At 33.6% G+C, this 922,746-nt stretch carries 804 protein-coding genes, 20 tRNA genes, 3 rRNA genes, 4 other RNA genes, 64 pseudogenes and 1 riboswitch; of the genes and pseudogenes, 415 read left to right on the top strand and 480 right to left on the bottom strand.

All coding sequences use genetic code 11. The features are described from left to right. The first annotated feature begins 98 nt into the window (after positions 1 to 98). The 5 genes from M1L26_RS04525 (at position 99) to M1L26_RS04505 (ending at position 3,782) form a co-directional block, all read left to right on the top strand. Positions 99 to 251 carry a hypothetical protein gene (locus tag M1L26_RS04525; protein ID WP_250120025.1) on the top strand — a complete coding sequence of 51 codons (153 nt, stop codon included), beginning with the start codon at positions 99 to 101 and terminating at the stop codon, positions 249 to 251. 65 nt (positions 252 to 316) lie between these two features. Further along, entirely contained in the window at positions 317 to 1,642 is a 1,326-nt protein-coding gene (locus M1L26_RS04520) for an IS4 family transposase (protein ID WP_250119932.1), read from the top strand. A gap of 10 nt (positions 1,643 to 1,652) precedes the next feature. Next, positions 1,653 to 2,033 (top strand): hypothetical protein, encoded by a 381-nt coding sequence (locus M1L26_RS04515; RefSeq protein WP_250120024.1) that lies wholly within the window; start codon positions 1,653 to 1,655, stop codon positions 2,031 to 2,033. 44 nt (positions 2,034 to 2,077) lie between these two features. Then, positions 2,078 to 2,962, top strand: coding sequence for a GTPase Era (gene era, locus M1L26_RS04510; RefSeq protein WP_211908660.1), 885 nt, complete (start codon positions 2,078 to 2,080; stop codon positions 2,960 to 2,962). Next, complete coding sequence (locus M1L26_RS04505; RefSeq protein ID WP_211908662.1) at positions 2,955 to 3,782, top strand: 3'-5' exonuclease; 828 nt, start codon at positions 2,955 to 2,957, stop codon at positions 3,780 to 3,782. Before era ends, M1L26_RS04505 begins: the two co-directional genes overlap by 8 nt. Before the next feature lie 42 nt (positions 3,783 to 3,824). On the opposite strand, the gene M1L26_RS04500 is transcribed toward M1L26_RS04505, so the two are convergent. The 5 genes and pseudogenes from M1L26_RS04500 to M1L26_RS04475 form a co-directional block, all read right to left on the bottom strand. Then, positions 3,825 to 5,102 (bottom strand): lipase family protein, encoded by a 1,278-nt coding sequence (locus M1L26_RS04500; RefSeq protein ID WP_250120023.1) that lies wholly within the window; start codon positions 5,100 to 5,102, stop codon positions 3,825 to 3,827. Between the two features lie 10 nt (positions 5,103 to 5,112). Next, the gene (locus tag M1L26_RS04495) at positions 5,113 to 6,438 is read right to left on the bottom strand and encodes an IS4 family transposase (RefSeq protein ID WP_250119932.1); all 1,326 of its coding nucleotides are present in this window, start codon (positions 6,436 to 6,438) and stop codon (positions 5,113 to 5,115) included. An 86-nt stretch (positions 6,439 to 6,524) separates the two neighbouring features. Continuing rightward, positions 6,525 to 6,779 (bottom strand): annotated as a pseudogene (locus tag M1L26_RS04490) (transposase); the annotation flags it as partial. 33 nt (positions 6,780 to 6,812) lie between these two features. Beyond that, positions 6,813 to 7,764: pseudogene (locus M1L26_RS04485) on the bottom strand (IS5 family transposase). Between the two features lie 677 nt (positions 7,765 to 8,441). After that, positions 8,442 to 10,076: an SET domain-containing protein-lysine N-methyltransferase gene (locus M1L26_RS04475; protein ID WP_250120022.1), complete on the bottom strand. Its 1,635-nt coding sequence runs from the start codon at positions 10,074 to 10,076 to the stop codon at positions 8,442 to 8,444. A gap of 67 nt (positions 10,077 to 10,143) precedes the next feature. Here M1L26_RS04475 and M1L26_RS04465 point away from each other — a divergent pair. Further along, a pseudogene (locus M1L26_RS04465) lies at positions 10,144 to 11,089 on the top strand (IS5 family transposase). Positions 11,090 to 11,101: 12 nt separating this feature from the next. On the opposite strand, the gene M1L26_RS04460 reads toward M1L26_RS04465, so the two are convergent. Both M1L26_RS04460 and M1L26_RS04455 read right to left on the bottom strand, forming a co-directional pair. After that, on the bottom strand, positions 11,102 to 11,590 hold the full coding sequence (locus M1L26_RS04460; RefSeq protein WP_305879711.1) for a hypothetical protein: 489 nt from the start codon (positions 11,588 to 11,590) through the stop codon (positions 11,102 to 11,104). A 245-nt stretch (positions 11,591 to 11,835) separates the two neighbouring features. Further along, entirely contained in the window at positions 11,836 to 12,741 is a 906-nt protein-coding gene (locus tag M1L26_RS04455; RefSeq protein WP_211908250.1) for an Rpn family recombination-promoting nuclease/putative transposase, read from the bottom strand. Between the two features lie 120 nt (positions 12,742 to 12,861). Between M1L26_RS04455 and wmk (M1L26_RS04450) the strand changes: the two genes are divergently transcribed. From wmk (M1L26_RS04450) to M1L26_RS04430, 5 genes and pseudogenes are all read left to right on the top strand, one after another. Next, complete coding sequence (wmk, locus tag M1L26_RS04450; protein WP_250120020.1) at positions 12,862 to 13,779, top strand: WO male-killing family protein Wmk; 918 nt, start codon at positions 12,862 to 12,864, stop codon at positions 13,777 to 13,779. Positions 13,780 to 13,949: 170 nt separating this feature from the next. Beyond that, positions 13,950 to 14,606 carry a JAB domain-containing protein gene (locus tag M1L26_RS04445; RefSeq protein WP_250120019.1) on the top strand — a complete coding sequence of 219 codons (657 nt, stop codon included), beginning with the start codon at positions 13,950 to 13,952 and terminating at the stop codon, positions 14,604 to 14,606. 106 nt (positions 14,607 to 14,712) lie between these two features. Continuing rightward, positions 14,713 to 15,165 (top strand): annotated as a pseudogene (locus tag M1L26_RS04440) (hypothetical protein); the annotation flags it as partial. Further along, positions 15,116 to 15,757 (top strand): annotated as a pseudogene (locus tag M1L26_RS04435) (P-loop NTPase family protein); the annotation flags it as partial. The pseudogenes M1L26_RS04440 and M1L26_RS04435, both read left to right, overlap by 50 nt. Before the next feature lie 150 nt (positions 15,758 to 15,907). Continuing rightward, positions 15,908 to 17,578: a hypothetical protein gene (locus M1L26_RS04430; RefSeq protein ID WP_250120018.1), complete on the top strand. Its 1,671-nt coding sequence runs from the start codon at positions 15,908 to 15,910 to the stop codon at positions 17,576 to 17,578. A gap of 962 nt (positions 17,579 to 18,540) precedes the next feature. Here M1L26_RS04430 and M1L26_RS04425 read toward each other — a convergent pair. Further along, positions 18,541 to 18,990 carry a hypothetical protein gene (locus M1L26_RS04425; RefSeq protein ID WP_211908246.1) on the bottom strand — a complete coding sequence of 150 codons (450 nt, stop codon included), beginning with the start codon at positions 18,988 to 18,990 and terminating at the stop codon, positions 18,541 to 18,543. A gap of 132 nt (positions 18,991 to 19,122) precedes the next feature. On the opposite strand from M1L26_RS04425, the gene M1L26_RS04420 reads away from it, so the two are divergent. From M1L26_RS04420 to M1L26_RS04415, 3 genes are all read left to right on the top strand, one after another. Beyond that, positions 19,123 to 19,587, top strand: a complete 465-nt coding sequence (locus tag M1L26_RS04420) for a crossover junction endodeoxyribonuclease RuvC (protein WP_250120017.1) — start codon at positions 19,123 to 19,125, stop codon at positions 19,585 to 19,587. A gap of 102 nt (positions 19,588 to 19,689) precedes the next feature. Continuing rightward, positions 19,690 to 19,821 carry a hypothetical protein gene (locus M1L26_RS06440; protein ID WP_256465899.1) on the top strand — a complete coding sequence of 44 codons (132 nt, stop codon included), beginning with the start codon at positions 19,690 to 19,692 and terminating at the stop codon, positions 19,819 to 19,821. A gap of 81 nt (positions 19,822 to 19,902) precedes the next feature. Then, entirely contained in the window at positions 19,903 to 20,883 is a 981-nt protein-coding gene (locus M1L26_RS04415; RefSeq protein WP_250119961.1) for an IS481 family transposase, read from the top strand. Positions 20,884 to 21,022: 139 nt separating this feature from the next. Here M1L26_RS04415 and ccmE read toward each other — a convergent pair whose 3' ends face one another. From ccmE to M1L26_RS04380, 8 genes are read right to left on the bottom strand one after another with little or no spacing between them, the layout of a single operon-like run. Next, positions 21,023 to 21,415 carry a cytochrome c maturation protein CcmE gene (ccmE, locus tag M1L26_RS04410; RefSeq protein ID WP_250120016.1) on the bottom strand — a complete coding sequence of 131 codons (393 nt, stop codon included), beginning with the start codon at positions 21,413 to 21,415 and terminating at the stop codon, positions 21,023 to 21,025. Next, positions 21,399 to 21,536 carry a CcmD-like small membrane protein gene (locus M1L26_RS06590; RefSeq protein ID WP_444875946.1) on the bottom strand — a complete coding sequence of 46 codons (138 nt, stop codon included), beginning with the start codon at positions 21,534 to 21,536 and terminating at the stop codon, positions 21,399 to 21,401. The genes ccmE and M1L26_RS06590 overlap by 17 nt, the downstream gene beginning before the upstream one ends. Then, on the bottom strand, positions 21,533 to 22,369 hold the full coding sequence (locus M1L26_RS04405; RefSeq protein ID WP_211907601.1) for a biotin--[acetyl-CoA-carboxylase] ligase: 837 nt from the start codon (positions 22,367 to 22,369) through the stop codon (positions 21,533 to 21,535). Before M1L26_RS04405 ends, M1L26_RS06590 begins: the two co-directional genes overlap by 4 nt. Before the next feature lie 4 nt (positions 22,370 to 22,373). After that, the gene (locus M1L26_RS04400; protein WP_211907600.1) at positions 22,374 to 23,759 is read right to left on the bottom strand and encodes an NADH-quinone oxidoreductase subunit N; all 1,386 of its coding nucleotides are present in this window, start codon (positions 23,757 to 23,759) and stop codon (positions 22,374 to 22,376) included. Then, positions 23,756 to 25,198, bottom strand: a complete 1,443-nt coding sequence (locus M1L26_RS04395; RefSeq protein WP_250120015.1) for a complex I subunit 4 family protein — start codon at positions 25,196 to 25,198, stop codon at positions 23,756 to 23,758. The genes M1L26_RS04400 and M1L26_RS04395 overlap by 4 nt, the downstream gene beginning before the upstream one ends. A 3-nt stretch (positions 25,199 to 25,201) precedes the next feature. Next, on the bottom strand, positions 25,202 to 27,049 hold the full coding sequence (nuoL, locus tag M1L26_RS04390) for an NADH-quinone oxidoreductase subunit L (protein ID WP_211907598.1): 1,848 nt from the start codon (positions 27,047 to 27,049) through the stop codon (positions 25,202 to 25,204). Between the two features lie 4 nt (positions 27,050 to 27,053). Next, positions 27,054 to 27,362 carry an NADH-quinone oxidoreductase subunit NuoK gene (gene nuoK / locus M1L26_RS04385; protein ID WP_211907597.1) on the bottom strand — a complete coding sequence of 103 codons (309 nt, stop codon included), beginning with the start codon at positions 27,360 to 27,362 and terminating at the stop codon, positions 27,054 to 27,056. Continuing rightward, positions 27,353 to 27,940 carry an NADH-quinone oxidoreductase subunit J gene (locus tag M1L26_RS04380; protein WP_250120014.1) on the bottom strand — a complete coding sequence of 196 codons (588 nt, stop codon included), beginning with the start codon at positions 27,938 to 27,940 and terminating at the stop codon, positions 27,353 to 27,355. Before M1L26_RS04380 ends, nuoK begins: the two co-directional genes overlap by 10 nt. A gap of 381 nt (positions 27,941 to 28,321) precedes the next feature. Here M1L26_RS04380 and M1L26_RS04375 point away from each other — a divergent pair, with 381 nt between their 5' ends. Next, positions 28,322 to 28,570 (top strand): WD_0964 family protein, encoded by a 249-nt coding sequence (locus tag M1L26_RS04375; protein WP_444875949.1) that lies wholly within the window; start codon positions 28,322 to 28,324, stop codon positions 28,568 to 28,570. 128 nt (positions 28,571 to 28,698) lie between these two features. Beyond that, positions 28,699 to 30,612 (top strand): ATP-dependent helicase, encoded by a 1,914-nt coding sequence (locus M1L26_RS04370; protein WP_250120013.1) that lies wholly within the window; start codon positions 28,699 to 28,701, stop codon positions 30,610 to 30,612. Positions 30,613 to 30,654: 42 nt separating this feature from the next. Here M1L26_RS04370 and M1L26_RS04365 read toward each other — a convergent pair whose 3' ends face one another. Next, positions 30,655 to 31,410, bottom strand: a complete 756-nt coding sequence (locus tag M1L26_RS04365; RefSeq protein ID WP_250120012.1) for an alpha/beta hydrolase — start codon at positions 31,408 to 31,410, stop codon at positions 30,655 to 30,657. A gap of 1 nt (position 31,411) precedes the next feature. After that, positions 31,412 to 31,936 carry a c-type cytochrome gene (locus M1L26_RS04360; RefSeq protein WP_007302376.1) on the bottom strand — a complete coding sequence of 175 codons (525 nt, stop codon included), beginning with the start codon at positions 31,934 to 31,936 and terminating at the stop codon, positions 31,412 to 31,414. 299 nt (positions 31,937 to 32,235) lie between these two features. Here M1L26_RS04360 and ruvA point away from each other — a divergent pair, with 299 nt between their 5' ends. From ruvA to M1L26_RS04345, 3 genes are all read left to right on the top strand, one after another. Beyond that, positions 32,236 to 32,808: a Holliday junction branch migration protein RuvA gene (ruvA, locus tag M1L26_RS04355; RefSeq protein WP_211907593.1), complete on the top strand. Its 573-nt coding sequence runs from the start codon at positions 32,236 to 32,238 to the stop codon at positions 32,806 to 32,808. Further along, positions 32,805 to 33,794 (top strand): Holliday junction branch migration DNA helicase RuvB, encoded by a 990-nt coding sequence (gene ruvB / locus M1L26_RS04350; RefSeq protein WP_006012928.1) that lies wholly within the window; start codon positions 32,805 to 32,807, stop codon positions 33,792 to 33,794. The genes ruvA and ruvB overlap by 4 nt, the downstream gene beginning before the upstream one ends. A gap of 260 nt (positions 33,795 to 34,054) precedes the next feature. Continuing rightward, entirely contained in the window at positions 34,055 to 35,278 is a 1,224-nt protein-coding gene (locus M1L26_RS04345; protein ID WP_250120011.1) for a hypothetical protein, read from the top strand. A gap of 144 nt (positions 35,279 to 35,422) precedes the next feature. Here M1L26_RS04345 and M1L26_RS04340 read toward each other — a convergent pair whose 3' ends face one another. Next, the gene (locus M1L26_RS04340) at positions 35,423 to 35,716 is read right to left on the bottom strand and encodes a GIY-YIG nuclease family protein (RefSeq protein ID WP_250120010.1); all 294 of its coding nucleotides are present in this window, start codon (positions 35,714 to 35,716) and stop codon (positions 35,423 to 35,425) included. A 447-nt stretch (positions 35,717 to 36,163) separates the two neighbouring features. On the opposite strand from M1L26_RS04340, the gene M1L26_RS04335 reads away from it, so the two are divergent. Beyond that, on the top strand, positions 36,164 to 36,337 hold the full coding sequence (locus M1L26_RS04335) for a hypothetical protein (protein ID WP_211907591.1): 174 nt from the start codon (positions 36,164 to 36,166) through the stop codon (positions 36,335 to 36,337). 29 nt (positions 36,338 to 36,366) lie between these two features. After that, positions 36,367 to 37,779, top strand: a complete 1,413-nt coding sequence (locus M1L26_RS04330) for a hypothetical protein (RefSeq protein WP_211907590.1) — start codon at positions 36,367 to 36,369, stop codon at positions 37,777 to 37,779. Positions 37,780 to 37,841: 62 nt separating this feature from the next. Here M1L26_RS04330 and M1L26_RS04325 read toward each other — a convergent pair whose 3' ends face one another. From M1L26_RS04325 to M1L26_RS06585, 10 genes are all read right to left on the bottom strand, one after another. Then, the gene (locus M1L26_RS04325) at positions 37,842 to 39,083 is read right to left on the bottom strand and encodes a citrate synthase (RefSeq protein WP_211907589.1); all 1,242 of its coding nucleotides are present in this window, start codon (positions 39,081 to 39,083) and stop codon (positions 37,842 to 37,844) included. A 79-nt stretch (positions 39,084 to 39,162) separates the two neighbouring features. Continuing rightward, the gene (rpsT, locus tag M1L26_RS04320; protein ID WP_211907588.1) at positions 39,163 to 39,432 is read right to left on the bottom strand and encodes a 30S ribosomal protein S20; all 270 of its coding nucleotides are present in this window, start codon (positions 39,430 to 39,432) and stop codon (positions 39,163 to 39,165) included. A gap of 43 nt (positions 39,433 to 39,475) precedes the next feature. Then, the gene (locus M1L26_RS04315; protein WP_029237643.1) at positions 39,476 to 40,201 is read right to left on the bottom strand and encodes a lysophospholipid acyltransferase family protein; all 726 of its coding nucleotides are present in this window, start codon (positions 40,199 to 40,201) and stop codon (positions 39,476 to 39,478) included. A 56-nt stretch (positions 40,202 to 40,257) separates the two neighbouring features. Further along, entirely contained in the window at positions 40,258 to 41,244 is a 987-nt protein-coding gene (locus M1L26_RS04310; RefSeq protein WP_250120009.1) for a tyrosine-type recombinase/integrase, read from the bottom strand. After that, complete coding sequence (locus tag M1L26_RS04305; protein ID WP_211907586.1) at positions 41,234 to 41,404, bottom strand: hypothetical protein; 171 nt, start codon at positions 41,402 to 41,404, stop codon at positions 41,234 to 41,236. Before M1L26_RS04305 ends, M1L26_RS04310 begins: the two co-directional genes overlap by 11 nt. A 211-nt stretch (positions 41,405 to 41,615) precedes the next feature. Beyond that, entirely contained in the window at positions 41,616 to 42,251 is a 636-nt protein-coding gene (locus M1L26_RS04300; protein WP_211907585.1) for an HdaA/DnaA family protein, read from the bottom strand. An 18-nt stretch (positions 42,252 to 42,269) separates the two neighbouring features. Beyond that, positions 42,270 to 42,431 carry a hypothetical protein gene (locus tag M1L26_RS04295; protein ID WP_211907584.1) on the bottom strand — a complete coding sequence of 54 codons (162 nt, stop codon included), beginning with the start codon at positions 42,429 to 42,431 and terminating at the stop codon, positions 42,270 to 42,272. After that, a complete protein-coding gene (gene ltrA, locus M1L26_RS04290) occupies positions 42,428 to 43,975 on the bottom strand; it encodes a group II intron reverse transcriptase/maturase (protein ID WP_250120008.1) in 1,548 nt (515 codons plus the stop codon). Before ltrA (M1L26_RS04290) ends, M1L26_RS04295 begins: the two co-directional genes overlap by 4 nt. 683 nt (positions 43,976 to 44,658) lie before the next feature. Then, positions 44,659 to 45,732, bottom strand: a complete 1,074-nt coding sequence (locus tag M1L26_RS04285; protein ID WP_211907608.1) for an AI-2E family transporter — start codon at positions 45,730 to 45,732, stop codon at positions 44,659 to 44,661. Positions 45,733 to 45,781: 49 nt separating this feature from the next. After that, a complete protein-coding gene (locus M1L26_RS06585) occupies positions 45,782 to 46,672 on the bottom strand; it encodes an alpha/beta hydrolase family protein (RefSeq protein WP_458694666.1) in 891 nt (296 codons plus the stop codon). Positions 46,673 to 46,773: 101 nt separating this feature from the next. On the opposite strand from M1L26_RS06585, the gene ispD reads away from it, so the two are divergent. Then, complete coding sequence (gene ispD / locus M1L26_RS04270; protein ID WP_211907611.1) at positions 46,774 to 47,979, top strand: 2-C-methyl-D-erythritol 4-phosphate cytidylyltransferase; 1,206 nt, start codon at positions 46,774 to 46,776, stop codon at positions 47,977 to 47,979. 84 nt (positions 47,980 to 48,063) lie between these two features. Here the strand turns inward: ispD and M1L26_RS04265 are convergent, their stop codons facing one another. From M1L26_RS04265 to M1L26_RS04255, 3 genes are all read right to left on the bottom strand, one after another. Further along, positions 48,064 to 48,930, bottom strand: coding sequence for a ParB/RepB/Spo0J family partition protein (locus tag M1L26_RS04265; protein ID WP_211907612.1), 867 nt, complete (start codon positions 48,928 to 48,930; stop codon positions 48,064 to 48,066). After that, a complete protein-coding gene (locus tag M1L26_RS04260; protein ID WP_211907613.1) occupies positions 48,927 to 49,769 on the bottom strand; it encodes a ParA family protein in 843 nt (280 codons plus the stop codon). Before M1L26_RS04260 ends, M1L26_RS04265 begins: the two co-directional genes overlap by 4 nt. 86 nt (positions 49,770 to 49,855) lie before the next feature. After that, positions 49,856 to 52,336: a response regulator gene (locus M1L26_RS04255; RefSeq protein WP_250120006.1), complete on the bottom strand. Its 2,481-nt coding sequence runs from the start codon at positions 52,334 to 52,336 to the stop codon at positions 49,856 to 49,858. 159 nt (positions 52,337 to 52,495) lie between these two features. Here M1L26_RS04255 and hemF point away from each other — a divergent pair, with 159 nt between their 5' ends. Together hemF and M1L26_RS04245 are read left to right on the top strand one after the other, a co-directional pair. Next, entirely contained in the window at positions 52,496 to 53,320 is an 825-nt protein-coding gene (gene hemF, locus M1L26_RS04250) for an oxygen-dependent coproporphyrinogen oxidase (protein WP_250120005.1), read from the top strand. A gap of 82 nt (positions 53,321 to 53,402) precedes the next feature. Beyond that, on the top strand, positions 53,403 to 53,759 hold the full coding sequence (locus M1L26_RS04245; RefSeq protein ID WP_250120004.1) for a hypothetical protein: 357 nt from the start codon (positions 53,403 to 53,405) through the stop codon (positions 53,757 to 53,759). Here the strand turns inward: M1L26_RS04245 and M1L26_RS04240 are convergent. Both M1L26_RS04240 and M1L26_RS04235 read right to left on the bottom strand, forming a co-directional pair. Then, positions 53,746 to 55,071 carry an IS4 family transposase gene (locus M1L26_RS04240; protein ID WP_250119932.1) on the bottom strand — a complete coding sequence of 442 codons (1,326 nt, stop codon included), beginning with the start codon at positions 55,069 to 55,071 and terminating at the stop codon, positions 53,746 to 53,748. The genes M1L26_RS04245 and M1L26_RS04240 overlap by 14 nt on opposite strands. A gap of 677 nt (positions 55,072 to 55,748) precedes the next feature. Continuing rightward, the gene (locus M1L26_RS04235; protein ID WP_250120003.1) at positions 55,749 to 57,326 is read right to left on the bottom strand and encodes a lysine--tRNA ligase; all 1,578 of its coding nucleotides are present in this window, start codon (positions 57,324 to 57,326) and stop codon (positions 55,749 to 55,751) included. Positions 57,327 to 57,390: 64 nt separating this feature from the next. On the opposite strand from M1L26_RS04235, the gene M1L26_RS04230 reads away from it, so the two are divergent. From M1L26_RS04230 to M1L26_RS04190, 9 genes are all read left to right on the top strand, one after another. After that, positions 57,391 to 57,687 carry a type IV secretion system protein VirB3 gene (locus tag M1L26_RS04230; protein ID WP_211908558.1) on the top strand — a complete coding sequence of 99 codons (297 nt, stop codon included), beginning with the start codon at positions 57,391 to 57,393 and terminating at the stop codon, positions 57,685 to 57,687. Positions 57,688 to 57,696: 9 nt separating this feature from the next. After that, the gene (locus M1L26_RS04225; protein WP_250120002.1) at positions 57,697 to 60,102 is read left to right on the top strand and encodes a VirB4 family type IV secretion/conjugal transfer ATPase; all 2,406 of its coding nucleotides are present in this window, start codon (positions 57,697 to 57,699) and stop codon (positions 60,100 to 60,102) included. Beyond that, a complete protein-coding gene (locus M1L26_RS04220) occupies positions 60,095 to 62,680 on the top strand; it encodes a TrbL/VirB6 family protein (protein ID WP_211908554.1) in 2,586 nt (861 codons plus the stop codon). The genes M1L26_RS04225 and M1L26_RS04220 overlap by 8 nt, the downstream gene beginning before the upstream one ends. Positions 62,681 to 62,697: 17 nt before the next feature. After that, entirely contained in the window at positions 62,698 to 65,070 is a 2,373-nt protein-coding gene (locus M1L26_RS04215; RefSeq protein WP_250120001.1) for a TrbL/VirB6 family protein, read from the top strand. Then, positions 65,067 to 67,940 carry a TrbL/VirB6 family protein gene (locus M1L26_RS04210; protein WP_250120000.1) on the top strand — a complete coding sequence of 958 codons (2,874 nt, stop codon included), beginning with the start codon at positions 65,067 to 65,069 and terminating at the stop codon, positions 67,938 to 67,940. The genes M1L26_RS04215 and M1L26_RS04210 overlap by 4 nt, the downstream gene beginning before the upstream one ends. An 81-nt stretch (positions 67,941 to 68,021) precedes the next feature. Next, positions 68,022 to 71,264, top strand: a complete 3,243-nt coding sequence (locus tag M1L26_RS04205) for a TrbL/VirB6 family protein (RefSeq protein WP_250119999.1) — start codon at positions 68,022 to 68,024, stop codon at positions 71,262 to 71,264. Further along, the gene (locus M1L26_RS04200; RefSeq protein WP_250119998.1) at positions 71,248 to 71,877 is read left to right on the top strand and encodes a WD_0853 family protein; all 630 of its coding nucleotides are present in this window, start codon (positions 71,248 to 71,250) and stop codon (positions 71,875 to 71,877) included. Before M1L26_RS04205 ends, M1L26_RS04200 begins: the two co-directional genes overlap by 17 nt. A 104-nt stretch (positions 71,878 to 71,981) precedes the next feature. After that, positions 71,982 to 72,530, top strand: coding sequence for a 16S rRNA (guanine(966)-N(2))-methyltransferase RsmD (rsmD, locus tag M1L26_RS04195; protein WP_068652427.1), 549 nt, complete (start codon positions 71,982 to 71,984; stop codon positions 72,528 to 72,530). Between the two features lie 87 nt (positions 72,531 to 72,617). Further along, positions 72,618 to 72,935 carry a hypothetical protein gene (locus M1L26_RS04190; RefSeq protein WP_211908544.1) on the top strand — a complete coding sequence of 106 codons (318 nt, stop codon included), beginning with the start codon at positions 72,618 to 72,620 and terminating at the stop codon, positions 72,933 to 72,935. A gap of 302 nt (positions 72,936 to 73,237) precedes the next feature. On the opposite strand, the gene M1L26_RS04185 is transcribed toward M1L26_RS04190, so the two are convergent. After that, positions 73,238 to 73,771 (bottom strand): hypothetical protein, encoded by a 534-nt coding sequence (locus tag M1L26_RS04185; RefSeq protein ID WP_211908543.1) that lies wholly within the window; start codon positions 73,769 to 73,771, stop codon positions 73,238 to 73,240. Between the two features lie 135 nt (positions 73,772 to 73,906). On the opposite strand from M1L26_RS04185, the gene M1L26_RS04180 reads away from it, so the two are divergent. Both M1L26_RS04180 and M1L26_RS04175 read left to right on the top strand, forming a co-directional pair. After that, positions 73,907 to 74,515: a superoxide dismutase gene (locus M1L26_RS04180; protein ID WP_211908542.1), complete on the top strand. Its 609-nt coding sequence runs from the start codon at positions 73,907 to 73,909 to the stop codon at positions 74,513 to 74,515. Between the two features lies 1 nt (position 74,516). Beyond that, complete coding sequence (locus tag M1L26_RS04175; protein ID WP_211908541.1) at positions 74,517 to 75,791, top strand: M16 family metallopeptidase; 1,275 nt, start codon at positions 74,517 to 74,519, stop codon at positions 75,789 to 75,791. Here M1L26_RS04175 and M1L26_RS04170 read toward each other — a convergent pair. The 3 genes from M1L26_RS04170 to nuoE form a co-directional block, all read right to left on the bottom strand. Next, on the bottom strand, positions 75,788 to 75,997 hold the full coding sequence (locus M1L26_RS04170) for a hypothetical protein (RefSeq protein WP_211908540.1): 210 nt from the start codon (positions 75,995 to 75,997) through the stop codon (positions 75,788 to 75,790). The genes M1L26_RS04175 and M1L26_RS04170 overlap by 4 nt on opposite strands. A 103-nt stretch (positions 75,998 to 76,100) precedes the next feature. Beyond that, positions 76,101 to 77,312 (bottom strand): tRNA guanosine(34) transglycosylase Tgt, encoded by a 1,212-nt coding sequence (gene tgt, locus M1L26_RS04165; protein ID WP_250119997.1) that lies wholly within the window; start codon positions 77,310 to 77,312, stop codon positions 76,101 to 76,103. Further along, positions 77,313 to 77,813, bottom strand: coding sequence for an NADH-quinone oxidoreductase subunit NuoE (gene nuoE / locus M1L26_RS04160; RefSeq protein ID WP_211908538.1), 501 nt, complete (start codon positions 77,811 to 77,813; stop codon positions 77,313 to 77,315). Between the two features lie 257 nt (positions 77,814 to 78,070). Here nuoE and M1L26_RS04155 point away from each other — a divergent pair, with 257 nt between their 5' ends. The 3 genes from M1L26_RS04155 (at position 78,071) to rnpB (ending at position 80,714) form a co-directional block, all read left to right on the top strand. Beyond that, on the top strand, positions 78,071 to 78,751 hold the full coding sequence (locus tag M1L26_RS04155) for a hypothetical protein (RefSeq protein WP_250119996.1): 681 nt from the start codon (positions 78,071 to 78,073) through the stop codon (positions 78,749 to 78,751). Between the two features lie 60 nt (positions 78,752 to 78,811). Then, complete coding sequence (locus M1L26_RS04150; RefSeq protein WP_250119995.1) at positions 78,812 to 79,954, top strand: hypothetical protein; 1,143 nt, start codon at positions 78,812 to 78,814, stop codon at positions 79,952 to 79,954. 411 nt (positions 79,955 to 80,365) lie between these two features. Continuing rightward, positions 80,366 to 80,714, top strand: an RNA gene (gene rnpB, locus M1L26_RS04145) — RNase P RNA component class A. Here the strand turns inward: rnpB and M1L26_RS04140 are convergent. Next, positions 80,703 to 80,843: a hypothetical protein gene (locus M1L26_RS04140; RefSeq protein ID WP_250119994.1), complete on the bottom strand. Its 141-nt coding sequence runs from the start codon at positions 80,841 to 80,843 to the stop codon at positions 80,703 to 80,705. The two genes, rnpB and M1L26_RS04140, sit on opposite strands and share 12 nt — an antisense overlap. A 225-nt stretch (positions 80,844 to 81,068) precedes the next feature. Continuing rightward, positions 81,069 to 81,839 carry a response regulator transcription factor gene (locus M1L26_RS04135; RefSeq protein WP_250119993.1) on the bottom strand — a complete coding sequence of 257 codons (771 nt, stop codon included), beginning with the start codon at positions 81,837 to 81,839 and terminating at the stop codon, positions 81,069 to 81,071. 323 nt (positions 81,840 to 82,162) lie between these two features. Here M1L26_RS04135 and M1L26_RS04130 point away from each other — a divergent pair, with 323 nt between their 5' ends. Genes M1L26_RS04130 through M1L26_RS04115 form a run of 4 tightly spaced genes read left to right on the top strand, consistent with a single transcriptional unit; the run spans position 82,163 to position 85,595 of the window. Beyond that, positions 82,163 to 83,140 (top strand): NAD(P)H-dependent glycerol-3-phosphate dehydrogenase, encoded by a 978-nt coding sequence (locus M1L26_RS04130; RefSeq protein WP_211908535.1) that lies wholly within the window; start codon positions 82,163 to 82,165, stop codon positions 83,138 to 83,140. A 19-nt stretch (positions 83,141 to 83,159) separates the two neighbouring features. Then, a complete protein-coding gene (locus M1L26_RS04125) occupies positions 83,160 to 83,642 on the top strand; it encodes a phosphatidylglycerophosphatase A family protein (RefSeq protein ID WP_012481861.1) in 483 nt (160 codons plus the stop codon). Then, on the top strand, positions 83,632 to 84,423 hold the full coding sequence (locus M1L26_RS04120; protein WP_211908531.1) for a GNAT family N-acetyltransferase: 792 nt from the start codon (positions 83,632 to 83,634) through the stop codon (positions 84,421 to 84,423). Before M1L26_RS04125 ends, M1L26_RS04120 begins: the two co-directional genes overlap by 11 nt. Before the next feature lie 35 nt (positions 84,424 to 84,458). Then, complete coding sequence (locus M1L26_RS04115; RefSeq protein WP_052264787.1) at positions 84,459 to 85,595, top strand: hypothetical protein; 1,137 nt, start codon at positions 84,459 to 84,461, stop codon at positions 85,593 to 85,595. Positions 85,596 to 85,598: 3 nt separating this feature from the next. Here M1L26_RS04115 and M1L26_RS04110 read toward each other — a convergent pair whose 3' ends face one another. The 6 genes from M1L26_RS04110 to M1L26_RS04085 all read right to left on the bottom strand — a co-directional run bounded on the left by M1L26_RS04110 (position 85,599) and on the right by M1L26_RS04085 (position 91,066). After that, positions 85,599 to 86,387: a succinate dehydrogenase iron-sulfur subunit gene (locus tag M1L26_RS04110; protein ID WP_211908529.1), complete on the bottom strand. Its 789-nt coding sequence runs from the start codon at positions 86,385 to 86,387 to the stop codon at positions 85,599 to 85,601. A gap of 54 nt (positions 86,388 to 86,441) precedes the next feature. Next, positions 86,442 to 86,900, bottom strand: coding sequence for an rRNA maturation RNase YbeY (gene ybeY, locus M1L26_RS04105; RefSeq protein WP_015587883.1), 459 nt, complete (start codon positions 86,898 to 86,900; stop codon positions 86,442 to 86,444). A gap of 339 nt (positions 86,901 to 87,239) precedes the next feature. Continuing rightward, positions 87,240 to 87,638: an EVE domain-containing protein gene (locus M1L26_RS04100; RefSeq protein WP_211908525.1), complete on the bottom strand. Its 399-nt coding sequence runs from the start codon at positions 87,636 to 87,638 to the stop codon at positions 87,240 to 87,242. Beyond that, entirely contained in the window at positions 87,638 to 88,822 is a 1,185-nt protein-coding gene (ftsZ, locus tag M1L26_RS04095; RefSeq protein ID WP_211908523.1) for a cell division protein FtsZ, read from the bottom strand. Before ftsZ ends, M1L26_RS04100 begins: the two co-directional genes overlap by 1 nt. A gap of 211 nt (positions 88,823 to 89,033) precedes the next feature. After that, positions 89,034 to 89,477: a hypothetical protein gene (locus M1L26_RS04090; protein ID WP_211908521.1), complete on the bottom strand. Its 444-nt coding sequence runs from the start codon at positions 89,475 to 89,477 to the stop codon at positions 89,034 to 89,036. A 77-nt stretch (positions 89,478 to 89,554) separates the two neighbouring features. Continuing rightward, a complete protein-coding gene (locus tag M1L26_RS04085; protein ID WP_250119992.1) occupies positions 89,555 to 91,066 on the bottom strand; it encodes a YifB family Mg chelatase-like AAA ATPase in 1,512 nt (503 codons plus the stop codon). A gap of 120 nt (positions 91,067 to 91,186) precedes the next feature. Here M1L26_RS04085 and M1L26_RS04080 point away from each other — a divergent pair, with 120 nt between their 5' ends. After that, positions 91,187 to 92,023 carry a polysaccharide deacetylase family protein gene (locus M1L26_RS04080; RefSeq protein WP_211908517.1) on the top strand — a complete coding sequence of 279 codons (837 nt, stop codon included), beginning with the start codon at positions 91,187 to 91,189 and terminating at the stop codon, positions 92,021 to 92,023. Beyond that, complete coding sequence (locus tag M1L26_RS04075; protein WP_211908515.1) at positions 91,978 to 93,534, top strand: penicillin-binding transpeptidase domain-containing protein; 1,557 nt, start codon at positions 91,978 to 91,980, stop codon at positions 93,532 to 93,534. The genes M1L26_RS04080 and M1L26_RS04075 overlap by 46 nt, the downstream gene beginning before the upstream one ends. Before the next feature lie 100 nt (positions 93,535 to 93,634). On the opposite strand, the gene lon is transcribed toward M1L26_RS04075, so the two are convergent. The 5 genes from lon to M1L26_RS04050 form a co-directional block, all read right to left on the bottom strand. Beyond that, complete coding sequence (lon, locus tag M1L26_RS04070) at positions 93,635 to 96,091, bottom strand: endopeptidase La (protein WP_250119990.1); 2,457 nt, start codon at positions 96,089 to 96,091, stop codon at positions 93,635 to 93,637. Between the two features lie 15 nt (positions 96,092 to 96,106). Further along, a complete protein-coding gene (clpX, locus tag M1L26_RS04065) occupies positions 96,107 to 97,384 on the bottom strand; it encodes an ATP-dependent Clp protease ATP-binding subunit ClpX (protein WP_010406852.1) in 1,278 nt (425 codons plus the stop codon). Further along, the gene (clpP, locus tag M1L26_RS04060) at positions 97,384 to 98,010 is read right to left on the bottom strand and encodes an ATP-dependent Clp endopeptidase proteolytic subunit ClpP (protein WP_007301999.1); all 627 of its coding nucleotides are present in this window, start codon (positions 98,008 to 98,010) and stop codon (positions 97,384 to 97,386) included. Before clpP ends, clpX begins: the two co-directional genes overlap by 1 nt. 11 nt (positions 98,011 to 98,021) lie before the next feature. Beyond that, entirely contained in the window at positions 98,022 to 99,365 is a 1,344-nt protein-coding gene (tig, locus tag M1L26_RS04055) for a trigger factor (RefSeq protein ID WP_211908511.1), read from the bottom strand. 155 nt (positions 99,366 to 99,520) lie between these two features. Further along, positions 99,521 to 99,602: transfer RNA gene (locus M1L26_RS04050), tRNA-Leu, on the bottom strand. 256 nt (positions 99,603 to 99,858) lie between these two features. Here M1L26_RS04050 and M1L26_RS04045 point away from each other — a divergent pair. After that, a complete protein-coding gene (locus M1L26_RS04045; RefSeq protein WP_211908509.1) occupies positions 99,859 to 100,458 on the top strand; it encodes a BON domain-containing protein in 600 nt (199 codons plus the stop codon). Positions 100,459 to 100,664: 206 nt separating this feature from the next. On the opposite strand, the pseudogene M1L26_RS04040 reads toward M1L26_RS04045, so the two are convergent. Both M1L26_RS04040 and M1L26_RS04035 read right to left on the bottom strand, forming a co-directional pair. Continuing rightward, a pseudogene (locus M1L26_RS04040) lies at positions 100,665 to 101,011 on the bottom strand (transposase); the annotation flags it as partial. 10 nt (positions 101,012 to 101,021) lie between these two features. After that, a complete protein-coding gene (locus tag M1L26_RS04035) occupies positions 101,022 to 102,347 on the bottom strand; it encodes an IS4 family transposase (protein ID WP_250119932.1) in 1,326 nt (441 codons plus the stop codon). 113 nt (positions 102,348 to 102,460) lie between these two features. On the opposite strand from M1L26_RS04035, the gene M1L26_RS04030 reads away from it, so the two are divergent. Beyond that, positions 102,461 to 103,462 carry a WD_0033/WD_0034 family tandem repeat-containing protein gene (locus tag M1L26_RS04030; RefSeq protein ID WP_250119989.1) on the top strand — a complete coding sequence of 334 codons (1,002 nt, stop codon included), beginning with the start codon at positions 102,461 to 102,463 and terminating at the stop codon, positions 103,460 to 103,462. Positions 103,463 to 103,792: 330 nt separating this feature from the next. On the opposite strand, the gene M1L26_RS04025 is transcribed toward M1L26_RS04030, so the two are convergent. The 4 genes from M1L26_RS04025 to M1L26_RS04010 all read right to left on the bottom strand — a co-directional run bounded on the left by M1L26_RS04025 (position 103,793) and on the right by M1L26_RS04010 (position 110,962). Further along, on the bottom strand, positions 103,793 to 104,020 hold the full coding sequence (locus M1L26_RS04025; RefSeq protein WP_250119988.1) for a hypothetical protein: 228 nt from the start codon (positions 104,018 to 104,020) through the stop codon (positions 103,793 to 103,795). A 45-nt stretch (positions 104,021 to 104,065) separates the two neighbouring features. Further along, the gene (locus tag M1L26_RS04020; RefSeq protein WP_250119987.1) at positions 104,066 to 105,037 is read right to left on the bottom strand and encodes a hypothetical protein; all 972 of its coding nucleotides are present in this window, start codon (positions 105,035 to 105,037) and stop codon (positions 104,066 to 104,068) included. A gap of 4 nt (positions 105,038 to 105,041) precedes the next feature. Beyond that, the gene (locus tag M1L26_RS04015; RefSeq protein ID WP_250119986.1) at positions 105,042 to 108,644 is read right to left on the bottom strand and encodes a collagen-like protein; all 3,603 of its coding nucleotides are present in this window, start codon (positions 108,642 to 108,644) and stop codon (positions 105,042 to 105,044) included. A 68-nt stretch (positions 108,645 to 108,712) separates the two neighbouring features. Next, the gene (locus M1L26_RS04010) at positions 108,713 to 110,962 is read right to left on the bottom strand and encodes a coiled-coil domain-containing protein (protein WP_250119985.1); all 2,250 of its coding nucleotides are present in this window, start codon (positions 110,960 to 110,962) and stop codon (positions 108,713 to 108,715) included. Between the two features lie 305 nt (positions 110,963 to 111,267). On the opposite strand from M1L26_RS04010, the pseudogene M1L26_RS04005 reads away from it, so the two are divergent. From M1L26_RS04005 to M1L26_RS03995, 3 genes and pseudogenes are all read left to right on the top strand, one after another. Then, a pseudogene (locus tag M1L26_RS04005) lies at positions 111,268 to 111,786 on the top strand (baseplate J/gp47 family protein); the annotation flags it as partial. Between the two features lie 263 nt (positions 111,787 to 112,049). Further along, positions 112,050 to 113,075, top strand: a complete 1,026-nt coding sequence (locus M1L26_RS04000; protein WP_250119984.1) for a phage tail protein — start codon at positions 112,050 to 112,052, stop codon at positions 113,073 to 113,075. Positions 113,076 to 113,158: 83 nt separating this feature from the next. After that, complete coding sequence (locus tag M1L26_RS03995) at positions 113,159 to 113,977, top strand: OTU domain-containing protein (protein ID WP_250119983.1); 819 nt, start codon at positions 113,159 to 113,161, stop codon at positions 113,975 to 113,977. Here M1L26_RS03995 and M1L26_RS03990 read toward each other — a convergent pair. Continuing rightward, a complete protein-coding gene (locus tag M1L26_RS03990; RefSeq protein ID WP_250119932.1) occupies positions 113,964 to 115,289 on the bottom strand; it encodes an IS4 family transposase in 1,326 nt (441 codons plus the stop codon). The genes M1L26_RS03995 and M1L26_RS03990 overlap by 14 nt on opposite strands. Before the next feature lie 305 nt (positions 115,290 to 115,594). Here M1L26_RS03990 and M1L26_RS03985 point away from each other — a divergent pair, with 305 nt between their 5' ends. From M1L26_RS03985 to lepA, 4 genes are all read left to right on the top strand, one after another. After that, on the top strand, positions 115,595 to 116,971 hold the full coding sequence (locus tag M1L26_RS03985; RefSeq protein WP_250119982.1) for a malonyl-CoA decarboxylase: 1,377 nt from the start codon (positions 115,595 to 115,597) through the stop codon (positions 116,969 to 116,971). Positions 116,972 to 117,056: 85 nt separating this feature from the next. Next, positions 117,057 to 117,887 (top strand): hypothetical protein, encoded by an 831-nt coding sequence (locus M1L26_RS03980; protein ID WP_250119981.1) that lies wholly within the window; start codon positions 117,057 to 117,059, stop codon positions 117,885 to 117,887. Continuing rightward, a complete protein-coding gene (locus tag M1L26_RS03975; protein WP_250119980.1) occupies positions 117,862 to 118,068 on the top strand; it encodes a hypothetical protein in 207 nt (68 codons plus the stop codon). Before M1L26_RS03980 ends, M1L26_RS03975 begins: the two co-directional genes overlap by 26 nt. Before the next feature lie 81 nt (positions 118,069 to 118,149). Then, positions 118,150 to 119,946: a translation elongation factor 4 gene (lepA, locus tag M1L26_RS03970; protein WP_211908422.1), complete on the top strand. Its 1,797-nt coding sequence runs from the start codon at positions 118,150 to 118,152 to the stop codon at positions 119,944 to 119,946. A gap of 239 nt (positions 119,947 to 120,185) precedes the next feature. On the opposite strand, the gene M1L26_RS03965 is transcribed toward lepA, so the two are convergent. Next, complete coding sequence (locus M1L26_RS03965) at positions 120,186 to 121,058, bottom strand: hypothetical protein (protein ID WP_007301937.1); 873 nt, start codon at positions 121,056 to 121,058, stop codon at positions 120,186 to 120,188. 95 nt (positions 121,059 to 121,153) lie between these two features. Beyond that, positions 121,154 to 121,525: a glutaredoxin gene (locus M1L26_RS03960; RefSeq protein WP_006015443.1), complete on the bottom strand. Its 372-nt coding sequence runs from the start codon at positions 121,523 to 121,525 to the stop codon at positions 121,154 to 121,156. Positions 121,526 to 121,593: 68 nt separating this feature from the next. Between M1L26_RS03960 and ribF the strand changes: the two genes are divergently transcribed. From ribF to M1L26_RS03945, 3 genes and pseudogenes are all read left to right on the top strand, one after another. After that, positions 121,594 to 122,526 (top strand): riboflavin biosynthesis protein RibF, encoded by a 933-nt coding sequence (gene ribF / locus M1L26_RS03955; protein WP_063630547.1) that lies wholly within the window; start codon positions 121,594 to 121,596, stop codon positions 122,524 to 122,526. After that, on the top strand, positions 122,523 to 122,999 hold the full coding sequence (lspA, locus tag M1L26_RS03950; protein ID WP_250119979.1) for a signal peptidase II: 477 nt from the start codon (positions 122,523 to 122,525) through the stop codon (positions 122,997 to 122,999). The genes ribF and lspA overlap by 4 nt, the downstream gene beginning before the upstream one ends. A gap of 4 nt (positions 123,000 to 123,003) precedes the next feature. Then, positions 123,004 to 123,198, top strand: a pseudogene (locus tag M1L26_RS03945) (insulinase family protein); the annotation flags it as partial. A gap of 18 nt (positions 123,199 to 123,216) precedes the next feature. On the opposite strand, the gene M1L26_RS03940 reads toward M1L26_RS03945, so the two are convergent. Next, complete coding sequence (locus M1L26_RS03940; RefSeq protein ID WP_250119932.1) at positions 123,217 to 124,542, bottom strand: IS4 family transposase; 1,326 nt, start codon at positions 124,540 to 124,542, stop codon at positions 123,217 to 123,219. 360 nt (positions 124,543 to 124,902) lie between these two features. Here M1L26_RS03940 and hemC point away from each other — a divergent pair, with 360 nt between their 5' ends. The 4 genes from hemC (at position 124,903) to pyrE (ending at position 128,496) form a co-directional block, all read left to right on the top strand. Beyond that, positions 124,903 to 125,781, top strand: coding sequence for a hydroxymethylbilane synthase (gene hemC, locus M1L26_RS03935; protein ID WP_211908397.1), 879 nt, complete (start codon positions 124,903 to 124,905; stop codon positions 125,779 to 125,781). Next, positions 125,772 to 126,656 carry a UDP-N-acetylmuramate dehydrogenase gene (murB, locus tag M1L26_RS03930; RefSeq protein ID WP_211908394.1) on the top strand — a complete coding sequence of 295 codons (885 nt, stop codon included), beginning with the start codon at positions 125,772 to 125,774 and terminating at the stop codon, positions 126,654 to 126,656. The genes hemC and murB overlap by 10 nt, the downstream gene beginning before the upstream one ends. A 68-nt stretch (positions 126,657 to 126,724) precedes the next feature. Further along, entirely contained in the window at positions 126,725 to 127,909 is a 1,185-nt protein-coding gene (locus M1L26_RS03925; RefSeq protein WP_211908392.1) for a dicarboxylate/amino acid:cation symporter, read from the top strand. Then, positions 127,906 to 128,496 carry an orotate phosphoribosyltransferase gene (pyrE, locus tag M1L26_RS03920; RefSeq protein ID WP_211908390.1) on the top strand — a complete coding sequence of 197 codons (591 nt, stop codon included), beginning with the start codon at positions 127,906 to 127,908 and terminating at the stop codon, positions 128,494 to 128,496. The genes M1L26_RS03925 and pyrE overlap by 4 nt, the downstream gene beginning before the upstream one ends. Positions 128,497 to 129,016: 520 nt before the next feature. Here the strand turns inward: pyrE and M1L26_RS03915 are convergent. Beyond that, positions 129,017 to 129,517: a hypothetical protein gene (locus tag M1L26_RS03915; RefSeq protein WP_250119978.1), complete on the bottom strand. Its 501-nt coding sequence runs from the start codon at positions 129,515 to 129,517 to the stop codon at positions 129,017 to 129,019. Between the two features lie 8 nt (positions 129,518 to 129,525). Next, the gene (locus tag M1L26_RS03910; protein ID WP_246433227.1) at positions 129,526 to 129,720 is read right to left on the bottom strand and encodes a hypothetical protein; all 195 of its coding nucleotides are present in this window, start codon (positions 129,718 to 129,720) and stop codon (positions 129,526 to 129,528) included. 154 nt (positions 129,721 to 129,874) lie between these two features. On the opposite strand from M1L26_RS03910, the gene ligA reads away from it, so the two are divergent. From ligA to M1L26_RS03890, 4 genes are all read left to right on the top strand, one after another. After that, on the top strand, positions 129,875 to 131,830 hold the full coding sequence (gene ligA / locus M1L26_RS03905; protein ID WP_250119977.1) for an NAD-dependent DNA ligase LigA: 1,956 nt from the start codon (positions 129,875 to 129,877) through the stop codon (positions 131,828 to 131,830). A 281-nt stretch (positions 131,831 to 132,111) separates the two neighbouring features. Then, entirely contained in the window at positions 132,112 to 133,092 is a 981-nt protein-coding gene (locus M1L26_RS03900; protein WP_250119961.1) for an IS481 family transposase, read from the top strand. A gap of 32 nt (positions 133,093 to 133,124) precedes the next feature. After that, entirely contained in the window at positions 133,125 to 133,835 is a 711-nt protein-coding gene (locus M1L26_RS03895; RefSeq protein WP_370107314.1) for an NB-ARC domain-containing protein, read from the top strand. Beyond that, positions 133,810 to 136,110: a tetratricopeptide repeat protein gene (locus M1L26_RS03890; RefSeq protein ID WP_250119976.1), complete on the top strand. Its 2,301-nt coding sequence runs from the start codon at positions 133,810 to 133,812 to the stop codon at positions 136,108 to 136,110. Before M1L26_RS03895 ends, M1L26_RS03890 begins: the two co-directional genes overlap by 26 nt. Positions 136,111 to 136,295: 185 nt before the next feature. Here M1L26_RS03890 and M1L26_RS03885 read toward each other — a convergent pair whose 3' ends face one another. Next, entirely contained in the window at positions 136,296 to 137,318 is a 1,023-nt protein-coding gene (locus M1L26_RS03885) for an IS110 family RNA-guided transposase (RefSeq protein ID WP_070357039.1), read from the bottom strand. Positions 137,319 to 137,498: 180 nt separating this feature from the next. On the opposite strand from M1L26_RS03885, the gene M1L26_RS03880 reads away from it, so the two are divergent. Further along, entirely contained in the window at positions 137,499 to 140,276 is a 2,778-nt protein-coding gene (locus M1L26_RS03880; RefSeq protein ID WP_250119975.1) for a hypothetical protein, read from the top strand. Position 140,277: 1 nt separating this feature from the next. Further along, positions 140,278 to 140,550: a hypothetical protein gene (locus tag M1L26_RS03875; RefSeq protein ID WP_250119974.1), complete on the top strand. Its 273-nt coding sequence runs from the start codon at positions 140,278 to 140,280 to the stop codon at positions 140,548 to 140,550. On the opposite strand, the pseudogene M1L26_RS03870 reads toward M1L26_RS03875, so the two are convergent. From M1L26_RS03870 to M1L26_RS06580, 3 genes and pseudogenes are all read right to left on the bottom strand, one after another. After that, a pseudogene (locus tag M1L26_RS03870) lies at positions 140,544 to 141,022 on the bottom strand (IS982 family transposase); the annotation flags it as partial. The gene M1L26_RS03875 and the pseudogene M1L26_RS03870 sit on opposite strands and share 7 nt — an antisense overlap. A gap of 195 nt (positions 141,023 to 141,217) precedes the next feature. Further along, the gene (locus tag M1L26_RS03865; protein ID WP_211908070.1) at positions 141,218 to 141,487 is read right to left on the bottom strand and encodes a hypothetical protein; all 270 of its coding nucleotides are present in this window, start codon (positions 141,485 to 141,487) and stop codon (positions 141,218 to 141,220) included. A gap of 271 nt (positions 141,488 to 141,758) precedes the next feature. Further along, positions 141,759 to 142,667: pseudogene (locus tag M1L26_RS06580) on the bottom strand (IS5 family transposase). 243 nt (positions 142,668 to 142,910) lie between these two features. Between M1L26_RS06580 and M1L26_RS03850 the strand changes: the two are divergent. The 5 genes and pseudogenes from M1L26_RS03850 (at position 142,911) to M1L26_RS03830 (ending at position 152,350) form a co-directional block, all read left to right on the top strand. Next, positions 142,911 to 143,377 (top strand): annotated as a pseudogene (locus M1L26_RS03850) (ankyrin repeat domain-containing protein). 69 nt (positions 143,378 to 143,446) lie between these two features. Beyond that, positions 143,447 to 146,008 (top strand): ATP-dependent chaperone ClpB, encoded by a 2,562-nt coding sequence (gene clpB / locus M1L26_RS03845; RefSeq protein ID WP_250119972.1) that lies wholly within the window; start codon positions 143,447 to 143,449, stop codon positions 146,006 to 146,008. Positions 146,009 to 146,035: 27 nt separating this feature from the next. Continuing rightward, positions 146,036 to 150,706, top strand: coding sequence for an NAD-glutamate dehydrogenase (locus M1L26_RS03840; protein WP_250119971.1), 4,671 nt, complete (start codon positions 146,036 to 146,038; stop codon positions 150,704 to 150,706). Between the two features lie 5 nt (positions 150,707 to 150,711). Continuing rightward, on the top strand, positions 150,712 to 151,002 hold the full coding sequence (tatB, locus tag M1L26_RS03835; protein ID WP_211908077.1) for a Sec-independent protein translocase subunit TatB: 291 nt from the start codon (positions 150,712 to 150,714) through the stop codon (positions 151,000 to 151,002). Continuing rightward, positions 150,974 to 152,350: a PleD family two-component system response regulator gene (locus M1L26_RS03830; RefSeq protein ID WP_250119970.1), complete on the top strand. Its 1,377-nt coding sequence runs from the start codon at positions 150,974 to 150,976 to the stop codon at positions 152,348 to 152,350. The genes tatB and M1L26_RS03830 overlap by 29 nt, the downstream gene beginning before the upstream one ends. A 22-nt stretch (positions 152,351 to 152,372) precedes the next feature. On the opposite strand, the gene recO is transcribed toward M1L26_RS03830, so the two are convergent. Next, a complete protein-coding gene (gene recO / locus M1L26_RS03825; RefSeq protein ID WP_007302913.1) occupies positions 152,373 to 153,101 on the bottom strand; it encodes a DNA repair protein RecO in 729 nt (242 codons plus the stop codon). Positions 153,102 to 153,297: 196 nt separating this feature from the next. Here recO and M1L26_RS03820 point away from each other — a divergent pair, with 196 nt between their 5' ends. Next, on the top strand, positions 153,298 to 153,846 hold the full coding sequence (locus M1L26_RS03820) for a hypothetical protein (RefSeq protein WP_250119969.1): 549 nt from the start codon (positions 153,298 to 153,300) through the stop codon (positions 153,844 to 153,846). 49 nt (positions 153,847 to 153,895) lie between these two features. Further along, positions 153,896 to 154,111 (top strand): annotated as a pseudogene (locus M1L26_RS03815) (transposase); the annotation flags it as partial. Between the two features lie 65 nt (positions 154,112 to 154,176). Here M1L26_RS03815 and M1L26_RS03810 read toward each other — a convergent pair. The 5 genes and pseudogenes from M1L26_RS03810 to M1L26_RS03785 all read right to left on the bottom strand — a co-directional run bounded on the left by M1L26_RS03810 (position 154,177) and on the right by M1L26_RS03785 (position 161,202). Then, the gene (locus M1L26_RS03810) at positions 154,177 to 155,157 is read right to left on the bottom strand and encodes an IS481 family transposase (RefSeq protein ID WP_250119961.1); all 981 of its coding nucleotides are present in this window, start codon (positions 155,155 to 155,157) and stop codon (positions 154,177 to 154,179) included. Between the two features lie 81 nt (positions 155,158 to 155,238). Then, positions 155,239 to 156,057, bottom strand: coding sequence for an RDD family protein (locus M1L26_RS03805; RefSeq protein ID WP_250119968.1), 819 nt, complete (start codon positions 156,055 to 156,057; stop codon positions 155,239 to 155,241). 175 nt (positions 156,058 to 156,232) lie between these two features. Then, positions 156,233 to 157,184: pseudogene (locus tag M1L26_RS03800) on the bottom strand (IS5 family transposase). A 758-nt stretch (positions 157,185 to 157,942) separates the two neighbouring features. Further along, the gene (locus M1L26_RS03790; RefSeq protein ID WP_211908129.1) at positions 157,943 to 159,361 is read right to left on the bottom strand and encodes an AAA family ATPase; all 1,419 of its coding nucleotides are present in this window, start codon (positions 159,359 to 159,361) and stop codon (positions 157,943 to 157,945) included. Positions 159,362 to 160,281: 920 nt separating this feature from the next. After that, positions 160,282 to 161,202, bottom strand: a complete 921-nt coding sequence (locus M1L26_RS03785; protein ID WP_250119966.1) for an Rpn family recombination-promoting nuclease/putative transposase — start codon at positions 161,200 to 161,202, stop codon at positions 160,282 to 160,284. A gap of 113 nt (positions 161,203 to 161,315) precedes the next feature. Between M1L26_RS03785 and wmk (M1L26_RS03780) the strand changes: the two genes are divergently transcribed. The 6 genes and pseudogenes from wmk (M1L26_RS03780) (at position 161,316) to M1L26_RS03755 (ending at position 166,819) form a co-directional block, all read left to right on the top strand. Next, entirely contained in the window at positions 161,316 to 162,227 is a 912-nt protein-coding gene (gene wmk, locus M1L26_RS03780) for a WO male-killing family protein Wmk (protein WP_250119965.1), read from the top strand. A gap of 170 nt (positions 162,228 to 162,397) precedes the next feature. Beyond that, positions 162,398 to 163,054, top strand: coding sequence for a JAB domain-containing protein (locus M1L26_RS03775; protein ID WP_250119964.1), 657 nt, complete (start codon positions 162,398 to 162,400; stop codon positions 163,052 to 163,054). Between the two features lie 91 nt (positions 163,055 to 163,145). Continuing rightward, a complete protein-coding gene (locus M1L26_RS03770; RefSeq protein WP_250119963.1) occupies positions 163,146 to 164,318 on the top strand; it encodes a hypothetical protein in 1,173 nt (390 codons plus the stop codon). Between the two features lie 96 nt (positions 164,319 to 164,414). After that, positions 164,415 to 165,083: pseudogene (wmk, locus tag M1L26_RS03765) on the top strand (WO male-killing family protein Wmk); the annotation flags it as partial. Between the two features lie 98 nt (positions 165,084 to 165,181). Then, positions 165,182 to 166,507 carry an IS4 family transposase gene (locus M1L26_RS03760; RefSeq protein WP_250119932.1) on the top strand — a complete coding sequence of 442 codons (1,326 nt, stop codon included), beginning with the start codon at positions 165,182 to 165,184 and terminating at the stop codon, positions 166,505 to 166,507. 30 nt (positions 166,508 to 166,537) lie between these two features. Beyond that, positions 166,538 to 166,819, top strand: coding sequence for a transposase (locus M1L26_RS03755; RefSeq protein ID WP_250119962.1), 282 nt, complete (start codon positions 166,538 to 166,540; stop codon positions 166,817 to 166,819). Positions 166,820 to 167,051: 232 nt separating this feature from the next. Here M1L26_RS03755 and mutL (M1L26_RS03750) read toward each other — a convergent pair. Continuing rightward, positions 167,052 to 168,801 (bottom strand): annotated as a pseudogene (mutL, locus tag M1L26_RS03750) (DNA mismatch repair endonuclease MutL). 51 nt (positions 168,802 to 168,852) lie between these two features. Then, a pseudogene (locus M1L26_RS03745) lies at positions 168,853 to 169,063 on the bottom strand (helix-turn-helix domain-containing protein); the annotation flags it as partial. Between the two features lie 96 nt (positions 169,064 to 169,159). On the opposite strand from M1L26_RS03745, the pseudogene M1L26_RS03740 reads away from it, so the two are divergent. Continuing rightward, positions 169,160 to 170,031 (top strand): annotated as a pseudogene (locus tag M1L26_RS03740) (IS982 family transposase). A gap of 108 nt (positions 170,032 to 170,139) precedes the next feature. Here the strand turns inward: M1L26_RS03740 and M1L26_RS03735 are convergent. Beyond that, positions 170,140 to 171,120, bottom strand: a complete 981-nt coding sequence (locus M1L26_RS03735) for an IS481 family transposase (RefSeq protein ID WP_250119961.1) — start codon at positions 171,118 to 171,120, stop codon at positions 170,140 to 170,142. Positions 171,121 to 171,179: 59 nt separating this feature from the next. Here M1L26_RS03735 and M1L26_RS03730 point away from each other — a divergent pair, with 59 nt between their 5' ends. Next, entirely contained in the window at positions 171,180 to 172,040 is an 861-nt protein-coding gene (locus tag M1L26_RS03730) for an ankyrin repeat domain-containing protein (RefSeq protein WP_370107313.1), read from the top strand. 133 nt (positions 172,041 to 172,173) lie between these two features. Here M1L26_RS03730 and M1L26_RS03725 read toward each other — a convergent pair whose 3' ends face one another. From M1L26_RS03725 to M1L26_RS03710, 4 genes are all read right to left on the bottom strand, one after another. Then, positions 172,174 to 172,932 (bottom strand): cell division protein FtsQ/DivIB, encoded by a 759-nt coding sequence (locus M1L26_RS03725; RefSeq protein WP_211908130.1) that lies wholly within the window; start codon positions 172,930 to 172,932, stop codon positions 172,174 to 172,176. Next, entirely contained in the window at positions 172,913 to 173,866 is a 954-nt protein-coding gene (locus M1L26_RS03720; protein ID WP_250119959.1) for a D-alanine--D-alanine ligase, read from the bottom strand. The genes M1L26_RS03725 and M1L26_RS03720 overlap by 20 nt, the downstream gene beginning before the upstream one ends. A gap of 190 nt (positions 173,867 to 174,056) precedes the next feature. Further along, on the bottom strand, positions 174,057 to 174,284 hold the full coding sequence (locus M1L26_RS03715; RefSeq protein WP_211908132.1) for a hypothetical protein: 228 nt from the start codon (positions 174,282 to 174,284) through the stop codon (positions 174,057 to 174,059). A gap of 441 nt (positions 174,285 to 174,725) precedes the next feature. Beyond that, positions 174,726 to 175,103: a ferredoxin family protein gene (locus M1L26_RS03710; RefSeq protein ID WP_211908136.1), complete on the bottom strand. Its 378-nt coding sequence runs from the start codon at positions 175,101 to 175,103 to the stop codon at positions 174,726 to 174,728. A gap of 61 nt (positions 175,104 to 175,164) precedes the next feature. Here M1L26_RS03710 and M1L26_RS03705 point away from each other — a divergent pair. From M1L26_RS03705 to M1L26_RS03690, 4 genes and pseudogenes are all read left to right on the top strand, one after another. Next, positions 175,165 to 175,668, top strand: a pseudogene (locus M1L26_RS03705) (DNA-processing protein DprA); the annotation flags it as partial. 120 nt (positions 175,669 to 175,788) lie between these two features. Beyond that, on the top strand, positions 175,789 to 176,592 hold the full coding sequence (locus tag M1L26_RS03700) for a hypothetical protein (RefSeq protein ID WP_250119958.1): 804 nt from the start codon (positions 175,789 to 175,791) through the stop codon (positions 176,590 to 176,592). A 100-nt stretch (positions 176,593 to 176,692) separates the two neighbouring features. Next, positions 176,693 to 177,853 (top strand): porin, encoded by a 1,161-nt coding sequence (locus M1L26_RS03695; RefSeq protein WP_211908140.1) that lies wholly within the window; start codon positions 176,693 to 176,695, stop codon positions 177,851 to 177,853. A 263-nt stretch (positions 177,854 to 178,116) separates the two neighbouring features. Next, a complete protein-coding gene (locus tag M1L26_RS03690) occupies positions 178,117 to 179,457 on the top strand; it encodes a DNA recombination protein RmuC (protein ID WP_211908142.1) in 1,341 nt (446 codons plus the stop codon). A gap of 32 nt (positions 179,458 to 179,489) precedes the next feature. Here the strand turns inward: M1L26_RS03690 and M1L26_RS03685 are convergent, their stop codons facing one another. Continuing rightward, positions 179,490 to 180,596 (bottom strand): D-alanyl-D-alanine carboxypeptidase family protein, encoded by a 1,107-nt coding sequence (locus M1L26_RS03685; RefSeq protein WP_250119957.1) that lies wholly within the window; start codon positions 180,594 to 180,596, stop codon positions 179,490 to 179,492. Positions 180,597 to 181,282: 686 nt separating this feature from the next. Between M1L26_RS03685 and radC the strand changes: the two genes are divergently transcribed. Then, positions 181,283 to 181,963 (top strand): RadC family protein, encoded by a 681-nt coding sequence (radC, locus tag M1L26_RS03680; RefSeq protein WP_211908145.1) that lies wholly within the window; start codon positions 181,283 to 181,285, stop codon positions 181,961 to 181,963. 222 nt (positions 181,964 to 182,185) lie between these two features. Here the strand turns inward: radC and M1L26_RS03675 are convergent, their stop codons facing one another. After that, entirely contained in the window at positions 182,186 to 183,427 is a 1,242-nt protein-coding gene (locus tag M1L26_RS03675) for a hypothetical protein (RefSeq protein ID WP_211908146.1), read from the bottom strand. A 155-nt stretch (positions 183,428 to 183,582) separates the two neighbouring features. On the opposite strand from M1L26_RS03675, the gene M1L26_RS03670 reads away from it, so the two are divergent. Continuing rightward, complete coding sequence (locus M1L26_RS03670; protein ID WP_458694825.1) at positions 183,583 to 185,664, top strand: heme lyase CcmF/NrfE family subunit; 2,082 nt, start codon at positions 183,583 to 183,585, stop codon at positions 185,662 to 185,664. 50 nt (positions 185,665 to 185,714) lie between these two features. Here the strand turns inward: M1L26_RS03670 and M1L26_RS03665 are convergent, their stop codons facing one another. Then, positions 185,715 to 187,463, bottom strand: a complete 1,749-nt coding sequence (locus M1L26_RS03665; RefSeq protein ID WP_370107312.1) for an ankyrin repeat domain-containing protein — start codon at positions 187,461 to 187,463, stop codon at positions 185,715 to 185,717. Beyond that, positions 187,439 to 188,044 carry an ankyrin repeat domain-containing protein gene (locus M1L26_RS03660; RefSeq protein WP_250119954.1) on the bottom strand — a complete coding sequence of 202 codons (606 nt, stop codon included), beginning with the start codon at positions 188,042 to 188,044 and terminating at the stop codon, positions 187,439 to 187,441. The genes M1L26_RS03665 and M1L26_RS03660 overlap by 25 nt, the downstream gene beginning before the upstream one ends. Positions 188,045 to 188,157: 113 nt before the next feature. On the opposite strand from M1L26_RS03660, the gene mutS reads away from it, so the two are divergent. Beyond that, positions 188,158 to 190,659, top strand: coding sequence for a DNA mismatch repair protein MutS (gene mutS / locus M1L26_RS03655; protein ID WP_250119953.1), 2,502 nt, complete (start codon positions 188,158 to 188,160; stop codon positions 190,657 to 190,659). Positions 190,660 to 190,720: 61 nt separating this feature from the next. On the opposite strand, the gene M1L26_RS03650 is transcribed toward mutS, so the two are convergent. Continuing rightward, positions 190,721 to 192,097, bottom strand: a complete 1,377-nt coding sequence (locus tag M1L26_RS03650; protein WP_250119952.1) for an ankyrin repeat domain-containing protein — start codon at positions 192,095 to 192,097, stop codon at positions 190,721 to 190,723. Positions 192,098 to 192,230: 133 nt separating this feature from the next. On the opposite strand from M1L26_RS03650, the gene aspS reads away from it, so the two are divergent. Further along, positions 192,231 to 194,033: an aspartate--tRNA ligase gene (aspS, locus tag M1L26_RS03645; RefSeq protein ID WP_250119951.1), complete on the top strand. Its 1,803-nt coding sequence runs from the start codon at positions 192,231 to 192,233 to the stop codon at positions 194,031 to 194,033. Positions 194,034 to 194,131: 98 nt separating this feature from the next. Here the strand turns inward: aspS and M1L26_RS03640 are convergent, their stop codons facing one another. Further along, complete coding sequence (locus tag M1L26_RS03640; RefSeq protein WP_211908154.1) at positions 194,132 to 194,764, bottom strand: glycoside hydrolase family 25 protein; 633 nt, start codon at positions 194,762 to 194,764, stop codon at positions 194,132 to 194,134. A gap of 177 nt (positions 194,765 to 194,941) precedes the next feature. On the opposite strand from M1L26_RS03640, the gene M1L26_RS03635 reads away from it, so the two are divergent. Further along, complete coding sequence (locus tag M1L26_RS03635; protein WP_211908156.1) at positions 194,942 to 196,204, top strand: MFS transporter; 1,263 nt, start codon at positions 194,942 to 194,944, stop codon at positions 196,202 to 196,204. 7 nt (positions 196,205 to 196,211) lie between these two features. On the opposite strand, the gene M1L26_RS03630 is transcribed toward M1L26_RS03635, so the two are convergent. Both M1L26_RS03630 and M1L26_RS03625 read right to left on the bottom strand, forming a co-directional pair. Then, positions 196,212 to 197,135 carry an RluA family pseudouridine synthase gene (locus M1L26_RS03630; protein WP_211908683.1) on the bottom strand — a complete coding sequence of 308 codons (924 nt, stop codon included), beginning with the start codon at positions 197,133 to 197,135 and terminating at the stop codon, positions 196,212 to 196,214. Positions 197,136 to 197,243: 108 nt separating this feature from the next. Continuing rightward, positions 197,244 to 199,598 (bottom strand): ankyrin repeat domain-containing protein, encoded by a 2,355-nt coding sequence (locus M1L26_RS03625; protein ID WP_250119950.1) that lies wholly within the window; start codon positions 199,596 to 199,598, stop codon positions 197,244 to 197,246. A 173-nt stretch (positions 199,599 to 199,771) separates the two neighbouring features. On the opposite strand from M1L26_RS03625, the pseudogene M1L26_RS03620 reads away from it, so the two are divergent. Further along, a pseudogene (locus M1L26_RS03620) lies at positions 199,772 to 201,057 on the top strand (Na+/H+ antiporter NhaC family protein). A gap of 174 nt (positions 201,058 to 201,231) precedes the next feature. Here M1L26_RS03620 and prfB read toward each other — a convergent pair. Then, a protein-coding gene (gene prfB / locus M1L26_RS03615) for a peptide chain release factor 2 (protein WP_250119949.1) occupies positions 201,232 to 202,333 on the bottom strand; the annotation gives its coding sequence in 2 pieces (ribosomal slippage) (positions 201,232 to 202,266 and positions 202,268 to 202,333; 1,101 coding nt in all). A 155-nt stretch (positions 202,334 to 202,488) separates the two neighbouring features. Here prfB and mgtE point away from each other — a divergent pair. The 4 genes from mgtE (at position 202,489) to M1L26_RS03595 (ending at position 209,686) form a co-directional block, all read left to right on the top strand. Then, on the top strand, positions 202,489 to 203,859 hold the full coding sequence (gene mgtE / locus M1L26_RS03610) for a magnesium transporter (protein ID WP_211908162.1): 1,371 nt from the start codon (positions 202,489 to 202,491) through the stop codon (positions 203,857 to 203,859). A gap of 489 nt (positions 203,860 to 204,348) precedes the next feature. Then, positions 204,349 to 206,937 carry an ankyrin repeat domain-containing protein gene (locus M1L26_RS03605; protein ID WP_250119948.1) on the top strand — a complete coding sequence of 863 codons (2,589 nt, stop codon included), beginning with the start codon at positions 204,349 to 204,351 and terminating at the stop codon, positions 206,935 to 206,937. A gap of 20 nt (positions 206,938 to 206,957) precedes the next feature. Further along, positions 206,958 to 207,572 (top strand): ankyrin repeat domain-containing protein, encoded by a 615-nt coding sequence (locus M1L26_RS03600; protein WP_250119947.1) that lies wholly within the window; start codon positions 206,958 to 206,960, stop codon positions 207,570 to 207,572. A 425-nt stretch (positions 207,573 to 207,997) separates the two neighbouring features. Continuing rightward, a complete protein-coding gene (locus M1L26_RS03595) occupies positions 207,998 to 209,686 on the top strand; it encodes an ankyrin repeat domain-containing protein (RefSeq protein ID WP_250119946.1) in 1,689 nt (562 codons plus the stop codon). A 501-nt stretch (positions 209,687 to 210,187) separates the two neighbouring features. On the opposite strand, the gene ubiA is transcribed toward M1L26_RS03595, so the two are convergent. The 6 genes from ubiA to M1L26_RS03570 form a co-directional block, all read right to left on the bottom strand. Then, positions 210,188 to 211,075 (bottom strand): 4-hydroxybenzoate octaprenyltransferase, encoded by an 888-nt coding sequence (gene ubiA / locus M1L26_RS03590; protein WP_250119945.1) that lies wholly within the window; start codon positions 211,073 to 211,075, stop codon positions 210,188 to 210,190. Positions 211,076 to 211,078: 3 nt separating this feature from the next. Continuing rightward, positions 211,079 to 211,429 carry a ribosome-binding factor A gene (locus M1L26_RS03585; protein ID WP_006015187.1) on the bottom strand — a complete coding sequence of 117 codons (351 nt, stop codon included), beginning with the start codon at positions 211,427 to 211,429 and terminating at the stop codon, positions 211,079 to 211,081. Between the two features lie 9 nt (positions 211,430 to 211,438). Next, complete coding sequence (gene infB, locus M1L26_RS03580) at positions 211,439 to 213,760, bottom strand: translation initiation factor IF-2 (protein WP_250119944.1); 2,322 nt, start codon at positions 213,758 to 213,760, stop codon at positions 211,439 to 211,441. Between the two features lie 7 nt (positions 213,761 to 213,767). Continuing rightward, positions 213,768 to 215,321 carry a transcription termination factor NusA gene (gene nusA, locus M1L26_RS03575; protein WP_211908168.1) on the bottom strand — a complete coding sequence of 518 codons (1,554 nt, stop codon included), beginning with the start codon at positions 215,319 to 215,321 and terminating at the stop codon, positions 213,768 to 213,770. A gap of 87 nt (positions 215,322 to 215,408) precedes the next feature. Further along, positions 215,409 to 216,371: an efflux RND transporter permease subunit gene (locus M1L26_RS06430; RefSeq protein ID WP_256465896.1), complete on the bottom strand. Its 963-nt coding sequence runs from the start codon at positions 216,369 to 216,371 to the stop codon at positions 215,409 to 215,411. Further along, a complete protein-coding gene (locus M1L26_RS03570; RefSeq protein ID WP_256465897.1) occupies positions 216,368 to 218,482 on the bottom strand; it encodes an efflux RND transporter permease subunit in 2,115 nt (704 codons plus the stop codon). Before M1L26_RS03570 ends, M1L26_RS06430 begins: the two co-directional genes overlap by 4 nt. Positions 218,483 to 218,643: 161 nt before the next feature. On the opposite strand from M1L26_RS03570, the gene M1L26_RS03565 reads away from it, so the two are divergent. Continuing rightward, the gene (locus M1L26_RS03565) at positions 218,644 to 219,294 is read left to right on the top strand and encodes a hypothetical protein (RefSeq protein WP_211908173.1); all 651 of its coding nucleotides are present in this window, start codon (positions 218,644 to 218,646) and stop codon (positions 219,292 to 219,294) included. 3 nt (positions 219,295 to 219,297) lie between these two features. On the opposite strand, the gene M1L26_RS03560 is transcribed toward M1L26_RS03565, so the two are convergent. After that, positions 219,298 to 220,035: a type I glutamate--ammonia ligase gene (locus M1L26_RS03560; RefSeq protein WP_211908175.1), complete on the bottom strand. Its 738-nt coding sequence runs from the start codon at positions 220,033 to 220,035 to the stop codon at positions 219,298 to 219,300. Between the two features lie 327 nt (positions 220,036 to 220,362). Between M1L26_RS03560 and dnaA the strand changes: the two genes are divergently transcribed. Next, positions 220,363 to 221,745, top strand: coding sequence for a chromosomal replication initiator protein DnaA (gene dnaA, locus M1L26_RS03555; RefSeq protein WP_250119943.1), 1,383 nt, complete (start codon positions 220,363 to 220,365; stop codon positions 221,743 to 221,745). A gap of 157 nt (positions 221,746 to 221,902) precedes the next feature. After that, positions 221,903 to 222,778 (top strand): protein translocase subunit SecF, encoded by an 876-nt coding sequence (gene secF / locus M1L26_RS03550; protein ID WP_211908179.1) that lies wholly within the window; start codon positions 221,903 to 221,905, stop codon positions 222,776 to 222,778. 5 nt (positions 222,779 to 222,783) lie between these two features. Here secF and M1L26_RS03545 read toward each other — a convergent pair whose 3' ends face one another. Continuing rightward, the gene (locus M1L26_RS03545) at positions 222,784 to 223,308 is read right to left on the bottom strand and encodes a TIGR02281 family clan AA aspartic protease (protein ID WP_010401102.1); all 525 of its coding nucleotides are present in this window, start codon (positions 223,306 to 223,308) and stop codon (positions 222,784 to 222,786) included. A 113-nt stretch (positions 223,309 to 223,421) separates the two neighbouring features. Here M1L26_RS03545 and yidC point away from each other — a divergent pair, with 113 nt between their 5' ends. Genes yidC through nusB form a run of 3 tightly spaced genes read left to right on the top strand, consistent with a single transcriptional unit; the run spans position 223,422 to position 226,019 of the window. Further along, a complete protein-coding gene (yidC, locus tag M1L26_RS03540; RefSeq protein ID WP_250119942.1) occupies positions 223,422 to 225,131 on the top strand; it encodes a membrane protein insertase YidC in 1,710 nt (569 codons plus the stop codon). Then, complete coding sequence (locus M1L26_RS03535; RefSeq protein ID WP_211908182.1) at positions 225,109 to 225,537, top strand: 6,7-dimethyl-8-ribityllumazine synthase; 429 nt, start codon at positions 225,109 to 225,111, stop codon at positions 225,535 to 225,537. Before yidC ends, M1L26_RS03535 begins: the two co-directional genes overlap by 23 nt. Continuing rightward, positions 225,537 to 226,019 carry a transcription antitermination factor NusB gene (gene nusB / locus M1L26_RS03530; protein ID WP_211908184.1) on the top strand — a complete coding sequence of 161 codons (483 nt, stop codon included), beginning with the start codon at positions 225,537 to 225,539 and terminating at the stop codon, positions 226,017 to 226,019. The genes M1L26_RS03535 and nusB overlap by 1 nt, the downstream gene beginning before the upstream one ends. 330 nt (positions 226,020 to 226,349) lie before the next feature. Here nusB and M1L26_RS03525 read toward each other — a convergent pair whose 3' ends face one another. From M1L26_RS03525 to dut, 3 genes are all read right to left on the bottom strand, one after another. After that, positions 226,350 to 227,675 (bottom strand): IS4 family transposase, encoded by a 1,326-nt coding sequence (locus M1L26_RS03525; protein ID WP_250119941.1) that lies wholly within the window; start codon positions 227,673 to 227,675, stop codon positions 226,350 to 226,352. A gap of 157 nt (positions 227,676 to 227,832) precedes the next feature. Further along, the gene (locus M1L26_RS03520; RefSeq protein ID WP_250119940.1) at positions 227,833 to 228,390 is read right to left on the bottom strand and encodes a hypothetical protein; all 558 of its coding nucleotides are present in this window, start codon (positions 228,388 to 228,390) and stop codon (positions 227,833 to 227,835) included. A 183-nt stretch (positions 228,391 to 228,573) separates the two neighbouring features. Continuing rightward, positions 228,574 to 229,035 carry a dUTP diphosphatase gene (dut, locus tag M1L26_RS03515; protein WP_211908186.1) on the bottom strand — a complete coding sequence of 154 codons (462 nt, stop codon included), beginning with the start codon at positions 229,033 to 229,035 and terminating at the stop codon, positions 228,574 to 228,576. Positions 229,036 to 229,731: 696 nt separating this feature from the next. Between dut and M1L26_RS03510 the strand changes: the two genes are divergently transcribed. The 5 genes from M1L26_RS03510 (at position 229,732) to M1L26_RS03490 (ending at position 232,524) form a co-directional block, all read left to right on the top strand. Further along, positions 229,732 to 230,025 carry a hypothetical protein gene (locus M1L26_RS03510; RefSeq protein WP_063631247.1) on the top strand — a complete coding sequence of 98 codons (294 nt, stop codon included), beginning with the start codon at positions 229,732 to 229,734 and terminating at the stop codon, positions 230,023 to 230,025. 102 nt (positions 230,026 to 230,127) lie between these two features. Then, complete coding sequence (locus tag M1L26_RS03505) at positions 230,128 to 230,658, top strand: head-tail connector protein (protein ID WP_250119939.1); 531 nt, start codon at positions 230,128 to 230,130, stop codon at positions 230,656 to 230,658. 307 nt (positions 230,659 to 230,965) lie between these two features. After that, positions 230,966 to 231,367 (top strand): DUF3168 domain-containing protein, encoded by a 402-nt coding sequence (locus M1L26_RS03500; RefSeq protein WP_250120432.1) that lies wholly within the window; start codon positions 230,966 to 230,968, stop codon positions 231,365 to 231,367. Beyond that, positions 231,342 to 231,731, top strand: coding sequence for a phage tail tube protein (locus tag M1L26_RS03495; protein ID WP_211908190.1), 390 nt, complete (start codon positions 231,342 to 231,344; stop codon positions 231,729 to 231,731). The genes M1L26_RS03500 and M1L26_RS03495 overlap by 26 nt, the downstream gene beginning before the upstream one ends. 58 nt (positions 231,732 to 231,789) lie before the next feature. After that, the gene (locus M1L26_RS03490) at positions 231,790 to 232,524 is read left to right on the top strand and encodes a hypothetical protein (RefSeq protein ID WP_250119938.1); all 735 of its coding nucleotides are present in this window, start codon (positions 231,790 to 231,792) and stop codon (positions 232,522 to 232,524) included. 52 nt (positions 232,525 to 232,576) lie between these two features. On the opposite strand, the gene M1L26_RS03485 is transcribed toward M1L26_RS03490, so the two are convergent. From M1L26_RS03485 to M1L26_RS03475, 3 genes are read right to left on the bottom strand one after another with little or no spacing between them, the layout of a single operon-like run. Beyond that, positions 232,577 to 232,951, bottom strand: coding sequence for a holo-[acyl-carrier-protein] synthase (locus tag M1L26_RS03485; RefSeq protein WP_250119937.1), 375 nt, complete (start codon positions 232,949 to 232,951; stop codon positions 232,577 to 232,579). Then, positions 232,948 to 234,207, bottom strand: coding sequence for a proline--tRNA ligase (proS, locus tag M1L26_RS03480; protein ID WP_250119936.1), 1,260 nt, complete (start codon positions 234,205 to 234,207; stop codon positions 232,948 to 232,950). Before proS ends, M1L26_RS03485 begins: the two co-directional genes overlap by 4 nt. Positions 234,208 to 234,262: 55 nt before the next feature. After that, the gene (locus M1L26_RS03475; RefSeq protein WP_250119935.1) at positions 234,263 to 236,071 is read right to left on the bottom strand and encodes a hypothetical protein; all 1,809 of its coding nucleotides are present in this window, start codon (positions 236,069 to 236,071) and stop codon (positions 234,263 to 234,265) included. 328 nt (positions 236,072 to 236,399) lie between these two features. Here M1L26_RS03475 and M1L26_RS03470 point away from each other — a divergent pair, with 328 nt between their 5' ends. Both M1L26_RS03470 and dxr read left to right on the top strand, forming a co-directional pair. Then, positions 236,400 to 236,894: a hypothetical protein gene (locus tag M1L26_RS03470; protein ID WP_211908196.1), complete on the top strand. Its 495-nt coding sequence runs from the start codon at positions 236,400 to 236,402 to the stop codon at positions 236,892 to 236,894. 27 nt (positions 236,895 to 236,921) lie between these two features. Then, entirely contained in the window at positions 236,922 to 238,097 is a 1,176-nt protein-coding gene (dxr, locus tag M1L26_RS03465; protein ID WP_250119934.1) for a 1-deoxy-D-xylulose-5-phosphate reductoisomerase, read from the top strand. A 158-nt stretch (positions 238,098 to 238,255) separates the two neighbouring features. On the opposite strand, the gene M1L26_RS03460 is transcribed toward dxr, so the two are convergent. The 5 genes and pseudogenes from M1L26_RS03460 to M1L26_RS03440 all read right to left on the bottom strand — a co-directional run. After that, the gene (locus M1L26_RS03460) at positions 238,256 to 239,149 is read right to left on the bottom strand and encodes an ankyrin repeat domain-containing protein (RefSeq protein WP_250119933.1); all 894 of its coding nucleotides are present in this window, start codon (positions 239,147 to 239,149) and stop codon (positions 238,256 to 238,258) included. A 68-nt stretch (positions 239,150 to 239,217) separates the two neighbouring features. Beyond that, positions 239,218 to 239,976: a phosphate ABC transporter ATP-binding protein PstB gene (pstB, locus tag M1L26_RS03455; RefSeq protein WP_010401422.1), complete on the bottom strand. Its 759-nt coding sequence runs from the start codon at positions 239,974 to 239,976 to the stop codon at positions 239,218 to 239,220. Beyond that, entirely contained in the window at positions 239,973 to 240,767 is a 795-nt protein-coding gene (gene dapB, locus M1L26_RS03450; RefSeq protein WP_246433194.1) for a 4-hydroxy-tetrahydrodipicolinate reductase, read from the bottom strand. The genes pstB and dapB overlap by 4 nt, the downstream gene beginning before the upstream one ends. Before the next feature lie 227 nt (positions 240,768 to 240,994). Beyond that, complete coding sequence (locus M1L26_RS03445; protein WP_211908201.1) at positions 240,995 to 241,486, bottom strand: hypothetical protein; 492 nt, start codon at positions 241,484 to 241,486, stop codon at positions 240,995 to 240,997. Between the two features lie 196 nt (positions 241,487 to 241,682). Then, positions 241,683 to 242,837, bottom strand: a pseudogene (locus tag M1L26_RS03440) (phage major capsid protein); the annotation flags it as partial. A gap of 83 nt (positions 242,838 to 242,920) precedes the next feature. On the opposite strand from M1L26_RS03440, the gene M1L26_RS03435 reads away from it, so the two are divergent. Then, positions 242,921 to 244,246 (top strand): IS4 family transposase, encoded by a 1,326-nt coding sequence (locus tag M1L26_RS03435; protein ID WP_250119932.1) that lies wholly within the window; start codon positions 242,921 to 242,923, stop codon positions 244,244 to 244,246. On the opposite strand, the gene M1L26_RS03430 is transcribed toward M1L26_RS03435, so the two are convergent. Continuing rightward, a complete protein-coding gene (locus M1L26_RS03430) occupies positions 244,243 to 245,037 on the bottom strand; it encodes an OTU domain-containing protein (protein WP_250119931.1) in 795 nt (264 codons plus the stop codon). The two genes, M1L26_RS03435 and M1L26_RS03430, sit on opposite strands and share 4 nt — an antisense overlap. Positions 245,038 to 245,848: 811 nt before the next feature. Then, complete coding sequence (locus tag M1L26_RS03425) at positions 245,849 to 246,223, bottom strand: helix-turn-helix domain-containing protein (RefSeq protein ID WP_353280452.1); 375 nt, start codon at positions 246,221 to 246,223, stop codon at positions 245,849 to 245,851. Positions 246,224 to 246,352: 129 nt separating this feature from the next. Between M1L26_RS03425 and M1L26_RS03420 the strand changes: the two genes are divergently transcribed. Further along, a complete protein-coding gene (locus M1L26_RS03420) occupies positions 246,353 to 247,273 on the top strand; it encodes an Rpn family recombination-promoting nuclease/putative transposase (protein ID WP_250119930.1) in 921 nt (306 codons plus the stop codon). 5 nt (positions 247,274 to 247,278) lie between these two features. Here M1L26_RS03420 and M1L26_RS03415 read toward each other — a convergent pair whose 3' ends face one another. The 3 genes from M1L26_RS03415 to M1L26_RS03405 form a co-directional block, all read right to left on the bottom strand. Continuing rightward, complete coding sequence (locus M1L26_RS03415; RefSeq protein ID WP_250119929.1) at positions 247,279 to 247,785, bottom strand: latrotoxin-related protein; 507 nt, start codon at positions 247,783 to 247,785, stop codon at positions 247,279 to 247,281. 322 nt (positions 247,786 to 248,107) lie between these two features. Beyond that, positions 248,108 to 248,398 (bottom strand): hypothetical protein, encoded by a 291-nt coding sequence (locus M1L26_RS03410; RefSeq protein ID WP_250119928.1) that lies wholly within the window; start codon positions 248,396 to 248,398, stop codon positions 248,108 to 248,110. Between the two features lie 427 nt (positions 248,399 to 248,825). Next, positions 248,826 to 249,887, bottom strand: coding sequence for a hypothetical protein (locus M1L26_RS03405; protein ID WP_250119927.1), 1,062 nt, complete (start codon positions 249,885 to 249,887; stop codon positions 248,826 to 248,828). A gap of 787 nt (positions 249,888 to 250,674) precedes the next feature. Between M1L26_RS03405 and M1L26_RS03400 the strand changes: the two genes are divergently transcribed. Beyond that, entirely contained in the window at positions 250,675 to 252,972 is a 2,298-nt protein-coding gene (locus M1L26_RS03400) for an ankyrin repeat domain-containing protein (protein WP_250119926.1), read from the top strand. Positions 252,973 to 253,984: 1,012 nt separating this feature from the next. On the opposite strand, the gene glpX is transcribed toward M1L26_RS03400, so the two are convergent. Continuing rightward, positions 253,985 to 254,908: a class II fructose-bisphosphatase gene (gene glpX / locus M1L26_RS03395; RefSeq protein ID WP_250120430.1), complete on the bottom strand. Its 924-nt coding sequence runs from the start codon at positions 254,906 to 254,908 to the stop codon at positions 253,985 to 253,987. A gap of 248 nt (positions 254,909 to 255,156) precedes the next feature. Between glpX and M1L26_RS03390 the strand changes: the two genes are divergently transcribed. Together M1L26_RS03390 and M1L26_RS03385 are read left to right on the top strand one after the other, a co-directional pair. After that, positions 255,157 to 256,134 carry a hypothetical protein gene (locus M1L26_RS03390; protein ID WP_250119925.1) on the top strand — a complete coding sequence of 326 codons (978 nt, stop codon included), beginning with the start codon at positions 255,157 to 255,159 and terminating at the stop codon, positions 256,132 to 256,134. After that, on the top strand, positions 256,112 to 256,816 hold the full coding sequence (locus M1L26_RS03385) for a hypothetical protein (RefSeq protein ID WP_250119924.1): 705 nt from the start codon (positions 256,112 to 256,114) through the stop codon (positions 256,814 to 256,816). The genes M1L26_RS03390 and M1L26_RS03385 overlap by 23 nt, the downstream gene beginning before the upstream one ends. 77 nt (positions 256,817 to 256,893) lie before the next feature. Here M1L26_RS03385 and M1L26_RS03380 read toward each other — a convergent pair. After that, positions 256,894 to 256,967, bottom strand: a tRNA-Arg gene (locus M1L26_RS03380). A 151-nt stretch (positions 256,968 to 257,118) separates the two neighbouring features. Here M1L26_RS03380 and M1L26_RS03375 point away from each other — a divergent pair. From M1L26_RS03375 to M1L26_RS06470, 6 genes are all read left to right on the top strand, one after another. Then, positions 257,119 to 257,856, top strand: a complete 738-nt coding sequence (locus M1L26_RS03375) for an ABC transporter ATP-binding protein (protein WP_211908236.1) — start codon at positions 257,119 to 257,121, stop codon at positions 257,854 to 257,856. A gap of 140 nt (positions 257,857 to 257,996) precedes the next feature. Beyond that, positions 257,997 to 258,164, top strand: coding sequence for a twin-arginine translocase TatA (gene tatA, locus M1L26_RS03370; protein WP_006013840.1), 168 nt, complete (start codon positions 257,997 to 257,999; stop codon positions 258,162 to 258,164). A gap of 126 nt (positions 258,165 to 258,290) precedes the next feature. Then, on the top strand, positions 258,291 to 258,944 hold the full coding sequence (locus M1L26_RS03365; protein WP_250119923.1) for an exopolysaccharide biosynthesis protein: 654 nt from the start codon (positions 258,291 to 258,293) through the stop codon (positions 258,942 to 258,944). A gap of 107 nt (positions 258,945 to 259,051) precedes the next feature. Next, positions 259,052 to 259,708 carry an exopolysaccharide biosynthesis protein gene (locus tag M1L26_RS03360; RefSeq protein ID WP_007302767.1) on the top strand — a complete coding sequence of 219 codons (657 nt, stop codon included), beginning with the start codon at positions 259,052 to 259,054 and terminating at the stop codon, positions 259,706 to 259,708. Then, positions 259,701 to 261,095, top strand: a complete 1,395-nt coding sequence (cysS, locus tag M1L26_RS03355) for a cysteine--tRNA ligase (protein WP_250119922.1) — start codon at positions 259,701 to 259,703, stop codon at positions 261,093 to 261,095. The genes M1L26_RS03360 and cysS overlap by 8 nt, the downstream gene beginning before the upstream one ends. Further along, complete coding sequence (locus M1L26_RS06470; RefSeq protein ID WP_319606902.1) at positions 261,064 to 261,477, top strand: YqaA family protein; 414 nt, start codon at positions 261,064 to 261,066, stop codon at positions 261,475 to 261,477. Before cysS ends, M1L26_RS06470 begins: the two co-directional genes overlap by 32 nt. Before the next feature lie 30 nt (positions 261,478 to 261,507). Here the strand turns inward: M1L26_RS06470 and M1L26_RS03350 are convergent, their stop codons facing one another. The 7 genes from M1L26_RS03350 to hemJ form a co-directional block, all read right to left on the bottom strand. Continuing rightward, positions 261,508 to 264,444, bottom strand: coding sequence for a YhdP family protein (locus tag M1L26_RS03350; protein ID WP_211908230.1), 2,937 nt, complete (start codon positions 264,442 to 264,444; stop codon positions 261,508 to 261,510). Next, positions 264,437 to 264,874, bottom strand: a complete 438-nt coding sequence (rnhA, locus tag M1L26_RS03345; RefSeq protein ID WP_211908228.1) for a ribonuclease HI — start codon at positions 264,872 to 264,874, stop codon at positions 264,437 to 264,439. Before rnhA (M1L26_RS03345) ends, M1L26_RS03350 begins: the two co-directional genes overlap by 8 nt. Before the next feature lie 175 nt (positions 264,875 to 265,049). Then, on the bottom strand, positions 265,050 to 265,937 hold the full coding sequence (locus tag M1L26_RS03340; protein ID WP_211908226.1) for a heme o synthase: 888 nt from the start codon (positions 265,935 to 265,937) through the stop codon (positions 265,050 to 265,052). Between the two features lies 1 nt (position 265,938). Beyond that, complete coding sequence (ctaD, locus tag M1L26_RS03335; RefSeq protein WP_211908224.1) at positions 265,939 to 267,489, bottom strand: cytochrome c oxidase subunit I; 1,551 nt, start codon at positions 267,487 to 267,489, stop codon at positions 265,939 to 265,941. Positions 267,490 to 267,504: 15 nt separating this feature from the next. Then, positions 267,505 to 268,269: a cytochrome c oxidase subunit II gene (gene coxB / locus M1L26_RS03330; RefSeq protein WP_250120421.1), complete on the bottom strand. Its 765-nt coding sequence runs from the start codon at positions 268,267 to 268,269 to the stop codon at positions 267,505 to 267,507. A gap of 556 nt (positions 268,270 to 268,825) precedes the next feature. Continuing rightward, positions 268,826 to 270,337, bottom strand: coding sequence for an HlyD family type I secretion periplasmic adaptor subunit (locus M1L26_RS03325; RefSeq protein WP_250120420.1), 1,512 nt, complete (start codon positions 270,335 to 270,337; stop codon positions 268,826 to 268,828). Positions 270,338 to 270,491: 154 nt separating this feature from the next. Further along, on the bottom strand, positions 270,492 to 270,920 hold the full coding sequence (gene hemJ, locus M1L26_RS03320) for a protoporphyrinogen oxidase HemJ (protein ID WP_012481732.1): 429 nt from the start codon (positions 270,918 to 270,920) through the stop codon (positions 270,492 to 270,494). 65 nt (positions 270,921 to 270,985) lie between these two features. Between hemJ and pdhA the strand changes: the two genes are divergently transcribed. Together pdhA and gatB are read left to right on the top strand one after the other, a co-directional pair. Continuing rightward, positions 270,986 to 271,966: a pyruvate dehydrogenase (acetyl-transferring) E1 component subunit alpha gene (gene pdhA, locus M1L26_RS03315; protein ID WP_010401363.1), complete on the top strand. Its 981-nt coding sequence runs from the start codon at positions 270,986 to 270,988 to the stop codon at positions 271,964 to 271,966. Between the two features lie 205 nt (positions 271,967 to 272,171). Continuing rightward, positions 272,172 to 273,602, top strand: coding sequence for an Asp-tRNA(Asn)/Glu-tRNA(Gln) amidotransferase subunit GatB (gene gatB, locus M1L26_RS03310; protein ID WP_211908216.1), 1,431 nt, complete (start codon positions 272,172 to 272,174; stop codon positions 273,600 to 273,602). A 213-nt stretch (positions 273,603 to 273,815) separates the two neighbouring features. On the opposite strand, the gene M1L26_RS03305 is transcribed toward gatB, so the two are convergent. The 3 genes from M1L26_RS03305 to M1L26_RS03295 are packed head-to-tail and all read right to left on the bottom strand — an operon-like array spanning position 273,816 to position 277,229. After that, positions 273,816 to 274,736, bottom strand: a complete 921-nt coding sequence (locus tag M1L26_RS03305; protein WP_010401376.1) for a tyrosine-type recombinase/integrase — start codon at positions 274,734 to 274,736, stop codon at positions 273,816 to 273,818. A 2-nt stretch (positions 274,737 to 274,738) separates the two neighbouring features. Beyond that, the gene (gene lpdA / locus M1L26_RS03300) at positions 274,739 to 276,127 is read right to left on the bottom strand and encodes a dihydrolipoyl dehydrogenase (RefSeq protein ID WP_250120419.1); all 1,389 of its coding nucleotides are present in this window, start codon (positions 276,125 to 276,127) and stop codon (positions 274,739 to 274,741) included. Beyond that, positions 276,120 to 277,229, bottom strand: a complete 1,110-nt coding sequence (locus M1L26_RS03295; RefSeq protein ID WP_250120418.1) for an outer membrane protein assembly factor BamB family protein — start codon at positions 277,227 to 277,229, stop codon at positions 276,120 to 276,122. The genes lpdA (M1L26_RS03300) and M1L26_RS03295 overlap by 8 nt, the downstream gene beginning before the upstream one ends. Positions 277,230 to 277,552: 323 nt before the next feature. Here M1L26_RS03295 and M1L26_RS03285 point away from each other — a divergent pair, with 323 nt between their 5' ends. Continuing rightward, positions 277,553 to 278,845, top strand: a complete 1,293-nt coding sequence (locus M1L26_RS03285; RefSeq protein ID WP_250126919.1) for a cbb3-type cytochrome c oxidase subunit I — start codon at positions 277,553 to 277,555, stop codon at positions 278,843 to 278,845. Positions 278,846 to 278,962: 117 nt separating this feature from the next. Here the strand turns inward: M1L26_RS03285 and M1L26_RS03280 are convergent, their stop codons facing one another. After that, positions 278,963 to 279,472 (bottom strand): hypothetical protein, encoded by a 510-nt coding sequence (locus tag M1L26_RS03280; protein ID WP_246433196.1) that lies wholly within the window; start codon positions 279,470 to 279,472, stop codon positions 278,963 to 278,965. 146 nt (positions 279,473 to 279,618) lie between these two features. On the opposite strand from M1L26_RS03280, the gene M1L26_RS03275 reads away from it, so the two are divergent. From M1L26_RS03275 to M1L26_RS03265, 3 genes are all read left to right on the top strand, one after another. Next, positions 279,619 to 282,192, top strand: a complete 2,574-nt coding sequence (locus tag M1L26_RS03275; RefSeq protein ID WP_211908206.1) for a valine--tRNA ligase — start codon at positions 279,619 to 279,621, stop codon at positions 282,190 to 282,192. Positions 282,193 to 282,233: 41 nt separating this feature from the next. After that, the gene (locus M1L26_RS03270; RefSeq protein ID WP_250120417.1) at positions 282,234 to 282,554 is read left to right on the top strand and encodes a hypothetical protein; all 321 of its coding nucleotides are present in this window, start codon (positions 282,234 to 282,236) and stop codon (positions 282,552 to 282,554) included. A gap of 65 nt (positions 282,555 to 282,619) precedes the next feature. Next, positions 282,620 to 283,945, top strand: a complete 1,326-nt coding sequence (locus tag M1L26_RS03265) for an IS4 family transposase (RefSeq protein ID WP_250119932.1) — start codon at positions 282,620 to 282,622, stop codon at positions 283,943 to 283,945. Here the strand turns inward: M1L26_RS03265 and M1L26_RS03260 are convergent. Next, positions 283,922 to 284,077, bottom strand: a complete 156-nt coding sequence (locus tag M1L26_RS03260; protein ID WP_250120416.1) for a transposase — start codon at positions 284,075 to 284,077, stop codon at positions 283,922 to 283,924. The two genes, M1L26_RS03265 and M1L26_RS03260, sit on opposite strands and share 24 nt — an antisense overlap. 220 nt (positions 284,078 to 284,297) lie before the next feature. Beyond that, positions 284,298 to 286,949, bottom strand: a complete 2,652-nt coding sequence (gene secA, locus M1L26_RS03255; RefSeq protein ID WP_250120415.1) for a preprotein translocase subunit SecA — start codon at positions 286,947 to 286,949, stop codon at positions 284,298 to 284,300. Between the two features lie 425 nt (positions 286,950 to 287,374). On the opposite strand from secA, the gene M1L26_RS03250 reads away from it, so the two are divergent. Then, entirely contained in the window at positions 287,375 to 288,355 is a 981-nt protein-coding gene (locus M1L26_RS03250; RefSeq protein ID WP_250119961.1) for an IS481 family transposase, read from the top strand. A 33-nt stretch (positions 288,356 to 288,388) separates the two neighbouring features. On the opposite strand, the pseudogene ltrA (M1L26_RS03245) reads toward M1L26_RS03250, so the two are convergent. The 3 genes and pseudogenes from ltrA (M1L26_RS03245) to M1L26_RS03235 form a co-directional block, all read right to left on the bottom strand. After that, a pseudogene (gene ltrA, locus M1L26_RS03245) lies at positions 288,389 to 289,345 on the bottom strand (group II intron reverse transcriptase/maturase). A 232-nt stretch (positions 289,346 to 289,577) separates the two neighbouring features. Further along, the gene (locus tag M1L26_RS03240; protein ID WP_250120414.1) at positions 289,578 to 289,832 is read right to left on the bottom strand and encodes a hypothetical protein; all 255 of its coding nucleotides are present in this window, start codon (positions 289,830 to 289,832) and stop codon (positions 289,578 to 289,580) included. A 428-nt stretch (positions 289,833 to 290,260) separates the two neighbouring features. Next, a complete protein-coding gene (locus M1L26_RS03235) occupies positions 290,261 to 291,037 on the bottom strand; it encodes an enoyl-ACP reductase FabI (RefSeq protein ID WP_063630452.1) in 777 nt (258 codons plus the stop codon). Positions 291,038 to 291,706: 669 nt separating this feature from the next. Between M1L26_RS03235 and M1L26_RS03230 the strand changes: the two genes are divergently transcribed. The 3 genes from M1L26_RS03230 to M1L26_RS03220 all read left to right on the top strand — a co-directional run bounded on the left by M1L26_RS03230 (position 291,707) and on the right by M1L26_RS03220 (position 295,005). After that, positions 291,707 to 291,994, top strand: a complete 288-nt coding sequence (locus M1L26_RS03230; RefSeq protein WP_250120164.1) for a helix-turn-helix domain-containing protein — start codon at positions 291,707 to 291,709, stop codon at positions 291,992 to 291,994. 440 nt (positions 291,995 to 292,434) lie between these two features. Continuing rightward, positions 292,435 to 294,273: a group II intron reverse transcriptase/maturase gene (gene ltrA, locus M1L26_RS03225; protein ID WP_250120129.1), complete on the top strand. Its 1,839-nt coding sequence runs from the start codon at positions 292,435 to 292,437 to the stop codon at positions 294,271 to 294,273. A gap of 72 nt (positions 294,274 to 294,345) precedes the next feature. Continuing rightward, positions 294,346 to 295,005, top strand: coding sequence for an integrase core domain-containing protein (locus M1L26_RS03220; protein WP_250120165.1), 660 nt, complete (start codon positions 294,346 to 294,348; stop codon positions 295,003 to 295,005). A gap of 49 nt (positions 295,006 to 295,054) precedes the next feature. On the opposite strand, the gene M1L26_RS03215 is transcribed toward M1L26_RS03220, so the two are convergent. Next, on the bottom strand, positions 295,055 to 295,618 hold the full coding sequence (locus M1L26_RS03215; protein ID WP_250120413.1) for a hypothetical protein: 564 nt from the start codon (positions 295,616 to 295,618) through the stop codon (positions 295,055 to 295,057). A 626-nt stretch (positions 295,619 to 296,244) separates the two neighbouring features. Continuing rightward, positions 296,245 to 297,417, bottom strand: a complete 1,173-nt coding sequence (gene odhB, locus M1L26_RS03210; RefSeq protein WP_211908367.1) for a 2-oxoglutarate dehydrogenase complex dihydrolipoyllysine-residue succinyltransferase — start codon at positions 297,415 to 297,417, stop codon at positions 296,245 to 296,247. Between the two features lie 151 nt (positions 297,418 to 297,568). On the opposite strand from odhB, the gene M1L26_RS03205 reads away from it, so the two are divergent. From M1L26_RS03205 to M1L26_RS03190, 4 genes are all read left to right on the top strand, one after another. Further along, a complete protein-coding gene (locus tag M1L26_RS03205) occupies positions 297,569 to 298,438 on the top strand; it encodes a hypothetical protein (RefSeq protein ID WP_250120412.1) in 870 nt (289 codons plus the stop codon). A 245-nt stretch (positions 298,439 to 298,683) separates the two neighbouring features. Then, positions 298,684 to 299,610, top strand: a complete 927-nt coding sequence (locus M1L26_RS03200; RefSeq protein ID WP_250120411.1) for a hypothetical protein — start codon at positions 298,684 to 298,686, stop codon at positions 299,608 to 299,610. Positions 299,611 to 299,845: 235 nt separating this feature from the next. Further along, entirely contained in the window at positions 299,846 to 300,541 is a 696-nt protein-coding gene (gene uppS, locus M1L26_RS03195; protein ID WP_211908364.1) for a polyprenyl diphosphate synthase, read from the top strand. Next, the gene (locus tag M1L26_RS03190; protein WP_250120409.1) at positions 300,531 to 301,157 is read left to right on the top strand and encodes a phosphatidate cytidylyltransferase; all 627 of its coding nucleotides are present in this window, start codon (positions 300,531 to 300,533) and stop codon (positions 301,155 to 301,157) included. The genes uppS and M1L26_RS03190 overlap by 11 nt, the downstream gene beginning before the upstream one ends. Before the next feature lie 14 nt (positions 301,158 to 301,171). On the opposite strand, the gene M1L26_RS03185 is transcribed toward M1L26_RS03190, so the two are convergent. Both M1L26_RS03185 and coaD read right to left on the bottom strand, forming a co-directional pair. Next, on the bottom strand, positions 301,172 to 301,381 hold the full coding sequence (locus M1L26_RS03185; RefSeq protein WP_211908360.1) for a zinc-finger domain-containing protein: 210 nt from the start codon (positions 301,379 to 301,381) through the stop codon (positions 301,172 to 301,174). A gap of 71 nt (positions 301,382 to 301,452) precedes the next feature. Beyond that, positions 301,453 to 301,959 (bottom strand): pantetheine-phosphate adenylyltransferase, encoded by a 507-nt coding sequence (coaD, locus tag M1L26_RS03180; protein WP_015587724.1) that lies wholly within the window; start codon positions 301,957 to 301,959, stop codon positions 301,453 to 301,455. A 74-nt stretch (positions 301,960 to 302,033) separates the two neighbouring features. Here coaD and M1L26_RS03175 point away from each other — a divergent pair. The 5 genes and pseudogenes from M1L26_RS03175 (at position 302,034) to M1L26_RS03150 (ending at position 304,900) form a co-directional block, all read left to right on the top strand. Continuing rightward, positions 302,034 to 302,106 (top strand) — tRNA-Phe (locus M1L26_RS03175). A 60-nt stretch (positions 302,107 to 302,166) separates the two neighbouring features. Continuing rightward, positions 302,167 to 303,105: a gamma-glutamyl-gamma-aminobutyrate hydrolase family protein gene (locus M1L26_RS03170; RefSeq protein WP_211908358.1), complete on the top strand. Its 939-nt coding sequence runs from the start codon at positions 302,167 to 302,169 to the stop codon at positions 303,103 to 303,105. A 163-nt stretch (positions 303,106 to 303,268) separates the two neighbouring features. Then, positions 303,269 to 304,217: pseudogene (locus M1L26_RS06575) on the top strand (IS5 family transposase). Beyond that, positions 304,214 to 304,357 carry a hypothetical protein gene (locus M1L26_RS03155; RefSeq protein WP_211907985.1) on the top strand — a complete coding sequence of 48 codons (144 nt, stop codon included), beginning with the start codon at positions 304,214 to 304,216 and terminating at the stop codon, positions 304,355 to 304,357. The pseudogene M1L26_RS06575 and the gene M1L26_RS03155 overlap by 4 nt, the downstream one beginning before the upstream one ends. Positions 304,358 to 304,642: 285 nt before the next feature. Beyond that, entirely contained in the window at positions 304,643 to 304,900 is a 258-nt protein-coding gene (locus M1L26_RS03150; RefSeq protein ID WP_250120408.1) for a hypothetical protein, read from the top strand. A gap of 264 nt (positions 304,901 to 305,164) precedes the next feature. On the opposite strand, the pseudogene M1L26_RS03145 reads toward M1L26_RS03150, so the two are convergent. Beyond that, positions 305,165 to 306,036, bottom strand: a pseudogene (locus M1L26_RS03145) (IS982 family transposase). 97 nt (positions 306,037 to 306,133) lie between these two features. On the opposite strand from M1L26_RS03145, the pseudogene M1L26_RS03140 reads away from it, so the two are divergent. The 4 genes and pseudogenes from M1L26_RS03140 to M1L26_RS03105 form a co-directional block, all read left to right on the top strand. After that, positions 306,134 to 308,836: pseudogene (locus M1L26_RS03140) on the top strand (glycoside hydrolase/phage tail family protein); the annotation flags it as partial. Between the two features lie 76 nt (positions 308,837 to 308,912). Further along, a pseudogene (locus M1L26_RS06465) lies at positions 308,913 to 310,055 on the top strand (hypothetical protein). Positions 310,056 to 310,174: 119 nt separating this feature from the next. Continuing rightward, a pseudogene (locus M1L26_RS06460) lies at positions 310,175 to 310,971 on the top strand (hypothetical protein). Between the two features lie 120 nt (positions 310,972 to 311,091). Further along, on the top strand, positions 311,092 to 311,421 hold the full coding sequence (locus tag M1L26_RS03105) for a hypothetical protein (protein ID WP_250120404.1): 330 nt from the start codon (positions 311,092 to 311,094) through the stop codon (positions 311,419 to 311,421). Here M1L26_RS03105 and M1L26_RS03100 read toward each other — a convergent pair. Continuing rightward, a complete protein-coding gene (locus tag M1L26_RS03100) occupies positions 311,398 to 312,723 on the bottom strand; it encodes an IS4 family transposase (RefSeq protein ID WP_250120086.1) in 1,326 nt (441 codons plus the stop codon). The genes M1L26_RS03105 and M1L26_RS03100 overlap by 24 nt on opposite strands. 87 nt (positions 312,724 to 312,810) lie before the next feature. On the opposite strand from M1L26_RS03100, the gene M1L26_RS03095 reads away from it, so the two are divergent. After that, the gene (locus tag M1L26_RS03095) at positions 312,811 to 313,350 is read left to right on the top strand and encodes a hypothetical protein (RefSeq protein WP_250120403.1); all 540 of its coding nucleotides are present in this window, start codon (positions 312,811 to 312,813) and stop codon (positions 313,348 to 313,350) included. Positions 313,351 to 313,737: 387 nt separating this feature from the next. On the opposite strand, the gene lipA is transcribed toward M1L26_RS03095, so the two are convergent. From lipA to rpsD, 6 genes are all read right to left on the bottom strand, one after another. After that, positions 313,738 to 314,610, bottom strand: a complete 873-nt coding sequence (gene lipA, locus M1L26_RS03090; RefSeq protein ID WP_250120402.1) for a lipoyl synthase — start codon at positions 314,608 to 314,610, stop codon at positions 313,738 to 313,740. Further along, entirely contained in the window at positions 314,603 to 314,917 is a 315-nt protein-coding gene (gene rpmB / locus M1L26_RS03085) for a 50S ribosomal protein L28 (protein ID WP_015588578.1), read from the bottom strand. Before rpmB ends, lipA begins: the two co-directional genes overlap by 8 nt. 54 nt (positions 314,918 to 314,971) lie before the next feature. After that, positions 314,972 to 315,295, bottom strand: coding sequence for a DUF721 domain-containing protein (locus M1L26_RS03080; RefSeq protein ID WP_143689050.1), 324 nt, complete (start codon positions 315,293 to 315,295; stop codon positions 314,972 to 314,974). Between the two features lie 267 nt (positions 315,296 to 315,562). Beyond that, a complete protein-coding gene (iscX, locus tag M1L26_RS03075) occupies positions 315,563 to 315,757 on the bottom strand; it encodes a Fe-S cluster assembly protein IscX (protein WP_007302643.1) in 195 nt (64 codons plus the stop codon). 20 nt (positions 315,758 to 315,777) lie between these two features. Beyond that, positions 315,778 to 315,864: transfer RNA gene (locus tag M1L26_RS03070), tRNA-Leu, on the bottom strand. 5 nt (positions 315,865 to 315,869) lie between these two features. Next, a complete protein-coding gene (rpsD, locus tag M1L26_RS03065; protein WP_006012690.1) occupies positions 315,870 to 316,484 on the bottom strand; it encodes a 30S ribosomal protein S4 in 615 nt (204 codons plus the stop codon). 113 nt (positions 316,485 to 316,597) lie between these two features. Between rpsD and tkt the strand changes: the two genes are divergently transcribed. After that, positions 316,598 to 318,562, top strand: coding sequence for a transketolase (gene tkt, locus M1L26_RS03060; RefSeq protein WP_250120401.1), 1,965 nt, complete (start codon positions 316,598 to 316,600; stop codon positions 318,560 to 318,562). Between the two features lie 354 nt (positions 318,563 to 318,916). Here the strand turns inward: tkt and M1L26_RS03055 are convergent. The 4 genes and pseudogenes from M1L26_RS03055 to M1L26_RS03040 form a co-directional block, all read right to left on the bottom strand. After that, positions 318,917 to 319,762 (bottom strand): annotated as a pseudogene (locus M1L26_RS03055) (TomO hydrophobic C-terminal domain-containing protein); the annotation flags it as partial. Positions 319,763 to 319,963: 201 nt separating this feature from the next. Next, positions 319,964 to 320,912, bottom strand: a pseudogene (locus M1L26_RS03050) (IS110 family RNA-guided transposase). A gap of 206 nt (positions 320,913 to 321,118) precedes the next feature. Then, complete coding sequence (locus M1L26_RS03045) at positions 321,119 to 321,964, bottom strand: ATP-binding protein (protein ID WP_246433158.1); 846 nt, start codon at positions 321,962 to 321,964, stop codon at positions 321,119 to 321,121. 2 nt (positions 321,965 to 321,966) lie between these two features. Next, complete coding sequence (locus M1L26_RS03040; RefSeq protein ID WP_246433159.1) at positions 321,967 to 322,161, bottom strand: leucine-rich repeat domain-containing protein; 195 nt, start codon at positions 322,159 to 322,161, stop codon at positions 321,967 to 321,969. Between the two features lie 286 nt (positions 322,162 to 322,447). Between M1L26_RS03040 and M1L26_RS03035 the strand changes: the two genes are divergently transcribed. Continuing rightward, positions 322,448 to 323,368 (top strand): ribose-phosphate diphosphokinase, encoded by a 921-nt coding sequence (locus tag M1L26_RS03035; RefSeq protein WP_211907993.1) that lies wholly within the window; start codon positions 322,448 to 322,450, stop codon positions 323,366 to 323,368. Beyond that, positions 323,358 to 323,711 (top strand): Asp-tRNA(Asn)/Glu-tRNA(Gln) amidotransferase subunit GatC, encoded by a 354-nt coding sequence (gene gatC / locus M1L26_RS03030; protein WP_211907994.1) that lies wholly within the window; start codon positions 323,358 to 323,360, stop codon positions 323,709 to 323,711. The genes M1L26_RS03035 and gatC overlap by 11 nt, the downstream gene beginning before the upstream one ends. A 38-nt stretch (positions 323,712 to 323,749) precedes the next feature. Here the strand turns inward: gatC and M1L26_RS03025 are convergent, their stop codons facing one another. The 6 genes from M1L26_RS03025 to M1L26_RS03000 form a co-directional block, all read right to left on the bottom strand. Continuing rightward, positions 323,750 to 325,006 carry a Tol-Pal system protein TolB gene (locus M1L26_RS03025; protein ID WP_211908769.1) on the bottom strand — a complete coding sequence of 419 codons (1,257 nt, stop codon included), beginning with the start codon at positions 325,004 to 325,006 and terminating at the stop codon, positions 323,750 to 323,752. Between the two features lie 446 nt (positions 325,007 to 325,452). Next, positions 325,453 to 327,087 carry a ribonuclease J gene (locus tag M1L26_RS03020; RefSeq protein ID WP_211907995.1) on the bottom strand — a complete coding sequence of 545 codons (1,635 nt, stop codon included), beginning with the start codon at positions 327,085 to 327,087 and terminating at the stop codon, positions 325,453 to 325,455. Positions 327,088 to 327,256: 169 nt separating this feature from the next. After that, positions 327,257 to 328,375 carry a molecular chaperone DnaJ gene (dnaJ, locus tag M1L26_RS03015; RefSeq protein WP_006012700.1) on the bottom strand — a complete coding sequence of 373 codons (1,119 nt, stop codon included), beginning with the start codon at positions 328,373 to 328,375 and terminating at the stop codon, positions 327,257 to 327,259. A gap of 82 nt (positions 328,376 to 328,457) precedes the next feature. Further along, a tRNA-Arg gene (locus M1L26_RS03010) sits at positions 328,458 to 328,535 on the bottom strand. Between the two features lie 231 nt (positions 328,536 to 328,766). After that, positions 328,767 to 329,030, bottom strand: coding sequence for a hypothetical protein (locus M1L26_RS03005; RefSeq protein ID WP_250120399.1), 264 nt, complete (start codon positions 329,028 to 329,030; stop codon positions 328,767 to 328,769). A 188-nt stretch (positions 329,031 to 329,218) separates the two neighbouring features. Continuing rightward, a complete protein-coding gene (locus M1L26_RS03000; RefSeq protein ID WP_211907998.1) occupies positions 329,219 to 332,305 on the bottom strand; it encodes a phosphoribosylformylglycinamidine synthase subunit PurL in 3,087 nt (1,028 codons plus the stop codon). 108 nt (positions 332,306 to 332,413) lie between these two features. Here M1L26_RS03000 and M1L26_RS02995 point away from each other — a divergent pair, with 108 nt between their 5' ends. The 3 genes from M1L26_RS02995 (at position 332,414) to fumC (ending at position 338,536) form a co-directional block, all read left to right on the top strand. Further along, positions 332,414 to 335,332: a PD-(D/E)XK nuclease family protein gene (locus M1L26_RS02995; protein WP_250120398.1), complete on the top strand. Its 2,919-nt coding sequence runs from the start codon at positions 332,414 to 332,416 to the stop codon at positions 335,330 to 335,332. A 214-nt stretch (positions 335,333 to 335,546) separates the two neighbouring features. Then, positions 335,547 to 336,956, top strand: a complete 1,410-nt coding sequence (locus M1L26_RS02990) for an ankyrin repeat domain-containing protein (protein WP_211908002.1) — start codon at positions 335,547 to 335,549, stop codon at positions 336,954 to 336,956. Positions 336,957 to 337,147: 191 nt separating this feature from the next. Then, on the top strand, positions 337,148 to 338,536 hold the full coding sequence (gene fumC, locus M1L26_RS02985) for a class II fumarate hydratase (RefSeq protein ID WP_211908003.1): 1,389 nt from the start codon (positions 337,148 to 337,150) through the stop codon (positions 338,534 to 338,536). Positions 338,537 to 338,556: 20 nt separating this feature from the next. Here fumC and M1L26_RS02980 read toward each other — a convergent pair whose 3' ends face one another. From M1L26_RS02980 to M1L26_RS02970, 3 genes are all read right to left on the bottom strand, one after another. Next, entirely contained in the window at positions 338,557 to 339,186 is a 630-nt protein-coding gene (locus M1L26_RS02980) for a hypothetical protein (protein WP_246433160.1), read from the bottom strand. Between the two features lie 32 nt (positions 339,187 to 339,218). Next, the gene (locus tag M1L26_RS02975) at positions 339,219 to 339,797 is read right to left on the bottom strand and encodes a hypothetical protein (protein WP_246433161.1); all 579 of its coding nucleotides are present in this window, start codon (positions 339,795 to 339,797) and stop codon (positions 339,219 to 339,221) included. Between the two features lie 454 nt (positions 339,798 to 340,251). After that, the gene (locus tag M1L26_RS02970) at positions 340,252 to 341,343 is read right to left on the bottom strand and encodes a hypothetical protein (RefSeq protein WP_246433162.1); all 1,092 of its coding nucleotides are present in this window, start codon (positions 341,341 to 341,343) and stop codon (positions 340,252 to 340,254) included. Between the two features lie 235 nt (positions 341,344 to 341,578). Here M1L26_RS02970 and M1L26_RS02965 point away from each other — a divergent pair, with 235 nt between their 5' ends. The 18 genes and pseudogenes from M1L26_RS02965 to M1L26_RS02880 form a co-directional block, all read left to right on the top strand. Continuing rightward, the gene (locus M1L26_RS02965) at positions 341,579 to 342,220 is read left to right on the top strand and encodes an HAD family hydrolase (protein WP_211908004.1); all 642 of its coding nucleotides are present in this window, start codon (positions 341,579 to 341,581) and stop codon (positions 342,218 to 342,220) included. Further along, the gene (locus M1L26_RS02960; RefSeq protein WP_064085312.1) at positions 342,220 to 342,693 is read left to right on the top strand and encodes an RDD family protein; all 474 of its coding nucleotides are present in this window, start codon (positions 342,220 to 342,222) and stop codon (positions 342,691 to 342,693) included. The genes M1L26_RS02965 and M1L26_RS02960 overlap by 1 nt, the downstream gene beginning before the upstream one ends. A 53-nt stretch (positions 342,694 to 342,746) precedes the next feature. Next, complete coding sequence (gene bfr / locus M1L26_RS02955) at positions 342,747 to 343,223, top strand: bacterioferritin (protein ID WP_010406741.1); 477 nt, start codon at positions 342,747 to 342,749, stop codon at positions 343,221 to 343,223. Position 343,224: 1 nt separating this feature from the next. Continuing rightward, a complete protein-coding gene (locus M1L26_RS02950; protein WP_052264983.1) occupies positions 343,225 to 343,836 on the top strand; it encodes an SURF1 family protein in 612 nt (203 codons plus the stop codon). A gap of 9 nt (positions 343,837 to 343,845) precedes the next feature. Continuing rightward, on the top strand, positions 343,846 to 344,844 hold the full coding sequence (locus M1L26_RS02945; protein WP_211908005.1) for a glutamate ligase domain-containing protein: 999 nt from the start codon (positions 343,846 to 343,848) through the stop codon (positions 344,842 to 344,844). A 117-nt stretch (positions 344,845 to 344,961) separates the two neighbouring features. Next, positions 344,962 to 345,113 (top strand): annotated as a pseudogene (locus M1L26_RS06570) (WPE palindromic element domain-containing protein); the annotation flags it as partial. Positions 345,114 to 345,179: 66 nt separating this feature from the next. Continuing rightward, positions 345,180 to 346,454 (top strand): phosphopyruvate hydratase, encoded by a 1,275-nt coding sequence (gene eno / locus M1L26_RS02935; RefSeq protein WP_211908007.1) that lies wholly within the window; start codon positions 345,180 to 345,182, stop codon positions 346,452 to 346,454. Further along, the gene (cgtA, locus tag M1L26_RS02930; protein ID WP_211908008.1) at positions 346,442 to 347,455 is read left to right on the top strand and encodes an Obg family GTPase CgtA; all 1,014 of its coding nucleotides are present in this window, start codon (positions 346,442 to 346,444) and stop codon (positions 347,453 to 347,455) included. The genes eno and cgtA overlap by 13 nt, the downstream gene beginning before the upstream one ends. Positions 347,456 to 347,903: 448 nt before the next feature. After that, positions 347,904 to 348,239, top strand: a transfer-messenger RNA (tmRNA) gene (ssrA, locus tag M1L26_RS02925). Between the two features lie 16 nt (positions 348,240 to 348,255). Further along, entirely contained in the window at positions 348,256 to 348,684 is a 429-nt protein-coding gene (locus tag M1L26_RS02920; RefSeq protein WP_250120397.1) for a ClpXP protease specificity-enhancing factor SspB, read from the top strand. A 505-nt stretch (positions 348,685 to 349,189) separates the two neighbouring features. Continuing rightward, complete coding sequence (locus M1L26_RS02915; protein ID WP_250120396.1) at positions 349,190 to 350,389, top strand: hypothetical protein; 1,200 nt, start codon at positions 349,190 to 349,192, stop codon at positions 350,387 to 350,389. A 48-nt stretch (positions 350,390 to 350,437) separates the two neighbouring features. Next, the gene (locus M1L26_RS02910) at positions 350,438 to 350,716 is read left to right on the top strand and encodes a YggT family protein (RefSeq protein WP_250120395.1); all 279 of its coding nucleotides are present in this window, start codon (positions 350,438 to 350,440) and stop codon (positions 350,714 to 350,716) included. Continuing rightward, positions 350,717 to 352,825: an FtsK/SpoIIIE family DNA translocase gene (locus M1L26_RS02905; protein WP_250120394.1), complete on the top strand. Its 2,109-nt coding sequence runs from the start codon at positions 350,717 to 350,719 to the stop codon at positions 352,823 to 352,825. It begins immediately after the preceding gene. Between the two features lie 119 nt (positions 352,826 to 352,944). Beyond that, positions 352,945 to 353,493: a hypothetical protein gene (locus tag M1L26_RS02900; RefSeq protein ID WP_250120393.1), complete on the top strand. Its 549-nt coding sequence runs from the start codon at positions 352,945 to 352,947 to the stop codon at positions 353,491 to 353,493. 176 nt (positions 353,494 to 353,669) lie between these two features. Next, positions 353,670 to 354,296, top strand: coding sequence for a TRP75-related protein (locus tag M1L26_RS02895; protein ID WP_211908020.1), 627 nt, complete (start codon positions 353,670 to 353,672; stop codon positions 354,294 to 354,296). Between the two features lie 16 nt (positions 354,297 to 354,312). After that, complete coding sequence (gene ispG / locus M1L26_RS02890) at positions 354,313 to 355,593, top strand: flavodoxin-dependent (E)-4-hydroxy-3-methylbut-2-enyl-diphosphate synthase (protein WP_250120392.1); 1,281 nt, start codon at positions 354,313 to 354,315, stop codon at positions 355,591 to 355,593. Between the two features lie 250 nt (positions 355,594 to 355,843). Beyond that, on the top strand, positions 355,844 to 356,893 hold the full coding sequence (locus M1L26_RS02885; protein ID WP_370107311.1) for an ankyrin repeat domain-containing protein: 1,050 nt from the start codon (positions 355,844 to 355,846) through the stop codon (positions 356,891 to 356,893). Positions 356,894 to 357,161: 268 nt separating this feature from the next. After that, positions 357,162 to 357,488 (top strand): annotated as a pseudogene (locus tag M1L26_RS02880) (IS5-like element ISWpi1 family transposase); the annotation flags it as partial. Positions 357,489 to 357,494: 6 nt separating this feature from the next. Here the strand turns inward: M1L26_RS02880 and M1L26_RS02875 are convergent. Further along, positions 357,495 to 357,872 carry a TraR/DksA family transcriptional regulator gene (locus M1L26_RS02875; protein ID WP_007302671.1) on the bottom strand — a complete coding sequence of 126 codons (378 nt, stop codon included), beginning with the start codon at positions 357,870 to 357,872 and terminating at the stop codon, positions 357,495 to 357,497. A gap of 108 nt (positions 357,873 to 357,980) precedes the next feature. Here M1L26_RS02875 and M1L26_RS02870 point away from each other — a divergent pair, with 108 nt between their 5' ends. Continuing rightward, positions 357,981 to 358,628, top strand: a complete 648-nt coding sequence (locus M1L26_RS02870) for a heme exporter protein CcmB (RefSeq protein ID WP_211908024.1) — start codon at positions 357,981 to 357,983, stop codon at positions 358,626 to 358,628. 176 nt (positions 358,629 to 358,804) lie between these two features. Here M1L26_RS02870 and M1L26_RS02865 read toward each other — a convergent pair whose 3' ends face one another. After that, positions 358,805 to 359,515 carry a class II aldolase/adducin family protein gene (locus M1L26_RS02865; RefSeq protein ID WP_250120391.1) on the bottom strand — a complete coding sequence of 237 codons (711 nt, stop codon included), beginning with the start codon at positions 359,513 to 359,515 and terminating at the stop codon, positions 358,805 to 358,807. A 223-nt stretch (positions 359,516 to 359,738) separates the two neighbouring features. Between M1L26_RS02865 and M1L26_RS02860 the strand changes: the two genes are divergently transcribed. Continuing rightward, positions 359,739 to 360,323 (top strand): adenylate kinase family protein, encoded by a 585-nt coding sequence (locus M1L26_RS02860; RefSeq protein WP_250120390.1) that lies wholly within the window; start codon positions 359,739 to 359,741, stop codon positions 360,321 to 360,323. Here the strand turns inward: M1L26_RS02860 and tsaB are convergent. The 3 genes from tsaB to ubiG form a co-directional block, all read right to left on the bottom strand. Beyond that, positions 360,293 to 360,898 (bottom strand): tRNA (adenosine(37)-N6)-threonylcarbamoyltransferase complex dimerization subunit type 1 TsaB, encoded by a 606-nt coding sequence (gene tsaB / locus M1L26_RS02855; RefSeq protein WP_007302675.1) that lies wholly within the window; start codon positions 360,896 to 360,898, stop codon positions 360,293 to 360,295. The genes M1L26_RS02860 and tsaB overlap by 31 nt on opposite strands. Further along, a complete protein-coding gene (locus tag M1L26_RS02850; RefSeq protein WP_250120389.1) occupies positions 360,898 to 362,028 on the bottom strand; it encodes a cation:dicarboxylate symporter family transporter in 1,131 nt (376 codons plus the stop codon). Before M1L26_RS02850 ends, tsaB begins: the two co-directional genes overlap by 1 nt. 107 nt (positions 362,029 to 362,135) lie before the next feature. Next, a complete protein-coding gene (gene ubiG, locus M1L26_RS02845; protein ID WP_211908029.1) occupies positions 362,136 to 363,302 on the bottom strand; it encodes a bifunctional 2-polyprenyl-6-hydroxyphenol methylase/3-demethylubiquinol 3-O-methyltransferase UbiG in 1,167 nt (388 codons plus the stop codon). A 145-nt stretch (positions 363,303 to 363,447) separates the two neighbouring features. On the opposite strand from ubiG, the gene dnaG reads away from it, so the two are divergent. From dnaG to M1L26_RS02820, 5 genes are all read left to right on the top strand, one after another. Further along, a complete protein-coding gene (dnaG, locus tag M1L26_RS02840) occupies positions 363,448 to 365,181 on the top strand; it encodes a DNA primase (RefSeq protein WP_211908030.1) in 1,734 nt (577 codons plus the stop codon). A 98-nt stretch (positions 365,182 to 365,279) separates the two neighbouring features. Then, positions 365,280 to 366,578, top strand: coding sequence for a Na+/H+ antiporter NhaC family protein (locus M1L26_RS02835; protein WP_250120388.1), 1,299 nt, complete (start codon positions 365,280 to 365,282; stop codon positions 366,576 to 366,578). 362 nt (positions 366,579 to 366,940) lie between these two features. After that, positions 366,941 to 367,288 (top strand): ferredoxin family 2Fe-2S iron-sulfur cluster binding protein, encoded by a 348-nt coding sequence (locus M1L26_RS02830; protein WP_211908032.1) that lies wholly within the window; start codon positions 366,941 to 366,943, stop codon positions 367,286 to 367,288. Positions 367,289 to 367,295: 7 nt separating this feature from the next. Continuing rightward, positions 367,296 to 368,309, top strand: a complete 1,014-nt coding sequence (locus tag M1L26_RS02825; RefSeq protein ID WP_250120387.1) for a hypothetical protein — start codon at positions 367,296 to 367,298, stop codon at positions 368,307 to 368,309. Continuing rightward, entirely contained in the window at positions 368,293 to 368,694 is a 402-nt protein-coding gene (locus tag M1L26_RS02820) for a cytochrome c-type biogenesis protein (RefSeq protein ID WP_010401557.1), read from the top strand. The genes M1L26_RS02825 and M1L26_RS02820 overlap by 17 nt, the downstream gene beginning before the upstream one ends. Before the next feature lie 59 nt (positions 368,695 to 368,753). Here the strand turns inward: M1L26_RS02820 and M1L26_RS02815 are convergent, their stop codons facing one another. Next, on the bottom strand, positions 368,754 to 372,023 hold the full coding sequence (locus tag M1L26_RS02815) for a UvrD-helicase domain-containing protein (RefSeq protein WP_250120386.1): 3,270 nt from the start codon (positions 372,021 to 372,023) through the stop codon (positions 368,754 to 368,756). A gap of 74 nt (positions 372,024 to 372,097) precedes the next feature. Here M1L26_RS02815 and M1L26_RS02810 point away from each other — a divergent pair, with 74 nt between their 5' ends. The 6 genes from M1L26_RS02810 to M1L26_RS02785 all read left to right on the top strand — a co-directional run bounded on the left by M1L26_RS02810 (position 372,098) and on the right by M1L26_RS02785 (position 375,687). Beyond that, a complete protein-coding gene (locus M1L26_RS02810; RefSeq protein ID WP_211908036.1) occupies positions 372,098 to 372,964 on the top strand; it encodes a 4-(cytidine 5'-diphospho)-2-C-methyl-D-erythritol kinase in 867 nt (288 codons plus the stop codon). 3 nt (positions 372,965 to 372,967) lie between these two features. After that, positions 372,968 to 373,315, top strand: a complete 348-nt coding sequence (locus M1L26_RS02805; protein ID WP_211908037.1) for an Mth938-like domain-containing protein — start codon at positions 372,968 to 372,970, stop codon at positions 373,313 to 373,315. Then, the gene (locus M1L26_RS02800; protein ID WP_015588476.1) at positions 373,309 to 374,118 is read left to right on the top strand and encodes a metal ABC transporter permease; all 810 of its coding nucleotides are present in this window, start codon (positions 373,309 to 373,311) and stop codon (positions 374,116 to 374,118) included. Before M1L26_RS02805 ends, M1L26_RS02800 begins: the two co-directional genes overlap by 7 nt. Before the next feature lie 114 nt (positions 374,119 to 374,232). Continuing rightward, entirely contained in the window at positions 374,233 to 374,415 is a 183-nt protein-coding gene (locus tag M1L26_RS02795; RefSeq protein WP_015588477.1) for a hypothetical protein, read from the top strand. Positions 374,416 to 374,420: 5 nt separating this feature from the next. Further along, positions 374,421 to 375,440 carry a DNA polymerase III subunit delta gene (holA, locus tag M1L26_RS02790; protein WP_211908039.1) on the top strand — a complete coding sequence of 340 codons (1,020 nt, stop codon included), beginning with the start codon at positions 374,421 to 374,423 and terminating at the stop codon, positions 375,438 to 375,440. Positions 375,441 to 375,471: 31 nt separating this feature from the next. Continuing rightward, complete coding sequence (locus tag M1L26_RS02785; protein WP_250120385.1) at positions 375,472 to 375,687, top strand: hypothetical protein; 216 nt, start codon at positions 375,472 to 375,474, stop codon at positions 375,685 to 375,687. On the opposite strand, the gene gltX is transcribed toward M1L26_RS02785, so the two are convergent. Further along, positions 375,648 to 376,997: a glutamate--tRNA ligase gene (gene gltX / locus M1L26_RS02780; RefSeq protein ID WP_250120384.1), complete on the bottom strand. Its 1,350-nt coding sequence runs from the start codon at positions 376,995 to 376,997 to the stop codon at positions 375,648 to 375,650. The genes M1L26_RS02785 and gltX overlap by 40 nt on opposite strands. Positions 376,998 to 377,219: 222 nt before the next feature. Here gltX and typA point away from each other — a divergent pair, with 222 nt between their 5' ends. Both typA and M1L26_RS02770 read left to right on the top strand, forming a co-directional pair. Beyond that, the gene (gene typA, locus M1L26_RS02775; protein WP_211908041.1) at positions 377,220 to 379,049 is read left to right on the top strand and encodes a translational GTPase TypA; all 1,830 of its coding nucleotides are present in this window, start codon (positions 377,220 to 377,222) and stop codon (positions 379,047 to 379,049) included. A gap of 340 nt (positions 379,050 to 379,389) precedes the next feature. Further along, positions 379,390 to 380,616 carry a CCA tRNA nucleotidyltransferase gene (locus tag M1L26_RS02770; RefSeq protein WP_250120383.1) on the top strand — a complete coding sequence of 409 codons (1,227 nt, stop codon included), beginning with the start codon at positions 379,390 to 379,392 and terminating at the stop codon, positions 380,614 to 380,616. Here M1L26_RS02770 and M1L26_RS02765 read toward each other — a convergent pair. Together M1L26_RS02765 and M1L26_RS02760 are read right to left on the bottom strand one after the other, a co-directional pair. Next, positions 380,609 to 381,496, bottom strand: coding sequence for a hypothetical protein (locus tag M1L26_RS02765; RefSeq protein ID WP_246433164.1), 888 nt, complete (start codon positions 381,494 to 381,496; stop codon positions 380,609 to 380,611). The two genes, M1L26_RS02770 and M1L26_RS02765, sit on opposite strands and share 8 nt — an antisense overlap. Then, positions 381,493 to 382,335, bottom strand: coding sequence for a coiled-coil domain-containing protein (locus M1L26_RS02760; RefSeq protein WP_250120382.1), 843 nt, complete (start codon positions 382,333 to 382,335; stop codon positions 381,493 to 381,495). The genes M1L26_RS02765 and M1L26_RS02760 overlap by 4 nt, the downstream gene beginning before the upstream one ends. A 121-nt stretch (positions 382,336 to 382,456) precedes the next feature. On the opposite strand from M1L26_RS02760, the gene M1L26_RS02755 reads away from it, so the two are divergent. Further along, a complete protein-coding gene (locus M1L26_RS02755) occupies positions 382,457 to 383,782 on the top strand; it encodes an IS4 family transposase (protein WP_250120086.1) in 1,326 nt (441 codons plus the stop codon). Here M1L26_RS02755 and M1L26_RS02750 read toward each other — a convergent pair. From M1L26_RS02750 to M1L26_RS02725, 7 genes are all read right to left on the bottom strand, one after another. Then, positions 383,779 to 384,330: a hypothetical protein gene (locus M1L26_RS02750; RefSeq protein ID WP_250120381.1), complete on the bottom strand. Its 552-nt coding sequence runs from the start codon at positions 384,328 to 384,330 to the stop codon at positions 383,779 to 383,781. The genes M1L26_RS02755 and M1L26_RS02750 overlap by 4 nt on opposite strands. 101 nt (positions 384,331 to 384,431) lie before the next feature. Further along, positions 384,432 to 384,965, bottom strand: a complete 534-nt coding sequence (locus tag M1L26_RS02745) for an HK97 family phage prohead protease (protein ID WP_250120380.1) — start codon at positions 384,963 to 384,965, stop codon at positions 384,432 to 384,434. A 175-nt stretch (positions 384,966 to 385,140) separates the two neighbouring features. Further along, the gene (locus M1L26_RS02740) at positions 385,141 to 385,347 is read right to left on the bottom strand and encodes a hypothetical protein (RefSeq protein WP_211908044.1); all 207 of its coding nucleotides are present in this window, start codon (positions 385,345 to 385,347) and stop codon (positions 385,141 to 385,143) included. Then, complete coding sequence (locus tag M1L26_RS06425; RefSeq protein ID WP_256438227.1) at positions 385,334 to 385,462, bottom strand: hypothetical protein; 129 nt, start codon at positions 385,460 to 385,462, stop codon at positions 385,334 to 385,336. The genes M1L26_RS02740 and M1L26_RS06425 overlap by 14 nt, the downstream gene beginning before the upstream one ends. Positions 385,463 to 385,726: 264 nt before the next feature. Beyond that, entirely contained in the window at positions 385,727 to 386,116 is a 390-nt protein-coding gene (locus M1L26_RS02735) for a hypothetical protein (RefSeq protein ID WP_250120379.1), read from the bottom strand. 56 nt (positions 386,117 to 386,172) lie between these two features. After that, entirely contained in the window at positions 386,173 to 387,498 is a 1,326-nt protein-coding gene (locus M1L26_RS02730) for an IS4 family transposase (RefSeq protein ID WP_250119932.1), read from the bottom strand. A 65-nt stretch (positions 387,499 to 387,563) separates the two neighbouring features. After that, the gene (locus M1L26_RS02725) at positions 387,564 to 388,967 is read right to left on the bottom strand and encodes a hypothetical protein (protein WP_250120378.1); all 1,404 of its coding nucleotides are present in this window, start codon (positions 388,965 to 388,967) and stop codon (positions 387,564 to 387,566) included. 102 nt (positions 388,968 to 389,069) lie between these two features. On the opposite strand from M1L26_RS02725, the gene ychF reads away from it, so the two are divergent. Continuing rightward, positions 389,070 to 390,164, top strand: a complete 1,095-nt coding sequence (gene ychF / locus M1L26_RS02720) for a redox-regulated ATPase YchF (RefSeq protein ID WP_250120377.1) — start codon at positions 389,070 to 389,072, stop codon at positions 390,162 to 390,164. A 5-nt stretch (positions 390,165 to 390,169) separates the two neighbouring features. Here the strand turns inward: ychF and M1L26_RS02715 are convergent, their stop codons facing one another. After that, positions 390,170 to 390,556 carry a hypothetical protein gene (locus M1L26_RS02715; protein WP_250120376.1) on the bottom strand — a complete coding sequence of 129 codons (387 nt, stop codon included), beginning with the start codon at positions 390,554 to 390,556 and terminating at the stop codon, positions 390,170 to 390,172. 112 nt (positions 390,557 to 390,668) lie between these two features. Here M1L26_RS02715 and M1L26_RS02710 point away from each other — a divergent pair, with 112 nt between their 5' ends. The 5 genes from M1L26_RS02710 to pyrF all read left to right on the top strand — a co-directional run bounded on the left by M1L26_RS02710 (position 390,669) and on the right by pyrF (position 396,931). Beyond that, positions 390,669 to 391,628 carry a hypothetical protein gene (locus M1L26_RS02710; protein WP_250120375.1) on the top strand — a complete coding sequence of 320 codons (960 nt, stop codon included), beginning with the start codon at positions 390,669 to 390,671 and terminating at the stop codon, positions 391,626 to 391,628. 124 nt (positions 391,629 to 391,752) lie between these two features. Then, entirely contained in the window at positions 391,753 to 393,078 is a 1,326-nt protein-coding gene (locus M1L26_RS02705; protein WP_250120059.1) for an IS4 family transposase, read from the top strand. Between the two features lie 10 nt (positions 393,079 to 393,088). Next, the gene (locus tag M1L26_RS02700) at positions 393,089 to 394,903 is read left to right on the top strand and encodes a coiled-coil domain-containing protein (protein WP_250120374.1); all 1,815 of its coding nucleotides are present in this window, start codon (positions 393,089 to 393,091) and stop codon (positions 394,901 to 394,903) included. Between the two features lie 137 nt (positions 394,904 to 395,040). Next, positions 395,041 to 396,207: a hypothetical protein gene (locus tag M1L26_RS02695; protein WP_211908204.1), complete on the top strand. Its 1,167-nt coding sequence runs from the start codon at positions 395,041 to 395,043 to the stop codon at positions 396,205 to 396,207. A 43-nt stretch (positions 396,208 to 396,250) separates the two neighbouring features. Continuing rightward, positions 396,251 to 396,931, top strand: coding sequence for an orotidine-5'-phosphate decarboxylase (pyrF, locus tag M1L26_RS02690; RefSeq protein WP_211908203.1), 681 nt, complete (start codon positions 396,251 to 396,253; stop codon positions 396,929 to 396,931). 941 nt (positions 396,932 to 397,872) lie between these two features. On the opposite strand, the gene M1L26_RS02685 is transcribed toward pyrF, so the two are convergent. From M1L26_RS02685 to M1L26_RS02675, 3 genes are all read right to left on the bottom strand, one after another. Then, positions 397,873 to 399,198 (bottom strand): IS4 family transposase, encoded by a 1,326-nt coding sequence (locus M1L26_RS02685; protein ID WP_250120086.1) that lies wholly within the window; start codon positions 399,196 to 399,198, stop codon positions 397,873 to 397,875. Positions 399,199 to 399,263: 65 nt separating this feature from the next. Beyond that, positions 399,264 to 399,716 carry a hypothetical protein gene (locus tag M1L26_RS02680; RefSeq protein ID WP_250120373.1) on the bottom strand — a complete coding sequence of 151 codons (453 nt, stop codon included), beginning with the start codon at positions 399,714 to 399,716 and terminating at the stop codon, positions 399,264 to 399,266. 241 nt (positions 399,717 to 399,957) lie between these two features. Beyond that, the gene (locus M1L26_RS02675; protein WP_211908048.1) at positions 399,958 to 400,317 is read right to left on the bottom strand and encodes a hypothetical protein; all 360 of its coding nucleotides are present in this window, start codon (positions 400,315 to 400,317) and stop codon (positions 399,958 to 399,960) included. A gap of 159 nt (positions 400,318 to 400,476) precedes the next feature. Between M1L26_RS02675 and gap the strand changes: the two genes are divergently transcribed. From gap to M1L26_RS02625, 10 genes and pseudogenes are all read left to right on the top strand, one after another. After that, the gene (gene gap, locus M1L26_RS02670) at positions 400,477 to 401,448 is read left to right on the top strand and encodes a type I glyceraldehyde-3-phosphate dehydrogenase (RefSeq protein ID WP_211908049.1); all 972 of its coding nucleotides are present in this window, start codon (positions 400,477 to 400,479) and stop codon (positions 401,446 to 401,448) included. 3 nt (positions 401,449 to 401,451) lie between these two features. Next, positions 401,452 to 402,210, top strand: a complete 759-nt coding sequence (gene tatC, locus M1L26_RS02665) for a twin-arginine translocase subunit TatC (protein WP_250120372.1) — start codon at positions 401,452 to 401,454, stop codon at positions 402,208 to 402,210. 134 nt (positions 402,211 to 402,344) lie between these two features. Next, the gene (locus tag M1L26_RS02660; RefSeq protein WP_250120371.1) at positions 402,345 to 403,157 is read left to right on the top strand and encodes a nucleotide-binding protein; all 813 of its coding nucleotides are present in this window, start codon (positions 402,345 to 402,347) and stop codon (positions 403,155 to 403,157) included. Between the two features lie 63 nt (positions 403,158 to 403,220). Then, positions 403,221 to 403,373 (top strand): annotated as a pseudogene (locus M1L26_RS06455) (IS630-like element ISWpi11 family transposase); the annotation flags it as partial. 57 nt (positions 403,374 to 403,430) lie between these two features. Then, positions 403,431 to 403,796, top strand: a complete 366-nt coding sequence (locus M1L26_RS02650) for a hypothetical protein (protein ID WP_246433208.1) — start codon at positions 403,431 to 403,433, stop codon at positions 403,794 to 403,796. Between the two features lie 323 nt (positions 403,797 to 404,119). After that, the gene (locus M1L26_RS02645; RefSeq protein ID WP_246433209.1) at positions 404,120 to 404,665 is read left to right on the top strand and encodes a hypothetical protein; all 546 of its coding nucleotides are present in this window, start codon (positions 404,120 to 404,122) and stop codon (positions 404,663 to 404,665) included. An 81-nt stretch (positions 404,666 to 404,746) separates the two neighbouring features. Continuing rightward, positions 404,747 to 405,127, top strand: coding sequence for a hypothetical protein (locus M1L26_RS02640; protein ID WP_250120370.1), 381 nt, complete (start codon positions 404,747 to 404,749; stop codon positions 405,125 to 405,127). Between the two features lie 157 nt (positions 405,128 to 405,284). After that, a complete protein-coding gene (locus M1L26_RS02635) occupies positions 405,285 to 405,884 on the top strand; it encodes a peroxiredoxin (RefSeq protein ID WP_250120369.1) in 600 nt (199 codons plus the stop codon). After that, on the top strand, positions 405,871 to 406,818 hold the full coding sequence (gene trxB / locus M1L26_RS02630; RefSeq protein WP_211908290.1) for a thioredoxin-disulfide reductase: 948 nt from the start codon (positions 405,871 to 405,873) through the stop codon (positions 406,816 to 406,818). The genes M1L26_RS02635 and trxB overlap by 14 nt, the downstream gene beginning before the upstream one ends. A 90-nt stretch (positions 406,819 to 406,908) precedes the next feature. Further along, positions 406,909 to 408,411: an ankyrin repeat domain-containing protein gene (locus M1L26_RS02625; RefSeq protein WP_250120368.1), complete on the top strand. Its 1,503-nt coding sequence runs from the start codon at positions 406,909 to 406,911 to the stop codon at positions 408,409 to 408,411. Between the two features lie 142 nt (positions 408,412 to 408,553). On the opposite strand, the gene ubiB is transcribed toward M1L26_RS02625, so the two are convergent. Next, a complete protein-coding gene (gene ubiB, locus M1L26_RS02620; RefSeq protein WP_019236358.1) occupies positions 408,554 to 409,975 on the bottom strand; it encodes a 2-polyprenylphenol 6-hydroxylase in 1,422 nt (473 codons plus the stop codon). After that, complete coding sequence (locus M1L26_RS02615; protein WP_211908296.1) at positions 409,972 to 410,703, bottom strand: metal ABC transporter ATP-binding protein; 732 nt, start codon at positions 410,701 to 410,703, stop codon at positions 409,972 to 409,974. Before M1L26_RS02615 ends, ubiB begins: the two co-directional genes overlap by 4 nt. Here M1L26_RS02615 and M1L26_RS02610 point away from each other — a divergent pair. After that, entirely contained in the window at positions 410,695 to 411,570 is an 876-nt protein-coding gene (locus M1L26_RS02610; protein ID WP_211908298.1) for a zinc ABC transporter substrate-binding protein, read from the top strand. The genes M1L26_RS02615 and M1L26_RS02610 overlap by 9 nt on opposite strands. Before the next feature lie 367 nt (positions 411,571 to 411,937). Here M1L26_RS02610 and M1L26_RS02605 read toward each other — a convergent pair whose 3' ends face one another. Together M1L26_RS02605 and rpmG are read right to left on the bottom strand one after the other, a co-directional pair. After that, positions 411,938 to 412,234: a hypothetical protein gene (locus tag M1L26_RS02605; protein ID WP_211908300.1), complete on the bottom strand. Its 297-nt coding sequence runs from the start codon at positions 412,232 to 412,234 to the stop codon at positions 411,938 to 411,940. Between the two features lie 957 nt (positions 412,235 to 413,191). Continuing rightward, positions 413,192 to 413,392, bottom strand: coding sequence for a 50S ribosomal protein L33 (gene rpmG, locus M1L26_RS02600; protein WP_012481745.1), 201 nt, complete (start codon positions 413,390 to 413,392; stop codon positions 413,192 to 413,194). Positions 413,393 to 413,540: 148 nt separating this feature from the next. Here rpmG and M1L26_RS02595 point away from each other — a divergent pair, with 148 nt between their 5' ends. The 5 genes from M1L26_RS02595 (at position 413,541) to M1L26_RS02575 (ending at position 420,413) form a co-directional block, all read left to right on the top strand. After that, a complete protein-coding gene (locus tag M1L26_RS02595; RefSeq protein WP_211908302.1) occupies positions 413,541 to 415,298 on the top strand; it encodes an Rne/Rng family ribonuclease in 1,758 nt (585 codons plus the stop codon). 73 nt (positions 415,299 to 415,371) lie between these two features. After that, positions 415,372 to 417,285 (top strand): molecular chaperone DnaK, encoded by a 1,914-nt coding sequence (gene dnaK / locus M1L26_RS02590; protein WP_250120367.1) that lies wholly within the window; start codon positions 415,372 to 415,374, stop codon positions 417,283 to 417,285. 72 nt (positions 417,286 to 417,357) lie between these two features. Next, complete coding sequence (locus M1L26_RS02585) at positions 417,358 to 417,642, top strand: BolA family protein (RefSeq protein WP_250120366.1); 285 nt, start codon at positions 417,358 to 417,360, stop codon at positions 417,640 to 417,642. 7 nt (positions 417,643 to 417,649) lie between these two features. Next, on the top strand, positions 417,650 to 418,882 hold the full coding sequence (gene metC, locus M1L26_RS02580; RefSeq protein ID WP_211908306.1) for a cystathionine beta-lyase: 1,233 nt from the start codon (positions 417,650 to 417,652) through the stop codon (positions 418,880 to 418,882). After that, complete coding sequence (locus M1L26_RS02575) at positions 418,851 to 420,413, top strand: Mur ligase family protein (protein WP_250120427.1); 1,563 nt, start codon at positions 418,851 to 418,853, stop codon at positions 420,411 to 420,413. Before metC ends, M1L26_RS02575 begins: the two co-directional genes overlap by 32 nt. A 367-nt stretch (positions 420,414 to 420,780) precedes the next feature. Here M1L26_RS02575 and miaA read toward each other — a convergent pair whose 3' ends face one another. Continuing rightward, entirely contained in the window at positions 420,781 to 421,665 is an 885-nt protein-coding gene (gene miaA, locus M1L26_RS02570) for a tRNA (adenosine(37)-N6)-dimethylallyltransferase MiaA (protein WP_010407423.1), read from the bottom strand. A gap of 75 nt (positions 421,666 to 421,740) precedes the next feature. Between miaA and M1L26_RS02565 the strand changes: the two genes are divergently transcribed. The 5 genes from M1L26_RS02565 (at position 421,741) to M1L26_RS02545 (ending at position 425,350) form a co-directional block, all read left to right on the top strand. Next, a complete protein-coding gene (locus M1L26_RS02565) occupies positions 421,741 to 422,211 on the top strand; it encodes a hypothetical protein (protein WP_250120365.1) in 471 nt (156 codons plus the stop codon). Positions 422,212 to 422,358: 147 nt separating this feature from the next. Further along, positions 422,359 to 422,946, top strand: coding sequence for an L-threonylcarbamoyladenylate synthase (locus M1L26_RS02560; protein WP_006013379.1), 588 nt, complete (start codon positions 422,359 to 422,361; stop codon positions 422,944 to 422,946). A 17-nt stretch (positions 422,947 to 422,963) separates the two neighbouring features. After that, a complete protein-coding gene (locus M1L26_RS02555; RefSeq protein WP_250120364.1) occupies positions 422,964 to 423,815 on the top strand; it encodes a DNA polymerase III subunit delta' in 852 nt (283 codons plus the stop codon). A gap of 36 nt (positions 423,816 to 423,851) precedes the next feature. Next, complete coding sequence (locus M1L26_RS02550; RefSeq protein ID WP_010407430.1) at positions 423,852 to 424,646, top strand: hypothetical protein; 795 nt, start codon at positions 423,852 to 423,854, stop codon at positions 424,644 to 424,646. A 44-nt stretch (positions 424,647 to 424,690) separates the two neighbouring features. After that, positions 424,691 to 425,350, top strand: coding sequence for a VirB8/TrbF family protein (locus tag M1L26_RS02545; protein WP_211908314.1), 660 nt, complete (start codon positions 424,691 to 424,693; stop codon positions 425,348 to 425,350). Positions 425,351 to 425,364: 14 nt separating this feature from the next. On the opposite strand, the gene M1L26_RS02540 is transcribed toward M1L26_RS02545, so the two are convergent. After that, positions 425,365 to 426,852 carry a proton-conducting transporter transmembrane domain-containing protein gene (locus M1L26_RS02540; RefSeq protein WP_250120363.1) on the bottom strand — a complete coding sequence of 496 codons (1,488 nt, stop codon included), beginning with the start codon at positions 426,850 to 426,852 and terminating at the stop codon, positions 425,365 to 425,367. 347 nt (positions 426,853 to 427,199) lie between these two features. Next, positions 427,200 to 428,642, bottom strand: coding sequence for a replicative DNA helicase (locus M1L26_RS02535; RefSeq protein WP_211908318.1), 1,443 nt, complete (start codon positions 428,640 to 428,642; stop codon positions 427,200 to 427,202). Positions 428,643 to 428,744: 102 nt separating this feature from the next. Between M1L26_RS02535 and M1L26_RS02530 the strand changes: the two genes are divergently transcribed. From M1L26_RS02530 to M1L26_RS02505, 6 genes are all read left to right on the top strand, one after another. Continuing rightward, a tRNA-Leu gene (locus M1L26_RS02530) sits at positions 428,745 to 428,827 on the top strand. Positions 428,828 to 428,850: 23 nt separating this feature from the next. Continuing rightward, a complete protein-coding gene (locus tag M1L26_RS02525; protein WP_211908320.1) occupies positions 428,851 to 429,453 on the top strand; it encodes an RDD family protein in 603 nt (200 codons plus the stop codon). Positions 429,454 to 429,465: 12 nt separating this feature from the next. Then, entirely contained in the window at positions 429,466 to 430,155 is a 690-nt protein-coding gene (locus M1L26_RS06515) for a peptidylprolyl isomerase (RefSeq protein WP_250120362.1), read from the top strand. Continuing rightward, positions 430,140 to 431,975: a TomO hydrophobic C-terminal domain-containing protein gene (locus M1L26_RS02515; RefSeq protein WP_250120361.1), complete on the top strand. Its 1,836-nt coding sequence runs from the start codon at positions 430,140 to 430,142 to the stop codon at positions 431,973 to 431,975. The genes M1L26_RS06515 and M1L26_RS02515 overlap by 16 nt, the downstream gene beginning before the upstream one ends. A gap of 127 nt (positions 431,976 to 432,102) precedes the next feature. Next, entirely contained in the window at positions 432,103 to 433,428 is a 1,326-nt protein-coding gene (locus M1L26_RS02510) for a dihydroorotase (RefSeq protein ID WP_211908323.1), read from the top strand. 84 nt (positions 433,429 to 433,512) lie between these two features. Further along, complete coding sequence (locus tag M1L26_RS02505) at positions 433,513 to 434,697, top strand: ribonuclease D (protein ID WP_211908325.1); 1,185 nt, start codon at positions 433,513 to 433,515, stop codon at positions 434,695 to 434,697. Here M1L26_RS02505 and coaE read toward each other — a convergent pair. Further along, on the bottom strand, positions 434,687 to 435,265 hold the full coding sequence (gene coaE / locus M1L26_RS02500) for a dephospho-CoA kinase (protein WP_211908327.1): 579 nt from the start codon (positions 435,263 to 435,265) through the stop codon (positions 434,687 to 434,689). The genes M1L26_RS02505 and coaE overlap by 11 nt on opposite strands. A gap of 135 nt (positions 435,266 to 435,400) precedes the next feature. On the opposite strand from coaE, the gene M1L26_RS02495 reads away from it, so the two are divergent. From M1L26_RS02495 to metG, 3 genes are all read left to right on the top strand, one after another. Continuing rightward, on the top strand, positions 435,401 to 436,804 hold the full coding sequence (locus M1L26_RS02495) for an NAD(P)H-dependent flavin oxidoreductase (RefSeq protein WP_250120360.1): 1,404 nt from the start codon (positions 435,401 to 435,403) through the stop codon (positions 436,802 to 436,804). 81 nt (positions 436,805 to 436,885) lie between these two features. Beyond that, entirely contained in the window at positions 436,886 to 437,794 is a 909-nt protein-coding gene (locus tag M1L26_RS02490; protein ID WP_250120359.1) for a hypothetical protein, read from the top strand. 123 nt (positions 437,795 to 437,917) lie between these two features. Beyond that, positions 437,918 to 439,447, top strand: coding sequence for a methionine--tRNA ligase (gene metG, locus M1L26_RS02485; protein ID WP_250120358.1), 1,530 nt, complete (start codon positions 437,918 to 437,920; stop codon positions 439,445 to 439,447). A gap of 320 nt (positions 439,448 to 439,767) precedes the next feature. Here metG and M1L26_RS02480 read toward each other — a convergent pair whose 3' ends face one another. The 3 genes from M1L26_RS02480 to M1L26_RS02470 all read right to left on the bottom strand — a co-directional run bounded on the left by M1L26_RS02480 (position 439,768) and on the right by M1L26_RS02470 (position 442,318). After that, the gene (locus tag M1L26_RS02480; protein ID WP_250120059.1) at positions 439,768 to 441,093 is read right to left on the bottom strand and encodes an IS4 family transposase; all 1,326 of its coding nucleotides are present in this window, start codon (positions 441,091 to 441,093) and stop codon (positions 439,768 to 439,770) included. A 235-nt stretch (positions 441,094 to 441,328) separates the two neighbouring features. Then, positions 441,329 to 441,517: a hypothetical protein gene (locus M1L26_RS02475; RefSeq protein WP_246433213.1), complete on the bottom strand. Its 189-nt coding sequence runs from the start codon at positions 441,515 to 441,517 to the stop codon at positions 441,329 to 441,331. 393 nt (positions 441,518 to 441,910) lie between these two features. Continuing rightward, the gene (locus M1L26_RS02470) at positions 441,911 to 442,318 is read right to left on the bottom strand and encodes a hypothetical protein (protein WP_250120357.1); all 408 of its coding nucleotides are present in this window, start codon (positions 442,316 to 442,318) and stop codon (positions 441,911 to 441,913) included. A gap of 219 nt (positions 442,319 to 442,537) precedes the next feature. Between M1L26_RS02470 and tnpA the strand changes: the two are divergent. Then, positions 442,538 to 442,984, top strand: a pseudogene (tnpA, locus tag M1L26_RS02465) (IS200/IS605 family transposase). Positions 442,985 to 443,040: 56 nt separating this feature from the next. On the opposite strand, the gene M1L26_RS02460 reads toward tnpA, so the two are convergent. Continuing rightward, positions 443,041 to 443,379 (bottom strand): outer membrane protein assembly factor BamE, encoded by a 339-nt coding sequence (locus tag M1L26_RS02460; RefSeq protein ID WP_250120356.1) that lies wholly within the window; start codon positions 443,377 to 443,379, stop codon positions 443,041 to 443,043. A gap of 129 nt (positions 443,380 to 443,508) precedes the next feature. Here M1L26_RS02460 and M1L26_RS02455 point away from each other — a divergent pair, with 129 nt between their 5' ends. Together M1L26_RS02455 and M1L26_RS02450 are read left to right on the top strand one after the other, a co-directional pair. After that, the gene (locus M1L26_RS02455) at positions 443,509 to 444,498 is read left to right on the top strand and encodes a ribonucleotide-diphosphate reductase subunit beta (protein WP_250120355.1); all 990 of its coding nucleotides are present in this window, start codon (positions 443,509 to 443,511) and stop codon (positions 444,496 to 444,498) included. A 131-nt stretch (positions 444,499 to 444,629) separates the two neighbouring features. Further along, complete coding sequence (locus tag M1L26_RS02450; protein WP_211908336.1) at positions 444,630 to 445,025, top strand: ankyrin repeat domain-containing protein; 396 nt, start codon at positions 444,630 to 444,632, stop codon at positions 445,023 to 445,025. A 697-nt stretch (positions 445,026 to 445,722) separates the two neighbouring features. Here the strand turns inward: M1L26_RS02450 and ygfZ are convergent. Continuing rightward, a complete protein-coding gene (gene ygfZ, locus M1L26_RS02445) occupies positions 445,723 to 446,520 on the bottom strand; it encodes a CAF17-like 4Fe-4S cluster assembly/insertion protein YgfZ (protein ID WP_211908338.1) in 798 nt (265 codons plus the stop codon). Between the two features lie 112 nt (positions 446,521 to 446,632). Between ygfZ and M1L26_RS02440 the strand changes: the two genes are divergently transcribed. From M1L26_RS02440 to M1L26_RS02420, 5 genes are all read left to right on the top strand, one after another. Next, complete coding sequence (locus tag M1L26_RS02440) at positions 446,633 to 446,923, top strand: co-chaperone GroES (protein ID WP_007302813.1); 291 nt, start codon at positions 446,633 to 446,635, stop codon at positions 446,921 to 446,923. Between the two features lie 89 nt (positions 446,924 to 447,012). Next, a complete protein-coding gene (gene groL / locus M1L26_RS02435; protein ID WP_007302814.1) occupies positions 447,013 to 448,671 on the top strand; it encodes a chaperonin GroEL in 1,659 nt (552 codons plus the stop codon). A 303-nt stretch (positions 448,672 to 448,974) separates the two neighbouring features. Then, on the top strand, positions 448,975 to 449,478 hold the full coding sequence (locus M1L26_RS02430) for a protein-disulfide reductase DsbD domain-containing protein (RefSeq protein WP_250120354.1): 504 nt from the start codon (positions 448,975 to 448,977) through the stop codon (positions 449,476 to 449,478). A 108-nt stretch (positions 449,479 to 449,586) separates the two neighbouring features. Further along, entirely contained in the window at positions 449,587 to 450,912 is a 1,326-nt protein-coding gene (locus tag M1L26_RS02425; protein WP_250120353.1) for an alanine:cation symporter family protein, read from the top strand. Between the two features lie 392 nt (positions 450,913 to 451,304). After that, entirely contained in the window at positions 451,305 to 453,545 is a 2,241-nt protein-coding gene (locus M1L26_RS02420) for a hypothetical protein (RefSeq protein WP_250120352.1), read from the top strand. Here M1L26_RS02420 and M1L26_RS02415 read toward each other — a convergent pair. The 7 genes from M1L26_RS02415 to M1L26_RS02385 form a co-directional block, all read right to left on the bottom strand. Continuing rightward, complete coding sequence (locus tag M1L26_RS02415; RefSeq protein WP_211908342.1) at positions 453,532 to 454,122, bottom strand: Maf family nucleotide pyrophosphatase; 591 nt, start codon at positions 454,120 to 454,122, stop codon at positions 453,532 to 453,534. The genes M1L26_RS02420 and M1L26_RS02415 overlap by 14 nt on opposite strands. Next, a complete protein-coding gene (gene infA, locus M1L26_RS02410) occupies positions 454,119 to 454,355 on the bottom strand; it encodes a translation initiation factor IF-1 (RefSeq protein WP_007302820.1) in 237 nt (78 codons plus the stop codon). The genes M1L26_RS02415 and infA overlap by 4 nt, the downstream gene beginning before the upstream one ends. A 71-nt stretch (positions 454,356 to 454,426) precedes the next feature. Then, a complete protein-coding gene (locus M1L26_RS06565; protein WP_250120351.1) occupies positions 454,427 to 455,269 on the bottom strand; it encodes a hypothetical protein in 843 nt (280 codons plus the stop codon). A 72-nt stretch (positions 455,270 to 455,341) separates the two neighbouring features. After that, positions 455,342 to 455,533 (bottom strand): hypothetical protein, encoded by a 192-nt coding sequence (locus tag M1L26_RS06560; RefSeq protein ID WP_250120350.1) that lies wholly within the window; start codon positions 455,531 to 455,533, stop codon positions 455,342 to 455,344. A 66-nt stretch (positions 455,534 to 455,599) separates the two neighbouring features. Continuing rightward, positions 455,600 to 455,899 (bottom strand): hypothetical protein, encoded by a 300-nt coding sequence (locus M1L26_RS06555; protein WP_246433216.1) that lies wholly within the window; start codon positions 455,897 to 455,899, stop codon positions 455,600 to 455,602. A gap of 136 nt (positions 455,900 to 456,035) precedes the next feature. Continuing rightward, a complete protein-coding gene (locus M1L26_RS06550; RefSeq protein ID WP_250120349.1) occupies positions 456,036 to 456,494 on the bottom strand; it encodes a hypothetical protein in 459 nt (152 codons plus the stop codon). A gap of 227 nt (positions 456,495 to 456,721) precedes the next feature. Beyond that, positions 456,722 to 457,999, bottom strand: coding sequence for an adenylosuccinate synthase (locus M1L26_RS02385; protein ID WP_211908344.1), 1,278 nt, complete (start codon positions 457,997 to 457,999; stop codon positions 456,722 to 456,724). Between the two features lie 180 nt (positions 458,000 to 458,179). Here M1L26_RS02385 and M1L26_RS02380 point away from each other — a divergent pair, with 180 nt between their 5' ends. Beyond that, entirely contained in the window at positions 458,180 to 459,712 is a 1,533-nt protein-coding gene (locus tag M1L26_RS02380) for a hypothetical protein (protein WP_250120348.1), read from the top strand. Between the two features lie 371 nt (positions 459,713 to 460,083). Here M1L26_RS02380 and argB read toward each other — a convergent pair whose 3' ends face one another. Then, the gene (gene argB, locus M1L26_RS02375) at positions 460,084 to 461,022 is read right to left on the bottom strand and encodes an acetylglutamate kinase (protein ID WP_250120347.1); all 939 of its coding nucleotides are present in this window, start codon (positions 461,020 to 461,022) and stop codon (positions 460,084 to 460,086) included. Beyond that, positions 460,997 to 461,593 carry a ribosome biogenesis GTP-binding protein YihA/YsxC gene (gene yihA / locus M1L26_RS02370; RefSeq protein WP_369800778.1) on the bottom strand — a complete coding sequence of 199 codons (597 nt, stop codon included), beginning with the start codon at positions 461,591 to 461,593 and terminating at the stop codon, positions 460,997 to 460,999. The genes argB and yihA overlap by 26 nt, the downstream gene beginning before the upstream one ends. Before the next feature lie 110 nt (positions 461,594 to 461,703). Between yihA and prfA the strand changes: the two genes are divergently transcribed. The 3 genes from prfA to M1L26_RS02355 all read left to right on the top strand — a co-directional run bounded on the left by prfA (position 461,704) and on the right by M1L26_RS02355 (position 463,358). Further along, complete coding sequence (prfA, locus tag M1L26_RS02365) at positions 461,704 to 462,795, top strand: peptide chain release factor 1 (protein ID WP_010401258.1); 1,092 nt, start codon at positions 461,704 to 461,706, stop codon at positions 462,793 to 462,795. Positions 462,796 to 462,913: 118 nt separating this feature from the next. Continuing rightward, positions 462,914 to 463,189 carry a hypothetical protein gene (locus tag M1L26_RS02360; RefSeq protein WP_246433219.1) on the top strand — a complete coding sequence of 92 codons (276 nt, stop codon included), beginning with the start codon at positions 462,914 to 462,916 and terminating at the stop codon, positions 463,187 to 463,189. Continuing rightward, positions 463,182 to 463,358, top strand: coding sequence for a hypothetical protein (locus M1L26_RS02355; RefSeq protein WP_246433220.1), 177 nt, complete (start codon positions 463,182 to 463,184; stop codon positions 463,356 to 463,358). The genes M1L26_RS02360 and M1L26_RS02355 overlap by 8 nt, the downstream gene beginning before the upstream one ends. A gap of 363 nt (positions 463,359 to 463,721) precedes the next feature. Here the strand turns inward: M1L26_RS02355 and M1L26_RS02350 are convergent, their stop codons facing one another. Together M1L26_RS02350 and M1L26_RS02345 are read right to left on the bottom strand one after the other, a co-directional pair. Next, positions 463,722 to 464,651: an AEC family transporter gene (locus M1L26_RS02350; protein WP_211908347.1), complete on the bottom strand. Its 930-nt coding sequence runs from the start codon at positions 464,649 to 464,651 to the stop codon at positions 463,722 to 463,724. 253 nt (positions 464,652 to 464,904) lie between these two features. Then, complete coding sequence (locus M1L26_RS02345) at positions 464,905 to 465,462, bottom strand: GNAT family N-acetyltransferase (protein ID WP_211908348.1); 558 nt, start codon at positions 465,460 to 465,462, stop codon at positions 464,905 to 464,907. Between the two features lie 16 nt (positions 465,463 to 465,478). Between M1L26_RS02345 and M1L26_RS02340 the strand changes: the two genes are divergently transcribed. After that, a complete protein-coding gene (locus M1L26_RS02340) occupies positions 465,479 to 466,639 on the top strand; it encodes a multidrug effflux MFS transporter (RefSeq protein ID WP_211908350.1) in 1,161 nt (386 codons plus the stop codon). Positions 466,640 to 467,079: 440 nt separating this feature from the next. Here M1L26_RS02340 and M1L26_RS02335 read toward each other — a convergent pair. Then, positions 467,080 to 467,908 (bottom strand): annotated as a pseudogene (locus M1L26_RS02335) (Mur ligase domain-containing protein); the annotation flags it as partial. Between the two features lie 26 nt (positions 467,909 to 467,934). On the opposite strand from M1L26_RS02335, the gene M1L26_RS02330 reads away from it, so the two are divergent. Then, positions 467,935 to 468,603: a septal ring lytic transglycosylase RlpA family protein gene (locus tag M1L26_RS02330; protein ID WP_012481726.1), complete on the top strand. Its 669-nt coding sequence runs from the start codon at positions 467,935 to 467,937 to the stop codon at positions 468,601 to 468,603. A 224-nt stretch (positions 468,604 to 468,827) separates the two neighbouring features. Here M1L26_RS02330 and M1L26_RS02325 read toward each other — a convergent pair whose 3' ends face one another. Beyond that, positions 468,828 to 469,463, bottom strand: a complete 636-nt coding sequence (locus M1L26_RS02325; protein ID WP_250120345.1) for a hypothetical protein — start codon at positions 469,461 to 469,463, stop codon at positions 468,828 to 468,830. A 161-nt stretch (positions 469,464 to 469,624) separates the two neighbouring features. On the opposite strand from M1L26_RS02325, the gene ubiH reads away from it, so the two are divergent. Continuing rightward, positions 469,625 to 470,773 (top strand): 2-octaprenyl-6-methoxyphenyl hydroxylase, encoded by a 1,149-nt coding sequence (gene ubiH / locus M1L26_RS02320; protein WP_250120344.1) that lies wholly within the window; start codon positions 469,625 to 469,627, stop codon positions 470,771 to 470,773. A gap of 211 nt (positions 470,774 to 470,984) precedes the next feature. On the opposite strand, the pseudogene M1L26_RS06545 reads toward ubiH, so the two are convergent. The 4 genes and pseudogenes from M1L26_RS06545 to M1L26_RS02290 form a co-directional block, all read right to left on the bottom strand. Further along, positions 470,985 to 471,933: pseudogene (locus tag M1L26_RS06545) on the bottom strand (IS5 family transposase). Positions 471,934 to 472,103: 170 nt separating this feature from the next. Then, positions 472,104 to 473,411 (bottom strand): AAA family ATPase, encoded by a 1,308-nt coding sequence (locus tag M1L26_RS02305; protein WP_250120343.1) that lies wholly within the window; start codon positions 473,409 to 473,411, stop codon positions 472,104 to 472,106. 317 nt (positions 473,412 to 473,728) lie between these two features. Further along, positions 473,729 to 474,448: pseudogene (locus M1L26_RS02300) on the bottom strand (ankyrin repeat domain-containing protein); the annotation flags it as partial. A gap of 21 nt (positions 474,449 to 474,469) precedes the next feature. Continuing rightward, a complete protein-coding gene (locus M1L26_RS02290) occupies positions 474,470 to 474,787 on the bottom strand; it encodes an ankyrin repeat domain-containing protein (RefSeq protein WP_250120342.1) in 318 nt (105 codons plus the stop codon). 483 nt (positions 474,788 to 475,270) lie between these two features. On the opposite strand from M1L26_RS02290, the pseudogene M1L26_RS02285 reads away from it, so the two are divergent. Next, a pseudogene (locus M1L26_RS02285) lies at positions 475,271 to 475,502 on the top strand (transposase); the annotation flags it as partial. Positions 475,503 to 475,667: 165 nt separating this feature from the next. Here the strand turns inward: M1L26_RS02285 and M1L26_RS02280 are convergent. Continuing rightward, a complete protein-coding gene (locus M1L26_RS02280) occupies positions 475,668 to 476,372 on the bottom strand; it encodes a ComF family protein (RefSeq protein WP_211907982.1) in 705 nt (234 codons plus the stop codon). A 51-nt stretch (positions 476,373 to 476,423) separates the two neighbouring features. Continuing rightward, positions 476,424 to 479,237, bottom strand: a complete 2,814-nt coding sequence (gene uvrA, locus M1L26_RS02275; protein ID WP_211907979.1) for an excinuclease ABC subunit UvrA — start codon at positions 479,235 to 479,237, stop codon at positions 476,424 to 476,426. Positions 479,238 to 479,562: 325 nt separating this feature from the next. Between uvrA and M1L26_RS02270 the strand changes: the two genes are divergently transcribed. Both M1L26_RS02270 and M1L26_RS02265 read left to right on the top strand, forming a co-directional pair. Then, a complete protein-coding gene (locus tag M1L26_RS02270) occupies positions 479,563 to 480,900 on the top strand; it encodes an ankyrin repeat domain-containing protein (RefSeq protein WP_211907977.1) in 1,338 nt (445 codons plus the stop codon). A 60-nt stretch (positions 480,901 to 480,960) separates the two neighbouring features. Continuing rightward, on the top strand, positions 480,961 to 481,959 hold the full coding sequence (locus M1L26_RS02265) for a pyruvate dehydrogenase complex E1 component subunit beta (protein ID WP_211907975.1): 999 nt from the start codon (positions 480,961 to 480,963) through the stop codon (positions 481,957 to 481,959). Between the two features lie 2 nt (positions 481,960 to 481,961). Here M1L26_RS02265 and M1L26_RS02260 read toward each other — a convergent pair. Continuing rightward, a pseudogene (locus M1L26_RS02260) lies at positions 481,962 to 482,210 on the bottom strand (TrbC/VirB2 family protein); the annotation flags it as partial. 446 nt (positions 482,211 to 482,656) lie between these two features. On the opposite strand from M1L26_RS02260, the gene M1L26_RS02255 reads away from it, so the two are divergent. Then, positions 482,657 to 484,411 (top strand): reverse transcriptase domain-containing protein, encoded by a 1,755-nt coding sequence (locus M1L26_RS02255; RefSeq protein WP_214303292.1) that lies wholly within the window; start codon positions 482,657 to 482,659, stop codon positions 484,409 to 484,411. 92 nt (positions 484,412 to 484,503) lie between these two features. Here M1L26_RS02255 and M1L26_RS06540 read toward each other — a convergent pair. After that, a pseudogene (locus tag M1L26_RS06540) lies at positions 484,504 to 484,617 on the bottom strand (TrbC/VirB2 family protein); the annotation flags it as partial. Between the two features lie 198 nt (positions 484,618 to 484,815). Between M1L26_RS06540 and lepB the strand changes: the two are divergent. Next, entirely contained in the window at positions 484,816 to 485,601 is a 786-nt protein-coding gene (gene lepB / locus M1L26_RS02250) for a signal peptidase I (protein ID WP_064085447.1), read from the top strand. Between the two features lie 3 nt (positions 485,602 to 485,604). On the opposite strand, the gene M1L26_RS02245 is transcribed toward lepB, so the two are convergent. From M1L26_RS02245 to iscU, 4 genes are read right to left on the bottom strand one after another with little or no spacing between them, the layout of a single operon-like run. Beyond that, positions 485,605 to 487,506 carry an Hsp70 family protein gene (locus M1L26_RS02245; RefSeq protein ID WP_250120341.1) on the bottom strand — a complete coding sequence of 634 codons (1,902 nt, stop codon included), beginning with the start codon at positions 487,504 to 487,506 and terminating at the stop codon, positions 485,605 to 485,607. Next, positions 487,484 to 487,942 (bottom strand): iron-sulfur cluster co-chaperone HscB C-terminal domain-containing protein, encoded by a 459-nt coding sequence (locus M1L26_RS02240; RefSeq protein WP_250120340.1) that lies wholly within the window; start codon positions 487,940 to 487,942, stop codon positions 487,484 to 487,486. Before M1L26_RS02240 ends, M1L26_RS02245 begins: the two co-directional genes overlap by 23 nt. After that, on the bottom strand, positions 487,935 to 488,321 hold the full coding sequence (locus M1L26_RS02235; protein ID WP_006012614.1) for a HesB/IscA family protein: 387 nt from the start codon (positions 488,319 to 488,321) through the stop codon (positions 487,935 to 487,937). Before M1L26_RS02235 ends, M1L26_RS02240 begins: the two co-directional genes overlap by 8 nt. 5 nt (positions 488,322 to 488,326) lie before the next feature. Next, positions 488,327 to 488,710, bottom strand: a complete 384-nt coding sequence (gene iscU / locus M1L26_RS02230; protein ID WP_007302620.1) for a Fe-S cluster assembly scaffold IscU — start codon at positions 488,708 to 488,710, stop codon at positions 488,327 to 488,329. Between the two features lie 176 nt (positions 488,711 to 488,886). Here iscU and ftsY point away from each other — a divergent pair, with 176 nt between their 5' ends. After that, entirely contained in the window at positions 488,887 to 489,798 is a 912-nt protein-coding gene (gene ftsY / locus M1L26_RS02225) for a signal recognition particle-docking protein FtsY (protein ID WP_211907967.1), read from the top strand. A gap of 1,079 nt (positions 489,799 to 490,877) precedes the next feature. Here ftsY and radA read toward each other — a convergent pair. Beyond that, entirely contained in the window at positions 490,878 to 492,221 is a 1,344-nt protein-coding gene (radA, locus tag M1L26_RS02220) for a DNA repair protein RadA (RefSeq protein WP_250120339.1), read from the bottom strand. A 66-nt stretch (positions 492,222 to 492,287) separates the two neighbouring features. Next, positions 492,288 to 493,559, bottom strand: coding sequence for an MFS transporter (locus tag M1L26_RS02215; RefSeq protein WP_250120338.1), 1,272 nt, complete (start codon positions 493,557 to 493,559; stop codon positions 492,288 to 492,290). 734 nt (positions 493,560 to 494,293) lie between these two features. Here M1L26_RS02215 and topA point away from each other — a divergent pair. Continuing rightward, the gene (gene topA, locus M1L26_RS02210) at positions 494,294 to 496,744 is read left to right on the top strand and encodes a type I DNA topoisomerase (RefSeq protein ID WP_250120337.1); all 2,451 of its coding nucleotides are present in this window, start codon (positions 494,294 to 494,296) and stop codon (positions 496,742 to 496,744) included. Positions 496,745 to 496,928: 184 nt separating this feature from the next. On the opposite strand, the gene M1L26_RS02205 is transcribed toward topA, so the two are convergent. From M1L26_RS02205 to M1L26_RS02170, 8 genes are all read right to left on the bottom strand, one after another. After that, the gene (locus M1L26_RS02205) at positions 496,929 to 497,813 is read right to left on the bottom strand and encodes a P44/Msp2 family outer membrane protein (protein WP_250120336.1); all 885 of its coding nucleotides are present in this window, start codon (positions 497,811 to 497,813) and stop codon (positions 496,929 to 496,931) included. A gap of 100 nt (positions 497,814 to 497,913) precedes the next feature. Beyond that, positions 497,914 to 499,932: a type IV secretory system conjugative DNA transfer family protein gene (locus M1L26_RS02200; protein ID WP_250120335.1), complete on the bottom strand. Its 2,019-nt coding sequence runs from the start codon at positions 499,930 to 499,932 to the stop codon at positions 497,914 to 497,916. 30 nt (positions 499,933 to 499,962) lie between these two features. Then, positions 499,963 to 500,955: a P-type DNA transfer ATPase VirB11 gene (gene virB11, locus M1L26_RS02195; protein WP_250120334.1), complete on the bottom strand. Its 993-nt coding sequence runs from the start codon at positions 500,953 to 500,955 to the stop codon at positions 499,963 to 499,965. Position 500,956: 1 nt separating this feature from the next. Further along, entirely contained in the window at positions 500,957 to 502,468 is a 1,512-nt protein-coding gene (locus tag M1L26_RS02190; RefSeq protein ID WP_211907955.1) for a TraB/TrbI/VirB10 family type IV secretion system protein, read from the bottom strand. 16 nt (positions 502,469 to 502,484) lie between these two features. Next, complete coding sequence (gene virB9 / locus M1L26_RS02185; protein ID WP_019236950.1) at positions 502,485 to 503,276, bottom strand: P-type conjugative transfer protein VirB9; 792 nt, start codon at positions 503,274 to 503,276, stop codon at positions 502,485 to 502,487. Next, positions 503,263 to 503,943, bottom strand: coding sequence for a VirB8 family type IV secretion system protein (locus tag M1L26_RS02180; protein ID WP_250120333.1), 681 nt, complete (start codon positions 503,941 to 503,943; stop codon positions 503,263 to 503,265). Before M1L26_RS02180 ends, virB9 (M1L26_RS02185) begins: the two co-directional genes overlap by 14 nt. Positions 503,944 to 504,015: 72 nt before the next feature. Next, complete coding sequence (locus M1L26_RS02175; protein ID WP_211907951.1) at positions 504,016 to 505,101, bottom strand: GTP cyclohydrolase II; 1,086 nt, start codon at positions 505,099 to 505,101, stop codon at positions 504,016 to 504,018. 20 nt (positions 505,102 to 505,121) lie between these two features. Next, a tRNA-Leu gene (locus tag M1L26_RS02170) sits at positions 505,122 to 505,209 on the bottom strand. Between the two features lie 190 nt (positions 505,210 to 505,399). On the opposite strand from M1L26_RS02170, the gene M1L26_RS02165 reads away from it, so the two are divergent. The 3 genes and pseudogenes from M1L26_RS02165 to M1L26_RS02155 all read left to right on the top strand — a co-directional run bounded on the left by M1L26_RS02165 (position 505,400) and on the right by M1L26_RS02155 (position 508,259). Next, positions 505,400 to 506,635: a metallophosphoesterase family protein gene (locus M1L26_RS02165; RefSeq protein WP_250126881.1), complete on the top strand. Its 1,236-nt coding sequence runs from the start codon at positions 505,400 to 505,402 to the stop codon at positions 506,633 to 506,635. Between the two features lie 15 nt (positions 506,636 to 506,650). After that, a pseudogene (locus M1L26_RS02160) lies at positions 506,651 to 506,992 on the top strand (transposase); the annotation flags it as partial. Positions 506,993 to 507,245: 253 nt separating this feature from the next. Beyond that, positions 507,246 to 508,259: a hypothetical protein gene (locus tag M1L26_RS02155; protein ID WP_250120331.1), complete on the top strand. Its 1,014-nt coding sequence runs from the start codon at positions 507,246 to 507,248 to the stop codon at positions 508,257 to 508,259. A gap of 5 nt (positions 508,260 to 508,264) precedes the next feature. On the opposite strand, the gene dcd is transcribed toward M1L26_RS02155, so the two are convergent. Together dcd and M1L26_RS02145 are read right to left on the bottom strand one after the other, a co-directional pair. Next, positions 508,265 to 508,822 carry a dCTP deaminase gene (dcd, locus tag M1L26_RS02150; RefSeq protein ID WP_250120330.1) on the bottom strand — a complete coding sequence of 186 codons (558 nt, stop codon included), beginning with the start codon at positions 508,820 to 508,822 and terminating at the stop codon, positions 508,265 to 508,267. Positions 508,823 to 508,893: 71 nt separating this feature from the next. Further along, positions 508,894 to 510,351 (bottom strand): TrkH family potassium uptake protein, encoded by a 1,458-nt coding sequence (locus M1L26_RS02145; protein ID WP_250120329.1) that lies wholly within the window; start codon positions 510,349 to 510,351, stop codon positions 508,894 to 508,896. 124 nt (positions 510,352 to 510,475) lie between these two features. Between M1L26_RS02145 and M1L26_RS02140 the strand changes: the two genes are divergently transcribed. Continuing rightward, positions 510,476 to 511,450 (top strand): hypothetical protein, encoded by a 975-nt coding sequence (locus tag M1L26_RS02140; protein ID WP_211907939.1) that lies wholly within the window; start codon positions 510,476 to 510,478, stop codon positions 511,448 to 511,450. 115 nt (positions 511,451 to 511,565) lie between these two features. Here the strand turns inward: M1L26_RS02140 and M1L26_RS02135 are convergent, their stop codons facing one another. From M1L26_RS02135 to rpsB, 5 genes are all read right to left on the bottom strand, one after another. Continuing rightward, positions 511,566 to 512,582, bottom strand: a complete 1,017-nt coding sequence (locus tag M1L26_RS02135; protein WP_135352867.1) for a substrate-binding domain-containing protein — start codon at positions 512,580 to 512,582, stop codon at positions 511,566 to 511,568. 192 nt (positions 512,583 to 512,774) lie between these two features. Further along, positions 512,775 to 513,332 carry a ribosome recycling factor gene (gene frr, locus M1L26_RS02130; protein WP_211907935.1) on the bottom strand — a complete coding sequence of 186 codons (558 nt, stop codon included), beginning with the start codon at positions 513,330 to 513,332 and terminating at the stop codon, positions 512,775 to 512,777. 7 nt (positions 513,333 to 513,339) lie between these two features. Then, positions 513,340 to 514,083, bottom strand: coding sequence for a UMP kinase (gene pyrH, locus M1L26_RS02125; protein WP_015588403.1), 744 nt, complete (start codon positions 514,081 to 514,083; stop codon positions 513,340 to 513,342). Further along, positions 514,067 to 514,912 (bottom strand): translation elongation factor Ts, encoded by an 846-nt coding sequence (gene tsf / locus M1L26_RS02120; protein ID WP_250120328.1) that lies wholly within the window; start codon positions 514,910 to 514,912, stop codon positions 514,067 to 514,069. The genes pyrH and tsf overlap by 17 nt, the downstream gene beginning before the upstream one ends. Beyond that, positions 514,909 to 515,724 carry a 30S ribosomal protein S2 gene (rpsB, locus tag M1L26_RS02115; protein ID WP_211908765.1) on the bottom strand — a complete coding sequence of 272 codons (816 nt, stop codon included), beginning with the start codon at positions 515,722 to 515,724 and terminating at the stop codon, positions 514,909 to 514,911. The genes tsf and rpsB overlap by 4 nt, the downstream gene beginning before the upstream one ends. A 181-nt stretch (positions 515,725 to 515,905) precedes the next feature. Here rpsB and M1L26_RS02110 point away from each other — a divergent pair. The 3 genes from M1L26_RS02110 (at position 515,906) to glmS (ending at position 518,346) form a co-directional block, all read left to right on the top strand. After that, positions 515,906 to 515,982: transfer RNA gene (locus M1L26_RS02110), tRNA-Asp, on the top strand. Between the two features lie 130 nt (positions 515,983 to 516,112). Beyond that, complete coding sequence (gene yajC / locus M1L26_RS02105) at positions 516,113 to 516,526, top strand: preprotein translocase subunit YajC (protein WP_006012489.1); 414 nt, start codon at positions 516,113 to 516,115, stop codon at positions 516,524 to 516,526. An 8-nt stretch (positions 516,527 to 516,534) separates the two neighbouring features. After that, positions 516,535 to 518,346, top strand: a complete 1,812-nt coding sequence (gene glmS / locus M1L26_RS02100; protein WP_211907929.1) for a glutamine--fructose-6-phosphate transaminase (isomerizing) — start codon at positions 516,535 to 516,537, stop codon at positions 518,344 to 518,346. A gap of 266 nt (positions 518,347 to 518,612) precedes the next feature. On the opposite strand, the pseudogene M1L26_RS02095 reads toward glmS, so the two are convergent. Continuing rightward, positions 518,613 to 518,766, bottom strand: a pseudogene (locus M1L26_RS02095) (IS481 family transposase); the annotation flags it as partial. A gap of 213 nt (positions 518,767 to 518,979) precedes the next feature. On the opposite strand from M1L26_RS02095, the gene M1L26_RS02090 reads away from it, so the two are divergent. Both M1L26_RS02090 and M1L26_RS02085 read left to right on the top strand, forming a co-directional pair. Next, complete coding sequence (locus M1L26_RS02090) at positions 518,980 to 519,729, top strand: kinetochore Spc7 family protein (RefSeq protein ID WP_211907927.1); 750 nt, start codon at positions 518,980 to 518,982, stop codon at positions 519,727 to 519,729. A gap of 227 nt (positions 519,730 to 519,956) precedes the next feature. Further along, positions 519,957 to 520,997, top strand: coding sequence for a hypothetical protein (locus tag M1L26_RS02085; RefSeq protein WP_250120327.1), 1,041 nt, complete (start codon positions 519,957 to 519,959; stop codon positions 520,995 to 520,997). On the opposite strand, the gene M1L26_RS02080 is transcribed toward M1L26_RS02085, so the two are convergent. Next, positions 520,987 to 521,511: a gamma carbonic anhydrase family protein gene (locus tag M1L26_RS02080; RefSeq protein WP_250120326.1), complete on the bottom strand. Its 525-nt coding sequence runs from the start codon at positions 521,509 to 521,511 to the stop codon at positions 520,987 to 520,989. The two genes, M1L26_RS02085 and M1L26_RS02080, sit on opposite strands and share 11 nt — an antisense overlap. A gap of 116 nt (positions 521,512 to 521,627) precedes the next feature. Between M1L26_RS02080 and secG the strand changes: the two genes are divergently transcribed. The 5 genes and pseudogenes from secG to M1L26_RS06535 form a co-directional block, all read left to right on the top strand. After that, positions 521,628 to 521,948 carry a preprotein translocase subunit SecG gene (gene secG, locus M1L26_RS02075; RefSeq protein ID WP_250120325.1) on the top strand — a complete coding sequence of 107 codons (321 nt, stop codon included), beginning with the start codon at positions 521,628 to 521,630 and terminating at the stop codon, positions 521,946 to 521,948. Further along, entirely contained in the window at positions 521,948 to 523,555 is a 1,608-nt protein-coding gene (locus tag M1L26_RS02070) for a CTP synthase (protein WP_250120324.1), read from the top strand. Before secG ends, M1L26_RS02070 begins: the two co-directional genes overlap by 1 nt. Before the next feature lie 39 nt (positions 523,556 to 523,594). Then, the gene (locus M1L26_RS02065) at positions 523,595 to 523,753 is read left to right on the top strand and encodes a hypothetical protein (RefSeq protein WP_246433144.1); all 159 of its coding nucleotides are present in this window, start codon (positions 523,595 to 523,597) and stop codon (positions 523,751 to 523,753) included. A 152-nt stretch (positions 523,754 to 523,905) separates the two neighbouring features. Then, positions 523,906 to 524,313 (top strand): nucleoside deaminase, encoded by a 408-nt coding sequence (locus M1L26_RS02060; protein WP_211907921.1) that lies wholly within the window; start codon positions 523,906 to 523,908, stop codon positions 524,311 to 524,313. 73 nt (positions 524,314 to 524,386) lie between these two features. Continuing rightward, positions 524,387 to 524,528: pseudogene (locus tag M1L26_RS06535) on the top strand (IS3 family transposase); the annotation flags it as partial. 228 nt (positions 524,529 to 524,756) lie between these two features. On the opposite strand, the gene M1L26_RS02055 reads toward M1L26_RS06535, so the two are convergent. Together M1L26_RS02055 and M1L26_RS02050 are read right to left on the bottom strand one after the other, a co-directional pair. Then, entirely contained in the window at positions 524,757 to 525,839 is a 1,083-nt protein-coding gene (locus tag M1L26_RS02055) for a hypothetical protein (protein WP_250120323.1), read from the bottom strand. Positions 525,840 to 525,980: 141 nt separating this feature from the next. Then, positions 525,981 to 526,202: a hypothetical protein gene (locus M1L26_RS02050; protein ID WP_246433142.1), complete on the bottom strand. Its 222-nt coding sequence runs from the start codon at positions 526,200 to 526,202 to the stop codon at positions 525,981 to 525,983. Positions 526,203 to 526,638: 436 nt separating this feature from the next. Between M1L26_RS02050 and M1L26_RS02045 the strand changes: the two genes are divergently transcribed. Both M1L26_RS02045 and ccmA read left to right on the top strand, forming a co-directional pair. Next, positions 526,639 to 527,070 carry a hypothetical protein gene (locus tag M1L26_RS02045; RefSeq protein WP_250120322.1) on the top strand — a complete coding sequence of 144 codons (432 nt, stop codon included), beginning with the start codon at positions 526,639 to 526,641 and terminating at the stop codon, positions 527,068 to 527,070. Positions 527,071 to 527,272: 202 nt separating this feature from the next. Next, positions 527,273 to 527,896 (top strand): heme ABC exporter ATP-binding protein CcmA, encoded by a 624-nt coding sequence (gene ccmA / locus M1L26_RS02040; RefSeq protein ID WP_211907917.1) that lies wholly within the window; start codon positions 527,273 to 527,275, stop codon positions 527,894 to 527,896. A gap of 15 nt (positions 527,897 to 527,911) precedes the next feature. Here ccmA and argS read toward each other — a convergent pair whose 3' ends face one another. Continuing rightward, entirely contained in the window at positions 527,912 to 529,618 is a 1,707-nt protein-coding gene (gene argS, locus M1L26_RS02035) for an arginine--tRNA ligase (protein ID WP_211907915.1), read from the bottom strand. Between the two features lie 145 nt (positions 529,619 to 529,763). Between argS and M1L26_RS02030 the strand changes: the two genes are divergently transcribed. Further along, the gene (locus M1L26_RS02030) at positions 529,764 to 530,321 is read left to right on the top strand and encodes a leucine-rich repeat domain-containing protein (protein WP_246111582.1); all 558 of its coding nucleotides are present in this window, start codon (positions 529,764 to 529,766) and stop codon (positions 530,319 to 530,321) included. Positions 530,322 to 530,494: 173 nt separating this feature from the next. On the opposite strand, the gene M1L26_RS02025 is transcribed toward M1L26_RS02030, so the two are convergent. The 4 genes from M1L26_RS02025 to ubiE all read right to left on the bottom strand — a co-directional run bounded on the left by M1L26_RS02025 (position 530,495) and on the right by ubiE (position 536,172). Next, positions 530,495 to 532,267 (bottom strand): hypothetical protein, encoded by a 1,773-nt coding sequence (locus M1L26_RS02025; protein ID WP_250120321.1) that lies wholly within the window; start codon positions 532,265 to 532,267, stop codon positions 530,495 to 530,497. 87 nt (positions 532,268 to 532,354) lie between these two features. Further along, positions 532,355 to 532,927, bottom strand: coding sequence for a hypothetical protein (locus tag M1L26_RS02020; protein WP_250120320.1), 573 nt, complete (start codon positions 532,925 to 532,927; stop codon positions 532,355 to 532,357). 666 nt (positions 532,928 to 533,593) lie between these two features. Continuing rightward, complete coding sequence (locus M1L26_RS02015) at positions 533,594 to 535,291, bottom strand: ABC transporter ATP-binding protein (protein ID WP_211907912.1); 1,698 nt, start codon at positions 535,289 to 535,291, stop codon at positions 533,594 to 533,596. Positions 535,292 to 535,473: 182 nt separating this feature from the next. Further along, on the bottom strand, positions 535,474 to 536,172 hold the full coding sequence (ubiE, locus tag M1L26_RS02010) for a bifunctional demethylmenaquinone methyltransferase/2-methoxy-6-polyprenyl-1,4-benzoquinol methylase UbiE (RefSeq protein ID WP_211907911.1): 699 nt from the start codon (positions 536,170 to 536,172) through the stop codon (positions 535,474 to 535,476). Positions 536,173 to 536,324: 152 nt separating this feature from the next. Here ubiE and M1L26_RS02005 point away from each other — a divergent pair, with 152 nt between their 5' ends. Beyond that, positions 536,325 to 537,449, top strand: coding sequence for a Bcr/CflA family efflux MFS transporter (locus tag M1L26_RS02005; RefSeq protein ID WP_444875948.1), 1,125 nt, complete (start codon positions 536,325 to 536,327; stop codon positions 537,447 to 537,449). 138 nt (positions 537,450 to 537,587) lie between these two features. Continuing rightward, on the top strand, positions 537,588 to 539,033 hold the full coding sequence (locus tag M1L26_RS02000; RefSeq protein WP_211907910.1) for an ankyrin repeat domain-containing protein: 1,446 nt from the start codon (positions 537,588 to 537,590) through the stop codon (positions 539,031 to 539,033). A 139-nt stretch (positions 539,034 to 539,172) separates the two neighbouring features. Here M1L26_RS02000 and M1L26_RS01995 read toward each other — a convergent pair whose 3' ends face one another. From M1L26_RS01995 to pgsA, 9 genes are all read right to left on the bottom strand, one after another. Continuing rightward, positions 539,173 to 540,498 (bottom strand): IS4 family transposase, encoded by a 1,326-nt coding sequence (locus M1L26_RS01995; protein ID WP_250119932.1) that lies wholly within the window; start codon positions 540,496 to 540,498, stop codon positions 539,173 to 539,175. A 735-nt stretch (positions 540,499 to 541,233) separates the two neighbouring features. After that, positions 541,234 to 541,914, bottom strand: a complete 681-nt coding sequence (locus tag M1L26_RS01990; RefSeq protein ID WP_211907909.1) for a thiamine diphosphokinase — start codon at positions 541,912 to 541,914, stop codon at positions 541,234 to 541,236. Then, positions 541,886 to 542,170, bottom strand: a complete 285-nt coding sequence (locus M1L26_RS01985; protein ID WP_017532519.1) for a SemiSWEET family sugar transporter — start codon at positions 542,168 to 542,170, stop codon at positions 541,886 to 541,888. The genes M1L26_RS01990 and M1L26_RS01985 overlap by 29 nt, the downstream gene beginning before the upstream one ends. After that, a riboswitch (TPP riboswitch) is annotated at positions 542,159 to 542,261 on the bottom strand. (Overlaps the previous gene by 12 nt.) Before the next feature lie 76 nt (positions 542,262 to 542,337). Further along, positions 542,338 to 543,207, bottom strand: coding sequence for an SPFH domain-containing protein (locus M1L26_RS01980; protein ID WP_211907908.1), 870 nt, complete (start codon positions 543,205 to 543,207; stop codon positions 542,338 to 542,340). Further along, on the bottom strand, positions 543,191 to 544,249 hold the full coding sequence (locus M1L26_RS01975; protein ID WP_211907907.1) for a M23 family metallopeptidase: 1,059 nt from the start codon (positions 544,247 to 544,249) through the stop codon (positions 543,191 to 543,193). The genes M1L26_RS01980 and M1L26_RS01975 overlap by 17 nt, the downstream gene beginning before the upstream one ends. Next, a complete protein-coding gene (locus tag M1L26_RS01970) occupies positions 544,246 to 544,986 on the bottom strand; it encodes a YebC/PmpR family DNA-binding transcriptional regulator (RefSeq protein ID WP_211907905.1) in 741 nt (246 codons plus the stop codon). Before M1L26_RS01970 ends, M1L26_RS01975 begins: the two co-directional genes overlap by 4 nt. 7 nt (positions 544,987 to 544,993) lie before the next feature. Continuing rightward, entirely contained in the window at positions 544,994 to 545,680 is a 687-nt protein-coding gene (bamD, locus tag M1L26_RS01965) for an outer membrane protein assembly factor BamD (RefSeq protein ID WP_250120319.1), read from the bottom strand. Positions 545,681 to 545,747: 67 nt separating this feature from the next. Continuing rightward, positions 545,748 to 546,722, bottom strand: a complete 975-nt coding sequence (locus tag M1L26_RS01960; RefSeq protein WP_250120318.1) for a hypothetical protein — start codon at positions 546,720 to 546,722, stop codon at positions 545,748 to 545,750. Positions 546,723 to 546,822: 100 nt separating this feature from the next. After that, positions 546,823 to 547,365 carry a CDP-diacylglycerol--glycerol-3-phosphate 3-phosphatidyltransferase gene (gene pgsA, locus M1L26_RS01955; protein WP_250120317.1) on the bottom strand — a complete coding sequence of 181 codons (543 nt, stop codon included), beginning with the start codon at positions 547,363 to 547,365 and terminating at the stop codon, positions 546,823 to 546,825. 119 nt (positions 547,366 to 547,484) lie between these two features. On the opposite strand from pgsA, the gene M1L26_RS01950 reads away from it, so the two are divergent. Genes M1L26_RS01950 through grxD form a run of 3 tightly spaced genes read left to right on the top strand, consistent with a single transcriptional unit; the run spans position 547,485 to position 549,401 of the window. Beyond that, positions 547,485 to 548,804 carry a malic enzyme-like NAD(P)-binding protein gene (locus M1L26_RS01950; protein WP_211907897.1) on the top strand — a complete coding sequence of 440 codons (1,320 nt, stop codon included), beginning with the start codon at positions 547,485 to 547,487 and terminating at the stop codon, positions 548,802 to 548,804. A 38-nt stretch (positions 548,805 to 548,842) separates the two neighbouring features. Next, complete coding sequence (locus M1L26_RS01945) at positions 548,843 to 549,061, top strand: BolA/IbaG family iron-sulfur metabolism protein (protein ID WP_211907895.1); 219 nt, start codon at positions 548,843 to 548,845, stop codon at positions 549,059 to 549,061. Positions 549,062 to 549,077: 16 nt separating this feature from the next. Beyond that, a complete protein-coding gene (gene grxD, locus M1L26_RS01940; RefSeq protein ID WP_211907893.1) occupies positions 549,078 to 549,401 on the top strand; it encodes a Grx4 family monothiol glutaredoxin in 324 nt (107 codons plus the stop codon). A 184-nt stretch (positions 549,402 to 549,585) separates the two neighbouring features. Here the strand turns inward: grxD and M1L26_RS01935 are convergent, their stop codons facing one another. Beyond that, the gene (locus tag M1L26_RS01935) at positions 549,586 to 550,620 is read right to left on the bottom strand and encodes an efflux RND transporter periplasmic adaptor subunit (protein ID WP_250120316.1); all 1,035 of its coding nucleotides are present in this window, start codon (positions 550,618 to 550,620) and stop codon (positions 549,586 to 549,588) included. A 776-nt stretch (positions 550,621 to 551,396) separates the two neighbouring features. On the opposite strand from M1L26_RS01935, the gene M1L26_RS01930 reads away from it, so the two are divergent. Then, the gene (locus M1L26_RS01930) at positions 551,397 to 552,722 is read left to right on the top strand and encodes an IS4 family transposase (RefSeq protein WP_250120315.1); all 1,326 of its coding nucleotides are present in this window, start codon (positions 551,397 to 551,399) and stop codon (positions 552,720 to 552,722) included. Between the two features lie 364 nt (positions 552,723 to 553,086). Here the strand turns inward: M1L26_RS01930 and M1L26_RS01925 are convergent, their stop codons facing one another. The 4 genes from M1L26_RS01925 to M1L26_RS06420 all read right to left on the bottom strand — a co-directional run bounded on the left by M1L26_RS01925 (position 553,087) and on the right by M1L26_RS06420 (position 557,497). After that, a complete protein-coding gene (locus M1L26_RS01925) occupies positions 553,087 to 554,259 on the bottom strand; it encodes a hypothetical protein (RefSeq protein WP_250120314.1) in 1,173 nt (390 codons plus the stop codon). Positions 554,260 to 554,265: 6 nt separating this feature from the next. After that, positions 554,266 to 554,475: a hypothetical protein gene (locus M1L26_RS01920; RefSeq protein WP_250120313.1), complete on the bottom strand. Its 210-nt coding sequence runs from the start codon at positions 554,473 to 554,475 to the stop codon at positions 554,266 to 554,268. 156 nt (positions 554,476 to 554,631) lie between these two features. Then, entirely contained in the window at positions 554,632 to 557,301 is a 2,670-nt protein-coding gene (gene ppdK / locus M1L26_RS01915; protein WP_250120312.1) for a pyruvate, phosphate dikinase, read from the bottom strand. A gap of 64 nt (positions 557,302 to 557,365) precedes the next feature. Continuing rightward, a complete protein-coding gene (locus tag M1L26_RS06420) occupies positions 557,366 to 557,497 on the bottom strand; it encodes a hypothetical protein (RefSeq protein ID WP_256438220.1) in 132 nt (43 codons plus the stop codon). Positions 557,498 to 557,966: 469 nt separating this feature from the next. Here M1L26_RS06420 and fabG point away from each other — a divergent pair, with 469 nt between their 5' ends. Then, positions 557,967 to 558,701, top strand: a complete 735-nt coding sequence (fabG, locus tag M1L26_RS01910; RefSeq protein ID WP_211907885.1) for a 3-oxoacyl-[acyl-carrier-protein] reductase — start codon at positions 557,967 to 557,969, stop codon at positions 558,699 to 558,701. 93 nt (positions 558,702 to 558,794) lie between these two features. Continuing rightward, a complete protein-coding gene (locus M1L26_RS01905) occupies positions 558,795 to 559,130 on the top strand; it encodes a TrbC/VirB2 family protein (protein WP_250120311.1) in 336 nt (111 codons plus the stop codon). Between the two features lies 1 nt (position 559,131). Here M1L26_RS01905 and M1L26_RS01900 read toward each other — a convergent pair whose 3' ends face one another. From M1L26_RS01900 to carA, 36 genes are all read right to left on the bottom strand, one after another. Then, positions 559,132 to 560,421 (bottom strand): M48 family metalloprotease, encoded by a 1,290-nt coding sequence (locus M1L26_RS01900; protein WP_211907881.1) that lies wholly within the window; start codon positions 560,419 to 560,421, stop codon positions 559,132 to 559,134. Positions 560,422 to 560,492: 71 nt separating this feature from the next. Beyond that, the gene (ribB, locus tag M1L26_RS01895; protein ID WP_211907878.1) at positions 560,493 to 561,146 is read right to left on the bottom strand and encodes a 3,4-dihydroxy-2-butanone-4-phosphate synthase; all 654 of its coding nucleotides are present in this window, start codon (positions 561,144 to 561,146) and stop codon (positions 560,493 to 560,495) included. Positions 561,147 to 561,149: 3 nt separating this feature from the next. After that, on the bottom strand, positions 561,150 to 561,644 hold the full coding sequence (greA, locus tag M1L26_RS01890; RefSeq protein ID WP_211907876.1) for a transcription elongation factor GreA: 495 nt from the start codon (positions 561,642 to 561,644) through the stop codon (positions 561,150 to 561,152). A 9-nt stretch (positions 561,645 to 561,653) separates the two neighbouring features. Beyond that, positions 561,654 to 563,195 carry a F0F1 ATP synthase subunit alpha gene (gene atpA, locus M1L26_RS01885; protein WP_007302558.1) on the bottom strand — a complete coding sequence of 514 codons (1,542 nt, stop codon included), beginning with the start codon at positions 563,193 to 563,195 and terminating at the stop codon, positions 561,654 to 561,656. Then, positions 563,192 to 563,740, bottom strand: a complete 549-nt coding sequence (gene atpH, locus M1L26_RS01880; protein ID WP_250120310.1) for an ATP synthase F1 subunit delta — start codon at positions 563,738 to 563,740, stop codon at positions 563,192 to 563,194. Before atpH ends, atpA begins: the two co-directional genes overlap by 4 nt. 38 nt (positions 563,741 to 563,778) lie before the next feature. Next, positions 563,779 to 564,132 (bottom strand): YraN family protein, encoded by a 354-nt coding sequence (locus M1L26_RS01875; protein WP_211907872.1) that lies wholly within the window; start codon positions 564,130 to 564,132, stop codon positions 563,779 to 563,781. A gap of 11 nt (positions 564,133 to 564,143) precedes the next feature. Further along, positions 564,144 to 564,572: a 50S ribosomal protein L17 gene (gene rplQ, locus M1L26_RS01870; RefSeq protein WP_250120309.1), complete on the bottom strand. Its 429-nt coding sequence runs from the start codon at positions 564,570 to 564,572 to the stop codon at positions 564,144 to 564,146. 7 nt (positions 564,573 to 564,579) lie between these two features. Continuing rightward, entirely contained in the window at positions 564,580 to 565,647 is a 1,068-nt protein-coding gene (locus M1L26_RS01865; protein WP_250120308.1) for a DNA-directed RNA polymerase subunit alpha, read from the bottom strand. Between the two features lie 20 nt (positions 565,648 to 565,667). Continuing rightward, on the bottom strand, positions 565,668 to 566,054 hold the full coding sequence (gene rpsK / locus M1L26_RS01860) for a 30S ribosomal protein S11 (protein WP_006012273.1): 387 nt from the start codon (positions 566,052 to 566,054) through the stop codon (positions 565,668 to 565,670). A gap of 24 nt (positions 566,055 to 566,078) precedes the next feature. Then, on the bottom strand, positions 566,079 to 566,447 hold the full coding sequence (gene rpsM / locus M1L26_RS01855) for a 30S ribosomal protein S13 (RefSeq protein WP_006012270.1): 369 nt from the start codon (positions 566,445 to 566,447) through the stop codon (positions 566,079 to 566,081). A gap of 59 nt (positions 566,448 to 566,506) precedes the next feature. Beyond that, positions 566,507 to 567,148 carry an adenylate kinase family protein gene (locus M1L26_RS01850; RefSeq protein ID WP_211907868.1) on the bottom strand — a complete coding sequence of 214 codons (642 nt, stop codon included), beginning with the start codon at positions 567,146 to 567,148 and terminating at the stop codon, positions 566,507 to 566,509. Further along, on the bottom strand, positions 567,145 to 568,473 hold the full coding sequence (gene secY / locus M1L26_RS01845) for a preprotein translocase subunit SecY (protein WP_010404717.1): 1,329 nt from the start codon (positions 568,471 to 568,473) through the stop codon (positions 567,145 to 567,147). Before secY ends, M1L26_RS01850 begins: the two co-directional genes overlap by 4 nt. A 3-nt stretch (positions 568,474 to 568,476) precedes the next feature. Then, a complete protein-coding gene (gene rplO, locus M1L26_RS01840) occupies positions 568,477 to 568,947 on the bottom strand; it encodes a 50S ribosomal protein L15 (RefSeq protein ID WP_006012263.1) in 471 nt (156 codons plus the stop codon). 3 nt (positions 568,948 to 568,950) lie between these two features. Continuing rightward, complete coding sequence (rpsE, locus tag M1L26_RS01835; protein WP_250120307.1) at positions 568,951 to 569,460, bottom strand: 30S ribosomal protein S5; 510 nt, start codon at positions 569,458 to 569,460, stop codon at positions 568,951 to 568,953. 12 nt (positions 569,461 to 569,472) lie between these two features. Further along, positions 569,473 to 569,844 carry a 50S ribosomal protein L18 gene (gene rplR, locus M1L26_RS01830; RefSeq protein WP_211907864.1) on the bottom strand — a complete coding sequence of 124 codons (372 nt, stop codon included), beginning with the start codon at positions 569,842 to 569,844 and terminating at the stop codon, positions 569,473 to 569,475. Positions 569,845 to 569,849: 5 nt separating this feature from the next. Further along, positions 569,850 to 570,395, bottom strand: a complete 546-nt coding sequence (gene rplF, locus M1L26_RS01825) for a 50S ribosomal protein L6 (protein ID WP_250120306.1) — start codon at positions 570,393 to 570,395, stop codon at positions 569,850 to 569,852. Positions 570,396 to 570,411: 16 nt separating this feature from the next. Next, on the bottom strand, positions 570,412 to 570,807 hold the full coding sequence (gene rpsH / locus M1L26_RS01820) for a 30S ribosomal protein S8 (protein ID WP_211907861.1): 396 nt from the start codon (positions 570,805 to 570,807) through the stop codon (positions 570,412 to 570,414). A 22-nt stretch (positions 570,808 to 570,829) separates the two neighbouring features. After that, positions 570,830 to 571,138 carry a 30S ribosomal protein S14 gene (rpsN, locus tag M1L26_RS01815; RefSeq protein WP_211907860.1) on the bottom strand — a complete coding sequence of 103 codons (309 nt, stop codon included), beginning with the start codon at positions 571,136 to 571,138 and terminating at the stop codon, positions 570,830 to 570,832. A gap of 12 nt (positions 571,139 to 571,150) precedes the next feature. Continuing rightward, entirely contained in the window at positions 571,151 to 571,687 is a 537-nt protein-coding gene (gene rplE, locus M1L26_RS01810) for a 50S ribosomal protein L5 (protein ID WP_211907859.1), read from the bottom strand. A gap of 6 nt (positions 571,688 to 571,693) precedes the next feature. Further along, on the bottom strand, positions 571,694 to 572,011 hold the full coding sequence (gene rplX / locus M1L26_RS01805) for a 50S ribosomal protein L24 (RefSeq protein ID WP_369800742.1): 318 nt from the start codon (positions 572,009 to 572,011) through the stop codon (positions 571,694 to 571,696). Beyond that, complete coding sequence (rplN, locus tag M1L26_RS01800; RefSeq protein ID WP_007302542.1) at positions 572,011 to 572,370, bottom strand: 50S ribosomal protein L14; 360 nt, start codon at positions 572,368 to 572,370, stop codon at positions 572,011 to 572,013. Before rplN ends, rplX begins: the two co-directional genes overlap by 1 nt. 18 nt (positions 572,371 to 572,388) lie before the next feature. Then, entirely contained in the window at positions 572,389 to 572,619 is a 231-nt protein-coding gene (gene rpsQ, locus M1L26_RS01795) for a 30S ribosomal protein S17 (RefSeq protein WP_211907858.1), read from the bottom strand. Further along, positions 572,612 to 572,815: a 50S ribosomal protein L29 gene (rpmC, locus tag M1L26_RS01790; RefSeq protein WP_211907857.1), complete on the bottom strand. Its 204-nt coding sequence runs from the start codon at positions 572,813 to 572,815 to the stop codon at positions 572,612 to 572,614. The genes rpsQ and rpmC overlap by 8 nt, the downstream gene beginning before the upstream one ends. An 11-nt stretch (positions 572,816 to 572,826) precedes the next feature. Then, positions 572,827 to 573,240, bottom strand: a complete 414-nt coding sequence (gene rplP / locus M1L26_RS01785; protein ID WP_211907856.1) for a 50S ribosomal protein L16 — start codon at positions 573,238 to 573,240, stop codon at positions 572,827 to 572,829. Between the two features lie 11 nt (positions 573,241 to 573,251). Next, positions 573,252 to 573,872, bottom strand: a complete 621-nt coding sequence (rpsC, locus tag M1L26_RS01780; RefSeq protein ID WP_211907855.1) for a 30S ribosomal protein S3 — start codon at positions 573,870 to 573,872, stop codon at positions 573,252 to 573,254. Positions 573,873 to 573,911: 39 nt separating this feature from the next. Continuing rightward, the gene (gene rplV / locus M1L26_RS01775) at positions 573,912 to 574,262 is read right to left on the bottom strand and encodes a 50S ribosomal protein L22 (RefSeq protein WP_211907853.1); all 351 of its coding nucleotides are present in this window, start codon (positions 574,260 to 574,262) and stop codon (positions 573,912 to 573,914) included. Positions 574,263 to 574,271: 9 nt separating this feature from the next. Next, on the bottom strand, positions 574,272 to 574,556 hold the full coding sequence (rpsS, locus tag M1L26_RS01770; RefSeq protein ID WP_211907851.1) for a 30S ribosomal protein S19: 285 nt from the start codon (positions 574,554 to 574,556) through the stop codon (positions 574,272 to 574,274). Between the two features lie 3 nt (positions 574,557 to 574,559). Next, entirely contained in the window at positions 574,560 to 575,384 is an 825-nt protein-coding gene (gene rplB, locus M1L26_RS01765) for a 50S ribosomal protein L2 (protein WP_211907849.1), read from the bottom strand. Between the two features lies 1 nt (position 575,385). Next, positions 575,386 to 575,673, bottom strand: a complete 288-nt coding sequence (locus M1L26_RS01760; protein ID WP_250120305.1) for a 50S ribosomal protein L23 — start codon at positions 575,671 to 575,673, stop codon at positions 575,386 to 575,388. After that, on the bottom strand, positions 575,670 to 576,284 hold the full coding sequence (rplD, locus tag M1L26_RS01755) for a 50S ribosomal protein L4 (RefSeq protein ID WP_006012216.1): 615 nt from the start codon (positions 576,282 to 576,284) through the stop codon (positions 575,670 to 575,672). Before rplD ends, M1L26_RS01760 begins: the two co-directional genes overlap by 4 nt. A gap of 2 nt (positions 576,285 to 576,286) precedes the next feature. Further along, the gene (gene rplC, locus M1L26_RS01750; RefSeq protein ID WP_012482005.1) at positions 576,287 to 577,009 is read right to left on the bottom strand and encodes a 50S ribosomal protein L3; all 723 of its coding nucleotides are present in this window, start codon (positions 577,007 to 577,009) and stop codon (positions 576,287 to 576,289) included. Positions 577,010 to 577,018: 9 nt separating this feature from the next. After that, entirely contained in the window at positions 577,019 to 577,339 is a 321-nt protein-coding gene (rpsJ, locus tag M1L26_RS01745; RefSeq protein WP_012482004.1) for a 30S ribosomal protein S10, read from the bottom strand. A 14-nt stretch (positions 577,340 to 577,353) separates the two neighbouring features. Then, positions 577,354 to 578,526, bottom strand: coding sequence for an elongation factor Tu (gene tuf, locus M1L26_RS01740; RefSeq protein WP_250120085.1), 1,173 nt, complete (start codon positions 578,524 to 578,526; stop codon positions 577,354 to 577,356). A gap of 77 nt (positions 578,527 to 578,603) precedes the next feature. After that, a tRNA-Gly gene (locus M1L26_RS01735) sits at positions 578,604 to 578,674 on the bottom strand. Positions 578,675 to 578,678: 4 nt separating this feature from the next. Then, a tRNA-Tyr gene (locus M1L26_RS01730) sits at positions 578,679 to 578,760 on the bottom strand. 109 nt (positions 578,761 to 578,869) lie between these two features. Continuing rightward, the gene (gene carA, locus M1L26_RS01725) at positions 578,870 to 579,958 is read right to left on the bottom strand and encodes a glutamine-hydrolyzing carbamoyl-phosphate synthase small subunit (protein ID WP_250120304.1); all 1,089 of its coding nucleotides are present in this window, start codon (positions 579,956 to 579,958) and stop codon (positions 578,870 to 578,872) included. A 289-nt stretch (positions 579,959 to 580,247) separates the two neighbouring features. Between carA and M1L26_RS01720 the strand changes: the two genes are divergently transcribed. Together M1L26_RS01720 and M1L26_RS01715 are read left to right on the top strand one after the other, a co-directional pair. Continuing rightward, complete coding sequence (locus M1L26_RS01720; RefSeq protein WP_246433137.1) at positions 580,248 to 580,877, top strand: SDR family NAD(P)-dependent oxidoreductase; 630 nt, start codon at positions 580,248 to 580,250, stop codon at positions 580,875 to 580,877. Positions 580,878 to 581,009: 132 nt separating this feature from the next. Next, positions 581,010 to 581,477 carry a hypothetical protein gene (locus tag M1L26_RS01715; protein WP_250120303.1) on the top strand — a complete coding sequence of 156 codons (468 nt, stop codon included), beginning with the start codon at positions 581,010 to 581,012 and terminating at the stop codon, positions 581,475 to 581,477. 762 nt (positions 581,478 to 582,239) lie between these two features. On the opposite strand, the gene fsa is transcribed toward M1L26_RS01715, so the two are convergent. Beyond that, complete coding sequence (gene fsa, locus M1L26_RS01710) at positions 582,240 to 582,881, bottom strand: fructose-6-phosphate aldolase (protein ID WP_211907840.1); 642 nt, start codon at positions 582,879 to 582,881, stop codon at positions 582,240 to 582,242. 426 nt (positions 582,882 to 583,307) lie between these two features. On the opposite strand from fsa, the gene M1L26_RS01705 reads away from it, so the two are divergent. Continuing rightward, a complete protein-coding gene (locus M1L26_RS01705; protein ID WP_250120302.1) occupies positions 583,308 to 585,911 on the top strand; it encodes a hypothetical protein in 2,604 nt (867 codons plus the stop codon). A 287-nt stretch (positions 585,912 to 586,198) separates the two neighbouring features. Here the strand turns inward: M1L26_RS01705 and M1L26_RS01700 are convergent, their stop codons facing one another. From M1L26_RS01700 to pstC, 3 genes are all read right to left on the bottom strand, one after another. Beyond that, positions 586,199 to 586,540 carry a F0F1 ATP synthase subunit epsilon gene (locus tag M1L26_RS01700; RefSeq protein ID WP_211907837.1) on the bottom strand — a complete coding sequence of 114 codons (342 nt, stop codon included), beginning with the start codon at positions 586,538 to 586,540 and terminating at the stop codon, positions 586,199 to 586,201. 5 nt (positions 586,541 to 586,545) lie between these two features. Further along, entirely contained in the window at positions 586,546 to 587,982 is a 1,437-nt protein-coding gene (atpD, locus tag M1L26_RS01695) for a F0F1 ATP synthase subunit beta (protein WP_250120425.1), read from the bottom strand. A 96-nt stretch (positions 587,983 to 588,078) separates the two neighbouring features. Then, the gene (gene pstC / locus M1L26_RS01690; protein ID WP_211907836.1) at positions 588,079 to 589,167 is read right to left on the bottom strand and encodes a phosphate ABC transporter permease subunit PstC; all 1,089 of its coding nucleotides are present in this window, start codon (positions 589,165 to 589,167) and stop codon (positions 588,079 to 588,081) included. A 107-nt stretch (positions 589,168 to 589,274) separates the two neighbouring features. Here pstC and rpmH point away from each other — a divergent pair, with 107 nt between their 5' ends. The 3 genes from rpmH to M1L26_RS01675 are packed head-to-tail and all read left to right on the top strand — an operon-like array spanning position 589,275 to position 590,052. Further along, positions 589,275 to 589,409, top strand: coding sequence for a 50S ribosomal protein L34 (rpmH, locus tag M1L26_RS01685; RefSeq protein WP_010404613.1), 135 nt, complete (start codon positions 589,275 to 589,277; stop codon positions 589,407 to 589,409). Further along, positions 589,393 to 589,770, top strand: a complete 378-nt coding sequence (rnpA, locus tag M1L26_RS01680; protein ID WP_250120424.1) for a ribonuclease P protein component — start codon at positions 589,393 to 589,395, stop codon at positions 589,768 to 589,770. The genes rpmH and rnpA overlap by 17 nt, the downstream gene beginning before the upstream one ends. Positions 589,771 to 589,830: 60 nt before the next feature. After that, a complete protein-coding gene (locus tag M1L26_RS01675) occupies positions 589,831 to 590,052 on the top strand; it encodes a hypothetical protein (protein WP_211907835.1) in 222 nt (73 codons plus the stop codon). Positions 590,053 to 590,078: 26 nt separating this feature from the next. Here the strand turns inward: M1L26_RS01675 and M1L26_RS01670 are convergent. From M1L26_RS01670 to M1L26_RS01660, 3 genes and pseudogenes are all read right to left on the bottom strand, one after another. Then, a pseudogene (locus M1L26_RS01670) lies at positions 590,079 to 590,889 on the bottom strand (IS66 family transposase); the annotation flags it as partial. A 191-nt stretch (positions 590,890 to 591,080) separates the two neighbouring features. Then, a 5S ribosomal RNA gene (gene rrf, locus M1L26_RS01665) occupies positions 591,081 to 591,187 on the bottom strand. A 67-nt stretch (positions 591,188 to 591,254) separates the two neighbouring features. Continuing rightward, positions 591,255 to 594,019 (bottom strand): 23S ribosomal RNA (locus M1L26_RS01660). A 331-nt stretch (positions 594,020 to 594,350) separates the two neighbouring features. On the opposite strand from M1L26_RS01660, the gene M1L26_RS01655 reads away from it, so the two are divergent. Genes M1L26_RS01655 through ruvX form a run of 3 tightly spaced genes read left to right on the top strand, consistent with a single transcriptional unit; the run spans position 594,351 to position 597,779 of the window. Further along, positions 594,351 to 595,421, top strand: a complete 1,071-nt coding sequence (locus tag M1L26_RS01655; protein WP_211907834.1) for a methyltransferase domain-containing protein — start codon at positions 594,351 to 594,353, stop codon at positions 595,419 to 595,421. 48 nt (positions 595,422 to 595,469) lie between these two features. Continuing rightward, positions 595,470 to 597,254 (top strand): ribonucleoside-diphosphate reductase subunit alpha, encoded by a 1,785-nt coding sequence (locus M1L26_RS01650; RefSeq protein ID WP_250120301.1) that lies wholly within the window; start codon positions 595,470 to 595,472, stop codon positions 597,252 to 597,254. 57 nt (positions 597,255 to 597,311) lie between these two features. Continuing rightward, positions 597,312 to 597,779: a Holliday junction resolvase RuvX gene (gene ruvX / locus M1L26_RS01645; RefSeq protein ID WP_211907832.1), complete on the top strand. Its 468-nt coding sequence runs from the start codon at positions 597,312 to 597,314 to the stop codon at positions 597,777 to 597,779. A 25-nt stretch (positions 597,780 to 597,804) separates the two neighbouring features. Here the strand turns inward: ruvX and ruvC are convergent, their stop codons facing one another. From ruvC to rplU, 8 genes are all read right to left on the bottom strand, one after another. Further along, positions 597,805 to 598,293: a crossover junction endodeoxyribonuclease RuvC gene (gene ruvC / locus M1L26_RS01640; protein WP_211907830.1), complete on the bottom strand. Its 489-nt coding sequence runs from the start codon at positions 598,291 to 598,293 to the stop codon at positions 597,805 to 597,807. After that, the gene (locus tag M1L26_RS01635; protein ID WP_211907828.1) at positions 598,294 to 599,121 is read right to left on the bottom strand and encodes a cytochrome c oxidase subunit 3; all 828 of its coding nucleotides are present in this window, start codon (positions 599,119 to 599,121) and stop codon (positions 598,294 to 598,296) included. A gap of 47 nt (positions 599,122 to 599,168) precedes the next feature. Beyond that, entirely contained in the window at positions 599,169 to 599,828 is a 660-nt protein-coding gene (locus M1L26_RS01630) for a TenA family protein (protein WP_211907825.1), read from the bottom strand. A gap of 39 nt (positions 599,829 to 599,867) precedes the next feature. Further along, the gene (locus M1L26_RS01625) at positions 599,868 to 600,533 is read right to left on the bottom strand and encodes a TenA family protein (RefSeq protein ID WP_211907823.1); all 666 of its coding nucleotides are present in this window, start codon (positions 600,531 to 600,533) and stop codon (positions 599,868 to 599,870) included. A 109-nt stretch (positions 600,534 to 600,642) separates the two neighbouring features. Then, positions 600,643 to 601,809 (bottom strand): methionine adenosyltransferase, encoded by a 1,167-nt coding sequence (gene metK, locus M1L26_RS01620; RefSeq protein WP_250120300.1) that lies wholly within the window; start codon positions 601,807 to 601,809, stop codon positions 600,643 to 600,645. Between the two features lie 39 nt (positions 601,810 to 601,848). Continuing rightward, positions 601,849 to 601,925, bottom strand: a tRNA-Ile gene (locus tag M1L26_RS01615). An 8-nt stretch (positions 601,926 to 601,933) separates the two neighbouring features. After that, the gene (rpmA, locus tag M1L26_RS01610; RefSeq protein ID WP_006012184.1) at positions 601,934 to 602,203 is read right to left on the bottom strand and encodes a 50S ribosomal protein L27; all 270 of its coding nucleotides are present in this window, start codon (positions 602,201 to 602,203) and stop codon (positions 601,934 to 601,936) included. A 10-nt stretch (positions 602,204 to 602,213) separates the two neighbouring features. Next, on the bottom strand, positions 602,214 to 602,516 hold the full coding sequence (gene rplU, locus M1L26_RS01605; RefSeq protein ID WP_015588327.1) for a 50S ribosomal protein L21: 303 nt from the start codon (positions 602,514 to 602,516) through the stop codon (positions 602,214 to 602,216). A 471-nt stretch (positions 602,517 to 602,987) separates the two neighbouring features. Between rplU and M1L26_RS01600 the strand changes: the two genes are divergently transcribed. After that, a complete protein-coding gene (locus M1L26_RS01600) occupies positions 602,988 to 604,313 on the top strand; it encodes an IS4 family transposase (RefSeq protein ID WP_250120086.1) in 1,326 nt (441 codons plus the stop codon). A 17-nt stretch (positions 604,314 to 604,330) separates the two neighbouring features. Here the strand turns inward: M1L26_RS01600 and M1L26_RS01595 are convergent. The 6 genes and pseudogenes from M1L26_RS01595 to M1L26_RS01570 all read right to left on the bottom strand — a co-directional run. Next, a pseudogene (locus M1L26_RS01595) lies at positions 604,331 to 604,654 on the bottom strand (hypothetical protein); the annotation flags it as partial. 234 nt (positions 604,655 to 604,888) lie between these two features. Beyond that, a complete protein-coding gene (locus tag M1L26_RS01590; protein WP_211907815.1) occupies positions 604,889 to 605,359 on the bottom strand; it encodes a P44/Msp2 family outer membrane protein in 471 nt (156 codons plus the stop codon). A gap of 235 nt (positions 605,360 to 605,594) precedes the next feature. Beyond that, positions 605,595 to 606,131 carry a hypothetical protein gene (locus tag M1L26_RS01585; RefSeq protein ID WP_250120423.1) on the bottom strand — a complete coding sequence of 179 codons (537 nt, stop codon included), beginning with the start codon at positions 606,129 to 606,131 and terminating at the stop codon, positions 605,595 to 605,597. Between the two features lie 78 nt (positions 606,132 to 606,209). Beyond that, positions 606,210 to 607,445: an NTP transferase domain-containing protein gene (locus M1L26_RS01580; protein WP_250120299.1), complete on the bottom strand. Its 1,236-nt coding sequence runs from the start codon at positions 607,443 to 607,445 to the stop codon at positions 606,210 to 606,212. Further along, the gene (gene pheS, locus M1L26_RS01575) at positions 607,446 to 608,489 is read right to left on the bottom strand and encodes a phenylalanine--tRNA ligase subunit alpha (RefSeq protein WP_250120298.1); all 1,044 of its coding nucleotides are present in this window, start codon (positions 608,487 to 608,489) and stop codon (positions 607,446 to 607,448) included. A gap of 193 nt (positions 608,490 to 608,682) precedes the next feature. Further along, positions 608,683 to 608,823: a hypothetical protein gene (locus M1L26_RS01570; RefSeq protein WP_250120297.1), complete on the bottom strand. Its 141-nt coding sequence runs from the start codon at positions 608,821 to 608,823 to the stop codon at positions 608,683 to 608,685. Positions 608,824 to 609,275: 452 nt separating this feature from the next. On the opposite strand from M1L26_RS01570, the gene M1L26_RS01565 reads away from it, so the two are divergent. Genes M1L26_RS01565 through M1L26_RS01555 form a run of 3 tightly spaced genes read left to right on the top strand, consistent with a single transcriptional unit; the run spans position 609,276 to position 612,270 of the window. Then, positions 609,276 to 610,988, top strand: coding sequence for a hypothetical protein (locus tag M1L26_RS01565; RefSeq protein ID WP_211907807.1), 1,713 nt, complete (start codon positions 609,276 to 609,278; stop codon positions 610,986 to 610,988). A 40-nt stretch (positions 610,989 to 611,028) separates the two neighbouring features. Then, positions 611,029 to 611,625 carry a riboflavin synthase gene (locus M1L26_RS01560; protein ID WP_139686594.1) on the top strand — a complete coding sequence of 199 codons (597 nt, stop codon included), beginning with the start codon at positions 611,029 to 611,031 and terminating at the stop codon, positions 611,623 to 611,625. Between the two features lie 57 nt (positions 611,626 to 611,682). Further along, positions 611,683 to 612,270 carry a CvpA family protein gene (locus M1L26_RS01555; protein ID WP_211907805.1) on the top strand — a complete coding sequence of 196 codons (588 nt, stop codon included), beginning with the start codon at positions 611,683 to 611,685 and terminating at the stop codon, positions 612,268 to 612,270. A gap of 130 nt (positions 612,271 to 612,400) precedes the next feature. Here the strand turns inward: M1L26_RS01555 and M1L26_RS01550 are convergent, their stop codons facing one another. Further along, positions 612,401 to 613,726, bottom strand: coding sequence for a phosphomannomutase/phosphoglucomutase (locus M1L26_RS01550; RefSeq protein WP_250120296.1), 1,326 nt, complete (start codon positions 613,724 to 613,726; stop codon positions 612,401 to 612,403). A gap of 129 nt (positions 613,727 to 613,855) precedes the next feature. Between M1L26_RS01550 and M1L26_RS01545 the strand changes: the two genes are divergently transcribed. The 4 genes from M1L26_RS01545 (at position 613,856) to M1L26_RS01530 (ending at position 619,277) form a co-directional block, all read left to right on the top strand. Further along, on the top strand, positions 613,856 to 615,871 hold the full coding sequence (locus tag M1L26_RS01545; RefSeq protein ID WP_250120295.1) for a coiled-coil domain-containing protein: 2,016 nt from the start codon (positions 613,856 to 613,858) through the stop codon (positions 615,869 to 615,871). Between the two features lie 193 nt (positions 615,872 to 616,064). Continuing rightward, positions 616,065 to 617,561 (top strand): actin-bundling T4SS effector WalE1 family protein, encoded by a 1,497-nt coding sequence (locus M1L26_RS01540; RefSeq protein WP_246433133.1) that lies wholly within the window; start codon positions 616,065 to 616,067, stop codon positions 617,559 to 617,561. 226 nt (positions 617,562 to 617,787) lie between these two features. After that, on the top strand, positions 617,788 to 618,495 hold the full coding sequence (locus M1L26_RS01535) for a uroporphyrinogen-III synthase (RefSeq protein WP_211907801.1): 708 nt from the start codon (positions 617,788 to 617,790) through the stop codon (positions 618,493 to 618,495). After that, complete coding sequence (locus M1L26_RS01530) at positions 618,495 to 619,277, top strand: exodeoxyribonuclease III (RefSeq protein WP_250120294.1); 783 nt, start codon at positions 618,495 to 618,497, stop codon at positions 619,275 to 619,277. The genes M1L26_RS01535 and M1L26_RS01530 overlap by 1 nt, the downstream gene beginning before the upstream one ends. 37 nt (positions 619,278 to 619,314) lie before the next feature. Here M1L26_RS01530 and M1L26_RS01525 read toward each other — a convergent pair whose 3' ends face one another. From M1L26_RS01525 to M1L26_RS01500, 6 genes are all read right to left on the bottom strand, one after another. Next, complete coding sequence (locus tag M1L26_RS01525; RefSeq protein WP_211907799.1) at positions 619,315 to 620,274, bottom strand: hypothetical protein; 960 nt, start codon at positions 620,272 to 620,274, stop codon at positions 619,315 to 619,317. A 646-nt stretch (positions 620,275 to 620,920) separates the two neighbouring features. After that, a complete protein-coding gene (gene polA / locus M1L26_RS01520; protein WP_250120293.1) occupies positions 620,921 to 623,449 on the bottom strand; it encodes a DNA polymerase I in 2,529 nt (842 codons plus the stop codon). A gap of 111 nt (positions 623,450 to 623,560) precedes the next feature. Continuing rightward, positions 623,561 to 625,027, bottom strand: coding sequence for an Asp-tRNA(Asn)/Glu-tRNA(Gln) amidotransferase subunit GatA (gene gatA, locus M1L26_RS01515; RefSeq protein ID WP_211907797.1), 1,467 nt, complete (start codon positions 625,025 to 625,027; stop codon positions 623,561 to 623,563). A gap of 200 nt (positions 625,028 to 625,227) precedes the next feature. Continuing rightward, positions 625,228 to 627,600 (bottom strand): DNA topoisomerase (ATP-hydrolyzing) subunit B, encoded by a 2,373-nt coding sequence (gene gyrB, locus M1L26_RS01510; RefSeq protein ID WP_211907796.1) that lies wholly within the window; start codon positions 627,598 to 627,600, stop codon positions 625,228 to 625,230. Between the two features lie 222 nt (positions 627,601 to 627,822). Continuing rightward, positions 627,823 to 629,055, bottom strand: a complete 1,233-nt coding sequence (locus tag M1L26_RS01505; RefSeq protein WP_250120292.1) for a hypothetical protein — start codon at positions 629,053 to 629,055, stop codon at positions 627,823 to 627,825. Between the two features lie 77 nt (positions 629,056 to 629,132). Continuing rightward, on the bottom strand, positions 629,133 to 629,999 hold the full coding sequence (locus tag M1L26_RS01500) for an ankyrin repeat domain-containing protein (protein WP_250120291.1): 867 nt from the start codon (positions 629,997 to 629,999) through the stop codon (positions 629,133 to 629,135). A gap of 234 nt (positions 630,000 to 630,233) precedes the next feature. On the opposite strand from M1L26_RS01500, the gene M1L26_RS01495 reads away from it, so the two are divergent. From M1L26_RS01495 to plsY, 5 genes are all read left to right on the top strand, one after another. Next, a complete protein-coding gene (locus M1L26_RS01495) occupies positions 630,234 to 630,917 on the top strand; it encodes a phosphatidylserine decarboxylase (RefSeq protein ID WP_211907793.1) in 684 nt (227 codons plus the stop codon). A gap of 6 nt (positions 630,918 to 630,923) precedes the next feature. After that, positions 630,924 to 631,709 carry a CDP-alcohol phosphatidyltransferase family protein gene (locus M1L26_RS01490; protein ID WP_211907791.1) on the top strand — a complete coding sequence of 262 codons (786 nt, stop codon included), beginning with the start codon at positions 630,924 to 630,926 and terminating at the stop codon, positions 631,707 to 631,709. An 8-nt stretch (positions 631,710 to 631,717) separates the two neighbouring features. Further along, the gene (locus M1L26_RS01485) at positions 631,718 to 633,052 is read left to right on the top strand and encodes an alanine/glycine:cation symporter family protein (RefSeq protein WP_250120290.1); all 1,335 of its coding nucleotides are present in this window, start codon (positions 631,718 to 631,720) and stop codon (positions 633,050 to 633,052) included. A 2-nt stretch (positions 633,053 to 633,054) separates the two neighbouring features. Beyond that, a complete protein-coding gene (locus M1L26_RS01480; protein ID WP_250120289.1) occupies positions 633,055 to 634,521 on the top strand; it encodes an alanine/glycine:cation symporter family protein in 1,467 nt (488 codons plus the stop codon). A 237-nt stretch (positions 634,522 to 634,758) separates the two neighbouring features. Beyond that, a complete protein-coding gene (plsY, locus tag M1L26_RS01475; protein ID WP_250120288.1) occupies positions 634,759 to 635,334 on the top strand; it encodes a glycerol-3-phosphate 1-O-acyltransferase PlsY in 576 nt (191 codons plus the stop codon). On the opposite strand, the gene M1L26_RS01470 is transcribed toward plsY, so the two are convergent. The 3 genes from M1L26_RS01470 to M1L26_RS01460 form a co-directional block, all read right to left on the bottom strand. Continuing rightward, positions 635,329 to 637,209: a hypothetical protein gene (locus M1L26_RS01470; protein WP_250120287.1), complete on the bottom strand. Its 1,881-nt coding sequence runs from the start codon at positions 637,207 to 637,209 to the stop codon at positions 635,329 to 635,331. The two genes, plsY and M1L26_RS01470, sit on opposite strands and share 6 nt — an antisense overlap. A 55-nt stretch (positions 637,210 to 637,264) precedes the next feature. Then, positions 637,265 to 638,161: a cation diffusion facilitator family transporter gene (locus M1L26_RS01465; protein ID WP_250120286.1), complete on the bottom strand. Its 897-nt coding sequence runs from the start codon at positions 638,159 to 638,161 to the stop codon at positions 637,265 to 637,267. Positions 638,162 to 638,189: 28 nt separating this feature from the next. Next, a tRNA-Val gene (locus M1L26_RS01460) sits at positions 638,190 to 638,262 on the bottom strand. A 529-nt stretch (positions 638,263 to 638,791) separates the two neighbouring features. Here M1L26_RS01460 and M1L26_RS01450 point away from each other — a divergent pair. After that, positions 638,792 to 642,146: pseudogene (locus M1L26_RS01450) on the top strand (peptidase M2). Between the two features lie 338 nt (positions 642,147 to 642,484). After that, a complete protein-coding gene (locus M1L26_RS01445) occupies positions 642,485 to 643,870 on the top strand; it encodes a collagen-like protein (RefSeq protein WP_250120283.1) in 1,386 nt (461 codons plus the stop codon). Between the two features lie 297 nt (positions 643,871 to 644,167). Here the strand turns inward: M1L26_RS01445 and rlmB are convergent, their stop codons facing one another. Further along, positions 644,168 to 644,935 (bottom strand): 23S rRNA (guanosine(2251)-2'-O)-methyltransferase RlmB, encoded by a 768-nt coding sequence (gene rlmB, locus M1L26_RS01440; RefSeq protein WP_250120282.1) that lies wholly within the window; start codon positions 644,933 to 644,935, stop codon positions 644,168 to 644,170. A 92-nt stretch (positions 644,936 to 645,027) separates the two neighbouring features. Here rlmB and M1L26_RS01435 point away from each other — a divergent pair, with 92 nt between their 5' ends. Continuing rightward, positions 645,028 to 645,519, top strand: a complete 492-nt coding sequence (locus M1L26_RS01435) for a Smr/MutS family protein (protein ID WP_250120281.1) — start codon at positions 645,028 to 645,030, stop codon at positions 645,517 to 645,519. Between the two features lie 11 nt (positions 645,520 to 645,530). On the opposite strand, the gene uvrC is transcribed toward M1L26_RS01435, so the two are convergent. The 14 genes from uvrC to secB form a co-directional block, all read right to left on the bottom strand. Continuing rightward, positions 645,531 to 647,348, bottom strand: coding sequence for an excinuclease ABC subunit UvrC (gene uvrC, locus M1L26_RS01430; protein WP_211907768.1), 1,818 nt, complete (start codon positions 647,346 to 647,348; stop codon positions 645,531 to 645,533). Then, positions 647,332 to 649,440: a glycine--tRNA ligase subunit beta gene (gene glyS / locus M1L26_RS01425; RefSeq protein ID WP_250120280.1), complete on the bottom strand. Its 2,109-nt coding sequence runs from the start codon at positions 649,438 to 649,440 to the stop codon at positions 647,332 to 647,334. Before glyS ends, uvrC begins: the two co-directional genes overlap by 17 nt. 3 nt (positions 649,441 to 649,443) lie before the next feature. Further along, positions 649,444 to 650,283, bottom strand: a complete 840-nt coding sequence (locus M1L26_RS01420; protein ID WP_211907766.1) for a glycine--tRNA ligase subunit alpha — start codon at positions 650,281 to 650,283, stop codon at positions 649,444 to 649,446. 44 nt (positions 650,284 to 650,327) lie between these two features. Then, positions 650,328 to 651,086, bottom strand: a complete 759-nt coding sequence (locus tag M1L26_RS01415; RefSeq protein WP_211907765.1) for a phosphatidylglycerophosphatase — start codon at positions 651,084 to 651,086, stop codon at positions 650,328 to 650,330. A gap of 657 nt (positions 651,087 to 651,743) precedes the next feature. Then, a complete protein-coding gene (gene hemB, locus M1L26_RS01410) occupies positions 651,744 to 652,742 on the bottom strand; it encodes a porphobilinogen synthase (RefSeq protein WP_211907761.1) in 999 nt (332 codons plus the stop codon). Beyond that, positions 652,735 to 653,760, bottom strand: coding sequence for an NADH-quinone oxidoreductase subunit NuoH (gene nuoH, locus M1L26_RS01405; RefSeq protein WP_211907759.1), 1,026 nt, complete (start codon positions 653,758 to 653,760; stop codon positions 652,735 to 652,737). The genes hemB and nuoH overlap by 8 nt, the downstream gene beginning before the upstream one ends. Then, positions 653,744 to 654,103, bottom strand: a complete 360-nt coding sequence (locus M1L26_RS01400; RefSeq protein ID WP_250120279.1) for a hypothetical protein — start codon at positions 654,101 to 654,103, stop codon at positions 653,744 to 653,746. Before M1L26_RS01400 ends, nuoH begins: the two co-directional genes overlap by 17 nt. Before the next feature lie 73 nt (positions 654,104 to 654,176). Further along, positions 654,177 to 656,225 (bottom strand): NADH-quinone oxidoreductase subunit NuoG, encoded by a 2,049-nt coding sequence (gene nuoG, locus M1L26_RS01395; RefSeq protein ID WP_250120278.1) that lies wholly within the window; start codon positions 656,223 to 656,225, stop codon positions 654,177 to 654,179. 5 nt (positions 656,226 to 656,230) lie between these two features. Further along, positions 656,231 to 656,443 carry a hypothetical protein gene (locus M1L26_RS01390; protein WP_211907752.1) on the bottom strand — a complete coding sequence of 71 codons (213 nt, stop codon included), beginning with the start codon at positions 656,441 to 656,443 and terminating at the stop codon, positions 656,231 to 656,233. Between the two features lie 257 nt (positions 656,444 to 656,700). Next, complete coding sequence (locus M1L26_RS01385; protein WP_256465917.1) at positions 656,701 to 658,197, bottom strand: leucyl aminopeptidase; 1,497 nt, start codon at positions 658,195 to 658,197, stop codon at positions 656,701 to 656,703. 96 nt (positions 658,198 to 658,293) lie between these two features. Beyond that, entirely contained in the window at positions 658,294 to 658,935 is a 642-nt protein-coding gene (locus M1L26_RS01380; protein WP_264337819.1) for a protocatechuate 3,4-dioxygenase, read from the bottom strand. Between the two features lie 166 nt (positions 658,936 to 659,101). Continuing rightward, positions 659,102 to 662,242, bottom strand: a complete 3,141-nt coding sequence (putA, locus tag M1L26_RS01375) for a bifunctional proline dehydrogenase/L-glutamate gamma-semialdehyde dehydrogenase PutA (protein ID WP_250120275.1) — start codon at positions 662,240 to 662,242, stop codon at positions 659,102 to 659,104. A 127-nt stretch (positions 662,243 to 662,369) separates the two neighbouring features. Further along, positions 662,370 to 664,973 carry an aconitate hydratase AcnA gene (acnA, locus tag M1L26_RS01370; protein ID WP_250120274.1) on the bottom strand — a complete coding sequence of 868 codons (2,604 nt, stop codon included), beginning with the start codon at positions 664,971 to 664,973 and terminating at the stop codon, positions 662,370 to 662,372. Positions 664,974 to 664,979: 6 nt separating this feature from the next. After that, positions 664,980 to 665,483: a protein-export chaperone SecB gene (gene secB, locus M1L26_RS01365; RefSeq protein WP_007302467.1), complete on the bottom strand. Its 504-nt coding sequence runs from the start codon at positions 665,481 to 665,483 to the stop codon at positions 664,980 to 664,982. A gap of 163 nt (positions 665,484 to 665,646) precedes the next feature. Here secB and M1L26_RS01360 point away from each other — a divergent pair, with 163 nt between their 5' ends. From M1L26_RS01360 to M1L26_RS01350, 3 genes are read left to right on the top strand one after another with little or no spacing between them, the layout of a single operon-like run. After that, complete coding sequence (locus M1L26_RS01360; protein WP_250120273.1) at positions 665,647 to 666,306, top strand: Tim44/TimA family putative adaptor protein; 660 nt, start codon at positions 665,647 to 665,649, stop codon at positions 666,304 to 666,306. Continuing rightward, positions 666,306 to 667,010 carry a DNA polymerase III subunit epsilon gene (dnaQ, locus tag M1L26_RS01355; RefSeq protein WP_250120272.1) on the top strand — a complete coding sequence of 235 codons (705 nt, stop codon included), beginning with the start codon at positions 666,306 to 666,308 and terminating at the stop codon, positions 667,008 to 667,010. Before M1L26_RS01360 ends, dnaQ begins: the two co-directional genes overlap by 1 nt. Positions 667,011 to 667,045: 35 nt before the next feature. Further along, on the top strand, positions 667,046 to 667,645 hold the full coding sequence (locus M1L26_RS01350) for an SCO family protein (RefSeq protein ID WP_211907744.1): 600 nt from the start codon (positions 667,046 to 667,048) through the stop codon (positions 667,643 to 667,645). 52 nt (positions 667,646 to 667,697) lie between these two features. Here the strand turns inward: M1L26_RS01350 and rnc are convergent, their stop codons facing one another. The 18 genes and pseudogenes from rnc to M1L26_RS01255 all read right to left on the bottom strand — a co-directional run bounded on the left by rnc (position 667,698) and on the right by M1L26_RS01255 (position 686,891). After that, positions 667,698 to 668,390, bottom strand: a complete 693-nt coding sequence (gene rnc, locus M1L26_RS01345; RefSeq protein WP_211907743.1) for a ribonuclease III — start codon at positions 668,388 to 668,390, stop codon at positions 667,698 to 667,700. Between the two features lie 92 nt (positions 668,391 to 668,482). Further along, entirely contained in the window at positions 668,483 to 669,559 is a 1,077-nt protein-coding gene (locus tag M1L26_RS01340) for a quinone-dependent dihydroorotate dehydrogenase (RefSeq protein ID WP_211907742.1), read from the bottom strand. Positions 669,560 to 669,773: 214 nt separating this feature from the next. After that, positions 669,774 to 669,845, bottom strand: a tRNA-Cys gene (locus M1L26_RS01335). Between the two features lie 6 nt (positions 669,846 to 669,851). Then, complete coding sequence (locus M1L26_RS01330; protein WP_211907741.1) at positions 669,852 to 670,742, bottom strand: class I fructose-bisphosphate aldolase; 891 nt, start codon at positions 670,740 to 670,742, stop codon at positions 669,852 to 669,854. 58 nt (positions 670,743 to 670,800) lie between these two features. Then, positions 670,801 to 671,808: a molecular chaperone DnaJ gene (locus M1L26_RS01325; protein ID WP_250120271.1), complete on the bottom strand. Its 1,008-nt coding sequence runs from the start codon at positions 671,806 to 671,808 to the stop codon at positions 670,801 to 670,803. A 56-nt stretch (positions 671,809 to 671,864) separates the two neighbouring features. Further along, positions 671,865 to 674,144, bottom strand: a complete 2,280-nt coding sequence (locus M1L26_RS01320; RefSeq protein ID WP_211907739.1) for an AAA family ATPase — start codon at positions 674,142 to 674,144, stop codon at positions 671,865 to 671,867. A 297-nt stretch (positions 674,145 to 674,441) separates the two neighbouring features. Next, on the bottom strand, positions 674,442 to 675,668 hold the full coding sequence (locus M1L26_RS01315) for a DEAD/DEAH box helicase (protein ID WP_250126911.1): 1,227 nt from the start codon (positions 675,666 to 675,668) through the stop codon (positions 674,442 to 674,444). Between the two features lie 34 nt (positions 675,669 to 675,702). Beyond that, positions 675,703 to 675,954, bottom strand: a complete 252-nt coding sequence (locus M1L26_RS01310) for a cold-shock protein (protein ID WP_006015726.1) — start codon at positions 675,952 to 675,954, stop codon at positions 675,703 to 675,705. A 174-nt stretch (positions 675,955 to 676,128) separates the two neighbouring features. After that, a complete protein-coding gene (locus M1L26_RS01305; RefSeq protein ID WP_250120269.1) occupies positions 676,129 to 677,463 on the bottom strand; it encodes a TldD/PmbA family protein in 1,335 nt (444 codons plus the stop codon). A gap of 18 nt (positions 677,464 to 677,481) precedes the next feature. Next, complete coding sequence (gene atpG / locus M1L26_RS01300; RefSeq protein ID WP_211907736.1) at positions 677,482 to 678,354, bottom strand: ATP synthase F1 subunit gamma; 873 nt, start codon at positions 678,352 to 678,354, stop codon at positions 677,482 to 677,484. 166 nt (positions 678,355 to 678,520) lie between these two features. Then, positions 678,521 to 679,741: a tetratricopeptide repeat protein gene (locus M1L26_RS01295; RefSeq protein WP_250120268.1), complete on the bottom strand. Its 1,221-nt coding sequence runs from the start codon at positions 679,739 to 679,741 to the stop codon at positions 678,521 to 678,523. Continuing rightward, positions 679,738 to 680,469: a hypothetical protein gene (locus M1L26_RS01290; RefSeq protein WP_211907734.1), complete on the bottom strand. Its 732-nt coding sequence runs from the start codon at positions 680,467 to 680,469 to the stop codon at positions 679,738 to 679,740. Before M1L26_RS01290 ends, M1L26_RS01295 begins: the two co-directional genes overlap by 4 nt. Beyond that, the gene (locus M1L26_RS01285) at positions 680,462 to 681,691 is read right to left on the bottom strand and encodes a lipoprotein-releasing ABC transporter permease subunit (protein WP_211907733.1); all 1,230 of its coding nucleotides are present in this window, start codon (positions 681,689 to 681,691) and stop codon (positions 680,462 to 680,464) included. The genes M1L26_RS01290 and M1L26_RS01285 overlap by 8 nt, the downstream gene beginning before the upstream one ends. Positions 681,692 to 681,807: 116 nt before the next feature. After that, positions 681,808 to 683,107: pseudogene (locus tag M1L26_RS06530) on the bottom strand (sugar phosphate nucleotidyltransferase). A 118-nt stretch (positions 683,108 to 683,225) separates the two neighbouring features. Continuing rightward, positions 683,226 to 684,470, bottom strand: coding sequence for a hypothetical protein (locus M1L26_RS01270; protein WP_250120267.1), 1,245 nt, complete (start codon positions 684,468 to 684,470; stop codon positions 683,226 to 683,228). 76 nt (positions 684,471 to 684,546) lie between these two features. Then, on the bottom strand, positions 684,547 to 684,912 hold the full coding sequence (sdhD, locus tag M1L26_RS01265) for a succinate dehydrogenase, hydrophobic membrane anchor protein (RefSeq protein ID WP_250120266.1): 366 nt from the start codon (positions 684,910 to 684,912) through the stop codon (positions 684,547 to 684,549). Beyond that, positions 684,909 to 685,286 (bottom strand): succinate dehydrogenase, cytochrome b556 subunit, encoded by a 378-nt coding sequence (sdhC, locus tag M1L26_RS01260; RefSeq protein ID WP_211907730.1) that lies wholly within the window; start codon positions 685,284 to 685,286, stop codon positions 684,909 to 684,911. The genes sdhD and sdhC overlap by 4 nt, the downstream gene beginning before the upstream one ends. A 102-nt stretch (positions 685,287 to 685,388) precedes the next feature. After that, a 16S ribosomal RNA gene (locus M1L26_RS01255) occupies positions 685,389 to 686,891 on the bottom strand. A gap of 153 nt (positions 686,892 to 687,044) precedes the next feature. Between M1L26_RS01255 and M1L26_RS01250 the strand changes: the two genes are divergently transcribed. After that, the gene (locus M1L26_RS01250) at positions 687,045 to 687,662 is read left to right on the top strand and encodes a hypothetical protein (RefSeq protein WP_211907729.1); all 618 of its coding nucleotides are present in this window, start codon (positions 687,045 to 687,047) and stop codon (positions 687,660 to 687,662) included. Positions 687,663 to 688,195: 533 nt separating this feature from the next. On the opposite strand, the gene M1L26_RS01245 is transcribed toward M1L26_RS01250, so the two are convergent. From M1L26_RS01245 to M1L26_RS01200, 10 genes are all read right to left on the bottom strand, one after another. Next, positions 688,196 to 688,360 carry a GDSL family lipase gene (locus M1L26_RS01245; RefSeq protein WP_246433122.1) on the bottom strand — a complete coding sequence of 55 codons (165 nt, stop codon included), beginning with the start codon at positions 688,358 to 688,360 and terminating at the stop codon, positions 688,196 to 688,198. A gap of 12 nt (positions 688,361 to 688,372) precedes the next feature. Next, entirely contained in the window at positions 688,373 to 688,516 is a 144-nt protein-coding gene (locus M1L26_RS01240) for a GDSL family lipase (protein WP_068651816.1), read from the bottom strand. Between the two features lie 776 nt (positions 688,517 to 689,292). Next, positions 689,293 to 691,188 carry an RNA polymerase sigma factor RpoD gene (gene rpoD / locus M1L26_RS01235; RefSeq protein WP_211908756.1) on the bottom strand — a complete coding sequence of 632 codons (1,896 nt, stop codon included), beginning with the start codon at positions 691,186 to 691,188 and terminating at the stop codon, positions 689,293 to 689,295. A gap of 139 nt (positions 691,189 to 691,327) precedes the next feature. Then, positions 691,328 to 691,630 carry a cation:proton antiporter subunit C gene (locus tag M1L26_RS01230; protein WP_211907728.1) on the bottom strand — a complete coding sequence of 101 codons (303 nt, stop codon included), beginning with the start codon at positions 691,628 to 691,630 and terminating at the stop codon, positions 691,328 to 691,330. Next, positions 691,627 to 692,046, bottom strand: coding sequence for a Na(+)/H(+) antiporter subunit B (locus M1L26_RS01225; protein WP_010404274.1), 420 nt, complete (start codon positions 692,044 to 692,046; stop codon positions 691,627 to 691,629). The genes M1L26_RS01230 and M1L26_RS01225 overlap by 4 nt, the downstream gene beginning before the upstream one ends. Continuing rightward, positions 692,039 to 692,563: a DUF4040 domain-containing protein gene (locus tag M1L26_RS01220; RefSeq protein ID WP_250120265.1), complete on the bottom strand. Its 525-nt coding sequence runs from the start codon at positions 692,561 to 692,563 to the stop codon at positions 692,039 to 692,041. Before M1L26_RS01220 ends, M1L26_RS01225 begins: the two co-directional genes overlap by 8 nt. Before the next feature lie 11 nt (positions 692,564 to 692,574). After that, the gene (gene mnhG, locus M1L26_RS01215) at positions 692,575 to 692,847 is read right to left on the bottom strand and encodes a monovalent cation/H(+) antiporter subunit G (RefSeq protein ID WP_012481981.1); all 273 of its coding nucleotides are present in this window, start codon (positions 692,845 to 692,847) and stop codon (positions 692,575 to 692,577) included. Positions 692,848 to 692,853: 6 nt separating this feature from the next. Beyond that, the gene (locus M1L26_RS01210) at positions 692,854 to 693,099 is read right to left on the bottom strand and encodes a monovalent cation/H+ antiporter complex subunit F (RefSeq protein WP_012481980.1); all 246 of its coding nucleotides are present in this window, start codon (positions 693,097 to 693,099) and stop codon (positions 692,854 to 692,856) included. 29 nt (positions 693,100 to 693,128) lie between these two features. After that, positions 693,129 to 693,521: a DNA-directed RNA polymerase subunit omega gene (gene rpoZ, locus M1L26_RS01205; protein ID WP_250120264.1), complete on the bottom strand. Its 393-nt coding sequence runs from the start codon at positions 693,519 to 693,521 to the stop codon at positions 693,129 to 693,131. Positions 693,522 to 693,581: 60 nt separating this feature from the next. Beyond that, a complete protein-coding gene (locus M1L26_RS01200; RefSeq protein ID WP_211907726.1) occupies positions 693,582 to 693,878 on the bottom strand; it encodes a helix-turn-helix domain-containing protein in 297 nt (98 codons plus the stop codon). Between the two features lie 598 nt (positions 693,879 to 694,476). Here M1L26_RS01200 and M1L26_RS01195 point away from each other — a divergent pair. The 4 genes and pseudogenes from M1L26_RS01195 (at position 694,477) to mutL (M1L26_RS01180) (ending at position 699,791) form a co-directional block, all read left to right on the top strand. Beyond that, a pseudogene (locus M1L26_RS01195) lies at positions 694,477 to 695,425 on the top strand (IS110 family RNA-guided transposase). 309 nt (positions 695,426 to 695,734) lie between these two features. Continuing rightward, a complete protein-coding gene (locus M1L26_RS01190; RefSeq protein ID WP_250120086.1) occupies positions 695,735 to 697,060 on the top strand; it encodes an IS4 family transposase in 1,326 nt (441 codons plus the stop codon). Positions 697,061 to 697,461: 401 nt separating this feature from the next. Next, entirely contained in the window at positions 697,462 to 697,962 is a 501-nt protein-coding gene (gene purE / locus M1L26_RS01185; RefSeq protein WP_214249852.1) for a 5-(carboxyamino)imidazole ribonucleotide mutase, read from the top strand. Further along, positions 697,914 to 699,791 (top strand): DNA mismatch repair endonuclease MutL, encoded by a 1,878-nt coding sequence (gene mutL / locus M1L26_RS01180; RefSeq protein WP_370107309.1) that lies wholly within the window; start codon positions 697,914 to 697,916, stop codon positions 699,789 to 699,791. Before purE ends, mutL (M1L26_RS01180) begins: the two co-directional genes overlap by 49 nt. Before the next feature lie 90 nt (positions 699,792 to 699,881). Here the strand turns inward: mutL (M1L26_RS01180) and M1L26_RS01175 are convergent. The 5 genes and pseudogenes from M1L26_RS01175 to wmk (M1L26_RS01155) all read right to left on the bottom strand — a co-directional run. After that, positions 699,882 to 700,706, bottom strand: a pseudogene (locus tag M1L26_RS01175) (IS4 family transposase); the annotation flags it as partial. A gap of 96 nt (positions 700,707 to 700,802) precedes the next feature. Then, positions 700,803 to 702,557 carry a reverse transcriptase domain-containing protein gene (locus M1L26_RS01170; RefSeq protein ID WP_214303292.1) on the bottom strand — a complete coding sequence of 585 codons (1,755 nt, stop codon included), beginning with the start codon at positions 702,555 to 702,557 and terminating at the stop codon, positions 700,803 to 700,805. Positions 702,558 to 703,006: 449 nt separating this feature from the next. Continuing rightward, positions 703,007 to 703,660: pseudogene (locus M1L26_RS01165) on the bottom strand (hypothetical protein); the annotation flags it as partial. Between the two features lie 170 nt (positions 703,661 to 703,830). Further along, positions 703,831 to 704,496: a JAB domain-containing protein gene (locus tag M1L26_RS01160; RefSeq protein ID WP_250120263.1), complete on the bottom strand. Its 666-nt coding sequence runs from the start codon at positions 704,494 to 704,496 to the stop codon at positions 703,831 to 703,833. A gap of 169 nt (positions 704,497 to 704,665) precedes the next feature. After that, positions 704,666 to 705,586 carry a WO male-killing family protein Wmk gene (gene wmk, locus M1L26_RS01155; protein ID WP_250120262.1) on the bottom strand — a complete coding sequence of 307 codons (921 nt, stop codon included), beginning with the start codon at positions 705,584 to 705,586 and terminating at the stop codon, positions 704,666 to 704,668. A gap of 113 nt (positions 705,587 to 705,699) precedes the next feature. On the opposite strand from wmk (M1L26_RS01155), the gene M1L26_RS01150 reads away from it, so the two are divergent. Then, positions 705,700 to 706,641, top strand: a complete 942-nt coding sequence (locus M1L26_RS01150; protein WP_250120261.1) for an Rpn family recombination-promoting nuclease/putative transposase — start codon at positions 705,700 to 705,702, stop codon at positions 706,639 to 706,641. A 262-nt stretch (positions 706,642 to 706,903) separates the two neighbouring features. Here the strand turns inward: M1L26_RS01150 and M1L26_RS01145 are convergent, their stop codons facing one another. Next, positions 706,904 to 707,068: a hypothetical protein gene (locus M1L26_RS01145; protein ID WP_250120260.1), complete on the bottom strand. Its 165-nt coding sequence runs from the start codon at positions 707,066 to 707,068 to the stop codon at positions 706,904 to 706,906. A 28-nt stretch (positions 707,069 to 707,096) separates the two neighbouring features. On the opposite strand from M1L26_RS01145, the gene M1L26_RS01140 reads away from it, so the two are divergent. Continuing rightward, positions 707,097 to 707,720 (top strand): latrotoxin-related protein, encoded by a 624-nt coding sequence (locus M1L26_RS01140; RefSeq protein ID WP_250120259.1) that lies wholly within the window; start codon positions 707,097 to 707,099, stop codon positions 707,718 to 707,720. A 4-nt stretch (positions 707,721 to 707,724) separates the two neighbouring features. Here the strand turns inward: M1L26_RS01140 and M1L26_RS01135 are convergent, their stop codons facing one another. Next, positions 707,725 to 708,609: an Rpn family recombination-promoting nuclease/putative transposase gene (locus M1L26_RS01135; RefSeq protein ID WP_250120258.1), complete on the bottom strand. Its 885-nt coding sequence runs from the start codon at positions 708,607 to 708,609 to the stop codon at positions 707,725 to 707,727. 381 nt (positions 708,610 to 708,990) lie between these two features. Here M1L26_RS01135 and rnhA (M1L26_RS01130) point away from each other — a divergent pair. The 11 genes and pseudogenes from rnhA (M1L26_RS01130) to M1L26_RS01080 form a co-directional block, all read left to right on the top strand. Continuing rightward, a pseudogene (gene rnhA / locus M1L26_RS01130) lies at positions 708,991 to 709,437 on the top strand (ribonuclease HI); the annotation flags it as partial. An 80-nt stretch (positions 709,438 to 709,517) separates the two neighbouring features. Continuing rightward, positions 709,518 to 711,317, top strand: a complete 1,800-nt coding sequence (gene mutL / locus M1L26_RS01125; protein WP_250120257.1) for a DNA mismatch repair endonuclease MutL — start codon at positions 709,518 to 709,520, stop codon at positions 711,315 to 711,317. Between the two features lie 68 nt (positions 711,318 to 711,385). Then, a pseudogene (gene wmk / locus M1L26_RS01120) lies at positions 711,386 to 712,315 on the top strand (WO male-killing family protein Wmk). Positions 712,316 to 712,485: 170 nt separating this feature from the next. After that, entirely contained in the window at positions 712,486 to 713,142 is a 657-nt protein-coding gene (locus M1L26_RS01115) for a JAB domain-containing protein (RefSeq protein WP_250120019.1), read from the top strand. A 106-nt stretch (positions 713,143 to 713,248) separates the two neighbouring features. Next, positions 713,249 to 713,868: pseudogene (locus tag M1L26_RS01110) on the top strand (hypothetical protein); the annotation flags it as partial. Between the two features lie 449 nt (positions 713,869 to 714,317). After that, a complete protein-coding gene (locus tag M1L26_RS01105; protein ID WP_214303292.1) occupies positions 714,318 to 716,072 on the top strand; it encodes a reverse transcriptase domain-containing protein in 1,755 nt (584 codons plus the stop codon). Between the two features lie 92 nt (positions 716,073 to 716,164). Further along, positions 716,165 to 716,626: pseudogene (locus M1L26_RS01100) on the top strand (hypothetical protein); the annotation flags it as partial. 79 nt (positions 716,627 to 716,705) lie between these two features. After that, entirely contained in the window at positions 716,706 to 717,611 is a 906-nt protein-coding gene (wmk, locus tag M1L26_RS01095; protein ID WP_250120256.1) for a WO male-killing family protein Wmk, read from the top strand. A gap of 49 nt (positions 717,612 to 717,660) precedes the next feature. Beyond that, positions 717,661 to 718,554: a WO male-killing family protein Wmk gene (wmk, locus tag M1L26_RS01090; protein ID WP_250120255.1), complete on the top strand. Its 894-nt coding sequence runs from the start codon at positions 717,661 to 717,663 to the stop codon at positions 718,552 to 718,554. Between the two features lie 456 nt (positions 718,555 to 719,010). Further along, positions 719,011 to 719,910: a DMT family transporter gene (locus M1L26_RS01085; RefSeq protein ID WP_250120254.1), complete on the top strand. Its 900-nt coding sequence runs from the start codon at positions 719,011 to 719,013 to the stop codon at positions 719,908 to 719,910. Positions 719,911 to 719,957: 47 nt separating this feature from the next. Continuing rightward, positions 719,958 to 721,265 carry a UDP-glucose dehydrogenase family protein gene (locus M1L26_RS01080; protein ID WP_250120253.1) on the top strand — a complete coding sequence of 436 codons (1,308 nt, stop codon included), beginning with the start codon at positions 719,958 to 719,960 and terminating at the stop codon, positions 721,263 to 721,265. 17 nt (positions 721,266 to 721,282) lie between these two features. Here M1L26_RS01080 and M1L26_RS01075 read toward each other — a convergent pair whose 3' ends face one another. The 11 genes from M1L26_RS01075 to M1L26_RS01025 form a co-directional block, all read right to left on the bottom strand. Next, the gene (locus M1L26_RS01075) at positions 721,283 to 722,428 is read right to left on the bottom strand and encodes an MFS transporter (protein ID WP_250120252.1); all 1,146 of its coding nucleotides are present in this window, start codon (positions 722,426 to 722,428) and stop codon (positions 721,283 to 721,285) included. A gap of 127 nt (positions 722,429 to 722,555) precedes the next feature. Continuing rightward, positions 722,556 to 723,608, bottom strand: coding sequence for a threonine aldolase family protein (locus tag M1L26_RS01070; protein ID WP_006280070.1), 1,053 nt, complete (start codon positions 723,606 to 723,608; stop codon positions 722,556 to 722,558). Beyond that, on the bottom strand, positions 723,605 to 724,654 hold the full coding sequence (locus M1L26_RS01065) for a threonine aldolase family protein (protein ID WP_006280069.1): 1,050 nt from the start codon (positions 724,652 to 724,654) through the stop codon (positions 723,605 to 723,607). Before M1L26_RS01065 ends, M1L26_RS01070 begins: the two co-directional genes overlap by 4 nt. 1 nt (position 724,655) lies before the next feature. Beyond that, a complete protein-coding gene (locus M1L26_RS01060) occupies positions 724,656 to 726,431 on the bottom strand; it encodes an ABC transporter ATP-binding protein (protein WP_250120251.1) in 1,776 nt (591 codons plus the stop codon). After that, a complete protein-coding gene (locus tag M1L26_RS01055) occupies positions 726,432 to 727,421 on the bottom strand; it encodes a phytanoyl-CoA dioxygenase family protein (protein WP_155969548.1) in 990 nt (329 codons plus the stop codon). 4 nt (positions 727,422 to 727,425) lie between these two features. Continuing rightward, the gene (locus M1L26_RS01050; RefSeq protein WP_250120250.1) at positions 727,426 to 729,102 is read right to left on the bottom strand and encodes a WG repeat-containing protein; all 1,677 of its coding nucleotides are present in this window, start codon (positions 729,100 to 729,102) and stop codon (positions 727,426 to 727,428) included. After that, the gene (locus tag M1L26_RS01045) at positions 729,063 to 731,390 is read right to left on the bottom strand and encodes a glycosyltransferase (RefSeq protein WP_250120249.1); all 2,328 of its coding nucleotides are present in this window, start codon (positions 731,388 to 731,390) and stop codon (positions 729,063 to 729,065) included. Before M1L26_RS01045 ends, M1L26_RS01050 begins: the two co-directional genes overlap by 40 nt. Continuing rightward, a complete protein-coding gene (locus tag M1L26_RS01040; protein ID WP_211908264.1) occupies positions 731,347 to 732,300 on the bottom strand; it encodes an NAD-dependent epimerase/dehydratase family protein in 954 nt (317 codons plus the stop codon). Before M1L26_RS01040 ends, M1L26_RS01045 begins: the two co-directional genes overlap by 44 nt. A gap of 124 nt (positions 732,301 to 732,424) precedes the next feature. Beyond that, on the bottom strand, positions 732,425 to 733,174 hold the full coding sequence (locus M1L26_RS01035) for an NTP transferase domain-containing protein (RefSeq protein WP_250120248.1): 750 nt from the start codon (positions 733,172 to 733,174) through the stop codon (positions 732,425 to 732,427). 595 nt (positions 733,175 to 733,769) lie between these two features. Continuing rightward, on the bottom strand, positions 733,770 to 734,363 hold the full coding sequence (locus M1L26_RS01030; RefSeq protein ID WP_250120247.1) for a hypothetical protein: 594 nt from the start codon (positions 734,361 to 734,363) through the stop codon (positions 733,770 to 733,772). A 10-nt stretch (positions 734,364 to 734,373) separates the two neighbouring features. After that, entirely contained in the window at positions 734,374 to 735,699 is a 1,326-nt protein-coding gene (locus M1L26_RS01025; RefSeq protein ID WP_250120086.1) for an IS4 family transposase, read from the bottom strand. 90 nt (positions 735,700 to 735,789) lie between these two features. Here M1L26_RS01025 and M1L26_RS01020 point away from each other — a divergent pair. From M1L26_RS01020 to M1L26_RS00950, 14 genes and pseudogenes are all read left to right on the top strand, one after another. Beyond that, a pseudogene (locus tag M1L26_RS01020) lies at positions 735,790 to 736,683 on the top strand (hypothetical protein); the annotation flags it as partial. Positions 736,684 to 736,693: 10 nt separating this feature from the next. Next, the gene (locus M1L26_RS01015; protein WP_019236467.1) at positions 736,694 to 737,254 is read left to right on the top strand and encodes a hypothetical protein; all 561 of its coding nucleotides are present in this window, start codon (positions 736,694 to 736,696) and stop codon (positions 737,252 to 737,254) included. Beyond that, positions 737,247 to 738,434 carry a phage tail sheath subtilisin-like domain-containing protein gene (locus M1L26_RS01010; RefSeq protein ID WP_250120246.1) on the top strand — a complete coding sequence of 396 codons (1,188 nt, stop codon included), beginning with the start codon at positions 737,247 to 737,249 and terminating at the stop codon, positions 738,432 to 738,434. The genes M1L26_RS01015 and M1L26_RS01010 overlap by 8 nt, the downstream gene beginning before the upstream one ends. An 11-nt stretch (positions 738,435 to 738,445) precedes the next feature. Further along, complete coding sequence (locus M1L26_RS01005; protein ID WP_250120245.1) at positions 738,446 to 738,943, top strand: phage major tail tube protein; 498 nt, start codon at positions 738,446 to 738,448, stop codon at positions 738,941 to 738,943. Between the two features lie 61 nt (positions 738,944 to 739,004). After that, positions 739,005 to 739,205 carry a hypothetical protein gene (locus tag M1L26_RS01000; protein WP_007303020.1) on the top strand — a complete coding sequence of 67 codons (201 nt, stop codon included), beginning with the start codon at positions 739,005 to 739,007 and terminating at the stop codon, positions 739,203 to 739,205. Next, on the top strand, positions 739,189 to 739,470 hold the full coding sequence (locus M1L26_RS00995) for a type II toxin-antitoxin system RelE family toxin (RefSeq protein ID WP_010082215.1): 282 nt from the start codon (positions 739,189 to 739,191) through the stop codon (positions 739,468 to 739,470). Before M1L26_RS01000 ends, M1L26_RS00995 begins: the two co-directional genes overlap by 17 nt. 83 nt (positions 739,471 to 739,553) lie before the next feature. Next, positions 739,554 to 739,811: a phage tail assembly protein gene (locus tag M1L26_RS00990; protein ID WP_010405430.1), complete on the top strand. Its 258-nt coding sequence runs from the start codon at positions 739,554 to 739,556 to the stop codon at positions 739,809 to 739,811. 109 nt (positions 739,812 to 739,920) lie between these two features. Then, entirely contained in the window at positions 739,921 to 742,203 is a 2,283-nt protein-coding gene (locus M1L26_RS00985) for a phage tail tape measure protein (RefSeq protein ID WP_250120244.1), read from the top strand. Further along, positions 742,203 to 742,550 (top strand): phage tail protein, encoded by a 348-nt coding sequence (locus M1L26_RS00980; protein ID WP_022626303.1) that lies wholly within the window; start codon positions 742,203 to 742,205, stop codon positions 742,548 to 742,550. Before M1L26_RS00985 ends, M1L26_RS00980 begins: the two co-directional genes overlap by 1 nt. Next, the gene (locus tag M1L26_RS00975; protein WP_010081876.1) at positions 742,547 to 742,756 is read left to right on the top strand and encodes a tail protein X; all 210 of its coding nucleotides are present in this window, start codon (positions 742,547 to 742,549) and stop codon (positions 742,754 to 742,756) included. Before M1L26_RS00980 ends, M1L26_RS00975 begins: the two co-directional genes overlap by 4 nt. Beyond that, positions 742,757 to 743,700: pseudogene (locus tag M1L26_RS00970) on the top strand (phage tail protein). Positions 743,701 to 743,752: 52 nt separating this feature from the next. Beyond that, on the top strand, positions 743,753 to 744,286 hold the full coding sequence (locus M1L26_RS00960; RefSeq protein WP_065094613.1) for an ankyrin repeat domain-containing protein: 534 nt from the start codon (positions 743,753 to 743,755) through the stop codon (positions 744,284 to 744,286). A 223-nt stretch (positions 744,287 to 744,509) separates the two neighbouring features. Next, the gene (locus tag M1L26_RS00955; RefSeq protein WP_250119941.1) at positions 744,510 to 745,835 is read left to right on the top strand and encodes an IS4 family transposase; all 1,326 of its coding nucleotides are present in this window, start codon (positions 744,510 to 744,512) and stop codon (positions 745,833 to 745,835) included. A gap of 15 nt (positions 745,836 to 745,850) precedes the next feature. Then, positions 745,851 to 746,126 (top strand): annotated as a pseudogene (locus M1L26_RS00950) (ankyrin repeat domain-containing protein); the annotation flags it as partial. Positions 746,127 to 746,228: 102 nt separating this feature from the next. Here the strand turns inward: M1L26_RS00950 and tyrS are convergent. Both tyrS and rsfS read right to left on the bottom strand, forming a co-directional pair. Then, positions 746,229 to 747,491: a tyrosine--tRNA ligase gene (tyrS, locus tag M1L26_RS00945; protein ID WP_250120241.1), complete on the bottom strand. Its 1,263-nt coding sequence runs from the start codon at positions 747,489 to 747,491 to the stop codon at positions 746,229 to 746,231. A 229-nt stretch (positions 747,492 to 747,720) separates the two neighbouring features. Then, positions 747,721 to 748,038 (bottom strand): ribosome silencing factor, encoded by a 318-nt coding sequence (rsfS, locus tag M1L26_RS00940; protein ID WP_007302263.1) that lies wholly within the window; start codon positions 748,036 to 748,038, stop codon positions 747,721 to 747,723. 128 nt (positions 748,039 to 748,166) lie between these two features. Here rsfS and M1L26_RS00935 point away from each other — a divergent pair, with 128 nt between their 5' ends. The 3 genes from M1L26_RS00935 (at position 748,167) to M1L26_RS00925 (ending at position 750,025) form a co-directional block, all read left to right on the top strand. Next, positions 748,167 to 748,655 (top strand): AAA family ATPase, encoded by a 489-nt coding sequence (locus tag M1L26_RS00935; RefSeq protein WP_250120240.1) that lies wholly within the window; start codon positions 748,167 to 748,169, stop codon positions 748,653 to 748,655. Positions 748,656 to 748,758: 103 nt separating this feature from the next. Next, entirely contained in the window at positions 748,759 to 749,247 is a 489-nt protein-coding gene (locus M1L26_RS00930) for an RNA pyrophosphohydrolase (protein WP_211907689.1), read from the top strand. After that, positions 749,237 to 750,025 carry a TatD family hydrolase gene (locus M1L26_RS00925; RefSeq protein ID WP_250120239.1) on the top strand — a complete coding sequence of 263 codons (789 nt, stop codon included), beginning with the start codon at positions 749,237 to 749,239 and terminating at the stop codon, positions 750,023 to 750,025. The genes M1L26_RS00930 and M1L26_RS00925 overlap by 11 nt, the downstream gene beginning before the upstream one ends. Positions 750,026 to 750,030: 5 nt before the next feature. Here M1L26_RS00925 and mdh read toward each other — a convergent pair whose 3' ends face one another. Genes mdh through M1L26_RS00890 form a run of 7 tightly spaced genes read right to left on the bottom strand, consistent with a single transcriptional unit; the run spans position 750,031 to position 753,815 of the window. Further along, positions 750,031 to 750,975 carry a malate dehydrogenase gene (gene mdh, locus M1L26_RS00920; RefSeq protein WP_211907691.1) on the bottom strand — a complete coding sequence of 315 codons (945 nt, stop codon included), beginning with the start codon at positions 750,973 to 750,975 and terminating at the stop codon, positions 750,031 to 750,033. Between the two features lie 3 nt (positions 750,976 to 750,978). Then, entirely contained in the window at positions 750,979 to 751,554 is a 576-nt protein-coding gene (locus M1L26_RS00915; RefSeq protein ID WP_250120238.1) for an NADH-quinone oxidoreductase subunit C, read from the bottom strand. Position 751,555: 1 nt separating this feature from the next. Next, positions 751,556 to 752,059, bottom strand: a complete 504-nt coding sequence (locus tag M1L26_RS00910; protein ID WP_211907693.1) for a NuoB/complex I 20 kDa subunit family protein — start codon at positions 752,057 to 752,059, stop codon at positions 751,556 to 751,558. Then, on the bottom strand, positions 752,050 to 752,403 hold the full coding sequence (gene ndhC, locus M1L26_RS00905; protein WP_211907694.1) for an NADH-quinone oxidoreductase subunit A: 354 nt from the start codon (positions 752,401 to 752,403) through the stop codon (positions 752,050 to 752,052). Before ndhC ends, M1L26_RS00910 begins: the two co-directional genes overlap by 10 nt. Positions 752,404 to 752,420: 17 nt before the next feature. Continuing rightward, positions 752,421 to 752,789, bottom strand: coding sequence for an HIT domain-containing protein (locus M1L26_RS00900; RefSeq protein WP_006014413.1), 369 nt, complete (start codon positions 752,787 to 752,789; stop codon positions 752,421 to 752,423). 6 nt (positions 752,790 to 752,795) lie between these two features. After that, positions 752,796 to 753,077 carry a hypothetical protein gene (locus M1L26_RS00895; RefSeq protein WP_370107308.1) on the bottom strand — a complete coding sequence of 94 codons (282 nt, stop codon included), beginning with the start codon at positions 753,075 to 753,077 and terminating at the stop codon, positions 752,796 to 752,798. A gap of 3 nt (positions 753,078 to 753,080) precedes the next feature. Further along, positions 753,081 to 753,815, bottom strand: a complete 735-nt coding sequence (locus M1L26_RS00890; RefSeq protein ID WP_250120236.1) for a hypothetical protein — start codon at positions 753,813 to 753,815, stop codon at positions 753,081 to 753,083. A 184-nt stretch (positions 753,816 to 753,999) separates the two neighbouring features. Here M1L26_RS00890 and M1L26_RS00885 point away from each other — a divergent pair, with 184 nt between their 5' ends. Both M1L26_RS00885 and M1L26_RS00880 read left to right on the top strand, forming a co-directional pair. Next, positions 754,000 to 755,376, top strand: a complete 1,377-nt coding sequence (locus tag M1L26_RS00885) for a UDP-N-acetylmuramoyl-tripeptide--D-alanyl-D-alanine ligase (RefSeq protein ID WP_250120235.1) — start codon at positions 754,000 to 754,002, stop codon at positions 755,374 to 755,376. Between the two features lie 48 nt (positions 755,377 to 755,424). Beyond that, positions 755,425 to 756,375, top strand: a complete 951-nt coding sequence (locus M1L26_RS00880; RefSeq protein ID WP_250120234.1) for a complex I NDUFA9 subunit family protein — start codon at positions 755,425 to 755,427, stop codon at positions 756,373 to 756,375. A gap of 8 nt (positions 756,376 to 756,383) precedes the next feature. Here the strand turns inward: M1L26_RS00880 and M1L26_RS00875 are convergent. From M1L26_RS00875 to rpmF, 4 genes are all read right to left on the bottom strand, one after another. Beyond that, positions 756,384 to 756,457: transfer RNA gene (locus M1L26_RS00875), tRNA-Arg, on the bottom strand. Positions 756,458 to 756,599: 142 nt separating this feature from the next. Continuing rightward, positions 756,600 to 757,559, bottom strand: coding sequence for a beta-ketoacyl-ACP synthase III (locus M1L26_RS00870; RefSeq protein ID WP_211908754.1), 960 nt, complete (start codon positions 757,557 to 757,559; stop codon positions 756,600 to 756,602). Then, complete coding sequence (gene plsX / locus M1L26_RS00865; protein ID WP_211907700.1) at positions 757,549 to 758,586, bottom strand: phosphate acyltransferase PlsX; 1,038 nt, start codon at positions 758,584 to 758,586, stop codon at positions 757,549 to 757,551. Before plsX ends, M1L26_RS00870 begins: the two co-directional genes overlap by 11 nt. 8 nt (positions 758,587 to 758,594) lie before the next feature. Next, positions 758,595 to 758,777, bottom strand: coding sequence for a 50S ribosomal protein L32 (gene rpmF, locus M1L26_RS00860; RefSeq protein ID WP_006014434.1), 183 nt, complete (start codon positions 758,775 to 758,777; stop codon positions 758,595 to 758,597). Positions 758,778 to 759,008: 231 nt separating this feature from the next. Between rpmF and M1L26_RS00855 the strand changes: the two genes are divergently transcribed. Together M1L26_RS00855 and M1L26_RS00850 are read left to right on the top strand one after the other, a co-directional pair. Next, positions 759,009 to 759,791 (top strand): MlaE family ABC transporter permease, encoded by a 783-nt coding sequence (locus M1L26_RS00855; RefSeq protein WP_211907701.1) that lies wholly within the window; start codon positions 759,009 to 759,011, stop codon positions 759,789 to 759,791. Next, a complete protein-coding gene (locus M1L26_RS00850; protein WP_211907702.1) occupies positions 759,784 to 760,485 on the top strand; it encodes an ABC transporter ATP-binding protein in 702 nt (233 codons plus the stop codon). Before M1L26_RS00855 ends, M1L26_RS00850 begins: the two co-directional genes overlap by 8 nt. Before the next feature lie 279 nt (positions 760,486 to 760,764). Here M1L26_RS00850 and ffh read toward each other — a convergent pair whose 3' ends face one another. The 8 genes from ffh to rseP form a co-directional block, all read right to left on the bottom strand. Continuing rightward, entirely contained in the window at positions 760,765 to 762,108 is a 1,344-nt protein-coding gene (ffh, locus tag M1L26_RS00845; RefSeq protein ID WP_211907703.1) for a signal recognition particle protein, read from the bottom strand. Continuing rightward, positions 762,093 to 763,652, bottom strand: a complete 1,560-nt coding sequence (locus tag M1L26_RS00840) for a proton-conducting transporter transmembrane domain-containing protein (RefSeq protein ID WP_211907704.1) — start codon at positions 763,650 to 763,652, stop codon at positions 762,093 to 762,095. The genes ffh and M1L26_RS00840 overlap by 16 nt, the downstream gene beginning before the upstream one ends. A gap of 618 nt (positions 763,653 to 764,270) precedes the next feature. Then, on the bottom strand, positions 764,271 to 764,672 hold the full coding sequence (locus M1L26_RS00835) for a hypothetical protein (RefSeq protein ID WP_211907705.1): 402 nt from the start codon (positions 764,670 to 764,672) through the stop codon (positions 764,271 to 764,273). A gap of 85 nt (positions 764,673 to 764,757) precedes the next feature. Beyond that, entirely contained in the window at positions 764,758 to 767,829 is a 3,072-nt protein-coding gene (locus M1L26_RS00830; protein ID WP_250120233.1) for a WPE palindromic element domain-containing protein, read from the bottom strand. A gap of 45 nt (positions 767,830 to 767,874) precedes the next feature. Then, positions 767,875 to 768,306: a 3-hydroxyacyl-ACP dehydratase FabZ gene (gene fabZ, locus M1L26_RS00825; protein WP_211907707.1), complete on the bottom strand. Its 432-nt coding sequence runs from the start codon at positions 768,304 to 768,306 to the stop codon at positions 767,875 to 767,877. Between the two features lie 4 nt (positions 768,307 to 768,310). Continuing rightward, positions 768,311 to 768,871, bottom strand: coding sequence for an OmpH family outer membrane protein (locus M1L26_RS00820; protein WP_211907708.1), 561 nt, complete (start codon positions 768,869 to 768,871; stop codon positions 768,311 to 768,313). Continuing rightward, on the bottom strand, positions 768,872 to 771,205 hold the full coding sequence (bamA, locus tag M1L26_RS00815) for an outer membrane protein assembly factor BamA (RefSeq protein WP_250120232.1): 2,334 nt from the start codon (positions 771,203 to 771,205) through the stop codon (positions 768,872 to 768,874). 7 nt (positions 771,206 to 771,212) lie between these two features. Next, entirely contained in the window at positions 771,213 to 772,328 is a 1,116-nt protein-coding gene (gene rseP / locus M1L26_RS00810) for an RIP metalloprotease RseP (RefSeq protein ID WP_250120231.1), read from the bottom strand. A 99-nt stretch (positions 772,329 to 772,427) separates the two neighbouring features. Here rseP and M1L26_RS00805 point away from each other — a divergent pair, with 99 nt between their 5' ends. Further along, a complete protein-coding gene (locus M1L26_RS00805) occupies positions 772,428 to 772,694 on the top strand; it encodes an FAD assembly factor SdhE (protein ID WP_211908755.1) in 267 nt (88 codons plus the stop codon). Here M1L26_RS00805 and M1L26_RS00800 read toward each other — a convergent pair. The 3 genes from M1L26_RS00800 to M1L26_RS00790 are packed head-to-tail and all read right to left on the bottom strand — an operon-like array spanning position 772,672 to position 774,983. Further along, positions 772,672 to 772,989 carry a cell division protein ZapA gene (locus tag M1L26_RS00800; RefSeq protein WP_214249966.1) on the bottom strand — a complete coding sequence of 106 codons (318 nt, stop codon included), beginning with the start codon at positions 772,987 to 772,989 and terminating at the stop codon, positions 772,672 to 772,674. The genes M1L26_RS00805 and M1L26_RS00800 overlap by 23 nt on opposite strands. A gap of 43 nt (positions 772,990 to 773,032) precedes the next feature. After that, a complete protein-coding gene (locus tag M1L26_RS00795; protein WP_211907712.1) occupies positions 773,033 to 773,311 on the bottom strand; it encodes an HU family DNA-binding protein in 279 nt (92 codons plus the stop codon). A 19-nt stretch (positions 773,312 to 773,330) separates the two neighbouring features. Beyond that, the gene (locus M1L26_RS00790) at positions 773,331 to 774,983 is read right to left on the bottom strand and encodes a 30S ribosomal protein S1 (RefSeq protein WP_250120230.1); all 1,653 of its coding nucleotides are present in this window, start codon (positions 774,981 to 774,983) and stop codon (positions 773,331 to 773,333) included. Between the two features lie 103 nt (positions 774,984 to 775,086). Here M1L26_RS00790 and trmB point away from each other — a divergent pair, with 103 nt between their 5' ends. After that, a complete protein-coding gene (gene trmB, locus M1L26_RS00785) occupies positions 775,087 to 775,731 on the top strand; it encodes a tRNA (guanosine(46)-N7)-methyltransferase TrmB (protein WP_250120229.1) in 645 nt (214 codons plus the stop codon). Positions 775,732 to 775,939: 208 nt separating this feature from the next. Here the strand turns inward: trmB and M1L26_RS00780 are convergent, their stop codons facing one another. Next, positions 775,940 to 776,461 carry a pyrimidine dimer DNA glycosylase/endonuclease V gene (locus M1L26_RS00780; RefSeq protein ID WP_211907715.1) on the bottom strand — a complete coding sequence of 174 codons (522 nt, stop codon included), beginning with the start codon at positions 776,459 to 776,461 and terminating at the stop codon, positions 775,940 to 775,942. A gap of 295 nt (positions 776,462 to 776,756) precedes the next feature. Here M1L26_RS00780 and M1L26_RS00775 point away from each other — a divergent pair. Then, positions 776,757 to 777,785, top strand: a pseudogene (locus tag M1L26_RS00775) (IS4 family transposase); the annotation flags it as partial. Here M1L26_RS00775 and M1L26_RS00770 read toward each other — a convergent pair. Beyond that, positions 777,781 to 779,106: an IS4 family transposase gene (locus M1L26_RS00770; RefSeq protein WP_250119932.1), complete on the bottom strand. Its 1,326-nt coding sequence runs from the start codon at positions 779,104 to 779,106 to the stop codon at positions 777,781 to 777,783. The pseudogene M1L26_RS00775 and the gene M1L26_RS00770 overlap by 5 nt on opposite strands. Before the next feature lie 254 nt (positions 779,107 to 779,360). On the opposite strand from M1L26_RS00770, the gene M1L26_RS00765 reads away from it, so the two are divergent. From M1L26_RS00765 to M1L26_RS00750, 4 genes are all read left to right on the top strand, one after another. After that, complete coding sequence (locus M1L26_RS00765; protein ID WP_211907673.1) at positions 779,361 to 780,887, top strand: acyl-CoA carboxylase subunit beta; 1,527 nt, start codon at positions 779,361 to 779,363, stop codon at positions 780,885 to 780,887. Between the two features lie 757 nt (positions 780,888 to 781,644). After that, positions 781,645 to 782,712 carry a M61 family metallopeptidase gene (locus tag M1L26_RS00760; RefSeq protein ID WP_250120228.1) on the top strand — a complete coding sequence of 356 codons (1,068 nt, stop codon included), beginning with the start codon at positions 781,645 to 781,647 and terminating at the stop codon, positions 782,710 to 782,712. Positions 782,713 to 782,857: 145 nt separating this feature from the next. Then, entirely contained in the window at positions 782,858 to 783,112 is a 255-nt protein-coding gene (locus M1L26_RS00755; protein ID WP_211907674.1) for a hypothetical protein, read from the top strand. Positions 783,113 to 783,233: 121 nt separating this feature from the next. Beyond that, positions 783,234 to 783,509, top strand: a complete 276-nt coding sequence (locus M1L26_RS00750; protein ID WP_052264961.1) for a hypothetical protein — start codon at positions 783,234 to 783,236, stop codon at positions 783,507 to 783,509. A 141-nt stretch (positions 783,510 to 783,650) separates the two neighbouring features. Here M1L26_RS00750 and M1L26_RS00745 read toward each other — a convergent pair. Further along, positions 783,651 to 783,723 (bottom strand) — tRNA-Thr (locus M1L26_RS00745). A 19-nt stretch (positions 783,724 to 783,742) separates the two neighbouring features. Here M1L26_RS00745 and M1L26_RS00740 point away from each other — a divergent pair. The 3 genes from M1L26_RS00740 to pdxH are packed head-to-tail and all read left to right on the top strand — an operon-like array spanning position 783,743 to position 785,276. Continuing rightward, complete coding sequence (locus tag M1L26_RS00740) at positions 783,743 to 783,886, top strand: hypothetical protein (RefSeq protein WP_164819321.1); 144 nt, start codon at positions 783,743 to 783,745, stop codon at positions 783,884 to 783,886. Continuing rightward, positions 783,852 to 784,667 carry a bifunctional DNA-formamidopyrimidine glycosylase/DNA-(apurinic or apyrimidinic site) lyase gene (gene mutM, locus M1L26_RS00735; protein ID WP_029237631.1) on the top strand — a complete coding sequence of 272 codons (816 nt, stop codon included), beginning with the start codon at positions 783,852 to 783,854 and terminating at the stop codon, positions 784,665 to 784,667. The genes M1L26_RS00740 and mutM overlap by 35 nt, the downstream gene beginning before the upstream one ends. Before the next feature lie 15 nt (positions 784,668 to 784,682). After that, complete coding sequence (gene pdxH, locus M1L26_RS00730) at positions 784,683 to 785,276, top strand: pyridoxamine 5'-phosphate oxidase (protein WP_211907675.1); 594 nt, start codon at positions 784,683 to 784,685, stop codon at positions 785,274 to 785,276. A gap of 113 nt (positions 785,277 to 785,389) precedes the next feature. On the opposite strand, the gene M1L26_RS00725 is transcribed toward pdxH, so the two are convergent. The 4 genes from M1L26_RS00725 to trmD all read right to left on the bottom strand — a co-directional run bounded on the left by M1L26_RS00725 (position 785,390) and on the right by trmD (position 788,760). Beyond that, the gene (locus tag M1L26_RS00725) at positions 785,390 to 786,187 is read right to left on the bottom strand and encodes a phosphoribosylformylglycinamidine synthase subunit PurQ (RefSeq protein ID WP_211907676.1); all 798 of its coding nucleotides are present in this window, start codon (positions 786,185 to 786,187) and stop codon (positions 785,390 to 785,392) included. After that, on the bottom strand, positions 786,184 to 787,434 hold the full coding sequence (locus M1L26_RS00720) for a PstA family ABC transporter permease (RefSeq protein ID WP_250120227.1): 1,251 nt from the start codon (positions 787,432 to 787,434) through the stop codon (positions 786,184 to 786,186). The genes M1L26_RS00725 and M1L26_RS00720 overlap by 4 nt, the downstream gene beginning before the upstream one ends. Before the next feature lie 253 nt (positions 787,435 to 787,687). After that, entirely contained in the window at positions 787,688 to 788,065 is a 378-nt protein-coding gene (gene rplS, locus M1L26_RS00715; RefSeq protein ID WP_064085768.1) for a 50S ribosomal protein L19, read from the bottom strand. Continuing rightward, positions 788,062 to 788,760 (bottom strand): tRNA (guanosine(37)-N1)-methyltransferase TrmD, encoded by a 699-nt coding sequence (gene trmD, locus M1L26_RS00710; protein WP_211907678.1) that lies wholly within the window; start codon positions 788,758 to 788,760, stop codon positions 788,062 to 788,064. Before trmD ends, rplS begins: the two co-directional genes overlap by 4 nt. A gap of 65 nt (positions 788,761 to 788,825) precedes the next feature. Between trmD and purC the strand changes: the two genes are divergently transcribed. Further along, positions 788,826 to 789,548 (top strand): phosphoribosylaminoimidazolesuccinocarboxamide synthase, encoded by a 723-nt coding sequence (gene purC / locus M1L26_RS00705; RefSeq protein ID WP_211907679.1) that lies wholly within the window; start codon positions 788,826 to 788,828, stop codon positions 789,546 to 789,548. Here purC and purM read toward each other — a convergent pair. Then, complete coding sequence (purM, locus tag M1L26_RS00700) at positions 789,545 to 790,582, bottom strand: phosphoribosylformylglycinamidine cyclo-ligase (RefSeq protein WP_250120226.1); 1,038 nt, start codon at positions 790,580 to 790,582, stop codon at positions 789,545 to 789,547. The two genes, purC and purM, sit on opposite strands and share 4 nt — an antisense overlap. 137 nt (positions 790,583 to 790,719) lie before the next feature. On the opposite strand from purM, the gene M1L26_RS00695 reads away from it, so the two are divergent. The 3 genes from M1L26_RS00695 (at position 790,720) to virB9 (M1L26_RS00685) (ending at position 792,647) form a co-directional block, all read left to right on the top strand. Continuing rightward, a complete protein-coding gene (locus tag M1L26_RS00695) occupies positions 790,720 to 790,995 on the top strand; it encodes a hypothetical protein (protein WP_012481935.1) in 276 nt (91 codons plus the stop codon). Further along, the gene (locus M1L26_RS00690; protein WP_125855783.1) at positions 790,980 to 791,345 is read left to right on the top strand and encodes a histidine phosphotransferase family protein; all 366 of its coding nucleotides are present in this window, start codon (positions 790,980 to 790,982) and stop codon (positions 791,343 to 791,345) included. The genes M1L26_RS00695 and M1L26_RS00690 overlap by 16 nt, the downstream gene beginning before the upstream one ends. Positions 791,346 to 791,861: 516 nt before the next feature. Beyond that, positions 791,862 to 792,647 carry a P-type conjugative transfer protein VirB9 gene (gene virB9, locus M1L26_RS00685; RefSeq protein WP_211907681.1) on the top strand — a complete coding sequence of 262 codons (786 nt, stop codon included), beginning with the start codon at positions 791,862 to 791,864 and terminating at the stop codon, positions 792,645 to 792,647. A 7-nt stretch (positions 792,648 to 792,654) separates the two neighbouring features. On the opposite strand, the gene M1L26_RS00680 is transcribed toward virB9 (M1L26_RS00685), so the two are convergent. Both M1L26_RS00680 and mraY read right to left on the bottom strand, forming a co-directional pair. Beyond that, complete coding sequence (locus M1L26_RS00680) at positions 792,655 to 793,248, bottom strand: ribonuclease HII (RefSeq protein WP_211907682.1); 594 nt, start codon at positions 793,246 to 793,248, stop codon at positions 792,655 to 792,657. Positions 793,249 to 793,253: 5 nt separating this feature from the next. Next, complete coding sequence (mraY, locus tag M1L26_RS00675; protein WP_250120225.1) at positions 793,254 to 794,234, bottom strand: phospho-N-acetylmuramoyl-pentapeptide-transferase; 981 nt, start codon at positions 794,232 to 794,234, stop codon at positions 793,254 to 793,256. Between the two features lie 157 nt (positions 794,235 to 794,391). Between mraY and M1L26_RS00670 the strand changes: the two genes are divergently transcribed. Both M1L26_RS00670 and M1L26_RS00665 read left to right on the top strand, forming a co-directional pair. Beyond that, on the top strand, positions 794,392 to 795,369 hold the full coding sequence (locus tag M1L26_RS00670) for a hypothetical protein (protein WP_250120224.1): 978 nt from the start codon (positions 794,392 to 794,394) through the stop codon (positions 795,367 to 795,369). Positions 795,370 to 795,437: 68 nt separating this feature from the next. Further along, entirely contained in the window at positions 795,438 to 795,989 is a 552-nt protein-coding gene (locus M1L26_RS00665) for a DNA-3-methyladenine glycosylase (protein WP_012481934.1), read from the top strand. A gap of 216 nt (positions 795,990 to 796,205) precedes the next feature. Here M1L26_RS00665 and M1L26_RS00660 read toward each other — a convergent pair. Continuing rightward, positions 796,206 to 796,430, bottom strand: a pseudogene (locus M1L26_RS00660) (helix-turn-helix domain-containing protein); the annotation flags it as partial. Positions 796,431 to 796,579: 149 nt separating this feature from the next. After that, positions 796,580 to 797,599 (bottom strand): Mrp/NBP35 family ATP-binding protein, encoded by a 1,020-nt coding sequence (locus M1L26_RS00655; RefSeq protein ID WP_250120223.1) that lies wholly within the window; start codon positions 797,597 to 797,599, stop codon positions 796,580 to 796,582. A gap of 262 nt (positions 797,600 to 797,861) precedes the next feature. Between M1L26_RS00655 and M1L26_RS00650 the strand changes: the two genes are divergently transcribed. Then, positions 797,862 to 798,419, top strand: a complete 558-nt coding sequence (locus M1L26_RS00650) for a WD_0033/WD_0034 family tandem repeat-containing protein (RefSeq protein ID WP_458695300.1) — start codon at positions 797,862 to 797,864, stop codon at positions 798,417 to 798,419. A gap of 202 nt (positions 798,420 to 798,621) precedes the next feature. Here the strand turns inward: M1L26_RS00650 and M1L26_RS00645 are convergent. Further along, a pseudogene (locus tag M1L26_RS00645) lies at positions 798,622 to 799,004 on the bottom strand (IS4-like element ISWosp8 family transposase); the annotation flags it as partial. 499 nt (positions 799,005 to 799,503) lie between these two features. Here M1L26_RS00645 and M1L26_RS00640 point away from each other — a divergent pair. The 7 genes and pseudogenes from M1L26_RS00640 (at position 799,504) to M1L26_RS00610 (ending at position 805,934) form a co-directional block, all read left to right on the top strand. After that, positions 799,504 to 800,022: an ankyrin repeat domain-containing protein gene (locus tag M1L26_RS00640; RefSeq protein WP_250120222.1), complete on the top strand. Its 519-nt coding sequence runs from the start codon at positions 799,504 to 799,506 to the stop codon at positions 800,020 to 800,022. Positions 800,023 to 800,079: 57 nt separating this feature from the next. Then, positions 800,080 to 801,405, top strand: coding sequence for an IS4 family transposase (locus M1L26_RS00635; RefSeq protein WP_250120059.1), 1,326 nt, complete (start codon positions 800,080 to 800,082; stop codon positions 801,403 to 801,405). A 14-nt stretch (positions 801,406 to 801,419) separates the two neighbouring features. Continuing rightward, a pseudogene (locus tag M1L26_RS00630) lies at positions 801,420 to 801,824 on the top strand (tetratricopeptide repeat protein); the annotation flags it as partial. Positions 801,825 to 801,888: 64 nt separating this feature from the next. Beyond that, a tRNA-Val gene (locus M1L26_RS00625) sits at positions 801,889 to 801,961 on the top strand. 51 nt (positions 801,962 to 802,012) lie between these two features. Next, positions 802,013 to 804,715 carry a DNA topoisomerase (ATP-hydrolyzing) subunit A gene (gyrA, locus tag M1L26_RS00620; protein WP_250120221.1) on the top strand — a complete coding sequence of 901 codons (2,703 nt, stop codon included), beginning with the start codon at positions 802,013 to 802,015 and terminating at the stop codon, positions 804,713 to 804,715. 94 nt (positions 804,716 to 804,809) lie between these two features. Next, positions 804,810 to 805,409, top strand: a complete 600-nt coding sequence (gene petA / locus M1L26_RS00615) for a ubiquinol-cytochrome c reductase iron-sulfur subunit (protein ID WP_211907626.1) — start codon at positions 804,810 to 804,812, stop codon at positions 805,407 to 805,409. Between the two features lie 366 nt (positions 805,410 to 805,775). Further along, positions 805,776 to 805,934 (top strand): hypothetical protein, encoded by a 159-nt coding sequence (locus tag M1L26_RS00610; protein WP_226079405.1) that lies wholly within the window; start codon positions 805,776 to 805,778, stop codon positions 805,932 to 805,934. 450 nt (positions 805,935 to 806,384) lie between these two features. On the opposite strand, the gene tldD is transcribed toward M1L26_RS00610, so the two are convergent. Continuing rightward, positions 806,385 to 807,815 (bottom strand): metalloprotease TldD, encoded by a 1,431-nt coding sequence (gene tldD, locus M1L26_RS00605; RefSeq protein ID WP_211907628.1) that lies wholly within the window; start codon positions 807,813 to 807,815, stop codon positions 806,385 to 806,387. 62 nt (positions 807,816 to 807,877) lie between these two features. Here tldD and M1L26_RS00600 point away from each other — a divergent pair. The 4 genes from M1L26_RS00600 to M1L26_RS00585 all read left to right on the top strand — a co-directional run bounded on the left by M1L26_RS00600 (position 807,878) and on the right by M1L26_RS00585 (position 810,180). Next, a tRNA-Leu gene (locus M1L26_RS00600) sits at positions 807,878 to 807,962 on the top strand. Positions 807,963 to 808,024: 62 nt separating this feature from the next. Further along, positions 808,025 to 808,531: a hypothetical protein gene (locus M1L26_RS00595; RefSeq protein WP_211908747.1), complete on the top strand. Its 507-nt coding sequence runs from the start codon at positions 808,025 to 808,027 to the stop codon at positions 808,529 to 808,531. A gap of 729 nt (positions 808,532 to 809,260) precedes the next feature. Next, the gene (locus M1L26_RS00590; RefSeq protein WP_250120220.1) at positions 809,261 to 809,497 is read left to right on the top strand and encodes a hypothetical protein; all 237 of its coding nucleotides are present in this window, start codon (positions 809,261 to 809,263) and stop codon (positions 809,495 to 809,497) included. Beyond that, positions 809,476 to 810,180: a molecular chaperone DnaJ gene (locus M1L26_RS00585; RefSeq protein ID WP_250120219.1), complete on the top strand. Its 705-nt coding sequence runs from the start codon at positions 809,476 to 809,478 to the stop codon at positions 810,178 to 810,180. The genes M1L26_RS00590 and M1L26_RS00585 overlap by 22 nt, the downstream gene beginning before the upstream one ends. Here M1L26_RS00585 and M1L26_RS00580 read toward each other — a convergent pair. Then, the gene (locus M1L26_RS00580; RefSeq protein WP_250120218.1) at positions 810,168 to 811,466 is read right to left on the bottom strand and encodes a bifunctional folylpolyglutamate synthase/dihydrofolate synthase; all 1,299 of its coding nucleotides are present in this window, start codon (positions 811,464 to 811,466) and stop codon (positions 810,168 to 810,170) included. The genes M1L26_RS00585 and M1L26_RS00580 overlap by 13 nt on opposite strands. Next, positions 811,463 to 812,047 carry an MlaC/ttg2D family ABC transporter substrate-binding protein gene (locus tag M1L26_RS00575; RefSeq protein WP_250120217.1) on the bottom strand — a complete coding sequence of 195 codons (585 nt, stop codon included), beginning with the start codon at positions 812,045 to 812,047 and terminating at the stop codon, positions 811,463 to 811,465. The genes M1L26_RS00580 and M1L26_RS00575 overlap by 4 nt, the downstream gene beginning before the upstream one ends. A gap of 115 nt (positions 812,048 to 812,162) precedes the next feature. Between M1L26_RS00575 and ssrS the strand changes: the two genes are divergently transcribed. From ssrS to M1L26_RS00560, 3 genes are all read left to right on the top strand, one after another. After that, positions 812,163 to 812,324: non-coding RNA, 6S RNA (ssrS, locus tag M1L26_RS00570), on the top strand. Positions 812,325 to 812,341: 17 nt separating this feature from the next. Continuing rightward, positions 812,342 to 812,791 carry a type II toxin-antitoxin system RatA family toxin gene (locus tag M1L26_RS00565; RefSeq protein WP_211907632.1) on the top strand — a complete coding sequence of 150 codons (450 nt, stop codon included), beginning with the start codon at positions 812,342 to 812,344 and terminating at the stop codon, positions 812,789 to 812,791. 26 nt (positions 812,792 to 812,817) lie between these two features. Next, a complete protein-coding gene (locus M1L26_RS00560; protein WP_250120216.1) occupies positions 812,818 to 813,549 on the top strand; it encodes a thioredoxin domain-containing protein in 732 nt (243 codons plus the stop codon). A gap of 28 nt (positions 813,550 to 813,577) precedes the next feature. Here M1L26_RS00560 and M1L26_RS00555 read toward each other — a convergent pair whose 3' ends face one another. After that, on the bottom strand, positions 813,578 to 813,856 hold the full coding sequence (locus M1L26_RS00555; RefSeq protein WP_010403908.1) for a DUF2671 domain-containing protein: 279 nt from the start codon (positions 813,854 to 813,856) through the stop codon (positions 813,578 to 813,580). Positions 813,857 to 814,106: 250 nt separating this feature from the next. Between M1L26_RS00555 and M1L26_RS00550 the strand changes: the two genes are divergently transcribed. Beyond that, the gene (locus tag M1L26_RS00550; RefSeq protein WP_006013497.1) at positions 814,107 to 814,784 is read left to right on the top strand and encodes an O-methyltransferase; all 678 of its coding nucleotides are present in this window, start codon (positions 814,107 to 814,109) and stop codon (positions 814,782 to 814,784) included. Here the strand turns inward: M1L26_RS00550 and M1L26_RS00545 are convergent. After that, positions 814,756 to 815,409: a glutathione S-transferase family protein gene (locus M1L26_RS00545; RefSeq protein WP_211907634.1), complete on the bottom strand. Its 654-nt coding sequence runs from the start codon at positions 815,407 to 815,409 to the stop codon at positions 814,756 to 814,758. The two genes, M1L26_RS00550 and M1L26_RS00545, sit on opposite strands and share 29 nt — an antisense overlap. Before the next feature lie 197 nt (positions 815,410 to 815,606). After that, positions 815,607 to 815,735, bottom strand: a pseudogene (locus tag M1L26_RS06450) (WPE palindromic element domain-containing protein); the annotation flags it as partial. Between the two features lie 109 nt (positions 815,736 to 815,844). On the opposite strand from M1L26_RS06450, the gene ffs reads away from it, so the two are divergent. The 7 genes from ffs to dnaN all read left to right on the top strand — a co-directional run bounded on the left by ffs (position 815,845) and on the right by dnaN (position 821,825). Then, positions 815,845 to 815,943, top strand: an RNA gene (gene ffs / locus M1L26_RS00535) — signal recognition particle sRNA small type. A 16-nt stretch (positions 815,944 to 815,959) separates the two neighbouring features. After that, positions 815,960 to 817,543 carry a DNA polymerase III subunit gamma/tau gene (gene dnaX, locus M1L26_RS00530; protein ID WP_250120215.1) on the top strand — a complete coding sequence of 528 codons (1,584 nt, stop codon included), beginning with the start codon at positions 815,960 to 815,962 and terminating at the stop codon, positions 817,541 to 817,543. Positions 817,544 to 817,564: 21 nt separating this feature from the next. Continuing rightward, positions 817,565 to 817,879, top strand: a complete 315-nt coding sequence (locus M1L26_RS00525; protein WP_211908748.1) for a YbaB/EbfC family nucleoid-associated protein — start codon at positions 817,565 to 817,567, stop codon at positions 817,877 to 817,879. A gap of 332 nt (positions 817,880 to 818,211) precedes the next feature. Next, positions 818,212 to 818,895 (top strand): P44/Msp2 family outer membrane protein, encoded by a 684-nt coding sequence (locus M1L26_RS00520; protein WP_211907637.1) that lies wholly within the window; start codon positions 818,212 to 818,214, stop codon positions 818,893 to 818,895. A 283-nt stretch (positions 818,896 to 819,178) separates the two neighbouring features. After that, on the top strand, positions 819,179 to 820,072 hold the full coding sequence (locus M1L26_RS00515; protein ID WP_250120214.1) for an RNA polymerase factor sigma-32: 894 nt from the start codon (positions 819,179 to 819,181) through the stop codon (positions 820,070 to 820,072). Further along, on the top strand, positions 820,065 to 820,562 hold the full coding sequence (locus M1L26_RS00510; RefSeq protein WP_211907639.1) for an invasion associated locus B family protein: 498 nt from the start codon (positions 820,065 to 820,067) through the stop codon (positions 820,560 to 820,562). The genes M1L26_RS00515 and M1L26_RS00510 overlap by 8 nt, the downstream gene beginning before the upstream one ends. A 111-nt stretch (positions 820,563 to 820,673) precedes the next feature. Next, entirely contained in the window at positions 820,674 to 821,825 is a 1,152-nt protein-coding gene (gene dnaN / locus M1L26_RS00505; protein WP_250120213.1) for a DNA polymerase III subunit beta, read from the top strand. Position 821,826: 1 nt separating this feature from the next. Here dnaN and truA read toward each other — a convergent pair whose 3' ends face one another. Next, a complete protein-coding gene (gene truA / locus M1L26_RS00500; RefSeq protein ID WP_211907641.1) occupies positions 821,827 to 822,564 on the bottom strand; it encodes a tRNA pseudouridine(38-40) synthase TruA in 738 nt (245 codons plus the stop codon). A 114-nt stretch (positions 822,565 to 822,678) separates the two neighbouring features. Between truA and recA the strand changes: the two genes are divergently transcribed. Next, complete coding sequence (gene recA / locus M1L26_RS00495) at positions 822,679 to 823,746, top strand: recombinase RecA (RefSeq protein ID WP_211907642.1); 1,068 nt, start codon at positions 822,679 to 822,681, stop codon at positions 823,744 to 823,746. 34 nt (positions 823,747 to 823,780) lie between these two features. Here recA and pth read toward each other — a convergent pair whose 3' ends face one another. Continuing rightward, entirely contained in the window at positions 823,781 to 824,344 is a 564-nt protein-coding gene (gene pth, locus M1L26_RS00490) for an aminoacyl-tRNA hydrolase (RefSeq protein WP_211907643.1), read from the bottom strand. After that, positions 824,344 to 824,955 carry a 50S ribosomal protein L25/general stress protein Ctc gene (locus tag M1L26_RS00485; RefSeq protein ID WP_211907644.1) on the bottom strand — a complete coding sequence of 204 codons (612 nt, stop codon included), beginning with the start codon at positions 824,953 to 824,955 and terminating at the stop codon, positions 824,344 to 824,346. The genes pth and M1L26_RS00485 overlap by 1 nt, the downstream gene beginning before the upstream one ends. A gap of 142 nt (positions 824,956 to 825,097) precedes the next feature. Here M1L26_RS00485 and M1L26_RS00480 point away from each other — a divergent pair, with 142 nt between their 5' ends. After that, complete coding sequence (locus M1L26_RS00480) at positions 825,098 to 825,397, top strand: ETC complex I subunit (RefSeq protein WP_211907645.1); 300 nt, start codon at positions 825,098 to 825,100, stop codon at positions 825,395 to 825,397. Positions 825,398 to 826,227: 830 nt separating this feature from the next. Here M1L26_RS00480 and rsmH read toward each other — a convergent pair. After that, positions 826,228 to 827,112, bottom strand: coding sequence for a 16S rRNA (cytosine(1402)-N(4))-methyltransferase RsmH (gene rsmH, locus M1L26_RS00475; RefSeq protein ID WP_250120212.1), 885 nt, complete (start codon positions 827,110 to 827,112; stop codon positions 826,228 to 826,230). Between the two features lie 205 nt (positions 827,113 to 827,317). Here rsmH and M1L26_RS00470 point away from each other — a divergent pair, with 205 nt between their 5' ends. Next, positions 827,318 to 828,529, top strand: a complete 1,212-nt coding sequence (locus M1L26_RS00470) for an MFS transporter (RefSeq protein ID WP_211907647.1) — start codon at positions 827,318 to 827,320, stop codon at positions 828,527 to 828,529. 30 nt (positions 828,530 to 828,559) lie between these two features. On the opposite strand, the pseudogene map reads toward M1L26_RS00470, so the two are convergent. Both map and ftsA read right to left on the bottom strand, forming a co-directional pair. Further along, a pseudogene (gene map / locus M1L26_RS00465) lies at positions 828,560 to 829,348 on the bottom strand (type I methionyl aminopeptidase); the annotation flags it as partial. Between the two features lie 112 nt (positions 829,349 to 829,460). After that, the gene (gene ftsA / locus M1L26_RS00460; RefSeq protein WP_211907649.1) at positions 829,461 to 830,699 is read right to left on the bottom strand and encodes a cell division protein FtsA; all 1,239 of its coding nucleotides are present in this window, start codon (positions 830,697 to 830,699) and stop codon (positions 829,461 to 829,463) included. Between the two features lie 131 nt (positions 830,700 to 830,830). Between ftsA and def the strand changes: the two genes are divergently transcribed. The 3 genes from def (at position 830,831) to M1L26_RS00445 (ending at position 833,116) form a co-directional block, all read left to right on the top strand. Next, positions 830,831 to 831,367, top strand: coding sequence for a peptide deformylase (def, locus tag M1L26_RS00455; RefSeq protein WP_211907650.1), 537 nt, complete (start codon positions 830,831 to 830,833; stop codon positions 831,365 to 831,367). Then, on the top strand, positions 831,360 to 832,142 hold the full coding sequence (locus M1L26_RS00450; protein WP_250120211.1) for a uracil-DNA glycosylase: 783 nt from the start codon (positions 831,360 to 831,362) through the stop codon (positions 832,140 to 832,142). The genes def and M1L26_RS00450 overlap by 8 nt, the downstream gene beginning before the upstream one ends. 434 nt (positions 832,143 to 832,576) lie before the next feature. Beyond that, the gene (locus M1L26_RS00445) at positions 832,577 to 833,116 is read left to right on the top strand and encodes a demethoxyubiquinone hydroxylase family protein (protein ID WP_211907652.1); all 540 of its coding nucleotides are present in this window, start codon (positions 832,577 to 832,579) and stop codon (positions 833,114 to 833,116) included. Positions 833,117 to 833,247: 131 nt separating this feature from the next. On the opposite strand, the gene M1L26_RS00440 is transcribed toward M1L26_RS00445, so the two are convergent. Further along, the gene (locus M1L26_RS00440; RefSeq protein WP_250120210.1) at positions 833,248 to 834,003 is read right to left on the bottom strand and encodes a hypothetical protein; all 756 of its coding nucleotides are present in this window, start codon (positions 834,001 to 834,003) and stop codon (positions 833,248 to 833,250) included. An 86-nt stretch (positions 834,004 to 834,089) separates the two neighbouring features. Beyond that, complete coding sequence (locus M1L26_RS00435) at positions 834,090 to 834,479, bottom strand: hypothetical protein (protein WP_250120209.1); 390 nt, start codon at positions 834,477 to 834,479, stop codon at positions 834,090 to 834,092. A 249-nt stretch (positions 834,480 to 834,728) separates the two neighbouring features. Here M1L26_RS00435 and purF point away from each other — a divergent pair, with 249 nt between their 5' ends. Further along, a complete protein-coding gene (purF, locus tag M1L26_RS00430; RefSeq protein ID WP_250120208.1) occupies positions 834,729 to 836,114 on the top strand; it encodes an amidophosphoribosyltransferase in 1,386 nt (461 codons plus the stop codon). Positions 836,115 to 836,862: 748 nt separating this feature from the next. On the opposite strand, the gene M1L26_RS00425 is transcribed toward purF, so the two are convergent. Then, the gene (locus M1L26_RS00425; protein ID WP_211907655.1) at positions 836,863 to 837,216 is read right to left on the bottom strand and encodes a TrbC/VirB2 family protein; all 354 of its coding nucleotides are present in this window, start codon (positions 837,214 to 837,216) and stop codon (positions 836,863 to 836,865) included. Between the two features lie 128 nt (positions 837,217 to 837,344). Here M1L26_RS00425 and M1L26_RS00420 point away from each other — a divergent pair, with 128 nt between their 5' ends. Together M1L26_RS00420 and M1L26_RS00415 are read left to right on the top strand one after the other, a co-directional pair. Next, complete coding sequence (locus M1L26_RS00420; RefSeq protein ID WP_250120207.1) at positions 837,345 to 838,160, top strand: YihY/virulence factor BrkB family protein; 816 nt, start codon at positions 837,345 to 837,347, stop codon at positions 838,158 to 838,160. Next, on the top strand, positions 838,147 to 838,911 hold the full coding sequence (locus tag M1L26_RS00415) for an SDR family NAD(P)-dependent oxidoreductase (RefSeq protein WP_250120206.1): 765 nt from the start codon (positions 838,147 to 838,149) through the stop codon (positions 838,909 to 838,911). Before M1L26_RS00420 ends, M1L26_RS00415 begins: the two co-directional genes overlap by 14 nt. A 117-nt stretch (positions 838,912 to 839,028) precedes the next feature. On the opposite strand, the gene M1L26_RS00410 is transcribed toward M1L26_RS00415, so the two are convergent. Beyond that, positions 839,029 to 839,202 carry a hypothetical protein gene (locus M1L26_RS00410; RefSeq protein ID WP_246433117.1) on the bottom strand — a complete coding sequence of 58 codons (174 nt, stop codon included), beginning with the start codon at positions 839,200 to 839,202 and terminating at the stop codon, positions 839,029 to 839,031. Positions 839,203 to 839,340: 138 nt separating this feature from the next. Between M1L26_RS00410 and carB the strand changes: the two genes are divergently transcribed. After that, positions 839,341 to 842,568 carry a carbamoyl-phosphate synthase large subunit gene (gene carB / locus M1L26_RS00405; protein ID WP_250120205.1) on the top strand — a complete coding sequence of 1,076 codons (3,228 nt, stop codon included), beginning with the start codon at positions 839,341 to 839,343 and terminating at the stop codon, positions 842,566 to 842,568. A 271-nt stretch (positions 842,569 to 842,839) separates the two neighbouring features. Continuing rightward, positions 842,840 to 843,187, top strand: a complete 348-nt coding sequence (locus tag M1L26_RS00400; protein ID WP_211907660.1) for a diacylglycerol kinase — start codon at positions 842,840 to 842,842, stop codon at positions 843,185 to 843,187. Between the two features lie 6 nt (positions 843,188 to 843,193). On the opposite strand, the gene M1L26_RS00395 is transcribed toward M1L26_RS00400, so the two are convergent. Genes M1L26_RS00395 through M1L26_RS00385 form a run of 3 tightly spaced genes read right to left on the bottom strand, consistent with a single transcriptional unit; the run spans position 843,194 to position 848,024 of the window. Then, positions 843,194 to 844,147: an RluA family pseudouridine synthase gene (locus M1L26_RS00395; RefSeq protein WP_369800735.1), complete on the bottom strand. Its 954-nt coding sequence runs from the start codon at positions 844,145 to 844,147 to the stop codon at positions 843,194 to 843,196. Then, positions 844,147 to 845,955, bottom strand: a complete 1,809-nt coding sequence (locus tag M1L26_RS00390; RefSeq protein ID WP_250120204.1) for a coiled-coil domain-containing protein — start codon at positions 845,953 to 845,955, stop codon at positions 844,147 to 844,149. Before M1L26_RS00390 ends, M1L26_RS00395 begins: the two co-directional genes overlap by 1 nt. Positions 845,956 to 845,963: 8 nt before the next feature. Then, positions 845,964 to 848,024 carry a ComEC/Rec2 family competence protein gene (locus tag M1L26_RS00385; RefSeq protein ID WP_250126910.1) on the bottom strand — a complete coding sequence of 687 codons (2,061 nt, stop codon included), beginning with the start codon at positions 848,022 to 848,024 and terminating at the stop codon, positions 845,964 to 845,966. Between the two features lie 96 nt (positions 848,025 to 848,120). On the opposite strand from M1L26_RS00385, the gene M1L26_RS00380 reads away from it, so the two are divergent. Further along, positions 848,121 to 848,197 (top strand) — tRNA-Met (locus M1L26_RS00380). A 131-nt stretch (positions 848,198 to 848,328) separates the two neighbouring features. On the opposite strand, the gene tmk is transcribed toward M1L26_RS00380, so the two are convergent. Further along, a complete protein-coding gene (gene tmk, locus M1L26_RS00375; protein ID WP_211907662.1) occupies positions 848,329 to 848,946 on the bottom strand; it encodes a dTMP kinase in 618 nt (205 codons plus the stop codon). A 102-nt stretch (positions 848,947 to 849,048) separates the two neighbouring features. Here tmk and M1L26_RS00370 point away from each other — a divergent pair, with 102 nt between their 5' ends. From M1L26_RS00370 to M1L26_RS00360, 3 genes are all read left to right on the top strand, one after another. After that, positions 849,049 to 849,621 (top strand): thioredoxin family protein, encoded by a 573-nt coding sequence (locus M1L26_RS00370; protein WP_250120203.1) that lies wholly within the window; start codon positions 849,049 to 849,051, stop codon positions 849,619 to 849,621. A 5-nt stretch (positions 849,622 to 849,626) separates the two neighbouring features. Continuing rightward, a complete protein-coding gene (locus tag M1L26_RS00365) occupies positions 849,627 to 851,345 on the top strand; it encodes a monovalent cation:proton antiporter-2 (CPA2) family protein (protein WP_064085907.1) in 1,719 nt (572 codons plus the stop codon). An 89-nt stretch (positions 851,346 to 851,434) separates the two neighbouring features. After that, on the top strand, positions 851,435 to 852,595 hold the full coding sequence (locus M1L26_RS00360; RefSeq protein WP_211907664.1) for an aspartate kinase: 1,161 nt from the start codon (positions 851,435 to 851,437) through the stop codon (positions 852,593 to 852,595). 15 nt (positions 852,596 to 852,610) lie between these two features. Here the strand turns inward: M1L26_RS00360 and recF are convergent, their stop codons facing one another. Both recF and bcp read right to left on the bottom strand, forming a co-directional pair. Next, on the bottom strand, positions 852,611 to 853,690 hold the full coding sequence (recF, locus tag M1L26_RS00355; protein ID WP_211907665.1) for a DNA replication/repair protein RecF: 1,080 nt from the start codon (positions 853,688 to 853,690) through the stop codon (positions 852,611 to 852,613). Positions 853,691 to 853,698: 8 nt separating this feature from the next. After that, positions 853,699 to 854,166, bottom strand: coding sequence for a thioredoxin-dependent thiol peroxidase (gene bcp, locus M1L26_RS00350; protein ID WP_250120202.1), 468 nt, complete (start codon positions 854,164 to 854,166; stop codon positions 853,699 to 853,701). A gap of 63 nt (positions 854,167 to 854,229) precedes the next feature. On the opposite strand from bcp, the gene gshB reads away from it, so the two are divergent. Continuing rightward, the gene (gene gshB, locus M1L26_RS00345) at positions 854,230 to 855,156 is read left to right on the top strand and encodes a glutathione synthase (RefSeq protein ID WP_211907667.1); all 927 of its coding nucleotides are present in this window, start codon (positions 854,230 to 854,232) and stop codon (positions 855,154 to 855,156) included. Here gshB and M1L26_RS00340 read toward each other — a convergent pair. Beyond that, positions 855,141 to 856,163, bottom strand: a complete 1,023-nt coding sequence (locus tag M1L26_RS00340) for a UDP-N-acetylglucosamine--N-acetylmuramyl-(pentapeptide) pyrophosphoryl-undecaprenol N-acetylglucosamine transferase (protein WP_211908752.1) — start codon at positions 856,161 to 856,163, stop codon at positions 855,141 to 855,143. The two genes, gshB and M1L26_RS00340, sit on opposite strands and share 16 nt — an antisense overlap. 73 nt (positions 856,164 to 856,236) lie before the next feature. On the opposite strand from M1L26_RS00340, the gene M1L26_RS00335 reads away from it, so the two are divergent. After that, positions 856,237 to 856,602, top strand: coding sequence for a hypothetical protein (locus M1L26_RS00335; RefSeq protein ID WP_211907668.1), 366 nt, complete (start codon positions 856,237 to 856,239; stop codon positions 856,600 to 856,602). A gap of 1 nt (position 856,603) precedes the next feature. On the opposite strand, the gene lpdA (M1L26_RS00330) is transcribed toward M1L26_RS00335, so the two are convergent. Beyond that, positions 856,604 to 857,989 carry a dihydrolipoyl dehydrogenase gene (gene lpdA, locus M1L26_RS00330; RefSeq protein WP_250120201.1) on the bottom strand — a complete coding sequence of 462 codons (1,386 nt, stop codon included), beginning with the start codon at positions 857,987 to 857,989 and terminating at the stop codon, positions 856,604 to 856,606. Positions 857,990 to 858,673: 684 nt separating this feature from the next. Here lpdA (M1L26_RS00330) and M1L26_RS00325 point away from each other — a divergent pair. After that, positions 858,674 to 859,999, top strand: a complete 1,326-nt coding sequence (locus M1L26_RS00325) for an IS4 family transposase (RefSeq protein WP_250120086.1) — start codon at positions 858,674 to 858,676, stop codon at positions 859,997 to 859,999. A gap of 109 nt (positions 860,000 to 860,108) precedes the next feature. On the opposite strand, the gene M1L26_RS00320 is transcribed toward M1L26_RS00325, so the two are convergent. The 5 genes and pseudogenes from M1L26_RS00320 to der all read right to left on the bottom strand — a co-directional run bounded on the left by M1L26_RS00320 (position 860,109) and on the right by der (position 864,477). Further along, a complete protein-coding gene (locus M1L26_RS00320; protein WP_211907670.1) occupies positions 860,109 to 860,588 on the bottom strand; it encodes a disulfide bond formation protein B in 480 nt (159 codons plus the stop codon). A gap of 32 nt (positions 860,589 to 860,620) precedes the next feature. Continuing rightward, on the bottom strand, positions 860,621 to 860,788 hold the full coding sequence (locus tag M1L26_RS00315) for a hypothetical protein (protein ID WP_250120200.1): 168 nt from the start codon (positions 860,786 to 860,788) through the stop codon (positions 860,621 to 860,623). A 123-nt stretch (positions 860,789 to 860,911) separates the two neighbouring features. Then, a pseudogene (locus M1L26_RS00310) lies at positions 860,912 to 861,860 on the bottom strand (IS110 family RNA-guided transposase). A 214-nt stretch (positions 861,861 to 862,074) separates the two neighbouring features. Then, the gene (locus tag M1L26_RS00305; RefSeq protein ID WP_250120199.1) at positions 862,075 to 863,043 is read right to left on the bottom strand and encodes a hypothetical protein; all 969 of its coding nucleotides are present in this window, start codon (positions 863,041 to 863,043) and stop codon (positions 862,075 to 862,077) included. A 108-nt stretch (positions 863,044 to 863,151) separates the two neighbouring features. After that, positions 863,152 to 864,477, bottom strand: a complete 1,326-nt coding sequence (gene der / locus M1L26_RS00300; protein WP_211907671.1) for a ribosome biogenesis GTPase Der — start codon at positions 864,475 to 864,477, stop codon at positions 863,152 to 863,154. Between the two features lie 135 nt (positions 864,478 to 864,612). On the opposite strand from der, the gene M1L26_RS00295 reads away from it, so the two are divergent. Further along, complete coding sequence (locus tag M1L26_RS00295) at positions 864,613 to 865,425, top strand: hypothetical protein (protein ID WP_250120198.1); 813 nt, start codon at positions 864,613 to 864,615, stop codon at positions 865,423 to 865,425. Here the strand turns inward: M1L26_RS00295 and M1L26_RS00290 are convergent. The 10 genes from M1L26_RS00290 to priA form a co-directional block, all read right to left on the bottom strand. After that, positions 865,422 to 866,747, bottom strand: a complete 1,326-nt coding sequence (locus M1L26_RS00290; protein WP_250120059.1) for an IS4 family transposase — start codon at positions 866,745 to 866,747, stop codon at positions 865,422 to 865,424. The two genes, M1L26_RS00295 and M1L26_RS00290, sit on opposite strands and share 4 nt — an antisense overlap. Positions 866,748 to 866,820: 73 nt before the next feature. Beyond that, the gene (locus tag M1L26_RS00285) at positions 866,821 to 867,432 is read right to left on the bottom strand and encodes a hypothetical protein (protein ID WP_250120197.1); all 612 of its coding nucleotides are present in this window, start codon (positions 867,430 to 867,432) and stop codon (positions 866,821 to 866,823) included. A 38-nt stretch (positions 867,433 to 867,470) separates the two neighbouring features. Next, on the bottom strand, positions 867,471 to 869,375 hold the full coding sequence (htpG, locus tag M1L26_RS00280; protein ID WP_211907538.1) for a molecular chaperone HtpG: 1,905 nt from the start codon (positions 869,373 to 869,375) through the stop codon (positions 867,471 to 867,473). A 150-nt stretch (positions 869,376 to 869,525) separates the two neighbouring features. Next, entirely contained in the window at positions 869,526 to 870,728 is a 1,203-nt protein-coding gene (locus M1L26_RS00275; protein ID WP_250120196.1) for a KAP family P-loop NTPase fold protein, read from the bottom strand. A gap of 51 nt (positions 870,729 to 870,779) precedes the next feature. After that, on the bottom strand, positions 870,780 to 870,944 hold the full coding sequence (locus tag M1L26_RS00270; protein ID WP_250120195.1) for a hypothetical protein: 165 nt from the start codon (positions 870,942 to 870,944) through the stop codon (positions 870,780 to 870,782). Next, positions 870,941 to 871,651, bottom strand: a complete 711-nt coding sequence (locus tag M1L26_RS00265; protein WP_250120194.1) for a hypothetical protein — start codon at positions 871,649 to 871,651, stop codon at positions 870,941 to 870,943. Before M1L26_RS00265 ends, M1L26_RS00270 begins: the two co-directional genes overlap by 4 nt. 118 nt (positions 871,652 to 871,769) lie before the next feature. Then, a complete protein-coding gene (gene recR, locus M1L26_RS00260) occupies positions 871,770 to 872,357 on the bottom strand; it encodes a recombination mediator RecR (protein WP_211908738.1) in 588 nt (195 codons plus the stop codon). A gap of 139 nt (positions 872,358 to 872,496) precedes the next feature. After that, positions 872,497 to 873,891 (bottom strand): ankyrin repeat domain-containing protein, encoded by a 1,395-nt coding sequence (locus M1L26_RS00255; RefSeq protein ID WP_250120193.1) that lies wholly within the window; start codon positions 873,889 to 873,891, stop codon positions 872,497 to 872,499. Positions 873,892 to 874,775: 884 nt separating this feature from the next. Continuing rightward, the gene (locus M1L26_RS00250; protein ID WP_250120192.1) at positions 874,776 to 875,567 is read right to left on the bottom strand and encodes an ankyrin repeat domain-containing protein; all 792 of its coding nucleotides are present in this window, start codon (positions 875,565 to 875,567) and stop codon (positions 874,776 to 874,778) included. Between the two features lie 112 nt (positions 875,568 to 875,679). Beyond that, complete coding sequence (gene priA / locus M1L26_RS00245) at positions 875,680 to 878,184, bottom strand: replication restart helicase PriA (protein WP_211907542.1); 2,505 nt, start codon at positions 878,182 to 878,184, stop codon at positions 875,680 to 875,682. A 98-nt stretch (positions 878,185 to 878,282) separates the two neighbouring features. Here priA and M1L26_RS00240 point away from each other — a divergent pair, with 98 nt between their 5' ends. Further along, complete coding sequence (locus M1L26_RS00240; protein ID WP_250120191.1) at positions 878,283 to 879,260, top strand: hypothetical protein; 978 nt, start codon at positions 878,283 to 878,285, stop codon at positions 879,258 to 879,260. Positions 879,261 to 879,269: 9 nt separating this feature from the next. Next, complete coding sequence (locus tag M1L26_RS00235; protein ID WP_211907544.1) at positions 879,270 to 882,743, top strand: ankyrin repeat domain-containing protein; 3,474 nt, start codon at positions 879,270 to 879,272, stop codon at positions 882,741 to 882,743. Between the two features lie 19 nt (positions 882,744 to 882,762). Here the strand turns inward: M1L26_RS00235 and M1L26_RS00230 are convergent, their stop codons facing one another. Then, positions 882,763 to 882,915, bottom strand: coding sequence for a hypothetical protein (locus tag M1L26_RS00230; protein WP_250120190.1), 153 nt, complete (start codon positions 882,913 to 882,915; stop codon positions 882,763 to 882,765). A 284-nt stretch (positions 882,916 to 883,199) separates the two neighbouring features. On the opposite strand from M1L26_RS00230, the pseudogene M1L26_RS06525 reads away from it, so the two are divergent. The 5 genes and pseudogenes from M1L26_RS06525 to M1L26_RS00200 all read left to right on the top strand — a co-directional run bounded on the left by M1L26_RS06525 (position 883,200) and on the right by M1L26_RS00200 (position 886,912). Further along, a pseudogene (locus M1L26_RS06525) lies at positions 883,200 to 884,120 on the top strand (IS5 family transposase). A 249-nt stretch (positions 884,121 to 884,369) separates the two neighbouring features. Next, positions 884,370 to 884,460, top strand: a tRNA-Ser gene (locus M1L26_RS00215). Between the two features lie 118 nt (positions 884,461 to 884,578). Then, positions 884,579 to 885,706, top strand: a complete 1,128-nt coding sequence (locus tag M1L26_RS00210) for a SurA N-terminal domain-containing protein (RefSeq protein WP_250120189.1) — start codon at positions 884,579 to 884,581, stop codon at positions 885,704 to 885,706. A 41-nt stretch (positions 885,707 to 885,747) separates the two neighbouring features. Next, positions 885,748 to 886,377: a ferredoxin reductase domain-containing protein gene (locus tag M1L26_RS00205; protein WP_211907546.1), complete on the top strand. Its 630-nt coding sequence runs from the start codon at positions 885,748 to 885,750 to the stop codon at positions 886,375 to 886,377. After that, a complete protein-coding gene (locus M1L26_RS00200) occupies positions 886,361 to 886,912 on the top strand; it encodes a 5-formyltetrahydrofolate cyclo-ligase (protein ID WP_211907547.1) in 552 nt (183 codons plus the stop codon). The genes M1L26_RS00205 and M1L26_RS00200 overlap by 17 nt, the downstream gene beginning before the upstream one ends. 208 nt (positions 886,913 to 887,120) lie before the next feature. On the opposite strand, the pseudogene M1L26_RS06520 reads toward M1L26_RS00200, so the two are convergent. The 3 genes and pseudogenes from M1L26_RS06520 to M1L26_RS00180 form a co-directional block, all read right to left on the bottom strand. After that, positions 887,121 to 888,041: pseudogene (locus tag M1L26_RS06520) on the bottom strand (IS5 family transposase). Positions 888,042 to 888,622: 581 nt separating this feature from the next. Next, on the bottom strand, positions 888,623 to 889,078 hold the full coding sequence (locus tag M1L26_RS00185) for a hypothetical protein (RefSeq protein WP_250120188.1): 456 nt from the start codon (positions 889,076 to 889,078) through the stop codon (positions 888,623 to 888,625). A gap of 122 nt (positions 889,079 to 889,200) precedes the next feature. Beyond that, complete coding sequence (locus tag M1L26_RS00180; RefSeq protein ID WP_246433105.1) at positions 889,201 to 889,644, bottom strand: hypothetical protein; 444 nt, start codon at positions 889,642 to 889,644, stop codon at positions 889,201 to 889,203. Between the two features lie 121 nt (positions 889,645 to 889,765). Here M1L26_RS00180 and elbB point away from each other — a divergent pair, with 121 nt between their 5' ends. The 9 genes from elbB (at position 889,766) to dapA (ending at position 896,569) form a co-directional block, all read left to right on the top strand. Then, complete coding sequence (gene elbB, locus M1L26_RS00175) at positions 889,766 to 890,464, top strand: isoprenoid biosynthesis glyoxalase ElbB (protein WP_211908742.1); 699 nt, start codon at positions 889,766 to 889,768, stop codon at positions 890,462 to 890,464. 137 nt (positions 890,465 to 890,601) lie between these two features. Further along, a complete protein-coding gene (locus M1L26_RS00170; protein WP_211907548.1) occupies positions 890,602 to 890,910 on the top strand; it encodes a hypothetical protein in 309 nt (102 codons plus the stop codon). 66 nt (positions 890,911 to 890,976) lie between these two features. Beyond that, a complete protein-coding gene (ispH, locus tag M1L26_RS00165; RefSeq protein ID WP_211907549.1) occupies positions 890,977 to 891,903 on the top strand; it encodes a 4-hydroxy-3-methylbut-2-enyl diphosphate reductase in 927 nt (308 codons plus the stop codon). 249 nt (positions 891,904 to 892,152) lie between these two features. Next, entirely contained in the window at positions 892,153 to 893,613 is a 1,461-nt protein-coding gene (locus tag M1L26_RS00160; RefSeq protein ID WP_250120187.1) for a hypothetical protein, read from the top strand. A 4-nt stretch (positions 893,614 to 893,617) separates the two neighbouring features. Then, a complete protein-coding gene (locus M1L26_RS00155) occupies positions 893,618 to 894,226 on the top strand; it encodes a hypothetical protein (protein ID WP_211907550.1) in 609 nt (202 codons plus the stop codon). Next, entirely contained in the window at positions 894,223 to 895,020 is a 798-nt protein-coding gene (locus tag M1L26_RS00150) for a hypothetical protein (RefSeq protein ID WP_211907551.1), read from the top strand. The genes M1L26_RS00155 and M1L26_RS00150 overlap by 4 nt, the downstream gene beginning before the upstream one ends. A 12-nt stretch (positions 895,021 to 895,032) precedes the next feature. Next, positions 895,033 to 895,106, top strand: a tRNA-Arg gene (locus M1L26_RS00145). A 68-nt stretch (positions 895,107 to 895,174) separates the two neighbouring features. Then, positions 895,175 to 895,657 (top strand): single-stranded DNA-binding protein, encoded by a 483-nt coding sequence (gene ssb, locus M1L26_RS00140; RefSeq protein ID WP_211907552.1) that lies wholly within the window; start codon positions 895,175 to 895,177, stop codon positions 895,655 to 895,657. Positions 895,658 to 895,666: 9 nt separating this feature from the next. After that, on the top strand, positions 895,667 to 896,569 hold the full coding sequence (dapA, locus tag M1L26_RS00135; RefSeq protein ID WP_211907553.1) for a 4-hydroxy-tetrahydrodipicolinate synthase: 903 nt from the start codon (positions 895,667 to 895,669) through the stop codon (positions 896,567 to 896,569). A gap of 64 nt (positions 896,570 to 896,633) precedes the next feature. On the opposite strand, the gene M1L26_RS00130 is transcribed toward dapA, so the two are convergent. Both M1L26_RS00130 and M1L26_RS00125 read right to left on the bottom strand, forming a co-directional pair. Continuing rightward, the gene (locus M1L26_RS00130) at positions 896,634 to 897,227 is read right to left on the bottom strand and encodes a hypothetical protein (protein WP_250120186.1); all 594 of its coding nucleotides are present in this window, start codon (positions 897,225 to 897,227) and stop codon (positions 896,634 to 896,636) included. A 599-nt stretch (positions 897,228 to 897,826) separates the two neighbouring features. Beyond that, a complete protein-coding gene (locus M1L26_RS00125) occupies positions 897,827 to 898,804 on the bottom strand; it encodes a quinone oxidoreductase family protein (protein WP_211907555.1) in 978 nt (325 codons plus the stop codon). Positions 898,805 to 898,974: 170 nt separating this feature from the next. Between M1L26_RS00125 and M1L26_RS00120 the strand changes: the two genes are divergently transcribed. Beyond that, positions 898,975 to 899,625, top strand: a complete 651-nt coding sequence (locus tag M1L26_RS00120) for an ankyrin repeat domain-containing protein (protein ID WP_250120185.1) — start codon at positions 898,975 to 898,977, stop codon at positions 899,623 to 899,625. A 46-nt stretch (positions 899,626 to 899,671) separates the two neighbouring features. Here M1L26_RS00120 and M1L26_RS00115 read toward each other — a convergent pair whose 3' ends face one another. From M1L26_RS00115 to M1L26_RS00105, 3 genes are all read right to left on the bottom strand, one after another. Beyond that, complete coding sequence (locus M1L26_RS00115; protein ID WP_211907556.1) at positions 899,672 to 900,208, bottom strand: cytochrome c oxidase assembly protein; 537 nt, start codon at positions 900,206 to 900,208, stop codon at positions 899,672 to 899,674. Beyond that, positions 900,209 to 900,931: a Bax inhibitor-1/YccA family protein gene (locus M1L26_RS00110; protein ID WP_007302228.1), complete on the bottom strand. Its 723-nt coding sequence runs from the start codon at positions 900,929 to 900,931 to the stop codon at positions 900,209 to 900,211. Between the two features lie 201 nt (positions 900,932 to 901,132). Then, positions 901,133 to 902,320: a cysteine desulfurase family protein gene (locus M1L26_RS00105; RefSeq protein WP_250120184.1), complete on the bottom strand. Its 1,188-nt coding sequence runs from the start codon at positions 902,318 to 902,320 to the stop codon at positions 901,133 to 901,135. A gap of 134 nt (positions 902,321 to 902,454) precedes the next feature. On the opposite strand from M1L26_RS00105, the gene M1L26_RS00100 reads away from it, so the two are divergent. Further along, positions 902,455 to 903,153: an alpha/beta hydrolase gene (locus M1L26_RS00100; RefSeq protein ID WP_211907559.1), complete on the top strand. Its 699-nt coding sequence runs from the start codon at positions 902,455 to 902,457 to the stop codon at positions 903,151 to 903,153. Positions 903,154 to 903,399: 246 nt separating this feature from the next. Here M1L26_RS00100 and M1L26_RS00095 read toward each other — a convergent pair whose 3' ends face one another. Then, entirely contained in the window at positions 903,400 to 904,074 is a 675-nt protein-coding gene (locus M1L26_RS00095) for an ABC transporter ATP-binding protein (RefSeq protein WP_010407030.1), read from the bottom strand. A 26-nt stretch (positions 904,075 to 904,100) separates the two neighbouring features. Next, a complete protein-coding gene (locus tag M1L26_RS00090) occupies positions 904,101 to 904,547 on the bottom strand; it encodes a HesB/IscA family protein (protein ID WP_211907560.1) in 447 nt (148 codons plus the stop codon). Positions 904,548 to 904,594: 47 nt separating this feature from the next. Between M1L26_RS00090 and M1L26_RS00085 the strand changes: the two genes are divergently transcribed. Then, a complete protein-coding gene (locus tag M1L26_RS00085) occupies positions 904,595 to 905,776 on the top strand; it encodes a deoxyguanosinetriphosphate triphosphohydrolase (RefSeq protein WP_211907561.1) in 1,182 nt (393 codons plus the stop codon). Next, positions 905,776 to 907,017 carry a bifunctional diaminohydroxyphosphoribosylaminopyrimidine deaminase/5-amino-6-(5-phosphoribosylamino)uracil reductase RibD gene (ribD, locus tag M1L26_RS00080; protein WP_250120183.1) on the top strand — a complete coding sequence of 414 codons (1,242 nt, stop codon included), beginning with the start codon at positions 905,776 to 905,778 and terminating at the stop codon, positions 907,015 to 907,017. Before M1L26_RS00085 ends, ribD begins: the two co-directional genes overlap by 1 nt. A gap of 54 nt (positions 907,018 to 907,071) precedes the next feature. Here the strand turns inward: ribD and M1L26_RS00075 are convergent, their stop codons facing one another. Beyond that, the gene (locus M1L26_RS00075; protein WP_250120182.1) at positions 907,072 to 907,323 is read right to left on the bottom strand and encodes a hypothetical protein; all 252 of its coding nucleotides are present in this window, start codon (positions 907,321 to 907,323) and stop codon (positions 907,072 to 907,074) included. 73 nt (positions 907,324 to 907,396) lie between these two features. Further along, entirely contained in the window at positions 907,397 to 907,549 is a 153-nt protein-coding gene (locus tag M1L26_RS00070; RefSeq protein WP_246433109.1) for a hypothetical protein, read from the bottom strand. A gap of 133 nt (positions 907,550 to 907,682) precedes the next feature. On the opposite strand from M1L26_RS00070, the gene truB reads away from it, so the two are divergent. From truB to pnp, 3 genes are read left to right on the top strand one after another with little or no spacing between them, the layout of a single operon-like run. After that, complete coding sequence (gene truB, locus M1L26_RS00065; RefSeq protein ID WP_250120181.1) at positions 907,683 to 908,753, top strand: tRNA pseudouridine(55) synthase TruB; 1,071 nt, start codon at positions 907,683 to 907,685, stop codon at positions 908,751 to 908,753. A gap of 7 nt (positions 908,754 to 908,760) precedes the next feature. Beyond that, positions 908,761 to 909,033, top strand: coding sequence for a 30S ribosomal protein S15 (gene rpsO, locus M1L26_RS00060; protein WP_010403478.1), 273 nt, complete (start codon positions 908,761 to 908,763; stop codon positions 909,031 to 909,033). Positions 909,034 to 909,047: 14 nt separating this feature from the next. After that, complete coding sequence (pnp, locus tag M1L26_RS00055) at positions 909,048 to 911,324, top strand: polyribonucleotide nucleotidyltransferase (RefSeq protein WP_211907564.1); 2,277 nt, start codon at positions 909,048 to 909,050, stop codon at positions 911,322 to 911,324. A 100-nt stretch (positions 911,325 to 911,424) separates the two neighbouring features. Here the strand turns inward: pnp and rpe are convergent, their stop codons facing one another. From rpe to M1L26_RS00025, 6 genes are all read right to left on the bottom strand, one after another. Beyond that, positions 911,425 to 912,099 (bottom strand): ribulose-phosphate 3-epimerase, encoded by a 675-nt coding sequence (gene rpe / locus M1L26_RS00050; protein ID WP_250120180.1) that lies wholly within the window; start codon positions 912,097 to 912,099, stop codon positions 911,425 to 911,427. A gap of 161 nt (positions 912,100 to 912,260) precedes the next feature. Next, positions 912,261 to 913,736, bottom strand: coding sequence for an N-acetylmuramoyl-L-alanine amidase (locus tag M1L26_RS00045; protein WP_211907566.1), 1,476 nt, complete (start codon positions 913,734 to 913,736; stop codon positions 912,261 to 912,263). A 75-nt stretch (positions 913,737 to 913,811) separates the two neighbouring features. Then, positions 913,812 to 914,639, bottom strand: a complete 828-nt coding sequence (locus tag M1L26_RS00040) for an EndoU domain-containing protein (RefSeq protein WP_250120179.1) — start codon at positions 914,637 to 914,639, stop codon at positions 913,812 to 913,814. 55 nt (positions 914,640 to 914,694) lie between these two features. After that, positions 914,695 to 915,882, bottom strand: coding sequence for a phosphoglycerate kinase (locus tag M1L26_RS00035; protein ID WP_211908744.1), 1,188 nt, complete (start codon positions 915,880 to 915,882; stop codon positions 914,695 to 914,697). A gap of 79 nt (positions 915,883 to 915,961) precedes the next feature. Then, positions 915,962 to 917,239 carry a serine hydroxymethyltransferase gene (gene glyA / locus M1L26_RS00030; RefSeq protein WP_250120178.1) on the bottom strand — a complete coding sequence of 426 codons (1,278 nt, stop codon included), beginning with the start codon at positions 917,237 to 917,239 and terminating at the stop codon, positions 915,962 to 915,964. After that, complete coding sequence (locus M1L26_RS00025) at positions 917,211 to 918,446, bottom strand: MFS transporter (protein WP_250120177.1); 1,236 nt, start codon at positions 918,444 to 918,446, stop codon at positions 917,211 to 917,213. Before M1L26_RS00025 ends, glyA begins: the two co-directional genes overlap by 29 nt. A gap of 388 nt (positions 918,447 to 918,834) precedes the next feature. On the opposite strand from M1L26_RS00025, the gene M1L26_RS00020 reads away from it, so the two are divergent. Beyond that, positions 918,835 to 919,347 (top strand): hypothetical protein, encoded by a 513-nt coding sequence (locus tag M1L26_RS00020; RefSeq protein ID WP_211907570.1) that lies wholly within the window; start codon positions 918,835 to 918,837, stop codon positions 919,345 to 919,347. A 16-nt stretch (positions 919,348 to 919,363) separates the two neighbouring features. On the opposite strand, the gene M1L26_RS00015 is transcribed toward M1L26_RS00020, so the two are convergent. From M1L26_RS00015 to hemE, 3 genes are all read right to left on the bottom strand, one after another. Beyond that, positions 919,364 to 919,681 carry a DMT family transporter gene (locus tag M1L26_RS00015; protein WP_211907571.1) on the bottom strand — a complete coding sequence of 106 codons (318 nt, stop codon included), beginning with the start codon at positions 919,679 to 919,681 and terminating at the stop codon, positions 919,364 to 919,366. 48 nt (positions 919,682 to 919,729) lie between these two features. Continuing rightward, on the bottom strand, positions 919,730 to 920,923 hold the full coding sequence (locus tag M1L26_RS00010) for a pyridoxal phosphate-dependent aminotransferase (protein ID WP_211907572.1): 1,194 nt from the start codon (positions 920,921 to 920,923) through the stop codon (positions 919,730 to 919,732). Between the two features lie 402 nt (positions 920,924 to 921,325). Then, positions 921,326 to 922,342, bottom strand: coding sequence for a uroporphyrinogen decarboxylase (gene hemE, locus M1L26_RS00005; protein WP_211907573.1), 1,017 nt, complete (start codon positions 922,340 to 922,342; stop codon positions 921,326 to 921,328). Positions 922,343 to 922,746: the final 404 nt, after the last annotated feature.

Genomic DNA, 922,746 nt, shown 5'->3' with positions numbered 1-922,746 from the left:
TTTTAATCACATTTAATCATAAAAAAATCAATTGATCTATCTAAGAAATTTAGCTATACTAGAAAAGTTTTTTAGAAATTTATATTTAAGGAGATTATATGAATAATAATACTAAAGGAATACCATTTGGCTTAGGTATAGCTACAACAATAGGAGCACTTACAGGTTGGGAACTCAGTTTTACAGCTTTATCACCATTGGTGATGGGTGGGATTGTTGGTTCTATCATACGCGTCAAGTTAAGGAAATAAAGGTATGAAAGAGATAGAATAATAAGGTATAAGTTCTCCCAGATATACTTTTAGTGAGAGAACCAATGAATAAAATAACTTGCTTATCAAAAAAGCTCAAAGAATTTTTTAATGAAAAAGCAGAGAAAATCTCAATTACAACAAGGTTTATAAAAAGAAAGAGAAAGCTAAAAGGTTCATCATTCGTAAAAGCCATGGTCTTGGGTAATATAGGAGTTGATAATTGTAGCGTAGAAACAATGTGTCAATTACTAAACGAGGACTCGATAGATATAACAAAACAAGGTTTGGATTTTAGATTTACTGAAGAAGCAGTGGAATTTATGAAAAGGATGTATAATGAATCTGTGATTCTCTTTAAAAATATCTTGCAAGTTGATTGCAAAATCTTACAGCAATTTAATAGTGTTAAATTATTGGACAGTAGCTATATTACTCTACCTAACAGTATGGAAGAGATGTATAAAGGTTATGGTACTAGCTACAGTGGCTATGAAAGCAATACTAAGTCTGGAATAAAGTTACAATTAGTTTTCGACTACATGAATCAGATAATAGACCAACTTAATTTAACGGAGGGGGTAAGATCAGACCAGGGATATAGGAAACATTTAAGTAATATATTAAGCAATGATTTGCTAATATCTGATCTCGGTTATTTTGTGCCAAGTTCTTTTAAACAAATCAATGAAATAGGAGCTTATTTCATAAGTCGTTATAAATCTGATACCAACATATATGATGTAGAAACAAATCAAAAAATGGAGTTATTAGAATGTTTAGAGGATAAGTTATTTTTAGAAAACGAGGTATTGTTAGGAAAAGAAGCAAAAATTAGAGTAAGAATTATATGTCAGAAACTAACTGAAGAACAGTCTATGGCCAGAAGAAGGAAAGCTAATAGATTAGCAAGATCGCAGGGATATACATCCTCTAAAAGAAATCAAAAATTGTTGAACTGGTCAATATTTATAACTAATGTTCCAGAAAATAAAATTAGTGCTGAGCAAGTATTAACGATTTACAGAGTAAGGTGGCAAATTGAGTTATTATTTAAATTGTATAAAAGCCATATCAGGCTTGATAAGCTAAAAGGAAAGCCATGCAGAGTATTATGTGAACTATATGCTAAATTGTGCGCAATTCTTATATTTCACGGCATAGTTGGTTGCACAGAAGTGAAAAAGAATACAGAACTTAGCTTAACAAAGGCATTTATTGAGCTAAAAAGGCGGGTTAGAGAGTTATTTTTAGTATTAACCAAAATTAATAGTTTAAAAGCATTTCTTAAAAAACTCACTATAACTTGGTCGCTATTTTCATTAAAAGACAAACGTAGAAGGGCTAGAGTATCCACTTTAACCTCTCTAAATTTGCTCACAATCTCTTAACTTGACGCGTATGGTTGGTTCTATAGCTCCAGCATTGATTACAGCTCTGTGTGCGGGGGAGCTACTATACAAATTTTGCAAAAAAGATAATATTGAAAAGAATGAAAAATATGCGCCTATCTATTTTGGTATTTCCGCACTTGCAAGTGCTGCAATTGGAGTTGGTCTTGCTGCAGCTGCAATGGCTATTTTCCCTGATGTAACCCTTGGAATGGGATCTGCAGCTTTAGCAGGTGCAGTAATAGAAGTAATAGCACCAGTCGCAGCTATATTTGCAACAAAGCATATTATACAACCAATAGCTCAGAAAGTGAATGAGTATATTATATCACCTATAGTTGAAAAAGTTGGAAAATGTTTTTCTTCAAAAGAGGAAGAGCAAGCTATATAATAATCAATTGACGTTAGCATTTAGTTTTCTTTATAATTTCCTTTGTGAAAGAACAAAAATGCTTATTTGTAACGATAGCTGGCTTGCCAAATGCTGGAAAGTCAACGCTAATTAACAGCATCGTAGGCAAGAAAATTGCAATTGTCACCCCTAAAGTGCAGACAACAAGGACGCAGGTAAGGGGTGTTGCTATATGCAACAATGCGCAAATTGTTTTTACTGACTCTCCAGGAGTGTTTTCAGCAGAAACAAATCTTGAAAAAGCTTTAGTCAAATCTGCATGGGGAGCAGTTAAGGATAGTGACATTACTTTGTTGCTTGTTGATGTAAACAATTACCTAAAAAATATAGAAAGAATAAAAACGATATTTGCACGACTGGAGCGCACAAAAGGCAGATGCATTTTGGTTATCAATAAAACTGATTTAGTAAAGAAATCAGAGCTCAAGATGGCACATGAGCACCTAAATTTGCTTTATAAGTTTGAAAAAATTTTTACGATATCGGCACTGAAGAATGATGGACTTTCTAATTTGATGAATTACTTATCTGAAATTGCACCGATAAGCCCTTGGTTCTATGAAGAAGATCAAGTAACCGATTCCTCAGCTGATTTTTTATCAGCAGAAATTACAAGAGAGAAGTTATTCTTGAACCTACGTGAAGAATTGCCATACTCTACAGCTGTTATAACTGAACAATTTGAGGAAAAAAAAGATAAGAGTTTAGTCATAAAACAGATCATATTTGTATTGAAAGATAATCATAAGAAAATAGTGCTAGGAAAAGACGGCAGTAGCATAAAAAAAATTAATATCGAGGCGCGTACAGAATTGGAAAAGTTATTTGAGTGTAAAGTTCATCTCTTTTTGTTCGTAAAAGTGCGACCTTGGACTGATCGCCCTGAGGAATATATAAGTAATGCTTAATTCTTTGTTGGTATTTGATATTGAAACTATACCAGATGTAAATTCCTGCAAGAATTTACTAAATATTAGTGATGATAGCAGTGTAGAAGAAAAGAGGAACGCATTAACAAAATATCATCTTGAAATAACAAACGGGCAAAACTCTTTTCTGCGTCAGCCCTTCCACCTTGTTGTAGTTATTAGTTTTTTACTTTGTAATATAACACGCCAGAGCGGTTATGAAATGTTCACACTACAAGAAATAAGATCTGGAGGCACAGTAAACTCCAATGAAAAAGAGCTAGTAAAGGGATTTTTTAACTACATATCAGAGAAAAAGCCAAGACTAGTTTCGTTCAATGGGCGCACTTTTGATATACCGGTACTGAAGTACCGTGCTATGGTTCATGGCACTCAAGCAGAATATTTTCACAAAGCTGGCGATAAGTGGAATAGTTACAATCAGAGGTACAGTAGTGATTGGCATTGTGATTTGCTTGAATCTCTCTCTGATTTTGGAGCTTCTGCAAGAATGAAGATGAACGAAGTTTGCGCAGCACTTAATCTTCCCGGTAAGATTGGAGTTGATGGTTCACAAGTTATGGATTTATACGATAGTGGAAAAATACAAGAGATTCGCGATTATTGCGAAACAGATGTGATTAACACCTATTTGATTTACTTGAAGTTCATGCATCATCAAGGAAGAATTACTACAGAAAGCTATAATAAGAGCATAGAAGAACTGCTTTTGGAATGCGAAAAAAAAGAACACCTAAAAAAATTTAAAGAAGAATGGAAAATAACTTCTGGTGAAAATTTTTATATTGAATTTAAATGAGTAGATGCTACAGAGCAATCTAATGATTGCTCTGTATAGTAGTTATAAACTCCTTGTAGTAGAAAAGACATTTTGATGTGCCCTTTGCTTAACTTCTGCTTGTTCAAGCTTAGAAAAATTTTCTAAGTTTTTATCTTGGTATTCCTTTTTTACTTTCTCGAAAAAATTTTGTCCACCAAGAATATAATTACCTAAATTAGCAGCATAATATTGAGCATCACCTAAAACTGCACAGTTAATTCGACTTAATATTCTCGAAGGGTAATAAAAGAGAGAAACGTTATTGTTCGATCGGAAATCCTCTTCATCCATTATTTTAATGGCTTCATGATAACCATCTATTTGATGAACAAAATATCCTTCAGGTACTGATATTCTCAATTGTGCACCTACATGAGCATAACCACAAATACCAGGTGATACCGCTGGTACTGGGTCTTGTCTATGTTGAGTTACTCTAATGGTTTTTTCTTGAAGAACATCATTATAAAATTCACTAGCAGTAAGATCAAAAACTCGTGGATCACCAAAAGTTGCAACATGAACATCTTCAGCTCCTTCTGTTTTATTGAGGCATAAAGCAGCTATCTTAGCAATAGCTCCTCCCATACTGTGACCTGTGAGATTAATTTTAAAATCCTTGATTTCTGATCCCTGTTTTTCAGCATGAGATTTTAAAATGCCATACAGATTAGGCCATGAATCCATAAATGAATTATAGAAACCACAATGAATTCTTCCACCTTCAGGTAAAAATTCCGAAGTAGCAAAAAGTACATTTATATCAGTAATTCCATCATTAAAACTCTGGCTCAGACGAGTACCATGGTAGGCTATTGTTATTTCTTTACCTTTTATAAAAACGTGACCAGCATCTTTTTCAAAGCTATTACCAAATGGAATAATTTCATAACCTTCGCTGATGAGTTCAGCTCTAGTTTTATACATTTTTTCAGTAGATGGAACAATTTCAAAATCTTCTACAATTTCAAATTCAGTTTTGTATACTCTTTGAGCTAGGTTGTTACATCTTTTTTTACTTAATTTACCATCATCATCGCCATAGCTTATCTTGCAGAAATTACCCATTTCTAATAATTTCTCTCTATCAAATCCTGCAATTTTTACAATACTTTCATCTATTTTATAGTCAGAAGGTAAAGAACATGGCTCATTTGGATCAGCACGATTTATAAATTCATAATCTTCAATGATCTCAAATTCATCGTCATATTCTTTCATCTCGTATTTGCCATCATCTACTGAAATAGAGTCTGGCTGTTCAGTATTACCTGGCTCTGAGCCTGTAGCAGCACCCATACGCGTCAAGTTAAGAGATTGTGAGCAAATTTAGAGAGGTTAAAGTGGATACTCTAGCCCTTCTACGTTTGTCTTTTAATGAAAATAGCGACCAAGTTATAGTGAGTTTTTTAAGAAATGCTTTTAAACTATTAATTTTGGTTAATACTAAAAATAACTCTCTAACCCGCCTTTTTAGCTCAATAAATGCCTTTGTTAAGCTAAGTTCTGTATTCTTTTTCACTTCTGTGCAACCAACTATGCCGTGAAATATAAGAATTGCGCACAATTTAGCATATAGTTCACATAATACTCTGCATGGCTTTCCTTTTAGCTTATCAAGCCTGATATGGCTTTTATACAATTTAAATAATAACTCAATTTGCCACCTTACTCTGTAAATCGTTAATACTTGCTCAGCACTAATTTTATTTTCTGGAACATTAGTTATAAATATTGACCAGTTCAACAATTTTTGATTTCTTTTAGAGGATGTATATCCCTGCGATCTTGCTAATCTATTAGCTTTCCTTCTTCTGGCCATAGACTGTTCTTCAGTTAGTTTCTGACATATAATTCTTACTCTAATTTTTGCTTCTTTTCCTAACAATACCTCGTTTTCTAAAAATAACTTATCCTCTAAACATTCTAATAACTCCATTTTTTGATTTGTTTCTACATCATATATGTTGGTATCAGATTTATAACGACTTATGAAATAAGCTCCTATTTCATTGATTTGTTTAAAAGAACTTGGCACAAAATAACCGAGATCAGATATTAGCAAATCATTGCTTAATATATTACTTAAATGTTTCCTATATCCCTGGTCTGATCTTACCCCCTCCGTTAAATTAAGTTGGTCTATTATCTGATTCATGTAGTCGAAAACTAATTGTAACTTTATTCCAGACTTAGTATTGCTTTCATAGCCACTGTAGCTAGTACCATAACCTTTATACATCTCTTCCATACTGTTAGGTAGAGTAATATAGCTACTGTCCAATAATTTAACACTATTAAATTGCTGTAAGATTTTGCAATCAACTTGCAAGATATTTTTAAAGAGAATCACAGATTCATTATACATCCTTTTCATAAATTCCACTGCTTCTTCAGTAAATCTAAAATCCAAACCTTGTTTTGTTATATCTATCGAGTCCTCGTTTAGTAATTGACACATTGTTTCTACGCTACAATTATCAACTCCTATATTACCCAAGACCATGGCTTTTACGAATGATGAACCTTTTAGCTTTCTCTTTCTTTTTATAAACCTTGTTGTAATTGAGATTTTCTCTGCTTTTTCATTAAAAAATTCTTTGAGCTTTTTTGATAAGCAAGTTATTTTATTCATTGGTTCTCTCACTAAAAGTATATCTGGGAGAACTTATACCTTATTATTCTATCTCTTTCATACCTTTATTTCCTTAACTTGACGCGTATGATCCTCCTAACTGGGTCGGAATACTTAAAATAACCAGATAGGTTTTCCCAATTATTCTGCCAAGATTTTATAACCATAGGGTACTTTGTGCCCCATTTTTCATCTAATTCCAACAGATAATTCTCGGCAATTTCCTTACTTGAAGCTTGATACACCTTCTTTAAATCACTCAAAAAACTCTTTGCATCTTTACTAGCTACATACTTCAGTGAGTTACGTATCTGATGCACTATACACATCTGCACTTCTGCATAGCACTGATAGGCATGTAAATCACAGTGAATTTACGCAGCTAATTTAAATTTAGCCATACCTATATCAGTAAATTTGTTCAATAAGTAGCACTTAATTAACAGCTCTTTTTCACGATTTACCTCTGATTTATTTTTCAAGCCAAACCCAAATATTTGCTTCAACCTATAGAAAAAGACTTCAATATAAGACCGTGCTCCATACTTAACTTTTTTCTTCCATTCATTAATACCATCTTCATAATTCTCATATGACCTAATTCTACTAATATACTTGTTTCTTTCTGATAAGTAGTCAGCTAAACAAATTTTAGTATCCTTCCTAGGGCGAATAATAGGCACAATATTGTATTTTCTGCATTCTTTATACACACTTTTTATATCATAAGCCGCATCTGCTCGAATAGAACAAATGTTATATTTATCACTGACTTCTTCTAACATATCGCAGACCGGCAAATAGTCTACAGCAATACCACTAGTGTAGTTCATGCTTATTGCTTTCTTATCATTTATGTTTAAAACAACATGTAATTTTCTTACTTGACCATAACCACTGTATTTTCTTTTTCGAATATTAAGCTTACTATGCCCACCGTTATTATTGTAGATACTAACTCTAGTGCTATCTACGGCAATTTCAACATTTTCCAGATCGTCTTTATTGCTTCTATGGTCATCAATCTTCAAATTAAGCTTTTTAAATCTTCTGGAAGCTTGTGTATAGCTGATAATCTTAAGTTTTTTGCCTATTTGTACCATATAACCTTTTACAAAACCTACAGCTTGTCTCAAGCCAATTCTAAAAAGATATGTGTATTAAAATTACAACTTTATCACTATAAGTGTTATTGCCACCTGCAACTTTTGGACTATTTTCATACCAATTTTCTATGGCTTGATTAACAAAATGAAAAACATTTCCTCTTTTTTTGAGAAACTCGTTATATTCTCTTTGGTTACTTACTCTCATTTTTTGTGGCATAAGTTGTACTTGTTTGAAAAATGCCTATTTTACAACAAAATGCGTTAGTAGCCATATATTAAAAAGCTTTTCTTCTTACAATAACCTCAACCAACACTAGCTATGCAACAAAGCCATGAAGGATAACGGGAAACTGTTAAGTCCGGTTTTGAAGCCGAGGGGGGGAAAGGCAACTTTCTCTCCTTAGGTAACAGGACCCCACCTCAAGCTTGATCGCCTCGAGAACCCTATGCAACTTTCTTTCTCTGTATGCAACGCACACAAAATGTTCACCATTTTTTTTATCTGCTACTTTGAGAATTCTTGGAAGATCTCGCTTGTAAAAGAGTAACAAGGGTTCTAAAAAGCAATCAAGTCTTTTTTCTCTTAAAATATAACATAAAAAGTCCACTTCGTTGTCATACCCTTCGCTGTAAAAATCTGAACAAGCATCTGAATATTTACCATTTTCAAGATTGGACTTTATAGAACTTACTATACACGCTTTCATGATACAGATCTCAAAAAACACATACTGCCATTAGTACACACTATTAACTATTTGTAAAGTTTTTTTATGATAGCAGGATCAATATTAACATCGGTAAAATGACCCATCATACTATCAAACTCTTCCTTCTTTTCAACAGACATCTTATCTCGTATAGCACAATATTCATCTGTATCAAGCTTATCTTTTAGGTATTTGAAGGCTTGAATGGAATTCCATGGCGCTTCCCATCATAGTCACGTCCATGCCAATAACTAAGATTCTGAAGAGCGTAACTGAATATCAATAGCTTCTCTTTCCAGGAAATCTTGTTCTGAAAAAAATTTAATAAATTATCGACTTTGTTTTTATATTTTAAGCTGTCCACAGCATCTAAGTAACATGCACAGTGAGCAAAGACTTGCTTATACATCTCAATTATTTCATTATGATTAAGTTTATATTCACATTTCTTCAGCAAGCCTTCAATCTCCTCAGCTTGAATTACATCAACCTCAGCCTTAACATATTTATAATGTTCTCTTTTTATTTCACTTGCGGTTAAAGTTGCTTTTCGATTATTTTCTTCTTTTTTTATACGTTTATTTTTACTATTGAAATTTTTATCGTGGAAATTAACACAAGGCAACTCAAAACTGAGCTTCTTAAGATCTATTTGCTTTACAACATTTTTCGAAAACTTATTTGGAAAATTGCCATTTAAAATTTTTGTTTGAAGATTAAGTAAAATTTTGTTTGCAGAATTTTTATCTTGAGGATCAGTAATAATGGTTAAGAGATCGCTCTTACAAATGTAATCAAATATGCTCAGACCTTGAGAGTCTGTTTCTTCCTCAATTAGATATTTATAACCTCGAGGTCTAGAAGAGAACACTTTTTCTGTTAAAAGTTTAAAAATTTCTTTTTTTGTATTATTCTCTGCAGTGCCTAAAATTGTAAAAATCAGCGAGTTATGCCCTCCATGTAGCGTATTGCGTAAAGGATCAGCATTGTGTTTCAATAAGTACTTCACCTCCTTTATAAGTCCTTTATAGCAAGCAAACATTAAAGGTGTAACTTGTTGTTGAATGGAAGAATATTTCTTATTTTTTAAAAAATAACATGGCAAATCAACCTCTTCTTCGTTTACTTCGCCTTTATTGAATTCAGTTTGAAGTTTCGGGAAAAGCACTTGTTTATGCAATTTGGTTAAATAAATCTCATCACAATCATCGAAGTCGAAAATTTTCTTCATACTGCTTAATGGAACTGTGTCTTTCGTTATCTTCAATAGTTCATATCCCTTATTAGCAGCCACTTTTTCCTCATATGAAAGATCATTATCAGTTGGATGTAAATAAACGATATTGATGTCAAATACGTAAGAACCACCGTAGTCAATGAGCAGCTGCTCACCTTCTTTAATATTTTTTAGCACTTGAATAGCCCTACCATCATTGCTTTCTGCAAAATAACAGTTACAAGAAAAGCTTGAATGATTTAAGAAACGTGTCCAGTTAAAAATACACGTTGCGTCTAATTGTTGATTTTTATTCATAATCATCAAAAATTTTCCATCAAAAACTTCACCAGACTTAACATTTTTCCCTTTGTAATAACCAATAACATCACCTTTTTTAATATACTGCCGAGCGTACACGCCAAGGTTGTACTTACCCTCAATCGCAGCAACTTCTGCAATCCTAAGTTTAATCGGGTTATTGCTTTCTTCTTTTTTATCCTTTAAATACTGACACTCACCTTTACCTTGCTGCCTACTTACATATTTCAGGAACTTTTTTTCTTCTCCTTTTTCAAAGGGGATACTAACACTAAACTTCATCTGACAAAACTTATTATAAAAAAGTTATTTTAATAGCTTAAGGAGAAATATAATACAAAAAACGGAAGTGATTACCAATTTTTTTTATTGGAGAGAATATAACGAGTTTCTCAAAAAAAGAGGAAATGTTTTTCATTTTGTTAATCAAGCCATAGAAAATTGGTATGAAAATAGTCCAAAAGTTGCAGGTGGCAATAACACTTATAGTGATAAAGTTGTAATTTTAATACACATATCTTTTTAGAATTGGCTTGAGACAAGCTGTAGGTTTTGTAAAAGGTTATATGGTACAAATAGGCAAAAAACTTAAGATTATCAGCTATACACAAGCTTCCAGAAGATTTAAAAAGCTTAATTTGAAGATTGATGACCATAGAAGCAATAAAGACGATCTGGAAAATGTTGAAATTGCCGTAGATAGCACTAGAGTTAGTATCTACAATAATAACGGTGGGCATAGTAAGCTTAATATTCGAAAAAGAAAATACAGTGGTTATGGTCAAGTAAGAAAATTACATGTTGTTTTAAACATAAATGATAAGAAAGCAATAAGCATGAACTACACTAGTGGTATTGCTGTAGACTATTTGCCGGTCTGCGATATGTTAGAAGAAGTCAGTGATAAATATAACATTTGTTCTATTCGAGCAGATGCGGCTTATGATATAAAAAGTGTGTATAAAGAATGCAGAAAATACAATATTGTGCCTATTATTCGCCCTAGGAAGGATACTAAAATTTGTTTAGCTGACTACTTATCAGAAAGAAACAAGTATATTAGTAGAATTAGGTCATATGAGAATTATGAAGATGGTATTAATGAATGGAAGAAAAAAGTTAAGTATGGAGCACGGTCTTATATTGAAGTCTTTTTCTATAGGTTGAAGCAAATATTTGGGTTTGGCTTGAAAAATAAATCAGAGGTAAATCGTGAAAAAGAGCTGTTAATTAAGTGCTACTTATTGAACAAATTTACTGATATAGGTATGGCTAAATTTAAATTAGCTGCGTAAATTCACTGTGATTTACATGCCTATCAGTGCTATGCAACAAAGCCATACTGGATCTCGCCTCTTCATAGATAATAGCAGAATGTTTCTTACATATTGATCACTTATCGGATTACCTTGACTATCTATCTCTTCTGGAGTAAATTGACCCTTAGAGAATGCAAGCTGTTTATTGAAAAAATCACCTATCTTATCCATTATACAATACCTAGATGCCATATCATACCTTGGCAGTGGGGTATCTATTCCACCTATTTTCTCTTCAGTCAATTTCTGACCTAAAAAAACATTATTTAACCTTGTATCCGACCAACAATTTTCATCTTGGAATATATTGTACAAAAACTGCAGCTTATCATCCTTAAAGAATTGCACATACTCCATATAGTTTTCTACCCATCTCTTGATAGCTAATTTCTTTTCAGCAACATTTGGATCTGTACGTTGAATAGAATCTTGCAATTTTTCAAGTACTCTAGCATGACGATCTGTCCATCTTGGCATTCTACCTCCTATATAAAAATATTTACTGCATTATGCAAAAGTTAGAATCAAATATCAACAATAAAATTATCAAGGATAAAAAAATTTTATGAAAAACATTTTCTATATTTAGGCATTCTATGTTTGACTGATACGTAGAATTAGTGAGAGAATCAAATAGGCCAGTAGCAAGAATAGTGGAAGAGTTAGATATAGGCTTTAATATATTAGACTAATGGATAAGGGCTCTAAAGGAGTTACAATACTTAGGCTTTTTCCTTAAGTTTTGAAATTTCAACTTTAGGAAGACCGGTAGATTCAGCTATTAAGTCAACAGATACACCTGCTTTAAGTAGGTTTTTTGCAACTTCAATTTCTCTTTCTTTTCTGCCTTTTTCCTGGCCGATTTGGATGCCTCTTTCTTCTCCAACCCTAAGACCTTCATCAAATTTTTGAGCTAAAGCAGCTATTTCATCCATTATACGTTTTTTCATTTGTTCATATGCTAGTAATTCTTCTTCTGACCAGTTAAACTTATTCATCTCTTCATAAGCTCGTTTTATTATTACATCACTACCAACTATCTTATCTAGATCCTCTTCCCTTGTTTCTCCTGCATATCGAAAAAAATAACACCATTTCTCTACTATATTTTCTAGTTGATCTTCCTTTGTTTTTGTAAATTTTGGTAATTCTATGAATACGAAGTAAAAATCCTTTAAGTCATGTTCAAAGCTATTTTGATCTAAAATGACATGATTAGATTTGTACTCAGCTTTATCTGGAAAAATAATACAATCAGCAACAGCAATAAAGATAATTTCCTTGAGGTTATGATAGTCATCACCTTGATCAGCTTGACTTGAATAGGCTTTAGCAGCATAATATTGAGCACGCTTTTCGAAGCCCTTGGTCTTAGTGAACTGCATCTCTATAATGTATCTTGAACCTTGAGAGTCCTTACAAAGAACATCGACAATACTTTGCTTTTTAGCGGCAATTTCGGGATCTAAAATAGTAGCTAAGAATTCAACATCGTGAATAGCAGCTAAGCCAGTGAAGCCTAAAATATCGTTCAAGAAATGAATGAGGATATCTTTATTCTTCTCGGTGCCAAATATTCTTTTAAAGGCATAATCATTGCGTGCATCAAGAAACTTCGAAAGAGCCATAAGAAATCAACCTAAAAAGCATTAATAATTATACACAATTGTGAAGAAATATTCAACTAAAATGCAAACATAGAAGTTTTTGTATATCTTTGTTTGGTAGTATTAACATGTATAATATTTATGGCAAACATCTCAATAAGGTATCAGATAGCACAAAAAGTAAGGAACTGGAGGTTAAAGCGAGGATATACTCAAAAAGATTTAGCGAAGAAAGTCAGTGTAACGTATCAAGTAGTACTACAATATGAAAAAGGAACACGTAAAATTTCGATTGAAAAGTTGTATGCTATAGCAGAGATATTGTCGATTGGTATTGTAGACCTAATTCCTGTATCAAATGAAAAAATCTGTCTTGAAGATGAGGGAGAAGAAATACTAAATCTAGTAAGAGAATATAAAAAGATTAATGATCAGGAATTACGTAAGATGTTTTGTTTGCTAACCAAATTTGTCCAAGTCAGTGAAAGAAGTAGTAGGAAAGCAGAGAAAGTAAAAATTGCAAAGGGTCTGGTTAAAGCAGGAGTTTCTGTTGATACTGTTTCAAAAACAATTGGTCTATCTGCTGATGAATGTGTTGAAGAAAAAACGGGTTCTATCTACTACCAAATAGGCAAAAAGATAAAGGAATGGAGACTAGTGAGAGAGTATACTCAAAAGGATTTAGCGGAGAAAATGAGTACAACACGTGACGAAATAAGCAACTATGAACAAGGACGCGTAGCTACTCCACTGGGAAAATTATATGAGATAGCAGAAACATTATCGATTAGTATTACAGATCTACTAACAGAGGAAGATGAAGGTAGTAAAGTGGAAAATGAGCTACCGAATTTGATTAAAGAATACAAAGAAATTGAGAGCCAAGAACTACGTCATGCACTAATAAAATCTTTGTTTGAAGGCATACGGATTTGCGAAGAAAAAGTGAAAAGAGCAGAAAAGATCAAAATTGCAAAAGACTTAGTAAAAAAAGGAATTTCTATCAATATTATTTTAAAAACAATAGGCATCTCTTTAGACGAAATTCAACAAATTTAAGTAAAAAAATCAGTATCTATTAACATCTTTACTTTTTGATGAAAAAATAAGTAAAAAAGATTGAGAAATTGATTTGACTTCACTCGGAAGCTATGGCTCTATGCCAATGCTGATAAAAAAACAGCAGTAAATATTTAAAAAAAGTTTGTTGTTAGTGAAGGGTAAATTATATGAATAAAAGTAAAGAAGAAATCGAATTCAGAATATTAGAAAGCAAAGGCAAAGCACTACTTGATCGTGAAATAATGGAAACATTTCTAAGTGCAGTACATGAAAGGCCACAGGCTCAAGAAATTGCTAAAAATCTGGTGAATACTTATACGGGAGTAGGAAAGATTTTAGGTAGAGAAATGGATGACCTGAAAGTTATAGAAGGAGTAACTGATTCTGCAGTAGCAATGATTATGTGTGTTAAGGAAACACTAGAAAGAGTACTGAGAGAAAAGCTCAAGAGTGAGCCAATAATGGACTTACAAGGGCTAGTAGAGTATTTGAACGTAAGTATAGGACACTTAGAAAGGGAATGTGTAAAAATACTGTATTTGAATAAAAGACGCCAACTAACCGGAGAAGAATCCTATATTGGTGAAATGGAAAAAGCACCAGTATACATAAAGGAAATTACAAGAAAAGCATTAATAAAGAATGCAACATTAGTAATAATGTCACACAACCACCCTGGGGGAAGTTTAGAACCTTCAGAAGAAGATCAAGAAGTAACAAAGAGCTTAGCAGCAGCATGTAGTACTGTAAGCGTTAGATTATTTGATCATATTATCATTACAAGTGGGGGTTATTTTAGCTTTAGAGAAAACGGATTGTTATAGCAGAAAGTATTTACAAATCTACTCATATTAATTTATAATGAGTAATATAATGTATAATAACAAAGTTTATTGTACACTTAAAAAGTATTTTTAATATGAGGTTTATATGACTAGTAAAGATCAGAATAAAAAGACTAATGTTAATCACAAGAAAATATTTGGTGCTCTTGAAAGCGTTGATATAGAGCAGTCTAAATTTGTGAGTAAAATTAATAGCCAGAAGGAGATAAAACTGGAAGATACAATGCCTTTCCCTAGCAGAAACGTTCGCGAAAACAAAGTCAACTATGGAAAAGGATTTGACTATGTTTATGGCACAAAACCTGTAAGTGATCAAGAAGATAAAAATCCATTTGCTTCAGCTTTGAAAAAAATAAAGCCGAGTGCAGAAACTTTGAGCTGGTTAAAAAGTGAAGTGGTAGAGGCAAAGAATGTAAATGAATTGCACAAAGTTATAGACAAAGTACTAGCTTCTGGAGCAAGGCTAAATGCATGTAATGATGGAGAATGGAGCTTCAATTATTACTGCTCACCATATGAGAAAACCAAAAGGAGAAAAACCTATACTAACTGTTGAGCAAGCAAGAGATGCAATTAGAGGTACCTCTGCCCTTGTTAATGGTGTTAGATGTTCATATGCTTTTTGGCCAATAGAAGATACAGCTAAGCAAGAAATCTTTAGGTCAATGGGTGAGACTCCAAGACAAAATGCTTTATTTTCCGGGGCAGTTGTTAAAGCAAATGGGTTAGCTGATCGCACTGTACGTACTTACCTAAGAAATCAAGAAACAGGACTACTAGAAGATATAACGGCACAATTAAAAGTTAAAGACATTAGTGATAAAAGTCTTAAGATATACCTTATCAATGCAATTAAACGATCTGCTATTGCAGGACATCCATTTACTCATACAGGAAGCACAGGAGTATATAAACAACGGCATAGGCTACCTGAAATCTTTCACAGTATGGGAAGAGATAGATTAGAACGTGTGGTGCAGGAGCTTTTACAGGCAAAACAATTAGTAAAAGGAATGTCTAAAGGTTCAAGAGAAGATAAGTGGCTTGACGTTATAACAGGACCATTTGCTTGTGGTATAGGAAAATTCACTCCTGGAGCTGAAGATTTTAGCTGTAGACAAAGCTTATAAGTCTCTATCTTTATTTACAAATCCCTCATACAGGTTTAAAATACTATAAATAGGGATTCTAAAATATACTATCAGTTTTCTTAATATATTATCAAATTATTTATCATTATATGATACAACTTACAGCATATTTATAGTAAGGTGTTAATCATGAAAGAGGCAAAGAAGAATCCAGTAGTTAGATTAAAGGCTACAGCTAAAGAATTCAATTTTAGTAAATTAAGAACAAATCAAGATAATAAATTAGCGAATTCCGGTGAAACAATGTTCTTAGATTTTCAAAGGATGAATTTTATTATTAACGGAAAAGAAATAGATAAAAATTTTATTATTGCATTTAAGGAAGGAGCTAAGTACCGCAGAAGCGAACTTTTTAATAGTGATGATATATATAATGACGAAATATTTAACAAAAAAGGAACAAGAGAAATAGATACGGATCATGGCAAAGCATTTGTTGCTTCAGTACTTAAAGATATTGAGAAAGAGCTTGTACAAGATGCATTTGGCGAGTTGTGGAAGGATCATTGCGAAAATCCTGAAACTGCTGATAATCAAAAAACTGATTCATATAAGAAAGAATTTGAAGAATTTTACAATGCTGGTCAAGAGTATACCGATCTACTACCTATAGAGAGAGATGAAAACAAGGATTACCGTTCCTTTGCAAAAAAAGTTTTCAAAAAAATGTTTAGATACGCTGGGGCAGAAGTTCCAAGTGATGCTATTTTAGAAGAGCTAGTCACCAATTGTAATCAAGCTGGGTATGAGGCTGCTCCATTTATACAAACCCAACTTGCACTTGGACAGTCGTTCATAGTAGAAAATCCTAAAAAAGTAATAAACATTGATTGTGCTAACCAAAATAATGTAAGAATTAGATCTAACATGAAGCTACCAATACTTTCTGTCAAAGATCATATGCATGGAGATAAAATATGTAATCTGTCCAGTTCATTGGAATTTATAATTGAATCTTGTGATGGTGAAGACTTTGTAACATACAGAGATGGTAAATTATCACTTACTATTCCTAAAGAGTTGGAAAACTATAAAGATAATGGCAAGACCTTGTTTGACATTATTAAAGAATATTTTCAGAAATTCTGTGCAGAATTAGGGTTTAAATATGAGACAAAAATACAAATAGAGCATGTCTTAGGTACTCAAATTAAAGTAAGTAACCATTTAGATGGTACGATATCAACCACAGGATCAGATGCAAATGAAGAGTTCATCAATCTTTTAAGGAAAAATCTCAGAGGGAGGTTATTGGGATCAGGAGTTACTCTAGGGGGTGAAGATGTTGATGATATTATTGAAGTCAGAGTATCTGCAGTTATGGATCTATTAAGTGATTATGCTAAATTGGAAGATAATAAAGAAAATAGAGAGTTATTAATAAGTGAAGTAGCAGATAATTTAGGGCTTTTCTTTCAAGGTAAAATAGCACCAGAAGTATTGAAAGAGTTTGATGATAAAATAATAAAGTTGATGAATAGCGAAGGTATAGAAAGTAATATAGATCAACATGTAATGGAATTAGAATCTTTACCTTCTTTGATAAAAGGTGAGGTTAATCATAATCAAGTCCAGTGTGTTGTAAATATTTTTACCAATTTAATTATTGAAGGGAAAAGAGAAATATGCGAAAAAAAAGGTGCGATTAATGCAATTGATGCAATTCATAAGAAGGTAGATAAGGCAATTATTGAACAAGAAAAACAAGCAACCAATAAACAAGATATAGAAAATGATAAATGGACAGATAGAATCAAAAAACAGAGATTATCTATGGAACCACATGAACATTTACATTAAAAACACTGGTATGCTCTTTAAATATCTTAGAGTTTAATCTATTTTTTTATTCAATCTACTTAATCAAAAATATTAACTTTGGAGCCAGAAACTACAACCTATTATAAGCTATGATTTCAATTAAAAAGGGATAAGACATCAAATGGTTGAATTACATTCCTGATTCCTGGGTTATTCACTAAACAGTTAGAAATCAAGGAAGCTAAAACCTGCATAAAACCTAGACTTTTTGACCTACATTCCTAAAAGCATTCCTAGTAACTACATACTTAAAGTGAGCTAATATGGCTGATTTTACCATTCCTAAAACCCTTATATATTATATATATATAATAACAATAGTAATAAATAATAAATAAAATAAATATATAAACTACAAATAAAAATTATCAAAAAGAAGGAAGATCAAAAAGACCACTGCAAAACATTACTTAGATTTTATGAAAAAGATACAATTTAGAGATAATTGCAATTAGTGCGGTTTTAAAGGGATTTTACGACTTCATGGTACAATTTGATCACTGAGACCTAAGTTGCTCGTGTAGGATAGCTTAAAACTCAATTACGAGGCATTTCTTTTGCTTTAAACTTTTATCTTTGTAAAAGAAACCCTTGCCTAGCTTATCACGTTTTTTATTCGTTGTAAAATATTTTTTCAAAATAATAAACCAGATGAACGGCAAAGAACAGAAGCGACTGCGAGACGGAATGCTTTGTGTTGAAGGCCTTGTTTTCCTTTTCTACCTTACTATAAACTACTGATTAAAGATACAAAAATAAAAAGAAGCAAATACAGTATTTTAAAGCATTTTATGAGTTTAGGTTTGTTGTTTCTATCTTATACTAAAGAGCCTCTATAATACCGCTAAAAACGCGAATAAAAGGCATACAAACTCTATATGAATGTAATCCATTATAAGAGATGAATAAGTTAGAGTTTTGAGATTAACTCAAGTAAATTGCTACAAAAAACGTCCTGTAGACTTAGCAGCACCTAAAGAAAGTATAAAAGGATTGAGACGATAACCATGGTCTTTGCAAGAATATCCTGGCCAGCCAATGTTTTCAATAACGTCGTTACAATTTGCACCAAGCTCTTTGGATAAAATTTCTTTTATTGCTTTAATCATTCTATTTAGTGGCCTTCTAATCTTGTACTCTAAATTGTGAATTTCTGAATTAAAACCCAAGTGCTCTCCTAGTTGATTGATATTAAGGAACTTATATTTTTCTGCTGGCAATCCGCTTTTGAAATCCTGCCAAAACTGAGCTAACAAAACGTGCATAATACCAAGGCGTGCTACTGAATGCTTACTGATAATTTGAATGTTATTTATGTAGATTGAGTTATTTATAATATGCAAATGTAGTATCTTAGGCTGAGATAGCTCAGTGGATGGAACGAGCAACATTTATTAACTTATTATGTTTAATAAACTTATTATAGTATATTTTCAATAAAAAAGTAGATTTTTTGGACGAATTTTGAAGTTACCGTGTATATATATTATGTACACACTACAACGTACCTCTAATTTCTAGTAATGTCAATCTTAACACTCGACCTCGGCAAACAAACGGGCTGGGCAATTCTTACAGATGGAGTAATTGAAAGTGGGAGCAAAAGTTTTCATGGTAGCCGTTTCAGTAGAGGTGGAATGTGCTTCTTAAATTTTCGTAATTGGCTTAATTCTTTGAAGGACATTTCTGCAGTGTATTTTGAGGAAGTAAGAAGACATCTAGGAACTGATGCAGCCCATTGCTATGGCGGTTTTCTTGCAGTGTTGTCTGCTTGGTGTGAAGAACATCATGTGCCATACAAAGGTGTTAATGTTAAAACTATAAAACGCTTTGTAACAGGCAAAGGTAATGCAAGTAAGAGTGAAGTTATTGAAGCGATACGTGAAAAAGGTTTTGCACCTAGAGATGATAATGAGGCCGATGCTTTGGCATTAATGTTTTACGTTATGAATCTTAGTAAAGATTTTAACATATCAAGAATGCCATAAAAATGGGTCCTTTCGGCCATATTGGCGGGTTTGGTGGGTCAGACCCCAGGCCTTTTCTAGTGTTAGACATATTTTGAATATTAACTTTTTAATTATTAAGATATGAATTTAGCAATCCACTACTATCCTACTCGAAACCTAGTTGAATATGATCGTAATCCTCGTAAAAATGATGACGTAGTAAATAGAATGTGTGTGATTCATAGAGGTTATTACAGCAAAAATGTAAGATAAAATAAAAACTTTGACTTGTGATAGTTTAAATACCTTATTACAATAATATGAATAAATTCATCAACAAGAGGCAATCAGTAAATGGATACCAAAGTTAAGTTGCGTTTGAATTGGATAGAATTATACAAAAAATTAGGTCATGCAGGCAAAGTGTGTCAACACTATAACATTTCACGCTTTACCTTACGAAAATGGTACAAACGTTATGAAAAGCTAGGTGCACAGGGATTGTCAAACCTTAGTAGCAGGCCTAAAACTTTACCCTTACAAAAAATCAACGAGTCAAATGAGCAGCTCATTCTTCATCTGAGAAAAGCTAGAAAATTAGGAGCAAGACGTATTCAAGCTGAATTGAAGCGTTTACATGATATCTCTTTTGCATTGGCTACTATACACAAAGTTTTGAAGAAACACGATGTAAGTCTTTTACGTATTAAACGCCACTATCGCAAGCAGATTAAGCGTTATAACTGCAAAGTGCCAGGAGAGCGTGTACAAATGGATGTTTGCAAAATATCCTCGGGGCTTTATCAATATACTGCTATAGATGATTGTACGCGTTATAAAGTTATCGCATTATACTCAAGGCGTACTTCAAAAAATACTCTGGATTTCTTAAAACAATTAAGGGAAAGGGCTCCATTTCATTGTCAAAGGATTCAAACCGATAGAGGACAAGAATTTTTTGCTTACGAAGTGCAAGAGTGTCTAAAAGAATGGAAAATAAAATTCCGTCCAATTAAGCCGTTTTCACCACATTTAAATGGTAAAGTAGAAAGAGCGCAGCGTACAGATTTAGATGAATTTTATAGTAGCGTTAACATTAAGGATCATGAACTGCAAGTCAAGCTTAGGGATTGGGAAGAATATTATAATAAACAACGTCCTCATAGCTCTCTTCAGGGAAAGACTCCTTGGGAAAAATATAAAGAACTGGAAAAAACAATTCCTTGTCTAAGTGAAATACAAAAAAATTATATTTCATCAAAAGAAACGTTTGTCATGCAAAATTACAAACATGACCAAGAGTTAAAGTCACTTCAAAAATACAAAACCTCTTAACAGGTATTTCAAGTTCAGACTTGATCTGACAAATTAGTTGCAATAACCTCTATGAATCACACAAGTTAGGAGAGTAACAGCTTGCTAGCAGGCTGTTACTCTCTCTACATATCGTTTCAATACAGCTGCATTAGGGAATCTATTTTAAAACTTTCGGCATATAGTTCTCATCATGTTTTGCAAACACCGTATTTGCAAGAAAGGTACTATTATCAAATATTTTACCTTGCACAACAACACCACTTTTTTCTGAAAACATTGGTGGAAGTATTCCCTGATATTTCACCATAATGCTCTTATTAAAATCTGTCATTTGAAAAATCACTTCGCTTTCGCTCCGTATCACGCTATTTTCAACAACCATTCCACCAACACGGATTGGCTTTTGATTATTTGGCAAGACTATGGCTTCACTTACTGTATAGAAAAATGAGATATTTTCTTTGAGCGTTGTTAAAATAAAAAAGACTATGCAGCTTAAAAAGCAGAAAATTCCTAAAGTTATAATTAATCGCTTATGTTTCTTCTTCATTATTATCTTTCAGGCTTTTTAGAATTTTTTTACTTTTAGTATAGCAAGAAATGGTAAGGATCAGTTCTCCGGTAATCAACGTAAAACTAATAAGGTAAGCAAAAATTACATACGTATTCATAATGCACTGCCAATAAATAACTCACCTGCATCAAAATAAATTAAGCTTCCATCCTTTTGCTGCAATACCAATTTACCACTTTTATCTATATCAGCAAAAATTCCTTCATACAATTTGTCAGCTAACTTTACACTGATTTGCTCATTCATTTTGAATGCTTTTTTTAACCACATTTCTCTTATAGCATAAAACCCATCAAATAGCCATTGCTTTCTTAGCTTATTAAAGTTTATTATTAATTCTTTTAACAGATCCATGTAAGACACAGATTCACCGTAATTGCTAATGCACGTTGTGCCTGGAAGTGGCGCATGATTGACATTAATTCCAATTCCTATAATGAGCCAATTTGAATTGGATTTTTTTTCAAGCAATATTCCGCTTATTTTCTTGCCATCGATTAGAATGTCATTTGGCCATTTATGTTGAAGATTGAGATCGTTTATGAATTGATCTCTTGTCATCCCAGTGCTTTGACACTGGGATCCAGAAGAGAAAGTATGGATTCCAGTGTCACGCACTGGAATGACACCGCAGTGGGTTTGATTATTCAAGAAATTTAACGATAATAAAGTATTTCCAACAGCAAGAGCAGTCACAAAAGTCAATTCTGTCAATTTGCTGACATTCTTTTCTTGGTTAATTATCAAACTTGCATAGAGATTACCCTCTGGAGAAATCCAGCTTTTTCCAGTGCGTCCCCTGCCTTCTGCTTGTTTATCGGCAATAATAATAGTTTCATTAGATATCCCTTTCTCAATTAAACCCAATGCTTCTTTATTAGTACTTGGAACTTCTTTGTAATGATAAATACGAAAACCTTCAAGGATCACCTTGTCAGCCCTTTAGTTTAATGAGTGAGTCAAGATCTTCTACATACAAGAAAAGAACGAGATTGATCAGTGAAACCACTGAAGTGATAATGAATAGACCCCTAGAATAAGCAACCTTATTACCACTAGCTTTATCAAAATACATAACTTTCATGATATTTAAATAATAGTAGCATGATATCACACTCGCTATTACAAGGATCAAAGACAGGCTGATAAAGCCAGAATTTATTAAACTTTTGAATATAAAAAATTTAGCGATAAAACCTGCAAGTGGAGGTATTCCTGACATCGAGAGTAATAGTATAGAAAGATGGAATGCTAAAATTGGTTGCTTTTTTCCTATACCAGACAAGTTTGCGATATTGCAATCATCATCGTCAATTTGTACGAGATATGAGAATAGCCCTATGCTTGTGATGATATATATCACCAGATACATTAAGGCACTACCTATTCCTGCTTGTGTAAAAATAGAAAGTGAAGCAAATATAAAACCAATGTGACCAATTGAACTGTAAGCAAACAGCCTTTTTAAGTTTTGCTGATGCAAGGCCCCAAAAGCTGAGATAAGCACAGACAATGCTGAAACGTATAAGAAAATAGGCTGAACATAACTTTTTACATTTACTAACTCTTCATTCATCAATCGAATTAAAAATGTTACAAGTGTAGCTTTTGGGGCCGTAGAAAAAAACGCAGTTACTATGGTAGGTGCACCTTGATAGACATCTGGAGCCCACATATGAAAAGGAGCAATAGCAAGCTTGAAACACAAACCAATAAGGATAAAAACTAACCCAAAAACTATTCCATAAGTTATCTGATGGTTTTGCAAGAATGAACCGAGCTCAGAGAAATTGACTTGTCCTGTATATCCATAAAGCAGCGACATTCCATATAGCATAATGCAGGAAGATAGTGCACTAAGTGTAAAATATTTCACTCCTGCTTCACATGAATAAGCTGAATCTTTATTAAAGCTCGCAAGAACATACAAAGATATACTCATCAACTCAAAAGCTAAATAAAAAGAAATCAGACTATTTGCTGAAACCAAAGTTACCATGCCAAATAGCGCAAAAAGAATCAATATTGAAAATTCATATTTATAGTCATATTTTGATAAATTCAGCATCAAAAGTATTAAAATTCCTGTGCTGAGAATTAACCCTTGGGCTGACCTGATGTATAAATTGAGTTTTAACAACGAATTAAAGAGAAAAATTTCATTGTTTTCTGCCGAAAGAATTAAAATAATCAAAGTTACCACTGTGCAGCCAAGTGCTAATAAGTTGATAGTTCGGCGGTTAAATATAATTCCAAGCAGTAGCAACACTAACGAGGAGATAATAGAGAACGTTTCCGGCAATATCTGTATATAATTCATAGCGCATTATATTTGATTAACAAATTTGCCATACATGGCTTCAAATAATTCAGTGCAAGGGTTGGGTAGAATCCAAGCAAAATAACAAACACTGCAAGCAGAATTAAGATAGAAAATTCTATGCTATCCAAGCGATTATTTAATAATTTAGAATAGCTAACCCCCCATATTATTTGCTTACATAAATTCAGCATATAAACTGCGCTTAAAATAGTGCCAAGTGCGATAAATCCTGTAAAAAACCCTATGCTCTTAAACATTCCAACCATAGCCAAAAACTCACCTATGAATCCAGATGTTCCAGGTAGCCCTATTGAAGCCATTGAAAATAAAATGAACATAAAACCAAATTTTGGCATTGTGTTTACTATGCCAAAATACTTTGCAATCTCCAAAGTTCCAGTTCGAGTATATAGCATTCCAACACACAAAAATAAAGCAGCAGAAATAAGGCCATGACTAATCATTTGAAATATGCTACCCAGTACTCCTTCCTCACAAAATGAAAAGAGGCCAGCGGTAACGATCCCCATATGTGCTATTGAAGAATAAGCTATTAACTTCTTTATATCATCTTGAGCAAACGCAACTAGAGAAGCATATATCACCGCAATAATGCTCAGCACAACAACGAAATTTGAAAAATACAAACTTGCCTGAGGAAGCATTGGAATAGAAAACCTTAAAAATCCATATCCCCCCATTTTAATAAGCAAGCCAGCTAAAATCACAGACCCAGAAGTTGGTGATTGCACATGTGAATCAGGAAGCCAAGTGTGAAATGGAAACATCGGTACTTTTATTGCAAAAGAAATAAAAAATGCAATCCATAGCAATGACTGCACTTCAAGATCAAGGCTTGGCACTAATGTAGCTAATTTTTGTATACTAAACGTTCCAAAAACACTATAGATGTATACTAACCCAAGTAGAAATAATAATGAACCAGTTAATGTATAAAGAAATAACTTAAACGTCGCATATATCCTTTGCTTCCCTCCCCAAATGCCAATAATAAAGAACATTGGTATTAAGACAGCTTCAAAAAACACATAAAAGCTTATAGCATTCAGTGAAACGAAAAAACCGACTACAAAACTCTCAAGCAGTAGAAATAATGCCATATAGGCTTTTAGGGTCGTATAACTCATTTTGCAATTATAGAGCATACAAATAACAAACAAGAAAGTTGTAAGCAGAAGGAAAAGCAACGATATTCCATCCACCCCTATTCCAATATCTCTTACTGGATAGCTGACAAACTGAAAGTCCGTATTGTTATAATCAAATTCTATACAAGCTACAATGCTAAGCAAAAATGGAAGTACAGCAAAAAATAGGGCAAGGAATCTTAAGTGTATAGATTGATGATTAATCCTGATCGAGGATAAAATCAACGCTCCTATCAGTGGAAGCAAGAATATACTAAGTAACAACACCTTCTATTTAATTCCAATAATATATAAAGCACCGATTATTAAAGTAACAAACATAATAAATGCATAATCAAATATATAACCAGTTTGTAACTTTATAGAACTTTTTGAACATTCATTAACCAACCTTACAACACCATTTGGTCCAAATGAATCAATAGCCTTAACATCAAACTTCCATAGAAGCCTAGATATAAACCTTATCGGTGCAATTATAACAAACTCATACACCTCATCAAAGTACCATTTATTCTGCAAAAACTTAAGTAAAAATTTACTCTTAATTTGTCTAATTACTTGATATTGGTAAATTAGGTACGCAAGTGCTATTCCACTTAGGCTTGCTAAGGTTGGCAGTAGTTTTATAAAGAAATTATGAACTCTATGCTCATCAATCATCACTAAACTTGATTTCCAAAACGCATTACTAGTTATGTTCAAAATATTTGCTCCCCATATTCCAGAAAATACTGATCCAAAAGCGAGTATCAGTAATGGTATAAGCATAATCTTTGGTGCCTCATGTATATTAATTTTACTTTGTTTTTGGCTGTGGAACACAAGAAGCAATAACCTCCAAGAGTAAAACGCTGTGAAGAATGCAACAACTAAGCTTATTACAAAAGCAAAGCTATCCGTGCTATAAGCATGTTCAATTATCAAATCCTTTGAGTAAAAACCTGCAAATGGAAATATTCCAGAAAGCCCAAGAGATCCAATCCACATGAGAGTATAAGTGCAAGGGATTTTCTTCCAGCAATTTCCCATTTTCTGAATGTTTTGCTCATGATGCATTGCATGAATCACATTGCCAGCACCAAGAAATAGTAGAGCTTTAAAAAAAGCGTGTGTCATTAAATGAAAAATAGCAACATTGTAAGCAGAAAGCCCACATGCCATGAACATATAACCAAGTTGACTGCAGGTTGAATAAGCAATTATTTTTTTTATATCGTTCTGAGTAATCGCAACCGTAGCTGCAAAGAAAGCAGTAAGTGCCCCAACAATAACTATTAATTCTCGTGCCACATTTGATAGCTCAAATAATGGAGAACATTTTGCTACTAAAAATATACCTGCTGTTACCATCGTTGCTGCGTGAATGAGTGCAGAAACAGGGGTTGGCCCTTCCATTGCATCTGGCAACCAAACATGTAAACCAAGCTGTGCAGATTTACCCATACAGCCAATAAAAAGTAATATGCATATTATATGAGTTACTTTGAATTTACAGCAGAATGCTCTAATGTTCTGCGTGCCAAGAAGATCAGTTGTATCAAAAACTTCAGTAAAATTCAAAGAGTGAAATGTATAATAAATAAGAAAGATTCCAATCAATAGTGCAAAGTCTCCTACCCTATTCACAACAAATGCTTTAATTGCTGCATTATTTGCAGAATATTTTTGGAACCAAAATCCTATGAGTAAATAAGAACACAGGCCAACCCCTTCCCAGCCAAAAAAAAGCTGCACGAAATTATCGCTTACAACCAGCACAATCATGCAAAACGTAAATAGCGATAGGTAAGAAAAAAACCTCGACTTCCCTTTTTCATGCTCCATATAACCGATAGAATAGAGGTGGACTACTAGTGAAACGGTGGTAATGACAATAAGCATTAAGGATGAGAGAGCATCCACACTAATTGCCCAATTTACTTTTAATACACTTAATGAAAATAGAGGAAATAAACTCAAGTGATAATTTTCAGAGAAGGTGAGAAAAACATACCAAGATAAAACTGCAGATATTCCAATCCCTGCCGTTGTAACTAACTGACTTTTTCTAAAAAGTGCTGCAAATAGCGAACCAAAGAGTGGCAAAAATACTATTAATTTCAGTATATCCATCATACTTTCATTCTTTCATTAAGTTCGCTTGTTTAACATCTATATTCCCACGGTTTCTATAATATACAACCAATATTGCAAGCGCAACTCCTGACTCTGCTGCTGCAACAGTCAACACAAACATCACAAAAATTTGCCCAACTATATCATTCATAAAGGCAGAAAAAGCAACTAAATTGATGTTAATCGCCAGCAATAATATTTCTATTGATAACAGTATGTTGATTATGCTCTTACGGTTGATGAAAATACCACACACTCCAATAGTGAACAAAACAGCAGCAATTATCAAAAAGTGATTTAATCCTATTTCCATTCCACTCCTTTTCCAAATTTAGCCTTAATCAATTTTACAGATGAAGATTGTGTCAATTGCTTTAACACGTTCTGTTTTCTAACTCCTTTTTTCTTTTCCTGCAAAGTAAGAGCAATTGCACCAACAATTGCAAAAAGCAGCAGAATACCAGAAAGATGAAAAGCGTACATGTAGTCAGTGTAGAGCAAATTACCGATAGCTTTCACGTTATTGGTATTATAGTTTATAACATTGCTTATATTCGGTGCTGAGCTGCGAATTACAAAGCTGATGATTAGAAAAAACACAACACATAATATAGCACCAAGAGTGAAATGCTTTGCAAAACCCTGATGCAATCTTATGTAGTCGATATCGAGCATCATGACTACAAAGAGGAATAACACTGCAACTGCACCGATGTATACTATCAGCACCATCATAGCAATGAATTCAGCTCCAAGGAGAATAAAAAGCACTGCAGAGTTAACGAAGGTGAAAATTAAAAATAATACTCCATGCACAGGATTCCTTACGCTAATTACACAAACAGCAGATAAAATGCTAAGAATTGCGAAAAAACAAAAGAAAAAAGGCATCGATACTTTAACTGCAACAATAGTTACTAACTTAAAATAATTATTGCCGTAAAGTCAATATTATATTAAACGTTTAAAAACATTGTACTACAAGCTTCAGCTCCATTTTAAATTATTATATAGAGCATTTCCTCAGTCACACAAACACTCTTGACAATTTTAATTTATTAATGTATAATATATGCATGTTAATAGTTAGTCATAGCTCAAAATGTATAACATATTTGGTTACTTCAAAACTTGTGACAAGCAAAGTGAAAAATTAAATAGAGAGAGTTATCAATATACCACAAGAGATTATGTGACAATTTACTTCAATAAAATACACTAGCCAGTTTAGGCAGATCATGGAGAGAATTTAAAGAAAAAGCATATGGGTTTATATATGATATCGGAGCTTGGTTGAAAGAAACATATGAAAATCTCACTGAACGACCTGAAATGCATAACTTCTATGTTCCAGAAAAACTTCCTGTTAAAGCTGAGGAAATAGAGATGAAGGAACTGAATCGTAAGCCTAAGCCATTCAAAACTCCACCTATCCACCCAACAAGCAGAAGCTCTAGTGCCAATACCTCAAATCAAGTTGTTGTTACTCGACATACACCTGAAGCTACTAAAACAAGATAGATAAAAAACCTACGTTTAAATATGTAGTACTTGAGTGAAGCATTCTTTAAACTGTTCTATTCAATAAAATCTTTACAATATTTGGATCATAGGTTTAACTTTACGGAGTTATAGTCTATAGGGCTTCAATGAACGATTATCTCTCACTGTTAAATCCAGAGCAACAATTAGCTGTAACTAACTTAAATGGGCCAATTTTGATACTGGCAGGGGCGGGAACGGGAAAAACAAGAACGATTACTTCAAGAATAGCGCACATAATTAGAAACGGTCACGCTTATTCTGATGAAATATTAGCAGTTACATTCACGAACAAAGCAGCAAATGAAATGATATCAAGAGTGCTTGAACTCACGGGCACAAACATACCATGGCTTGGCACTTTCCATGCAATTGCAGCAAAAATTCTACGTCATCATGCTGAAGTCGTGGGGCTAAATTCCAATTTTACAATTATTGGTGTGGATGACCAATTACAGGTAATAAAAAACATCATGAATGAAATCAGCCCTGATTACCTATCAGAAAAATGTAAGACCATTATGAATATTATTCAGCAATGGAAAGAGAAGTGTTTACTGCCATTCGAAGTGGAAGACGTTCAATCATTTAGGCCAGTGTACGTAACTGCACTCAAAGTCTATCACCAGTATCAGGAAAGGTTAAAATTCCTTAACTCTGTCGATTTTGGTGACTTATTGCTATATAACATACAACTCTTTAATCAAAAGACCGAGGTTCTATCCTACTACCAAAACAAGTTTAAATATATCATGGTAGATGAATATCAAGATACAAATGCAATACAATATCTTTGGCTAAAATACCTTGCAAAAGAGCACTCAAATATTTGTTGTGTAGGAGATGACGATCAATCGATATACAGTTGGCGTGGTGCAGAAGTTGAAAATATTTTGAAATTTTCCGATGATTTTAAAAATGCAAAAACCGTTAAACTGGAGTGTAACTACAGGTCAACATCCCACATACTTGCAACTGCATTATATGTTATCAATCACAATAAGACTCGCTTAGAAAAAAAGTTGTGGACAACAAACATTGAAGGGGAAAAGGTAAATCTAATAAAATTATGGGACGGGAAAGCTGAAGCAAGGTTCATAAGCGAACAGATATTAAAGCTCAATAAATACAGATTTAGTGACATTGCAGTGCTCGTAAGAGCGACTTTTCAAACTAGAGTGTTCGAAGAGTATTTTATAAAATATTCAATTCCCTATAGGATTATAAGTGGCGTAAAATTCTACGAACGTCAAGAAATAAGGGATATAATTGCATATTTGAGACTTGTTACAAATAATAATGATGATCTCGCTTTTGAAAGGATCGTAAATCGTCCCAAAAGAAGCATAGGAGCTACAACTCTAAAGAAAATATACACGACTGCTCAGGATAACAAAATTTCTTTTTTTCAGGCAGCAAAAATATTGGTTAATAGTGATCAAGTAACCGAAAGAATTAAACTCTCAATAAATGATTTTTTAAATAAAATTAAAGCTTGGGAAGAAATAGTAAGCGTAAAACCACTGCATGAATTTGTTAAAATCGTAGCAAATCAATCAGGATATATGGAAATGCTTGAGAATGAAGGAGTGACGGGTTTAGCGCGAATAGAAAATGTTAAAGAGCTCATTTCATCTTTGAAGAATTTTGACAGCACTATAACCTTCTTGGAGCATATTAGTTTGGTGATGGAAGTGGATAATATGAATAGCGATGACACTGTATATGTTATGACTCTTCATGCGGCTAAAGGGCTTGAATTTCCGTGTGTGTTTTTACCTGGTTGGGAAGAAGGATTATTTCCTCATCAAAGATCTTTTGAAGATAAAAGTGGTAAAGCTTTAGAAGAAGAAAGGAGACTCGCATATGTCGGCATAACCAGAGCCAAAGAAAGGTTAATCATTTCATGTGCAGATAGGAGGGAAATTAATAATCAGTGGCAACCAATGCACACTTCTCGATTTATTAAAGAACTGCCAAGAGAAAATGTTGAGGTGATAAAGAGTAGTGCCTACTGTTGAAGCTATAACTGCAGTTCTTACGACAAACACATCTAAATTACTTCAATTATATATTTCTCCTGACAAAAATTCTCTGATGGTCTTAAATAAAATTTTCAGTGAATAATTATCAGACATGTTGTGTTTTGCTGATTTTATTAAGTGTACTTCAACGTCTGTTGATTTGATTTTTTTAGCTAAATTTAATGAAACTTGATAAGGAACATCTTGATCATTAATGCTATGCAGCAAGCGCACAGGACAGTTTACATCTATTGTTTTTTTATTTAAAAGAAGATTCTTTCTACCGTCTTCGATCAGATTTTTAGTTATTTTGTATGCACAATGCTCCGAAGTAAAATCTATTACACCTTTAGAGCTTAGCTCTTCTTTTTGCTTGTCTGACAATTGCTTGAATATTAAATCTTCAGTGAAGTCAGGAGCAGATGATATGCCGATTAATGCTGCAATTTTTTCTGGAAATTGAAGAGCAGTGAGCAGCATCAGCCATCCTCCCATACTTGAACCTATAATTATTTGTTTATTGCTAGTTAATTCACTTATCACTTTAGCACAATTTTTTTGCCAATCACTTATTGTATAATCAGCAAAATCACCACTTGAATTACCATGGCCAAAATAATCAAAGAGCACAAGTGCTATATCATTTTCTTGGCAAAATTTGTAAACGGCAGTTGCTTTAGTTCCATCCATATTGGATGCAAAACCACTAAGAAAAACTATAGAGGCCTTCTTTCCTTGTAGCTTTCGATATGCTATATGGCCATTACTTCCATCGAGTAATTTACAATAATTCATACTACTTTGGCAAGGCAACCGGACTATCGCTCATCGAACGCAAATAGCTGACTAGATCTGCAATCTCTTGTGGATTGGAAATGCCTGCAAATGCCATACGTGTACCTTTTATGTAGGCTTTTGGATTTTTTAAAAAAGCAAATAACTCCTCATACTCCCATTTCCCACCTTTTTCAAGTAGTGCTTTTGAGTAATTGAATGAGCTGCCAAGATGGGCCTTTTTATTTCCAACCACGTTCCATAAGTTTGGCCCCACTTTATTCATTCCACCTTTCTCAAAACTATGACAAGCTATACATTTTTTTGCTGCTGACTTGCCTTTTTCAAAGCTAGCATTCTGCATGAGCTCTCCAATATCAAGTGCCACTTGTTCAATCTTTTGTTGAGGCTCATTGCTGGCTGCTACTATTGTTTGGTGTTCAATTTTATAATCCTCTGGGTTGTAGAGCATATCAACTACATTACTAACTATCATAATTATTAATCCAGAAAGTAAAATCGATGCTGCAATCTTATTAAGCTCCATAGTTAATTCTTATCAAGTAATGTTACTTAAATTATGCAAATATTTTCGCAAACAGTAAACAATTACCTTTATTTCACCAAAGATAGAAATTTCTATTACTTAGCTAAGTTAGGAGACTGCAATTCTATTTCTATCGGAGTAACTTGTGGTTCAATTACATAATGATCTGGAATAACATATTAAAATAGATTTCCTGCAAACTTGTCTGCAATGATTGAAACTGGAACCACTTCTATAATGTTCGTTTGCTTGACCTAAGATTCAGGAGCATTTAAACTGAATTTTATAAAGTACTAGAAATGATAGGAAATCTAAGAGGAATAGTTGATGAGGTGTGTAGCGATCACATAATCCTGAATGTAAATGATGTTGGCTACATAGTATATCTTTCAGCCAAAACTTTAAGTGCTTGTTCGATTGGAAGTAGAGTAAAATTACTTATCGACACTTATGCAAATAGCAGAGAAAACGTTACTCAGCTATATGGCTTTATAAGTAAAGAAGAACAGCAGTGTCTGCGTTTATTAGTTAAAGTGAGCGGTGTCAGCTATAAAACCGCAATGTCAATTTTGAGCAAATTAACTCCAGAGCAACTGTTTTTGGCAATTATAAATGAGGATAAACTAGCACTTAAGGTGAGTGGACTTGGCCTGAAACTCATAAATCGAATTATTACTGAGCTGAATGGCAAAGTAAGTAAATTAGAGACAAATAACAATCATTTTCACTCAATTAGTGAAGATGCTCTTTCAGCTTTGATCAATCTTGGATATGAAAGAACAAAAGCTTATGATACAATAAAAAAAATAGAAGATGAATCACCAAACTTGGATACTAAAGATATTATTCGTATGGCGCTTAAAACAATATGAAGTCAATATCATGTAGTAAGGAATACTCTGAAGATGTACGTAATTTAAATATCAGGCCTGAGCAACTTGATGATTTTGTCGGGCAAAAAGACTTAATACAAAATTTAAAAGTGTTTATAAATGCTGCACAGACGAGAGCTGAAGCTTTGGATCACGTATTGCTCTATGGTCCTCCAGGGCTTGGTAAAACAACTTTAGCACAAATTGTCTCTAAGGAGTTAAGGGTTAGCTTTCGTGCAACTTCTGGTCCATTGCTTAGTAAAGCTGGGGACTTAGCTGCAGTGCTCACTACTTTAAATGCAAAAGATGTTCTATTTATCGATGAGATCCATAGATTAAATCGTAGCATTGAGGAAGTTTTATATACTGCTATGGAAGATTTTTGCCTAGATATACTAGTAGGTGAGGGCCCATCTACCAGAACTTTAAGAATAGATTTACCACCATTTACACTGATTGGGGCAACAACACGGCTTGGACTGCTTTCTGCACCGCTGAGGGATCGTTTTGGTATTCCCCTGCATCTTGAGTTTTATTCTTTTGAGGAACTGGTTGATATTATAAAAAGAGGTGCAAGAGTTCTTTGTGCTGAAATCGAAAAGGATGCTGTGCAAGAAATTGCCTGCCGCGCCCGTGGTACTCCAAGAATTGCTTTGAGATTACTCAGAAGAATAAGAGATTTTGTTGAAGTAAAAGATGATAAAAAAATTACCTGTGAAATTGCCGGTTCTGCACTATCAAAATTGGGTATAGATAAAATGGGACTAAATAAATTAGATATGGATTATCTGAGATTTTTGTTTAACACCTCAGGACCTGTTGGAATTGACACCATATCTATTGCACTATCTGAAGATGTTGGCAATATTGAAGAAACAGTAGAACCTTATTTAATCAAGGTCAGTTTCGTAAAGCGCACACCAAGAGGACGTGTTTTAACTGATCAAGCAAAGGAATATCTCAGCATTAATTCAGTGGTATGCTAGTATTATACTATATTTTATAACATTGTATAGTATTACACTAAACATTATAATATTCTTTTATTATATGATTTGCAGGTGTTTTAGAGGCAAATAAGAAAGTATAGTGAATATGTTCTTGAAAAATTACGTAATATATTCTAGGCTGTATATAGTATGAATGTAAAAATATCAATAAGTTATTGATATTTTTTAAGATTAATACTTATTAAATACTTCATATTGTAAGATTGAGTTATTGTATTTTATAGACTTAAGATAAAATGGTAAAAAGCTTTCTAAACAATTATAGAAACAGTAATTCAATTAATGGAGAAAAAGCAATGGGAAATTTTTTAATCAATAACAACGAAGAGGACGGTAGCTCAATCTTCATTAATCGAATCAGGGAGCAAGATCTCTCTGCAGAGCAGAAGCTCAATGAATTAAAAGGATTCATGGAGGAGCTTGCTAGGAAAGCTGAGCTCAAGAGAATAGAGCTTGAGCGTCAGGCTGCGAGTTGCATTGATGAAACATTATCTCAAGTAGAGCTACAGATACAAGATAGTGAGGATTACTTTACTGATAATAGTCAAGGGGTATTCGCAAATTTCTTTGAATCCCTCTTTAATCTTTTTGAAGTAAATGTAGATCCGAAAGTCTACAAAATGCTCAAGGAGAAGAAAGAGAAAAATCTGCTTCTTTCGATAATTAAGTTTTTGCGTGATAAGCTTAAGAAATTAGTTAAAAAGATCTTCAAAAAAGATTTAGACTTAAGTTGGGATAAAAGGCTAGACAAAGAGATAAAAGAATTGCAGGAGAAATTACTCAGTGGTGGGTTATCTCCGGAAGAGGAAATAGCAATACTCGAACGTTTGCAAGCGTTGCAAAATTTAAAATTGAAGCTTCAAACTTTTCTCGTGGGCTCAGTCATTGCAATGTTTGCAGAAATTTTTGCAGTTGATTTAGCAGCAGTAGTAGAGCAAGATGCAACCGAGAAAAAGGAAGATAAAAAAGCAGAAAAAATAGAATCAAAAGAAGTTTGTCAAGAAATAGAAACAAAAGTGAATGAAATCACACCAATTTCCCTATTTAATTTTTCATCTCAAGTTCCAATGCCAATCACTCTGAATAAGCAAGAACGTGCTATTTTACCAAAGCCTATAGAAAAATTAGTAGACACTCTACCTAAACCTGTTATAAGTCACAAAAATAGTGAAGTACAAAAACTGGAAAAAATGAATAAAGAAAAGAAAGAAGCAAAAGAAGAGAAAACTGAAAAACCAAAGCTAGCTGTCTGTCCACCTGCTCCACAGCAAAAGGAACACAGGAGAGTTAAAAGAAACAACACATCGAAGGATGCTAATGGGAAGAAACGTAAAGGAGAAGAGTCTTCTGCTAAGAGTAAGCAAAAAGCTGCTAATGCTGCTGTGGAATTGCCAGGAGGATTAACTGAGGACATAAAAGTTGAAAACCATACTTCTTCAGTCAAAGAGAGAGGTGTGTAAAGGTTCTCTCTCTTTTTGTCATTCCAGACTGGTTTTTTATCTGGATTCCAGCATCAAGTGCTGGAATGACACCGTCTTGAATGGAAGCCAGTGCCAACGATGCGCCATATTGCAATGTTCGTACAGTTGTGTACTCAGACACTGTTATCCAGACACAATTTCATCATATAAATCTTTCCATTCTTGATTTGTTTTTTCAATTAAGTTTATTTTCCATTTTCTCTGCCAGCTTTTTAGGAGTTTTTCTCTACTAATTGCTAAGTTTATCTCTTGAAATTCTTCAAAATAGACTAGTTTACAAACATTGTACTTTGACGTGAAACCAGAGATGGCTTTGCTTTTGTGTTCCCAAATTCGTTTAGTCAAATTTGATGTTATACCTGTATATAGGTTTCCATTGCGTTCACTTGCAAGTATATAAATATAATAACTTTTCATATATAATAAATAAATTTACTAGATTCCAGACTGGAATGACATTAAAGGAGCTACTTGATGATACCAAAGAGGCTACTTGAATGACAAGAGAGGAGGTAATGGAATAACACCTTTCCTTATTGACTTAAGTCGCAACTGTACAAACATTTCAATATGGCACATCGTTGGCACTGCCTCCCATTCAAGACGGTGTCATTCCATTACCTCCTCTCTTGTCATTCAAGTAGCCTCTTTGGTATCATCAAGTAGCTCCTTTAATGTCATTCCAGTCTGGAATCCAGAAAACTTAATTTAAAAAGTTGTTATTCCAGCACTTCTTCTCTTGTCATCCCAGTCTGGAATCCAGGAGTATAAAAATGGTGAATAAAATTTATGTAAAAAAACTTCTTGTGCTAGTAGTTGATTCTTAATATACTCATTACATAATAATTTAATTCGGAGGCTAATATGCATGGTAATAATGATCCAAATAAAAAAGTACCTGATTCAGGGAGAGTAAAGATTGATCTGAGCAAAATAGATCCAAAGAAAATAGATGATTTTAGAGACATGATTAGACGTGAAGAGGAAAGAAAGAAAAATCAATCTAGTGTTCAGGGCACAAGTAGGAGTGGTAAGTAATTATGTTGATTAATTAGAGAGGTGGCGTTATGCCTAATAAAAGTAAAATAAATCGAGAATTAGTAAAAGCGTTTAATAGTGTTCTTCTTTCTGATAATACTGCTATTACTAATCTCACTATAGAAAAAGATTATGTTGTTCTCTCATTTGATAAAAATATGAATATTGATCAGGGCAGAGAGTACTTGAGCAATATGAGAGAGAGTATAGTAAGAAAATTTTGTGGAGATAATGAAAATGAGGGTGACAAAGCTGCTGCCGAAGAGGCTGCCAATGATCTTTTTTATACAGACTCTTTTCCTTTTAACTTTAATCAAGGGAAATGGACTACAGATAGTAGCAGATATAGGTTTTCAGTGCCAATTGAAAAAGAGGTAGTTTGTAATCTAAAATATTTGCTAGCTAATGAACTTATAAGATTCACAATAGAGAGTATTATAGACGCTCATCCTGATCAGGGTTATGTGGAAAACAATGTATACGATGTGAGCTTTGACAGAAAATCTTATTTATACTGTAAGGGCTTTGATGATCAAGAATTAAAAGACTCTTTTGTAAAATCATTCTCATCGAGAATGGAAAGTTATGAAAATAGTCCTAAAAGATCTAAGGGTTTTTTAGAAGAGAAGGGGAATTATGTATATTTAAAGAAAGGCGTTTTTGATGATCTTAAGTTCGTCAAAGACATAGTAAGGCATGAAATATGCTTGACATGTCGTTGTTTTGATACTCCAAAAGGCGAGATTGGAGTTACTGACATGCTGAAATTTGCAGTGGTTGATTTGCTTCGTAAAGCAAACATACCAGTTGATCGTATTGTACGTGACTCTTACTTGAGCAGTAACAAAGATTTAGTTTTAATTCCTATTGTAAGTAATAATAATGAGGAGGGATATTTAACAAGAGAAGAAGTGAATCACGTTAATAATATGTTTGGTATGGATATATTAAATAGCTTTGAAGGTCGGACTTCACAGAAATCGCTATTGGGCAGTAAAGGAGTGTATGGAATAGATTTTGCTAACCCAGACATTGCTTACTGCGTGATGGATAAGATCATAGAGAGCTCTGTAATCAATGAGGATTATAAACTGTCCATTGATCCTGCGCGTGTGCCAGCTATGAAACCACAAACTCTTGCCCCTTCTGAAGAAAAAGTAGGGACGGATGGACCAAGTGCAGATACAAGTGCAGATAGTGGTTTTGTTGATTCACCTAAGAATTCAGTTATAGATAAATCACATAATGGAAACTCAAGCAAATTCCTTGGGCCCGACTACTATGGTGAAGGTGAGGGTGATGTTTCGGTTAAAGATAGTGGCTTTGGCCCTTCTTCAGGACGATCTTCTTTTAATAAGCCCAAAACAAAATTTAACCAACCTTCTATATCACAGCCTAACCAATGTTCTGCAAAAAAGCAGACATCAACTAGTAAAAAATAAATTTGTTGTATTTTATAGCTAAAGAAAATTAGACTATTTGAGGACGAATTGTGAATGAAAGTTTATTTGCCAAAGTAGAGCTGCCTTGGCCTACAAATCTTGGTTTCTTTATCGTTTACCATTTCATACCACTGGGCAACCCAACCAGTGGTTCTTGCAAGTGCAAAAATGGGTGTAAACATACTTGAAGGGATACCAATAGCATTCATTATTATACCTGAATAAAAATCAACATTTGGATACAACTTACGTGTAATAAAATACTCATCCTTTAAAGCTATTTCTTCAAGTTTTTTTGCAATTTCAAGTAATTCATTGTTTTGCTCTAGTTTGCTTAAAATCTCATGACAAGCATCCTTTAATATAAGCGCGCGCGGATCATAGTTTTTATAAACACGATGTCCAAATCCCATTAGCTTAAATGGATCTTTATCATCTTTAGCTTTCTCAATGAATCTATCTACACTTCCACTTTGCTCTATCTCTTTGAGCATATTTATAACTGCCTCATTAGCTCCACCGTGTGCTGGACCCCAAAGTGTAGCAACTCCTGCAGACAGGCTTACAAATAGATTAGAACCAGCTGACCCTACCAATCTGACAGCTGCTGTAGAAGCATTCTGTTCATGATCAGCATGGAGAGTAAATATTTTATCCAGAGCTTTTACAAAAAGGGTATTATTAACAGCACTGCCAAATATCATATTTAAGAAATTCTCACTATAACTTAATTTATTATTAGCATTTATGAATTCCTGATTGTTGATATGTCTATAAATCATTGCAACAATTGCAGGAACTTTTGCTATTGCAGAAATTCCAAAATCTAAATCTTCACCATTGACATTTTTGCCATGCATTTCATGGTAAGACGCTGACAAATTTGCAAAACATGCAACTAAAATCGACATAGGGTGAGCAGTTTTTGGAAATGCTTTGATTACATTTGTAACTTGCTCTGATACTTTGGATGATTCTTGTATTTTGAGAAGAAATTTTTTGTGTTGCTCTGAACTGGGTAATTCACCATAGAGCAATAAATAAATCACAGCAGTAAAATTATTATTCTCTGCCAAATCAGCTATATTATGTCCCCTATATTTAAGAACTCCTTCATCTCCATCAATAAATGTAATTGAAGAAGAACATGAAGCTGTGGAAACAAATCCTGGATCGTAAGTGAATAATCCTGTCTTTTTATATAAATCCTTAATATTTAACACATCAGGACCTACTGTTCCACTTAATACGGGCAGATCAATTTTTGACCCATTACTTAGTTCCAATAATGCTTTTTTATCCATCACTTGAGCTACTTAATTTTATACAGAATATACAAACTGAAGAGTATATATTAATACAGCTAACTTTACATTAACCGTATTAAGCGGTCATCAATGCTTTTACTTTTGCATTTAAGCGACTTATTTTACGCGCAGCGGTATTCCTATGAATGACACCTTTATTTACACATTTGTGTAAATTGGATTCAGCATTCCGAAATGCCAAGACAACATTCTCTTTATCACCAGACTTGATTATATCAACTAATCTTCTAATAGCAGTACGAGTTTTGCTTTTTCGCATCTTATTTACTAAAGTACGCTTTGCTATTACCTTTATCATTTTTTTAGCACTCTTATGATTTGCCATATATTAATACCTGTACTTTTCTTTTAATTATAAAGTTTTTTTGTTAATTTGCAATATCAGTTTTTTCTGCAATTAATCTACTACTTCTTTCTTCAATGATTTTTTCTAAACTTTGCAAGAATTCATTTTTGTTTAACCCAGGATATATGGGAGGTAATATTTCTATTACCGCCTTTCCGGGATTCTTTCTCAGAGAAAGTATGCTTTTTGGCCAAAACAAACCAGTGTTTAAAGCAATCGGTAACACAGGAACAGATAATACGCTATATAAAGCAGCAATACCCGATTGATATTTTATATTTTGGTTTATAGTTGTTCTTGTACCTTCAGGAAATATTATTATGCCTCTATTTTCTTTTATACACACTTTTGCTAATTTCATGATATGACGCACAGAACTAATACCATCTGAGCGGTTAATAAAAATCATTTTTAATGCCATGAGATGCAAACCAATGAATGGAATCCATTTCAATTCACGTTTTAAAATAAAAACTGCTTTTCTAAAGAGTAGTATAAAAATAAATGTTTCAAATGGAGATTGGTGTTTAGATGCAATTATAAAAGGTTGCTTAGGAATGTTTTCCATTCCCCTCACTTCATATTTAATGCCACATAATAAACGCAACATGAATAATACAACTCTCACCGAGCAAACAAGGAAAATGGTTATTACACACTCAGGAAAGAAAATTACAGGGAGAGTAATTAAAGTATAGAATACTTCCCATAATATAAGGAGTAAATTAAACAATAAACTTGCAATCACAAACACACGTAAACTTATTTGAATTTAACTTTACTACAAAACTAAAAGCAATAAGTTTAATTATTGATCATCTGAGTAATAGGATGAGAATCAGCTAATTTGTCCTTTAACTTTTCGTTAGCAATATGAGTATATATTTGTGTTGTAGAAAGATTAGTATGGCCAAGAATTTTTTGTATCAGCACAATATTTGCTCCGCTATTCAGTAGATGGGTAGCAAGAGAATGCCTAATCACATGTGGAGAGATTTTATTTTCATCAATATCGCACTTTCTTGCTAATTCCTTTATTAATTGACCAACTCTTTGCCTTGTAATTGGTTTATTAGGTTTATCACCTGGGAATAGCCAATCAGATTTTTTGTTGTTAGGGAGCAGATTGTCACGAATTGATAAATAATCTTTAAGGCTTTGCAATGCTTGCTCATTAAAAAAGATTTGCCTTTCTCTGCCACTTTTTCCTTTTATTATTATATAGCCTTCTTTACCGTTACTGTTTACTAAATGTGATACTTCACATAACTTCATATTAATTAGTTCAGAAATACGCATCCCGGAAGAGTAAAGGATATCTAAAATTGCACATAGCCTTTTACTGCTTATCTTTTTATTCGATCCGCTTGCTGATTTTTTTACTGTTTCCATGAGCAAAAATATTTCTTGAACACTTAAATGCTTAGGCAAAGGAAGGGAAACCTTTGGATTTCTTAATTCATTATCATTAGCCGGTGCTGGATTAAAGTCTATTATTCCATCATTAAATAGGCACTTATAGAAATTTTTGATAGCAGATATTTTTCTTGATATAGAGCTAGTTTTATATTTCTTTTGTGTACGTAAAAAGTTTACATAATCTTTAATATTAGCTTTACTTGCACCAACTAAGGTAGTGCCTCCTTCTAATAAAAATTTTTCAAGTTGGTGTAAATCTGAACGATAACTTTCCAAAGTATTTTGTGTAGAGGATTTTTCGGAAACCAAAGTATCTATGTAATACGTTATGTAAAGATTCTCTTTTTTATTTTGTAGTTGTTTATTTTTCATTATCAGCTCCTATATTTATTTCTTTGACTTCAATTTGATTGAAAGTATTTTTTGTGTTTTTTATAAGAAAATATGAGATAAACAAAGCATTTATCAATAAAGTAAGTACTACAAACCTTTGTTTTAACCTTTTTTTTAAATTTGATCTTATTTTTACCATATTTCAATTATAACATCAAATCTATAAAAAACATCCTGTAAAGTAAGTTTTACTATCGTATAAAATATTCCTTAGCTATGTCTGTTTATTCTTATTACATCATAGCATTTATTATAGTTTTAACATAAAGAAATAGTGATTTCAACTTCATTATTGTATGGGTATTAATAAATTTTTAATATATATAATAAATACTTTACAAAAAAAGGAATCAATTGGCACTTTTTTTTAATAAAGTGTTAATAAAAGGAATGGTTACATTTGATCCTATAGATTCATTATCTATTTTTTCTATAACTTTATTAATGCTGTGGAAAGAACGTTCTATTCTTGCTAGAATATAATCAATTACCTTTAGATCAATTTTTAACTGTTTATCTGAAAATTGTTTTATTAGCATGATTCTTAATAATTCCTCGCTTGCAGGTAAAATTTTTACGCTGATAGTTGATAATATTCGCGAGCTTAAATCTTTTAGTTTGAAGTTAAGCTTTTTCGGTAAAATCGAAGAAGTAATTAGCAGTCTCTTATCATTTTCTTTCATGTAATTATAACAATGTAATAACATTTCCTCATCTTTAATGTTTTGTACATCTTCTAAAATAAACGCATCGCTGTACCTCATTTCGCTTACAAAATTATTTACATCAATGAAAATAGCATCGTTTTTTGATTGCCAGATATGAGCAAGGTGAGTTTTCCCAGAGTTTTTAGGCCCAAACAGAATTAAGCATTTCCAAGATAAATCATTAATTATCGAGTTATATATGTGCTTGTTTTCGTCTAAGACGATATAATTTTGCCAACAATAATCAACTTGATTATTGTTAAATAAATTTAATTGCACGTAAAGCCTCTTACATTACTACTTTTTGATAATAATTTTTGCATAAAAATTTACTTGGTCAGGTAAGGAAGCAGTATTACTACTACTCCCTCCCTTAGAAACGCAGCATGCAGGTTTCCCCACACTACGCTTGAGCCCCTTATCTAAGTTCTTCTTTTGTCGAACCGGCTTGTCTTTCATAAATCCTCAGAATACATCAACTTTAGTGGTGACACTAATAGTAGAGAACCTTCTCTTGAAAAGGAGCTTGCCAACATTCTTGTTCGTTTTACTCTCTCATCAAAATACTTTTTCCATTTTAAGTCAAGGGGATTTGCATCCGCTCTGATTGTAACATGTCGTCTGATAGGTATATCAATCAGCTTAAGCAGTCTTAAATACCGTATCTCTTTTGGTTTGTTCTTGCATATGGGTGCAGCAAAAACCCATTGGCGTTGACCCATTACTTTGAAGTAACGATTCTTTATCCAACGTAATCCTTTACGAGGATGTCTTTTCTTTGCCCATTTCCATAAACTATGCCAAATTTCATTGTCGATCTTTCTAAACGCTTTTTTAGCACACACATGGTGATAGTAATTTCCCCATCCTCTCAGTAGAGAGTTGAGTGACTTAATTACTATAGCCTGAGTGTTCGCTATATTTGCTTTTATCAATGTACGTGCTTGATTAAGAAGTTTTTTAATACTTTCTTTCGAAGGTTTAATAATTAACTTCTTATTATATCTACGTACATTACAACCAAGAAAGTCAAACCCTGTTGTGATAGATGTAATCTTTGTCTTCTCTTCTGAAAGAATTAAACCTCTCTCATGAAGGAAAGATGATACTAAAGGCTTAACTTCATTTTCCAGTACTTCATGTGTGAAACCTGAAATAATAAAGTCGTCTGCGTACCTGATTACATTCACTCCACTTCTGATTTTTCCTCTTCTTTTGCTACCTAATTTACCAAAGCGACTTTCTAATAACTGTTCAAGACCATCTAAGGTAAAGTTAGCTAGTATTGGAGAAATTATACTTCCTTGCGGAGTGCCAGCAGTTGTGGGATACAGAGTTTTCGATTCTAGGAAACCAGCTTTTAACCATCTATGAAGAATTTTCTTCTCCATAGGAATATGCTTCATGAGCCATTCATGGTTAATGTTATCAAAACAACCTTTGATATCACCTTCGAGTATCCATTGTAGTTGATTACGACTTGCCAGTAATAAGTGGCAAGCCACAGTAGCGTCTGCGCAGGATCTTTTAGGTCTAAAGCCATAGGAGTGATGGTCGCTGATCGTTTCAGATACTGGCTCCAGGGCAAACAGATATAATGCTTGCATGGCTCTATCTTTTATCGTTGGTATTCCAAGAGGTCTTCTTTTGCCATTAGATTTACTGATATAAATCCGTTTTAGCGGAGAAGGTTTATATCCTCTTTGCTTTAACTGCTTTATTCCTTGAAATTTAGCATTGCAAGTTGACCATAGTTGACGATCTACACCCGCTGTGTTTTTTCCTTGGTTTTCAGTTACTCTCTTAACAGCCAAAGCTTTTCCGCTAAAAGAGCGTGTGAGAAGATGTTGTAAAGCTTTTACCTTACCCCATCTTCCTTCTTGGACAGCCTTAACAATACGTCTTTGTAGCCTCACAATAACTTTCTGGCATTTCTTCCATGGCAATTGCTTCCATGCTTCGGAGTTGTCGGTAGGTGCACTTACAGTTTTATCTGTAATCATCTGCTTTCCTCCCTTAAGTGGTTAACAAAGTTTCTTGTCACGAGGGACCAAATGGAAGTCTTCTCGTTTTCACGCGAATTAATGTTACAAATTCTATCCATTTCGTTACAAAATGGCATTCGCTTTCTCCATTCTCCTTTACCTGCACTTCCATCAGCATTCCTTGCGGTTTGCTTGCCATGTAGGCGAAAATACAGGCTTACCCTGTTCCTTCTATCATACAACAGTGGGTTAGGTTGCTTCTCTATACCGGTGGAGTTATTATTTGCGTACATCTAGAAATGAAAAATGTAACTTATCCACATTACCTTTTGGTCAGAGCTTATCAGCATCTTTAGCTCTTTCATCGTATCGGTACTTATAAAGCTTCACTTACGTTCACCATACCACTAAGCCTAGCCCTCCAACCACATGATGCTTGCAGTTTATGCCCCTCTCACGATTGAGCATCTTCTTTTTCAAGAAGGAGGTTCATTGTCCGCATCGCTTGGCACCAACCGGTTGCCCGATTCGCACTGATGCGTAGACTCAGATGGCAAAACATCTGGTTTAATAAGTTTTAGAATCCTTTCAGTTTCTTTCTGAATGAATTCCTCTCCTTTTAAACAATATGACCGAAGACTTTCAGGTTGCACCATCTCTCAAATGTATCAGAGGTCCTTTTTCTTTTTATCGTGAACTAATTAGCCATTTTTATAAAGCTCACTTTCAAAATATTTATTAACTGTATATTCTACTAATACACTGAACATTGCTATTATTGGAATAAAAAATAATATACCTATAAACCCAAAATATGAGGTGCATATGACAACTCCTAAAATAATGATAGTTGGATGTATATGAACTTTTTTTCCTATTAATAAAGGCACTAATATGCTTGAGTCTATTAATTGACCAACACTAAATAATAGCAAGACAGCAGCACTTTCAAACCATCCACTAAATTGAGTAATGGCGCTCAAAAATCCGATAATAGTGTATAATAATGGCCCTATATAGGGTATAAATGTTAATGTTCCTGATAAAATTCCAATAGCTACAGAATGCTTCAGCCCAATTATGCTAAGGCCCACGGAGTAAAAGATCATCATAACTATACATACGTTTAGCTGTCCCTTTAGGTAATTAGATATAATGAAATCTACTTTGGAAAAATAACCTGCAGCTTTTTCTCTGTAAAGAATGGGAATTAGTTTACTAACCTTTTCTACAATTGAAGGCCAATCACGTAATACATAAAAAAACACCATAAGCGTAATAGCTATTAATGATACCATGTAAATCAAACTAAAGCTTGAACTTAGCACTTGAATTATAAGATTACTGCCCATGCTAAGAGCATTTATAAAATAAGATATATAATCACTGTAATTTTCTACTAGATTTTTAGACAAGTGATCAAATAAACTATCTTCAGTTTTTATATTAAGAAATTCTAGCACAGAAGGAATCACTTTAAGTTTTAGTGAAGGTATCTTATTCACTAAGAAATTTAATATTAAAGTAATTTGAAAATATATAATAGGTAAAACAAATGTAATAACTAATATAAAAGCTATCAATAAGGCAAGTGTTATAAAAACTACAGAACATGAACGCGGTATTCTGTATTTTTCAAACTTGGTTACTAGAGGGTTAAACAAATGTGCAACAAAAACGGATATTAGACACGGAGCAATCATAGGACGCATCAAAAATAATGCCCCTATTATAAAAAGTAGTACACAACAAATAGTTATATGACGTTTTTGCATATGTCTAACATAGTCAATTTACCAAAAAATATACAGTTTTTTGTAAATACTATCTATTCATTGTTTTATTAAGTATTAGATCAGCTAAATTTTCATCCAATTCCCAACCAGATAAAACTCCGTTGTGCGGGTCATATTCAAAGCTTTTCAAATTAACGATTTTGGTCAAATTTCTATTTAACGATTGATTATCTTCTAGTCCTTTTGCTAATTGTGCAGGATATGGTATTAAGGTGTCTCTTTCATGATTAATGACCGCTATTGATATATCATTATTTTGTAGCTTTTGTATATTGCTTACTATATCAAAGTCTAAATTTAGGACCTTAAGCATTTTTTTTAACAAACAAGAGGGTAGTATGCTTAGAATTTTTGTCTGAGAAATTGGAAAATGCTTTATTGCATTGTAAAAAGAGCTGAAAGTGCTGGTAAAAATAATACCTCCGAGTTTAATATCTCTGTCTGTAAAATATTTCAGCACTTCTGATGCAATTGCTCCTCCAAAGGAATGGCCGAGAAGTATAATGTTTTCAGGCTTCACACCATTGTCAATTAATTTACTGATTTCTTTTATTGAAGGCTGAGACAAGCTTTGATTCTTATTTATAAACGGAATCATGAGTGGTGGTACAGATAAAAAGGTGCAAGTTAAAGCTGCTAAGATGGCTAAACTTGCTGTCCTAGATGTCATTGGATTAGTAAGTAATATTAAAGTTGGTAATAGTATTGATGTTCCTAAAAACAAGAAACTAGCTATTGCGTAAGTTATATAGTTTTGAAATGCAATTGGGTATTTATGTGCATGAGTGTGAAAATTAGACCTATGGAGATATGTAGATCTATCTTGTATATACCTGGCCGCATTCTTATAATTATCACCTATTCCATGAAAAAATATAAGATGTATCTCATTTTCTTTATTATACTTAGTAACGTGTATTATTTTCCTCTAGCATATATTACACCTAGTAAAAGAATATTCTTTTTTGAGAATTGGATCAACTTTTTTAAAATGCTAGATAACTTGTATTAACACCGAAAATGGTAAGCATGTACACTAACAGACTTGAGGAATACAAGATAGCAGCATTAATAGTTGCAGCAGGAGTAGGCAGTAGATGCAATGCCAAAATCCCTAAACAGTATATAAAATTGGCAGGTAAGTATGTTTTATTTCACACAATTAGGAAATTCTTAGCTAATCAGTACATAAGTTACATAAGAGTGGTAGTGAATGAAAGTCAAAAAGATTTCTATAAAGAAGTTACGTCATCAACTATAGATACTAAATTGCTGAGTCCAGTATGTGGAGGAAAAAGCAGGCAGAGTTCAGTTAAACTTGGACTGGAGAGTTTGCAAAAGATCAATCCAGATTTTGTTATTATACATGACGCTTGTAGGCCTTTTGTATCAAATATTCTAATAAACAACTTGATTGAATCTATGATTAATGGTCAATATACAGGAGTAGTTCCAGCAATAGAAGTCGAGGATACTATATCGTTGGTGAGTAATAATTTCATTGAATCTACGATTTCAAGAGAAAAACTTAGAGCCATGCAAACTCCTCAAATTTTTAATTTCAGAGAATTATTATCGTGCCATCAATCAGTCAAAGAATTTACTGATGATTCATCACTAATGGTGGAGCATAAAAAACATGTTGCGATTATTGAAGGTGAGAAAAAGAATTTTAAGTTAACTACAAAAGAGGATATCAATATGGCAAAACTTCTCTTTGGAGAGCCAAAATTCCGTGTCGGAACCGGTTATGATATACATAAATTTGTTAAAATTCAAAATGATGCTAAGAGCTTTATAAAAATTTGCGGTGTGGAAATTGAGCATAATATGGCAATAGAGGCACATTCCGATGGTGATGTTGCAATACATGCAATCGTTGATGCAATACTCGGAGCACTAGGATGTGGCGATATAGGAGAACATTTTCCTCCTAATTCCTCTAAATGGAAGGATTGCAATTCATCTCATTTTCTTGACTTTGCTGCTAAAAAAGCACAGGAAAAAGGATATAGCGTGTCTAATTTAGATATTACTATAGTTTGTGAAGAGCCTAAAATATCGCCTTACAAAGCAGGAATGAAGGAATTCATATCAAAAATATTAGAAATTAATGGTGAATTCGTAAGTATCAAAGCAACCACAGCGGAAAAATTAGGTTCTATTGGCAGAAATGAGGGAATAGCAACGTATGCTTCTGTGCTATTGCGTGCAAATTTTTATTGAAGGTAGAAACGAAATAACTTACTTGACAAACTCCACCATTTCACTTCCATTGCAAGGAAAGTGGGAAGGTTTGTCAAGAAATTTCTATGAGCTACTTTCGACATTAATAGCTGATTCAAGTCTTCTATTCAAAATTTTCAATATAAAATCCAATTCATTTGAGTTGTTATAACGTATCATGACTTTACCCTTAGAATTACTTTCATTAATTTTGATCTTTAAACCAAGCTGAGAAGATATAGCTCCTTCTAATGCTGCCATATCTTGATTTTTAGTACACTTATGCTCTTTTCGGTCGTTATTTTGTTGTAAGTCTTTTATCAATTTTTCAGTTCGTCTAACGCTCAGGCCCTGAGAAACTATTCTTTCTGCAATACTTTCCGCATTTTCAACATTAATCAATGCTCTTGCATGACCCATAGACAATTTTTTCTCGTTGATCATTGTTTTTACTCCATTAGGGAGTGACAGCATTCGTATCATATTGGTTATGTGACTGCGGCTTTTACCTAAAGTTAAGGCTAATTCTTCGTGTGTATAGGAGAATTCATCTATTAGTTTTCTGTACGCCTCACCTTCTTCTATTGGATTAATATCTTGCCTCTGTATGTTTTCAATTATCGATACTTCTAAGCATTCCTTGTCATTTAAATCTTTTATGATAACCGGCACACTATCAAGATTTATGACCTTACTTGCTCGCCAACGACGTTCCCCTGCTACTATTTCATAACCTTCATTATTTGGATCTTTGCGCACCACAACAGGTTGTATTATACCATTTTTCTCTATCGAACCTGCAAGTTCTTTTAATGACTCCTCATCAAAATATTTTCTCGGCTGAAATTTGCTCGGGTGTAGTAATGAAATAGGTAACCGATCTTCTTTATTACCATAATTATCGCCTATGAGGCCAGCAAGACCTCTACCTAAGCGCCTATTGTCCTTCACGCTGCACCCTCACTTATCAGCTTTTTCTCTTTACAGATGCTCATGTGTTTCTTTAAAATTTCTTTTGCCAAACTTATATATGCTTGTGCACCAGGACACTTAAGATCATATACAATAGCAGGTTTTCCATGAGAAGGCGCTTCTGATAACCGTACATTACGTGGAATAATGGTCTCATACAAGGGGATAATAGTTTTATATACTTTATCATTTAAATATTGGCAAATATCATTTTTAATCTGCTCACTAAGTTTGTTGCGTCTGTCATACATTGTGAGCAATATTCCTTCTATTAACAGGAAAGGGTTTAGGTTGTTTCTTTTTATCAGCTCTACAGTCTTAACTAAATGGCTCAATCCTTCCAGAGCGAAAAATTCACACTGAAGAGGAACAATAATCGAGTCAGCAGCGGTCAGAGCATTGATAGTAAGCAGACCAAGTGATGGAGGACAATCGATAATTATGTACTCATAATTATTACGTACTTTCTCTAGCGTATCTTTTAGTACGAATTTTCCCTGCTCAAGTTGTGATAGCTCAATTTCTGCAGCTGATAAGTCAACCACTGATGAAATCAGCGATAGATTTGGAATTTCCTTTATATTGAAAATTGCCGATTCCACCAATTCACTTTCGCTGCTCAGCAGTATTTTATATATATTTTTTTCTTCCCTGCTACGATAAGAAATCCCAAGTCCTGTACTAGCATTTCCTTGAGGGTCAAGATCTACCAGTAAAGTACTTTTTCCCACAGCAGCAAAGGCTGTTGATAAATTTATACTAGTTGTAGTTTTACCAACTCCACCCTTTTGATTTACTACTGCAATGATCTTGCTCACACCTTTTATCTTATGTATAAAATAACTCTATTGTATATATGCAAGAAATTTTTGCATTAGAAAAATTTTTTTGTTGCCAATCATGCTCAAAGTAAACTGCCTTTTTTTGTCTTGTGTAACACACTTTGAACCTTATTTCCTAACTCATTCAGAGTAAATGGTTTGGGTAAAAAATGGAAGTCTTCTATATTGATTTCATCGCTCTTTAAAAAAGCATCCTCTGCATACCCAGAAATAAAAATAACTTTGATGTTTGGCCTATGTATCAATGTTTCTTTAACTATTTCTGGACCACTCACCTCTGGCATGATTACATCAGTGATTATTAGATCTATGTGTTGATTTTTTTTTCTAATGATCTCTAGTGCCTCGCTGCCTATACTCGCTTCTATTACATTAAATCCTTTTCTTGTAAGAGCCTTAGCAGTAAATTCCCTTACTGAATCTTCATCTTCAATTAATAAAATTATACCATTACCTTTAATCTCTACCGGTTTCTCTATTTCTTTACTATCTTCCTCTTTATCATTTTCATCCGATATGTAAACTATGGGCAAAAATATGCTAAATTTAGTTCCATGATTCACTTTGCTAGCAACATAGATGTATCCTTCGGTTTGTTTAATAATGCCATATACAGTAGAGAGGCCAAGACCTGTACCAGAAGTAATATCTTTGGTAGAAAAAAATGGATCAAATGCCTTTTCAATTATATCACTCGTCATTCCACATCCAGTATCAATCACTTCAATCACAACATAATTCCCATGTTCAATCGTTTCCTTATCTGGAGAAAACATATCCTGAGGTGTAGAATTTAATGAATCAACCTTTTGATTAAAGGTTCGTATAGTTAACTCTCCCCCCTTTTCCATAGCAGCACCAGCATTAACTGCTAAGTTAAGCATAACTTGCTCTAATTGTCCTTGGTCAGCCCTAACAGCACCCAAATCGCTACCATAATAAATATTAAATTTTATATTTTCACCTATTAATCTTTTGATCATTTCATAAAGATTAGCTATCGTACCATTTACATTAATAATCTTTGGCTGCAAAGTCTGTCTTCTTGAAAAAGCAAGCAGTTGTCTTACTAAATTTGACCCACGTTTTGCATTTTGCTGTATCTGTATTATATCTCCAAAAGATGGATCGCTAGCTGAGTGCTGGAGTAAAAGCAAATCACAAAATCCTATTATTCCGGTTAATATATTATTGAAATCATGTGCAATACCACCTGCTAATTGCCCTATAGCTTGCACCTTTTGATAATGCTCAAGTTTTATCTCTAGTTTTTTACGTTCAGTATTATCAATAAAATAACAAAGTATGAACATCACTTTATTATGAAGAAACTTATTAAAATATATTTTCATGTTATTACCGCCATTGAGCTGCACATCAAAGGACGCATTATTTATCCTATTACTTGAAAAATATTCACGCACTTTCATATGATAACCATCTGATATCAATGCAAAGATAGAACCATTATTTGACCCCGCAAGTTTTACTAATGCTATATTTTTCTTTATAAAATTGCCATTTATGTCGCATTGTGCAATAGCAATTGACGAATTTGTAAAACAAGGGTGTAGTTGATAATCAACAATATTTGATTCAGTTGGTGTTATAAAGCCGTGTATATAGCTATGATTGTATTTATCACAAAATATAGCAGTACTCATATAAGCCTTAAATGGAGCACCGCTTATAGTAAAAAACATAATTTCATTTTTGGTTATTGTATCGTCATACTTAGATTGAGATATAAAATCATTGATTGAGCTACCTTTTTCCAATTTTTTTAGTTCAAACATGTCTAAAAATCTTTTATTTACAGATAAGATACCTCCTTTTGTATTTGCAACGTAAGTTGCTATATTGTGTTTCTCTATCAACTCTTCATATACCTGCTCTTTGTTTACCTGTGTTGCCTTCAGTACAAAATACCCACTCGGTCTTGCTATTGGGGCTAATGATAAATTTAAAGTCTTATTACTATTTATAGCAATTTGTGGATTATCCGGTATTGGTTCAGAGAGCAAAAGAAAGTTAGATATTCTACTCTTCTTGCTTAAGGAAATGCATACTTTTACAGAAGTGTTATTTCTTAACGCATGATAGAGTGATTTTCTGTCTTTTTCTGACACATCTCCTGCTTCAAGAATTTTATCTAGCGTAACATCATCGTTTATGTGATCTTTAAACCTTTCGTAGAACCTCGCATCAGCATAAATAATACCCTCATCTTTATGTAAAATGAGACAAAACTCTGTATTATGATTCAGCGCATTTGCAAATATTGCATTTTGAAACTCTATGATATTAAGTAGATACTTGTAACGTTTTATATTATATACCACAAAGAGAGTCATTAGAATGCTAATTAATAAATTAATCTCTATATTAACATGCTGACTATATACATTAGAAAAATAGAGTACTGATATTGCTATTGGAGGTAAGAACATAATGACTGCCATCACAATAATTGACATCCCATAATTTCTTAGTATGAAGTCAACTCTGTTCTCTTTTTTGTTATCTATGTATCTTTTACTCATTATTATTGCTTGGCATCCTTGCACATATAAAAATATTCTACTATATTGATTTAATTATTATAGATTTATTAACATCCTTGATGGGTAGTTACTATCCCAATCTAATTAAGTCCTGTAAATATAGAGTACAATAATATTAATAAGCCAACAGAAGGCATTATGGAAAAACAAAAGACACAAGCATTTGAATGGTTCTGCGCACTGAGAAACAAGATCACCGAATCTTTCTTATCAATTGAGGTACAGTCATTCACACAACCAAAAATCGAAAAAAGAAAGTGGAGCCGACCAGGTGGAGGAAGTGGTGAATCTACAATTATCTTTGGTAATATTTTTGAAAAAGTTGGAGTAAACGTTTCAAGAGTATACGGAAAGCTCGAAGACTCAGCCATTAATGAAATTCCTGGTGCAAGTGAAAGCAATGGAGAGTTTTGGGCAAGCGGTATATCTTTAGTGTCTCACATGCAATCTCCCCTTATCCCTGCAGCACATATGAACACAAGGCTGATATATACCTCAAAACAATGGTTTGGTGGAGGAATGGACTTTACTCCAATTTATAAAGATGAGGGAGATTGCAAGTATATTCACGAATCAATTAAAGCAACTTGCGATGAGTTCAACATCGAATATTATCCGAAATTTAAAAAGCAATGTGATGATTACTTTTTTTTACAACATAGAAAAGAGCCACGTGGTATTGGTGGAATTTTTTATGACAATCTAACTTCTGGCAACTGGAAAAATGATTTTGAGTTCACAAAAGCAGTAGGTGAAGCCTTTTTAGAAATTTACTTACACATCATACACAAACATATGCAAAAATCTTGGACAAAAGAACAACGAGAAGAACAATTGATAAAACGTGGCAGATATGTGGAGTTCAATCTTCTTTATGATCGTGGTACAAGGTTTGGTTTAATGACTAATGGTAACCCCGATGCAATTATGATGTCGATGCCGCCTCTTGTTAAGTGGGTGTGAAAAGCGGTTATTAATATAAAATAAATCGTTATAGTTTAAAATTGTACCAGAATGGTGAGCTTTTGTATAGAGGGGTACAATCATGGGTATAGTAGATAGTTTTTTAATTAAATCCGCTAGAAATAGCAATATAATAGGCGTGAGGCTAGCTTTAAGTCTTCATAATATAGTAAACAGCTTTGAAAAACTCTTTTCTAAAATTAATCCTTTTAGGAACAAGGGGTCATTTGACTTGAATAATGATCAAACTTTAAATCGAGCTTTAGAGTATGCAGTAACAAATCTTGATCATAATGTAATGACGTTACTTATTAGTGCTGGAGCAAATATTAATGAAATAAATAATAGTATAGGAAATGTAATCCTTCAATACAAAATAGCATCAGAAGCTATGCAGTACGGAGATAAGGACCATACGCGTCAAGTTAAGAGATTGTGAGCAAATTTAGAGAGGTTAAAGTGGATACTCTAGCCCTTCTACGTTTGTCTTTTAATGAAAATAGCGACCAAGTTATAGTGAGTTTTTTAAGAAATGCTTTTAAACTATTAATTTTGGTTAATACTAAAAATAACTCTCTAACCCGCCTTTTTAGCTCAATAAATGCCTTTGTTAAGCTAAGTTCTGTATTCTTTTTCACTTCTGTGCAACCAACTATGCCGTGAAATATAAGAATTGCGCACAATTTAGCATATAGTTCACATAATACTCTGCATGGCTTTCCTTTTAGCTTATCAAGCCTGATATGGCTTTTATACAATTTAAATAATAACTCAATTTGCCACCTTACTCTGTAAATCGTTAATACTTGCTCAGCACTAATTTTATTTTCTGGAACATTAGTTATAAATATTGACCAGTTCAACAATTTTTGATTTCTTTTAGAGGATGTATATCCCTGCGATCTTGCTAATCTATTAGCTTTCCTTCTTCTGGCCATAGACTGTTCTTCAGTTAGTTTCTGACATATAATTCTTACTCTAATTTTTGCTTCTTTTCCTAACAATACCTCGTTTTCTAAAAATAACTTATCCTCTAAACATTCTAATAACTCCATTTTTTGATTTGTTTCTACATCATATATGTTGGTATCAGATTTATAACGACTTATGAAATAAGCTCCTATTTCATTGATTTGTTTAAAAGAACTTGGCACAAAATAACCGAGATCAGATATTAGCAAATCATTGCTTAATATATTACTTAAATGTTTCCTATATCCCTGGTCTGATCTTACCCCCTCCGTTAAATTAAGTTGGTCTATTATCTGATTCATGTAGTCGAAAACTAATTGTAACTTTATTCCAGACTTAGTATTGCTTTCATAGCCACTGTAGCTAGTACCATAACCTTTATACATCTCTTCCATACTGTTAGGTAGAGTAATATAGCTACTGTCCAATAATTTAACACTATTAAATTGCTGTAAGATTTTGCAATCAACTTGCAAGATATTTTTAAAGAGAATCACAGATTCATTATACATCCTTTTCATAAATTCCACTGCTTCTTCAGTAAATCTAAAATCCAAACCTTGTTTTGTTATATCTATCGAGTCCTCGTTTAGTAATTGACACATTGTTTCTACGCTACAATTATCAACTCCTATATTACCCAAGACCATGGCTTTTACGAATGATGAACCTTTTAGCTTTCTCTTTCTTTTTATAAACCTTGTTGTAATTGAGATTTTCTCTGCTTTTTCATTAAAAAATTCTTTGAGCTTTTTTGATAAGCAAGTTATTTTATTCATTGGTTCTCTCACTAAAAGTATATCTGGGAGAACTTATACCTTATTATTCTATCTCTTTCATACCTTTATTTCCTTAACTTGACGCGTATGGTTAGGCGCAACAGTGTAGTTAAGTAGAAGGAAGAAGTCCCTTCTTCCTTTTCAAGTAGCTGACACTGGTTTCTTACCAAGAAAAACTTAGCATAACTTTTGTGCTCAAAAAAACTTCTGGATTCCAGCATCAAGTGCTGGAATGACATGGTGAAATATTATTAAAGTAGCCTCTGTCCCAGTGTCCATTTGGTGTCATTCAAGTCAGCTCTCTTCTTGTCATCCCAGTACTGGGATTCAGAAAACTGACCAGGTTGGTCACGCGCTGGCTCTCTAAAATTACTTTAGTTGTAAATATTAAGAAATTTACTAAATAAAAAAAGACAAAAGAATCCTCGTATAGCGAGTTTTAATAATGTAAATTGATAATGTGCTAACAAGCGCGATTTGGCTGAATGTAGAAAAATAAAAAAAGCCGCTATAATTTTATGTAATTTGCCAATAAATATCTGAGTTTTTTACTGAATTTTGTCGTTGAGACCGCGTGTATCAAAAACAAGGATAAATACTCTTGTTGATATGATAAGAAAAGTGGGAAAGTTTGTCAAGTAATAACACTAGAGAGCTCAAATGGAAGAAGGTAAACTCTAAAGTGTACGTTCAGTAGCACTTTCTATAAGAGAGATTGTATTATCTATCCCATAAAGCTTGATAAAAGATCCCATTCTAGGACCGGTTTTTTGTCCAAGTAATGTTTCATACAAAAACTGAAACCAATCGCGTAAGTTATTGTAATTGTGTTTTTTTCCGATGGAGAAAACCTGAGATTGAATCTCTTCAGCAGTGGCTGTAATAGGCAGGGAATGTAGGTTGTTCTTTAAATCTAGTAACGCTTCTTTCTCTTTTTCGTTTGAAGCTTTATACGCTTTTGTTGGCTTGATAAAGTCGTGATAATACCTAACTGCAAAATCCGAAAGCCTATCTAGCATTTTGTTGCTTTCTGGTGTAACGTTTGGTGCATAAGTTGATATAAAACCCCAAAGAATCTCTTTATTTTCAGCATTACAAGCTGCTGCCAGGTTTAAAAGTAACGAAAAATTTATGCCTGAAGTTTCTACGTTTGGAACTTTACCCTGGTGGATGTGCCATACAGGGCTATTTACATCCTTTTCTTCACTCTCATTGTAACGCTTAGCAAACTCTAAATATTCATCAGTTGATTTTGGTATCACATCAAAATATAAACGTTTAGCTTTTTTAGGACTCTGAAAGATGTATAACGCTAAACTCTCTGTGGGTGAATAAGTTAGCCACTCCTCAATTGAAATACCATTTCCTTTTGATTTTGATATCTTCTTTCCTTCTTTATCAAGAAATAACTCATAGCAAAACAAAAGCGGTGGCTTTTCTCCAAGTATTTTACATATTTGACTTGAAAGCACAGCAGATGGAGTCAAATCCTTTCCATGAGCTTCGTAATTAACTCCGAATGCAGCCCACCTCATCCCCCAATCAGGTTTCCATTGCAGTTTACATTTTCCTTTTGTCACTGGAACTTCTATTTTTTCCCCGTTTCGGTCTTCATACGTGATTGTTCCTTTATCTGTATTTGTTTCAACTACTGGAACTTGTAAAACTTGGGAAGTTTTTGGGCATATCGGCAAGAATGGACTGTAAGTCTGCTGCCTTTCTTCCCGAAATGATGGAAGCATTACGTCCATCACTTTATCATAATTTTTCAGCAGGAGTAAAAGTTTTTCATCGTAAACGCCAGATTTATAACACTCTGTTGCACTCCTAAATTCGTATTTAAATCCAAACAAATCAAGAAATTTACACAACAACGAATTCATGTGATGACCATAACTCTCATGAGTGCCAAATGGGTCAGGTATCATGGTTAATGGCTTGTTCAGATTCTCTCTTAGCATTTCCTGATTTGGTACATTATCTGGTATTTTTCGCAAACCATCCATATCGTCGGAAACTGCAATGATTTTGGTTTTTATACTAGGAGCTATTTTTTTTAGAGCGTTTGCAATAACTGTGGTACGAAAAACTTCCCCAAAAGTACCAATATGTGGTAAACCCGAGGGACCATAACCAGTCTCAAATATTATCTCTTTTTTATTAGGGAATTCTTGTAGTATTTTTTCTGCTTCTTGAAATGGCCAGCTTATAATCATTGAATTTAAATTAATTATCTTACCTAAAGTGCTATTCATTTCAATAGATTTTTAATTAATGATGTAGTATTAGTGTTAGAGCTCTTATTAGAAGGTTAAAGATATGTCTACTGGCAGCGTACAAACGAATCAATTATTTAAAGGTCTTACAAGACCTGCAATGCTCTTTGGTGTGAGTTATATGTTTGCAATATTAAACGTTCTAATTTGCATGCTAATTTTCATTAATACAAATGATCTTAGAGTAATTCTCCTGATGTTACCAGGTATACATGGACTTGGCTATATAGCTTCTGCAAAGGAACCGTTGTTTATTGAGTTATTTATGGTAAAGTTGGGAAAATGCTCCAAATGTTTAAATCGATTTTATCATGGAGCCAATTCTTATGACATTACTTGATGTTATGCAATGTTGAGATTTAGAGCTATTCAATCAAAGAATAAATCTATTCTAAGTAGAGAGGTTCACGCTGCCGAATTTATACCTTATTCTTGCTATTGGAATAGTACAACCTTGATAACAAAGCAGAATTGGTTAGTTAAATTTATAAAATTAAATGGCTTTGCGTTTGAAACGGCCGATGATGAAGACTTGGTGATACAAAATAATATCAGAAATCAGATGCTAAGAAGCATTTCATCTCCAGCATTTAGTTTGTACTTTCATACCATCAGACGTAAGAAAAATATTTTTTCTGATGAATTTGCAAATCAGAGTTTACCAAATTTTTTTGCTAACCATGTAAATCTAAAATGGAGAGAAAAACACGCAACTAGGCAATCTTTTATTAATGATTTATACATTACGATTATTCGTAGGGCAGATACAAAGGGAGTAGAATTTTTATCACATCTACTGAAAAAATTTGGGCATGTAACTTCAAAACATGCTTGGGAAAGTGATATGCGTGATACCTATGAAGATTTAGAGGAAACGACAAATCGTATAGTAACAAGCCTTAGGAATTATTCGCCTAAAGTCCTTGGAGTAAAAGAAACTCCAAACGGACTGTTTTGTGAAATAATGGAGTTTCTGTCTAGAATTGTAAATTGTGGCTTTGTTACAAATACGCTTTTTCCACTAAAAACTGAAATATCAAGATACTTACCAGTTCATAGGTTATTTTTTGGCCATAAGATGATACAGGTTGTGACTCATAATGAAAGTAAATATGCTGGAATAGTTAGTATCAAAGAATATGGAAATAATACTTCTGCAGGAATGCTTGATTCTTTTTTACAACTTCCTTATGAATTTATTATCACGCAGTCTTTTCAATTTACAAATAGGCAAATGGCAATTGCGAAAATGCAGATACAGCAAAATCGTATGATACAATCTGCAGATAAAGCTATTTCTCAAATAGCAGAAATTTCTCATGCGCTTGATGATGCAATGAGTGGTAAAATTGCTTTTGGTGAACACCATTTAACTATCTTATGTATAGAAAAAAGTCCTAAATCATTGGACAATGCTTTATCATTGGTTGAATCGGAGCTTTCTAATTGTGGTGTTTATCCTGTTCGTGAGAGGGTTAATCTAGAACCAGCATTTTGGGCGCAAATTCCTGGTAATTTTGATTATATAGTAAGAAAAGGTACAATAAGTAGTCTTAATTTGGCCGGTTTTGCATCTCAACATAATTATCCTACTGGTAAAAAATTCAATAACCACTGGGGAGATGCTGTTACAGTTTTTGATACAACATCTGGCACTCCATTTTTCTTCAACTTTCATATAAGGGATGTTGGACATACTATGATAATTGGGCCAACAGGTGCTGGCAAAACTGTTTTAATGAATTTTTTATGTGCTCAAGCAATGAAATTTTCTCCAAGAATATTCTTTTTTGATAAAGATCGCGGTGCAGAAATTTTTTTAAGAGCACTTGGTGGTATCTATACTATAATAGAACCAAGAACTAAGACAAATTTTAATCCTCTGCAACTTGACGATACTCCTGATAATAAAACATTTTTGATGGAATGGATAAAATCTTTAATTTTAGTGTACAACGATAAATTCACTTCAGAAGATATTGCTAGAATTAATGATGCAATTGAGGGAAATTTTAAATTAAAAAAAGAAGACAGATTTTTGAGAAATCTTGTACCATTTTTAGGACTTGCGGGCCCTGATACTCTAGCTGGAGCAATATCTATGTGGCATGATGATGGCTCTCATGCTGCAATATTTGACAATAAAGAAGATTTGCTAGATTTTTCAAAAGCAAGAGTGTTTGGCTTTGAAATGGCTAGCTTGCTAAAAGATCCTGTTGCTCTTGGGCCGGTCTTGATTTATTTGTTTCATAGGATTAGTATATCGCTTGATGGCACTCCATCTATTATTGTTCTTGATGAAGCATGGGCGTTAATAGATAATCCAGTTTTTGCACCTAAGATAAAAGACTGGTTGAAAGTGCTGAGAAAGTTAAATGCTTTTGTGATTTTTGCTACTCAGAGTGTTGAAGATGCAAGTAAAAGTGCTATTAGTGATACGCTTGTACAGCAGACAGCAACACAAATTTTTTTGCCAAATCTGAAAGCTACTAGTGTCTATCGAGATGTTTTTATGTTAACTGAACGTGAGTATATACTGATCAAACACACAGATCCAAGTACTAGATTCTTTTTAGTAAAGCAGGGAGTTAATGCTGTAGTAGCTAGAATAGATCTGAAAGATTTGGATGATGTGGTCAACGTGTTATCTGGACGTGCAGAAAGTGTCCTATTGTTACATGATATATTGAAAGAACTCGGAGATGATCCAAAGATGTGGTTGCCTGTGTTTTATCAAAAGGTGAAAAATGTTTAAAACTAAACTGTCATTACTGTTAGTTGCGATATTTTTATTAAATATAGATTTTTTACTCTCATATCCAGTATTTGCAGATGTAGTAAGTGGTACTGAAAAGACAGAATTTGTTAGCAGGTTTAATTCTAATGGTAGTTTTAGCCGTGCCTCTGATCCTGACTGTAAGGCGTTTGAAACAGCTGCAGCAGTTGCTGGGATAGCAATTGCTATTGGTGCAATATTTACTGGTATTGTTTTGATTGTCTCTTCTGCTGGTTTATTTACTGCTCTTGTTATCGTTGGAATGATAGCTGCAATTGTTGGAGTCTGGAAGGCAGTTGGGGGACTTATTGTTTGTCAGCATAGTTTTGTTAGGCATCCAGTTGCATACGATAATGATGGGAGATATAAAAATTTTAAACTAAAAGATACAGGTTATAGTGGTGATACAGATAAAAATTATCGAACAGAAGATGAATATTTTTCTGCATTACAGAAAAGATCAGGAAAAGATGGAAAACAAACAGAGAAAGATATTTTAAACTTTACTGATTGGGATGTTGTGAATGTTGATAGGGAACACTACTACTGGCCAAAAAATGGGGTGCAATATAGTGAATACATAGAAGTATGTCATCGCAATCCTTTAACATTTGGCAACCTTTTCAAGACGAATGACTTTAATTTCAGAGGGGAAGATGGATACATAGACTTTGATATCAGAGAGAAAGATACTGGATATGAAAGTGGGTCATGGTCTCCGAAGGTTGATGGCGATCTAGAATGTAAAGTGCTTAAATCTGGACAGAGCGAAGACATATATGGATCAACGTTCAGGGCACTGAGAAAAATGGGTAGGTTATGTGTGGAATTGGCTGAAGTTAGGGCAGCTGGAACTGCTTGGCCGCAAGGAATTGATATAGGATGCACGGAATTACCGCCTGATCGGATTGCTCCTATGTGTGAACAATCTGTGATATTATTCAAAAATAAAGATGGTACAGGTGGTGAAGAAAGGAGTTTTATCAACAGGGATGACGATTATAAAACTCTTATCAGGAAAAAAGAAAAAGAAGGAAAAATTTTTGTAGGTTATGACAATAAAAGCTGTTTTAGCTCGTATGTCTCTGAAGCTTGCTACAATCAAGCGGGAAGTAAGTCATTATCTCCTATTCCTATAACTTCTATGATAGTGCAATGCATTAAGGAATCGTTAGATAATTTAGTTGCAGGTATTGACTCAAATGGTGATAAGCTAAAATATGAAGATGGAGAAAAAAAAGGACAGGAGAAGGGTAGTTTTTTATCTGTAGCACAAGGAAGGTTGAAAAATACTGTAACTGCTGTTCTAGTTTTAGCTTTAATACTGTTCTCTATAAAAGTTATGTCTGGTGGAGTGCGTAGTCCGCAAGAAATGTACATGTTGATCATTAAATTCGCTTTAGTGATTTACTTTACGACAGGTAGCACTATGTCTCATTATTACGGGGAATTAACAAAGCTTTCAAATGGTTTGTCAGAGATAGTGCTTAAAGCGTCATCTGAAAGTAAAAATATATGTAATTATGAGTCAGGTACAGATTATGAATACGATCGCGCAGGAAAGAGGGTATCTTACAGTTATCTTGCACCTTGGGATAGGCTTGATTGCAGAATTTTATTTTATTTAGGTGCCCCTTTAGATGGAATTGGTGGCAAAATTGGTACTGGAGGTGTTGCAACGTTAGCGGTTTTGCTTGGCGCTGCTCCTGTCTTGTTAGTTGCAGGTTCGGTGATTGGTATTATTTTCGCTGGTGGACAGATCTTAGTAGCTCTTGTCTGTATATTTATGGCCATTTTGATGATGATGGTTATTTTGTGGATGTGCTATGTATTTATCTTATCTTTAGTTGCGCTTAGTGTAATTATCATCTTATCGCCTTTATTCATTCCTATGGTTTTGTTTCAACATACTAAGGGATATTTTGATGGTTGGCTAAAAGAGTTAATTACCTACAGTTTATACCCAGTTATCCTTTTTGCATTTCTATCTTTTATGTTCATAGCATGTGATAAAATCTATTTTAAAAATTTAAATTTTAAACTGGACGAGTCATATAAAAATGAACAACCAGACAAGTCATATGAAAAGAAACAAGCAGAAATCTCATATAGTAAGAAAAAACAGTGGTTTAAATTGAAAGATGGGGAATGTGATAAAAATGAAACTACTCTCGCATGTATGATGCAAAATTATAGCTTTAAAAAGAGCAGCATACTTGGTCTATTCGACTTTACATACATGGAGTTTGGCAGCTCTCTAATCGGAGAATTATTAAAATTGTGTTTAGTATTATTCCTCTTTTACCACTTTTTAAACGTTCTTCCCGGCATGGCTGCTGAGCTTGCTGGTAATCACAGAGCAGCACTTGGTTCAGGTAGCACTCCTGCACAAATGGTGAATAAAGCTTTATCTGCTGCCAAAGCTGCTGCTGGAGGTGCTGGTCAAGTTGCTGCTGCGGCTGTAAATAAGGCAAGAGGGGCTATTGGAGGAGGTGGAGATGATAATAAGGGATCGGGATCTTCCTCTAGTGAATCTATAAAACCAGGTGGAGAGTGAGCGCAGGTGAGTAACAGATGTTTGAACATTTGAGCAACCAAAACTTGGTTAAGCTATGCATAAGTTTTGTGATACTCTTTTTATTATCTGGGTGCGGGTGTATTAAGCCAGAAGATTCATCAGGCTTGCGTGAGAAATTGGATATAGTGTCAACAGAGCAGAAATGGGTTGATTCTGGAGTCTATATTTCGGATAAAATAAAAGTAACAGAGATTAATATAGTACCTAATAAGGTTAATTTTTGTTCGCAATATAAAGATTTTGCAATTGAACCTGGAGTAAGAAACGTTACATTACCGTTTGCGCTTAAAGCTGGTGATGCGATAAGCTTTAGTGTTGTTGGAAGTAAAATGTGTAAAAACAATAATGGCATGGTCACCTACAAAAAAATTGACGAAAATTGCGGTGAAGGGGAAAAGGAGTATTTTTCACATGTTTTAAATCAAGAGAAGTGTCAAGGTGAAATATGTCCTAATAAATATGAAATAGGCAATGCACAATGGTTAAATGGAAAAGAGTACTGGTCTTCAGAATTAGATCAAAGTGAAAGAGAGGAAATTAGAAATGTCATCGACTCTATAAAACAGCAAGGGGAAAATGTAGACTGTAGCAAGCTTTCAGAGAGCAGTGCAAGTAAGATAGATACGCGCATTTTAAATTTACTCTGCGGACGTATATGTAAATTTTCTTTCGGCAGCGGAGAAAAAGGTTGCTTATATATTGAATACAATAGTATAGAAGGTGAGATATTCAATACTTTAAATTCTAGAGGTGAATCTGTTATTGCTGAAATTATTGATAACGTATTAAAGGAAAAACGGGTAAAAACTGACATTACACTATTACGTGTTCACATGGATAATGAGGAATTTGAACACATTCCAGGAGGCGGTATATGTATTAACTGTGATCATAAGATAGATCGTAACCATCCAAAACCAGAGTTAACTTTTAGTTTAGGTGATGGTAAGGGCAAGGGTGGTTTCAACATAAGAGTAACAAGAATCCCTAATTTAGAAAAAAGCTTATATATAAGCGTTTCTGACAAATTTCCTGAGCGTGAGCCCGATGAAACTCAGGGAGATATACTTTTAGACATTAGCAAAGTTTATAATACTCAATATATGGAAGGCTTAAAAGAAAAGCTAAAGGACAAGAGTGGCACTATATATTACGGAATAAGAGATCATGGCTGTGATTATAAGAAAAATGAGGGTCAGTTTAGCATTAACCTTACAACTAAAGAGCCACCTGTAAGAACTTTTAGTGCGATATATAATTTTTTTGATGAAAAAGTAAAAACTGCATTTTTCGGTTCTAGCTACAAAGACACTAATGCGATTCACTCTGATACTAGCCCTGTGAAGTCTCTTTATCAAAGTTTTGTAGCATCAAATAGAACAAATACCATCAGATCTACAATAGTGTCGTTATTAGTATTATATATAGTTTTATACACCCTTTATTACTTTTTTGGATTGTCTCATGCTTCTATATATGAATTTTTAATTATATGTGTAAAGATAGGAGTTATTACCCAATTGCTGAACGATAACAGTTGGAGTTTTTTTTATAACAATGCATTTTCTATTTTTGTTAATGCTCCAAAACAGTTAATAGAAATAGCAAATTTCAGAGGTACAACATCAAATGTTTTTGAATTTCTTGATTTACCGCTCAATAGGTTTTTATCAGCACACTCAGTGTTACTAATAGTATCTCTTATATTCTCCGGTCCTTTGGGTATTGTATCGTTTTGCTTGGTGATTTGGGGTTTGATAACAGTGAGCTTATCGATGTTTAACGCCTTATTTTCTTTTATCACATCTATAGCAATAGTTGCATTATTGCTTTCTTTGGCGCCTCTTTTTATTATTTGCCTTCTATTTGGATATACTAGACAGATGTTTCACAATTGGGTCAAAAATTTAGCAAGATTTGCAATTCATCCGGTAGTGCTTTTAATTTTTATATCATTAATAAGCCAGGTTATGGATTATATTGTGTATTCGGTCTTTAATTTTGAGGTCTGCCCTACATGTATACTTAATCTTAACTTAAAGATTTTTAATCCTTGTATTATTTATGGTTATGCTTCCAAACATGCACCTGACATCACAGCTATGATGGCTTTTGTGATTTTGGGACATGCTATGAAAGCTTTAGTTGAGGCATCTTCAACAATATCTGATTCGTTGTTTGGTGTTTATGTGGCAAGCGAACCAGGAAGGCAATATCAGCAAAGCTTAATGGGAACAGTAGGTTTAGATGAACAAAGTATCCAAAGAAGAGCAGGTCAGCAATCTGGTACACCAAGTCGAAGACCTCAAATACCACAATCAGCTCAAAGATCAGCACCTAAAATACCGACAAACACAGGAAATCAATGATGAGCAGAAAATCATTATTATTGATACTATGTCTTGTAATTACTGGCTGCACAATGGATTGTGTTGAACCTGGGCTGCAGAGCAGAAATACTAGTGTCAGTATAGATGTTCCAGTTCGTGAAGCTGGCGAAGGAGTTAAAATTCATTGGGTTGATTCTGGTCAAGTAATTAGCAAGGATGAAAAAATCAAATTTACTCTTGGTGGGTCAGTAAATTTTTGTCCTCTTAAAGAAGGGAAAAATCCAAAGAGAGTACTTGTGCCCGCTGTATTTTGTGCTAATGATTTAATACCAAATTACAGTAATAAGTTAATTGATAATGCTAGTCTTGATGAACGAGAAATATGTGGGAATATAGGCTTTGGAAATAATGAATTCTATAGCAATAGACGTTATGTAGATACCGGAATTAAAGCAAATCCTGGTGATAAGTTAAGCTTTAGCTTAGTTCCCAGAGAGATAACGATTAATTATGACAATCCGGAAGGGAAAGGTATCAGCTTTGATGACAATTGCTATAGAGCTGAAGAAAATGATAAAAAAGACAAAGCTACAATAAAAGACATGCTCAATGGAGGAACGTTCTTTTGTGGAGAAAGTGGTAAGAGGACTAAAGTAGAATTTCCTAAGATTAATAAAGAGAACATAGAAGAAAGAAGAGTGCTAGTTGGTAATGGCTACACTCCATATGATAATAAGGTACATTTTAATAAGGATTATATTCAAAATTCATGGATAAATGGTGCATTGTTAGATTTACGACGAACTAAAATAGGACTGGATAAATTATGTAATGGGAAAAAATGTGATTTTAATGAGATAAGCAAGTACAGCTCTTATGAGCTTAATTGTTACTATCAGAAGATATGTTATGCTAAACAAGGTATAGATTTTAATGGAAATTGTGTTTCTTCTGTAAGGTACAAAAATTATGATAAGAACAACAAATGTGATATGTATTCTCATCTTAAAGGAGTTGAAGATAAACTTAAAAAGATTGAAGAAAATAAAGATAACACTGATTTTATATCAAACATTGAAGAAGAAACTGAAGATATCTCCTGGGCCGAAGCTCTTGTTGCAAAAATTGGCGATCTTGATGATCAGAATACTGTTCAATGTTTTCCAAAAAGAAAAGAAACAAGTGATGGCCTAGTATGCTCAAAAATAAGTGATAATTTTAGGGATTTTTCCTTAAAGTTAAATCATGACTATGGGATAAATAAAAAGGTGAAACCTGGTAGTAGTGTAATGCTTGCTATAGCAAGCAATGGCAATTACTTTCTTCATAGAGGTGGATATCATGTTGAAGTAACTAGATCATGTAACTTCGATAGTGGCAAAAAATTGTATATGTACTTGGGTGATAGCCCGCCAGAAGATCCATCTGCTCGAAAGACTAATAATTTCAAAAAAGTAAAGAAATTAGATAAAATAACAGAGGATAATGTAGACTATTACATAATAGATGGAAGTCATTTAAAGGATAAAGAGTCTAAAAAGATATACTTTGGTATTAATGTAGAAAACGTAAAGAAAGATGATATTACGGACAAAGAAGGCAAATATTATGAAGATAACAAATACACAGTAAATTTATTTTTAAAAAGAAAAATAAACGATTTTATTTCATCAACTGTAAACAAGATTTTTGATTTCATAACAGACGGGGGTGAAGACGGAATTAAAATTCCATATGAAGGATATAGAAAGGGGCTTCTACAAGGAATAAGAGCTTTGCTTATTCTATACGTTACATTTACTGTTGTTGGCTATATGCTTGGAACAATACAATTAAGTAAATTCGATTTTATTATAAGAATATTCAAAATAGCATTTATAGCTTTTGCTTTTAGTGATAGAAGTTGGGAATTCTTTGGTACAACTTTGTCTGGGCTTTTTGTTGATGGTAGCATTTATTTAGTTGATAGTTTTTCTGGCTATATAGGAGAAGGAGGTAAAAAATTTGCATTCTTAGATTTAACAGCGGGAGTATTATTTACAGGAGAAACATGGCTGAAATTTTTGTCTTTAATGCTATCAGGATCTTTTGGCTTTATTGCATTTTTGGCAATACTTTATGCTACTTTTGTGTTTTTAAGATGCATTATTAGTGCTACGTTTAAGTATGTAATATCTACTGTTTTAGTGGCATTTTTATTGTCATTAGCACCTTTATTTATCGTATTTATTCTATTTCAACAAACTAAAACATTATTTGATAATTGGATAAAAACGCTGGCTCATGTTTCATTGCAACCAGTCATTTTATTTTCATCCTTGTCTCTTTTAAACCAGTTAATGTATTCAGTTCTATACAACCTCACAAATTTTTCTGCATGCTATCAATGCTTAATTAGTGTAAATTTTTTATCGTATGATCTGTGTCTTATGAAATCAATATTACCTCTTGGGTATAGTCCTGGTACTAGTGTTGATGTTGCGCTCAGTACTGGAGAAAGGGCTGGTGGGCACTTTGCAGCATTACCTATAGATCTAATCCAGGCATTTATATATCTCATCATTGCTAGTGCAATGGAAGCTTTTGTTTCTATATCAGAAACTATGGCGCAGGCGTTGTTCAGCTCTGGTTATGGAGTTGCTCAAAGTGTTAGTCATATTTCTAGGAGCGCATCACAAGCTATGCTGTCAACTGTTGGCCTTGATGATAGAACCCAAAATATGATACATAACATCAAGCAGGGAATGAGTAAAGATCGTAGCAAAATTGAAGCTAAATTGCCTGATACACCAAAGCAAGCAGATGGGAAAGCGAGTACTGGCAGAGAAATGAGCAAATCTGAAACACTAAGCCAGCCAGATAAGCAAAAGGATTCTGATAAAACAAAAGGACAAGTCAAGGAAGATTGATGAGATATATGGAGTAACTAATTAAAAAGATATTTGAAGTAAGGTTTTAGAAATTTATTCTGTATTGGAAAAAGTTTAGGTATGCAATCACGCTTAGGCAAATGTTGGTTTAGGTTATTAATTTTGGTAATCTGTGTGCTGGTTACAGGTTGTAGTAAGAATGATATGCCTTTTCCAAGATGTATATCTGCTGATTATTTTGGTCCTGAACCGGTTGCAGTTGGTGCTCATTTTTCAAGAGATCACGATGCCTTTGTTCCCGAAGATCAGGAAATTATTGACTATGATACTGGTGAAGTCAATTATGGTTTTCACTCTAATCAAGTGGTGAAGTGGAAAGATACTGGATTTGAAACCAATGGAGATAGTTTAGTAGTACGAGTAAATGGTGCATGGACATCTTGGAGTAATAGTAATAAGAAAGAATCTAAAGGTAGTTATAATTTGCAAAGCTTGGAACAGCTAAAATATGCGACTAAGTTTGAAGGTAAACAAGGCGATAATAGTTTGCCTGACTTTCGCTTAATTTGTAATGATTACAAATCTAGTACACAAAAAATTTCAAGTAATCCTAATGCAAGTTGTACTGTAAATTGCAAGTGTATTAGTGAAGATGATAACAGAGAAAAACGCGGTGTTCCATGTTGGTTTACTAACGGACATGGTGCTTATCTTTTATTTAAAAGGCCTAGCGATTCTAGTCCTAACGAAAATTTAAAATCCATGCGTAACCCTGAGTCTCCTACTGTACATCTAGGTTACAATTCCGTAGCGGAAGATGGAAGTGGGCTTTTTACTTTAGACAGAGATAACACCACATTACAGGACAGGAATTGTAATACGGTGAGGTTAGAAAAAGGATGGAAAATATATGTAAAGATATTAGATAGATATTATCTAGATAATGCAGGTGGCTACTCTTTTGAATTTTTGAGCGGAGTGCAGAAACCAAGTAACTTTGGATTTTTTGATTACGTTTATAACTATCTAAAATGTGTATTATTGATTAACGAAAATTGTAAAAAGCATTTTGATAGCAATGATCCTGCAGCTGCACAAGCGATGTTTCAAAATATAGCTGAAAAAAGTACGAGCTTTCACAATTTTGTTCTTTCCTTGCTTGTTCTATTTATAGTGATTTCATCGCTTCTTTATCTTTTTGGAATGATAAGAGAAACTAAGCATGATATGCTCATCAGAATGATGAAAATCACCCTAGTAATAGTGCTTATATCTCCTGGAAGTTTTAGATTTTTCTATGATCATTTTCTTGTTTTATTTGTTAAAGGTCTTGAACAATTGATAAGCATAATTACTAATTTTGCTCCCAACATGAACACCGGAGGTAATTCAAACGTTGCTCAAGGAAATGAAGCTAAATTGTTTAGCTTCATGGAGGATATGTTTAATAAGTTTTTTGCTTACTCTGTTTGGAAAAAGTTTGCAGCATTTTTACATTATCAAATGTGGGCAAGTCTCCTTATGATACCGGCAATTTTTATAGGGATTGTCTTATATTTCCTGCTGTGTATGTATGCTTACATAATATTCCTTTCTGGTTTTATGGGTATAGCTTTTCTTGTAGCTATAATGCCGCTATTCCTAATCTCTATTTTATTTTCACCACTGAAAAGTCTATTTGAGGGTTGGATAAAATTCTGTATTAGTTTCTGTTTGCAATCAATTATGATATTTACCCTGCTGTCATTACTTGCTGCGATGATAATGAATACCTTTTATAAACAGTTAGGCTTTACTGTGTGCTATAATAAATGGCTTGAAATAAAGTTATGTGCTCCAAAATGGGTATTTGGTGGTTTTTGTATAATTGATAAAGAATACTTTAGCTGGACTCCAGGGCAAATTTTTGTACCTTATGCTATTGGAGAGGCTTCTCCATTGAACGTAGATAAGAATATAGAAGGTATAGAAAAACTAAGCAGAATAGGTGGTACAGTAAAGTTTACTGGTGGAGCTGGATATATCCCTCTTCCACCAGATTACATTAATAAAGGTTTTCGTTATATAGATTATCCTTTCTTTAATCCAATTCCTGGAACTAAAGATAATCCAGCAGACCACTATATTGCGGAAAGTGATATGATAGTTAGTAATGGCTGTAGTGCAAAAGATCTAGTACGCTTAACAAATAGTTTATCTCATGCATCAGAGAGGGCAGACATTATATTACTGATCAACAATATAGAGAAAAGGATAGGTGATGTTAGTGAAATAATAAAACGCTACTGTCAAGATATAAATAAATGCAATAGTTATAGGGAAATAATTAATGAAATAAGATCTTTAGTGCGGAGTGCGATAAAAAAACAAGGTTGTAGAATACTGAAACTTCATGATTTATATAAGGATCCCAACAGTGAATACTGTCAGAAATGTAAAGATTGTGAGGATTGCAAAAATTATAAAGAAAATAGTGATTACCAAAGGGTGCAAGACATACAGAGAGGTTATTTAATCAACGCAGGAGAGATCTTTGTATTGTTCTTGCTTTCGTTTTTGATGTTTTCTTTGAAGGAGTTTGTACAGCAGATGGGCTCAAGCATTGCCGGTGGTGGGTTTGGTGTTTACAATATATCTAGTATGTATCAAGCATCACCTGTGACTGGTTTAATGCAGGGATTAAAACAACAGATGCAAGATAAAATTGGTGGAGGGCTAGAGTCTTTAGGTAATTGGGCTACTCATGTACCGGACAGATTAGCTGGAGGTACAGCTAATTTGCTAGATAGAATACCAGGAGTTGGGGGTGTGCTGAAATATGCTATTAATGTGCCACGTAAGCTTGTAGGTGCTACTATTGAAGCAACAAAATTTGCAACATCACCTAAAAATGATGTTGATAAGCTTGAGGAAAAAATCTACAGGGCGTTTGGAATTGATAAAGAAGATATTGCACATAGAAGAATTGATAAATATTTAGAATATTATAAAGGATATGTAGGATCACATTTGGGATATACAATAGAAGATGCTATGAAGTTTACTTGGGAACATGGTCTCGACTCTATAGGAATTAACCCTGCTACAGGAGAAAAGGATGGTTACCAGCATAATCTACTCTATAGAGCAAAAACATATAGACGGGAATTTCTTGAGAAGCTTCATGACTACACTATTGGCCGCAAGAGAGAACCAGAAGAAGATGAATCATCAAAAGAAAATAAGCCTAATCAATCAAATCGAAAATTAGGTACGGAACCAGAAACCCTAAAAAACACTACAGAAGCTATACGTGCCGGAGAAGATAGAGAGCGTCAAGATAATGAAAGGAATGAGAACATAGAGAATGATGAAGAATCGTAATTTCAAAGGGCTAAATTATTATGGTCTTCAGCAAGACGAAGATGGTAATATCAAGTTAAACGATTACAATGATGTTTTAAATGCGCGCAGAGCGAGGGTAGATTTGTTACTAGATAGCACTAAGCAAGGTGATGTTAGTCTTTCAAAGCTAAATAAAGCTCTGAATGAGAGACTTATAGATGATAAAGGGCTATCGTCAGAATTTGACAAAGAAGACAAAGAAATTGCACAGAAGGAGCTTAAGATGTTCTCTATTTTAGACGATCTTGATAATCTTGCAAACATTGAAAGTGAAGATCTATTAGAGGTTAGTTTGTTACTATCAGATCTTAGTTTTATAGAGAGAAATATTGTGTTGAATGCCGATCAGAGTTCTGATCTAATAGGGTTCAAAAGTCTATTTATAGAAAAAAAAGCATCTGGTGAGGAATATAGTGATGAAGAGTGTCACAATTTCCTCGATAGTATAGAGAAAATCAATACTTTAATTAAGTTAGAGTTAGAAAGTAGAATTGAAGGGATGGGTCATGATGAAAAAAACAACCATGATGATTTACAAGACGAGATTGGTCGTGCAATCAGTATAGAAAATAAATCAAAGAAAAGCGATTGATCTTGCGTTCCTCCACAAGCAACCTTCTTTCTATTAGACTGCTGAAGCTATGTTGACATTAAATGTGTATTATAAATAATTAGTTAACTTCGAACTTGTTTTATATGTTACGTGTTATTGCGGGTAAATATCGTGGAAGAAAAATAACTACAGGCAAGAATTTATCTGCACGGCCCACTATGAGTAGTGTCCGAGAAGCAATATTTAGTATACTTTCTTCAAGAAAACCTATTTATAACCTAAATGTACTTGATTTGTTCTGCGGAAGTGGCTCTTTTTCATTTGAAGCACTTTCTCGAGGTGCTAAACATGCATTCATGGTAGATTCAGATTATTACAATTTGCAACTGCCTAAAAAAACAGCAGAAGATCTTGGAATTACGAACGATATCACGTTAATTTGTTGCAATGCTAACGGATTACCAAGACCTATTTCAAAGTGCGATATAGTTTTTATGGACCCACCTTATAATATCAATCTGGTTAACTCAACTTTAGACGAGTTAGCTCACTCAGGCTGGTTAAATGATAATGCGTTAATAATTCTAGAAATGAGGAAAAATGAAGGTTTTGAGTGCAATAAAAACTTCAATATAGTTGTGGAGCGTACCTACGGTATTGCAAAAATAATTTTTCTTTCTTCACTCACTTGAATTTCTTTTGTAAACATCTATAGCTAAGCTAAGTAAGATTTTTCCGAGGACTGAAAGAAAAAATCAATTCGTTTTGGTGGGAATAGGGTGTGTAACAGCAAATCAATACGAGTTGATATACTAGAAGAAGCAGTATGGAAAGAAATGAAGATGGTACTCAAAGAACCAGAGGCAATGACAAAGGTTAGACTTTTAAAATATGAAAATAAGCAGGCAAAGGATGAGATTGAAAAAAGCGCAGATAAAATAGAACAAGGTATAGAAAGATTAGCTTATGTATATGCAAGGGGTCATATAACGAAGGAAAAGTATGACTTAGAAGTTGAGAGCATGGAAAAGGAGTTAAAGGAATCAGAGATCAAAGGGAAGAAGCTATCGATGAAAAGAGGCTACAGAGAGAATTAGATTTTATCACAAACAGTGTAGAAAGTTTTTCCTCTGAGAGAGCTTAATCAGGCAGATTGGGAAACTAAACTTGAGATAATAAGAAAATTAGTTCAACGCATTGAAATTGATGATGATAACGTGCATGTAGTGTTTCGGTTGAAAGAACTCGCTCTCGAAAGGCAAAAAAATGTTCAACATTCTATCGGGATGCCAGTGTCACGCACTGGCATGACATCCTCTTGCTTCTATAGGTGTCTTTATCTCTTCTACTTTATTTTGCCACACAGATACAATGGTTTCACATGTACTTGGTAGGCTATCTATTTTGAAAAAGAAGGACTACCAACACCTTCACTTTTTGCATCACTAAACTTACTTGCTACTTTATCAATAGTCCAAACTAGTGGTGTAATAACAAGCGCAGCAGCCCAAATGACAGTACTAACAGCATAACTCAAAACTGCGTTAACAAATGTAGCTAATGTATCACTGTGATTCCGTGCCTTATTTGATAACATAGATGAATAATCTATCAATGATCTTGTATTGCACTTAAGATCATAACTATCTGTTACTTTCGCTAACCCTTTTGCCGTCCAGTATGACAAATACGCCAATGCTAGATATAAAGGTTGCAGAATTACACTAGCTAACGCAAAAGTAATAATCCAAATCATAGGAGGATTTTTTTTGTAACTACCAAGAGCTACATTCTTCACTGGCCCAATAACACTATTAATATAATGAACGGATTTATAGAAATTATTTTGTGGAACTTCGTTACCTCGAACGCTTTTGGTAGGAACATCTCCGAATTTAACATATTTCTTAAAATTACTATATGAACTTGACATATTACCCCTATAAAATAAAAACATAATTATCTTACTAATATCGCTTGTTTTAGAATAAATGCAATCACTACCTAACTAAATTATCTGTTGCGCAAAAGCACATATTACTATACCATCGAAAATAAAGAGGTCAGCATGAGTTTTACTTTACCTGAGTTGCCGTATGATAAAACAGCTTTAGAGCCTTATATATCTGTAAAGACATTAGATTTTCATTATGATAAGCACCATAAGGGATATTTAAATAAACTCAACGAACTGGTTGAAAACACAGATTATCAACATATGGAAATTGAGGAATTAGTAACGAAAGTTCATGGAAATAATAATACAGTTCCTATTTTTAACAATGCAGCACAAGTTTGGAATCACACTTTTTATTGGAATTCAATGAAAAAGAATGGTGGTGGTAAGCCTCAAGATGATGTTCTTCTAGCAAAAAAAATTCAAGATGATATTGGTGGCTTTGACAAATTTTGTGAAGAATTTTCACATTATGGAGTAAGCCAATTTGGTAGTGGATGGGTGTGGTTAGTGCTTGAAAAAGGAAAACTCAAAATCACTAAAACTCCAAATGCGGATCTACCGCTAATTTATGGCCAGGTGCCACTACTTACTATGGATGTATGGGAGCATGCATACTATTTGGATTGCCAAAATCGCAGAATTGACTACATAAAAGTTTTTCTTGATCATTTGATCAATTGGGATTTTGTAGAAGAGAATTTAAAGAAGAATATATAAGATGAATATACCACAAGTAACAAAACTAGATAATGGTCTGCGCATAATAACTGAGCGAGTGCATGAAGTTGATTCCGTAGCTTTAAATATACGAGTTGGTGTTGGCAGTAGAGCTGAAAGTGCAAGTCAAAATGGAATATCTCATTTCCTAGAGCACATGGCTTTCAAAGGAACAAAGACAAGAACTGCATTTGAAATTGCGAAAGCTTTTGATGATATAGGTGGAGTTTTCAATGCCTGCACCGGTAGAGAAAGCACCAGTTATTACGCAAAGGTTCTTAGAAAAGATATAAAAACTGGCATTGATATATTAATAGATATATTAATGAATTCTACATTTCCAGAGGATGAATTGGAACGCGAAAAGGGTGTTGTAATACAAGAGATTTTTCAAACTAATGATTCACCGAGCGATATCATTTTTGATAAGTATTTTGAAGCAGCTTATAAAGATCAACCATTTGGTAGGTCAATCTTGGGTACGCAAGATACTGTCAAATCTTTTACTCGAGCTAATCTAGATAACTACATAAATGAGCATTACTTTAGCGAGAACATTATATTTGCTGTTGCAGGAAATGTTGAACATGAGGAAGTTGTTCAATTAATCAAAGACTTTCTCTCAAAGATTCATTCAAAAGAGCTGAAAAAAAGCGAGAATGCAAGTTATACCGGTGGTGAGTATTTAGAACATCGTAAATTAGATCAAGTACATTTATTAATTGGTCTACCTAGTGTTTCTCGTGATGATAATAGATATCACACATTCAAAGTTCTTGATGCCATACTGGGAAGTGGCATGTCATCACGCCTGTTTCAGGAAGTAAGAGAAAAGCAGGGGCTTGCTTATTCCATTTACTCATTCAACTCTAGCTATGCTGATACAGGAATGCTTTCGATTTTTGCTGGTACAGATAGCAATAATCTAGATAAGCTTTTGAAAGCCATAACGACAGAGTTGAAGAAATTGTCTACAGATGATTTAAAGGAAGAAGAAGTAAATAGAGTAAAAGAACGAGTAAAATCTCAAATTTTAATGTCACGCGAAAGTGTTAGCTCGCGTGCTGAAACGTTAGGACACTACTACGGTAACTATAATAAATACATCAGTAAAAACGAATTAATAGAAAAAATTAGTGCTGTTACTATTTACGATATAAAAAAAGCAGCAGAAGAATTGCTATCTCAGCATGAAAGAATTACTTTAGCTGCGATTGGAGAAATTAATTCATTGCCAAGTTACGATAAAGTGGTTTCTATGCTCAGTGTACTTTAGTTATGTTGCTTATGCTCACTAAAAAGTTCAATGAATGGTTGCAAAATCCTTTCTATAAAAAGTTTGCTTTCTGGTTCATCGCGTATACCACTAATCATTTTATTGAAAGTTTTTTCGCTGTTTTGTAAAAATAAATAGCTTTCTACTAAGAGTGTAAAGGCTGAAACGCAAAACGCTATTTGATGTTTTTCTTTATTTTTAACCATAAATGCCTCACAAAATTATATTTCTAGTATACCCGTATATATACGGTACTGTCAAGTTTTTAAAGAAGATTAAAAAATGCAACGCACATGTACAAAATATGAACTAGGTATATAATTCACAATGCAGCGGTATTTCACTAATCCAATTGTTTTTTTCCTGATCTAGCCTATCATTCAATATTGCTTGTCTTATTGATTCCATCAACTTATTCATGAAGAAAACATTGTGAATGGTAACGAGTGTGTAAGCCAGCAATTCCTTCGCTTTTAGTAAATGGTGTATATAGGCTCTTGAATGTTTTCTGCAAGTAAAGCACAAACAGTCATTTTCAATTGGGTTATCATCTAGTTCGAATCGTTGATTTCGCAAATTAATATGCTCTTTACACTTTGAAGAAATAGAATCTCTGTTTTTTACTTTAACAAGTGCGCCACCATGTCTTGCGAGGCGAGTTGGATGCACACAATCAAATGTGTCAACACCAAGCTCTACTCCACGAAAAATGTCCACAATTCCACCAATACCAAGCAAATGAGTAGGCCTCTCTTTTTTTAAACGTTCCATAGTAAAGGAAACTACGTCATACATCTGCTCTTTACTCTGACCAAGCGATCCACCTATTGCTTGACCAAAAAATGGCAAATTGTTGATAAAGTCACAACTTTCCCCACGTAAATCTTGATACACTCCGCCTTGGCTAATTCCATACAGCGCCTGTTTGCCATCATTATTTTTTTCAAACTCATTTAAAGAACGTTCAGCCCATCTATGGCTCATGAGCATTGATTTTCTTGTGTATTCTTTACTGACATGGAATGGAGTACATTCATCTAAAACTAGGATTAAATCTGCACCTAATTTTTGTTGAATTTGTATAGACTTTTCAGGAGTTAGACAATAAGTTTTACCATTTATGTAAGAACGAAAAATTGCCCCATCTTCGTTAATTTTGATCAGAGTTTTTTGCTTCTGTCTTATTCCCTTTATTTCTTCCGAAACTGACCCGTGCCCTAAACTAAATATCTGGTATCCACCAGAATCAGTGAGCATTGGTCCACTCCATCCCATCATCTTGTGCAAGCCACCAAGTTTTGCCACAGTATCCTCTCCAGGTTGAAGCATTAGGTGATAAGTGTTGGAAAGTATTATCTGAGTACCTGCTTCTCTGATTCTTTCGATATCTGCAGCTTTAATGGCAGCTTTGGTTGCACAAAATATAAATGCTGGTGTTTCTATGTTTCCATTTGGAGTTTTAATTGTACCAACTCTTGCAGAATCTGATTGCTTGGTTATCCTAAACGAAAACTTTTCCATCTATTTGCTTGAAAGCTCTGCTATGATATTTTCCACTTTTTCAGGAGTGAGGTTTTCATAAAAGTCATTATTGATCTGCACCACAGGGGCATTAACGCATGCACCAAGACATTCAACTTCCTTTAAAGTAAATAGATTATCTTTAGTAGTTTCACCGATATTGATTCCTAGTTTCTTTTTAAAGGTATTTAACACTTCTTCACTATTGCACAACCAGCAAGGAGTTGTTCTACAAATTTGTATGAGATATTTACCTACTGGTTTTAAATTATACATGGTGTAAAAATTTGCCACTTCATATACACGAATATGTGGAATATGAAGCATGTCAGCAACGCAGCGCATGGCAGATTCAGGAACCCATCCGCATTGTTCTTGAACCAGGTATAGTAAAGGCATGACGGCACTACCTTCTCTACCTTTAGGATACATCTCTATAGACTTTTTCGCTTTTCTGAGGTTGTCTGATGTAAAACTAAACTGTTCTTCTTTCTCTTTCATCTAATAAGGTTCGTGTAAATCTCAACAAATTATACTTGAAGAGTTAACAATTGCAATTGTTGGTTTTTTGAGCTCTACAATATTATATTTGTAGAGTGGGTGCATTCAATTTGTGAATTCTTTACTGCTACTCATTTTCCATATTTCGCTTTGCAGATTATAAAGGTATTAATTTCTTAACTTTAGTTAAAATTTTCATTGACATTAACACATAGGAGTAATCATAATGATATTTTATTAAAATTTTAAATAAAATTATGTCTATATTAAGTAGATTATTTGGAGTTAATACAACTATACTAAAAGTTAAAGAAGCGATAGGTTTTAACCCAAAAAACGTAGGGTTGATTGAAGGAAATGGAGTTACTTATGGACTCAGCTATCAAGATAACGGCAATGGAAGCAGTAGAGTAAAGTTACTTATTAGCTCACTATATCAATCAAAAACATACGAGTGTGATACAGGTGTCAACGTAGCAAATGAATTTAAGGGCCAATTATCTCCCACACTAATAGAAAATTCAGCTGAAGTAGATAAAGTTGGAGTTATCTTTCCTACAGAAGAAATTAACCAAGAAGGAAAAAAATACATAAAAAGTTTAATATTTAACACTTATAAAATTCAACATTCAACTAATGCACCCTCAGTTGAGCATTCAGGAAAAGTAAAATTACAAAAAAACATTAATAACCATAATGATGCAAATAAAGGCAATAGCTACTTTCAACCAAAAGCAGTAAAAGTTAGTACTGGTAATGTCATTGTAATCGCTCATAACTTAAAGGATCAAGCTTTAGTTTCTTGGTATTTACAATCAGACACGAATGGAAAGTTCAGAGCTTTACCTGGAGCAAAACACACCATAGAAAGAAAATTATTCAAGTTTAATAATCCAGGGCAATTAGTATTGGATGAAAATACGATGCTTTATACGTAGATAAAGACTACTAAAAACCAAGAAGTAAGAACAAATATCTTTAAATTCGACTTGATTGACGTGGCTCAGAAGCTGAAAGATAGAAAAGAAGATGAATGTTTGCTTAAGAAAGAATGCCAATTAAATATAGCACCATCTACTATCTATAATCCAGGAAAAATAAACTTTTTACAGTATGTAAGACGAACTGAAGGTGATGATTTAGTTGCTTTTCTTGCGAAAAAACAATCTTCTAATACGCAAGAATTGCATTTAGCAAGGCTTGCTAAGAGAGTACCAAAATCAAATTTTACTGTTTGTGAATGTGAAGATCCTATAGAACAATTGTATGTTAAAGACAATGGCCAAGGAGGTTTTATCGTCACTGCGGTAAGTGGAGAGAGTATTATAACTTTTAATAGAGAGAGCTCTGGAAAATCTTCTGAAGCAACGATAATATCGACAAGCAGTATCAAAGCTCTCAGTGATTTTGTTAATATCATTAACGGCCAATTGATGCCTAGTATTATTTCCAGCAGTACTGTATCTCCTATAACTGTTACAGAGACGGTTGTGACTTCTAAGAAAACGACGACTGCTGCAATTACTAGCACAACAGAAACCGACACTGTAAAGACTACCAAGTTAACAACAGAAGCATCAACTATCATTGTACCAACTTCCACAATGAGTAAATCTTCAACAGAGTCAACAATTCAAACAAGTACAGTAACAGTGGGGCCAACAACAGTAGCAAAAACAACTACTACTCCACAAGCGACCACAGTTGCTACAACGTCAACTAGTGCACCGATAGTAACTTCAGAAACTGAGACAAGTACTGTAAAATCTACAGCAGCGACTGTTGAGTCAACTTTTACAGCAAGCAGTACTACGATGAGTAAGCCTTTAACAGAATTAACAACTAAAATAAGTACGGCATCAGAATCAACAACAGTAGCTGAAACTATTACAACCTCACAATCGACTATGATCACTATAATGCCAACTAATGTGCCAACAACAAACTCAGAGGCAACTATACAAACAGTGTCCACTATATCAAATACTGGAACAAAGGTAACAACTCCTTTGTTCACTACAACTTTACTTCCTCAAACTACTCCTTCACCACAGCCCACTCAGCTTGCTATAGAGTCTAATAGGGCAGGAATGATAGGTGGGTCTTTGGTTGGAGCGATAATAAGTATGCTGGAATTATAGGATTCATAGCATACAAATATGTTAAGGGTCGTAATTCTGCCCCTGTGTTAGAACTAACTAATTTCAATGATAGAAGGCGATCATCTTCAAGTGGCAATAGCGATGAAGAAATTTTTATCGCTAATAACAGAATGAGACATATATCTATGCGAACTATGGATCAATCTGAAACAGTGCTAAACAGTATATCGGTGGAGAGTAGTAGTCGGTCAAGAAGTAGCTCATCGTCTTCAAGCGGTGGACCAGGATCTTGACTGACTGAGCTAGAGTCTAAAAGTGAAAAAAGCTTATCTTGGGATAGCGATGATGTACCGGAATATCACCTTTAGCTATTTGTCTGAATGTTTTTAGTATGTAGACTGTTAGGAAATTTTCTTTTGCTTTTGTGATTTTAATGTTAAAGTATAATTTCTAGGTGAAATAAGTAGCTGCTGTTGTGTGATAAACACAGCAGAGGAAAGTCCGAGCTCCAAGAAAAGGTAGTGACGGGTAACGCCCGCCGGAGGTAACTCCAGTTATAGGGCTACAGAAAATTACCGCCTAAATATTATTAGGCAAGGGTGAAAAGGTGTGGTAAGAGCACACCATAACAATGGCAACATTGGTAGTCAAGTAACCAACACTAGGAGCAAGATTAAATAGAAGTAGATTTTATGTTTTTCTCATATCTACTCGGGTAAATCGCATGAAGTAAATGGTAACATTTACTCCAGATAAATAGCTACATAAACAGAACTCGGCTTATATTTCACCTAGGCAATGCATGAATGTCAGCCATACTATGTAAATGTATCAAACATTTCACATACCCTGTACGCTCAATTTGACCACCTATATTCATTTTACTTCTTGGCTTATCTCTTTTCTTATTTCCTTTTGAACTTAACAAAGCTTGAATTTTAACCGAGCTTTTCCTTTAACTCGTCATTCTCTATCTCTAAAGCCTTACTTTCTTACCTATAACTTTTTAGCTCCGCTTCCAACTTTTCTATCTTTTGTTGTAAATCTTTGTAAAGTTCTAAAAGACTGACCACGTTACCTCACTTTTAGGATTAGTTTTTATCTTACTAAATCTACCTTTTTGCTTCTTCAATCAACAAGTAAATAAAGCATTTCATGCGCTGTCCTTCACTTGTTCTGCTTGATAGTCACTACTGCTTTCGCTTATATTAGCACTAGAGTATTCTTCATCGTCAACATACTCTTTTAGAACATATCCTCTACCCCAAACGGTTTCTATGTGGCTTATTCCATCATTTGCACTTTCAAGTTTTTTACGTAATTTACACATAAAAACATCAACTATTTTGTTGTCTGAAGGTTCGTCCAAGCCATTGTAAAGATGGTTTAAAAACATTTCTTTTGTCAACACTGCTCCTTTACGCAATGCCAGCAATTCTATCATGGAATACTCTTTGTTAGTAAGGTGAACTGTTTTGCCTTTTACCTCAACAATCCTGTGATCAAAATTGATATTCATATTACCAATTTTTATCACTGATTCGGGATGACCTTTAGTACGTCGGACTATGGCCTTAATTCGAGCTAATAATTCGCTCTTGTGAAATGGCTTGGTTAAGTAATCGTCGGCACCATACCCAAGTCCTTTAGCTTTATGGTTGGCAGCGGAGATACACGAAAGTATTAAAACAGGAACTTTGATTTTTGCACTTCTTAATCTTAACAGTATATCATATCCATCAATATCACCAGGCAGGTGTATATCTAGAATAACTAGATCGTAATAGTCTCCACCCGAGGAAACCATATTATTGTTATAATCTTGTGCAGAAGTAACAACGTCGCAAAAATGTCCATCAGAAGTTAAGGCATTAACTACAGTCCTTGCACTTACTTGATCATCTTCAATTAATAATATACGCATATTTTACACCCCATAAATAATTTATAATTTTAGTAATATATATAACCAAGGAAAGTAACAAATCAAATTTTTATTAATGAATAATAGAAATTACACTTATTAATTAATAGTTAATGTGTCGTTCCAAAATTATACAAATAGATCTAAAATACAATAGATATACTATAATAATACTATTTTTAGTAAATATTGAATAGAAGCTATTTTTATTAAAAGAATACTTAGGTTAATAGATATTTAAACTATTTTATACTTTTATGTTATATTTTTAATTTACTTATTCTACAGTTTTAAATTATAAGTAATACTTTCAGGAATATTGAGTGGTAATATCAGTTTTAGGTGCTGGCGCATGGGGTACAGCAATTGCGATTTCATTAAGTAGTAAGAAAAATGTAATTTTGTGGACTCGCAATAAGGCCATGTTTGAATCAATTAAAGAGAAAAGAGAAAGTGACAAGCTACCTGATTGTCCAATTTCTGATAATGTATCAGTAAAATTAGCTATTGAAGATGCAGTGAATGCTTCAGTAATAATTTTAGCTGTTCCCACTCAGTCTCTAAGGGAGATATGTCATCAATTGAATGATTGTAACCTAAAAAAAAATGTAGCAATAATTTTGGCTTGTAAGGGAATAGAAAAATCTACATTAAAATTACCTAGTGAAGTAGTCAATGAAGTTTTACCTAATAATCCTCTTGCTGTTTTTTCTGGTCCTAGCTTTGCTATAGAAGTTGCAAGAAAATTACCATATTCGATGGTTCTTGCATGTCAAAATGAAGTATTAGGTTTAAAATTAATATCAGAGCTACAGCAAGAAAATATTAAATTGTACCTTAGTAGCGATGTTATAGGAATACAGGTTTGTGCAGCGTTAAAGAATGTTTTTGCTATAGCATGTGGGGTTGTTCTAGGTAGGTTTGGGTTTAATGCTCATGCAGCATTAATTACGAAAAGTATGAGTGAAATTAAGGCTTTATACTCAGCAAAAGTTGGTGACGGCAATGTAGATATAAATACACTACTTGGACCAGCATGCTTAGGCGATTTGGTTGTGACATGCACATCATTAAATTCAAGAAATCTATCTTTTGGATCTAAAGTAGCTAATAGTAATGGTTCTAGTGCTCAGCAGATTTTATCAGAAGGTAAGTCGGTAATTGAAGGTTTTAACACTGCTAAGTCTGCATTTGATTTAGCAGAAAAGCTAAAGATAAAAATGCCCATATGTGAAGCGATCTATAGATTGCTATATGAAAATACTTCTATAGAAGATACTATTTCTGTTCTTGTAAATTAGTTTTATATTTCGGTATATTGTGAAATTTTTATATAAATTAATATCAACATGGTGGCTATCTGGCACGGTAAAACACATGCCAGGTACTATAGGCAGCTTGGCTGCTTACCCAATTGTTCCTATATTACTCAATGACAGAATTTTAGGTACAGCAATTATTTTTTTTTTATTCTTAGTTGGATTATGGTCTACAGGCAATTATATACAACATTACAAAGCTCCGCATGATCCAAAAGAGGTAGTAATTGATGAAGTAGTTGGTCAATTGCTGACAGTACTTCTAGTTTCAATATTATTAGAACAAGAAATGAATAGCTCTGTATTGTTGGTGTGCTTTTTCTCCTTTAGGTTTTTTGATATAATAAAAGTGTGGCCTATAAATTTGATTGATAAAAATACAAAAGGTCCTTTAGGTATTATGCTAGATGATGTTGTAGCTGCAATTTTAGCCTTTGTTTTTATAGGAGCCTTTTATTGTTTATTGTTGATTTATGCAGAATAAAAAAATTTGTTATTCACGCTTAATTATTCAGAACCTAAAGGATTATATACTTTATGCAACGAATTTGTCCAAGTGGGAAATACATGACGAATTTGATAATGTTATATTTACAGTAAATGGTACCAGAGAATCGTTATTTAATTTTGTGTTTTGTGAAGATCAATGTACTGAGCTTTCCATATGCAGAACTCTAGATTATCTCAAAGCACGAAATATAGAAGCAACATGGATAATAAGTCCACGTATAAAAATAGGGGGTATTTTAGAAAAATGCGAAATAAAACACGTTAGCACACCAAAAAAAGTTTTACTCAATATAAAAGATTATTTTTTGCCTGATGATGCTGTTCCAAATTTGAAGTTCAATGTTGTAAATAGTAGTGAGCTCTTAGAGCAATTAGATTTACACACTTCTAAAATTTTTTATCACAGAATTAGTATTGTTAGCACATTTTTTCGCCAATTATCGAATTATGATGATAAGAGCTCAAGGTTAAGATTTTTTCTTGTAATGCTAAATAACGAAATTGTTGGAACATGCGGTCTTTATATTCAAGACAGCATAGCTGGTTTTTATAGCGATGGAGTTTTACCAATTTACAGAGGTCGTGGAATAGGAACTCAAATGGTTCTAGAAAGAATAAAGATAGCTAGGCAATTTGAATGCAAATACATAGTAGCACATTGCATGAAACCTTCTGTAAACCTTTATAAGAGATTAGGCTTTAGGGTATTGGGCAATCTTCACTTATATACCTCTTCAGTACAATCTCTTTGCTGAGAGGTTACAAATTTTTATATTTGTTTTAGAATACTATGTTTTTTTTGTATGAAATAGTTTTACTACTAATTCTAGTATTCTTCTTTTTCTCATATTCTAAATTAAAAATTAGTAATAAAATTAAGGACTTACAACATCAAAATGTTATCATAAATAATTTAATAGATACTGTGAATGATGGATTTTATATTTGGGACGCAAAAAAACGTATAGAAAAATTTTCTCCCAATTTACTAATTTTGCTTAATACTGTTTTTTATTCATTTAATGAGTTTGTAAATTTTTTTGAGCAATCAGAAAGCTTAATTAAAAGTTTTGCTGAGGCAAAGGAAATAAATAAATCTTTTACTCTAGATTTAAAGTCAAAAGACAGTGAGGTTTATTGCACATGTTATGGTAAAAGCATAATAGATTATTCTAATAATGTGATTGGTGTGTTGTTATGGATAAGGAATATCTCCGATTATAAGATAAAAGCTAATGAACTTGAGTTAGAAAATAGTAAGCTTATGCGAGAATTGGAGAACTATAAAAAAATTTTTGACTCTTTACCATTTCCAATACTGAAGTACAATAAGAATAAAAAAGTAAGGTTTTATAACTTATTTTATGATAAATATATAGGCAGCTCTAAAAAATTTACTGTTGCAAGTGGCTCCTATAACGTAAAACCAGGAGAGTGTGTAATAACTTACAAGAATGAACCTAAGGTTTTTAATTTTGTTGAAGTTCCAATGCAAAATTCTAATAGCATAGTAATGTATGGAAAAGATATTAGTGATGAAAAAAAATTACATACTGAGCTAAGCAATTGTTTAGCTGCACAAGAAAGTTTGCTTGAGAAGCTATCGATTGCTGTAGCGATATATAGTAAGAATCAAAAGCTAAAATTTTATAATAATGCTTTTATAAAAACTTTTCAGTTTGATCCAAAATTTTTGGAGTCTTATCCAACTTATCACGAGATTATGCTTCACCTATTTGAATCTAAAAAGCTTTTAGGAAAAAAGGATTTTCAAACTATTAATAATCAAAGACATGAATTGTTTAAAAGATTACTGGAATCATATGGTGAAACAATACATTTCATGAATGGAAGAACGTTTAGAGTATTAACAATACCCTATGCTTCAGAGGGTCTACTATTTTCTTACGAAGAGTGCCAGAAATAACACTCAAATTCCTTCTCTCTCTACCATGAGCTGTTTTACTTTTGCTATCGCTTTTGCTGGGTTAAGACCTTTCGGACAGGTTTTTGTACAATTCATTATTGTATGACAGCGATACAACTTAAATGGGTCGTTTAAAGAAGCAAGTCTTTCTTCTTTCTTATTATCACGACTGTCAGCAATCCATCTATAAGCTTGCAGTAATACCGCTGGCCCTAAAAATTTATCACCATTCCACCAATAGCTTGGGCAACCAGTCGAACAGCAAGCACATAGTATACAATCAGACAGACCATCCAATTTTTTTCTATCTTCAGGAGATTGAAAGTATTCTTTATTTTGTAAGGCAGATTTATCTGTTTGTAACCAAGGTTTAATCGATTTGTATTGCTCATAAAATTGGCTTAGATCTGGAACTAGATCCTTTACTATATACATATGAGGTAGTGGATATATTTTTACTTCACCTTTTATATCATGTATAGATTTAGTGCATGCAAGAGTGTTGGTACCATCAATATTCATTGCACAAGATCCGCATATTCCTTCTCTGCAAGAGCGTCTAAAAGTTAAGGTTGAATCTATTTCATCCTTTATTTTTATTAATACATCAAGTACCATAGGGCCACAATTATCCATATCGATAAAAAATGTGTCTATTCTTGGATTTTTATCATCATCAGCAGACCAACGATAAATTTGAAATCTTCTAATATTTTTTGCTCCAGTAGGAGTAGGATAAACCTTGCCCTTTTTATTAACTTTAGAATTTTTTGGTAAAGAAAACTGAACCATATTGCTTACCTTTTACAGCTAAAACCCCTTTTTTATAAATAACATATTTTGGTATTATCTACCATACTTTTCCTTTTCAAATTCAAGCAAAGCTAAAATCTTGCTCTCTAAACTTTTCATTATAATTTCTTCATCTTCTTTTTGATGATCATAGCCAAGTAAATGCAGCAATCCATGAACTAACATGTGTGCAGTGTGAGTGAGGATAGATATACAGTACTCATGAGACTCTCTTTCTATTGTATCTACTGCAATTGCTATGTCTCCTAGATCACATTCACTAGATAACTGTTCGCATGGAAATGATAGTACATTAGTTGGCTTATCTATTTCTCTAAACTTGAGATTAAGTTGATGTAGCAAGTTATCATCAGCGAGAGCTATTGATATATTTGGTTTATAATGATCTATTTTTAATTCTTTTAGAGAAGCGTTAATAATATTTAATACAAAACTCTGTGGGTCCTTCGTAATACTATGCCACCTCTTATCAAGAATATTTACTTCTAACATGAATAAAGCACCAGAAAGGACATTATCCCATCACTTGACATTGGAACCCAAAAAAGAAGAATTATAGAACATCGTATCATACACACAACTATACGAATATTGTACACTAGAAGTATGTCATCCCAGTGCTCCAACATTGGGATCCAGGAATTCTGATTAGACATTAGGTGAGTGAATATAAAAGCTATATTAAAACACAACATTTTTAATGTGGTTGCATTACAGCTGGATTCCAGTGTCAAGCACTGCTTTGTGTTTGATGAAAAATCGGCTACTTCGAAACAAACACTCATACAGCTGTATGTTGTGTGCTGAGGTAATATTGTTTGGCAACAGGTATTACACATCACTCATCCTTATTATTTCATTCCACTCAGTCTCTAAAACTGGAGAAACTGATAAACGTGATTGTTTTAATATAACCATATTTTTCAAAAGTGGGTTTTGTTTTATACTGTTTAACGTCACTTGGTTACTTAAAGGTTTCAAAAGTTTTACATTCACTAGTCCAAATTTGGAATTATAAACATGATAATACTCCTTTAATACTTCAACTATTCCAAGTATAACTCTCTCTTTACCTGTATGATAAAAAAATGCAAGATCACCTAATTTCATAGCTCTCATGTAATTTTGAGCTTGATAATTGCATACACCATTCCACTGCGTCACCTGCTCCTTTCTCATTTTTTGCCACGAGTATTCACTTGGCTCTGACTTTAGTAGCCAAAATTGCATTATTTTTTTCTTCTTAAATAAGCTGGTATATCATAAACATTGCTGCCCCACTTAACTCTTTCGTTTGTTTGCTCAGTTGAAGCATATTCTTTTGTTTCTAATATTGGAATTTGATTATAAGGCCATTTAAAATTTTTTTCCTCTGCTGGGATCTTGTTTTGATTAACAGATGAATTGTCGTTACAGCTATCAATGCCAGTTGCAAGAACAGAAACTCTAACTCTTCCCTCCATCGCCTGATCAAAAGTGGCACCAAATATTATATTTGCATTTTCATCCACTTCTTCACGCACTCTATTGGCTGCAGCATCAACTTCAAATAGAGTCATATCTCCACCACCAGTAATATTAATCAATATTCCTTGTGCACCTTTCATTGATACATTATCAAGTAATGGATTAGATATCGCAGCCTCTGCAGCACTAATTGCCCTATCTTCTCCTTCTGCCTCTCCAGTACCAATCATTGCTTTACCCATCTCACTCATGACTGTTTCTATATCAGCAAAATCAAGATTAATCAGTCCTGGCATGATCATCAAATCAGTTACTCCTCTTATGCCAATATGCAGAACATTATCGGCGAGTTGAAATGCGTCAGCAAATGTAGTTTTCTCGTTAGCAATTCTAAATAAATTTTGATTGGGAATGACAATAAGTGTATCTACGTATTTTTGCAACTCTTCAAGTCCAAGCTCTGCAATGCGCATACGCCGCACACCTTCAAAACCGAACGGCTTAGTTACGACTCCAACAGTCAGTATCTTTTTTTCTTTTGCTCCTTTATCTTTAACTACCGCTCTTGCTTCTCTGGCTGCTTTTGCAATTACCGGTGCAGCACCTGTTCCAGTACCACCACCCATCCCTGCTGTGATAAAGAGCATATGGCTATCTTTTATATGCTCCATAATTTCGTCAATTGATTCTTCTGCTGCACCTTTACCAACATCAGGCAAAGCACCAGCACCAAGGCCCTTAGTTAAGTTAATACCAAGCTGAATTTTTTTATCACATAATGACTTCTCTAACGCTTGAGCATCGGTATTTGCTACAACAAAATTTACTCCTTGTAAATTGGATTGAATCATGTTGTTCACAGCATTTCCACCAGCACCACCCACTCCCACAACGGTAATCCTTGGGTGCAATATGGGTAATTCTGGTAAACTAAGGTCAATTGACATTTAAATTACTCAAATATTAGTGAATTCACTTGATAACAAGTTACTGCTTTTTTAACAATATGCAAACATTTTTCATTTTGATATATGCAAATAGTGAACAAGATTTACTTATTCTTAACATTATTAACCAGTAGATATAATGATTAAGATGCAAAAAAAAACTGTAAAAAGGGACAGAAGCCTATCCCTTTTTATTGGAAGTTGCTACTAATTAAACAGTAGATGTTGATTGCTGGACCCCAAGTATTTTTTGAATTTCACCTACTTTTATCTCGCTGCTTGGTTCTTGATTCTCAACTAATTCACTTACTTTTTCAATTTGAGCTGCCTTATTACTGTTTTTATATGCATACACAGGTGCAGTTATTAAAGCTGCTACTGCAGCAAGAACTACCAAACTAGCAACAAGTGGATGAGCAACTGCAAATGCAGACATTGTAGTAATAGCAGGACTAACAAGTGTTGCAGCTTTTGTTCCAACTGTACCAACAAAAGTTGCATAAGCTGGACTTAAGAAATAAGCAGCCGTAAGCGAAGCTACTGTTGCAATTGCTACAAAAGTGGCAGCTGTTTTATACGGATGTTTTGTTACAAAACCATAACCCTGATTATAAACTTCTTTAACTTTATCTTTGATTGTTTTTACTGTCGGCATAACTGTACTCCTAAAATATTAAAATTTCACTAATGGTAGTATATGGCAAAAAAAAGTTTTCTGTCAAGCAGATTAATTTATTTATACATTCTTATTCTGTAATTCAGCGCTTCTGCAATGTGTGCTTTCTTTACCTCTTCACTTTTTACAAGATCTGCAATGGTTCTTGCGACTCTTAATACGCGTGTGTAGCCTCGATTGGAAATGTAATTTTCTTTCAGTACGTATTTTAGCAATTCTAACCCTTCCTGATCTGGTTCAGTGAATTTATTTAATGCTTCACCACTGACTTCTGCATTGCAACGAATATTAAATTTACTATAACGCTCAGTTTGAATTTTTCTCGCTGCTATCACCCTTCCTCTTATAACCTCGGTACTTTCTCCCTCCACAGAGATTTCAGGAGAAAGTATTCTAACGTTTGGCATTTCAATGCATATGTCTATTCTATCAAGCAAAGGTCCTGATATTTTATTTCTATAATCTGTGCCGCATTTTGGAGCTTTGTTGCACGATCTACTTGCATCACCTAAGTAACCGCACCTGCAGGGATTCATTGCAGCTATAAGTTGAAAATTAGCTGGATAAGTAATGTGAGCATTTGCATGTGCAATAGTAACTTTTCTATCTTCAAGTGGTTGGCATAGAGAATCAAGCACAAGCCTTGGAAATTCAGGTAGCTCATCAAGAAATAACACACCATTGTGAGCCATGGTGATTTCCCCAGGCTTTGCATTTTTCCCTCCTCCTATCATCGCTGACATTGAGCATGAGTGATGAGGTTCACGAAAGGGACGAGTTACTTTAAATGTTTCGTTACCGGCTTTTGTTATGCTAGAGATGATATTAACATCAATCATCTCTTGTTCAGTCAAATCGGGTAATAGCCCTATAAATCGCTTAGCAAGCATTGACTTTCCAGTACCAGGAGGTCCAACAAGAAGCATATTGTGTCCACCTGCTGCTGCAATTTCAGCTGCTCTTTTTGCAACAACTTGACCTTTAATATCCTTTATATCTGGAACTGAATTTTTTTCTTTGGGTGCAGCGCTATAGTTAAAAGTTACCGGCTGAATTAACTGCTCACCCTTAAAATGTCTGATAATATCCGTTAATTTCTCTATAGCCAGAATAGAAACATTCTTTACCCATAAAGCTTCTACTCCATTTCCCCTTGGGCAAATTACTCCTTTATTTACCTGTTTTGCACTGATTGCTGTTGGAAGTACTCCTGAGATTGGTATGACTCTGCTGTCTAGTGCAAGCTCACCCATAATGATATAAGACTGAACTTTTTCAACTGGTATCACATTCATTACAACAAGTAATCCAACAGCAATAGCTAAGTCATAATGACTACCTTCTTTAAGCAAATCCGCAGGGGAAAGATTAACCGTAATCCTTTTTGGAGGTAACAGAAGATTGATTGAATTTAACGCTGCTCTGATACGCTCTCTGGATTCTGCAACAGTTTTATCCGGCAAGCCAACAATATTAAAAGCTGGAATACCATTTGCCATGTGAATTTGTGCATTAACATTTACTGTGCTGGTTCCCTGAAGTGCAACGGTATTTATATTTGCAATCATACTATATTATATAAAGTTATTAATATAATATATTGATAAAGTAACGAAGTAAACAGTAGCTGTTAAAAGTGGTTTAATTTAGCAAAAAAGTGTAGTACTCTATCACTTTGCTGATTATATATGTTTATAAGAATAATCGCTTTTCTTTTGCTATATTCAAGCGCAGTTTTCTGTAGTGATTGTAACTTTAACTTACCATATCGTGGGCTCAGTTGTGATTTGGATCTATCATATAGAAATTTAAGTAATATAAAGAAATTATTGAATAACAAAGATAAGTTCGTTGCACTTACGTTTGATGATGGACCGTCTTATAATAGAGCAGGAGATATTATTAATATTCTAGAGAGCAATGAAACAAAAGCGACATTTTTTGTGCTTGGTGAGCGTATAAATAAAAAAACATCTGAAATAGTAAACAAAATCCATAAAGCAGGTCATGAATTAGGTAATCATTCTTGGTCGCATAGGAAGTTGACATCACTTTCAAGTGAGGAGCAATTGCAAGAACTGGAAAAGACAAATGTGGCAATTAAAAATGCAACAGAACAGAATGTAAAATGGTTTCGTCCACCATATGGATGTCACAATGATAATTTGATCGAAAATACTAATCGATTAAATATGTGTTCCATACTATGGACAGTTGATTCTCTGGACTGGCAAGGCGATAAATCAGAGATTCTGGTTGAAAGAGTTTTAAGCAATGTACATAATGGAGCGATTATATTGTTCCATGATCACGATAACAAATCAAATACAGTTGAAGCTTTACCTCAGATTATTAAAATACTAAAAAAATGGGGTTATGAGCTTGTTACCTTAAGTGATTGGGAAAAGAGGATTTGTGATGTGGTGAAAGCTAGAAATATGCCAATAAAAGGAGAAGGAGTGCATTCTAAAGGAATTCTATGTGGACAAAAAACAAGGTCTTCAACCGCAGGGCATTCATATTAGGTGGTATTCAGCTTACTATTTCTGCTATTTTTAGTTATAGGTTGTATACTTTACAAGTACGAGATAGACAAAAATATGAAGTGCTATCCAATAATAATAGGACAAAAGTTGTTACTATTGTGCCTAAACGAGGCAGGATTTTGGATAGGAATAGCGTTGAACTCGCAGTAAACAAAATTTCGTATATTGTTTTATTTGATGGGCAAAAAACCTTTACTAGGGAAGTTGATTTGCAGATGTTATCAGAAATTAAACCTGATACAACAAAATCATCAGATACAAAAATAACTGCTCTTTATAAACGTTATTACCCGTTTGGTTCGATATGTTCTCATATAATCGGATATACAAAAAAACAGCAAGACATAAATGAAGCAGGGGTTAGTGGAATTGAATATACATATGATCATGTATTAAAAGGCAAGACCGGAAAATCTGAGCAGGAAATAAATTCTAAGAAGCGTATCATGAGAGAGTTATCTAGCATACCGCAGCAAGATGGACAAGATATACAGCTAACAATTGATGTTGATTTACAGAAGAAAATTGCAGAGATATTTAAAGACCACCAAGGTTCCACAGTGGTAATTGATGTAAATAACGGAGAAATTTTAGCATTATATAATTCACCTTCTTACGATAATAATCTTTTCACTAGCAGATTATCAAATGAAACTTGGAAAAATTTAAACAATCCTTCATTACCGCTTGTAAACCGTGCATTATCATATCAAATTCCACCTGGTTCAATATTTAAAATAATAGATGCGCTTGCGGGTTTAAAAGATGGAATAATAACACCAGAAGAAAAGTTCTCGTGTAGGGGATATATGAAAATAGGTGAACGAAAATTTCGTTGCCTAAAAAGCAAAGTCCATGGATATGTATCTTTAAACGAGGCAATGGCCTTCTCATGCAACACTTACTTTTATAATATAGGAAAAAAAATAAATGTAGATTCTCTACTAGAAATGGCTAGCAAATTTGGTATAGGAAGTGGACCATTAATTGGAATGTTTAAGGAAGAAGCTCCGGGATTGTTGCCTGATGTGGATTGGCGTGCACGCAAGCTATATTCAGAGTGGTATTTAGGTGATACCATTAACTTAGTTATAGGACAAGGGTATTTACTTACAACGCCATTACAGCTTGCGGTTCTTGCAGCGAGGGTTGCAACAGGAAAGGAGGTAATTCCCCACATTGAGATGAGTAAACCAGGGCAAGACTTTCTTGATATTGATGTGAATCATGAGCATCTTAGTGTGGTTCGAAAAGCTATGTTTGACGTGGTGAATTCTAACTATAGAAAAGGACTAGGCAGTATACAAATTGCTGGCAAAACCGGTACACCAGAGATAAACTCTAAAGGTGAAAGTCATAAATTGTTTATCGCTTATGGCCCCTACCATGATCCGCGCTATGCAATCTCAGTGTTTATAGAACATGGCAAAACTCCACGCCAAGATGTTGCAATTGCTAGTGAGATATTGCAATATATGCTTGAAAAATGAACTTATGAAATTGCCATATATGTTACTTGTAATTTATGTATTTAAATCAGAGCTTTGAGGTTAAAAAAAAAGAAACGAAAATTGCATAAACCTTTTCAATTTAGTGCTTTAATGTTTCTAACGCAGAGAAGGTACTATCTTTATTTTCTATGGAGGAAGGTAGACTATTTTGACTATCACCATCAATTGAAGTAATAGGGCGAGTTAAAGCAATTTTTATAACTTCATCAATATTCTTAACAAAAATTACGTTGATCCCTTCTTTAATATTTGCGGGAATCTCCTGCATATCTTTCTCATTTTCACTTGGTATAATCACAGTTTTGATTGATCCTCTTAGCGCAGCAAGCAATTTTTCTCTCAAGCCCCCGATAGCCAAAACTCTACCGCGCAATGTTACTTCGCCTGTCATAGCAACACTTTTGTTAACTGATATATTTGTCATGAGAGAAACAATAGACGTACATACTGCACTGCCAGCAGAGGGACCATCTTTTGGCACAGCACCTTCAGGTACATGCAAATGTATATCATTATTTTGAAATTTTTCGGGCTTTATACCGAAAAATAAACAATTTGATCGCACATAACTATACGCAGCTTTTATAGACTCTTGCATAACTTCTCCAAGCTTTCCTGTATATTTTATCTCCCCTTTACCAGGAATTAGGACTGACTCTATCATCAAAATATCACCACCTGTTTCAGTATAGGCAAGACCAGTTACTATCCCTACCAAACTCTCATTTTCTGCAATGCCAAAGGTATACTTACGTACCCCTAGATAATCTTGTAAATTACCAATCTCTACAGATATTTTCTTATTTTTATCAGTTAATATTGCTTTAACTGCTTTTCTCATGAGTTTTGCAAGTTCCCTTTCCATGCTTCGCACGCCGCTTTCACGTGTATATAAACGTATCAACTCGTATAATGCTTCATTGGTTATTTCCCACTCCTTCTGATGCAAACCATGCTCTTTTTTTAATTTTGGAATAAGGTGATGTGTAGCAATACTGATCTTCTCGTCTTCGGTATACCCAGATAATTGTATAATTTCCATCCTATCACGCAAAGGATGCGGTAAATTTAAGCTATTTGCTGTGGCTACAAACATTACACTTGAAAGATCAAACTCAACTTCCAAGTAATGATCTGTAAAATGTTTATTGTGCTCAGTATCCAAAACCTCAAGTAATGCAGATGCAGGATCACCACGCGAATCAGAACCCATCTTATCTATTTCATCAAGAAGGAAAAGCGGGTTGCATGAATTAGCTTTTTTCATGTGTTGAATGATTTTACCAGGCATTGAGCCAATATAAGTTTTCCTGTGTCCTCGTATTTCAGACTCATCACGTATACCACCAAGAGATATGCGAACAAAATCTCTTCCTACTGCTTTTGCCATAGACTTAGCTAAAGAAGTTTTACCAACACCAGGTGGTCCAACTAAGCAAAGTATAGGACCCTTTATCTCTTTTACTCTCTTTAATACTGCTAAAAATTCTATTATTCTATCTTTTACTTTCTCTATGCCATAATGATTTTCATCTAAGATTTTTTTAGCCGCATTTAAGTTAATTTTTGCATCTTTGTACTTTCTCCATGGTAAATCAAGCAACCAATGCAAGTAACTAGATATAACTGTTGCTTCAGGAGAAATGGGATTCATTTTCTTATATCTCTTTAAGTCAGTTATGGCTTTCTCTTTTGCTTCTTCAGAAAGCTTTGTTTCATTTATCTTTTTTTCAAATTCATTGAGTATATTCCCTTCATCTCCATTTTCAAACTCACCTAATTCTTTCTGTATAGCTTTTAATTGCTCATTAAGGTAGTAAACTCTTTGAGTACTTTCAACCTGTGATTTAATTGTCTTATACAAGCGGTTTTGTGCACTCAAAATACTTATTTCTCTCTCAATAAGAGCAAAAACTTTTTTTAAACGCTCTTTTGGGTTATAAACTTCAAGTATGTTTTGCTTATCTGATACCTTTATATTTAAGTGCGAAGCTATCATATCTACAATTTGATTAACCTCTTTAACTTGATCAATGGGGTCAATAATAATCTCGGGCCGACTTTTCTTGCTTAGTTTACACCAATTGTCGAATGCATCTATAACAGAACGCCTTAAAGCTTCTAAATCAATATTGTCTTCATTTTCTCCATACTCATAATGACCATCCAACGCTACTCTGGCCTCTAACAAAGTGTGAGAGCTAATATATTCTATAACTCTTCCCCTTCTTACCCCATGAATCATGACTTTTACTGCATTGTCAGGCAGTTTTATTAATGGTTGTATAATATTTGCTAACACGCCTACTTCATAAAGATTCTCTGGCTCTGGATTATCAATAGAACCATCTTTTTGTGCTATGAGAAAAATCTCGTTTTGGTGACTACTGCTACTTATTGCATACTCTAGTGCATGAACAGATTTTTCTCTACCTACGAATAAAGGCAACATTATATTTGGAAAAATTACTACATCTCTTAGAGGTAATACTGGTAATACAGTAGAATTAAAGTTTACAGCATGTCCAATATTCATAATATATGCCTCAAATTAATCATTAACCGTTATAACACTACCCTTATTATTATGATTAATCGTCGCTTTGCCTAATTCTACCATTTTCTTAGTAACCGTTATAGTGCTACCTTCAAAACCTCCGTTGCCGGATATATACATAACATCAAGCAAAAGTGACTCTAAGATAGCACGTAACATCCTTGCACCTGTTTTATAGCTTATAGCTTTTTTAGCAATAGCTGATATTGCTTCATCTGAAAACTCAAGGTTTACTTTACTAAATGCAAGCAATGCTTTATATTGTTTTACTAGCGCATTTCTTGGCTCTGTCAACACATGTATTAAATCCTCGTGATCAAGCTCATCTAGAACGGCAGTTATTGGAACCCGTCCTACAAATTCGGGTATCAAACCGAATTTGATTAAGTCCTCAGGTTGAGCATCGCGTAAAGCATTTTTTTTCTTTTGTGCTTTAGACTGACTTATATCCGCTCCAAAGCCAACTGATGTTCCCTTTTTTCTTGCCTCAATAATTTTATTTAGGCCTTCAAAAGCTCCTCCACAAATAAATAGTATGTTACTAGTGTCTACTTGTATAAACTCTTGTTGCGGGTGTTTTCGCCCTCCTTGTGGAGGAACATAAGCAACCGTACCTTCCATGATTTTTAGTAGAGCTTGTTGGACCCCTTCACCTGAAACATCACGGGTTATTGAAGCGCTTTCAGACTTTCTTGTGATCTTGTCTATTTCATCGATAAACACTATACCATGCTGTGCCTTTGCAACATCATAATTTGCAGCTTGTAATAGACGTGACAACACGCTTTCTACATCATCACCTACATAACCTGCCTCAGTCAAAGTTGTCGCATCGGCCATAGCAAATGGCACATCTGAAACTTTAGCAAGTGTTTTTGCTAGCAAAGTCTTACCAGAACCAGTAGGGCCAATAAGCATTATATTTGACTTCTCAATTTCAATATCACTTATAGAATGAAGTTGCACCATGGATTGACAATGGTTATACATAGCCACAGATAAAACGTGTTGCGCATGTTCCTGACCTACAACATGCTTACTAAGAAAATTTTTTATATCTTCAGGTTTCTTTAGTAATAGCTTCATATCAGATATATGATCTGAATTAAAAGCTCTCTCTTTCTTTTGACTTATTGCTTTATGGGATAACTCTATGCATTCATTACAAATGAACACCTTTAAACCATCTGAAGAGTTAGTAATCAATTTATCTACTTCGTTTTGTGCCTTGTTACAAAAAGAACAGTAGTGTAAATCATTATTGTTATCCATTAAACTACCTTTTGTTTAACTTTAATATTTTCAATCTTCATATCTTTACGCTCAGCTATTACTCTGTCAATTAAGCCAGTTTTCATTGCTTCTTCAGGATCCATGAATTTATCTCTTTCCATCATTTCTTCAATTTTCTTTAGTGAATTTCCAGTATGTTTTTCATAAATTTGATTTAATTTTTTCTTAACTCGCAAAATTTCATTAGCATGTATTTCTATATCAGTTGCTTGCCCATGATAACCACCAGATGGCTGATGTATCATAATTCTTGAATGAGGTAGCGAGTAACGTTTACCCTCTGCACCAGCTGTAAGCAACAAAGAACCCATAGATGCAGCTTGACCTATACACAAAGTTGAAACGTCTGGATTTATATACTGCATTGTATCGTAGATCGACAAACCAGCAGTTACAACACCACCTGGTGAGTTAATATACATACAAATGTCTTTATCGGGATTTTCCGATTCTAAAAATAAAAGCTGTGCTACTATTACGCTGGCCATGTTGTCTTCAATAGGGCCAGTTACGAAAATTATTCTTTCTTTTACTAGCCTTGAATATATGTCATAAGCCCGCTCACCGCGACTAGTTTGTTCAACTACAATTGGTATAAGAGTCATACCTTTTCCTATCAAATATTATCAAATAATTCCTTTAATTCTTTCACAGAAACAATCTGTTCTTCTTTACTAGCTTTTTCTATCATATAATCTGTCACTTTATACTCAAGCGCTTGCCCTCTAACTAATTCCTGAAATTGTCCGTCTGATTTAAAATGTTTAAATACTCTGTCAAATGATACATCTTTACTGACATATTGATTTACAATAACATTCATAATATCACTTTGAGTTAATGATATTTCATGTTCTTTACTGAACTCCATAAATAGCATTGCAAGCTTTACGCGTCTTTCAGCTTCTTTACAAGAATCATCTTTAGCATTCAACTCTCTTTCCACTCTCTGCTGTTCCTGTTTTACTACTTCTATAGGCAAATCAAAACTATAACTAGCATCCAAACAATCAAATAGCTCTTTCTTAATTAAGAGATCTCCCATTTCTTTACACTGATTATCAATTACTTCTTTTACATGATTTATTAGCGAAGAATGATCTTCAAAACCAATTCTCCTAGCTATTTCATTATCACTTTGCAAATCTTTGGCAATCTGAATATCATTAACTCGAACAGAAAAAGCAGCCTCCTGCCCCGCAAGGGAAATTACCTGATAATCTTCAGGAAATCTCAACTTAAAGCTTTTTGTTTCCCCTTTTTTCATGCCAATTAATTGATCTTCAAAACCATTTATAAATGTTCCAGATCCTAAATTAACAGTAAAATTTTTGCCACTTCCACCTTGAAAGAGCTTATTTCTAATTCGCCCTTCAAAGTCAATTATCAGTTTATCCTCGTTTTTTGCTTGATAAGAAGCATCATTAACAGAGACAAGGTTAGGAAATTTTGTTTTTATAGAATCAATAAATTCTTTTATGTCTCCTTCTTTGATTTTTGCCTTAACTTTCTTCAAATTTATTTTATCAAGATCTATTACTGGCACTTTTGGCATCGATTCAAAAGATAATTTGTACAGAAAGTCGCCTTTTTCATCCTTTTTATCCAGGTTTGGTAATGACATAATATCAACCTTAGGATGGATGTGAGACTTAACTTCGATTTTTTTCATTAAATCACTTGAGCAATAGTCAATCGTATCTTTTATCACATATTCCAAAGCTTCGTTTTTATAATTTGTAACAACAAGATCGTAAGGCATCTTTCCAGATCTAAATCCAGGCAGTTTTGCATCCTTCGCTATTTCTTGTAATCTAGAGTTTATCTTTTGTTCTATATAATCACTACTAACTGTGATTTCATACTCATACTTTAGTTTATCTACACTAAGTTCCTTATAGGTATATATATTACTTAATGTATCTGCTTCGACTGCATTTTGAGTTATATTACTAGACATTACAACCTGTTATCAATATTTTATTTATGTTTTAATAAAGCCATTTTACCAGAATTTAAGTTAAATACAATCCTTAAGAACAGGTTCTTATACAAACAAAAGTGTACTTAGTAATTATAAATTTTCTCTTAAAACCTGAGTTACATGACTTTAAGTGCGGATAGAGGGACTTGAACCCCCACGAGCAAGCTCACCAGGACCTAAACCTGGCGCGTCTACCAATTTCGCCATATCCGCAAGAACCCTTCATTAACTTATAGATAACCGCTTCTGTCATCTTATGCAATTTAAAGATTAGATTTTAATACTACAGACTGAACTTATAATACTGGTTAACTCCACTATGAATCTAAGCCTGAATTACTTTAACTAACATTATTAAGATAAGTACTGTCTTAGAAATATTCAAGGCTTATTCAATTTATAGTATTTACACAATAAAAAAAGCTTATTAATATTCTTTAATTAAAGCTCTAAACTCTGGAGATTAATAATGAGATTAATAGCAAGCTTCTTACTCGCAATTTTTCTGATTACACAGAGTGGCTGTACGACTCTTGTGAGTGGTATAGTGGTAACAGCAACTGCAGCGGCTACAGCAATAACAATGCAAGATAAATCCTTGGGAAACATTATTGATGATACAACTATAGTAATAAGAATCAATAAGGGACTCTTAAAACACGGACTATTCTCATCTATAAAAGTTAAAGTGAGTGAAGGAAGAGTATTACTCATTGGAAATGTTGATAATCATGAAAAGCAACTCACGGCAGAGAAAATAGCTTGGCAGCAAAAAGAGATTAAAGAAGTGATAAATGAAATAAGAGTTACACCAATTAAAATGTCTTCTATGCTAGATGTTACTGTGGATGGTATGATAACAGCAGAGATAAGCACGAGGCTTCTGGGAAAAAGAAATATTAAATCAATTAATTATAGCGTTAATACAGTTGATAGAGTCGTTTATTTGATGGGTATAGCTCAAAATAAGGCGGAATTAAAAGCTGTAATAGCAATTGCAAGAAAAGTAAAAGGAGTAAAGCAAGTTGTAAGCTATGTGAGATATAGACATAGCAAATTGCGTCATTGATGAAAATTTACTTGAGTGTCAGTATCATGTAGCTAAGCCATAAAACTCCTTTAGAAATTTCGTCAGTTCACTCTTATGGTATGTATAACAATGTTACAAAAAATAATATCATAGAATTCAATAGAATAATTCCTAGAAAATCTCTACATACTAAAAAAAGTAAAATGCTATTTAAATAAGCTTAAGAATAAATAGCAAACATCTATATCTTGTGCGATATGGCGTTTTATTCCTGAGATTTTTTTACCAGAGTCATAGCCTTTTTCTTCATCAGTGTCTGCGTTCTTTACACTCTGAGCGTCAATTATGCAAAAGCTGGTTTTTTCTTTCCTTTTACTTTTTCACTCCATTTTTGAAATAATCATAACAATTGCGCCGTCTTGGAAACTCTTTTGGTAGCATCCTCCATTGATAACCACTTTTTAGGGTGTACAATACTCCGCAAAATATATCATACAAATCAAGTTTTCTTGGTTTTGTTTTTTCCACAAGACTCCAGATCTGGTGAAATAATCTCAAACTTCTCTCGACTTATGTCACTTGGGTATACCATACGCGTCAAGTTAAGAGATTGTGAGCAAATTTAGAGAGGTTAAAGTGGATACTCTAGCCCTTCTACGTTTGTCTTTTAATGAAAATAGCGACCAAGTTATAGTGAGTTTTTTAAGAAATGCTTTTAAACTATTAATTTTGGTTAATACTAAAAATAACTCTCTAACCCGCCTTTTTAGCTCAATAAATGCCTTTGTTAAGCTAAGTTCTGTATTCTTTTTCACTTCTGTGCAACCAACTATGCCGTGAAATATAAGAATTGCGCACAATTTAGCATATAGTTCACATAATACTCTGCATGGCTTTCCTTTTAGCTTATCAAGCCTGATATGGCTTTTATACAATTTAAATAATAACTCAATTTGCCACCTTACTCTGTAAATCGTTAATACTTGCTCAGCACTAATTTTATTTTCTGGAACATTAGTTATAAATATTGACCAGTTCAACAATTTTTGATTTCTTTTAGAGGATGTATATCCCTGCGATCTTGCTAATCTATTAGCTTTCCTTCTTCTGGCCATAGACTGTTCTTCAGTTAGTTTCTGACATATAATTCTTACTCTAATTTTTGCTTCTTTTCCTAACAATACCTCGTTTTCTAAAAATAACTTATCCTCTAAACATTCTAATAACTCCATTTTTTGATTTGTTTCTACATCATATATGTTGGTATCAGATTTATAACGACTTATGAAATAAGCTCCTATTTCATTGATTTGTTTAAAAGAACTTGGCACAAAATAACCGAGATCAGATATTAGCAAATCATTGCTTAATATATTACTTAAATGTTTCCTATATCCCTGGTCTGATCTTACCCCCTCCGTTAAATTAAGTTGGTCTATTATCTGATTCATGTAGTCGAAAACTAATTGTAACTTTATTCCAGACTTAGTATTGCTTTCATAGCCACTGTAGCTAGTACCATAACCTTTATACATCTCTTCCATACTGTTAGGTAGAGTAATATAGCTACTGTCCAATAATTTAACACTATTAAATTGCTGTAAGATTTTGCAATCAACTTGCAAGATATTTTTAAAGAGAATCACAGATTCATTATACATCCTTTTCATAAATTCCACTGCTTCTTCAGTAAATCTAAAATCCAAACCTTGTTTTGTTATATCTATCGAGTCCTCGTTTAGTAATTGACACATTGTTTCTACGCTACAATTATCAACTCCTATATTACCCAAGACCATGGCTTTTACGAATGATGAACCTTTTAGCTTTCTCTTTCTTTTTATAAACCTTGTTGTAATTGAGATTTTCTCTGCTTTTTCATTAAAAAATTCTTTGAGCTTTTTTGATAAGCAAGTTATTTTATTCATTGGTTCTCTCACTAAAAGTATATCTGGGAGAACTTATACCTTATTATTCTATCTCTTTCATACCTTTATTTCCTTAACTTGACGCGTATGCTCTGACGCTACTGTGCCACTCTGTGTTCTATAAAAATAATCAAGCTTTTGAGGAGCTTTTACAAGAAGCAATAAATCAAGGAATCTTAAAGGATGTTCTTAGTGAGGAATTGATCCAAAAATTGCCGAATGGTCTAACAATAACTTACACTGCACTGGTATCCTGCATATTAGAGGAAGATAGTAAAGCTATTAGAGCAGTTCTAGAAGCTTCTAAAAAGAATGGTATTTTAAAAGAAATTCTCAACCAAAAAGTGAAAGTAAAGAAAGCAGAAGGTAAAGAGATAAGCCATACACTACTTGACTATGCTAATAAACACAATTGCAAAGAAAGTGCACTGATTCTGAAGGAGTTTGAGGAAATTCTGAATATAGAAGTTGAAGCTGCAAGTAGTAATGTTGAAACTAGATGTGAGGGTATCAATAAAGACTGTAGAGATCTTGAAATACACGAAACTATGTTTGCAAATAGTGAAGAAACCCAAAATATTTCAACAGGAAGCAAAGATATTAAGCCCACATGTGAAACCAGTGTAAAAGAGGAAAACAAAGGCGAAGAAAATTCTTTAAATTTTATTACTGATGAGCAAGAAGAAATCGTTAATATATTTGAGAAAGATGCAGAAAATAACACTGAGTGGCACAGAGAAAATCGTCATACAAATCAACCCATCTGTAAAATCAATAAGAAAGACCAAAATACTTTTACGCAAACTAATATGCAAGAGCCAAATAGGTCATTTCAAGCTGAACCATATTTTAATATTGGATATGGCATTACTAAAGATGGAAAATCATCAAATCAACCAATTTTAGCTGGAGTTATTGGTGCAGTGTTATTAGTAAGTGGTATTGTGTTTTATATTATGGAAATACATATACTAGGGATAGTTATTGGAATTGCTGGGTTAGCTTGCGTAAGTTTTGGATTGTGTAGTAATTTAGAGCCTAATACCAGGCTTGAAAAAGTAGAGCAGCCTACTATCCACTCTTCAAACCCGATTTCTGGATTAGATTTTAGATAAATTATTGAAAATCTCGATTTTTTTAGCTAAGTCTAATCGAATTTAAAAGATGCTCATTAACTTTTCCATCGTAAATCTCGTAATTATAAGTTATCGATCTCTTTTTAATTATTAATACATAATTTAGGTTTCAGAAGTTATAACCTTTCTTATAATAGTCCGAATGCGATAAGACATATGTTGATGGCTATATATAGCCAGTAGCGCATGATGATCTGTTGGGACTATTGTAAAAAGTTCTATAACTACTATTTTTGAGTTTGACCATACTTAGTTAAAAAAGTCAAAATTTTCAATAATTTATCTGAAATCTAATCCAGAATTCGAATTTTATGAGAGCAATACTTCTACGTTTGTATAGCAATCACAATCCTCGTTTAAAGAGTAAGATTGGTCAATTAATATAGCCATTTTCCTACCTTTTCCACTACTTGTTAATTCATATATATCAGCTGAATAGTGACATGGACAATTTGAATTAGCAGTCCCTTCTGTGATAAAAAACGATGGCTTATGATTAAGCAACTTGCAGAAATTTGGTTTATATTCCTTTCTCATACAGTTTAAACTTATATACTTATATTCATCTGAAACGTTTGAGTATTATGGATCATACTTTTTATGTTCAAAAAACTCATTACCTAAGAAATTACAAAATGTTAATTGATAATCATCATTACTACTGGACTGAACAACTTTAAGGTAATGAAAATCTCTAGGAATTTCTACCTCTTTTTCTTTTGTAGTATAGTTATGTATGAGAAACTCATTGTTAAACATATGATAGACAATTTTCGGTAAAGTAGATATACACTCACCATTTTCTACTTCATACATATCATACTCCGATAACTTCTCTTCTTGCTGAAAAGTCAAACTCTGTCCGGCCTTAATTGAACTTTCTGTTGTTTCTAATATACTACACTCCTTAGTCTTAGTTAAGCTTTCTATTATTTTTGATATCTCACTGATTTCTATATCATGTTTATTTTTTGTGTATTGATATTTATAGCAACTACCATCTTTACACACCGGAAGACAGTTTCCATTTTTGTCTGATACAAAGATATTATCTTCTTCTATTGTAAAATAAAGCCTACCTTCTTCTCCTTTAATCTTCTGTAGTGCTGGATCATCTTCATTATAAAAATCAATGAAGGACAATATTCCAGTTAATGTACTCAAATCATCATTTAAATAAGATAATCCGAGAGCAAAGTCTGAGATACTACTCCCTTCCTTCAATACAATATTTATTTCTTGTGTTTTAATCGTTTCCAAAATATCACTTTTTTTTTCACTAATAATATCTCCCTGCTCTATAACTAGGTCCTTTACTTCGCCATTTGTGTTGTGCACCTTCAGAGGCGAGGCTCCTTTATATAAAAATATTTTATCACCCTGCTTCTTTAACTTTAAACCATTAGTATCATCACCCAGCTCAGCCGTACCAATGTGTGAATGGATAGTATATTTGTTATTATTGTGCTTTAATCTGTAATATGTAGTAGGCAACTCAATTAGCTTTTTATAAAGTGGATTCTTATCGTCTATTTCAAATGTATACTTTTTCATGCTATTACCTTAAATAACCAACAACTTGCTGATTAATGGCACTGAGGCTACTAGGAGGAGCAACATAAGTCATAAAACTCCTTGGCTGCTCATTATCTGCCACTATTTTTTCAGTATTAACGAGAGCTCTTTGCTGCTCATTGTCTTTTAATCTTTTTTCCATATGATCTCTAAAAGTAGACAAACATTTACTAGTTTGTTTGTAATTAGGGAGTGATTTTTTCGCAGTTACACACAAGAACTTCAACAACTCGTTATGATTTTCATCATTAAGTAATGACTTATTGACAATGGTTGACTGCAGTTCTACTGGATCAAAATTTAGACTTTTCTTTGAAATGCCACATTTCACAGCTGTTGCTCCTAATACTTCTTCAAATTTTGTTACAATATCTGCTGCATCTATTATTTTTGCCACTTCCTGTATTTCATTTTTTATTTTATATTCATCCTGTCCTGCCGCAGGGTAAAAGAAATTTATTACTTGAGATATAAATGAAGTTGGTCTGCTTGCTCCGCTTGTCACTGGTGAGTTTATTATTTCCCTCTTATCTCTTTTCTCTATAACACAACTTGTATCATCAGGCTGTATTACACAGAACATCTTTTGTGTTTGACTATAAAAAGTTTGAGTATTAGATTCTGAGACAGATGCATCACTTGCAGATTTTTTGCTAGCATTGCAGAAAACTTCAGCTTTCTTTGTGAAGTTTTCTGTTTTATTGTGTAGTTCTATAATGTTATCATTAGCATTTTTAGCTTCTTTAGTAAAACTTTCTGAAGCATTTTTGGCTACCTCTGCTGAATCTTTAGCATTCAGAGTTTCATTCTTTACTTTTTTTATCTCATACAAAAACTTATCAGCTAATGCAGCACCTATTCCATCTTCTCCCTTGGGACCTGGTATTCCCGTTAGACCAGTATCTCCTTTACTACCCTTAAGACCAGATCTACCAACCTGACCTTTAGGTCCTTGCAAACCTATCTCTCCCTTAGATCCTGGCAACCCATCTGATCCTTTTGGACCTTGCAATCCATTCGCACCTGGACCTCCTTTCTCACCTTTAGAACCTATCTCTCCTTTCTCACCCCTATCACCTTTTATTCCCATAGCCCCTTCTAATCCTTTAGGACCTATATCTCCTTTTTCCCCTTTAGGACCTTGGACTTCTCCTGGATTTTTCCTTAGTTCTTCTGAAATGCTTTGTGTTAGCTCGGTATTATTTGCAAGTTTTTCTACTAATGTATGATTAGCACCACGTAGTAACACATCTGCTAGCTCTTCCATTCTGTTATCAGCTAATGCAATAGCTATTCCTGTTTGAATATCTTGATTACTAATGATTCTTCCTGTAACTTGCTTCTCTAATACTAAATCTCCGCCTTGGTCACGGTATTCAAGCACCTCATTAGCAATAGTTCCATTATTAATTAATTTTTGTGCAACTTCTTCAGGACTTGTATCTCTACCTTTATCACCTTTAGAGCCAGTATCTCCTTTGAAACCAATATTTCCTTGATCACCTTTAAGACCAGGTACACCTGGAGCTCCAATATCTCCTTTAGGACCTAAGTCTCCTTTCGAACCTGGTAACCCATCTGATCCTCTTGGACCAATATCTCCTCTCTCACCTTTTAGACCTTTAGAACCAGGCTCACCTTTCCAACCCCTTGGTCCCTTCGTTCCACTTTCACCTCGCACACCTTTATCACCCTTTAGTCCAGGTGTACCTGGTATTCCAGTATCTCCTTTCGTTTGTCCAGGATTTTTTCTCAACTCTTCTGCTACTCCTTTTTGTAAGGCCAGATCATTAACTAAGATCTTTTTACCTTGATTATCTTTTGCTTCTAGTACTGCTCTTCCTAGTTCACCTACTTTTTTAGTGTCAAGGAACTGATGAACAATATTTTCAATTATTGTTTTTGTTGCGCTTGCATTGCCTTTTAATTGAGCATAATCAAGCAAGGACTGAATTAATTTTTCCTCGTTTATTTCTTTCTTCACCATTTCTAGAGCTTTTATTTGCTCATTTAAATCACTATGAATCAGAAGATACTTAGCAAGTCCCCAATTACTTACCTTATCTTTTACAAGAGTTTGAGCTTCTTTCTCGCTCATACTACTTCTACGAACAAGTAGTTCAGCAAGCTTTTCTGCAAAATTTTCATATTTATTGAAGGCCATAGAGTCTGGATTATTTTTCTTTGTGGCATCACTTGTTACCTTACTCACAGTATCTTTTACAATGTTTTTTGCTTCCTCTAAAGAAAGTTTATTTACTACTCCTTCAGTAAATTTTACTGCATCAATTTTATTCACAAATTCCTGCGAGTGGATATTAATCTTATCGGCAATCTGAGTTGCAAGATTTTTACCTATGATACCCTTTGTATTAAGAACTGCTTCCACTAACTCAGCTTTTTTACTAGTAACTAATTCAGTTGCAATTTCTTGAGCATTTAGGGTATCCCCCTTATTCCCTTTTTGCCCAGGAGTCCCCGGTTTACCAGGAATACCATCAAGACCTGGAATACCCGGAGGACCAATAGGTCCGGGTTCACCTTTGTTACCTGGGTAACCCATTATTCCATGTTCACCCTTCGGACCTGGAAAACCTCTCTCTCCTTTCTCTCCAGGTCTACTATCCCATACTAATTCTCCGGGCTCACCTTTTTGGCCGTAGGAACCTGGAAGACCTCGCATACCCCTTTCACCTGGCTCACCTTTTAAACCGGGTACTAATGCTATGCTATTATTTAAATTTTTAACTATTCTTTCTAAATCTTCAATTCTTTGTTCTAATTTTTTATTATTCACAGTAACCTCCAGATCATGTAAATAGTAGTAATAAGCGTATAAATAGTGACTCTGCTGGTCAAACTCCTCCTCATCATCATCATAATCTGTATAAGCATATTCTCCTTGCTCAAAGCTCTCAGGTGTCAGAGCATAAAATCTCTCACATTTACCATACTTACTTAACATGCATCCTACATAATTGTCATTATTCAATCTTTTTATTCTAAAACGAGGATTAGTCTTTTTAAGACTAAGATTAGCACCAAATTGATCTATGGTATCGATAGAAACATTTCCAGAGAATAGCTCTAATTTTTTATTACTAAAGCTAGTAGCAATATTATTCAATATCCCAATTTTATTACCACGTATACCATATACTTCAGCACTTTTATAAGTACTTGATAGCACTTCTTCTGGTCCCCTTAAAAAATTCTTTCCAACGCCTATTCTAAGTCTCTTATCAGGCAGCTTTTCAAGCTCTTTTAAGACAAAATCTATGTCTTGATTACTCATTATATCTTTTGGATCTACTAGAACCCTACTATTTATTAGCGGTACAAAATTGACTGAACACTCTCCATCATAAGAGAGAATATAATCCTGACCTTGATATTTTATGAAATTGCTAGGTATAGAATTAAAAGTAGCTATTTTGACAATATTTGTATCATTATAGTAAACATAATAATAATATTGATCTTCATTATTAACTAGAACCAACTTATAATCACTTTCTACTTTTTCTAGCTTTAAGTATAGCTCTTGTTGATAAAAATTAGTTAGTATACTGTTCGTAGGGTTCATCTTGAAATTAGAGATGATAAAATGGTGATGTTTATCAAAGATATATGACGTATAAGGTAAATTAATCTTTATCCCCTACCATAAGCTCTTGCATTTACTTTTAGTAGCTGATTTCTATTAACTTCTTCTAAAAAGCTAGATGGATTTTCCATTGTACAATCTGACTGTCTAATAGTCTTACCTAACTCTTTAAAAGCACTACTATTTCTTTCGAAATACCCATTTTCTATAGCTGTCAAAACACTTTTCCCACCTAACAGACAACTCTGCCCTAAACTTGATTTATTCTCTAACTTGTTAAATCTTACTTCATCGACAAGCCTCACTTCTATTTTATTACTATCTTTCTCACTAGGACATAGATGAATACTGATCTCTCCTACTTCAGTGGTAAAAGACATTTCAATGATATCTCCCGAGAACTCTGTATAATTTCTCCTTCCTCCTATATTTTCAATTCTAATTATACTGTTTCCAACTTGAAGTATACCAATGTTTAGATTTAAATCTTTAGCTTTTTGATTATTTAATATCCTTGCAACTTCAACAATACTATTTTGTGGATAATCTATGCAAAAATATCCATTATCTATTTCTAGTTCAAAGTCATATTCATCAATTTGCTCACTTTTATTCATAATACTTTCAAGTGCTAATTCCTTAAGCTTTGAAAGGTTTTCGGATCGTTTACTCAAAGTGTCTAAATCTGAACAAATTATGTTCACAAAATCTTCATGCTCTTCGTCGCTCGATCTATTTAAAGATGCACCTTCTGATATTACCTGAAATATTTTTCTCTTGTGTAAGAACTCATAAATTCGAGTAGTGTCAGCAGATAAATATAGCTTTTGAAATGTGTCAGCTATACGATCTATCAAGGACATACCAGATTTATATGGAAAAGTGAACATTATTCCTTGTTCCAGTGCTGCGCTTATAACTTTATCAAATTCTTTTTCGCACTCCTCATAATCTTCTTCGCTACCAGAGTAACCTAAAATGTCTAGATAATCATGAATCTTATTTATTTTTTGCCAAATACTTTCATACTTTTCTTCTTCTCTTGTATTCAGCTTTACCTTTGTTAGAGAAAAAGAGTCTTTTTGACGGATTAAAAGAAAAGTATCTTTTCCTTTTTCTTTACGGGTTATCTCGTCAGTATAGAATAGTTGACTGTAATGCCTACCAAAACTTTCATCATAATCAGGGCAAGGGCTAACATTGTCTTCATCTTCACTATCCGTTCCATTCCATACTTCAATCGGGAAATCGGTATTTTCAAGGTTTTTATCTTCACTTGTTAGACAATTTTCTGTTTTTCCATATAGCCGAGTTGATTTATGATCATCGCTACTTTCATTATCAGCTTCATTCCATACTCCAATCTCGTAGTCAGTATCTTCAGAGTCTTTATCTTCACTTGTTTTATCATATTGATTATTTTCTCCTTCTCTACATAGCCAGGTTGGTTCTTGATCATCATTATCTTTAATACACCTGGTTTCTACTTTAGGTATAGACTGAGTTCTCGCTATTTCTTTTCTTACGTTTTCTTTGTTTATTTCATCTGCAAGAGACACTTCATTACTAATATAGAAATTTTTCTGTTTTAAACTCTCGTTTTCCTTCTGCAGACTACTGAATTCTGCAAATAGCTCTTTATACTCTGATAAATAAATACACAATTGATCTCTTATATCATTAAGTTCCTTCTTTTTTTCTAGTATCTGATTTTCATAATTACCTTTCAAATCCTCTATACTGTTTATCAGCACTGTACTTTCTTTTCTTACTCTGTTTAACTCAGCTTCAGTCAAATCCAGTTTTTGCTGTAACTCTTCATTTATTTTGTCTGTTAACTGAATTTCATTCTTTGCCTCTTTTAATTGGTTATTTAAGTTCTTAATTACATCACTTTTGTTCTGAGTTTCTAATAATAATATTTCTACTTTCTGTTTTAGCTGTTCGATGTCTTGATCATTTTCAGTTAAACTTCTTGTACTTTTTTGTAATTTAACTGCAAGCTTTTTAATTTTCCCTTCTAGGGTTTGCATTTCTCTGGTAAGTTCACTTACTTCTTCGTAATACTCTTCTACTCTTTTCTTATAGTGTTTTTGTAACTCTACATTTTTTTTAAGATCAAAATTTTCCTGTTGTAGATTTTCTATTTTGCTTTCTAAACTATCTATTACTTGATTTTCTTCACTGCTAATCTCAAATACCTCTTCAGGAAAATGTGCAAATTTACAAGATGAAATGCCTTCAAGGACGTTACTACCAAATAAATTATATTGTACTACCTGCTTCGAACTAAACATACCTATACCCCCTACTAAAATAAACAAGTAATATATTGTATACGCTATATATCATAAATGCAATCGGTTTGAATATAATCTATTTACTAATTCGTATTGTGAATTTTTATAGAATAGATTTAGGTGTAAAATATTATGATACCATTAAAGTAGATGGATAAAGCACAGTCTTTTTGAGAGGATAAATTTAATGAAAAGACCATACTAATTAGTGTTATAAGGAATTTGATCATTTACTCTTTCCAAAAATCACAAGAAAGTACCTACCTTCGTGAGAACAATTTAAATAAAAGCGGCGTTGTGTAAAAAAGAGGGTAAAAGCAAAAATAGCAGGTTGGTCAACAGGAGGAAGTAAGGAATATTATAAATATCATGCACTGTCAGCAGATAGTAGAGTAAAAGATGCACTAGTGGAATCACCTATACCAGGGAAAGTACAAATTTCAATCTTATCAACACAATTATCCACAACTGGCATAGCTTCAGAAGAGCTACTAGAAATTGTAAAAAAGCAGGTTACTAGAGATGATATAAGGGTTTTAACAGATACAGTAACAGTAATTGGTTGCAATATTACGGAAATAGATATTCACAGCAGAATGAGCATAAGTCCTGTAATATCAGAGGAAGAAATCAAGAAGCAGTTTATTAAGAAGTTTGAATTAGCAAAAAGATTAGGGTGGAGTGTAACAAGATCGTGGATAATAGCGAATCTATTTGTAGATGGTGTAGAAAACGTAGAATTAATCGAGCCAAAAGAGGATGTTGTAGTATTGGGGAATGAGTGTGCAGTGCTTGGCCATGTCAAGTTAGATAGGATTTAAAACGTATTTTTTTGTTTTGTGCCAGTGAGGGGATTGCGTGCAATAAGTGGTTTACTGGATCCAATGTTAGGGAGAGGAAAGTATTGATTTTCTTCCAGAAGTTGTAATTTGTTTTTTAAAGTATGGATAATATGGTCAAATATTAAGGAAAGTGTTTTCGATATTAAGAACATCTTTATTTTTGATCAGTTCTGCAATGATCTCTTGCTTACTCATAAGCTACCTAAATAAAGGAAATTAAAGCAACTTGAAAGAAAAGACAAATGAAAAGTTTATTACCGCCAAACGCAACAAAGCAAGAGCAAGCACTGGTTGATGCAATAGATTATAAGGTTGATCCAAGCTGTATAAGAGGGTTTAAGTTCAACCTGAAAGAAGAAACATTACCATGGATAATAGAAGAATATGGTTTAGAAGAGATACTGCGTTGGGTAAAAGATAGAAGAAAAGCCGTAGTAGAAGGAATAAAATTTCAGCGTTTAAGAGGAACACCTGCCTCACTGAAAATAGCATTAAAATGGGCAAATATAGAAGATATTACAATCATAGAAGAACCACCTGGTAAACATTTTTTCGAGTTGCAAATAGGAATAAAAGATGTTCCAAATGACTTTTTTGTGGATGCAGTAGTAGAACTTGCAAAACTATCACTACCAGCAAGATCGGGGCTAATGAGGATGTTTAATGATTACTACAACGTTGATAGGTTTATTTTAGATGAAAGCTTTTTTGGAAATTTGTTATCGGATTACTCAGGGATAAAGGTTGAAAAGGATGGACCAGTATTATCGTTTGGAAGAGTAAATTTTTTCAGGTTTAGTGGTACATCAATTAAGGTTATAGAGAGTTATCTACGTAACCATTATGAGCAAGCATTTAGTAATGACATATATCGATTAGATATAGCAGTACTTGGAGAAACAGAGGCTCATACAAAGGATTACAAAGGCATCTATGCAAGAAATCATCAGTGGTACAATTTAAAAGCACTATATCCATTACCACAAAGTTTATTACCAGAAATAAAGTTTGCTAAGGCACAAATAGTATTATCGGACAGTTGGAGATTAGGAGAAATAAACGCATGTTTTCCAGTTAGTAGTGTAGAGGAAAGAGGGAATAAATTTGTATTGGGAAGCGATAAACTTTCATGGCAACATTGGAGTTTAAAACACAAGCCAATTTTAGAAAGGTTTAGCGTTACTCACCACTACAAAGTAGAAAACTATACAGATCAGAAGATTACAATTGGTTTAGTTTTAAAAATACAAACTATAATAAAATGCTAAAACATGCAAAAAATTCTTGCCTTGTTAGATCTTTATTATTCATAATAAAGTTACATTTTACGTAATAAATATGTGGGAGTATTGTGTTAAAGACATTGAATTCTGTAAATTATTTTAAACAAGCAGTTAATCGATCTGAGTTAATAAGAGAGCAAAAAAAAGATACACTACCATCTAGTAGTCAACAAATACCTATTGGTTTAGATTTGCCAGAAGGTTTTACAATAGGGGAAGCTATTGGTAAGGGAGATTGTTTCTTTCACGCAGTTGCACAGGGGCTTGAACAGCTTAAACCTAATAGGGGCTTTACTGTAAAATCTTTAAGACGTATTTGTAGGCTGTTTGCAGAGAGTCAACTTAATATTGACTCGTCATGGCTTAAAGAAGCTTTAAAAAATGACTGTAGAATCATTTCTTATTATGTTCCACGCATTGGGTTTACCGCAAATGATATTGAGAAAGGATCTGAAGTAATAGATAGATTAAAATTAAATGTGCCTGTGTGGGGTCTACCAGAGATTGAGGGAAGAATAATTTGTATAGTATATAATGTAAGATTGCATTTTGTTGAAATAACCCTTAATGGGGATGAAGAAGTTGTAATAACGCATCACCTTATTGATAAGGAAGGTTACCAAAAGGATATATTAAATAGCGAGATTCTTAGTAAGAAAATTTACTATACAAAAGATACTATACATATAGTAAATCAAGGAGGTCTTCATTTTCAACCAATCTTAAGAGGGACAGTACAGCAAACGTCACTTTACTATTATAAAACCATGGCTAGTGAAAAAAAATTGGACAGTGAGTCTGTTTATTTTCGACAAAATTTCGAAGCAGAAATGAAAGATGTCACAGACAATCAAATGGACCATACGCGTCAAGTTAAGAGATTGTGAGCAAATTTAGAGAGGTTAAAGTGGATACTCTAGCCCTTCTACGTTTGTCTTTTAATGAAAATAGCGACCAAGTTATAGTGAGTTTTTTAAGAAATGCTTTTAAACTATTAATTTTGGTTAATACTAAAAATAACTCTCTAACCCGCCTTTTTAGCTCAATAAATGCCTTTGTTAAGCTAAGTTCTGTATTCTTTTTCACTTCTGTGCAACCAACTATGCCGTGAAATATAAGAATTGCGCACAATTTAGCATATAGTTCACATAATACTCTGCATGGCTTTCCTTTTAGCTTATCAAGCCTGATATGGCTTTTATACAATTTAAATAATAACTCAATTTGCCACCTTACTCTGTAAATCGTTAATACTTGCTCAGCACTAATTTTATTTTCTGGAACATTAGTTATAAATATTGACCAGTTCAACAATTTTTGATTTCTTTTAGAGGATGTATATCCCTGCGATCTTGCTAATCTATTAGCTTTCCTTCTTCTGGCCATAGACTGTTCTTCAGTTAGTTTCTGACATATAATTCTTACTCTAATTTTTGCTTCTTTTCCTAACAATACCTCGTTTTCTAAAAATAACTTATCCTCTAAACATTCTAATAACTCCATTTTTTGATTTGTTTCTACATCATATATGTTGGTATCAGATTTATAACGACTTATGAAATAAGCTCCTATTTCATTGATTTGTTTAAAAGAACTTGGCACAAAATAACCGAGATCAGATATTAGCAAATCATTGCTTAATATATTACTTAAATGTTTCCTATATCCCTGGTCTGATCTTACCCCCTCCGTTAAATTAAGTTGGTCTATTATCTGATTCATGTAGTCGAAAACTAATTGTAACTTTATTCCAGACTTAGTATTGCTTTCATAGCCACTGTAGCTAGTACCATAACCTTTATACATCTCTTCCATACTGTTAGGTAGAGTAATATAGCTACTGTCCAATAATTTAACACTATTAAATTGCTGTAAGATTTTGCAATCAACTTGCAAGATATTTTTAAAGAGAATCACAGATTCATTATACATCCTTTTCATAAATTCCACTGCTTCTTCAGTAAATCTAAAATCCAAACCTTGTTTTGTTATATCTATCGAGTCCTCGTTTAGTAATTGACACATTGTTTCTACGCTACAATTATCAACTCCTATATTACCCAAGACCATGGCTTTTACGAATGATGAACCTTTTAGCTTTCTCTTTCTTTTTATAAACCTTGTTGTAATTGAGATTTTCTCTGCTTTTTCATTAAAAAATTCTTTGAGCTTTTTTGATAAGCAAGTTATTTTATTCATTGGTTCTCTCACTAAAAGTATATCTGGGAGAACTTATACCTTATTATTCTATCTCTTTCATACCTTTATTTCCTTAACTTGACGCGTATGATTAAAAAATCAGCCTTACCCGGAAAAGGGGGAGAGAAAAAAGAGCATTTTTATAATAAAAGTACTTTTGTAAGAGAAATAATGAAATTAAAAATCTAACTCTCTTTACGAAAATTTTAAATAGATTGTAAAATAGTTGTACCATGAAAATATATGCCTTCTTTGTAGACTAAGATTTTTCTTTAAATTAAGATAGATACACGATAAAAGGAAATATGATAAAAGAGTCATTAGCAAAAACTGATATAGTAAAAGTTGAAGATAAGAAAGCACCAAAGGGCTTTTTTAAAATATTAGGTGAAGTAGCAGATGCTGTAAGGTCATGGGTTGGCAATATTAGCCCTGATTTAAGTAGTAGTCGCGATGTCGATAGTTTAGTCTTGAAGATGAACGAATGCTTAAACCCAAAGGGGGGTGAAGTCTCAGCACGTAAGAACACCGTATCTCTTGGTAATTTGTACTTGAGTTTATCAGAGGCAGGTCAAATAAAATTTTTACAAACCCTGGCAGAAAAGTTCAATCCGGATAAAACGAAAATAGATGAAGAAATAAAAGTATATAAGAAAAATCAAGATTCTGAGTCGAGCTATAAGTTTGAACAAGACTTAATAAAAGTCCTTGAATCACCACGCTCTAAAATATTGAAGCAGTTTATCTCCTTACCGGAGGGCCTTAAGTTTATTGTTGATATGCGTTCTGATGTACTCAAGCTGAAGAATCAATATAAAAGTCTAAGTCCACTAGAAAACGAATTAAAAAGTATACTTTGTACTTTGGTTGATGTTGATCTACTTGATCTTCATCAAATCACTTGGGATTCACCTGCATCATTGTTGGAAAAACTTATAAAATATGAAGCTGTACATAAAATTTCCTCTTGGGATGACTTAAAAAACAGACTAGATTCTGATCGTCTCTGTTTTGCTTTCTTTCATTACAAAATACCAAATGAACCTTTAATTTTTGTAGAGGTTGCACTGATGAATGAGATTGCAGATAGTATTCAACACGTTTTGGACGAGTCAGTTCCTTCAAGTGACCCAAGCAGTGCAAGTACTGCTATATTCTATTCAATATCAAACACTCAAACTGGTTTATCTGGAATTAGCCTCGGTAACTTTTTAATAAAGAGAGTCGTAGAAAAACTATCGCAAGAATTTAAAAGCGTAAAAGTGTATGCAACTCTTTCTCCAGTTCCTGGATTTACAAAATGGCTAAAAAATCAAGACGTAGCTTTATTAGGTAAGCTTAATATAAAACAATCAGGTACAGAAATTTTAGAAAGCATAAAAACTAACATTGAATGCGAAAAACAGTCCCTACTGAAACTTTGTGCACATTATTTGCTAAAGGTTAAAAGCAGTGGTGGGGGTGCTTATGATCCAGTAGCACACTTTCATTTAAGCAATGGTGCATCAATAAAACAAATCAACTGGATGGCTGATACTTCTGAAAAAGGCATTAGTCAGTCAGCCGGAATAATGGTGAATTATCTGTATGAGCTGCCTAAAATAGATAACAATCATGAGAATTATATGATTAATAAAGCGACTTCTCATTCAAAAAAAGTATCGTCTATGTTAAAAGAATAATAGGAAGTATGCAAGAATGTAGAAAGTTTTAACATTTCCTAATCTTTATGTATATAATATTGAATAGCTTTATGAGGTAAAATATATGAATAGTAAGATATTAAAAGCAATAAAACAAAAAATACAAGATAGAGTAGAGCGTAAGGAACTGCACAGTCTCTTTATAGATCCTGAAGAAATAAAGTCATTCAATGATTGTGTTAGTAGTATTAAATGTGATGGAATAAGCCTAGAGGAATCAAGTGAATTGGGAACAATTTACAAAGGGCTTGATTCAATGTTTTCTCACATCAGTGATGACTGGGATAAAAATAAGGGTAGCCTAAATAGTAAAAAAATTGATGTATATTATCAAAACTTAGAGTCTATCTTAAAGATAGTAAACATAATTAAAGGATTGAAGACAGGAGTGGGCCAAGAATCAGCGATCCCCAACATTGATGAATCTGTGTTAATTTGTGATATCGAATCACTTAAGAAAAAAATGGAAGAAGCGCTAGAAAAAACGCAACAACAACAAAGTGCAGCAAGGCAAAAAGAGTTAGAAGAGAAAGCTAAAGAGGAGTTTGGCAAGTACATAAAAAATGGCACCATTGATGCGGTGTCAATTGAAAAGCGTAAGGATCAAAATTCTCTTTATGCAACAATCAAGCTAAAAGACGACAATAAAAACACAGATATTAGGGTAAGCGAATTTTTAAATAGTGAATTTTGTAAAGAAAACAATATTGCCGGTTTTCTTCTTTCAAGTGGAGATCAAAAAGAACCTATCAGTGGCTACATACATGAGGGGGTTAGATATTATAATTTAGGTACTGCAGCTCAATATGGAATAAAGTTTAACTGGTATGTAGGTGAAAGGGAATGTAGCATCACATTAAGTGCTAGCGATGGCAGTATTAAAGATAGTAAGTAATAAACCAGATGATAAAGATTTAGAAAAAAATAAAGATGTAAAAATTAAAGTTCCTGTCCTTGGTTACCTAAGCCTTGCTGATGCAGTAAAAACGTGTAGACAGCAAGAAGATCCAAGTAGCACAGTGAAGCAAGCATCAGCTAATGAGCATTGCCGGCCATTGGCAAGGACTTCAGCTTAATGTTTTTAGCAAAAAGAGATATAAATAATTGCTCTTGTAATACTTAAAATGTAAAATAGATCTACTTAAATAAGTAGATCTATGAACAATATAAGAAATTTTGCAATAATAGCACATATAGATCATGGGAAGTCAACTCTTGCTGATCGTTTGATAGAAGAATGTAACGGTCTTGAGACAAGGGAAATGACCAATCAGGTACTTGACTCAATGGATATAGAGCGTGAACGCGGAATCACAATCAAAGCACAAACGGTAAGACTCAATTACACTGCAAATAATGGTAATAAATATTGCCTCAACCTCATGGACACACCAGGTCATGTTGACTTTTCATATGAAGTCAGCCGAAGCTTAGCTGCATGTGAAGGCTCACTTTTGGTGGTGGACAGCAGCCAAGGAGTTGAAGCTCAGACTCTGGCAAATGTGTACAAGGCAATTGACAATAATCATGAGATAATAGTTGTGCTCAATAAAGTTGACCTTCCTGCTGCAGATCCAGAAAAGGTAAAGCTTCAGATTGAAGAAGTAATTGGTATTGATGCAAGTGAGTCAATTTTGATATCGGCAAAAACTGGTCTTGGGATAAAGGATGTACTTGAAGCTATAGTGACAAAACTTCCCGCTCCTCAAGGTGATACAAATGCTCCACTGCAAGCAATTTTAGTTGATAGTTGGTATGATCCTTACCTAGGAGTAGTAATTTTAGTGCGAGTTAAAAATGGAGTACTAAAAAAAGGCATGAGAATCGTTATGATGTCTAATAATGCTACATATCAGGTCGATAATATCGGTATTTTCACTCCTAAAAAAGTTATGACTGGTGAACTTTCAGCAGGTGAAGTTGGTTTTATAACTGCTTCAATGAAAGAAGTAGCAGACTGCAAAGTAGGAGACACTATTACTGAAGAGAAAAGGCCGTGCAGCAAGGCATTACCTGGCTTTAAAGAAGTACATCCTGTAGTATTTTGCAGTATTTTTCCCAATAACACAGATGATTTTAAATATTTAAGGGAAGCACTAGAAAAATTACATTTAAATGATGCTAGTTTTACATTTGATGCTGAAACGTCAAATGCCCTAGGTTATGGATTTCGTTGCGGTTTCTTAGGAATGCTACATCTTGAAGTCATTCAAGAAAGACTCGAAAGAGAATTTGATTTAGATCTAACAGCAACTGCACCGAGTGTTATATATAAAGTTGCAATACAAAATGGTAAAGTTTTAAATATCCATAACCCAAGCGATATGCCAGACCCTACAAAAATTGAAATAGTGGAAGAACCGTGGATCACTGCAACTATAATGGTACCTGATCAATATTTAGGAGAGATTCTATCTCTGTGTGAAGAGAGGAGAGGAGAACAGCAGGATTTATCTTATGTTGGTAATACGACAACAGCACTACTGAAGTATAAATTACCGCTGTCTGAGGTTGTTTTTGATTTTTACGATAGACTAAAATCAATTTCCAAGGGATATGCAAGTTTAGATTGGGAAATATCCGATTATCAGGAAAGTCAGATAGATAAATTAAGTTTTTTAGTTAATGGAGAACCTGTGGATGCGTTAGCCTGCATTGTTCATAAAAGCAGGGCAGAAAAAAGAGGCCGCGAAATATGTGCACGTTTGAAAGACTTGATACCACGCCAGCAATATAAAATCGCGATTCAAGCGGCAGTAGGCGGAAAAATTATTGCTAGAGAAACGATTAACCCGTATAGAAAAGATGTAACAGCCAAGCTCTATGGTGGAGACGTCACACGAAGGATGAAGCTGCTTGAAAAGCAGAAGAAAGGTAAGAAAAGATTGCATTCTGTGGGAAACATAAACATCCCACAAAATGCTTTTATTGAGGCTTTGAAAATAAATGATTAATATATATCCAAAAACATAAATTTAAAGAACTAAGTGATATTTTCTCAATAAATTTACTGACATTGATATAGGTAAATTTGAAATAGCTATGTGAATTTGTAAAACACTATACAAGATACCATACAACGAAATCATCCCAGTGTTAAACGCTGGGATGACAGAGAGCAGCTCAATTGCTCCACTCAATCAGTAAAAATCAGATATATGTAGACATTGGCTAAAACCATTCCAACAACATTTTAGTGAAACTTAACAAGCTTATCTATAGTTTTAGTGATGATTCTTGGAGTATTTGGAGAGACTTCTGAGCCCAGTCTATTTAACCGCTCTATAGCAAACCCGCTGTTCTCATTTATTATGAAATCACATAAAATATTTTCTATATCTTTAATAACACTTTCATGCTTTCTCAGAGGATGGTTATTCGGATATCTATGAATGGTTTTGATGCTAGAATACTCAACGAAAGCTTGATCTTTAAAAGCAAGTTGTCTCAATTTCTCTTTGAATTTTTCTTCTTCATCTCTTGCTAAAAGGCAAGACTTTATCAGTGATTTTATAATCGAGTTTATAGCCTGATGTATTTCAGAATGCACTATAACTTTGATGATATTTTCTTCCACTATGCAATCATAAGTGCTTTTTTCGCTCTTTAATGACTCTATAAGCATTTTGCTATTTTGCGAATTCAATTCCAGATTCTCTTCACTTATAGGAGTCATTATAAAGGTATTCTTATTTACCCTGATGTAAAATTGTGGCAACCCTTTAGAACAGGCAAATGCTACATCCTTAGACTCAAGTGCGTGATTGTATGAAGAAGAAAGGGTGCTTGCTATAACGCTACTTGGTACTTTCATTCCATGATTACTTAGGTGATTTAACACATTCTCAACATCATGATATGTAAAACCTGTATCTTTTATCAATTCAACAACTTCTATGCAATTGTGTTGTTTATACTCTATTGTCACTTCTTCTGTAAAAAGAGTTTTAGCTGCTATATGCTTATCAAGCACTGTGAAAATCTTGATGAAACTCTCTAAATCTTGTTTGTTAATTAATTCAATACTAATTAAGTTTTTGCTAACAATTATAATATTTTTTATCATTTTTTCCCACTAAAAAAACTCACTAGATGAATTGTATTTTTAATTCATTAAAAATTGTTTAAAGTGGGTATGCCAGCAACAGTAAGACAAAAAAATCACATAAAATCTTCATTATGTATTATATTACATCCCTCGTGTTCATCACTGCCGCTTGTGTAAGCTGTTGCATTAATGCTATCTTCATTGTTATTTAACATATTATCCAACTTTCCTTCTTTTTCAAGATCCATCAATTTGTCACATCCAGCAATATGATGTACATAATCACCATTTTCATCAGTAATAAAAATTTGTGGAACTGTCCTGACGTTATATTTTGATTTTATACCGTCAAACAAATCCGAGTTTCTAAGTACATCAATTTCTTCGTATTTCACACCTTTTTCATCCAATAACTCTTTTGCTTTCTTGCAGAATGGGCAGTACTTCTTCACATATATTACAACTTTTCCTTTAGTGTTTTTCATGATTTATCTCCATAGTTTATAAAATACAACTATTATATATAAAAAATATATATAAAATATCAAATTGTATGAAAATTATTTACAACTGTGAGCAAGGGATAAAAGATAATGTGGCACTAACTTTCGGAAATTTCGATGGCGTTCATTTAGGACATAAGTTTGCAATTTCCAATCTAAAGAAGGTAGCACAAGAAAGAGGATTACCCTCTGCAGTTTTAACTTTTGAGCCTCACCCATCAACTGTTTTATTTAGTAGGAACAATTTTAGGTTGATAGACCAAGAACAAAAAAAGGAACTAATCAGCAGCTATGGTATAGATTACTTGTATATTATTAATTTTAGTAGAGGTTTTTCTGAGGTTAGCTGCGATGACTTTATTGGTAAGATTTTGGTAAAGAAGTATGGTGCTAAACATATAACTGTTGGAGAAAGTTGTACTTTTGGTCACAAACGATTGGGTAACATATTAACTCTAGAAAAATATTCTCAGATGTATGAATATTCTTTAACTAAATTAGAGCCATTGATAATCGATAGAAAAATTTGCTCTTCTTCCTCAATCAGGGAGTGTTTACAAAAAGGCGAAATAGAAATTGCTAATAAATTACTTGGTAGGTCTTATCAAGTTTCTGGTATTGTAACAAAAGGTGCATGTAGAGGTAGAGAAATAGGGTTTCCAACCATAAACATTCCGATAGAAGATTACATGATAAAACCTAAGCTTGGTACATATTACGCCAAAGTTGCATTTTCTGAAAATAGTTCAAGTTGGCTATATGGAGTAGTCAACATTGGTATGAGACCTACATTTAAGGACTTAAAAAAACCTATAGTAGAAATGCATATATTTGACTTCAACGAAAATGTATACAATTTTAAGGTTGACATACAACTTTTAAAATTTATTAGGGCAGAAAAAAAATTCCATAGTATTAACGAGTTAACAAAACAGATAGATCGTGATATAATGAAGGCTTACCAGTTAAAGATAAATTTATGAAAAGGATATGTTTAGTTATTATATTGATTATAGTATCATTCGATCAAACAAGTAAATTGTATATAAACTCTTTGATTGATGAGGGGGAGTCAATCGAGATTACTAGTTTTATGAAATTAGTTGAAGTTTGGAATTCAGGAATTAGCTTTGGAATATGTAGTACTCTGCCGCATGGCAGCTTCTTTTTTTCAGCATGTTCAATATTAATAATTGGTATACTTGCATACTTGATATATAAATCTAATGATAAGTCAATTTACCTTAGTTTTTCTCTGATGATTGGTGGAGCGATCGGAAATGTAATTGATAGAATCTATTGGGGAGCTGTATATGACTTCATATATTTTCATATCAATGATTGGTATTGGCCAGCCTTTAATTTAGCAGATCTATCTATAGTTTGTGGAATGTGTACATTGTTATATAAGTGGTATATATATGATAGGTCTATCTCTAAGCAAAATGAGGAATGAAATAATGCTTCGCAAATTCTTTAGTTTTTTTATACTATCTGTGTTTTTTTTCATTTGTCCGATTTCTTTGGAAGCTGAAATCATAAAGCATGCTAAGCTCAGTAACGGATTGGATGTTTATGTAGTACCTAATCACCGAATTCCAGCTGTTTTTCATGCAATAATATATAAAGTTGGGGGAATGGATGACCCAATTGGCACAACCATACGCGTCAAGTTAAGAGATTGTGAGCAAATTTAGAGAGGTTAAAGTGGATACTCTAGCCCTTCTACGTTTGTCTTTTAATGAAAATAGCGACCAAGTTATAGTGAGTTTTTTAAGAAATGCTTTTAAACTATTAATTTTGGTTAATACTAAAAATAACTCTCTAACCCGCCTTTTTAGCTCAATAAATGCCTTTGTTAAGCTAAGTTCTGTATTCTTTTTCACTTCTGTGCAACCAACTATGCCGTGAAATATAAGAATTGCGCACAATTTAGCATATAGTTCACATAATACTCTGCATGGCTTTCCTTTTAGCTTATCAAGCCTGATATGGCTTTTATACAATTTAAATAATAACTCAATTTGCCACCTTACTCTGTAAATCGTTAATACTTGCTCAGCACTAATTTTATTTTCTGGAACATTAGTTATAAATATTGACCAGTTCAACAATTTTTGATTTCTTTTAGAGGATGTATATCCCTGCGATCTTGCTAATCTATTAGCTTTCCTTCTTCTGGCCATAGACTGTTCTTCAGTTAGTTTCTGACATATAATTCTTACTCTAATTTTTGCTTCTTTTCCTAACAATACCTCGTTTTCTAAAAATAACTTATCCTCTAAACATTCTAATAACTCCATTTTTTGATTTGTTTCTACATCATATATGTTGGTATCAGATTTATAACGACTTATGAAATAAGCTCCTATTTCATTGATTTGTTTAAAAGAACTTGGCACAAAATAACCGAGATCAGATATTAGCAAATCATTGCTTAATATATTACTTAAATGTTTCCTATATCCCTGGTCTGATCTTACCCCCTCCGTTAAATTAAGTTGGTCTATTATCTGATTCATGTAGTCGAAAACTAATTGTAACTTTATTCCAGACTTAGTATTGCTTTCATAGCCACTGTAGCTAGTACCATAACCTTTATACATCTCTTCCATACTGTTAGGTAGAGTAATATAGCTACTGTCCAATAATTTAACACTATTAAATTGCTGTAAGATTTTGCAATCAACTTGCAAGATATTTTTAAAGAGAATCACAGATTCATTATACATCCTTTTCATAAATTCCACTGCTTCTTCAGTAAATCTAAAATCCAAACCTTGTTTTGTTATATCTATCGAGTCCTCGTTTAGTAATTGACACATTGTTTCTACGCTACAATTATCAACTCCTATATTACCCAAGACCATGGCTTTTACGAATGATGAACCTTTTAGCTTTCTCTTTCTTTTTATAAACCTTGTTGTAATTGAGATTTTCTCTGCTTTTTCATTAAAAAATTCTTTGAGCTTTTTTGATAAGCAAGTTATTTTATTCATTGGTTCTCTCACTAAAAGTATATCTGGGAGAACTTATACCTTATTATTCTATCTCTTTCATACCTTTATTTCCTTAACTTGACGCGTATGGAGGACTAGATAGAGAGGGGTGAGAGGAAAATCTGGGAATTGCTACTACTGCACTTAATGCTGTTAGAATAATAGCGACAGTGGCACCTACAAGAGGTAAAATATTCTTTTTATTAAATCTGCCATTAGAATCTTTTAAAATATCAAACATACATACTCGTCGATTACTAAATGTTCGTGATACTATGCACTAATTATAAAGTATTCAATAACTAAACTGGAGATAATAAAAAATGGACATAGAATATAGACATATAATATGAAGGATATATGCTAGTTAAAATAGGTACGAGAGGAAGCGACCTTGCGATCATCCAAGCTTTGGAAGCAAAACAAAGATTATTAGAGTCTTTTCCTAATCTATCCGTTGAGATCATTAAAATCAAAACTTCTGGTGATAAATATGCTAATGTAACCCTTGCTGAAATAGGAGGTAAAGGACTGTTCCTCAGGGAGATTGAGGCTGAATTACTCAAAAATAATATAGATATGGCGGTTCATTCGCTAAAAGATGTACCTGCGTTTTTCTCGAAGGACTTAACAATTCCTTGTGTTTTAGAGAGGCTAAGTCCATGTGATGTATTTATTTCTCATAAATATAAGAGCCTAAAAACTTTGCCACAGCAGGCTACAATTGCAACTTCTTCAATAAGAAGAAAAGTTCAGCTGTTGAATCTCAGGCCAGACTTAAATGTAGTGTCACTGCGTGGAAATGTGACAACTAGACTGCAAAATCAGAATTTTGATGGAATGATTTTAGCTGAAGCAGGGCTGATAAGATTAAAAAAATATCACTTAATTACAGAGGTATTGCCACCAAAAGTCATGTTAAGCGCAGTAGGGCAGGGGGCAATTTGCATTCAATGCCGAAAGAATGATATAAAAGTTATCGATCTTTTAGAGAAAATTAATAATAATATGTCTTTTATAAGGGCAAAATCAGAGCGCAGTTTCATGAAGACAGTAAATGGTTCATGCTTTACACCGCTTGCAGCTTTAGCAGAATATGTGAGTGAAAACATGCTACATCTTTATTGTATGTTAGCGGGCGAGAGAGTTATATACTTTACTGAACGCACTTCGTTTGTAGAAGATGCAGAAAAAATGGGTATGGATGCAGGATTAGAGTTAAAATCAAAATGCTTATAAGCTTACCTAAAGTATGTGGAATCTACCGTTATAATGTTTCAATGTCTAAAATGACTTGGTTAAATGTTGGTGGCCAAGCTGATGTACTATTTAAACCACGTGACGTTGAAGATCTAATGTGCTTGATAAAAGATACTGAGTTACCAATTAGCATTATCGGTGCAACATCTAACATAATAGTGCAAGATAGTGGCATTCGAGGAATAACGGTGAAATTAGGCAAGGAATTTGCATATATAAAATGTAAAGATAATAACTCCATTGTTGCAGGTGGTGCTGCATTGCTTAGTAACCTTGCATACTTTGCCGGGGAACAGCAAATTAGTGGGCTTGAGTTTCTTGCTGGAATTCCAGGAACAGTTGGCGGTGGGATAGAGATGAATGCAGGTGCATATGGTAGTGATATTGCGAGTGTTGTAAAGTTTATAAGGGCAGTGAATCTAGAAGATGGAAATTTATATGAATTTTCCAGTGAAGAAATGGGATATTTTTATCGTGGACATAGTCTAAAAGGCAGGTGGATTTTTATTGAAGCTGAATTTAAAGGAGTAAGTTCAGAGTATGAGCTTATATTGCAAAGATTGAAAGAAGTTATTGATAAAAAAAATAAAAGTCAACCAGTAAGAGGAAAAACTGCTGGTTGTATGTTCAAAAATCCAATAGGCTGCAAGGCATGGAAACTGATTGATGAGTCTGGCTGCCGAGGATTAAGTAACGGTAGAGCTAAAATTTCTAAGAAACATTGTAATTTTCTGCTCAATTACAATAACGCAACTGCATTCGACTTAGAAAACCTTGGCAACAGAGTAAAAGATGCAGTAAAAGATAAATTTAACATTGAACTTGAGTGGGAGATAAGAGTGTTAGGTAGATAGCTGCTGCTGATTATCTTAACCTAATTCCAAAAATTATTGTATAATATCATTTTGAGGTTTTATTTTCAATGCGCAAACTTGCAATGTTCTTTTCTATACTATTTGCAGTTGTCGCTTACTATTTAGATAATGAAGTGATATTTGAAGTAGCAAATCTATTTAGTGATATATTCATCAGTTTGTTGAAATTAATCAGTTTACCTTTGGTTTTTCTATCTATCGTGTCCACAATTTCAGGGTTTAAAGACTCAATTGAAATTAAAGTATTACTTAAGAAGACGCTGTTTTATACGCTGCTTACAACCATTATAGCTGCATTTGTTGCGCTATCTTTCTATTTATTTATAGATCCAGTAAGAAAAAATTTCATAAGTAACACAATAGAAAGTGTGAGTGACAGCAACCACAATTACTTTTCATACTTAAAATCACTCATTCCATCAAATTTTGTGCAAGTTTTTCTTGAAAATAACGTTATTGGCAGCATATTGATTGCTTTTTTGATGGGTGGAGCTATTATTTCGCTCTCAAAAGAAAAACAAGATATATTACACCAAATATTTTCTGCACTATTTGATACACTTCTTAGAATTGCTCAAGGGTTATTAAAGTTTATTCCTCTTGCTGTATGGTCTTTTATCACATGTTTTTTATACGAGTTAAAAGGTGGCAGCGAATTCCATAGTCTTTTTTGGTATTTTGCTTGCATAATGTCTGCAAATTTCGTGCAAGCATTTGTGATTTTGCCACTACTCATGTGGCATAAAGGTATATCACCAATTCAAACGATGAAAGGTGTTATGCCAGCACTTACACTTGCATTTTTTTCTAAATCATCTAGTGCAACGCTGCCTACAACTATAGAATGTGTGCAAAATCAGCTAAAGGTACCAAAGAAATTGTCATCTTTTATTCTACCAATATGCACAACAGTCAATATGAATGCGTGTGCTGCATTTATTTTAATCACAGTGATGTTTGTTGCAGAGATGAATGGGCACACATTTTCCTTAAGTGAGATGTTCATATGGATTTTTTTAGCTACAGGAGCTGCAATTGGTAACGCTGGAGTGCCGATGGGGTGCTATTTTATGGCAACTAGTTATTTGGTATCAATGAATGTTCCTTTGTACATTATGGGATTGATTGTGCCTATTTATACAATCATTGATATGTTTGAAACTGCAATAAATGTGTGGTCTGATATCTGTATAACACAGATAATTAATAAAGAATTTAAAACTCAAGAATGATATTAGATAATACAATAATAAAAGAATTTGAAGAGGCTGGTGCGATTTTGCACGGACATTTTGTACTCTCATCAGGGCTGCACAGCAACACTTACATACAATGCGCTAAAATTTTTGAAAATCCAAGCAGAGCAATGAACGTTTGTGAGCTATTGGCGAATAAAATAAGAAAAGAGCTTATTGAACCCATAGATTTAATACTATCTCCTGCAATTGGTGGAATAATCGTGGGTTATGAGATTGGTAGACAGCTTGGAATCCGAACAATATTTTGCGAACGTGTTAATGGTAAATTTGAATTACGCCGTGGATTTGAGATTAAACAAGGTGAGAAGATATTACTAATTGAAGATGTGATTACCACAGGTAAATCTTCACTTGAAGCAGTAAAATGTGCAGAAGAGAAGGGAGGTAAAGTTGTTGCTGGAGCTTCTTTGATCAAGAGAAATAGTGAAACAAAACTACCTTTTCCTATCATATCTTTGATTGAACTAAATATCAAAAACTATAGCGAGGAAGAACTGCCAAGTGAATTAAAACAATTACCCATAATGAAACCTGGGAGTAGAGAATATTTAACAAAATAATTCTATATATGGCTAAAGTGATTCAGTAACTTTTACGTGTTATATGTTGATCTTTTTGCATCAAAGTTAGATATTACAGTTTATTTTCCTGTATTCGTTCAACAGAATGGCAAAATAAGATAGACAAATAAAGATATAAAGTAAAAACAATAATAGTTGTCATTCCGGTTTGTGACACTTGCTTTATGTAGTTTCATTGCAAACGTTGTTTTTATTATAATACCTCCTATGATTAGTTTGCTTGTGAGCACCAGTGTCTAGGCACTGGAATGAAAAGAAAAGGCTAATTGAATGACAGGAAAGGAAGTACTAAAAACAAATAGGTGTCATTCCAGCGCGTGACGCTGTAATCCAGAAAGGAACAATGGATCCCAGTGTCTGAGCACTGGGATGAAACCTTTTTGCTTCAATATTTTGCACAGTAGCCATGCAACTTAACAGATATTTTTCTCTTCATTTATCCTCAGGTTTTTATGGGTTAAAAAAAACATAAAAACCTTATATAAAACCCCTGTTGTGATTAAAAATACACTAAATCTTGGTTTTCACATATTTCATCTTGTGCAGCAAAAGACAATAATTTTGCGCTCTCAAGGAAACTTTTTGCACTAGCTTCTAAGATATTAGATTTTATTTCTATAAGTTCACATTTAATCTGATCTATTTTCCCATTCAAATTTTTATGTGCATCTTCGATTAATTTATTCATTTCATCTTCTAAAAGTATTCTTATTTCTTTGCTTTGTGAAGTGACAATATCGGCTATTTTGTCTGTGATTTCAGGTTTTATAAGGCTTTCAATTTTTTCTTCAGTGTATTTTTTTACTGCTTCTTCTACCTGAGTTTTTATTTCTGGCTTTAGCAGATCTGCAACTTCCGGTCCTACTTTTTTCACTGCTTTTTTAGCATTTGCTTCTACTGACTTTACTGTCTTATCAATTGAAGTCGATATTTTTTTTTCTATTTGATTAGCTTTTTCGGTAGCTATTTTGTTAGCTTTCTCTTCAGCTAAAGTTAGCATTTTTCCTTCTATTTTTTTACTTCATCTTGAGCTGCTTTTCTAGCTTCTAGTTTTAAATCGTTACCCATTTTAGATATTACTTGATTCGCAGCTTCTTTTGCTGTTTTGCTTATACCAAGAATTTTATCAAACATTCCTGCACGATACACTTGAGAGCCGAAGTTTGATTCGTCAGCCAAATTTTTGTAATTGTATTCTTTCATAATGTACTCCTTAATTTAAAGACTGTACTAACATTAATATACAAGTACAAAAATTATATTAATATTAGTATAGTTTTTCAGGGCAGTAGTATAAATTTATAGTACCTTTTGAAAAAATTCATGACTTGACGACAAAGAGCATTATATTGGTATCATGACTGACTTGGAAAAGATGAGAGAAAAACTGCAAAATCAAATTAATTATCATAATATCTTATATTATCAAAAAAGTAAGCCAGAGATAAGTGATGCTGAATATGATGAACTGAAGAAAAAGTTAGCTGCAATAGAGCCAGAAGCTTATGCAACACAAGATAGTGTTGGTGCTCCGCCTGATGAGAGATTTTCTAAGGTGGAACATCAAGAACCTATGCTTTCTCTCGAGAATGCTTATGATGAGCAAGGTGTAGAAAAATTTTTGTCTAAAATAAAGAGATTTTTAATTGCAGATGAAATAGAAATACTATGTGAGCCAAAAATTGATGGATTGTCATTTTCTGCAATTTATGAAGATGGGAAATTTGTTAAAGCTGCAACTCGAGGTGACGGTTTTGTAGGAGAGGATGTTACTCACAATGTTGCAACAATAAAAGACTTTCCTAAGTTTTTACAAGATGTGCAAGGAAGACTAGAAGTAAGGGGTGAAATATATATCAGTAACAGCGACTTTTTAAAGTTAAATGAAAATAATGAATTCGCTAATCCTCGAAATGCAGCTGCTGGTTCTTTAAAGCAATTGAATGCGAACATTACAGCAAAAAGGCCTCTTAGATATTTTGCTTATTCTTTAATTGGTGGAATAGAGAAAAGTCAAAGTGAGATACTAGAAAAGCTTGAGAAATTTGGTTTTTGCGTAAATGAGCATCGTTCCTTAACAAGTAGTTTGAATGGAATGCTAAAGTTCTATAACGAGATCTATGATTGTCGTTATAACTTGGATTATGATATCGATGGGATAGTCTATAAAGTGAATGATTTGGTGCTACAAAGTCGTCTGGGAAGTACACACAAAGCTCCACGCTCAGCACTTGCATATAAGTTTTCTGCGATTTATGCGAAGACAAAGTTAAATAAAATATTTATACAGGTGGGTAGAACGGGGGTTTTAACTCCAGTTGCAGATTTAGTACCAGTCAATATTGGTGGAGTATTAGTTAGCAGAGCAAGTCTACATAACCAAGATGAGATAAAACGTAAAGATATAAGAGAGGGAGATGTTGTAACAATTAAAAGGGCTGGGGATGTAATTCCTCAAATTGTCAAAGTAGATGAAGGTTCTCGTCATACAAATATGCCTGAATTTGTTTTTCCTGACATATGTCCTGAATGTGGCAGTAAAGTGCAGATTGAAGGAGTGGCAGTAAGATGTCCTGAAGAATTTAATTGCAAGGCTCAAATAGTAGAAAAACTAAAACATTTTGTGTCAAAAGATGCATTTGACATTGTTGGCCTTGGTGAAAAACAAATAAAGTTTTTTTATGATCTTAGCCTAATAAGACAAATTCCAGACATTTTTATTTTAGAGGAAAGATTAAAAGAGTTTTCCTTAAAAGAGCATCATGGTTGGGGCGAGAAGTCAATAGCTAATCTATTAAGTGCTATACAAAACAGAAGAGTAATCACTCTAGATAGGTTCATATTTTCTTTGGGTATCAGATTTATCGGCCAAGTTGCAGCAGAATTGCTCGCAAATTATTATGTATCTTATGATAACTGGTATAATTCGATGTCATCAAATGATGTTGAGTTGGTAGGTATAGATGGTATAGGAGAAAAAGTAGCTGAATCTTTAAAATCGTTTTTTTCTCAGGAACGTAACATTAAAATGTTAAATGACCTTACTGCATATCTGCAAATTCTTCCCGTGAGCTCCAACTCTAGCAATTCTTTTTTGAATAACAAAATTATAGTGTTTACTGGTAAGCTACGTGCTATGAGCAGAGGGGAGGTAAAAGTAAGAGCTAAAGTTTTAGGGGCAAAGATCAGTTCAAGCCTTTCTACTAAAACTGACTATTTAATTGCAGGAGAAGATCCAGGTTCAAAATATAAAAAAGCAATGGAATTGGGTGTGGAAATTTTAGATGAAGAACAGTGGAACAAATTGTGCTAAACACAACTTAATCTGACGGGAATGAATTAACTGATAGAAGAATTGAAAACTAATATCAGACTCTTATTTAATACAATTGAACACTCCCTGCTCTTTATAAACATTTATGCAACAAAGCCAGTTAAATAGCTAAGCACCCCTCTAATATATGATTTCTCTGTGTGATTCATAGAGGTTATTACAGCAAAAATGTAAGATAAAATAAAAACTTTGACTTGTGATAGTTTAAATACCTTATTACAATAATATGAATAAATTCATCAACAAGAGGCAATCAGTAAATGGATACCAAAGTTAAGTTGCGTTTGAATTGGATAGAATTATACAAAAAATTAGGTCATGCAGGCAAAGTGTGTCAACACTATAACATTTCACGCTTTACCTTACGAAAATGGTACAAACGTTATGAAAAGCTAGGTGCACAGGGATTGTCAAACCTTAGTAGCAGGCCTAAAACTTTACCCTTACAAAAAATCAACGAGTCAAATGAGCAGCTCATTCTTCATCTGAGAAAAGCTAGAAAATTAGGAGCAAGACGTATTCAAGCTGAATTGAAGCGTTTACATGATATCTCTTTTGCATTGGCTACTATACACAAAGTTTTGAAGAAACACGATGTAAGTCTTTTACGTATTAAACGCCACTATCGCAAGCAGATTAAGCGTTATAACTGCAAAGTGCCAGGAGAGCGTGTACAAATGGATGTTTGCAAAATATCCTCGGGGCTTTATCAATATACTGCTATAGATGATTGTACGCGTTATAAAGTTATCGCATTATACTCAAGGCGTACTTCAAAAAATACTCTGGATTTCTTAAAACAATTAAGGGAAAGGGCTCCATTTCATTGTCAAAGGATTCAAACCGATAGAGGACAAGAATTTTTTGCTTACGAAGTGCAAGAGTGTCTAAAAGAATGGAAAATAAAATTCCGTCCAATTAAGCCGTTTTCACCACATTTAAATGGTAAAGTAGAAAGAGCGCAGCGTACAGATTTAGATGAATTTTATAGTAGCGTTAACATTAAGGATCATGAACTGCAAGTCAAGCTTAGGGATTGGGAAGAATATTATAATAAACAACGTCCTCATAGCTCTCTTCAGGGAAAGACTCCTTGGGAAAAATATAAAGAACTGGAAAAAACAATTCCTTGTCTAAGTGAAATACAAAAAAATTATATTTCATCAAAAGAAACGTTTGTCATGCAAAATTACAAACATGACCAAGAGTTAAAGTCACTTCAAAAATACAAAACCTCTTAACAGGTATTTCAAGTTCAGACTTGATCTGACAAATTAGTTGCAATAACCTCTATGAATCACACATTATATGGATCAATGCTGAAAGTGAGATAGCTCTTGTTGAATCATTTACTCGATTAGCGAAGAATAAACTAAGAATTGATATAAAAGATGAGAATGGAAAAGAAAAGGATATAAAAGCTCTCATAGAAGAGGTTTATGAATTTTTCAGTAATAGTAAAAGCTTGTTTATTTTTGATGATGCCGAGAAAAGTAATTATTTGAATAAGTTTTTACCAATTCATGATTCATTACCGGGTGGTAATGGACCTTATATTTTAATTACTTCTCGTAATCGAGAGTGGGAAAGGGGGATAGAAGTTATTAATCTAAACGAATTAAAGTCAGAAGAAGCGATAGAATTTGTAAAAAAGGGCTTTAGTATAGAAGATGAATCTCAAAATGAAAAGATAAAAGCTTTGGTAGAGAAATTACAACACTTTCCTTTAGCTATACAGCAAGCAATATCATATATTGAAGATCAAAGAGTTACTAGAAAATTTGATATAGATGATTACCTAAAGGAATATGAGAAAAAAGCGAAAGATTTGCTTAATTATGAAGGATTTAGAGGAATTGATAATAACTATGCAAAAACAACTTTCACAACTTGGAAGATTACAACCGATAAGATAGCAAGCAATGAAAAGCATGGAAATTTAGCTTTAAGGATTCTTGATGTTATCTCTTATTCTTGCACCTGACAATATTAGTAGAGAATTCTTTTTAGATTTGACAGGAAATAATGAAGAGGAATTAAGGTCTGCTGTTCGTTTACTTATAAAATATTCTATGGTTAATGGTGAACAAGAGCAAGGTGTGTTGAGTATTCATAAATTAGTTCAAGAAGTGACAAAAATAGCGTTAGAAGAAGAGGGTAAAAGCGAAGAAGTTATGAAAGAGACTTTCGAGCTACTCAGAGCAAGTTTTCCTTATGGTAGTGATAAATTAGAAGACTATTTAAAAAAACGAGAATTATTACCGCACTTAGAGGCATTTTTATCACGTATAGATAGTTGGTTAAAAAAGAATCCTCAAGATAAAGAAAAAATAGAAAAGGATTATCTTGAGAATTTGTTGATATTGATGAGTAACGGATATCTTAACTTGGGTAATCCTAAGAGGCAAAAGGAGTTGCTAGAAAGGACATTGCCTATTTTAAAGAATCATTACGGAGAAGATCATTTTGAAGTGGCTATAACACTAGTAAATCTAAGCATCAGTTATATAGCTTTAGGTGATTATGAGAGAGCAAAAGAGTTACTAGAAAGGGCACTACCTATTTTAGAAAATTATTATGGAGAAGATCATTTTCAGGTAGCTATAGCTAAAACAAATCAAGGTATCACTTATATAGCTTTAGATGATTATGGAAGAGCAGAAGAGTTGCTAGAAAGAGCTTTGCCTATTTTAGAGAATCATTATGGAGAAAATCATGTTGAAGTAGCTAAAATATTAGTAAATTTAAGTAACATCTATAGATACTTTGATGATTATCAAGGAGCAAAAGAGTTGCTAGAGAGAGCTTTACCTATTTTAGAGAAGCACTATGGGGAAGAGCATTTTGAAATAGGTATGATTCTGGAAAGTTTAGGCACTGATTATATAGCCTTAGGTGATAATCAGGAAGCAAAAGAGGTGCTAGAAAGAGCTTTATCTATTTTAGAGAAATATCATGAAAGAGATCATGTTGAAGTAAGTAAAATATTAGTAAATTTGAGTATCGCCTATAGAGGTTTAGGTGATACTCAGGGAGTAAAAAAGTTGCTAGAAAGGGCTTTACCTATTTTAGAGAAGCATTATGGAGAAAATCATTTCGAAATAGCTATAGCTCTAGCAAATCTTAGTAATGCTTACGAAACTTTAGGTGATTATGAGGAAGCAAAAGATTTGCTAGAAAAGGCTTTACCTGTTTTAGAGAATTACTATGGAGCAGAGCATTTTAAAGTAGGGATAATGCTAGAAGATTTAGGTATGTATTATCTAATGTTAGGTGATTCTGAAGAAGCAAAAGAGGTGCTAGAAAGAGCTTTATCTATTTTAGAGAAATGTTATGGAGCAGAACATTTTGAAGTAGCTAAAACATTAGTAAACCTGAGTATCAGTTATGAAGTTTTAGGTTATTATCAGAAACAAAAGGGGTTGCTAGAAAGAGCTTTACCTATTTTAGAGAAGCATTATGGAGAAAATCATTTTGAAGTAGCTATAGCCTTAGAAGATTTAGCTATTGCCGATGGAGCTTTAGGTAATGTTCAGAGAGCAAAAGAGTTGTTAGAAAGGGTGTCTGTAATATATCAAAGAGGTAAAGTTGAAGAATGTTTGCCAAGTACGAGTTCAGGAAAGAGCAAAAGAGAAGCGAAGATTGGGGAGTGTAAACTGTCTTGGGAAGACGTAGATGAATTCAATACAGAAAAAGATGAGAAAAGAGATTTTAGTAAAATTAAAATAGATAGTAAAAAGTTTATTGACTATATAAAAGATATACCAGAAGAAAAACGTTCTCAGCTAATTGAGCTAGCAGATAAAGTGCAAGTTAAGGGTAGGTTTAGCAATTTGGTCAATAAGCTTACCAGTAATCAGAAGGTCATGAATCATTTAAATAGAGTAAAGAAAATCTCTAGCATAACTATGCATGGAATGATAGCTAAAAATATTTTAGCTGACTTTTTAACCGGAGATTATCAGGGTGTAGCAATTAATGTTGGCTTTATTGCCGGTGGTCAAGGATTTGCTAAAGTTGCTGAAGTTGCATCTCGTAAAGGATTAAATTTGCTCTCAGAAGAAAAGGTATTACTTGGTAGGTCTTTAAGAGTTGCATCACCTTTTCTTGCTCGAGGTACTTCTGCCTTTATTATTTATGATTTAGTAAATCAGGTAAAAGCATTTAAAAATGGTACAGAAGGAGCATTGGTTGGCGTAGTAGATACCGTCTTGCAAGTCAACAAAAAAATTACAAAAATTGTTCAAGCTGTATCATAAAATTAAAAAATACTTCCAATTCACATTTTGTGTAACGGTACACAGATTATAGTTAGTGAATATGTTGATAAGTAAATTTCCGCTTTTTTGTACGTATAAAATTAATTTACTTATCAACATATTCACTAACCAGTTACAAAATTTGTGTAAGATACTATTTTACATAATTGGAGCGTTTTTTGATTTTAAAGCACTAAACTTTCAGCCAAACTCCTAGCTCTGTAGTTTTTGATATGATCTGGATCAAAAGCCTTCTTTGACCTTAAAACACCAAAAACAATATGGAGTAACTTACGCATTGCAGCTCCCACAATGGCCATGTTATGCTTGCCTTTCTCTTTTAACCTTTTGCAAAAAGTCATAATAGTAGGATTATGATTCTTAGCTACTATGGCAGGAAAGTACATTGCCTTACATAATGTTCGTGAACCGGATTTACTTAATCTGGGCTTGGCATGTACAGACGTACCTGACGTTATATTTCGTGGTATAGCTCCAGCATATGCTGCCAATTGCCTGGCATCCTTGAAAGCTTTTATGTTAGGAACTTCAGCCAAAATAGCTACTGCTGATTCTTCTCCTATTCCTGGAATGGTCAATAGAAGTTGAAAATTTTCCAACAATTCTTTGTGTTTATTTAATAGTTCACGTAAGGAGTTTTTTATTCTTTCTATTTTTTGTTTTATGTTCATTGCAAGGTCTTCCCAAGCATTTGCAACTTCTTTAGGCAGTCTCTCTTTTTTTTCTAAGTGGTTATTTACTAATGTCAATTCATCTTTTAACGCAGCCGAGCAACGATAAAGATGCTTTAATTTCTTTAACTCAGGAGAAGGTGGTGCCCAACGAATAGGTTCCTGTCTTTGGCAATAATCGGCAATTATCTCTGCATCAGTCTGATCATTCTTTTGTCGTATAAGCTTACTTTTTGCATAAAATCTTATACAAGCTGGATTAACAACACTCACAAAATGTCCAGTATTGTGTAGAAATTCAGCTAAGGCTTCACTATAACAACCAGTAGCTTCCATGCAGGCTTTTACTTGTTCTACATTATGCTTTTGTAGAAAGCTCAGTAAACCTTGAAACCCATGATCATTATTCTTGAAACTCCTTTTCCTGGTTTCACGTTTTCCTTTGTTGCTTATGAATGAAAGAGAAACATCAAAGCGATCTTTTGATATGTCTATACCCAAAAAGTTGTTGATCATATATAACTCCATACGTTACTATTAAAATGAAAAGTAAGGCTAACCTTGTGGATACAGAATTATAACCATTTAGGTCTTTCTACGATACCGTTCAGCCTATACTTTTGAGAAGGGAACTCTTGTCTACCACACAGATTTTATATCTAAGGAGATATTCAAAGTTCTTCCCTTCTCCACCTAATGCTTAAGCTTAAAACATCAGATGCTTTTGACAAGATACAAGGAGATAGCATTTACCTGGGAGTTGACGCTGCAGAGATTGGGATTGAAGTTGCTGAAGGTTTTGAAGTATTAGAAGGAGTTTCATCTATTACTGGACCTATTGGAGCAGGAGTTGGCACTGCAGTATTTATTTACACTGATATTTATATGGCAGTAAAGAGAGTTGATAAAATTGATGAAATTATTCACTTAACTAGAGGAGAAAAATTTATTGAAGGATTGCGTGCATTTATAGGTATGCGACCTGAACAATATGTAGAAAAGTTAATGGAAGAAAAACAACTTTATAACCAATTAGTTAAGCAAGGATTTGAGTATTTAAAGGAGTATAGTGATATTCAAAGCTATGTATTCCCTACTGGTAAATCAGTTGTGAATTCTTGTCGTAAAGTGCTGCACACAACATCACTTGGGATTAGACATTATTATACTGAAGAATGCACAACTAAATTTGAGATAGATTTAGACAGTACAGTACTGCTTGACAGAAAAAGAAATGATATAAAATGGAGCAGAGCAAGGCCGAATAATCCAAGTGGTGGAAAATTGTTTTGTTTACCAAAAGGAGATGATGAGCCTGCTCCAAGTTATGGCTCATATTTATGTAAAAATGCAATTGGTTTATCTGATAACAAGATAGAAGGATATACTCTGATTAATTTAGGAGAAGGTGAAGATTATGCAAAAGGATTTAAGGATAGTTCGAACATATTTGTAGTGAATGATGGGTCTAAAGAATATTATGGAGGAAATAAGAATGATATCTTTGTTTTGCAGGGAGATCTGATAGAAGGGTCTTTGTACGGAGAGGATGGAATTGATACCTTAGATCTGACTGAATTTGCTCAAGAAGCTGTAAGTGTGAATGTGTATTTAAATACAAATATTGGCACTATTATGTACAACAGATATGGTTATTCTGGATTTCAAATTAATTCAGTAGAAAGAGTGCTTGGTAGAAAAGCTAAGGCAGATCATATATTTAGTGCATGTGAAACTAAATTCTTGGATGGTAATGGTGGTAAGGAAGATCAACTTGATTATTTGGAAATAAAAGATAATAACTGTGTCTATGATATACAAGTAATAGTTAGAAATTACACTGAAGTAAATAATCTAGCACTCAAAGGTAACTTTAACTATATTGTACCATTTCAAAAAGGTAGTGCATCTGTTAAATTACTTGCTAATTTCGAAAATAACCATAGGTTTATATTTGACTACTTGCTTGCTGATATTCAGAATATTGATATTAAAGATCACAATAGTATAAAGTTCGATTTTTCCTCAAAAGTTGCAAATAGTAACTTTAGTATATCTATCTCATATAACATAATGAACAATATAATCTATCAATTAAAAGACAGTGCTGAAATAAAAGTAGGTAAGGAAAGAAACTTGTATGCAATACAGAATACTAATAAAACTATTGATGAAATTATAGAAAGTTACCCAGCTATAGCAAATAAACTCAATATGACTATCGCTGTTCAAGATGGTGATGAATCTATACTTGTTGGCTATGGGAAGTGTGAGGTAATTTACAATAATCCAATCTATAACAGTCACTTAATTGGAAATGGTGGTAAAAACATATACGTAATTACTATAGCCTCAGGTGAGCAAAGATATGAACATAATATTTTTTCTATGCCACAAATAAACATCTACAATCCTGATCAAGCAAGTTCTATAGATACGTTAGATTTACGTAACGTGATAAAAATAATACAAGATGATTTGAAAATACATATTAATCTGCCAAGAATTTTTCAAGATGGGAATGATTTGCTAGTTAAGTTAGAAACAGAAGTAAAGCAAAGCTTTTTATTAGAAGTGCCAACAGTAGAAGTGCTGACAATAAGATTAAGAAACGGTTTGGACTGGTATGGAAAGCTTTGTATTATCTCAGATAGTGCGCCTATGAAAATAAGTTCTGAATTAGAATTAAAGCCACTACCTTTGATCTTTGAAAAGGATAAAGAAATTATTGTGGTAACGGGTCAAGATGTGGAGAAAGATGCTGAGCTTATCACGCCTAGAAAAGGAGGAAACAATACGTTTGTTCGTAGTAATGGTCATGATCTAATAATAACTAATGCTTTTGATTCGACTATTACTAAAGATGATTTTTGCAGTATTACACTTAGTAAATTCTATAAAACACCTAAGATGAAAACGTTATCAATAAAATTTACTGATAAAGAGATAGTGTTAAAAGATTATGAGAAAGAAATAAGTACAGCAAGAGACGTTAATGTTGTGAAAAAAGAATATAAGGATCAAGTGTACGATGATGTGTTTACAGAAGTCATGTTATCTGATCAACCTCATAGACATAGGCAGCACATTAGAAACCGTAGAAGTGAGTACACAATGAGTAGTGGTACAAGACGACCATCTTCATGGATAAATGATTTATTTGGTTGGGTAAAAAGCTCTGTGAGTGGGTTATTAGATTCGAGAGCTGCTCTGCCTGAAACTTCAGCAAATTATTCTAATACATCTGGTACTAGCCAATTTAGTAGTGAAGTTTGTATCAGTAACAATTTTGGTTTAGGATTCTTCTTATTACAAAGTTTCCTAGATAAAAAATATCCTCTTCCTAAGTTTTGTTCTGCTACTCATGAAGAAGTGCTGGCTGATACACTTAATATAATGGAAGAATTTAAAAAGACACTTAAAAAAACAGCTAAACAATCTGGTGTATCAGTGAAAGGTTTTGACTTTTTTTAAAGTGTATTCAGATATAGCAGGTCATGTAAGGAACGAAAGATATTCTAAAATACCAAGTACATTATATTCAGCCGCAGAAGAAGCCTATCCGGAAAATGAGAAGTTTTTGAGTATTTTAAAAGGCAATATTGAAAAGATGTTTGATAAGCAGCAGATAGTTAATGGTGGATATCAACCTAATGACATTGCTGATAATAAACCTAGAAGCTATTTTAATAACACAACAGTGGACAAACAGCTACAAACCCCAGTTATGGATTATCCGAGTCAATAAAGCTTAGAAATAGAGGGCTTTTTCGACTGCATGGAATACGAAACTAATGTTGAAAAAATATGTACCAAAAAATTTATGGGGGATCTGTGCCGAAGCTCAAATTTATTTTTCAAACAACCAAAAACTGTCTCAATAATCAACCTTTTTCTCAATAGAATCTTCTCTTTTAAAGAAATTAGTGCGTTTTTCATGCCTTTTTTCACTTTAGTGACGAGTTTTAGACCTCTATCGAAGAGTTTCTCAAAGAGGTACTTCTTCTTTATCTCCGAACAAAAGTCCTGTCAATTTTTTAGTCAAATTTGGTGCAGGTTTTCTGTCGTCAACGCTGCCTTTAGTTAGCGTAATAACTTGAACTTCGCCTATTTCATTGATTACCAGATGCAATTTAAAACCGAACATAGGTAGTCTTTCCTATATTTGCCAACTCTTTGAAAACTTTATTTTTTGCGATCCTTTTTGCGTGGCAAACAGCGGGGAGGATATCAACACACGAAGGCACCTCCCCTTCCTTTTTAATAAAAAATATCTATATACCTATTATAATATACGTAAATGTATATTATGCAAAATATAAGCAAGGTTATGCGCTGCTTAAACTTCTCTAATTAGTGACACTCAACTATAAGAGTAGCTTGCATAGTAAAGAAGATACTAAGTATCTTCTTTACTATAGTTGCATTAGATTTAGATCTGATGACAACTCAGATAAATCGTTCAGCCCTTCCTGGAGCTGAGACGTAATAGAATTTAATTGATCACTAAATTTTACATCCTGTTCAAAGCTCCAATCACTTTCCCTACATTTACTCATGCATGCACTACGTAGTTCGTTATTATCCTGATGACTTTTAGGACATGCGCGTATGCAATGGTAATATTGTTTATAAGCTTCTTCTCTAGTATTATATGCAGCAGCACTTTTTGTATTACTTTTCATAATATTCTCCTTAATTAAAAAACTAGTATAATATTAACATGTAACTATAAACTTTATATTAAATATAGTATATCTTCTTTTCAGAATAACATAAAAAATCAAACTACCCATACCCTCTCCTAGCATTTGGTTAACCAGCAATCATTTATCGCTCTGCCGTAAGAAGTGTAGCCACTGCCAAGTATAGCCCTTCCCAGGCTTTGTTGAATAGCGAGTAGAGATGGGAGGCTTTGTTGAATGGCAAGGAATGAGGAGGAGTAATGAAAGGAATTTACGAGGCAAATTTAAAAATAGGCATACCTATATCAGTAAAGCTATTAATCAAATAGCATTTTAAAAGCACCTCTTGAGAGCGATTTACCTCAGATTGATTCTTAAAACTAAATCCAAATGTTTTTTTGAGCCTCAGGAAAAAACTCTCGATACGTGAACGTATTTCATACCTTGTCTTCTTTTTCCAGTGGGTAAGTTTTCCTTATACTAATGTTGTTGTTTCTTTCTGATAGAGAATCTATATTGCTGCAGATTTTTGCATTTTTTCTTGGCTTTATGATGGGTTTCAAATTGTATTGATTGTACAACTTATATAAATCATCTGTATCATAAGCTCCATCTGCACGCAGAGACTTAATCTTATAGATATCACCCATTTCCTTTAGTATTTTAGATGCTATCATGTGAAAGAAAATTAGTATATCGAATTGCTATTGCCTTTTTGCTGTTTACGTCCAAAGCAACATGTAGCTTTCTTATTTGATCTGTACCATTATATTTCCTTATCTTGGCGTTATCTTTGTTATGTTGAGTACTGTTACTATAAATATGCATTACAGTACTATCTATAGCAATTTCAATATTCTCTATGTCATTTTTATCTGTTCTGTGGTCACATAATTTCAAATTAAGTTTGACGAGAAGCTTGTGAATACTTGGAGATTCTTCACTATACTTTGTAAATATCCTTTTATAAATCCAACTGCTTGCCTTAAGCCTATTCTAAATAGATTAACGACTATATGTACTGCAATAACAACCTTATCGCTATAAATCTCCAGGAATTTTTTCTGAACTTTCGTACCAGTTTTCTATAGCTTCATCGATAAAATGAAAGACATTTCCTCTTTTTTCTAAAAATTGATTATACTCTTTAATGATTACTGACTTTCATCTTCTTTGGCATATACTCTACAAAATGTTCATTTCTTAATAAAGTAACCACTTTCTTTAGGTTTTCTCCCTTTTTTCTCCCATCTCTACTCGCTATGCAACAAAGCCAACTCGGGTTACCTTACTATGTTGTCAGCATCTTTGAGTAAGTAATGTTAATAAAAAATGAGTAAATGATCTATTTAATATTAAAAAGATGTTGAATATGGATAAATTGAGTCAAGATACAAAAAACAAGCTGCATTTTTAGTGGCTTATAACAGTAATAGTATGTATTATTGCTACCTATTACTACATGAAGGCAAAAGCTGCAGATAATTATAAAACGATATTACGCATTGCTTCTCAAAATTGTAACTTAGAAACTGTAAAATTCTCAGTAAAAAATTTATTAGATACTGATACACACATGCCTAAGTTAACTGCGTTACATTACGCTGCAGAAGGGGATGTTTAGAGATAGTTAGGTTTTTAATAGATGAGGGAGTTAACGTAAACATTATTAACAAGTATGTAAGCACAGCACTACATAATGCTGCATATTATGGTGATTTAAGGATTATCAAATTTTTGCTAGAAAAAGGCGCTAATCCTAACATTATAAACGATGATGGAAAAAAACCTAGAAATGTAGCTGTGTTAAGGTCAAGGCATAACAAAGATAAGCCCTATGATCAAATATTCAACCACTATGGATTGAAATCCATAGTGGTTGAATGCTGAATGACTTTAAGTTTAAAATTGAGAAAGTAGTTGTTATATATATCAGCAAGTATGAGTTAAATTTGTATTATGGACTTGAATAAATTTACCGAAAAAGCAAAAAGCCTAATCCAGAGCGCTCAAATGAAAGCATTGGGAGCTGGGCATCAGATTTTTATGCCTGAACATTTACTTAAAGTAATGCTTGAAGATGAGTCAGGTTTAGTTCAGGATTTGATAGGCACTTGTGGTGGAAATATTCAGAATATTTCTGATGCTGTGAGTAGTACAATTAAAAAGTTTCCAGTGGTTGGAGGACCAGGTAGTGGTGGACTTCAGCTTTCAAGAGAGGTAGCAAAAGTTTTTGATGATTCAATTGGTATTGCGAGGAGAAATAAAGACACATTTGTTACTGTTGAGCGGTTGTTGCAGGGCCTTGCTGCACAAAAAGATGAAATTGTAGGTAAAATTTTAGCAGAAGGTGGTGTAACACCGCAAAAATTAAATTCAGTTATTGCAGAAATGAGAAAAGGTGGCAGTGCAGACTCTCCAAATAGCGAGGAAAAATTAAATGCGGCAAAGAGGTATACAAAAGATATTACAGAGCTTGCTATGCAAGGTAAGCTTGATCCTGTAATTGGTCGTGATGAGGAAATCAGAAGAACTATGCAGGTATCGTTGAGGCGAACAAAAAATAATCCAGTACTGATAGGTGAACCTGGTGTTGGAAAAACTGCAATAGTTGAAGGTTTAGCAAACAGAATTGTTGCAAATGATGTACCACTTGGTTTGCGTGATGCAAAAGTTTTAGCTTTGGATCTTGGTGCATTAATTGCTGGAACAAAATTTAGAGGGGAGTTTGAAGAGAGACTAAAAGCAGTGATTAATGAGATTTCAAAAGCAGAGGGAAAAGTTATTTTGTTTATAGATGAGCTTCATACTTTAGTGGGAGCAGGAGCGACAAGTGGTGCGATGGATGCTTCAAATTTGCTCAAGCCTGCTCTTGCGCGTGGAGAAATTCGCTGTATAGGGGCTACAACTTTGGATGAGTATCGTCAACATATAGAGAAAGATCCTGCGCTTGCAAGGCGTTTTCAGCCTGTGTTTATTTCTCAACCGACTGAGACTGATACTATTTCAATACTGAGGGGTTTGAAGGAGAGGTATGAGGTGCACCATGGTATTAGAATCACAGATGGTGCAATAATCGCTGCTGCAACGCTTTCTAATAGATATATAACAGATAGGTTTTTACCTGATAAAGCGATCGATTTAATTGATGAAGCAGCAAGTAGGGTTAGAATTGAAATGGACAGCAAGCCTGAGGTTGTTGATGAGCTTGAAAGAAAGATTATACAGCTGAAAATTGAGTCAGAGGCTTTGAAAAAAGAAAGTGATGAGAACTCTAAGCAACGTTTAAAAAAGATAAATGAGGAAATTGAGAGTCTAAACAGTAAATTTGCTGACTTAAGCAGTAAATGGCAGATGGAAAAGAATAAAATAGCTAAAATACAAGAAACTGCTGAAAAATTGGATAACGCGAGGAAAGAGCTAGAATTGGCTCAGCGCAATGGAAATTTAGGAAGGGCAGGGGAGTTGATGTATGGTGTGATTCCTCAACTTGAAAATGAGTTAAAAAATCAGGAAAAAGTTACTGATAGTTTCCTAAAGAAAGAAGTTACTGAGAGTGATATTGCAAATATTGTTTCAAAATGGACAGGCATTCCAGTTGATAACATGATGCATAGTGAAAAGGAAAAGCTCCTTAACATGGAAAATGAAATAGGAAAAAGAGTAATAGGGCAGAGAGATGCAATTGAAGCGATAAGTAATGCAGTAAGGCGCTCCCGTTCTGGTGTTCAGGATACTAATCGACCTTTTGGTTCATTTTTATTCTTAGGTCCAACCGGAGTTGGAAAAACAGAGTTAGCAAAATCTCTTGCCGAATTTTTGTTTGATGATCAATCAGCACTTCTACGCTTTGATATGTCAGAGTATATGGAAAAACACTCCGTTTCAAAGTTAATTGGTGCGCCTCCAGGATATGTTGGTTATGAACAAGGTGGCAGATTAACCGAAGCAGTAAGAAGAAGACCATATCAGGTAATTTTGTTTGATGAGATAGAAAAGGCAAATCCAGATATATTTAATATATTACTGCAGATTTTGGATGAAGGTAGACTCACCGATAGCCATGGCAAATTAATTGATTTTCGCAATACCATACTGATTTTAACTTCTAACCTTGGCGCTGAGATAATGCTAAGAGGAACTACCGAATCTGTGAAAGATGAGGTGATGAAAATAGTTAAGTCAGCGTTTCGTCCAGAATTTTTAAATAGACTGGATGAAATTATTATATTCCACAGCTTAACCAAAGATGACATTGATAAAATTATAGATGTTCAATTCTCTTATTTACAAAAGATGCTTGCTAAGCGTAAACTGAGTATTAGTTTATCGCAAGAAGCTAAAGAACTAATAGCACAAACTGGATATGACCCTGAATATGGAGCGCGGCCTCTGAAAAGGGTAATACAAGAATGCATTCAAAATAATCTAGCTAAGTTAGTTTTATCGGGGGAAATAGTAGAAGGAGATGAACTAATGGTGTATACTTCTGGTAACGAAATCTTAGTTAAAAAGATCTAGATTCGCTGTGTATTTTTGTTTTGAAAAATGTGTATAAATCATAATGTTAATGTTGAGTCTTTATTTAAGCTAGTTGATCAAGGGAATAAAAAAGAGAAAGAAAAAATTAAAGAGTTTATACAGTACTTTTATAATTTTGTTTATAATAGTGACCTAAAAGTCAACGATAAATTTCTTTTATACATTGCAGAAGATGCATACAACTTCATTCTTAAAAAAGAAAAAGAAGAAAGTAAATTGGCAGTAAGTAATGTAAATGATATTTCAGGAATAGAAGGCAATTTCACTATAATTAAAATCACAAATTATGACATGCCCTTTTTAGTGGATTCTGTCATTTCCACTATTAAGTCACACGGTTTAACTATATGCTATTATAGTAACAGCATAATTAATGTTCAAAGAAAAAATAGCCTAATAGATAAAATTCATCTTTTGGAAGAAAGTAATGGAATCAAAGAGTCAGTAATATATGTAATTATTAAAGGCATAAGTGGTAGCTTTGTTGATACACTAGAAGAATCTCTACGAAAGACGCTAAAAGCAGTTAACTGCGTTGTAAAGGACTGGCAATTGATGCTCAAGAAGCTTCTTGAGCTTCCGGCATTGGATGCTGGAGGCAGAGATTTTCTAGCTTGGTTGAAAAATAACAATTTTGTATTTTTAGGTTATCAAGAATACATTACTAATAAAGAAGGAAAGCTTGCTCTAAGTGGTAAGGAGAGCCTCGGGTTAATGAGAGCAAGTGAAGAGTACCAAAATTCATCAATTTCTTCTGAAAGCTTGAATTCTTTATACATACTAAGATCAGACCTAATCTCAATAGTTCATCGGCGTACCTATATGAATTGTATAGGAGTGAAAGAATTTAATGATCAGGGTGATGTAATAAGGGAACAGCATTTTTTTGGGCTATTTACTTCTATAGCAGAAGTGCAAGATATTCGAACTATTCCGTTAATAAAGGATAAGGTTACAACAATAGAAAAAAAGGCAGGATTTGTTCCTGGTGGCCATAACAATAAAGCTTTAATTTCCATTTTACAGGCATTTTCTTGTGACGAATTATTCCAATCAAATGAAGACGAGTTATTTGAAACTTGCACCTCGATCATGTCTCTTGCGATTAGACCAAGAGTCAAGTTATTTTTGAGAAAGCTAGGGAACTTTATTAGTTGCATAGTACTGATACCGATGCGTTATGCTAGCGCTAGGCTAATGTTCAAGATACGTGATATATTGAAGGATGAAACAAGTGCAGGAAGTTCAGATATTTATAACAATCACATTATCAATGAATATGATCTGATGAAATTACATGTAGTACTAAAGGCCAAAAATGCTAGCGTTCTTGATTATGAAGTTTTGCGTATCGAAAACAAATTAAGAAACATTACGGAAAAGTGGGAAGATCGTTTTATAGACAATTTATATAATACTTTTAGCACTGTTGAGGATGTATTCATCCGCTATTCCAATGCATTTCCGGTAAGCTATCAAGAGAATTTTGAACCTCATGATGCATATTACGACATGAAAAAATTGGAGATAGTAAGGAAGAAAGGAGTAAGTGAGGTTGATTTGAGACTTACTTGTGACAATCTTAACTATCAGTTAAAAGTTTATACTCCAAGCAATGGTGGTCTTGAATTATCAAAGATATTAAAAATTACTAAGAATTTGGGAGCAAAAATTCTATCTCATAATGGTTATTATATAGAAATCAATGGTGGAATATGGATACACCACTTTGTGTTGTCAAGAGTCGATGAGTTAATAAGTGACATTACTCTGAAAGAGCAATTTGAAATAACGCTTGCAAAAGTGTTCAACAAGGAAATTAAAAATGACTATTTCAACAGTTTGATCATTATTGCTGGGCTCAAATGGAAGGAAGTACTTCTTATTAGGGTGCTAAGTGCCTATCTAAAGCAGACGTTATTTAACTATAACCCAGAATATATCCAAAAAGTGGTCTCAGAGTACCCAAAAATAGTGAAATATCTGATACAGCTATTTCGTGCAAGATTCAATCCTAATATAGATATTGATAGAGCAGAAACTACTAACATTTTCCAGGAAAAAATTGAAGAACTACTAAAAGAGATCAGCAACGTTTCACATGATTACGTTTTGCGTTCGATATTTAACTTGATAATGGCAATTTTTAGAACCAGTTATTATCAAGATGATAAGCCATACTTATCTATCAAATTTGATTCAAGTAAAATAAATGGTTTACCTGATCCGCGCCCATACCGTGAATTGTATGTTTATTCAAACCTTTTTGAGGGAATACATCTAAGAGGAGGGAAGTTGGCTCGTGGTGGTTTGAGATGGTCGGATAGAACGGAAGATTTTCGCACTGAAGTTTTGGGACTCATGAAAGCCCAGATGACAAAAAATGCGGTCATTGTACCTGTTGGCGCAAAGGGTGGGTTTGTAATAAAGCAAGTTTATAAAGACAAAAACATTTTAAGGGAGAAAGGTGTTGAATGCTATAAGAATTTCATCAGAGGAATGCTTGATATTACTGATAATGTAGTTGATGGCAAAATAACTCCACCAGAAAATGTGATTAGGTATGACGAAGATGATCCATATTTGGTAGTTGCAGCAGATAAAGGCACTGCTTCATTTTCTGATTATGCAAACGAAATATCCTCTGAATATAACTTTTGGCTCGAAGATGCATTTGCATCTGGTGGATCAGCAGGTTATGACCACAAAAAGATGGGTATTACAGCAAGAGGTGCATGGATTGCAGCACAACGCCATTTTTGGAGAATGAATAAGGATATTTACCAGGATACAACTGTTATTGGAATTGGAGATATGGCTGGCGATCTATTTGGGAACGGCATGCTGCTTTCAAGAAATATGAGTTTAATTGGAGCATTTAATCATATGCATATTTTTGTTGATCCAAATCCTGATGCGGAAAAGAGTTTCGTGGAGCGTAAACGGCTCTTTGAATTACCGTTTTCCACTTGGATGGATTACAATAGAGATTTGATTTCTCATGGTGGCGGGATATTTGAACGTAGTAGCAAACAAGTAGAAATTTCTCAAGAAATGAAAAAGTGCTTTGATATAATGGAAGATACATTATCTCCAAATGATTTGATTCGATATTTGCTCAAGGCAAAAGTGGATTTCATATGGAATGGAGGAATTGGCACCTTTGTTAAGGCAAAAAGTGAAAGCCATGGCATGGTTGGCGATAAAGCAAATGATGAATTAAGAGTAAACGGTCATGATATTAGAGCTTCTATGTTTATAGAGGGTGGCAACCTTGGTTGCACGCAGCTTGGAAGGGTAGAATACGCTAAAATAGGTGGGTATATCAATGCAGATTTTATTGATAATTCAGCAGGAGTAATATGTTCTGATCTTGAAGTTAACATCAAGATTGCTTTTGTTGCAATTATGAAAGAAGGGGGAATTTCCTTGGAAAAAAGGAATGAAATACTGGCTAGCATGATAGATGAAGTTGCATCTAAGGTACTTGAAAATCATAACAGGATTGAAACAAAAGCATTGCTTCTTGAGTGCTTGCAAGCTAAAGAAAAGTTGGAGCAGCACCATAAATTATTACTCAGTTTAGAAAAATCTGGGCTGTTAAACCGAAGCGTAGAATTTCTTCCAACTGAAGAAGAGATAGCAAGGATGTTAACTGGTGCAGAAGGTTTCAGTTCTCCTCAGCTCTCTGTTCTAATGTCTTATGCTAGAACAAGAATAAAAAATGAAATTATACATTCCGATCTGTCTGAAAAAGATCTTATATCTCATAACTACTTGCTAGGTTATTTTCCTAAAAAGATGGTAATAAAATTTAAGGATTCCATATTGAAACACCAACTTCGCAGGGAAATTATTTCTACTTGCATTGCAAATGATGTAATAAATAAGATGGGCTGTATATTTATTAATAACTTGGTTGAGAGTACTGGAATTAGAGTACATGAAGCAGTTAACATATATATTGTTGTGAATCACCTATATAATTTAAATAGCCTTTGGCATGAAATTGATGAATTGGATGGCAAAATTGATGCCGATTTGTATTTACAAATAGTGAGAAATGTACAAAAATTTATTGGTAGAGTGTCATTTTGGTTAGTAAAAAATCTTGGTGAACTTAATCTTACAGAACTAGATGATGTTACAAAATTTAGGGGTACAATTGAAACTTTAGGCCATGATGTTTTAGATGATCGCCTGTTAAAGATCTATAATCATGGATTAACCTCTTTGGTAGAGCTTAACATAAATAAAGATCTAGCAAAAAAGGTTGCTGATTTACGTATTCTTATTTATGCGCTGGACGTTATATCTATTGCTGAACAGACATCTTTATCAATCTTTGAAGCTGGTAGAATATACTTTAAATTAAAGTCGCTGCTAAGGTTTGATATGATTAGAACAATTGCTGTCAAGATTAAAAGCCATTCTTCTTATTGGGATCGCAGCTTAATTAATGATTTATTAGATGATTTAAGCAATTATCATCATAAGCTAGCTGTTAAAGTTATAAAAGCTACTGATAATCATGTAGATAAGGTTCAAACTTGGGCTCTTAATGATAAGGATTATATAGAGCGTTACAATAGCTTTTTAGATGAGATGGTTGCTTCTAAACTTGATTTAAGTAAATTAATACTCATAATCAGGAGAGTTAAAGTACTTGCTTCATAGGAAAAATGTTTAATATAGGTCTTTCAGAAATTTTAGTTGTAGCTTTAGTGAGTATAATTGTTTTTGATAAAAGTAAAGTACCTGTATTTCTTAATCTTATTAAAAATATATATAGGTATTTCTGGGTTGTAAAATCAAGAGTTAGGAAATTGTTGAAGGATACCGGAATTAAAGAATTATATGAAGGGCATAACGTTGAAAAAGTCAATTACATAATTGGTGAAGATGGCAAGCTTTATCCTACTTACAATTTAGATAGTACAAAAAATGACAGCAAAAATCCTAGTAGTAGATGATATACCATCTAATGTTAAGCTTTTGGAGGCTCAGCTAAAAGCAGAGTACTATACAGTTATTGTAGCTTATGATGGCGAGGAGGCGATAGATTTAGTAGCGGAACAGCAGCCAGATATTATCTTACTTGATGTCATGATGCCAAAAATGAGTGGTTTTGAGGTTTGTAAGAAGCTAAAGAATGATCCCTTAACGACTTATATTCCAATAATTATGGTAACTGCGCTGCATGACACTCATGATAGAGTGGAAGGAATTAATGCTGGTGCGGATGACTTTCTAACTAAGCCGATAGATGAAACTGCTTTATCTGCAAGAATTAAGTCTCTTGTGCGCTTAAAGATGATAATAGATGAGTTGTGCTTGAGAGGAGAAACTAATGCTGAGATTGGTGGAGTAGCAGAAAGCAGTATTATGGATTATTCTAATCAGATTTTTGATGCTAACATACTTGTTGTAGATGAGGACACCTTTCAAGCAGAGCAGATACACAATGTTCTAAAGCAACGCTTCAGATCAATTAAAATACTGCACGATCCAAAAGAAGCATTAAAGGTTGGTATTAAGGATAATTACGACCTGATTATTTCTGACATGCAGTTTTCAAAAACTGACGGCCTACGGTTGTGTTCTAAGTTTCGTAGTAAAGTAGAAACACGTTATACACCAATTCTGATCCTTTCTGAAGATTATGATAAAAGCAATTTAGTAAAGGCACTTGATGTAGGTGCTAATGATTATTTAACAGTACCTTTAGATGAGAGTGAATTAATAGCTAGGGTTAATTTGCAAGTGAAACGCAAAAGGTATCAAGATGCCTTGAGAATGAATTTATTTAATAATGTAGAAATGTCTATAAAGGATCCATTAACTAACTGTTATAATAGAAGATATTTTGATGCACACTTAAGAAATATTGTTAAGGATTCTGTGGAAAAAGATAGAAGTTTATCTCTTATGATACTTGATATAGATTATTTTAAGATGGTGAATGATAACTTTGGGCATAATGCTGGAGATGAACTTTTAAAGGAAATACAGAAAAGAATTTCTGAAAATATCAGAGTGACAGATTTATTAGCTAGGTTTGGTGGTGAGGAATTTGTTGTTGTAATGCCAGATACCAATGTATCAGATGCGTATACTATTGCAGAGAGAATAAGGAAAATTATTGCCAAAGAACCTTTTATACTTGTGGGTAAAAATACAACCCATAATGTAACTGTGAGCATTGGAATTTCAGCAATGCAAAGATCTGACCTTGATGATGTTAAAAATTTTATAGTACGTGCTGACAAATATTTATATAAAGCAAAAAACAGTGGTAGAAATAGAGTGGTTACTGGTTGAAGTTCTTTCAAATAAGTAGTAACTAAGATTCAAATGATAGCATAAAATTTCTCAACTCCGGAAATTTCGCATTTAACTGCAGAAATAGATATTTATTTAAAAAATACCCTGTAATTTTTAACCCTAGTCTGAATTCTTGATATGAGTAGCTATTTTGTAGGTTGTTATTGTATACATCATGCAACATCTGTGGAAAAGGTAGTAATTTATCTGCATAACAGTCACCTACTTTTTTTGACACTGCTCTACCAGTTTTTGGAGAAATAAATTGTAGATTTTCTTTCACACCTGTTACAGCACATTTTGATAGGTCTAACTTAAATCCAAGTTGCGTAAGAAGCAGAAGCTCTAAGTTAAGGTAATGACTTTGCCAAAACTGGCTATTATGTTTTATTACATCGATGAAGTGTCTAAAATTATCATACAACTTGATGCAGGATTCACTTTCTGGAAGCACTTTTTCTAATATAGACGAGAAAGAAACAATAGCAATGCTTTTTAACCTATCTTGAAAGAAATGATGAAATGGAGATTCAATCAATTCGCACTTTAAAAAACCTAGATTTTCAGGTAGCTTAGCACTCCATTCTGCATGTAATAGATTACTTATTTGAAACTTATAATTGCTATTGTTTGTTAACCTAGTTAATCCTCTGCACTTTCCATGATTTTTTGTAAATAGAGAAAGAATTAAATTTTTATCACCGTATTTTTTAACAGCTATAATAACACCTTCATCTTTCCATCTCATTTAGAGTATATTGACCATATGATATTATAGAGATAATAAAATTAGTGTAGCAAATTTGAGTTTAAGTCAACTGAAATATATTGACTTTATGTGCAATATTAGCTTTAAACCAGTAAAACAAGCTGCTTAACATATGCGCCCTCTCTATTTTAATTATATTCTTCTTTTGTTTCTATGTTGTTTTTTGCTTTTTTCAATGAAAGCCCAAACGGATGATTCGTCAGTTATTCCTATACCACAAAGAAAAAAAGAATTAGTTGAGTTAGTACAACCGAGGCAAATTATTGAAATACAGGAAATTGATGAGGATATTCCAATTCCCAAAAGAAAAAAGGGTGTAGAAAGAAAACTAAGAGAAGACATTAAAGAGGTGAAAAATGAAATAAGAGATAAGAAAAATATTGAGAACAAAGATGATGAATTGGCTGTAACAGAAATTATTAATTCTATAAGGGATAAACTGACAGAGTGTTGGAGCATTCCTGAGGGCATAGTTTATAAAGAAAGTTTTAGTATAAAAATTAACTTATTATTATCCAGTAAAGGCGAGATCGTTGTAGCCAACGTAGCAGATAGTAGTTCTTATCAAAATAATCCTCTTTTTAGATCAGCAGCAGATAATGCAATGCGTGCAGTATATAAATGTAGCCCGTTAATTGGCTTAACTGCTGAGCAGCATCACATTTGGCGCGAAGTCACGTTAGATTTTATTGTACCAAATTTGGGAGAAAAACCCTGGACTTAAAGTCCATCCTTTTAAGAATATAATTTTAAGGTGAAAAATCTCAAAGAATGTGGAATATTATAGAAAAAGCAGTCACTCTGTATATGTATCACATAGTGTGGATAACAAAATATCGATATCCAGTATTAGTTGGAGATATTGAACAGAAAGCTAAAGAAATTGTACAAGAAGTATGTGCAAATAATCAAGTAGAGAGGTAGAATTGCGTCAACATGTATACGTTTCTGTACCCCCATACTTAAGTATTAGTAAGTTAGTGCAGTTATATGTGTGATTCATAGAGGTTATTGCAACTAATTTGTCAGATCAAGTCTGAACTTGAAATACCTGTTAAGAGGTTTTGTATTTTTGAAGTGACTTTAACTCTTGGTCATGTTTGTAATTTTGCATGACAAACGTTTCTTTTGATGAAATATAATTTTTTTGTATTTCACTTAGACAAGGAATTGTTTTTTCCAGTTCTTTATATTTTTCCCAAGGAGTCTTTCCCTGAAGAGAGCTATGAGGACGTTGTTTATTATAATATTCTTCCCAATCCCTAAGCTTGACTTGCAGTTCATGATCCTTAATGTTAACGCTACTATAAAATTCATCTAAATCTGTACGCTGCGCTCTTTCTACTTTACCATTTAAATGTGGTGAAAACGGCTTAATTGGACGGAATTTTATTTTCCATTCTTTTAGACACTCTTGCACTTCGTAAGCAAAAAATTCTTGTCCTCTATCGGTTTGAATCCTTTGACAATGAAATGGAGCCCTTTCCCTTAATTGTTTTAAGAAATCCAGAGTATTTTTTGAAGTACGCCTTGAGTATAATGCGATAACTTTATAACGCGTACAATCATCTATAGCAGTATATTGATAAAGCCCCGAGGATATTTTGCAAACATCCATTTGTACACGCTCTCCTGGCACTTTGCAGTTATAACGCTTAATCTGCTTGCGATAGTGGCGTTTAATACGTAAAAGACTTACATCGTGTTTCTTCAAAACTTTGTGTATAGTAGCCAATGCAAAAGAGATATCATGTAAACGCTTCAATTCAGCTTGAATACGTCTTGCTCCTAATTTTCTAGCTTTTCTCAGATGAAGAATGAGCTGCTCATTTGACTCGTTGATTTTTTGTAAGGGTAAAGTTTTAGGCCTGCTACTAAGGTTTGACAATCCCTGTGCACCTAGCTTTTCATAACGTTTGTACCATTTTCGTAAGGTAAAGCGTGAAATGTTATAGTGTTGACACACTTTGCCTGCATGACCTAATTTTTTGTATAATTCTATCCAATTCAAACGCAACTTAACTTTGGTATCCATTTACTGATTGCCTCTTGTTGATGAATTTATTCATATTATTGTAATAAGGTATTTAAACTATCACAAGTCAAAGTTTTTATTTTATCTTACATTTTTGCTGTAATAACCTCTATGAATCACACATGTTGCTACAGCGCGTCTAGTTATTTCCACATATACACAGTTTAATCTTGGGTAGCATTCTTCAGATCTATAATCCATTACTACTGTTTTTGCAATTTTATCGTAGAAAAGCTGTTTACGTTGATCAAATATTATAGGTATAAGCATTAGGACCAATACTGGTGAAATTAAAAACCACTCATAAGTATCGAGAAATACAAACAAAAACGTCTTGAAAGTGCTTCTTATTACTACTTGCATAAAAGCAATGTTTTTCAGTGTGTTTGCATCCTTTATGTATATACCAAATAGCAATTTTCCTGGAGTCCAACCAAGTCTTATTATCATTAATACTTCTAATGCTATATATACTAAACTTGCTAGTAATGTACCTAAGTCTTCTAATATTTCATATCGTTTTGATATGAGTTCTGTATCAATGTCAGTATCAGGAAAGACATAATTAAAAAAGTTAGTAAGAGATTCTTCTGGTAATATAAATGAAATTAATAAAAAAAAGAATGAACAGCAGACTAAAAATATTGTTTGGTCAACTAAATACGCTGCAATACGTTTAGTAACTTTTGCATAGTTCATTCTAACACCCATTTGTGTGTACCCAACACCATTATCTAATGTTATTATGTTAGTGCTTAAATAATAGTAAAATTGCTGCTGATTGAGAGCATGAGAGATATTTACGTTTATATAGAAAACATGGGTTCCTTTAGCATCATAAAAATCTTGAATGTTTACTTTTTTAAAAAACATAAAAACATCGTATATTTGTGAGAACAAGCCGCGTAAAAATAAGGTTATAAAAATAGAAGATTTAAATTATTTCTATAAGCTTGAGCAAATTAGTTCGTATGTAGATATGGATGAAATGGGCTAATATGGCTAGTTTTAGTGTATAGCAAAGTCAGAATGGCTTTGTTGCATAGCACTGATAGGCATGTAAATCACAGTGAATTTACGCAGCTAATTTAAATTTAGCCATACCTATATCAGTAAATTTGTTCAATAAGTAGCACTTAATTAACAGCTCTTTTTCACGATTTACCTCTGATTTATTTTTCAAGCCAAACCCAAATATTTGCTTCAACCTATAGAAAAAGACTTCAATATAAGACCGTGCTCCATACTTAACTTTTTTCTTCCATTCATTAATACCATCTTCATAATTCTCATATGACCTAATTCTACTAATATACTTGTTTCTTTCTGATAAGTAGTCAGCTAAACAAATTTTAGTATCCTTCCTAGGGCGAATAATAGGCACAATATTGTATTTTCTGCATTCTTTATACACACTTTTTATATCATAAGCCGCATCTGCTCGAATAGAACAAATGTTATATTTATCACTGACTTCTTCTAACATATCGCAGACCGGCAAATAGTCTACAGCAATACCACTAGTGTAGTTCATGCTTATTGCTTTCTTATCATTTATGTTTAAAACAACATGTAATTTTCTTACTTGACCATAACCACTGTATTTTCTTTTTCGAATATTAAGCTTACTATGCCCACCGTTATTATTGTAGATACTAACTCTAGTGCTATCTACGGCAATTTCAACATTTTCCAGATCGTCTTTATTGCTTCTATGGTCATCAATCTTCAAATTAAGCTTTTTAAATCTTCTGGAAGCTTGTGTATAGCTGATAATCTTAAGTTTTTTGCCTATTTGTACCATATAACCTTTTACAAAACCTACAGCTTGTCTCAAGCCAATTCTAAAAAGATATGTGTATTAAAATTACAACTTTATCACTATAAGTGTTATTGCCACCTGCAACTTTTGGACTATTTTCATACCAATTTTCTATGGCTTGATTAACAAAATGAAAAACATTTCCTCTTTTTTTGAGAAACTCGTTATATTCTCTTTGGTTACTTACTCTCATTTTTTGTGGCATAAGTTGTACTTGTTTGAAAAATGCCTATTTTACAACAAAATGCGTTAGTAGCCATATATTAAAAAGCTTTTCTTCTTACAATAACCTCAACCAACACTAGCTATGCAACGATGTTATAATGGAAAAAGTAAAATTTGTGACAAGGCTTGTGATCAAGTTTTAAAGAAGCGTTCTTTGGTTGGTATTTTACTCTAAAGTCACATCTAGCTTTAAAATACAGTTTTTGTCTCATCTAAAAAAATACAAATTCTCAATTATGTAACTTACCAAAAGCCTAAATTTCTTTTGCTTTCTTCAATCTTTTCTACTCTGTTCGTTTGCCGACTTTTGTGTTTTAAGCACATCTACACTCAATGACCCTATACTAATATATACCGGATTTCTTACTACTTTTTCCGGGATTTTTTGAAAAAAAAGTTAAAATAATTTTAAGATAGCTAAGGAATTAAAGAGCTTTGAAAATCAGCTATATCTTTTACAGTAGCTTCTTCGCTATTTGAGTTGTTTCCATTTTGGAAATAACTGTTTATTTGGGTTTAAAAGAGATTATATGAGCTTTTGGCAAAACATATCCTCCCCTATCTAAATCATCAATAACGCTATAATAGCCCTTTAAAATATTTTAAAGAATTAAGTTGCAGCAGAGAGATTGTTTTGGCTCCATCCCCTTTTTGTAAAGCTAAAGATACTAATGTTAGCAAACTCTATGAACTTAAGAATAACTGCAGAAACTACCATTTTTTAAGTCAGAAAAACCATTACTTACAATTCAATAATTTTCCAAAATCAATTATGTGTGAAAAGTAACCACTATCTATAACATCATCACTTACATCATTAACGTGGATAAGGACTGGACGACATGAAAAGCCTTTTGGACGATTTAGTGCATCTATTTTCTTTTGTACCTCTTGTATTATTGAATGACCAATTTTATCTTTTGAAAATTTGATTTCGCAAATGTAGAGAGTGTTAAACTTCGTTTGAATCATATAATCAATTTGACAACCTGCACTATTACGGGTTCTTTTCTGAAAAAATGGATTCTCGCTTATTATTCCATCAATTCCTAAGATATTATGTATACTCTTTCTATTGTTCAGCACCAAATTTTCAAATTGAAGCCCAATAATTGTATACCACTCTGGTAAGAACCCTATAGAATAGGTGTCACGACTAATTTTTCCTAGATCTTTTTCGATATATTTTAGATAAAACCTTAAATAATTATCTTGAAGTCTGTACCTCCTGAGTCGTGAATCAGTACCAGTTTTTATACTCCAAGTATGATCCTTTGCAATAAAACCAGCAAGCTCAAGTTCATATAGATACTCAGAAATGCGTCCATGTCTTACGATATTTAAAGTAGCACAAATTTCTTCTTGTTCTTTAGCTCCAGTAGAAAGAGCTCTGACTATTTGCTTATAAAAAGCAGTTTTTCGCATGAATAAATCTGAGAATATTTGATTAAATTCTTCAACTAAAAACCCACCTTTTGTAAAACAAAGCCTTTTAATATTTTCTTCAGCGCTATGTTTAAAATTTACCTCCTCTAAATACTTTGGAATTCCGCCAGTTACTGCAAGCACCTTAAACTTTTCATATGCTGAAATATTTTTTGGCCAAAATTCGTTGCAATCAGAAAGTGATAATTCTCCGAGTGTTAAAGTTAACGATATTCTCCCTACGAAACCAGTGCTGCTAAGTATATTTTTCTCGATCCAGGATGAAGCTGATCCACAAACAACAAAAATTAGCTTGTTATTATTTTTTAGCTGCGTATCCCAAAAATTTTTTATTTTGCCTAAAAAGGTTGGATCTTTTGAGCCCATCCAAGAAATTTCATCAAACAGCAATAATGTTTTTCCTGATAGTAGACGTTCACCAACTGCCCATAGTAAATCGCTCCAGTCATCATACCTAGCAAAAGATGTATTAAATTGTCTAGCAACTTGTCTAGAAAATTCATTAAGTTGGTAGGACGTTGTAGTATGCCTTTCTGGTGGCAAACCTATAAAGGAGTAATATTGTTCAAAATACTTACCAAACTCTTGAATTAAACGACTTTTTCCTATACGACGTCTTCCTTTGACTACTACAAAAGATGCAGTATTTTTGTCTGTAAGCTCCAGTAGTTGTTTTAACTCAGTTTTCCTACCAATAAATAATGGAGACATAAAACACAAAATATAAATCTTTGTCTCCATTATACGAGATAAAATTAGAGACGTAAATAAATAAATTTAGATCTTTGTCTCCATCTTGAACTATTGAGAGGGTTTTGTAGCTTCTGTTTCTTCTTCTATGGCAGTAGCTAGAGACTTTTTTCCTTGAGCTTCATCTACAATTTGCTGATTTCATCACTGAGAGTTTTGCAATTAATTGCTCAGAGGTTTTAAACAAAAGCTGTTCTACTGACATACTTTGCTATACCGAAATTATGAAAACTGTTTACTTTTTTGAAAAAATATTTTACAATGAATAAAAAACTTGATAAACTAAAGTGAGGTTTTTTTATAACAAGTAAAAGATAATTTAGAAATACCTCATAATCGAGTTTTAAGCTATCTTACATGATTAACCTAGGTCTTGGTAGTATAATTGTACCCTGAAGTTGTAGAATGGCTTTAAAACGCAATTACGGGCCATTTGTTTTTTCTGAGCGTTTTCTTTCGTTTCTTTTATCAGATAACTTTGAAAGAGAGCTTTCCATTTGTCTTTCTGAGATAGGAGTAACCAAGCTTGGAGGTAATCTCAATAGGTAGGTTATAATATAAGAGGTAATATGCCAAGTAGTGGAAAATTTAAAGTGAAGGTAGCCAAAATAATTAGGGAAACAACCAGTAGCAAGTTTGATAGTCTTAATGCTAAAATGGATGAAGTAGACATTAAATGCTAAGTGATTAATGTATTTTCCATATTGAACTTACAGCACGTAGCTTTGATATAGAAGTTTGGGTAACGTTATGATAGTAATTTATATAATTCTTTGTGCAATCTTCATAGCTGTTTTAGACAGTTCATTAGACTCTTAGTTAAGGGATATGTCTAACTTAAGAAAGGTTTTCATAAATGTTCGAGTTAATAAGTAGGAATATTATGTTTTTTCCTTGAGTTGCAAGATTTCAGAATGAGAGAGACCGGTAATTTGAGCTATAACATCTATAGAAACACCGGCCTTAAGTGAGTTTTTTGCAACTTCAATTTTACCTTCAATTTTACCTTTTTGATGGCCGATTTGGATGCCTTCTTTCCTGCCCTTCTCTTCTCCAATTTGGATGCCTTCATGTTTAGCATCATCGATTTTTTGTTCCAAGATAGCAGCTTCTTTCTGTAAATCCATTACTCTTTCTTCATAAGCTACTAGGTCCTTCTCATTCCAATGAAACTTATCTAATTCATCATATGCTAGCTTTATTATTGGTGACTTTTCTGCTATTTTTCTTAAATCTTCATCCGTAGTTTCTTCTGCATACTTAAAGAAAAAGCACCATCTCTCAACAGTAGTTTCCAACTGCTCTACTTTACTTTTTGTAAATTTAGGTAGTTCAATGAAGACAAATTGAAAATCTTTTAAATAGTGCCCGTTAGTCTTTATATCGCTTATATTATGAGTGGAAATATAATAAACATCTGAAGGAAAGAGAGTACTATTGGAAATAGCAATAAAGAATACTGTCTTAAAATCGATGTAATTGCCAGACTGTCTTGAGTAAGCCTTAGCAGCATAAAGTTGGGCACGTTTCTCAAAGCCTTTATCACGAGCAAGCTGCATTTCTGCAATATACCTATTTCCGAGAGAATCCTTACAGAGGACATCAACGATGCTTTGTTTATCAGAAGCAATCTCAGGATTCATAATGGTGCTGAGAAACTCAACATCCTGAATAGCATTGACTCCAGTAAAGCCTAAGATATCATTCAAAAAATGGATAAGGATATTCTTATTTTTTTCAGTACCGAAGATTTTCTTAAATGTTAAATCTAATTTTGGATCGAGAAACTTCGAAAGAGCCATGAGAAAGTAAGATAAAAAGCATTAATAATTATACACAATTGTGAAGAAATATTCAACTAAAATGCAAACATTTTGTATATCTTTATTTGATAGTATTAACCCATATAATATTTATGGCAAATATCTCTACAAGGTATCAGATAGCAGAAAAAGTAAGGAGCTGGAGGTTAAAGCGAGGTTATACTCAAAAAGATTTAGCGGGAAAAATCGGCGTAACGTATCAAATAGTACTACAATATGAAAAAGGAACACGTAAAATTTCGATTGAAAAGTTGTATGCTATAGCAGAGATATTGTCGATTGGTATTATAGACCTAATTCCTGTATCAAATGAAAAAATCTGTTTTGAAGATGAGGGAGAGGAAATATTAAATCTAGTAAGAAAATATAAAAAGATTAATGATCAGGAATTACGTAGAATGTTTTGTTTACTAACCAAATTTGTTCAAGTTAGTGAGAAAAATAGTAAAAAAACGGAGAGAATAAAAATTGCAAAAGGTCTGGTTAAAGGAGGAGTTTCTGTTGATATTGTTGCAAAAACAATTGGTCTCTCTGCTGATGAATGTGTTGAAGAAAAAACGGGTTCTATATACTGCAAAATAGGGAAAAAGATAAAGGAATGGAGGGCAGTACAGGAATATACTCAGAAGGATTTAGCAGAGAAAATGAGTACAACACGTGACGAAATAAGCAATTATGAGCAAGGAAGAGTTGCTGTTCCACTTGATAAATTATATGCAATAGCAGAAACATTATCGATTAGTATTACAGATCTTCTAATAGAGGAAGGTAGTAAAGTAGAAAATGAATTACCGAATTTAATTGAAGAATACAAAAAGATTGAAAGCCAAGAACTACGTAATGTACTAATAAAATCTATGTTTAAAAGCATACAAATTTGTGAGGAGAAAATTAGAGAAGAAGAAAGAATCAAAATTGCAAAGAACTTAGTTAAAAAAGGAATTTCTACCGATATTATTTTGCAAATAACAGGCCTCTCTTTAGGCGAAATTCAACAAATTTAAGTAAAAAAATCAGTATCTATTAACATCTTTACTTTTTAATGAAAAAATAAGTAAAAAAGATTGAAAAATTGATTTGACTTCACTCGGAAGCTATGGCTCTATGCCAATGCTGATAAAAAAACAGCAGTAAATATTTAAAAAAAGTTTGTTGTTAGTGAAGGGTAAATTATATGAATAAAAGTAAAGAAGAAATAGAATTCAGAATATTAGAAAGCAAAGGCAAAGCACTACTTGATCGTGAAATAATGGAAACGTTTCTAAGTGCAGTACATGAAAGGCCGCAAGCTCAAGAAATTGCTAAAAATCTGGTGAATACTTATACGGGAGTAGGAAGGATTTTAGGCCGAGAAATGGATGACCTGAAAGTCATAGAAGGAGTAACTGATTCTTCAATAGCAATGATTATGTGCGTTAAGGAAACACTAGAAAGGGTACTGAGAGAAAAGCTCAAGGGAGAACCAATCATGGACTTACAAGGGCTAGTAGAATACTTGAACGTAAGTATAGGTCATGCAGAGAGGGAATGTGTAAAAATACTGTACTTGAATAAAAGGCGCCAACTAATCGGAGAAGAACTCTATATTGGTGAAATGGAAAAAGCACCGGTGTACATAAAGGAAATTATAAGAAAAGCATTAATAAAGAATGCAACATTAGTAATAATGTCACACAACCATCCTGGGGGACGCTTAGAACCTTCAGAAGAAGATCAAGCAGTAACAAAGAGCTTGGCAGCAGCGTGTAGTACTGTAAGCGTTAGATTGTTTGATCACATTGTTATCACAAGTGCAGGCTATTTTAGCTTTCGAGAAAACGGATTGTTATAGCAGAAAGTATTTGCAAATCTGCTCACTATAATTTATAATGAGTAATAAGGTGTATAATAACTGTACACTTAGAAAAATAGCGGAGGCTAATATGAATAATAAAATAATTGTACCTTTTAGTGATAAAGGGGGAGGTGTTTACGAGTTAAACGTTGATCTTGATAAATTGTCAAAAGGTGAGATGTTAAATGCTATTGTAGGAATTGGTCATGCTAACCAGCAGTCCACTTTTGTAAGCAAAATTGATAAGGCTAAAAAACCTGGAGAAGTGCCCTTCCCTAATAGAGACGTTCAAATCAACTACGGAAAGGGACTTGATTACATATATGGCACAAAACCTATAAGTGATCAAGAAGATAAAAATCCATTTACTTCCGCCTTGCAAAAAATAAAGCCAAGTATAAGCGAAAGCGAAAAGTTGAGCTGGTTTAAGAGTGCTGTGGTAGAGGCAAAAAACGTAAATGAATTGCACAAAACTATAGACCAAGTACTAGCCTCAGGAGCAAGAATAAATGCATGTGATGACGGGGAATGGAGTTTTGCAGAGTATGTAGTATTAGGTACACATTTTCATAAATTTGATAAGGTTGATCGTAAAAAGCTAATACGTAAATTAATGCTAAGCGGCGCAGAGTTTCATGATACTCTACTACAGAATAAACTGATAGGTGAAATCTATAATGAGCTACAGCCAGAAGTTCAGCCACAGATAGATGAGAGACTAGAAGAACTAGAAAAAGCTGGCGAAAGTGCTGTGCAAGAAGGAGAATTAATAGATATCGAGATAGACAATACAACATCGTATATAGAATTTTCTGATAATAGCAAGGTAGAGGTAGCAAAAATACTGAGAGAGTTAGGAAGTAATATTTTAAAAATTGGTAATAATGCAGTTGAGGTTAAAAGTGAGAAAGGAGGTATAAGAAACTATGTCGATGTGTCAGATGGCAGCTCTATTGTATTAGAATTTCCTACAAGCATTGGTAAGCTAAATATTGTATTGTACCAAGAGGCAGATCAGGTGCAAGTGAGAGTAGAAAATAAGGAAATGTGGGCTGAGTTAAAAAAAAGAGGCGAAGAGATAGGAAAAAATTGCCTCTTTGGGGGAGTGAAGCTTAAGGAAGTAGTAGAAAGAGGTAATTTTACTAGATGTGGCATATGGAATGAAAAGTATGCTATAAAAGAGATTAGCAATGATGAAGTATTGTCTCCGTGGGTAAATAGGATACGTGAAGGTAGTAAAGAAACTTTTAGAAAACTTTAATGTGTCTATAGTCACCTTTAAGGTTCCAGAGGTTTTTTCTTACCGTTATATCTGGAGCCTTAACAAAATTGAGCTATAGTAGAAAATATTATACGCATGGTTGTTTTCGTGGAAAAAAGTCTAGACTGTGAAGTAGGGGAAAAAGTAAAAAGTTGGAGGTTAGAGCGAGGGTATACTCAAAAGGATTTAGCGGAGAAAATTGGTGTAAAGTACTGGGTAATACTGCAATATGAAAAAGGGAACCGTAAAATTTCAATTGAAAGGTTATATGCTATAACTGAGACACTATCAATCAGTATTACTGATCTCATTCCTGTGTCAAAAAGCTGTCTTGAAGATGAGGGAGAGGAAATATTAAATCTAGTAAGAGAATATAAAAGGATTAACGATCAGGAGTTACGTAGAATGTTTTGTTTGCTAACCAAATTTGTCCAAGTTAGTGAGAAAAGTAGTAGAAAATCGGAAAAAATAAAAATTGCAAAGGGTCTGGTTAAAGCAGGAGTTTCTGTTGATATTGTTGCAAAAACAATTGGTCTCTCTGTTGATGAATGTGTTGAAGAAAAAGTTGGTTCTATATACTGCCAAATAGGAAAAAAGATAAAAGAATGGAGGCTAGTGAGAGAGTATACTCAAAAAGATTTAGCAGAGAAAATGAATACAACCCGTCACGAAATAAGCAACTATGAACAAGGACGCGTAGCCACTCCACTGGGAAAATTATATGAAATAGCGGAGGTGTTATCAATTAACATCATGGACCTACTTGAACTAACCATACGCGTCAAGTTAAGGAAATAAAGGTATGAAAGAGATAGAATAATAAGGTATAAGTTCTCCCAGATATACTTTTAGTGAGAGAACCAATGAATAAAATAACTTGCTTATCAAAAAAGCTCAAAGAATTTTTTAATGAAAAAGCAGAGAAAATCTCAATTACAACAAGGTTTATAAAAAGAAAGAGAAAGCTAAAAGGTTCATCATTCGTAAAAGCCATGGTCTTGGGTAATATAGGAGTTGATAATTGTAGCGTAGAAACAATGTGTCAATTACTAAACGAGGACTCGATAGATATAACAAAACAAGGTTTGGATTTTAGATTTACTGAAGAAGCAGTGGAATTTATGAAAAGGATGTATAATGAATCTGTGATTCTCTTTAAAAATATCTTGCAAGTTGATTGCAAAATCTTACAGCAATTTAATAGTGTTAAATTATTGGACAGTAGCTATATTACTCTACCTAACAGTATGGAAGAGATGTATAAAGGTTATGGTACTAGCTACAGTGGCTATGAAAGCAATACTAAGTCTGGAATAAAGTTACAATTAGTTTTCGACTACATGAATCAGATAATAGACCAACTTAATTTAACGGAGGGGGTAAGATCAGACCAGGGATATAGGAAACATTTAAGTAATATATTAAGCAATGATTTGCTAATATCTGATCTCGGTTATTTTGTGCCAAGTTCTTTTAAACAAATCAATGAAATAGGAGCTTATTTCATAAGTCGTTATAAATCTGATACCAACATATATGATGTAGAAACAAATCAAAAAATGGAGTTATTAGAATGTTTAGAGGATAAGTTATTTTTAGAAAACGAGGTATTGTTAGGAAAAGAAGCAAAAATTAGAGTAAGAATTATATGTCAGAAACTAACTGAAGAACAGTCTATGGCCAGAAGAAGGAAAGCTAATAGATTAGCAAGATCGCAGGGATATACATCCTCTAAAAGAAATCAAAAATTGTTGAACTGGTCAATATTTATAACTAATGTTCCAGAAAATAAAATTAGTGCTGAGCAAGTATTAACGATTTACAGAGTAAGGTGGCAAATTGAGTTATTATTTAAATTGTATAAAAGCCATATCAGGCTTGATAAGCTAAAAGGAAAGCCATGCAGAGTATTATGTGAACTATATGCTAAATTGTGCGCAATTCTTATATTTCACGGCATAGTTGGTTGCACAGAAGTGAAAAAGAATACAGAACTTAGCTTAACAAAGGCATTTATTGAGCTAAAAAGGCGGGTTAGAGAGTTATTTTTAGTATTAACCAAAATTAATAGTTTAAAAGCATTTCTTAAAAAACTCACTATAACTTGGTCGCTATTTTCATTAAAAGACAAACGTAGAAGGGCTAGAGTATCCACTTTAACCTCTCTAAATTTGCTCACAATCTCTTAACTTGACGCGTATGATTTGCCGGTCTGCGATATGTTAGAAGAAGTCAGTGATAAATATAACATTTGTTCTATTCGAGCAGATGCGGCTTATGATATAAAAAGTGTGTATAAAGAATGCAGAAAATACAATATTGTGCCTATTATTCGCCCTAGGAAGGATACTAAAATTTGTTTAGCTGACTACTTATCAGAAAGAAACAAGTATATTAGTAGAATTAGGTCATATGAGAATTATGAAGATGGTATTAATGAATGGAAGAAAAAAGTTAAGTATGGAGCACGGTCTTATATGAAGTCTTTTTCTATAGGTTGAAGCAAATATTTGGGTTTAGCTTGAAAAATAAATCAGAGGTAAATCGTGAAAAAGAGCTGTTAATTAAGTGCTACTTATTGAACAAATTTACTGATATAGGTATGGCTAAATTTAAATTAGCTGCGTAAATTCACTGTGATTTACATGCCTATCAGTGCTATGCAACAAAGCCATCCATAATCAGAAGAGCTGTTACGTATACTTAATTGGCAACCTTTTTGACAAACTGAACTCATCTCCTTTCAAACAATTTTTCTATATCACTTATTTTCATTTCTATATACGTTGGTCTTTCATGACCAGAATATGGAGTTTTCTCAATTTGTCTTAGTATCTCATTCATCTCTTCCAATTTCATTTTTCTTCCTGCTCCATGGCAAGCGATTGTGGCTGATATTTTATTCACCTTATCCTCTATTGACAACGTATCTTCCATTTCCGTTAACTTATCTACTATATCAACTAGCATCCCTTTTATATCTATTGTTCCCAAGATTGAAGGTATTTCTTTCACCATTATTTTATCTTCTGATTCTATTTCAATACCAAAACCCATTTCAAAAAGCTTATCTTTATAAGTTTCAACCATCTCCGTCCCTGCTTGGTTTTTAATCTCAACTATTTCAGGAAGGAGAAGTTTTTGTCTTTTTATGCTTGTTAAGCACTCGTATATCAATCTCTCGTGGTCTGCATGTTGATCTACTATAATCAGCCTATCTCCAGCCTCAGCAATAATGTAAGTATTGTAGACCTGACAGCGTGCATATCCCAGAGGATAATCCTCTATTAAATCAATTTGCTTCCTTTCTAAAACCATCGTTCCCTTTTGGGATGGAGATTCTCCATATTTAAACGTTTCTGGTAAGCTTTGCCTTCTTTCATCTGGTGCATTGAATTCTTTCATTAGACGATTTTCTAAAAGACTTGGCCTCTTTTCATAAAACTCTTTTTGATTTTTTTTCTCTTTACTATCAACCTGCTCTTGGCTTTTACTATCATTAAAAATTAGCTCCTCTTCAATACCTTGACCACTCGCTGCAAACCTCGTTGATAGTGTTTTTATTATCCCTCTTCTCACTATTTCATATATTAGCCTTTTATTCTGAAATCTTACTTCTGATTTATTTGGATGCACATTTACATCTACTTGATCGTATGGTATCTCCAAGTACAGCGCTGCAAAAGGATACCTCCCAACTGGAATAAAATCTTGATACGCATATCGAATTGCACCTATAAGTAGATTGTCTTTTATTGGCCTTCCATTAACAAACGTATAGATCTGAGTTGAATTGCCACGACTAATAGTTGGTTTACAGATGTATCCCGTAAGTTTGATGCCGTCTTTTTCCTCTTTAACTTCCAGCGAATTGCTCTGAAATTCTTCTTCTATTTCACATAGTCTGTTAAATAATGAAGTTTGCTTAATATATTTTAAGAGCTTTTTATTACCGGAAGTAAGAGTAAATCCAATACTATAGTTAATCATTGCTATGTTATTTACAATCAACTATAGCTTGTGTTTCTGCCCTTTCGGTTTTTAGAAATTTTAGTCTATTTGGAGTCGCAAAAAATAAGTCACGAACTTCAATATATGTACCCTGCAATAAAGAATAAGTGGTAATCTCTCTTATTTTTTCTCCTCCCTCATAACTTATAGACCATGCTTCATTTACTCTTTTTGCTTTCGATGATAGCCTAATTCTACTCACTGCTGCAATTGAAGGCAAAGCCTCTCCTCTAAAGCCAAGATGTCTGATCTCTATTAACTCACTATCACTTAATTTTGAAGTGGCATGCCTCATAAGTGCTAGTTCCAGATCGTTCTTTTCTATTCCATTTCCATCATCTATCACAGTTATAAGGTTACGTCCACCACTTTCTATTTTGATCTCTATCTCTGAACTTCCAGCATCTATTGCATTTTCTACTAATTCCTTTACTACACTCGCTGGCCTTGTATCTTGAACAAAGCATCTAATGTTTTAAGCTTAAGCATTAGATGGAGAAGGGGAGGACTCTGTCAGTGGTCTTAGCTCATTTGCAGCTCTTTGCTGTCCATATGCTGGAAATTCTGTTGCAATATTTACTACTGCTCTTTCTATATCTTCGGAAACTCTGTTTGCAAACAGCGGTTTTTTTCTTGCTGATTTCATGTAACGCCTCTTCTCCTCCATTTTCGTATAACTCCTTGAATCTATAAAACGTATCTCTTGAATATCCCATTACCTTGCACGCTTGAGACCCCAGTTATGGATTAGAAAACAGATAAAAGTAGAATTAATAAAGAGGGAAATAGGGTAAACTCAAGTATTTTAGCAATAATTTAAGAGGTTACCCATGAAGAAAGATATTACAGAACTTTACTGCTGCGTCGAGGATTTTTGTCGTGTAGTAGATGAAAATTTTGCAAATAAGTTCTTATCAAATGGCAAAAAACCAACCAGAGTACCAGAAATAGCGCACTCAGAAATGCTAACCATAATCCTGTTATACCACCAATCGCCATGTAAAAACTTCAAGGCTTTTTATCTTTGTTACCTTAAGTTACTCTATAGATCAGAATTTTCAAAGATGCCTTCATATCACAGATTTATTGCCTTAAAGCCGAGAGTTTTACGGTATTTAGCATTACTTCTTCAATGGTTCTGCGAACAAGCGAAAATGACAGGTACTTCCTACATTGACACTTCTACGATTGCCATTTGCCACAAGAAAAGGATCTCTAGGAACAAAGTTTTTGATGGTTTAGCAGAAATTGGTAAGAGCACGTATGGTTGGTTTTTTGGCTTTAAATTGCACTTGGTGATTAACGAAATTGGAGAAATTCAATCACTTACTCTAACCAAAGGTAACGTTGATGACAGAAAACCTGTGCCAACTATAACTAAAAGACTGACAGGACTTTTGTTCGGAGATAAAGGCTATATCAAGAAGGAGCTCTTTGAGGAACTCTTCGATAGAGGTTTAAAGCTTGTCACTAAAGTGAAAAAAGGCATGAAAAACGCACTAATCTCACTAAAAGAGAAGGCTTTATTGAGAAAAAGGTCGATTATTGAGACAGTCTTTGGTTGTTTAAAAAATAAATTTGAGCTTGAAAATACACGGCACAGATCGCCAATAAATTTTCTGGTACATATTTTTCTACATTAATTTCATATTCCATGCAGTCAAAAAAGCCTTCTATTTCTAAGCCTTACTGTGTTGGTTAATCCATAACTGGGGTTTGAGATACATTCCCGAGCTGTTTTGCTAGCTGTGTGATTCATAGAGGTTATTGCAACTAATTTGTCAGATCAAGTCTGAACTTGAAATACCTGTTAAGAGGTTTTGTATTTTTGAAGTGACTTTAACTCTTGGTCATGTTTGTAATTTTGCATGACAAACGTTTCTTTTGATGAAATATAATTTTTTTGTATTTCACTTAGACAAGGAATTGTTTTTTCCAGTTCTTTATATTTTTCCCAAGGAGTCTTTCCCTGAAGAGAGCTATGAGGACGTTGTTTATTATAATATTCTTCCCAATCCCTAAGCTTGACTTGCAGTTCATGATCCTTAATGTTAACGCTACTATAAAATTCATCTAAATCTGTACGCTGCGCTCTTTCTACTTTACCATTTAAATGTGGTGAAAACGGCTTAATTGGACGGAATTTTATTTTCCATTCTTTTAGACACTCTTGCACTTCGTAAGCAAAAAATTCTTGTCCTCTATCGGTTTGAATCCTTTGACAATGAAATGGAGCCCTTTCCCTTAATTGTTTTAAGAAATCCAGAGTATTTTTTGAAGTACGCCTTGAGTATAATGCGATAACTTTATAACGCGTACAATCATCTATAGCAGTATATTGATAAAGCCCCGAGGATATTTTGCAAACATCCATTTGTACACGCTCTCCTGGCACTTTGCAGTTATAACGCTTAATCTGCTTGCGATAGTGGCGTTTAATACGTAAAAGACTTACATCGTGTTTCTTCAAAACTTTGTGTATAGTAGCCAATGCAAAAGAGATATCATGTAAACGCTTCAATTCAGCTTGAATACGTCTTGCTCCTAATTTTCTAGCTTTTCTCAGATGAAGAATGAGCTGCTCATTTGACTCGTTGATTTTTTGTAAGGGTAAAGTTTTAGGCCTGCTACTAAGGTTTGACAATCCCTGTGCACCTAGCTTTTCATAACGTTTGTACCATTTTCGTAAGGTAAAGCGTGAAATGTTATAGTGTTGACACACTTTGCCTGCATGACCTAATTTTTTGTATAATTCTATCCAATTCAAACGCAACTTAACTTTGGTATCCATTTACTGATTGCCTCTTGTTGATGAATTTATTCATATTATTGTAATAAGGTATTTAAACTATCACAAGTCAAAGTTTTTATTTTATCTTACATTTTTGCTGTAATAACCTCTATGAATCACACAGGTTTACTCCTTTACATTTGGCAGCACAAAATGGTCACAAAGATATAGTTAATCTTCTTCTAAAGGAAAAGGCTGATGTTAATGCTAAGAATAAGAAAGGTGCTACTCCTTTACATTTGGCAGCAGAAAATGATCATACATATATAGTTGATCTTCTTCTAAAGGAAAAGGCTGATGTTAATGCTAAGAATAAGAAAGGTGCTACTCCTTTACATTTTGCAGCAAAAAATGGTCATACATATATAGTTGATCTTCTTCTAAAGGAAAAGGCTGATGTTAATGCTAAGAATAAGAAAGGTGCTACTCCTTTACATTTTGCAGCAAAAAATGATCGTATAGATATAGTTGATCTTCTGCTTTCTAACCCAAATATTAATGTTGGTTGTATAGATCTTAAACTTATTACTGGAAAAAGTGCAAGCAAAAAAAATCTTGTTCAAAAAAGACTTCAAGATAATGAATTGTTTAATATGCTAAAACAAGCAGCAACAGAAATAGATGAAAATAAAGTAGATGAATTACTGGAATCAAAAAATAAGTATAGTTTCAAACCAAGCTTAAACTACTCTCCAGATGGTAATAATGAAAATACGACTATTGAAATTGCTATTAAAGCTGGTGGAAAGTTATTAGATCTTTTATGTACTTATGCTGAGAAGAATATAGGTACAGACACTGAAATATTTAAACGACTCAAACATGCTAAAGAAAACTCTCATTCTAAGAGAGATCTTTGTGATGTTTCTGTTTTAAAACATTCTACTCCAGATCAAGGCTTTTTGTTTAGTAATGGTTAATGCTTCCTTCTATAATGCAAAACCCATACTCACCCAACCTAATTGATTACTTGCAATCTGGATTCCAGTTTTAAGCTACTCGGATGACAGAGAAAGGGCTACTTGCATGACATGAAAAGGAGCACCGAGCAGATCACTTCTTCACAAGGATCTTATCAGCAACACGCATATCAATTATGCTCCAATTGCTAAAAGTAAAGTCGGTTGTATTTTGCAAGTGGCTTAAATAATCCCATGCGCTATAAGGATTATCTTCAGGCAATTTTACTGTGGCACTGTCATCGAGTATGATATTCCATCTTCTATTTCCTACATAAACACAAGAAGAAATATGATCACTTAATTGAGTTTTCCTCTCTAGTATATACTTAATGAATTTTAGGCTTGATAACGAATTTTGTCCTTTGATTATAACGAGGTTATCTATCTGGTAATCATCTACGATTACTTTACCTTCAGAGTCAATTACTGAAGTTCTGTTATCATCTTTCCAAAGAGCAAAAGGTTTGTGTTCATTTACATCAATGAGTAAGGTGTTGGGTAAAATCCTATAAATTCTTACATGTTTTATCCATTCACTTACAGATTGTATATTATCTGTTAGTTTTGAGAGTGATACATACATGATAGGTTGTGTTCTATCTACTAAACTTAGAATGTCCTGTTCATTTGTAAATTTGTTTCCAGTAACGGTTACTTTGTCGATTGAAAATCCATTGCTAATTAATAAGCTCGATAAGCGATCGTTACACCAAGTAAAGTAGTAATTGAATCGATTTGTTATTTTATCAAGTGAACTATAAAGTACTAGTGTAAGGAAGAGTGCAGTTATAATCATGAAAGCACACTTGCGCAAAAAACTCCTTTGGCTTCTAGTAACATTGTTCAACATCGGCTTGATCTCTAATATTCTTGTGGTGTAAACTGTCTTTGACAATAATTTTAATTAATTCATTAAAATCAATTCCTTTTGTCAATTTTGCAATTTCTGGTACTAACGATAATTCAGTAAAGCCAGGATGTGTATTAATCTCAAGCATTTTTAAAGTGTTATTTTGGGGATTATAACGGAAGTCTGAGCGGGAAACAGTTTTGCATCCTAAAAATTGATGAACTTTTAGTGCGTGTTCCAAGGTCATTCTATATATGTTGTCAGGAATTTTAGCAGGAAATATATGTTCTGCAAATCCATCTGTATACTTTGCTTCATAATCATAGAATTTATTTTTTGGTCGTATTTCCATAGTGCCAATTGCTTCGTTCAGCAATACAGCAGTATGTAACTCTATACCCGGTATGTATTCTTCTATGATTATCTTTTCCATTATAGTAGAACTGTTATTTTTTAGCTCTAAGTAATCCTCATGTGAGAAAATCATGTGTACTCCAATGCTTGAGCCTTCGTTAATCGGTTTTAAGACGTACGGATAATCAACTTTAATATTATTTTTTAGCACATCTTCTCGACTAATTACATAACCTCTTGGAGTGTCGATATTAAGAGAATGGAATATATGCTTTGACATCACTTTATTCATAGCAACAGCCGAAGCCATAACTTCTGAGTGTGTATATTTTATACCTAAAATCTCCAGCAAACCTTGAATACAGCCATCTTCACCATAAGGTCCATGTAGAGCAATAAAAGCAAGAGCGGGATTAGTTTTTTTAAGCTTTTGAGCAATGTTGCTATCAACATCTATTTCTATTGCATTATATGAAAGGCTATCAAGCGCCTTCTTTACTGCTTTTCCGCTCATAAGCGATATTTCTCTTTCGCAAGAAAATCCACCACTTAAAATTGCTATAGTTGGAACCATAAGCACCCTAATATTTTGCTATATATCATATATAAAAGATACTTTTATCTTCAATAGAAAAAACGCTTTGAAAAATTCCACAGCTGTACAGATATTGAAACTTGCAGATGGTGTCATGCAAACTGGTTCCTTTATGATCAGACACCAGATTGCAAGTAAAACTGGAAGATCTTTTTCAGTAATATTCTTTAAAAATTTAATTTTGTAATCCACTTGATTTCCACTTTACATCTTTGTAATCAACTGTTTCTACACCTTCAATGTCATATTGATCAGCAACTACAGATAGTTCCATTTCATGATCTATTAAAAACCTTTCTGCTGATTCTTGAGTGGGCTGCTTAGTAAGCTCAACTAGTTTAGTAAAATGCTGTAAAGTTTTTTTACTGAAAGATACATTAGCATTTGCCGTAAGTTTTGCCAAAGTTCATGAGTAATTGTACAATATTTTCCTGAAATTTTCAAGAAAGTAAACTTATCTGGAAAGTAATTATGCTGATATAAATATTACAATTTTATTAACACATAAATGCTACCGTGGCGTTAGTTTTTTAATTTAGGAGTATATTATGGTTATACCTACACAAAACTCGAATTCATTAACGTTTCAGGCACGTAACCTATCTCATATTTGCCACAAAAACTGTGAAGAGGCGTTCAATGAAACAGACAAACCTCTATGCAAGACTAGATGTGACGCTTTCTTTCCAGTGCCTGAACCTCGTTCACAAATTAGTGAGAAATTAGTAGAAATTGCAAACAATCTCCGTTTTGAGAGTGCATAATTATCGTCTATGGCAGATGAAATAGACGCTTACAATTCAATGTCTATTTAATCAAAAAAATGTAAGTCTATTTTTGTACTCTATGACCCTAAATTTTCATCAAAATAAGCTGTCTTATCCTTTTTTTCTTTATACTCTTCTGCTGTATCTAGGGGTTGCTTTTTAGCTGTAATGTTTGGCCATTTTTGCGAATATTCTACGTTTATGTTGTAAAATGATTTAAAGATTTTTTGTTCATTGTTCAGCAAGCCTTCGTCTAGTTCTATAATATCTTTTATGGAATCATCAGTTACAATCGCATCCACTGGACACTCAGGTATACATACTCCACAATCAATACACTCATCTGGGTTAATCACGAGCATATTTTTACCTTCATAAAAGCAGTCAACGGGACATACTTCTACACAGTCCGTATATTTACATTTTATGCATTTATCTGTAACAAAATGCGTCATAAAACACTGTATATTTACATTATCTTGGGTACACTAAATTGATAAGAAATTCAAGCCTTTTATGAAGATAAATAAATTAAATAACGAAGAATTAGAAATATGGCTAAGCTTGGCTAGAACTGTGGGACCAGTAAAGTTCTTTAGTATACTTAGAGCATATGGGTCGCTATATGAAGTGCTTAAATATCTTAATAAGTTGACTAACAAGGATTATGGAATTCAAAATGCACGAGAAGAAATTAAGAATGCAGAAAAAATTGGAGCCAAAATAACACCAGCATGTGATCCAGATTACCCTGAAATTTTAAGGAATATCTCTGGTTGTCCTCCTGTAATAACTACACTTGGTGATGTATCATTATTAAGTCGTGAGATAATTGCAATAATCGGTGGACGTAATTCTTCAATGAATGGAAGAAATTTTGCCAATAAGTTGGCACTCGATTTAAGCGAAGCTGGTTTCATCGTAATTTCTGGTCTTGCAAGAGGGATTGATACTGCAGCAAACAGTGTAATATACAAAAATTACCCCACTATTGCTGTTACAGCAAGCGGAATTGACGTAGCATGACTTAGAACATGCAGCAACATGACGATTTGTCTATACTTTATCAAGTATATTAATGGGTAAATGAATTTTAATACAATCTTATTATACTTATAAATACGTTATATGTGAGAAGATATGGAAGATTTTATAACTGAAAGAAGGAAAGATGATGCTGTGATATCTGTTTGTCAGGATAATGAGAAAAAGAACGTATTAATCTTGGGACTCAATCAAGCTGCAAGGAATTTATTAAAATGTGAGGAAGAGAATTTACTTAATAAGCCGTTAATCAATATTTTAAGTAAAAGAGCAGCTGAAGATATGAAAAGCTATTTGGAGTATACTGAAGATGGGCGCGATTTGCCCGATATATTGCCAAAAGTGATAGGCTTTTCTTTAATCGACGCTAAAGGAGAAGATATAAAAACAAAGGTAAAAGTTTTTCGCACAACGCAATTTACTAATAGCAAGATTAATTATGAGCTATTAATACGTGACATTAGCCTGTTTCATAAGCTAGGAATGTTTAGGGATAAATACCTGATAGGTAAAAAATATAAAAACCACAATTTGTTTAACATACCAGACAATGAGTCCACTATTTTTGAGTTATATGTTGTATTAAATTTTGCCTTTGAATATCAAATTAATGCAGTTATAGGGATAATAGGCTTCAATAGTAAATTGAGTGAGACGAACGATCCATTGAACGTTATCATAGAGCATTTTTATAAAAATTGCCGTAGTGATGATTTTTTGGGATTTATTGATGAGAATAAGGTACTTTTTATTTTGATGAACTGTGGTACAAAAAACACGTCTAAAATAGTGAATCGTATACGCTCTGCTATTAATAAGCAGTTATTAAAGCGAAAACTACCAAGTATATCAATTATTTATGGAAATATAATTCAAAAGCATAGTGTGAAGAATGCTTAAACGCTTTTGTCATTAATTGGTTTGTAGTATCTAAGTTCTACACAATATAAGGATTGTTTTTTATTTCTGTTAAGCTTATATTAAGAATTTAAGCTTACCTATGAGGTTACTAATCACACTGTTTTTATCATTACTCGTGGGAGGAAGTGCTAACGCTAGGGTAATTCTGGATAAGGAGATGTCTTATGTAGAACTAGATGGAAAAGTAGATTTAAGATTTGGCTACGCTTTCAATAGAGATTCTTTTAGCTCTACCAAAGACAAGACCTCAAGTTATTCAGACCTGCGCTTGCTTTATTTACAGCAAGTTTATCCAAATACTAAAATGGGTTTTGATGTTAAGGCAGGAGTTTCTGGTATTGCAAACTTAAAGGCACTAGACATAGAAAAGTTAGAAATGGAGAAGTGGTATTTTGTCATAAAGAATCAGGAGTTTGGATCATTTGAATATGGTAAAGGAAGTTTAGTTAGTCAGAGTATGTTAATTAACACTTCAAAAATTTATACAGCTGCTGGGGGAATAAATGGTCATTGGACAAACTATGCAAATCTGCGCGGTAATGGAAAAAAAGATGATGACTCTGGGTACGATAAGGACAAGGTATTTTGGGTAAAACCCAATGTTTACAGCGACTATAATGGACTAGAGCTGAAGTTAAAACAACCAATGATAAACTATATTTCTCCTGAAATTCATAACTTTCAACTTGGATTCAGTTATGTTCCAGGTAAAAATAATTTACAATATAATAATTTAATAGCCGCTGGTCTTTCCTATAAAAATGCCCTATCAGATGAAATAAATTTTACTACTGCTTTGACTGGCGAATTTGCAAGGGAAAATTTAACTGACTGTACAAACAAAAATTCTAGCGATCTTCAGTGTCATAATCAATTACTACACTGGAATTTTGGTGTGAAACTAAAGCTTTTTGAACTTGATTGCATTTTGTCGTACGGGAATGGTGGTAAATCTGGTGAGAAGCGTAGTCATGAAACAAATAATATGCATTATGTAAATGCAGGTATTGCTTATCATTCTGATTCTCGTAAAGTGAGCTTAACATATTTTAATAGTGTTAGGGATATTGCAGACAAAGGTACAAACGAATTAACATCACAGGCTTTCAGTCTTGAATATCCATTAGCTGTTGGTACTTCATATTACTTTGATATTGTAAGATTTAGTACTAAGGAGCTTGCAGTGGAAGATAATAACTCCGGATATGTGCTTTTGGCCGGATTGAAGCTAAGTTTTTAGTGAAGTAACTGGTATGTAAGTATTGTAATAATGAGAGTAAAATTGAGTTGTTAATATATGTGCTATTTGATATTATAAAAATAACTATTACATAAGATTTTCAATAAAAAGACATTCTGTTACTAATCCAAGTGTAGAAGAAAACGGTTATTAATTAGCAAACCAAGCCCTTCAGTAAGCGCATCTCTTCAGGTGCTCTTTTTTTCTTTTTTATATATAAAAAAATTAGATAGTATTGTGAGTGCGGTTTTTTCTGTGTTCTGATGCTTTTCAATTCTATAGCTTTTGTATTGAATTTCCTTTTTTTACTACTATTTCTCTATATTGTTGTAAGAAAGAACAGAAAATTTAGTGAGAATCTTGAGAAGAATTTACTTAAAGTAGCACATGAACTTCAAGAGGCAAAACAGGCTTTAGTAGATAAAAATAAGGAAATAGTTGATTTGAAAGTGAGGAACGCAGAACTTGAAGTAATTCTTCAAAAAGAGCGTGAAGAAAAGAAAAAGGAAATAGAATTACTAACAAAAGCAGAGGAGAGGCTTACGAACACTTTTAAAGCACTTTCTCTTGATGCTCTTCAGGTAAACAATAATAATTTTCTGAACTTAGCAAAAGAAGTGATCGATAATAAGCTAAAAGAAACAGAAAGTGACTTCAAAAAAAGGCAAGCAACGATCAACGAAGTTATCACTCCAATAAAAGAAAAATTAGAAAAATTCGACAGTGAAATACGTGAGCTAGAGAAAGAGAGGGTAGGGGCCTACGAAGGTTTAAGGGAGCAAATTGGAGCATTAATGAACCAAACTTCTAGCCTTGCTAACGCCTTGAGGAAACCTCACATTAGAGGTAAGTGGGGTGAAATGCAGCTCAAAAGAGTGATAGAGATGGCGGGAATGATTGAATATTGCGATTTTTTTACTCAAGCCTCAGTAATTGATAAAAATGAGGACAATTTGTTACGTCCTGATTTAATAGTAAAAATGCCATCAGGAAAGCAAATAATAATAGATGCTAAAGTACCACTTGATTCTTACATGGATGCTATGTCGCAAAATGATTTACAGATACAAAAGGAAAAATTGAAGAATCATTCTCTGGCAATAAAAAAACATATAAATAATCTAGGCAGAAAGGAATATTGGAACCAATTTGAAAATACGCCAGAGTTTGTGGTGCTTTTTTTAACAGGAGAAGGGGTTTTCAGCGCAGCACTAGAATGTGAACCAGCTTTGATAGAAATTGGAATAGAAAAAAAAGTAATTATTGCAACACCAATCACTTTAATCGCGCTACTTAGGGCAGTAGCCTATGGGTGGAAGCAAGAGATAATAGCTGAAAATGCAAAGAAAATAAGTGAACTAGGCCATATTTTATATGAGCGAATCTGCACAATGGGCGAAAATTTTGATAATTTACGCAGAAGCTTAAAAAGTGCTGTTGATCATTACAATAAAACTGCTGGTTCGCTTGAGGCAAGAGTGTTTCCTGCTGCCCGAGAATTCAATAAGCTTGGTATACATGCAAAAAATAAAGAACTCACTGCTGCAAAAGAGTTGGAATCTTTACCACGCAGTTTACATGCTGAGAGGTTGAAAGTAGATTAGTATTTCAGGTCTCCTTAACTTACATTTGCTGATTAAAACAACTTTCTAAAAATTTTTTTTATATAGCTCAATTCCTGCACATCATTTGCTGCATAAACAGGTATAGTTTTTTGCTCAGTACCAGGTATTTCTACAAAAATTTTGCCCACTTCTTGACCTTTTTTAATTGGTGCGGGTACCATATCTTTATACTCAATACGCACTTTAATTTTATCATGTAATCTGCGGTTATAAGTTATGGTAACATCGTTTGCAACTGTAACGGGCACTTTTTTATCTTTTCCATAAACAATATTTATTTCTTCAACTACGCTATCCTTAGCAAATATTTTCTTGGTATTAAAATGATTTAAGGAATATTGTATTAGTCTTTTTGCTTCCTCTATTCGCTCTTTCTCGGTGTCCAAACCATTCACAACAGCAAAAATTCTCCTATCGTTCCGTTTTGCAGATGCTATAATGCCATAACCACCAGCACTTGTATGACCTGTCTTTAGACCATCAACTCCAATATCATGGAAAAGTAAAAGATTTTTATTTTTTTGTACAATATCATTATATGTCAAATATTGTTCAGAGAATAAATCATAGTATTCAGGAAAATCGGTGAAAATTCTTTTTGCCAGTGTTACCAAGTCTTTTGCGCTCATAAAATGGTTTTCATCTGGCCACCCGCTTGAGTTAACAAAATGACTATCATTAAGATTTAAATCTTGTGCAACTTCATTCATTTCAGCAACAAAATTCTCCTCTGATCCTGCAATACCCTCGGCTAGCGCTATGCATGCATCATTACCTGAGGCAATTGTAACTCCTTCAAGTAGTTCTTTTACCGTAACAAATTGACCTTCTTTCAAAAACATAGAAGAGCCTTTTCTTTCCCACGCTTTTCTGCTCACTCGAAATTTATCTTCCATATTTATTATTCCAGCTTTTAGATAATCAAAAGCTACATATAAAGTCATCAATTTGCTCATTGAAGATGGGGCCATTTTTTCCCTGGAATTGTGTTCAAAAATGAACGAGTCTGAAGCTAAATCTAAGACAATTGCTTGCTTTGCTTTGGTTCTAAACTGATATGAGTATGAGTAAAAAGGAAATATAAAAATTAATAGCAAAGTTACTAATTTGCTTAACATATTTATAATTTTAAATTTATAGTGTACTAATTAATAGTATGATTTTGCACGAGCATTTCAATAGATCTCTCGCATAAAACTTCCTTGACAAACTGCGCCAGCCCCCTTCTTATGACAATAAGAGTATTTATCCTTGTTTTCGATCCGCGCGGGTTCAATAACAAAAATTCAGTAAAAAACTCAGATATTTATTGGCAAATTACATAAAAATTATAGCGGTTGCATGTCTTTTTTATTTTTTCTACATTCAGCCAAAACGCGCTTATTTTAAGCGTTAGCACATTATTACAGCGCCAATTTACATTATTATAGGGTCAAAACTCGTTACACGGGGATTTTTTTGCCTTTTTTTCGCTTGGTAAATTTCTTAACATTTACAGCTAAAGCTTCAGGCCAGCACTTGATGCTGGAAATTTTTTGAGCACAAAAGTTATGCTAGGTTTTTGTTGGTAAGAAACCAGTGTCAAGCACTGGGATGACATAGAAGGAGCACTGGGATGATATATAGAAGGGACACTGGGATAGAGGCTACTTGAATGACAAGAAGGAGGGAATAGGAGATGACAAGAGAGGGGCTACTTTCATTTGCTGTCTTCAAAAATTTACAATTATGCTTCATATATTTTATTAAATATTTTACTTAAAAATTCAATTTCTTATTATAAGAGATAAGCAATTCATGAATAATGAAAGATTACAAAAAAGGTCATAGAAAGCGCCTAAGAGAGAGAATTATTTCAGATAACGGACAATCATTACTTGATTATGAGATTTTAGAACACATTTTATATTCAGCATATAGTAGAATTGATGTAAAGCCAGTAGCAAAGAATTTGATAGAAATTTTCGGCAGTTTGAATAAGGTTTTTAATGCCGATTTAGAAGCACTGCAGAATATCGAAGGAGTTAGTAATGCAGCTATATCTGCTATCTTTTGTGTTAAACAGGCTTTTGTTCGTTCTGCACGAGAAGAAGTAAAGGACCTACCTATAATCAATAACTGGGAAAATTTGCTTGATTATTTAAAAGTAAGTATAGGAAGCCTTAATAAAGAAAATTTTCGCGTCATCTATATGAATAAAAGATATCGTCTAATAGCGGAAGATCTGCAGAACTTTGGTACAATAGATCAAACTCCTATTTACGTTAGAGAGATCATAAGACGTGCTCTTTTGATTGGCTCAACATCGATTGTAATATCCCACAATCACCCAAGTGGAGATATACAACCTTCAAGTAGCGATATGTTTCTCACCAGACAGCTTGCAGAAGCTTGCAAAAGCATAGGAATAGAATTAATAGATCATATTATTATCACATTTAGTAGCTATTTTAGTTTCAAGGAAAATAGGCTTTTATTAGAGTAGATCTAAAATTGCTTTTGCCATTTTTCTTATTATGGAAGTAAAGCTATACATGAGGTGGTTGCCAGTGGAACAAAAATTTTCCTTCTGGAAGACAATGTGTGATTTAGGTGGCGTAATAGTGGCAAATTGAAAGAAATACATGGTATTTGCCACTATTAGAAATCTCCTGTTTTGATAAGACTTATGAGGTCTTTATTGGTTTTTTGAATTTTGTTGAAGCACTCACATGCTTACTCTAATATTTTGTTCACAGAGCCTAGTTAGCTCAATTTCAACGTTAATTTGTGAAGCTCTGAGTTCTGTTAGGGAATTTTCTGGTTGAATATCTAGCTTATTCTGTATGTTCGATAAACAAATTAAAGCCGAATCAAAAATTTCATCATACTGCTCTGCTTCATGCACACAATTGATTATTTCCTTAAATTCTTCCACATCTTGCGGCGTATCTTTTAATATTGCTCTTATTTGGTTTAGATTTTGACGAATTTTTTCCTGATATCCAGCAATTCCCTCTTGATATATATCAATCATTTTTTGACATGAGGTGCCTCTAAATGGGTGTTCTGCTTTTTCCTTTATGTAGGAGCTCTGAAAATTTTTGCAATTAAGGACTGCTTCTCTACATTTTTTTATGTCACTAATTATACTGGTTATTGACTTACTTGCTTTCACCTGATCTTCTTTTTTGATTATACATTCATTCTTTGTTTGGCTCATTTTATCATACAGATTTCTGCATTCTTTATATGATACCAGCGGTTGTAGTATTCCTTCCTCTACACCTTTATTATAAAAATTCTTCAACTCATCGCTTGATAGTATTCGTATAGCATCTTCCCTTTTACCTTGTGATTTAGGATACTTTTTGTTCAGTGAACTAATATAATTTAATAGGAAACTCTTAGTTAAATCTTCCTTTTTAACTTCTGATAATTTTTCTAGTGTTTCTATATATTTCAAAGTTTCCGCAAAAAGCTGCGCACCAGATGTAGCAAATCCTGGCAGTGGTTTGCTCTGCGCCTTATAAAAATCGGTTTGTAAAAAATCTTCGGCTTGTTTTTTTATTACTGAAAGTTCATTGAAGGCTTTTTCTGGATTGATTTTTTTTAAAATACTAGTAGCTTTTTTAATCGCTCTTTCTCTCTTTTTATTATCTTGTTTTTCGTTTAAGATTAAGCTTTCAGCTTCAGTAAAAGCATTGCCTTGGGCACTTTTGGCAATATTACAAACAACGTTTTTTACAACTTGCTTAGTTGCTACATAATCTATTTCCTTTGTAAAGCAATCAATAAATAGCTGCCAAATTTTTTTGTTAACGGACTTACTTGTCTTATGTTCTAAATCTTCTACATCTTTGAATCCTAAAATAGTATAGAGATTTTTTTCAATTATTGGTTCAGCATGTTGTTTTGCCACTTTACCTTTTATATTGAATAGAAATTCACTAATCTTAGTTGTGCCCATAATATTACCTCACAATATTAATGTTATATAATATAAAGTATAAAAGCTTAATGATTAATTTTTACTTACTATTAATATAATTGAAGATTAACTTTGTTCCTATATTAAAACTTTAACTCCCAATTTATTATTAGTAATATCATTATATGAATCTTATGCCTGAATTTGGGAATATATTGTTATTGGTAGCCTGTTTGTTATCTTTAACGTATTTGTTTCTACCGTTTAGTTCTTACCGATTCGTCTCCTCTGCCATATTTTTTTTTGTGTCAGCATCAATGGCTATTTTGATCTACTGCCACATTAAAAATGATTTCTCACTTGAAAACGTATATTACCACTCACACACAACAAAACCTTTGATCTATAAGATTTGTGGTGTTTGGGGAAATAAAGAAGGGTCTATGTTGCTTTGGACCTTAGTGCTTGTCATGTATTTATTACTAATGGATATTTATATACCTTCTGTCATCCCAGTGCCCAGACACTGGGATCCAGACAATTTAATTGCAAATGAGTACATCAAATGGCAGTGTAATAAAAACTGGATTCCAGTGTCAAGCACTGGAATGACACCAGAACGAACTAATGGTAGTAAATTAAAAAAAATATCTCTTATCACCCAAGGCTTGATTTGCTTTTGTTTTTTACTGTTCACTTTACTTGAATCCAGCCCCTTCACTAAAATGCCAGGCATTGAAACAGATGGACTGGGTTTTAATCCGATATTGCAGGATATAGGCCTTGCTATTCATCCACCGGTATTATATTTGGGGTACCTTGGATTTAGCGTTCCTTTTTCGCTCTCTATAGCTGGATTAATTTTAAATACTGAAGGAAATGTTTGGGCTAAAATTGTCAGGCCTTGGGTACTTATTTCTTGGTCGCTGCTCACTTTGGGCATCAGCTTGGGTAGCTGGTGGGCATATCGTGAACTCGGTTGGGGTGGATTTTGGTTTTGGGATCCAGTGGAAAACGTTTCTTTGATGCCGTGGCTAATTGCAGTGGCGCTGACACATTTGTTGCTCGTTGTACGAAATTTCAATACTTTAAGGAATTTTACTATTTTACTTACGCTTACAACTTTTATATTGAGTGTGACTGGAACATTTCTAGTCCGCTCAGGAATACTTACCTCAGTGCACACGTTTGCAGATGACCCAAGATATGGACTGTATATATTAGCTCTACTTGGTGTAATTACAGTCAGTAGCTTAGTAATATTTGTAGTGTTTACGAGAAAGAATCACACATCTTTCCAGTATTCGATATTGGAATCTGAAAAGAAATCTGCTACTCAAGTGACAGAAGGTAGAAGATTCTTTTCACGCCTTACGATGATGCTGATGAACAATTTATTATTCATCACTGCCTTTTTCATCGTGTTCGTTGGCACTTTATACCCTACAGTGCTTGAGTATTTAACCGGTGAATTAATTTCAGTTGGAGCACCATATTACAATTCTTTATTTAACTCTATTGCACTAGCTATTCTAGTGCTCACCATGATAGGGCAATACTGCAGTTGGCAGGGAAATAGTCTATTGCCAATATTCCGTGAATATAGATTTTCATTTTGTAGTGCTGCAGCTATTTTGCCGTTTATCTTTCACATGGAGCTAATGATTGTGCTATCAATTACCATCTCCATAGCATTATTAATCTTTGTTTTAGAAGCATATAGTAAAAGAATTTGTTTATTTAAGGTAGCATTTGGTGAATCAATTTTATTAGCAAGAAGAGTTTCTAAGTCCTACTATGCAATGATGCTTGCTCATGCTGGAGTGGCAATTCTAGTGCTTGGTATATCTTATTCAGTTGGTTGGCAGGAGAAAAAAGAAAACTACTTGGGAATAGGAGACAGCATAACAGTCAATAAATTTAAAGTTACTTTACGAAATATTGAGCTAATAAAAGAAAAAAATTTCCATGCAGTGAGGGGTACAATGGATATCAGGAATTTGCTGAATAATAAGATATTAGGTGAAGTAACTCCTGAATATAGATTTTACCTTGCGGAAGGTCAGAAAAATGTTGAAAGCAGTATCTACCACAATTTATTTTCTGATATTTATGTTGTAATTGGAGAGATTGATAAGAGTAAGAGCAAAATCGCAGCTAAAGTGCACTATAAACCTGGAATGTCTATAATCTGGCTTGGATCCTTTCTTATCGCTTTTGGTTCGCTCCTTGCTGCTTTGCCTTCTAGCAAAAAAGTAGTTCCTTCAGTATCATAAAGTTTGCATTTTTTGGCAATTTAAACTTAAGCTAAGCAACACTAACCTTGCTAGCGAATTTTCTCTATGTTCTGTTGTACAATAGGCAATAAAGATATATTTTCTAATGAAGAGCTTACATGATATATGGAATCTACTTCCTCAGGCCTTTTAAAATATCCCTGCTTAATAGCGTCGTAGACAGAAGAACCACCAAGCAAGCAGTTCTCACCTAACTCTTCTTTATAATTTTTAAACTTTTCCAATATTTCCTCCTTGTTACTCACTTCTACTATAATTTTTCCTTCATCTTGCACATCAGAATACAATCTAGCATCTACTTTTCCCAAATCAGTATGAAAAGTCAGTACTATATTACCTATAAGGTCAGTATAATTTCTTACCCCACCTTCTGTTAAAATTTCTGTCTCGCTTTCACCGATTGCTATCACGTCTCTTCGAAATTCTGTGCTTTCATCTGTTCCATTTATGATTTTTGCAACCTCGACTATACTATTCTTTGAGTATTTCAAGTAGAAAGTGAAGTTGTCCATTTTTGCCTCTTTTACCTTACCAGTAGTTGCGTTTTTTGCAGCTTCCAAAAACCTTAGAGAGTAATGTATATAGCTTTTACGTGCTTCTTTAAGATTAGCTTTGTGGTCTTTAAACTTCTCTAGTTTATCAATTACAATTATACTACTTAGAGTTTCAAATACTGCACCTCTTTTTACCAAATTACATACTATGCGACTAGCAACTTCTATGTCCCTTTCACCTTGAAAAATCTTTAATTCACTAATTCTTCTTATTACATAATCTGTAAAATTATACTTACTCTCATAAGTATTTTCATATATATTTCCCTCACAAGTAAGATTGAACCTTACCCTAGATTTTATAGCTTCATTTACAACCTGTTCTAGCTGATTTATGTCTTGAACTTCATCTAATTTACAAAAATATTTATCTGGATCTTGCTCATCTAGTAGAAAATCCTCTCCCCATAGATTTACACTTTTGCACAAATACTTTTTTCCATTATAGTCAACTTGTGTTTTTTTACGAAAAGTTCCATAAATAACATCATCAGTTAAAAAGTACTCTTTAATATTAAGGTTGGGATTATTAACTGCAAATTCTATTGGGGTTTTACCTTTTTTATCCTTTATATCAAGATTAGCTCCTTTCCTTAGAAGCAATTTGATAATTGTATCACAATGACCAGAACGAGTAGCATAATGCAAAGGCGTTCTTCCTGTGTCGTCCTTTTCATTAGGATCAGCGCCTGAATTCAACAGTAAATCTATGCTTTCTTCTGAATTGCTACATTCCATACTTGATAGAATATGCAGTATTGTCAGTTTAGATTCTCCTCTTTTAAGGTTGAGAATGGTTTTTAGATCTTGATTACTTTTATGATCTAGTAAAAATTTTTTAATTTTTTCAACATCGTTCTTATAATCCTTATAAGTAACATGTGGAAAGTCTTTAAAAGTACTTAAGAATTTTTTATTCAACTCCTTCTGACTCTCTGTTAAGTTGGATATGTCAACAAGCCACGTAGATATCAGCTTGCCAAATGCACCTCTTTCGACAACATCCGTTAAGGAGCAGTCATTGCGAAGTAGCAACGAGTATTTAATCAATTCATATTCATCATCTTCTTGTTGCTGTGTTTCTTCTGCTTTCTTAGAGTGCTTAAAATCATTTTTTATTAATTCAATCAAAAGCTTTAATGTGTTAAAACTTTTATGTCCCAATAAAGGATCTGCTTTGTTTTCAAGTAGAATTCTTGCTATTTCTGAATAGCCATTTCTAATAGCCCAGCATAACGAAGTACGCCCGTATTCTCATCCGCTACGTCAACATTAGCCCTTTTCTCTAATAGGAGTTCTACTATTTCTTCATGTCCATTGATAGTAGCACAATGCAAAGGAGTACACCCATTTTGATTTACTGCATCAACATTAGCCCCCTTGTCTAATAGGAGTTCTACTATCTCTTTATTTTCATTGTGAGCAGCACAATGCAAAGGAGTAAACCCATTTTGATCTGCTACATTAACATTAACCCCGTTTGCTATGAGAATCTCTACCACTCCTATACTGCCACTTGCAACAGCAAAGTGTAAAGGATTCCATCCATCTTGATCTGCTGTATTAACATTACCCCCTTTTTTTATTAAAAGCTCTGCTATCTTTACAAGATCATTTCTAGCAGCTATATGTAACAATGTACTTTGATCATCGAATGTATAATTTATGTTAAATTCATTATCTTGCCACTTTTTATACGTGTCTGAATCTTCTTTTTCCAATTCCTCTTTTACCCTTTCGATTATATTGTTCTCATTTAAGTCACTTATTGTCCTTAATATTTTTAACAACCGTTCATATTCCATAATTATACCTCAAACTATTTGTTTTTGTACTATAGCTAAAAAAAATTATTTATCCATAATAAAATAACCAACACCAGAGTAAGTGGTTTGCTGCTAACATATTTAAAAATGTTATGAACTTAATAAGAGAAAAAAATACCCCTGTAATGGAGCAATATTTAAATTTGAAAGCTCAATACACGGATCATCTATTGTTTTATAGACTGGGCGATTTTTATGAATTGTTTTTCGATGATGCTATTAAAGCTGCGAAATTGCTGAATATAGTGCTAACCAAGAGGGGCAATTCAAATGGACAAGAAATACCAATGTGTGGAGTGCCAGCACACAGTAGTGAGTCTTACCTGCACAAGCTAATAGATTTAGGATTCAAAGTAGCAATCTGTGACCAATTAGAAACTGCTGATGAAGCAAAAAAGAGGGGCTATAAATCCATAGTAAAACGTGATGTAGTGCGAGTTGTAACTCCAGGTACAATTATAGAAGATTCACTACTGGAGGATAAAAGCAATAATTATCTCGCATCCATAGTTGAACAAAATGACGAATATGCTATTAGTTGGCTTGAATTATCGACGGGAAAATTTTTTCACACTTTAACGAGTTTGAAAGCTCTAGATAGTGATTTATTGCGTATATCACCAAGAGAATTATTAATTTCTGAAAAATTCATTGAGGACGAAAAAATTAGATCGATTTTAAAAAATTATAAAATATCAATTACACAACACGTACAGAGTTTTTTTGAGTATAGTAAATCTCACAGAACGTTATGCGAGTTTTATAAAATCAGGGAACTTGGAAGTATAGGAAATTTCAGCAAAGTAGAAATCATGGCGTGCGGTGCACTGCTTGAATATGTCAGAGTAACACAAAGGGGCTCCATTCCAAGGCTTGAATTCCCGAAAACCTATAAGCAACAAAATTTCATGCTTATTGATGCTTCAGCAAGGAGAAATCTTGAGTTATTCTCAACTCAATTTGGTGAAAAGAAAGGTTCACTAATTTCAGTTATTGATCACACAGTTACAGCTTCTGGTGGACGCCTGCTCAAACAAATGCTTGCTTCACCACTTGCTTGCTCCAAGGCAATCAATTTGAGGCTCAACACCACTCAATTTTTTGTAAATAATTATGAGCCACGTAGAAAAATACGAGAGATATTATCTAACATTCCGGATATTGAGAGGTCTTTATCGCGCTTGATACTAGGACGTGGTTCGCCAAAGGATATGAACCTATTAAAAATAGGCCTAGGAAAAACTTTAGAGTTATCTGAGTTTCTGTCTACCTTGCATAATTATTGTTTAAGTGAAGAACCGGCAGCTAACTCTCAGATGTCATTCCAATGCTTGAACAGAGAAAAGTCTACTACTCAGGTGATAAGTAGTAACGAAAGTGAACTAAGCACAATACATAAAAGTCTTGGTAATCATAAAGATCTATTCGAGCTTCTAAACAGTGCTATACTTGATAACAACCTCAGTTCCTTAAAAGAAGGAGGATTTATCAATCCAAAATATGATCAAGAATTATCCGAATTATATTATATATTGAACAACAGTAACAAGTTGGTAACTAAGCTCCGTGAGTCTTATCGCGACCTAACTGGCATTGCTGCACTCAAAATATTACACAACAATATACTTGGTTACTACGTTGAAGTGTCGGCAAATCACAAAATAACTTCGGATATATTTATTCATAGGCAAAGCTTAGCAAATAGCATGCGCTATACTACTAATGAATTGAAAGAACTAGAAAATAAAATTCTTACGGCACGTGATGCTGCAATCGGCTTAGAAGTGAAAATTTTTAGTGAACTATGTAGTAAAGTCGCTAAAGAATCTGAAAAAATTGCTCTTACTGCAAATGCTTTGGCAAAACTTGATATTAGAGCCACGTTTGCGGAGCTTGCAGTGCAAAATAATTACGTAAAACCCATTATCGATGACAGTAAAGAGTTCAATATCTGTAGTGGAAGACATCCAGTGGTTGAAGTTAACGATAAATTCATTTCAAATAGCATCAATTTAGCTGGTATACATCTAATTACTGGGCCTAATATGGCGGGAAAAAGCACTTTTTTGAGGCAAAACGCTCTCATTGCAGTTTTAGCTCACATGGGGTCATTTGTGCCAGCAGAGAGTGCGCATATAGGAGTGATTGACAAGATATTTAGCAGGGTTGGTGCAACAGATAATATAACAGCTGGTTATTCTACCTTCATGGTAGAGATGATCGAAACAGCAACGATAGTAAATCAGGCAACAGATCGTTCCTTGGTGATACTTGATGAAATTGGTAGGGGCACAGGGGTATATGATGGATTATCTATTGCACAGGCGGTGATTGAACACATTCACAACATAAATAAGTGCCGCGCCATTTTTGCAACTCATTATCATGAATTGACTAAAGTAGGTGAATACTTAGAAGATGTGAAATGTTTTTGTATGAAAATAAAAGAATGGAAAGGAGAAGTCATCTTTTTACATGAAGTAATTGAAGGCATTGCAGATGAGTCATATGGAATACATGTAGCAAAACTTGCTGGTTTTCCTGATTCTGTTTTAAACAGAGCAAGAGAAGTATTTGAGGAGCTAAAGGCTTGAGGAAAGTAACATTATATTACTCCACAATTATGGAGTTTTAGCAATCTATGGCGCTTTAATTTTAGTCAGCTTTCTGAGTAGCTGAATTAACGTAGCATTGATCTATTGCCACATTGGTCAAGATTCCAATTCCACCACCTACAACTGCACCTACAGCTCCTAATGCTAGTTGAGTACCAATTCCAGCAGAAGACCCAATGATTAATGGAGCAAGAAAATATAATGCTAAAGCGCAAGTTATTGCAGCTACACTTATAACAGCCAGCTTTCTCGGACAAAAATTTTCTGGTGCCTCAGCACTAGATATGAATGATGATTTTACTAGATTTTTTCTACTTTCATGATCTAAAAAGCCACTCACTGTTCTCATTATAGGACGGGTAGAGCGGTCACCAGTCAAGTAAATTCTATCTCCCACTATATCATGAAGCTCTTTAACTTGAGCTTTATATTCATCCCAATAGTTTGATAACTCTTGTTGGTCATTGAGAAGATCTGGTTTATTTGAAGTTGTTAACCAGTGTGAGTCATGTTCCAAAATATATCTAATTGTAGCTTTCCCTATATCTATATGCCCTTCAGTAATTGCATACTTTAAAACACCTTCTGCTTTTTCCCTTCCAACATTAAGATCAGCACCAGCTTTTATCAATAATTCTACTATCTTTGGAGAATTATGAAATATAGCAATATCTAAAGGGACCATCTCATTACAATCTTTAATATTTAAGTTTGCTTTTTGTTCTATTAAATAACTTATAAATTTTAAGGTTTCATCAGATTTTTGATTGTCTATGTCTTTATGTTTGTAATATATTCTAATTGCAAAATTCAACGCAGTTTCACCCTTCAACTCACTACCACCCATAATTAATGTCTGATAGCTTTTTACCCCTTGATTTATTAAGTTAACATCCGTGCCGTTTTCTATTAAAGCCTTAGCTCCTTTGAAATTGCTTTTTGCAATTTGCAGATGAAGTAAGTAACGACCAAGATGATCAGTTGCATTAGGATTTGCACCTTGTTCAATCAAATACCTTGCAATTTTATCATTAAATTTGTGATCATAAGTTGCAGATTGTAGTGGCTCAGGATTTTGCTGTAACTCATCTTTAGCTATTAAGCTACTCACCTGACAGATTGATTTTACTGACTCTAAATCTCTTCTTCGAACTGCCTTTGTGACTGCAGCGCTAAAGCTTATACCCTTTTCTATTAGATATTTGGCCATTTTACTATCAACAGCATAACCTAATAAATTTGTACCATTTTGGGAATTAATCTCAGCAACAACATCTTTAATAATAGAGCTGTTTTTCTCAAAAATTGATTTTACTTTTTCTAAGTCATTCTCCTTAACAGCTCTAAGAAGCTTTTTTAATACAGAATCTTTCTTCTTATTTTCAGCTAGAATTTTCTGTAGTTCTTCAGGATTCATAAATACACCTCAACACACACAATCAAAGAAATTATATCCAAATCGGAATTGTTTGTAAAGGATCTTTAGATATTATCTTGCCCAAAGGTTAATTTATTTTATAATCTTTCTGTATTCTAGAAATTTCAATTAAATGAACTGCTATAAAACTCACGCGTGTAATGAATTAAGGAAGAATGATGTAGAAAAGGAAGTTACTCTCTCTGGGTGGCTGTACCGTAAACGTGACCATGGTAACCTAATCTTTGTTGATTTAAGAGATTTTTATGGAATTACTCAACTGGTATTCAATAATGACAAAGACTTTTTTGATGAAATTTCAAATTTAAAATCAGAGAGTGTGATTACTGTCACAGGAACAGTCAAAGCTAGAACTGAAGATACGGTAAACAGCTCTATTTACACAGGAGAAATTGAAGTTATAGTTAGTAATTTACAAGTTGAATCGGAAGTTGAGTTCCACTGTGATAAAGAAATAGCAAAAGAAGAAAGGAGTATATTAGCAAGTATCGCCGGCGAGCAAGAATACCCAGAAAACATGAGATTTAAATACCGTTTTCTTGATTTAAGACGTGAAAAGGTTCGTAATAACATTATTCTGCGTTCACAGATCATTTCAGAGCTCAGGAGGCTCATGATAGAGCAAGGATTTTTGGAAATTCAAACTCCAATACTTACTGCCTCTTCTCCTGAAGGTGCACGTGACTACTTAGTGCCAAGCAGACTAAATCCTGGTAAATTCTATGCATTACCACAAGCTCCACAGATTTTTAAGCAGTTGCTTATGGTTTCAGGGTTTGATAAATATTTTCAGATTGCACCTTGTTTTCGTGATGAGGACGCAAGGGCTGACCGTTCTCCTGGGGAGTTTTATCAGCTCGACCTTGAAATGTCTTTTGTGACTCAAGAAGATATATTTCAGGTTATTGAATCTACTTTATATAAAGTGTTCGCGAAATTTTCTCGCAAGTCTGTCGATAAAGATTTTCCACGTATTACATACAAAGAAGCAATGCTCAAATATGGATCTGATAAGCCAGATTTGCGTAATCCATTATTAATTAGCGATGTAACAGAAATTTTCCGTGATTCAGAGTTCAATATTTTCAAAAGCAATATTGAACGCGGTATGGTAGTGAGAGCCATTCCTGCTCCTAAAACAGCAGAGGAACCTCGTAGCTTTTTTGATAAAAAAATAGAACATGCACAAAAGGAATTCGGTGCTAAAGGTCTTGGATATATAACGTTCGATAAAGATGGAATTGCAAAAGGACCAATTGCTAAATTCCTTGATGACAATAGGTTAAATTCCATAAAAGAAATAACAAATATAGAACCTGGAGATAGTGTATTTTTTGCTTCTGATAAGGAAAATGAAGCAGCAATAATTGCAGGGAAAGTGCGTATTCTTTTGGGATCAGAACTAGGTCTTATAGATGACAATATCTTCAAATTCTGTTGGGTGATTGATTTTCCTTACTTTGCGTATGACGATAAAAGTAAAAAAATTGATTTCTTTCATAATCCATTTTCTATGCCACATGGTGGCTTGAAAGATTTAGAAGAAAAGAATCCACTGGATATCCTTGCTTACCAATATGATCTTGTTTGCAATGGAATAGAGCTGTCAAGTGGAGCAATTCGTAATAACAAACTAGATATTATGTACAGAGCTTTTGCCATTGCAGGCTACAGTAAAGAAGAAGTTGATACAAAATTTGGTGCGCTTGTGCGTGCATTTAGGTTTGGAGTGCCACCTCATGGTGGAATAGCACCAGGAGTTGATAGAATGGTTATGCTACTTGCTGATGAGCCTAGTATTCGTGAAGTAATCTGTTTTCCTATGAATCAGCAAGGTGAAGATGTTCTAATGGGTGCTCCTTCTAAAGTAGAGGATAAGCATTTACGTGAGTTGTCTTTAAAGGTTGTTGAATAAAGTTGTATATAACTTGAGTTTAGGTGGGGAAAAAACAAGAATATTGAATTCTGTTAAAGTAGTGCTAGGCCCTAGCACTACTTTATAGTTTTAGGATATCAAAACGTTTGGTCTAGCGGGACTTGGCCCTCTGTTCCGTCTACTTCTCCTTGAGAGGTGTAATTCCAATAAGTATAGTTTTTACCCGCATCCTTCCAATCTTTAGGTAATTCAGGCTCCGATCTTCCTCTCCAATCAGCAACCCATAATGGGTAGTGAGAAAAATTATGTTCTTCTTGTGTATAGTAATCATTCCACGTTTTTGGTGAAGCATATACAATTGGACTGTATCCTTTTTCATTCAATTGAGTCAATAAAGAATGAAGTTTTTCGGCTCTCTGTGTGTTAGTGTGTTTTGTAGGATCATCACATTTTGTTGTTCTTCCTTCGCAAATACCAGTTGTAGCACTAACAGCTAACTTATTTGTACCTGGCTCAAAATTAGCTTTTTTAAGTTCGTTAACTATGTTATTCAACTGACCTTCAGGTGTTGAGGTCATCCTAAATACGTGATATGCCCCAGCTTGCACATTATTATCTTTCATACTTTGAAAATTTTGTCCAAATTTAGTGTCTTGAGAAGTTTCTCCCTCAGTTGCTTTGGCAAATGCAAACCTTACCCCATCCTTTGCAACTTTCGACCAATCAATCTCTCCATTCCAATGAGATACGTCTATACCTTTTTCACTCATACTAACCTCATAATTACAATAAATGTTGAATATAAAATATAATAGTGAAAATTTAATGAATATCTTTTGAGCATATTGTAAACAATTTTATACTAAAACAGTTACAAAGTTCTAAACTACAATCTATAGACAAAAATACTTGTTATTAGTAAGTTAAATTATAGTGAGTTAAAAATCATGAACAATATTCAAAAAGCAATACTATCAAGCATAATCTGCAATATGATTATATGGTATGAAATAACTCTGTTTGGAGTTTTAACGCATATAATAAGCAACGTTTTTTTTCCTTCAGAAAGTGATTATTTAAGCACAATCAAATTTCTTGGCAGTTTTGCAATTGGATTTGGATTTAGACCACTTGGTGCATTTATTTTTGGTTACATTGGAGATAAATACGGCAGAAGGAAAATTTTGCTGACTTCCGTAATATTAGCTTCGATATCATCTACTACAATTGCGATTATACCAAGCTTTAAAGAAATAGGAATATTTTCTCCTATATTGCTTCTGCTTTGTAGAATAACACAAGGAATGGCAGCAGGTGGAGAAACAAGTATCAATTCAGCTTTTTTAATAGAGCATTCAAGCGATAAAAAAAATCTAGGCTTTTTAGGTAGCATGAAAGCTTTTAGTGGTGCTCTTGGTTCTATTCTATGCTTTGTAATGATAGCTATTTGCAAAAAGTTTACAGGTGAAAGTTATGAAATTTGGGGCTGGAGGCTGCCCTTCTATTTTTGCTCTATTATGGGTGTAATAGGCTTTTTAATAAGATACATAATGGAAGAGAGTTTAGCGTACAAAACTCATGACCAAAATAAAAGCTTATCTAGTTCTCCATTTTTTGAACTAATCAAAACCTACAAAAAAGCATTTATATTAGCAATTGGACTTGGTATTGCCCAAAATGCAATCGTTTATTCGGTAATTATGTTTTATAACATATCTGTCAAAGAACTTACCTTCTCAGGCATTGATATTAAAAATCTAGTAAGGATCATGGTTGAAATCACATTTGGAACGTCTGCAGTGCTGTTTGCAATACTTTCTGATAAAATTGGAAGAAAAAATGTGATAATTCCTACATTAGTAACTTTAGCTTGTGTTAGCTTGCCGGTACTTTCGCTATTATCATATGATAATCACTATATTATAACATTCACTTTTCTGTTGATGAGCATACCGATAGGTGCATCTTTTGGAATATATAATTCTCTTGCCTGCGAGTTATTTCCAACGAAAGTTAGATGCACTGGCTTCAGCTTAGCTCATAACATATCAGCAGGTATTTTTGGTGGCCTTTCTCCATCGATATGCATGTGGCTTATAGAAAAAACTGAAACAAAACTTGCAGCAGGGATTTACCTTACTGTTTGTGCATTGATTAGCCTAATATCTGTACTTCAAATTAAAGCCAAAGACAAAAAAATTGATTGGTGAAATCGCTTCAGTCAAAAGATAGCGCTTCAATAGATTTTTCGATATGTTTAGGGACAGGAGCAGTAATAGTGACTTCTTTATTATTTGGCAATTTTAAAGACAAAGAATATGAATGCAGGTGAATCTGATTTGCTACTCCATCAATAAAAGCTTTTTTACCGCCATATTTACCGTCACCAAGAATAGGGCAATTTATATGAGCTAAATGTACACGTAACTGATGGGTTCTACCAGTAATTGGTTGTAATTTTAGATAAGCGACATTGTGTTTTAGCCCTGACACAATTGAAAAGTGTGTAGTGGCATTCTGTAGTGAGTCTTCATCAATGACCACTCTTTCTTGTCCTGAAATATATTTTTTCACCAACGGATAGTCTATTGTTCCATTATCTTTGCTCGGTATACCAGAAGTTAATGCTAGGTAAGTTTTTTTTATCCTCCGTCCTTTAAATTCTTCCATAAGGTATCTTGCAACGCTAGCATTGCGTGCGAATATTATTACTCCGCTTGTATCCCTATCCAGCCTATGAACAATTTTAAATATTTCTCTCTCTCTTATTTGGTCAAGTAAATCACTAATGCTAATTTTTACCTTTATGCCGCCTTGAACAATGACCCCTGCGGGTTTGTTTATAGCTAGTATATATTCGTCTTCATATAATATGTTCTCTCTTAGTAGATTCACTAACTTTTCATTATATTTGCAGTCAGAATTAGTGTTCTCAATATAGTCTAAGTATCTTATCATTATAGCTTGCCCAGAGCTTACCCTATCGCTGGATTTTGCCGTGCAATTATCAACCTTGATTAATCCTTTCCTTAAAGACTTCTCAATTGCAGATTGTTTCAAATTGGGAAAAATTCTTCTGATGTACCTATCGAGCCTAACGTTATTGTCTTCTACTAATATAGTTTTGATACCTTCTGACATCTTACTTATAAAAATTTTATTGTGTAAACTAAAATCTAACATAGCTAATGTACTCCTCAGTTTCAGCTACTTGCATCGAGTGCTACGTGCTGGAATTTAGAGGATTATTTAACTATTTATAACAGCTTCATATTTTCCTACAGCTGAGTAAAGTGGTAACAATGATAGTTTCTCGATCATAGAGAGGTGAGTATTAGGCTCTTTAATACTAGGGCCTGGACACGCTTCAGTGTTAGGCCCTAACTTCATACACTCAATGCCGTTAGCTAAAGATGTTACTCTTCCTACATTAACATTTTTAGTGCGATATGACCACCTGAAAGGACTATGTAATATTTGTTCTTTTACTCCATCCATTTCAGCTGGACACGCTTTAGTGTTAGTCCCTAACTGCACACATTTAATGCGGTCAGTTATAAGTGCTACTCCTTTTTCATTAAGTTTAGCGTTATACTGTAATTGTTCAATTTGATTAGCTTGATCTCTTATCATACGTTCAAAGTTGATAGATAGATGTAATTCTATTTCTCTCAACATATGTGATGCTATGTGTTGCACTGTCATTAATGCTGTGTTTCTGAGTATACTTGATTCTAAGTCAAGCTGTGTAAGTATAGCTAGTGCTCTTTGTTCTGCTTCCACTAGAAGATTACTTATACCTTGACGTTTAGCTAAATCTCTTACAGTTTCATAACAATTATCAGGCAATGAAGGATTTGCGCCATAGCATAGTAAGGTTATTACTACTATCCAGTTTCTACGTTCGACAGCATAAGTTAAAGGAGATTCCCCTAAGTCATTCTGCGCATTAACATTTGCTCTATATAAAATTAAGATCTTTACTACTTCCGGATGGTTATACTTGGCAGCTTTATGTAAAGCAGTTGATCCTAAATCATCACCTGCATTAGCATTTACTCCAGCTTCTAATAGAGCATGTACCATTAGTGTATCACCATGTCCGGCAGCACAACGTAAAAACTCAGCTCCCATCAATTTCATCACATCCTTCCATATTCCAAGTTGTATCATAGTAGTTACTGCTTCTAGATAATTATATGGACAAATAGAAAGTAATATTTTCTGTGGATCATTCGTCTCAATACTTGCTCCATGGGCTATTAGATAATACATTACTTTTCTATTGCCTTTTGTAGCAGCACAATTAAAAGGAGTCCATCCCCATGCATCCTTATGGTTAACATTTGCTCCATATTTTATTAAGAGCTCTACTGCTTCCACATTACCATTCGTAGCAGCAATATGTAAGGGAGATCGTCCAATTAAATTATCCTCTAGATTAACATCTGCTCCATGTTCTGATATGCACTTTAATAGGGCTTCTAATATTGAAATATCGTTCTTTGTAGCAGCCCAATATACAGGAGTCCATCCAAATACATCTACTATCTCAATATTTTTGTCAATATTCTTGTCGTTTTTTATTATACAATCCACCATTGCTCTATCAACATTTGCAACAGCAATATGTAAAGGAGTAAGTTTAAGCGCCCCATTCTTCTTAACATCTGCTCCATTATTCATTAAGAACCTTACTACTTCTTTATGGCCATTCCTGGCAGCTTCATATAAAGCAGTCAAGTTCATCAGATCTTCCACATTAGGATTTACCTTATTCATTACTAAGATTTTTGTTATTTCTATATCGCCATTTACAGCTGGCTGATATAAAGTAGTCCGTTGAGATGAATCCAACTGATTAACATTTGCCCCTTTTTCTATTAGCTTGCGTGCTACTTCTGTGTTCCTATCTTCAACAGCCCAATGTAAAGCAGTCCATTCGGAAAACGGACCTGGTGCATTAATATCGATTCCTTTTACTTTAAGCATAGCATTTATTAAATTGCTCAGCTTAAAATCAATAGCTAAATATAATAACGTGTATGAAAAGCGTTCATGCAAACAATCTATTTCAAACCAATAATTTACATCAAATTTGGCTTTCTTCCACTCTTTATACACATTTTTACTTTCTTTCTTTAGTCTATTTAATGTTTTTAGTATCTTTTGTGTATCTAGCATCACTGGTACCTTTTCTGAGATCTTTCGTGCATTTAGCACATCCTCTAGCGCCACTGCTTTTGATTCTTCTGATGTCTCTTGTACACCTAACCTTTTTAGCATTCTTTTTACCATCTGTTGCGCATTTGACACCCTTGACTTCTTTAGTATCTTTTTTGCTTCTTCTTTTGTCTGCGGTACATTTACCACCTTTAGTCTCTTTTTTAATGGCTCTTGTGTCTCTTGTACTCTTGGAATCTTGCTTGATACTTCTAATCCATGCGATATCTCTTCTAACATTCTTGATGTTTCTGCTTGCCCTAGTATCTTTACTTCCTTTAATAGCTCTCTTATTCTTTCAATTACATTGTCTTTACTTAAATTTACCTCTTGATCAATTACACCTAATATTATGTTCCACTGTTCATATGTCATTACCATAGCTTTACCTCATACTATAGAGTATTTTTTGATGCTATATATTATGGTAGAATAGTCAACGCATTTTCCATAGCGTAACTTGAGAGTCTAAAAGGACTGTTATTAACTTACAGAAAACCAAGCTTGCCTGAAACCACTTAATTGATTATAATCATAGGTTTTAAGGCAGTAAAATGACAGCTTTTTTTCCTTTGGTTATTTTTTTGATCTTATACCTTGGAGTGGTGTCTATTTTTCCTTTATTGGAATTGATAATCCGCTTCGCCAAGTTTCACCGGTAATTTGCCTACTACCGGCGCTATTTTTTGCTGTTGCATGCAGTGCAGGTAAAATTCAACGTAACATCGATACTGTCATCGAGGGTATGGGCGATAAAAACACCCTTACTATGTGTTTAACTTTTCTATTTTCTGGAGCATTTTCTGTGGTGACTCAATCAATTGGTAGTGCAGATACTGTTGCTGATTTAATTCTCAATTTCCTTCCAGCAAGATTACTACTGCCTGGAGTATTTTTGGCTTCCGCTTTTATATCAACTGCAATTGGTACGTCTATGGGAGTTGTTGTATTAATGGTACCAATAGCTGTTAACTTAGCAAAAAGTGGGGCTTTTGGTCTTGAAATAGGAACTGCAACTGTAGTTGGAGGTGCCGTATTTGGTGATAATCTTTCAATGATATCTGACACTACTATTGCATCTGTTTCTTCACAGGGGGCCACGATAAAGGATAAACTTAAAGTGAATTCTAAAGTAGCATTTGTTGCCAGCATTATAACGCTTGTCTATCTGGCAATTATGGCAGATAGTACAAAAATTATTCCTACATCAAATTTAGATTATTTATCAGTAATAAAGATTATTCCTTATATTTCTTTAATAATCATGGGGTTATTTGAAGTTACTACTTTAGTAACAATAACTATAAATATAATTGTTGCTAGTGTATTAGGGATGACTTTTTTTGACTATACTATCATTCAACTCTCTCATGACATATATGACGGTTTCAAAAAAGTAAACGAGATAGTGATATTTGCTCTATTTATTGGCGGATTGAGTCATATAATGTACAAGCAGGGTCAAAAGGCATTACACAAACTTATCGATGAAAGCAATATCACAAAAACTAAAGCTGAATTTGTAATAGCGGGCATAGCATCTATGTTTACTGTTTTAGTTGCTAATAATACCATTGCTATTTTATTAAGTGGCGATATTGCAAAAAGGCTCGCGCAAAAGCATAATATTCCGTCATACCGTAGTGCATACTTGTTAGACATTTTTGCTTGCGTTACAAAAGGCATTTTGCCTTATGGTTCCCAGCTGCTGCTAGCAGGTAGCATTGCTTCTGTCTCACCTATTTCTTTGTTAACACAAGTTTATTACTGCTTTATTTTAGCAGCAGTTACAGTAGGTGAAATAATCATCAATGGCAGACGTTGCGCGGCTACAACTTAATGTACGAAGATTTCTCTTCATATTACATTTTTGTGCCCATAAGAAACGAGTTGCCATTTTCATCAGCTACTTGGATAATAGATATATTCACAAAATTGTTCCATTTTTCTCAATAGATTTTGGTTTTCTTTTCCCCTTATTAGCAGAGCATAAAACTTAGCTTTTTAATAAATCTCATTTTAACTCCAATACACTAACTATGAAACAATCTATATTGCCATCAAAAACGGAATTTATATTGCCAACTTCATGTCCAGTCCTTAAATCCTTTACCATTTGATATGGATGCATAACATACGATCTGATCTGACTGCCCCAACCTATATCGCATTTCTTGCCATATTCTTCGGCCATTTTCTGTTCTTTTTTTTCCAATTCAATTTGATATAAACGTCCTTTAAGTAGTTTAAGTGCTTCATCTTTATTTTTATGTTGAGAACGACCATTTTGGCATTGAGCTACAACGCCTGTTGGAATATGCGTAATACGTACCGCGCTTTCAGTCTTATTTACATGCTGACCACCTGCTCCAGAAGCACGGTAAGTGTCGATCTTTAAATCCTTTTCATCCACAACAATATCTATTGAATCTTCAATCACTGGAGTTACTCCTACACTTGCAAAACTGGTATGACGTTTACCATTTGCATCAAATGGTGATATTCTAACCAATCTATGAACTCCACTTTCGCTTTTTGCCCACCCGTAAGCTTTTTCTCCGATGATCTTTATTGTTGTAGATTTTATACCAACTGCATCACCATCTAATTTTTCTACAACTTCAACTTTAAAATTGTGATAAATTTCTGCCCATCTTGTATACATGCGCATGAGCATCTCAGTCCAATCATTGCTCTCTGTTCCACCAGCTCCTGAGTGGATTTCTAAAAAGCAGTTATTGTTATCTGCTTCACCAGTAAATAAGGATTCTGTCTCTTTAAGTTTGATTAATTTCTCTAGCTTTACTAACTCACCTTTAACTTCAGAAAAAAATTCTTCATCATTCTCATCAATAGCAGATTTCATCAAGCTGATAGCATCGTTGTAATCGCTTTCTAGCTTTGAAAACGATTCTATGTCATGCTTAATTTTAGAGCGTTCTTTTAAAATTTCTTGTGCTTTTTGATTGTCTTGCCACAGATTATCATTCAACGCTTGAGAATCCAGCTCTTCAAGACGCAACTTCAATTTTTCTATGTCAAAGACACCTCCTGATAAGAGAAATACTTTTATTTAAGCCTTGAAAGTATTCAAGGATTTCTGGATGGGTTTTCATTATACTTTAGACTTTAATATATTTATTATCACTAACAATAACAGCAAACAAAATAGAAATTTAACCATATAATAGTTAATTCAAAATAATTTTATTATACTTGAATGTTCAATAAAATCAAGTGTGTATATTTATTAAAAAAATAAGGTAAAGTAATGAATATTAAAACAAGTTCTCATTATGGTTTAGACAAAAAGGCTATTGATGATTTAATAGAGTCTCTCGATAATCAAGAATTAGAGAATGTTCGTAATATTGTAAAAACGATAGATAGCGTTCAGTTAGCTTATTTTTTATCTACTTCGATCAGTGATCACAGGGAGAAATTAGTTAATATCCTCGATCAACATTTGTTAAGTGATGCCTTAGTACATGTAGTACCAGATTTACAAGTAGAGATCATAGAAATATTGGGAATAGAAAATACAGCAAAGTTACTAATGCTTCTTGATATAGAAGACATAGTAGCTATAGTGAAAGATTTAGATAGAAAGTCTATAGAAAATATACTTAACTACTTACCCAATGCAACTCAAAAATTAGTAGAGGAATTGTTATCATACCCAGAAGAAAGTGCAGGAAGGTTGATACATAAAAATATGGTTATAGCTCCATATTATTGGACGATAAATCAGCTAATGGAATTCTTGCGCAACTATAAAAAAATACCAGAAACATTTTATCAAATTTTCATCATTAACTCAAAATTAGAACCCATAGGCATTTTCAACTTAAATAAGGTAATATCTCACTCAGGAGAAACAATAATAAAAGAGATAATGAGTCAAGATATAAAAATAATTAAAACTGGAATGGACCAAGAAGAAGTAGCAAGAATATTTAAAGATTACGCTCTATTATCAGCTCCAGTAGTAAATAAGAATGGTAAAATTATAGGTGTAATCCTTATTGAAGATGTAATCAAAATTGTTCAACAAGAAGCAGAAGAGGATGTGCTTAAAATAAGCGGTGTATCTTCTAAATCTGATATAAATGCCCCTATACATAAAACTATAATTAAAAGACTACCTTGGTTACTGTTTAACCTCTTAGCTGCAACAATATGTTCTATAGTAGTTGGCTTTTTCGATAACGTAATACAAAATTTTATAGTACTGCCAATAATTATGCCAATCATTGCATCGATGAGCGGAAATGCAGGATCCCAAACAGTAACACTAACTATCCGGGCAATCGCAACAAAATATCTAACTGAGCAAAATGCAAAAAGAATACTGATGAAAGAATTTTTAATAGGTCTTATAAACGGGGTGATCTTATCTACTATTTCATTAGTAGTGTTAGCAATAAGGTTTCACAATGTCAAAGTGGAGATGATTTTTGTGGTCTCCATGATTATGATGTCAATTATTGCAACGTTCATCGGAACTTTCATTCCTATAATGCTTCATCGTTTAAGATCCGATCCTGCTGTTTCGTCTTCAATCTTAACATCAGCAACAACTGATATTCTCTCAGCTCTTATATTTTTTGGTCTAGCCACGATCTTTTTATTAAATAGCTGAATCTTGCTATATAAAAAAATTGCTTTACAAGCTTTACCGTCCACGTTATCATTACTCATAGATGCATTGAAGAAAAAAAATAACAGTCGATAAAGAAATAAAAGTACATGAAACTGAGCTGCTTTAGTTTTAAAATAAAAACTAAAATAAAATGCTAAAGTATGCAAAAAAATTCTTGCTTTGCTAGGTCTCTTTAGCTACAATCCAGTCTAACGTAATGAACAAATGGGGTGTGAGTTAGATGCATTGTATTATGTATATCACTCAGAAAGCAATTCTGAATTTTTTAAGAATATATCTATTTTAGTCAGAAGTCAAAAGAAAAGCACACTGTTACTCAGCAATTAAAGTTACTTAGGATTACCGTAAGGTTTCTACAGCAGTTTGGTTTGGTACAGCTGCATAAGAATCAAATGTTGAAATCAATCTTCAGAAAAGAGGTTTACGACAAAATCATCAAAATATGAATATTAAAATATAGGCGGCTTTATGTTAGGTAAAGAAAATATAGGAGAACAAGTAGCAGATAATCAAATGGATTATGTAGATGCTGGATCAGCAATAGTTGATTATGAAAATATATTATCTAGTGAAGAACTTCAGTGTGGACGAAGTCAAGAGAGCCCTAGAGTAACAAGATCTTCATCTATAGGCAGCAGTAGTACATCGACTGATGATGAAGAAATGTTTAGCTGTATAAGCATTACAAGTGATGAAATAGTGAAAAAAGCAACTTTTTTTGTTAAGACTTTTGTTAAAGAATTCGAGGAAAAACTATCTGAATGTTCTAAAGAAGCAAAACCAGGTTCAAAAGTACGTAAAACAGGTAAAGTAGTAGCTAAGGTTGTATCAACTGTGGGTAATTATATTCCACCAAGTGTGGAGAAAGTAGGTACTTCTCAAGTTATGGAGTGTGTGAGTTTTATTTCTACAAACCAACATAGGAAAAAAGCAAAAATATTTTCTACAATAGTTGCGCCTTCAGAAGGTAACTTAAGAAAGATTTTAATAGAAGCTGGCTTGGAAATTTTTCAAAGTTTTGAGAAACAATTCACTAAAATTGTGGATACTAATCAGTTGTCTTGTAATAGGGGGATTGAGAAGTTAGCAATGGATACTGTATCCAGAGTAATAAATTACACTACATCTTGCAACGAGAAAGGAGAATTTCCCAATCTTCACATAACTAAAGGTGTTATTTTAGGTAAATCAAAAAGAAAGTACCCGTTTACTACACGTACTGGACATCAAGTAAAAGATAAACAAAGTGGTGAAATGTTGATGACTTCAGAGTTATATGAAAAGGTGGGAATAGAGAAAGCAGAGGGTGAGATTATTAAGTATTATCAATTGAAGGAGCATGACTTTGCTGAAAAATACGGCTATCGGCTTCCCTTTAAGTGGGAATTAGAAAGTTGGGAAGAGTTAGAACAAAAATATGTACTTAGTGAAACATCTAAAAAAAGAGAGTATGTGCGTATTTTAGATGAGGAAAAAAAGAAAGGATTGGCTAGTAGTATATTAAAAGAGATCAATGAAAACGATTCAGCAAAAAAAAAGGATATACAAGAACTGCGTGAAGAAATCAGAAATTTACGAATACTTCATGAAAAAGAAGGTAAAAATACATTTTCCTTTAATTTGGGCTATTTACCAAAATTCTTTATAAAAAGAGAAGTGATGTTAGACGAATTAAAAAAGAAGTTAGATAGTAAAAATCAAGAAGTAGAACTGTCACGAATGGTCTTGATTAATGGAGAATATGGAACAGGAAAAAGTGAATTAGCTAGAAGCTACGCATATAGTAAGGAGAGTAATATTTGGACAAAAGTTATATGGATAAATGCTAAAACATATGACACTCTTTTCAATTCATTTCGTAATTTAGCTAAAGAATTAGAAATTCCTACAGAAAATGATAATGATATGGATTTTAATGTTGTTCGAGATAGAGAAATAGAATCTATTGTCCAGGATGTGTACCAGTATTTTCGAGACGTAAAAAGTCTTTTCATCTTTGATAACACCAGTAAGTATAAGGAGATCGAAAAATTTTTACCATCCTATTTTCCTAATTTGTTTTTTCATGGAGAAAAGCCTTACGTTTTAATTACTTCTCGTAGCAAGAATTGGGAAAAAGAAATAGAAAAGACACAGTTGAATGATGGATTTTCTCTAGGAGAAGCTATAACATTTATTGAAAGAACCTTAGAAGTAAAAGATAGGTTACAGGATTACTATCTAGTAGAGTTAGCACAAACATTGGGCTATCTTCCATTAGCTTTGACACAAGCAACAGCATATATTAAACAAGAAAAGATTAATGTTAGTGAATATCTAAAACTCTATAATGAAGAAATGAAAAAACCGAATCCTGATTGTCTCGAGGCGCTAGGTCTCACCAAAGAATTATTTATAACTTTGACGCTTAACCTTAATAAAATAAGAAGAGAAAAAAATGTTGGGCAGCAATCGCATGATATTGTATCATATATGGCTTACTTGGATCCCAATCAAATTGATATAGAAGAAATTTTCCTCCAGAAGAAATCAGAAAAAGGTAAGCAACAAGTTTTGGATGCTCTTAATCTACTCAATAAGTTTTCAGTGATTGAGCTGGAGGAGTCAATAGCAAGAGTTCATAAAGGGATACAAAAAACAGTAAGAGTAGAGAAAGAACGAACAGGAATAGAAGAAGAAACTTTAAGAGAAATGATGACATCATTTTGCATTATAAATCCGAATAACATTATATCTGTTTGGAGTCATGCAAGTAAATATGACAGATTAGTTAATGAATTTATTGATTCTATTTATGATAGAAGTACTATCTTACATTTACTAGCCAAAGATGGTAATGAAGAAGTTATTAAGCTGATATTAGAGAAAATAGAACCTAATAAATTAAGCAAAATTATTAATGCTATTGATGAAAGGAATTTTACTTCTTTAGATTATGCTATCATACATGGTCACTTAGGTACTGTTCAGCATCTTGTAAGGAAAGGGGGTGATGTAAATCTAAATAACACAAAAGGTATGAATCCTTTGCACTTTGCTGCCGTATATGGTCACTAGATATTGCTAAATACCTTGTAGTGCAAGGGGCTATAATAAAATCATTAAACAAAGATAGTATGTGTCCTTTGCACTTTGCTGCTATATATGGTCACTTAGATATTATTAAATACCTTGTAGAGGAAGGAGCTAGTATAAATATAAAGGATAAAAATAACATGCGTCCTTTGCACTTTGCTGTTATATATGGTAGATTGGATATTGTGAAATATCTTGTAGAGAAAAGAGCTAATATAAATCTACGTAGCAAAGAAGGTGAGAGTCCTTTGCACTTTGCTGTGATGCATGGTCAGTTAGATATTGTTGAATACCTTATAGAGAAAGGAGCTAGTATAGATAGACAAGATGAAAAAAATATGAGTCCTTTGGACTATGTTATTGTATATTCTAACTCAGAAGAAATTATTTATTATCTTGAAGATATGCACTTAGCTCCAGACTTAAAAACACAATCACATAAAAGAAACCTAGAGACATTTGATGAACATACACTAACTAAAAAAAGAAAATTAAAAAATATAAGTGAAGCATTGCAATTTGAAGATAAAAGCACGGTTAACTTAACTCATAGGTCACCTATATCTTCATTTAATAGCGTCTCTGTACAACCTGCAAACAGGGACTTAAGACTATAATTTTACAGTAAGCTATTTAATTTTATGAGGGGAATTTCAAAAAAACAGAGAAATAAAGTAATAAATTGATATAAATTCGCGTAGAACAAGTGGTAGACCATACGATCTCAAAATAAAATCTTCTTACAATAGCTGGTTTTGGTTGCGGAAGTGATTGTGTTGTCTAAGTTATTAGTAATATATACTATTAAGTCAGTATTAATTCGTTAAGAACTTTCATTAAAGATTATCAAAAAAACTTCTAAATAGGGATTGACAAGTTTTAGAGATGGAGTATTCTATGAAAAGTATATTGAGCTATTAATTTTTTATGTATAATAAATATGATCGTGAAAATATTTTTCTTTATATTATGAGGTAGCTGTTTTATTCAGAAAAAGATTTTTTTCTTACTTTGAAATTTAGTGGTTTTTATGGAAGGTTAAATGATTAATGAATTATTTGCTGCTGTACGTAGTGGAGATGCTAATCAAGTTGCGGATCTTATCAATAAAGGGGATGATGTTAATGCCAGGGACAATAGAGGCAATACTCCTCTACATTTAGCTGTTCTTGCAGATAAATTACAGGTAGTAGAAAAGCTTATAGAGGGAGGGGCTGATGTTAATGCTAAGAATAATCATGGCGCTACTCCTCTGCACTGGGCTGCTCTTAATCAGAATGTCAATATATTAGAAAAGCTTATAGAGAAAGGGGCTAATGTTAATGAGAAGAATAAATATGACAATGTCCCTCTGCACTATGCTGCAGGTTATGGTAGCTTAAGTGTAATAGAAAAGCTTATAGAGGGAGGGGCTGATGTTAATGCTAAGAACAATAATGGCGATACTCTTTTGCACTTGGCTACTAAAAATAGTCATTTAGATGTATTAGAAAAGCTCATAAAGGAAGGAGCTAATGTTAATGAAAGAAACAAATATGGTAATATCCCTTTACACTGGGCTGCAAGTTATGGTAGGTTAAGTATAGTAGAAGAGCTTATAGAGGGAGGGGCTGATGTTAATGCTAAGAACAATAATGGCAATACTCCTTTGCATTGGGCTGTTAAAAGCAGTCATTTAGAAGTAGCTAAATTTCTTATAAGTAATCATGCTGACGTTAACGCTAAAAATAAAGATGGTTGGACATCTTTGCACTTTGCAGCTGCTTATGGCAATTTAAATATAGTTAAGCTCATTCTTGATAAAAGTGATTATGTTGATGCTAGAGGAGCTTTAGCCGTGGCAAATACGCTTAATGAAGAAGACAGCTTAGAAATACGAAACCTTCTAGAAGGAAGAATAAGAAGAAATGAAGAAATCACCCAACATCTTAACTTACAAGAAGAAAGCAGCTTCCTATCAACACGTGTCCATAATCGCCGTAGTATTGTAAAAGAAGATGAAAATTCATTGCAAAATGATAAGATAGGTCCTAATAAAATAGGAGTTACAAGCGGAACAAGTAAGCCATCTTCATTTATCAATATTTTTGCTTACACTACGGTAGATACTATGAAAGGTATTTTTCAGTTTGTTTCTTCTCCTTTTAAGGCAGCTATAAGTATGGAACCTTCTAAAGCTATTACAGTTCAAGGTATTGATAACAACGGTATACTTCTTTTATTAGATGTATTTATAAGGAAAATCACAGGTCAGAAGTATATTTCCACAGTAGTTCAGTCTATATCACAATTAGAAGCACAGGGCTATGCATTAAATATTATAGAGGAATTTGAGAAAGTAGTAGAGCAAGCTGCATTAAAAAGTGGGATATCAATACATCGGTTAAATATTGATTGTGTAGAAATGCAGAAAGAGGTTACTGCAAAAATCACGGGTGGTAAGTTTAATGAGATTTCAGGATTTTTAAACTCATATGTAGAGCAAGCATGCCACGATAGAGAAACAGGTAAGTTAAGTCCAAAGAAGTTTAACAAATTTATGATTGTATTTAATAAGGAACTAGATTTAATAGTAAATCAATCAATGCAACAGATATTACACAATAGAGATAGTACATTAGAAGTTGAAGAACAGCAAATAAACTTAGAGCCTCAAAGTTATTTAAGTAATACTTCTGTTCAAGGTCATTTAATTCAGGATAGAGGTTTAATCAATCAAGGTAAGGCTTAATTCCTTAGCTTTTTGATTTCATCTAGTAAAAGGTTGGTAATTTGATCTTATAACATCAATGGGCACACCAGCCTTTATTTTGTATGCATTCAAGCAATGTGTGACTACTTATGCAACCTAAAAAAATAATCATACACTGTCTTCCATGGAGGAAAATCTTTTGCTCTACTGGCAAATACCTTTCATTATGTATTGTATAACATTAATAATTGTTCCTATTTTGTGCTTTCTTGGCCACACCTTGTGCAACTCTTGGCTCAAGAAATTTCCATTCTTTGTCACTTACATCACCTGGATATATTTTTTACTGATCCTATCATATTATCTTCCTGATTTTCTTTCAAGATATGTTCTAAAAAGTAGAATCCGTTCAGCAGGGTGACAAAATAAGATAGAAAAGACAGCCATAGAAATAAATGGTGTCATCCCAATATGATGCTTTCTCTGTCATCCCAGTACTTGACACTGGAATGACACCATTTTTGCTTCGATATTTACACATTAGCCATGCATCTGAACGGATACAAAAGTAGAATTTACAATTCTATCTAAAAGGATACCGAAAAAGAGCAGGAGTCCTATCTGGGAATTATTTTTAAATATGGACATGCATTGATTAGAATCGTCTGGATTTAAATTTTTGTGTTGGTGGTGAAATATGAATCCTATGGCAAGTAAAGCAATATAAAAGATGTTATTTAATGATGATAGTATACCAGCGTACAACCATGCCATTAAGGATATTAAATAAAATCTTTTCAACCAAGATTTTGTTGTATTGCCAAAATATAATGCAGTAGATTTCATTCCTAATTTCTCATCATCTTTTTTATCTTGATGAGCGTATATAGTATCATAACTAAGCGTCCAAAAGACGCATCCTATATAAAATAGCAAGGATTCTATGCTAATCTGGTCTGTTATTGCTGCTGAACCCATGAGTGATCCCATGTTGAAAGTAAACCCTAAAAATAATTGTGGCCACCAAACGTAACGCTTTAGCAAGGGATAGATAACTATCATGCACATTGAAATTATTCCAAGTATAAGAGTAGTTTTATTGGTTAATAATAAGATTACCAGGGCAATAGACAGTAACAGTGAAAGTAAAGCCAAAGCCTGCTTTATGTTTAATGCACCACTTGCAAGTGGTCTGTATTTTGTTCGTTCAACGTGTGCATCTATTTCTCTATCGAAGATATCATTGATTATGCATCCTGCGGGTCTCATTAAAAATGCACCTATAGTAAACAAAACAAGGAGAAAAAGAGCTTGATACGATAGAGAAGTTGAGGCTAAAAGAATGCCGCTTAAGCTAGAAAATAGCACAAGCCATAAACCTGTTAAACTGTGTATTCTCATTAATGAGAAATAATGGTTGAAATACATTAATTAAGTGTGATTATGTAATATTTTGCTTACATTGACAAAATTATCGAATGCTAAATCAGGCTTAAAAACTAACTCAGGTATAAATCGCAAATCAACATAACATAATATAGATTTACGTATTGACCATGCAGATTGGTTCATTTCATTAACAACAGTGCTGATATCATCATTATCATTTTGGATGTTTAATGAAGATAACACAATATATACATCTGCTTTCTTCAAATCTTTGCTTAGCTTTACATCAGATACTACTACTTTTTCATTAAGAACATTACCTTCCATTAAGACTTTTGATATTGCCCTATGTAATACCGATGCTACTTTTAGGTTTCTAATTTCCTTTTTCATATTCAACTACTATAACGTCCTTTCTTCTTGCACTAATTGATAAGCTTCCAAAATATCTCCAACTTTAATATCGATATTACCCTCTAGCGATATTCCGCATTCAAAGTTTACACCTACTTCTTTAACGTCATCTTTAAATCTACGTAGTGCTTTTAACTTTCCTTCATGCACCAATTTGCTGCCACGTACTACCTTAATTAAAGAATCTTTTTTTATAACTCCATCAGTGACATAACATCCGATTATATTACCGGCTTTGGATGCATTAAATATTTGCCTTACAGATGCAGAACCAACACGAACCTCTCGTGTAACAGGCTTTAACATTTTAGTTAGATACATCCTCATGTCTTCAATAAGCTCATATATTATATTGTAAGTATGTATTTCTATACCTTTTTGTTTTGCTAATTCTCTTATTTTTGAATCCACTTTTACATTAAAAGCTAAAATTACTGCGCTTGATGCTTCTGCAAGCAGCACATCTGAATCTGTTACTCCTCCTACTGCTTTGTGTAGAATATTTAATTTCACTTGGTCTTTACCAAGCTTATCAATTGAGCTTGATATTGCTTCAATAGAACCAGTGACATCGCACTTTAAAACTACAGATAGTTCTTCTGTTTCACTATCATTACGACTGAATATATCTAAATTATTGTCGTCTAAATCTTCTTTCTTTTTCTTGATTAATTCTAACCTGTATTCAACAATTTCACGAGCCTGCCTTTCAGAGTTTACAACAACAAATTTATCTCCAGCATTTGGTACACCATTTAAACCAGTAACTTCAATTGGAGTAGAAGGTAGTGCCGCTTTTTCTCTTTGACCAAGGTGATTAATCATACTGCGTACTTTGCTGTATGTTGTACCAACTATCAATATGTCACCAATCTTTAATGTTCCTTCTTCAACTATTAATGTAGCTGATATTCCTTTAGCTTTATCTATTTTCGACTCTATCACCCATCCAAGTGCTCGACAATCCTCTATTCCTTCTAGCGTCATTAATTCAGCAATTAATAAAATTGCCTCTTCTAGTTTATCTAAGTTGATTTTGTTTTTTGCTGATACTGGCACAATTATAACATCACCACCAAGTTCTTCGGGGATGAGGTCATACTGAGGCAAACTATTAATTATTCTTTCTACATCGCCAGGTTGTGATTTATCAATTTTATTAATGGCAACTATAATAGAGACATTTGCTGCTTTTGCATGATTTATTGCTTCAACTGTTTGTTTCATGATTCCATCATCAGCTGCAACTACTATCACAACTATATTAGTAATATTGGCACCACGTGCACGCATTGCAGTAAACGCCTCATGCCCTGGTGTATCAATGAAAGTAATTTTTTGCTTATTTTTTGTCGTTAATTGATAAGCACCTATATGTTGAGTGATTCCACCTGACTCTCTTTCTGCAACATTAGATTCACGAAATGCATCGAGCAATGATGTTTTACCATGATCCACATGTCCCATAAAAGTAACGATAGGTGGTTTTGGTCTTTTAGGTAAGTTTTCTCTGTTGCTTATGAAGAGTAAATTCTTTTCTTTATCAGCATCACTTACTCGTTTAGCAGTATGACTAAATTTTTTTGCTATTTCGCATGCTATATCTGGATCTACTAGATCATCTACTCTATAGCTCTCCCCAACTTCTTCTTTGAGCATTTTTAGCACACTCTTGCTCTCTTCTGCCATACGAATAGATAACTCTCTGATAGTTATTTTGTCTGGTATAATAACTTCTCTTGATATATTTTTACCCTTAGTAAACTTTGATTGTTTACTTCTTATACCAAATTTTTGCTTAAATACAGGGAGGTGTTCATTTCTTTCATCTATTGCCTGTGTAATTACTAGCTTAGAATGCTTAGAGTATATATCTTTGCTAGCTTTAAAAGACTTTTTATCATTGTTCTCATATTCAATACTATCTTCTTTTTGTTCAACTGAGTTAGTATTACTTAAAACTTCCTTATTTATTTCTTTAGGTACAGAGTGTGATTCATTTTTATCTTCAGCTTCTTGATTGCTTTCTTCTTTTTTTATTTTCTCTTCTTGTTCTCTCTGATTCCTTTCTTTCAGCAAAGTAGCATTCTGTACAGCATTAATGCGGGAAATTTGTTCTTTTTCAGTTAAAGAGCCTAATTTACTCTCGTCAAATAAACTATATTCTTCTGCAGAATGAATTTTTCTTCTTTTTTTTACTATTGTAGTACCAGTACTTTGACTATCTAAAGAGTTTAAATTAATGTCTAATTTAAGCTTGCTTAAGCCTTGTAGGGTTAATTTTTTATTACTGATATCTTCATTATTCATATTGTTTTTATATTAATCCAAGCTTTTTACGTGCTTCTATGATTATTAAATCTGCTGTATCTTTTAGATTTTCTTTATTATTAGTTGAGGAAGAGATTATGCTACAAAACTCATAATTTGATAAATCTGCTATGTCCTCTAAAGTTTTAATATTATGTTTACTAAGAGCAATTTTATTATCTATTGATAAGGCTAAGTTGATTACATCGTCTTCCATACCTAAATTTTTTAGCTCTTCTATTTTTCTATCATTCTCTGCTTTCAGGTAATTATTTGCTCTATTATGAAGTTCATTTGCAATATCTTCATTGAAGCCCTCTATTGAAGCAAGTTCCTTAATTGAAGTGTTAGATATATCTTCTACACTGGAAAAACCTTCTGTTACCAATAATTGGCCCATAATCTCTTCTAAGTTTAAAGCTTCAGCAAATAAAACTGAACATTGACTAAATTCTTTATTTCTTCTTTCTGATTCTTGCTGAGTGCTTAATATCTCAATTTTCCATCCAACAAGCTCTGAAGCTAATCTTACATTCTGACCCTTTTTTCCTATAGCTAAACTCAATTGATCTTCAGCAACTATTAACTCTATACAATTTTCATTTTCGTCAATAATGACCTTTGATACTTCTGCAGGAGTAATGGCTTTAATAACAAATTGACCCAAATCTGATGAGTAATGTATGACGTCGATTTTTTCACCGTTTAATTCGTGTATAATAGTTTTTATTCTATCTCCTTTAACTCCAACGCAAGCACCTACTGGATCGATATTCTTATCAGATGAAAAAACAGCAACTTTAGATCTTGAACCAGCGTCTCTAGCTATACCTTTAATTGTTATCAATCCGTCAGCAACTTCTGGTACTTCTTGATTCAACAATGCCTCTAAAAAGCCTTCATGAGTCCTAGAAAGAATGATTTGACGTCCATCGTCAGAGCGCTTAACAGCTTGTATGTAAGCTTTAACCTTATCGCCTTCACGAAATGACTCACCACCAATTAAGTTTCGTAAAGGGAGGTATGCTCCAATTCCGTTTATGTCTATAATAAGATCTGAATATTCTACTTGTTTAACGATGCCATACCTCATTTCTCCTACCTTATCTTTAAATTCCTCATATTGCTTTTTTAACTCTTCATTTTTGATTATTTCAGAAATCTTTTGCTGGGCAATTCTTGCTGAAACAAGATCAGTGTTAAGAGAAATCAACTCACTAATAGTATCTCCAACTTTTGCATCTTCTTTTATTAACTTAGCTTGTGTCAACTTAATTAAGTCACACTCATTTTCATTTGATTCATCATTAATGACTTTTAGTTGTCTATATGAGGTAACTTTGCCTGTGTTTCTATCTATATTAACTACAATTTTACTTTTGCTACCATACTTTTGTTGAGCTACTGCTTCGATAGCACTTTTAAGTGCATTTATTATAATATTAAAATCCAAACCTTTTTGAAGTGAGAGCTCTCCCGCTGTTTTTATTACATCAAGGCTTCCAACTATGTTATTCTTGTTGCTTTTCTGCTTAACACTGCTTTTACGATTAGCAATCATATAAATAAATCCAATTTAATTAGTTATAATTATAGCTTCAACAGGTAAAGAACGCTATCTTAAATGTTAAATGATTGCTAATTTAAGTCAAGTTTTTTCATGTCTTTGTATGATAAGCAATGCCGGAGTAAAGAATAAAGTTAAGACCGTTGCAGCCAATATTCCACTTGCTATGGTTGCTGAAATATCAACCCACCACTGGCTTGATGGAGCATCATATGTGATTTGTAGCGTAAAAAAACTGATATTTAACCTAGTAATCATCGGTATTAAACCAAGAACTGTAGTTGCAACGGTAAGTAGTATTGGCCTGATGCGAGAAATTGAAGCGTTTATTATACATTGCTTAATGTTATTTTTGCGCACCTTAATTTGCTGATGAAAGGCATCAAGCAATAGTATATTATTATTCACTATAATTCCTGCTAAAGCAATTATCCCCACTCCACACATGACAACTACAAAAACTTTCTGAATAAGAAAGAAAATGAAAAATACACATGTTGTTGATAAAAACACTGCTGTCATTACGATAAATGTATAGTATATGTTGTTAAACTGTGCCACTAGCACCAATATCATCAATGTAATTGCTAATATAAAAGCCTTTAATAAAAATGCTCCTGATTTTTGTTGATCTTCCTTGTCACCTTTGAAATCAATCTTTACTCCTTTACTACAGTCTTGAGTAATCGAATTTTGAATGAACTTAACTCTTTCATCAACAAGATAGCCAGTATCAACGTCAGCAGAGATTGTTACTGTGCGTGATCCATCAATCCTACTTAGTTTGTTTGCCTTTTTTTCGGGAACGTATTTCACTATGCTACTCATAGAATATGGTCCATTTGCTGTATTGATAAAAAGGTTATCTATAGTTTTCATGTTGCGATTCTTTCTGGGAAAGCGTAGTACAATATCAATTTCTTCATCTGCGTTATTTGGTCTATATTTTCCAATTAATACTCCATTTGTAACCATCTTTATAAAATCACCGATGGTTGCAACACTTACTCCAGAGCTTGTAGCCTTACTCTTATCAATACTCATATTCCACCTATTTCAGGTGCTGATCTACTATCTTGAATATTTATAAATCCAGATGAAGGTTGGTCCATAATTTTTAGGATTTTCTCTGCTACTGAATTCAAGTTGGATGCACTTCCGCTTAAGTTAATTTGTATTGGCTTGTCAGCTGATGGTCCTGACTTTTGTTCCTGTACATCAATTATTACTCCTTTTATGTTTTGTACACTACTCCTTATATCATTTAGTATTTGCTTAGCTTTGCGCCTGCAGCGCCAATCTACAAGTTCCAATTGAATTTTGGCAATAACGTTGTCTGAAAATTTTCCTGATCGAGCATAAAAAACATAAATTTCTTTTTTAACACCCAAAATACGTTCTTCTACTTTCTTAAGTATCAAATCTCGTTCTTTGGCTGATAAGCTTTCTTTTACTTTAACGCTGATTAAAATGTTATCTGAATCTACATTCGGAAAGAACTTTAATCCAGGACCAAAAGTAAAATATAATATACTAGACAAAAATAAAACAAATACAACAACACATACAAATTTTTTGGGGTGATCTAAGACTTTCTCTAACATACGTACATAAGTTCTTATTATAAGCCCAGTATTTTTTACCTCACCACTTTCTATAGCACTCATTCTTATTATTTCTTTTTTTGAAGTTATTAAAGGTTCACCAAATATTGCACCAAGTGTTGGTATAAAAACCAAAGCCATAATTAGCGATCCAGTTAAAGTTAGAATTATTGTAATTGGTATGTACTGCATAAATTTACCGACTGTATCGGGCCAGAGTAACAGAGGGAAAAACACTGCTAATTTAGTTAATGTTGATGATAAAACTGGATAGAACATATCATGAACTGAGGTGCAAAAGGCTTCTACTTTATCCATCCCACAAATCATCTTTCTATCAGCATATTCGCTGATTACAATTGCATCATCAACCAGCATCCCAACTGCCATAATTAGACTGAAGAGCACAACTATATTTAGAGTAATACCCATTAGGTAAAGAGCCATTATTCCTATGAGAAAGGAGCCAGGTATTGATAGTGCAACAAGAATAGCAGCCCTTTTTCCCATAAAGAGCATTATTATGGTTAGTATTAGTAATACGGCAAATATTATACCATTTTCCAAGTCTTCAAGCACATCACGTACATTTTTTGACTGGTCATTCAAATAAACTACTTTTAAATTTTCAGGTAATTGATCTTTTGCTTTGTCCATTAAGTATTTTACTTGATTTACCGTGTCTATTATGTTTTTTCCATTACGTTTTGAAATTTCTAGTACAATGCTAGGTAGTCCATTAATACGAGCAAATCCTTGGTGATCTTCAAACCCAAAGTATACTTTTGCTATATCTTTGATTCTCAAAACTGCATCACTTTGAGATCTAATAGGAATATTCATAATATCTTCTATGTCTTTTAATAACCCTGATATTTTAATCGAATATTTACCGGTATCGTTTTCTAGTGATCCAGCTCCTACCAATCTGTTGTTGTTTGATATAGCTTGAAATATCTCATTTGATTGAATGTTATATTTTGTTAGAACTGTGGGCTCAATTATAACTTCCACTGTTTCTTTACGCATACCTGCCACTTCAACTTTAAGAACATTTGGCAGAGATTCTATTTCTTTCTTTAGTTTGAGTGCTATTTCAGTTAAAGCTCTTTCCGGCAAATTACCAATCAAGCCAACGTTTAGTATCGGAAATAAGCTCAAGTTTATTTCATTGATTATCGGAGATTCTGCTTCAATAGGTAATTTTGATTTTATGTTTAAAAGCTTTGAACGGACGTTATCAAGTACTTCTTTGTTATCATATTCTGTACCAAACTTAATTATCATGTGAGCACCGTCATTAGTTGCAAGTGCCTTTAGCTCTCTCACGCCCTCAATGAACCTTAGTTCATTTTCTATTGGAATAGCTAATAACTTTTCACTATCCTCGACAGAAATACCAGGAAACCCAACAAATACGCTAATTATAGGAATCTGTATATCAGGATTGCTTTCTCTTGGCATCTTTATATAAGTGTATGAGCCGAAGGTAAAAATCACGATAAGCAATAATATTACTGTTCTATTCCTCTCTACAAGTAAGCTTTTCATGCCAAACATTATACGTATTTATATCATATTATAGCTAAGATAAATTATATATTAATTAATCCTTATATGTCTTTATGTAAATGATTAAAATTTTTACAGTTTTGCAAGCGTAAGAAAATTTCTATATAATATGACTTTAGTATGGTATTTGAGGGATTATTATGGTAGCAGTTTTAAGTGTGACAGAAGGCAAGAATAAAATGATCGTATCTGGGTTGGTTGGTGTTTCATCAACTTTAGTATTTTTGACAGTGATTCACATTGCTGCAAAGATAGCCATTATAGTTACTGCTGCTGCAGTTACTTACGCATTACTTTCATTGCTTAATAAAGCAAGACCTAAGTCTGTTAAAACTGATGATATGTCAGAAGATGAAGGGTATAGCAGTGTTGATGAAGGTGAAGAAAAAGATACCGTAAAAGAACCAAAAAGAACTGAAACTGAGCTAGAAGAAGAATTAAAAAATAAAAGAGCAGAAGAAGAAATGAAAAATGGACTACCTAAACATATGGATTTCAAAGGTAATTCACTTTCTAAAAGTGCTGATACTACAGATAGTCATTTCGTTTCTAGTGCTACAAATATTGTTATGGAACCTTTACCTAAACACATGGATGCACTTGGTAATCCACTTCCTGAGCAGCCACCGAGCAACCTTACCAATATAGGGCTTGGATCATCTAAAAGTACGCAGAAACTATCTGCTGCAGACTTGCTATTACAGTATGGGAATGTAAATAATGATGTGAGGAAAGTGCTAGAATGGCCAATTACCTCAAAGGAGTTTAATGGGTTAGGGTTTAACAGGTAGTTGCTATATCAAACTCTCCATCTTATATTGAGGATCAGATGCAATGCCATACACTCTATTTGGCGGAGCAATTTTGTTCTCTATACCAAAAACTATACCTTCAATTATTGCTGTGAGTACTTTTTCAAGGTTACAATCTGCTCCAGGAACACGGTGCTCTAGGCGGCATCTTTTGGAATCGTTGCCAAAATAGGGAATTCTTATCGCAGCAGTTCTGTTATTCACTCCCCAACTAATCGTAGTTGGAGTATGAATATCTGGGTACTGAAATCTTAAATATGAATCATCATTTGGAGCAAAAAATAGCATATGTTTTTTCATCATTGCACATAATCCACCTATGCTGTGAATCAGGTGGTCACTATATTTTTGCTTATTGCCATAAAATAAGTTATGATTATTTGAATCCATGAGGCTAACATGTACATTTAGTGCGCTGCCTGCTCTATCCAAATAAGGTTTTGCTTTAAAAGAAACATTACCCCCAAGTTTTTGTCCTACTTCAGTAAGTAATTGTTTTGCCAACTCAAAATGCATAATTAAATTATCAGAGCTCGTATAACAGTCACTTTTTATCTCATATTGGTTTAAAGAACTCTCTTTCTCACAAAAAAATCCAAGAGAAGCTATTTTATTTTTGATGCTATTCAGAAATAAATATTCTTTTTTTATTCCCTCAGTGTAAAACTCCAGTTCAATACCGAATACAGTATTATGACTCAAATTACTTAATATAATCACAAATTTACTTCAATAAATTTATACTAAATCAGCTATATTTATACAAGTACTTTACTTATTTATCAGTAAATTTAATATCTTATTTATACATAATATATTACTATTTTTTTAATAACATACTTCTAATCCTCGGTACAAGCGACATTTACAAATTGATTGTTTTTATTTCAAAAAAATGATCAATTTTAGTGCTTTTATACTCTTTACAACTCGTCAAAAAATCCTCATAATTTTAGGTATGTATTAAGTAGTGTTAGCTTTTTATCTTACAGTAAGCTATTGATTATCTTGCATCTTTCTGATTATTGTTCTTTCTTGGTGTGGTATATGAACTTAACTAACCCTAAGGTTTCTACTATGTTTTTTGATCAGATTATTACAGTAACGGACCACAATGTTACTTGGGAAAAAATCCAAAATTATCTCCATAATCTCTATGGAGAAGCAACATATAACAGCTGGCTGAGTTCACTAAGATTTATCAGCAACAGAAATGGAGAAGTTTTGTTGTCTGTGCCAACAAGATTTATAAAGGAGTGGATTACAGTTCACTACATGGAAAAAATATTATCATTATGGCAAAGCGAAGATCAAAGTGTATGTTCTATTGATATTCAATTAATTGAAGAAAGAAATTCAAATTCTAATACGATACTAAAAAATAGAGAGGAAAATAATCATAATCTTGGTTCACCACTAGATACCAGATTCACTTTTGATAATTTTGTGGTAGGAAAGTCAAATGAGTTAGCATTTACAGCGGCAAAGCGTGTAGCGGAATCTATAGATCCAATATCAGGAAGCAACCCTTTATTTCTATATGGTGGAGTGGGACTTGGTAAAACACATTTAATGCATGCTATAGCTTGGTACATAGTCAATTCTCCGTCAGCAAAAAGAAAAGTGGTATATTTATCAGCAGAGAAATTTATGTATCAATATATTACGGCGCTGCGGAGCAAAGATATTATGTTATTTAAAGAGCAATTTAGATCAGTAGATGTATTGATGGTAGATGATGTGCAATTTATCAGTGGTAAAGATAGTACACAAGAAGAATTTTTTCACACTTTCAATGCATTGATAGACCAAAATAAACAATTGGTTATATCAGCTGATAGGTCTCCTAGTGATCTTGATGGAGTAGAAGAAAGAATAAAATCGCGACTTGGTTGGGGATTAGTTGCAGATATTAATGAAACAACTTTTGAATTAAGACTTGGTATATTGCAGGCGAAAGTGGAACGAATGAATATGTATGTTCCAAAGGATGTCCTAGAATTTTTGGCAAGGAATATAAAATCCAATATAAGAGAACTAGAAGGAGCATTAAATAAGGTTGCTCATACCTCTTTAATTGGAAGAAGCATGACAGTAGAATCAGCTAGTGAGACCCTAATTGATCTTCTTAGGTCAAATCATAGGTCAATTACAATAGAAGAAATACAGAGAAAAATAGCTGAATTTTTCAATATAAAGGTTGCAGATATGCAATCTAATAGAAGGCTTCGCAGTCTTGCGAGGCCGAGACAAATAGCTATGTATTTCGCAAAGAAGTTTACGCAAAAAAGTTTACCAGATATTGGAAGAAATTTTGGTGGTAGAGATCATGCTACTGTTATACACGCAGTCAAACAAGTGGAAAATTTCATAAGAACTGACCCAAAATTTGCTGATGAAATCAATCGATTAAAAAAGATGTTTAAGTAGCACTTTATTAATGACAACCAGGCTGTTTTCATTTTTTTGATCAAATATCTTTTTCAAGTAGATTAAGTAAATCAAAGATCATTATTAGTATAAGCTAAGAGAAAATAGCTAGTCGATTGCTTAAAAAGTATATAAAATCACAATTTAAGTAGGAACTATGGCAATTAGACTTATTCCAGATAATCTTGATATAAGATTTAGTAAATATAGAAATTTGACAGCACTTGTTAGCGTTATTCTTATCATTTTTTCAATGCTTACTTTTATGCTGCGTGGAATGAATTTGGGTATAGACTTTACAGGTGGAATTTTGATAGAGATAAAATCTTCAAGCAAGGATGATGCTATTCTCGGTATATTAAAAGAGAGTGGATTTACGATACAGAGTTCAAAAGCTGGTGATAACTTAGTTGTGCGGTTTAAAGATGAGGGAGATGAAGATAAAATTAAAAAGGTTAAAAGTATATTAGAGAGCAAATTAGGTAATTTAGTAACTTATCGCAAAATAGATTATGTTGGTCCACAAATAGGCTCAACGCAGATATTTGAAGGGATATCAGCCATGTTAATTGCAATTATTGGAATATTTTTTTATGTTTGGCTTAGATTTAACTGGCAGTGTGGACTTGGTGGAATAATGGCACTGATCCATGATGTGATTTTAACTCTTGGCTTTATCAGTTTAACGAGTATTGAGTTTAATATTTCATCAGTTGCAGCTCTCCTTACCGTAATTGGCTACTCAATCAATAACTCAGTGGTTATATATGATCGGATTCGAGAGTATCAAAAAAGTGGAAAAAATGCAAAAATAGGTGAAGTAGTTGATGCCAGCATTAATTCGACGCTATTTCGCACTATGTTAACTTCAGGTACTACTCTTCTTGCCGCTCTTCCTTTAGTGCTGATTTGTACAGGTGTGGTCAGAGACTTCTGCTTAATCATTTCTTTTGGCATTGCAATCGGCACCTGTTCCGCAATATTTATCTCTGCTCCTATATTGACCTGCAGAGCGTTGATAAGTAGAGTATAGAACGTTTAACTACGATATAATATTAGCTTGTTATCCCTAATAGTGAAATGAAAATATCTCAAAAAGCTCATACCAAGTAATGAATGGGACATAGAGTGAGTATTAACACTAGCGTGCACATCATTAATTAAAAAATTTCCTATTTTAACTTGAGGTATTTGAACCACTCCAGCTTTTATTTGACCTTTTGCAGTTTCATATATTTTAAAGTCTTGAATGTTTTGTAAGTTAATACCAGCATGTAACGCATCTTTTTGCGATAGAACAATATCAGTTGCTCCGGTATCAAGCAAAAACGTTATATTACGATCATTGACTTGAGCTTGAATATAAAAGTGTCCATCGTATGACTTTGTAAATTCAATACTTCCGCCATTTTGAACCCTTCCTTTGTACGGTAGAAAAGTGCTCAGAAACCTATTGCTTAGTTTATCCCCTTGTGAATCAATAAACATTGCAGTAATGACTATTATCAGTAGCCAAATAACTAGATTTTTTGCTGCATTCATATTATTAAAATTTGAAGCCATAAGAGTAAATTTTTAAGATTAGCGTTAAAAGCTATTATTAAAAATAAGTAAATTTTATTGTTTTAGTACAATATTTAATATATACTTTAAGGAGGTATGTTCGATTTAATTTCATGTCAGAAGCAAAAAATTTAATTTTAGCAACAATTCTTTCTATATTAATTATAGTATTATGGCATATTATTTATGATAATTTTCTTAACACGAGCCAAAGCCAACCATCGATTGAAAATATTGAACATATCGAATCTTCTAACGACCTTGCTCCTATGATATACCAAAATCGTTCTGAAATTATTAATTCTACTAGAGAACAGAGAGTTAATTTAACCAATAACATGCTTGAAGGATCAATTTCTCTGAAAGGTGCAAGGTTTGATGACTTAATCCTAACTAACTACCACTTAGAACCGAGTTCTTCTTCTCCACAAGTGGTGTTACTGTCACCTGCAGAATCAAAAGATGTATATTTCGCAGAATTTGGGTGGCTCGATCCGAATGAAAAGATTAAAGTTCCAGATTCTAAAACAGTATGGCAAGCAGATAAACTCAATCAAAAAGAGGTCAATTTATTTTGGGATAATGAAAATGGCATTTTATTTAGAATGAAAATTAGCCTTGACGATAACTACATGTTTAAAGTTGAGCAAATTATTGAAAACAATACAAAAGATAATGTAGTTTTGGTTCCCTATGGTAAAATCAATCGTAAACGTGATAATATTAACGAATCCTATTGGATATCACATGAAGGAGTACTAGGTGCATTTAACAATAAGCTAGAGGAGTGGACATATAAGGATATTTCTAAGAAGCGTTTAATAAAGGCAAGCACGAGTGGAAAAAATTGGTTTGGTTTTGCTGATAAATACTGGCTTACAGCCATCATACCTGAGAAATCAGATAAAATAAATGTGAGCATTAAACACACGAATGTTAATAACATTGATAAGTTTCAAGCAGATTTTGTTAGACCTTACACACACATACTCCCTGGTACAAGTGCTTCTACTCTGAACTACTTTTTTGCTGGGGCAAAGAAATTGAATTTACTTGATTCTTATAAAGACACTCTCAATATACCTTTGTTTGATAAGGCTGTAGATTTTGGTGTTCTTTATTTTATAACCAAGCCGGTGTTTTTACTGCTTGAATATTTTAACTTTGTTTTGAAAAATTTTGGCTTAGCAATATTATTGCTAACTTTAGTAATCAAACTTTTGATGCTTCCCTTATCTAATAGATCATATATTTCGATGTTCAAGGTGAAAAGCCTGCAGCCTGAATTAACTCGTATAAAAGAGTTGTACAAAAATGACAGCTTAAAGCAGCACAAAGAGACAATTGCGTTGTTCAAGAGAAACAATGTAAATCCAATGTCGAGCATTTTCCCTATGCTCATACAAATACCAGTATTTTTTGCTCTGTATAAAGTATTATTTGTTACTATAGAGATGAGACACGCCCCTTTTTATTTATGGATTAAGGATCTTTCAGCTTCTGATCCAACAAACATTTTTACATTATTTGGGTTGTTTAATTATAACTTTCCTATTTCTATAGGCATTTTACCTATAATTTTCGGCGCTACCATGATAATTCAGCAGAAGCTAAGTGAGAAAGATCAAACCAGTAAAGATGATATTCAAGTAAATGTTATGAAGTTTTTACCTTACATTTCTGTCTTTATTTTTTCTTCTTTTCCTGCCGGCCTGGTAATATATTGGATATTTAGTAATATTATAACTCTGGTTCAACAATCATTAATAAAGTTGCTTTTAACAAGAAAAGTGGGGATGAATGTCGAAAATACTAATAGTTAATTCAATTTACCACACTGAAATAGCGAACCTTTTGCTTGAAGGTGCAGTTGATAGATTAAAAGAAAGTCATGCAAGCTATGACATAATTGAAGTTCCTGGTGCATTTGAGATACCAGCTACAATTCTCTTTGCAGTAAAAAGCAAGAATGCTAATTATGACGGTTATTTAGCTCTTGGGTGCGTGATTCGCGGTGAAACTGATCATTATAAATACGTTTGTAAAGGAGTAATCGAAGGCTTAAATGAAGTTATTATGCATTATGCAATACCCCTTGGTATGGGCGTAATTACCGCTGGCAGCAAAGATAAAGCACTAATTAGAGCTGACAAAAATAAAAAGAACGTTGGTGGCCATGCAGCCTCAACTGTTTTGCATATGATAGATCTACACAATAAATTAAAATAATGGAGGAAAAACCAGTAGATAAAAAGTGGCGCATAAAAAGAAGTACGGCAAGATTTCTTGCTGTACAAATTGCTTATTCAAATATTTTTGTAAGTTACAACAAAAGCACTTTTAAATTGGAAAATTGTGAGCTTAAGGACTACATAAGGACGTTGAAAGATATATTTGAATGTGAAGAATTTGAACATCAGTTCTTAGAAAACTTGTTATGTAAGGTTATAAAAAGCAGTGAAGAATATGATAAAATAATAGAGTCTTATTTACACCCAAGCTGGTCACTTTCACGATTAAATCTTATAAGCTTATCTATTTTGCGTATTGCAGTATGTGAGTTAATTGATTTTGATACACCAGCACCAATTGTTATTAATGAATATACTAACATTGCATCTGATTTACTTGATGCTCCAAACAAAATTGGCTTTATTAATGGGTTGTTAGATAAGGTAAAGGATGCAGTCAGACTAAATAAAAATCCTTAGTAACTTCTCGTAAGGTATTCGTTCAGTAGGGTGGCAAAATAAGATAGAAAAGACAGCTATAGAAATAAATGGTGTTATCCAATATGATGACAGTGCTCTTTTTTCTGTCATCCCAGTGCTTGACACTGGGATCGAGATTGCAAGTAATGCATTCGGTTTGGTAAGTATGGATTTTGCGTTATAGAATGAAACACTTTTGGTAAATTTATCAAGAAAACTGGATCCCAGTGTCAAGCACTGGGATGATACCACTTTTGCTTCGATATTTACACATTAGTCATACATCTGAACGGATACTTTGAGACAGCTTCTATAATCATACGCGTCAAGTTAAGAGATTGTGAGCAAATTTAGAGAGGTTAAAGTGGATACTCTAGTCCTTCTACGTTTGTCTTTTAATGAAAATAGCGACCAAGTTATAGTGAGTTTTTTAAGAAATGCTTTTAAACTATTAATTTTGGTTAATACTAAAAATAACTCTCTAACCCGCCTTTTTAGCTCAATAAATGCCTTTGTTAAGCTAAGTTCTGTATTCTTTTTCACTTCTGTGCAACCAACTATGCCGTGAAATATAAGAATTGCGCACAATTTAGCATATAGTTCACATAATACTCTGCATGGCTTTCCTTTTAGCTTATCAAGCCTGATATAGCTTTTATACAATTTAAATAATAACTCAATTTGCCACCTTACTCTGTAAATCGTTAATACTTGCTCAGCACTAATTTTATTTTCTGGAACATTAGTTATAAATATTGACCAGTTCAACAATTTTTGATTTCTTTTAGAGGATGTATATCCCTGCGATCTTGCTAATCTATTAGCTTTCCTTCTTCTGGCCATAGACTGTTCTTCAGTTAGTTTCTGACATATAATTCTTACTCTAATTTTTGCTTCTTTTCCTAACAATACCTCGTTTTCTAAAAATAACTTATCCTCTAAACATTCTAATAACTCCATTTTTTGATTTGTTTCTACATCATATATGTTGGTATCAGATTTATAACGACTTATGAAATAAGCTCCTATTTCATTGATTTGTTTAAAAGAACTTGGCACAAAATAACCGAGATCAGATATTAGCAAATCATTGCTTAATATATTACTTAAATGTTTCCTATATCCCTGGTCTGATCTTACCCCCTCCGTTAAATTAAGTTGGTCTATTATCTGATTCATGTAGTCGAAAACTAATTGTAACTTTATTCCAGACTTAGTATTGCTTTCATAGCCACTGTAGCTAGTACCATAACCTTTATACATCTCTTCCATACTGTTAGGTAGAGTAATATAGCTACTGTCCAATAATTTAACACTATTAAATTGCTGTAAGATTTTGCAATCAACTTGCAAGATATTTTTAAAGAGAATCACAGATTCATTATACATCCTTTTCATAAATTCCACTGCTTCTTCAGTAAATCTAAAATCCAAACCTTGTTTTGTTATATCTATCGAGTCCTCGTTTAGTAATTGACACATTGTTTCTACGCTACAATTATCAACTCCTATATTACCCAAGACCATGGCTTTTACGAATGATGAACCTTTTAGCTTTCTCTTTCTTTTTATAAACCTTGTTGTAATTGAGATTTTCTCTGCTTTTTCATTAAAAAATTCTTTGAGCTTTTTTGATAAGCAAGTTATTTTATTCATTGGTTCTCTCACTAAAAGTATATCTGGGAGAACTTATACCTTATTATTCTATCTCTTTCATACCTTTATTTCCTTAACTTGACGCGTATGGCTTCTATAATAAGCTTAAATAACTAACACTAAAAAATGAAGGGCAGGCTTATTTAGTCTACCCCTTTTATACTTGTCTGGATAATGATCTTTCTTTCTCTTGTTGCTCAATTTCTGGTGATCTAATAATTGAGCTTGGCACAAGTTTAATGATGAGTTCTTTAGGACCATTTTCTTCAACGCCTAAACCTAACGTTTCTAACTTTTTTCTATATTCATCTATTAATTCATACTCACCTTGATCATTTTTTCTTCCTAATGAATTTATCTTTAATAATCCATCATTGTTATCCATTTCCTTACTTGTAGCAGTAATGTAGTAACTGTTACTTTCTAAGCTAAAATATATAAGATACTCATCGGAGATAACACTGCCATCTTGATTCTTATTTTGGTTGTGTTTTTTGATATACTCAAAATCTTCATTTTTTACTTTCACAAATAGATCTTTTTTATTCATTATAATAACAATGTTCAGAGTTTTAGGCTCAGATATTTTATTGTTTTTGATGATGGAATATATTGCTAAACTAACCAATGCAACGGCAACAGTTGCAAGTAGACTCATTCCAAGTGGTGTAGCTGCAAAAACTGCAAGTGGCGCTAAAATCGAAGTTGAAGACACCAATATGGAGCTGAAAGTGTTGTTACTGCACCTATGACGCATAGAGAAGTAAGTGCTGCAAGTGCAATGTTTGTTTTGTGACGGTGTTTTTTTTAAATTGACATAATTTCCTCTTAAAATAAGTTAATAATATATTAATATTATATATCAAAAAATCAATACAGCCAACTTACATATAATGAACTACCTACCGCTTGAGCCAAAGCCCCCTTCATTGCGGACGGTTTCTTCTGTGCAGAATTCTTCTCTGTCATCCCAAATTACCTGAGATACAGGAGTGATGAGGATTTGTGCGATTCTCTCTCCTCTTTTTATTTCATATGGCTGATTACTTAGATTGATTAGGCAAACTTTAACTTCACCTCGATAATCGGAGTCTATAGTGCCCGGAGAATTTAAGACAGTGATTCCATGTTTTGCAGCAAGCCCAGAACGTGGGCGAACTTGTCCTTCAAAACCGTTTGGTATTGCAATCACAATGCCAGTTGGAATAAGTAACCTTTCAAGTGGATTTAAAATAATAGAGTCGTCCAATGCAGCATAAAGATCCATACCAGCACTCTGCATAGTTGCATAACAGGGAAGAGGCAGGCTTTCGCCATGTGATAACTTTTTTATTTCTACTTTAATTTTATCTCTTTGCATTTTTATTCACTAGTTATGAAAATTTGATTGTAGCATGTAAATTGTACCTGTAAAAGGTAAGAAAACTACTTGACAAATCTTTCAGCTTCCTTACTATAAAATTGAAAGTGTTTTATTACCTTCAATCTGTTCAGATTAAACGACAAAAGTATTATACAGTTGGCGTCTTATAAATCTTTCCGCTATGTGCACTTTATGTCTTCACAATAATTTCTACCTAATATAAGCTGAAACGGGCTTATAAAACGTTTAAAACAGTACGTTTGTATAGAGGGTGTCATTTTCCAGCGCGTGACGCTGGTTCCTGGATCTCAGTGTCTGGGCACTGGGATGAGAAAAAAGGGGCTACTTGAATGACACCTTATGTTCCAGCACGTGACACATAATTGTACGAACATTCATTTTTGAAGACAGCAAATGGTCAGTGCCCAGACACTGGCATCCAGAAATTTTATTAGGTTGGTAAGCACAAAAGTAGTTGCTTTATGCTAAAACACAACGGTTGAAAGACTCGATTCCAGCGTCACGCGCTGGAATGACATCAAAGGGGCTACTTGAATGACATACTTGAATTTACGCTATAAAGTGAACCGGTTTGGTGTGCTGCTGTTGTTTGCAGTATTGTAGTGCTAATTTTTTACTTCGGTAGTCTTTTTATTGTCATTATAATTATAAGAATAGTTGAGGCCAATTAATATGAAAACTTTTACGAAAAATTTTAAAGGTAAGGAAAGAAAGCTAGAAGAGTTCAATGAGAAAGTTGAAGACATATCAGCTGTAGCTCAAGATAAGTTTGCACATGAACTTGAAAATATCGCATATGAAAGTGTGCAGAAATTTCGCAGTCTACTTGCTAAAGAAATAAACTCCACTTTCAATAACATTCATTCTCAGAATGTCAATCTACTAAAATCTGGCTTAGTAAACTTGATCAATAAAAAAGGAGAAACAGCGTTAATACGTTCTCTTCTCAATATACTTGTACGATAGAGTTGCTGTTGCAATTTAATATTAAGTGATAACTAAAATAAGTAAGATTTTTTATGGATAAGTCTTACTTATTTTAGCTATATATAGAAAAGGAGGGTTGTTATGTCAACAAGACTAAAGTATCCAATCATAAATATACAACGTAAGTCTAAGCCTAAATCTTTTCCAGTAACTTTAGGAGAGGTTAAATCTTTTTTACGAATTGAAAATGATCAAGATGATAAGTTGATTTCAAGTTTTATTTTTATGGCAACTGATTATGCTCAGTGGCATATGGAAAAGTCTCTAGTAAAGCAAACGTGGCAAGTTTCATATGAAGGTTATATACCTCGTAGAATCTATTTAAGCTATGGTCCTGTGAATAAAATAATATTGGCTACTGATAAGAATAGAAAACTTAGTTATTATTTTAGTGATATAGGAAGCTATATTGAATTTTTCAATTATTTGAGCATAATAAGAGCTGATGTTGTATATGAAGCTGGTTATGATAGTGTTCCTGAGCAAATAAAGCTAGGTATTATACAGCATGTTTCTGCTCTCTATAAAAATCGTGAATCAGAAGTAAGTAGCCATTTATCTGAAGTGAAGAAGGTGTATTCTCCATTTCGCGAACCAAAGGTTGTTTTGTAGTTCCTGTTTGTCATTCAATAGCAGATACAACAGATGGTGTCATCCGAGTATCCCCTTCGATGTCATCCCAGTGCTCAGACACTGGGATCCAGTTTTTTCATGATCATCAAAACGTTGTATTTTAAAATAAAACGGCTACTTTTATGCTTACCAACTTAATAAAATTCCTGGATCCCAGTGCTTGACACTGGGATGACAAGAAAGAGCTACTGGAATGACATCATTATAAAGTGAACCAGTGTCTGGGCATGTGATGACACCATCTGTTGTACCTACAAATTGCAATGTTCTTAGCCGTATCTGTGAGATGGAAAAAATTCAAATTATAAATGAGTTGTATAATAGTATTTATGCAGAATTAAAAGCAAACTCTGATTTAAAGAAATATGTTACTAACATCTATGATTACCTGCCTAAGCAGGTTACTATTCCTTATCTGAGATTGCGCATAGTAAATTATGTTAACCTGCATATGCTATCTAATTTTGCTACAAAAGTAAGATTTTCATGCGACATATATACTTATCATATAAGCAGCATGCTTGCTGCTATAAAGCATATTAGCTTGGTGGTAAAGAGCATTAGTAGTGAGACCATTTTGGAAAGTAATTGTGCTATAAATCAGCATGATGAAGTTTTACATTCAACAATTAATTTTGATATTTTAATACAAGGAGGTAGCGATGAGCAAATTACAGCTGAAAATTAAAGGTCATGACAATAATTTTGTTGTGCTGAATAATATACGAAACTTAAGGTTTACTTTGCGTAATAACAAAGAGGAGATGAAAGAGATTTCCTCTTTTGGCTGGAGAAAAGTGCTTGATTGTGCTGGAAGTAGAAAGATTACAATAAAAATTAATGGCATTTTAAATTCAGTATTGGCTGATGAATTATTGCGTAATTCTGCAATGTTAAACTCTAATAATGATTATGAGATTAGTTTTAATGCTAAGGAGAAGATAAAACTCAGGTGTTCGGTTGAATTGTATGAGAGATATTATGATCCTGCCACTTTTGACAGCTTCACTGTAGTTTTAGCCAGTGCTGAAGTTGTGAACACTTTTCATTAGTGTTAATTTAATTTTTTCATATACAATAATAATAAGTGGGAATAAACTAAAAAAAATTATGAACGATGAGGATCTTTTCGAAGAAGGCGATGATAATGTTGAAGAGAATAGCGATGACAGAAGAGAAAGGAATTTGAAGAATGAAAATCAGCTCGAAGAGCAATTTAAAGAGTATTTAAAACCTTTCGAGGATATTTTAAGTCAAATTGATGAAGGAGTTGATAATTTAGATAGTTACGAAAGGACTATGCAAGTAAAGCGAAGTATAGATAGGCTCATAGAAACCTTATATAGCCAAGCAGCATCTGAGGATATTGATGTAGAACTTGAAACCACAAAACACACTTGCGATAAATCAGAGTCCAAGAAAAGAGTTCTGGAAAAGAGAAAGAAACAACTGATGGAAGAGATCTTAAGTTTTCAACAACAAAAGGAGCTAATGAATAGTAGGGAAAAACATGAAGTAGCAAGTGATGAAGATGTTCAGAAGGCAAAAGCACGAGTGAAGTCTTCAGTTAGGGGGGTGTTGTTTTCAGTTATTGCTCATAGAATGGATCCAAGAAGGAGGGCAGGGGAAACTGCTGATGACAATGAAAAGCAAGCTCGTATGTACGGTAGAGAAGCAGTTGGTGGAGTTTTAGGTGGACTGTTCAAGGCGTTTTTAACTACAGTTACTGCCGTTGTACGCGAAATTGCTAAACCACTTCAACATATGAATACACAAGAGACGTCTTTTGCAAAACAAGTTGAAGAAAGCAGAAACCAGGATTCACAGAAAGGTCGATCTGTGTAGGTCAAAGTATAATTTCAAAAAAATTTTTGAAATCGTATGTACTAAACAATATCTACTCAACGCAAATTACAACAAACGCAGTAGCATAATCTTGATCATCACTTAGAGAAAGGTGTATCTTGTAGTCTTTCGAGATGAAATCCTTTGTGATAGCAAGATGTGGTTTTTCCCTGATATTACTGTATATTTCTATATCTTTCATTATAATTCCCTGGCTGAATCCAGTGCCTAGCGCTTTAACAAAAGCTTCCTTTGCAGCAAAGCGTTTAGCAAAATATTTTGCTCTTACTTCTTGGCTATTATATTTTTTGCTTATCTCTATCTCCTTCTTAGTATAGACTTTATTGAGAAATTTTTCCCCGTATTTTTGTGATATTCTCAATATTCTGGGTATATATACTATGTCAGTGCCAATACCGTATATCATTTTGTGCTAAAGCGATTTATTGCTTCTTCAACTTGTATTTCCTCTACCTCGCCAGTTGCCCTATTTTTTACTTCAACTATATTTGAAGTTACTGCTTTCTTTCCAATAATTATTTGCCACGGCAAGCCTATCAGATCCATTCTGGCAAATTTCACTCCTACACTTTCGTCCGTATCATCATAAAGCACTTCATCGCTTTTCAAAGCTTTGTATATTTTATCTGCAGCCTCCGTTACTTTCGTTTGTAAATTGATCAAACCAACTTTAAAAGGAGCTACTGCCTCTGGCCAGATAATTCCTTTATCATCATGGAAAGCTTCTATTATTGCGCCAACAAGCCTTGAAACTCCAATACCATATGAACCCATATGCATATTAACATTTTTTCCATCTTGAGAAGTAACACTTGCCTTCATAGGCTTTGAATATTTGTCGCCAAAATAAAAAATATGCCCTATTTCAATACCTTTACTAACATTTAACTGTTCTTGCGGTATAGGACAAATTTTAGGATCATGCATATCGTCTGCAACTGCATATATGCTCTTCAGACTTTCAATATCTTCACTCTCTAGTAGTTCAGAAAATTTATTGTCATAATATAAAGTGCTTTCACCAGTGTTTGCCAATATATGAAACTCGTGGCTCAAATTTCCTCCAATTGGCCCCGTATCAGCTCGAACTCCAATTGGAGTAAGTCCCATGCGTTTGAAGATTTTTATGTAAGTTGTATACATCAAATTATATGAATTCAGTGCACCTTCGTAATCTACATCAAAACTGTATGCATCCTTCATCAGAAATTCCCTGCCTCTCATAACGCCATAACGAGGTCTTACTTCGTCACGAAACTTCCACTGAATTTGATATAAACAAAGTGGTAAATCTTTGTAACTTTTTACCGTATTTCTAATCAAATCAGTTACCACCTCCTCATGTGTTGGACCAAAAAGCATATTGCTCCCATGCCTATCCTTAATGCGCAGCATTTCTTTGCCGTAATCATCGTAACGTCCTGACTCTCGCCAAAGACTTGCTGGCTGCACACAAGGCATCAACACTTCAATCGCACCAATTTCATCTCTGATAATATTTTCAATATTTTTAAGTACCAAAAGACCAAGCGGCAGCCAAGAATAAATGCCGGATGCTGTCTGCTTGATTAAGCCTGCACGTAATAAATATTGATGAGAAATAATCTCAGCACCAGCAGGGGTTTCTTTTAAAGTTGGCAGGTAATATTGAGATAAGCGCATTTGATAAATCTGATTGTACTAAGTAATCTTAATACAATCAGACCTGTAGGTAAACTTATTTTAAGAGGGGTGCACTACTGCTCTTACCTCGATCTATGACACTTTGAACTTGAAATGGTTTTGCTTTTCCACCATAATTTTGATCAACCAAAGAAAATGGTTTTTGCACCTCACTATTCACTGAGTCAACATTATTTGCTTGTGCTGCAGGAGAAGCTTCATATTTCGTTTTTGAATTAACAGGCTTAGGCGATATCGGTGGCTTCTCTGCCTTTAGTGTAGAACGTGGTGGAGTTGTGGATTTAGGTTTTACATTATCATCAGATTCATGACCACTGTCAGGACTCTCGCTTCTTTTGTTACTGTCTGATTGCGGGGTTGGAGACTCATCTTCCCACTCACTATCGGGTGTACGATTTTGATCATCATCTTCGTCATCACTTTTGCTATCTGAGGATTTAGTTCCTTCTCCTAGAAGAGGAGAATTCTTCATTGTGTCCCATGCATTCTTCATAAGATCTCCACCTCCGTTATTACTTGGCTTTTTAGCAGCTTCAGGCTGATCGACAACTTTTGTCAACTTAACACCCTGCTTTATCTGTGCAAGCATAGCATTTTTAGCATCCGATTGATTAGCGTTATTACTAACTTCAGCACCAGGCTTATCAGAACCATTGGTCTTTTTCAATGAATTAATTCCATCTGGAGCTGAAGGAGGAGATGGTGGTGAAACAGCACCTTGTGGCAATGGAGGAGGTGGCGGAGGTAGTAGTGGTACAATGGGTATTCCAGACATTACTGGAAATGATGGTGTAGGAGTATTGCTATGTTCAAGTTCTTTTGCTTTCTGTAAACTACTATCTTGTGATTGATTTTGACATACTTCGTTGTTTTGCTGTTGTACGTTGTCCTCTTCATCAATTGCTTTCCTTCGTTCTTTTAACACTTTGAATAACTCAGAGGGTATGGATTTATTAGTAGTATTATTCTTTAGAGTAAGTGGTGTCGGTGCACTGGGTGTTCCAAGCGTTACTGGAAGTGATAATGAAAACCTCCACTTTCTTGTTGCTTGCCACCTCCTGGATGTATAAGTATTGCTGTGTTCAAGTCCCTTTGCTTTCTGTAAATCTTGTGATTGTTTTCTACCAGGATCAACTCCTTTCTCGCTGTTTATTGCAGAAAGGTGTGAATTGATAAGATATGCAGCTAAGCTCAACATAACCGATGCAGAAACAAAAGCAATAACTGTGAAAAGTACTGGATCACTTAGTGTTACTGAAATCGAAAGATATGTATATATAACAGCTGTAACACTAGATATACATAGCAACAAAGTAGCAATTGAATATTTTAAGGCAGCTGTCTTACTTATTCCAACTAAAGTATTAATCAAAATGGGAGTATCGATTTTTTGTTCTGTTGCAAGTTGAATAGAATTCTCAAATAGCCCTTTTTCTGATTGAGTACTATTGTTAGTTCCTGAATTACTGGAAGGTTTGTTACTATTACAATTATCTTGTTGAGAACTAAAAACTCTAGGAAATACATTCTTGGGAGTTGAGCTTCTATTTTTCTCACTCTGTCTAATATTGCTTCCTTTATCTGCAGTTTCGCCATTCGCATTATGTTCTTTTTGTTTTTTCCGGAATAGTTTACTATTTGTAGGATTTACAGTTGGTTGTTGAACAGGACTCTTAGATTGATCTCTTCTTGGCTTATTGCCACTGCTGCTTTTTTCTGCAATAACACTAGGAGATTTTCCATCTTTATCGTTATGCTTACAAGTGTTTTTCCAACCCGGAGGTGGGGAAGGTGGTGGTGGCGGTGCAGGTATTTTATTATTAGATAAATCATTAGTAAGCATTTCTCTTCCTTATTATTAATATAGTACTAATAATAACTAAATTATTAGTACTTGTCAATAATTTTTGAGTAAGTTAACATTAAGATAATAAAATAAAAAGGAAAGAGAGAGGAGCAGTCTTCTAAGAAGAAATAGAAGCTGTTTTAAACCTCAAGGACCTTCCTTCATCACTTTGTTACTACAGCACATCATCGATGTTTTGGTATAGAGTAATCAGAATCATAAAAATAGCTTAGTGTTAGCTATTTTTATGATAACCTCTCTTAAACAATTGATATTTTACAGTGTTTTTGGTAAAATAATAGCTTAAGGCTTAGAATAAAAGTTTATGAGTGAAGCACAAGGTCCAAATATTGCAGAATGGCAGGCACAGCAGCAACACCAGGAAGCCGCTAGTGAGAAAAGTGGTTTCGGTCTTGGTCATAGTGACTCTGTTGCAACAATTGTGGATGGAATGAAGTGGATGTTCAACTTTCATGAAGGAGCAATTGCTGCTTATAATAATGTATTCGAAGGTTTGGTAAGTGGTAGCAGTCTAGTAACGTTATTTGGGAAATCAGGTAATATGTTTGGCATAAAATTTCTTGAAAGTCTTGCTGAATATTTTTCAGGTGGTGGTGGAGAAGATATGCCATCAGAAGGAATGGGTATGGACTACGGTGATGAGGGGCATCATCCGGATGATTATCCCCACTCTAACAATGAAATAGCTCAAAGTGCCGATAGTTTGCATGATATGCATGATGCAGGTGATCATCATGGCCAATCTTTTTCACCTGGTCCTTCACCATCTGTTGGTGATGATCATGAGCTTGGTTACTAAATAACTAAGAAGATTTTATTGTAATTAGTGAAAAAAGTTTCAGTTTTAGGATCAACAGGAAGCATTGGAAAAAAGACTGTAGATTTGCTCTTAAAGAGAAAGGAAGAATATCAGGTGGAAGCACTAAGTGCCAATTCTAACTTTGCTCTGCTAGCACAACAGGCAAATCTACTTAATGCAAAATATGCTGCCATTTCTGATGAAAGGTTCTACAAAGATTTAAAAGAAGATCTACTTGGTACAAACGTCAAAGTAGAAGTTGGTGCTCCAGGTCTAGCAAATGTTGCTTCTCTACCCGTTGATCTCTCAGTTATTGCAATAGTTGGCATCGCAGGCCTTGAGCCAGTTATAAAGGTTATAGAAAGCGGTACTAAAGTTATTGCCCTAGCAAATAAAGAAAGCATTGTTTGTGGTGGCAAGTTACTGCTTGAAAAAGCTAAAGAAAGGAGCGTACAAATAATTCCCATCGACTCTGAACACAACGCAATTTTTCAAGTTTTGCAAAATGATGATAAATGTGTAGAAAAGATTATACTCACTGCCTCTGGTGGACCATTTTTAAATTATAGCCTTGAACAATTAAGAAATATCACAGTAAATCAGGCACTAAGTCACCCTACTTGGAAAATGGGAAAGAAAATCTCAGTTGATAGTGCAACAATGATGAATAAAGCACTAGAAATAATAGAAGCACATCATTTGTTTAATATTAGTCCAAATAGAATTGAAGCAGTAGTGCACCCTGAATCGATAGTACATGGAATTGTCGTTTATCACGATGGATTCAGCTTTGCTGTGCTTGCAGAAACTGATATGGAAATTCCCATTGCATATGCTTTATCTTGGCCAGAAAGATCAACTTTAAATCATAAATTAGATTTAACAAAGCAAGGAAAATTGACCTTTCAAGAACCAGACCACAAATGTTTTTCTTCACTAAAGCTAAGCATGGAAGTGTTAAATTCTTCTTCTCCACATACAAATAGTATTGTTTTGAACGCTGCAAATGAGATAGCTGTTAATGAATTCTTGAAATCACGAATTGGCTTTTTAGAAGTAGTAGAGGTAGTAAAATCAACAATAGAAAACTTTGACAAGTACTCTGATATTAACTCACTATCTGACATAATAAGTGTCGATTTTGAAAGCCGTGTTATTGCCAATGAAATTATAAAAAGTAAAGGTATCTGTTCAGCAGAGTGATAAAATAAGGTAGATGAGAAAAGACAACTAAATGGTCAAGTAGCCCCATTTCATACTCCTGTCATCCGAGTAGCTGACACTGGGATCCAGAAAAATTTACAAGTAAACTGAGCTTATGCTAAATTCAATGAGATTAAATGAAAAACTTGATTCCAGCATCAAGTGCTGGAATGATACCTTACCTGAACAGATACATCACTAGCACGTTCGTTCACAATAACTTGAGAGAAACTTACATCATTAATAACTGTATTTACTCTATACAGATAACCGCATCCTATTGCAAGAAAAAGCAACGAAGTTGCAACAAGCGGAGTTGAGTTATCAACTGCGAAACATATACCAGCAGCAAGTACTCCAGATAACAAAAAAGCACAAGCATAATTAATTTGTTTCCTTTTTTGAGCAACTTCTTCTACCTTTATGAACTCTGGTTCTATTATTTCCTTAACATGTTCTGCAATACAATTTCTTGGACTTTTGTTTTCATAGTTTTTAATATTAGGTTTGATATTTGGATGTGTAAGTAATATTTCTATCATGTTTACATTTCCCAACTTGCAAGCAATGTGTAGAGCTGTATTTTTTTCCTTCTTGCCGGTCTTAATTTCCTCCTCTGCACGAGCATAATTTTGAGGTATAAATCCTTCATTAACAGGTTGTAAATTGTCAAGGTATACACAACCCCTTATACCCTTATCTACTACTTCTCTCCCCTCAAATTCGTACACTGGATAACCATCATGTTCCTTTGGTTTTTTCTTAATAACAGCTTGCTTGCTTTTAATATTTAAATCGATTTTTTTATGTTCTACAAGCAACTTAGCCATAAGCTCTAAATATTGATGTTCCTCGTTATTACTAGTAACAAAAGCTGAAGCAATGCACATCAAAGGTGTCATCCCATCCTCAAAAGCGTTAACATTCGCTCCTTCTTTCAATGCTTGTTGAAAATGATTCCAAGCTTCCTCAGGTTTTATTCTTTCACCACTAGCATTTTGAAATTCAATAGCTTTAAACAACTTTTTTGTTGCTTCACTTGTACTAAACATTTTAACCCCCTATCACAACAAACTTGATAAAATTATACATAGAAAAAATTAAAATATCAACTATTAAGCTAATGATCCAGAATATACTCCTTCGTTAAAGGAGACTGAGCATTTTCAAAGATTTCTTGAGTACTTCCGAATTCAACAATCTTGCCATTGCAAAAGAAAACTATGCTGTCAGATAATTTTTTAGCTTGCTTCATCGAATGAGTTACCATAATTATGGTGAACCTCAATTTCAATTCTTGTATAAGATTTTCGATTGCATTGGTTGCCATTGGATCAAGAGCAGAGCATGGTTCATCCATTAATAAAATAGTTGGCTTTACTGCAATTGCACGAGCAATGCATAATCTTTGTTGCTGGCCACCAGATAAATTTAGTGCACTATCTTGCAATCTATCTTTCAACTCTTCCCATAAACCAACCTTAGTTAAACTACTTTCTACTATTTCATCTAATTTTTGCTTATTTTTTACCATGCCATGCAATTTAGGCCCATAAGCAACATTATCATATATTGATTTTGGAAAAGGGTTGGGTTTTTGAAATACCATACCAACTTTTGCTCTGAGCAATACAACATCCATATCACGTGAATATATATTACCCAGCCCATCGATTACCAGTTCACCAGTCGCTCTACATCCAGGTACGTAATCATTCATACGATTAAAACAACGCAAAAATGTCGATTTACCGCACCCAGAAGGTCCGATAAAAGTTGTGACTTTCTTTTTGCAAATATTCAAATTTATATCGAATAAAACTTGTTTAGAGCCATACCAAAGATTTAAATTTTTAACGAAAGCATATTTATCGCTCATACTAAATCCTGCATTGAATAAAGTCCTGGTATTTCCTGTTTATTCTCGCACAACCATATTGCTGCCTGAACCGCCCCTCTAGCAAACGTTGTACGATTAATTGCCTTGTGATTTAATTCTATTCGTTCATCGGAATTGACAAACATGACACTGTGATCTCCTATTACTCCACCTCCACGAGATACTGCAAAGCCTATTCCCCCTTTCCCTCTTATATTTGAATTATTATGTGAATATTGATTGAGCTCAAAATCCACTTTTGCAGCGTTAGCAACTGCTTTACCAAACTCTATAGCTGTTCCAGATGGTGAATCCTTTTTTAAATTGTGATGCATTTCCCAAATTTCAACGTCATACTCATTACCTAAAAGCTTGGCAGCTTCTTTTACCAATTTCAGCAACACATTAACTCCTATACTCATATTTGCTGACCATAATATTGGAACTTTAGCAGCATATTCTTTTAAATTTAGACCTTCTATTCCAGTTGTGCCACTAACTAGCGGTTTTTTAAATTTCACGGCCGCCTTAAGGCAGTCTAGCATACATTCTTTTGTTGTAAAATCTATTACAACATCGGACGACTCAAATACCTCACTAATAGAACTTGTAATTTTGATTCCTAAATTGCAATTATTTCCTACAATAGGCCCAATATCTAAGCCTATATACTCACTGCCCAAGCGAGCAACAGCACCTGCTACTTCCACTTTGGTATTTGTAATTAATTCATTGAGTATTTTCTTACCCATTCTGCCTAAGCAGCCTATTACTCCAACTTTGATTTTCATAAAGCTTTTTCCACTATGTTAGGCTTTTTTTGAAGCTTTGTCATCTTTATAAGCTTAGCATATTTAGCCTTACACTGATAAAACTATAGCTATACATCGATGAATCTATTGAAAATTGATACGAGGAAGATACAAATTGTAATTAGTCAATTTTCTCCTATGGAGAAAACTTATAAAGAAAAAAAGAGCACCAAAGGAGGTGCTCTTTTGTGAAGAAAAGATACTCTTTAGAAAGTTGGTATAATAAGTTTTGACTTCATAAGTTGTTCTCTAGATAGATTATCTAGCAACTTACTAGGTTTACCAGCTTCTGAGCTTAGTACCTTGCTATCACTTGCAGGCACTTTAGATGTAGAACTTACAACTTCAGGTTTCTGAGATATTTTCTCTATAATACTAACTTCACGATTACTATTTAAACCCAACATCTTTTTCATTCCTTCTAACTCACAAGACGAAGTTTTACCATCGTCTACCGAGTTCACTATAAAGGATACAAAATTATTGTTCACGGCAACAAGTTCGCTGTAAGTAATTTTGAATATATCTTTGTCACGTTTGACACATACACGATATTTTGATGGATCTTCATAATTAATATTTCTCCAATCCAGAGATTCTAGTATGTCCTTGTCCCTTATATGGATTACTAACCGCTTACTATTATCTTCTACAATAGCAAAAGAAAAATTGGCTTTACCATTTATTAGTTTCGTCATCACATCTTTTCTCGTTAGAATCTTTTGATCCGATTGACCAGACCACAAGTTTTTAATGCTGTTCCAGACTGATGCAATTCTTCCTGCAATCCACTTAAAAAACTCTTTTATTTTTTTAACATATTTTACTCCTTAAATTAATAATAATTTAATTATTATATAAAAAGTATAATATGTCAATTATTTCATAAAAATTTTAGTACTTGCTCGCAATTTTCAACAATTTAATAGCACTGGTGTTGACAACCTCCCCGCCAACACGCTTAGTGACAAAAAATCTAACATAAGGTTTGTTTGTATAAGGGTCTCTAAGTATTCTCATTCCTCTGTTATCTACGATCTTATAAGCTTGTTTGAAATCCGCTACTGCAATCATTGTAGGTGGCATATCAGCAGATTGATATACTGGTATTCCCATTAAAGTATCTGGTGTTTCAAGCGATAAACTCGGCTGCCAAAGATACTGACCTGTTTCAGATTTTAGTAGCCTCACGTCCTTTAACGTACTCCTGTTCATCAAAAATGATGCATTTTTAGAGTAATGTTCATTTAGAGAGTAGTACAATATCATTATGGCGTCGCTGTCTAGCTTATCAGCTTTAATTTGCTCTATCTTATTATGACCATTTCCATTTTCGTAAGTTAAAATTCCTTTAGGCTGAAAAGTGCCATCACCTTTAATAAAGGCTTCATTCTCCTTCTTACTGAAAGTTTCGGTAACCTTTTCTACAAGCCAATTTTCAACATTGACAAATGCATCATCGAGCAATTTTTGTGATATTTGCGGCTGAGCATAGAGCTCATAAGTTGTGATGGAAATCTTTTGAATTTTAGGTGTACTTGTGTCTTGTGCAAAATCATACTTGGATTTATAGCCACCATCTTCGTCGTCTACTACTTCACCACTCCAACCTGCACCAGCACGGTCACAATCTTCTATAATATAATCCAGCGTTTCAGTAGAGATTCTTTGATTGGAACATATCTGCCGCATTGGAGATGAATCAGTTACACGCTTGTTTATGCGTTTTACAATATGAGGAGTAACTAAATACCCTCCAATATCATTGTCATCTCCACTTAGGGTTTTATGTGATAACCTGTTTTCCATTCCTTTGCGAATATAATCAGAAAAATATTTATCACCTGTATTAAAATCTGTGCTAATCTCTGGGCGTTGAGCTGAGGTTTCAATAAAATCTAAGCGCTCTTTGCAATTATCAATATTACTATTTATCTTGCATAGCTGCTCGATCGTTGCAGGTCCTTTGCTTTCGATTTCTTTTAGTTTGCGATCATTTATTAATTTAAATTGCTCCCATGATGAAGCGAGTTCATTAACACCATACGCGTCAAGTTAAGGAAATAAAGGTATGAAAGAGATAGAATAATAAGGTATAAGTTCTCCCAGATATACTTTTAGTGAGAGAACCAATGAATAAAATAACTTGCTTATCAAAAAAGCTCAAAGAATTTTTTAATGAAAAAGCAGAGAAAATCTCAATTACAACAAGGTTTATAAAAAGAAAGAGAAAGCTAAAAGGTTCATCATTCGTAAAAGCCATGGTCTTGGGTAATATAGGAGTTGATAATTGTAGCGTAGAAACAATGTGTCAATTACTAAACGAGGACTCGATAGATATAACAAAACAAGGTTTGGATTTTAGATTTACTGAAGAAGCAGTGGAATTTATGAAAAGGATGTATAATGAATCTGTGATTCTCTTTAAAAATATCTTGCAAGTTGATTGCAAAATCTTACAGCAATTTAATAGTGTTAAATTATTGGACAGTAGCTATATTACTCTACCTAACAGTATGGAAGAGATGTATAAAGGTTATGGTACTAGCTACAGTGGCTATGAAAGCAATACTAAGTCTGGAATAAAGTTACAATTAGTTTTCGACTACATGAATCAGATAATAGACCAACTTAATTTAACGGAGGGGGTAAGATCAGACCAGGGATATAGGAAACATTTAAGTAATATATTAAGCAATGATTTGCTAATATCTGATCTCGGTTATTTTGTGCCAAGTTCTTTTAAACAAATCAATGAAATAGGAGCTTATTTCATAAGTCGTTATAAATCTGATACCAACATATATGATGTAGAAACAAATCAAAAAATGGAGTTATTAGAATGTTTAGAGGATAAGTTATTTTTAGAAAACGAGGTATTGTTAGGAAAAGAAGCAAAAATTAGAGTAAGAATTATATGTCAGAAACTAACTGAAGAACAGTCTATGGCCAGAAGAAGGAAAGCTAATAGATTAGCAAGATCGCAGGGATATACATCCTCTAAAAGAAATCAAAAATTGTTGAACTGGTCAATATTTATAACTAATGTTCCAGAAAATAAAATTAGTGCTGAGCAAGTATTAACGATTTACAGAGTAAGGTGGCAAATTGAGTTATTATTTAAATTGTATAAAAGCCATATCAGGCTTGATAAGCTAAAAGGAAAGCCATGCAGAGTATTATGTGAACTATATGCTAAATTGTGCGCAATTCTTATATTTCACGGCATAGTTGGTTGCACAGAAGTGAAAAAGAATACAGAACTTAGCTTAACAAAGGCATTTATTGAGCTAAAAAGGCGGGTTAGAGAGTTATTTTTAGTATTAACCAAAATTAATAGTTTAAAAGCATTTCTTAAAAAACTCACTATAACTTGGTCGCTATTTTCATTAAAAGACAAACGTAGAAGGGCTAGAGTATCCACTTTAACCTCTCTAAATTTGCTCACAATCTCTTAACTTGACGCGTATGGTTCTTTCAACATACTCTGAACTTGAGTTAGGTCAGAATAAGGTAATGGTTGCTGAACTTCCTTTCTGAGTATTGGCTCAAAATGAGAATATCCTCCATTTATTATATGCAAGATACTACCATCGTTATAATCAACTTTATCATATCCACCTATATTTCTTAAACCTGAATCATCTATTAATTGATGCAAAAAAGGCTCTTGTTGATTATCATTAGTATACCATGGATTGCTCTCTATAACATGTAGCTTGACATTATACTTTTTACAAATTAGCCTTCCCTCAATCTCAACCCTACCCCATATAGGAGCTTGTAATGTACTTCCATACTTTGAGCCAGTTAATGCTTGATGCAAGGGTAGATTTGTGCTCTTCATTTTTTCTATATCTTCAACAGTATATTCTATGCTATCCAAGTAAGCATTCCATAATTCATCATCATTAATACCAGGCTGCGGAAGTATTACTGTAGAATCTTCACGGTTTCTAGCATCCTGTATAACTTGCTTTCTTAATTGTTGATCATTTAAAGTTAGCTTCTTACAAACCTGACGTAAAGACTTAACAGTAAATTCCATGCCAGGCCTAAGCTGTCTAAGTCCCTGTGCAACTGCATCAAAGAAACAATCTCCTCCTCCAATTGCTTTTCCTATTGTAAAACCTTCTGGCAGCTTTAATATTTGCTGACTGCTAGATAGTAGTGTGTCTTCTTTTTGCATTCTTATTAACCTAGATTGATTATCTATTACTTGTTCCTTTGTATTTTCTTTACCTAACATAAAGCCCCCTATATTTTAATATTCATATTTTGATGATTTTGTCGTAAACCTCTTTTCTAAAGATTGGTTTCAACATTTGATTCTTATACAGCTGTACCAAAACAATTTGCTGTAGAAACCTTAAGTTAATTCCAAGTAACTTTGATTGCTGAGTAACAGTGTGCTTTTCTTTTGATTTCTTACTAAACTAGATATATTCTTAAAAAAGCCAGGATTGCTTTCTGAATGATGTACATAATACAATGCATCTGACTCAACACCTCATGTATTTATTATGTTAAAGTCCACTATAGCTAAAGAAATCTAGCAGAACAAGAACCTTTTTGCATGTTTTAGTATTTTTTTTAAACTAAAGCCAGTGCTTGCAAAAATACTTCTATTTTTTTACTTTAATGTACTAACTGATCCTTTCTACTTTTAAATAAATTAATACCCACTTAATCTCACACATCACTAAAAACCTAAACGACACAGCCATTTCCAGAACCCAAAACTAGCTAGTGAGAGAAGAGTTTGTTTTGGGATGCGTTGGACTACTGCTTGATTCGTGCGAACTTTTTTATATAATAATTCTACTATACCGTAAAGATAGCTATATTAGCCTACTTCAGCTAAATTCACATGTGAACTGATTTCCTGATCTTGTTGCAAAGATTTCAAAATTCTATTTTTATAACCTTATTTTTACGCGGCTTGTTCTCACAAATATACGATCTTTTTTGTAATTTTAGAAAGAGTCAATAATTCAATTCTTTATAACACTAACTAGCATGGTATCTTCACTAAAATATTTTTAAAAAAGTTAGTTGACTTATAAATAATTCTCTACTAGCATCGGCATGTTTATATTACTTTCTTCTTCAGCTCGGACAAATGCATAAATTGCTTTGTGTCCTCCTGTTTTTTCTATGAAATTATACATTTCCTCGGTCTTGACTTTGTCGAAACAACTATCTTCTTTTAGTACTTTTCGTCTTGGAAAGAGATTTCTAATAGGAATTGATAACGCCTCTGCTAGGATTTTTAACTTTTCAGTTGGAATGCCACATGTTCCTTGCTCGTATCTTATTAATGTATGATAGTTTATGCTTGTTTTGTCTACTAAGTCTTTTAGAGTATATTTTCTCTTTAACCTCCAGCTCCTTACTTTTTGTGCTATCTGGTACCTTATCGAGATGTTTGTCATAAATATTATACAGGTTAATACTACCAAATAAAGATATACAAAAGGGATGCTTCTTTCTATGTTTGAATTTTAGTTGAATATTTCTTCACAATTGTGTATAATGATCAATGCTTTTTATCTTACTTTCTCATGGCTCTTTCGAAGTTCCTTGATGCTCGCAATGATATAGCTTTTCGCCGTATTTTTGGTACTGAAAAAAATAAAGACATTCTTATTCACTTTCTTAATGATATATTAGATCTTACCGATGACAACAAGATTAAAGATGTCTCCTTTCTCAGTCCCATTCAAGACCCTGTCATTGCCTCTCAAAAGCAAAGCATTGTTGATGTTCTCTGTGTTGATTCTATAGGGATAAAAACTATAATTGAGATGCAAGTCGCTAAAACTACTGGCTTTGAAAAACGTGCCCAATATTATGCCGCTAAGGCCTATTCAAGTCAAGCTGATGTAGGTGACCAGTATCATGATCTTAAAGGCGTTATCTTTATTGCCATTGCTGATTTCATCTTATTTCCTAATAAGCTGGCTTATAAGTCTGATCATATTACTTTTGATAAGATAACTTTTGAACATGATCTCAAAGACTTTAGTTTTACTTTTATAGAGTTACCTAAATTTAAAAAAAGAGAAGATCAATTAGAAAATATAATAGAGAAATGGTGTTATTTTTTTAAACACGCCGGTGAAACAAGTGAAGAGGATCTAAAAAAAATAATAGGAAGTGATTTAATTATTGGCAGGGCTTATGATGAGCTAAACCAATATAATTGGAGTAAAGAAGAACGTCTTGCTTATGATCAAGCTAAAAAACGTACCGATGATTATTTATCTACCCTTGAAGAAAAACTTCATCAAGGCATCCAAATCGGCCATCAAAAAGGTAAAATTGAAGGTAAAATTGAAGGTAAAATTGAAGGTAAAATTGAAGGTAAAATTGAAGTTGCAAAAAATTTACTTAAAGCTGGCATCTCTATTGACGTTGTATCGCAAACTACAGGTCTTTCTTTCGATGAGATCAAACAGTTACAAGCAGAAAAGACCTCATAGTTCCCTCAATTTATCGCTCTGCTTATTCCTCTAACTACTGATGTGCCATTTAAGAATGTATTCGGCTTTTCAGATAACTCTACTTTCCTTGAAACTTCCTGACTCAAGTCTTTAGAAGGCTTTTCTACTTTCTGTTGTAGCATGACTGTTTCTTTTTCCTCTTTTAAAGAGCTTTTCAAATGATCTAGAAACTTATCAGTTTGTTTAAATTCTGGACATGCTTCTTTTGCAAATGAATATAAGGTTTTTGCTATTTCAGAAAATTTTCCATTTATTATTTTTCCAATTATAGCTGATTGCACTGCCACAGGATCAAAGTTTAGATTTGTTAGTGATATTCCTGATTTAATAGCAGTTTTATTTAACACTTTCTCAAATCTATTTGTAATATTTAGTGCATAACTTCTCGCCTCTAATAAAGGTATAGATTGATCTACTGCGAATATATATTGTTTACCAGTTAACTTTCTTACAAGCACATCAAGTAACATTATCGTACCATTTACATCCACTCTTGCATCTACTTGTGAGATTGGACCTTTAGTACTTTCAGGTTTAGAACTTAATAATCCACTTATTGAGCTTTTTGAAACTTTGTTTTCTAGATCAATTTTTCCTTATATTATCAAATTAATTATTATTAATCTAGCAACGTATTTCACTAATAACCTAACCATTCCTAGCAACAAAACCAGCAAGCGCGCGAGCTCTTTCTCTTGGAATCAATTGGTCTACCATGTGATCTGTACGAACTTTTTTATATGGTAATTTTATTACACGCTAAAATCAGCTATTTGTTTAATACAATTTTTAGAAAACCCATATTCTAGAGTTTTAAAGTGAACGCTCTTCCTGTTTTTGCACTTTAATACTTTTTACATTCAATTCTGTTGATGGTTTATCCTTCTGCAACTTGTTCAGAAACCTACCATTAAATAAAATATTTTCTATTGGCAACTCTATTTTCGTTTTTCCGTTTAGTACTTTACTTACAACTTGATTTACTATTGTTCTCATCGCAAAGTTGAGAGGTTTTTTCACACTCTCAATATCTATGTCTGTAATTAAATTTATACTCTCTACTGATATTTCAATCGGAAACTTATCAAATTCTCTTGTATTCATATCGTATTTAGGTTTTACGTACTTCTTTACAAGACGATTGTTCAAAACTGTACTTTTTATATTTATGCTATCCGAATTGACCAAAATTATTATATCATTATCATCTTCAAGATAATTAGAAGGTGAGAGAGGATTATATACACGAAGCTGCTCAAAACTTATTTCAGTAGAGATAGTATCACTTTTTAGATTTAAAGAGAAAGAATCTTCTTCTTTTACAAAATTTGTTAACTTAAGTTCCGCAAAATCAGCACTACCTGATGGTATTTTTTCTACTGCTACCTCTGGTAAACCTATTGCTATAAAATTTTTATGTTCTCGTAATTATTTACTGTTTTCAGGTCCTTACTACTGTAATACCGATTACTTTCATAACTCCCAACATACTGTTTACCATCTTGATAGCTTTTCTCAGTATGCTGGTAATCTACTTTCCCCGGCTTTTGTCTTCGCTTTGATCAATTTTGATATTACCTAATGTTGTATCTGGTTTTGTCACAGCTGCTTTTTCTTTTGCCGTATCAAGTATTTCTTTCCATAACGGACGATCTTTCATTATAGATGAAAGAGCTCCAAGCAGCGCACGAAAATCTTGTTTATCAGCACCTGCTTTGCTGGCAGCTTTTTCTTTAAATTTATCACAATCTGACTTTGTAATCTCAATTTTTTCATCTCCTTCAATATTGAGTTGCAAATAATTATCCTCACCCATCTTTTCTTTAATTATATCAAGAATGAGAGGATTATCTCTATATACCTCCGCAAATTTTCTTTGCTCTTCTGGAACTTGATATCCAGTAACAGCAAAACTACGATATTGTTCATCTCCTAACCCTTTAGTATCTAACAAAAATTTCTCAAGTCGAGTGTCTTTCCAAAACTTTAAAGTATCAAGAATATTTTTAGAATGGTGAACTACCTCTCTACCACCCTCTTTGCTTATTTTTTCGACATCTTTGACAAGGTGACGAAGTCCGATAGCCATAATCGATACCACTGCTTCTATTAAATAGAAAGGAGAAAACACAATAATATGAATAATCTCTTTAGCTAGATCATCCCCATACAAACTCTCAAGCTTTCCTACTCTATCTAAAATATTTTCTGTATCGTTTTTATTTATGTCATTGTTATATGCTTTCTTTAACCTTTCTAATGCACTTTTATTAACATTTTTTAATGCCTCTTTTATCACATCTTCATTAAGATCTGCTATTTTTTTATTTTTTATAGAATCTTCAATATATTTTTTAAATTCCTCCTTATTTGTATGCCTTTTTAATCCCTCATCATTGATTGTAAAATCCTGAGCGTATATGTGATCAACTTGTCCTGATAATGCTCGAAAAACCTCTTCTTTTTCATTTGGAGATGATCTTGCAATACTCTTTAGTATATCGAGAATAGCTTTCTTCAGCTTAATATCCTGTGAATTAGGAATATATTCTTGTGCATCTTTAAACTCTTCATTATTATCATTTGTAGGCATAGTTTTCTCCATATTGTAAGCATACGATATTATAAATCACTTTTATTAAAAATTTAATAATTTAAAGTTAATAAATATTAATTTTATGGATTATTCAAGCAGTAAATAATTTTGACCTTACCCAGAAAAAGTGGAGAGAAAGTTAGGGATATTTTTACAAAAATGATGATACTAGAAAAGAATCTAGTTCTACTTTTTAATATAAATCTACAATGAATTTTTCCGTCATCTATAAACAAATTATATTAACTTGGTATTATATATTATTGATAACTTAAATAATATAACTATTTTCAGCACTAACAACCAACTAGTGAGAGAAGAGTTTGTTTTGGGATGCGTTGGTCTACCATGTGTACCATACGAACTTTTTTATACTCTGACTTTGCTATACGCTAAAAGTAGCAATATTAGACCATTTCATCCATATCTACATACGAACTAATTTGCTCAAACTTATAGAAATAATTTAAATCTTCTATTTTCATAACGCAGCTTTTGCTTAAATTGTTCTCACAAATATACGATCTTTTTATGTTTTTTGGAGGAAGTAAATAATTCAATTCCTTATAACACTAATTAGTATGGTCTTTTCATTAAATTTATCCTCTCAAAAAGACTGTGCTTTATCCATCTACTTTAATGGTATCATAATATTTTACACCTAAATCTATTCTATAAAAATTCACAATACGAATTAGTAAATAGATTATATTCAAACCGATTGTATTTATGATATATAGCGCATACAATATATTACTTGTTTATTTTAGTAGGGAGTATAGGTATGTTTAGTTCGAAGCAGGTAGTACAATATAATTTATTTGGTAGTAACGTCCTTGAAGGCATTTCATCTTGTAAATTTGCACATTTTCCTGAAGAGGTATTTGAGATTAGCAGTGAAGAAAATCAAGTAATAGATAGTTCGGAAAGTACAATAGAAAATCTACAACAAGAAAATTTTGATCTTAAACAAAAAGTAGAGTTACACAGACACTATAAGGAAAGAGCAGAAGAGTATTACGAAGAAGTAAGTCAGCTTACCGAAGATAAGCAAACCCTAGAAGGGAAAATTAAAAGGCTTGAAGTTACAATGGAGAAACAGGAAAGAAATGCACGTAACATCTATGAAGAAAATGAAAGATTAGAACAACAGCTAGCAAAATTAGAAGGATGTCTGCGAAATGAGGTCTCTATTAAGAATTCTACAATTAACCTCTTAAATGAGGAGTTAAAGGATCAAAAAGATGAAATTCATTTCATGAACATAACAAATCAAAAGCTAAACAAAGATTTGGATCAAGCTGAGACTTTAATAAATAGGTTAAAAGATCAGTCTGAAGAGAAGGAAAAGCAGCTGGAAGATTTAATAAAGAATTTAACAGATGATAATAAGTATTTACAAGAAGTTGAATATCTGAGAGGTGATGTAAATCAAGAGAAATTAAAAAATCATGATTTGATTGAAGAGTTGAATAGATTACAAAAAGAAAATGATGATCTAAAATTAAAAACTCTACATTTTCAACCCGGAAAATCACTCTTAGATGATTTCAGTGAGGCAAATATCAAAGCAGACAAATTTACTCAAACAGAAAATGATTATGATAAAGGTGCGTTTAGTCAGGAATCAGATTTAGGTTACGCTTCTTTTCTTGATGGAATAAAACCAGAGTCGAGTTCTGAGCAAAAGTGTCTAGAACCAAATAGACCATTGAATTTAGAAAAGCAGGATTTAACTAGAGAGTTGAGTACATTACAAAAAGAAAATGATGATCTAAAGTCTAAACCTCTATGTTTTCAGACTGGAATGTTACTCTCAGATGAACTCAGTGAGGTAAAGATCAAGGCAGACAAGTTTACTCACAAGGAAATCAGTTATAATAGAGGTAGTTGTCACCAGGAAAAAATTAATGAAGCAGGTAAATTACTCGATAAAGGTTATTACAGTTTTTCTGAGCAAGAAACAGAACTAAGTACTGATCAAGAACGTTCAAAAAAAGATAAAACCTTGAAAAGGCTACTAAAAAAGTTCAAGGAAGAGCAAGTCAATAACAAGTATCAACTGATTAAAGAATATTTATGCTCTTCATTTGAACGTTGCAGTTTCACATTTCGTGATTGCTCTTTAATGGATATTACTGAAGATACGTTTGATAACTTAATGCGTATATGGTTTGTTCACAGATCTAACTTAATAAAAAGTGAAAATGAAAAGAAGTTAAATGAAGAATTGTTAAGTATTTTAAGCTCTACAGGAAATAATTATGCTAAGAATCTTGAGAGGTTTTTACTCGACAACAAAGACAATCAAGATTTAAAAACTGTTCTGAATCTCAGAAGGGGAGAGTCTAGATTAACTGTACTACATGCATTATCAAGCGTAGCTGATAAAGATAAAGACTATGATAATGCTGTGGGTTTGCTTTTAAAAGCAGGAGCTGACCCTAATATACATAATGATAGAGGGCAGACACCCTTGCATTGTGCTAATGGATTTAACAGTATAGCTTCTCTTCTAAAAGCAGGAGCTAATCCTAATCAGCAGGATAATCAAGGGAAAACTCCTTTGCATTATGCTGCTAAAGTTGGGTTAGATAAAGAAAGTATAAATTTGTTTCTAGAGAGCAGGGCTAAGCTCAATATACTTGATAAACAGGGAAAAACTCCTCTAGATGTTGCAATTGATAATGATAACAAATATATAGAGTGCTTTTTCACTGACAATCAGAAAAGATTAAAAAAGGAATTATCTAATGAGTTGCACTTTCAAGGTGATTCAGTTGGCCTTACTGAAGGTCTCAAGCAGTTTTTACATAAACATAAAAATGATCAAGATTTAAAAGTGGTTTTCAATCTTTGTGAATTTGCAATCGTCCCTGAAGTAAGAAGATTACTTTTTTCAGAAGTAGGAGTAACTTACAAAATGGGCTATAGAATGGAAGAATATGTTCCAGAATCTAGCTTGTATATTTCTACTATCTTTACCTCATTTTTATTTCTTTCCATCCCTTCAATTTTGTCAGTGAAAAGACGGCTGATTTCTAAGCTACACCCAGGCTTAGAAATATTAATACTAAGATGATCATAATGATTAAGAGAACGTTTTGCATATGCGCATGGCACATAACATCCATCAAAAAAGGCAACTGCACTATCAGTTTTGAGAAATTCCTGTCCGTTACTCATCCCTTCTTCGACTCGAAGAAGATATCTACCCAACCTCTTTTTAAAATTCTTTCGCTTGTCTTCAGGAATAGACTTTTCATTCAATATACTTATTATTTCTTTTTGCTTACTTAATACCACATAATTAAAAAGGAAAATGTTCTTATTCCATCGATAATAATTCGCTATTTTGTCAAATGGATCTGCAGGCCAGCCTTTATTATAATTTACGTTATCCTTATCATCTTTACACAAATTATCCTTAAGGCCAAAATTCAATTTTCTAAAATCTGATAATACTTCTTCTACCCTATCTTCAAAAAATTGAAGTTTATTTTGAAATTCTTTCCCATAATTCATTTTCTCATTTATTTTAAGAAGATATTCACTAAATTTCTTCCTAAAATTTTCTTGATCTTTGTGGGCAAGCCTCTGATCTAATATATCTGTTATGTATTTTCGCTTATTCAATATTACGTAGTTAAAAAGGTCACTTTTTTTCCTCCTTTCATAATCTTCTGCTATTTCGTTAAAACACTCATTACTGTTCTTAAAATCCAATTTTTCGAAGTCTTGGAGCACGTTTTTTACATCATCCTCACTAAATTGAAGATTTGTTTGAGGAGACGCGTCAGTTCTACTTTGATCATCAAGTTGAGGATTTTTTTTAGTAGATTGGACTAATAAACTTTCTGTGCTGTTAGAGAAAGAATGATTATTTTCTTCAGATTGAGAACTTTTCTTTTTAGACGTATTAGTAAAAAAATTAGTTAGTGAACTAAACATTAAGCACCTCTTAGTATTACTATTTAACTATAACTTAATGCCAAATGTTGTAAAGCTAAAATTAATATGTAAATTCATTTTTTTAAGACAATTATAAGTATCTTCCTTCTATAAAAATTTTATAATCAGCATATGACAAATGTTTAAGATATTGATTTTGTTTGTATTTTTATTACTTTACCAGGCAATATTATTAATGAATTAGTCAGACAAATATCTTGGCCAAACTTTACTCCATCCACAAACTCTCCATTTGTTACTCCAGTTGCAATGAATACTGATTCACTTCTTGCCATGTCTTTCACGGTGTAGATTTTTTCTGGGTCAGTGATATTCAAATTTTTTGCTCTTTCTTTTAATTGATCCGTGTCAAATATTAATCTTCCTTCTATCTGCCCACCGATTGAGCTTAGCGCTGCTGCTGCAAGCACTCCTTCTGGAGCTCCTCCTGTGCCGATATACATATCGTGATTGCCATTTATTAGCGAAACTATGGCTGCAACATCACCATCATCTATTAATTTCACTTTTGCTCCTAGCTTCCTAATTTTTGCTATTAATTCATCATGTCTTTCACGTTTAAGTACAGTTACTATAAGATCACTTGCTTTACATCTTTTTGCCTTGGCTAAATTGTCCAGATTCTTCTCAATCCTATTTTTTAGTGAGACTACACCCTCTGGGAGATTTTTTCCCACTGCTATCTTTTCCATATAAACATCAGGTGCATGTAAAAAATTACCTTTTTTTGTTGCAGCAAGAACAGACATTGCCCCTTGTTTATAATGAGCACAAATCGTAGTGCCTTCAAGTGGATCAACAGCGATGTCAATCTCAGGGCCACTTCCTGTGCCAACTTTTTCTCCGATATATAGCATCGGTGCTTCGTCCCTCTCCCCTTCCCCAATCACAATTGTACCATTTATTTCCATTGAGTTTAGCACCGTACGCATTGCATCAACTGCAACCTGATCGGCCTTTTTTTCATTACCAAGGCCTGCCAATTTATATGCAGCAAGTGCTGCAGCTTCGGTTACTTTCACTAACTTATAGGCTAAATCTTCTATCATTTGCTCGAGAATCATAAATCAATATATATCATGCCATTTGATACTGCAAGATTACTTGACTGAATAATGAAAAAGTTGATATAATAAGCGTATAGCAATAATAGTAAGATTTGAATATGATCGGTAATTTAACTTATGAAGATGTAAAGAAATTTGTAACTGATAATCCTAATATAGCTGCTCAGGAATTTGGTGAGAAGCTAAAATAAAGTGGGCCAACAGATGCAAAGATTTGTGATTTGTTTATGGATATTCTTCGCTCAGGGAAAAGCAGTATTTTAAATGATTATGATACATTTCTAAAAATTGTTGAATTGCTCGCAAAGTCAAATATTAAAATTGATATTAGAGATACTACTTCTAAAACTGTATTAGATTACGCTGTGTCAGGTGAAAAACCTAACGTTATAAAGATATTTTTGGATAGCGATAAATTTGATCAAGAAAGAAAATCGAATGCTTTGTTGACCGCCGTTAATGAAGGTAAAGTTCAAGAGTTTGAGATATTTTTAGATTACATAGATCATACGAAAATACTAGAGGTTCTTAACACAGCTCCTCACAATGAGAGCACTGAAGTTATGAAGATACTCTTGAATAACAAAAGATTTACTGGAGAAGAGAAAGTTCAGGCTTTGAGTAATGCCTCTGTAGATGGCGACCTACCAAAAGTTAAGTTACTTTTAAAGTATATGATAGGTATACCAGAAGATGGTATAAGAAATCTTCTAAAAATAATTGAAGAAGGGAAATTATCACTCAGAGAACAACTTCAAATAGATTCTGAGTTTAAAGTCGACTTCAGCAATTCTGATCACAATAAATATCTCTCAAGCTGTATAATAATTGCACTGCTTAGATCAGCAATAAACAAAAAAGAGAAGCAAAACACACCTGATGGAGCAGAGTCCAATGTCAGTAATACAAGCACTGGTCTCATGCTAAATAATGATGACATTAGGAATCTGTGTCTTGATATAGATAGGGTTACAAAACAGGATAGCACAGTTACTAGTTTTGAAGATTTGCAAAAAAGGTTAAGAAGGAAGGGAATTAATCTTCAGAGCAAATGTGAAAAAAATGCTGTGCTAGAATATGCAATTAAAGATCAAAATTTGAACGTTATAAAATTTCTCTTACAAAATGGAATGACCATCATCAATGCAATCGGTCAAGAAGGAAGGTATTACGTTAGCAAAATTGAAGGAGACAAACCTATATAATGCTGAGATTCTGAGCACGTTACTGCAAAGTGTTAATGCAGAGCAATCAAAACTAGATCCTGAAAGTGAATTGTACAGATTATATCAACAGTTAAAGGATGATGCATTCTGCACTGCTTCTTCAAAAAAGAATTCTGTGGCAGCAACAGCACTGATACAAAATGATCGAGAAATAATTGTGCCGCATGGATCAGCAACAAATAAGGAACAAGAAACATTCCACATAGAAACAAATAGTGTATCCAATAGTAATAGAAATGTTATTAGTAGACCTGTAGCAACAGTGCTCCCTGTTAGTACTAATGGTAATAATAACAAAAATGAAGCACCTGTATCAACAAGGACTGGCCCAACTGTCACACCAAATAATGATAAGAAAGCTAACGGCTTTGTAGAGGCTCAATTTTCTCCACCACATGAAAAAGAAACTAAATACAAAAAAAGTAAGGAGAGTTTTTACGCCTCATTAAGGAGTGATGTTGTTGGAGTTGTTATTGCAGGATTGTTTGTTGCTGCTGCTGTGATGGTTCCATCTTTAGCTGGTGCATTAGTTTGCAGTGTCCTAGCTATTTTAGTTGTAATAGTAACTGGATTACATGTAAAAAATTCTACACTGCCAAGTTATAGAGCAATGGAAGAAAATAAGGTTGAGCATATAAACCCAAGCATGCAAACGCTGTAAGTTGAGAAACTGGGACTCTAACTCCTAGAACGGTGTTGTAAACCTGTGTTAGTTTCTTCTACTTTATTAAGATTAAGTGGGACTAGTGCGATTCGAACGCACGGCCTTCGGATTAGGAATCCAACGCTCTATCCTACTGAGCTATAGTCCCATGTCTTCTGCTATTTATGCAAAATTATAGCAAAAAGTCTCGCATTTTTCTAGGTACCCTGTACAATTAATTCACAATAATAAAAAATATTTCTGTATTTCTTGAATGTAATACTGTTATATTTAATAATACGATTCCAATTGAAAGATTAATGCTAGTTAACAATATTAGTTACTTTTATAGTAATCAAGATGGCTTTGCTTTAAGCAACATCAACATTCAAGTGAAGAAAGGAAGTGTTGCCTGTTTACTAGGTCATTCTGGCTGTGGCAAGTCAACAATTCTAAAATTAATCGCAGGAATAGAAAATCCAAAATCTGGAACCATTGTTATAAATGATAAATTAGTTGCAAGTAACAAAGTGTCAATTGCTATAGAGCGTAGAAATATCGGATTGATTTTTCAGCATTCTGCATTATTTCCTCATAAAACAGTAATAGAAAATATAACTTTTGCTATTTGCAGTACTTCTAAGAAAGAAAAATACCTTACTGCATTGGAAATCTTAAAGCTATTTAATATAGAAAAATATGAAAACATGTACCCTCATGCTTTATCAGGAGGACAGCAACAATTAGTTGCAATAGCAAGAGTAATGGCGCAAAATCCTGATGTTGTTTTGCTCGATGAACCATTTTCTAATTTAGATATACTGCTCAAATATCGAATAAGGCACCATATATTGTCACTTTTTAGAAGAAAAAATATTCCTGTACTCATGGTAACTCATGATCCGCAAGAAGCGTTGAAAGTTGCAGATTTTATTTACGTAATGAAAAATGGTAAAATTATTCAATCAGGAGTTCCTAGCTACATATACCACAGACCTAAAGATGATACGTTAGCAAAATTTTTTAGTGAGCTTCCTTTTACTCTACAGCTAAACTAAACTTAATGTTAGGCTAAAACTATTATAAGATAATTAAAAACTCTTGATTTATAATTCAATAAAAGTGATATAATTTATGTATCACTTGGCTTCAGTCAAGTTTTAATACCTAAAAATTAATATTTTCAATGGAGGTACAAATGAGTTTAGGTCCATGGCAGCTGTTTCTAGTCTTAATAATAATCTTAGTTCTGTTTGGTGCAGGTAGGTTACCACAAGTTATGGGTGATTTAGGCAAAGGCATTAAAAACCTTAAACAAGAACTTAAGGATTCAGAGAAACTATCATCTAATGAACCAGATCGTTAGCTTCCTTATGTTTCGTGACACGCACTTTAGTGCGTGTCATTTGTTTAAACAAGGCTAAAGAATTGAAGAGGTATGATTGAAGTACAGTAATAATTATGTTAGTTAGAATGTTATTAAAGGTTAATCGTGGAAGAAAGTGAGAAATTGACTGAAGATAAAAAATTGGCCTCTGATATTCTAAAAGAGGTTGCAGATACCAATAACAACGATAGTGATAAAGTAACATTGTTTGATATTAAAACAGCTTTACATGAACGTGGTTTTAGTATTTTAATAATCATCTTCTCTTTACCGCTATCAGTACCTATACCTGTTCCACCTGGCTATACAACCATTCTTTCTATACCTTTAATCTTATTTTCACTGCAGCTTCTATTTGGGTTTGATTCTCCTTGGATGCCTAATTGGCTAGAAAGGAAATCTTTTCAACGTTCAACACTAGCTCTCGTGGTAAAGAAAACTTCACCTACATTAAAAAAAATAGAAAAGTTCATGAAACCAAGAATGTCTTTTATTTTTCTTGGTCCGGGTGAAAAGATTCTAGCTTTTATGATGTTGCTTTGTGCAATAATAATAGCTCTTCCATTACCTTTTACTCACTTCCTTCCTGCAATTGGTATAACTCTTATTTCACTCGGCATTATGGGTAAAGATGGATTTTTATCTACGTTAGGAGTATTAGTTTCATTCTGTGCGTTATTGGTTACCCTTATTGTAATAGTTAAAGGACCAAAACTTATAGCCGGAACACTTTCTCTTCTTAAAAGCCTTATAACTTAAAAGCTTTACAACACTTTAATAAAAGAATGAAGTACAGCATGAAATGAATAATCGATATTGAAATATAGCAATAACTATGTTAGTTAGAATGTTATTAAAGGGTAACTGTGGAAAAAAGTGTGAAATTGACTGAAGATAAAAAATTGGCCTCTGATATTCTAAAAGAGGTTGCAGATACTAATAATAACGATAATGATAAAGTAACATTATTTGATATTAAAACAGCTTTACATGAGCGTGGTTTTGGTATTTTAATAATCATCTTCTCTTTACCGCTATCAGTACCTATACCTGTTCCACCTGGCTATACAACCATTCTTTCTATACCTTTAATCTTATTTTCACTGCAGCTTCTATTTGGGTTTGATTCTCCTTGGATGCCTAATTGGCTAGAAAGGAAATCTTTTCAACGTTCAACACTAGCTCTCGTGGTAGAGAAAACTTCACCTACATTAAAAAAAATAGAAAAGTTCATGAAACCAAGAATGTCTTTCATTTTTCGTGGTCCTGGTGAAAATATTTTAGCATTTATAATGCTGCTTTGTGCATTATCGATAGCAATCCCACTTCCTTTAACTAACTTCATTCCTGCAATTGGTACAACTCTCATTTCACTGGGTATCATGAGCAAAGATGGATTTCTTTCTATAATGGGAGTATTAGTATCATTGTGTGGGTTATTACTTACTCTTGTCGTAATAGTTAAAGGACCACAGCTTATATTTGGAGCATTTTCTTTTCTAAAAAGCTTTGTATATGGTTAAGCTTTACAACACTTTAACAAAAAAAAAAGAGCCCTTTACACCGATCGATAAAGATCATATAAAAATGTACGTTTGTGGGCCAACAGTATATGATACAGCACATATAGGTAATGCACGTTCTATTGTTGTTTACGATGTATTATTTCGACTGCTTAAATTTTGTTATGGAAAAGTTACTTATGTGCGTAATATAACCGACATCGATGACAAGATAATCAATGCAGCAAATGAGAAAAATAGTAATATAGAAAGCATTAGCAAATATTACACTAAAACTTTTCATGAAGACATGGAAAGCATAAATTGTGCAGAACCAACATATGAACCAAAAGCAACGGAAAACATAGATAACATTATCAAGTTAATTGAGTCTTTGCTGCAAGCTGGTCATGCTTATGAATCCAATAAACATGTATATTTTAGTGTAGAATCTTACCCTGAATACGGCGTTTTATCAGGAAAAAAAATTGATGAATTAAACTACGGTAGTAGAGTTGAAGTTGGTGAAAATAAAAAACACCCAGGAGACTTCGTACTTTGGAAACCTGCAAACGAAACTGACTATAAACTTTCAAGTCACTGGAATAGTCCATGGGGAGAGGGAAGACCAGGGTGGCATATAGAATGTTCAGCAATGTCATATGCTTACCTTGGCAAAGATTTTGATATTCACGGTGGCGGTATAGACTTGCAATTTCCTCATCATGAGAATGAAATTGCGCAGAGTAAATCTGCATTTGCTGAGTCAACGTTTGCAAAATATTGGATACACAACGGTTTTCTTACGGTAAATGAAGAGAAAATGAGCAAATCATTATTTAATATAGTCAAAGTAAGGGATTTGCTAGATAGTGGAGTCAGAGGTGAAGTAATACGTTATGCACTGCTCAAAACTCACTATAGAAAACCACTTGATTGGACAGAAAATGTTATCTCTGAGTCGCAAGAAACTTTAAACAAGTTTTATCGGTTATTACGTAGTACATGTATTAAGGAAAGTGATGCAGAAGTCTCTAAAGATTTTATAGAGGCTTTGAAAAACGATTTAAACATTCCTGAAGCTGTAGCCATATTGCATGAAATGGCCACAGAAATCAATAAGACAAGTAATGAATGTGAGATGCTCAAATTAACTAAGAAGTTTGTTAAAAGCGCAAGGTTCATTGGTCTTCTTGAGTCAAGTTATCAAGAGTGGTTTGCAAGTGGTGTGAGTCATCAAGAAATAGAAAGGTTGATAGACTTAAGAAAAGTAGCAAAACAAAATAAAGATTATGATACTGCAGACAAAATAAGAGAGCAATTGAAACAAATGGGGGTTACAATTTCTGACAACGAAGATGGTACAACAACTTGGTATGGAAAATTATCTCCTATTGTTTATAGATAGCCTAGTATCATCGCTTATCTTACCCATACATCAAGGTTTTGTACTTTACACTATGTTATGCTTTAGGTCAAACTACGATCAACTACTTATATTACTTTTTGGAGTATTAGGATCCAGTCTTGGTGGAATAGCTAACTGGTATTTAGGTAGAATAACAATTTTTATCAGAAGATCACATCACAAATTAGAGAATGAAGACAAAACACCAAAAATTGTAAGGCACCTACTGATTTGTGCAGTTGCATTGCTTTCGTGGGTACCACCACTTGGAAGTGTGACTCAGATTTTATCCGGTTACTTCAAGTTAAACCTTTATATTCTTGTTCCCTTAATTATTTTATCTAACTTCCTCTGTTTGTTGTATCTAACGTTTACCATCTAACTAAACATCAATAAACAACTTTTCTTCTGGTCATATTGAGCTAAATTTCTTCTTCAAACTACCTTTTAAAATGCTTTTATTAGTTTTGGTCATAATACGATCAAATACTCCTAATAACCTCTTAAGTAAGCTTGGGGTTAGCGAAGAGATAGGATTAACAGATACGTTGTTGTTTTTATCATCACCATTTGCTTTGTAGTCTATTGAAATAATCCCCCTACTCTTCCCACCAGTCAGAAGTTTTCCGATTATAGGGATTTTCAACAAAGATTTGTTAATTGAGTATGCCGGTATTACTTGTCCTTCAACCTGGAATTTATAACCCTTAATATCGAGCGTACCACTAGTGCTAATGCCTAGTTCCGCTCCTTCAAGCCAAGATTCTTCAATTTCAACAGTGCCATCTTTATATGAAAAAGGTGCATTACACTTATAAAAATGTACACCTTCGTTCTTTATAGCATTTACAATACCAGGCAGTGAAGACATTGATAATAAAGTGGTAAGCAGTGGAGCATCTTTGATATAGAAATTGCTGATAGATAACATACCATAATGTTCTCCATTTTCTCTCTTAGAAGATAGATAAAGAGATAATTTGCCATTTTTAACTGATTTACCAATACCTAAAGAACGCAAAAGCATACCTGAATTATCCGCGTATATTTCAAGCCCTATTTCACTATGTTCTACTAGTATATTACTGTTATCTTCTAAAAACTGTCCTGTGAATTGACTTCCACTACAATCACCTTTAGCACAAGTTACATTTAGCTTAGCATCTTTTATGATAATTCCTTCTTTCATAATTATATTATCAACATTCATAGTAACTTCTATTTTGTTATTTAATCGATTACTATCTTTGCCAAGTAAACCTAACACATCACTTAAGTTGATTTTCTCACCGTGAATAATTATGACATTTTTCTCCTTACCTGATTCAATTTCTATACTAAAATTATTATCAGGTAATTTAAAGTTGCTAGAATTTAAATATAGATTTCCATTTTCTACTCTTCCGCTAAATTTTATGTCTAGATCATTTCCTACAACATCTAGTTTATCTATTAGTAACTTACCTGCTCCTTTTAGCCTTGTAGAAAATAAAACTTCATTGTGATCTTCAAAATGGTTTTTCCACCCTAAGTAGCTTGAACGCAACTCGAGCTCTGATAAATCTATATTACCATTAACATACCCTGTTTTGTCTTGATACATTACTGACTCTATATTTGCATTGATATAACCATCACCGAAATTAAGTATTTGAGCAGGTAAACCTCCAGTCAAACTCCAGGCAAAATTTTCATTTTTATTGCTACTTTTGAGGTCAAATAGCAGCTGTGTATTATTTACCATACCACTGCCATTTAAATCAATAAAATCTCTGCCGAAATCAAGCTTAATATCATACTTACCAAGACTTTCATTATATACGACCAAATTATCAATTTCAGAATAGAAATTTGCTGAGAAGTCCACTTTTTTACTATCACCATTTAGATTAAAAATACGAAAATTGAATATAGAATTTGCTATTCCACCTACTTTATCTCTTTCAAATTTTACCACATCATCCAGCTTAAATTTTATAGGCTCATATAACCCATAAGCATCACTTACAGCCTGACCATTAATGGTAAGAACAGAATCTTCTTTATTGAGAGAGTTCATTTCAATATGACCACTATTGATAGTAAAATTCTGAAACTTAGCTCTATTTACAATAATTTTGAGATTGTTATCCTTGAGAGTTAACTCACCGTTCAAGTTCTCTACTCGTTCAAAATCCTCATCAAATTGAACGCTGCCATTTTCTATATCAGCAACAATTACAATACCTGACAGATCATCATTTATTAAACTATCGATTTTACCGTTAAAACTTATAATTGTATTTATAATATTCCCATCAATATTATTACAATACCACTTTCTAAATTCATTGTTCACTAGACCATCTGGTACATAAGTACATAAATCTTTTGCAACAAGTTTACTAATATTAACTCTAAGCAAAGCATGATTTGTGCCAAAGTTCATTTTGCCAATCAAAGAAAGGTAAGTATCATTTAACTTAAAATGAAAGTTTTTTACGCTAATGATTTCATCACTATATGTCAAATTTACATTTACATTAGTCAAGGCTAAGTTTTTACCTGAGTGACTCTCTGTATTTAACACGTATATGTTTCCATCCATAACTTCATCCTTTCCATTAATTCTCATTGAGAAGTTCCCTTTGAACCCTATTTCTTTGTCCAAATTGTAACTTTTAACTAGTGTGGAAAACTCGTTAAATAGCCCCAACTTTAGGTTATAAAATGTTCCATACAAATTTAACAAATTATTGCGATTTTTTATCATAATAGATAAATCATCTAGAATCCCCTTTTTATCTTTTGTATGAACACGAATATCCAAAACATTAAAATTTTCCTCCTTTCCTACATATACTTTATCAATGAAGAATTCACCTTCCATATTTCTATTGATAGCAATATTAGTAATTTCAATCCTTGAGTCTGCATTTAAGTAGAAAAAAATTTTTCTTATTGTCTTCAGCAGATTTTTTGTACTACTCATCTTATCTGTCATTACAGATGTTGTTATTCCTCTGGTCTCTTCCTTTTTGATATATATGTGTACATTACCAGCTAAAACCTGAGAGAACTTTTTGGAACTTAACTTAAAGTGTACGAAAAGCTCAGGAACTTCTATGGTAAAGTCAGGATTTGTTATTTTTAAATCTGTAATGACTAGCTTGCCATCTTTCTGCCAAATAACCGAGGTACTCTCCATGCTGACATCCGAATTGGTAAATATCTTTAATATTTTTTTCTTTATATAAAAATTAATATAACTAATATTGATTTCTAAAGGACCTTCCCCTTTAAAAGGGATAAAGAAGCAGAATATAAATAATAAAATTATAGAAAATGATAGAGCTATTTTTTTAAGCATCGATTATTGCTTTTCTTGCTAAGCTGTCGGCTTCTTCATTGTATTTATCACCATTATGCGCTTTCACCCACTTCCAGTTAATCTCATGTTGCAAAGCAACATCGTCTAATTCTTTCCATAATTCTATATTTTTTACTGACTTCTTATTACTTGTCTTCCAGCCGTTCATTTTCCACTTATTTATCCATTCTGTTATACCGTATTTAATATAGAGGCTATCCGTATACAAACTGATATTACAAGGAAATTTTAATACCTTCAGTCCATTGATCACTGCTGTTAACTCCATTTTATTATTTGTAGTATTTTCTTCTCCACCACAGATGTTCTTTCTATGATTTTGAAATAATATGATTGCTGCCCATCCTCCTGTCCCTGGGTTACCAGAGCATGCTCCATCTGTGTATATTGTCACTTCCTTTTTCTTCATCTTTAACTGTAGTGAATTAATAAAGTATATCGTTGCTTCTATAAAATCACAATTTTTATAGATATAGAGGCAATTTAAGCTGCACCTTTAAATTTTATTATGGAAATAAAAAAAAGTGCTACAACGAGCATTATTAGAAGAGAAAGTAAAAGATAGTTTTTATGTTCTTTCATGGTTAAAACAAATCAATAGAGCAGTAAATAACGCTGGCAAACAGAGAAAATAGATAAGAAATCGAATAAGAAAACATTTTTTTCTGCGAGCTATGACTCTTAAGCCTTATAACGGATGCAGCAAACCAAATAAAAACACACCCTTCAATAATTGCCATACTGAGGTAAAATAGAGCCTTTTTCAAAAATAGTGCTGGAAGTAAGCTAGTTAATACGAGTAACACGCTATAGATTAATATATATTTCCTCGTTTTTTCTGGACCATAAACGATATTGAACATTGGAATCGATGCTTTTGTATAATCTTCAGATCTATTTAAGGATAGAGCCCAAAAATGTGGTGGAGTCCACATAAAAATTATTAAAAATAGAATACAACTTTCCCAGCTTACAGAGTCAGTTACAACCGCCCAGCCAATCATTGGAGGAAAAGCACCTGCTGCACCACCAATAACAATATTCTGCGGAGTACGCCTTTTGAGCCAAATTGTATACACAAAAACATAAAATAATATGCTAATTGCAAGCAAAGCAGCAGAAACATGGTTCACTGCTATTGCCATGATAAATACTGACAATATTCCAAGAGTTATGCCAAATTCAAGCGCGCTTTCTGCAGAAACTCTACCTGAAGGTATAGGGCGGTTTTTTGTTCTCTCCATAAGCAAGTCTATATCTCTGTCATACCACATATTTATTGCACCTGCAGATCCTGAACCAAGAGCAATGCACATAAGAGATATTAGTGCAAGGAAAGGATGAATGCTACCTGGTGCAGCAACCATTCCAGCAATTGCAGTAAACACTACAAGGTACATTATCCTTGGCTTCAGCAAATGCCAAAAGTCCAATATTGTCGATTCAACGTTTAACAAAGCACTTATATACACTTTATTTTACCACTGGTGGCTTTTCGAAAGTATGAAAAGGTGGTGGTGAAGATACCGTCCACTCTAAGGTATCACCCCCCCAAGGATTATCTCCAGTTTTTTTGCCCCACTTAAAGAGATGTATAACTATAAATACAAAGAACATAACTGAAACAAAGGACATATATGAGCCAATTGAGGATATATAATTCCAAGGGATAAACGCGTCGGGATAATCAGGTATACGCCTTGGCATACCTGCTAATCCCAGGAAATGCTGGGGTAAGAAAGTGACATTGGTGCTAATAAAAGTGAGCCAAAAGTGTATCTTTCCTAAACACTCGTTATATTGCTTACCTGACATTTTGCCTATCCAATAATAAAAACCGGCGAAAGCTCCAAATAATGCAGCAAGCGACATGACATAGTGAAAGTGAGCAACGACATAATAGGTATCGTGCAAAAGCTTATCTATTCCACCGTGAGAAAGAATTATCCCTGTTATACCACCTCCAACAAACATGAAAATAAAACCTAATGCAAATAGCATTGGTGTCTTCAATTCAATCGCTCCACCCCACATAGTTGCAATCCAACTAAAGACTTTTACACCAGTTATAACACCAATGAAAATTGTGCTAGTGCTAAAAAATATAGCAGCATCCTCGCTAAGCCCAACAGTAAACATATGGTGAGCCCAAACCATAAAGCCAAACGTTGCTATTCCTATCATAGCATAAACCATTCCCATATAACCAAATACTGGCCTATGAGAAAAAGTTGACACAACCTGACTGATGATACCAAATGCAGGAAAAATAATTATGTAAACTTCTGGATGACCAAAAAACCAAAACAGATGTTGAAATAACACAGGATCACCACCACCAGCAGGATCAAAAAAGGAGGTACCTATATTACGATCAGTGAGCAGCATAGTTATAGCACCAGCAAGTACCGGTAAGGCAACAATTAACATAAATGATGTGAGTAAAATAGACCAAACAAATAGTGGTATCTTAGTGAGTGACATACCTTTTGCACGCATATTGAATATGGTAACTATAAAGTTGATCGCCCCAACAATTGATGACATACCAGCAATATGAAGTGCAAGTATAGCAAGATCAACTCCTGCACTTGGGTGGGACATAATTTGCGACAAAGGTGGGTATAAAGTCCATCCTGTTCCAGGACCTTCGCCAGCAAATACCGAGAGGATAAGCAAAATAAAAGATGAAACTAACAACCAAAAACTTAAATTATTCATACGAGGAAATGCCATATCTGGTGAACCAATCATGAGAGGTACGAACCAATTACCAAATCCTCCCATTAAGGCTGGCATTATCATAAAAAACACCATTATTACCGCATGCCCTGTAATCATTACGTTATATAGCTGGTAATTATTGTTAAGTATATTAATATGCATTAGCTGAGTACGAATAATTACCGATAATAATCCACCAATAATTCCAGCTAATATGGAAAAAATAATGTATAGTGTCCCTATATCTTTGTGATTAGTAGAAAACAGCCAACGTCTTATACCTTTTGGTGCATCACTCATATCTATACTCCAAACTTAACTTACTAATTTTTTATCTTCAATCCACTTATTAAAATCTTCTTTACTCACTGCTTCAACAACAATTGGCATAAATCCATGACCTTGACCACATAGTTCATAACATTGCCCATAATAAATACCGGGCTTCGTGACGTCAAACCATGCTTCATTCAGCCTACCTGGTATTGCATCAATTTTTATACCAAAAGCCGGTATTCCCCAGCTATGTATTACATCTCCTGCTGTCACTTGTAAACGAATATTAGTATTGATAGGTAAAATAACGTTATTATCAACAGAGAATAGTTTTAAATCTCTTTCGGTAAAGTCTTCTTTTCCTTTTATATAGCTGTCAAATGAAATACCTTGATATTCTGGGTACTGGTAACTCCAATACCATTGATGACCAATAACTTTTAGTGTTATGTCAGCTTTTGGCACTTTCTCCTGTAGTTTAATTAATTCAGCATTTTTAAAAGCCAATACCCCAACAATAATCGTTGGTATAACAAACCAGATAATTTCTACAAAGATATTATGAGTTATTTTACTAACATTTTTCACTTTGCCCTTACGAAAGCGAAATACTACATAAGCAAGCAGGGCCCATACAAAAAGCATAATTGCAATCATTACACTCATCACAAACGAATGTGACTTAACTATAACCTCCATTATCTCAGTTGCAGGCGCAGGAAATCCAAATTGCCAAGAAGTAGGAGCAGAAGCAATTGATATGTTTGAGTAAAACATTATCAATAATGCAAATAACTTCACCATATTTTTTGCTGTAAAACTAACTGTATAATAATATATATAAACTTACTATGCAAACAGAGATTATAGAATGTACACAAGTGTTTTGCTAAATATTGAATCAAAAGTAAATGATGATTAATGTTTTTTTAGCATTTAATAAATATAATAATACGATACTAACTTGAGGAAAAAGCATTTACATGAATCTATTTTAAGTTAAAATATTATAATATTTTAAGTTAAGTATTTACTTTAAGGAAATTCTATAATAAGTTTAATAGTGTCTGTTATTGCTAATAACCCTCTAGCCTCACACCTAAAAGCAGTAACAGACACTATTAAACTTTAGGTAAGTTTGTCTATTTATAATTCATTAAGGTAAAAATCTTACTAATTCCTTTAATTCTATTATACAGCTGAGTTTACTAATTAACCTTTAATGTTTACGTTAGCATTTGCATCTTAAATCAAAGATTTACATATTATAGAAAATAATTATAAAATAATACACTACTTGTGTGTAAATTTTTTTGCATATCAAACTCTGTAAACAAATTTTTTAGAAAAGCCAAATAAATTATCTCTCTATGAAAGATCTATCGAATGTTGCAATTATAGGTGTAAACAAGAACGATAAAAGAGTGCGGGATTGAGTAACTATATATACTTCTACTGGCATACCAGGATATAGGTATACGTTTTTAAATTGAGCAAGTTCTGATTTTGGTATCACCACTCGCACTGAATAATAACGCCCCATCCTTGGATCATCAAGAGCATCAGGGGAAATATGGTTTACTATACCGTTAATTAAACTTAAGCGACGTGCACTATAAGCGCTCAGCCTTACTTTAACTTTCAGCCCTTCTAGTCCGTCGATAGAGACTATATTGCTATCTTTCTTTTTTGCTGACAGTATCTCTTCTATGTTTCTGGTTAGAACTTTAGCATCTATTATTAGATCATCATCTGATGGTACTATACTCATGATTGGAACTCCAGATTGTATAACACCACCTTCAGTGTGGTATCTTATATCTGTAACTATACCATCTTGAGGTGATTTAATTATTGTACGTGCTAACGAATCTTCAGCAACCATCAGCCTCTCTTTTAAGTCTGCAATAGATGTATTAACTTCCTTAAGCTCAGCATTTGCTCTTTCTTGAGCATCATTCTTCACATTTATAATCTCTAACTCATTTTCTCCAATCTTTTGCTGTACTTGAGATATTGCAGAACGGTAATGTCCAACTCTACCCTCAATTTCAGCAAACTGTTTTTCTAAAGCTAAAATGTGTGGTTTGCTTATATGGCCACTATCAAGTAATTGTCTTTTTGTTTCTAACTCCTCAGTTATCAAGTCATATTGCTTATGGGCTGCATTTAGTTGAAAATTTAGCCCTGCTAATTCATCATTTAACTGCTTTATACGTTGTTGCAGTATGTCAGTTTTTCCTAATATACTCTTTCTCTGAGAGTTGAACAACTTTACCTGATTCTTTATCGCTTTATTTACAGGTTCATCGTTAGATAATCTTTTAACCTCATCAGAAAATTCTAGCGTATCTAAGTCTCCCCTAATTGCAATAAGTCTTGCTTCAGTTGCCAAAAGTGATAAGAGTTTTTCTTTAATTATACTCAAATTTGCCTTTTCGTTAACATCACTTAATAAAACTAAAGGCTCATCTTTTTTAACTGCTTGACCTTCTTTTACTAAAATTTTGCTTATTATTCCCCCACCCAAGTGTTGCACTATTTTTCTATTTGAAGAGACAATAACTTCTCCACTTGCATGCACTGCTCCGTCAATTGGAGCTATAGCTGACCAAATACCACCTATTCCAAAAAAGATGAATATCACCACTAAACCAAAAAATAGTGGTCCCCATGTGACTTTTAGGACTTCATTTACGTTATTACTCTCACGTTTAAAAATAAAATTTATCATCGCATCAATCCATGCGAACGTCTTATCCAAAAATTGATATTTCTTCTTTCTATTTCCTGCCCTTTGCATATCTATATCATCACTACCAATCAGGCCTGTCAAAGAAAGTCCAGCACTAAGCTTTTTTAACTTACTCATTATAATACTACTGCGAATTCTTGTTAACCAGGATAACACACAAAAACAAAGAATCTATACCTTAAGTACTTTACTTAGACTACGGAACATCAGAATAAACTATTTAGTAACAATTCTTATACTCCATTCAATGGTTCAGCATTAGGCTAGAAAATCAAAAAGGTTTTACAATAACCATAATAACTATAATTATTATTAACACTGTTACTGCTTCGTTTAAAACACGAAAATAAACGTGAGTTTTCTTATTCAAGCCCACTGCAAAATTTTTCCTATGCTTTGCAAGTAGGACATGAATAGCAAACATTAAGAATAATGCTAGCGCTTTTACATGAAACCACCCTTCGCGATATGCTTCCCTAATAATCATTAGCATAATTCCAAAACTAAGGGAGAAAAGCATTGCAGGGTTTATGATATATCTAAGGAGTCTCTTCTCCATTATTTGAAGTAAGCTGTCATTTTCTGACCCTGGTTTTACAGATGCATGGTAAACATAAAGCCTTGGTAAATAGAGCATACCTGCCACCCACATAATTACAGAGATAACGTGAAAAGCTTCAAGCCAGTGATAGTAATCCATATAGATAGTATTATAAAATGTTAAAAATTTCTGGTATGATCTCAATTTAATAAAAGAAAGTCAATATGAAAGCAGAAAATTTCACTAAAGAACAGGTGATTGGATTCTACAGAAAAATGCTTCTCATACGCAGATTTGAGGAAAAAGCAGGACAATTATACGGAATGGGATTAATAGGCGGATTCTGTCACTTATCAATAGGGCAAGAAGCAGTTGCAGTTGGGACTCAAGCTGCATCAAAATCTGGTGATGCTTTTATCACAAGCTATAGAGACCATGGCTTAATGCTTGCATGTAACTCTGATCCGAATGTTGTGATGGCAGAACTAACCGGCAAAGAAACAGGGTGTTCAAAAGGCAAAGGTGGCTCCATGCACATATTTGATGTTGAAAAAAATTTCTTTGGTGGACATGGAATAGTAGGTGCACAAGTCCCAATTGGCACAGGAATAGCATTTGCTAATAAATACAAGAAAAAAGATAACGTTGTATTCACATATTTTGGTGACGGTGCTGCAAATCAAGGACAAGTATATGAATCATTTAATATGGCATCTTTGTGGAAGTTACCTGTGGTTTATATCATAGAAAATAACGAATACGCAATGGGAACTTCTGTACAAAGATCAACTTTAGTAACTGAACTATATAAAAGAGGAGAGAGTTTTGGTATTCCTGGAAAACAAGTTGATGGAATGGATTTTTTCTCTGTCTATGAGTTAACAAGTGAAATAGCTGAGCATGTACGTGGGGGAAAAGGACCTCTCTTGCTTGAAATGAAGACATATCGATATCGTGGCCATTCAATGTCAGATCCTGCTACTTATCGCTCAAAAGAAGAAGTTGAAGATATGAAGCAAAATCATGATCCTATAAGCACCCTAAAGCAGTATATAACAGACAATAAAATCGCTTCTGATGAAGAATGCAAAGCTATTGATAAGGAAATACGAGATTTAGTAAAAAAGTCAGAAGATTTTGCTAAAAATAGTAAAGAGCCAGGCATTGATGAACTATATACTGATGTTTATAAATTTGTTAGCTAATCAGTTGCCATCAAAATTATGTTTTGGCCTACTATAGATATTTTTTGGCAGCACTTAACTTTATTATATAACAGCCTAGTCAATAGAAACTGTAGTAACTCTTATATTATTGATATACAACGCTCTTGGATCATAGGTTAAATAAGTTTTATTTGACTTTTTGTGCTAGTTTGCAGAATATAAAGTTATTAATTGAATAAAATACATGACAAAAGAAAACTGGGAGACAGTAATTGGACTTGAGGTACACGCTCAGGTTTCTTCTAAGACAAAGCTATTTTCTAGTTCACTAACGGAATTTGGCACTGAGCACAATACTCAAGTTTCTCTAGTTGATGCAGCAATGCCAGGTACATTGCCAATATTAAATTATTTCTGCATAGAGCAAGGAATATGTACCGGTCTTGCACTTTCTGCAGAAATTAATAAATGCTCTTACTTTGATCGTAAAAATTATTTTTATCCCGATTTACCACAAGGTTACCAAATAACCCAGTTCTTTGAGCCAATAGTTAAAAATGGTAAAGTGTTTATCAATAATAATGAAAAAGAAATAAGAATCGCAAGAATTCACTTAGAGCAAGATGCAGGAAAGAGTATTCATGAAGAAAGCAAAACTTACGTAGATTTAAATCGTGCAGGTGTTGCTTTAATGGAAATTGTTTCAGAGCCAGATCTTCGTTCATCTGCAGAAGCTGCAGAATTCATGAAAAAATTGAGGCAGATTTTGCGTTACATCGGTTCATGTGATGGTGATATGGAAAAGGGGTCACTTCGCTGTGATGCAAATGTTTCTGTTCGCCCAAAGGGTAGTAGCACATTTGGCACTCGTTGTGAAATAAAAAACTTAAATTCAATACGTTATATTGTACAAGCTATAGATTATGAAGCACAAAGGCAGATCAAAATTTTGGAAAGCGGAGGAGAAATAAGTCAAGATACCTTATTGTTTGATGTCACTTTAGGAAAAACAAAAGTGATGAGAAGCAAAGAAGATTCAAGTGACTATAGATATTTCCCTGAACCTGATTTGCTACCTGTTGAAATAAGCCAAGACAAAATTGATTCTATTAAATCATCTTTACCCGAGTTGCCAGATCAAAAAAAACTTCGATACATAGAGGAATTAGGTATCAATGAATATGATGCAGACGTTATCACTTCTGATAAAGAAATTGCCGATTATTTTGAAAAATTAGCAAAAAAGCATGATTCAAAGATTGCAGTTACCTGGTTAACCGTCGAGCTTTTCGGTCGTTTAAATAAAACAAATATTGATATTGTTAGCTCTCCAATTAAAGCAGATGCTTTATCCGAACTCCTCGACTTTATCGTCGATGGAACGATCTCTGCTAAACTTGGTAAACAAGTTTTTGATATTATGTTTGAAACTGGAAAGCCTGCATCCCTTATTATAGAAGAGCAGAATCTCAAGCAAATAACTGACACATGTCAAATCTCAGAGATAATAGATAAAATCATCAATGACAACCAAGATAAAGTTCAAGAATATAAGGGTGGTAAAACAAGATTGTATGGGTTCTTTGTTGGTGAAGTCATGAAATCCACCAAAGGAAAAGCCAGCCCTGATGTCGTAAACTTGGTTTTGAGTGAAAAATTAAAATTGAGTGCCTAGGTGTACGGTCCCAGATCTTTTGCTATTTGCTTGACTTGTTTCTTTACATAGCTTCTAATTTAAATTCTGCTGTCTATTCTCTTTCATTCATAACCTTTTGCAAAACGTTTTTGCTTTCTTCTCTGCTGGTCACTATTGCTTATATAAAGCAAGTACAGTACTGAATGATGTTGCAAGCACTCAGTTCGGCAATATTATCGATTTAAGACGAAGTTAAGATTTCGATTTTTTATTCAAACTCTTCTGAAAGTTTTTATACATATTGAAGACATCTTGATAATTTAGGTGAGTGTAAACTTGAGTAGTTTCAAGGCTTGAGTGGCCAAGCAGCTGTTGTATTGATCTTATGTCAATATCTTCCTGAAGCAAATGAGTAGCAAAACTATGGCGAAATGCATGTGGAGATAAAATTTCTGGTAAGTTTAAAAATCTTCTTATTTTTTGCAAACGATTAGCAACATAAGTTCTTCCCAATTTTTTTCCTCTTACCCCCACAAAAAGATGTCCCGCTTCGTCAAAGTGGGGACAAGCTTTTATATATTTTTGTATACACTTTTTTACTACTGGAAGAATAAATACCTGCCTTTGTTTATCTCCCTTACCTGTTACTATTAAACTTTCATTGCTAATATCACTAACCTTAAGATTCAGTGCTTCAGTGATTCTTAAGCCCGTACCATATAGCAGAACGACAATTGCAATTTCTCTTTTTACCACCCAAGGCTCGCCTAGATCAGGCAATTTCATTTCTTTCAATAGAGTTTCTATGTTAGATATTGAAAGTGCTTTAGGTAGAGTTCTTCTCTGAATTGGCCTTGATAAAGAAAATACCGCTTCATTATTTATTTCATAATTGTTTTTTATATATTTGAAAAAATTTCTGATTACTGACAATGCGCGAGTGTTAGATCTTGCATTTACACCTCTTGCATAACGAGAGGTAAACCAACTTCTCAGTTCAGGTATGCTTAATTTTTCTAAAGAGCCAACATTTACTTCTTCACCAATGTGAGTATTTAGGAAACTTATAAGATCTTTGAGGTCCCTCATGTATGACTCCAAAGTGTTTGGTGAGTAAGACCTGTTGTACTTTAGCCAATCATACCATTTTTCAATGATTGAACCGAGGTCCACAGTTACTTTTTAAAGAAAGCATCGATGCACGCATCCCTAAAGGCTTCATTTATATCAGGATGAGAGTGACAAATTCTGTATATATCCTCTGCTGCTGCACCATATGCCATTGCAACCGCTGCTTCATTGATTAGCGTATCAGCGTATGCTCCTATGATATGTACACCGAGTATTGTATCTGCTTTGCTACAAGTCAGAACTTTCACGAATCCCTCAGCATCGTCAGTGACTTTTGCTCTACCGTTTGCAGCAAATTGACATTTACCAACTTTATACTTTCGACCAGCACTTTTTAGTTCTTCTTCAGTTTTACCGATTGAAGAAACTGCAGGGTAGGTGTAAATGACTGACGGTATGATTTCATAATCAACGTGAGGCAATTGCCTTGCTAGTATCTCTGCAACTGCCACCCCTTCTTCCTCAGCTTTGTGAGCAAGCATTGCTCCACCAATCACATCACCAATAGCAAATATTCCTTTCACATTAGTTTCATATCTGTTGTTAACTTGAACGAAACCGCGATTATCTTTTTCCATTTTTTCATCAATACCAAGACCATCAGTACATGGTTTGCGTCCTGCTGCCACCAATACCTTATCCGCCTCTATAGTGTTTGTTTGATTATCTTTTACAGAGCAAACTTTCACACTCAAAGAGTTACTACTTTGTTTTATTCCCTCAACTTTAGTGCTAAGTAAAAATTTTATTCCTTGTTTTTGTAGACTAGAAAGTAGAGACTTACTTAATTCTCCATCCATTGCTGCAGCGATTCTGTCAAAAAATTCTACTACAGTGACTTCAGACCCTAGCCTCCTCCATACAGAAGACATTTCAAGCCCTATTGCTCCGGCTCCGATTACGACAAGTTTTTTTGGTACTTCAGTTAAAGACAATGCACCAGTTGATGAAATAATACTTTTCTCATCGATATTAATTCCTGGCAAAGAAATAACGTCAGAACCGGTTGCAATTACTATATTTTTTGTCTTCAGCACCTTACCTTCAACTGAAACTTCAAGATTGCCTTGATCAAAAGAAGTAATTTTTCCAAGTCCATTGATCTTAGTAATTTTGTAAAGGTTAAACAGATATTCTATGCCTTTTCCAAGTTCCTGAACTCTAGCGTCTTTATAGCCTATCATTTCTCTCAAATCGAGACTTACATCCTTAACTTTTATGCCAAGTTTTGATAGATTATTTTTCGCGCTAGCATACTGATAAGAGGAATGGAGTAATGCTTTTGATGGTATACACCCAACTCGCAAACACGTGCCACCAAAAATGCTATTTTTGTCTATACAAGCAACTTTGAGTCCAAGTTTTGCAGCAGCAATAGCGCATTTGTAACCACCTGGACCACCACCTATAATAATCAAATCATAATCAGTCATAAAAAACAAACCTATTTTCTAAAGAATAAACACCATTTCCTTCAGTCGTTATATACATCTTACCATGGGTAAATACTGGAGGATGAAACACATTACCGGGTATTTTAATTACCCTTCCTGTACTTTCAGATCCAGGAAAAGCAAATATTGAACCTTTATTACTTGTTACCCAAAGCGTATGGGCATACATAATTGGAACAAACAATTGCACATTCTCTATAAAATCAGATGTCCAAACTGTTTTTCCACTTTGTATGTCGATGCCAATTACCTTATTATCTTTAGTCACCATGAAAATTCTTCCGCCTTCTTTTTGTTTCTCTGCAGGAATAAGAGGGCTATAATATGACTCAATGTTTGATATACTTTTTACTTGTAGTGGCCTTGACCATAAAATATTTCCTGAGTTTACGTCAATGCTATAAATATAAGAGTTGCTCGTAGCTATTAAGATATTATCGTGTACTCTAGGTGTAGTAGTTACATCTGTAAGCTGTGTGTCTAAAAGATTTGTAGCTAATTTTTGGCTCCATAGTTTTTTACCTTCTTCATTAAAAGCTATTAACTCGCCATTTGAAAATGGTGCCATTATTTTATCATTAGAGACTGCTGGTGAGATGGAATATAAACCTCGAACCTCATTTATACCATTTTGATAAGCCCAAATGGGGCTGCCATCTTTTATATCAAATACATGTAGATAGTTATCAATAGTCAATACTACCAACTTATTGTTTATTACTATTGCTTTCCCTCTTGCCGGAGCTCTTAATTCTTTTTCCCATTGAATCTCCCCTGTTTTCGCATCTATTGTGTGTAGAATGTTATCCACTACAAAGAAAACATTTTCTTTGTAGCTCGATAAACTCATATTACCAATTTTTTTCCTACTTGAGAGGTATAATTTCCAATTTATAACTCTTGGGTTATCGATATCAAAGGAATATAAGGTACCGTGCTTGTCTGGTAAAATAACGCTATTTTCTGTAAGTATTGGAGCTACATATCCTTGAGATAATTTTTTATCTACTAAACTTATTCGTTCGCTTGCCATTGTATAGTTACTATACAATAACATTATCATGACAATTATTATTTTCATTATTTAGTGAAAACAAGATCCATTAATATACATACTAGAAACGTAAATCACAACGAAAATGTTCTTAATTGTGGATCAAAAGCATTAACGTAATGTCATGCCATTATGTAAAGATTCTCTTACTGTAATAATTTTTATCAAGTATTGGTTAAAACACATTTCGATAGCCCAGACTAACGCTGTCAGTAATATTACCATAATATGAAATGGAAATGGATGCAGCATTTTCACGATGAAAGATATTGTTGTAATGTCATTCATTTAAACTATGCATATCAATTTGAAAAATGTACATTGTCTTATGCTATAGTACCTAAAAGTAAATGCTCAACATACAAAATAACGCTTCACTTTGCAGGCAATGGATATTCTTGGCAGTACTTGCTCTTGCTTGTTCTGGACTGCTGTCAATAATTGTTATTTTTCTACGATTGCCTTTTATTTCTTCTCTCATTTCTTCTGCACAATATATCTTTGATAATGCACTGGTGATACACGTAAATTTGTCAATTTTGGTATGGATGTGCTCTATAATATCTCTGCTCTTCATCATAAACTTAAAACACACCAATCATTGGTTTAACTTCTCATGGATTCTTTCAATCCTTTCCATGCTGCTAATGTTTATATCTGCATTTGTTCCAAATACTGAAGTTATCAAAAGTAACTATATACCTGTATTACAAAACAAATTATTTTTACTTGGACTCAGTCTTTTCATTACCAGCATATTGATAAATACAGCTCTAGCCTACATATCAAATAAACAAGACTCATATCTTTCAATCGGACAAATTGGCCTGGTCATTATACTTGTGTCATCATTTCTTTGTGTTGTTTTAGCACATAAAAATATGCCTCCAGGTCTATATCACTCAGACAAGAATTTATTTTATGAATATCTCTTTTGGGGAGGCGGACATTTACTGCAGTTTGCCTTTGCTCAAGCAATGTTTTTAGTTTATTTGATCATACTGAATGCTCGCTATATTAGTCTAAATAAAATTACCATTTTACCACTATTTATAAACACAGTTTTGACCGTAGGTGCGCCGTTTATATACTTTATTTATTCGGCGGATAGTGCTGAATTGATACAGTTTTTTACCTGGCATATGAGAATTGCTGGAGCAGTTCTGCCGTGCTTTTTAACAATATTAGTGTATTGCAACACAAAAACTCTGCTCAATGATAAGGGCAATTATCTTCTCCACTCGTTTGTATTGTTCATTTATGGAGGTGTGCTTGGAGTGCTAACTATTGAAGGAAATGTCACTATCCCTGCGCATTATCACGGTTCTGTGGTTGGTATTACTATAGCTTTTATGAATTTTGTCTACTGGCTGTTACCAAAATTGGGCTGTAAAGAAATAAAAAGCTCCATAGTAAGATTACAGATTTATGCATATAGCTTGGGACATTTTCTCCACATTACTGGACTTGTTTGGCTTGGTGGATATGGTGCCTTAAGAAAAGTTGCAGATCTGCCAAGTATTTCATCAATGTTGGCACGTGCTTGTTTTATTACGGGTGGAGCTATATCAGTTATTGGTGGAATGTTATTCGTAATAATTGTGATTTTACATCTTCTTAAAGGCAAGGCTCGTACCAACTAACCCACAGAAACAAAACTAAAAATTTTAGTGTAAAATTACTATATTTACTTTGTACTATGGCTCAAACAACCTGCTTCAAATTTGGAAAGGCAATGAAATGAAAAAAACTATATCAAGCTAGACTGAATTCTTATTTGCTACTCCTTGTGGTTCTTGTGTTCCATTTACTTGAGAGCTAGGTTTCATTATTAAACCACCAGCTAAGAATGCAGATACTGTTGCTATAACAACGATTAACCACATGTCCAATTTAGTTGTATGTTCAAGTGTAATATACACTACTAACCCAACAGCAAGACCAGTACTAGCAGTAGCGATGTATGTTGCTTTTTCTTTTAGTTGTTTATTTGCTTCATTTTTGGTTTCTAATATTTTCTTTTCTTGCTGTAACTGCTGGATTTGAGTATTTATTTTTTGTTTCAGTTCATTCGATACTTCACTTTTTAGTTCATTTTTTATTTTATTTTTTAATTTAGATATTGCCTTTTCTGGGCTTTTTTTAACTTCTAGTTCCAACACGTCCTCAAGCAATTCTGCTAGTTTTATTTTTTCGTTGGAGGGCAGATAGTATGGATCATATAGAGCATTAACAAGATCTTGTAAATCAGAAAATTTAAAATCAGGCATAATAAACCTCAATACTAAAAATTTATCGTGTAATACATAAAAAACTAAAATCAAGAAATTTTGTATTATAAACTAAAATGTCAGACATTAAAATTGCTGTATTTGCTCAATTGTGCTAACTTAAAGCTTAAAACTGAAAAATATTTATGTTGGAAGAAAAATACAGCTTTAGAGAAGTTGAAGACAAATACAATGTATTATGGGAAGGAAGTAAAGTTTATAAATGGAGTAGTGAAAAGGGTAACACTTTCACTATAGATACGCCCCCACCAACGATATCAGGAAAGTTGCATATTGGCCATATATTCAGCTATTGCCACACAGACTTTATTGCAAGGTTTCAGCGTATGCTGGGAAAAGATGTATTTTATCCAATTGGGTTTGATGATAATGGCCTTCCGACTGAAAGGTTAGTTGAGCAAACCTATAAAACCCGCGCAAAAGAAGTTGGCAGAGAAAAATTTATAGAGATGTGCCATGAGGTTATTGAAAAATCAAAGCAAGAATTCAAGGAATTGTTTAAATCAGTTGGCATTAGCTATGACTGGGATTTGGAATACCACACGATCAGCAAGGAAGCTGTGGCACTTTCTCAAATGTCATTCATTGATCTATATAATAAAGAGTATGCATACAGAAAAATGCAACCTATTCTTTGGGACCCAGTCGATAAAACTGCAATTGCACAAGCAGAAATAGAGGATAAAGTCTTTGAGTCATTTTTGAACACGATAGTTTTTTCCACTGAAGAAAATGAGCAGATTAAGATTGCAACTACACGGCCTGAGTTGCTTCCAGCATGTGTTGCAGTTTTTTGCCATCCAGAAGATGCACGCTACACTCAGCTGATTGGAAAAATAGCCGTGGTGCCAATAACAGGAGCAAAAGTTCCAATAATAGCTGATGATAAAGTTAAAATAGATAAAGGTACTGGGCTTGTTATGTGCTGTACGTTTGGTGATGAGCTCGACATATATTGGCAGCAAAAGCATGGTCTGCCGATGAAAATTATTATCGATCAGGATGGTAGGATAAGTCTAGATTCAGTGTATGGTAATAATAGATCCCAGTGTCAAGGCACTGGGATGACAAAGGGGAGTGACATTCCAGTGCTTGACACTGGAATCCAGCCATTAGAGGAGACACACGCTCCAGCGCGTGACGCTGGAATCTACGATGAAATAAATGGCCTAAGGGTTAAAGAAGCAAGAAAGAGAATTATTGAAATCCTAACTGAAAAGGGCCTTTTGATAGAAAGTACTAACATTTCTCATTTCGTAAAGTGTGCAGAAAGATCTGGTGCATCACTTGAAATATTACCAACTTATCAATGGTTTATCAAGACTTTAGAGCAAAAAGCTCAAGTGTTAGATAAAGTAAAAAAGTGTAGTTGGCATCCAAAGTCTATGCGTAAACGCATGGAGGTATGGATAGAAGGGCTAAATTGGGATTGGTGCATTTCAAGACAGCGTTATTTTGGTGTGCCATTTCCGGTGTGGTATTCAAAACGTAAAGGGGAGGAGGGTAAAATCATTCTAGCTGAAGTAAAGGATTTGCCTATCGATCCACTCAAAGATTTGCCAAAAGGGTATATTAAAGAAGAGGTTACCCCAGACCAAGATGTAATGGATACGTGGGCCACAAGTGCGATCACTACTCAACTAAGTGCACTGGCAGTAAACAGTGAGCTCGGTTTACCAAGCCATCGGTATGATAAGATATTTCCTGCAGATCTGCGCAGCCAAAGCCATGAGATAATAAGAACTTGGGCTTTTTATACGATTTTGAAGGCACATTATCATGCAGATTCACTGCCGTGGAAAAATATCATGATTAGTGGTTGGTGTTTGGCCGATGATAAAAAAAAGATGAGTAAATCAAAAGGTAATATCATCACTCCTCATGTAATGCTTGAAACCTATGGAGCTGACGTAGTACGCTATTGGGCAGCAAACTCAAGACTTGGAGTTGACACAGTCTACTCTGAAAATATCTTCAAAATTGGCAAACGACTTGTTACGAAACTTTGGAATGCTAGCAAATTTGTTTCCATGTTTATGGAAAAACATCAAGCATTGAGCATAAATTCCATCAGTGAGACGATGGATAAGTGGATATTGTCCAAATTATATAAAGTGATAGAAAAAACGACGAACAACCTATTACAGTTTGAATACTGCGAAGCTTTGAGCGCAATAGAAGAATTTTTTTGGAAAGATTTTTGTGATAATTACTTAGAGTTAGTTAAAAAACGTGCATATGGAGATGCATTGGACAGCGAGGCAAACATGAGTGCGAAACAGAGTTTGGCATATGTACTCAATATTATTTTGCGGTTATTTGCACCATTTTTGCCATACATTACAGAGGAAATATATCATCAGTTGTATAGTTATAACTCTGTTCACAATAAAAGTAATTGGCCTAACAAGGAAGAACTTATCTATGATAAGTATTCTGAGGAAATGGGAGATAATTTCGTACAGATATTAAACCTTGTGAGAAAAATAAAAGCAGATAATAACGTATCAGTTAAGCATCTTATACAAAAGTTGATGATAAAAGCGAGTGTAAAAGAGGATGAGTTAAATTATTCTGCTCAGCATGATTTGCAGTCAGTTTGCAATGCTGAAGTGATAGAATGGGTTGAGAGTACAGAAGCAGAGATTATAACTGAGAATGGAAAATTTACTGTAAGTTTATTGATTGATGTAACTTAGCATTCATATTACTATACTAATTATTTAGTTGTAAGATAATAATGATTGGTAATTCATATGATAATAAAATTGAAGAACAAAAAGATGATTATCATGACTTCATTCACAGGTTTTTGTTTTTGCTCGGTAAGATAAAAGAAAAGAATAAATCAATTCACACTGCTGTAGCTAGTTTTCGCATATTATCTTTTTTAATAAAATACAATGCCAATTTTAATGAAGATGAAGTGTATAAAGCCGTTATCCAAGATTTCAATAATGTAAAGGAGGCGAGACTAGAGCTTCAAGATAAGGCTAAAAAAGTATTGAATGGGTATATTGAAAGTGGCGTTGAAACCATACGCGTCAAGTTAAGGAAATAAAGGTATGAAAGAGATAGAATAATAAGGTATAAGTTCTCCCAGATATACTTTTAGTGAGAGAACCAATGAATAAAATAACTTGCTTATCAAAAAAGCTCAAAGAATTTTTTAATGAAAAAGCAGAGAAAATCTCAATTACAACAAGGTTTATAAAAAGAAAGAGAAAGCTAAAAGGTTCATCATTCGTAAAAGCCATGGTCTTGGGTAATATAGGAGTTGATAATTGTAGCGTAGAAACAATGTGTCAATTACTAAACGAGGACTCGATAGATATAACAAAACAAGGTTTGGATTTTAGATTTACTGAAGAAGCAGTGGAATTTATGAAAAGGATGTATAATGAATCTGTGATTCTCTTTAAAAATATCTTGCAAGTTGATTGCAAAATCTTACAGCAATTTAATAGTGTTAAATTATTGGACAGTAGCTATATTACTCTACCTAACAGTATGGAAGAGATGTATAAAGGTTATGGTACTAGCTACAGTGGCTATGAAAGCAATACTAAGTCTGGAATAAAGTTACAATTAGTTTTCGACTACATGAATCAGATAATAGACCAACTTAATTTAACGGAGGGGGTAAGATCAGACCAGGGATATAGGAAACATTTAAGTAATATATTAAGCAATGATTTGCTAATATCTGATCTCGGTTATTTTGTGCCAAGTTCTTTTAAACAAATCAATGAAATAGGAGCTTATTTCATAAGTCGTTATAAATCTGATACCAACATATATGATGTAGAAACAAATCAAAAAATGGAGTTATTAGAATGTTTAGAGGATAAGTTATTTTTAGAAAACGAGGTATTGTTAGGAAAAGAAGCAAAAATTAGAGTAAGAATTATATGTCAGAAACTAACTGAAGAACAGTCTATGGCCAGAAGAAGGAAAGCTAATAGATTAGCAAGATCGCAGGGATATACATCCTCTAAAAGAAATCAAAAATTGTTGAACTGGTCAATATTTATAACTAATGTTCCAGAAAATAAAATTAGTGCTGAGCAAGTATTAACGATTTACAGAGTAAGGTGGCAAATTGAGTTATTATTTAAATTGTATAAAAGCCATATCAGGCTTGATAAGCTAAAAGGAAAGCCATGCAGAGTATTATGTGAACTATATGCTAAATTGTGCGCAATTCTTATATTTCACGGCATAGTTGGTTGCACAGAAGTGAAAAAGAATACAGAACTTAGCTTAACAAAGGCATTTATTGAGCTAAAAAGGCGGGTTAGAGAGTTATTTTTAGTATTAACCAAAATTAATAGTTTAAAAGCATTTCTTAAAAAACTCACTATAACTTGGTCGCTATTTTCATTAAAAGACAAACGTAGAAGGGCTAGAGTATCCACTTTAACCTCTCTAAATTTGCTCACAATCTCTTAACTTGACGCGTATGGTTTTAATAAGTCTCTTATTAAGTCTTGTATCTCCTAAATTAACGTGTTTTAACTCTCTTTCCAGCCATTTATCCCCTAAGCCATCAGTATATTGCACATTTGTACTTACTTCACTCATTTTAATCCCAAATTTATTTGGTATCCATTTTACTCACTTTTTTATTTGTGGGTAAAAGTGAGATTTAAATCCGATTGAGAAGTTCTGATCAAGCACGCCATAAGAAAGTCTCTACAAACCTTTTGGCCCAATATTAATTCGGCTATTGATTTTGTCTTTCAGAGTGCTCGAGCAGATCTTACTTCGGTTAGCTATAGCAGCTATAATGTGCTTGCAACAACTAATTCACTACGGCAACTGAACCGTGACAGTGTTTGTATTTTTTTCCAGAGTTACAAGGGCACTTGTCATTTCTTGAAACTTTTGGAAGTCTGCTATTTTTAGTAGAGCGTGACCTATTGCCTATTTCTTGATTGTCTAGCAACTTAAAGTGCGCTAGGCGGTGAATGGTAAGCTCCCTCCACTTTTCAAGCATCGACTCAAACATTAAGAAAGCTTCGCGTTTAAATTCATTCAGTGGGTCTTTTTGCCCCATGGCACGCAAATTTATGCTTTGTCTTAGGCTCTCTAAGACCGAAAGGTTCTCCCTCCATAAATGATCAAGTGTCATGATCATCACTTGTTTCACTATCGTATTCCACAAATCTGTAGTTTGTTGACTATTGAAATATTTTTCTTTCTCAGTAAAAAATTCTTGTATCTTGTCATTTATATAATCCAAGGCTTCTTGTTTATTCAAAAACTCTGCTAGATTAAGCGTTATCCCGTATCTTATGTGGAATTCTTTTGCAATATCTTCAACATAATCTTCGTAATAACCACTTTGTACTATACCTTCTATTATATCCTCATTTACTTCACTATATACTTCAACTAAATCATTGATTTCATTGTTTAAAATATGATTTCTCTGCTTAAAAATAACTTTACGTTGATTGTTGATTACATCATCAAACTTTAGCAAAGACTTCCGCACATCATAATTTCTAACTTCAACTTTCTTCTGTGCTTTTTCAAGTGCTTTATTAATCCATGGATGATGAATAGCCTCGTTGTTCTTTAGTCCCACTTTTTGCAAAAAATTCCTCATTCTATCAGAACCAAATATCCTCATTAAATCATCTTCAAGTGATAGAAAGAACTTAGAAAGTCCAGGGTCACCTTGGCGGCCAGAACGTCCACGTAATTGATCATCTATTCTCCTGCTTTCATGCCTTTCGGTTCCAATAACACATAAGCCACCAGCTTTTATAGCAATTTCCTTATCTTTTTTTACTCTTTTGACTATTTCTTGATATTTTTTTTCTCTTTCATCAGCATTTTTTATTTTCTCGAGCTCTATTTTTGCAATCATTTCAACATTTCCACCAAGCTGAATATCAGTTCCACGTCCTGCCATGTTTGTTGCTATAGTAATGCTGCCTGGTATTCCAGCTTGCGCTATTATATACGCTTCTTGTTCATGATAACGAGCATTCAATACTGAATGCTTAAGGGAATGGCTTTTCAAAAGATCGGAAAGTTTTTCAGAATTTTCAATACTCACAGTGCCAACAAGCACTGGTTGAAGACGTTTGTGACATTCCGCTATAAACTTCAATACAGCACTAAATTTTTCTTTTTCTGTGCCATAAATTTCATCATCAACATCTATTCTTTTAACAGGCACATTAGTTGGAATTTTTACTACATTTAATCTATATATATCACGAAATTCTTCTGCCTCTGTTGCTGCTGTTCCTGTCATACCAGAAAGTTTGTTGTACATACGAAAGTAGTTCTGAAATGTGACTGATGCTAAAGTTTGACTTTCATGCTGAATTTCAAGATTCTCCTTTGCCTCCAGTGCCTGGTGAAGACCATCAGAATATCTCCTACCTTCCATCATGCGCCCAGTAAACTCATCAATAATTACCACCTTACCGTTTTTCACTATATAATCTTTATCAGCAGTAAACAGCTTATGTGCACGAAGTGCTTGATCTATATAATGAGTCAGTATAATATTGCTAGTATCATAGAGCGAGGAATTTCCAGGAATGAGGTTATACGATTTTAGTAATTCCTCCACTCGTGAAATGCCATTTTCAGTGAGGAACACTGCTCTACTCTTTTCATCGACTTCATAGTCAGAATCAACTAATTTGATTACTATTTTATTGATATGCTTATATATCTGATTATTTTCCTCAAGTGGGCCAGAAATAATGAGCGGAGTACGCGCTTCATCAATCAGTATGGAGTCTACTTCGTCTACTATTGCATAATTGAATCCTCTCTGAACCATATCTTCTTGAGAAAATTTCATATTATCTCGTAGATAATCAAAGGCAAGTTCATTATTTGTTGAGTATACTATATCTGCGCTATAAGCCTTTTTTCTCTCGTCGTCTTTCAAATTATTTGTAATAAATGCAACAGAAACTCCAAGAGAATTATATAATTTACTCATCCACTCTGTATCTCGTTTTGCAAGATAATCGTTAACAGTTACGACGTGCACACCTTTTCCTTCTAAAGAATTTAGGTATGCAGCTAAAGTTGCGACTAGTGTCTTTCCTTCTCCTGTTTTCATTTCTGATATCATGCCATTATGGAGAACCATGCCACCAATTAGCTGAACGTCGAAATGCCTCATGTTAAGGAATCTTCGTGATGCTTCTCGTACAACCGCAAATGCAGGTACGAGAAGGTCATTTAGTGTTTTTCCATTTTTCAGTTCTTGTTTTAATTCCGCAGTTTTACTAGCAAGATCCTCATCAGATAAGCTCTGCATTTCTTGCTCTAGCGCATTAATCTGCTGAGCAATTTTTCTGAAAGATTTTATTATCTTCTTGTTCGTTGATCCAAATATCCTTTTTATAAAAAAAAGTGACAACGTAAAGATGAAGAATGTAAGAATAGTTGTTAAAACTAACGTAGAGTCTGGCATAAACTTAGGTAAAGTTTTATTTAATATGAGATTATATTACTAAACGTAACCTGCGGCAATTAGATTCAGAAAATCTTTATTTACAAACTAAGGAAAAGATTCTTGCAGATGAAATGTAAAAGAGTCTATTTATTTTATTAAATATTATAATTAATAATTAAACTTTCTTAATAAGTTATTAAAATAGTGTTAAGCTACATGTATAAAACGGTTAGTGGAGTTACAATGTTAAGCAATATTATAAAAGTAAAATTAGAGAAAAATAGTTGTCCTTTTGAAGAATTAGAAGAATTTTTTGCTTCTGTGTGATTCATAGAGGTTATTACAGCAAAAATGTAAGATAAAATAAAAACTTTGACTTGTGATAGTTTAAATACCTTATTACAATAATATGAATAAATTCATCAACAAGAGGCAATCAGTAAATGGATACCAAAGTTAAGTTGCGTTTGAATTGGATAGAATTATACAAAAAATTAGGTCATGCAGGCAAAGTGTGTCAACACTATAACATTTCACGCTTTACCTTACGAAAATGGTACAAACGTTATGAAAAGCTAGGTGCACAGGGATTGTCAAACCTTAGTAGCAGGCCTAAAACTTTACCCTTACAAAAAATCAACGAGTCAAATGAGCAGCTCATTCTTCATCTGAGAAAAGCTAGAAAATTAGGAGCAAGACGTATTCAAGCTGAATTGAAGCGTTTACATGATATCTCTTTTGCATTGGCTACTATACACAAAGTTTTGAAGAAACACGATGTAAGTCTTTTACGTATTAAACGCCACTATCGCAAGCAGATTAAGCGTTATAACTGCAAAGTGCCAGGAGAGCGTGTACAAATGGATGTTTGCAAAATATCCTCGGGACTTTATCAATATACTGCTATAGATGATTGTACGCGTTATAAAGTTATCGCATTATACTCAAGGCGTACTTCAAAAAATACTCTGGATTTCTTAAAACAATTAAGGGAAAGGGCTCCATTTCATTGTCAAAGGATTCAAACCGATAGAGGACAAGAATTTTTTGCTTACGAAGTGCAAGAGTGTCTAAAAGAATGGAAAATAAAATTCCGTCCAATTAAGCCGTTTTCACCACATTTAAATGGTAAAGTAGAAAGAGCGCAGCGTACAGATTTAGATGAATTTTATAGTAGCGTTAACATTAAGGATCATGAACTGCAAGTCAAGCTTAGGGATTGGGAAGAATATTATAATAAACAACGTCCTCATAGCTCTCTTCAGGGAAAGACTCCTTGGGAAAAATATAAAGAACTGGAAAAAACAATTCCTTGTCTAAGTGAAATACAAAAAAATTATATTTCATCAAAAGAAACGTTTGTCATGCAAAATTACAAACATGACCAAGAGTTAAAGTCACTTCAAAAATACAAAACCTCTTAACAGGTATTTCAAGTTCAGACTTGATCTGACAAATTAGTTGCAATAACCTCTATGAATCACACAGCTAATACCAAAGTAGTTATAGTGTCCTGTTAATTTAGCCTTCAGTACTTGCCACCAATCTTTAAGTCGAATACTTCCGCGGACTATTTTCAACCACTCCTTGATTTCTTTTAGTTTTCTGGCTAGATTTAACTTTGAGGTTTTATGTCCCATTATTAATCTACCACGACGACTTTTTGCACCATAGTGCGTAAACCCCAGAAAATTGAAACTTTCCGTCCTTCGTTTCTCTCTTATCGCTTGTTGCCACTCCCTCTTGCAAAACTTTACTACTCTGGTCTTGTTTTCAGATACTTCCAACCCAAATTTATTTAGCCTTTGTTTCAGTAATTCCAGAAATTCTTCCGCGTCTACCTTACTTTCGCAACAAACCACAAAATCGTCGCAAAACCTTATTAGTTGTATATATCCTCTGGATCTTGGTTAAAATTTCTTTTCTTTCCATAAATCCAACACATAATGTAAGTATATATTTGCTAATACAGGACTTACTATACCACCTTGGGGTCTACCTTGTTTTGTTGCTTCATAATTTCCAGCTTCGACTATCCCTGCCTTGAGAAACCGCTTTACTAACCACCGCAAATTTGGGTCAGTTATTCGTTCCCTTAGACATCTCATTAGCCATTTATGCTGTATATTATCGTAGAACTTCTTGATATCCACTTCTACAATGTAGTTTATTGGCTTGTACATAACTGCTTTATCTAGTGCATTTACCGCTTGATGACAGTTTCTTCCAGGTCGAAATCCATATGAGCTGTCCAGAAAGTTTGCCTCGTAAATATTTTCTAGTATCTTCTTCAGCATAATCTGTACTAATTTATCCTCGGTCGATGGTATTCCGAGTCCGCGTTTCTCTTTACTGCCAGCTTTCGGTATATATACCCTCTTTACTGGTTGTGGTTGATATTGCTTCCTCTTCATACTTTCTACTAGCACTTCGAGTTTCTCATTCAGATTTTCTCCGTATGATTCCACTGTTATCTGGTCTACTCCACAAGCCTTGTTACGCTTCAGTTCTTTATAACATCTCGCAAGATTCTCTGTATTTATCAGATGGACTAACGATGTGAATTTAGTCGCTTATCTTGCTTTGCTCTTACTGCTATCTGGTTTAGTTTATTTTGCATGTTATTCCAACCTCCGTTGTATTGGCCTAGCAATCCCTATTCCAGTTACTATATTGCTGATCGCTTCCCCTTGTACGTGGCTTTCCCACATTCTGAGTACTATCAATCAGTCCGACTTCCCCTGCATCTTCCGCTAGTTCTTGCCTTTGTTGACTTGTTCCAGCGTACCTTTGTAGGAATGCATAGGATCTCCCAAGTTCACTTGAAGTCCATTTCAATACATGGCACGGTCTCAGATCCCGATAGAGTGAGTGATAACTTGCCTTTACGTTATCCTTCATGCTGTCTTCCATGGCCATGAAAATGTCGACCTCTATGTCTTCAGGTATTTCGGAACTCAATCCCTTCACTTTCGTTGTACCCTGCATTGTCCATCCCACTAGCTCTATTACACTCGTTACCTCATGCAACATAGTGGTCTGTTCCAAACTGTTGGCTAGACTTTGTTTGTGTTGGATTTTTACCAACTGTTCTCCAAGCACTTCTTGGCGCACCAAGAGCAACCCTCACGCACAATCTCTTAACCCAAATGGAAGAAGTAAAAATAGAAGATCAGCGGCAATAAATACTTTTAAAATAATAACTCTATGGTTAATATGCGAAGATTTAAGTAAAAAATGTTGTCATTCTAGTAGCTGATACTGGGCTCCAATGTCAATTACTCGGATAACAAAAAAACACAGGCTTCACATGCATCTGCAGTACTGTATTAGTCTACTATCTTCATTCCCACAACATTATACCCTGAATCAACATGTAAAATTTCTCCAGTTGTACCACTACTCAGGTCGCTTAATAAGTATAGTGCTGCCTTGCCAACATCTTCTATTGTAACATTGCGTCTAAGTGGAGAATTACTTCTATTCCATTCCGATATGGAGTGAAAGTCACTTATTCCAGAAGATGCCAAAGTTCTGATTGGACCAGCAGAAATTGCATTTACTCTGATGTTCTGTGGTCCGAGATCACATGCTATATATTTTACACTTGCTTCAAGTGCTGCTTTACATAAACCCATCACATTATAATTTGGCATAACTTTTTCAGCACCATAGTAAGATAAAGTAAGTAAACTACCGCCATTTAACATCATTTTTTCCGCTCTTTGCGCTAAAGCAGTAAAAGAATAGCACGATATATGCATTGCATTAATAAAGTTGTTTAGTGAAGTATTGACATATTTACCATTTAGCTCATTTTTATCGGAGAATGCTATTGCATGTACCAAAAAATCAATAGCACCCCACTTCTCCTTTATTTCCTTAAAAGCATTATCTATAGTTTCCTCATTTGAAACATTACAGTGCAATATTAACTCTACATTTAATTCACTTGCTATTGGTAATAATTTCTCTTTTATTGTTTCATTTTGATAAGTGATTGCAAGCTCAGCTCCATGTTCTGAGAGGGTCTTTGCTATACCATATGCTATTGACCTCTTATTTATTATTCCGGTTATTAACCCTTTTTTGCCCTGCAATATCATAGAAATTATTTGCCTTTTTTATAATTTGAAATATTAACTAGGCAAAGTCAATTATGTTTTAACTGTAGCTAACGTATAAAAATTACTTCCGCATATTTCCAACCTCATTATAATTACAATTAGAGATATTTTAAGAGCTCAAAATCTATCTTTAGTCTGCAGATTTTTTAATCAAACTTATTAAAAAATATATTCTTCAGTGTATATCTGTCGTATATGCACCGCATTTTTTTCTAACTTTTTTTACACAGGAGGATTTTATGTCCAGAATTCCAGATACTTGACCTTTACTTTAAAACCAACTGGCGCCTATGGTTTTTATAAAAAGATTACAGGAAATAAAAACACTCTAGAGAACATGAAATAAGGATACTGAAATATAAGCTGCCTACATTTGCAAGCAGCTCATAAAGTCTTCTTATTTACTTACTCCTTGAGCAGAAGAAAGTTGTTTTGATATAGTCACACTTTCCATACTTGTTGAAGGATTCTGTGAAACTTTTACTATTTCAGAACCTTCTTTACGTAAGTAGGATAGTGCATCTATGTGTGATTCATAGAGGTTATTACAGCAAAAATGTAAGATAAAATAAAAACTTTGACTTGTGATAGTTTAAATACCTTATTACAATAATATGAATAAATTCATCAACAAGAGGCAATCAGTAAATGGATACCAAAGTTAAGTTGCGTTTGAATTGGATAGAATTATACAAAAAATTAGGTCATGCAGGCAAAGTGTGTCAACACTATAACATTTCACGCTTTACCTTACGAAAATGGTACAAACGTTATGAAAAGCTAGGTGCACAGGGATTGTCAAACCTTAGTAGCAGGCCTAAAACTTTACCCTTACAAAAAATCAACGAGTCAAATGAGCAGCTCATTCTTCATCTGAGAAAAGCTAGAAAATTAGGAGCAAGACGTATTCAAGCTGGTGCGGCCCGAAGGTCATAAATGTCGTGATGGTTAAATTCCATCTCCCATAGCATCTGGGTAAAATCATGATCCACACCTTAAGAAAGTGGCAAATTCTCATGGTGTAAGCATGGATCAAAAGGGAGTAATATCAAACCTTATGATAAATCCTCTCGAGAAGAGTTAGATATGGCTACGAAAAGAAACTTATGTTTGAACTGTCGTTAATTCGAATATGCGAAATAAGGTTGAATACGCATATACCAAAAGGTATGAAGAAACGGGTAATTAGGATCGGCTTTTCCTGATTAAGATGCTTCCAATCTTCCGGCAGATAGTAAGAGCCTAAGTTTAACGAGAAACGATTTTATGGAACGGAGTAACTACATAGAAGCTCTTATTATTCTTTATTTTCAAAAGGATAACTAAGAAGGTAGCCAGCCGAATGCTCCTATGTAGAGGGATTGTCTAAGAAGCTAATGCCTAAGGTAATGTTTAGGATATGCAAACGTAGACACTGTAGTTTGGAAGGTAAAGTTGTGAATAGTAGTGAATATGTTATGAGCCAACAAAATGTTAGGTATGAATGGAATGAAATTCCTTGGCGCAAGCTGGAGAAATCTTCATTTAAGCTACAAAAACGAATTTACCGAGCTTCACAATGTAATGATATCAAAAAGATGCATAATCTTCAGAGATTGTTACTCAGATCAACAAGTGCAAGAACGCTCGCTGTTAGAAAGGTAACTCAGGATAACAGAGGAAAAAAGACTGCAGGTATAGATGGAAAAGCGAATCTTAATCAAAAAGAAAGGTTACAATTAGTATATTCTTTGGATATAAGAGAAAAAGCAAAACCATCGAGACGAGTTTGGATTCCAAAACCTGGTAAGCCATCGGAGTATCGCCCGCTTGGTATTCCTACAATATCAGATCGAGCAAAACAAACACTTGTAAAAATGGTGATAGAACCGGAGTGGGAAGCAAAATTTGAGCCAAACACATATGGTTTTAGGTCTGGTAGGTCGTGTCATGATGCCATTGAAGCTATATTCATAGCACTAAAACAGAAAACAGCATTTTTACTGGATGCAGATATTTCAGGGTGCTTTGATAACATCAACCATAATGCATTACAAAAAAAGCTTAACACCACACCAACATTAACTAAAGTTATAAAAAGGTGGCTAAAAGCAGGAGTTATGGAAGGTAAAGCGTTTAGACCCACAAAGAGTGGTACAGTACAAGGCGGAACTATTTCACCTTTGTTAGCAAGTATAGCTCTACATGGGTTAGAATATTACCTAAAAATGGCATTGAGAAAGGAACTATTTGATTATCAAAAGAAAAAATATGGTAAAGCTTCACATAAACATGCTGGTCAATCACTAAGTGTGATTACTTATGCAGATGATTGTGTGATTCTCCATGAAAATGAGGAAATTGTTTTTAAGGCAAAAAATCTAACGGAAAGATGGTTAAATACCATTGGATTAGAGTTAAAGCCATCAAAGACAAAAATATCTCATACGTTAAAAACTTATGGAGGACAAATACCAGGTTTTGATTTTCTTGGGTTCACAATACGACAATACTTAACAAAACAAAGTAAGAAAGGTTATAAATTATTAATTAAACCAAGTCGCCTCTCTATAAAACAACATGCTAAAATCATTAAGCAAAAACTTAAAGAAATGCGTGCAGCACCTCAAGAAGCAGTAATTAAAAACCTTAATCCAGTTATTAGAGGATGGAGTCAGTATTACTCTTCGGTAGTGTCACATAAAGTATTTAGTTCTTTAGATCATGATATGCATGGAAAGCTTTGGAAATGGGCAGTCTTTAGACACTGTAACAAAGGGAAGCATTGGATTAAGAGAAAATACTTTCGAAAGAAAGATAACGATAATTGGAGATTTATGACGAATAATAATTTACTGCTTGTTAGGCACGTAGATCATGCCATAAGAAGGCATATCAAAGTGAAAGGATCTAGATCTTTATATGACGGAGATTGGTTATATTGGGCAAATCGCTTAAGTAAAGTTCCAGGAAAATCACCACGAGTAATAAAATTAATGAAGTTGCAACAAGGTAAATGTGATCAATGTCAACTTTGGTTCAAAAATGATGATATCCTAGAGATACACCATAAAGACCGGAATAGACGTAATAATATGAGCAAAAATTTATCCTTGTTGCATGGGCATTGTCACGACGAATTACATGGGAGTATGCATGAAAAGCGCCAAATTAGAGAGAAGCCGGATGATGGGAAACTATCAAGTCCGGTTTTGAAGTCGAGTGGGGAGAGGTGACTTTCCTCACTTAGATAACAATTGAAGCGTTTACATGATATCTCTTTTGCATTGGCTACTATACACAAAGTTTTGAAGAAACACGATGTAAGTCTTTTACGTATTAAACGCCACTATCGCAAGCAGATTAAGCGTTATAACTGCAAAGTGCCAGGAGAGCGTGTACAAATGGATGTTTGCAAAATATCCTCGGGGCTTTATCAATATACTGCTATAGATGATTGTACGCGTTATAAAGTTATCGCATTATACTCAAGGCGTACTTCAAAAAATACTCTGGATTTCTTAAAACAATTAAGGGAAAGGGCTCCATTTCATTGTCAAAGGATTCAAACCGATAGAGGACAAGAATTTTTTGCTTACGAAGTGCAAGAGTGTCTAAAAGAATGGAAAATAAAATTCCGTCCAATTAAGCCGTTTTCACCACATTTAAATGGTAAAGTAGAAAGAGCGCAGCGTACAGATTTAGATGAATTTTATAGTAGCGTTAACATTAAGGATCATGAACTGCAAGTCAAGCTTAGGGATTGGGAAGAATATTATAATAAACAACGTCCTCATAGCTCTCTTCAGGGAAAGACTCCTTGGGAAAAATATAAAGAACTGGAAAAAACAATTCCTTGTCTAAGTGAAATACAAAAAAATTATATTTCATCAAAAGAAACGTTTGTCATGCAAAATTACAAACATGACCAAGAGTTAAAGTCACTTCAAAAATACAAAACCTCTTAACAGGTATTTCAAGTTCAGACTTGATCTGACAAATTAGTTGCAATAACCTCTATGAATCACACAAGCCATTAGCTACTTCATAAATTCTTACTCCATGCTCATCAACTCGTCCACGCATTCCTCTTTTTTCATCTCCAGGTAGCAACAATGTAACCGCCGTTATCCTATTGCTTTCAAAAAAATCATTAGTTAAAATATTACTAATGTTTATTTTTCCTTTATTATCATTCAGCACAATTCTTGCAGTCAACATAGTTCTAATTGGACTTCTCACTCTAAGCTGTACAGATTCTACATCACTGTTTTCTATGTGTTGAGCAATTTCTTGCTTAGTTTCATCAATAATCTTGCCTTTTAGATATTTACCGTGATTTTCATTTTCTGAATTATAAGAAGAGCTATCAGCAAGAATTCGCCTTTTTGACTCTTCATCATCACAATCTAAATATTCAATTTTGCGGTCATGCTTGGTACCTAAAAATGGATGATCATCTGCTCTCACCCTATTATTCGGAGGAAAATTGAAAGTCCTATTCCATTTATCACTTGACACTGGTCCAGGTATTCCTTGAACAACCTCAGAGTTTTTTTCTTTAGAAGAATTACTTAACATTATATACCCCCTTATTCTATAAATAGCCTTACCTTAGAATGTTTTTAACATATGTCAAATAAAAATTTTGACATATTTGGCACAAAAGCGTTTTAAATAATAAGAGCAAAATGGACAAATCTATTTCGTGAGTAACCAAAAACCGTTTTGTATTCATTCAGACAAGGAAAAATAGCAGATAGTGTCATGCAAGTAGCTGACACCCTTTTGGTGGACCACACACACAACTTTACAAACATTGCAATATGGCACATAGTAAATGATGTCATTCCAGTGCTTGACACTGGAATCCAGTTTTTCATTTTATCTCATCAAATTTAGCATAAGCTTAGTTTGCTTGTAAATTTTTCTGGATTCCAGTATCAAGCACTGGAATGACATCACCATTCTATAACGCAAGACCTATACTCACCCAACCTAATGCATTACTTGCAATTTGGATCCCAGTGTCAGCTACTTGGATAACACCAAATGGGCTACTCGCATTTTTTAGGCCTAAATCACAATGCTCGTACAGTAAGCACTGACCATTTTTTGTATAAGTTACCTTTATAAACAAATGTTTGCACAGCTGTAACACCCACCTTGAAAACTTCAGAAAAACTTACCTGCCGTTTTTAACTTGTTTAAACTTCCAAAACCAATCTATTTGGATCTTCTATGTAATTTTTTATTTTAACAAGGAAAGTAACTGCTCCTTTACCATCAACTATTCTGTGGTCGTAAGAGAGGGCAATGTACATCATAGGTCTGATTTCAATTGAGCTACTCACAGCAACTGGTCTATTTTGTATTGAGTGCATGCCAAGTATTCCAGATTGCGGAGGGTTTATTATCGGAGTAGAAAGAAGTGAACCATACACACCACCGTTTGAGATAGTAAATGTTGCACCTTCCATTTCCGATACTTGCAGCTTACCTTCTCGTGCTTTTTTGCCAAGAGCAACTAAAGTTAGTTCAATTTCAGCAAATGACATTTGATCAGCATCACGAATAACTGGTACAACAAGACCTTTGTCAGTGCCAACAGCAACACCTATGTCATAGTAATTTTTATATACAATTTCATCACCTGAAATCTCAGCGTTAATCTCACGAATTTCTTTTAGTGCTTGCACTGCTGCCTTTATAAAAAACGACATGAAACCCAGTTTTATTCCATATTTCTTTTCAAAAGTTTCTTTATACTTTGCCCTCAGATCCATGACGTTTTTCATGTCAATTTCATTGAACGTGGTCAGTATTGCAGCAGTATTTTGCGATGCTTTCAAACGAGCAGCTATTACTTGCCTTATTTTGCTCATTTTCACTCGCTCTTCTCTTCTCTCTCCACTTACTACACTTTTTGGCGATTCATATTGTTTTACCGGAGGTTGTTCAGCTTTACTCATATGGTCTATCACATCCGCTTTAGTTATTCTGCCTCCCATGCCAGTTCCTTTTACATTTTCTGCACTAATTGCATTTTCTTCCATAATTTTACGAGCTGAAGGGGCATCTTTTTTATCAGCGCTTTCGCCTTTATCTTCTTTTTTCACTTCTTCTTTTACTTCTCCTACAGCAAGTTTTGCCAGTAATTGATCAGAGCTAATTACATCATCCTCTTTCACAAAAAATTCAGTTATTTGTCCTGAAGCTTCTGCAGTTAGTTCTAGCGCCGTTTTATCAGTTTCAATTTCAAAGATCAAGTCATCTACTTTTACTGCTTCGCCGATATTTTTCTTTATTTTTACTATACCTTCCGTAACTGATTCACCACCAAGAGTTTTTGGCGCTCTGATTTCTATAATTTTGCTCATAAAATAACTTCTACATAAAACTTTCTATAAATTTATACATGAAAAGAAACATAAATAAACTAATAAATTCATTAGGCCTTTTATCATAATGCTTGATTATTTCCTCCTAATACATGCAAAATTAAAATACTAAGTAAATTGAAATAAGATTATGGATTTTGATAAGGCAGGCAATGCAGAAGACTTATATAACGAAAAACTTCAACTGATATGTAAGACTTATAACAGAGAATTACTATCAAATCAAAGAGTTGTTGATGGCATCAATTCAATGGATTACAGTAAGCTTAAAATCTTATGCAAGTATCATAATAAGTTTAGTCACAAAGGTATTGAAGAATTACTATTAGATGAGAGCATTGTTAATCACATCAACGATTATGATGATGAAATGTTTAGGTCCATGCTAAATGATGCACCTGCGGAGCACAATATTCTAGAAATACTAAAAGGTGGGAAGGTTTGCAATATCAACAATGAATTCGAAAGTAGTGATAGTGAGGAGAATGAAGAAGATTATGGATATTATGATAATTATTATTACGAGGAAGATGAAAAAAATGATCCGAATAACTTCGCGAAAGAAGCATTAGGAGATAAAGGAACTAATGAAAAACGTGTTGATGATGTTCAGTTTTATCTTAATGAAGAAATACTAAAATGTATATTTGAAAGTGGTAAGCTTAGTGATGAAGATGTTACAAAATTATTAGAAAACAAGGAAATTCTTGAACGCATCAATTCGGTTGCTCCTGAAAGATTTCAACTCATACTTAATAGTGGTAAGTTTAATGGTACCAGTATTATAGGATTACTAGAAAGTCAAAATGCTGCTAGGAACATCGATCTTATTGATAAAGAAACGTTGAAATATATAATTGAGAATGATAAATTTAGTCTTAAAGATATCAAAAATTACTGGAAGATCAGGAAATTCTTGAACGCATCAATTCGATTGCTCCTGAAAGATTTCAACTCATACTTAATAGTGGTAAGTTTGATGATATTAATATTATTGTAGAATTACTAAAAAATAAGAAAGTTGCTAAGAACATCAATATTATTAGTGAAGAACTGCTTAAATACATAGTTAAAAGTGATAGGTTTAGTAGTGAATATATTATAAAAGTACTAAAAGACCGAGAATTTGTTAAGCTTATCGATTTGATTGATCCTAGAAAATCTAAATCCGTATTTAGGAAATTTGATTATACCATTATTATAGAATTACTAAAAAATCAGGAAGTTGTTGAACGCATCAATTCGATGAATCGTAAAATATTTGACTTAATATTTAAGTATTCTGATCAAGGATATATTATGAATTTACTGAAAGATCAGAGTTTATTTGATCAAATCAATTCTCTTGATGAAAGTAAAGTGAGTATCATGAAAAGTGATTATTTTTTTACAGATAAAGAGATTGTAGCAATACTAAAGACTTCATTACCTCAACTCCATTCTATTGATGGTAATAGATTAAAAATTATATGCAAAAGCATTAAGTTTGATTCTACAGATGTTAGAGAAATACTAAAAGATCAGAGTCTATTCGTTCGAGTCAATTCTATCGATCTTGAAAAACTTGAACTTATATCTAGTAGTAGTAAATTTGATCGCTCCATGGTTATGGATTTACTAAAAAGTCGGAATTTTATCGATTCTATTGATACTGAAAAATTTCGACTTCTACTTGATAATGCAAGCTTGAATGACAAAAGGATTATAACACTACTAAAAGATCAAAATGCTGTTGAGAAGATCAATTCTGTTACCACTAAAGAGCTAAAAGTAATAACAGATAATGTTACTGGTAAGGTATTTGTCAATATATTTAAAAATTTTAAACCTAGCGTAAAGTCGACTTTGAGGCTTGCTATACTCCTGCGTAAAGCTGGTAAAATTACAGATATTAATATCGATTATTTGAACAACAAGGAACGTATTTACGAAGATATAATTAAATATGTTCCCCAAGAGCTGAGCATATATACTCAATATCCTTTCCCAGGGATTTTCTTAGGCGGTAAAGATCTTCCTCAAGAGCAGGACATAAATATAAATTCACTTGTACCATTCCTTACATTTGAAAGATATATTGAATGCAAAGAACCTGTGTCAAAATTATATAATTTATCTTTAGAGCAGGTTATTGAGAATATCAATCCACATAAAAGAGCTAGGTATTTCTAATAACACCAAATTCATTTATTTATAATAATTTTACTATATCGTAAAACCATCTATATCAGACTATTTTTACTATATTTTCTTGGTAAAATCACTGGCAGCTGACACCGAGGTTGAGAAAATTTTTGTAATATAGACTATCAATGATTTTTCAGTAATAATATAGTTTTAGGTGGATATAGTGAACGTTTCATACAGAGATATAGAAATCAAGCTAATTAGAACAGGTTGAATTCAAATGTTGAATCTAGAATCTCTGCCAAAACATCTAGCAATTATTATGGATGGTAATGGTAGGTGGGCAAACAATCAAGGAAGGGTAAAAATTGATGGCTATAGAAAAGGCAGTGAGGTTGCATTTGATATTGCTAAGCATTGCACAGTCCTGGCCATACCTTACTTAACTTTGTATGCATTTTCCATGGAAAATTGGCTCAGGTCTGAAAACGAAACAGACTACCTATTTAATTTATTTTACTCCACTTTAACTAATGAAGATAAAATGAAATTCATTTACAATTGTAACATTAAGTTAAATTTTATTGGCAATTTAAGTCTATTGCCCAGTAAAATATTCGATCAAATCAAAAAAGCAGAAGAAGTGACACATAAGAACGATGGTCTATTACTCACTGTTGCAGTTAGTTATGGAGCAAAGCAGGAAATTATACATGCTATCAACAACGTCATAAAAGGAAATATTGATTGCGTATTGGAAGAGGAATTTGAAAAATTTCTGTATACTAAAGATTTACCAAAACTGGATTTATTAATTCGCACTGGTGGCGAGAAAAGGTTAAGCAATTTTTTACTATGGCAAGCAGCTTATGCTGAATTGTATTTTTGTGATACTTTGTGGCCTGATTTTTCTTGTCAAGATTTGAGTAAAGCATTAGCAGATTATACAAAGAGAGAGAAAAAATATGGTAGATAATAATTTTATGGTGAGAACACTGTCTTCAATAGTAATATTACTGATATTTTCTTTTGCTACATATTTCAGTGATTTATCATTTTATCTACTAATTTTTTCAATTGCGGTTCTATCTTCTTTTGAATGGTATAACCTAACTAAAGGCAATAGAATCTTATACATTTTTGCATTACTACTCATTGCACTACCAAATGCATCGCTGATATACTTATATAATCTACCACAGGGAAAATATGAATTAATATGGCTTATCTTAACCATTTGGAGCATCGATATTACCGCTTACCTATTTGGTAAAAACTTTGGTGGTGCTAAAATTTGCCCAATTATTAGTCCTGGAAAGACTTGGTCAGGGCTTTTAGGTGCAGTTTTAGCTGGAGTATTTTGTACAATTTTTGGCTCAATATTTTTGAGTTTATTTCCAATTTTCTATTCCCCAATAATTGGCTTTACAATTGCTATTCTAGCCCAACTTGGAGACTTTACTGAATCACTCATAAAAAGAGTTTACAATGTTAAAGATAGTGGAGGTATAATACCTGGCCATGGAGGAGTACTTGACCGTATGGACAGTTTCATCTTTACTGCCCCCTTTATTGCTATTTACATAAGCTAAAGAATGAAGTGCTATTAACCTTTGGTCCTTTCCTTTTTATTCAATGCTTTCACCTCAACAGATTGAAATTCTTCGGAGTTTACTATTTCACTCATGGGCTTACTGCAATAAGGACAATACATTTCTCCTTCTTTATGTAAATATACTACTGGATGACCAGAACCATCATCATTCTCATCACCACGGCAGCAAACTATTAGATTATTATCCCTCACTTCTGACATTTCGCTCCTTTAATTTATAGTATTTTATACATCGAACATACTCGTTTGGGAATAAAAAAGACAATAAATACTTATTCTCCATTTTTTACCCTATTTAGATTAATCAATTCGGTTTGGACATTTTGTGATACAAAGCTGCTAACATCTTCTCCTAATCTCGCTATTTCTTTCACAAAACTTGATGAGATAAATTGAGTATCTTCAGATGCAGGAAGAAATATGGTTTCGATTTCATGGGAGAGCTTATAATTTACCCAACTCATTTGAAATTCATAATCAAAATCTGATACTGCCCTCAGTCCTCTGATAATAACAGAGGCATTTTGCTCTTTGGCAAACTTCACGAGCAACCCATTAAAAGATATAACATCTGCATTAATTTCTGCTCCTTTAACTTCATTTTCAGCCATGCTTGTGCGTAGCTTTATGTTAAAGGTAGTATGTTTGTTAACATTTTCTGCAACACCAACTATCAACTTATCGACTAGCTTACATGCTCTTTTTATTATGTCAAGGTGCCCAAAAGTTATAGGATCAAACGTACCAGGATAAATTCCTATTTTGTTATTAATGTTCATTTTTTGTTTCTATACTTCAAAAACTTTTGATGGACATAATAACGTTTTTTGTCTAAAAATAAAAGTACGTAGTTGGCCTGATAGCTCAGTTGGTAGAGCAAAGGACTGAAAATCCTTGTGTCGCTGGTTCGATTCCTGCTCAGGCCACATTCTTTTTCTTAATGTTCTATAATATATTATAATATTAATACAATTATTTAGGAAATAATGTCTAAATGTTACAATAGAATATTTAATATACTGTTAATTACATTTCTACTATTAAGTAATATCGCTTATAGTGAAAAAGTAAACAAAGAATTATCTGCTTTGACAGCGGAAAATGCAGTAAATTACAATATAATTGTTGGTTTATTGCAAACAGATGAATCTCAAAATATCTATGAGATATTCAATAATTTTGGGGTTAAAACTATATTTATTGACTACGACAAAATAATTAATCTAAAAGAAATCCAAGAAGAGTTCGCAAAACAAGATGAAATATTGGCAAAAAAGCTGATACTAGATCGAATAAAGGTTGAAGTTGCAAAATTTATCAAAGAGCAAAAGATAAACAGAATATTTATTTCAGATAACTTTCATTCAGCTCTTAAACCTTACCGCCAGCTTGTGAATGAAGCAATTGTAAAAATAGTAGATGACAATCCTACAATTCATTTGCTTACCATATGCGGTGGTTTACAAGACATTATGCATGCAAAAGAAATTGAAATAACAAATGTTGTTAATGATGAGAAGAATCATTTAAAATCAGCATCCTATCCACAAAAAGAGAATATACCTCTTCAGCAGATAAAAATTGTTCCAGGTAGTAGTTTGGAAAAAGTGGTAGCTAGATTTTTACTACCTAATCAAAATGGCTGGTTTTCAACTTATTTTCCGAATGCTCATTCAGGTACAGTAAGTAATACTACAGAGAATAGAAGAAGGCTAGAGCTACTTGGATATAAAATTGCAGCATTTGCCAATGACGGGTTAATAGAAGCTATCGAAGATAAGCATAGTAATATTTACTTTCAAAGTCATCTAGAAGCCCTTGTTGTCAAATCAGATAAAAACTCTCGTTTGTCAAGCCAAAAGGTACGTCAGGTTTCAACACTAGTTGCTATAGCGATTATAAATGATTTTCTTCATCGCGTTTAATGCTAAAATAAGGAAAATCATTTAATGTCATGCCAGTACTCTTTTTCTTGTCATTCCAGTGCGTGACACTGGAATGGCTTTGTTGCATAGGTCAAATAAAAAGAACTGGCAGTTACTGACAAAATTCACTATAAGACAAGCATTTAACCTACTAAAGAAAAATATGCCACAAAAAATGAGAGTCAGTAACTGCCATGAATATAACAAATTTCTCCAAGAGAGGGGAAATATTTTTTATTACGTCAATGATGCCATAGAAAATTGGTACGAAAAAGGTCCAAAAATGGCTGGTGGCAACTATATTTATAGCGATAAGGTCGTGATTCTGGTTCACATAATAACTTATTTATTTAGAATAGGTCTGAGACAAACAGCGGGATTTATAGCAGGGTACCTTGAGCAAGTAAGGAAAAACTTGCAAGTTATTAGCTATTCCCAGGCCTCAAGAAGGCTTAAAAAACTTAACATCAAAATTAATGATCGAAGACATGATAAAAATAATACAGAAGATATTGAGATTGCCATAGATAGTACTGATCTACAATAATATTCCAGGTCATAGCAAGGCAAATGGTACAGATAGAAAGTATCGCTGCTATGAGCAAACAAGAAAACTGCATGTAATGCTAGAGATAGGTAGCAAAAAAGTTATAGCAGCAAAATACAGTGGCGGAGTTTATTCTGACCACTATGGAGCATGTGATCTTATTGCAAGGATTGATGTTAAATATAATATAAGCACACTATATGCAGACAGGGCATATAATCGAAAGAAGTTATACAAACTGTGCGATGAGCTTGACATAAAGACAAGGATTCCTCCGCAAAATAATGCAATAGAGCATCCAAAGTTGGATTATATGGATGAGAGAAATTCTACAATCAAGCTCATAAAGTCATATGATGAAGATGGTATGAAAAGGTGGAAAAAAGAGATAAATTATGGGAAGAGATCTTATATAGAAAGTTTTTTCTCGCGACTGAAGCAAACATTTGGGTTTAGTTTTAGAAACAAATCTGAGGTTAATCGTGAGAGAGAACTGCTACTCAAGTGTTATTTGCTTAACAAATTTACTGATATAGGCATGGCTAAATTTGAGATAGCTTCATGAATTTATTCCACGTTACCTATTATCCGAAGAGTGATGCAACAAAGCCTGCTGGAATCCAGGAATTTTTTGAGCACGCAAGTTATGCCAAGTTTTTTGTTGGTAAGAAAGGCTGGATCCCAGTGTCACAAGCACTGGGATGACAGAAAGAGGGCTACTCGGGTGACATCGAAGGGGCTACTTGCATGACAACAAAGGGGCTGCTTGCATAACTCAAATTCAAAGAAAAATCATTTAATGTCATTCCAGCGCGTGACTCTGGAATCCAGAAATAAAGAACAATTGATCCCAGTGTCAGCTACTCGGATGACATCCTTTTTTTCCTGGATACCAGTCGCATGACACTACTATATAGTAGGTCCCAATTTCATCCCAGTCTGGGATCTTCTTTCAAAAATTCAAAATAATCTATCAAAAAGGAGAATATTATGTCTACAATAATTTTATCATCAATTTTAAGTAAAGCGGGCAGTATTTTTGGTCCAATTGGCCAGATTGTCGGCTCAGAACTCGGTGCTCTGCTTGGTGCACAGCTTGATAATGCAATATTTGGTCTTGATGCCGAGCAAAAGATAACGCATGAGGCGAGGCTGAAAAATCTGCAAGTTCAAACCTCAACTTATGGCAAAGCAATTCCAATTATCTATGGCACTGCTCGCGTTGCTGGAAACATTATTTGGTCATAGCCAATAAAAGAGGAGGCGATAACCACTCAAAATAAAACAGGAAGAGGTATAAATATTACATATAACTACTATGCAACACTCGCAATTGCAATTTGCAAGGGGAAAGTAGAAAAAATTAAATAGAATCTGGGCGGGTACAAAATCGCTTAGCTTTGACCAAATAGATTATACTTTTTACCACGGCAGAGAAGACCAAAACCCTGATCCGTTTATGTTATCAATTGAAGGTGAGAAGAATGTACAGCTTATAACCCCAGTTATGGATTAACCAACACAGTAAGGCTTAGAAATAGAAGGCTTTTTTGACTGCATGGAATATGAAATTAATGTAGAAAAATATGTACCAGAAAATTTATTGGCGATCTGTGCCGTGTATTTTCAAGCTCAAATTTATTTTTTAAACAACCAAAGACTGTCTCAATAATCGACCTTTTTCTCAATAAAGCCTTCTCTTTTAGTGAGATTAGTGCGTTTTTCATGCCTTTTTTCACTTTAGTGACAAGCTTTAAACCTCTATCGAAGAGTTCCTCAAAGAGCTCCTTCTTGATATAGCCTTTATCTCCGAACAAAAGTCCTGTCAGTCTTTTAGTTATAGTTGGCACAGGTTTTCTGTCATCAACGTTACCTTTGGTTAGAGTAAGTGATTGAATTTCTCCAATTTCGTTAATCACCAAGTGCAATTTAAAGCCAAAAAACCAACCATACGTGCTCTTACCAATTTCTGCTAAACCATCAAAAACTTTGTTCCTAGAGATCCTTTTCTTGTGGCAAATGGCAATCGTAGAAGTGTCAATGTAGGAAGTACCTGTCATTTTCGCTTGTTCGCAGAACCATTGAAGAAGTAATGCTAAATACCGTAAAACTCTCGGCTTTAAGGCAATAAATCTGTGATATGAAGGCATCTTTGAAAATTCTGATCTATAGAGTAACTTAAGGTAACAAAGATAAAAAGCCTTGAAGTTTTTACATGGCGATTGGTGGTATAACAGGATTATGGTTAGCATTTCTGAGTGCGCTATTTCTGGTACTCTGGTTGGTTTTTTGCCATTTGATAAGAACTTATTTGCAAAATTTTCATCTACTACACGACAAAAATCCTCGACGCAGCAGTAAAGTTCTGTAATATCTTTCTTCATGGGTAACCTCTTAAATTATTGCTAAAATACTTGAGTTTACCCTATTTCCCTCTTTATTAATTCTACTTTTATCTGTTTTCTAATCCATAACTGGGGTTATAGAGGAATATCTTACATAGTCATCAAAAATTTTCCTTTGGCAGACTATAGTAATCGTGTTCCGGTGTTTACATTTGAAGTGCAAACTGCACTGAAGCTCAGTGGATTCTCAGTAGCAGAAAACATTAAAAATATCAATATCATACCAGGTTCAGGGGAGTTTGTGTATGATACGAAAATACAGAAGAAAATTGCACGAGAAAAAATAAGCAGTAGTCAATATATTCCCTATGGACCGGCACAAAGAGTAAATCACAATAATCACACAAAAAAGAGCGATGCTATGCTTTCTTTGGACCAATTGAAGGAAAGTTTACCAAATGTTGAATGGGCATCGGTAGTGGTTAATTGGTTTGCAAGCAGTTTGAATATCAAAGATTGTAAAATATATCCTGCAGTTGAATTTCAAGACGATTCTGCTATAGTGCCTGATGATTGGCAAGTAGGAAATATAACCAGGGATAATGCCCAGCTCATTTCAAAAGATAATCATGGCAATCCAAGATATGGTGGTACAGTTAGCGATGCAGCACTAATAAGATATATAGAAGAGCTGCATAGCAGAGGTTATAAGGTGATGCTCTATCCAATGCTCTTGCTTGACACAAAAAACAAAGAGTGGCGAGGAAAATTGAGCGGTACTCCTCAGGATATAAGTGATTTTTTTGAGAATCAGTATAGCAAATTCATAGAGCATTACACGAGCATTGCCAAACAAACTAAAGTGGAAGGGTTTATAATCGGGTCTGAATTTGCGCAGCTCACCAGAGTGAAAGATGTAGAGGGTCACTATCCTGCAGTAGCAGAGCTAGTTAAAGTTGCAAAGCAAGTAAAATTTCAGTTTGGAAAAGAAGTAAACGTAACTTACGCTGCCGATTGGAGTGAGTATCATTCATATGATGGTTGGTATAATATGGATGAACTATGGTCTTCACAGTTCATCGATGTTATTGGCATAGATGCTTATTTTCCACTCACCGATGGCGAAGAACCTCCTTTTGGCTATTCTGCGAAAGATGTAACAGGTGGTTGGAGCAGTGGGGTAGGGTATGATTATTTTTACGATTACTCAAAAAGTGATCCTGAGAAAATAAAGTATAATAACAGCAAATATGCGTGGAAAAATATCGAGAAATGGTGGAGTGAAGTTCATGTAAATCCAGGTGGTAGTAAAACAAAATGGCAACCAAAAATGAAGAAAATATGGTTTACCGAATATGGATTTCCCAGTATGAACGGCTGCACTAATGAGCCCAATGTGTTTGTTGATAAAGGTAGTATAGAGAGTAAATATCCACGATACTCAAACGGAGAGGTGAGCTTTCTTTCGCAGAAAACTGCAATCGAAGGAACATTAAAAAAGTGGCAAAGCTCAGAAATGGTGGAGAAAATGTTCCTCTGGGCGTGGGATGCAAGGCCATTTCCTTATTTTCCCAACTTGTGTGATATGTGGGCTGACTGCCATAACTGGCAGACCGGGCACTGGATTCAGGGAAAAATTTCACAACTTAATGTTTCCGATGTTTTGTCTGATCTGTTGCAAAAGGTAGGTCTCAAAGGCGATCAGTTTGATACAAGTGATGTTAAAGGATTACTATCTGGGTATGTAATAAATGATCAGCAACCCGTACGCTCAATTATTAAAATGCTGCGAAGGTGCTATTTTTTTGATGTGGTTGAACAGAACTCAAAACTGAAATTTATTCAAAAGGGCAGGGGAGTGACAACTGAAATACCAATTGGCGAGATGGTTACCAATAACGTTGCAAAACTTGTTAATATTAGTCAGCTAGATTTAAATAGTAAAGTCAATGTTGTCTATTTTAACCGCAATTTTGGCTATCCAATTGATGTGAAATATGCTGAACTGCCAAAGCAGGGCAATGCTGCAACAGTTGAAATACCTCTCATTATGGAGGAAGGGGAGGCGCAAAATATAGCTGAAGTTTTACTTTATTCTTCGTGGTAAGAGAGAAATGTATACAACTTTAAGCTCCCGATAAAATATGCATGGCTTTTACCAAGTGATGTCATAGCAATTTCAGATGGCGAGAAAAGACATACGATGAGAATTATAAAAACAAAGTTTGAAAGCATGTCCATTCAAGTAATGGGAGTTAGTTATGATCCCTCTATATACAAGCTCTCCTTTCCTTCAACAAGATCACTTATGCTTAAAGAATACCCTCCTTCTCACATCAGTAAATCTATCGTAGAAATGATAGATTTACCGTATATTAAAGATAATATCTCAAGCTTTACTTTAATTAGTGAAGAGGAAAGTTGGAAAGGAGCAACGCTCTTTATTTCGTATGATGATAAAGATTATAAGCCTATCGCAAGCGCAAATACACAATCTACTTACGGATATGTTATGGAATCTAGCAATGAGGAGATTACAGTAGTGCTGCGTTTTGGTGAGCTAGATGCAACTGCGTTAGCACTGATTGGCAAAGAGGTAATAAAATTACAAAGTGCAAAGCTTATAGATAAGAATAAATACAAATTGAGTGACCTAATTAGAGGTCAAAAAGGCACTAAGAAATATGAACACACTGCAGGTGAAAAATTCGTTCTGCTTGATCATTCAATAATTTCTTTCAAAGTACAAAGGGGTAAAAAGTTTTATCTCAAAGCAGTCACCTACGGTGACTCATTGGATAATACGAAAGCGAAACTATTGATCAAGAACTTCAGCTAACCAACAGGTATATTGATTTACACTTTATTAAAAAATCCACTATAATATTAATATAGCAATATAGTAAGGTAAAATAATGATCGGTAATGTAAAAAAATTATCAAATAAAGCACCAATAATACTAACATGGGTGCCAAGAGTGCATGGTGCATCTTTACCGAATGGTAAAAATAGTACCCTGAATTATTTAGAAATAATTAAAAATCATAAATTAACAAATAAAGAGGAGAGAGACATATATCTGGTTATAAATGGTCCTGGATTTGAAGAAAATCAAATAGATAGTTTAAAACATGAGCTGAAAGGAATTGAAGGAGTACATGTTATAGACTTGCATCAATGGACTGGAGCGAAATAGATACAGGATGGAAAATAGATGGTAAAGACATTAGCATAAAGGATTTCTTCAAAAATATGTATAATATGTCGGAGGAGCAAAGGATGTATTTTGCTATTGAAATAGATACTTTTAGATTAATTGCTCTTGCTCTTTCAGAAAAAATGACAGGAGAGAAAGGTGCAATATATAGACTTTGATTCTTTAAAACCCATTCCCACTCATATAGGGAAGGATATAACAATTTCTGAGGGGATATTGTTGGGACCGATTGTTGTAGGTATTAACGATAGTGGAAAAATCGTTTATACACAGTTAAATAATGACTTAATTGCGATAAATGATTTAAGCATAGCAGTTGATATCTTATCTAAGTATAAAAGTGAAATACTAAGTCAAAAAGAAATGTGCGGTAAATTAGTAGAGTATTTACCTTCAGCTATAATTAAACTAGGTGATTGCATCAGTATGCTTGAAAAAGAGGAAGAGATGAAAAAGGAAGAAGAGAAAGATGAAATAAAAAGGATTATCAAAGAAGTGAAGAATCAGAAAGAGTATTCAGAAAGGTGTGTAGAAGATTTAAGCAATGGTAGAATAGCGACGTTATATGAACAAGCTTTTTTTCCCTTCCTTACCCAATTTGGAGCAAATTTAGGTCAACGAAATGTTGTGAGGATAGTGCATGATAAATTAATTGGTCAAGAAGAAAGCAAATGGAAGTCATTTGCTTTTGGAGAGAACAATGGTAACTATAGAATGACTCTAGCAGAAAGTGATTTATCCTGGATGAAAGGAAAAGATCTATACCGTGAACGAGTAGATAACAAGCTGGAAGGAGCAGAAGTAGACAGGGTAGCAATGGAAAAGCTATCGCTTACATAACAGTTATTAAAGGACTTTTCTATATTGAAAATAGAAAGTCCTTTAAAGCAAAGGTTCTAAATAATTGACAGTCAATAAAATATAATACTAGTATTAATCTATGTGATAGAGGGAATAATATGTCAAAAAAAATAGTTAATGCACTGAAAGATAAGGAGAGGGAGAGGAGATATGCTGATTTGAAGTCTACAGAAAGTTCTGATTATAGAACATATAAGGATTTGGATATGGACTTCAATAGTGAATATGAATTTGTTTGTGACCTTGTTATTAATGGGAAGGCAATAACTAATGATTTCATTAAAATTTATATTTAAAACATGAAAATCTCATTACAAAGGACAAAAAAGGGAGTTATCGTCTGTTTCTTAAGCAAATCTTCACGGAACACGCCGGTGCAGCAGTTCCAAATGACTCTATTATGGAAGAATTGATAACTTATTATAACAGGTCTGGGTACAAGCAATTCTTTTCTTCTCAAAGTCAAGCACTTCATTCTTTTGGATTGTGCATGTATTCATTCCACTATTTAGTTCCTTCTTACAGAGAAAGGACCTATATAAGTTGTGAAGATCGAAATTGTCTGAAGTTCAGTTTTAGCGTAAATGATGGCATATATAACGATAATAAAATTTTAGTATGTGATTTACAAAACTCAGTGGAGTTTAAACTAAAATGTGAAGTATGAAGAAGGTAAGGTGTCTCTTACTATATTCCTAAGGAGCTGAAAAACTACAAAGCAAATGATAAGAATTTGTTTGATGTTATTATTGAGTATTTTCAGAAATTTTGCGAAAAATTTGGATTTCACTTTTGTGAGGAAAAATTTGAGCATAGTCTGGATAAGCCACTTGGAGCATTAAGTGATATAAATACATTCCAAGATAAGAATCTAAACTTGAAGAATTTAAAATAAGATATTGAAATCTCTGCTTTTTTTAATAAGGTGAGTATAATAAAAAGTAAATCAAGTTTTACAGAAAACCTTTACTTATGATGAAAAGTACGTAATACGTATATAATATAAGATTGTGATATGTCAAAAAAAATAGTTAATGCATTAAAATCTGAAGTAAAAAAGCTCAAATATGCTGATTTAAAGTCTATATCAATAAAATCAGATAATTGGAACTTTAGTTACAAAACATATATTGACCTTGGTAGATCACACAACCTTACTATTAATGAGAAAGAAGTGCCTAATGAGCTTATCGAGGAGCTATATTCAAAACATAAAGATCTCATTTTAGGGAATGAAAAAGGAAAAAGAAACTATTGTTTGTTTCTTAAAGTAGTCTTTATGGAAATGTTTATACGTGTTGGTGCAACCATACGCGTCAAGTTAAGAGATTGTGAGCAAATTTAGAGAGGTTAAAGTGGATACTCTAGCCCTTCTACGTTTGTCTTTTAATGAAAATAGCGACCAAGTTATAGTGAGTTTTTTAAGAAATGCTTTTAAACTATTAATTTTGGTTAATACTAAAAATAACTCTCTAACCCGCCTTTTTAGCTCAATAAATGCCTTTGTTAAGCTAAGTTCTGTATTCTTTTTCACTTCTGTGCAACCAACTATGCCGTGAAATATAAGAATTGCGCACAATTTAGCATATAGTTCACATAATACTCTGCATGGCTTTCCTTTTAGCTTATCAAGCCTGATATAGCTTTTATACAATTTAAATAATAACTCAATTTGCCACCTTACTCTGTAAATCGTTAATACTTGCTCAGCACTAATTTTATTTTCTGGAACATTAGTTATAAATATTGACCAGTTCAACAATTTTTGATTTCTTTTAGAGGATGTATATCCCTGCGATCTTGCTAATCTATTAGCTTTCCTTCTTCTGGCCATAGACTGTTCTTCAGTTAGTTTCTGACATATAATTCTTACTCTAATTTTTGCTTCTTTTCCTAACAATACCTCGTTTTCTAAAAATAACTTATCCTCTAAACATTCTAATAACTCCATTTTTTGATTTGTTTCTACATCATATATGTTGGTATCAGATTTATAACGACTTATGAAATAAGCTCCTATTTCATTGATTTGTTTAAAAGAACTTGGCACAAAATAACCGAGATCAGATATTAGCAAATCATTGCTTAATATATTACTTAAATGTTTCCTATATCCCTGGTCTGATCTTACCCCCTCCGTTAAATTAAGTTGGTCTATTATCTGATTCATGTAGTCGAAAACTAATTGTAACTTTATTCCAGACTTAGTATTGCTTTCATAGCCACTGTAGCTAGTACCATAACCTTTATACATCTCTTCCATACTGTTAGGTAGAGTAATATAGCTACTGTCCAATAATTTAACACTATTAAATTGCTGTAAGATTTTGCAATCAACTTGCAAGATATTTTTAAAGAGAATCACAGATTCATTATACATCCTTTTCATAAATTCCACTGCTTCTTCAGTAAATCTAAAATCCAAACCTTGTTTTGTTATATCTATCGAGTCCTCGTTTAGTAATTGACACATTGTTTCTACGCTACAATTATCAACTCCTATATTACCCAAGACCATGGCTTTTACGAATGATGAACCTTTTAGCTTTCTCTTTCTTTTTATAAACCTTGTTGTAATTGAGATTTTCTCTGCTTTTTCATTAAAAAATTCTTTGAGCTTTTTTGATAAGCAAGTTATTTTATTCATTGGTTCTCTCACTAAAAGTATATCTGGGAGAACTTATACCTTATTATTCTATCTCTTTCATACCTTTATTTCCTTAACTTGACGCGTATGGTTGGTGCAACAGTTCCAAATGACCCTATTATAGAAGAATTGATAACTAGTTATCATCAAGAAGGATATAATCATTTTTTGTTTCTGCATTTATTAAAGGCTCTTTTTCCACTTGGCTTGCTTGTGTTAGATTCTGATATAATAATAACTTATAGTATGGATTGTCATAGTTCCAATTGTCTAAAACTCAGTTTTAGCATGGAATGTATAAGGGTACTTAGCAGTGATCTTGCTAATGATATCAAAACACCAGGTTTTTACAGTTCAGTAGAATTTAAACTGAACTGTAAGGGTAGAAATGTAACATATGAAGATGGTAAAGTGCTTATTAATATTCCGAAAGAGCTGAAAAATCATAAAGCAAGTGGTAGAAGTTTGTGTGACATTACTATTGAGTATTTTCAAGAATTTTTTGGAAATTTGGGATTTAAATTTGAGATAAAAGTGGAACATAGTCTAGGGGAGCCACTGAAGGTATTAAATGATGTAAGTGTGCTTTGCTCTCAGTTAGAATGTATCCGTTCAGCAGAGTGGTAAAATAAATTAGACGAAACTAATAAGTGGGTATCATGAAAGTAGCTATCATTCAGTCTTTTCATGCAAAAAACAATGATGTCATTCCAGCGCGTGACCAGTTCTGATTGCCTGTTCTGGATCCCAGTATCAAGTACTGGGATGACAAGAGTAAAGAGAACACTGAGATGACAAAGCACTGGTATGAAGGCTTAGTAATTTATGACGGTGTCATTCCAGCGCGTGACCAGTTCTGATTGCCTGGTCAGTCCTCTTGATTTCAGTGTTAGGCTACTCGAATAACAGGTGTTACTGAAATAACACCGATGGGCTACTGGAAGGATAAGAGGCTACTTGAATGAAAAGAAAGGGAGCAATGGCTTGCACATTTCCTTGAACAGATAGGTTAAATTAGGTTGAAGTTTTAGCAGCAGCAAGTCTGTTAAAATCTTCTTCAGCGTGGTACGATGACCGCGTTAATGGGCTTGATGCAACTACCAAAAAGCCTTTGGAATAAGCAATATATTTATAATGCTCAAACTCTTCTGGGGTAACATATCTATCAACCTTTACATGCTTTGGAGTTGGTTGCAAATATTGACCAATTGTAATGAAGTCAACTTCGGCGCTACGTAAATCATCCATAACCTGAAAGATTTCTTCTTTTGTTTCTCCAAGACCAACCATAAGCCCTGACTTCGTAAAAAGTTTAGGATTAATCTGTTTCACCATCTTTAGCAAATATAGTGAATGAAAATAACGAGCTCTTGGTCTTATTTTTGCATACAGCCTTGGTACTGTTTCGATGTTGTGGTTATAAACATCAGGTGATGCAATAGCTATTGCTTCAAACGCTCCTTTCTTATTTAAAAAATCAGGAGTGAGGATCTCTATTGTTGTTTCCGAAGTTATCTTTCTAATTTCTTCTATACACCTTATAAACTGATTTGCACCACCATCTGGTAAATCGTCACGGTCAACAGAGGTAATGACAACGTGCTTTAAATTTAACTTTTTTATTGCTTTTGCTAAATTTTCTGGTTCATGAGGATCGAGCTTATCAGGAATGCCAGTTGCAACGTTGCAAAACGCACAAGCACGAGTACAAACAGAACCGAGAATCATCACAGTAGCATGACGTTTATTCCAACATTCACCAATATTTGGACACGCAGCTTCTTCGCATACTGTATGTAAGTTATGTAGCTTAACAGTGTTTAAGGTTTCATTGAATATTTTACCAGCTGGAGCTTTTGCTCTGAGCCATATAGGCTTACTATGCATCTGAAACAGCTAATTCTACCTCTTGTTTTGCTAAAACTTTCTTTAATCTTCTTTTTATCTTTTGTGCTTCTTTACTTAGTTTAATTGTTTTTGTATTGAGCAAGAAAGCATCAAGATCACCTTTATAGTCTATAGTTCTTAAAGTTCTTGTTGCTATACGAAAGCTAAACTTTTTGTCTAATATATTACTCGTCAATGTAACTTTATGTAAATTTAAGAGAAAGGTACGCTTTGTTTTACGATTTGAATGCGATACCTTATTACCAAAAGACTTTTTTCTATTTGTTAACTCACAAATTCTACTCACTTCAATATACCAATTTATCCTATGTAACTAGGTTAACCTGATATAGTTAAATAGTCAACTCCCTTGCTTGATTTTTATACCATATACTGCCTTATAGCCAAAAAACACTGTAATTTTTTCTATTACAAGAGAAACCATATGCTGCATTTCTAATGCTTTACTGCCATTTGTTACTAACAGATACAGCACACCAGAGTTTACGTTTTGTGCGTATGAGATCTTTTGTGGTTTTGTACATTCTGCTAATTCCTCTCCAACTATACTTTTCCAGTTTAAAATAAGACGTATTTCATTTTTGCTGATCTTATTTTTCATGCATTTTAATGCATAGTTTTCTATTATAGATTTTAATTTCTTTGGCCCGCTATATTTAAACATCTTTCCAGTGCTTAAAATTAAATTATATTACAACTTTCTTATACAAAAAACTAACTTATTGTTTTCATGACCCTCGGCCTCACACATAAAAAGCAGTATTTGTATATCTAGCATTTGCCAGAATTTTGTGTTTCCTACCTTGTAATCATTTTTAATTTTAATTTGTTAAATTATTATGAAGCTAAGTAAAATTCGAGTAAAGTATAGTATTTCCAAGAAGATTATCTTTTTACTGTATGCCGTAATTTTCTTATAGCTATCTGTTTTTTAAGATCTTTCTGCAATCCAAGCTGCTTGAATGGCCTCTAATATTTTTTCATTACAATACTTTTCATCATCATCAAACTCTTCTAAATCCAAGACTTTTCTTTTAAGTTCAGTGAATCTAATACTAATTATATCTTCATTTGGAAATTTCTCTTCTAGAGCTTCTGCAATATCTTCTATATCAAGCCATTTCATACTTTTTTAATAAATTAAACTGGTGCCCATGGGGAGACTTGAACTCCCAAGGTCGCAAAACCCACGGATTTTAAGTCCGCTGCGTCTACCGATTCCGCCACACGGGCTTTATTTATCTAGAGTAAAATTCTACTACTAAATTGACTTCCATGTCTGCTGAATATGGGACTTCGGAATATTGAGGCGCTCTCAAATACTTCACTGAAAGTGCTTTGCTATCTGCCTCTAAATAATCTGGAGCCTTACGTTCTTGTTTTTGTTCAGCCTCTATTAATATAGGAATTTTTGCTGCTCTTTCCCTTATTTTTACTATATCACCAGGCTTCACTCTATAACTTGATATGTTAACCACCTTATCATTAACTGTAACATGTTTATGAGATATAAGCTGTTTTGCCGAGTAAATTGTTGGCACAAAACCAGAGTGATATAAAACAGAACTTAACCTTGATTCTAAGGCACCAATAAAATTATCAGCCGTATAACCTTTTCTTTTGTAAGCATCTAAAAATGTACGTCTAAGCTGTTTGCTTGAAATTGCATAGTAGAACTTAAATTTTTTATGTGCAGCAAACTGCTTACCAAAGTCAGATAACTTCTTAAATCCAAGAATACCATGCTGACCTGGAGGGTATTTTCTTTTATTGACCGAATCTTTTGCTCTACCCCATAAGTTTACACCAAGCCTGCGACTGATTCTATACTTTCTATTGATAACAGTTGTCATACAAAAATTCTCACAATCTAACTATAAATTATTAATGATTTTAACATTAAGTGTCAACTTGTTTTTGCCACTATGATATAGTATACTTCACTTTTAAGTTTTCCTATTAATACATGAATCATCTACTATTAAAATCCATGGCAAATGCTGTCCGCTTTTTATCAATTGATGCAGTACAAAAAGCAAATTCTGGACATCCAGGTATGCCACTTGGCATGGCAGATGTTGCCACTGTATTATTTGCTAAATATCTAAACCATAACCCTGATGATTCTCAATGGATCAGTAGAGATCGTTTCGTCCTATCAAATGGTCACGGTTCAATGTTGCAATACTCTATATTATATCTGACAGGCTACATTAGTATAGATGAACTAAAAAACTTCAGGCAACTTACATCAAAAACTCCAGGTCACCCAGAATTTGGCTTAACTTTTGGTATAGAAGCAACAACAGGCCCGCTTGGTCAGGGATTTGCCACTGCTGTTGGCATGGCACTTGCTGAATCGATTCTTGCAAAGCAGTTTGAAATCAGTCACTACACTTACGTAATGCTAGGAGATGGTTGTCTTATGGAAGGTATAAGCCATGAAGCAGCGTCCCTTGCTGGGCATCTTAAATTAAATAAGCTGATAGCACTTTTTGACGACAATGACATCTCTATAGACGGCTCTACTAGCCTCTCTTGCTCTGATGATGTAGAAAAGCGTTTTTCAGCGTGTGGATGGAATGTTGACAAAATCGATGGGCATGACTTTGATGCTATATCCCTTGCAATAGAGCAGGCGCAAAAGTCTGATAAACCTACACTAATCTGTTGCAAAACTATTATCGGAAAATTTTCAAGCCGTGCTGGCACATCTTCTGCTCATAGTGGTGCCTTTACAGAGGAAGATGTAAAACAGATGAGAGAAAAATTGAATTGGAACTATGAACCATTTTATGTACCAGAAGATGTGAAAAACGCTTGGATGGAAACAGTTAAGAGGGCAAAACAAAACTATACATCCTTGATCAATGAAGAACTACAAAGAAGACTTGAGAAACGTTTGCCGAATAACATCGAGAGTGATTTGGCTAACCTGAGGAAACAAATATGTGAGCTCATGCCAAACGAAACTACTCGATCTTCTTTCGGCAGAGTAATGGAACTATTAACTAAGTCTATGCCAGAACTAATTGGTGGCTCTGCTGATCTTACCGGTTCAAATTGTACTAAATATAAGCACATGCAGGCAATAGATAGTAATAATTATAGTGGCTCTTATGTACACTATGGAGTGAGAGAGCACGCTATGGCAGCTTGTATGAATGGTATGGCTCTTCATGGTGGGATTATTCCTTATGGTGGAACTTTTTTAGTATTTTCCGACTACTGCCGCCCTGCTATACGTCTTTCAGCCTTGATGAAACAGCAGGTTATATATGTAATGACTCATGACTCAATTGGAGTAGGAGAAGATGGTCCAACTCACCAGCCAGTAGAGCATTTAGCCTCTTTGCGAGTTATACCAAATCTATATGTTTTTAGGCCAGCTGATGCAATTGAAACTTTAGAGTGCATTAGCATTGCACTTGAAAAAAAAGAGTCACCTGCACTATTTGCGCTTTCAAGGCAAAATATTAATTACATGCACTCTTATACTGACCAATTGGCCAACCTATCAAAATTTGGTGCATATATACTATGCGAATATTCAGGGAAGCTAGAAGTGACGATATTTGCTACCGGATCTGAAGTTGAAATTGCAGTTGGGGCAAAAGAAAAATTACAGGAAAAAGGTGTAGGTACAAGGGTCATTTCTATGCCGTGTTGGAGGCTTTTTGACGAGCAAAGTGATGAATATAAAGGGGTAGTATTAAATAATGACAGTATTAAAGTTGCAATTGAAGCTGGAAGTGAAGTGGGTTGGCATAAATATATAGGTTCAAACGGTATATTTATTGGCATGAAAAATTTTGGAGAATCAGCACCTTATGAAGCTCTTTATAAGCATTTTAATATTAGCGCTGATTATGTAGTAAAATGTGTTTGTGAAAACGCTTTTTATCATTCCACTGCGCATAAAGTTACTTAATGCACTCAGCCAGTGCCGTTATTATGATATATATAACAATGTTACAAAAATAATATCATAGAATTCAAGAATTACTACGTGCTAAAAAAAGCAAAATGCTGTTTATAAGAATAAATGGCAAACACTCAACCAATTTCTATTTGTAAATCAGGTGAAGTCAAACCTATAAAAAATTTGGGAGTGTTCATACGCGTCAAGAAAGGTGGTTTTTTTAAAAATATCTTAAATTTTTGATCAAAAACTACCTCACTCTACACTTCCGCCATTTTCTTCAATTTAAGCTACAGCACCAGCAAGGACTTTTTAACTTGCCAAACAGGTACAGATTTAAAACCTTAAAAAACATTTAAGCAGTTAAAAACTCAGTATAGTTTGAGTTTGATCAATTTCAACATTACTAAGTGTTGTATTTGCCTTATACAAACAGTAACATCCTGCTGCAAGAAAAATTAATGCGGCTACAGTGAATGAAAGACACATTGCTAAATGAAACATTGTCAAACTTGCACCAACAGCAGATGCTCCAGACAATACAAAAGAAATAGAGGCGTAACTACCTTGCCTTTTACTATTGTTGCTTGCTCCTAAGAATTTTTCATATTTACTATTTAGCTCTTTATTTTTACCTTCAAATTGTTTTTGTAGATCTTTAACACGATTCTCTAATGTGCTTTCATGTTTCTTGAGTTCGGTTGTTACCATACTCTCTAATTCACTCTGTAGTTGAGTACTTTTTTCATTGATAGTCTTTAGATTATCCTTTAATTGAGTGTATTCTTTAGTACATTGAGTTACTTTAATTAAGTCTTTCCTTACAGAATCTAGGCCCTGTTCTAAGTCACTGTTCCTAGAGTCAAGTTCTTCAAATCTTTCCTCACGTTCTTTCTGTAGCGCATTAATTTTAGTTTGTATACCATTAAGTAATTTAGTCACTTTAGCCAACTGTTGAGTAACTACAACATCTGAACTACTATTTGCAGAGCTATGACTTTCTACATTATCTGCATTATCAATATTAACATCACTGCTACAATTGGGTTTAGGACTATTAAGTAATTCTAGACCACCATTAACTTGCTCACTTTCAGGCCCTTGAGATTTCTTCTTCTTAATTGCCTTAATGAAGTGATTCGTGTTAATAGTGATTTTTCCTTCAATTTTAGAAGAATATATAATATCCCATGCTGTGTTATTTATTAAATCAACTATGTTTTTTTTAATTTTTCATTTGTATAATTTTGCAACTTTACCCAACCATATAGATAATAAAAACCCGTTTGTCATAGAAACAGAATTCTATATCAAACAGCTACTGCAACAATTTCCATTTAATCTATGTGAACAAGCACTTTAAGTTTGTGTGGACGCACAATATTCATTTCAATTACTGCTATGTAAATTTTAAACATTCAAATTAATTGCCTCTTTAAGCCTTGCATTAGCAATTACTATAATTTTACGCATTAGAGCTGTTATAGCTACCATCTTCTTCTTACCACTTTCAACAAGCTTAGAATAAAAGGTGCCAAGTGCAGATTTGGACCTTGCAGCAGACATGGCAGATGTAAAGAGCTTTGAACGAACATTACTTCTACCTCCTATAATCCTTCGGTAACCAACAGTTTTACCACTTTCCCTAGGATGAGGTGCTACTCCGGCAAGACTTGCTACTTCTTTTCTACTTAAGTAGCCAAGCTCTGGCATTAAACACAAAAAATCTTGTGATAACTTTTTGCCTATTCCAGGAACTGTTTTAAGGATTTTTTGACGTTGTTGTAGCTCATGGCTTTCATCAATAATTTTTTGTATAGTGTCATTGAGTTCGTTTATTTGATTATTGAAAAATTCAATGGTCTTCTGGCAACTTTCCTTTATATGGTCATTTTCAGGAGCTTCCAGTCTACACTTTTCCTGAGCTCTCATTTGCGTAATGTCATCACGACGTTGACAAAGTGCAACCAGGGTTGATTGTTCTTTTGATTGTAGGTACAAATAGAGAGAGAGTTCTATGGCGTTCAAATCCATATTGAGCAAGAGCCCTCGCATCTGATTTATCAGACTTTGCTACAGTTCCGTGAGACAAGATAAAGCTTTTTACTTTACGAGTATTAGCTCGATGTACTGCAATATTCTTGTCAATAAGAAAATGTGACAAACCAAGCTCATATTTTCCTGTGTTTTCCAAAGTTACTAAAGAATTAGGTAGAATATCTGAAAACTTTTGAAATAATTGTTGCCAAACATCAGAATCATTGTCAAATTTGACAGCGTTCTTCTGTTTGTGAATTGCAACGACATTTTTAAATTTTCCGATATCAATGCCAATAAAATTTTGATAAGATGTAACCATAACAAACCTCGATAGTTTTAGTTAATTTAAGATTGTAAACGGGTGCATATATATGTCCCAAGCAACTATTCAAACGTATCGAGAGATGGGCTAGTGTACCTTGATTTAAACGGTTGTAGTACCAATATTCTTCCGGTCGCACACGCCCATGATAGTCCTATTCCTATAGTGAGTAGGGCTATCTTTCCCTCTTATCCTCTTTTATATCACATTTTCAACTTACAATATTCTAACTCAGCTCCCGAGAAACCATCAGTTTTATCTGCAAGTTTTTCAGTATTTACTTTAACTTCCAACTCTTCAATATCTTTAAATGTTTTTATATATAAGTCCAATATATCCTTACGCTGGGCCTTATCTGGTAAAGGAATTTCAATATGATTATAGAGACGGCCTGGCCTAATAAACGCTTTGTCTAAAACATCTCTACGATTAGTTGCAGCAATTACTGTTACACCTTTTAGTGGGTTGAAACCATCGAGCTCGGTTAAAAACTGATTCACAAGGCTGTCGCATGATTGAGCATGACCAGAACTACCACCGCTACCACGTTTTGTAGCAATACAATCAATTTCATCTATAAAAATTATACAAGGAGCATTTGCTCTTGCCTTTTTAAAAATTTCTCTTACGTACTTTTCACCTTCACCAACATACGATTTCAGAAATTCAGATGCAGAAACACTAATAAACTTTGCATTAGCTTGACATGCAATTGCACGAGCAATTTTGGTTTTACCATTTCCGGGTGGACCATAAAAAAGATAGCCTTTTTCTGGTTTGTAACCTGTCTTTTGAAGTAATGCTTTATTTCTTTCTGGAATAATACCAAGAATCTTGTTTAGCTCCTTTTTAAAGCTTTCTGGAATTATAATATCATCAAGTGTTGTTTTACTTTCCGATTTAGCTGGATCAAAAATTTCTATTGAAGAGTTACTTTGTGTGAATCTATTTATAAAACTATCTATTATTCTAAAATTTTCTATACCTTTAACATTAATTTTTTTAAGATCAGCTAAAGCTTTTGCTCCTTTATCACCAATGTTGTTCAAAGTTACATAAAGTGAAGTAAGGTTGTAAGATTACCATTAGCTAAAGCTTTTGCTCCTTCATCACCAATATAACAGCTTTTTAAACTAAGCTTTGTAATACTAAGATTGCTCTGTAAAAAGCTTACTAATTCACTTATGTTTATTGTTTTCGAGTACAAATCAAGAAAGTCGTCTTGAACAAATTGACTAAAATCCATTTCATTTCTCCATTAAATATATAGATATTTTAGCCTATATTTTAATAATTGTCAAATTTTTAATAAATCTAATGAAAAATTATAGAAAATGCTTAGCATCACAAAAAATTTACTTTATTTTTAAGTAGAAAAATAGTACGTACCTTTGTGAAAACGAGTTGCATGATAAGAAAGCTGGTGAAATGTTTCGAGTAACTTTTTCGTTTCTATGATCCACTTGGCGGCAAGAATAAAGTTTTAATCGTTCCATGGTTTCTGTATAATTTTCAAAACTTAATTGGTATATATGAAGGTAATAATAGGTAGCGCTAGTAAACGATTAGGAGATTCAATAGCAAGTGGGCTAAATGCTCAGCTATTCCCCAATCAGGTGTCAAGATTTGCCGATGGTGAGGTAAATGTAGAAGTAGCAAATGATCTACGTGATCAAGAAGTATACGTAGTACAATCTATTTCTTCCCCTGTAAATGATAACCTTATGGAGCTTCTGCTTACAATTGATGCAGCAAAGAGATCTGGAGCCAAGAGAATAACAGCTATTATTCCTTATTACGGATACAGTAGGCAGGATAGGGTTATTAAAAACAATAATATGCAATCTGCTTTAAGTGCTAAATTAACTGCAAATCTTATTCAAACAGCTGGTGCAAACAGTGTTGCTGCTATTGATTTGCATTCAAGTCAAATTGAAGGTTTTTTTGATATACCAGTTACTAATCTAAGCTGTTTTGAAGTATTTGTTAACTCTATATACAAGGAAAACTTGGCAATAGTTGCGCCTGATGTTGGAGCAATTGGCAGAGCTCGTGCTTTTGCAAAGATTTTAGAGGAAAAACACAAGTTGGATAATGATATTGTTGTAGTAGATAAATATAGAGAAAAAGCAGGTACATCTGAGGTAATGAATGTAATCGGAGAAGTTGCAAACAAAAATTGCGTCATTGTTGATGATATAGTTGACTCTGGCGGAACATTATGTAATGCAGCTCTTGCTTTAAAAAACCGAGGAGCAAAGTCTGTAGTTTCGTGCATTACACATGGAATACTTTCAGGAAATGCAGTTGAGAAAATCTCTTCCTCTTCTCTGGATAAATTAGTAATTACGGACACCGTATTTCACAAATTTGAAAAAAATGATAAGATAGAGGTTGTTTCAATTGCAAATATTTTAATTTGCTTTATGCAAGGAGGTAAAAGTGCCAGCTAGATCAACAGAAGATGTTATCACTTCGTTAATAGAATTTGCAAATAAGAGAAAAATAACAATTACTAAGGAAGAAATGCTTAAAACTGCACAGCTTGTGAGGATTAAGTTATCCGATGATGAGATTCAATACTACTCAAAAGAACTGACAATGCTGGATTGGATACATGATACTTTGTTGAAAGTTAATACTGAAGGTGTTTCTCCTATGCGTTATGGAACTATAGATAAGGATGTCCATGTACGCGATGGTATTATAAATTCTCAAAACATTAAAGAAGAAATATTATCCAATACAAAATCGGAGCATGGGTATTTCGTAGTACCGAAGGTTATAAACGATTAAGATAAAGCAAGATTTATACCGATTTTATAGATCTACTTTCAAAAATAAGACCAATCTGGTAAAGAAGCATTCGTTGGAGTAAAAACCATTTTTTGATTTTTCTTTACTAAATCTACTAAATATAATTTAGAGTTGCTTGGTGATTCTGCGTTAGTAAAGATAATTTCTCTGCCATTTGGTAGCCATGCCGGAGATTCAATTTTATGTCCCTCTGAAAGCAAGCGCTCTTCTTTGCCATCTGGCTTCATAACTCCTATGTAAAATTTTCCTGACTGAATTTTTGTAAAAGCTATCAGATCTCCTTTTGGCGACCAAACAGGTGTAGCATATCTTCCATTTCCAAAACTAATTCTCTTGGGTTTTTTGCTTTTTTTAGTGAAATCTATGATATATAGTTGCTGACTTCCACTTATATCAGAACTAAAAACCATGTACTTTTGATCTGGAGACAAAGAGGGAGAAGTACTTATAGCTGAACCTTTAGTAATTTTTTTTGTTCGTTTACTGCTTAAGTCTAGAGATAATATATTTGTTTCACCACTCAATGAGTGGGAAATAAAAAGAGATTTACCATCAGGAGAAAATCTTGGTGCAGAAATAACTCCTTCAAATGCGCTGATTATTGATTCAGTGTTATCTTTTAAATTTTTTAATATTATATAACTTTTACCATTTGTGTATGAGATATAAACAATACCCTTTCCATTTGGTGAAAATCTTGGTGTTGACACAAATTCCTCACCATTTGTTAAGTACTTTATATTACTGCCATCTTGATTCATCACAGCAATTTTACGGACGGATTTGTAATTGCTATCTTTTTCTTCAGCGATATATGTAATTTTTGTATTGAAATGCCCTTTCTCACCAATTAATCTATCGTGTATCACATCTGAAACAAGATGACTAATTTTCCTCCAGTCTTTTACTAGAAAAACAACCGACTGAGTAAGTAATTCTCTGTTTGTAAAGCTGTCAGATAAACGAAAAGATAGCTCTAAATTTCTGTTTGATACTTCACTTAAACTTACTGTGACTACAGTATCGCTTTTCCAAGACTCAACTTTCGTGTTACGTTTCACATTAAATAAGCCACAATTAGATAGATTTGTTTCAATTACTTTTGTGATGCTTTCACTTAGCTCACTTTCCACTTCTGTCTTGCATGCACATTTAGATACAACAAGATCAATATTACCAATATTGCTTTTTTTTATATCAACATATAAAACAGCTTTTGTGGAATAAGGAATAAATAACGAAATAAATAACACCAGTTGAACGAATAGCTTCATTAGATTTCTTGCATTACCTCCTGTCATCTCAGCAAATAGCTTACTTTTGAAGTTAAACTGCATGACAGTAGAGTAAATCAATTTCTGCAGTACTTGACACTGGAATCCAGAAATTTGACTGCAAGTAAGTGCACTGAGGTGGCAAGCATAAAAGTAGCTGTTTTATTCTAAAATAAACGTCTTTGACAAGGTTGCATGAAAAAATGGATTCCAGTGTCAGAGCACTGGGATGACACTCTACTGGTGGAGATTGCTCTAAAACTACAATGTTTGCCTGGGCGTTGAGATGGCACCCTTCTGGTAGATTCAAATCACAATGTTTGTATAGTTGTGTGATCTGACACTGATTTTTTTTTACGGATTCCAGTATTGCATGCTGAAATAACATCAAAGAATACATTGTTAACTTCTTACTCAAATAATGGTTAATAAAAAGAGGTATATTTCTATACCTGTTCTATTTGGACTTCAACTATAGGTCTTTTTAGTAAATATTCCTTTAAGATACTAAATATTGAACTTTCAATCTTATTTCTTATTTTTTTTATCGGTTGTGGACTAAATGCTGACTCAACCTTCTCTATGATCTTTTGCATAATGGCTGCATCTTCTTGCGCTTCGAAAACACCAGGTGCAAATATTTTTGGCTTAGCGAGCAATTTGTTTTTCTTATTCACAATTGCTGTTACTACAATAACCCCAGCATCTCTCATTCTCTCACGCATCTTTATAACGCTGCATTCTGGATGGCGTAGCAACGTACCATCAATACCAAAGTAGTCAACATCAATTGAACTAACTTTTTCTCCATTCTCCAAATTAACAATATCACCTGGTGCAATCATTATTGCTTTTTTCACACCGCACTCTTTAGCGAACTTTACATGTGCATCCGTATGAATATACTCACCATGAACTGGAATAGCTATCTTAGGTTTTATCAAAGAATACATTTCCCTTAGCTCTGCTTTTACTGGATGTCCGGAAGCATGAACATTCTCTGTTTTTTCAGTAATAACTTCCACTCCCATCTCAATAAAGGCATTGAGCATGTTATGTGCACGAGTTTCATTGCCAGGAATGATTTTTGATGAAAAGATTATGGTATCACCTTGCTGCATTTTAAATGCTTGATGACTCTTATTAGCAAGCCTTGAGGTTGCTGCCAGTGGCTCACCTTGACAACCTGTGCAAAGTAGCACCAGCTTTTCCCTTGGAAAATTTACTGCCTCCTTTGCTTCTAGAAACTCAGGAGAATCAGTTAAATAACCACTATCCTGAGCAACTTTCACTATTCTCCATAAAGATCTGCCAAGTAAAACCACTTTTCTATTTAGTGCTTGTGCAGCTTTAGCGATAGTCTCAATTCGCGCCACATTTGAGGCAAATAGCGATACAGCAATCAATTTTTTAGACCGCTTTATTATATTGTAAATATTATCATAAATTTCACTTTCTGATTCAGGGTCGTGTTTGCTCAGTATGTTTGTTGAATCACAAATTGCTGCAAGTAGATCACCTTTATCGCCAATTTCTTTTAAACGCTCTATATTAGAAATTAATCCAACAACAGGTTTTGGATCAAATTTCCAGTCCCCAGTATGAAGTGCACTACCTGCTTCAGTGCTAATTAATATTGAATTTGCCTCAGGAATTGAGTGAGTTACATTTATAAACTCAACGGTAAAAGGACCCAAATTTATGCTGCCATTTATGTCTACCTCTTTCACAGGTACCACACCTTCCAATCGAAACTCCTTTAGTTTCTCCTTGAGAAAATTAACTGTAAACTTTGTTGTATATATGGGACATTGCAAATCTTCCCACAGATGAGGCACTGCACCACAGTGATCTTCATGTGCATGTGTAATTATTATTCCAAGCAAATCTTTTTTTCTTTGAGCAATAAAATCTACATCAGCAATGAGTAGCTCAACACCTGGCATAGTTTCATCTGCAAAACCGATACCAAGGTCGATCATAATCCACTTGCCTTGATAATGATATAGGCTAACGTTCATCCCAATTCTTCCTACTCCTCCAAGAGGAAGAAATAAAAACTCATTTTTGTTTATGTTCATTAATTTTAAATTATTAAAATGCGAGGATAGCAAAACTTCGACCTTAAATAAAGGAATTTATCACTTTTGCATAACTTTAAAAAATCTTTTCACTAAAAGAGAAGGCTTTCAAATTGGTAAAAAGAATTAAGTGTAGACAGCTACCTCTTTATATCATTTAGCAAATTTCTCATTTTTTTTTTACTTTTCCAAAGAATCCTTCAGATTTCTGCTCTACACTTTCATGTTCCTCTTCCTCAAGCGCTTTTAATAGCTCAATCTGCTTTTGGGTTAAATTCTTTGGATTTAAAGTCTCAACTATTACCTGTACGTATAAATCACCACGAGCATGTGAGTTCATATATGGCATACCCTTTTCCCTACAACGTAGTTTGGTACCAGTTTGAGTGCCTTCAGGGACCTTTACTTTTATTTTAGCTCCATCAATTGATTGAATATCGATTTCACCACCAAGTACTGCTAGTGTCATTCTTATAGGCACTTTACAGTGTAAATCTGCTCTATTGCGAGTGAAGATCTGATGAGTAGCTATTTTCACACATACGTATAAATCTCCGCTTTTTCCACCTCTTGCTCCAGCTTCTCCTTTACCACTGACCCTTACCTTAGCTCCTTCTTCTATGCCTTTTGGAATTGAAACGGAGATATTTACTTCATCTCTTTTACGCCCACTTCCACCGCATTTCTTACATTTATTTTGTATTATTTCTCCTTCCCCATAGCATGTAGTACACGTTCTTTCAATGGTAAAAAAGCCCTGTTGAGTTCTAATTCTACCGCTTCCCTGGCATGTGTTGCACTGAACTGGTTTGATTGCTCCTTCGCTACCTGTGCCTTGGCATGTATTACATTTTATATTTGTCACATAATGTATAGGTGCTTGTATTCCTTTAAATGCATCTTCTAAGGTAATTTTAAGATCGTAGCGCAGATCTGATCCAGATACTCCTGTTGTACTTCTTTTTGTTCTTGACCTACTTGTACTGCCGCCGAATCCTCCACCAAAAAAATCGTTAAATATATCGCTAAAATCCCCTCCAGCTTGGCTGAAATCAAATCCACCAGAAGCACCATCGTGACCATAACGATCATAACCTGCTCTTTTTTCAGAGTCAGATAGAACTTCATATGCAGCTGTTACTTCTTTAAATTTTTCCTCTGCTTCCTTATTACCAGGATTTCTGTCAGGATGATATTTTAATGCTAGTTTTTTATATGCTTTTTTTATCTCGTCAGTACTAGCATTTCTGCTCACTTCTAGCAGATCATAATAGTCTTTTTTGTTCATATATAATAGCTCAGTATTTTACCTTTAAAGATAGGTATTACACATATGAATTTCAAGCATGACCTCTATTTCCTATAAAATATGGTGCACCCTGAGCGACTTGAACGCCCGACCTTTTGATCCGTAGTCAAATGCTCTAATCCAACTGAGCTAAGGGTGCTTGCACAAAGTTGACTTTAACAGATTTTATAGCTTATTTCAATTGGTTTAGCTAAAAATAAAACTCTTATCATGTATGAAACCTGTAAGAAATTGTACTAGCTCTCTTAAAGGATAACTTAAGTTAACAGTTTCCAATTACTTTGATTTTAGAACCGCTATCCGAATAAGAGCTTTTCACATTATACTGCCAAACTGCTAACAAATAGCGGAATGACGGTTATAGTTAAATCTAAACTATTTTGGCTATACCAACACAAATAATCGTACTATCAATGACCGATGCTATAATTAAAGTGATGAAATTTGCCATATGAAAATTCAATTTCGACTTTAGTTCTTCAAAAACAACTATGCTTGAGAGAAGAGAGATTAAAATTGCAGTATATAGAACCAGTATCATAAAACTAAAATTTTGCAATTTAAAAAGACAGCATATCACTGTACACACTATTAAGCTGTAAGTAGCTTTGCTTCTACCATGAAACTCAACCATTGAGTTTACAACTAAAGTAGCTCCCACAAATAAGGTAGCACATATCATTAATTTATTTGAAGTGTTAAGTAAAGAAAGACTGATAAGCAAGAGTATTGATAAAATGGACATAATCACCTACCCAAATTTAATAACATGCATTTACTTTAATCAGACATTACACATAATGAAAAATTTGTCTAGCGTAATCAAAAGTTATTTAAACTAGTACCTAAGTCTTTCAAATCTATTCTTATAATATCCTTTATATTGAGAGCTTTCTCCTTTGTCACTTTTCCAATACATGAAAAAACTATACCTTTAAACAATTCTTCAAACTTCCGCTGATTTTGCGGGGCAATGGTTACTAATATTCTACTTTGCGATTCAGAAAACATTATTATCTTGTTTATTATGTCTGTATTTTGTGTTTTTCCTATTGGTACTAGTGAAAGATCAATTTCAGCACCAAGGTCTCCTGCAATTAGCGATTTTGCCAGAGCAATAATTAAGCCGCCTAAGTTTGGTGCAATTGCAGAGACAATTATGCCATCTTTTATTGCCTGGTTGTAACGTTCATACAACTTCCTAGCGCTCTTTGCATTAACTTTTGGCACGTTGTTATTATCTATTCCACTATATAACTGATATTCAGATTTACCAAGCTCATCGTGGGTTGTACCAAGCACATATATCAAGTCCCCTGGCATTTTCACATCAAGCGATACCGCATTTTCAATATTGTCTATAACTCCAATTGCTGAAATGAGTAGTGAAGGTGGTGCAGATATCATCACTTTCTCGCCATTTTCATCATATCCCTTAAAGTCGTTAAACATACTATCTTTTCCGGATATAAATGGCGTTTTAAATGCAGTTGCAAAGTTGTAACAAGCCTCTGCAGCTCTCTTTAGTTGCCACAGCCTTTCTGGATTATAAGCATCACACCAGCAAAAATTGTCGAGCAACGCTAGATGATTTATATTTCCTCCTGCAGCTACGTAGTTACGTATTGCAGTGTCAATCGCACATGCTGCCATGTGATAAGTGTCAATTTCTCCATAACTTGAGCCAAATCCCTGCGATTTTACAACACCTTTGTTTGAAGAAAGGACTGGCCTCGAGACAACAGCTTCACTGCACACTCTTCCCTTGCCTTGCAGTGGTTTCAGTATTGACGATCCTTGAACCTCATGGTCATATTGCACCACTATAAACTCTTTGCTGCGTATGTTTGGTCTGCTTAGCATTTCTTTTAGTGCAAAGGTGTCATTCCAGTGCTTGACACTGGAATCTATCTCAAGCTCAACTCTGCCATCGCACGTATTTTTACATAAAGTTTTAGATTTATTTGCAGAAAAAGCCTGCTGGGTTCCAGTGTCAAGCACTGGGATAACAGGAGAGAATTCTGGAATGACAGCGTATGGGTTAGATTTTCCAGACCATGGATTTGTCTGTAAATGCATTTTAGGATTACCATCATGCAGAAATTCAGTTTCGATGTCCATTATTACTGCCCCTGGGGGACATTTAACAACGGCTTTGCCACTTTTGTTGAATTCTCCAATTACACAGACCTCCACATCATGTGTTTTCATGATTTGCTTAAACGCAGGAAGATTTTCTTCTGGCACTGCTAAGGTCATTCTCTCTTGTGATTCTGATATCCATATTTCCCACGGAGCCATACCATCGTTTTTAAGGAGAACCTTGCTCAAATCAACTTCAAATCCGTCTTTTCCCATTTCACCAATGGACGATGATAGACCGCCTGCTCCATTATCCGTTATTGCATTATAAAGACCAAGATCTCTTGCTTTTACGACGGCGTTGGATAATTTTTTTTGTGTTATAGGATCACCAATTTGCACAATTGTTGAAGGGCTATTTCCCGACAATGCCTCTGAAGAAAAAGTTGCACCGTGAATTCCGTCCCTTCCAACTCTTCCACCAATAATTACGATTTTATCACCGTTTTTGGGTTCTTTTATGTGTGAAGGTGCATTATTTATATTCCGTGGAATAATTCCGATGCTTCCAACAAAAACTAATGGCTTTCCACAGAATCTATCGTCAAAGTATACCGATCCAAGTTGCGTTGGAATACCGGAGCAATTACCAGCAACATTAACACCGTGAATCACTTCTTTCATTATATATTTTGGTGGTAAGATTTTATCAGTACGCTCTTTATCTCTATAAAGTTTGCCTTTTGATTCTTTGGCAAAGCAAAAGTAATAAGTATTCATTATAGGTTCTGCACCTTTGCCAAAACCGACTATATCTCGATTAACTCCAAGCACTCCAGTCATTGCTCCACCGAACGGATCGAGAGCTGAAGGACTATTGTGAGTTTCAACTTTATCTACAATCAAGTAATCGTCATCAAAAATTATTCCTCCTGCGTTGTCGGAGAAAACTGACACGCATATGTTAGAATTTATCTCACGCGTTGCACGCTTAATATAATGAGCATATAGACCATCTTTTATTTCATCAATAGGGGAGCAAAAAATATTGTGTTTACAATGTTCAGACCAAGTCTGTGCCAGAGACTCAAGTTCAATATCATATGGATTTCTACCGAGTTTTTCAAAGTAATCCTTTATAGCTTTCATTGCTGCCAGCGAGAGCCCTAACGTGCCATTACCATCGATTCCATCTCTGCTGATTTTTTCAAGCTCTTGGTCACTTACATTGAGTTTGACAGATTTTGCTCCATTATTACCTGGTGTCATCCCAGTGCTTGACACTGGAATCCATTCTTTTTTTTCCTGGTCACGCGCTGTAATGACACCAGGTGGGGTATTTGGTTTACTGTAATACTTCCAATGGCAATTGCCGTTTTCTTTATAGACAAGTGTGCAATATTCAGTAATAGGATTGAATTCCTGTTTTATGTCATCTTCGGTTGGAAAACCTCCTTGACTTAGAATCAATTTTGAACTTCTTGCCTTGATAGAAACACTTTCATCAATGTGGCCTTTGCTCATTAGATATTCTCTAACAATTTGTTTTGCCGTGTTTCCTACGTTATCGGTCATGCCAGGTAAAAAGCTTATCTCCAAGCCCCATTTTGCTTGTGATTCTATGAAGTTATATTGAACTTTTTCAAGGTTTTCATTGTAGGAATAATAACGGCAGTCTTGTATGACTTTATTATAAAATAGCCCACAAATTTCTTCATGTAATTTTGATGGTAATTCTTTGCTTATGTAAATCAAGTAAACATTAACTACCCTTCTGCGGCCAACTTGTTCACATTTATTAAAAACTTCTATTCTGATGTTTGCCATGTAATATTGTAAAAGACTTTAATATATCATAGCATAAGAAACTGCGAGCACATTTATATTTTAAATAATTTCTATACAATAAAAGTGTTGTATTAATTGTTACTGTTAGTGGGAAGAGTTTTTACTGTTAATGTGAATGAGTCCCTTTTTGATGTTCTGGTTCAGCACATATTTTCTGAATATGAAAGAGAAAAAATTCCCGAGATAAAGATCATACTTCCCTGCAAGAGGGATGTGATAGCATTGCTGAGTGCATTCAAGAATTACAGAACTATAATTTTGCCAGAGATAGTTTCACTAGAAAACATTGATGAAGAAGATTTAATATTAAATCTTGATAGAGTTAAAGTTATTAACCCGACAAAGAGAACGCTGCTACTCATTCAATTTATATTGGAGTGGAATAAAAAACACAATGATAGTTTTCCAATCGATCTAGTTTACAGTTTGCCGTCATTACTTCAATATACCCAAATAGCGGATTGTTATCAGCTTGATGAGCATTCGAAGAAAATGGAGAATTTCATAAACTTACTTATCAAAACTTGGAGTAATACTTTAAAAAATTTAGGAGTAGTAGATATACTAAAGCATAAGAGTGACTACATAAACAATATGATAGCCTCCCTGAAGAAAGATCAGCATATGATCTTTATTGGAATTGGAAAGGAGGAGATTTATAAGTTGTTGATTAAAGCTGTATACGACCTGCCATTTGGAAAGATAATTTTACCTAATCTGAATTTGAAAATTAAAGAGAAAGATTGGCAATCACTTGATAAAAAACATTATCAATATTGCCTGAAAGATCTGCTCGATTATTTAAGTATAGGCAGAGAGGATGTAAGTTTTCTGCCAGAAGCGTGTTCTGATGTCATTCCAGTACCCAGACACTCGGATCCAGAAAACTTAACTTTAAATGAGTGCACCAGGTGGCTGTACAATAGAAACTGGATTCCAGTGTCAAGCACTGGAATGACATCATCTACTACTCAAATTACCTGCAAATTACAATGTTCGTACACTAAAAATCAGAGGGCTGGGATGACAGGCAGTCCTGAACTAGATTATGTCTTTGATACAACTGCCGATCTAAGTAAAGTTAGTAATGGATATATTGGCAATATTGAAGTCATCACTTGTGATTCCAGAGAGGAAGAAGCACAGGTGAAGTCACTAATTATGGAGAATGAAGGTTATGAAAACGTTTCTTTGTTTGTTTTTGATAAATTACTTGCAGTTCGTATGGTGTGCCCCATATCGAAAAACTATTCTTATGTGACGCTTCTGCTTTATAGTATTGAGATTTTGAACTCAAAATGGAACGGTGTAGCATTGCTTTCTCTTCTTAAACATAGGCTAGTGACTTTTGGTTACGCTCAAGAAAAGTACACTCGTATTTTATCTGAGTTTGAGATAGAAGTATTGCGTAGCTTTGATATAAGTGGTCTTAAGGATATTATCAACGCTATTAGTACTTGTAAAAAGCTAAGATATAAAGAAGATATATTAATTATTATCAGTAGATTAGAAACTATATTTAATCTTTTACTTAATCTTATAAATTATCCTATTTCTGATATAGCAGCAGCTCATTTACAGTGTGTTAATGTGCTTTCTAATGTGAATTTTCTAGAGCTAAATGGTGAAATAGGTAATTTTACTCGTGATTTCTTAAATGCATGTGACGGTATAGCAATTGAGTGTTCCTTAGAGTTATATAGTCAAATCCTGATATTATTTTTAAAAAGGAAGTTTTTTTCTCCAGAAAATAACTTTGATAAATTTAGCTTATATCAAAATAAAGTTGTAATACTTGCTGGATTTAATGATATACCAAATTTTCAGAATCCGTTTTTGAGTGCACTGAATAGAGAAAAATTTAACCTTCCTTCTGTGCAAGAAGAGCAAGGGTACTTTTTGTATACTTTGCGCAATTTATTTGGTGCCGGCAAGGTTTATATTACGAGGCTAGTGAGTGATAGAAAATCAATTCTATTGCGCCGTTTGGAGGTTCTGTTACAAGAACCAAAATATCCTTATCGCAATTGGCTAAGAATATTAAATACACCTGAGTGCATTGTTCCATGTACTCAGCCTATGCCAAAACCTCAAGCCAAAGTCAGAGAAGAAAAAATGCAAGTGATGTCTTGCAGTGCGGTAGAAAAACTGATTCGTAACCCTTATTCATTTTATGTTGAATACATACTGAACCTTAGACAGTTGAAAGACTTAAATTTTAAGCCATCGATATTGGAGTTTGGCACTATGGTACACAATATTTTTGCAAGATATTTACGCAACGAAAAGTCGCTGATGAGTATTACACGAGAAATATTCTCGTCTAATCGATTCCACTTTTCAAATATGTGGTGGGTAAGGTTGCAGAGGATAATTCAATCTTTTGTTGAGTTTGATAGGACTGGAAACAATCAAGTTGAGTTGGAGAAGAGCTTTTCCTATCCGATATTTCATATTCCAGCGCGTGACACACAACTGCGCGGATGCTGTACAACTTCCACTAAGAAGAAGGGTGTCATCCCAGTGCTTGACTACTTGGATCCAGAAAATTTGATTGCAAATGAACACACCAGACAATTGTGTAATAAGAGCTGGTCAGATACTCGAATGACAGAAGAAATTTCACTGACAGCAAGATGTGATAGAGTTGAGTATCTACCAGGTGGGCAAGTAGCAATTATAGACTATAAACTTGGTTCACCACCTTCCAATGAGGAAGTTATGTCAGGATTTTTCCCGCAATTAATTTTACAAGCTTTAGCAGTGGAATACACAACAAAAAAAGAAGTCTCGGAGCTTGCTTATTGGAAACTTGATTATGATAAAATAAAGGTTATTGCTTTGAAAGATTATAGACAAAAAATGCATGAATTTCAGAATATTCTACCAGATTTCTTATCTAATTATTTAAGAGATACTACTCCCTTCATTGCCTCTCCTTATTTTGATAAATTCCTGAGATTTAACAGCTACAAACAACTAGAAAGGATAGGGGAGTGGTTATAAATTATATCTCCTCTCATCCAGATCAAAATAGCTGGTTGTACAGCTGGTTTACTAAGTGCAGTAGGAGAATTACTAGATTGTGATATAGACTCATCTTTGCTAGATTCAAACAACCATAAAAAAACACTAAAAAGTGATTCAATCAATTTTAGCCATTAAAACTTGAATAGTGGCTAAAATAGCTTTAAATTGTATATTTTTTTAGGAGGGGTATATGCCATCACAAAAACAGCTAAATGCGCAGCTAATTGATGCTGCTAAAAAAGGACAGCTAGATTTTGTTCAGCAAGCTATACAGGGTGGAGCAATTATTAATACAATAGATGATGATTATGGGAGAACTGCTTTAATATGGGCTGCTGAAAATGGTCAACTAGAGATATTACAATACTTGATAGAAGAGGGAGCAAATGTTAATGCAGAATCTCCGGGAAACATAACTGCTCTAATTCATGCTGCTGCCCATGGTCATCTTGAGGTAGTACAACTTCTAATAGCAAATGGAGCTGATTTAAATGTGAAAAAACGTAAAGGTCAATTCTCTGCCCTAACATATGCTATTGTAAATGGCCATAAGGAGGTAGCAAAGCTTCTAACTAGATATCATTTAATAGCTAATCTTGATATGTCAATACCTCGCTTGCCTCTTCCTACTTGTATACCAGAGTTATCATCTTATTGGTATAACTGTAAGGATGAGCTCAATAAAATGAAGGAAGAAGATAGTGAATTATATAATTTTCTTGTAAGTAAGGGCATTGATGACCAGGTAAGAATTTGGACAGGGAGTGAGACAATACAAAATATTTCACAAGATAGATTAAATATAGAATACTCAATTTATGCTAAAGATTTAACAGGTAAAATAGAATTAGTGATATTTTTTCTTAACAACAGGGAAATAATCAATTCTTTATTGCGGTATTATAAGGTAAGAATTCAAACAATTGATCAGGTAAAAAGCCTACTTGATCGTTTCACAAGAGAACATGTAGAGCTTGAAGTAGAAATTGTTCCAGCACAATTAAACTTTAATACTCAAGAGTTACAATCCCCTAAACTAAAAACATTATCATTTGCACAAATGATTAACAATCATGCAGGATTATTTTCAGCTGCCAAAAATGGTCAATTAGAAACAGTAAGATACCTGATAGAAAAACAGAAAGAAGATATTAATTCAACAGATCACTATGGAAGAACTGCTCTAATGTGGGCTGCTGGAAGTGGCTATTTAGAGGTAGTAAAGTACCTGATAGAAACAGCAAAAGCAAATGTTAATGTGAAAGATGGCTATGAAAACACTGCTCTGAATTATGCTACTAGAAACGGGCATTTAGATGTAAAAGAATATCTGAAAGGTTACATACAAAAAGAACTGCGGAAGAAATACGTCTGCATTGGCGTGAGTGGTGCAATAGGTTATGTTGCCGGTATGACAATATCATATTCTGCGGGAGCAGTGATTACAGTTTGTGCAGCATCAGCGACCGTTAGTCTAGCGTTAGGTGCAATGTTGGATTATATGATTGTAGAAGTAAAAAAAGAGAAAGCAAACAAAGGTATAGCTTCTGCGCTTAAAGATGTTTTCACTATTCAAGCTCTAAGTAGAATAGCCTTATAGAGAGTGAAAGTAGGTTTATTGATTAAGGTTGCATGATTGCCTTAATAACAATAAAAAAATAATAGAAGCAAAAGATATGGCTTGAAAGTTTTCTAAGGTCTTCACTAAAAATGTCTCAACTTGACACTGAAATACAATTTGATTTAACTAATCATATATGTAGGTAATGTCAAACACTAGAATGAGGAAATATGGATAAAAAAGTTAGAATAGAATCAGATAGCTTAGGAGAAGTAAAAGTACCAAGTGAACATTACTGGGGAGCGCAGACTCAGCGTTCTTTGGAAAATTTCAAAATTGGTACAGAGAAAATGCCAGAGTTTCTGATTAAAGCGCTAGCAATAGTAAAACTTGCAGCAGCACGTGTTAACATGAAGCAGGGTAGCATAGATAATAGAGTAGGGGATGCAATCTGCTCAGCTGCAAAGGAAATAATAGACGGTAAATTTAATAATCAATTTCCACTTGTTGTTTGGCAAACCGGGTCTGGAACTCAGACTAACATGAATATGAATGAAGTGATCAGCAATCGTGCAATAGAAATTTTGGGCGGTGATTTAGGTAGTAAGTCTCCAGTGCATCCAAATGATCATGTAAACTGTGGTCAGTCATCAAATGACACTTTTCCAACAGCAATGCATATAGCAGTAACAGAGCAAATAAACCGCTTGCTTATTCCCAATCTTGAAGAATTATATAAAGCGCTAAATAATAAGGTTCATGAATTTAAAGATATAATAAAAGTAGGGCGTACTCATCTGCAAGATGCAACTCCTCTAACACTTGGGCAGGAATTTTCTGGCTATGCAGTTCAGATTAAAAAGGGAATAGAGAGAGTAAAGTCAACTCTGATCAATGTATATGAACTTGCACAAGGTGGCACCGCGGTTGGCACGGGAATCAATACTAAAAAGGGTTTTGCTGAGGATTTTGCTAAAGAAGTGGCAAAAATCACTAATTTTCCATTTATTTCAGCAAAAAATAAGTTTGAAGCACTAGCAGCAAATGATGCTTTAGTTGAGCTCAGTGGAGCACTCAATACAGTAGCAGTAAGCTTGATGAAAATTGCAAATGATATAAGGCTACTTGGTTCTGGTCCAAGATGCGGAATTGGAGAAATAATGTTACCAGAAAATGAGCCTGGCTCTTCAATCATGCCGGGTAAGGTGAATCCAACTCAATGCGAAGCGGTGACTATGGTATGTGCTCAAGTTATGGGAAATCATGTTGCCGTGACAATTGGTGGCTCAAATGGTCACTTTGAATTGAACGTGTTTAAGCCGGTGATAATTTACAATGTTTTGCAGTCTATAAGACTTTTAGCTGATGCAAGTTTAAATTTTGCAGAGAAATGCGTAGTTGATATTAGAGCAAACGAAGAAAGAATAAAGGATTTACTAAATCAGTCGTTAATGCTAGTTACTATATTAAATACGCATATAGGATATGACAATGCAGCAAAAATAGCGAAGCTTGCTTATAAAGAAAATATCACTCTAAAAGAAGCAGCAGCAAAACTTCAACTGCTCACTGAGGAGGAGTTTGAAAGGATAGTGAAACCAGAGGAGATGGTAGGTTAAACTACCACCTTTTTTTGTCCCTAGTTATTGTGGTAATATGTATGGAACTTTGCTGGTTGCTTTACATATACCTCTTCTAAATCACTTAGAGCGTGGTCATTGTGATTAAAGCCATATCTCTTAACCATTTCATCTAGTGTAACAGAGCTTAGAGAGAAACTGAACTCTGGCAATGGATTCACATTTGAGGATTGCAGACTAGTTAATGGCTCTCCGCCATTTATTTGAGAGTCTAGGAAAGTTAGCTTACCTTCCAGGCTAGTATGTTCTTCTGGCACTGCACTATCATTAACTATTGAATCTTCTGGTACTATATTGCAGAATTGATTATCGAATTCAGCAAAACCCTCAAATGAAGGTACTGATATGCATTGGCGCTTTGCTGGTGGCTCCACTGTGCATATTTCTTCTAATTCACATTCTGTAAGACTATTATACGCTGTAAAACACAAGTCTTGTGATCGCTGTTTTCCAGTTATTGAACGAATTATTTGGCTATATAATTGATTCTCTTCAGCTCTTTTTCTTTTGTTTACTAACGGTTCATTTTCATAAGAAAAGTCTGGTCTACTATCAAATGTATGTTCAACAACTGTTTCCTCGAATTCAGGAGTTATAGGAGATAAATTTAACTCTGGCAAATCATCCACAATTGAGGATTGCAGACTAGTTACTCCATTTATCAAATAGTTAAATACTCTGGGGATAATTGCTCACCTTCTAGGCTATCTGATATATTATAATTCGACGTTAAACTACTACTAACTGTCGAATTTTCTGTTACAGTATTGCAGAATTGATTATCGAATTCAGCAAAACCCAGAAATGGAATTACTGTTTGGCTACATGATTGATCCTTTTTGTCAGAAGAAAGTTCTAGTCTAGTATCAAATGGATGTTCAACAACTGTTTCCTCTGATGGAAGAGATATAAGAGAGAAATGTGCTGCTGGCAAATCATCTCTGTTTTGTACTAACGGTTCATTGGAGTTTTCAGTGCTTAAGTTGCTTGAACTCTCTTTATTGCTTAAGTAAAAATTCTTTAGGACAAGCTTAGCTTTGACAGTTGATTTTGTCTCTAAATTTACTTTATAATCTTCTTTTTGCTGGGGATTCAGTTGATTAAATAGAATTTTAAATAAAGTATATTTGGGATGAATACAATCGAGTGTATTGAAAGCAAACTTTTCATTCTCTTGAAGCAACTGATTAAAGATTAAAAGTGCTTCTTCCTTGTCTAGTGCATTTAGTATGCCGTACATAGCTTTAGAGCCTTGAGGCTTTGCTTTAACATACTCTATATATTCATTTTATGGTTAGTGGTAAGATTATTGAATATCTTTTTAAATTTATTTACTTGTCTATAAGAAGTGAACTTGTCTAAATTTTTCACCACTTCGTCGCTTATACTACCATGCATTTCTTTACCACCATCAAAGTTAATATATTAATATTATATGAACTTTGATGACAAAATCAATATAAAGTATTTAAAAATTAATTATTTTTATAATAAAAATAGAAAATCTATAATTTTTTTTATTTTCCTGATTTGTGTCTGTTTTGCCTTCTATAGCTAACCCAAATTAGGTTTACCGAAACAAATTTTATGAATAATTTAAGTTAGCGTGTGACGTTGGAATCTAGATTTTTAGCTATGGTCAAGCCATAGGATGACAAATTGGACCCCAGACTATGCAAGAAATCTAAGGCGAATTATCTTTTATGGTCTGTATTTGTTTTTTCTACTTTCGTGACAGGAGTTAACAATGGATTATCAATTTGCTTTAAACTTTCACTTGCGCTTTGGTCTTGATTTGAAAGGAGCTTATTTTGTTGTTGCCCTTCATCATTTGGCGTACTTTTTTGAGTAGTTCCTTTTATATCCTCTACACTCTTTTTATCTTCACCAAAAAGTTTTTTGAATATTTTCTGCAGAAAACGTACCAAAAAGCCTTCTTCTTTTTGATTTTCTTTCGGTTGAGATATATTTTTCTTTTCACTCAACTGAGATTTTTTATTATTAGATTTTTTTTCTGTAGCATTCCTATCCACTGAGACTTGTTTTAACGAAATTTCAGGCTTTTTGTCGCTAGGTTTATCTTTTATAGGATCTTTGCTTACTGAAGGTTGTAACTTAGTTACTGTATCTGTTTGAAAAGAAATCTTTTTTTGTTCAAAGTTTTTATTTTCTGAAGCAACTTTTTCAGAAGTATCTGCCTCACTAACTGAGTCACGAATTTTGTCTTTTTGTACAGAGGTCTTTTCTTGTTTATTTTGATCAGAAATTTTGCCTTCTAATGTAGTTTGAGATTTTTTATTACTTTCAAACTCTGCAACTTTTTTACTTGTAAAAACGTCTTTTCCTTCGAATTTCTGTTTAAATCCAGCAATCTTTTTAAAATCTTCAGCTATTTTTTTTGCTGCACGATCCATTCGACCTTCAAGATTATGAATCAATTTTTTAATAATCTTCACTTCATCTTTACGCCCTTTTTGAGCTTTAAGCTCTCGGTGCAATTCAAAAATAATTTTTACTTTATCTTCCAATGAAGAATTTTCTGGAAAAACATCTTTAAGTTCCCGATTCAATTCGACGATCTTTTCAAAATCTTTAGCTACTTTTTTAGCTGCACGGTTCATTCGATCTCTAAGACTACGATTTAATTTTGCAATAGTCTTGATTTTATCTTCTAGTGAAAAATTATCTGCTGCAGAAATATCTTTTAACCTTTTCTCGAGATTTTCTTTGGTTACTTGCCTTTTGTGAGCTTTAAGTTCCTGGCGGAACTCATTGATAATCTTCACTTTATCTTCCAGCGACGTACCTTCTGGAAAAGCACCAGCAAAGACATCCTTGAATTTCTTCTCAATATCTGGTGTATCTTTAAGCTGTGTCATACCTACTAAATAAAAGCTTATACTAAAATCAGTATATTAGTTAATTATGTAAAAATGGTTAAGACACAAGGAGCACCTCATTTATGCTTTTTTCATCAAAATATCATTTACTTATTAGCTTAAAATACGTAACAATATAAAAATGAAAAATAGCCCATTAGCGGTAGTATTCGATTGGGATAATACCTTAGTTGATACTCAAGATAATATTTCTAATGCCATTAAGCATACTTTAGATTTGATGGGATCTGGCAGTAAAGTTGTTGATAGAAATTCTCATGAATCAAGAAAGAGCTACATGGTCAATTTGTTTGGTGATCAGTGGAAAAAAGCGAACCAGATATATCAAAAATACCTAGATAATGCATTGTTACAAAATATTACTCTGAATGAAGGAGTAGAGAAAATGCTGCAGACACTGAAAAGCCACAATATTTACCTAGCGATAGTTAGCAATAAGAAAAATACTAATTTACGTCAAGAAGTTGCCTATTTTAAACTAGATTCTTACTTTGAAAGAGTAGTTGGCTCATGTGATACTGCAGAAGATAAACCATCTGCAACTCCACTGCTGTTTGCACTGGAGGAGAGTACGCTACCTGTAAATAGAGAAAATGTGTTTTTTGTTGGTGACAGCATCACAGACATTCTATGTGCACAAAATGCAAATTGCTTACCTATTGTATACGGACAATCAATAAGAGGTTATGAAGATTTGTTATATTTTCAACATTTTAATAAACTTACAGAATTCATAGTAAAGTATTTGAAAGATAGGTGGTAATGACAGAGATCGCTAGTGTACACAGGCGCTTTTGCGCATATTTAATAGATGTAGCAATTTTATTAATTCCAACCTTACTAATTGTGTTGTCATTAGGGGATTTTCCATTAATTTTGCACCTGTCATACATGTGTATAAATTGTGGCTACTTTACATATTTTATATCTTCAACAGCTCAAGCAACTCCTGGTCAACAGTTAATGAATATATATACTATCACTTTAGATAGTTCTAAAATAGGTTTGAGCTTAGCATTTGATCGCACTATCTCTCAGTTTTTCCTTCCTATGCTAAATAATTCAATTATCACCTTTATCAAACTTTTTCAAACATCAGTAAATGCTTTAAGTACACTAGAAGTGATTATAGTGATGCTTACCTTCAGTTGGTATTTAGTTGCTTGCTTCTCTCAGAGGAAACAGGCATTTCATGATGTGCTATTTGATACGATTGTTGTGAGAAAAATGAATTGATGTTGCCTTGATTGTTATGTAGATTACATTGGTATATTAGCTAAAGAAAGGTTATGAATAAAGAAATAGTAGAACATTTAAATAAATTACTTACAAATGAGCTGACTTCTGTACGCCAGTATCTTTTGCATTCTGCGATTCTTAAAAATAGCGGAATCAATAAACTTGCAGAAAAGATGAGAAAGGAGCTTAATGAAGAACTTGAGCATGCAAATAGGCTGGCAGAAAGAATTTTACTGCTTAAGGGCATGCCAAATTTTCAAGATACAAATAAAATCTCAAAGTATGAAGGAAAGTTCACAAAAGATACAATGCAGAAAATCTTAGAAGATAATTCTAACTTAGAAGAAGAAGGTATCAAGGGAATCAAAGAGGCAATTTCCGTTGCTGAAAAAGAAAAGGATTTCGTGAGTGTAATGTTATTAGAAGGACTACTGAAAAATGAGGAAGAGCACTTACATTGGATCAAAGAACAGATTGACCTTATTGAGCTTATGGGTATTGAAAATTACTTGAGAACACAAATATAGAGTGTTAAGAAAAACAGTATTTATTTTCATTATACCTTTTTTACTTCTTTTTTCACTCGGGTTATGGCAGTTATTTAGATTGAGCTGGAAGAATAATATTATCAAAAATATGGATCTTCCAGTTATTCATCTACTGCCTAGTGATAATCTTTCAAAGTTTAACTACAGAAACGTTAAAATCGACGGAATTTTAAGTGATATAGAACTATATGTTTTCGCAGGTCAACGTGGCTATCATGTGCTGTCTCCTATGTTGCTTATCAATGGACATTACATGTTAATAAATAAAGGAATAGTCAGAGAAAAAAAAGAAGAAAAAGCAAAAATTGAAAAAGTAGCTGCTGATGGCGTTTTGTATTGTGATGGTAGCAAAAATTGGTTTATCAAAAATGATATTGCTTCAAATACATGGTTTACCCTAAGTACAGAAGAAATCTCCAATGATCTAGGTATTAAGCTAGAGAAATGTATATTGTGGCAAGATAATTTTGGTGGCAAATTGACTATACAGCCAATAAAGCATCTTGAATACGCAATTACTTGGTTTGCACTTTCCTTGATTTGGCTCATTATGTGCGTATTTTACTATAGGCAAAATATATATAAGTCGTAGAGATACAGTGTGGAAAAAGAAAAGCTACAAATAGAAAAAATGCAACAAAGTGGAAGAAAATACTTATTACAAGGGTTAGTGATATGTCAGTGTTGCAAATCCGTTTATTATGGAATGAGTAATGCTAAGGGAGGAAGAAGTTACTATCGTTGTCCTGGAAAACGTTTTGGTGAATGTAACAGCAAATCAATACTCGCAGATATACTAGAAGGGGTAGTATGGGAAGAAGTGAAGATGTTAAGAGGGCATATAACGAAGGAAAAGTGTGATTTATCAGAGGTAGATTGGGAGACTAAATTTAATATAATTAGAAAGTTAGTTCAGCGTATTGAAATTGATGATGATAATGTACATATGGTGTTTCGATTAAAAGAACTCGCTCTCGAAAGACAAAAAGAAGATATTCAACCTTGTACCAGAATTATAAAGAATGTAGTGCTATCAAATGCAATAGGAATGCATAAAGTTAGCAATGCCCTGGCTGCAATATCAGTTGCAGTGAAACTTGGAATTAGTGATGAAGAGATTAAAAAAGGTCTTTTGGAATTTAAAGGAGTAGCAAGGAGATTTTCTTTAATTGCCGATATTAAAGGTGTTAAGTTAATTGAGGACTATGCTCATCATCCAAATGAAATACAAGCAACCCTGGCAGCAGCACGTTTGACCACTAAAGGAAAGGTAACAGGAATTATCGAGCCGCTTCGTTTTGCTCGTATTCGTAATTTTTTTGATGAGTTCGTACGAATTTTCATGATGTTTGATTATGTAATTCTCACTCCTGTCCATCCTCCAGAAGATAAGCCTATTCCTGGCTGTGGAATTGATGATATACAAAAAGCCTTGATCAGTAATGGGTTTAATGATGTGAAGATGATGAATGATGCTTTACTCATTTCACATTTTATTAGTAATTCGACAAGTTCAGGAGATGTAGTATTATTTATTGGTGCTGGTAGTAATATAGCTAAACTAGCGAAAGAAACTGCAAAGCTGCTGCTAGTAAAATAAACTTAAGCATTGGTGATTTATATGATAAAATTGTGTAGTAAAACTGGATTCCAGTGTCTAGGCAAACAACTGTACAGACATTGCGATATGGGGATAGCTTCCATTAAGAATGGTGTCATCCCAGTGCCCAGACACTGGGATCCAGAAGACTTAACTTTAAATAAGTGGCTGTATAATAAAAACTGGATTCCAGTGTCAAGCACTGGAATGACACCATCTGTTACTCAAATTATCTGTTTATCTGTAGGTTACAATGTTCGTACACTGAAATGTTACAGCGCTGGGGTGACATTTCCCGAACGTGAACACAATTGTGAATCTAGTGGAGGTTTAGCATGATGAAAAAGACGATCAGCAGTGTATTTGCAAGAGAAATTTTAGATAGCAGGGGTTACCCAACAATTGAGGTAGAAATAGAACTATGTGATGGAGCAACAGGTAGAGCCGCTGTCCCTTCTGGGGCTTCGACCGGTAAACTAGAAGCATTGGAGCTGAGAGATCAAGATGAAAAAAGGTATTGTGGTAAAGGAGTGCTGAAAGCTGTTCAATCTGTAAGTGGAGTGATAGCAAATAAAATCATTGGCATGGATGCAGCAAACCAGAGTGCAATTGATAAAGTTTTAATTGAACTAGATGGAACAAAAAATAAATCTAAACTTGGAGCAAATACAACTTTGGGTGTGTCTCTTGCTGTTGCAAAAGCAGCAGCAAACAGCTTTAAAATGCCGTTATATAAGTATTTGGGAGTAGGGGAAGAGCAGATGCCAGTTCCGCTAATTAACGTCATTAATGGTGGAGTACATGCAGATAATAAACTCGATTTTCAAGAATTTATGATTCTTCCGGTTGGTGCTGAAACTTTCAGTGAAGCAATCAGAATATCTGCAGAGGTATTTCATAACTTGCGCAGCATTCTTAAGAAAAAAGGTTATAGCACAAACGTAGGAGATGAAGGTGGTTTTGCACCAAACATTGGAAGCACTGAAGAAGCTCTTAATTTGATAATTCAGGCTGTTGAATCTGCCGGTTATTCGATGAAAAATCACTTTGCACTGGGTCTTGATGTTGCTGCATCTACTTTTTATGAAGATGGAGTTTATAAATTTGAAAACAGAGAACTCACTTCAGAGGAATTGGTTCAGTATTATTTTGACCTTGTAGGCAAATATCCAATAATTTCTATAGAAGATGCAATGAATGAAGACGACTATGAAGGTTGGAAATTACTTACTGTAAAACTCGGGAATAAAGTTCAATTGGTTGGAGATGATTTATTTGTTACAAATTGTGAACTAATAAGTAAAGGAATAGAGGAGAAAATGGCAAATGCTGTACTAATCAAGCCAAACCAGATAGGAACACTTACGGAAACTTTTGCTGCTATTGAAATGGCAAAATTAAATGGCTACAGGGCTATTATTTCTCACCGCTCAGGTGAAACAGAAGATACAACGATATCCCACATATCAGTTGCGTCGAATTGTGGGCAGATAAAGACTGGCTCGCTGTCGCGTTCTGATAGGCTTGCAAAGTATAATGAATTAATGAGAATAGAAAGTTCATTAGGAGAAAATGCTAAATATTATCGCGGGTTGGCATGGATTTCATAGATGAAGTTAAATTATATTTAAAAGCAGGTGATGGTGGCGATGGCTGTGCTAGTTTTCGTCGAGAAAAATTCGTTGAATTTGGTGGCCCAAACGGTGGTAATGGGGGCAGGGGAGGAGACATAATTTTCATCAGTGATGCAAATCTCAACACTTTGCTTAATTTTCGTTGTCGAAGACATATTAAAGCGAGTAGTGGAAAAAGTGGTACGAGTAGAGATAAATCTGGCACAGCAGGAAAAGATATTATACTTAAAGTTCCAGTTGGTACACAAATAATCGATGAAGAAAGTGAGGAAATAATAGTAGATCTTGATAAACCTGACATGGAATTTCAAGTAGTGAAAGGTGGAAAAGGTGGGCTTGGAAATACTAACTTTAAATCTGCTACTAATAGGGCACCAAGACATTTTACCCATGGTCAGCCCGGCGAAGAAAGAAATATAATATTGAAGCTAAAAGTTTTATCTGATGTTGGCATTATTGGTATGCCAAATGTAGGTAAATCTAAATTTTTAACCCGCTGCTCGAATTCTGATACGAAAGTAGGCGATTATGAATTTACTACTATAAGACCACATTTAGGTGTAGCAAAAGTGGATTATAGCGAAATTGTGATAGCAGATATTCCTGGAATAATCGCTGATGCTCATCTTGGAGTTGGGCTCGGACACAAATTTTTAAGGCACATAGAAAGGTGCAAAATTTTACTGCATTTAATTGATGTAACGCGCGATGACATTATTTCAGCTTATAATTGTACACATAATGAACTGAAGCTTTACAATAGCGATCTTATTGAAAAAGAGGAAATTGTAGTGTTAAATAAATGTGACTTATTGGAAGAAACAGAAATCCTTGAGAAAAGGAATCACCTAGCCGGTTTTCTTGATAGAGAAGTACTGTGCTTATCAATCGACGATGATTTACAGCCCATCTTGAGATTATTAAACGAGAAAGTGAAAACTAAGGAAATTGATGTATATGATCCTTTTAAGATGTGAATTTTTTATTTGACAATCAAAGTCTGGATTCCAGTGGGTAATTTTCCACAGTTGTCTGCATTTTTTGTTCCACAACTTATCTTTTTTTCGGCTTGTGCCATTTCTCACACTGTCTCTTGCTTTCTTGAATTCAGAAATTCAATAGCTACAAAAGCATTTGAGTAGTTTTTTGTTAAGAATTAGGCATAGAATCCCCCATATTTATTAATAAAGAACAGAAAAAATGTAACGCACATACGACAGAGATTAAGCATATGTGTGCACCCATTTGCGCTGAAGAAGATACGCTACATTCTTTACTGAGTTTGATTATTTGATAAAAAAGTCTGCAGACGAAGATAGATTTTGAGCTCTAAAAATACCTCTACTTTGATTATACTAAGATTAGATAAATAGGCGAAGTAATTTTTATATTAATTTTTTAGCTTACAACCGATTTTACGTTCAACAACTTGACATTTATTCAATACTACTGTATAATAAAGATGTGCATTTTTTGTACTATGGCAATAAAATTACCTTGTAATAGGTGTATTGGACCCGAGGGCAGTACTCGGCGCCTCCACCATATTTTTTGATTGATACGGGGGCGAGTAAGGATCGACATGCATAGTAAAGATGGTAGCTTTGCTCGGTTAGATACCACCGCTAAGAGTTCACAATTTAGATGCAAACGATAACTTTGCTGCTGAAGACAATGTTGCATTAGCTGCTTAATTTAGGCACTATAACTTCATTGCTATAAGCACGGTTTAGGGAACGCCGGGTAACAGAAGTTTCCCCAAACATGTAAGGGTTATATGGATAAAACAGATTATCAGAAGTCGCTTAGTCATGCTAAATTTCAAGTTATCAAAAAGGCTCTAGATACTATATTAGATAATGTTTTTACTCCTCACTTAGAGATACTGTTTTTTACTCGATTTAATGGTGTTGCCATACCAGACTACTTGAAAGAATCATATCCTACTCAAATGCTTATTATATTACAGCACCAATTTTATAGTCTAAAAGTTTTTGAGGATAAGTTTAGTGTCAGTTTGAGCTTTCGTGGAAAACAAGAACAAGTCACTGTACCGTTTTTTGCTATTAGTGAGTTTCATGATAAAATTTCAGGAGATACTTTAGTATTTAGCGTTGATTCTGATAAAGAATATGAAAGTGAGAAATGTGCTGAAAAGTCATCAAATGGTAGTATTATATCTATAGATCAACTTTACGATAAGTAGTTTTATAATATCAATTAAAAGAAGTGATCTCATTAAGTAATGGGTAATTAAAATAAGGAAAATGGTTCTGAATACTTATCTTGTCATATAGATATCCATTCAGGTGTATGGCTAATGTGCAAATATTTAAACCAGTGCTTTCTTTCTTGTTATGCAAGTAGCTGATGCTGGTTCCTTTGTAATGGCGTTATCTCAGTGCTCAGACACAGAATTGTATGAACATTCGTTTGTGAAAGCAGTGTGTTAAATATTATAGCAGATTTTGCCTCAAACACAAAGGTATCAAGCACTGGCATGATAACGTCTATTTCTGTGATTGTCTTATCTATCTTATTTTGCCACTCTGCTGAACAGATACTTATATTGTATACATCTCTCCGTTAACTTATCAATAAGTTTTTTATCCACGTGGAATCAAAGATTACAATATCTTGTTAAATTTTAATAAAAATCTTTAATATTTTATGTCATACTTAGTATATTATTAAAATATTAGGTAGCAGTAATGTCAACATATATAAAAGAGTACGTCAACGATATTTGTGGATCGCAAATATCAAAAATTCATCTTCTTAAGGAAGACAAGGTCAGAGTCTTTTTCAAAAATGATAATGGAAAAACTTTTGATCGAACTTTCTCAAAAAGAGATATTGCAGAATTTTTAAACCAAACTATTGAAACTGAAGACTTTGTTATCACGCAAGATATAGAGAATAGCATTGCTTGTAATATAAAAGGAATTTATAAAGACAGCAAAGGGAAATATCACTACACAGAAATAATATCATATACTCAGGTAAAGTTGGCTTATGAAGAGTATACACAAAAATTTAAGAGAGAAGATGGTATCATGTTCAAATTAAATCGACATATTTCCACAGCCATAGGGAATATGCCAACATTGAGTGGATGGTATAAAAAAATTCTAGGCTTTAATCCTAGAAACGGATTATGTAACCCATTAAGTAACTTAATTGTTTCTATGAAGCTAGAAAGTAGAGAAGACTTTTTAAGCTTTTTTAATAGACTAAATAACGAAATAACCGAGCAAGATATTATAGATTACCTTAATGGCAAGGAAGAAAAAGAACGGCAGTTACATTTGATACTAGTTCTATCGGAGTGCTTACCTATTTTATGTTTTTATGATGCTAAAAAGAGTAAAAAATTTGTTTTCTCTGACAACATCTTGCTAAATAAACAAAAATTTTTCTTTGATCCTAAAACAAAAAAACAAGCTTCCATTTCTCAAGAGCAACTTGAGCATGCATTAGATAACACAAAATCAGAGCATTATATAATGTTTAGCTGCCGCCGCAGTTATTATTATAAAGATGAAAAGCTCAGTAAAGATGGGCATGCTATGCTAATATATAAGGGAGAAAATAGTAGGTACATATTTTTTGACGCTAATATTGGAGTGGTTGGTTTTTGTTCTAAAACAGGCATTGCGCAATTAGAACTAAATGATGTGCTTGATTTGATAAACTTTGCCATCTGGTATTATTCAGCCAGTGGATATTTTAGAGAGCAAGTTCCACATAGCTGTGACACATTAATTTTGCTTCGAGATGTAACATTGGCGCTGCAGGAAGTTGAAGAATTTTACAGTAGAGGGAATCCAAGGCAGCAAATAGTGGACATCTCTGTTGATAAACAGACTAATCAGTTATTGTTTGCACCTATTTATTATTGTGGGGCTTGATTTTATATCTATCACTACACATAATAGGTTTTAGTATAAATTAGTAATATGCATCCAATCATATACTTACTTAACCTGCTACTAGATCTTTACAGCTTCATTCTAATATGCTCAGTTGTTCTCGATTTGTTGGTTAAATTGAATGTGGTTAACATGTATAATGAGATTGTAAGCAGCATAATGCAAACTTTAAACAGACTCACTTATCCTCCACTAAAGGTTATCAGAAGGTATATACAACCATTCAATGGATTAGATTTATCCGTGATGATATTGATAATAGCAATTCACTTTGTAAAATATACAATTACTTATTACTTTAAGTAGATGTTAAAAAAACAGCTAAAATCAGCGATATACCTGTTATTCTTAATGTATATATATATATCGGTTTTTAGCTATAATTATAAAGATCCATCCTTAAATACATCTACAAATGAGGAAGTAACAAATTTAGGTGGAATAGTAGGTTCATATTTAGCTGATATATTAGTTCAATTTTTTGGACTCGCTAGTATTACAATAGCTACAACCATAGTTTACTTTTTGATATCAAAAAGGCTGCTGAAAATTCTCTATTTAATATTAATCAATTTAGGAATATGTGCTACATTAGAGCAACTTTCGCTCGGTACCACTACTAGGTACATGCACAGTGGAATAGTCGGCAATACTCTAATTAGCCACTGCCCGTTTTACATATTCACAGTAGTAGTATCAATAGGTATTGTAGGATTGATTGGTTGGAAGAGAACGGTTTATTCTTTGCTTTTCCTATGTAAAAAAATATTTTCCCTTTTTACAAAGGTTCTGTTTTTCAGGTTACGTAAAACTACTGATTATTCAATAGCACCATTAGTAATAGAGGGAAAATATAGAACCATTAGACAACAACCAAAAGAAAGACAGAAGAAAGCTACCGAAGAGATTTTTAAACCACCTTCTAGCGAGTTTGAGTTTCCAAGCATTCACTTACTTTCTAAAGTGGAAGAATCTATGCAGAGAAAACAGTTGAATGCATTAGAGAGCAATAAGAATTTATCTCTGCTCGAACAGGTGCTGAGTGATTTTGGCGTGCAAGGAAAAATTATAAGTGTATGTTATGGACCGGTTGTGACTTTATACAAACTTGAACCACAAGCAGGTACAAAATCTGCAAGAGTGATTGGTCTTGCAGATGATATTGCACGTTCAATGAGTGCACTTTCTGCACGTATTTCAATAATTCGTGGACAAAATGCCATGGGAATAGAATTGCCAAACAAGGAGCGAGAGATTGTGATGCTGCGTGATTTACTTGAATCGCCAGAATACCAAAATGCAAACTTAAATCTTCCAATTGCGCTTGGCAAGGAAATAAGCGGAAAACCAGTTATTGCAGATCTGACTAAAATGCCCCACTTGCTTGTTGCCGGAACTACAGGGTCAGGTAAGTCGGTTGCAATTAACACGATGATTCTGTCGCTTGTTTATCGACTAAGTCCTGATGAATGCAAGATGATAATGATCGATCCAAAAATGCTTGAGCTTTCAATATATGATGCAATACCGCATCTAATAACACCAGTGGTAACAGAGCCAAAAAAAGCTGTTATTGCTCTTAAGTGGAGCGTGAAAGAGATGGAAAATCGCTATCGTATGATGTCATATTTAAATGTGCGGAATGTAATAAACTATAATCAAAAAATTACAGAAGCGATGAATAGCGGAATAGAATTGGAACGTGTTGTACAGATTGGCTTTAACTCAACAACTGGTAAACCTTTGTTTGAAAAAATACCGATTAAAATGGAGACATTTCCGTATATTGTGGTGATTGTAGATGAAATGGCAGATTTAATGCTTGTTGCTGGCAAAGATATAGAATGCTCTATTCAACGTTTAGCTCAGATGGCTCGTGCTGCAGGGATACACATCATAATGGCAACACAACGCCCATCTGTAGATGTGATAACAGGTGTGATAAAAGCAAACTTTCCAACGAGAATTAGTTTTGCTGTTACTTCTAAGATAGATAGCCGTACAATACTTGGTGAACAAGGGGCTGAACAATTGCTCGGTATGGGTGATATGCTTTATATGGCCTCTGGTGGTAAGATTATTCGAGTTCACGGTCCATTTGTAAGTGATGATGAGGTGCAAAATATAGCTGATCATCTAAAAACGCAAGGTGAGCCAAACTACATGGAGGAAATCACTCAAGAAGATGAAAATTCTTTCGCGGAATCAGAAGGTGAAACAGAAGATGAAGAGAACGATCTATACAAGCAAGCAGTGGCCATCATTCAGAGAGATCAAAAGGTTTCAACTAGTTACATTCAAAGGCAACTTAGAATAGGCTATAACAGAGCTGCAAATATTGTTGAAAGAATGGAGAAAGAAGGTATTGTCAGTGCTCCGAGTTACTCAGGAAAGAGAGAGATATTGGTAGAATAATTGCTAACTTAAACCAAGGAAAGTTATTTTAAGATCAATGTATAATGATAGTTAATTTAATAATAATTTAAACATTGGGAATGTAAAATTATAATATATTAATTAGCTAGGGGGTTAAAATGGTAAAAGGAATTTTCCGCAATTGGTTAGGTATAACAGAATTGCAAGAAAGTCAAAAGATAGATGCTGAGAAGTTTGAAAAAGTTTTTGGTGAATTAAAAAAATGGCAAGAAGCTCAAAATATTGATGCTAAACAGTTTGAAGAGGTATTTAGTGCATTAAAAGAGTGGCAAGAAGCTCAAAAGATAGATGTTGAGCAGTTTGAAAAAGTTTTTGGTGCATTAGAAGACAAGATTGGTACTGAGCAGTTTCAAGCTATGCAAGAGCACTTAAGCGGCTTGCAAGAAAAATTTACAGGCTTAGAAGAAAAAGTAGAAACATTTGCAGACATGGTAGGGGGACAAGAACAAGCAATATTAACTTGTGCCATAGTCAGTGCTGTTGCTGCAATAGCTGTAACTAGTTTTGTTGCATTCTGTATCTATCAGGGAGTTAAGCTTGATAAAGAGAAGAAAAACGACTTGTCTCAAGATATGCCAAGCGGAAAGTTTAATAATGTGAATGATACCGAAAAACTGAAGAATAACTTACAGCAAGGAAGAGTGTAATGCTCTTTTTGAAAGGGTGTTACGTAAAATTTGTAACACCTTAAATTTCCTTTAGATTATGTAGGTTTTGGTAGTAAATTTTTTAGAAAGATGTTTGTATTATAAAGTTGGTAGAGATTCTGATTTACTTAAAGCTCGTTAATTGTTATCTTCTAAGGTACGATATTCATTATAGTATGTTCAAGTTCTTTTCTAAGATTTTATTTATATTAATTTTTGGGTTCTTTGCTATACATAACGCTGAAGCTAAGTCTAAAGTGAAGCTCAGTAAAAGGTACATACCTCCTGGTAACCCTGGTGGTGCAAATTTTCATGTAGATGAGGATTTTGCTGAGTCGTATAAATTATACGAAAAGCGTAGGGCGCTCCTTAAGAAAAAAAAGTTACAAGGTCAAATTAATGCTAACATAAATAAAGAAGATCTAATCAAAAAATTAAAAGAAAAAAAAATTGCTAGCCTTGATAATGAGCCAAACAACGTGGGAGCTTGCATAGTTGAAGATGAAGAGGATGCTATGATCAATCAGCATGGTATTAATCTTGCACGTTTAAAGGGTGCTGTATTTATAGATCAAGAGCCAGTTTCTCAGTATGAAAGTAAGCAGCATAAAAGTGAACAACAAAAAGGGAAAAATGTTACTTCAACACGAGAAAAAAAAGTTTCCCCTATAAATGTTACTATAAAAGAAAGTCCATCAAGAAGAACGTGCTCTCATGATTCTATTACTGACCTAAATAGAACACCACAGCATAGTTTAAATGGTTCAAGTTCATTTGGCAGTGTAGTTGACACAGTAAAATAGTGTCACAATTAATAATATGCTAGATAGAGACCTGACATTGAGTGATGATGCATATGAGTCATCGCCGGTTTCCAGGCATAAAACTCATGCTGTAAAAGTTGGACAAGTGAAGATAGGTGGAAATAATCCTATAGTTGTTCAATCCATGGCACTTGGTGCACATATAGATTCTGACAACATAAAAAGCAGTGCTCAGAAATATGCAAAAGAAGTAATAGAACTAGCGCATGCAGGTTCAGAGTTGGTGCGAATTGCTTTGAACTCAGAGGAAGTAGCAAAAACAATACCTTATATAGTAGAGGAAATAAATAAAGAAGGCTTTGATGGTAAGATATTAGTAGGCTGTGGACAATATGAGCTCTACAGGCTGATTCAGGATTATCCAGACAACATTAAAATTCTGGGTAAAATTAGGATAAATCCAGGTAATATAGGCTTTGGTGATAAACGTGATGAAAAATTTGAAAAAATTATAGAGTATGCAATAACGCATGATCTTCCTGTCAGAATTGGAGTAAATTGGGGTAGTCTTGATAAGTACCTTTCACAAAAATTAATGGATGAAAACTCCTTGTCTAGTAATCCAAAAACTTCTGATGTTATATTACGTAAGACGCTTGTAATGTCTGCTCTTGGTAGTGCAAAAAAAGCTGAAAAGATTGGCCTTAATGCAGAGAAAATAATCATTTCATGTAAAGTCAGTAGAGTGCAGGATTTAATTTTAGTTTATACGGCACTTGCAAAATCTTCCAATTATGCGCTGCATTTGGGTTTAACCGAAGCTGGTATGGGTAACAAAGGCGTAGTAAATACCACAGCAGGGCTTACTTATTTATTGCAAAATGGTATTGGAGACACTATCCGGGCTTCTTTAACTCAGCGCCCTGGTGAATCACGCACTAATGAGGTGGTAGTATGTCAGGAAATACTGCAGTCTATAGGTTTGCGCTACTTTAACCCTCAGGTGAGTTCATGTCCTGGTTGTGGACGCACAAGTAGCGATCGTTTTCGTATATTAACTAAGGAAGTAAATGGCTACATAAAAACTCATATGCCGGTATGGAAGAAAAATAATCCTGGTGTAGAGTATATGAAAGTTGCTGTTATGGGATGCATAGTAAATGGTCCTGGAGAGAGCAAACATGCAAATCTGGGGATCAGCCTGCCTGGGTATGGAGAAAAACCTGTTTCAGCAGTCTACAAAGACGGCAAATATTTCAAAACTTTACAAGGTGATAATATTTTTGAAGAATTTAAGGAAATTATTAGTGATTATGTGGAGAAGCATTACACATAAGCCTTTCACAAGTTTGTACTTAGACTACATTCTGTTTAGTGAACGTCAAATGAGACAATAAAGAACGTAAATTTAAAAAATAGATAATAGGGTTTCTTCTGCCTTTTTTTTATATGGTAAATTTCTTAATATTTAGATTGGCCCGGAGTAGTATAGAGATGTTATTCCAGTATCAAGGACTGAAGTTTCCTGATCTACAATATTTGTACAGTTATGAAATAGATGCAATTTGACATAAAGGCTTTACTTTTTGAAATTTTGGGTTACGTTTAATTTAACATATTTCAGTGGGGAATTTATTGTAAGTAGAAAGGAAGCTTTAAAAATATTAGGTTTTGAATCAAGCGATGTGCCCAGTGAACAAGAAATTAAATCAGCGTATAGAAAATTAGCCTTGAAATATCATCCTGATAAACATTCAGAAGCTGTAAAGAAACAAAATGAGGAGAAATTTAAAAAGCTAGGTACTGCATATGAATTTCTCACTAAGGAAAATATAGAAGGGGTTAAAAATCTAACTGACGAAAATTTAAATGAAATTAATTCACCTGGAGATTTGAGGTTTTACTTATATAGAGCTCTATATAATCAGGATATAAAGTTTCTTGAAAAGCTTTTTTCCAAATTCAAAAGCAGTAAAGATGGAAGATTTGGTGATTACATCAATGAAGAACTTATTTGTATTTACTTTCCATTATCTATTGATTTAATGCAAGCCAAAAATTCAAGAGATTATAGTATTTTGAGACTTCTTTTAGAAAATGTTGCTGACCCTAACATAAGGCTACTCAATAATAATGAAGCTTCGTTATGCTATTATATGGTTCTCAACGACAGCAGAATTGTAGAGTTATTGTTACAATATGGTGCTGACCCTAATATGGTAGATAGAAATGGTAAAAATCCGTTGTTTGAAGCGTTTTTGTGTGATGATGATCATACTATGGAAATACTTTTGAAATATGGTGCTAATCCTAATATGTTAGATGAAAATGGTCGAGGTCCATTATATCAAGCAATCAATTGTGACAACGATAAACGCGAAAAATATTTAGAGTTGCTTCTAAAGTATGGTGCAGATCCTAATCAGAAGGTTAATGGCTCCAGAGTTATAGAGTGTGCTCCATATTTCACTAATAATGGTGTAATGAATTTGATTAAAACGCTTACTCTGCCATACGGTAGCAATGATAAAGTTAAAGGGTTGATGGCTGAATACGGTGGAGTTGATAGACGTTATCTACGTGATCAAGCAATACTGACTTGTTGTTGCTTAATCGTCGCTTCTGCTACTTTTTAGTATAGCTTCTCCTTTGCGCTATGTACCGACAGCAATATTTGCACTTGCTGCATGTTTTTTTATTAAAAATGCTGTACATGCTGCATTTTTTGCAAAAGAACCTTCTACTGAGTTTACCGAAGCTAGAGCTTGTCCAGGGATTAGTAAAAGGCTATAATACCTAAAGTTTTAGTACTGGGTAAAGATGAGAAAAAAGCATCCAGCAGACCTAAGTCAAAGGGAATGGACAAGAATAGAAAGCTATTCCAGAGTATCATACAGGAAAGTAAGAAAAAAATATACTATAGTTAAAAAAATGTGATGGGATACCAAGGAGAAGATTTAAAAAATCATATAAAGGAAGAATATGGTATGGATATTGAGATTGTCAAAAGGCCTTCATGTAGGTTCTAAGTCAACAAAGACACACCGCCTTAGCTACTACCAATGAGGGATTTAAAGTACAGCCAAGAAGGTGGGTTGTAGAAAGGACTTTTGCTTTAGGAATAGAAGACTATCGAAAGAATAAGATTTACTCACTGAAAATTTCATATATCTGGCTATGAGTAGAGTTATGTTAAGGAGAGAAATATGCTTGAGTTTATCAATTCCCTGACAAGTTCTAATCATTAATGTTATACACGTTCTTTTCTTTTTCTATTCTCTCTTGTTCTTCAATACAATACATAGCAAGCGGATTAGCTTTAAGTCTTTCGACTCCTATTTCTTCTCCCGTTCCATCGCAGTAACCATAAATGCCTAATTTTATTTTTTCCAACGCCTCCTTAATTTTTTCTTTTCTATCTTTTCGGCGCTTAATTAATTCTCCATTTTCACTATCAGAATAAATACTACTATCTTCTAGATCTTGTTTCTCCAGTTCAGAGAGTATTGATTGTAACTTTAAGCTAAAGTATTCCAGTTGTTTTACGTTCATATATTCTTCATTTTCTGAAGGAACGTAATCTTCCGGTAACTTTATTTTTATTAATTTTTCCATAGCATTATCAATAAAATATATTAAAACTTATATAACTTGTAAACACAAAAAATTATACTACCCTCAAAGTAAACACTATAATTTATAATAAACATTTAAAATCCTGGTATGATTAGTTTGGTAAAAAAATTAGTAATAAATGATAATAATCTTACTTATATAGTATGTATTTTTATTATAATGTTAAGTTTATCTTCATATACACTTGAAAACAACAGTAAACAAGAAATCATATTAACATTAACATGGATATGTGCTACATTTGTTTTGCAGATCTCTACAAATAATTTATTTACATCTGATTATCATGATGGAATATTAGAGCAAATCTTTTTACAGCCACTCTCTTCTAGGCTGATAGTTGCTTATAAAATCTTCGCTCACTGGTTGTTATTTGGGTTACCGATTTCAGTGATTTCTTTCATGTTCAGCTTTGCAATTCTAGGCAATAATATTGAACATTCAATAGCAGTTGGAGTGTCTTTATTATTTAATACGCTGATAATCATTAATATTTCAGCTACTGGAAATGCATTGATGATTGGTCGAAATAACTTAGCATCAGGAGTGTCGCAAATTCTTGTTTTGCCAATGATAATGCCAACTTTTGTATATTTCAAATTGCTAACTCAATTTGAAAATTTATCCTTGAATATTTATACACTACTAATCACCATCTTAATTTTTGTCATTTTAATTGTTAACAGCACTATAACTACTCACATAGCATTAAAATTTGCTGTGGAGCAGGATTGAAAAAACTTACTAGTTATTTACTTGTATCTGCTTAGTTAAGGGTGTTAACTTAAGTAGAGATGGAGACATTAAACTTCTTACATGAATTGAAGAGTTACAGCGTGTGAAACCATTATTGGATTTCAGACTGGCTGGTTATGCAAGAAATCTAATATCTATCGAAGAGTCAGAAACTTTTATAACTTACCTTTAATCAACCTAACCCATGCGTGCCAATCTCTCTCACCAAGATTGCTTTCGAAAGACAGAAGATCCTTTACGGCTTTTGAGCAAATTTCTTCACTTGGAATTGACAACTCCCTATTCATTGCTAGCGTCAGGCATTGAGTTTTACAAGCTTGTTCTAAGTGATACGTATAAAACATTGCTTCTTGTATAGTCTGACCACATGTTATAGATCCATGATTGTGCATTAACATCACAAAATTTTCTTTCAAATCAGCTATTAATCTTTTTCCTTCTGTATCATCAAGTGCCAGGGAATTATAATCATGGTAAGATAACTTATTATAAAAGTGCAGCGCCCACTGACTTATTGGGAGTAATCCATCCTTGAGAGAAGAAACTGCTACAATAGAAGGTGTATGTAGATGAAAAATTGCTTGAATATCTTTCCTTGCTTGATAAATGAAGCCATGGATTACATAGCCAGTTTTATTATATTGATATTCTTTGCCTTCAATTATATTCCCATCAAACGATACTTTCATCAATGAACTTTCATCTACTTCATAAAAACGTATACCAAAAGGATAAACATAAAATGATTTTTTATCTTCAGAACGTACAGAGAGATGAGTATACGTATGATCATCTAATTTAAGATAAGATAAAATTTGATAGGCGTTAACTAGGTCTCTTTTCAACTCACTATTTGTTAATAACATAGCTCTTGACTAAAATTTTCTAAAGATTTATACGTAAAAAAAAGTTTATTACAAACTAAAAGGTGAACCTACGTTAAAATAACTTGCCTTAGGTGATTAGAGTTTACATTTCTAGATTACATAGTATTTTAACTATAAAAACGACTTTTTATGTAATATTTCATATGTTTTAAAGCCTTGTTTTTATGTTATTATAATTGTAGGTTTTAATATTAAAAATAATATGATAAACGTTGACATAAAAAAACAGCTAACAAAATTTTTCATATATATCACTGGTCTTCCAGGAAGTGGTAAACTTTCTACAGCAATAGTATTATCTAGTATGATAAATGCAGTAATTGTAAGTGGACTTGAATATAATCAAACTTCCAAAGAAGCTCGAGATAGAATATATAACACTACACATGTTATGTTTCAGGCAATAGAAGCCTATCCTATTGACTCAAAAAATTATATATTTGTTGATGAATTAATTAAAAATAATGATTACAACATAAGAATATATAACTCAGTAGTAGAACTTAGTAAAAAAATGAGCACAAAAATCCTCCCTATAGTACTTAGGTGCAATCCATTGATATTACAAGAGCGTACTATATCAAAAAAGCAAAGAAAAAATAGGAAGGTTACTAATATAAATAGTATTAAATTTAGGGAGGAAGATTTATTTGTACCACAAAATGCTATAGAGGTAGAAAATTCAAATATGAGTATAAAAGAAGTAGCAGAAGAAATAGTAAGTCAGATGTACAAACTTGGCCAAATTAATAGTGTTTACGCAATAGGCAACGATTTCATATACTGAGGCTCATTTAAATATAGAGCCTCAACTCCATTTAATTTTTGTTTATTTTTTAGTCTATAACGGACTAATAGCCCTGCATGGCTAGCATCCAACTTTGGTAAACTGCAATCCATATATGTAATGCAGTGCGTTTCAGGCTGGAGTTCACTTACTACAGCAGGATTTGATAGCGGTAACAAATTGAAATCAAATAACTGCGTATAAAACTTTTGATCATCTTCGATTATAGCTTTAATATTTTTTTTGCTATTTGTACAAAGTAGCGATATTGCATATGCTTGAGCTTCCAGCGCACTAACCCCATATAACGGCTTATTTGTAGCAAGATTTATACCTTGTGCAGTTGATATACCAACTCTGATTCCAGTAAAACTTCCTGGTCCAACTATCACTGCTAAATGGTCTATTTTATCGTAGCTGTAATTATGCTTATCAAACAAAGTATTGAGTATTTGAAAAAATGATTCTGCATGACTATTGTTTGCAGAATTGCGTTCTACAAAACAATTACCATCGTAATCAATTACTGCTATTGAACTACCAGCACCTACAGTATTAATTGCTAGAATGGACATCACTTAAGCTTATCATAGAGCTTTGTAAACATCATAGTGAACGCACCGTTACCCATAACATTTGCTGAAGTTATTACTGGGTCAAACACTATATACAATGCTGTAATTAATGAAAGCATCTCTGGGGAGAATTTAAGATACTTCTCAAGAACAGGCAACATTACCATAATCCCTCCCGCTGGAACTGCAACAATAGCAAATTTAAATAACAGAAAGTAGAGAAGGAAAGTCACATAGTCTGTTGCAGACAATGCACCACCAAAAGTCATTATCATTGATAGTATTATAATAAAAAAGCAATCACCTACTAAATGAAAGCTAGCAGTTATTGGCACAACAGACGATACTATATCATGCTGCTTTACATTTTTTTTGCTTCCTTCAAGAGTAAGCGGCATAGCTATATTACTAGACATTGTGCTCATTGAAGTAATAAATGAAGGTATCATATTGCCTATACTAGCTATCCAACTTGTGATCTTAAATGAATTTGCTGCTCCATATAAGAGAAAAACATAAAGGTAGGTTGCAGATGATATAATAATAAAAATTATTGAGTAATCCTTAAATATTGTGGGTAAAACCTGATCATGTTCCATTTTTAAAGCAAGACCAAGTACAAACATTGGAATAATTGGCATCAAAAATGTCTTCAAAATAAAGAGAGTTAAATCTGACATTTTGTTCGAGAGCTCTTTGCTTTTTTTTGGTAATATTGTGGACACTAATATGCTTAACACAAATCCACAAGCAAGGGCATAAAAATTAGAAAGCAATGCAGGTATCCTAAATGACCATAAAGGAACAATTGTTTCTTCATATGTTATATCTTGTATTGAATAAGTGTTTTGTGTGATGAAATGCCCAACAGAATAAGCTATTAAACTTGAAGCTAGATTCGACAAGAAAATCGTTATAATAAGTAACAATATAAACTTTATAGCCGACTGCTTAAGATTGTTAACACTACTAAAGATTAATGCAAAAACAATAAAAGGCATTATAAATAGTAAGATCTCTTTTATACTAAGGCTTATTGAATACAAGAAGGCTTTCACTTCCATTGGAACTAGATGACCAAAAAATACAATCGAAGTGATAACAGCAAGTAAGGTTAGTAATTGTAACATATTCTAATATAGCGATATCCTATGGAAATACATATGATAAATTAGCTGCTAAGTAAAGTAAAACTGCCTAAAATATTTGCATTACCTTCTAGTACTTGAATGAGATTTCAAATTACAACGTTTCCACAAAGTATATAATTAACATCCACACCTTTGGTCAAGTTCCATTCACGCTTTATTACATTATATTCCATACCAGTCATATCTTGTAGTGTTACATTGTTTTCCCTTAGATGATTTGCAATTTCTGATGGCTTGAGAAATTTATTCCAATTATGTGTGCCTTTTGGCAGCCAGTTTAATATGTACTCTGCTCCGACTATTGCAAGACAGAAGGATTTAATAGTTCTATTTATCGTCGATATAAAAATTAGCCCTTCTGGCTTCAACAGCTCTATTGCTTTTTTCATGAAAAACTCTAAATTATCGACATGTTCAACCACTTCCATCAACAAAACCACGTCATACTTCTTGTCATTGCTTAGCTCTTCAATGCTAGTGTGTGTGTATTCTATATTTAACCCTACTTTCTTCGCATGCGACTGTGCCACTTTTATGTTTTCCTCACATACATCTATTCCCGCAACGCTAATACCAATACGCGCCATTGACTCTGACAAAATGCCACCACCACAACCAACATCGAGCAATGATAGTTCTTTTAAATCGCATTTTTTTAATTCTTTTATTTTCTCAACGATGTATGATACTCTCACAGGATTCATCATGTGCAATGGCTTGAATTTGCCATTCTCATTCCACCATTCACCTGCTATTTTAGCGAATTTTGATATTTCATCTTCGTTATAAGTTTTTGTGTTTTTTTTCTTGCTAATATTGCTAAGTTTATCAAGGCGTTCTTTATGTCTACTTTCTTTTGAAAATTCTGTTTCGAGGAATTGTTTGACTATGTCTTTTGCTAATCCACTCGCAGTAAACCCTGCACCAAGACAAAGTATATTCGCGTTGCCATGCTCGCGAGCTAATTTTGCGATCTCAACACTATTACATAAAGCAGCATAGATTCCTTCAAAACGATTTGCCACAGTACTCATGCCCAAACCTGTACCGCAAATTAATATTCCATAATTTGCTTTTTTGTTTGTTATATCTTCTACAACTTCAGCAGCATAGTCAGGGTAGTCTACACTCTTTTGTTCAGCAGTGCATCCACGGTCTATCACTGTATAATCTAAAGTTTCCAAGTAAGCCTTTATTTCTGATTTTAGTTCATAACCTGCGTGGTCTGAAGCAACTGATATCACATCTGACATATAAGAAATTGCAACTTAAGGGTATTTATATGGGTAATTTATTTTGAGCTTTTTGTCAAGCTCTCCTGATCTTTCTGAATAAATTTCGAGTCAGATATGCATAAATTCTATATAATTTTTATCCTACCACTACTAATTCGGTAAAATGGATCATATAGATATTATAAAGTCAAAATTATTGTTGTCCGACATAGTAGGAAAAAAAGTTAGGTTAATAAAAAGAGGAGATAGTTTTGTTGGACTCTGCCCATTTCATAACGAAAAAACTCCATCTTTTTCGGTCAGCAATGTTAAGGGCTTATATTACTGTTTCGGTTGCTCAGCTCATGGTGATGCGTTTGAATTTATTTCACAAACTGAGGGCTTAAGTTTTAAGGAAGCGTTGGAAAAATTGGCATCTGTTGCAGGTGTTGAGTTACCCACAAACCTCAGCTTTGCTAAAGAAAATGACAAACTGTTTTCAGCACTGAATTTAGCTGCAAATTGGTTTACACAAAAAAATCAGGGAGTTGTAGGTTATTTAAAGCAACGCAAGATTTCACTCAAAATCATAGATAAATTTAGAATAGGTTATGCACCAAGCTCTGGTTTGAGAGAATATTTGAACTCTTCAGGTATTGAAGACAAAATTTTGGCTAATGTTGGGTTGATAAATAGAAATTCTCGTGATTATTTCTATGATCGACTCATGTTTCCTATAAAGAACATTGCAGGAAAAGTTATTGGCTTTGGTGGACGTGCGTTGAGTTCTGATCAACAACCAAAATATTTAAATAGCCCAGAGAGTCAGCTCTTTAAGAAAAGAGAAAATTTATATGGATTAAACTTTGCTTTGAGTGAAATACGCAAAAAACAGCATCTATTTGTTGTTGAAGGATATATGGATGTAATAGCACTACATCAAGCGGGAATTAGCAATACAGTTGCTCCGCTTGGTACCGCAATTTCTGCAGAGCAGATAAAAAATCTATGGAGATTTGCTAAAGAAATTTCTATCTGTATGGATGGCGATAGTCCTGGATGTCATGCTGCTATTCGAATTGCAGAACTTGTTCTACCGATACTGGAGCCTGGATACACATTGAAGTTCGTGACTTTGCCAAGCAACAAGGACCCATACGATATATGCAATGAACTAGAATATAAGACGGAAGATGTACTATCCGCTTTTAACCGCTCAACAGAACTGCACTCTGAATATTTATGGCATCACATAATTGGTAGCAATTTGCAAAATTATGAAAAATTTGCTCCGGAAAAATATTCAATTCTTGAGCACAAATTCATGAAATATGTCAATGCTATCGGTAACAGCAGTATTAGAAGGTATTATAGAGATTATTTTTACAATAAGGTCAGTGAATTAAGAAGAAACTTTAAAAAGCTGATTTTTAATAGCAAAGCAACAAAAGGTGAGTATCTTTACAATAAATCTCCAGAGCTAATTGAAGCAGAGCAAAATCAGGCCATAATTTTGCGTATAGCCGTAGAATTTCCTGAAATCTTGAACCGTCCTATATTTTTTGAGCAATTTTCTCATTTCGAATTTACTAATGAGATGAAAAAATTACAACAGTGCGTAATTAATATGGTAACTAATGAGAGCAACTTTAATAAAGAAATTCTGCTACAGGAGTCTAGTGTTATAAAGTTTATATTTGAAAAAACTAGCGTACTAAATAGTCAATTAAGTGAGAAGAGATCGGCAGAAACTGTCTGGAATAACATAGTATTACGGAAAGAATTAAATGTATTACAAGAAGAAAAAATTAAAGCAAGGCTGGGCGGTAATTTTGACTTAGAGGAAAGGCTAATAGAACAAATAAAGCAAATAGAGGATAGTATACAAGAAATGCAAATGGAATTTATTCAAAAGTAGATGGCTTAAGATGTTCAAAATTATTAGAAAAACACTGTATTAGTAGTTGCTTAAAATAGCTTATTCTAGTATATTTTCAATTTATTTAATTACGACAAGTGTTTGCATTTCTCCCTCTCATTATTTTTTTAACCTTATATCTTGGTAGTGGTACTTATTTTTCCTTTATAGGACTTGACAATCCTCTTCATCAAATTTCACCGTTAGTTTGCTTATTACCAGCATTATTTTTTGCTATTCTATTCAATAAAAACAAAATTCAGCATAGCGTTGATACTCTTATAAAAGGTATGGGGAATAAAACTACTCTTACCGTGTGTTTGATTTTTCTCCTTGCTGGGGCATTTTCTACTGTTACTCAATCGCTTGGTAGTATAAATGTTATTGCTAGCTTAACTATTTGCTTTCTTCTAGCACAATTATTACTTCCTGGAATGTTTTTAATTTCTGCGTTTATTGCAAGTGCAATAGGCACATCAATCGGAGTTATTGCACTTATAACACCAATAGCTGTGAATCTAGCACAAAATGGAGCTTTTGATTGTGCGGTGGGCGTTGGAGCTGTGATAGGTGGGTCTATGTTTGGCAGCAACCTTTCAATGATATCTGACACCACTATTGCTGCTACTTCTTCACAAGGAGCTTCAGTAAAGGATAAAATAAAACTCACTTTCAAGACAGGATCTGTTACAGGTCTTATAATACTTATTTATCTAGTAATAATTTCAAATAGTACAGAAGTTGTTTCTATCTCAAGTCTGAATTATTTATCCATAGTCAAAATTATCCCTTATATATCTTTAATAATTATGGGTTTATTTGAAATAAACACACTGGTAACATTAGCTGTTAATATGGTTGTTGCTGGAATATTAGGAATAGCTTTTTTTGATTATTCTATTATTGATTATTCTCATGATATATGTAGGGGTTTTAATAAGATGAATGAGGTAATGATATTTATTCTTTTCAGTAGTGGATTAAGCCACTTAATGTACGAATACAGTCAGAAAAAGATAGATAAATTCACCGATGAGGTGAATCTCACAAGAAGTCAAGCTGAACTTATGATTGCAGGAATATCATGTATGTTTACTATTTTAGTTTCCAGCAATGTTGTTGCTATTTTATTAACTAGTAATATTGCGAAAAGACTTGCACAAAGATATAACATTGCACCACACCGTAGTGCGTATTTATTAGAAATATTTACTGCGATCACAAAAAGTATCTTACCTTATGGTTCTCAAATATTGCTAGCAAGCAGCATTGCCTCTCTTTCACCTATTGCTGTACTGACAAAAGTATATTATTGTTTTGTTTTTGCAGCAGTTGCAATAAGTGAAATAGTTATTAACGGCAGACGTCATGCGGTTTTAGCTTCTCAACTATCATAAATATACCACAACTCTTTCTGTAGCTTTGTGTAAGTTATGCTAACCATGGATGGCTTTCTTGCATAGTACTAACAGACATATGGTTTGAGAGTATCATTATAGGGATTTGGTATTAATAATTCAGGAATACTGGGAACATATAAATTCATAAAGGGTTTTGAGTTTTTTTGCTCTACCAAATGATCTTTACGAACTTGTTATTTATTATAAATGCAATAGGAAATACTATATGAGATATGATAGTAAATATAGGTCCTAATAGGAATACAGATTACAAGAGATAGGCAATGGAATTACAAAGAGTTTGCAAATATTAGTTATTATTTGTAGAATATAGAGAAATTAGTAGAGATTTTAATAGTATGCCATCCATTACTTTTATTTTACCTGATGGAAGTAAGAAAAGTTATGAAGCTACAGAGGGAGAAACTCTTCTTAATTTAGCCCATAGAAGTGATCCAGATCTGCTTGAAGGTGCATGTGAAGGTTCTCTTGCTTGCTCTACATGCCATGTGATTGTTGATCCAAAATTTTATGATGTTGTAGAAACACATAATCCTATATCTGATGAGGAGAATGACATGCTGGATCTAGCTTTCGGTTTAACAGAGACATCGAGGCTTGGATGCCAAATAAAAATCACAAAAGATATTGACGGTTTGTGCATAACCGTGCCCAGAGGTACAAGAAATATATCATTAGATAAATAAGAGGATAATGCGTAAAATTTTTATCTATATTCTCATCTCCTTACCTTTGTTTATTCCTCTAGCGTATAGTGGTTTTTGGTATTTTTCTGCATTTAAGGTAAAAAGTCTTTTAACTGATTACATTAATGACGAAAAAGTTGATATTTCACATGATTTTAAGGGGTTTCCTTTTAACCTAGTTCTTCGTGTAACGAATCCAAAATTTTCTAATGAGCAATTAACTGTTTCATCTGAAGCTTTAATGATAAAAAACAGATTATTTGATAAGTCAGTATATATCTATATACCAAGCAATAAAGTAAACATTGCTGTCCGTAGTGATGAGAAAAAGAATATAAAGTGTCACACACACGTGAGTAGCCACTTTGTTGTTAAACTAAATGATTTACTATCTTCATTAAAATTCAACAGAAATAGCACTGTAATAGACTATATAGATACATTTCGTTACGAAGATTATGGATTAAAATGTGATGTTTTAGAAAATCAGCAAAGTGTTATAACTGAAGTGAATGATAAAAGTAATTACATTCAATTTCACTTTGATAAAGAACTGAATGAAAATACTAAACTAGAATTTGATTTTTATACTTACCGTTATAAACATACTGCAAGTCCTGAAAATTACCTTAGTGTCGACGCTAAATTAGATTATGAATTTGTAAACCATATTTCAGCTTCTAAGATTAATTTCAACATAGAAAAATTTTTGATTGAGAGTAATAACTTTTCTATTGCTGCAAATGGTGGGGTAAGTAATTACAATTTAGTTACATCTTCATTTGAAGATAAAATCAATGTAGCCATATCAAATTATAAAGAATTAATTTCGTTTGTGACTAATGATTCAAAGACTGCAGATAAATTGGAAAAATCAATATCTTCCTTATCAGAAAAAATCACTAATAACGACATTCAATTTTCAATAAAGTACGACAATAATGTAGGTTCAGGCTTTATTGGAAAATTATCCACTACTGATTTTATCACTCAATTCACCAAGAATGAGAATAGTAATTAGCTTACTTTTTACATTGATATTCCATTTAAGCATAAATGCTTTTACTTTGGATGATAAACTAAGAGACGAAAGCATGGAAGAGCGAGCAAGTAGCTTATTTGCAGTAATAAAGTGTCCAGTATGCTCTGGTGAATTATTATCCGAATCTGAGTCTCAAGTTGCATATGGTATGCGTAAGACAATTCGCAAGAAGATCAGTGATGGATATACTAACGAGCAAATAGTTTCAGAGTTAAAAAATTCTTATGGAGATTCAATTATCATTGTACCACCTGTAAAATCTAGTACCTACATTTTATGGTTTATTCCTTTTATAATTCTTCTTATTGGATGTTTTCTAATACGAAAATCAGTTCAGAAAATAGATAAGGTAGTAAAAAGATAACTATAGAGTAAAAGTGAGTTTACAACAAATGCAAGTAGCTACTATACGAACATTTGAGTTTAGATCAAAGATTGTAAGGTTAAATCTTCCATCCAAATAACCACGCACTCTACCTGCTTATCTGGGTAGACTTCTTGCACTAAGGTTTTATAGATCAACATTTGCTTTTTTATTTCATTTGATGAGGAAATAGAAACATTATGGTGTGATTTATAGTCAATTATGATTGCTTTGTCTTCTGTTATGCACAGTCTGTCTAGCCGCACTAATACTGGTTTTCCGTCAATTGTTCCACTAAGTAGAATTTCTGATTTGCCCTCCAAGTCGAACAGGTAATCATATTTTTCATTAAAGGTTAATATTTTGCTGTAAATTTCATCCTTATCTTCACTAGTGTTTATGCTATCAAGATATTTCCTGACCCAATTTTTTCTCCTGTCTTTCTCTATCTGGGGCATATATTGCAATATACTGTGAATTATTAAGCCTCTTGCATAGCTGTCTGTCATCCCAATGCTCCTTTTTGTCATTCCAGCATTCTCATCTGTCATCCCAGTGCTTGACAATGGCTTTTTTTCTCCAGGTTCCAGAGTCACGTGCTGCAATGAAATTGATAGGTTTGATGGAGGTGAAATCACTGGAACATCAAAATAATCACGTTTTTTATAAATAGAAGGGTAGTTTGCATTCATGCATAGCACTTCAACTTTTTCTTTAAATATCGGCTGTAAGTATAGTTTTTTCCTCTCATATAATGCTCCATATTGAATAACTAGATCATACCAAGAGCCCTTTTGCACTGGCTCTTTGCCTAAAATGTATAACTCATCTTCAGCACGCGTAAGTGCCACGTACAGCAAACGCAAATATTCGTTATAATCCTCTAGTTTTTTCTCTCTTTTTACTTGATTACAATAAGCATTACTATTTTTGCCACACCAAAAAGGTGCTTCCGTTGCATCAAACAAAATATTTTCGTTGTTTCTTGGTACTGTATTTGTGTCAACTAAAAACACTATTGGAGCTTGTAGACCTTTTGATTTATGAATTGTCATTATTCGTACAGCATTGAGTTCTGATTGCATATCGTTTTTAATCTCAGGATTATTTTCTTTGATCCACTGAACAAATGCTTGAAGAGATGGGTGCTCAAATTGCAATATGAGGTTCATAAATTCGTCTAGAATCTCGAAGCACTCAAGACCTAGCCTTGCAGCAAATTTCTTCTTGCCTGTGCGCAATATATGCGTGAATAGTGTAAGGGGGGATTCTGTCTGAGATAAATTAATTAGATAGTTTAATTCATTAGAGATAATCTCCTGATAATCTTGAAGTTTTTCCCACAACGACTGTTCTTTACGATCGTATGCAATATTGAATAAATCATCCTCAGTGAAGTTAAATAGCGGTGATTTTAAAACATTTGCAAGAGCAAGATCATTTGCCTGGAGGAGCAAAAATTCAGCTAAAGCTATTAAGTCTTGCACAGCTATGTAATCCATAATTCTAAAATAATCTCGGCCTATAACTGGTACATTTACTTTTTTTAGTTCACTTATTATGTAGTCAACTAGCGCATTTCGTTGCCGTACCAAAATCATAATGTCCCTTGGTTCTATATGGCGATCTTTGGCGACTAAAATCCGCCCTTCGTTTAACCAATTGTGAATTCTTTGGGCTATTGCCTGAGCAAGTAATCGATCCTTTACTACATAATCTTTCCTCTGTGTTAAATGAATTTGTAAGGCTTGCTGCTCTTCCTCTTCATATCCTGGCAGTAACGGCCAAATTTCAATGTATCCTTGATCGTTTTCTCTATATGGAATATGTTTTATCTTGTTATCATTGAAAGATATTTCTTCACGAAAATTGTTAAATATTCTGTCTACAAGCATCAAAACTTCTGGAGTTGAGCGAAATGACTTTTCAAGTTGACATGATACCCAATCTCTGCCACCGGTTTTCGTGTGAAAATATTGCTGCATGTAATTAAATAGATGGGGATTTGCTCCTTGAAATCTGTAAATTGATTGTTTTACATCGCCAACAACGAATAAAGTTCTCTTTTCGTCACCACCGGTAAAAAATTCATTGCAGAGATTTGTTATAATTTTCCATTGACTGATACTATTGTCTTGTGCCTCGTCAACAAGAATGTGGTCTATTTTTTGATCTAGATTAAACAATATCCAATCTTTATAGCCTGGATTGCTAAGGAGATTTGTTGCTAAATTGATGATATCATCATAATCAAGCAGTGCATTCTTTGATTTTTCACTATTATATAGATCAACATATACTTTAAATATACTAAGTAAACTACTGGTTCTTGCGAATATTTGATAAGAATTTATATCCTTTACATGGGTAAACAATGCATTTTGAATGCTTTCTATCATTTGCTCTACGTCTTCAAATTTTTCCAAAGCACCCTTTGTTATAATGGATGATATGCTCTTTTTTTCGTACGATTCTGATTTGAGAAATACTTTAGCTAAGTTCTCTATCTTGTTGTCATCCCAGTGCTTGACACTGGGATCCATATTTCTTTTTTTCTGGATCCCAGTGTCAAGCACTGGGATGACAACATTTGGTACGGACGATTTTGTGCTATTACACCAATCATAAAGTATCGCACTGTAACTCTGATCTCTTTTGCTGCCCTCACTTAATATTTTAGCTAATCTTTTTATCTGCTCAATCGTTTCACTCTGTAAATCGTGAATCTTATCTGGGGCACTTAGTTTATCTTTGATATACCCTAAATTATTTTCTAGAGCTGATCTCTTTATACATAAGGTATAGAGCAAATCACTCAGCTTGTTTTCATCAATTTCAGCTGCAATGATATTTATATCGTCCTGCACAGTTTCATTATGAAGCGTTTTTTCAAATACGATGGAATGCAATTCTTTACATTCGCTCAACGTACAATTTGGAGCGATACCAGCTTCTGTAGGAAAGCTGGAGATTAATTTGTAACAAAAGGCGTGTATAGTTTGAATATTAAGACCAAGATTTTCCAGTTCAGAAAAAAGCCTTCTTGCTCTTGTTAAATAATCTTTATTTTCTCTGGTCACACACTGGGCTAATTGTTCTAAATCTGCGACCAATATACCCTCTGGACATATTGCCCACTTACTAAGTGTACTGTAAATGCGATCCTCCATTTCATTTGCTGCAGCATTGGTAAATGTTAAGCAGAGAATATTTCTCTTATTCTCTAATAGAAGTCTTAATACTCTGTCTATTAAGATCTTTGTTTTACCTGTACCAGCTGATGCACTTACCCATACAGAGAAGTTAGGATTTATGGCATTTGATCTCATTAGGAGTGTATAAGGTTTGACTGAAGTGGCATTTCAAGTATAGTAAATAAGATAGTGTTAGTGAAGATATACAGATGGAAAGTTTTTGTGTAAAGGCTCCTGCAAAGATCAATCTTTTTTTACATATTATAAATAGAGAAGAAAGAGGGTATCATTTAATTGAAAGTTTGGTTGTCTTTGCTAAACTTTCTAATTTTTTAGAGATAAAAGTAGGAGAAAAAAACTTTAGATATGATAACTCTACAGTTGAATTTGTAAATTCTGAGTTTAGAATAAATTATCGATATAATACTATAACGAAAGCAGTGATTCTACTGCTTAGGCATGCTCCTGTACGCACTAAAGTCACTGTGAAGGTTGTAAAAAATGTACCAATTGCTGCGGGATTTGGTAGTGGTTCCTCAGATGCTGGAGCTGTGATACGCATGCTAGGAGAGCTTTGGAACATTGATAGGCAAATTTTAAATGATATAGCTTTAAGCGTTGGTGCTGATGTGCCTGCAAGTATAGATAGTAAGCCAGTTTTTGTCAGAGGTGTTGGTGAGGAATTATGCCCCATTAAACAATGCTCTTTACCCACAAGTCTGGTACTTGTGAAACCGAAAAAAAAGTTTTTGAATACATCAGAAGTATTTTCCAAGTATAAAGAGGATTTCTCTCAGCCAATTAAGTGGAGTGATAACACTGAGGAGAATTTGTTAGAGCTTCTTAAAGAGACAAAAAATGACCTGCAAGAAGCAGCAATAAGTCTTGTACCTGAAATTCAGAATGTAATATCAACACTAGAGTCACAAGAAGGCTCTATACTTTCTCGTATGTCAGGTAGTGGTGTAGCGTGTTTTGGAATGTTTGATAGTGAAGAAAGTGCAAAAGCTGCAGCGGCAAATATCAAAAAGGAATATCCAGAATGGTGGGTGTGCGACACGGAATTAATAGTTTGATTTATGCCCTTAATTTCCAAGAAGAAAAATCTTATAGATGGTTACAGGGAAGAAAGATTTTGGGTAAATAATCAAGAATATCATAGCTCAATTATAATTTTTCCTGAAAAGGTGATTGAATTGAAAGAAAGTGATATAAATAACAAGGAGTATTTTAAATCTTTTTTGACAGAGGAAATAGAGATTTTGATAATAGGTACTGGTAAGATACGCGATTGTTCAATGAAGTCTTATCTTATGGAGCAAAAGAATTTAAATTTTGAATTTATGACGACGGGTTCTGCATGCAGAACCCATAACGTTTTAATATCTGAAGATAGATTTGTTGTCAGTTATCTGATAGCATGTTAGAGATATTTACACAGAGTTTTTTTATAAACAGTCTAATTGCGGTAATTATGATTAGCCTAGTCACAGGAGCTCTAGGGTCATTTATGATATGGCAAAGGTTATCGTATTTGGGTGATAGTTTGTCCCATTCTTCATTGCTTGGTATTGCACTTGCTTTGATCTTTAATATCAGCCCATCAGTAAGTATAATGCTCATTGCAATTATGTTTGCTATACTACTTTCTCTTAATTTTAATAAATTATACTCTGCTGATACGATATTGAACATAGTTACCAATGTAGTTTTATCATCGAGTTTAATACTTATGTCTTTTCTTCCATCAGGTAATAATAGTATTATTAGCTCACTTTTTGGTGACATATTAATGATTGACCAAAGTAATATAATATCAATTTTTCTAACCTCCGTAATAGTTACTTTGATATTAATATTTAGATGGCGCTATTGGCTGATGATTTCGATTAATCAAGATTTGGCAACAGTTGAGAAAGTAAATGTTAATTTTGTTAGGCTAGAATTTTTGATTATACTCGCTATCTTTATTGCAATTTCTGCTCAATTAATAGGAATATTACTCATTGCTGCATTTTTGTTAATACCTGCTGCATCAGCAAGACTCATTTCAAAAACTCCAATGCAAATGATTATTGTTGCAACAGTTTTTTCTGTGATTTCTGGAGTATCAGGTTTGATATTATCTGCAAGTTTTGACTTATTAACTGGACCTGCAATTATACTTATCGCAGCTGTGTATTTAATCATTGCTTATTTTATAAGATTGGTGTTAAGTAGATCGACTTAATTTTGGTCTCGGAAGTTCATAATTCATTAACAAATGAGTGTAACTATCTGAGCGTAAAGTAGTTTTTGCTACGTTGTTTTTATGTGCTAATTGTTAATTTGTGGAGTGAAAGATATGGCCGAAGGATTTTTTTCTAGATATATAGGACAGCCTATAAAAAATTTTTATAATTATGTTACGGGAAAGAAAGAAGTGTCTGATGATATGCAGAATACAGCAAATCAAGAAAGCTCAGAATTGTTGGAAACTGATGTGCAATCAAATGATGTACCACCAAGTAGTGATAATATAATATAGATGGCATGAGAATCACGCCATCTAAAGTTAAAAAATTCCTTGAGAAACCCGATACTTTAAGTGGTGTATTAATTCATGGGAGTGACAATAGTAAGGTCGATATTTTTGTACAGGAAATAATTGCCAACTTGAATGAGTATTCAGTTCAGGTGATGGATTTTGCAGTAGTGAATAAGTCGCCTGGCTTGTTATTTTCCGAGTTGGCAAACATTTCGATGTTTACTAAAAAAAGGTTAGTTAAGCTGATAAATGTCAGTGGAAGTATATCTAAAGAGTTAAGAAACATATTGGATAATAATATAGGCGATCATTATATAGTAATGATAGCAAATGATCTTCCATATAGTTCTACAACTAAAAGTTATATGGAAAGCTCAAAAATTTTCGGTGTCATTACCTGCTATAAGGACAGCGGTAGTAATCTTTGTGATATTATATCAAGTTACTTGAAACAAAATGATATAGAGTGCACAAGTGAGATAATCTACCACTTGCAGTCTTATTTTAATCATAGCAAACTGCCTATATATTCAGAGCTTGAAAAATTAGTTTTATATCTAGGAAAAAGAAAAGATCTTAAACTTGCTGATATAGATCTATGCTTTTCAACCTCCGGCAATGATTATGTTACACTTGATAATCTGTGCTCTGCAATAGTGAGTAAAGACATGGGACAATTCATCAAAATTTCCGATGTATTGATATTACAAGAGAATTTTTCACCGATAGCATTAATCCGTATTATATCAAATTATTTTCTACGGCTAGAAAGCGTTTTGCTGTTAATACAAAATGGAATGAATGAACAAGCTGCAATTGACCAGCTGAGTCCTCCATTGTTCTTCAAACAATTGCAGAGTTTTAAATCTCATTTGAAAAGTTTGCAACTTTCAGAACTTAAGAAGATCTTAGAAAATTTGATGAGCTTGGAAGTGACCTGTAAAAGAACTGACTTGGACCATAAAATGATCTTTCAGCATGAGATTAACTATTGGTGTTATTCGTTCAGCAGAGTAGTAAAATAAGGTAGACGAGAAAAAACAACTAAATGTTGTCATGAAAGTAGCTGACACTGGGATCCAGAAATATGGGATATGTATAGAAGTTATTTTAAAATACAACGTTTTGGCGAGATTATGGATTCCAGTGTCAAGCACTGGAATGACAGGAGCAGAAACTGGAATGACAAGAAATCTAATATTTGCACATTTCCTGAACAATACTTATTGGTGTCATTCAAATACATTCGGTGCATTTAAACCTTTTGTATGATTTTCTTCTAACCTTGCAACGATGCTCTCTCTACCGATAAAAATTAATAATTTAGCGAGTTTTGGACCTGTTTCTGTTCCTGTTAAAGCGAGGCGCAACTGCATAAATAGATCTTTTGCCTTTATATCAACTGTCTGTCGAATATTTTTAACCCACTCTGATAATGTGTTTTCATTACAATCACCTTGAGGTAATGTACTTAGCGCTATTTTTATAAATTCTTTATTAATAACCACAGGCTCTATATTGGATTTACATACTTGCCACCATTTGGCCACCTCAGAAAACCTGTTTATGTTGTTTCTTATAAAATACCAAAACTCTGAACCAATTTGACTTAAACAATCTTGCACCATTTCAAATGGCATTTGTTGCAGCACTTTGCTATTTAGCTTATACATTTCACTCAAGCTGAATTGTAAAGATGCTGAGCTAAATTTTTTGATATCAAATGAGTCAATTAAAGGCTGCATATCAACATGAGCTTCTATTGGATCAGATGTTCCAAGTTTTGCTAAATAGCTAATTAGCGCCATTGGTTCAATCTCATCTTCTCTTATGGACTTGACATCCAGCCCGCCTTTCCGTTTCGATATTTTGCTATCATCAAAGTGTAGTAGGGGAAGGTGGGCAAAGATAGGAATTTTCGCTTTTAATGCTTGAATCATTTGAATCTGAACTGCGGTATTAGTTACATGATCTTCCCCACGTACAACATGGGTTACATTAAAGTCAATGTCATCAATAACAGAAGGTAGCATGTACGTATAAATTCCATCTTCTCTTTTTACTACAGGATCGCTGATATGAATTGTTGCAATATTTATTTCGCCTTTAACTTCATCATTCCATTTTACAGTTTTATTTCTATCCAATTTAAATCTGAAATGTGGTTTTCGCCCTTCTTGCTCATAACGAATTTTCTCTTGCTCAGTTAAAAGCAACGCACCTTTATTGTAAATAGGGGGAAGACCTTGTTTTAATTGCAATTTTCGTTTAGTGTCTAATTCTTCTCTTGTTTCATAACATGCATAAATATGACCTTCTTTCATTAACTGTAAGAACACCTCGTTATAGCGCTCAAAACGCTCTGATTGCTTAAAACTTGAATTCCAATTTATGCCAATCCATTTTAGGTCTTCTATGATATTATCTACATATTTGATATCTGAACGCTCAAGATCAGTATCATCAAAACGTAGTAAAAATTTTCCATTTTGATTACGTGTGTACATCCAACAAATGAGTGCAGTGCGTATGTTTCCTACATGTAGGTAGCCAGTTGGGCTTGGAGCGAATCTTGTTAGCATTTAAATGATTACTTTAGTTTATTTTAATTTTATATAAATGTACTGCTAAAGCAAGATTCTTCTTTGTCTTGGTGTTAGTTGCTACAAAGTACAGCGAACATGAAACCTTTTTGTTAGAGTTCCATGATCTGCCTAAAATACTCTGAAAGCACGGCTTTAGTTATTTACTCTAAATATATTATACGTATACTTGTTATTAAATTAAATTTGAAATGATAAGAAATGAGTGAATTTAAATCAATCCGCAATATTGCAATAATTGCACACGTTGACCACGGAAAAACTACTTTACTTGATAACATGTTAAAACAAAGTGGCACGTTTCGTGAGAATCAAGAAGTTCAAGAACGAGTGATGGATAGTGGTGATCAAGAACGTGAACGTGGGATTACAATACTTGCAAAATGTACGTCAATAATGTGGGGTGATGAGAAAATCAATATCATTGATACACCAGGACATGCGGATTTTGGTGGAGAAGTGGAAAGGGTGCTCTGCATGGCAGATGGTGTATTACTACTGGTTGATGCTGCAGAAGGTCCAATGCCACAGACTAAGTTTGTGTTGTCAAAAGCACTAAAGGCAAATTTAAAACCGATTGTGATAATCAATAAGGTTGATCGACCAGACAGCAGAATTGATGAAGTACTAAATGAAATATATGAGTTATTTTTTAACCTTGATGCAACCAACGAGCAACTAGATTTTCCAGTACTCTATGCTTCAGGTAGAAATGGTTGGTGTGCTAAGGAGCTATCTGATGAGAGAAAAGATTTAAGCCCATTATTTTCAACGGTGATAGATTACATAAAACCTTCCGTTTATGATCAAAATGCACCTTTTGCTATGCTAGTTACTTTACTTGAATCTGATAAATTTCTTGGCAGAATATTGACAGGAAAGATCTACCAAGGAATCGCGCAAGTTAACTCAGATCTTAAGGTAATTGATCTTGATGGTCAAGTGGTTGAGCGAGGGAGATTAACTAAGTTACTCTCATTTTCTGGCTTAAAACGCGTTCCAGTAGAGCAAGCTGTAGCTGGTGATATCATTGCCATTGCAGGACTTGAGAAAGCTTCAGTTTCAGACACTATAGCAGCACCAGAAGTTACAACTGCGATCAGCTCAACTCCAGTTGACCCGCCAACAATGGCGATTACTATAAGCGTTAATGACTCACCTTTTGCTGGTCAAGAGGGAACAAAACTTACCTCAACTGTTATAAAAGATCGTTTATATGCAGAAGCAGAAACAAACGTTGCAATTACTGTAACTTTGGCTCCAAGTGGTGAAGCATTTGAAGTAGGTGGACGTGGTGAGTTGCAGCTTGGGGTACTGATTGAAAATATGAGAAGGGAAGGTTTTGAACTTTCAGTTTCACGGCCTCGAGTGCTGTTTAAAGAAGAAGATGGCAAAAAACTTGAACCTATAGAGGAAGTAGTAATTGATGTAGATGATGAGTATAGTGGAATCATCATGGAAAAACTTAGCTTTCGAAAAGGTGAAGTAACTGACATGAGACCTTCTGGTAGTGGCAGAACTAGGTTGACATTTTTAGTGCCATCAAGGGGATTAATTGGCTATCAAGGAGAATTTTTAACTGATTCTCGCGGCACTGGTATAATCAACCGTTTATTTCACAGTTATGCTCCACATAAAGGTTCAATTTCCGGAAGGCGTAATGGGGTTTTAATTTCAACAGACAAAGGTGAAGCAGTAGCGTATGCAATTTTCAATCTGCAAGATAGGGGAATTATGTTTATTAAGCCACAGGATAAAGTATATTGTGGCATGATCGTCGGTCAGCATAGTCGTGACAATGATTTAGAAATAAATGTACTTAAAGGTAAGCAATTAACAAACGTAAGAGCTTCAGGTAGCGATGAAGCTATAAAGCTTACTCCACCAAAAATAATGACACTGGAGGATATGATAGCATATATAGACGATGATGAATTGGTAGAAGTAACTCCAAAATCTATACGTTTGCGTAAGAAGTTCCTCGATCCAAATGAACGTAAACGTGCAGGAAGGGCGAAGAATAAAGAGTAATCAACGTTCCTGATAAAAATCTGGATGAGCTACTCGGATAACACCATCATAAAGGGAACCAGTGTCAGTTACTTGAGCAGGTACTGGGATGACAAGAGAAGGCTACAAAGGTGTCATGCAAGTAGCTCATCCAGATTTTTTATAATCATCGAAAACATTGTATTTTAACATTACTTTTATACTTATAAGTTTCTAGGCACTGGATTTGTTGTAGACTTACTATTTACTCTATCACTTTACCCTCTTATTTTACCACTCTCCTGCCTATATATTTTTATATGAGGCTTTTTGCAAAAGTTTCGCATTTTTTGTAACATGATTTTCAGTATGTGTAACCTAAATGCAAATTGATCACGAAACTAGTGTAATTATTGAGGCAATAGAGAAATTTGGTGGTGAGGCAAGGCTTGTTGGTGGGTGTGTTAGAGATTCAATTTTGCAGCGTGAAATTCACGATATTGATCTTGCTACTAATCTTCTGCCTAATCAAACAATTAAAGCGCTCAAGCTTTGCAATATAAAGAGTATTCCAACTGGCCTGAAACATGGAACTATCACTGCAATTTTACACAAGAGGTCCTTTGAGATTACAACGCTAAGGCATGATGTAAAGTGTGACGGTAGACATGCGAAGGTAGAGTTTACTAATGATTGGCAAGCTGATGCTTCAAGGCGCGACTTTACGTTTAATGCTCTTTATGCAGACAAGCATGGCCATATATACGACTACTTTGGTGGCATTCAGGACTTAAAAGCACGAAAGTTAAACTTTATAGGTAACGCTGAAGATAGGATTAAGGAAGACTATCTACGTATTTTAAGAGCGTTTCGTTTTCACGCTAAAATATGCATAGGAGATTTAAGTGATGAAATATTGGATGTGTGCAAAAAGCATTCGCACATGATTCAAAACCTCTCTGGAGAGAGAATAAGAGAAGAAATATTTAAATTGCTGGAATGTGATAATCCTGCTCCGACATTTAAGAGCATGCAAAAATCTGATGTTTTACAAAAAATCATTCCAAAAGAAGTAAAATGTGAAATTTTATCTTCACCACTTCTTATCAACACTAAACCTCTGACAAAATCCTCAGCGTATGTCCATACGCCTTTCCTAGATCCCACAATCGATGCACTAACAAAATTAGCGTTGCTTATTAGGACTGCTGAAGATAGAGTTAGTCTTGGGGAAGAAGTGAGCAAGTTTTTACGTCTTTCAAATAAGCAAAAGAAAAAAATATTATTTTTATTATCAAACAATATCAAAACAGAGCTTTCAGAAAAAGAGCAAAAGAAATACATATCTTTATTTGGTAAGGAATTATATTGTGACTTAATGAAGATTTGTGGTATTGAGTCTGGAATAAATGTTGATGAGTATATTTCATTTGCTAAGATGTTTAACATTCCAAAATTTCCTTTATCTGGGAATGATTTAATAATTATAGGTCATCAACCAGGAAAAAATTTAGGTAGAAACTTGGAATTGCTACGACAACATTGGGAAGACAGCTCCTACACTTTAACAAAGGAGGAGCTGATACTTTATGCTAAAAGTTTTATCTAGACGTTGCTTCTTGCTTCACACTTACCGGAGTGCTATTAGTGTGACTCATGGAAGAATTAGGTGTTAATTTGTATTCTTTTTTAGCTTTTTCTGTTAATTGATACTCGTTTACTCCTCCTTGAGTCTGATTACACATTCCCTGATCTGGGGATAAAAATTTATCTCTTATACTTGATGCTAGTTGTAATTCTTGAATCTTATCTGAAAAACATTTCATTCTACCTTTTATTAACTCCTCCGAAACAATTTCTTGGAGATTGCTATTATCTTTGCTATGAAAGTTGTTCAAGACAGAATCTGTAATTGCATTAGCAGCTTCCTCATCCCAACTTAAATTTTTCATGCATTTTTTAATAGAAAGTAACAGCTTGTCTTTTAACACACCATCACGTAACTCCTTATCTATATTTCCAATATTACAATATTTTTTGACAACTCCTTTAACTTCAGCTTCTATGATATCCCTTGCGGATCTTGTCAAATTACTTTCCAACAACTCAAGTAACTGATCACTTTTAAATTTATAACCATTTTGATGTGATAGAGATTTTATAGTTTCCTCAAGCACTTTATGGCAAAAGTGTTTTCCTTCAAGTTCAGGAAAACCTTCTTTCAACTTTGCATTTTGATCAGATAAAAAATCTTTGAGACTCTTATTCTTATTCACAAAAAGATTCTTGGAATGCTTCAAAAATTTTGAAGTGGTTGATTTTGCAGTAGATACTATACTAATTGCATCTAACTCTTTAGTTTTTACTTGTGCTTTAGTTTTTTTATTCATACCTTCTGACTTTTTACCAGCATCTTTTTGCTCATTTTTTAACTTTTGTTGTCCACTTTCAGGTCTTGAAACTTCAGTTTGTTTATCTTTTGATGTCAAACTTTGATTAGGTATTTCTTTATTATTTCTAGTAGAAAATGTTGTAATATTTTCTGTTTTTTTGCACTTGGATGTTCAACTTGTTTTTGTAGCTTTTTATTTTCCCCTTGTGAAGATTTTAATTTTCCCTCCAAATCTGCCTTTTGTTTCTTTATTTCAACGTTACTTTCTTTTAATTTCTGTACTTTTTCTTTCAATTCGTTAATTTCACTTTCTAATTCTTTTTTCTCTTTTTCAATGGTATTTAGATTAGTCTTTTCTTTCTCTAATTGTTGTTTAAGATTCTCTACTTCAGCATCTTTTCCCCTAGCTTGTTCTTTCAATTCATTAATTTCACTTTCTAAATCTTGTTTCTTTTTTTCAATGGTATTTAGATTAGTCTTTTCTTGCTCTAATTGTTGCTGAGTACTTTCCAATTTTTTTCTAAATTCAGCATTTTTTTCCTCAGCTTGTTTTAATTCTGCTTGTTGTTGCTTAAGTTGATTTTCTAATTGCTTTATTTGAGTATCAGATTCGTTTTTTAACTTACTAACTTCATTCTCAAGTTCTGTTTTTTGCACTCGTAGGTTTTCATTCTCTTTCCTCACAGTTTTATTTATATCTTTATTTTCATGAAATGACTTTATTAAATCCTCTTGTTCTTTTATTTTTTGGTCTTTTGTAAATATAGTTTGCTGTTGTTCGTTCTTTTCAATCTCCATTGCTTTCTTAGATTGATCTAATATTTCATTTAACTGCATTAAGTTATTAATTTTTGAGTCTTTTTCTTCTACGTCTAATAAAAGCCTTTCTTTTTCATTCGCAAATTTTGTGCTGAGGTTAATTAATTCTTTATTCAAATGTAATATCTCCTCAGACTTTTCCTTGAACCATACGCGTCAAGTTAAGGAAATAAAGGTATGAAAGAGATAGAATAATAAGGTATAAGTTCTCCCAGATATACTTTTAGTGAGAGAACCAATGAATAAAATAACTTGCTTATCAAAAAAGCTCAAAGAATTTTTTAATGAAAAAGCAGAGAAAATCTCAATTACAACAAGGTTTATAAAAAGAAAGAGAAAGCTAAAAGGTTCATCATTCGTAAAAGCCATGGTCTTGGGTAATATAGGAGTTGATAATTGTAGCGTAGAAACAATGTGTCAATTACTAAACGAGGACTCGATAGATATAACAAAACAAGGTTTGGATTTTAGATTTACTGAAGAAGCAGTGGAATTTATGAAAAGGATGTATAATGAATCTGTGATTCTCTTTAAAAATATCTTGCAAGTTGATTGCAAAATCTTACAGCAATTTAATAGTGTTAAATTATTGGACAGTAGCTATATTACTCTACCTAACAGTATGGAAGAGATGTATAAAGGTTATGGTACTAGCTACAGTGGCTATGAAAGCAATACTAAGTCTGGAATAAAGTTACAATTAGTTTTCGACTACATGAATCAGATAATAGACCAACTTAATTTAACGGAGGGGGTAAGATCAGACCAGGGATATAGGAAACATTTAAGTAATATATTAAGCAATGATTTGCTAATATCTGATCTCGGTTATTTTGTGCCAAGTTCTTTTAAACAAATCAATGAAATAGGAGCTTATTTCATAAGTCGTTATAAATCTGATACCAACATATATGATGTAGAAACAAATCAAAAAATGGAGTTATTAGAATGTTTAGAGGATAAGTTATTTTTAGAAAACGAGGTATTGTTAGGAAAAGAAGCAAAAATTAGAGTAAGAATTATATGTCAGAAACTAACTGAAGAACAGTCTATGGCCAGAAGAAGGAAAGCTAATAGATTAGCAAGATCGCAGGGATATACATCCTCTAAAAGAAATCAAAAATTGTTGAACTGGTCAATATTTATAACTAATGTTCCAGAAAATAAAATTAGTGCTGAGCAAGTATTAACGATTTACAGAGTAAGGTGGCAAATTGAGTTATTATTTAAATTGTATAAAAGCTATATCAGGCTTGATAAGCTAAAAGGAAAGCCATGCAGAGTATTATGTGAACTATATGCTAAATTGTGCGCAATTCTTATATTTCACGGCATAGTTGGTTGCACAGAAGTGAAAAAGAATACAGAACTTAGCTTAACAAAGGCATTTATTGAGCTAAAAAGGCGGGTTAGAGAGTTATTTTTAGTATTAACCAAAATTAATAGTTTAAAAGCATTTCTTAAAAAACTCACTATAACTTGGTCGCTATTTTCATTAAAAGACAAACGTAGAAGGGCTAGAGTATCCACTTTAACCTCTCTAAATTTGCTCACAATCTCTTAACTTGACGCGTATGTTTCCTTGAACTGTGCTAAAAATTCTTCTCCTCTTTTTTGTGCAATTTCTACCAATTCACTATAGTTCTTTTTAAGTCCTGCAAGTTTAGACTTTAACTCTTCATTTTCTAATTCTAAGTCTTCAATCTGCTGTGCTTGTGCTGCAAAAAATTTAGCAAATATTTCTTTTTCCTCTCCTAATGATTTTACTTGTTCTTTAAGTTTAGTAATTTCTTTCTCTTTTTTAGTTAATTCCTGATTTAAATTTGACTGATTTTCCTCCTTCTTACTACCTTCTTTCAACTTTTCTTTTAATCTCTCATTTTCATCCTTCAATTCCTTTTCTCTGTTAGAATTTAAAAGATCATCAGTCTGAACCACATTATCTGCAATATTGTAATGTAGGATACTCTTTGCCCATTGATTCCACTTTTCTGGCAACATTCGTCCAATTGTTTTTAGATATAGCCAAGCAAGCACAGTGGATAAGCTGTATTTTTTTTCCTTTTGTTTAATACTAGGTTCGTAATTAACCTTATTGTTAGCATTCAGCATAAAATTACCTAATTTTCAAAGTATTGAAGTTATATATATTAATATAATTATTAAATAAATAATAATATAAATGTTAAATTGTATGAAAATTTTTATAGATTTTAAGTAGAAATACACATGTGCGTAAGCACAGAATTTGCTTTTTCTATTGCTCTTGCTAACATTTCTTGTTCATTGTAATGATTCTTCACATTGATTACCTGAGCTGACAAATTTGCAGGAAAAGTGACTAAACTAACTTCCCATAGCTCCACTTGTTTTAACATTCGAGCTCCGCTTTCATGATCAACATCATACTCTATTGGTATATAGCCAATCGAAAGCCCGTTAATAGTTCCAGTTTTTAGCATTAAATATGCTTCCTCTGCTTTTTGAATACCAAAAAGCAAATGTGCAGTTATATATAGGCCAATATCATTTTCGCAAATATCTGTAATATTACCTATAGGCTCACTTGGGTTGTGCTGCCAAAGAAGTTTTATCTGACTTTTATTTAAGTTGTTCTTCAATGCTCCTGGTAATATCAGATCATTTTGCTTATCAACTATATTAAAAACGCTCGCATAGCCAGAAAATACTCCGTTTTCTTCTATGCTTTTTATTGACAATGGTGAATAGAGAAATTTCTTATTCATAAGTCCTCCTTGTAAATTATGGTATTGGGTTTGCCAGCGCTCTGAGCCAGCTTAAAATGTTGTATAGATTGTTTTCCTATATCTCAGGATGAGTATAAGGCACTACAATATAATTCTATTGTATGCAGTGCTTTGAAAATGGGGAAGTACTTTTTTAGTTATAAAATTTGTCATTTTATATACATAAGGGTAGGGTTTGTTGCACATTGGGTTGTTCAACAGCAGCGTTTTCTAGATTTGTAGAAACAGCTTCGTTTGTAGGAGTAATTATTTTTCCTAGAAGGAAGCCAAATCCCAAAGAAACAGCGGCTATAAAACCATTCATTAATGACTCTGTCCATGTTTCTCCCTCGTATTCTTGATAGATTTTAGAATATATCATTATTGGCTTCACTCGGGTTTAAATTTCTTTCCAACTCTTCTGATGTTTTCTCCCCAGCATCTTGGGATTTTGTTGATGAACTTTTCTGTAAGTTTTCTAATTCTTGTGCGTCCATCAACACCTCACTATTAAAGCTTAAGTACAAATCATACAGCACTATAATTGTTTAGTCAAGGTAAATACTAGTATATTAAGTAAATATTTACTATATTAATATGATTGCTTAAATTCACAACTAATTGTTTAGGGGAATAAAAAGATTGTGTTTTGTAGGTGATTTGCGTAGCGGAAGGTGTTACCCCAGTTTTACAACACCCGGGGTAACGATAAAGAAGGAAGTAGAGAAAGTTATATGTAATAGTTTAAAACTATTACAAGTTTATATGCTCTGTCCTTGAATATTTTGTTGTTCAGTGGTAGCATTTTCCAAATTTGTAGAGATAGGAGCAAACATCCTTCTCGCTAAAGCCGTTGACAATGTAGCACCAATTCCAGCTCCAATTGCAGCTATAAAACCAGGGCCTAATAATTCCATATTTGTTTCAGTGCTGCTGCTAGTTATATTGTTAGTTAACATTATCGCGCCTGCTCCTAAGGCTGCTACTAACCGAATCCTTGACGGTTTACTTGTTGCATCAAGAGAATATTGTACTACTTCTCTAAGCCCTGAATTCCTGTTTTTTAACGCTACTGCTATTGATACTGGTAATATGACCATTATTGGAATGGATAATAGTCCTCCAAGTGTTGTACCAATAATTTCACTCACTTTTGATTTTCCAAGATTAACTCCTAAGGCTGTTATACCTAATCATACGCGTCAAGTTAAGAGATTGTGAGCAAATTTAGAGAGGTTAAAGTGGATACTCTAGCCCTTCTACGTTTGTCTTTTAATGAAAATAGCGACCAAGTTATAGTGAGTTTTTTAAGAAATGCTTTTAAACTATTAATTTTGGTTAATACTAAAAATAACTCTCTAACCCGCCTTTTTAGCTCAATAAATGCCTTTGTTAAGCTAAGTTCTGTATTCTTTTTCACTTCTGTGCAACCAACTATGCCGTGAAATATAAGAATTGCGCACAATTTAGCATATAGTTCACATAATACTCTGCATGGCTTTCCTTTTAGCTTATCAAGCCTGATATGGCTTTTATACAATTTAAATAATAACTCAATTTGCCACCTTACTCTGTAAATCGTTAATACTTGCTCAGCACTAATTTTATTTTCTGGAACATTAGTTATAAATATTGACCAGTTCAACAATTTTTGATTTCTTTTAGAGGATGTATATCCCTGCGATCTTGCTAATCTATTAGCTTTCCTTCTTCTGGCCATAGACTGTTCTTCAGTTAGTTTCTGACATATAATTCTTACTCTAATTTTTGCTTCTTTTCCTAACAATACCTCGTTTTCTAAAAATAACTTATCCTCTAAACATTCTAATAACTCCATTTTTTGATTTGTTTCTACATCATATATGTTGGTATCAGATTTATAACGACTTATGAAATAAGCTCCTATTTCATTGATTTGTTTAAAAGAACTTGGCACAAAATAACCGAGATCAGATATTAGCAAATCATTGCTTAATATATTACTTAAATGTTTCCTATATCCCTGGTCTGATCTTACCCCCTCCGTTAAATTAAGTTGGTCTATTATCTGATTCATGTAGTCGAAAACTAATTGTAACTTTATTCCAGACTTAGTATTGCTTTCATAGCCACTGTAGCTAGTACCATAACCTTTATACATCTCTTCCATACTGTTAGGTAGAGTAATATAGCTACTGTCCAATAATTTAACACTATTAAATTGCTGTAAGATTTTGCAATCAACTTGCAAGATATTTTTAAAGAGAATCACAGATTCATTATACATCCTTTTCATAAATTCCACTGCTTCTTCAGTAAATCTAAAATCCAAACCTTGTTTTGTTATATCTATCGAGTCCTCGTTTAGTAATTGACACATTGTTTCTACGCTACAATTATCAACTCCTATATTACCCAAGACCATGGCTTTTACGAATGATGAACCTTTTAGCTTTCTCTTTCTTTTTATAAACCTTGTTGTAATTGAGATTTTCTCTGCTTTTTCATTAAAAAATTCTTTGAGCTTTTTTGATAAGCAAGTTATTTTATTCATTGGTTCTCTCACTAAAAGTATATCTGGGAGAACTTATACCTTATTATTCTATCTCTTTCATACCTTTATTTCCTTAACTTGACGCGTATGGTTGATAAGACTGGCTCCTCAAGGCATTTTATACGTTGCTGTACATCATTAATGCACTGCCCTATAACATCACCAATTTTTCCATCAGCATTTTTTGCCAAGAACTCATCAAACCTCTTCTCAACCTCTGCTCTCTCAGAGATATCCTTTGAAAGGTTACAATACTCCAAAATTTCATCTAATTGAAGTTCTTTTGCTAATTGAAAGTCTTCTTGCTCTTGAATTTCCTTAGTTATAACCCTAGCTCTAGAGTAATGGTTTCCACCCAGGTATATTACTTCCTTCTTCTTATTGCCCCATAATTCATCTTTCCTTACATACTCAGGATTTATCATGTTTGGTTCTGGTTTATATATTGTCATACCTTCCTGACCCTCAAAATATGCTTCGATTTCAGTATTAGATAAAGAAGCTAAAATAGGGATTTCACCGTGAAAAACAAAATACCCTTGTTTTTGTATTGCTTTGAGATAAGTCTGATAGAAGTCTTTTTGACCAATAACTGAATCTAATATTCTGTCGTTATTAATTATATATTCCTCTTTATATTTTTCTTTAGTAAGCGTGGTGTCAAGTCTATATGCACAAGACTCAAGCTCTTCCTCTACCCTATTATACAATGTTTTCTCATTTTCTTTCTTTAGTAAATCTTCAATACTAAGTAAATCTCTTTGCTGCACATTACGCTCATTATATGCATTGGTAGCTTGCTTTATTACTTCATATATTTCATTACAAAATTTTTCATCTTCAGAAAACTTTTCTATAATGTTATTTTTTAAAGCTTTCGTTCTTTCAACACTTTCATTTATTATATCGTCAACTTTTTTATTTATTTCCTCAATGAGCTCTTTTATCTCTTTTGGTACATTAAGCACTTCCCCAGTGTTACTCAATAGATCTACAAAGAATGTTCTCAAGTGTTGCTTAAGAGCATTTGGCATTTTCGGATCATTCAATGATTTAAACTGATTTAAAAATTCGCGCCACTCTTTACGCATTGCTTGAGCTTTGTCAGTTTTGTATACATTAGAACTATTTTCACCAAACACGGCATGGAAAAAGCAATTGCCATCTCCTGCAGTATCATACTTAGCTACTTGACTGCTAGAAAGTTTTTGTTCCACATCACTAACGGACTGCCCTACAACATCACTAAGTTTACCTTCATAGAAATCGTTAGGGTAAGAATTACTATTTAAAGGAGTTATTTCTTGCCCAAAGCTCTTGAACCTTTTCGGACTTTCAACACCGTGAAGACCACTTGATGATTTCCGTTTCCTAGGTACATTCATTTGCCCTAATATCCTGGGCCTTTCTATTCCAACCTCAACATCATGAAAGTCACTTGGTAGTTTCCGTTTCTTAGCTGTAGTCATAGTTTTTACTTTAATTTAAGTTATATACCAACAAAATTGTAACTAATTAAGTATAGCAGAAATTTTTAAATTATGCAATAATTATTGCTTTAAATAACAAATATGAGCTTTAACTGTGGCATAGTTGGACTGCCCAATATAGGAAAATCAACCTTATTTAATGCACTTACAGAGTCAAGTGCAGCCGAAGCTGCAAACTATCCTTTCTGTACAATCGAGCCAAATGTTGGCAAAGTGCCAATACGAGATCAGCGTTTGAAACAAATTGCCGCGATTGCTCACTCAGGGAAAATAATCTACAATCAACTGGAAGTTGTCGATATTGCCGGCTTGGTTAAGGGTGCGAGCAAGGGTGAAGGACTAGGAAATAAATTTTTGAGTCATATCAGAGAAGTTGATGCCATTGTTCATCTGCTCAGGTGCTTTACGGATGACGATATCAGCCATGTAAACAGTAAAATAGATCCAATATCAGATGCTGAAATAGTGGAAATGGAGTTAATTCTAGCTGATATTGATAGCATAGAAAAAAGGCTTCCTCAATTGGAAAAGAAAGCAAAGCAAGGTGATAAAGAGCTAAAGAGACAACTTGAATTAATGCAAGAGGTATTAGCTACTTTAAAATTAGGTAAACCGGCAAGAAGCTTGGAGAATATCGATGAAGATGAGATGAAGTTGCTTCAATTGCTAACAACAAAGCCTGTTATGTATGTATGCAATATTGAAGATACGAATATCATAACTGGTAATGAACTATCTAAAAGGGTAGAAAAAATGGCGGAAGAAAATAAAAGCAAATTTTATTGTATTTCAGCGAAACTTGAAGCAGATATTGCAAATCTTGATAGTGAAGCGGAAAAACAGAATTTTTTATCAGAATTTGGCTTACAAGAATCAGGACTTGATGGAGTAGCACGTATTATGTATGAAGTGCTAAGTATGATAACTTTTTTTACTGTGGGCCCCAAAGAAGCACGTGCATGGCCAATAAAGATAGGATCAACAGCTGACAAAGCAGCAGGTGTAATTCACACTGATTTTGAAAAGGGCTTTATAAAAGCAGAAACCATAAGCTTTGAAGACTATATAAAATATGGAAGCGAATTAGCTTGCAAAGATGCAGGGAAAATTCGCTTCGAAGGCAGAGATTATATCGTGCAAGATGGCGATATAATGCACTTTAGGTTTAATGTCTAATTAGTCTAGCACCTTCCTGATGTAGCCCGTGAATTTTTATATTCTCTTCTCTCTTCTTCCTCTATCTCCTCTTCAGATAAAGGAGAGAAAGAGAACTGCCCTATCTCCAGATTATCAAGTTTAGTTCCAGGAGTTTCATCACATCTCTTTATTATCTCTTCCTGTGATTGTACATCTTGCTCCAGATATCCTTCTAAAAATTCATGTAAAGCTTTACCTTCTATAAGCACATCTTCGCTTTGCTCAGCTAATTTCAAAATTTCGTCTAGTTCAACATCTTTACCATTAATAGTTGCCTGACCAATCTCAATTTCACTAGGATTTACATTTAAACTAATAAAGCAGTTAACAGAATTACCTTTCTCATCTTCTGCACTCCACCTAATTTTCATATCGCATGTTGCATCTTTTGCAAAGCGGTAATTTCTTTTTCCATTATCATTCTTCTCAACCGTTGCTATTCTTTTATCGTTACTGTAGTATAATTTAATATTAAATCAAAATATGGAGCTGGATGAATTATTTAAAAAAGCATCTAAAGTTCAAAATATGTACCAACTATCAGAAATTGTAGATCAAGCTATACAGTCTGGAGTAAGATTTAATTTTCCCAGGTCATTTTATGATGAATTTGGAGAAGAAATATATAATTTTATGGATCTTGTAGTGAACAAAATTGGCGAATTAGACAGTAACTTTGAGATTGCTAGTGAAATAGTATGTAAATTGTTATCAAGAGGAGCAATGTTATATAGCGTAGATGCTGAGGATTTATTTGATACTCTGGAATGGGAATTTGAAGGCCACAAAACCAATATAGTAAAAGCCTATGAAGATTATATCAATCGTACTACAAAATTTATGGAAATTGCTAAAAGTGCAACCAATGGTAGGATAAAAAATGCAAAAATGGATAACTCATCTTTTTATTTAGAATATTCAGAGGATAGCACGATAGATGTTGCGAAGATTACAGATGGAGAAAGAGATTTAGGATTCACTCAGGAAGTAGGGTGTGGGAGAAATATAATAAAGATTGGTGAAAGTGAGGTAGAAATTATTACTCAAGGAGGAATAAGAAATTATACAGACCTTGCAGATGGTAGTGATATAGTACTGACTTTCGATACTAGTTTTGGGGAGTTAGAAGTGAGATTATATCCTGATAAGGAAAATGAAAATTTGATAACAGTAGAGGTGAATGATAAAGATCTGCTGGATAAAATAGAAAACTATAACGAAAAAATAGGCAAGAATTGCTTGCTAGGAGGGTTGTCAGTAAATGAAGCTATAAACCTAGGTTCTTTCAATAGATCTAGAGCATTAATTCATTCTGAAAAGATCGGTCAATCTGATGAGACAAAAGTCGATCTTTGGAAAGAGCCTGCAAAGATGATAGTAGTCTCCAATCTCCAAGAAACGCAAGCTACTCTACATAATAAAGGAACTCACACTATACTGTAATACTCTGCTCTGCAAATGGGAATGTTCAAAAAAGCATACGCGTCAAGTTAAGGAAATAAAGGTATGAAAGAGATAGAATAATAAGGTATAAGTTCTCCCAGATATACTTTTAGTGAGAGAACCAATGAATAAAATAACTTGCTTATCAAAAAAGCTCAAAGAATTTTTTAATGAAAAAGCAGAGAAAATCTCAATTACAACAAGGTTTATAAAAAGAAAGAGAAAGCTAAAAGGTTCATCATTCGTAAAAGCCATGGTCTTGGGTAATATAGGAGTTGATAATTGTAGCGTAGAAACAATGTGTCAATTACTAAACGAGGACTCGATAGATATAACAAAACAAGGTTTGGATTTTAGATTTACTGAAGAAGCAGTGGAATTTATGAAAAGGATGTATAATGAATCTGTGATTCTCTTTAAAAATATCTTGCAAGTTGATTGCAAAATCTTACAGCAATTTAATAGTGTTAAATTATTGGACAGTAGCTATATTACTCTACCTAACAGTATGGAAGAGATGTATAAAGGTTATGGTACTAGCTACAGTGGCTATGAAAGCAATACTAAGTCTGGAATAAAGTTACAATTAGTTTTCGACTACATGAATCAGATAATAGACCAACTTAATTTAACGGAGGGGGTAAGATCAGACCAGGGATATAGGAAACATTTAAGTAATATATTAAGCAATGATTTGCTAATATCTGATCTCGGTTATTTTGTGCCAAGTTCTTTTAAACAAATCAATGAAATAGGAGCTTATTTCATAAGTCGTTATAAATCTGATACCAACATATATGATGTAGAAACAAATCAAAAAATGGAGTTATTAGAATGTTTAGAGGATAAGTTATTTTTAGAAAACGAGGTATTGTTAGGAAAAGAAGCAAAAATTAGAGTAAGAATTATATGTCAGAAACTAACTGAAGAACAGTCTATGGCCAGAAGAAGGAAAGCTAATAGATTAGCAAGATCGCAGGGATATACATCCTCTAAAAGAAATCAAAAATTGTTGAACTGGTCAATATTTATAACTAATGTTCCAGAAAATAAAATTAGTGCTGAGCAAGTATTAACGATTTACAGAGTAAGGTGGCAAATTGAGTTATTATTTAAATTGTATAAAAGCCATATCAGGCTTGATAAGCTAAAAGGAAAGCCATGCAGAGTATTATGTGAACTATATGCTAAATTGTGCGCAATTCTTATATTTCACGGCATAGTTGGTTGCACAGAAGTGAAAAAGAATACAGAACTTAGCTTAACAAAGGCATTTATTGAGCTAAAAAGGCGGGTTAGAGAGTTATTTTTAGTATTAACCAAAATTAATAGTTTAAAAGCATTTCTTAAAAAACTCACTATAACTTGGTCGCTATTTTCATTAAAAGACAAACGTAGAAGGACTAGAGTATCCACTTTAACCTCTCTAAATTTGCTCACAATCTCTTAACTTGACGCGTATGGGCGTTGAAACAGTGTCAATATATGGTAGTTGTGCGGAAGTTAAATTGGGAGCTAATAAAAACAAATTCAAAGTCAGTGAGTTTTTGAATAGTAATTTGTGCCAAGATAATGGAATTTCAGGGTTTTCAACTCTGCATAGCAATGGAAAAAATGGAATGCACGGTTTTGTTTCTGAAGAAGGAATAAGGCACTATGTTGTAACTGATGGTGCATACGAAATGACTCTGAATTGGTGTGATGAGGACGGAAAAAAGTGCACTATTATAATTAATATTGATGCTAATTGTATAGAACTTATCGAGCGTAATCGTGTTACTGATGATCAATTGAAAGCAAATAAAGATGTAAAAATAGGTAACTTATTCTTGTATCAAATAAAATTTAGAAATAAGGAGAAAGGCAATCATAAATCATCTGAGATTGTGATAGAAAATAGTAATAGAAATATTAACATTCAAACAACTCAAGAAATTGAGCGTGGCAGCAAAGAAGCTCAAATAGGCAGTACTAAAATGCAAGACAAAATTGCACAAGTTGTAGATGACAGCTTAAACGAAAGAATTAATAAATTGGAAAAAGAAAATACAAGATTAACTGGAAATAATCAAACTATATTAGAACAATTACAGCAAAAAATGAGAGAGGTGGAGGAATTAAATGGAAAGGTAAGGGAAAAAGATGAAGTTTTGGCTGAAGTAACACAAAAACTCAAGCAGCTAAGTGATTCGGTAGAGAGTGAATTTGAAAGGAGAAAAGTAGAGAAGGAAAAGTTAGAGGAGAAGTTAAGGAAAGCGCAAAAAGAGATACAAAAGTTAAGTAAAGAAAAAGCTGAATTAGTGCAAGAAAAGCAAGGCTTGGAAGAATATGCTAAAATTCTAGTTGTCAAAATACAAAAACTAGTTAATCAAATAGGGCGATCAGATCTTAAACTGGATGAATCAATAAATGAAAATAAAAGGTTAGAACAAGAATTGAATGATACTAAAAAAGATTTAGGTGATAAATATAGTGAAATCCAGAGATTAGAAAGTCAATCACATGAATTAGAATCTAAAAAAGTAACAGAATTGATGACATGTTTAGAAAAGAAAGAGAAAAAAATAGCAGAGTTAGAAGCACAGTTGCAAAAAGAAAGTTCTGAAACTTATGATTTAATACTTAAATCATCGGATTTAGAAGAAGAAAAAAGACGATTACAAGAAAAGTTAAATGAAAAAACTCAAGAAGTGATTAAACTAACTGTAGATTTAGAAGAACTAAGTAAGCAATCGGAAGAGAAAGAAACTAAATATTTCAGTAGGATTAAAGAGTTAGAAAAAATTCTTAATAAAGAAAGAAAAAACAGTGAAGAGTTGGAAAATTATAGCATCAATCTGGAGGAAGAAAGTCAAATTCAACATGAAAAGTACAAAGAGTTACTATTTGAGAAGCATTCTATAAAAGAAGAAATTTCAGATTTGAATGATCAATCTTCATTAGTTCATCAGAATCGTGTGAGCTTAGCACAAGATTTGGCAAAAAACATGATATATTTGTTCAAAGAGAATGTAAGAGAAGGAGATAAAGTGATTATATCGCAGGAAACTGTATTAGAGATTTTGAATAGATTGGAGGAATTAATCAAGAATGTTGGAGTCAGTGATCAAGAAATAAAAGGAGTAATTGAAGAAATATCTGTACAAACTAATGATAGCCTTGTTCCTTCAGATATAAGTAATGGAGATTTATCAGCACTACCAAATAAAGAGCTGGATGAAGCTTCATATTCAGAAGATTTTGGATATTCTAGTAGATGTTCTACTCCCGTCTGATGCCACCTTGCATTTTGAGTTTAGTTAGAATATCAACTAAAGCTTATCACTGGTACAATTGTGATAAGTGTTCTCCTCTACAGGTAAGACAATTTTAATCAATATATACAAGACTGCTGAAGTTTTGTATATGGGTGATGAGCAATTTACTTAATAAATATAATACATTTTATTTTATAGCTAGTTCTCTGACTACTCTCACGTTACTTACATCTTTAGCGCTTATTAATGTACCTAGTTCTTTAATTCTCGCTTTAGCTGTATTATCTGTTTTGGCTTTTATGATTTTGTATAAAATAATTATTGACACTAGTAAAGTGGAGAAGAAATTTGCTCACAAAGAGCGTGAGTTGACTCAAGAAAAGCACAATTTATACGAGGAAGAAAGAAAATTTGGTCAAAAAATAGAAGCTGAGAGGAAATCTTTTCTTAAAGAAAAAAAATCTTTGGAGGAGAAATTAGAAGCAAAAATGATCCATATAATTGGAATAACAGACGAATTAGAAAAAGTAACGAAGGAGAAAGATGAGCTTGCTGCACAAGAAAAAGAACTACTCCATAAAATCTCATATTTGTGTAAACAGTTACAGGAAAAAGAAGCTAATCTAACTGAGAGGAAAAAACTTATAATCGAATTGAAAAGAAAAATAGACAATGATAAATATGAAGAATTATATAAGGAAGTAGAGAAATTATCTAAAGAAAAAGAGGAGTTATCTAAGGAAATAGACAAATTACGTAAAGAGAAACATATACTATATATGAAAAAAGAAGAATTACATAAAAGAAAAGAAGAACTTTGTGTGAAATTAGATGAATTACAATGTAAATTTAAAGAAATTGATCAGAAAAATAAAAACTTATCTCAAGAGTTAAAAAGGAAATTTGAAGAGCTAGATAAAGCAGACGGTTTAATTAAAAATCAATCTTTTGAGTTAGACAGAATAAGACAAGATTGTAATAACGAAGTGAAAAATTTAAGAAATTCACTTTTAGAGCGAGACAGTCAAATAAAACAACTTCAATATGTGATAGATAAGATAGAAGAATCGATAAGAGAAAATGAAACAATTAAAGATTATAGCAAAAAAATAATATTAGGGGAGACTCAGAAAATAAAATTTATATTAGGGCAGCTTGTGCAATTCAAGCCAATTAAAGGTTCCAAAACATCGGAGGAAACGTCTGATTTTTTACAGGAAGATCTTGGATATGCCAGTCGTTCACCCACTCCGACCAGATTATCGTGTTCAGTGTCTGTACAAAGCATTGCAAGTGGACCAACCCCTAAATATGGATTGTAAAATGCAACAATTACTCTTATTATAAAAAAAATTATACAAGATAATGAACCCAATAATATGCGCACTAGATACACAAGATTTGAATAAAGCTATATCTTTAGCTAATGGTCTGCGTGATAAGGTTGGCATGGTCAAGCTTGGGTTGGAATTTTTTGCTGCACATGGCCCTTCTGGAGTGAGAGAAGTTGCAAAATGCAATATACCAATTTTTTTAGATCTGAAATTGCATGATATTCCAAACACTGTCGCTAGAACGATTGAAGCAATCAAGATTCTAGATGTTGAAATGCTAACATTGCATATCAGTGGTGGAACAAAAATGCTTAAAGAAGCACTAAGTGTAGTGCAAGGAAAGAAAATAAAGCTAATTGGAGTAACAGTACTAACCAGCATGATCAATGAAGATCTGAGTGAACTCGGAGTAGCAAGGGAAGCAAAATCACAGGTAATTTTGCTGGCAAAGCTTGCAAAAAAGATTGGACTACATGGAGTAGTTTGCTCTGCACTAGAAGCTCAAGAAGTGCGCCAAGAATGTGGTAAAGACTGTAAAATTATTACTCCAGGAATCCGTATGAATTCAACTCATAATGATCAAAAAAGGACAGCAACACCAAAAGAAGCAATAAATTCAGGAGCTGATTATATCGTAATTGGCAGACCCATTACAAAAAGTGACAATCCCGCAAGTAGTGCAGAGTTAATATTGAAATCCCTTACTGATTGAAGCAGGGCAGATAAGGTAGCATAGGGTAAAAGCAACAAACGGTATGTATCCGTTCAGCAGGGTGGCAAAACAAGGTAGACGAGAAAAGATAACTAAATGGGTGTCATCCCAGTGCTTGACACTGGGATCCAGATATAAAAAGTATTTGCAAATTATGCAGTAAACAATAGTCCTTAAGGACATATGTCAAAAACAATGTCCAAAAACTAGATCCCAGTGTCAAGCACTGGGATGACATCATAGACACGCAAAGCTACTTGTTTCGAAAACAGTATGTTAAACTAATTTTGCCCGAACACAAAGGCAGTGCTTGACGCTGTTTACTATGCAAATTGCCACAATGTTCGTACAGCTGTGACTGAAATGATAAAAAGAGGATAATTAAAGGATACCATTTATTGTTTTAGCAAATTTGTACAGCTACGTACTTTATTTGCACATTCTTCTGAACAGATACGCAGCGAAAAAAAATGCTTAACACAAAAAAATGGATGCTGTATAGTGCTAACAATTAAGTATAATATTTACCGTGGTGTAATACTACACTACCTTTTTTTACTTCAACAAGTAATCATTATTATTTTTTTCTCACTACCAAGTAGCTTACGTTCATTTGTATCTACCATGAAGCCAATGCTAAAATCCAGAAAAAAGACCAGTGAATGGCAGGCGCGAGCATTATACGTATACAGTTGTATGAACGTTGTTTACCATGAGGGCGCCATCCCAGCACTGGGATCCATATTGTAAACAAGCGTTTGAGTTATAATAAGCTGCCATTCACCGGTCTTTTTTCTGAATGCAGTTTACATGATAACAAAAAGGTACTGAGATTAAAGATTACCTTCAAATTACAATACTATTCTAATTTTATTTTTAAAGGAGGCTATTATGTCACTTACTGATATCGCTCACCGTGTTAATGAACCATACGCGTCAAGTTAAGAGATTGTGAGCAAATTTAGAGAGGTTAAAGTGGATACTCTAGCCCTTCTACGTTTGTCTTTTAATGAAAATAGCGACCAAGTTATAGTGAGTTTTTTAAGAAATGCTTTTAAACTATTAATTTTGGTTAATACTAAAAATAACTCTCTAACCCGCCTTTTTAGCTCAATAAATGCCTTTGTTAAGCTAAGTTCTGTATTCTTTTTCACTTCTGTGCAACCAACTATGCCGTGAAATATAAGAATTGCGCACAATTTAGCATATAGTTCACATAATACTCTGCATGGCTTTCCTTTTAGCTTATCAAGCCTGATATAGCTTTTATACAATTTAAATAATAACTCAATTTGCCACCTTACTCTGTAAATCGTTAATACTTGCTCAGCACTAATTTTATTTTCTGGAACATTAGTTATAAATATTGACCAGTTCAACAATTTTTGATTTCTTTTAGAGGATGTATATCCCTGCGATCTTGCTAATCTATTAGCTTTCCTTCTTCTGGCCATAGACTGTTCTTCAGTTAGTTTCTGACATATAATTCTTACTCTAATTTTTGCTTCTTTTCCTAACAATACCTCGTTTTCTAAAAATAACTTATCCTCTAAACATTCTAATAACTCCATTTTTTGATTTGTTTCTACATCATATATGTTGGTATCAGATTTATAACGACTTATGAAATAAGCTCCTATTTCATTGATTTGTTTAAAAGAACTTGGCACAAAATAACCGAGATCAGATATTAGCAAATCATTGCTTAATATATTACTTAAATGTTTCCTATATCCCTGGTCTGATCTTACCCCCTCCGTTAAATTAAGTTGGTCTATTATCTGATTCATGTAGTCGAAAACTAATTGTAACTTTATTCCAGACTTAGTATTGCTTTCATAGCCACTGTAGCTAGTACCATAACCTTTATACATCTCTTCCATACTGTTAGGTAGAGTAATATAGCTACTGTCCAATAATTTAACACTATTAAATTGCTGTAAGATTTTGCAATCAACTTGCAAGATATTTTTAAAGAGAATCACAGATTCATTATACATCCTTTTCATAAATTCCACTGCTTCTTCAGTAAATCTAAAATCCAAACCTTGTTTTGTTATATCTATCGAGTCCTCGTTTAGTAATTGACACATTGTTTCTACGCTACAATTATCAACTCCTATATTACCCAAGACCATGGCTTTTACGAATGATGAACCTTTTAGCTTTCTCTTTCTTTTTATAAACCTTGTTGTAATTGAGATTTTCTCTGCTTTTTCATTAAAAAATTCTTTGAGCTTTTTTGATAAGCAAGTTATTTTATTCATTGGTTCTCTCACTAAAAGTATATCTGGGAGAACTTATACCTTATTATTCTATCTCTTTCATACCTTTATTTCCTTAACTTGACGCGTATGGTTATACCTAATACTCCAATTGAGGTGATAATCCTTAGATTTCTCTCTTCCATTTCTCTCACATGCGCCTCATATTGTATTGTAGCTTCTGCTAACGCTAACCCAATACTATTTGGTTGCTGTGGAATCTGATTTACTCGCCCTAACTCTTGTGAAGTTTTCCCTCCAATACTTTTGACGGCATCTTCTAAGTCTAACAATGATCTGTTATTTAACCTTACGTTATCTTGACTATCACAAAGGATAATGTAGTCTAAAATTGTCATTCTCAGGTCACTCATTTCTATATCATCATTAATATGATCTTTTAATTCATCGATAATCTTTAATGCTCGCTCTTTCATATCTTTTTCTTCTTCTGCATTAATTGGTGCAAGTATGAGAAAAATTATTCCAAGCAACTCTTGTTGTAAGTTTTTTAAATCCATAATAATTATCATTAATATTGAGTTAAATAATATGGTACTATAGTTACTTAATCAAGTTAATTATTAAGATATTAAAGTATAAGATACCAAAGAGTAATATCCTTAGCCGTAAAATACAAAAATAACTGACGGGTTCTTTATAATTAGAAATATTAAGGAATTTACTAAATAAAAAAGGTAAAAGAATGTTATCTACTTTTCAGAGTCAGCTATTTAGCTAACTCTGAAGAGTAGGAAAGAGCTATATGCTCTGTCCTTGAATATTTGTTTGTTCAATAGTAGTACTTTCCAAATTTTGTAAAGATTCAAATTCTTCTTGCATATCCAGTATGTCTTCTATTACTTGCTGATCTTCATCTTTTTCTTCTAATTGAAATGCTGCTGCTTCTTGAGGTGTTTCTAGCAGTTTTTTTAATATTTCTGTGCGCAGTTTCTCTGTTATTGATTTCCACTGTAGCATTACTAGCATTTCATTGTGCAGCACTGACATTTTCTGTAGTGTTTTCACTTTTTCTGACAGTCCTTTATTTTCTTTTTGCAATGCTTCTATTTTTCTTTGCTGATACTGATTATCTGAATTTGTCATTGGTAATCCATGCATAACCTACTTCAAGTTAAAATTTAGATATTATTAATTAAGTGATACAGTTTCTTTAGTCAAGATAAGCATCAATATATTATAACATTAGGATTAACAACCAAAAGAATAGAATGAAATATCAGGCAATATCCTCTATAATTAAACTTTTAAGATGGAAAAATGACAATTCGTGTAGGAATTAATGGTCTTGGTAGAATAGGCAGAAGTGTATTGCGTGCTATTTTTGAAGTAGAAAACTATAGCGAGCAAATAGAAGTTGTGGCGGTAAATGGGTCGCTCAGTGCTGAGCAGCATGCACATTTGATTAAATATGACTCTGTTCATGGCAAATTTAACGGCGATATTGATTTTAACGAGTCTGAAAATTGGCTATCTATAAATGGCAGGAAATTTTCTTTATATAGAGAACGTAGCCCTGAAAATATTCCTTGGAATGTTGATGTAGTGCTTGAATGCACTGGTGCATTCAACAAGCGTGCGGAAGCAGCAAAGCATAATGCAGAGAGAGTAATTGTCTCTGCTCCAGTTTCAGATGCTGATGTAACTGTAGTTTACGGCGTAAATAACGATATGCTAAAAAAGGAGCATAAAGTGATCTCAGCAGGTTCTTGTACTACAAACTGTCTGGCTCCGATTGTACACGTTTTACACTCCAATTTAGGCATAAAAAGCGGTTTTATGACCACTATACATGCCTATACGAATGATCAAAATATTCTTGATGGCAACCATAGAGACTTACGTAGGGCAAGAGCTTGTGGCCTTTCTATGGTGCCAACTACAACTGGAGCAGCAAAAACAATTGGTTCTGTCATTCCTCAGTTAAAGGGTAAGCTAGATGGTACTGCTATTAGAGTTCCGGTTAGCAACGTTTCTATGGTTGATTTTAAATTTTTAGCTGATAAGAGAGCAACAACTAAGGAAATAAACGAAATATTTAAGAATTCAGCAAATCATGTGCTTTCCGTATGTAACGAGCCTTTAGTTTCAATAGACTTTGTCCATAACCCTTATAGTGCAATTGTGGATTTAGCTGGTACATATGTCACAGGTGATATCTGTAGAGTTGCAGCGTGGTACGATAATGAATGGGCTTTTTCACTGAGAATGTTAGACATAGCGTTATTGTAAAGTATGAACGAAAACTCACAAAAATATGCTTCATTTTATGAGCACTTTGCGGAACTTAGAAAAAGGGTTATTTTTTGCTTTCTATTTTTTTGTGTTACCTTCGGGTTTTGTTACTACTTTAAAGAAAATATATACCGCTTTTTACTTGCACCTTTAATAGAAGTTACAAAAGATAGCAATGATTTTTCTCTAATCTATACAGACTTAACAGAAGCGTTTTTTGTATATCTCAGGGTTGCAATAATGAGTGCACTGTTGTTTTCTTTTCCTGTGTTTGCATGGCAATTCTACATATTTCTAGCACCTGGCTTATATAAAAGAGAAAGGGCAGTGTTATTGCCATACTTAATTGCAACACCGGTTTTGTTTGTAACGGGAGCCGCTATAGTTTACTACTACATATTTCCCTTAGCCTGGAAATTTTTTATTGCTTTTGAACATAGCGGTAAATCTTTCGGTATACCAATAGAGTTTATGCCATCAGTTAGTGAATATTTAGACCTTGTTCTTCAATTTATGTTTGCATTTGGCACTGCATTTCAAATTCCAGTTATACTCACCTTAATGGTAAGAGTAGGGCTAATCACTGCACAAAGTTTGTCAAATAAACGGAGAATTGCGATAGTGGTAATTTTCATTATTGCTGCAATCTTAACTCCACCTGATGTACTAAGCCAAGTAGGGCTTGCAATTCCAATGTTGGTATTATATGAGCTCTCTATCCTGATATGTAGATATATTGAGAAGAAAGCAAAGGATTGAATCAAGAATATTATTTATAAACAAAGAATGAGCACCGGAGCACTTTTTCTTGAACATTGAAGTGGGATTATGTAAACTGCCCTTATTGATTTTTTAGTAGACGCCAAGTGAATTAAAATATTACGAGGTGTGTTATGATAATAGTTGTTGGTGGTCAAAAAGGTGGTACTGGTAAAACGACCATAGCCACAAATATAGCGGTGATGCGTGCTAGGGAAGGTAGAAATGTCCTTCTCTATGATCTTGACCCATTAATGCTAGCTACCTTGTGGGCATCCCTGCGAGACAAGGACAAAAGTTTACCGAAAATTAACAGTATTCACAAGGTGTTAGGCCAAATTAACATTGGTGTAGTAATCAGAAATGAGCTACAAGCTTTACAGTCCAAATATCAAGATATTATTGTTGACGCAAGAAGAGCAGATGAAACTTTAAGGGCTGCCTTATCATTAGCTAATCTAGCTATATTTCCCATTAATCCATCTGGGATTGATATGTGGACGTTTGACACTCTGAGCAACTTAGTTAACGGTACTCAAAGTTGTAATAAAACCTTTAAAGCAAGAGTGCTATTTAATGGAGTACACACCAATCCAGGTGCAGCTAAAAAACACATTGAAGAATGTGATGATTTTTTAAGTGAATTTGACAACTTAACAAGGTTCGATAGTTTTTTAAGTTGGCGAGCTGCAGTTCAAGACGCCTCTGGCGAAGGTATGGCAATTGTTGAATATAAACCATTAGATTTAAAAGCAATTAGGGAAATTGAATCTGTTTATGAGGAAGCCTTATCTACTGTTAGAAAATCAGAGCCAGCACAGTCAGTGTTAAGGTTGCCACCTAGTTTACATCAAAAATTGAGGGAAATAGCCTTTATAACAAAAGATACAGTTTCTAACATTGGATTCAGGGTTTTAACGGAATACATTAAAACTTTAGAGAAATAAGAAACCAATCAAATCCTAATAGTCGGAACATGATGGAATAGGTAAAGTAGCGAGGAGATGTGAATGCCAGCAGCATATAGTTATGATTTAAGGAAAAAAGCATTGGATGTAGGGGAAAGTAGAGCATTTGTAGCCAAGAGGTTTAAAGTTAACATTCTATGAATGGCAAAAAGGTGCAAGAAAATAGGCGATTTTAAATCAAAATATAGATCCAATAGAGCGTGATTGATATCTTGCTAGTAATAGTGTAACAGCTTTTATTAAGATATTTTTTTGCCATACGGCAGCAATAACAAAATTAGAAAATTGATGGCTGAATATGTTGGCATTGATAAACAGTATATTATGCTTCAAGCAATATTTACTTTAGTAGCTTCTACAACTTTTTTTAGTATAGCTTCTCCTTGGTGCTGTGTACCAACAGCAGTATTTGCACTTGCTACGTGTTTCTTTGTTAAAAATGATGTACATGCTGCATTTTCTGCAAAAGAACTTTCTCCTGAGTTTGCCGAAATTATTACTGAAAAAGTAGTAAATAATGTTGAGCTCAATGCAGAAGACAACTCTCAATCGAGAAGCTACTTGTATGAGACTGTGTTATATAGCGAAACTAGATTTCACTTTTACACACCTAGATAAGGGATAACAGCAGACACTAGAATGACAAAATCGTTATTCTGCTACGCATTATCGCCGTGTAACTATAGCTATATATGAACTAAAAAAGTAATACTCACTAGATCTTAATATTTTAGATCTATATTTCAATAAAATATTACAATTAGTATGCATGATCCATTTAAAAGTGAGGATTATAAAAAAATCTTGATTCTCTGATCAAAGCTATAAAGCTAGGAAATTCAGAGAAACAATATGATAAAACAGTAACAGATTTATCTCATGCTTTAGAGGGTTTTACAGATAAGGCAGAAGATGTAGCTAAGCTTGTTATACGTGATGACTTGAATAATTGTATAAAGAAGGCAAATAAAAAGCCATTAATTCTTAGGATATTCAATAGAATATTAGGAAGAGATGTTTCGATTAGGAATATAAGTAATTTTATAAAAGATAAATTGCCTCCTTCAACTGCTAGAACAGCAATCGAATATACAGATGTTATTCAAAAAATTTCAGATTTAGAGCGAATAGAAAGAAGTCAAGATAAATATAGGTCATATGGAATAAATTTAGAAAATAGACAGCAAAAGAAAAATCTCTTATATGAGCGAGAAGATTCAGGTTATGGAGGTTCATTAAACGAAGATCCTGAGTATGAAGAAATATCAAATTATCAAGAGGAAAAAAGTAAATCTTTAACAAAAGATTTGCGTAATCTACAATCAATTAAAGAAGAGCCGATTTATGCAACAATCTCTAAAGAACATATAGAAGCAAAAAGAGAACATAGGAAGAAACAACAACTTCAATCTCTTGCACCACCAAAACCACCAAGAGTACCACAAGTACCAGAGAAAATGTTTACTATCAATCAAAAAATTAGATAAGAACCGAAAAAAGATAAACCTGCAGTACCACCAAAGCCTAAAGATTTAGGCGAAAAAGTAAGCACAGAGCAAAAAATAGTAGTGGAAAAATCAGCTGAGAGTAGCCCTACACTACCACTAAAATCTGAAAATCAAGATGGTAAAGAATCAGCAAAAAAAGCTGATGGACCAAAAGTACTAGTAGTTGCTATGAAAAAAGAAGTGACTCGCGAGAGTAGTAAAGTAAAGGCATTAAAAGAAAGATTTGAGCGAAATCAAGTAAAGAACGTGTTGCCTGCTGAAAACAAAACTGCTTCAGTAACACAAACGGATATCAGTGTGAAGAGAAAACAATCTCTTTCATTTCCAGTGGGGAATAAAAAATCTTCGATCAACCATCTTGCCAGCAAAAATTTACCTTCCACGAATGTAAGTGTAAAAGAAATGGTTAAAAAATTTGAAGGGAGAAAAGGTGAAAGATAGTAATATTTGGGTATTTCCCTACTCATAAAAATTAGCTCTTATCATAACATTTTTACAGCCATAAGAGGAAGTTTTTATAGGATTGGGGCTAAAGAAAACTTGCATGTAAATGTATCAAGGTATAAAATTATAAATATTAAGAATGAATAGGTTAGTTATGAATCTTGTAACAAAATCCGCTGTCGATTTTACTGCTTCGGCTGTTCTTGCTAGTGGAAAAATAGTTGATGATTTCTGTTTAAGTAAACATATAAAGGATAAGTATGCTGTCCTTTTTTTCTATCCACTTGATTTTACTTTTGTCTGTCCAACTGAGTTGATATCATTTAGCAACAAAATAGAAGATTTTTCAAAACGTAATGTTGAAGTGATAGGAATAAGTATAGATTCAAAATTTTCACACTATAAATGGCGAAACACTCCAGTTAATGATGGTGGTATTGGAGAGGTTAGCTACAATTTAGTGTCTGATATCAAAAAGTCTATATCAAGAGACTATGGGGTCTTATATGATGACTCAATTGCACTAAGAGCAACTTTTGTTATTGATGATAAGTTTGTTGTACGTCATCAATCGATAAATGATTTTCCTTTAGGGCGTAATATCGATGAGTTTATTAGAATTATTGATGCAATAAAACATAATGAAGAGCATGGTGAAGTATGTCCAGCAGGGTGGAAAAAAGGTAAGCCAGCAATGCAGGCAAGCGATGAAGGAGTGGCTGATTATCTAAACTCACACAGTGCAGAATTATAAATTGAGTACAAAAGTTCTTATTATTGGATCTGGAGCAGCAGGTTATGCTGCTGCTATATATGCAGCACGTGCAAATTTAGAGCCAATTGTAGTAACAGGAATGCAACCTGGTGGTCAGCTTACAATTACTACGGATGTTGAAAACTATCCAGGTTTTATTTCTATACAAGGTCCAGAACTCATGGAACAAAAGAGGTTGCATGCAGAGAAGGTGGGGGCAAGGATAATAGATGACGAAATAAAAAGCGTTGAACAACTTGAGGATTCTAATAAGTATAGATTTAGATCTTGTGGTAATGCTAGTGACTACTATTCGAATGCAATTATAATCGCAGCTGGTGCGCAAGCGAAGTGGCTTGGCCTGGAGAGTGAAAAGAAATTTCAAGGTTACGGAGTTTCGGCATGCGCAACTTGTGATGGTGCATTTTTTAGAAATAAAGTTGTAGCTGTGGTTGGTGGTGGAAATACTGCTGTTGAAGAAGCAATATTTTTAACTCGATTTGCTAAGAAAGTTATACTGATACACAGGCGTGATAAGTTAAGAGCAGAGAAAGTAATGCAAGACAGGCTCTTTAAAAATGATAAGATAAAGGTAATATGGAATCATACCGTAGAGCAGATTCTTGGAGAAGAAAATCCTAAAAAAGTTACTGGCATTACAATTAAATCAACAGACATCAATAAAACCCAGGAATTGAAAGTAGATGGAGTGTTCATTGCAATTGGGCATGCACCAAATACAGGTATTTTTAAGGGCTTTGTTGAAATGGATCAGCAAGGTTATATAATTACGAAACCTGGAACAACTCTAACCAGTAGGGCAGGGGTGTTTGCTGCTGGTGATGTTCAAGATAAGGTATATCGCCAGGCAGTAGTTGCCGCAGGAACAGGGTGCATGGCTGCACTTGATGCGGAAAAGTTTTTGGAATCATAATTAATTCTAAAATTTTTAACTAAATTACTTGCAATTTTCTTTGTTTTTTTATAATTATGTCAATAAATTATAGGTTGGGGAGAATTTAGTATGCTTTCGAGAAGTAATGTAGATTTTGGAAGAAGGGTTGTTAGTGATGTAGGATTACGAGCTCAAAATCAAACAACTTCAGGACAATCAACAACAAAATTATTTGAAGCTATTTATGATGAAAATCTAGGAGATTTTGAGCGAGCTCTGGAAGAAGGTGCGAATGTTAATACGTTTAATGAAGAAGGCATGACACCTTTGATATCTATAATTAGTAATTTATCTTCAGGCTCTGGAGCAGAGAAAGAATATCAGAGTATGATTAGGTTACTTCTACTTCACCAAAGCATAGATGTTAATATTCATGAAAAACGTGATGGCAATACAGCTTTGCATCTAGCAATGTGTTTTCTTCAAAAGAAAGTGTTACAACTCTTACTAAGTCATCCGAGAATAAGTATTTATCTACAAAATAAAAGTTTTCAAAATCCTGAGCAATTTGTTAGAACAAGTTGTGCTAAGTATTTGATAATAGAAATACAAAAAGCAAAAACAGGAAAAGAATTATTAAATGCTCTTTCTAACAGAAATATTGACCAAGCAAAAAGACTATTGAATCAAGAACTCAACCCTAATTGTTGGAAAAGAAATTCAAATGGAGAAATAGAAACACCACTTAGCCTGATTATCAAATCATGTTTACAAGGAATAACACAAGAAAATGAAGAAGTATTGACTAAACTTTTAAAACATAAGGAGCTAGATTTTAGTCAAATAAAGCCAATACCAGCTATAGAGCAAAATTCACGATTGAAGCAAATCATTGAGCAAGTTATGAAGGAGCGATTAACTGATGCTATTAATAGAAAAGATTTGGATGATGTAAAAGAATTAGTAGAAAATAATTGCTTTATGAATGATCAAATTGTTATTGAGGTGCTTAAAAGTTTTAATCCTGTCAGAGAATATCTAAATGAAAAATTCCCTACAAGTGCAGAGCAACCTGTAGCAAATACACATAATGTTCAACCAGCAATAAACGATGAGTTTATTGCTCGAGAGTTGCAGCAGCTCGAAAACCTTAGAAATGAACTTGAAAGAACAAAGGCTCGACTTACTAGAGAAAAAAGTCAACTTGAAAACCTTAGAGATGAGTTTGAAAGAACAAAAACTCAACTTAGAAAAAAAGAGCAAGAGCTGAATAAGGCCGTAAGTGAAAGAACAAGAGACACTAACAAAATTTCACAGTTAGAAAGGGATTTTAGGCAAGAGAGATTAGAACTTCAAGCTCAAAATCAAGACTTAAAGAACAAAAACAGAAAACTTTCAGAAGCAAACATTTATAATAGAAGGCAAAGTAACTATGCCTCTGCTTCTTTTGTGTTATCTGGAGCGTTTGCTGTTGGTACATGTTTAACAATATCGAATTTAGAAATATGTATTTCACTTGCTGTAGCTGCATCTGTTTTCATTGCAATTGGGTGCTACTGTTCATATAAAGCAAGTACAGTACTGAGTGATGTGACAAGCACTGAATTTGGTAATGTTATCAGTTTAAGATAGAGTTAAGGTTTTTACTTCTTCTCTAAACTCTACTGAAAGTTTTATACATCCTGAAAATACCTTGATAATTCGAGTGAATGTGAACCTGAGTGGTTTCAAGACTTAAATAGTTGTTGTAAACTTGCTTTTATTATCTTTTAGTTCAAGAAATTAAAAGTTTAACGATGAGAATTATAATTACAGACCAAAGTAAAAAGTAGGCTTTTCCATTTGATTTATTTTTCACCTGTAATTTTTTGTCAGCTATTAGGTTTAATTTTTCTATAAGGCTAAATATTCCTTGGATTGTTTTGATGGGATAAGAGCTTTTAATTTTTTCCCTATACCCTATTTTACTTTCATGTTGACTGTTTATCCATGTTTCAACTACTTTCCACATATTGATTTCTGGATAGACTTTCCTACATGTTCCTTCTAATAAAATCATAGTTTTCTGCAGCAATAACAATTGTGTTTGAACTTTCATATCAAAATCACCAGTTATTTTTAATAGCTGAGTAAGTAATCGAGCAAATGAAATCTTCTGTATAGGCTGTCCAACAATGGGCTCACCTATTGCTCTGCAAGCTGTAACAAAATTTCTATGCTGTGATGGAACATAACCGGCTCTAAAGTGCATTTTTGCAACGTGATCATAATCCCTATTTAAAAAGCCTTTGAGTATCTCTATAACGTAATAGCATGTCTCACGATCTATTCTACCCATGATTCCACAATCCAGGGCAATAATATTGTTATTACTATCGATCATTAAATTTCCAGGATGCATATCAGCATGAAAAAAACAATCCCTATATACCTGATTACAAAAAGATTCTATAAGATTGATAGCTATTTGCTTTCGGTTATTCAGCTTTTCAACTTCGTATATTGGTATAGCTTCCATCCATTCTAATGTTAAAACCTTTTTTGAAGTTCTACTCCAATCTATTTCAGGTACGTAGAAACCTCTGTCATGTTTAGTATTTTCCTTCAGTTCCGAAGAGTGGGCAGCCTCAAAACGTAGATCTAACTCTAATCGGCAAATTTCAGCAAAAGTTTTGACTAATTCAACTGGCTTCAGCCTTTTTGATTGTTCGCTAAATTTTTCTGCAATTTCTGCAAGCCAAGAAAGCATTTTTATATCCCTTGAGAATGTTTTCTCAATATTTGGCCTCAAAACCTTTACAGCAACTTCCTTACCCTCAATTGTAACTGCTCTATGCACCTGAGAAATTGATGCTGCTGCAATTGGCTTTTCAGAAAAACTTGAAAAAATGTCGCTTAATTTACAATTAAACTCACTTTCTATAGTTTTAACTGCTATTTTATACGAAAATGATGGCAATCTATCACATATCAATAGCAAGTTATTTGTTATGTCCTCATTTAAAATATCAGTGCGTGATGAAATGGATTGCCCAAATTTAATGAACACCGGACCTAATCTTTCAAGAGCACGCTTTAGTTTATGACCTTGTATTTTATTTATTGATTTTTTTGATGGTGGAAGTAAATAAGGTAACACATTGTAGCGTGTTAGCACTGTAGTTATTTGCAGAAGACGTAGAATATTTTGAATCATTTCGCTGCGTAACTGCCAAATATTTCATTTATCTCCATAATTTCATCAGGTTTACCTTGATAATAGATAGTATTATTTATGCAAATTATGTAATCTGAGGATGGTAGAGCAGAGTTAAGGTCATGAGAAGTCATGAGAATCGATACTGATCGTTCTTTTGCGATTTTATTTATAATATCATAAAATTTAGCTCGTGCGTTAATATCCATTGCACTGACTGGCTCATCTAAAATGATCAAATCAGATTCTGAAATTAAACAGCGTGCAAGCAGCAGTAATTGTGTTTGTCCTGCAGAGATTTCTAATACTTGATTTTTTAGGATGTTACCGATACCAACCAATTCTATTGCTTCTGTAACAATGGGTTGATTTTTCTTCAATTTCTTCGAGGAGCTATTGAAAAGGAAAGACTCAACTGTTATTGGCATCAAATTACCAATACTAAAATTTTGTGGCATATAGCTAATTTTTATATTGTCAGCGAATACAATACTTCCAATAAAACCTTTATTTATACCAGCAACTGCTTTCACTAAAGAGGTTTTACCTCCGCCATTTGGACCAAGTATTGTAACTATATCTCCTCTTTGTACTGATATGTTGATATTATCAAGAACTTTTTTATTACCGTATGAAAGAGTAAGGTTTTCTATTTTTAGAATGCAGTTATTGACACCACTTAATTTTTTGGCAAAAATTGACTTCTTCTCAACATTTATATGAGACATTTACTGTTTTTTTTTCTATTACTTTTATTTACATTATACTACAATAGTGCCTTTTCATCCAATTTAAAAATTGTAGCTACAATCAAACCTATACACTCACTTGTAGCTTCTGTTACAGATGGAATTTCAAAGCCAGAACTACTAATGTACGAAGTAGTGTCTGAACATAACTACATGCTCAGGCCTTCAGACGCAAGTAAATTAGAATCTAGTAATATTATATTTTATATCGATGATTCTTTGGAAACATTCATTAAAACTTTCGCTAAAGAAAATAAGAAGTTAATACCGCTATCAAGTGCAATCGATCTACTTCCTGCTCGACCACATTCATTTTCTAGTCACATTCAAGATGAAAAAGATTTGCATATTTGGCTGAGTCCTGAAAATGCAAAAAGTATGATACTTTCTATCAGTGCAACATTATCTAATATAGATAAAGAAAATGCCTATCGATACAATACTAACGCAGAGGAGGCTATAAGAAAGATAGACCAAGAAGTAGAAAAAATTACGAAAGAATTGGATGAGTTAAAAAATCAAAAATACATAGTTACTCACGATGCTTATCAATATTTCGAAAAATATTTTGATTTAAGTTACCCAAGCGCCGTTCTTTCTATAGAAGAGGATTCTTACATAGGTATGAAGAGTTTAATGAAATTAAAAAAGGTAATGAAAGAGGAAAACGTTAAATGTATTGTTTCTCATTCACGAGAGGATAGCATAAAGCCTAATGTCTTTTCTAGTGACGTAAAAATGGTGATTCTTGATCCTATTGGATCAGATGTAGAGCCTGGAAAGGATGCATATCTAGATATAATCAGCAGCATTGCACAAAATTTCAAGTCTTGTTTCACTGAGTAATGAGTTCTTTTATCTATTCAGATAGCATTGCAAACTTAGTGTTTTCTATTCCAATCACAACTATACCGACATTATCTACCAGAAGTATATCATCCCAGTCTGGGATTCAGTTAAGTTGGTAAGCATAAAAATATTATGTTAAAGCACAACGTTCTTGATGAGACTAGGGCAAGCCAATGTCAGCTACTTGAATGACACCATTTGCTATGCCCTCAAAAATGAATGCTCGTACAGCTGTGTGCCAGCTACTTGCATCTGCTATTTTTACTCATAATTATCTTGCCTGAACGAACTTAATTTCAAGTAGTTAATTATAGAAATAATCGTATAAAAAAAAGAAGATAACCAATATCTTCTTTTACTCTAATTAAAAAGACATTGAATTGTAATTGTCTATTTCATCTGATATAAGCGATAATTTTATGCTCTCAAAACGGAGATTACTTGCAATATCTGTTAACTGTTCACTAAGTGTTACTTTTTCTGGTGAATGGTGTTCAGGAGCTTTTAATTTTCTATTACAGTCAGCCTTACACCAAGATCTATTAATTTTTGTCAAGAAATCATTACCCTCGTATTTATTTTCACACTGTCTGTGGCACAAATTAAGTAAATCAACACCATGCACTGTCAATGAAGCAGAATCTTGTGTAAATTTTACCATAATATACTCCTTAATCTTATTATATCTATATTAACATATAAATGTGAATATTATACTCATATAGTTACTTTTTATGGCAAGTGGTTTTTGGTTATTTTCTAAACTTTCTTTATAAAAACCATAGGCGCCTATTGGTTTTTAGCTAAAGTAAAGATCAAGTATCTGGCATACTGGACATAAAATCCTCCTGTGTAAAAAAGATTAGAAAAAAAGTGCGGCGCACATACGACAGAGATTAAGTATGTGTGTGCACCCACGTACGCTGAAGAAGATACGCCACATTTTTTAATGAGTTTGATTGTTTAATGAAAAAAGTCTGCAGATAAAGATAGATTTTGAGCTCTTAAAATATCTTTGAATATGATTATAGTCAGATTTAAAATATGCGCAAGCAATTTTTTTCTGTAAAAGTTTAACAAAAGAATTCAAAAGTTTGTGAACAACCTCTAAGTGTATGGTCACAGAGTGTGATGGTATATAGACTATCTGGATCATTTAAAGTGTCAGATCAAGTCTTATTTAATAAATTGAAGAACTAAGTTGTTGATAACTGACCTTTAATTTTTATAGGGGCACTTTCGACTTCTTTAGTAAGAACATACTATAAGAACTATAATTATGTGCATTTATACATAATACTGTGGGTAATTTTTTAAAATAAAAAGAAGTAGCCTATCTAGTACCTTTAGTGTACATTAAAAACAGTAAATTTATACTAAAACTTCTACACTTGCCAAGCTTTCTAATGACTTTTTTCCATTTAAGCAATAAAAAGGCCAGATCAGGACAAAAACGCTACCATTTTCAGCCCTTATTCAGGTGGCTCAATCCCCATAACTTATACAAGTTACCGTAATCTTTCAAAACCTCAAATAGACTTTCTCTAATGCAAAACAGTATAACTAGTGAGCAATAAGCTACACTCCTTTTAGCTGTAAGCTTTGCATGATAATATACTTACTTTAATTTTTCTTCTTTAAATAATACGTGTCTTCTGACCACTGGGTCATACTTTCTAAACTCGAGCTTCTTGGGAAGGTTCTTAGGATTACGTTTTTTTACACAAAAATAGCCTGTTAGTTTCTCTTCTCCAGTTTTTGTTGTTTTGGTTGCGGTGCTAACTAGCTTGACAAGCAAAGAAGCATTTTTTTTCGCCATAATTGTAGTGATATAATAAATTCTATGCAAGTTTAGAACGCAAAACACTGAAAGTCAACCCAATAATGCAGGTCGCAAAATTCTTGACAATCAATAATATATTAAGTAGTATAAGAACATTTCAGAATGAAAAGCAGACGGTAAATAAGTGGCAAGTGATGGCAAAAGGTTATTATTGATAGAAAGTACTACCTGTTCTAACGAGGTAAGGGTTGCCCTACTAGTTAATGGTAGGGTTGTAGAGTTTGAACAAGAATTCAAGGAAAAAAGACAATTAAGAGGTAATATATACGTTGCTTATGTAAAGCGTATAGAGCCTGCTTTGCAGGCCGTGTTCATTGAGTATGGAAAAAATAAGCAAGGTTTTTTGTCTTTTTCTGAGATATCTCTAAATTACTTTAATATTCCAGAAAAAGAGAAGGAAATTTTCCCTGACGCAGGCTATTCGAGCGATGTGGACTGTTCAAATGATAATTGCACAGAAGAAGGCCTAGATTCTACAGCTAGTAATGAATCCAGCAGTGGTTTTGTGAGGGAGGTACCTTTACATAGAAAATATAAGTTACAAGATGTGATTTCAGTAAATCAAAAGTTATTGGTTCAATTAACTAAAGAAGAACGAGGAAATAAAGGAGCTTCATTTACAACATACGTAACTTTGGTTGGTAGATACTGTGTTTTCATGCCCAATTCCATAAGTAGGGGTGGAGTATCTCGCAGAATTGAAGATACCAACGTTAGAAAACAGTTAAAGGATATATTAAATTCAATAAATTTACCAAAAGGCTCAGGTTTAATAGTAAGAACTGTTGGTGCAGGAAAAAGTAAGAAAGAAATTGAGCAAGATTACGATAATTTGACCTTATTATGGCAAGATATCCAGCAAAACTTCTCTTCTTTAAATGTTCCATCATTAATTTACAACGAAGCAGATGTAGTTATGAGATCTGTACGTGACTTTTGTAGTAATGATACAGAAATTATAGTATCTGATAGAGAAGTTTGTGAAGCGGTAAGAAAATACACTAAAAATGTGTTACAAGGAAAATTACGTCCTAGATTATATAGAGGTTCTGTTCCAATCTTTACTTACTATCGAGTCGAAGATCAAATTTCTGAATTATATAGCAATAGAGTAGAATTACCATCTGGTGGGTCTTTGGTGATAACCTTAACTGAGGCATTTGTTTCAATAGACGTAAATTCAGGGAAAATGACAGGAGAAGATAACATAGAAAAAACAGCTTATAGAACTAATATGGAGGCATTATCTGAAATATCAAGGCAAGCGAATCTCAGGGGCTTATCAGGGTTAATAGTTGTTGATTTTATTGACATGTTGAAACTTGAGTATTGCAAAAATGTTGAATTTGCTATCAAGCAGGCGTTTAAAGATGATAGAGCTAAAGTTCAATTTAGCTTTATCAATGACTTTGGTTTAATGGTCTTTTCAAGACAAAGAATTAAACCAAATATACAGGAAATTAATACTACAGAGTGCTTACGCTGTAAAGGTATTGGAAGAGTGAAATCAAACGAAGTGGTTGTTGCATCGATACTAAGGGATTTGCAACATATTGCTAATAAAAATCAAAATAAGTCCTTTGATTTAATAGCACGCAGTGCAGTTATAGCGCACATTTTTAATAATAAGCGTGATATGGTTTCTACAATCGAAAAAGAGTTCAATATTACATTAAATGTTAGTATTGATAATAGTTTAGATGCAGATACATTTATTTTAAAGCAAGGAGACCATATTAATTTTAATGATTATAAGCCATTGCAGAATTCTGGATGTCAAATTGTGAATAGCAGGGATAAAGAAGCTGGTAGTTCAGATAAACTACCGGGCAACTTTTGGTTAACTAAATGGCTTTCGCGCCTTTTGGGCTCTAACAACTAAACGGGACTTGTAATTAACGAGTTTTATACTTATATATTTTACATCAGATAATATTTAAAAGGGAGTATTCATTATGGGAAGAGCAATAGGTATAGATCTTGGAACAACAAATTCTTGTGTTGCAATAATGCAAGGCAAGGATGCAAAAGTAATCGAGAATAAAGAAGGAGCAAGAACTACTCCGTCTATAGTTGCATTTACTTCGTCTAGAGAAAGGTTGATTGGTGCTCCAGCAAAAAGGCAAGCAACTACCAATGCAAATAATACTTTTTTTGCAACTAAGAGATTGATAGGTCGCCAATATAGCGATCCTGAAATGAAGAATCTAGGTGTACCGTATAAGGTATTTGCAGCAAAAAATGGTGATGCATGGGTTAAAACAACTGATAGTAAAGAATACTCTCCTAGTCAAATTGGTGCATTTATACTACAAAACCTGAAAGAAGCAGCTGAGGCTTATCTTGGGGAAAAAGTAAAGGATGCTGTGATAACAGTGCCGGCGTACTTCAATGATTCTCAACGTCAAGCAACAAAAGATGCAGGAAAAATTGCTGGATTAAATGTCCTCAGAATAATTAACGAACCAACTGCTGCAGCACTTGCTTATGGTCTTGATAAAAAGCACGGACACACAATAGTAGTGTATGATCTTGGTGGTGGTACATTTGATGTTTCAGTTCTTGAAATAGGTGACGGAGTTTTTGAAGTAAAGGCTACAAATGGTGATACTCACCTTGGAGGGGAAGACTTCGATAATGCAGTAGTAAATTATTTACTGGGTGAATTCAAGAAAAGTAATGGCATTGATTTGAAAAACGATCCAATGGCTATGCAAAGAATCAAAGAAGCTGCAGAAAAAGCAAAGGTAGAATTGTCAAGTGCAATGGAAACAGAAGTAAATCTACCGTTTGTTACAGCTGATGCAAGTGGCCCAAAACACTTAAATATGAAGCTAACAAGAGCAAAGCTTGAAAGTTTAGTGAATGATTTAATTGAAAGGACTATAATTCCTTGCAAAAAAGCTCTTGAAGATGCTGGTTTGTCTGCTAGTCAAATTGGTGAAGTAGTTCTTGTTGGTGGCATGACTCGTATGCCAAAAGTCATAGAGAAAGTTAAAGAATTCTTTGGCAAAGATCCACATAGAGGAGTTAACCCTGATGAAGTTGTAGCAATTGGGGCTGCAATACAAGCAGGAATTATTCAAGGTGATGTAAGAGATGTGTTACTACTTGACGTAACTCCACTTTCTCTTGGTATTGAAACTCTAGGGGGAGTGTTCACTCCACTTATTGAACGTAATACTACTATTCCCACAAAAAAATCTCAGGTGTTTTCAACTGCAGAAGATAACCAAACAGCCGTTACAATTAAGGTACATCAAGGTGAAAGAAAATTGGCGATTGATAATAAACTGCTTGGTCAGTTTAGTTTAGAAGGAATACCACCTGCTCCTCGCGGGGTTCCTCAAATTGAGGTGACATTTGATATAGATGCAAATGGAATAGCGCATGTTTCTGCAAAGGATAAAGCTACTGGAAAAGAGCAAAAAATACGTATTCAGTCTTCAGGTGGTTTATCGGAGGATGAAATAAATCGGATGGTGAGAGAAGCTGAGGAAAAAGCACAAGAAGATGAAAAGCGTAAGAAATTTATTGAAGTGAAGAATCAAGCGGATAGTTTAGTTCATTCTACAGAAAAATCTCTAACAGAATATGGTGATAAAATTTCTCCAGAAGATAAATCTGCTATTGAAAATGCAGTTAATGAGTTAAAGGAAGTGAGTAAATCTGACAACATTGATGATGCTGATTCAATACAACAGAAAGTTACTAACCTCTCTCAGTTATCTATGAAACTTGGAGAAGCTATGTATAAGGAATCTCAACAACAACAAGGTGGAGAAAGCTCATCCACAACAAATAATGAGGAAGAAAAAGTAGTAGATTCTGATTATCAAGACATGGATAATAAAGAAGAGAATAAGTAATTCGATTGTCATCCCAGTGCCCAGATACTGTGGGATGACAAGAGGAGCGTATTGTTGCTTAAAGGAACTATTGTGGATATTATTAAGACAATAGAAGAAAAATTACGCGATTCAATAGGTGTAATTGATATTAATATTATCGATGAATCAGCAAAGCATGTAGATCATTATTTTGCTTCTTCTTCGACACTACCTTCACATATCAAATTAGTATTAATATCTAACGACTTTTCTGGAATGAGCTCTTTAAAGAGGCATAAATTGATCTATGAATTATTAAAGAGTGAAATAGAGCGATTACATGCGATTTCTCTTCACTTGTATACGCAAAGCAAATACAATCTAAAAAATAAATAATAAAAATATGAACGAAGAGTCTTTATTAGTTAAAGCAGGAAGAAAATTTAATGATTATAAAGGGTCGATGAACCCACCAGTTTATCATTCTTCTACTATATTATTTCCTACTTACAAGGACTACTTAAATGCAGCAAATGGAGAAAGTATATACGATGTAATCAATGATGGTGTTGCAAGGGATTACAGTTACAGTAATGTTGGTACGCCTACTGTTCATTATTTTTCAAATGCACTGGCTGAAATTGAGGGTAGGGGACAAGCACTCATCTACCCTTCTGGATTATTTGCACTTACTTTTGCTATTTTGACTTTCACTAAAGCAGGTTCACATGTCCTGATACAAGATAATAGTTATTATAGGCTAAAGAGATTTGCCGAAAATGAACTACCAAAAAGAGGAGTAGAAGTAACTTTTTATAATCCGACACAGGATATAACTGATTTAGTTCAGAGTAATACTTCACTCATCATGATTGAGACTCCTGGTTCTATAACGTTTGAGATTTCAAATATAGAGCATATAGTAAAAGTTGCTAAAGCACGTGGAATCGTAACCGTTTGTGACAATTCATGGGCCACTCCTTTGTTGTTTAAGCCGCTTGATTATGGAATTGATGTTGCACTATACGCGGTGACAAAGTATCTAGCCGGTCACTCAGATCTAGTGATGGGAGCTATGGTTGCTGAAAGTAAAATTTTTAAATTGCTTTATGAGAGCTATAAAAATTATGGAGTCACCATTCAATCGCATGACTGTTACCTTGCACACAGGGGACTTAGAACACTGCAAACACGCATGAGGAAGCATCAAAGTACAGCAATGCAAGTGGCAAAGTGGCTGGAAAAACATCCAAAAATCAAAAAAGTCTTATACCCCGCACTTTTTTCCTATTCTCAGCATGATTTATGGAAAAGTTATTTCAAAGGGGCAAGTAGCGTATTTAGTATAGTACTCGATAGAGAATATTCATGTGAAGAACTAGGCTGTATGGTTGATCACATGAAAGTTTTCGGCATCGGTGCTTCTTGGGGAGGATGTGACAGTTTGATACTACCAATAGGTCATAAATCTATGTCGAGATCTGTCATGAATTCAGATTATGGTGGAAGTTTTGTGCGAATATTTTGCGGACTAGAAGATCCTGAAGATTTGATTTTTGACTTGAATACTGCATTAATAAGACTGCCATGTTCAAGTGTTAAAGATGATTGTGAGACTGAAAGAGCTACTGCATAACATTGTAAATACTGACTTTGATATTGAAATCAAAGGCGTCACATGTAATCCTAAGACAGTTAAAGAAGGTTACCTTTTTGTTTGTGTGTCAGAAAGGAGTAAAGAACACGTAACATGTCTTCCTAATGGATGTGTACACAACTGTGTAGACGTTGTAATACAAGGGGCCAAGAAAGATGTCATCCCAGTGCTCAGGCACTGGGATCCAGAAAATTTGATTGTAAACAAGCATACTAGACAATTGTATAATGAAAACTGGATTCCAGTGTCAAGCACTGGAATGACAAGTACTCCAAGTTTTGCAGTGCTTTACCATTCGGACCCTCAAGGAATATACAGTGAAATAGTCAGCAGGTTTTATCAATTCAAACAACCTAAATATGTTGCTGCTGTAACTGGTACGAATGGTAAAACTTCAGTGGTGGAATTTTGTCGCCAGATTTGGCAAGATAATGCAGCGTCTATAGGAACACTGGGAACATGTGTCAATAATAATAGAAAAGATAATAGCCTTACAACGCCAAGTGCAGATGATCTTTATTCCACATTGCGTGACATAAATAATAAGAACGTAGAACACTTAGCATTAGAAGCTTCAAGCCATGGAATCGATCAATACAGAATCCATGGACTCAGGCTCAATGCTGCAGCTTTTACTAATTTCTCTCAAGATCATTTGGACTATCACAAAAGTATTGATGAGTATTTTGAGGCCAAGAAAAGGTTGTTTGATGAGGTATTGCCAAAAGAAAAAACAGCGATTTTAAATGCAGATATAGGCGAATATGGAGAGTTGCTCAACATAGCTGAAAAGCGTGGCAACAAAGTTATAACCTATGGAAAAAAAAACTCTGACATTACTTTATTAAAGCAGATACCCACTGCCAATGGTCAATACCTGACAATTCAAGTCGGTGATGAAATTTATAACGCATTTTTTCCGATTTTTGGGCAATTTCAAGCATATAATTTGTTGTGTGCAATCGGTATAGTTATTTCATCTGGTATGGACTATCAAAGAATGTGTATAGATAAACTCGCTTATCCATCTGGAAGAATGGAAAAAGTGAACACTTTTGCATTTGTCGATTACGCTCATACTCCAAGTGCACTCAAACAAGCTCTGTTGTCTTTAAAATGGCACTTCAATAAAAAGATAGTTCTAGTGTTCGGTTGTGGCGGGAATCGTGATCAAACAAAACGTGCAGAGATGGGTAAAATAGCACAAATGCTTGCAGGTAAAGTTATAGTCACAGATGACAATCCGCGTGATGAAGATCCGGGGAAAATTCGTCACGATATTTTGTTACATTGCCCTGATGCACTGGAGATAGGAGATAGAAAAAAAGCTATAGAGAAAGGTATAAATATAGCACATGATGAAAATATGATTCTGCTAGTTGCAGGAAAAGGACATGAAAGATTCCAAATAATAGAAGGCCAATCCCTTGAATTTAGTGATGTTGAAGTTATTAGAGAGGGCCAAAAATTTGCTACTGCTGTTTTGCTCTCTCCTTCATCCAACGCCTGAATGGCTTTTTTCCTTAAGTCATAACTGTACGCTGCTGGCATTTTTACCTTCTTGTTACACTAAATCACTATCTTATCTTGTTCCTACTATTATGAGAAGAGCTATACAAGGATATGAAAGTGGAGATTGTGGTTACAAGATTAGTGAGAGAATATAGAAAAATTGAGGATGAAATATTGCGTGATATAGTTCATTTAGTGATAAAGGCTCTTACAGGTATAGTAGCGCTTCATAAGTAAGAATATTTTTACAAAGAATTTAATAATCACAATTTAGGCAATGATGAAAGTTCTTTAAGAAAAAAGTTTAATACTATCAAGAAAAGTTTGCATAGGCATAGCAATATAATACATAATAATTAAAATATCTAAAATTCTGTCAATTTATTTGCACAGTCAATCACTTGAGAATTCGGAAATTGATTTTTAAACCAAGTGTACTGGCGTTTTGCATAATGCCTTGTGTTTGTTTGAGCAATCTGTATTGCTTCGTCTAAAGTAATCTCCCCTTTTAAGTATCTTATAATTTCTGGTACTCCATGTGCTTTCATAGCTGGCAAATGTGGAGATGGGTTCATGCTAAGTAGGTTTTTTACTTCATCAATTGCTCCATTTTCAACCATTTCAATAAAACGAGAATTTATTTTTCGGTATATATCCTCACGTTTAGGTAGAATTGTATATACCTTAAAATTATTGAACAAAGGAGGCTGTCTATTTTCTTGCCATACAAAGATTGTCTTGCCAGTTTCAGTGATAACTTCAAGTGCTCTTGAGAGGCGATGTGAGTCATTAATAAATATTTTACCTTGAATCCTTGGATCTTTGCTTAGCACTAATTTGTAGAATTCCTCTTTACTTAAATTTTTCCTAAGTTCATTTACGTTTTCTCTCACTTCCTGGCTTATTTGTGGAATCGATGATAATCCCTTGATTAAGCTGCTAATGTAAAGCCCACTTCCTCCAGTGATGATGGGTATTCGTGAATTTTTCAGCGCGTTGTTAACTTCCCTCTTTAAATCCTCTAGCCATAAACCTACGGAATAATTTTCTCTTGCTGAAACATAACCGTATAGCCTATAAAATTCTTTCTGCTTTGGTGGTTGAGCAGTAATTACGGGAATCTCTTTGTATACCTGCTTTGAGTCACAGTTTATTATGCTAATGTTTTTATACTTTTTTATCAAGTTATCGCATAATTCTGATTTACCTGAGGCTGTAATTCCTGTAATAATTACTATATTATCCTTCATTCATATTAATATAACTAACCTATGATAGGGTGTAGTAAAAATTTGGATTCTACAATCTAAAATTTGGAGACTTTTATGGCAGAAAATGATAACGATAACTCGTTTACTAAGCGTTTTACAAATAGGACCTCTAATGAGACAAGAGGAGGTTTTTCCAGTAAGTATTCATCTCAAAATACCAAAGAACATGCACTAGGAGCAAAAGGAAAAATTTCTGAATTGGCAAACAAAAAAGCTGAAGCCAAGGAAGCTTTTTCTGAAAGTGGCGGCATAAAGAGTAAAAGCAGAACTATCAACGAAAGATCCTTTGCTGATGCAACAAGAAGAAGTAGATCAGATCTCATATATCTAGTTCGTGGTAAAGATCGAGGAAGATCAGCTTGGCACTATGTATTAATTGATAAAGATAAAAGAGAAATGTTTCTGGCAAAAAGTAGAACTGGCTCTATAGATGTTGCAGATTATGGAGAGATTTTATATTCAGGATGGGGAGATGATCCACCACAGACGATAGTCGATAAAATTAATGAGGAGTTCGGATTGTAGTAAATCTGTTGTAAAAACGAGCAGTTGCTAATAAAATTTACTGTAAGTATACAACAGATGCGTGCTAGCCATTTCGGTATCTTAATTGCTACCATATAGGGAGATAACGGTAAACCCAGAGCTATTGTAGACATAAGTTTTAGCTATATGGTATTTGAAGTAATAAATGCAATAAAAAATAATTTGTTAGCATGCTTTCCAACAGAGACAGTATATGCTCTTTCTTGTAATGCGCTAGGTAACGAATCTATAGAAAAAATATATCGAATAAAAAAGCGTTCTCAAAACAAGCCGCTCTCTGTATTTGTTAGTAATATTGATAGTTTGATAAATATAGCAAAGGTAAAGGAAGAGTATATCGATTTAATAAACTATTTTTCTCCTGGACCAATGACCTATATTTTACCACTTCAAGATAACAGTATATTACCAAATGAGTTCTTTAAAGATAGTATAGGCATAAGAATTCCTGATCATCCTATTGCGATTTCAATATTAAATGAACTGAAAACTCCAGTAGTTGCAACTAGTATTAACATTTCAGGAGAAAAAAGTATATGCAAAGCAAGAGATATACCTCAGTCTATTAAGCAACACTTATCTGCAGTAATTGAAGATGATGAATTAGTTTCTGGTATAGAATCTACTATTATTGACTTAACTGGAGACAAGATTAAGGTTTTAAGAAAAGGTAAAATTTCATTACAAACAATAAATAACGAATTTTCAAACTAAGATCTATAGGAGAAAGAATGAAAAAGGTGATAGGCCACAACCAAGCAAAAAAAAAGATAATGAACAACTTGTCTGTTCAATCTTGGCTGATCTGTGGTAAAAAAGGTATAGGAAAAGCAACATTCGCAAAATCCTTTTCTAATTGGTTTCTTATAAAAAATTACGATGAAGTAGCATTAGACTTACACATTGTTGAAGGTGATACAATAGGAGTGGAAAAGGTGAGAGAAATGAAAAACTTTTTGCACTTAAGCCCCATTCAATCAGAATATAAAATAGCTATAATAGATAGCTTAGAGTCAATGACTAATAATGCTAAAAATGCAATATTAAAAATATTAGAGGAGCCGCCACAAAATTCTAAAATATTTGTAATTAGCCATAAGCCATATGATGTACAAACCACCATCCGGTGTAGGTGTTTTCAGCTGAATTTACTTCCATTAACTTACGATGAAACAAAGCAGGTTGTTTCATCTCAGTGTAAATTCGACGATAAAATATTTAGTGAGATCATTACTTTGTTTCCTGGAACTCCGGGAGTAATAATAAATGCAATAAACAGTTGTGCTTATGAGTCACATAAGCATTTTTATACATTTTTCCGTAATCTAAATAATTCTGATATAGTTAATAAAATAATTAATAGTGAGATTGAGCTAGAACTAGCATCACATATAATTCAAACCTCCATTTTAGAAAGTATAAAGAAAGAAGTAAATAATGTTGAAATTCTACTAAGTCAATGGAAAGAAATAGATGAACTTTTCGTTGCTGCAAAGCAATTTCGCTTAGATAAAAAGCATGTTTTAGCTAATGTAGTTAACATCATGACACAAAAATGTAATACTTTTAACATAAATTTATGATAAAATTCTGCTAATTTAATACTGAAAGTATATAACTTGAATGATAATAAATTAACTGTATGGCAATCAATAGAAGTTTTAACAAACACTATACTGAACATGCAGAAAGAATTGAGTTTAATCAAGAATACATCTTTAGATCAAGACGTCACTTTAGAAAAAGGGAAGGAGCTATCAAGTGGCATCTATGAGGCAAATTTTAAGCTAAATAAGGCAATCAATATAGCTACTTTGCCAAGAATTGGCTATCATATGATTAATGATGAACTTGTTGTACGTAATCATATTACGAAAGAGGAAGTAAAGATCCCTAGAGATTTTCATTACTTTAAAGTTGTTAAATCCAATCACGATGATTGTAAATTAACGTTTTGTAATTTTTTAGGTAATGAGTTTTTTGAATATAAAAAGTATGATCCACAATATTCTGGTCTTTCAGATGAATATAAACTCATGGATTTTGGTAGTATAAAAAAGACTAATAATCTAAAACTTAAGGAGTATGTTGGTCATGCACCTAAATTTTTTGCTGTAGAAGGATCTATTGAGCCTGGATCTGAAAACCATGTAATTGATCTATTTGAGCTAGTCAGAGACGGTAAAGGCAAAAAAGTGGGAACTCTTGCTGATGAATTTGGTTATTTTGATGATCAAAATAAATTACACTACTATAATTATCACAAAAGTGCAGAAAGTAATACTTATGATCCTGAAAGCTTCAGTGTAAAAATGATAAATTTAGATGTGAGCAAAATTGATAAATTTCACCTTATTGCAGAACAAGGTGATATAATAATTCATCCTATTTTGGAAAATTTAGACATATTTTAAAGTTTTTTAGAGTATCCAGTATATTATATAATTGGGTTTGTATTATGGAAGATAAATTACTTGAATCAGTAAAAAACAAAAGTTACTTCAGGAAAGCAGTTGAATGGTATTGCCACAGATACCTGTTCTGCGTTGTAGAAAGATCTTGGATGGCGTTAATAGCGTTACTTCTCTTAGTATGTTTATTTTTATCACTACTAAACATATACCTATTACTTCCTGTTAAAAAAGATTTAAATTTTGTGAAGTATATGAACCACACAGAAGATGAGTTCTCTGCAATACATAAACTTAGTTTTAGTAAAAAAGAAGATGAGTACATTTCCATAGCAAGGTATTTAATAAGTAAATATATTGAAACATATGAGTCCTCTCGGACTGTTGAGCCAAAGTATCAAGAAAATTTTATAAAAAACAATTCTATATATAAAATCTATCAAGACTTTCAGGAAAAAGTAAACAATGAAGCTGTTTCATCCACAAGAAAAATTACCAACACAAACGTAACAACACTATCTATTGACCGATCGATCAAGGACTTAGTTACATTTGCTGGAAATGCCACTGTAGTTTTTGCAGCTGAGCAAAATAAGAAAATGAAAGACTATGCTGTGGAGGTTAGATTTACTTTATCAAACATGAAAGCAACTCTAACTGGTATAATACCATTTAAATTTATTGTTAACGGCTATAAATACAGGTGATTACATTTAAAAAATTACTTGGTAGCTAAAAAAATAACTAAAGTGCATACAGCAGTAACAACTGGAGGTAAAATTAGAAGCATTGGTGTCTTTTTAATAAAATAATTTCTAGAAGGTTTTAAGAAAAAGGCATTGTAAATTATCGGTAAGAAGTATAGAGCGTTGAGTATAGTACTGACAATTAACACCAGAGCTACAAATACAGAAAGTGTTACATTACTAGAGTTAAAAACAGCTCGAAAAATGAAAAATTTGCTCCAAAAAGTCGGAGCAGGTGGTACCCCTATCATGGACAATGCACCTATAGTAAATGCTATCATACTAATTGGCATACTACGTCCTATACCGTGAATTCTATCTATGTATTTCTCACCTGTTTTCGTTATTATTGCTCCAGCAGTGAAAAACAAAGTGATTTTTGCAAATGCGTGGCAAACTAATTGAAAAATTGCAACCCTCATGCTGAATTCACTAAAAATTGAAGCAAACAATATAATATATGACAACTGAGAGATGGTAGAATAAGCAAGCAATTTCTTTAATTCCTTTTGCTTTAATGCAATTAACGATGCAGTAATAATAGTAAATCCAGCAGCGTACGGAAGCCATCCTCCAGCAAACCAACTTTGCTGTGCAAAACGTTGCATATTATCGATGCCAAAAGTGTATAATATAACTTTGATGATGATGAACACTCCTGATTTCACAACAGCAACAGCATGTAGTAGTGCGCTTACAGGAGTTGGTGCAACCATTGCTTTTGGCAACCAAAAATGCATTGGCATTAATGCAGCTTTTCCTATTCCATAAATCAGCATAGCAAAACACACTGCAATAAAAGTTATGAACGAAGTATCAAACTTGAATATTCCACCTCTTACAAAGTCTAAAGTATGGAATTCATTATATAAGAGGCCTATTGCAGGAAAAAATAACACTAAAGAAGAGAAAAATAGTAAACCAAAGTAATAGCGTCCTGCAATTACTGATTCATTTGTTGAGTTGTAAGTAATCAGAGGGTATGTACTAATAGTTAGAAGCTCGTAAAAGACAAATGTAGTGAGCAAATCTCCAGAAAAAGCAATAAACATTGCACAGCTAATCGCTATTGAAAAAAAGCATAGAAAACTCGAGTAGTTACTATCAGCATAGTTATTTCGCATATAACATATTGCATACATACTGGTTAGTACCCACAAAAATGATATTAATAAACTGAATATTGCTCCACTAGACTCTAACTTTAAACTAATATGCAAATTATTACCAAAGTCCATGAGAATAAATTGAGAATGATCACCATACACCAAATATAAAGTGCATAGAGATGTATACGCAAATAGAAGCATAGAAGAAACAACAGTAATGCTATTGTTCAATCTGGGCCATTTACTAGTAAAAGAAATAGCTAATGCACTTAAAAGTGGAATCAACGCAGTAATTAACAAATAATTCTCAGTAATAAAAAGTGGCAAGGAAAGAGATATTAAAACAAAATCCATTAAGTAATTCATCTTTCTGTTTAGGTAAAGCTAAAATTATATTCAAGTTATAGAGAATTTGCTATTTTTTAGTTGTATATCGGAAGTGTTAAATAAACCATACGCATCAAGTTAAGAAAAAGTGGCGTAAGGAAGAAAGGAAATAGGAAAAAACTATTTTATATATTAAGTAATAAAGTTAGTAATTTATAGATCTTTCTAAAAAATTATCTTATCCTAGATAAGAATTTCCTAAAAAAATAAATGTAACAAATAAAATGCCAATCTTAAATATTGCTATGTTTCACGATAGCTTCTTAATTTGGCACGTATGGTTTGTTAAACACTTCCAGAATTACTCAAAACCGCTACAGACTATATCTTTCTGTATAATCTTTAAATGCACCTCTATTGGAGTCAAAATGTAGCTTCACACTGCCAATTGGCCCGTTTCTTTGTTTTGCAATGATCAGCTCTGCAATATTTCTAATTTTCTCCATTTTCTCTTGCCACTCTCGATGTTTATTACTTCCTTCATTTGGTTGCTTTCTTAATTCATAATATTCTTCTCTATAGAGGAACATTACTATATCCGCATCCTGCTCTATGCTTCCTGAATCACGTAAATCAGAAAGTTGTGGTTTTTTATCATCCCTTTGCTCAACAGAACGAGAGAGCTGTGATAGTGCAACAATGGGAATATTTAGTTCCTTTGCAATTGCTTTTAAACCCTGCGTCACTTCTGAGATTTCTTGCACTCTATTTTCACTACTCCTTTTTGTTGTTCCTCGAATTAACTGCAGATAATCGATAAAGACCACCTCTACATTATATAGTTGATAGAGAAGACGTATTCTGGTACGAAGAGCACTAATTGATAATGCAGGAGTGTCATCTATGATGAAAGGTAATTCGGATAGATCTGTACTAGCATTAATGAATTCGTGTAATTCAAAATCACTAATTCTCCCAGTCAGTGCCTTATAATAACCAATGCCTGAATCTATAGTAATCAATCTTGCAGTCAATTGCTCTGCTGACATTTCAAGTGAGAAAAACGCTACGTAGTGTTGTTTATCTGTTCTTTTTTGCAAAATCTTACAAGCATTAAGTGCGATGTTCAGCGCCAATGCTGTCTTTCCCATTGAGGGCCTTGCAGCTATAATTAACAGATCAGATTTCTGCAAACCACCAAGGAGCTGGTTTAGGTCTTGAAGTCCGGTTGTAATACCTAGAGCCTCTGGGTTATTCTTCAGCTTGCTGATCTTCTCAACCACATCTTTAATTGAACTTGCAAGCTTTATATATGTCTTATCACCTTGCTTTTTTACTACTAAGTTGAACAACTTTGTCATTGCCTGCTCAATTTGTACCTGTGCAGGATTTTCAATGTTGTAGTTGTAACTATCGTCAACTATCTCCTGCCCGAGCTTGATTAAGCATCTCCTTAAATAAGTATCACGGATTATTCTGGTCAAGCTATAGATATCAAGCGCAATGCTTGCCTTTGCTGCAAGTTTTGCTAGGTACTCAACTCCACCACATTCGGCAAATGCTTTATCATTTTCAAAAAACATCTTAAGGCTTAGTTCATTGGCAACTATGCCGTGTTTTCTGGTTTTAGATATCTGGGTAAAAATGCTTTGATGTAGTGGATCATAGAAATTGTCTGCTGCAATTATATCTTCAACTGCATCACAAATTCTATTATCACGAATCATTGCACCAATGAGCATTTGCTCTGCTTCTAAATTGTGTGGCAATTTACATATTTCTTCTCTTGAATCAATAAGATTAGCTAATTCATTCATTTTAAGTTTTCAGAGTAATGATTGATTATTGTAGAATATTCAGTCCTTACTTAAAAGATAAAAAATTTGACTAATCTTGTGTTGCTTATAGCATTAAAGTAGGCCCCTGTGGTGGAATGGTAGACACGGCAGACTCAAAATCTGTTGCTTGCAAAAGCATGCTGGTTCAAGTCCGGCCAGGGGCACTCAAACATTGGAAAATGCATATATGTTACATAAAATTTTTAATCGTTTATTTTCCATTCTTTCTTCTATAAATGCTATTCAAAAAGTGAAAAAGGATGATAATGGAATATGCTATGTAACGGGACTTAGACGCTATTTGTCAGTGCTGCTTGATTTAATCATCATCGTTTTATTTTTGCAGTTTTGCGGTCAGACCTTAAATCAACTCTTCATGAGCTCAGAGAGCAGTAAAATATTAGGCCAAATTGCTGCAAAATATCAAATGCAGGTACCACTATCTGCAGAGGAAACAGCAATGCAGAGTAAGCTAATCAAGTTACTAGTTCTAAATCAGATAGTTCAATTTATTATGCTTTTTAGTTATGTAGCATATATGTGGATAAGATTTGGCGCTACACCTGGAAAGTTATTACTTGGACTCAGAGTTGTAAATGCACAAACTTTTGAAAAATTGACTCTAAAACAAGCAATAAAGAGGTTTTTTTCCTTTATATTGTCAACTGCACCACTATTCTTAGGTTTCATATGGGCAAGCTTCGACAAACGTTGCCAAACTTGGCATGATAAGATTGCAAATACGGTGGTTGTCACAAATAAGAGTCTTAAGCCTGATAAAATGAAATAGTAGGTAAAAAATATGCCAAGTATTACTCATGGTCAAAGTATGGATTCTATTAGCGATAGTATTGTACATATTGGTGGTAATGAAATAAAAGAATGCGCAATTGAAGCGCTAGAACCATTTAAGAACGAATTAGAAGCTCAAAGTTTTGACCTTAATGGGCTAGGAACTTCTGACCTAATTAAAGCATGGAAGAAGATAGAAGATTTTAAAGGTGCTGGATTAAAGGATGCTTTTGACCTTGCTGATCTGATAAAAGGGCAAATTGCAGGATTTAATAAAGAAAAATTACAAGAAATGTGTACTTTTAGCAAGATTTCCTACGGTAATGTGGACAGAAAATTAAAGCAAGATGAGTACAAAACTAAAAGGCAATTTGAAGAAGAAGGTTATCAAATTATAAAATTTTACGACAATGAACTCATTGAAGACAAATATTGCTCGGATACTGACTATAAATTAGAGCAACAAGATGTCGTTTATGCTTTAATGAGTAGCAATTCATATAATCGAGATGCTGGTTATGTTTTTATTAAAGGTCAGGAAGTAACTATAGCTTACCATGGTACTCGTGATTTAAATGATGTAAAGGAAGATCTTCGTGCATCTTTAGCTAATTGTCATTTTTACCTGAAGATCATCGTGTACACTCTGGTTTTTACTCTTTATTCAAACGCTCTTGGCCCAGTGTGCATAAGATATTAAAAGGGCATGCTAATGATAAAGGATTAGCAATCAAAGATTTGAAAATTAATGTTACAGGTCATAGCATGGGAGGTGCTCTTGCTAATATCGCTGCTTTATGTCTTAATAAAACAGAAGATGCCGAAGATGTTCATGTTGCAACTTTTGGCTCTCCAAGAGTTTTCTACAATGGTGCCGCTGAAGTTTACAATCAGTGTCTTGGAAATAAGACTATTAGAGTAGCTTGTCAATCAGATCCGGTACCATGTTTGCCACATGGTAATGCTGGTATGCACTATAAACATGTAGGTAAATCATTAAAATTAGAAACAGGTAAAACTCTGGAGTACTTAGAACTGCACTATCATAGAATTAATATCTATTATAACCTTGTTCGGGAAGTAGAGCAGGAAAATTTTAAATCAGATAACAATCCATCTAAGTATCGTCATATTGCTTATATTTTTGGCCTATTTTACCATGCAGTTTTGTCATATGTCGATGTGAATGATAAGGAGTTCTTTAAAAAAGTTGAGGAAGAAAATAAAGACATTAAGCTTTCTGAGATACCAATTCAATATGCTCCAAAATTAGAAGAGAAAATTAAACTACTAGAACAAGAAGTAGCTAAGCCTACTAATGACAAAACTCAATTAGAGGGAAGGTTAAAGAGTATACAACAAAGTTTGGTTGGAAAAACTAAAGAGCTAGATGATGAAAAAGGAAAATTAACACAAGAACAACAGAAGACTAATCAACTCAATGATCAAATAGATAAACTTACTGCAGAATTTAAAGGGACAAAAGATCAGCTTGCAGAAAAGAAAGCAGAGCTGGATGAACAAACTAGAACAGTAACCAAGCTTAATGATACTATAAAGGAACTTAAGGAAACAAATGCTGAATTAGAAAGAAAGAATAGTAATCTGGCTAATCGACTGGAGAAACTTGAGGAAGCAAAAACTAAGCTAGAAGAAAAGGTAGAATTTGCAGAAAAAGAGCTGAGGGATGCTAAAGCTCAATTCAGAGAGAGTGAGAGAGGGCTAAGGGAAGTAAAAGCTCAACTTGAACAGGAAAATAGTAATTTGTCTAGTCAAGCAAGGGAGCTTGAAGGGAAATGTGAGCAAACAGAAGTTCAACTTGTAGAATCAGAGCAAAAACTAGCTGAAGAAACTAGTAAAGTCATGCAACTTAGCAAAGAATCTAATGAAGCAAGAGCTCAGCTTGAAAAGAAGAAAAAAGAGATTGGAAAGCTAAAAGATCAAGTAGATCAAATGACTATACAAAACAATCAATTGGAAGGGCAGCTGGATGATGCAAAGCAAGGTCTAACTGATAAAACTGATGAAGTAACCCGATTAACACAGGTTGCTGATACGCTAAATGGTCGGGTAGCTCAATTGACTACACAAAATGATCAGTTGGAAGGGCAGCTGGATGATGCAAGACAATCGTTCGCTGATCAAATAATGCAACGCGAAAATGAAAATAACGACTTAAAGACAAAGCTGCAAGAAATTGAAAACAAAAGTGAAGTACTAGAGAAGAGTCTACAGAAGCAATTTGAAAGCAAGAATGAAGAGCTAAGTGAAAAATTCTTGAAAGCAAGAACTTACAGTAAAAGGCAAGGTAATTATGCTTCTGTTTCTTTTGTATTATCTGGAGCATTTGCTGTTGGTACAAGTTTAACAATGGTTCATTTAGCAATGTGTGTTTCGCTTGCTGTAGCTGCATTAACTTTTCTTGCAGTAGGATGTTACTGTTCTTATAACGCAAATACCGCACTTAATAATGTTGAAGTTAGTCAAATCGGGAATGATCTTAGTCATTCTTTAGTTTAGTTGTAGAGTAGCTGCTTGAGTATTAATTTAAATATTCTTCATTGCTAGTTATTGTAACATCACTTTAATTTGGTTGTGTTTTACTAAAAAAACTTTAGATTTATTTTGTAATTGATACTTAAATATAATGACACAATCTTGGAATTTATTGCAGAAAGGCCAAAAGGAAGGCTATAAAATTGCGTATATCAATGCTCGTATTATTGACCCGGAAACTAAATTTGATATAAAAGGTTCATTGTTAACTGAAGGGGATAAAATTGTTGATTTTAGCGAATCATTACTTTCAACAAGTGGAGTTGATGAAACAATAGACTGTAAAGGGCTTGTTCTAATGCCAGGACTTATTGACATTCACGTGCATTTTCGTGAACCAGGTCAAGAGCATAAAGAAACTATACATACGGGTAGCAAATCTGCAGCTGTAGGAGGCGTTACAACTGTAGTTTGCCAGCCAAACACTGTTCCAGCGATTGATAGTGTTGTCTTGGCTAAATATTTGAAATATAGAGCACTTGAAACTTCACATGTGAATGTTGAATTTTACGCCAAAATTACCACTTCGAAAGAAAAATTAACTGAAATGGCGCTTTTAAAGGAAGCAGGTGCGGTTGGGTTCACCGATGATGGTATGCCAGTTATGAATCCAATGATTATGAGACAGGCACTGCTTTATTCAAGTATGCTTGATGTTCCTATTGCTCAACATGCAGAAGATTTAAATCTATCTGCTGGTGGCGCAATTAATGAGGGTAAGATTTCTGAAGAATTGGGAGTAAAAGGAATCTTGAGTGCATCAGAATCGGTTATGGTAACTCGTGATATACTACTAATGAAGGACATAGAAAATGTACACTACCATATTTTGCATGTCTCTTCAAAAGATTCACTTGATGCTATTAAACGAGCAAAAGATTTGGGGTTAAATGTTACATGTGAAGTAACTCCTCATCACTTTACTTTAACTGAAGATATAGTAAAGCAACATGGAGCAATCGCAAAAATGAATCCGCCACTTCGTACAGAGGAAGATCGTTTAGCTATGATTGAAGGTTTAAAGACAGGTGTGATTGATTGTATTGCAACCGATCATGCTCCGCATGATCTTAGTTCTAAAGATTTGCCACTTGAAAATGCTGCATTTGGTATTGTTGGCCTTGAAACAATGCTGCCCATTTCACTTGAACTATATCACAGTGGACAAATGGTTCTACTTGATGTGCTTGCAAAATTGACATATAAGCCTGCAGATATCATACATGTGCCACGTGGCCGCATACAGAAAAACCTTGCAGCGGACTTAATTTTAGTTGATTTGGATCATGAATGGAAAATTAAAGTTGACAACTTTGCTAGTAAATCAAAAAATTCCCCTTTCGATGGACGCAAAGTGAAAGGGCGCGTAATACGTACCGTTGTGTCTGGCAAAACTGTATATTTACAGAAGGATTAGTTATCATACAGTTGCGTTCTCAATTTCAATCAATTGTAAATATTCAATATAAGTGGTAAAATATAGCCACTGAATGAAAAATATATGCTAATTAGTACGACATCGGAGCTGGAGAATGCATGTGAAGAATTGATGGCAAAAGATCCAAAATTTATAGCAGTGGACACAGAGTTCATTAGAAACAATTTAACCTACTATCCTAGATTATCACTAATTCAAATTTCTTACGGAGAGAAGAGTTTTATTGTAGATGTGTTAGTACCGGGAATTGACTTATCGCTTATTAAGAAAATAATGCTGAATCGAGAAATAACCAAAGTTTTTCATAGTTGTCGGCAAGACATAGAATCCTTACTCACCGTGCTTAAATGTGTTCCTACTCCCATTTTTGATACCCAAGTTGCTGCTATGTTTTGTCATTATTATCACGACTTTATTGGTTATTCAAAAGTAGTAGAGCAATATCAGGGGGTAGCGCTGGATAAAATTAAAGCTAAAAATTCAGATTGGTTAAAACGGCCATTATCTGAGGATCAATTAGATTATGCAGTAAATGACGTGATACACCTATATGACCTACACCAAATATTGTGCAATAAACTTGAAGAAAATAATAGGATAGGCTGGTTTCAAGAAGAGATGGAATCAATAGTTGATGTTAATAAGTATTTGCATAATCCAAAAGATGCATGGAAGAGGATTAAATTTAATTATGAAGCAAATCCAAAGTTGATGTTAACTGTTAAAGCAGTTAGTGAGTGGCAAGAGATCTTAGCACAGCGTTACAATATAAATCGTAATAAGGTAGTCAATAATGCCGTAATAACTGGTTTAATTGAAAAAAACGTGGAACATATTGATGACATTTTAGATGACCTTAAGAGAAACACAAAAAATATAAAAGAGGAAGATTTATTAGAATTTATAGATATTTTCAATGAGAATGAGAAGGAATTTGTGCAGCAAAATTATACTCTGTCAGATAATTATGATAAATCTGTATTTGATATACTCTCGATTATTTTGGAGAGCAAATGTAAGGAAAATAACATATCAAGAAAGTTAATTTCATCAAAAGATGAGTTAGCTGGCTCAATATCTGGGCAGATAGATAAACTATTCAAGGGATGGAGATATGATTTTTTCGGCAGATCAGTAGAATCGTTTTTGAATGCAGGCTCAAGGTTTGAAATTTTAATGGTAAAATCTGCTGATAGTATAGCTAAAATTCGGAGTAATCTTGTGGAGAATAACCGTATCACGTGTTGAGGTCTAACGAGTTTATTATATCTTTCACTTGAGAAAGAACATTTGCACTGGTATCGATGATAAAGTCGCTCATTTGCTTTTTTTCTTCAATAGGTAGCTGAATACTAGACATTAGATCCAGCTTTTTTTTATCCATATTACGCTCACTGATCCTTTGAGCTTGTACAGCGCTATCTGCATGGATAAAGACAATAAAATCGCAATATAAACGGAATCTAGTTTCCAGCAGGAGTGGAATGTCTAGAACTAGAAACTTTCCGTCATTTTCTTTCTCCTGAGCAATAAAAATTTCTAATTCATTTCGCACAGCGGAATGCACTAAAGACTGAAATTGCTTCCAATTTTCATCATAAGCTAAAAAATATTTAGATAATACTGTTCTATCTATTTTTCCATTTACTATCACTCCAGGAAATTTTTCTTCTGCGTAACTTATTATGTTTTTGTTTACTTTATAAAGCTGGTGCACGACAGAGTCGGCATCAAACAAAGCGGCACCAAATTCTTTAAAGCAATTGGCTACAAAGCTCTTTCCAACTGCAATCCCACCTGTTAAACCTATGATCATATAGCAAATTTCTTATAAAACTATATTTATAGCATCTCCTATGCCTATTTAAAACTGAATGCATAGGTATAAAAAAGAAAAGCTATTATTTTTTTAGTAATTAAGTAAAATAGAGTGAAAGATTAAGAGGAAATTTTGAAAAATAAGATAAAAAAGATAGTGATTTCAGGAAAAGAAGTGTGGCCGATTATCGAAGGTGGCAAAGGCATTGCAATTAGTGACGGAAGATCAAGTGGAGCATTTGCTGCAGCAGATGCTGTTGGTACATTTTCTGGTGCAAATGCTAAACTTATCGATAATAACGGCGAGTTAGTGCCACTAATTTATAAAGGTAAAACAAGAAATGACAAACACAAGGAGTTAATTGAGTATAGTATCGAGGCTGGAGTTAGTCAAGCAAAAATAGCGAATGAAATATCAAAAGGCCGTGGAAGAATACATATGAATGTGCTTTGGGAAATGGGAGCAGCAGAGCAAGTCCTTCATGGCATATTAGAAAAAGCAAAAGGCTTAGTTCATGGCATCACTTGCGGTGCTGGTATGCCTTACAGGCTTGGAGAAATTGCAGCTAAATATCAAGTTTATTACTACCCTATTATCTCATCGGCGCGCGCTTTTAAAGCGTTGTGGAAACGTGCTTACCAAAAAATATCTTCTTTTTTACTTGGTGGAGTAGTATATGAGGATCCGTGGCTTGCTGGTGGTCACAATGGACTCAGTAATAGTGAAGATCCAGAATTATCACAGGCTCCATTTGAAAGAGTTGCAGAGCTTAGATCTTTCATGAATGAAGTCGGTCTTTCTGAAACGCCAATTGTTATGGCGGGGGGAGTGTGGAATTTGAAGGATTGGGAACATTGGTTTGACAATTTACAAATTGGACCAATAGCTTTTCAGTTTGGCACTCGTCCACTTTTAACAAAAGAAAGTCCGATTTCTACGGAGTGGAAAAAGAAATTACTCACTTTAGAAGAAGGTGACGTATTTTTAAACAAATTTAGTCCGACAGGATTTTACTCATCTGCAGTAAGAAATAGCTTCATACATGAGCTACAGGAACGAAATTCACGTCAAATAAAATTTTCAGAAAGTGCGAGTGGAGAGTTTAATAATGAATTTGCAATAGGTAGCAGAGGTAGAAAGATTTACCTCACTGCAAAAGACAAAGAGCTAGCAAATGCATGGATTAAAGCAGGGTATATAGAGGTAATGAAAACTCCAGATGCAACTGTTATTTTTGTGACACCAGACAAATTTGCGGAGATAAGACAAGATCAAATTAATTGCATGGGATGTTTGAGCCATTGTCTGTTTAGCAATTGGAAAGATCATGGTGACCATTCAACAGGGCGAAAGCCAGATCCACGGAGTTTCTGTATACAAAAGACACTGCAAAACATTGTACATGACGGCAATGTTGAAAATGAACTTATGTTTTCTGGACACAATGTGTACAAATTTAAGCAAGACCCATTTTATGAGAATGGCTACATACCGACAGTAACAGAACTGGTGGAAAGGATATTAACTGGGTATTAGGTTATGGTTGAATTGACAATTAAACTTTACTTTGCTATAATAAATGTTTATTAATTTAATCTTAATTTAGGGGTAACTTTTATGCGTGATAGTGTTTTAAAAAGGTATGCACTTGCCTATATAAAAGAAACTGGCAGTGACAATGGTGTTCAAGAATTTTTACGTTCTCGTGGTATGCAAAATATTGAGGACTGGAGTGATAAAAATTTTGAAAATGCGTATAAGGAATTTAGGCGCTATAACCCAACTAATGAACACAATATAGGAAGTGATCGACGTGATAGTAGGCAACAACCTACAAGCCCTCAGGCTACACACGTATATGTACACAATAACAGAGGTTTAGATTTTTGGGATTATTTACTACTTAGCAACCTGTTTAGTGGTCGTACTACAGTTATAAACAATCCTGGTTTCATTAGTGGTGGCCAGCTAAGTAGAGAAGATAAGAAAAAAGACTCAGAAGACAACAGGAAATTATTAGCTTTAGGTATAGCAGCTGTAGTTGTGTGTGTTGCTTTCCATGCTTTAATGTGTGTTTGGTACAACAGTAGCGAAAAAACGGCTAGAAAATCAGAAAAGGTAGATTACCTGGATAATAAACTTAAAATGTTCAGAAATATAGAATTTGCAGTTGGTGCAATTTCTTTAGCAGCTTTGATAGGTTGTGCTATTAACCCAGTCTTACCAGTTTGGGGTTTAGTCATTCTTGGCATTAATTCTCTTGTGTGTCTTGCTGGTGGTGTGGCTTTTCATATGAAGCATGAGAAAGAGTCAGAAAATATTGAGAAAGCTAAAGAGGCGGTAGGTAGCTATCCTAGACAAGGGTATGGTTATGGAAATTATTCTCATGGTGTTGCACCACCTCCTTACCCTTTTGAAGAGCATAGTACTGCTCCAACTGCTCCTCCTAAAGGTGCATTTGATAATTCTTATCCAGAACAACATTTTGGAGGTTATGGACAGCAAACTGCTTACTCTAAAGCGTAAATCACTTACAGGATACCGCTGCAAAACGCAGCGGTATAATGGCTTTTCAGATTGCTTATACGATAGGATATATATTGATTTTTATTACTAGTGCAGATACGATCAAGCTTTAAACAGTACAAAATGGAGCAATTTGAGAGCTTTTACGTCACTACGCCAATATATTACGTAAACGACAAGCCACATATCGGCCACGCATATACTTCCCTTATCTGTGATGTTACAGCTAGATTTATGAAATTAGCTGGAAAGAACGTCAAATTTACTACTGGTACAGATGAACATGGACAGAAAATTGAAAAAGCGGCTAAGGTAAAGGGAATAGAGCCAAAAGAATTTACAGATGAAATAAATGTTACATTCAAAAAATTAGCTGAGCTAATGAACTTTGATTATGATGATTTTATTCGCACCACAGAAGAACGTCATGAAAAAGCAGTCATAGTTCTATGGAATAGGCTTGAAGAGAGAGGGCAAATATATCTGGATTCTTACTCAGGTTGGTATTCAGTTCGTGATGAAGCGTTTTATCAGGAATCAGAGTTGATAGATGGCAGAGCACCAACAGGTGCTGAAGTTCAGTGGATAAAAGAAGAGAGCTATTTTTTTCGCTTGTCAAATTGGCAAAACAAATTGCTAGAGTTATATGAAAATCAGCCGAATTTCATCTTTCCTGAGAGCAGAAAAAATGAAGTGGTATCGTTTGTAAAATCAGGACTTACTGACCTTTCGATTTCTCGTACTAGTTTTAATTGGGGAATAAAAGTACCAGGGAATGACAAGCACGTAATTTATGTTTGGATAGATGCGCTCACTAACTATCTCACATCAATAGGCTTTCCTAATATAGAAGATGAGGAATATAAGAAGTTTTGGACAAACTCCTTCAACGTTCATGTGATCGGTAAAGACATATTGCGTTTTCATGCTGTATACTGGCCAGCTATTCTTCTTGCAGCAGATTTATCACTGCCAAAGCAAATTGCAGTTCATGGTTGGTGGCTGAACGAGGGGGAAAAAATATCCAAATCCCTTGGTAACGTTATAGATCCAATTGGTCTGGCAGAAGAGTTTGGTGTTGATCAACTACGCTATTTTCTCCTTCGGGAAGCAAGTTTCGGTCAAGATGGTAATTTCAGTAAGAAGAACATGATCAGCCGCATAAACTCAGAGCTGGCAAACAATATAGGCAATTTAGTGCAAAGAACAATTTCATTTCTGCACAAGCAATGCTTTGGAGTTGTACCAGTGGTCGATCGCAATTTGCTTAAAGATGATGAGAGTTTACCAAATTGCAAAGCCATAATTGATCAAGTAATGGATCATCTATCAAAGTATGAATTTAACCAGATTATACTCCTGATTATCAATATCTCTTCCAAGGCCAATGCTTACATAGATAAAAGTGCACCCTGGACGTTAAGAAAAACCGATAGAAAGCTCATGGATTTAGTAATCTACAAATTACTGGAATTTATAAGGATAATTGGCATTTTGCTGCAGCCAATTGCTCCAAAGTCAGCAAAAATGATACTCGATCAGTTGCAAATTCCAAAAGAACAACGTGATTTAAAATCTCTGTGCAACGCATACGTAGGTTTAGACATTACACTGCCTAAACCTACGCCGATTTTTTTGAGGATCGATATTTAAAAAATCCTTAGTAAGCCGTTACAAGACCAGACTGAGTTGGCCGTTCTGTAGTTAGCCTTTTTAATTCAACAGAGTCAAAAAAAGTGCCTTGGCGTTTTGATGTATCTATACCGTTATCTACTTTGGAAGAAATGATTGAGATGCACCGAAATTATTTTTAGCACTCTTAAAAGAAGAATTTAACATTTCGTGAGACTCATCAACTTTACTTTTCAACATAGTCTGTGGAGTAGGTACATGGTGAGCTGATGGTAAATTTACAGTAGAATTACCATCAGCTTGGCCTAGATGTGCCTGCTGCTCAGATCATACGCGTCAAGTTAAGAGATTGTGAGCAAATTTAGAGAGGTTAAAGTGGATACTCTAGTCCTTCTACGTTTGTCTTTTAATGAAAATAGCGACCAAGTTATAGTGAGTTTTTTAAGAAATGCTTTTAAACTATTAATTTTGGTTAATACTAAAAATAACTCTCTAACCCGCCTTTTTAGCTCAATAAATGCCTTTGTTAAGCTAAGTTCTGTATTCTTTTTCACTTCTGTGCAACCAACTATGCCGTGAAATATAAGAATTGCGCACAATTTAGCATATAGTTCACATAATACTCTGCATGGCTTTCCTTTTAGCTTATCAAGCCTGATATGGCTTTTATACAATTTAAATAATAACTCAATTTGCCACCTTACTCTGTAAATCGTTAATACTTGCTCAGCACTAATTTTATTTTCTGGAACATTAGTTATAAATATTGACCAGTTCAACAATTTTTGATTTCTTTTAGAGGATGTATATCCCTGCGATCTTGCTAATCTATTAGCTTTCCTTCTTCTGGCCATAGACTGTTCTTCAGTTAGTTTCTGACATATAATTCTTACTCTAATTTTTGCTTCTTTTCCTAACAATACCTCGTTTTCTAAAAATAACTTATCCTCTAAACATTCTAATAACTCCATTTTTTGATTTGTTTCTACATCATATATGTTGGTATCAGATTTATAACGACTTATGAAATAAGCTCCTATTTCATTGATTTGTTTAAAAGAACTTGGCACAAAATAACCGAGATCAGATATTAGCAAATCATTGCTTAATATATTACTTAAATGTTTCCTATATCCCTGGTCTGATCTTACCCCCTCCGTTAAATTAAGTTGGTCTATTATCTGATTCATGTAGTCGAAAACTAATTGTAACTTTATTCCAGACTTAGTATTGCTTTCATAGCCACTGTAGCTAGTACCATAACCTTTATACATCTCTTCCATACTGTTAGGTAGAGTAATATAGCTACTGTCCAATAATTTAACACTATTAAATTGCTGTAAGATTTTGCAATCAACTTGCAAGATATTTTTAAAGAGAATCACAGATTCATTATACATCCTTTTCATAAATTCCACTGCTTCTTCAGTAAATCTAAAATCCAAACCTTGTTTTGTTATATCTATCGAGTCCTCGTTTAGTAATTGACACATTGTTTCTACGCTACAATTATCAACTCCTATATTACCCAAGACCATGGCTTTTACGAATGATGAACCTTTTAGCTTTCTCTTTCTTTTTATAAACCTTGTTGTAATTGAGATTTTCTCTGCTTTTTCATTAAAAAATTCTTTGAGCTTTTTTGATAAGCAAGTTATTTTATTCATTGGTTCTCTCACTAAAAGTATATCTGGGAGAACTTATACCTTATTATTCTATCTCTTTCATACCTTTATTTCCTTAACTTGACGCGTATGGCTGCTCAGATAATCCAGAAGCAGGATCTAAAGTACATACGAGAGTTGGAAACAACTTTGATGCTAAAGCTGCTACTATAACTGATGCGTACGTTGCAATACTACTAAATTTTACAATCTGAGTTGTTCTATCTTTTAGTTTCGGTTAATCACCTGTTTCTTTTGCTACTGCATGCAATTTTGGTTGATTACCTTCTTCTTTAAATAAATTGCTAAGAGCTTCAGAATCTAAAACTTCTTCTTGATTTCTTTTTTTACGCTCTTGATGCATTTTCTTAGCATCTTCATCAGAATTAATAATGTATTCTACCTTTTTATCTAGTTGTTTTTGCATTTTAGCTTTTTCTTTGACATTTTGAGCATCTAAACAAGAAGAAGTAATTGTTAGCTCTTTGCAGTGCAGCTAAAAGCGCAAAAACTAGAGCAGAAAATACAGTACCACTAATAATAAATGGAAGGCCAACACTTAACGCTGCAACTGGAGCTAAGAAACTAACATAAGGAGCTGCAGCAAACACTCCTGATGCTAACAAAGTTACTACCCCTTTTTTTTTACAGTAAAGGTAGCAAAAAAAGCTACAAGTCTATGTAGTATTTAAACTCGCTCCTACTGGGACCTGAACCTAATCCACTACAACATATCAGAAAACATTATCTCTATTTTTTCTGGTTACACAATGAATTTTTTCTCAGCATAATGATTATGAGATTGCTTTTTAGCTTGGTTTTACTCAACTAAAGCTAAGTTATTAGAAATTACCTGGTTTATTTGAGCGTTAGCAATATGAGTATCTTGTTGTTTACATTTAGTACAATACATAATAGATGCAGCTCCAATAGCAGCTCCAACACAAGCAGCTCCAGCAATTAAGGCAATTTGATTAAAGTCTTTGTTATAACCTTGGTTAAATCCTTCACTGTAGCCTTTTTTGTAGCCATCCATATAACCATCTTCATAATTTTTTTGTTGTGCAAAAAAACCATAAGCGTATGTAAATAATGCTCCTCCTGCAGCGTAAAATATACCCTGTATTCCAGGTTTGATTATGTCTGGAACAAGCCTAACGCCATTCTTTATTTCTTGTACTATAGAAATTGTTGTTAAGTTCTTTATGTTAAAATCATTGATATTCATTGCTTTTTGTAAAAAAAATTAAGCTATATACTTTATATCTTAACATTAATTTAGTTTTAAAACAAATTAATATTTTAATATAAGTTTTCTCTTTTGTAGAGAATCTGCTTTTTCTTGTTTTGTATGAACTTAGAAAATTTTTATTGTTCCAAATTTGGGAGAAAAACCCTGGACCATCCTTTTAAGAATATAATTTTAAGGTGAAAAATCTCAAAGAATGTGGAATATTATAGAAAAAGCAGTCACTCTGTATATATATCACATAGTGTGGATAACAAAATATCGATATCCAGTATTAGTTGGAGATATTGGACAGAAAGCTAAAGAAGTTGTACAAGAAGTATGTGCAAATAATCAATTAGAGAGGTAGAGTTGCGTCAACATGTATACGTTTCTGTACCCCCATACTTAAGTATTAGTAAGTTAGTGCAGTTAATAAAAGGAAAAAGTTCCAGAAAAAAATCCAGCAAAACTTTCCAGAGCTGAAAAAAAGATACTGGGTTATGGACATTTGTCAGGACTAGCGGAAATGTAACTGACGAAATGATAAAAAATTATATTGAAAATTACTCTAAAAAAGAAGATAAATTTGGTAAGTCAAAAGTTAGCATTATATGCTCTCTCTCAATCTTTGGATTTCAATCCATAGTGGTTGAATCTAAATAGGTGAATTTACGTTACCTAAATTAGTTACTTGTGATGAAAAATAGATCAGCAAATTTTCAATCAACAACAGCTAAAGACCTTTCTGCAACGTTGATTTCTCTTATATCTGTAACTTCGTCATTCTGATTAAACGAAATTTGCAGAGACTTACTACTGTACTTCCTTTTTCCCAAGAAGTTAGCTTGTTTAATTTTATATGAGACATAGTACCAAACATTTTCGTCGAACTTTGATACTAATGTTGGCGATCCTAAAGTATGAACCACTTTTTCTCTATCATCACCTACTTTTATTTTGCTCCACAGTTCAACATTAATGCCAGGAACTCCGTGATTGTGAATAGTGTGAGTGCAGCTCACTGTAAATAATAAAATAAAAGATATTAATACTCGCATTTCGTCAATTAATTATTTGAAATCATAATACACTGATAAACTATCTGTCGTCAAATTTCAAAAAAGTTAAATTGACTGATTCTCAATATCATTTAATATAATATTTACTTCAAAATAATTAGGTACCTTATGTCATTGCTAGAAGCAGATCCAATATACAAGCCTTTTAATTATCCTTGGGCATATGATGCATGGTTGCAGCAACAAAGGATACACTGGATACCTGAAGAAGTTCCGCTTGCTGATGATGTGAAAGATTGGAAAACTAAACTTTCGAATGTAGAGAAAAATTTATTGACCCAGATTTTTAGGTTTTTTACTCAAGCAGATATTGAAGTAAATAACTGCTATATGAGGCATTATTCAAATATATTTAAGCCAACAGAAATATGTATGATGCTTGCAAGCTTTTCCAATATGGAGACTATACACATTGCAGCCTATTCATACCTTCTAGATACGATTGGCATGCCAGAAAGTGAATATCAAGCATTCTTAAAATATGATGCTATGAGAAAGAAGTATGAATACATGTTAGAATTTGAGGAAAGTAAAAAGCACGATAAAAAACATGTTGCTAAAACTTTAGCAGTATTTGGTGCCTTCACTGAAGGATTGCAGTTATTTGCATCATTTGCAATTTTGCTCAATTTTCAACGGTTTGGAAAAATGAAAGGTATGGGGCAAATAATTGCTTGGTCAGCACGTGACGAAACCTTGCACACCAATTCAATTATCAATTTGTTCAATACGTTTATTAAAGAGAATAATGAAATTTGGAATGACGAGTTCAAAGAAGAATTATATTCTGCATGTCGCACTATTGTTGAACTTGAAGATGAATTTATAAGTCTTGCTTTTGATTTAGGAGATGTTGAAGGGCTATCTGCAGGGGAAGTGCGCAATTATATACGTTACATAGCAAACAGAAGGTTAACGCAATTAGGTCTTAAATCTATATATAATGTTAAAGATAACCCTATTCCGTGGCTTGATGAAATACTAAATGGCGTGGAACATACAAATTTCTTTGAAAATAGAGTAACAGAGTATAGCCGTGCAGCAACTCAAGGCACTTGGGAGGAAGCTTTTGCTAAAAACGATACAAAAAGTGAATAGCAGTAACTTCACCCTTTTTTATCGTTTCAACGGAAGCTTGCGATACATATCAAAGGTGGAAGGAGGAAGAATTTGATATAAATCATCTATTTAGCCTAGAGAAAAGAGAGTATAGATATAAGGTTACATTATTGCATGTAATAGTTGGAGATTTTGATTGCTTAGAGGAGGAGAAGAAGAAGTTAATACGATATTTATTAGACAAAGGTGCTAATGTTAATGCACGAGATTCTTTTGGAAAAACTTCTTTGCACAATAGTCATGACAAAGAGGTAACACAAATTTTACTAGATGCAGGTGCTAATCTTTTTATAAAGGATCATTATGGAATGACTGCAAGAAAACATGCCCGTGATGAATCAGAGCAGCTTTTAAAAAAGGCAGAAGATAAATACAAGCATAAAACAATGAAATTTGGTGCTATTGTTGGTATTACGGCTGGAATGGGAGTTGGTAGTGGACTTTTTGCTGCTGCTGGTCTTTCATTACTAATATCGGCTTTTATTGGTGCAGCTTTATATATATAATTGAGAATAAAAAAACTGTGGATAACTCTGAAAAAGATCAAAAAAGACATCAAAAAGAGTATGATTAGATTGAAATATTTACAGAAAAACTTACTCAATTGATAAATATCTTAACGTTTTTTAAGAAAAGACAAATAGAGGGTCGTATTGGAGCTAAAGGTTGAAATTTTAAGTGTTTTTAAAGTAGCAATTTAATCTTAAAGAGGTACTTTAATAGTTCCTTTTAAGTACTAATCCGGAGGTTCAACAGGTTGTTGTTTAAAAGATTGGGAAATGTTTTTGTTAGTATTGAAAATTACATAATGTGTATTATGGAAAATATAAGAAATACAAGCTTTCAGCAAGAGAAAATGCAATTTTTGCTCTTCTAAAACAGCATAAAAAAGTTCCTGTTGAACTCCCAGATTAGCATCCAAAAACACTCAAGTATTATTTTAAGAGTATTTAAAATCTTCACTTAAAGACCATTCCTTACTCCCTTATTGGCTCTTATTAGAAAAATATCAAAATCACAACTAAAAAAGATTAAAGTTGATATAATTTTTTAGAGTTGTCCACTTTATTATGAATCTCCGAAGTACTCATAATGCGTAAAATATGTATTTCTCTGGGTTATCAACTGAGTTATTCACAATACTGTGGATAACTATCACAAACACTTAAACAAGAAAAAGGGGCTTTTACTCGAATAGATATTTTATAACGTCTTAATACTAACTCCACCGACATATAAATTTGCGTGGCTTTTTCCAGTATTAAGCAATGCAAGTCCAATATTGTCGACACTAGAGCGTAGTTCTCCTACTTCTTCATTATGTTCACTGATTACTTTAGTGCCAATATTTGGAAGTGCATTTTTTCCCTCAACAAGGTAAAGTTTCCTTCTGAATTTTTCTTGTCTGCTCATTCGATTTACAACTTCCTGACCTATATAGCACCCTTTATTAAAGCTTATACCATTTATCTTATCGATTAAATATTGCAGCGGAAATGATGAATTTTGCACCATATCTTTTGCTCCATCTGGGACAAGGTTTTTAATTCTAACTTTTTCATACTGAATAAAATCTCCAACCGGTTCTTTTATTTCATCTTCATGTATGATCCTCATTCCTAGCAGCTTGTGCCTTGGATCTTGAAAAATAACTTGTGACTTACTACTACACTCCGTCAACTTAGCATCAAACAAAACTCCAACCTTATATAGTGAACTAATGTCTTTAATCCTCACTCTAAGGTAAGTTTTGAGCAAGTCTAATTTTTCAATTATTTGCTGTAGATGGGCATTTTCACACTCCAAATAAATATATTTATCATGCTCAATGAGGAAAAAATCGTACAGATATTTTCCCTGAGGGTTGAGTAATAAAGAGTAAATTGCCTGCTGGCTACTTAGTTTATTAATATCATTTGTTATAACACCCTGAAGAAAATCTCTCGTATCTAGTCCGTATAAAGATATTAGACTACGGTTTGCTAGCGGTATGTAACCCATAAAACTTCTGTTCAAACCTTAATTATACACTTTTACTAACTCCAACCCTTGAAATGTAACCTTTAGATGACTACATAGAATTATAGGTTAATCTATTAATGAGGAAACATAAATGTCAAGTGTAAATTTGAATGTATTAGATGATAACGTGCTAATAAAGCCTATTACTGAAGAAAAACAAGGTGGAATTGTACTACCATCAAGTGCTGAAAAGAAGCCTACTAAAGGTGAAGTTATAGCAATTGGTAGTGGTTCACGCAACTCAAGCGGAGAGCGTATAGCTTTAACTGTAAAAACTGGTGATAAGGTTTTCTACAGGCAGTGGGCTGGAACAGAAGTAGAGCATGATAATGAAAAGTATGTCGTGATGAAGGAGTCAGACCTACTTGCTGTTATCAAGTAGGTATCCCTATTTTACTAAACTAATGCGCTATATAGTGCATTATGTATTTTAATATTCTAAATTTTTTATTAATTTAAGGAGTGATAAAAATGGCTAACATAGTAGTATCAGGCGAACAGTTGCAAGAAGCCTTTCGTGAAGTTGCAGCAATGGTTGACTCAACGGTGGGAGCAACTGCAGGGCCTAGGGGAAATACAATAGGAATTAGCAAGCCATATGGTGGACCAGAGGTCACAAAGGATGGCTATAAGGTAATGAAAGGTATAAAGCCTGAAAAACCATTACACTCTGCGATAGTAAGCACCATTGCTCAAAGTGCTTCTCAGTGTAATGACAAAGTTGGTGATGGTACCACAACATGCTCAATACTGACTAGCAATATGATAATGGAAGCTTCAAAGTCAATTGCAGCTGGAAATGATCGTATTTGTATCAAAAATGGAATACAGAAGGCAAAAGATGTGATATTAAAGGAAATTACATCAATGTCTCGCACAATTTCTTTAGAGAAAATGGATGAAGTTGCACAAGTTGCAATAATTTCTGCAAATGGTGATAAAGATATTGGTAATAGCATTGCTGATGCTGTTAAAAAGGTTGGAAAAGAAGGCGTCATCACTGTTGAAGAGAGTAAGGGTTCAAAAGAATTAGAAGTTGAACTTACAACTGGTATGCAGTTTGACCGTGGTTATCTCTCTCCATACTTTGTTACAAATAATGAAAAGATGAGCGTGGAGCTTGATGATCCATATTTGCTGATTACAGAAAAAAAACTTAATATTATTCAACCTTTACTTCCTATTCTTGAGGCTATTTTTAAGTCTGGTAAACCTTTGTTTATCATTGCAGAAGATGTTGAAGGTGAAGCATTAAGCACTTTAGTGATCAACAAATTACGTGGTCTAAAAGTTGCTGCAGTAAAAGCTCCAGGTTTTGGTGATAGGAGAAAGGAGATGCTCGAAGACATAGCAGCTTTAACAGGTGCTAAGTATGTCATAAAAGATGAGCTTGGAATCAAGATGGAAGATTTGACTCTTGAAGATCTTGGTACTGCTAAAAATGTTAAAATCACTAAAGACAATACCACAATTGTTAGTGAAGACAGCGACTGTGATAAACAAAACAGAGTAAATGCTAGAATTAACCAGATTAAATCTCAGATTGAAACTTCAACCTCTGATTATGATAAAGAAAAGCTGAGAGAGCGTTTAGCGAAATTATCAGGCGGCGTTGCTGTGCTCAAAGTTGGTGGAGCAACCGAAGTAGAAGTAAAAGAACGCAGAGATAGAGTTGAAGATGCACTTCATGCAACAAGAGCTGCAATTGAAGAAGGGATAGTTCCAGGTGGAGGAGTTGCACTTCTTTACGCTGCATCTGCTCTTGACAAGCTAAAAGCTTCAAGCGATGAAGAGCAAATAGGTATCAACATTGTCAAAAAAGTTCTCAGTGCCCCAATCAAAAGATTGGTTAAAAATGCTGGTCTTGAATCTGCTGTTATAATTGACTATTTGATTAAGCAGAATGATAAAGAGCTTATATACAACGTTGAGGCTATGAACTACGCTAATGCATCAACAGCTGGTGTAATTGATCCGGCAAAAGTAGTTCGTATTGCTTTTGAAACGGCAGTGTCTGTAGCAAGCGCACTTATTACTACTGAATCTATGATAGTTGATCTACCAAACAAAGAAGAAAATGCTTCATCACCTATGGGTGCAGGAGCAATGGGTGGAATGGGTGGATTCTAAGTAAACAAGAGCCTTGGAGCAATTGCTCCAAGGTATCTTTCTAGTTCTAAAAAGTCTTACATTTATAAAGGAAATAAATTTGTGATTTTCTATGCAAAGCCACTACTATTTATATTTGTTACGTCTTTTTAACATTATAACTGCTTAAAAATAAAAAAATAATATATGAAAGTTATAATTGCTAGTATATTTCTATTAGTAGAATATTATATTAACAAATGATTTATATAATATTTTTATTATAATAGATAGAACTTAAATTATTTTCTTCATAAATAGAGTATTTATATAAATAGAGTATTTATGAAAATACGTATATACTCAATCCTACTTTTACTTTTTGCTTGCACTCAATTGTGTGCTGAAGAAGAAGTTGCAAAATTTGATCTGCTCATTGGTAAGGTAAATAAAGCAAACCTCACCATTGAAGGCGCAATAAAGGTTACAATAAAACCAGGTTGGCATATATATTACAAAGACCCTGGAGATTTCGGCCTTCCTACTTCCTTTGACTGTCAGGGTAACATATCAAATATAGATATTCATTGGCCTACTCCCAAGGAACATGAAGATAAAGTTGGGGAAGTTACATTTGTTAGTAACATATATGAAGATATGGTGTTATTTCCCTTTAAAACTAATATCATTCCAAATCAGAAATACGCTGATATTAACTTTCATATAAAGTACGCAATATGTAAAGATAGGTGTATCCCTAAAAATGCCGAGATAAAAACCAGTCAACCACTAAAGGATTTTATGGATTCCGATATCAATAAACTCATAAATGAGTGGTATGAAAAATAGGATTTTAGCAGGCTTACTATAGTTTTTATAGTGTTGCTTCTCATAAACAATAAGTTAGGTATTTTTCAATTTTTGCTATATACTCGAGTAAAAATCTCTCTTTTACAGATGGATACAGTAAAGTTTGTTTTATTACTGCCAACAATACTACTCATACTAGTTGCTGGTGTTTACCTATCGGTTAAACTAAAATGGTTACAGGTGTTTAGACTACCGTATGCCGTTTCACTTATTGGAGCTAAAAGAGGAGAAAATAAATTTTCTTCTATAGCCGCCCTGTTTACAATCTTAGGAGGAAATTTAGGAGTAGGAAACGTTTCAGGCACTGCTGTTGCTCTAAAAACCGGAGGACCAGGATCCATTCTATGGATGGCAATAATTATTGTTGTTACTTCTGTGATAAAATATGTTACTTGTTACCTAAGTATAAAAACCAGAAAAGAAAAAAATGGACGGTTTATAGGTGGACCTGTAGCCTACATGACTGATGCATTTAATTCTAGAAAAGCTACAGTTGTGTTTCTAGTTATTATGATGATGGTTTCAATAACAGTTGGTAACCTTGTTCAGGTAAATTCTCTATCAATACCACTCAGCATGGTAGATATACCTGTAGTCATTGGCGGCATTGTAATGGCCATAATATTTTTTGTTGTTGCAGCTCTCAGCTTAAAAAAAATTAAAATTTTTATATTGGCTATGATACCGATAATGACGGTAAGTTACCTCACACTTTGCGGTATCATATTATTTAAGTTTAGTGAAAATATTCTTCCTTCTCTAAAACTAATAACAAGCAATTTTTTTACAACTAGTAGCTTTAACTCTGGCTTATCTTTAGGTTTAATTTTAGAAATGTTGACTATTATTCAAGTAGGAACTCTGCGAGGTATTTTTGCAACAGATATAGGACTTGGCCTCGAAGGAATTGTACACTCCTCGATTACTCCTAAAAAAAATAACAATAAATTTATCATTGAACAGAGTCTAATCACAATAATATCTCCTTTTATAGTTGCACTCATAGTGTTCATTACAGCAATGGTACTGCTTGTCACAGATTCTTGGATTACTGATTTAGAGAGCACTAACATGTGCATTTTTGCTTTTAGAAAAGCTATGAATTGGCCCTATACTGACTATTTAATTATGGCTATAATGTTTTGTTTTGCCTTTACTACTATCTTTACTTGGTTTTTTTGTTCAAAACAAACAATACGCTATGTATCTATGGATAATAAATACACTAAAATCTGGACTGTAGTTTTTACCTTAGTCATTCCATTTGGTGCAATCGGTGGAGTTAAGTTACTCTGGGATATCGCTGATATTTCAATTGCTGCTTTGCTGCTCATAAACATACTTGCTATACTCAAGCTCACTTCTCAAGATCCAGAAGTATTTACTATGAGTAGCAAATACTTGAAGTTGTAAAAACAGAGCTAAAGCAATATTTTAAGTTATCATCCCAGTCTGGAATCCAGCCTTTCATGAACTTCATCAAAAATGTTATGTTTTAACATAATACTTTTATGCTCACTAACTGAGTGCCACTGGATCCCAGTGTCAGCTACTCAAATGACATATTTTTTGGTGAAAATTACTCTTATATTACAACGTTTGTAGTTATGAATTTGACTATAGGATCAAGTCTAGAAAAATCTAGATTCCAGACTGGAATGACAACTTAAATTGCTTGATGTGAACATAAAATAGCTCATGTCATCACGTTAGCAATACAACTTCTTTAATAAAAACTAAATCAATTCCCGTAATAATTGTACTAGCTAAGGCTAAAAGGCAGAGGGTTATTAGTGAGGGAAAATATGAATACTCAAAGCACACAACAATATCATGAATTCATTCGAGGATTTTTTACTTTATTCGATGAAATAAAAAAGGAAGACGACCCAATTTATAATTCCAGAGTTGGTTTTAATGCAGTAAAGTTTCTAATAAAGCACTCCATCTGGAATTTGGAGACAGATGAAGACAAAAATAAAGCTTATGAAGTTATTCTTCCAGAGCAGAACAAGATAAAGAAAGCCGAACAAAAGCTTGAAAGTGAAGTTAAAGCAAGGTTAAAAGAGTATGTTGATGATATCGCAGGAGTTTCAATATATGGCGATCACGCAAGTATTACACTGGGAGATGACAAAAAAGAGTTTAAAATCAGCGAGTTTTTAAATAGTGACTTTTGTCAGAAGAAAGGAATTTCGGGATTTTCAACGCTGCATAGTGATGGAAAGAGCGGAATGCACGGTTTTGTTGCCGAAGAAGGAGAGAAAAGAATAAGGCATTATGTTGTAACCGATGGTTCATATGAAATGACTTTGAATTGGCATGACAAAAATGGAAAAAAATGTACTATCAAAATCAAGATTGATAAAGATGGTGTAGATCTCACTGAACGTAATGGTGTTGCTGAGGAACAATTAAAAGCAAACACAGATGTAAAAATAGGTGGCTTATTCCTATATCAAATACAATTCAAGGAGAAAGGACAAGAACAAGAGAATCAACAATCATCTGAAACTTTCATAGAAAGTGATATCAGTAAAGGTGTTGGCGTTCAAGCTACTCAAGATCAAGAAGTTGAGTTTAAGCATGCAACGACTAGCACTACAAATTCTAATAACGCATCTGCTAAAAAGATTCCACCGTCACTGCCACCTAGAGCTAGTTCATTACCTAATAATCAGAAAAAAGATGAGTATCAGCCAATACGGATTAATAGTAGAAATAACTACAATTCTCCATATTCTGATGCTTCTTCAAGCAGTACTATTTTCACCAAGTCTGTAATCTACAATCAAGATAATACACAAGAGGATGAACGGTATGACAATCCTACATTTGCTACATTTGGACATGCTGTACCTGGAAGCCGAAAATCAGATGAAAGTGAGCAAATATCTAATAACCGGCAAAAAGGTGCAATTTTTGATCCTACAGCTACTGAAAGCGCTGCACCAGCACAAGACGTTGCATTCAAAAAAGTTAAAGAATCACGCAATACTGGAAATAAGCAACCACTAAATGATGTAGCTTCGATTCTTGCATGGAAAGCAAAAAATGAGTTATTACGTAGTGAAAGTGAGTATGATGAAGAATTTTCTGACTTCGAAGATGGTTGGAGCGATAACGAAGATGAGTATATAACGCTTTCAAATCCTCAATCAGATTATAAACAAGAAAAAGATTATCTTAGCACTAAGGAAAACGAAGAAAGAGGAAACGATAAACAAAAAGAAACCGAAGATAAATTACAAGAAAATGAATCTCTAGAATATAGCTCAACAGACATAAAAACAAACGATTCGGGCTATTCATCTCCAACTCACTCTAATCATGAAAAATCTCGAGTAAATTCTGGACAGTTAAAAGCGAGCCTAATGAATGTTGAACAAAGAGATGATACCCTACTTACGGAATTTACCAGTAAGTTGGATAAAGAAACTCAGAAATTCCTGCTAAAACCAGTAAATCAAAAGAAAATGAGTGGGCAAACAAAAGAACATTTATTAGCAGCTGGATTGCTAAAAGACAATGCAGCGGAGAAAGAAATAAACGACTCAGGTTACTCATCTCCAACTTACACTAGCCACTATAATTTTCAGGTCAATTCTGAGCAATTAGAGAAGAGATTAGAAACCATTGAACCAAAAGATACATTGGAAAAATTGAATAAAGGATTGAGAGAACCTTCACACCAGGCTACTAAAGATTTATTCTCAGAAAGTATGTTGAAAGAAATAAAAGAAGGTAAAAAATATGACCCTGTACGTAAGTTATTAGAAAGAAAAGTGGCAGAACAAGAAGCAGAACAAGAAAATGATAATACTAATCTGACTATAGACAAAAATAGCGAACTATATAAATTGCTAGAAAAAGATGCAGCACAACTGAAAGCTGGAATAGTAGAAGAGGAAAGAAAAGATACTTTAACAGAACGCAATGATAGTCCTGATCGCAATAGAATTGCATTAGCAAATAGAAATAGAATATGGGCTAAACTTATTGCTGAAGAAAAACAAAAAAAGGACAATGGTATTAGTATAGGTTAAAGTAATTACTTAGCAAGCAATGGGTTTCATGTAATGGTAACCCTATTACAGAAGAGTATGAGCCACGTAAAAATAATACAAACATTCCTGCAAGACCTTGTATGTTGCACCCCCCTGCCCTGTTTTTCCACTCTTCTGATGCTAAATAATATTTAATTTCTTGTTCGCTGAGACGCTTAAATTTCACTATTGTAACTACAGTCCTAATATGCTGTTTAGATTGATCAGGAGTTAATAAACACACACTGGTGTATACTCTATGCCTTCTTCCTGATAACAAGCGAACGCATTTTTCTGCTTGCTCAACGTTTTCAGCTTTGAGCAGTATCCTTCTACCACAAGCAACAACTGTATCAACACCAAGCACAAAGTAATTTAGATTTGCACTTTGTATTTTCTCGGCTTTACTTTTTGCCATACGGATTGAGTAATCTTTTGGCAGCTCTTTCTTCAAAGGCGATTCATCTGTATCTGCTGGCAAAACTAAACCTGGCTTAATATTTATTTGTTTTAGTAAGGCTACTCGCCTTTCTGATGATGAAGCAAGAATAAGATTATCTAGAGATTGTTCTATCACTTGAGCCTTTTTATTATCCTACCCTTTCTTGCATTCCTATCATAAATACTCATCTCAACTAACACTCTATCGCCTATAATGATACGTATTTTACTTCTTCTCACTCTTCCTGATACATGACAGATAATCTCATGTTCATTGTCCAGCTTCACTCTAAATTCTGCTGCAGGTAGTAAAGCAGTTACTGCCCCTTCCACTTCAAAAATTGTTTTTGATTTGTCTTCTTTTATCATTGTCGTATTATAATTTAATAATCTTTTTCAGTCTACTATAGATTTTAAATTATTATCAATACAGGAGATTTTTATACTCTACTTGAGTATTTCTCTTGCAACTTAACTCCAATCATCTCCTTAACAATGCAAGAGGAAAGCGAGCTACCTACGCTTCTACTCTCTACTACCTTCTCAATAGAACTTATATTAGAAGATAAATCATTATCACAATTTTCCTCATCGCTATCAAGTCCACTATCAAAACTTGAAGATCTGGATAACTCTGTCTTCTTTTGTGAGGCACTATCAGGTTCACTAAAAACGTTTCCTGCTAGAGTATAAAATTGATGATTGAAGCTTCTTTGTTCAATAGAACTCATGTTAGAAGATAAACCATTATCACTACCATATCCTCCATCAGAGCTTGAAGATCTGAGTAACGTCATCTTTTCTTCCAGTGGAACACAAGACTCATTATTAGTCTCATTAAAAATATTTCTTGTTGGAGTATAAAATTGATTATTGAGGCTTCTTTGTTCATCAGCATGAATTTTTTCTCCCAGTCCATCAGCTATTTCTACAACTTTATCATCCCATTCATTCTCACACTCTAGCTTGCTTCTTAACTCTTCAACTTCCCATGCTAGTTTGCATATCCCTTGTTCATAAGATTCCAGTTGTGCTTTATGCTCATCTTTCAACTCTTGCACTTGAAGTTTTAAATTGCTTATATACTGCTCCTTTTCCTTCATTATGTGTGCTGCTTCTTTTAATTTGTCTTCTAACTCCTTCTTTTCTGTATTAACACCTTTTAGCTTACCCTCTAGCTTTCCTTTTGCTTCACATACATTTTTAAGTTCTTGTGCTTTCTCTTGTAACTCTGCTAACACGCTTGCTAACTTTTCATCTTTTTGTGCCAGTTCAGTTTGCAATTCCGTGTTTTTTCGCTCTTCTTTTCCAAAACTGTTTTGTAAATCAGTTATTTGTTGTGAAGCAATTTCTGGTTAAGTTTCAGTGTGCTGTAAATTGGCTTCCAATGCATTGCTATTAATAGAAGGAGAAGGAGAAGAAGGAAGGCTATTATCAGCATCAACTTTATGATCTAACTTCCCCTCTGGTTCCTTACCTTGATAAGCCACCATAGATTCATTGTAAAGATTAATAGGAGTAGCCCTATTCTCTTCTAGTGATTCCATTACAGCATCATATAAGGAGAGACCTTGAATATATAATTCATCGTTTTGCTTTATTAATTCTAGAATCTACTTCGATGAAACAAAATCTTCACCATTAAATTTTAGTATTTCAGTTATGCCATCGCTACTCACATTCATAATCATGGTACACATTCTTGATCCATCTTTTGCAGCCCAAGTGCTTGTCATTTCATAATATGCACCTTCTTTAAATTCATAATATCTTTTCTTATCTTTTTTATGAGCGTGTATTTCATGTTTTTTATTGCAATAGATATTCAGTTCTTTAATATCTTTCTCTTGCTGTAAAACGTCACTAATCTTTGTTGGCTCACTATTGTCGTAATGAGTAAGGTTAATATTCAAAACTTTATTATTATTGTCAATTTCTTCACAGTAAACTTGAAAGTCCTCTTTCCATTTTCCAAAATACCTACTTGCAACTTCTTTTCCTTCCTTTACTAACTCTATGTATTTACCTATATTTTTCTCAAAGTCCTCATTAACAGGCTTTTCTCTTTACTTTTACTGCTTCATCCACATACATTCGCTTAAAATCATTATCACCTATTAGATTACTAAAACGCCAATTACCATAAGCTTTTTGTATATCAGTAAAGTCCATCTTTTCTCTCAAAAGCGCTAATAAGCTTATCTTATCTCTCAAATTTTCTAACTCACAATCGAGAAAATCATCGAAACTGCATAACTTTTTATACAGTTCTCTATCTTCTATAATTGAGCAAAGAAATTTCATTATAGTAAGGTTCTTAATGGAAGGCTCATTTTTTTCTACATCATTAATATAGCTTTTGAGAAATTGAAATATACCAAGCCCATCACTATCTTGGACAAACTTCTCTCTATCATTAACACAATTGTTGCCCTGTGATGAACATAATCTATTATGCAATTTTTGCAAGTCATGTATTGACTTAACTACATATTCTGCAACTGACAATTCTCTCAGCTAATCACTTGTTTTTTCCGCTTTTATTGCTTTGTCTCCCTTAGTCAAACCTGCAATCATAATACGCCTACTTTAACTATGTTTATATTATAACAATCAACATGTATTTAAGAAAAATCACACTGCTCACTGTACGTTTACGCTGCTACTTTACATAATAGATTGCTTGAAGTCACACAAGTATCGTTTTTTATTAGATAAAAGTTAATAAGACGTTTTCATAGATTTTTAAGCTTAATAACATCCTCTCTATTGGGACTAGTTGAAATTAGATGAATTGATACGCCTATTAATTCTTCTATTTTTCTCACATATTTCATCAAATTTGCAGGTAATTCCTTAACTGACCTTTTGCCTTGAGTTTTCTCTTTCCAACCAGGAAATTCTTCATATATTGGCTCTAATTCTTTTTGTATTGAATGTGATGCGGGTAAATAATCATACATTTTTCCGCCATACTTATAACCAGTGCCTATTTTAATAGTATCAAAAGAATCAAGAATATCTAATTTGGTTAATACAATGCTTGAAACTCCAGAGAGTTGTACGGCCTGGCGCACTAAAACTGCGTCAAACCATCCGCAGCGCCTTCTTCTATTGCTTACTGTTCCAAGTTCCTTACCTATAGAAAATAAGCTGTCTCCAATCTCGTTATTTTGTTCAGTAGGAAATGGACCATTACCCACTCTTGTTGTATACGCTTTTGCTACACCAATAATGTGAGCATTGTAGGATAATCCTGAGCCTGTTATCGCTTGCGATGCTACGGTATTACTTGAAGTAACAAAAGGGTAAGTTCCGTGGTCGATATCTAAAAATGCGCCTTGAGCGCCTTCAAATATTATTTTCTTACCTTCTTTCATAAAATCATTTAGTATCTTCCACACAGGTTTTTTATATGAAAGAATTTTTTCTGAAATCTGTCGAATTTCCTTTAATATTTCTTCTTTTTCAACCACCTGGTAGTTAAGGCCTTTTCTGATAGAATTATGGTAACTCAGGAGAGCATCCACTCTTTGATTGAGCTCATCTGCGTTTTCTAAGTCACAAATGCGTATAGCTCTCCTTCCAACTTTATCTTCATAACATGGCCCTATTCCTTTGTTTGTTGTGCCAATTTTGCAATTTCCGTTTAAATCTTCAAATAGCTTTTCCTTGTCCTTATGTACGCTAAGTATTAATGGACAGCTCTCGGATACCATCAAGTTGTTATAGTTTACGTCCACTCCTTTAACTTTCAATGATTCTATTTCTGATATTAGAGCTTGTGAATCAAGAGCAACGCCATTTCCTATGATAGATATTTTTCCTGGCCTCAAAACAGCAGAGGGCAGTAAATTTAATTTATAAACCTCATCATCTATTACTATAGTGTGCCCTGCATTATTTCCTCCCTGAAATCTCACAACTACATCTGCATTCTCAGAAAGATAATCTACTATTTTACCCTTGCCTTCGTCACCCCATTGCAGACCAACAATTACAATATTATTCATCACTATTTTCTAGATTAATACGTAAATATTAATGCAGCATGCTACAAATGAAAAGAGAAATCTACGCCTTTCCTACACCTATTAAATAAAGAAATATACTATCGACTTTTTTTATATGTTATCAAATTATTCATCATTATATGATACAACTTACAGTATATTTATAGTAAGGTGTTAATTATGAAAGAGGCAAAGGAGAGTCCAGTAGTTAGATTAAAGGCCACAGCTAAAGAGTTCAATTTTGGTAAATTAAGAGCAGATCAAGATAATAAATTAGCAAATTCTGGTGAAACAATGTTCTTGGATTTTCAAAGGATGAATTTTATTATTAATAAAAAAGAAATAGATAAAAATTTTATTATTGCATTTAAGGAAGGAGATAAAGATTATAAAAATGAGATTTTTAACCGTGATAATTTTGATAACCTCTCCGAAGAAGGTAAAGCTTTTATGGAACCAGTACTTAAGGAGCTTGATCAAGATAGACTATCTGAAGTTTGGGAAAATCATTGTAATAGCCCTACAATTGCTGATGAGAAAAAAATTGATGAATATAGAAAGGAATTTGAGAGATTTTATAACGCAGGGAGAAGCTCTTATCATCTATTCTCCAAAAAAGATTACCGTGCATTAGCAAAGGAAATTTTCAAGGAAATGTTCAGGTATGCTGGAGCAGAAGTTCCAAGTAATGCTATTTTAGAAGAGCTAGTCACCAATTGTAATCAAGCAGGGTATGAAGCTGGTATATTTAATGAATCTCATGCAGCACTCAGTAGTTGTAGCTTGATTCCACATAGTCCTAAAAAAGCGCTAAACATTTACTGCACTGATCACAACCACATAAAAGTGAAGTCTGATATGGCAATGCCTATAACCACGCTTAACAATCCGAAAGAGAAAATATGCGACCTATCCAGCTCATTAGAATTTACACTTGAGTCTCAATATGGTGAAGACCTTGTAAAATATGGAGATGGTAAATTATCACTTACTATTCCTGAAGAGTTGAAAAACTATAAAGACAATGGCAAGACCTTGTTTGACACTATTAAAGAATATTTTCAGAAATTCCGTGCAAAATTAGGATTTAAACCTGAGGCAAAAATACAAATAGAGCATAGCTTAGGTACTCAAATCAAAGTAAACAACTATTTAGATGGTACAATATCTACTACAGGATCGGATGCAAATGAAAAATTTACCAATCTTTTAAAGAAAAATCTCAGAGAGAGGTTATTGGGATCAGGAGTTGCTCTAGGAGATGAAGATGTTGATGATATTATTGAAGTCAGAGTATCTACAGTTATGGATCTACTGCGTGATTATACTAAATTGGAAGATAATAAAGAAAACAGAGAGTTATTAATAAGTGAAGTAGCAGATAATTTAGGGCTTTCCACTCAAGATAAAACAGCATCAGAAGTATTGATGGAATTAAACTCTTTACCTTCTTCGATAAAAGGTCAGGTTAATCATAATCAAGTGCAGTTTGTTGTAAATATTTTTACCAATTTAATTGTTGAAGGAAAAAGCGAAGTATACAAAGAAAAAAATGCAATTAATGCAATTGATGCAATTCATCAGAAGATAGATAAGGCAATTGTTGAGCAAGAAAAAAGAGCAACCAACAAACAAGATATAGAAAATGATAAATGGACAGATAAAATAAAAAAACAGAGATTATCTATGGAATCACATGGGCATTTGCATTAAAGATACTGTGTACAGAGGCGTAGTATGCTCAATTTTCGCCTTTCATTTAAAGCACTCAAATTGACCAAACACACTCAATCCAAAGCGTTTGTAGATTCGATATCTTGAGTAACTTGACGCAGAGAGAATTGTATACCTTAGTCAACTTTTCTAGCGGTATCCATAAGGTAAATCATTATTTGAGTGTTACACCTAAGCCCTCTTTATTTTCCTCTGTTATCAAGCTAAAAATACCATTTGGTTTCATTATGTATACGAAACTATTATGCTTGCAAGAAAAAAAAAACTAAAAAACTGGAAAAGAGAATAGGAATTTGACATAAGCTATTCCCAAATTTTCAATGTTCATATGGTTATAAGCAGTACAGCTATTAATCATCCATTATTGATATACCTGAATTATTCTCAGTAAATAAATCAAGTATAATGTTAGGTACTCTACCATCAACTATGTGAACAACCCCTGCACATTCTTCTACCATTTTAGTATATGACATAAGCCTTTCAACAAATTTTTCTCCTTTAATTTTTCCACAATCAATCGATTCTTTTAAATTTTTAATCAAGACTCTTCTATTGCCAACTTTGTTTATTTCTTCATCTGTATCAGTCAAGATTATCATTTTAGATGCGTAAACTGCAAGTGCAATTGCACTTGCAGTGCTATCAGTATCAATATGATATGTTTCTCCATTTTTTCCATAACCGATAGGTGCAATAACTGGTATAGAATCTGATTCTTCAATAAAGAATAATATATCAGGATTGATTTCAGTTGGTCTACCGATAAATCCCATGTCTAGTATTTTTTCAATATTATTTAATCTATTTTCCCTAAGCGTAGTGCTTATCTTTTCAGCTTTTATGAGGTTGCCATCTTTTCCACATAGTCCAATAGCTGAACCACCAGCAGAATTTATATGCTGAACAATTTTTTTATTAATTGAACCACACAGTGCCATTTCAATGATTTTCATAGTGCTTTTGTCTGTAAGTCTGACACCATTTATAAACTTATCATTCATACCTAGCATTTTTAACACTAAGTTAATTTCATATTCTCCGTCATGAACTACCACCGGATTTATACCAAGCTGTTTCAACAGAACAACATTATGCGCAAAAGCACTAAGCAGCGTTTCATCTGAGATTATTACACTGCTGCATTTGATGATAAAAGTTTCGCCTACAAATTTAGGTATGTTAGACAGAACTTCAAATAATATTTCTGTTTTTTCCTTCAATGGCATCTTACCATTTAAAGATTCATCACTTTTCATTTTTTTATCTTGTAAATTTGAAAAACTCATCTCTTACCTTGGTGATTTTATGCTTAACACGAATGCTTATTTGATGAATTGATACATGTTCATTATTAACCCACTTTTGAGTATTTTCTAGAATAGCATCTAGACTTTCCTGATTCACTTTATCTATTTTTGTTAGCACAATATTAAAGTTAATATTATTACATATTAACCAATAAACAAAGTCTTTGTCTATTTCTTTTAATCCTACCTTGCTATCTATAAGCACAAAGACTCTTTTTAGATTTCTCCTGTGAATTAGATAGTACTCAATTAGGTTTAAGTATTGTACTGCTTCTTCCTTGCTTGCACAAGAATAGCCATAACCCGGTAGGTCGACAATCCTAAACTTATCATTGTACATAGAGTAAAAATTTATTTGTCTAGTGCATCCAGGTTTAGAAGAAACTCTTGCAGCTTTTTTGCTGTTTATCAGCAGGTTGATTAAACTTGATTTTCCTACGTTTGATCTACCAGCAAATGCAATCTCTGGAGCCGACTCATCTGGTAATGATTTTTTGTCTGAAGCTCCAAATATGAAGCTGCAGATTGATGTTATCTGTTTTGCCATTATACTTAGGTAGAAATATTCGAGACAATTATAGTGTTATTGCTTGATATAAGAAATTTTTTATTTCAGTATATATTACTTACTTAAACAGCTGAAAACTAGGCCTGTACTATATGGATATAGAGAATAATTTACAAGACTTAAAAAAAAAGTTTTCTGATGTAGAGAGAAATCTGGAAAACCCTACCAATTTGAGTCAAAAAGAATTCGTTAGTTTTTCAAAGGAATACTCTGAACTCAGACCAATTATCGAGATAATCGATGAATATAATATATTAAAAGAGGAAATTTCAGATTTAGAAGAAATCATGAAAGATGAGAACAGCGATGGTGATATAAAAGAGTTAGCAAAAGAAGAACTTCTTGAGAAGCAAAAGATACTATTACCAAAAGTAAAAGCAAAACTAAAGTTGGCATTATTACCCAAAGATGAAGATGACTCAAGAAATGCAATATTAGAAATTAGAGCAGGCACAGGCGGAGAAGAAGCAGCATTATTTGCAGCGATGTTATTTCGTATGTATCAAAAATATGCAGAAAGAAGAAATTGGAAGTTTGAGCCAATAAGTATTTCTAATACAGGTATAGGTGGCTATAAGGAAGCTTCTGCACTCATTAATGGAACAGAAGTTTTTGCAAGACTGAAATTTGAGTCAGGGGTGCACAGAGTACAAAGAGTGCCAGAAACTGAATCCTCAGGAAGATTGCACACTTCCGCAGCTACTGTTGCAATATTACCTGAAGTAGAAGAGGTTGACTTTGAAATAGAAGAAAAAGATTTACGCATAGATGTTTATAGATCCAGTGGTCCTGGAGGGCAATCAGTGAATACAACTGACAGCGCAGTAAGGGTCACCCACTTGCCAACAGGGATAGTTGTAATACAGCAAGATGAAAAATCGCAGCACAAAAATAAGGCTAAAGCGCTCAAAGTGTTGAGAGCAAGGCTATACGAAATTGAAAGACAAAAAAAAGAAATGGAAAGGTCAACAATGAGGAAAAGCCAAATTGGTTCTGGAGATCGCTCTGAACGTATAAGAACTTATAACTTTCCACAATCAAGAATAACAGATCATAGAATTAATCTCACTTCACATCGACTAGAACAGATTATAAAAGAAGGTGAACTAGATGAATTTATTGAGGCATTGATTTCACGAAATGAAGCAGAAAGGTTGACTGGAGGGGGTAATGTTACTTTTTGATGGAAATTTGAAACAAAGCATAGGTATCAGGTTAAAAAGAAGTAAAGTTAGTTGTTCATAAGGTTGACAATTATTTAAATTTATGCTGTAATTAGCAGCTCTATAACTTACAGAAACCATGGAAGTTGAATTGAATCAATATGTTAATAGTAACACCTTAGAGTTAAATAATCTATATGTATATATGGAAAAGCTAGTAAACTTTTTACAGAAAAAGCAAAATATTACAAGCTTGACTTTATCTAATTGTTATATTGATGCTCAGTGCGGAGAAGTTTTAAATGAAGCATTAGAGAATATTAATCTTCCAAATATTACTGAGTGTAAATTAACTTCTAGCATTATTGGCGCAGAAGGCTCAATAGCAATCACTAAATTGTTAAAGAATGGGTAACTTTCCAAATCTTGTTAAACTTGATTTAATTTCTAATGATATTGATGTTGAAAGTAGAATAATATTAATGAGTGCGCTAAGGGGTGGTAGTTTTTCAAATATTAAAGAATTTAATTTACTTTATGATAACGTTTGCAAAGAAGGCATAGCAGCATTACGTGAATCATAGAACAACAATATGCTTCCAAATCTTATTAAGTTTAGTTTTCCCTTTAGTATTACTAATGATAACAAAGATATGGAAATGTCAAGCGAATACCTATTCGGTTAATAGCATCATATAGAAAAAGGCAAGTTACATTTATTTGTTGCTGCTCATAGAACATCCAAATTCAACTATAGACCTGCTAAAAGGTGTAGGAAATCTTACTGCTATTGACATTATTGCGAAAATTCCATCAATTGATAACTTCCTATTCTGTGTAAAAAAATAAGAAAGGAGAGGAAAAAAGGATTAGTTTCTTTTATGATTATCCAAGAAGTCTATTCTAAATTCAAGTTTTGTGAATAGGCCTAGCGCTTAAATTTTTGATCAAAAAGGGACAAGTTTAGTAAAAAATAATGATATTATAAGTGGAACATAAAATAGTCCCACTGCAGTACTAATTAGGAGCAATAAAGTAGCTTTATCTGGTTGGTAATTTAAAATATTAGCAAGTATTATACTGGATCCAGAAATCGGAATAATAGCCAGTAACATCAGTGCTTTATAGATGCTTTCATCGTATATACCTGTAACATGCTTGTCTAGCAAGACAATTCCCAAAACAAATAACGGCCAGAATATGTACTTTGCTACAATAGTGGTCAAGGCAAGCTTCCAATCTACTTTAAAATTTGTAATTTGTGCAATACTTACTCCAAGCAGCACCATTCCTAATGTGATAAATGTACTTCTGATATTTATCATAACATCTGTCAAAAAAGTGGGTATTTGTATATCATATATACTTAAAAAGAAACCTAGAATCATTGCATATAATGAGGGAAGTTTGAGTAACTTTAATACGCATTCTTTTGCAGTATAGATACCATTTGCAGCTATATAAAATCCCAAGCTATTTTCAAATAGTGCCATTCCTATGTAACAGACAACATACACAGACACTGAATCTTCATCAAATAAAGCAATGGCAATCGGTAGACCAAAATAACCCATACTTGTGCTGCCCGAGCTAAACGCTAATATGTTTCTCGTGTTGTCCTTAAATAAAAAAGAAGAAAGATAATACACTGATAAAGACATAGTACTACCTATAAACCATATCAAAATCGGCAGAGAAATTACTTTTAAATTAACTTCTGTATGAGATACTCCGTATAAAATCACTATTGGATTAGCTATATAAAAGAGTATTTGAGATATAGTATTTCTATCAATTTTAAGATATCTTCCTGCTAAGTAACCAATAAGTATTGTAATGTAAATAGGTAATATTTTGAGGAAAAGAGTAAAGAACATACTAGCCTATTGTGATATCTTTGCTGATAAAGTGATATTAGATTTTAAGGTATTATAAAAGTAAGTAAAATTTATTTTCCAATTAATCAAGTTCATAGTTAGTTAAAAAAGATTCACTGAGTGCCAAAATTTGTTCTTATATAGGACTTAATAATGATATTTTTATGATTAAATTATGTTAAGTTTGTATAAAGCTCCTTGTATATTGTTATAAACCACTTGTAGTAATTTAGGTAGATTGTTGAAAAAACACTCATCTTGAATGGTTCTCAGGAATTCTTGCCTTAATCATTAAAATCGCACTATCACTTTCCATAATTTTTTTAAAGCCAACTTTTTCGTAAACACGGATTGCACAAACATTTGCTATACCTGGGTCGACAAAGGCATTCTCATAAACTTTAAAGACAAATTTGTTTAAAAATATATTCAAAGCTTGTGAACCAACTCCTTTACCTACATAATTCAGCTCTCCGATATACCAGTCTATAGCAGCACAACTTTCTGGAAGTTCTAAAGTGTTATAGACCTGTTCAGGTGGGAAATCATGTTTGTTGTAATATTGAATATAACCAATATCAACTCCATCACAATTAATAATGAATGCGTGCATTGGTTTTTCAATAATTTGTGTCTTAGATTTCAAACGTTTGAATCCTTTAACGTAGTTGCTATATTTTTTCTCAATTAACTCTGGTGTCCAATTTATATCCGCATCCCACCACTTCTTTATATGGTGTGTTTCTACCCATTTTAATAATAGTGAAAAATGTTCTTCTTTCAACGCTTTAAATGTGATATTTTTATTCATTAATTAAAGATTTTAAGTGTTACTACCGTTTTTATTAATTCTATCTCTAATTGCTAAGTTCATTGAAATTGATATTTCTGTACCTAGTTTTCCTGATATAGTACGCTATTTTAACATACCGGAAGGCACAATTCAATTAACTATTGCTTATAATTTTTTAGGCGTTTGCATAGGAGGGTTATTTTTTGGTCCATTGTCTGAATGCTATGGAAGAAGAAGGATGATGATCATAGGCAACACTTTGCTACTCATCGGTGCTGTTGGCTGTATTTTTGCGCTGTCAGTTTCTTGGCTTTTAATCTCTCGCTTTATTCAAGGCATTGGTGTTAGCACATCTGTAGTTGTGTTTGCAATTATTGCAGACAGCTATAAAGGCAACGAAGCAGTAAAATTTATTGGAATCATGAATTCTATTCTCACAGTTCTCATAGCAATTGCACCAGTATTAGGCAGTTTCATCAACAAAATTGTTGGGTGGCGTGGCAACTATGCAAGTGTTGCAATACTTTGTTTCATCTCTTGGGTTTTGCTGCTTTTTCTGTTACCAGAAACAAAAAAGGACCGTGATATTTTTAGTCTAAAAAAAATGATGAAAGACTATAAAAAATTATTATCAAGTTCAAAATTTATGGTGTTGTCTTTGGCACAGAGCCTTTTTTCTGCGGCTTATATGTCATTCATTACTTGTGGCCCTTTTTTGTATATGGAAACTTTTGGTTTATCCAGCACTATTTATGCGCTACATCAAGGTGCAATGGTTGGATCTTTCTCACTAATTAGCCTGTTTTCCAGTAAGATCTTAAAGAAACTTGGAGCAATTTGGTGTGTAATTTCCGGTACAGGCGTAATTGCTATTGGATCCCTATCACTTTTAATATTCAGTATAATCATGCCCAGTGCTTACTACTTAGTAACGCTGTCTATGGCTATTTTTTGTATTGGCTGTGGAATTTGTCAAGCAGTCATTTTCAATGCATCATTAAATATTTTCCCTGAAATGAAAGGCACAACTTCTTCTGCAATTTCATTTATTAGAGCTTCTATCATGGCTATTTTTATCGGCTTAACAAGCTACGTTTACGATGGTCAAGCAACCAGTGTAGCTATTCTTGTTTTTTTTGCAGTAGTTCTAATTTACTGTCTATTTATTGTTTTCAAGATCTGGAAAAATCTATAATCACCATATAGATCCTTCTCATTTCTAGTTATTGCGGTAATATGTATTGTAACTTTGCCAGCTGCTCTAGATGTATCTCTTCCAAATCACCTAATCTATATTAGTTAAAGAGTATTATCTTGCTCATGCATCTAAAGTTTGAGAGCCAAATTTCAGCAATCCAATCAAATTCCAATTTTTTTCAAACAACTGTTTCTTGCTATTTTTGTACCTTAAAAAATTTAGCTTACTTTTACGCTAGCTTGTTCAAATAGCATTAGTACGATTTACTTTTTTTGAATGTAGAGATTTTCTAGGGATTGTCCTCTTAAATTCTATAGTATCTTGTTTAACATTGAAACGAGAATCCAGTTTCAAGCATTGAGGTGATGAAGAAAGGGCTGCTTTTATTCCATCCCTCTCAACTACTCGAGTAGTGGACAATGGAATACGATTACTTTCGTTTATACTAATCAGCACGTCAAATTCTATGCTATTATTGTGTTGTTTGATGTTGCTAGCTCTAATTTTACCATTTCCAAACCAAAACTTTATAGAATTACTCGCATCATGATTGATGTCTGCAGAATCAGGCAAAATAGCAAAATTCGCGTTGTTTACAAATCTAGAAAACGCATTTTTGATGTCGTTAAATGTACCGTAATGGTCTATATGGTCGTCATTAATACTTGTTACAACAGCAATATCTGCAGGAATTTTTAACATAGTTCCATCAGACTCATCAGCCTCAATTAAGAAAATGTCACTTTTGCCAAGTTTTGCATTACTCTGATAGGAATTTAATATTCCTCCAACAATTACAGTGGCGTCATCACCAGAATGATCAAAAATGGAAGCAATCATAGCTGTCGTCGTCGTCTTGCCACTTGAACCTGAAACTGCTATCACATATTTACCTTTCATAATTTTAACCAGCATGTCTGACCTATGCAAAACGGTTTTATTGCTATTTCTTGCTGCAACTAGCTCCACATTATCAGGTTTTATTGCGGAAGAATGTACAACTATTTGAGCTTGTCTAATACTACTTGCATTGTGACCAATATAGACCTCTATACCTAATTTTTGTAACCTGTCTATATTGTCGTTTGATCGCGTATCACTGCCTTGAACTTTATAACTGGAATTATGAAGAATTTCAGCAATTGCGCTCATTCCAATTCCACCTATACCGATTATATGTATTACTTCTTTTTTAGTGCTGTGCATATTTGGCAGTAGACGTTTACTTATTACTAAATTTATTATAGTATAATTTAAAACCCTCATGGTATCGAACCATTTCACTAAGTACAATGATAAAAAAACTAGCCTTTCTATGTCTAATATTCGTTTTGATGAGTAGTTGTAGTTTTAGCAATAGGTGTAATCACACCGCAGGTCATTATAAAATTGGCAATAGCTATACAATAAATGGTATCACCTACCACCCAAAATACTGTAGCTGTTATGAGGAAGTAGGAATAGCATCGTGGTATGGAATAGAAGATCATGGCACAATTACAGCTAACGGTGAAGTGTTTAATCGTCACTTGATTTCTGCAGCACATAAGACCTTGCCCCTACCCTGCTTTGTTCGTGTTACTAATTTAGAAAATGGAAGGAAGCTTGTTATAAGAGTTAATGATAGAGGGCCATTTGTTGAAGGTAGAATAATAGACTTGTCAGAAAAAGCAGCACAAGTTTTAGGACTTCATAAGTCTGGGCTTGCTAAGGTAAAAGTCGAGTACTTAAGAAAGAGGTCAGAACAATTGATACAAAATACTCCTCATTACAAAAGGCAATATGAAAAAGAAATGCAGAAACGTCACCCAAAACAAAACAATGCAGAAAGTAAGGGATATGTAGCATTTTTTGTAAACGCTCAGGTAGCTAAATCAGCTGCATCAAAGCTTCGTAATCAAGGAATAGAAAATGTTAGATTGCTTTTCAAGAATGATCAATATTGCGTAAAAGTAAGTTAAAACCTGCATTACAGATTGTGTAGCATGCCAGAAACTATTTGACAAATGAGAATGTTCCAAAAGCATGTGCGTCAAGTTGAGAAACTATCGTGAAATATAGCAATATTTAAGATTGGTATTTTATTTGTTACATTTCAGGTAGTGACAGCTACCTCAGCTATAGCTGTAAAAAATAATCTACCACTTAAGAAATTTCATTAAAAAAATAGCATAATCTTATTTCTCTAAAAAATACTATCTTCAACTTGAATATGTTGAAAAATATTTTGCGTATTATCCAAAAAGTCATCCTTTATAGCAGCTAGCTCGGATTGTTTTTGAGATAGATTATCTTCTATTGTTCTATTAAAACAATCAAGATCATTGCACTTTAGTTGAGAGCGCATGTCTCCATTTTCATATAAACCTCGTATAACGTCATAATATGCTCGAGTTACATCAGTTTCTGGTTGTTGCTTTTCTTTGAGTATTGCCTTTAATTTTGAATCTATGTCTAATTCTCTTTTTATAGCTTCAGTAGCATTTTTATGATATTTTTCATAATCTTCAAAACTTTTTAATATTTTACCTTTTACTTCATTTTGTAACATCTTTAGCAAATCTTTAGCATGAGGTTTTTCAATTTTTTCCTTCCACTCATCATACGTATATTCTTGTCGACTACCATATTTTGTATCCTGACACTCACTTCCTATGTTAAACAGCTCTTTGTTACAGATTTTATCACCCTGATAAAAGTAATCGCTTATATTAATTTTATCGCTAGTTAAAGTTTGTCTAATTGCTGCTTTATTTTCTGCAAGTTCTTCTCTGTACTTGTTAATGCAATTTAGTAATTCTTTTTTGCAATCTGTAGTCATAATCTAGCTCCTTTAATAAAATTAGACCTAATCTAGTGTAAAATAATTAATATTTTATTACTATTTTGGTTATAACTAAGATAGTAATGAGAAGTTCAGTATCTACAAAGTTCGTTTAAACTATTTTAAAAATGGGTAGAATGTAATTTTAGGTTAATAAAATGAATTACGATGTAATCATTTCAGGTAGTGGGCTAATTGGTCTTATTACTGCTATTGGCCTGAGTAATGACTCTGTATCTGTAGCCGTAATTGAGAAAAATAGTTTACCACGTGCAATTGATGATAATCGAGCATTCGCTATTTCTCAAGGATCAAAAAAAATACTAGAAAAATTAGGGATTTGGGGACTCTTAGAAGGCGAAGCTGAACCAATACTTGATATATGCATATTAGATGGAGATAGTCCATTTACTGTGCATTATGACCATAAAATGGTCGGTGAAGAGCCAATGGGCTATGTAATCAAGAGCGCTATTATATGGAATGCAATCAATAATAATTTTTTGCATAAACTCAATATATATTCTCCACGTTCCTATAAAACAATTTCTTGTGACGAAGGATACGTGGAAGTTACTCTTGATAATGATCAAAAATTGATATCATCGCTATTTATCTGCGCTGAAGGTAAAAACTCTAAGCTGCCAGAGCTGTTTTCTATACCAATGATAAAATTTGGTTATAAACAAAATAGCATGGTATTTAATGTAAAACATGAACTACATCACCAAAACTTAGCTGTAGAGCGGTTTTTTCCTGGTGGTCCATTTGCAATTTTGCCAATGAAAGGTGGCTATAATTCTTCAATAGTTTGGACAGAAAAATGCGAAATTTCAAAAATGCTGATGAGCTTATCCAAAGAGGAATTTGTCACAGAACTCAAAAAAAGATTTGGTTCTTATTTTGGAGAAATTGAATTAGAGGGTGAAAGAAGACTTTATCCTTTGAGTTTTACTTTTGCGAGAAAGCTGCATAAAAGCAGAATTTTGCTTATTGGCGATGCAGCACATTCAATCCATCCAGTTGCAGGTCAAGGACTTAATCTTGGAATGAGAGATGTAGAGAGTGTTATTAGACAAATAACTACTGCAAAAGCGTCTGGCATTGATGTTGGCAGTAATTATCTATTGAAGAAAATTTCACGTGACAGATACTTTGATAATTTTACTATGGCACTTGCAACTGATGGACTAAATAGGATATTTTCCAACAGAATATTTTGCGCTAGAGCATTTGGTTTAATGATAGTTGAAAATTCAAATTTTCTTAAAAAACGCTTCATTCGCCACGCTATGGGGTTTATATAAATCATTAGATTTCTTTCATCATAATCAGGTGTCATTAGAGTAGTTGACACTGGAGCCCAAATTCCATAATGTCATGCCAGTGCCCAGACACTGGCATCCAGAAAAATTTATAAGCAAACTTGAGCTTATGCTAAATTTGATGAAATGAAAAACTGGATTCCAGCAGGCTTTGTTGCATCACTCTTCGGATAATAGGTAACGTGGAATAAATTCATGAAGCTATCTCAAATTTAGCCATGCCTATATCAGTAAATTTGTTAAGCAAATAACACTTGAGTAGCAGTTCTCTCTCACGATTAACCTCAGATTTGTTTCTAAAACTAAACCCAAATGTTTGCTTCAGTCGCGAGAAAAAACTTTCTATATAAGATCTCTTCCCATAATTTATCTCTTTTTTCCACCTCTTCATACCATCTTCATCATATGACTTTATGAGCTTGATTGTAGAATTTCTCTCATCCATATAATCCAACTTTGGATGCTCTATTGCATTATTTTGCGGAGGAATCCTTGTCTTTATGTCAAGCTCATCGCACAGTTTGTATAACTTCTTTCGATTATATGCCCTGTCTGCATATAGTGTGCTTATATTATATTTAACATCAATCCTTGCAATAAGATCACATGCTCCATAGTGGTCAGAATAAACTCCGCCACTGTATTTTGCTGCTATAACTTTTTTGCTACCTATCTCTAGCATTACATGCAGTTTTCTTGTTTGCTCATAGCAGCGATACTTTCTATCTGTACCATTTGCCTTGCTATGACCTGGAATATTATTGTAGATCAGTACTATCTATGGCAATCTCAATATCTTCTGTATTATTTTTATCATGTCTTCGATCATTAATTTTGATGTTAAGTTTTTTAAGCCTTCTTGAGGCCTGGGAATAGCTAATAACTTGCAAGTTTTTCCTTACTTGCTCAAGGTACCCTGCTATAAATCCCGCTGTTTGTCTCAGACCTATTCTAAATAAATAAGTTATTATGTGAACCAGAATCACGACCTTATCGCTATAAATATAGTTGCCACCAGCCATTTTTGGACCTTTTTCGTACCAATTTTCTATGGCATCATTGACGTAATAAAAAATATTTCCCCTCTCTTGGAGAAATTTGTTATATTCATGGCAGTTACTGACTCTCATTTTTTGTGGCATATTTTTCTTTAGTAGGTTAAATGCTTGTCTTATAGTGAATTTTGTCAGTAACTGCCAGTTCTTTTTATTTGACCTATGCAACAAAGCCATTCCAGTGTCACGCACTGGAATGACATGATTCGAATTGTGTCACTTGCATGGCGTCATCCCAGACTGTGTAGTAATTCTCTTTATTCCTCGATTTGCCGCTTACTTCCTCGAGAAGATACATCACTCAATGAAGAGCTTACTGATGAACTTCTAGATAAGCTTCCAGATGATAGCCTTATATCCTTGTTTTTAGTTTTTCCGTTACTATGTTTCTTATCTAGCTCATCTTTTATGTTATGCTCCTTTTTGAAATTTTTACAGAAAGTGCGAAGATATTTTATTTCGCCTTCCTTTTCTGTAGTTTCGTTTATTTTATTGATTAAGCAAATCAGATTTGCCATTGCGAATCCCTTACTAGCCTGTACAAGAATTTTCATATCGCTATCTTTTAATTTTTCGAGCCGTTCTTGTAATATTTTTTGACGTGTATCGTCTTTATCCAGCCCAGGAACCTCAATACACTCCAAACGACCACCCCTAATAAGCGCAGGATCTAAATGATTCTTATGATTAGTTGCAGCAACTACCGTTATATTTTTTGAGGATAAAAACTCTCCATCCAATTTAGTGAGTAAATGAGTTAAAGGTCCTGCATTTTCAATGGAAGTGCGCTTTTTGCCAATGCCGTCAATCTCATCTATAAAAATTATACACGGACTGTTTGCCTCTGCTTTCTCAAAAACCTGATCTATATTTGATTGATTAGACAAGCAAGATGCAGAAACAGACATAAACGCAAACAGAGATTTAGTTTGATTTGCAATTGCCTTACTAATACTAGTCTTACCAGTTCCTGGTGGACCGTACAAGAGATATCCTCTGCCTTGTAACTTACAAATCCCTTTCAATTTTTCTTTTATGTTATTTGGTAATATAATATCACTAAATGTTGTATTCCACCCTCTTTCTTCACCTTTTGCATAAAATTCCATACTCAACTTTTCTTCTACTTCATCTATTGCAGTACTATTAATTAACTGTGCAAAAAGGTCACCAACCACTTTTTCTAACCCCTCCACTTTATCTTTCGTTACAAAACTATCTGAAATTCTCTCGACTTTTTTTTCTAGATCACTAAGCTTCTTTTTATTTTCTTTAGCCTCTTCATTCTCTAATTCTTCTTTACTTGACTCTTTATTTAGCTCTTTGACTTCAGCTTTCGAGTTTTCTTGAGATTTTTTACTTTGCTCAATCATTTTATATGAAAACACAATTACTACTGCAGAAAGCGCAAACAAAATAAAAATAACAGGGGGAGCTATATTTAAAGCTGCAACTGAAGATAAAAATGCAACGTAAGGAGCTACAGCAAAAACTCCAGATGTAATTAATGTAAGAGAAGCAATAGCACCAGCTATAAAAAAAGGTATATTAGCTCTACTAGACATATTTTAGCTTATAAACAGTGAATTTATAAATAATACATTTAAAGAGTACAAGCTTTTCATAGTAAAGCAAGACTAACTAAAGAGATAACTCAAGGTGTCCTTAATCAATCTATAATCGAGGTATTATGCAGTATTAAGATATAAGATGGTATGTTGTATTTTTAATTCAGTGTTCTTTTTCTTTCATTCCAGGGTACTGGAATGATAGATGCTATGATAAGAAATTCAATAACTTAAAGTAGGTAATTAAAGCCTCTAATTAAGATCTAAATCTATAGTTATTATAAGCAACACTAAAGAAGTGCGGAAGTAAAAAGTTACGAAAGAGCATTATGTATACGTATGCTTTGTAGATCTACACTTTGCCACCCTTCTGTTAAGCTTTGCCTCCCTTCCATTACGTTTTGTCGCTCTTTTATTTCTTTTATTTCGTTATCGAATTTTGACATTAGATATTTAGCATAACCAGATGTTAATGCTGTTGATGCAGATACAGCTATTGCTGCCGTAACAGATGTTAATGTAATTTCCATTGTCTCGGTTATAAAAAGCGTCGATGTTACAAAATTCCCTAACATGGCAACTAAGCCACCAACAACTACACTACCTTGAACTACTTTATTTTTTAAAAACTCTTTTATACTCTCTACCGTATCTTCTTGGTGATTTATAATGGCATAATACAAAGGAGTTTTCTGCAAACTATCTTTTTCATAAACATCTGCACCTCTGTCTAGTAGAGCATCTACTATCTCTAAATAGCCATTTTTAGCAGCATAATGCAAAGGAGTACTACCATTTCTATCTTTTACATGAACACTTGCGCCTTCAGCTAACAGAGCATCTACTACCTCTACATGGTTACTTAAAGTAGCATAATGCAAAGGAGTACTACCATTTTCATCTTTTACATTAATATCTGCACCTGTTTTTAGTAGAACATTTACTACATCTATGAGTTCATATATAGTAGCATAATGCAAAGGAGTACTACCACCTCTGTCTTTTACATTAACATCAGCACCTTTTTTTAGTAGAGCATTTACTACACCTACACATCAACTATAAACGGCATGATGCAAAGCAGTCTCTCTATTTTCACCTTCTACATGAACATCCGCATGCCTATCTAATAAAACATTCACTAAATCCTTACAGCCAGCTGCTGCAGCTGCAATTAATAATGTAAATTCGGTATCAGGATCACTTTGGATGAATCTATGATTTATACTAAAATTTTTATTTTCCCACTCTTGATACGCTATTCTATCTTCCCTTCGCAATACTTCTTTTATTTTATTAATTACGTTATCTTTATTTACACTTGCATCTTTATCAATTGCACTTAATATCTTTTTCAGATTTTCAAAATCCATCTTTACCTCCTATAACTTTACGTTGCAGTTACTACACAATTACAAACAAAAGTAAACACATTTTTGGAAATTATTTAGAAAAAGAATCCATTAAAAAAGTCAGTGATTTGCAATAAATAACTGATCCATTTAATTGAAAGAAATATGTGATGTAACTATAGTCATTATAAACAACAATAGAAAAAACACGGAAGTAAAAAATTTATATTGATCTTATCATGTTTATTATTAGCATAATTATAAACATGGGAAAGCAAATACAAGTCAACTTATCTAAAAAAAATAGTGAGAGGGTCTTATCTGGCGCAAAATGGATGGCCAACCTTAGTGAAAATTATTTTGCATCATTGAATAATAACAGCATTAAACCAGCCAGCTCTATAAGAAAACTAATAGAGGCTTTTTTACTTGTTCCAATTATTATATCCACTGCTATTACACTAGCATGTACCTATTTTTTTCTGAATGCAGTGAGTATTCAAAAATATGATTGCAGCTTTGAATAAGGGAAAAATTATGGCGCCTATGATTTTTGAAGGCTATTGCGATACAGACGTTTTTAATAGCTAGTTCAAGCTTTATTGCTGGGTGATTTTGGATAATGCAACTTTTTATAGAAAATAAGTGAATTTGTTAAAAGTATCGGTGCTGAAGTTATATATCTGCCTCCATATTCTCCTGATTTTAATCAAACCATTGGTTTGCTATAAAAAATTGAGCCAGAAAGAATATCCAGCTATTCGAACTATTAGAAAAAGGGCTATAATTATAGGCTCAGTATACACTATAACTAGAATTTTTTTAAGAGAAATGATACAGAAGTTAGTACTAAGAAACTAAACAGTTTTCAAAAATGAAAATTATACCTTAAAGCTGATTTTCATACAGTTCTTGCAAGCGATAGCACTCTCACTTCTCTTGCACCAGAGTTTAAAATTTCCTGAGAGCAAGACCTTGCAGTTGCACCAGTTGTTACTACATCATCAACCAATATCACGATTTTGTTTTTGATAATTTCGCTGTTGCTTATTTTAAAAGCCTTTCTCAAATTTTTTTCACGCCTTTTAAGTGAAAGACCAGCTTGAGGTACAGTGTGACGAATACGTTTTATTGCAAATGGTGTATAAGATAAGTAAGATAACTTACTTAATTCCTTCGCGAGCAATGCTGCTTGATTATATTTACGTTTAAATAAGCGTATTTTATGTAGCGGTATGGGAATTATGACCTCTGCATTTTGAAACATGTCTTTGTTAGCTTTGTACATCCACTTTGCGTAGACTTTCATGTAGTTTAAGTTATCAAAAAATTTAAAATTTATAATCATATTTTTGCTATGTTCATCGTAGGCAAAAACTGATCTTAATACTTTAAATGGTGAAGGGTTACTGATGCATCTACCACATGTATCAATGTTATCTGGAATTACTACACCACAAACATTACAGTAATGCTTAGTTAAAAAATTGATTTTTTTATTGCATTCACTACATAAATCATAACTTTTATCAATTATACGTTCACAACTTACGCATACGTTTGGAAATATGAGATCTGTAGCTTTTTTTAATAAGAGAAGATTCATGAATTAAATATGTTAGGTATACCTTTTAAAATGCTCCTCATAACCTAATTATTAAGAAATAGTCGATACTTGATCCAATAAATATGTTTTAAGATACTTGCCTGTAACGCTTTTTGGAGTCTGTGCAACTTTTTCTGGAGTTCCTACAGCAACCACTTCGCCACCTTTTACTCCACCCTCTGGACCAATATCTATTATGTAATCAGCAGTTTTTATAACATGTAAATTGTGCTCAATAACTATAACAGTATTTCCTAAATCAACTAGCCTATGGAGTATTTTCAGTAAATTATTTACATCTTCAAAATGTAACCCAGTTGTTGGCTCATCGAGAATATACAATGTTTTCCCGGTAAATCGCTTTGATAGTTCCTTAGACAGCTTTATTCGTTGTGCTTCACCCCCGGACAACGTTGTTGACGACTGTCCAAGCGTTATATAACCAAGCCCTACTTCCTGTAAAGAAATCAACTTTTCCTTTATCATTGGAAGATTTTCAAAAAAGTCACATGCTTGATCTATTGTCATATCAAGCACATCAGAAATTGATTTTCCCTTGTAAGTAACTTCCAATGTTTCTCGGTTATACCTCTGTCCTCTACATTGCTCACATTTCACATAAACGTCCGGTAGGAAATGCATCTCGATCTTTAAATGCCCATCACCTTTACAAGCTTCACATCTTCCTCCCTTGGTATTAAATGAAAATCGGCCTATATTGTAACCTCGTGCCTTCGACTCTGGGAGACCTGCAAACCAATTTCTGATGTGAGTAAACATACCAACATATGTTGCTGGATTTGATGCTGGGGTCCTACCAATTGGTGACTGATCAACTTCTATAATTTTATCTATATACTCAAGGCCTTCTATTTTATCGCATTTACCATGCTTTGCAGATGAATGATTTATCTTCTGTGCTGAGTATTTATATAGTGTTTCTATTACTAAACTTGATTTTCCTCCTCCTGATATTCCAGTAACACAAATAAGATTCCCTATAGGAAATTCAACATTTATATTTTTTAAGTTATTCTCACATGCGTTAACTACCTTTATGAACTGAGTTGTTTGCTTTCTTCTTTTTGAAATTGAAATTTCCTTCTTTCCACTTAAATACTGTCCTGTTATGCTCTCTGAATTTTTTTGTACCTGATGTGGTGTTCCTTCTGCAACGATTTTTCCTCCATTCACGCCAGCTCCAGGACCAATATCAATCACATAATCAGCAGCCATTATTGTGTCTTCATCATGTTCAACAACAATCACAGTATTACCCATGTCTCTCAGATTTTTAAGTGTGGCAATTAATCGATCATTATCACATTGATGAAGGCCAATTGAGGGTTCGTCAAGCACGTATAGCACTCCTGTTAAACCAGAACCAATTTGCGAAGCAAGCCTGATCCTCTGGCTTTCACCACCAGAGAGAGTGCTAGATTCACGGTCAAGTGTAAGGTAATTTAGCCCTACATTCTTTAAAAATGTCAGCCTTTTGATTATTTCGTTTAATATTTTATTTGAAATTTGCCTTTGTTGTTCTGTAAGTTTATCTGATAAATTTCCAAACCACTTAAGGGATTCATCGATGCTGAGCCTTGATATTTCACCTATATGTTTTTCATCAATTTTCACTGTAAGTGCTTCTTTTCTCAATCTATAGCCAGCACATTCTTTGCAGTCAGTAACAGAACAATACCTATCAATAAGTGATGCATCGTAATCCATCTGGCGTTCTAGGATACTGACCAAACCTTGAAATTTCATTTCTCTAGAGCCAAAAAGTATTAAATCCTTCACTTTTTGGTCTATATTCTTCCACGGAACATCAAGGCTAAATTTGCAATTTTCAGCCAGTGATAGAATTGCATTTTTTAGCAATCCATAGTTTGTATGCACTTGACGGAATATTGATCCAATTGGCTTTAAAGCACCTTCAGATATCGAGAGCGTTTCATCTGGCACTATTAGCTTTGCATCAACACTTAGTTTTTTACCGAGCCCATTGCATGAACTGCATGCACCGTAGGGGCTGTTAAAAGAAAACAATCTTGGCTCTATTTCTTCAAGAGTAAAGCCAGACTCAGGACATGCAAAATTCTCTGAGAAAGTTAAAGTTTGACCATTTTTATACTCGGAATTGTGGTTATCAGGTAAGTTCACTATTTCTGCATACATTAAGCCATGGCCCAGACTCAATGCTGATTCTACACTGCTTGGTAGTCGATTTCCTATATCATCTGATATGGAGATTCTATCTGCAATAACAAAAATATCATGTTTCTTGTTTTTATCGAGTTTAGGCAAGTCATCTATATTGTATGTTTCACCATCTATTTTTAGTCTCACGTAACCCTGCTTTTTAATTTCCAATATCTCTTTGAAGTGCTCTCCTTTTCTGCCACGCACAATAGGAGCAAGTATATATATTTTAGTTTCTAAAGGTAATGCTATAATAGTATCTACAATTTGAGATACAGCCTGTTTCGTTATTGGCAACCCAGTTACAGGCGAATAAGGTATTCCTACTCGTGCATATATCAAACGTACATAATCGTAAATTTCAGTAACGGTTCCAACAGTTGATCTTGGATTTTTTGAGATCGACTTTTGATTAATTGATATTGCAGGAGAGAGGCCTGTGATTGACTCAACATCTGGTTTATCTTGAATATTAAGAAATTGACGTGCATAAGCCGATAGACTTTCGACGTATCGGCGTTGGCCTTCTGCATAAATCGTATCGAATGCGAGGCTAGACTTACCAGAACCACTTAGTCCAGTTATAACAACTAACTTATTTTTTGGTATATTGACATCAATACCCTGCAAATTATGCTCTCTTGCACCTTTAACTCTGATCATACTTCATGTACCTTTGACCATTACAGCCTCAAAATACATAAACTTACAACAACTTTCTACTAATTTTTTCAACTATTACGGAAAACGAGATAGCACAACTAGTGCAAAACATTTTGCCACACAACTATATAAACATCTGTTTTCGCCAAGTTAGTTCGTACAATAAATGGTGTCATAAAAGTATGTTTTCTACAATCTCATCAAAAACATGCTTACCAATTTTTGGAAACAGGAAATTTTATTTTATATAAAATATAGAATTTTGATAAATTTAACTTTTTTGTGAGATTATGCAGAGATAAAAATAAATTTAGAGGGAAAGGTTATGGCAATAGAGAAGGAGAAGTTTTTTGAAATAATAAATGAGGTAAGTGAAAGTAGCGATTTGGATGAAGATAATTTACTTGAAAAAATAAAGAATGAGTTAAAAGGAAAAGATGCAGGAGAGTACAACAAGTTTAGTAAAAATTTTAGTAAAGAACATCAATTTAGTATAAAAATTTCAGAAGAAGCTGCAGAAGATTGGACGTTGTTACATCTTGCTACAGCATGCAACAATCTTTTGATAGCGGAATTTCTAATGAAAAAGAAAGCAAGTGTTAGCGCTCGAGTAAAAGATGGATCTAGAAATGATGGAATAACTGCTTTGCATATTGCTGCTTCTTGTGGACATGAAAGCATGGTAAAACAACTACTAAGTGATGATCGAGTGAATCCTTCATTAAAAAGTAAAAATAAGACTCCAAGGGAGGTGGTAGGTAATACAGAAAATAAGGAAGCGATAGTACAAATGTTAGAGGAGGCAGAAGAAAATCATTCGCGAAAGAAGATAAAAGGCTTTCACATCCAAGTTGGAGAAGGAAGTTGTGACCACTCATCTCAGAATGATAATATAACTCGAGTCAGTTCATTTGTGAATGGAATTACTAAATTAGGAAATGATAGAGAAAAATCAATAGCAGTGGAAATACAAATGTGGAATGAAAGAAGGAAAGGGAATAATGATAATATTCAGAGTGAGCAAATCGCTTCTCATTCTATTACTGGTGAAAGTGTTAGTAGTGACGACAGCGGTCTAGAGTCTGAGGCTACATTTGATACTTCTTTCTGCTCTGAAATAAATAACGATGGAGCAGCTAATGAAGTTAATGACCAAATTTTAGAAAGTCTGCAACCTCAAATTCAGTTGCAAGATAGACAAATTCGGAAGTTAGAAAAGCCAGGTAAAGAATTAAAACATGTTGAGAAAGAACTAGAAAAATTAAAGAGTGACTTAGCTGGACATGAGAATAGGTTAGAAGTACTTGATAAACTCAGTGAAGAGAATCAATCACTAAAACAACAAATACAAGATCTAAAAAGTAAAAATACAACACTTAATAGTGAATTAAGCAAAACCAAAGCAAATAAAGTATTACTAGAAAAAACAGAAAAAGCACAACTGTCTTTCTTAAAAATTGCTTCTGTAAACTTTGCAATCATGTTGACAGTAGGTGTTGCCTTTAGTGTAGCCTTCCAATTACCAATTCTATTGATGATTGCAACTTCTGTGATGTCTTCATTGATAGTCGGTGGAGTTACATACGCACTATCACCGCAACCTACTGAATTAAAAGAAGTAAGTATTCAATGCTCAATGCAACATGATGCTTGTAAAACTTAACTTGTGCGCTTCCTGGTAATTTTGATATAGTTATTTCAGTTGAAATTTACAGATTTACAAATGGCAAGCTTAAGTGTAAGAGAAGCGTTATGCACGGCAATCAGAGAAGAAATGCAAAATGACCCTGATGTATTTATCATGGGTGAAGAAGTTGCAGAGTATGATGGTGCTTATAAAGTAACAAAAGGATTACTGAAAGAGTTCGGAGAAAATAGGGTAGTTGATACACCTATTACCGAACATGGATTTGCTGGTCTTGCTGTTGGAGCAGCGTTTGCTGGGCTCAAACCTATTGTTGAGTTTATGACTTTTAATTTTTCTATGCAAGCTATTGACCAAATTGTGAATTCCGCAACAAAAACAAATTATATGTCAGGTGGACAACTTGGATGCCCTATAGTGTTTCGTGGACCAAATGGAGCTGCAGCAAGAGTTGCCGCACAACATTCTCAGTGCTTTGCATCTTGGTATTCGCATGTTCCAGGTTTGAAAGTAATAGCACCTTACTTTGCCTCTGATTGCAGAGGTCTGCTTAAAGCTGCAATTCGTGATCCTAATCCAGTAATATTTCTAGAAAACGAGATCGCTTATGGGCATGAACATGAGATTCCTGATTCTGAGCTATCAAATAAAGATTATCTACTTGAGATAGGCAAAGCTGCTGTTATACGGGAAGGAAAGGATGTAACTATCACTGCTTTTTCATTGAAACTAATGGATGCGTTAAATGCAGCAGATTTACTCTCTAGTGAAGGAATAGAAGCTGAAGTTATCGACCTCAGAACCTTAAGACCACTTGACACTGAAACAGTTATTAACTCTATTAAGAAGACCAATAGATTAGTAAGCATAGAAGAGGGTTGGCCATTTGCAGGAATAGGAGCAGAACTCTCAGCCATGGTTATGGAACAAGGATTTGACTACCTTGACGCTCCGGTTGTACGGGTAACCGGCAAGGATGTCCCCTTACCTTATGCTGCAAACCTAGAAAAGAAAGCATTACCACAAGTGGAAAATATAGTTGAAGCTGTGCACCAAGTCTGCTTTAGAAAGAAATAGTCCTATTGACTCTTTTTTTTATCTCCCGTTCCACATTCTTCCATAAAAGAGGCATTTGTAGAGTTTATACCACCCATTACTTTTATGACAATAGTTTTAGCGCCAAAAAACACAGCGCAAAATACACCGAGGGCGAAAAGAGCAGGCCACGGCATTCTACCAAATATTGCAAGTAAAGCTGCTCCTATTATCACTACGGTCATAAGCGGTCCACCTATTCCCCAAACGTAGCCAATAATATTACATATGTGCGACCCGAAGTTGCGATTTTGTGATGGTTAGATTCCATCTTCCCTAGACATCAGGGATAATGTATGTCTCACATTTTAAAGAATGGCAACCTTTAGGATGCAAGCATGAGATAAAAGCAGGTAATGCTAAACCTTATAGCAAACTCCTGCAAACAGAGTTAGATATGGTTACGAGAGAAACTTATGATTGAATTGTCGTTATATTGAATATGCGAAATTAAGGTTGTTTTACGCATAGACCAAAATGGTATGAAGCATACGAGGAATTAAAGTTAGATGTCTTTGATTATAGATGTTCTCAGCTTCCGGTAAAAAGTAAGAACCTAAGTCTAACACGAAACAAAATCGTGAAACGGGATAACCATATAGGTGCTCTTATATTCATTTGAATGTAAGTAGGCAGCCAGCCATAAGCACTTACATTGGAGGGATTGTCCAAGAAGCTAATGCCCAAAGTAATATTTGGGATATGCAGACGTGGACACTATAATTTGGAGGGTAAAGTTGTGAATAGTAGTAAATATGTTATAGACCAACAATTTGTTAGGTATGAATGGAATACAATTCCTTGGCGTAAAGTTGAGAAATTTGTATTTAAGCTACAAAAGCGAATTTACCAAGCTGCAATATGTAATGATAAGAAGAAGGTACATAAACTTCAAAGATTATTACTCAATTCAATAAGTGCAAAACTACTTGCTGTCAGAAAAGTAACTCAAGATAACAGAGGGAAGAAAACTGCAGGTATTGATGGAAAAGCAAATCTTAATCATAAAGAAAGATTGCAATTAGCATATTCTTTAAATGTTAGAGAAAAAGCGAAACCATCAAAACGTGTTTGGATTCCAAAACCTGGAAAACCAATAGAATATCGCCCTCTTGGTATACTTACTATCTCAGATAGGGCAAAAGAAACACTTATGAAAATGGCACTAGAGCCAGAGTGGGAGGTAGGATTTGAACCGAACATGTATGGTTTTAGACCTGGTAGGTCATGTCATGATGCTATTGAAGCCATATTTAATTCACTGAATTGGAAAACAGCGTACTGTTTAGATGCTGATATTTCTGGATGTTTTGATAATATTAATCAAAATGCTCTGTTGGAAAAACTTAACACTACACCAACCTTTAGAAGAATTATAAAAGGATGGTTAAGAGCTGGAGTAATGGAAAACAGAAAATTTGAATCCACAAAACGTGGTACAATTCAAGGAGGGACGATCTCACCGTTACTTGCTTGTGTTGCATTAAATGGATTAGAACAATATATCAAAGAAACGTTATGGAGTGAACTTCTTCAATATAGGAAGATGAAATGTGGTGTTGCAAGCAGTAGAGAAGCAAAAAGCTCATTAAGTGTAATTTTCTACGCAGATGACTTTATCATCATACATGAGAGTAAGGAAATCATTCTGAAGGCAAAAATGATAGTTGAAGAATGGCTCAAAACCATTGGACTAGAATTGAAACCTTCAAAAACAAAGATTTCTCATACTCAAAATGGAGAAAAGCCAGGATTTAATTTTCTTGGTTTCTCAATAAGGCATTACTCTACGAAAAATAATAAGAGGGGTTATAAATTATTAGTCAAACCAAGTCGTGAATCCAGAAAACAGCATACACTCACTATAAAACATAAGATTAGAGGATTAAGAGGATCAACACAAGAAACAGTAATAAGACAGCTTAACCCAATTACTAGAGGGTGGAGCAAATATTATTCTTCGGTTGTGTCAAACAAGACCTTTAGGTTTATTGACAGTGTAATGTTTAGAAACATCTGGAAGTGGGCAGTCTACAGGCACCCAACCAAAGGAAAATACTGGATTAAAAATAAATACTTTAAAAAGTATAAAAACGATAATTGGCGATTTATGACAAATAACAAAGTTCTTCTTATTAAGCACGGAGATCATGCTATTAAAAGGCATGTCAAAGTGAAAGGAACCAAGTCTCCATATGATGGCGATTGGGTTTATTGGGGTAATCGTTTAAGGAAGATACCAGATAAACTACCAAGAGTAATAAAATTGTTGAAGTTACAACAAGGTAAATGTGGTCATTGTCAACTTTGGTTTAAAAATGATGATATCTTAGAAACACATCATATTGACCGAAACAGACGTAATAATATGAAAAAGAATTTATCCTTGTTACATGGACATTGTCACGATGAATTACATAGAAAGTGTGCATGACAAGCACCAAATTATAGAGGAGCCGTATGAGGCGAAAGTCTCACGTACGGTTCTGAAGTCGAGTGGGGAGAGGCGACTTTTCCCACTTAGATAACTACTTGAGCAGTTGTATCGTCATTAGAGTTAGCAGCACTTCCAACATGAGAAAAAGAAATAAATAATACTATAAGTAGAATACAAAAAACCTTTCTAATTGTAGGGTTCATCCCTATACCTTAAGTTTAAATATTATAATTATATCTAAAATAGTATAATTTTCAGTAAAACTAGCATTGTGATTTATACAATATTGCATAGCAAATGATGTCTATTGGTTATCAATCACTGTCAATTACTTAAGGGCTTATTTCGACTTTCGAAAAGAGCAATAACACCCATGAGTAAAATTTCACATTACCACTTTTATGTGTTATGATAAGCTTAAATTTATAAAGAAAATAAAATTGAAAGAATTGAGAGAGAACCGGATAGCAAGAACGAGAAAGTTTTTATCTTCACTGTTTTTTTTGCTACTAATTGCGCTATCAATACGTAGTTTTTTATTTGAGCCATTTCATATTCCTTCTGGTTCAATGAAAAGCACTCTACTTGAGGGAGATTATATTTTTACTAGTAAATATTCATATGGTTATAGTAAACACTCTTTTCCATTTTCTCCAAACATCTTTAGCGGTAGAATCTTTTATACCCCTCCGGAGCGTGGTGATATAATAGTTTTCAAGCCTACAAGAAATGACAGCATTAGATTTGTTAAGCGGGTAATAGGAATACCGGGCGATAAAGTGCAAATGATAGAGGGGGAGTTATATTTAAATGATCAGAAAGTAAAGCGAAGACAAATTGAAAATTTTTTTGATTATGAGTCAAAGCGTAATATAGCAAGATACATCGAAACACTCCCGAGCGGCAAGGAGCATGAAATTCTAATAGATAATCTTTCTAACAAGTTATCATACAATACTCCAGTTTATTATGTGCCTGATGATCAATTTTTTGTTATGGGAGACAATAGAAATAATTCTTTTGATAGCAGGTTTTCTGAAATTGGGTTAATACCAACTGAAAATATAGTTGGGCGCGTAAGCATGGTTGGTTTATCGTTTAAATTAGGCAAAGTTGATTGGTTACCGTTTGATTTTAGGTTACCTATTGCTCTGAGATTTGACAGGGTACTTCACAAAGTTTTATGAACTCTATCTGTCTTCTGATTCGCATAACTCTAAAGCAGAGTTTTCTAACTCAGAGATAGCATTATTAATGTTGTCTAAGTCATTTTCCTGTAAAGCGTCTTTTGCGTTCTGTAGTAAAATTTTTAACTTTTGCTCAATGGAAACATTTTCAACTAGATGTATGAGCTTGTTACCGTTAATTTTAGCCTCTGCAAGGGAACGAGCCTTCATGTCTTCATCAAAGTTACTTACTGACTGATTGACCATATCTTGAATATCTTCTTCACTTAAGCCAGAGCTTGAATTTATTTCAACTGTCTGTTCGACTCCAGTAGTTTTTTCTCTTGCAGTGACAGTCAATATTCCATCAATGCTAACTGTAAATCCTATTTCAACTTTTGCAGAACCTGCAGGCAATTGTGGTATACCTTTGAGTTCAAATCGTGCTAGAGATTTATTATCTTTTATCATTTCACGTTCTCCTTGACAAACGTGAATTTTCATTGCTGTTTGCCCGTTAGCGTAAGTTGTAAACTCTTTTATTTCTGAAACTGGTAGTGGTGTATTTCTTGGTATAATTTTTTCAACTATTCCCCCCATAGTTTCTATGCCAAGTGATAAAGGCAGCACATCAAGGAGAATATTCCTATCTTTTGAGTTTGAAGTTAAATAATGAGCCTGCAAAGCTGCCCCATTGGCAACTGCTTTGTCCGGATCCACATCATTCAGCACTTTATTGCCAAAGAGCTTGATTAGTGAATTTTGCACTAATGGCACTCTAGTTGCGCCACCAACTAAAATTACCCCTTTTATATCATCGATTTTAAGATCTATGTTGCTTATAGTACGAGTAACTATATTTATAGTCTTATTAACCAAAGGACTGATTGCTTGCTCGAATTCTTCTTTGGTAATTTTGCACTTAAATAATTCACCATTGATGCTGAATTCAAAAGTGCCAGAGGTATCTTCACTTAGGTACTCTTTTATAGCACGTATATTGCAGATACCAGTTTTAGTGTATGAATGTTGTAATTTGTAGGTAGTTGTATCAGATGGTGTCATTCCAGTGCTTGACACTGGAATCCAGTTCTTATTATATAACTTTCTGGTGTGTTCACTTGCAATCAAACTTTCTGGATCCCAGTGTCGGAGCACTGGGATGACACTAGAGCATTTTTTATTTAAACCTACCTGTTCTCTATACTTTTCAAGCACGATTAAACTAAGTAGATGATCAAAATCATCACCACCAAGTTTAGTATCACCACCAACTGCAAGAACTTGAAACACTCCTTGATGTAATTTTAATATTGAAATGTCAAATGTTCCACCACCGAGGTCATAAACTGCATATATGCCACTGTTATTGTTCTTTTCAATGGAGTAAGAAAGTGCTGCAGCGGTTGGTTCATTAATGAGGCGAAGAACATCTATGCCAGCTAATTTTGCTGCATATTTGGTTGCGTTACGTGCTGAATCATCAAAATAAGCTGGTACAGTAATCACTGCTTTGTTAACTTTCATCCCTGTGAATTTTTTTACCCTCTTGCATAGAGTTTTTAGTATCTCAGCAGAGATCTCAATAGGAGTGAGATACTTTTCTTCTGAGCATTTTACCCTAATAACTTTTTCACTTTCGTTATCTATTTCACAATTGATACCTTCTTTATGCAAGTCTTTAACACTTTTACCCATTAAGCGTTTTATAGAGCAGATAGCGTTTTCGCCAACATCGTAGCCTACTTTTAGTACATCCTTTTCATATGAAATGACAGAAGGTAATAGTTCACGACCTTGCTCATCTTTAAATATTTCTACATTGCCAGCTTTATTTACCATGGCAATTAAAGAGTTAGTAGTTCCAAGATCTATACCAAAAACTACCTCATTTGAACTTGGTTCAGAAATTTGAACTGGCCGCATTTTCCTTTATCTCCTCAAATGACTTATATAAATATCTCAATCTAAAAACTTGCGTAGAAGCTTCATCAAAATTTTTTGTAGCAAAAGCATTAATTAGGTTTTTAGTACAATCTTTTACCTTTTCATCAATCATCCTACTTGCAAATTGTAAATCATCGCAGTCTAGAAAGTATTCTCTTATTTCCATTGATTCATTTAATATTTCAGGATCAAGATGCTCTTTTTTGCTTTGTACGTCAAAAAGATCCAACAAATGTTCGGCACGCTTTAGCGGTGACTTCAGTACCTGATAAGCTTTGTTGATATTTTCCATATTTTTGGACTCTCTTTCATTTATATCAGTTTTGCTTAGCTCAATATATTTTTTCTCCAGCTCATCAAAGCTGATGTTAAAAGCCGGTTCAATTCCAAATAATGTGAAATGGTTGCTAGACATGAAAACTCTCTCCACAACCACATTTTCCTTTCTCATTAGGATTTTTGAAAATAAAACCTGATGAGAATTTTTCCTCTACATAATCCATTTCAGAGCCAAGGATAAACATGATAGATTTTGGATCGATCAGCACCTTGACTTTTTGATCATCACTGCAGCTTTCTTCAATTACCGACTCCAAAGGACGAACATCATATGCATATTCAATATCATATTTTAAACCAGAGCATCCTTTTTGCTTAATTAGAACTCTTATTCCTATTGCTTCTTCAAGGTTAGCATGCTTCTTTTTGTCCAATAAAAACCTTACCCTCTCTACTGCATTTGCAGTTAGAGTGATAGGTTTTTTAACAGAATTTACTCCTTGAAATTCACTCATATTCCTCAATGTTTTTGTTTATTTTGATAATCATGAATAGCAGCTTTTATAGCATCCTCAGCAAGTACTGAACAGTGTATCTTTACTGGCGGCAAAGACAATTCTTCCACTATTTGAGTATTCTTTATCTTTGTTACATTCTCAATAGTTTTTCCTTTGATCATTTCTGTAAGCAAAGAACTTGAAGCTATAGCAGAACCACAACCAAAAGTTTTAAATTTTGCGTCTTCAATAACACCTTTATCGTTGACCTTTATTTGCAGTTTCATTACATCTCCGCATGATGGTGCACCAACTAAACCAGTACCAACATTTGGATCATTTTTATCCAGAGAACCAACATTCCTTGGATTTTCGTAATGATCTAAAATTTTCTCATTATAACTCATAGATTACCCGTAAACCATTACTTACATTATAACATATTTAGGTTAAAAACTAAAGTAAAATACACTAGCAAGCGGTACATTTTACTCATAAAATATATAGGTTACGAGTGTATTTACTTTACAAATACATATAGTGCATGTCATTCTTTATATGGTAATTTTAGAAGGAGTATTTCTTGAGTTTATTCAGTAATCTTTATCAAGGACTATTAAAAACCTCCTCCCGTTTTAGTGATGGAGTAAAAAATATTTTTTCTGGCAAAAAAAAATTAGATCAGTCGCTTTTAGATGATCTGGAAGAGCTGCTGATTAGCATGGATATAGGTCATAAAACTTCTAGATTGCTTATTGATAAGCTCGCAAGTATCAAATTTGAATCAGAAGTTGAACATAACATTATCACACAGCAGTTAATGAGCGAAATAAAAACAATATTAAACCCTGTTGTGCAGCCGCTCATTTTGAATAAAAAACCACACATAATAATGGTATGCGGAGTGAATGGTAATGGAAAAACTACAACTATAGGTAAACTTGCCCATAAATATAAGGAAAAAGGAAAATCCGTTATGCTTGTTGCGTGCGACACATTCAGAGCTGCTGCGAGTGAGCAATTAAATATTTGGGCAGAACGTTCTGATTGCTCTATTGTTACTGGAGAGCACGGTAGCGATTCTGCAAGTGTGGCATATAGAGCTGTAAATCAAGCGATAAAAGAGAGCGTTGATGTTGTTTTGATTGATACAGCAGGAAGGCTACAAAACAATGTAAATCTCATGCAAGAGCTGTCAAAAATACATAGAACGATAAAGAAATTGGATGATACTGCTCCTCATGATGTTATTTTAGTTCTTGATGCAACTACTGGCCAAAATGCTTATAGCCAATTAGAGGCGTTTAGTAAAATGGTTGGTGTTACCGGGTTAATTGTAACAAAGCTAGATGGTACTGCCAAAGGTGGAGTAGTGATTGGGCTTGCAGAAGCTTATAAGGTGAAATTACACGCTATAGGAATTGGTGAAAGTATAGAAGACCTGAGGGAATTTACTGGCAAAGAGTTTGCTGAAGCGCTGTTTAAATGTGATTGAAGATTTCCTTTAACTTTTTCATATGACCAAGCTTCAATTTTTAGATGGTGTCATTCCAGTACTTCCTATCCGAGTAGCCTTTTCTTGCCATCCCAGTCTGGGATCCAGATTGCAAGTGGGTTGGGTGAGCCGTTATAGATAGCTAACGTATAAAAATTACTTCCGCATATTTTCAATCTCATTATAATTACAAATAGAGATATTTTAAGAGCTCAAAATCTATCTTTAGTCTGCAGACTTTTTAATCAAACTTATTAAAAAATGTATTCTTCAGTGTATATCTGTCGTATGTGCACTGCATTTTTTTTCTAACTCTTTTTTATACAGGAGGATTTTATGTCCAGAATTCCAGATACTTGATCTTTACTTTAGCCAATAAAAATCAATGGGCGCCCATGGTTTTTATAAAGAAAGTATAAGAAAAAAAATATTTTAAAGAATATGAAATAAGGATCTAATATGTTTTGTGGGCAACCAAAAACCACTTCAGCTTGTCACTCATGCCTAAAAAGTAATTATATTAATGTAATATTGATACTTGTATACTAACATAAATATATTTTAAAAATTTAAGGAGTATATTATGACAATGTCTACCACAAATTAGTGAGAAATTAGCAGCTAGCGCAAAAAGTCTCTTTGATGAGAGCGAAAAATTATTGCTTATAGCAGAGGAAATACACAATCAAGATTTAATGTATCTTTAATCATAAAAAAGAAGATATTCTACATCTTCTTTTTTTTATGCGATAATTAGCTACTTGTTTTCGTATTCGTTCAGACAAGGTAGTTATGAGTAAAAACAGCAAATGGTCAGTGCGTGAAACTGGAATCCAGCTAATTTGGTAAACACTTTACAATTTTTTTGATGACGAAAAGACTGGATGCCAGTGTCTGGGCACTGACATGACAGGAGTGTGAGATAAGGCTACATACATACTCCAACAGGTATGATGGTGTCATTCCAGTGCTTGACACTGGAATCCAGAAAAAAAGAAGCCTATGTCACCTACTCAGATGACATTATGGAAGCTGGGATGACATCCTTCTCACAAGCACAATGTTCATGCAGATAATATTTAACTTTGATTGAAGACCTCTTTTAACTCTTTTATATGACCAAGCTTAATTATCTCAATATCATGAGAAGAATAATTGCCATTTTTAGGCATAATCGCTTTTTTGAATCCTAATTTCTGTGCTTCTTTTAGTCTGAGATCAGCATGCGAAACGTTTCTAATTTCTCCTGAAAGTGCAACTTCACCGCAGATTATTGAAGAAGTTGGTAGCGGTAAATTTACTAAACTTGAAATAAGGGAAGCAGCAACAGCAAGGTCAGCTGATGGTTCCTGTATTTTGAGTCCTCCCGCAATGTTTAGGTATACTTCTTTATCATGCAAAAACATTTTACAACGAGCACTTAGAACCGCGATTATCATAGCTAATCTATTAATATCCCAACCAACTACTGCTCTTCTTGGAGTTGCCATATTAGTCCTTGCTATTAATGCTTGCACTTCCATTAAGATTGGTCTTGAGCCTTCAACTCCTGCAAATACGGCGCTGCCAACTACTTCTCTATCATGTACGGTCAAGAATAATGATGATGGATTATCAACAGGCATGAGTCCTGCTTTAGACATCTCAAAAACACCAATTTCATTTGCAGGGCCAAATCTATTTTTAATAGTACGTAAAATGCGATATTGATTACTATTTTCACCCTCAAAATATAGTACTGTATCTACCATATGCTCCAGGGTTTTAGGTCCCGCTATTTGTCCATCTTTCGTTATATGGCCAACTATTAAGAGAGAAACACCATATTGCTTTGCAAGAACAGTCAATTCATGAGCGCAGGTACGGACTTGAGTTACAGTTCCTGGTGCTGATGTGACTTTGCTATCATACATAGTTTGTATAGAATCAATTATCAAGAACTTAATACTTTTATTTTTCCTTATTGTTGCTACTACATCAGTTAAAGATACTGTAGATAAAAGCTTAATTTTAGGTTCATTTATCTTAAGACGCTTTGCTCTGAGGCTCACTTGCTCTAAAGATTCCTCGCCAGATACATAAAGACATTCAAAAGAGGAAAGTTGTACAACATTAGCTGCAATCCTAAGCAAAAGAGTAGATTTTCCAATTCCAGGTTCACCACCAATTAAAATGCTAGCACCTTGAACGATACCTCCACCAAAAACTCTATCTAACTCTTCTATTCCTGTTAAAAAACGATCGGGGGTAATAATTTCACTATCTGATAACGCTTTTATTGAAATTGGTGCAGATGTACTTCTCGTTTCTGTTTTTAGTACTATTTCTTCGACAACCGTATCCCAACTGTCACATGCAATACACCTTCCTACCCACCTTCCAGTGCTATGACCGCAGAATTGACATACGTATGCAGTTTTCATAAAAGCCAAAATTATAATTGTAATAAAAATTAGCTAAATAAGTGAAATAAATTTAAATAGAGAAAATTACCAATCACACTTTTTATCTTGTGGTTTTATTTGCAATATTGCTACTAAGCTGACTAATAAGCAAAAAATTACATAAAGCCCAGCAGCAAAGTCTATTTTAGGAAACATTATAGTAAACCAAGTGCATATCATAGGAGTAAATCCTCCATGCAAGGCAAAAGAGATGTTGCGTGATAAGCTAACACCACTAAATCTAACATTAGTAGGAAAAAGCTCAGCAGTAACTATCCCTATAGGATTAATACCCCTCTCGATTATAGAAAGAGCCATCACACTCAACATGATTATAAGATAGCTTTTATAGTAATATGCAATAGATAACATAGGACAACATAATACCATTGTTATCACTATAAATAAGATTGCAGTGCGTTCTCTTCCTGTTTTATCAGCTAAAATTCCAAGCACTATTGAAGATATCGGCATTAATATACTGGTTATAATGAGTACAACTTCGTTGACATACGTTGTTACATAAGTTTCAACAGACACTATTTCTTTTGCAATTGTTCTAAGAAATATGGTAAATCCAACAGCAACATTAACAGGTACAGATATTAAAATGGCAAGTATCAGGGCTCTCTTATAGCGTTTTGTAAGCTCTATTATTGGTAAATTAGGTAAATTTCTTTGTTCTCGATTTTTTTCATACGCTGGAGTTTCTCCTAGTGTATATATACTATATGCGCTTATTAATCCTAAAATGGCTGAAAAAATAAACGGCAGCCTCCAACCCCAAGCGTTAAAATCAGTGGTTTTTTTACAGATGATCACTGCAGCCACAGAGAGCAATATGCCAATGGAGCGACCAAAACTTATTATTCCAAAAAACATTCCTAGTTTTTTCTTATTAGGTAAATGCTCTATGAGATAAACAGAGCTACCTCCTTGCTCAGCGCCAAGTGCAACCCCTTGTATCAGATGGATTGTAAGAAGCAACATAGTAGAGGTTATTCCTATTTTACTATAACTTGGAATAAACGCAACGAGACTAGAAGGAATCGATATTAGCAAGATAGCAATCGTTAACGCCATTCTCCTTCCATACCTATCACCAATGTGACCAAATACAGATGCACCAAGTGGTCTTACCATTGCACCCATTCCTGCAATTCCAAACAATTGCAATATGCTGTAGTAGATATCTTTTGCATAACAAAATTCTCTACTCATTATATTAACCAGATCAATAAAGAGCATATGGTCATACCATATTGCGATTCTACAGAGTATTGTTGCAATCAATACTCTTGTTTGTTGATTGTACACTTAGTTTAATTTGTAAATGTCTACTTATTTTTATTTTGGCTGCTTTTTAGAACTTTGCAACTCAAGCGTATGGCTTATGTGTAAATATTATTAAAATTGGAACTTGCATAACCAGCCAGTCTGGGATCAAATAAAAAAATCTGGTCATCCGCTGGAATGAAATGGTGGAATGTCCTTCTTGTCATTCCAGTACTCCTTTTCTTGTCATCCCAGTGCTCCGACACTGGGATCCATTTTTCCATCATCAGAAACGTTGATTACTTTTATACTCGTAAATTTAACTGGATCCCAGTGTCGGAGCACTGGGATGACACCTCTCTTAAATTACTTTAGCTACAAATATCAAGAAATTTACCAAGTAGAAAAAAGACAAAAGAAACCCCCTATTAGCTAGCTCTAATCCTGAAAATTGGCCTGTCTTAAACAACCCGTTTCAGCTTATATGGTTAAAAAACTGGAAGTTTTGTAAAGAAATAAGATGCACATAGTGCAAAAAATTAAAAATAAGACGACAACTGCGTTATGCTTTTGTCGTTTAATCTGCACAGACGAAGATAAATAGTATAGCGTTATCCTTATGGTAAGGGAGTTGAAAAAATTTATAAAGCAGGTTCTTTCATTAGTTTTTTTGCGAACATCAAACAATTACTTAGAAAAATTGGAAAGACCATTAAAATATTTTTTTACTTTTTATTCTATATATTTCAACATATTACCTTTAAGTACTAATAATTATGGCATTATTAATAGTTGAGTCGCCAGCAAAGGCAAAGACGATAGGTAAATATTTGAGTAAAGAATTCAAAGTGGCTGCATCTTTTGGCCACGTCAGAGATCTGCCAGCGAAGAATGGTTCTGTTGATCCTGATAATGACTTTGCCATGAAGTATGAGATTATTGAAAAAGCAGAAAAGTATGTAAAAGAGTTAGTCAAGGAAGCTAGTAAAACATCAGATATATACCTTGCAACAGATCCAGACAGAGAAGGAGAAGCAATAGCTTGGAATGTGATAGAGGCACTAAAGGAAAGAAAAGCAATCAATGATGAAAGCAACATTCATAGAGTAGTCTTTAACGAAATAACAAAAAGAGCAGTGCAAGAAGCTATAAAAAATCCACGTGAAATTAATATGGACTTAGTGCGTGCACAGCAAACACGCAGAGCTTTGGATTATCTAGTTGGATTTAGCTTGTCACCGCTGCTGTGGACAAAATTGTCGGGAAGCAAATCTGCAGGGCGAGTGCAGTCTGTTGCATTAAAGCTTATATGCGAACGAGAGGATGAAATCAGTAAGTTTATAACACAGGAGTATTGGAGCATAAAGGCAGAAATGCAAAATAGCAAAGATGAGGCTTTTTTTGCTATGCTAAGCCACTATGACAATAAAAAGCTAGAAAAATTTGATATTAAGAATGAAGAAGAGGCAAAGAACTTAGTCAGGGAGATCGAGTCAAGGCAGTATGCTGTAAGCACAGTAGAACGCAAGCAAGTTAAGAGAAACCCGCTTCCTCCATTTATCACCTCAAGTCTTCAGCAAGATGCAGTGAATAAACTGTATTTTAATGTGAAAAATGTTATGCGAGTAGCGCAAAATTTATATGAAGGTATCAATATTGGTGGTGAAACCGTAGGATTGATAACTTACATGCGTACAGATGGGTTTCATATTGCAGATGAGGCTATAAACTCAATCAGGGGATCAATTAAGTCATTATATGGTGATAAATATTTACCGCATTCTCCTCGTAAATATGTAAAAAAGGTCAAAAATGCTCAAGAAGCACATGAAGCAATCCGGCCAACTGATATTAATAGAACGCCGGGTAGTATTAAGGATTACTTAACGCCAGAGCAATTTAAATTGTACGATTTAATCTGGAAAAGAACCATCGCAAGTCAAATGGAATCGGCGATTCTTGATCAAGTGGTAGTTGAAATTAGTTCTATTGACCAGAAAGTGATTCTGCGAGCAAGTGGATCAAGTATATTCTTTGATGGTTTTTATAAAGTCTATCAAGATAACATAGAAGCCAAAAATGAAGGCCTGCTACCTTCCATGAAGGAAGAGGAAGCGTGCAAGTTGATTTCTGTTGATCCGAAACAGCATTTTACTCAACCGCCACCTCGTTATAGTGAAGCGAGTATAGTAAAAAAAATGGAAGAAGTCGGTATAGGTCGCCCATCAACTTATGCAACAATTATTTCGGTATTACAAGATCGTGAATATGTTTCATTGGATAACAAAAGATTTATTCCAAGCAGCCGCGGTAAGATCGTGACTATATTTTTGGAAACTTTTTTTCAGCGTTGTGTAGAGTATGACTTTACAGCACAAATGGAAGAAAGGCTTGATTCAATCTCAAATGGACATGCAGATTGGAAAAAAGAACTAGGCTATTTTTGGGTGCCATTTTTTAATCATGTAAATTCTGTTAAGCAAATGACACATGATGAGATTTTTAGTGGTATTCATGATTTGGTAGTCAATTGGTTTTGCTCAGAGGAAGGAAAGGAAGAAATAGGTAAAAAATGTCCTAATTGCTCTGGTGGTATATTGAAATTAAATTTTGGAAAAGCCGGTGTGTTTCTTGGATGTTCTAACTATCCTGCATGCAATCATACAAAAGAAATTACGGACAGTAATGACAATTCAGAATATCCAAAAAGTTTGGGTATAGATGATGTGACAGGCCAAGAGGTAATGATCAAAAAAGGTCCTTTTGGACTTTATCTGGAGTTTAATAGTGAGTCAGAAAAGAAAAAAAAGATTTCTGTACCAAAAGATATAAATGTTAATGATATTGACCTAAATACCGCCACTCGATTACTTTCCCTGCCGAAAATAATCGGAGAACACCCAGAAACTGGAAAGGAAGTAAAAATAGGTCTTGGACGATTTGGATACCATATTCTCTATGATGGTCGATACTTTTCTCTTAAAAAAAGCTCTAAGGAGGTATTAGACACACAATTAAACGAAGCTATACAAATTATTGAGAGCAGCCCACGCAAAGAGCTAAAATCTCTTGGTTTTAATGAAAAGGGAAAAGAAGTTTTTATCTGCAACGGTAGGTACGGATTCTATATAAAATGCGGTAAAACAAACGTTGCTTTGGGCAAGAATGCAGATATTGAAAGTATAGATCTGAAGAAGGCTTTAGAGTTAATTAAGAATAAAAAGTAGACTTCTTGCATAACCATTCTTTATATGTTCTTTATTGTTGTTCCAGCCCTACACGCTGGAACTGAGAAAAAAGAGCCTGAATTACAAGAAAGAAAATATTCAGATAACGAGAAAGTTGTCACCTGGTTAGCAGCTACAGTCGTGTGACGCAGACATGCTACCAGGAAAATAGTCTCTATCAGAGTTAAGCTTTGCTTGCAAAATGAAAAGTAAGACCAGCTTCTATACCGTGTGTGTGAAACACTTGATTGCCTATACTGATACTTTCTTTGTGTAACTTCTGGTCCGATGGTTTTTGACTTTTATTCAATTCTAATATCTTTTTTCCATCTGGGTTTACCTGTTGCTTTGCTTTCATTTCTCCTAACACCTCTGCTTCAAAATCAACATTACTACCAAGAACACCAAAACCTCTATATCCGATGTGCATATTTATATCTTCGTTTATACGATAATCAAAGCCAGCTTTCAATTGACCTGCAGGTCTTATTGACGATTTTTCAAACATTGTCATTCTTGTTGCACCAACTCCAATACCAACGTAAGGAGAAAAAGAGAAACTATCACTTTTCCAATAATGATAAACATTTGCCATTACAGATGCGTTTTCTACTTGGTCATGATTAATTACAGTTTTATACATATAAGTTTTTTTATTAGCACTCTCACCAACGTCTTTTAGATACGAAACAGTTACTTGATTACTTGATAAACCAACATTATCTACTTTTACAGAAGAGTACATCCCTTCCAATTCAGCTCTATAGCTATTATTGCCTAGTTCTCCTGTGTAACCAAACGTTACATTTGCAGCAAAAGGTGGGTTATAATCTCCTTTATACTTACTTATTAACTGACCTTCTGTTCTCTGAGCATCTATGCCATTTATAGATACACGGTTATCATCTGTAGCATCTTTGCCTCCAATTTTTGCTTTCAACTTACCCAAGTTCAAATATTGACCGTAATATCCACCACCAAAGTAAAATCCTTCTGTTTCACTTGCAAAAGATTGTTGTGACAACAATAAAGCAAGTGCCGTAACTGCTAATGTTTTTTTACTCATCATGACTATTCCTCTAGTTAAAATAGCTAATCTAGTACTAATTAATTAAAAATGATTTAATATGAAAAAACTAATTATTTTCTAAACTAAAAAATAGGTAAAATTAACCTCTATCCTCGATTTTATTGCCGTCTAGTTTGTCCTCATCTTCAAATTCATCATCATCGTCAAATTCATCCTTACTGTCTTCATCATCAAACCCATCATCGTCTTCCTCATCATCAAAACCATCACCACCTTCAAATTTATCATCAATATCCTCGTCTTCAAATCCATCTTCAATCTCTGGCTCATCGTATATTGCATCTTCAGTTTTAGCTTCAACAGGATAATCAGCAGCTTCAATAGCATTACTCTCTTCTTCATTACTAATCTTATCTTTGTTAGCAGCAGAAAAGACCTTGTTTGGATCATATGGCTCTTGTGTAGGCACACGTGTTGGTTTAATCAGCCTCCTTGTGAATGTGCTATCACTATAGTACAAAATTTTCTTTGACTTAATTGGATAAGTCGATTCTATCAAAATTATTTGATCATCACGTGGCAGCATAATAATTTCTTGAGGTAAGAGCAATGCTCTCTGTGTTTCAGAGATATGCAATGATCTTGATGCAGGATTCAAGTCTAAAAATTTAGGTTTGTTTAATGATTCTTGTTGTACAGTTTTGTTTCCTATAAGCTGAGATATCAAATTAGCCGTTTCAATATTATTGGCTGCAAAAGTTATTCTATAGGTTGAGTTTGATAAAAAGGAGTTCATTCCTGCTTCTTCATATATTCCTTTAAGCTGTTCAGTATCTTGAACGATTAAAAATAACCTTACTCGATAGCCACGAAAGTATGCGATGCCCGTTTGAAATTGCTCCATTTTTCCAAGTGTTGGAAACTCATCCATTAAAAATAATACGCCGTAAGGCTCGTCATCCGATGGCAATTTTCTACATAAAAACTCAGTTGCCTGTTGGTAAAAAACCTGCATTAAAGGCCTGAGCCTAGTTAAGTTATCAGGAGTTAAACCAACATAAACTGTAGTTTTCTTCTTTTTAAAATCCAAAATATTAAAATCACTTGATGCAGTTGCAGTATCGATCAATGGGTTTGCCCACAATTCAAGCGACGAGTTCATAGTTGACACAACACCTGATCTTTCTTTGTCAGCCTTTTGCAAAAAAGCTGCAATGTTCATATACGCTACCGGATGTATTATTTTACCCATTGTGTCCAAAACTACAGCAAGATTGTAAACTACGTCATCGCTACGCATCGTACGCACAACCTCACCAAAAGATTTAACTTTCTCTGGTGCAGCAAGTAAATATAGTACCACCCCAACAAATAAGCTTCTTGCTTCGTTTTGCCAAAAATCTTGTTCAGGCATGATTAGGTTAGCTATTTTTTGCACATCGTCAACCATCTGTCCAGGTTTTTCACTAATCCATTCCAGTGGATTATAACAATGGCTTACCCCATCTGGCTGCGCTGGGTTCCATACATATACTTTTTGTCCTTGTCGCTCTCGCCAACCACTTGTTATTTCATGGTTCTCTAATTTTATATCATGCACAATTACCGAATCATTCCAAAATAACAAATTAGGAATTACAAAACCAACACCTTTACCAGAGCCCGTAGGTGCAAAGAGCAATGCATGCTGAAACCCATCAGCAATAAAATATCCTCTCTTATCTTTACCAAGCAATAGACCTTTTTTGCTTCTTAATCCCGCTTTTCGTATGTCTTTCTCTGATGCCCACTGTGAATCTCCATGAAGTGATTCTTTCTTTTTAAATGGCCGCCACTCAATTAGTCTTTCTCTCACATTCCACAAAATAATCATCAAAACAATTTGAGGCAGTACAGAAGATACAACTAATTTAATTTTGAGCTCAAAGCTATATAGCTCTGGATGATGCCAACAATATTGTATATGATCAAAAATTGTCGGCCAGAGAGCTTGAGGAAAAGGTGTCAAGCTAGGATTAATTGCTCTAAAATCTACACCATCTGGACCGTCAACAAACAGATAGAATAATATACCAGACAAATAGAAGCAAAATTCAAGTATGCTAAAAGATACTACACCTCCTATGAGAATATTGCGTAGGTGATTTCCATTACTCATAAACTACTTTTTCTTAACTTACGTATAAATTTAAGTATTTTCATTTGAAGATCTAGTAAATAACATTTCAGAAATGCTTCTTTTTCCACCACTGGTCCTTTTGAGTTGAATAACAATGTCAATTACATTTCTAATGTATGGTATGATCTGATCTGGGGGAATGCCAAGATTTGCTTGCATAACCATAAGTTTTATTTGCTCAAGAGCCATTGCCGGACTATCCGCATGAAGAGTTGATATTGACCCTGGGTGGCCAGTGTTTATTGCTCTAAGAAAACTAAAAGCTTCTGCTCCACGCAGCTCACCAACTATTATTCTATCTGGTCTTAAACGTAAACATGCCTCTATCAAATCTTGAGTGGTCACTTTTGCCCTGCCTTGCCCTCCTTTAGAAGCAATTAAATGGACTTTATTGGGATGATCATTCAAAACTATCTCTCTTGCATCTTCAACAGTAATAATTCTTTCTTCAGATGGAATAGCACGCAAAGTAGCATTAGTAAAAGTGGTTTTACCAGTGGAAGTTCCACCACTAATTATGATATTTTTCTTACTTATTACAGCATATTCTAAAAACTCTTTTATTTTTTTTTGTTTCAGTAGCAAATCTAGATGACGATCTACTGGATTATCGGTCACTCCTATAACAGTTTCAGAAAAAGCCCCCATTTTTTCATAATCATCCAATGCCAATTGCATAGAAGAAGGTTTACGAATTGAAATGACTACTTTATCAGGCTCACATGCTGGAGGAAACACTATCTGTATACGATAACCATTTGGTAATGTAGCTGAAAGCAGCGGTGTCTCTTCGCTCAGTTTTTGTTCTGTAGCTTGAGCAATCAACCTGCTAAGAGATTTTAAATGATTAAGATCAAATATTTCTAACTTTTCGCATCTTATTTCACCGCGATTTTCAATCCATACTTCCTTCGGTTTATTTATTGATATTTCATTTACACCTTCCTCTTGAAATATGCCTTGTAATGGCTCCAAATATGTATCAAGTGCAGCATAGTTCATTTCAGTTATTTAATATTGACTGTGGAGGAAATACTATATCTTGGTTAACAAATACTTTCAATGAAGTTCCTTGATTAACATAAATAGTTGGTTTTTTATCTACACTCCTATCAACTATATCTCGCATGTCTTTGGAAAAATCATTGATTGACTTCCCTATTGCTTCATCATAAACAGATTTGCTTCTTTTCTGAGTTTGCCTCAACAGTTGACGTACATCGTCTAAAGTTATACCGATATTATCACTAGTAATTGCATCAACTCCACTAGCTCCAGAACTTTTTATCACACTTACTATTTCTTCCTTTATTATTCTCAGCAAATCCTGATCACTTTTAGCATTTCGAATTTTTTCAATAGCCCTAATACCCAATTTCCATTTTTCGTCTCCTACCTTCCCAACTTCAGTTTTTATAGAATTCTCCAATCTCTCAACAATAGCCCCTTTGAGAGAAGAAATATCTATTTCAGTTGCAGTAATAGACTTCACTGCATCCATGGCAGTTAGCGCATCGATAAGATTAGAGGCTTTTTGTCCTACAACAGCTGAACCAATCGAAACACCAGCAAGTGCCACTGAAGAGAATAATGCACTTGCTATTTTATTATCAACTATTCCAGCTATCCCTGCCCTTCCAAGCTCATCGGTACCAGATGATGCAATAGCAACATCTATACCATGAGGAAGAATGATCCTATTCCAATTTATGTTCACGCGGGCTTTTGCAACATTTGAGTCGAATGAATAACCACCTATTAACCTTGAACCTTTTGGTATTAAAATTGTATCACCAGTTTCTGCATAAACGTCTCTACTAACAACAGCACGGAGCATTCCTTGTAAGTCAGAACTTATTGCAGTTTCAAGAATAGCGTCAATAACTTTACCTTGAATAATCATTAAACCAAGCTTTCCAGCTTTGGTAGCTTTGCTCGATTGTGCTGAGGTATTGGATAAAACAGCATCTGTAGCTTTACCTTCCCCACTACTACCTGAAATTGCTAACATTTGTGCACTACGTCTGTCTCTAGGATAACCGCCACCCCCTATTGTAGGAAATGAAGTAGGCAAATTGCTAATAACATTACCAGAAGGAAAATTTTGCTTTGGTAAAACAGGTATATTTGACAAGGGAATTTCTTTTAGTTGCTCTTCTTTTTTTGTCACTTCCTCTTTTTTGATTTGTTTTACTTCTGGTATGACTTGTGGAATAGGAAGAGGAGGTAAGGGTGGCAAGAGATCAGTTACTACTCTTTCAGAAACTATTGCATTATCTGGAACTTGTTCTAACTTTCCTTTCAATTCTTGAATGTTTTGCTTTGTTTCCTCTTTTTTAACAATCTCTGGACCCTCTTTATTAGAAGGACTAAAATAAAGATAGTACACTCCACCAACTAAGAGCGCTACCATAACTATCATCAATGCCTTATAACCTTGATTAGAGCCAACTGTTACTACCTTGCTTTCTATCTCTGATTCATCTTCTACACTATTATGCCTTTCTTTACTCATATTATATGTACCACAACTAAAGTGACCTATTTATAACTTCAACTTCACTACCTTCATAACGCATTAATAGCTTTTTATGTACTCCTTTTATTACAACATAATCATCAAATAACAGCCTTTTACAGGATTCGCCTTCTATAAAAATCTGAGGAATTTTATTACTATTTCTAAACTTTAAATAGGTTAAATAACCATCATCGAATAACTCAATTGGAACTATATCTACGTTACCACCTTCATCAATATATGTATAGTTGTACCTCGTATTATTTTCTTGTATTATTTTTTCTGGCTTTTCTGTAATGTATTGCATTTGAGTAGGTAAAGAAACCTCATCTAAATCAACATCAAATTCATCTTCTTCTTGAGGATAATAAAAACGTATTACGTAAGATATATCCTTTTCAACGGAATAATCATGATCCACTTTTTTAGCATCAGTATCTGGGTATTTATCGTAATTTGGTCTTGAAATTAGATCAAAAATGTAATTTCTCTTTTTAGTTGTCGTAATAATCATGTTAGTGCGACTACTGACTTCAAATGGCATGACAAGCAGTTTATTATCATAAGGATTAATTTTCCAACTTGATGCATCACCAACAGCAATATTTTTGACTTTTTCCCCTTCTGCAAACTCAATATAAGAATAGTAACCTTGACTAAAAATTACTGTAAACACCTCATTAGGGCTATATACAAAAGTCTTTATTCTACTATCTACAGAAATAGGTTTATTATTAATAGATGCATTTAAGTTGCCACTTATTAGTAAAGCTAAAACTAACAATATCCTACACATATTCATCATCTACTCTATATGAAATAACTTGAAACCCTAACGGGTTAATATATCTTTGCTGATCATTCATTTCAAGCGATGCATATTTATACGACATCACAACTATCTTATTTTTCCTTGAGGAATTTCCATCTTTTCGTGTAAATTCTATAGAAAATCTCACTTGAAGAGCATCGTTACCTAATTTTTGAATTGAACGAATTTTCAACTCACCTTTAGCATCTGAATATAAATTCAAAAGGTCATTCATATTCTGCGATTTTATATAATTGCTAAATTCACTATATACACTAGGCGAAGAAAACAACCTTACTTTTGTATAATAATTATAATTATAATTATATGGATCAAAAACCTCCCTTGCTTTTATATACTCTGAAATAAAATAATCGTTCAGCGTTTCATTTGCAGAATATTGTTTTACTGTAACAGGATCAACCAATTGCACTATTCCTGACTTTTTATCAATTTCTATAACGAATGGCTCAATAGTGCTACTTGTGCTAATTTTAAATATAGCTAATATGCTTATAGAAATTGCAACTAGTAATATTAATGTAAATAAAAGTAAAGTATTTCTCTGAGCAACAACTGTGCTATAGCGACTTGAATTCCAATTTATATCCTTATCCAATGAATCATTACTTTTTTCTTGTTTTAAAAATTTCAGCATCTCAATATTCTTAAAAATCTTAACTTATATTAATTAACATAGCAAGCTAACAAAGTAGTTATAACAAAAAAGCTAATAAACCCTTAATCCATGGCCTAACTTGCCAAATTTTGTTTCCATATATGAATCATTATATTCATTGCGTTCCATAATAAGTGGTATACACTTTGTAACTTCTATACCGTTATTTTTCAACTCTGATAACTTTCTACCATTGTTTGTAAGTAATTGTATTTTGTTAATGTTCAATTTCTTAAGTATTTTAGCTGCAACAGCAAAGCTCCTTTCATCATCTTCAAAACCCAATACTCTATTTGCATCAACAGTATCAAGATTATATTTTCTTTGCATACTGTATGCTCTTAACTTATTAGTTAAACCAATGCCTCTCCCATCTTGCATCAAGTATAATATAATGCCATTCCCAAAGTCGGTCATTATTTGAATCGCTTGATGTAACTGGCTTCTGCAATCACATGATAAGCTGTCTAATAAGTCTCCTGTATAGCATGAAGAATGAATTCTCACTAATGGCTCATTATCTTTATCTGGATTGCCAATGATAATTGCATAATGTTCTCTTCCGCCACTTTTGGTTCTATAAGATATGATATCTACTTCTTGAGTCTGTTTCAAAAATAATGATGTTTTGCACACTTCATACACACTATGATTTTGTTGAAAATCATTCACAAGTAACGTATTTAGTGCAATAATGTCATTTTCTTCACACCAATTTCGCATTTCATGTTTATTCTCAAAAGTCATATCAGCCACTAACGCGTATGGCAATAATTCTGAGAACTTAAGCAAGGCAACAGCATAAGCATCTATTGTCTTTGAGCATTGCAACTCTTTTATCCAATCTTCCTTTGAACAGTTTATTAAATGGAGCAGTTCATCAAAATTGCTTATCAACAGACGTTTGCTACTATGTTCTTTACTCTGACATATGTATTTTACCTTACTTGCAGTCAAAGTAACATACACATTACCTGATATAAGCTTATATTGACTAAATAAATTTTTTTCTAAAGTTTCAGCAGCAGCAAGCAATAGATAGTTATTTTCATCATCATATATTAAAATTGGAAGACCACGCCTGACTTCACTGATGGCCCTTTCTACTTTATTTCTACTTTGATTTCCTATAAACATTTCACCTACACCAAACAACTTGGTGCGGTCGAGAAGACTTGAACTTCCAAGGCTTTGTGAGCCACAGCGACCTCAACGCTGCGTGTCTACCAATTCCACCACGACCGCACTTTATTCTAGTTTCTATATAATTACTTTAAATTACTTAATCATTTTAGGATTTTTCATCTAAAGTGTCAATCTGATACTAGGATAATTTAGGAAATGCCTGTATAATTTAACTATGAATTTTATGGTTACAAACTTTAATCATTTAAGATAATCTTACTGCTAATTCTTAATTTAGGTCTTTATACAAATGAAAATAGCTAATATCTTCATTTTTTTAATTCTATCTCTTACAATTAGCTTTTACCCCACTCATGCACAAATATTGTACACATGGTCTCAAATCATTCCAGAAAATAAATTAAGCATACGTGCGATTATAGACAATAACATGTGTCCCATTGCTTACGTCGATAATAAGGCAGTAGAAATGCTAAATCGCAGCTCAATTAACAATACCGAAACAGTTTGTGAACTGATAGTAGAAACAAATGCTCAAAACATTAGTGTTGACAATATAAAAGTTCCCGTATTAGCGGAAAAGATCAGCAAAATTGCCTTCATTGGCGATACAGGATGTAGAATAAATATGTTATTTCAGCAAGAATGTAATTCTGTAGATAACTGGCCTTTGAAAAAAAATTTAGATTCAATCGCTTTTCATAAACCAGATTTAATTATCCATGTTGGTGATTATCATTATAGACAAACAAAATGTAGAAACACAAAAAAGTGCGGCGATATTTATGGATATAGCAAAGAAGCTTGGTACGCTGATTGGTTTGAGCCTGCAAAAGATATTTTAACACAATCTCCTTTTCTTTTTGTTCGTGGAAATCATGAGAGTTGTAATAGAGCTTATGAAGGATGGTTCAGATATTTAGATTCATACCCCTTTTTCCCTCAAAAATGTGAAGATCTTATTTCCAGTTGGTTCTTAGATGCTGGGCCGATGAAGTTTTTTATCTTCGACTCTTCATCCGGTGAGGAAATTTTTACAACCCAAAGCACAGTTGATGCTTTTGAGAGGCAGTTTGATAAATTGATACAAGATAAGCCCACGTGGTTTTTGACTCATAAACCACTTTGGAGATCTCCAAAAAAAGAATTTTTGACATTAAAAAGCCATGGTAATCTTACACAAATTGAAGCTTTTGGAGATAAATTTCCAAGCAATGTTACTACCATAGTTTCTGGCCACATTCATATAGCCCAAATTTTATTAATGGATAATGTTCCAGATCAGATTATAGTTGGAAACGGCGGTGCATTATTACACGCTCAAGATCAAGAACCTGTTTATCAAAACGTAGAATTTAACTATCCAAATAGTAGAAATTACTTAGCACACGAAGTTAGAAACTTTTTCGGCTTTGGCTTTGCAATATTAGGTTTAGACGATCACAAATTTACTTTCTATAACCAAGATAATAAGGAAATGTATTCTGCAAACCTAACGAAAGACTTTAAACTCAAAACAAATTAAAATTAGGACTATTTAAGGACGCAGAAAAAACGTGCTGAGCTTAAAAAACTCATAGCAACAAAAAACACTGAAATTCTTGTATATATCGACTAATCTGGAATTGATAACACAAAAGTCAGCGTATTAGTATGATTGCAGCTTTGAATAAGGGAAAAATTATGGCGCCTATGATTTTTGAAGGCTACTGCGATACAGACGTTTTTAATAGCTAGTTCAAGCTTTATTGCTGGGTGATTTTGGATAATGCAACTTTTTATAGAAAATAAGTGAATTTGTTAAAAGTATCGGTGCTGAAGTTATATATCTGCCTCCATATTCTCCTGATTTTAATCAAACCATTGGTTTGCTATAAAAAATTGAGCCAGAAAGAATATCCAGCTATTCAAACTATTAGAAAAAGAGCTATATATGAGCATGTTTTAGCACAGACATTTTTTTGTAACTAGGCGAATGCAATCAGTTTTAGCTGCTTGAGAGGATATCAATTAATAAAGAAATGCATCTATAGTAATTAGAAGAAAGAATGAAAAAGTACAGAAGTAGAAATGTGAGTTGACAAAATAAGAGAAATATAATATATTGACGATAGTGATACTATTTAAAATTAATTATGCCAGTGGTAGTAAATACACCAGGTAACATACAAAGAACGTCAAAATTAAGAGATATTTTACTAGCCCCTGTGAGGTGGCTAGTCATTGGTTTAGCTGTAGTATTACTCATAGCATCTATTGTTCTTGTTCTAGCATTAACTCTAGTCGCTCAAGCATTGAGTAAGCTATATGTTCTTGCAGGAGGCAAATTACCAGAATGGTTAGATCAAAGAACTGAAGCATTTATGGAGGCAGCGCGTATCCCACAAACAACGCATGATACTAATGTAAATGATGCAATTAATATTAACGTTCAAAAGCTAAAAGAAAACTATGGCGAGCCTTATGTTGATGATAAGTTTATAAAGGAAATAGAAGGATTTATTGATCAGTTAGAGTGCATAGCAAATGGCACACAAAAAGCTGTAGATAAAGATCAACTCACAGCAGATGAGCAAAAACATGCGCTTGAGTGCCTAAAGCGTATAAAAAATGACCCTGATTCACATAGTGGAAGTGGATTAAGATTGAAGCAAGTTTTAAGTTTGGTTTGGAAAGCTTGTAAGGATAAAAATAAAAAAAGTACTGATAATAATATAGATATTAATACCCGCATATCACAGAGAAAATATCAACTGGTTAAACATTTAGTAGAATCGCAAACAGAATACGGAGTACTTGTTGGCAGTGCATGTTTTACTGGTACCTTTAACAGTATTGTCTCTTCCTTGTACACTTTTGAAGAGTTTTCCTTCTTGCAAAGAGCGGATAAGGCTACTGTAAAACAAGAATTTCAAAATGAGCTACAAAAAAAAGGTGAAGAATTATTTAATCAGCTTGCCAATGATGAAGAAAAAAAAGAAGTTGCAAAAGCTTTAAGTAATCCTTCTACAAATTTCTTTATTAGCTTTATAGAATCATTTAAAAATCACTCTGCACGTGCAGTTTTAGGTGATAAAAAATGTGATGAACTAATAAAAGAAAATTTTGCTAATCTTCAATACAAAGAATCAATATCTAGCTTTATCTAAAGTAATCACTTAACTAACGGCAAAGTGATACCATGTTGATTCATATATTTTCCTTTCATATCATCGTATGATTTCTCGCATTCACTTTCGCCGCGTAAAAACACAAATTGGCATGCTCCTTCATTAGCGTAAATTTTTGCAGGAAGTGGAGTAGTGTTAGAGAATTCAAGTGTGACGTGACCTTCCCATCCAGGCTCTAAAGGTGTGACGTTTACTATAATACCACATCTTGCATAAGTTGATTTACCAACACAAATTACCAGTACATTCCTTGGTATACGAAAATATTCCACCGTGCTGGCAAGTACAAAACTATTTGGTGGGATTATACATACATCTGTTTCCTTATCTATGAAACTATTCTCAGAAAAATTCTTGGGGTCTACAATAGCTGAATTAACATTAGTAAAAATCTTAAACTTATTACTAACTCTTGCATCATAGCCATAAGATGATAATCCGAAAGATACAACACCCTTACTGCTTTTATGATTCACAAAAGGCTCTATCATTCTAGAGTTTTCAGCCTTTTCCCTTATCCATTTATCTGGCATAACTGCCATAATTGTCCTTTAAAGTTTTGTAATACTTATAATAATATGTAATAGAATTTAAATGTAAACCTGAATTCGCGTTACACTCTTGAATGGCAAAGTTTCCAGTATAAACTACCTATACAAAAATAAATTGGCAATATTTCAAGCCTGCCAAGCAGCATCAAAAACGATAGAAATAGCTTTACTCCACCACTAAAGGAGGAATAATTACCTGAAGGACCTATTAGGTTACTAAACCCTGGGCCAGAATTTGTAAGCATTGCAGAAACAGAGCTGATGCTAATTATAAAGTCCGCATTGCTCAAGTAAGACATCACTATTGATGATATAGTGAACGTTAACATGTAAATCGCAAAAAACGTAAAGACGGATTGAACTTCATCATTTTCCAGTATTTTACCATTGAGTTTTACTCTATCGCTTTCACTTGGATTTAATAAAGAGCTAAAGTAATTCCTTATAGATTTTAGAAAAATGACTAAACGGAAGATTTTGATTCCACCACTAGCAGAACCACCACATCCACCAATAAAGGCTGAAAAGAAAGCTAAGACTGAAATAAAGCTCCAATTCAAGTAGTTGCACATTACATAGCCAGTTGATGTGATAAAGGAGGTAATGGTGAATGTGCTGTACCTAAATGATAAAAATACTCCTAAGTCAAAATTTTTATATAACCAAAAACAAGCAAGCAAAGATGAGATAACAACTATCTTAATAAAGTAAGAGACCTGTTCATCATAACAAACGTCTAATCGTCTTATAATTTTTAAATAGCTCAGAAAAGGTAAAGAGCCTAAAATCATAAAGATAATTGTTATGACCTCCAATATAGGGTTATTGTAGTAGCCTATAGAATCGTTATAGTTAGCAAATCCACCAGTTGATACAGCGGACATTCCGTGACATACTGCGTCAAATAATGGCATGCCAGCTAGATAGTAGGAAAATATGCACAATAAAATTAGGCAGTAATATATTTCTGCAATATGTATTACTACGCTTCGCGTATGTGGTAACTTTCTTTTAAGAGCATCTGAGTACTCAGAATAGAGTAAATTATTTAAGCTCAAAACCTTAAATATGGGAAAAATTGCAATTCCTACTGTAATTACTCCAAAACCACCTATACCGTGCAGCATTGCTCTCCACAGTAGTATCCCCGGAGATTGTTGCTCGATGTAACTTAGAACAGTTGCTCCTGTGGTTGTAATCCCAGATACTGCTTCAAACAGTGCATCAATGTAGCTTAAACTATCAAGATAAAATGGAATAGCTGCAAATAGAGATAATGCAATCCAGGTACAACTGGTAATCGCAAAAATTGCCGGCATTCCATGTAACCTACTTAGTTTACCCAATAGAATAAAAATCGCACTAAATATGCAGGTAACTATAAATCCAACCAGAAAATTTTTCCATTCGTAACCTAGATAATTATTAGTAATAGCAGGAATAAGCATTGCTACGCCAAACAACAATAGAAAAATTCCCACAATAAACGCAATTGAACGTAAAACTTGCAGACTTTCCATAGACAGTACTTTGAAAGCTATATGTTATTAAAACTTCAACCGCTTTGCTAATTTTTTCTCTTGACTTGATTATAAATAAGTATAATTATAGCGCTAAATTTGCCATAAGAGATAGAGGTAAGGTATGTTATTAACTGACAGACAAAAAAAAATTCGAGATTCATTAATTAGTGAAGCTATAAAAGGCAACTTTGAGAATATAAAAAATAATCACGATAGCGATATACAAGAAGTTTTGAAAAACGAATTACCTAGTAATATACAAGAAGAGTTTAAAGGCGATCTACCTAATCCTTGTACCACTTCACAATTTATTATATTCCAAAAAAATCAAAAGGAAATTAATCAATGTATACAGAAAATGGAGCAAAAAATTGAGAGTATTTCGTGTGATATAGCTATACAAGAAGCGAAAGGAAGTGATGATTCGCATATGCAAAAAGTGAAAAACTTAAAGAGAATAAGTGATCTTCACCACAAATTACGTCAAACAATAGATTATTTAGATGTTAAAAAAGTTAAAGCAGTATTAGAAGATTGTGATACAAATCTAGCAATGATTTTAAATAGACCTATACATTCACAGAGCAAAACTACCCTTTTACTTTATCCTCTGCAAGTTGGTCTTAATAAACGATATATAGGTGATGGTAAAAGATTGAAACAAGAAGATCTGAGAAATATAAAAGAAATTACTAAACTTCTTTGGGATAAAGCTTCTCCTGAGATTCGCGATTTCTGGTTTAAATTCCATCAAGATCAACAAGAAGAAAGTACAAAAGACACAAAAGCAACCTTTGAAGCTCATTTGAAAAAAGCTTCTCCTGATATTCGTGACTTGTGGCTTAAATATCAAAGAGTGCCTGAAAATCAAGATGCAGCTGTAATAAAACTTCTTAAAGGTGAGCAACAACGGCATGCCAAGATAGGTAGTGAGAAGTGGCTTGAAGATTTTATTCAAGAAGTTAAGGATTACAAAGAACAAAAAAGCATAAAAGAAAATTGTGAAATAGCCATAGAGAAACCTATCACCAAATGTGTTCTGCAAAACGCGCAACTTTCTAAAGTGAGCACAAATAGAGCCTGTTATATTTCGTAGAAAGTTTTTGTAGTAAATGAGTGCTTAGGAAAGCTAAGTATGATAACAATAAAAACAAGAAATTTAAACGTTCTATTGTTAACCTAGTATCCAGAATAAAAAAATATCAAAGTCATCATATTATATCACGAACCTTTTCCAAGACTTTCTTCATATTTTCACTTGAAAGTGGAATTAGACCAAGCCTAGATAGATATCCACCTTCAGTACTAATAGAGTCTACAACTTCTCTAATGAATTCCCTTAATCCATCAACAGTATCTAAGTGTTCTTTCTTGATATAAAGATATAAAGGCCTTGCTAACATATACTCCCCCGATGATATATTTTTATAAGTTGGCTCAATTCCTGCGATTGTGCTTCCTTGAATCTCATCTTGGTTTTTCGCTAAAAAGCTGAAGCTAAATATTCCTAAAGCATTTTTATTGCTCTTCAACTTTTGTATTATTATGTTTTCATTAATTCCAACTTCTATATATCTTCCATCATCTCTGATATTACTACATGCTTTCTTTCTTTTTTCTTGGTCTTGATAATTCTCTTTGAAAATCCTTGAGTTCATACATGAATATTGATCAAGCATAATAAAATTAATCAAAGTTTCATGTGTACCTGTATTTTGATGTGGGCCATAGATTTTAATTTCTGTTTTTGGTAGAGCTTGATTTACATCAGACCAAAATTTCTTGTTATTCTTTACTAATCTATCATTGTCTTCAGAATATGAAGATAAAGTTTCAAACAGGTCATTTTTTGTAAAATCAAATCTATGGCTTTGATTTGAATTTGCAATAACAATTCCATCATAGCCAATTATGATCTCTATTACTTCATTCACTTTATTTCTTTTACATAATTCTCTCTCTACTTCCTTCATAGGGCGAGATGAAGTAGTGATATCTGGTGTGCCTTCCCCTATTCCTGAACAAAACATTTTGAACCCTGATCCACTTCCTATCGATTCTACAACCGGAGTTTTAAAGGAAAATATACGGCTGAATTCTTCAGATATAAATGAGATAAAAGGAAAAACAGTTGAAGATCCAACAATTCTGATATATCTTCTGGCATCAACATTTGACAGTGGGATGAGTAATACAAATGCAAAAATAAGGAAAAGGCGTTTCAGCATCGTTTTCGCTCAAGAGTGTAAACTTAATTATCGTAATAAAAAATCAAACTGAAAAGCTTTTTTTCTAGATTTCAAAAGGTATAACGATCAAATGTGTGCGTAATGATGAGATCTGAATCACAGCATTCATACAGTTGCATATGTATCGAATCCTTGTATGTTTTTCAACACTGAAAATTCTTCCATATTAACTTAATGATGCAATATATCCTTTTCTTTAATAGATAAGTCGTCATCGACTTTTTTTACATTATCATCAGTAATGTTTTGTATTTCCTTTTTGGCAACATGAAAATCATCTTCTGAGATTTCCTTATTTTTCTTCATTTCCTCTATTTCTTCCATAATATCTCTGCGTATATTTCTAATCGCAACTCGTGCATTTTCAGAAAATTGATGCAATAACTTCACTAACTTCTCACGGGTTTCTTGTGTTAAGTCTGGAAGAACTATACGTATAGTATTTCCTTCAACAACAGGATTTAAATTCAGGTTAGCATTGATTATCGCATTTTTTACTTCACCGATAACAGTAGCATCCCAAACTTTAACTGATAGAGTTTTGTTATCTATAGCTGAAACGCCTGCAACTTGGTTCAGTTTTTGATGTCCACCATAGATATTTACAACTATACCATCAAGTAATGATGAGTTAGCTCTACCAGTACGTACACCTTTCATATCATCATGAAAAGACTGAATAGTTTTTAGCATTCTTTCTCTTGTTTTAGCTTTTATTTCGTTTAACATAAATTACCTAATGTTTATAATCTGAGACTATAGTATAAGTACCTTGACCTTTAATAATATTGACCATTTTTTCACTTTTCAAAGAAAAAACTACAATTGGAATAGAATTTTCACGAGCAAGTGAAATTGCTGACGCATCCATAACCTTCAAATCACGAGTTAACAAATCTGTGTAAGAAAGCCTATCGTACATTACAGCATTCTCATTTTTTTTTGGATCAGCAGAATACACGCCACTTACTTGCGTACCTTTTAAAATAACATTACAATTCATTTCAACAGCGCGTAAAGCTGCAGCTGTATCCGTAGTAAAAAATGGATTACCCGTTCCTGCTGCAAAAATTATCACCCTGCCCTCTTCTAAATGATGAATAGCCTTCCTTCTTATATAAGGCTCACATATAGTAGTCATAGGTATAGCAGACAACACCCTAGAGACTATAGAGCTTTTTTCTAAAAAATTTTGCAAAATTAAAGCATTAATGACAGTGCCAAGCATTCCAATATAATCACTGCTTGCTCTTTCACAGCCACTTAAAGATGCTGATGCACCACGAAAAATATTCCCACCACCAACAACAATACAAACTTGAACTCCGAGATTACAAACTTCAACTATGTCTTTGGATAGTTTATCTATCACTTCCATATCATGGCCAAATAGCTTTGATCCCATCAAAGCCTCCCCAGAGATTTTGAATAACACTCTGGGGTATTTTACTTCTGAAGTTTTGTTACTTATTTGCACCATCCAAAGTAAGTAACTTATAATTAGCTAATTTAACAGCACTTGATTCTATAAAATCAGCAATCTTCATTTTATCATCTTTTATAAACTTCTGCTCTAGCAGAACAACTTCTTCATAGTATTTAGCCATTCGTCCATCTACTATTTTTTTCGCTACCTCTTCAGGTTTATTTAAGCTCTTTACTTGCTCCTCAATTATAGAACGCTCATTGTTTAATTTTTCTTGATCTAAATCATCTATAGATAAAGCTTCAGGTTTCATAGCAACTACATGCATAGCTATTTGCTTTCCAATCTCTTGTTTATCACCAGATGATTGCAATGCTACTAAAGCACCAATCTTACCTAAGCCATTCATATCACCATGTACATAGCCAGCAATAATCCCATCCTTAGTCTCTAGGTAGCAAAGATTGCTTAACTCTAACTTCTCACCAAGAACCGATGTACCACTCATAATAGCTTCCTGCACTGTACCAACATCTTCATATTTGGCATTTTTTAACTCATCAAGACTAGTACAACGTTCTTGACAAGCAATTGATGCTAAATTTGAAACTAATGCTATGAACTTCTCATTTCTAGCAACAAAATCAGTTTCACAATTGACTTTAACCAATACACCATAATTTTTAGCCAAGCACATAGCAATAAGCCCATCCGAAGCTACTCTATCAGACTTTTTGTCAGCTTTAGCAAATCCTATTGTACGTAACCTATCAACGGCTTTCTTAATATCACCATCGCACTCTTCTAACGCTTTCTTACAATCGCTTAAGCCAAGCCCTGTTCTATCGCGTAATTCCCTTATACTACTTGAATCCATCTTCATTTACTTACTATTACCTCCCTTTCTGTTTCAACCTTAATACGCTTCTTTTTAGTTTGCACAGTATCCTCTTCTTTTTCTTGAATAAGCTCATCATCCTTAACTCTAGACCTTGTCAAACTAGACTCTATTCCAGCTAATATAGAATCAGCAACTAATTTACAATAGAGCTCTATTGATTTTCTTGAATCATCATTTCCTGGTATAGGATAGGCAATACCATCTGGGTCAGAATTGGTATCAAGTACTCCAACTACAGGAATACCCAGTTTTTTAGCCTCTTTAACCGCTATATGCTCTTTGTTAGTATCAATAATAAATAAAATATCAGGAACTGCTCCCATTTCTCTAATTCCACCCAATTCTTTATCAAGCTTTTTTCTTTTCTTTTCAATGTTTCCTAATTCTTTTTTTGTTAAGATGCTATCTTCATCATTGGATATTTTCTCATATTGTATCAAAGTTTTTATCGAAGAAGAAACAGTGTTCCAATTAGTAAGCATACCACCAAGCCATCGATCATTTACATAATACTGACCACAACGAACTGCTTCACTTGCAACAATATCTAAAGCTTGAAATTTCGTACCAACAAATAAAATGCGACCATCTTGAGATGCAACATCGTATAAAGCTTTCATCGCCACCTCTAACAATGGTAATGTTTTTCGTAAGTCTATTATGTGTATACGATTCTGTTGATGTATACCATATATATATGGGGCCATTTTCGCATTCCAGCGACTAACTTTATGGCCAAAATGCACACCAGATTCAGCTAAATCACGTATAGTAACTTTAGGCAAATTTATCATATTTACTCCTCCAAATAGTTTACCTTCCATGGCATAACCCTAATGGGACTATTTGCATAAGCCATGTGTGAAATTAAGTTATTTACATAGTAATAAAAAAGACAAAAAAGCGCAAACAAAAAATATTGACAAGTGGCAACACGTTGATTAGCTTTAAAGTTGCAAACGTTAAAAAGCAATGGGGGGTGTAGCTCAGTTGGTTAGAGCGCATGCCTGTCACGCATGAGGTCGTGAGTTCAAGTCTCATCACTCCCGCCATTACAGCAGAAACACCCTAAAATTCTTTAAGTTTCTTATTAATTTGAATTAATTTCTTTCAGAGACTTGACATGATATTGTAATTGCTGCTTAATCTATTTAATTTTATCGTTAATAATTGGGATTAAATATGTTTATTTCTGAGGTTTTTGCGGCAGATGCGACTAACAATGTATCAGCATCTGTTGCTAGCTTTATTCCACTCATTTTAATATTTGTAGTATTTTATTTTCTCATTATTCGCCCCAATCACAAAAAACTAAAAGAACATAGAAGGATGATAGATCAAATAAAACGTGGTGATACGGTTATTACTTCTAGTGGAATAATAGGTGAAGTAAACAAAGTTGACGAAGTAAATGCACAACTAATACTAGAAATAGCACCAAAAATTGAAATAAAAATCCTAAAGTCTGCTATATCTGAAATCTTAAATAAAGAAATTCAAAAGCCAGTAGCTAAATCTATTGAAAAAAGCAAAGTTGAAAAGAATGGCAAGAAAAATAAACTAGAGGAAAGTAAAAAAGACAAAAATGCTTCATAATTTACGAAATGTGTGGAATACTAGGTATAGTAAGTAGCGGTGATTCAGTAATACCAACTTTACTAACCGCGTTGCAAAAATTGGAATACAGAGGGTATGACTCTTCAGGTATAGCAATTATAAATAATAGAGGTAAGATAGAAGTCAAAAAATCAGAAGGTAAAGTTGAAAGATTATGTGAAGTTGTTCATGAGAGCAAGATATCTAGTAGCAAAGTTGGTATAGCACATACTCGTTGGGCTACACATGGAGTTCCAAATCTTAAAAATGCTCATCCCATTTATATAAATAATGTTGTTGTTGCTCATAATGGCATGATTGAAAATTACAATATATTAAAAAAGGATCTGGAGGAAAAGGGAGTATCTTTTCATACCGACACTGATACAGAAGTAATACCAAACATATTAACTGCATATCTTAATGAAGGATTGTCACCAGTTGATTCTATATTACAGTGTCTAAACAATTTACAAGGTTCACTTGCTTTGGCTTTATTATTTGCAGAATATCCAGATACTTTATTTGTTGCAAAAAGAAATTTGCCTTTAGCAATAGGATATAACTGTAATAAAGTATTTGCTGCCTCTGATACTAATGCTTTGAGTTCATTTGTAGAAAAAATATTGCATTTAGAAGATAATGATATTGCAGTAATAAAATCTAACGAATTTAGTATATATAATAATGGTACACAAGTTAAACGTAGAACAGAAAATAGCAGTCCAAGAAATTTTCTAATTAGTAAAAATGGTTACCCTAGCTTTATGCTAAAAGAAATTTTTGAGCAACCATATGCATTAAACAAAACAATAAATCAATTTTATAAACAATATAAAGAAATCAACAAAGAATTATTTTCTGAACTAGGTTACATTACTATAGTTGGATGCGGTTCATCCTATTTTGCTGGACTAATAGCAAAGTGTTGGCTGGAAAGTATTGCTCAAATTCGGGTATATCTAGAAATCTCGTCAGAATTTAGGTATAGCAGCGTCAAGCTCGAAGAAGGTAGTATTGGCTTATTCATTTCTCAATCTGGTGAAACTGCAGATACTATGGAAGCACTACGTTATGCGAGATTGCAGAAACAAATGATCATTAGCATAATTAATACATTTAATAGCAGCATAGAAAAAGCCTCAGATATTATATTGCATACTCTTGCTGGACCTGAGATTGGTGTTGCTTCGACAAAAACCTTTTCTACGCAGCTTGCAATTTTAGCATGCTTTGCTGTAGAACTTGGAAAAATAAAAGGTATACTGGGTAGAGAGAGGATAAAGGAACTAAGCGGTGCTATTAATTCTATTCCCGAACATGTTGAGCATGTTTTGAATGTGATGGAAATACAACATATATCAGGCAGTATATTAGAGCACAATAATATAATTATAATTGGGAGAGGAAGCTCATATGGAGTTGCAATGGAAGGTGCATTGAAGATAAAAGAGCTTTCATATATCAACACAATTGGTATTGCAGCGGGAGAAATGAAGCACGGTTCTATCGCTTTGATAGACTCTACTGTACTTGTTATCGCAATTATTCCTTACGATAATTTATTCTTTAAAACGCTATCCAATATACAAGAGATTATTGCAAGAAAAGGTAAAGTAATTGCCTTTAGTGATAAGCAAGGAGCACCGCTCTTAAAGGGAATTTGCATAGATGTGGTGCAACTTCCAGAAGTTGACAATTTTGTTTCTCCAATTATCTACAGTGTTGCTATGCAATTTCTTGCTTATTCTATTGCAGAAAAAAAAGGGTTAGATGTAGATTGTCCGAGAAATTTAGCTAAATCTGTCACAGTTGAGTAACCTATTTAAAGTGAGTTGCTAATTAACAGCTCTAATTGTCAGTTATAAATTACTGAATTTTACTAATAAATTCATTGCTATCATTAGCCCTCTGCGAAAGAATATGTAACTAATGTAAGGATGAGAGAGGCTAAAATCCACGCCTCAAATTAACAAGATTTGCCATTATGGTTACCAGAGACAACTTAACCTAGCAAGCAAGAATTAACTAACAGAAAAATTGAAAACTAATATCAGTTTCTTAATGTAATGCTACTAATATTTTTCTAAAAAGCAATATGTTTTCTATTCAGGAAAGTCTACATCGCCATAACAATATTTACTAGAATGAGGTCTTGTCTCACTGTAAAAACGCAACCAATGATCAACGTCTATCTGAAGATCTTCTAATAAATTGTAGATTGTTTTACAAAAAAAGAGGAGTAAATGAGAGTTCAGTAACTTGATTATAGAGTTGTACTGCCTTTCCATATTTGAAGCAAGTTGTTATTCTACCTCAAACCATAGCACAAAGTAAATATGGCATTTTATACTAAAATTTTCTGTTTATGAGTTATATTATGTAAAGATACTATTTGACATTGAGCTTTAAAGATATTATGTAATAGCATTATTTAATATGTGAGGTTTATTATGGCTAAAGTAAGTGCTGGTGAAAACTCAAAAAAGCTTAAAGATGGTAAAAATCAGCCCATATCACCAAAAAAGTTCAAAGGCAGTCAGTATATGTCACCAAAACGGAGCCAGAATTCTGGTGAAAAGCTATGGAATGTATTAGAATCATTAGAAGAAGCAAAATCAGAGTTGAAAAAAAGAAAGTTTGAAATAGAACTAAAAAAAGACACTAAAATATCAGAAGAAGGAATAGAAAAAGTAGTGGAATTGGAAAGGAAAACAGAAAAAGAGATAGAAGAAATAGCAATGCCAATATCAACGTTACTACTTAAGGAAACAATAATAAAATTACAAGGAACAAAAATAATAAATTTTTTTAAAAAATTAGAAAAACAAGTAAAAGAAATGCAAGAATTATGTAAGAAACTAGAATTAAATGCTAAAATAGAAAAAGAAGATCTAAATAAGCTCGAGGACATAAAGAAAGAATCAGAAAAGTGTTGCAGAGAGTTAGTGAGCTATATGCCTAATTCAAATAATCCTAGAATGTTGTACACTGCTGTTATTGGTGTTGGTCTTGCTGTTGGACTGGTAGCAAGTACTATACTTGAACATACAACTAGACTAAGTATATTAGCAATAATTGGCATAGCTACAGCATCTGCACTCGTAGCTGGTGGTGCTACATATGAAGCACTAAGACCTAATACTAAAATAGATGAATCAAAAGAAGTCCAAATAAAGAGTTCTCATCACTCACTTTCCTAATCACACTTTAATTCAAACTTTATCAGTTTTATTCAAGTTGCTTCTAAAAGGAGAATATCAATGGTGTCCTCCTTACTGATTTGGTTAAAATGCAGAAAACGCCTATGTCAAAATTTACACAGATGTTAAGTGCTGCCACTAATTCCCAGTTAGTACAATTTGTGTATCTTATTGACATATTTAATTTATTCTGTTACAATTTTTACTAATTAGGTTGAGGTAAAACAATGAAGAGTTTTAAATGGCTACTTAATCAAGTCAGACTTTCATGGATTAGCTTAATATCAAAAGTAAAGAGCTTTTTTCAAACTAACGATACACATCATCAAACAACTGCTAGCAATGGAAATGACCATACAAAAAAAATAAGTATAGAGAATAAAATAGAAACGAAAGGTAATGAGATTGATTTAGAGGATGAACAGGATGTGTTTGAGGATGCTCTAACAGGAGAAGAGCTAGATGAAGAAGAATTTTTTTATGCTGTTGAAAGTTTTAATGAACAGGAAGTTAATGCTAATAGAGAAAAAAAGGAATATGAAAAAAATAAGTACTATAGTCTACAAGATGGTCTACAAGAAAAAAATGAATTTGATCACACAACGCACACTCTTACACTTGCTTTTGAAATTGAAAAGCCATTTCCAGACTCTGACCTTAGTAAATTTAAGTTATGCGAACTTAAGCAAAATGGTGATAAATATACGTTTGTCTTAGAAAATGATCAGAAAAATCGAATAGAATTACACTCTGAATATCTCAATATTTATTTTCCTAAGTATTTTGAGAAACACAGTAAAAAAGGAGCTTACACCGAACTTTTTTCTCAAGAAGAAAATAGAATTAGCAATGATATTATAATACCGCTACAAGTTCCAAAAGAAGCAAGCATACTTACCAAAGAGTGCAATTGGCTAATAAGAAAGGTTGTAGGTGAAATACCAGATTATCCAGTGGGCAAATCGCTTGAATACTGCAGGAGTCATGTAAATTTCTCTCTTAACTCAAACAATACTATATCTCTTTTTCTAACATCAGAACTGATAAAACTTGCAGCTAAATCATCAGGTACTCCAACAGAAACAAACTGGCCAATAAAGGATATTATAGTCAGAGGTAGTTTTATTAATCAGCGTATTGATAAGCAAACTAGAGTTGAAAAAGTGATTGAGCCTTATATTGATAAGCATTATATAGTTGAAGAAACTTTTGAAGTAGTTAACGTAGAATGTTCATCAGAGCTGAAGATTTCTCAACCTAGCATATAGCCTTATATTCTTTCATCAGCATGATATAATTTTGTGCAGATTGTGTAATATGTTTTATTTCTTCATTTGACATTTTTTTGAAGAATTGTGCTGGCCTGCCAGCCCATACTTCACCACTTTTTATCACTTTTCCATGTGTCACCAGTGAACCAGCAGCTACCATAGCTTCAGACTCGACAATCGCATGATCCATTATAACAGAGCCCATACCAATAAATGCTTTATCATGTATCATGCATGCATGCAACACACAAAAATGTCCAACCGTCACCATACTACCAATAATCGTGTCACCGCCTGGATTTCTATCTACATGAATTACGGTGCCATCTTGAATATTCGTTTCATCACCTATTTTGATTGATCCAACATCTCCTCTGATCACACAATTAAACCAGATACTCGCATTCCTTCCTATTTCAACGTTACCTATGATACGCACACCATCTGCGATAAAAGAACTTTCATCCATTTTTGGCTCATAATCTTTGTATTTTAAAATGTGATAGCTCATAATTTAAATAAGGTTTAATACATACTTGGATTCCAGTAGTCAAGTTACTCGGGTAAAGATATTCTTGACTTATGATCCTTATGCTCCTAAAATTTTTATTTTTAGCTCTATTCATAATGTCAGTAACAGTACTTAGTATACTTCAAATAATATTAGTTGTTGTATTGGTAATTTTAGTGCTCCTGCAGCCACCTGGAAGTAGTTCATTAAGTGGCTTTAGTAATTCACAGCAGGGAATGAATTCAATAATTCCGGTAAAGTCTTCTGAAAATCCACTCAGTAGAATAACTTCTATAGTTGCTGGACTGTTCATTATAAATACACTGTTACTATCAGGATTATGTTCAAAAGATGTACATAAAAAATCAATTGCAGAGAAGATTATATCAGAAAAAAAGCAAGAAGGCCAATCAACTTCTGTTCCATTTGAAAATTAATGAAAGAAACCAAGTTTATCTTTGTTACAGGTGGAGTTGTTTCATCACTTGGTAAGGGTTTAGTTGCTTCAAGTGTGGGAGCACTTCTTCAAGCTCATGGGTTCAATGTTCGCATCAGAAAGCTTGACCCATATCTCAACATTGATCCTGGAACAATGAGCCCAGCTCAGCACGGGGAAGTATTTGTTACTGAGGATGGTGCTGAAACTGATTTAGACCTTGGACATTACGAGCGTTTTACTAAAATTAAAGCAACCAAGGACGACAATATAACAACTGGTAAAGTATATAATAAATTATTAAAGAAGGAAAGGTGTGGTGATTATCTAGGCAAAACTGTGCAAATCATTCCTCATGTGACAGATTTAATCAAATCTTTCATTTTTAATGGTACAGAAGATTTAGATTTTGTAATATGCGAAATAGGCGGAACCGTAGGTGATATTGAAAGCCAACCGTTTTTGGAAGCTATACGCCAAGTTAATTATAAACTAGGAAAGCAAAAAGTTATCCTTATTCATTTAACTTTAATACCATATCTCACTGCAGCACAAGAATTAAAGACAAAACCGACACAGCATTCAGTTCGAGAGTTAAACTCTGCGGGGTTACAACCAGATATTATATTATGTCGCAGTGAAAAAGAAATTTCCGATAATCAAAAAGAAAAGATAGCCAATCTTTGCAATGTTTCTTTATCTAACGTAATACCTGCTCCTGATGTAAACCATATATACGAGTTACCGTCCTTGTATAATCAATGTGGGCTCGGGACACAAATTTTGGATCACTTTCACTTAAGTAAGCTAAAACCAAGCTTACCTGAATGGGACCAAATAGTACACTCTATGAGACATCCAACACAAGAAGTTATCGTTTCCATAGTAGGAAAATATACTGAATTTCCTGACGCATATAAATCACTGATTGAAGCATTAAACCATGGTGCAATTAGTAATAAAGCTAGAGTGAAGATAAATTGGGTCAACTCAAGAGAAGAGAATGGAAAATCTATAGATGCAAAGTTTATCAGAGAAAAATTACAAAGCTCTAATTCAGTCCTTGTTCCAGGAGGATTTGGTGATAACGGAATAGAAGGTAAAATATTAGCAATAAACTATGCCCGTGTAAATAACATTCCTTTTTTAGGAATATGTCTTGGTATGCAGCTTGCAGTGATTGAATTTGCTCGTAACGTTATTAAGCTTGAAGATGTACACTCTGAAGAATTTTATACTTGCAAACACCCAATCATCAAGCTCGCTGATGGTAAGAACGTTGATCTTGGTGGAACCATGAGACTTGGAACATACAAGTGTAATGTAAATCCAAATTCAAAAATGGCAAATGTGTATAGTAGTGTCACTATTTCAGAAAGACACAGACACAGATATATAGTTAATTTAGATTATAAAAATAACTTAGAAGAGAATGGAATGATATGCAGTGGTATATCAGAAGATAAAACATGCATAGAGGCAGTGGAGCTAAAAAATCACTCATGGTTTATTGGTGTGCAATTTCATCCAGAATTTCAATCAAGACCATTTTCTCCTCATCCTCTCTTTACATCATTTATTAAGGCAGCTATTGACAATAGAGTTTAATAGAACTGAATAAACTATATTCTAATAGAGAGGTAAAAAATGTTACTAAGAAATAGTAAAGATAGCATTACATATGGATCTGCGACCTTCGAGGAATTGAATAGGCATGTAGAACAAATAATATATAAATTAGAGGAGGATCAAATTATAGAGGATATAATGGAAGAAGTAGTTGTAGCTATAAACGAACTAAAATAGGTAGAAGAAATAAAAAAATATTTAAAGCGAGAAATAGATAGCCTTGTAAAAAGGACAATAGTCCTTAGTGAATTCTATAACCTAGAAAAAATAGAAAAGCCAAGAAAAGAAAATTATATTTACCCAAGCACCTAATGTTTAAGTACCAATACATGGAACTTGCCATAGAGCAAGCAAAACTTGCTCAGAAAGATGGCGAAGTGCCAATAGGTGCTGTAATAGTTAATGGAAACAATATCATCTCCTCTGCACACAATATATCTAATGATCCAACTGCACATGCAGAAATGTTAACAATTAGAAAAGCATTTTCAACTTCCACGCTTTATGAAGCTGAAATGTACGTAACGTTAGAGCCGTGCCCGATGTGCGCTCAAGCTATCTCTTTTGCAAAAATTAAACGTCTGTACTTCGGGGCTTACAATCCCAAAGGTGGAGGAGTTGAAAACGGCACTAGAATATTTCAATTCTGTAACCACATACCTGAAGTTTATGGTGGAATATTAGAAACAAAATGTTCTCTTTTATTAAAAGATTTCTTTGAGAAATTGAGAACTTAGTTTAAGATCTGTGAGATTGTTTCAATATTTTTTGAGTAAAATCTGTATTATAACTCTTTCGTATATTTGACCAATTTGCTCATTCAACGTACATAAGGGATGTTATTACGATAACTCCGTTGCAGAAAAGTTTACTCAAAAGGGAGCTTCTTATTGATACTTCTCAACGTTCTGTTCAACAAACTAGAACTTCCATATTTGAATACGTAGAAATTAGATTTCTTGCACTACTGGAATCTAGATTTTCTTGCTAAATCCCAGACTGGCTGGTTATGCAAGAAATCTATTTTTTATCATAAATAACTTAAATATTATATTATAAACTCTGCTAAATTTATTCTCACAACAAAAACTTCTTCTCTACTTTTTTTTGAGTAAGGTCACCAATTCTATTTTTCTACAAAAGTGTTCTCTGAACTAAAAAATCCAGAGAACATTCTCTCTTATATCAACTCATTATCAATGGGAAAAGAACTAACCTCATTATCATAAGAGTAAGGAGTTGTTCTTTGCACATTATCAAAGACAGCTTTTAATAGTACTTCCTTATCACTATCCCATGCAACTTTCTCCATAATTGCATTATAATCTTTACACTTTTGATCATTTCCACAGTCCTTGATTTTACCATTAAGCTTTAGATAAGGCTTTAATGAATTATAGTGTACTTGAGTATTATTGCCCTCTTTATCTATCATATTCCCTGCGTTATTAACAATTATCAATGGTGCAACTTGTTTCGCTTTCACAATACTTGCTCCACCGGAGTCTTTGATGAGATCAGGACATGATTCTCTAGAAAAAAAATTCTTGTTTAATTCTTTATTATCATAACCATTGCCAAATTGGCAAAAACTCTTAACATTCTCATCCTGACAGGCTAACTCTTGTGGATTATCAATACATTTAAGACATTTCGTATTACCAAAGTTAGCTACTGAACTAATAGTATCAGTAAAGGCAAATTTAAAATTTACTGCACCATAAACACCCTCTGATCCCTTTTCTATATATGGCAAAATTTTAGAATTACTATACATCTCAGGATAGAGTTCTTTTAATAAATCAGATGTATTAAAACCTTGATAACCTATCTTATTATCCGATTTATACAAAGTAGCCTTAGGCCCACAAATTTCTGGCAGGCTACGATCTGGTGTTATTTCTCGAGATGTAATTTCTCCACTTTCATTCCCTCCTTCATTGGTAACATGTTTGCCTCTATCATTTTCATTCCCTCCCTTAATACTAGGTTTATCTGTACCGATTCTTTTCTCATTTTTACATTCTTCAGCTGCTTTTTTATACCACTCAGTCTCTGCTTTTGCCATGTTAATTTTACACTTTAAAAGTTCTTCTTTTACTCCTTCAATCTTACTCTGCATCACTTCTTCTTTCTCCTGTTCAATTTTGTACCTCAAAACTTCCTCTTTTGCTAGTTTAGCTTCTAATTTTGCTTGTTCAGCTTCTGCTTTAATATCATCACATTTTTCCTGATTAATTGCCTGTCCACCGTTTTCTTTCATCTTCTCAGCATCTTTTTTACACTGTATTAACTCATCTTTTGCTGCCTCAGCTTCATTCTTAGTTTGTTCTACCTTCTCTCTTTCTTCTTGAACCTTTGACTTTAATTCACTAGTTTCTGCTTCTAATTGTGTAATTTCTCTTTATGATTCCACAGCATCTTTTTTACACTGTATTGACTTATCTTTTGCCTTCTTAGTTTCATCTCTACAGTCACGAAGTAAATCTTCTTCTGATTTATCATCCTCTTCTCCCGCAACCTGATCTCCTAGATTTTCGACTTGCTCACCCTCTTCACCATAAAAAAGTTTGTTGGCATATAAATTACTATTATTAACTTGATCGCTATAGATATTGTTTGACATTGTGACCTCCTATATAGTCAAAACTGGAATTAAATTAGAGTATAAAAGCTAAGAATTCAACATGGGTAAAAGAAACCACAGCTCAGGAAATCTAAGGTTAACTCAGAAATTATTATAAGCCAAAATGATTAAAAATTTTATAACTTATATTGTAGATCTAGCATGATAACCAACAATTAGATTTTCTTCAATTTCCACCTTACTCACCAGCTTGACACAGTCCATCTTTATTCATTAGAGAGCCGTGATTCTTCTACTCTCTAATGATTAATCACTTGTCAGTTTTGAGTGTAGTAGTTGATAGCCTGTACGTAAATACGTTGCTTTTGTTCTTTAGAAATTTTTAGTCTACTATCTTTATCCAGAAAAAAATTGTAAAATTTCTATAGTTATGGTATAATTATAAATACTGCTTGCCAATAAGCTGAGTATAAAAATGCCGTTCGGACAAATCATTATATATAGTACGGAACTACTTGCTGTAATTGCAGTATTTCTCTTTTTGAGAAAAATATACAAAAATCATATTAGAAAAATTATATTTCCTCTAAAAGTTCTCAAAGAAGAGTGGGAAGAAAATAGAAGATTTAATGAATTATATCAAAAAAATAAGCAAAAAGAGTTGATGAAACAACAGGAAATGTTAAGGGAGAAACAAAAGAATATGCAAGTTTACAAAGAAGATCTAGAAATAGTTGATATAGCAAAACCGCTAGGTAAATGGACAAAGATGGTTATGATGGGTAGCGTTTTAATGAAGCATTTTGCACAATTGATACACAGAGAAGGTGATAAAAAAGGATTTTGGGAGCTGTTTATAAAAGCTCAGTCTTCAACTAAGGGTAAGTATAAAGGAAAAGGCAGATGACGTATCCGTTGTATAACCTGCTTTCTGGCATTAAACTTCTTAAGTGTTATAGTCAGTCAAGCACTGGGATGACACCATCTGCTACCTACAAACCCAATGTTCGTACAGTTGTATGTCAAACACTGACTGTTTGTTGTGCAAGCTATCCAATGTTCATACACTGAAGTGTTTAGGCTCCAAGTTCTCTTTAAAGGTCCAATAGATGCTTGAATGTAAAAATCTATCCTGTGCTCGTAATAACAAAGTATTATTTAAAAACCTCAATTTTAAAGCTGAACCAAAATCAAAAATCTTAATCACTGGTCCAAATGGTAGCGGCAAAACCAGCTTAATCAGAAGTTTATCTGGACTTTTGCCGCCAGTGTCAGGTAATATAATGTACCGTGGAAAAGATATATATGATGACCTAAAATCCTATATACCTTCCATGGTCTATATAGGCCATAAAAATGCCTGTAAAGATAGCTCAACAGTTGGTGAAAACATACAATTCTGGGCAAGAATACGGAATACTAGAGAATTAATTATGGCAGCCGTTTGTTGCTTACAGTTGCAACCTGTACTTAATATCAAATATAGTGAACTTTCTGCAGGCTGGAAAAGAAGAGTTGCGCTTGCTCGCCTGTTAATTTCTAATGCAAACATTTGGCTGATAGATGAACCATTCTGTAATCTTGATAGCACAACATGTGAATTAGTATTGAACCTAATCTCAATACGCTCTGAGCAAAACGGTATAGTAATTATTACAGGACATAGCTCTACAGAACAACTGTGTGACTTCAAGACAATCGATATACGTGATTTTAACAGACCTCTTGTATAATTTTTGGCCTTAAAATTAACTCATCTCTTTCAAAGGATCTATATTAAAAATAGAAAGCCCAGAAGAGATTACGTGCGCTAAGGCTTGGACGAGAAACATTCTTGCAGCGGTGAAGTTCAAGTTATCTTCTAGTATGAACCGCATGTTTAAATCACTTTTGCCATACCCCCATAAAACGTGAAATGCTTCTGCAACTTCAAGTAAGTAGAAAGTAATTCTATGTGGCTCACAAAGCCTTGCAGATATTTCTACCACATCTGGCCACTTTGCTAAGGTTTTTATGAGGAATAGCTCCCCATCTGTCTTTAAAAGTGAAGGGTCTGCTGTTGGGAGCTCTTTTGGAGCATTACGCATTAACGAATGAGCACGGGCGTGCGCATATTGCACATAAAAAATAGGGTTGTCTTTTGACTGTTCTTTAACTTTAGCAAAATCAAAGTCCAAGACCATATCATTCTTGCGTGTTAACATTATAAAACGAGTTATATCCCTGCCAACCTCTTCCACTACATCCCTAGCTGTAAGAAAATTTCCTGATCTTTTCGACATCTTAACAGGTTTGCCATTTTCGAAGAAATTCACAATATTATGCAGCTTTACCTCTATCTTTGCTTGATCATCACTGAGCGCAGAGACAACTGCTCTAAGCCTTTTAATATAACCGCCATGGTCACTGCCGAGCTCTACGATCATATTGTTAAAACCACGTGATATCTTATCAAAATGGTAAGCAATATCCGATGCAAAATAAGTCCAGCTACCATCCTCTTTTTTTAGTGCGCGGTCAACATCATCACCAAATGTTGTAGAGCGAAATAACATTTCTTTTCTGGAAGTCCAACTTTCACTTTCTTTGCCTTTTGGTTTCTCCAAGTATCCTTCATACACAAGACCCTTATCAGATAATATCTTTATACTCTCTTCGATTTTGCCATTTTTTTGTAGCTCATACTCTGAAGTAAAAATATCATGATTGACTCCAAGCAAGCTCATGTCCTCCTTTATAAGTTCTAAGATAGAACTTAAAGTATATTCTCTAATTACTCGATTATCTTCCTCTTCTCTAAGCTCCTTGCCATATTTTTTAGCTAGCCCCTTCCCTATTGGCTTTAAATATTCACCTGGGTATAAACCTTTTTCAATGCTAACTTTCTCTCCCAGAGCTTCCTTATACCGCAAATATACTGACCGAATTAGCGTATCTATCTGTGCTCCAGCATCATTGATATAGTACTCCTTAGTGACATTATAGCCAACTTTCTTTAGTAAATTTGCTAAAACATCACCAAACACTGCCCCTCTTGCATGACCAATATGTAGTGGCCCAGTTGGATTTGCGGATACAAACTCAACATTGATGGCCTGATTGTTTCCAATTTTGAGAGTGCCAAACTCCATTTTTAGCTCATTTATTTGCTTTAAAATCCCATGCCATACTTCCATTTTCAAGTGCATATTGATGAAACCAGGGCCCGCTATTTCCACTTTTGCAACTTCACCAAAAAGTTCAAACTCTTTAGCTAAAACTTCTGCGATTTCAATGGGATTCTTCTTTTCATGTTTTGCAAGCACCATAGCAACATTTGTATAGATATCACCATGTGCTCTATTGCTTGGAGGCTCTATGATAAAGTTTGTTGCATTCGTGCTTATAACACCCCTTTGCCTCAACTCATTTAACTTGCTGGAAATGAGAGAGGAAACCTGCTTGAAAATATTCATTAACTAAAAAGCTATAAGACCTGTAGCAGTATAGTGGATAAATGGGGGAAGTTGAAGGGTTATCTTGTGTCAGCTTGTTAATACACTTGACAATGACTGAAGTCTATGCTATAATAAGAATTATATTAACAGAGGAGTTATAAACATGATGGAAGTAGAACTTAATAAATATGTTAATGGTAATACCTTAGACTTAAATAGTCTACATATACACATGGAGAAGTTAATAAACTTTTTACAAGAGAATCCAAATATTACAAGCCTTATCTTACACGACTGTTATATTGATGCTGAGGGTGCAGAAGTTTTAGATGAAACATTAAAGAATGTTAATGCTCCGAATCTTACTGAGTGTAAAGTAACTTCTAGTATTATGGGTAATCAAGGTTCAATAGCAATCACTAAATTATTAGAGAATGGTAACTTTCCAAATCTTGTTAAGCTTGATTTAATTTCTAATAATATAAGCCCTGATGGTGGAGTGGAATTTATAAATGCACTAAAGAATGGTAGTTTTTCAAATATTACTGAGTTTAATTTACTTTCTGACAGTGTCTGCGATAAAGGTATAGTAGCATTACACGAATCATTGAACAACAATAAGCTTCCAAATCTTGTTCAGTTTAATTTCCCCTTTAATCCTACTAATGATGAAAGCATAGAAACGCCAAGCGAACATCTATTCGCTGACAGCATTATATAAAGGTTTTATTTGTTGCTATTATTCAAATTTACCTATGTTGAACTATACAAAAGTGTCACAAAATCCATATATGTAATTTGATTAGAATTTTACCGTCACGCTGAGTAAGGTTACTCATTCTATTTTTCTACAAAAGTGTTTTCTGAGCTGAAAAGCCCAGAAAACATTTAGTCTTATATAAAATTAGTATCAACGGAAACAGAATTATCCTCATTGTCATAATAGTTGAGGTTTGCTTCTTGAGTACTATTATAAGCAAAAGCATTTTTTGATAGTACTTCTTCCTCATCCCTTCTATCACAGCCTTTTTCATTAAAGCCATATTCATCATGGCCATCCTCTTGGACTTGTATTTTTAACTTCTCAGCTTCTGCTTTTGCTTGCAGAACCTCCTCTTTACATTCCGCTTCGTTATCATAGTAAAAGAAAGTCTCATCTTGATTATCATTGGCACCAGGAGAATAACTTGGGAGAGCAGGTATTTTCAGCTTTACTTCCTTATCAGAACTCCACAGACCCCTCTCTACAGACTCTTTAACTTCTTCTAATTGCTGCGGAGACTTACCGGTTGAATCTTTTATCTCACCTTTATAATTTAGACGATCCTTTAGTATAGCATACTTATGTTGAGCAATTTTGTAGCCAGCTTTATCTATTATAGAACCGTCCTTAGTGACGATAACCATTGGAGCCTCTAGCTTTGCAACTATAGTTTTACCTTCACACTCCCTTAATTTTGCTAACGGAAGATCTAAAATCAAATTAGGACACTTTTCATTCAGAAAAAAGTTTTCACTATTAATAGGACTGCTGTAAGGTACAGCAGTTGGACAACAAGCACTTGTGTTGATGCTTCGAATCTCCTCTCGACATTGTAAACCAGCAGTTCCTTTTGCACCTCCTTTATTACACCACATGTTACTAGGTGCGGCAAACGTAAAGTTTATATTTTTTCCACATTCTTCATCCTCTTGACACCTAAAAGTTATACCAAAATTTTGTGCATGATATTGATCCTCACTTTTGCTATCAAAATGACTCATGATCTTATCGTTTTTCATTAAATCAGGCAAAAATTGTTTCAAAAGGTCTCTTGTAAACCAAGCAGGCTTACCCACGTGCTTTTCTGCTGAATATTTTTCAGCATTCTCCCCGCACATTTCTTTATCAATATGACCCAGATTGACAAGTTTACCTTCTATGACTTTATCATCTCCATCTTTATCATCACTATCCTTTTCTTTCTTGCCACCTTTATCATCGCTATCCTTTTCTTTCTTGCCATCTTTATCATCGCTATCCTTATTAAAGCCGTCTTTATCTTTGTCGCCTTTATCGCGGCCATTTTTATCACGCTTACAATCTATCTCATCCTCTATTTCTTTTTTTATTTTATCCTTTATCTCATTCTTAGTCTTGTCATCAATCTCAAACTTAAGATCTTTCTCTAGTTCATTTTTAATCTTTTCCTTCAGTTCATTCTTAATCTTGTCATCAATCTCAAACTTAAGATCTTTCTCTAGTTCATTTTTAATCTTTTCCTTCAGTTCATTCTTAGTCTTATCGCCAATCTTAAACTTAAGATCTTTCTCTAGTTCATTTTTAATCTTTTCCTTCAGTTCATTCTTAGTCTTGTCATCAATCTCAAACTTAAGATCTTTCTCTAGTTCATTTTTAATCTTTTCCTTCAGTTCATTCTTAGTCTTGTCATCAATCTCAAACTTAAGATCTTTCTCTAGTTCATTTTTAATCTTTTCCTTCAGTTCATTCTTAGTCTTATCGCCAATCTCAAACTTAAGATCTTTCTCTAGTTCATTTTTAATCTTTTCCTTCAGTTCATTCTTAGTCTTGTCATTAATCTCGTACTTAGGGTCTTTACCATCATCTAGCCTTGTATATAAATTAATTTTCAATTTATTTGAATAAGGGAAAGTGTTCTGTAACATAAAATTGCTCCATTAATAAATAAAGGTTACTAAAAAGTTAACATAAAATAGAAATGTATACTAACAATGTATACACCTTCATTACTTTCATATAATATAAACAATACCTTCTGGTACTGACATTTGTTCAGGAGAAAATGCTGATTCTGTGCGCGTATCTATTATAGAAGCATTTATCGCATCCACACAAGCTTTGCATTCAGGATTATTATCACATTGTCCTTTGATACGATTGTCTGGACCAATTTCAAGATTGTTGTCACTTTTATCAATAATTTCTTTACATTTTGCAAACATTAAACCACTAGATTTCTTAGTAATGGCATCTTTAATCTCTCCAGAAACTGCATCAACTACTATTGAAAGCCTTGAAAAGTCAATTGGTTTTTTAGGTTCTGGACAAGCAGGACACTCAGGACAAGGAGGTATTTTTACCTCAGGACATTTTACATCAGGACAAGGAGGTATTTTTATATCAGGAAGCTGTATATTTAATTCGAGTCCATCACGATACGGATCAAAGTGGTTATGGCAATGTGGGTTAAAGTGGTTATGACAATGTGGATCAAAATTATGATGGTACCGTGGGTTAGTTGTGCAAGCTGTGCGCGTAGGAATGCATGAACCAACACGTGGAGATGAGGAAAAATTATAATTCATAAGAATCCTTTAAAAAATAACTATTAGATTATTATAGGATAAAAAAGTTAATGATTTAATAATTCTAAGGTTAAAACTAGCATATACAAACTTACAGTACATTTCAAAATACGATTTTAATATAGAAGATATTCGCATTGAAAAGCTTTGCCACAGCAAAATGCTGCTAAGATTTCAAGAAAAAGCTGTCAGTAGTCAAATTTATTGTATTTTAAAGCAAAATGTGAAGCACATGGTTTTCCATGTGCTATTGGAAGTACGTATATCAAGAGTGAAAGAACGTACGTTTGTTAGTGATTTAAATCTAATCTCTTAGCAGAAAAAATCAAACGTATCACAAGGATTATAACATGTATCATAATAGTTATGATATGAGTTAAAATGATTGTGACACAAATTAGTAGCACAAGGTGCGTATGCAGGTGCAGAAGCTTGTGCACAGTGCGAAATTGGTGCTGGTAAAACTTGTGTTGGCACAACCTGTGTTGGCAAATTGAAAGCCGTACAAGGTGATTTTGGGAAATGACTATAATTATAAACCATAATAATCCTTAAAAAAATACTATGATATTATTATAAGTTAAAATAATTAAAGATTTAATAACTTTCATTATCAATCTAGCATAACAACCAACAAGTATGACTCAAATTTTCCTTCAGTTTTTACTATATCCTCACCAATTTTGCATACAGCCCATCTTTACTCATTAGAGAATCATGAGTTCCCACTTCTTCTACTTTCCCGCAATTAATCACTATAATCTTGTCAGTTTTGAGTGCGGTTGATAGCCTGTGCGTAATTACAATTGTTGTTCTGTTTTGCATCAACTTGCTAAGTGCTTTTTGCACTAGGTTTTCACTTTTATAATCAAGAGCAGAGGTTGCTTCATCCAGTATTAAAACCTGAGGGTTTTTGAGTATGGCTCTTGCTATTATGATGCGTTGTTTTTGTCCTTCAGAAAGTTTCAGTCCTCTTTTTCCTACAAATGTATCAAATTTATCCGGCAGCTTATCAATAAATTCCATCGCATAAGCGCTGATAGCTGCTTGCTTCACCTCTTCATATTCAGCATCTGGTTTACCATATAGTATATTTTCCATTATTGAACAAGAGAATATCATATGGTCTTGTGGCACTAAGCCAAACAACGATCTGAGGTCATTTAGCGCAATTGATTTGATGTCATGCCCATCAATAGTAATACTGCCTTCACTTGGATCGTGAAAACGGAGCAAAAGCTTTAAAATGGTGCTCTTGCCACTTCCAGATGGTCCAACAATTGATACTGATTGGCCTACCTCTATAGAAAATGATACGTTATTTAATGCTGGCTTATCAGCATAAAAAAATGTTACATCATTAAACGAAATTCTTTTTTGAACACTATTGATCCTTATAGGATTATCACTATCTAATATAGAGCTTTTCATGTTCATAAATTCAAATAAACGCTCTACAATTCCAAGACCTCGTTGCAAATCACTGATGTTATCGCTTAGATTGTTTACAGCCCCTGAAGCAAGCGCTGAATAAAACACAAATGAGGAGAGTTCTCCAATGGTCATATTATTACTTAAGACTTCTTTTATTCCAAAAAAAAGCAAAATAACTAGCGAACCTATCACACACGTGATAACTAGAGTTACTAAAATAGCACGTAAGAGTACTAATTTTACGTATGATTTTGATACTGAGTTTAGATGTTTCTGAAAACGAATTTTTTCATTTTCTTCGAGTACAAACGATTTGATAGTTATTATAGATCTAAAATTTTCCTCACTAAATGATGCAAGCTCACTTAATTTATCCTGAGCGAAGCGTGCATAATTGCGAACTTTTTTTCCAAGTGAAGTCATGATAATGAGAAGTATGGGTATTATTGCAGCTGCATATGCAGTGAGGTACAGATTTGTGTATAATAGCATTGCAACACTACCAGTCAGTACAACAAAATTTCTCAATATTGTCAGTAAGCTGCTGTTTATTATCGATTGCAATGCAGAGGTATCAGTAATTAATGCTGAGATAACATCTTGTACGCCTGTGTTCTCAAAGAAACTCGGTTGCAAGTCAGTGATACTGCTATATAAGTCGTATCTGATTCTTGCGATAACTTTCTCGCTGCCAATGCCAATGAAATATAACCGAATAAATGCAGTGAAAGAAATGCCTAAAACTATCAGTATTGAAACTACGAGCTTGGTAGTAAAGTTATGCTCTGCGCCAGAATCAATTATGTTGCTTAAGCCCCTACCAAAAAGAAGAATCGTTAAAGCTGAAAATAGAACTGCAATAAAAGCTATGCTAAAATAATGTAGACTAGGTTTTATATAGTAAAATAGCTGCTTAATGTTAGATCGCATTTTATTTTAAAGTTAAGTATTTAGCTTCAGGAAAAAGTTACAATATTAGTTTACAGTGTACTTCGTTAGAGCAATACGTTCAAGAAACTTTAGCTTGATTTCTACTGAAGGAAAAACGCTGCGCAATTACAGGAAGATAGCAAAAGAACTGTTGGAAGGATGAGCATACCAGAGTTTAATATTCATTTTATTCCAATGTGTAACGCCACTATTCCATAGCTCATATTATAGAACTCAACATTCTTAAAGCCTACCTCTTCAATTTCCATTTTAAAATTAGTTTGAGTTGGAAATTCTCTTATGCTTCTTACTAGGTATTCGTAAGAACCCTTATCTTTAGCAACCATGCTACCAATTTTAGGAATTACTTTAAATGAGTATAAGTCATAAAATTTGGTGAATATCTCATTTTGATAATGCATAGGGGCAAACTCCAAGCAAATAAATTTCCCATCTGGCTTCAATACCCTATATGCTTCACTTAAAGCCTTTTTACGGTCAGAAAAGTTTCGAATACCAAAAGCTACTGTATAATAATCAAATTCAGAATCTTCAAATGGTAAACTCTCTGCATTTGCACATACCCAATTGAAATTTAGCTGATTTGAATTTATTGCTTTATCACGCCCTTTGTCCAGCATGTTTTGATTTATATCACATACTGTAACTTGAGTACTTGGTTCACCTCTTGCTATTCTTATAGCTATATCTCCGGTTCCTCCAGCAATATCCAAAACCTTGGAGTTCTTTTTAAAATGCACACTACTTACCATCTTCTCTTTCCATAGCCTGTGCATTCCAAGGCTCATTATATCATTCATAATGTCGTAGCGATTTGCTACAGAATCGAAAACCTCTTTAACTAATTGTGATTTATCCATATTTTATACAGAGATTAGCAGTTAAATTAATATACTAATGAGAAAAATATACTACAATTAAACATATTTAATCCAGTAAATCATTAGTGTCGACAGCTTTTTCACAAAATATCATCTCTCTTATTATTATATTATCTGTAGCAGTTGTTGATATGGCAACAGACTTATACTCAGTTGCATTGCCAAGTATTGCCAACTATTTTAAGGTGAAAGGTAATATAGCGCAGCTTACGATCAGTTTAAATTTAGTAGGAGTTGCAATATCTGGATTAATTTATGGCCCATTGTCAGACTATTATGGCAGGCGCCTAATAATGCTGATTGGTATGACAATTTTTACTTTGGCAAGTATTGTATGTTGTATAGCTGATAATATTATACTTTTAATATTAATCCGGTTTATACAAGGAGCTGGAGCTGGTGTTGCAGGCGTTGTCGGATATGCAGCAATCAGGGATATGTACTCAGGTAGTGAATACTCAAGAGTAATCTCAAAGTTAAATATGATAGTAGCACTTTCACCTGGAATAGCTCCAGTGGTAGGCAGTTATATAATTTCACATGGTTATAGTTGGAAGTTTTTGTTTTTTATCATATCACTTGCCGCAATTATTATGCTCATTTTTATTTACTTGAAGCTACAAGAAACGCTGACCGTAAATAAAAGTAAAGCCAGTATTAATATCTTCAAGCAGTATATATTAATATTTAAGAATTATCGTTTCCTTGGATTTTCAAACATTCATGGATTAACTTTCATGTGGCTTTGGGCATACATTGCTAACTACCCGTTCATATTTGAATCAATGGGCGTTGAAGTACAATATTTTGGCTATCTCATATCAATCATAGTTATATTTTACATAATTGGAACTTTAATTAATAGAAGGTACGTACCAAAAATAGGAGTGAGCAAGATGTTAATAATAGGTTTGGTATTACCGATGATATCGGATGGTTTATTGGTATATTTTTATCTCGCAAACAAGTTAAGTGTACTTATTCTTCAAGTTCTTTGGATTCCGAGCAATATCGGGCTTGCACTCGTAATCAGCAATAACGTAACTTCTGCTTTAGAAACAATCAAGGGTATAGGGCTTGGTAGTGCAGTCCTCTCATTCTGCAATATGATGTTTGGAGCTATTGGAATATATATAGTAGGAAAATTTTTTCACTATAGTATTTTACCAAATTTACTGTTAACAGTTGCATGTTCTATAATTGCAATTCTTATATATAGTTTACTTAAATATACTGAAAAACACAGAGAAGGCTGATTACAATAGATTTCTTATATAACCTTATGAAGGTGTAATTTCGGTATGTGGTGCTGGCATCCAGAGAACTTTATCTGCAGAGTTCATTGATTATTAGCAACTGTACCATGATAATACAATTTCTATAGAAAAGTTCAGATGAGTGGCAATTTTATTGATTATACACATTTTAACAGCTCCCTAAATCAGGGTGAGAAAGTTCGATTAGCTGAAAAGACTCACAAAGTTAGGGAAATCTTCTTAAAATATATCAGCAATGATGTTCATAATATGTCAGTTGAGGTTCTTAACACCTATGATTTTGGAAAAGAATATAATGATATATTTAAACAACCAAACAGTATTCATGTACAATTTGGAGATGTTGGAGATAAAGTATTAATTTACTCATGGCCTCGTTACAACGAGTTTGATGAAAGTAAATGGAAAAATTTTTTATCACAACTAACAAAGGATCATAATCTAAAATTTATTGGAACTGGGCCACTTGAGTTTAAATATGAAGGTTTTAATTACAGTGTGTATCCTCCAGCTTTCAACTTTTCACAAAAAGAAATATCTTCAAGACAAATCAATAAAGTTTATACCCTTTTCAAAGCGACAATTTCTGATGATTATAAAGATTATGAACCTTTAGCTTTCAGCTTTTCACAAGAAGAAGTAAATAAAATTATAGAAAATATTAAAAGATCTCATAAGTCAATAAAAAAGCAAGTCATTGACCATTACCAATCATCAGGAAAAGATTTTGTTAAAAATGATTTAGACTTCATAAAGATTGGTACCGATATAAATAATAAAACAAGATTTAGTTCTGTAATATATTTTAACAAACCCAATGGTGTTAATGAAATTAAACTAGAATTATATAAAGCGACTCCCTTACACTTATTTGCTAAGCTTGGGGACAGTTTTTCTCAGCAGCTAGAAGATGATCTAGATAAGGGGGCAGATGTTAATGCAATAGATGAAAGTGAAAAGACCCCTTTACATTATGCTGCTAAAAATGGTCATATAGACATAGTAAAAATTCTATTAGCAGTAGACGGAATCGCTATCAATGTAAAAGACAAGGATGAAAAAACTCCTTTTGATTTAGCTAAAACAGAAGAAATAAAAGCTCTATTAAAAAAAGCCGCAGAAAAAACTGATGACAGTTCAGTATCGACAGATAGTGAAGGAGATCAAGAGGAAGATGCTGGACAAGAAGGTAATGTCCAACCAGTTACACAAGAGCAAGACCCAAAGGAAGAACAACAGGAGATCAGTGCAGAAGAAGAAAGTGATGTAAAAATTGAAGCTGCTGATAATGGACATTCTATTGACATAACACTTACACAAAATGGTGTTAGTCCACGAAGTGAATCATCAACAAATGAAGAACAGCCAAGCTCTTTTTTTAGTAGTTTGTTTGGTATACTGATTAAACCTTTTTCTTTAATAAGATCATTTTTGGGTGGATTTTTTTCATGGTTGTTTGGATCTGATGAACCATCAACTGAATCTGATCAAATAATTGCACCAAGTAACTCAGGAGGAGAGGAGCTAACAAACTATCAAGAGGGTGATAATAATATTATATAATAGATTTCTTGCATAACTGGAATGCAAAAAAAAATCAGTTGATGTCATGAAAGTAGCTGACACTGGCACCCAGTTAAATTTACGGAGTATAATGGATTTCAGCGTCAAGCACACAGCTGTACGAACCATACGCGTCAAGTTAAGAGATTGTGAGCAAATTTAGAGAGGTTAAAGTGGATACTCTAGCCCTTCTACGTTTGTCTTTTAATGAAAATAGCGACCAAGTTATAGTGAGTTTTTTAAGAAATGCTTTTAAACTATTAATTTTGGTTAATACTAAAAATAACTCTCTAACCCGCCTTTTTAGCTCAATAAATGCCTTTGTTAAGCTAAGTTCTGTATTCTTTTTCACTTCTGTGCAACCAACTATGCCGTGAAATATAAGAATTGCGCACAATTTAGCATATAGTTCACATAATACTCTGCATGGCTTTCCTTTTAGCTTATCAAGCCTGATATGGCTTTTATACAATTTAAATAATAACTCAATTTGCCACCTTACTCTGTAAATCGTTAATACTTGCTCAGCACTAATTTTATTTTCTGGAACATTAGTTATAAATATTGACCAGTTCAACAATTTTTGATTTCTTTTAGAGGATGTATATCCCTGCGATCTTGCTAATCTATTAGCTTTCCTTCTTCTGGCCATAGACTGTTCTTCAGTTAGTTTCTGACATATAATTCTTACTCTAATTTTTGCTTCTTTTCCTAACAATACCTCGTTTTCTAAAAATAACTTATCCTCTAAACATTCTAATAACTCCATTTTTTGATTTGTTTCTACATCATATATGTTGGTATCAGATTTATAACGACTTATGAAATAAGCTCCTATTTCATTGATTTGTTTAAAAGAACTTGGCACAAAATAACCGAGATCAGATATTAGCAAATCATTGCTTAATATATTACTTAAATGTTTCCTATATCCCTGGTCTGATCTTACCCCCTCCGTTAAATTAAGTTGGTCTATTATCTGATTCATGTAGTCGAAAACTAATTGTAACTTTATTCCAGACTTAGTATTGCTTTCATAGCCACTGTAGCTAGTACCATAACCTTTATACATCTCTTCCATACTGTTAGGTAGAGTAATATAGCTACTGTCCAATAATTTAACACTATTAAATTGCTGTAAGATTTTGCAATCAACTTGCAAGATATTTTTAAAGAGAATCACAGATTCATTATACATCCTTTTCATAAATTCCACTGCTTCTTCAGTAAATCTAAAATCCAAACCTTGTTTTGTTATATCTATCGAGTCCTCGTTTAGTAATTGACACATTGTTTCTACGCTACAATTATCAACTCCTATATTACCCAAGACCATGGCTTTTACGAATGATGAACCTTTTAGCTTTCTCTTTCTTTTTATAAACCTTGTTGTAATTGAGATTTTCTCTGCTTTTTCATTAAAAAATTCTTTGAGCTTTTTTGATAAGCAAGTTATTTTATTCATTGGTTCTCTCACTAAAAGTATATCTGGGAGAACTTATACCTTATTATTCTATCTCTTTCATACCTTTATTTCCTTAACTTGACGCGTATGGCTGTACGAACATTCATTTTTGCAGGTAAATTGCACAGCAAATGGTGTCATTCCAGTGCTTGACACTGGCATCCAGTCCTTTCACAGAGTTCCATCCAAAACGTTGTAAAGTGTTTACCAACTTAGGCCCAATCTGGATTCCAGTGTCAAGCACTGGAATGACACCGTCTGCTACGCGAATTGCCCACAAACCACAATGTTCGTACAGCTGTGACTGGAATGACAAGAAAGGGAGCAATGACTTGCACATTCCCCTGAACAGATACCTTGACATTAAAGTTTCTAGGTTTGAGTAGTGAAATCCGATCAGTATGAAAATTAGCAAACTCCTTTTTATTCGCTGTAGAATAAAATTTTTTATTTTAATGAAAAAATTGCTTCCGCATACTCAAGATGCCATTATAATGATGGTAGAGATATTTAGAGAGCTCAAAATCTATCTTGGTCTGCAGACCTTTTAACCAATTTTTCAATAAAAATTCAGCCACATCTGTTGTGTGTACATTCTGAATCTTTTTTATACAGAAGGATTTTATGTCCAGAATTCCAGATATTTGACCTTTACTTTAGCTAATAACAGGCGCCTGTAGTTTTTAGAATTAGTGTTAACACGGTTTTTCTACTTTTTTTTCTTAATGTTTTAACTCAATACACACCATCATCATTTACTGCTTCTAAATATATCATTGCTAAACACACGCCGCTGTGTATTTCTATAGATAACTCATTGCCTAAACTTCGATTAAAGCAAGAATTCTTTCCTGGAAAAGCAAGGTTACTAAGGTACAGTTCCCATTGTAATCCTTTAGTTGATATTTGAGCTTTCGGTATACCAAGTAAGGATATTTTAGTATTTTTTAGCAAAGAGGAAAAATAGCTAATACCTTTTTGTAAGGCGTACCCCACCGTGGGAGGCGAAGGCATATAAAAGATACTATCTGTACTTAAAAAAAAGTTAATATTTTGTAGTATATGATCAATTGCTCCTCCAGTAATACCCGTTACTATTGATGGCAATAACTTTACTGTTTTTAAGTGAGCCATTGCTTTAGAAAAGTCGCAATAATCTTGATCAGGTAGATATACTGTATTTAAATTAGCACGTAAATTCGGATTTATACTATCCAAATCTCCTATTACAAGATCAGGTTTTACGCCAATTGATAGAAGCTTATTTGCTCCTCCATCTACAGCAATAACAGGTATATCTTGTTTAAAAAACGATGAATCAGGTATTTCTCCATTTAGTACTACAATAGAACGATATTCTTGCTCCACGCTACAATGTAGCATATGGTTATAAAACGCTTCGTGCAGTTTTTGCATCGTAGTAACATTTTTGAACAATTGATATTATACTGATCACTAATCCAGCAATATTACTGAGTATCACAAAAGTTAAACCCTGACAAATACCGTAAATAAGCCAAGATGATGAACAAATAAGATAATTCACTAACATTAGCATCGATACGTCACGAGTAAGTTTTGTGATATATGCTCTATATACTTGAGGCAATAACCCAATGAGAGATGTAATGAACGCGATGAAGCCAAAGCATTCTTCAATATTTATATACATACATTTTCCTACGTTTGTTTTAACAAGATCAGGTTCAAAGGGTTGTACTTTATGTACTCTCAGCTTTTTTAGAGCACCCCTAATGCGTGTAATTTATAACATCATTTAGTCTATTAATCAAGAAATTAACAGTGACTTGCATTCATGAAACCCAATCGGCTTCTATGCTAATTATTATCCAAACTAATAGTCGGCTGTGCATCCTGCTCAGAGATCAGAGCAACTAGCAAATTGTTTATCAATTGAACCTTTTGTTTTCCATCCAATTGTAAGCTTTTATTTTTTTCAAAATGGGCTATTACTTCTTCGATAATTCCTATTGCATTTTGCACTATATGCCTTCTTGCAGAGGTGATGGCATGCGCTTGTTGACGCCTCAGCATTGCTTGTGCAATCTCAGATGAATAGGCCAAATGCGATATTCTCGCTTCTGCAATTTCAATTCCAGCAATATTCAATCTTTGTTGTAGCATTGATCTCAATTCATTTGAAATTTTATCAGAATTTTTACGCAAAGATTCCTCATCGTTTTCGCTATCATACGGATAATTACTTGCCAGTTCTCTAATTACCGAGTCACTTTGCACAAAAACGAATTCATGATAATTATTAACATTATAATATGCCTTTGCAGGACTGCTAACTCTCCAAACAATTACTACTGAAATCTCTATCGGACTTCCATTAGCATCATTAACTTTAATTTTTTCTGTGTTAATATTCTGAAATTTCAGAGACACTCTATATTTACTCGAAAACGGAAGCGTTACACATATTCCAGACTTAAAATAAGTTCCAATATAATGACCAAAAAACTCTATCACTCTTGCTTCATTAGGGTCATTAACGAAAAGTGCCTGAAGAAAAGTCAAAATTGAAACAGCAGCAACTCCAAGTGCAATTGTGCTGTCATACACAAAAAGTACCAATAAAATTAACCCTAGCGCTATTAGTACAGGAAAAGCCCGAATTTTACTTAGATTTCTATCACTTATCGTATTTTTATCTGTGCTGTCTTTATCAGATTGCTTTTTCACTTGCACCCTCTCTGCTGATTATTTCATCTACCTTACTTACAAATAATTTAAACTCTCTTAATTCACGATCAGGCAACTTTATCTCATTGCCATGAGCTATCGTAAGCGGATCAATATGTTTACCATTATATATAACTTCATAATGTAAATGAGGTCCTGTTGCAACACCAGTGCTGCCGACATAAGCAATGATCTGCCCCTGCTTTACTTTAGAGCCTAACTTTATATCGCTACTAAATTTGCTTATATGTGCGTAACAAGTTGAATATTCATTTTTGTGTTTTATTTTGATGTAATTTCCATAGCCACCATTCTTTCCTATATATTCTACCACACCCTCTGCAGCAGCATATATGGGACTGCCAAGCTTAGCTGCATAATCTACTCCTTTGTGAAAAGCAATTTTACCGCGAACAGGATGCTTTCTATTACCAAATTTCGAAGATATACGATAATCTCCATTCAAAGGACTTACGAAACTCTTTAAGCTTACACCCTCTTTATTAAAATACCTTTCTTTGCCGTCTTGCGATTTATAATGATATAAGCTAATGGCTTTATTGTTTGTTGTCAGTGAAGTATATAAAATTTTTTCTTCAGCTTTCTGATTACCGAGTGATTTCTCAAAAAGAACCTCCAACTTACCTTTTGGCACAATGTCTTTTTTAAAACCTATACCAAAATCTTTATATACGTTGATTAATTTCATCACCGTATTTGGCGCCAAACCTCCTGCATCAAAAAAAGAGGATTTTATGTCACTGGATATGAATGATAGCTTTCTATCACTTTCTGTCACCAAAGCAGCTTTTTTTTTCCTGATCCCGTCTTGGAATAACACTGGAGAGTGGGTTAGTGTCATTCCAGTGCTTGACACTGGAATCCAGCTTTTTAATCGAAAATGTTGTATAGCGTACTGTTTATAATCAATTTTGCTAGATTCCAGTGTCTGGGCACTGGAATGACAATAGTCTTTCTGCACAAATGTTTCAGTTGCATATGCTGGTAAAATACAAAGCAGTGGAAGTATTACCAGCCTCATAGTTTATCAGCAAAAATAAAATTACCTTCAACATACTGCACATCATCATTATCTTCTAGCTCTTCAACTAATATAGATAATTTATCAATTAATTCTTTGTCGCTAACTTCAATCAGGTCCTTTGGTTGCCATGAAAGACGAGCAAGTTCTGGTTCTCCAAATTTTGTATAGAAAGCGTCACGTACTTTACCAAAGTCTTTTACTTCACAAGTTATAACATATAATTCTTCTTTGTTATTTTCCTCAACATTCAATACTTCTAATTCAATTCCATAGTTAAATAAATCTTCAAAATTTATACCCTCTGCTTTATAGACAATTAAGCCTACATGATCAAAAAGGTAACTCACACATCCTGTTTCTCCCAAATTACCGCCTTTGCGAGAAAAGATATAACGTATCTCAGAAGCAGTTCGGTTGCGATTATTTGTCAGAGCATGGACAATAAGTGCAGCACCAGAAGGTCCGCAGCCTTCATATTGTATTTCTTCATAACTTTCTCCAGCAACGTTACCAGCTGCATTTTTTATTGCTGTTTCTATTTTATCTTTTGGTAGATTTTCCTTTCGCGCAGCAAAGATAGCAGAGCGAAGACGTGGATTGAGTTCGGGATCAGGCAGCCCTTGTTTTGCAGCAACTGTTATTTCCCTAATGAGCTTCGTAAATTTTTGCGAGCGCTTTGCATCCTGAGCACCTTTTCGATGTTTTATATTTGAAAACTGTGAATGACCAGCCATAAGAAAACTAATTAACCCCTTCTACTAACATATTTTCATACTGCTCAGCTTCTAAGTCAAGGCCAAGAGCTAAGTGAGCTGTTATTAAATAACTAATAACTCTAGAAGAATATTTAGAATCTTTATCGCTTATCATATTTTGAAAACGCTTAATTGCTGCTAAATATTCACCACGCTTTAGGTAAAATTCACCAATAGAATACTCTTTTTTTGATATATGTTCTGTGATTAATTTTTCTTTTTCTTTGATCTCTTCTATATATTCGCTATTCGGAAAAAGATTAATATATTCAGTAGCTAGCTCTAAAGTTTTATATGCAATTTGTTGCCCAAGCTGCACTTTGTTAATTTGCATGTAATAAGATAATACTCTTAAGTAATATACATATGGCAAATCTTCACCATTTGGATAAACGTATATATAATCATCCATATCACTTGCAGCACCGCTGTATTTACCCATATTATAGTGAGAAAACCCAGACAATAATTTGGCTTTCATTGCCCAATAAGATAAAGGATACAAATCCTTTATCTTTTGAAATGCTCTAATAGCTTGCTTATATTTTTTCTGATCATAAAGCTTAACTGCCTCCTCATATAGTTCAGTTTCAGTGTGTTCAAGGTCATTCGCATATAACTGCGTAAAGTGGCAAATTAGAAGAAAAAAGCATATGATTAAAGTCTTATACATAAGATTTTTTTTGATCAAAATAAAGTATAGACTAAATATTACCTAAATAAACAAATTTTTGGCATTATCATCGAGCAAAAACCTGCCCTTCCCGTATATTACCTATACCAGCACCTGTTGAAACACCTTTTCCACTCACTTCTACGTTCTCTAGCTTTCTAATATAAGAATGTATGATCAATCCACTTCCGACCATCAAAAGAGCAATACCTACTAGACCTAAAGCAGGTCCAACAGCAGATAATGCTACTTCAGAAATCAACATTATCCTCCTGACTAGTAATAAAGAAGAACCAGCAAGCATTAACTTAGCTGTAGACATATTGCTTGTCTTTTTTTCAGATTTCTCATCAAAGCCTTGATCTTTTTCTACTTCAGAATTTTTATTTTTCTTGTACTCACAATAGCAAAAAGTAGCACTCGCTACAAAGTAGAATATACTAGAAATTGAAAAAGCTACGTCTTCTATTATTCCTTGTGCCAATGCTTCGCTTACTATGCTAGCCACAATAACTAATGTAACTAAAGCAGCATCAGCATAGTTACAGTAATCATCAACTGTATAAGGAATATCTCTCTTTTCTTTTTCTCCATCTTCAATATTCTCCAACTCTCGTTCTTTTTCTGCTATTTTTCTATTATTATAAATTAAATATAGCGTGCAAATAAGAGATAAGACTGTGAAAGGTAATATAATATGGCCTAATGCACCGCTTATAAGGCCAAGTAATACCTGATCGCTACATGTTTTTTCGAGCTCAATTGCCATCAGCAATGCAAATGGAACCATTGTTGCCAATGATACACATTTTCTATTTAGCTCTCTTTTTTTTAACGTTAATAACTCCTGTTCCAGCTTCTGCTTTTTTTTTCCTTCTTCAAGTATTAATAATTCTTGCTCAAGTTTTTTTCTCTTTTTTTCTTCTTCATCAACTGTTGACCAGAAATCTCGAAAAAAATCCTCTATTTTAATATCTTTCTCAGAACTTGATCTCTTAAAGGAAGACTCAGTATTAAAGCTATCTATAATAATACCAGTCATACAAACTTGACTAATTTATAAACTAATACATTATACAGGATTTTAACTAATCAGTCAACATTGTGAAATTATTAACTTTCTTTGTATACTCTTAAGCAATTTAGTCAATCTGTTTGATGCTAGCTAGAACGTAATTATAGCCTGACCACATAGTCATAACAGCTGCAGCCCATAAGCAAATCACACCTGCATATCGAATTTTCTCATAATCACTCATTATTAGCGCTACCACAGCAATCATCTGCAAAAATGTTTTAATTTTTCCAGCCTTACTCACAGGTAGGCTAACGTTTGTAGCTATCAAAAACTCCCGCATACCTGAAACTAATATCTCCCTACAAACAATTATAACTGACGGTATAATTGTAATATCATCTATCTTGTGCTTATAAACTAGCATGATTATTGTTGAAGCTACTACTAACTTGTCGGCAATTGGATCAAATAACTTGCCAAAATTCGATTGGACTTTCCATGCACGTGCTAAATAACCATCAAAAAAATCTGTAATGCACGCAAACATAAAGATCAATATTGTTATTAGACTTGCATATTTACTTTCTATATAAAAGCTTGATATTATTGCCGGTATCGCGAGCGCACGAGAAATTGTTAGCAAATTAGGCACGTTTTTCTTAAGCATGTAAGTCACACTATTGGTAGATAAACTTATACAGAAGTACAGCAGAATTCACAAGCTAATAGTTGAACATTCATAAAAACCCCATATACTTAAAAAATTACTAACAATAAGCTCAAAGCATGAATAATGATTTAGATAACACCACAAAACAAGAAGCACTTAAGTACCATAATAAAAGTGGTAAACCTGGTAAGGTATCGGTTATACCAACAAAACCCTTATCCACACAGCATGACCTATCACTTGCTTATTCCCCTGGTGTTGCAGCCCCATGCCTTGCAATAGCTAAAAATCCTAAAGCTGTTTATGATTACACGGCAAAAAGCAATTATGTGGCTGTCATTTCAAATGGCACCGCAGTGCTGGGACTTGGCAATATCGGTCCTCTTGCTTCAAAACCCGTCATGGAAGGCAAAGCTGTTTTATTTAAGCGTTTTGCTGACATTGATGCAATTGATATAGAAGTTGACACAGAAAACATAGAAGATTTCATCAATGCAGTAAGGTATCTTGGTCCAAGTTGGGGGGGAATAAATTTAGAAGATATAAAATCTCCTGATTGTTTCATAATAGAAAAACGTCTAAATGAATTGATGGATATTCCGGTTTTTCATGATGATCAACATGGAACTGCAGTAGTTGTTGCAGCTGGTATAGAAAATGCCCTCGATATTGCTGGAAAGAAATTAGAGAATGTCAAGATCATCATGAATGGTGCTGGAGCAGCTGGTATTGCGTGTTTGGAAATACTGAAGTCTATGGGTGCTAAGAACATAGTACTATGTGACAAACAAGGAGTAATACACAAAGACAGAAAAGAGGATATGAATGAGTGGAAGGAAAAATATGCAATTGACACTAAAGAACGTTCTCTACTTGATGCCATAAAAGGCGCTGATATATTCATCGGACTATCCGCAAAGGATGTGCTTAGCGAAGAGATGTTAAAAAGCATGGGTAAAGACCCGATCATTTTTGCTCTTGCTAACCCTGATCCAGAAGTAAGGCCTGAATTTGCAAAATCTGTAAGGCCAGATGCAATAATTGCAACTGGTAGGTCAGACTATAACAACCAAGTCAATAACGTAATGGGATTTCCTTACATATTCAGAGGAGCACTCGACGTACATGCAACGACAATAAATGATGAAATGAAAATTGCTGCTGCAGATGCAATAGCAAAGCTTGCCCGCGAATCAGTGCCAAATGAGATATCTGCAGCCTATGGCGGTCGTAAAATGAGCTATGGACGTGAATATATAATACCTACTCCATTTGATCCAAGATTAATTTCTATAGTATCTCCTGCTGTTGCAAAAGCTGCAGTTACTTCAGGTGTGGCAAGAAAGGAAATAGAGAACTGGAATAAGTATGAAAGCCAATTAAAATCTCGTCTTGCTAGTGCTCTAAGCACGCTGAATCTATTGTCTTCACAATAATTAATTGCGTATTTTAGACTTATAATTAAAATAAACTGATGACTATTACAATTCACGAGTTAGAGAAAATTATCAAACAATCATTTCCTGATGCTGATATAAAGATTAAGGACCTTGCTGGAGATGATGATCATTACCATCTAAAAATAACTTCCAAGTGTTTTTCTGGAAAGACAAAAATAGAACAACATAGAATGGTATATAAAGCTCTCAAAGATCAGTCTATACATGCATTGCAACTAGAAACTAGCACTTAAAATTAAGGTGATATTTATGAACAACTTTGAACAAATAAAAAAAGACATAGCAGAAAATGATGTAGTGCTGTATATGAAAGGCACCTCTGACTTTCCTCAATGCGGATTCTCTGGGCTCGTCGTGTCAATTCTCAAAAAATTGAATGTAAAGTTTAAATGCATCAACGTACTTGAGAATGATGAAATACGTCAGTCCATAAAAAGTTTTTCTGATTGGCCAACAATTCCACAAATATATATAAAGGGAGAGTTTATTGGTGGCTGTGACATAATCCGTGAGATGTATGAAAACGGTGAATTACAAAATTTGTTAAAAGAAAAAAAGGTTATTGCCGAGTAAGTTTACACAGCAGAGTGGCAAAATAAAAACATAGTGTCAGTGTCCAGACACTGCCTTCTTTTCTGGATTTCAGTGTCAGCTACTTGAATGACACCCTTTTAGTAGCACACACACAACTGTACAAATATTGTGATTTATACCTCAAAAATGCGAGTAGCTCATTTGGTGTCATGTTACATTCGAGTTATACCTTATCACCAGGCTTCACAAATAGATGACCCAATGTTATTAGCTTTATAGGCTTACTTTCATTATTTGCGACTACCCAAACTCCATCGTCTTCATAATCAACAATTTCTATTGCTGTAAATACTACATAATTATTATCATCAACAATCTTTATTCCAAGAATACCATCGTCATTTAAGCTTAAGGCCGAAGAAGGAATTTTATATGCAAATCTTTCACCTGAAGGGAGGCTTACACTAGCAGTCAGTCCTTGCAAAGATATAATCTCATTATCAGTTACCTTTACCTCCACTCTATAAGATCCAGTTTTAGGCTCAGCAATTTTACTAATAAAACTCACTTCACCTACTAATTCCCTTCCGTCTAGCAAATTAATTTGCGCTGTGCTACCTAGCTTTATTTTATTTACTTCATTTTCTGAAACATATAACACCACAAGAACCTGATCAAAATTAACTATGTCATTTATCTTATGTCCAAGATTAACAAAATCCCCTTCATTTACGTTGATCTTATCTATATAACCATCAATAGGAGATTTAATCGCAGTGTTTTCTAAATCCAATTCTAGCCTTTTTAGGTCAGCTTTTGCACTCTGCAATGCAGTAAAAGCTGATTCCACTCTTATCTGTGCTCCATAGCCTTTTTTATTCAATTTTCGAGAGGAATCATACTCAATTTCACGCTGATTTAATAAAGCTTTGGCTTTCTCAACTTGTGCAACTCTGTCATAATCTTCTATCTTTAAAATTACATCGCCTCTTTTTACTTTTTCACCATCAGACAAATAAATAGCAATAACTTGACCACTTGTTCTTGAGACAAGGCTTGCCCTATGCAAGGGATTTACTGTACCAGAAAAATTTAAATATACAGTGCGATTTTGTGGAGTATAATCCTGAGTTTTTACTGAAAAACTACTAATTGGATTATCACTATGAACCGCCTGATCTTTTTTTAAAAATGTATTGTTGATAAAAAACAGTAGAATAAGAGCAATACTGGAAACGATGATTACTTTGTTTCTCATCCTTAAACAGTAAAATTTATTGACCAATCTTGTTAGAAATAACTGCATAAATTTTCAAATATCAGAAGTATAAGTATAATACATCTATTGTCACTCTATAAACAGTTTTACGTAAGCAAATTTTCCTACAATAAGTAAGTTTGCCAAAATGAAATTTTTAATTAAGAAACCTTATCCGAAAAGTTATTATGTCAATATAAGAATTAACATTATATTAGCATATAAGTACTAACGTGCTATTAGTTTTATAATTAAGGAGTATATTATGACAAACCCTATACTAAACCCTCCATTTTAATGGAAGGCACTTCATGATTGCTATAGAGAATGTGAAGAAAAGTCCCCAGGGTAGGTAACAGCAGAGCGAAATAATTGCAAGTGGTACTGTCGTCTGAAAGATACTCATGGCTTATTTAAATCTGATTCACAAGAAGAGTCGACACCTATTGATATAAGTAGTACATTCAGAGAGATTGGAAATAAATTCTATGATCCCGCAGATTCAGTGCTGTTCTATAGTAAAATAAAGGATCAAAGTTCAATTAGTAAGTCTACTTTTGTAGACTTACTCTCTCATATTGACTCAACTGCAGAGCTGAAGTGCTAATGCCTGATTTTTTTTACTGACTTTCCGTATTTTCAGGAAGAGGAGACCCTATTAACTCCATCTTGGTCTGTTGTACCACCATACGCGTCAAGTTAAGGAAATAAAGGTATGAAAGAGATAGAATAATAAGGTATAAGTTCTCCCAGATATACTTTTAGTGAGAGAACCAATGAATAAAATAACTTGCTTATCAAAAAAGCTCAAAGAATTTTTTAATGAAAAAGCAGAGAAAATCTCAATTACAACAAGGTTTATAAAAAGAAAGAGAAAGCTAAAAGGTTCATCATTCGTAAAAGCCATGGTCTTGGGTAATATAGGAGTTGATAATTGTAGCGTAGAAACAATGTGTCAATTACTAAACGAGGACTCGATAGATATAACAAAACAAGGTTTGGATTTTAGATTTACTGAAGAAGCAGTGGAATTTATGAAAAGGATGTATAATGAATCTGTGATTCTCTTTAAAAATATCTTGCAAGTTGATTGCAAAATCTTACAGCAATTTAATAGTGTTAAATTATTGGACAGTAGCTATATTACTCTACCTAACAGTATGGAAGAGATGTATAAAGGTTATGGTACTAGCTACAGTGGCTATGAAAGCAATACTAAGTCTGGAATAAAGTTACAATTAGTTTTCGACTACATGAATCAGATAATAGACCAACTTAATTTAACGGAGGGGGTAAGATCAGACCAGGGATATAGGAAACATTTAAGTAATATATTAAGCAATGATTTGCTAATATCTGATCTCGGTTATTTTGTGCCAAGTTCTTTTAAACAAATCAATGAAATAGGAGCTTATTTCATAAGTCGTTATAAATCTGATACCAACATATATGATGTAGAAACAAATCAAAAAATGGAGTTATTAGAATGTTTAGAGGATAAGTTATTTTTAGAAAACGAGGTATTGTTAGGAAAAGAAGCAAAAATTAGAGTAAGAATTATATGTCAGAAACTAACTGAAGAACAGTCTATGGCCAGAAGAAGGAAAGCTAATAGATTAGCAAGATCGCAGGGATATACATCCTCTAAAAGAAATCAAAAATTGTTGAACTGGTCAATATTTATAACTAATGTTCCAGAAAATAAAATTAGTGCTGAGCAAGTATTAACGATTTACAGAGTAAGGTGGCAAATTGAGTTATTATTTAAATTGTATAAAAGCCATATCAGGCTTGATAAGCTAAAAGGAAAGCCATACAGAGTATTATGTGAACTATATGCTAAATTGTGCGCAATTCTTATATTTCACGGCATAGTTGGTTGCACAGAAGTGAAAAAGAATACAGAACTTAGCTTAACAAAGGCATTTATTGAGCTAAAAAGGCGGGTTAGAGAGTTATTTTTAGTATTAACCAAAATTAATAGTTTAAAAGCATTTCTTAAAAAACTCACTATAACTTGGTCGCTATTTTCATTAAAAGACAAACGTAGAAGGGCTAGAGTATCCACTTTAACCTCTCTAAATTTGCTCACAATCTCTTAACTTGACGCGTATGGTTGTACCACAATGTGCGTACAGCAACTAAAAGGGTGTCATCCCAGTGCGTGACACTGGAATCCATAATCTTTTCAAAAACTCAGAATTCCTTGATCCCAGTGTCACGCACTGGGATGACACCTATTTATTTTCGGTGCTCCCTTTCTTGTCATCCGAGTAGCCTTTGCTTGTCATTCAAGTAGCAGACACTCGAATCCATTATACTCCGTAAATTTAACTGGATGCCAGTGTCTGAGCACTGGCATGACAACAAAGGAGCTACTTTCATGACAACATTTAGTTGTATTTCTCTCATCTACCTATTTTGCCACCCTGATGAGTAGATATATTAGCATATATTTAATAGAGTTTAGCTCTTCACTAAACGGGCACCCAATTGTTCAACACTATCAATTTTAATTTGTAAAGTATCCTTTACAAACTTGTTAGCCTGGTCTGTACTCATAAAAGCTACCCATTTATTAGGCATTAATTTTTCCATAACAGCTCTATCTTTATTTTGCAAATGACAAATATAGCTATACTTTTTAAAATCTAGAAGTTTAGCAAAGCCATCACGATCATTCTCATGGTGAAAAGCAACATTTATACCTACTATTTCGTCCGTTTCTTGCAGCTTTCCATCTTTATCTATTACCTGTGCCTTAGCAAGCGCAACTGTAGGTTTATGGCCATAATTTGCTCCAATAACCCTTCTTATTGAATGTTCTATTGCTATTTTTTGCACTTCAGGATTTTCATCAAACTCTTTCAAAAAATTAAGGTGTAAGTTAATATATTCAGAGTATTTCAATCTGTGTTTTTTATGTATAGTTGGTTTGTAGGACAGTTCATTTGTAGGTGACTTATAGTTTGCAAGAAGCAATTTTTGTTCATACTGCTCATTAAATTCCTTTATCTTTTCAAAATGTCTTTCATATTGAGTCAATCCATCTTTCCCTTTTTTCTCCATCCTTTCCAAGAATTTCTCTACAGGTTCTCGTTTGGCTAGATTAATTTTGCGTATAAGCGGAATTTGTTTTTTCAAGCTAATCCAATATGGTAGGCAAACAACTTTTGCATCTTTCGAAAATAGACCTTCTAACTTTTTCACTGCATTGTATAAGTTTGCTGATTCTGGTTTATAATGCCCGCTATTATTGTCTATATAAGTTATTTTACCATTTACCACTTTCATTAAACCAGAACATAAAACTGGCCTACCACCTGCAAGAGTTGAATGACGATAAGCCCATTCGCTTTTGTTAACATTAATATGTTCATGAGTTACTAATTTTCCATCAAGCGTGATAACATAAGCTACACAACCTTTTTTACCCTTACTAATTTTATCAGTTGTATCATATAGTTTGCCTTTAAAGCCTTTTAACTTATTACCTTCCACTTCTGGCATTAAGTCCACGTATAATTTTCCTTTATAAGGAATTTTAGTATACTCTGCTTGGTCATCTGGAGTAAAATACTTAACCCTTGTATTAGTTCCAGGAATTTTTCTTCCTTCAACTCCAACTTCTGGAAACAAATTATATCATGGAAAAAAATAAGTAAAATTATTCTCTATCCAATACAGAATCTTATTTATGATACCAAAAACCTTTCTATTACCTAAATCAATAGAGAGTTGCTGTTCCTTTGGTACTGCTAGATAATTGGACTTTGTACCAGATTTGCCAAATTCTTTGGCAGCATATTTAAACTTTTCTAGTAAATATTCCTTACGTTCTTTTGATACTGACATTTTTACCTAACTCACTATTATTTTATCTTATATTATTTTAAACAAAAAATCAGTCTTTCTTAAGATATTAAGAAAAAAGTAGCAGCAAAATAGCTAAACTGACTTAGATTTATCGACAATTTGAAAAATCATCATTCCGCTACTTGTTAGCGAAATCTATGTTCGTACAGTTGTGCTGCCCAACAAACTTATGCTAAGCTGTGCTGCCACTAATTTTGCAACCGGTACTCTATAGGGCGAGCATGACACATAATCAACCCCTGATTTGATGAAAAACTCTATGGACTGTGGATTCGCTCCATGCTCTCCACATATACCAAGTTTAATTTCTTTTCTGGTTTTTTTGCCCCTTTCGATAGCTATTCTGATTAATTCCCCTACCCCTTCGACATCTAGCACCTCAAAGGGATCGTTTTTGAAGATGTTGCTTTCCTTATAAGAATCGAGGAAATTAACTGAATCATCTCGTGAAAGTCCCATAGTTGTTTGTGTTAAATCATTAGTGCCAAAACTAAAAAATTCTGCGTGTTTTGCGAGTTTGTCAGCAATAAGTGCTGCTCTTGGCAGTTCTATCATCGTTCCGATCGAATAATTCACATCGAAATTTTTAGCTTCTTTCTTTACTAACTCGCATATCAGAACAAACTCTTTCTCGCTCATGATAAAAGGAATCATGATTTCAGGTTTCACTTCTATCTTCTTTTCTTTCCTTAATTCACTTGCAGCACTGAGTATTGCCCTAATCTGCATTTTATATATTTCAGGATGAGAAATAGCAAGCCTACACCCTCGATGGCCAAGCATTGGATTTTTTTCTGATAACTGTACTATTTTATTTTTTACCGATTCAACTGACTTATTCAGTGATCTGGCGATTTTTTCTATAATGGATTGATCATGAGGTAAAAACTCATGTAGAGGTGGATCAAGTAATCGTATAGTGACTTCCTTGCCCTCCATAATAAAAAACATTTCTTTGAAATCAGACTTTTGCATTTCTTCGAGTTTATTTAATGCACTTGCCCTTTCATTTTCATCATCAGCTATTATCAATTTTTGAATGAATTCGATCCTATCACTAGCAAAAAACATATGTTCTGTGCGACATAAGCCTATACCTTCTGCACCGAATCCTTTTGCAATTTTTGCATCTTTTGGAGTATCAGCGTTCGCTCTCACCTTCACTGTTTTGACTTTATCTACCCAGTTAATTATCGTTTTGAACTCTTGAGATAATTCAGGCAAAATTGTAGGGAGAATACCAAGCATAACCTCTCCTGTTCCTCCATTGATGGTGATTGATTCACCTTTATTTACTTTTATATCCCCCATAGAAAGAAATTTTTCATCTTTATCAATATAAAGTCCATTTAGACTACAAATACATGGTTTACCCATTCCACGAGTTACAACAGCGGCATGCGAGGTCATACCTCCTCGCGCTGTTACTATTCCACTTGCAGCATTCATTCCATTAATATCTTCAGGGCTCGTCTCTGATCTTACCAAAATTACTTTTTTGCCCTGCTCTGCAGCTTTTTCAGCATCACTTGCACTGAATACTACATATCCAGAAGCAACACCTGGAGAAGCTGGCAGTCCTTTGCCTATTACTTCTTGATCGATTTTAACATCAAGAACTGGATGCAATAAATTGTCAAAAGTTTTTGGATCAATTCTCAATATTCCTTCCTCTTTTGTAATCACTCCTTCGTTTACCATATCAACTATTATGCGAATAGCAGCTTCGGCTGTGCGCTTGCCAGACCTAGTCTGCAAAATCCATAACTTACCGTCCTGTACAGTAAATTCGATATCCTGCATGTCCTTATTATGACTTTCAAGTTTTTCACATATCGCGCATAATTCTCGGTAAACACTTGGTAGCAACTTCTCCATGGTACTTTCTTGCTCCCCGTCAATTGGCATAGGAGTATAAACACCAGAAACCACATCCTCACCCTGAGCATTAACTAAAAACTCACCAAAAAGCTTTTTTTCTCCAGTTGAAGGATTACGTGTAAATATCACGCCGGTTGCAGAATTATCATTTAAATTACCAAAAACCATTGCTTGTACATTAACTGCATTTCCAAGGTTTTCAGGAATATTATGTATTCTTCTATAGGAAACAGCCCTATCATTTTTCCAAGAGGCAAATACTGCATTAACTGAGTTTAACAATTGCTCTTCAACGTTCTGCGGAAAATGTTTCTCGGTTTTTTTATATACTATCTTTTTAAAATCGTTAACAATTCTCTTTAAAACATCAACATCAAGATCAGCTAAGCTTTTTGCTCCACTCTTTTGCTGCTCATTATCAATAACATCTTGAAATAGGTGATGATCAAGCTGTAGTACAACATTGGAGTACATCATGATGAAACGGCAGTAGCTATCGTAAGTAAAACGTTCGCCACTTTTTTTTGCAAGCCCAACAACGGTTTCATCATTTAGACCAACATTTAAAATAGTATCAAGCATGCCCGGCATTGAACTAACACTACCAGAGCGTATGGAAACTAATAAGGGATTATTTAAATCCCCAAATTTACAACCGATGTCATTTTCGAGCATCGTCATGTAGTTTTTTATCTCGTTACGTAGATCACAAGACAATTCATTATCTTGACAATAGGCCTGACAAACAGCAGTGGAAATTGTAAAACCAGGTGGAACAGGAATGCCAATGTTACACATCTCTGCCAGATTTGCTCCCTTCCCTCCTAGTAGATTTCTCATTGCTGCATTGCCTTCACAGTTGCTTTGGCTAAAGTAATATATTAACTTTTCTTGCATTTTCTTCGGATTTTCACTAATATACATACTATTCTAATAAATTTGTCAGGCAGGAGTAATAAATTTTGTAAAATTCAGCAGAGCTAATACATTAAATAGTCCCTTTTCCTTTCATTCCAGTACTCTTTTCTGTCATCTCAACGACCTCTATGATGTCATTCCAGCGCATGACGCTAGAATCCAGTTTGTCCATAATCTCACCAAAAACGTTGTGTTTTAGCATAATTTTGTGCTCAATATGCTTATTTGTAGTAAAGACTTCTGGATTCCAGCATCAAGTGCTGGAATGACACCGTCATACCTGTTGGAGTATGAATGTAGCCTTATCTCACACTCCTGTCATCCCAGTGCCCAGACACTGGGATCCAGAAGACTGATCAAGTAATAAGAACTAGTCACGCGCTGGCTCTCTTAAATTACTTTAGCTATAAGTGTTAAGAAATTTACCAATCAAAAAAAGGCAAAAGAATCCACATGGTGCTAATTTTATTACTGTAATTGATAATGTGCTAACTCTTAAAATAAGCGCGATCTGGCCGAATGTAGAAAAAATAAAAAAGGCATTCAGCCGACATAATTTCGCCAATAAATACAAGATTTGTCAAGAAGCTTCTATTAAATGAAAGTTATGAAAAAAATCTATTGCAAGTCTTTTAATATTCTGTTAAGAGCTGGAACAAATAAAAATTATTATGTTTGGATTAGAGAATAAGAAATTTCTGATTACTGGTGCATCAGGCGGAATAGGCCAGGCAATTGTAGAAATTATGCATAAGGCCAGAGCAACTTTATGTATTTCTAGTACAAAAAAAGAAGTACTCGAAGAAGTTGCTAAAAAATATGAAAAAAACATTCACGTACTTCCTTGCGACTTATCAAATCCTGAAGAGGTAAATCAACTAATAAATAAAGCAAGTGAGTTGATGAAAGGCTTTGATGGACTCATATGCAATGCAGGAATTACACAAGACAGCTTATTGTTGAGAATGACAGATGAAGCATGGCAAAAGGTAATTGATATTAATTTGAACTCTACATTTAAACTAAATAGAGAAGCATGCAGAAAATTAATTAAAAACAACTGGGGAAGAATTATAAATCTTTCCTCAATAGTAGGTTTAACAGGCAATGCCGGGCAAGTAAATTATGCAGCATCAAAAGCTGGAATAATAGCTATGAGCAAATCTATAGCAAAAGAAGTTGCAAGTCGCGGTGTAACAGTAAATTGCATTGCTCCTGGGTTTATAGATACTAAGATGACTGAAGTTTTAAATGAAAAACAAAAAGAAAAAATATTAGATAATATTCCAATGCAAAGAATGGGAACAGGAGAAGAAATAGCAGCAGGAGTATTGTTTTTAGCAAGCGACGAAGCAAGATATATAACGGGGCATGTGCTTAACATCAATGGTGGGCTATTTATGTAGCAACACTTATTTATGGACAAACTATGAGTTTTACCTTAAAATAAATATATATAAATTTAGATTCACACTAGTTTATTACTTGGAGGCAAAAGAATGAGTTATATAATAAAAAAACTTTTTAATGCTTTATGTATAGTGCTATTTCTCTCTTTTTCAGATTACGCAAATGCTGCTGATAATATAGATGATACAACTGCCCAAGTAATATGCAATATTATTGGTTATATTTGGGGAATAGGTGGGCCACTTATGACTGTAGTCATAATAGGTGCAGCTTTGCTTGCAATATTTGGTAGAATGCCATGGCCAGCTCTCTTTGCCTTGGGTATGTTTTGTGGTGTATTTTTTGGCGCCAAAACGATTATAATGAAAATTATACCCAATATAAGTACTGAAGTAAAAGATATGTTGGATAAGTGCGGGAAATAACCTAAAAATAAGTGTGTTTTTGTGTGTATTGTTCCTTCATATCCTCAATTTGCAGCAAGCAAGAGCTATCTTTCGGTAAAGTTTTAATAGCTAACTCAGCGTACTTCATAAATTTCTCTAAATTACCTTCAATACAAGCCTTTTTCGTCAAAGCAAAATAATACATTGCCATATCAGCGCTACGTTTATATGCAATACTTAAATACTTCCAGACAAAGGCGTTATTTGTTTCTACGTTTGCAACCTGCTCTAGGTAAAAAATTGCCTTCTCTATTTCACCGTGTAATAATAAAGTATGAGATAACGCAAGTTTCACTAAATAGTTATTCTTCTCAGATAAATATCTAAGTGATTCTTCATACATTTTTATTGCTTCACTTAAATTTCCAGCTTTGTATAACATCTCCGCTTTTAATTCATATAAATAAGGATCATTGCGTGACTCTTGAATCAATGAATTAACTTTAGTAATAGCCTCTTCTATCTTTCCTTGCCTATAGTGAATTACAGCATTTACATACTTAGAACTACCTTCATATTTACTAGATAACACATGAATAGGAGCAAAGAAAGAGTCTAGCTTTGCAAGCATACGCTCAAACTTCAGCAATTTATCTGCAAGGATTGGTTTTATATTGTTTTTAACCTTATAATTCTGTACAGCAAATATACGCTTATCACTAAGTGGGTGAGTGCGGAAATACTCTTCAGTGTTTTCATGCTCAATACTCTTAAAATAGTCAAAAATCTCTTTCATACCCAAATTATCATAGCCAGATTCATCTAGGTATCTTAAAGCATAGCTATCTGCTACACTCTCTTGCTCTTGAGAATAGTTAAAAAACAACCTTGAACTAAGCGTTACACCACTAAGCAAGATTGCACTCGCAACCTGAGGGTTAATGACAATACTAGAAACTAATCCTACCATATAACTAACCATTGCTATTGATTGAAAATAACCTACAGCACTACTCATTTGTAATACATGACCAGCAGATATATGAGCAATTTCATGTGCTAATATACCAAGTAAGACATAAGGTTCAGTCGAATATTGTAAAAGCCCTAAATGAATGAAAATGCTATTATTGTTAATTACAAAAGCATTAATCGATCTATCATCAACTATAAAAACTTTTATTTTATCATTATCAATACCCGCAGCAGAAAATAAAGGTTGCGCTAGATCCTTCACTACCGCTTCCACTTCACTATCTCTAATAATACTAACAGAGTAAGCGCTATTACAGTATACGAAAAAAAATAGTAAAACAAAAAGCTTAGACATGGAAGTTCCTTGTTTGTATAACTTTTAGGAATTTTACATTTTAACATTTAAACTATACGAATTTATAAACGCTAGTTTAAATTTTGAACGTAACTGATAAGTTTATCAATGGTAGTTAACTTAATTTTGTGTTGTTCAGCAAATTCAAGCAACTGGGGTAAGCGCATCATAGAGCCATCATCATTCACTAATTCACACCCTACAGCCGCATGACTAGATCCAACCAATTTTGCTATCTCAACACTTGCCTCAGTATGACCGTTGCGTGCTAAAACCCCGCCCTCACTTGCAATAATAGGAAAAACATGACCAGGAGTAATAATATCATCCTTAGTACTTTTTCCATCAATAGCGGTAAGTATCGTATGCGTTCTATCATGAGCAGAAACACCCGTTGTAATACCATAACGAGCATCGACTGACGTAGTAAATGCAGTGTGAGGAATAAGTGCTTCATCTACATTACTTCTCTTCATAAATTCAAGGTTAAGTTTATTCATGTAAAACTTTGTCATAGCTAAAAACACAATACCAGTGCCATACCTAACCATAAAAGCAATATGTTCTGGTTTCACCTTTTCAGCTAAAATAACCAAATCACCTTCATTCTCTCTGTTTTCATCGTCAACTAAAATGAATAATTTACCAGAACTAGCATCCCTCAATACATCTTCCACAGAAGAAATACCGGGTAGACTAATTGAAGGATAAGTTACTTGTACCATGATTTACTTAAACTCAATCTTAACTATTTTATACAATTTCTCTCCATTTGGCACTATCACTTCCACATACTCACCAACTTTTTTGCCAATTAAAGCACTACCGAGTGGTGAATCCGTAGAGATCAACTGCTTTGAAGCATCAGCTTCATATCCACCTACAATCTTATAAACATATTCAATTTCACTGTTATCATCGTTTAACATGCTTACCGTAACAGTTGCACCAAACATTACTGTATCACCAGACAAATTTTTTACTTCTATCACTTCTGCATGTGAAAGTTTACTTTCTACCTCAATTATACGGCCTTCAATAAAACTTAATCTCTCCCGTGCTGCATGATATTCTGCATTTTCGGATAAATCGCCTTGATCACGAGCATCAGAAATAGCCTGTATGATAGAAGGTTTTTCTTCCTTTAATTTCTCAAGTTCGACTTGCATACTCTCAAAACCTTCCCTTGTAATAGGAAATTTGTTAATAATGGATGAAGTCATAATCACCACCTAAACGCAATTAAATTGAGTGACAAAATCACTCACAATACCAAGAATATCATCTTTTATATCATCATTCATGTCACCCGACAACTTTTTTAAAACTCCAGGGTGAACAGTTTGAAAATAATTGATAAGATCACACTCGAACCTATTGATGTTGCTCACCTGTACCTTATTTAATTGACCATACAGATTAGAAAAGATATACATAAGCAATACTTGCTCTTCTATTTGCATAGGTGAATACTGTTTTTGCTTTAATAATTCAATAAGGTATTTACCTTTGTTTAAGGACAATTGAACAGTAGCATCAAGATCAGAACCAAATTTAGCAAAGTCTTCCAGTTCTCTATATTGGGCCAAACTCAGCTTTATAGAACCAGCAACTTTTTTCACAGATTTCAATTGTGCAGCAGAGCCAACCCGAGAAACCGATAAACCTATATTCACTGCAGGGCGAAATCCTTTGTGAAACAATTCAGACTCAAGAAAAATTTGTCCATCGGTAATTGAAATCACATTAGTTGGAACATATGCAGATACATCACCAGCCTGAGTCTCAATAATCGGCAAAGCAGTCAAAGATCCCTGTCCTTTTTCATCAGACATTTTGGCAGCTCTTTCAAGCAAGCGAGAGTGTACATAGAATATATCTCCAGGATAAGCTTCACGACCAGGAGGACGTCTGAGCAATAAGGACATCTGCCTATATGCCACAGCATGCTTAGATAAATCATCATATACCACCAAGCAATGCATTCCATTATCACGGAAAAATTCTCCAATAGTGCAACCGGTATAAGGTGCTAAAAATTGCATAGGCGCGCAGTCAGATGCGCTAGCCACAACTACGGTTGTATACTCTAATGCTCCACTTTCTTTTAGCTTATTCACCACTTTTGCTACCGTCGAAATTTTTTGTCCAATAGCAACATAAACACAGTAAATTTTTTGATTTTCGTTTACCTCATCATTAATCTTCTTCTGATTGATAATAGTATCAATCGCAATAGTGGTTTTACCAATTTGTCTATCGCCAATAATTAATTCACGTTGCCCTCTACCTATAGGAATCAACAAATCTATAATTTTAATTCCTGTCTGCAGAGGTTCATGCACAGATTTACGGTCAATAATACCTGGCGCTTTAGATTCTATATACATTTTGTTCTTGGCTCTAATTTCTCCGCCATCGTCTATAGGATCGCCTAATGCATTTACAACTCTCCCTAATAATTCATGACCTACAGGCACCTGTACAACATCACCACTACATTTTACAACGTCCCCTTCTTTTACATCACGGTCATTGCCAAGCACAACTATTCCAGCTGTATCATGATCTAAATCAAGAACTATTCCTTCTACACCGCTTGCAAAAGATACCTTTTCACCAAACTTTGCTTTTTCCAGCCCATAGACCAATGTGATACCATCCGTTACTGAAATTACTTCACCTATATTTTCTCGTTTTATAGGATTATCAAATGTCTCAACCTTCTCTTTTATTATGTTTACTACTTCAGAGGCATTTATGCTATTCTTCATATATAATTCCTTATTTTCAACATTTCCATTTTACTCAAATCAACCAATCTATCCAAATAACTCTTAAGCGAAGCATCAATCAAGTTAAAACCATACCTAACTACGAAGCCACCTAGTATAGAAGGATCAACCACATTACTGACTTTTATTATTTTACCAAGAAAGTTCAAAGATTCAGTAATTATTTTTATATCAGGTTTCTTTAAAACCTCTGCTGATTTTATAGTAATTTCCAATTCGTTTTCACTTTCCCTTACAAGATTTAAGAATTTTTCTAATATAAGGATTAATAAACGGGAGCGCTTGTTTGCAAGTGTAACCATAATAAATTTGACTAAGTTTTCACTCAAGTTCTCATTTATAGAAAGTATCGCTTCTTTTTTGTGCAAAAGAGAAACCATAGGATGAGATAGATACACAAAAACATCTTGATCTTTAAAAAAAGCTAACAAAAATTCTACTTCTTTTCTTATAATACCTAATCTGCTTCCTGAGACATGAAACAGTGCTCTAGCATAAGATGAAACTAAATTATTGTTTTTCATATTAAATTACCTATTCTAGTAAATCTAAGTTATTTAAGCTACCATTCCTCAATCCAAGCATTTTTTATATAAATAGGTCTTCTCCTTAAGGAAAGAAAACATAAATCATATCTGACTGAATAATCTAAAAAATCAAGATTTTTACTTAAGAAATATTTAGAAGAATTTATAATAGACTGACACTGAAAATGAGATATCGGTAATTCTTTTCCAAATAAACTTGTTTTAACTTCTATAAAAATCAGCTCCTTTTTTTTAGATACAATTAAGTCAATTTCACCCAACTTACAACGGAAGCGACGTTTTATAACATTATAGAATTTCAGCTTTAAATATATCGAAACTAACAATTCTCCAAAGTAACCTACAAAATAGCGTAACCTACTTACCATAAAAAGAATAATTAGCTTTGTGTAACTACTTTGCTTCCTTTTTTATTTTTACTATAAATCTCACCTTTTGCTGAAATATCTCTATCAACTAGCTCTATCACTGCCATTGGAGCGCAATCACCCTTTCGAGTACCAAATTTTATTATTCTAGAATATCCACCTTTACGGTCTTGATAACGATTAGCTAGAACGCTTAATAATTTATCAACTACTAACTTACTATTATGAAGACGTGAAAGCAAAAGCCTTCTACCATGTAAAGAATCGTTATTCTTAGCAATTGTAATAAACTTTTCCACATATGGACGAAGTGCTTTAGCCTTTGGTAAAGTAGTTACAATCTGCTCATGATTAATTAACGAGATAGATAGATTCTTTAACATTGATAACCTATGCTCGGTACAACAAGACAGTTTATTTTTCTTTATTCCATGTTTCATATACTACCTAATCCTCATCAGTATGTTGTTTAGCCAGTTCCTCTATATCCTTAGGCGGCCAATTTGGTATATTCATACCCAAAGACAAACCTGAATTATTTAAAATTGCCTTGATTTCATTCAAAGACTTTCGGCCAAAATTAGCAGTTCTTAACATTTCAACTTCCGTCTTTTGCACAAGATCACCTATATAAGTGATATTTTCATTTTTCAGACAGTTATGAGATCTAACAGATAATTCCATTTCATCTACTTTACGCAATAGAACAGGATCATAGCCCAAATCTTTAGCACCACCAGACAAAGAAACTTGCGATTTTTTATAACTCATATCAGAACTAATAAAAGGCTGAAATTGCTCCTGTAATATTCTTGCAGCATAGTCAACAGCTTGACTTGGAGAGATTGTACCATCAGTTTCAATTGACAATATCAGCTTATCTTTATCAGTAACTTGACCAACACGACTATTCTCTACTCTATACGAAACCCTCTCAACAGGACTATATAAAGCATTAACTGGAATAAAACCAATTAAATCTTGTTCATTCATAGACTTTAAAAATTCATTTTCTTTATATTTATTTACAGAAAGATAACCTTTTCCACTAGCAACATATATAGTAATGTTAAGCTCCACATCTTGACCTAGTGTACATATCACCAAATCTTTATTAACAATAGAGCATTGGTCATCAGTTTCTATCATTCCAGCTAATACTTGACAAGGCCCTTTAGCGCTCAAATTTAAGCACTTATTAGACGTGTTATTTAGCTTACATCTCAACATGCCCATATTTAATGCTATATCAGTTATGTCTTCCCTAACTCCTTGGATCGAAGTAAATTCATGATTCACGCCTTCAATTTTTATTCCATAAACAGCACTACCGCGAAGAGAAGACAACATTACACGCCTTAATGCATGACCCAACGTTAAAGCAAAACCACTTTCCAAAGGTTCTAGAACTATATCACCTTCTTTACTTGAATCACCTGATATTACCTTAATCGCATTAGGCTTAGTTAATCTATCTAAATTTCCACAGAAAGAAACACTATCACTATAATACATACAAAAACCTTCCAAATATCCTATACTCTTCTTTTTTTCCTTAATCTACAACCATTATGAGGTATCGCCGTTTTATCTGCAATTGAAGTGACAGTCAATCCACAATTCCGAAGTGCTTTAACTGCAGCTTCTGCACCAAAACCAGGACCACGAATTATTACAGAAACAACCTTCATACCAAATCTCTCTATTACTTTCTTCGCAGCAGAATCGGCAACCTTACCTGCAGCATAAGGTGTGGATTTTCTCGAACCAGAAAAACCACATGCACCAACAGAAGTTTGGTAAAGCGTATTACCACAAACATCAGTCACATTTACAAAAGTATTATTAAAAGTTGCACGAATATGGACAATACCAGTAATAAACCTTTTTGTATTCTTACCAACCGTTTTAACTTTTTTCATAAAAACTCACGATAATAACAAATTTTATTTTTTCCCAGCAATAGGCAATTTAGATCTGCCTTTACGAGTTTTAGCATTAGTATGGGTTCTTTGTCCCCTCACAGGCAAACCTTTTCTATGCCTTAATCCTCTATAGCAACCGATTTCCATTAAAGATTTTATATCCATAGCCACTTTTTTTCTTAGCTCACCCTCTATGACATATTTTTGCCTAATAAAACTACTAATTTTCTCTATATCTTCATCTTGTAATTCTGAAACACGCTTACGCTCATCAATTTTACAGCTACGACAAATTATATTCGCAGTAGTAATACCTATACCATGTATATAAGTTAATGCAAAAGGAATACACTTCTTCACTGGAACATTTATGCCTGCAATACGTGCCACTGATACCTCGATACTTTATTAATAATAACTCTTAATTTATACCATAAAACAACTTATAGTCAAATCAAATTACAAGAAATTTTACTTTCAATCTCTTGCATTACTCTATCAACACTCAAATTAGCGTTAATTGTTAACAACTTGCCCTTATAATACTCGCGCAAACCCTTCATCTGAAAATGATATTCTCTTATCCTCTTATTAATTGCAAGCATATTAGCATCATCAATTCTCTTCTCCAATCTCGTACTTTTACATTTAGCACAAGTAGTATTTTTAAAAGAAGATATACTATATATACTTTTACAATCCAAACAAGTAAGACGATCTTTTAATCTATCAATTGCAATATTATCGTCAAGCTGCAACTCAATTACAAGATCAACATCCCTATTGCATCTTTTTTGCAAAACTTGAGTTAAAAAATGAGCTTGATTTAAATTTCTTGGAAAACCATCTAACAAAAAATCACCATCTATTAATGCAAGCTGGTCACACAATAATTTACATATAACTTCATCTTGAATTAAATTACCAGATTCAACAGTATCCTTTATTCCTTTACCTAATTTACTCCCACTAGATATAATATTCCTTAATAAATCTCCTACTGAAACTAATTTAAAATTATACTTTGCTATTAACAAACTGGACTGAGTACCCTTACCAGAGCCAGGAGGACCAAAAATTGTAATAATCACTTTAGTCTCCTTGTTTTAGACTCATATTTCTTTATCCAACTATCGTACCTATTTGAAAAAACATAAGATTGTACTTGCATAATAGTATCAGTAATAACGTTAACTATAATCAGCAAGCTCGTCCCACCAAAAATAAATGGTATATCATAATGATACCTCATAATTTCAGGTATAGTACATATTACCACCAAATACGCAGACCCAATAAATGTTAATTTAAAAACTATATCTTGAAGATAATCAGAAGTATGTTTTCCAGGCCCTCTACCAGGAATAAAACCACCATTTTTCCTAAGAAAATCAGCATTTTCCTCTGGATTAAATATAAAATTGGTATAGAAAAAATTAAAAAGTACTATGAGTATTAAGTAAGTTATAATGTACATCACTTTATTTGCCATAAAGTAGTTTAAAATAAAATCAGCAATGGCATGACCTTTATAGAAATTTGCAATTGAAATAGGCGTTAATAAAATTGCGTTAGCAAAAATAGTTGGTATTACACCAGATAAATTGATCTTCAATGGAATGTAAGTAAAATCATCATTATGTAATTTTTTAAACTGTTTTTTGGGATATTGAACAATTACCTTTCTATAAGAAGATTCTGTAAAAATGACTAAAAGGAGCAGTAAAAAAAACAATGCTATAACAAAAAGGGTAATGAAAAACGACATACTACCATTTTTATTTAATGTTAGCAGAGATGATAAAGCATTATGTAATTCAGATGTTATGCCAGTAAAAATGATTAATGAGATACCATTGCCTATACCGCTCACACTGATCCGCTCACCAAGCCATATTAAAAATATAGTTCCACCTAAAAGGCTAAAGACACCTATAGTACGAAACATAATACCAGGTTCAACTACAACTAATACCCCTTCCCTATTCATTCTTTCTAACCCTATTAAGATCGTAATTGATTGAAAGATACAAAACACTATAGTCATATAGCGTATATAAGAGTTCATCTTTCGACGTCCTAACTCTCCTTCATTTTTAATTTCATTGATTCCTTTAACGGCAGAAGATAATAATTGCATAACTATGGATGCAACTATGTATGGCATAACGTTTAACGCCAAGATCGTCATTCTAGCTAAAGCGCCACCAGAAAATAAATTAAATACTCCAAAAACACCAGAACTCTCTTTTGGAAATATATCATTGATTATATCAAGATTAACTCCAGGAATAGGAACATAAGTGCCTAAACGATAACAAACTAAAGCCATTAGCGTAAAAAATATACGCTTTAGTAAATCACTTTTATATAACAACGTAGAATCCAAACTATTAAATGCAAATTTACTGCTCATGATTTACGATAGTATTTCTACACTACCACCAACTGAAGCTACAGATCTTTTTGCAGCTTCTGATGCAAAATCAACATGAAACACAAATTTTTCGCTTAATTTACCCTTATTAAGAAGTTTGATTTTACTTTTAACAGATCTGATAAAACCTAGTTTATGCAGTAGCTCCTTATCTATGATAGAATCCTTGACTATTTTTTTAGCTTCCATTAAGCACTGTACATCACCAACATTAAATATAGAGTATAAGTTTTTGCGTATAGGCTTAAAACCTCTTTTAGGTAAACGAGTATATATAGACTGCTGTCCACCTTCAAAACCATTTATAGAAACGCCACTTCTCGCTTTTTGCCCCTTATGCCCCCTACCGGATGTTTTACCTTTACCACAACCAATACCTCTACCTAATAATTTAGGCTTCTTTTTCTTAGATAATTTGGTAAACACAGAATTTAATTTTACAGCATCATTCATACTTTACCTATTTCCAACTATCTCACTAATCTTTTTACCCCTCTTACCTGCCACTTGGCGAGGAGATAACATAACATCAAAAGCCTTAAATACTGCACATATAATATTATGGGGATCATTTGATCTAGTAGACTTAGCTACCACATCCTTTATACCTAATACCTCAAAAACCGACCTCATTGCTCCACCAGCAATAATACCTGTTCCAGTTCTTGCAGCTCTTAAAACTATCTCACCAGAACAAAATTTAGCTTTAATATCATGATGTAAAGTTCTACCTTCACGTAAGTACACCCTAATCATCGACTTCTTTGCAGCATTTACAGCTTTCACTCTTGCTTCAGCAACCTCTGCGTGTTTACCTATTCCACATCCTACCCTACCCTTACCATCACCAACAACAACCAAAGTTGAAAATGAAAATCTTCTACCACCTTTAGTAACCGTTGTTACCCTTCGGACTGAAACCAAAAGTTCTGATAAATCATTATTTTGTAAATTCTTTACAGCCATACTTCAAACCTTCTAAAATTCAAATCCAGAGCTTCTTAAAGCTTCAGCAAATTGAGAAATCAATCCTGTATACTTATATGCCCCCCGATCAAAGACGAACCGCTGCTGCAATTTTGTACTAGGCAGACGCTCAATCAATAAAGAAGAAACCTGTTTTATAGTTTCAGCATTGACCCTACCTTTACATACATTCCTAATTTTATCATCCAAAGTAGAAGCAGAAGCTAGGGTTGTTCCTTTTGCATCGTTAATCAACTGAACGTAAAAATGTTTATTAGACTTAAATATGGATATACGTAAACGCCCAGCCCTCTTATCGAGCTTCGCTCTATTACGAAGTTTCCTTTTTTCATAGCTACTTAAAAAATTATACAATCTTTTCATTTTAATTACTTCTTTTTATTTACAACCTTACGCAGCATAAATTTGCCTTTTATTACAATACCCTTACCTTTATAAGGATCATATTTTCTAATTTTGCATATATCAGAAGCCACCATATAGACTTTTTGCTTATCCATACCACGAATCACTAAATGAGTTGGCTTTATACACTTAATCTCAACGTCTTTAGGCACTTTATACTTAATATTATGACTATAACCAAGATATAAAGTCAAATACTTATCATCACATTCTGCTTTATACCCTACACCATTAATCTCAAGATCAACAGAAAAACCATTAACCATACCGTTAATCATGTTATTAATATTACTTCTATAAGTGCCCCATATAGATTTTATTTTATTATAATCATCCCTGCCTTGATCAACAGAAAGTAACAATTGATTATCAACTATCTGACACAGAATGCCACTACACAAGCTCAGCTCTTTTTCTACCCTAACACTTCTTATTAATACCCTACCATTATTATATTCAACTGAAAGATCAGCAGGAATATTGATAGGTGCGGCACCTATACGAGACATACATTTCTCCTATCATTTAAAATACACGACACAAAACTTCTCCACCAACTTTTAATCTACGTGCATTATAATCGGTCATCACTCCTTTCGGCGTAGATATAATAAAAATTCCAAGACCATTATATGCTTTAGAAATGTCCTTACACTTAGAATAATAACGACAACCGGGCTTTGATACCCTAGCTATATCATTAATCACAGGTGATTTATCATAATACTTTAACTGTACAACAAGCGAAGGGACACTATCACTCTCTTGCTTTTCATAATTAAGAATATACCCTTCCTCTTTTAAGATCTTCAATATAGAAGAATTCACTTTAGAGAATAGGACTCTTGTTTCCCTATGCATTGCCAATTGAGCATTACGTATTCTTGTTAAAAAATCACCAATACCATCAGATAACGACACTATTACACTCCTTATATCACATTTACCAACTAGATTTTGTAACCCCTGGAACTTGTCCAAAAGAACACAAATCACGTAAAACAATCCTACATAAACCAAATTTTCTATATACTCCTCTCGGCCTACCAGTTAAAGCGCATCTATTCCTAATTCTGATTTTAGAAGAATCTCTAGGCAATTTTTTAATCAGCTTATTTTGAGCTGCAAACCTTTTTGCAATAGATAAATCCTTATTATTCATTATAGATTTTAATTCTTCCCTTCTCTCCCTATACTGATCGCATAACTTTATTCTACGAAGATTCTTCTGTATCATGGATTTTTTTGCCATATATATTTTCTCTCAATTATCAAAAAAAGGGAATTTAAGAGCCAGTAATAATTCCTTTGCTTCCTTATCACTAACTGCACTTGTTATAATATTAATATCCATACCTCTAATTTTACTTATTTTATCATAGTCTATTTCTAAAAATGATATATGCTCCTTGATACCAAAGGAAAAATTACCATGACCATCAAATTGCTTCACACTAAACCCTCTAAAATCTTTTTCCCTTGGCAAAGCAATATATATTAATCTTTCTAAGAATTCATACATTTTATTTCTACGCAAAGTCACTTTACAACCTACCGTTGCACCTTTTCTAATTTTGAAACCAGAAATAGATTTTTTTGCAAAGGTTAACACAGGCTTTTGCCCAGCAATCAAATGTAGATTATCAAATGGCTCATTTATCGCTTTATTGTCCGTAGCAGCATCTCCAACTCCCATATTGATACACACCTTGACAAGTTTAGGCACTTGCATTACATTGCCGTAATTAAACTTATCCTTTAAGGATTTTACTATATTATCTTTATACAATTGTTTAAACATATCAACCTAATCTATCACTTCTCCAGAAACTTTTGCAAAACGCACTTTTCTACCATCTATAATCTTAAATCCTACTTTAGTTGGAGTTTTACACTTAGGATCCAATATTGCAACATTGGATACATCAATAGCTAACTCTTTATTCAATATACCACCACCACTACCAGCTCTTGATTTAGTATGTCTCTTACACACATTTACGCCAGAAACAACTACTTTCTTTTTAGCATCACGTATTATAACTTTGATTACCTTACCAATTTTTCTCTTATCTTTACCAGTTAAAACTATAATATCATCACCACTTTTTATTTTAGCACTCATTATAAAACCTCATCAGCTAATGACATTATTTTCATAAAAGAACCAGATAATAACTTTTTTACTGGACCAAACACCCGAGTGCCAAGTGGTTCACCTTGATCATTAATTAAAACCACAGCATTGCTAGAAAAACGAATTACAGAACCATCAGATTTCTTAACACTATTTTTTACTCTAACAACAACTGCTTTATATACTTTTCCTTTTTCAACTTTACCTTTTGGGTTAATAGACTTAGTAGATATAATAATCGTATCACCTACAGATGCAGATTTCCTACCACCTAACAAGCCAATACAAAGCACTGCACGCGCACCAGAATTATCAGCTACTTCTAACAATGTATTTTTTTGAATCATATAAATACCTATTCCTTTTTAGCTATTGATAACAACCCATTTTTTAGTAACAGAAATAGGCTTATGTTCCTGTATTAAAACCCTATCTCCCTTTTTGCAACTATTACCCTCATCATGTGCTGTATACTTCTTATATTTTTTAATAACTTTTTTATACAACCTATCCTTATACACTTGTAACACCGAAACCTTTACAGTCTTATCAGACTCAGCATTAGTTACGACACCACAAAAAACCTTCTTAGGCATTTTTTCCCTCTCTCTTTCTTCTATTCAATACAGTTAGACTACGAGCTATGCTCTTTTTTATTAAGCTAAAACGTGAAAAATTGTTGCACTGGCCCAGCTTTTTTTGAAAAGCCAAATTAACAAATTCTTTCCTCAAATTCACAAGGAGTTCATGTAATCCTTGTGAAGATTCTGATTCAAATTTAACTATATCCATTGCAACTCCATTCAATTATGATTAGATATAAATTTACACTTCATAGGAAGCTTAGCAGTCGCTTTTTCAAGCGCCAATCTTGCTAAATGCATGGGAACATCACTACTAATTTCAAACAAAACCCTACCGGGCTTAGCTTTAAATACCCAAAATTCAACACTACCTTTCCCTTTACCCATACGTACATCTGCTGGCTTTTTACTAACCGGGGTATCAGGAAAAATTCTTATCCACAATTTACCAGAGCGTTTTAACGTTCTAGATATTACGCGCCTTGCAGTTTCAATATGCTTAGACTGAACCTTACCTACTTCCATAGCTTTTAATCCATAATCTCCAAAAGACAGCGTGCTACCACCCTTAGCATTACCCTTGATTCTCCCCTTAAATGACTTTTTATATTTACTCTTTTTGGGAACAAACATTTCAATATACCTTAACTACCAACATAAACCCAAACTTTAACTCCTATAATACCACATATAGTCTTCGCTTCACAAAAAGCATAATCTATATTAGCACGCAAAGTGTGTAAAGGCAAACGACCTTCTTTGTACCATTCAGTACGAGCTATTTCAGCTCCACCAAGACGCCCAGAGCAACTTACTTTAATACCCTCAGCACCCATCTTCAAACAATTTTGAATAGCTTTTTTCATCGCTCTTCTACATGAAATCCTTTTTTCTAGCTGATGTGTAATACTCCTTGATATTAAAACTGCATCTATTTCAGACTTTTTAACTCCTACTACATTCACTTCGACACTACTTTTTACTTTTTTAGCTATTTTTTGCTTTATCTTCTCAACATCTAAACCTTTCTTACCTATTATAACTCCAGGCTTAGAAGAATGTATTATTACAGACACTAAATTAACTGTACGCTCTACAATTACTTTAGAAATACCAGCATGCTTAAAGGATTCATTTATATAACTGCGAATAAATAGATCGTGATGCAATCTCTGTTTATAATCGTCTGTAGCACACCAAACAGAATCCCAGGTATTACTATTTACTTGTAATCTAAATACTTTAGGATTAACCTTCTGTCCCATATTTTTACACTTTCCTTATTAACTTTCCATTTCTATAAATCATACAATTTCTTTCAATTTTATAGTTATATTACTATAAAATTTACTCATTCTATTAGCCCTACCCATAGCTTTTGGATATACTCTACGCAAAGTAAGGGACTTACCTATTAAAATTTCCTTTATATATAAATTATCAATGTTCAATCCATAATTATTTTGAGCATTAGAAATTGCAGAATTCAACACTTTCATTATAAAACCAGCAGCTTTTTTTTCACAAAATCTTAATTGTACATTAGCAAAAGAAACTTTTTTATTACGTACTAAATCAGCAACCAAATTCAATTTGCGAGGAGTCGATCTTAAAATCCTAGAACCAGCCTCAACTATTATATCCCTATTTTTCATATAAATTACCTATCTTCTTGTTGCCTTTTTATCACCACCGTGCCCAGTAAATTTACGAGTAGGTGAAAATTCACCAAATTTATGACCTATCATATTCTGATTATCAATACTAACAGGAATGTAATCTTTACCATTATAAACAGCAAACTTTAAACCCAAACAATTAGGAAGAATTACAGAAGCCCTGGAATGAATTTTTATCACCTTATTAATAGAACCCTCTTTTAAAGCTCTCTGAACTAATCTTAGTACAGATGGGTGTAAAAAAGGTGGTTTCCATACAGATCTACTCATAAATTAACCTTTCAATTTTTTTATATACTTATCACTAGATTTATTTTTTTTCCTAGTTTTCCTTCCTTTTGTTGCAACACCCCAAGGAGTAACAGGATGACGACCGCCAGAAGTTTTTCCCTCTCCACCTCCATGAGGATGGTCAACCGGATTCATTGCAACTCCACGTACAGTAGGTCTAATCCCAAGCCACCTACTTCTCCCAGCTTTACCCAACTTTCTATTCTTATGGTCAGGGTTAGATACTACACCAATAGTAGCCTTGCAAGAAGATAAAATCAACCTAATTTGACCAGACCTGAGTCGTAATAAAACATATTGACCATCACGACCAACGATTTGTGCATAACAACCAGCAGCTCTAGCAATCGCAGCACCATTACCTGGCTTCAGCTCAACATTATGAACGAAAGAACCAACAGGTATATGCTTGAGTAGTAAACAATTCCCTGGCAAAATATCAGCATCATCTCCAGCTGTCACAACATCACCAGGCTTCATACCTTGAGGAGCTAATATATAAGATTTAGTATCATCTTCCTTATATGATACTAATGCTAAAAACCCACTTCTATTTGGATCATACTCTATTTTCTCAACTACACCCTGATCACTTCTATTACGTTTAAAATCTATAACTCTATACTTCTTCTTGTGACCACCACCCCTGTGACGAGTTGTAATTCTACCATGATTATTTCTTCCACCACTGGATTTCTTACCAAATACAAGAGACTTCTCCGGCTTATCTTTTGATAAACCAATTTTACTTATTAATATAGTCCCACGAGAAGACGGAGTAACAGGATTAAAAAATTTCATACCCATATTAAACGCTCATTATATCTAATTTTTGACCATCTATCAAAGAAAAATAAACCTTTTTTCTCTGTTTTTTACAACCAATCACACCCCTGAAACGTCTACATTTAGGTTTAACTCTAATAACATTTATAGAAGAAGTTCTGACATTAAATAAAGACTCTATTGCCGATTTTATTTGACGCTTATTTACATTTACAAAAACATACAAAGAGTATTTATTAAACTTCTCTCTTAAAAGAGAAGACTTTTCTGTGATTACAGGAGATTTTATTATATTATTATATTTAATCATAACAATCTACCTTCAAGATGCTTTAAAGTGTCTTTTGTTAACATCACGCATTCATGATTCAATATATCAAAAACATTTAACCCAATGGGTTTGATTAAATCTACATAATGCAAATTTTTAGCAGCACGTAACAAATCATCTCCATAATCACCAACTATTAAAAAAGAAGAAAATTTAAAATTTTTAATATATTCACACATTTTAGATGTTTTCTTCACATCAACATTTAAACTATCAAGAACAATAACTTGATTATTTAAATATTTTAGAGATAAAGCAATTTTTAAACCAAATTTACGTACTTTTTTATTAAGAGAATAAGCATGACTCCTCACAACAGGACCAAAAATAATTCCACCACCTCTAAATTGAGGAGATCGCAAGCTCCCCTGTCTCGCCCTACCGGTACGTTTTTGACCATAAGGCTTAGCTGTTGTACCAGAAACATCACTGATACCCTTTGTTTTATGAGCACCAACTCTTCTCTTTGCTAATTGCCATCTCACTATATCATGCAAAATACTCAATTTTTGCTTGGCAGAAAATATCAAGGGATTAAGCTCAACACTACCTACATTATTATTAGATAGATCAACTAATTCACATTCCATAACTAACTCACCAAATTATTAGCATCATCACTCATATTCAACAGCAGACCTACTGGAAAAGGAACATCTTTATGTAAAGGCTTTTTAACTGCATCTCTCACAAAAACATAAGAGTTTTTAAACCCAGGAACATTATTACCCTTTACAGCAATTATGCTATTTTCATAATCAATGGATAATATTTTCATATTCTGTACAGTTACTCTGCTATTACCTAAATGACCAGCCATTTTCTTCCCCTTGAATACTCTACCAGGATCTTGACATTGACCAGTAGAACCTTGTGATCTATGAGCAATAGAAACGCCATGAGATGCCCTAAGCCCACTGAAGTTATGCCGCTTCATCACACCAGCAAACCCTTTGCCTAAAGAATAACCCGTAATGTCAAGATATTGACCAACTACAAAATGATTAACCCCCACCTTTTTACCACATTCTATTCCGAATAGATCAGTTAATCTACTTTCGTATAATTTACATTTACTATTTATACCCTTTTTCTTTAAATATTCCAACTGAGGTTTTGCTATTTTTTTTAAATCTCCTGTGCCTAAAATGACTGAATTGTAGCCACATTTATCTTGTCCTTTTATATCGATAATATAAGTTTCGCTGAGATGCAATAAGGTTACAGCCATGCGACTATTATCAAAATACATAGCAGTATGGCCAACATTCGTCATTAACAAACCAATTCTCCTAAGCGAATTTATTCTCTTCATTTCCTTTTCCTAAATATTAACTTCCTTAACCTTTAAATCCACTTCTACACCAGCAGAAAAAGATAAATCTGCAAGCATCTTCATCATAGTAGAAGTAGGATTATGTACAATAATTAACCGCTTAGAAATTCTCATTTCAAATTGCTCACGAGATTTTTTATCAACATGAGGAGACCTATTAACAGTAAATTTAGAATCTTTTCTTGGCAACGCAATCGGACCAGATAAATCTGCATTAAACTGCTTTAATTGATCAATAAACTCGCGAATACACTTTTCCAACAAAGAACAATCGAAAGCTTTGATTCTAATATATATATCTTGCTTCATCTTAGTTATTATACTCATTCTAAAATTTCCGAAACAACCCCAGAACCAACAGTTCTACCACCTTCTCTTATCGCAAAACGCAATCCTTTATCCATTGCTATTGGTACTTGCAACTCCACTTCTATACTTACATTGTCCCCTGGCATTACCATCTCCTTTCCATCTAGCAATTTTATGCTCCCAGTTACATCCGTTGTCCTTAAATAAAACTGTGGCTGATAATTTCCAAAAAATGGTGTATGCCTTCCTCCTTCTTCTTTCTTCAATATATACACCTCCGCATTAAATTTCTTATGCGGGGTTATTGTCCCTGGTTTTGCCAATACTTGCCCTCTCTCCACTTCTTCTCTCTTTGTTCCTCTTAGTAGTATTCCTACATTGAGTCCTGCACTTCCCTTATCTAGCAACTTCTTAAACATCTCAACACCAGTACATATCGTCTTTTGCGTCCCTTTCAGACCTATTATCTCTATCTCGTCCCCTGTCTTTATCTCCCCCTTCTCTATTCTTCCTGTTACTACCGTCCCTCGGCCCGATATTGAAAATACATCTTCTATTGGCAACAAAAACGGCAAATCTATAGGCCTTGGAGGTACTGCCACATACTCATCTAACTTCTCCATCAATTTATCTATTGATTTCTTTCCATACTCACTACTATCATCCTCTAATGCTTTTAACGCAGACCCAACTATCATAGGCACTTCATCACCTGAAAATCCATACTTACTCAGCAACTCTCTCACTTCCATTTCTACCAAATCTATCATATCAGCATCAGCAACATCAGCTTTATTTATATATACCACGATATATCCAACACCCACCTGTTTTGCCAGCAATATATGCTCTCTCGTTTGTGGCATCGGCCCATCAACCCCTGACACTACCAATATCGCTGCATCCATCTGTGCTGCACCTACTATCATATTCTTTACATAATCAGCATGTCCAGGGCAATCAACGTGTGCATAGTGTCTCTTTTCTGTTTGATATTCAACATGCGCTGTTGCTATTGTTATACCTCTCTTTCTCTCTTCTGGCGCTTTATCTATTTGATCATATGCTACAAAATTACCATAATGCTTTGTTATCGCCGCTGTTAACGTTGTCTTCCCATGATCCACATGTCCTATCGTTCCCACGTTTACATGCGGCTTTCCAAATGCTTCTACTATCGCTGTCATAATCTTAACTCTTCTACTTAAAATACAAATACATCAATAAATAATATGTTGATTTTATATAAATACAACAAAAAAAGAGCGGATAGTGGGAATCGAACCCACGTCACTAGCTTGGAAGGCTAGAGCTCTACCATTGAGCTATACCCGCACAATGGAGGAGGTAGGATTCGAACCTACGTACGCAATGCGGACAGATTTACAGTCTGTTACCTTTAACCACTCGGTCACTCCTCCACAAAAATCTGTTAAGAGAACACTACCTTAACTTAAGTTTTATTATTTCTAATATTAAACATCCAAATCCAAAAGATCAAGTAATAAAAGCTAATCTAACTGATTTCAGTTAGATTTTACTTTTATATAACAAAATATTGTCAATAAAACGCCCAAATAAATAATGTGAATCATGTGTACCTGGCGCTTCTTCTGGATGGTATTGAGTAGAAAAGACTGGGTAATCCTTTATCATTATCCCCTCTACACTATTATCAAATAGAGAAATATGAGTAACTTCAACGTTACTTGGAAGAGAAGCTGAATCAACAACAAAACCATGATTTTGGCTAGTTATCTCAACTTTTTTATTCTCTAGATCATAAATTGGATGATTACTCCCTCGATGACCAATATCCATCTTGACAGTCTTTGCTCCCAAAGTAACTGCAAGTAATTGATGGCCCAGGCATATGCCAAAAACTGGTATTTTAGATTTCACAATAATTTCTATTTCTGAAATTACACTCTCTCCTATCTCTTGTGGATCACCAGGGCCATTTGAAAGCACTATACCATCTGGATTCATGCTTAATATTTTGTGAGCAAAACCTGTATCTGGTTTGACTAATTCAACCGTACAATCAAGTTCTACTAAGCGTGAGATTATACTATTTTTTATACCGAAATCAACAATTACAATCCTATATTTTGCATTAAGAGCACTTTGAAAGTTATTACTTAAACTGACTTTCTTAGTTATTTCTATTCCATTTACAGATTTGTATTTCTTCAATTCATCTAATATATGTGCCTCACTTGACGGACATATCATTCCATTTTGAGATCCATGTTTTCTCAAATATCTCGTCAAAGCTCTAGTATCAATTCCCGATATCCCAACTACATTATTTTTCTCCAACCAATCATTTAAACTAATATATGAAGAAGAGTGAGACATAGGAGAAAGTTCACGCATAACCACACCACTTGCAAAAATTTTCTCTCCTTCATTATCTTTATGATTTATTCCAACATTACCAATATGAGGAAAAGTGAACGCTATGATTTGATTAGCAAAAGAAGGATCGGTTATAGTATGTTGATACCCGGTCATACCAGTGATAAAACAAACTTCACCTATACATTTGCCCTTTTTACCTACCGATCTTCCCCAAAAGCACTTGCCATCTTGTAAAACTAAAGCTGCATCCTGCATTTAATTCTCTCAACTCATTTAAAATATTATATAAGAATTTTAAATTACAAGTAAGCAAATACTAAATTTCCCTTTAACTTTATATAAAATTCAAAATTATAAGTAGCTTTCTTTTTTTATTATTTAGCAAAATTATAGCAAACTTAACTTGTGTGAATAGGCAATAGTCATTACATTCATACTTCACGTTATGTAAATTCACATGGATAGAAAAACTTGTCTCATTACAGGAGCATCATCTGTCATTGGAGAAAGTCTAGCACGGTTGCTCATTAAAGATGGATGATTTGTGGTTGGCATTGCAAGGCGCACTGAAAAACTGGAAAAATTAAAAGAAGAATTAGGTAGTAATTTTTTACCTATAACATGTGATGTAAGCAAAAGTGAAAATATTAAAAACTCGTCTGATTTTTTAAAAAAGCAAAATATTATACCAAATCTCTTTTTTCTTAATGCAGGATGTGGCGAAATAGAAGATAAGTTTCATACCAACATTCATAGAAAAACATTTGAAACCAATTATTTTGGCGTTATCAACTGGATTGAAGAATGGATTCATCATAATTCCTTGGCAACTTTTGCGGTTATATCTTCTCTTGTTGCTATGCATGCAACACCACATGCTTCTGCATACTGTGCCAGCAAAGCAGCACTAAAAAGTTGTTTTCAATCACTAAAAATCCAATATGCTGACAGTAGCACAAAGTTTATCACCATAATGCCAGGGCCAGTAAAAACAGATATGTTTAAGTCTAATAAACCACTTCCCTTCATATGGGAGCCAGAAAAAGCTGCAGCATATATTTTAAAAAGTATATTTAAAGGAAAGAAAGTTATAGCGTTTCCAATTTTCTGGCGGTTATTTTTTCATATTTTACAAATTCTTCCCACTAAAATGACTGCAAGAATCTTACGATAATCACCAAATCTACCATCTTGTAAAGCTAAAGCTCTTCAAAACTCAATCGCAAGCTTCTCCACACAAAAACATCTTGACTATAGCATGTTTCATATTATATGAATAAACTGTTAATGAAAGTGGAGGGTTACAATGCCTAATAATACAGATCAGTCTAAAAAAATAAATGAGAAATGGTTATTTATAGGAGGTGCTTCACTGTTTCTTGTAATAATGCTACCATCAATTTTTCTCTTAGCAAAAATAGCTATGATGTTTGTTATAATCTCAACTACAGCAATAGCAATAAAAATTGCCTCAAAAGCAATATCAAACGTTTTAGAGGATAAAGAGAATCAATCAACACAAAATAAAATTATAAACCTAGCTATTGGAGCAGTGTCCATACTTGCAGGTGGGATATCATTACTTATTACAGCAAAAGTTGGTTTCATCGCAATATGCTCAACTATAGCTATTTTAGCTCTGTATGAATATATTAAAGATGAAAAAATAGGTAAGGATATAAATGATAAATTCGATGAAATAGCTAATGATACAACTGAGTTTTGCGTCAACAACATTGAAAAACTTATTCCATCACAAAGTTGTGAAGTGTAATCTTTTGTTTATAAATTTTTAGATGCATGGCTAACGTATAAACACTGAAATCAGCACTTCCTTTCTTGTTATTCTAGTAATGGCTTCCATCATCAAAAATGTTGTATTACTTTTATACTCGCAAATCTAAATGGATTCCATTGCTGGAATGACATTACCTTGAATGGAAATCGGTGCGTGATGTACATCTGTATAGAGATTAAATATGTCATTCAGTTTGTTATCATTCTAGTACTGCCATTCTATAGGTAACAGCTGTACCTGGAACTCCTCTCTTGTCATTTCAGCACTGGAATCCAGAAAACTTAATTTCAAACCAGTACTTTCCCTCTTTTCATCCCAATTTCCAAAATGTTACTCCAGTACTGAAATCCAGCTTTTTTATAACTATCGAAAACACTGTATTACTTTACAAATTTAACTAGATATAATTACTTGCATGGCACGTTCGTAAAATTACGATAAAAAATTACTTGACAAACTCTAATAGTTTTGTTACCATACGTAGTGAAGGCGTTCTAGAGCTCGGAATCTATCTTCGTCTGCAGACTTTTCAATTCAATTAATCTATAATCTTCAGTTAAAATATATTTAAGCTATACTTCGGTCGTAGCTGTATACATTTTTCTGAATCTTTTTTTATTAACAGGAGGGTCATTATGTTTAAAATTCTGAATTACGCATATCATTAACCTGCATGTCTTTAAGGGACAGATGGTACCTATGTCCTTTTTATATTATATTTTATAGCAATATCATGTATTACTTTACGCCCCAGTCTTTTTCAAATATTGCGAGCCCTTGATCAGTAAGTGGATGATTAATTAACTGTCTAAGTATTTTTGCTGGTACAGTAATTGAATGAGCACCAAGCCGTGCAGCTTCTATTACATGTGCTGGACTTCTTACTGATGCAACAAGAACTTTTGTCTTAAAATTATAATTAGAATATATAGTGCATATATCTTCTATTAGCGATAAGCCATCATAGCTTATATCATCAAGGCGACCAACAAAGGGAGAAATAAAACAAGCACCGACCTTAGCGGCAAACAGTGCTTGTCCAGGAGAAAAACATAATGTAATGTTAGCAGGTATTTTATGTTCTGTCCACAACTTTTTACAAGAAATTAATCCTTCATGTGTAAGGGGTAACTTTACTACGATATTACTAGCTATTTTCGCTAACTTCAGGCCTTCCTTAACCATATCTTCATGGCTATCTGCAACAACTTCAACACTAACAGGCCCTTTTATAATAGAGCATATTTCGCTTACTAAATCTTCGTACTTATCTTTATGTCCAGATTTTGCTATTAAAGAAGGATTAGTTGTTATGCCATCAATGAACTCTTTTAGCTCCTTAATTTCATTCAAATCAACACTATCAAGAAAAATTTCCATATTATTGTCCTATTAAAAACCTATTTTTACAAAATATTGTCATCTTTGAAAAGTATTAAATAAAATCGGATTTTTAACTCAACTCAATTTTCAGTCCGTTAGGAAAGAAAATATTGCACTGAGACACAGTATACTCCTGGTAATAAACATGAATTGGTTGCACTTTATTAACAAAATTAGCATAACCAATTTCTGAAGTTTACTAGCTTTACGTTCAATAGAAATTCTTGCATAGCCTAAAACTTAGTGCTACTATTAGTATAGTAACATAAATAGGTAGTGAGGAACAATAAACAAAATGACTAAGTTCGAGTTTAACGCTCGCAATTAAATTCAACTAAAAAGGTTCATATAAAAGGAGTTTTGATAGCTTAATCACTCCTAAAGTAAATATATTATCAGAACAATAGTAATAAGGGGTATACTATGTCAACAAATTTCCCGACATTGAAAAACATATTAGCAGAGCTGAAAAGAAAAAATAGCATTACTGTTTTAGAAGAACATTGTCAGGAAAAATGGGAGGTTTATGACTTGCTCATGGATTTAACAAATGATGAAAATTTTAAGCAAGCATATATAGATCTATCTTTCAACAAGAGCTTTAAAAAAAACTTTATAGAATTAGCAAATCAGGCAAAAAAAGCTGTAAGTAAGTATTTTAGAGATAAAGACATAGACCTTCGAGCTTTTTATGTAGAAACTAACAATTCTGATAAAGTGTTAAACATTAATCTTATTAATTACAATAGAAGTGAGCCAATAAGAATTAGTGATATCTTACAGCAAGAAAGGGATATTAGCACATTGAATATCTATTGCGATAAAAAGCATGACATATACGCTTACCGAAAAGGTAAGGAAAGACATTATGAATTTAAAGAGGGTGCATATTATGAAATGACAAGCACTTGGCCTGTGCAGGACAAGGATGGGAAAACTTTTACCTGTACTATGGTTATGAATGTAAGTAATTCTGGTATAACTAAAGTACTACAGTTTAATGGTAAAGATTTTGAATCGCCACCTGAGGAGTTTTTGGAATTAATAAGACAAAATGAAGAATTATATATTCAAGGTCTCTCTCTACATGACGCTGTCAAAGCATTATTGGAGAAGAATAAAGATGCTCCAGCTGTTATTAATCTGCAAAATAATGAACATATCGTAATCAATAAAGATGAAAAGATGAAAGATCTTGAAAATGATGCTAAAAGCAATCCTATTCTTTCTTTCACTAGCAACAATGTATCAGAGGTTAATACACAGCAGGTTGCAACTCAGGCAATTGCAACTCAAACAGAAGTTAATTCACAGCACACTGAAACTCAGACAGAGGTCTCTGTACAACACGTTAAGACTCAAACAGAAATTGGCTCTCAACAGACTGAAACTCAGACAAAAGTTGATTTACAAGAGGTTGCAATTCAAACAGGAATTAGTTTACAGCACACTGAAACTCAAACGAAAATTGGCTCTCAACAGGCTGAAATTCAAAGTTTACAAGAAGTTGCAACTCAAACAGAAGTTAATTTACAGCACACTGAAACTCAGACAGAGGTTGCTGTGCAGCACGTTGAAACTCAAACAGGAATTGGCTCTCAAGAAACTGAAACTCAGACAGAAGTTAACTCACAACAACTAGATCAAAAGCTTACAAAAGCTGAACAAGAAATTAGAGAATTAAATGAACTGAGGAACAATTTACAATATAGGTTCGACAACGCTGAACAAGAACTTGAAGAGTTAGAAAAGCACAATAGTGATTTACAGGATAAACTTGGAGAAGAAAAGCAAAAAAATGCAAAATTACAAACTGAACTGACACAAAAAGATGAAAAACTAGCAAATATATCAACAGAGCTGCAAGAAAGAGTGCAAGAACTTGAAGGTGCATATGAAGAAAAGAAAGACCTGAAGAAAAAGCTGGAAGTTGCCAATGCACGAAAAGAAGAGTTGATAAGTGAGTTAAGAAAATTGCACGAGGAATTAAATCAACTGAAAGAAGAAAAGTATAGTTTGGAAGACAAGCTTGATCAATCAGAACACTATAGCAATAGTACAAAAGAAAGCAGTGAACAACAAATATCAGATTTGAAAGAAGAGTTATTATTACTGAAAGAAGCAAATCAAATGTTAAAAGCAAAGCAAGTAGAATCAGAACAAGAACTCGTGGAGGCTAAGCAAAAAATTGAGGAATTGAAGGAACAGTGCAATGATTTACAAGTTGAGTGTAAAGAAAAGGAACAAAGACTTGAGAAAGAAATGAGTAAAACAGATGAGCGAATAATCCAGCTCAATAAGGAGCAAGAGCAGAAAATTCAAGAAATTTATGGAAAAAATAAGGAACTGGAAGAAAAGGTAGAAGAACTGAAGGAAAAGCTAAAAACTGCTAATGCAGAACAAGAGAAACTACAAGGTAAATTGAACCAGTTTGAAAAAAAAGAGGAAGAGATAGAGGAAGCAGAACACATGATAAGTGCAAGGGATAAGTGTATAGCGAGTTATAAATCTCAAATACAAAATTTAGAAAATGAGCATAACGCACATTTGGAATCTGATGAACAAGAGGCAGATCAGCTAACGTGGGATTTTGAAACGTTAAAGAACGAGCTAGAGCTTAAAGATGAGCAGATCGAGACAATAAGAGGGCAATTACGGCAGGAGATAGAAGAAGAAATAGTTAATAAGTACCGTCCATCACTGGAATTAAAGTTTAAAGAATATGAAGATGAGATTGAAAGATTAATAAGAGAAAAAAAAGAGCTAAACGATAAAGTACAATACTTAAATAACGAAGTAGAACTGTTAAGTCCAGTAATTGATAAAGTACTTGTTAATAAAAAGGAAGTTTTTGATAACAATTCAAAAATGTTTTACCAGCTTACAGAGGAAATTGATGATTCAGAAAAAAAACCTAGGTCTTTAAGCCTTGATAGCGCATTTCATAGCGATCACTGTAATTCACTTCTAGACTTAATCAGCAGTCCATCAAAGGTGTGTAGCCAAAGTCAGCGTGGAGGTGTTTAATACTGTTCAGATGCATATGAAATCAGTGCTTCTTCTTGTCACCCAACTCTTGTCATCCCAGTGCGTAACACTGGGATCTGGACATAAAAACATTTGCAAATTATGCAATGGACAACAGATTCTAGGAACATATGTTAAAATCATATCCATGATGAAAATAAGATAGATCCCAGTGTCACGCACTGGGATGATATCCTTCTAATGTTCGTACAGTTGTGTGTCAGCTACTTGAACGACAAACATTGAGATGACAAGAGTAGATTTATTTCTTGAACAAAAAAGAGCCCCTAAAGAGATTTGACATCAAGATAACTTAAATATATACCAACTCTCTTATCTTTTAATGATTCCTCATAATGAGTCAGGTGATCAAAAACCTGAATTTGATTTGTTAGAATGCTACAATTATTATTTGTAACCTCTAATATACCATTATCAATTACAACTTTTTCCTTTGTCTGGTTACTCATTTTAACAGTAATTATACCAGGCAATAAATAAATTAAATAAGGGGAATGGCAGGCTAAAATCATCAATTCCCCTTCAAGCCCACTCACTGAAAGCGAGACCACTTCATCGAATGAAATTCGATTATCAGGAGAAAAAAATTGCACCTTAAAAGTGTTCATAATCTTTAATGTCCGGCTCCAACTTCAGCTTTTATTGATTCAGCTTTTTCTATTGCTTCACTTATACTTCCCACCATATAAAAAGCAGCTTCTGGCAGATGATCATATTTACCTTCAATAATTCCTTTAAAACTAGAAATAGTATCAGAAAGTGAAACAAATTTGCCAGACATGCCAGTAAATACCTCAGCAACATGAAAAGGTTGAGAAAGAAACTTCTGAATTTTACGAGCTCTATCAACAATAATTTTATCTTCATCAGATAGTTCATCCATACCAAGTATTGCAATAATATCTTGCAGCAACTTATAAGTTTGCAATATACGTTTCACCTCAGAAGCCACATTATAATGTTCTTCACCAATGATTTCAGCAGATAAAGACTGAGAAGTTGAGTCAAGTGGATCAACAGCAGGGTATATACCCATTTCAGCTATCTGCCTTGACAACACTGTAGTGGCATCAAGATGAGAGAATGTCGTTGCTGGAGCTGGATCGGTCAAATCGTCTGCAGGAACATATATAGCCTGTACAGAAGTAATAGAACCAGCAGTAGTTGAGGCTATTCTCTCTTGCATAGCGCCCATATCAGTCGCAAGAGTTGGCTGATAACCAACAGCCGACGGTATTCTTCCAAGCAAAGCAGAAATTTCAGAGCCAGCTTGAGTAAAACGGAAGATATTATCTACAAAAAATAGAACATCTTGATTTTCATGATCACGAAAATACTCCGCCATAGTTAGTGCTGTTAAAGCAACCCTAGCCCTTGCTCCAGGAGGTTCATTCATTTGACCATAAACCAAAACGGCTTGAGATTTTTCATGCTCATTTATATCTATTACATTCGAAGTAATCATCTCGTTATAAAGATCATTACCTTCACGCGTTCTCTCTCCTACTCCAGCAAACACAGAAAATCCTTTATGAGCTTTTGCTATATTGTTAATCAATTCCATTATCAGAACTGTTTTACCAACACCAGCTCCACCAAATAAGCCAATTTTTCCTCCTTTAAGATAAGGAGCAAGAAGATCTATAACCTTTATTCCTGTAACTAAAACTTCTTCCTGTATCTTCTGCTCGGTAAAACTTGGAGGTGATCTATGTATAGGTTCTAAATTATACTTTCCTTTTAAAGGACCACACTCATCTATAAGCTCTCCTACAACATTAAAAATCCTTCCTAAAGTTGAGCGTCCAACCGGAACTGATATTGGTGCACCTGTATCAACAAACTCATCACCTCTTGACATACCATCTGTGCTATCCATAGCAATGCAACGAACTATATTGTCACCTATATGTTGTGAAACCTCTAAAACTAGCTCCTTGCCCTTACATTTTAGTTTGCTTTTTAAAGCATTAAATATCTTAGGTAACTCGCCTTCAAATTTTAAATCAACAACTGCTTGAGTTATTTTAACTACTTTACCTGTACTCATCTCTTTCATCACCTAACACTACAATTCTATAAAAGAACTTCTAAAGAAAATAAATCTTATATTATTAACAGAAATTTTGCAATATTAAAACACTTACTAGTTACGTTTCATTATAAACAATGCAAATGCATTCAATAGCCAAGTAATAACAAACAGCACCAAACTAAGCGCATAAGCAGCAAGAGTTTGCACACTATTGAAATCCTGATCTCCGGTAAGTAATGTAGCAATTTGTACAGTGATAGTAGTAACTGAATTGAGAGGATTAAAGGTCAAATTTGCATTGATTCCCACAGCCATTAGTACAATCATTGTTTCACCTATCACCCTTGAAATTGATAATAAAACTGAACTTAAAATTGTAGGCATTGCATAAGGTATTGTTATATGCCATATAGTTTCCGCTGGTGTTGCGCCAAGCGCCATAAAACCATAACGTAAACTTTTTGGAACAGATCTTATAGCATCTTCAAGCAAAGAAATAATAAAAGGAAGAATCATTATTCCAATCGATAAACCAGCAATCAAAGCACTTTCTGAGTGTATACTTAGATTAAAAAAATTCGCTACCTGCTTTATAAAAAAAGACAAAAATACAACTGAGAAGTATCCATATACAACAGTAGGAATAGCAGACAAAACCTGTAAGGCTGTATTAATAACATAACGCACTTTTTCACTCGCATACTCACTAATATATATTGCAGAAAATAAACCAAGCGGCACCGCAACTAACATTGCTACAATAGTTATAAGTAATGTCCCCACTAAAAGTGGCGCTATACCAAAACACCCCACCTCTCCTTCACCAATAATAGCTACATTATGCTTCCATTTTAAGCAAAATAAGAATTCTGAAATAGCTACTTTATTAAAAAAAGAAATGGACTGAACAAAAATAGATAGCATTATAAATAAAGTGATAAAAAGTGATATTGCTAAAGCCATAAATAACAAAAATTTTACCATCTTATTTCTTTTACTTTTAAAGATAAAAATCAGCATAAAAAAAAGTAACGCTATAGAAATAGAAGTTATAAAATAACCATCATAGAATGCTAACAAACAAGGTAGCATCCACATACAACTCAAATATATATAAGACTTAACTTTACTTACTGCTTGAAACTTACTCAAACAAAATAAAAGGATTAGTAAAACAGGTACGCCTATAATTAAATTCATTTTTCCATATATCAAATTTTATTCAACAAGAATGCCATAGAAGTTGACCATTATTTGACAATAGAGCAAAATAGTTTAAAATAAATAGTCATATTAATATAAAAACAATGAAAAGAACATTTCAACCAAAAAATTTAAAAAAAAAGCACAAACATGGATTTCGTTCACGTATGTCAACAAAAGCTGGAAGAAAAATTCTTAATAAGCGTCGCTCATTAGGGTGTAATAAATTATGCGCATAGTAAGCATAAAAAAAAAGAGTTTTCCTTTGCTTTTAAAAACAGATTAGCACCTTACAGTCTTTTTTATCGAGGGGTATATATATCACTATATGCTATAAAAGAAAGAGAACCTGAAAAGTATATTCATGTTATTAGAGTAGGTCTGGCTATCAGTAAAAAAGTCGGAAAAGCAGCAAAAAGAAATAAAATAAAAAGGCAATTACGAATGCTAGCTAAAGTTAGCATTTCTAATATAAGTAATGTAGGATACTATTACATAATACTAACCCATAAAAACATTATGCAAGCAGGCTATAAAAATTTACAAAAAGACCTCAATATTTGCTTAAAGAAAGATGAAATAAGAAGGAATTTTCACTAAAGTATTTACAGCTATATTTTTTATGATAAGATAAGTGAAGTTTTTAAGATAAATTAATAGATGTGGGTGCTTGAGGTAAAGAGTATAAAAAAACAAGATAAAAAGCTCGATACAAATAATGCTGAAGAGAGTTTTTATGAATATAGAAAGTCTAGCTATCGTACACAATGGGGAATGGCATTTGAACAAAGCCAATACTTAGAACAAAATAAAGATAATCCTAGAGGGAAATTGCTAAATTTTAATATAGAAGCAACTCATTACAATAAGAGAATAGTTTGATAAAAGTACCCGTTCAGGGAAGTGGTTCAAGAAACGATAGGCAGGGGATTGTACAGTTCTCTTTGTTTCCATGTTAAGTATAATGAAATTATCCTTTCAAGTTCCTAGCTCTGATTACGTAAAATATGAGCTTTTACAGTAAACGATATAATACCTAATTTGCTGTTCAGCGTGATAGTGGAATACTTTCTGGTTTACTTAAAAAATTTCACATCGTTCTTTCAGATTTTAAAATATTTTTCGCAACTTGAGAAGCTCCAGTTGCTTCAGATAGGTAGCTTCAAGTAATACCTTATACGTTTTGCAACTTTCTTACACTTCTGTTTCATTTTTTAATAAAGCTTTTTTTAGCATAAATAATTCAGTAGATGCGTTTTTTAAGTAACAGCCCAGAATTTTAACTTCAATAGTTCAGCTATGTTTCAAAGTACCTGTCAGCGACTATTACGATTGCAACATACACTGTCTTTTAAATCTTCTTTCCCTTTAAAACTTGCAGTATTGCTTCAGCACTAACCAAGTTTACCTTTATTATAACATGTTGATGCGCAAAACCTCACTTTTCTTATTCGATTTGCTCATACACCTTTTTGCATTTTGAAGGAACTCTATATTCACTATTTGATATGCTTTCAATTTACATTAAAAACATCACTTATAATTCTCACGTTTTGAATTTTTATAAAATCAACTGAGTACTACAATTATCAACTAACCCTTGGACCGAATGTATCTGCTTCTTGGTAGTTTGCTACTTCTTCTTTCTCCTCATCTCCAATAACTTAATTAATATTCAATTATATAAAGTTTGATTTTCGGAAGATCAATTGTTTGATGATTTGTTAAATGTTGCTATCTCTCCTCCTAATTTGCAAATAGGTGACAAATTCTACTTTTAAATTTTCTACTTTTATCTTAAAGTTTTCGCAGAGTTCTAAAAGATCAGTTATATTACCTCACAGCTACTCTATGTTTACCTTGTTTCATCGCTCTACTGAAAAGATATAAATAAGAAGAAATTTTTATAAACTTGGCAACGACCTACTTTCCCTTTTTAAGTATCATCGGCGCTAAAAAGTTTCACTTCCGAGTTCGAAATGAGATCGGGTGGTTCATTTTTGCTATAGCCACCAAGTCAACAAAAATTTCTGACTTAACAAATTTTAATTTAATATTTAACACTGCATATGCACATATAGAAAGCAAATAAATCAATCAGGCTATTAGTACCAGTTAGCTTCACATGTTACCATGCTTCTACACCTAGCCTATCAACGTGGTAGTCTCCCACGGCCTTAATTGGGAAATTTTTTTGAAGAGGGTTTCTTGCTTATATGCTTTCAGCAATTATCCCATCTATACATAGCTACCCAGCGATGCTATTGGCATAACAGCTGGTACACCAGAGGTATATACATCTCGGTCCTCTCGTACTAGAGTCAGATCTTCTCAAATTTCCTTCACCCACGGCAGATAGAAACCGAACTGTCTCACGACGTTCTAAACCCAACTCACGTAACACTTTAATCGGCGAACAGCCGAACCCTTGGGACCTTCTCCAGCCCCAGGATGTGATGAGTCGACATCGAGGTGCCAAACGGTGTCGTCGATATGAACTCTCGAACACCATCAGCCTGTTATCCCCGGCGTACCTTTTATCCGTTGAGCGATAACCCTTCCATACAGAATTACCGGATCACTATGACCGACTTTCGTCTCTGCTTGGCTTGTCAGCCTCGCAGTCAGGCAAGCTTATGCCATTGTACTATCAAGCTGATTTCCGACCAGCTCTAGCTTACCTTCGCACGCCTCCGTTACTTTTTAGGAGGCGACCGCCCCAGTCAAACTACCCACCATACAATGTCCTAGTTCCAGATAATGAAACATAGTTAGATATCAAAAGTGTAAAGGGTGGTATCTCAAGGTTGACTCCATTATAGCTAGCGCCATAACTTCAAAGTCTCCCACCTATCCTGCACATCACACTTTTAATAGCAATGTAAAGCTATAGTAAAGGTGCACGGGGTCTCTTCGTCTAACCGCGGGTACCCCGCATCTGCACGGGGAATTCAATTTCGCTGAAGTGATGTTGGAGACAGTGGAGAAATCGTTACGCCATTCGTGCGGGTCGGAACTTACCCGACAAGGAATTTCGCTACCTTAGGACCGTCAGTGTTACGGCCGCCGTTTACTGGGGCTTCAATTCAGAGCTTGCACCCCTCCTATTAACCTTCCAGCACCGGGCAGGCGTCAGACCCTATACTTCCACTTACGTGTTTGCAGAGTCCTGTGTTTTTAGTAAACAGTCGCTACTCCCTATTTTGTGCCACCTACTCATAGTTGCCTAAAAGCGGGTTACCCTTCTTCCGAAGTTACAGGTATAATTTGCCGAGTTCCTTCAACATCATTCTTTCAACACCTTAGTATACTCTACTCATCCACCAGTGTCGGTTTACGGTACGGCCTCATAAATATAAGTGCTATTTCCTGGAGCTTCTTTTAAGCATAGATCAATCCAATCAGACCTATACAAATACAAAACCCGTCACACTTAAGAGGTTTAGGAATATTAACCTAATTGCCATCGACTACTCCTTTACGGACTCGCCTTAGGAACCGACTAACCCTACGCAGATTAACTTAACGTAGGAACCCTTAGATTTTTGGTGAGAGTGTTTTTCACACTCTTTTACGCTACTTATGTCAGCATTCTCACTTCCGATATCTCCAGCAGTTTTTACAAACCACCTTCACAGACTTACGGAACGCTCCGCTACCGCGCCTATTAATCGAAATCAATAAGCACCCACATCTTCGGTATACAGCTTTAGCCCCGGTACATTTTCGGCGCAGAAAAACTTATTTAGACAAGTGAGCTGTTACGCTTTCTTTAAAGGATGGCTGCTTCCAAGCCAACCTCCTAGCTGTAATGGTTTTTCTACTTCCTTTCCCACTTAGCTGTAATTTTGGGACCTTAGATAGTGATCTGGGCTGTTTCCCTTTCCACCACGGACTTAGCACCCATAGTGTGTCTGCTGTATAATTAACTATTGGTATTCGGAGTTTGGTTAGATTTGGTAAGATGATGAATCCCCTTAGTCTATCCAGTGCTCTACCCCCAACAACATAAATACAACGCTCTACCTAAATAGATTTCGCGGAGAACCAGCTATTTCCAAGTTTGATTGGCCTTTCACCCCTAATCACAACTCATCCAATAATGTTGCAACATTAACTGGTTCGATCCTTCAGTATGTTTTACCATACCTTCAATCTGGTCATGACTAGATCACTTGGTTTCGGGTCTAATCCATAAAACTAAACGCCCTATTCAGACTTGCTTTCGCTACGCCTACACCTACCGGCTTAAGCTTGCTTCATAGATTAACTCGCTGACCCATTATGCAAAAGGTACGCTGTCACTCTAAATATCAATAAATTGATATAGAGCCCCAACTGTTTGTAAGCACTTGATTTCAGATTCTATTTCACTCCCCTCCCGGGGTTCTTTTCACCTTTCCCTCACGGTACTTGTTCACTATCGGTCGTTAAGGAGTATTTAGGCTTGGAGGATGGTCCCCCCATATTCAAACAGGATTTCACGTGCCCCGCTCTACTCAAGGATTTAAAAACTTTCTATTTGTACAGGACTATCACCTTCTATGGTTACCATTTCCAGAGTATTCTAATTCTTATTTTTAAATCACTAGCCTTTTCCGCTTTCGCTCGTCACTACTAACAGAATCTCGGTTGATTTCTTTTCCTTTGGCTACTTAGATATTTCAGTTCACCAAGTTTGCCTTATATACTTAGTATATAATAACTAGCTAAGCTAGTTGGGTTTCCCCATTCGGAAATCTGTGGATCAAAATTTGTTGACAATTTCCCACAGCTTATCGCAGCCTGCCACGTCCTTCATCGCCTCTTAACGCCAAGGCATCCATCAAGTGCTCTTAATAATTTATTTATCTGACTATATGTAGAATATGCAGAGTTAAATATTAACTTACAATTGAATTGAGATTAAATAATCTCTACCATAAAACTTTTCAAACATCTAAAAACTAATCTTTTATATGTTACAATCTGATAAATCATATGTCAACGCCTTTTTACACAAAACATTTACCTATTATTATCAACAACAATATACCAGCAATCTTAAACAGTACAATCTGAGAAATATTTGATAAATTGATATGTACAGAAAAATTAATGAAAAAGATATTTTGTAAGATAAAATGTGTTAAAATTAGTTACCTAAAAATGAAAATGAACATTTGGAGTATTTATAATGTATGAAAAGTAATCTATCTTTTATAAAAAACTTTGCTTTAAATTGTATATCCAAGCTCACTGGCTTATTAAATAGTAAAAAAGTAAAAAATTTCATTATGGATAAATACAGTACTCTCCATAAAGAAATTGTAGTGTTTCTTGAAAAATCTAAAAACCTGTTAAATACCAACACTGAAATCGGGTTATATCACTTCTATAAAGGTAATATATCAGATGCAAAGTTAAGATTTTGGTTAATTAGCATATTCTACCCTAATTTACCTCTAGTCTGGTATAATATCGGAAGATGTCATTTTGCAGTAGGCAATACTAATAAAGCTTATAATTATTTAACAAAGACGCTAAAATTAGATAGTAGTCACAAAGAAGCTTCTTACTATATAAAGAAAATAACAAACACATCAGATATTGTAGAATTGCCTGAAAATCTCATAAAGCAATATTTTGATTACACAGGTGAATATTTTGTTGAACATTGGTTAATTGCCAAACAATACAGAGGACATGAACTAGTACATATGATAATCAAAAAAATCTTTCACAACTCCACTTCTGAACTGAATATACTTGACCTTGGTTGCGGTACTGGAATATGTGGTCACTTCCTAAAAATAAATAATATTAGAAGTCGCATAACAGGAGTTGACATCTCAAATAGAATGCTCAATATTGCAAGAGGATGTCTTATAAAAGGTAAACCTGTTTACAATGAGTTAATACATACAGAAATGAAAGAGTTTCTTAAACAAGAGAAGAACCAGCAGTATGATGTAATTATCTTTGCTGAAGTGCTACACTATCTACATGATTTTCTAGCAGAATTGGAACTAGCAAAAAGATTGACAAACAAAAAAGGGGTTATTGTATGTTTAGTAAGAAGAAAGGAAGGTAGAGGTATTGACTTTGTAAACAAAGGAGATTATTTTCGTCATTCAGAAGATTATATTCAGCATGTTGCAAAAGAAACAAATATGCAAATAAGTCAAATGAGTTACTGTAAAATATATGGCAGTCAGGTTGATGGTATCTTATTTGCATTACAACATCCACAAACAAATTCAACAACTTAATCGAGAAATCGCTCAAATAAATTTCTATATTATCATAAAAGGAGCCTTATGAATTACATTACTATTAATTACGCAAAAGATAGTAAATTAACCGATTTTGGAAAAGCAGTTCTATTGGATAGGTATTTAATAGAAAATGAAAGTTATCAAGATCTCTTTATACGTATTGCTAATTACTATTCTGATGATAGAAAACATGCACAACGTCTTTATGATTACATGAGCAACTTGTGGTTCATGCCTTCAACACCAATACTTAGTAACGGCGGTACCAAAAGAGGATTGCCTATTTCCTGCTTTCTTAATGAAACTGAAGATAGCTTGAAGGGAATAGTTGATCTATGGAATGAAAATGTTTGGCTCGCTGCACGTGGTGGTGGAATAGGTAGTTATTGGGGAAATTTACGTTCAATTGGTGAAAGTGTCAAAGGTAGCGGTAAAACATCAGGAATTGTGCCATTTATCGTAGTACAAAACGCTCTGACGCTTGCAATCAGCCAAGGATCCTTAAGAAGAGGAAGCTCAGCAGTTTATCTTCCTGTATGGCATCCAGAAATAGAAGAGTTTCTAGATTTACGTAAGCCAACTGGTGGTGACCCAAATCGCAAAGCATTAAATATACATCATGCTGTAATAGTAACAGATAAGTTTATGCAAGCTGTTGAAGATGATCAAGAATGGGATTTAATAAGCCCTCATAACAATAAAGTTATTTCAACAGTAAAAGCACGGGATATATGGATTAAAATATTAACAGCAAGAATTGAAACTGGAGAACCTTATATTATCTTTCTTAATGCAACAAATAACAATAAACCAGAACCTTACAAAAAGCTCAATTTAGATATCAAAATGTCAAACCTATGCAGTGAAATAACTTTAACTACAGGTTACGATCACCTGAACAAGTCGCGCACTGCTGTATGTTGTTTATCATCCGTAAATCTTGAATACTACGAAGAATGGAAAGATAATGAGCTTTTCATAGAAGATATAATGCGTTTTCTTGATAATGTATTAGAGGATTTCATAAACCAAGCACCAAATGAAATACAGCGAGCAAAATATTCCGCAATAAGAGAGCGTAGTATCGGTCTTGGCGTGATGGGTTTTCATTCATTTTTACAAAGTAAAATGGTTCCTTTTGAATCAGTAACAGCCCAACAATGGAATAAAAAAATATTTAAGCATTTGCGCGAGCAAGCAGATGTAGTTTCTAAAAAATTAGCAGAAGAAAAAGGGCCATGTCTTGACGCTAAAGAAATCGATCTAATGGAAAGGTTCACACATAAGCTCGCTATTGCTCCAACTGCCTCAATTTCGATTATCGCAGGCAACACTTCCCCTGGAATAGAGCCATATGCAGCAAACGTATTTATACAGAAGACATTGACAGGTTCATTTGTAGTACGAAATAAATTCTTGCAAAAACTACTAGCAGAAAAAAATCAAGACAATGATGAAACATGGTCCTCAATTTCAACAAATGAGGGTTCTGTTCAGCATTTAGATTTTCTTAGCAAGCATGAAAAACTGACATTTAAAACAGCATACGAACTTGATCAACAATGGATCATAGAACATGCAAGTGATAGAACTTCTTATATTTGTCAATCTCAATCAGTAAATCTGTTCTTACCTGCCAATGTGCATAAACGTTACTTACATAAAATACACATGCTTGCTTGGAAAAAAGGATTAAAGAGCTTATATTACTGCAGATCACAATCAATGCAGAGAGCTGACAAGGTCTCACATGACATATTCAAAAAAAGTGAAATATTGCAACAAAAAACAGATATTAATTATGATGAATGTCTATCATGCCAGTAGACTGTACATACCTTACTGCCACAAAAATACAATTGTACAAAAGTTATGTTTTCATAGATGCTACATAGAAATCCAGATGAATTTCTAAAGTCTATTCCAAGAGATAAACGTATAATGTGCCTTGATATGGGAGAAAAACAAATAGGCGTAGCATTTAGTGATAAAACACAGCTTATAGCTACAGCTCATAGTATATACTACAGAAGAAATATAAGCAAAGATTTAGGTTATCTGTATAGAATATTCAAAGAAAATGAAGCTGGATCAATGGTAATAGGACTACCATTCAAAATAGATGACCAAGAGACCGAATGGTGTAAAGCAATAATCCAATTCGCAAATAAAATAATAAAAAAATGTAAGATAAACATATATCTACAAGACGAAAGTTTATCAACATCTCTTGCAACTCACGCACTAAAAATTACCGGAATATCAATCACAAAATCAAAGAAAATAGATGATAAAATTGCCGCATGTATTATTCTGCAACGAACATTGGATAAGATAAACACCATCAAATAGTTTTTTAAACTGAATTCACGTAAAATTACTTGATCAAACAAGAACTTTTCGTATAAGCATGACAAATTGCTGTAGCAAGAGCGTCAGCAGCATGGTGACATTTTATATTTGAGTTTTTAACTACTTGCTTCACCATAAATATAATCTGATCCTTACCAGCATGACCATCTCCGGTAATGCTCTTTTTTATATAATTTGCATCATATTCATTCATGGTCAACTTCGTCATTTGTAATACTAAAATTGTAATTGCTCTTGCATATCCTAAAGTTAGTGAAGATTTTGGATTTTTATTAACAAAAATTTTCTCTACAGCAGCTTCATTTGGAGAATATAGAGAAATTACTTTCTTTAATTCTTCAAAAATTATATGTAGACGTTCACCTGTACCCAATTTACCATCAGTTGATATGGCACCACCACCCAAAAATTCAATACTATTCTTTTCTTCCAGGCTGATAATGGCCCAACCGGTTTTGCTTATCCCTGGATCTAGACCTATTATTTTAATCACTTAATAAAGGCTTAACCAATAAATAAACAGAAATAAAAATATCCAGACTAGATCGACAAAGTGCCAATACCAAGAAGCAAACTCAAAGCATAAGTGATCTTGAGGTGTAAATTGATCTTTTCGAGCTCTAAATAAACATACTGACAAAAATATTATACCTATTATAACATGCACACAATGAAAACCAGTAATCATGTAAAAGTTGGATGTATAAATAAGTTTTTCTCCTGTTTCTCGTAAAGAAAAACTTGCTTCATGATATTCGATTGCTTGCACTATTATAAAGAACATCCCAAGCAATATAGTTATAGACAGCATTTTAATCATGCTTTTTTTATCATTTTCAAGTAAAAAATGATGTGCTGAGGTAATTGTTGTACCAGAAAGTAATAATATTAGTGTATTCATGAATGGTAACGACCATGGATCAGGTGGTAAAATCCCTTCAGGGGGCCATTCAATTTTTTTTGTAGGAGAAAACGCTTCAAACAAAAAGATCGGATCAAGCCAGGCTTTAAAGAATGAACAAAAGAACGCTATAAAAAACACAACTTCCGAGAGGATAAATAAGTACATTGCAAGCTTGAGTCCATGTTTTACAATGGCAGTATGGCATTTATCATAAATTGCTTCTCTTATTACATCTCTCCACCAATAAAACAGCACTCCTGATACCGCAGAGATTCCCAAAACTAAACCAAATATTCCAGAAATTTGTTTATGGAGTGTACCAACTAATCCAAGTGCAAGAACAAGAATTGCTGCTGATATAGCAATTGGCCAGGGACTTGGGTCTACTAAATGAAAATCATGTTCTTTACTTTTCATATCATCTTCAAAAATACGTACCAAGCATACAAATTAGCTTAAAATTGTCAATATTTCTTAAAATCTTGATCAAATTTTGAAAAATTATATGCGCTATTCCAAAAGCCTAACTCAAATTGTGCAGTTATTTTAAATAATTCAAGCATTCTGGTCCTTTCACTTTCCCTTACTTTGTTACAATACTCGTCAACAATACCTTCCAAAGCAACACATCCAGATTCCATCAAGCTACTGCCAAAAAAATCAAACCAATCCTTATACCTATTATTTTTTTTAATTTTACTTCTCATACTACCAATAGCAACTTTATATATAAAATGGCAAGAGTAAATAACTGTTACAGCTTCATAAATTTCGCTATACGAAGTAGACAAAAGAAAGTTAGTAAAATTGAAACACTCTAGCGACTTTTCTCCACGATTTATGGAGTATACAGCAAAGTAGTGGTCGCATAACACTCTTATAATCTCTATTCCTCCTTGAGCCACCTCAATCAATGGAACAATGTTGTTACAACTCTCCATTTTTGATGCAATAATTAAAACAGTACGAACATAATCAGCTACAAAAAATGCATCTTGTTGTATATAAAACTTGAAATTTTCTATGTTTAAAGTATTATTTGCTAACTCAACATTGAAAGGATGCTCAATAATATCCTTTAAAAGATTTGACCCATAATAACTCTTAATTATACCACTAAACATCACATAAACTAGAATATAATTTAGTGTTAATACTACAGACTATGCTAGAGAATATATCTCATCCCAAAACATTATTTCTAGCTCTAGACCTCTCTTAAAAAACTCACGCATCTTTTTCCTCTCACAATCACCAGCCTTTGCATATAGATTATTTGCAACGTCAGTAACTTGATTAATCGTAGCATTCATTACTGTGTTATTATAAATATCAATCCACCCTTGATATCTGTGATCTTCAATTTTTTTAGGCATAACCTCTCCTACCATATGATTTATAATAATTTGGTATATATTAAAACAAGGACAAGACGCTGCTAAAGCTTCAGCAACAGAATTATGATATGCAGCACGCATAAAAAAGTCAGTGAAAGCAGAACAAGATTCTGATTTTTTATGATTATCGGATAAATCACAAGTCTCAAAATATTCAGTATACTGCTTTCGAACCGCAAATGTTCCCCTTGCTACATTAACCAAACTGCTCATTATTTCAATGTCATCAACTTTAGATGCAATAATCAATAAAGCACGAGTACAGTCCACTAAATATAAAAAATCCTGCTGAAGATAAATTTTGAACTTTTCATAATCTAGCGTATTGTTTATCAATTCAACATTGAAAGGATGTTCTTTTATTTCCTCAATAAGATCAGATGATTCTTTTATAGCAATATCATAAAATTCTTCTTTTGGTTTGTCGGACATCTTGTAAGCCTCATAAGTATTAAAACTAGTATAGTTACTAAAAAGTTACTTACAATTTATAATAAGTTATTATATCAGTATCAAGCTAGAAATAAAAGAGTTTAATAGTTTAAAGAAATTCTCTCTTTTCTTCTTCTATATTAAATTCTTTACAAAAATCAGTAGATAAGTCCACACCTTCCCAAGAAAATCCACCATCACTTTCCGATTCTTTACCAAAATGCCCATAGCAGGCTGTACGTTTATATATAGGACGATTAAGTGATAAATGTCTTATTATGCCTTTAGTTGATAAATCTATGTTACCTTCAATAAACCCTTTAATCCTCTCTTCATCTATTGTATTCGTGCCAAATGTATCAATGTAAAATGAAGTAGGTTTTGAGACACCAATTGCATAAGAAAGCTGCACAAGACAACGTTCAGCTAAACCTGCAAAGACAATATTTTTAGCAAGGTATCTCGCCATATAAGCTGCGGATCTATCAACTTTTGTTGCATCTTTTCCAGAAAACGCTCCTCCACCGTGTGGAATATAGCCTCCATAAGTATCAACCATAACTTTTCGTCCGGTTAATCCACAATCACCAACTGGTCCACCAATAACAAATCTACCTGTTGGATTGACTAAGAGATTTTCTTTAGGGCACATCCACCCTTCAGGTAAAGATGAAGCTATGTAAGGATAAATTATTTCCTTCACTTTCGATTGACTCAGATCCTCAAGATGCTGTATTGAAACAACAATACTTTCAGCACGCACTGGAAGGTTATTCTCATACGCCAAAGTGATTTGCGATTTTGCATCCGGACCAAGCTTTACCTCTTTGACCATACTCATAATATTTCTCAGAATCGAGTGTGCATAAAAAATGGGTGCTGGCATGAGGCTTTCTGTCTCTATTGTTGCATAGCCATACATTATGCCCTGATCCCCAGCACCTTGATCCACACCTATTGCAATGTCATTTGATTGTTCATGTAGTAATATATTTACTTTCACTGTTTCCCAGTGGAAACCATCATGCTCATAACCAATATCTTTTATTGTATTCCGTACAATACTTTCAATCTTGCTATTTTCAATGTTCGGCCCAAATACTTCCCCAGCTATAATAACATTATCTTTAGTAACCAAAGTCTCTATTGCAGTACGAGAGGAAGAGTCATTAAAAAGGTATTCGTCAAGTATTGCATCTGAAATCTGGTCTGCTACTTTGTCTGGATGACCGGCTGCTACTGATTCACTGGTTACTGAATTCTTATGTAAAACCATCGCTTAGTTACACGATATCAAAACTATTGCAAATTTAAATGGTGGGTCTGGGAAGAGTTGAACCTCCGACCTCACGCTTATCAGGCGTGCGCTCTAACCACCTGAGCTACAGACCCGTATCTATTCAAGCCAAGGCTTGCATATCATCTGTAGGCACAACATCAATAAACGTCTTTTTATTTGCTGATTTTCTAAAACTCACCCAGCCTTTCGTTTTAGCAAAAATCGTATGATCTTTACCCATACCAACATTCTTTCCAGGATGAAATTTTGTACCTCTTTGACGTACAATTATGTTACCTGGAATAACCTCACCATTCTTCTTTATCCCGAGCCGACGCCCTGCCGAATCTCTGCCATTACAGGAACTACCACCTGATTTTTTAGTTGCCATATCTTACCTCTTACTTTTGAAGACTAATTTCATTGATACGAAGAACAGTAATATACTGCCTATGACCGTTTTTCCTACGGTAATTTTTTCTTCTCTTTTTCTTAAAGATTATAATTTTTTTATCTCTACACTGCTCCAGTACTTCAGCTTTAACAACAGCATTAGATGAACAAGATAAGCCATTACTTGAAACACAAATCACTTTATTGATTTCTACTTCCTCTTTTTCTTCAGCTTGTAATCTTTCTACTTTAATTATGCTGCCTTTTTTTACTAAATACTGCTTTCCACCAGTTTCGATTACTGCAAACATGACAAATATCAATTATTGTTATTAACACTAATCGTAAATGATGTTACACATACTGTCAATATAAATAAAAACATGAAATACTTCTACCTTTATCTGCTTTTCCTCGTGGAGAGTAGTCAAGTTTTAAAACTTGACTACTCTTAAATTCTCTTAGTCTCATGAAAACTTTACGACGTTAATAAAAACTCAAGCTTTCACTAAAAACATTCAATCGGAGCTTATAAATTAAAACTCATTCCAAGTTCAAACCCATGAGAAAAATTACTGAACTTGTGAAGTTTATAGCCAGCGAAAACATTCGTTCTCTCAGAAAGTGGAAGATTAATACCAGAACCTATCTGGTAGGAAAAAAACTTTTCTACGTCTGGCTGTTGACCTTGCCATACGCGTCAAGTTAAGGAAATAAAGGTATGAAAGAGATAGAATAATAAGGTATAAGTTCTCCCAGATATACTTTTAGTGAGAGAACCAATGAATAAAATAACTTGCTTATCAAAAAAGCTCAAAGAATTTTTTAATGAAAAAGCAGAGAAAATCTCAATTACAACAAGGTTTATAAAAAGAAAGAGAAAGCTAAAAGGTTCATCATTCGTAAAAGCCATGGTCTTGGGTAATATAGGAGTTGATAATTGTAGCGTAGAAACAATGTGTCAATTACTAAACGAGGACTCGATAGATATAACAAAACAAGGTTTGGATTTTAGATTTACTGAAGAAGCAGTGGAATTTATGAAAAGGATGTATAATGAATCTGTGATTCTCTTTAAAAATATCTTGCAAGTTGATTGCAAAATCTTACAGCAATTTAATAGTGTTAAATTATTGGACAGTAGCTATATTACTCTACCTAACAGTATGGAAGAGATGTATAAAGGTTATGGTACTAGCTACAGTGGCTATGAAAGCAATACTAAGTCTGGAATAAAGTTACAATTAGTTTTCGACTACATGAATCAGATAATAGACCAACTTAATTTAACGGAGGGGGTAAGATCAGACCAGGGATATAGGAAACATTTAAGTAATATATTAAGCAATGATTTGCTAATATCTGATCTCGGTTATTTTGTGCCAAGTTCTTTTAAACAAATCAATGAAATAGGAGCTTATTTCATAAGTCGTTATAAATCTGATACCAACATATATGATGTAGAAACAAATCAAAAAATGGAGTTATTAGAATGTTTAGAGGATAAGTTATTTTTAGAAAACGAGGTATTGTTAGGAAAAGAAGCAAAAATTAGAGTAAGAATTATATGTCAGAAACTAACTGAAGAACAGTCTATGGCCAGAAGAAGGAAAGCTAATAGATTAGCAAGATCGCAGGGATATACATCCTCTAAAAGAAATCAAAAATTGTTGAACTGGTCAATATTTATAACTAATGTTCCAGAAAATAAAATTAGTGCTGAGCAAGTATTAACGATTTACAGAGTAAGGTGGCAAATTGAGTTATTATTTAAATTGTATAAAAGCTATATCAGGCTTGATAAGCTAAAAGGAAAGCCATGCAGAGTATTATGTGAACTATATGCTAAATTGTGCGCAATTCTTATATTTCACGGCATAGTTGGTTGCACAGAAGTGAAAAAGAATACAGAACTTAGCTTAACAAAGGCATTTATTGAGCTAAAAAGGCGGGTTAGAGAGTTATTTTTAGTATTAACCAAAATTAATAGTTTAAAAGCATTTCTTAAAAAACTCACTATAACTTGGTCGCTATTTTCATTAAAAGACAAACGTAGAAGGGCTAGAGTATCCACTTTAACCTCTCTAAATTTGCTCACAATCTCTTAACTTGACGCGTATGGTTGACCTTGCTGTGCTGGTGGAGATACTTTAGCTCCACCTCCTACACCAAAAGTAACATAAGGAATAATATCCGTACTTTCAAATTTATAATGATAATGAAGCTTTGCCATGAATCCTAGCTCTGCCAAAGATCCTTCAAACAAAACAGATTTGACTACAGGACCAGCTGAAATTTTTATGCTATCTGTATAATGATAGCCAAGATCATAATTAACACCAAGATTGCCATATGACGACGAAGTATAGATTCTATCTTTAATCCAATCAACTCCAAAAGACGGTGCTGACAGAGAACAGCAGACTACTAAAGTAAGTAATTTTTTCATTTTTACCCTCTAACCATGAATATACGCATATATACTCACAGAAAAGTTAAAAATTACATAACTTACATAATAAAATCGGAATCACTTTCTTAGCTACTTGCATTTCTCTTGCAATTGCCAAACTTCTCTTTGTCACATTTTGTTACCTACTGCAATCATCATTTTAGCCTATATCACTTGCTTTTTTTCAACAAAAATTCAAACCAGACTTCACTAAAAACATTCAATCGGAGCTTACAAATTAAAACTCATTCCAAATTCAACCCCATGCGAAAGTTCATGAAACTTCTGCAGCTTGTAGCCAGCAAAAACACTTGTTCTCTCAGAAAGTGGAAGATTAATACCAGAACCTATTTGATAAGAAAAAAATTCTTCTACTTCTGGCCCTTGATTTTCTGAAAGAGGAATTTTAGCAACTCCTCCTACACCAAAAGTAACATAAGGAGTAATATCTGTATTTTCAAATTTATAATGATAATGAAGCTTTGTCATAAGTCCCGCGTCTAAAATCCCTTCACTCATAACAAGTTTAACTGCAGGACCAAATGAAATTTTAATGCTATCTGTACAATGATAGCCAAGATCATAATTAATACCAAGCATGCCATACGACGAAGAGGTGTAGGTTCTATCTTTAACCCAATCAACTCCAAAAGACGGTGCTGACAAAGAACAGCAAGCCAACAAAGTAAGTAACTTTTTCATTTTTATCCTCCAAAGATTAATATATGCATATACAAGCATATAAATATTAAAAATAGTATAAATTGCAAGTAAAAAATTGGAATTATTTTATTTTTTTTGTTATTTGTCTTTCTCTTGCAATTGCAAATTGGCATATCTTTCACTATCTGCTGCAATCATCATTTGAGTCTACATCACTTACTTTCGCTTCAATATAATTTCCCACTAGCCTTTACTAAAAATATTCAATCAGAGTTTACAAATTAAAGCTCATTCCTAGCTCAATTCCATGAAAAATTTTATGAAACCTTTGCAATTTGTAGCCAGCAAAAACACTTGTTCTTTCAGAAAGTGGAAGATCAATACCAGAACCTATTTGATAAGAAAAAAATTTATCATTGACTATAGTTTTGAAAACCTCTGCCAATAGGGTACTTATGTTTTCACCTACATTATCAGCTCTACTTATTTTAGGTTTAGCCTTCATTGTACGAACTATAACAGGACCAACACCAGCAGTAATATAACGAGTCATACTCGTACCTTCAAATTTATGATGATAATGAAGCTTTGCCATAAGCCCCATAACTCCTCCAAATTCTTCATCAAGAGTAGGTTTGATTACATAGCCAACTGAAATTTTAGTGCTATTTGTATAGTGAAAACCAACATCATAATTAATACCAAGCCGGCTATATGACAAAGAAGTATAGATTCTATCTTTAATCCAATCAACTCCAAAAGACGGTACTGACAGGAAACAACAGACCACCAAAATAAGCAACTTTTTCATTTTTAACATGTATATTGATATACATGTATACTAATGCATATATTAAAAATAACATAATTCGCGTAATAAAAATTAGAGTTATTTTATTTTCTTAGTTATTTGCCTTTCTCTTGCAATTGCAAGACTTTTCTCTGGCACATCCTCTACTATAACGCTACCTGCTGCAATGACAGAGTCATCATGCACATTAAGCGGTGCAATTAATGAACTATTGACACCAATAAAACAATTGCTTCCAATATTTGTTTTATGTTTCTTTTTCCCATCATAATTACAAATAACGGTACCTGCACCTATATTACTCCCCTGCCCTACCTGAGTATTTCCTATATAACTTAAATGCTTTATCTTAGTATTTATACCTATATCACTTGCTTTTGTTTCAACAAAATTACCTATGATTGCACCATCACCTATTGTTGTATTTTCACATTTGGCAAATGGACCAACCCTAACACCAGATCCTATTTTTACTCCAGGACCAAAAAAAACGTATGGGTAAACAATCGAATCCATACCAATTTGCGTATCAAGAGAGAAGAAAACAGTTTCTGGAGCAACAAGCGTTACTCCAGAGTTAGTGAAAAACTTTCTTTTTTCTTCTTGAAAGTAAAACTCGGCCTTTGCAAGGTCATTCCTATTATTTATGCCAGTTGCCTCCTCCTCATCAGCAATAACATAGCCGACATTCAAATTACTCTTTACTGCAATGGCAACGATATCGGTCAAGTAATATTCATGAGCTTGGTTATTACACTCTATTTTCTCCACCAATTCACGTAGATTCTTTTCACGTGCAACCATTATTCCGGCATTAGCAAGAAATTCCTCACCATTATTTCTACCATTTTGTGCTTCTATGATTTCTCTTAGGGAACCGTTCTCAATAATTAGTCTACCGTATCCTTTATTATTAGTTTTAAACCCAAGACAAACTAAAGCATTGCTCTCTCCTAAGCAGCTTATCATTTTAGTTATTGTGCTGCTTTTTATTAGTGGAGTATCCCCATACTGCACAACAACAATATCTGACAATTCTTTCAGGTTTCTCATTGCAATTTTGACTGCATCCCCTGTACCGAGCGTTGACTCTTGTGTAATTAGTTTTATACCCTCAAAGCATTTCAGCCTTTGAGTTAAAGGTAAATCGACTACAATAACTATTTTTTCAGGATTCAGCTGCTTTGCATTGTAAATGACATGCTCAAGCATGGAGAAATTACCTATTTTGTGCAGAACCTTAGGCAAGCTTGAATTCATTCGTTTACCATGCCCAGCAGCAAGTACAACAAATGTATAAGATTTATTTGTCACTTATCTTAAAGACGAAAAATGAAAACCATAATGGTTGAGCCAACTAACTCTATTGTCGTAAAAGCTCCTTAGATCACTAATTTGATATTTCAGCATTGCTAGCCTTTCTATACCAATCCCAAATGCAAAGCCACTGTATTTAGTATGGTCTATTCCAACATTTTTAAAGACATTTGGATGCACCATACCACATCCAAGTACTTCAATCCATTTACTACCTTTATAACTTATGTCCACTTCTGCAGAAGGCTCAGTAAAAGGAAAAAAACTATTACGAAAGCGTATTTTTAGACCTTTATCTCCGAAAAATTTACTAAGGAAGAGATGAATAGTAAATTTTAATTGGCCCATATTGACATTTTCATTAACATAAAGCCCTTCTATCTGATGAAACATAGGAGTGTGAGTTGCATCAAAGTCATTTCTGTATACCCTGCCTGCAGCCACTATTTTAATTGGAAAAGTTTTTGTCTTTTCCATAGTTCTAATCTGCACAGATGAGGTATGAGTGCGCAGCACCATTCTTTTATCGTTTATTTTATTCTTTAAGTAAAAGGTATCTTGCTCCTCTCGCGCAGGATGATGACTTGGAGTATTTAGCGCATCAAACACGTGAAATTCATCTTCAATATCAGGACCATCAACTGCTTTGAAGTCCATATGTGCAAAAATGAGCTTTACTTCACTTATAACTTTGCTCAGTGGATGAATCTTGCCAATTCTTTCTGGTCTGACAGGCAGTGTGATATCAACTGCTTCATTTTGCAGTTTTAACTTAACTTCTTTATCTTTTAGTTCATTTTCTTTGCTTGTTATAAGCTGGTCTATCTTATTGCGTAAAACATTAATCACTGCACCTAGGTCGCGTTTTTCTCCTGCATCATCTATATTCTTTAAGTCATCGAAATAAGCTTTTACTACACCCTTTCTCCCCAAGTATGACAACCTAAGTTTTTCTAAATCCTGCAAAGAAGCAGCATTTTCAATCTCAGAAACTGCCTTATCTTCAAGTAAAGGTATTTCGCTTATTAGCTCTTTATTCACCTTAAAAACGCTAGCTTAAACTTTCATTATAGTGCAATCTTTAATATCATCAATAAAACTATTTGGATAAAAAGGTGTCATCCCAGTACTCTCCTTCTTGTCATCCCAGTGCTTGACACTGGGATCCAGGAATTTTATTAGGTTGGTAAGCATAAAAGTAGCCGTTTTATGTTAAAATACAACGTTTTGATGATCATGAAAAAACTGGATGCCAGTGTCTGGGCACTGGCATGACATCATCTTTTTTATCAGATGCATATGAAATCAGCGCTTTCTTTCTTGTCATCCCAGTGCTCTCCTTCTTGTCATCCCAGTGCTTGACACTGGGATCCATAACAGGTAATAAGAAGTGCTGGAATGACATCTCTATAGGACTCCTAACTAATACAGAATATTAAAAAATTTACCAGGCGAAAAAAAAGGCAAAAGAATCCCCCAGTAGTGAGTTTTGACCCTATAATAATGTAAATTGGCATTGTAATAATGTGCTAACGCTTAAAATAAGCGTGTTTTAGCTGAATGTAGAAAAATAAAAAAAGCCGCTATAATTTTATGTAATCTGCCAATATATACCTGAGTTTTTTACTGAATTTTGTTATTAAATCTGCAGAGATTAAAAACAAGGATAAACACTCTCATTGTCATGATAAGAAGACTGATGAGGTTTGTAAAGTAACTTTTTCTGCTTATTGAACCCAACGCGCCGCTGTTATACAAGGGTGCTATAATTATTAATTTATTGACTAATTATATTTTTTATTTCACTTTATATTAAAAAATTTACTCATGCATAGTAGTAACATAGAAACTAAGAAAAAATACGAAATCGAGGATTTACCTAAGTTTTTTAAGAATAGATCCAAAGACATAAGTAAGGCATTTTCTAACGAAGTACTGGAGATTAGCACCATTCGCTCAAAAAATATTACAAGTGATAAGCAAGAGTTTTCATTTAAGATCAAGCTGCTGACAGAGGTAAACCCTAATACAATATTACCTCAAATAAAACATTTAATTGACTTTTTTAAAATCTGCCTTTCTCAGGAGAAAAACTTCACAGCCAATATAAAAGTAGCAAAAGAAAGCGAAGAACTATACAACAACTACCATAAAGCTAATAAAACTGTAGAAGAATGCATAAGTAATGCTCCAATTCAAATCCTCCTGCAGGGCATAACGATAACGCTACAAACAAACGTTAAAAACATTAACCTCGATAGCTTGCAACAAATCGAGATATTCTTAGATGAGCAGCTAAAACATTTAGAAAAAGCCAAAAGTGAGGAGCAAAGTCAAGATACATTACAAGTAGAAGAAACTGAAAATAAAAACGAAAATGTGGTTGAAAAAAGGAACACGCAAGATAAACAAATTGTACAAGGTTCGTTTGGCTACAATATAGCAAGTAACAGAAAGCAAATTACACGTGCACCATTAATTGTTGCTGCAATGCATGAAAATTTTTCCTGGTTTAGGTCTCTTTTTCAGCAATTCAATTTTTTTAATGCAACACAATTCTTTTTCCCACAACTGCAAAAATTTTCTATACAGAATAGCAATATACCATCTGGTGTCATTCCAGCGCAAAAAGAACCAGTGTCAGAAACTCGGATAACAGAGGGTAGTATAGGAAATCTAGTACCTCAAGAAACAGAGCGGGATATAGGTCAAACTAGGCCGCACACAGACTACTTTAAAGCTAACAGAAAAAAGAAGTCAAAAAAGCAGGCTAAAGAATTATTGCAAGAAGAAAAACAATCAATCATAAAACAAGCTCAAATTGATGCTAGAGTAGCTATGATAGATAATGTAGCTGAGCACAAGGGAAAAAAACTCGATGAAATATTCGTAGAAGTAGTAAGTGAATATAAAAATCAAGACTCAGATACATTTTACAATATTTTCAACTCAGTATTTAATATTATTTATTTCCAAGATAAACAACTACATGAAGTATTAGAACCAGATGAGATATCAGAAGTGCTAGAGGTACTCAAAAGGCCACAACCCCCTAATAATTCACTTTTAGGTAAAGAATATTTACAAAAGCAAGTATATAGAAAAAAAGAGCAGTTGATTAAATTAGTTTCAGGCCAACCTTCTCCACAGCCTAAAAATGTTTCTCATGAAATTTTACCAAGCAAAGCTGTAGACCATTTACCAAAAACAAATGAAGCTAAAACTCGATTGCCTACTAATATTAGGCTCAAATCACCATTAAAAGCTATGTTTTCTTCGAAAGAGACTTATTTTTGTCTATTTTTAGTAGCAGCTTCTATATCAGCACTCTGCCTATGGCACTTGCCGCTGGGAAAAGTGTCAATTTTAAAGGAATTGGTGCCAACAGAAAAAAGGGAAAGTATCGGTCTAACATTAAACATAGGGTTACCAATATTAATTACACTGTGCGTTTTGAACCTGGCTTACTTTCTATATTCTGAATATTCTGTAGAATCTATTGAGCAGATAAGTAAAAAAGATCTTCCTTTGCGCACCTAACAAATAAGATCTTTTGTGATATAATTATTTATTTTATTGCATGTTTAAAGGAATTATCAAAGATATTGGCACTATAACTGATATCACTATCCACCCTAACTCTGATCAAATCTTCCATATTGAGACACAAAATTTATCCTCTATAAACAAAGGAGATTCAATATCCTGCTCCGGAGTGTGTTTAACTGTTGTCAACATAATGAGCAATGTATTCACAGTTCAAGTATCTCAAGAAACCATGAAGGTTTCTAACTTAAATACGTGGAAAACAGGGAAAAAAATAAACCTAGAACAAGCAATGAAACTGAGTGACAGAATTGACGGCCACTTGGTTCAGGGTCATGTGGATGACACAACAGAAATTTTAACAATCAATCAAAATTTAGAATCTCATGAAATCAGACTATCATGCCCACAAGAATTAATTAAATTTGTTGCAAAAAAAGGTTCTGTAACGCTAGATGGAGTTTCCCTTACAGTAAATTCAGTTGTCGATCAAGAATTCACTGTGAATATCATTCCCTATACATGGAAAAACACAACTTTTCAGCATAATAAAATAGGTAATTACCTAAATTTAGAAGTTGATATGATTGCTCGGTACTTAGACCAGCTGATAAAATATCAACACAATTAATTTTACAACTTTGTTATTTACAACTATTATATCTTGAAAATCATATAGATACAAAATATGTTTTTCGATAGCCTAATTATCTTTATTATTGTCTTGTGTGTAATAATATCGATAACTAGAGGTTTTATAAAAGAGCTATGTGCATTAATGTTCTTGCTCTTATCAGTCTTTTTGACAGCTAGTTACTATGATTTTTTTATTATAAATTATAGTAAGTATTTTGACTCTAAAGTTACACAAAACATACTTTCTACAATCTCTGTATTTATTATACTTAATCTTACATTCATGACAATGAATAACTGGCTAATGTACATATTATCACCTATAAGGTTGGGATTAATGGATAGAGTTACTGGAATCTTTGTCGGAGCACTCAGAGGAATATTGCTTTCTTATGTACTATTTTTTGCTGTGCACTTATATTGCCACACAGTATATGATAAAAAAGAGGGAGAGTCTAAAATAGACGCAGAAGACATATTGCCCAATTGGATAATAAATTCACACTCTTATCAGGCTTTATTTGTGACAACAGAAGAAGTAATTAACATGTATGTACCAGAGTCATTGATACTAAAAATAAAAGAGATCGGTGAGGAAATGGTTGATCAAGAAAAACCTCAAAACAATAAAGAAAAGTGAGTGTTGATTTTCTATAGCTAAACTATCCTAGACAGCTATTATCCACAGCAATTCGCTATAGGTTACCAATTCCTATTACTAATCAAACAAAACTGCAAACATTGACGAATAAGTAAATCATCAAAAAAATTTAAATGTATAATTTTAGTTCATCAATGTAATACAACAAAATTTTTTTAGTGAATTCAAAATCTTCTAAGGTATTTCCTTCACATCTTGCTGTTATGCAGTTTTGCGTATTTGATACTCTAAGAAGCCACCAACCTTTATCATCAGTTACCTTAATTCCATCAAGCTCTGAAAATACAATGTTTTGCTGCTTTAGTGTCTCCTTTATTGATTCAATTATTTGAAATTTTTTCTCATCCTTCACTACAATTTTCACTTCATGAGTGATATATAACTTTGGTAAATCTTTAATCATCTCAGATAGGCTTTGGTTTTTCTTAAGTAAAATGTCAATGGCTTTAATAGCAGAATATAGTCCATCATCAAAACCTAGCTCAGAAAAGAAAAAATGTCCACTCAGTTCACCGGCAAACTTTGCTCCTTCTTCTACCATCTTTTTCTTAACTAGTGAGTGTCCAGTTGCACAGGTAATTATTTGCCCTCCTAATTTGCTAACGAAATCATGCACTTTCATACTCATTTTTACGTTGGCAATAACCTTGCTTTTTGGGTGTTCCGCCAATACTTCACGTGAAAAAATCATAAACAAGTGATCATTGGAAACAACATTACCTTTATTATCAATCAAGCGTACCCTATCACCATCACCATCAAGTGCAATACCAAGATCACATTTATCTTTCTTGACAATATCTATTAACTGAGCAAGATTTTTCTCTTCTATGGGATCTGGGTCATGCAGTGGAAACGTTCCATCTATAAAGCTATTGGTTACGATGTGTATATGATCTGGTAAAATCTTTTCAATATACCTTACAATTGTTGGGCTATTGCCAAAATCCCAGGCTATTTTTAGTTTTTGTGTAGTGTTATTCTTGAGCACATCTTTTAATATGTTAACGTACTCACTATATATATTCGTGTTAATTAAGCTTCCAATTTTCGTGCTGTTTTTAATTGTATTGCCTATAATTTCCTTCATTTCTTGATCTGAGTAAACTTTTTTACTACTGAAAAATTTAAAGCCGTTATATTCTCTGGGATTATGAGAAGCAGTGATCATAATCCCAAGATCTGCCTGCATTGTTGCAGCGTAGAGCATAGGTGAAGAACAGAGCCCAACGCGTATAACATTCGCACCGGATAAAATCAAGCCTCTGATTAATTCTTTTTCTATGCTTGGTGAATCTATCCTGCTGTCATAGCCTACACAAACGTTAGCTGCAGTTTGACCAAATTTTCTGCCTATTTCATACCCATCACTGATCTGCAGGTCTCTGCCTACCACACCTCTAATATCGTATTTTCTTATAATAGTATTGTCCATACTGCACTTCTTGGAGTGGTTAATATATAACATTCCCGCCAAATACTCAAGTTTATTTAACTATAAGATTAGTTGATTTTTTAAGAAAATATGCTAATATTATAATATAGTTCTCTAAAAATAGAAATTATGCTAAAAGAAAACTTATTTATAGCTGAAAATCAAGGTTTAGATGTAGATGAGCAAAAGAAAAATGATATTTTAAGTTTCATTAAATCTTGCAAAAATTTTCAGGATTTTATCAGAAAACTAGAAGAAGAAAATTTAATCTGGTACTTTATTGGTCCTTTACACAAAGATGAGAACATTAAAGAACAGGTAAGTTCAAAGTGGAAAGAGGAGTTTCAAAAGTTTGAGCAATCAATAAATGCAACACATAAAAAATTCGCAAAATCTCTACCAAGTGAAAATTTCTTAGTATATACAACACAAGATAATGAATTTAAAATTAGATTTGAAAATAAAGAAAAACCAATAGAGATTAGCACCCTTTTAAGAGCCAGTGACGAAGGCAAGGTTTATAACCTATCTTTAGGGAAAGATAGTCAAATAACTGCAACCAAAAAAGGCAGCGAAAGGCACTATGATTTTACTGGTTCAAGCTCATGTGAGATGACCATTAACTGGCAAGCTAAGGATTCTAAAGGCAATAGCATAGATTGTAGCATGACTGTAGAAGTAAGTTCTAAGGGCATAAAAAGAGTGATTGGTGAACCAAAATTTGGAGGAATAACGAGTTCAGAAGAAGCATTAAAATTAGTTGAGCAGAATAAAGAAGTTTTTATCAACAAAAAAACTCTGCATCAAGCTTTTACTGACATGGGCAAAAGTGTGAACGAGCAGCAAACGCTGGCAGAGGAAATATTTACAAAAGATCCACCACAGTCACCTATACCAAGTAGTAGTGGATATTCTTCTCCTGATTCGCGTAGAAGTTCTTTTTTCACTGAGAGCGAAATTGGTGATGAAGAGTCTGAAATCACTGATGAATACATTGACGACGGTTACGATCAACAAAAAATGCACAAAGATTATGACAGAAAGTATGAGCAAGAGGGATTAAAAGGTGTAGATGAGACTATAAATGAAATTAACAAACTTGCAAAGCAGCGTGATGATCTAATCTCGGAACGTGATTACCTGAGAAATGAAATTAACGAACAACAGGAAGCAATGCGTGAAAGAGATCAAAAAATCAAGGAACAAGATGCTTCTGTTAAGTCACTTATGGAGGAGCACAAAAAATTAAAAGAGCGTAACCAAAAGATAGAAAAGGAAGGTGATACAGAAATAAGAACATTAAGTGAAGAAAAGCAAATTTTGGAAGGAGAAGTTAAAAGACTTAAAGCTGAATTGAAAAGAATAACGCAAGAAAAAGATCAAGGTATTGAACAACTAACACAAAAGATAAAGGCGTTAGAAAAAGAACTACAGTATAAAAATGATGTAATAAAGAGCTTAAATGATCAGTTGAAAGACAAAGAAGATGAAGTTCAATCAGTAAATGGGATAAACAAAGAACTACAGAAGAAATTGAAGCAAAGTGAAGCTAAGTTAAGTGCACTAGAAAAAAAGAATGCAAATTTGGAAAATAATCTAAAGAAAACATTGGAAGAAGGTTCACAAGATAATCATGAAAAGCAGTTTGTAGAACAATGGATGGAAGCAAAAAATGAAAACGAAAAATTGACTTATACAGCAAATCAATTAGCTGAAGAATTAAATCAACTGCAAAAAGAAAAAGAAGTTTTGGAGGAAAAAATTCGACAACTTGAACCCGGAAGATCACTTGCGGATGAGTTCAGTGAAGTAAATGCGAAAGTAGCTACTTCAACTCAAACTGAAGTTGAATATGAAAGTAGAGGAATCGAGGCAAGTGATCACGAAACTACAGTTCCTAAAACACAAGACCAAGGTACAAATGCAGGTATTGATGCATCATCTTCAACAGATCAAAAAAAGACCAAGGAAGAAGAAGCTCGAACAAACATACCACAAAACATTATGGATTGGCCTATTCCAATTCCGAATGATAAACCAGAAGAGCAGGAAACTCCATTAGAGCCAACTAAGGTAAATACAGAATTATCAGATCCAAAATCAACCCCTGCTGAGATTCCTAAAAAATCCACCCCTTCAAAATGATGAGTTTTTGCTTCAACTATAGCTAATCCAAACGAAACATCATACCGCAACAATCACTAATTTTCTGTGCTTTCAAAAAAACACATCAAGCAAAATCATTTGAGAGTAAGTGGACATTGTTAGATGAATTAACCCTAACTTAAGAATCAGATATATACAATATTAGTATGTTTAATTAATAGTGAGGTTTAAAATGTCACCTAGTGAAAAAAACTCTTCAAATTTTGTTGAAACTAAGCAAGATGATCTTAAAATGATTCAAGATTCTTCATTAAATTCAGATATCATTCACGATCCCAAGAAGCTAAAAGACAGAATTATGGATCTGTTAAAAGGAGATATAGCATTCTCTAAAATGAAGCAAGGAGATCAAGCTCTTGTAGTAGGTACAGCAAGTGGATTATTTTCAGCAGTGTTACCACTTTTGGCAGTTGGTGCAACACTTGCTATACCAAGTGCTATAGTTGGTCTTACTCTATTTTTCGCTGTGAAAGTTGCTGTAAAAGCAGTTCAATCTGGATATAAAGGACTCAAATGGTCAGCAGAAAAAACAGTTGAAGGGGCGAAGCATATTGGCGGAAAAATTAAGGATGGCTATGAGTATTCAGCAGATTCACTGAAGAGAGGTGCTAGTTTTGTAAGTGAAAAAACAAAGGAAAAGACAAGTAATGTGCTCACTGCAACAGCGAATAAATTATATCGTGCAGCTGGTAATGAGAATTATTCAGATAGAATAGATAATGAGCTTATTCCTGATTCACCACAAAAGAAGAGAGCTCAAGAAGTGAAAGAAGATCTTATAGCAATTTGTACTGATGGAAAAAATAATTCCACGTTAATAAAGAGCATACTTTCTGGAATATCAGAAAAAATAGAAGGAAAAATAGCAAAAGAAACATATCTTGATTGGAGAGATTATTTGCCAGACCAGCTAGTAGATAAATGGAGAGAGCAGAAAAAATTTATTGATAACTTGGACGCAGATGGTTTGCGTAACTTAGTTACAAAAAGACTATCAGATAAAGATAAATACTTTAAAGACAGTATTTTCTCTGAACATCATGATGAGATTAAGGAAGTTATTAAAGAATGCAAGGAAGAGCATACTCATTTTAATACTTTAGAAAGGCTTAATAAGTCAGCAAAAAGGCATAAAGCAAGTTCTATGAATTCACTGGAAAATAGCTTATCAGGTAGTAGTTCAACGAGTTCTATAAGTACTGTTAGCAGCAAAGCAGAATTATTAAATCCTAATGAGCATAAGGAAGTAAAAGCACCTACTTCACTTTGGAGCAAGTTGTCATCATCACTAAAAGGTGGCAAAAAGCCAGAGGAAGCTACTTATATAAGATATCAAGATTCTGAGTTGGATCAGATACAATCTGCGGAGATAGGAAATAGCCGTTTTTATGTTGCTCCGGAGAAACCGCCAAGAAGCAATTCAATGGGTTCTTTAAGCACTGACAGTACTGCTACAACTTCTAGCTTTGCCAGTTACCGTCGTAATTCTGATAGTGGGTTCAATTCACCAAGTTCTTCTACTCCACAAAGACACAGTCCTTCTCAAGAAACAAGATTTGGTCTAGGAGTTACGGAAGAGCTCACTGAGAAGTTGGCAAAACGACGTGCGATTGTAGATCAACCAAACGTAGAATCTGTTCAACAAAAAGCTGAGCCTAGTAAAGGATAAACAAAACCGCTTATCATTCTAAAAGGATGTTACTCAATGAGTAACATCCTTTTTCCATTTGATCAAAATGTTCGCTTATTTAAGATCAGTTTTCTAGCACTGGGCCAATTATTGAGTTTCTCTTGCCTTTTTTTCTAGGTTATGCAAGAAACTTAAAAAATAAAAGTTTTTATTCAATAATTTGTGTATAAGGGATATTATTTTACTGCTAGTGAAATAAACCAGAATGAAGTCTATTTTATTGACAAGGCCTTTATTAGATTCGTTGAGCACAAGAAGCACGCTAAAAAAATATGGATACAAAGTTTTTATAGAGCCAGTATTCACAATAAAGTACTTAAATCCTGATATATCTACGTATGAATTTGACGTTGTGATATCTACAAGTAAAAACAGTGTAAAGGCTTTCAGTCAAATATGCAAAGAGGATAACTTTTCGATTATTACAGTTGGTAATTCAACTATGCAGGCTGCAAAAAATTTGGGATTTTCCGATATAATCTCAGCAGACAGCAACGTTGATGGTCTGATATCATTCATAAAATCTCATTATTCAAATGCAATAAAGTTCTTATATATAAGGGGACAAGAAGTATCATGTGACCTAAAAAAAAGATTATCTGAAGAAGGTTTTAACATAAGAGAAGTTGTACTCTATAAAACAATTACTAAAAGGAGTCTAACTAATAGGTGTAAAAATTTACTATTGGACGGTAAAATTGATAGCGTTGCTTTTTTTTCCTCACAAACTGCAAGGGTATTTTGTTCATTAGTTCTAAAAAGTGGGCTATCTCCTGTGATGAATAATACAGTTGCATATACCATGAGTAAAAACATTGCTGATAGTTTAAAGTTAATCAAGTGGAAAAAAATTATAACATCGAGGTTTCCCACAGGGGAGAGTTTAATTGATATAATTAATAAGGATTGTTGATGCTAAAGATTGCAACTTGGAATGTAAACTCCATACGTAAAAGAATTAACCAACTTTGTAGTTTTATAGTTGATAGTCAGATAGATATAGTTTTGCTGCAAGAGATAAAATGTACAGAAGAGCAATTTCCTTATGCAGAGATAGAAAAGTTAGGATATGAATATGCTGTCTATGGACAGGTTGCAAGAAATGGTGTTTGTGTTTTATCTAAATATCCAATACTGGAAAAATTAAAAATTGATGTTGTAGAGAGTCATCAAGAAGCACGTTATATAGAGTGTGTGATAAAACACACCAATAATAAGGTAAGGGTAGGAAGTGTATACGTTCCAAACGGTCAAAGCCCAGACTCTCATACTTTTGAGTATAAACTCAAGTTTTTTGATAACCTATATGAAAGGATGGGCACTTTGTTGAAAAATGAAGAGTTAACTATTATAGCTGGCGATTATAATGTTGCACTGGATGAAATTGATGTTTTTGATTCAAATTTATTAAATGGCCAAGTGTGCTTTCATATAAAAGAGCGTGAGAAATTAAGAGCGATCTTGAATCTTGGTTTTAAAGATGCATTTAGAATATCTCACCTCAACTTACAACAATTCACTTGGTGGCATTATCAAGGTAATTCACTCAGAAACAATCAAGGAATGCGAATAGATCATATGCTGCTATCGCCACAAGCTGCAGATAAATTGGAAACATGTTACATAGATGATAGGTTGCGTAAACTAGAAAACCCATCTGATCATACTCCCGTTGTATGTGTTATAAAACAATAAAAGACCTATTACACAATTCACCTTTGGCAAATAGGTCTTACTTGACTGCTGTCTTTTCTGTGCTTTTGGCTGGCTGATCTATAGTAATTTTTCCATCAAGCATAGTAAGCTGCTCACCCCCTTTATTTCCTACCTGAGGAGCTTGTTCCGGAGTAGGTTGTTTTTTACTCCCGTCAGCAATTGTTTCAAGAGAGCTTTCAATTGGGGTTTTTAAAATATCATCAATACCCTTGTCAATTTTTTTATTCAATTTTGCTCTCTTTTCTGTATCATCTTTATCTTGTGAACTAGGATCATATAAAGTACCTTTTTTGTTATTTGAAAAAAGAACCTCAACTCCTCCCTTTACAGCAAATATTGTACCAATAACAGCAGCAACTATCGCAAGTGTAGTAGGACCAAAAATTAATATTGAAGCAATGGAAAAAAGAATAGGCAGAAAAACCTTACGTAAGCACTTTGTTACCATCTCTTGATCACTAAGTAGTGGTTCATCCTCTTCTTTTTTATCTCCACCTAAAAATGGTATTTTTTCTTTCACTCCATCCATAAAGGAGCCATAAATATTTTTCGGGTCTATTTTTATTCCCAATAGTAACCCAACAAGTTTTATTAGTGAATCCTTAGCTTCTATACCACGTATATCAGCTACACAATCATCTACTAATTTCTTTATTTCAACATTCTTGACATTCTCTTTGTTCGCTAATTTTTTCTCTCTAACTTCTTTAAATACAGAAAGTAAAAACTGACAAAAATTCTCCTCACTGAGTGATTTTATATCTTTTGGATTGACATTATTAAGTAGTATGTCCTTATAAGCTGATATAAAATAATCAGTTATTCCTTTGTCCTTCTTTAATTCGGCTTTAACTTCTAATACTTTTACAAAGTAATCGTAAATTTCCTTATGTTCCTTCTTGAAGAGTATCTCATTTTGCTCGGTCACCTGAGTAGATGACTCTAAAGGCTTATTTTTTGCTTTTGGAACCGTCATAATGACCTACTTGTACTAACCTATGTTTTAATTATAGCATATTTTTCACATTAGTTCAAATTTCTTAGAACCTATCTTGAAAGGGAAAAAAGAAAAGAATAAAGCAAAAAATAGAAGAGTAACAAATGATATAAGTGATAAGGGAATGTAAAAAATTGCTTCCATATATTTTAAATCTGATTATAATTACAGTTAGAGATATTTTAAGAGCTCAAAATCTATCTTTGTCTGCAGACTTTTCAGTCAAATTTTTAATCAAAAAGCGTAGCGTATCTTCTTTAGTGCATGTAAATATGCTTAATCTCTGTTGTATGTGCGCTGCACTTTTTTCTAACCTTTTTTTTACACAGGGGGATTTTATGTCCAGAATTCCAGATATTTGACCTTTACTTTAGCTAAAAACCAATAGGCGCCTATTGTTTAACGCTAATTAAAATAAAAATTTTTCTAGATCAGTAATATATAGAAAAATCACTGTTTACTGAAAACGGGATATGATTGCCAAGAAAGCTGCTAATGTCACAGAATTTTAGGTAAATGTTGTTTGCTTGACGTATGAGTGTACTCTCCTTACTTCAAGAAGTATTTAATATATGCTTAACCACTTAAGTCCTTTCAAGACAGGTTCTTAGGGTCTACGGTATAATTAAGAAAAGCCCCAGTTGTCGCTAATTTTTATTTCTACTTCAAGTGGTATAGAAATTTCTACTGCATTTTCCATTATATCTTTCATAAGTTTTGCTGTTTCTTGTACCTTGTCGTCCTCTACTTCAACTAGTAGCTCATCGTGGACTTGGAGGATTATTTTACCTGTTTTCAATTGATCAAAAAGCTGAATCATTGCACGTCTTATTATATCAGCGGCGGTTCCTTGCAGCGGTGCATTGATTGCTGCCCTTTCTGCAAATTGTCTTAGATAAGGAATTTTATTATTTATGTCTCTTACAAAACATCTTCTACCAAACAAAGTCTCTACATAACCATGATTTCTCGCGATAGATACTGCTTTTTCCATATAGACCTTTATTTCTGGGTAACAAGAAAAATAGTAATTAATGTATTCAGCAGCCTCTTGAAAGGTAATGCCAAGTCGCTTTGCAAGGCCAAATGGACTAATGCCATATATAATGCCAAAATTAATGGTTTTTGCTTTGCGTCTTAATTGCTCATCTATTTCTTGCACTCCAAAAACTTGTCTTGCGGTAATATCATGAATATCTTCCCTATTTGCAAAAGCTTCTTTAAATGCCGCAACATCTGCCACATGTGCCAGGAGTCTTAATTCTATTTGCGAATAGTCGGCAGAAATTATCTTGCACCCTTTTGGCACAATAAACGCTTGCCTGATAAGACTACCTTCTTCGCTTCTGATAGGAATATTTTGTAAATTAGGATTGCTAGAGCTCAGCCTTCCAGTTGCAGTCACAGTAATTGAAAAGCTTGTATGTATCCTACCATCAAGCGGATCAACCTGTTTTATTAACGCGTCAGTATAGGTACCCTTTAATTTACTTGAATGTCGCCAACTTAAAATTTTACCTGCGATTTCTGTCCCCTCCTCTTCAAGTGCCTCTAGAACTTCAGAGTTTGTGCTATAAGACCCAGATTTTGACTTTTTCTTTTTACTTAGCTCCATTTTATTAAACAAAACATCACTTAATTGTTTTGGCGATGCAATATTGAATTTTTCTCCTGCTAAATTATGTATATCGTTTTCAAGTACAGCAATTAGCTGCTCAAACTTATCAGACAATTCCTGTAGTTTTTCAATATTGAGCAGTATTCCATTTTGCTCCATATCAAATATTACTTTCATGAGAGGTCTATCAAAGCGCTCGTAAATCGTAAAAAGTTTTTCCTGAAATAATCTTTGTGTCAGTTTCTCATGGATCGCTATTAAAATTTTTGCCGAGAAAGTTTCTACATTTTTACTTAAATTGTGTGCAATTATGTTTGGAATGCTGTGATCATGCTTACCTGTGTCAAGGCTGTATGACATGATCATCAGGTCATCAATTGAGTCTAGCACTCTCTCTATTGTAGGAAATATTTCTCTGATCTTTCTAATATCATGTACTATTTTAAGCACCCCATTTGAAAATAAAGTTGAATTTATTATAGTAAGTGCATCTTGTAGGCAGCTTTGATCTATGTAGAAAATATTATCCTCACTACAAGATAAGGAAATTTTGTTCAATCTATTGTTTTCAAAGTGGCAATGAATTGCAATTTTACCTTCATATCTGCAATGCTCCAAAAATTTTTCTAATTCTTCACTACTATATTCTGTTTTCTCTTTTGTGCTAGATCCACTATAAGAAAAGAGCTTTTCTACTTTTCCTATCAATGAATTAAATTCATATTTCTTCAAAAAGGATAACAATTTTTCCATATTTGGAGGATGGACTTCATATTTTACAATATCATGTTGAAGATCTACTTTTTTGCATAGTGACAAAAGTTCTCTTGAAATTAGTGCTTTTTCCTTATGCTCAGTAAGAATATTACGAACTCTTGTTTGCTCAATGTTATTGATGTTTTCTATAATGTTATCCAATGAATCAAATTCATCTAGTAATTTAGCTGCAGTCTTTGGCCCTATTCCTGGAACGCCTGGAATGTTATCAGATGCATCTCCAGTTAGAGAAAATAAATCAAGAAGCTTATTTGAATTTACACCAAATTTTTCTATCACTTGTTTTTCATCTACGTATATATTTTTGATAGGATCAAATATTAGAATGTTGTAATTCAAAAGTTGAAATAAGTCTTTATCTGATGAGATTACTACTACTTTAAAGTCTTCGTGGTTGGCATATTTTGCAGCTAGTGTTGCAATTATGTCATCTGCTTCATAGCCTTCAATCTCTTCATAGCTAAAGTTAAAAGCTTCTACCGCTTCTCTCAGTATTGTAAATTGTGGAATTAGATCCTCAGGAGGTGTTACTCTGTTTGCTTTGTACTCAGAATATAAACTGTGCCTGAAATTTTTTTTGCCAGAATCAAGTGCTATAGTTAAGTAGTCCGAATGGGAAATATACTTCAGAACCATATTAAGAAAACCGTACACAGCACCTACTGGAATACCAGCTGTGGTAGTTAAATGATGTAAGACATAGTAAGCCCTGAAAAGAAAACCATAACCATCAATGATTGTGAAAGTTTTTTCTTTCATTGTAGATATTTATGTGTGCCTTTGATGGTCTGTTATTTAGCTATAAAAATCAAGCTCTTGTTTCCTATAGCCAAAATAATCATAATGCTATAGTTACTATAAGAAAACATATTACGTAAGGGAATTAACTATTCTGCCACAATTTTGCTCTATCACACTTGCCATATTTAATATTCCAGCTTCATCGTAATAATTTCCAATTACTTGCAAAGCAAGTGGTAAGCCTTCATTTGAGAGCCCAACAGGGACAGAAATAGCAGGTAACCCTGCTAAGCTTGCCGGCACGGTAAACACATCATTGATGCACATAATTAGCGGGTCTGGCTTTTCATTTAAGCCAAAAGCTTCTGTTGGAGCAGATGGCACAAGTATGTAATCTATTTTTTCAAACGCTTTTATAAAATCATTTCTAATTAATGCCCTAATGCACTGTGCTTTTTCATAATACTCATTGTAATGACCTGAAGAAAGCGCATAAGCACCAATTAAAATTCTCCTTTTCACTTCTTTACCAAAACCTTCTGCTCTTGTTAGCGAATACATTTCTTCAAGGGTATCAGCATCAACCCTGAATCCGTAACGTACACCATCATAGCGAGCAAGGTTAGATGAAGTTTCAGCAGAACAAATTAGATAGTAAACCGGTATCGCATATTTAGTATGAGGCAGAGTAATGTCAACAACTTCAGCACCATTTTCTTTTAAATTGGAAGAAACTTTTTCCCAATGATGAACGATTTCTTCTGAAATTCCATCCATTCTATATTCTTTTGGTATACCAATGCGCTTACCCTTGATATCACCATTTATAAGATTAGAGAATTTAGGAACTGGTCTTTCGCTCGATGTTGAATCTTTTTCATCATAGCCACAAATTGTTTCCAGCATTAACGCTGAATCAGAAACGGAACGAGTAATTACTCCTGCTTGATCAAGAGAGCTCGCAAATGCAATCATACCAAAACGCGAACACCTTCCATAAGTTGGCTTTATTCCCACTACTCCGCAATAAGCTGCTGGTTGACGTACAGACCCACCAGTATCGCTTCCTAATGCTCCAGCGCATAAAAACCCAGCAACTGATGCTGCAGATCCACCAGATGATCCACCAGGAACAACTTTTTCTCCGTCACTTTTTCTAATCCATACATTTTTAACAGGACCAAAATAGCTATTTGTGTTCGCAGAGCCCATAGCAAATTCATCCATGTTAAGTTTACCAAGCATGGCTGCTCCACTTTTTAAAAGCACATTAGATACCGTAGATTCATAAGTAGGGATGAAATTTTCCAGCATTTTTGAGCATGCTGTTGTTTTTATTCCTTGTGTACAGAATAAATCTTTAACACCAACTGGTATGCCCATAAGTGATGAAATATTATCTTTTTGTTTAAAAAAGTATTCATCTGCTATTTTAGCAGCTTTTATCGCGATTTCTGGGGTTTTTGTTACAAATGCATTCAGTTGCTCATTTTCGACTGCATTAACATGCGTCTCTACAAGCTCAACAGCAGAAAAATCCCCCCGCCTTAGTCCATCATGCATCTCTGTAATAGTGAGCCTTCTCAATTCATTCATTAATATTCAATTTTAGCGAGGTATTAATTATAACAACAGTAGGGCAGAAAATCTATATATTTATGATCGAAAATAGGAATACAATCGAGATCAATTCAGATTTCTGAAATAGACTGATTAGTAGTACGTTTTAAATGTTGTATTGGCACACAATGCTGGAATCACAAGCCCTAAGGGCCTTCATATCTAGATTTCTAAAATCAAATATCAATATCATGCACGTTAAGTGCATTGTTATTTATAAAGTCACGACGTGGTTCAACTATATCACCCATTAGCACCGAGAATATGCTATCTGCTTCCTCACAATCTTTTATTTCAACTTTTAACAGAGTTCTAGTTTCTGGATTGAGTGTAGTTTCCCAAAGCTGATCAGCATTCATTTCACCAAGGCCTTTAAATCTCTGCAGAGTTAAACCTTTCTTACCATAATCCATCACTATTTTTGCGAGTGCACTTGGAGACTTTATTTTTATTTCAGTTTCTTGCGACTGTAAAAATGAATCACCATTAAATAAGTCAATTATGTTCTCAAGAGAACTCAATATATTCCGTATTTCTTTGCTTTCAAGCATACTAAGCGAGAATACATATTTGTCTGCTAACCCTTGAAACAATTTAGCAATGTGAATTTCCTCATCTTTTACTTCTACTTCCCAATTATATTCACTATACATCAATTTTAAATATTTTAATATCTCATCAGCAGACAATAGAGCATTCTTTTTGCTTAAAATTAGCAATGATTCTAAGAGATCTTTTGGTATTTCCCTATCATAATTTTTGCTAATGTTTGAAATACTGAGGCACTTATTCAAAACGAAACGCAAATCTTTGCCTACACCATTTAATGTTAATTTTTTAATCGCTGAATTTACTATATACTCTTCAAAAGTTTCATCATCTTTGATATAAGTATCTTTAGCATTTTTTGTAACTTTATAGAGCGGTGGCTGCGCTATGTATAAATATCCTTTTTCAATTACTTCACGCATATGTCTAAAAAAGAAAGTTAGAATCAAAGTTCTTATATGCGAGCCATCAACATCTGCGTCTGTCATAATGATAATTTTATGATACCTAGTTTTTTCAATATCGAAGTGCTCACTCCCTATTCCAGCTCCAATTGCCGTGATCAGAGAGCCAATTTCTGCAGATGAAAAAATACGATCCAGCCCTGCACGTTCTACGTTTAGAATTTTCCCTCTTAAAGCAAGTACCGCCTGTGTTTTACGATTACGTCCCTGCTTTGCAGTACCACCTGCGGAATTACCCTCTACTATAAACAATTCCGATAACTCAGGAACTTTTTCCTGACAATCAGCAAGCTTTCCAGGTAGAGTTGCAATATTAATATTGTTTTTATTTTTAACTAACTCTCGTGCTTTTCTTGCGGCTTCTCTTCCTTTTGCTGACCTAATCGCTCTTTCTACTATACTTGCTGCTAACTTGGGGTCAGTTTCAAGTATTGTACTCAACTTGTCAAAAACTATGCTCTCTACAACTGCCCGCGCTTCAGAACTGACCAATTTATCTTTTGTCTGTGAAGAAAATTTAGGATCAGGCATCTTGAGAGATAAAACACAAGTTAAGCCTTCTCTAACATCTTCTCCAGTCAAATTCACTTTTGCCTTCTTCAAAAAACCTTCATTGTTTGCATAGTTATTGATACATCTGGTTAGTGCAGATCTAAACCCCGCCAAATGCGTACCACCATCCCGTTGTCTTATATTATTTGTGAAGCATAGCATATTCTCATAGTAGGAATCATTCCACTCCATTGATATTTCTACACTGGTACCTAGATCTTTTACATTATCTCTAATGCTGGCAATTTTAGTAACATGTGTCTTATTCTTGTCTAAGTACCGTACAAAATTAGCTGTACCAAAATTATCTTCAGACTCTTTACTATCGTTAAAATGAGACTTTACATGTGGTTTATTACGGAGATCACACAAAATGATCTCAATATTTGAGTTTAAAAATGCCAATTCTCTGATGCGACTCTCAAGAGTGGAGTAACTAAAATCAATACTACTAAAAGTCCCCGTTGATGGCATAAACGTTACTCTAGTTCCTCTTTTATTTGTGTTTTCATTAATTACCTTTAAAGATTCAATAGACTCACCATCTTCAAAGCGCATAAAATGTTCTTTTTTATTGCGCCAGATGGTTAATTCCAGCCAACTAGATAACGCATTAACAACTGAAATTCCAACACCATGTAATCCTCCAGAAACCTTATAGGTATTGCTGTCAAATTTACCTCCTGCATGTAATTGGGTCATTATCACTTCTGCTGCTGATATCCCTTCCTCTGGGTGAATGTCTGTTGGAATGCCACGACCGTTGTCGGTTACAGAAACTGAACCATCTTCATTTATGCTAACTTCAATCTTACTGCAATACCCAGCCAAAGACTCATCTATCGCATTGTCAACAACCTCATACACCATATGGTGCAAGCCTGATCCATCATCAGTGTCACCAATATACATACCCGGACGCTTTCTCACAGCATCAAGACCTCTTAGGATTTTTATTGCGTCAGCGTTGTAGTTACTTTCCATGGAATTGCTTTATTTATAAATATTAATTAATATTACATTTGTATGTGCTGATTAGCAACATCTTTAAGTTGAGAGAAGGATCCTTGACATATAGATAAAACATAACATATCTACCTACACGAAGTGGTTTTACATGTTATTTCAATACATAAACTTAAGTTCAAATAATCATACAAAACTCTGCTTCATATTTCAAGATAAATGGCTACAATCAAATACAATTTACCTTCTCCTTTCAATTGGACTTTCTAGCTCAACACAGGATAAGTTGCTCATACACTCTTCTAATATTTCATTCTTTTCATCATTGTTTAATCTATTGCTGAACTCTTGACACCTTCTCTCAAGAGCTGAACGCGTAGTCATAATATACCTTACTGTTTCAGATGATAACTCTGGTAACTCGCTACGGATCCTTTCTTGTTCTGTTCCAGAGAAATTGGTGAAATTGGCTCTGGCCATTTCAGGGAATTTTTGTGTGATCGTTTCTTTTATCATTACTCTAGCCTCTTCTCCATCGAGTGTAATAACCACTGATGGATGTAAGCCAGATAAAGACTCAAATAATTTATTGTATGTTCCACCTGCACAACTTTGACCTTGATTACCGTAAGTTGTTGCAGCGTCTACAAGACCTTTTAAAAACATACCTTTTCTGTTTTTTATGTCTTCATCATTCAAAGGAGTTCTTTGATTCTCTGTTCCTGTATTTCTATCATTGCAGGCTTTCCAACATAAAATAGCTGCTTGCTTTAGTGTTAACTTACTATGATTGTCTTTAAAATTATCTCCTGTTCTATTGATAAATCTTAAGCATTCAAGTGCATGAGATTTATCGCCTTCTGTAAATTCATTTGACTGTTTGATGTACTCTTCAATGTCGGTTGTGTTGCCTCTATTTAGCTGTACATAGAATTCATCTTTGCTTAAATTCTCTTTATACTTTTCTATGAGTCTATCAACACTCAAGTTTATACTAGCAACTGCACTTGGGTCATGAGTAGTTTGTGCCATAAAAGGAATGGCTGCTAAATCTTGAAAGAAAATAGGCCTTTCTTCCTCTGGAATTTGTTGTATTAAATCGTTAAACTGCTGTATTTCTTCAATGAGTGATTTGTTTAGCAACCATAAGCACAATATAGGCAGTACCAAAAGCACACAGGAATTAATAATGTGTATAATTAAAAAAATGCTTAATGTTATTCTAATAACATTTTTTGGCCACGCTGATAATCTTTTTTCATTTTCCCTTGGTTTGAAAAAATAATTTACTAATGATAAATACAAAGAGAGCTGTAAAAGAAGAAAAAATGAAGGAATCATACTTACTAATAAAACTATATTAATGAATCTTTTAATCTTATTAGTGTTGTTGTAAGCATTTTGCACTCTTTCTATTAAAGCCTGTACTCTATTTCTATTTTGCTGTTGATTATTATTTTGAACTGCAAACATAACACACACCCTATTTTAACATTAATATGTCATGCTATAGAAAGAATGTAAATAAAGCAAGGAATTTAGAGCTGCTTTTATTTTTGTTTGATTGGGGATACCACTTCTATACTTTCCGCTCCATCTAAGTTACTATTTGGTTTTTCTACAGTAATCTTGGGAGTTACTTTATTCTCGATATCTGCTCCATATGAGCTAAGTACTTCAATGGCCTTTTCATTTCCACTATTGAGTGCAATATCCAAGGCATCCATTCCAGCTTTATTTTTGTGGTTGATAAAATTCTTCAACCGATCTCTACCAAAGCTTTCTATATATTGTTTAATGATGAGTTCCACTACTTTTCCAGGACAATTATTAGCAGCAGGAAAAAGTATTGTGTTGTTATTATTATCTTTTTTCGTTATGTCTGCTTTGAGTTTATTTATCAAATACTCGATAACTTCTACTCTGCTATCATCCTTTGCTTCAGTGCATTGCCTAATAGCTAAAAATAAAGCTGTACGCCCATTATTATCAATATCTTCAATATTCTGTCCCTTGTCAACTAAGGCTTGTATTATACTTTTATTTCCATATAAAGTAGCAAGGTGAAAAGGTGTATGTCCTTCAGTGCTTTCTCTTTCATCAATTGACGCACCATTGCTAGCTAGCAATTCTATAAACTCTGGCGTGTTTGCAAAAATTGCAAGGTGCATTGGTGTTAAGTCATCTTTGCCATGATTTCCAGTTTTTGCGTTAAAGTTTGCTCCGTTATTTATCAGCAATTTCGCTATTTCAAACTGCTTATACCCGATAGCAATATGTAGTGGTGTACGATTACGTTCATAATTATCATTGACATTTGCACCAAACTTTATTAGCAGCTCTGTAGCTTCAATATCACCCATCCGAATTGCAGAGTATAAGGAAGGAGATTCATCTTTTTCTATTTCCCCTGTCATACGAAATTACGAACATAATAATTCATACATTATTAAGAATTATTATTAAGTTTCTATTAAAATAATATTAACAATAGCTAAAAATCTTTAATTTTTATTAAAAATTTAATACCCATCAATGATTATATAAGCAAATGCTTATATAATCATTCCAAAAGTGAAGCAGTGAAAAAAAGCTTTTCATGAGAAATTATAAATGATAAATTGTTAATAATGAATTATCGAGAATAAATTATGTGCTTTGGTTTACCTAACATAAACAGAGAAGGTTATTTATTTATAGTTGTTTCCTTTATCGTAACATGTATAGCATTCTCTATATCTTGGGGAGCTGGAATTACTTGCTTATTTCCAACGTTATTATGTACCTATTTTTTTCGTGATCCAGCAAGAGCTGTACCAAACAATAAGGACTTTATATTAAGTCCTGCTGATGGTGTAATTTCAAAGATAGAAGAAGTTAGTTACTCTTTATCAGAAGAGAATGAAGAAGAAAAGAAATTTACACTTGTCAGCATATTTCTAAGCGTTTTGAATGTCCATGTGAATCGTATACCAATATCTGGTACGATAAAGGAAATGAACTATAAAAAAGGCAAGTTTGTTTCTGCAATGAGTAATAGATCCAGTAATGAAAATGAAAAGCAGATTATTGTGATTGAATATGAAAAGGGAAAAGAAATCATTGTGGAACAAATAGCTGGATTTATTGCACGCCGCATTGTTTGTAATTTGAGGACATCTCAGAGCGTAAAAGCAGGTGAAAGATTTGGAATTATAAGATTTGGTAGCAGAGTAAATATTTATATTCCTATTGGTATAGAAGTAAGAGTTTCAGAAGGACAAACTGTTATTGGCGGTGAGACAGTTATAGCAGATTTTAATAAACAAGAGAAGCTTACTTTTGATGTTATATGATGTTATATGAATAACGATGAAAGTAACAGTAAATTTTTACCTATTACCAAGTTATTCCCAAACTTTATAACTTTATTAGGTTTATGTGCTGGCCTTACTTCACTTAAATTCACATTTAATGAACAATGGGAATTTTCAGCAATTTTTATTATCATTGCAGCAATAATAGATGGAATGGACGGCAGGATAGCCAGAATTTTAAAATCAACTAGCGATTTTGGAGCACAACTCGATTCTTTTGCAGATTTTCTAAATTTTGGTTCAGCACCTGCTTTTCTTTTATATTTTTGGAAGTTAAATGAAATTAAAGTTGTAGGATGGATTTTAGTAATGATATATGTAATCTGCATATCAATAAGACTTGCAAGATTCAATGTTTCGCTACATTTAGAGCAATTATACTGGAAAAAATTTTTCTTTTCCGGTGTTCCAGCTCCTGTATGTGCTTTACTCGCTCTGTTACCAATAATTATTACCTTTCAATCTCATGAAAGTGAATATCTACTTCTTATAGAGCAATTTTTTAACGTAAAGAATACAGCTTGTTACTTTTTGACCATCTCATTTTTTTCGATAAGTCATATTCCAACTTTCTCTGCAAAATACATTTATGTCCCTAAAAGTTTATCCTATATATTTGTGTCATTTTTTGGAATATTGATCATATTTTTTATAAGTAAGCCCTGGATAACACTACCAATTTTAGGTGCAGTTTATATCTTGACTATTCCAATAAGTACCGGACTTTATATACATTACGCATATAAAACTAGCCAGCTATATAAAAAATAGTGAGCAGCATGATTATAAAAGTAACTGATCTATTAAACTCTTTTTTATATATAAAGATATTCAACATACCATTTATAATTATTTGGGTAATTGCAACTGGGGTTTTTTGTACGATTCGATTCAAATTCATTAACTTTAGGTTGTTCAAATATGGGATACAAACACTATTCAACCTAGAGAGCCATAATAATAACGGCATAATCACCCACATTCAGGCATTTGCAACGGTAATTTCAGGAACAGTTGGTCTTGGAACAATATCAGGAGTTGCAATAGCTATTACAATAGGGGGGCCAAGTGCAGTTTTTTGGATGATAATTACCGGGGTACTTGGCATGTCAATAAAATTTGCTGAAGTAGTGCTTGCATTTACTCATCGCTCTGAAAACACAACTGGTGGGGCTTTTTATTATATGGAACATGGATTTGCAAAGATTGGATTTATGAAGACTGGCAAATTCCTTGCATTTATCTACGCAGTTATGCTGCTTGTTGCAATGATTCTAGGCGGCATACCATTTCAGGCAAATCAAATTACAGCGTTGTCAAGTAACTTATTTGAATACAACACATCTGTTATTATCTCGCTATTTGTATTAATTGTAATACTGGGAGGAATAAAGCGAATTGCTTTAGTTGCAACAGGTTTAGGACCGATCATGATAATGTTATATATAGGCATGTGTATATATTTAATCTGTGTAAACGGAAATAATCTACTGAATGCTCTATCTATAATATTTCAAGATATCTTTAACAAATCAGCTATAGGAGGTGGAGTATTGAGTGGATTAATAGCAGGGGTAAGAAGGTCAGTGTTTGCTAATGAAGCAGGTACTGGAACAGCAGCTATAGCACATTCGATTGTAAAAGAGAAAGACCCAGTTAAAGTTGGAAGTGTTGCAATGATTGCACCATTTGTAGACACAATATTAGTCTCATTTTTGACTGGTATTGTGATAATTATTACCGATATGCATATCACTAATACCGTAGGTGATATTACGTTAGTTAGCTCAGCATTTTCAACAGCCTTACCTTTATTTAGCAAGCTAGCTCTTCCGCTGATAATGTTTTCCTTTGCATTTTCCACAATAATAGCTTACTATTACTACTGTGAAGTTGCCCTAGTGTACTTATTTGGTAACAAAAAAGTACTGATATTGTTTCAGTTTTTTATAGTGGGTTCAGTGTATATCAGCTGTATATCAAAAAATATAGAATTTATATCTTATTTAGGTGATAGCCTGTTTATGTGCCTTATGATTCCAAATGCTGTTGCGATATATCTACTGAGAAGGGAAGTCTTAAATACAATAGATTCTTATTACAAAAGGTATTAAACATGATTTATAGAATGCTTTATATAGTGTTATTTTGCCTACCATTTAATGATGTATACGCTGCTTCAGTTTTTCATAAAAGTTATGACACTGCATTAAATGGAGTAAGCAACTTCATGAATGAAGTGTTGTTTTTCAAGATCTTTCACGTACCATTTATAATTCTTTTATTGGCCTTTGGTTATATATTTCTAACACTACGTTTTAGATTTCTCAACATAAGGATGTTTAAGCATGCGTTCGCTATTTTATGTGGAAAATATGACACAGATCATCATGATGGTCACATTACGCATTTTCAGGCATTTGTAACCGCGCTGTCAAGCACAGTAGGTCTTGGAACTGTTGCTGGTGTTGCAATCGCAATTTCAGTGGGAGGGCCAGGAGCGGTACCTTGGATGATGATTACAGGTTTTTTTGGTATGTCTGCAAAGTTTGCTGAAGTAACTTTAGCATTCAGACACAGAACAGAAGACCAGGAGCAGTTATTCAGTGGTCCCTTTCAATATATAAGAAATGGACTAGAGAAATTTGGATTCAAGAAACTTGGTATTGTCCTAGCTGCAATATATGCAGTGTTTTTTGTATTATCAGGTCTTGGTGGAAGTGTGGCATTTCAGACTAACCAAATGGTTTCAATATTATCTGGCTATTCAAATTGGATAGATGGTCATCCTTGGTTTCTCTCTTCCATAATTTCTACATTACTTGCTCTAGTGATTATCGGTGGAATCAGGAGAATAGCTAAAGTCTCTTCTGCGCTGGTGCCTATTATGTCACTCATATATATTTTGAGTTGTTTCACGATTATTGCATTCAATATTCACAATTTTAGCAATACATTAAAAATATTGTTTTCAAGTATGATAGACTTCAATGCTGTTGGTGGAGGAGTAGTAGGAGCATTTGTTGCTGGAATTCAAAGAGCAATTTTTGCCAGTGAAGCAGGTGTTGGTTCTGCTGCAATCACTCACGCGGTAGCTAAAGATGAGGAGCCAGTTAGAACTGGGCTGGTTGCGATGATAGAACCATGCTTTGATACAATGTTAATTTGTTGCTTGACAGGAATAACAATAGTAATAACAGGTGCATACCAGACCGGCATTGGCGAGGGAATATTGATCACCCAAAAAGCATTTGAAACAGTTTCTTCTTGGTTTCCTATACTTTTAACCATCGCTGCTCCTTTGTTTGCCTTTTCCTCAGTAATTTCATTTGTATATTGTTGTGAAATGGGATGGCTGTATTTGTTTGGTGTAAAAAGTGTAGTAATATATCGTATAGCGGTGGTGGTAGTTGCATTTTTGTCAGGTTTGTCTAAAGATATAATGGCTATTGCTAATATTGGTGGGGCTTTATTCTCTTGTTTAGCACTCATCAATATGACAGCACTTATACTGTTTAGCAATCAGATTAACAATGAAGTCCAATGTTATCTAAAAAGGCTAAGGAATAATAAAATTAATTAAATTCTGGCATATGAAGGTACAACAACAGATGTCATTCCAGTACCATCTTCTTTTCATAGCAAAACTCCCTTTTGTCATCCCAGTGCGTGACACTGGGATCTATTTTGCATATAGTTCCACCGTAGTGTTATATTTTAATGTAAAATTTTATATTTATCTACTAAATTCGTTTGCGAATAAAGTTCGCTGGATCCCAGTGTCACGCACTGGGATGACAAGAGAGAGGATGCTAGAATAATGGAGAAATATATAATTCTTATATTATCCTACATACTAGGTTCAATACCGTTTAGCTTAATTATTGCAAAAATAAATGGTATAAATTTAAGAGAAGTAGGTTCAGGAAACATTGGTGCTACAAATGTTGCAAGAACAGGAAATAAGAGACTTGCTGTCCTCGCATTATTTTTAGACTCTTTGAAAGGATTTGTCGCGGTTTATACAGCACAACAATTTTATGATAATAACGATTTTTATATATATGTATCTGCAATTTTAGCAGTTCTAGGGCATATGTTTCCTATTTGGCTAAGGTTCAATGGAGGAAAAGGGGTTGCAATAACTTTGGGAGCTTTGATAGCACTTAACATTTCTATAGCATTAGCATTTGTACTTGTATGGCTAATAGTATTTTTTATCTTTCGGTACTCCTCTCTTGCTTCCTTGGCTGCTACTGCAGCAGCTGTTATAGCATCTTTCTTTTTTCAAAAGGAGTTATTCCTTATACTACTCACTGTAGCGATATTAATTTTCTTGAAGCATTACAAAAATATTGCAAATCTTCTGCAAGGCAGAGAGCATAAGTTTTTATAAGCGATGAGATGTTAAATCACTGACACTTAAACTACGAGATAAACTGCTTGATGGTATTATTTTATCTTCTTTATTTAAGATTGTAATTTTTACTCTTGTTATACTCTCTAATTCTTGAGGTATTAAAAATTCATCTTCAATGAATCTTTGCTTCACTTCTTGTATTTGTTCATAAAGTGTGGTTACATTGCGCTTATTTTGATTATAAATATCTTCAATCTCTATCTCTAGCCTGTGTGAAGCTTCTTTTTTTAACATGTTATTTATCACTGCTTCTGTTATTGCTAGCTTTTCTTGTAGAATTTTCTTTATTTCTTCTTTATCGTCTCTGCTATTTTTACTCAGTTCTGTGTATACCCTATAACACCTTTTCTCTAGTGGTAACATTCTTAAACTATCTAACATTCTGTCCACTTGACCTTCAACCGTCTTCTCAGCTTTTAGCCTAAATTCCTTAATTTCTTTCTCTATTACCTTATCAGCTATTCTCTTAGCTTCATCCAAAGATGAATCCTGGAGAGAAAAATCTGTTTTAAGTAAATCACACTTTAAAAGCTTCAAAAAGACTTTTCCTTTGATATTTTCAATTTGATTATCTAAATCATGATCTTGTAATTTATTTCTTATGTATTGATTCAATTTAGAATGCTCTAATTTATTTAACTTTACAGAGTTAATATTTTTCATTAACGTCAGTACAATTTGTTCACTATATTGAGAAGTAAAACTCAGTAAATTTCTCATTAAGGGAATACTTACTTCTGCAATAAAATCATCAACTACTTTTTGACTTTTATCATCTTCATAATTATTTTGGGCGTTATGCCAAGCCCTAAGAATTTCTTTACTGTTTTTCTTATTTTTTAGCCTGTCTAACATAAACTTACGTGCTTGATTTTCTGCTTCTGTAAGGAGCATTTGTCTAGGTGGTGTAAACTTAATCTCTGGATCGGAATGAATACCCTCTAATGTACTTAACATTCTGTAGATAACACCAGTAAAACATGTGTTAGGAATTCGTTCTTTTCTAGAGAAAGTTTGGCTATCTAGTAAATTTGCAATCAACGCGTCTTTTTTATTTTTTACAGCTTCTCTATCTCCATCATTGCAGGCTCTAAGAACTAACAGAAGAATTTGTCCACCAGTGAAGCCAGAGCTATGTTTCTCATTACCTTTGCAAAAATCTTGCAAAAACATTACTAATTTTCCCTTATTCTCATTACTAAATGGTTGGCCATCAAGCATATGTAAGTGATTTATATATTCAATAAATTCTTTAAATCCCTCATTATTAATAGCGTCTTCTGGTACTGGATCATATTTGCGTATTAACTTACCAATATTATTACTAATATCGTCATTCAATTGATGGGGCAGTAAATGCTCATAAGTACCATCAAACTTATTTGTCATACTGCGAGTATTTTCTTTTATGCCTTCTAAAAAGAAACTTATAGCAGATTTGAGTAACGTAAATGGATTAAAATCCTTTGGCCTTAATTCACTTTGTAATAGAATTAAAACCATTGCAAGTGGTATTGTTGCAAGTAACGAAACAAGTAGAAAAGTAATCGTAAAAGTTAGATATGTTACAGAAGCAAAAAATAAAAGGAAAGATGCTATCTTAATTTTATTTTTCTCAAAAAATATTTCCCAATATTCCTTTTTACTTATTTTTTCCTGCTTTGCAGCTTTTATGTCTTTATAAACGTAAAAAGTTTTTATTTCAGATCTAAAAAACAATGTGGCAAAAGATAAAAAGACATTGGCAGGATTAACTAAAATGCTTAAAGAAACAAAAGCTGCGAAGTAACTTGCTGTCTTTAATCTGTAAGAATCCTTTCCAGGAAATTGTATTTGGGAAATACCTATCATAGCCTACTCTCTATAATATTATGATATTGTAGTAATAACAAATAGCCTATAGATGTCAATGCTTAAGTATTTTACTGTCTACGCACTCATCGTATTCAATTTCAACTGTAGAGTGCGCAATTTCGAACCTATTTAATAGTATTTTTTTTATCTCATACAAAATATTAGTGTGTTGTCCATTTTGCTTTATCTTGGCATGCATAGTAAGTATAAAATAATTATCAGATAGTGACCATGCATGTATATGATGCACATCTATCACTTCAGGTAACTTAGATACAATCTCACTTTTTATCTCCTCAGCAGATACACTCTCAGGTGTACCTTCAAGGAGTATATGGCAAGAATTCTTGAGAATTTTATAGCCACTGTTTAAGATTATTACACTGACAAATACTGACAAAATAGGGTCCACTATTTGCCATCCGGTAAACATGATAATTATGGATGCAAGTATAGCAGCTACAGAACCTAAAATATCTCCGATAACATGCAATACAGCACTTTTTATGTTTATATTACTTTCGCATTTACTATGTAATATAAAAAAGACTATAATGTTAGAGATCAGGCCAAGTGTGGCAATTATTAGCATTACTTTCCATTCAACATTGACCGGACAAATGAATCTCTTTATTGATTCAATTATAATGACCGCTGCAATGAAAAATAGAGTTAAACCATTAACAAATGCTGCAATTATCTGCAATCTGTGATACCCATATGACCTCTGTAAATCAGATTTCTTAGCTGAAAATTTGTGCGCTACCCAGCTTAAAATCAAGGCAAAAAGATCAGTGAGCATATGCCCTGCATCTGATAACAGAGCAAGCGAGTGTGAAATTACTCCACCTACTATCTCCATAAGCATTGTTATTGCAACTATTATTATGGAATAAATTAAGCGCTTGGACTCTGCTATTGAGTGTTTGCCATTGTGCACTGCTGTCATATAAAATCTTTTTATGAGCAAAAAAACGTGGGTAACACTGGGCTCGAACCAGCGACCCCTTGCACGTCAAGCAAGTGCTCTACCAACTGAGCTAATTACCCATCTTAACCTTAGTATAGTGCTTCAGTGAAATGAAAGTCAATTTGCTTTTAGACTTCTTGCTGAATGAAACTCCTTGACAAACCTTCCCACTTTCCTTATCATATCAATAAGAGTATTTATCCTTGTTTTTAATCTCTGCAGATTTAACAACAAAAATTCAGTAAAAAACTCAGATATTTATTGGCAAATTACATAAAATTATAGCGGCTTTTTTTATTTTTCTACATTCAGCCAAATCGCGCTTGTTAGCACATTATCAATTTACATTATTAAAACTCACTACATAGGGATTTTTTTGCCTTTTTTAAAATTGATAAATTTCTTAATATTTATAATTCCGTTACTTGTTAGCAGCCACCTAAGGTTAGCTATAGAATTTTAGCCACATTCTAAATGTTACATATTAAGTTAACTATCTATACTTTTTTATTAAGATATAAATTATACCAATATGAGAATTTACGTTTTTTTCAGATGAGTCACTTTATGCTTGATATTGTAAAGGCTAATAAATTAGAGGTTAGAATTATGACAATCAATCAACAAATAAATAAAAATATAACTAAAGAAGAATACTTTAACAATAAGCATATCATAGAAGTTAAAGATTTAAATATTAAAGTAGAAGTTTATTCTCATAATTTAAGAGCAAGTAAAGTTGCTCACATTGAAAGTGAGATAAGAGAAACAGCTACTAATTTTAAAGATGCATTTAAGCTGGAGCCTGGTAGCTCAGAACAAACGTTCAAAATTTATGTGTTTGATGATAAGGCTGATTACACTCACCTTGGTGGAAGCGAACGTTTTGGTTCTTACCTTGGAGATGAAGGTGGTAAATGTTACTACAAAGGAGAAGCTGATATTTTTGCTGAGATGTATGTCTATCAGCAAGGTGGCGTTCATAACCTTCAGCATGAATTTGCACATGGTTTAACTTACTTGGCTACAGGAGGAAAATCTCTACCTACAGTATTAATGGAGGGAATTGCAGATTACTTTGAACATCATTCAGATCACAAGTTCAATGCTCAAGGGTCAAGCATTGATAAAACTGAAGCCGCAAATTTGGATCTAGGTGGAATTTTAAATTTACAATACTCAGCCAATGGTGAAGAAAACAGTTTAGTGTATAAAACTGGTCATGCGTTGATAATGTACTTACAGGAAAAAGATCCTAGTTTATTAAGAGACTACCTAGATGCTTTACGTCAAGGTAACTCAGATGAATCAAAAAGTTTCTTGAAAGACATAAAAGGACATGATGCTGACTTCAAAAGTTGGCTTGCTGAAAATGATACAGAAACTGCAATGGAACATCTCAACGCTTTGCAAGTTACAAAAGGAGATTTTATAGCAACTGGTCAAGAAATCGTGGGTGGAGAAATTAAAGATGTATCCGTATTATAAAGCAAATATAGAAAAAATAGATGGAGAAAACGTTGGAAGTTTTTCTCCTGTAGAACATGTTGCATTTTATGATGTTGCTCGTGCTATTAATAGGGCAACAAATGATAACCTCGATATATCAAAGGAATATCATTTTTTAAAGGTAGTAAAAACTCCTGATGGACAGGATAAACTAACTTACTCTGACCAACAAGGTAATGAATATAAAAACAGTCAAGAGTATAAAAATCAGGCTTTTAGAATATTATCAAAATATGATACAAAAATTAAGAGTGAGGCAGATAAATTCGATAATTTGAATAAAGAACGTGGTGAAATGTATCAAAAATATCATAAAGGAGAGATTACTATTGAAGAGTTACGTAATGAGGAAAATACAAAATACAGACCAGCATTCTTAAAGTTTGATCAACTAAAAAACAAAACAGTTGATGAGATTGAAAATAATCCTCAGGCAGCAAAAATATTAGGAGAGCTGGTCAATATCGATCCAAACTTGATAAGAGGTACAAATCATATTGATCTACAAGAAGGCAAGATTTTTTCTATGCAAGCTCTTGGTCACGGAGATATGGGTGCACTATCTATATATGATGGGAATACAAAGCTTGGAGAGTTGTCGAGCGAATCGGGCTTTTTTAAGCAAGTTGAAGGTCAAACTAAAGAAACTTTTGTTTTTGAGGACATATTGCATAACTTGAATACTCAATATGATGGAGGTGCTTATATGGCAATTACAAAAGAAAACGGTCATTATAAAGCTTCTCTGATAGATGGCAGAACAGTTGAACGTGATGAATACTTTGATGAAGCACATTTACATGAAAATGAATTGTTGCATCCTAGCACTGGACACATTCAAAAAGATTTAGATTCTCTGCTTCTTAGAGGGACCAAAATTCTAAATCATCAGGATTCAAAGCATGCTCAATATTCTGATGAGCAAAGAGAAAGCGGCGTAATCGTAGAAAAAGGAACATTATTGGATGATAAAGGGACTGATAGAACAGACGACGATGTATACGAAGCGGTTATAAAGCAAGGAGGCGAAAATCTACATGCATTCAAAAATATGGGCTTCTATATCACTGAAGAGATGAAAAATGAAAGAGGTGAAGTTATAAATGAAAGTAACTTGTTCATTCATGATCATGGAAAAAACGTAAGGTTTCAATTGCCAGGCAATGTTACTCACCTAAAATTGGTGGAAAAAGATGGACAATATAAATTAGCACCATCTGATTCTGAAGGAAGAGAATACAGTAGCATACCAGACGAATACAAATATATTGACCCAGTATTTGCACATGAATATGAAAAGAGAGATTATTCTCATAAACATATAAATGTGGGCCTTATAAACTTAGAAAAATATGCCTCTGGTAAACTTTTTACCATTAAACATGATCCAAATGATTATCAGATACAAAGAAACTCGAGTGGTGAAATAGTGAGAATCAACAATCAAAGATATTTCACTAAAGTAAAACTATTTGATGGTGATACTGATGAAGAAATTGGAATGTTATCTAATAATTTCCATAACTTCAAAGGAAAAATATTCTTTTCTGCTGATTATAACTACAGTTATAACGATTTCCTAGCATCTGTTTCTCCTCAAGTTGAAATTGAGGATATGGGAAGTGGAAGTAAAAAAATAACTTTTGATCAAGGCAGTGGCGATATCGGCGATACTAACAGAGACTACACGGACTATCAGAGAATATTCACAAAAGAGAAACAAACCGAAAGTCCAAAAGGGCAAGTAAGTGAAACTAAGACAGAGGTTAACATGAGCCATAGTACTACTAATGTTGTTGCTGAAGAGAGAACTGTATCAAACGACAATAGTGAAATACAGTCTGATCAACCACAAATTCCAACAAGGGCAAAAAGGTCAGCTTCAGTGGAGGAGAAAGAGCAGGTAGTGTTGAAAGACACAATCTTGAAAATAGAAAAGAGCTATGATAGAGATGTAGAAGGAAAGCATAAGGCAAATGTAATCATAGATTATAATGATGTGAAAGCCTTGTATAATAGAGCAGAAGGAGCAGATAAGCAATCTGTGTTAGATTTTTGGAACAAACTGCACACATCAGATTATAAGGTTGGCGCTTTGCCGGAAGACAAGTATTACTTTAAAGATGGCAAATTTCTAATTCACGATAGTGATACGAAAAAGCTTATAGTGTTACCTGAAGATAAGGTATCCATCAAAATAATGAAGGATGGTGATAGTTATAGTTTGGCTATATCAAATGGTAATGGCAAAATAATAAGCAGCATTAGTAAAATAGATAATCCAAATTACGAATTGCTATCAGATTCAAGTCACTTCAGCTTAGAAACACAAGATAACTTTGAGTTATTAGATCAACATCATGAATATAATCTCTATCTAGAGAATGGTTTTGTGAAAATGTTCGACTGCGCAAGCGATCACGTTTATCACGATCATAACTCAGCCTATATCTAATATACAAGGAGGGCCCTGCCCTCTTCTTGTCATTCAAGTAGCTGACACTGGTTCACCTTATGATGGTGTCATACCAGTGCTCAGACACTGGCATCCAGTTAAATTTGCAAGTATAAAAGTAATCAACGTTTCTTATGATGGAAAAATGGATTCCAGTGTCACGCACTGTAATGACACCAAAGGGGCTACTAGGATAACATCGTCTGCTACATACTTAGATCACAAGAGAAGAATTCTGAAGCAAAAAGCCTAAAGGGAATTTTATGCAAAATCTAGTATTTACGGAATTTATATTATTTTCATGCACATTATGGTTTTTATAATTAACAGAGGGTGATATGACTACTACAATAAAAGATGCAGCAGACGATGCTGGTTTTATAACAGCCCTAATGGCATTACAAGGATTTAATGACAAGGTATATATTAAAGCTGCTCCAGCTGATGAAGTTTACACTAAAATAGCTACTGATACTGCATTTGTTAAAACTACAGATCTTGCAACAAAAGTTGCAGCAAAACCTGTTGTCGATGCTATAACTGCTTCTTCTGATTTTACAAATAAGGTATATATTAAAGCTGCTCCAGCTGATGAAGTTTACACTAAAACAGCTGCTGACACTGCATTTGTTAAAACTACAGATCTTGCAACAAAAGTTGCAGAACAAGCTGTTGTGGATATTCTAGTTCCTGCTCTTGCAACAGTTGGTACTGATGATACTAAGAAGGTTTACACTAAAGGCACAGTAGATACTAGTTTTGTTAAAACTGCAGATCTTGCAACAAAAGTTGCAGCAAAACCTGTTGTCGATGCTATAACTGCTTCTTCTGATTTTACAAATAAGGTATATATTAAAGCTGCTCCAGCTGATGAAGTTTACACTAAAACAGCTGCTGATACTGCATTTGTTAAAACTACAGATCTTGCAACAAAAGTTGCAGCAAAACCTGTTGTCGATGCTATAACTGCTTCTTCTGATTTTACAAATAAGGTATATATTAAAGCTGCTCCAGCTGATGAAGTTTACACTAAAACTGATGCTAATACTGCATTCGTTAAGGCTACAGAACTTTCAGAAAAAGCTGCAGAAAAAGCCGTTGTCGATGCTATAACTGCTTCTTCTGATTTTACAAATAAGGTATATATTAAAGCTGCTCCAGCTGATGAAGTTTACACTAAAACAGCTGCTGACACTGCATTTGTTAAAACTACAGATCTTGCAACAAAAGTTGCAGAACAAGCTGTTGTGGATATTCTAGTTCCTGCTCTTGCAACAGTTGGTACTGATGATACTAAGAAGGTTTACACTAAAGGCACAGTAGATACTAGTTTTGCTAAAATTGATGCTTCCAACCTTACAGAAGCAAATCAAAAAGCTTTTGCAAAAGCTATTCTTCCTGCTAAAGATGGCCAAAAATCAATCTTAATAAATGAACTTGGTGAAGCTTTGGATAGGGTTGCAGATGATAAAGCTACCGATAAAGTATATGGTGCTAAAGGTAGTGAAAAGATAGCAAAAGATTTCTTAGCTGATAAAGGATTAAAACCAACGCCTGAAGATGTAGCCACCGAGCTAGCAAAAAACGCAGTTTTTCAAGCTAATAACAAAATTCAAGTAAGTTCTCAAGACCCAGAATTTCAAGCAGCTGTAAAGACAGTAATGTCACAGCCATCCTTCGAGATTCCAATAGATCCAAGTGCACCACTTTCTTGGGATTGGTAATGTAAGTGCCAGTAGATGATATCTCGCTATGTCATTCACTGTTGTCATTCCAGCATGTGATACACAGCTGTACGAACATTATTCTGTAGGAAGATGTCATGCCAGTGCCCAGACACTGGAATCCATTTTTCCATCATAAGAAACGTTGATTACTTTTATACTCGTAAATTTAACTGGATCCCAGTGTCATGCACTGGGATGACATCTTCCAGCTGTGCATGTGAAGCTAAAATGGCATTCTTTTTTCTAGATTCCAACGGTCTTGATAGCAGGCAAGAAGTATATTTTTCATTGCAACTAATTTGCAGTGATTTTTGTTTTAATGTAGATGGAATATAGTCCTATTGCTGCTGCATTTGAAACATTTAGGCTATCAATTACGTTTGACATTGGGATTTTTAAAAGATAATCACAACTTTCTTTCACTAATCTCCGCATTCCTTTCTCTTCAGAACCAAAAACAATTACTCTTTTTTGCCCAAAATTCTTTATTTCATCTATATTTTCCTTTGCATTGCAATCAAACCCATAACACCAGTAGCCTATCTTTTTTAAAGACTCCATCGTCTTTACTATGTTTGTAACGTATATTAGAGGAACAATGTCTAATGCGCCACTTGCTGTTTTTGCGATAGATGCATTTTCGCTTGGTGAATGGTGATACGGTAAAACCAATGCATCAATGTTGAAACAAGCTGAGGTTCTTAAAATCGACCCTATATTGTGTGTATCAGTAATTTGATCTAAAATGACTATAGTAGAGTTTTCACCTGATCTTTCAGCTATTTCTTCAATATTTAAGCTGTGAAAAATAGGAGTAACTTTTAAAGCAATTCCTTGGTGATTTACACCTTTGGGTAAAACATCATTGAACATTTTGTTCTCTACCAGTCGAGCTTTAATGCCCTTACTATCTGCATATTGTTTAATTTCTTTCTCAAATTCTCTGTAGAAATTTTCTGTTACTAACAGTTCTATACACCGCCTATTTTTGTTTCTTAATGCTGAAATACAAGTGTGCTTTCCATATATCCAACAGTTTTCATTAGCTTTTGATGATTTCATCTCATTATTAAAAATCAGATTTTTATAGAGTAAGCAATATTTTACTGTGTTTATATATTGTTGTAAAATTATGCAGTTCAATTAATGAATTTATGTCAGATGATGAGTTAGATTGGCAAAAAAATGTTAAGCCAATAGAATGTGGAAAAGTTACTTTGAAAGTTGATCACAAAGTAAATATAAAATCTATGATTGATAAAGGTGCCTCTAGTTTACAAGAAAATTTTCTTAATACTGATAATGGTGATTCATCATTTTGTCTTGACTACAATACAAAATTAAAGATCGATAGGGGCAAATATTTTATAAGCGATAAACTCGATTTGCACGGCTATAGTATAGATAATGCTTATTGTAAATTGATAGATTTTATTATCAAAAATTATCAAGCAGGGAATAGGTGCTTATTGGTAATTACGGGGCATGGTAATCGTACAGATAAAATAGACACTATAAAGAATAGCTTAAATAAGTGGTTGAATGACACAAAAGTTCGGAATATGATCTTATACTATCAGCAAGCAATAAAAAAACATGGTGGCAAAGGAGCTTTTTATGTCTTATTAAGAAGAAATAAAGGTTAATTTTAGAGTACCTATTTAGGAGTACCTTTCTTAGAATTCACGTTTTGAAGAATGATTTCTGCTAAACCTTTACTAATTCCAGGTACGTTTTGAATTTCAGCTAGAGAAGCTTTGCTTATATTTTCTACCGAACCAAAATGAGACATGAGTGCCTTTTTTCTTTTACTGCCAACACCGGATATTTTACTTAATTGTGAAGCAAAAAACTGTTTATCGCGTTTTTTTCTATGCGAAGTTATCGCAAAACGGTGAGCTTCATTACGCAGCAATTGTAAATAAAGCATGACCTTGCTGTCACTTGCTAGAGTAAATTCTTCTCTGTCCGGCACATAAAATCTTTCATTTCCTGCATTACGATCATGACCTTTCGCCATACAAGCAAAAGGAACTTTTATATTCAATATTTCCAATACATTCTGCACTATGGAAACATGTCCTGGACCGCCATCAATCAGTAAAAAATCAGGGATTATATCTTTTATATTGCCAGAGAAACGTCTAGTCAGCACTTCTCTCATCATTTTATAGTCATCACCTGAACTTTCTTCTTTTATAGTAAATTTTTTGTATTCACTTTTTAAAAAACCTTCCTGCCCTGCAACAATCATCACACCAACTTGTTGATTTCCAGATATATGGCTATTATCATAAACCTCGATACGCTTTGGAATATTTGGTAACAAGAAAATCTTCCTAAGCTCTTCGAGCTTTTCTAGGTTATTTCTATAATCAGTAAGCTTCTGCTCTAGGCTATGCTTAGAATTATTGTAAATAAAATTCAACAAATCACGCTCTTTACTATTTTTCGCATACAAAACTTTTATTGATTTTTGAGTAAGAGCATAAAGTGCTTGTTCTATAATTTCCTTATCCTTAATAAAATCGGGAACGTAAATTTGCGCTGGTGGTGTATTAACTGGATTATACAAATTGACCAAAAAGGTGGATAAAATTTCATCATTTGGATGATCACTACAATTCTCAATGAAGTAAGGAATGCTTCCATAGTTACCTTTATCTCTGAAAGATAGTACACCAATGCATGCTAAGTCTGCCTCACGTACAATGCTGAAGAAATCTGCATCTTCTTCAAAAGAAAAATCCATTGGCTGCATTTGAATTTGCTGAAGAAATTTCAATCGATCTCTATAGACAGCAGCAAGCTCGTAGTTCATCTCCCTACTGCACTTTTCCATTGTAGAAAATAGCTGTCTTTGCACTTCTTTATTCCTTCCTAGCAGAGTATCTTGTGCTTGTTTTACTGATTTGCAGTAATCATCTTTTGTAATTTTATCTACGCATGGTGCTGAACAGCGCTTAACTTGATACTCAAGACATGGTCTTTTTGTTGAAGAGAAATATTGATCTGAACATACTCTTAAGAGAAAAGCTTTTTGCAATGATAATATAGTGTTCTTAACAGCAGCGGCAGATGGAAAAGGGCCGTAGTAATGAAACTCATTCTTCTTAAACTTACCTCTATATTTCGCTATTCTTGGATAATCATGCTTAGAAATTGTTATATAAGGATAAGATTTTCCATCCCTAAGCAAAATATTATAAGATGGTTTTAACGATTTTATTAACTGTGCTTCAAGAAGCAATGCTTCGATTTCATTCTCAGTGATGAATATTTCAACCTTAATAACCTGTGAGATCATTACTCTGATTCGTTCAGAAAGGTTTTCGAATTGAAGGTAGTCGGATAATCTCGACTTCAAGTTTTTTGCTTTACCAATGTATAAAACCTTATTCTTATCTCCAACCATCTTATAAACGCCACAGGATTGTGGAGATGATTTGATTTGTTCCTTATATTGCCTGAGCATTTATCAATTGTTTAACCTGTATAAGGTTAAACTCTGCTACTAAATGAAAGGTAGAAACAACATTTGCAAGCAAAGACAACCTGTTTATTCTAAGCTCATTAGAATCACAGTTAATCTTTACACTGTCCATAAATTGATTGATAAATGGAGCAAAACGAGCAAGTTCATCAAGCGCTGTATTAAAGTCGTTATTTTCTATCGCTTGTTTGATGTTTTTACAAGCAGCTATAGCACAATTTGATAGCGCAATCTCCTCATCTTCAATCAAAAACTTCTTACTGTAAGATGCATTATAAGTAGTGCCATCACTTTTTCTCACTTTGCTCATCATGTTACTGGCTCTTTTATAAGTGCTTAGAACCTGTTCACCTTCTTTTGTACTAAGATAACGATCCAATATCACAGTTTGCTTTTCTGCTTTCAGCAGATCATTAATATCGACTTTATATAGTATTGAATCTACAACATCTTGCCTTATATTTCTATTTTTTAAAATAATCTTGAACCTTTCTAAGCAGAATTTAAATACTAGTTCTGAAATTTGTTTTTCACTTGGCTTATCAACTGGAGTTATATTTTTATTCAATAGAAGCCTTGAACATAAAGATACTGACTTATCTATCAGCAATCTAATTGGAATATGCAAATTATTTTCAAGTATTGTTCTAATTATACCAATTGTCATTCTCCGCAAACCAAACTGATCATACGAACCAGAGATTTTCTCACCTGCTGCAATTAAGCCAACCAAACTATCCATTTTGTCTGCAATAGCTACAGCAATCGCAGTAGGAGATTTAGGGCATTCTTGGTCCGATCCAATTGGCTTATAGTGCTCAGTTATAGCTTCCACTACTTCTTTATCCTCTTGAAAATAAGAAGCGTAGTATCCACTCATTACTCCTTGCAATCCCGGAAATTCTTTCACTATCAACGTTGCAAGATCTGCCTTTGCTAAATATGCAGCACGTTCAACTTTAATTAATGAAGCATGTGGAATAAATATCGCTATATAATTTGAAAGAGCGATAATACGCTTCACTTTTTCTTCTACGCTACCGAGCGAAGCATGAAATGAAATAGAGCTCAATTTTTTGACATAGTAATCTAGGTTTTCCTTCTTGTCTTGAGATATCAAAAACTGGGCATCAGCAAGACGTGCTTCTAATATTCTTTCATGGCCTTTAACAACTTCATTGTTGTTAACATTTACAACAGTAACAAAATGTGATATTTTCTGTCCATCACTTAAAGCAAGATACTTTTGCTGCGTATTAATTATACTAAGTATTACTTCCTTCGGTAATTCTGATGATTTTACTTTACCAAATAATACTATTGGCCACTCTATAAGCCCTGCCAATTCATTAAGTAAATAATCATTTTTTTCAAGTTGTAAGTTCTCCTCTTTTGTAAACTTATTAATCTGATCTAGTATAAATTGCTTTCTTTTGTCCAACTGGAGAATGACATTATTTTTTTCTAACAATTCAAAATAGTCTTTGGGTGTTTTAACAGTAAGTACTGCATCACCTGAAAGAAACCTATGACCATACGTCACGTTGCATGCTGTAACCCCTGCAAAAGATATAGGTATTATTTCGTCATTTAAAATACATAGAATATTTTTAATTGGCCTAACCCATCTCTCTTTTCTTTCACTCCATCTCATACTCTTTGGCCAAGAAAAGTTTTTTAGCATTTCCTCCAGTTGATTTTTGAGAAACCCGTTGATGTTAAATAAGCAGCTTTCTCTCTTAATGAAGTAAAAATCTTCATCGTTTACTTTGCGAATGAGTAAATCTTCTTCACCTTTCCGATTTTTTCTCAAAAAACCTTCGATAGCACTTTTCGGTGCATTAACTCTTGGTCCTTTAATCTCATTGTTAGAATCTTTTAGCTCCAAAGCACTTATGCCATCAATAAAAAGAGCAATGCGACGTGCAGTCACATAAACTTCTATAGATGCAAATTTCACATTATTTTTACTAAAAGCATTAGTGATATAGCTCTTAACCTGAGCTGCAGATGAATTCTGCATTCTTGATGGAATTTCTTCTGAAAGACATTCAAACAATAATTGTGACAACATATTCTACTTTGCTCTATATAATTCACAGCATTTTTTTGTTAACTCTCTCACTCTACCAATATAGGCTGTACGTTCATTCACACCAAGCACACCTCTTGCATCAAGTAGATTAAGTAGATGGCTCGTTTTAATACATTGGTCATAAGCTGCTATCGGCAATTCTTTTTCAACAAGGAATTTACACAGTTTTTCTGTATCCTCAAACTGCTGTTGTACTACTTTAGTATCATAATAATCAAGTGCCAGGTAAGAAAACTCTCGCTCTCTTTGTTTAAAAATATCTCCATAAGTTGCACCGCTACCGTTCCACATTATGTCGTAAACATTATCTACACCCTGTATGCACATTGCTAAACGCTCTAACCCATATGCTACTTCACCAGGAATTATTCTGCAGTCAATACCTCCCACTTGCTGTATATAAGTAAGTTGTGTTACTTCCATTCCGTTGCATGTAACCTCCCAACCAAGACCGGATGCACCAACACTTGGGTTTTCCCAATCATCTTCAATAAACTTAATATCATATTCTTTTGTCGATACACCAAGAGCTTTTAAGCTATTTAAGTAAATATCTTGCAAATTGCTGCCAGATGGTTTTATTATAACTTGGTATTGATGATGCTGATATAAACGATTAGGGTTGTCGCCATAGCGTCCATCTGCAGGTCTGATTACTGGTTGTAGATACGCAATTTTTGTTGATTTTTCGTCAATCGCTGACATGATTGTTGCGGGATGTAGTGTTCCAGCTCCAACTTCAGACGTATATGGATGAAGTATAGTACACCCTTCATCTACCCAAAAATCTTGTAATCCCTTTATTATATCTTGTAGATTCACGCAAACTGTATATCTTTTAAACTGAATACATAAGCAAATAAGTACTATTCTATACTTATTTTTTTAATAGTGCCATGAAAATAGTCACTCAAGGCTATTGAACTTTCTTTTACATACTCAAATATGCTTTTGTTTAAAACAATCGCATCATGCATAGTCAGATCGCAGAATATAAATGCAGTCAAGTACAATAAAATCACTGCATAAAACACATGAAAAATCCCTTCAAATGTGATTGATATTGCATTGTTATAACTAAGCTGTATCGTACTTATCGGCCATGGTTTTATTACTTCTACAATATTAAAAAATAAATAAGGTATTATAAAGAAAAAGAACAAATGCATAAGATCATTAAACCAAAATGGACATTGAAGTATTGCTTTACATATACTTAGATAGAATTTACTTACAGTATAATAAATTGACATTATTGCCGGCATCGAAAGCGCAACAGTCAGCACCTGTCCTGATGCTATTTGTATTACTATATTCTCATCACTGCTGGCTGAAGGATCTTGAATGTGAAAAATGGATATTGCAACTAATTGCAGCACTAACATAACTATTGCTAGCTTGGTAAAAATGGCAGCTACAACTATGCCTGTATTCGGCATTTTATATAGTATAAAATCACCTCCGTATGTAAGCATTAATATAATGTCGGTAATAAATAATATTAGAAAAGAAGACCAATAATGCTGCCAACCCGGTAAATACCCTACTCCTAAAAAAGAGCTTACTATTTTGGCAGGAAAAACCTTGCCTAGCACCTTACCCAAAAATTGAAAAAAAATCCCCATGTCCTAACTAACACTTGACTTATATTTTTCACAATACTGAATTGTAATGGACTTATCAATACACTTCTTGCATAGAAAAAAGGCAAATAGTTAAAAACGATCTAAGTTTAGCAATAACCGTTGCCCCTTCTATCGTCATCCCAGTGCCCAGGGATTGGCTCTTTTTTTCTAGATTCCAGTACTGGAATGAGATCTTCAATATTCTTACATCTGATCTCAAACTATGGAATAACACCGTTATACGTACTGGAATATGGGCATCATTCAAGCAGCTGATCTCTATGATGGCATCATCCCAGTACTGGGATCCAGAACAGGTAATAAGAACTGGTCACGCGCTGGCCTGAAGCTTTAACTATAAATATTAAAAAATTTACCAGGCGAAAAAAAAGGCAAAAAAATCCCTATGTAGTGAGTTTTAATAATGTAAATTGATAATGTGCTAACAAGCGCGATTTGGCTGAATGTAGAAAAATAAAAAAAGCCGCTATAATTTTATGTAATTTGCCAATAAATATCTGAGTTTTTTACTGAATTTTTGTTGTTAAATCTGCAGAGATTAAAAACAAGGATAAATACTCTTATTGATATGATAAGGAAAGTGGGAAGGTTTGTCAAGTCACTTCGGCTAGCTACCTACTTAGATGTTCCACACTGCTAAGTAGATACCAAATTTTTTGCAACATCAAGTGCAGCATAGGTAAATATTGCACTTGCACCTGCACGTTTAAAACCAATTAAGGACTCATAAATCACTCTGTTATAATCCAGCCAGCCATTATTTGCTGCAGCTTTTATCATTGCGTATTCACCGCTTACTTGGTAAGCAAAAATCGGAAAATTAAACTTTTCACTTGCTGTTTTTATTACATCTAAGTATGGCATACCCGGCTTTATCATAATAAAATCTGCACCTTCATCTATATCCATTTCGATTTCGCAGATTGCTTCACGTGCATTTCTATAATCCATTTGATAACCACTTTTGTCGATGAAATTTGATGATGCGCACGAACCGACAACTTGCCTGAACGGCGCATAGAAGCTAGAACAGTACTTTACTGCATAGGACAATATTGACACATTCTGAAAGTTATTATCATCCAATGTTTTTCTTATTTTTCCTATCCTGCCATCCATCATATCAGAAGGAGCAACTATATCGCATCCTGCTTTTGCTAAAACAAGTGCTTGCTTACATAATGCTGACACAGTCTCGTCATTTTCTACATCTATCCTACTGCTTTTTAAAATGCCATCATGACCGTGAGTAGTGTATGGGTCTAGTGCAATGTCTGCAATAATGCCAATATCCGGTACATTTGATTTTACAGCACAAATTGCTTTACAGATTAAATTGTCAGGATTGTACGCTTCCTCGGCGTTTTCAGATTTTAGTTTACTATCAACTACAGGAAAAATTGCAACAGCATTAATCCCCGAGTCCTTAGCTTTCTGAATTATAGAAATTAATCCATCTATTGAATAACATTTGATATCAGATAAGCCAGAAATTGGCTCAATTGTTTCTTCTCCGTCATGAACAAATAAGGGAAAAATCAAATCATTTACTGATAAAGTGCTTTCACTTGTTAAATTGCGAATCCACTTGCCTGAGCGCCTACGCCTTAACCTTGTATTTGGGAAATTAAACATTGGATCCAGGCAAATTCCCAGTAAAAAGCAACACTCCTGAAATGAGTATTACCCAAAGTACCGATATTGGCAAAAATACTTTCCAACCAAGACGCATTAATTGATCATAACGATAACGAGGTATTGTAGCTCTAATCCAAACAAATATAAACAAAAGTACAACTATCTTCAAAACAAACCAGATTAAACTAGGAATTTTATACAGCAAACTAAGCTCTAATGGAGGATACCACCCTCCTAGAAAGAATATTGTCATCATAGCGCTTGCTAAAATCATATTTGCATATTCTCCCAAGAAAAAGAGAGCAAAAGGCATTGATGAATACTCGACGTTATACCCAGAGACGAGCTCTGCTTCAGCTTCTGGTAAGTCAAATGGGTGACGATTAGTTTCGGCAAGCAAAGAAATAAAAAATATTATTCCTATAGGCATTAGTAATAAATCAATCCAAAATGGCATATTATGTTTCGCTACCACCATCTCTCCAAGATTTAATGTGCCAGTTGTAATAACAACTGTAGCAACTATTAGACCTATTGAAACTTCATATGAAATCATTTGAGCAGCTGACCTTATAGAGCCAAGAAATGCATAATTAGAATTACTAGACCAGCCTGCAATAATAATGCCATATATTCCCAAAGAGGATATAGCTAGCACATAAAGCACTCCAACATTAATATTTGCTATTACCTTAGGGATTATTACCTGCTGTCCATTTTCTGTAATTATTTCAGCTCCAAATGGTATAACTGCCCAGGAAATTAATGCTAAAATAAAGGTGAGCATTGGAGCCATAATAAACAGTATGGTGTTTGCTCTAAATGGTATTATCGGCTCTTTAATTATCAATTTGATAGCATCTGCAAATGGCTGTAGTAGCCCAAATGGCCCTACTACACTTGGACCATGCCTTAGTTGAATTGCACCAATAACTTTACGCTCAAAGTACACTAAATATGCTACTGAAAGCAAAAGTGGAATAAGAAGAAAAAGAATATCAAATATCAAGTACATGCAACCCTAAATCAAAAAAATAGTTCATAATTGTGGCAATAAAAAATACAGCAAATGCTCTAGATACAAAAGACAATGTCCCTATTGAAATCAATAGGACAACACTTTTCTGTACAGCATTTAGCTTAATAGAATAGTAAAATGATATGCATATGAATGACACTAGTGACATCATAATTAAGAGCATTGTGAGAGGCAAATAATTCCCTCTTCCCTCGCTAACTATAATAAATGTTATTGCCATCCATACATATCCTTCCGTAAATAATGCAATAATATCATTGATAAAATCAACTAGCTTATAAACGAACTGTTTTTCTAATGTATTTTGTTCTTTACACAAAAATATAGAGTTTAATTTTCGTTGAAAATATACCAGAGTTATTAGTAATAATGGTGTTAGAATAAATAAAATATTAAGTAGAGTGTTCATAAAAATCCTTAGTACAATCTGCCATTATTTTTGAAGCGCGACTTATTGAGTCTGTCATATAAAAATTACACTTTTTTAGAGTGAAAGAGATATTACTTAATTTTATTTCATCACAGGTAATTGGTACCCATTTGTTTTTCACCACTTGGTCAGCATCTCTAAACTGTGGACCAATAGTGTATAATTTCTTCCTCACATCAAATAAATTATCGTATAGTAAGGAAAGGCCCAAATATTGGGATAAATTTTTTATAATCAACCAATCTTCCTTTGCTTCACCAGGAGGAAAAACAGCTAAATTTGTTCTCTGTACTCGCCCTTCAGTATTTACATAAGTTGCATATTTCTCTGTGTAAGCAGCTCCAGGTAGAATAACATCTGCTATGTGTGCTCCACTATCACCATGATGGCCTTGATAAATTACAAATGTACTTTCTAACTTTGATATATCAATTTCATCTGCGCCAAGAAGATAAACTACTTCTATCTCACCACTTTCTGCCTGTTTTAGCATCTGATTAATGTCTTTTCCACCTTCGCTAGGAACAAATCCAATATCGAGTCCACCAACCCTTGCTGCAGCCTTATGCAGTACGTTAAAGCCATTCCAGTCATCTCTGATCATGTTAAATTTTTCTGCAATTTTGCCAGCTAGAGCTAAAACTGATTCAGAATCATCTCTTATTAATGCATCTTGACCGATAATTAGCATAGGGTTCTGAGCCGCACTCAGTAACTCGCAGAATTTGTGATTTCCCTCTTCTATTTCTTTTAGAACGTTTGGACCATCACCTAATCTTTCAACATTATATAGATATTCAAGATTAGGACCAATATTTGCAATAGTGAAATTACCTTGTAAATATCTCTTTCTCAATCTTGCGTTAATTATTGGTGCTTCTATTCTTGGATTTGTATTTATAAGCAGACATAAATCTGCATTTTCTATACCCTCAATAGTGGTGTTGAATACATATGACCCACGATTATTTGGTATAAGCTTTGCTCCATCTTGCCTACAATCTATATTCCCCGAGCCGAGCTTCTGCATCACTTCTTTGAGTAGAAGCATAGACTCACAATCTGCTAAATCACCTGCAATTGCAGCTATTTTATTTGATTTTGTATTCTTTAATTTCTTTGCAGCAACAGTTAGTGCTTCATTCCAATCAACTGGGGCTAATTTACCATCTTTTTTTACATAAGGTTGATCAAGACGCTGAACTTTTAGTCCATCATAGGCAAAACGCGTTTTATCTGATATCCATTCTTCATTTACCTCTTCGCTCAGCCTTGGTAATATTCGCATAACTTCCAGGCCACGATAATCAACTCTAATGCTACTTCCCACAGCATCTAGCACATCTATAGTCTCACAATGTGATAGCTCCCATGGACGCGCTGTAAAGGAGTAAGGCTTTGAAGTTAAAGCCCCTACCGGGCAGAGATCTATGATATTTCCAGATAATTCAGAACTAATATGCCTTTTTATGTAAGTGCTAATCTCTACATTTTCTCCCCTTCCGATTCCTCCAAGTTCATTTGTACCTGCAACATCAGACAAAAATCTAACACACCGAGTGCAATGAATGCATCGATTCATCGCAGTCTCAATCAGTGGTCCGAAGTGTTTTTTTGGCACAGCCCTCTTATGCCCATCAAGTCTGCTGGTTCCTTTCCCATAAGCCATCGTGATATCTTGCAAATCGCATTCACCACCTTGATCGCAAATTGGGCAATCAAGCGGGTGGTTAATTAGCAAAAACTCAAGCACACCTTCACGTGCTTTTTTAACCTTAGGGGTATCAGTGTGAATAACCATCCCTTCTGCAACTGGCATTGCACAAGAGGCTACTGGTTTTGGAGGTCCACCCTCCACTTCAACCAAACACATTCTGCAGTTACCAGCAATTGCTAAACGCTCATGATAACAGAAACGTGGAATTTCAACGCCCACAACTTCACAAGCTTGAATTATAGTGAGCCCATGCTCTACTTCACATTCCTTAGAATTAATAGTAACTTTAACCACAACTATTATACAGCTTCCCACTTTATAGGATTGCAGCTTACCTCATCTTCAACCAGATTGCCGTTGTCATATTGAGCAGACATATAATTCATGCGCGAGTCACGATCTATATATCTAACAGGTTTTACCGGTTTATCTTTATACATTTTTTGCTCAGCTTTCTTACGCTGAGTAGGGTTATTTTTACTAGCTGTTTTCGCTTTCCCGCCTGCTGCCATATAAACTCCTAAAAACTTCTTATTTTATTTTAACACTTAAGTATACACCGTCAATGCTAAATAGCTTTAAAGTTTTAATAGTCCATTATTACAATCATCATTTGAACAAAATACTTTCTCTTGATGCTGCTCAAGTGTGTAACTTTAGAATCCCCAAAAAAGAAAATGTAAGTTACTTTGATGATATCATTTTCTACGTCTTATAAATAGACATTCATGTAGCCGTAAATTAAGCTATAAACTCAATACAAAGATCCTTAATTATCAATCTCATAATACTTCTCAACCAACTTATTTAGCAACCTTACACCGAAACCTACTGCCCCTCTTGGAGAAATATCAGTGCCTTTTTCGTGCCAAGCAGTGCCTGCAATGTCTAAATGTGCCCAACAAGTGTCGTTTACAAAACGCTGTAGAAACTGTGCAGCCATTATACTATCTCCACCAGAACCTGCAGGAGCTATATTTTGCACATCAGCAATCGGCGAATCAATAATTTTGTTATAAGTTTCATTCATAGGAAAGCGCCATAATTTTTCATTTACTTCATTTCCTGCATCAATCAGATGATTCGCTAATTCATCGTTATTTGAAAAAAGACCAGCATATTCATTATTTCCCAGTGCAACCACTATAGCACCAGTTAAAGTTGCAAGGTCGATCATAAATTTCGGTGCAAATCTATCTTGTGTATACCATAAAGCATCCGCAAGTATTAGTCTTCCCTCTGCATCGGTATTTAATATTTCTATTGTTTGTCCAGACATTGAAGTGACTACATCGCTCGGTCTTTGAGCATTACCATCCACTGCATTTTCTGCAAGTGCAACCACACCAATTGCATTTACTTTTGCTTTTCGCCCAGCTAGAGTACGCATCACTCCAACTACAGTAGCAGAACCTGCCATGTCATATTTCATTGACTCCATACCGCGTGAGGGTTTAAGTGACACTCCACCAGTGTCAAACGTTATACCCTTGCCTATAAAAGCTATTGGTTTTTGTTCTTGAGAAGCCCCATTCCATTTTATCACCACTAACTTTGGCTCTTTACTACTTCCTTGTGCTACTCCAAGCAGGGCTCCCATTTTTTTCTCTTCCATTTGCTTTTTATCAAGCACTTCAACCTCAAGACCAAGTTTAGTAAGTTCAGCTTTTATACGATTAGCGTAAGACTCTGGATATAAAATATTAGGTGGCTCAGTAGTAAAAGCACGTGCAAGAAAGATGCCTTCACCTTCGTGTTTTAAACGCTCAAATGATTTTTCAATGCTACTTAACTGTTCATCTTTTACTAATAATGTAATTTCCTCTACTTCTGTAATTTTTTCATCCTTTTTAGTTTTATACTTATTAAACTTGAAACTGCGCAGAAATGCTCCATATGCAACATTTGCTGTACTGCCCTCGATTGAAATAGCTGCTCGCTTGATTCTTAATCTGCTTAGCTCACAATATATTTTACCACCAATATTTAATCCTTTGCTTTCATCCCATTCATCTCTCATTCCAAGACCAGCAACTATAATATTTTTTCCCTCTGATGAAGTAACGGAGAAAAATTCACCAAAACCTCCATTAAAACTACTAAATTTCTTGATGTTATCTATAGCTTGCTTATCTTGTAGAACATTAGTTATGAGCTTATCACCCTCAAACAAACCTACCACTAGCGTCTCAAAATCGGGTAAAGCTTTAGAAATTGTTATCTTCATCGTTGACATCTCCGTTGCAAATAATTGTAAGCTGCACATAAAACATAGTAAAAACATTAGTAAGATATTTTTCATATACATTTTAAGTACAATAGCGCTTAAGACTACTATGAACTCCCCTGATATGCAAGGGCTTTATCTTTTATCAGAAAATTTGTTATGCCCACCTAGGGTTATATTAAATGTGTAGGTCTTCATGGCCTGATTGTTATAAGTAAATGGTGCTATCAGAAGGCTTGCAAGTCCACTCTCAATAAGATTACCAAAAAGAAGATCATCACAGTTATCGCAATTATGATCAGCAAAAAACATTTGTGTTGTGAATTCTGGAAAATCTGGATGTTGGACCAAAAAGTTGATGTGTGGAGCCCTATCACCAATTTTACCTGGTACTATTGTAATAAAATTATAATAGCCAAGGTTATTTACTACAAATCTTCCTGATCCAGCAAAATTTGGATCAAGCTCCACATTTTCATCATAATAGCTCATACCAAGTGAGTCTGCGTGCCATATAGAAACCACAGCATTTTGTATCGGTAAGCAATTTACATCAGTAACTCTACCCACTACATTTATTAATTCTCCTGCTGCATTATTTGGAGAGCCAGGTTTTCTTCTTAAATTATTTGAAGAGTTAAAGCTTTTTGGCCTTGTTTCAAGATCATAAATCCCTGGAGTTTCAATACAATTAAGCAAAATAGGATCAGCTGCAAATAATGACAAATCGAATATAAATTGTACTAAAAACGCTAATAAGATATTTTTTAAATTCATTTTGTTTATAGTGCTTTTATCAGAATTATAGCAACCTTTTTCTTTTATTAAAGACAAGACTTCCTTTGAAGCCTCCTTAGAATCACAACTATCCTTTCAGTGTATGAGTTTTAGGTTTTAGTACTGCATACACAACTGCACGGACTTCCAATTTAGAAATTGCAAATCAATCCAAACACGCAAGTGTAATGTTACCTCCACATGCTGTAGTGTTGACACTTACAACCTTTTCTATAGAAAAACGTTGCAGATAATTAGGACCACCAGCTTTTGGTCCGGTACCTGACAGTCCTCTACCGCCAAATGGTTGTGTTCCAACTGCTGCACCTATTTGATTGCGATTGATGTATACATTTCCAACTGATATTTTCTTGCTTATTAAATCGATCTGACTTTGTACACGGCTTTGCAAAGAAAACGTAAGTCCATATCCTGTATTGTTTATATCACTTATAACTTCATTTAACTGCAACTTATTAAAACGTATGATATGTAAAATAGGCCCAAACACTTCTTGCTTTAATTGCGAAATTTTTTGTATCTCATAAATATACGGAGGAAAAAAATAACCATTATAAGAATTTGTATCCATGGGTACCTTGGACAAAAGGTTTGAATCTTCATCCCTTGATATTTTTTCCGTATGTTTAGTGAGCACATCAATAGATGCTTTGTCAATTATTGGACCAATATCTGTGCTCAGTTGTATTGGGTCACCTATCTTTAGTTCTTGAGCTGCATTGCATATCATTTTTATCTGTTTTTCTGCTATATCTTCTTGAATAAATAGCACTCTGAGAGCAGAACAACGTTGACCGCCACTGCGAAATGCAGAAATTAAAACATCCTTAGTTACCTGCTCTAAAAGAGCAGAACTATCAACAATCATAGCATTTAATCCACCAGTCTCAGCGATAAGTGGCACAATAGGACCATCTCTACTAGCAAGCATTCGATTAATTATTTGAGCAGTTTGTGTTGAACCAGTAAAAGCTACACCGGAAATTCTATTATCTGGTACTAATGTTTTACCTAAATACCAACCATCCCCTGGAATAAGGTGTAGCACATTTTTTGGTATTCCAGCTTCGTGTAGTATCTTAACGGCTTCATAGGCAATAATCGGCGTTTGCTCTGCCGGTTTTGCCAGCACTGCATTACCTGCTGCAAGTGCAGCTGAAACCTGTCCAATGAAGATAGCGAGTGGAAAATTCCACGGTGATATGCATAAGAAAACTCCTCTGCCTTCAAAAAAGATGAAGTTATCTTCACCTGTTGGACCTGGCAATTTTTTCCAGTCATTCAGTTCATTTTTTGCTATCATTGCATAATAGCGCAAAAAGTCGATTGCCTCTCTTACTTCTGCTATTGCATCGGATAAAATTTTTCCTGCTTCTACAATCAGAATATAAATTAACTCTTTCATCCTTTCCTCAAGCAAATCTGCAGCTTTTTCAAGGCATTTAGCGCGCTCTTCTGCTGAAACATTCTGCCACTTAGTAAAAGCACTATGTGCTATTTCAAGAGCATTTAAAGCCTGAGCACTTGTTGCACTTGACACTTCTCCAATTACATTTTCCAAATGTGCAGGATTCACTACTTCGGTAAATTTCGCACTGTCAAGAAACGACTCTCCATCAATTATTGGGCCAACTTGCCATTTCTTTTCACTAAATTCCCTTACATCATTTGCAAATTGTGAAACTGCAATTGAATCGCTAATATCCATTCCCAAGGAGTTTTTTCTTTCCTCTCCAAAAATATCTCGTGGCAACGGAATGCTTGGATGAGGCTCATACTCTAAGATTTTTACTTTTTCTAATGGATCTGAGACTAATTCTTCAATTTTAACGTCAGAATCATTTACTTGATTGACAAACGAGCTATTAGCTCCATTTTCAAGAAGGCGCCTAATAAGGTATGGCAATAAATCACTATGTTTACCAACTGGTGCATATATACGACAATTGATGCTTGTTGCAAGTTCTGAAATTGCATAATCATACAAACTTTTACCCATTCCATGTAAGCGCTGAAACTCAAAACCAGGATGATTTTTATCGGCAAGCTCTATTATAGTAGCAAAAGTATAAGCATTATGAGTTCCAAAACATGGATAAAAGTGATTCTCTTTGCTTAAAAGTTTCTGCGCACAGGCAAGATAGCATACATCTGTGTAGCTTTTTCTAGTAAACACCGGATAACCAATTAACCCTAATTCTTGTGTGCGCTTGATTTCTGAGTCCCAATATGCTCCTTTTACAAGCCTCACCATAATTTTATGCTTTGATCGAATGGCAACATCTTCAACAAAATCAAGAACAGATAAAGCACGTTTTTGATACGCTTGCACAGCCAAGCCAAGCCCCTCCCACTTAGAAAGTGAATCATCAAGACGCAATTGCTCAAATAAAACTAATGACATCTCAAGTCTTTCTGATTCTTCTGCATCTATACAAAGTGAAATGTTATATTTCTTCGCTTCATGACACAGTTCCAGCAACTTAGCTCTCAGCTCTTCAGCTATATTACCAAATTGGCTAAATTCATAACGTGAGTGCAGTGAAGACAATTTGATTGAAACCCCTTGAGATTTAAAGCAATCATTTATGTCAGCAGATTCACCTATGGCTTTTATTGCATGCATATATAAATTAAAATACTCTTCCGCATCCTCAACTGTGCAAGCAGATTCACCAAGCATATCAAAAGAGCATAAATACTTACTGTAGTCATCTGACTTCACACTTTCCAATGCTTTTTTTATAGTTTCTCCAACAATAAAATGCTTGCCAAGAATGGATATTGCTTGTTTCACCGCTTTGCGGATTATTGGCTCTCCTAAATTTTTCAATAACCTGGAAATTATGTGATAGAATTTTGAATCCTCTTCATTATTTCTCAATATACTGCTTCCTATAATTAAACTCCATGTAGAAGCATTAACAAACAATGAAGAGGAACGCCCCAGGTGTTTATTCCATTCTTGGTTGGCAATTTTATCTTTGATCAATTCATCTATTGTGTAATCGTCTGGTATTCTAAGTAATGATTCAGCAAGACACATTAGCGCTACTCCTTCGTCGTTAGAAAGTGAGTACTGTTGTATAAAAGAATCTATAATGCCTAATTTACTACCTCTAATCTTTTCGACAATTTGTTTTGCAATATTGTAAATTATGTTTTTTGAATCAGCCGAAAGTTCTGATTTTTCTACAAGATAGCGTACGTGACTTTTTTCATCAGCACGATAAAATGCCTGCAATCGTTTTCGTAATGCGTTAGGTTCTTGTATAGAACTGATCATAATTATCTACAAAACACCCTTTACCATATATAAGATAAGATTATATCATAACTTTACATCGAATAAATTATTATTTAAATAAAGAGCCAGAATCGATTCAAAAAACCTAGTTGATGAATGTGATAGCTCAAAAGGACTGCGCAAGTATATAGCTCAACACCCCACCACTCATCAAGTACTTAACCTCAGTTGCAGTTTGTACACAGCACTTGAGTTGAATGGATTGCTCTGAATCATCCTTTCTTTTAATGATACATTCTAGATTTCCATTTGGTACTACTTCACCTTTTATGCTCACTATCTCACTACCATCAAATATCTTTCTCGTTACTCCATCCTGAAATGCAAGTGGAAGAACACCCATACCGACCAAATTGGACCTATGTATGCGTTCAAAACTTTCTGCAATCAGAGCTTTAATTCCCAGCAATGCAGTACCCTTTGCTGCCCAATCCCTACTTGAACCCGTACCATATTCTTTTCCTGCAATGACAACTAATGGAACAGCTTCTCTTTTATATTGCATTGCTGCATCAAAAATTGACATAGTTTCTTGAGAAGGAATATGTTTTGTATAGCCACCCTCAGCACTCACCATTTTATTTCTTATTCTGATATTAGCAAAGGTTCCACGCATCATTACGTTGTGGTTACCGCGGCGAGATCCATATGAATTGAAATCTTGCGGTTCAACTCCAAGACCTTTTAAATATATGCCTGCAGGACTATTTGAGGCAATATTTCCAGCGGGAGAAATGTGGTCGGTAGTCACGCTATCGCCAAATATCGCGAGTATTCGTGCATCCTTTATATCAAAAATGTTGCTTTTATCATTGTCAGTCAATAAATTATCAAAATAAGGAGGGTTTTGTATATAAGTACTTTTCTCATTCCAGTTGTAGATTTCACTTTTCTCATACTTTATCTTTTGCCAATGCTCATCACCAGAGAAAACATCCTTATACTTTTGTATGAACATTTCACGTGTTACAACACTTTTAACACAGTTCTCAACTTCATCATTTTTTGGCCATATATCTTTGAGATAAACATCATTTCCATTCTTATCTCTGCATATAGGATCTTTTGTCAGGTCAATTTGTACAGTGCCTGCAAGTGCATAAACAACAACAAGTGGCGGAGAGGCCAAGTAATTAGCTTTGACTGAAGGATGGATTCTTCCTTCAAAGTTACGATTACCGGATAAAACTGCTGCAACAGTCAAGTTTTTATCCTTAATATCACTTTCTATATCTTCATTAAGCGGACCGGAGTTTCCAATACAAGTTGTACAGCCATACCCAACCAAATTAAAACCCAAAGCATTTAGATCTTCCTGTAACCCTGACTTTTCTAAATATTCTGTTACAACTTGTGACCCTGGAGCAAGAGAAGTTTTAACCCAAGGCTTTGATTTTAATCCAAGGTTGACTGCATTACGCGCTACAAGTCCAGCAGCAATCATTACGCTTGGGTTTGAAGTATTAGTGCAGCTTGTTATTGCTGCAATAACTACACTTCCATCTTGGAGTTTATCGCTTTCCTCTGACTCATTAACTGGAAATGATTTAGAAAAAGATTCTGCCACTTGCGAAAGAAAAACCTTATCTTGCGGTCTTTTTGGACCGGCCATTACTGGCTCTACGCTCGATAAATCAAGCTCCAGTGTGTCAAAGAACGCCAATTCGTCATTACTACGCCACAGCCCTTGTTCTTTTGCATAGACTTCAACCAATTTAACCAACTCTTTTGGCCTTCCGGTTAAGTTTAAATAATCTAGTGTCTTCCGATCAATTGGAAAGAATCCACAAGTTGCACCATATTCTGGAGCCATATTAGCTATGGTTGCTCTATCTGCCAAAGATAAATAATCTAATCCATCACCATAGAATTCCACAAATTTGCCAACAACGCCTTTTATTCTTAAAACATTGGTAATCGTCAGCACTAGATCGGTTGCAGTTACTCCTTCTGAAAGTTTTCCAATTAATTTAAATCCTACTACTTCTGGAATCACCATACTAATTGGCTGACCAAGCATCACAGATTCAGCTTCTATTCCACCAACACCCCAACCAAGAACCGATAAACCATTCACCATAGTAGTGTGGCTGTCCGTACCAACTAAGGTATCTGGATATAGAACTCCGCTATCGTTACATACAACTTGCGCTAAATATTCAAGATTCACTTGGTGGCAAATTCCAGTACCTGGTGGCACTACTCTAAAATTTGTGAAGGATGATTCTCCCCATTTTAAGAATTGATATCTCTCTAAATTTCTTTTCACTTCCAATTCAACGTTTTTACAAAATGCGGAAGTGCTTCCGTAACTGTCCACTTGAACAGAGTGGTCGATCACAAGATCAACAAGTACAGATGGATTTATTTTGCTTGGGTTGCCCCCGTTTTTCTTCACATAATTACGCATCGAAGCTAAGTCAACAATAGCAGGAACTCCCGTAAAATCTTGCATCAATACCCTTGCTGGTTTATAGCTAATTTCGTGATTGACATGTTTATTGACACAACTTGCTAGTGTTTTTATGTCACCCAATTTTACGCTCACTCCATCTTCGTTACGCAATAAATTTTCAAGCAATACCTTGAGTGAGCAAGGCAATTTTGTTAAATCTACTCCTAAGAATTTACCAGCGTTACTTAGGTTAAAGTAGTTATATAACCTTCCATCAATATTTAAAGTCGTCTTTGCATTTAAAGAATTGTTCATCCTGTATTAGTTAAAATTGGAATTACTAGCGCTACTTTTTTGTTGTTGACTTTGCTGCTGATACATAGTTTCAAAATCTATAGGATCTAGCATAAGTGGAGGAAACCCGCCACTACTTGTAGTTCTTGCAATTATTTCTCTTGCAAAAGGGAAAAGAAAAGTAGGTCCACCAATAAATAAAGCTTGTCTCACCTCTTCTTCACTTAGCTCTGTAAAGTTTTCTATTGAAAAAATACCGCAATACTTTACCTCGCAAATGAAAGCTATATCATCTTTTACATCTTCATCTTTTACCGTTGCTTTGGCTTCTATATGCAAAGTAATTTCATGAAAAGGCTTTTCTTCACTTATTCCTTTTTTATTTTCTGTTCCTTCTAATTTTGCTGAATTAATATTAACCATTACATTAATATCAGGAGCTTTACTAGAAGGAAGGAATGGCGAATTTGGATTCTCAAACGAAAAATCTTTGACATACTGACCATGAATTTTCATTTTGTGTTGTGACATTTCTTACGTCTCCTTTAATTAAGTTGAGATGTTTAATACTTTCTTATATAATATATCCATTTACAAATGAATAGTAAACCTAACTATAGGTTAATATGAAAAACATATTTTTATCAATAATTAATAATATTTAGATACTTTATATATCAAGGAGTAAGTTACCATGATAGAGCTTGTAATATATGCTTTACTAGCGGCGTTTATTTTTTCACGCTTATATAATTCTTTAGGAAGATCATCCAGTCTCAATCTAAAAAAGCTAACAGGTGTATTAGATGTAAGTCAAAGTAAAGAGGATGTGGTAGAAAATATCGAAGATTATACTTATAGCAATAACAAAAGTTCAATAGAAGCTACTTATGAACAAATATTACAAAAAAACAGAGAGTTCTCTATTTCCAATTTTATAGAAGGTTCAAGCATAGCTTTTGAATTAATAATTAAATATTTCAACCAAGGAAATTTACCTCAATTAAAATCTCTTCTGGACAAAGATTTGTATAACAGCTTTGTGGATAAGATTAAACATCGTAAAGAGATACACGAGTCTATAATTGTTTCTATTGTTTCACAAAAAATCTTAGAAATAAAACTAGTAAAAAACGTAGTATTTATTGCAGTATACTTCCTTTCAGAGCAAATTAACTTCGTTAAGAATGGTGAAGGAGACATCATATCAGGTAGTATGTCTACTATTAACAAAGTTGAGGATGTATGGCAATTCAAAAAAAATATTAATTCATCAGACCCAACCTGGTTGCTTGTTTCTATTAACTATAAGAAGGCAAGTACTGATAAAAATTCAACAACAAATGACAACTGATGGAAAGCAAGCTACGAGAAATAGTACTTGATACTGAAACTACAGGTCTTGACACTGAGTCTGGCCATCGAATTATTGAGATAGGATGTGTAGAACTAATTAACCGTATTCCAACAGGTAAAACATTTCATCGATATCTTAATCCAGAGAGAGATATACCTTACCACTCATTTAAGATTCATGGTATTAGTGAGGAGTTTTTGGAAGATAAACCACTATTCTCAGATGTTGCACTTGAATTTCTTGACTTCATATCCAATGACATTTTGGTGATTCATAATGCTGAATTCGATGTTAAGTTCCTTAATATGGAGTTAGGCAAGTTAAATGCTGGGTTAATTTCCTCAGATAGAGTGCTAGATACATTACCACTTGCAAGAAAAAAGTTTGTAGGATCACCTGCTTCTTTAAATGCATTATGTAAACGTTTTGATATATCGTTGGAAGGTAGAGAATTGCATGGAGCATTAGTTGATGCTCAATTGCTTGCAAAGGTCTATGTTGAGCTTACAGGAGGATTGCAAACCTTTTTATTTAATAATGAATGTGCTCAGGACAATAACTCTACGTTTATTCAGCATAAAGTGCGTAATTTAGCTCGCAGAGAACACTCACCAAGTAGTGAAGAATTTGATGAGCATAAGAAACTGTTAGACAAAATTAACAATCCACTTTGGAAGGAATATGTTGAATCAGTCAACTAGTTAATATATGATTTAATTTTATTAGGAACGCTTTAATGGTAAAGTCTATAAGGTTATTGTCTAGTCTACTAATAGCATTAGCAGCTGTCTTCTTAGGTTATTGTTATTTTACTAAGAAAGGCATCTTTGTCCCATACAATACAGAAATTAAAATAGGTGGGGATTTTTCTTTAATTAACCAAGATGGACAAATAGTACGCAGTAGTGATTTTAAAGATAAGTATATGATGATTTTTTTCGGATTTTCCTCATGTAAAAGAATTTGCCCTATGAACCTCGGAATAATTTCAGAAACACTTGCAAAGTTAGATGAAAAAACTAACAACAAACTACAAACATTTTTTATTACAGTTGATCCCGAGCGTGATGACACAGAAAGTCTTAAAGAATTTCAGCAGCAATTTGACCATAGAATACAAATGCTAACTGGTGAAAGACAAAAAATAGATGAAGTAGTTGCAAAGTATAAAGTATATGCAAGCAAAGTAGGTGGAGAAGAGGAAATTAACCATTCTTCAATAATATACCTTATTGGCCCTGAAGGAAAATATGTCACACACTTTGTAGCTGATTTAAATTCAGATGAAAGTCAATCTGATAAGATTCTGGCTGAGATAAAAAAATATGTAAGCTGAACTAAAGAGCTTAGCTTACTTTAAATTTATGCTAACGGCTATTTTGATTAAACTAAGTCGTTTTTTCAATTTTTTCTAGGATCAACTCAGCAGCTTTTTGTTCAGCAATTTTCTTACTAGGAGCACATGCAGAAACTTTGTCATAACTCTCTATGCAAACTGATATAGTAAATTCAGGATTGTGTGCTGGTCCAGTTTGTTTTACAAGCTCATACTTTGGTAAAGGTAATTTATTTCTCTGAGTCCATTCTTGCAGTGAAGTTTTAGGATCTTGAGGAGGATCGAGGATGTCCTTAGCTAGCTTTTCCCAATGTCGGATAATAAATTTCTCAACACTCTCAAGTCCGCCGTCAATATAAATTGCACCTATTAGTGCTTCAAGCGAATTTTCTAAATTTTTTAAGTTACATTTTCCTCCGTTACAACGTTCACTATTATTCATGATAATAAAGTTACCTAACTCTATTTCTTTAGCAACATTAGCAATGGTACTGCCACAAACTAAATCCGTTTTTCTTTTTGCCAATGCTCCTTCTTTTTCTTCAGGAAATAGTTTAAACAGTATGGCAGATACGACCATATTCAAAACACTATCGCCCAAAAACTCTAGTCTTTCGTAGCTTACAATCTGGTTTTTGCTATTCCTTTTATTTACGCTTGGGTGAGTTAGTGCCTCTTCTAATATTGCATAATTTGTAAATTTATAATCAATGATCTTAGATATTGCATCATTCAAACTCTTCATACCCATTATTTAAAAGAAAAGCACTTCCTACCACACCTTTATACTAAAAAATTAGTATTATTTTACTAAAATAATACCACCAACTTCCAAAATTAATGTATACAACCCACCACCTCACTAATGTTACTAAATCCATCTCTCCTTATTAGTTCTGCAAGTTCTAGATTAATTTTGTTTACAACTTGAGGTCCGTGGTATATGAGAGCAGTGTACAACTGTACCAAAGAGGCTCCTGCCTTTATTTTTTTATATGCATCAGCACCACTTGAGATTCCTCCGCATCCTATCAACAATATTTTGCCCTTAGTAAGTTTGTACATATCGCTCAATAACTCAGTTGAAAGTTTGAACAGTGGTTTACCACTCAATCCGCCACTTTCGTTGTGGTGGAAATGCAGATTATCTCTACTTACCGTAGTGTTGCTTACTGTTAATCCGTCAATCTTATATTCCAACACAAGCTCAGCGATATTTTCTTTCGTTTGCTGATCTATATCTGGAGAAATTTTTAATATTATCGGTATTGATTCAGAGCTATCAATTGATTTTTTGGTTAGAGTAATAGACTTCAACAACTTGGATAATTCTTGTTTGTTGTGTAAATCACGCAAGTTAGGTGTATTTGGGGATGAGATGTTCAGTACTATATAATTGCTCTTTCCATATACTATCTTTATTAAGTCAACATAATCGCTGATTTGGTCCTTTGATGTACTGTTTTTTCCTATATTGATGCCAAAAATGCAATTATCAAGCTTAGTTTCACTTATCTGCTTAAGAAAATAGTCCACCCCTTTATTATTGAATCCCAATCTATTAATTATTCCTTCATCTTTAATTAACCGAAAAATTCTCGGTTTTTTGTTTCCATATTGGGGATATTTAGTTACAGTACCAGCCTCAATAAATCCAAAACCAAATGAGAGCATGGGCCTTAGAACTTCCGCATTCTTATCAAAGCCTGCGGCAAGACCCACAGGACTTCTAAGTTTATTACCAAAAAAGTTTACATTTAAAGACTCTGGTAGCTCTATAGGTTTCTTAAAGGGCATTTTTTTTAACGCCATTATTAACAAGAAGTGAGCAATTTCAGGTGGTAGCAAAAATAGTAAATTACGCAATATCATTTTGTAAAACACTTTGCTCATTTTTAGTTTATTTTTTACCATGCAACAAGAATAACTTAGAAAGATTGAGGTTTATCGAAATAGTAAGTATATAGTTTCTATGCAGAGAAAAAACTAATTTTTCTGAAGGGAAACAACAACTTGATTAGTATTTTTATCTAGTAATTCTAGGTAGCCAAATTTGTTAATTTGAGATTTTATTAGTATAGGAATCTTATTTCGATTTAAATAAAATCAATGATCTAATTGGAGTAAGAGGCCGGGACCGGAATTGAACCGGTATAAAAGGATTTGCAGTCCTCCGCATAAGCCATTCTGCCACCCAGCCATTTTTTTATGCGTAGATATTAATTATATCTTTTAGCATAGATAAAGCTTCTTCTCTTTTGCGTTGAAAAGTATTACGCCCAATTATTGAGCCATTACCACCGCCTTGCTTAATTTCTTTTACCTCACTACTTATATCACCCACTGACTTTGACTCACCACCAGAGAAAACTACTATTCTTTTTCCTGCAAAGCAAGACTTTTTAATATATTCAATTCTTTTGAATAATGATTCAATATTTTCTATTTTTTCTCTTTCCATATGGTTGGTTGGAAGTTTTACTTTTATTATGTTGGCACCGAGCAAAGCCGCTATATGCGCAGCATAAGCAATGACATCAACTGCTGTTTCACCTTCTTTGGAAATCCCTTCACCACGTGGATAAGACCATAGCACTACAGCAAGGCCACAAGATTTAGCCTCAGCTATAATTTTGCGAGCTTCTTCCATCATATCAAAACACTTAGCAGAACCAGGATATATAGTAAACCCAACAGCCACGCAGCCCAAACGTAGAGCATCTTTTACAGAGGAAGTTATTGCTTGATCTGAAGTTAAGCTTTTTGAGTGCAAAGAGTTAGCGCTATTAAGCTTCAAAATAAGTGGTAGCATTCCAGCATAAGTTGAAGCACCAGCTTCGATCATACCAAGCGGAGCAGCGTATGCACTTACTCCTGAATCAACTGCAAGCTGAAAATGATAATGTGGATCGTAAGCATCAGGGTTAACTTCAAAACTTTTTATTGGTCCGTGCTCAAATCCCTGGTCTACAGGGAGAATTACTAACTTGCCAGTTCCACCAAGTTTCCCATGCATAAGAATGCGAGTAAGATTCGCTTTTACTCCAGGGTTTTCACTTTCGTAGTAACTTAGGATTTGTTTTACTTCTTCACTCATTAATATCTTCAAATTTACTCAAAGTGTAGCAAAAACTATAGTTGAAGCAAAGACCTTTTTATGCTCTTGTTCCTACGCCTATATTTAAAGGTGTAACTTTAGGATCAGTAGTATGCTGTTGTAGTTTTTCTTGAACTAAATCTTCAAAATACATTTTAACAATAGGAAGAACGAGCGGCATAAGTACTAATTTGTAGTCATACCATGCAAATTTTTCTTTATAACTAAATTCCGCATCTTCTTCATATAAACACTGGATACAGTATTCACCATATAGTTCAAAAGCTTTTATAAAAGTTCTAAGTAAAGCAATAAGTAATAAATCTAATAGTAAATTAGCCATAAGCACCATTTCATATTGAACAGGCCAGCCATTTTGTGCAATTTCCGATACTAAACTGCACACAGCAAACGCTGCTGCTATACATAGCACATAATTATCAGCAGCAATAAGTAGATTGTATCTTCTATTTAACCTATCTAGATTTTCTTCTTGTGAGCCTCTTTGTTTACTTGCTGCATAGATAATACTACAAAAGGATATAATAAATAACCATGGCCAAACTCCGATGCTGAATGCATAAAATTTATAAGCAATATTTTGCACTTTGCCACTGTTAGCAAGTTGTGATAAGCAATATTTGACTTGAGGCGACGGACCAAGTACCACATTTGCTAATATAAAAAATAAACATGCTCTATTCACAGCTTTCTCTCTACGCAATAGAATCTCATTGATTCTCCTTTGTTTTTCCTGCACTTCTCGCTGTAATGTTATAGATATGCCAGGAGTTCTTCCTGCTTTTAAGTCGTTAAGATATTTCTCTAGCTTATCTTTATCTGCACTAAGTTTTTTAAACTTTTCTTCAGCTATTTTTTTCTCTTTCTCTCCTACTACTTTATCAGGGTGACATTTTAATGAAGCTCTTCTAAAGCGCCGCTCAACTAACTTAAGTACATCATCAAACTCCTGGCTTATTACTTCTTCTGCTTTTATTCCCAGCCTTGAAAATAAGTTCTGTAAATCTTGATTACTGTAATATTGATTTCTGGTTAAACTTGCCACTATAGCCTCATTAAAAAATAGTGACTATACTACAAATTTAATACTCAAGCAAGAATTTAAACTATATCAAAAGCAATTCCGTGTTTACCAATATAAATCCTTAATTTCTTTCCTTTAATTAATCGACGATTCAGTATTTCTTCAGCCAAATGACTTTTTATCTCTTTTTCAATCAGCCTCTCTATTGGGCGTGCTCCCATTTCTTTGCTATAACCTGTTTGAGCAAGATAAGACTTTACTTCTTCTTCCACTGAGCAGCTTATACCCTTTTGCACAAGTTGTTTTTTTAATTCCTGAATAAATTTATCCACAATGTGCAAAATGACATCCGCATCCAAATCAGAAAAGGAAATGACTGCATCAAGACGATTACGAAATTCAGGGCTAAAAACCCGTTCCATTGCTTTTTCGCTGTCACTGATGTTAAAGTTTTTATACCCAAAGCCAATAGAACTTTTGTTACGTTCAAATGCCCCTGCATTGGTTGTCATAATTAAAATCGTATTGGAAAAATTAACCTTACGTCCGTAAGTGTCTGTAACACAACCATAATCCATGATTTGTAGTAATATATTATAAATATCACTATGAGCTTTCTCAATTTCATCAAGAAGTACTACGCTATATTGATTATTAGATACAGATTCTGTAAGCAATCCACCTTGATCGTAACCCACATATCCAGGAGGGGAACCAATCATTCTAGATATTGTGTGAGGTTCCATATACTCAGACATATCAAACCGAATAAGGTTCATACCCATATTTTGTGCTAGTTGCTTCGCAAGCTCAGTCTTACCTACACCAGTTGGCCCTGCAAAAAGATACTTTGCCAAGGGTTTATTGTAACTTCTCAGACCAGATTTAGCAATTTTAATAGAATTAACGAGAAACTCTATCGCTTGCTCTTGACCAAAAATGGCCCTATTGAGATTTTCTTTCAAAGATTTTACTCTTTGCATATCATCAAACCCGCAAGGTACGTTTGTAATCCTAGCGATAGTACTCTTAATGTCTCTACTGTTTATAATTTTTCGCCTGCTTTTTTGTAACTTACAATATGCCCCTGCTTCATCTATAACATCAACTGCTTTATCAGGTAATATTCGCCCAGTAATATACTTGTGTGAAAGTTCAGCTGCAGATTTAATGGCATGTTTCGTGTAATATACTCCATGATACCTTTCATAGTAATGCTTTATACCATCTAGTATCTTTACTGTATCATTAATAGAAGACTCTTTTACATTAATTTTTTGAAACCTCCTTGCTAATGCTTTATCCTTTTCAAAGCTATTGCTATATTCTCTATATGTAGTTGCACCTATACAACGCAACGCACCTCTTGCAAGTGCAGGTTTGAGCAGATTGCCAGCATCAAGAAAGCTGCCACTTGTTGAACCTGCTCCAATAATAGTGTGTATTTCATCAATGAAAAGAATAGCGCCAGGTTTTGCCTCAATTACTTTTATTATAGATTTTATTCTCTCTTCAAAGTCACCTCTATAGCGTGTTCCTGCAAGAAGTGATCCTAAATCCAAAGCATAAATTATGCTGGATCTCAGTGCACTCGGAACACTACCTTCAATAATTTTCAATACCAAGCCTTCAACTATTGTTGTTTTACCAACACCTGGTTCTCCGACATATAAAGGGTTATTTTTTCTGCGTCTTAGCAAGATTTCTATAGTGCGATTTAATTCATAATCACGACCAATGACATAATCTATTTTTTTGCTTCTTGCATAATCATTTAAATTTCTACAATAATTTTGTAGAACTTCTTCATCTTTTAATAATTCACCTTTATTTGCTACAGTAGAGATATCGTTATTCTTATCAAGTTTTATCTTGCGATTAGTTACATATTCTTCTATATCACCTGAATATTTTATATTGGATATGTTATAAATCAAATTAGAATCCTTTGCATTCTGTTTGCGTAATAGCTCTTCAATGTATAAATCTTGCTCAGACAGAATCTCTAATAGAATACTTGCTCCATTTATTTCTTTTCTTCCCAGACGATGAGCTCGTATCATGGCTTTATGTATTATGCGTTGAAATAGCACATCAGGCTCAACTTTATTGACAGTTAATTCGGAGTTGTCTTGTAAAAAACCTTTTGTATTATTACCATGATCATTCCTTAATATAATATTATCTATATTTATAATTTCACCAGCTTTGATGTTACATCTTGATAAAACATAATTTACATCCACATCTTTGGTTAATGCTAGCAACAAATGTTCCACTTTTGCATATTTAAGCTTACAATCAGAAGCAATCTGTAACGCTCTATTTAAACTTGCCTCTAAATTTTTAGAAATCATCTATTCTCTTTAAAAGTGTAAATTTATATATAATTAGTAGCACACAATTATTAAAAAAACTGAAATCTAGCAGCTCGTTGTAGCCAAATTGAATGAAGCTACAGATTACAGCCCACACAGCCTAACATTATACCGTTGTGATAATCTCAAAACATTATAAGCAGCAGAATTAAGATTATCAAATTGTAGGTAAATCTAATTTGGGCTAGCTATATATTCTTTCTACCATCCTCCAATCACTTCACTTTGCAGCAAGCTTACTGGAGCTTTTAAAGAATAGAAGAATAGTTAAGTACATTAATACGCTTTTTCTAGTACTCTGCTTTTCTTCTTAAATACATTGATCTTTTTTCTACCGTATTTAGCCTTTAACGTACTTGGCCTTTTAAAGATCTTTTTGCCGTTACGTTTTTGAGATTGCATACTACAATCAAAATTTGGCTCTCCTTCTTTATCTGCTAGTGCAGGCAGTCTTCTCTGATCTTGAGGTGTAACAAAAGATAATGCAAATCCTTCAGCTCCCGCACGTGCAGTTCTACCTATACGATGAACATAATCAGCTTGCGATTGTGGTACATCATAATTGATAACATGTTGAATGTGCGGAATATCAAGGCCGCGAGAAGCAACATCTGTTGCAACCATGATTCGATTGCGGCCACGACGAAAAGAATTAATGACTCTTTCACGCTTGTGCTGCCTTAAATCACCATGAATTGCCAAAGCGCTATAGTCATCTTTGTGCAATTTGTCAGCTAGCTGATCCGCTCCTCGCTTTGTTTTGACAAAAATAATGATCGATCCTTTGCGCTGACATAATTGTGTAACAAGTTTTCCATATTTTTCTGATTCTGACGCATAAACAATTTCTTGCTTAATTTTTGCAGAAGTTGTAGCCTGACAATCAACAGAAACACGCTCTGGCTGATTAAGGTACTTCTCAGTAAGTTTAACTATATCACTAGGAAGAGTTGCAGAAAACATAAGAGTCTGACGTATTTTTGGCAGATATTTCATGATCCCTTCAATTTGAATTCCAAAGCCCATATCAAACATACGATCCGTTTCATCAAGCACAAGAGTGCTGACATTGCGAGTAATCAAAGCTTTACGCTCAATATGATCTATAATACGACCAGGAGTACCTATTATGATTTGTGGTTTTTTCTGAAGCTGATTTAGCTGCCTAAAAATAGGCTCACCTCCAATCAACAAAGCGACTCTTAGTACAGAATTTTGAGATAAGAGTTTTCTTATCTCATTTGTTACCTGATGAGCAAGCTCTCTGGTTGGCACGATGACTAAAGCTGAACCAATGCTTGGCTCATTCAGTAATTTAGCAACCAGTGGAATAGCAAATGCCAAAGTCTTTCCAGTTCCCGTTTGAGCAGATCCAAGGATATCTTTGCCCTGGAGAGCTAGAGGAATCGCTTGCATTTGAATCGGGGTTGGAATACAAAGATTATTTTTACTTAGAGCTTGCCTAAGCAAAGTTGGAAGCCCCATTTCATGAAAGTTACTCACAATACATTACCCTATTAAAAAGCTTCACGATAGACTAATCTTCTAATCTTAAATTTATTGCAGACTTTTTATCTTCCCCGTTCCTACCACGCTCCTCTTTAAGCTCATAACTTACTCTTTCCCCTTTCATTCCTTTCTTTTTATCCTCTCCTCGAAGTGCATCAGGTCTTATTCCTGAACGTTCTAATGTACTAACATGTACAAAAACGTCCTCACCTTTACCTTCTGGCTTGATGAAACCATAGCCTTTTTCAACATTAAACCATTTTATATTACCAAATTCCATATGGATAACTCCTAAACTACTAACTAATATTATTAATGTGATGAAAAACTTTGAAATTACGATTTAGAATGCTTTAAGCTTAGTTACTGCAACTAAACTTCTATACTCCATAGTCTATTCTTAACATTACATAGTAATAGTACACAATTATTGTACTTAATGCAACTAAAATTTTTAATCACTAAGTGAACCTGCTACTGTCATTTCGCTAACTTTAATCGTTGGTGAATTAAACTGCCCACAGAAAGTTAGGTCATTTGCAACAACTAAATTGCTAAACATATTTTTCAAATTGTCGGCAACAGTAATCTCGTGTATTGGATACGTTATTTTACCATTTTCTATAAAAAATCCGCATGCACCTTGACTATAATCGCCATTGATTAAATTAACACCAAAACCAAATAAATCAGTTACATATATTCCTTCTTTTACTTCCTCAATTAATTCCTTAAACGATCTATTACCATTTTTGAAATAGAAATTACTAGCTGAAGGAATAATTGCAGCATTACTTGCACGAGTTGCATTTGCGGTCGTTTCCAAGTTTAATTTCCTAGCCGAATATAGATCTAAAATCCAGTTTTGCAGTACTCCATTTTTTACAAATTCATTTCTTCTGCTCATTATTCCTTCCCCGTCAAACGGTCTTGATGTTATACCCCTTGGTAACAATGGGTCATCAATAATGCTAATCTCAGTATTAAAAATTTGAGTATTTAAACTATTTCTCAAAAAAGAGCTATTATTTACAATATTGCTACCATTTATGGCAGAAGCAAAGCTCTTTACTAGCTCTTTTGCTGCTCTTTTTTCAAAAACAACCGGAAATTTGCCTGTCCTGATTGTACATGAATCCAATTGATCTATTGCTCTTTTTGCTGCTTCTTTCCCTATTGACTCCGGTGTTTTTAAATCACTGAAGTTGCATGCTACATCGTAATCGTAGCCTATTTTCATTTCACTCTTTTCTCCAGCAACAACAGAAACCTGATTAACAAAAGTTGACTTACTAAATGAACCAACAAAACCAGAAACGGTTGATAATACTGTATTTACTGAAGTATGTGAAGATGAAGCTCCTTCGGAATTAATAATATTTTTATGTGCAAGAGCTGAATTTTCTGTAGCTTCAGTAATTTCTTTTAATTTATTAATTGTTACAACATTATTATCTGAGATATTTAAATCTGCAGAAGAGATATAATTACTGCCATCTACAGCAAAACTAATATAAGGATCTTCCTGGGCATTCTTTGCCATTTCCACCACTTGGCTCACTGCACTACTAAGATTATTCAAATCGTTTGTGGAAATATACGCAGCTTTGTTCTTACCTGCTATAGCTCTAATTCCGACAGTACAGTTTTTAGATTGTGATATTTGTTCAATTTTTGATAGACGCTGAGAAACCGAGGTCTTATTAGTTTCATATATTGTAACTTCTGCGTCTTGATTCTGCTTTTTTATTAGTTTAGTGATATCTGCTGCAATATTTAATATATTCATTTTTCATTCCTTGAGTTTCTATAAAGATTCTGCACCACCTATAACTTCAATCAAATCAGTTGTAATTGCTGCTTGACGAGAACGATTATAAAGTAATGCTAGTTTATTTAGCATTTCTTTTGTATTTCTGTTTGCTGATTCCATAGCAACCATCCTAGCACTATTTTCACTTGCTGCACTTTCAAGTAAAGCAGAATAAAGAGCAGCTGTAACATAATCTTGAGTCAAAGATTTTAAAATAAACTCAATATTTTGTGGTTCATACTCATAGCTGTAATCTGTTAGAGGACTAACTACAGAATTATCAATTAATAATGAGTCTTTACTCCATGGTTTTATTGTTTCTAATATTGGCTTTTGCATGAAGGTATTATAGAATTTATTGTAAAAAACCTTAACTTTATTGTATTTACTTAGATCTATATCACTAACCAAGGCTTCCACACGCTTTAGTGTGATTCCCTTACTATTTTCAACCTTCAAGATATTTTTAGAATTAAATCTATTTTTGCCTGTCTCAAAAGCTTTCTTACCAAAAAAAACAATGTCTACTTTCTTATCATTTGCAATTAATTTGTTTATATGCTCCTGACTGAATTTAACAACAGAGGAGTTGAAGCTGCCACATAAACCACGATCAGATGCAATAATAAATACTAGGAAAGAATCTTCATTATTGATATTTAGAATTCTTGCTAGTAACTCTTGATCCGCTGATAGCGCTAGTGAAGAAATAATGCTATGCAGCTTAGATATATGCAATTTTGAATTTGATAATTTCTTTTGGCTTTGTAATAATTTTGCTGCAGAAACCATTTGCATTATTTTCGTGATTTTCTGCACAGACTTAATATTTTTAATTCTTAAGGATAATTCCTTTAAGCTCTTCATTTTATATATAATTCTAATTTATTAAAATATATAACTGATAATGTCTAAAAACAAGTTTTTTTGACATTGGAGTCAAACCTAACTAAGAAACTCACAGATTTACTGTTTTGAGATAAAGATTATATTAAAGCAATCTCGATGTAAAAGTATCACACCTTATGGAGTCTTATAATATAAGGTAAATACAATTAAGACTATTGCAACTTGAGCACTTATAATCCCATTGCTTTAGCTCTTTATTACAATCAACACATTTCCAATCTGGATCAGGCACAGCTTCTGAGTCCATCTTATTTAGCCAGTAAATTGCTTGATCATACTCTTGTAGCATAATCTTGAGCTGTACCATCACAAGGTAGATTGATATGTAATTAGCTTTTTTCATAGCAATATCTAAATGCTGACTTGCAAGATCATATTTCCCTAAGCTAATTGAAGACAAAGCAAGCAAGCAATAACTAAAATAATAATCAGGGCGTAAGTTATATAGTCTTTCAGCGCCTTTATTATTTAACTTGATATACATTCTAGCTGATTGAGGAGTAGGATTTACTCTATACTCTTCCTCTAATACTGTAGAAGCTTTTCTGATTTTTTCAAGCTTGATATATAATTCTGCCTTTAAATAATTGATGGGCTGAAAAGTTGCATAATAACTTTGTGCTTTAGCTAAATAATCTATAGCTTTGTAAAAACTTCCTTTACTTTCGTATTGCTTTGCTAAAGCGCAATAAAAAACCGCTAACATCTTTTTACGATCAAAGGGAAGAAAAATATTGAATTTGATAGCTTCCTTTAACTTTGAAATTGCATTTATCCAATCTTCTTGCAATATACAATGCTCTATTTGAAAGGGAATAGACAAAATTTTATCATTAATTGAACTAGAGCAATATTCTATAAATTTTTGAAAGACTAACCTTTCTTGCTTTAGGTGAATAATCAGTTTATTGATCAGAAGTAGAGCTAAGTTGCGATTTTTACTTGCAATACTCGTTAAATTATGGCTGAAAAAGCTGTAATTTCCCGTTTTACCTGAATTAAAGAGCTTTACTAAAGATAATTTATCACTTTCTTCATTTAGATTTTTAATTAGCTTATTGGTGTTCTCTATATTACCTAAGTCTAAGCTAAAGAAAGCTTCAAAGAGAAGCAATTCTTCCCTACTTCTTCTTCTATTTTTTATGTTAGCAAATGTTGATGAAATAGAAGAACAAAAACGTGCAACTGCAATCAATAAAAATAATAAGACTACGCAAGCAAGAATAACGAAATATAGATCAATACTTATAGTGTAATTGCCTAATTCCAATTTTATTACTTCACCACTTACCTTGATCCATATGCCAAATAAAAAAGAAAAAGCAAAAATTATAAAATAAATCATGAGATGTATTGTAATAAGTGACGATATATTATTGAAGTATTCTTGAAAGCTACAATAAAATCATTCAATTTATTAAGCCATGGTTTGAATTCTGGGTATGTTAAGTCACTTATTGCGGTGGCTATGCTCTGCCAATCATTATCGCTTATTAATTCTTCAATTTCCGCAAGCTTTAACCTGAGTGGATCACTACGATCATCTATCTTTATCCAATTTGAAATGATTTTTTTAAACAAGTTACTTTTATTGTAGTTAATAACAGTCATGTTCTTCTCAAAAGACAATTTCAACCCGCGTAAAGTATCTACCTCTTTCAAATTTTCCAATTCATTTACTGCATTTTCTATTTCTGGATCGTCAAGCTCTGATATCAAAGGCTTTATTGAATTTATATGATTATCAAACTTGGCTCCTCGCAATAACGAATTCTTCATCTTAATCACAAGTAGCAGCAACTTTGCGAGGTTCTTATGCCTTAAACTACCATCACCCTGCTCACATTGAGTGTGAAGATTTCTCTTTAAGTCAAATATCCTTTTTTCTACCCTAGATTGATTAATTTCAAGCAACATTCTAAGTTCATCTATCTTTTCCGTTAAAACACTTATACTGTCTTCACTTTCTTGCTGATTTATTTTAAAAAATATTATGTTATTTATTGTAATATAGCTGGCAAATAACAATACAATTAAGAACCAACCTATGCATTTTTTTCGAGTATCATTCATAACGTAATATCTCCGCTGGGTCTTGTGCAGCTGCCTGCAATGCAGGAGGAATTGTTGCTAAAAATGACAAGAACAATGCAAGTGCAGAAATGTTCACTACATCTTGAGAAACTAATATCACTGGCAAACTTGAAAAAAAGTATATCATAGGATCAAATAGCTTGATGTTGGTAATGTTTTCTAAAAACACTCTAATATTTTCAATATTGAGAGAAAAAACAACCCCTATAATAGAGCCAAGACAAGTTCCTGTAAAACCAATGAGCAATCCACAAGCACAAAATATGCGCATAATGCTTCCGCTTGTTGCACCAAATGTACGCATAATTGCAATTGCAGATTTCTTTTCTTGCACTATCATCATCAAACTTGAAACAATATTGAATGCTGCTACAACTATAATTAAAGTGAGAATTAAAAACATCACATTTCTTTCAGTCTTTAAAGCATTAACATAATGGCTTTGCTGAGATTGCCAACTTTCAGCTCTCATTCCTGTTTCTTTTGCTATAACGTTTGCTAGCTTATTAGCCATAGCAATATCATCTACAAACACTTCTATACTTCTCACATTATCTTTATAATTAAAAAAAGCTTGAGCTGACTTTATGGGCATATACACCAAAGTATTATCATACTCAAACATACCCATATCAAATATTGCTACAACTTTATATTCTTTCATTTTTGGTATTTCACCAGACAATGCGTCAAATCCTTCAGGTGATATAAGCATAATGTTATCACCATAATCAATATTCAAAGCTTCTGCTAATCTTGCCCCTATTATGATACCTTCATCGAATTTTTCCACGTTACCCATAATTACATTATTCTTAACGGTAGTATTATTAAGTAAGTCTTTAGTTGACACACCACGGACTACGCTACCCACAATTCCACCATTTGCTGCAACGATCACTTGATCATTGGTCATAGAAGTAGCTTTTAATACACCTGGGATTTTCTCAATAGATTTTAACACTACGTGGTAATCTGAATTTATGCTTCTATCAAAGTAAACATTAATATGGCCATTAATGCCAAGTACAGAGTCGAGCAGCTTTGCTCTGAACCCATTCATTACAGACATTACTACTATTAGCGTTGCAACTCCAAGAGCAATACCAATAATAGAAAACAAGGCCATTATAGAGCAAAATCTAGAATTCTTTGCTCGCAAATAGCGAATAGCCATAGTAAATTCAAAGGCAATAGACATTATACTAAGATTTAAATATCATACTTTTTATGCTTCATATAACTGTAATTTTTCCTTTACCTCAAATTAGGTTGTCTAAATTTAGCAAGCTTATAGAATATATTCAATATTCTATATTAAGACCTTCCATATATATCGTCCAATCTTACTATATCATTATCAGATAAAAACTTTCCTACCTGAAACTCAACTATCTCAAGAGGAAATCTTGTACTTTTATTCTCAATTTTATGAAACACCTTCCTTGGAATCTCTATTACATGATTTTTCGTTATAGCATATGTTTTGTCATCTAAACTAACATATCCAACTCCTGATAGTATTATATGGTACTCATCTCTATAGTGGTGAAATTGCTTAGAAGTGCAGCTTAGTGGATTTATAAAAAGATATTTTATAAGAAAATCCTTGCCCATTAAAACTACACTATAAAATCCCCATGGCTTAATCTCTTTCCTTATTGGCTTTACTTCCTTAACTTTATTAATGAACAACATTAGGCTCTTACTTGGCTGTTTATAAACTCTACCTAGTAAATTTTTTGCATCATTTTCTGTCATCAAAACTGGCTCTCTTCCGTTGGTTACAGCTTGAAACGACTCAAAATTCTTATTAAATCTCTTACTTAACTCTAAAACTGAACCCCAAGTGCCAACATCCATCCAATCGAAATTGGCTTCTATCATTACAATATTTTCTGCTTTTTCTATCACTAGGTGATCAATAGATGTATCACCCATTCCTGCACAATTTTGCTGTTCTAAATACAGAAATCTCTCTCGTGGTACAAAATGCTTCATACTTTTACAACATAAATTATAGAGAGTCGGAGCAATTTTTTTTATCTCATATATAGCGTTTTGCTCTGAACACAAATATTCCAGAGTTCCAATAATGATCGTTACTTACCTTACGCTCGGGTTTTTCTGTAAAATCTTTTACTATATGACATTTTTCTTTCTGACCATATACTGCATTTATATAGCCGTATTCAGAATTGAATTCATGAGGCTTTACCCCAAAAGTGACTATAGAGTCAGTTTCAGAGGCTAGCTTAGACGCTTTCTCAATAGAAACATAAAAACTATTCAAATCACCTATAAAATGGTCTGAAGGAAGAACTAAGATTGTCTCGTTCCTATCGCAGAGAAGCACAGCAATTAGTATTGCTGCCGCTGTCCCAATTTTAACTGGTTCAAAAACTACTTTACATTCCTGTAATGCATGTAATTCCTGCATCAATAATGACTCATATTGTATATTTGTGGTAATGATGGGTGGCATATAATCGCTTTTTAGCCTCAACAAAGTGTTGTGAAACATAGTATTCTGACTAAATATTTTCTGAAATTGCTTTGGCTTAGATAGAAGCCAAAGTCTGCTGCCACTACCACCACACAGTATTACAGGGCGCATTTAATTAAGATATTAATTATTTGATTAATATCTTATACTAACGGCAAAATGCATGCAAGTTTTTATTGTGAGATGATTAAAGTAAAAAGTAATTTAAAGTGATGGTTGACTACGAGCATTATGGAATCCCTACATTTCGTGATGAGTCTTGTCTTCTTTCTATCTCTCTATCAATATGAGGAATGCTGCTTTTTTGATTAACGGCTGCAGCTATTTTTTTATCAGTTTTGTTTTGCGGCTTCTCCTTTAAGCTTTCTCCAACACCTGGTTCTCTGGATTTATCTATACTTTCACTACTTTTATTCAGCGCCTTTTCCAAGTCTCTTTCAATACCTGGACTTCTAGCATCAAGCTCATCCCATGTACCCACTATACTGAGTGGCTTATGATCCTTCTGCTCCGGCTTTAGCCCTTCTTCACCTTTAATAATATTAAAGTCACTTTTTGCCTCTTTCCAACATTCTTTCAATTGGTGTTTCAACATAGTAAGATAAGCATCACCATACTTTTTCTCATTTTCTACAAATAATAAAATTGGAACCTCAAGTATTGTAGCTCCCATATTTACTAAATTTTTTACTACCACTGCAGGAGTGAAAAAAAGATAACCAAAAGATTTTGCAACTCGATTTTTTCTAGCTATCAAATTCTCTCCTAATTTCATAGGAATAAAAGTCAGCATTCTAGCACAAATCTTAGCTAAACCCGCAACAAAAACAATAGGAACAGATATCAGACTTTTATCTAGCTCTAGACTACCATTTTGATCTCTAATTTCTGAAAAATTAGTGCTTAATTTTTTATAATTACTAGTGTATAGTAATTCTCCATTTCTTCCCTTTTCATCAACAAATCCCTGAACTTTACCCTCTCCATTTTTTACCTTTTTCATTAGCACAGAAGAGTGAGTTAATTTAAACGGATATTTAGGATCATTAGTTTTTTTAGCTTCAAAAATTGGAATATGTTTTTCAAGATCGATTTTTGAAAACTCAAATGGTTTATAGTAGCCATCATAATGCTTAACATCCTTGTTTTTTTCCCGATTAACTAAAAAGTCAATAGTAAAATAAGACCTATCGTCCGTTTCCTTGACAAAAGTTAATTCAAAACTTGACCGCTTTCGATCTCTCTCGCCATATGAAAGTTTATATATAGTCTCACCATCACTATTCTTACTTTCTATAACTTTCACAGATTCTACAATCTGATCGTAATTCTTTGGATATTTGCATTTTCTTCCATCTGTATAGGTCATTACCTTTCTAAGATCCTTGACATAAACTTGAGATTCAGATGAAGCAAATAAACCTTTTGCTTTAAGTGTAAAATCTGTTACTGCTTTTTTTAACACTCCGAACATGTTGTCAAACCAAAATCGCTATAGTTCAATAATAAAATTAGTAAACTAATAATATATTAACACAAAACTAACAATTTTACAAGAAAATATGCCTATAAAAGAAAAAAGTCGTAAAAGCAAGGACTATATAAGTAATGCTTGATAAGTATTTTATGCATGTAATTGTAAAAATCCTTAGAGGTACGCTGTCTATATAATCTTCACACACTACCTGCATTCCAAGAACTGCATGCCAAAAAATGCAAAACACCAGTATAACAAAAAACAAAAGCTCTAGTGAATGATTAATAGCCTGAAATAATTTTTCATTAAAAGATAAAGGGCCATCAACATAAAATGTGCAAGAAAATGAGTAAATAAACCAAGGAAATAAAAATAACAAAATCACCGCAGAAACACGCTGGATCCACCAATGATGTACTGAATTTACAGATTGACTCATATAAATATAAATAAAAAAGCCATAGTAGAAAGAAATAGCATTATTGTTAGTAACATAGCACTTTTTAAAACACTAGCAATTTCTAAATTAAGCCCAGCATCCCACAATAAATGACGAATACCATTAAGAAAATGATACATAAAGCTTACAAAGCACAAGATATAAGCTAATTTAGCAACAGGAGTGAACAATAATGCATTTAAGCACCTTACTATAATTAACTTAGGGGAGTAAACATATAATATAAAATACCAAGAAAGTATGATTAATAAAAGAAATAGCAAGATACCAGTCAATCTATGCATAATAGAAAAAAAACTAGTAACTTGTACTTTATATATTTGTAAATGTGGGGAAAGAGGCCTATTACTCATAAAATTTCGTTATCGAGAAATTAAAAAATAAAGTAGAAGTAAAGACAGCAGTATAGTACATAATGACACTATTATTTGAAATGGTGAATTACGTACAAAGCCTAAGGAGGTAATCCAGCTGCAGATTCCCCTACTGCTACCTTGTTACGACTTCACCCCAGTCACTGATCCCACTTTAAATAACTCCTTCCTTGCGGTTAGGCCATTAGCTTCGAGTGAAACCAATTCCCATGGTGTGACGGGCAGTGTGTACAAGACCCGAGAACGTATTCACCGTGGCATGCTGATCCACGATTACTAGCGATTCCAACTTCATGTACTCGAGTTGCAGAGTACAATCCGAACTGAGATGTCTTTTAGGGATTAGCTTAGGCTTGCGCACCTTGCAACCCATTGTAGACACCATTGTAGCACGTGTGTAGCCCACTCCATAAAGGCCATGATGACTTGACATCATCCCCACCTTCCTCCAGCTTATCACTGGCAGTTTCCTTAAAGTACTCAGCATTACCTGATGGCAACTAAGGATGAGGGTTGCGCTCGTTGCGGGACTTAACCCAACATCTCACGACACGAGCTGACGACAGCCATGCAACACTTGTGTAAAATCCGGCCGAACCGACCCTATCCCTTCGAATAGGTATGATTTCCATGTCAAGAAGTGGTAAGGTTTTTCGCGTTGCATCGAATTAAACCACATGCTCCACCGCTTGTGCGGGTCCCCGTCAATTCCTTTGAGTTTTAATCTTGCGACCGTAGTCCCCAGGCGGAATGTTTAACGCGTTAGCTGTAATACAGAAAGTAAACTTCCCATATTTAACATTCATCGTTTACAGCGTGGACTACCAGGGTATCTAATCCTGTTTGCTCCCCACGCCTTCGCGCTTCAGCGTCAGATTTGAACCAGATAGACGCCTTCGCCACTGGTGTTCCTCCTAATATTTACGAATTTTACCTCTACATCAGGAATTCCTCTATCCTCTTTCAATCTCTAGGTTAATAGTTTTAAAAGCAATTCCAAGGTTAAGCCTCGGGATTTCACTTTTAACTTATTAACCAGCCTACGCGCCCTTTACGCCCAATAATTCCGAATAACGCTAGCCCTCTCCGTATTACCGCGGCTGCTGGCACGGAGTTAGCCAGGACTTCTTCTGTGAGTACCGTCATTATCTTCCTCACTAAAAGAGCTTTACAACCCAAAGGCCTTCTTCACTCATGCGGCATGGCTGGATCAGGCTTTCGCCCATTGTCCAATATTCCCCACTGCTGCCTCCCGTAGGAGTCTGGACCGTATCTCAGTTCCAGTGTGGCTGATCATCCTCTCAGATCAGCTATAGATCATTGCCTTGGTAGGCTATTACTCCACCAACTAGCTAATCTAATATAGGCTCATCTAATAGCAATAAATTTTCCCCCGTAGGGCGTATACGGTATTAGTTGCCGTTTCCAACAATTATTCCGTACTACTAGGTAGATTCCTATACATTACTCACCCGTCTGCCACTAAGTTATACCATAGCAAGCTACAATATAACTCCGTTCGACTTGCATGTGTTAGGCCTGCCGCCAGCGTTCATTCTGAGCCAGGATCAAACTCTCAAATTTAGACTTCAACCTATAAAAGGTTGAGGGTACATCGGATAAATCCGACAAAAAATAATTTAGCTTAATACTGCTGTCTTTATTTCTACTTTAGAAATATTTTAATCTCCAACTATTCAAACAACTCTAAGAATATTATTATGTGATATAATCACTATGTCAATATGTTTTTGCAAATCAAAAGCATTAATGTATAAATATATAACTATTTGGAATATTACCATGAAAAAATACATCTTTCTGCTTGCACTCGCGCCAATGTTAGTTGGCATCACATTATACTTATTGCGTAACATTGATAACACAAAACAATCTATAACTGCAGGTGACAAGTTTTACGAAGTATTATTCTTAAAAAAAGATAATAAGTCACTGCTAGAAGAAATAGATTCAAATTGGGAATATTTAGCAAATTTTGAACGCGCATTCAATCATATCTCAGATTCAATGCCAACAGACACGGCATCTATTATTTATAATGATTTGGCAGACGATAAAGATGCTCCTGATGTTTTGCGTGAGTTAGCACAATACTTAGAAGTAATGAGCTTACTTCACTCCAGCGATGAAAAAACAAATAGAGATAAAATTAGTAATTTAGAATCAAATGCAGTGTACCCTTATTCAAGCCAAGAAGCTATCGCTATAGTAAAGATACACAGTAACGACATTAAAGGTGCAATTGAAATATTGCATTCATTATTAAATGATAGAGAATGTCCGACTCTAATCAAGGCCAATGCACAAGAATTACTTCGGATATACGAAAACTAAAAAACTTGCTTGCATAACAATTTGGCAGCGCATCTGATGAAATAAAGAACTTTACTTGACAAACCTACCTATTTTATTATGGCACTAAAAGTATTTATGACTCAAAATTTGTTTTTGACTGTAGGATCAATCACAAAATCCAGTAAAAACTTAGGTGTTTATTGGTAAATTACGTAAAATTATAGCGGTTTTTTAAATTTTTTCTATACTCAGCCAAGTCGCGCTTGTTAGAACATTATTACAGCACCACTTACAGTAATATAGAGTCAAAATTTCACTACTCAGAGGTTCCTTTTACCTTTTTATTTAGTAAGACTTCTCTATATTTATAGTTAATATATCAAAGAATAAACTTCACTAGCAGAATGTCATTCTAGCACTAAAATGACAAAAAGAGAATAAAATCGCAATAGCTATTGTATCAAGCACCGTTGTATTTTCTCTATATTTTAGATTACTTTGTTTACCCCCCTCCCTTTACCATTCAGCTACGCAGATAGTTACTACAAACCGTAAAGATGTTTAAAAGAAATCTAATTTTTTATCAACTCATACATTTCATTACCAACTTCACAATAAGGTTCTGCAGTTGGATAAAAATAATCAAAAAAGAAATAATCCTTTAGTATTTCTGTGCTGCATCCAGAATTATAGTAAGTATCAAGCCTTCCTTTAAATATCAACAAGAGTATCTTCATACTTTTTCCAAATCACCCTACCCCAAACTGGTCTACGATGTTTGATAGGTATGCATCTCGATCATTTAACCCTTTGCTCTTATATTTAACAAGCATACTTTTCATTTTAGAGTTAAGATCGAATGCTTTTATTTCAAGATCTGCACCTTTCTTCATATAATCTAAATCATTAGCTAATTTTGTATTGAAACTCTGTGTAAGCTTTGCAGCCAGCTCTCTTGCTTTTCGTCTTTATTAAAGCTAGTATCAAACCAACCTCAGTCACATTTGCAACAATCACATGCTTTACACCATATTAATTTAGAACCAAATGCATTACATATTTCACTAACCGCTTTATTTCAATACTTTTTCTGCTTTAACATTGTTATAAGCAGTGGCACCCATAATATTATTTCCTCGATTATAATGAAAAATAAAATCTCCTTTACCTACGTCTGGATGATGTTTAATTACTGCGTTTAGCTGATTAACTAAACGAAATTTATTGAGGAAATAAGAAAAAATAGGGTTAAGAATTTCAGATGCTGTTGCATATAAAATCGCATAGTTATGATCTTGCTGTTCATAGTATCGATCAAAAAATGAGCATCTCCATGATGACTCAAATTCTTCTAAACCTAAATACTTTGCTACATATTCAACAACAGTAAGGCCATTGCTAAAAATCCTCCTTAATAAAAAGGGGCATTAAGTTTCACGTTTCTTACAAAGGATAAGTTATTAAAATTTCAATAATTACACCATTATCAGATAAACTATCACCCAGAACACAAAAATTTTTACACTTTGAATTAGAGTTATTATTTTTATTTGCCATAACATTCAATATCTAATCATACTGCTCTATAAAGCCTATAAAAAAAGAAAAATAGGGTAAAATTATAGAACTTTGGCTGAATTTTACCTATTTTTTGAGCAGCCCTTCTGCCTTAAAAGAAACCTCTAAGTTTTTTAGCACGGCTTGGATGTTTCAACTTACGTAGTGCTTTTGCCTCTATTTGCCTAATTCTTTCACGTGTAACATTAAAAATTTTTCCTACTTCTTCTAAGGTATGCTCCTTTCCATCTTTACCAAGGCCAAAGCGCATCCTTAAAATTCTTTCTTCTTTTGGTGTTAAAGTTGCAAGAACATTGGTCGTAATGCCACGCAAGTCGGCAAGTATTGCAGCATCCTCTGGTTTAGAAACTCGCTTATCTTCTATACAATCACCGAAGGTACTACTATCATCCTTTCCTGTTGGAGCTTCAAGACTTACCGGATCTCTTGCTATCTTCATAACTTTGCGTATTCTTTCTAGCGGCATCGCCAATTCTATACTCAATTCCTCTAATGTAGGCTCTCTACCCATTTCATGAGTCATCTTTCTTAATGCTTTGTTGATTTTACTGATAATTTCCACCATATGTACTGGTATTCTAACTACTTTAGACTGTTCAGGTATTGCCCTAGTGATTGATTGTTTTACCCACCAAGTACCATAAGTCGAAAATTTATACCCACGTTTGTAATCAAACTTATCCACAGCCTTCATAAGACCAATATTACCTTCTTGTATCAAATCAAGCAGATCAAGTCCTCTTTTTGAATACTTTTTAGCAATCGAAACCACCAGCCTTAAATTAGCCTTAATCATTTCTTGCTTTGCTTGAGAGACTTCTTGTTCATGTTTCTGTATTCTCTTGATTACCTTCTTAAACTCCTGAACTTTATCTCCTTGTACATAACTCTTAATATTGCTTAAGGCACTAGCTATATACTCATAGCTATCGTTTATAAACCTTAAGAATTTATTTTTTAATTCACCTGTAAAAAGAGATTGATTTTCATTAATCTTGAGAAAACTTATTTCACTCAACTCGTGCTCTAAAAGCACATCATCATAAACATTATACAAACTTTCTCTATCAATACCGTACTTTCTAGCTTCAGTAATAAGATTAGCTTCTTCAAACGTGATTAGTCTACTTATTTCGTAAAGTTTTTGTGTAATTCTGGTAATAGCAGCATCACTAAACTGAATTTGTAATGCTACAGACCATATTTGATTATATAAATTTTCTAGCTCATTAGAGAAATCTTTAGAATTTTTTTTCAATACCAATGCTTCATTTGTTAAAGCAATGATCTCATCCAATGCCGTGATAACCTTTGGCAATAAATCACTTTCCATTTCAAGAACAGAAATATTTAAGTTAGCTGAACTTATGTCTTCACTCTCATTTCCCTTTTCATCATTACCTTTTTCCTCATCATTAACACAATCTCTAACATCTTCAACTTCACTTTCTTCTTTGTCTACCATATTAAAATCAGAGTTATAAATTGCATCCAGATTTATAATTTCTCTCAGTAAAAAAGTTCCACCACTTAAATCATCACGCCATGTTTTGATTATTTTGAATGCCACTGATGTTTCAATTATTGCACGTAACATGTTATGCTTTTCAGATTCAATTTTTTTTGCTATCTTAATTTCATCTGCTCGTGACAAAAGCTTTACAGAGCTCATATCCTGTAAATAAATCCTTACTGGATCATCATTTTGCACTAAAGTTGTAGTAGTATTCAACGATGTCTCATCATCAAGCTTATTACCATCATCATTAGAAGGAGCTTCTTCCTCATCTTCACTACTTTCGAGTATGTTAATTCCAGAGTCTTGCAATAAAGCTATAGTATCATCTATAAAATCAGTTGAAAAATTTTCATCTGATAACTTATCATTTATATCATCAAAAGTGATAAAACCGCCCTTTCTTATACTTTTGGTTACAAGATCTTTGATGATCTTTTTCCTATCTTCCGTACCATTAATAGTTGACATCATTACCTTTACAGTTTATAATTTTATTTCTTATTTATCAAATAAACTTACAATTAGCAAGCTTATAGTTTTATTCTTAATTTATAGTTACTTGCTACTTCATATAGTTTAAGATACTATCAATTTATTCACACTCTTTTTAATCAACTAATCTCTCTATTCTTACTACTATGGACAATCCAACTGAAAATGTTGCAATTCCAACCACTATAGCAGTAAGCATTAAGACGTGAGGTATAGGATTGGTATATAAGTGAAAATTTGAAGTCAATATAGGAGGTAAAGAACTTTTTACATACCCTAAAGATATGTAAAACAACAAAACAGATGCTTGTAAGACACTTAATCCCATCATTTTTTTGATTAAGTTTTTATCATTTACAATGATATAGAAACCCAGCACCATTAATATAGTAATGCCTACATAATTATATAGAGTCATTGTTTTTTCTTGCGAGCAAAATTTATATATATGATTAACATGGAAGAAGAAACGGTAAGCAATACACCCAGCTCCACTAAGAAAATACCCAATTTTTGACCTGTTCTACTATCAGCTGATAATATACTATAGGATAAAAAATTTTGGCCAAATAAAACTGTTATAATACCAGCTCCTCCATAGGTTAAAATACCTAGTACGTTAGTAAATTTGATAATAGAGTAAGGTATTGCTTTTAAAGTTGTAGGTATATCAAATAACATAGAATATAATATTATCCCAGAAGCAATAATTATTCCCGCCTGAAAACCTCCACCTGGAGTATAGTCACCATGAAACTGTATATATAAACCAAACAAAATGATAAAAGGTATCATCAAAAATGTTACTGCACTTAATACCGGATCTTTAATCACTTTCTCTCTCTTCTAATATTAACATTATACAAAGTGCAGCAGTAAAAACTACTATAGTTTCTCCAAATGTGTCATAGCCACGAAAGCTTGCTAAAACAGCTGTCACTATATTAGGAATACCAATAGCTTTTTCAGTACTTTCTACATAATAAGGAGCAACGTGCAAGTGAACTGGAGCATTATGACTGCCAAAATCTGGTAATTGAATCATAAAGTATGATAAACATGCAGTCAAAAATAACATAAAAAAAAGTGTTGTGGGGCTATGAGATAAATTTGCTTTGTAATTCTTTACCAAAGAGAGTGCTGCAAACGTAAAGACTGTGCTCAATCCTGCACCAACAGAAGCTTCAGTAATTGCAACATCTGGCGCATTCATAATCAAGTACATAAGTGCAATAAGTGCACTAAATACACACATTAGAACAGCACTTACAACCAAATGTTTCGAAAGAACTATAAAAACTGTAACCGTGAGTAACAGCAAAAGTAATATTAGATTCAGTGTTTCTAGCATCTTAACCTTCTTTAATAGTCTTTACTTTTATAATAAGTACGCGCTAAAATATAACTGTTAGTTGAATTGGCTATCCATATTATAAAAATTAATAATATAACTTTAATAGTATTGATTGAAAATTCATTTTGCCAAGCAAAACCAATCAACAACAACATTGCGCCACTAGAATCTGCAATACCTGCAGCATGTAGTCTAGTATAGAAATCAGGAAATACTACTACTCCTACGCTTGAAATGACTATTAAACAAACACCTAAAAATATGAGAATGGATGCTACCATAAATTATCAAAACAACATTAATCTCATTAGAGCTATAGTTGATATAAAGCTAATGCTAGCATATAGTAATGCTATATCAATTAAAAAAAAATCATTCAGAACAATCGATATTGCTGTTATGAGTAAAACTAATTGTGTTGATAAATTATTGAATGCTAAAATCTTATTGTAAACATCACTTGACCTAAATACTATACAACATAACATTACACTCATACAGAACAAAAGCACATAGATAGCAATACTAATCATTTATAAACTATTATAACCTCTGCAGATTTCTAAATCGGTACTTCTTCACCACTATCTTGATCATCTATTTCATCATCATGGCTTTCTTGACTTACATCCAGACTTGTGTTAAGTTGATGATCAGAAAAATTTAACAAATTTGCTAGCTTACTTGGACTATTAATATAAGTATTATCTGTGTTTCCTTTCATGTGCTCCTTGCACCTTTTGACCAAAAGGTTAAACAACTCATGAGTATTCACCTTCTTTTCCGTTATTTCATATAAAGAAACTATCGTATCCTTATGATCTTTAAACTTAACCATTTCAACGGGATCGCTTGCCCCTGTACTCAAATCATGCGTTCTTTGACTTGCTAGCAGAACCAATTTAAAACGGTTGTGTACCTGTTCTACACACTTTTCTACAATAGACTCAACCATAAAATACTACCTTGATAAGCTTTATACTATATCACAAAAAATAAGATGTCAACTTCAGATCTATTGAGATCCAATTCTACATTCTACTTTTTCTTCTTTAGCTTTTACTGATTGATTTTCTGTTATTGTAATTGTTATTTCATGATCAAGCTTTTTCAAAAAACCTAACAGTCTCTCTAAAGAAAAACCACTTATCTTACCACTTTTAATTTGTGACACCTTTGGTTGATCAATACCAAGTTTCTCAGCCGCACAAGCTTGAGTCCAAGTATTTTTTCCTATAATTTTACTTATTATGCCAAGCAATTTTTTTTTTATTGCTTCACTATCCAGATTGTTTAATGATATTGTTTCCATAATTTTTACTCTCACATACCAACTAGCTTTATTAAATATTATATCATAATATTTAATATACCAATATATTAATAGTATATAACTTGTCAATAATTATCTGATACTCAAAGTTTTAAATTGACTATAATTTTTATTAAAATACTAGTAATTTCAAACTATTATTTTGTAAAAAACTTACTATTAAAGAGAATAAGTTGAAATTGCAAAGTTTAAAATACAGAAATAATCATTTTACAAACTCGTTTTAGAGACTGTACATGATCTCAAGAAAGGAATAAAGCCGGAGATAGAGTATGTAAATTATGAAAACAGAGCAAGATGAGTAGGAGAAAAACTGAGTAGAGTTCTGTAGAAAGAAACAAAATCAAGAATATTGTAAGTTGAAAATGTGATATAAAAGAGGATAAGAGGGAAAGATAGCCCTACTCACTATAGGAATAGGACTATCATGGGCGTGTGCGACCGGAAGAATATTGGTACTACAACCGTTTAAATCAAGGTACACTAGCCCATCTCTCGATACGTTTGAATAGTTGCTTGGGACATATATATGCACCCGTTTACAATCTTAAATTAACTAAAACTATCGAGGTTTGTTATGGTTACATCTTATCAAAATTTTATTGGCATTGATATCGGAAAATTTAAAAATGTCGTTGCAATTCACAAACAGAAGAACGCTGTCAAATTTGACAATGATTCTGATGTTTGGCAACAATTATTTCAAAAGTTTTCAGATATTCTACCTAATTCTTTAGTAACTTTGGAAAACACAGGAAAATATGAGCTTGGTTTGTCACATTTTCTTATTGACAAGAATATTGCAGTACATCGAGCTAATACTCGTAAAGTAAAAAGCTTTATCTTGTCTCACGGAACTGTAGCAAAGTCTGATAAATCAGATGCGAGGGCTCTTGCTCAATATGGATTTGAACGCCATAGAACTCTCTCTCTATTTGTACCTACAATCAAAAGAACAATCAACCCTGGTTGCACTTTGTCAACGTCGTGATGACATTACGCAAATGAGAGCTCAGGAAAAGTGTAGACTGGAAGCTCCTGAAAATGACCATATAAAGGAAAGTTGCCAGAAGACCATTGAATTTTTCAATAATCAAATAAACGAACTCAATGACACTATACAAAAAATTATTGATGAAAGCCATGAGCTACAACAACGTCAAAAAATCCTTAAAACAGTTCCTGGAATAGGCAAAAAGTTATCACAAGATTTTTTGTGTTTAATGCCAGAGCTTGGCTACTTAAGTAGAAAAGAAGTAGCAAGTCTTGCCGGAGTAGCACCTCATCCTAGGGAAAGTGGTAAAACTGTTGGTTACCGAAGGATTATAGGAGGTAGAAGTAATGTTCGTTCAAAGCTCTTTACATCTGCCATGTCTGCTGCAAGGTCCAAATCTGCACTTGGCACCTTTTATTCTAAGCTTGTTGAAAGTGGTAAGAAGAAGATGGTAGCTATAACAGCTCTAATGCGTAAAATTATAGTAATTGCTAATGCAAGGCTTAAAGAGGCAATTAATTTGAATGTTTAAAATTTACATAGCAGTAATTGAAATGAATATTGTGCGTCCACACAAACTTAAAGTGCTTGTTCACATAGATTAAATGGAAATTGTTGCAGTAGCTGTTTGATATAGAATTCTGTTTCTATGACAAACGGGTTTTTATTATCTATATGGTTGGGTAAAGTTGCAAAATTATACAAATGAAAAATTAAAAAAAACATAGTTGATTTAGGATGTATTTTACATCATACGCGTCAAGTTAAGGAAATAAAGGTATGAAAGAGATAGAATAATAAGGTATAAGTTCTCCCAGATATACTTTTAGTGAGAGAACCAATGAATAAAATAACTTGCTTATCAAAAAAGCTCAAAGAATTTTTTAATGAAAAAGCAGAGAAAATCTCAATTACAACAAGGTTTATAAAAAGAAAGAGAAAGCTAAAAGGTTCATCATTCGTAAAAGCCATGGTCTTGGGTAATATAGGAGTTGATAATTGTAGCGTAGAAACAATGTGTCAATTACTAAACGAGGACTCGATAGATATAACAAAACAAGGTTTGGATTTTAGATTTACTGAAGAAGCAGTGGAATTTATGAAAAGGATGTATAATGAATCTGTGATTCTCTTTAAAAATATCTTGCAAGTTGATTGCAAAATCTTACAGCAATTTAATAGTGTTAAATTATTGGACAGTAGCTATATTACTCTACCTAACAGTATGGAAGAGATGTATAAAGGTTATGGTACTAGCTACAGTGGCTATGAAAGCAATACTAAGTCTGGAATAAAGTTACAATTAGTTTTCGACTACATGAATCAGATAATAGACCAACTTAATTTAACGGAGGGGGTAAGATCAGACCAGGGATATAGGAAACATTTAAGTAATATATTAAGCAATGATTTGCTAATATCTGATCTCGGTTATTTTGTGCCAAGTTCTTTTAAACAAATCAATGAAATAGGAGCTTATTTCATAAGTCGTTATAAATCTGATACCAACATATATGATGTAGAAACAAATCAAAAAATGGAGTTATTAGAATGTTTAGAGGATAAGTTATTTTTAGAAAACGAGGTATTGTTAGGAAAAGAAGCAAAAATTAGAGTAAGAATTATATGTCAGAAACTAACTGAAGAACAGTCTATGGCCAGAAGAAGGAAAGCTAATAGATTAGCAAGATCGCAGGGATATACATCCTCTAAAAGAAATCAAAAATTGTTGAACTGGTCAATATTTATAACTAATGTTCCAGAAAATAAAATTAGTGCTGAGCAAGTATTAACGATTTACAGAGTAAGGTGGCAAATTGAGTTATTATTTAAATTGTATAAAAGCTATATCAGGCTTGATAAGCTAAAAGGAAAGCCATGCAGAGTATTATGTGAACTATATGCTAAATTGTGCGCAATTCTTATATTTCACGGCATAGTTGGTTGCACAGAAGTGAAAAAGAATACAGAACTTAGCTTAACAAAGGCATTTATTGAGCTAAAAAGGCGGGTTAGAGAGTTATTTTTAGTATTAACCAAAATTAATAGTTTAAAAGCATTTCTTAAAAAACTCACTATAACTTGGTCGCTATTTTCATTAAAAGACAAACGTAGAAGGGCTAGAGTATCCACTTTAACCTCTCTAAATTTGCTCACAATCTCTTAACTTGACGCGTATGGTATTTTACATAGTGTTACAGGTCCTAAAAAGTGGCTTCAGTGAATCAACAATGTTTTCAAAATGGCAAGATTATTTTAATAAATGAAGTAAAAAACATAGCGGAAGTAAAGAAAGTGTTTTGAAACATATATAAAAAAGTAGTTGCAAAGAAACAAATAAAAGGATTTAACTGTAGAGATCTTTGCCCTATTGTCAAAAGGTAAGTCTCTAATACTCTTATAGATATGAATAGACCCTTAATATCCGAAATTTATACCTCTATATTTTAATATAGGGATTCATTTCAATTTTTAAAGTTTCTATTTAATGAGAATGCTATATCATATTCGTAATTTAATTTAAATATCTGTTGCTTCTGAAATACTATTTGGTTAGTAAATAAAATCATGTCTAATACAGAAAAAATGAAAAAGGATGTTGCTGTAATTATGGGAAGCGAGTCGGATTATGGCACTATGGTGCATGCTATTAACCTATTAAAAGAATTGGAAATTTCACATGATGTATTTATAATATCCGCACACAGAACACCAGAGAGACTCTTTAATTTTACTAAGTCTGCTCAAGAAAAAGGCTTTAAGGTTATTATAGCTGGTGCAGGAGGAGCGGCTCATTTACCTGGTATGACTGCATCGCTTACTTATTTACCTGTTATCGGTATTCCTGTGCATAGCAAACAATTAAATGGGCTAGATAGTCTATTATCTATAGTGCAGATGCCAAAAGGTGTTCCAGTTGCAACAATGTCTATAGGAGAGAGTGGAGCATGCAATGCCGCTATTACTGCTGCATCTATATTGTCGATTTCTAATAGTGAAATTGCAGATAGATTAAAAAAATGGAGAGAGGAGCAAACTCAAGCAGTAAAAGAAAAACCAACATTATAATGGCAATAGTTCTTTTAGATACAAAAACCATAAATCGTATAGCAGCAGGAGAAGTAATAGAAAGGCCTGCAAGTGTGGTAAAGGAATTAGTGGAAAATGCAATAGATGCCAGAAGCTCAGAGATAGAAATTAAGATAGAAAGTGGTGGGCGTAACCTCATTACTGTAATCGATGATGGTAGCGGAGTAAAAAAGGATGATTTAGAACTTGCGTTTATGCGCCATGCTACTTCAAAATTGAGTGACAGTGAATTGATAGAGATCAAGCATCTTGGCTTTAGAGGAGAAGCTTTGCCTTCAATTGCAGCAGTAAGCAGAATAAAATTATCATCTAAGGCAAGCAAAGCAGATCAAGCATGGTCTATAAGGTATGAGGGGGGAGAAAAAATAGGAGAGCTTGTTCCTTATCCTTTATCGATAGGAACATATATTGAAGTACGAGATTTATTTTTTGCCACACCAAATAGACTAAAATTTCTCAAAACCGAAAGGGCAGAAACACAAAGCATTGTTGATATTGTAAACAACTTAGCAATGATCAATTATGGAATTGAGTTTACTCTTATCTCCGATAATAAGAAGCTTCTTAAGTATGCTAAGCAGACCTCATTATTTAGCAGGCTATGCGAAGTAGAAGAAGAATTTCATGAAAACTCTTTGCAAATTAGTGAAGAAGAAGATGGCATTAGGCTTACAGGATACATCTGTAAACCTACTGTCAATCGTAGCAATTCAACTCAGATCTATACATTTGTTAATGGTAGACCAATTAAAGATAATCTACTTATTGGTGCAATTCGTTATGCGTATCACGACCTTATTCCAAACAATAGATATCCTTTTGCAGCGCTGCACTTAGAGATACCGTATGATCAAGTTGATGTAAATGTTCATCCAAATAAATCAGAGGTAAGGTTTCAGAACAAGAGGCTAATATATGAAATAGTGAGAAGGGGGCTAATAAAAGTGCTATCAAAGAGAATAGATCTTGTAGAAACTGTATTGGCCCAGACTGGAACAACAACGAATCATCTATCATCAGATCCTTTTAGTAGGTCTAGTCTTAAAAATGAATTTTATGGAAGAAGGTCGGATCCTTTTGAAAACCAGTTAATGAGAGAATTTACTTCTCCAAATATAGAGACAAAAAGCTTATCAGAACATTCAAAATCGTTTGATTATACTGGTATGCAAAAATCTCCTACACGAGCAGAAACTACAATTTTGGAAAGGAAACAAACCGATCTAATAAGGGACTATCCACTTGGGTTTGCACACTGTCAAATCTACAATACTTATATTATTGCTGAGGTAAGAGACAAACTAATTATAGTAGATCAGCATGCAGCCCATGAAAGACTAGTATACGAGTGCTTAAAGGAGAAATCAAGTATAAAAAGACAAAAACTTCTTTTGCCTGAAATGGTTGAAATCAAAAATCAAGCTGGAATGGAGATAATTAAAACTTATAAAGATAAACTTTTTGAGATGGGTTTTGAAATTGAAATTAAATCAGAAAATAAGATCATAGTAAAAGAAGTTCCTGCAATCTTAGGAGCAGTAGACACAAAGAGAATGCTCATTGATATAGTGGATAGACTAACAGAAATAGAAGATACATTACCTATAGAGGATAAGGTGAATAAAATACTAGCCACAATTGCTTGTTATGGATCAATAAGAGCAGGCAGAAAGATGAAATTGGAGGAGATGAATGAATTATTGAGGCAAATGGAAAAGACACCTTATTCTGGACAATGTAATCACGGAAGGCCAACCTATATAGAAATGAAATTAAGCGACATTGAAAAGTTATTTGAGCGAAGGTGAGAAGTTATCACAAATATGTATAGATTATACAACTCTAGTTTCGTCATCTCAAAACTCAGATACACAATTGTTTGAACCATACGCGTCAAGTTAAGAGATTGTGAGCAAATTTAGAGAGGTTAAAGTGGATACTCTAGCCCTTCTACGTTTGTCTTTTAATGAAAATAGCGACCAAGTTATAGTGAGTTTTTTAAGAAATGCTTTTAAACTATTAATTTTGGTTAATACTAAAAATAACTCTCTAACCCGCCTTTTTAGCTCAATAAATGCCTTTGTTAAGCTAAGTTCTGTATTCTTTTTCACTTCTGTGCAACCAACTATGCCGTGAAATATAAGAATTGCGCACAATTTAGCATATAGTTCACATAATACTCTGCATGGCTTTCCTTTTAGCTTATCAAGCCTGATATAGCTTTTATACAATTTAAATAATAACTCAATTTGCCACCTTACTCTGTAAATCGTTAATACTTGCTCAGCACTAATTTTATTTTCTGGAACATTAGTTATAAATATTGACCAGTTCAACAATTTTTGATTTCTTTTAGAGGATGTATATCCCTGCGATCTTGCTAATCTATTAGCTTTCCTTCTTCTGGCCATAGACTGTTCTTCAGTTAGTTTCTGACATATAATTCTTACTCTAATTTTTGCTTCTTTTCCTAACAATACCTCGTTTTCTAAAAATAACTTATCCTCTAAACATTCTAATAACTCCATTTTTTGATTTGTTTCTACATCATATATGTTGGTATCAGATTTATAACGACTTATGAAATAAGCTCCTATTTCATTGATTTGTTTAAAAGAACTTGGCACAAAATAACCGAGATCAGATATTAGCAAATCATTGCTTAATATATTACTTAAATGTTTCCTATATCCCTGGTCTGATCTTACCCCCTCCGTTAAATTAGTTATCTAAGTGGGAAAAGTCGCCTCTCCCCACTCGACTTCAGAACCGTACGTGAGACTTTCGCCTCATACGGCTCCTCTATAATTTGGTGCTTGTCATGCACACTTTCTATGTAATTCATCGTGACAATGTCCATGTAACAAGGATAAATTCTTTTTCATATTATTACGTCTGTTTCGGTCAATATGATGTGTTTCTAAGATATCATCATTTTTAAACCAAAGTTGACAATGACCACATTTACCTTGTTGTAACTTCAACAATTTTATTACTCTTGGTAGTTTATCTGGTATCTTCCTTAAACGATTACCCCAATAAACCCAATCGCCATCATATGGAGACTTGGTTCCTTTCACTTTGACATGCCTTTTAATAGCATGATCTCCGTGCTTAATAAGAAGAACTTTGTTATTTGTCATAAATCGCCAATTATCGTTTTTATACTTTTTAAAGTATTTATTTTTAATCCAGTATTTTCCTTTGGTTGGGTGCCTGTAGACTGCCCACTTCCAGATGTTTCTAAACATTACACTGTCAATAAACCTAAAGGTCTTGTTTGACACAACCGAAGAATAATATTTGCTCCACCCTCTAGTAATTGGGTTAAGCTGTCTTATTACTGTTTCTTGTGTTGATCCTCTTAATCCTCTAATCTTATGTTTTATAGTGAGTGTATGCTGTTTTCTGGATTCACGACTTGGTTTGACTAATAATTTATAACCCCTCTTATTATTTTTCGTAGAGTAATGCCTTATTGAGAAACCAAGAAAATTAAATCCTGGCTTTTCTCCATTTTGAGTATGAGAAATCTTTGTTTTTGAAGGTTTCAATTCTAGTCCAATGGTTTTGAGCCATTCTTCAACTATCATTTTTGCCTTCAGAATGATTTCCTTACTCTCATGTATGATGATAAAGTCATCTGCGTAGAAAATTACACTTAATGAGCTTTTTGCTTCTCTACTGCTTGCAACACCACATTTCATCTTCCTATATTGAAGAAGTTCACTCCATAACGTTTCTTTGATATATTGTTCTAATCCATTTAATGCAACACAAGCAAGTAACGGTGAGATCGTCCCTCCTTGAATTGTACCACGTTTTGTGGATTCAAATTTTCTGTTTTCCATTACTCCAGCTCTTAACCATCCTTTTATAATTCTTCTAAAGGTTGGTGTAGTGTTAAGTTTTTCCAACAGAGCATTTTGATTAATATTATCAAAACATCCAGAAATATCAGCATCTAAACAGTACGCTGTTTTCCAATTCAGTGAATTAAATATGGCTTCAATAGCATCATGACATGACCTACCAGGTCTAAAACCATACATGTTCGGTTCAAATCCTACCTCCCACTCTGGCTCTAGTGCCATTTTCATAAGTGTTTCTTTTGCCCTATCTGAGATAGTAAGTATACCAAGAGGGCGATATTCTATTGGTTTTCCAGGTTTTGGAATCCAAACACGTTTTGATGGTTTCGCTTTTTCTCTAACATTTAAAGAATATGCTAATTGCAATCTTTCTTTATGATTAAGATTTGCTTTTCCATCAATACCTGCAGTTTTCTTCCCTCTGTTATCTTGAGTTACTTTTCTGACAGCAAGTAGTTTTGCACTTATTGAATTGAGTAATAATCTTTGAAGTTTATGTACCTTCTTCTTATCATTACATATTGCAGCTTGGTAAATTCGCTTTTGTAGCTTAAATACAAATTTCTCAACTTTACGCCAAGGAATTGTATTCCATTCATACCTAACAAATTGTTGGTCTATAACATATTTACTACTATTCACAACTTTACCCTCCAAATTATAGTGTCCACGTCTGCATATCCCAAATATTACTTTGGGCATTAGCTTCTTGGACAATCCCTCCAATGTAAGTGCTTATGGCTGGCTGCCTACTTACATTCAAATGAATATAAGAGCACCTATATGGTTATCCCGTTTCACGATTTTGTTTCGTGTTAGACTTAGGTTCTTACTTTTTACCGGAAGCTGAGAACATCTATAATCAAAGACATCTAACTTTAATTCCTCGTATGCTTCATACCATTTTGGTCTATGCGTAAAACAACCTTAATTTCGCATATTCAATATAACGACAATTCAATCATAAGTTTCTCTCGTAACCATATCTAACTCTGTTTGCAGGAGTTTGCTATAAGGTTTAGCATTACCTGCTTTTATCTCATGCTTGCATCCTAAAGGTTGCCATTCTTTAAAATGTGAGACATACATTATCCCTGATGTCTAGGGAAGATGGAATCTAACCATCACAAAATCGCAACTTCGGGTCGCACCGATGTTGTATTATCTATCTCAACATCTATTAATTCTCCTTCTTGCGCTGAACTTCTGGCTGTAGCTCATTATAGATTTCACCTATCAGTTTATTCTGCAGTAGAGTATCATGAAACTCTGCACCACTTAGCATTAATTTACGTATTAGCTTTTTACGATCAGCCTTATCAAATTTATGAAAATGTGTGCCCAGTATCACATATTCCGCGAAGCTCCATTCTCCATCATTACATGCATTTAGCCTTGCTCCAGAAGCTAGTACTTTGTCTATAACTTTGTGCAATTCATTTACATTCTTTGCCTCTACCACTTCACTTTTTAACCAGCTCAAAGTTTCTGCACTCGGCTTTATTTTTTTCAAAGCTGAAGCAAATGGATTTTTATCTTCTTGATCACTTACAGGTTTTGTGCCATAAACATAGTCAAATCCTTTCCCATAGTTGATTTTGTTTTCGCGAACTTCTCTACCAGGGAAAGGTGCTATTTCTTCAGGCTTTTTAGCCTTATTAATTTTGCTTACAAAGGTGGATTGCTCCTTAGTACGACCAATTCCTACAATAGCATTTAACACCTCACCTTTTGATAAGATCAATGTTTAACTCGTAAGTACCTCCTTCTTGATCATCAAAAGGTACAATTATTTTATTACTCATATTAGCCTCCGCTATTAAATATATTTAACTAAGTCTATAACCGACTTTATTACTTTATTATTAATTTAATATATACTTTCTCATTAATTATAAGCAATAATTAATGTACTTGCAAATACTTTCTTCATTCAAGTAGTAAAACAACTCATGAAAATCTTCTAACATCTGCTTTATAACAGTCCTTGCTCTTTAAAGCTAAAATACCCAACACTTGTGATGATAATGTGATCCATTAACCTAATCCCTATAGTCTGACAAACTTTAGCCAAGTCTTTAGTTACAGCTTCATCCTCATCAGATGGCTTTAACCTTCCTTCTGGGTAGTTATGCGATATTATTATTGACGTCGCTTTTCTTATTAATGCCTTTCTTGTTACTTCTCTTATGTAAAAAGGTACCTTATCCACTGTACCAGTGAACACTTCTTCCCCCTTTAAACGGCACTTTTGATCAAAATATATTATTTTCATCTTTTCCTCCTCTGAATAACCAATACTCACCCTTAAATATTTTACTATGGTTTCCAAGTTATCCATTACAGGTCCTTTCTTTAACTCTTCTCTTGGTACTCTCTTTGCAGCTTCCTTTAGGCATAAAATTACTGCTACTGTAGAGTCAGTTATCCCTTCTATAGTTTTCAAGTCATCTATTTCCTGACCTAAAATTCCTCCTATTCCAAAACTATCTATTAGCTTTCTAGCAATAACTCGAGCTTCTTCCCTGTCATGCACTGCACTTAGAAACGTTTCTATTACTTCACGATCAAGTAGAGCTTTACCGTTGCTTTCTAATGCTCTGAATTCTATTTCTTCTCTACGATCTTTCTTATTATTCATAAAAATTACCCTTCACTAATAACAAAATGTTTTTATATATTTACTGCTGTTTTTTGTCAGCATTGGCATAGAGCCATAGCTTTCGAGTGAAGTCAAATCAATTTTTAAATCTTTTTTGCTTATTTTTTCATCAAAAAGTAAAGATATTAATAGATACTGATTTTTTATTTTAAATTTGTTGAATTTCGTCTAAAGAGATGCCCACTGTTTTTAAAATAATATTGATAGAAATTCCTTCCTTAACTAAATTCTTTGCAATTTTCATCTTTTCTACTCTCTTCACTTTCTCTTTGCAAACTTGTATGCTTTCAAACAGAGATTTTATTAGTACATGACGTAATTCTTGGCTTTTAATCTTTTTGTATTCTTCTATTAACCTTGATAGTTCCACTTCACTATTCTCATTTTCTCTTGTTTCTGGAAGCAGATCTGTAATATTAATTAATAGCATCTTTGCTATTTCATCTAACATTTCAAGTGAAACAGCAGCTCGTCCTTGTTCATATTCATATATTCTTTGATTTATTACGCCCACTTTGCTTGCTAAATCTTCTTGAGTGTATCCTCGTATCAATCTCCATTCTTTTATTCTTTGACCTACTTTATACGGAATAGAAATTTTTTTCTCATCATTATCATATTCATCAATAGATAAACTGGTCGTTTGAGAGATAACATGAGCAGAAACTCCTTCCTTAACTAAACCCTTTGCCACTTCTATTTTTACTGCCTTTCCACTTTTTTCCTCACTAATACGGATAAATTTAGTTAATAAATAAAACGTTTCACGTAATTCTTGATCCTTAATCTCTTTATGTCTTCTTACTAGATTTACTATCTCTTCTCCCTCATACCTTTCCTCATTTGATACTTCTTGTCCGCAAGCTAGATCTCTAGCAGTTGTTGATAATGCTTCTGCTAATTCATATAACTTCTTAATTGAAATTCTGCGTGTTCCTTTTTCATATTGTAGTACTATTTGATACGTTACGCCGATTTTCTCCGCTAAATCTTTTTGAGTATAACCTCGCTTTAACCTCCAGCTTTTTACATTTTGTGCTATTTTGTACTTTATCGAGATATTTGCCATAAATATTATACAGTTTAATACTACCAAATAAAGATATACAAAATGTTTGCATTTTAGTTGAATATTTCTTCACAATTGTGTATAATTATTAATGCTTTTTATCTTACTTTCTCATGGCTTTTTCTAAATTTCTTGATGCTCGCAATGATTATGCCTTTAAAAGAATATTTGGCACCGAGAAGAATAAAGATATCCTCATTCATTTCTTGAACGATATTTTAGGCTTCACTGGCTTAGCTGCTATTCACGATGTTGAATTCTTAGCTACTATTTTAGATCCCGAAATTGCCGCTAAAAAGCAAAGTATTGTCGATGTTCTTTGTAAGGACTCTCAAGGTTCAAGATACATTATAGAGATGCAGTTCACTAAGACCAAGGGCTTCGAAAAGCGTGCTCAATATTATGCTGCTAAAGCCTACTCAAGTCAAGCTGATCAAGGTGATAATTATCATAATCTCAAGGAAATTATCTTCATAGCTGTTGCTGATTGTATTATTTTTCCAGATAAGGCTGAGTACAAATCTAATCATGTCATTTTAGATCAAAATAGCTTTGAACATGACTTAAAGGATTTTTACTTCGTATTCATAGAACTACCAAAATTTACAAAGACAAAAGAAGACCAACTAGAAAATATAGTAGAAAAATGGTGTTACTTTTTTCGATATGCAGCAGAAACAAACGAAGAGGACCTAGATAAAATAGTTGGTAGTGACGTAATAATAAAACGAGCTTATGAAGAGATGAATAAGTTTAATTGGTCAGAAGAAGAGTTACTAGCATATGAACAAATGAAAAAACGCATAATGGATGAGGTAGCTGCTTTTGCTCAAAAATTTGATGAGGGTCTTAAAGTTGGTCAAGAAAAAGGTAGACAAGAAGGTAGACAAGAAGGCATCCAAATCGGCCATCAAAAAGGTAGGGAAGAGGGAGAAAAACAAGCTAAAATAGCTGTGGCAAAAAACCTACTTAAAGCTGGTGTCTCTACTGATATCATATCACAAACTACAGGTTTTTCTCATTCTGAAATTTCACAACTCAAAGAAAAAACATAATATTCCTACTTATTCACTTCAACATTTATGAAAACCTTTCTTAAGTTAAACATACCCCATAATTAAGAGTCTAATGAACTGTCTAAAACAGCTATAAAGATAGCACACAGAATTATATAAATTACTATCATAACGTTACCCAAACTTCTACATCAAAGCTACGTGCTGTAAGCTCAATATGGAAAACACATCAAACATTTAGCATTTAATGTCTACTTCATCCATTTTAGTATTAGGATCATCAAACTTGCTACTGGTTTCCCTAATTATTTTGGCTACCCTCACTAAATACTGCAAGTTCAATACCACAAGTTGATGAGCAATTTGCCAAAGCTTCGGTAAGTAATAGTAGTTCAACAAGTACCACACTACCATCTGATGGTACAGATAAAAAACAAGAAAATGGAGGTTTCTTTCGAGACAACATTGATTATGTAAATGCAAATATAAAACAAATGCGTGAAAGGCAAACACCTGTTAAATTTAAACCTAGTAGCGGAAATATAATACTAGAAATGGGAGATCACTATCTATCACATGTTGATTTTAATGGTACAATAATGTTACTTGATTTATTAATTAGAAAAGTTACAGGTCAGAAGTATATTTCTACAGTAGATCAGTCTATATCCCCACTAGAAGCACAGGGCTATGCACTCAATATTACAAAGGAATTTGAGAAAGTAGTAGAGCAAGCTGGATTAAAAAGTGGTGTATCAATGCATCGATTAAATATTGATTATATGGAAATGCAGAAAGAAATTACTAGAAAAGTCATGAGTGGTAAATTCAATGAAATTTCAGGGATTTTAAAATCGTATGTAGAGAAAGCATGTCCTGATGAAGAAGCTGGTAAATTAAGTCCGAAGAAATTTGAAAAGTTTATGGCTACATTTAATAACAAGCTAGATGTATCACTAAATCAATCAATACACCAAATGCTACATAATGAAAATAACGTACTAAAAATGGATAATATAAAAGAACCGCAAAGCTTAGGTTTATCTGGACCTAGAACTAGGTTAGATGATGTATTAATTGCGGGCAATGCCAGAGAATTAGTCGCTGGAAGAAGGTAGTAGACTAAAAAGTTTCTTCCTTAAGTTGTGTAATGTCAGCCTGAGGAAGGCCAGTTGTCTGGGAAATAACATCAATAGAAATGCCAGCATTAAGTAGGTTTTTTGCAACTTCGATTTTTTCTTCTTGTCTACCTTTTTCGTGACCTACTTTAAGACCCTCATCAAATTTTTGAGCTAAAGCAGCTACCTCATCCATTATGCGTTTTTTCATTTGTTCATATGCTAGTAACTCTTCTTCTGACCAATTAAACTTATTCATCTCTTCATAAGCTCGTTTTATTATTACGTCACTACCAACTATTTTATCTAGGTCCTCTTCGTTTGTTTCTGCTGCATATCGAAAAAAGTAACACCATTTTTCTACTATATTTTCTAGTTGGTCTTCTTTTGTCTTTGTAAATTTTGGTAGTTCTATGAATACGAAGTAAAAATCCTTTAAGTCATGTTCAAAGCTATTTTGATCTAAAATGACATGATTAGATTTGTACTCAGCCTTATCTGGAAAAATAATACAATCAGCAACAGCTATGAAGATAATTTCCTTGAGATTATGATAATTATCACCTTGATCAGCTTGACTTGAGTAGGCTTTAGCAGCATAATATTGAGCACGTTTTTCGAAGCCTTTGGTCTTAGTGAACTGCATTTCTATAATATATCTTGAACCTTGAGAGTCTTTACAAAGAACATCGACAATACTCTGCTTTTTAGCGGCAATTTCAGGGTCCAAAATGGTAGCCAAGAATTCAACATCGTGGATAGCAGCTAAGCCAGTGAAGCCTAAAATATCGTTCAAGAAATGAATAAGGATATCTTTATTCTTTTCAGTGCCAAATATTCTTTTAAAGGCATAATCATTGCGAGCATCAAGAAACTTCGAAAGAGCCATAAGAAAGTAAGATAAAAAGCATTAATAATTATACACAATTGTGAAGAAATATTCAACCCTTTTGTTTTTCTAAGCTTTGAATGTGTTGATGAAAAAAAACATCTGTCAAAGATCACCTGAGAATTACATTTTAGGCTTTAGATGTAGTGTTAGTCATCGTTTTATAACTGCCTTAAAACCCTAGCAAATGAACTGATAAGCTATAAAAAGTTTCAAAAATACTTTGGTGTAGGCTCCAAAAAAATGCGAGTACAAAGACTCAAATATGATTACCTAACATCGAGAGGACGGGCTCCCTACACCTTGTATATGATAAAGATCTTGAAACTTCATGTCAACATTTTCAGTAGCAAATTTACGTTGAATCTATATCCTGTAAGTATGGGCGAAAAAAAGAAGGTTACAATATATACAGATGGAGCATGTTCCGGAAATCCTGGGCCTGGTGGATGGGCAGCCGTGGTGATGTATGAAAATAAAAGTGTCTTTATCAAGAAACGTATCTCTGGAGGTGAAGAAGACACAACGAATAACAAAATGGAGTTAAAGGCTGTGATTAACGGGCTAAAGATGTTGAAAGTTTCTTGCGAAGTTGTTTTACACACTGATAGTCAGTATATTAAACAAGGTATAACAGAGTGGATCAATAAATGGAAGGTAAATGGTTGGAAGACAGCCGATAAAAAGCCAGTGAAGAACAGAGAATTATGGCAGGAACTAGATGAAGTTGCTTTGCAGCATGATATTAATTGGAAGTGGGTTAGAGCTCACAACGGTAATATGTACAATGAGGAGGCAGATAGACTTGCTAGAAAGGAATCTAAAAAGCTAAAATATAGAGATTGTGAGGTCAAGAAATCACCAAAAAATAGAGGGAACTCTAAGTTTCATAGATTGGGTGGAGTATTATGGCAATAATTCTTTTAGACACAAAAACTATAAATCGTATAGCAGCGGGAGAGGTAATAGAGAGGCCAGCAAGTGTAGTAAAGGAATTAGTTGAAAATGCAATAGATGCTGGAAGTTCAGAGATAGAGATCAAAATAGAAAGTGGTGGGCGTAACCTCATTACTGTAATCGATGATGGTAGCGGAGTAAAAAAGGATGATTTAGAACTTGCGTTTATGCGCCATGCTACTTCAAAATTGAGTGACAGTGAATTGATAGAGATCAAGCATCTTGGCTTTAGAGGAGAAGCTTTGCCTTCAATTGCAGCAGTAAGCAGAATAAAATTATCATCTAAGGCAAGCAAAGCAGATCAAGCATGGTCTATAAGGTATGAGGGGGGAGAAAAAATAGGAGAGCTTGTTCCTTATCCTTTATCGATAGGAACATATATTGAAGTTCGTGACTTATTTTTTGCCACTCCAAATAGATTAAAATTTCTAAAAACCGAGAGGGCAGAAACACAAAGCATTGTTGACATTGTAAATAACTTAGCAATGATTAACTATAGTATTGGGTTTACTCTCACTTCCGGTAATAAAAAGCTCTTAAAATATGTTAAGCAAACTTCATTATTTAACAGATTATGTGAAACAGAAGAAGAATTTCAGAGCAATTCGCTGGAAGTTAAAGAGGAAGAAGACGGCATCAAACTTACGGGACACATCTGTAAACCAACTATTAGTCGTGGCAATTCAACTCAGATCTATACGTTTGTTAATGGAAGGCCAATAAAAGATAATCTACTTATTGGTGCAATTAGATATGCGTATCAAGATTTTATTCTAAGTGGGAGGTATCCTTTTGCAGTGCTGCACTTAGAGATACCATACGATCAAGTAGATGTAAATGTGCATCCAAATAAATCGGAAGTAAGATTTCAGAATAAAAGGCTAATATATGAAATAGTGAGAAGAGGGATAATAAAAGCATTATCAACGAGGTTTGCAGCAAGTGGTCAAGGTATTGAAGAGGAGCTAATTTTTAATGATAGTAAAAGCCAAGAGCAGGTTGATAGTAAAGAGAAAAAGAATCAAAAAGAGTTTTATGAAAAGAGACCAAGTCTTTTAGAAAATCGTCTAATGAAAGAATTCAATGCACCAGATGAAAGAAGGCAAAGCTTACCAGAAACGTTTAAGTATGGAGAATCTCCACCCCAAAAGGGAGCGATGGTTCTAGAAAGGGAGCAAATTGATTTAATAGAGGATCATCCTCTAGGGTATGCACGCTGTCAGGTCCACAGTACTTACATTATTGCTGAGGCTAAAGGCAAATTAATTATAGTAGATCAGCACGCAGCTCATGAAAGATTGATATACGAGTGCTTAAAGCAAAAATCAAGCATAAAAAGACAGAAACTTCTTCTTCCTGAAACAGTTAAAATCAAAAACCAAGCTGGAATGGGGATGATTGAAACTTATAAAGATGAGCTTTTTGAAATGGGTTTTGGTATTGAAATAGAATCAGAAGATAAAGTAAGGGTGAAAGAAATACCTGCAATCTTAGGAACAATAGATATAAAAGAGATGCTAGTTGATATAGTAGATAAGTTAACGGAAATGGAAGATACGTTGCCAATAGAGGATAAGGTGAATAAAATATCAGCTACAATCGCTTGCCATGGAGCAGGAAGAAAAATGAAATTGGAAGAGATGAATGAGATACTAAGACAAATTGAGAAAACTCCATATTCTGGTCATGAAAGACCAACTTATATAGAAATGAAACTAAGTGATATAGAAAAATTGTTTGAAAGGAGATGAGTTCAGTTTGTCAAAAAGGTTCTCAATTAAGCATACGTAACAGCTCTTCTGGTTATGGAGTATAAAATGTGAAAAAAGAGAATAATTACTCTAATTTTTTATATTATAAAGTAGTAGGACAGAAAGTAAGAAGTTGTAGGATAGCAAAGGGGTATACTCAAAAAGATTTAGCAAAAAAAATCAGTGTAACGTATCAAATAGTACTATAATATGAAAAAGGAACACGAAAAATTTCGATTGAAAAGTTGTGCGCTATAGCAAAGGTGTTATCAATTAATATTACGGATCTTATTCCTGTATCAAATGAAAAAATCTGTTTTGAAGATAAGGGAGAGGAAATATTAAATCTAGTAAGAAAATATAAAACGATTAATGATCAAGAGTTGCGCAAGGTGTTTTACTTGCTAACAAAATTTACCCGAGTTGGTGAGAAAAGTAGTAAAAAAGCAGAGAAAGTAAAAATTGCAAAGGGCCTGGTTAAAGCAGGGATTTCTGTTGATATTGTTTCACAAGCAATTGGCCTCTCTGCTGATGAATGTGTTGAAGAAAAAATAGGTTATATATACTGCAAAATAGGAAAGAAGATAAAAGAATGGAGACTAGTGCGGGAATATACTCAGAAGGATTTAGCAAAGAAAATGAGTACAACACGTGATGAAATAAGCAACTATGAACAAGGAAGAACTGCTGTTCCACTGGGAAGATTATATGAGATAGCAAAGGCGTTATCGATTAATATCATGGACCTACTTGAACTAACAGAGGATGCAGATGATAAAGTGGTACCTAATTTAATTGAAGAATACAAAAAAATTGAAAGCCAAGAACTACGTCATGCACTAATGAAATCTCTGTTTGAAAGCATACAAATTTGCGAAGAGAAAGTGAAAAGAGCAGAAAAGATGAAAATTGCAAAGGATTTAGTGAAAGGAGGAATTTCTACCGATATTATTTTGCAAATAACAGGCCTCTCTTTAGGCGAAATTCAACAGATTTAAAATAAAAAATCAGTATCTATTAACATCTTTACTTTTTGATGAAAAAATAAGTAAAAAAGATTGAGAAATTGATTTGACTTCACTCGGAAGCTATGGCTCTATGCCAATGCTGATAAAAAAACAGCAGTAAATATTTAAAAAAAGTTTGTTGTTAGTGAAGGGTAAATTATATGAATAAAAGTAAAGAAGAAATCGAATTCAGAATATTAGAAAGCAAAGGCAAAGCACTACTTGATCGTGAAATAATGGAAACATTTCTAAGTGCAGTACATGAAAGGCCACAGGCTCAAGAAATTGCTAAAAATCTGGTGAATACTTATACGGGAGTAGGAAAGATTTTAGGTAGAGAAATGGATGACCTGAAAGTTATAGAAGGAGTAACTGATTCTGCAGTAGCAATGATTATGTGTGTTAAGGAAACACTAGAAAGAGTACTGAGAGAAAAGCTCAAGAGTGAGCCAATAATGGACTTACAAGGGCTAGTAGAGTATTTGAACGTAAGTATAGGACACTTAGAAAGGGAATGTGTAAAAATACTGTATTTGAATAAAAGACGCCAACTAACCGGAGAAGAATCCTATATTGGTGAAATGGAAAAAGCACCAGTATACATAAAGGAAATTACAAGAAAAGCATTAATAAAGAATGCAACATTAGTAATAATGTCACACAACCACCCTGGGGGAAGTTTAGAACCTTCAGAAGAAGATCAAGAAGTAACAAAGAGCTTAGCAGCAGCATGTAGTACTGTAAGCGTTAGATTATTTGATCATATTATCATTACAAGTGGGGGTTATTTTAGCTTTAGAGAAAACGGATTGTTATAGCAGAAAGTATTTACAAATCTACTCATATTAATTTATAATGAGTAATATAATGTATAATAACAAAGTTTATTGTACACTTAAAAAGTATTTTTAATATGAGGTTTATATGACTAGTAAAGATCAGAATAAAAAGACTAATGTTAATCACAAGAAAATATTTGGTGCTCTTGAAAGCGTTGATATAGAGCAGTCTAAATTTGTGAGTAAAATTAATAGCCAGAAGGAGATAAAACTGGAAGATACAATGCCTTTCCCTAGCAGAAACGTTCGCGAAAACAAAATCAACTATGGGAAAGGATTTGACTATGTTTATGGCACAAAACCTGTAAGTGATCAAGAAGATAAAAATCCATTTGCTTCAGCTTTGAAAAAAATAAAGCCGAGTGCAGAAACTTTGAGCTGGTTAAAAAGTGAAGTGGTAGAGGCAAAGAATGTAAATGAATTGCACAAAGTTATAGACAAAGTACTAGCTTCTGGAGCAAGGCTAAATGCATGTAATGATGGAGAATGGAGCTTCGCGGAATATGTGATACTGGGCACACATTTTCATAAATTTGATAAGGCTGATCGTAAAAAGCTAATACGTAAATTAATGCTAAGTGGTGCAGAGTTTCATGATACTCTACTGCAGAATAAACTGATAGGTGAAATCTATAATGAGCTACAGCCAGAAGTTCAGCGCAAGAAGGAGAATTAATAGATGTTGAGATAGATAATACAACATCGGTGCGACCCGAAGTTGCGATTTTGTGATGGTTAGATTCCATCTTCCCTAGACATCAGGGATAATGTATGTCTCACATTTTAAAGAATGGCAACCTTTAGGATGCAAGCATGAGATAAAAGCAGGTAATGCTAAACCTTATAGCAAACTCCTGCAAACAGAGTTAGATATGGTTACGAGAGAAACTTATGATTGAATTGTCGTTATATTGAATATGCGAAATTAAGGTTGTTTTACGCATAGACCAAAATGGTATGAAGCATACGAGGAATTAAAGTTAGATGTCTTTGATTATAGATGTTCTCAGCTTCCGGTAAAAAGTAAGAACCTAAGTCTAACACGAAACAAAATCGTGAAACGGGATAACCATATAGGTGCTCTTATATTCATTTGAATGTAAGTAGGCAGCCAGCCATAAGCACTTACATTGGAGGGATTGTCCAAGAAGCTAATGCCCAAAGTAATATTTGGGATATGCAGACGTGGACACTATAATTTGGAGGGTAAAGTTGTGAATAGTAGTAAATATGTTATAGACCAACAATTTGTTAGGTATGAATGGAATACAATTCCTTGGCGTAAAGTTGAGAAATTTGTATTTAAGCTACAAAAGCGAATTTACCAAGCTGCAATATGTAATGATAAGAAGAAGGTACATAAACTTCAAAGATTATTACTCAATTCAATAAGTGCAAAACTACTTGCTGTCAGAAAAGTAACTCAAGATAACAGAGGGAAGAAAACTGCAGGTATTGATGGAAAAGCAAATCTTAATCATAAAGAAAGATTGCAATTAGCATATTCTTTAAATGTTAGAGAAAAAGCGAAACCATCAAAACGTGTTTGGATTCCAAAACCTGGAAAACCAATAGAATATCGCCCTCTTGGTATACTTACTATCTCAGATAGGGCAAAAGAAACACTTATGAAAATGGCACTAGAGCCAGAGTGGGAGGTAGGATTTGAACCGAACATGTATGGTTTTAGACCTGGTAGGTCATGTCATGATGCTATTGAAGCCATATTTAATTCACTGAATTGGAAAACAGCGTACTGTTTAGATGCTGATATTTCTGGATGTTTTGATAATATTAATCAAAATGCTCTGTTGGAAAAACTTAACACTACACCAACCTTTAGAAGAATTATAAAAGGATGGTTAAGAGCTGGAGTAATGGAAAACAGAAAATTTGAATCCACAAAACGTGGTACAATTCAAGGAGGGACGATCTCACCGTTACTTGCTTGTGTTGCATTAAATGGATTAGAACAATATATCAAAGAAACGTTATGGAGTGAACTTCTTCAATATAGGAAGATGAAATGTGGTGTTGCAAGCAGTAGAGAAGCAAAAAGCTCATTAAGTGTAATTTTCTACGCAGATGACTTTATCATCATACATGAGAGTAAGGAAATCATTCTGAAGGCAAAAATGATAGTTGAAGAATGGCTCAAAACCATTGGACTAGAATTGAAACCTTCAAAAACAAAGATTTCTCATACTCAAAATGGAGAAAAGCCAGGATTTAATTTTCTTGGTTTCTCAATAAGGCATTACTCTACGAAAAATAATAAGAGGGGTTATAAATTATTAGTCAAACCAAGTCGTGAATCCAGAAAACAGCATACACTCACTATAAAACATAAGATTAGAGGATTAAGAGGATCAACACAAGAAACAGTAATAAGACAGCTTAACCCAATTACTAGAGGGTGGAGCAAATATTATTCTTCGGTTGTGTCAAACAAGACCTTTAGGTTTATTGACAGTGTAATGTTTAGAAACATCTGGAAGTGGGCAGTCTACAGGCACCCAACCAAAGGAAAATACTGGATTAAAAATAAATACTTTAAAAAGTATAAAAACGATAATTGGCGATTTATGACAAATAACAAAGTTCTTCTTATTAAGCACGGAGATCATGCTATTAAAAGGCATGTCAAAGTGAAAGGAACCAAGTCTCCATATGATGGCGATTGGGTTTATTGGGGTAATCGTTTAAGGAAGATACCAGATAAACTACCAAGAGTAATAAAATTGTTGAAGTTACAACAAGGTAAATGTGGTCATTGTCAACTTTGGTTTAAAAATGATGATATCTTAGAAACACATCATATTGACCGAAACAGACGTAATAATATGAAAAAGAATTTATCCTTGTTACATGGACATTGTCACGATGAATTACATAGAAAGTGTGCATGACAAGCACCAAATTATAGAGGAGCCGTATGAGGCGAAAGTCTCACGTACGGTTCTGAAGTCGAGTGGGGAGAGGCGACTTTTCCCACTTAGATAACTATATAGAATTTTCTGGGAATAGTAAGGTAGAGGTAGCCAAAATACTGGAAGCAAACAGAAAGTTAGGAAGTAATATCTTAAAAATTGGTAATGATGCAGTTGAAGTTAAAAGTGAGAAGGGAGGTATAAGAAACTATACCGATATTTCAGATGGCAGCTCTATCATGTTAGAATTTCCTACAAGCATTGGTAAGCTAAATATTATATTGTACCAAGAGGCAGATCAGGTGCAAGTGAGAGTAGAAAATAAGGAAATGTGGGCTGAGTTACAAAAAAGAGGCGAAGAAATAGGAAAAAACTGTCTCTTTGGAGGAGTGAAACTTAAAGAAGCGGTAGAAAGAGGTAGTTTCACTAGATGTGGCATATGGAGTGAAAAGCAGAAGGAAGTAAGTGAAAAATTGTTTTCATGGGCAGACAAAGTACGTGAAAATAGTAAAGAAACTTGTAGGGCACTTTAATTTAAAGGTTCCAGAGTCTGGCTATTATATCTGGAGCCTTTGAGCTATAATAGAAAATATTATATGCAAGGTTCTTTTTGTGGAAAAAAGTCTAGATTATAAAGTGGGAGAAAAATTAAAAAGCTGGAGGTTAGAGCGAGGGTACACTCAGAAAGATTTAGCAGAGAAAATTGGTGTAAAATACTGGGTGATATTGCAATATGAGAAAGGGAATCGTAGAGTTCCAATTGAAAGGTTGTATGCTATAACTGAGGCACTATCAATCAGTATTACGGATCTTATTCCTGTATCAAAAAGCTGTCTTGAAGATGAAGAAGAAATATTAAATCTAGTAAGAGAATATAAAAAGATTAACGATCAGGAGTTACGTAAGATGTTTTGTTTGCTAACCAAATTTGTCCAAGTTAGTGAGAAAAGTAGTAGAAAATCGGAAAAAATAAAAATTGCAAAGAGTTTGGTTAAAGCAGGAGTTTCTGTTGATATTGTTGCAAAAACAATTGGTCTGTCTGCTGATGAATGTGTTGAAGAAAAAACGGGTTCTATCTACTACCAAATAGGCAAAAAGATAAAGGAATGGAGACTAGTGAGAGAGTATACTCAAAAGGATTTAGCGGAGAAAATGAGTACAACACGTGACGAAATAAGCAACTATGAACAAGGACGCGTAGCTACTCCACTGGGAAAATTATATGAGATAGCAGAAACATTATCGATTAGTATTACAGATCTACTAACAGAGGAAGATGAAGGTAGTAAAGTGGAAAATGAGCTACCGAATTTGATTAAAGAATACAAAGAAATTGAGAGCCAAGAACTACGTCATGCACTAATAAAATCTTTGTTTGAAGGGATACGTATTTGTGAGGAGAAAGTGAGAGAGATAGAAAGGATTAAAGTTGCAAAGGATCTAGTAAAAGGGGGAATTTCTATTGATACTATTTTGCAAGCGGTAGGTTTATCTATTGATATGGTTTTAGATGGATAGCTCGTAAAAAAATTATAGCAATAAAGTTTTTTTCTTAAATGGAGGATAAATGTTTGTTTCTGCAAGCAATGTTAGTTACGGAATAGGGCAAAGAATAGAAAATTGTAGGTTAATGCGAGGGCATACTCAAATAGGATTAGCAAGTCAAATAGGTTTAACATACCAAGAAGTAAACAGCTATGAAGATGGGTATATTCCTATTCCAATTGAAGTACTATATATAATAGCAAGAGTATTATCAGTTGACGTTGTAGATTTATTACCTGAACCAGTAATAGTAAGGGAAGACAGCTATGAAGACGAGGAAATACTCTATCTAACAAAAATATACGAGAATCAAAAGTTAGGCAAAATAGTACCTTCATTAGTCAGGTTTGTTCATATTAGCGAAAAAATTAATCAAGAAGAGGCAAGGTTGGAAATAGCAAAAAATCTAGTGAAAGAAGGGGTTTCAGTTGACATAATTTCCCAAGCAACCGGCTTATCTATTTACGAGTATGATAATACAGAGAAAGAAGTCTGCACTGATTCTATATACTACAGAATAGGGCAAAGAATAAGAGAATGGAGATTGATAAAAAGGTATACTCAGAAAGATTTAGCAAACAAAGTTGGTTTAACACTCAAGGAAATACACGAGTATGAAATAGGATACACTGCCATATCATTTGACAAATTATATCAAATAGCAGAAGGATTATCAGTGAATATTAAAGTTCTGCTGCCTAAAACAAATGAAGATAGTGAACTACTTAATTTACTAAGAAAAACTGAAGAGCAAGAATTAGTGAAGAAATTTTTATCTAGGGATATGAAGAATAGCAAAGAGAAAGTTAAAAAAACAGAAAAGATCAAGGTTGCGAAAAATCTAGTGAAGGCGGGTGTTTCTACTGATGTTATTTTGCGAGCAAGTGGCCTAACTGCCGATGAGTGTGAAAATTGAATTGTGTTTAAGATACAAGTAAAAATAGTCAATATATTAACCATTCTAAATCCTTGTTTAGCTAACTCAACTGAAGCATTTTCATAAAGTTTTGCTGCTAATTCGTGTTGTTTGATAAACTTCAAATTTAATGCTTTTAAAATTGATGCTGAAAACACATATTGCTAATGCTAGCAGAGGAGCTAGTTGGTAAAATCGCCACAGCCGTCAGTACTCCCGATTACTTTTCCTGATAATGTGATAGTATTCGCAAGTATTATCATATATTACAAAAAAATCAGTTAGCATTTCTGTTTATTAAAATTATGCAATAAAGCTGCATTTTATATAACACTTCTCAAATTATTTCTACTAAATATTTATGAATATGGTTAAACAGTAGATAGAAGAAACCTTTTCTATTATTGATCTTTTGTACAGTAAAGTTATCTCATAAAATATTAAATTTGGAGTTTTATGGATCACAGACTAAGAGCTTATTTGCTTGGAGTTACCTGGTTTATACTCAGTTTACTTAGTAGTGTAGTTAATGATACTATATCAAAGTGTCTCGGTTTACACCTTCAAAGTTTTGAGATAATCTTTTTCCGTTTTTTATTTAGCACTATTACTCTTATACCTTTTATATTTTACTATGGAATAGGAGTTTGTAAAACAAGTCGAATATCTATTCAAATAACTAGAGGTGCATTGTTGTTTTGTGGAATGACCTTATGGACCTATGGGTTGACTATTTGCCCAATAGTAACTGCAACAATTATAGGTTTCTCAATACCATTATTTGTTATGCTTCTTGCAATTCCTTTTCTGGAAGAAAATATAATTTGGCAAAGATGGGTAGTAGCTGTCATTGGTTTTATTGGTATTGCTATTACTACTAAAGCTTATAGTGAGGATTTTAATCCTAAAATTCTTATTTTTATTGTATCCGCATTAATCTTCGCTATACTAGATGTACTTAATAAGAAGCTTGTAATGAAGGAGACAATAATAAGTATATTATTTTACTCAGCTCTAACAACAACAATTTTTTCCACTCCATCTTTGTTATTTTATTGGCATATGCCTTCCTTGTTGGAGTTAGTATTACTGCTGATTTTAGGAATAAGTTCAAACCTAATTCTGTTCTTCATGTTAAAAGCTTTTGCTCTTACTGATGCTACTGCACTTGCACCTTATAGATACATAGAGCTAATAATTTCTGCAATAGTAGCATACGTTATATTTAATGAATTACCTGATAAAAGTGCTTTATATGGTACTTTGATATTAATACCATCAACCTTATTTATAGCTTATTCGGAAGGTAAGGCAATTAAGAAAAATAATGTAACAACAAAAGTTTATAATTGTTAATGGTATTTATTTTAGATGCTAAGCTATATTTTTAAGGTGATAATAAAATGCACATAACTATTATAGGAGTAGGGTATGTAGGCTTAGTATCTGGTACAATGTTATCGGAGCAGGGCCATAAAGTTGATTGCATTGACATAAATACTGAGAAGATTGAACTTTTGAAATCAGGGAAAATTCCCTTATATGAACCTGGATTAGCAGATTATTTAGAGAATAATATAAAGTCACAAAGGATAAGATTTTTTGATTCGTATTCTCAAATAAATCCCAATACAGAAGTAGTATTTGTAACTGTAGATACTCCATCAGACTCCCTAGGAAATGCAAATTTAAAGAATGTATATAATGCAGTAAGTGAAGTTTCTGAGAGAGTTAATCAAGATTGCTTAATAGTGATAAAGTCAACTGTTCCTCCTGGTACTGCAGAAAATATACATAATTATTTATCTAATAAGGGCTATAACTTTGATTTAGGAGTTAATCCAGAGTTTCTCAAGCAAGGCTCTGCAGTATCAGATTTTTTATACCCAGATAGGATAATAATAGGAGTAAAAACTAAGCTAGCTAGAGCAAAACTAGAAGTTATATATAGATCATTTATAGATAAGAATATTCCGTTAATAGTCACTGATACAGTTACTGCTGAAATGATTAAATATGCTTCTAATGCTTTTCTAGCAACAAAGGTTGCTTTTATCAATGAGATGGCAGGTTTATGTGAGCTATTAGGAGCAGACATTGACCTTTTAGCTAACAGTATGGGAATGGACCATAGAATAGGTAAGGAATTTCTCAAAGCTGGTCCAGGATTTGGAGGATCATGTTTTCCTAAAGATTTGTCAGCTTTAATAAGGCTTGCTGAAGATCACAATGTCAAGCTACAAATTTTAAATTCAGTTAAGGAATCTAACTATAATCATATAACAAACATTGCTAAAAAGGTAGAATATGTATTAAATGGAGTCCAAAATAAAAAAATAGCAATATGGGGGCTAACTTTTAAGTCTGGTACTGATGATGTAAGAAATAGCCCAGCTATAGATATTGCACAATTGTTAGTGAATAACAAGGCTAAAATTACTGCATATGACCCAATGGGGATGGATAATGCTAGGCAAGTTCTAAAGGATATAGAATACGCGGACAATGCTATAGGGGCTGCAAGGGACGCGGAAGCCTTGTTATTGTTAACGGAGTGGAAAGAATTTAAAAATCAAGATTTTGCAAGTTTAAAGAGTATTATGGCTGCACCTAATGTTTTTGATTTCCGTAATTTATTAGATAGCGAGCTATTACTAAGATATGGTTACCATGTTTATTCCTTGGGTAAAAAATCTATCTACAAAGTTTAACTGTTGAGAAATTTTTTTTACACCGCTTTACTTAGTTTTTTTAGATCTTTGCTTGATAGTATGGAAAAGCAAACGAGTGCAACAACAGAGCAAATGGAAAAAAATGAAAACATAATACTGTTACCACAGTGCTTAACAAGTACTCCTAAGAGCACGCATGAAAATATTGAACTTGCAATATACCCAAATAATCCTGTTAAGCTTACAATTGCACATACATTATTTTGTGGAGCAATTTCTACAGCTATAACACCTGTCAGTACTTGCACTCCAAATATAAAGAATCCTGATAAGATTGCACAAAGGTTCATAAGAATTATGTTTTGACCAAAGTTCATTGCAATAAAAGTGAGTGCTATACCCAACATATAAAGTGATGCCAGCAAGCTTCTATTTTGAAAGAAGTACATATCACTAATTCTTCCTGTTATTAAAGTTCCAAGGATTCCACCTAAATCATATACGCCTGTTATTAGTGAGGATTGTACAAGAGAAATTTGTAATTTATTCTTTAAAATTATAGGAAACCAAAAGAAGATTCCCATTTTTATAATATAAGCACAAAAAGTAGCACAACATAGAAACCATATGGAACTTGTTACCTTGATACCTATTTGAGATTTCTGCACCTTATAATAGGTAGTAAAGTTGGCACTTTTTTTGTAATATGCCTTTAATATTATATAAATTCCAAAAAGTAAGCATAAGAAACCAGAGTACAAAAATGCACTTTTTGCATTATATATTTTAATTATACTTGGTAATACAATTAAAGTAATACAAGAACCAAGTTGCTGAGATGCGCTCATAACTCCCCATGATGATGCAATTGAAGAGATGCTAGAGTTTGTAACCATAAACTTGGTAATAGCTGGCCAACCTAACCCTTGTGTCCAAGCTAATAATATTAATGTTAACAGTAATAAAGTTAGATTATTATATGATAAAGTTATACCAATGGTTAATAATCCAGTTGCAATATTGCATAGCCCAAACATAAATAATGGATTATTTTTGGAGTCCATGATTATTCCATTAACAAATTTTGATACTCCATAAAAAAAAGAAAAGCAGGCAAAAAAATAGCTTAATTTTACATGGTCAGTATCTATTAACAGTGGTAGAGCAATTGGTATACTTTGTCTTGATAAATAAAGCAGCATATATCCACAGAAGAATAGTAAATATTGAAAGAAGACAAAGTTCACACCTATTCCCAAATAGCTCTATGCAGATGCTAGCATAATACTATATTGGTATAATATTGTTTGACAAGAAGTTTGCAAACAATTAGTGCAGAAAATTACTTAGTATCTTTCTTATAGCAGATACAGTAGTATTAATATCTTCATAGCTTATATCTCTATGTGTTATAGCTCTGATTTTACCTTTGATGTTAGCCATTCTAATTCCATAATTTGTCATTAGTACGTTTATTAATTCTTGAGTAGATATACAATTAGTACGTAATGAAAAATACGCTATATTAGTTTTATACAGGTCGATATCAATTATAACTTGATCTATGGAGTCTAGGCCTTCTATAAGGTGCTGCATTTTTTTATGATCTTCTTCTAAAGAATTTACATTATTACGTAGAGCATATAAACATGCAGCTGAAATAATGCCAGCTTGGTGCATACCTCCGCCAATTTGAAACTTATAGTACCAAGCTTTTTCAATAAAATCTTCACTTCCAAGCAATATTGCGCCCATTGGAGCACCTAATCCTTTACTAAAATCAATGAATACCGAATCAAAATAACTTGCATACTCCTTTGGAGATATTTTAGTATGAGCACAAGCGTTGAACAGTCTTGCTCCATCTAAATGAGTGAATACGTCATTCTCTTTGCAGAGACTTGAGATCTCTTGAATATATTCTAAAGGCCACACAGCTCCACCACCAAAATTTGTCGTTTGTTCGATAGAAACAAGCCCAACTCTCGGAATATTTCTTAAACTAGGACGAGTAATAAACTCAACAATTTGTTCTCCAGTAAATATTCCTCTTGTACCTTTGATGGGCAAAGGAGTAGCATGTGCCTGGGCTGCGATCAAGCCAGATTGTACTATGAGTGGATGTGAAGTTTCATCAAGCAGCAAGTAATCACCAGGTCTTTGAATGTGTACTTTATAAGCAATTACATTGGACATCGTTCCTGAAATCAAAAAGATTCCTGCAGGTTTACCTAATATTTTACATGCGGTTGCCACTAATTCGTTCACAGTTGGATCTTCACATGCAGCTTCGTTTCCAACTTTTGCTTTAGCCATCGCTTCCCTCATTTTAGCTGAAGGGTCAGTGTTTGAATCGCTAAAGAAATCTATTTTTACTCTCATATTAAATTTAACACAACCTCCTTTATAATTTCAGCAGCTTTCATGATGTCTGTTTCCTTTGTGCCAAGATGGGTAACTGCTCTTATATGAGACTCGAGCCAAGGAAAAAGCAATAAACCATAAGCTTGGCACTTACTCAAGAAAACCTCATTAGTTACATTTAGTGCTTTTATACTAAAGCTTACTATATTAGTTTCTGGATAAGGTAGTACCAGTTTTATGTGTGGAATTTCCTTAATCTTGTCTGCAAACAGTTTGGCGAGTTTATTGTCTTCTTTAAGCCTAGAAATATTGTTCTGTAGTACATACTTTGCTGCATTAGCACAATACCCTATCTGATGATAACCACTACCTAGCCAAACCTGTAGCTTTTTAGCCCTTTCAATTATCTCTCTTTTACCCATAAGCATTGAACCAAAAGGAGCTCCAAGTCCTTTGGTAAAAGAAAAGCTCATTGTATCCACATATTTAGCATAATCTGCTAAAGCAATATTTGTTTCGACATGAGCATTAAATATTCTTGCACCGTCTAAATGAAGATTTACATTGTGAGCTTTTAAAAAGTGATATAACTCGACTTGTTTTTCAAAAGGATAAATTTTACCATTAAACCCGTTTATACTATTTTCTATAGAAACAAGACTCACCTGAGCAAAAATTTTGTACCTTGGCTTAGAATTAATAGCATATTCTACTTCAGCAACATCTAAGATTCCGCTATTATTTCTAATACAATTAAATACGATATTATTTACTTTTGCATTGCCTGCGCTATCGAAAAAATTAACGTGATAATTATAATGAGTTATTAGTTCATCACCAGGACTTGTTTGACTGGCAATGGCTAATCTATTTGCAAGCATACCGCTGGTTGCAAATAATGCTTCTTCTACTTTGAATAATTGTTTGCAATATTCTGATAAGTCATTACAGCTTTTGTCTTCACCATAAGCAAAATCTCCAACAGTTGCATTACTTATTGCATGTATAACGTTGGAGCTCTGCAGAGTTGTAGTGTCACTTCTCAGATCAATAATTTTTTCCATCTTATTTTTTGCCATTCAAACAACCAATTTGAGCATTCCAAAGTTCCTTGTAAAGACCTTGCTTAGAAACTAATTCAGCGTGTTTACCATCTTGGACAATTTTTCCTTTGTTAAATACTAGAATTCGGTCCATGTGTAAAAGTGTAGAAATACGGTGTGCTATAGTAATCGTAGTTTTATTTTTCATCAATTTGAATAAACTCATTTGAATTGTTTTTTCTGTTATAGAATCTAACTGACTAGTTGGTTCATCGAGAAATAATATTGGAGCGTTTTTTAAAAATGCCCTGGCTATTATTATTCTTTGTCTTTCTCCTCCAGATAGCTTGATGCCTTTTTCTCCGACTGTAGTTCCATATTGATCTGGTAGAGTCATAATGAAATCGTGAATACCAGCCAGCTTTGCAGCTCTCATTATTTCTTCGATAGTAGATTGAAGTCTACCATATATGATGTTTGCTAAAATAGTATCATGAAATAACAATGGGTCTTGAGGTATTACAGATATTTGTTGCCTCAAAGAACTCTGTGTAACTTCTGATACTATTTGATTATCAATCTGTATACTACCTTTTTTAACATCAAATAGCCTTAGGATTAAGTTTATAAAAGTAGATTTACCACCTCCAGAACAACCAACTAGACCTACTTTTTCGCAAGGATTAATGGTAACTGAGAAATCTTGAAATAATGACTCCTGACCTTCATAAGAAAAAGAAACATTATTAAACGTTATTTTTCCACTTAATAAATTTAATTCTTTAGCATTTTTCTTATCTTGAATTTCTGGTACGGTAGTTAAGATTGGCAATGCATCTGAAACTTTGCCGAAATGAGTAGAAAATTGGGTAAGATTCCTAGTTAGATGGTTAAGAAACTCTATAATCGATATATTAATTCCAAGTACAAGAGCTATATCTCCTATTGCGATCTTGTTCAATTGATAGTCATAAATTAAAAAGTACAAGTTTACTGCTTGGAGTATATCAAATGAATAGCCATATATAAACCAAAGACAAAAGTATGCCCATTGTAATTTTCTCTCTGCAATAGTTCTTTTCTTGCATATTTGAAAAAATTTGTGTCTCTCATGTGCTTGCTGAGAAAATAGCCTTACTGATATAACATTTAAAATACTATCTGCTATACTAGCTATTACTTGTGAATTTTGTTTAGAGTAATTATCAGCTAGTTCAGTAAGTACACGAAAGCTGAAAATCGATACTAAAATAAAAATGCTTACCCAAGTGAATGTAGCGATTGCAAATTTTATGTTTACTAATGATAAGGTATAAATAGCTAAGACTAATGCTATGCTGTAACCGAAAAAACAATCTATAAGCAATCTTATTAACTCTATCACACTATCCATTAAGCTACTGACCTTATGTACTAAGCTTCCAGATAAATTGTTCTGATAATAGGAATGGTCTTGTTGGAGTAGTCTACAAAAAGATATATCAGCTATCTTTTGACGCATTAAGGTAAACATTCGAATGTCAACAAAATAGCCATAGAATCTAAAAGCAGTAGTGATAAGTAATGCCATACCAAGATAAGCGCTTACAGGTAATAAAAGATTCTCAATTACATTACCTTCCTGATATTTTACAGCTGTATCTAGAATATTTTTTACTAAATACTTTCTAAAAGACAAATCAACAGCTACCACCAGGGCAACTAAAGACATTATAAGTACATTAAGTTTGAATTTAGATACTATATTCAAGATGAACATCAATACACATTTGAAGCTATCAACTCTACTTCTGTTCATTTATAATGCTAGCTCCACTACGTTGACTTTTTTATTGAGAAATACAAGTAGTGAAAACCATAAATTTTTGTATATTTTTCCTGAGATGTCTCCAGCATCATGTAGTGCTGATGCTCGATTCAGAATAAGTAGCTTATATAAATCTCGCTTAGCCTCAGTAGTGTCGATCTCAGAAATATTTGTAGTTGTGTCTGTAATAAAGGCTAACCAGCTCTTGATAAGTTCTTCCATGTTTTTTGCTTTTACACTTTCCTGGTAGCCAAACAATGACAAGCATTCTCTCAGTACAGATTCTGTTAACTCACCACAATTGAGTATACCAAAAACTGAAGGCTGAGGTTTTGGCACATAGGGAAGATCTTGATCTTTTATAATCCACCTTGTTACATAAGCAAATCTATCTTTAGCATCTGTATTCTTATCACTACCATGCCATAACCGTGAATCAAAAACTATTGCATCTCCTGCTGAAATAGGTAATGACTTGATTTTGTAATTTTCCCGATTATTTGAGTACTGATCAAAAAAATATGGGTACCAAAAATCAACTAAAGGCTGTATTTCCCATTTATGACTGTTTTCTATAATTTGCAGTGCACCTGAAGTTTCACTTACATTATTCAAAGCTAACCAAACAGAAAAGTGGTAAGGATCATTGAAACTATAGGAGATGTCTTGGTGGAAGGGAACTGCATCTATTAAATCAGCAGTTTTACATATAACATTTGATTTTTTCTGCAGTATCTGACACTGAAGTGACTTTTCAAGGTAATTTTTAATAATTTCATCTAATGCTTGAGAGATAATTCTAGTTACTTGAGATGACGTGCCCCATCTGCCGGTACAGTTTAAGTAGTCAGAAGTTGAAACACTTAGTTCTTGGGATAGCTCTGATATCTTATTTGTTATATCACTTAAAGACTGAGTTATTAGCTTTAAAGGAACCAGATTTTTGATAATAAAAAAACCATTTTTTTGTAGTATTTCCATATGATTAATACCTGACATCAATGACTGATAAGTAATCTGTTAAAGGCACAACAGCAAAAATTTTGAATCCTTTTACTTGTTTTAATATTTTTTCCCAATCGCTTAATGTTCTTAGTTTACCTCCTGTTTCAACCATTACATTAATATCTACAGAGCCTCCAGTTGGAGAGCGGTAATCTAAAATAGTTTCTATCAATAAAATACGAGATATTCCTTTGACCAATTTTAAATAAGATAATACTTTATCATCATCATAATGCTGCAGAAAGCGGCAAAAGACACCTAATTCATAATTTGTAACTGATAGTTCTTCCTGAGTTATAAGTTTGACTTTTAAATTTTCTACTAACTGTCTTGGTACTTTATGTTCGTTATATAGGCCTATAGAACCTTTATTGTGTATATCAGAATAAGCAAGAAATAAAGAGTGTACACCAAATAGAAATATATTCTTAGCACCATCTATATTAATCCTAGAATTAAACTCTTTAGTATCAAACCTAGAATATCCTAGCAATGCTTGGTAAAACGCTATTTTCTTATCTTCTGATGCTTCTCTTTCCTTAAAAGATTCAAATGAAGAGATGGACTTCTGTTTTAGTATATCGGCAATCTTTAACCAATTCTTTTCAGCGGCAACTCTTGCCCACATCGTTGCTGCTTTTGGCAAAAATGGTATTTCCTTAAAACACTTACCTTTTGATGATAGTTGCCATAAGTCCTTGTCCTTATCGTAATCAATAAACCCTATTTCCCACAACGCCCTTAACAGCCTTTCTAGATTTGGTACGATAATGTTTAACTTTTTAGATAAAACTGGCATAGTTGTAGGTAAAATATTTAACAAATCAAGTTCAATAGCAACGCTTGTTAGGTAAGTTTTCCAAAAGGCTGAAAGTTCTGCAGAAATCCTATGCACTTGAGATTCTTTACCTAAATCAAAAATACTAAACTTTACATTTCCGGTAATATCGATTTGTTCTAACACACCTTCAAAAGTTTCAACTTTTGCCATCCCATTATAAAATGCTTCTACCATTTTAAATCTCTGCTGGTAAATAGGATCACCATTAATATCTATATGAAACCAACCATGTTGATCTTCTGCAATAGAATACCCTTTATGAAAAACATTAAGTTTTTTATACCATTTATTATGTACTAACTTTCCATGATGATTAATATGTGTAGCTTTACTATCCTTGTAGACTACAGCGATACCATCCTTAAAATCTCCAACATAATCATATTCCTCCTGATAAATTCTGTTGCCATTTAAATTAATATGAAAACATTTATCATGTCTTCTAACTACACAAGCATCTTCCTGATAATTTCCAATCCATTGATAAGACTGTTTGTATACTCTACATCCAGATGGATCAATATGGTAACACCCTGTATCATCTTCTACGGCTGCTCTATTAAAGTAGAATCCAAAAGTTTTCAGAAATCTATTATGATAAACTGCTTCTCCTCTTACATTGATATGATAAGCACCTGTCTGATCATAAACCGGTGCAAGACCAGGCTCATGAAATTTACCAACCTTTATAAACCTATTTTCATACAAAGGATTTCCTAGCAACTCGTGAAACCTCTCACACGGTGAAATTTTAATAGATTTAAGATTATCTTTGATTAATTGATCAAAGGTTTTCTCATGTTGCATGTTTTGCATAATTTATAATTTAAATAATTCTTTTGTAAGCTTAGGTACTCACTACTCTGCCATATTTCCTCGAGTTTAATCTCATTAACATTACCAAAATTTCCTAATGTCTTACGGAGTTCATCTGGAGCACAGCAAGGACTAAACTTTCCTTTATTGTTTATCCATGCTTCTTTACCTAAAAATGGGCATTGACCACCTGGAGCCAAATCCTTAATACCTTCTTGAGAAAGGATTGTGAAATTTTCTAATTTTATCTTTTTACCATTTGGCAATAGAATATTATCTCTAAGTTCGTATAACCTTCTCACCTCCGTGTTCCATCTACTAATTGCTAACTCATCTCTTCTCATAGATAGATCCTTAATTTCCTCAAAATGTGCCCAAAGATGATGTCCTTTAACTCTATCTATGCCGTTTTTTATGGCCATCTTAACTATGTCATAGAGTTCATGTAAATTACTTTCCAAAAATGTTAATTGTAAAGTAACGGTACACCTTTCACCTGTATCGCTAAAGTATTTATCTCTAACTTCAAGGAAAGTTTTTAAATTTTCTGTCACTACTTCCCATTTTGAACCTTTCATGATTCTTTCATGAGTTTCTTTAGTTGCCCCATTCCAGGAAATCTTAACATCAGATAAAATTGGTACCAATAGTTCAGCCCATTTTCTAGCTCCTTTAATGGGAAAAGAACCATTGGTTGTGAGGTTAAGCTTAAGACCGAACTCATGGCACAAATTGATTATTTCATCAAAGCTTTTATACATTAAAGGCTCACCCATAGTAGAAGGAATGATTTCCCTTAAAGGTGTGCCAGCTGCTTCCTTAATTACTTTTCTGATAGTTTCTATCGACAGTATCTTAGGTTTTATTCCTTTAGCTTTCTTTTCTTCTTTAACTTTGCTGTATGGTGAAAAACATTCGCACATTATACAAGCAAAATTGCAGTAATCTGGATTAGTATCAAAAGTAATTCTCCAAGGACCAGGTTTAACAGCTACTGATTTGCCTTTCTTTTCAATAGCATTACGGTAAATCTTGTTAAGTTTCTCAGTATGCTCACCTATAGAAGGTATATTTCCATTTTCAGTATAAGGATAGCCTTTTTGGGTAAGTTTACTATATAACCCCTGATCTGTAGATAGGATTTGCATTTTTTCTGATAAACTACTTGCATCTCTGTGCTTAAATAATAGTCCATCTCTTACATATTCTGCCATACCACCATAATCGGCTGTTATAACTGGTATTCTAAGTTGCTGTGCTTCATGTATTACTAACGGTGAATTTTCACCCCAAATTGAAGGAACGACTATTGCATCAACTTTATTAAATACGTCAGTAACTATATTCTTATTATCATAACTTCCCATCCACTCTATTCTTTCTTTAACAACAGGTGAAAACTGATCGGCAATCGCTTTTAAAGCTTTAGTTTCTTCTCTTGCTGCTCCCCAAATTCTAAGTTTTGCTTTAGATGATAAGTGAGAAAAAGCTTTCAATAATAGATTAACACCTTTTTCGGGAGTATGAGTACCAATATAACCGAAAATAAACTCTTTTTCTTGTACTCTATTTCTATTCTTAAGACGATTGAGATCAAAACCATAATCAAGATAAGAAATTTTGTTTATCGGAACATTAAAATCCTGAGTAAATTTGTCCATCAAGAATTTCGATGGGGAAATAAAGTAATCTATATAGTCTATTATTTTCCTTGTGTGCTTCATTCTAGTTGCAACCCATTGTTCCCAATAATTTATGTCTAAATTCAGGAATTCTTCATCTCCTGTAAAATATCCTTTGTAACATTGGGTTGCACATTTTTGATCCTTTTGTCCATCACAAAGCCGTAACAAATCTTCAGAATTGCGTTGAATAAACCTTCCTCTTGGACACATTAACCAAAAGTCATGTAGCGTAAAAATTGTAGGTATATTTTCTTTAAAAGCAATTTCTGGTAAAGTAATTGATAGATGATTAAGATGACCAAAATGTATAAGATCTGGCTGAAAGTTATCTATTACTCTTTTAAATTGTATATCTACTTCTTCATTAATAAATTTGTAACGGTATTTAGCTATGGGTATATTAATTAAATGCAGTAGGATTCTGGAATCACTACGATCTAGTACTGTAGTGTAATAAAAATCAGGTAAAAAGCTATTTTCATACCTAGTAAATACTTGTACCTCATTGTTATTTGCTAGTTCATGAGCAAGAGTTTGGCTATAAACCTCTGAACCAGCACTATAATAAGGAGGGTAACCATGAATAGCTTTTAATATTTTCATATATTACCATATCTATATTGTTAGGATATTCTTGTGTATTGTTTTGTAGACTTTTTATAAATTTACTTAATCCTACTTCTAATGAATGTTTTGGAGACCAACCAAGTAGCTCTTTAGCTCTAGTAAAATCACCATGGAACTTAGTTACATCAAAATTTCTTGGAGGATAAAAATCAATTCTAGAATCACTTTTCGTGACTTTTAATATTGTTTTTGCTAAGTTTTCTAAAGTACATGGGCTATTAGTAGTAAGATGAATAGCAGGAAGAGAAGATTTTTCGCTTTGTAAATATTTAACAGTTAAGCATATACCCTCTATAACATCATCCAAATAGGTAAAATCAAAAACACATTCTTTACCTTCTATTTTAATTGGATCACCTCTTAATGCATTAATACAGAGTGCAGGAATTACTCTACTGTTATGATCTAGTAAACCACCGTATACATTTGAAAAGCGTAATATTGCTACATTAAAATCTTTTGAACTTGTTATTTGTTCCTCAATAAATGCTTTACCTTTTGCATAATTATTTATTGGATCGATACTAGCAGATTCTGTAACTGGCAGTTCCTTCTGCTCTCCATAGACTTCCCTACTACTTGCATATATAAACCATGGTTTATTTGGAAGTGACTTACATAACCCTAAAAACCGCATTGTACCATCAACATTAATTTTTTGACACAGTGTAGGATAAAGTTCACCATGTATAACTCTAGAAATTGCAGCCAGATGAATGATTCCTGTACACTGAGCAAGTAGTGGTACTATATCTTCTGAAAAAAAACTGAGTGGATTATCGCGAAACCTAATATCGCAGCTTATTACTTCATGGCCTTGGTTTTCTAACTTTTTCACCAAGGTTGACCCTATCAAACCTGCGGCACCTGTTATTAATATCCCCATGTATACCCTCTACTACAACTAGGAAAATTTGTCATACCAATTATCTTACAAGTAAGAATTAAAGGGTATTATAAAACCAGTATAAAACAAATGTCAACTTAAATTAATGAATAAAAAAATGTAGTTATGAAAGAAAAGTTGGCTGCCTTCTTTCTTGAAAATAGTGTTCGGCTTTAATCAAATCCTCCTTATTATTTACTCCCATTGCTTCTCTTTCATCAGAAACTACATAACCTACACTCAAGTTATTGGTTGCTGCAATGGGCACTATATCATTAAGACAATATTCATTGGTCGAATTATTAAATTTTATTTCTTTTACTAAGGTAAAAAGATCTTTAGCATATGAAACTATTATTCCAGAGTTTGCAAGAAGCATTTTATCTCCATTTTTTAGGATTTTTTGAACATTTCCGTAATTATCAATTACTAATCTTCCATATTGTTCATCTTGACTATTGAATCCAAGAAGAACTAAATTATTATACTTTAAACAATCAGTCATTTTCATAACTGTATCACTAGATATAAAGGGAGTGTCTCCATACTGTATTAAAACTATGTCTTGATCAGATAAGTCCTCCAGATTTTCTAGAGCAATTTTAACTGCAGTGCCAGTACCTGTAATATCTTCTTGAATTATTAGTTTTATATTGTATTGATCGATTATACTTTTTAGGGTATCAAACTTTTCTAAATCTTTTAGAAGGGAGTTGTTAACAACAATTGATAAGCTTTTTAGACTCAGCAATTTTGCATTAGAAATTACATGTTCTAAAAGAGTAAGATTTCCCACTTGGTGCAACGCTTTTGAATATTCAGAATTCATTCTACTGCTCTTTCCTGCTGCTAATATTATCAAAATTTTACTCATACATAATTCAGGAATTGATTAGGTAGTAAGTTAATTTATAATTAGTAAGATGTAAAGTCCACTTTGATTTTCTAAATGATCTAGACGAAGATAACTACCATCGAACAGACAAAATTCGTTAAATTAGCATCTGTAGTAATTCTTAGCAATTCTTAAGTAAAATTTTAGAAAGAGACGCCCCATAGTTATAATTGAGTGTGTGCTACTTTCAAGTATGGTTTTTATTGATGAAACCTCTTAGACCACTCTGTTTGAAATAAGGTAACTACTGCTTAATTCACCAAAAAGCCTGTAATTAAGTTTTAAAGCGAGTTTGCCCAAAACACACAAATCGATTGTACCTCTTTAGCGTCTGTAATGCCCTTTAAAATTTGAATAAAAGGTACTTTTGTTAATTCTATTAGTATAAAATAAACTTGTGCATGATTTTGTCGTCATTTTTATTCATTGTAAAGAAAATTTTGTATGAAAGTTTTTTAGAAAACTCACTTACCCCTCTTAAATGTTCTGAACATTCTGAAAATTTGAATAAGTGAAAACATAGGCTGTTTGTAAACAAAAAAGTAATTGCTATTTTCAGAAACTTTTTGAAAAATTACCACAAAATATCTAAATCTTTAATAGGCAAGACCGCACCATTTGCTTGTAGATAGTAATGTGTTGGCTTTATTAACTTGTGCTCTACTTTATCTCCTACTGAAACTTTAAATTCCATATCCTGCACACAAAGAAATCCATATTTAGAATTGGTCCCATATCCTGCAGCATTACGAAAGAATTTAATCTGTCCAAGAGTTGCAAGATTATTTATTCTTTCTCTAATATTGCGCTCACTGCCAAGACCCTCTTCTCCTTCAAAACGCTTTGCAAATTGTCCAGCAGTATAAATATTACCTTGATATGCGCTACTGCGAATTAAACTCAAGATAACCTCATGTTTTCTCATCCGTTCTAAATCCAACTTTTTACTATATTGATCTCTGATTATTGGTTCTGAATTTAAAACTGAATTGTCATGTACAAATGCCCCATTTTTCCAGTAAAGTGTCATTTGCCCGTTATTGCACTGCGAATAGTTAGATTTTTTGCGCGATAAAATTCTCTCATCAGGAGAAGCATTAGCTTTATCTGGTCTAGTCAAATACCAACGAGACCTTACTGTATTATTCCATGCTGTTGAACCGCCCATACGCGTCAAGTTAAGAGATTGTGAGCAAATTTAGAGAGGTTAAAGTGGATACTCTAGCCCTTCTACGTTTGTCTTTTAATGAAAATAGCGACCAAGTTATAGTGAGTTTTTTAAGAAATGCTTTTAAACTATTAATTTTGGTTAATACTAAAAATAACTCTCTAACCCGCCTTTTTAGCTCAATAAATGCCTTTGTTAAGCTAAGTTCTGTATTCTTTTTCACTTCTGTGCAACCAACTATGCCGTGAAATATAAGAATTGCGCACAATTTAGCATATAGTTCACATAATACTCTGCATGGCTTTCCTTTTAGCTTATCAAGCCTGATATAGCTTTTATACAATTTAAATAATAACTCAATTTGCCACCTTACTCTGTAAATCGTTAATACTTGCTCAGCACTAATTTTATTTTCTGGAACATTAGTTATAAATATTGACCAGTTCAACAATTTTTGATTTCTTTTAGAGGATGTATATCCCTGCGATCTTGCTAATCTATTAGCTTTCCTTCTTCTGGCCATAGACTGTTCTTCAGTTAGTTTCTGACATATAATTCTTACTCTAATTTTTGCTTCTTTTCCTAACAATACCTCGTTTTCTAAAAATAACTTATCCTCTAAACATTCTAATAACTCCATTTTTTGATTTGTTTCTACATCATATATGTTGGTATCAGATTTATAACGACTTATGAAATAAGCTCCTATTTCATTGATTTGTTTAAAAGAACTTGGCACAAAATAACCGAGATCAGATATTAGCAAATCATTGCTTAATATATTACTTAAATGTTTCCTATATCCCTGGTCTGATCTTACCCCCTCCGTTAAATTAAGTTGGTCTATTATCTGATTCATGTAGTCGAAAACTAATTGTAACTTTATTCCAGACTTAGTATTGCTTTCATAGCCACTGTAGCTAGTACCATAACCTTTATACATCTCTTCCATACTGTTAGGTAGAGTAATATAGCTACTGTCCAATAATTTAACACTATTAAATTGCTGTAAGATTTTGCAATCAACTTGCAAGATATTTTTAAAGAGAATCACAGATTCATTATACATCCTTTTCATAAATTCCACTGCTTCTTCAGTAAATCTAAAATCCAAACCTTGTTTTGTTATATCTATCGAGTCCTCGTTTAGTAATTGACACATTGTTTCTACGCTACAATTATCAACTCCTATATTACCCAAGACCATGGCTTTTACGAATGATGAACCTTTTAGCTTTCTCTTTCTTTTTATAAACCTTGTTGTAATTGAGATTTTCTCTGCTTTTTCATTAAAAAATTCTTTGAGCTTTTTTGATAAGCAAGTTATTTTATTCATTGGTTCTCTCACTAAAAGTATATCTGGGAGAACTTATACCTTATTATTCTATCTCTTTCATACCTTTATTTCCTTAACTTGACGCGTATGGATGTGCCAAGTGGCTCATCAATTATTAGGGAAATAGAAACTCGAATTGAAAACATCCTGAATGAGGTAAAAACTCGGGATGAACAGTTAAAAGCGTCTCTTATAAATGAAATAAGAAAGCGCAACATGGTTGAACCAGGGTCATTACCTTTCTTATTTGGTGTACTTGGCAGAAAAAATAATTATTTTGGCCACGGAACTTTTACGACAGAGCTTGGAAAGTGGAGTAGTGATATAACAAAAACTGACTATATGTTACAACTACTAGCAGGTAGCCATACGTACAATACAGATTACGTTAGTTTTTATCGGCCAAGACAACTAAGTTTTATAGAGGGAAGTAAAGGAACATTTATTTACGGAGAGTTATGCACAAAAAGTTTTTCGGGTAGTTATGATGAGATATACTATTACCCGTATGCTGCACTTGGAGTAGTATTTGTAAAAAATACAACCAATGTGAACATAAATAAGACAATGGAATTTGTTGGATCATCGTATTCGAGTACGGAGTATGGGGGAGCAGGATTATTTGTGGGAACTCCTGATAACACTAATTCTAATAAATCAAGTATTTCAAAAATAGTATGGAAAAATGTTTACCAATACACGAGTTCTGATAGCAAGTTAGCCGGATCTGGTAATGTGGAGATTCCAGCAGGAAAAACAGTTGCAATATTACTTTACACATCATCTTATCTGTATTCCAGAACACAAGTTAGTCAAGGTATGCTTGCATCAAATTATGTACACAACTATGGTCAATTTATTCAGTGGGGGATTTATAACATACGTAGCAATTTTCTCACCACAGGGCTTGAGGTAGATGTGGAAAGGACGCTCAGGGCTTGGCAATGTCCAGGGTTAGAACGAACTGATCAAATATGGCAATGAGGAGGAATTTGTGACTATTTATATACGTTTTGAAAACCACAAGCAGATTGAAACAACAACACTTGAAAACAAGCCAACTGGAAATGATTGGTATGAAGCACCAAAGAATTTTGACTGGCAAAAAAGTTATTGTTTAACAGAAGGAGAGAAAATTGTTGAAAGGAATAAGGAAGATATTGAGCTGGAATTATTGGAAAATGCGAAACTTTCTGCACTTGATAGTGTGCGTTTTTATTTTAATAACTATACTAACGAATACGCTGGAAATTCTCACCAAAAAGCTAAATCGTATCAAATACAAGAAAAAGCCGCAAAAAGCATTCTAGCAGCACCAGAGTCTATAAGTAAAAAGGATACAGAAATTATAGAACCATTAGCAAAAGTCCGTGGTATTACAGTTATTGAAATGGCAAGAATAATTGAAGAAAAAGCAAAAAAAGCAGTAAAAGAAATAATTAAATGTGAAGAGTTGGAAGACATTACCAAGAAGAAAATTGCAGAAGCCAAAAGTAAAAATGAGCTAGAGAACTTACTAAACGATTTTAAACAAAAGATACAAAGAAATGGCTGAAGAATTTTTACACGGAGTAAATGTTATTGAGGTAACCTCAGGAGCAAAGACAGTACGTACAGCTAAATCATCAGTGATAGGTGTAATTGGTACTGCACCTGAAGCTGATGAGCAAAAGTTTCCGCTAAATAAACCAGTGTTAATTGCAGGAAGCTTAAAAGAAGCAGCAAGACTTGGAAAGAGTGGCAGTTTACCTTCTGCAACAAACGGAATATTTTCCCAGATTGGTGCAACAGTAGTAGTTATTCGAGTTAAAGAAAGTGAAAACAGCGATTCAAAGCTCAAAGAAAGTGAAACTATCCAAAATATAATTGGCGGTGTTGATAAAGAGACTGGAGAGTATCAAGGGATAGAGGCATTCCTCAGTAGTAAAAGCATAGTTCATATTGCTCCAAGAATATTAATTGCACCTCAGTTTACTCATCAGTTACCTGAAATAGATGGAGTAAATCCAGTAGTGAGTGCTTTAATTTCCATAGCAGAAAAATTAAGAGCAATTATTGTTGCAGATGGACCAAATACTAATGATGAAGAAGCAATAAAATGGAGAAAAAGTGTAGGCAGCTCAAGAGTTTACGTAGTTGACTCTTGGGTTAAGGTATTTATTGAAGGAAAAGAAGGAACCTTGCCAGCAAGCCCATTTGTAGCTGGTTTAATAGCTAAAATAGACAGCGAACAAGGCTTCTGGCATTCACCTTCAAATAAAGAGATAAATGGTATTGTTGGCACAAGCAGGCCTATTGATTTTAGCTTAGGTTATGCAAATTGCAGAGCAAACCACTTAAATGAAAATGAAGTAACAACGATAATTCATCAAAACGGCTATAGGCTTTGGGGAAATAGAACATGTTCAAATGACTCAAAATGGGCTTTTCTGTCAGTGAGAAGGACTGCAGATTTAATCAATGATAGTCTACTTCGAGCTCATCTCTGGGCAGTTGATCGCAATATCACAAAAACTTATATAGATGATGTGATTGAGGGGGTGAATTCTTACCTTGCAAGTTTAAAAGCGCAAGGAGCAATTATCAGTGGAAAATGTTATGCAACTCCCGAACTCAATACACCGGCAAATATTGCAAGCGGAAAAGTGTCTTTTGATTTTGAGTTTACACCGCCATATCCAGCTGAGCAAATAATATTCAGATCCCATCTTGTAAATAATAGTGTAATAAGTTAGGAGAAAGCGAAGTGTTACCCAAAATACTGAGAAATTTTAACGTATTTGTAGATGGTCGTGGTCATGCAGGAAAAATAGATGAAATAACCTTGCCGAAGCTTACCATAAAAACCGAAGAGTACAGAGCTGGTGGTATGGATATTCCAATAAATATTGATATGGGCATGGAAAAGCTTGAAGCAGACTTTACTTTTGCTGAGTATGATTCAGAACTATTTAGACTTTTTGGCTTGATAGATGGAAACTCAGTATCTTTAACGCTCCGTGGAGGAATGCAAGGTAATGATATTGAAGCAGTAATAATCAATTTAAGAGGCATTTTTAAAGAGTTTGACTTTGGCAACTGGAAACCTGCTGAGAAAGCAACGCTGAAGTGTACTGTAGCTGCCCATTATTATAAACTTACTATAGGTGGTAATGAATTAATAGAGATCGATGCTGAAAATATGATTAGAAAGATAAATGGCGTTGATCAAATGGCCTTGCTACAAACGATTCTAGGGATCTAATATGGTTGACAAAATTACATAAAAATGTTAAAATATAAGAAGTTGTAGGTATATAGTTAATATGGATTCTAAAGCTCATACAAATTCCATAGAGCAGCTAACTGGTTTACTTGTTAGTGTAGCACAATCTCAAGACAAGTCCGTTTTAAAGTTATTAACTGAATTAATGGAAGAAGAAATTGAAGATATGGAATTATCTAAGATTGCTGACGAACGCTATAAAGAAAAGAGGGTTAAACATCAAGATGCCTTCTGGGATTAAGCCTTACAATATAGACTATTCAGAATCTGTTATAAAGAAAGACATTCCGGCTCTTCCAGCAAAAGTAAAGTTAATGATTAAGAAGGCAATAATGGAGCGTCTAACAGTTGATCCAATTGGACTTGGAAAGCCATTAAAGCATAACTTAAGTGGACAACGTAGTCTACGGGTGAGTACCTATCGTATACTTTATTATATAGATGTACCAGAACATACAGTAGTTATTACTTCAATTGAACACAGAAAAGATTCTTATCAAAGCTAATCCTATTTATAGCACCATACAAAGAAATTAGTTATGTAAAAGCCGATATAGACTTTTATTTAATTAACTTTTTAAGGAGGAACATGCAAGCTATAACACTTAATAACCCAATAACAGTTGATGGAATTTCTGTCTCAGAACTTACTGTTAGACGTCCAAAAGTTAGAGACTATCTTGCAATTGAACGCTTAAATGGTAGTGACCTTAGTAAAGAAGTAACTTTGACTGCCAATTTGACATCAGTTGCAAAAGAAGCAATTGAAGAGTTAGATATTGCTGATTATGTGAAAATTCAAGAGGTATTAAAGGATTTTTTTTCACCGATTATCCAAAAAACTTGAGATTAGAAGTATTAATGTTCAGCTCTGTTGTAGGAGGCGGGGTTGAACAAATACTTGATATGGAGATTAATGAATTTATCTTATGGCATAAAGCAGCGAGGAAGGTACAATGTCAACATTATCTATAAAAATCGGAGCAGTTTTAGATGGCAGTTTCAGTACTGTAATAAAAGGAAGTAGCAGTCAACTTACTCATCTTGGTGAGAATATAAGAAAGCTTGACTCATCTTTAAAATCAGTATCAAAGTTTAAGCAGTTAGGTCATGATGTTTTGACTAGCAAGAGGTCATGGAAAGGCTTTGAAGATCAAGTAAAATCTTTAGCTAAACAAATGAAGGCAATAGAGAAACCGAGCAAAACTTTAAAAGCAGAATTTGACAAGGCCAAAACCTCTGCAATAAAAGCAAAAGAAGCATATTTGAAAAAGAGAGATACTTTGCATTCATTTAATGAAGAAGTAAGAAAAAGTGGAAGAAATATTAAGTACTTAGTAAGTGACCAACATAAACTTGGCTCTTCTATTGAAGTATTAAAAGGTAAGTATGGTAAGCTTGGATCTGCAATACGTAGTCACCAAAGTTTTTTAGCAAGCAAAGCACATTTTAAGTCACAAATTATAGAGACTATTGGGCTAGGGCTAACGCTTGCAGCTCCAGTTAAAGTTGCAATTGACTTTGAAAGTGCTATGGCTGATGTTACAAAAGTGGTAGATTTTAAAAAAGGAACGGATGAAGCAACTAAATTTGCAAAGAAGTTAAAAGAGATGTCACGTACTATACCATTATCAGCCGCAGAACTGGCACAAATAGCTGCAAGTGGTGGTCAACTTGGTATCAAGAAAGAAGATCTTTTTATGTTTACAGAAACAGTGGCAAAAATGTCTACAGCATTTGATATGTCTGCAGAGCAAGCAGGTGATTCTATAGCTAAACTCTCTAACGTTTATGGAATTGATGTTAGTAAAATGGAATACGTTGGTAATGTAATCAATCACTTATCAGATAACACTGCTGCCAAAGCAAAAGATATGGTTGAAGCTCTAGCAATAGTTGGTGGTACTGCAAAACAATTTGGTCTTGACATCAAGGAAACAAGTAGTTTAGTAAATGCCTTCGTTAGTTTAGGTAAACAACCAGCAAAAGCTGCAACTGCTATAAATGCTCTACTTAGTAAACTTCAGACTGCTGAAGAACAAGGAGGGGATTTTAAAGCAGCATTAGAGCAAATGGGCATAACTGCAGAAGAAATAGTACAAAGAATAAGCGAAAACGGCGAAGAAGCATTACTCTACTTTTTTCAAGCTCTAAAGAAAATGGATAACCAGGAACGTTCTACAATCCTTATGAAACTTTTCGGTCAGGAATATCAAGATGATATTGCATTATTAGCTGGAAGTTTTAACAAATACGAAGATGCTATAAGGTTACTAGCTGACACAGAAGAGTACAAGAGCTCGTTGCAGAAAGAATTTCAAAACCGTGTAGACACCACAGCCAGTAAATTACGACTTCTTCGCAACGCAATAGCTGAAGTTGGTATGAACCTGGGTTCAGTGATGCTGCCTACTTTAAAATCTATAGCTGAATTTTTACAAGAAAAAACTAGAAGCATAGCGTTATTTGCAGAAAAATATCCAACTTTAACCAAAGCAATCATGGGTACTGTAGCAGCCTTGATAAGTTTAAAAGTTGTAGCAGTGGGACTAGGATACGGATTTACATTGCTAGGAAGTACGATTTTTAGTCTGAAAGCAAACCTACTTGGAGTATTTTCATTTTTATCAGCTACAGTTTTTCCTGCAGTAGTAAAAGGACTAAGAGCAGTAACACTCGCTATAATGAGTAACCCTATAGGACTTTTAATTACTGGACTTGTCACTGGCGCAGCACTTGTTATAACTAACTGGCAAAAGGTAAAAGACTTTTTCTCTAGCTTTTGGAAATCGATAATAAAACCCATAGAAGAAGCTTTTTCATGGATAGGTGAAAGTATATTTGGAAAAGTATTGGGAAATAGCCCACTGAAAGAGTTTGAAAAAAGAAAAACTGAAGTAAAAGCAGTGCACACTCCCCTAAAAAGTAATATTCTCAACAGTGGAAATCCTGTGCTAGGTAACAGTATAATTAAAGAATTTTCAAAGAGAAATAAAAATAGCTTCAGAGTCAAAAGCCTTATTGAGGAGAAAAAGTTTACAGAGAGCGATAAGATATTTGCAAGGAGTAAGTTTGAAAATAAAGAACAAAATAAAACTCAGAACATCACTAATAATTACACTATCAGCATTAAAGCAGAACCTAACCAAGATGTTCGTAGTCTTGCAGATGAAGTAATAAAAAGGATAAGAGAAAAGTCACGTGATGTTTTATTTGATACGGTAGAGACATTTTATTGATGCTATCTCTTGGTCCGTATAAGTTTGCTCCCACAAGTTTAAAGTATAGCAGAGAAAATCGTTGGAGCACGATTGAGTGTATTGAAAATATGCCACTATTACAAAATATCGGTCAAGGTGTAGAAAATATAGATTTAGAAGGAATGATTTATCTGCATAATCTCAACGTGCTAAATCAATTAAAGAGTGTGAAAGAAACTGAAAAACCACATATTTTAGTAGATAGTTTAGGTAATATTTTAGGACAATTCGTAATTACTAGGTTAGAAGAAAAGCAGATGTATTTTTTACCTAATGGACTACCGAGAAAAATTGAATTTAGTTTGAGTTTAAAAAGCTATAGATGACTATATACTATGTGAGTAAAGAAAATGAGATGTTAGATCTGATTTGCTGGAAACATTACGGATTTACTGATGGAGTAGTGGAATTAGTACTAGCAGAGAACTTGGGTTTGGCAGAATACGGAAGCTTTTTGCCCGCAGGATTAAAGATAAAGCTTCCTACTATTAAGAAAATAGTACAAAAGTCAAAATTAAAGGTCTGGGAATAAATGCAGCCAGATTTTATAATAGATAAATGTGAATCAATTAAAGATAGAGTTATATCATTGCACCTTACAGATGAATCAGGAATAATAGATGATGTAGTTGAAGTGTGTGTTGATTACAGGGATGAAGACATAGATATTCCGAATGAATTGAACATAGCACTAGGTTATAAGGAAATTGGAATCTTTCCAATGGGTATATATACAGTCAACGAAGTGACTATACAGGGTCCACCTAAGACTCTACTAATAAAAGCTCATGCAACAAATTTAAGAATATCTTTGAAGGCAAAAGTATCAAAAGAATGGCATCAAATTACCATAGAAAACTTAGTGAAAGAAATAGCTCAAAAACATGGATATGGACATAAAGTTGCTGAGGAATTTAAGAATGTATTGATACCCCATATTAATCAGGCAGATGAAAGTGATATAAGTCTGTTAACAAAGATCGCAACAGAGCGTGAAGCAATGGCAAAATTAGCTGGTGGGTATATATTGTTTATTTCAAAGAATATGGCAAAATCAGCCACAGGAAAAGCTTTAGGAACAACGACTATTAGACCTCAAGATACAATTAACTGGAAAGTGCATTTTACCGTACGTGATAAGTATAATTCAGTAGTGGCAAAGTGGCATAGCTATGAAAAGGTGAAACTATTAAAGAAACAGTTGGTAGCGGCGAGCCAAGTTATATTATTCTAGAAATGTACTCAAATGCAGAATCAGCACTAAGTGCAGCAAATGCTAAGTTAAAACAACTAAAGCGAAATAATGCAGTATTGGATATCACTATACCTGGTAATCCAGAGTTATTTGCAGAAGCTAAACTTAATCTTATAGCTTTTAATCAAGCGGTAGATGGTGAATGGATAGTTAACAGAGCGGAGCATACTTTAAATAGCTCGGGTTACCTTACTATGTTGTCAGCATCTTTGAGTAAGTAATGTTAATAAAAAATGAGTAAATGATCTATTTAATATTAAAAAGATGTTGAATATGGATAAATTGGGTCAAGATACAAAAAACAAGCTGCATTTTTGGTGGCTTATAACAGTAATAGTATGTATTATTGCTACCTATTCCTACATGAAGGCAAGAGCTGCAGATAATTATAAAACGATGTTACGCATTGCTTCTCAAAATTGTAACTTAGAGACTGTAAAATTCTTAGTAGAAAATCTATTAGATATTAATGTGCAGATCCCTAAATTAACAGCACTACATTATGCTGCAGAAGAGGGATGTGCAGAGGTTGTAAAATTCCTAGTAGAAAAAGGAGTTGATATAAATGCTACAAAATATGAAAGATGGACACCTTTACATGCAGCTACATATGAAAGCAAATTGGAGATAATTAGATTTTTATTAGACAAAGGTGCAGACCCTACCATTAGAGACACAGATGGAAAAAATCCAAGAGATGTAGCTGTATTAAGGTCAAGGCACAATAAAGATAAACCTTACAAGGAAATCATAAAGCTACTTGCTAAAGCAGAAGATCAATACGAATCAACAAAAAGTAATCACTAAAGCTGTAAGTTTTCTATAATCTGCATATAAATTTCCAAAACTATCCATAACAAGTTAATATTTTCACATGAAAAAGCAAAAAATCCCAATAGCGGTAATAATAACAATAGTTGTACAGACTGTAGGATTCATCCATACGCGTCAAGTTAAGGAAATAAAGGTATGAAAGAGATAGAATAATAAGGTATAAGTTCTCCCAGATATACTTTTAGTGAGAGAACCAATGAATAAAATAACTTGCTTATCAAAAAAGCTCAAAGAATTTTTTAATGAAAAAGCAGAGAAAATCTCAATTACAACAAGGTTTATAAAAAGAAAGAGAAAGCTAAAAGGTTCATCATTCGTAAAAGCCATGGTCTTGGGTAATATAGGAGTTGATAATTGTAGCGTAGAAACAATGTGTCAATTACTAAACGAGGACTCGATAGATATAACAAAACAAGGTTTGGATTTTAGATTTACTGAAGAAGCAGTGGAATTTATGAAAAGGATGTATAATGAATCTGTGATTCTCTTTAAAAATATCTTGCAAGTTGATTGCAAAATCTTACAGCAATTTAATAGTGTTAAATTATTGGACAGTAGCTATATTACTCTACCTAACAGTATGGAAGAGATGTATAAAGGTTATGGTACTAGCTACAGTGGCTATGAAAGCAATACTAAGTCTGGAATAAAGTTACAATTAGTTTTCGACTACATGAATCAGATAATAGACCAACTTAATTTAACGGAGGGGGTAAGATCAGACCAGGGATATAGGAAACATTTAAGTAATATATTAAGCAATGATTTGCTAATATCTGATCTCGGTTATTTTGTGCCAAGTTCTTTTAAACAAATCAATGAAATAGGAGCTTATTTCATAAGTCGTTATAAATCTGATACCAACATATATGATGTAGAAACAAATCAAAAAATGGAGTTATTAGAATGTTTAGAGGATAAGTTATTTTTAGAAAACGAGGTATTGTTAGGAAAAGAAGCAAAAATTAGAGTAAGAATTATATGTCAGAAACTAACTGAAGAACAGTCTATGGCCAGAAGAAGGAAAGCTAATAGATTAGCAAGATCGCAGGGATATACATCCTCTAAAAGAAATCAAAAATTGTTGAACTGGTCAATATTTATAACTAATGTTCCAGAAAATAAAATTAGTGCTGAGCAAGTATTAACGATTTACAGAGTAAGGTGGCAAATTGAGTTATTATTTAAATTGTATAAAAGCTATATCAGGCTTGATAAGCTAAAAGGAAAGCCATGCAGAGTATTATGTGAACTATATGCTAAATTGTGCGCAATTCTTATATTTCACGGCATAGTTGGTTGCACAGAAGTGAAAAAGAATACAGAACTTAGCTTAACAAAGGCATTTATTGAGCTAAAAAGGCGGGTTAGAGAGTTATTTTTAGTATTAACCAAAATTAATAGTTTAAAAGCATTTCTTAAAAAACTCACTATAACTTGGTCGCTATTTTCATTAAAAGACAAACGTAGAAGGACTAGAGTATCCACTTTAACCTCTCTAAATTTGCTCACAATCTCTTAACTTGACGCGTATGCTCCTTTATACTATCTTAATTGTCCAGCAATTAAGAAAGGGTGGATTGCCGGTGGAGTAACTGCATTATTAGGTACTGCTATATCTATAGCACTTTTTACAGCCGGAGAAATTACAGCTGAGTTAATACCTATAGTTATAGTAGTAGTTGCAATTACAGCAACAGCATTAATAGTTGGCAATGCTATATATAAATTGTCAAAGCCTGACACTCAAGTTGATAAACCAATCTCAGCAAATCGACAGCAAGAAACTGCTAGCGATAGTAGGGTTATCTAGCGATTCTGCCACAGTGTCAGCTGCTTCAATGATATCCATTTGTCCCTATAATTGTCTTTTCTTGGCTACCTTATTTTGCTATTCTTCTGAACAGAGACAAATTTACTTTCTTACTTCACTCACTAAAATTTTAATATGGCGTTTCTTTCCTGCAGATAATTTGATAAATGGCTGACCTTCAAAGCTTTCAGAGTTTATTGTATAGTTAACATCGTTTATAGTATTATCATTAACTTTACATCCATTTCCCTGTATTAAACGCTTTGCCGCACCTTTTGAAGGTTCAAAACCGGTGTCATGAAGCAAGTCTATCAGGAGTATGCCATTTGCAACTTGTTCTCTTGTGATAGTGTAACCAGAAAGCAATGAACTATCTTCATTTTCAAAAGCAGAGATTGCAGCAGATCGTGCAAGTTCAGCTTCTTTGCAACCATGACATATTTTTGTCACTTCTGTTGCCAAGACCTTTTTTGCTTCATTTATTTCTTGATCCTTCAAGGACTCTAGTTTTTTAATTTCATCAGTTGGTAAATCAGTGAAAAGTCTCAAGAAACGACCAACATCTTGATCATCAACATTGCGAAAATATTGCCAATAGTCATAGGAATTTAGCATGCTGCCATCAAGCCATACTGCCCCACTTTCAGTTTTGCCCATCTTTTTTCCTTGTGCGTTTAATAAAAGAGGTGTGGTAAGACCAAACAGCTCAGGTAAATTTAACTTTTTGCTAAGTTCAATTCCGTTTACTATATTTCCCCATTGGTCTGACCCTCCAATCTGGAGACGACAGCCATACTTTTTATTCAACTCGACAAAATCATAGGCTTGTAACAACATGTAATTAAACTCGAGAAAGCTTAGATTTTGCTCCCTATCTAGCCTAATTTTCACACTATCAAAGCCTAACATGCGATTTACAGAAAAATGTGTCCCTATATCACGCAAAAAGTCTATATATTTTATGTTATCTAACCAATCTGCGTTGTTTACTATGATTGCACCAGTTTTTCCATAATCGAAAGATATCATCTTCTCGAGGGTTTTCTTTATACCAAGTATATTTTGATTGATATCTTCTATCGGCAAGACGCTTCTTGCTTTGTCTTTACCAGATGGGTCACCAATTTTTGTTGTGCCACCTCCAAGTAGAACTATTGGCTTATAACCGAATTTTTGTAGGTGACGGAGCATCATGATTTGAATGAGACCGCCAATATGCAAACTTGGTGCCGTACAATCAAACCCAATGTATGCAATTATATAATTATCTTGTGATAATAGCTGGTCTAACCTATCAATGTTTGTACATTGATATAGGTATCCTCTTTCTTGAATGAAGTTTAAAAACTCGGATTTATGTTTCATAATATGTTATTTTGTGTGTAAACGGTGTTGTTAACGATGGCGTCATTCCAGTGCTTGACACTGGAATCCAGTTTATTATGAAATTTCATCAAAAATGTTGTATAGTGTGCTCGTTTATGATTAAGTTTTCTAGATTCCAGTGTCAAGCACTGGAATGACACACCAACTTCATAAGGGTTGCCTTCAAAATTACAACATTTGAGCAAGTGTATACCAGCTACCTGGATAATCAATTCCATAACTCTTCTATCTTATAATATTCTCTTACTTCTGGCCTGAATAGGTGAACCATTATACCTTGAAAATTCACAATCACCCAGTTACCTTCATCCATACCTTCTACATCTATTTTATCATATTGCTTGAGATTTTTCATCACGTGCTCAGCTAATGCTTTTACATGGCGGCTCGAATCACCGGATGCAATGATCATATATTTTGCAATGACAGTTTTATTCTGTACATCAAAAGTAACTATATCTTGACCTTTGTTTTGATCTATTACATCTACAATTGTATTTTTTATTGATTCTGTATCACCATTCATTATTCTAAATTATATAATTTATCTGTAATGATACACTCAAAATTTCTGAATATCAACTATTTTTGATATGTTTCTAGTGTAACGTTTATAATACATATATTTGTAATATATGATAGTTTTCTGATGGTATGATCATTTACTTAATCGGATTTCCGGGTAGTGGCAAACTTACGATTGCAAAAGAGCTGTGTAATATTATTGATGGGGTGATAGTAGACAATAACCTGTTTAATAATATCATATTTGATATGATTGATTTCAGAAACGCTGAGGTTACAAGTGAAATATGGGAAGAAATTTTTGTGATTAGAGAGAATATGTTAGCAATATTGGAAAAATACCATATAGAATCAAAGCATTATATATTTACAAACGAATTGATAAAAGGTGATTCCTATGATCAAAAAGTATATAACTCAGTGGTGAATTTAAGTAAAAAAATGAACGTGGAGATTCTCCCTGTGGTGTTATATTGTAATAGTGGAGAACTAGTAAAGCGCGTTCAATTAAAGGAAAGAGAGCAGGAGAGAAAAATTACTGATTCAGATTTTACTATGAGAAGAATTAAAGGAAAGAAACTATTTATGCCTCAAGGTTCACTTGAAATTGATAACTAAAACTTAAGCGCAAAAGAAGTTGCAAAAAAAATTGTTGAAAAAATGAATAGTAAAAAAGTAGTTGGAACTTCTATGATAGATAATTTAGCAATAGAGAGTATTTGTGATTAGTGAGGAGAAAGAGTATCGCCCTTGTGTTGGCATAATGTTATTTAACAAACAGGGAAATATTTTTATTGGAAAACGTTTTGATAGTGACTCTTATTGGCAGATGCCACAAGGAGGAGTTGATGAAGGTGAAGAGCTAGAGCAGGCAGCGCTACGTGAGCTATTGGAGGAAGTTGGTACTGATGAAGCAGAAGTTGTGGCTCAAAATAAAGAGTGGATATATTACAACTTACCCAAGGAAGTTATACCGATATGCTGGAATGGGAGATATTCTGGCCAAAAGCAAAGGTGGTTCTTAATGAAATTTTGTGGGAAGGATAAGGATATTAATATTAACTATACTGATCATCCAGAGTTCAAAGAGTGGCGTTGGCAAAATGTGGATGATTTGGTAGCCAGTGCCATACCGTTCAAAAAAGAAGTTTATAAAAAAGTGATAGAAGAGTTTTCTTCTATCATAAAAGGATCTATTTATGATAGTTGATTCTCATTGTCATCTAATTTATTTTTCTGATGATGAAATACCAAAGGTAATTTCAAGAGCAGAGCAAAATGGTGTGAGAATTTTGCATAACATATGTATAAGCATTAATGATATCCCTAAATTATTAAAAATCTTTTCATCCTATGATCAAGTCTACTGCTCCGTTGGTATACATCCGCTTGATACTAATGTGGAAAAAGGTGAGTGTATAAATGCTGATGAATTGATTGAATTTACTAAGGGCAAAAAGGTAATTAGTATCGGTGAAACTGGATTAGATTTTTATAAATCTGATAACAAAAGCAATCAAAAAAAAAGTTTTGCATCACATATAGAAGCGGCAAAAGTAACAGGATTACCTTTAGTTATTCACACTAGAAATGCTGATAGTGAGATGATTGATATGTTAAATTCAGAAATGAAGAAGGACGCTTTTAGTGGAGTAATGCATTGCTTTGCTTCTTCTAAAGAGCTTGCTTATAAGGCTATGGACTTGGGATTATACATTTCATTTTCTGGAATTATTACTTTTAAAAATGCGAACTTACTAAGAGAAATTGCACAAAATGTGCCACGTGAGCGTGTTTTAGTTGAAACTGATGCACCTTATCTATCTCCTGAGCCTTACAGAGGAAGAAAAAATGAACCGGCAATGGTGAAATATGTTGTGAATTGTTTAGCAGAATTATGGAATGAATCGTCGGAACAAGTAGCAAAAATAACTACAAATAATTTTTTTAGACTGTTTTCGAAGCTTGAGCTCAAAGAAATTCTATAGGGCAATTAATTTAGCTGACAGAGCTCTTTTACTGCACTTACAGATTTATAAAACATCTCTTGTTCACTATCGTTCATTTTAACTTCTAGAACTTTCTCAACTCCATTTTTGCCAATAATAGTAGGAACACCAATGAATAAGTCTTTCACACCATATTCACCATTAAGATAAGCAGCGCATGGTAATATACGCCTTTTATCTTTTAAGTATGATTCTAGCATGCTTATGGCTGAAGATGCAGGAGCATAGTATGCAGATCCAGATTTAAGTAGATCAACTATTTCTTTTCCACCATTACGAGTGCGCTCAACTATTTCATCAACTTTTCCTCGCGTAATCAAACCCATCTCAATGATTTGGGTAAGTGGAATGCCAGCAATTGAAGCATAATTGATTAGTGGTACCATAGTGTCACCATGTCCTCCAAGCACAAAAGCAGATACATCTTCGACAGAAATATTTAACTCACTTGCAAGAAAATAACGAAAACGAGCAGAGTCAAGCACTCCTGCCATACCAACAATCATATTAGTTGGCAGGCTTGAAGATTTGTATACTACTGAAACCATAGCATCTAAAGGATTGGTAACCACTATTACAAATGCGTTTGGAGAATGTTTTTTAATATTTTCCCCAACCTCTTTCATTACTGCAGCATTAGTTTGCAGAAGGTCATCTCTGCTCATTCCAGGTTTTCTGGCAATGCCAGCAGTTATTATAATTGCGTCAGAGTTTTTTATATCTTCATACCTATTTGTACCAGTAATATTGACATTAGATCGATCAATAGGAGATGATTCTGTAATGTCAAGTGCTTTACCTTGTGGTATTCCATCGCTTACATCAAGCAAAATAACATCTCCTAGTTCTCTTAGTGCAATCATATGGGCAAGAGTCCCACCGATATTTCCTGCACCAATCAAAGATATTTTTTTTCTTTGTGCTGTCATTTTCTACTCCTTTATATTTACTTTTGTGGCTTTACTACCTTCCCAAGGGGATAAGCTGTCAAACATACGAAAATCTTGCGGTAAGTCTATAGGATTATATACAACCTTTTTTGCCTCTATATCGTATCTTACTTCCTCGTAGCCAGTGAGAGGAAAATCTTTTAACATTGGATGACCTTTGAATCCATAATCCGTTAAAATCCTACGTAAATCTGGGTGATTAGAAAACTCTATTCCATACATATCAAATACTTCACGCTCAAACCACGAAGCTGCGTTAAATATCTTTGCTGCACTTAGAGGTATATCATCTTCACATAACTGAAGCTTTATGTGCACTCTGATATTGTGCACAAGGCTGAGCAAATTGTATATTAGCTCGAAACGTTTTTTTCTATCTGGGTAATCAACTCCAAAAACGTCAACTAATAATTCAAGCCTACACTTTTCATCATCACGTAGAAAGAGTAAGTGATTTTCAATGTCATTCAAAGCTGAATATATTACAATAGTGCCATCATTTTTCTGAATACATTCACATTTAGTCTTTTTTTGTATGTATTTTGCAGTTTTATCCATGCTATATATTCTTAGTTCGTTTTATTTTATTTTGTAGACATAGCATTCCATATAGTAACGCCTCAGCAGTTGGAGGGCATCCAGGAACATATACATCAACTGGCACAATTCTATCGCAACCACGGACTACTGAGTAAGAATAATGATAATAGCCACCGCCATTTGCACAACTTCCCATAGAAACGACGTATTTGGGGTCCGCCATTTGATCATAAACTTTACGCAATGCTGCTGCCATTTTATTAGTTAACGTGCCAGCAACAATCATAACATCTGCTTGCCTTGGGCTTGCACGAAAGATTATGCCATATCTATCAAGATCATAACGACTGGATGCAGTGTGCATCATCTCTACTGCGCAACATGCAAGACCAAATGTCATTGGCCACAATGAACCAGACCTTGCCCAGTTCATTATATAATCTATTAAATCGCCAAATTTAGTGATAAGAAAACCTTCTTTTTTGTAACGATTCCAATCGCTATTAGATAAATTTACTCCCATTCCAACGCACCTTTACACCACTCATAAATAAAGCCTATAGTAAGTATTGCAAGGAATATCATCATAGAACAAAATCCGTAATAGCTTATTTTAGATAAAGAAACGGCCCAAGGAAAAAGAAAAGCAATTTCTAAATCGAATATTATGAACAATATTGCAACTAAGTAAAATTTTATGTCGAAACTTTTTCTGGCTCTTGATAAAGGATTAAAGCCACACTCATATGTAGAAAGCTTTTCACCATCTGGGTTACTGACTGCAAGAAACATAGGTAATACACCTAAAGTAAAGGATACTACAATTGATACACAGATAAAAATTAATATGGTTAAATATTCACTCATTTAAAAAACATATAACACTATGAATTTACATGCTTTCCTAATCTTTTACCACCTAAAATATGTATGTGAAAGTGCGGTATAACTTGCTCTCCATCTTTACCGTGATTAGTAACTAATCTATATCCTGTTTTTTCTAAGTTATATTTATGTGCTATTTCTCTAACAGTTTTAAAAAAACTTACTATTTCCTCTTCGGAAGCTTTCAGAACAAAATCATCGTATGAAACGTATTGAGCTTTTGGTATAACTAGAATATGAACTGGTGCATCAGGATACTTATCACGAAAAGCTAGCACATTTTCATTTTTATGTATTTCCTCATAAGACAACTCACCTCTTAATATCTTAGCAAAGATATTAGTGTCATCATAAGCTGTACTACCCATACTTTATTAAATTCCTGGTCCTCTTCTATTTTGCTTATGATTTTGTGTAGAAGGTGGGCTTATTGCTGCTTCGCTAGAAGCATCTTCAAGACTTGAAACGTCTTTTAGCTGTATATCTTGTCCACGCAAAACTGACCCATAGTCCATTTGGTGTCTTTTTGAAAACGTTTCTATTCTATTTGCCCTTCTTGCAGCAATAACTTCTGGTTGTAAATGATACATATCTCCAGGAACAGTTAGGCTATGATACCTTTCCTCTATTTGAACTTCTTTCATAACACTCTCCATAATTTATTTCCCCCTACCTCTTATGCTTTCGCAACTTTCAAAATCTTGTTTAATAGCTTTTTGCCAATTATTTAAAATTTTCTCTGATGACTTTTCTTTATCCATAGGCCTTACAACTTCCTGTGACTTCTGCTTTTTACTATCATATCCACTATACAACTTTTCTGCAATACCATACAGCAATTTCCGATCTGTGTGAACTTTAAACTCTCCACCAGTAATTTTTGCTAAATTTTTAAGATCACAATCAATCTTATTATAAATTCCTTCAAGAGCGTACTTTTTCATTACTTTTTCATCCATACCTAGATTTTTATCTTTTATTTCTTGGATAATCTTTTCAACATCAACTTCAATTACAATTTTGTTTTCTTCTCTAAAAATAGTTATATTGGGCAGATCTTCCCTTATTTCATCTAATTTCTCTGGACTCAAGTAAGGTATATTCCCCGTTAAAGTTCTTGACGCTAAAAAACTTACCTTACCTTTTTCTTGTTTTGTTATTTGTATGCCAAGGTACTTACTAGCTTCTGTGGTTTTTATAGGTGGGTCATATTTCTCTTCTTCTTTAGGTATATCACTCACAGCGTTTTTTAATGAAACTTTAGCATCATGCTTCATTTCATCAATTGAAGCAAACGGTTTCTTTATAGGATAAATAAGTGCTTTAGGCACAAGAAAAAACACACCTTTTATCTTAGCCAAAATAGACTTTTTATTTGACTCATCTTTTGCCATACATACCTCCAAGTCACTTTCTACAATCAGATAGTAAAATACACCCAATTATAGACGAAAATATTTAAGCTTGTATATCTATTATAAGATGAAATTATAGAAATAGCAATCATTATTTGTACATTACCAAAGTATGTAGTATTTTTGCTGCTTTTCTTGTTCAAATTACCTTTAAAGATAAATTATGTTAAAATGGAACGCAAATAATATTATCGATGCTACTGGCGGAAGAGGGGAGGGTGTTTGTAATTCGGTATATAGCTCAAATATTTCAACGGATACAAGAAGCATAAAAAAAGGTGATTTATTTATTGCTCTCAAGGGAAAGAAATTTGATGGGCATGATTTTCTACATGAAGCATTTTTAAAAGGAGCTGTTGCTGCGGTAGTAAGCGAAGATAAATATAGAAATTTTCCTCTAATTATTGTGCAAGATACTCTAAAAGCTTTGCATAATATGGCATCATATTACATTAGAAATATTCTTGTTAATGCTAAAGTTATCACAATTACAGGTAGTGTTGGGAAAACCACTACAAAAGATATGCTTAACACTGTTTTGTTGCATTATGGAGTATCTCATGTAAATGAAGGTAACTTGAATAATAATATAGGATTGCCTTTTACGATTCTAAAAGCGCCAGAAGACTGCCAGTACTTAATCCTTGAAATAGGAATGAGTAGAGCTGGTGAAATAAAAGAGTTATCGGAGATTAGCAATCCGGATATTGCAGTTATTACCAACATTGAACCTGCGCATGTTGAAAATTTTTCATCTCTACTTGATATTGCGCAAGCGAAATTAGAAATTCTACATGGTATGAAAAATAATGGTACTTTGGTTTTGAATAAGGATAATGAACATTATGATTATCTCTTATCAAATGCTAACAGAAATGTAGTAAGCTTTGGTAAGAATGAAAGTGCTACTGTTTGTTTGTTAGACCTAATAAGAGACGATAACGGTCTAAATTTAAAAATCAAACTGAACAGTGGTCAAATTATGAACTGTAATTTACCTGTAAAAGGCGAACATTTTGCATACTCTGCATTAGTTGTTACAGCAGTTTTGCAAAGTCTCGAACTTGATTTATCTAAATTACCACTAGCACTTGAGAATTTTACTGTAACAGAAGGTAGAGGTAATGTTCATCAAGCTAAATACAATGGAAAATTAGTACATTTGATTAACGACTCCTATAATGCTAACCCTACTTCAATGAAGGCTGCAATAAGAACTTTAGGTACATATTCTAATTTAAGAAAAGTGGCACTACTTGGCGATATGTTAGAACTTGGTAATGAAAGCATAGTATTTCATACAGAATTGCTTGACTCTATAGTAGAACAAAATGTGAATAAAGTTCATACGGTTGGTAAATTTATGTTAGAATTGAATAAACTTTTACCGGAGAATATAAAAGGCATGCATTTCGATGATTCTAACAAATTGGAAAGTAATTTAGCTAATATTGTTCAAGGTAATGATGTAATTTTAGTTAAAGGTTCTCATGGAATGAGAATGGACCTTATAATGCAGGAATTCACAATAGAATATTAAATAAAACTATTGTATTAATTTAAAGTTAAGTTATTGGAAGTTTTAACTGTGATAAAACGTATAGTTATTTTTGGTGGAACGGGATTTATAGGAAAACACATCGTAAGACGCTTGGCAGCGGCGGGGTATTTAATAAGAATATTTACTCGTGATCAGGAAAAAGCTGCTTGTCTGAAGTTATGTGGAAATTTAGGACAAATATCAATAATTGAAGGAGATTTTTTTAATGAAAAATCAATTTTAGAAAGTATGGAGGGATGTGATGTTGTTATAAATTTAGTAGGAATACTATATGAGACAAGAAAGCACGATTTCTATGACGTTCATGTTGGAGTAGCTGAAAGAATAGCAAAAGCTGCGCAAATAAAAAGTGTATACATGATGATACATTTTTCTGCCATGGGAATAGAAAATAGTAAGCTGTCAAGATACGCCCAAAGTAAATTAGAAGGTGAAAAAGCTGTAACTTCAGCATTTCAGGGAGCAATAATAATTAAGCCAAGTCTTGTATTCGGTAAAGAAGATAGTTTCTTCAATAAATTTGCAAGATTAGCAACAATTCTTCCTTTTTTGCCGTTAATCGGTAGTGGAATAACGAAATTTCAGCCGATATGTGTAACAAACTTAGCTGAAGTGGTATATCGTATTATCAGCTTTAATAAGCAAGATAAAAAAATTTATAATATAGGTGGACCAAAAGTTTACTCTTTTAAAAGCTTATTAAAGTTTATTCTGAATGTGACTAACAGAAAGTGTCTACTGATCAATGTACCTTTTCCAATGGCAAGATTGATAGCCTTTTTCTTAGAAAGTAAAGTTGTTTCTGTGCTGTTAAAACCTATAACCGGAGATGCAAGCCCTATACTTACTCGAGATCAGGTGAAAGTTATGATGAATAGTTCAATCGAAAAGTCAGATGATCTCGGAACAATGAAAATTAGACCACTAGCAATTGAAAATGTGGTACCAGAATACTTGAAAATTTATAGAAAGCGTTGATAGAAGAATGTGCCCGGTAGGATTCGAACCTACGACCCACAGCTTAGAAGGCTGTTGCTCTATCCAACTGAGCTACGGGCACACATCATGTATAAAATGCTTCTTAGTACACGTGAAGTCAAGTATTTCTTGTGAATATAATGTTTGTGATAATATCTCAAAACTTTGTCAGTACAGCATGTAACGATAAAACTGAGAAAAAAGAAGCGTGGGTAATAGGAAGTCTAATAGCGCAGTAACACAGAACCCCAGGTCAGGCCTGCACCTATTGAAATCAGCAATATCAGATTTCCTGACTTTATTTTTGATTCTTGTACTGCATAGTCTAAGGCTAGTGGAATTGACGCTGCTGAGGTGTTTGCATGCTTATCAACTGTATTAATTACTTTTTCTATAGGAAAATCTAATTTCTTTACTACTGCTTCAATAATGCGAATGTTTGCTTGATGGGGAATTAACCAGTCAATATCAGTAATCTTCAAACTATTGCATTTTAGAGTTTCCTCTACTGAGGCTGTTAATTTCTCTACTGCATGTTTAAACACTTCTCTTCCATTCATAAGTATCTTTCCAGAATCACGAGTAGAGGATATTCCTCCGTTTGTACATAATAAGTCCACATTGCCATCAGAGTGTAAGTTTGTTGATATAATGCTACTGCTACTCATTTCTGATTTCATTATCACTGCACCAGCACCATCACCAAAGAGTACACAAGTTGACCTATCTTCCCAATCAACAATCCTAGACATTATTTCAGCACCAATAACAAGCGCGTATTTAATTCTATCGTTAGACTTTATAAGTGAATCAGCAACTGTAACTGCATATATAAAACCAGAGCATGCTGCCTGTACATCAAAAGCAAATGCGTTTTTACACTTTAATTTACTTTGTATAATCGTTGCACAGCTAGGAAAAGTTTTGTCAGGTGTTGTTGTTGCAACTATGATCAAACCAATTTCATCTATTGAAATTTTCGCTTTTTCTATAGCATTTTTCGCTGCATTAACAGCTAAATCTGACGTTAATTCTCCTTCATCTGCTATATGTCTTTGAACTATTCCTGTTCTTTGCCTTATCCATTCATCGTTTGTTTCAACTATCGATGCAATTTCGTTATTACTCAAAATTTTTTTTGGTAGGTAAGAACCAGTGCTCAATATGAAACTTTTATTTAATATGACTTACCCCGTTAATTATCTTCTGGTTCAAATTTTCACTGATTGCATTTACTGCAAATTTTATAGCGTGAGCAAAAGAAATAGCATCAGAATTTCCGTGGCTCTTTATAATGATACCATTTAGCCCTAAAAACATAGCTCCACTTCTAATTTTAGGATTAAAACGCTCTAATGCTTTATTTAGCTTGGGTTTCAACAATATGCCGACAAGCATTTTTGTCATCCATGAATTAAATACTTCCTGTTTTATTAGACTGATAAAAGTACCAGCAGTTGCCTCAGCTGTCTTGAGCATTACATTACCAACAAAACCATCAGCAACAATTACGTCTATATTACCATCTAAAAATTCACTTGCCTCTATATATCCTTTGAAGTTAATACTTGGAGCATTTTTGAGTAACTCAAAAGCTCCTCTTACTGAGTCAGTACCTTTCACTTCCTCTGTACCAATGTTTAGCAAAGCGACTTCAGGATTTTCAACTTTTAATGCTATTTTTGCAAATATACTCCCCATTAATGCAAATTGAAATAATGAGTCAGTATTACAGTCAACATTTGCACCAAGATCAAGCAATGCAAAGCTTTTTGTCTTAGTTGGACAGACAGATGCAATAGCAGGACGATAGATATTGGGTAATGTTCCTAAAATAAATCTGGAGATAGCCATCAATGCTCCAGTGTTGCCTGAAGACACCATCCCAAAAGCTTTACCTTTTTTCACTGCTTCAACAGCTGCCTTCATACTTGAATCTTTGCGATGTCTAAGTGCAAAAGAGGGTTTATCATTTGGAAGAACATTATCAGAGCAATGGGTAAATTCGGAGCTATCGCTTACTTTTTTGTATTTTGAAAGCAAAGGAGATATTTCTTTCTGATCTCCATAAATATGAAAAAAAACTTCAACACCTGGGTCAACAAGATTATCCAAGAAAAAACTAGCACCCTGAATTACGGAAAAAGGTGCAAAATCCCCTCCCATAGCATCAAGTGCGATAACTATGTTGTTGTTGACCGTGGGTAACATATCATGAGTTACTCCGCCTTTTGTTTAATGAAAACACGTTTTCCTTTGTAACTATTGTCAACTGCTATGTTGTGAGGCAACATGAATTCTCCAGTTGTTGCACATACCACAATATTCTTAGGCTTAATAGCATGATGAGAACGATGCATATTACGCCTTGATTTTGACTTTTTTCTCTTCGGAACTGCCAAAACTTACTCCAATTCAATTATATAACACAATTTATTAGTAGCATGTTTTTTACAAGAAGTAAATAGCGAAATAAGTAAGGTTTTCTTATACAATTCACTCTTATAAACTTAAACTCAAGCATTTTGATCAAAGTATATTGAACTTAAGACATATCTTGACTATACTCTGGCGAAGTTAATAAAAATTTTAATAAAATCAGTAAAACTAATTTTAGCTAAGATAAATGTAAAGTGAGTTCCTTTAATATAGACAGCGTTAGAATAATCGGTAGATGCTTTATCAACTTTCTGTTGAGGATTGGTAACGCATTTGTATTTTTTATTCAATCTCTATACCACTGCTTTATTCCTCCATATTATTTTAGCAATGTGGCAAGACAAATTATAGAGATAGGCTTTTTCTCTTTGCCAATTGTTGGGCTCACTGGAGTTTTTATAGGAGCAGTGATAGTTTTACAGAGTAGCTTAAGTGGTATATTGATTAATCAAGAACAAGTAGTACCTAAACTTGTTACGGTTACTATCATTAAAGAGTTAGGGCCAGTTTTGATCAGCTTAATAATGGTAGGAAAGGTTGGGTCCTCAATTGCAGCAGAAATTGGCACGATGCGCATCACTGAACAAATAGATGCACTTACAACTTTGGACATCAATCCTTTCAAATATTTAATTGTACCAAGAATTCTAGCGTCAGTTATAGTATTTCCAATACTTACAGTATGTGCAGATCTAATAGGAATATTTGGAGGGTATGTCACCGCAGTCTTTGAATTTAACCACAATTTAAATATATACATAAAATATACAGCTCAATTCTTTAATATGTACGATTTTATTGTTGGGCTAATGAAAGCGACTGCTTTTGGCGCCATAATTTCTGTTTCAAGTTGTTATTACGGTTACCATTGTAGGGAAGGTGCACGAGGAGTAGGTATTGCAACAACATCAACTGTTGTTATATCCTCTATATTGATAATTTTAGCAAATTACTTAATTACTTTAATACATGCATAGCCCCATAATATCAATATTGAATCTAAGCTTATCCTTTGATGATAGAACGATATTAAACAACATAACTTTCAATATATCGAAAGGAGAATCATTAGTCATACTTGGCGGCTCAGGAAGTGGTAAATCTGTATTAACAAAAATAATTATTGGATTACTGACACCAGACTCAGGGTCTATTAAAATAAATAGTAAAAGCAAAAATAAATTTGGAGTCTTATTTCAAAATTCCGCTTTGTTTGACTACGTTACAGTGTGGGAAAATATATCTTTTAATTATAAAAAACGCTTTAATATCAGCATAAAGGAGGCAAAACGCCTAGCAATCGAGAAGTTAAATGACGTTGGACTGGAAGAAAACATAGCAGAAATGTTTCCAGTAGAACTATCAGGTGGAATGAAGAAAAGAGTGGCACTTGCAAGAGCAATTGCACACAACCCAGAAATTATTGTATTGGATGAGCCAACTTCAGGATTAGACCCAATCATGTCAGATGTAGTAAACGAGATAATAATAAAATTATCTCAAGATCTTCGTCCTACAATTATCACGATTACACATGATATTCATAGTGCATTTAAAATAGCTGACAAAATAGCAGTATTATATGAAGGGGAGATCATTTTTCACGGAACTGTTCAGGAAATACAAAATACTAACAACGAATATATAAAAAAGTTCATTTATTGTATATAGCTACAGGTTTACAAACGATATTGTGGATGCTGTAACTAGCCTAACTTGAGATATCGACAACCTTCGGTCTGTTACTAGTGTAGTGCTACGGTGGTATAGTGTGTTAGCTATAAAACAGCGCATTAAATATAGATAAAGTAACTTGTATCAATTTTTATTATCATGCCAATTCCAACTGAAGAAATTTATTGAATTTATTACTTCACGCTAAAATAATATACTTTACTATTCAACAGCAATTACAACTGATGATTTTATTTCATTCCACTACCTGCTGACTTACTTTCTGCTTAGCATATCCATCAAATCAGATTCTTTGAGTTTACTATGGTCAACTTTACTGAACTTATTCACCATAGAGCTCATTTGATTATACTGCTTAATTAGAAGATTAACGTCAGTTACACTTGTTCCGGACCCCTTAGAAATTCTAAGTCTTCTTTTGCCATTTAAAATATCTGGATTTTGCCTTTCTTTTTCGGTCATTGAGTTTATGATGGCTATATATTTTTTCACTTTATTGTCGTCTGGCACACTGCTACTTAGCTTTTTTGTGAATGAACTAGGGATGAATTTCATTATGTTGCTAATGCCATCCATTTTACTCAGAGTTTTTAACATTCCCACTAGGTCGTTTAGGTCGAATTTACCCTTTTTTACTTTCTTTTGTAACTTATCAATTTCTTCCTGACCAACAATCTCAGCAGCTTTTTCAACCAATGATACAACATCACCCATGCTAAGTATCCTTTTTGCAATTCTATCGGGATAAAAATCATCGAGGTCACTTAATTTTTCACCACAAGCAATAAATTTAATTGGACAATCGGTGATCATTTTCATAGAAAGAGCAGCACCACCACGTGCATCACCATCAACACGGGTGAGAATAATGCCGGTTACACCTATTACCTCATTGAATGATTTGGCAATGTTGACCGCATCCTGGCCTATCATTGCGTCGGCTACTAAAATAACTTCTGCAGGTGAAGCTATTTCCTTTACGGCTTTCAACTCATTCATCATATTATTGTCAATATGAAGCCTGCCTGCGGTGTCTAGTATTAATACATCATAATTATCGTTCTTTGCTGCTGCCAGTGCCCTTTTTGTAATTGCAATAGGCTCCTCATTTATTACTATAGATAAAGTTTGTACGTCTATCTGTTTACCCAGCACCTCAAGTTGTTTCTGGGCAGCCGGCCTATAAATGTCTAAAGAGGCAAGCATCACTTTTTTCTTTTGCTTTTTTAGCTTTAAAGCAAGCTTTCCTGAGGTAGTTGTTTTACCTGCACCTTGTAAGCCCACCATCATAATCACAGCAGGGGGTTTAACTGCTAGATTTAAGTCACTTTTCTCTGATCCGAGAACTGCAACTAAATTATCCTGCACAATTTTAATTATCATTTGTGCTGGAGAAACACTTTTTATGACTTTTTCCCCAATCACTTTATCTTTAATGTCGTTGATGAATTTTTTTGCAACTTCAAGTGAAACGTCAGCTTCAATTAAAGCTATACGTATTTCACGCATGGCAAGATTAAAATCATCTTCAGAAATGATCGACTTTCCTCTCAGTTTACTAAATACAGAATTTAAACTTTCAGTTAACGATTTAAACATAATAGCATTAGTAGAATACTCATTAAAAAGAGAGAAGAAGCTGAAACAAAACTTACTGAGTTATAACTTAGCACTTCTTTAAGTTTAGTAATATTATTAAAGTATAAATTAGTAAGTGAATTAGTCAAGTTTTGCAGTACGTTGGCAGACATTTCTCTCACTTTAAAGACCAATTGATTGAACAACAAGATAATATAGGATATGAAAATTCTAAAAATCCAATCAACATCCATTTTAAAATTTACTCTCGGGTAAAATAACTTGCGTAAAGGAATAAACAATAAAGTGGTACATAGTAATAAATTAAATTGCGACAAAACATTTTTTGTGTTGTACACAAAATCGAAAATCGAAGGTTTATTGTAAATAGGTAAGTAAGGATTGCCAGCGATTACGCATATAAATGCTAAAATAATCATAGTCATTTTGCTTCCCCTCTCTGCTAGAGGTTTTGACTTACTTTTTGCAATAAATAAGTAATAAAGAAACTTTAGCCCCAAGCTTAAATGAAGCAGCAAATTTAGAAGCTTATATAAATTTTTATACCCTTTTAAGGCAACAGTGTTCATTTCAATTTCAGCTGTGATATATGATTTACTGATAAATCCAACGGTTCCAGGAAATGCAGCCATTGTAAGTATTGCGATTATAGCACACATGCCTTCCACTGACATCAGTTTACCCACTCCATTAAAACTAATTGTTTTTGTTTGTAAAATAATCGAATTACTGACCACAAACAATAATGATTGATAAACAAGAGAGAAGATTATATGCAGTATCAAAATTGGTATTGCTTTTTCCGAAGGACTGAGCAAACTTCCTGCAATAATCAGCAAGCCCATTTGTCCTACAACATTATAGCATAAAAATCTGCGAATATTTTGCTCAAGAGAAGCAAATATAATGCTGTAAATTGCAGTGATGGCGCCTACAAGCGCTAATATTTCAGTACAATCTTGCCATAGGTTATAAGTGTGTAAAAGCATCACTAAAAAAGAGACTTTAGTGGTAAATAAAGAGAGATATGTGGTGCCATGTAGCGATGCAGCAGGATATGCATCAACAATCCAAAACGAAAAAGGAAAACAAGCGCAGTTTATCAATAAACCCAAAATTATCAGGTTAGTGCTTTGAAGTGCCAATCCTACTATTAATATAACTCCAACGAAAAAGTGTACACAAGCGTACCTTATTGCAGGTCCACTATCTCTACAGCCAGATGCGATAGTAAAAAATGCACTGACAGTCATTAATTCACAGAATATTATAACCAATATCATATGTTCAGATAAAACTGCATAAAGTGAACTAATAGTGTAAGCAGCAAAAGATAGCATCTCTGAAAAAGTCAAATTTTGTACTGGTAGAACAGCTAAAAATGCAACTGATAAAAAAGATATTAGTACGATACGAAAAGATAAATCAAAATTTAGAACTGGATGAGAGCAATTCAGTGTAGTACCTAAATTTTCAGGTAATATTAGGACTATCACTATTAATGTAGTCAATAGAAATAGCAATAAAAATTTATAAAGTTGCACAATGATGTAAAACAGTATGGTTTATGCTACCTCAACATACAAATAAAATCAATTTGCATATTAACCACTAGTTAAGCTAATTACCATATAATTATATCAGGGTTTAGAAGGTTATAGAGAAACCGGTCAGATTAGATTAAAAACCTAATCTGACCGATAGCTTTAATAGTGAGGTAAGCTTTAATATAGCACTCCTAATTCACAGTGCTACACTCGTGCATAATTTATTTTTAATTTGTGCACGAGCGTTAGTAAATTATTTACTTTTTGAAATAAAGTTTGGCATCACTTTAATATCTAGAACTTCATTAAGTCTGTCAGTTGAGAGTTATTTACTCGCTTTCTCTTCAGTATTTGCATAAATATAATGGATCTGCCAGTTTTTAATGCACTCATTCGACTTTTATGCTCTTCGCAATATCTGATTCTATTAAAGAATTCTTCGTTAATTTAGTTTTTTATGTTTTTTGGATAATGATATAGATAGGTTCCGCTAACACGTAGTGGAATATTAAATTGTTTATCTATAGATCCCTGTATCAAGCACTGTAATGACGGCATTCGAGTAGAGATAATGGAACCAAGAGAGCTCTGAGTAGCTGTATAATGAAAATTAGATTATATAAAAACCTCTGACAACATATTCTGTGTTATATCATTGTCCATAACTGTGTAATCAATATTATATTTATCGAATTCATTGCGCATCCTAGTTAAATGTCCTTTATCATGATCCAAAAGAACACTTACGTAGCTCAAGCTATCATTAAAAAGATCATTATAAATTACTGGAAATTGAACTGTGTAGGATGTTGTACACTCATCTTGACCGTTATTATCTTTACAAAGGGACATTTTTCCTGTTTTGCCAGTATCATCTTTAGTAGAAATAAGAAATTTCATACCTACGTCTTCGTTTTTTGCTATAAACTCCTTACACTTTCTACTTTTTGCAGAACATGGTCCTATAGCTATAGAGTAGCTTTCTTTTGGAAGTGTGAATATTAACTGATGTGTCATAATACTACCTTAATAAAAATCATTATTGTAGTATAGATTTATTAATAAATAATATACATTATGGTATAATTAGTACAAAATAGGTTTAACCAATCTCAGTAGGACTGCCAGTTGGACCCATAAGAATTATTTGTTCACCTTTTTTAAAACATTTACATAAATTAGTGGAACCGCCAGTTTCAAGCACAATAGTGGAAATAAATCCTTTTTTTTTGTCTACTTCAGTGCCGGTTACTGCTATACCTTCCATAGCAAGGTTTGTATTATTGGCTTTTCTACTATTGGTTTCAAAATTTTGCAACCTAAAGAATTGTCCAGGTTTAAAATTCTTTGCCGCAAGTGGTGCTTTGATCACTATTTCCACAACTTTGTTTGTTAAATATTGAACTTTTATAACCTTTGCAGTGAATTGCTCTTTGATTTTATTGAAAAATTCTTTGTTAGCTAGGTGTTCTGATATTATTCCAGCGCGTGACGCTTTAGCGTGCAAATGCTGCAATTTGTAGGTAATTCGCATAGCAGGTGGTGTTGTGCAAATAGCTGACACTGGAATCCAGTTCTGACTATACAACCATCTGGTGTACTCATTCAAAATTAAGTTTTCTGGATTCCAGTGTCTGGGCACTGGAATGACATCTTTTTTGGTGAAAGTTACTCTTGTATTACAACATTCATACAATTGTGCATGTGACTCCGAGATTCTAGCCGGAGTGACATAAATGAAGCTATTAACTCTATTCAAAAGCTGAGAAATGATAGGGTAACCATTCTTAGCGCTTGCCATAGCTTTGACTACACTGCCGCTATACGAGGGATGAAGATCACCAAAAAAGCTAATTGTTTTATTGCCTTCCTTATATACTAATATTCTATCTTTATCTCGCATCTTAGGAGAAAAGATAGGATCTATTTCTTTTCCCGATGAATTCAAATGAGTAAAATATCCGTTATTTAATTTAAAATGCTTTTTATCTTCTGTTGCAATAACTGTATTTGGTTCAGTACCTGCTGCTATAAAAATAGAACGTGCTTTTATATGCTTGATTTCATCAGATTTTGTGTCTATTAGTTTTATTGATTCAGCGTGGTTATATTTATCTATTACAACTTCAATCGGCTCTAAGTTTTCAATAAAGTAAATCCCTTCTGATAGTGCATTTTGCACCTCTTCGCTATTTAATCGATAACTTGGTGAATCTTTTAGCTCTTTTCTATATACAATTTTCACTCCCCCTAGACTTTGCATTAGTTCCAATATTTTTGCTTCTCTATTCTCTTTTTTTGCTGATTCTTGCTCTTTTCGGATCAATTGTGCATGCGATATCAGCTCATTTGCAAGTTCATATTCCTCTTCTTTCCAATCTTTTTCGACATATTTCTTTCCATACTTATCAACCAATATTTCATAACGAAGAAGAAATTTTTCTACTTGAATCGGATAGTAAGCTAAAACTTCAGTAGCAGTATCAATTGCAGTGAGTCCTGCACCTATGACAACTATCGGCATACGAACTTGCAGATTTGCTATAGAATCAAATTTAAGAGCGCCAGTCAGTTGTAACGACATAAGAAAGTCAGATGCCATGCGCACTCCACGGGCTAGTATGTTTTTTATTTTGATCATTCGTGGCTTACCAGAGCCAAGTGCCAAGGCAATGTGATCAAAACCCAAGTTAAATGCGTCATCAACAGTTATCGTGCTGCCAAAACGAATGCCTCCATAAAGTGCAAAATTCTCACGTCTTTCCAGCAGTAATCTAATAATCTTTAAGTAATTTTTATCCCACCTAGAAGTAATGCCGTATTCTGACACTCCACCAAACCCATCTGCCGTGCGTTCACTCAATTTTTCGTGTTCAAAACCTTTAATTAGCTGTAAATTATCGATCAAAGTTTCAATCTTTAGTCCGTCAATGGCGATAACGTTATGCCCATCGTTTAATAAATGATGAGCTAAATTAAAACCCGCAGGACCAAGGCCTACAACTAGGACGTTTTTTCCAGTGTTTCCTTTTGGCAATGGACGCTTAAAATTTAAAGGATTCCAACGGCTAAGCAGAGAATATATTTCAAATCCATACGGTAAACTAAGCACATCATCTAGAATCCTTGTTTCAATTGCTGGCACATTTACGGGTTCTTGTTTTTGATATATGCACGAATTCATGCAGTCATTGCATATTCTGTGTCCAGTAGCCGCACATAATGGGTTATCTATCATCACAATTGCAAGACTTGCTATGCTATATCCTTCGCTTTTTACCAGATTCATTTCTGATATTTTCTGCTCTAGTGGGCAGCCGTGCAGCTCAACTCTAAGTGGAGACTTTTTGAAAGTGTTGTCATCATTGATTAGCCCCTTTGAGCAGCTGTCCTTACTTTGCTTATGACAAAATATGCAGTAGTGAGCATTATCTAGTGCTTTATTCAAACTCACCTTTTTGCTTGTTAGATCAAAACCATATCTTCTTTTCACCTCATTTGAATACAGAACCTCAACCTCATCTACTTCTTTTTTCAAGAATGATACGAGATTTTCGTAATCAATTTTCTTATGTATGCTAAATAGTATACTCTGTTTATTTTTCACTCTCCAAACTGCATATTGAGCCGCAAGTTCTATTTCTTCTTTGTGATCCTCTTTATTTTCAAGCCAACTCATTACCTGCTCAGAAAAGTTTTTTTCTGTTGTCGGTAAAGTAATGAAACTATTTAATTTGTTAGTGACATAATCAATATTTGCTACATCAGTGTATTTCTTCAATGCATAACGCTGAACAAATAATCTTTTGCATCTGTATATTACAGCAAAGTCATTGTGTTTTTCCTTTAACTCTTCTACTTCTTTTTCAATATTGAAAAATTTTGCAATAAATTCATCAAGTAAATGTGAGAGATCCATTATTAACTGGCTATTACAACCATCTTTCATCCAAGCTGGAATCCATCCTTTTTGTTTTCTGGATCCCAGTGTCAAGCACTGGGATGAACACTGGGATGACATCGAAGAAGAAGCTGCTTTTTCTCTTGCTTCAACTAATGAATAAAACAAGCTTTCATCGCACGATTTTATGTAATCCAAAAACGCCTTATCTAACTTTATTAATTCACTACGAGTGTATAAGTTTGAAAATGAGATTTTGAAATTCAGTTGCATCTTTATACTATACAGTGTACATACTGTTTCTTATAGATGAAGATTTTATTTATCTTGCAGTTTTGCTAAGATTGTTGCTCCTGCAACCTCTTCTTTTCCAACAGATGCAACACACTTAAATTTGTATACACCTAAACGCAAACCTTCAAAGTTAGATTGAAGAATTAAGGTATCTCCTGGAGTGACTGGCTTTCTGAATTTTGCGTTTTCAATGGACATAAAGTATACAACTTTATTTTCTACTATTTTTTTACCGAGAACACATATAGCAGATGCCTGAGCTAAAGACTCAATTATCAAAACTCCTGGCATTATCGGATGGCCAGGAAAATGACCAATAAAAAATTGCTCGTTGAAAGTAACATTTTTGATTGCTTTTATACTTTTACCAGGTTCGCATTCTATAACCCTATCTACTAAGAGAAAAGGATAAGAATGTGGTAGTATTTTTATAATATTATTGATATTACATTGCATAAGCCTACTCAATGCTTTGCAAAGCAAATTCAGGTATTTCCTTGTTTACATTTTTTAATACCACATCCGATAAATCGACTTCATCCATGGAGTATAAAACTTGATTCTTTTTTGAAATAAATAGTACTAAATCTATATTGTTTTTTTCTGCCGTTCTTTTAGCAACTTCTTTTATCTTGTTAAAGACACTTTCTACTGCTTCTCGATAATTTTCTTCTAAATGTGACATTTTCTTGGCGTAATTATCCCTAACGCTTACAGTATGCTTACTAAATTGTTCCGTCTTTTCTTTTTTTGCTTCTTCTGACAAAAGGTCAAATTCTTCTTTCGATGGCTTAAATTTTTCCAACTCATTTTCAAATTCTTGCTGTAATCTAGAATTCTGCTCCTTTATTTGTTGTTGTATATTTTGCAGAGCCAGAGATTCATTGATAACTTTGTCACTATCAATAATGGCAGCCTTTGTATTAATCGCGCTCTGAGGTTGATACCCTACAAACTTATACCCCACAAATAAGGAAATAATTAAGGCAATAACTGATGTAAATAACTGTATATATTTCATTTAAATCCCCGCTTCAATAGAAATTTTAACGTTTGTCGATGGTATTATGTCATAAGCTTCCTTTACTAAAGGAAATCCAAAATCTAATCTCAGCCTACCAAAAGGAGAAGGCATTGAAAAGCCAAAACCTGGTGATACTCTTATAAGCTTACTATCGTAATATTTCCCACTATATCCCTTCTTTTCATCTAAACCAAAAAGTGTTGCATAGTCAACAAATAGTGAGCCTTTGATACCAGCATAGTCGTATAATTTAGATAGTGGAAAATCTACTTGCTGTGTTAAATTAAAATAAGTTTTGCCTCCCAATGAGCTTTTATTTTTGTCTTCTGCTCTTGGTCCAATGCCGGAAAGGTCAAATCCTCTAATCTCATTGCCACCTTTAAAGAAGTGCTGGCCAATGTTGAGCTCTTTATTAGTATAGGAAAAAATATGACCTGCTGCTACTTTAAAGCGCAATGTTATATCATCATCAATTTTGCTTAATATAGGGTGTGTATAAAAAGATAAGAATTCAGATTTTAGGAAATTTACATTTCCCCATAATCCTGAAATATCCTGACTTAAACGCAATAAATATCCCTCTTTAGGAGTATAGAGGTTATCCAGTTTATTGTACGCTAACGTGTATCCCACTGATGAAACCTGATACTCACCTTCTTGATCTCTTATTATCTCAGAGATATCCTCATCTTTTCCACCCTTATTGTCCATGTGTATGTGATTATACTTATAAGAATATTGAAAGGAATTGGTTAGATTTTCTGAGATTTTATATGATACTTTTGCTATTCCTTCCCAGTTGCAGGTATCGAAAGTAGTGTTTGGTTTGTCTTGTTTTTCATAAAAAATACTCATGCCTAGTGAAGTATCAGAATCGTTAAAATTGTTTTCAACAGCGTCTATACTAGTAGAAAGAACATATTGACTTTTTTCAAGAGCAAAAGATACCTCTTTACCACTACCAAATAAATTACGATCTGTGAAATCGGTTTTAACAAATACTCCACCAGGAAGGGACATGCCACCTGTTAAAGATAACGAGGCAGTTCTTTTTTCTTTGACATTTAAATCAAGATTTACTGCATTTTCATCCACTATATAACTATTTATTTTTACTGTTTCAAAAAAATCGCTATATATAAGTTTTCTACGTGATTTTTGAATGTCAGATGTGTTATATGCGTCGCCTTCTGCTATGCTAAGTTTTCTTCTAATTACTTTATCTAAAGTGCGGTCATTACCATCAATAGTAATTTGGTTTATATAAATCTTTTTACCTGGTAGCACTTTGTAAGTTACATCCACAATATTGTTATGTTGTGTATATTCTGGATTAACTTTTGCAAATATATATCCTTTTTCGTTTAAATGTTTACTTATTTTTTCTGCTGTATTGTTAATTTTAACTCTATTAAATATTTGATTATTTTCCTCTTTGATAAATTCTAATATTTCTTCCCTTAAACTTAAATCCTGAATCTCAGTTTCAATATCAACTTCATTATTTCCAAATAAGTATTGCTGCTTTTCATCAATCAAAAAAGTTAACTCTATTTGGTTGTTATTATCAACCTCAACAATTGGTTGGATATTATTTTGAATATACCCCTTAGATGAATAGAAGCGATCAAGCAGTTCTGTGTTAATCAGTAGATATTGAGGTGAATAATGAGTTCCGCTTTTAAAAATGGCTCTAAATAACTTACTAAATATATCATTGCTATGCCTTTTGATAACTTGCTCTAGCTCATTTGCTGAAAAGTTTTTATTACCTATGAATCGTAAATCCTTAATTTTAGACGTTCTTCCTTCTTTTATCTTAAAAATTAGGTTTATCCTATTGCTACCAAGTTTATCTAGCTCATATGCAATTTTAACACCAATTTTACCACTGTTCCTATAAAGAGTAGCTAGATTTATTAAATCGTTTTGTAATTTTGTTTCAGTGAAAATAGTTAGTGATTTTGACTGGATAACGTTATTTAGCAACTCTTTACTGTTAAATAACTTATTGCCTTTCAATATTACTTTGTTAATCAATGGGTTCTCATGAATTTTTACTACTAAGTTTTTTTCATCATCGATATAGGCGTTAATACTAGCAAATAACTTTGTTTTGTATAAATCTTTTATAACTGAATCTACATCATCATCATTTATATGACTACCTGGTTCTAATTTTGTATAAAACCTTATTGTTTGATCACTTACTCGCTCATTGCCAATATACTTAATATTTTTTATCTGTACTTTTTCTTTATTTTCTAGAGCAACAAGTAGAGTGGGAAAAGAAATAAGTATTATTATTAGTATGTGAAATAACTTTTTCATATGTATCTTAAAAAAGATGCCTAATATCATTTGTGATTGCAACTGCCATCAACAAAAACAATATGGTAGCACCGAAAGTGACTGCATATTTTTGATATTTCAAACTCAAATCTCTACGTATAACTGCTTCTATAATATAATGAAATAAATGCCCACCATCTAGTAGTGGTATTGGCAGCAAGTTAATTGCAGCTAAATTAGCTGAAATAATTGCCATAAAATATAGAACCATCATAAGTCCCTTTTTAGCTGATTGCCCTGAATATTTTGCAATTTTTATTGGCCCACCTATTTCATTTATACTCCTTTTACCAACAACAATTTGAAAGAGTGCTTTGATTGTTAAACACATAGTGTGGTAGGTTTCATTCACTGATAGGCTAGCAGCTCCAAGAAAAGATGACTGTTTTAACCCTATCATATTAATTGAGGTAATTCCTATAGTTTTTCTTTCTATTATGTTACCAAAGACATCTCTATCCTCAACTGTAAACGGAGTTAGAATAGTTCTGTACTCTTTGTTATTTCTGCTATACTTAATTTCTATTCTTGTTTCAGGGTTGGACATTATCACGCGTGAAATATCTTCAAAGTATTTTATTTTGTACTCATTGATCTGTGTAATAGTGTCACCTGGTAATAGGCCAGCTTGCTTTGCTGCACTTTCTTCAATTACATTACCAATTACTGGTGGAGTACGATAATAACCTGCCACGCTGAAAAATATTGTGAAAGCTATAACGGTAAATATCATGTTTGCAAAAGGCCCTGCAAAAACTATTGCTGCTTTTTGATATCGAGGTTTTGTATGGAATGAGTATAATTTTTCTTCTTCAGTTAATTTTTGTTGATCAACAGGAACGCTTGCTGCATTAGTATCCCCTAACATTTTAACGTAGCCACCCAATGGAAAGGCACTTAATTTCCATCTAGTTCCAGACTTGTCGTTAAAACCAAAAATTTCAGGACCAAAGCCTATAGAAAAAGATTCAACTTTAACCTTGCATGCTTTAGCGACAATATAATGCCCACATTCATGCACGAATACTATGATAGAAATTATTAAAGAAAACGATAAAAAATAATATATTCCAGCGCTAAGTTGATGAGAAATTAATTCCACCTATGTTTTAAATCTTAATCAAACATTGAGTATATTAAAATGCGCCTTGCTTGACAAGTATTTAGTTTAGTCTTTAAATTAAAAAAAAGTTTAATGACAATGATAGATATCTCCTTATTAAGAAGAAAACTGATGTATAGGAGTTGGCATAGGGGTTGTAAAGAAACTGATATACTTTTAGGGCATTTTGCATTGAAATATCTTGATAAATTTTCCTTAAGTGAACTAATTGAATACGAAAAAATAGTTGATCTTGATGATTACGAATTATATTGTTACATAACTCGTAAGAAACTTCTCCCCCCTGATTTGAGTAGTGAGGTAGTCGATTTGATTGCTTGCTTTAATCACTTATGCACCCAATAATCTTGTTTACCCTATCTAATACTTCAGCATATTCTACTCTTTTTTCCTCCCTATACTTTTTGCATTCTTGATTTATTTCGTCTAATCGCTTTGTTAATTCTAAAATTTTGTCTTCGAGAGTCAATGCTGCAAGTAAGAAATTTAATGCATCTGAGCCCTTACCTCCAGTTCTTTGAGATATGGAGCTAACTAGCTTGTTGAAGCTATTAGCAAGTTGTAATAAATGGTCCTTCTTTTTACTTTCGCAAGATATTTTATATGTGTTATTACGTATAACTATTTCTACTACTTGCATATGATGCTATATTGTACAACTTTCAAATTTACAATATAGATTTTCATTCATTTATCAAGAGGGATAACTTTTTACTGCTACGAAAATAAGTTTTAAAGTATTGATGTTTTGCAACCTTCTGTGACGTCAAATTACTTGCTTCTTTCAAGTTATAGCTTCTAATTGAAAAAGAACCAAACCCCCTGATTTCAATTCTATTATGATATTTCAACGTGTTTGAAAACACTCGAAAGAAACTATCAACTATGTCTGCTATAATGACCTTATCTAACAAAAGGTGTTTTTTTGCCACTTTTGCTATTATATCAGATTTTGTTGCCATTTATATGAAGCACAAGAAGTTATTTGGCAGATAATATTATATTATATTTTTCAACACCTACTACTTCAACTTGTATTTTTTCTGATATAGAAAACTTTTTATTTTCTGGTAAATGCTCTTGATCTACTAAAAGGGTTACATTGTTCTCAACCTCAACGATTAGACCATTTTCCTCTCTCTTACTTACAGTAACCTGAATTTTATCCCCTACTTTAACTTTCTCTATCAGTTCTTCAAGAGGATCATACTCTATTTGCTTTACTCCAAGATAAATTCTTGTCCGATCTACGTTAGCCCTCATCACTTTTGCTTCTATTTCATCACCTACATTATACTTTTTTATCTCATCTGAATTGTTTTTCGACCAACTTAGATTTTGCATATAAATTGTTCCTTCTACGTCCTCAGATATCTCAGAATTATCAAAAGTCACAGATATTTGCGAACCATTGTTGCTTTTAACTTTACCAGAAACAATAGAACCAAGAGGATATTTATCAATAAATACTTGCCAAGGATTCTCTACGCACCTTTTTGTGCTTAAACTCATCTTATTTTTAATAATGTCAATACCGAGAATTTTTACATCCACTTCTTGTCCTATTGTTACAAAACTACTGATTGGTAAATTACTCTTGCTCCAAGTTATTTCTGATGAGTGTACCAAACCCGCAATCCCAGGTTTAATCTCAACAATGAATCCACAATCTTTTATACCCGTTACACATCCTTTGTGTACGCTGTTAATTGGACATTTTGACTCTAGATCTTGCCAAGGATTATCTCCTAATTGTTTTACACCAAGGGAGATTTTTCCATTTTCTCTATCTATTTTTATAATTTTAGTTTTTATATGCTGACCACAAGAAAAAATTGCAGATGGATGACTTACATTACTCCAAGAGATATCTGTAATATGTAGCAGTCCATCTATAACTCCCACTGTATCTGATTCATGAATGCCAACAAATGCACCGTAGTGAGTGATGCTTTTTATTTTGCCTTCTACTACATCACCTTCATTTAAAGATTCTAAAAACTTAATTTTTTCACCAGCATGCAAGTTCTCTAATACCAGCTTTCTTGATACTACAATATTCCCCTGCTTCTTATCCATTTTAAGCACGATGAATTTTTGTTCAGTTTCAATAAGGTGATTAGCATCTTTTATTTGCTTCAAATCCACATGACTCAGCGGTAAAAACGCACTTATTCCATCACCAAGATCAACAATAAAACCGCATTTAATTGAGCGTTTAATGATTCCTGTTACTTCATCTTTTGTAACTGCGCTTTCTTCCAATTTATTCCATTTTTCGTCTCTGATTGCTTTCTCACGACTAAGAACAACATTACCATGGTAATCTTCAATTCTTTCAACATAAACTCTAATTTTCGAGCCAACAGTGATATCATCATTACAACTGAGCTCCTTAATCAGAATTCTTCCGTCTGACTTTAAACCAACATCAACCACAATATCATTAGAATTTCTTCTTGTGATTATACCTTCTACCACATCTCCTTCTTTGATTTTGTTAGCAAAAGAATCTTCACAAAAGTCATTGTCTTGATTATCAAATTGATCTTGAAATATCTCTTCTATGAATCTATTTGATGATAGCCTCTTGATAGCAACTGTACTTTCCATACCTTTTAATTTTAACTTCATTAGAACTCATATATTATATAATATTAATAATTAGTGACAAGTAAATTCTCATTAATTCATTTCGAGAATTGTTTAAGCTATAAAAGATTAAGTTATGTAAGATATGTTATCTAGGAATAATAATTGGATTAGGTCATTTTCCAGAAGATCTAGGTTGAAGTTGAATGTTTTGGAGAAGTATTCTATTAAAAACAGCAAGGAATCTATAAAAAAGATCGTAGACTTACAAAAAAGAATACGAGTAGAAATAGGTTTCGGTAATGGTAAAAATATGCTCCATCAGGCATTCAATGAATCTGATCTATTATTTATAGGATGTGAGCCTTATTTAAAGGGGGTCTCTTCCTTGCTAAAAAGCATAGAAGCACACAGCATAAAAAATATTTTAATATGGACAGAAGATGCAAGAGAATTAATTGTCAATTTTCCTGACCACAGTGTTGAAAAATTCTTTATTCTCTTTCTAGATCCATGGCCAAAAAGAAGTCACAACAAAAGACGGTTAATTAATACGGAATTTTTAAATTTATTAGCAAAAAAAATACTTGTCACAGGTGAAATATTTATTGCAACTGATCATCAGGATTATGCAGAGTGGATAGAGTTACATATAAAGCAGTGTAATTTTTTAACCTATAAGGAAGATAGTTTTGCAAATTATACCCCAACAAAATACCACAGAAAAGCGCTAGAATATCAGCGTAAAATAAAGTTTTTTAAAGTAAATGTTATATCTAAACTGACTTAGATTTACCTCTGCTTGTTAGTACAGATGTGTACATGACACTCTATAGTGCAAGTAGCCTACCATATACTGGGAATAACAGTTTACTGAATTCTTTAATCTCACAAATAGAAAGATCAATAAACTTGATAAACATCAACATTATCAGCCAGCATTGCTTTTGCAACTTCAATTCTACCTTTTTTATGATCGGTTTGGATAATTTTATAACCTATAGCATTTTGTCTAGCAACCAATCTGGTGCTTCTCTACCTTTTTCCCACTTAGCAAATCTCATCTTTTCTTTTAGGTAATATTCTCTATATGCTTCTATTGGGTTACTACATTTATATCGATTAGGTAACGCTTGTGTAAAAGCTTGTATATCAGCTGATCGAAATATTAGCAAATCCTTGTTATTATCGCACCAATCTATAACTTCTTCGGATTTATGCGTTCTTTTGTATCGCAAGCTATATTCTATACACAATTCTTTTCCATGTTTTATTAACCAATCAAAGTTTCCTTTTGATTGTCTAGCCCATAAAGAACAAGGATGGTTTTTGTGAGTAAGTTTATATGGAACTTCTATATTCTGGTTTGTAATGCTGACTAAAGGATTTGGCTCTTTTAATGCTATTGAAAAAACACTGCTAAGCAATTGAGCAGTTTCTAGCGGCATTTTTACTATGTGCTTATCGCATAACATTTGTGCTGCAGTTACAGGATTTTCGTCTAATATAAAGATATTCATCTAAGCACCCAGAGATAGAATTTTTGCGTAGTATTTATTTCAATAAACCCTAAAATATCATTCAGAAAATGGATAAGTTAAATAAGCTCAGTTAAAAAAATTATACACAATTCCGAGGAACCTTTTCAAGCTACAATGAACGTATAGCTACCACTCTAGCAATATTATTTCTCACCCACTGAAGATATTGCACGGTACTGTCTACCATACGCGTCAAGTTAAGGAAATAAAGGTATGAAAGAGATAGAATAATAAGGTATAAGTTCTCCCAGATATACTTTTAGTGAGAGAACCAATGAATAAAATAACTTGCTTATCAAAAAAGCTCAAAGAATTTTTTAATGAAAAAGCAGAGAAAATCTCAATTACAACAAGGTTTATAAAAAGAAAGAGAAAGCTAAAAGGTTCATCATTCGTAAAAGCCATGGTCTTGGGTAATATAGGAGTTGATAATTGTAGCGTAGAAACAATGTGTCAATTACTAAACGAGGACTCGATAGATATAACAAAACAAGGTTTGGATTTTAGATTTACTGAAGAAGCAGTGGAATTTATGAAAAGGATGTATAATGAATCTGTGATTCTCTTTAAAAATATCTTGCAAGTTGATTGCAAAATCTTACAGCAATTTAATAGTGTTAAATTATTGGACAGTAGCTATATTACTCTACCTAACAGTATGGAAGAGATGTATAAAGGTTATGGTACTAGCTACAGTGGCTATGAAAGCAATACTAAGTCTGGAATAAAGTTACAATTAGTTTTCGACTACATGAATCAGATAATAGACCAACTTAATTTAACGGAGGGGGTAAGATCAGACCAGGGATATAGGAAACATTTAAGTAATATATTAAGCAATGATTTGCTAATATCTGATCTCGGTTATTTTGTGCCAAGTTCTTTTAAACAAATCAATGAAATAGGAGCTTATTTCATAAGTCGTTATAAATCTGATACCAACATATATGATGTAGAAACAAATCAAAAAATGGAGTTATTAGAATGTTTAGAGGATAAGTTATTTTTAGAAAACGAGGTATTGTTAGGAAAAGAAGCAAAAATTAGAGTAAGAATTATATGTCAGAAACTAACTGAAGAACAGTCTATGGCCAGAAGAAGGAAAGCTAATAGATTAGCAAGATCGCAGGGATATACATCCTCTAAAAGAAATCAAAAATTGTTGAACTGGTCAATATTTATAACTAATGTTCCAGAAAATAAAATTAGTGCTGAGCAAGTATTAACGATTTACAGAGTAAGGTGGCAAATTGAGTTATTATTTAAATTGTATAAAAGCCATATCCATACGCGTCAAGTTAAGAGATTGTGAGCAAATTTAGAGAGGTTAAAGTGGATACTCTAGCCCTTCTACGTTTGTCTTTTAATGAAAATAGCGACCAAGTTATAGTGAGTTTTTTAAGAAATGCTTTTAAACTATTAATTTTGGTTAATACTAAAAATAACTCTCTAACCCGCCTTTTTAGCTCAATAAATGCCTTTGTTAAGCTAAGTTCTGTATTCTTTTTCACTTCTGTGCAACCAACTATGCCGTGAAATATAAGAATTGCGCACAATTTAGCATATAGTTCACATAATACTCTGCATGGCTTTCCTTTTAGCTTATCAAGCCTGATATGGCTTTTATACAATTTAAATAATAACTCAATTTGCCACCTTACTCTGTAAATCGTTAATACTTGCTCAGCACTAATTTTATTTTCTGGAACATTAGTTATAAATATTGACCAGTTCAACAATTTTTGATTTCTTTTAGAGGATGTATATCCCTGCGATCTTGCTAATCTATTAGCTTTCCTTCTTCTGGCCATAGACTGTTCTTCAGTTAGTTTCTGACATATAATTCTTACTCTAATTTTTGCTTCTTTTCCTAACAATACCTCGTTTTCTAAAAATAACTTATCCTCTAAACATTCTAATAACTCCATTTTTTGATTTGTTTCTACATCATATATGTTGGTATCAGATTTATAACGACTTATGAAATAAGCTCCTATTTCATTGATTTGTTTAAAAGAACTTGGCACAAAATAACCGAGATCAGATATTAGCAAATCATTGCTTAATATATTACTTAAATGTTTCCTATATCCCTGGTCTGATCTTACCCCCTCCGTTAAATTAAGTTGGTCTATTATCTGATTCATGTAGTCGAAAACTAATTGTAACTTTATTCCAGACTTAGTATTGCTTTCATAGCCACTGTAGCTAGTACCATAACCTTTATACATCTCTTCCATACTGTTAGGTAGAGTAATATAGCTACTGTCCAATAATTTAACACTATTAAATTGCTGTAAGATTTTGCAATCAACTTGCAAGATATTTTTAAAGAGAATCACAGATTCATTATACATCCTTTTCATAAATTCCACTGCTTCTTCAGTAAATCTAAAATCCAAACCTTGTTTTGTTATATCTATCGAGTCCTCGTTTAGTAATTGACACATTGTTTCTACGCTACAATTATCAACTCCTATATTACCCAAGACCATGGCTTTTACGAATGATGAACCTTTTAGCTTTCTCTTTCTTTTTATAAACCTTGTTGTAATTGAGATTTTCTCTGCTTTTTCATTAAAAAATTCTTTGAGCTTTTTTGATAAGCAAGTTATTTTATTCATTGGTTCTCTCACTAAAAGTATATCTGGGAGAACTTATACCTTATTATTCTATCTCTTTCATACCTTTATTTCCTTAACTTGACGCGTATGGAATGTTAGTGAGTCTCAGCATTCTCAGAATATTAAATAGAAATTGCTAGCGCATTAATTATCGTACACATACACCGTTGCATGCAGCAACGGTGTATGTGTATAATCAATAGGATTTGTAAGCTCAATAAAGTTTACAACCAATTTGAAAGTTATTTTACTACATGCAAGACTCTGAAATACTAGAAACTCTAAAGATCAAAACATTAGAAGCCGAAAAAGGAGGAGGTCCTGATAGAGTTAACAAGCAACATGAAAAAGGAAAGCTAACCGCTAGAGAAAGGTTGAGTATATTGCTCGATGAAAATTCATTTCAAGAGTATGATAAGTTTGTGAAGCATCACGCAACTGATTTTGGCATGCAAAATGCTGATTTTTTAGGTGATGGAGTTGTAATTGGCCATGGTACTATTTATGGCAGAAAAGTTTTTGTTTATTCTCAGGATTTCACTGTCTTTGGTGGATCACTTGGTGCATCACATGCAAAAAAAATATGCAAAATTATGGATATGGCAATTAATGCCAGGATTCCAATTATCGGACTAAACGATTCTGGTGGAGCCAGAATCCAAGAAGGAGTAAATTCCCTTGCTGGTTACGGAGAAATTTTTCAAAGGAATGTAAATGCATCAGGCGTTATACCACAAATCTCTCTAATCATGGGCCCATGTGCTGGCGGTGCAGTTTACTCTCCAGCGCTAACCGATTTTATTTTCATGGTAAAAAATAGCTCATACATGTTTATAACCGGACCAGATGTAGTAAAAAAGGTTACATACGAAAACGTAAGCCACGAAGATCTCGGTGGAGCAAAAATTCATACGAGCAAAACAGGAGTAACAGATTTTGCATTCAATAATGAAGTTGAAATGCTACTAGAAATGCGAAAATTCTTCACCTTTTTGCCAGCAAATAATCAAGAGTTGCCAAAAACTGTACCGATCTGCGACTTAATTGATGATGTTGATGAATCTTTGAACACTCTAGTTCCTAGTAATCCTAATACTCCTTATGATATGTATGAACTCATTGAAAAGGTGTGTGATGAAAGGAAATTTTTTGAACTAAAACCCGATTTTGCTCGTAACATCATAATTGGCTTTGGCAGAATTGGAGGAAATACTATTGGTGTTGTTGCAAATCAACCTATGCACCTTGCAGGATGCTTGGATATTGACTCTTCAAGAAAAGCTGCAAGGTTTGTAAGATTTTGTGACGCATTTAACATTCCCATCATCACACTTATTGATGTTCCAGGGTTTTTACCTGGCACGAATCAAGAATACAATAATATAATACAACACGGAGCGAAACTGCTTTACGCTTACGCTGAAGCGACCGTGCCGAAAATTAGCCTTATCACTAGAAAAGCGTATGGTGGTGCATATATTGTTATGAACTCAAAGCATTTAAAAGGTGATATAAATTATGCTTGGCCAACCGCTGAGATAGCTGTAATGGGCCCTGAAAGTGCAGTTGAAATTATATTTAGGCATGAAAAAGACCAGCAAACGTTAATCAAAGAATATAAAGAGAAATTTGCTAATCCATTTTTTGCTGCATCACATGGATACATTGATGACATTATAGTGCCAAGTAAAACAAGGCATCACTTTCACAAAGCATTAGAGCTACTTAAAAACAAGAAAGTAGAAAGAATATGGAAGAAGCATGATAATCTTCCTTTGTAACTTTCCTCTCAGTCTTTATTGTAAGGTCTACAGTGCCGTTACACCAAGACTAGCGCTTGGATTACCAATAACGCTAACTTTTGGGTTCTTTTTTCTACAATATATTCTTACCTTAGCTAAAATTTACTTCCGCGTGTTTTAAATCTGATTATAATTACAATTAGAGATATTTTTAGAGCTCAAAAATTTATCTTTGTCTGCAGACTTTTTTTATTAAACAATCGAACTCATACAAAAATGTAGCGTATCCTCTTCAGCGTATGTGGGTGCATACACACATACTTAATTTCTGTCGTATGTGCACTGCATTTTTTTCTAATCTTTTTTTCATAGGGGGATTTTATGTTCAGAATTCCAGATACTTGACCTTTACTTTAGCTAATAAAAACCAACTGGTACCTGCGGTTTTTATAGCCTCAAAATTTCAATCAAAATTCAACTATCATTCAAAGAAACTTATAGTTATTCTTAGTGTTATTACTATAGTAACAGCGCTATGATGATAAGAATATGGAATCCTTTATAACTTTCTTCTCAGTCTTTATTATAAGGTGTTCAATAATATGGGAAGAGTAAAGTTTTAAAGAGATAATTAAAATTATCCTTATCACCTACTTAGCAATAAATTATATTTGCTTAATCGTAATTACTTACACTTCTTCAATGTCCTGTTTTATTTATGGCAAACATTAAGCTTAAAAATGTACACAGTCTATTAAATTATATTATTTGTTTTTTCCTTATATACGTTCAGTATATGCATTCTGCTATTGCTTTAGATAACTCTTCATCACATTTAAAAAACTTACCTGATTTTTTACCTTTTAGAAAACCTTTTGATAATATAGAAAAAATTATTAGAACTGACAATTTTAGAAGTTTTGATCTTGATAAAAGAAATAAGCTTTATACCAATGCTCATAATAGTATCAGTCTTGTAAATATTATTAATAAAATTATCTTAGCTCAAGATAACTTATTCATACTAGAAAGTAAGCCGTATAATATAGTACTTGTTGATAATCCCAATCTTAGTAGAACTACAGGTGCTGCAGGAAAGGACTATGTAATTATTGAGGGAAGCTTAAAAAAAAATATCAAAGATTATACTAGAGTGATATCACATGAATTAATTCACAGATATATAGGACATATAATAGAGCAAGACAACGATAAGAAAAATGAAATAAAATATAAGTGGTTTTTTGAAGGATTTACGGAATTTTATGGAGTGAAAACCTTACTTGACACGAAACTTATTAATAAAGATGAATATTTAGAAATAATTAATACTATTTTAAAAAAATATTTTAACTCCTTAGTACTTGATATTAATTTTGAAAAGGTAGGCAAAAAACATTTACTTGATAAAAACATAAGCATGTTGAGCTATAACAGAGGTTTTATTCTTGCAATGATAATTGATGAGAAATTAAATGAGATTAGTAATGGAGAATATAACTTATTAAATGTTATAAATAGAATAATAAATGAAGCGACTTCAAAGCAAGTTAATTTTAATGTTGACTTATTTGCAAGTCATTTAAAACATTACTTATCAGAGTCCTTTATAAAAGATATCATAGCCTCTATAGGAGATTCTAGCATACTTCTCAGTTTATTACCCAGTAGATTACTGAATAAAAATTTAACTTTCCAAGATACTGATAAGTATAGTGATATATGCTTTAACTTAACCAGAAGTCTAGAGCTACAAAAGATACGTGGGGTTAAATTAGGTAGTGATTGCCATAATATGAGACTCAAGGATGGTCAAGAACTAAAATGCTATAGTATTATCTTAATAGTGGTAATATTAAGTTAAAAGTCCTTGAAAACAAGATACCGAAAGTTATACATTTGAAAGCAAATAAAATGACGAGTAGCATTCCAATATATAAATAGCTCAAATAAACTCTTGACAAAAGCTATAGTAAACCTAAACTTTGCTATTTTAAAGCAAAGTAATTATGGTAAATGACAAAGAAAAACAAGTGGATTTATTATTAGAGCGTCTTAGCGTTAATATTGGTCAAGTTAGTAGTAGTATTATACTTAAAAGAATAGAGAAGCTTTCAGATAATTTTCATGGTAGAAATAATCACAGTAGCCATTGTCAGTTTGATAGAGATGGTGGAGGGCATGGTAATATATGCTGGGCAGATAAGATAAAAGAAGACCTGACTGAGAACTATCATAAAAAGGATAGAGAAATTTCTATATAACTTTTCATTAGAGCTATTTTACGGTAATTATTCAAGAGTTGAGGGATTTGGCAAGAGAAGCCCTTTTGTATTACCGTTAATATGTGTTTCCAATAATGGTAATCTCGGCCCACTAGATGATTTGAGAACATGTGTCCCTCATAAGTTTGTTGAATATAACATAAGCAATACTAGTTGGGCTAAGTTCTTATCAGATAAATTTTTTAATAACTTTTTGAGTGATATGGAAAACAGGCCTGACGATTGTAAGCAGTGTTGTTATGAAAATATTTGTGGTGGGGGAAGTTATGGTAACAGGTTTAACCCTGCCAACGTAAGTTTTAATAATCCTTCAGTATATTGTGAGGGATTTTTGGCAAAGGATTATACAATTTCTTTTAATGCATGGATTTTCTAAAGAAAAATTACGGCAGGTATTATTGAATAGTAATACTGAAAAAGCAGCTTAATGGTAGTGTATAAAAGGTATTTACTAGATGTTTTTCTATAATCTAATTAGCATCTAGAGGATTGACTTTATGAATATCGTCCTCTAAACTGCCGTTACCAAGATTCGAACTTGGGACCTCGTCATTACCAATGACGTACTCTACCACCTGAGCTACAACGGCAAGTTCACGTATTATGATAATGAATAACATGAAAAAAAATAAGGAAAAAGAAGAAGAGAGAAAAAGATTGGCAAAAGCTTTAAAGCAAAATATTCTAAAAAGAAAAAAACAGCAGCAGAGTAGACAAGATGCCAGAACTCCCAGAAGTGGAAGTAATCTCTAACTTCTTATTTGATAAAATCAAAAATAAGAAAATAAGCAATGTGACAGTCAATAATTGTAATTTGCGTGTACCAATAACGAAGAATATTGATGATTTGCTAAAGGGCAAAGTTATAAATGATATCAAGCGTAGAGGTAAATATATAATCTCGAATATAGATGCTAGTATGGCTGTAATCATACACCTTGGCATGAGCGGAAAGCTTATATATGCTGAAGACAATCAAGCACAGAACAAACATGATCATGTGATATTCTTATTTTCTGACAACACTTCACTAATCTTTAATGACCCAAGAAGGTTTGGATTAGTGATTGTTTTAAACAGAGAGCAAGAACTAAATTTTTTTAATAACCTAGGAATAGAACCCCTCACAGATGAATTTGACGGACATTATTTACAGAAGTTGCTAAAGAACAGAAAAGCAAATATCAAATCAGTATTAATGAATAATAAGCTAATAGTTGGCGTAGGTAACATATATGCTTCTGAGAGCTTATTTAGAGCTCGCATATCACCACTTAGGCTAGCACAAGATTTAACATATATAGAGTGCGAAAAACTTGCTATCGAAATAAAAAATACTCTGAGTGATGCAATTGCTGCTGGTGGTTCAACACTGAAAGATTATGCACAACCATCTGGATCTGCTGGATACTTTCAAAATAACTTTTACGTATATGGTAAAGTGCAAAAACCTTGCAGAATCTGCAACAATATCATAACACTTATACGACAAAATGGTCGTAGCACTTATTTTTGCAATGCATGTCAGAATTAAATTTTATTTTTGCATATGACACTCTCACCTGAAAAAGATCCTTTTGATTTGTTTTCAAAGTGGTATCAAGAAGTACTTAATTCTCCGTGTAAAGAGCCAACTGCAATGACGCTAGCAACGTGTAGCAAAGACTGCATTCCATCTGCAAGAGTGGTATTACTAAAGGAATATAGTAAAGAAGGTTTTGTGTTCTTTACTAACGTAAACAGTAGAAAAGGAAAAGAATTGACTGAGAACCCCAAAGCTGCACTCGTATTTCATTGGACAGAATTTTCTAGACAAGTACGAATTGAAGGAGAAGTTATGCTTCTAAGCGGCAAAAAGGCTGACGAATATTTCTCTTCTCGAGCACGTGATAGTCAAATTAGCGCGTGGTGCTCAAAACAATCAAGAGTTCTGAAAAATTGGCAAGATTTTGAGCAGGCTATAGAATTGAAAGAGAAAGAATTTCACAATACACAAGTTTCTCGTCCTGACTTTTGGGTGGGATTTTGCGTAATCCCAAAGGTAATTGAATTTTGGCAAGAAGGTGAATATAGGAGACACACTAGATTTAGATATACTCTTGTTGAGAAAAGCACTTGGAAAGTGGAGCAATTATATCCCTAACGTTAGAGAAAGCTACTCTGCAGATCAAAGATAAGGATTTATTGTCATAACAGGACCTGATCAAGTAACTTTTTATGGCTTAAAAACTTGTTGTATGTAACGTATTGTAATACTTACGCAAAATATTTTAGTGCATTCTCAAATATGAGCATTCCATTACCATATTTTGGCATAGCCACTCCTGAACGTTTACATTTTTCTTTTTCAAGAGGCCAGTTATCCTGCTGAGTAAAAAATATTCCTCTCTCTGGGTGAGGCATTAAAGCTAAAACTCTACCACTTTTGTCTGATAAAGCTGCCAGGTCGTATATAGATCCGTTTGGATTGTAAGGAAATTGTAAATTTGCATAGTCACCATTTTCATCAACGTAACGCAGTGCAACGGAATTATTTTCAATCAATTGATTTAAAATATCTTGATCCATAAAAAACCTGCCTTCTCCATGAGCAACAGGAAGATATAGCTCACTCAGGCCCCGTAGCCAAACAGAACTACTCTGCGGATTAACTCTCACTCTAATCCAACGACATTGGTAATTACCTATATCATTAGAGGTTAAAGCTAGATTAGAGAATTCTGGAACTAATTTTACTAATATCTGGCAACCATTACATATCCCTATAATAAGCTTATCCTGAGATAAGAAATTTTGAAATTCGTCTAACAAGTTGTTTTTTATACGCAAAGCAAATGCATTACCAGCGCCAGTATCATCACCATAGGAAAAACCTCCTGGAATTGCAAGTATATTACTTAATTTCAGTTCACTTGGATTATCTATAATATCATTAATGTGAACGATTTTTACTTCAATATTATTAATACCAAGCTTTCTGCTGCATTCCATAAATGCAAATGCAGTTTCTTTTTCGCAATTTAAGCCATAACCAGATAGGATTGTAATTTTCATGAATCAAAAAACTCGAACTTTCTTTTTACAAAATTTGCTATTAAATTCAAAGCAAATAGCATTAACAATAAAGCTATAATTGCAATGGCAGCAAGCTCAATAAATGCAATTTCAGGACTACTTGACCATATGTATATTTGTACAGGTAAAACAGTTGCCGGATCGAAGAAGGATGTAGGTGTATCAGCAATAAATGCTACCATGCCTATCATAAGTAAAGGGGAGGATTCGCCTAAAATCCTTGCAATTGCAAGCACTGCACCATGTATTATCCGTGGCAACGCAATCGGTAAAGAGTGATCCAATATCACCTTGATGTGAGGTGCACCTAGCGCAAACGCTGCATCTTTTATTGCAATAGGAACGTTTGTAAAGGCATTTTTTGTTGCAATAATAATATTAGGCAGCATCATAAATGAAAGAGTCATCCCGCCAACAAGCGGTGAAGAACGGGGTAAACCAAATATGCCCAAGTAGAGAGTCAGTCCTACCACACCAAATATTATCGAAGGCACTGCAGCAAGGTTATTCATGCTAATTTCTACAATACTGGTTATTAGCCTATTTCTAGGCATAAATTCATAAAGACAGATACCTGACATAATTCCTATTGGCAATGCCAACGCTAAACATACTATAATTGTCATTAATGAACCGATAAATGCCCCTAAAATCCCTGCATTCTCAGGCTCACGAGAATCAGACTTAAGAAACAGAGACTTATTAAAAAATTTTCTTACTCTTCCCTTCTCTTTTAACCAATCAAGTAATTTAGCATAATGATCATTCAAACATTTATTTTTATATAGTGAATTGATCACACTCGATGCGGTAAACCAGATCTCATATTCACCACTATCTTTCACTTTCTTACGAAAAAATTTCTCTAGTTCTTTGTAAGAATTACGACTTAAAATTTCGTCACTGTCTTTAAAATCAGTTTCTTTAAACACCTTACGTAAAGAATCGTTGAGTAAGCCAATGGACTTATACCGCAAATCACTAGGATTATTTGTTAAAGTAAGATCAGCATTTATTTCAACTGGCAATAAAATTTTCGTTACTGTTAAAGCACTATAAGAGTTAACTAATATACTTAGTAATATACATATAGGACACCCAACTGAGACAATCAGTGATGTAAAAGAGCAAAAGCATAAAATGCTGTTCTTTTTATTTTTTCTTTTTACACGAGCATGTACGCGCTTAGATTGAAGTAACTTAAGGAAGTTTTTCTTTATACTCATTTACTTTTCTTTATATGAGGATTTGAAAAAACTTTCCCCTTTTTCCAGTGCTTGACACTGAGATCTAGCAGGCTTTGCCTGCAAATAATTTTTATATTTCTCATGAAAGCACAAACCAAAAGGAGAATCTGGATCCCAGTGTCAAACATTGGATGACACCACAGCGGGAGGCAAACGTACAGTTGTGCGTCACACACTGGGATAATAAGAGAGAGTTTTGAGATGATACAATTGACATCACTCCCTATTGTATCTACTTAGATTTTTTTTTAACATAAGTAGTACGTTCTTTGATCCTTGCAGCTTTTCCAAATAGCTTGCACAGATAATATAATTTTGCTCTACGGACCTTTCCCTTTCTTATCACTTGTACTGAAATTAATGCAGGAGAGTAAACAAAAAATTGTGATACTATACTTTCTCCATGACTTACCTTTCTAACTGAAAAAGAAGAGTGTAATCCACGATTTCTTTTTGATATACATACGCCCTCAAATATCTGTATACGCTCACCCGTACTATCAACTACCTTAAAAGTGACCTTCAAATCATCGCCAGGACAAAAAGCTGGCATCTCTTTGGCTAATCTTTGTATTTGTTGTTCGTTAAATTTTTCAAGTAAGTTTGTCATTTATCATCTCCATTCAACAATTCAGGTCGACGTTCCTTTGTTCTAACATATGACTGTTCCCTTCTCCAATCACTTATTTTTCTGTGATTGCCAGACAACAGAACCTCAGGAACTTTGTACCTACTCCACTGCTCAGGCCTAGTATATTGAGGATATTCAAGCATACCACCACTATAACTAAAACTTTCTTCAGCAACGCTATCGAAATTATTTACTACACCTGGAAGAAGCCTAATACATGCATCAAGAACCACCATTGCAGCTGGCTCACCTCCCGAAAGTATATAATCTCCAATACTTAACTCATAAGGAGTATACACATCAATTACTCTTTGGTCAACACCTTCAAATCGACCACACAATATTGTTACATGAGGAATTTCTGTTAGCTCCTTTGCAATGCTCTGATTAAATTTTGTACCAGATGGAGTCATATAAATAAATCTAGTATTTTTATGAGCAGAAAGCACATTATCAACTGCATTACCAATCACATCTGGGCGCATAACCATCCCTGCTCCACCTCCATATGGAACATCATCCACAGTTGAATGTTTATCTTTTGCAAAAGAACGAATATTTATTACTTCAAGGTTCCATATTTTTTTTTCTAACGCTTTTCCGGCAAGAGAATAGTTCAAAAACCCGGGGAACATTTCTGGAAATATGGTTAACACTGTAACACTAAACGTCATTAGCAAATTTGTAGTAAACTAAGCAGCAATTTGATATTATCTTATAGTATACAGCTAAATTAATCATGTTACCGAATAAAATCATTTACGAAGGTAAAGCAAAATCCATTATAGCAACTGAAGACTCGTTAAATGTCATACAGCACTTTAAAGATGATGTTACAGCGTTCAACAAGGAAAAATATGAAATTATTGAGGGCAAAGGAATAATTAATAATCATGTTAGTGCTTTTATCATGGAAAAGCTTGAAGAAGCAGGAATTAGCACGCACTTTATAAACACTCTAAACGAAAGAGAACAGCTAGTCAAAAAACTCAAGATAATACCTCTTGAGATAGTGGTTAGAAACATTGCAGCTGGCAGCTTTTGCAAACGTTTTAATATCAAAGAAGGTGAGACACTTACATCTCCTATAATCGAGTTTTTTTACAAAAATGATGACCTAGCCGACCCAATGGTGAATGAAAATCACATACTATATTTTGGTTGGTTATCCCATAAAGAAATGGAAGAAGTTAAAACTACAACTTTAAAGATCAACAAAATCTTAGTCGACCTATTTTCAAATGCAAATATATATTTAGTTGATCTCAAGTTAGAATTTGGTAAATTGATAAACAACAGCACTAAAATCATTTTAGCCGATGAAATCAGCCCTGATAATTGTAGGCTATGGGATAAAAATACGCATAAAAAGCTAGACAAAGATGTTTTCCGTTTAAATCTAGGAAACTTAAAGGAAGCATACTCAGAAGTTGCAAAAAGACTGTCAGTAAAGTTAGACTAACTAAATACTACTCTATCAAGTGGAGGGTTACATGCCTCATCAAGTTTTCCAATAATCTCAATTTTTTCTCCACGCTTTTGGAAATGACTTTCCACATCCTTCATATTCTCGGGATCTACAATCAGTACTATACCTATGCCGCAATTAAATGTTTTTAACATTTCTCTCTTTTCTATTTTGCCTTCTTCTTTCAGCCATAAAAATATATCTGGCCATTTCCAAGAATTAATATTTATGTCTACAAATAAATTTCCTGAGAGAATTCTTGGAATATTATCTCTTAACCCGCCACCTGTTATATGCGCAATGCCTTTTACCTTTAGCATAATAGGCAACAAAGAATCAACATATATCTTTGTTGGCTTAAGTAATATTTCACCCCAAGATTTATTATTCCATGGAGATATATCATTATAATTTATACCTAAGCTTTTAAAAATATGGCGCACCAAAGAAAATCCATTTGAGTGAATTCCATTTGATTCTAAACCAACTACACAGTCACCTGCTTTCATTATACTACAGTTTGGAAGAATTTGCTTTCGATCAACAACACCAACCACAAACCCTGCAAGGTCATAGTGATTGTTACCATACATTCCAGGCATTTCTGCAGTTTCTCCACCAACTAATGCTATTTTAGATTCCTTGCACCCTTCTGCAATGCCCTGGATTACAGACAATAAAACGTTTTTGTTTAAAACGCCTGTTGCAAAGTAATCAAGGAAAAATAAAGGTGTTGCTCCTTGTGCAAGTAAATCATTTACACACATTGCAACTAAGTCTATACCTATAGTATCATGCTTATTCACCTCTTGAGCTATTAATAGTTTTGTGCCCACTCCATCAGTTGAGGAAACAAGTACTGGATGGTCGTATTTCTTACTCAGCGAAGAAAAGTCAAACAATGCGGAAAATGATCCTACTTCACTAATTACTTCTTCTCCTTTAGTCTTTTCAATAATAGGTTTAACTTTTTTTATTAGTTCGTTATATAGTTTAAGGTCTATTCCAGATTTAGCATAAGTATTCATAACGCCTTCATAAATCTTATAATTATTAATACTACATTAATGCTTTGACACAAAAAGCGCAACGAAACTTTCTCTTAAATTGACTACTACGTGCCTACCAATATAGGGTTAACTTAAATCATTTATACTTTTATCCAATGAATAAAAACATAATGTTAATAACAGAATGCCTATCAGGACGAATTCTTCATGATTTTGCTAGTTCTATGCAAGGAATAGTGGGTGGATTGGAAGAGCTTGAAGAAAACAACCCTAATATGCAAAACGAAGCATTGTCATTGCTTAAAGAAAGCTCCGATGATTTAATATATAAATACAAAGTTATGAAGCAAGCGTATTCTCATTCATCAGATAATTGCAGCTTTGTTAAGACTAAATCCAATATAGAAAATTATTTATTAAAAAAAAAGTAAAGCTTCAGTGGAGAGTAAGTGAATGTCCTACAGAAAACTTAATTGAAAAAATAAATAAGATAATTTCCAATATGGTGATAACTATAATCAGTGCAGTGGCACAAATTGAATTAGTGTCTATTTTACTGACTAAAACAGAAGATAAAACACTACTCACTATAAAAGTAGTAAATGAACATAAATCAATAAGTACATTATTAGTGAGCAAATTAACAAAAAAAAATGATATTCGTTTGGATACAAAAGACATTATTATCTATATGACTTCTTTACTGTTAGAACAGTATAACACTAAAATCAATTGCACTTGTGAAAGTAATTCACTGAATATAGGCTTAACTATAACTTGAGATGGCTTCATATTTCATAAAAAGGAATCGATACTATAAATTTGAATCTTGGATAAGGAAAGGAAAAATTTTGTGGAGTAACTTAGACATAAAATCTGTAGTTAATTTGCAGGAAGTGTTAAATAAACCATACGCGTCAAGTTAAGGAAATATCGTGAAATATAGCAACATTTGAGATGGGCATTTTATTTGTTACATTTATTTTTTTAGGGAGTTCTTATCTAGAATAATCTATAAATTAATAACTTTATTACTTAATATATAAAATAGTTTTTTTTCGTTTCCTTTCTTCCTTATACCACTTTTCCTTAACTTGACGCGTATGGTTTATTTAACACTCCCTAATTTACCTCACAACTCATTTTAACATATATGAAAATAATGTTTAAAGAATTTTTTCCTGCAGTAATGAATTATTATGAAGCTTGCATTTTCTGTCGCTTACTACTGGGATAGTTTGATAGTTGCAGTACATGTCTATCAATGATAAAATAAAGATCAGTTTATTTTGATACTATGATTAGGGTACTCTTTGTTGCACTATTATTTTTTTGTAGTGGTTATGCACTTGCAAAACAGGAACCAAGACCAATAGCTGGTGATAATCACATAAAGGTAATGAATTATAATCCACAGGCTATACATAAGTACACGGGCTTTTATGGTTATCAATCCAGCATATTGTTTGAGCCAGGGGAGGTAATAGAGAGTCTTTCAATGGGTGATGCAACCGGTTGGCAACTCCTTCCTCAAGGTAATAGATTATTTATTAAGCCTATAGATGATATTGCCGATACTAATGCAACTATAATTACCAATAAAAGAGTTTATTATTTCGAATTTCATGCTGAAGAAGCAAACGGGCTAGATGATCCAAGGTTAGCATATGAAGTAAGGTTTCTTTATCCACTGTTCAACAGTGATGAAATTTATTCAACGAGTAACGGTGATATTCTAGAGCAAGCTAGTTATACCACTATCCCTGATATAAGTGATATTGAGGTTATAAAGAAAGGCTTGAATTTTAACTATTCCATATCGCACGTTAAAGGCAGTCAATCAATAATACCAATTAAGGTTTTTGATGACGGAAAATTTACATATCTACAATTTAATAAAATAAACTCTGATTTCCCGGCAGTTTTTATGGTTGATTCTGCAGGATATGAGTCCTTGATAAATTTTCGTACAGTTGATGACTACCTGATAATTGAAAGAGTAAACTCGGTATTTACCTTAAGAAACGGATCAAGTACAGTCTGCCTGTTTAATGAAAACATACCTTTCAAAAAAGGTAAGTGATTAAAGGCTATAGTATTCTTATAGGTGCAAAATTCTTTCTATGGTGCTTCGTAATTCCATGAAGGCCAATAGCGCTGAGGTGTTCTTTTGTTCCATATCCTTTATTTTTATACCAATTATATTGAGGATGTTTATTATGCAATTCTTCCATAAGTCGATCTCTTGTAACTTTTGCAACGATTGAAGCGGCTGCAATTGATATACTTAAACTATCACCATTCACTACAGACTTTGTTTGCCATTTCACTTCAAGTGGTTGGTTACCATCAACTAACACATAATCTAGTTCTAAATCTAAATTTACCAGCGCACGTTTCATTGAAAGCTTTGTTGCTTGCAAGATATTGTATGAGTCTATTTCCTCTACACTTGCCATTCCTATACCAAATTTTGCAACAGACGTTATTTTTTCGTATAGAACTTGCCTACACTTAGGGGTTAGCTTTTTTGAGTCGTTTATTCCATCAATAACCGTATCTCTATCAGTAAATATTACAGCTGCAGATATCACTGGACCGGCAAGCGGACCTCTTCCAACTTCATCTACTCCTGCTATAATTCCTGATAATGTATTTTCTAATGTGAAATCTGGATATTTCATAGTTCCTATAATAAGAAAGTTAAAGCAAAAATCGAACAAACGATAGAAATTATCCAAAATTTTATAACTATTGTATTTTCTGACCACCCTTTCTTTTCAAAGTGATGATGTATTGGTGTCATAAGGAAAATTCTTCTTCCTGCTCCATATCTAAATTTTGTATATTTAAAATATGATACCTGAATAATCACAGATAAAGTCTCTATTACAAAGATTATTCCAATAACGGCAAAAAGCATTTCTTTTTTAATTAGAACACTAGTGAGTCCTAAAGCTGCACCGATTGATAGGCTTCCAACATCACCCATAAATATTTTTGCTGGATGTGTGTTAAACCACAAGAAACTTAAAATAGCTCCTATAAATGCAATGCAGAATAAAGTAATGTTTACATCTGCCTGAGTTATGTATGCAATTAGCCCCAAAAAAGCAAAGGAAGTAATGGCTTGAGTTGCAGCAAGGCCATCTAGGCCATCTGTAAGATTCACAGCATTAGAAGAGCCGACAATTACAAATGCAGCAAACGGAAGATATAGATAGCCAAGGTCGATTGCTACTTCTCTAAATAGAGAAATTTTTGTAAAACCTTCAGCAGATTGTAGCTTAAGTATAAACATACAGACCAGAGTAACGACAAACTGAATAAGTATTTTGGTTTTTGCACTTAAACCTCGGTGGTGATTTGTCTTCAATTTTAAATAGTCATCAATAAATCCAAGTAGAGCAAAAAATAGAGTTATAAATACCAGCAATGAAATTTCTGGTGTTAATTGAGTCCAAAGCAGGATTGGTAATAAAGCAGAAGTTAGTATTATTACTCCACCCATAGGTGGTATATTCTTTTTTGTTATTAAATGACTTTCTGGTCCATATGATCTGATTGGTTGTCCATCTTTACTTATCTTTTTTAGAAGTTTTATAAAATAGGGAAAGAGAATAAACCCAAAAATAAATGAGATAAAAAACGTCTTTGTAGCTGAGGTCACCTGCCTATTCAAAATTAACTAGATATTATACCAAAAGCTTTACCTAATCTCAATTTATACCTTTTTATCAGCTCATTTTATTTGGAGTAAATTTAGTTATTGATTAGTTATAGCAAAGTTTGCATACTGACATTTAGTTAATGGTAAGAGGTGGCATATGTTAGATTATATTAAAAAGCTTTTGTGGGCTACTACAGTACCTGATAATGAGAGTAGAGTTAAAAATTCTTACACGCATATAGTAGAGAAACCTTCTTTTGGTGATGCAGCTTCAAAGTTGAGTAAGGAAGAAAGGTCAGAAGAGCATCTTGTTCTTCTAAAAGGTAAAAGCAATAGCTCTGGTACAACTGTAACAGAAGGATCGTCTAGTATTCAGAATGCAGTATCAGGCAAGAACAAGCGTGGATATATCAAATTAGACAGTGATGAAGAATGGGATAAATTCTTTGATTTACAGAATGATCCTTTCACTAATACTACAAACAAAGAACCTTTTTCTCCGAAGAAAGGAGAATCTCACTATCATGGTAAAGAGATTGTAGGCAAGATTGCTGACCAAATTAAGGCAGAGATATCGAAGGTATATACCATAGAGTCCATAATGATAAAAGAAGGCAAAAGGGAAGGTAATATTGTTTACCCCACCGTGAGAGTTGTGCTACATGCCAATAAAGAAGGAGTAGATATAGCTAAACTTCTAGGCGGTAGTATATGTAAAGAGTATGGTGTAAGAACAATTACATTTTGTCATCCTAATCAAGAAAAAAAGAGAGGGGCATGTTGCTATATTAATAATGATAGTGATAATGAGGAAAGAGTTTATGAAATAATTAGTGGGTTATATGAAATGACTTTAAAGTGGTATGTTGATGAAAGAGAATGCAAAATTAAAGTTAACATTGATGGTAAGAATGGTGTAACTCTCCTTGAAGGCAACGGTGTTACTGCAGAGCAGTTGCGTGCAAATAAAGAAGTCAAAATAGGTAAGAGACGTGAGCCAAAATCTTTATATGAAGAGTTAGTACCGCAATTGCAACAAAAGAGCTCTGAATCAGTCAAGGTTTTACAGCAGCCTTCAACAGATGTAACAAATGTGACAACAACACCAACTTCTACTTCTCAGAGATGCTCTTGACTAAATAAATAAGAAAAAGCAAAAATAGTATAACTTGCTTACAAATGTAAGTAACTTGTACTTCTATGATGAATAACACAATATTACCAAGAAATTTCTATGAACGGCCAACTTTAACCGTAGCTGGGGAGCTGCTAGGGAAGATGCTGAAATTTTCTAATTTTAGTGGAATAATAACTGAAGTTGAAGCGTATATAGGAATGGATGACCCAGCTTGTCATGCAGCAAGAGGCTATACTAATCGAACCTCAGTAATGTTTGGTACGCCAGGGTTTTCGTACGTATATTTTATATATGGAATGTACTATTGTCTAAATATTGTAACAGAAGCAGAAGGATTCCCAGCAGCAGTGTTAATACGAGGATTAAAGCTCACTGAACCGCTTGAAGCAAATTTAGGCGGGCCAGGCATACTGTGCAAAAAATTAAACATTACAAAAGAACATAATAAACAAGACCTTACTATAAGTCATGAATTTTGTCTCTATGAATATCACCTCAAACCAGATTATGTGTGCACTCCAAGAATCGGAATTAGTAAAGGCAAGGAGAAATTTTGGCGATTTAAAAGTTGCGTTTTAGCAGACATGCCTAAAATCACACTCAACAATAAATATTAGACCTCCTGCATAAACTAGATAAAAAGGCAAATAGCCTTTTATGTTTACCAACAATAGACTTCTTGGATAACCTAAGGATATTTTTTGATCTTCTATGGGGGAGTTGAACATTCCCTTTTTATAAAACTTTTGCATACTCCTATTTAACTTTAATAGCTCTTTATCTTCCTGAAATCTCGATGTTTTATCAATGCATCTTCTATTCAGCCGTTAGCAAGAACTTTCACTTATTCCATAGCTTTGCGCTATATGGAAATATGTACGGTATTTACACAAATATTCGAGTGCTATTAATAAATATATTTGTTTTTCCTCCTCTTGCCTTTTTCTTGGCCTCTTCCTCTATTAAAATTTCTATTATTTTTCCAATGTTTTTCTTTTTACTCCTCTTAGTCTTCGAAGCTTCTCTTCATCAAGTTTACTTACCTGCTCAAAATTTATACCTTCCCTAATATTGCTTCTACTACTTGTTTCTTAAGTTATCCAAGAAGTCTATTGTCTGCTCAGATACGAGGTAGCTGCTGCCATTTGAAATATTTTATTCACCTAAAATTACATTCTACCTATTTTAAAAGTAGTTTAAAAAAACTTTATAGACTGCATACAAAAGACCTAACATCTTTAGCAATGCCTTCATAAATCCTTACTAAATCCTCACTTAGTATTGAAGGATTTCCACAATCAGAAGCACTACATATTTGCGGATCTAGAGGAACTCTGCTCAAGAGTTTGACTCCCAGCTCTTCAGACATTTTTTTTGCACCACCTTTTCCAAATATGTGTATTTTTGAATTATCTTGAACAAAATAGCTCATATTTTCCACAATGCCGATAATTGGCACGCTGAGCTTTGTGAACATATCATAAATTTTTTGTGCATCGACTAAAGCAAGCTCCTGTGGAGTTGAAACTATTATTGCTCCAGTTAAACTAAAATTCTCCATCAGACTTAAATGTACATCGCCAGTGCCAGGCGGTGTATCAATGATTAAATATTCTATATCAGACCACCTTGTTCCCATTAGCAAATTGTAAAGTGCTTTTGTGATCATAGGTCCACGCCATATTGCTGCGCGGTCCTTATCAATAAAATAGCCAATTGAAATAGTATAGAGACCATGTTTCTCTATAGGCATTGCTTTACCACTCTGTATTTCTGGTTTCAATTTCTCAGTGCCCAACATTTTAGGAATCGAAGGACCATATATATCTGCATCAACTAGCGCAACTTTATGTTTTAATTCTGCTAACGAAAGAGCTAGATTTAGTGCAACTGTCGACTTACCCACACCTCCCTTACCAGAAGCAACGACAATTATATTTTTCACTCCTTCGATATGAAGTTTAGCTTTTTGTTGCCTAGCTTGTTTTTGACCAGTAGCAACTACAGTAACCTTTCCTACTCCCGGTATCGCCTTAACAGCTTGCTCACAATTTTTTCTTAATTCTTCATTTGGCTCAGTAACTTCAAGAGCAAAAGCAACATCTTTACCTTTAATAATAATTGAGGATACTACACCAACATTCTTACCACTTTTCTTCTCTATAACCTTTTTTAGGCTCTCTCTTACGGTTTCCTCATTAACCTGTGTAAATTTTTTCCAGAACATATGATGAAATTTTTTCTATTGGTGTATACTAACATAGAATAATTAAACTGCACTGACTTTAAAACGAGGTTACAAGAATATGCTAAATCATCAAAATTTAACACGAAAACAAAAAGATTTGTATTTTCAGCTAAAAAGATCCATATGGAATGGAAGGAGCATCAGCGATATCTTGGAAGCAGTTTCAGGAAATGATTTACTAAAAGTTCTTATCACTTGATATACTACACGATTTCCAACAGGTGGAGGACGCACTTTAACACTGCTTAGCCTAGCTATACATAGAGACAATAATGAATGTGTTAATTCTATTTTAGAACAAGCTCAAAACAGTGGTATACTACAAGATATTCTTACTGCTCCAAATATTATAAATTATCAAGATGGTTTGATGTACAACTTAACATCGCTTGGCTTTGCCATACATTACAACAAGGAAAGATATGTTGATGTTATTTTAACAAAAGCCCAGGAAAATGGTATATTACAAGATATCCTTGCTTCTAGAAATATTGTACAGTATTTAAATATTATAGCGTATACTTTAACGCCACTTAACTTTGCTATATATAAAGGCAATAACAAGTGTATCAATTCTATTTTTATACGAGCTCAAAATAGTGATACACTGCGAAATATCCTTACTTCTAAAGATATTGTGCAGCTTACAGGAGTGACGTATGTCATTAAACCACTTGCCTTTGCTATGTATAAAGGTAATAATAAATGTGTCGATTCTATTTTAACACGAGTTCAAAATAGTGCTATGCTACAAGATACACTTACTGCAGTAAGTACTGTACTGTTTCTATATGGTTAATATACTTTGAATGCTTTTAAGCTAGCTGTAGTTGTTAATGAGAACAATGCTAGTATTAGAACTGCATTAGATAATGTATCTATTTCTTCTAGGTATGTTAGAGAAAATAGCAAAGTTAGTTAATTTCTTAAGTAACTCTTTCTTGCAAGTACTACTTTTTTATGTATCTGTTCAGGCAATGGCGTTAACTTAAGAGAATAAATTAGCAAGCTCTCCTAAAGGCATGATGGCGTTTAGGCTTATCTACTTTATTGCAGCTATACAATCTTCACGTTAACTTTAGTGCGTATACTTAAAAAGGGCTTGGAAATTTTTTGGTTCCAACAAGCACCTGATAAAGTTTCTGTCTCATTACACCAAATAAAACTGAAAAATTTAAACGATACTCAGCAATTTGATCTGGGTTCCAAGGCTCTTGTGCATCACACATATGAAGTATTGCACATGACCAAGTTTGCACAAAATTCTTGTTTCTAAATTTATCCCAGAAAAATTCTCTAATTCTCCTTCTACTTTGAGTCGTTTATAGCACTCCTCTATGTGACACCTTAACAGATAAGCTTTACTGATATCTTCTTTATTGAAATAAAATAGAAACCAAAGGTCCTATTTTTTACAGTATTTTACTCCTTAACATCTTTCCTTAAGTTGACGCCATTGGGCTCTATCTACGATGGATAAAAGATAAAAATGTAGAATATCAATAGCTTATTATTCTAGCATTTATAGTAAGGACAGTCAGTAAATATCTAAATTTAAGTAAAAGAAGTTTTACTATCATTCACTAATCTAGCTAGAATTCAAGAATTTCAATGCTTTAGCTATTTTAAGTAGAATTAAATTTACTAGTACAAACAATAAATTACTATTCTTAAATTTAATCAGATTGATTGCAAAAAATAAGATTTTCAATAAGCTGCTTGTATAGTTAGCCTTTCATAGATAGTGATGCAACAAAGCCCGCTGGAATCTAGTTCATATTATATATTTATCTGATAAGTTCCATATATGTGTAATTTATTTAAATTGACTTCTTATCATATAATTAAATACATTATTGAAAATTAAAGGTAAGGTTATAGCAATGGAAATTTCAAATTGGCACGAATTATTGAATTTAGTTAATGTTGACAAAGATTTAAGCAAAGATAACGTAATTGAAAAAATACAAAATGAGCTGAAAAGATATTCAAAGGAATATGAAGAGTGGGAAAAGTCTGGCTTTGATATAAATTATGTGTTTAAAGATGGTGAAAAAGCGACTCTTTTGCACTTGGTGGCTTCCTTTAACCTAGAAAATATAGCGAAGGCTCTCATGGAAAAAAGGGCAAATGTTAATGAAAAAGATGTAAAAGGAGATACTCCTTTACATAATACTACTTATCTTGATAGTATAAACATAGCAAACGCTCTCATAGAACAAGGTGCAAATGTTAATGCAATAAATATATGGAGAAGGACTCCTTTACACTATGCTGCTTTATTTCGCAGTATGGCCATAATAGATGCTCTTGTAGAAAGAGGTGTCAATGTTAATGCAGTAGATATGTGGGGAGAGACTCCTTTATACCATACGCGTCAAGTTAAGGAAATAAAGGTATGAAAGAGATAGAATAATAAGGTATAAGTTCTCCCAGATATACTTTTAGTGAGAGAACCAATGAATAAAATAACTTGCTTATCAAAAAAGCTCAAAGAATTTTTTAATGAAAAAGCAGAGAAAATCTCAATTACAACAAGGTTTATAAAAAGAAAGAGAAAGCTAAAAGGTTCATCATTCGTAAAAGCCATGGTCTTGGGTAATATAGGAGTTGATAATTGTAGCGTAGAAACAATGTGTCAATTACTAAACGAGGACTCGATAGATATAACAAAACAAGGTTTGGATTTTAGATTTACTGAAGAAGCAGTGGAATTTATGAAAAGGATGTATAATGAATCTGTGATTCTCTTTAAAAATATCTTGCAAGTTGATTGCAAAATCTTACAGCAATTTAATAGTGTTAAATTATTGGACAGTAGCTATATTACTCTACCTAACAGTATGGAAGAGATGTATAAAGGTTATGGTACTAGCTACAGTGGCTATGAAAGCAATACTAAGTCTGGAATAAAGTTACAATTAGTTTTCGACTACATGAATCAGATAATAGACCAACTTAATTTAACGGAGGGGGTAAGATCAGACCAGGGATATAGGAAACATTTAAGTAATATATTAAGCAATGATTTGCTAATATCTGATCTCGGTTATTTTGTGCCAAGTTCTTTTAAACAAATCAATGAAATAGGAGCTTATTTCATAAGTCGTTATAAATCTGATACCAACATATATGATGTAGAAACAAATCAAAAAATGGAGTTATTAGAATGTTTAGAGGATAAGTTATTTTTAGAAAACGAGGTATTGTTAGGAAAAGAAGCAAAAATTAGAGTAAGAATTATATGTCAGAAACTAACTGAAGAACAGTCTATGGCCAGAAGAAGGAAAGCTAATAGATTAGCAAGATCGCAGGGATATACATCCTCTAAAAGAAATCAAAAATTGTTGAACTGGTCAATATTTATAACTAATGTTCCAGAAAATAAAATTAGTGCTGAGCAAGTATTAACGATTTACAGAGTAAGGTGGCAAATTGAGTTATTATTTAAATTGTATAAAAGCCATATCAGGCTTGATAAGCTAAAAGGAAAGCCATGCAGAGTATTATGTGAACTATATGCTAAATTGTGCGCAATTCTTATATTTCACGGCATAGTTGGTTGCACAGAAGTGAAAAAGAATACAGAACTTAGCTTAACAAAGGCATTTATTGAGCTAAAAAGGCGGGTTAGAGAGTTATTTTTAGTATTAACCAAAATTAATAGTTTAAAAGCATTTCTTAAAAAACTCACTATAACTTGGTCGCTATTTTCATTAAAAGACAAACGTAGAAGAACTAGAGTATCCACTTTAACCTCTCTAAATTTGCTCACAATCTCTTAACTTGACGCGTATGGTTAAAAGAATATCCTAGCAACCCTTATGTATTAAAGAATTTTCTGACGATAATCTCACAATATGATCCTAATTTAGCATTGAGTGAAATGTTGAAATTGTATGATACACTCAGAAATAGCGCCCCTTTATCAGCAAATTTAGGTTTGATCTATATGAAAAAAGGGGATTACGTAAAAGCTAAAGAATATATGAAAGCAGCAATGTCTTTAGATCAAAACAATATTTTTTATACCTATAATTTAGCTGTTATTCTAGATAAGCTCTCAGATTTTAAAAATGCCACAGCATGTTATTCAAAGTTGTTGAACATGTCAAAAAATGCAAGTGAAAGAATACCTTTATACAAGGTAGCAGCAAGACTAAAATTTATACAACTCCATAGTGAGCACCCAGCGATTCCATAAGAGTTGCTTGTATCGCTATTTTTGTTTACAACAACAACATTGAACTATAGAATTATATCTAGAGGGGCAATTAGCTCAGCTGGTAGAGCATCTCGTTTACACCGAGGAGGTCGGCAGTTCAAGTCTGTCATTGCCCATTAGCCTAGTTGAATATTAATATTACAATTATTTCAATCAAAGTATAGAAAATGCAAGACAACATAGTATCAGTTTCAATAGTGAAAGAGCTAGAGGATTCTTATCTCTCCTACGCAATGAGTGTGATCATAAGTCGAGCTATACCTGATGTGCGAGATGGATTTAAACCTGTTCATAGGCGCATATTATACGCAATGTCGAGGGCTGGGTTCGATGCCGGTAAACCGTATAAAAAAGCAGCTCGTATAGTCGGGGATGTAATGGGAAAATATCACCCACATGGTGACATGGCTATCTATGACTCCTTGGTCAGGATGGCTCAAGATTTTTCTCTTCTTTTACCACTGATTGATGGGCAAGGTAACTTTGGTTCGATAGATGGAGATCCGCCAGCTTCAATGCGATATACAGAAGCAAGGCTCCACAGAGTGTCGCATTTTTTACTAAATGATATTGACGAAGATACAGTTGATTTTAGGCCAAACTATGATGGAAATGAAACAGAGCCTGTTGTACTGCCTGCAGAATTTCCGAATCTATTGGTAAATGGTGCAAGCGGTGTTGCAGTTGGTATGGCAACCAATATTCCTTCTCACAACCTTGGAGAAATAATAGATGCTTGTATGTTATATATAGATAATCCTGAAGTTACTTTGGATGAGTTACTTGAAGTGATGCCAGGGCCGGATTTTCCAACTGGGGGAACGATTCTTGGAAGGTCTGGAATAAGATCAGCATTTGCAACGGGTCGTGGATCAATTGTTGTGCAAGGCAAGACTCACATGGAAGACCTGCCACAAGATAGGCAAGCAATAGTGATTGATGAAATACCTTACCAGGTAAATAAAGTAAAATTAATTGAGAAGATAGGTGAGCTTGTAAAAGAAAAAAGAATTGATGGCATAACAGAAATTAGGGATGAGTCTGATAAGTCTGGTATTAGGGTAGTAATTGACCTCAGAAGAAATGCTGAAGCAAGTTTTATACTTAATCAAATATTGGGACTAACTCCACTAAGAAGTAGTTTTAGTGTTAACACTCTAGTCCTCAACAATAACAGGCCTGCTTTGATGTCATTAAAAGAAATCATAGCTGCTTTTGTTGATTTTAGAAAAGAAGTATTAATCAGGAGAACAGAATTTCGTCTAAGAAAAACGAGGGAAAAAGCTCATATATATATAGGGCTCTACATTGCGGTCTTGAGCATAGATGAAGTGATAAAAATCATCCGTGGTGCAAAAGATCCTGCGGAAGCAAGTAGAGAACTTTTAAATAAAGAATGGAAAACTTCAGCTGAGATAAACACAATTATTGGATTAATCTCAGACAGCATGAGCTTTTTGAAAGACGGAGTGTATAGATTAACTGAGCTGCAAACGAAAGCTATTCTTGACATGAAATTGCAACGTTTAACAGGCCTTGAAAAAGACAAATTAGAAGCTGAGCTAAGTTCAATGATCAACCTGATAAAAGAATATATCGCTTTTCTTGGCTCAGGAGAGAAGTTGATGAAAGAAATAAAAAACAATCTACAAGAAATAAAGAACAGATTTGCTGTGCCGCGAAAAACTTCAATAGAGGAATCAGATACGGACATTGAAGCTGAAGATCTAATTCCACAAGAGGATATGGTGATAACCGTAACTATGAATGGTTATATTAAGCGTGTGAAGCTTTCTCATTATAGAACTCAGCGTCGTGGTGGAAAAGGAAAGATAGGACAAGGATTAAAAGAAGAGGATGTAACCACAAAATTATTTGTTGGGAATACCCATACTAGCCTTTTATTCTTTTCTAATATTGGCCAAGTTTATAGATTAAAAGTTTATAAGTTACCTTTTGCAGAGCCAACTGCACGTGGAAGAGCACTTGTTAATATATTCCCGCTTAGCGATGGTGAAACTATAACTAATATAATGCCATTACCAAGTGAAAATGACGAAAATCAAAACATAGTTTTTGCTACTGCTCATGGGAACATAAGGCGCAATTCTTTAGCGGATTTTCACTATATTCCAAGCAATGGAAAAATAGCAATCAAGCTCGATGAAGGAGATAAGTTAATATCAGTTAAAGTATGCAATGAAATTGATCATGTTTTTCTTTCAACAAGATTCGGCAAAAGTATCAGATTTGTTGTAAGTGATGTGCGTCAATTTAAAAGTCGCAATTCAGATGGCGTAAGAGGTATCAAACTTGCAAAGAATGACGGCATGATATCCATGACCATATTAAATGGGATAGGTGTAGCAACAGAAACAAAAGAACTTTACTTAAAAGTTCCACTTGCAAAAAGACTGGAGGCTGCGATTAATAACTCCATTGATTCTAAATTGGAAAAGACTTTGAATGGTTTAGGAATAGATAACAAATTATTCTTAAAACTTGCAGTGAATGAGGAGTTTATATTAACTATTACCGAAAATGGCTTTGGTAAAAGAACTTCTGCGTATGAGTATAGGGTAACAAATAGAGGTGGTGTTGGTATTACAAATATCCTTACTACCGATAGAAACGGTAATGTTGTTGCTAGCTTTCCAGTTGAACAGGGTGATAATATCATGCTTATTACAGATAAAGGAAAGTTAATTCGTATTTCAGTAAATGATATCAGAATTGCAGGACGTAGCACTCAAGGAGTCACTCTGTTTAAAACAGAGAGTAGAGAAAAGGTGGTGTCAGTAGCGAAAATTGAGGATCCTGATTCCACTGAAGATAGTATTTCCGAAATTGAAAACTCTGTTTCTTCTTAACTGTATAGCAAAGGTTAAGCAAATAGTGCAAATTTCTATTGATTAATCTATAGTATTTAAATTAAAATATATGTCTATGTTCAAGTAGAGATTGATGGATAAGAAGTTAACTAAAAATAAAAAATCATTGACGAATGAGAAGAATAAAAAAACATCTCTTGTTAAAGATTTTGCCAAAAATAAGAGTAGAAGAGATTTTATCACATTAACTACGTGTGCCATGGCAGGTATAGGAGCTGCAAGCGGTCTTTGGCCATTGGTTAAGTCTATGAGTCCTTCTGCTGAGGTTTTAGCGATGTCTACGGTTGAGGTTAATCTATCTGATATTCAAGAAGGACAAGGAAAAAAGGTAAAATGGCAAGGTAAGCCAGTATTTATCCGCAAGCGCACAAAACAAGAGATTGAGGCTGCAAGAGCCATAAATGCAGAAAATTTGAGAGATCCTGAATCAGATGAAAAAAGAGTATACAAAGGGAAAGATGAATGGTTAATTATGATTGGAATATGCACCCATCTTGGATGTGTACCAGTTGATCACGCTACAAAAGACGGCAACGGTTGGTTCTGCCCTTGTCACGGTTCATATTATGACACATCAGGCCGAGTAATTGGCGGTCCTGCACCAAAAAACATGGCTATACCTGACTACTTTTTTCCAAGTGAAAATATTGTAGTAATTGGCAAGAAGGCTTAACGGATTTTTATAATTAAAGTAATAAAAGTGTATTCCATTTCAAGAAGCACACTGACTTCATAGGCAAAGCTCTTGAAGTCTATCAAGCTAATTTTATACTATGCACATATTCGGGTGATAATTAAGAAACTTGCCTGCCAAATCTTCAGAGTTGATAGCTAAATTTAAAACTTGTTCCTTTGCGTCAGAAAAATGCTGACTAACTTGCTTAAAGTTATTTTCTAACTCTTCGAGGATGGAGCTGAAATTAAAAAAACTTTTCTGCATTTTATCAAGATTTTGAGTTATATAGCTTAATACATAAAGATAGAGACAAGAGGGGAAGAGATATGGTAAAGCAAGAAAAAGTTGAAAGTGAGGGAATAAATGGAGTCACCATATCAATATGAATTAAGGGAAAGAGTGATTTCAGTGGAATCGGGAGTCGCAATAGTAAAAGTGAAAGAAATCTTCAAAGTAGAACTATCCCCCAAAGCTGCACATGGACATAGAATATCCTTTATCAGGGATGGACGTAAACATTGAAGATCTTCCCCTAGAGCTGGATATAGATATAAAGTCATTTATACCATTCCCTATATTTGAGAAAAATATCACATGCCAAGAACCTTGTCAAAATTATATAATCTCTCTCTAGAGCAGGTTATTGAGAATGTCAATCCACATAAAAGAGCCAGGTATTCCTAACACCACTAAACTCACAAATTCATTTGCTAGAGTTTATAAGTTCTTGTTTATAATAATTTTATTATATCGTAAAACCATCTATATCGGCCTATTTAAACAGTATTTTACTTTCCTTAAGGATTTTGAAAGACCACCTATTGAATTCTATGATATTATTTTTTGTGAGATTGTTATACACGTTATGGCAAGGAAGGCAGAGAAATTTGTTAAGTAGTTTTTGCATCTATATGAGCTACTTGAATAATGGTTACAATATTTGTACAATTGTACAGCATGAGCTGAGTTCGCTTAGCCCTTATCTACATATTCAGTTCCACCAACAGTTATTGCATCGACCTTGAGTGTTGGCTGACCAACTCCAACAGGTACATTTTGCCCGTCTTTTGAGCACGTACCAACACCAGGATCTAACTTTAGATCATTACCAATCATTGATACTTTTTTTAGCACTGTTGGCCCATCACCAATTAGCGTTGCTCCTTTGACTGGTTGTGTAATTTTACCATTTTTTATTAGGTAAGCTTCCGAAGATGAGAAAACAAATTTTCCTGATGTTATATCAACTTGTCCACCACCAAAATTTACTGCATATAGGCCTCTCTTTACACTGGATATTATTTCTTCTGGTGTATATTTTCCTGGCAACATATAGGTGTTTGTCATGCGTGGCATAGTAACTTCTTTGTAACTTTCTCTTCTACCATTACCAGTTGGATTTACACCCATAAGTTTAGCGTTCATATGATCTTGCATATATCCTTTTAGAATTCCATCTTCTATAAGCACATTATAGCCAGGTAAAGTACCCTCATCGTCTATGCTAATAGAACCACGCAAATTAGGTAGAGTTCCATCATCAATTACAGTAATGTTACTGGCTGCCACTTGTTTACCCATAGAATTTGAAAATGCCGAGATTCCTTTACGGTTAAAATCACCTTCAAGTCCATGACCTACAGCTTCATGCAATAATATTCCTGGCCAACCTGAACCTAAAACAACTGTCATCTCTCCAGCCGGAGCTGGAATTGCCTCAAGATTTACTAGCGCTTGCTCTAACGCTTGGTTTGCAACTTCTTTCCACTTCTTCTCAGAAACAAATTTACTATAAGAGTCTCTTCCACCGTGCCCTGCAGAACCTCTCTCAGCTCGGCCATTTTTCTCTACGATGACTAGTACATTAAAACGTACCAAAGGCCTAATATCGCTTAACCTGTGATCATCTTTTATTATTTGTACAACTTGCCATTCTCCACTTAGAGTTATTTTTACCTGCTTCACGCAGTTATTCTTCGACCTTACATACTCATTAACCTCATTGAGTAGTTTAATTTTTGAGTTCAGATCCATTTCATTTATGGGATTAATCGTTGAGTACAGGCTTTTTGTCTCCTCATTTAAGTTTATTGAATTTGTTTTGCTTAAAGATGCTGAACTTTTTACCATAGAAGCAGCGTTACTAATTTCTTTTTCGCTAATCTCAGAAGAACAAACAAAAGATGTACTATCTTCACAAAAAGACCTTAAACTAAACCCCCTTCTAGTATTTAAATCCATGTGTTTCAATACATTATCATCAAAAACTAGAGACTCTGATTGGCAAAACTCTAAAAATAACTCACCACCATCACTGTTGCTCAAAGCGTTATTGACTATTTTATACACGTTATTAATATTAACATTGTTTTGAGCAAAAAATATTTGATCTAGATTTGGCATTACCTTTGAGCTGAAAATTGTTTAAGTATATTGTTTAATTTTAACATAGTAAATCACAAAAAGCCCGGGTGGCGGAATTGGTAGACGCGCTAGCTTCAGGTGCTAGTAACTTTTCAAGTTGTGGAAGTTCAAGTCTTCTTTCGGGCACTCTATATTGATTCTTGAGTTAATTAATGATACAATATAACGTATTTACTATACTTAAGTTTATGGGTTGTGAGAAAGAGAGTCTTGTTTACAGAAAGAAAGTACGAACTTATTCAAAACGCTTAGTTACTGCACTATCTATTGCTTCTTTGATGGGGTATACAGCAGCATTAGCCCTAAATATTTCTTCCTTAAGCTTGTACTGTACTATTGTCAGCACTATGCTAAGTGCACTTTCGCTTGCTTTAAATATATGGTCATTAACTGATCATCTTAGGCAGTGTGGCCTTAATAAGCAACTCGATACCTCTTGGCAAGATAAATTAATGAAGATCTGCCTCGACGTTACATCTAATGTTTCATTTTTAATAGGAGGAATTACATCTATATTACCTCTTGAATTTCCTATTATCCCCTTTATTTCCGTTGCTTTTTTTATTCTAGGTTGTACCTTTATGGCAACAAATTTCATTCGAACTATGATTAGTCAGCCGCAAATAGATGAAACCAAAACCTCAAAGCTAGTGAACATTCAATCTGCAATAGCTCCCTGCATTATTACATGTTAATAAGTTAGCTTATTTAACTTGACAAATTACGCCATCCCCCTTACTATGAAAGTAAGAGTATTTATCCTTGTTTTTGGGCTCAACGACAAAATTCAGTAAAAAACTCAGATATTTATTGGCAAATTACATAAAATTATAGCGGCTTTTTTTATTTTTCTACATTCAGCCAAATCGCGCTTGTTAGCACATTATCAATTTACATTATTAAAACTTGCTATACGGGGGTTCTTTTGTCTTTTTTTTTGCTTGGTAAATTTCTTAATATTTATTGCTAAAGTAATTTAAAAAAGGTGTCATTCCAGCGCGTGACGCTGGAATCCAGCTTTTTCATAATCATCGGAAACATTGTATTTTAACATTACTTTTATACTCGTAAATTTAACTAGATCCCAGTGTCTAGCACTGGGATGACAGCATCATAAAGGAATCAATGTCAGATACTTGAATGACATCACTATAAAGTAGATTCCTGTGCTGAAATAGAGGCTACTTAAGTGACAAGATAGATAGAACTGGCATTAATCGGATTTGAGTTACTCAAATGACCAATGAAAACTGTAACCTAAACATTGAAGCACTATTATGCACTAAATAATAACTTTCATACACTTGTCATGGTAGTCGTGAAAGAAATAATTCATACAATAAGCATGAATGAAATAATTGACATGATTTGGAAATTTATATATTATAAAGTATTAATAGTTAGTTAATTTATTAGGTGGAGATATGGGATATAAGTTAAGAAAAAGAGAATATGATTATAATGAAAGTCTATTTAAAGAGATAGGCATTCAAGTACAAGAAGTAGAAGGTTGTAACTTCTTAGAAATATCTAACATAATAGCAAAAAATTATAGAAGGTTATCAATAAAGTGTCACCCAGATAAACCAGGAGGTAGCGATGAAAAATACAGGCCCTTAACAGAAATAAAGCAGCACTTTTGCAATATATTAAACCACTAAGTGGAAAGAATCAGGGATTAATCATTCCTGAGGAATTGAAAAGGTATTTACAATCAATTCAGCAAGGTCAGAATGATAAGCGTGCAGAGTATTATGCTGTTTTTACTCGGGTAAATATCCTACTGCTCATCTCGTCATTAGTGTCGTATATTTACTTGGGGTTTAAGCTATATAAGGCTGCTAATTTTACTGATGCACCTGGCATTTTGTTTAGTGCGACTCTAATAACATCTGTTACAACTTTTTTCTTATCTGTTTATTTGATATCTTCTTTATTTAAAAAAGCTGTGGATTTGCAAAATCCTCAACGGGAACAAGGTGAAAATTTAGATCAAGAAGAGCTAAGAGATGAGATATCCAAAAGTAAAGCATTTAAATATCTAATTCTTACTTCCCAAATTTCAAATTATCTTCCTCCTATTTTATTAGTAGCAGGTTTGGTGTTACAGTACCAATCTAGTTGCTTAAACAGTAAAATACTCATCGGATTTGCTGCATTACTAGGTTGTAGTTTATTACTACACTTAGCAAGTGAAATCTACGAGAGAAAAGTTGTAAATCTTGTAAAAACTGAAGGAATAGGTGATGAACAAAATGTACCTATAGGAGCATCAACCAAAAAGCCAAGCAGCATTGTAAATCCTGATGGTGCTTTTAACGTCTCGGCTCATCAAGTAGGTTGATTATTCTCCATACTCAAATCTCTGGCTAAAAATAACGAGCCACAAATTAGTATGGTTTTGACGTTTTGAATAGAGGCTTTCAATATGTAATTTGATATTGCATCACTAATTGATTCACATTCGATAGCATTGATTCCTATATTATGAGCTCCTTCTCTAATTAAATCTGTACTTGTTGCTTTAGGTTCAGATTTAACACAAACTGCGCATAGTAGTTTGATGTATGGCTTTAAGTGCTCTAAGAACTCTGCGACGTTTCTGTTACGAGTAACACCAAAGATCATATAGACACCTTCAGTAAAATTGTCTCTTACCCACTTAGCTAACACTCTGGCACCATCATTGTTGTGCGCGCCATCTAGAAATAATTGCCAATCTTTTGGTAATAAAGAAATTAAATTACCTTCTTTTATAGACTCTAGCCGCGCAGGCCAATAAGTGCTCTGTAAACCTGAAGCAATGTCCTCTTCTCCAATATTAAATCCATACTTCCCACTCAAAATGCTACATGCTGCAATTGCGTTTCCTGCATTGATTATTTGATGATCTCCTTTTAAAGATGGCAAAGAAAATTCTATTGATTGAATAGTCGATTGAAAGACCATCCTGTTATTCTGTTTTTCGCAATTCCATTCAAGTCCTCCTCTATACAGAGGAGATTTCTTATTTATTGCATGATGTTCTAATGTGTTCATTATAGATTTTTCTTGTGGTGCTATTACGCAAGGAACATTAGGTTTCATTATTCCAGCCTTTTCACCTGCTATGGTTTCTACGGTAGGACCAAGATATTCTGTATGGTCAAGTGCAATGGAAGTGATGATCGTTAGGATCGGATTATCTATAACATTTGTTGCATCAAGCCTTCCACCCATACCCACCTCAACTAAAGTAATATCCGCTTTATGACGAGCAAAAGCTAAGAAAGCTGCAATTGTTGTGGCCTCAAATAGAGTGATAGGTTGTTCCGCAACTGCTATACGGCATTCTTCCAGTGAGTTGTGTAATTCACTATCATCGACATCAGTGCCTGCAACAACTATTCTCTCATTAAAATTCACTAAATGTGGAGAGGTGTACGTATGAACTTTATACCCTGCTGCTTGCATTATATATCTTATAAACGATAGCGTTGATCCTTTGCCATTAGTGCCAGCTATGTGAATTATTGGCGGTATTTTTTTCTCGGGATTACCCAATTTATTTAGAAAGCTTTTTATGCGATCAAGAGAAAAATCCTTTGGCCTACTGCCAATCGGCTTAGGCCAATGAGGCATGTATATCATAAATTATTGTTACATTTTAATTCATCTATTACACTTGCCATGCCATTCGTATCGATCTTTTCACTAAATTGAGAACGTTGATTAATAGCAATACTTATTCCACTCATTACAACATCGTTTATTAAGAAAGAACTGTCACTTTTAGTAACTTTAAAGTCAATATTTGTAAATTCCTCATCACCATAAGAAAATCTTGTTCCTATCAGACAAGTTTCATCGTCAACTGCTTTTGTACTCATTATGATCATTTCACTATTATTTATGTATTTATACAAAATTTTAGCGCACAAACGCGCGAGATATACTTCATATTCTTTTAGAAACTCTTCTTTTTCTTTCTGAGTAGATAAATTCCAATATTTCCCTATTACAAATCGAGATATTTCTTTGAGGTTAACATTATTCTGAATGATCTTCTGAAGTTCTTCATGTATATGTTCTAGATTTTTTCTGTTTCCTTTCATAGACGTGTTGTCTATTTGCTGCTTCATGGCAAGCACAAAAGTTTTGTGACCTATACAACTCGCGTAAGCACTTGAGGATATTAAAATAAAAATGGTTAAGAGCTTAATAACATTCATAAGATATATTTATTAGCTATGATACTTAAAATGCAAAATTTAACAAAGGCAAAATAATAGTCGCTAGCTCTAACATACCTATAGACATACTCTATATAAATAATCTATAATTAATAGGGGTCTGTGCTATACGTTATGAGTTAAGTTAAATTTCCCGAGCGATAATCTCTGATCAAGGGGATTGCCTCTGTTAATTTCATTGAAATTAGTATGTGATACCCACCTTAACTTTAGGTCTCAGGAATCTACTAAGACTGACGGTAGATATGGATCCCATTTTTATTATTCAGGTTTATGTTAAACCAATATAAAGAACAAGGTGTTTTTTTCTGTTCATCTCATAGGGTGTTTCAAGTTGTAATTGACGTTGAGAAGTATCCTGATTTTGTTCCTTGGTGCAAAGCTGTTTATATAAAAGAAAAAACTGATAGCCAGATGATTGTGGATCTCCTTGCAGCTTTTCATGGCATTAAAGGAAGTTATACATCAGAAGTGACCTACCTTGCTCCAAATGGAATAAATGAAAGTTGGATAAAAGCTGTGTCCTCAAATGGAATATTTAAACATTTATACAACGAATGGAAATTCACTCCTATGAGCAAAAATAAAACTATGGTAGAGTTCTATATAGAGTTTGAGTTTAAATCCAATTTATTTTCTACTTTATTAAACTCGGTGTATAAATATGCACAAAATAAAATAATTACTGCATTCAAAGACAGACTAGAAAGCCTTGCTGAGTAAAAGTTATCTTGACATTGTTTGTATAAATGCATAAATTTTTTAATAAGTTCAGTATTTCCATTGTAATGATTTTTAGATTATTGTTCTTACTTATTTTTATAAGTGTTAGTTCTTATGCAGCTATTGAACAAAACTTACCCAACACTCAAAAAACTGATGAAATAACACCAAAAGAACTACTGTCCCTATTGCCTGATGATAAATTATTAGGAGATCGAAAAGCACCAATTTTAATGATAGAATACGCCTCGCTCACTTGTTATCATTGTTCTCTTTTTCATAAGAAAGTTTTTCCTAAAATCAAAGAGAAGTACATAGATACAGGTAAGATGTTATACATATTCCGTCATTTTCCTCTAGATTACAGAGGATTAAAAGCTGCAATGCTAAGTTATTGCTATGAAAAAGAAGAAGACTATTTTAATTTTAACAAAGCTGTGTTTAATGCAATAGACTCGTGGAACTACTATAATTTTAGTGATTTAACTATACTACAAAAAATTGCTGCACTAAGCAATTTGAAGCAAGATGTATTTAACCAATGCATTAATGATAGAAAGATGATGGACAAAATTATAAATGATAAATCACTTGCAATTAATAAACTTGATATCACAGCTACTCCTGTATTCATCATCAAGCTTAACGATGACAAATCATACGTAGGGAATGGTAAAATCAAACATGAAGGATATAGAGACCTGGAATACTTCACTAATGTAATAGATGAGTTATATGGAAAAGCTATAGTGAAGTAATAACACTGTAGCTTACCATATAAAAACCCTATGCTGAATCAGTATTTTTTGATACTGTTTGTTGCTTTTTACGCTCAAACTCTCTTTTTTTACTGTGCCAAGCATAATAATACATAGCAATTTTATTCTCTATTAATACTATCGTTCCATCATAAAATTGGACCATATCCATAACTTTTTTCTGAGCTTCGTTAAAGCGTTCTTTGTACTTCTCGCGATAAGCTGGATTGTGCAGTAATTTCACTCCTTCATTATTATTAGATTTCTTGCTTAACGTTTCAACTTCGTTAGCAATGTTATAAGACATATAACCCCCTCTAATTGATTATAAAAATTACATTTTAAGAGAGATGTAAATAAACGATCCCTTAATTCTAGTATAACAATTGATTGTTATACTAGTGAACCATAGTAAAATATATAATAATCTTTGTCACTTAAAATTTTACTTTATAAAATAACAACTTAAAATAAAAAATTTTATTATTCTTAACTCTATTGTTATCTTTATAAATCTTATATAGATTAAACCTCCTTAGTTTATATTATAAAACTTAATGCGTCATAACTTTAGCAGAAAATCGTTGTACATAAGAAGCTTATTTGCAAAAGAGTATAAAAAAATAGAAGAACATTGTACTCTTGATAAGAAACAACGTATTCAAATCACTCCTGAAGAAGGAAAATTATTAAATTTATTTATCAAAATCCATAAAGTTAAAAGCATAGTTGAAATTGGCACGTTATATGGTTATTCGTCAATTTGTATGGTAAAAGCTTTACCGAAAGATGGTCATATATATACAATAGAAAATAATCCTCAACACTCAAGAATAGCAAAAAAAAATTTTAGTGCTTTTAATCTAAGTGATAAAATTACTCTAATAGAAGGTGATGCACTGGAAAAAATTAATGAATTATCAGCAAAGGCACCATTTGACATGATATTCATCGATGCTGACAAAAGTAGTTATCCTAAGTATTTAGATTGGGCAGAGTCATACATTAAACAAGATGGGCTAATCGTTGCAGATAACACTCTATTATTTGATACAGTATTTTTAGAATCGCCTCCAAAAGAAGTATCAGAAAAGTCATGGCATGCTATGAGAGAGTTTAACGATAGATTGTCAGATGAAAAAAAATATTTCTCCATATTGATTCCTACTGACGAAGGAATGACTGTAGCTTTAAAACTAACGCAAGTTAAAAATCAAGGTCAGCGTAATGTCTAGGGGGAGTTAACCCAAAAACTCTCTCTAATAATATTTCGCGAAAACAAGGCCTTGATTTAACAATGGAGTACCATTCTTTTAAAATCTTACTTTTTTCCCATGGGAAACTATTTACGTAGTCTATTATAGAAATATGTGATGCTAAAGTAATATCGGCTAAAGTGAACTTATCGGTTGCAAGCCAAACGTTCTTGTTAATTAAGTGTTCGATGTATTCCATATGGCAAGGCAGGTTATGCTGAGCTGCATGAAGAAATCTAGAGTCAGGGCTGCGGTTAGTAATTACTTTTTCATTCATAATATACTTAGTAACTTCATTGTAAAATTTGCTATCGAACCAATTGATTAAAGCGCGTATTTTAGACTTAATAATAGTGGATGAACCAAGTAATTTGACGTCGCTATTGTAAGTCTCTTCTATATATTCACAAATGGCATTACTATCCGCTATTACAAAGTTATTATCTATTAATACTGGTACTTGTCCGATTGGATTGATCTCCATGAATTCATTCCGCTTTTCCCATGGATTTTCATATACAAAATCACAACTCAGCTTTTTTTCCTTGAGAAGAGCTCTAACTTTTCGTGAAAACGGACAAAGAGGAAAATGATATAAAATCATAATATTCCTCTTTTGTTATTCCAATACCTATATGTTGTCATTCCAGTACGTGACATTGGAATCCAGCTTATTTCATTATGGACATTACTTTTAACATATACTCCTAGAATCCATTGTCCATTGTATAATTTCCAAATATTTTTATACTTGGATCCCAGTACAACTGTACGAACATTGTAGTTTGAGAGCAATCCCCACCGGAAGGGTGTCATTTCAGTGATTGACACTTGAATCCAGTTCTTATTATACAACAGCCTAATGTATTCATTTAAAATTAAGTTTTCTGGATCCCAGTGTCTGGGCACTGGGATGACAGAAGAAGAGTATTTTAGGTAACAGCTGTTTACTCCAAAGTAATGTTGCAAAAGGTCTAACATATAAATTATAAGACTAATATAGAATATACCTTGCTAAAAAAAAAAAAAAGTATAACCTTTTATAAGGTATGCAGGCAAAAATTCTGTAACTTGGTCAGGTCAGAAATGAAGCAACCATATCAGAATCTTTTTGGGTTGCATACCTATTTGTACTATTTGTTTTATTCTAGGCTATGAACATAGCATTAAAATATCGTCCTAGTAGCTTTAAAGATTTAGTAGGTCAAGATATATTGGTGCGTATACTAGAAAATGCTTTTACTCTCAACAAAATTCCACAATCTATACTGCTTTCTGGTAGCAGTGGAATTGGTAAAACCACCACTGCAAGAATAATAGCTTTATGTTTGAACTGCTCATTGGGGCCAACTTTTGAACCTTGTGGATCATGTACAAGTTGTCTGGCAATAAAAAATTCAAGCCATCCAGATGTAGTTGAAATCGATGCGGCAAGTCACACTAGTGTTGAGGATGTTAGAGCCATCTTGGGAGATATTTGCTATTTACCAATAAGTTCTAAGTTTAAAGTTTACATTATAGATGAAGTACACATGTTATCCAGTAATGCATTTAATGCATTACTTAAAACTCTAGAAGAACCACCATCTAGCGTAAAGTTTATTCTAGCAACTACAGAAATAAAAAAGATACCAATAACTGTTATTGCACGTTGTCAAAGGTTTGACTTACATAACATTCCTTCAGCTAAGATAATGGAGCGTTTAAATGATATTGCACAAAAAGAAAATTATTTTATTGAAAAAGAAGCATCGGAATTAATTGCGCACCACTGTAGCAATTCAATGCGTAACGCTTTATTTTTGATGAATCAAGCAGTGCTATATAGCAAAGATGGTACAATATCCACTCAAAGTGTTACAGACATACTTGGTCTAGTAGATAGAAACGTTATATTTGATCTACTGGAAGCAGTATTAGACAGTGATTTACAGAAGGCTTTGTTAGTATTCGACAATGTGGTAAAAACAGCAAATCCGCTCAATATTTTTGAAGATCTACTGCAAACAATCCAGTTAATATGCCGTTTTTTAATTACAAAAGAGATTGATACAGAATATGAGAAGAGCAGAGTAAAAGATTTGAGTGCAAAAAAGTCTTTAATATTTTTTTCGAGATTGTGGAAGGTGCTGCTTAAGGGTATTCAAGATATAAAGGTTTCAACATGCAATGAAATTGCCGCTGAAATGATATTAATTAGCCTTTGTTATCTTTCTGATTTGCCTTCTCCGGAACAGGTGATCAAAAAAATTCTTTCACAGAATGTAGAGCAAGGAAATAGACAGGGCAGACCTGTTGCACCTTCCCCCCCTGTCATCCAAGTAGCTGACTACTCGGATCCAAAAAAATATGTGGAAAAACCCCACTCTGTCATCCCAGTGCGTGACACTGGGATCCATGTGAAAAATAAACAACAAAATTACGATTTTGATAAGATTTTGCAACTATTAAGGCGGAGTAACCAAATTTATCTTTACAAACAACTGTGTAGTAATCTACAATTAATAGATTGTAAATTTGGGTATTTAAAATTAAAAGCTGTATCTAACTTGAACAGTAATTTTTGTAATGACTTGAAAAGTTACTTAAATCAAGCTACTAATCAGGAGTGGGTTATTATAGTTGATACAAGTTATATGAATAGGGAAGTGAGTAATTTAAATTATGCACCTGCAGTTAAGGATATATTAAATACGTTTAAAGGTGCAAAGGTAGTTAATATAGAAAATAAGGAGTAGGTTGTGGATTTCAGTCAAATAATGAAGCAAGCGCAAGAAATGCAAAAAAAGCTTGCGGAAGCTCAAGAAAAGTATATTGGAAAAGAGTTTCAAGGTATTTCTGGTGGTGGTAAAGTTTCTGTATTAGTGGAAGTGATAAAAATAGGTAGCTATAAAGCTAAAAAGGTAAATATAGACTTAGAACTTATGAGAAATGAAGAAAAAGATATAGTAGAAGATTTAGTGACAGCAGCATTCAATGATGCCATCAAAAAAGCAGAAGAAGATATGGCAAATGCAACTTCTGATCTTGCAGGTATGATGGGTTTACCGCCTGGACTTAAACTTCCTTTTTAAATTTACTACTGAAGTTTGCCTTAATGCAGTAACTAAGTGTTTTCCTTTTATACTAGTACTTCCATGAAGTACATTCATATTACTGCATGAATATGAAGCAATTCACAATGATGAATGCAGATCAGAAGATAAAAAGACATTAGTGAAATAGGTGTCAGAAGATCAAGAGTAAAAAAAGTAGAGTAACTCTATTAATTAATAAAATCTTTGTATTTTCCTAAAAGTTAGTTAAGATACAGAAGGTTTTGTGTTATTAAGTTAGCACTTGACTTAACTTTAGTTATTATTTAGACTGCTAAAGTGGAATTTTAATTTTTTTAACGAGGGCAATTATGCATTATAAAAAGTTTTTTTCGGCAGCTGCTTTAGTGACGTTGCTAAGCCTATCAAACTCTGCTTTTTCATCAGACCCTATTGGTCCAATAAGTGATGAAGAAACTAGCTACTACGTTCGTTTACAATACAACGGTGAAATTTTACCTTTTTATACAAAAGTTGATGGTATTACAAATGCAACAGGTAAACAAAAGGATAGTCCCTTTACAAGATCTTTTATAGCTGGTGGTGGTGCATTTGGTTATAAAATGGATGACATTAGAGTTGATGTTGAAGGGCTTTACTCACAATTGGCTAAAGATACAGCTGTAGTAAATACTTCTGAAACAAATGTTGCAGACAGTTTAACAGCATTTTCAGGATTGGTTAACGTTTATTACGATATAGCGATTGAAGATATGCCTATCACTCCATACGTTGGTGTTGGTGTTGGTGCAGCATATATCAGCAATCCTTCAAAAGCTGATACAGTTAAAGATCAAAAAGGATTTGGTTTTGCTTATCAAGCAAAAGCTGGTGTTAGTTATGATGTAACCCCAGAAATCAAACTCTTTGCTGGAGCTCGTTACTTCGGTTCTTATGGTGCTAGTTTTGATAAGACAAATAAGGATGATAATGATATCAAAAATGTTCTTTACAGCACTGTTGGTGCAGAAGCTGGAGTAGCGTTTAATTTCTAGTCTATCTTTGTCTTATTATCCCAGTGGGTTTTTCTTGTCATTCAAGTAGCATGACACTGGGATCTAGAAAAAAGAAATGTGAATTCCAGTGTTTGAGCACTGGAATAACACATTATTTATTTAATGTAGTTTTTATAGTTACACGCTAGCAATTTTAATGATACATTTAGGTAGCTGTTGTTAAGATCTCAATTAGATGTAAAATTGTGCTTTTTTAATTAAAGCTTGAATTTTTCACTGAAAATCAATATATTATATGTATAGAGTTTTAATTTAAGTTATTATGTTGACCCCAGTAGCAAATTTATGTGTTAATAGTAGCACTAATCTCATGCAATATATTGCTGAAGTGCGAAAATTTCCTATGCTTTCCCCAGAAGAGGAAGTGCGATTAGCAAAAAATTGGCAAGAATACCAGGATATTTCTTCTGCTCACAGGTTGATTACTAGCCATTTGAATTTGGTAGTAAAAATTGCAATGAAATTTAAGAATTACGGTCTATTGTTGATGGACCTGGTCATGGAAGGAAATATGGGTTTAATGCATGCAGTGAAAAAGTTCAATCCTAACTTGGGATTTCGTTTTTCAACTTATGCAGTATGGTGGATTGAAGCTTCAATGAAAGACTTTATATTAAAATCTTGGTCACTTGTAAAAATAGGTACAACGCAAGCACAAAGGAGATTGTTTTTTAGTTTACGTAAAATAAAAAAAAGAATTTTACAATACACAAACAGAGAAACTTTGAGTAAAGAAGAAATAAAAGCAATATCAAATGAGCTTTCTGTATCTGAAGAAGATGTTGTACAGATGAGCTATCGTCTGGCTTGTAAGGATCAGTCGTTAAATAATTGTATAAAAATAGGTGATGACTCTAAAAAGGAGTTACAAGATATGATTCCGTGTAATTTAGTTAGTCAAGAAGTAGCTTACCAGAATCATGAAGAAAAGGCATTAAAAGAAACAATTTTAAGCAATGCGCTGGCAAGTCTTAATGAAAGATCAAGAGACATTTTCATTAGCAGATATTTATCTGAGAATACTCAGACTTTGGATGAGCTTAGCAAAAAATATTGTGTTTCAAGAGAAAGAATAAGACAGTTGGCTGAGCAAGCAATGAGTAAGGTAAAACAACATGTAAAATCAGAGAGTTTGAAACTTGGTTTACATGCGTAGTCTTTTTGTATTTCTAATATTTTTTTCAATAGACACTCTTGCATCGGTTAGTAACGTACAACTGAAGGAAAAATATAAAGATTGGCTTGTGTACACTGCATTGGAAGATGGTGAAAAAGTGTGTTACATTGTATCTCATCCTAAGAAAAAAAGTGAACATTATACAGCTGACCGCAAGCCGTATGTAATGGTCAGTTACGTTGATAAAAAAGCAGATGAGGTGAGCGTCACTTCTGGCTTTCAGTATAATAATGAGCCTGTAGTTCTCAATATCGATAAAAAAATTAAATATCAATTGCCAATAATACAGGGAAGTCTTGCGTGGACAGATGATACAAAAATGGACCAAGATTTGATTCTAAAAATGAAGCAGGGATTATCAATGGTAGTTAATGGAAAAGTAAAAACAGCAAATGTTGATGATACTTATTCCTTGCTTGGCTTTCAAAAAGCGTACCAAAAAATGCATGACTTATGCCATACAAAGTAAATTATTGATCACTAAAGTATAAGATAGGCTGTTTTGTCTCTCAGACAAAAATATGGATATCACTTTACATAGAATATGAATATCATTTAAAATATATTTTTGAGAATTAATATGTCAAAAATTGTAGATATAGGAATCAAAGAACAAAGTTCTGTGTGTGAACAAATGCGTTTTAGTGTAAGTCGTGCAAGCCTTTTAAATACGCTATCCAGGGTAAGTGGAGTGGTTGAAAGGCGCAACGCGATAGATGTTTTAGCGTGTATAAATATCAAAGCACAATATGGTAGCATAAAATTGAAGGCTACTGATCTTGACATTTCAATATTTGCCTCACTTACTGCAAATGTATCAGCAGAAGGAGAAGTGAAAATCTCAGCACATACTTTACATGACATAGTGAAAAAATTGCCAACTAATTTGGATATCAATTTCGAAATGAATAATCAAGGAAAATTATTGATATCCTGTGGAAATGCAAATTTTTCTTTACCGAACGTAGTTTCAAATAACTTCCCTGTTCTTGAAGAAGGTGATCATCAATACGATTTCACTCTACTAAGTGCAGATTTGGTAGACTTGTTGACTAAAACGAAGTTTGCTGTGTCGCTGGATGATACAAGGTATAATTTAAACGGGATATATCTGCATACAGATGAGCAATTTCTGTACTGCGTTGCAACTGATGGCCACCGTTTATCATGTATAAAAAGGCCTAAACCTGAAGATATCAACGGAGAATTTGGGGTGATCATTCCACGTAAAACTATCATGGAATTGTTGAAAGTATTGGGTGATTGTAATGAGATAAATATAAAACTTTCAGATAGAAAAATCAAATTTACATGTGGTGAGTATATTCTAATATCAAAATTGATAGATGGGACTTTTCCAGATTACAAAGCTGTCATTCCAACGTCTCAAGATAAACAAATGATTGTTGAGAGTAGTAAGCTTGCTAGCGTTATAGATCGGGTTTCTGTTGTTGTGTCCGATAAAATAAAATCAATTAAATTTTCATTGCAAGAGAATTTATTAACTCTACATTCAAATTCCCAAGAGTGCAGTGATGCGACTGAGTCTATAGAGGTGGATTACGATGGAGCTCTTATGGAAGTAGGATTTAATTCTCGTTATTTGCTTGATGCTTTATCTTGTATAAAAAACAAATGTAAGGTCAGCCTATCAGATGGTAATAGCGCTACAATTATCACTGATGAAGATGATCCAAGTGCATTATATATAGTAATGCCAATGAGGACTTAAGCTAGTAATCTATCTTTACTAAGTATAAGCCGTGAGGCGGTGCTGTGATTCCAGCGGCGTTTCTTTTGCATTGACTTAATATATTTAGCATTTCTTGTGGATTAGTTCTATTTTTTCCAAATTCAACTAAAGTACCAACAATAATCCTCACCTGGTTATGTAAAAAGGAAATCGCAGATATTTTGATGTATATGTGACTTCCGTTTTGTACTATATCAATATCATCGATTGTTCTGACCGGATTTGTAGCTTGACAATCTTTTGAGCGGAAGCTTGAAAGATTATGTTTTCCAAGCAGGTGTCTAGCAGCTTCACGCATGATGTTTACGTCAAGTGGGTGCAATACTTGCCACACATAACCGATTTCCAGAGCTGCAGGAGCGTAGCGATTAATTATTCTATATTCATAATATCTTTTTTTTGCTGAAAATCGTGCATGAAATGCATCATCTACAGCTTCTGCACTAAGCACAACTATAGGAATCGCTTTTAAGTGATAGTTTATTCCATTTCTTATTCTGTAAAGCTCAAATTGCCTTTCCATATTGAAATGAGCAACTTGCCCTAAAGCATGAACCCCTGTGTCAGTTCTGCCACCACAATGCAAAGAGACTCTCTCGCCACTGAAATTAAATATAGCGTTTTCTATGGTTTCCTGAATTGAGTTAGCAGAGTGTTGTTGCTTTTGCCAGCCAGAGAAACCACTACCATTGTATTCTATCGTTATTTTGTATCGCACTACAAAGTCTATCTATCTAATTTTAGGTAACTAACGTTCTTCGTTATTAAAAAACCCTTGGCAGATTGGTTGCGTTCAATTACCATGGAGACTATACAAGTTAATAAATGATCCATGGCACATAATCCAGAAGAAAGAAATAATGATAAGCAAAAAGCACTAGATAATGCAATAAGTCAAATTGAAAAAGCATTCGGTAAAGGTGCAATAATGAAGCTAAAGCAAAACCCTGTAGAAAAAATAGACACGATATCTACAGGGTCGATTGCACTTGATTCAGCTCTGGGTGTTGGGGGATTGCCAAAAGGACGTATAATTGAGATATTTGGCCCTGAGAGTTCTGGTAAAACTACCCTTGCTTTGCATGTAATTGCTGAAGCACAGAAAAAAGGAGGTTTATGTGCATTTATCGATGCGGAACACGCACTGGATGTTATATATGCTCGTAAACTTGGAGTGAAAACTGATGATTTGGTAATTTCACAACCAGACACTGGAGAGCAGGCGTTGCATATTGTTGAGTATTTAGTGTGTTCTAGTGCAGTTGATGTAATAGTTATTGATTCTGTTGCAGCACTAACTCCAAGAGCTGAAATTGAAGGGGATATGGGCGATCAGCACATGGGATTGCAAGCAAGGCTTCTAAGCCATGGACTCAGGAAACTAACTTCTGTAGTTTCAAAAGCAAACTGTATATTGATATTTATCAACCAAATTCGTATGAAAATAGGAGTAGTATATGGAAATCCTGAAACTACCACTGGTGGAAATGCGTTAAAATTCTATACTTCTATAAGACTTGATATAAGAAAAGTTGGTGCGATAAAGGATAAAGAGAATATTACGGGTAATGAAACGAGAGTTAAAGTTGTAAAAAATAAAGTTGCTCCTCCATTTAGAGAGGCAAAATTTGATATAATGTATAATGAAGGCATATCAAAACTTGGGGAAATAATAGATATAGGAGCAAAACTTGGTGTCCTTGAAAAGGCAGGCGCTTATTATTCATATAACAATACGCGTCTTGGGCAAGGAAGAGAAAATGTAAAAAGCTACCTCAAGGCGAATAAAGAAATTGCAAATGAAATAGAAACAAAAATCAGAGATTTATTTAAAAATCATGATAATTCTATTACAATAGAAGAGGAACGCGAACAACTTCTAGAAGAATCAGTATTCTAATCTAAATTAGTTTGTATTGGGCAGTATTCGTTTGCTATACTAAAGTTTCACTCTCAACCGAGTTGATGAAAGCTGCGTTATCTCCTTGCAGCATTAGGTGTATATTCTTTGCTATTTTTTCCACTAAGAGGATAGCGTTATCAAAATTTTCAAATTTTGATAATACATAATCTGCTAAGCTTTTCCGATTTTCAGGCCTACCTACTCCAAATCTCAAACGCCAATAATCGTTACCAATAAAGCTATCTATAGACTTAAGTCCATTGTGTCCAGCAGAGCTACCGCCTTTTTTTACTTTTATTCTTCCGAATTTTAAGTCAGCATCATCATGTATGACAACAATATTGTCTAGCGATAATTTGTAAAAATTTTTTATTTTTGCAATAGGAATACCTGAATTATTCATAAATGAATAAGGTTTTATCAGCATGATTTTATTATTATTAATTATGCCAGAGGTTATCAAGTAATCAGCTTTATTAGAAAATGACTGAAAATTCCAATATTTGTGAATTGCGTCAATAACTATGAAGCCAATATTATGGTGAGTTAATTCATATTTACTACCAGGATTACCAAGCCCAGCTATTAAATGCACTACTCCTCTGTTTTTGTTTGAGGCTCTTCAACATCACTATCAGCAGCAGAGATTGTTACAATGGTGAAATTTTCTTCTTCATGAGCTACAAATTTAACACCTTCTGGCAATTTTACATCATTGATATGTATAGACTGACCAATCATTTTGCCAGACAAATCAATTTCTATGACTTGAGGTATTTTCTCAGGAGAGCATTTGACAGTAATAGAACGACACAAAACATTAAGCACTCCACCTAATTTGATTCCTGGTGATTTACTTTCATTGATGAATGATAAAGGTATATCTATTTTAATTTCACTACCTTTATCAACAAACTGAAAATCAACATGTTGCACAGTATCCTTTACTACATGCCATTGAATATCACGAACAAGAGCATATTCTTTTTTCCCTGAAATATCTAGTTCTATTAAATGTGCAGAAAGAGCACCTGATTTATATTGTTTAGTAAATTCCTTTGCAGACAATGTCAAATTTACGTTATCATGCCCTTTGCCATATATAACTGCAGGTATACTTCCCTTCTCCCTCAGAGCCTGCATCGCTTTCTTTTTTTTTACATCACGTAACTCTGCATTAATTGTTACCATTTCTTGCTGTGCCATCGATTACTCCTATTCAGCTAATCCTTTTTATATAATTTAATAATATAACATAAAAATATTTATTTCAAACTTCATTCTTTCACACTAATTCTTTGTGGAAAAATTTATTTAGATATATACTGAAGATTACGTAGTAAGGACTATGAGTATTGACGATCAAGTAGTTTTTAAGATTTATAAGCCAACAAAAACTGCAACACAATCTGGTTTAGGTAATACAAAATTCTGGCACCTAAAAATTGAGCCTTGTTCTTACTATATTGAACCTTTGATGGGGTGGTTTGGATCAAAAGATCCCCAAAAACAGATTGTATTAAAGTTTGATTCTCTTGAAAAAGCAGTATCTTACGCAAAGAAACACAACACAAAGTACACAATTGAAATGCCAAAAGATGTTAAAAGACTGCCAAAATCTTATGCGAATAATTTCGTATCAAAGTAAGTTTTATCGTAGTGTGTTTATCTAAAAGCCTAAATTTAAGAACATATCTTGAAAGGACTTAAGTGGTTAAGCATATATTAAAGAGTTCTTGAAGTAAGGAGAGCACGCTCATACGTCAAGCAAACAATGTTTACCTAAAATTCTTTGACATTAGCAGCTTTCTTGCCCCGTTTTCAGTAACAGTGATTTTGTAATTCTTCTATATATTAGAAAAATTTTTATTTTAATTAGCCATAGGCGCCTATTGGTTTTTAGCTAAAGTAAAGGTCAAGTATCTGGAATTCTGGACATAAAATCCTCCTGTGTAAAAAAGATTAGAAAAAAGTGCAGCGCACATATGACAGAAATTAAGCACACTTACATGCTCTGAAGAAGATACGCTACGCTTTTTGATTAAAAATTTGACTGAAAAGTCTGCAGACGAAGATAGATTTTGAGCTCTTAAAATATCTCTAACTGTAATGATAATCAGATTTAAAATATATGGAAGCAATTTTTTACGTTAATATTTCAAATTTCCCTTGCAAGATAGGTTCTAATTGTTACTCTAGGTTTTAAATTGTGCTAACGCACTGCGGCTATTTAGAGAGTTGAACCTGGCTAGCTAGTATCAAAGAGTTATTTTTTTATATATTTCTCCATAAGCTTTACAAGCCCCTTTTGGATTACTCAAATAACTTCATTCTGCTTGAAGAACTTTTATGTTGCTTTGCACTAAATTAATTTCACGTTCTATTTGTGTTAGCTATTTATTTAGTGAGTGGACATGTAATTTTACCTTAAATGACCCTATAATAAAAACATAGTTATTGAAATAATACAGAAGGTTCTTATGACAACCTCTGTATAGCTCTTAATTTTGCTGAACGCGCACGCGGATTTGCATTTATTTCTTCCGCACTTGCTTTAATCACTTTTTTGTTTAAAAGGGAGAATATCTTGGTAGGTCCTGGTTCACACAAATCTTTAAAAAGGGTTTTAACTATACGATCTTCTAGAGAATGAAAGGTAACTACAATTAATTTGCCGTTTTCACTTAAAATCTCAGATGCAGCTTTAATACCCTTTTCAAGCTCTCCTAGCTCATCATTTACCCATATTCTGATTGCCTGAAATGTTCTAGTTGCAGGGTCAATCTTGCTTTTTCCACGAAACACTACAGAACGTACAATATCCGCAAGTTCAAATGTAGTTTTGATAATTTTCTTCTTCCGCGCATTTACTATCGCTCTTGCGATTTTACGAGAATGACGCTCACCCCCATAATTATATATAGTGTTCGCAATCTCTTCTTCACGTAAAGCGTTAACAAACGTCGAAGCATTCATATGAGAATAGTTATCCATTCTCATGTTAAGTGGGCCATCACGTAGAAATGAGAATCCTCTATCTCCATTATCAAGCTGCATAGATGAAACTCCAACGTCGAAAACTATTCCATTGATACCTTTAATATTATTACTATCTAATAAATTTTTAATATTACTAAATTTCTCAATAAATAGATTTATTCTATCAGGGTATTTAACGTTCAGATCATCATAAAATTTGGTAACTGTTTCATCCCTATCAATTGCATACACTTTGCAATCAGCGGATTCCAATATTGCTTTGCTATATCCTCCAGCTCCAAACGTGGCATCCACATATATACCACCACTGTGTGGTGACAATTGCAGTATCATCTCTTTTAACAAAACTGGAATATGTGTCATATCAAGAGACTTTGTGCACTTAAATTAAAATAACTTTCTCGCCAAAAAATATATGGAAATATATAGGTATAGTATAAGAATATTTAAATATAATCAACGATATAAAAATTTAATAAGATAATATTATTAATATAACATTTACATAATTCACGTTTGAAAAAGTAAGTAATATTACTATAATATCAAACAAATTACGGAAGATTTCGTGCAACAAATAACAAAAGTAATACTATCAAGTTTAATTTGTAACACTTTGTTGTGGTATGATCACATGCTTTTCAGCCATCTAATAAGCATAATCGGAGATGTGTTTTTTCCATCAGACGACAAATTAGTCAGCATACTTAAAGCTTTTGGAGTGTTTGCAGTGGGTTTCTTAATAAGACCAATTGGTGCTGCTATATTTGGCCACATTGGCGATAAATATGGAAGAAGGATTGCTCTATTTCTCTCTATCATATTGATGACTCTATCAACCGTACTTATTGCATTTGTTCCAGGGTATCAGAACATTGGGGTACTCGCATCAGTACTGGTGGTATGTTTAAGATTATTGCAGGGTATATCTCTTGGAGGAGAGGCAGGAAATGCCCCATTTTTAATAGAGCATGCTCCTAAAAATAAAAGAGGATTCTTTAGCAGTATTGAAGTATTGAGCGCAATTCTTGGCTCAATATTAAGTCTTATAGTGGTGCTTATATGCAAAAAAGTATCCGATTTTGAATCTTGGGGATGGAGATTGCCTTTTATTTTCAGTTTTGTAATAGGATTAATCAGTATATATATGAGATATATACTCGATGAAAGCCCAGAATATAAAAAGCAGGAAAAGCCACATGAATTACCGTTAAAAGAACTGTTAAATGGCTATAAAAAACCTTTTCTAATATCAATTGGAGTTGACATAGTTGAGAATGCATCTCTTTACATATATTTAGTGTTTTTTAATCTACTTGCATCAACAATAAACACTCACTTTAATCACGCAGTAGAAATATTGAATCAGGTTGCACTTGGAGGATTGACTATACTATTTGCAATACTTTCTGATAAGGTAGGGAGAGAAAGAGTCATGAAATTTGCATTTGTGACTTTTATAGTAGTAAGTTATCCAGTTTTTTCAATGATACTAAGTGGTAATAATTTGCTCACCATAATGGCGCACGTTCTTTTTATAATCCCAATAGCTGCTTCTCTTGGTCCTGTTAGCGCCTTTATGTGCGAATTATTCCCAATAAAGGTACGATATAGTGGATTTGGTTTATCAAGAAATATAGCTTCGGGATTTTTTGGTGGTCTTGCACCATTTATATGCACAACTATTATCAAAGTTACAGGACAAGGAACTTTAGCAAGTTTTTACATGATTTTCTGTGCACTAATTGGGTTAGTTGCTATATCACAAGTTAAGAGTTAGATTTTTTCAAAAACCAAGTGTTTAAAAAATCTAATCATAAGGTGGAAAATGCCAATTTTTAGGTGATAGTGTAAATATTTCAACTCCATCTTTTGTGACTCCAAGCGTATGCTCAAACTGTGCAGAAAGTGAAAGATCACGTGTTGTCACTGTCCAGCCATCTAGCTTGCTGAGAAGAGTTTCATGTTTTCCAGCATTGATCATTGGTTCTATCGTAAAAAACATGCCTTCTTTTAAGATAAGATCCTCACCTTCATCATAAAAATGTACAACATTTGGTGGAGCATGAAAAACCTTTCCTATGCCATGTCCACAATAATTGCGTACGATAGAATATCCAAAATCTTCAATATATTTTTCTATAGCAAATCCTATTTCATTTAACTTATTGCCGGGCTTAACTTGTTTTATCGCTTCCATTAGCGCATTGTAGGCAGCATTACACAAACGCTTTGCTTTTATTGAGGGTTTACCAGTCCAAAACATGCGACTTGTATCACCATACCAGCCATTTAAAATCACTGTAACGTCAATATTTAAAATATCTCCATCTTTAAGAGGTTTATCATCAGGAATACCATGACATACAACAGCATTTTTCGAAGTACAAATTGATTTCGGATATCCCTTATAATTCAGTGGTGCTGGAATTGCACCTGCATTGATTATAAAATCGTGACATAGATCATTTAATTCATTAGTTGTTACGCCTACTTTGACGTATGGTGCAATAAAATCAAGGGTTTCAGCTGCAAGCCTGCCAGCTTTACGCATAAAGTCAAAATCTTCTTGTGAATGTATAGTTATGTTCATGTTTCTTACGTTTTTATTGTAATTTTCTGCTTTTCTTACGGATACATCAGTTTAATAATACTATAAAAATAAGCTCCTAGATCAAGCCATTTGTATATTAAGAGATAAAGACAAAAATCTAGACTGTGACTTTTGATTTAACCCAATGGTATAACTTACTTATTTTGCCATCGTGACCAAGCATTCCAGAATTATTTCTATAAAAGGTGTCAACTATTAGCTTTATAGAGCCTAAAGCAGCAGAAAATACAGGATTTTTGTCGTATTCGCCATCAAGACCGCTACAAGATTCAGGGCATCCGATACGGACTTGTTTATTGAATATATAGCTTGCAATTTCTTTCATGCTTGTGAGTTGACTGGTTCCACCTGTGATCACTACTTTATTAATTGGATCTTTCTGTTCTTGAAATTGTTCTCTTATCAGCTCAAGTATTTCCTCAATCCTTGGTCTTATGATGTTAACAAGTTCAGACTTAAACACTTGAGTTGGTTCATCGCTTTCATTACTTTGCACTGCAATACATTCATTCTCATCTATTGAAGTTACAATAGTGCTACCGTATAGTATTTTTATGCGTTCAGCATGCTCTATACTTGTGCATAGTCCATAAGCTATATCTCGGGTAATGTGAATGCCACCAATTGGAATGCTGCTTGTATACACAAGTTTTCCTCTCTTAAAAATTCCAATTGCAGTGCATCCACCTCCTATGTCAACAACGGCAGTTCCTAGCTCTTTTTCATCTTTACTTAGACAGGCAAGGCCTGCAGAATATGCAGAAGCAACACAACCAGCCATACTTATCCCACTATTATTAGTTATACAATTTTCGATATTGGTAAGCGCTGGACGCGAAGCAGTGACAACATTAACATCAGCAGATAATCTTTTTCCATATAATCCACTGACTTCCTTTATGTCAGTCATATCATCTAAGTGATATTTCAGTGGTATATTGTGAATGATGACATTTTCTTCGATATATTTCTCAAATGTCTGAAAGACTACACGTTTTATGTCTCGGTCTGAAATTTCGTGATTAGCTGCAATTATTTCGTTATGTACGTAAAAAGATGAGATTCCACATCCGGCTACATTCACATATATCTGGTCTATAGTCTCTTCTGATACTTGTTCAGCTAAACCTACAGTTGATGAAATAGAGTAACTTGCATGCTTTGCGTCAGTTATTGATCCGCCACTTATACCTTCTGCACTTTTATAACCCGTTCCTATTATTTTATAGCTGAAATTGCTATTGATCTTAACGATGAGGCAGATAATTTTTGTTGTACCTACGTCTAAAACAGCAAAAACATTCTGCTTTGGTTTTGTTATTACTGCAGAGTACATTAGTTGACCTTATGATGCGATTCCATTTAAATTGTAGCTTCCCTGAATGAATTTATATTTCTATCATAAATGTAGCAACATTTTAATATACCTAGACAAAAAGAAAAATAAAACACAGAATTACAATTTTTATGTCTAAGTTACCAATTGTAATTGCTCCTGACGAAAGATTAACTACACGCGCCAGTGAAGTAATAGATATAACCGATAAAATTAAAGAATTAGTAAACGACATGTTTGAAACTATGTACGATGCAGAAGGTCTTGGTCTTGCTGCAGTACAAGTTGGAGTGCTGAAGAGAATTTTTGTCATGGACGTTAGTCCAGGGAAGGAAGAAGATGAGCTAGCAGGGTATGACTCAGTTGGCAAGTTTTGTATGATTAACCCTGAAATTAAGGAATTATCTGATGAACAAGTCATTATGAGTGAAGGATGTCTTTCAATTCCGGAGCAAAGCCATGAAATCAAGCGTCCAAAATATTTAACTGTAAAATATAAAAACTTAAATAACGAAGAACAGACGCTAAAAGCTAGTGGTTGGCTTGCAAGGTGTATTCAGCATGAATTGGATCACTTAAATGGTATATTATACATTAGACATTTATCTAGGTTGAAGTATGATTTGGCTATGAAAAAAGCACAAAAGGTTAAGAGGCACTATGAGTAATGAAGATCTAGAATTGTTGAAGTTCTATCATGAAGTGGGAGTTGATTGCACACTAACTGAAAGTGAAGAGGAAAAAAAAATGGAAAATGAGAGAGCTGCACAATCTTCTGTCATCGAGCAGAAAAAAGAACAACAAACCATGTTCCCAAGTGACTGGATCATTGAAGCAAGGAAGCTTGCAAGTCAATGTAGTAGTGTAGATGAACTAAGAAGTGCAGTTAAGTCATTTGAGGGTTGTGAAATAAAAAAAACTGCAACTAATACTGTTTTTTCTGATGGTAATCCGAATGCAAAAATCATGCTTATTGGTGAAGCACCAGGAGCAAATGAAGACCTGAAAGGCATACCATTTTGTGGTGCAAGCGGAATGCTGCTCGATAAGATGCTCGGTGCAATTAGTCTGGACCGCACTAAGGTGTATATAAGCAACGCGGTGTTTTGGCGTCCACCAGGTAATAGAAAACCAACTGACCTAGAGCTTGATATGTGCAGACCATTTGTTGAGAAGCACATTACTCTTATTTTACCGCAAATTCTGATTTTTGTCGGAGGAATTGCATGTTATAGCCTTCTTGATAACACAAAGACTATATCGAACTTGCGTGGCAGATTTCATACTTATACTAACCAATATTTATCTCATTCAATTACTACAGCCGCTATATTTCATCCAGCCTATCTACTTCGTCAACCAGCACAAAAACGCTTAGCTTGGGAAGATTTGAAGAAGATTAGGGAATATCTTGATAATACCAATAACTACACGGATGTTTAGCTTACTACTCGTTATCGTCTTAGTACCGGCTAATTGAATTAAATATTGAAAAATCTACTAAACAGAGAAAAAGGCAAAAGAAAATCTATCAGCTACTACCTATTTTTTTAATTGGCGTTTTTCATTGTGTTAAATCCTTTGATAAGCGCATTTTAGCTTATGTGGGTAAAAGTTTTATAAAGACATAGAGTGCACATAGTGCAAAAAATTAAACATCAAGTATATTGAGCTTTTTGTCGCTTTATCTGCACAGACTGAAGATAAATAATATATCTTCACCCTTATTTTAAGGAGAATGGCGGAGTCCGTCAAGTAACTCTTGCCGTTGCTATAGCTGCTTGAGTTCCTATAATCACAATGTTGGTCCAATGCACGCATGGAATTTTATTTACTCTATAATATGTTGGTTTATAGTAGTACTAATGCAGAAATAAATGGAGGAGACATTGGAAAGCAATATAAAAAAATTGAAAGGAAATTTTTTAGAACAAGCAATTAGAGTAAATCATGCTGGCGAATATGGAGCCATTTGTATTTATTCTGGTCAAAAATTTATTCTTAAAAAATCTTCCATAATTGACAAAATAATTGAAATGGAGGAGCAGGAAAAAAAACATTTCCACTATTTTAATGAGAAAATCAAGGAGCAAAGAGTTCGTCCTACTGTTTTGTTGCCAATTTGGCGTGCTTTAGGGGTGACACTTGGTGTTGTAACTGCTATGATGGGTAAAAAAGCCGCTATGGCTTGCACTGCTGCAGTTGAAGAAGTGATCGGAGAGCACTACAAGGAGCAAGTCTTACATTTAGAAGATGGGGAATTAAGAGAAACCATAAGTAAGTTTCGTGATGAGGAGTTAGAACACAGAGATATTGCAATTCAGCACAATGCCGAAAGCGCACTTGGCTACAACGTTTTATCTTTGTTCATAAAAACAAGCTGCAAAGCTGCTATTTATCTCTCTAAATTGATTTAATCAATCACTATTTGACAACCAACCACATTTGCCTTTAGTTCTTGTGCTAATTGCTGCCCCATATCCTCTACTCCAATCGAATGCGTATGAATGTTTATAATTAATTTCTTAATTATTATCCTAAAAATACATTAATTTAATTCCCTATTAGAGTTTTCTTGTTGTTGTAAACATGTTTGCATAAGACTAGTAGATGGAACGTTTTTAATAGTCTGAGTTAACTCCTCAGGAATATTTTCAAAACTCTTGCCCATAACTTCTAAAACACTTTTCCCCTGTATAAGACAATTCCCTCCAAAGCTTGATTTGTTTTCTAACTTGCTAAATCTTATTTTGCTTTTCTCATCAATTTCTACTACCATTTTATTACCATCTTTCCGTAGATAAATACTAATCTCTCCTATTTTAGTAGTAAAAAATATTTCAATACCACCTTTTAAGATATCTGTGTAATTTCTTTTTCCATCTTGTGTAATTTCAACTTTTACTATACTTTCCTCAATCTGAAATATGCCAACTTCTAAATCCTTAGCTTTTTCATTATTTAAAGTTCTTGCAGTTTCAACAATACTACCTTGTGGATACTTAATATAAAAATATTTATTATCTACTTCTACTTCAAGATCATATTTATCAATTTGCTTGTTATTTTCTTTCACAATACCTTCATATGCTAGACCCTCTAGCATTTTTTTCTTACTCTTACATTGTTCGTTAAGATCATTTAAATAATTAGATCCGTAATATCCGCCTTCAATATCGCTATAAAAAGATAATCCTTTTTCTACCCCACCTTTTAACACTAAATTACGAGTGATCTTTTGTATGATATTTTTTGTAGTTGAATTGTGTGGATTTGCATGAAAGCGATTAATTAATTCTTCCATTTTTTCAAATATAAAATTTGTTACAGTCTTATTGTCCTTACCGTAATATGAGTTTAATCTTATTCCTTGATTTAAATAATCCTCTATTATGCGTTCCATGTACTTAAAACGCTTTCTTGCTCATCGTGTTCTGTTATACCTTTTATCATCTCATCACAAAATTTTTTAACTAGAATTTGTTCATCTGTAGTCAATGGTATTTGCAATTTCGTAGAAGATGGGTCTCGCTCAAAAAGATAAATTATTGACAATTCCTCTGCTCTTTTAATAAAGTCATAACTCCTTAGATATTCTGCAACATCTTTGTTTTTTGCGTACCTTTTCTTGGTTAAATCCATATGCCTATCTTTACGACTTATAGTCGGTAATTTTGGATTTGATGAACTACTCTGTTGACTATTGAAGAACCTGTTAGAGAACTGTTCAGGCTCTAAAATAAGATTACTTTCACCTTGTTTACCTACTTTCTTAGACATATTATATACCATAACCACTAAAACTTTTTAGTGATTACTTCAATACATAGATAAGTCAATAAAAATATCTTTTTCTCTTCAGTGCTAAAAAATTGTCAAAAATCTCAAAATTGGTTAATTGCATATAACCTACTTTCTGGTATACATCAAAACTACCGTAGCAAGCTTCAAATTTGAAAGGGATTAACAAATAAAATTCTTGTACTTTGCCTCTACTAAAGTACAATCAGGCTTTATTTAATATTTTTCATGCTTGATGAAGTACGTGAGGAGTGTGGGGTATTTGGCATAAGTTACAACCAAAGTGCTGCTTTTAACTCTATACTTGCTCTCCACGCTTTGCAGCATAGAGGTCAAGAGTCTTTTGGCGTAGTAACCAGTAACAACGATAAGCTGCACTCTTATCACTTTCAAGGCCAAGTGAGCAGTGTATTTGATGATATAGATGAAATAAAGAAATCCTTACCTGGGGATTGTGCAATAGGTCATGTTCGATACTCAACAAGTGGTAGTAAATTTGGAGTGCAACCCATGTTTGGCAAAAGTGGCAAATTTGGGGATTTTGCCATAGCACATAATGGTAATTTAATTAATATTTCTCCGATACGCGAACAATTAATTAAACAAGAGTGCGTTTTTCAGTCAGATATTGATACAGAAGTAGTAGTGCATCTGACAGCAAGCAGTGAAAAAGATAGCTTTTTAGAGAGTTTTATATATGCATTAAAGCAAATACAAGGTGCTTATTCTTTTGTGGCAATCAATCAAGAAGTAGTTATTGGAGTACGTGATCCATCTGGAATCAGGCCTCTTGTTTTAGGAAAGTTAAACGGTTCTTACGTTCTTGCATCTGAAACTTGTGCTCTTGATATAATAAATGCAGAGTTTATTAGAGAAATAGAACCAGGCGAATTAGTTACCATCAGTTCGGATAGTAAGCTAGACTCAATGTTTCCTTTCCCACAGCAAAAATCAAGTTTTTGTATTTTTGAATACGTTTACTTCTCGAGACCAGACAGCATAATGGAGAAGAGGTCCATATATGATATAAGAAAAGAAATAGGAAGAATACTTGCAGAAGAGAGCCCACCAAAAAACAATGTAGATATGGTTGTACCAATACCTGATTCTGGAATACCTGCAGCTATTGGATATGCAAAGCATTCAGGATTACCTATGGAACTGGGGATAATTCGTAATCATTACATAGGAAGAACTTTTATACAACCCACCGCTGAAGTACGTAAAGTTAGAATAAAATTAAAATTCAATGCTAATAAGCACACTTTGAAAGGCAAAAACATAATTTTAATAGATGATAGTATAGTGCGTGGTAGTACGCTCAGAAATATAATAGTTATGCTAAAGGATGCGGAAGTAAAAGAGATTCACCTCAAAATTTCAAGCCCACCAATTAAGCATTCTTGTTTTTATGGAATAGATACTCCAGAGTGCAAAGATTTAATTGCTGCAAATAAATCTGTAGAGGAAATTAAGGAAATTATAGGAGTAAATAGCCTAGCCTTCTTGAGTATTGATGGACTATACAGGGCTGTTAAAGAAGAAAAACGTAACAACGCTACACCGCAATATTGTGATGCTTGCTTCACTGGTGACTACCCAATTGGTAAGTAATCTATTATTAATGAAGGTGAGGTTTTTTCTATGTTATATTAACAGTTTTAAAAATAGATTTTTTGCATAACCATATAGTTTTTGCCTGGGCGTCATTTGAGTGAAAACTACTTTACAAATTTCGTCATTCCCTTTACTATGATACTAAGAGTATTTATCCTTGTTTTTGACCTGCAGGCTCAATCACAAAATTCAGTAAAAAAACTCAAATATTTATTGGCAAATTACACACAAATTATAGCGGCTGCATGTCTTTAAATTTTTTCTACATTCAGCCAAATCGCGCTTATTTTAAGCGTTAGCACATTATTACAATGCCAATTTAAATTATTATAGGGTCAAAACTCGTTACACGGGGACTTTTTTGCCTTTTTTCTTCGTTTAGTAAATTTCTTAATATTTGTAACTAAAGTAATTTTAGAGAGGCGTTATGTAAGTAGCTGACACACAGCTGTACGAGCATTCATTTTTGAAGATAGCAAAGGTGTCATTCAAGTAGCTGACACTGGGATCCATCTCTTAATACAGCCTCATCAAAAATGTTGTGTTTTAACATAAAATTAACTGCTTCTATGCTCATAAACTTAATATCCAATCAAATTTCCTGGATTCCAGTGTCACGCACTGGGATGACAAGGGAGGGACTACTCGAATAACACCTTTATGGTGGCTTAAGTCACAAGTTCGTGCAATGATGGTGCTCCTTAAAGAAGCACCATTTGCTAATGTTTTGAAGCTTTAATGCTTATTATAAGCATGTATTTTTTGTTGCATCCCATCTTTTACCATCAGGGCAAGCAGTTGCACCATCTTTACAAATCACACCACCTGGTACTATTTTTGAAACAACTACAGGTGCACCAAAAAACACAGCAGTAAATGCACCAAGTGCAAAAAGCGCTGGCCATGGCATTCTGCCAAATATTGCCAGCAAAGCTGCACCTATTATCACTATTGTAATCATAGGTCCGCCTATACCGTGAGTATAGCCTACTATTTTGCATATTGTATTGGTTGTTGCATCATCAGTAACAGCAGCAGCAAAAGCATTATCAAATGCAAAGGAAAGAATTAAAGCTACAAGTAGAAGAAAGTTTTTCATTATGCCTCCGTATTTAACGCTGGATTATCTATCATTTTGATTAAATTTAAGTAAACGGTGAGGATTTTTTGCTTAAAAGTATGCTTTATTTCATTTAGAATATTTTTCTTAGTTTATTTATATTACAAGTGCTACAGAAATTTTATAGTATCGTTTATTGCCTTTATCGTGCTTTAATTGACACAATTTATAATGATGGAGTGGAGCATGCAGGGTATCTATCATTTTTAATCCTGTTATCAATATTTCCTTTTCTTATTGTTTTAATAGCCATGGCATCAACGTTCGCAAATTTCTTAGATCAATACAATGTCGGCTGGGCATTTATTATTGATAACATGCCACAGGATATTTTATCATCTTTGATGCCACGTATTAGGGAGATAATATCAGGCCCTCCGCAAAGCTTATTAACCTTGGCAATTGTAGGCGCTGTTTGGACTGCCTCATCAACAATTGAAGGATTTAGAACGATATTGAATAAGGCCTATAAAGTTCCGGTTTCATCGCCTTATATATGGAGAAGGGTGCTCAGTATATTACAATTTTTAGTAATTACGCTTGTTACAACTCTGACTATAGTATTTTTTACATTAGTGCCAATGTTAATTGATTTTTCTTACCAAGGGCTAAGTTATACTAGATATTTACTTATTGAGTTTGTGCTTTTTACTATAGTATCTTGGCTATATTTTACATTGCCAAACATAAAGCAAAACTTATCAGACGTATTTCCCGGATCTTGTGTGGCTGTTATTCTTTGGACGATCTCTGCTTCAGCTTTCAAGCAATATTTAAAAGCTTCCTTTGATCAACTGAATTTGATATATGGAAGTTTAGGTGGTGTGGTGATGTCGTTGCTATTTTTTTATGTGCTAAGTTTTATTTTTATATATGGAGCAAAATTTAATTTTCAGCTAAAATATTTCAATGAATCTTGCTAAAGAGAAAGAAATGGGTAAGTTAGAAGGTAAAATAGCTTTAGTTACCGGGGCTTCAGGTGGAATAGGCTCTTCTGTTGCAAAAAGATTTGTAAAAGAAGGTGCATGTGTGATTCTGATTTCCAGATCTCTTGATAATCTCAAGCCATTGTATAACGAAATTGAAGAGCTTAAAGAAGGCTCTGTGAAACTAATTCAGCTTGATCTTTTAGACTTTGAAAACGTAGAAAAACTGGCAAATATGATAGAAAGCCCAAAATTATCAGAATCTGGAACACTTGATATACTGATTACATGCACTGAAATTTTAGGTAAGTTGAGCTCTGTTCATGATTGTGAGCTTGAAGATCTACAGAACGTAATGAATACAAATTTTACTGCCAGTTGGTACTTGCTAAAAAATTTGGGTCCAATACTAAAAAAGTCTAATGCTGGAAGAGCGATATTCATGACCTCAGAGATAACACTTTCTCCTTCCTCTTATCCATATTGGGTACCATATGCTGCAAGTAAGGCTGCACTAGAAGTAATGGTGAAGATATATGCATCTGAGACAAAGCATACGAACTTATGCATAAATGCCGTGTATTCGGAAGATCCTATCGATAGTGAAATGTATAAGCAAGCATTTTCGGGAAAAGATATATCTGAATTAGTATCGCCTGAGAAGTTAACAAATAAATTCGTAGAGTTGGCTTCTGATGACTGCAGTATATCAGGACAAATCTTGCCACTTAGCAAATCTACCGAGTAAATTACCATAGTATCTGCAAAGATACCGTTAAGCCCACAACTGTATGAACATTGTGATTTGAGTCCACTAGGAAGGATGTCATCCCAGTGCCTCTATGGTGTCATTCCAGTCTGGAATCTAGTCTTTATTGTGCGGCCACTTATTTAAAGTTAAGTTTTCTGGATCCCAGACTGGGATGACACCTCTGGTCACTGCCGTCATAAAGGAACCAGTGTCAGCTACTTGAATGACATCATTTGCTGTGCAATTTACCTTCAAAAATGAATGTTTGTACAGCTGTGTGTCAAGCACTGGAATCTGCCACGCAAATTGCAATGTTCGTACAGTTATGCGTCAAGCCTAAAAGTAGTTAGCTAATAGGTTTAATAAAAATTCACATATACAGGAAAGATTGGTAACATTACTTGAATAGAGACCGTTATTGTAATTATGCCGAAACGCACAGATATAGAATCTATATTAGTAATAGGAGCAGGCCCAATAGTTATAGGTCAGGCATGCGAGTTTGATTATTCTGGAACGCAAAGCTGTAAAGTATTAAAAAGTGAAGGTTATAAAGTCATTTTAGTTAACTCCAATCCTGCAACTATAATGACAGATCCTGAATTCTCTGATGCAACTTATATTGAGCCGGTACTGCCTGAAATCATAGAGAAAATTATAATCAAGGAGATGCCAGATGCAATATTGCCAACAATGGGCGGGCAAACAGCACTCAATTGCGCAATAAAACTTGCAGATGATGGAGTGTTAGACAAATACAACGTAGAATTAATAGGGGTAAATAGAGAAGCAATAAAAAAAGCAGAGGATAGAGAGTTATTCCGTAAGTCCATGGATAGAATAGGACTGAAATATCCCAAAAGTATCATTATAAAAAATCAAGAACAAATAAAAGAGGCTTTGGACTACATTGGATTACCAGCAATCATCCGCTCATCATTCACCCTTGGTGGTGCAGGTAGCGGCATAGCATACAATAAAGAGGAGTTTTTCAATATTGCAGAAAGTGCTCTCAAAATTTCGCCAATAAATGAAGTTCAGATAGATGAATCAATTATCGGCTGGAAAGAATATGAAATGGAAGTTATCCGTGATTGTAAAGATAACTGCATAATAGTCTGTTCGATAGAAAATATTGATCCAATGGGAGTGCACACCGGAGATAGTATCACGGTTGCTCCTGCTTTGACTCTGCGTGACGTAGAATACCAACAGATGAGAAATGCATCTATAGCAGTGCTAAGAGAAATTGATGTTAGTGCCGGTGGTGCAAATGTTCAGTTTGCAGTGAATCCTAAAGAAGATGGAAGCCTCGTTGTAATTGAAATGAATCCAAGGGTTTCTCGCTCTTCTGCGCTTGCTTCAAAAGCAACAGGTTATCCTATTGCAAAAGTTGTAACTAAACTTGCTATCGGCTATTCACTCGATGAGATACGTAATGATTGCGCTCCAGTTATACCTGCTGCATTTGAACCAGTGATTGATTATATCGTCACTAAAATTCCTCGTTTTGAATTTGAGAAGTTTAAGGGGACGAATTGTGAACTATCAACTTCCATGAAATCAGTGGGGGAAGTGATGTCTATAGGCCGCACTTTTAATGAGTCACTGCAGAAAGCTTTTCGTTCACTTGAAACTGGTCTTACAGGACTTGATGAAGTATTTCCTGAGAACATTGATATTGATCACGTAAAATCTCAATTAGCAAAATTGCTACCAAACAGATTACTGATTGCTGCTGACGCAATGCGTCACGGAATTAGCATAGAAGAAATAAATTCGATTACAGGATATGACTTATGGTCTTTGCAGAATATACAGCAAATTATATTAGCTGAACAAAAAATCAAGGAAAACGGCCTTCCTGAGACTGCATATGAAATGTTAGAGCTGAAAAAAATGGGGTTTTCAGATGCAAGATTGGCAAAATTAAGCAATAAGAAAGTAGAACAGATTGAAGCAATGAGAAAAAAATTTGGTGTTAATCCAGTTTATAAACGTGTAGATACTTGTGCAGCTGAATTTGAATCGAGCACTGCTTATATGTATGGCTGCTATGAGGGTGATGTTGAAAATAAAACGGAATGTGAGGCGAATATTTCGGATCGAAAAAAAGTTGTCATTTTAGGAAGTGGTCCAAATCGCATTGGTCAAGGTATTGAGTTTGATTATGCATGCGTACATGCAGCTTCTGCCGCCAAAGAAATGGGGTATGAAACAATAATGATTAACTGTAATCCGGAAACCATTTCAACTGATTATGATACCGCTGATCGTTTATATTTTGCCCCACTGATTGCAGAGGATGTGCTTGAAATACTAAGCAAAGAGCAAGAAAATGGCACACTGGTTGGTGTAATAGTTCAAATAGGTGGTCAAACACCTTTAAAGTTAGCCAAAGTGCTTAACGAGAGAGGTTTCAAAATTCTGGGAACTTCGTTTGATTCTATTGACCTTGCAGAAGATCGCATGAGATTTAAAAATCTTGCTTTGCAACTTAATTTAAAACAACCTGAAAATTCTATCTGTCATTCAGTAAAAGAAGCGTTAATCAACGCAGAAAAGGTGGGGTTTCCACTAGTAGTTAGGCCATCATATGTCCTCGGCGGTCAGTCTATGTCGATTAGACACGATACTCAGAGCTTTAAAGAGTATGTCTTGAATCAAACCAAAATTTTTGAACACGGGTCACTGCTTCTTGATAAATTTTTAGTCAATGCAGTTGAGGTTGACGTTGATGCTGTATGTGATGGGAAAAAAGTTTTCATTGCAGCGGTCATGGAGCACATTGAAGAAGCTGGTATCCACTCTGGCGATTCAACATGCTCAATACCGACAAATACATTGAGTGACGAAGTAATAAAAGAGATCGAGCTCCAAACTGAAAGAATAGCTCTTGCACTAGAAGTGAAAGGTCTGATAAACATTCAGTTTGCTGTTCAAGAGAGTGATGTATACATACTTGAAGTGAATTTAAGGGCTAGCCGTACAGTTCCTTTTATTTCCAAGGTAATCAATATTCCTATTGCAAAGCTTGCCACTCAGGTTATTTTGGGTAAAAAATTGAATCAGGAAAACAAGCCTTTCAATCATTTTGCAGTTAAAGCTGCTGTTTTTCCATTTACGCGTTTTTCGGGAATTGACACTTTACTTGGTCCTGAAATGAAATCAACAGGAGAAGTGATGGGAATTGACTTATCTTTCGGAGCTGCACTTGCAAAAGTGCACATGGCTGCAGGATACAAGTTACCAACAGAAGGAACAGCTCTGGTTTCAGTAAAAGATGATGATAAAGAGTATATATTGCCTGTTGTACGAATGTTGAAAGAACTGAGTTTTGAAATATATGCCACCAAAGGCACAGCTTTGCATCTGAACAATAACGGCATTGCTGCAAAAGCTGTAAATAAAGTGAGAGAAGGCAGACCCCACATAGTTGATATGCTCAAAGATGGAAAAATAAATCTAGTAATCAATACTTCAAAAGGTGTGAAATCAGTCTCAGATAGCAAAGATATCAGGAGAACTGCTATTTTGCAAAATATAGCTTATAGCACCACAGCTTCTGGGAGTAAAGCGTTAGCGCTTGCAATTCAATATGTAAAGAATAGCAAATTGGAAGTGAAATCATTACAGCAGATACAAAATGTTTAAATATCAAGACTATAATAAATTATTACTTATTTCAAAATGAGGATCGTGTAAGCTAAGGCGAGAGAAATTTAATTAAAGGATTTTTGTGTCAGTATCAATATATAACTGCCTTGAGCGTTTGTTGAAAGGCTTTGTACTAATTTTCTTGATTCAAACAATATGCTAGACTTTAACTTAAAAATCTTTGTAAGTGATCACGACTGAAAGGTGTTTTCATGCATTTTTTACCTGAGTGCAATAAGTGTAATTCATTGAGTTTCCAAAATTGATAATGAAGAAAAGCATTACTCGTCTAATAAAAGCAATTCAATACTCCTGTGAAGGAATAAAATCAGCTTTTATATCAGAAATTGCGTTCAGACAGGAGTTACTACTTTTTATAGTATGTGTTTCAACTTTGTTTGTTTTAGATGTAAGTAATTTAGAACGTGCAGTAATGGTAAGTAGCCTATTTTTGGTGTTAATTGTAGAAATTATTAACACTGCTTTTGAAACAACAATTGAGCGTATTTTAAGTGAACAACATATACTTTCAAAAAAAGTGAAAGATCTAGGTAGTGCAGCAGTTTTTCTCTCATTAATTAACTTCTTGATAACATGGATGATAATATTGATATGAATGTTGTTAAGATATATTTTCAAATTCACCGATTAAGACTTGCATGTCTTGTGGTAAATCAGAAACAAATTCTATATATTCTTTACTTTTTGGATGATATAAGCCTAGCGTGTGAGCATGTAGTGCCTGTCTATTGAAATTACGGATAAAGTCAGAGTTTTTAGCATGTTTTTCACTTTTACTACTATTTTTTCCGTAAACTTGATCACCAACTACAGAATGTCCTATGTGGCTCATGTGTACTCGAATTTGGTGTGTTCTGCCTGTCTCTAAAGTACATTTAACCAGGCTTGCTTGCCCTATAATTTTCTTCACTGAATAATGAGTGATTGCTAATTTACCTGCTGTTTTTGTGACACACATCATTTCTTTATTACTGCGTTTTGGAGCAATATGGGTTTTTACTGTTCCTTGCAGATTAGGTAATGCTCCCCAAATTACTGCTAAGTATTCCCGTTTTATTTTACGATTTGATAGCAGTTCAGACAAGAAGCTGTGGGATTGTTCATTTTTTGCAATTACCATGAGTCCACTAGTATCTTTATCAAGCCTGTGAACAATTCCTGGTCTTGTATTTGTATATGGAATTTTGCCAAGGTGAGCGATCACTGCATTCAGGAGTGTATCATTGTTTGTTCCAGCACCTGGGTGTACTGTTAATCTACTTTGTTTACTCAGAACTATAATGTCCCCATCTTCGTAGATGATATCAAGCTTTATATTATAGTTAGGTTCAATTGATGTGGATATGTCAGGTTGAACGAGATGTACTATATACTCTTCACCTGGTTTTACTATGTGGTCATTATTAATTATTGGCGTGCCAAGTAATGTTACCCGCTCATCTTGTATCAATCTTTGTGCTTTACTGCGTGATATGTTACACTTTTTAGCTATGTAAGTATCTAGCCTTAATTTTTTTTCGTCACTATTAACATTTAAGGTTATATCTATGGTCACTACCCTGCGCAAGCTACTTTGAATGCTGCATGAACATCTGGATTCACAAAATCAACTTTTGTACTAGGTTGAATTTGAAGGCCGTCTTGTTTTTTAATATGGCAAATTGTTTGAGAGCCATCTTTCCAGTAAATTATTATTTTATTATCAAAATCCCGTAGCGTTAACTCCCTCTTTTCTTCTTTTTTATCTTTTTCTTCTAGCTTAATAGACTCTAATAAATAATATAGAAAGCCACTTGCTTTACCGTTAACTTTTTTTCTCCATTCATCCATTTTTTCTTGTTCAGATAATTCTTTTTCCAATTTTGCATTTTCTTGCTCCAGCTCTTTCATCCTTTTTTTTGATTTTAATAATCTATGTTTTTCTATTGCTTTTTTCTCTTCATCTCGCTGTTTTTCAAGAGAAGTAGCAGTAATACTGCCTTCACTGCTATTAGGTTCGGTTGATTGAGTTTGTTTATTCTTTAATTCTTCTAGTTCATCTTTTACTTTTTTTAGCTCTTCCTCTAATTTCCTCCTTATCTTTTCCGCCTCTTCTTTTTGCTTTTCCAACATATCTATAAACAAAGGATCATCACTAACTGTGCTTTCCCCAGATTTAAAAAAGCCAACAAATCTGCTTGGTTCAAATCGCTCAACCTTATCTTCAGCGATTTTAATAGCATTATCTAAACTAGAAAAAATACTTTCAATGTTTAGTGAACTTGCTCTTTTTACCAGCCCTTTAGCTTCACTTAAAATGGGCGAGATTTCCTTGTGCAACTCATCCAAATCTTCTTTGATGTCTTCTCTGACTCTTCGTAGATGAACAAGTGTTTCTTTAATTTCATCATTTGCAGGCTTTAGAAGCTTATTATCGAGTAGACCTTTAACTTCATCTAACTGCTTATCAAGTGAGTCAACAATTTTATCTGTAAAATCAGTCAAGTGCTTATCAAGTAATTTTATCAATCGAGATGTAGAATCATTTACTTCCTCATCTTTTGTCTTTTTTTCCATTACTGATACAACCCCACCTCTTCTGAATGGAAAGAGAATATCCAAATTATTAAACTTTTTAACAATATTATGATTATTGTTTATCTCATTGTTTTTTAGCTTGCTGAATGTTATACATATCCCAACAATAGCAATGATACTAGCCAGTGCAACTATGGCCCATTCCAAATCCTGAACATTGGCAAAGCTAAATCTATTTTGTATTAACGCACCAACTATGATTGCAGCACTAACTACATATGGTATGGCAAGAAAAATGTCCTTATTCTTATTCTCTTGTCTTTGATCATCTAATATTTTTTTTTGATTTTCAGAGATTGGCAAAATTATTGAAAAGCTTGCTTTTTTGTGACTTATAAAACTTAAATTTGGTTTTATCTCTATTTTCAGAGCATTTTCAGCGATTTCACTTATCTCGTTGTCTTTGCCACCTCTAATTTTATCATTTATTAATTCCTCTATCGGCTTTTTTCCTTCTTTTATCTTCTGCTTATGCATATATCTCATAGCAGAAGAGGCTACAAAAGTTGTTAAAAGAATAACAGAAACCAAAGTGTAAATTGGCATGAATGTTGGGTTAAAAATATCTGTAATAAAGCTTAAATTATTACTAGTTATTATTATTGCAGCTACATAAGCCAAAGAAAATTGAAGCCAAGTATTTACAGCTGCTATAGGTAAAGTGTTACTTACAGAATATTTCTTTGTTGCACGCCATAACCTAGGAAAAAAACCAATAGCATCATCTATTTTGGCAAAATTATGATCTACTTTAACATTGAAAGGATTTGTTGTATCTAAAGGCATAAATTTCCTTACATCCTAATTAAGTAATTATATATAAATGATACTTTAAAAACAAGTTTTTGGCTTATGCCAAGGACGATTAGAACGCACTTTACTAACTTTATACCACTATCTGTTAGCCAAACAGAGTGTGTGCCATATGCCTCTAAGTCAGCATATTTGATGATTTTAGTATTGCAAGCTGGATAGTTAAACTTGCTTAACTGAATTACTAGATCGACATTGTTACAATTTTCTAAAATATCTTCTCTTTTGTGAGCTAGCAACACTGACTTATTATTTCCTTTATTATATATGCAGTCATAATCATTACATTTTAGCCTTTTGTTTGAATTACTGAATTTAGTATGATTCACAATTTGATTCTGCCCGTTTTGCTTTGCCCACGTTTTGACAACAAAATTTCTGTTTTTTCTAGTAAGGGAATATAGTAAATTGTCATCTTCTTTTACAGCAAGATTATCAGCACTGACTAGAATATCAGGAGTTGTATACATAGCCCTAGAGAAAATACCTAGCACAATAAAGAAAATTCCAAAGAAACGCCAATTCCTTTCCCACAAGCATAACCATAATAGCCCAAGCGTTATTATAATAATTAATGAGGCAGGAAAAGTGCGAATAGGAATAACCAAATACTGAAGACTGGCAATTGCGTTTGTTATATATAAAACGCTGTCAATTGGGCTTTCCATGAGAGGCGTTATAATCCACTGAGTACCTAAAGGAATCAATAAAACATAGATTATTCCAAGTGGAATAATAATGAGTGTAACTATTGGTATAGCAATCAAATTTGTGATAATGCCACTGATTGAAAAATAGTTAAAATTGTATATTGTGTACGGAACAGTTGCTAAACTTGCTATTATTGAGCTGATCATTATCGACACAAAATATTTTATTATTTTTATTTTGAATAACTTATTAGCATTGATCTGATAGCTGGCAACTAGTGCCAAAACAGCAGAAAATGACATTTGAAAACCTGGCTTTAAGATTGCTTCTGGCTCCACTATGAGTATCACCGAAGCAGCAAACGCAATTGCTATTAATCCTCGATATTTCCTTTCTATGATTATTGCAACAAGTACCAAGATCACCATGATGTAGGCACGCTGAGCAGAAATTTGCATACCGGTAATCAACAAATAAAAGGTAGTTGGCAAGATAGTAAAGAATGCAGATATTTTTTTAGTGTTATATTTAAGAGTCAAAGTTTCAGATATTGCAAATAAATTACGGAATACTATAAAAAATAGACCAGCAACAAACGATAAATGTAAACCAGATATAGCGAATAAATGTGCTATACCTGAATCTCGTATCGCATTCATAGTTTTTTGATCTATCCCGTCTTTTTTGCCAATTAATAATGCAGAGATTATGTCCGCGTGTGGCTTTTTGGTATTTTGCTGTAGGTTTTCATAGATATATTGACGGAAAGATTCTATATACTCTTGAAATTTTCTTGCTTCAGCCTTTTTGTACAGGACTATTTTGCTTGTTGCAAAGCCTGTTGCACTTATTTTCTGATAATATGCTATTCTTGCAAAATCATATGCATATTCCGAAGGCACAATTTTTGGAGGAAAGAGTTTTGCTGATAATTTTACTTGATCCCCTATTTTAATGCCTTCTTCCGCTTTGGTTCTAACTGATATTCTGATGTTATCCAGCTTGAACTTCGTGTTTTTTATTTCATAAAGCAAAAATTGCTCATACGAGCCCTTGTTATTAATATCCTTCACTGTAGCAACAATATCTTTCACATACCTTTCCTTATCAAGAATGTGAGTATTAACTGAATCTGTTCTGAATTTGCTGGCTGTAAATCCTATGAGCACTGCAATTAAAGAAATGCATAATATTGCGTATTTCCTGTATAATATTGCAATCAGAATTAGTATAGGTGAAAGCAAGAGAAAAATAGATATAGTGAAAGCACAGCTTGGTTCAAAATTTAATGAGAAATAGGTTAAAATTCCTGCACACTGAAAAACCGGGAACCACAATATCAAGTTATATTTTTCATTGCACAGATTGTTATGTATATAATTTACTATCATGTTAAGAAAGGTTAATAGATATATAAATATATGTAATAGTGTGATTTTATTCTTTTATTTATTATTATTACGCATATAATAATAAATAAGCAACGACGCGGGATGGAGCAGCTCGGTAGCTCGTCAGGCTCATAACCTGAAGGTCGTAGGTTCAAATCCTACTCCCGCAACCATCTTTCAATTGTACAAACATTGCGATTTCTCTTATTATAATAGCAATGGTATTTCTAACTCAAAGCTTGTTTTTGACCTGTAGGCTCAATCGTAACATTCAGTAAAAAACTCAGGGTATTTATTGACAAAATTATAGCGGCTGCATGCCTTTTTTCTTTTTTCTTATTACATCAATAATTTCACTATACGCTTTATTGTTGTCTTTATCTGCAATTACAGTAATAACATTACATCTATTAGATTCTTTTACAGCTATTTCTTGAAATCCTTTTCGAATTTTATGATAGGAATCAATGCTCATTTCTTCATACTTATTTTTATCCTTTGCTCTGCTGAGTCCAACTTGAACATCAATATCTAAAATAAATGTGATATCTGGATATTTAATTTCCACTAATTTGTGTAAGTCTCTTATTAGACTCAAGTCAACACCTAGTCCATACCCTTGATACGCAATAGTTGAATCGATAAATCGATCACAAATAACTGTCTTTCCCTCTTTAAGAGCTGGCAATATTAATTTTTTCATATGTTCGTGCCTCATCGAGATAAGCAGCAAGAGTTCAGAAATAGGATCAATATTATCCTTAAGTAGTAATCCTCTTATTTTTTCTGCAAAATCAGTACCACCTGGTTCTCTAGTCAATACGACATTATTTTCACCGTGAATTTGCTTGAAATAATTTGCAAGTAACTCAGATTGTGTTGTTTTACCAGAACCATCTATTCCTTCGAAGGTTATGAACATAAATTTTATAATTACAATGCTAAATGCAAACAGTGTACATAGAAACCATTTGACATTTAAGCAATAAGATCATAAATTATGGTATACAATTCTCTATGAGCTATGGTTACGCTAGACACTCCTAAGATAGATTTAGACTTTAATGCAAAGAATTTTAATCTCCTGGGAGTGGATAACAAATATTATACATTAAGTGACTGCTATGGGGAAAATGGTCTCATTGTAATGTTTATATGCAATCACTGTCCTTACGTTCAATCAATTATTAGCAATCTAGTAAGCGATGTTAATTTGTTGAAAAAAGATTATCAGGTAAACACCGTTGCAATCATGCCAAATGATGTAAATGAGTACCCAGAAGACTCCTTTGAAAACATGATTAATTTTGCTAAGGAAAATAAGTTTACATTTCCATATTTGATTGACAATAACCAAGAAGTAGCTAAAGAGTATGGTGCTGTTTGTACCCCTGATTTTTTTGGCTTTAATTCCAAACTAGCCCTCTGCTATCGCGGGCGTTTTAACAACACAAAAAAAGAGAAAGTTCAAAATTACGAAGTAGGAAGTAGTGATTTATTTCAAGCCATGAAATTTATTGCAGAAACTAGCAATCCTCCAGTTGACCAAAAATCAAGCATTGGTTGTTCAATAAAATGGTCTAATTCTACAGGTTAAATATTATGCACAGCGGCTCTCAGCATTTGTTTGATATTATAATTTTACTCTCTGCTGCTGTGTTTATAGTCATAGCGTTTTGGAAAATGAATATTAGCCCAGTACTTGGTTACTTTGTTGCAGGTGCATTGATTGGTTCTCATGGATTTAATCTGATACATTCAGTTGAAGTAATGGATAACTTTGCAGAGTTTGGCGTAGTTTTCCTATTGTTCATTATAGGTCTTGAATTGACATTTGAACGCCTTATCGCTATGCGTAGGCATGTGTTTGGGTTTGGTTCCCTTCAAGTTATAGTTACCATGATAGCAATATGGTGCATTGCTCTTGCCTTTGGAGTAAATACAAACATGGCAGCAGTTATCGGTGGTGGACTTGCACTATCCTCAACAGCAATAGTGTTGCAGGTTCTGCAAGAAAAGGGTTCTCAAGCAAGCCAAGTTGGTAGATTGTCAATAGCAGTGCTACTAATGCAGGACTTTGCAGTGGTACCTCTAATAGTACTAGTGCCCCTGCTTACTGGCAATTCTGAACACAGCTTAATAAGCTCGTTGGCAGGCTCATTAGTGCAAGCAGCTATTGCATTGGTGTTGATATTTGTAACTGGTAGGTTATTACTGAGGCCATTGTTTTCGGTTATTGCCAAAATGGAGAGTAATGAAATCTTTATATCAACAACACTTCTGATAATATTAGGATCAGCATTTATTACTGAACAATTTCATTTATCAATGGCATTAGGCGCATTTGTTGCTGGGTTACTAGTTGCAGAAACAGAACACAGGAATTCGGTAGAACATGCAGTATTGCCATTTAAAGACTTATTTCTTGGTTTATTCTTTATGACTGTTGGCATGTCTATTGATATTGACCTTTTACTCAATAAGTTACCACTCGTTACTTTATTATCAATTATCCTTATCGTTTTAAAGACTTCCATTATATATACATTGTGTAGATTTTTTGGATTTAGAAGTGCACCTGCAATACAAGCTGGATTACTGCTTGCACAAGGCGGTGAATTTGCATTTATTTTATTCCGTTTAGCAGATGAATTAGATGTACTATCAAGTGAAATCGCTCAAGTGCTTATGATGGTAACTACAGTAACTATGGCTTTTACTCCTCTTTTATCGGGAATTGGAGACTGGATAGCAAATTCATTTAGCACTGAAAAAATAATACTAGACGATGAAGCAATCGAAACAGACACACAAGATCTTTATAACCACGTAATAGTTGCCGGGTTTGGTAGAGTGGGATATATGGTAACGAAAATGCTTACTGCGGAGCATTTAAGTTATGTTGTTGTAGATATTCAATCAAAAATAGTGAAAGAAGGAAAAAATGACAGTTTCCCTATATATCTTGGAGATGCTACAAGATATGAAATTTTAAAATCAGTAGGAATAGAAAGAGCTCAAGCTCTTGTGGTTTCAATAAAGAACGAAGTCACTATAAAGAAAATAGTTTCTCTAGTTGCAACAAACTTCCCGCATGTAAATATTATAATACGTTTACCAGATTTGAATAATGTGGAGGTTTATAAAGATCTAGGGGCTAGTAAAGTTATTCCCGAAACGTCTGAAATTGGATTGCAGCTAGGTGGAGCAGCATTAAGTTTAAGTGGTATTAGCGAGAGCGGAGTTACATCTTTAAAAGGTAAATTTAGAAAAGGCAACTACAGTATGTTAAAAGACCTTGGTAGTGATAAAGATGAATAATCCTCTATCACTTTAATTAGTGACCAGAAAAACACATTTAATTAAGCAACTATACTCTCTAGAAAGGTGAAATTGACCTTATTGTAACTATGAACAAAATAATAATAAAAAAATTTGGTGGTACTTCGCTAACTGACTTAAATCGAGTTGCAAATCTAATAAAAAACGATATTGAAAAAGGTTATAATGTAATTGCTGTTGTATCCGCTGCTGCAGGATTCACTGACCAAATGGCTTTTCAAGCCAGGCAAATTTCAAATTTAAATTGTAGACAAGAGTTATCAGAGTATGATGTCCTGCTTTCAGCAGGAGAACAAGTCTCTTGCGGGTTATTAGCTATCACTCTTCTGTCTGTTGGAGTTAATGCTAAATCATGGCTCGCCTGGCAGTTACCAATTCTAACGGATAATTTTTATTCTGAGTCTAAAATAAAAAAGATAAAAATTGACCATGTAAAAAGATCTTTTGCTGAGGGTTATACTGCTGCAATCATTGCTGGTTTTCAGGGTATATACGATGATAGAATCACTACTTTTGGTAGAGGAGGATCTGACATCTCAGCAATTGCCTTTGCTGTAGTCTTTGGTATTAGGACTTGTGAAATTTTTACTGATATTGACGGAATATATACAGCAGACCCAAAAATTGTTCCAAGGGCACGCAAGCTTAAATCTATCTCTTACAATGAAATATTGGAGATGTCGTCATCTGGTGCTAAAATATTGCATAATCGTTCAGTACAACTTGCAATGAAGCATAATATTAAGGTGCAAGTGTTATCCACTTTTGAGGAAGTAGAAGGCACTACAGTACTACACGAAAAAGATGTACTGGAAAGATACTTAATTACTGGAATAACTTATAGCACTCACGAAGCTCTTGTAACTTTTACTAACTTTGCAAATACTCTGGATACTTTAAGAGATATAGCAGGAGCAAACGTTAAAGTTGACATGATACATGGGTCAAGCTTTTTGATTTCTAAATTTGATGTTGATTTAATGACAAAGTTATTGAACAAAAATGAAAATTATGTCGTAAACAATAATATAGCTAAAATTTCAATAATTGGTATTGGTGTTATGTCTAACACTGAAGTGATGTACCGCACACTCAAGGTTTTAAGCGAAAAAAAGATAGAAATACTTGCTGTCACAATGTCCGAAATCAAGATCAGTATAGTTGTTCAAAAAAAACACGCTGAGGCTTTAATTAGAGATTTACATACCGAATATGAGCTTGATGTATGACAGCACGCTTGAAATTTATTTACTTGATAATTCAAAAAACTTGAAAGAGCAAAGATAGTTATTGAAATTATCTTGATTTACATCGGTTATCCAAGTTTGACATTGAATGCTTAACACCTCCTCAATTAACACCTTTCTGTAATCTTTATCCAGATGAGACATTATATCGTCAAGCAGAAGAAGAGGTGCTTTATTGTAATGAATACACCTTGCTTTTACACTAGATAAGATGATAGAAAGCAGTAATAGCTTTTGCTCTCCAGTAGAACAAAGATTTATTGGCATGTCCCCTTTTTGGCAAAAAACCCGAAAATTATCATTATGTACAGAAAAGGTTACTCTACCAGTTAATGAGTCTTTTTCTCTATTTTCCTTTAGACGATTCTGAAAATATTCTGCAGTATCGTTCAAAGTTAGCTGACTGCTAAATTTCAAACTTGCCTTTGGAAAAAACTCACAAGAATGGTTATCAATTGTGCCCTGTAGTATTTTTAAAACAGACAAACGCATACGTAAAATATCAACTGCATTGGTAGCCATGACGTTTTCAAGGCTAGAGAGCCAATTTTCGTCTAAAATATTCTCTCTAAGCAGTTTACTTCGCTCATGTTTAGCTTTCCTGTATTTCATATAGCAATAAGTGTAATTTTCTTCAAACAGTGAGACGATACGGTCTAAAAATTTTAATCTGTCACTCGGAGAATTAAGAAGAATATAGTCCATTTGTGGAATGAGCCATATTACATTGGATATTCTATACAGAGATGAATAACTTGATTGTGTTTTTCCATCAATTTGTATTAGTTTATTATTAAGATTCTTTCCTATACCAATTGAGTTAAAGTATGTTCCATTAAAAAAGTCATAATGCACTGCCCAATCTTCATTACTGAGTCTATTTTGCATCTCACTAATTTTTACTTTTTTCATGCCATTACTTTTAGCAAGCAATGAGATTGCTTCAAGTATATTAGTTTTACCAACACCATTTTGACCAGTTATTACAACCGATCTATCGTCTAAATCCAGTTCGAAATTTGAATGACTACGGAAATTATGTAATTTCAATTTTTTTATATAGCAATGGGTAGCCATTCTTTAATTTATATTCTGCTTACTTCCTCTAAAACCTCATCAACATGTCCACTCACTTTTACATTTTTCCAAATCTTCACTACTTTACCTTTTTTATCTATTAAAAAAGTAGTACGCTCTACTCCCATATACTTTTTGCTAAACATACTTTTCTCTACCCAAACACCATACTTTTCCAACATTTCAGCATTTTCATCAGAAACTAAAGAAAATGGCAGAGAATATTTTGCTTTGAAGTTAGTGTGGCACTTAACGCTATCTTTTGATACACCAATTATCACTGTGTCAAGAGAAGAAAAATTTTCTATATTGTCTCTAAAGCCTTTTGCCTCCATTGTGCAGCCCGGAGTATCGTCTTTAGGATAAAAATAAAGAACTACATTTTTTTTATCAAAAAATTCACTCAGTGATAAAATCTCACCAGAATCTGTTGGCAAGCTAAAATCAGGTGCATTATTTCCTATTGTTAATTCCATACTTTGCTCCATTATTAACACTTTTATGGTACTATATTATATTGTAATAGGAAGGGAGGATAAATGAAAGTAGCTTTTCAGATGGATGAAAGTATAAATTTTGAAGCTGATACTACATTTTCATTAATAAAAGAAGCGCAAAGAAGAAGGTACGAAATTTTTGTTTATGTACCTAATAATTTAGCACTCAAGTTAAATCAGCCAATTGCCCTTGCTCAGAAAGTCAGCGTTGATGATTGTAGCTTCATTTCAAAAGAGGATGTAGTAATCAACCTAAATGAAATGGATATCATATTTATCAGACAGAATCCACCATTTGATATGCGGTACATTACAACAACCTATATCTTAGAAAAGACTACTGCGTTAGTAATAAATAATCCAACAGAAATAAGAAACTGCCCTGAAAAATTAATTACTTCACTGTTTCCAGAGCTAATTCCTCCAACTTTGATCACTGAAAATATATCGATGATTAGAAATTTTTGTCACGACTATCAAGATATCATCTTGAAACCACTATATAGCTATGGAGGAAATGACGTAATAAGAATACAAGACCAAAATAGCATTCAAGTGGTAGTTGATCTCATGATTGCAAAATATGAATGTCCTGTAATTGCACAAGCGTTTTGTAAAAAGATAAATACAGATAAAAGAATACTGCTACTGGATGGAAAGCCAATAGGAGTAATGAAGCGAGTTCCAAAGTCTAGCGGAGAAATCAGAACAAATTTGAGACTCGGAGCAAGTTTTGAGCCTGTCCAAATGAATGATAGAGACAACGAAATATGTAATAAAATTGGTCCTGAGCTAAAGAAAAGAGGGCTAATATTCGTTGGCATTGATATTATAGATGACTTCCTTCTTGAAATTAACACAACTTCGCCTACGGGAGTAGTTTATATCAATAAGTTGTATAGTAAATCACTAGAAAAAGAACTATGGGATGCATTTGAAGAAAAAGCAATTCGTCAACTAAGTTCTTGAGCTATTGCCTTAATAAATTCAGTAACTCCATTCCTTATTCTTGTTTTCTTAGTATTATTAGCCATATCAAGCAATTTTTGACAATTTTGCAATAAATCAACTAGCAACTCTCCTAGATTCTTTTTCGCGTTACTATTTTGCTCAACCATTACAGCTGCTCCCGAATCTTCAATATGTTTTGCATTATAAAATTGATGGTTATCTTTTGAGTGAGGATAAGGAATATATACAGCAGGACGCTCAGCAAGAGTAATCTCTGCTATTGAAGTTGCCCCCGCTCTGCTAATTACCAAATGAGCATTGGCCAGTTTATTTTCCATATCATCGAGAAACTCACTTAACTCACAATCAATTCCTTCACTTTTGTATAGACTCTTGACCTTGTTTATATTTTTCTTCGTACATTGCTGCGTTACTCTAATCCTCTCTTTTACTTCAACAGGTAGATCACAAATTACGCTGCTCACTACATCATCAAAAAAATTTGCACCCTGACTGCCTGCTATTATTAACACGTTTAAAACTGTTTCAGCTCTAGAATAGCCTTGTGCTTCTATATCGACAAAATTTCCTGTAAAAACGCATTTACTACCTTCTGCATACTTAGTCTCTGGAAAGCTAGTTGCAATTAATTTTGCACTCTTGAAAAAGAATCTATTTACTCTCCCTAAAACTATATTTTGTTCATGTAAAATTATAGGTATAGAAAAAATCTTTGCTGCAAAAAGAGTTGGAAAAGAAGCGTAGCTACCAAAACCAATGATTAGCTTTGGTTTTAATTTTCTTGTTTGATACAGTGCTAATACACAACTATACATTAACAAAAAGAGAAACTTCAATTTGTTGCCACTTGGCTTGCACAATGGTAAAATATAACTTTCTATATTGATGGTTTTTTGATCAGTGAATAATATACAATTGTGCCCTTGTACCTTTAGTGCTTTTGCTAAGGTTATAGCTGGAAAAACATGCCCACCTGTACCGCCTGTTGCTAGAATAATATCCATCTGTAAATAGCAATTTGATAATAGATTATTAATCATTTTTTAATAATCTGCATGTAAAATTTTATTAAGCTTTATGATAGTTGAGTTAAAAATGCCTGAAAGTAGCAACAGCAAAAACGTGAAAAACAAGCCTCAAGAGCAAAGAGAAGGCGGAAGCGGAGGTTTTATAGGATTATTAAAAAGCATAACAAAAGCTCTTTTTAACTCAGTTGTTGATCTACCTCAGCAAGAACAACTCAATAAAAATATTGATAGACAACAAGGTTTAGACAGTAAAAGAAAAAGCCCAGAGGATCTTAATCAGGAAAAAAAGCTTGAAGTGAAAGAAGCAGCTGAAGGGTTAAAAGAAAAGTTAGAAAAATCTGATATTGGTAATCAATCTATTAGAATTGAATCGCCTAATCAGGATAATTGTAGCTCTAAAACAATGAATCGTTAGCTTAACTATTTAACGATTCATCATCTGCAGCAAGTACTGATTCGTGTATAATTTCCGAAATAGTTGGATGAGGAAAAATCGTAGATTTTATGTCGCAGTCTGTTCCCTCTAGTTGCTTTGCAAGAGCGAAATTGCTAATTAACTCTGTTACTTCCGCTCCTATCATGTGAGCTCCAAGAAGTTCGCCTGTTTTTTTGTCTATAATTGTTTTCACTAAACCTTCAGTTTCACTTAGTGCAATAGATTTACCATTAAAGTTGGAGTGAAATTTTCCTACTTTTATATCGTATCCACTTTTTATTGCCTGTTCCTCAGTAAGGCCAACGCTTGCTACTTGCTGATGAGAGTAAGTGCAATTTGGTATGCACTCTTTTTTTAACTTATGAGCATTTTTACCAGCAATTTTCTCAACACAGATTACAGCTTCATGACTTGCTTTATGCGCTAAACATGGGGGACCAGCTACATCACCTATTGCATACACACTTGATTCACTTGTTTCATACCACTCATTCGTTTCAATGAAACCAGAAGGACTCAACTTAATTTTTGTATTTTCTAAACCTATATTTTCAGTGTTTGCTTGAACGCCAACTGCAACAATTACTCTATCGAATTCTTTATTATCACCACTACTTAGCTGCACTTGAACAGAGTCTTTATTTTTAGTGAAAGTTTTTACACTATTGCTCGTATATATTTTTATTCCTTGTTTTGTAAATATCTCTTGTACTAAATTTGAAATGTCTTTATCTTCCAGCGGCAAAATAGTGTCTTTTACTTCTATAATTGTTACATCAACCCCCAAAGTACTATAAAAACTTGCAAATTCTATTCCTATCGCACCAGAACCTATGATTAGTAGCGATTTTGGTAACTTCTTTGGAGTCATAGCGTGCTGCGCATTCCATATTAAATCTCCATCCGCCTCTATTCCAGGTAGATTTCGCGCTCTAACACCTGTTGCTAAAATGATATGATTGGAAGAAATTTCCTCCTCCTTTTTGTCATTAAGAATTTTTACAGTACGATTACCTGCAAGTTTACCAAAGCCTTGATGAACTTTGATGTTATTTTTTTTCATCAAATATGCAACACCGCTTGACAATTTATCAACAACGTTTCTTGAGTATTTCACTATTGATTGTATATCAAAACTTGCATCCTTTACTTTTATGCCAAATTCTTCTGATCTTGTTATTAACCTATAAATTTCAGATGCTCTAAGTAGCGATTTTGTTGGTATACACCCCCAATTTAAGCATATACCACCCAAATTTTCTTCCTTTTCAACAATTGCAGTTTTAAATCCAAACTGTGCCGCTCTAATTGCTGCTATATAACCACCAGGACCGCTGCCTATAACTGTAATATCATACTCATTCATCAGCTTTCTTCGTATTCAAAAAGATTATATATAACAGATGGAACCCGTATGATCAATGCTCAGGTGCATAGAAGCGGCTTGACAAATCTTCCCACTTTTCTTCTTATACCAATAAGAGTATTTATCCTTATTTTTAATCTCCGCGGGTTTAACAACAAAACTCAGATATTTATTGGCAGATTACATAAAAATTATAGCGGCTGCATGTTTTTTAAATTTTTTCTACTTCAGCCAAAACACGCTTGTTAGCACATTATCAATTTACATTATTAAAACTCGCTATATAGGGATTCTTTTGCCTTTTTTTTACTTAGTAAATTTATTAATATTTATAGCTAAAGCTTCAGGCCAGCACTTGATGCTGAAATCTTTACTACAAATAAGCATATTGAGCACAAAATTATGCTAAAACACAACGTTTTTGGTGAGACTATGGACAAACTGAATCCCAGTATCTGGGCACTGGGATGACAAGAAATAGGCTGCTTGAATAACAACGAAAGGTTATTTGGATGATAGCTACACTTCCAGTGTCAGCTACTCGGATGACAAGAAAGAGGGCACTGACATGCTGAACCATAATGTTCGTACAGCCATACGCGTCAAGTTAAGGAAATAAAGGTATGAAAGAGATAGAATAATAAGGTATAAGTTCTCCCAGATATACTTTTAGTGAGAGAACCAATGAATAAAATAACTTGCTTATCAAAAAAGCTCAAAGAATTTTTTAATGAAAAAGCAGAGAAAATCTCAATTACAACAAGGTTTATAAAAAGAAAGAGAAAGCTAAAAGGTTCATCATTCGTAAAAGCCATGGTCTTGGGTAATATAGGAGTTGATAATTGTAGCGTAGAAACAATGTGTCAATTACTAAACGAGGACTCGATAGATATAACAAAACAAGGTTTGGATTTTAGATTTACTGAAGAAGCAGTGGAATTTATGAAAAGGATGTATAATGAATCTGTGATTCTCTTTAAAAATATCTTGCAAGTTGATTGCAAAATCTTACAGCAATTTAATAGTGTTAAATTATTGGACAGTAGCTATATTACTCTACCTAACAGTATGGAAGAGATGTATAAAGGTTATGGTACTAGCTACAGTGGCTATGAAAGCAATACTAAGTCTGGAATAAAGTTACAATTAGTTTTCGACTACATGAATCAGATAATAGACCAACTTAATTTAACGGAGGGGGTAAGATCAGACCAGGGATATAGGAAACATTTAAGTAATATATTAAGCAATGATTTGCTAATATCTGATCTCGGTTATTTTGTGCCAAGTTCTTTTAAACAAATCAATGAAATAGGAGCTTATTTCATAAGTCGTTATAAATCTGATACCAACATATATGATGTAGAAACAAATCAAAAAATGGAGTTATTAGAATGTTTAGAGGATAAGTTATTTTTAGAAAACGAGGTATTGTTAGGAAAAGAAGCAAAAATTAGAGTAAGAATTATATGTCAGAAACTAACTGAAGAACAGTCTATGGCCAGAAGAAGGAAAGCTAATAGATTAGCAAGATCGCAGGGATATACATCCTCTAAAAGAAATCAAAAATTGTTGAACTGGTCAATATTTATAACTAATGTTCCAGAAAATAAAATTAGTGCTGAGCAAGTATTAACGATTTACAGAGTAAGGTGGCAAATTGAGTTATTATTTAAATTGTATAAAAGCTATATCAGGCTTGATAAGCTAAAAGGAAAGCCATGCAGAGTATTATGTGAACTATATGCTAAATTGTGCGCAATTCTTATATTTCACGGCATAGTTGGTTGCACAGAAGTGAAAAAGAATACAGAACTTAGCTTAACAAAGGCATTTATTGAGCTAAAAAGGCGGGTTAGAGAGTTATTTTTAGTATTAACCAAAATTAATAGTTTAAAAGCATTTCTTAAAAAACTCACTATAACTTGGTCGCTATTTTCATTAAAAGACAAACGTAGAAGGGCTAGAGTATCCACTTTAACCTCTCTAAATTTGCTCACAATCTCTTAACTTGACGCGTATGGTTCGTACAGCTGTGCAAGAATCAGTGGGTGTGACTTGCCAAATTTTTAAATTACGGACAGCACCAAGTAACGCACAAGTACAGCGTCTATACCAATTATTGTTGTACCTTATTTCTTTCTCCACAATACATTTTACCTGATAAGAATAGAGCTACTATAAGATAAATAAGATTCCATGTTGCTAACGAAACACCAAAGATATAATGAGGTCTGTCACAAGACGGAGAGTAGTTAGGGTTTAATAGATTATTTCTTAGCTCTTCTATGCTAACGTTACCACTTGCTTGCTCTGTACAGCCTAAAACATCATGAAATAAGTGGAGTTCAAGACCTACATGATAAAAAGATATTATTGCACCAATGAGATAGCTGCAAAACATCGCATAGATTAGGATTTTGTTTTCTTTGAACATGTACGCAACTGCAAGTAGACCTGTAACATAGTAAGCTACTCGCTCGTATATACATAACTTACACGGTATCATATTGAAAAAATAGTCTAGCACATATGCAAAAATTAAAGCGACAGCGCTTGATAAGAGAAAAATTATAGAACTGTTATTTACATCTGACATAGTTAATGAATTACTACAATATCTGTGAAGAGTCAACTCTTGTTTGACAACGTTTCATGTAACGATAGAACACTAAGTACTATGTTACCACTTTTACACCCTATACATATGTTCGCCGTTGTATCAACTATGTTTTTTAAAAAATTTTTTATTGTGTAATTTTGCAACTTGATCCAATCATGTAGGTAATAAAAATCCATTCGTCATAGGAATAGAATTTTATGTCAAACAGCTATTGCCTGCTTAAGCCAATGAATATGTGAACAAGCACTTTAAGTTTGTGTGGACGCACAATATTCATTTCAATTACTGCTATGTAAATTTTAAACATTCAAATTAATTGCCTCTTTAAGCCTTGCATTAGCAATTACTATAATTTTACGCATTAGAGCTGTTATAGCTACCATCTTCTTCTTACCACTTTCAACAAGCTTAGAATAAAAGGTGCCAAGTGCAGATTTGGACCTTGCAGCAGACATGGCAGATGTAAAGAGCTTTGAACGAACATTACTTCTACCTCCTATAATCCTTCGGTAACCAACAGTTTTACCACTTTCCCTAGGATGAGGTGCTACTCCGGCAAGACTTGCTACTTCTTTTCTACTTAAGTAGCCAAGCTCTGGCATTAAACACAAAAAATCTTGTGATAACTTTTTGCCTATTCCAGGAACTGTTTTAAGGATTTTTTGACGTTGTTGTAGCTCATGGCTTTCATCAATAATTTTTTGTATAGTGTCATTGAGTTCGTTTATTTGATTATTGAAAAATTCAATGGTCTTCTGGCAACTTTCCTTTATATGGTCATTTTCAGGAGCTTCCAGTCTACACTTTTCCTGAGCTCTCATTTGCGTAATGTCATCACGACGTTGACAAAGTGCAACCAGGGTTGATTGTTCTTTTGATTGTAGGTACAAATAGAGAGAGAGTTCTATGGCGTTCAAATCCATATTGAGCAAGAGCCCTCGCATCTGATTTATCAGACTTTGCTACAGTTCCGTGAGACAAGATAAAGCTTTTTACTTTACGAGTATTAGCTCGATGTACTGCAATATTCTTGTCAATAAGAAAATGTGACAAACCAAGCTCATATTTTCCTGTGTTTTCCAAAGTTACTAAAGAATTAGGTAGAATATCTGAAAACTTTTGAAATAATTGTTGCCAAACATCAGAATCATTGTCAAATTTGACAGCGTTCTTCTGTTTGTGAATTGCAACGACATTTTTAAATTTTCCGATATCAATGCCAATAAAATTTTGATAAGATGTAACCATAACAAACCTCGATAGTTTTAGTTAATTTAAGATTGTAAACGGGTGCATATATATGTCCCAAGCAACTATTCAAACGTATCGAGAGATGGGCTAGTGTACCTTGATTTAAACGGTTGTAGTACCAATATTCTTCCGGTCGCACACGCCCATGATAGTCCTATTCCTATAGTGAGTAGGGCTATCTTTCCCTCTTATCCTCTTTTATATCACATTTTCAACTTACAATTGGTTCAGTAATCAGCCCTTTCATATCAGTTGCAACTCTAGTATCACTATCTATTTTTGCAATTTCTTCTTTGGTATACAATTCATCCTTGTTTTTCGTCCAGCTATTGTCATATTGAATATCAACTTCTCCTCCATTGGTTTTGAAGCCGAATATTTCTTCTATAACTGATTTTTTGTCAAATGAGTATTCATTAGAAAGACTGTGACATATTATAACATCTGTAATTGTGTAAACATAAGATGGTGCTGATCTAAGCATAGGATAATATGTTTTAAATCTTCTCTTAACTTCATTATAAATTTCCGTAATCTTTATTCTACCAGCATCACTTACAGCAATGATAGCGTTCTCAATATCTATCATACCGCTGTAGCTGTGGCCTGTTCCTTCATTTTCAGCAAGTAGAAAGCCCTGTTTAGCATGAATCTCACCAATTTTCTTGTCTTCTGTAGGTAAGATATCAAAATCAAAATAAATCATAGGAGACTTCAGTGCCAACAACATAAATATACGCATGCTGTCTATCTCAACACCAAAAGATAATCTTTCATCTTCTGGAATAGAGTATAGATCTCTAAAATATTGAGACACCTTGTATAAAGGACATTTAGATTTTTCAATTTGCCACATTTTTTGTAAATGAAAGCTAAACTCATATTCCCCTAAATCCAGCTCATTAAAATCTATAAGTTCTATATTTTTGTTTGGGTTAAATTTTCTGTTTGATATTTTATTCTCCAACTCTTTACGTTGCATAGGAGTAAAACCAGATCCATTTATTACTAATTTCACTACACGTGTACTTTCCCTCTTTGCCCATTCGCTCAATCTCTCCACGTATTTTTCTGGGATTAGATATCCATATTTTCGGGGAAGCCACTGAAACACTAAGGGTGTATCAACCGTGAAAGTATGTGGAGATCCAGGCCTTAAATCTTGTCCTTTATAATTCATAGCAAAAGTACTAAATAAGTTAATACTTTGCTATATAATATTAATTTATCAACTACTTATTTAAGTAATATTATTTATTTATTAAAAATATTACTTAAATAAGATTACCTACTTTACATAGGGATTTTTGTTCTTTTTCAAAAGTAATCTGACTGGTACGCCTTCAACAAAGAAGTTTTTTCTAAGACCATTAGTCAAATAACGTTTATAACTCTCATCAACACTTTCCGGGACGTTGCATACCAAAGAAAAAGCTGGAGGTTTGGTGCCAATTTGAACAATATACTTCATTTTAATTGCTCTACCTTTTATAAGTGGGTGAGAATGTTTTTCCACAGCATCTATTAGCCAATTATTCAGTTTTGCAGTGCTGATCTTCTTGTTTAAGGATTCACTCACTTCAAGACACTTATCTATCACATCACCACAGCGCATACCTTTCAATGCAGAAATTGTTACAGTTGGCACTTCCAAAAATAACCGAGTCACTTCCTGTTGTTTGACAAATTTTATTAACTTACTTCTGTCATCCTTACCTATTAAATCCCACTTATTTAAAACGATGATAATTCCCTTCCCCCCTTTAATTGCAGCTTCAGCAATTGATAAATCCTGCTGCTCAACGCCAAGCAAGGAATCTAGCATTAAAATCACTACATGAGAGCGCTTTATTGACTCTATACTTTTTTCAACAAATCTTGATTCTAAGTTATCAACAACATTTGCCTTTCTGCGGATTCCCGCAGTATCGATGAGAGTGATTAATTTCCCATTATGGTCGTATGAAATATCCACAGAGTCACGCGTGGTACCAGGTTTTGAGCTTACTATTAGTCTATTTTCTGCAAGTAAACTGTTTAAAAAAGTTGATTTTCCAACGTTTGGGCGACCGATGATTGCAATCCTCAGTCTAATGGACTCACTTTCAGGCAGCTCAGTTTTTTTGTTAAAATCTTCAATAACACCAGCTAATACATCATAAAGATCAATCATACCAAGATTATGTTCGGCTGAGATGTACACCGGACCTATGAAGTTGAAGAACTGCAAATGATCAACATTTTCCGATTTATGACTTTCGCATTTGTTTGCTATTAGTATTACAGGTTTGTTCGTTTTTCTCTTCAGCCACTTTGCAAACTCTTTGTTCTGCTCATTTTGCACTTTTGCATCAACAAGAAAAAAAATTACATCTGCGCTTAATAAAGAAAACTCTATTTGTTCAATAACTTGTAGTGAAAAACTGGTTTGGTCATTCCATCCTCCTGTATCTATAACTTTAAACTCTAAATCACTAATTCTTCCAATTCCTTCACGCCTATCTCTCGTTACTCCTGGAATGTCACTAACTACCGCTGCTTTTCTTCTTACTAGCCTATTAAATAGAGTTGACTTGCCTGCATTTGGAAGGCCTATTATGACTATTTTCAGCATAGTTTAAGAGCGTATTTTATACATAGTAAATTATAATCAAAATTTTTTAGTTTAACTATTGACTTGATAGATTATATACCTATCCTAAAATTAGGATATTTTATCTTAAGTTTATTATGTAGAATTGGAGGCGCTATGCATAATGCAAATGAAACTTTAATAATGAATTTCGATCAAGTTGCTCAATTAACTCCTCAAATTTATAAATTAGGGACACCTTATAACAACAGGACACGTATATATAACTATATAATTTTAGCTAAAGCATTGGGGAATCTCAATGATCCATCCCGGTCACATGCAAATAAGGAGCTTTTTTTGAGTGACAATGATGAAGAAACTAAGAAATTTCTGAGTGTAATTCGAAAAGGAATTGCTGAATATACAGGTAATGATTCTATAGATGTGAGGTTGAGAGGAAAAGAAGATAAATCATTTACTGCATGGGTATCGTTAAAAGAAGGCAGAGGTGAGTTAAAATTTGATAACTCATTTCCTGGTAAAGCCTTAAAGGATAGTAATCCAAAAATTGGAGCTTTTACATTGGTATCTCCAGAAGATAAAAGGTTGGTGCGTGTTTCACAAAGTGATGATGGTGTAAGGCTTTATCAAATACTAAATGAGTCTTGTATAATTAAATTTAACTGGAAAGTGGGTGATAGAGATTGCAGTATTGCTTTAAATATTAGTAAAAATGGTAACGTATTTTGTACTGATTTAAGTGATAATATAAGTCCTGAGGACTTCGAGGAAAACAAAGCTGTAAAAATAAAAATTGGCTATTATGAGAATAAGAAGATGGATAAATATAATGACATGACTCTAGCAAAATTGATCTCATTGGCTTCAAACTTACAAGGAATTGAAAGAGAAGTTATAACAATTAATCCATCAACAGGTGTAACAAGTGCAAGTGCACAGAATGTTAGTGCATACGCGTCAAGTTAAGAGATTGTGAGCAAATTTAGAGAGGTTAAAGTGGATACTCTAGTCCTTCTACGTTTGTCTTTTAATGAAAATAGCGACCAAGTTATAGTGAGTTTTTTAAGAAATGCTTTTAAACTATTAATTTTGGTTAATACTAAAAATAACTCTCTAACCCGCCTTTTTAGCTCAATAAATGCCTTTGTTAAGCTAAGTTCTGTATTCTTTTTCACTTCTGTGCAACCAACTATGCCGTGAAATATAAGAATTGCGCACAATTTAGCATATAGTTCACATAATACTCTGCATGGCTTTCCTTTTAGCTTATCAAGCCTGATATGGCTTTTATACAATTTAAATAATAACTCAATTTGCCACCTTACTCTGTAAATCGTTAATACTTGCTCAGCACTAATTTTATTTTCTGGAACATTAGTTATAAATATTGACCAGTTCAACAATTTTTGATTTCTTTTAGAGGATGTATATCCCTGCGATCTTGCTAATCTATTAGCTTTCCTTCTTCTGGCCATAGACTGTTCTTCAGTTAGTTTCTGACATATAATTCTTACTCTAATTTTTGCTTCTTTTCCTAACAATACCTCGTTTTCTAAAAATAACTTATCCTCTAAACATTCTAATAACTCCATTTTTTGATTTGTTTCTACATCATATATGTTGGTATCAGATTTATAACGACTTATGAAATAAGCTCCTATTTCATTGATTTGTTTAAAAGAACTTGGCACAAAATAACCGAGATCAGATATTAGCAAATCATTGCTTAATATATTACTTAAATGTTTCCTATATCCCTGGTCTGATCTTACCCCCTCCGTTAAATTAAGTTGGTCTATTATCTGATTCATGTAGTCGAAAACTAATTGTAACTTTATTCCAGACTTAGTATTGCTTTCATAGCCACTGTAGCTAGTACCATAACCTTTATACATCTCTTCCATACTGTTAGGTAGAGTAATATAGCTACTGTCCAATAATTTAACACTATTAAATTGCTGTAAGATTTTGCAATCAACTTGCAAGATATTTTTAAAGAGAATCACAGATTCATTATACATCCTTTTCATAAATTCCACTGCTTCTTCAGTAAATCTAAAATCCAAACCTTGTTTTGTTATATCTATCGAGTCCTCGTTTAGTAATTGACACATTGTTTCTACGCTACAATTATCAACTCCTATATTACCCAAGACCATGGCTTTTACGAATGATGAACCTTTTAGCTTTCTCTTTCTTTTTATAAACCTTGTTGTAATTGAGATTTTCTCTGCTTTTTCATTAAAAAATTCTTTGAGCTTTTTTGATAAGCAAGTTATTTTATTCATTGGTTCTCTCACTAAAAGTATATCTGGGAGAACTTATACCTTATTATTCTATCTCTTTCATACCTTTATTTCCTTAACTTGACGCGTATGGTTGCTTAACAGGCATATTTGGAAAATATTTAACGTTTAAAGAATCCTGATCACTACAGACAATCTCTATATGTCTATCATTAGCATCAGGCAATTGCAAATCGTGTCCCAAAAATATAGGAGAGAGCTGCATTAACAAAGAGCCATCATAACCAGCCTGATTGCAACTAGTAATTAATTCTTCTAATAGATTATCATTTGGAATTTCTGCTTTAGCATGTTCAAACATTTTTGTAAAAACATGTTTTGCGATTTGGCGTTGGTCATTTTGATTACATTTATCACGAAGCTGGCTAACGAAATTCTTGTCTATAACTTGACCATTAATTACAAAATCCATCCTGGGTAGATCTTTGTAAGCTTGCTTGCCAGAATTTGCATCCCTATTACTCTCACTTGCCTTTACTTGACTTAGCAGAGATTGTGTTAGTTGAAACTGTAACGTAATTGGTACACTAGGTTCAACATCAGAATCCCTCACATCAGCTTCTTCTTGACTCTCATTACTTGAATCTCCAGAATGGCGACGCTCCCTTTCTTCTGCAGTATCTACTGCTGGCGGCATGAGCCCACCAAATAAATTCCAACCACCCATGATTTACCCCCCGACCATTAGCTAAGTTAATTATAGCATTAAACAGAAATTTTGCCAAGCAAATTATTGAGTCTTTTAGCAAACAGACTTACGTCTTCCATCTCTTCACCTTCCACTATACAAGCTTGATAGAACAATAAGTAAATCATATCTCCAAGTGTTGGATTTTCACCATTTTCAGCGTGAGATTCCATTATGTTTCTTATCAAAGGATGCTTAATGTTAATTTCAAGTACTTTTGGCGTGCGGTAATTTAGCTGCTTCTGTTCACGTAAAAAACGCTCCATACGAAGATCCATAGTTCCTTCATCAACTGCTAGACACACAGGACTATCGGTTAATTTCTTAGAGATCTTTACACTTTTTACTAAGCTTCCAAGAACCTTGGTGAAGTATTCGAGTATAGAATCCGCGTTTTCTTCGCTTTTGTTTTCATCTGATTTATTTTCTTCATCTTTCTTACCTTCTTCTGAAGAGAATTTTTCTAAATCAACATCAGCACGAGTTACAGATTTAAATTTTTGATCTTTATATTCATGAATCACGCTAGTCCAGAAATCATCAACTGGATCAACAAATAGAAGCACTTCCAATCCTTTGCTGACGAATCCTTCAAGTTGTGGACTGTTTTTTACTGAATCGAGACTATTTCCTGTGAGATAGTAGATATGTTCCTGTTCAGGCTTCATTCTGCTTATATAATCATCAATGCTAACTAGCTTATCATCACTGGTGCTATGAAATCTGCAAATGGAAAGCAATGCTTCTCTTTCATCAGTTGGCATAGCTTCGCAAAGACCTTCTTTTAACACCGCACCAAAATTGCCCCAGAATTTTGTGTATTCCTCTAAATTATCTTTTGCTTTTTTGCCGAGCTCTGATACCGCGCGTTTAGTTAGGGATTTCCTAATCTGCTCAACAACGCGATTATTCTGCAGTGTTTCTCTGCTGATGTTAAGAGGCAAATCTGGTGAATCAACCACACCTTTCAAGAAACGCAGGTATTGTGGTATAATTTGCACATTATCTTCAGTAATAAATACTTTATTGACATATAACTTTACAGAGCAGCGTCTATCTGGATGAAACAAATCATAAGGCTTGATAGAAGGAACATAAAGCAAATTCGTATATTCTATTGCACCTTCATTTTTATTATGCAGTATCATCCAAGGCTCACCACCTACGTGCGCAACACCGCGGAAGAAGTCGTTGTGCTCTTCTTGAGTAACGTCATTTTTTGGCTTAGTCCAAATTGCAGCTTTGCTATTTAATTTTTCACTTTTCCCTTCTTCATTTACAAATTCAACAGGAAAATTTATGTGATCTGAATAAGTAGTAACAATGTTTTCAATACGGAATTTGTCTAAAAATTCGCTTTCTTCAGGACGAATGATGAGCGTAATTTTTGTTCCACGAGAGATTTGACCATCTAACTTGCTGATTGAATATTCTCCATCTCCTTTAGATTTCCATACCCAAGATTCTTCCTCTCCGGCTTTCCTTGACTCTACTATAACTTCTGAGGCAACCATGAAGCTTGAATAAAAACCAACACCAAACTTTCCAATCAGTTCTACAGCTTGGTTTGAATCTTTATTATTCTTAATTGCATCCAAGAATTTTTGCGTACCAGAACTTGCAATCGTGCCAAGATTATCTATTAAATCTTGCCTGTTCATGCCAATTCCATTGTCGGTTATATACAGCTCATTCTTATCTTTACTGGAGCTAATAGTAATCTTCAATTCATCGCTTGAATCTAGTAAATTAGGATTTAATTGCGATTCATAGCGCAATTTATCACATGCATCTGATGCATTTGATATTAACTCACGCAAGAAAATATCCTTATTGGTATAAAGTGAATGAATTACTATATTTAGTACTTTGCCTACTTCAGCGTCAAATTTTAAACTTTCAGTTTCTTGTATGTTGTGCATTTTGAGCTCCATTATTAGCCTGCTATTCTAATAATTTAAGTATTGCACAGCGATCTTTCAAGGTCATATATGCTAAAATTTATGTGAGCCAATTTGTCATGCAAGCTGAAATGATAAGAAGAGGGTTCTGTTCTACAATTCTCTTTATTCTTAGAATAAGATATCTCTTATTTGCTTCAAAGATTTGTGAGTCTTTGATTCTTTTTCTTTAAAAGTAGTCTCAAGAGAAGTTTTAAGATTTTCCCATTCTTCCTGACCGTTTAGAATCAAAGCGCTCTCAATCTTCTCCAGTGCCTTCTGAGGTGATGAATATAATTCCTCATACAAATCAGTGTTTACTGACTGTAGTATTACTAAAAATGTAAATAAATTCGGATCAATTTTCGCATAACATAGCTTTATTTTCTTTACGCAGTATTCTATTGCCTGCAATGATAATGAGAAGCTTTCTGCATAAAATATAAAGCTATCTATAATTAAGCTCTTTGATTTTTTCGGCAATTCAATATTTTGAAACAGCTTTCTTGTAAATTTCTCTATTGGCTGTTTTGGCAAATGCAAAGAGAGATCAGTAAAAGATTTTAGGCTGAAATTTGGTCCAAGTATTGTGCTGATTGCTCTTTGCACGTTACTTTTATCTTGACTAACAGAGATAATGAAAACCAGTCCCTCAACATCAAGCATGTACTTTATGGATTCTAAAAAATCGACAATGAATTTGGGGCGGCATATATCAAGATTATCGACCATTATATAAATGTTTTTACCTTTTCTGATTTTGTTAACCACATCTGCTAGTTGTATTTTAAAATCTCTAATGTTCTCTTTTCTCCTTTGGAGAAGATTTAATTCACCCAAGACAAAACCTATGTCTTTCTTATCAGCCTCTTTTGCAGCATCGAGAAATACTGAAAGCATAGCGAGTGGAGATTTACTGATTAGCTTTCCTAATGTATTGAGAGAAAATAGTTCTTGTTTTATGTTTTTGAACTGCTGTATAACACTTCTTTTTACTTCGTATGATGCAAATAGATCCTCAAACAGGAAATGCAAAAAAGAAGGCAATGGTTGATCTAGCGCACTAATATCCCATGCGCTGTAATAAGCTGCAATTTCATTTTGCTGCTCTAGATCCTTTACCCATTCTTTCAAAAAAAATGTCTTACCCCACTCATTATATCCTTCTAAGGATACGATCGAAAAAGACTGATCAATTGTCTTAATTATATTACTAAATCTACTTGCAACTTGCTTATAGCCTAAGCAATCACCTTCCCAAGTTATTACCTTGGGTAGATGTTCCGTTTCTTTTTTTCTGAAGGTTATTAGGGATGTAAGTTTTTTTAAGCACATAAGACTCTTACACTATATTTTACTATAGTATTTTATAAGTTAAGAATCAGTTTACTTAAATAATCCATAATTTTCTATCACTGCAGAAATGGAAAGGTTCTTCAAGCTGCTTTCGGGACTATATTGAATATCTATGCCGGTTAATTCTTTTACCCTTCCTTCTGTATCTTTTGTTAACCTTTGTGTTAAACCATCTACATTGCCAGAACTTATCATTCCCATAACAGAAATTTCCCATTTGAAATATACTCCTTCTCTATCAGTGGGGATATTTTAATTATCCTATCTAGGCTCTCACGATTGGTTATTGATAATTTACCTTCTTGTTGAAGTAGATATAACTTTTCTATCATCTCAGCTCTATTACCGGAGTGGTTCTTTACAAGATCCTCTAATAGTTTTTCATGTTCATCTATAGGCACATGAATATACATTAGCCACAAAAGAAGAACTAGGTCCGTATTATCTTTTGTTATCTCCCTTATTTTACTTGCCTGAACGCTTGCATAAAAATAAGGATCCTTTCCATCATAAGAATAACTAAACCTCGACACCCCCGACCTAATTTGATCACCAATTCTTACTCGAATCACATTTTTCAGATTTGCAATAGATCTATGCTCTTGTTCCATTACTTTAAACATTTTTGAAGAATCTATTTTTGTGATATATGGGTCATATTTGATTTTAAATTTAGGTTCAATATTCATCAGATCTCTTTTTAGTTCATATTTGATTTCAAGTTCAGGCTCAATATTTATCAGATCTTTTTTAACCAGATGATCTTCTATTATATATCCAATTCGTTTACTATCTGCGTATTCTTTGTTAAATAGCGCAATGAAATCAAGAGCGGTTGATCTTGATTTTTTGATTAACCAATTATAAGTATAACGTACTCCATCTAGTGCAAAAGTTAACATAACCCCTCATTTTAAAACATCATATTTAAATGTATAATATTTTCAATTAGTAAGCAAGTTTCTAGGCTGAAGTATGTTATAGTATTTTTAAGGTATGTTGCTCAGAAGAAATGGAATATTATTTAATATCCTGTCTTGACGTAAGTGCTATCTTCAGCGTCCCTTCATCTAGGTAGTCAATTTCTCCACCTATCGGTATACCACAAGCAAGGCGCGATATTTTTACATTCGAATTCTTTAGCAATTCAATTATATATTGCGCAGTAACTTGGCCTTCTAATGTTGGGTTGATTGCAATGATGACCTCTTCAATTTTAAATTCTGTAACTCTTTTGGGAATGTTATCAAGATTCAGTTCTTTTGGACCTATACCATTTATTGCTGATAGCCTTCCACCCAAAACATGATACATACCTGAATATATATTTCCTTTTTCAAATGTCCATAGATCACCCAACTCTTCTACTACACACATTAACTTGGTGTCACGCTTTGGGTTAATACAAATAGAACATGGCGATTTAATATCTAGGTTTCCACAAATTTTGCACTCTATTATAAGATCCGCTAGCTCTCTAATCAAAGATGCAAGCGGTAGCATGACTTTCTCTTTATTTTGGAGCAAATGTATAACTAACCTTCTTGATGACGATGGCCCTAAATTTGGCAATTTAGAAAAAGCATGAACTAAATTCCTTATATTAATGTTCATTCAGTAAATTCAAGATAGTTCAAAAATGATAACATCAAACCTTTCGTAAAGAAAGTAGTAAGTCTTTATCTTGATTAGCTATAGAAAAATTTTTCCACTTTTCTCAGAAATTGTCTTGAAAAAAGTAGTGTAATCACAATCTACTGTAACTTAAGTCTGACTCAGGTGTAACTGAAATTATCTCATACATTTGCGTAGTTTCTACAGTACCTCTTTTTTGAAAGTGACGCAATTTATTTTTCAACATGTTTCTTTCTTCTACATAATTGTCTGATTCTTTATTCAAACTAGAATTTTTTTCTTCATACTTGGAAAGTATTGTATCGATCAAATAATTAAAAAATAATATTAGACCTGTAGTGTTGGCAAGCAATGCAAGAGAATAATATAACATATCTTCGCTCACTTCTTCATTTATTATGTCATGGGAATTTCTATACATTCTAAAACAAGAGCCAAAGGCTGCTAAGCATACACAAGTAAGTTTTGTTTTGCTTAGGATGCACTTAATTCGCGCTAGTTTTTTATTATTATCTTCTAATTTTATACGCAACTCACTAATTTTACTACTATAGTGCTTAATAAACAATTCTATTGCCTCTTGGTTATTAGTATAATTATATGCTTTGTAAGATTCCTTATCTATGAGTTCAGTATCTATATCCTTTGATTTGAGAAGCTCTTTAATTGCTTCATTTTTGTTAAGAAGCACAGCTTCGTGTAGAGGTGTGTACTCATTTTCAACATTTTTTCTTCTGTTAATATTTTTATCAGTTAAGTAGTTAAAAAGAGCTGAAATGCATTCTGAATTATTACCTTCAATAGTCAGAGTAATTACGTCTTTTTTGTCTTTGTTCTTAGTATTAATAACTTTGAAAAGCGGCTTTTCATCCTCTTCCTTATGTTCAAAATATTTGTGCTTGTAAAACTCATTTGCACGGTATGGCTCCTTAAGAATACACAAAAGCTTTTTTACAAAATCAGCATGATTTTTTTTAATAGCCACATGTAAAGGTGTGTCCTGATTTTTTTCATCTTTCAACAATAAGGCATCATACAAACAACCCTCTTTATATAAAAAATTAATCTCTTGATCAAAAGAGATATCTTCTTCTCCTTCACAGATATTTAGTAGCCATGACCCTATACTTTCTGTAGTACTGTAATCAATTGCAGAGCTACGTTGCACTTTAGATTGATAAAGGGTTACGTTCATACTATTCCTACCTGTAAACAACCTAGCTATACCTCTAAATATTCCAGCTATACCTGATTCACTCCGAGCAGAACAAGGCGTTTTATCTTGAATGTGAATCTCAACATTTTCATTAGAAAAAAGTTCTAAAACATGCGAGCTGCCTCTTCTACTGGAAAAAGGCGCCTCATTCTTTTTATCTTTAGCTTTAACACTATTCTCTAGCTTTGCATTCGAAGCACTTATAGGGTTAGCTAAACAATCAAAATCCGTATTTTTAGATACAAAGTCTTCTGATTGAAAATTTGCTGCAGCGTTTATTTCACCTTTCATATTTCTTTTTTTACAGAAGTTGCATTTCAGGTAGGGTATCTCATCTTTAAAATTTTTCAACTCTATTTAAATTTTTTTAAAATAGTTTTTGATAAAAATATTTATGACACTAATTTTTGTGTTAAATTTTTAGAAGATTTTATAGCTAAAAATTGTATCCGTTCAGATGCATGGCTAATGTGCACATATTGAAACCAGTGCTTTCTTTTTTGTCATCCCAGCTACCAGAATGATGTCATCCCAGTGCCTAGACACTGGGATCCAGTTAAATTTATGAGTATAAAAGTAATCAACGTTTCTGATGATTATGAAAAAGCTGGATGCCAGTGTCAAGCACTGGCATGACACCATCTGCTACTCGTTCCACTTCATCGTCCTAAAGCCCTTCCCTGTCATGCCAGTGCCAAATGACACCATTTGTTCTTATGTTTTTGTCTATCTTATTTTACCACTCTGCTGAACGGATACAAAAAATTACTTCCGCATGTTTTTAATCTCATTATAATTACGATTAGAGATATTTATTGAGCTCAAAAATCTATCTCCGTCTGCAGACTTTTTAATTAAACTCATTAAAAATGTAGCGTATATTCTTCAGTGTATACTTAATTTCTGTCATATGTGCACTGCATTTTTTCTAATCTTTTTTACAGGGGGGATTTTATGTCCAGAATTCCAGATATTTGACCTTTACTTTAGCTAATAAAAACCAACTGGTACCTGCGGTTTTTATAGCTACGTTTTCTCAAATAAGTTTTAAATGAATAGATTTCTTGCATAATCAGATGTCATCCCAGTGCTTGACACTGGGATCCAATAAGAAAAATGCGCTGGAACTTTCGAATTCCAGTTATGCAAGAAATCTAATGTTAAAAAACTCACAGTTATCCTAGTACTGCTTTATTATCTGCAGTCTTTTCAGGTTTGACGGAATGTAATTGAGAACCAATAGCAACAACTCCTTCTATCAATTTAGCCTGTTTATAGTCCTGACTTAAGAAATATATAGCTACTCCAATTGCTATTCCAGCAACAAGAGCAGATACTGCGAGTGTGCATAATATAATAGTCATTGAAGGGACTAAAGCACCACCAACACCGAGTCCAATGCCAAGAAAAACGCCAGGTATAATGCCAATCAAACTATTACATCTAGCACTTTCTTTTTTCGATTGAGCTTGGTCTTGCATACATTTAATGAGTGCTTCTCTTGTATTTCCTTGAGCTAAATCTAATGGCATCTTGTCTTCTTGATTCCTTATCAAAGGATTTGCACCATATGTCAAAAGGGCTTCTATTGCTTCAGTGTTATTACTTATAACAGCTTGGTGTAATAATGTATTTCTATTTTTATCTTTATCTCGAAAATTGATCAATTTGTAGAAATACTGAGGATTAACAGATCTATTCACCGCTTCATCTAAAATCTTCATCACGTTTTTAAATGACAATATCTCTTCTTTCTTAGACCTTGTACTATCGTATACAATGCAGTGTTGCAAAATAAGATACACCATCTCTTTTCTTATATCTACAATATCCTTTATAAATGAAGCTGATTTAAATAACTCCTTGTCAATAGTTATTTCGATATTTTTATTAAGGAATTCCTGCAATTCTCTAATTTTTTCGTTATGCTTTATCCCTTTCCTACAGATGATTTCAAGTAAAGTCACATTATCTACCTATTCTTATTATACTAATAATAAATTCTAATAAAAGTCAAATTTTTTATTAAAAAGTTAATATAATTAATTCTGTGAATGTCAAATAAATTCCGTAATTTTGTTAAAAAAAACTCACAGGGTCAACATCTATTGTTATTGCAATGTTTGAACTCAAGTTACAGCAATGTTTCAGCTTTTTCTTTATGAATAGACTATGTTTACTATGTATCTTTAGTAACACTCTATAACGATATTTATTGTTTAAAAAATTTATTGCTGCTGGTGATGGGCCAAAAATTTCGAGTTCTTCTTTTCTAGTCACGCACTGGAATGACAACGCAGAAGGAATAGTAGCTGAACATTGATCATGCAAAAAGCTTGTTATCTCACTTGCTGCTTTCTGCGTTGCAAATTGATCCTTACTGCAAACTATAAGCGCTATTAGTCTACTAAATGGGGGCATTTTAGCTTTGCGTCTTGACTCAAGTTCAACTTCATAAAACAAATCCCTTTTTTGCTGCTGCAATGCTTTTATTATCAAACTTTCAGGATTATTAGTTTGCACTATTACCGTTCCTTTTTCGTTGAACCTCCCAGATCTACCCGCAACTTGATGCAATAATTGATACGTCTTTTCTGCTGCCCTAAGATCAGAATTTTCAAGTCCTAAATCTGCATTTATCACTCCAACTAAAGTTAATTTAGGGAAATTATGTCCTTTCGCAATCACTTGTGTACCGATTATAATATTCACCTCTTCCTTGAGCACTGAGTCAATGACGCTACCAAGCGACTTCTGATCGCTGCTGATAATTGCAGTTTTTGCATTTGGTATTAATTTCACTATTTCTTCAACTAACCTTTCAATTCCCACACCATAAAGAAGCAATGACTGCTCACTTTGACAATTGGAGCATTTTTCTGGAAGTTTTGATTGATAAGAACAATGGTGACACAAAAGGACGTTCTTTTTCTTGTGGTAAGTAAGCCATATAGTGCAATTTGAGCAGGAAATTTTGTATCCACACTTTTTACAAACTGCAAGTTGTGCGTATCCTCTGCGATTTAGAAAGAGCATAACTTGCTGTTTTTTCTCTATGGTTTGTTTTATTCCTTCGAAAAGTTCATTGGAAATCCATTGCTTATTATTTACTACTTTTATTTGTGGCAACTCTGCACCACCGAATCGTTTAGTCAATTTTACATGATTGTAATTCCCTTTTTTAACATGATAAATTGTTTCAAGTAGCGGAGTGGCGGATGATAAAATAATCGGAATATTTTCGAGCTTGGCTAAGATAATGGCCATATCTCGAGCATTATATATAATCCCCTGTTCTTGTTTAAAGGATGAGTCATGCTCTTCATCGACGATAATTAATTTTAGGTTTTTATAAGGCAAAAAAAGCGCTGACCGTGCCCCGATAATGATCTGTGCACTTCCATTTGCAATACTGAGCCAATTATTTCTGCGAGCTTTTGGAGTAAGTCCTGAATGCCACTCAGCTATATTTCCAGATGTCTGACTGCGAACGCGATTTACCAATTGTGAAGTTAGGACAATTTCAGGCAAGAGGATTAGCACTTGTGCATTAACCTCTTCTGGTGTCATTCCAGTGTGTAACCTTTTGGTGTTTGAACATTTGCAGGTAGTTTTAGTAGTAGATGATGTCATTCCAGTGCTTGACACTGGAATCCAGTCTTTATCGTACAACTGCTTAGTGTACTGATTTGAAATTAAGTTTTCTGGATCCCAGTGTCGGGGCACTGGCTTTTTGGTAAAAATTACTCTTATATTGTAACATTCGTCTAGTTGTGTATTGAACGCTGGAATGACATAACGTTTATTTTTGAAAGTAAATTGCATAGCAAATGGTGTCATTCCAGTACGTGGTAAAAGCAGTATGCTAAATGTTACAGAGGGTTTTGCCTTAAATGCAAAGGTGTCATTCCAGTGCTTGACACTGGAATCCAGGAATTTTGATTCTAAGTTGGGTATTGGTCTTAAATTAAAATAAATATTTGTGATGAGATTATATGAAAAACTGGATCCCAGTGTATGAGCACTGGGATGACACCTTACTCGTAGACCCAAATCACAATGTTCGTAAATACTATGATTCTTAATCAACTGTGCAATTACAGAGAGATAAACTTCCGTTTTTCCAGACCCGGTTTCACCGTCAAGTAAAGTTACTGAATACTCATTCAAATTACTTATTATTTTATCTCGAGCTGCTTGCTGCTCAGGGTTTAATTGGTAATCTATTTCACTTATTTCCTGCTTTTGCTTAGTGCAAACTAGTTTATCTATTTGATTTACCTTTAACACTCCTCCCATTATCACTTTGGCAAGCATACCGATAGGTATTACATTATACTGTGCAACCCACTCTGCAAATTCGATCAGTTTTGGTCTGATGCTCGGCAAATCGACCTTTTGTTCAATAAATTTTAATTCTCGATCGCTTTTGCTACTTTCTCTCCAAACTGTTCCAATCAAACGCTTTCTGCCAAACGGCACCACTACGTAATCTCCAATTGAAACTTCAGTATCTTCCTCAACTGCATATGAAAATAGCTGATCAATTGGAAGTGGCAGTAATACGTCAACTGTTCTTGTCATAAGTTAGCGCTGTTTTTAGATACATAAAGAAGCCTTAATGCTTTTTTCATAGTACACAATTTATAATCATAAATATTGAAAATGTGAGGAAATTCTGTATGTTTAGCGATAAAATAGTCCTAGACTTTGAAATAGAAAAAGGCGACCGAATAGATCGCTGTTACTTTTCTACACGCATCAAACTTACAGATAAGAGCAAAAATTTTCTATGTGAAAAGCTTGGTAGACTTAACAATTTAGATGATTACTTTAATCTTAATCCTGAAAATTTTTACATTTATTATAACAAATATAGTGGTCACTATGGTATAAATGAGCTATATGTCAGAGATGATAATGGTAGATATTTAGCTACTAAACTTCCACTTGATCAGAGCGGATTTTCGATAGAGTTATCATTCGACGAGGTGAATTATGGTTTTTATCCTCTGTATGCAATCTATAATCCCACTCAATATGACAAAAAGCAGGAAAAGAGCTTTGAAGATAATGGTGAATTGCAGCCGTTTGTGTCAAGTGTATTGGATTACTTTCTAAATGGCTTAACCATTCAAGATATGTTTTTGCAAATACAAAATGAGCTTGTTGAAAAAGAAACAAAATTAGAAGAAGACAGAAGAAAAGCAGAGGAAGAATTAAATCAAAAGAATGAAAAGTTAAGAGAACTCATAGAAAATGATGAGATTAAAGTACTTAAAGTAATAAAAGGCCATAGTATTGAGAATGGACGTTCAACAGCAATTCTACAGCTTAATGGTGATCTTGATGCAAGTAAATACTACATAGCAGAGTATGAAAGCAATGAATACTTACATTGCACGAGCTCTGGTTATGACATACTGCTTGACCAGAGCGATTTATTTTTTGTCCTGAATAGCAGCTCTTATCTTGAACTTGAAAGCGGGTTCTACTCAATCCCTGAATTTAATTCTAGAAGCTATGCTAAATATCTCAATACTAAGAATCGGCTTTTCAGCGATGATCAACTATCTCAGCAGTTGTGCAAAAGCAAGTTAAAGGCTGAATCTACAGTTAACGCATTTTTCTCAAGACTTATTTATAGTGAAAATTTTTAAGAGGTGAATATGAAATTTAAAACAAATTCTGGATATGATAAATCACAAACTTTGATTAAAAAATTATTTCCAAATAAAGAAAGTATAGTAATAAACGATCAGCTTACAATAGAAGTAAAATATGGGGGATTAGCTAGTTATACCCCTGAGTATATAAAACAAACTGTAAAAGATGCTTATGGAGCCTGGTCTGATAATTTCTATTCACAAAAAAGCGTTCATTCTGGTCCAGTAAAATTGCAGCTTTATGTGCTGAAAAATTACGATGATTACAAAGCTCACATCAAGGAACTTTCAGGTGGTAAGGACCATAGAGAATTATGGGGTGGTGGAACAGTAAGAGCACACGAAGCTGACGGCACGATAGCAAAGACCTTTATTGTTGGAGATGTAAATGGCTTACTTTGTGCAAAATCTAAAATTTTAATGGAAAAAATGAGCGATGCATTTCTTGAGTACTCTACCGGTAATATGGATACAGTACCTGAAGTTTTACGTACCGGTATGAAGCTTTTCATGTGGAGCTACGATGCAGCTAAAAAAGAAAGCACTCGCGATATGCATTATACAAAAGAAGCATACAATAAAATGCATGAATCTGGGCATGATACACCATATAAAATAGCAAGTATGTCTAACGACTATAGAATATCAGATTGCTTAGTGACATTCCTACAAGAAAAACATCCTCAATTCATAAAGCAATTGCTCACTGAGATGTCCTTCGATAGAGTAGAAGCGATATCAAAATTCAAGCATCTTTTGAATAACTCAGAAGTTGAAAAAGAATTTAAGCAGTGGATGGATGTAAAAAGTGGCGATAAAATTGTGGCAGATCTTGTGCCAGATAGTGAAGTTATGACTTTCGGCGAACACAAGCTTCAAATAAATATAAAATATGATGATGAGGAATTAACTCAGAGCAAATTGAGTAGTGTAAAAAATGCCATCGAGAGTACTATAAAAGATTTTGATTCAGCATTTGGCATTAATAATTCTCAGCCTTGGCACAACATACCAAATAAAGTTAATGTTTTCGTATTTAATACAAAGAGTGACTACGAAAATTATCTTAAGGAGTTGAACGTTAACTATAAAGGCGCTTCTGGCTTAACAGTTCAAGGGCGTGGCTCAGAAATTCATGTTTATTTTTATCTACAAGACCAATTTGATGACTCGTGTAAAACTTTGAAACACGAATTGGGACACGCCTTAACTATCATTAATTCCTATTATGGTACAGGTGATGTCTTATCTAAGGCTATGCATGAAGGGGTTGCTAACTATATGGCAAGTTTAGAAGATGGTCGGCATGTCAATGACCACGGAGATAAAGAGGCCTTGATTGCAATAAAGAATAAAGGTCTCAAACCAGATGAAATATTGCGCAATAATATTTGGAGTAATAAAGGGGAACATTATCATTCGGATGCTGAACAAGTGATCAAATTTCTTGAAGATAAACACCCAGATATGATTGATAATTTGCTCAAGAGCCTTTCTAAATCTGGTGCAAATAGGTCTCAAGGTAATAAATTATTTGAGGATTTTTTGACTGAGCTAAAAGGTTATACTCAGGAATTTAAACAGTGGGTCAAAGCTGAGCTGAGTGGTGAACAACATATGGAATATAATGTTGTTGAATCTAACAGTGTTGAAAGTTCAACAAGCCAACAAAGTGCAGGCAAGGGTCTATATGGTTATAGCCCAGTACATAATGTAAGTGGTGATAAAACCAAGATAGAATCTAAATCAAGTGTCAGTAGAGAAGATTCTATGCAACCTGCTAAAAAAGCGAGTGAAGACGAACAAGGAAAAGCTGTTACAACAAAAGTTATGAAGTATAATAAACAGCATTTCTTAAAGGTGAATATTGATGACAATAATGTAGAAAATACTATAGGAAAAGTAAACGAGATAAATAAGGTAACAGGTGCGACTAGTTTACATTTTGCTGCTTCATTGGGAGATTTAAGCAAAGTAGCAACGCTACTAAAACACAATTCATATATTGATACAAGAGACTATAATGGACAAACGCCACTACATTATGCTATTCAGTCAGGAAATACGGAAGTAGCAAAATATCTTATTGATCATGGAGCAAATCTTAATGTTCATGACAATTATTATCAGAAAACTAATACTAAATATGTGTATTATAAGACACCTTTACACTATGCTATTGAGTCTGGAAATATAGAGATAGCTAAATACTTAATAGATCGTGGTGCAAATCCTAATATTCAAGATGCTTATTCCAAAACGCCATTATACAGTGCTATTTATTCAGGTAATACAGAAATAGTGAAGTATCTATTAGATCATAACGCAGATCCTAATAGTAAAAGTTATTATACTTTTCCGTTACTTGCTGCTATTAAGCTAGGGAATGCGGAAATAGTTAAGAGTTTAATTGAGCATGGCGCAGATCTTGGTATCAAAAACACGTCAGCTCAAACACTGCTGCACTATGCAATTGAGCTAAAACATACGGAAATTGCTAAATACTTAATAGATCGTGGTATAGATGTTGATACCCGTGATATTAGCTCTGGTAAATCTCCACTACATTTTGCCATGCACATGAAAAATATGGAAGTAGTTAAATATCTCATAGAGCATAATGCGGATATTGATATTCAGGATAGCTACGGCTTAACACCTTTGCATCTTGCTGTTGATCTTGGGAATAAGAAGATTATAGAGCAGTTAGTTGAAAAAGGTGCGAATATTAATGCTCAGGATAATGATGGTTGGACACCTTTAGTTCATGCAGTGAGGCATGGAAAGTTAGATACAATAGAATATCTAATAAAAAACAAAGCTGACGTTGACGTTGTAGGTAAAGATGGCAGGACACTTGTTGAACATGCTGAGTTATGGGCAGAAGAGAAAGGACTAGCAAGAGATGTAATAGATAGCAAAGGCGATAATGATTCTTATTATCGTGAGCTTTCAAAAGAAGCTGCAACTTGGGAAAAAGCTGGAAAGGATATGCTTAGCTATCTCAAAAAAATTATTATGCAAGAAGAAGAATCTAACGATATAGACCAAATGCCAGCAGATCAACCTGCGAGTGAAGAAAGGAGTAAAAGATCGATAAGAGGAGACGAAGAGAAGCAAGAGGAAACAATTGTTATAGATAATGTGAAAGAAGAATCACAGCATCCTTTAAAAATCAAAGTGGGTGAGGCTGTTGAAATAGGGAAATATAAGGTAGAACTGCAAGTTACGTATGATGATGTAAGAAATTTTTATGACACTATACGTGGTAAATATCATGATGGTAGTGGATACAATTATGAGCAAGTAATGGTTTTGTACAATGAAATTGTTAGGCCAGCATCAAAGCATCATGATGAACCATTTACTCTTGCTGAGTCCTATATTGCAGATGGGCATCTATTTATTAAAAATCAAGATTTTGGAATTTTGAATGATTTTAATGAGATGTTCTATAAAAGTGATGAGTTTATGTAACATAAAAGGTGGATGAGAATTAATTGATATAAGGAATTAGATCTTCTATTTTCATTCCAGCGTTTCCTTTTCCTGTCATCCTATTGATATAAGGAATTAGATCTTCTATTTTCATTCCAGCGTTTCCTTTTCCTGTCATCCTAGTGCCCCGACACTGGGATCCAGTGTTCATATAATCTCATCACAAACGTTTATTTTAATTTAAGACCAATACCTAATTTAGAATCAAAATTCCTGGATTCCAGTATCAAGTACTGGAATGACATCATCTACTATGCAACTTACTTTCAAAAATAAATGTTCCAGTGTTTTCCTCTCCTCTCATCCCAGTGTTTCCTTCTCTTGTCATCCCAGTGCGTGACACTGGGATGGCTTTGTTGCATAGCAACTGAAAAAATCTGGTGGCTACTGACAAAATTCATTATAAAACAGCCATTTAACTGTTGAAGAAAAAATATGCCACAGAAAATGAAAATCAGTAACCAAAACGAATATAACAAATTCCTTGAAAAAAGGGGGAATATTTTTCGTTACATCGATGAAGCTATCGAAAATTGGTATGAAAATAGTCCAAAAATGCAGGGCGGTAACTATATTTATAGTGATAAAGTTGTGATTTTGGTGCATATAATCGTTAATCTTTTTAGAATTGGCTTAAGACAAACGGTAGGGTTTGTAAAAGGATATCTGCAACAAATAGGAAAAAATTTGGCAGTTATCAGCTATTCACAAGCATCAAAAAAAACTTAATATTAAGATAAATGATTGCAGGATTGATAAAAGCAACATGGAAAATATTGAAATTATCATAGATAGTACAAATTTACAGTAACACTCCTGGCCACAGTAAGGAAAACAGTGCAGATAGAAAGTACCGAAGCTACGAGCAAGTAAGAAAGTTACATGTTAAGTGTGAATAGTAAAAAAGCTATAGCTGCAAGATACAGTAATGGCGTCTACTCTGACCACTATGGAGCTTGCTTGAAGAAGTTAATTTTCAGCACAAAATAAAAGCATTATATGCAGATAGGGCATACGATAGGCAAAAACTTTATAAATTGTGTAAGAAATACGATATAAAGACAAAAGTTCTACCAAAAAAGGATGCAGCAGAACATTCAAAAATAGATTATATGTCTGACAGAAATGCTGCTATTAGGTTAATAAAATTATATGGACAAGATGGTGTAAAAGAGTGGAAAAAGGAAGCAATTTATGGAAAAAGATCTTACATAGAAGGATTTTTCTCAAGGTTGAAGCAAGTATTTGTTTAGGAATAAATCTGAAGTAAACCGTGAAAAAGAATTACTAATTAAGTGCTATTTGCTCAACAAATTCACTGGTATTGGTATGGCTAAATTTGAAATCATTACATAAATTTGTCGTAAACCATCACTGCTTAAGGTGCTATGCAACAAAGCCCACTGGAATCCAGTCCTTTCGCACAAAAAACGTTGTAAAGTGTTTACCAACTTAGTTGGATCCCAGTGTCAGCTACTCTGATGACAAGAAGGGAAGTACAGGTTTCAATATTTGCATGCATCTGAACAGATACAAATATTGCAATTAAAAGCATTAGACAGGCAGTAAAGGTCTTGATATTATATAATATTAAGTTCTAAACTTGGAAGGGTGGCCGAGCGGCTGAAGGCGGCGGTTTGCTAAACCGTTATACGATTGAAAAGTCGTATCGAGGGTTCGAATCCCTCTCCTTCCGTATATTATTGTTTAGGTATTCATTACAGTAATTTCACCCTCTTTTTTAATTATAAAAAAGTTAGCTAGCGTTTATTCAGTATTTATTATAGAATTAGTTATTAGCTAAATAATTTTATATGCATAAAATACTAATTTTGATATTAATAATGCTGCCGCTTAGGTTACTTGCAACTGAGATTGAAATTGTTGCAGATGTAAATGGTGAGCCAATTTCAAATTTAGATATCGAAAGACGTATCAACCTCATAAATTCATTGCTTGGCACTCAGAAGATTAATCAAAAAGAGGTAAAATCTCAAATTCTAAAACAGTTAATAGACGAAATTATCATTGTCAGCGAAGCACAGAAGATGAATATAGAATTGAGTAACGAGGAGTTAAATAATGCTGTCACGTTATTCTTAACTCAAAGTTTAAAACTTGAGGCTGATGAAGTTGATGAATACGTAAAAAAGCATAATATGGATCTCAATAACCTAAAAAAACAAGTAAAGTGTCAGCTGCTGTGGAACAAGATTATTGAAGTAGGAATTGTATCGCTTATCAATATAAGCGATAAAGAAGTGGATGACATAAGAAAACAAAAAGAGAAGCCTGATTACCTTATTACGTTTCAGGAATTTGTAATTCCTGATCAAAAAATGGCTGAAGATTTAGTAAAAAAATTACGTACCAGTAATAATCCAGAATCTTCAATAAAGATGCGCAAAGCAACCGTTAATTTAAGTCAGCTAAAAGGTACTCTCAAGGACGTTTTGGAAAGATTAGAAATCAATGACGCAGCAGGTCCGATTAGTTTAAGCGAAGGTTACTCTGTTATAAAAGTCATAGATAAGGTACAGCTCGATCATACACTGCTGGAAAGTATTTTAAAAGTAAAACAAGTTGTGGTTAAAGATTCAGAAAATTTACTCTCTAATTTTAAGGAGCAAAAGGTCAATTGTCTAAATTTTGACAAATTAGCAGACGATTTCAAATTGCCAAGCGCAAAAGAATTTAAAATAAAAATGCGAGATTTAAATCCTGATTTACAGATTTTATTTAGTAAAACAAGTACGAATGAAATAGTAGAATTAAGAGAAAATAGCACTGCAAAGCTAATGATGTTATGTGATATCAAGAGTAATCCAGTGAATATAGAAGCAATCAAACAGGAAATGTATCAACAAAAGATTATTATACAAAGCAACCTGTTATTGGATAATATGCGTAAAAATGCAGCTGTTAGTTATCGATTTAATTGAAGCTAGAGAATATTTTTCGTTTTTTACTCTATAAAAAGTTTATGAAGAATATAATGCTGATTGGTGGCGGAGTTGGAAATGCAGTATTATTTTCGATAGGAAAGGCATGTCTTGAAAACAATCATAAGGTTTTATATTTCGCTGGCTATAAAAAATTAAGTGATGTATTTAAACGAGCACTGATAGAACGTGCATCAAGTGCAGTAATTTGGGCATGTGAAGAAGGATTGATAGAAACAAGCAGAGAACAGGATAAATCCTTTCATGGTAATATAGTTGATGCAATAATCTCATATCAGCAAGGAAAGTTAGGTAAAATTACTATTAGTTTAAACACTATAGATAAAATCATCACTATTGGTTCTGCTAAAATGATGAAAGCTATAAATGAAGCTAGAAAAACAATTTTAAAGCCATATCTGAAACCAAAACACATAGCAATATCATCAGTTAACTCTCCTATGCAGTGCATGATGAAAGAAATCTGCGCTCAATGTATTCAGCAACACATAAATAAGGAAACAGGAGAAATAAGTTTTGTTTATAGTTGCAGTAATCAAGACCAGGATATGGAGCTTGTTGACTTTGATTTTTTAAGTGAGCGCTTGAAGCAAAATAGTTTACAAGAAAAGCTCACTGCAAAATGGATAGAACATGTTCAAAGACACTAAACAGCACAAAGAGGAACTAAGGAAGCAATATAGAACCATAAGAAAAGATGTTGATGAAAGTTATTCTAGTTATGCAGCAAATTCTCTTGTTAATCTCTTTAACAAAAACTTAAGTTGCGTTAAAGGTAAAACAATAGCAGCTTACATTCCAATAGACGGGGAAATTAATGTTGTGCCTTTGATGCATCATTTACTCGATTTAGATTATAAAGTAGCAGTCCCTAATAAAAACAAGTTATTAAAATTCGAAGAATGGAATAAAGCAGATGAAGATATAATCCCCGATACAATCATTACTCCTGTTATTGCTTTTGATGATCATTTTAATAGGTTAGGTTTTGGCGGTGGTTGGTATGATGAAATGATAAAAAAATTACGGCCACTTGGAAAAATATTTATAGGTGTAGCCTATGAGAAGCAATATTGTAAAAATTTACCTGTAGAAAAACATGATCAAAAATTGGATATTATAATCACTGAGATATGTGTTAGATTTGAAAGTGAATTGCTCAAGAAGGCGGATAGAAAGGAGTAGCATAGTCTCCCTCTTTCTGATAGTAATTGCTTATCTGTTCAGATGCATGCAAATATTGAAACCTGTACTTCCCTTCTTGTCATCAGAGTAGCTGACACTGGGATCCAACTAAGTTGGTAAACACTTTACAACGTTTTTTGTGCGAAAGGACTGGATTCCAGTGGGCTTTGTTGCATAGCACCTTAAGCAGTGATGGTTTACGACAAATTTATGTAATGATTTCAAATTTAGCCATACCAATACCAGTGAATTTGTTGAGCAAATAGCACTTAATTAGTAATTCTTTTTCACGGTTTACTTCAGATTTATTCCTAAACAAATACTTGCTTCAACCTTGAGAAAAATCCTTCTATGTAAGATCTTTTTCCATAAATTGCTTCCTTTTTCCACTCTTTTACACCATCTTGTCCATATAATTTTATTAACCTAATAGCAGCATTTCTGTCAGACATATAATCTATTTTTGAATGTTCTGCTGCATCCTTTTTTGGTAGAACTTTTGTCTTTATATCGTATTTCTTACACAATTTATAAAGTTTTTGCCTATCGTATGCCCTATCTGCATATAATGCTTTTATTTTGTGCTGAAAATTAACTTCTTCAAGCAAGCTCCATAGTGGTCAGAGTAGACGCCATTACTGTATCTTGCAGCTATAGCTTTTTTACTATTCACACTTAACATGTAACTTTCTTACTTGCTCGTAGCTTCGGTACTTTCTATCTGCACTGTTTTCCTTACTGTGGCCAGGAGTGTTACTGTAAATTTGTACTATCTATGATAATTTCAATATTTTCCATGTTGCTTTTATCAATCCTGCAATCATTTATCTTAATATTAAGTTTTTTTTGATGCTTGTGAATAGCTGATAACTGCCAAATTTTTTCCTATTTGTTGCAGATATCCTTTTACAAACCCTACCGTTTGTCTTAAGCCAATTCTAAAAAGATTAACGATTATATGCACCAAAATCACAACTTTATCACTATAAATATAGTTACCGCCCTGCATTTTTGGACTATTTTCATACCAATTTTCGATAGCTTCATCGATGTAACGAAAAATATTCCCCCTTTTTTCAAGGAATTTGTTATATTCGTTTTGGTTACTGATTTTCATTTTCTGTGGCATATTTTTTCTTCAACAGTTAAATGGCTGTTTTATAATGAATTTTGTCAGTAGCCACCAGATTTTTTCAGTTGCTATGCAACAAAGCCCACTGGGATCCAACTAAGTTGGTAAACACTTTACAACGTTTTTTGCACAAAAGGACTGGATTCTAGCGTAACGCGCTAGAATGACATCAACTTTTGAATTCCAGTTATGCAAGAAATCTATTCATTTGAAACTTGTTTGAGAAACGTAGCTATAAAAACCGCAGGTACCAGTTGGTTTTTATTAGCTAAAGTAAAGGTCAAATATCTGGAATTCTGGACATAAAATCCCCCTGTAAAAAAGATTAGAAAAAAATGCAGCGCACATATGACAGAAATTAAGTATACACTGAAGAGGATACGCTACATTTTTTTATGAGTTTAATAAAAAAGGTCTGCAGACAAAGATAGATTTTTGAGCTCTAAAAATATCTATAATTGTTATTATAATCAGATTTAAAATATGCGGAAGTAATTTTTTGTGTCCGCTTAGCAGGGTGGCAAAATAAGATAGACAGATACATTTTTACATCAAAACGCTCCCCAAATGCATCAATTCTATTTTGTAATGTTGTTTCCATCAACTTGTTCAGAATTTGACTCCTTCACTTTAGAACTTGGCTTCATTTCTTTAGCTTTATTATTCACCTCTTGTATAAAATCTTCTACTGTTTTGCTATCTGCAGTAATTGCATCTTTTAATTTGTCTATAGAATCCTCAAGTGCTTTCTCATCACTCTCATGAGTACTGAGGCCCTTTTCCAGAAGTCTACTCATATCATCTTTTGAAAAATTTTGAATGGTTCGATCTTTTACTAATTTCTTTATTGCCATTAATTGCTCTTTGTTTCGAAGCATTTCTATTATTTTTACTTTATTATCAAGAATTGTTCTTTCTTCTTCATTAGCTTTAAGACCCTGTTTTGTCAAATTGCTTATTAACTTTCCAAAATTATTCTCTCTTGCTTGAATCGTAGGTAATTTATCGATCACATCTTTCACAAAACTTTTCAATGCTTTTCCCGATTCAACTATACCCTGGACTGCTTTACTGGTACCCTTACCTACGCTTTCTTTTATCTCACTTCTATTCTGATATATAGCATAACCAATAGCAACTATAGCAACAAATCCTACTATGCTGCTCCTCCAATTATTAATGCACCAGCCACTCCTCCTATTGCCAATGTACCTGCTAGTGCACCTGTCAATGTTGTAAATGCTGCTCCACTTATCAATCCTTGAGCTAACAGTTGATTGCCTAAAGTTTCAAGCTCTTTCTTCATGCCTTTTACTTTATTTCCTTGTTCCAAAAATTCTTTTGATTCAACTTTGTTTTTCTCAAAATTCTCCAATATAAGACCTATTACACTCCCCAAAATATCTTTATTTTCTATCAGAAATTTAGACATACTATCGATATCTGATTCGTCAAAAATTTCACTTTTTCTTTCAAAGCTACGTAGTCTTAACAGAACTTGCAATTCTTGTAACAAATCTTTTTTTCCACTAATATATTTTACTACATTTTCAATTAACTCATCCGAATTGGTTGGATTTGCTGTACCACTTTGTAGCATATTCAATTCCCATCAATTATAAATATGCCTAATTATATTATAATTGATATAAAATAATTACTCCTTTCCAAATATGGAATTTGTATTACAATACCTAGATTATATGAAATCAAGGTATTTTATGGGTGAGAAAAAATTAAGAGCCGCTGTGGTTTTATCAGGATGCGGCCACCTCGACGGCACAGAAGTGAGAGAAGCAGTCTTAACTCTGCTTGTGTTTGATCAGCAGGAAGTTGAAGTCACGTGCTTTGCTCCTGATGTTGATATCACACAAGTTATGAATCACAAAACAAAAGAAGCAGTAAAAGAAAAAAGGAATGTACTTGTAGAATCAGCAAGAATTGCAAGAGGTGAGATAAATGATTTAAGAGAAGCTAAAGCTGAAAATTTTGACATGCTAGTCGTACCTGGTGGATATGGAGTTGCGAAAAATTTATCTGACTTAGCTGAAAATAAAACAGTAATGCCTGAGTTTGAAAGATTAGTCTCAGAGTTCTTTGTTGCAAAAAAGCCAATAGGAACTATATGTATATCTCCAGCCATTATTGTTTTAATTTTAAGTAGCAAGATAGGTAAAGAAGAAAGTAAGATTAAGGTAACTATAGGAGACGACAAAGACCAGTTGATAGAAAAGCTCGGCGGCGAACATATAACATGCGATACAAAGCTATCAATAGAAGACGAAAAGCATAATATATTTTCCTGCTCTGCTTATATGCGTAGTGACGAAAGTACACACTCTGTATATCAAGGAATAAAACACATGATTGACAGTATGGTGAAAAAAATTAATAAAAAAACCAAACAACCATTTCTCTAAAGTGTAGTTTCTTATACAATTAATTATGTTATACTTCCAGTTGCATTATTGTTGTAGCCAAAGTAATCTGTAATTGCTTATTAACGATAAGCTATATTTAGTATGCAAGTTTAGTTCTTTTTTTTATAGATATAAATATGTCAGACCTTTTTTATATTGAAAGTGAGTGTTGTGTAGATGGTCAGTGTGATACTTATGCAGGAGAAGTGAGTATTAATGATGTCATGTTGGGCAAGTTTAGTCTAAATTCATACAGTGGGAAAAAAGCTATAATAAATCTAGACATCGTTACATTCGATATCCATATTGCCATGGATGACCAAGATGGAAGGACAATAACAAGAGACCTCAAGGGTCCTGAATTTGTAATTAAAGATGACGGTTCCTGGTATATTAATAAGAATCTTGGTAATGATAAATTTAAAATTATAGTAAAGCAGTCATGATATGAAACATAGTGAGCAGAGCTTACTTTTTAGCAATGTTTACATACTTACTTGATTTGAAAAAAAATGGAGATTATCTTAGCTGAACCACGCGGTTTCTGTGCAGGGGTTAAAAGAGCTGTAGACATATTAACAATCACTTTAGAGAAATACAAAAATGAACGCCAAGTTTATGTACTACACGAAATCGTTCATAATAAGTATATAGTAGAGGACTTCAAGAAACAAGGAGTGGTTTTTGTAAGCAGCATAGAAGACATTAAAGACAATAGAGGAATATTGATCTTTAGCGCACATGGAGTGTCGAAAAGTATAGAGGATGAGGCAAAAAGAAAGGGTGTTCAAGTGATTGATGCAACATGTCCATTAGTTAGCAAAGTACATAAAGAGGCAAAAAGGTATGAGGATAGTGGTAAAGAATTAATTCTAATTGGACATGAAAATCATCCGGAAGTTAAAGGAATTATAGGAAGAGTAAGTAATCCTATATCTCTAGTGCAAACTATGCAAGACGTATACAATTTACAAATCAAAGATCCAGATAATTTATCTTATGTAACACAAACCACGTTAAGTATTGACGATACCAAAGAAATTATTGCCACACTGAAGCTCAGATTTCCAAGCATTACAGGCCCCGACTTAAAAGATATATGCTATGCAACACAAAATAGGCAGAACGCTGTTAAAAAATTGGCTAAAATTACAGACGTAGTGTTGATTGTAGGAAGTAAAAACAGTTCAAATTCAAACCGTTTATTAGACCTGTGTATTTCCAGAGGAAAAAGAGCCTATTTGATTGATAATTATAAATGTATGAACAAAAATTGGTTGCAGGGCGCAGAAAAAATAGGAATTACTGCAGGTGCTTCTGCTCCTGATATATTAGTTGATGAGCTAGTAAATTACTTAAAAATAAATATGAATACAAAAGTTTCAGTCATGCCAGATGGATTCACTGAAAATGTTCAGTTCAAGTATACTAAATGGTAATGTGCAACAAAGTGCGTCAAATCAAGTCTTTAGCTCAATTCAATTTTCAGTCTGTTGGAGAATAAAATATCAAGCTGAGATATAATTAATCCTCGTTTGTCAGGTTAAGTTGTGTCTAGCACAAATATAAAAAACCTTCATCATACAAAAGGGTTAATATTACTACTAATTTTATCAAAAACTTATAATGTAAGTAATATTGTCATCTAATGTTTAATGAATTTCAATAAATTACCTTTTTAATTCTAGATGAGTATACACTTTGTTAATATGTTTGGGTCAAAACCCAAAAGTAAGTTTATGCTTTCTATAGGAAAAGAAGGCACAATGTTACTATATTTTAAAAATGATACTTTAAATAAAAGATATTTTGCTAAGGACAAAAATAATAAAGTTGTTTCTGACTTAATTTCATGTCTCTCATCAGATAAAAAAGCACCCTTATATCTGGTTCTCAATCACACTGATCAGAACTATTTGCTACAGTCTATCCCAAGAGTAAATAGGATTAGTGCTTATCTATCAGCAAAAACAAAAGTAGAGCATTTTGCTCATAATAACGATATAAATTCTATTCTCTTGGTCGAAAAGCCGAATAAATTTAATCAAAACTGGTGGTATCTATTTGTTTCATCAAAAGCAAATCATTTAATAGAATATTGGTTGGACGTGTTTGTTGAAATAGGCTCTAACTTTAAAGGAATATTAATGTTTCCTATAGAACTAGTCAGTATAGCAAAAAAGATTCTACACAAAGATCCTAGTAACTGGAAAATTATAGTTGCTGCAACTAAAACAGGTGGCTATAGACAAGTGGTTCTTAAAGAGAACAAAATGATATTTACACGTTTAATACCATTTACTAATGATAATTTACCAGGAATCATTGCTGGTGAAATATATCAGGAAGTGAAAAATACAATTCAATCTTTAACTAAGTTTGGATTTGAAAAAAATGACCCTATCGACCTTTGCATCATAGTATCAGAAGCTATTAAATCTAGTTTATCAGTTATAAATTTTTCAGAGAATAGTGTGAACATATTGACTCCATATGAGCTAGGTAAACTATTGGGAGCAGAATTAGCTATATGCAAAAAAGATAGCTTTTGTGATACTACAATTTTGTTCCATAGCTTTAAGAATAAGCCAATAAATATTTTTAACACAAAAGAAACTAAAGAATTTTATCTATTTAATTATCTTTATTTAAATTCTCCTCAAATTTTTCTATACCTACTCTTGGTTTTAGTTGTAATTAACGCCTTTTGTTTGCGAAATTTGTATTCAAATTTTAATGTTGCTGATAATTTATCTGCAAAGCGGAGTGCTTTAAATAACAAACTAATAAAACTTAGCCAAAGCTATAATGTAAAAAAGATAGATGAAGTTTACGATTTTATTAATATAAATAATATTTTATCAAAAATAGAGTACTCTCCTCTTACACAAATTAAGTATGTAGAAAAGTTAAAAGTACCAGGTGTAGAGCTTCAATCGTTTGAGTGGAATTATAATGAGGCAAAAAGTTATATTACCATAACTTTAAGGTTTAATTTTCAATCTGGTCAAGACATTTCTTATCAATACGAGAAACTACAGAAAAATTTAAACGATAATTTCCGTACTCATGATATTAGTATTTCTAGCTTACCCACTACTAAAGAGAAAAATCTATCTATTGATGTTGAAATAGGAGAGGCAATGTAGATTGATGACTATCTCTCAACTAAAAAGAAAAGCTACAATTCAGTGCATATATTATTTATTGTTATCTATTGTATTAATAGGGTTATCAACGTGTTTTATTCTCTATAACAAAAAGGTTTATAATAAAAATCAAACTGCAGCTGAGGAAATACACTCTATTAATTTACAGATCATTGAAATTCAAAAGAAAGAAGTCGTTCTAAATAAAAACCTAGATTTATGGAAAAGAATTTCTTCTTCAAACTTACATAGTAGCAGATATGTTACAAATTTAAATTTTGAGCTTCACAAGCTATATAAAAAACACTACATGTTAGAACCTGAAATATCAATTTCTATACCTGAAGAAGCTGAACTCCACAATAAAAGTGAACGTACAAAAGTAATAAGAAGTGAAGTGGTTCTAAGTTTAAGCTCAATTAGCGATAAGCATATTTTTTTATTTCTACAGTCTATTCCAAATCTTCCTGGTTATGTTATGATCAGATCTCTTACCTTGAATAAGCAGAGAAATATAGATTCTGCAGCTATAAACCAGATTTTAAGTGGTAATATGATAGAGATAGTGAGAGCTAGTATAGTTTTTGATTGGTATACCATATTAAGTAGATGAATATAAAGTTGTTTTTTATTTTTACGCTGCTATTTTTTAATGTTAGTGCATATTGCAATTGTGAAGATCTTGTAGAAAATATAGGGATTTGTAAAAAATATTCTTGCCAACAGCATATTAGTGATGAAGATTTTATTGAGCATAAAATATTAGGGTTAAATAGTGAAAATTTATGTGTATATATAGAAAGACAAGGCAATGATGAAATGGTCTGTCATCATTCCAACAATGGAATGATTATAGAAAAGAAGTACTTAAAAAGTATTTTAAAAGTTGGAAATCAAGAAATAAATGATTTCATTGATATAGCAAATTTGCGTGCGAAGGAGTGTTTTTTTATCAACAATTATAAACTAAGCTATATAGATCGAGACGATATAATAAAAGAGGCAGCAGAGAGTACTTTATCGCAATATGGTAGCATAAAAAGCATTTTCTTTGATGAAGAGCAGGTTAATAGAATAGTTAGTGAGATGGAAAAGTTTAACTTACAGTCTTCAGGAGTTACAGAGGAAGAAAATTTCAATTGTAAAGTAGTCAGTTTAGATTCAATTTTATACTTTTCCCCTGATACATGGAAAATATGGGTAAATGGAAAGTTGTTTATAAATACTAAGGATTTAAAAGTGCACTCAGTAACTGAAAATTATGTAACTTTTTCATGGGCTGTAAACCAAAAGATAACAAAAGAAAGGATAAGCAATTCTAAAAATGTAAATTTTGGACATGAAGGTATTATGTTTACTCTTTATCCAGAACAAAAGTTTGATTTAGACAGTTTATCTATTAAATAATCTAATACATCTGCGCTTGTAGCTCAATTGGATAGAGCGTTGCCCTCCGGAGGCAAAGGTCGTGGGTTCGAATCCCTCCAAGCGCGTTTCTAATTAAATTTGACAATAATACTCTCACATAAGATAATAAAGATGTTTATTTTAAAGCATAATTATGTCTAGTGGTACTATAAATAAAGTCATATTAGTTGGTAATTTAGGAAAAGATCCTGAAATTAGGACTACACAAAATGGAAAAGAGATGGCAAGTTTTTCAATAGCCACGTCTGAAAGTTGGACTGACAAATTTTCTGGTACTCGCTCTGAAAAGACAGAATGGCATAATATTGTAATTTTTAGTGAAGGACTAGTAAAAATTGTTAAAGACTTTGCACGGAAAGGTAGTAAAGTGTACGTTGAAGGCTCTCTGAGAACTAGAAAATGGACTGACCAAAATGGTACTGAAAAGTACACAACAGAGGTGGTGCTATACAACTTTAATAGTGCCCTTACCCTTTTAGATTCACGAAACAGTATGTCAAGCTCTGATTACAAGCCAAGTGAATACAAACAAAATGAAACAGAACAAAAAGATAAACACGGAAGTTTTGACAACGATATAAAAGATGAACTAATCGATGATGAAATACCATTTTAATAACTTCAATTGAAACCTACATTTTTATGGACTGCTTGTGTTACTCCTTTTAATTCTAATGGAGATAGCGTAGATTACCAAAGTTTGCAGTGCTTGCTTGCAATGCAGGCTCAAGCTAAAAATGGTGTAGTGTTGCTCGGTAGCACAGGTGAAAGCTTATCACTTACTGATTCTGAAAAGCGCACCTTAGTTGAATTTGTATGTGAGCTAAAATTAAATACGAAAATTATAATTGGTGTACCAGGAGTGAATCTATATCAGACTCTTGAATGGCTTGATTTTTGCAAGGATATGCCTATTCATGGCTATCTAATGACAACTCCCATTTATGCAAAGCCTGGAATCATGGGGCAAACTTTATGGTTTGAAAAGCTGCTTGAAAAAGCACATGTGCCAGCCATGCTTTACAATATTCCATCAAGAGCAGGAGTGAGTCTTCACGCTGAAACTGTACGCAACTTATCCAGCCACGAAAAATTTTGGGCTATCAAAAATTCAAGTGGAACTGTTTACACTTTAATTGAGTATAAAAAAGTTGCACCAAATATTAAGGTGTTTTGTGGAGATGATAATATGATACCCGATATGGCTGCTAAGGGTGCGGCTGGTCTGGTTTCTGTTGCTGCCAATGTTTGGCCAAGTGTAGTACATAAATATGTTAAGCAATGCATGAGTGGCAAGAACCCTCAAGCAGACAGTTGGCAACAAGCTTGCAAAGCTCTATTTACTGCCAGTAATCCAATACCTACTAAAGCACTCCTGCATGATATTGGGCTCATAGAACACAAAACTGTTCGTCTACCACTGAGCACAGAAGACTTGCCTTCCGTTGAAACATTAAGGCAAGCTAATAAAATGATTCTTGGGTGGGAAAATCAACTAACTATTCAGGATGAGGACTTGAGCGGATAATTCAATTATGCTTAACATGAAAAAATGTGCTAAATCCTCTTCAAAAACTTCTATCTATCGTTTCTTAAAATACTCTCCTGCACGTATCCCCATCAACAATTTTCACATCGCTATCAACTGAGCTGCTTGGCTGTCTATTTCCTTCTGGAAAAAAGCACTCAATTGCTTTATCAATTAAGAAATTTAAAGAAATACAAGGAATCATATTCACTACAAAAGTTAAAGCACCTATAGCTGCTGGTGATGTGACACCAAGAGCAACTAACCCTGCTCCAACTCCAAAAAAAACACCAATACTACTGATAGTATGTGCATAATTTTTAATTTTATATTCAGCACTGTTGCTATATTCTCTCAAAATTTGTTTATTTTCTTCGGACATGCTTTCTGGTATATCGTTGAGATTTGTAGTTTTTGAGAAAGAACAAGCACTGATTACACAGCATACTAATAACATTGCAGAACCAATGATTCCACCTGCAATGAGAGGTGGCAAGTTAACATAACTTAGAGCTAAACCTGCAAGAGCCCCAGTAACAGCTGCCACTCCTAGTGCTAGTGCTATTGCTATTGCTAGTTCTAGTTTTGATTCAAATTTCTTTTCTAGGCTACTTTTTGCTTGCCTTGCCTCTTTTAACTGTTCTCTTGTATAGCTCATAGTATGTACTCTTACTTAAAATTAATAATATAATACTAGCATTTTTAACTTATATAGTCAACTTATTAAGGAATTTTAATTGACTTTCAGCACACTTTAGCCTATATGTATGGTCCCAGAGTGTAATGGTATATAAAATATGAGAACAAAATGCCATTAAAGGAGAATTTATGATTACTGGATGTGTCATAGCAACAGAAACAATTCATAGGGTAATGTAAACTTTCTAAGTACTATAACCTTAACCCTAAAATTATTGTAAAATAGAGAAAAGTAGTTATTTAAAAGGAGAATAACAGCTCCATATACTATTGAAGTTATAATACTTAAATGTTAGATGTGACATCAAATCTAATTTGAAATATAACTTATTTACTCAGCTTCTTTTGAAACTACTGTGAACATAATATCTATAGATAAAACATTGCATTACCACGCCACTAACGAGTAGCAGAATGACAAGTTTTCCAAACTTGTTGGTAAATCTCAGTCAGTTTAGCTACAGCTGTATGCTTTTAACTCTCCCAAAAAGAAAATTAACCATGTGAAATTCTTGTTGATATGACTTAATGAATAATTATTTTAGGTTACTAAGTTATTTAAGAAACTTTGATAATATTTAACCCACTTACTTTTCTATTTTCCATGTCACGATGAGCCTCTATTATTTCATCAAATTTATATTTTTTATTAATTCGTACAATTAAAAGTTTTTTTCTTATCATTTCAAAAATTTCCATTGCAGTAAGCACTAACGTAAGTCTATTATGCTTGTAATGATATATCGAAGTTCCAGCTGCAAATAACGAACGCGAACTAAGTAAAGAGAAATTAATAGGAGTATTACCTGATATCTGCCCATAGGAAACATATATGCCAAACTTACCCAAAGATTCAAAAGAGAGCTTGCTTGTAGCGTAACCTATAGGGTCATACACTGCACCTACTCCTCTATTTTTCGTAATCTCCATGATTTTAGAAACGAAATCTTTATCATTGTAGTTTATTGCGTATGTGCAGCCATTTTGTAAAGCTATCTTCATTTTTTCGTCAGAGCTTATAGAACCTATCACTATACCTTTTTTATCCTTTGCCCATTGGCATATTATTTGCCCCAAACCACCATTAGCTCCATGAACTAGTACAAAAGCACCAGGCCTGATTTTATAAGATTGATTAACTAAATAGTGAGCTGTCATACCTTTAAACAATACTGCAGCAGCAACTTCATCAGGTATATCATTCGGAATTTTTATCAAATATTTCTGGTGTACAATGCGCTTTTCACAATATGCCCCTGGAAGAGCTGTGCAATATCCAACTCTATCTCCAACCTTAAATCCATCACTAATTTTTTTACCAAGCTTTTCAACAACTCCTACTGCCTCTACTCCAAGTACTGATGGCAAATCTTTAATTTTGCGTATACCTTTTCTATGTTCTAAATCATAACGATTTAAGCCGATAGTTGTATGACGTATTAAGACTTCCTCATCTTTTGGCTCACCTATGCTCTTATCTACAAATTCTAATACTTCTGGCCTCCCAGTTTTTTTAATTTGTATAGCTCTAACCATGATAAATGTAAGACAAAAACTTTAATTATGTTATCTAGCAATTAATATTTTGCAAAATGTTATTTAGAGTTTATACACTACATAAGCGTATTGTTAATAGTTTTGAGGCACAAATTATCATGAACAGAGAAATTTGGCTTTATGGTGTTTTATTCAATGTGTTGTGCAAAGTGGATGAAGATAATGATTTGGATGTTAACAATGTAATAAAAAAAATAAAAGAAAGGTTAGAATATAGAATACAAAAATCAGATAAAAAAAGAGATTATTGTAAATATTTATATACTTCTTGGGAAAAAAAAGGATTTGATATTAATCACAGATTTGACTTGAAAGATTATGATCACTTTCCAATAGATAGTCTTTTTTCCATCGCCATTAACTATAAACCGTACACTTTAACAAATCTAGCGCAAGTTTTAATAAAAGCAGGAGCTAATGTGCAAAACGAAAAAGGATATTTACATACCTGTGTTTTAACCCATTCTCCGGATATATTAAATGCTCTCATAAAAGCGGAAGTAAATGATAACCCAAATGAAAACTATGGTGGAAATACCGCTTTAGACTATGTTGCTAAATTATATGGTAGAGATAAGTCAACGAAATCCAAGGATTGCTGTAAAATTCTAATTGAGCATACATTAGAAAAAAAACCTCACAGTAAAATGCCAGACTCTATAAAAAGTAATAAAGAGTTAACTGAGTACTGGAATGCCTGTAAAGCAAATAGTGAAGAATGGGAATTCGCAATACCAAAAACCGCAATACAAGTACTTAGTGTGCAAAAAACAAATAAGTGCTTCTGCCCAATTAAATAGATCTGTTACATAACTATTATTTAAATCAACAATAGGCAAAGGTTTGTTATTTAAGCTTAAAAAACGTATATGATAGTGTTATTTCACTTAAATCTTTTGTACTATTGTCACGAATTATTTCAGGGTCTATGTAAAAGGATACTGGCATAGCTGTTTTTTGTTTTGGCTGCAAAATTTGTTCTTCAAAGCAGAAGCATGCAACTTTATTGAAATACTTACCTGCTTTAAAAGGTGTGACATTATACACTGCCATTCCAAGTGAAGGCTGGTCAGATAAATTTTCTGCATAATAAAACACTAAACTTTTTTGCCCTATATTCGTATCAATGTAGTTAGTTTCTGATTTAAATTCCCAAGGCAGACCGGACATTACATCAGCATTGAAGTAAACCCTGATTTTTTGGTCAGTTGCATTTATTGTCGTATTAGTTGCTTTTCTCGTTGTGCCACCATATCCAGTAGCTTTGCAAAAGATACTATACAATGGCACTGAAGCATATGCAAGACACAGCATCAATACCACTAAAGATACTAGGAAAAAAACTATAGAATTTTCATTATTTCCCCTTAAAAAGGAAATCATCTAATCCTTATTGTTGAATAAATTAAGTAACCTGAGTAAATTGAGGAATATATTGATGAAGTCAAAGTAAAGATTAGTTGCACCAAGTATTGCCAGCTTAGTAGTTGCAACTTCTGAGCCATCATTATATCTATAATAAACATCTTTGATTCTCTGAGCATCGTATGCAGTCATTAAAGTAAACACTATCACTGATACAAACGATATTGCAAAATAGAGAGGACTGCTTCCAAGAAACAGATTAACTATAGATGCAATGATTAACCCCCAGATTCCCATAATCAAAAAAGAACCCATGCTGGTAAGATCTTTTTTTGTAGTATTACCATATAAAGCCATAGAACCAAACATGATCGATGTAATGAAAAATGCTCTCGCTATATTTTCTGCAGTATAAATTATAAAAATATGAGATAAAGAAATTCCCATTAAAACTGAGAATAGAAAAAATACAGTAAGTGTTGACTGAGCACTTAGGTGTTGAAGCCTAAAAGACATATAAAACACCAATGCAACTGGAGATAGCATTACCACAAGCGATAGAACAGGATTGGAATAAATCACCTGGAAAAGACCAGAAAACACTGTTAAAAACGCAACAAGCCCTGTAACACCTAAAGCTAAAGCCATATAATTGTATACTTTAGTTAGGTAACTCCTGAGTCCAGCACTATAATAAACGCCCTGAGAGCGAATATCCTGTTCGTTTTTCATATAAGACATATGTAACTCCTTATTATCTCTTGATGATATATTATAATACAATACAGCGTTTTTATCAAGTATAAAATGACATACTACAATTGAATGGTGTGGTATGCAATTAGAGAATTTCTTCCATAACTATAAGCAAATCGGTTTTCAGCAGCATTTAACTATTATAACAACCTCTGGCAATAGAAATTACTTTCACCATTCCCTCTATCATGATTTAAGGGGAATGGTGAAAGTAGTTTTTGCATTTACTAAAGCATTCTTCTTATAGATACTATACCAACAATCCACTATTTTTTCTATGTCTCGCGGTTTAACCTCCGGACCTATACTGATTCTAATTGAACATTCTGCTTGCTCTTTTGTTGCTCCCATTGCAAGCAAAACATGAGAAGGCCCAACTTTTCCAGAAGAACATGCAGAACCATTGCTGACTGCAATATTATTTAAGTCAAAGCACATGAGCTGCAGATCATTCTTCACTCTCGGCATATAAATGAAACTTGTATTTGGCAATCTTTTAGAATTTCTGCCAAAGATCTTGATATCACTGACAAGACTTAATAACCCATACTCCAATTGATCACGCAGCTTCTCTACTTCATCCATCTTTGATAGAAGATCTGGAATGTTTTGCAATGCAGCAGAAAGACCTACTATTGCAATAATGTTTTCTGTACCACCACGCAATCCTTTTTCTTGCCCACCACCTATTATAGTAGGTTCTATTACAAGCTTTTTGTCAAATATTAAAACTCCACTACCTGCTATACCACCAAATTTGTGAGCAGATAAAGTAAGTAAATCCACTCCTAAATCTTCCATATTTACTTTGATTTTCCCAACACTTTGAGCAGCGTCAGTGTGACAGATTGCCCCGAATTTATGTGCCATTTTAGCTATTTCCTTAACAGGCTGGATAACTCCAGTTTCGTTATTAGCCATCATCACTGAAATTATTACTTTATTCCCTTCAAGTTCGCTTAGAATTTTCTCTAGCTCTAAAAAGTCAATAATACCCTCTTGATTAACGGGTATTATATGTGGATTACATGCAGAATTAAGAATTGAAGGATGCTCTATAGCTGAAATTACATGCAGATAGCCTTTCATTCCTCTCATGACGAGGTTGTTTGCTTCAGTTGCACCAGACGTAAAAACTATTTCTTTATCATCTGGAATGCTAAGAGCATCACGTACGTTATCTCTTACCTCTTTAAGAATCTTCCTCGCTTCTTGTCCTCTTTTATGCAGCGATGATGGATTTAGTGTTTGTTTCGACAAAATCTCAAGTATACTTTTTTTTACATTTTTACTCACTGGAGCAGTTGCATTATAATCAGCATACACGCAACTACTGTCTTCCAGAGAGAATAAACTCACAGGCTTATTTGTCACTTACCATCAACCAATTATGTATGTTAACTTTAACACGATAAAAATTTATTGCAAAAACAGGGAAATTAATACATAATTAATAAACAATTTACATTATCAACACCTGTCAAAACAGGTTTTTATTAGGAGTTATCATGGTAGAAGTCTTTTTAAATAATTCAACAAAAAAGATAGAAGGTAGATACCATCAAAGCAAAGATACCAATGCACCAGTTGTGCTAATTTTACATCATCACCCTCAATATGGTGGTAGTATGGATAGTAAGATTATACATACTATATATGAATCTTTTATCGATAATAACTTTTCTGCATTGACAATTAATTTTCGTGGTGTCGGAAAATCTACCGGAACTTTTGATAAGGGTATAGGAGAATTAACTGATGCTGCAGTAGCTATTGATTGGCTTCAGGAGCATAACTCTAACAATGTTCCAATTTGGATAGTTGGTTTTTCTTTTGGAGCATGGGTAGCTATGCAATTGACAATGCGCCGTCCAGAGATAGTAAGTTTTGTTGCCCTTTCTCTTCCAGCAACTAAGTACGATTTCTCTTTTCTCTCTCCTTGCCCAGTTCCTGGACTTATAATACAAAGTAATAATGATACAATTTCAGAAGAAAGCGATGTAACAGAATTAGCACAAAGGTTAATAAATTCGGTAAAAAATAACCATATGGAATACCATATAGTAGAAGATACTAACCACTTTTTAAGGGATAAAGAAGAGGAAGTAGCTCAAATTATAGATAATTATATAAAACTACGCTTAAACAGTGCAGTCACTTCCTCCAAAAAAGTTAAAAAAGAGATAAGGGTAAAAGAATATGCCTAACTTTACAAATGAGAGAAATGAACGTATTAATATAAATAAAAAAAGTCTTGTTATGTTTAGGCAATTATTATTTCTCGTTTTAGCAATGTTTATGCTGTCAGGATGCTTTCTAAGTAAACAGCGTAAGTTAAAGAGTCCGTGTATAAAAAATAATGAAAGCATTTCATGCGAATTACACTCTGTTAATGACCATTGGTTAAATAAGTACAAGTTATAGGTAGCTTTGTATTGTACTGTTTCTTCCATTTACAGCTTTACTAATGATCGGTTTTTTAACTGAAAAATGTGATCTGCTTTTTCTGCAAGGATATAGTTGTGTGTTACTATAAGCATAGAGCTGTTATTTTCCTTTACATATGAATGTAACAGCAAAAATACATTCAAAGAATTTGTTGGGTCTAAATTTCCCGTTGGCTCATCTGCAAGTAAAAGCTTTGGAGAGTTTACAATGCTTCTTGCAATTGCAACCCTCTGCCTTTCTCCACCAGAAATTTCAGATACCATACTACTTGCTTTATTTTCCAGACCAAATTTTTCTAATATTGCTTGCGATTTTTTTTTTGCTTCAGCTTTGCTTCTTCTTGCAATAAGCTGAGGAAGCATAACGTTTTCCAACACTGATAACTCTTGTAATAAATAGTGAAATTGATAAACAAAGCTAAGAAAATTTCTTCTTACATGAGTTTTATATTTATTGCTGGCTTGCGTACAATTTACTCCATCTATTGTCACTACACCTAAAGTTGGCTTATCCAATAGGCCTGCAATTTGCAATATAGTTGTTTTTCCTGATCCTGAGCTGCCGATCAATGCAACTACTTGCCCTCTTGTAAGACTCAGATTGATATCTTCTACAATAGCAGGACTTTTTTTGAAGCTCTTACTTACAGAAGCTAGCTCTAGTGTTACACCACCACCCATATTATAAAAAGATCCAGGAGGGAGAATTAGACCGAGAAACTGTTACCACACCCACATCGAGACTTAGCGAGAGCATTCTTGATTTGAAAACCAGAACCACCTAGATCTTCAGTATAATCTATAGTTGAGTTATTTAAAAATTTCGCTGAACAATTATCAACCATTAATACAGGGTTTCCATTCTCATCATTAATTACTATATCTTTACCTTTTTCACTAAAACTGGAGTGGCTTCTATAATCCTCGCTATCTTCGTCATCGTCAAAATCTTCGTCTTCATCATCGTCAAAATCGTCATCCAAAGACATCTTCTTATTTATTTGATCCATAAGAAAATTATACTTGAAGCCAGAGCATCCACCACCTGAAACTGCAACCCGCAAAATAGAACTCTCATCTCCTTCCTGTTCTACAAGGGAGTGGATTTTCCTTAATGCATTGTCAGTTAAGCTAATATTGTAATCTGTTGACATAACAACCACCGTTCATTATTGATAACCTATTATAGTAGAAATTTTACATGTCAAACAATAATTTTCTATTAAGTTACGCGTGCTTTCCAAATAAAACAAAAGGAAGAAATTTCAAAGAGCCAGAAGACAAAAATCGCAGCTGTTTTCAGCGTGATAGGGACCGCATTATTCACTCTAATGCGTTTAGGAAACTAGGATACAAAACACAAGTTTTTATCAATTATGAGCATGATTACTATCGTACTCGGCTAACTCATAGCCTTGAAGTTGCACAAATTGCAAGATCCATCGCACGCAGGCTCAGATTAGATGAGGACATCACCGAATGCATAGCGCTTGCACATGACCTTGGTCATCCTCCATTTGGTCACACAGGTGAGAATGCTCTAGTTCAAGTTGATAAGGAGAAGTATGAGTTTGATCATAATGTTCAAGCTATAAGGATTTTAACTTATCTTGAACAAAAACATGCTGATTTTGATGGTATGAATCTAAGTTGGGAGGTGATTGAAGGGGTTGCAAAACATAACGGTCCCTTGCTTGGTCAAAACGCAGAGTCTTCTACAAATAATCAGCTATTATTAAAATATAATGAAAAATATGATCTAAAACTTGAGGAATTTTCAAGCATTGAAGCACAAGTTGCTTCAATTGCGGATGACATCGCTTACAGTGTGCATGATCTTGATGATGCACTCAGGGCAAATTTAGTAATAACCGAAGATTTGCTCGATGTTCCTTTAATTGGCAAAATGTTCAAAAAAGTAAAAAGCGAATATTCAGAATTGGCTCAAAGCAAACTCATACATGAATCACTGAGTAGAACTATAGGAATTATGATAAATGATGTCGTTTTTCAGACTGAAAGAAATATTAAAGACTACAAAATAAAAAGCGTAGAAGATGTAAGGAGCTTAAATAATATGCTAGTCACATTTTCACCAGAAGTTGCAAATGCCACAAAAGAGATGAAAAAATTCAACATGGAAAAAATATACAGAAGTTATAAACTGACCAGAACAATGAACAAAGCAAAACGTATAGTACAGGAGCTTTTTCAATGCTTTTATGAAAACCCAGGGTTATTACCTATAGAGTGGAACAAACTTGCTTGTGAATCTCAGCGTTCAGTAATAATATGTGATTATATCTCAGGTATGACAGATAGATTTGCCATACACGAGCACAGAAGAATTTTTGATACCTCATACGAAATGACTTCTTTCTAATGACTGATGATTATTTCATGTCGATCGCATTAAAACTTGCAGAAAAAAGTCTTGGAAGTGTTGCACCAAATCCCGCTGTTGGATGTATCATTGTAAAAAACGGTATGGTGATCGGTGAAGGCTACACAGGAATCGGTGGACGTCCACATGCAGAAGTAGTTGCTTTGCAAAATGCTAAAGATTTAACTCATGGTGCAACTATGTACGTCACTCTTGAACCATGCTGCCACTTTGGAGTTACAGAACCTTGCACTACGGAAATCATAAGATCTGGAATAAAAATGGTGGTGATTGCAACAATTGATCCAGATAGTAGGGTTTCAGGTAGAGGGATAAAAGCTTTAGCAGATGCAGGAATTGAAGTAAAACAAGGGATTATGCAGAAAGAAGCAGAGAAACTAAATGTTGGCTTTTTTACCACTAAGAAACTCCATAGACCATTTATAGCTTGCAAAATCGCAACAACTCTCGATGGAAAAATCGCAACGTTTACAGGTGATAGCAAATGGATAACAAGTGAAGATACGAGAAATTGGGTACATGAGCTCAGAGCAAAATATGATGCAATTATGATTGGCAGTAGTACCCTTATCAATGACGATCCTCTCTTAACTTGCAGATTACCAGGACTCGAAGACAGGTCGCCAATAAGGCTAATTATCGATAGCCAAGGGAAATTGCAGGAAGAGCATAACATTGCAAAGACTGCAGACAAAATAACAACTTGGGTGATTACAAACAGAGAAATAGAGAGAAAAATAAAAAACATTAATTATTTGATAGTCAATTCAAATCACAAACCTCCTGTTATTCCAGATGTTACCCCAACACACTCTCCTGTCATTCCAATGCCTTCTCCTGTAATCCCAGTGCCCAGACACTGGGATCCAGAAAACTTCAAGCAATTGCATAATGAAAACTGGTCACGCGCTGGAATGACATCGGAGCCTGACATTATCGATAAAGTCTGCCTAAAAGACATGGCATCAAAACTTGTTTCAGAAATTGGCATAACAAGGTTATTAGTTGAAGGTGGAGGAGTGTTAATCACAGAGCTACTGAAGCATAGTTTAATCGACAGGTTGATAATCTGCCGCAGTGGTAAAATTTTAGGTAATGATGCCACTCCTTTTGTAGGGAATTTAGAGATTGAATCCATCAATAACTGCCATAAATTCAAAAAAGTAGAGATAATAGAGTTCAGTGAGGATGTAGTTGAGGTGTGGGATAGATTACCGTAACTCTTCTCAAATGAAAAAAGAGGCAGAACCATCTCTACCTCTGTACCATTTAGCTTATGAGCTTTTTTGAGATATTTTGCTTTTGAATGCTTCAAAAACTGTAGCATCTTCTAACGAACTCTTAAGTGTTTCATTAAATTTGCTTGAATCCAGTTTTTCAGCCAATTTCGTATCAACTTCAGACTTGTTAGTTCTGGCATTCAATTCAGTTTTAGTAGCTAAATCTTTAATTTTTTCTTCAACTTCTATTTTAGCTGCTGTTTCAGCGCCTGCTTTAGCTTCACTTATTTCTTCATTCTTATGCATTTGCTGATATGAAGAAATAGCTAGTGCGGCAAAATATACAGCGGTAATAAATAGAACTGCAATTCCAGCAGGGCTAGCAATAAGTGCTAAATGCAGGTCCAGCAATTACTTTAGTAGCAATCAATAATGTTGTTATTGCTGCTGCTAAAGATGCAGTTGCAACTGTACTTTCAATACTCATTTTTGTTATGGGTGCTATATTTTTCAATTTCCATATAGTAGGCATAATAACTTCCTCCTTAATTAAGGTTTATAAAAAGTTAATTGTATATTAACAATGCACACTAGTCAAGCATTTTATTAATAACTTAATATTTTATCTACTTTCTAAATTGTTACTAATTATGTAAGATTGATACATGGTAAATGGCTGGCTGAATCTTGATAAACCAACAGGAATGAGTTCTGCACAAGCTGTAACTCAAATTAAAAGGATTTTTGGAATAAAAAAAGCCGGACATTTGGGAACACTTGATCCTTTGGCTTCAGGTATATTACCGATCGCTCTTGGTGAAGCAACAAAAACTATACCGTATTTATCTTGTAACTTAAAGGCATACAATTTCACAATCAAATGGGGAAAGCAAACAACTACGGACGATTTAGATGGTGATATTATTAGAACTAGCACTATAAAACCTGAATATAACCAAATAAATTGTGTGATTAAGGATTTTATTGGTGAGATAACACAAACTCCTCCTCAATTTTCAGCAGTGAAAATCAAGGGAGCAAGAGCATATAAATTAGCAAGAAGTGGGCAAAAGGTAAATATAAAGCCCCGGCAAGTCAAAATACATGAACTGAAGATGATATTTTTGGACACCATAAATAATAGTGCCGATTTTTCTATGATCTGCGGTAGCGGCGTATATGTAAGATCAATTGCAAGAGATCTTGGAATTGAATTAAATTGTTTTGGACATATTACACAATTAAGAAGAACGATGGTAGGTGATTTTAAGGAAGATGAATCAGTGACAATTGAGCAACTTACTAAAAAAAACACAACAACTTACTCTCCCCAGTGCTTGACACTGGGATCCAGATATACAAATACTTACAAATCATGTAATGGACAAAAGATTCTAGGAGCATATGTCAAAAACAATGTTCGTGATGAAATAGGCTTGATCCCAGTGCTTGACACTGGGATGACAGAGGGAGGTGGGATGGCAGAAGATGATGTAGGTAATACAAAAAGTTTCATCATCCCCATTGAATCGGCTTTAAAATCGATATTCAAAGTTGAAATTTCCTTAGAGGAAGCGGAGAAAATCAGAAAAGGTCAAGAAATTATATTAAATAACTTGCGTAATTTAAAGAATTATGATACTTTTTGTACGATAGTGGGTAATGTACCTATTGCAATTTGCAGTTTTACTCATGGTTATGTGAAGCCTATTCGTGTTTTTAATATTTTGAAATGAGGTTTAGATGTCAATAACATCCCAAAAGAAAAAAAGTTTGATTAGTACATATGCAATTAAAGAAGATGATACAGGTTCATCTTTTGTACAGTGTGCAATTTTAACCGAGAGAATCAGTAATTTAACTGAGCATTTTAAAACGCATAAGCATGACCATAATTCTAAGCGCGGTTTACTTGTATTGATAGGTAGAAGGCGCAAGCACTTAAATTATATAAAACGTAAATTTGGTAATGAAGCCTATCAAGAGTTAATAGAGAAGTTAGGCATTAGAAAATAATCGAGGAATTTTGTATGTTTGAAATTATAAAAAAATCTATAGATTGGGAGGGGCGTACCTTATCTTTAGAAACTGGGAAAATAGCACGTCAAGCTGATGGTTCAGTAGTTGTAAATTATGGAGATACTTCTATCTTAGTCACTGTTGTACGAAAAAAGAAGGAAGAAAGTGTTGATTTTCTCCCTTTAAATGTGCAGTTTATTGCAAAAAGTTATGCCATGGGTAAGATTCCTGGTGGTTTTTTTAAAAGAGAAGGAAAACCATCTGATAGAGAAACTTTAATTTCAAGAGTAATAGATAGAAGTATAAGGCCGTTATTTCCTGAAGGTTTTCATGATGAAATTAGTGTAGTATGTAATCTATTAACTTACGATACGGTCAATTCTCCTGAAGTACCAGCATTGATAGGTACCGTCGCAGCTCTTGCAATTTCTGGTGTTCCTTTCCACTTTACTATAGCTGGAGTTATGGTCGGTTGTGATGAAAATAACAATTATATACTCAATCCTTCCGTTCAAGAGATGAAAGCAAGCAACTTGGATCTGTTTTTGTCTGGTGATGAAAATTCGATCTTAATGGTCGAATCGGAAGTCAAAGAGCTCTCTGAAGAAAATGTTTTGAGTGCAATAAAATTCGGCCATGAACATCTTCAACCTGTTATTAAGCTTATAAAAGAATTTGCTGATACAGTAGGCAATAAACCTGAAAGCTTTGCTCCTGTTGATATATCAAATATAACTCAAGAACTTGAAAAATATCGAAAAGACTTTGAAGAAGCATATTCAAAAACAGTAAAACAAGAGCGAGTTCAAGCTCTAGAAGTAGTTAGGAATAATATATTGAATACTCTTAAAGAGGCTGGAAAAGACGAAAAGTTAATTACTTATGCAGTAAAAAGCTTTGAAAGATCTTTAGTGCGTGAAATGATTAGAAGGAAAAGTGTGAGAATAGACAGCCGTAAGTATGATGAAATACGCCAGATAGAAATTGAGGCTGACATTCTACCCAAGACTCACGGTTCTGCACTATTTACAAGGGGTACCACTCAGGCACTAGTTGTTACTGCTCTTGGTACTACACAAGATGAGCAAATTGTGGATGACATTGAAGGGGATAGACGTGAACATTTTATGTTGCATTATAATTTTCCTCCATTTGCTGTTGGAGAGGCTTCTGCTATACGCGCACCAGGAAGGAGAGAAATTGGTCATGGTAAACTTGCTTGGAAAGCAATTCATCCTGTTTTACCTGATAAATCTGAATTTCCTTATACAATAAGGGTAGTATCTGAGATTATGGAATCTGATGGTTCTTCTTCTATGGCAACAGTTTGTGGAACTTCCATTGCATTAATGGATACAGGTGTGCCAATAAAGGCTCCCGTTGCAGGAATTGCTATGGGTCTCATCAAAGACAAAAATGAGCATATAATACTTTCTGATATACTGGGCGATGAAGACTATCTTGGTGATATGGACTTCAAAGTAGCAGGAACTAGCGAAGGGATTACAGCACTGCAGATGGATATGAAAATTCCTGGTATAAGCTTTGAAATTGTTGAAAAATCTTTAGAACAAGCAAAAGTCGGAAGATTACATATCTTAGAAAAAATGAATGCAGTAATTTCAGAACATCGTAAGGATATAAAAGATCATGTACCAAGAGTGTTATCGTTTTATATAGATAAAGATAAAATTTCTGCAGCTATTGGTGCTAAAGGAAAAAATATACGCAGTGTATGTGAAAGAAGTAATGCAAAAATTGAAATAGGGGATGACGGTAAAGTTTCTGTTTTTGCCATTAGTAGTACTGAAGCTGAAGCTGCAAAGAATATGATGATTGATTCAATAACAGAGCTAGAACAAGGTTCTATAATTGATGCTAAAGTTGTAAAGATAGAGAAGTCTATTGTAGAGTTAGAACTTCTTAATGGAAGAAAAGGAAAAATGCATATAAGCGAGGTAGCTAATCAACATGTAGAGTCCATTGAGGATATACTTAAACAGGGTGATACCTTCAAAGCTTTGATAATTGACTTTGAAAAAGGTGGATGTCCAAAATTATCAAGACGTCGTGTTGATCAAGAAACAGGTGAATTTTTTGAAGGTAAGCTTTACAATGAAGAAAGGAGAGATGGTTTAAATAATAGGGATAATTATTATAACAACTCGTTTAATAAAAAATCTGGAGATAATTATCATAGTAATAGACCTACTCGTCCTCGTTCTGGTTTTAGTAATAGAAACAGACCAAAATTTGGTAATAATGACTCATCATCAGGTTTCTATTGAGGTTGAACTTACTTTCTATTATCTCAGTGTCGAAGCACTGGGATAATAGGAATTTTTAAAACTGACAAGATAACAAAAATGGTTTGTGTTATCTATAGGGTTATAACGAAAGATTTTTAAGATCGTTTATAGCCTTTTTTATGTCTTCAGCTTTAAATATTGCTGATCCAGCAACTAATATATTTGCACCTGCTTTTATTATATCAGCTGCGTTAGAAAAGTTAACTCCACCATCTACTGAAACTTGTGTTTTAAGATTACGGTCCTGTATCATTTTCCTCACGGTAGATATCTTACTCAACTGCGAATGAATAAACTCCTGTCCTCCAAATCCAGGATTGACTGTCATAATTAGTACAATATCTAGCTCATCTATTATATACTCAAGCACGCTTGGAGAAGTTGAAGGAACAATTGAAACTCCAACTTGTATTATTTTTTTTGTATTGTTTTCATATGATTTTATCTTTCTTACTAGCCTCTCAAGATGTATCTCTGCTTCTGCATGTATAGTGATAATATCAGCACCAGCATTTATAAAACTTTCAATATGGTTACCAGGAGATTTAATCATTAAGTGTACATCAAAAGGAAGATTGCTATATTTACGTATCGCAGAGATAACATTCGGACCTATTGTAATATTTGGAACAAAATTTCCATCCATAACGTCTATGTGTATATAATCTACATTCAAGTTGCTAATTCTTTTTACTTCCTCTCCTAATTTTGCAAAGTCTGCTGAAAGTATAGAAGGTGCAATTTTAATACCCATAGACTACTTTTTACCAAAAATAAAAAAAGTAACTTATTTTTTAAACTCTGTCATCCCAATACTATATTAATCTCATTTAGAAATTTTTGTATCCTTCCAGATGCATGTGAAACCAGTCCTTTATTTTTCTCTGCCCATGCATCTGGTCATTGTAATACTCATTAGACTTCTTTCTTCGCCTTTTCTAAATATTCCAACACAGTTTCATGTAGCGCAGTCCAAGACATTTGCTTTTCCATATTCGGTATAAATTTTTGTTTCCAAGTGTCCTTAAATTCTTGAAACCACTGCTTCTCAAAATTTTGGAAATTAGATAAAACTTGCGACCTAAACTCATTAATCAAATTCGAGACTTCTATAGCCTTTTCAGGGCTTATAGACTTAAAAGATAATATTTCATTCTTTAAAACATCTAGCTTTTCAAATGAATTAAGTCTAAATGGAATATAAAGTGAAGATCTTATATTGTATCTTAGATAAGAGTCATAATATAGCTTAATCTTGTACATGAGCATAGCAAATGCATCAGAAGAAATATTATTTTCATATTCTGCAAGAGAAGATAATAAATGCTTATAATCCTCTTCATTCAAAAATGGTGGCTTTAAGCTTAATTTAGTTTTATCACTTAAAGATAAGAATTCACTAAAAATAAGATTACTATACTTAACTAAAAATTCAGGCAAAATATCTTCTTGTTCTAATTTTAGAGGCAAGTCTTTTCTAATCTCTTTCGGCAAGTAGTGCATTGAAAACTGATTGATAACCCACGCAAAATTTTCATCAAACTCATTTGAGTAATTAGCATTATTGTCAGGAAAAATCATATTACCTTCCCTATCATTCCAAGGCAGTATTTTATAAAAAAAACCGTTTAACCTTTTTTTTAATTTCAAAATATTTTCACTCTTATCGCCTACCTTATACAAAACCTCATTTACTTTTTGTTCTGCGTCTTGAGGACTGATTCTATCACCTATATGCAATCCGATACCACTTTTCTCTAATAACTCCCAATCAAATAACTTATGTGGATCAGGCTTACGCATTGCGTAACCTTCAATTGCTGAGTTGTACACTATAGTGCCTATCTCAGCGTGACTAAATATCATATCTTTTCTAATCTTAAAGCGCTTAATGAGGTACAAAATCAGATCTTTGACAGATTTCATTTGCTCTTCTGGAAAAGGCTCAAGCCCTGTGTTTACAATCTCTATACCTATAGAATAATCATTCAGTTTTCGTAGCTCTTCAACCACATTATCTACTTGAACTTTCGCATAACTTATACCAGCATGCCATGCTCGTTTTTCAAGTGGAACCATCAGAGTAATGCTACCATCTCTATCAACAATAAGCTGTACTGATATCCCTGAAGAATTTAATGCGTATTTTGTACTTTTTAATGTTGGTGATTCAGTATGGTGCACCACCACCATCAACACTTTTTTGCCTTCTCTATCATCATAATTTAAACTCGGTGCAGGATCTAAAAATATTGGATTTTTTAATGATGTTTTCAAATCTTGAAAATCGTTCTCAATATCACTTAAACAAGATTGTTGTCCATATACAAGAGGCGCTACAAGCAGCAACAGAAATAAAACAGACAAACATTTTTTTACTATAAGTTTCATGTAGCTCTACAAATTGCCCTCGATATAACTAAATTAGCATAATACACATAAAATGTTTACTTTTTTTTCAGCCAATCAAGACTTGCTACAGCTACAATTAATACTCTTATCATTACATTTTGGTGTTAAGTCAGGATAGAATGTGAGTATAGCGTCTTTCTTTCTCACAAACACTGATTGATAATTGTCATCTTCCATTTTATACAGACACATTCCATCTTTTCCCAGCTCCTTAAACGCCTTAGTCGCAGAAACTAAAATATCATCAGCATGAAGGTTATACGCGTACCCACTTGGGCACTTAACTTTCACTTCTCCATCCTTACCTAGATATTTCATTCCAAATGTGTAAACAGGTGGCTTAATATCTAATTTATTGCACAGAGATTCATTATCCCAAATCGCACCCGCCCACTTATTTTCTTGAGCCTCAACATATCTACCTACAAAATGCATACCACCAAGCCCCAATCTATCTGGTTCACCACAAAAAATATGCCCAAACCCTATAGTTTCTTTTTCAGTTCCGCTATTTGTAAACCAAATCTTAGTCAATTCATCTTTAAACAACCCCAAGTCTGCACTAGGTGTAATCACCTGATGATCAAGCTTATCGTATATCTTTTTCACCACTTCTTGATGCTGCGGACAATCAAGCAAAATTCTGAAATCTTCTTCATCAGGCTGTGTTCCCCAATCTCCACAAACCCTTAATATTCCTCTGTCAAAGTTAGTCAGCTCCGGAAGTAGTGGAATATAGTCTGGATCTGAAGAATCTGTTTTGAAGAATGGCTCAAATTTAATTTGTGAATTTGTATTGTTGAAGTAATGCTCCTTAATGTAAAAAATAAATCCTATTACTGGTATTATTAAGCATAAGATTAATTTAGCTACTTTCGACATAACCACAACACAACGTATAAAAAAGCTAAGGTACAAGCAACAGCTTAAAAAAGTTTTAATTAGATGTTAATCGCAGTCCCGGCATTTTATCACCACTGAGCCAACTTAAAAATGCTCCCCCACCAGTTGAAATATATGTAAAATCTTTATCAGTAAGACCTGCAGCATTTACTGCAGATAGGCTATCTCCTCCTCCTATTACACTGGTTAATTTTCCTTCGTGTGTCAAATTACTTACTACTCTCATCACCTCTACTGTACCATTTGCAAAAGCTGAATGTTCAAAAACACCAATAGGTCCGTTCCACAGCAGAGTTTTACTGCTTGCTATTATACCGCTTATTGTGCTTAAAGTTTGAGGTCCGATATCTAAAATTATATCACCGTCCAAAATGGATTCAGTTTTTCTTAAAACGCCAGTGCTATAATCAGAATTTACTGCAACCAAAACATCTTCTGGCGCAACTATTTTGCAATTGTTTTTATTTGCCGTCTTAACAATATCGTGCAGAAGATCATCAACGCCATTTTGAAAAAAAGACTTGCCTATATTAACTTTATTAAATAACAAAAAATTATTAGCAATTGCGCCGCCCAGAATAAGGTAATCAACCTTTTCTGCTAGTTTTATAAGCATTTTTATTTTAGTGGATATTTTAGCTCCACCAACTATCGCAGTAATAGGTTTAGCATCAAACGATATGGCTTGCTCAAGATATTTTAGCTCATCTTGCAAGCAAAATCCTGAATAAGAAGGTAAAAATTCCGTAATACGTGAAATAGAAGCGTGAGCTCTATGAGAGCAAGAAAATGCATCATTTACATATATATCTGCTAGAGATGCTAATTGTTTAGCAAAATTTGAGTCATTCTGCTCTTCTTCTTTATAAAACCTCAGATTCTCTAGTAATATTATATCTCCTCCATCCATCGCATTTATTACTCTTTGTACTCTCTCACCAATACAATCATCAATAAATTTCACTTCTTTGCTTAGCAGCTGCGATAAAGCTTCAGCTACGTTTTTTAGCGATAAGTTACTGTCTTTGGCTTTTGGACGCCCAAAATGTGAGATAATAATAACTTTTGCACCCGCATTTGCCAAATATTGAATGGTAGGTAGCGCTCTTAAAATACGAGTGGCATCACAAATTCTTTCATTTTTTATAGGAACATTGAAGTCAACCCTGAGCAGAACATTTTTATTGTGAAAATCACAACTCTCTATGCTAAGTACATTTATCATAAAATTAAAGAGCTATAAAATCACTATACAATAGTTTAATCCAAAGTAAAGAAAGGAAATTTGAATGCCAAATAAATTAATAAATAGGAAAATTACTACAAATCTTTTCAACTTTATTTTTTACTGCTCTTTCAATATCAGGACTATTTCCATTGATCAATCCCTGAATTATTTCATTTATTAGATCAGCTATCTCTTTAAAATCTTCTCTCTCAAGTCCACGCGTTGTCTCAGCAGCGGTACCAAAACGTAGCCCTGAAGTAATGGTTGGCTTTTCCGTGTCAAATGGCACAGAGTTTTTATTGCAGGTAATGCCAGCTCTCTCAAGGCTATTTACAACGTCTTTTCCCGTCAACTTCTGTGATCTTAAATCAACTAGCACAATATGAGAGTCAGTGCCACCAGTTATAATGTTTATTCCATGTTTTTGCAGCGCTTGAGCTAACACTTTTGCATTTTCTACAACTTTTTTACTATAAGTTTTAAACTCTGGCGTTAATGCCTCCTTAAATGCAACAGCTTTTGCAGCTATCACATGCATAAGCGGCCCACCTTGCAACCCTGGAAAAACCGCAGACCTAATTTTTTTATGTAATGCTTCATCATTTGTCATTACCACTCCGCCACGAGGACCACGTAGAGTTTTGTGAGTTGTAGAAGTCACAACATGCGCATATTCAGCAGGTGATGGGTAACAACCTGCAGCAATAAGTCCTGAATAGTGAGCAATATCTGCAAGCAGATATGCACCAACTTTATTCGCAATTTTGCGAAAGCGCTCGAAATCTATTTCTCTTGGATAAGCAGAAGCACCAGCAATGATTAGCTTCGGTTTATTCTCCAGCGCTAGCTTTTCTACCTCGTCCATATCGAGTAGATAAGTATCTCTATTAACTGTATACTGAATCGACTTAAACCATTTACCAGAAAGGTTTGGTGCTGCACCATGAGTTAAATGTCCACCACAATTTAGTGACAATCCAAGTATAGTATCGCCCGGAGTAAGCAGCGAAGCAAACACTGCTTGATTTGCCTGAGAACCAGAATGAGGTTGAACATTTGCAAATTTAACACCAAACAGCTTACAGAGCCTCTCCATAGCTAGACTTTCAATTTCATCCACATACTCACAACCACAATAATATCTCTTACCAGGATAACCTTCTGCATATTTATTAGTCAGAAAAGAACCTTGTGCTTCCATCACTGCTTTACTCGCAAAATTTTCTGATGCAATCAGTTGCAACTGTGATTTTTGTCGCCGCAGTTCTTTCTCTATAGATTGATAAACTTCATCATCAAAAGACTTCAGACTACTTTTAGAGTCACAAATTCTTTCTGAAACACTTGTCATAAGAACTTTTCTTTAACCATATAAATCCAAAAACAGCTAAAAGCAAACATATAGGAATAATTGATATTGCTTTTACTAGTAATTCAGTACCATACACAGGATTTCCTTGTACTACCATTCCATTCCAACATAAATCTATTATTTTTGCAATTCCTGTATGAAAAAAATAGCCAAAAACCATAACTATCATGTTTGATATGGCTGTGGCCAAGCCTACCAAGTTATTGTTCACATAACTTATTGCTTTGTAAATAGTAATTACCTGATAACCAGATGCAAAGCCGATAACAAGAAGTGCAGGTAGTGCAATATATAAACCTCCAGCTTGTATAAAAAGCAAGATAAAGCTAGCAATCATTGCAAAAGAACAGGCAATAATTGCCTCGTAATGTTTGTCTGGGTATTTTTCCAGTAAATAAGCTAAAAAGAATGATCCAGCTCCCATACCTATAAACATAAGGGAAGAAAGCGAAGATGCCAGATCCCCGGTCATTTGATATGCTTCACATAAGAACGCTTTTGCCCAACCATCAGCAAAACCTTCTAATGGTCCAACCATTAAGCCACCAAAAAAGCTGATTAGAATGATATGTTTATTGAAAAGTACAGTCTTTAAATCTTGAAGTATGTTGTCATTTCTACTCTCCTCTATGTTACTTTTTGGCGTTATTAAAAGCAACAACAGAGCAAGCAAACAACCAAACGCTGAGAAAGTATATATAACATAATTCCAACCAAATTTATTGAGCAAAAAGTCTAGAGGTAATCCACCATAAATAGCTCCCAGTAACCCTATTATTATAGATAAACTAGCCATCCTTGCTGATTTTTCTTGTGAGAAATACATACTTGCAACTTTAAAGAGCCCAACTGCCGAAGCAGATGACCCAACTCCAACAATCATTCTACCAAGTATTGAGTAATACCACTCATCAAAGCATATTAGTGGTAATGTCCCAGCAAACGTTAAGACAATACACACAGGCAAAACAAACTTTGGCCCAAATCTATCAAGGGCAAGACCAACAGGTATGTGAGCAAGCGTATAGCCTATATAATATAGCCCACCAAATTGACCAATATCTGTAATACTTATGTTAAATTTCGTTATTAATTCAGGCGCGATTATATTTGGAATTACACGTAATATATACTGGTATGCATAAAATAGTGATGCTAGCAACCATATGAAAAAGTTTCTCTTCAATGCTAATATTACCTAAAAAACAGGATTATATGTATTTTATCAGCAAGGAGCAACACTTTTGTAGATAGCTACTCTAATCCGAGTATCTTTCTTAAAAGAGACCTTTTAGCATATCTATAACTGGTTCATGGATAAGGTATATGAAAAAAATTATACCACAGATGATAAGGATTTTTATAATTTTACCCTTGTTCATCTTAAGCTTTATTTTTTTTATTATAAGTTTTAGTTTTGTTACAAAGTTCATTTTATTTACGCTTTCATTTCGTGATACCGATTATACTTTAAATAATATAATTTTCAATGAAATCCAGTATCAGAAACGCTGCAGTTAACTAAATATTAACCTTTTCGTGTGTAAAATATAATATAAAAGCAAGGTGAGTGAATGAACATAGGTACAATATACAATACGCTACAAAACTACATAACAAAATACATTGAACAAACATTTACCGCACACACAGGCAATAGATACGACAAGTTATACAGGGAACTTTTAAGTAGCGCAGAAGAAATAATAAAACTTACTGTAAACGAAGCAAAACAATATGATAAAAGCCTAGAAGAACTACATAACAATTCAATATTTCACGATAAGAAATTTATTCAAGCTGTTGCTAAACACCAGATATTAGAATTTCTGAATACTCATCCAAAGAAGAAAGAAATCGTTGCAGAATTTAAAAATGAACATCATATCAACGAAAGCGATTTAAAAATTTTAAAGGAAGGAAAAGATTTAGTGAATAAAATAAACAACATTAACTTAATCCAACAAAATGAGAAAAATGAAATATTGAACATTAGAAAGGTACTTTCTAAATCAATAGGAATGCCCTCTTCGAGAACTGAAAAATCCAAAGCAACTTTAGTAGAAAGTCCTGAGATGGTAAAATAGACGTACTTAACTTTTCCTAATTGGAAAATACTTTTAATCCTATGATACCCAGCACTACCAAAGCAAGGGAAAATAAACGCCCCAAATTTACTGGGTCATTAAAAAACATTATTCCTATTATCGCTGCACCTATAGAGCCTATACCAGTCCAAACTGCATAAGATGTTCCAAGAGGAATAGACTTCATTGCTAACGATAGCCAGTAAAGACTCACAGAACCGCTAACTAAAATAATTACTACAGGTATAACACGAGTAAAGCCATTGCTATATTTCAGTGCTGTGGTCCATATTATTTCAACCAAACCAGCTAATAGCAAATACACCCAAGCCATAAATCAACCCTATCTTACTGAAATATTATATATAGGAATATTAAAAAGTTAACTTAGCATTTCGCATGCTTTAGTAATACTATCACATCCAATTTCTAATTGTTCCTGAGAGGTTGCATAAGAAATTCTGATAAAATTTTTCAGACCAAATGCAATTCCTGGAACAACAGCAACTAAATGATCTTCTAATAAATATTCGGCAAAATCAAGATCACTATTTATTACTTTACCACTTTTCGTACTCTTACCCAATAAACTTTCACATGAGACAAACAAATAGAATGCACCTTGTGGAATAGATGCTGACAAGCCTGAAGCAGAATTTAGCTTTTTTACTACAAAATCTCTACGGTCCCTAAAGATTTTTGTTCTTTCTTTCAAAAAACTATGATCACCGTTTAACGCTTCAACTGCTGCTGCTTGTGCTATTGAATTTGGGTTAGAAGTACTTTGAGACTGCAGTGTAGAAATAGCTTTTACTATATCACTCCTACCTGCAATATAACCTATTCTCCAGCCAGTCATTGCATAGGCTTTTGATACTCCATTGACCACAAAAACTCTATCATAAAGTTTTGGCTCAATCTTAGCAATGGTAAAAAACTTTTCGTCGTATATTATGTGCTCATAAATATCATCTGTAACAACATTCACATGTGGATGTTTAAGCAATACTCTCGCTATGCTTTTCAATTCATCATATGTATAGACAATTCCTGCTGGATTGTTCGGTGAATTAAGAATTAACCATTTAGTTTTCTCAGTTATATTGCTTTCCAGTAACTCCGGTGTAAGCTTAAAGTTTTGTTTGCACTCTACAATAACTGGCAGTCCGCCAAAAAGATTTACCATATCAACATACGAAACCCAATAAGGAGCTGGTATTATAGCCTCATCTCCAGAGTCAATTGTTGCCATAAATAAGTTGAATAACACCTGCTTAGCGCCTGCGCCGACACAAATTTGGTTCAGTGTATATTCTAGATTGTTATCCCTTTTTAACTTATTGATTATCGCCTCTTTAAGCTCATGAGTTCCATCAACAACAGTATATTTAGTTTTACCTTCATTTATCGATTGAATAGCTGCCTTTTTTATATGATCTGGAGTGTCAAAATCCGGCTCTCCCGCAGCTAAAACGCAAATTTTCTTTCCTTCGCTTTTTAATCTGTTTGCCTTATCGGTCACAGCAATTGTAGGCGACGGTTTTATCAGAGACATCCTCTTTGCAAGGTCTGACATAATCTCACTAAAGTTAAATAAAAATGATAAACTCTACACAACAAAAAAGCTAGAAGTTTTATTATTTTACATAAAGGTTGGTATTTTTGTATTCTTAAATATAGATATTAAAAAGCTTAATAAATTGAAAAAGGCAAATAAACCCCTGTATAGCGAGTTTTAATAATGTAAATTGATAATGTGCTAACAAGCGTGTTTTGGCTGAAGTAGAAAAAATTTAAAAAACATGCAGCCGCTATAATTTTATGTAATTTGCCAATAAGTATCTGAGTTTTTTACTGAATTTTGTCGTTGAGCCCAAAAACAAGGATGAATACTCTTATCGTTATAGTAAGGAAGAGAATGAGGTTTGTCAAGTAAGGTTTTCATTCCACCCTCATAAAGGCTTTTCATACAAGAGTTTTAGTAGTTTCTTACTAGGTCCACTAATTCAGCAATATTTTCAACCGGAGTATCAGGAAGCACTCCATGTCCAAGATTAAATATAAAAGGTAACCCTCTAAAACAATCTATTATACGCTTTGCTTCTTCAATTGCTTCTGACTTATTGTAGGCCAAAAGACTAGGATTAAGGTTCCCTTGCAGAGGAATTTTTAGATTTTCTTTCGCCCATTCTATTGGAACATTATAATCTATATTTACTGCAGATACGCCTGTTTGTTCGCAGTAATCTGTATAAAGATTTTCAGCAGAGCGCGGAAAACCTATTATTGGAAAATTGGGAAATCTACTCTTTATTGCCGAAACAATTTCCTTTGTTGGCTTGATGATGTATCTTTCAAATAGTTTTCCCTTCAATACACCAGCATTGCTGTCAAATAACTGAATAACATCTGCTCCAAACTCTATCTGTTTGATCAGATAAATAATTGTCGCTTCCGTTATTTTTTTTATTATTTCCTCTAGTGCCAATGGACAAAAATTTAGCACCTTGGAAAAAGTTTTACTACCACCGCCCTCTATGATGTATGAACCTACCGTCCACGGCCCTCCAGCAAAGCCTATAAGCGATTTTTCTTCTGGCAACTGGCTTCTTACTTCTTTTATAGCATTTAGGATTGGTAATGTCTTAGATTCAATTCCTTGTAGACTCTTCAATTCTTTAGCACTTTCTATAGGTCTTATTATTGGACCCACACCTCGAGTAAAATTTACATTACAACCTAAAATGTCAGCTATTATCAAAATATCAGAAAAAATTATCGCTGCATCCATGTCGAACCTTGTTATTGGTTGTAACGTTAACTCTGTTACCAAATTTGTGCTATAACATATCTCCATAAAATTATTCATGTTTTCCACTGCCTTCCGATACTCAGGAAGAGACCTACCAGCCTGACGCATTAACCAAATAGGGACTTTTTCATTTGACTCGTTCTGACTGATGATTCTTGCTATTTTTGCTTTACTTCTTTTCAATCTATTTTATCTACTTTTTATCTAAACTAAAGTATAACAGTAGTAGTAGTTCTATCAATAAATTGTTATTAACTTAAAATTCAGTAAAAATTAGTATTACTTAGCTTGTGGATAAATATGTTAATAACTTCTCTATACTATTGATTTTCCTTTATTATTTATGTGTATAAGTAAGATGTCTAGAATGTTAGTAATTTTCTTTTATGGAAAAAAGCTTTACTATCATGGATTGTTATATAATTATGTATATGTCATTGAAAAAATTGTTGATCAATTGTTAGTATTTTATTTCAACAAATAATTCACAAATTAATTTGACATTATTCACATGCTTATTAAACATTTAATAACAGTTTTCTTGATAGACCTTATCTAAAGATATTTTCACCATTAAAGGGAATAAA

It is taken from the genome of Wolbachia endosymbiont of Ostrinia scapulalis (assembly GCF_023559145.1).
In the GTDB taxonomy this organism is placed as follows: Bacteria; Pseudomonadota; Alphaproteobacteria; order Rickettsiales; family Anaplasmataceae; genus Wolbachia.
Note: the sequence above shows the minus strand (reverse complement) of the source record. Positions and strands in the feature narration are given on the sequence as shown.

Excerpts from the sequence above, each read along its gene's own strand:
- prfA (WP_010401258.1), top strand. The coding sequence starts at position 461,704 with ATGGATATAGAGAATAATTTACAAGACTTAAAAAAAAAGTTTTCTGAT.
- M1L26_RS01415 (WP_211907765.1), bottom strand. The coding sequence starts at position 651,086 with ATGGGGATTTTTTTTCAATTTTTGGGTAAGGTGCTAGGCAAGGTTTTT.
- M1L26_RS01490 (WP_211907791.1), top strand. The coding sequence starts at position 630,924 with ATGAATAACGATGAAAGTAACAGTAAATTTTTACCTATTACCAAGTTA.
- M1L26_RS00975 (WP_010081876.1), top strand. The coding sequence starts at position 742,547 with ATGACTATATACTATGTGAGTAAAGAAAATGAGATGTTAGATCTGATT.
- iscU (WP_007302620.1), bottom strand. The coding sequence starts at position 488,710 with ATGAGTTATAATGAGAAAATTTTAGATCATTACGAAAATCCAAGGAAT.
- atpA (WP_007302558.1), bottom strand. The coding sequence starts at position 563,195 with ATGAAGAATAGCATAAATGCCTCTGAAGTAGTAAACATAATAAAAGAG.
- M1L26_RS00555 (WP_010403908.1), bottom strand. The coding sequence starts at position 813,856 with ATGTCTTATAACATTGCTAACGAAGTTGAAACGTTAAGCAAGAAATCT.
- M1L26_RS00835 (WP_211907705.1), bottom strand. The coding sequence starts at position 764,672 with ATGACACATCAGTTAATATTCACACTTCCAAAAGAAAGCTACTCTATA.
- recO (WP_007302913.1), bottom strand. The coding sequence starts at position 153,101 with ATGAGATGGAAAGATGAAGGTGTTATTATAGCTGTTAAAAAATACGGT.
- dnaK (WP_250120367.1), top strand. The coding sequence starts at position 415,372 with ATGGGAAGAGCAATAGGTATAGATCTTGGAACAACAAATTCTTGTGTT.
- tatB (WP_211908077.1), top strand. The coding sequence starts at position 150,712 with ATGTTTAATATAGGTCTTTCAGAAATTTTAGTTGTAGCTTTAGTGAGT.
- M1L26_RS00515 (WP_250120214.1), top strand. The coding sequence starts at position 819,179 with ATGTTGACCCCAGTAGCAAATTTATGTGTTAATAGTAGCACTAATCTC.
- rsfS (WP_007302263.1), bottom strand. The coding sequence starts at position 748,038 with ATGAATGGTGATACAGAATCAATAAAAAATACAATTGTAGATGTAATA.
- M1L26_RS03185 (WP_211908360.1), bottom strand. The coding sequence starts at position 301,381 with ATGTCAGAAGTGAGGGATAATAATCTAATAGTTTGCTGCCGTGGTGAT.
- pdhA (WP_010401363.1), top strand. The coding sequence starts at position 270,986 with ATGAAAGCAGAAAATTTCACTAAAGAACAGGTGATTGGATTCTACAGA.
- coaD (WP_015587724.1), bottom strand. The coding sequence starts at position 301,959 with ATGAACATTAATAACAAAATAGGAATTTATCCTGGTACGTTTGATCCT.
- M1L26_RS02480 (WP_250120059.1), bottom strand. The coding sequence starts at position 441,093 with ATGAATAAAATAACTTGCTTATCAAAAAAGCTCAAAGAATTTTTTAAT.
- M1L26_RS01170 (WP_214303292.1), bottom strand. The coding sequence starts at position 702,557 with ATGCCCAAAGTAATATTTGGGATATGCAGACGTGGACACTATAATTTG.
- M1L26_RS06560 (WP_250120350.1), bottom strand. The coding sequence starts at position 455,533 with ATGGAATCACTAGAAGAGAATAGGGCTACTCCTATTAATCTTTACAAT.
- rpsC (WP_211907855.1), bottom strand. The coding sequence starts at position 573,872 with ATGGGACAGAAGGTTAATCCTAAAGTATTTAGATTACAAGTAAATAGT.
- rpsQ (WP_211907858.1), bottom strand. The coding sequence starts at position 572,619 with ATGCCTAAGAAGGTTTTTTGTGGTGTCGTAACTAATGCTGAGTCTGAT.
- ltrA (WP_250120008.1), bottom strand. The coding sequence starts at position 43,975 with ATGATTACAGATAAAACTGTAAGTGCACCTACCGACAACTCCGAAGCA.
- M1L26_RS01230 (WP_211907728.1), bottom strand. The coding sequence starts at position 691,630 with ATGACTCTATATAATTATGTAGGCATTACTATATTAATGGTGCTGGGT.
- M1L26_RS00270 (WP_250120195.1), bottom strand. The coding sequence starts at position 870,944 with ATGATAAGTTCTGGCAATGTAGATGGTTTAACACAAAGGTTAACAAAA.
- rpmA (WP_006012184.1), bottom strand. The coding sequence starts at position 602,203 with ATGGCAACTAAAAAATCAGGTGGTAGTTCCTGTAATGGCAGAGATTCG.
- M1L26_RS03375 (WP_211908236.1), top strand. The coding sequence starts at position 257,119 with ATGCTAGTTAACAATATTAGTTACTTTTATAGTAATCAAGATGGCTTT.
- M1L26_RS02080 (WP_250120326.1), bottom strand. The coding sequence starts at position 521,511 with ATGAGCTATCACATTTTAAAATACAAAGATTATGAGCCAAAAATGGAT.
- ribB (WP_211907878.1), bottom strand. The coding sequence starts at position 561,146 with ATGGTACAAGTAACTTATCCTTCAATTAGTCTACCCGGTATTTCTTCT.
- M1L26_RS02545 (WP_211908314.1), top strand. The coding sequence starts at position 424,691 with ATGGAAGATAAATTACTTGAATCAGTAAAAAACAAAAGTTACTTCAGG.
- M1L26_RS04230 (WP_211908558.1), top strand. The coding sequence starts at position 57,391 with ATGTCTACTGGCAGCGTACAAACGAATCAATTATTTAAAGGTCTTACA.
- def (WP_211907650.1), top strand. The coding sequence starts at position 830,831 with ATGTCTAAGTTACCAATTGTAATTGCTCCTGACGAAAGATTAACTACA.
- ffh (WP_211907703.1), bottom strand. The coding sequence starts at position 762,108 with ATGTTTAAATCGTTAACTGAAAGTTTAAATTCTGTATTTAGTAAACTG.
- M1L26_RS02180 (WP_250120333.1), bottom strand. The coding sequence starts at position 503,943 with ATGCTGAAATTTTTAAAACAAGAAAAAAGTAATGATTCATTGGATAAG.
- M1L26_RS01285 (WP_211907733.1), bottom strand. The coding sequence starts at position 681,691 with ATGTCTATTGCCTTTGAATTTACTATGGCTATTCGCTATTTGCGAGCA.
- M1L26_RS02770 (WP_250120383.1), top strand. The coding sequence starts at position 379,390 with ATGCAAATTGATCACGAAACTAGTGTAATTATTGAGGCAATAGAGAAA.
- M1L26_RS01990 (WP_211907909.1), bottom strand. The coding sequence starts at position 541,914 with ATGCAAAAACTGCACGAAGCGTTTTATAACCATATGCTACATTGTAGC.
- M1L26_RS02345 (WP_211908348.1), bottom strand. The coding sequence starts at position 465,462 with ATGAATAAAAATATCACATTTAAAGCGTTGAAAGAAGAACATTTTTCA.
- M1L26_RS06425 (WP_256438227.1), bottom strand. The coding sequence starts at position 385,462 with ATGGACGCACAAGAATTAGAAAACTTACAGAAAAGTTCATCAACAAAA.
- bcp (WP_250120202.1), bottom strand. The coding sequence starts at position 854,166 with ATGGAATTAACAATAGGAAATAATGCACCTGATTTTAGCTTGCCAACA.
- rsmH (WP_250120212.1), bottom strand. The coding sequence starts at position 827,112 with ATGACACATATTCCAGTTTTGTTAAAAGAGATGATACTGCAATTGTCA.
- rplF (WP_250120306.1), bottom strand. The coding sequence starts at position 570,395 with ATGTCTCGTATAGGTGCCGCACCTATCAATATTCCTGCTGATCTTTCA.
- M1L26_RS02030 (WP_246111582.1), top strand. The coding sequence starts at position 529,764 with ATGATGGAAGTAGAACTTAATAAATATGTTAATGGTAATACCTTAGAC.
- M1L26_RS00780 (WP_211907715.1), bottom strand. The coding sequence starts at position 776,461 with ATGAATATCTTTATATTAGACGAAAATCCTGTAACTGCAGCACAAATG.
- M1L26_RS02455 (WP_250120355.1), top strand. The coding sequence starts at position 443,509 with ATGTCATTGCTAGAAGCAGATCCAATATACAAGCCTTTTAATTATCCT.
- M1L26_RS01050 (WP_250120250.1), bottom strand. The coding sequence starts at position 729,102 with ATGCAAAACATGCAACATGAGAAAACCTTTGATCAATTAATCAAAGAT.
- M1L26_RS01590 (WP_211907815.1), bottom strand. The coding sequence starts at position 605,359 with ATGAAAAAGTTACTTACTTTGTTGGCTTGCTGTTCTTTGTCAGCACCG.
- M1L26_RS01435 (WP_250120281.1), top strand. The coding sequence starts at position 645,028 with ATGTCAGATGATGAGTTAGATTGGCAAAAAAATGTTAAGCCAATAGAA.
- nusB (WP_211908184.1), top strand. The coding sequence starts at position 225,537 with ATGGAGGAAAAACCAGTAGATAAAAAGTGGCGCATAAAAAGAAGTACG.
- M1L26_RS03670 (WP_458694825.1), top strand. The coding sequence starts at position 183,583 with ATGCCTGAATTTGGGAATATATTGTTATTGGTAGCCTGTTTGTTATCT.
- rplO (WP_006012263.1), bottom strand. The coding sequence starts at position 568,947 with ATGAATGATGCTGTAAAATTAAATTCTGTGTTTACCAAATTATCTAAG.
- M1L26_RS04180 (WP_211908542.1), top strand. The coding sequence starts at position 73,907 with ATGAGTTTTACTTTACCTGAGTTGCCGTATGATAAAACAGCTTTAGAG.
- M1L26_RS04155 (WP_250119996.1), top strand. The coding sequence starts at position 78,071 with ATGTCTATATTAAGTAGATTATTTGGAGTTAATACAACTATACTAAAA.
- M1L26_RS00665 (WP_012481934.1), top strand. The coding sequence starts at position 795,438 with ATGAATAACACAATATTACCAAGAAATTTCTATGAACGGCCAACTTTA.
- purF (WP_250120208.1), top strand. The coding sequence starts at position 834,729 with ATGCTTGATGAAGTACGTGAGGAGTGTGGGGTATTTGGCATAAGTTAC.
- rplB (WP_211907849.1), bottom strand. The coding sequence starts at position 575,384 with ATGGGTATGAAATTTTTTAATCCTGTTACTCCGTCTTCTCGTGGGACT.
- M1L26_RS02830 (WP_211908032.1), top strand. The coding sequence starts at position 366,941 with ATGCCATCCATTACTTTTATTTTACCTGATGGAAGTAAGAAAAGTTAT.
- M1L26_RS04215 (WP_250120001.1), top strand. The coding sequence starts at position 62,698 with ATGTTTGAACATTTGAGCAACCAAAACTTGGTTAAGCTATGCATAAGT.
- M1L26_RS02290 (WP_250120342.1), bottom strand. The coding sequence starts at position 474,787 with ATGGATTTTGAAAATCTGAAAAAGATATTAAGTGCAATTGATAAAGAT.
- M1L26_RS03425 (WP_353280452.1), bottom strand. The coding sequence starts at position 246,223 with ATGACAAACATCTCGATAAGGTACCAGATAGCACAAAAAGTAAGGAGC.
- M1L26_RS03490 (WP_250119938.1), top strand. The coding sequence starts at position 231,790 with ATGAACGATGAGGATCTTTTCGAAGAAGGCGATGATAATGTTGAAGAG.
- M1L26_RS03900 (WP_250119961.1), top strand. The coding sequence starts at position 132,112 with ATGGATACCAAAGTTAAGTTGCGTTTGAATTGGATAGAATTATACAAA.
- mdh (WP_211907691.1), bottom strand. The coding sequence starts at position 750,975 with ATGACAGCACAAAGAAAAAAAATATCTTTGATTGGTGCAGGAAATATC.
- rplC (WP_012482005.1), bottom strand. The coding sequence starts at position 577,009 with ATGAAGAGAATAAATTCGCTTAGGAGAATTGGTTTGTTAATGACGAAT.
- M1L26_RS01360 (WP_250120273.1), top strand. The coding sequence starts at position 665,647 with ATGATAGAGCTTGTAATATATGCTTTACTAGCGGCGTTTATTTTTTCA.
- M1L26_RS00155 (WP_211907550.1), top strand. The coding sequence starts at position 893,618 with ATGACTATCTCTCAACTAAAAAGAAAAGCTACAATTCAGTGCATATAT.
- M1L26_RS02795 (WP_015588477.1), top strand. The coding sequence starts at position 374,233 with ATGGCCGAAGGATTTTTTTCTAGATATATAGGACAGCCTATAAAAAAT.
- ctaD (WP_211908224.1), bottom strand. The coding sequence starts at position 267,489 with ATGAGTGATGCACCAAAAGGTATAAGACGTTGGCTGTTTTCTACTAAT.
- M1L26_RS02090 (WP_211907927.1), top strand. The coding sequence starts at position 518,980 with ATGGCTAAAGTAAGTGCTGGTGAAAACTCAAAAAAGCTTAAAGATGGT.
- M1L26_RS02675 (WP_211908048.1), bottom strand. The coding sequence starts at position 400,317 with ATGCATGGATTACCAATGACAAATTCAGATAATCAGTATCAGCAAAGA.
- M1L26_RS02820 (WP_010401557.1), top strand. The coding sequence starts at position 368,293 with ATGAGAATAGTAATTAGCTTACTTTTTACATTGATATTCCATTTAAGC.
- M1L26_RS02750 (WP_250120381.1), bottom strand. The coding sequence starts at position 384,330 with ATGCTGAATGCTAACAATAAGGTTAATTACGAACCTAGTATTAAACAA.
- M1L26_RS00740 (WP_164819321.1), top strand. The coding sequence starts at position 783,743 with ATGAATAACATGAAAAAAAATAAGGAAAAAGAAGAAGAGAGAAAAAGA.
- M1L26_RS00295 (WP_250120198.1), top strand. The coding sequence starts at position 864,613 with ATGCATAATGCAAATGAAACTTTAATAATGAATTTCGATCAAGTTGCT.
- M1L26_RS00995 (WP_010082215.1), top strand. The coding sequence starts at position 739,189 with ATGCCTTCTGGGATTAAGCCTTACAATATAGACTATTCAGAATCTGTT.
- M1L26_RS02255 (WP_214303292.1), top strand. The coding sequence starts at position 482,657 with ATGCCCAAAGTAATATTTGGGATATGCAGACGTGGACACTATAATTTG.
- rpe (WP_250120180.1), bottom strand. The coding sequence starts at position 912,099 with ATGGGTATTAAAATTGCACCTTCTATACTTTCAGCAGACTTTGCAAAA.
- clpB (WP_250119972.1), top strand. The coding sequence starts at position 143,447 with ATGGACTTGAATAAATTTACCGAAAAAGCAAAAAGCCTAATCCAGAGC.
- bamD (WP_250120319.1), bottom strand. The coding sequence starts at position 545,680 with ATGTATAAGACTTTAATCATATGCTTTTTTCTTCTAATTTGCCACTTT.
- ychF (WP_250120377.1), top strand. The coding sequence starts at position 389,070 with ATGAGCTTTAACTGTGGCATAGTTGGACTGCCCAATATAGGAAAATCA.
- M1L26_RS01115 (WP_250120019.1), top strand. The coding sequence starts at position 712,486 with ATGAATAAAAGTAAAGAAGAAATCGAATTCAGAATATTAGAAAGCAAA.
- M1L26_RS01075 (WP_250120252.1), bottom strand. The coding sequence starts at position 722,428 with ATGCTGCTTTATTTATCAAGACAAAGTATACCAATTGCTCTACCACTG.
- M1L26_RS02190 (WP_211907955.1), bottom strand. The coding sequence starts at position 502,468 with ATGAGTAAAGAAAGGCATAATAGTGTAGAAGATGAATCAGAGATAGAA.
- uppS (WP_211908364.1), top strand. The coding sequence starts at position 299,846 with ATGTTGAATCTAGAATCTCTGCCAAAACATCTAGCAATTATTATGGAT.
- M1L26_RS00435 (WP_250120209.1), bottom strand. The coding sequence starts at position 834,479 with ATGTCTAAGAAAGTAGGTAAACAAGGTGAAAGTAATCTTATTTTAGAG.
- M1L26_RS04185 (WP_211908543.1), bottom strand. The coding sequence starts at position 73,771 with ATGTCAAGTTCATATAGTAATTTTAAGAAATATGTTAAATTCGGAGAT.
- bfr (WP_010406741.1), top strand. The coding sequence starts at position 342,747 with ATGAATAAAGAAATAGTAGAACATTTAAATAAATTACTTACAAATGAG.
- M1L26_RS04295 (WP_211907584.1), bottom strand. The coding sequence starts at position 42,431 with ATGAAAGACAAGCCGGTTCGACAAAAGAAGAACTTAGATAAGGGGCTC.
- cysS (WP_250119922.1), top strand. The coding sequence starts at position 259,701 with ATGGTTAAGCTTTACAACACTTTAACAAAAAAAAAAGAGCCCTTTACA.
- mutM (WP_029237631.1), top strand. The coding sequence starts at position 783,852 with ATGCCAGAACTCCCAGAAGTGGAAGTAATCTCTAACTTCTTATTTGAT.
- M1L26_RS02005 (WP_444875948.1), top strand. The coding sequence starts at position 536,325 with ATGGCAACAGACTTATACTCAGTTGCATTGCCAAGTATTGCCAACTAT.
- M1L26_RS04015 (WP_250119986.1), bottom strand. The coding sequence starts at position 108,644 with ATGAACCCTACGAACAGTATACTAACTAATTTTTATCAACAAGAGCTA.
- M1L26_RS03005 (WP_250120399.1), bottom strand. The coding sequence starts at position 329,030 with ATGGTTGAGTTTCATGGTAGAAGCAAAGCTACTTACAGCTTAATAGTG.
- M1L26_RS03275 (WP_211908206.1), top strand. The coding sequence starts at position 279,619 with ATGTTGGAAGAAAAATACAGCTTTAGAGAAGTTGAAGACAAATACAAT.
- mutL (WP_250120257.1), top strand. The coding sequence starts at position 709,518 with ATGGCAATAATTCTTTTAGACACAAAAACTATAAATCGTATAGCAGCG.
- M1L26_RS01030 (WP_250120247.1), bottom strand. The coding sequence starts at position 734,363 with ATGGGCGGTTCAACAGCATGGAATAATACAGTAAGGTCTCGTTGGTAT.
- ftsA (WP_211907649.1), bottom strand. The coding sequence starts at position 830,699 with ATGTACTCTGCAGTAATAACAAAACCAAAGCAGAATGTTTTTGCTGTT.
- M1L26_RS00390 (WP_250120204.1), bottom strand. The coding sequence starts at position 845,955 with ATGCCTTTAGATACAACAAATCCTTTCAATGTTAAAGTAGATCATAAT.
- M1L26_RS04460 (WP_305879711.1), bottom strand. The coding sequence starts at position 11,590 with ATGCCAAGATGGACAGATCGTCATGCTAGAGTACTTGAAAAATTGCAA.
- M1L26_RS01970 (WP_211907905.1), bottom strand. The coding sequence starts at position 544,986 with ATGGCTGGTCATTCACAGTTTTCAAATATAAAACATCGAAAAGGTGCT.
- fumC (WP_211908003.1), top strand. The coding sequence starts at position 337,148 with ATGGATAAAAAAGTTAGAATAGAATCAGATAGCTTAGGAGAAGTAAAA.
- M1L26_RS00890 (WP_250120236.1), bottom strand. The coding sequence starts at position 753,815 with ATGGCAAAAGATGAGTCAAATAAAAAGTCTATTTTGGCTAAGATAAAA.
- M1L26_RS01065 (WP_006280069.1), bottom strand. The coding sequence starts at position 724,654 with ATGGAAAAAATTATTGATCTGAGAAGTGACACTACAACTCTGCAGAGC.
- M1L26_RS00820 (WP_211907708.1), bottom strand. The coding sequence starts at position 768,871 with ATGAAATATATACAGTTATTTACATCAGTTATTGCCTTAATTATTTCC.
- M1L26_RS03000 (WP_211907998.1), bottom strand. The coding sequence starts at position 332,305 with ATGGCAAACATCAGAATAGAAGTTTTTAATAAATGTGAACAAGTTGGC.
- M1L26_RS04120 (WP_211908531.1), top strand. The coding sequence starts at position 83,632 with ATGCAGAATAAAAAAATTTGTTATTCACGCTTAATTATTCAGAACCTA.
- typA (WP_211908041.1), top strand. The coding sequence starts at position 377,220 with ATGAGTGAATTTAAATCAATCCGCAATATTGCAATAATTGCACACGTT.
- M1L26_RS01295 (WP_250120268.1), bottom strand. The coding sequence starts at position 679,741 with ATGATTTATTTTATAATTTTTGCTTTTTCTTTTTTATTTGGCATATGG.
- der (WP_211907671.1), bottom strand. The coding sequence starts at position 864,477 with ATGCTGAAAATAGTCATAATAGGCCTTCCAAATGCAGGCAAGTCAACT.
- M1L26_RS02385 (WP_211908344.1), bottom strand. The coding sequence starts at position 457,999 with ATGAATAATATTGTAATTGTTGGTCTGCAATGGGGTGACGAAGGCAAG.
- acnA (WP_250120274.1), bottom strand. The coding sequence starts at position 664,973 with ATGAACAATTCTTTAAATGCAAAGACGACTTTAAATATTGATGGAAGG.
- M1L26_RS06440 (WP_256465899.1), top strand. The coding sequence starts at position 19,690 with ATGAATTTAGCAATCCACTACTATCCTACTCGAAACCTAGTTGAATAT.
- M1L26_RS00415 (WP_250120206.1), top strand. The coding sequence starts at position 838,147 with ATGAATCTTGCTAAAGAGAAAGAAATGGGTAAGTTAGAAGGTAAAATA.
- M1L26_RS00725 (WP_211907676.1), bottom strand. The coding sequence starts at position 786,187 with ATGAAAATTACAATCCTATCTGGTTATGGCTTAAATTGCGAAAAAGAA.
- M1L26_RS03205 (WP_250120412.1), top strand. The coding sequence starts at position 297,569 with ATGGATTTTGATAAGGCAGGCAATGCAGAAGACTTATATAACGAAAAA.
- M1L26_RS01530 (WP_250120294.1), top strand. The coding sequence starts at position 618,495 with ATGCTAAAGATTGCAACTTGGAATGTAAACTCCATACGTAAAAGAATT.
- ispH (WP_211907549.1), top strand. The coding sequence starts at position 890,977 with ATGGAGATTATCTTAGCTGAACCACGCGGTTTCTGTGCAGGGGTTAAA.
- dnaQ (WP_250120272.1), top strand. The coding sequence starts at position 666,306 with ATGGAAAGCAAGCTACGAGAAATAGTACTTGATACTGAAACTACAGGT.
- M1L26_RS01485 (WP_250120290.1), top strand. The coding sequence starts at position 631,718 with ATGATTATAAAAGTAACTGATCTATTAAACTCTTTTTTATATATAAAG.
- M1L26_RS03430 (WP_250119931.1), bottom strand. The coding sequence starts at position 245,037 with ATGTTAGGTAAAGAAAATACAAAGGAACAAGTAATAGATAATCAATCT.
- M1L26_RS00830 (WP_250120233.1), bottom strand. The coding sequence starts at position 767,829 with ATGCAACTGAATTTCAAAATCTCATTTTCAAACTTATACACTCGTAGT.
- rpmC (WP_211907857.1), bottom strand. The coding sequence starts at position 572,815 with ATGGATATAGTTAAATTTGAATCAGAATCTTCACAAGGATTACATGAA.
- tsaB (WP_007302675.1), bottom strand. The coding sequence starts at position 360,898 with ATGTCCATTCTAGCAATTAATACTGTAGGTGCTGGTAGTTCAATAGCA.
- grxD (WP_211907893.1), top strand. The coding sequence starts at position 549,078 with ATGAACAACTTTGAACAAATAAAAAAAGACATAGCAGAAAATGATGTA.
- M1L26_RS02380 (WP_250120348.1), top strand. The coding sequence starts at position 458,180 with ATGAAAGAGGCAAAGGAGAGTCCAGTAGTTAGATTAAAGGCCACAGCT.
- M1L26_RS04305 (WP_211907586.1), bottom strand. The coding sequence starts at position 41,404 with ATGGTAAAAATAAGATCAAATTTAAAAAAAAGGTTAAAACAAAGGTTT.
- metK (WP_250120300.1), bottom strand. The coding sequence starts at position 601,809 with ATGGTTTTACATAAGAATTCAGTAACCAGTGAATCAGTAGCAGCCGGT.
- lpdA (WP_250120201.1), bottom strand. The coding sequence starts at position 857,989 with ATGAATGAGTATGATATTACAGTTATAGGCAGCGGTCCTGGTGGTTAT.
- rplQ (WP_250120309.1), bottom strand. The coding sequence starts at position 564,572 with ATGAAACATGGAATAAAGAAAAATAAACTGTCTTGTTGTACCGAGCAT.
- ligA (WP_250119977.1), top strand. The coding sequence starts at position 129,875 with ATGACTGACTTGGAAAAGATGAGAGAAAAACTGCAAAATCAAATTAAT.
- M1L26_RS01470 (WP_250120287.1), bottom strand. The coding sequence starts at position 637,209 with ATGATAGGTATTTCCCAAATACAATTTCCTGGAAAGGATTCTTACAGA.
- ndhC (WP_211907694.1), bottom strand. The coding sequence starts at position 752,403 with ATGAGTGAATATTTAACCATATTAATTTTTATCTGTGTATCAATTGTA.
- M1L26_RS02540 (WP_250120363.1), bottom strand. The coding sequence starts at position 426,852 with ATGGATTTTGTTTTAATATCTCTTTCCTTGCCACTTTTTATTACTGAG.
- rpsS (WP_211907851.1), bottom strand. The coding sequence starts at position 574,556 with ATGAGTAGATCTGTATGGAAACCACCTTTTTTACACCCATCTGTACTA.
- M1L26_RS04045 (WP_211908509.1), top strand. The coding sequence starts at position 99,859 with ATGAGATTAATAGCAAGCTTCTTACTCGCAATTTTTCTGATTACACAG.
- M1L26_RS04175 (WP_211908541.1), top strand. The coding sequence starts at position 74,517 with ATGAATATACCACAAGTAACAAAACTAGATAATGGTCTGCGCATAATA.
- M1L26_RS02695 (WP_211908204.1), top strand. The coding sequence starts at position 395,041 with ATGAGCAATTTACTTAATAAATATAATACATTTTATTTTATAGCTAGT.
- rpmH (WP_010404613.1), top strand. The coding sequence starts at position 589,275 with ATGAAAAGAACATTTCAACCAAAAAATTTAAAAAAAAAGCACAAACAT.
- pyrH (WP_015588403.1), bottom strand. The coding sequence starts at position 514,083 with ATGGTGCAAATAAGTAACAAAACTTCAGAAGTAAAATACCCCAGAGTG.
- M1L26_RS04475 (WP_250120022.1), bottom strand. The coding sequence starts at position 10,076 with ATGAAGTTTAGTGTTAGTATCCCCTTTGAAAAAGGAGAAGAAAAAAAG.
- M1L26_RS02490 (WP_250120359.1), top strand. The coding sequence starts at position 436,886 with ATGCGTGATAGTGTTTTAAAAAGGTATGCACTTGCCTATATAAAAGAA.
- M1L26_RS00770 (WP_250119932.1), bottom strand. The coding sequence starts at position 779,106 with ATGAATAAAATAACTTGCTTATCAAAAAAGCTCAAAGAATTTTTTAAT.
- atpD (WP_250120425.1), bottom strand. The coding sequence starts at position 587,982 with ATGAGTACAGGTAAAGTAGTTAAAATAACTCAAGCAGTTGTTGATTTA.
- M1L26_RS01555 (WP_211907805.1), top strand. The coding sequence starts at position 611,683 with ATGTTTTTCGATAGCCTAATTATCTTTATTATTGTCTTGTGTGTAATA.
- M1L26_RS03535 (WP_211908182.1), top strand. The coding sequence starts at position 225,109 with ATGTCGAAAATACTAATAGTTAATTCAATTTACCACACTGAAATAGCG.
- sdhD (WP_250120266.1), bottom strand. The coding sequence starts at position 684,912 with ATGAGTCAATCTGTAAATTCAGTACATCATTGGTGGATCCAGCGTGTT.
- ubiA (WP_250119945.1), bottom strand. The coding sequence starts at position 211,075 with ATGTATTTCAACCATTATTTCTCATTAATGAGAATACACAGTTTAACA.
- M1L26_RS03650 (WP_250119952.1), bottom strand. The coding sequence starts at position 192,097 with ATGAATCCTGAAGAACTACAGAAAATTCTAGCTGAAAATAAGAAGAAA.
- coaE (WP_211908327.1), bottom strand. The coding sequence starts at position 435,265 with ATGATCATAGGTTTAACAGGTGGGATTGCAGTTGGAAAGAGCTTTGTA.
- M1L26_RS01465 (WP_250120286.1), bottom strand. The coding sequence starts at position 638,161 with ATGACAGCAGTGCACAATGGCAAACACTCAATAGCAGAGTCCAAGCGC.
- M1L26_RS06590 (WP_444875946.1), bottom strand. The coding sequence starts at position 21,536 with ATGAATACGTATGTAATTTTTGCTTACCTTATTAGTTTTACGTTGATT.
- M1L26_RS02685 (WP_250120086.1), bottom strand. The coding sequence starts at position 399,198 with ATGAATAAAATAACTTGCTTATCAAAAAAGCTCAAAGAATTTTTTAAT.
- murB (WP_211908394.1), top strand. The coding sequence starts at position 125,772 with ATGCTTATAAGCTTACCTAAAGTATGTGGAATCTACCGTTATAATGTT.
- M1L26_RS02710 (WP_250120375.1), top strand. The coding sequence starts at position 390,669 with ATGGAGCTGGATGAATTATTTAAAAAAGCATCTAAAGTTCAAAATATG.
- M1L26_RS03470 (WP_211908196.1), top strand. The coding sequence starts at position 236,400 with ATGAGTGAAGCACAAGGTCCAAATATTGCAGAATGGCAGGCACAGCAG.
- rplD (WP_006012216.1), bottom strand. The coding sequence starts at position 576,284 with ATGGAATGTGAATTAGTTGATCTATCTAATAATAATGTAGGTAGTGTT.
- M1L26_RS06420 (WP_256438220.1), bottom strand. The coding sequence starts at position 557,497 with ATGCTAAAACACAACGTTTTTGGTGAGATTATGGACAAACTGGATTCT.
- M1L26_RS00925 (WP_250120239.1), top strand. The coding sequence starts at position 749,237 with ATGATAGTTGATTCTCATTGTCATCTAATTTATTTTTCTGATGATGAA.
- wmk (WP_250120020.1), top strand. The coding sequence starts at position 12,862 with ATGGCAAACATCTCAATAAGGTATCAGATAGCACAAAAAGTAAGGAAC.
- M1L26_RS01570 (WP_250120297.1), bottom strand. The coding sequence starts at position 608,823 with ATGGATCCCAGTGTCAAGCACTGGGATGACAAGAAGGAGAGCACTGGG.
- aspS (WP_250119951.1), top strand. The coding sequence starts at position 192,231 with ATGAACTGCTATAAAACTCACGCGTGTAATGAATTAAGGAAGAATGAT.
- M1L26_RS03190 (WP_250120409.1), top strand. The coding sequence starts at position 300,531 with ATGGTAGATAATAATTTTATGGTGAGAACACTGTCTTCAATAGTAATA.
- M1L26_RS02610 (WP_211908298.1), top strand. The coding sequence starts at position 410,695 with ATGAGACATTTACTGTTTTTTTTTCTATTACTTTTATTTACATTATAC.
- M1L26_RS01525 (WP_211907799.1), bottom strand. The coding sequence starts at position 620,274 with ATGACGGTTCCAAAAGCAAAAAATAAGCCTTTAGAGTCATCTACTCAG.
- mnhG (WP_012481981.1), bottom strand. The coding sequence starts at position 692,847 with ATGGTAGCATCCATTCTCATATTTTTAGGTGTTTGTTTAATAGTCATT.
- M1L26_RS01535 (WP_211907801.1), top strand. The coding sequence starts at position 617,788 with ATGAAGTCTATTTTATTGACAAGGCCTTTATTAGATTCGTTGAGCACA.
- M1L26_RS04500 (WP_250120023.1), bottom strand. The coding sequence starts at position 5,102 with ATGGGTGCTGCTACAGGCTCAGAGCCAGGTAATACTGAACAGCCAGAC.
- infA (WP_007302820.1), bottom strand. The coding sequence starts at position 454,355 with ATGATAAAAGAAGACAAATCAAAAACAATTTTTGAAGTGGAAGGGGCA.
- tkt (WP_250120401.1), top strand. The coding sequence starts at position 316,598 with ATGAATCATCTACTATTAAAATCCATGGCAAATGCTGTCCGCTTTTTA.
- M1L26_RS04085 (WP_250119992.1), bottom strand. The coding sequence starts at position 91,066 with ATGATTGCAAATATAAATACCGTTGCACTTCAGGGAACCAGCACAGTA.
- ispG (WP_250120392.1), top strand. The coding sequence starts at position 354,313 with ATGCTAGATAGAGACCTGACATTGAGTGATGATGCATATGAGTCATCG.
- M1L26_RS02510 (WP_211908323.1), top strand. The coding sequence starts at position 432,103 with ATGACACAATCTTGGAATTTATTGCAGAAAGGCCAAAAGGAAGGCTAT.
- rpsK (WP_006012273.1), bottom strand. The coding sequence starts at position 566,054 with ATGAAAAAAGTTAAAACGGTTGGTAAGAATACAAAAAGGTTTATTACT.
- M1L26_RS02870 (WP_211908024.1), top strand. The coding sequence starts at position 357,981 with ATGATTAGTTTGGTAAAAAAATTAGTAATAAATGATAATAATCTTACT.
- M1L26_RS00210 (WP_250120189.1), top strand. The coding sequence starts at position 884,579 with ATGCATAAAATACTAATTTTGATATTAATAATGCTGCCGCTTAGGTTA.
- tgt (WP_250119997.1), bottom strand. The coding sequence starts at position 77,312 with ATGGAAAAGTTTTCGTTTAGGATAACCAAGCAATCAGATTCTGCAAGA.
- M1L26_RS01655 (WP_211907834.1), top strand. The coding sequence starts at position 594,351 with ATGAAAAGTAATCTATCTTTTATAAAAAACTTTGCTTTAAATTGTATA.
- M1L26_RS00365 (WP_064085907.1), top strand. The coding sequence starts at position 849,627 with ATGCACAGCGGCTCTCAGCATTTGTTTGATATTATAATTTTACTCTCT.
- rplU (WP_015588327.1), bottom strand. The coding sequence starts at position 602,516 with ATGTTTGCAGTAATCGAAACTGGTGGAAAGCAGTATTTAGTAAAAAAA.
- M1L26_RS03735 (WP_250119961.1), bottom strand. The coding sequence starts at position 171,120 with ATGGATACCAAAGTTAAGTTGCGTTTGAATTGGATAGAATTATACAAA.
- elbB (WP_211908742.1), top strand. The coding sequence starts at position 889,766 with ATGGGTGAGAAAAAATTAAGAGCCGCTGTGGTTTTATCAGGATGCGGC.
- M1L26_RS00255 (WP_250120193.1), bottom strand. The coding sequence starts at position 873,891 with ATGAAAGGTGAAATAAACGCTGCAGCAAATTTTCAATCAGAAGACTTT.
- M1L26_RS02755 (WP_250120086.1), top strand. The coding sequence starts at position 382,457 with ATGAATAAAATAACTTGCTTATCAAAAAAGCTCAAAGAATTTTTTAAT.
- M1L26_RS02015 (WP_211907912.1), bottom strand. The coding sequence starts at position 535,291 with ATGCGATCTAACATTAAGCAGCTATTTTACTATATAAAACCTAGTCTA.
- M1L26_RS03460 (WP_250119933.1), bottom strand. The coding sequence starts at position 239,149 with ATGTTTAGTACAAGTGAAGCAACAAAAAAGTTGTTTAAAGCTATTGAA.
- dut (WP_211908186.1), bottom strand. The coding sequence starts at position 229,035 with ATGCAAAGAGATAAAATTAAAGTAGAAATAAAAAAGTTATCACATGGC.
- M1L26_RS03400 (WP_250119926.1), top strand. The coding sequence starts at position 250,675 with ATGTTTAGTTCGAAGCAGGTAGTACAATATAATTTATTTGGTAGTAAC.
- M1L26_RS01760 (WP_250120305.1), bottom strand. The coding sequence starts at position 575,673 with ATGATTAAATATAATAATATAATAAAATCTCCTGTAATCACAGAAAAG.
- M1L26_RS03770 (WP_250119963.1), top strand. The coding sequence starts at position 163,146 with ATGAATAATAAAATAATTGTACCTTTTAGTGATAAAGGGGGAGGTGTT.
- M1L26_RS04225 (WP_250120002.1), top strand. The coding sequence starts at position 57,697 with ATGTTGAGATTTAGAGCTATTCAATCAAAGAATAAATCTATTCTAAGT.
- virB11 (WP_250120334.1), bottom strand. The coding sequence starts at position 500,955 with ATGAACTATGCTGCACTTGATACATATTTGGAGCCATTACAAGGCATA.
- purE (WP_214249852.1), top strand. The coding sequence starts at position 697,462 with ATGTCTAATACAGAAAAAATGAAAAAGGATGTTGCTGTAATTATGGGA.
- M1L26_RS01540 (WP_246433133.1), top strand. The coding sequence starts at position 616,065 with ATGTCACCTAGTGAAAAAAACTCTTCAAATTTTGTTGAAACTAAGCAA.
- M1L26_RS01105 (WP_214303292.1), top strand. The coding sequence starts at position 714,318 with ATGCCCAAAGTAATATTTGGGATATGCAGACGTGGACACTATAATTTG.
- M1L26_RS00800 (WP_214249966.1), bottom strand. The coding sequence starts at position 772,989 with ATGCAAGTAGTAGAAATAGTTATACGTAATAACACATATAAAATATCT.
- M1L26_RS01445 (WP_250120283.1), top strand. The coding sequence starts at position 642,485 with ATGACTACTACAATAAAAGATGCAGCAGACGATGCTGGTTTTATAACA.
- M1L26_RS03865 (WP_211908070.1), bottom strand. The coding sequence starts at position 141,487 with ATGAAAAGTAATACAAAAAGTGCTGCTGCATATAATACTAGAGAAGAA.
- M1L26_RS04205 (WP_250119999.1), top strand. The coding sequence starts at position 68,022 with ATGCAATCACGCTTAGGCAAATGTTGGTTTAGGTTATTAATTTTGGTA.
- rpsO (WP_010403478.1), top strand. The coding sequence starts at position 908,761 with ATGTCAATAACATCCCAAAAGAAAAAAAGTTTGATTAGTACATATGCA.
- M1L26_RS03500 (WP_250120432.1), top strand. The coding sequence starts at position 230,966 with ATGGAAAAAATTCAAATTATAAATGAGTTGTATAATAGTATTTATGCA.
- M1L26_RS01935 (WP_250120316.1), bottom strand. The coding sequence starts at position 550,620 with ATGAGAAACAAAGTAATCATCGTTTCCAGTATTGCTCTTATTCTACTG.
- M1L26_RS03700 (WP_250119958.1), top strand. The coding sequence starts at position 175,789 with ATGGAAGATTTTATAACTGAAAGAAGGAAAGATGATGCTGTGATATCT.
- M1L26_RS02425 (WP_250120353.1), top strand. The coding sequence starts at position 449,587 with ATGGATACAGTAAAGTTTGTTTTATTACTGCCAACAATACTACTCATA.
- trmB (WP_250120229.1), top strand. The coding sequence starts at position 775,087 with ATGTTATCTAGGAATAATAATTGGATTAGGTCATTTTCCAGAAGATCT.
- M1L26_RS02000 (WP_211907910.1), top strand. The coding sequence starts at position 537,588 with ATGAGTGGCAATTTTATTGATTATACACATTTTAACAGCTCCCTAAAT.
- M1L26_RS01040 (WP_211908264.1), bottom strand. The coding sequence starts at position 732,300 with ATGGGGATATTAATAACAGGTGCCGCAGGTTTGATAGGGTCAACCTTG.
- M1L26_RS00200 (WP_211907547.1), top strand. The coding sequence starts at position 886,361 with ATGTTCAAAGACACTAAACAGCACAAAGAGGAACTAAGGAAGCAATAT.
- M1L26_RS03325 (WP_250120420.1), bottom strand. The coding sequence starts at position 270,337 with ATGAGTAAGTTAAAAAAGCTTAGTGCTGGACTTTCTTTGACAGGCCTG.
- M1L26_RS01505 (WP_250120292.1), bottom strand. The coding sequence starts at position 629,055 with ATGTTTGCAGTTCAAAATAATAATCAACAGCAAAATAGAAATAGAGTA.
- pstC (WP_211907836.1), bottom strand. The coding sequence starts at position 589,167 with ATGAATTTAATTATAGGCGTACCTGTTTTACTAATCCTTTTATTTTGT.
- M1L26_RS03285 (WP_250126919.1), top strand. The coding sequence starts at position 277,553 with ATGCTCAACATACAAAATAACGCTTCACTTTGCAGGCAATGGATATTC.
- fabG (WP_211907885.1), top strand. The coding sequence starts at position 557,967 with ATGTTTGGATTAGAGAATAAGAAATTTCTGATTACTGGTGCATCAGGC.
- M1L26_RS03885 (WP_070357039.1), bottom strand. The coding sequence starts at position 137,318 with ATGATCAACAACTTTTTGGGTATAGACATATCAAAAGATCGCTTTGAT.
- purM (WP_250120226.1), bottom strand. The coding sequence starts at position 790,582 with ATGAATACTTATGCTAAATCTGGAATAGACCTTAAACTATATAACGAA.
- M1L26_RS04370 (WP_250120013.1), top strand. The coding sequence starts at position 28,699 with ATGAACGATTATCTCTCACTGTTAAATCCAGAGCAACAATTAGCTGTA.
- sdhC (WP_211907730.1), bottom strand. The coding sequence starts at position 685,286 with ATGAGTAATAGGCCTCTTTCCCCACATTTACAAATATATAAAGTACAA.
- ruvX (WP_211907832.1), top strand. The coding sequence starts at position 597,312 with ATGCTACATAGAAATCCAGATGAATTTCTAAAGTCTATTCCAAGAGAT.
- M1L26_RS03040 (WP_246433159.1), bottom strand. The coding sequence starts at position 322,161 with ATGGATTTTAGTCAATTTGTTCAAGACGACTTTCTTGATTTGTACTCG.
- M1L26_RS00285 (WP_250120197.1), bottom strand. The coding sequence starts at position 867,432 with ATGGGTGGTTGGAATTTATTTGGTGGGCTCATGCCGCCAGCAGTAGAT.
- M1L26_RS04255 (WP_250120006.1), bottom strand. The coding sequence starts at position 52,336 with ATGAGTAAAAGATACATAGATAACAAAAAAGAGAACAGAGTTGACTTC.
- M1L26_RS03565 (WP_211908173.1), top strand. The coding sequence starts at position 218,644 with ATGGTAGCAGTTTTAAGTGTGACAGAAGGCAAGAATAAAATGATCGTA.
- M1L26_RS04360 (WP_007302376.1), bottom strand. The coding sequence starts at position 31,936 with ATGGAGCTTAATAAGATTGCAGCATCGATTTTACTTTCTGGATTAATA.
- metC (WP_211908306.1), top strand. The coding sequence starts at position 417,650 with ATGAACGAAGAGTCTTTATTAGTTAAAGCAGGAAGAAAATTTAATGAT.
- rplP (WP_211907856.1), bottom strand. The coding sequence starts at position 573,240 with ATGTTTGTTCCCAAAAAGAGTAAATATAAAAAGTCATTTAAGGGGAGA.
- M1L26_RS00425 (WP_211907655.1), bottom strand. The coding sequence starts at position 837,216 with ATGAAAAACTTTCTTCTACTTGTAGCTTTAATTCTTTCCTTTGCATTT.
- priA (WP_211907542.1), bottom strand. The coding sequence starts at position 878,184 with ATGACAAGAACAGTTGACGTATTACTGCCACTTCCAATTGATCAGCTA.
- rpsD (WP_006012690.1), bottom strand. The coding sequence starts at position 316,484 with ATGACAACTGTTATCAATAGAAAGTATAGAATCAGTCGCAGGCTTGGT.
- M1L26_RS03390 (WP_250119925.1), top strand. The coding sequence starts at position 255,157 with ATGGATATTCTTCGCTCAGGGAAAAGCAGTATTTTAAATGATTATGAT.
- M1L26_RS00115 (WP_211907556.1), bottom strand. The coding sequence starts at position 900,208 with ATGATTTCCTTTTTAAGGGGAAATAATGAAAATTCTATAGTTTTTTTC.
- lspA (WP_250119979.1), top strand. The coding sequence starts at position 122,523 with ATGAAAAGGATATGTTTAGTTATTATATTGATTATAGTATCATTCGAT.
- M1L26_RS00575 (WP_250120217.1), bottom strand. The coding sequence starts at position 812,047 with ATGAATGTTATTAAGCTCTTAACCATTTTTATTTTAATATCCTCAAGT.
- M1L26_RS02915 (WP_250120396.1), top strand. The coding sequence starts at position 349,190 with ATGTCAACATATATAAAAGAGTACGTCAACGATATTTGTGGATCGCAA.
- M1L26_RS02350 (WP_211908347.1), bottom strand. The coding sequence starts at position 464,651 with ATGTTCTTTACTCTTTTCCTCAAAATATTACCTATTTACATTACAATA.
- M1L26_RS02200 (WP_250120335.1), bottom strand. The coding sequence starts at position 499,932 with ATGAGTAATGGAAATCACCTACGCAATATTCTCATAGGAGGTGTAGTA.
- M1L26_RS02860 (WP_250120390.1), top strand. The coding sequence starts at position 359,739 with ATGATAAACGTTGACATAAAAAAACAGCTAACAAAATTTTTCATATAT.
- M1L26_RS01545 (WP_250120295.1), top strand. The coding sequence starts at position 613,856 with ATGCTAAAAGAAAACTTATTTATAGCTGAAAATCAAGGTTTAGATGTA.
- rpsE (WP_250120307.1), bottom strand. The coding sequence starts at position 569,460 with ATGGCTGTAAAGAATTTACAAAATAATGATTTATCAGAACTTTTGGTT.
- M1L26_RS00635 (WP_250120059.1), top strand. The coding sequence starts at position 800,080 with ATGAATAAAATAACTTGCTTATCAAAAAAGCTCAAAGAATTTTTTAAT.
- M1L26_RS03435 (WP_250119932.1), top strand. The coding sequence starts at position 242,921 with ATGAATAAAATAACTTGCTTATCAAAAAAGCTCAAAGAATTTTTTAAT.
- M1L26_RS01135 (WP_250120258.1), bottom strand. The coding sequence starts at position 708,609 with ATGGCTCTTTCGAAGTTTCTTGATGCTCGCAATGATTATGCCTTTAAA.
- M1L26_RS04115 (WP_052264787.1), top strand. The coding sequence starts at position 84,459 with ATGTTTTTTTTGTATGAAATAGTTTTACTACTAATTCTAGTATTCTTC.
- frr (WP_211907935.1), bottom strand. The coding sequence starts at position 513,332 with ATGTTAAACGAAATAAAAGCTAAAACAAGAGAAAGAATGCTAAAAACT.
- M1L26_RS00520 (WP_211907637.1), top strand. The coding sequence starts at position 818,212 with ATGCATTATAAAAAGTTTTTTTCGGCAGCTGCTTTAGTGACGTTGCTA.
- M1L26_RS04075 (WP_211908515.1), top strand. The coding sequence starts at position 91,978 with ATGTGGACAAAAAACAAGGTCTTCAACCGCAGGGCATTCATATTAGGT.
- M1L26_RS00290 (WP_250120059.1), bottom strand. The coding sequence starts at position 866,747 with ATGAATAAAATAACTTGCTTATCAAAAAAGCTCAAAGAATTTTTTAAT.
- M1L26_RS00385 (WP_250126910.1), bottom strand. The coding sequence starts at position 848,024 with ATGATAGTAAATTATATACATAACAATCTGTGCAATGAAAAATATAAC.
- M1L26_RS01305 (WP_250120269.1), bottom strand. The coding sequence starts at position 677,463 with ATGAATATATTAAATATTGCAGCAGATATCACTAAACTAATAAAAAAG.
- polA (WP_250120293.1), bottom strand. The coding sequence starts at position 623,449 with ATGAAAGAAAAAACTTTCACAATCATTGATGGTTATGGTTTTCTTTTC.
- M1L26_RS04010 (WP_250119985.1), bottom strand. The coding sequence starts at position 110,962 with ATGTTTAGTTCGAAGCAGGTAGTACAATATAATTTATTTGGTAGTAAC.
- pdxH (WP_211907675.1), top strand. The coding sequence starts at position 784,683 with ATGACACTCTCACCTGAAAAAGATCCTTTTGATTTGTTTTCAAAGTGG.
- M1L26_RS01480 (WP_250120289.1), top strand. The coding sequence starts at position 633,055 with ATGATTTATAGAATGCTTTATATAGTGTTATTTTGCCTACCATTTAAT.
- M1L26_RS00485 (WP_211907644.1), bottom strand. The coding sequence starts at position 824,955 with ATGGCACAGCAAGAAATGGTAACAATTAATGCAGAGTTACGTGATGTA.
- M1L26_RS02325 (WP_250120345.1), bottom strand. The coding sequence starts at position 469,463 with ATGACTACAGATTGCAAAAAAGAATTACTAAATTGCATTAACAAGTAC.
- greA (WP_211907876.1), bottom strand. The coding sequence starts at position 561,644 with ATGACTTCATCCATTATTAACAAATTTCCTATTACAAGGGAAGGTTTT.
- M1L26_RS03410 (WP_250119928.1), bottom strand. The coding sequence starts at position 248,398 with ATGAATACAAGAGAATTTGATAAGTTTCCGATTGAAATATCAGTAGAG.
- M1L26_RS02305 (WP_250120343.1), bottom strand. The coding sequence starts at position 473,411 with ATGTCTAGTAGAGCTAATATACCTTTTTTTATAGCTGGTGCTATTGCT.
- M1L26_RS02965 (WP_211908004.1), top strand. The coding sequence starts at position 341,579 with ATGAAAAATAGCCCATTAGCGGTAGTATTCGATTGGGATAATACCTTA.
- M1L26_RS03810 (WP_250119961.1), bottom strand. The coding sequence starts at position 155,157 with ATGGATACCAAAGTTAAGTTGCGTTTGAATTGGATAGAATTATACAAA.
- iscX (WP_007302643.1), bottom strand. The coding sequence starts at position 315,757 with ATGAAATGGCTTGATATAGAAGATATTGCAGAAGCTCTAGAAGAGAAA.
- eno (WP_211908007.1), top strand. The coding sequence starts at position 345,180 with ATGATGAAAAAGACGATCAGCAGTGTATTTGCAAGAGAAATTTTAGAT.
- tmk (WP_211907662.1), bottom strand. The coding sequence starts at position 848,946 with ATGTTCATAACCTTCGAAGGAATAGATGGTTCTGGTAAAACAACACAA.
- M1L26_RS04240 (WP_250119932.1), bottom strand. The coding sequence starts at position 55,071 with ATGAATAAAATAACTTGCTTATCAAAAAAGCTCAAAGAATTTTTTAAT.
- putA (WP_250120275.1), bottom strand. The coding sequence starts at position 662,242 with ATGATCAGTTCTATACAAGAACCTAACGCATTACGAAAACGATTGCAG.
- M1L26_RS02165 (WP_250126881.1), top strand. The coding sequence starts at position 505,400 with ATGAAAATAGCTAATATCTTCATTTTTTTAATTCTATCTCTTACAATT.
- M1L26_RS00900 (WP_006014413.1), bottom strand. The coding sequence starts at position 752,789 with ATGGGTAGTACAGCTTATGATGACACTAATATCTTTGCTAAGATATTA.
- ftsZ (WP_211908523.1), bottom strand. The coding sequence starts at position 88,822 with ATGTCAATTGACCTTAGTTTACCAGAATTACCCATATTGCACCCAAGG.
- M1L26_RS00100 (WP_211907559.1), top strand. The coding sequence starts at position 902,455 with ATGGTAGAAGTCTTTTTAAATAATTCAACAAAAAAGATAGAAGGTAGA.
- M1L26_RS04365 (WP_250120012.1), bottom strand. The coding sequence starts at position 31,410 with ATGAATTATTGTAAATTACTCGATGGAAGTAATGGCCATATAGCATAT.
- M1L26_RS01975 (WP_211907907.1), bottom strand. The coding sequence starts at position 544,249 with ATGAGGCTGGTAATACTTCCACTGCTTTGTATTTTACCAGCATATGCA.
- M1L26_RS03510 (WP_063631247.1), top strand. The coding sequence starts at position 229,732 with ATGAAAACTTTTACGAAAAATTTTAAAGGTAAGGAAAGAAAGCTAGAA.
- M1L26_RS06515 (WP_250120362.1), top strand. The coding sequence starts at position 429,466 with ATGCCAAGTATTACTCATGGTCAAAGTATGGATTCTATTAGCGATAGT.
- M1L26_RS02740 (WP_211908044.1), bottom strand. The coding sequence starts at position 385,347 with ATGATATATTCTAAAATCTATCAAGAATACGAGGGAGAAACATGGACA.
- M1L26_RS01210 (WP_012481980.1), bottom strand. The coding sequence starts at position 693,099 with ATGATTAGTATTGCTATCTATGTGCTTTTGTTCTGTATGAGTGTAATG.
- M1L26_RS02535 (WP_211908318.1), bottom strand. The coding sequence starts at position 428,642 with ATGAATGAATTAGCTAATCTTATTGATTCAAGAGAAGAAATATGTAAA.
- rplV (WP_211907853.1), bottom strand. The coding sequence starts at position 574,262 with ATGAAAAATAGGGATATAATAGTTGAGGCTGGTTCTAGGATTTTAAGA.
- nuoH (WP_211907759.1), bottom strand. The coding sequence starts at position 653,760 with ATGTACTTGATATTTGATATTCTTTTTCTTCTTATTCCACTTTTGCTT.
- pyrF (WP_211908203.1), top strand. The coding sequence starts at position 396,251 with ATGAACCCAATAATATGCGCACTAGATACACAAGATTTGAATAAAGCT.
- M1L26_RS04210 (WP_250120000.1), top strand. The coding sequence starts at position 65,067 with ATGATGAGCAGAAAATCATTATTATTGATACTATGTCTTGTAATTACT.
- M1L26_RS00235 (WP_211907544.1), top strand. The coding sequence starts at position 879,270 with ATGAAATTTAAAACAAATTCTGGATATGATAAATCACAAACTTTGATT.
- M1L26_RS02700 (WP_250120374.1), top strand. The coding sequence starts at position 393,089 with ATGGGCGTTGAAACAGTGTCAATATATGGTAGTTGTGCGGAAGTTAAA.
- groL (WP_007302814.1), top strand. The coding sequence starts at position 447,013 with ATGGCTAACATAGTAGTATCAGGCGAACAGTTGCAAGAAGCCTTTCGT.
- M1L26_RS01000 (WP_007303020.1), top strand. The coding sequence starts at position 739,005 with ATGGATTCTAAAGCTCATACAAATTCCATAGAGCAGCTAACTGGTTTA.
- M1L26_RS03630 (WP_211908683.1), bottom strand. The coding sequence starts at position 197,135 with ATGTCAGAAGGTATCAAAACTATATTAGTAGAAGACAATAACGTTAGG.
- M1L26_RS01310 (WP_006015726.1), bottom strand. The coding sequence starts at position 675,954 with ATGGAATTTGGTAATATAAAATGGTTTAATGTTGAAAAAGGCTATGGT.
- M1L26_RS03985 (WP_250119982.1), top strand. The coding sequence starts at position 115,595 with ATGATAAAAGAGTCATTAGCAAAAACTGATATAGTAAAAGTTGAAGAT.
- M1L26_RS01025 (WP_250120086.1), bottom strand. The coding sequence starts at position 735,699 with ATGAATAAAATAACTTGCTTATCAAAAAAGCTCAAAGAATTTTTTAAT.
- ubiH (WP_250120344.1), top strand. The coding sequence starts at position 469,625 with ATGAATTACGATGTAATCATTTCAGGTAGTGGGCTAATTGGTCTTATT.
- M1L26_RS00720 (WP_250120227.1), bottom strand. The coding sequence starts at position 787,434 with ATGAGTATAAAGAAAAACTTCCTTAAGTTACTTCAATCTAAGCGCGTA.
- M1L26_RS01250 (WP_211907729.1), top strand. The coding sequence starts at position 687,045 with ATGTCAATATGTTTTTGCAAATCAAAAGCATTAATGTATAAATATATA.
- M1L26_RS03150 (WP_250120408.1), top strand. The coding sequence starts at position 304,643 with ATGTCTACAATAATTTTATCATCAATTTTAAGTAAAGCGGGCAGTATT.
- M1L26_RS04445 (WP_250120019.1), top strand. The coding sequence starts at position 13,950 with ATGAATAAAAGTAAAGAAGAAATCGAATTCAGAATATTAGAAAGCAAA.
- M1L26_RS04285 (WP_211907608.1), bottom strand. The coding sequence starts at position 45,732 with ATGCAAAAACGTCATATAACTATTTGTTGTGTACTACTTTTTATAATA.
- M1L26_RS03990 (WP_250119932.1), bottom strand. The coding sequence starts at position 115,289 with ATGAATAAAATAACTTGCTTATCAAAAAAGCTCAAAGAATTTTTTAAT.
- M1L26_RS00450 (WP_250120211.1), top strand. The coding sequence starts at position 831,360 with ATGAGTAATGAAGATCTAGAATTGTTGAAGTTCTATCATGAAGTGGGA.
- ltrA (WP_250120129.1), top strand. The coding sequence starts at position 292,435 with ATGCCTAAGGTAATGTTTAGGATATGCAAACGTAGACACTGTAGTTTG.
- M1L26_RS00305 (WP_250120199.1), bottom strand. The coding sequence starts at position 863,043 with ATGAATTATAAAGGACAAGATTTAAGGCCTGGATCTCCACATACTTTC.
- tatC (WP_250120372.1), top strand. The coding sequence starts at position 401,452 with ATGAACGAAAACTCACAAAAATATGCTTCATTTTATGAGCACTTTGCG.
- M1L26_RS02680 (WP_250120373.1), bottom strand. The coding sequence starts at position 399,716 with ATGGATTTAAAAAACTTACAACAAGAGTTGCTTGGAATAATTTTTCTC.
- M1L26_RS01380 (WP_264337819.1), bottom strand. The coding sequence starts at position 658,935 with ATGAATTTAAAAAATATCTTATTAGCGTTTTTAGTACAATTTATATTC.
- dnaA (WP_250119943.1), top strand. The coding sequence starts at position 220,363 with ATGAACTTAACTAACCCTAAGGTTTCTACTATGTTTTTTGATCAGATT.
- M1L26_RS00765 (WP_211907673.1), top strand. The coding sequence starts at position 779,361 with ATGCAAGACTCTGAAATACTAGAAACTCTAAAGATCAAAACATTAGAA.
- ygfZ (WP_211908338.1), bottom strand. The coding sequence starts at position 446,520 with ATGGGTTACATACCGCTAGCAAACCGTAGTCTAATATCTTTATACGGA.
- M1L26_RS03585 (WP_006015187.1), bottom strand. The coding sequence starts at position 211,429 with ATGAAAAAGGAAATTAGAAACCTAAAAGTAGCATCGGTATTACATAGG.
- dcd (WP_250120330.1), bottom strand. The coding sequence starts at position 508,822 with ATGGCAGTTATGCCAGATAAATGGATAAGGGAAAAGGCTGAAAACTCT.
- M1L26_RS04025 (WP_250119988.1), bottom strand. The coding sequence starts at position 104,020 with ATGAGAAAGGAATATAAACCAAATTTCTGCAAGTTGCTTAATCATAAG.
- M1L26_RS01550 (WP_250120296.1), bottom strand. The coding sequence starts at position 613,726 with ATGGACAATACTATTATAAGAAAATACGATATTAGAGGTGTGGTAGGC.
- M1L26_RS01900 (WP_211907881.1), bottom strand. The coding sequence starts at position 560,421 with ATGTCTAAGCTTTTTGTTTTACTATTTTTTTTCGTATACTGTAATAGC.
- infB (WP_250119944.1), bottom strand. The coding sequence starts at position 213,760 with ATGAATAATGAAGATATCAGTAATAAAAAATTAACCCTACAAGGCTTA.
- M1L26_RS02060 (WP_211907921.1), top strand. The coding sequence starts at position 523,906 with ATGGAACTTGCCATAGAGCAAGCAAAACTTGCTCAGAAAGATGGCGAA.
- ribF (WP_063630547.1), top strand. The coding sequence starts at position 121,594 with ATGAAAATTATTTACAACTGTGAGCAAGGGATAAAAGATAATGTGGCA.
- M1L26_RS01085 (WP_250120254.1), top strand. The coding sequence starts at position 719,011 with ATGGATCACAGACTAAGAGCTTATTTGCTTGGAGTTACCTGGTTTATA.
- recA (WP_211907642.1), top strand. The coding sequence starts at position 822,679 with ATGGCACATAATCCAGAAGAAAGAAATAATGATAAGCAAAAAGCACTA.
- rpsB (WP_211908765.1), bottom strand. The coding sequence starts at position 515,724 with ATGATAAATTTGCCTAAAGTTACTATACGTGATTTAGCTGAATCTGGT.
- M1L26_RS03475 (WP_250119935.1), bottom strand. The coding sequence starts at position 236,071 with ATGCTTACTAATGATTTATCTAATAATAAAATACCTGCACCGCCACCA.
- M1L26_RS01245 (WP_246433122.1), bottom strand. The coding sequence starts at position 688,360 with ATGAAGATACTCTTGTTGATATTTAAAGGAAGGCTTGATACTTACTAT.
- recF (WP_211907665.1), bottom strand. The coding sequence starts at position 853,690 with ATGGCTACCCATTGCTATATAAAAAAATTGAAATTACATAATTTCCGT.
- M1L26_RS01560 (WP_139686594.1), top strand. The coding sequence starts at position 611,029 with ATGTTTAAAGGAATTATCAAAGATATTGGCACTATAACTGATATCACT.
- odhB (WP_211908367.1), bottom strand. The coding sequence starts at position 297,417 with ATGAGCAAAATTATAGAAATCAGAGCGCCAAAAACTCTTGGTGGTGAA.
- M1L26_RS03080 (WP_143689050.1), bottom strand. The coding sequence starts at position 315,295 with ATGTTTAAATATAGCGGGCCAAAGAAATTAAAATCTATAATAGAAAAC.
- tatA (WP_006013840.1), top strand. The coding sequence starts at position 257,997 with ATGAGTTTAGGTCCATGGCAGCTGTTTCTAGTCTTAATAATAATCTTA.
- mutL (WP_370107309.1), top strand. The coding sequence starts at position 697,914 with ATGGAGAGAGGAGCAAACTCAAGCAGTAAAAGAAAAACCAACATTATA.
- M1L26_RS00335 (WP_211907668.1), top strand. The coding sequence starts at position 856,237 with ATGATAGTTGAGTTAAAAATGCCTGAAAGTAGCAACAGCAAAAACGTG.
- M1L26_RS02960 (WP_064085312.1), top strand. The coding sequence starts at position 342,220 with ATGACAGAGATCGCTAGTGTACACAGGCGCTTTTGCGCATATTTAATA.
- M1L26_RS00170 (WP_211907548.1), top strand. The coding sequence starts at position 890,602 with ATGTCAGACCTTTTTTATATTGAAAGTGAGTGTTGTGTAGATGGTCAG.
- M1L26_RS00370 (WP_250120203.1), top strand. The coding sequence starts at position 849,049 with ATGGTTACGCTAGACACTCCTAAGATAGATTTAGACTTTAATGCAAAG.
- M1L26_RS04425 (WP_211908246.1), bottom strand. The coding sequence starts at position 18,990 with ATGTTGCTCGTTCCATCCACTGAGCTATCTCAGCCTAAGATACTACAT.
- M1L26_RS00020 (WP_211907570.1), top strand. The coding sequence starts at position 918,835 with ATGAACATAGGTACAATATACAATACGCTACAAAACTACATAACAAAA.
- M1L26_RS00795 (WP_211907712.1), bottom strand. The coding sequence starts at position 773,311 with ATGGCAACAAAATCTGATATAATAGCAAAAGTGGCAAAAAAACACCTT.
- M1L26_RS00565 (WP_211907632.1), top strand. The coding sequence starts at position 812,342 with ATGTTAAACCAATATAAAGAACAAGGTGTTTTTTTCTGTTCATCTCAT.
- M1L26_RS00670 (WP_250120224.1), top strand. The coding sequence starts at position 794,392 with ATGTTAGATTATATTAAAAAGCTTTTGTGGGCTACTACAGTACCTGAT.
- M1L26_RS00805 (WP_211908755.1), top strand. The coding sequence starts at position 772,428 with ATGATAGATATCTCCTTATTAAGAAGAAAACTGATGTATAGGAGTTGG.
- M1L26_RS03910 (WP_246433227.1), bottom strand. The coding sequence starts at position 129,720 with ATGAAAGAATACAATTACAAAAATTTGGCTGACGAATCAAACTTCGGC.
- rnc (WP_211907743.1), bottom strand. The coding sequence starts at position 668,390 with ATGAAGAGTTTGAATGATGCAATATCTAAGATCATTGATTATAAATTT.
- M1L26_RS00445 (WP_211907652.1), top strand. The coding sequence starts at position 832,577 with ATGGAGGAGACATTGGAAAGCAATATAAAAAAATTGAAAGGAAATTTT.
- M1L26_RS01010 (WP_250120246.1), top strand. The coding sequence starts at position 737,247 with ATGGCTGAAGAATTTTTACACGGAGTAAATGTTATTGAGGTAACCTCA.
- M1L26_RS02975 (WP_246433161.1), bottom strand. The coding sequence starts at position 339,797 with ATGTACGGCATACTAAATGCACTAGACAAGGAAGAAGCACTTTTAATC.
- M1L26_RS00045 (WP_211907566.1), bottom strand. The coding sequence starts at position 913,736 with ATGAAACTTATAGTAAAAAAATGTTTGTCTGTTTTATTTCTGTTGCTG.
- M1L26_RS02155 (WP_250120331.1), top strand. The coding sequence starts at position 507,246 with ATGCCAGTGGTAGTAAATACACCAGGTAACATACAAAGAACGTCAAAA.
- rplE (WP_211907859.1), bottom strand. The coding sequence starts at position 571,687 with ATGTTTAAACAATTGTATAAAGATAATATAGTAAAATCCTTAAAGGAT.
- M1L26_RS00340 (WP_211908752.1), bottom strand. The coding sequence starts at position 856,163 with ATGGATATTATTCTAGCAACAGGCGGTACAGGTGGGCATGTTTTTCCA.
- M1L26_RS00695 (WP_012481935.1), top strand. The coding sequence starts at position 790,720 with ATGAATAAAAACATAATGTTAATAACAGAATGCCTATCAGGACGAATT.
- M1L26_RS02905 (WP_250120394.1), top strand. The coding sequence starts at position 350,717 with ATGTTAAAAAAACAGCTAAAATCAGCGATATACCTGTTATTCTTAATG.
- M1L26_RS01330 (WP_211907741.1), bottom strand. The coding sequence starts at position 670,742 with ATGAGTGAAGAAGTAAAACAAATCCTAAGTTACTACGAAAGTGAAAAC.
- M1L26_RS04135 (WP_250119993.1), bottom strand. The coding sequence starts at position 81,839 with ATGCGTATATTATTAATTGAAGATGATCAAGTAAGTGCAAGGACTGTA.
- M1L26_RS03105 (WP_250120404.1), top strand. The coding sequence starts at position 311,092 with ATGTCAAAAAAAATAGTTAATGCATTAAAATCTGAAGTAAAAAAGCTC.
- M1L26_RS01905 (WP_250120311.1), top strand. The coding sequence starts at position 558,795 with ATGAGTTATATAATAAAAAAACTTTTTAATGCTTTATGTATAGTGCTA.
- M1L26_RS03965 (WP_007301937.1), bottom strand. The coding sequence starts at position 121,058 with ATGATAAAAAATATTATAATTGTTAGCAAAAACTTAATTAGTATTGAA.
- ybeY (WP_015587883.1), bottom strand. The coding sequence starts at position 86,900 with ATGTTAGAAGTAAATATTCTTGATAAGAGGTGGCATAGTATTACGAAG.
- nuoK (WP_211907597.1), bottom strand. The coding sequence starts at position 27,362 with ATGGAAATAGGATTAAATCACTTTTTGATAATTGCTGCTGTTTTGTTC.
- truB (WP_250120181.1), top strand. The coding sequence starts at position 907,683 with ATGGTAAATGGCTGGCTGAATCTTGATAAACCAACAGGAATGAGTTCT.
- M1L26_RS01650 (WP_250120301.1), top strand. The coding sequence starts at position 595,470 with ATGAATTACATTACTATTAATTACGCAAAAGATAGTAAATTAACCGAT.
- gap (WP_211908049.1), top strand. The coding sequence starts at position 400,477 with ATGACAATTCGTGTAGGAATTAATGGTCTTGGTAGAATAGGCAGAAGT.
- M1L26_RS03170 (WP_211908358.1), top strand. The coding sequence starts at position 302,167 with ATGTCTAAATGTTACAATAGAATATTTAATATACTGTTAATTACATTT.
- M1L26_RS00205 (WP_211907546.1), top strand. The coding sequence starts at position 885,748 with ATGAAGAATATAATGCTGATTGGTGGCGGAGTTGGAAATGCAGTATTA.
- cgtA (WP_211908008.1), top strand. The coding sequence starts at position 346,442 with ATGGATTTCATAGATGAAGTTAAATTATATTTAAAAGCAGGTGATGGT.
- htpG (WP_211907538.1), bottom strand. The coding sequence starts at position 869,375 with ATGCACAACATACAAGAAACTGAAAGTTTAAAATTTGACGCTGAAGTA.
- M1L26_RS01700 (WP_211907837.1), bottom strand. The coding sequence starts at position 586,540 with ATGAACACTTTTAAGGTGCAATTTTTTTCTCCTGATAATCGAATTTCA.
- M1L26_RS03495 (WP_211908190.1), top strand. The coding sequence starts at position 231,342 with ATGAGCAAATTACAGCTGAAAATTAAAGGTCATGACAATAATTTTGTT.
- M1L26_RS01080 (WP_250120253.1), top strand. The coding sequence starts at position 719,958 with ATGCACATAACTATTATAGGAGTAGGGTATGTAGGCTTAGTATCTGGT.
- M1L26_RS02565 (WP_250120365.1), top strand. The coding sequence starts at position 421,741 with ATGGCAGAAAATGATAACGATAACTCGTTTACTAAGCGTTTTACAAAT.
- trmD (WP_211907678.1), bottom strand. The coding sequence starts at position 788,760 with ATGACGTTTAGTGTTACAGTGTTAACCATATTTCCAGAAATGTTCCCC.
- M1L26_RS02705 (WP_250120059.1), top strand. The coding sequence starts at position 391,753 with ATGAATAAAATAACTTGCTTATCAAAAAAGCTCAAAGAATTTTTTAAT.
- gatA (WP_211907797.1), bottom strand. The coding sequence starts at position 625,027 with ATGAATGAATTGAGAAGGCTCACTATTACAGAGATGCATGATGGACTA.
- tyrS (WP_250120241.1), bottom strand. The coding sequence starts at position 747,491 with ATGAAACATAAATCCGAGTTTTTAAACTTCATTCAAGAAAGAGGATAC.
- M1L26_RS03445 (WP_211908201.1), bottom strand. The coding sequence starts at position 241,486 with ATGACGAAACTAATAAATGGTAAAGCCAATTTTTCTTTTGCTATTGTA.
- M1L26_RS00980 (WP_022626303.1), top strand. The coding sequence starts at position 742,203 with ATGCTATCTCTTGGTCCGTATAAGTTTGCTCCCACAAGTTTAAAGTAT.
- M1L26_RS03240 (WP_250120414.1), bottom strand. The coding sequence starts at position 289,832 with ATGAAGGATAACGTAAAGGCAAGTTATCACTCACTCTATCGGGATCTG.
- M1L26_RS04080 (WP_211908517.1), top strand. The coding sequence starts at position 91,187 with ATGTTTATAAGAATAATCGCTTTTCTTTTGCTATATTCAAGCGCAGTT.
- M1L26_RS00760 (WP_250120228.1), top strand. The coding sequence starts at position 781,645 with ATGCATTCTGCTATTGCTTTAGATAACTCTTCATCACATTTAAAAAAC.
- gyrA (WP_250120221.1), top strand. The coding sequence starts at position 802,013 with ATGCAAGACAACATAGTATCAGTTTCAATAGTGAAAGAGCTAGAGGAT.
- proS (WP_250119936.1), bottom strand. The coding sequence starts at position 234,207 with ATGCGCTTATCTCAATATTACCTGCCAACTTTAAAAGAAACCCCTGCT.
- secG (WP_250120325.1), top strand. The coding sequence starts at position 521,628 with ATGTCAGTAACAGTACTTAGTATACTTCAAATAATATTAGTTGTTGTA.
- M1L26_RS02420 (WP_250120352.1), top strand. The coding sequence starts at position 451,305 with ATGAATACTCAAAGCACACAACAATATCATGAATTCATTCGAGGATTT.
- virB9 (WP_019236950.1), bottom strand. The coding sequence starts at position 503,276 with ATGAATATGTGTAGGATATTGTTAGTTTTAGCTTTACTAATAAGTGGC.
- M1L26_RS02440 (WP_007302813.1), top strand. The coding sequence starts at position 446,633 with ATGTCAAGTGTAAATTTGAATGTATTAGATGATAACGTGCTAATAAAG.
- M1L26_RS00960 (WP_065094613.1), top strand. The coding sequence starts at position 743,753 with ATGGATAAATTGGGTCAAGATACAAAAAACAAGCTGCATTTTTGGTGG.
- M1L26_RS00990 (WP_010405430.1), top strand. The coding sequence starts at position 739,554 with ATGCAAGCTATAACACTTAATAACCCAATAACAGTTGATGGAATTTCT.
- carB (WP_250120205.1), top strand. The coding sequence starts at position 839,341 with ATGCCGAAACGCACAGATATAGAATCTATATTAGTAATAGGAGCAGGC.
- M1L26_RS03980 (WP_250119981.1), top strand. The coding sequence starts at position 117,057 with ATGAATAGTAAGATATTAAAAGCAATAAAACAAAAAATACAAGATAGA.
- M1L26_RS00160 (WP_250120187.1), top strand. The coding sequence starts at position 892,153 with ATGAGTATACACTTTGTTAATATGTTTGGGTCAAAACCCAAAAGTAAG.
- M1L26_RS03420 (WP_250119930.1), top strand. The coding sequence starts at position 246,353 with ATGGCTCTTTCGAAGTTCCTTGATGCTCGCAATGATATAGCTTTTCGC.
- M1L26_RS02360 (WP_246433219.1), top strand. The coding sequence starts at position 462,914 with ATGGAAGTTGAATTGAATCAATATGTTAATAGTAACACCTTAGAGTTA.
- M1L26_RS04090 (WP_211908521.1), bottom strand. The coding sequence starts at position 89,477 with ATGCCGACAGTAAAAACAATCAAAGATAAAGTTAAAGAAGTTTATAAT.
- M1L26_RS03235 (WP_063630452.1), bottom strand. The coding sequence starts at position 291,037 with ATGATATTGCAGGGCAAAAAAGGGTTAATAACCGGAATAATAAATAAG.
- M1L26_RS02505 (WP_211908325.1), top strand. The coding sequence starts at position 433,513 with ATGCTAATTAGTACGACATCGGAGCTGGAGAATGCATGTGAAGAATTG.
- M1L26_RS02910 (WP_250120395.1), top strand. The coding sequence starts at position 350,438 with ATGCATCCAATCATATACTTACTTAACCTGCTACTAGATCTTTACAGC.
- M1L26_RS03960 (WP_006015443.1), bottom strand. The coding sequence starts at position 121,525 with ATGAAAAACACTAAAGGAAAAGTTGTAATATATGTGAAGAAGTACTGC.
- M1L26_RS01070 (WP_006280070.1), bottom strand. The coding sequence starts at position 723,608 with ATGAGAGTAAAAATAGATTTCTTTAGCGATTCAAACACTGACCCTTCA.
- M1L26_RS03200 (WP_250120411.1), top strand. The coding sequence starts at position 298,684 with ATGAATCGTAAAATATTTGACTTAATATTTAAGTATTCTGATCAAGGA.
- M1L26_RS02355 (WP_246433220.1), top strand. The coding sequence starts at position 463,182 with ATGGGTAACTTTCCAAATCTTGTTAAACTTGATTTAATTTCTAATGAT.
- M1L26_RS01675 (WP_211907835.1), top strand. The coding sequence starts at position 589,831 with ATGTGGGTGCTTGAGGTAAAGAGTATAAAAAAACAAGATAAAAAGCTC.
- M1L26_RS01985 (WP_017532519.1), bottom strand. The coding sequence starts at position 542,170 with ATGTATATAAATATTGAAGAATGCTTTGGCTTCATCGCGTTCATTACA.
- M1L26_RS02070 (WP_250120324.1), top strand. The coding sequence starts at position 521,948 with ATGAAAGAAACCAAGTTTATCTTTGTTACAGGTGGAGTTGTTTCATCA.
- M1L26_RS03525 (WP_250119941.1), bottom strand. The coding sequence starts at position 227,675 with ATGAATAAAATAACTTGCTTATCAAAAAAGCTCAAAGAATTTTTTAAT.
- M1L26_RS00265 (WP_250120194.1), bottom strand. The coding sequence starts at position 871,651 with ATGTTAACTTTTGCACTAGATGGAGTACGTTATACTTATAATTGGTTA.
- M1L26_RS01630 (WP_211907825.1), bottom strand. The coding sequence starts at position 599,828 with ATGTTTAGTGGTATAATTAAGAGTTATTATGGGTCAAATCTTTTAAAG.
- lepB (WP_064085447.1), top strand. The coding sequence starts at position 484,816 with ATGTGTTATGATAAGCTTAAATTTATAAAGAAAATAAAATTGAAAGAA.
- M1L26_RS03775 (WP_250119964.1), top strand. The coding sequence starts at position 162,398 with ATGAATAAAAGTAAAGAAGAAATAGAATTCAGAATATTAGAAAGCAAA.
- M1L26_RS04505 (WP_211908662.1), top strand. The coding sequence starts at position 2,955 with ATGCTTAATTCTTTGTTGGTATTTGATATTGAAACTATACCAGATGTA.
- M1L26_RS00125 (WP_211907555.1), bottom strand. The coding sequence starts at position 898,804 with ATGGTTAGAGCTATACAAATTAAAAAAACTGGGAGGCCAGAAGTATTA.
- M1L26_RS01600 (WP_250120086.1), top strand. The coding sequence starts at position 602,988 with ATGAATAAAATAACTTGCTTATCAAAAAAGCTCAAAGAATTTTTTAAT.
- hemF (WP_250120005.1), top strand. The coding sequence starts at position 52,496 with ATGGAAAAACAAAAGACACAAGCATTTGAATGGTTCTGCGCACTGAGA.
- M1L26_RS03635 (WP_211908156.1), top strand. The coding sequence starts at position 194,942 with ATGAACAATATTCAAAAAGCAATACTATCAAGCATAATCTGCAATATG.
- rlmB (WP_250120282.1), bottom strand. The coding sequence starts at position 644,935 with ATGAAATCATCAAAAGCTAATGAAAACTGTTGGATATATGGAAAGCAC.
- M1L26_RS03215 (WP_250120413.1), bottom strand. The coding sequence starts at position 295,618 with ATGTTAAGTAATTCTTCTAAAGAAAAAAACTCTGAGGTTGTTCAAGGA.
- radC (WP_211908145.1), top strand. The coding sequence starts at position 181,283 with ATGAAAGATTACAAAAAAGGTCATAGAAAGCGCCTAAGAGAGAGAATT.
- gatB (WP_211908216.1), top strand. The coding sequence starts at position 272,172 with ATGACAAAAGAAAACTGGGAGACAGTAATTGGACTTGAGGTACACGCT.
- miaA (WP_010407423.1), bottom strand. The coding sequence starts at position 421,665 with ATGAAGGATAATATAGTAATTATTACAGGAATTACAGCCTCAGGTAAA.
- tsf (WP_250120328.1), bottom strand. The coding sequence starts at position 514,912 with ATGAAGATGGATTCAAGTAGTATAAGGGAATTACGCGATAGAACAGGG.
- M1L26_RS00240 (WP_250120191.1), top strand. The coding sequence starts at position 878,283 with ATGTTTAGCGATAAAATAGTCCTAGACTTTGAAATAGAAAAAGGCGAC.
- M1L26_RS01240 (WP_068651816.1), bottom strand. The coding sequence starts at position 688,516 with ATGAAGAAAGGTGCAGATCTTGAAATAAAAGCATTCGATCTTAACTCT.
- ccmE (WP_250120016.1), bottom strand. The coding sequence starts at position 21,415 with ATGAAGAAGAAACATAAGCGATTAATTATAACTTTAGGAATTTTCTGC.
- lon (WP_250119990.1), bottom strand. The coding sequence starts at position 96,091 with ATGAATATTGGACATGCTGTAAACTTTAATTCTACTGTATTACCAGTA.
- M1L26_RS03975 (WP_250119980.1), top strand. The coding sequence starts at position 117,862 with ATGGCAGTATTAAAGATAGTAAGTAATAAACCAGATGATAAAGATTTA.
- mutS (WP_250119953.1), top strand. The coding sequence starts at position 188,158 with ATGAACTTAATAAGAGAAAAAAATACCCCTGTAATGGAGCAATATTTA.
- M1L26_RS00180 (WP_246433105.1), bottom strand. The coding sequence starts at position 889,644 with ATGCTACAAAGTGGTACAGCAAATCCAACCAATTCGGATGAGTTAATT.
- petA (WP_211907626.1), top strand. The coding sequence starts at position 804,810 with ATGGATAAGAAGTTAACTAAAAATAAAAAATCATTGACGAATGAGAAG.
- M1L26_RS02525 (WP_211908320.1), top strand. The coding sequence starts at position 428,851 with ATGTTACATAAAATTTTTAATCGTTTATTTTCCATTCTTTCTTCTATA.
- gshB (WP_211907667.1), top strand. The coding sequence starts at position 854,230 with ATGAAAGTAGCTTTTCAGATGGATGAAAGTATAAATTTTGAAGCTGAT.
- M1L26_RS00545 (WP_211907634.1), bottom strand. The coding sequence starts at position 815,409 with ATGATTTTATATCATTTTCCTCTTTGTCCGTTTTCACGAAAAGTTAGA.
- M1L26_RS00010 (WP_211907572.1), bottom strand. The coding sequence starts at position 920,923 with ATGTCAGACCTTGCAAAGAGGATGTCTCTGATAAAACCGTCGCCTACA.
- M1L26_RS04520 (WP_250119932.1), top strand. The coding sequence starts at position 317 with ATGAATAAAATAACTTGCTTATCAAAAAAGCTCAAAGAATTTTTTAAT.
- M1L26_RS03755 (WP_250119962.1), top strand. The coding sequence starts at position 166,538 with ATGTTAGAAGAAGTCAGTGATAAATATAACATTTGTTCTATTCGAGCA.
- ribD (WP_250120183.1), top strand. The coding sequence starts at position 905,776 with ATGACTGATGATTATTTCATGTCGATCGCATTAAAACTTGCAGAAAAA.
- M1L26_RS02725 (WP_250120378.1), bottom strand. The coding sequence starts at position 388,967 with ATGACTACAGCTAAGAAACGGAAACTACCAAGTGACTTTCATGATGTT.
- M1L26_RS03280 (WP_246433196.1), bottom strand. The coding sequence starts at position 279,472 with ATGCCTGATTTTAAATTTTCTGATTTACAAGATCTTGTTAATGCTCTA.
- M1L26_RS03270 (WP_250120417.1), top strand. The coding sequence starts at position 282,234 with ATGATTGGTAATTCATATGATAATAAAATTGAAGAACAAAAAGATGAT.
- dnaN (WP_250120213.1), top strand. The coding sequence starts at position 820,674 with ATGTCAAAAATTGTAGATATAGGAATCAAAGAACAAAGTTCTGTGTGT.
- M1L26_RS04110 (WP_211908529.1), bottom strand. The coding sequence starts at position 86,387 with ATGGTTCAGTTTTCTTTACCAAAAAATTCTAAAGTTAATAAAAAGGGC.
- M1L26_RS04000 (WP_250119984.1), top strand. The coding sequence starts at position 112,050 with ATGAAAAGTTTATTACCGCCAAACGCAACAAAGCAAGAGCAAGCACTG.
- M1L26_RS02990 (WP_211908002.1), top strand. The coding sequence starts at position 335,547 with ATGCCATCACAAAAACAGCTAAATGCGCAGCTAATTGATGCTGCTAAA.
- M1L26_RS03020 (WP_211907995.1), bottom strand. The coding sequence starts at position 327,087 with ATGAACATAAACAAAAATGAGTTTTTATTTCTTCCTCTTGGAGGAGTA.
- M1L26_RS00590 (WP_250120220.1), top strand. The coding sequence starts at position 809,261 with ATGGGATATAAGTTAAGAAAAAGAGAATATGATTATAATGAAAGTCTA.
- ruvA (WP_211907593.1), top strand. The coding sequence starts at position 32,236 with ATGATAGGAAATCTAAGAGGAATAGTTGATGAGGTGTGTAGCGATCAC.
- tuf (WP_250120085.1), bottom strand. The coding sequence starts at position 578,526 with ATGACAGCGATAGTAGAAGCATTTGGAAAGCCGCATGTAAACGTGGGA.
- M1L26_RS01390 (WP_211907752.1), bottom strand. The coding sequence starts at position 656,443 with ATGGCAGCAGGCGGGAAAGCGAAAACAGCTAGTAAAAATAACCCTACT.
- M1L26_RS02205 (WP_250120336.1), bottom strand. The coding sequence starts at position 497,813 with ATGATGAGTAAAAAAACATTAGCAGTTACGGCACTTGCTTTATTGTTG.
- rplN (WP_007302542.1), bottom strand. The coding sequence starts at position 572,370 with ATGATTCAAAAAAATACATTGTTAGAAGTAGCTGATAATTCTGGTGCG.
- rpoD (WP_211908756.1), bottom strand. The coding sequence starts at position 691,188 with ATGTCAACTATTAATGGTACGGAAGATAGGAAAAAGATCATCAAAGAT.
- plsY (WP_250120288.1), top strand. The coding sequence starts at position 634,759 with ATGGAGAAATATATAATTCTTATATTATCCTACATACTAGGTTCAATA.
- M1L26_RS02460 (WP_250120356.1), bottom strand. The coding sequence starts at position 443,379 with ATGCGAGTATTAATATCTTTTATTTTATTATTTACAGTGAGCTGCACT.
- M1L26_RS01035 (WP_250120248.1), bottom strand. The coding sequence starts at position 733,174 with ATGAGTAAAATTTTGATAATATTAGCAGCAGGAAAGAGCAGTAGAATG.
- M1L26_RS00085 (WP_211907561.1), top strand. The coding sequence starts at position 904,595 with ATGTCAAACAATAATTTTCTATTAAGTTACGCGTGCTTTCCAAATAAA.
- M1L26_RS01160 (WP_250120263.1), bottom strand. The coding sequence starts at position 704,496 with ATGAATAATAAGAAAGATCGTAGAGAAGAAATAGAATTCAGAGCATTA.
- M1L26_RS02745 (WP_250120380.1), bottom strand. The coding sequence starts at position 384,965 with ATGAATAAGAAATTTCTCTATTCACCATTGTCAATAAAAAGCATAGAA.
- M1L26_RS00985 (WP_250120244.1), top strand. The coding sequence starts at position 739,921 with ATGTCAACATTATCTATAAAAATCGGAGCAGTTTTAGATGGCAGTTTC.
- M1L26_RS00095 (WP_010407030.1), bottom strand. The coding sequence starts at position 904,074 with ATGGGTGGTGGTGTAACACTAGAGCTAGCTTCTGTAAGTAAGAGCTTC.
- M1L26_RS03295 (WP_250120418.1), bottom strand. The coding sequence starts at position 277,229 with ATGAAAATAATAATTGTCATGATAATGTTATTGTATAGTAACTATACA.
- M1L26_RS03890 (WP_250119976.1), top strand. The coding sequence starts at position 133,810 with ATGTTATCTCTTATTCTTGCACCTGACAATATTAGTAGAGAATTCTTT.
- dapB (WP_246433194.1), bottom strand. The coding sequence starts at position 240,767 with ATGAAAATCAAAGTTGGAGTAATAGGCTGCTTAGGCAGAATGGGTAAG.
- M1L26_RS00525 (WP_211908748.1), top strand. The coding sequence starts at position 817,565 with ATGAAGCAAGCGCAAGAAATGCAAAAAAAGCTTGCGGAAGCTCAAGAA.
- M1L26_RS03250 (WP_250119961.1), top strand. The coding sequence starts at position 287,375 with ATGGATACCAAAGTTAAGTTGCGTTTGAATTGGATAGAATTATACAAA.
- M1L26_RS02145 (WP_250120329.1), bottom strand. The coding sequence starts at position 510,351 with ATGGAAAGTCTGCAAGTTTTACGTTCAATTGCGTTTATTGTGGGAATT.
- M1L26_RS02805 (WP_211908037.1), top strand. The coding sequence starts at position 372,968 with ATGCCCTTAATTTCCAAGAAGAAAAATCTTATAGATGGTTACAGGGAA.
- virB9 (WP_211907681.1), top strand. The coding sequence starts at position 791,862 with ATGATTAGGGTACTCTTTGTTGCACTATTATTTTTTTGTAGTGGTTAT.
- M1L26_RS00580 (WP_250120218.1), bottom strand. The coding sequence starts at position 811,466 with ATGATATACATGCCTCATTGGCCTAAGCCGATTGGCAGTAGGCCAAAG.
- M1L26_RS00320 (WP_211907670.1), bottom strand. The coding sequence starts at position 860,588 with ATGTCAGATGTAAATAACAGTTCTATAATTTTTCTCTTATCAAGCGCT.
- ppdK (WP_250120312.1), bottom strand. The coding sequence starts at position 557,301 with ATGTATATTAGTGAAAATCCGAAGAAAATGCAAGAAAAGTTAATATAT.
- M1L26_RS00325 (WP_250120086.1), top strand. The coding sequence starts at position 858,674 with ATGAATAAAATAACTTGCTTATCAAAAAAGCTCAAAGAATTTTTTAAT.
- M1L26_RS02020 (WP_250120320.1), bottom strand. The coding sequence starts at position 532,927 with ATGAATTATAATTTTTCCTCATCTCCACGTGTTGGTTCATGCATTCCT.
- M1L26_RS02560 (WP_006013379.1), top strand. The coding sequence starts at position 422,359 with ATGGTATTTGAAGTAATAAATGCAATAAAAAATAATTTGTTAGCATGC.
- M1L26_RS02730 (WP_250119932.1), bottom strand. The coding sequence starts at position 387,498 with ATGAATAAAATAACTTGCTTATCAAAAAAGCTCAAAGAATTTTTTAAT.
- clpP (WP_007301999.1), bottom strand. The coding sequence starts at position 98,010 with ATGACTCTTATACCAATTGTAGTTGAACAAACTAGTCGCGGTGAGCGG.
- M1L26_RS01565 (WP_211907807.1), top strand. The coding sequence starts at position 609,276 with ATGCATAGTAGTAACATAGAAACTAAGAAAAAATACGAAATCGAGGAT.
- M1L26_RS04035 (WP_250119932.1), bottom strand. The coding sequence starts at position 102,347 with ATGAATAAAATAACTTGCTTATCAAAAAAGCTCAAAGAATTTTTTAAT.
- purC (WP_211907679.1), top strand. The coding sequence starts at position 788,826 with ATGTTACCGAATAAAATCATTTACGAAGGTAAAGCAAAATCCATTATA.
- argS (WP_211907915.1), bottom strand. The coding sequence starts at position 529,618 with ATGAATATTTTCAAGCAGGTTTCCTCTCTCATTTCCAGCAAGTTAAAT.
- wmk (WP_250120255.1), top strand. The coding sequence starts at position 717,661 with ATGTTTGTTTCTGCAAGCAATGTTAGTTACGGAATAGGGCAAAGAATA.
- nuoE (WP_211908538.1), bottom strand. The coding sequence starts at position 77,813 with ATGAAAGAGAAAGAAGAACAGTTTAGTTTTACATCAGACAACCTCAGA.
- M1L26_RS02235 (WP_006012614.1), bottom strand. The coding sequence starts at position 488,321 with ATGAGTGAATTTCAAGGAGTAAATTCTGTTAAAAAACCTATCACTCTA.
- M1L26_RS00015 (WP_211907571.1), bottom strand. The coding sequence starts at position 919,681 with ATGGCTTGGGTGTATTTGCTATTAGCTGGTTTGGTTGAAATAATATGG.
- M1L26_RS01190 (WP_250120086.1), top strand. The coding sequence starts at position 695,735 with ATGAATAAAATAACTTGCTTATCAAAAAAGCTCAAAGAATTTTTTAAT.
- gyrB (WP_211907796.1), bottom strand. The coding sequence starts at position 627,600 with ATGGAAAGTAACTACAACGCTGACGCAATAAAAATCCTAAGAGGTCTT.
- uvrA (WP_211907979.1), bottom strand. The coding sequence starts at position 479,237 with ATGATCAGAGTTAAAGGTGCAAGAGAGCATAATTTGCAGGGTATTGAT.
- M1L26_RS01705 (WP_250120302.1), top strand. The coding sequence starts at position 583,308 with ATGTCAACAAATTTCCCGACATTGAAAAACATATTAGCAGAGCTGAAA.
- M1L26_RS01875 (WP_211907872.1), bottom strand. The coding sequence starts at position 564,132 with ATGGTAAGTAGGTTACGCTATTTTGTAGGTTACTTTGGAGAATTGTTA.
- M1L26_RS04100 (WP_211908525.1), bottom strand. The coding sequence starts at position 87,638 with ATGCAATTTTGGCTACTAAAGTCAGAGCCAAGTGAATACTCGTGGCAA.
- M1L26_RS04325 (WP_211907589.1), bottom strand. The coding sequence starts at position 39,083 with ATGGATAAAAAAGCATTATTGGAACTAAGTAATGGGTCAAAAATTGAT.
- holA (WP_211908039.1), top strand. The coding sequence starts at position 374,421 with ATGAGAATCACGCCATCTAAAGTTAAAAAATTCCTTGAGAAACCCGAT.
- rsmD (WP_068652427.1), top strand. The coding sequence starts at position 71,982 with ATGTTACGTGTTATTGCGGGTAAATATCGTGGAAGAAAAATAACTACA.
- M1L26_RS04420 (WP_250120017.1), top strand. The coding sequence starts at position 19,123 with ATGTCAATCTTAACACTCGACCTCGGCAAACAAACGGGCTGGGCAATT.
- rpsJ (WP_012482004.1), bottom strand. The coding sequence starts at position 577,339 with ATGAAGCAAGATATATATATTAGAATCAAAGCTTTCGATTGTTCTTTG.
- fabZ (WP_211907707.1), bottom strand. The coding sequence starts at position 768,306 with ATGCAATGTAATATCAATAATATTATAAAAATACTACCACATTCTTAT.
- ccmA (WP_211907917.1), top strand. The coding sequence starts at position 527,273 with ATGCTTGAATGTAAAAATCTATCCTGTGCTCGTAATAACAAAGTATTA.
- dnaX (WP_250120215.1), top strand. The coding sequence starts at position 815,960 with ATGAACATAGCATTAAAATATCGTCCTAGTAGCTTTAAAGATTTAGTA.
- M1L26_RS03485 (WP_250119937.1), bottom strand. The coding sequence starts at position 232,951 with ATGATATACGGTATTGGCACTGACATAGTATATATACCCAGAATATTG.
- M1L26_RS01995 (WP_250119932.1), bottom strand. The coding sequence starts at position 540,498 with ATGAATAAAATAACTTGCTTATCAAAAAAGCTCAAAGAATTTTTTAAT.
- M1L26_RS02065 (WP_246433144.1), top strand. The coding sequence starts at position 523,595 with ATGTTACTAAGAAATAGTAAAGATAGCATTACATATGGATCTGCGACC.
- M1L26_RS03785 (WP_250119966.1), bottom strand. The coding sequence starts at position 161,202 with ATGGCTCTTTCGAAGTTTCTCGATCCAAAATTAGATTTAACATTTAAG.
- M1L26_RS03685 (WP_250119957.1), bottom strand. The coding sequence starts at position 180,596 with ATGTTAAGCAAATTAGTAACTTTGCTATTAATTTTTATATTTCCTTTT.
- M1L26_RS02865 (WP_250120391.1), bottom strand. The coding sequence starts at position 359,515 with ATGTTATTAACAAATAGTGAGTTGAAAAGAGACCTAGTTAACGCCTAT.
- M1L26_RS03265 (WP_250119932.1), top strand. The coding sequence starts at position 282,620 with ATGAATAAAATAACTTGCTTATCAAAAAAGCTCAAAGAATTTTTTAAT.
- M1L26_RS02785 (WP_250120385.1), top strand. The coding sequence starts at position 375,472 with ATGAAAGTAGCTGACACTGGGATCCAGAAATATGGGATATGTATAGAA.
- M1L26_RS00560 (WP_250120216.1), top strand. The coding sequence starts at position 812,818 with ATGCATAAATTTTTTAATAAGTTCAGTATTTCCATTGTAATGATTTTT.
- M1L26_RS01055 (WP_155969548.1), bottom strand. The coding sequence starts at position 727,421 with ATGGAAATACTACAAAAAAATGGTTTTTTTATTATCAAAAATCTGGTT.
- ubiG (WP_211908029.1), bottom strand. The coding sequence starts at position 363,302 with ATGTCAGATGTGATATCAGTTGCTTCAGACCACGCAGGTTATGAACTA.
- M1L26_RS00755 (WP_211907674.1), top strand. The coding sequence starts at position 782,858 with ATGGTAAATGACAAAGAAAAACAAGTGGATTTATTATTAGAGCGTCTT.
- M1L26_RS01715 (WP_250120303.1), top strand. The coding sequence starts at position 581,010 with ATGCCTAATAATACAGATCAGTCTAAAAAAATAAATGAGAAATGGTTA.
- M1L26_RS02825 (WP_250120387.1), top strand. The coding sequence starts at position 367,296 with ATGCGTAAAATTTTTATCTATATTCTCATCTCCTTACCTTTGTTTATT.
- M1L26_RS00150 (WP_211907551.1), top strand. The coding sequence starts at position 894,223 with ATGAATATAAAGTTGTTTTTTATTTTTACGCTGCTATTTTTTAATGTT.
- M1L26_RS02175 (WP_211907951.1), bottom strand. The coding sequence starts at position 505,101 with ATGTTTATAGGAAATCAAAGTAGAAATAAAGTAGAAAGGGCCATCAGT.
- M1L26_RS03830 (WP_250119970.1), top strand. The coding sequence starts at position 150,974 with ATGACAGCAAAAATCCTAGTAGTAGATGATATACCATCTAATGTTAAG.
- M1L26_RS01150 (WP_250120261.1), top strand. The coding sequence starts at position 705,700 with ATGGCTTTTTCTAAATTTCTTGATGCTCGCAATGATTATGCCTTTAAA.
- M1L26_RS02715 (WP_250120376.1), bottom strand. The coding sequence starts at position 390,556 with ATGAAAATTAGGTGGAGTGCAGAAGATGAGAAAGGTAATTCTGTTAAC.
- M1L26_RS01140 (WP_250120259.1), top strand. The coding sequence starts at position 707,097 with ATGCGTGAAAGGCAAACACCTGTTAAATTTAAACCTAGTAGCGGAAAT.
- M1L26_RS00895 (WP_370107308.1), bottom strand. The coding sequence starts at position 753,077 with ATGGAGAGTGTTATGAAAGAAGTTCAAATAGAGGAAAGGTATCATAGC.
- M1L26_RS03940 (WP_250119932.1), bottom strand. The coding sequence starts at position 124,542 with ATGAATAAAATAACTTGCTTATCAAAAAAGCTCAAAGAATTTTTTAAT.
- M1L26_RS00130 (WP_250120186.1), bottom strand. The coding sequence starts at position 897,227 with ATGAGCTATACAAGAGAACAGTTAAAAGAGGCAAGGCAAGCAAAAAGT.
- metG (WP_250120358.1), top strand. The coding sequence starts at position 437,918 with ATGGAGCAATTTGAGAGCTTTTACGTCACTACGCCAATATATTACGTA.
- M1L26_RS02625 (WP_250120368.1), top strand. The coding sequence starts at position 406,909 with ATGCTTTCGAGAAGTAATGTAGATTTTGGAAGAAGGGTTGTTAGTGAT.
- tldD (WP_211907628.1), bottom strand. The coding sequence starts at position 807,815 with ATGCCAAATCTAGATCAAATATTTTTTGCTCAAAACAATGTTAATATT.
- M1L26_RS04310 (WP_250120009.1), bottom strand. The coding sequence starts at position 41,244 with ATGAAAAATAAACAACTACAAAATAAAAAAGAGAATCTTTACATAACG.
- M1L26_RS01350 (WP_211907744.1), top strand. The coding sequence starts at position 667,046 with ATGGTAAAGTCTATAAGGTTATTGTCTAGTCTACTAATAGCATTAGCA.
- M1L26_RS01220 (WP_250120265.1), bottom strand. The coding sequence starts at position 692,563 with ATGCTAGAAACACTGAATCTAATATTACTTTTGCTGTTACTCACGGTT.
- lepA (WP_211908422.1), top strand. The coding sequence starts at position 118,150 with ATGAACAATATAAGAAATTTTGCAATAATAGCACATATAGATCATGGG.
- wmk (WP_250119965.1), top strand. The coding sequence starts at position 161,316 with ATGGCAAATATCTCTACAAGGTATCAGATAGCAGAAAAAGTAAGGAGC.
- M1L26_RS01045 (WP_250120249.1), bottom strand. The coding sequence starts at position 731,390 with ATGAAAATATTAAAAGCTATTCATGGTTACCCTCCTTATTATAGTGCT.
- M1L26_RS01930 (WP_250120315.1), top strand. The coding sequence starts at position 551,397 with ATGAATAAAATAACTTGCTTATCAAAAAAGCTCAAAGAATTTTTTAAT.
- M1L26_RS00070 (WP_246433109.1), bottom strand. The coding sequence starts at position 907,549 with ATGCCTACTATATGGAAATTGAAAAATATAGCACCCATAACAAAAATG.
- M1L26_RS00360 (WP_211907664.1), top strand. The coding sequence starts at position 851,435 with ATGAACAAAATAATAATAAAAAAATTTGGTGGTACTTCGCTAACTGAC.
- pnp (WP_211907564.1), top strand. The coding sequence starts at position 909,048 with ATGTTTGAAATTATAAAAAAATCTATAGATTGGGAGGGGCGTACCTTA.
- M1L26_RS02430 (WP_250120354.1), top strand. The coding sequence starts at position 448,975 with ATGAAAATACGTATATACTCAATCCTACTTTTACTTTTTGCTTGCACT.
- M1L26_RS00610 (WP_226079405.1), top strand. The coding sequence starts at position 805,776 with ATGGAGTCACCATATCAATATGAATTAAGGGAAAGAGTGATTTCAGTG.
- ispD (WP_211907611.1), top strand. The coding sequence starts at position 46,774 with ATGGTAAGCATGTACACTAACAGACTTGAGGAATACAAGATAGCAGCA.
- M1L26_RS01495 (WP_211907793.1), top strand. The coding sequence starts at position 630,234 with ATGTGCTTTGGTTTACCTAACATAAACAGAGAAGGTTATTTATTTATA.
- M1L26_RS04200 (WP_250119998.1), top strand. The coding sequence starts at position 71,248 with ATGATGAAGAATCGTAATTTCAAAGGGCTAAATTATTATGGTCTTCAG.
- M1L26_RS02085 (WP_250120327.1), top strand. The coding sequence starts at position 519,957 with ATGAAGAGTTTTAAATGGCTACTTAATCAAGTCAGACTTTCATGGATT.
- M1L26_RS03545 (WP_010401102.1), bottom strand. The coding sequence starts at position 223,308 with ATGGCTTCAAATTTTAATAATATGAATGCAGCAAAAAATCTAGTTATT.
- M1L26_RS00230 (WP_250120190.1), bottom strand. The coding sequence starts at position 882,915 with ATGAACACTGGATCCCAGTGTCGGGGCACTAGGATGACAGGAAAAGGA.
- plsX (WP_211907700.1), bottom strand. The coding sequence starts at position 758,586 with ATGTTACCCACGGTCAACAACAACATAGTTATCGCACTTGATGCTATG.
- M1L26_RS00400 (WP_211907660.1), top strand. The coding sequence starts at position 842,840 with ATGAAGAAAAGCATTACTCGTCTAATAAAAGCAATTCAATACTCCTGT.
- M1L26_RS04380 (WP_250120014.1), bottom strand. The coding sequence starts at position 27,940 with ATGCCTTTTTTCTTTTGTTTTTTCGCAATTCTTAGCATTTTATCTGCT.
- M1L26_RS01585 (WP_250120423.1), bottom strand. The coding sequence starts at position 606,131 with ATGAAAAAGTTGCTTATTTTGGTGGTCTGTTGTTTCCTGTCAGTACCG.
- M1L26_RS00510 (WP_211907639.1), top strand. The coding sequence starts at position 820,065 with ATGCGTAGTCTTTTTGTATTTCTAATATTTTTTTCAATAGACACTCTT.
- wmk (WP_250120262.1), bottom strand. The coding sequence starts at position 705,586 with ATGGCAAATATCTCGATAAAGTACAAAATAGCACAAAATGTAAAAAGC.
- ssb (WP_211907552.1), top strand. The coding sequence starts at position 895,175 with ATGTCTAGTGGTACTATAAATAAAGTCATATTAGTTGGTAATTTAGGA.
- M1L26_RS03760 (WP_250119932.1), top strand. The coding sequence starts at position 165,182 with ATGAATAAAATAACTTGCTTATCAAAAAAGCTCAAAGAATTTTTTAAT.
- rplR (WP_211907864.1), bottom strand. The coding sequence starts at position 569,844 with ATGAAAAGATTGTATAATTTTTTAAGTAGCTATGAAAAAAGGAAACTT.
- M1L26_RS04495 (WP_250119932.1), bottom strand. The coding sequence starts at position 6,438 with ATGAATAAAATAACTTGCTTATCAAAAAAGCTCAAAGAATTTTTTAAT.
- nuoL (WP_211907598.1), bottom strand. The coding sequence starts at position 27,049 with ATGATGGATATACTGAAATTAATAGTATTTTTGCCACTCTTTGGTTCG.
- gltX (WP_250120384.1), bottom strand. The coding sequence starts at position 376,997 with ATGCTAACAAGATTCGCTCCAAGCCCAACTGGCTACCTACATGTAGGA.
- M1L26_RS00680 (WP_211907682.1), bottom strand. The coding sequence starts at position 793,248 with ATGAAATATCCAGATTTCACATTAGAAAATACATTATCAGGAATTATA.
- lipA (WP_250120402.1), bottom strand. The coding sequence starts at position 314,610 with ATGCATAGTAAGCCTATATGGCTCAGAGCAAAAGCTCCAGCTGGTAAA.
- ubiE (WP_211907911.1), bottom strand. The coding sequence starts at position 536,172 with ATGGATAAATCACAATTAGTTAAAGAGGTTTTCGATTCTGTAGCAAAT.
- secB (WP_007302467.1), bottom strand. The coding sequence starts at position 665,483 with ATGTCACAACACAAAATGAAAATTCATGGTCAGTATGTCAAAGATTTT.
- M1L26_RS02470 (WP_250120357.1), bottom strand. The coding sequence starts at position 442,318 with ATGAATATCAATGATTTTAACATAAAGAACTTAACAACAATTTCTATA.
- topA (WP_250120337.1), top strand. The coding sequence starts at position 494,294 with ATGGCATTATTAATAGTTGAGTCGCCAGCAAAGGCAAAGACGATAGGT.
- M1L26_RS02050 (WP_246433142.1), bottom strand. The coding sequence starts at position 526,202 with ATGTCAAACAATATCTATAGCGATCAAGTTAATAATAGTAATTTATAT.
- yidC (WP_250119942.1), top strand. The coding sequence starts at position 223,422 with ATGTCAGAAGCAAAAAATTTAATTTTAGCAACAATTCTTTCTATATTA.
- M1L26_RS04220 (WP_211908554.1), top strand. The coding sequence starts at position 60,095 with ATGTTTAAAACTAAACTGTCATTACTGTTAGTTGCGATATTTTTATTA.
- hemJ (WP_012481732.1), bottom strand. The coding sequence starts at position 270,920 with ATGGATTACTATCACTGGCTTGAAGCTTTTCACGTTATCTCTGTAATT.
- ruvB (WP_006012928.1), top strand. The coding sequence starts at position 32,805 with ATGAAGTCAATATCATGTAGTAAGGAATACTCTGAAGATGTACGTAAT.
- M1L26_RS04430 (WP_250120018.1), top strand. The coding sequence starts at position 15,908 with ATGAAAGAGGCAAAGAAGAATCCAGTAGTTAGATTAAAGGCTACAGCT.
- M1L26_RS02875 (WP_007302671.1), bottom strand. The coding sequence starts at position 357,872 with ATGGAAAAATTAATAAAAATAAAGTTACCGGAAGATTACGTTCCTTCA.
- M1L26_RS02810 (WP_211908036.1), top strand. The coding sequence starts at position 372,098 with ATGGAAAGTTTTTGTGTAAAGGCTCCTGCAAAGATCAATCTTTTTTTA.
- M1L26_RS03505 (WP_250119939.1), top strand. The coding sequence starts at position 230,128 with ATGTCAACAAGACTAAAGTATCCAATCATAAATATACAACGTAAGTCT.
- M1L26_RS00550 (WP_006013497.1), top strand. The coding sequence starts at position 814,107 with ATGCGTCATAACTTTAGCAGAAAATCGTTGTACATAAGAAGCTTATTT.
- nusA (WP_211908168.1), bottom strand. The coding sequence starts at position 215,321 with ATGATTGCTAATCGTAAAAGCAGTGTTAAGCAGAAAAGCAACAAGAAT.
- rplX (WP_369800742.1), bottom strand. The coding sequence starts at position 572,011 with ATGAGTGCTAAAATAAAAAGTGGTGATGATATTATAGTTTTAACTGGT.
- M1L26_RS01945 (WP_211907895.1), top strand. The coding sequence starts at position 548,843 with ATGACTATTACAATTCACGAGTTAGAGAAAATTATCAAACAATCATTT.
- M1L26_RS00595 (WP_211908747.1), top strand. The coding sequence starts at position 808,025 with ATGGGTTGTGAGAAAGAGAGTCTTGTTTACAGAAAGAAAGTACGAACT.
- M1L26_RS00315 (WP_250120200.1), bottom strand. The coding sequence starts at position 860,788 with ATGGATTTTTATTACCTACATGATTGGATCAAGTTGCAAAATTACACA.
- pgsA (WP_250120317.1), bottom strand. The coding sequence starts at position 547,365 with ATGCTTAAGAAAAACGTGCCTAATTTGCTAACAATTTCTCGTGCGCTC.
- M1L26_RS03260 (WP_250120416.1), bottom strand. The coding sequence starts at position 284,077 with ATGAGTGAAGTAAGTACAAATGTGCAATATACTGATGGCTTAGGGGAT.
- M1L26_RS00640 (WP_250120222.1), top strand. The coding sequence starts at position 799,504 with ATGGAAATTTCAAATTGGCACGAATTATTGAATTTAGTTAATGTTGAC.
- M1L26_RS06430 (WP_256465896.1), bottom strand. The coding sequence starts at position 216,371 with ATGAGTATTGATAAGAGTAAGGCTACAAGCTCTGGAGTAAGTGTTGCA.
- hemB (WP_211907761.1), bottom strand. The coding sequence starts at position 652,742 with ATGTTTAATTTCCCAAATACAAGGTTAAGGCGTAGGCGCTCAGGCAAG.
- M1L26_RS02265 (WP_211907975.1), top strand. The coding sequence starts at position 480,961 with ATGGCAAGCTTAAGTGTAAGAGAAGCGTTATGCACGGCAATCAGAGAA.
- M1L26_RS03625 (WP_250119950.1), bottom strand. The coding sequence starts at position 199,598 with ATGGTAATGACATATGAACAGTGGAACATAATATTAGGTGTAATTGAT.
- M1L26_RS01950 (WP_211907897.1), top strand. The coding sequence starts at position 547,485 with ATGAATAATGATTTAGATAACACCACAAAACAAGAAGCACTTAAGTAC.
- M1L26_RS04335 (WP_211907591.1), top strand. The coding sequence starts at position 36,164 with ATGCATGGTAATAATGATCCAAATAAAAAAGTACCTGATTCAGGGAGA.
- M1L26_RS01340 (WP_211907742.1), bottom strand. The coding sequence starts at position 669,559 with ATGGTAAAAAATAAACTAAAAATGAGCAAAGTGTTTTACAAAATGATA.
- M1L26_RS00090 (WP_211907560.1), bottom strand. The coding sequence starts at position 904,547 with ATGTCAACAGATTACAATATTAGCTTAACTGACAATGCATTAAGGAAA.
- M1L26_RS03820 (WP_250119969.1), top strand. The coding sequence starts at position 153,298 with ATGAAAGCCCAAACGGATGATTCGTCAGTTATTCCTATACCACAAAGA.
- M1L26_RS04340 (WP_250120010.1), bottom strand. The coding sequence starts at position 35,716 with ATGAAAAGTTATTATATTTATATACTTGCAAGTGAACGCAATGGAAAC.
- rpsT (WP_211907588.1), bottom strand. The coding sequence starts at position 39,432 with ATGGCAAATCATAAGAGTGCTAAAAAAATGATAAAGGTAATAGCAAAG.
- M1L26_RS00910 (WP_211907693.1), bottom strand. The coding sequence starts at position 752,059 with ATGGGAGTAAATTTATCTAATAGCGATTGGAATCGTTACAAAAAAGAA.
- M1L26_RS03710 (WP_211908136.1), bottom strand. The coding sequence starts at position 175,103 with ATGACGCATTTTGTTACAGATAAATGCATAAAATGTAAATATACGGAC.
- M1L26_RS03675 (WP_211908146.1), bottom strand. The coding sequence starts at position 183,427 with ATGGGCACAACTAAGATTAGTGAATTTCTATTCAATATAAAAGGTAAA.
- M1L26_RS00790 (WP_250120230.1), bottom strand. The coding sequence starts at position 774,983 with ATGAAGTTAAAATTAAAAGGTATGGAAAGTACAGTTGCTATCAAGAGG.
- M1L26_RS02815 (WP_250120386.1), bottom strand. The coding sequence starts at position 372,023 with ATGAGATCAAATGCCATAAATCCTAACTTCTCTGTATGGGTAAGTGCA.
- dnaJ (WP_006012700.1), bottom strand. The coding sequence starts at position 328,375 with ATGAACAAAAAAGACTATTATGATCTGCTAGAAGTGAGCAGAAATGCT.
- uvrC (WP_211907768.1), bottom strand. The coding sequence starts at position 647,348 with ATGCTCAGGCAATATAAGGAACAAATCAAATCATCTCCACAATCCTGT.
- M1L26_RS02575 (WP_250120427.1), top strand. The coding sequence starts at position 418,851 with ATGATTGTGAGACTGAAAGAGCTACTGCATAACATTGTAAATACTGAC.
- M1L26_RS01865 (WP_250120308.1), bottom strand. The coding sequence starts at position 565,647 with ATGTATTATAGTGATAGTGTTTCTTTCTGTGGAAATTTAGATAGATTA.
- M1L26_RS00040 (WP_250120179.1), bottom strand. The coding sequence starts at position 914,639 with ATGTCGAAAGTAGCTAAATTAATCTTATGCTTAATAATACCAGTAATA.
- M1L26_RS00440 (WP_250120210.1), bottom strand. The coding sequence starts at position 834,003 with ATGGAAGAATTAATTAATCGCTTTCATGCAAATCCACACAATTCAACT.
- M1L26_RS03230 (WP_250120164.1), top strand. The coding sequence starts at position 291,707 with ATGGATACCAAAGTTAAGTTGCGTTTGAATTGGATAGAATTATACAAA.
- M1L26_RS03595 (WP_250119946.1), top strand. The coding sequence starts at position 207,998 with ATGATTAATGAATTATTTGCTGCTGTACGTAGTGGAGATGCTAATCAA.
- glyA (WP_250120178.1), bottom strand. The coding sequence starts at position 917,239 with ATGACAAGTGTTTCAGAAAGAATTTGTGACTCTAAAAGTAGTCTGAAG.
- M1L26_RS04170 (WP_211908540.1), bottom strand. The coding sequence starts at position 75,997 with ATGGTTAAAAATAAAGAAAAACATCAAATAGCGTTTTGCGTTTCAGCC.
- M1L26_RS02140 (WP_211907939.1), top strand. The coding sequence starts at position 510,476 with ATGTTATTAACTGACAGACAAAAAAAAATTCGAGATTCATTAATTAGT.
- M1L26_RS01270 (WP_250120267.1), bottom strand. The coding sequence starts at position 684,470 with ATGTTCGGAGTGTTAAAAAAAGCAGTAACAGATTTTACACTTAAAGCA.
- fsa (WP_211907840.1), bottom strand. The coding sequence starts at position 582,881 with ATGGAAATTTTTCTTGATAGTGTTGATTTGAATGAAATTAAGGAGCTA.
- rpsN (WP_211907860.1), bottom strand. The coding sequence starts at position 571,138 with ATGGCAAAAAAATCCATGATACAGAAGAATCTTCGTAGAATAAAGTTA.
- tig (WP_211908511.1), bottom strand. The coding sequence starts at position 99,365 with ATGTCTAGTAATATAACTCAAAATGCAGTCGAAGCAGATACATTAAGT.
- mgtE (WP_211908162.1), top strand. The coding sequence starts at position 202,489 with ATGAATATTAAAACAAGTTCTCATTATGGTTTAGACAAAAAGGCTATT.
- rplS (WP_064085768.1), bottom strand. The coding sequence starts at position 788,065 with ATGACAAACTTACTTGAAAAATTTAACGAACAACAAATACAAAGATTA.
- radA (WP_250120339.1), bottom strand. The coding sequence starts at position 492,221 with ATGAAAACTGCATACGTATGTCAATTCTGCGGTCATAGCACTGGAAGG.
- coxB (WP_250120421.1), bottom strand. The coding sequence starts at position 268,269 with ATGGTGAAGTTATTTGCATTATTGATAATGTTTTACTCAAACATATCA.
- M1L26_RS03095 (WP_250120403.1), top strand. The coding sequence starts at position 312,811 with ATGGTTGGTGCAACAGTTCCAAATGACCCTATTATAGAAGAATTGATA.
- M1L26_RS02800 (WP_015588476.1), top strand. The coding sequence starts at position 373,309 with ATGTTAGAGATATTTACACAGAGTTTTTTTATAAACAGTCTAATTGCG.
- argB (WP_250120347.1), bottom strand. The coding sequence starts at position 461,022 with ATGAGTTTTTCAAATTTACAAGATAAAAAAATGAAAAGTGATGAATCT.
- M1L26_RS00275 (WP_250120196.1), bottom strand. The coding sequence starts at position 870,728 with ATGTGCTTAAAAAAACTTACATCCCTAATAACCTTCAGAAAAAAAGAA.
- M1L26_RS02045 (WP_250120322.1), top strand. The coding sequence starts at position 526,639 with ATGCCGTTCGGACAAATCATTATATATAGTACGGAACTACTTGCTGTA.
- M1L26_RS03035 (WP_211907993.1), top strand. The coding sequence starts at position 322,448 with ATGAAGGTAATAATAGGTAGCGCTAGTAAACGATTAGGAGATTCAATA.
- M1L26_RS02025 (WP_250120321.1), bottom strand. The coding sequence starts at position 532,267 with ATGTTACAGAACACTTTCCCTTATTCAAATAAATTGAAAATTAATTTA.
- M1L26_RS04515 (WP_250120024.1), top strand. The coding sequence starts at position 1,653 with ATGGTTGGTTCTATAGCTCCAGCATTGATTACAGCTCTGTGTGCGGGG.
- M1L26_RS02475 (WP_246433213.1), bottom strand. The coding sequence starts at position 441,517 with ATGCAAAAACAACTAGATAAAAAGGTAGAATACATTATTAATTCTGAT.
- secA (WP_250120415.1), bottom strand. The coding sequence starts at position 286,949 with ATGCCAGACTCTACGTTAGTTTTAACAACTATTCTTACATTCTTCATC.
- M1L26_RS03155 (WP_211907985.1), top strand. The coding sequence starts at position 304,214 with ATGAATTTATTCCACGTTACCTATTATCCGAAGAGTGATGCAACAAAG.
- M1L26_RS04245 (WP_250120004.1), top strand. The coding sequence starts at position 53,403 with ATGGGTATAGTAGATAGTTTTTTAATTAAATCCGCTAGAAATAGCAAT.
- atpG (WP_211907736.1), bottom strand. The coding sequence starts at position 678,354 with ATGAAGAGCTTAAAGGAATTATCCTTAAGAATTAAAAATATTAAGTCT.
- secY (WP_010404717.1), bottom strand. The coding sequence starts at position 568,473 with ATGAGCAGTAAATTTGCATTTAATAGTTTGGATTCTACGTTGTTATAT.
- M1L26_RS02850 (WP_250120389.1), bottom strand. The coding sequence starts at position 362,028 with ATGTTACAATTACTAACCTTACTTGCTGTTATCACTTCGATTGTATTT.
- M1L26_RS03840 (WP_250119971.1), top strand. The coding sequence starts at position 146,036 with ATGTGTATAAATCATAATGTTAATGTTGAGTCTTTATTTAAGCTAGTT.
- atpH (WP_250120310.1), bottom strand. The coding sequence starts at position 563,740 with ATGAAAAACAATAATTTAGTTTCATCTTATGCTAGAGCACTGTTTCAT.
- M1L26_RS02245 (WP_250120341.1), bottom strand. The coding sequence starts at position 487,506 with ATGCGGCCAGTTCAAATTTCTGAACCAAGTTCAAATGAGGTAGTTTTT.
- pstB (WP_010401422.1), bottom strand. The coding sequence starts at position 239,976 with ATGAGCGATAAATATGCTTTCGTTAAAAATTTAAATCTTTGGTATGGC.
- M1L26_RS03880 (WP_250119975.1), top strand. The coding sequence starts at position 137,499 with ATGCTTAAGCTTAAAACATCAGATGCTTTTGACAAGATACAAGGAGAT.
- M1L26_RS01385 (WP_256465917.1), bottom strand. The coding sequence starts at position 658,197 with ATGTGCAGCTTACAATTATTTGCAACGGAGATGTCAACGATGAAGATA.
- M1L26_RS03690 (WP_211908142.1), top strand. The coding sequence starts at position 178,117 with ATGCTTTTCAATTCTATAGCTTTTGTATTGAATTTCCTTTTTTTACTA.
- M1L26_RS00885 (WP_250120235.1), top strand. The coding sequence starts at position 754,000 with ATGTTAAAATGGAACGCAAATAATATTATCGATGCTACTGGCGGAAGA.
- M1L26_RS00480 (WP_211907645.1), top strand. The coding sequence starts at position 825,098 with ATGAGTATTGACGATCAAGTAGTTTTTAAGATTTATAAGCCAACAAAA.
- M1L26_RS04415 (WP_250119961.1), top strand. The coding sequence starts at position 19,903 with ATGGATACCAAAGTTAAGTTGCGTTTGAATTGGATAGAATTATACAAA.
- ubiB (WP_019236358.1), bottom strand. The coding sequence starts at position 409,975 with ATGATTCAAAATATTCTACGTCTTCTGCAAATAACTACAGTGCTAACA.
- dnaG (WP_211908030.1), top strand. The coding sequence starts at position 363,448 with ATGGATCATATAGATATTATAAAGTCAAAATTATTGTTGTCCGACATA.
- M1L26_RS03725 (WP_211908130.1), bottom strand. The coding sequence starts at position 172,932 with ATGTTGAACAATGTTACTAGAAGCCAAAGGAGTTTTTTGCGCAAGTGT.
- M1L26_RS04455 (WP_211908250.1), bottom strand. The coding sequence starts at position 12,741 with ATGGCTCTTTCGAAGTTTCTTGATGCACGCAATGATTATGCCTTTAAA.
- M1L26_RS00850 (WP_211907702.1), top strand. The coding sequence starts at position 759,784 with ATGCATAGCCCCATAATATCAATATTGAATCTAAGCTTATCCTTTGAT.
- M1L26_RS02895 (WP_211908020.1), top strand. The coding sequence starts at position 353,670 with ATGTTCAAGTTCTTTTCTAAGATTTTATTTATATTAATTTTTGGGTTC.
- M1L26_RS03025 (WP_211908769.1), bottom strand. The coding sequence starts at position 325,006 with ATGAAGCTATTCGTTCAACTGGTGTTATTTATTTCGTTATTTATTCCT.
- M1L26_RS00655 (WP_250120223.1), bottom strand. The coding sequence starts at position 797,599 with ATGTTCTGGAAAAAATTTACACAGGTTAATGAGGAAACCGTAAGAGAG.
- M1L26_RS04330 (WP_211907590.1), top strand. The coding sequence starts at position 36,367 with ATGCCTAATAAAAGTAAAATAAATCGAGAATTAGTAAAAGCGTTTAAT.
- M1L26_RS03790 (WP_211908129.1), bottom strand. The coding sequence starts at position 159,361 with ATGTCTCCATTATTTATTGGTAGGAAAACTGAGTTAAAACAACTACTG.
- M1L26_RS06470 (WP_319606902.1), top strand. The coding sequence starts at position 261,064 with ATGGAAAATTATCTCCTATTGTTTATAGATAGCCTAGTATCATCGCTT.
- M1L26_RS02615 (WP_211908296.1), bottom strand. The coding sequence starts at position 410,703 with ATGTCTCATATAAATGTTGAGAAGAAGTCAATTTTTGCCAAAAAATTA.
- M1L26_RS04020 (WP_250119987.1), bottom strand. The coding sequence starts at position 105,037 with ATGAAAAAGTATACATTTGAAATAGACGATAAGAATCCACTTTATAAA.
- rpoZ (WP_250120264.1), bottom strand. The coding sequence starts at position 693,521 with ATGGTTGAGTCTATTGTAGAAAAGTGTGTAGAACAGGTACACAACCGT.
- M1L26_RS02270 (WP_211907977.1), top strand. The coding sequence starts at position 479,563 with ATGGCAATAGAGAAGGAGAAGTTTTTTGAAATAATAAATGAGGTAAGT.
- M1L26_RS03640 (WP_211908154.1), bottom strand. The coding sequence starts at position 194,764 with ATGAGTGAAAAAGGTATAGACGTATCTCATTGGAATGGAGAGATTGAT.
- yajC (WP_006012489.1), top strand. The coding sequence starts at position 516,113 with ATGTTTATTTCTGAGGTTTTTGCGGCAGATGCGACTAACAATGTATCA.
- clpX (WP_010406852.1), bottom strand. The coding sequence starts at position 97,384 with ATGGATAACAATAATGATTTACACTACTGTTCTTTTTGTAACAAGGCA.
- M1L26_RS02055 (WP_250120323.1), bottom strand. The coding sequence starts at position 525,839 with ATGAAAGAAAACGGTGGACAGGCAATTAATCAGGAAAAATGTGATGAT.
- M1L26_RS01145 (WP_250120260.1), bottom strand. The coding sequence starts at position 707,068 with ATGTTGTCTCGAAAGAAACCTCCATTTTCTTGTTTTTTATCTGTACCA.
- M1L26_RS00955 (WP_250119941.1), top strand. The coding sequence starts at position 744,510 with ATGAATAAAATAACTTGCTTATCAAAAAAGCTCAAAGAATTTTTTAAT.
- M1L26_RS01060 (WP_250120251.1), bottom strand. The coding sequence starts at position 726,431 with ATGAACAGAAGTAGAGTTGATAGCTTCAAATGTGTATTGATGTTCATC.
- M1L26_RS02330 (WP_012481726.1), top strand. The coding sequence starts at position 467,935 with ATGATAAAAAAACTAGCCTTTCTATGTCTAATATTCGTTTTGATGAGT.
- glmS (WP_211907929.1), top strand. The coding sequence starts at position 516,535 with ATGTGTGGAATACTAGGTATAGTAAGTAGCGGTGATTCAGTAATACCA.
- carA (WP_250120304.1), bottom strand. The coding sequence starts at position 579,958 with ATGCAGGATGCAGCTTTAGTTTTACAAGATGGCAAGTGCTTTTGGGGA.
- M1L26_RS02920 (WP_250120397.1), top strand. The coding sequence starts at position 348,256 with ATGGATAAAACAGATTATCAGAAGTCGCTTAGTCATGCTAAATTTCAA.
- M1L26_RS02280 (WP_211907982.1), bottom strand. The coding sequence starts at position 476,372 with ATGAATCTTCTCTTATTAAAAAAAGCTACAGATCTCATATTTCCAAAC.
- M1L26_RS03660 (WP_250119954.1), bottom strand. The coding sequence starts at position 188,044 with ATGGAATATGAACGGTTGTTAAAAATATTAAGGACAATAAGTGACTTA.
- rpmG (WP_012481745.1), bottom strand. The coding sequence starts at position 413,392 with ATGGCGAAAAAAAATGCTTCTTTGCTTGTCAAGCTAGTTAGCACCGCA.
- M1L26_RS03915 (WP_250119978.1), bottom strand. The coding sequence starts at position 129,517 with ATGCTAACTTTAGCTGAAGAGAAAGCTAACAAAATAGCTACCGAAAAA.
- M1L26_RS03570 (WP_256465897.1), bottom strand. The coding sequence starts at position 218,482 with ATGAAAAGCTTACTTGTAGAGAGGAATAGAACAGTAATATTATTGCTT.
- secF (WP_211908179.1), top strand. The coding sequence starts at position 221,903 with ATGGCAATTAGACTTATTCCAGATAATCTTGATATAAGATTTAGTAAA.
- M1L26_RS02240 (WP_250120340.1), bottom strand. The coding sequence starts at position 487,942 with ATGTCTAGCAACCATTTCACATTATTTGGAATTGAACCGGCTTTTAAC.
- M1L26_RS03925 (WP_211908392.1), top strand. The coding sequence starts at position 126,725 with ATGCGCAAACTTGCAATGTTCTTTTCTATACTATTTGCAGTTGTCGCT.
- M1L26_RS03605 (WP_250119948.1), top strand. The coding sequence starts at position 204,349 with ATGTTAGGTAAAGAAAATATAGGAGAACAAGTAGCAGATAATCAAATG.
- lpdA (WP_250120419.1), bottom strand. The coding sequence starts at position 276,127 with ATGACTGATTATGATTTGATTATTATAGGTGGTGGTCCAGGTGGTTAC.
- M1L26_RS04235 (WP_250120003.1), bottom strand. The coding sequence starts at position 57,326 with ATGAATAGCACTTTAGGTAAGATAATTAATTTAAATTCAATGATTATA.
- M1L26_RS01200 (WP_211907726.1), bottom strand. The coding sequence starts at position 693,878 with ATGGAAACAATATCATTAAACAATCTGGATAGTGAAGCAATAAAAAAA.
- M1L26_RS02555 (WP_250120364.1), top strand. The coding sequence starts at position 422,964 with ATGAAAAAGGTGATAGGCCACAACCAAGCAAAAAAAAAGATAATGAAC.
- M1L26_RS00935 (WP_250120240.1), top strand. The coding sequence starts at position 748,167 with ATGATCATTTACTTAATCGGATTTCCGGGTAGTGGCAAACTTACGATT.
- glyS (WP_250120280.1), bottom strand. The coding sequence starts at position 649,440 with ATGTTGTCACAATTATTGTTTGAATGTCTTTCAGAAGAAATTCCATCA.
- M1L26_RS01500 (WP_250120291.1), bottom strand. The coding sequence starts at position 629,999 with ATGACAGGGGAAATAGAAAAAGATGAATCTCCTTCCTTATACTCTGCA.
- M1L26_RS02900 (WP_250120393.1), top strand. The coding sequence starts at position 352,945 with ATGGTAAAAGGAATTTTCCGCAATTGGTTAGGTATAACAGAATTGCAA.
- hemC (WP_211908397.1), top strand. The coding sequence starts at position 124,903 with ATGCTAGTTAAAATAGGTACGAGAGGAAGCGACCTTGCGATCATCCAA.
- pyrE (WP_211908390.1), top strand. The coding sequence starts at position 127,906 with ATGATATTAGATAATACAATAATAAAAGAATTTGAAGAGGCTGGTGCG.
- bamA (WP_250120232.1), bottom strand. The coding sequence starts at position 771,205 with ATGAAAAAGTTATTTCACATACTAATAATAATACTTATTTCTTTTCCC.
- M1L26_RS04345 (WP_250120011.1), top strand. The coding sequence starts at position 34,055 with ATGGTAAAAAGCTTTCTAAACAATTATAGAAACAGTAATTCAATTAAT.
- M1L26_RS03405 (WP_250119927.1), bottom strand. The coding sequence starts at position 249,887 with ATGCCTACAAATGATAATAATGAAGAGTTTAAAGATGCACAAGAATAT.
- M1L26_RS00110 (WP_007302228.1), bottom strand. The coding sequence starts at position 900,931 with ATGTCTTATATGAAAAACGAACAGGATATTCGCTCTCAGGGCGTTTAT.
- M1L26_RS02635 (WP_250120369.1), top strand. The coding sequence starts at position 405,285 with ATGAATCTTGTAACAAAATCCGCTGTCGATTTTACTGCTTCGGCTGTT.
- M1L26_RS04525 (WP_250120025.1), top strand. The coding sequence starts at position 99 with ATGAATAATAATACTAAAGGAATACCATTTGGCTTAGGTATAGCTACA.
- M1L26_RS01290 (WP_211907734.1), bottom strand. The coding sequence starts at position 680,469 with ATGAATGATACTCGAAAAAAATGCATAGGTTGGTTCTTAATTGTATTG.
- M1L26_RS01635 (WP_211907828.1), bottom strand. The coding sequence starts at position 599,121 with ATGAAAAGTAAAGAACATGATTTTCATTTAGTAGACCCAAGTCCCTGG.
- M1L26_RS00075 (WP_250120182.1), bottom strand. The coding sequence starts at position 907,323 with ATGCATAAGAATGAAGAAATAAGTGAAGCTAAAGCAGGCGCTGAAACA.
- M1L26_RS03100 (WP_250120086.1), bottom strand. The coding sequence starts at position 312,723 with ATGAATAAAATAACTTGCTTATCAAAAAAGCTCAAAGAATTTTTTAAT.
- M1L26_RS03695 (WP_211908140.1), top strand. The coding sequence starts at position 176,693 with ATGAGGTTACTAATCACACTGTTTTTATCATTACTCGTGGGAGGAAGT.
- M1L26_RS00915 (WP_250120238.1), bottom strand. The coding sequence starts at position 751,554 with ATGGATAAAACTGCAAAATACATACAAAAAAAGACTAAATGTGAATGT.
- M1L26_RS01960 (WP_250120318.1), bottom strand. The coding sequence starts at position 546,722 with ATGACTGGTATTATTATAGATAGCTTTAATACTGAGTCTTCCTTTAAG.
- M1L26_RS02605 (WP_211908300.1), bottom strand. The coding sequence starts at position 412,234 with ATGGTAAAATTTACACAAGATTCTGCTTCATTGACAGTGCATGGTGTT.
- M1L26_RS02135 (WP_135352867.1), bottom strand. The coding sequence starts at position 512,582 with ATGCTGAAACGCCTTTTCCTTATTTTTGCATTTGTATTACTCATCCCA.
- rnhA (WP_211908228.1), bottom strand. The coding sequence starts at position 264,874 with ATGAAGAAAAAGGAAGTGACAATATACACAGATGGAGCATGCTCTGGT.
- M1L26_RS02660 (WP_250120371.1), top strand. The coding sequence starts at position 402,345 with ATGATAATAGTTGTTGGTGGTCAAAAAGGTGGTACTGGTAAAACGACC.
- M1L26_RS04400 (WP_211907600.1), bottom strand. The coding sequence starts at position 23,759 with ATGAATTATATACAGATATTGCCGGAAACGTTCTCTATTATCTCCTCG.
- M1L26_RS01920 (WP_250120313.1), bottom strand. The coding sequence starts at position 554,475 with ATGTCAGTATCAAAAGAACGTAAGGAATATTTACTAGAAAAGTTTAAA.
- M1L26_RS01625 (WP_211907823.1), bottom strand. The coding sequence starts at position 600,533 with ATGTCCGACAAACCAAAAGAAGAATTTTATGATATTGCTATAAAAGAA.
- M1L26_RS01320 (WP_211907739.1), bottom strand. The coding sequence starts at position 674,144 with ATGATTTCTAAAAATTTAGAGGCAAGTTTAAATAGAGCGTTACAGATT.
- M1L26_RS03350 (WP_211908230.1), bottom strand. The coding sequence starts at position 264,444 with ATGCTTAAAAAAATAGCTCTATCATTTTCTATAATTTTATTATTTATA.